Below are 922746 nucleotides of genomic sequence, written 5' to 3'. Positions count from 1 at the left end.
ACCACATCCGGGCGATCGGCATTACTCAGCCAGTTCGCGGCCCCCTGATGCAGCTTCATCGCATCAACCAGCAGCGCAATCAGCCAGCTCAGCCGGTCCGCCACGTCATCACTGTTCAGCGCGGGTAGCAGCTGCAGCACATCGCCCTGCAGAGCGACCTGCAGCGTTTCGCACAGCGTTTGCCGTGCCTGCCAGCGATCCGGCTGCAGCAGCGCCAGCGCAGCGGCCGGTGCGCCATTGCTCAGCCGCAGCGCCGCACGCAACATCGCCTCCGGCTGCGGCTGCTGACGCTGCAGCCATTGCAGACTCTGGCCCTCTTCCGGCGGCGCGAGATGCCAGCGCAGGCAGCGGCTGCGCAGCGTGGCCAGCAGCCGCGACGGCTCCTGCACGCTGAGAAAGAACCAGCAGTTGGCAGGCGGCTCTTCCAGCGTTTTCAGCAGCGCATTGGCTGCCGCTTCGGTCAGCTGCGTGGCATCGGGCAGCCAGACAATCTTCGCCCCGCCCTGCTGGGCAAAGTGATAAAGCTTCTCGCTGACATCCCGCACCGCGTCAATGCCCAGCGAGGCCTTGCCTTTCTCTGCTTCCAGCCGGTACCAGTCCGGATGGGTCGCGGCCTGCATCAGCTGGCAGCCATGGCATACGCCGCAGCTTTTCAGCCCAACCGGCTGCTGGCACATCAGCCAGCGGCTGACACCCCACACCAGTGCATCATCCCCCATGCCGTTTATCGCCTGGAGCAGCAGCGCATGGTGCGCCTGCCCCTGCTGATGACGGGCGATGATTTGCCGGTAAGGCTGATTAAGCCAGGGATACCAGTTCATTACGCCTGACCTGCCAGCCACTGCTGCAACGCGGCTTTAAGTGACAACGTCACGTCACCAATGCTCTGCGTGGCATCAATGGTGATAATTGATGGGTCGGCAGCGGCCAGCGCAAGGTAGCGCGCGCGGGTGCGCTCAAAGAACCGCAGGGATTCCTGCTCAATGCGATCCAGCGCGCCGCGCGCCCGGGCACGCTGCAAACCGATTTCCGGCGTCACATCGAGATAGAGCGTCAAATCCGGGCGAAAGTCGCCCAGCACCGCATCACGCAGGGTACGCATCAGCGCCGCATCCAGGCCGCGCCCGCCACCCTGGTAAGCCTGCGACGAGAGATCGTGACGATCGCCCACCACCCAGGCACCGCGCGCCAGCGCAGGTTTGATGACATTTTCCACCAGCTGCACGCGGGCGGCGTACAGCATCAGCAGCTCTGCTTTATCGCTCACCTGCTCGCCGTCAATGCCCTGCTTGACCAGCACGCGCAGCTGTTCAGCCAGCGGTGTTCCCCCCGGTTCACGGGTAAAGACCACGTCATGAATGCCCTGCTCGTGCAGTACCGCGACCACCGCGTCACGCGCTGTGGTTTTTCCGGCGCCTTCCAGCCCCTCTATGACGATAAACTTACTTTTCATTTTTTTCCTTCAGCGCCAGCCGGTAAGCCTGTACCGCTTTGTTGTGGCTGGCCAGATTGGTGGTAAAGGTATGGCCGCCTTTGCCATCGGCAACAAAATAGAGGTAGTTGGTTTTTTCCGGATGCGCGGCCGCTTCCAGTGAGGCACGGCCAGGCATCGCAATCGGCCCCGGCGGCATACCGCTCAGCGTATAGGTATTGTAGGCGGTCGGTGTTTCCAGATCTTTGCGCGTCAGTGTGCCGGTGTAGCTATCACCCATGCCGTAAATCACCGTCGGGTCGGTTTGTAGCTTCATGCCGGTGCGCAGACGGTTGATAAACACCGAGGCGACGCGCGCGCGCTCCTCGCTGACGCCGGTCTCTTTTTCAATAATTGACGCCATGGTGACCATATCCTGCGGCGTCTTATACGGCAGGTTCTCCATCCGGCCCTGCCAGATCTCTTGCACCAGCTTCTCCATACGCTGATGAGCCCGCTCCAGCAGCGCCACATCGGTGGTATTGGCGGTATAGAGATAGGTATCCGGATAGAAGCTGCCTTCAAGCTGGCTGGCGTCCAGCTTCAGCGCAGCAGCTACGGTGGCAAACTGATCGTCGGCCAGCGTGTGCTTCAGATAAGGGGCTTTGCGCAGTTCGGCCAGCCACTCTTTCAGGCGCGACCCCTCTACAAAGCGCACCGGGAACTGCGCCTCTTTGCCACTGGCCAGCAGCTGCAGCAGCTGCCGCACGGTCATGCCCGGCTCCAGGCGGTAGGTACCGGCTTTAAACTGTGCCAGATCGGGTTCCAGCTTCAGCAGCGGGCCAAACCAGATGCCTGACGGAATGATGTGCTGGCTTTCCAGCTGCGCTTCCAGCACCACCCGACCGCTGCCTGCAGGCAGGGTATACAGCGTTTCCTGGCTAAGGGTTAATGGCGTATCGGCAAAACGTTTAATCTGCCAATAGCTCAAAGCGGCCGCGAGGCCGGCAAGCACCACCGCAGTGGCGACAAGTTTTTTTATTCGGGTCATGATGCTTCCATTTTCGTGCAACTGTGCAACAGTTGCTGGTACAGCGTTCGTGCGTGGAACCGGACATCGTCAATCTGCCGCACGGGTAATACCGGCATCAGAGCATTACAGATCACCACTTCATCGGCGTTCAGTACCGCTTCCCTGCTGCCGTCTGTCAGCTGACAAGCCTGGCCTTGCGCTGCCAGTTGCGCCATCAGATAACGGCGCATTATGCCATCGACACCCGCCTGCTCAAGACGCGGCGTAAAAATCGTGCTGCCGTTGCGCCAGAATAAATTAGCCGCACAGCATTCCACCACCGTCCCGGCAGTGTCAAGCACCAGCGCTTCGTCGGCGCCGCAGCTATCCACCTGCTGCCGGATCAGCACCTGCTCCAGCCGGTTAAGGTGCTTTAACCCCGCCAGCAGGGGATTGCGTGCCAGCCGCACGTCGCTGGTGATCAGCCGTGCGCCCTGCTGCTGCAGCGCAGCGTAATGCGCAGGCCAGGGCGCAAGCGAGAGAATACGCGTTGGCGTGGTGCAGCCGGCGCGGCTGTAGCCACGTCCGCCGGGGCCGGGCGTGAGGATCACTTTCAGCACCGCCTGCGCCTGCCCGGCGGCGGCGGCGCGCATTTCATCTGCCAGCTGCTGCCAGTCGGCGGCGGGTATCTGCAGCCGCGCGCAGCCGGTTTGCAGACGGTGAAGGTGGGCGTCCAGCAGCTGCACCGTGCCGTGACGCACCGCCGCGGTGGTAAAGCAGCCATCACCGAACTGCACCGCCCGATCGCTGGCTGACAGGGTGGTCTGCGCCATGCCGTTAATCCACATGCTCACGCCCTCTTTGCTGGTGGAAACTGTTGTGACAGCCGCCGTGGTGGGGCTGCATAGAAAAAAGGCCCGCATTGCGGGCCTCTGTTCGGCTGGGTAGCGCTTAAACCTTACGGAAAATCAGCGAGCCGTTGGTGCCGCCGAAACCAAAGGAGTTACACAGGGTGTATTCGAGACCCGTGACCTGGCGCGCCGTGTGCGGCACGAAGTCCAGATCGCAACCTTCGTCAGGATTGTCGAGGTTGATGGTCGGTGGAATCGCCTGATCGCGCAGCGCCAGAATCGAATAGATCGCTTCAACCGCGCCTGCCGCCCCTAACAGGTGGCCGGTCATCGATTTGGTCGAGCTGACCATTACGCTCTGTGCCGCGGCACCGAACACCGATTTCACCGCCTGCGCTTCCGCTTTGTCACCGGCAGGCGTCGAGGTGCCATGCGCGTTGACATAACCGATCTGCGCCGGATCAAGCTGTGCATCGCGCAGCGCATTTACCATCGCTGCGGCGGCGCCGGCGCCATCTTCCGGAGGTGACGTCATGTGGTAAGCGTCGCTGCTCATGCCGAAACCAACGATTTCTGCGTAGATCTTCGCGCCACGTTTTTTCGCGTGTTCATACTCTTCGAGCACAACGATACCAGCACCGTCACCCAGCACAAACCCGTCGCGATCTTTGTCCCACGGACGGCTTGCCGCCTGCGGGTTATCGTTGCGGGTTGACAGGGCACGTGCTGCGCCGAAGCCGCCCACGCCCAGCGGCGTACTGGCTTTTTCTGCGCCACCGGCCAGCATTACGTCCGCATCGTTATAAGCGATGATGCGGGCAGCATGACCGATGTTATGCACGCCTGAGGTACAGGCCGTTGCAATCGAGATGCTTGGACCTTTCAGGCCGTACATGATGGTCAGGTGACCTGCCACCATGTTGACGATGGTCGAAGGCACAAAGAACGGGCTGATTTTACGCGGACCGCCGTTTACCAGCGAGGTGTGGTTATCTTCGATCAAACCCAGACCGCCGATACCCGAACCAATAGCCGCACCAATGCGACCGGCATTTTCATCGGTTACGACCAGACCGGAGTCCGCCATAGCCTGAATACCAGCCACAATGCCGTATTGGATGAAGTCATCCATCTTGCGCTGATCTTTGCGCGAGATGTATTCATCGCAATTAAAATCTTTTACCAGACCTGCAAAACGCGTTGCATAGGCACTGGTATCAAAATGGTCGATCAGGTTAATGCCGCTCTGACCGGCAAGGAGAGCACTCCAGGTAGACTCTACGGTATTGCCGACAGGAGACAACATGCCAAGACCGGTCACAACTACACGACGCTTAGACACGTTCGTCCTCCAGGGAGGGAAATAATGAAGCTATGTGGGGCAAACATAAAACTCAGGCGGTCGAGTGACCGCCTGAAGATGTTCATTAACCTTACTGGTGGCTGGCGACGTAATCAATCGCAGCCTGAACGGTAGTGATTTTCTCAGCTTCTTCGTCTGGAATTTCAGTATCAAACTCTTCTTCCAGAGCCATTACCAGCTCAACGGTGTCAAGAGAATCTGCACCCAGGTCTTCAACGAAAGAAGCAGTGTTAATCACTTCGTCTTCTTTAACACCCAGCTGCTCAGCTACGATTTTCTTAACGCGTTGTTCGATATCGCTCATACTATTTAATTTCCTATCAAAACTCGCTTTCGCGATGGTTTTCGTAGTGTATAAAATGTTGAAAAAGATGCAACAAAATCCCGGCTGGTCGAACCACGATTTTGCGCTATTCTGCGGTGTTTACCGCAGATAATGCAAATGTTTTCGTGATAATCAGACCATGTACATGCCGCCATTGACGTGCAGCGTCTCACCCGTGATGTAGGCGGCTTCGTCAGAGGCTAAGAATGCAACAGCATTGGCGATTTCCTGCGGGTCGCCTAAACGGCCTGCCGGAACCTCTGCCAGAATGCCCGAGCGCTGATCTTCGTTCAGTGCACGCGTCATGTCCGTCTCAATGAAGCCCGGAGCCACGACGTTTACGGTAATGCCACGTGACGCAACTTCCCGCGCCAGTGATTTGCTAAAGCCAATCAAACCTGCTTTTGCTGCTGCATAGTTTGCCTGGCCCGCGTTACCCATGGTTCCAACTACAGAACCGATGGTAATGATACGGCCCACGCGTTTTTTCATCATGGCACGCATCACCGCCTTTGAAAGGCGGAAGACCGATGTCAGGTTGGTATCAAGGATATCCGCCCATTCATCGTCTTTCATGCGCATCAGCAGATTATCACGCGTAATGCCTGCATTATTGACCAAAATATCCACTTCGCCAAATTCGGCGCGAACTTTCTCGAGCACGCTCTCAATTGAGGCCGCGTCGGTCACGTTCAGCAGCAGACCTTTGCCCTTGTCGCCGAGGTAAGCGCTGATGGCTTCCGCGCCGCTTTCGCTGGTTGCCGTTCCCACTACTTTCGCACCGCGTGCTGCCAGTGTTTCTGCAATAGCACGGCCGATACCGCGACTGGCGCCGGTTACCAGCGCTACTTTACCTTCAAAGGTCATGATTTTCCTCTTATTCCTGGCCAAGCGCAGCATTAAGTGAAGCAGGATCGTTCACTGCTGCTGCGGTCAGGCTGTCCACAATACGTTTGGTCAGACCGGTGAGCACTTTGCCCGGGCCGATCTCCAGCAGCTGCGTAACCTGCTGCGTGGCAATAAATTCTACCGCTTCCGTCCAGCGCACCGGGCTGTACAGCTGGCGCACCAGCGCGCTGCGAATGGCAGCAGCGTCGCTTTCGCATTTCACGTCCACGTTATTCACCACCGGCACAGCCGGCGCGTTAAAGGTAATCGCTTCCAGCGCCACCGCCAGTTTTTCCGCGGCAGGTTTCATCAGTGCGCAGTGGGAAGGCACGCTTACCGGCAGCGGCAGCGCACGTTTTGCACCGGCTGCTTTACAGGCTGCGCCTGCACGCTCAACCGCTTCTTTGTTACCGGCGATCACAACCTGCCCTGGCGAGTTGAAGTTAACCGGCGAGACAACCTGGTCCTGCGCGCTCTCTTCACAGGCTTTACGAATGGATGCGTCATCCAGACCGATGATAGCCTGCATCGCCCCGGTGCCTTCCGGCACGGCTTCCTGCATCAGCTTGCCGCGCAGCTCAACCAGCTTGATGGCATCGGCAAAGTTCAGTACGCCAGCGCAGACCAGTGCGGAGTATTCGCCCAGGCTGTGACCTGCCATCAGCGCCGGCTGCGCGCCGGATTTACTCTGCCAGACGCGATAAATAGCCACGGAGGCTGCCAGCAGTGCCGGCTGGGTTTGCCAGGTTTTGTTCAGTTCTTCTGCCGGCCCCTGCTGCACCAGCTGCCACAGATCGTAGCCCAGCACGTCTGAAGCTTCACGGAAGGTGGCTTCAACCTGCGGATACGCTGCGGCCAGCTCAGCCAGCATGCCAGTGGTCTGCGATCCCTGTCCCGGGAAAACAAAAGCAAATTGCGTCATCTCTCGTTCCTGTCAATCAAAAGCGAACCAGTGCGGAACCCCAGGTGAAACCACCACCAAAGGCCTCCAGCAAAATCAGTTGTCCGGGCTTGATACGGCCATCGCGTACCGCTTCATCCAGCGCACTCGGCACCGAGGCCGCCGAGGTATTGCCGTGACGGTCAAGCGTGACCACAACTTTGTCCATGCCCATACCGAGTTTTTTGGCGGTGGCGCTGATGATGCGCAGGTTCGCCTGATGCGGCACCAGCCAGTCGAGCATTTCGCGGTCGAGATTATTTGCCTGCAGGGTTTCATCAACAATGTGCGCCAGTTCTGTCACGGCCACTTTGAAGACTTCATTACCGGCCATGGTCAGGTAAGCCGGTTCATCCTGATGGGCACGGTCCTGATACGGCAGCGTCAGCAGCTTACCGTAACGGCCATCAGCGTGCAGATGGGTTGAGAGGATGCCCGGCTCTTCGCTGGCACCCAGCAGCGCCGCGCCAGCGCCATCACCAAACAGGATGATTGTGCCGCGATCTTCCGGGTCAAGCGTGCGGGCCAGCACATCGGCGCCAATCACCAGCGCATGTTTAACCACACCGTTTTTAATGTATTGATCGGCAACGCTCAGCGCGTATGTAAAGCCTGCACAGGCGGCCGCCAGATCGAAGGCGGCGCAATCGTTGATTTCCAGCATCTGCTGGATCATGCATGCGGAGCTGGGGAAAGCGTGGCTGGAAGAGGTCGTGGCCACGATGATCAAACCTACATCGCTGGCTGCAACGCCCGCCATCTCCAGTGCGCGCTGTGCGGCAATGAAGCCCATGCTGGCGACCGTTTCATCGGGCGCGGCAATGCGGCGTTCACGAATGCCGGTACGGGTGACAATCCACTCGTCCGAAGTCTCCACCATTTTTTCCAGATCCGCATTGGTGCGAACTTGTTCAGGCAAATAGCTGCCCGTACCGATAATTTTGGTAAACATCTACGCTTTGTCACTCCTGGCTAATACAGCGTCAAGGCGCGCCGCAATTCTCTCGGGAACCTGCCTGCGCACCGCCTGCTCTGCCTGTTCTATTGCCACAGCAAACGCGCGTTGATTCGCCGCGCCGTGGCTTTTGATCACTGTCCCGCGCAATCCTAACAGACAAGCGCCATTGTACTGGTCGGGGTTGAGATGACCGAAACGCTTCGCCAGACGCTTTTGCACCCAGCGTCCCAGCAGTTTCAGCCACCAGGCCCGTTTTTTCCCTTCACCTGACGACCTGAGCAGAGAAAGAAACATTCTTACCACGCCTTCCATGGTCTTCAACGTGACGTTACCCACGAAGCCATCACAGACCAGCACATCCGTCTTGCCGGTGAGGAGATCGTTCCCCTCAAGGTAACCAATATAGTTGATATGCGGCGAGGCCCGCAGCACCGTCGATGCGGCGCGGATGGTTTCCAGGCCTTTGGTCTCTTCCTGACCAATATTCAGCAGCGCCACGCGCGGCTGGATGATTTCCAGCACCTCTTCAGCCATCACGGAGCCCATCACGGCAAACTGCACCAGCATCGCGCTGTCAGAGTCCACGTTAGCGCCCAAATCCAGCACCACCGTTTTGCCGTGCTGCTGATGCGGCAGCACGGTCATCAGCGCCGGACGGTCAATGCCATCCAGCGGCTTCAGTAACAGCTTCGCCAGCCCCATCAGCGCGCCGGTATTCCCGGCACTGACGCAGGCCTGCGCTTTGCCCTCTTTCACCAGCTCCAGCGCCACACGCATAGAGCTGCCGCGGCTGTTACGGATCGCCTGAGAGGGTCTGGCATCACTTGCAATAACCGATTCGGCAGGGATCACCTGCACACGCCCCAGTAACGAGGAATCCGCTTTGGCAAGAAATGACGAGATGATGTCGGGATCGCCGACCAGAAGAAGAACCAGCTGCGAATGAGAGGCCAGTGCCTGCAAGGCTGCAGGCACTGTCACGCAGGGACCGAAATCCCCGCCCATGGCATCAACTGCCAGGGTCAAACGTGTCAAGGTATCGCCTTGCGTAACCGCAAAGAATTACTTGGTGATAACCTTGCGACCGCGGTAGTAACCATCCGCAGTGATGTGGTGACGCAGATGAGTTTCACCAGAAACTTTATCTACTGACAGAGTGGCAGTGGTCAGCGCATCGTGCGAACGACGCATACCACGCTTGGAACGGGTTGGTTTATTCTGTTGTACGGCCATGGACCTTACTCCTATTACTTACGCTTTAAACTGGCTAATACGGCAAATGGGTTTGGTTTTTCTGCCTCTTCAGGCAGCTGGCCAAAGACCATGTCCGCGTCGGACACTTCACAGTGTTCAGAATCATGCACCGGAACCACGGGCAGCGCGAGGATGAGTTCATCTTCGATAACTGCCAGCAGGTCGATTTCACCGAAATCATTGACATCGACCGGCTCGTAGGCTTCCGGCAGTGCCTCGGCCTGCTCATCAGTAGAGACAGGACTGAAGCAATAGCTTACGTGCACAGCGTGCGGGAAAGGCTGGTTGCAGCGCTGACATAACAACGTCACCTGCACATCCGCCGTTCCTTGCAGAACCGCGAGGCGCTGGTTGTCAACCGCAAACGACATGGCACATTCCACATCACTGTCCACACTCACGACCGATTCGGCCAGGCGCGCCACCAATTCAGGTGCATAAACACCATGGTAATCCAGGCGTTTTTGCGCGGCGCGGACCGGATCGAGCGTCAGGGGTAATTTTACCTTTTGCATAGGGCGCGCATATTAACTTTGTAACGTCATAGAGTCAAAGAAAAAGGCCGGTTTACAGCATCTTTCACCCGTTAGGTCGCATCCAGTGCGGCGCATAGTTTAAAATGCCTGTCATCAATACGCTATCTATTCTGAAAAAAAATGATGACACCGCTGGTTCTGGCTTCCACTTCCCCCTTCCGTCAGGCTTTACTCGGCAGACTGGAGATACCGTTTATTACCGCTGCGCCGGCCTGCGATGAAACGCCGCTGCCTGGCGAACAGGCGCCGCAGCTGGTTCAGCGCCTGGCACTGGCCAAAGCCCGCGCGCTGGCGGATCGTTATCCTGAGCACTGGATTATTGGTTCCGATCAGGTGTGCGTCCTTAACGGCGCCATCACCGGCAAACCGCATACGGTTGAAAACGCCTGTGCCCAGCTGGCCCAGGCCAGCGGCCAGCGCGTGACCTTTTATACCGGTCTGGCACTGATTCACCCGGCCCGCGCGCAGCAGTTTGTGCTGTGTGAACCGTTTGACGTGCATTTCCGCACTCTGAGCGACGTGGAAATCCGCCACTATGTCGAACGTGAACAGCCGCTGCAGTGTGCGGGCAGCTTTAAAAGCGAAGGGTTAGGGATTTGCTTGTTCGAACGGCTGGAGGGACGCGATCCCAATACGCTGATTGGCTTGCCGTTGATCGCGCTGAACGATCTGCTCAGAGCGGCAGGCATCAACCCGCTGGGCTGATGCCTGATGCTTATTTTTTGGTCTGCTGACGCAGGCGGGTGAGACACTGCTTTAGCGCCCCGTCCAGCGGGGCTTCCATCCGCAGGGTTTCACCGGTGCCGGGATGGGTGAAGGTCAGCGCGGCGGCGTGCAGGAATAATCGTGCCAGGCCGGTTGACGCCAGCTGGCTGTCGAACTCCCGATCGCCGTAGCGATCGTCAAACGCAATCGGATGGCCACCGTGCAGCGTGTGCACACGAATCTGGTGCGTACGGCCGGTGACCGGACTGGCTTTCACCAGCGTCGCCCAGCCAAACCGCTCTTCCACTTTAAAGCGCGTTTCGGAAGGTTTCCCTTCCGCGCTGACGCGCACCACGCGCTCGCCGCTTTGCAGGATATTTTTCAGCAGCGGCGCCTGCACCACTTTCAGATGCGAGGGCCAGTCGCCACGCACCAGCGCCAGGTAATCTTTCTGCATCCCTTTTTCACGCAGCTGTTCATGCAGCGCACGCAGCGCCGAGCGCTTTTTGGCCACCAGCAGAATACCGGAGGTATCACGATCCAGCCGGTGCACCAGCTCAAGAAAGCGCGCCTCCGGCCGCAGCGCACGCAGGCCTTCAATGACGCCAAAGCTCAGGCCGCTGCCGCCGTGGACCGCCGTTCCGGCAGGCTTGTTCAGCACCAGCAGGTGATCATCCTCATACAGGATAGCGTCAGCCAGCGCGGCCACTTTCTCCAGCTTCGGTGAAACGGCCTGATCCTCACGTTCAGCCACGCGCACCGGCGGGATACGCACTTCATCGCCCGCCTCCAGCTTATATTCCGGTTTTACGCGTCCTTTATTAACGCGCACTTCGCCTTTGCGCAGGATGCGATAAATCATGCTTTTTGGCACGCCCTTCAGCTGGGTGCGCAAAAAGTTATCAATACGTTGTCCCGCATTTTCAGCGGTAATGGCGACAAACTGTACGCCGGGATTCTCTGTTTTCATGGCGGCGATTCTAAATAGTGTCCCCGGATAGCGCCACCCCTTTTTCTGTGCTTAACTCTTTGATCGTCGCACCCGAAACGGGCCAGATTGCTGCCTTTTTCAGCGATGCGGCGATTACCCCTGCAAATGAACAGGTTAAGGACTGACAAACTTCACAGCTCGGCAAAAGTCGCCTTGCTATAAGTTGCTAAGCAATGGAATAATGCAGGTGTTTCTGTCCTGATAAGTGTCAGGCAGGAAAAAGAGCGAAATTAAGGTGTTTTGCCGGTTAAAACGGACACGCAGCAATGGCGTAAGACGTGATGTTTTATCAGGCACTTAGCGGGCTGCGGGTTGCGGCCTGGACGACAGACTGGGATGTGTGGATTTTTGAATACTTTTTAGCACTTCCACCTTCAGGCGCTGGATTTCCTTATGAAAAACAGGCCACCGACAAGATTTGCGCCCCTTTAGCCGCCGACAACCGTGAGGTTGACGTCAGTGCAAGCAGACACGGGGCCATCGGTTGATTCTCGTCCAGGGTAACGATGCCCGCAGCTTTATCACTCATGTGAGAATAACGAGTAAGTCACGATGAAAAGAATGTTAATTAACGCAACTCAGCAGGAGGAGTTGCGCGTTGCCCTTGTTGACGGACAACGTCTGTACGATCTGGATATCGAAAGCCCCGGACACGAACAGAAAAAAGCCAACATTTACAAAGGTAAAATCACCCGTATTGAACCCAGCCTCGAAGCTGCGTTTGTTGATTACGGCGCTGAGCGTCACGGTTTCCTCCCTCTGAAAGAAATTTCCCGCGAATACTTCCCAGCTAATTACAACGCGCATGGCCGTCCGAATATTAAAGACGTGCTGCGTGAAGGTCAGGAAGTGATCGTACAAATCGATAAAGAGGAGCGCGGTAATAAAGGTGCAGCACTGACAACCTTTATTTCCCTGGCCGGCAGCTATCTGGTGCTGATGCCAAACAACCCCCGCGCCGGAGGGATCTCCCGCCGTATTGAAGGGGATGACCGCACCGAACTGAAAGAAGCCCTCTCCGCGCTGGAACTGCCGGAAGGCATGGGGCTCATTGTCCGCACCGCCGGCGTGGGTAAATCTGCCGAATCCCTGCAGTGGGATCTCAGCTTCCGTCTGAAACACTGGGAAGCGATCAAAAAAGCCGCGGAAACCCGCCCTGCTCCCTTCCTGATTCACCAGGAAAGCAACGTCATTGTGCGCGCTTTCCGTGACTACCTGCGTCAGGATATCGGTGAAATTCTTATCGATAACCCGAAAGTGCTGGAGCTGGCCCGTCAGCACATCGCTGCGCTGGGTCGTCCGGACTTCAGCAGCAAAATCAAACTCTATACCGGTGAAATCCCGCTGTTCAGTCATTACCAGATTGAATCGCAGATTGAATCCGCGTTCCAGCGTGAAGTGCGCCTGCCTTCCGGCGGCTCCATTGTGATTGACAGCACCGAAGCGCTCACCGCGATCGATATCAACTCCGCTCGCGCCACGCGCGGTGGGGACATCGAAGAAACCGCATTCAATACCAACCTGGAAGCGGCCGATGAAATCGCCCGCCAGCTGCGTCTGCGCGACCTGGGCGGCCTGATCGTTATCGACTTCATCGATATGACGCCGGTCCGTCACCAGCGTGCGGTGGAAAACCGCCTGCGCGAAGCGGTGCGTCAGGATCGTGCGCGGATTCAGATCAGCCACATTTCACGCTTTGGCCTGCTGGAGATGTCGCGTCAGCGTCTCAGCCCGTCGCTGGGCGAATCCAGCCATCACGTCTGCCCGCGCTGTAGCGGTACCGGCACCATCCGTGATAACGAATCGCTGTCGCTCTCCATTCTGCGTCTGATCGAAGAAGAAGCGCTGAAAGACAACACCAAAGAAGTGCACGCCATTGTGCCGGTGCAGGTGGCGTCCTATCTGCTGAACGAAAAACGCGAAGCGGTCAGCGCGATTGAAAAACGTCAGGGCGGCGTGCGCGCCATCATCGTGCCAAACGATCAGATGGAAACGCCACACTACTCTGTGCTGCGCGTGCGTAAAGGTGAAGAGACACAAACCCTCTCCTACCACCTGCCGAAGCTGCACGAAGCGGAAATGGCGCTGCCTTCTGAAGAAGAGCACGCTGAGCGTCGTCGTCCGGAGCAGCCGGCACTGGCGGCCTTCGTGATGCCGGATGCGCCACCAGCACCGGTTGAAGTCACCGAAGAGAGCCAGCCGGTTACCAAAGCCGAGGTCAAACCTCAGGTAACTGCGGCAGCAGCCCCGGCGGCCACCACCGGTAACGGGTTCGTGGCGCGTCTGCTGGGTGGTCTGAAAAAACTGTTTGCCGGTGATGAACCTGCCGCTGCGCCAGCGGAAGTGAAAACCGAAACCAAAGCCGCTGAAGCGGAAACCGACAATGGCCAGCAGCGTGGCGATCGTCGTAACAACCGCCGCAATAATCGTCGTGAGCGCACCCCGCGTAACGGTGAAAACCAGCAGGCTCGTGAAGGCCGTGAGCCACGTGAAGCGCGCGAACCGCGTGAGCCACGTGAAGCCCGTGAGCCGCGCGATCAGGATAACCGTCGCAACAAACGTCAGAGCGAGCCGCGCGGTGAGCGTCCGGCGCTGACCGAAGAGCAGCTGCAGCAGCGTGATGAGCAGCAGCAGCAGCGTCGTGAACAGCGTGCTGAGCGTCAGCGTCGTCGTCAGGAAGAGAAGCGTGCGCAGCAGCAGGAGCAGAAAGCCGCTGAGCAGGTGGTACAGAATGACGTCGTTGAAGAGCCGGTTGCACAGGAAGAAGAGCGCGTTCAGGTGATGCCGCGCCGTAAGCAGCGTCAGCTGAGCCAGCGCGTGCGCGTAGGTGATACCGCTGAGCTGCAGACGGCCGGGATGCCAGCCGCCACGGCAACTGAAGCCGCTGAGGAAAGCACGCCGCGCGTTCAGGCTCCTGAACAGGCTGATGTAGCCGGTGAGGAGCAGGATGACCGTGACAGCGCCAGCATGCCGCGCCGTTCGCGTCGCTCGCCACGCCACCTGCGCGTGAGTGGTCAGCGTCGTCGTCGCTACCGTGACGAGCGCTACCCGTCGCAGTCGCCAATGCCGCTGGAAACCGCTGCTGCGTCACCGGAAATGGCTTCCGGTAAAGTCTGGGTGACTTACCCGGTTGCGCAGACGCAGGAAGAGCAGAACGCACAGGATGCGGTTCAGGAGACGCCGGACTACAGCCGCGAAGAGACCGCAGCAGCGGTTGCGCTGCCGGTCGCTGCGGAGTCGAACGCGCAGCCTGCTGCAGAAACCGCAGATGCGGCCGTTCATCAGGCGGAACCGCAGGCACCCGCAGAGGTTCCGGTCGTCAATACTGACAACCTGGCGCCGGTCTCTGCCCCGGTAAACCACGAGCCGGCGGTGATTTCTGCCGCAGATGAAGCCGTGGCAAACCAGACCGCTGACGCAGCTGAACCGGCTGCGACCGCTGAAGATGCAACGCCGACAGAAAAAAGTGCTGCCGCCGTGGCGGATCAGGCGCCGGCTGACGTATCGCCTGCGGTGGAAGCGGAAGTCGAAGCAGTGCTGTCAGCCCCGGTGGCGGCAGAGGCACCGGTTGCGCCGGTGACCGAGCCACATGCACCGGTTGCGGCACGTGACACCGCGGTATCTGAGGCGGATACCCGCTTTAAATATCACGCCACTGCGCCCATGACCAAAGCGCCAGCCCCGGCGTGGGAGCCTGAGCCAGTGCGCCACAGCGACTGGGTCCGTCCACCGTTCAGCTTTGACGGTCGCGGCTCTGCCGGTGGTCACAGCGCCACACACCATGCGACAGCTCCGGCGACCCGCCCGGAAAATGGCTGATTGCAGCACACCCCTTCCAACCCCGGCCAGTCCGGGGTTTTTTATTGCCGCAATTTCGCTGCCGGCCGGCTGAATCCGGCTGCCCTCCGTCTGCGTGCCGCCGCTGGTAGCAAGGCGCATACGCCTTACAGGGTGAATGGCGAACGCGTTTTGTGTCGCAAAGTACAGATGACAGAACTTGCAGCCGCGCGACAGCCGGATGAGTGGTGAACGCGTTGTTTTGGAAAAGCATGGATAACAGAGCGAGCACAACGGCGATAGCCGCGCGACAGCCCTGCGGGCCGCGTGCCCTGCCCGTGTCGTGCCGTGTGCCGTGTGCCGTGTGCCGTGTGCCAGCGAAGCGGATAGCTGGCAGCGGGCAGCGGGCAGCGGGCAGCGGGCAGCGGGCAAAAAAAATCCCACGGCCCTCGTGGGCAGTGGGAGAAACTAAGCGCACCCGGTTTAAGCACGCTCAAATATCAGGACAGTTACTTATTCATCTGGAACAGCGACATCTTCGACATATCGCTAAAGGTAGTGTAAGACGCCTGCAGCAGCTGCTGCTGCATGGTGTAGGTTGAGATCGCCTGGGTGTAATCAACGTTAACCAGCGTGCTCATCTGATCTTTCAGCGTGACGGTACGGTCATCGCCTTTCGCGTCCAGCGTATCCAGCTCTTTTAACTGGGTACCAATTTCAGAACGCACCGCCAGCACGTTGTTCAGCGAGTTGCTGAAGCCGCGGTTGGCTTTGTCCATCGCCGCGCTGAATGTCTGTTTGGTGGCATCGTCAGCGTCAGTCTGTGGCACTTTCAGCGCGGCAATCGCGCTGTCCAGCATGTCAAACAGGTTGGTCTGGCTGGCGCCGCCATTCGGTTCCGGTTTGGCATTGCTGGTAAGTTTGTTGAAAATGGCGTCACCGGTGTGACCCACGGTCATGGTACGTTCGCTGTCCACTTTCTGCGTGATCGGATCTGACCCGCCGTTATAGGTGACGGCACCCGTAGTGGCATCCTGGGTAAACGGCGCTTTGTCGGATTCATAACCGGCAAACAGATAGCGGCCATTGCCGTCTTTGCTGTTCGCCAGGTTCAGCAGCTGAGAGCGAATGCCTTCCAGCTGGGTGGCATAAGAGGAGCGGTCATCGTCACTCAGCGAACCGTTGCCGGCACTGACCAGCGCGGACTGGGCAGCCTGAATGGCGGTAGTAACATCACCCAGTGTGCTCTCTTCCAGCGATAATCCCTGATTGGCGAACGAGCGCGCCAGCGCGAACTGGCTGTCGCGCGCCTGCGTCTGCGACAGCACGACCGCGCGCGAGGCCGCAATCGGATCGTCAGAAGGGTTGGTGACGCGACGGCCGGTGGACAGCTGTGCACCCGCTTTCAGCCAGGTGGACTGCGCATCTGTGACGCCACGCACCTGCTGATCAAAAATCATGTTTGTACTGAGTCTCATCGATCAGACCTCGTCCGTTAGCCGCGGATGTTTATCAACGCGTTGAAAATGGTACTGGCGGTTTGCAGCACCTGCGCGTTCGCCATGTAAAACTGCTGATATTTGTTCAGGTTGGCGTACTCTTCATCAAGGTTTACGCCGGAAACCGACTGCTGACGCTCTGTCAGCTGCGTCACCACGCCTTTCTGCGTGGCGGCGGCGGTTTCAAGGTTTTTGGTTTTGTTACCGACGGTGCTGACCAGGCTGGCATAACCCTGTGAAAGCGTGGCATTGCCGTTGATCAGTTTCGCATCCTGCAGGTTCAGCAGCTTCTGCGCATTGCGGTTATCACTGGCACCGCCCGGTGCCGCGGCTGCCGCGATCTGCGATTCACTGGTGATCGCCACGGACATGCCGCTGATCACATCCTGCACCGGCTTCACCAGGAAGCTGTCTTTAGCATTGGCGCTGCCATTGACCGTCAGTGCCACACCGTCAAAGCTCATGGTGGTATTGCCGGAAGCATCAGTACCCATGGTCGGCGTCAGTTTGGCGTTGTCCGACAGGCGGGTCACTGACCAGCTGCTGCCGTCATAACTCACGTTGTAGTTTGAGGCTTTCAGCGCACTGGTATCGCTCCAGGCGGCGGTCAGGGTGGCCGATGAGGTGTTTTTAGTGTTGTTCACCACGCTCGGGCTGCCGATGTTAAAGAAGTTATTACCGGTGTCGCCGTTGCTGTCATAACCCGTGCTGTGCACCTGGTTAAAGCTGGTGGTAAAGGCCGCCGCCAGCTGGCCGAGCTGGTTCTGCGCGTTGTCGAGATCCTGTGAACGGAACGACAGCAGGCCGCCCAGCGCACCGGTGGTCAGCGTTTTTTCCGGCAGCTCAACCTTGCCCGCCTGCTGATCGACATAGCCAATGGTAAGACGTGACGCGTCGCTGCTGGACGGCATGGCGGTCAGCGTTGTGGTTTTCCCGCCATTGACCAGCGTGGTGTTGCCCATCGCCACAATGTAGTTACCATCCTGCTTGGAAACGTTGACGCCGACAATGCTGTTCAGGTTATTCACCAGCTGATCGCGCTGGTCGAGCAGATCGTTTGGCGCCGCCCCGCCGCCGGTGGTGAGTTTGGCAATCTGGGTGTTGAGATCGGCAATCTGACCGGAATAGGTGTTGATCTGATCAACGTTGGCTTTGATATCGGTGTTAACGCTGTTCTGCATACTGGTCAGATACTGGGCGGTGGTCTGGAACTGATTGACCAGCCCCTGCGCATAGCTCAGCATTGACTGACGTGCTGAAGGATCATCCGCGTTGCTCACGACGTTCTGTACGTTGGTGAAAAACGACTGGATAGAGTCAGACAGGCTGGTCGTGGTGGTCGACAGCAGGTCATCAATATTCGAAATCTGGTTGTACTGCGAGTTTACCGCGCTGTAGTTAGCGCTGTTACCGCGCAGCTGGGCGGTAATAAAGTCATCATACTCGCGCTGCACACCGGTGACATTGACACCGTTGCCATAATAGTTGCTGCCCTGCAGGGTACTGTTGGCCTGCGACAGCAGAATGGTCTGGCGCGAATAGCCCGCCACGGTGTAGTTGCTGATGTTGTTACTGGTGGTGCTTAATGCGGCCTGTGCGGCGCTCAGCCCGCTCATCGCTGAGTTAATTATGCTGGACATCTCGGTTCCTTTATTTCCCGTTAACCGGGCTGGCAGTCATCAGTGCGATTGCGCAGATGGCAGGCATCTGCGGCCTATGCATAGTATCGGCGTGCTTAAGTGAAACTTGAGGCCAAAAGTCAGAACAAATCGTTGACGTCCTGGCTGTAGGCTTTCACGACTTTTTCGCCCATGTTCTTGAATTGCTGAATCATTCCCACCAGCTTCTGCGCGTATTTCGGATCGGTGGCGTAACCCGCCGCCTGCAGCGCGCGGGCGCCCTGCTCGGCGCTTGACGCCGTGGCGACGGCGGCATAGCGCGGGTTATGGCCGATCAGCCGGACGTAATCACTGAGCGCTTCAAAATAGGAGCCATAAACGCGGAAGGTTGCCCGCACCTTTTTCGCTGCGCCACCCTCATATTCCGTGGTCATGATATCGGTGGTTTCGCCTTTCCAGTCGCCGCTGGCCTTGATGCCGAACACGTTGTAACTCGGCTTGCCGTCGCGCGTCAGAATCTGACGCTGACCCCAGCCGGATTCCAGCGCGGCCTGCGCCAGAATCAGGTGGTGCGGAATGCCGCTCTGCTGGCTGGCCACTTTGGCCGGCTGCGCCAGCTGGGCAATAAAATCATTGCTGTCCGTGGGCAGGCTGGCCGGTGAGACCGGCAGGCGCGGTACCGCTTTACGCACCATCTGCTCCAGCTGTACCGGCGCCATGCTGCTGTAAACGAAGCTGTTATCCAGCTTCATCGGAATAGTGCCTGCCGTTTCATCCGGAGCCTGCGCGGGCTGCATCTGTTTAACAATGGTGTCCGCCAGGCCCAGGCCGCGCTTGCCGATCTCCTGCGCAATCTGCTGATCGTACATTGAGGTATACAGCCGGGTCTGATCGTTGCTCATCATGCCGTCCTGCGGCAGCGCGGCGCGCATGCTTTTCAGCATCATTTGCACGAACATTCCTTCAACCTGCTTTGCCACCTGCAGCGCCTTGCCCTTTGGGTCCGTGGCGGCCTGGCGTTTCAGTTCGTTCAGCGAGCGGCTGTCATACGCCGCGTTCGTCAGCGATTGCGTATCGGTCATCAGATAATTTCCAGCTTAGCGCGCAGACAGCCTGCGCTTTCCATCGACTGCAGAATCGACATCAGTTCAATTGGTGTCGCGCCCAGTGCGTTCAGCGCACGCACCACGTTGTTCAGGTTGGCACTGGCGTTAACCCGCTGCAGTGCGCCGCCGCTCTGGCGCAGATCGATCTGCGTCTGCGTGGTGGCCACCGTCTGTCCACCGGCCAGTGGTGTATCCGGCTGGCTGACGTTCTGCTGCTGATTCACCGTCACCGACAGGTTGCCCTGCGCGACCGCACAGGTGTTCAGCGTCACTTCGCGGTTCATCACCACCGAGCCGGTGCGTGAGTTGATGATCACTTTCGCATCTTCCAGTGGTACCGAGACATCGATGTTCTGAATCTCTGCCAGCAGACGCACCTGCGAACTGTTGTTTGGCGACACGCGAATCTGCACGGTACGCGCATCCAGCGGCAGCGCGGAGCCAATACCGCGGCTGTTGATCGCATCAGCGATGCGCTGCGCCATGCTGAAGTCTTCATTATTCAGCTGCAGGTTGATGGTGTTCTGGCTGCCAAAGTTGCTTTGCAGCTCACGCTCGACCGTCGCGCCGTCGGTGATGCGGCCACCGTTCAGCTGGTTCACCTGCACGCTGCTGCCGCCCGCCGAGGCACCCGCCCCGCCGACCAGAATGTTACCCTGCGCCAGCGCGTACACCTGGTTGTCCACGCCTTTCAGCGGGGTCATCAGCAGCGTACCGCCGCGCAGGCTTTTGGCGTTACCCAGCGAGGAAACCACCACGTCCACCGTTTGTCCCTGGCGGGCAAAGGACGGCAGCTTTGCCGTTACCATTACCGCTGCCACGTTTTTCAGCTGCATGTTGGTGCCGGCCGGCACGGTGATCCCCAGCTGGGAAAGCATGTTGCTGACGGTCTGGGTGGTAAACGGCGTCTGTGTGGTCTGGTCACCGGTGCCATCCAGTCCGACCACCAGGCCGTAACCAATCAGCTGGTTATCACGCACGCCCTGGATGGTGGTCAGATCGCGGATACGGTCCGCCTGGACCATCAGGCTGCTCAGCCCCAGCAGCAGGCCAAGCCCGATGCGCAGTAATACAGTGTTCTTCATCATGACCTCTTACATCGGCGAGATGTTCAGGAAGAAGCGCTGGAACCAGCCCATGGTCTGCGCCTCATTGATATAACCGTTACCCACGTACTCAATACGGGCATCCGCCACCTGCGTTGACAGCACCGCGTTGCTGGCGCTGATAGTGCGTGGGTTGACTACACCAGAGAAGCGAATAAATTCGGTGCCCTGGTTGATTTCAATCTGTTTCTCACCCACCACGCGCAGGTTGCCGTTCGACAGCACCTGATTAACGGTGACGGTGATGGTGCCGGTAAAGGTGTTGTTGGCGGTAGCGCCGCCTTTACCCGCGAAATCGTTTTTGCCATTGGCATCCAGCGCCGCTTTTTCGCCGCCGGCACCCACCAGACCCGCGAGGCCGGTTGGGATCGCGCTCAGGCCAAAGCTGTTGCTGCCACTGCGGTTCGCACTGGCTGACGAGCTCTTGCTGGCGCTGACGTTCTCCTGCAGCGTAATGGTCAGGGTATCGCCAATGTTGCGTGGACGGCGATCCTCAAACAGCGGCTGATAGCCGTAGTTGAGTGGCGCAACGCCCTGGAAAATGGAGCCATTGACCACCGGCGGCGCGGAAGGCGTCGGCTCAGCCGTCGTCGCGCCCTGTACCAGTGGCGTGCGCGGCACCAGCGCACAACCGTTAAGAGTCAGTAGCAGCGTGGCTACTAACCAATGCCCAGGCTTGATAATCACTTGCTTCGCCACGGAGTTCTGACCTTATTCATGTTCTTAATCGGGCCAGCCAGGCTGGCCCAACGATCCCAGCATTAGATCTGGGTTAACTTCTGCAGCATCTGATCGGAGGTGCTGATCGCCTTGCTGTTGATCTCGTAAGCACGCTGCGTCTGGATCATGGTCACCAGCTCTTCCGCCACGTTGACGTTCGAGGTTTCCACGTATCCCTGATACAGCAGGCCTGCGCCGTTCTGGCCCGGCGTGCTTTCTGTTGGCGCGCCTGATGCCTGCGTTTCCTGGTACAGGTTCTCACCCACGCTATCCAGACCGGAGTCGTTAATAAACGTGCTGAGCGTCAGCTGACCCACCTGCGCGGGCTGCGCCTGGCCCTGCTGCGTCACCGTCACCACACCGTCACGGGAGATGGTGATGCTGGTGGCGTTCGCCGGGATGGTAATGCCTGGCTGCACCGGGAAACCGGCGTTGGTCACCAGCTGACCGTTCTGATCCACCTGGAACGAACCGTCACGGGTGTAGGCTGACGTGCCGTCCGGCATCTGCACCTGGAAATAGCCCTGACCGTTAATCGCTACATCTTTCGAGTTACTGGTCTGTGACAGGTTGCCCTGGTTATGCAGACGTTCAGTGGTGACCGGACGGACACCGGTACCAATCTGCAGACCGGAAGGCAGCGTGGTCTGTTCTGACGACTGGGCGCCCGGCTGACGCAGCGTCTGATACATCAGATCCTCGAATACCGCGCGCGAGCGCTTAAAGCCGTTGGTGCTGACGTTTGCCAGGTTGTTGGCAATCACGTCCATGTTGGTCTGCTGTGCGTCAAGACCGGTTTTCGCGATCCATAAAGAACGAATCATTCTGTTTTCCTTAAGCCTTAGCTGCCCATATTGAGCAACTGGTTGGCTCGCTGTTCGTTTTCATCAACGTTGGAGATCACTTTCATCTGCATCTCAAAACGTCGGGCGTTGGCGATCATATCGACCATGGTTTCTACCGGTTTGACGTTGCTGCCTTCCAGCACGCCGGGCATCACCTGCACCGTGGCATCGTTGGCCAGTGCGGCACCGCGCTGAGCCTGCGTTGCCGCGTTGGGCCGGAACATGCCATCGTCACCGCGCGTCAGCTCTTTGCCGGTGGCGCGCACCAGCTTCAGACGTCCAAGCTGCACGGTGGCGTTAGGCGCATCGCCAGGGTTCAGCGCGGTGATAGAGCCATCGGCGGCAATGGTGATCTGTGCTCCCTGCGGCACGGCAATCGGTCCGCCATCGCCCATCACGGGATTGCCCTGAATGGTCAGCTGACCGGTCGGGCTGATCTGCATGTTGCCGTTGCGGGTATAGGCTTCGTTGCCGTCAGCGGTGCGCACCGCCAGCCAGCCATCCTGCTGCACCGCCACATCCAGCGGACGCTCGGTGTAATCCAGCGATCCCTGAGACATGTCGGCACCCGGCGTGGAAGCGGCAACCAGCGTACGCGTTGGCAGCGACCAGCCATTCACCGGCACCGCGCGCAGCGCGTTCAGCTGCGCACGAAAGCCTGGCGTAGAGGCGTTGGCGAGGTTGCTGGCGGTAACAGACTGCTGCTCCATCGTCTGACTGGCCGCGCCCATCGCGGTATATATTGCGTGATCCATAAAGCAATCCCGTTAGCGTATTAACGAAGGTTGACCAGGGTGTTCAGAATCTGGTCCTGCGTTTTGATGGTCTGGCTGTTGGCCTGGTAGTTACGCTGCGCCACGATCATGTTCACCAGCTCTTTACTCAGGTCGACGTTTGAGGCTTCCAGCGCGCCGGAAGTCAGGTTGCCGTAAGTGCCGGTGCCTGCCAGTCCGACCGCTGCCTGACCGGAGGAGTTAGTGGCTGACCAGACGTTGTCGCCTTCCGACTTCAGCCCTTCCGGGTTAGAGAAGCTCGACAGCACAATCTGACCCAGCAGCTGGGTTTTCTGGTTAGAGTAAGTCCCGGTGATGGTGCCATCGTTGTTGATGGTGTAGCTGGTCAGGTTGCCTGGCGCATAACCATCCTGCGTTGGGTTACCAAAGTTGGTTTTCCCGGTGTTCTGCTGCAGGCTGCCCAGCACGCTCAGCGTAATGGTGCTGTTCGCCGCGCCGTTTGCGCCGGTCAGGTTAAGCGTCGCCGCCGTCTGGCCAGGGGTGGTGGTGCCGCTCTGCGTCATCGACTGCAGATTACCGCTGGTGTCAAAGGTCAGCCCGAAATCGCCGGCGGCCTGGCCGGTGGTGGAATCGATGGCGTGCACGGTCCAGTTGTTGTTACTGGTTTTGACGTAGTAAAGGTCCAGCGCGTGGTCGTTACCCTGTGAGTCATAGACCGTCACGGTGCTCTTGGCGTTGTAGGTATCCACGTTGGTTGGCGTGAACGCACCGCCGGTTGGCACGGCATCGGTTGAGTTCAGGTTCGATACCATGGTGGCCGTAGTGGTGGCGCGCGCGGACATCTGCGTGGTCGGGATGCTCAGCGCAACCGGGTTTGCCCCGCTCTGGATAGTCGGCGGCGTGCCGCTTGCCGGATAGCCGGTGACGTTCAGGCCCTGGGTATTCACCAGGTTACGCTTCTCGTCCAGCGTGAACTGGCCGTTACGGGAGTAAAACACCGCGCCGCTGGCATCGGTCATGCGGAAAAAGCCGTTGCCGCTCAGCGCCACGTCCAGACCACGGCTGGTGGTGGTGGTGGTACCGTCGTTGAAGTTCTGAATCACCGCGGCCACTTTGGTCCCCATACCGACGTTCGAACCGGCGAACATATCGGCGAAGGCAATGGTGCTGGACTTAAAGCCGGCTGTGGCGGAGTTGGCAATGTTGTTACCAATCACATCCAGGTTACTGGAGGCAGCACCCAGGCCGCTCACCGCTTGGGAAAAAGACATGTAATTTCTCCTGCTAAGAGGTTAGTCAGAGAATCTGACGAATTTGATCGAGGGTTGCGGAGCCCATGGTGCCGAGATCCAGTTTTGCGGTGTTATTCACAGTGCTGACGCCATTGACGTAGGCGTAGTTCAGCGGCTGTGCCACCAGTTGGGTGCTGCCATCGCTGGCGGCGAGTGAAACCGTATATTTGCCATCCGGTGCGGTGCTGCCGTCGTCCAGCTTGCCGTCCCACGAGAACGTATGCACGCCCGCGGTGAGACCGCCCAGATCGATATTGCGTACCACGTTGCCGTTGCTGTCTTTGATCGCGACGCTGGTGGCGGTGGATGCCGTGCCCAGCTCCACGCCAAATGGCGTTGCCGTGCCTTTGCCCACCAGCACCTGACTGCCGTTGACCATGACGCCATGGCCAATCAGCGTCGAACTCTGCAGTGACTGGCTGGTGCTGATCTGCCCGGAGATCGAGCCCAGCGTGGTGTTGAGTTTTTCAACGCCACTCAGGGTGTTGATCTGCGCCAGCTGCGTCGTCAGCTGGCTGTTATCCATTGGATTGGTCGGATCCTGGTTTTTCATCTGCGTCACCAGCATGTTCAGGAACTGGTTCTGCAGATCCTGCGCATTGTTGGCGTTTGCGGTACTGCCTGAGCTCAGTACCGTTGGGTCCAGATTGTCTTTAATCCCTACTGCAAGACTCATGGTATTTCTCCGTTACTGACCCAGCGTGAGGGTTTTCATCATCATCGACTTCACCGTGTTCAGCACTTCCACGTTGGCCTGATAGCTGCGTGAAGCGGACATGGTGTTGACGGTTTCCGCCACGACGTCCACGTTGGGCATCTTGACGTAACCTTTCTGGTCAGCCATCGGGTTACCCGGGTCATACACCAGTTTGGCCGGTGTCGGATCGTTAACCACGCCAGCCACTTTGACGCCACCGGTTGCGGCACCCTGCGCGGCATCGGTCTGGAAAATGACCTGTTTTGCTACGTAAGGCTGGCCGTCCGGGCCGGTCACGCTGTCGGCGTTAGCGAGGTTACTGGCGCTGACGTTAAGGCGCTGTGACTGCGCGGTCATCGCCGATCCGGCGATGTTGAAAATATTCAGCAATGCCATGGTTATTGCCCCTGCAGCACGCTCATCATGCCCTTGATCTGGCTACTGATGAGGGTGAGATCGGTTTGGTATTTCAGGCTGTTATCTGCAAACTGCGTACGTTCGCGATCCATATCCACGGTGTTTCCATCCGCGGCAGGCTGATCGGGAATGCGGTACAGCAGATCCAGCGACGGCTGTGAATTGGTTTGCGCTTCAATGTGGCGCGCTGATGTCACGTTAAGTGCCAGGCTATTGCCCGCAGCGCGGCCGTTCTGCATCACTTTGCTCAGCTGGCTGGCAAAGTCGATATCCCGGGCTTGATAGCCAGGGGTGTCGGCGTTGGCAATGTTAGACGCCAGGATTTCCTGACGCTGAGCCCGCAAATTTAACGCTTCAGTACCAAATCGCAGCGCGGCATCGAGTTTGTCGAGCATGCTTCCTCCGCGAATGAGAATTTTGAGCTGACAGCTTAAGCGGACAAAAGCAAGAGCCATCGTCTGAATAACAGCAAAAATCGCAGCTATTTTTGACCTTGAATTTTTTTTGCAGCGGGTACACTCAGTGTCATCTTCCCGACAGGAGGCGTTCATGCGCAGATGTTCTTTCTTGCTGACCACGCTGTGGCTGGTGCTTGTCACGCCCGGCTATGCCGCTGACCTCAGCGCGCAGCTGACGCAGTTTTTCCAGGCGCGCGACCCCGCGCATGCTGTCGGCATGACGGTGGTGCTCCGCACGCCGCAGGCCCAGTGGCCACAATGTGACGCGCCACAGCTGCAGTTGCCGGGCAACAGCCGCCAGTGGGGCAACCTGAGTATCGCGGCGAACTGCGGTCAGGAGCGTCGTTACCTGCAGGTACAGGTGCAGGTCAGCGGACAATACCTGGTCGCGAATCAGCAGATTGCGCGCGGTGCCAGCGTCAGTGCCAGCGACTTCCGTCTGGAAACCGGACGCCTGGATACGCTGCCGGCACGTGCGCTGATGGAGACAGACAACCTGGCGGATGCCATCGCCCTGCGCGATATCCCGCCCGGTCAACCGGTAACGGCCACTATGCTGCGTCAGCCGTGGCGGGTGAAAGCCGGACAAAATGTGATGGTGATCGCCAGCGGAAACGGCTTTAATGCCAGCAGCGAAGGACGCGCGCTGAACAACGCCGGGGCGACACAAATGGTACGGGTGCGCATGAGTAACGGGCAGGTGGTCAGCGGTCGCGCCGACGCGGATGGGAATATTCTGATATCGCTATAAAGCGTTAAAGAAGGCGGTTGTTCTGCCGATAGAGATATCAACAAAGAGATTACCCTATGCTGACTCAGTTGGTTGACCCCATCTGACCCTAACAGGAGCAAGACCATGAGCATCGACAGAACGCAACCCCTGAAAGCGGTGAGCACTGTACAGACCCGTGACAACAACGACAATGCCGGCAAAGTGCGTCAGAACAGCGCACCGGCCACCAGCGCACCGCGTCAGAGCGGCGCTGAAGTAACGTTGAGCACCGCTCAGGCGCAGCTGATGCAGCCTGGCAGCAAAGATATCAACACAGCGCGCGTAGAGCAGCTGAAGACGGCCATTCGTAATGGCGAACTGAAAATGGATACCGGTAAGATCGCCGATGCGCTGATCGCCGATACCCGGGCGTATTTAGAGGGTAAATGATCCCAATGAATGATCTGCTGACCACGTTAGACAAAATGCAGGATGTGCTGGCTTCCCTCACCATTGTGATGGATGAGGAGCAGCAACAGCTTTCTGCCGCACAGGTAAATGGCAGCCTGCTGCAGCGCATCACCGAAGATAAAACCGCGCTGCTGGCCACGCTGAATTATCTGGATGAGATGCGGCGCAAAGCCGGGCAGACGCTCGGCGTGCAGGCACCCTACCGTGGTCACAGTGATATCGCCCGTCGCTGGGCGAGCATTCAGCAGCATACGCAGCGTTTAAGCATGGCGAATAAACATAACGGTTTATTGCTGCAGCATCAGATCAGCTTTACCCAGGACGCACTGGCCGTGCTGAAACCGCATCAGACCCAGGCTTTTTACGGCCCCGATGGCCGCGGTCTGGGACAGGCGACGCTCAGCCGTAAGGCCTGAACCGCCGGCTACCGCGCCTGCAGGCTGCCATCGTTGATGGCGGCCTTTTTGCGTTTGTGCTCAGACACCGCCGGTCAGACGGCGGTGCGGCGGGCAAAGTCGCGCGGACGAAAGCCCATCAGCCCCAGCATCAGGAAGTAGGCACCGCCGCCGATGGCACAGACGGCCGCCAGCCGCAGCAGACGCCACCACATCTGTCCCTCTTCCCACGCTGGCATCAGCTGCAGAATGCCAGCCAGCGCCGCGGCCATCACCGCCACCGCGATCAGTAAACGCAGCAGGAAGCTGAACCAGCCAGGCTGCGGCTGAAAGATGGCTTTTTTGCGCAGCTGCCAGAACAGCAGCGCCGCATTCAGACAGGCAGCCAGGCCAATCGACAGAGACAGACCGGCGTGCTTCAGCGGGCCGATAAAGGCCAGGTTCATCAGCTGAGTCATGATCAGCGTCACGATAGCGATTTTCACCGGCGTTTTAATGTCCTGACGCGAATAGAAACCCGGGGCCAGCACTTTCACCACAATCAGGCCCATTAAACCAACAGAATAGGCAATCAGCGCACGCTGGGTCATTGCCGCATCAAAGGCGGTAAATTTGCCATACTGGAACAGCGCTACGGTAAGCGGGCCGGAGAGGATACCCAGCGCAACCGCGCTCGGCAGCGCCAGCAGAAAACAGAGGCGCAGGCCCCAGTCCATCAGGCGCGAGTACTCATCGTGATTCCCGCTGGCAAAACTTTTCGCCAGCGACGGCAGCAGAATGGTGCCGAGCGCCACACCCAGTACGCCAGAGGGAAACTCCATCAGGCGGTCGGCATAGTACATCCAGGATACTGAGCCCGAAACGAGAAACGAGGCAAAGATGGTGTTGATGATCAGCGAGATCTGGCTTACCGAGACGCCGAGAATCGCCGGGCCCATCTGCCGCATCACGCGCCAGACGCCGGCATCGCGCAGATTCAGGCGCGGCAGCACCAGCATGCCAATCTTCTTCAGGTGCGGTAGCTGGTAACCCAGCTGCAGCAGCCCGCCCACCACCACCGCCCACGCCAGCGCCATCACCGGCGGATGGAAGTGCGGCGCCGCAAAGACGGCAAACCCGATCATGCTGATATTGAGCAGCGTGGGGGCGAAAGCCGGCACCGAGAAGCGGTTCCAGGTGTTGAGGATGGCACCGGCCAGCGAGGCCAGCGAAATCAGCAAAATGTAGGGGAAGGTCACGCGCAACAGCGCGCTGGTCAGGGTAAATTTATCGGCGGTATCGGCAAAGCCCGGCGCGGTCACCACGATCACCCAGGGCGCCGCCACCATGCCCAGCACCGTTACCAGCGCCAGGACCAGCGTCAGCAGGCCGGACACATACGCCACAAATACCCGGGTGGCCTCTTCCCCCTGCTTGCTTTTGTATTCGGCCAGAATCGGCACAAACGCCTGGGAAAATGCGCCTTCGGCGAAGATACGCCGCAGCAGGTTGGGCAGTTTGAACGCGACAAAAAAGGCGTCGGTGGCCATACCCGCGCCAAATACGCGTGCCACGATGGCATCACGGGCAAACCCCAGTACGCGGGAAAACAGGGTCATCGAACTGACCGCAGCCAGCGATTTCAGCAAATTCATAGTGAGTGGCGCATCCTGAAAAGTGTCGGATAAATGAGCAACTTAGCGCGGACATCCAGCGATGTCCGGCGATAGTCTACTGCTGCGGCGGGAAATGACCAGCATTGAGTGTTACAAGGGATTATTCCTGTTCGGCATCGCGCCACAGCTTTTCAACCAGACGCTGCGCCGCCAGCGCCTGTTCGCCGCTGGTTTCAGGCATCGTCTGATTTTGCACGCACTGCAGAAAATGGTGCGCGGCACCGCTGAAGCCGCGCTGGGTCAGATGGCTCTGCCAGGCCGGTGACGGATCGCTGCGCAGGCCGTTCAGGTTCTCCTGCTGCCACTCGCGCATGTCAGTAATCTGGATATAGTCGCCGTCGCATACCGCGCTGACCACTTCACGTTGCGTACCGGCACGGCGATGCATGCTGGTGGTGATTTGCAGCGCGCCGGCATAAAAGTGATGTTCGGCATACAGCATTTCACCCCGTTCATTGGTTTCAATATGACCGGACTGACGCGTGAGTTTGCCGCCTGCCAGCCACAGTGCGGTGTCCACCACGTGCAGATAGTCGTCCAGCAGGGTAAAGCGCAGGTCGTGCGGGCCAACACTGTCCGCGCGATGTTTTTCGATGCGCAGCGCGGCCGCACGCGCCATTTCACCTTTCAGTTGCTGATAACGCGGGGCGAAGCGGCGGTTAAAGGCCACCATCAGTGTGCGTTTCCGCTTCTCTGCCAGCGTCACCAGCGCTTCGGCCTGCTGCAGCGTGGCCGCCAGCGGTTTATCGACGCACACGTCCTTATCTGCCAGCAGCAGCGCCTTCACTACCTCATAGTGGCTGGCGGTGCTGCTGTGGACAAAAACGGCATCGCAGGCGGCGGCCAGGGTATCCAGCCGGGAGAAACAGGGAATACGGTAGCTGTTACACACCGCCTGGGCTTTCGCCTGATTGGGCGAGAAGGCCCCCGCCAGTTGCCAGTCAGCGGCCTGCGCCAGCACCGGCAGCCAGGCTTTCTGCGCAATGCCACCCAGTCCCACTACACCAATTCGCAGCGTCATGTCAGGCCTCCTGCTGCAGCAGCTGATCGAGCTGATCCTGCAGCGCCGCGACGCGCTGCTCCAGCTGCGCCACGCGCGCGGCCAGATCGTCGCGATCGGGCTGCGCTTCTGCCGCTGCCGGCGCGTCTGCCACCGCCCCGCCAAACAGGTGCATAAAGCGGCTTTCACGTCTGCCCGGCTCACGCGCCAGCCGCACCACCATCGGCCCGTCTGCGCGTGTCATCAGCCCCTCCAGCGTCTGCTCAACCTCCGCCATGTCGCGAAACGCATGCAGCCGCCCGCTGCGGGTGCGCAGTTCGCCGGGCGTTTGCGCACCGCGTAAAAACAGCAACGTCAGCACCGCCACTTCAGCCGGATTAAGCTGCAGATTGCCGAAAGCGGAGTTGCAAAAACGCTGCTCATATTTACTGACGCGCTGACCAAAGCCGCTGTTTGCCGTCACCAGATGCTTTTGCACCAGCGCATCCAGCTGCGCCTGCACCTCGCTTTCGCTCAGGTCCATCACCGGTTCGCGGTTCGATTTCTGATTACAGGCGGTCACGACGCCATTAAGCGAGAGCGGATACTGTTCGGGGGTAGTGACCTGCTTCTCCAGCAGGCAGCCCAGCACGCGCAGCGCCTGCGCCGGCAAAGCCATCTTCATGCGATTTTCCTTATGCTTATGATTAACGACGGTCCGGGGTCCATTCACGCCAGGTGAGCGCGGTCAGGACGTGATCCTGCCAGCGCCCGTCAATCAGCAGGTAATCTTTGGCGTACCCCTCTTTTTCAAAGCCGAGGCGCGCCAGCAGATCGCCACTGCGCTGATTGTGTGGCATGTAATTCGCCATAATGCGGTGGATACGCTGCTGGCGCTGCATATAGCGAATGGCGCTCTGCAGCGCTTCAAACATCATGCCCTGCCCCTGCCATTTTTCGCCGAGCGAATAGCCGAGATAGCAGGCGTGAAACGAGCCGCGCAGTACATTACTGAAGTTAGCGACGCCGCGGACTGCCTGCTCTTCCGGGTCCATCAGCACAAAATAAAAGGCGGTGCCCTGCTTATGCATGTCAGCGATAAGCCCCAGCCGCGCCTGCCAGCCGGAGGGGTAGCAGTGGCTGTCATCGCGGACCGGCTCCCAGGGTTTTAAAAAGGCGCGGTTCTCAGCGTAGTAATCTGCCAGTCGCCAGGCATCACGTTCGTGTACTAAACGGACAACCAGACGATCGGTAGTCAGCCGCACGCGCGGGCCGGCAGAGCGATAGCCAAACATCATGACTCCTGAAATCCATAACGAAAGAAAGATGTACGCCAGCGGCGATACTCTCACTATAACCGCCCCCCCGGCTGCGGTAAAACGTCGCGCATCACCGGCCGGAATTGATTCCGAATCGGGATTAATTTCTCTTCAGCCTGGATAAAAAAATATCATCCTGAAAAGGCTATTTTTTCTCCAGCCGCGAACAGAGAATGGACCCACTGGTCGCTTTTCTCTCCCTTCTGTTCAGGATGCCGCATGTCACGGGTTGCGCGGGCACGTCGCCTTGGAAAAACGTTTCTGTTAATCGATAACATGCTGGTGGTGCTGGGGTTCTTTGTGGTCTTTCCCCTGATCTCCATCCACTTCGTAGAGCAGCTTGGCTGGGCCGCGCTGCTGGTGGGCATTGCGCTCGGCCTGCGTCAGCTTACCCAGCAGGGTTTGGGTATTTTTGGCGGTGCCATCGCGGACCGCTTTGGCGCCCGGCCGCTGATTGTTACCGGCATGCTGCTGCGCGCCGGCGGCTTTGCCGGTATGGCGCTGGCGCATGAACCCTGGCTGCTCTGGCTTGCCTGCGTGCTGTCAGGGCTGGGCGGCACGCTGTTTGATCCGCCGCGCAGCGCGCTGGTGGTGAAACTGGTGCGGGCGCGTGAACGGGGCCGTTTCTTTTCCCTGCTGATGATGCAGGACAGCGCCGGTGCGGTGCTGGGGGCGCTGATCGGCAGCTGGCTGCTGACGTGGGATTTTCGCCTGGTGTGCTGGACAGGTGCGGCGGTATTTGTTGGCGCGGCGCTGTTTAATGCCCTGTGGTTACCGGCCTGGCGGCTGTCGACCGAACGCATCGCAATGCGGGATGGCCTGCAGCGCGTATGGCGTGATAAACGTTTCCGCCGGTACGTTTTCACACTTACCGGTTACTACATCCTGGCGGTGCAGGTGATGCTGATGCTGCCGGTAATGGTCAATCAGGTGGCCGGTGCCCCGGCCGCGGTAAAATGGATGTACGCGATTGAGGCCCTGCTGTCGCTTACCCTGCTTTATCCGCTGGCGCGCTGGAGCGAAAAACGCTTCCGGCTGGAAACGCGGCTGATGGCCGGGCTGGCGCTGATGACCTTCAGCCTGCTGCCGGTGGGGATGACGACGTCGCTGCCGGCGCTGTTTGTGCTGATCGCGCTGTTTTATTTCGGTTCCATTATTGCCGAGCCGGCGCGCGAAACCCTTAGCGCCTCTCTGGCCAGCGCCCGCGCGCGCGGCAGCTATATGGGCTTCAGCCGGCTGGGGCTGGCGATTGGCGGTTTAATTGGCTACTCGGGAGGCGGCTGGATGTTTGACCTCGGCCAGCAGCTGGCCCTGCCAGAGCTGCCGTGGATGCTGCTGAGCAGCGTGGGCGTGGTGACGCTCGGCGCGCTGTGGTGGCAGTTCCAGCCGCGCCCGGTGGCCCCGGTGATTTTCAGCAGCTAGTTTGCCGGTTCAGGTGATCTCTTCCATACTTCCCGCACGTCCGGAAAAAGGGTGACCCCCGTCACCCTGAGAACCCGAGGAGAAGAAACGGGATGAAACTCTATATCTACGAGCACTGCCCTTTCTGCGTGAAAGCACGCATGATTTTTGGCCTGAAAAACCTGCCGGTAGAACTGGTGGTCATGCTGAATGACGATGAAGATACCCCGAAAAAACTGGTGGGCCAGAAAATAGCGCCTGTTCTGCAGAAGCAGGATGGCAGCGCGATGGCGGAGAGCATGGATATTGTGCGCCTGGTGGATAATCAGGATCGCGAGCCACTCTTGACCGGGAAAACCAATCCGGCCATCAGCGACTGGCTGCGCCACGTCAACAGCTACGTTAACAAGCTGCTGATTCCGCGCATTGCCGAGGCGTCATTCGCCGAGTTCGCCACGCCGGAGGCGCGCAACTATTTCCGCGAGAAGAAGCAGGCCAGCATCGGCGATTTTGCAGAGCTGCACAAACACGCGCCGGGATGGATCAAGAACATCAGCGGCGATTTGCGCCAGCTTGATAAACTGATCGTCAAACCCAACGCGGTAAATGGCGAGCTGTCCGAGGATGACATTCATCTGTTCCCGCTGCTGCGTTCACTGACGCTGGTTGCCGGCATTGAGTGGCCAGCCCGCGTGGCCGATTACCGCGACAACATGGCCAAGCAGACGCAGGTTAATCTGCTCTCCTCCTTAGCGGCTTAACACTTCCCCCGATGAGAAGCGCGCCGTGCGTTTCTCATCTCCCTCCTGGTGACACCCGCTCCTGAATCAGGCAGGCTTTAGGCTGTTTTGCCGTATCGTTCAGGATGAAGACATTATGAAAAAGGCTGTTATCGGGCTGACTGCCCTGTTTTTTGCCGTGCTGCTAAGCGGCTGTAATCAGTTAACCCAATACACTATCAGCGAGCAGGAAGTGAATCAGGCGCTGCAGAAGCGCAACAATTACGAAAAAGACCTTGGCGTGGCCGGCCTGGTGAATGCCCATATTGTGCTGAGCGAACTGAGCAGCCAGATTGGACGTGAAGAGCCGGGTAAAGTGACCCTCAGTGGAAAAGCCCATATCAACGTCAGTTCGCTGTTTGGTCCGCAGCAGGCCGACATGCAGCTGAAAATGAAAGCGCAGCCGGTGTATAACGTGCAGCAGGGCGCAATATATCTGCAGGATCTGGAGATCACCGACGCGCAGGTTCAGCCCGATAAAATGGCTACCATCATGAAAACCCTGACGCCTTATCTGAATGAATCGCTGAAACGCTATTTCAGCGAGCAACCCGCTTACGTGCTGAGCAGCGACCGCAGCAAAGCGGAAGCGCTGGCGAAAAAGCTGGCAAAAGGCCTGGAAGTGAAGCCCGGCGAACTGGTCATTCCCTTTACCGATTAAGCGATGCCTGCAGCGCAGACCGCCTCCTGGTCTGCGCATGCACTTTCCCCTGCTTTTGCTGCATTCCTGTGCGCTTCTCTCCGCCAGGCCCGGGCTGACAATAAAATCCCGTGCAAACGGTTGCTTCGCCGCTTATGATTACTCCCCGGCCTGAACACGCCATTTCGTTTTAATTCTCAGCCGGAGCCCCCTGAATGACAGCCCAACCTCAGCAAATAACCATCCGCCGCCCTGACGACTGGCATATCCATCTGCGCGATGGCGCCATGCTTAACGCGGTGCTGCCCTATACCAGCGCCGTCAACGGACGGGCGATTGTGATGCCTAATCTGGTTCCGCCGGTCACCAGTGTGGAAGCCGCCGTGGCTTATCGCGAACGCATTCTTGCGGCCCTGCCCGCTGCCCACCGCTTCACGCCGCTGATGACCTGCTATCTGACGGATTCGCTGGACCCGGAGGAAGTGGCGCGTGGCTACCGCGACGGCATTTTTACCGCCGCCAAACTCTACCCGGCGCATGCCACGACCAACTCCAGCCACGGCGTCACCAGCATTGCCGCTATCGCGCCCGTGCTGGAGCGCATGCAGCAGATAGGTATGCCGATGCTGGTACACGGTGAGGTAACGGACGCACACGTGGATATTTTTGATCGTGAAGCGCGCTTTATTGAGACCGTTCTGCATCCGCTGCGCCAGCAATTCCCTGCGCTGAAAGTGGTCATGGAGCACATCACGACGCGCGAAGCGGCTGCCTACGTGGCCGAAGGCAATGATTTGCTCGCGGCCACGATCACCCCGCAGCACCTGATGTTTAACCGCAACCATATGCTGGTGGGCGGCGTGCGTCCGCATCTCTACTGCCTGCCGATTCTGAAACGCAATGTGCACCAGGAGGCGCTGCGCAAGCTGGTTGCCAGCGGACATCCCCGCGTCTTCCTTGGCACCGACACCGCGCCACACCTGCGTCATCTGAAAGAAGCCAGCTGTGGCTGTGCCGGCGTGTTCAACGCCCCCACCTCGCTGCCGGCTTACCTGAGCGTGTTTGAGGAGCTGGATGCGCTGGCGCATTTTGAAGCCTTCTGCTCTGAGAACGGCCCGAACTTCTATGGCCTGCCATTGAATGAGGGAACGCTGACGCTGGTGCGTGAGGCGTGGACCGTGCCAGACACGGTCGCCGTAGCGGATGACACGCTGGTGCCGTTCCTGGCAGGCGAAACCCTGAACTGGCGCATCAAAGAATAATTCTGTACCGCTTGCCTTCGGGATAAAGATACTGTACAAATAACCAGTATATTATTCCGGAGGCGTTTATGCGTGTTGAAATTACCGTAGCAAAGACTCAGCCCCTGCCTGCTGGCGCGCTGGACGCACTCAGCGCCGAGCTTACGCGCCGTATCACCCGCGATTTTCCTGATGATAATCATCATGTCCACGTCCGCTATGCGGGCGGTAATCAGCTGAACGTGTTTGGGGGCTGTAAAGCCTCGCGCGAACGTATCAGCGATATTCTGCAGGAGACATGGGAAAGCGCGGATGACTGGTTTATCACCGACTGATCGCCTCCATCACGATTAACCGCCACTGTGCCGTTTTTGCCGGGTTTCGCCACCCGGCTTTTTTGTTTTTATCTGCCGCTCGCCAGAAAAATCACCGCCATCTAGACTCAGATTAGACGATCCCCTATTCTTGCCTCGTCATGCTTACAGGAGGTGTTAACACATGACTACTGAAAAACCCGAAGAGGCGATGACTTTTGGTGAACTGCTGGCCTTTATTGCCGAGCAGCAGCGCCGGTTAACCGTACTGGAAAACGCCTTTGCCAGCCTGACCTTCTGCCTGGATGACCGCACCAGCCAGCTGCTGGTGCATAACCTGTCGCTGGAAGCACAAAACCAGAATCACGACGCACAGTTACAGCAGCACTTCGCCCGCCTGGCCGAAGAGATTCAAAAGCGTAATGGCCATCTGCCGGTTGAGCCGCAGGCCTGACATCTGAGCGGATACAGTTTACCTGACTGACTAAAGTTTTACGCCGGACGCGCCGATAATCTGGTTGCAGGCATTCAGCGATAAGCGATTAAAAATGCCCGGCACATCGGGCATAAATTATCCGCTGAATGGGAACTTTTCAGTGCGTTTATTTTGTACTCTTTTTATCTGCCACACTTTTTCACTAATGCACTGTTAATTTCATGTTATAATTAACCCGCTAGTGCATGTTACAGCCGCATTGAACCTCAAGAAGCACTTCGTTTAACGAGTAATAAGGAGGTTATAATGGACAGAAATAAAGACGTCATTCAGACTCATCCGCTGGTGGGTTGGGATATCAGCACGGTTGACAGTTACGACGCCATGATGATCCGTCTGCACTCGCTCTCCTCGCAGGATCAGAAAGAAGAAGAAGCTGACGTGGGCCCGACTTACTGGCTGACGACGGACGTAGCCAGACAGTTTATCTCCATACTCGAAGCTGGCATTGCAAAAATTGAGTCCACCGAGCAATACCTACGCGATAACCAAAAGCACTAATCTCCATCCTCGCGTGAAAGGGCACCCAATCGGGTGCCTTTTTCATGGGCGCGTTCTTTTGGTATGCTGCTGAAAAATTTCGCCGTTTTGCAGGAGTAATGTCGTCATGGTTTATGATCTGATTGTGGTGGGCAGTGGATCGGTGGGGGCCGCCGCCGGCTTTTACGCGACGCAGGCGGGATTGTCGGTGCTGATGATCGACTGTGCCCATCCGCCGCACCATCAGGGCACACACCATGGCGAGACGCGCCTGATCCGTCATGCCTATGGCGAAGGTGAACGTTATGTTCCGCTGGTGCTGCGCGCTCAGGCGCTGTGGGATGAACTGGAGCGCCAGAGCGGCGAGCGCATCATGCACCGCAGCGGTATCCTGAATCTGGCTCCCATCCACTCTTCCTTTATTCAGAACGTGATTGAGAGCGCCCGCACCTGGCAGCTGGAGGTCAGCATCCTGCAGGCAGATGAAGTGCGTAAACGCTGGCCGCAGTTTGCCGTACCCGATGGCTATCTCGGCGTGTTTGAGCCCCGCTCCGGTTATCTGAAATGTGAACAGGCGGTACGCAGCTGGATTCAGCTGGCGGAGCAGGCTGGCTGCGCCCAGCTGTTTAACTGCGCGGTAACGGACATCGGTCGTGAGGGCGATTTGCAGCAGGTCACCACCAGCGAAGGCCAGTTTCGCGCACGTAAGCTGCTGATCAGCGCGGGCACCTGGGTCAGCCAGCTGGTGAGCGGTTTGCCGGTTACGCCGGTGCGCAAAGTGTTTGCCTGGTATCAGGCCGACGGCCGCTACAGCGAAAACAATCAGTTCCCGGGTTTTACCGTCGAGATGCCGAACGGCAGCCACTATTATGGCTTCCCGGCAGACAACAATGCGCTGAAGGTCGGTCGCCATGATGGGGGGCAGCCTATGATCACGCCTGCCGATCGCAAACCGTTCGGCAGCGTGGCGGCCGATGGCAGCGATGCTTTTGGGTTTCTGCGTCAGTTCCTGCCGGGCGTCGGCGTGTGTCTGCACGGCGAAGCCTGCAGTTACGATATGACGCCTGACGAAGATTTCATTATTGATACGCTGCCCGGTGAACCGGACCGCCTGATCGTCACCGGTCTGAGCGGACACGGCTTTAAGTTCGCCAGCGTACTGGGTGAGCTGGCCAGCGAATTTGCCCAGGGCAAGCCCTTCTCCTTTGACCTGTCGCCCTTTTCTCTGCAGCGTTTCGCCTGAATACGCTATTCGGGGCAGTGCGCTGCCCCGATGCCACTGACCGGGTTACACACTTCTCCTCTTCAGCGTAAGCTGCCGCGCGCCCTTATCGGGACGCAATGCTGGCTCGGCGGGCAACAGCACGGCGCAGCGCGGCAAAACAGCGCGCTGACATCGTGCTGTTCTGGTGTCTGAAAGCGTGAAACGCAGAGAGGCTGCTGAAACGCAGAGAGTAACGGCGCCTGACGCGCAGCGCGTCAGGCTGGCAGGGATTACTTCTTGTCAGGTGCCGGGATTGCCATGGTCATGTTGAGCAGACCCCGTGATTTATTAAACACCTTATTGCCATTTTCGCGGCCGGCACGGCGCGCGCGCTGCTCTTCCGGCGAGAGTTTTGCCTCTTCCATGCAGATCGGGCTGCAGCAGTTATGATACTTTTCCGCACAGCTCGGGCACTGGATAAACAGCAGGTGGCAGCCATCGTTGACGCAGTTGGTGTGGCTGTCGCAGGGTGCACCGCACTGGTGGCAGCTGGAAAGGATGTCATCGGAAATGCGCTCGCCCATACGCTCGTCAAAGACAAAATTTTTGCCTTTAAAGCGCACCGGTAAGCCCTGCTCGCGCGCCCGGCGCGTATATTCGATGATGCCGCCTTCAATATGATAGACATCGTCAAAGCCGTTATGCTTCATCCACGCGCTGGCCTTCTCACAGCGGATACCGCCGGTGCAGTACATGACAATCTTCTTGTCTTTCTGATTCTGCAGCATATCAACCGCCATCGGCAGCTGATCGCGGAAGGTGTCAGCCGGCACCTCCAGCGCGTTGTCGAAATGGCCGACTTCGTATTCATAGTGGTTACGCATATCGACAAATACCGCGTCGGGATCGTCAAGCAGCGCATTCACTTCCGCCGCTTTGAGGTAGTTACCGACATTGCTGGCATCAAAGCTGGTGTCATCAATCCCGTCAGCGACGATGCGGTCGCGTACCTTCAGACGCAGCACCCAGAAGGATTTGCCGTCGTCGTCCAGCGCGATGTTCATGCGCAGGTTGTTCAGCGCCGGATCGAACGCATAAAGCATCGCTTTCATGGCGTCATACTGACTGGCGGGCACGCTGATTTGCGCGTTGATGCCTTCCTGCGCCACATAGACGCGGCCAAAAACGTTCAGCTGCGTCAGCGCAATATAGAGGCGATCGCGGAACGCTTTGGGATCGGCAATCTGGAAATATTTGTAAAAAGAGACTGTGGTACGCGGCTCGGTCTCGGCCAGCATACGTTCTTTCAGCTCTTTATTGGAAACGAGGTTGTGTAACACTGGCATGGTGAACACCTGTTAGCAATCAGAGAAATTTAGCGCGCACATGATACCTGAATTCCAGCAGATGCAAAGGGGCTGGGGCGAATCTCCTGCCAGCGGCTATTCCGGACGTTTTTCTGCGCTGTGATTGCGGTTTAGTGCGCAAACATGCTGCGTCCCGCCCGCTGGCCGGCGATGGCGGATTTCAGTCAGCGAGAAAAAATGGCATAATTGCGCCCAATAACAGAAACCGGACTCTCTGGTACAAGACGCAGGATACTGACATTTCCATGACGCAACTTCCGCAATTTACCCGTGAACTTCTTCATCCGCGCTACTGGCTGACATGGCTGGGCATCGGTTTTCTCTATGTGCTGGTGCTGCTGCCCTACCCGGTCCTGCATGCCATTGGCTGCGGTCTGGGGCGGATTGCGATGCGCTTTATGCAACGTCGCGTGCAGGTCGCCCGGCGTAACCTGGAGCTGTGCTTTCCGGATATGCCGACCAGCGAACGCGAAGCAATGGTGAAGCACAACTTTGAATCGGTGGGCATGGGACTGATCGAAACCGGCATGGCGTGGTTCTGGCCCGACTGGCGCATCCGCAAATGGGTGACCACCAGCGGCCTGGAACATGTGGCAAACGCGCTGGCTGAAAAGCGCGGCATTTTGCTGATTGGGATGCACTTTCTGACGCTGGAACTGGGTGCCCGCGTGTTCGGAATGCACAATCCGGGCATCGGCGTATATCGTCCGAACGACAACAAGCTGCTTGACTGGCTGCAAACCTGGGGCCGGATGCGTTCGAATAAAAGCATGCTCGATCGCAAAGATCTGAAAGGCATGATCCGTGCAATGAAGAATAACGACATTATCTGGTACGCGCCGGATCACGACTACGGCCCGCGCAGCAGCGTGTTCGCCCCATTCTTTGCCGTGCAGCAGGCCGCCACCACCACCGGTACCCATATGCTGATTCGCCTGGCGAACCCCAGCGTCGTGCCCTTCCTGGCGCGTCGCCTGCCGCACGGGCGCGGCTACGAACTGAAAATGATGCCGGACATCCGCGGCAGGTTCTCACTGGAGAGCGAACTGGATACCGCCACGGTGATGAACAAGGTGGTGGAAGAGACCGTGCTGCTGGCACCGGAACAATATATGTGGCTGCATCGCCGCTTTAAAACGCGCCCTGAAGGCACACCCTCCCGCTATTAACCCGGCGCGGAGCACCTGAAGTGCTCCGCTGCTTCCCATGCTGGCAGAGAGTTAATCCCGACAGAACGTCCTTAATTCACCGCCAGCCGGACCCGAGCCACAGCGATGTAAACAGCGCTAACGTGCCGGTTATTATCAGATTACCCCGTCCGGATAGCCCGTTCTGATGATAATTTTCAACGTGAAGCCACCTGTCAGCGGGTTACAGAGGGTGAGCGGCAGCAAAAAGGTCAACTTTGCTAAAGCAATATTAATCAGTTAAATTATTTGCATGCGGCCCTGATTTTAATTAACTCCAGGCCTATTCCTATTTAATTATGCTTAATGCATTGCATCCGCTAATCAATGCAATAAAATTAACTTACTAAACAAGACTTTGTCCTGGTTTATCCTGCCTTATTCCAGTTAATTGAAAATTAACGCTCTGTTATTACTTTATGTAACTGGTCCACGAAATCGATTCCAGTTAATTTCGATCGTGACAGTCAGACCACTGGCTGCGTTAAAAAATATAAAAAGATTACACACAGCAAATATCTCTCAGGACATATCATATGAATAAAGGCATCTATTTTTACGTCACTATCAGCACCGATCCAGAAGGCTATCATCTGCTGCACCGGAAAGAGTGTAAACGTCTGCCGGTGAAGGAAGATATGGTTTTTATTGGCACTCTCTACAATTTAAACCAGGCATTATCGACCGCGCGGATTAATTTTAAAAAAGTGAAACCCTGTATTAAATGCTGTATCCGTTATTCTGCACCCATTATTCGCGAGACAGTTCGTCCGGTTCTGCACTTTCCCCAGAAAATGATATGACCGGATCGGGCGAATGTTTTTTATCCATTCGCCCGTCCTTTATTCTCCGCCGCCCTGCTATCCGCTATTTTTCGTCTATCCTTCTGTGAAATCCCTTTTGAACAGCCAAGGAGTTGATGATGAGCCTGTTTAGTACGTTAGAAGAAGCCATTGAAGCCGCCCGCGAAGAGTTTCTGGCCAGCCAGCCGGACGTGGCAGAGGATGAGGTGAATGTCAGCCAGTTCGCGCTGCAAAAGTATGTCATGCAGGACGGTGACATCATGTGGCAGGCCGAGTTTTTCGCTGATGAAGATGGCCAGGGCGAATGCCTGCCGATTTGCAGTGGTGAAGCGGCACAGGCCGTGTTCGACGGTAATTTTGACGAGGTTGAGCTGCGCCAGGAGTGGCAGGCGGAAAATACCCTGCACGAGTGGGATGAAGGTGAGTTTCAGCTTGAGCCGCCGCGTGACCTTGAAGAGGGGGAAACGGCAGCAGAAGAGTGGGAAGACGACGACAGCCCGTCAGACAACTGGGCGTAACGCGCTACTCGTAAGGGCCGTGATGGGCATCCACAGGCAGCAGCAGCGTGTCCATCACCAGGGAAAGCGGCAGATCCAGGATGGTCAGCACGCGCCACGCGCCGTCACGCACATCCCACTGCACGCCCGGATAATATTGGTTACCGTGCCCCTGTCCGGGCACGGTACGACTGATAATACTGCCACACCCGCTCAGTAACAGGATGACGCCGCACAGTGCGGTACATTTCAGGAAAGATTTCACAACATTTACTCACAGTGAATTGCTGCCAGTGTAACCTGCCACGCGTCGAAAGGCACAGCCTGTACGCGTAAAGATTACGTCAGCGTGATTGTGTGACCTGTTTTCATCTGTGCCGTACCCTGCTGCGCCTTTTCCTGCCCGCGCGCCGCGCGCGAATTGCCCTCACCGCCCGCTTTTCAGGCATAAAAAAAGCGGCATTGCTGCCGCTTTGGTTTTGCGTTTTGACAATCAGCCGCGCTGAGGCAGCGCCTGCGGATTCAGCGTGAGTTTCTGATAGCTCTCAACCCACTGATGATATTTATCCGCGCTCTCCCACAGCCGTGAATGCACGCGCGCCAGCACCACCGGATCGCTAATCAGCTGCAGTCGCTGTTCACGGTTCAGTTTCTCCGGCTTATCGCTCAGGGCCTGATCGACCTGACGATCGCGTGCATGATCCAGCAGCGTACTCTGTTTGTGACGCGACGTCGCCATCGCGGTCGCCAGCGCATTAAACGCCGGGTTAAACAGTGCATGCATAAAGCCGTTTTTCAGCGCGCGCTCGCGGTTGATCTGCAGATAGTGGTCGGTATCCACCAGCTCTTTCGGCGGCGCATACTCTTCCGGAATCAGGAACAGTCTGGCGCGCTTACTTTTCAGGCCAACCGTGGCACGGCTGGACATCACCGAGACAAACGGCGACAGGATCAGGGAGAACACGATCGGTGCCAGCCACCACAGGAAGTTGAGGTCCAGCACGCCCATGCCGACCGCCCAGACGATACCCAGCAGCATCTGCGAACCGTGACGACGGAACGCTTCGCTCCATGGCGTGGCGTCATCGTCACGCTGCGGTGAATTCCACACCACTTCCCAGCCGAGGAAGGCGCTGACCACAAACACCGTGTGGAACAGCATGCGCACCGGTGCCAGCAGCACGGAGAACAGCATCTCCAGCAGCAGGGAGACGAACAGCCGGAAGGCACCGCCGTAGGCTTTCGCGCCTTTACACCAGATCAACACCACGCTCAGCAGCTTCGGCAGGAACAGCAGCACCAGCGTAGTGGAGAACAGCGCAATCGCCAGATCGGGACGCCACTGCGGCCACACCGGGAACAGCTGGCGTGGCTGCAGGAAGTAGGTCGGCTCCATGAGCGTGTGCACCACCTGCAGGGCGGTGGAAAGCGCAAGGAACATAAACCACAGCGGCGCGGAGAGATAGGACATGACGCCGGTCAGGAATACCGCACGGTGTACCGGGTGCATACCTTTCACCAGGAACAGACGGAAGTTCATCAGGTTACCGTGACACCAGCGGCGGTCACGCTTCAGCTCATCCAGCAGGTTTGGCGGCAGCTCTTCATAAGAGCCCGGCAGATCGTAGGCGATCCACACGCCCCAACCGGCACGACGCATCAGCGCCGCTTCCACAAAGTCATGCGAGAGGATAGAACCGGCAAATGATCCTTCGCCCGGCAGCGGTGCCAGCGCACAGTGTTCAATAAACGGCTGCACGCGAATAATGGCGTTGTGTCCCCAGTAGTGCGATTCACCCAGCTGCCAGAAGTGCAGACCGGCGGTAAACAGCGGGCCGTAGACGCGCGTTGCAAACTGCTGGCAGCGTGCATACAGCGTATCCATGCCTGATGCTTTTGGTGACGACTGGATAATACCGGCGTTCGGGTTCGCTTCCATCATGCGCACCAGACCGGTCAGACACTCACCGCTCATCACGCTGTCCGCATCCAGCACTACCATGTAGCTGTAGTTGCTACCCCAGCGGCGGCAGAAGTCATCGATGTTGCCGCTTTTACGCTTCACGCGGCGACGGCGACGGCGGTAGAAAATCTTACCGGCGCCACCGACATCACGCACCAGCTCCATCCATGCTTTCTGCTCGGCAATGGCGATATCCGCATCATAGCTGTCGCTCAGGATGTAGACATCGAAATGCTCGGCGTTGCCGGTGCGTTTGACCGATTCCCACGTGGCACGCAGACCGGCGAACACGCGTTCCACGTCTTCGTTACAGATCGGCATAATCAGCGCGGTGCGGTGTTCCGGATTAAGCGGTTCATCCCCGGTGGTGGAGTAAGAGATGCTGTATTTGTCACGGCCAATCAGCAGCTGCAGGAAGCCCATCAGCGCCGTCCAGAAGCCGGCGGAGACCCAGCAGAACAAAATGGCAAACAGGAACAGAATCCCGGTCTGCAAAATGTAAGGCAGAATCAGCTCCACCGACTGCAGCCAGTTCTGATTGAACAGCTCGACCGGGTCAAGCAACGTCCAGCCCTGATACGGCAGAATGGTCTTCATATACCAGGTGGCGACCACGGTTTGCAGAATGGTCAGAATCAGCAGCACATAGCGGCGCATAGAGCCGACGTGACGCCACTTATCTTCCGCTTTCTGCTCTTCCACGGTGGCATAGCGCGGCGTGGATTTGTGGCCGCGCAGCGAATCCCAGGCGCGCGCAAGCGGGTTGGTACGCCAGGCTTCCGGGAACATCAGTGAACGCTTCACCGGCGGCATCGCCTTCAGCGTGGTGCGGTCGAGATAATCTTTGCTCAGCTGCTCTCCACCGGCCAGCGCATCCGGCCAGGCCATCTCCACGCGGGAAGAGACCGACTGCAGCGGCGCATCGTCCGGACGATCGCTGGCGGTAATGTCATGGCCCAGCAGCGTGTGAATGGCATGGAACGCCTGCGCATTCTGCAGGGACGCGCTGAGACGCGCGCGCCCTGCCGCATCAAGCGGCAGAGCCTCCACATAGGATTGAGGTAAATAAGTCGATTTATTCATTGGCAGGTAACTGATAGCTCCAGGTTTCCGTCAATGTCTTGTCGCCGCTCACCAGCGCCGCACGCATTTCGGTCGGCTGCTTGTTGTCTTTCACGCGCAGACGCAACACCAGACGCCAGCCTTTGGTCACCGGATTGTAGCGCACGCTCTGCTCCACCACGTCAGCGTTGTTGCCCACGCTCACCTGCGGTGCGACCTGCGTATCTTCCGGCAGTTTGCTCATCTCTTTACCGGTAAAGTCGACGGTAAAGGCGATGGAGCCATCCGGCTGACGCACCAGATTCGACTGTTTCACATCGCCGGCAGAACGCAGCGTGTCTTTCACCCAGGCCACATCGTCCTGGTGCAGCTGGTTCTCGTCGCGCGTGAAGTGCAGACGATACTGGAAGTTCATCTCTTTGCCCGGCTCAGGCAGGGATTCCGGCGTCCAGAACGCCACGATGTTGTCATTGGTTTCATCCGCAGTCGGGATCTCCACCAGCTCAACACGCCCTTTGCCCCAGTCGCCCTGTGGCTCAACCCAGCCGCTTGGACGCAGATCGTAACGATCGTCCAGATCCTGATAGTGGCTGAAGTCACGGCCACGCTGCAGCAGACCAAAGCCCTTTGGATTTTCCACTGTGAAGGTGCTGACCGCCAGATGACGCGGGTTATTCAGCGGACGCCAGATCCACTCACCGTTGCCGGCGTGGATCGACAGGCCGTTGGAGTCATGCAGCTCCTGACGGAAGTTGCTGACCGGCGAAGGCTGGTTAGCGCCAAACAGGAACATACTGGTCAGCGGCGCAATACCCAGCTTGCCGACGTTATCACGCAGGTAAACCTTTGACTGCACATCTACCGTGGACTCTTTGCCCGGTTTGATGGTGAAACGATAGGCACCGGTAGCACGCGGCGAATCCAGCAGTGCATAGATCACCAGCTGTTTGTCCTGCGGTTTTGGCCGCTGGATCCAGAACTCCCGGAAGCGCGGGAACTCTTCGCCCGAAGGCAGCGCGGTATCAATCGCCAGTCCGCGTGCTGACAGGCCATACACCTGCCCTTCGCCAATCACGCGGAAATAGCTGGCGCCGAGGAAGCTGGAAATTTCGTCATCTTTACCCTTTTTGTTCAGCGGATAAAGGACTTTGAACCCGGCAAAACCGAGGTTTTTAACGGCATCAGCATCGTGTTTAACGTTGCCGAAGTTGAAATAGTCAGGGCTGTATTTGATTTCCCGAACGGACGACGCGGTCACTTCATTGATTTTGACCGGCGTGTCAAAGTACATGCCCTGATGATAGAACTCGAGCTTAAACGGCGTGCGCAGTTTGCCCCAGTATGCTTTGTCGTGGTTAAACTGGATTTGCTGATAATCGGCAAATTTCATTTCACGAAACTGAGAGGGTAAATTACTTTTTGGCGCTTCAAAACCTTTGCCTGCCAGGGACTTAGCCTGTTTTGCCACATCATCAATATTGAACGCCCAACTGTTATTGGCGTACAACGCCAGCAGAACTGCCGCGCTCATCCAGCGCATCTTCACCAGCCCGCCATTATTTTTCACTTTAGTCAGCACATCCCCCCCTTTCGTGTGCTTAGATCAAACCCATTTATCTTAAAGGATTATTCGGTTTTCCGACAGCGTATGTAAAAGATTGTTCCGCTGATTTGTAAGCCAAAACGGCACTTTTCGGATTATTAAACCCGGAAGATTAAGAACCAGATTCACCTGATAGTATACGCTGTTTACAGCCGGTAGAATTTGTTCCGGTGTAATCCGGTTTCAGGGGGAAACCGGCAGCAAAACTGACAAACCGGAAGCTTATGAGTGCAGCCAAACCCGAACGTGAATATTTTCTCGATTCGATTCGAGCGTATTTAATGCTATTAGGCGTGCCGTTTCACGTCTCCCTGATCTACTCCACCCAGCGCTGGTCCGTGAACAGCCACGAAGCCTCTCTGTGGCTGACAGTGCTCAATGATTTTATTCACGCCTTCCGCATGCAGGTGTTCTTTGTTATTTCAGGCTATTTTTCTTACATGCTCTACCTGCGCTACCAGCCGGGGCGCTGGCTGAAAGTGCGCATGGAGCGCGTGGGTATTCCACTGCTGACCGCCGTGCCGCTGATTACCCTGCCGCAGTTCTTCCTGCTGAAAAACCTCACTGACAAAATAGGTGACTGGTCGCGCTTCTCCGCTTACGAAAAATACAATGCGTTGATGTGGGATCTGATTTCACACCTGTGGTTTTTACTGGTGCTGGTGCTGCTGACCGCATTGGGTATGCTGACGTTCCGCTGGCTGCGCCAGCAGCAGAGTCGTTTCGATTATCAGCAGGTTGGCTGGGGCAAACTGACGCTGGCGCTGCTGGGCTATGCGCTGGTGTGGTGCGCGTTCCGCCGGCTGATTTTCTGGTTTGCGCCGGCCCTGTTGATGGACGGCCTGTTCAGCATCGCCGTAATGCAAACCCTGTTCTTCCTGCCGTTCTTTATGCTTGGCGCATTGAGCTGGAAGCATCCGGCGCTGAAGGCGCTGTTTGTGCGGTTCAATCCGGTGATGTGCTTTGGTACCGTGCTGGTCTTTATCGCCTACAGTCTGAACCAGCGCTACAGCAGCGGCGAAGGCTGGCTTTATGAGGCCGATGCGCTGATCTCGACCCTGATGGGTCTCTGTATGCTCAATGTCTGTTTCAGCCTGGGCCATAAGCTGCTGAACAGCCATTCGCCGCGCATCATGTATCTGGTGAATGCGTCGCTGTTCATCTATCTGGTGCACCATCCGCTGACCATTCTGTATGGCATCTTCATCACGCCTCACATCAGTAACAACACGCTGGGCTTCTTCACCGGCCTGCTGGTGGTGTTTGGTGTCGCGTTCCTGCTCTACGAAATCCACCTGCGTATTCCGCTGCTGCGTTTCCTGTTCTCCGGCAAACCACAGCAGAAAGCACAGCAATAGCCGTTGCTCCGCTCTCCGGCGCCGCTCAGCGTTGCCGGAGAGCGACTACAGCAGCCACTCTACCGGCAGCCGCCACACCAGCCGCACCAGCAGGCGCTGCAGCAGCGTGCACTGTGGCTCATGTTTATGCACCACTTCGCCCGCCTCGCCGGCGTATTCCACCCAGTTAACGCGCCCCCACTTATCCAGCCGCAGCGCCCAGGCGCGATCGCGCATTCCGCGTGTGAAGTGCTGATGCGTCTGCTGCGCCAGCGACGCGCTTTCGATCACCAGCCCCATTTCGGTATTCAGCACCGCCGAGCGCGGATCGAAGTTAAACGAACCGATAAACACTTTGTGGTTATCCACGGTAAACGTTTTGGCATGCAGGCTGGAACCCGAGTTACCGGTCAGGCCGCGGTCGTGCGGCGCATCAGCGGCATGGGCCTGCGGTTTGAGTTCATATAGCGCAATGCCGTGACGCAGCAGCTTTTTGCGCCAGCGCGCATAGCCGGCATGCACCACGGAAACATCATTCGCCGCCAGCGAGTTCGTTAAGATGGCAATTTTCACGCCGCGCCGCTTCAGCGTCAGCAGCTGCGCCACGCCGGCACGCGTTGGCACAAAATACGCCGAGATAATATCGAACTGCTGCTGCGGCGTGCCAATCACCTCCAGCATACGCTGTGGCAACAGGTTGCGCCGCTTTGCTTTGCCCAACCCTTTGCGCGGATCGTCGCTCAGCAGGCGTGCCTGTGCCCACGTCATGCTGAGTGAGCCCTGCGCCAGCTGGCTGACAAAGGACGATTTTTCCAGCCGCGCCAGATAGCGCTGCACCGGTTCACTGTGCTGCCACTCCGGCGGCAGACGCACCGCCTCTTCGCTCTCCGCCCCCACATCCACCACGCTGCGCAGCGGCGAGACGGCTTTGCTGTGCCAGTAGCGCTCGAAATCGTGCGTGACTTCTTCCACCACCGGGCCGATGGCCAGCACATCCAGATCGGTGAACAGCGGTTCATTGCCGGTGCCGAAATATTCATCACCGATATTGCGCCCGCCCACCAGGGTGGCGGCGCCATCCACCGTCAGGCTTTTATTGTGCATCCGCCGGTTGAGCCGCGCGAAATCGGTGAGATACCCCAGCGCACGCAGCGTGCGGAACGAAAACGGGTTAAACAGCCTGACGGCAATGTTCGGATGCCGATCCAGCTCGGCCAGGGTTTCATCCAGTCCCGGCGTGTTGTTGTCGTCCAGCAGCAGCCGCACTTTAACGCCGCGTCCGGCGGCATCCAGCAGCGCGCTGAACAGCAAACGGCCTGACATATCGTTGTGCCAGATATAGTACTGCACATCAATGCTGTGCTGCGCCATGCCCATCAGCAGATAGCGCGCGGCAAACGCATCCAGACCATCATTCAGCGGATGGATGCCGCTGAGGCCGGGATGCTGCCGGCACTGCTGCGTCACGCTGTCCTGTAATCCTCCGCCCGGCAATTCGCCCGACGGCAACGGTGCTGCTTCACTCATTCTGAATCCCTGCCTGCCCTGACGTTATTATTGTTGGTGGCACCGATACCTTCCGGCCATCGGAGCTTTCCGCTTCCTGACGCGCCGCTAATTTAGTCTAGACTTAGCCAGGCGTTCTGCATGCGGTGTTTACCGTGAGGAGTGGATCATGACTCAGCTATCCCCGCGCCATCAGCCTCAACTGTTTCGCAGCTTTTATCAGGGCAGCTTCCCCTGCTCAACCGCCTGCCGCAGCGGCGGACGACGGATTGATATGGTCATCAGCAGCGGCCACGACATGCTGCTGGAGAAAGATTATGCGGCCCTGGCGCAGCTGGGTCTGCGTACGGCGCGTGACGGCGCCCGCTGGCACCTGATTGAAGCCACGCCCAACGCGTATGACTGGCGCAGCTTCCTGCCGATGCTGCACGCCGCCGCGCGTCACGATGTGCAAATCATATGGGAGCTGGCCCATTTTGGGTACCCGGATCACCTGGATATCTGGAAAGCCGCTTTTGTCGATCACTTTGGCCGTTTTGCCCGGGCGATGGCGCAGCTGATGCGTGATGAAGGGGTCGAACAGCCTTTTTTTACCCCGATTAATCAAATCTCTTTCTGGTCCTGGGCGGGTGCCGATGTCTCCTGGCTGGATCCTTACGCCAGCCAGCGCGGGCGCGAGCTGAAACGGCAGCTGGTGCGCGCCTCGCTCGCGGCGATGCACGCCATCCGCGACGTGTATCCGCAGGCGCGATTTGTGCTGACCGATCCGCTGGTACAGATCGCCGCCGATCCGGATAACCCGGATAGCAAACCCTATGCTGACAGCCAGCATCAGGCGCAGTTTGAAGCCTGGGACTGGCTGGCCGGACGGGATGCACCCGAGCTGGGCGGTCAGGCCGATTTTCTGGACATTCTTGGCCTGAATTATTATCCGAATAACCACTGGTTTTTTTCGGGGGACACTATCCCGGCAGATCATGCGCACTATCAGCCGCTGCATCGCCTGCTGATACAGTGCTGGCAGCGCTATCAGCGCCCGCTGCTGCTGGCAGAAACCGGTGCTGAAGGCGAAGCGCGCGCGCCCTGGCTGCGTCACGTCAGCGAGGAGGCGCGGCTGGCGCTGGCGCAGGGGGTCGCGCTGGAGGGCATCTCCCTCTATCCGGTGATTGAATATCCGGCCTGGGCGGACGATCGCCGCTCGCCCGGTGCGCTGCTGGGGCTGGGTGACGCCAATGGCAATCGCACGCTGCACGAAGCGCTGGCGCTGGAGTTGCGCAGTCAGCAGATCAAATGGCAGAACCGCCAGCCGGATTAGGCGTGTTGCGCAGGATGCGAGGTGGCTGGACAGGTCTGGACGTCCAGCGCCGGGTCGGCGGGATGACGCACATCGGTAAGCCAGGTCATGGTGAAGAGAAAGACCACACCAATCAGGCAGGCAGAGAGCAGACCAATAACGGCGATCAGAATGTCATCACGGGCTTCCATCGACATCTCCTTGCAGGCATCCATTAAGCGTTGCAGGCTTCAGCTCATCCAGAGCGTGATCATCAGGACAAAGATTATAAGCGTCACTGAAGTCACTGCAAGCACCACAATGGCGAAGTGGGCATCGTCAAGCGGCTGGCGTAACGGTTCATCGTGATCGTCGGGTGGCGCGGGTGAATGCATGGTCACTCAATAGCAGAAAGCGATGTACTCAGCAGGATTGCCGCACAGAGTGTAATGGAATAGCGGACAAGTTACAGAAATATTTCCAGCAGAAATGATAACGGCGCACAACCGTGCGCCGTTGCCGCCTGACTCAGAAATCGTAGCTCATGCTGATTTTCAGCGTGCGCGGGTCGCCCTGCGCCAGATAGGTGCCGGTGCTGTCAACATTCGCCCAGTACTTCTCGTTAGTGACATTCTCTACCCCGGCGCGCCAGACCAGATCGTGCTGCTGCAGCTGCATACGGTAGCGCACGCCCAGATCCAGCGTGGTATAACTGGCAAGCTTCAGGGTATTGGCGACGTTGGCATACTGCGCACCGCTGTGGTTCAGCAGCGCGGTCGCCGTCAGGCCTTCCACCGCGCGGATGTCGTACTCCGCCCCCACCACCCAGGTGCTGCGCGGCACGCCGATCGCCTGTTTGCCATCATAGGTGCCACCGTTGGTTTTCTTCATCACCGGGTCGATCCAGGTGGCGCTGGCATTCAGACGCAGCCCCAGCAGCGGTTCGCCAAACACATTCGCTTCCACCCCGCGATGGCGCTGCTCCCCCTCCATCACGTAAACCCGGTCGTTGTTAAGGATGCCCGAGGGCTTGCGGATGTCAAACAGGCTCAGGGCACCGCCGATGCGCCCGAAATCGGTTTTCACGCCGATTTCGTTCTGCTGCGAATGCGCAATACCGGTAACGCTGCCATAGTTAACCGCCTCTTTCGGCGCGGTGTCGCCCGGCTGCAGCGCTTCGGTGTGGTTGGCATAAAACGCCACCGACTGCCACGGCTTATAGACCACGCCGTAGGTTGGCATCCAGCGGTCATTGCTGTAGCGTGCGTCAACATCTTCACGGCCGCTGTTGTAGTCGTAACCGCGTACCACCACCTTCTGATGGCGGGCACCGGCGGTCAGCAGCAGCCTGTCATCAAACAGACCCAGCGTGTCGCTCAGCAGATACCCCTGAGTACGCGTGCGTGCCGTGGTGAGCGGATCGGAAAACTTTCCGCCGGCAAAGGTGGCTGCCGGCTGTGCAACCTCGCCGCTGCGGTAAATATTGAAAGGCGTGCCGGTCAGCGACATGGCATACGCGTTTCTGGCGTTGGTGGTCAGGGCTGAATAGCCCAGGTTAACCTGATGGCTGATCGCGCCGGTGTGGAACTGACCGCGCAAGCCGGCCATGCCGCTCAGGTTGTCCTGAATGCGGTTAGAATAAAAACTGCTGATGGTGCCATCACCGTTGCTGCTGGTCAGGGATGGCGCGCCGTAGTTACCGGTTTCATGCGCATGCTGCGCCCCCAGCCCGGCGTAGGCGGTCCAGCTGTCGGTCAGGTCATATTCGGCTTTCGCCATGCCAAAGGTGGATTCCACATCGCTGTAGACCCATTTTTGGCTGTAATTGTGGGAAGCCGCGGGCACGGCCGGAATCACGCCGGCATCGGCAAATTTCACGCCCTGCAATCCGCCGTGCACGCTTTTTTTCTGATAGCCCACGTCCAGCGAGGTACGCAGCCGGTCGCCGCGGTAGTCGAGACCAACAGACGCAGCCGTGGTGCGTTTCTTTTCAGCGTGCACGCCGGTTTCGCCCTCGCGGTGCACCGCGTTAACGCGCACGCCAAACTGATTATTATCGCCAAAGCGGCGTCCGCTATCCAGCGTCCCGCCCAGCTGCGAGGCGGTGGTGTAATCTACGCCCACCCGCGTCGCGGGCACCTCTTCGGCGTGTTTGGGTTCCAGATTAATCATGCCGCCCACGCCTGATGAGGCCGCGCCATTAACCAGGCTGTTAGCCCCCTTGAAAATTTCCACCCGCTCGATCAGCGAAGCATCCATTATCTGACGCGGCACTACGCCCGGCAGGCCACCCCACGTCATGTCGTCGCCGTCGAGATCAAACCCGCGAATGCGGTAGGTTTCTGCAAAATTACCGTAGCCTTTGACGTTCTGTACCCCGGCATCGTTGCGCACCACATCGGCGATGGTTTTCGCCTGCTGGTCCTGAATCATCTTTGCGGTATAGCCGATGACGTTAAACGGCACGTCCATGGCGTTCTGCTCGCCAAGCATGCCCAGCCGGCCACCGTGCGCTATCTGCCCGTCGAGATAGGCTGGCACCAGCGCATTGCCGCCGGGCCGGAAGGTGCTCTCTGGTGCGGCGGTGACGATGAGCGTCTCTGACTGGCCGGCGGAGGTGGCGGTCGCAGCACGCGCCGGCAGGCAGGCACTGCCGATCAGCACGGCCAGCAGGGTGGGTATTAATCCGCCCGGGAAAGGTGTAGTGCGCATGAAAATCCCCTGATAAAAAGTAAATTGATAATCATTATTATTTCGGTTTGCGATTATGCGCAGCGAACCACCAAATGCAAGCGAAATCATCACAGGGGGGAGAACGGCGAGCGCGCCTGACGGGGGCAGACCACAAGCCATGAGAAAGCGCGCGACCGCGGTGCGGATGCAGGCGAAAACGGCCGGCGGAGGCGGGTTTGTGTCTGCCACTGCCGGCGCAGCGGGCGGCAGCGGTTTCAGCCCTGCCAGCCGCCGCCCAGCGCGCGGTAAAGATCGATCTGTGCCAGCAGCAGCGTATTCTTCACGGAGACAATATTCAGCTGCGTGCTGAACAGCGTGCGCTGCGCATCCAGTTCATCAAGGTAGGAGGCATAGCCATTCTGGTAGCGGTTATGGGCGATGCGATACGCCTCTGCCACAAATTTTTCCTGCTGCTGCAGCTCGCTCAGTTGCTCTTCGCTGCGGCGAATCGCATCCATGGCGTTATCCACCTCGGAGAAAGCGTTACGCACCACTTTCTCATAGCCGTACAGCGCCTGATTGCGCGTGGCCATCGCCACATCCACCTGGGCGGTCAGCGCTTCACGGTTCAGCAGCGGCGCCAGAATGCTGCCGCCGATGCTCCACAGGCGGAACGGATCGGCGACCAAATCATGCAGCTGCGTGCTCTGCAGGGTGCCGCTGGCGGTGAGATTTAGCGACGGCAGCAGTTTCGCCTGGGTGGAGGTCAGCGTGGCATCGGCCGCCAGCAGCTGACGCTGCGCCTGCACAATGTCCGGACGACGATTGAGTAACTGCGACGGCAGCAGCGCAGGCAGCGTCTGCGGCCGGATATGGTCGAACCGGCTGTTGCGCGCAATGGCGCGCGGGTTCATGCCCACCAGCACGCTGAGCGCATTTTCCTGCTGCTCGATCTGGTGCTGCAGCTGCGGCACCTGCGCCTTTGCCGTCTGGTATTCCGAAGACGCCTGCATCCACTCCAGTCGCGAGGTATAGCCGATTTCAAACTGACGCTGCGCCAGCCGCAGCGCATTTTCCCGCGTCGCGAGCGTCGCGTGAGTCACGCGCAGCTGCTCGTCAAGCGCGCACAGGCTGAGATAGCCGGACGCCACTGAACTGGCGACGGTCAGCTCCGCCGCAGAAGCCGCCGCCCGCTGCGCTTCCAGCGACGCCCGGGCCGCCCGTATGCTGTTGCTGCGGCTGCCCCACAAATCCACTGCATAGTTTGCCTGCAGCAGCCCCTGAAACACCGCATTCTCATAAGGCTGGCCGGTGGCCGATGACAGCGCGCGCTGATGAGTAGCCGCAACGCCCGCTGACAGCGTCGGGAAGTTATCGCCCTGCGCAGCCCGCAGCTGTGCCCGGTATTGATCGACGCGCGATCGCGCCATCAGTACGTCGCTGTTGTGCTGCAGCGCCTGATTGACCAGCCGGTTAAGATCGTCATCGCCAAACGCCCGCCACCACTGCGCCTCCGGCGCTGCGTGCGGGCCGACCTGCTGTCGCCAGCTTTCCGGTATCGGCAATGACGCCGGGGCTTTTTCCACTTCCGTGGCGCAGCCGCTCAGCATCAGCGCCGTGAGCGGTACCAGTAACAGTCGCTTCATGGTGCATCCCTGTGCGGTTCGGCGGCGGTATCAATACTCACTTCTACCGACATCCCCGGCCGCAGCAGCTGCTGATCATTACCCAGAATGCGGATACGCACCGGTATACGCTGCGCAATTTTAACGAAGTTGCCGGTAGCGTTGTCCGGCGAGATAGCGCTGAACTCCGAACCGGCCGCCGGTGAGATGAACTCCACCCGGCCGTCAAAGCGCTTACCGTCCAGCGCATCCACGCGAATGGTGACCGGCAGGCCGGGCCGCACCCGCGCCAGCTGCGTCTCTTTCAGGTTGGCGATAATCCATTTGTTATCCGGCACCACCGATGTCAGGCGCGTGCCCGCCGTGACATAGGTCCCTTTACGCACCGACAGCTGCCCGAGCTGGCCACTGTCCGGCGCGATAATCCGCGTATTCGCCAGATCGATATTGGCCAGTTCCAGCGCCGCTTTCGCGCTGGCGACATCACCCTCCAGCGAGGCGCGATTAACAATCACCGTCTGCAGATTCTGCTGCGCCACGGCCACCTGCGCGGCAGCCTGACGCTGTTGCGCCTGCGCCTGCGCGTTCGCCGCCCGTGCGGCATCGCGCTCACGCACGGAAAGCGAGCCGTCAGACGCCAGATTCTCCACGCGTTTCAGATCCAGCCCGCTTTTCAGCGCCTGCGCCCGGGCATTTTCCAGCGCCGCCTGATTGCTGGCGATGGTAGCTTCCGCACTGCGGCGCTGCTGCTGATTATTGTTCAGCGCGGCGATTTTCATATCGAGCTGCGCCTGAGCCTGATGCACGCGCTGACGGTAGATGCGATCGTCGATGGTCATCAGCAGCTGTCCACGGGTCACCGGTTGCAAATCCACCACCTCAACACCGGTGAGGTAGCCGCTGACCTGCGGGCTGATAAAGGTCACCTGGCCGCGCACGTAGGCGTTCTCGGTGGACTGAATGGTGCTGGTAAAAGGCCACAGCTGCCACGCATACAAAATCACCAGCACGCCGACAATCACAATGCCGCTGCCGGCTGCGATAGAGAGAATCCGTCGGCGGTTAGCGCGTTCGCGCTCGGCAGACTGAAGATCATCCTGTTGACTCATGGGGTCTCCGTTCGGTTTTCTGAAATCGCCTGCTGGCGCTGCTCTGCCAGGTTATGCCGTGCCTGGCGCCAGCTCAGGTAACGCTGCCGCGTCAGCCGCCACAGCACCCACATCAGGGTGATCAGCGCCAGCGCGGCCGTCAGCAGATAGGTATCGTTATAAGCCAGCACATTCGCCTGTAGCGTGGCGGTGGTTTGCAGCTGGCTGCTGCTCTGCGCACTGAGCAGCACGCTGTCGGTCAGCTGGCTGCGGAACAGCGCGCTGTACTGATTCAGACGATCGGTCACGTTCGGATCGAGCTGCGACAGCTGGTCACCGAGCAAACTGGAGTGATATTTTTCGCGCCAGGTCTGAAAGGTGCCGAGAATCGCCGAACCAATCAGGCCGCCGAGGTTCTGGCTCATGCCAAACAGCACCACAAAGCTCACCAGATTTTTCGGCTGGGTGACCACGCCGCCAATCCCCAGCAGCATCGCCGGCGCAAGGAAAAAGGCGCTGCTGAACCCCAGCAAAAACTGGCTGATATACAAATTATTGCCGCGCGTCAGCGGGCTGGATTGCGCATCCATCAGCGACGCCACAATCATGATGGCCAGTGACGTCACAATCGGCCAGTTGAGGTGAGTGGGTTTGATGGTCAGCGCGCTGGCAACCATGCCGCAGATCACGCCGGCGATAATCGCCAGCGCCAGCCCGCGCATCTGATCGTTCTGCAGCCCGAGCTGCTGCAGAAAGCCTACCGCGCCGGTATTCTGTTCCGCCAGCACGATACGCATCATGATCATCACAATCCCCAACCGCACCATCATGCCGTTGCTCAGCCAGCGCGTGTTAATCAGCGGGTTAGCGCGATTGTGCTCCAGCACCACCGCCGCCACAATCAGCGTCAGTGCCAGCGCCAGACAGACACCCAGCCACGGCGTACTGAACCACCACTCAATGCGTCCCAGCGACAGCACTCCGCACAGCAGCGCCATGCCTGGTGCCAGCAGCAGAAAGGTGACAAAATCGAGTTTTTCAAACGCTTTGAAACGATCGCCGGGCGGCAGTTTGACAACCAGCACGCAGCCCAGCGCGATCATCGCCAGACCCAGTTCAAACAGATAGAGCCCGCGCCACTCCTCAAGCTGCAGCAGTTCGGTGGAGAACAGCCGCGCCAGCGGAATCGCCAGCTGCGACGCGGTGATGCCGATGACCAGCGCTTTCAGGCGATGTTTCGCCGGCCAGGCCTGGATCTGGTAATAGATGCCGAGCGAGCTGAGCGCGGCACCCACCATGCCATGCGCGGTGCGTACGATAATCGCCGAGCTGAGATCGTTGGCAATAAGATGGAAAAACGCCACGATGACGTACAGCACCAGGAAGGCTTCGGTAAACAGGCGCAGCCCGAACTGCTGACGAAATTTCACCAGCAGCAGGTTTATTGAGATGTTGCCCATCACATAGACTGCCGGCAGCCAGGCGATTTCATTGCTGTAGGCGGCAAACGTGCCCTGCAGGTTGGTGAGGTTGGCGGTTACCAGCGCGTTACTCAGCGCCCCGGTGATGGAGATCAGCAGGCCAATCAGCCCAAATGCCACGCGTTTCCCGGGCGAATGCAGCGGCGTCGACGGTGAGCCCGGCAGCATTGGCTTTTCGTGCGGCAGCCACTCCCGCTGCGCATAAGGATTGCGTTTTGCCACGATCAGAGGCTCCCCAGCCGGTCCAGCAGCTGCTGCAGGACTTTCTCCGCAATCGCCAGTTCGCCAGCATCAATATCCTGTAGCAGCTGGGCACGCAGCGCATCCGCCTGGGTTTTCACTTCACTGAATGCCAGTGTGCCCTGCGGCGTCAGCACCAGCAGACGTTTCCGCCGATCGTCCGGCGGCTGCACCCGCGCCAGCAACTGCTGTTTCACCAGCCGATCCACCAGCGGGACCACGCTCGCCTCTTCCAGCCCCAGCAGCTGCGCCAGCGCTTTTTGCGTCGGCGGCTCCGCGGCCGTCGCGACGCTGGCAATCGCCATCCAGCTGCTCATGCTCAGGCCACTCTCCTTCAGACGCCGGTCAACCGCCAGCCGCCATGCGTGGGCGGTAAGATGGAGTAAGCGGGAAAAGGGTTGCGGGTAGTCACTCAAAGCGTAGCGGCCTAATGGTTAGATATCTAACTAAACGTGAAGGTTATTATAGTAGAACGCCAGCCTGAATGAAAAGTGGGTCTGTGCGGTTAACTGTAGCTGCTGAACAGCCAGCAGGGTAATTTCACTTAAGCGAAAAAAACTCAGAATTTTCGGGTTGTACAACCACATGTATAAGTTTATTTTTCCGAAAAATGGTAGCGATTTCATAGCAATAAAACACTAAGCACAAAATGCTTAATTCTTTGTTGTACAAGTTAACACATATTGTATAACTTTGTGCGCCATGAATCGGTTAACGATTCAGTAACGAATGATGCACGTTGCGTCGCCTCTGAAGGTGTTTTTGGATTTCAACCTTCAGAGGTGTCTTTTTGCGTTGGGTGATGAGGGGTTTTCGCGCCTGTCCGCGCGTCAATTTTTCATCATGGAACTGAAGGCGCTGACGCCATCAGCCAATCTTAAGGGCTTACACATGCAAAACGCCGCCAATAACAGCGCAACCGTCGCTGACTACTTTACTCAGGCGCACCACAACGACATCAATGAGATGGAAGTGTTCGGCCATCTCATTGCTGAGATTCTTCAGGCCGGTATGCCGGTGACCAATAAAGCCATTATCAGCGCACTGATCTCCCGGCTGGAGCAGGAGAGCGATGTGGTACAGCTGGACATCTATCGCCATCTGCTGGAAATGGTGGTCAATAAAACGCCCGACGATTTTTCGGTATAGCTATGCCGGATTCCAGGGACGGAATCATCCCACTGCACCGCGTTTTGCTGGTATCCCACGTCATCCCCCGGTAACATCCTCCGCGTTAATGTCTTCCTTAAAATCTGCCCTGCCGTGACGGCTGGCGCAACACAAGAAAAGAGCCTGCAAATCTATGAGTCATCCGAGCGATCCTGCTGCTGCGGCGGCAAGCGATATCACGGTCGGACGCGTCCTGCGTTCTCCCGCCCTGTTAACCCGTGAATGTCTGGCCGGCGTGATTACCGCGCTGGCACTGATTCCAGAAGTGATCTCGTTTTCGGTGATTGCCGGCGTGGATCCCAAAGTCAGCCTGGTGGCCTCCGTGGTGCTGTGCCTGACACTCTCCATTCTGGGCGGTCGACCGGCCATGGTTACCGCCGCCGCCGGTTCGGTTGCGCTGGTGATTGGCCCGATGGTGCATGCGCACGGGGTCGCCTATATCCTGCCCGCCGTGATTCTCGGCGGCATTATTCAGATTATTTTTGGCCTTGCCGGACTGTCACGCATGATGCGTTATATTCCGCGTTCGGTGATGATTGGCTTCGTGAATGCGCTGGGCATCCTGATTTTCTTTGCGCAGGTGCCGCATGTCTGGGGTCAGTCTGCTCTGGTGTGGGGGCTGTTTGCCGTCACGCTGGCGATTGTACTGCTGCTGCCAAAGGTGCTGAAAAGCGTGCCGTCGCCGCTGGTGGCGATTGTCGCCGTCACTGCGGTCGCGCTGCTGCTTGGCTATCGCGTACCGAATGTCGGTGATGGAGGTCCGATGACGGCCGGCCTGCCGGGGTTTACTGCGCTGCTGGTGCCTGTTAACCTGCAGACGCTGCAAATCGTCTGGCCAACCGCCCTTTCCGTGGCCTTTGTCGGCCTGATGGAATCGCTGCTGACCGCTAAACTGGTGGACGATCTCACCGATACGCCATCGGGTAAGCGTCGCGAATCCTGGGCGCTGGGCGTGGGCAATATCCTGGCGGGCTTTTATGGCGGTATCGCCGGCTGCGCCATGATTGGCCAGACCATTGTTAACGTTGAGCTGGGCAAAGCGCGTACCCGCGTTTCAACCGTGGCAGCGGCCATCGTGCTGCTGCTGCTGGTGACCGGTCTGAGCCAGATCATGGCGCAGATCCCCATGGTGGTACTGGCGGCCATTATGATGGTGGTGGCCGTGAAAACCGTAAACTGGCACAGTCTGCAGCCCGCCACGCTGAAACGCATGCCGTGGTCTGAAACGCTGGTGATGGTGCTGACCGTGGCCGTCACCGTCTGGACCGGCAACCTGGCACTGGGCGTGCTGATGGGCGTGATTCTGGCCATGATGCTGTTTGCGCGTCGCATTGCTCACGTTATCCATGCCGAACGTCAACTGAGCGAGGATGGAGAAGAAGTGCACTATACCGTGCGGGGGCCGCTGTTTTTCGGCAGCAGTAACGACCTGTTTGAACATTTCGATTATGGCCACGATCCGCGCCGCGTCACCATCGATCTGACGCACGCGCAAATCTGGGATGCCTCCAGCGTGGCGGCGCTTGACGCCATTGAATACCGCTATCAGCGTCACGGTGCCACCGTGACCTTTGTCGGCCTCGATAATCGCAGCAGCGATTTTCGCGATCGCCTGAGCGGCAATCTGGGCTAAGCCCGGTAAGACGCCGCGCTGCCTGCGGCGTCTTTGCCCTTTATCTGACCAGCGCAAACAGATCGTTCAGGGCTTCACTCATCGTCGGATGGGTGAAAATCTGATCGCGCAGCACGGTATACGGCAGTCCGGCGTCCATCACCGTTTTCACAATATTAATCACCTCATGAGAATCGGCTGCCAGCAGCGCCACGCCAAGAATCTGCTGCGTCGGACGTTCCACCACCGCCTTCAGCACGCCGCGCGTATCGTTAATCACCCGCGCACGCGGAATGGCCGCCACCGGAGTGAAACCACCTGAATATCCCGGCCTTCGGCGCGGGCCTGTGCCTCTGTCAGCCCGATGCGCGAAAGCGTCGGCGCCATGAATACCGAATACGGAATGTTGACGCGGTCGTCTGTGGTCCGCCGCCCTTCGCCCAGCAACTGATCCTGCACAATGCGAAAATCATCCAGCGAAATATAGGTAAACTGTGGGCCGCCGGTGACATCGCCCATGGCCCAGATATGATCGACCGAGGTTTTCAGCTGGCGGTCCACCACAACCGCACCACGTGCATCCAGCGCGACACCGGCATTTTCAGGTTTCAGCTGTTGTGCCGCCGGCCGGCGTCCGGTTGCGATCAGCAACACATCCACCTGATGATCTTCCGCACCGGTGTGCAGTGTCACTTGGCTGGCGTCGGCTGTGACGGCAATGACCCTGCTGCTGAGCCGCAGATCGATTCCCTGATCCTGCAGCACAGTGCGCACCGCCGCGCTGATATCCGCATCTTCCCGCGGCAGAAACTGCGGCGCGGTGTCAAACAGCGTAACCTTGCTGCCAAAGCGGGCAAACAGGGAGGCAAACTCTACGCCGACATACCCGCCACCGAGGATCCCCAGCCGTTTGGGTAAGTGCGTGAGGCCAAGCAGGCCGCTGCTGTCTACCACACGCGGCCCGGGCGCCAGCCCCGGGATCGCCGGGATCACCGCTTCGGCACCGGTATTGATAAAGATCTTTTCGGCGCTCAGGTAGTCTATACCCTGTGCGGTGAGGATCTTCAGGGTATGCGCATCAGCAAATTCAGCCTGTCCGTCAATGACGTCGACCTGTTCCAGGCTGGCAAGGTTCTGGTAATTTTTCTCGCGCAGCAGGTCCACCACCCCGTCTTTACGCTGCATGGCCGCGCTGAAATCGATATTCGCCTGCGCGTCGTGCACCAGCGCTTTGGTTGGAATACAGCCAACGTTAATACAGGTGCCGCCATACATGTGGGTGGATTTTTCAATGATTGCCACCCGCCAGCCTGCGCGCCCGAGTGCGGCCGCCAGCGTTTTGCCTGCCTTGCCAAAGCCAATGATCGCTGCCTGATAATGGTTCATGCTGTTCTCCGGATAAATGACTCTTGGGGTTGCCTGCAATCAGGTTAGGCGTCACGGCGTGACAATTTCCCGCTTAAACGCTGGCTTTTTTGTCGCAGCGTCTGAATCATGGCTGACCGGAAGCATAAACAGGATCGCACATGGACCCGTTAAGTGAGTTACTGCTGCTGCATAACCCGCAGGGCAGCATTGATAAAAACTGCGTATTGAGTGGTGAATGGCAGCTGCCCCATCACGCCGGCCACCTGTGCAGCGTACGCTGGCATACTGTTGCCGGCGGTGACGTGCGGCTGGAGATGCCTTCCGGCGCAGAACACGTATTACAGGCGGGTCAGGTGGTGTTCCTGCCGCAGAATGCGGCGCACCGGATTGTGCAGCGACACACGCAGCCGGTGCAGCTGGTCTGTGGTCTCCTGCAACTGCCTGCCAGCGCCCATGCCTTCCTCACCGCGCTGCCGGAAACGCTGCTGCTGGCGCCGCAGATGGAAACCGCTGAAGCCCGCTGGCTGGCTGCGCTGCTGCCGCTGCTCGGCACGGCCTCACCGGCGCGACAGCCCGGCAGTGACGCACTGCACAGCCAGCAGATCAACGCCATGTTTACGCTGGCGGTGCGGGACAGCGTTGCGTCATCCCTGCCGCACCGCAGCCTGCTGGCGCTGGCGCTGCATCCGCGGATGGGTCCCCTGTTTTCCCGGCTCTGCAGCACACCGGACCGTCCGTGGACCGTGGCGGAGATGGCCGATCAGGTGTTTATGTCACGTGCAACCTTCGCTGCCCTGTTTCGCCAGCTGACCCATACCACGCCTCAGGCGGCACTGGCCACTATTCGACTGCAGCTGGCAGCCCAGCAGCTGGCGCGTGAGGCGCAGCCGGTGATCGGCATTGCACTGGCAGTGGGCTACGCCAGCGAATCCTCGTTTCACAAAGCGTTTACCCGTGCCTTTGGCTGTTCGCCTGGCGAATACCGGCGACGCGCCCGGGCGTTAGCCAGCACCTGAGCAGCGGAAACCGTGTGCCGCTGCGCTTGCAAAATCGCCGTTTTACGCCTTTGCTTATCTGCGCAACCCGATGAATTTTATTATTTTCTTTTTGAAACAGTGACGCGGAGGCGATATGCGGGGATTAATGAAAGCAGGATTAGTGGTCATGGCACTGATGACGCTGGCGGGATGTATGCGACACAGTGATGCTGTCGGCAGCGATGGCCGTCCGCATGCGCCCAGCAAGCAATCCGTGCCGGGTGCCAGCGAAGGTGAAGGTCCGGTGGGCCAGCCTCAGGATTAAGATACGACCCGGCCCTGCCGGGTTTTTTATGCAGGACAGAAACAAAAAACCGCCTTCAGGCGGTCATTGCAACGGGTCAGCAAACAAAAAAACCGCCCTTGGGCGGTCACGACATTACTGCTTATTGCTTTTTAGTATTCGGTATGAAACATGGTGCCCGGGGCGGGACTTGAACCCGCACGACCATAAGCCGAGGGATTTTAAATCCCTTGTGTCTACCGATTTCACCACCCGGGCAGGGTGTAAACTGGAGGCGCGTCCCGGAGTCGAACCGAGGTAGACGGATTTGCAATCCGTTGCATGGCCACTCTGCCAACGCGCCGTAATTCTGAGGTGGTAACCCGTTATAAACGCATTACCTGAACTGGAGCGGGAAACGAGACTCGAACTCGCGACCCCGACCTTGGCAAGGTCGTGCTCTACCAACTGAGCTATTCCCGCTTTGTCGTACTGCTTTATCGAACTTACTGATTTTATTCAGCTTCTTGCAGCCTCGCTGCCGTTCGATGCGATGCATTCTACTTATCTGACGCAATGAGTCAACATAATTATCAGCACATTGCATCCGTTTGCTGCTTTTTAAATCGTATCGATCAGCTATCGAGCAAATCGCCGCGCGCCGCGCTCAGATACTGGAACATTGACCAGAAAGTCAGCACCGCGGCGATGTACAGCGCCACCACGCCAACCCCGACCACGGTGGCATCAGGACGCCACAGCAGAGCAAACAGCGACAGCATCTGCGCCGTGGTTTTTACTTTGCCGATCCATGAAACCGCGACGCTGCTGCGCTTGCCGATTTCCGCCATCCATTCACGCAGCGCGGAAATGATAATCTCACGCGCAATCATGGTTGCCGCCGGCAGCGTAATCCACCAGGCATGAAAATATTCAGCCACCAGCACCAGCGCCATCGCCACCATGACTTTATCGGCCACCGGGTCAAGGAACGCGCCAAAACGCGTGGTCTGCTTCCAGCGACGTGCCAGGAAGCCATCAAACCAGTCGGTTACCGCAGCAATCACAAAAATCAGCGCCGTCGCAAAGGGAGCCCAGTGAAAGGGCAGATAAAACGCCAGCACAAAGAAAGGAATCAGCACGACTCGAAACAGGGTAAGACACGTCGGAATGTTAAATTGCATATGCCAGTAACTGTCTGGTGGGAGTAGGATTTACCGTATGTTCCTACATTGCCCACCCTGTTTCAACGTTAGTGTTTCAGCGAGTGATAGATTTTTTCCGCCAGTGCAAACGAGATCCCGGGTACTTTGGCAATCTCATCCACGCTGGCGTTCATCAGCGGTTGCAGGCCACCCATGTACTTCAGCAGCTGCTGCCGACGTTTCGGCCCTACCCCTTCGATGCTCTCCAGCGCACTGGTGTTTTTCACTTTGGCGCGTTTTTTCCGGTGACCGGAAATTGCATGATTGTGAGCGTCATCACGAATGTGCTGAATCACATGCAGCGCCGGCGCGTCAGGCGGCAGCGAAATGCCCTCGCCTTCTGCTTCAAAAAACAGCGTTTCCAGGCCGGCTTTACGATCGCTGCCCTTGGCAACACCCAGCAGGATCGGCCGGTGTTTATCCCAGGTAACCTCCAGCTCAGCAAACACCTGCTTCGCCTGCGCCAGCTGTCCTTTTCCGCCATCAATTAAAATCACATCGGGAATTTTGTCCTCTTCCAGCGCCTTGCCATAGCGACGGCGCAGCACCTGATTCATCGCGGCGTAGTCATCGCCTGGCGTAATCCCTTCGATATTGTAGCGGCGGTAGTCTGAACGCAGCGGCCCATCGCGGTTAAACACCACGCAGGAGGCAATGGTCTGCTCGCCCATGGTGTGGCTGATGTCAAAACACTCCATGCGTTTGATGCTGTCCAGCTTCAGGAACGCAGCCAGCGCCGACAGCCGCTGCTGAATGGTGGAGTGCTGCGACAGCTTCGTGGTCAGCGCGGTGGCCGCGTTGGTGCGCGCCAGCTTCAGATAGCGGGCGCGATCGCCGCGCGGCTTGCTCTGAATCGTCACTTTGCGCCCGGCCAGCTCGCTCAGCGATTCGGCCAGCAGCTCGCGCTCCGGCAGGGTAAAATCGAGCAGGATATCCGCCGGCAGGGTCCGCGCTTCACTGCCCTGCAGATAGAACTGACCGACAAACGTCTGCACCACTTCGCTCAGGTCAGTATCGGCCGGCACTTTCGGGAAGTAGCTGCGGCTGCCGAGCACCTTACCCTGGCGGATAAACAGCACATGCAGGCACGCCATACCGGCATCGTAGGCCACGCCCATGACGTCCAGATCGTCCCCCTGATTAGAGACAAACTGCTTTTCGGTAACGCGACGGACCGCCTGGATCTGATCGCGCAGGCGCGCGGCCTCTTCAAAGCGCATGCCCTGGCTGGCCTGCTCCATACGTGCCACCAGCTGGTTAATCACCTGGTCATCCTTGCCGGCCAGAAACAGCCGCACATAGTCGGTCTGCTGCGCATACTCCTCTTCGCTCACCAGGCCGGCCACGCACGGCCCGAGGCAACGGCCAATCTGATACTGCAGGCACGGACGCGAGCGATTGCGATACACGCTGTTTTCACACTGACGAATCGGAAACACTTTTTGCAGCAGCGCCAGCGTTTCCCGCACCGCATAGCCGTTAGGAAACGGGCCAAAGTATTCGCCTTTGGCGTGTTTAGCACCGCGATGCATCGCCAGACGCGGATGGGTATCGCCGCTGAGGAAAATGTACGGATAGGATTTATCGTCGCGCAGCAGTACGTTGTAGCGCGGCTGGTAGAGCTTGATGTAGTTATGCTCCAGCAGCAGCGCTTCGGTTTCGGTATGCGTCACCGTGACGTCAATGTTGTGAATATTGCTGACCAGCACTTCGGTCTTACGGCTGCCCACCTGACTGCGGAAATAGCTGCTCAGGCGTTTTTTCAGGTCTTTGGCTTTGCCAACATAGATGACCGTGCCGGTTGCGTCATACATACGGTAGACGCCGGGCTGGCTGGTTACGGTGCTGAGAAAGGCTTTGGGATTAAAAACGTCACTCACTACTGATTAACGGCTCCGCATTGAACAGGCCATGGCGAATGGCCAGATGCGTTAACTCTACGTCACCACTGATATTCAGCTTGCTGAACATGCGATAGCGATAGCTGTTAACGGTTTTAGGACTGAGATTGAGCTGCTCGGAAATTTCCGTCACCTTTTGTCCCCGGGTGATCATCAGCATAATCTGCAATTCCCTTTCCGACAAACAGCTGAAGGGCGATTCGGCTTTCTGGGGTTCAATCTGGCTTAGCGCCATCTGCTGCGCAATGTCGGAAGCGATGTAACGCTGGCCCGCATGCACTGAGCGTATAGCGCTGACCACTTCCTGCGGGGCGGCGCCTTTACTGAGGTAACCGGCTGCCCCTGCCTGCATCACTTTTGCCGGCAGCGGATTCTCGGTGTGGATGGTCAGCATGATGATGCGGATGTCCGGGTTGTAGCGCACAATTTTGCGTGTGGCTTCCAGACCGCCGATACCGGGCATATTCATGTCCATCAGCACCACATCCACCGGGTTGCTACGGCACCATTTCACCGCATCTTCACCACAGGCCACTTCCCCGGCAATCGTCAGTCCCTTCATATCTTCCAGTATGCGACGAATACCGGCGCGTACCAGTTCATGGTCATCAACAAGAAGCAGGCTGATCAACGGGACGTACTCCGCAGGTTAGTGAAGGGAAATATATATACCGGGAAGGCATCTTACCGGTTTTCACCGGGAAAAAACATCAGACACCCCAGATAAATCCCGAATGCCATGATGTGGATCAAATAGTCGCACGGCATGCGCAACATTTTAGCAAAATGCAATACCAGGAAATAACAGCAAAGGCAAATACCCAGAAATATCATCCGGTTATAATTTATAAGCCCTGTTGCACACAAATAAATTAACCGGCGTTTCCGGCTATGTTGACCTTATGCCAAATAAGGCTCTTTCCGGTTAATTCTGCTCAGACATCCTGCTGCTTCGTTTCCGTTAAATTTCACCGGTGCGCCATGTGGTATACTCTGCTTTTCACGCACAGGAAGAATGTGACTGTGTTAAATAACACCACCAAGGAGACAACGATGAGTGATGAAGACTTTGTAACGTCGCGTGATACCCAGGCCCTGGCAGATGAAGTCGCCTGCCTGAAAATGATGGTCACCCTGATTCTCAAAGGCATGGGCCAGGCCGACGCCGGCAAGGTAATCATTAACATGGAGCGCTACGTGCAGAACGCACTGGCAGACAAACCGCAGGCTGAGGTGTTCAGCAATACCATTCGTCAGATTAAAACCGCCTATCGTCAGTAAGCGGTTCCCCCGCGCGCCCGGCGCGGGGTGTCAGTTATGTGACTGCCAGTTAACCATCACACCCAGCGAAGGCAGCACCTCTTCCGGACTGAAGCGGCGCGTGCCGCGGTATTTCTCCGCCAGCGCAGGCTGATGCACCGGAATACGGATAGCAAACAGGTTATCTTCAGACTGAATCAGTCCTGGCGACAGCGGCTCATAGACCACCTGATGCTGCGCAAACATTTTTTCCAGCATTGGCGTAGCGGAACTGATCAGATACTCCATGCCGCTCAGCTCTGCCAGCTGCACCGAGTGCCACAAAATATTCAGCGGCAGTTCGGCATCCACTTCCAGCCGCGCGGAGTAGCGCGACATCTCCCAGACTTTATCCTGATCAAACGGCAGCACCATGCCTTCCGGGACTTCCGGTTCATGCCACGGCAGCAGACGTGCACAGCCGCAGATACCTTTGCGGGCAGTCCATGCAATCAGCCAGGTGACATCAGAGCGATCGTAACGATCGTACTCCTGTCCTGGCGTACTCAGACGCGGCGGAATAGACCAGCCTTCCCCGCGCGCAAAAACGCTGTAACGATAAGTGCCTAATTCGGCCAACAGTGAGGACGGCATATCCTTTAGCTGTGTTTGAATTATTTTCATCATGCGCCCCTGACATCCTCATGTTTGCAATGATTTAATTAGCGCCAGCCTGGCGGATTTCCCGGCGCAGGGTAGTTAACTGTCGGCGGAGCAGAAACTACCAAAAGTAGTAGTTGCTATTTCGCTAAATCAGGCCGATTGCTGCTGCATAGCAGGCTATCTGCGTTTTATTGGAAACATTAAAACGCTTTTGCATATTTTTCTGGTGAAAATTCACCGTATGCTCTGATATGGCCAGGATAAGCGAAATTTCCGCAGAGGTTTTCCCTTCTGCCGTCCATTTCAGTATTTCCAGCTCGCGCTGGCTAAAATCTTTAGATAAAACCACCATCGAACCATCATTCAGCCGTTCCAGAACGCGCAAACTGAGCTCCGCCAGAAAATGCAATTGCACTTCCAGCTGAATACGTTTGTGCCGGGTCTGACTGGGATGTGGCGATGATATAGATAATATACCAATGGCACGATTTGATGCCATCGCAGAACAAGAAAAGCCGCTCATTAAACCAGCAGCGTTGGCTTCTGCCCACAAATTACCCGCTTCTGCGAACAGCTCGGCGTTCCAGTCAACGCCGCGTCCCGGCTGCTGGCAGCGCACCAGCACCGGATCAACGGCGTAATAATTCTGGCTTTCGTACCGTTTGACCCAGCCTGACGGATAGGTACTGAACAAAAAAATGCGTGGCCGGGTAAAAGGCACCGGATGCTGGACCAGAAAGGCGAAGGCATCAAATCCCAGCGCTTCAATCTGATGCTGTAAGAGCGATTTCAACTGCATCACTTCCGTCAGCGCCTGAAATTGTTTTTCAGTTTCGCCTCGCCAGACGAAATAATTATCGGTTGTCATTATTACCCTGACGCTGTAACACGTCTGATTGCACCTTGCTATCTGCCGCAGCTAATGTAAAAAATAAATTAGCCAGAGAAGAAATATTGATTGAAAACAGAACAACATTATCACGATTAGCGTTAAACACTCTGTTGACAATAAGTTAACCTGCTGACTCTGTCAGAATGTTTTTTCGCAAATCTTTCCGCAGCCTTATAAGCTCAGCGGCAGTTAGAATAGGATTTTTCGCTACCGGTTTCAATGATCACCTCAGCGAAAAAAGGCATCGGATGGATAAATGTTTAGCATTATCATTTACCAGAATTATACGCTACCGCTGCGCTTTTTTATCACGCAGGAAATAATTTAACTGCTGTTGAGTATCGACTTATTCTTAATTCCATCCATTCCTGCAGAGAATCATCGCCTTTACCCTCTGCAGCGGATTTCCGTCTGCTGCTTTTCCGGCTACTCTTAGCAGGTAAGAGGTATTTCCGGCAGCAACACGTTGCAGGCGCAACGTCTTGTCGCAGCACGCACCAGACGGGCTGCGGCGCGTCTTCGGGAACTTAGCGAGACTGACTATGCTGAACCAGTTAGCATTACCTTTCCTTGTTGTGGGCGGCTGCACCGCCCTGATGATCATGAAAGATCTCTTTCGTCATCCGCATCCGGTGGCGGTGATGAATATCGTCTGGCCGCTTACCGGACTCTATATGCCGTTTTTCGGCTGGCTCGCATGGTGGTATCTGGGACGACAACCCTCGCGGCAGGCAAAGCTGGCGCTGCTGGCCCCGGCCGGTCCGCAGCGCTATACCAGCTGGCAGACAATTTTTATTTCCACCTCATTATCGGCTGCGGCCTGTATTATGGGCGATGTCCTGTCATTGCCACTGATCACGCTGTTAAATCATTTCGCAATTAATCCTCAATTAGGATTACAGGCACTGATTAGCCTGGCGCTGGCATTTTTGCTGGGATTATTTTTTCAGTTTCTGGCTATCCGTCAGCGGGAACGCTGTTCATTTGGCCGGGCGCTGTTACTGGCGTTTAAAACAGAAACCTTTCCGCTGCTGATTTATCAGTCGGGCATTTTTATCTTTATGGCGCTGGCCCTGAAATATGTCCTGAATCAGCAAATTAACCCGCTGCGGGTTCCCTTCTGGTTTATGCTGCAGCTGGCGATGATGATCGGCTTTATATTCTCCTGGCCCGCTAACCATTTTCTGATAAAACGCGGCCTCAATCCGGCCGTATGACTCAGCGACAAAAGCCTGCGCCGCGCATGCCAAGGTGAAAATGCCCGGCGTGGGCGGCGTTATAATCCGGCCCCAGCGCATTGCCAAAGGTGGCACAGCCGCTCTGCCACAGGGCATGCAGCGCAGCGGCGGATTACGCCGGCTGCTGCCAGTTTTTTCCCACTTCCAGCCAGCGGCCATTCGCCAGCTGAAAACCTGTCACATCCCAGGCATCCGCCGTGGCATGCTCGCTGCGTCTTCCTGTCTGGCGATGATAAATATTGCGACAGGCATAGCTGCCGACGTGTGCAATGCGCCGCAGCGGGCTGGCAATGCCTGCCTGCTGCAGCACTGCATCACTGCGGGTGACATACAGGGTGCTGGCCACCGCCATCGGGCAGCTGGCGAGGAAGCTGCTGCTGAGCGAGACCGCACCAAAGCCGGTGATGCGCAACGGCTGGTCAATGGCGCAGTCGCCGCGCAATGGCGGCAGTTCGCGGAACTGCACGCGTCCCTGCTCACGCGCCTGCCTCATCACCGCCAGACAGGCTTGCGGCTGAGCGCTCAGGCGCTGCAGTTTATAGCGCGTCAGCCAGCCGGGCGGATCGGTAACCTGTAGCGGCGTGAAGGGATTCCACTGCGGGGGCAGATGCGTTTTCAGCCACGGCAGGCTCCACCAGCCGCCCAACGCCAGCAGCATAATCGCCAGAATTGCGCGCACGGTGCCTCACTTTTAGGGAGTTACGAAATCACCAAGTGTAGAAGCCCGCCGCGCGCAACGCGCTGAAACTGGCCGCTTTGCTGAAGATTTACCCAAAATGACCCTCGCCGCTGCCTTGTAAATATTTTCTGACACGGTAAAGCACGCAAAAGGTCACAAATGTTTAAAAACCATTACCGAGACCGGTGGCCTTTCCTCTATCTTATGCCCTCTTGCCCTGTGCAACAGCACCTTATCTAACAGCCAGCAGAGCTGACACAACATCAAGACAGGAAAGATATCTTTATGGTTGATCAATCCAAAGCGGTGCCCGTTGAGGCCGAACAGCCGGAAAAACTCCGGCGCAACCTGCATAATCGTCACATCCAGCTGATTGCCATCGGCGGTGCTATCGGCACCGGTCTGTTTATGGGCTCCGGCAAAACCATCAGCCTGGCAGGGCCGTCGATCATTTTCGTTTATATGATCATCGGCTTTATGCTGTTTTTCGTCATGCGCGCCATGGGCGAGCTGCTGCTTTCCAACCTTGAGTACAAGTCGTTCAGCGATTTTGCCGCCGACTTACTCGGCCCCTGGGCGGGCTACTTTACCGGCTGGACCTACTGGTTTTGCTGGGTGGTGACCGGCATTGCGGATGTGGTTGCTATCAGCGCCTATTTCCAGCTCTGGTTCCCGGATTTCTCCATCTGGATGAGCGCCCTGCTCTGCGTCTTTGTGTTCCTTGCGCTGAATATCGCCACGGTAAAGCTGTTTGGTGAAATGGAGTTCTGGTTCGCGATTATCAAAATCGTCGCCATTGTGGCGCTGATTGTCACCGGCATTGTGCTGGTCAGCATGCACTACCCTTCCCCTGGCGGCAGCACCGCCGCACTGAGCAATATCTGGGATCACGGCGGCCTGTTCCCGAAAGGGCTGAGCGGCTTTTTTGCCGGCTTCCAGATTGCGGTCTTTGCCTTTGTGGGGATTGAGCTGGTCGGCACGGCGGCAGCGGAAACCAAAGATCCGCATAAAGTGCTGCCGCGCGCCATCAATGCGATTCCCCTGCGTATCATTATGTTTTACGTGCTGGCGCTGCTGGTGATCATGGCCGTGACGCCGTGGAATCAGGTCATGCCCGATCGCAGCCCGTTTGTAGAGATGTTTGTTCTGATCGGCCTGCCTGCAGCGGCGAGTATCGTGAACTTTGTGGTGCTGACTTCTGCGGCATCTTCCGCTAACAGCGGGATCTTTTCCACCAGCCGCATGCTGTATGGCCTGGCGGAACAGGGTGTGGCACATAAAGCCTTTGGCCGGCTCTCCGCCCGCGCGGTGCCTACCACGGGCCTGTTCTTCTCCTGCATGTGCCTGCTGGCAGGTGTCGCGCTGATCTATCTGATTCCGGACGTGATGACGGTATTCACCATGGTGACCACGGTGTCGGCGATCCTGTTTATGTTCGTCTGGACCATCATTCTGTGCAGCTATCTGGCGTACCGTAAACAGCATCCGCAGCGTCATGCGCAGTCAACCTTTAAGATGCCGCTGGGTAAACTGATGTGCTGGGTTTGCATGGCGTTCTTTGCCTTTGTGCTGGTGTTGCTCACGCTGCAGGAAGACACACGCCAGGCACTGATGGTGACGCCACTGTGGTTCGTCCTGCTGACCATGGGCTGGCTGCTGCGCCGGCGCAAAGCCTGATCCTTCAGCCTGCGCTGCTGAAAGCCGTCACCGTGGTGACGGCTTTTTTTATTCGCGGCGACTGACCACTGCGGCGGCGTGTACGGCTATAGCCGTTCACGCAGCTTATGCCAGGCCTGCGACAGCGAAGGCCGGACGGAAGGTTGTCTTTCGGGTGCTGCCGCCGGCTGCTGCGGCGTGCCGAGATTAAAGGTGAAGGTGTAATCCGGCGCTTCCCCCATGCGTAAATCGGCAATCAGCGTGTCGGTTCCCTGCTGACGCAGCGCGTAAAAGCCATGACTGAACCAAGCCACGCGCTCAGCGTGCCACTCGCCCCTGAAGCCTTCGAACAGCGCGGCATGCCGGTCGAACCAGCGAATTACCAGCGGACGGGAGGGCGACAACAGCGACCAGTAAGCTTCACCGTAGCGCTCCGGCGTCATCACCACCGTGCGCCACACCAGCGTATTGAATGCCGTCGGCGTGACCAGCACCTGCTGCGGCTGCACCGCCTGACGCACCAGCGCCTGTTCAATCTGGTGGGTGGCAAACGCCTGCACCAGCATACTCCAGCCCAGATAGAGCGTGCTCACCAGCAGCCCCGCCCGATTCCAGCGCAAGCCGCGCGCATCACGCCGCCACAGCGCCACGCCCAGTGCCAGCAGCAGCGGCAAGGTGTAAAGCGGATCAACGATAGACATACTGCCGATAGCAAACGGGAAATCAGTCAGCGGCAGGCCCAGCTGCGTGCCGTATACCGTGGTGAGATCGAGCAAAGGATGCGTAATCAGCGCCAGCCAGATTGCCAGGCACCAGCTGCGCCAGTAAGGCCGGCTGCGCGTCATGCCGGCCACCAGCCAGCCCAACAGCGGAGCAATCAGCGTCAGCAGCAGCAGCGCATGACTTTCAGTGCGGTGCAGCGTCATATTGCGGATGGCATCGCCATGATCGACAAACACATCGAGATCCGGCAACGTACCGGCCACGGCCCCTACCAGCGCCGACTGCCACAGCGGCACGCGTTTGCCCATCACCGCTACGGTAACCGCAGCGCCCAGCGTCAGTTGTGATAGCGAATCCATGCGTGCTCCTGATAAAACGGGATCAGCGGACGCGAATCCCCTCAATGATCATGCGCTGTACATTTTCCAGCGTCTGTTCGAAAAACGCCGGGTCGTTCAGCGTCTGGCCGGTAATGGCTTCGACCTGCGAGGCAAAATCCGCATAGTGCTGGGTTGTGGCCCACAGTAAAAAAAACAGGTGCTGCGGCTGAACCCCGGCCAGCCGCCCTTCGGCAATCCAGCGTTCAATAATGGCCGCTTTGTCATCCACCAGCGCTTTGAGATCGCCGGCCAGCTCCCCTTTCAGCAGCGGCGCACCCTGCAGCATCTCCAGACAGAACAGCCGCGAGGCCTGCGGATGATCGCGCGAGACTTCCAGCTTCAGGCGAATATATTTGCGGATAGCGGCCAGCGGATCCTGATCGTGACGCAGTGCGCGCAGCGGCGCGAGCCACACATCCAGAATCTCTTTCAGCACCGCCACGTAGAGCACTTCTTTGGAAGGATAGTAGTAAAGCAGGTTGGTTTTCGACACCTCGGCACGCTCCGCCACTTTGTCGAGGCTGGTGCCGTGAATGCCAAACTGCGAAAAGAACGTCAGCGCGGCTTCCAGAATGGCTGCACGTTTCGCGGCAACCGCCCGCGAACGTCGTCCCGGTTTTTTTTCATCGCTTTTCACTCTGTGACCTCATCCTTAGGGCGAGCAGGCATCATAGCAAAGCCCCTGCGTCACGCCTAATGCGCGCCATGCACCTTTTTTGCCCAGACGACGCCTGAATACTGTGCAATTTGTTTTGACCAAACGGTCCGAAATAGCAACCGGTATTTTCCTTCTTAAATAACTTTATGTTTTAAAAGAATTTAATTGATGTGGCACGGCGCTTGCACTTGTTACCCTGAGCGCCGCCCACAGGATGTGTGCAGGATGCAGCGCAGCGCGTGAAGCAATTCCCTAACAGGCAGAGCGAGGTTTCACATGAAAATTGGCGTTTTCGTTCCTATCGGTAACAACGGCTGGCTTATCTCGACCCATGCGCCGCAATATCAGCCTACTTTTGAACTCAATAAAGCCATCGTGCAGAAAGCCGAACACTATCACTTCGATTTTGCGCTCTCGATGATCAAGCTGCGCGGTTTCGGCGGCAAAACAGAGTTCTGGGATCATAACCTCGAATCCTTCACGCTGATGGCTGGCCTGGCCGCCGTCACTTCACGCATTGAAATTTATGCCACGGCCGCCACGCTGACGCTGCCTCCGGCGATCGTCGCACGTATGGCGTCCACCATTGATTCCATCTCCGGTGGCCGCTTTGGCGTCAACCTGGTCACCGGCTGGCAGAAACCCGAGTATGAGCAGATGGGGCTGTGGCCAGGGGATGAGTATTTCGCCAGCCGCTATCAGTACCTGACGGAATACGTCACCGTCCTGCGCGATTTATGGGGCACAGGGCAGAGTGATTTCAAAGGGCAGTTCTTTACCATGAACGACTGCCGTGTCAGCCCGCGCCCGCAGAAACCCATGAAAGTGATTTGTGCCGGTCAGAGCGACGCAGGCATGGCGTTCTCTGCGCAGCACGCCGATTACAACTTCTGCTTTGGTAAAGGCGTCAATACGCCTGCGGCCTTCGCGCCCACGGCGGCGCGTATGAAGCAGGCTGCCGCCGCCACCGGCCGCGATGTCGGCTCCTATGTGCTGTTTATGATCATTGCCGCGGAAACCGACGAGGCCGCCCGGGAGAAATGGGAGCACTACAAAGCCGGCGCTGACGAAGAAGCGCTGGCCTGGCTCACCACCCAGAGCCAGCAGGACACCAAATCCGGCAGCGACACCAACGTGCGTCAGATGGCAGACCCGACATCGGCGGTAAACATCAACATGGGCACGCTGGTGGGCTCGTATGCCAGTGTGGCACGCATGCTGGATGAAGTCGCCCGGGTGGACGGCACGCAGGGCGTGCTGCTGACCTTCGATGATTTCCTGCAGGGGATTGAAGATTTTGGCGAGCGTATTCAGCCGCTGATGGCGTGCCGTCGCGCACTGCTTACCGCACAACAGGAGGTAGCGTAATGTCTGTTGTGACCTGTGCCCATACCCGTGAACTGCCGCAGCTGACCCTGCCCGCCCGTCCGGAACCTATTGCACTGCCCCCGGCGCAGAGCGCGCTGATCGTCGTGGATATGCAAAATGCGTATGCCACGCCGGGCGGGTATCTCGATCTGGCCGGATTTGATGTCTCCGCCACCCAGCCGGTGATCAAAAAAATTCATCAGGCGGTTACGGCGGCCCGCGCCGCCGGCATGCAAATTATCTGGTTTCAGAATGGCTGGGACGATCAGTATGTCGAAGCGGGTGATGCCGGCTCCCCGAACTTTCACAAATCCAATGCGCTGAAAACCATGCGTAAACAGCCGGAACTGCAGGGCACGCTGCTGGCAAAAGGCAGCTGGGACTATGCGCTGGTGGATGAGCTGGTGCCGCAGCCGGGCGATATTGTGCTACCCAAACCGCGCTACAGCGGCTTTTTCAATACGCCGCTCGACAGCATGCTGCGCAGTCGCGGCATCCGTCACCTGGTGTTTACCGGCATTGCCACCAACGTGTGCGTGGAATCCACGCTGCGCGACGGCTTTTTCCTTGAGTACTTCGGCGTGGTGCTGGAAGACGCCACCTATCAGGCCGGCCCGCCCTTCGCCCAGCAGGCCGCCATTTTCAATATCGAAACCTTTTTTGGCTGGGTCAGCGACACCGCGACCTTCTGTGAAGCCTTACAACGCTGACGTGCCAGTGCACCTGCAATTCTGAGGAAAAGAGATGCCTAAAAGTGTGATTATTCCGCCTGGCAGCGGCACCCCGATCGCTCCGTTTGTGCCGGGAACGCTGGCCGATGGCGTGGTGTACGTGTCCGGTACGCTGCCGTTTGATGCAGATAACAATGTGGTACACGTCGGGGATGCCGCCGCGCAAACCCGCCACGTGCTGGAGACCATCCGCAGGGTCATTGAAACCGCTGGCGGCACGCTGGCGGATGTCACCTTCAATTCGATTTTTATTACTGACTGGCAGCATTACGCCGCCATTAATCAGGTTTACGCAGAGTTCTTTCCCGGCGAGAAACCGGCGCGCTTCTGTATTCAGTGCGGGCTGGTGAAACCGGATGCGCTGGTGGAGATCGCCAGCGTGGCGCACATCGGCAAACAGGAGGCCTGATGCAGCTGGATATTCACGGACTCACCGCTGACGATGCGCCGACGCTGGTTCTGTCATCCGGACTGGGTGGCGTGGCCGGCTTCTGGCAGCCGCAGCTGGCGGCGCTCACGCCGCACTACCGCGTGGTGACCTACGATCAGCGCGGCACCGGCCGCAGCGCCGGTACGCTGCCGGAAGGCTACAGCATGGCGATGATGGCCGCTGAGCTGGCGGAAGCGCTGGCACAGCGCGGCATTGCCCGCTATGACATTATCGGACACGCGCTGGGCGGCCTGGTGGGCCTGCAGCTGGCGCAGGATTTTCCTGCCCGCGTGGGACGGGTGGCGGTGATTAACGGCTGGCTGGCGCTGCATGCCCATACGGAACGCTGCTTTCAGGTGCGCCAGGATCTGCTGCTGAACGTCGGGGTGGAGGCGTTTGTGCGCGCGCAGCCGCTGTTTCTCTATCCGGCCGAGTGGCTGGCGCAAAACCAGATGCGTATCAGCGCAGAAGATGCGCAGCACGTCGCACATTTTCAGGGAATGGAAACCCTGCTGCGGCGTCTGCACGCCCTGAAGTGCGCGGATTTTCGCGCATCGGCTGCCGGCATTACGCAGCCGGTGCTGGTGATCTGCAGCCAGGACGACCTGCTGGTGCCCTGGAGCTGTTCGGTGGCGCTGGCACAGGCGCTGCCGGCGAGCACGCTCATCGAGATGGCCTGGGGCGGCCATGCCATGAGCGTGACCGATGCAGACACCTTTAACCGACACCTGCTGGACTGGCTGACGGCCACTGCCACACCCGCCAGCCGCGTTACGCAAACCACGGAGAAGACAGCATGAGCCTTCACGCATTGCCGGATGTCACCGGCGTCAGTCAGCAGGATTTTCGCCACGCCATGGCTTCACTGGGCGCGGCAGTCAACATTGTCACCACCGACGGGCCCGCGGGCCGCGCCGGCTTTACCGCCACCGCCGTATGCAGCGTAACGGATACCCCGCCGACGCTTTTGGTTTGTCTCAATCGTGGTGCCTCGGTCTGGCCTCTCTTCCGTGAAAACGGCGTGCTGTGCGTGAACACGCTGGCAGCCGGCCAGGAAACGCTGTCCACGCTGTTTGGGGGCAAAACCGCCATGGCCGATCGCTTTGCCGCGGCTCGCTGGCATACCCTGCCCGGCGGCTCGCCGCAGCTGGTGGGCGCACTGGTTTCCTTTGACTGCGTTATCACTCAGGCGGTCAGCGCAGGCACGCACGATGTGTTGCTCTGTGAAGTCATGGCGCTGACGCGCGATGAGGCGAAGCCCGGTCTGGCATGGTTTGACCGTGGCTATCGTACGCTGTTGCGGCAGGATGCCCGTTAATGCCGCCACCCTGCGGCCCGCTTTCCCCTTACCCTGGAGAAGAAGATGGCGAGTTCCTGGTTCCCCCGCTGGCAGAAAAAGTCAGCGATGAGCGATGACGGGCTGATCGCCCCGGACGAAACCTTGCCCCTGGGGCAAACGTGCGTTCTCGGGCTGCAGCATGCAGTGGCCATGTTTGGCGCAACGGTATTGATGCCACTGCTGATGGGGCTGGACCCCAATCTGGCCATTCTGGTTTCTGGCATCGGCACCCTGCTGTTTTTCGTCATCACCGGCGGACGCGTACCGAGCTATCTCGGTTCCAGCGCCGCTTTTGTTGGCGTGGTGATTGCCGTGACCGGCTTCAGCGGTCAGGGACTTAATCCGCATCTGGGGCTGGCACTGGGCGGGGTTATCGCCTGCGGTGCGCTCTATACGCTGATCGGTCTGCTGGTCATGAAAGTGGGCACCGGCTGGATCGAACGACTGATGCCGCCGGTGGTGACCGGTGCGGTGGTGATGGCGATTGGGCTGAACCTGGCACCCATTGCGGTGCACAGCGTCTCATCCTCGATGTTCGAAAGCTGGATGGCGGTCATGACTGTGCTGTGCATCGGTCTGGTGGCGGTGTTTACCCGCGGCATGGTGCAGCGACTGCTGATTCTCGTCGGGCTGATGGTGGCCTGGGCAATCTATGCGCTGCTGACCAACGTGCTTGGCTTTGGCAAGCCGGTGGACTTCAGCGGCGTGGCGCAGGCAGCGTGGTTTGGCCTGCCGCACACCACCGCGCCGGTGTTTGATCTGCAGGCGATAGTGATGATCGCGCCGGTGGCAATTATTCTGGTGGCGGAAAATCTGGGTCACCTGAAAGCCGTGGCCGGCATGACCGGGCGTAATCTCGATCCCTGGATGGGCCGGGCGTTTGTCGGGGATGGTCTGGCAACCCTGCTGTCAGGATCGCTTGGCGGCAGCGGCGTCACCACCTATGCGGAAAACATTGGCGTCATGGCGGTCACGCGGGTTTACTCCACGCTGGCCTTTGTGGCGGCCGCGCTGATCGCGCTGGTGCTGGGCTTTTCACCCAAATTTGGCGCGTTGATTCACACCATTCCCGGCCCGGTCATCGGCGGCGCGTCAATCGTGGTGTTCGGCCTGATTGCCGTAGCGGGCGCGCGGATTTGGCTGCAGAACCAGGTGGATTTCAGCCAGAACAGCAATCTGATTATGGTTGCCACCACGCTGGTGCTGGGCGCAGGAGACTTTGCGCTGAAAATCGGCAGCTTCACGCTGGGTGGCATCGGCACGGCAACCTTTGGCGCCATTATCCTCAACGTCATTCTGCAGCGCCGCGGGGCCGTCCGACAGCAGCAGACAGCCCGGCAGCATCCTTAAGGTTCCTGCGGTGCCTGTTTTGGCACCGCTTTTTTACGCCGCAGGCGCAGTTCACTGACAATCACGCCACAGACAATCAGTACACCACCGAGCAGCGCCGCTGCCGGCAGGCGCTCCCCCGCCAGACGTCCTACCACGCCCGCCCACACCGGCTCGCCCGCGTAGATCACCGTGGCACGCGTGGGCGAGACGCTGCGCTGCGCCCAGTTCATTGTCACCTGAATAAAGGCGCTGGCGGCACCCAGCCCCAGCGCACTGAACAGCAGTGGCGCGGACAGCACCGGCAGGGATTCGCCATTCGGAATCATAAAAATAAACGCGCAGACTGACGCCACCATCAGCTGGATCAGCGTTACCCGCCGCACATCCACCTGACCGGCAAAGCGGCTAATCAGAATGATTTCTGCGGCGATCGCCAGCGTGCTGAGCAGCGTGGCGATCTCGCCGGCGTTCAGCGCCAGCCGGCCCTCCTGCGGACCGGCCACCAGCACCAGACCTGTGAACGCCAGCAGAATACCTACCCATGCCATCACGCCCGGCGGACGGCGTAAAAACAGCCATTGCAGCAGCGGCACCACCGGCACATACAGCGCGGTCAGAAAGGCCGACTGGCTGCTGGATATGGTCTGCATCCCCCAGGTTTGCAGGCCATAGCCACCGGCGATGGCGATGCCAATCAGCGCGCCAGCCCGCAGCTCCAGCCAGCTAACCTGACGCAGATGACGGCGGAAAAACAGCGCCAGCAGCAGCGAGGCCGCAGCAAAACGCAACCCGACAAAAAAGAAGGGGCCGGAATGGGCCATTGCCCGGTGCACCACCAGAAAGGTGCCACCCCAGACCATCGTAATAAAAATGAGCACCAGCTCCTGACGTGAAATACGCAGGCTGAGGCGGGAAGCTGAAACGGACATAAGGCACCCGGGTAACGAATAAGGGGCTATTTTTGCTGATTCCGGGCGGGGATTGCAATGCATGCTGTCGGTTGCTGCTGTTTACACTTTGCAACACATACCGCTGCCCTGCCCGCTGCCGTTTCACTGCGGTATAAAAGCGGCGCAGCAGCCGATTGCGCAGCCTCTGTGCGGCACCTGCCGCAGCCTCTTCTATACTCTTTTCTACTCACCACACCTAACGGGACGAGAGCGATGGCAAAAGTACTGGTGCTTTACTACTCAATGTATGGTCATGTGGAAACGATGGCGCAGGCGGTGGCAGAAGGCGCGAAAAGCGTGAGCGGTGCAGAAGTTACTATTTTGCGCGTGCCGGAAAGTATGGACGCCGCCCGCTTTGCGGAGGTCGGCGGTAAGGTTAATCAGGCGGCGGCCGAGGCGAAACCGGACGATCTGCCGCAGTATGATGCCATTATCGTTGGCACCCCAACGCGCTTTGGCAACATGGCCGGACAGATGCGTAACTTCTGGGACCGCACCGGCGGTCTGTGGGCCTCAGGCGCACTCTACGGCAAAATTGCCAGCGTGTTTGCTTCCACCGGAACCGGCGGCGGCCAGGAACAGACCATCACCTCGGTGTGGACCACGCTGGCGCACCACGGCATGGTCATCGTGCCGATTGGCTACGGTACGCAGGAACTCTTCGATATTTCCCAGGTGCGTGGCGGTACGCCTTACGGTGCCACCACGCTCGCAGGCGGCGATGGTTCTCGCCAGCCGTCTGCCGAAGAGCTGGGAATAGCCCGCTATCAGGGGCAATACGTCGCCGGACTGGCGGTAAAACTGAAAGGATAATCACCACAGGAGACAATGATGACTACAGAACAGTCGAAAGCTCACCACGTGGGCGAATGGGCCAGCTTGCGTCACACTTCCCCGGAAATTGCCGAGGCGATCTTTGAAGTCGCTAATTACGATGAACGTCTGGCCGAAGAGATCTGGCGCCAGCAGGGCAGCGATGACGTATTGATTCGGGCGTTTGAGAAGACCGATCAGGACGTGCTGACGTGGGACGATAAGACCGTCGAACGTAAAAATGTCTGATTCACAGGCGGGCTGGTCCCGCCTTTCTTGATCTGATACGACCAGGGAGCTGTTATGTCTGCCTATCAAAGTATGAACCCCGCCAGTAACACCCTGCTGAAAACCTGGCCCGGGCATGACGATGCCTATGTACAGCAGGCGCTGCATACCGCCGACGCGCTGTATCATTCTGCGTGGAGCAAAGGCGATATCCAGCCGCGGCTGCAGGTGCTGCATCGCCTGGCGGATCTGATTGATCAGCGTGTGGATGAGCTGGCCACCATTGCCAGCAAAGAGATGGGTAAGCTGATTGGCCAGAGCCGTGGAGAAGTCAAAATCTGCGCCAGTATCGCACGCTACTACGCGGAACACGCGGCAACCTTTCTTGCCGCGCAGCCTTATCCCAGCGACGCCGGTGACGCCTGGCTGGAGTACCATCCGATTGGCGTGATCGTGGCGGTTGAACCCTGGAACTTCCCTTATTACCAGCTGATGCGCGTGCTGGCTCCGAACCTGGCGCTGGGCAATCCGGTGCTGGCAAAACACGCGAATATCGTACCGCACTGCGCTGACGTCTTTGAAAAACTTGTTCTGGAAGCGGGTGCCCCTGAGGGCGCCTGGACGAATCTGTTTATCTCCAGCGAGCAGGTCGCCGGTTTGATTGCCGATCCCCGCGTGCAGGGCGTCGCGCTGACCGGTTCCGAACGTGCCGGCAGCGCCGTCGCCGAACAGGCCGGTAAACATCTGAAGAAATCCACGCTGGAGCTCGGTGGCAACGATGTGTTTGTGGTGCTGGATGATGCTGATGTAGAGGAAGCCGCACGTCAGGGCGCGCAGGCGCGTCTGAGCAACTGTGGTCAGGTCTGTACCGCTGCAAAGCGCTTCATTCTGCATGAGAAAATCGCCGATCGCTTCATGATAGCCTTTACCGCCGCGCTGCAGGCTGCGAGGCCGGGCGATCCGCTGGATGAAAACACCACGCTGGGTCCCCTCTCCTCGAAAGATGCCCGCGACCGGCTGGTGAAACAGGTAGAGGAAGCCGTGCAGCACGGTGCGCGCGTGACGCTGGGCGGCCGGGTCATTGAGGGCGTGGGCTGCTACTATCAGCCGACAATACTCACCGGTCTGACGCCTGACAATCCGGCTTACTATCAGGAGTTTTTTGGCCCGGTGGCGCAGGTGTATGTGGTGGCGGACGATCGCGCCGCGGTCGCCCTTGCCAATGACTCTCACTACGGCCTTGGTGGTTCGGTGTGGACTAAAGACATCGCGCGCGGCCGGAAGATGGCCTCGCAGATTGAAACCGGCATGGTGTTTATCAACTCACAGAGTGATACCGCACCCGGGTTGCCGTTTGGCGGCGTGAAACGATCCGGCTATGGCCGGGAGCTTTCTGACCTGGGCATTAAAGAGTTCGCCAATCAGAAACTGGTGGTGGTGGCCGGATAAAGCCATAAAAAAAACCCCGCTGCGGCGGGGTTTTTTATCGGTTGTCGCTTAGTTAGCTGCTGCGGCTGGCTGCTGTGCCGGCGCGGCGTCACCTGCCGGTTTGGCTGGCGTCGCATTGGCCTGCGCTTTTTGCGCGGCGGCCGCATCTGCTTTGGCCTTGTCTTCTGCCGCTTTCTGCGCAGCGGCTTTTTCAGCTTTTGCCTTCTCTTCGGCCGCTTTATCCGCTTTGGCTTTCTCCGCTGCGGCTTTATCATCGGCGGCCTTCTGTGCGGCAGCTTTGTCAGCCGCGGCCTTATCGGCGCTGGCTTTATCGGCCGCTGCGTTATCGGTGCTGTCTGCTTTCGCCTTATCCGCGCTGGCCTGGTCGGCCTGCGGTGCCGGATTCGCGGCGGCCGCTGCCGGCTGAGCGGCTGGCTGCAGCGGCGTCCCCTGCAGCGCCGTGTTCAGCGCCGTGGTGAACTGTTCCCAGCTGCAGTAGCCGTTTGCATCGGTATCGCAGCCCGCCAGCTGCAGCGTCACACGCTTCGGCGGATTCTTCAGGCTGAGCACGTCGGCATTGCGCAGCTGATCGGCCGTCTGGTAAACGTATTCCACCTTCAGCAAATCTTTGTTGTTTTTCGCATCGTGCCAGCGTTCGAATACCACCTGGCCGCCAATCGGCGTTTTTTCATCATTGCCCGGCAGCTCGTAGGGCTTCACCTGCAGCGCACTCAGCAAGGAGGCGATGTTGGAATCATGCCCCACCATCAGCGTCACTTTCGGAGCACTGGCTTTGTCCTGATCAACCAGCTGGCTGCGGATATAGTCCACCAGCGGAGCAGCCACATCACGCGCTACCTCTGGCGACGTAAACAGGGCGTCCTGATAACCGTTTTTGATTGCCGCCAGCTCTTTCCACTGCTCCGGGGTTTTGATCTGGCCCCAGGCAACCTGATCGGCCGGGAAACCTTCGTAATATTGCAGCGTGAAGGCATCCACCAGCGAGTTGCCCGTCTTCAGCGGACCGTTAACGCCTGGCTCTTTGCCGTTTTCGGCGGTAAAGGTATTATCACCGCTGCTTAAATCGCACTGTTTTTTGCCGTTGCAGGCCGGAGAAGATTTGTAATCGATAATTTTTTCCAGCCGCTGCAGCGCCGGTTTCAGCGCTAATTTCTCATTCGCTGCGGTCATCGCCGCCAGGGCTTTTTTATTGAAAGCTTCGCTGTCGTCGGTAATCACCGGGTTAAACACCGGATCCATGGTGCCCATGGCATCCTGATGGGTTACCGCGATATCACAACCCGGGAAAGCGCCGGTCACAAAGTACTGGGCCGTGGCGACGGTGCGCTGCAGGCTGTTGGCGTAAACAAAGATGCTGCTGCTGTCCGGGCAGCTGCCGTTTTGCACCAGCCCCTGCTGGGCCAGCCACTGACGGGTGTAATTCCCCATATAGACTTCCAGCACACCGCCTTTGGTGGTCAGCTCGCCGCCGGCTACGTCCCACTGCGGCCAGCTTTTTTTCGTGGATTGCTCCAGCACGCTGCCATTGGTGGCCAGCGGGGCGCGCAGGTTGTGACGGCTCAGCATCAGTACCTGCTGCAGTTGCATATCTCCATCCGCAGCGTAAGCGCTCATCCCCACGGGAAGTGCTGCGATAACTGACAACGCGCAAAGACTCAGTTTCTTGATCATTGTGCCTATTCCATAATTCATCAGTGAAACACTCTGGCATTCAAACGATTAGCCGCCAAAGAGCGAATTACTGCACAGTGTAACTCAGCTTGCCTCGGAAAATCGCCAGATGTTTGCAAAAACCGTGAATGGACTATAGCAGTAAACGCGCGCGTCGTCGGTTCCAGACCGCCGGGGCGTTTTTTTTCGGAAAGGTGGAAAGCAGAAAAGCGAAAAGCCCGCATTGCTGCGGGCTTCTCAGATATGGCGGAGGAACAGAGATTCGAACTCTGGGATGGTTTCCCATCGGCGGTTTTCAAGACCGCTGCCTTAAGCCACTCGGCCATCCCTCCTGAAATTTTTTTGTCACTTCAGTCTGCGAGAGTGAAGTGGCGGAGGAGGAGAGATTCGAACTCTCGGATGGTTTCCCATCGGCGGTTTTCAAGACCGCTGCCTTAAGCCGCTCGGCCACCCCTCCGCAATGAGGCGCACTATAAACATCCCCCCGAACGATGTAAAGCATGGCGTGATGCGTTCGGCTGAAAAACAGCCAAAAAATGTTTTTTCGCCGTCTTAATCGCCATTCTGCTCAGCGAAACAGCAATTTATCGCGTAAAGAAGGGTAAAACGCCTTTTCTGTCCCGGGACCGCTGCGTATTCTCAGCCCATATTTGGTGTTCTCTCGATAAGGAGTACATGATGGACAGAATAATCAGCACCTCACAGCAGCAGTCACTCATCACGACGCATAAAGTTCTGCGCAACACTTACTTTTTACTGGGCCTGACGCTGGCTTTTTCTGCCGTCACGGCCACCCTCAGCACGGTCTTTGCCCTGCCCTCGCCGGGTCTGATTCTGATGCTGGTCGGCTTTTATGGCCTGATGTTCCTGACTTACCGTCTGGCTAACAGTCCGGCCGGCATTCTGGCTGCGTTTGCCTTCACCGGCTTCCTGGGTTACTGCCTTGGTCCGATTTTGAGTTCATTCCTGTCGGCCGGCATGGGGGATGTGATTGCCATGGCGCTGGGCGGCACCGCACTGGTATTTTTCTGCTGCTCTGCTTATGTGCTGACCACGCGCCGCGATATGTCTTTCCTTGGCGGTATGATGATGGCCGGTTTTGTGGTGCTGCTGGTTGCCGTGGTGGCGAACCTGTTCCTGCAGCTGCCGGCGTTGCATCTGGCGATCAGCGCGCTGTTTATCCTGTTCTCCGCCGGCGCGATTTTGTGGGAAACCAGCAACATCATTCACGGCGGTGAGACCAACTATATCCGCGCCACCGTCAGCCTGTATGTCTCGCTGTACAATATCTTTGTCAGCCTGCTCAGCCTGCTGGGCTTCGCCAGCCGCGACTAAGCCGTCCGGTGAATTCTGACCCCGCTCCGGCGGGGTTTTTGCTTTTTAGCCCCGGACGAATTTACACTTGTCACGTTGACGTAATGAGGATGAATTGTGATTTTTGCCGGTAAAGAGATTGCCACTGATGCAGAAGGCTATCTGAAAAACAGTGCGGACTGGAGTGAAGAGCTGGCCGCCGAGATCGCACAGCACGAAGCGATCGAAATGAGTGACGCACACTGGGAAGTGGTGCACTTTGTGCGCGCCTTTTATCAGGAATTTAATACATCGCCGGCGGTGCGCATGCTGGTTAAGGCCATGGCGCAGAAATATGGCGAAGAAAAAGGCAACAGCCGGTATCTGTTCCGCCTGTTTCCGGAAGGCCCGGCCAAACAGGCGACCAAAATTGCCGGACTGCCTAAGCCGGCAAAATGCCTGTGATTAGCCGGTCGTAAAGCCCGCCGGTGGGCTGGCAGGCTGATGGGGTTCAACCAGCACGTTTTCCACTTCGGCGCTGGCGGGGCCTCCTGCCTTCAGCCAATTGATGAAGGCCTGAAGCGGCGCGTCGTCGCCGACAGCCAGCACCTCCACACTGCCATCCTGCAGGTTGTGTGCATAGCCGGTCAGGCCCAGCTCTCTGGCCTTCGCCTGCGTATAATAACGAAACCCCACGCCCTGCACCCGTCCGTTTACCCAGATTTTGTAGCCTGTGCCCGCCATCGCGATCGCCCCTTTGTGCGTTGCATTTTGCTGCCATCCACCGGAGAATGGCGCCTCATTTTTTCAGGTAAGCATAGCAAACATGACTGTTCGATTGATTCTCGCTAAGGGACGTGAAAAATCCCTGCTCCGTCGCCATCCCTGGGTTTTCTCCGGGGCCGTTGCCCGCATGGAAGGAAAAGCCCAGGCGGGTGAAACCATTGATGTCTGCGACAGCAATGGTAAATGGCTGGCTCGCGCCGCGTATTCCCCTCAGTCGCAAATTCGTGCCCGCGTCTGGAGCTGGCAGCAGGACGAATCAATCGATATCGCCTTCTTCGAGCGTGGATTCAGGCAGGCTCAGCAGTGGCGCAGCTGGCTGGCAAAACGCGACGGGTTGGATAGCTATCGCCTGATCGCCGGTGAATCAGACGGCATGCCCGGCGTCACCATCGACCGCTTCGGTAACTTCCTTGTTCTGCAGCTGCTGTCAGCCGGTGCGGAATATCAGCGCCCCGCCATTGTTTCTGCGCTGCAGCACTGCTTCCCGGAATGCGCCATCTACGATCGTTCCGACGTTGCCGTCCGCAAAAAAGAGGGGCTGGAGCTGGCTCAGGGCCCGGTTTGCGGCGAGCTGCCGCCTGCGCTGCTGCCCATTACCGAGCACGGCATGAAACTGCTGGTGGACATTCAGGGCGGCCATAAAACCGGCTACTACCTCGATCAGCGCGACAGCCGCTTTGCTACCCGCCGCTATGCGGAGAACGCCCGCGTGCTGAACTGCTTCTCTTATACCGGCGGATTTGCCGTGTCGGCCCTGCTGGGCGGCTGCCGTGAGGTGATCAGCGTCGACACCTCGCAGGATGCGCTGGATGTGGCAAAGCAGAACGTAGAACTGAATGGCCTGGACCTGAGCCGTGCGCAGTTCCTGCGGGACGACGTCTTCAAATTGCTGCGTCGCTATCGCGACAGCGGAGAGAAATTCGACCTGATCGTGATGGATCCGCCGAAATTTGTGGAGAACAAAAATCAGCTGATGGGAGCCTGCCGCGGTTATAAAGATATCAATATGCTGGCGATGCAGCTGCTGAACCCCGGCGGCATTTTGCTGACCTTTTCCTGTTCCGGGCTGATGGCAACCGATCTGTTCCAGAAAATTATCGCTGATGCCGCCGTGGATGCCGGTCGTGATGTACAATTTATAGAACAGTTCCGTCAGGCGGCCGATCATCCGGTGATCGCCAGCTATCCTGAAGGGCTTTATCTGAAAGGCTTTGCCTGCCGCGTGCTGTGACTTGAAAACACTTTCCCTGCCCCCATATCGGTTGCAGGGCAAAGTTTTGGGAGGTCACTATGATTGCCAGTAAGTTTGGAATTGGACAGCAGGTCCGGCACCGTCTCTCCGGCGTGCTCGGCGTAATCGTGGATGTCGATCCGGAGTATTCGCTGGATGAACCAGAGCTGGATGAAGTGGGCGCAACTGAATCACTGCGTGCCGCCCCCTGGTATCATGTGGTGATGGAAGATGAGGAAGGGGAACAGGTTCACACCTATGTCGCTGAAATTCAGCTGGCAGGTGAAACCTCGTTTGAGCATCCGGAACAACCCTCAATGGATGAACTCGCCGCCTCGATCCGGCAGCAGCTGCAGGCACCGAGCCTGCGCCATTAATGACAACGGCGACCTGAGGTCGCCGTTTTGCTTTATGACGCGCTGCGAGTCAAACCCAGCCGCGGAATATCAATTTTCGGACAGCGATCCATGATCACCGTTAACCCGGCATCCCGCGCCAGTACCGCTGCCTGCTCGTTGATTACGCCCAGCTGCAGCCACAGCGTATCCGCACCAATAGCGATGGCCTCCTGCGCAACGCCCCAGGCCGCTTCTGAGTTCCGAAACACATCTACCATATCCACTTTTCCCGGGATCTCAGCCAGCGTGGCATACGCCGTCTGTCCCAGCAACTGCTGACCCGCCAGTTTCGGACTGACCGGAATCACCTCATAGCCCTGTTCGAGCAAAAATTTCATTACGCCATAGCTGGGCCGTTCAGGACGGTCGCTGGCGCCCACCAGCGCAATACGTTTGGTCCGGGTCAGCACATCGCGGATTGTTTGATCGTTCATGCAGTTCTCCTTATTCGCTCGCCTGAGTGTAGATGGCATTACAACGCCGGATGCAAGCGCAGCGCATGAAAACTTTGCGCGGCAGCACGAATAAATATGTTAAAATGTAAATTTACTGCCATAATGTAAAAATTTGCTACACATCATCCGTTTTCCCCTGTTTCGGGAGTTGAAATGAAGCTGTCTCTGGCTGCTACGGGTTTACTCGTGTTACTCGTATCGGCATCCTGCCATGCCATCACGCTGAAGCTCGATCCGCAGATCGATCTGCTGGTGCTGGATGGGCGTAAAATCTCAGGCTCGCTGCTGAAAGGTGCGGATAGCCTTGAGCTGGAGCGCGGTCAGCATCAGTTCCTGTTTCGCGTGGAGAAACCGTGCGCCGATGCAACGCATTTCCAGTCGGTGCCCATGATTGTCACCTTCACCGCGGATGCCCATTCCGTTGCCATCCGCCTGCCTGCCCTTACCAACCATCGCGAGCGGAACGTGTTTGATAAATCGCTCAACTTCCGGCTGGTCGATGAGCGCGGCAATGAAATAGCCAGTATTCGCGATCGGCTGCCGCCGGAAAGCAGCGGCGATATGGAAAAAGCGATGGTGAAGTATAACCGCACGTCGCAGGCCGCTTCAGTGCCCCGCTTTGCCCTGCAGTCGGCACCGGTAACGGAAGCCAGTCTGGATCTTGATTTTGCATGGCAGGATGCCAGCGATCTGCCGGCGCTGCAGCGCTGGTTTCAGCGTTTTGATGCCGCGACCCGGCAGCGTTTCCTCAGCTGGATGAAAACCTTACGCGCAAGTTGATAGCGGAGAAACAGCGGGGGTAAACTCGGGTACCTACTTTTTGCCCGCGCTGAAACAGGAAACCCCATGGAGCAAACCGTCCGTACTCTGCATACGCAAAAACACATCGCCCTTGTCGCCCACGATCACTGTAAAGCCGCGCTGCTGAAGTGGGTTGGCCTCAATCAGCCGGCGCTGCAGCCGCATGTGCTTTACGCCACCGGCACCACCGGCAATCTGATCAATCGTCATACCGGTCTGGAGGTCAATGCCATGCTGAGCGGCCCGATGGGCGGCGATCAACAGGTTGGCGCGCTGATCGCCGAAGGGAAAATTGATGTGCTGGTGTTTTTCTGGGACCCGCTGAACGCCGTTCCGCACGACCCGGATGTCAAAGCGCTGCTGCGTCTGGCGACCGTGTGGAACATTCCGGTCGCGACCAACCGCAGCACCGCTGATTTTATCATCCGCTCTCCGCTGTTTGCCGGTGAGACAGACATTCAGATTCCTGACTATCAGCAGTACCTCACGCAACGGCTGGCGCGCTAGCCCTCAGGCCTTCCGGTTTTGCGGCACGCCCAGTTCGCGGAAATGTTCCACAAACACGGAAGGCTGCGCTTTATCGAACAGCAGCCAGACCTGCTGACGCGCGCGGGTCAGCGCCACGTATGCCAGCCGCCGCTCCTCGGCATGTTCGAATGCTTCCGGCTGCGGCAGCAGCCCCTCTTCCATGATCGATTCGCGCGCCTGCGCCGGAAAACCATCCCGCCCGTCGTGTAGCCCCAGCACAATCACGTACTCCGCCTGCTGACCTTTGCTGGCATGGATGGTCATAAATGCCAGCTGCAGTTTTGGCCAGCGGGTCGCGGCTTTATCAAGGATCGCCGGGCGCAGATGGTGATAACGCGCCAGCAGCAGGATACGTTCATCAGGCTTTGCGTAACCACTCAGCTTATCCAGTAACGGCTCCAGCTGATCCTGGGGCAGCAGCGTGACAGACTTTTTATTGCCTTTGCTCAGGCTGTTAAGCGGCTTGCGCAGCTGATGCGGATTCTGCTGCACAAACCGGTTAGCGATATCGCCGATGCGATCGTTGAAGCGGTAGGTGGTATCCAGCACGCAGCGATCGCCTTCGCCAAAGTAGTGATGAAACGCCGTGGTCAGGCTCATTTCCGCACCGCTGAAGCGGTAGATGGCCTGCCAGTCATCCCCTACCGCGAACAGGCTGGTGCGCTTATTCTGCGCACGCAGCGCAGTCAGCAGTGCAGCACGCTGCGGCGAGATGTCCTGAAACTCATCCACCAGAATGTGTTTCCACGGGCTGATGAAACGGCCTTTCTCCAGGATAGCAATCGCCTGATGAATCAGACCGGCGAAATCGACCGCGCCCTCTTCTTTCAGCGCGCTTTTCCACGCTTTAAGCAGCGGTGCCATCAGCCTGATGCGTTTGCTAAAGCGGTCACGCAGCGCCTCGGGCACGTCATCGATCATGGCGGCCTGTGCCCCACCGTGCATACGCATCAGCCCCAGCCAGCGTTCAAGGCGTGACGCCAGGCGCTGAGCCAGTTTATCGTCCTGCCAGAACGCGCCTTCCGGCACGTCCCACATCAGCTCTTCCTGTAACCACTGTCGCCAGCCGCTGGCCTGAGTCTTTTTGCTGTTGCACTGTTCACGCCACGTATCAATCAGCAACCGGTGACGCGCCTTGCTGTCGCTTTCCAGTTTGGTGATCGCCGGCTGTTTGTTACTGCCTTCCCGGATGATATGCAGCGCCAGCGCGTGAAATGTGCGCGCCTGAATGGCGCTTTCGCCCAGCCGTGCCTGAATACGCGCATTCATCTCTTCAGCTGCCTGGCGGCCAAACGCCAGCAGCAGAATCTGATCCGGCTGCGCCAGCCTGCGCTGCAGCAGCCAGCCCGCGCGCGCCACCAGCACCGACGTTTTTCCGCTGCCGGCACCGGCCAGCACCAGCAGCGCATCCTCACCATTGACCACCGCTTCGCACTGCGACGGGTTGAGCGGCGTGGTTTCTACGGTGGAGAAGAAGGGCTGATTCGCCTGAATGACGCGCGCGGTCCACGCACGATTGCGCTGGCGAATCGCCGCTTCGCCCTGCTCCAGCCACTGCTGGCAAAAGCGCCACTGCGCCCGACAGTTATCAAAGGCTTCAAGACGCATCAGCGGCAGGGGCAGCGCAGCAAACTGCTGCTGAATAGTTGACTGCAGCGTGGCCAGCTCGCTGCGCTTCAGCCAGCGATCCTGATCGGTAAAAGCCACGATCTGCTGCTGCAGCTCCGTCAGTACCCGGGCACTGACGTCGCTCATCTCCTCACTCCAGGCCTGCCACGCCTGCTGCAGATAGTGAAAAAAACGCTGCGTTTCCTGCCATTCCGTGCCGTGCAGCCGCACCACTTGTTCTTCCGGCAGTAAAAACTCCAGCTCGCCCCACACCAGCCCGCGCTTGCAGGTGATACCAAGCAGCTGGTTAAACGGAATAAGGTATTCATGGCGCTCGCCACTGACTTCCACGCCGGCCGCTAAAAGGCGCACCCGGTTATAAGGGTGTTGCGCCAGCCGTTTGCCCATGGATGTTGCTTTCAGTTCCATCTTCGCACCGTCATGTGGAATTCACTTATCGCGCAGTTTACCTGTCAGACCCTTAGCGCTCCAGCCTTAAAACAGGCTAAACTTGGCGTCACATATTACGGATTGCAAAAGGAAAAATGCGTGATGCGCACCGTACTGAACATTCTTAACTTCGTGCTGGGTGGATTTTTTACTACCCTTTGCTGGCTGTTTGCCACGGCGATCAGCATCGTGCTGATTTTTACGCTGCCGCTAACGCGATCCTGCTGGGAAATTACTAAACTTTCACTGCTGCCGTTTGGTAATGAAGCAGTACATGTGGACGTGCTGCGTCCCGAAAGTAAAAATGCCGTGATGAATGCCGGGGGCACCTTCCTTAACGTCTTCTGGCTGATTTTCTTCGGCTGGTGGCTGTGCATGGCCCATATCTCCACCGGTATTGTGCAATGCCTGAGCATCATTGGCATTCCCACCGGGCTGGCGCATTTTAAGATCGCCGCGATCGCGCTGTGGCCGGTTGGTCGCCGCGTGGTCTCTGTGGAAGAGGCGCAGGCCGCGCGTGAAGCCAACGCCCGTCGCCGCTACTGAGGTCACCCATGAGGCATGAGGCTTTGTCCGGCTGGCGCCGCTATCTGTTTAACAGCAGTCTGCGCTACCTGTTACGCATCTTCTTTGCGCTGGCAGGTTGCGCTGCCGTGCCCTGGTGGCTGCAGCAGATTGAGTGGACCATTCCGCTGACGCTGGGGGTGGTCGCCGCCGCGCTGGCCGACCTGGACGACCGCTGGACCGGGCGCGTGCGCAATTTGCTTATTACCCTGGTCTGCTTCTGCATCGCCTCTGTGTCCGTCGAACTGCTGTTTCCGCATCCGTGGGCGTTTGCGCTCGGGCTGGCGCTGTCGACGTGGGGCTTTATCCTGCTGGGTGCGCTGGGCCAGCGCTACGCCACCATTGCCTTTGGCGCACTGTTGATCGCCGTGTATACCATGCTGGGCATCGGCCTGTTTCCGCAGTGGTGGATGCAGCCGGTGTTACTGCTGGTGGGCGCGCTCTGGTATAACCTGCTGACCTTTATCGGGCATCTGATGTTTCCGGTGCGTCCGGTACAGGAACAGCTGGCCGCCAGTTTCTCCCAGCTGGCGCGCTATCTGGAGGCCAAAGCCAGCCTGTTCGACCCGGATGGCGAAGAGCAGGATGATGCGGCGCTGATCGGTACCGCAATGGCCAACAGCCAGCTGGTGGCGCAGCTTAACCTGACCAAAAGCACTATTCAGAGCCGGCTGCGCGGCGATCGCGGCTCCCGCAGCACGCGGCGCAGCCTGCACTACTATTTCGTGGCGCAGGATATTCATGAACGCGCCAGCTCTTCACACCTGCAATACCATTTGCTGCGTAACGACTGGCGTTACAACGAAGTCCTGTTTCGCTTTCAGCGCCTGCTGAATATGCAGGCCCAGGCATGCCGGCAGCTGGCAGAAAATCTGCTGCTGCGCCAGCGCTGGCATCATGACAGCCGCTTTGAGCGCAGCTTTACCCGGCTGGAAAGTACGCTGCAGCGCCTGCAGCAGCACGATCCTGATGCCGCTCATCTGCGTCCGCTGTTCTGGCTACTGCGCAACCTGCGCGCTATTGATGCACAGCTGGCGTCTATTGAATCCGAGCAAATGCTGGCCGATCCGCTGACCTCTGGCGATATCCATCTTTCGCGTGAAGGACTGAGCGGCTGGGCTGACGTGCGCCTGCGGCTCAGCCGCCATCTGAGCCCGACTTCAGCACTGTTTCGTCATGCCGTGCGCATGTCGCTGGTGCTGTGTACCGGCTATGCCTTTATCCAGCTGACCGGCCTGCATCGCGGCTACTGGATTTTGCTGACCAGCCTGTTTGTCTGTCAGCCTAACTATCACGCCACGCGACGCCGGCTGGCGCTGCGTATTGGCGGTACGCTGGCGGGTATCGCTATTGGCCTGCCGGTGCTGTGGCTGGTGCCTTCCACAGAAGGACAGTTAATCCTGATTGTGCTGAGCGGCGTACTGTTTTTTGCCTTCCGGCAGATTCAGTATGCGCAGGCGACGCTGTTTATCACCCTGCTGGTACTCCTCTGTTTTAACCTGCTGGGCGAAGGCTTTGATGTTGCCCTGCCGCGCGTGGTGGATACGCTGCTGGGTTGCGGACTCGCCTGGCTGGCGGTGGCCTTTGTCTGGCCGGACTGGCGCTTCCGTCAGCTGACGCAGGTTGCTGACCGCACGCTGAATGCAAACTGCCGCTATCTGGATGCCATCATGGAGCAGTATCATCAGGGCAAAGATAATCGCCTCGCCTATCGCGTAGCCCGTCGTGACGCCCATAACGCTGACGCGGAGCTGGCCTCAGTGGTATCAAACATGAGCAGTGAGAACAGATTGCAGCCCTCGCTGCGCGAAAATGCCTTTCGCCTGCTGTGCCTGAACCATTCGTTCCTTAGTTATGTCTCTGCTCTGGGTGCACACCGCGATCGGCTGCCGGAAGGAGAACTGCTGCGCCTGCTGGACGATGCCGTCTGCTTTGTCGAGGATGTCCTGCAGATAGAGCGTGTCAGTGAAGCGCAGGCCGATGCCATGCAGCAGCAGCTGGTACAGCGCCTGAGCGAGCTGAAAAGCAGCACGGAAGCGCAGGCGCCGCTGATTATCCAGCAGCTGGGCTTGCTGATTGCCCTGTTACCGGAGATTGCGCGCCTGCGCCGTACCCTTGCGCGCGGCTAGCGCCGCAGTCGCTCCGCCGCCGCGTGCTGGCGGAGCGTTTCCCGATACCAGGCGCTGAGTTCTTCCCTGACCGCCACCGGCAGCGCGGCTTCATGGTGCCCCAGGATGGCGCCTTCCAGCGCCAGCAGCGTTTTCAGGCCGATATCTTTATTGACTGTGCGCAGCCTGAGCCAGCTTTGGCGCGAGCCGGTTTCACACAGCAACCGTACTGATGAAATCCCCACTTTATGCAGCATCAGCTCCATGCGCAGGCTGAGATTGGGCAGATCTTTCAGCCGTATCAGGACATGTCTGGTAGCCGCTTCGTCCTGTGCGGCACGCAGCGAACTGGCGGATAGCCTGAGCAGCTGATCCGGGTCCTGCCACAGCTGTGAATCCACCTTGTAGTAGCTTAGCGTGACAGGCAAGCCGCGCTTGCGGTAGATGAGAGGTTCCATCGGCCGTTGCGCGGCATAATGCTGCAGCGCTTCGCTGGCGCGCAGATAGAGTGCGTCCTCGTTGATATAGGCAAACACCACCTTCTCAACCGCCAGCGCATAGCCGCCAAACTGGGTACGGGATTCAATTTTGCCCAGCGCTGCCAGCTGGGCTTTTGACTGCTCGACTACCGGATTACTTCTCTTCATAACGCCCCCTTGTTCTGATTCCTTCCGCGGGAAATTTCCTATAAAAGCTCAGGTATTCATCTGGTTAGAAGATAGAAAAAAGGATTTAGCTGTTCAATGAATAAAAACAGGCGCGCCGGATCTTGTGCCGATTTTGCGAGGCGTTTTCAGAAATTGAGGTTGATCTTTATCCAGGAAGCCAGTACTGTACATCCATACAGTTCATTACTGAGTGATTAAATTATGCGTACTCATTTCTCTGGCTCTGCTGACCGTTCTCACCGTTTCGCTGCATCGGGCTTAACACCGTCTTCGCTGGGTGGAATCACAGAATTACGCTACAGCGAACAACCGGGTATGATGCAGCTGTTGCTGTTACCGGTGCTGAAGCAGCTGAGCACGCAGTCACGCTGGCAGCTGTGGCTGACCCCGGCGCATAAACTGAACCGGAGCTGGATGCAGCAGTCAGGGTTGCCGCTGGAAAAGAGTATGCATATCACGGAATCGGAGCGTTTCAGCACCGTAGAAAGTATGGTGAAAGCGTTGCGCACCGGAAACTATAGCGTGGTGCTGGCATGGATCCCTTACGAACTGAACGATACTGAGCGTCAGGAACTGGAACTGGCTGCTGCAGAAGGCGAAGCGCTGGGATTGATCATGCGTCCCCAGGAATCTGTTCGCGCGTTGTCGAGACAACCCGATGCGACAAAAATTCCATCTGATTTGTTTCATTAAGTAAAACCAGGAATTTTCTCACGCGTTTTTTCACGGAAGTTGCTGCTAAGCCACTGATTCTTTTCCCGCCAGCTTTGACAAGGGGTTAGCCGCTTTTTCCGATTCAGGCAGCGAAGATTTTGCCACGCCATTTGTTAAAATGTGTGTATAAATCCCTGTTTTTTTATCCTGCGACCTCACATCATACTTGTAAGTTTCCAATCTCGTTGTAGACTTTACCTCGCCAGGGTGCTCAATAACCTCCGTTTTTTCGGTAGAGTCATAAGCGAGCGTTCAGACCCGGCGAAGGATTACAACCAAGAGCAACGATTTTTGCTCATTGCCTATTTGGATGATAACGAGGCGCAAAATGAAAAAGACAGCTATCGCAATTGCAGTGGCACTGGCTGGCTTCGCTACCGTAGCGCAGGCCGCTCCTAAAGATAACACCTGGTATACCGGTGCTAAACTGGGCTGGTCTCAGTACCATGACACGGGTTACTACGGTAACGGTTATGAGAACAACAACGGTCCAACTCACGAATCTCAGCTGGGTGCAGGTGCCTTCGGTGGTTACCAGGCTAACCCATACCTGGGCTTCGAACTGGGCTATGACTGGCTGGGCCGCATGCCAAACAAAGGCAGCGTGACCAACGGCGCATTCAAAGCACAGGGCGTTCAGCTGGCAGCGAAACTGAGCTACCCAATCAATGACGATCTGGACGTGTACACCCGTCTGGGCGGCATGGTATGGCGTGCTGATTCTACTCAGACCAACCCAACCAACGGCCGTATCAGCAACCACGACACCGGCGTTTCTCCGCTGGCCGCTGTTGGTGTTGAATACGCACTGACCAAGAACTGGGCTACCCGCCTGGACTACCAGTGGGTTAACAACATCGGTGACGCAGCGACCGTGGGCGCGCGTCCGGACAACGGCATGCTGAGCGTCGGCGTTTCTTACCGTTTCGGTCAGGATGAAGAAGCAGCACCTGTTGTTGCTCCAGCACCAGCACCGGCTCCGGTTGTTGAAACCAAGCGCTTTACTCTGAAGTCTGACGTTCTGTTCACCTTCAACAAAGCAACCCTGAAGCCAGAAGGCCAGCAGGCTCTGGATCAGCTGTACAGCCAGCTGAGCTCAATGGATCCGAAAGACGGTTCTGTTGTAGTTCTGGGCTTCACCGACCGTATCGGTTCTGAGCAGTACAACCAGAAACTGTCTGAGAAGCGCGCACAGTCTGTTGTCGATTACCTGGTTTCTAAAGGTATCCCGTCTAACAAGATCTCTGCACGTGGTATGGGCGAATCTAACCCGGTTACCGGCAACACCTGTGACAGCGTGAAAGGCCGTAATGCCCTGATCGACTGCCTGGCGCCAGACCGTCGCGTTGAAATCGACGTGAAAGGTATCAAAGACGTTGTAACTCAGCCACAGGCTTAAGTTATCACGCAGTAAAAAACCCCGCTTCGGCGGGGTTTTTTGTTTGTGCTGTTTCGTGCTCAACCGGCATATTGCCGGGTCATTATCGGGCGGTAAAACAGGCCGTCAGCCGTTGTCAGCTTCGCCTTTGCCCAGAATCGCCTGCAGGTCCTGCTTCAGCGTTGACATCTGACTGGCGTATTTCTCTTTACGCTCTGCATCTTCAATCAGCTGGACTATGGTCTCCGAAAGCGTGCAGTGACGTCGCTGTGCCAGACCAGCCAGACGCTGCCAGACCAGATATTCCAGATCGATGGATTTTTTACGCGTGTGCTGGTGTTCCGCATTGAAATGGCGCTTACGGCGGGCGCGGATAGTCTGCTTCAGGCGGTTTTCCAGATCCGGATGAATGTGCTGAGCAATCCATTCCCCGACGTCCGTCGGACGGTTCTCCATGGCCAGCAGCGCGTCTACCGCCGCCTGTGCCGCGCTCAGTTCGAGATGTCGGGTGATCAGCTCACCTTCCCGATGCTTTTTCACCAGGTATTTCCACTTCCATCCACTTTCAAGATTTTCGAGTTGCTGGTATTTCATCGGAATCTCATCGTGATCACGTAACGAACTAAGAATAACAGCTTTTTTCCCGGATGCAGCAAGGAAAAACATGTTGCGGCTGTCACAGTTCGGCTCAGAACTCCGCCGTGCTTAACCGGGTTGAATCCTGTATAATCGCGCTTTTACTGAATAAGACTAATGCGAATATTTTGACCAGCACTCAACTTACGTGGCAAGCCCTGCAACCGGATAGCACCCGCTACCAGTCCATTTTTTCAACCGTCTCCCTGGAAGAGTGCGATAGTCTTGCCGCGGTTCAGCCGCGTCTGCTGAATGCGCTGGCGCATTTACACCATCAAACGCAGGGTTTCCCGCTACTGCTGCTGCGCAGTCAGGAGAACAGCGATTATCTCGCCTGTATCGCGGCCGCCGCTCAGCGCTTCCAGCCTGAAGAAATCGCCCTTTACGGCGGTGACTACCATATTATGGGCGATACGGTGACCCTGCTGCCGCCAACGGATGCGGCTCGCCCGTTTACCAGCCAGGGCGGCGTGCATTTTGCCGACTGGATTGAGACCGAACAGCTGTTTGGCTGCGTGCGACAGTATAAAGATCGCATCCAGCTTGAACCTGGTCTGCTACACCGTGCTAACGGCGGCACCCTGATCCTTTCCATTAATACCTTGCTGGCACAGCCGCTGCTCTGGCTGCGTCTGCGTAAAGCCGTGGAACAGGGCCGGTTTGAGTGGTTTTCGCAGGATGAACGCCAGCCACTGCCGGTGACGGTGCCTCCTCTGCCACTGCAGCTTCGCCTGGTACTGTGTGGCGATCGTGATGCGCTGGCCAGCTTCCAGGAGCTGGACGTTGAAGCGCATGAAATGGCGCTGTACAGCGAGTTTGAAGAAAACCTGCAGGTGCTGGACGAAGAGGAAATGACCGCCTGGTGCCAGTGGACGCTGACGCAGGCCGAACAGGCCGGTTTAGCAAAGCCCGAAGCCGATTTCTGGCCGGTGCTGATCAACGAAGCGGTCCGTATGACCGGCGATCAGGACACGTTGCCGCTCTGCCCGCGCTGGCTGCGCCGTCAGCTGCAGGAAGCCGCGCTGCACGGTGAGCAAATCGATGCCGCCGCGCTGAAAGAGGCGCTGGAAACGCGCCAGTGGCGTGAAAGCTTCCTGATGGATCGGATGCGCGATGAGATCCTGCTTAATCAAATCATGATCGAAACAGAAGGCGAAGTGGTTGGTCAGATCAACGGCCTTTCTGTGATTGAATTCCCGGGCCATCCCCGTCCGTGGGGCGAGCCGTCGCGTATCACCTGTGTGGTGCATCCAGGCGATGGCGAATTCACGGATGTTGAGCGCAAAGCGGAGCTGGGCGGCAACATTCACGCCAAAGGCATGATGATCATGCAGGCTTATCTGATTGCAGAGCTGGAGCTGGACCAGCAGCTGCCGTTTTCGGCTTCGCTGGTCTTTGAACAATCTTACTCTGAAGTAGACGGCGACAGCGCGTCACTGGCTGAGCTGTGCGCCCTGATCAGTGCGCTGGCCAATCAGCCGCTTACACAACAGATTGCCGTCACCGGTTCCGTTGACCAGTTCGGTAACGTGCAGCCCGTCGGTGGGTTGAATGAAAAAATTGAAGGTTTCTTCCACATTTGCCAGTCGCGCGAACTGACCGGTAAGCAGGGTGTGATTCTGCCTGCCAGCAACGTGCGTCATCTCAGCCTCAGTCAGGAGGTGACCGACGCGGTTGAACAGGGTCAGTTCCACATCTGGGCCATTGAACGCGTGGATGAAGCGCTGCCGCTGTTAACCGGCATCGCCTGGCAGAGCGAAAGCGGTGAGTCGCTGCTGAACACCATTCAGGAGCGTATTACACAGCTGAACCAGCAGGATGCCCGCCCGCGTCCGTGGCCATTACGCTGGCTTAACTGGTTTAACCACAGCTGATAGCATTGCCCAGCGTACAACTGTTCGCTAATATTCGGGCTTCACTACAAGAAGGCATATTGAGAACATGGTAGATAAACGCGAATCCTATAGCAAAGAAGACCTGGTTGCCTCAGGGCGCGGCGAACTGTTTGGCGAAAATGGTCCCCCGCTGCCATCCGACAACATGTTGATGATGGACCGCGTGGTCAAAATGACCGAAGACGGTGGCAAATTCGATAAAGGCTTTGTCGAAGCCGAACTGGATATCCGCCCTGACCTGTGGTTCTTTGATTGCCACTTCAAAGGCGATCCGGTGATGCCAGGCTGCCTGGGGCTGGATGCAATGTGGCAGCTGGTCGGTTTCTACCTTGGCTGGCTGGGTGCAGAAGGCAAAGGCCGTGCGCTAGGCGTGGGTGAAGTGAAATTCACCGGGCAGGTGCTGCCGACAGCGAAAAAAGTCACCTATAAAATCCACTTCAAACGCGTTATCAACCGTAAACTGGTCATGGGCGTGGCGGACGGCGAAGTGTTTGTTGACGGTAATCTGATTTATACCGCAACCGATCTGAAAGTCGGCCTGTTTAAAGATACGTCTGCATTCTGATCTGGCTTACGAAAACCTCCGCACGCAGCGGAGGTTTCATTCCTTTTCGCTAGACATCCGGCTGTGTTATGCCACCGCCGACCTGTCCTCCATGGCTTGTCGCCAACCTCCCAACCAGTGAGACCGGGCATCGATCATTTGATAAGGGCATAGCTCTTTTGAGCGGCCAGTAATGCCGGCCTGATAGCCTCGTGAATGTGCTCGTTCCAGGCGGTCTCTCTTCTGTCTCTTCATACCTCGTTTCCCTCATTTCAGGTCTGGTGGAATCTGGTGGAAAGAAAGAGTGGCGAATTAATGTTCAACCACAATAATGTTCTAACCGCAGAGCGCCGAAAGGTCAATGCGCAAAATTCACGCCAATGTCATTTTCCTGACGTAAAATCGCCATCTTAATTTGTAAGCGCAGCGTATATCTGGCTGATTAGCCAATAAAAAAGTCCCTGCTCCACACGTTGCATCGCAACGGTAAATCAGGGACTTAGCATAAGCTTCGAACAAATCTTAATTTAGTGAAATCAGCCTGCTGGCAATTTGCTGTGCGGTTTGCTGCCAGCCGAGGGCCAGTGTCCGCACCATCGCATCGTAACCATCTTCCGGTTGCGGCAGTACCAGATTAAAGCCCTGTTTAATTAAGCGTCCCTGATGTTGCAGCAGCCACTCACCACTGACCACCACTCTGCCATCATAGCGGCCCTGAAAGCCGGTCACGTTGACGTTTAGCGTGTCGTGATTATCCCCGGCGGGTTTGCCGGAGATCAGCCTGCCGGGCAGCGCCTTGCTAAGGTTGGTCACCAGCGTTTGCTGTAGCTGCTGATCAAGCGGGCTGGCCCACAAATTGTTGCTGGCAATCACGTACCTGACGTCGCTGGTCTGATACACCAGCCCGTTTCCGGCCAGATAATCCGGCACGCTCACCTGCTCAACCCACACCATTGGCTGGTCGCTGCGGGTATCGCCGCTGACGACGGCGGCATTGCTGCCCGCAGGCAGCTGATAGTACGTCGTATCGATGGTGCTGCTGCAGCCTGTCAGCAGCAGCATGGCACCGATAATCAATCCTTTTTTCACTGTTTCGCCCTCTTTGGCTGCGGGTCCTGGCCCGGTTTAGCTTCAAATACCAGCGCGTTGCTCTTGGCATTCAGGGTTTTCAGCACCGGCTGCAGCTCACGCAGCACCTGATCCAGACGCTGCATATCGCCGACCAGCTTGCTATAGGCAGGTGAGCCCGGCTGCAATCCTTTCATGCTGCGATTCAGCTCACGCAGCGTTTGCTGCATATCGGCCGGCAGGGTTTTCATCGCCGGGCTGGCAGTGATTTGATTCACATTATCCAGCGTTTTCTGCAGTTGCTGCAGGGTACGCTGGCTCTCTTTCAGCGTGCCGGTTGCCTGATTAATCATCGGGTTCAGCGGCAGCGCGTTAATCTTGTCCAGCGCCGCCATCAGTTTCTGCTGAATCTGGCTCAGACCGCCGCTGACGGTTGGGATAACTTCCAGTCCCGCCACCTCGTTGGGCCCTTTATAGGCCGGTGCATTGTCGTAGAAGTCGAGATCAACAAACAGCGCACCTGACAGCAGGTTACCGGTTTTCAGCGTGGCGCGCAGACCGCGTCTTTTACCGTCCTGCAGATGCTGCTCCAGATTGAAATCACCGCCCAGACGGCTGATAAAGCGGTCCGGCTCAATGCGAATCAGCACCGGCACTCGATAATCAGTATTCAGCGCCTGATTCACCCCCGGAATCATGTACGGCACCTGCGCAACGGTACCCAGACGAATGCCGCGGAACTCAACCGGCGCGCCCACCTGCAGGCCTCGAATCGAATCGCTGAAGAACATCAGGAAATCGATGTGTTTGGTGTAGAGCGAATCCTGAATGCTGCGCTGGTCGTCATAGAGATGATAATCGTCTTTGTTCTGCGCCAGCTCGCCGAGGTCCCAGCCATCCGGCACATCGAAACTGACGCCGCCGCTGAACAGCGTGGTCAGCGAGCCCATCTCCACGCGCATCCCCGCAGCGGACATGTCCACGGCGATGCCGCTGTCCTTCCAGAAGCGCACGTTGGTGGTCACCAGCCGGTCATAAGGCGCCGAAATAAACAGCTGATAGGTCATCATGCGTTTTTCGGTATCGAAGGTGCTGGTTTCCACTGTGCCGACGCGATAGCCGCGGAACAGCACCGGATCGCCCGGATTCAGCTGGCCCGCTTTTTTACTGTCGAGAATCACGCGGATGCCTTTCGCATCCGGTGGCGCTAACGGCGGTGAATCCAGCAGCTGATAGCGCTCCGGCTGGTCACCTTTTGCCCCCGGCTGCAGCTCAATGTAGGCACCGGAGAGCAGCGTATTCAGACCGGTGATGCCCTCCCGCCCGACCTGGGGTTTTACCACCCAGAACACGCTGTCTTTATGCAGCAGCTTTTCCATCCCGGCATTCAGGCGCGCCGTGATTTCCACATGGTGCAGATCGTCCGTCAGCACCGCGCTCTCCACCGTACCGACATCCACGCTGCGGCTTTTAATGGTGGTCTTCCCGGCCACAATGCCTTCCGCGTTTTCGGTAATCAGCGTGACCTGCGGCCCCTGATGGCTGAAGTGATAAAACAGGATCCATCCGCCGATCAACAGCGTCACAATGGGTACGATCCAGACCGGCGACCAGCGTTTAATCTGATCGACGTTAGCAATGCCGTGGGGGTTGTCCGTCAAGGCGCGGCTCCTCAGGTTCAGTTTCTGGTAAGCGATCCCAAATCAGGCGCGGGTCAAACGCCATGGCAGCGAACATGGTCAGTATCACTACCAGCGCAAACAGCAGCGCACCTGGCGCGGGATAAACATTCATCAGCTGCCCCATGCGCACCAGCGCAGAAAGGACAGCGATGACAAACACATCAATCATTGACCAGCGGCCAACAAATTCCACCACCTCATAAATCAGGTGCATTTTTTCACCGTCGCGCCGGCCGCGGCCACTGGCGTGCCAGCACAGCCAGCCAATCGCCACCATTTTCAGCGAGGGCACCATAATACTGGCGATAAAAATCACCAGTGCCACCGGCCATGAGCCGTCACTCCACAGCAGAATCACCCCGGCCATGATAGTAGAGGGATATTGCGAGCCGAGCGTTTCCGTCACCATGATCGGTAGAATATTAGACGGGATATAGAGCATCAATGAAGTCAGCAGCAGCGACAGCGTCCACTGCAGGCTATGCCGGCGGCGCGGGGCGGCTTTCACACCGCAGCGCGGGCAATGCGGCTGTGCAGCAGGCAGTATCGCTGTGCAGCACGGGCAGCTGCGCAGCCCCTGCTTCAGACCGCTGACGCCAGCCCGCGGCGAAAGCGGCAACGGCGGCAGCGGATCGATGCGCTGCCAGACCCAGCGGCGATCGACGCACTGAAAGGCGCGCAGCTGCAGCACGCAGAACAGACACCACGGCCAGAAGCTGGTACCGAGGCCGATTTCGCCATACGCCATCAGCTTGACGAAGCTGACCAGCACGCCCGCCATGAAAATTTCGGCCATGCCCCAGCTGCGCAGCTGAAAAAGCGTGCGCGCCAGCGCGAGCCGCAGACTGTGCGGCAGACGCACCGGGTTCACCAGCAGCAGAATGATGATCATGCAGGCCGCCGGAATGCCCTGGACAAACAGCAGAAACAGCGTGGCCAGGCTGCGGTAATCTTCACGCACCATCACCTGCGGAATGGCCATCAGCGATATCTGACTGCTCAGCCCGGCAACGTGCATAGCGATAAAGGGAAACAGATTCGCCAGCAGCAGCATGAACAGTGCGGCCAGCGCATAGCCGGTGGGACGTTTACGCGGTTCATGCCAGTTCGCCACCAGCGTCGTGTGGCAGCGCGGGCAACGCGCGCGGCTGCCCGCCGGGATGGCGGGCAGCTTGACGGTTAAATCACATTGTGGACAAAGCATCCAATGCTGCGCCTGCGGCGTTGCACACATGCTGGCTCCCTCTGCGTTATGCGCCGTTTTTCAGCGCTTCCAGCTCTTCCCAGCGTTCGAACGCGGTTTCAAGCGCCTGCTCAGCCTCGGCAAGCGCGTCCAGCACCGGCTGGGTTTTATCGTGTGGCTGGCTGAAGAAGTCCGGATGGCTCATCTGCGCCTGTAACGCACCGATTTGCGTTTCCAGCTGCTCCAGTTTTTGCGGCAGCTGTTCGAGTTCGCGCGTTAAGTTATAGCTCAGTTTGCCCGCGCTGCGTTTCGGCGCCTCGTTTTTTTCTGCCGTTTTCGCTGTGGCGGCGGCCGGTTTCACCGTGGCTGAACGGGTTTGCTTATACGCGGCGCGCTGCTGCTGTGCATCGTGGTAGCCGCCAACAAATGCACCGATTTCACCATTGCCCTCGAAGATCCAGCACTCAGTCACGGTGTTATCCACGAACTGACGATCGTGGCTGACAAGTAAAACGGTGCCCTGATAACCGTCCACCAGCTCCTCCAGCAGCTCCAGCGTCTCGACGTCCAGATCGTTGGTCGGTTCATCAAGAATCAGCAGGTTGCTGGGTTTCAGGAACAGACGGGCCAGCAGCAGACGGTTGCGCTCGCCCCCCGAAAGCGCGCGCACAGGCGTCATGGCGCGTTTCGGATGGAACAGGAAGTCCTGCAGATAGCCCAGCACATGGCGCGGTTTACCGTTCACCATCACTTCCTGCTTGCCTTCCGCCAGGTTATCCATCACGGTTTTATCCGGGTCCAGCTCCGCGCGGTGCTGGTCGAAGTAGGCGATTTCCAGCTTGGTACCGCAGTGGACGCGGCCCGCATCCGCCTTCAGCTGGCCCAGCATCAGGCGCAGCAGCGTGGTTTTGCCGCAGCCGTTCGGGCCAATCAGCGCAATTTTGTCGCCACGCTGCACCTGCGCGGAAAAGTCTTTCACCAGCGTTTTACCGTCAACGCTGTAATCCACGTTTTCCAGCTCAAACACAATCTTGCCGGAGCGTGCCGCTTCACCCACCTGCATATTGGCTTTGCCCATCACGTCGCGACGTTCGGAGCGCTCCCGGCGCAGGGCTTTCAGCGCGCGGACGCGGCCTTCGTTACGGGTACGACGCGCCTTGATGCCCTGACGGATCCACACCTCTTCCTGCGCCAGCTTGCGGTCAAACTCGGCATTCTGCATCTCTTCCACGCGCAGCGCTTCTTCTTTGCCCAGCAGGAACTGATCGTAATCACCCGGGCAGGAAACCAGCTTGCCGCGATCGAGATCGACAATGCGTGTCGCCATATTGCGGATAAACGAACGGTCGTGCGAAATAAACACGATGCTGCCGGTGAAGGTTTTGAGGAAATTTTCCAGCCAGTCGATGGTTTCAATATCAAGGTGGTTGGTGGGCTCGTCGAGCATCAGCACGCGCGGGTTGCTGACCAGCGCACGCCCCAGCGCCGCTTTACGCAGCCAGCCGCCGGAAAGCGAAGAGAGCTCCGTGTCCGGCTGCAGACCAATCTGCTGCAGCACGTCATTGATGCGCGTATCCAGCTGCCACAGGTTCTGGTGATCGAGAATAGACTGCAGTCGCCCCATTTCGTTGAGGTTTTTCTCGCTGGGATCGTCCATCACCAGATGGGAAATCGCGTGATAAGCCTTAAGATGCTCAGCCTGCTCGGCAACGCCTTCGGCGACAAAGTCATAGACGGAACCGGTGATGTTACGCGGCGGATCCTGCTGCAGACGCGCCACAATCAAATCCTGTTCGTAAATAATGCGGCCATCGTCCAGCGGCTGTTCACCGTTAATGATTTTCATCAGCGTGGATTTGCCGGCGCCGTTGCGGCCCACCAGACAAACGCGCTCGCCCTCTTCAATGTGCAGCTCGGTGTTATCCAGCAGCGGCGCATCGCTGAAGGAGAGGTAAGCGCCATGGATACTGATCAGTGACATAAAACTTATTCCTTACCGGCGTGGCTGACCAGCCAGCAGTTGTGAATTTGACGATTGCGCGCAAAGTCCTGCGACAGCGTTTTCTGGGTGATTTCCTGCGCCTGCAGACCCAGACGCTGTAAGCCATCGAGGTCCATTTTGAAGCCGCGCTTGTTATTGGAGAACATAATGGTGCCGCCGCGCCGCAGCAGACGCTTCAGGTTCTGCATCAGCATCAGGTGATCGCGCTGGACGTCAAAGTCGTCCTCCATCCGCTTGGAGTTGGAAAACGTCGGCGGATCGATAAAGATCAGATCAAACTGCTCATCGCTTTCGCGCAGCCAGCTCAGGCAATCGGCCTGCATCAGGCGATGCTGGCGGCCGGTTAAGCCATTGAGACGCAGGTTGCGCTCTGCCCACTCCAGGTAAGTGCGCGACATATCCACCGTGGTAGTGGACTTCGCGCCGCCCAGCCCGGCATGCACGCTGGCGCTGCCGGTGTAGGAGAACAGGTTAAGGAAATCTTTGCCCGCGCTCATGTTGCCCAGCATCTGCCGCGCAATGCGGTGATCAAGGAACAGGCCGGTGTCAAGATAATCGGTCAGGTTCACCAGCAGGCGCGCATTGAACTCCTGCACCTCGATAAATTCGCCCTTTTCGCCGAGTTTCTGATACTGGCTTTTGCCTTTTTGCCGTTCGCGGGTTTTCAGCACCAGCCGATTTGCCGGCAGCGCCAGCACGCTCAGCGTCGCGCTAATCACATCAAACAGCCGCTGGCGCGCTTTGTCCGCATCCACGGTTTTGGGCGGCGCATACTCCTGAATCACCACCCAGTCGGCGTAGCGGTCGACGGCGACGTTATATTCCGGCAGATCGGCATCGTACAGGCGATAGCATTCGATACCGGACTGTCGCGCCCACTTATCCAGCTTCTTCATGTTTTTACGCAGGCGGTTAGCGAAATCTTCGGCGATTTGCGCCGCCCCTTCCGCGTTGCTGGCCGCGAGACGGTAATTTTTCTGCACGCACTCCAGCGGACCGTTTTTCGCTTTGAACTGGCGCTCGGCGCGCAGTTGCAGGCAGCTCAGCAGCGCTGGCGAGGCGCTGAACAGCGACAGGTTCCAGCCGCCGAAATGCTGCTTCATGATACGCCCCAGCTGGCTGTGCAGGGCGATCAGCGCCGGTTCACTTTCCAGACGCTCGCCGTAAGGCGGGTTACTCAGCACCGTGCCGGCGATGGCTGCATCCGGCAACGGATTGTTCAGCTTCAGCACGTCCTGCTGTGCAAAGGTAAACAGCTCAGCCACGCCGGCACGGCGCGCATTGGCTCGCGCCCACTCCAGCACGCGGCCATCGTTATCGTAACCAAAGAAGCGCGACGTTGTGGCTGCGGTACCGGCGCGCGCGCGCTGCAGGGCATCACTGCGCAGCGTCTGCCACAGTTCGCTGTTGTGCTGCTTCCAGCGGGTAAAGCCCCAGCGCGAACGCAGCAGCCCGGGCGCGCGATCGCAGGCGATCAGCGCCGCTTCGATCAGCAGCGTACCGGAGCCGCACATCGGATCGACCAGCGGCGTGCCGTTTTGCCAGCCGGAGCGCAGCACAATGGCCGCCGCCAGGTTCTCTTTCAGCGGGGCCTGCCCGGTCTGCTGCCGGTAGCCGCGCTGGTGCAGCGCATCGCCGCTCAGATCCAGCGCGATGCTGACGCGATCTTTATTCAGCCAGGCATTGATACGAATGCCCGGCTGTTCGCGGTCTACGCTCGGACGCGGCAGGTTCTGTCGGGTAAAGCTGTCTACGATGGCATCTTTAATACGCAGCGCGCCAAACTGACTGTTACGGATGACGTCATTGGTGCCGCTGAAATGGATCGCGAACGTGGTATCGCTGTCAAATAACGTTGTCCACGGAATGCTCTGCGCACCCACGTAGAGATCGAGATCGCTCCAGACGCCAAATTCTCCCAGCGGCAGCAAAATACGCGAAGCCAGACGGCTCCACAGCAGGCTTTGGTACATTACGCGGTCGTCGGCGCGGAAGTGGACGCCGCCCTGCACCACCTGCAAATCCTGCGCACCCAGCGCGTCCAGCTCAGTTTTTAACAGCTCTTCGAGCCCACGCGCCGTACTGGCAAACAGAGAATTCATATCGTCACTTATACTCTTGCTAAAATTGTTGCGCATTATAGCGAATCGGCGTCCTATGTCATAAAGTTAGCTTTTTTTTGTCCGCACGGAGTTCCGATGATTACGCTCTCTCGCCTGTTTATTCACCCGGTCAAATCCATGCGCGGTTTGCAACTGTCGCACGCGCAGGTGCAGGAAAGTGGGCTGGCGTTTGATCGCATCTTTATGCTCACCGAACCGGACGGCACCTTTATTACCGCGCGGCAGTTTCCGGAGATGGTGCGTTTTACGCCAGCGCTGCTGCCGGACGGGCTGTTTCTCACCGCGCCGGACGGCAGCCAGGCGCTGATCCGCTTTGATGATTTCGCCGCGCACCCGGCGCCCACGGAAGTGTGGGGGAACCATTTCACCGCGCGCATCGCGCCCGCGGCCATCAACCAGTGGCTGAGTCAGTTTTTTCCGCGCGCGGTGCAGCTGCGCTGGGTCGGTACCGAGCTGACGCGGCGCGTAAAGCGCTTCGATGCGGTGCCGCTCAGTTTTGCCGATGGTTTTCCCTATCTGCTGGTGAATATGGCGTCACTGCAGGATCTGCAGCAGCGCTGTCCGGCCAGCGTTCGCGTGGAGCAGTTCCGGCCAAACCTGGTCATCAGCGGCGCGCAGGCCTGGGAAGAGGACAGCTGGAAGCGACTGAAAATTGGCGGGGTGGTGTTTGAAATGCCCAAGCCGTGCAGCCGCTGTGTGTTTACCACCGTAGGTACCGAGAGCGGACGCAAACATCCGGACGGCGAACCGCTGACCACGCTGCAGCGTTTTCGCAGCGCGCAGGACGGCAGCGGTGATATCGATTTCGGTCTGAATCTGATTGCGCTGAACAGCGGCATTATCCGCACCGGCGACACTGTCGAAGTTCTGGAGCGGCAGACGCCACGCGCTTACGGAGCGGGCGCAAAGATGGAAACGCTGGCCGTGCAACGCAGCGATCGGGCTGCGGTGACGATCGGCTATCAGGGCTCGACCTTTACCGGGGATAATCAGCAGGTGCTGCTGGAGCAGCTGGAGATGCAGGGCTTCCGCATTCCCTACTCCTGCCGTGCTGGTTTGTGTGGCAGTTGCAAAGTGACGCTGCTGTCCGGAGAAGTCAACGCGCTGAAACAGAGCGCGGTGCGCGCCGACGGCACGATTCTCAGCTGCAGCTGCATTCCGGCGGGCGATATCGAACTGACCTGACGCTCAGACTGCCCGCGCGTAGTGGGCGGTCTGCTCCTGCAGCTGCGGCTGCAGACGATCGTTCATGATTTTGATCGCATCGCCCAGCTGCATTCCTTTCCCGGCCACCGTCAGAGCATCCTGCGCCAGCAGGCACAGCGCGGCATTTTCACCGCTCTCCACCACCAGCAGCTGCGCCTGTTCGCCGCTGTCGGCCAGCGTTACCGCCACCATATCGCCCGGCACCGGCTGCCAGCTGTGCGCATGGCTGGTAAAGTGCCAGCTTTTTGGCATCAGCGGTTTCAGGAAGCGGCTGGCCACTAGCGCGTTCAGCACCAGCTCTGCGCGCTGGTGCCCTTTTAGTCCGCTCAGCCGGCAGCGTTCTTCGAAGGTGTAATAGAGCGCGGCGTCATCCACGCAAAAACCTGTTTCGTTAAAAGCATCGGGCGTCAGCATTTTACGCGAGAAACGTGAGCGGAATAACATTCCGTCGGCCAGATCAAGCATCATGCGGTCATGCTCTGCGTCAAAATACCAGCGCCAGTTGTCGTCCGGTTTTATTTTCATGATGTGCCCTGTGGTTTATCGCTGCGCTAAACCCCGCTTAATTTCGCTGCCGCCTCAGGCGGTCGGGGGCACCGCGCGGCGAGCGGAAACCCGAATTAATCAGGATGACATGGCGCTAAAATTAAACAAAATAGCCTTAAGGAAAAGCTGAAAAATGCTTCAGCAGCACAAAATATAAATGAGCCGAAGGGAGAAATAAACCCCCCGGCCGGGGAAAGTGAGAAATGTCTTAGAGGTGGGTAACAATGTCTTTAATTAACGACGGACCTTTATAAATAAAGCCGGAGTATATCTGGACCAGCGTCGCGCCGGCGGCGATTTTTTCCCGCGCTGCCGTCAGCGAATCAATGCCGCCCACGCCGATAATCGGCAGGCGCCCCTGCAGCTCCTGTGCCAGACGGCGGATCACTTCGGTACTGCGGGACTGCACCGGGCGGCCGCTTAATCCTCCCGCTTCGTCGGCATATTTCAGCCCGCTGACCAGCGCGCGATCCAGCGTCGTATTTGTCGCGATCACGCCATCAATGTTATGGCGAACTAAACTATCAGCAACCTGAATCAATTCTTCTTCTGACAGATCCGGCGCGATTTTTACCGCCACCGGCACATATTTCAGGTGTCTTTCCTGCAGCGCACGCTGTTTTAATTTGATGGCAGACAGCAAATCATCCAGCGCTTCGCCATATTGCAGCGTGCGTAATCCCGGCGTATTTGGCGACGAGATATTGACGGCAATATAACCGGCATGCGCATAGACCTTTTCCATACAGATCAGATAATCGTCTTTGCCCTGCTCGACCGGCGTATCTTTATTTTTGCCAATATTAATGCCGAGAATACCGCTGAAGCGCGCCTTTTTTACATTCTCAATCAGATGATCGACGCCGTGATTATTAAAGCCCATGCGGTTAATAATGCCCTCCGCCTCCACCAGACGGAACATGCGCGGCTTATCATTGCCCGGCTGAGCGCGCGGCGTGACCGTGCCCACTTCCACAAAGCCAAAGCCCATGGCACCGAATGCATCAATGCACTCTGCGTTTTTATCGAGCCCGGCAGCCAGGCCCAGCGCATTCGGAAACGTCAGTCCCATGCAGGAAACCGGGCGGGACGGCAGCGACTGGCGAATCAGCCCTTCCAGCGGCGTGCCGCTGATAAAGCGTAACTGTTGAAAGGTGAGTTCGTGCGCACGCTCGGGATCGAGTTTAAACAGCGCCGGCCGGACGATAGGATATAACATGCACTCTCCTGAATGGCGAAAGCTTCGTGAAAGTCGGGTGCACGGGAAATTGTGCGCCAGAATGGTAAGGTGCTCTGGCGCAAAAGTAAATTACTCCGCAGCGGGCGGTGTTGATCGCGGTCAGCGCCGCGCGGAATAGCGTCCGATTCGGTTGCGGCAGGCCTGTAATCCACGGTAAACCGGCGGGCAGTACCACAGCAGTTTCAGCCGCGCGCTCTGCTGCAGTACCTTACGCACCAGCCGGGTGACCTGCGGTTGCCACTCTTCCGGCACTGCGATGCGGTGGGTGCGAATCTGCGTCAGGCAGCCGTGCATCACCGTCTGGTAGTAATCATCCAGCAGCGCTTCGTCCAGCGGCAGCTGCCGATCGCGCAGGAACTGCTCGCTGCTGCCGCGCGCGATAAAGTAGTTTTTGATCCACGAAAAATCGCGCGTGCTCTGCGACAGTGAAGTCAGCATAAAGCGCTTGTAGTAGTAGCTCTGGCTGGTGCAGTAAAGGCTGCGCGCCTGCATATAGAGCGCAAACATAAAAGGCGCATCTTCGTGGTTCTGAATCGGCAGAAACGCCAGCTGCAGCGTATCAATCAGACGGCGCGAGATGATGCTGCTCCACACCACGCGGTGCGCCGACTGATGCTGCATCAGCGTGCGCAGCGTGGCGCTGCCGCCAGGCAGCAATCCGCTGACGTGGCGCTGATGAATGGTCTGATACTGGCGCTGCGGCGCAGGCACATCAAAGAACATTTTGGCACCAAAGCAGAACAGATCGAGGTCGGCATGGCGCGCCTGCACGCGACGAAAATCAGCAAACAGATCGGCAGAAACAAAATCGTCCGCATCCATAAAGTAGACGAAATCACCCGTTGCAGCCGCCAGGCCTTTCATGCGCGCCGCACTCACCCCGCCGCGTTCGCCGCTCAGCAGCGTCACCTGCGGATGCTGCGCGGCAAAGGCGTTCAGCCACGCGACGCTGTCATCCTGCGAACCATCATCAATGACGATGATTTCATCCGCTGGCGAAGACTGACGCAGCAGCGAATCCATGGTTTCAGGCAGCCACGGGGCGCAGTTCCAGTTAGGGATAATGACCGATAGGGTCGGGGTACGACGAAGTGTCATGCTTATCCTCTCTCTGCTTTCAGTAACGGTGCGCGCAGACGTTTCAGCACCAGGCTGTGCAGCAGACAGCACACGCCCAGGTTAACGGCACCAATCAGACCCAGCCACAGCAGGTTAATCCAGCGATTCTGATTCCACTCAATCGGCAACAGCGTACTCAGTCCGGCCACCAGCGCCGAGACCGCCCAGATCAGCGCCACATCGCGCGTCAGCCAGGTAAAGTGGATACCCGGTGCAAAGCGGCGATGCACCAGCCATGCCCAGCCCACCAGATAAAAGATATTCTGTGCCAGCCACAGCCAGCCGGTGCCCAGTGCGCCGTAGTGAATAGCGCACCAGATGTTCAGCGGCACCAGCAAAATGGCAAAGCAGGTAAAGCCTTTCATGTGCAGCTTCAGGTTGCCGTTAACATACTGCAGGTGATAAAGCAGCCCACAAATGGCCTGAATGCCGCTGCCCAGCGCATACAGAGTCAGTACAAACGCCATCTCATCAACGATCTGCGTTTTCTGTGTCCAGGCCCACAGTAGCGGACCGGCGTAGCAGGCGATGGTAATGCTGAGCGGTGCCATAAAAATCGCCACGGCCTGCGTGGTGTAACGATAGAGCTTCAGCGACTCCGCATCGCCCTCCTGACGCGTCTTCATGCCGGTCATGCGCGGCACGATCGCCTGCATGATCGGGCTGCTCAGCAGCAGAATACCGGTGGCCGCGGTCGCCACTACGGTGAAGGAGCCATACTCACTGAGCGGCAGAGTTTTCGACAGCACCAGCCGGTCAATCTGCGAAATAAACGTCCAGACCGCACTGGAGAACGCGGCGCTCAGGGCAAAACGGATAAAGGGCTTCAGCACGCCTTTGAGATCGTCGCGCTTCTCTTTACGCGCCGCGCGCGGCACCAGCTGGCAGGATTTCCAGATACAGCAGCCCGCTTCCGCAATGGAGACCAGCAGCTGCCAGATAAAGAAGGTCAGCACCGGATTCGGGAACAGCTGAATCACCAGCACCGCACCAAAGGTGCGCAGCGTGGTGATAATCAGGTTGACGCCATTCAGCCAGACCTGCTGTTCAAAGCCGATAATCACGCTGCGATAAGGGCTGGTTCGCCAGCGAATCGCCGCTGTAATCACCATGATCGCCACGGCAAGCACCACATCCCCGGCCGGCAGATGCCGTGCATCCAGCCAGTGGGTGGCAATCCACGGCGTGGCCAGCCAGCCCAGCACCACCAGCACCAGGGTGGAAATAAGGAAGAAGCGCGTCAGCGTGGCAAACAGCGCCGGGAACCAGACAAATTCTGCCTGATTTGCCCGGTAGCGCGCCGCTTCACGCATCAGCGTGGTGGAAACGCCGGCGTCAAGCAGCTGCAGCCAGGTTAACAGGATAGAAAAGAAGCCGACGAGACCGTAAGCTTCCATGCCTAAATGCTGAATATACAGGGGAACAACTAAAATACCTGACAGCGTCAGATAAATCTGGCCAACATAGTTGGCAATCGCGTTACGTTTGATGGACATAAGAATTCTGGCGTCTGGGTATTTTTCTCAGTGTGATAAGCCTGACATAAAAATTCCGCAACGCACACGGGAGTAATTCTTAAAATTAACGCTGGCGCTGACTCAGCGGCTTTTTCTCATTTTCATTAATGAGAAATAGATGTCAGGTTGTTTCAGCATCAGTTTTTCCATTGGCCCCTGCGCCGGAAACCGATCGGCAAAGTAGGAAATGGCGTACCGCACATTATCAGAGAAATGACTGGCCTGATTTAATTCCTGCCGGACCAGCTGCAATAAGCCGGTGCGCAAATAAATCTGGCGATAGCGGTTTCGCTCCGGAATATGATGCGACAGTCGGGTGAGCGTTTCATATTCCGCCATAAACTGCTGATACGTCAGCGGCGGATTTTCAGTGAGGGTGGCAGGTTCACCGCTGGCATTGATTAAGCCTGCCGACTGACTACTCAGCAGTGCCGCCAGCATCGCATCCTGAAGGGTGCGTAACGGCGCGGCGCGCATCGCCATACCGGCACGCAGAATTACGGCAAAATTATTCTGTCGCCACACATGTTGCGCCTGCAGCTGCTGAAACAGCTGTAATGAGGAGTAAAGGCCGTTGTCCAGCGAGCGCGGCGCCAGCGAAATCAGGAAGCAGTTAAGTTCCGGACGCTGATCGCTCATGCGCGCCACCTCCTGCAGCACGCTCTCAGCGGGCGTCCAGTCATCGGCGGTATATAACAGGAAGCTGTCGTCGTGGCTGTCCGCTTCGGGCGCGTTAAGGACGCGTACCGCCGCATAACCGCTGCCTGCGGCGTCAGGCTGCAGCTGATAACACATCAGCGCGTTCGAGGTTAACGATGCCGGTTGTGGTGCAGCAGTTCCTGCTGGCTCAGCTACTGGCTGAGCAAGTGCAGACCTTTCCATATTCACTCCCTAAACTAATTTGGATAACGGCCAGGGCATATTTCGCTACCCGACGCAGCGTAAATAAACGCAAAGAGAATCGTGATTAATTTTTAGTGGTATTAAACTCAACCGATTATAAACAGTCGCTAAATGTTTATTCCATTGCAGTCCCCTCCGGGCAGTATAGTGACCCACGCAAATATTCAGTTTTGCTAAAGCAACACCGTTAAAAAATGCTTCAGAATGATGTCAGCTGAAACATCTTCAGCGATAAAACGCGCATTACTTAATGCTTTGCAGGGTTTTGATACACTTACCCGACAATAAAAAAACCACGCTTTATCAGAGTGGCGTGTTTTTTTGCGCGGAATAAATCCGATTCTCCCTCTTTCGAATAAAAATGAATTTTTTCTTTTTCCTCTCCTGAATCAGGCACCCATAAAAATAAGCACAGCGGCACGCGCAGACGTTGCGCATGATCCTTTCACTTTTCCCTCTATTTTCGCCAGGCTTTATGGCCGTTTAACAGTCAGCAGCATAGCGTGACGGCGATCACTTATGGAATGTTGCGCTCTGCCGGTCGCAATTCAGATTAACCTGAGGCGCACCTGCCTGACTCTGCGGCTCCTGAATCCTGCCGCTGCCACGCAATCCCGCTTTGCATCTTAAGATTGCCGGATAAATCATTTACGCCCCGTTGCCCGCTCTGTCAGGATTGAAGCCATCAGTTCTCAATAAAAGCTAATCAATAACTTTCAGTTATAAGGAGTGTATATGCGGGTTATTACACTGGCGGGCAGTCCCCGCTTTCCCTCTCGCTCAGGCGCACTGCTGAGCCTGTGCCAGCAGGCACTGGAAGCACGCGGCGCTGAAGTGATTCCCTGGAATATCCATAACTTCCAGCCAGAGGATTTGCTGTATGCCCGCTTTGACTCACCGGCGCTGGCGGCGCTGAAAGCCGATCTGGCGCTGGCCGATGGCGTAATCGTAGCGACGCCCATCTATAAAGCCTCTTTTTCCGGTGCGCTGAAAACCCTGCTTGACCTGCTGCCAGAGCGCGCGCTGGAGCACAAGGTGGTGCTGCCGATGGCAAGCGGCGGCAGTATCGCTCACATGCTGGCGCTGGATTATGCGCTGAAGCCGGTGCTCAACGCGCTGAAAGCGCAGGAAGTGTTACACGGCGTGTTCGCCAGCGACGCACAAATCACGCAGTACGATCGCCAGCCACAGGCCGACGCCCTGCTTGCTCAGCGGCTGGAAGAGGCGCTGGATACTTTCTGGCAGGCGCTGCAGCGCCATCATCAACCCTGGGCACAAGCGGTATAAAGGAAGCGATATGAACAGGATGATTACCGGCTTACTGCTGCCCGCACTGGCAGCACTCTCTGCCCTGACGGGTCTGGCACAGGCTGCCGATGCCCCCGACACGCTGCGCATCGGCTACCAGAAAGGCTCTGTCAGTATGGTGCTGGCCAAATCCCATCACCTGCTGGAGACACGCTTTCCGCACACAAAAATAACCTGGGTAGAGTTCCCGGCCGGGCCGCAAATGCTGGAGGCCCTGAATGTCGACAGCATTGATATCGGCAGCACCGGTGATATTCCGCCGCTGTTTGCACAGGCGGCGGGAGCCGATCTGCTGTATGTCGGGTCGGAGCCGCCAAAGCCCAAAGCGGAGGTAATTCTGGTGCCAAAAGAGAGCCCGATTCACAGCGTCGCCGAACTCAAAGGACACAAAATCGCGTTCCAGAAGGGGTCCAGTTCACACAACCTGTTACTGCGCGCGCTGCAGGAAGCCGGGCTGAGTTTCAGCGATATCCAGCCGGTCTATCTGACGCCGGCCGATGCGCGTGCCGCGTTTCAGCAGGGCAACGTGGATGCCTGGGCCATCTGGGATCCCTACTACTCTGCCGCCCTGCTGCAGGGCAACGTACGCGTGCTGAAAGATGGCAGCAGCCTGAATCTGACCGGCTCTTTCTATTTAGCCACCCGGCACTATGCCGAAGCGAACGGGCCATTTGTACAACAGGTGCTGCAGACCTTTAGCGAGGCCGACGCCCTGACGCAGAGCCAGCGAGAGCCGAGTATCCGTTTGCTGGCGCAGGCAATGGGCCTGCCGGAAGCGGTAATTGCCAGCTACCTCGATCACCGTCCACCGACCACGATTTCGCCGGTCAGCGCCCGCACGGCGCAGGCCCAGCAGCACACCGCCGATCTGTTTTATGCCAGCCATCTGCTGCCGGTTAGTGTCACCATCGCCGACCGCATCTGGCATCCACAATCCGCCCGCTAAGAAGGAATGACATCATGAGCGTTTCCGTATTCTGGTTTCTCCCTACCCATGGCGATGGCCACTACCTTGGCACTGCCGAAGGCGCCCGTCCGGTTGATCACGGTTATCTGCAACAGGTAGCCCAGGCGGCGGACAGACTTGGCTTTGGCGGCGTGCTGATCCCGACCGGCCGTTCGTGCGAAGACGCCTGGCTGGTTGCTGCTTCGCTGATTCCGGTGACGCAGCGGCTGCGTTTTCTGGTGGCGCTGCGCCCTGGCGTTATCTCCCCGACGCAGGCGGCGCGCCAGGCCGCCACGCTGGATCGCCTCTCCAACGGACGCGCGCTGTTTAACCTGGTGACCGGTGGCGATCCGGAGGAGCTGGCCGGGGACGGCGTGTTCCTCGACCATCGTGAACGCTATGCGGAATCCGCGGAGTTTACCCGGGTCTGGCGGCGCGTGACGGAGGGCGAAACCGTCGACTACGACGGACGCTACGTCAAAGTGCGCGGTGCACGCCTGATGTTTAAACCGGTGCAGCAGCCGCGCCCGCCGCTGTGGTTTGGCGGCTCCTCCGATGCGGCGCAGGATCTGGCCGCAGAACAGGTGGATGTGTATCTGACCTGGGGCGAACCGCCGGCGCTGGTGCAAGAGAAGATTGCGCAGGTGCGTGCCAAAGCCGCCGCTCACGGCCGCACGGTGCGCTTCGGCATTCGTCTGCATGTGATTGTCCGTGAAACCAACGAGGAGGCGTGGCAGGCAGCAGACCGGCTGATTGCATACCTGGATGACGCCACCATTGCCAAAGCGCAGGCGGCCTTTGCCCGCACCGATTCCGTGGGGCAGCAGCGCATGGCGGCTCTGCACGGCGGCCGGCGTGACCGGCTGGAGATCAGCCCAAACCTGTGGGCGGGCGTGGGCCTGGTGCGCGGCGGAGCCGGTACTGCGCTGGTCGGCGATGGCCCGACGGTGGCAGCACGGATGCGGGAGTATCAGGAACTGGGCATCGAAACCTTTATTCTTTCCGGCTATCCGCATCTGGAAGAGGCCTATCGCGTTGGGGAGCTGTTGTTCCCGCATCTTGACCTGGCGGTGCCGGAGGTCCCCAAACCACGCGTGGTGCAGGCGCACGGTGAAGCGGTGGCCAATGATTTTACGCCGCAGAAAGTCGCGCAGAGTTAAGGAGGCGCAGATGGCAAAGGCAAACAAAACACTGAGCAACGCCCTGCTGCCGTGGGCGCTGCCGGTGCTGCTGGTGGCGGTATGGCAGATCGCGTCACAGAGCGGCTGGCTGTCGACGCGTATTCTGCCGTCACCGGAAAATATCGTGATCGCTTTCTGGCGGCTGGCCGCCAGCGGCGAGTTATGGCAGCACCTTGCCATCAGCAGCTGGCGCGCCGCGATCGGTTTCGCGATCGGCGGTTCCGTCGGACTGATGCTCGGCCTGATCACCGGCACATCGCGTACCGGCGAGCGCCTGCTGGATACCTCAGTACAGATGCTGCGAAACGTGCCGCATCTGGCGCTGATTCCGCTGGTGATTCTGTGGTTTGGTATTGATGAATCAGCCAAAATTTTCCTGGTGGCGCTGGGGACGCTGTTCCCGATCTACCTCAATACCTACCACGGCATCCGCAATATTGATCGCGGCCTGGTCGAGATGGCCCGCAGCTACGGCCTGTCGGGCTGGCGGCTGTTTTTCCAGGTGATCCTGCCGGGCGCGCTGCCGTCAATCATGGTCGGCGTCCGTTTTGCGCTGGGCCTGATGTGGCTGACGCTGATTGTCGCTGAAACCATTTCCGCCAATGCCGGTATCGGCTATCTGGCCATGAATGCACGCGAATTTCTGCAAACCGATGTGGTAATGGTCGCCATCATTCTGTACGCCCTGCTGGGCAAGCTGGCCGATGTCGCCGCGCAGCTGCTGGAGCGCGTCTGGCTGCGCTGGCATCCGGCTTATCAACTGAAGGAGGAGCTGGCATGAGCAACGCAACCTGGCAACCTGCACGCCTGAATCGTGGCACCCCGGTGGGCGTAAATGGCGTGACCAAACAATATGGCGATCGCACCATTTTGCGCGATCTCGATCTGCATATTCCGGCCGGGCAGTTTGTAGCCGTGGTAGGCCGCAGCGGCTGCGGTAAAAGCACCCTGCTGCGCCTGCTGGCCGGTCTGGAAACGGCCACGCGCGGCACGCTGCTGGCCGGTCATGCGCCGCTGGCAGCGGCGCGCGAGGATACACGCCTGATGTTTCAGGATGCGCGCCTGCTACCGTGGAAGAAGATCATTGATAATGTCGGTCTCGGTCTGAAAGGCCGCGAGTGGCGCGATGCGGCACGGGAGGCGCTGGCGGCAGTCGGGCTGGCCGACCGGGCAAACGAGTGGCCGGCGGCGCTGTCCGGCGGACAAAAGCAGCGCGTGGCGCTGGCGCGGGCTCTGATCCATCGTCCGGGATTGCTGCTGCTTGACGAACCGCTGGGCGCGCTGGATGCGCTGACGCGTATTGAAATGCAGGGGCTGATTGAGTCGCTCTGGCAGCAGCATCATTTTACCGTGCTGCTGGTGACACATGACGTCAGCGAGGCGGTAGCCATGGCCGATCGCGTGCTGCTGATTGAAGAGGGGCAAATCGGCCTGGATCTGACGGTGGATTTGCCGCGACCGCGGCGAAAAGGCTCTGCGCGGCTGGCCGAACTGGAAGCTGAAGTGCTGGATCGTGTGATGAAGCGCAACCAGACGGAACCGCCGCTGAAGTTTGCCCGGCAGCGTTAAGCCCTTTGCGCGTCCAGTCGCGCTGCGACCGCAACATGCAGCAACCGATAGCGGACGACAGCGGAGAATCATGCAGGGCGCACTCCCTTGCGCCCTGCCCGGTTACGCGTTCAGCGCTTTGGTGATTTTTTCGTACAGATCGCCTGACAGCTTATCCAGCCCCCTGAGCTGCTCCAGCGCCTTACGCATCAGCGCCTGTCGTTCTGCATCGTAACGTTTCAGACGAATCAGCGGCTCAATCATACGCGCCGCCACCTGCGGGTTGCGGGTGTTCAGATCGGTCAGCATTTCTACCAGGAACTGATAACCACTTCCATCTCTGGCGTGAAACGCGGCCGGGTTGCCCGCGGCAAAGGCGCCAATCAGCGAGCGGATACGGTTCGGGTTGCCCATGGTAAAAGAGCGGTGCGTCAGCAGCTTACGCACGTTATGCAGCACATCCGGTGCCGGGCTGGTGGCCTGCAGCATAAACCACTTGTCCATCACCAGACCATCCTGATGCCAGCGTTCATCCCAGGCCGCCAGCAGCGCATCGCGACACGGCAGCTGCGCCGCCACGGCCGCCGAAAGTGCCGCCAGGGCATCAGTCATATTGGTTGCCTGATGATACTGGGCCTGCACCAGCTTATCCGCCTGCGCGGCATCGCCGTAAGCCAGATAGGTCAGGCAGACGTTTTTCAGCGCGCGCTTACCGATCTCGGCATGCTCAACTTTATACGTCTGGCTTTGGTTAGCCAGATAGACCGCATAACACTCATCGCTCAGTTCTTTTGCCAGCGTGCGCAGCAGCGCATCGCGCACGGCGGCAATGGCGGTCGGATCGATCACCTCAAACAGTTCAGCAATTTCGTTTTCCGTCGGCAGCGACAGAATCAGCGCCATCAGCGCCGGATCGCCCTGCTCATCCAGCAGCACGGCCCGGAAGGCATCGGCAACATGCAGCGGCAGGGACAGCGGCTGGCCCTGCTGATGGCGCGCCACATTCAGACGAATGTAAGTCGCCAGCAGGCTCTGCGCCGCATCCCAGCGGGAGAAATCGTTCCGGGCGTGACGCATCAGGAAAGTCAGCTGTGCATCGCTCCATTTGTAATCCAGCTTCACCGGCGCAGAAAATTCGCGCAACAGTGAAGGCACCGGCTGGAAATAAACGTTGTCGAAAATAAAGGTCTGGAACTCCTCGGTCACATTCAGCACGTGGTGCACCGGATGGCCGTTGTACTGCAAAGGAATCACCTTGCCTTCGTTATCGTAGAGTTCGATATCCAGTGGAATGTGCAGCGGCAGCTTCTCTTTCTGATCGGCGGTCGGCGGCGTGTGCTGCGTCACATGCAGCGTGTACTGCTCCAGCTCCGGATTATAATCATCGCGCACCGTCAGCACCGGCGTGCCGGACTGGCTGTACCAGCGGCGGAACTGCGACAGATCGACATTCGAGGCATCTTCCATGGCCTGCACAAAATCATCACAGGTCGCGGCACTGCCATCGTGGCGTTCAAAATAGAGCTGCATGCCTTTCTGGAAATTCTCTTCGCCCAGCAGCGTATGCAGCATGCGAATCACTTCCGAACCCTTTTCATAAACCGTCAGGGTGTAGAAGTTGTTCATTTCGATGACCTGATCCGGGCGGATCGGGTGCGCCATCGGGCTGGCGTCTTCAGCAAACTGTGCGCCGCGCATGACGCGCACGTTATCGATGCGATTCACGGCACGCGAGCCAAGATCGGAGCTGAACTCCTGATCGCGGAACACCGTCAGCCCCTCTTTCAGACTGAGCTGGAACCAGTCGCGGCAGGTAACACGGTTACCGGTCCAGTTGTGGAAATATTCATGACCGATCACCGCTTCAATGCCGAGGTAATCTTTATCCGTGGCGGTTTCTGCTTTTGCCAGCACATATTTGGAGTTAAAAACGTTAAGGCCCTTGTTCTCCATTGCGCCCATATTGAAGAAATCCACTGCGACAATCATGAAAATGTCGAGGTCATATTCCAGACCAAAGCGCTCTTCATCCCACTTCATACTGGCTTTCAGTGAGGTCATGGCCCAGTCAGCGCGATCGAGATTGCCGCGATCGACAAAAATCTCCAGCGCGACGTCACGCCCGGAGCGGGTGGTGAAGCTGTCGCGCAGCACGTCAAAATCACCGGCCACCAGCGCAAACAGGTAGCAGGGTTTCGGGAAGGGATCCTGCCATTTCACCCAGTGCCGGCCATCTTCATGGCGGCCGCTGTCGATTTTGTTACCGTTAGACAGCAGGTAAGGATAGGCCGCCGCGTCTGCCAGAATAGTCGTGGTAAAGCGCGCCAGCACATCCGGACGATCAAGATACCAGGTGATATGGCGGAAGCCTTCGGCCTCGCACTGGGTGCACAGCGCCTCGCCTGATTTATATAACCCTTCCAGCGCCGTGTTTTTATCCGGATGAATCGTGTTGACGATGGTCAGCGTGAAGTTTTCCGGCAGCTGGCTGAGGATCAGCGCACCCGGCTCTTCCCGGTAGTGCGGCCACGGATTACCATCCAGCGCCAGTGAGATCAGCGTCAGGTCTTCGCCATCCAGACGCAGCTCGGCGCCGGCGGCGCCCAGACGCTTGATCTGGCTGACCGCCGTTACGCGCGTGGTGGCCGCATCCAGTTCAAAAGTCAGATCAATGTCGGTGATGGTGTAGTCCGGTGCACGGTAATCGTGGCGATATTTTATTTGCGGCTGTTGCGTCATAAATCCTTCTCGCATCGTTAAAATGTTGAACCCTCAAAGTTTAAGCGGGTTGCGCCTTCGTTGCCATGCGCAATGCGGACCTTGCGCGCAAAGTCTACAATCTATTAACAATGGCACAAATGACCCTCGACCACCCGGCCGCAATTATGGTGTGATCGCCGTCGTTACTGTTTTATACTCCTGCGTCTTTATGACTTTGTTGAACACCGGGCTCTGCTCCGCGGAAGAGGATGCTGAAACGCACCATGACTGGACACGCTTCCCCGATTTTGACCACGCTGCTTGATACTGATGCGTACAAGCTTCACATGCAGCAGGCCGTTTATCATCGTTATTACGATGTCCCGGTCACGGCAGAGTTTCGCTGCCGCAGCGACGAGCTGCTCGGCCAGTATGCCGATGAAATTCGTGCTCAAATTGAAACGTTACGCACCCTTACGCTGCGCGACGACGAATACACCTACCTCAGCAATCTGCCGTTTTTCCAGGCCGACTACCTTCACTGGCTGCGCCAGTTCCGTTTTGATCCCGCGCAGGTGGACGTGCGCAATGATCATGGCCATCTGCGGATTCAGATCCGCGGCCCATGGCGCGAAGTCATTCTGTGGGAAGTGCCGCTGCTGGCGCTGATCAGTGAAGTGGTGCATCGCCACCGCACGCCGGAAACCGGGGTGAGCCAGGCGGTCGATCATCTGCAGCACAAGCTGGCGCAGTTCCGTGAGCAGGTGGCCGATCTGGATATGTCCCGCTTCCAGCTGATGGATTTTGGTACCCGCCGTCGTTATTCCCAGGCGGTTCAGGAAGGCATTGTCAGCACGCTGAAAAGCGCCTTTCCGTGGCTGGTGGGCACCAGCAATTACGATCTGGCGCGCCGGTTGCAGCTGAATCCGGTTGGCACGCAGGCCCATGAGTGGTTTCAGGCGCATCAGCAGATCAGCCCGGTGCTGGCTAACAGCCAGCGTGCGGCGCTGCAATCCTGGCTGGATGAGTATGACAATCAGCTCGGCATTGCGCTGACCGACTGTATCACCATGGATGCGTTTCTGCGTGATTTCGGTCCCGGCTTTGCCCACCGTTATCAGGGGCTGCGTCATGATTCCGGCGACCCGGTGGAATGGGGCGAAAAAGCCATTGCCCACTATCAGCGGCTGAATATCGATCCGCGCAGCAAAACGCTGGTTTTTTCTGATAACCTCAATCTGGATAAGGCGCTGGCGCTGTATCGTCATTTTGGCCAGCGCGCTAACGTGGTGTTTGGCATTGGAACCCGTCTGACCTGCGATATTCCCGGCGTCACGCCGCTGAATATTGTGATCAAACTGGTGACCTGCAACGGTAAACCCGTGGCGAAGCTCTCTGACAGCCCCGGGAAAACCATCTGCCAGGATAAAGCCTTTGTGCGCGCGCTGCGCAAAGCCTTTGATCTGCCTCTGGTGAAACGCGCCAGCTGATCCCCCCAGCAGGGTGCCTGCACCCTGCTCTGCCACCAATAAAAACTCCCAATTTTGCTTGTTTCCTGTGGGCTCGCAAGTAACATAGCAAAACCCCGGAATGGGGTTTCGTTAACTCCTTTCATTTATATAGAGAGAAATTTATGAGCGTAGTGCCTGTAGCGGATGTACTGCACGGCCGTGTCGCGGTTGACAGTGAAGTCACCGTACGTGGTTGGGTGCGTACCCGAAGAGATTCCAAAGCCGGTCTTTCTTTTATCGCCGTTTATGACGGTTCCTGCTTTAATCCCGTTCAGGCCGTCGTCAATAATTCTCTGAATAATTATCAGGATGAAGTGCTGCGTCTGACCACCGGCTGTTCGGTCATCATCACCGGTAAAGTGGTGGAGTCACCGGGCGAAGGCCAGGCCTTTGAGCTGCAGGCGACCCGGGTGGAAGTGACTGGCTGGGTGGACGATCCGGACACCTATCCGATGGCGGCAAAACGTCACAGCATTGAATACCTGCGCGAGGTGGCACACCTGCGCCCGCGTACCAACCTGATTGGCGCGGTGGCGCGCGTGCGCCATACGCTGGCACAGGCGCTGCATCGCTTCTTCCATGAAAACGGCTATTTCTGGGTCTCCACCCCGCTGATTACCGCGTCAGACACAGAAGGCGCCGGCGAAATGTTCCGCGTCTCGACGCTGGATCTGGAAAACCTGCCGCGCGATGCGCAGGGCAAAGTCGATTTCGATCAGGATTTCTTCGGCAAAGAGGCTTTCCTGACCGTCTCCGGCCAGCTTAACGGCGAAACCTATGCCTGTGCGCTGTCAAAAGTTTATACCTTCGGCCCGACTTTCCGCGCTGAAAACTCCAACACCAGCCGTCACCTGGCGGAGTTCTGGATGCTGGAGCCGGAAGTGGCCTTCGCCACGCTGGATGATGCCGCCGCGCTGGCCGAGTCCATGCTGAAATATGTGTTCAAAGCGGTGCTGGCTGAGCGCGCGGACGATATGGCGTTCTTTGCTGAGCGTGTGGACAAAGATGCGATCGCGCGTCTGGAACGTTTCGTCACCACCGATTTCGCGCAGGTGGATTACACCGATGCCATCGACATTCTGCTGAACAGCGGTCAGAGCTTTGAAAACCCGGTCGCCTGGGGCGTGGATCTCTCCTCCGAACATGAACGCTATCTGGCGGAGAAGCACTTCAAAGCGCCGGTGGTGGTGAAAAACTATCCGAAAGACATCAAAGCGTTCTATATGCGTATGAACGATGATGGCAAAACCGTGGCGGCGATGGACGTACTGGCCCCGGGTATCGGTGAGATCATTGGCGGTTCCCAGCGTGAAGAGCGTCTGGATGTGCTGGATGCACGCCTGGCTGAAATGGGCCTGAACAAAGAAGATTACTGGTGGTATCGCGACCTGCGTCGCTATGGCACTGTGCCCCATTCAGGCTTCGGATTAGGTTTCGAACGTTTAATCGCCTATGTCACCGGCGTACAAAATGTAAGAGATGTTATCCCGTTCCCACGCACGCCACGCAATGCGAATTTCTAAAATCCACGATTAATTATAAGAAATTCATATATATAAAGAGATCGGCCCTGCCGGTCTCTTTTTATTTTTGTAAATTTTGAGTTCCCTCACAAAGTTCCCCAAATTTTACAAAATGTAATACAATTTTTCTTTTTGATACTCAATTGCGAGAATTGAATCATTTTCGGGCTAGAATTAGCAACCCCGGGATGGAAAGATGCGTGCAGACACAGGAGACATCAAACTTCTTTCAAGGTTCTCGTAAAGGTTTCTTGACGGCAGTGGCAGATGTCCAGATAACTCCAATGAGGGTAATAAATAATGATGAAGCGCAACATTCTTGCAGTGGTTATCCCTGCTCTGTTAGCTGCAGGTGCAGCAAACGCAGCAGAAATCTATAACAAAGATGGCAACAAACTGGACCTCTACGGTAAAGTTGATGCGCGTCATACTTTCTCTGATGATGTGAACAGCGATGGCGACGCATCTTATGTTCGTTTCGGTTTTAAAGGTGAAACTCAGATCACCGACCAGCTGACCGGTTACGGCCAGTGGGAATACAACATTCAGGCAAACGTGGCTGAATCTCAGGGCACCAGCGGTTCTAAAACCCGTCTGGGCTTTGCCGGTCTGAAATTTGGTGACGCGGGCTCCTTCGACTACGGCCGTAACTACGGCGTGCTGTACGATGCAATGTCCTATACCGACCAGCTGCCAGTATTCGGTGACGATACCCTGTATCAGGACAACGACAACTTCATGGTTGGCCGTTCAAATGGCCTGGCGACCTACCGTAACAGCAACTTCTTCGGTCTGGTGGATGGCCTGAGCTTTGCTGTTCAGTATCAGGGCAAAAACGAAGGCCGTGATGTGCTGCATCAGAATGGCGACGGCTGGGGTACCTCTTTAGCTTATAACACCGGCATGGGCATCAGCGCAGTGGGTGCATACTTCTCGTCTGATCGTACAGATGCACAGGTACTGGATGGCAACGGTGATAAAGCTGATGCATACGGTTTCGGTCTGAAATATGATGCGAATAATGTTTACCTGGCTGCGTTCTACGGCGAATCTCGTAATACCACGCCTTACGGCTCTTCTGGCACCACTACTAATATCCAGACTGCTAACAAAGTTCAGTCTTTCGAAGTGGTTGCACAATACCAGTTTGATTTCGGTCTGCGTCCTTCTATCGCATACCTGCAGTCTAAAGGAAAAGACCTGAGCGGCGCTTCTGCTAACGGTTCTACTTTCTCTGGCGGCGATGCTGACCTGGTTAAATACATCGAAGTGGGTACCTACTACTACTTCAACAAAAACATGTCCACCTACGTTGACTATAAAATCAACCTGCTGGACGACAACGACTTTACCCGTTCGAAAGGCATCGCCACCGACGACGTGGTTGGCGTTGGCCTGGTTTACCAGTTCTAATCTGCCGATTAGATCTGCGTATCACCTCTGAAACGGAGCCTTCGGGCTCCGTTTTGCATTTCAGTGATCGGCCTCCCGATTAGCGCCATTACTTTATACGCGACGGTTATTTCTTTTTTATGTCAGCGGTTGGCAAGCGATGCGTCTGACGCTAACCTGATAGCTCATTTTGCTAAAGTTCACCCAAACGGAACTGACTCATGTTTGAATCTATCTCTGCCGCACCTGCCGATCCTATTCTGGGACTGGCTGACCTGTTTCGCGCCGACGACCGCCCGAATAAAATCAATCTTGGCATTGGTGTTTATAAAGATGAAACCGGCAAAACGCCGGTGCTGACCAGTGTGAAAAAAGCTGAGCAGTATCTGCTGGAGAACGAAACCACCAAAAACTACCTCAGCATTGATGGCCTGGCGGACTTTGCTCACTGCACCCAGGCGCTGCTGTTCGGCAAAACAAATCCGCTGATCACCGAAGGCCGCGCCTGCACGGCGCAGACGCCGGGCGGTACCGGTGCGCTGCGCGTGGCGGCAGATTTTCTCGCTAATCAGACAAGCGTAAAACGCGTCTGGGTCAGCAACCCGAGCTGGCCAAACCATAAAAATGTGTTTAACGCTGCCGGTCTGGAGGTGTGTGATTACCAGTATTACGATGCCGCCAGCCACAGCCTGGATTTCGACGGCATGCTGGCTTCGCTGCAGGAAGCGCAGGCAGGCGATGTAGTGCTGTTCCACGGCTGCTGCCATAACCCAACCGGCATCGACCCGACCGCTGAACAGTGGCAGCAGCTGGCGCAGCTGTCGCTGGAAAAGGGCTGGCTGCCGCTGTTTGACTTCGCCTATCAGGGCTTTGCCCGTGGTCTGGATGAAGATGCTGAAGGCCTGCGTATTTTTGCTGCCAGCCATCAGGAATTGCTGGTCGCCAGCTCCTATTCAAAAAACTTTGGCCTTTATAATGAGCGCGTAGGTGCGCTGACGCTGGTTGCAGCCAGCAGCGACGTGGCGAAAACGGCCTTCAGCCAGGTGAAATATAGCATTCGCGCCAACTACTCTAACCCACCGTCACACGGTGCCGCGGTGGTTGCCACTATCCTGAGTAATGACGCGCTGCGGACCATCTGGGTGCAGGAGCTGACCGATATGCGCCAGCGCATTCAGCGTATGCGCCAGCTGTTCGTGAACACGCTGGCCGAGAAAGGGGCAAAGCAGGATTTCAGCTTCATCATCAAACAGAACGGTATGTTCTCTTTCAGCGGCCTGACAAAAGATCAGGTGGTGCGTTTACGCGAAGAGTTCGGCGTTTACGCGGTGAATTCCGGTCGCGTTAACGTGGCAGGCATGACGCCAGACAATATGTCAGCGCTGTGTGAAGCGATAGTCGCAGTGCTGTAATACCACGCTGCACAGCCAAAAAAATGGGCCTTAATGGCCCATTTTTTTATTGCAGAAAAGGATTGCTGAGGCGCTCACGGCCTAGCGTCGAGAGTGGTCCGTGGCCGGGGATAAAGGTGACGTCATCGCCAAGCGGCAGCAGTTTCGTTTTAATCGCCGCGATTAAATCGCTGTGGCTGCTCTGCGGAAAATCGGTGCGGCCTACGCCCCCGCTGAAAATAACATCGCCGGAAATCAGCAACCGTCCGGCGCGGTCGAAGAAGACAATGTGCCCTGGCGTATGGCCCGGGCAATGCAGCACCTCCAGCGTCACCGTGCCCAGCTGCACGGTTTGCCCCTCTTCCAGCCAGCGATCCGGCGTCAGCGGTGCACATTCCGGCAGACCAAACATACGGCTCTGCGCTGGCAGATTATCCAGCCAGAAGGCGTCCAGCGGATGCGGTCCGACAATCGGGATGTGATAGTGCGCCGCCAGCTCGGCCGCAGCGCCAGCGTGGTCAAGATGACCGTGCGTCAGCAGAATCTGCGACGGCGTTAAATTGTGTTCCGCCAGCACCGCGATCAGCGTGTCTGCATCACCGCCGGGATCCACCACGGCGGCGTGCTGCGTTTCGTCATCCCAGATGACAGAGCAATTCTGAGAAAAGGCGGTAACCGGAATATTCAGGTATTTCATAGCGCTCCATGACCGACACACGCAGCGCTGCCGGTGTCAGGACCAGTGCCTTGCAGGCCCGGTATCAATGTGTACGAAGTTGCTGCGCGGGTAATATCCTACACCACCTGCACGCATAGATAACGCGGCTTTGCGAACATGGTTCAGTGCGATGCCTTCAATGTGGAAATCCATCGCCTGCCCTTTGGTGTGATAGCTGTGTTTCGCCACGCCCGGACCCGATTCACGCAGCATATTGTTGGTTGCCAGTGTGCGGTAGCCGGAGATCAGCTGTACCGGCTTGCGCGTATTCAGCAGTGTCTGCAGGCGATACAGCTGATCGAACAGGTGCGGATCGATCGGTTTAACCTGATTGGCGCGGTAGTCGCGGAAAAAGTGGTTCAGGCGGGCTAATTCATCCTTGTCATAGCTTTTGCCATTGAAAAACTCGGTTTTGAGGGTTTCGCCGGTATGCATATTACTGAGCGTTAATACCCGCGGTCGGGAGGTGGAAAGTGAAGCCAGTGCTGAACCTGGCAGCAGTGACAATCCAGCCGCTGCGCCACCCAGCAGCAATAAACGACGACGGTGAGAATCGAAATTAGCCATGAAGCGGAGTTACCTAATCTGAAGCGAGAAAAAACTGAGCAAAAAGCACACAAGGCCGAACAGTACCCGCCACGTCGCACTCCGTCAACCCGCGCGCGGTCACAGAATGCGTAAAACCGGCCCGAAATCAATTTTTCGGGACCGGTCCTGGGACTTTTCAGTAAAAGGGGAAGGCAGACAAATCAACAACTAGAGCAGCAGTTTTTCAGCCCTGGTCAGCACCTGGCTGCCGGAACGGGCGGGGTTATCATAATTGTAAATATCTGTACGAAATTGCGGCTGCCCATCGTCAGCAACCCACGCCGTCAGATAGTAAAGATTGACCGGGATACGATGACGAATCGGCACATAGCGCGTATCACCCTGCTTCAGCGTGTCGGAAATGCGGCTGTCATTCCAGCCGGCATCCTGCAGCAGCAAATCAGCCAGTTCAGACGCTTTGTTTACGCGTACGCAGCCGGAACTGAGCGCACGGATATCGCGCTGAAACAGGCCGTGATTGGGCGTATCGTGCAGATAAATAGCGTCGGAGCTGGGCATATTGAACTTGTAGCGCCCCAGTGAATTCGTTGCGCCCGGTGCCTGACGGATGCGGTACGGGAAGCTGGCGGCCGACACCATCTGCCAGTCAATCATGGTGGGATCGATCACCTCTGCATCCGCGCTCCAGCCTGACAGCAGCGTGTAACCGTGCTTGTACAGATAGCTGGGGTCCTGTTTGACCTTTGGCACAATATCCTGACGCACCAGCGTGGTCGGGACGTTCCACGGTGGATTCAGCACCACGTTGTTCAGCGCACTGCGCATCAGCGGCGTTTTGCGATCCGGCCGACCGACAATCACCCGCGACGAGAGGATGGTCGCACCGTTGTTGTAATAGGTGAGCGAATAGTTCGGGATGTTCACCATGATGCCATTATGCATGTCGTCCGGCAGCAGGCGCAGACGCTGAATGTTCAGCGCCAGCAGCGCGGCGCGCATCTGTGGTGAAACATTGAGCCATTCGCGCGTGCGTGGCCCGATGGCTCCGTCATCCGCCAGCCCCTGCCAGTGCTGGAAGCGCTTCACCCCTTCCACCAGCGTGGCATCGTAAACGTTGGCACTGGCCGGTGGCGTCTGCGCGGTCACGTTGCCCGCGGCCTGGGGATTCTGTGGCGGCAGATCGCTGACGCTTGCCGCCGATGGGCTGATCGCAACCGGCTGACTGCTCTGACTGACCGGCACCGGCGCAGTGGGCACTGCATCGTCCGCCGGGGTTGGCGTGGTGCTGTGCGCCCCGCTCAGCATGCCGGTGCGCTGCAGAATTTCACGCAGCGCCGGTACATCATCACTGACCTGCCCCGGCCGCAGGGTGTTTTTATCGCGCAGCTGCGGCCACGGACGGTTATCGGACAGCAGCGTCTTCAGCGCGCTGTGCATCGGAACATATTGCGGATGCTGCGGCTGCAGCGACTGCACAAAGGCGCGGCTGCCGCCGCCGTTGACCGCGTTTTGCCACTGATTGATTGCGGCGATCGACGGCATGCTCATTTTGTAGGGCACATTGGTATACAGCCAGGTTTCTCCCTGCGTCGGCACGCCGGAGACAAACTGCAGATACCCCAGCATGGCGTCGCTCAGCACGATGTCACGCGCCAGGCCTTTGATATCCGGGTTGGTCAGCCGCTCTACCCAGCGGGTAAACTGCGGCTGCACGCCGGAAAGCGCCACTTCCGCCAGCTGCTGCTGAAATGCCTGCACGGCATCACGATCCTGCCACAGCGGCGCCATATTGCGCGCAGCATAGATGCCCGCCAGGCCGGGCAGATAGAAAGGTTGTTCGCTGGGGCTGAAAGCCTGCTGAATTTGCCGCTGGCTGGCCGCCACTGAGAGCGTGCTGTGCGTGGTGCCCGCAAGCGTTGAACCGATGGCTGCCTGGCCTGCCAGCGGCACGCCGATCAGTGACAAACTGAGTGCTATAACAGCACGGTTAATTCTGCTTTTGTGTTTCAGCCACATCCCTGCCCCCTTCTTACCAAAGACACGGCATCCTGAACGCGCCGTGTACAGCCTTATTCTTATGGTTGAGTATATAAATAAAAAACGGCAACTGCCTCTCAGGCAGCCGCCGTTTACAGATTAACCGCAGCCCCGGCTTTTCACCAGATGCGCCGTCAGCTATTTTCTGTTTCCAGATCCTGCCCGGAATTCTCATGTTTCACGGGTGCCGGATCGGCCGAAAAACCGCGCAGGCCAACCACGTGCACGTGCTCCGTATTGTTAAACACTTTACGCACCAGTTTATACGTGGTGCCTTTTTCCGGGCTGATATTTTCCGGCGCAGCGATGACCAGCTGCATCTCCAGTCGCTCACACAATTCAAACAGCGTGGCGATAGAGCGGGCATCCAGACGCGCCGCTTCGTCGAGGAACAGCAGGCGGCACGGCGAGATATCTTTGCCCCGCAGTCGGCGCGACTCCTCTTCCCAGCTCTGCACCACCATCACCAGAATCGACATACCGGTACCGATCGCTTCGCCGGTTGACAGCGCGCCGCTCTCTGCGCGCAGCCAGCCATCCGAACCGCGGTTCACTTCCACTTCCATCTCCAGATAGTTGCGGTAGTCGAGCAGCTCTTCACCGATGGTCTGCGGCGTACGCTGGCCCATGTCAATCTGCGGATTAAGACGCTGATACAGTTTCGCCAGCGCTTCCGAGAAGGTCAGCCGGTTACTGGTAAACAGATCCTGATGCTGTTCATGTTCTTCAGAGAGCGTATCCAGCAGCGTCGCGTGTGCTTCCCGTACGTTAACGTTCAGCCGCACGCTGCGTACCTGCCCGAAGCTCACCGCCTGCAGGCCCTGGTTAAGCTGGCGGATACGGTTCTGTTCACGCTGAATGGTTTTACGGATGATGTTCGCCGCGCTGCGTGAACTGATCGCCAGCGTCTGTTCGCGGGCGGTCAGCTCTTCCGTCAGGCGATTCAGTTCAATCTCCATCTGTTCGATGGCTTCAACCGGATCGTCAGTGCGAATAATATCCTGGCGGATACGCTCGCGCAGATGCTGATACACGGCGATAAAGAACTGGATTTTACGCTCCGGACGTTTCGGATCTTCGGACATCCGCAGCACGTCGCGCAGATGTTCGTTATCCGCCACCGCCAGACGCAGCGCCCCCAGCGCCTTATCCGACATCGAGCGCAGCTCGTCCCCGCTCAGGTAGGCCAGTTCACGGCGATGCAGGCGTCGTTCAACACCATTCTCTTTCACCAGACGCAGCACCGTGCACCAGCCCGCTTTGGCACTGACCACCTGCTCACGCTGGGTGTGATAATCGCGCTCCAGCTTGCGCAGTTTCTTCTGCAGACTGTCCATTTCTGCTTCACAGAAGGTAAGCTGTTTCTCCAGCTGATTGCGTCGCGCCCGGTTGTGGCTGAGCGCGCTGTAAAGCTCGTCCCGGCGCGTACGCGCACGGGCTTCAGCGCTGGCATCGGCCTGCACGCCGATGTCCTGCATCTCCTGCTGCAGCTCTTTCAGCATGTCGCGTTTCGCGTCGTACGAACTCTTCAGCGAAGCCAGCACCTGCGAATACTGCGTCAGCTGCGCCTGATGTTCGCGCAGGCGCTCACGCGCGCGGCTGCGCTCCGCTTCAGCCTGCTCCAGACGCTGGCGCAGCTTCTCATTGAGATCGCTGTTGCCGGTCAGCATGCCCGCAGAGTCTTCATAGCTGAAGTGCGCGCGACGCTGCACCACTTCCGTCAGGGCAAAGGCCTGCTGGCGCGCTTCGCGCTGTTGCTGCTGTGCCTGCTGATAATCGCGCTGCAGCTGTTCGTGCTGCTGCGGATCGCTCTGCAGCACGGCCACCAGTGGCTCCAGCTTGCTGAGCTTGCTGCCGTGCTGATGCAGGAAGCGCGCGGCGTCCTGCGCCTCTTCCACCCGTTCACGGATCTCTTCACAGCGGTCCGCCAGCGAATCATCCAGCAGCAGGTTAACGCGCGGCAGCAGGCGGTTTAACTGGGCAACGCCCTCTTTCGCCTGTTCAAACTGCGCGCGCTGCTGCTGGTTATCATTTTCATGCTGTGCCAGCGCGCGCTCCAGTTCCGTGCGGCGGCTGTTGAGCTGCCGGATCAGCGCCTCCGGATCCTCATCAAACGCCACCGCCAGATGGCTGCCGATGAAGCGGCTGAAGGACTGATGCAGACGCTGTGTTTTCTGTACGTCAAAGGAGAGCGTGGCAAAGCGCTCCGCCAGCCGGTCACGCTCATTGCTGAGCAGCTCCAGCTGATTTTCCCGCGCCGCCCGGCCAAACAGCGGGACTTTCGGGAAGCGCGAATAGCGCCACTGCCGTTCAGCTACTTTCACGACCACGGCATTTTGCAGTTCGTCAACGCTGAAAACGCTGTCATCGAACGATTGCGGATCACCCTCGATGAGATAGAGATCTTCCGGGCACTCTTCCAGGCCGTCGAGCATGTCGCGCACCAGCGAAAGATCCGGCACCACGATGGCATGACGCGACGGGCCGTACAGCGCCGAGAAGTATGGCGCGTCGTCCAGCGTCACATCGTCGTAAATTTCGGAAAGCAGCACGCCGCCAAAGCGTTCCGCCAGCTGCGTCAGGCGCGCATCTTCTGCACCACCAGGCTGGCTGAGGCGTTCAATCTGCTGCTCTACCTCACGCTTGCGCGCCGCCACTTCATCGCGCTCCACGGTGGTTTCACGCTCGCGCTCCAGCAGTTGCTGCATATATTCGGTGATCTGCTGGCTGCTGCTCAGTGCCTGGCCGGTCTGCTCGCTCAGCTGCGTCAGGATCTCCTGCGCCGCCAGCCAGTGCGGTGCCCGGGCGGTCAGCGCGCTGATGCGTTCGCGCAGCTGTTCCAGCTCCTGGCGCATATGCATACGACGCTCACCGGCGTCGGCCACGCTTTCATTCAGCTGTTCAATCTGCGCTTCGAGCTCGCGCTGCAGCCCTTCCAGCGCATCCGCCTCATAGTGTTGTCCCTGACGCTTGCAGAATTCCGCCAGCAGGCGCTCGGCCTCATGCTGCTCGCGCAGACGCGTCTCCAGCTCATTCAGCCGCAGACGCAGCGAAGAGAGCTGCTCTGCATGATGGCGCTGATTCGCCGCATCGCGCAGCAGCTCGCGGCCGGTCTGCCACGCCTCCTGACGGCTGACCTCACCGGCAATGCTGGTGACCAGCGCCAGCGCCTGTTCAAACTGGCTGTGGGCGGCCTCGGCCACGCTCAGCTTCTGCTCCAGACGCAGCAGGCGCTCGGTGGCTTCTTCTTCACGCGCCTGGAAGGTTTCCTGCCAGCTCGCGGCGTTGTCGATGGTCAGATCGGGCAGCTGGCAGAGTGTGCGCGCTTTTTCCAGCGCCTGCAGCGCCTGCTGATACTGGATCGCGCGGGTCTGCTGCACATCCAGCGCCTGCTGGAAATCGGCCAGCTGGCTCTTCAGCTCGTCGACTTCGATTTCCGCCGCTTCCGCCCGCGCTTCGTTCTCTTCCTGCACCTCGCGCGCTTCGGCCACCACTTCGTTCTGCTCTTCAAGCCGGTAAGTCAGCTCTTCGAGATCGGCGTCGTAGCGCGCAATCTTCTCCTGCTGGCGCATCGCCGTCTGCACCAGATTAAGGTGATCGCTCGCGGCCTGATAATCGGTTTCCAGATCGTTTTCAGCGGCGTTGTGCTCTGCCAGTTCGCGCGCCATCTCAATATGGCGATACTGCTCCGAGACCAGCTGATTGCGGCTGGTGAACAGCTCATGACGCAGCTGCAGCGCGCCATCGAGATGCAGGCGGCGCTCATTAGCATGGCGCATGTAATCGGCCGACACGTAACTGGTGGCTTCGGAAATCAGATGCTTGAACAGGTCGCGATCGGACTGCGTCACGCGAATCGCTTCCAGCGTCATGCGGTTCTCACGCAGCGCGGCTTCCATATCCTGGAACGCCTTGCGCACGCCGCTGTTTTCCGGCAGCAGGTAGTCGCGCAGCGAGCGGGTAATGGCGCTGGAGATGCCGCCGTACAGTGAAGCCTCAATCAGACGATAAAACTTGCTGCGATCGCCGGCGGTACGCAGACGACGCGGCACCACGCCCAGTTCGAACATCATGGCGTGATAATCGGTGACCGAATTGTACTGGCGGAACTGCACGCCCTCCTGCGTTTCCACACGCTCTTTCACCTCCGCCAGCGGCAACACGCGCGCCTGGCGGCTGTTCAGAATTTCCGTCAGCATATCGGTAGGCAGCGAATCCGTCGGCAGACCATGAATGCTGAAGGGTTTGATATCCACCTTTTTGTCGCGTCCGGCCACCTGCTGCAGACGCACGCCCGCCACCACACGCTGATGGCGTGAGTTCACCACATCCAGCACCGCATAGCAGACCCCGGCACGCAGCTTACCGTGCAGGCCCTTGTCGCGCGAACCGGAGGTTGCGCCCGCTTCCGTAGTGTTACGGAAGTGCAGCAGCGTTAAGTCCGGGATCAGGGCAGTGACAAAGGCTGCCATGGTGGTGGATTTACCGGCGCCGTTACCGCCGGAAAGGGTGGTTACCAGCTCATCCAGATCAAAAGTACGGGCAAAGAAGCCGTTCCAGTTAATCAGCGTTAGCGAACGAAATTTACCGCGTTCAATCATGCCTGTTCATCCTCCGCGTGCTCACCCGCGTCGTTTTCGCTGTCAGTCTCTGCCTCATCGTGATCGCTGGCGAGCGGCGTGCGCTCCAGCGTCTGCGCTTCGCCATCGCGAATCAGGCGCAGCTGCGCTTCGCGCGCGTCGTCTCCGCTGCGCACATCAGCGCCAAAGCGAAACACCGATTCGGTAATGCGGAATTTGCTGCTGTCATTGCCCATAAACCACACCATACCCAGACGGCGCAGGCGGCTGAGCGAAGCGCGCATTTTTTCCTGCAGTTTGGCACGGTCAAGGTCAGAGCCGGTTGAGCGCTGGTTCACCAGCTTCAGCAGTTTGTTCTCATCGGCCAGCGACAGCAGCTCGTCATACAACTCCTGCTGGGTGAAGATGCCTTCGTTTGCCAGCCGCTCCGGACTGAGGTAGAGGTAACACAGAATTTTTCCCACCATCATGTCGAGTTCAGAGAGCACCGAGCGCGGAATCAGCGTTGTGGAGCGCGGACGCAGATAGAAAAAGCCCTCCGGCGCGCGGATCAGCTCAACGTTGTAACGCGCGTAAAACTCTTCCAGAAATCCCTGGTAATCCATCAGAAAGGCGTGATTATCCAGCTCTTCGATGCCAATGTGGCGGCCTGCGCGCAACTGGCTGTCCAGCGCAGGAAAAAGCGGATTTGCCAGTGCCAGCGCCAGCTTGACGGGCATCACTTGTTCAATATTTGTCGATGACATGTGCCTGCACCTTGGCTCCGTAATCATTAATAGTCTGCCACTCCGCCGGCAGACCGGCTAAATCGGCTTCGGCCACGCCGAGTCGCACCGCCTGATCAATCACAATGCGGGCGAGGTCAAAGTGGCGCGCGCGCGGGTATTGCGCCAGATAGTCGCGCATGACGCTGGCGAGATGCAGCGGTTTCTGCTGCTGCTTATAGATTTGCAGCGCTTCTTCAATCATCGCCGCCAGCTGCTCGCGTATTTCATTAAACTCTTCGTACTCCATCTCCGGCGGCAGCTCGCCCATCACCTCGTCGTTGCGCAGCGTCATCTCTTCGTCGCGCATATCAAACAGGCGTTCCGCGTTGGCGTAGGTCAGCGCCCACGGCTGGTCAAAGTAGCTCTGCACCGACTGGCGTAAACGCTGCGCGAACACGCGGTTTTTGTCCATGTCGATGGCGGTACGGATAAACTTGTGCACGTGGCGGTCATAGCCGATCCACAAATCGATCGCCTGCTGACCCCAGCTGATAATGCGGTCCAGCTTGTTTTGCAGGTCAAACACCAGCTTGTCGACAAAGCCGAGATCCGGACTGCTCAGGGTGGCGTCCTGAATCCGCAGCAGGTTGGCCTGCAGCTTGTCCCCGGCCGCTTCCAGCGTATCCTGCAGTTCACGCAGCGTGCCGGAGGTTTCCGACAGCAGCAGTTCACAGCTGGAAATGGCCGCGCGCCAGTCTTTGTTGAGCAGATCGGCAATGTCGGTTTTCACCGCCTGCTGCTGCTCGTCCATCAGACGCTGCGTCATATCAATGCTGTCAAAAATCTCAGCGACCGAATATTTCAGCGGCGCAAACACGTTGCGGTGCCAGTGGAACTCATCCCCGTCCTCTTCGGCGGCATCGGCCGCGCGCTTCAGCTCCTGCGCGACAATCGAGAGCTGCATGGAGAGGCGCAGCGTGGAGAACTCGCGCTGGCGGATGTAGTAATCGGTGATGCCAATTGCCAGCGGCGTCAGACGGTAGATCGCCTGCCCTTCACTCAGTTCGCTGGTAAAGCGGTTCAGCAGACGCTGGCGCACCATGTCATTGATAGCGTTGTTAGCGCGCACCTGCACGGTTTCATGGGTTTGTTCAAAGGCTTTGCTGACGTGACGGAAGGCGTCAATCAGTTCACCCTCACTCATCTCACCGTCCATGCGCTCACCGTTCAGGGTGGCGATAGCCAGCAAAAAGGCCAGACGCTCAACCGGCAGCGCAAGAGAAAAATCATTCTTGCGCGCCCATGCCACCAGTTCGGGGACCGTCTGGGAAAATTCACTCATAGTTGATCCTTCTGCCTGGGTTTGCGCGCGGTCACGTGGATATAGCGCCCTAAGCTTAAAAAGGGCTCCTGGCGACAGTAGCGCCGTTCCATCTCAATGATTTCCTCCACGCTTTTCACCACGCCGGGCTGCGGTTTCATGTAATCACAAAACACGCGGATGCCGGCACGCTGTTCAATCTCAAAGCCGCAGGCGGTCAGCCAGCGGTTGACATCGTCCGGATCGCGGGGGAAATCGGGCGAAAGCGTACGCTTTTTGCGTTTGGTCATATTGGCGCGCAGATAGCCGAAATTACCGAGTGTCAGGGTACGAAACGTCAGGCCGTGCGCATTGTAAAACATCAGCGATAACACGCCGCCTGGCTGCAGCGTCTGCCACAGCGCCTGCAGCACAGCCTGCGGATCGGCCACCCACTCAAGCACAGCGTGAAACAATACCAGATCCACCGGCTTATCCAAATGCCCGCCCACCTGCTGGGCACTGATTTGTCTGAATTGCATGTTGTGGCTCACACCTTCCGCCCGGGCATGCGTTTCCGCCAGTTTCAGCATTTCCGCCGAGAGATCGCACAGCAGCACCTGATGGCCGCGGGCGGCCAGGCCGCTTGAGATTTGTCCGACACCGCCACCGGCATCCAGCACCGAAAGCGTCCCGGCAGGCAGCGTGGGCAGAATCGCCTCCAGCTCATCCCACAGGATGGCCTGACGCACCTGACCTTTACGGGTGCCATAAATATTTTGCGAGAATTTATCCGCCAGATCGTCAAAGTTACGATCCTGCATGGTGATGGCTCCGCTTTGCTGCATTCAACTTGTGCTATTTTGTCACAGGCTCAATAAGAATGAACCTTTCATGCCGCAGTAACTGTCTGGCTGCTGTTTTTTCGGACAAAAGGAGTAAATTTCTATGTTTTTTGCGTTAAAAAAATGGATTGGCGCGATGCTGTTGCCTTTGCCGTTGCTGTTATCCGTGATGGCGGCAGGACTTTTGCTGCTCTGGTTCACGCGCTGGCAAAAAAGCGGCAAAATTCTTATCTCTGCCAGCTGGCTGCTGTTGCTGCTGCTGAGCCTGCAGCCGGTAGCCGATCGGTTGCTGGCCCCGCTGGAAAATCAGTACGCCACCTGGAACGGCAGCGAGCCGGTGGATTATATCGTGGTGCTGGGCGGTGGCTACACCTATAACCGGCACTGGGCACCCAGCTCCAATCTGCTGAATAACAGCCTGCCGCGTGTCACCGAAGCCGTGCGGCAGTGGCGGCGCTATCCGCAGGCGAAGCTGATCTTCACCGGGGCGGCAGCGGGCTATAACCGCCGCAGTAACGCCAGCGTGGCGGCGGAAGTGGCGCAGAGCCTGGGCGTACCGGCGGATGCCACCATTGTGCTTGACCAGCCACACGACACCGGCGAAGAAGCGCAGGCGATAAAACAGACCGTTGGCGCACACCCGTTCCTGCTGATCAGCTCGGCCAATCACCTGCCGCGCGCCATGCGCTTTTTCCAGGGGGCGGGACTGAATCCTCTGCCGGCACCGGCCAATCAGCTGGCCATTACCTCGCCTCTCAGCACCTGGGATCGCACCCTGCCTTCGCCGCTGTGGCTCAGTCACAGTCAGCGGGCGGTGTATGAATCACTGGGGCTTATCTGGCAGCGCCTGCGCGGCACCGGCGAACATTCAGCCGAGCCAGGGGAGTAACTGTTTGCGGGCATGGTCAAAGCGCGGGCGGTCGAACTGCCCGCAGCTGACCAGGCTCTCGACACAATCCCACAGCTGATACAGCCAGCGCCGCCACATAAAGCCTTCGGCAACCGGCGCGCGCTGCAGATAGTATTGCAGCAGCAACGCTTCAGCCCCGCTGTCTGCCAGCCGCATCAGTTCATACTCGCGCGGTGCCCACAGAATGGGTCCTGGCTGCATCATGGCGATAAGCTGATCGCTGTGCGCATCTTTCAGCACGCTGGAGAGGCGCAGATTGCCATGCACCAGCACACAGGGATCGTCAAAGCCGGCAAACAGCGCGGAAAGCTGCTGGCGGCTGCGGTAGAGTATTTGCCGATCGTCCAGCGTCAGAAACGGTGGTGAAAGCGAGCCCAGCGTTGACCACAGCACTTCAACCCGCTGGCGGTACCAGGCGGGCCACTGATTCTCCTGCACGCTGTCGACATTGCCCACCAGACCGTGACTGTCAATGCGGTGCCATGCCAGCACGCCCTCGACGATTTGCTCGCACAGTTGCTGCGCGCGCTGCGCGGTACGTGCCGGGGCTTCCGCTGAAACCCCGTCATAACGCGCCATCAGTAGCATTTCATGTGCCGGTGGTTGCTGACTGAGCACCAGGCCAAAGACGGCGGGCACGGCAATCAGCCCCTCATGCCCCAGCAGCGTCAGTTTTCTGGCTTCGGCGGCAGCCCGCCCCTGATGACGAAAATATTTCGCCACCAGCGGCATCGGTTTACCGCCTGCGTCATAAAGCGCATAGAGCCGCGATTGTGGCTGTTCGCTGATGGTTTCCAGGCGGCTGACACCTTCCCCCAGCACCAGCGCCAGTTCTGAACGAAGTTGTTCCATCGGGATGTCCTCCGGTGTCGAATGATTCCACTATCCTGGAGGTCATGGCGGCGGGATACTTAGCGCCAGATCAAGATTTGCGGCCAGACTGAGCTGGCCGCTGAGGCCTTACTTCTGCATCGCCGCGCGCACGCGCAGCAGATCTTCCGGTGTATCCACACCCACGCTCGGCACCGCCGCTGCGACCGCCACGTGAATTTTCTCGCCATACCACAGCACGCGCAACTGCTCCAGCAGCTCGATCTGCTCCAGCGGGCAAGGCTGCCAGGCAACATAGCGACGGATAAAACCGGCGCGATAGGCGTAAATACCGATGTGACGCAGCAGCGTGTCACCGGCCCGATCGCGTGCATGGGCATAGCGTTCGCGATCCCACGGAATGGTGGCCCGGGAAAAGTAGAGCGCATAGCCGTTGATGTCAGTGACCACTTTCACTGCATTCGGATTAAATGCCTCTTCTGCATCGGTAATCGGCACCGCCAGCGTCGCCATGCCCGCCTCGGCCTGCGCCAGGTTATCTGCCACCTGGCGCACAATTTCCGCCGGGATCAGGGGTTCATCGCCCTGTACGTTGACAATGATGGTGTCATCCGCGAACTGATATTTTTCGATCACTTCCGCCAGCCGCTCGGTGCCGGACTGGTGATCGGCGCGCGTCATACACACTTCGCCACCGGCAGCCGTTACGGCCGCCGCCACGTCCGGGTGATCGGTCGCGACGATCACGCGATCGGCCCCGGATTCGCGGGCGCGTGCCATAACGTGCACCACCATTGGCTGGCCGTGAATGTCGACCAGCGGTTTGCCCGGCAGGCGCGTTGACGCATAGCGTGCCGGGATAATCGCCACGAAACTCATGGATGAATCTCTTCAACTGACAGGGTACGCGCTTCCACTTCCAGCAACACCGGAATACCGTCACGTACCGGATATGCCAGGCCATCCGGTTTGCAGATCAGCTCCTGCTGCTCTTTGTTGAAGTAGAGTTTTCCGTTGCATACCGGGCAGGCAACGATTTCGAGTAAACGGTGATCCATACTTTTCTCCTGTCGGGACCAATTGGTCAGGCGTCTAGCATACCATAGCGCAGCCGGCATACAGCTGCTGCAATCCGCTTCATGCCGGGATTGACCAGCGTGATGACCACGCCGCCAGCAGGGCGGCAGGCGCCTGTTCTATCACCACTTCCGTGGCGCCCTGCCAGGCGGCGAAACGGCTGATGGCTTTCTGAACGTCCTGCAAAAAAGTGGCCGTGAGGCGCACGCCGGGCTCCAGCCAGAAGGCGCGGATAATCAACTGCTGTGCCTGCCGGTGCATTTTGGCATCCAGACGGGCTTTCAGCGCACCGCGGTGCAGCACCGGCAGGACAAAATAGCCATACCTGCGTTTCTCTGCCGGCGTGTAGCACTCAATACGGTAGTCAAAATTGAACAGCGCCAGCGCGCGCCGGCGATCCCAGACTACCGGGTCAAACGGCGAAAGTAGCGCGGTGTGCGTGGCGGTCTGCGGCTTCTCCAGCGCGGGAAGCAGCGTGCGATGCAGCCACATCTCGCCCAGTGACGCCACCTGAACCGGCACAATCTCTCCGCGTTCCGCCGCCGCAGCCAGCCAGGATTTGAGCGGCGCGCGCTTCAGCCGGTAGTAATCCGGCAGCCAGCTGGCGCGAAAAATGCCCAGGCTGCGCGCGCTGTGATTCAGCATCTGCTCAACCGCCTCCGCTTCGCTCAGCGCATGCTGCTCATCGCGCCATTCTGGCATGATGCGGCTGCGCAGATCGTACACGCGCTGAAAGTTATGCCGCGCCACCACCATCAGCTCTCCGGCGCTGAACAGGTTTTCCAGGTGCCGCTTGTACGGTTTCCATGCCCACCAGCCGGGCCGGGTCTGTTTGTCACTGGCGAAATCGGCGGCGCGCACCGGCCCGTGCGTTGCAATGTGCGTCAGCAGCGCGGCGATCTCCTGCTGATGCTGCGCCACCCACTGCGCATTGTATTTCCAGCCCAGCCGCTGCGGAGCCAGCATACGGTGGCGCAGCAGCGGATAATCTTCCGCCGGAATAAAACAGGCTTCGTGCGCCCAGTATTCAAACAGCGCGCCGGACGCCAGCGTCTCTTCCAGCCACGCGGTTGGGTAGGCTCCCAGGCGACTGAACAGCACCAGATAAGGGCTGCGGGCCACCACATTAATGGTATCGATTTGCAGCAGCGACATCTGCCGTATGCAGGCATAAATATCGGCAAAATCCGCCCGCCGCGTCCGGGGACGCAGCAGTCCCTGGGCGGCCAGATGCAGATGACGTGCGGTGGATAAGGAAAGGGAGTGCGTAAGCGGCATAACGGGTTCCCTTTGTGATGGTCAGCGTGGGCGGGCGTCGCTGCAGAGCCGGGTAATATCCGCCAGCAGCGCCTCGGACGGCGCACCGGAAAGCTGCGCCTCTACCGGCAAATACCACCAGTTCGCCCGGGCGAAGCGCTGGCATTTTACCGCGTCTTTTTCTGTCATCAGCAGACACTGGCCCGGCTGCGTCAGCTGACTTAACTCCGGTTCACTGTAGGCGTGATGGTCTGCGAAGGCGATCTCCGCCACCGGCTGCACACCCTGCTGGTGCAGCGTCGCAAAAAACCGCGGCGGATGACCAATACCGGCCATGGCAATGACCGACGGCAGCTGCGCAAGATCGGCGGTCTCACCGCTTAGCAGGTTAACCGCCTGCCCGGGCTGCAGCGTCATGGCAATTTCACCCGGCAGCGCCGTGCCGCCGTTCACAATCACCGCGCTTACGCTGTTAAGGCGCGAGGCGCGTTCGCGCATCGGCCCGGCCGGTAGCCACCAGCCGTTGCCGAAACGCCGTACGCCGTCTACCACCACAATTTCACGGTCGCGCTGCAGTGCATAGTGCTGCAGACCGTCATCGGTAATGATCACATCGACATCGTGCGCGGCCAGTAATGCCTCCACCGCCTCGCGTCGTTTGGGGGCGACCGCCACCGGCACGCCGGTACGACGCGCAATCAGCACCGGCTCATCACCGGCCTGCTGCGTGGCGCTCTGTGGCGTGACCCGCAGCGGATAGCGTTCGGCTTTGCCGCCGTAGCCGCGCGACACCACGCCAGGGCGCAGGCCACGCTGCTGCAGCGCCTGCACCAGCCAGATTACGACGGGCGTTTTGCCATTGCCGCCGGCGGTGAGATTGCCGACCACAATCACCGGGCGCGGTGCCCGCCAGCTACGGCGCCAGCCGCGCCGGTAGCTGAGGCGGATCAGACCGCTGATGGCGCCGTACAGCAGGCTCAGCGGCCACAGCAGCAGCCACAGCGGCGAACGTCCGCTCCAGATGCGTTCAATCATTGGCCAAACTGCAGTTTGTGCAGCTGCGCATAAGCGCCTTTCTGCGCCAGCAGAACGTCATGCGTACCGCGCTCAACGATGCGTCCATCCTCAACCACCACGATCTCATCCGCTTTTTCAATCGTGGAGAGGCGGTGCGCAATCACCAGCGAGGTACGGTTTTTCTGCAGCTCATCCAGCGCTGACTGAATTGCACGTTCTGATTCGGTATCCAGCGCCGAGGTGGCCTCATCCAGAATCAGGATCGGGCAGTCGCGCAGCAGTGCACGGGCGATGGCGATGCGCTGGCGCTGGCCGCCGGAGAGCAGCACGCCGTTCTCACCAATCACCGTATCAAGGCCTTTATCCATCTTTTTGATGAAGTCCATGGCATGGGCCATGGTCGCCGCCTGCTCGATTTGTTCGCGGGTGTACTCGCCATTGCGGGCATAGGCAATGTTGTTGGCGATGGTGTCGTTAAACAGGTGAACATTTTGTGAAACCAGCGCCACCTGATTACGCAGCGAACTCAGGGTGTATTCGCGCAGGTCATGACCATCCAACAGGATTTCGCCGGCGTTGATGTCGTAAAAACGCGTCAGCAGGCTGGCCATGGTAGATTTACCGGACCCCGAACGCCCTACCAGCGCCACGGTTTTCCCGGCAGGCAGCGTAAGATTGATATCGCGCAGTGCCGGAATATCCCGTCCCGGATAGGTAAAGGTTACGTTGCGGAACTCGACATCGCCTTTCGCACGCTCAATGACGCGCGTACCGTTATCCACTTCCTGTTCGCTGTCGAGAATGGTAAACAGCGTCTGACAGGCTGCCATACCGCGCTGGAACTGGGCATTCACGTTGGTCAGCGATTTCAGCGGACGCATCAGGGCGATCATCGAGGAGAAAACCACGGTAATGGTACCGGCGGTCAGCGTATCCATCACGCTCGGGAAGCTGGCAGCATACAGCACAAAGGCCAGCGCCAGCGAGGCGATGAGCTGAATGACCGGATCGGAAATAGAAGAAGCCGACACCAGTTTCATGCCCTGCTGACGCATTTTGTTGCTTACCTGCGCGAAGCGCTCAGCTTCCACTTTCTGGCCGCCGAAAATCAGCACTTCTTTATGGCCTTTCAGCATCTGCTCTGCGCTGGTGGTCACCTGGCCCATGGTGTTCTGCATATTTTTACTGATGCTGCGGAAACGTTTGGAGACGGTGCGAATGGCCAGCGACACCAGCGGTGCCAGCAGAATCAGGATCAGCGACAGCTGCCAGCTGTAATAGAACATCATGATAAACAGGCCGATGATCGACGCACCTTCGCGCACCACCGTGACCAGTGCGCTGGAAGAGGAAGACGCCACCTGCTCTGAATCGTAGGTGATACGCGACAGCAGCGTCCCGGTGGACTGCTGGTCGAAGAAGGCAACCGGCATCCCCATCATGTGACCAAACAGGCGACGACGCATATTCATGACAACGTTGCCGGAGACCCAGGAGATGCAGTAGCTGGAGATATAACTGGTCACGCCGCGCACCAGCATCAGGCCGATAACGGCAAGCGGCATCCACAGCAGAACGGATTTGTCGGCTTTGCCGAAACCATCATCCAGTAAAGGTTTCAACAGGGAGAGCATTAAGGTGTCACCTGCCGCGTTGAGGATTAGCGCCACGGCGGATACCAGCAGGCCAGCCTTGTGCGGCGCAATCATCGGCCAGAGCCGGCGGAATGTCTGCCACGTTGAGAGATCTTTGTCTTGATGCATTATTTATTCACGCTGTTTGAAATAGCCGCTCATTCTACCTGGAATCGCGTTTGACGCCAAACCACTGATGATACCAGCGGGGCATTATTTGCTCTCTTAACCCCTTAATCTTCCAGCGGCCTTGTCTGATACCGATATGGATCTGCCCGGATTGCGCGGTATCGTACCAGGCGTAGCCCTGCTGCCGGTATCGCGCAATGACTGCCTGTGCCGGCAGGCGCCAGGCGTTGTAACGCGCCACCGATGCGAAAGCGGCCTTGCCTGCAACATTGCGTAACAGTAATGCGCCAGAAGAGGTGCGGCTGCCGTGATGCGGCACCTGCAGAAAGGTACTGTGCAACGCCTGCTTTTCCAGCGCTACCAGCCGGCGTTCCGCCTCCAGTTCAATGTCACCGGTCAGCAGCAGGCTGATATGCCCGTCATCCACACGCACGACGCAGGAGTCGTTATTTTGTCCCTGCTGCTGGCCGGCCGGTGGCCAGAGCGCCGTAAAGCGTAACCGCCCCCACTGCCACTGCGTGCCCCGCTGGCACGGCAGATGTCCGGCTTCCCCCAGCGCGCTGCGTACCGTTATCGCAGGATTAGCCTGTTGCAGTGAGGCCAGTCCGCCGCGGTGATCGAGATGCCGGTGACTGAGTATGACCGTCTGCAGGGTTTTACCGTGATAGCGCAGCCAGGGCAACACAACGCGCGCACCGGCATCATCCTGCTGCCAGGCCGGCCCGCTATCATAAAGCACCACCTCTCTGCCCTGCGTAATCGCCAGGGCCAGTCCGTGCCCGACGTCAATCACGTCAATTTGCCAGTCGTCCTGTTCACTGCTGCTGCGCCACAGCAGCAGGGCAATGACCAGACTGCAACAGGGCAGCCATGCCCGGTAAATCAGGCCGCTGCGCCACAGCAGTAAGCCGCCCCACACCCCCGCCATCAGCGGTAAGACTGCATGCAGCGGCCACCAGCCGGCAGGCAGCCACTGCAGCAGCTGCATCACCGCGCTGACCGACAGGCCAGCCAGCGACCACAACGTCTCCGCTATCGCCGGGACGGGCATTACCATGGCCAGCAGGATCAGCGGAACTGTTATGAGTGAGATGACGGGAATTGCCAGCAGATTAGCCGGTAACGCGCTAAGGCTGATGCCATGAAACAGGTAAACCTGTAACGGGGCCATCAGAATCATCATGCCCAGCTGCAGGTGCAGCAGCGTCAGCCAGATCCAGCGCTTTTGCTGGCGGTAACGCAACGGCAGAGCAAACCACTGAGACCAGATAATCAGCATGGCCACCGCCAGCGCTGACAGCCAGAAACTCTCTGACAGAACGCTCAGCGGATCGAGCCACAGCAACCCGCCGACGCACAGCGTCCAGATTTGCCAGTGGCTCAGCTGCCAGCCTGCCGTCTTGATCGCCATCCATAGCGTTAATGCCAGCATGGCGCGCTGGGCGGGGGCATGACTGCCGGATATCCAGCAATACAGGGCGGCGCTCAGCCAGCTGATCGCCAGCGGCAACAGAAAGCCGATACGGTGTGCAGGCAACAGGATCTGTACTGCACGCGCCAGCAATCCGCCCGCGCTGGCGGCCAGCGCAATATGCATACCGGATATCGCCATCAGATGGGCAGTGCCGGTTTCGCGCAGCAGCGTGCGCTGCGCGGGTGTCATCTCGTCACGAATGCCAAACGCCAGCGCCTGTAAAATGCCCGACTGCGGTAAAGGGGCAAGCGCGGTGCGATAGCGTTCGATCAGTCGCGCCCGCAGGTTACAGCGCGGGGAAACCGCCTGCTGTTGGAGAATGCGCCCCTGCAGCGGGCGGTGGCTGGCAAGCGCGAAGCGTTGCTGATCAAAAGCCCCCTCGTTTAAGCGCGCATGGACGGCACGCAGGCGCAGCGTCATCTGCCAGCGTTGTCCCGGGCAGTAGTGCTGATCCTGCGGCGGATTCGCCAGCGTCACTTCCGTCGGCGGAAACAGATAGCGTTCGCCGATACGCAGCAGCTGCACCGTCAGCTGCTGGCTGGTGCTGTTTACCGCGGTAACGCGCACGGTCGCGCTGACCGGCGCCTGTGTGAGTCGCTCCAAGTGGTCCAGCGTCTGGCGCGCCGCGAGAAGTGCCCAGCACAGCAGCAATGCGGCTGCCGCTGCCAGCCTGATGCCTGGCACAGGCAATGGCATGACGATAACTGCGCCAAGCGCCAGCAGGGCGATGGTGCTGCTGGCGGGGATCGCCGGCAACAGTGTCAGCGGCAATGCGGCGGCTATCATAGCGCCTGCAATCTGTACTCCGGTTATCCGCATGGCCGCCTCCCTTTTACACGCCCTATTGTGCGTAAAAAGAGCACCACTGGCCCGGCTCATTGTGTGAGTACGGAATCCGGCTTCAGGTATCTTTATCAGCGTTACAGCAAGACAGCACAGGGATGGAAGCAGACGCGCAAAACTGGCGCGACAGGCAAAAAAAAACGACACCCGGAGGTGTCGTTTTATCGTTCGGTAACGGCTTAGCCGTAGATATTTGCACGGTCACGCAATTCTTTGCCCGGCTTGAAGTGGGGAACGTATTTACCTTCCAGTTCCACTTTGTCACCCGTTTTCGGGTTACGACCAGTGCGCGGTGCGCGGTAGTGCAAAGAAAAGCTGCCGAATCCCCGGATTTCAATGCGCTCGCCCTGTGCCAGCGTAGTGGCCATGTGCTCGAGCATCTCTTTGACCGCATCCTCAACGACTTTCGCCGGAATATGAGTATGCTGGCCAGCAAGTCTTTCAATCAGTTCTGACTTGGTCATGTAACCTCCGGTTAATCCCTGTATGGAAAGGTATGACAGCTTTTACCGAAACCGGACGATGTTGAACATCGCCCGGTGCTTCGGGTCGATTACTCGCCTTTAGCCGCTTTGAACGCTTCAGCCATTGCGTTAGAGAAGTTGCCTTCTTCCTGTTTGGTGTTAACAGTGTTGATGGCTTCTTTCTCGTCAGCCTGGTCTTTAGCACGAACAGACAGGCTCACAACGCGGTTTTTACGGTCAACGCCGGTGAATTTCGCTTCAACGTCATCACCCACGCTCAGCACCTGCGTTGCGTCTTCGATGCGATCCATAGAAGCTTCAGAAGCGCGCAGGTAACCTTCTACGCCGTCAGCTAATTCTACTGTAGCACCTTTAGCGTCAACTGCAGTGACTTTACCGGTCACGATCGCGCCTTTCTTGTTCAGGGTGATGTAGTTGTTGAATGGATCTTCAGCCAGCTGCTTCACGCCCAGAGAGATACGCTCACGCTCTGCGTCAACCTGCAGTACAACGGCAGCGATTTCGTCGCCTTTCTTGTACTCACGAACGGCTTCTTCGCCAGTCGCGTTCCAGGAGATGTCAGACAGGTGAACCAGACCGTCGATGCCACCGTCCAGGCCGATGAAGATACCGAAGTCAGTGATTGACTTGATTTTACCTTCAACGCGATCGCCTTTGTTGTGGGTCTCTGCGAACTGCTGCCATGGGTTAGATTTGCACTGCTTCAGACCCAGGGAGATACGACGACGCTCTTCGTCGATGTCCAGAACCATTACTTCAACCACGTCACCAACGTTAACAACTTTAGATGGGTGGATGTTTTTGTTGGTCCAGTCCATTTCAGACACGTGTACCAGGCCTTCCACGCCTTCTTCGATTTCAACGAAGCAGCCGTAATCGGTCAGGTTGGTCACACGGCCGGTCAGCTTGGTGCCTTCCGGGTAGCGCTTAGCGATAGCAACCCATGGATCTTCGCCCAGCTGTTTCAGGCCCAGAGATACGCGGGTACGCTCGCGGTCGAACTTCAGCACTTTAACAGTGATTTCGTCGCCCACGTTGACGATTTCGCTTGGATGCTTAACGCGCTTCCACGCCATGTCGGTGATGTGCAGCAGGCCGTCAACGCCACCCAGGTCCACGAATGCGCCGTAGTCAGTGAGGTTCTTAACGATACCTTTGACTTCCATGCCTTCCTGCAGGTTTTCCAGCAGCTGATCGCGCTCAGCGCTGTTTTCAGATTCGATAACCGCGCGGCGGGAAACCACGACGTTGTTACGCTTCTGATCCAGCTTGATTACTTTGAATTCAAGCTCTTTGCCTTCCAGGTGCAGAGTATCGCGAACCGGACGAACGTCAACCAGTGAACCTGGCAGGAACGCACGAATACCGTTCAGCTCAACTGTGAAGCCACCTTTAACTTTGCCGTTGATAACACCGGTAACAGTTTCAGCGTCTTCGTAAGCTTTTTCCAGCGTGATCCAAGCTTCATGACGTTTAGCTTTCTCACGGGACAGCAGGGTTTCACCGAAGCCGTCTTCTACTGCGTCCAGAGCAACGTCAACTTCGTCGCCCACCTGGATTTCCAGTTCGCCGGCTGCGTTCTTGAACTGCTCTGCAGGGATTGCAGATTCAGATTTCAGACCCGCATCAACCAGGACGACGTCTTTGTCGATAGCAACAACAACGCCACGAACGATGGAACCCGGACGGGTTTCGATTTCTTTCAGGGACTCTTCAAAGAGTTGAGCAAAAGATTCAGTCATATTGATAATCTTAGGATTCTTCAATTTAACGTCCACCTGACGTCATTGTCGGATGGGGTTGTTTCACATGCCCTGCACCGGTTCCGTGGTACAGGGTTACAGCAATTCGGTTGTCGTATGGATTACATGCCCAGTTTCTGGCGGGCATAATCCAGTGCCTTTTCAATTACCTGCTCAATGCTCATGCGGGTTGAATCCAGCAGAAGTGCATCGGCGGCGGGCACCAGCGGCGCGATGGCGCGGTTGCGATCGCGGTCGTCGCGCTCTTTTATCTCGGATAAAAGGCGATCAAAGTTAACACTAAAGCCCTTTTCCTGCAACTGTAGCATACGGCGCTGCGCCCGCTCTTCCGGGCTGGCATCAAGGAAAATTTTGACCGGCGCATCCGGGAAAACCACCGTGCCCATGTCGCGTCCGTCAGCGATCAGCCCCGGCTCTTCGCGGAAGGCGCGCTGACGTCGCAGCAGCGCTTCGCGCACCCGGGGAAAGGCCGCCACGCGCGAGGCGGTGTTGCTGACTTCCTGCGTGCGGATTTCACCGGTGACGTCTTCACCTTCCAGCACCACCTGCATTTCGCCGTCGACAGACAGAAAACGCACGTCAAGATGCGCAGCCATTGGCACCAGCGCTTCTTCAGATTCGATATCAACCTGGTGATGCAGCGCGGCCAGGGCCAGCACGCGGTAAATTGCGCCTGAATCCAGCAGATGCCACTGTAATGACTCCGCCATCGCTTTACATAATGTCCCTTTACCTGCGCCGCTTGGGCCGTCAATGGTAATTACCGGGGCGATTGCTGTCATTGTTCTCTCCTGTTACTGCATGCTTATTATCAGCCTTCTTGGCTGTCTGGATTGCGCGGCATTATACGCTGCCCGCGTCAGCTTGGTTACCCTTTAGCGTAGACAGCGCCAGAAATTTCGACAGATTCAGAGGAATTTCTGCCCGGTGAGGCCAGCATGAAACAGAGGAACCCGGCGCGGGCGCGCCGGGAGAGTGATTATGAAGCGTGGCTGATTTTCGCTAACTGCTGGAAGTAATCGGGAAAGGTTTTCGCCGTGCAGCCGGGATCGAGGATGGTGACCGGCGTGTCCGACAGCGCCACCAGCGAGAAGCACATCGCCATACGGTGATCGTTGTAGGTGCCGATATCCGCGTGCTGCAGCTGCGCGGGCGGGGTAACGCGAATAAAGTCGTGCCCCTCTTCCACTTCCGCGCCAACCTTACGCAGTTCAGTCGCCATCGCCGCCAGGCGATCGGTCTCTTTAACGCGCCAGTTATAGATATTGCGCATCAGAGTGGTTCCCTGAGCAAACAGCGCGGTCGTCGCAATGGTCATCGCCGCATCCGGAATGTGGTTCATATCCATATCGATGCCGTTCAGCTCGCCGCGCGTGCAGGCAATGTAATCATCGCCCCATTCAATCACCGCGCCCATTTTTTCCAGCACGTCAGCAAAACGAATGTCACCCTGCACGCTGTTGCGGCCAATGCCGGTTACGCGCACCGTGCCGCCTCTGATTGCCGCTGCGGCAAGGAAATAGGAGGCTGAGGAAGCATCGCCTTCGACCAGGTAATCACCGGGTGCCTGATAATGCTGCTGGCCTTTGACCACAAAGCGCTGATAGTGCTGGTTATCTACCTCTACGCCAAAGCAGCGCATCAGATGCAGCGTGATATCAATGTAAGGTTTAGAAACCAATTCGCCTTTGATGGTAATGGTGGTGTCGCGCGGAGCCAGCGGCGCGGTCATCAGCAGGGCCGTCAGGAACTGGCTGGACACGCTACCGTCTACGCTTACATCACCGCCGGTAAAACCGCCGTGCAGGCGCAGCGGTGGATAATCGGTCTGCTCAAGATAATCGATGCGGGCACCGCCCTGACGCAGCGCATCCACCAGGTGACCAATCGGCCGTTCTTTCATACGCGGTTCACCGGTCAGCACCACGGATTGCTCGCCGAGGCAGAGCGCAGCGGCCAGCGGACGCATAGCGGTGCCGGCGTTACCGAGAAACAGCTCCAGCGGCTGGCCGGACTGCAGCGGCCCCGCCATGCCGGTGACTTCACACACGGTCCGATCGGCAGAGAGCGTATAGTGGACGCCCAGCGCTTCCAGCGCATTCAGCATGTGTCTGACATCATCGCTATCCAGCAGATTGGTCAGGCGCGTGGTGCCGTTCGCCAGTGCCGCCAGTAACAGGGCGCGGTTCGAAACGCTTTTCGAACCCGGTAAGTTGACCGTGCCATCCACGCGGGCAATCGGTTGTAGGGTCAGGGAGTCCTGCATGTGAAACCAAATCTCCAGAAAATACGCGACCCCGCCGGCTGACGGGGTCGGATGCCGCTAAACCGGCAGGGTACAGATAATCAGCCGTGACGGCGTTCGAAATCAATCATGAATTCAGTCAGTGCTTTAACGCCTTCCAGCGGCATCGCATTGTAGATCGAGGCACGCATGCCGCCAACCACGCGGTGGCCTTTCAGGGCATGCAGGCCTGCTTTCAGCGACTCTTCAAGGAAGACTTTATCAAGCGCGGCATCCGCCAGCTGGAACGGCACGTTCATGCGCGAGCGGTTCTCATCGGCCACTTCGTTGCGGTAAAAGCCACTCTGGTCAATGACGCTATACAACAGGCTGGCTTTCGCCTGATTGATTCTGGCCATTTCCGCCACGCCGCCCTTCTCTTTCAGCCATTTGAACACCAGACCAGAGAGATACCAGGCAAAGGTTGGCGGCGTATTGAACATCGAGTCGTTCTCGGCCAGCACTTTGTAGTCAAGGATGGAAGGCACATAGCGCTGCGCTTTGCCCAGCAGGTCTTCCCGCACCACCACCAGCGTTAACCCCGCCGGGCCGATATTCTTCTGCGCACCGGCATAAATCAGACCATAGCGGCTGACATCAAGCGGTCGGGACAGGATGGTAGAAGAGAGGTCCGCCACCACCACTTTGTCACCGAAATCCGGCTCTTCATCAATGGCCGTGCCGTCAATGGTTTCATTCGGGCAGTAATGCACGTAAGCCGCGTCATCGCTCAGCTGCCATTCGCGCATAGGTAACAGCGCACGCTTGCCGTCACGCGTGGTTTTGATGTCAATAGTGTTCGGCGAGCAGTATTTTTCCGCTTCTTTAATCGCGCTGTGCGCCCAGTAACCGCCATCAATGTAGTCCGCCGTGGTGGCGTCGCCCAGCAGGTTGCCTGGGATAGCCGCAAACTGCGCACGGGCACCGCCGTGGCAGAATAATACTTTGTAGCCGGCCGGGATTTTCAGCAGATCGCGAAAATCCTGTTCCGCCGTTTCCGCGACCTCAATGAACTCTTTGCTGCGGTGACTGATTTCCATCACCGAGGTGCCCAGCCCACGCCAGTTTGTCAGTTCCTGTTCTGCACGACGAAGCACTTCCACCGGCAGCATGGCCGGTCCGGAGCTAAAATTATAAACCTGCGTCATTTCCCCTCACCACTGTCATATCGAACGGTTATGCATATTTTACCGGTTGTATCATTGCCTCCGTAAGGCTGCAAACATTTCTCCGGCCACCGGCGCGTTTCCGGCGCAGGCTCCGCCGCAGCTTATGTCACAAATGCAACCGGCAACGGAATTTTGTGAGGCAGACTGCTGATGTAAAATCAGATTGCCGCCAGCGGCCCCGCTTCCCGTTATGCTGACGTGAGAAATTTGGCGCACGCATAGCGCCGCAGGCGCAAAACCCGTATTATTGCGCGCTTTACGCCCACCCCATTGACTTAAGAGAGCGCCACCATGACGCAAACGTTTATTCCAGGTAAAGATGCTGCACTGGAAGACTCCATCGCACGCTTCCAGCAGAAACTGCAGGATCTGGGTTTCAATATTGAAGAAGCGTCCTGGCTGAACCCGGTCCCGCACGTCTGGTCTGTCCATATCCGCGATCGCGACTGTCCGCTGTGCTTTACGAATGGCAAAGGTGCCAGTAAAAAAGCGGCGCTGGCTTCTGCACTGGGTGAATACTTTGAGCGTCTCTCCACTAACTATTTCTTTGCCGATTTCTGGCTGGGTGAGTCCATCGCCAGTGGCGATTTCGTCCACTATCCCAACGAGAAATGGTTCCCGCTGCCGGAAGATGACAGCCTGCCAGCCGGCATTCTGGACGCGCGCCTGCGTGCCTTTTACGATCCGGAAGCAAGCCTGAGCGCCTCTGATCTGATTGACCTGCAGTCCGGCAATACCGAACGCGGCATCTGCGGCCTGCCCTTTACACGTCAGTCCGATCAGCAGACGGTCTATATTCCGATGAACATTATCGGCAACCTGTATGTGTCCAACGGCATGTCAGCCGGTAACACCGCGAACGAAGCGCGCGTGCAGGGCCTGTCTGAAGTGTTTGAGCGCCACATCAAAAACCGCATCATCGCCGAATCCATCAGCCTGCCGGAGATTCCTGATGCGGTGATGCAGCGCTATCCGGGCGTGGTGGAAGCCATCGCGCGGCTTGAAGCCGAAGGGTTCCCGATCTTCGCCTATGACGCATCGCTGGGCGGCCACTATCCGGTTATCTGTGTGGTCCTGTTCAACCCGGCTAACGGCACCTGTTTTGCTTCCTTTGGCGCGCACCCGGACTTCGGCGTGGCGCTGGAGCGCACCGTGACCGAACTGCTGCAGGGACGTAGTCTGAAAGATCTTGACGTGTTCACCCCGCCCACCTTCGATGACGAAGAAGTTGCCGAGCATGCTAACCTGGAAACTCACTTTATCGATTCCAGCGGTCTGATTTCATGGGATATGTTCAAAGAGGACGCGGACTATCCGTTTGTAGACTGGAGCTTTGCCGGCAGCACGCATGAAGAGTTCGATACGCTGATGGCGATTTTCCGCGCCGAAGACAAAGAAGTCTACATTGCCGATTATGAGCATCTGGGCGTGTATGCCTGCCGGATTATTGTACCGGGCATGTCAGACATCTATCCGGCAGAAGATCTGCTGCTGGCGAACAACAATATGGGTGCCTCGCTGCGTGAAACGCTGCTGGCCCTGCCGGCCAGCCAATGGGAGCCGGAAGCGTATCTGGATCTGATCGTTCAGCTGGATGAAGAAGGCCATGACGATTTTACCCGCGTACGCGAACTGCTGGGCCTGGCAACCGGCAAAGACAACGGCTGGTTTACGCTGCGTATCGGTGAGCTGAAAGCAATGCTGGCGCTGGCAGGCGGCGATCTGGATCAGGCGCTGATCTGGACCGAATGGACAATGGAATTCAACCAGTCCATCTTCAGCGAAGAGCGTGCTAACTACTACCGCTGCCTGCAGACGCTGCTGTTGCTGGCTATGGAAGAAGAGCGCGAGCCGCTGCAGTATCATCGCGCCTTTGTCCGTATGTATGGTCAGTCTGCGGTGGAAGCCGCTTCAGCCGCAATCAGTGGTGAAGCGCCATTCTACGGCCTGCAGCCGGTGGATGCGGACCTGAAAGCCTTCCCGGCCCATCAGGCGCTGCTGGCAGCCTATGAAAAACTGCAGGCGGCAAAACGTCGCTACTGGTCAGCAAACTAATCCGGCTTCCCCGGCCGCACCTGACATTACGTCAGCTCCCCAATGGCACCGCTCACCCGGTGCCATTTTTTGTTTTCGGAAACCGGCCCGCCAGAATCGATTAATAACAATGCAGTTTCATCTGTATCCAATCGTTAACAAGCTCACCGTCCGTCACGCCATATTTCAAATAAATTTGTAATTTTTAAAAAATAATTATTTGTATTAATATCAATAAATTAAATAAAAATTGCGCATTTTGTAACCTTAAGTTCACCCTGCCATCCGGTTAAATATGATCCACATCAAGTCCCGACCCGTCAGGCTTTGGTAGTCTTTTTTCAGACAATTTGTGGAGAGCGTTAGTGTGAAAGCTGACAACCCTTTTAATGCATTACTCCCCGCGGCGATGGCAAAAGTGGCTGAAGATGCCGGGGTGTATAAAGCGACAAAACATCCTCTGACCACCTTCTTTCTGGCCATCACCGCCGGCGTATTTATCTCTATCGCCTTTGTTTTCTACCTTACAGCCACAACCGGCAGCGGCGTGATGCCGTGGGGCATCGCTAAGCTCATCGGTGGCATCTGTTTTTCCCTTGGTCTGATGCTGGTGGTGGTGTGCGGGGCCGATCTCTTTACCTCAACCGTGCTGATTGTCGTCGCCAAAGCCAGTGGGCGCATCACCTGGCTGCAGCTGGGCCGGCACTGGCTCAATGTCTACATCGGCAACCTGTGCGGTGCCCTGTTTTTTGTGCTGCTGATCTGGCTGGCCGGTGAGCACCAGGTGGCAGAGGGTGCCTGGGGCCTGAATCTGCTGCAGACGGCCGATCACAAAATGCATCACAGCTTTATTGAAGCCGTCAGCCTCGGCACGCTGGCCAATCTGATGGTGTGTCTGGCGGTGTGGATGAGTTATTCCGGCCGCAGCCTGATTGACAAAATGGTGGCGATGATACTGCCGGTCGCGATGTTTGTTGCCTGCGGCTTCGAACACAGCATCGCTAATATGTTCCTGATCCCGATGGCGATTGTCGTAAGAGATTTTGCCAGCCCGGCATTCTGGCAGATGACTGGCGCCAGTGCAGCGCAGTTTCCGGCGCTGGATGCCGGCAACTTTATTCTTCACAACCTGATTCCGGTTACCCTCGGTAATATCATCGGCGGCGGATTACTGGTCGGGTTGACCTACTGGGTTATCTATCTGCGCGGAGAATCTCCGGCCCATTAACCCATTACGACCGACGCGCGCGGCGCGTCACTGGTCACAGTCTCCCTAAATAAGGCAGGTATATCATGTCCGAACTTAATGAAAAAATGGCGTCAGCCTGGGAAGGGTTTCACGCCGGCGAGTGGCAGAACAGCGTCAACGTCCGTGACTTTATCCAGAAAAACTATACGCCGTATGAAGGTGATGAATCCTTCCTCGCCGGCGCTACCGCAGCCACCACAACCCTGTGGAATAGCGTGCTGGAAGGGATCAAAATTGAAAACCGCACGCACGCCCCGGTGGATTTTGATACGGATTTAGCCTCAACCATTACTTCGCACGATGCCGGCTACATTAATAAATCGCTGGAAACCATTGTCGGCCTGCAGACTGAAGCCCCGCTGAAACGCGCCATCATTCCGTTTGGCGGCATTAAAATGGTGGAAGGCTCCTGTAAAGTTTACGGCCGTGAACTGGACCCGGCGCTGAAAAAAGTGTTTACCGATTACCGTAAAACCCATAACCAGGGTGTGTTTGACGTCTACACGCCGGATATCCTGCGCTGCCGTAAATCCGGCGTGCTGACCGGTTTACCGGATGCCTACGGTCGCGGTCGCATCATTGGCGATTACCGCCGCGTTGCGCTGTACGGTATCGACTATCTGATGAAAGACAAAGTGGCGCAGTTTAATTCACTGCAGCACGACCTGGAAAACGGCGTAAACCTTGAAGCCACTATCCGTCTGCGTGAAGAGATCACAGAGCAGCACCGCGCGCTGGGCCAGATCAAAGAGATGGCCGCAAAATACGGCTGTGATATCTCTGTCCCGGCCACCACGGCGCAGGAAGCTGTGCAGTGGACCTACTTTGGCTATCTGGCTGCGGTGAAGTCGCAGAATGGTGCCGCCATGTCGTTTGGCCGCGTCTCAACCTTCCTAGATATCTATATTGAACGCGATATGCAGGCCGGCAGGCTGACGGAAGAGCAGGCGCAGGAGCTGATCGATCATCTGGTGATGAAACTGCGTATGGTGCGTTTCCTGCGGACACCGGAATATGATGAGCTGTTCTCAGGCGACCCGATCTGGGCTACCGAATCGCTGGCCGGCATGGGCGTTGATGGACGCACGCTGGTGACCAAAACCACCTTCCGCTTCCTGAACACCCTGTACACCATGGGCCCGTCGCCGGAGCCAAACATGACCATTCTGTGGTCAGAAAAACTGCCGGTAAACTTCAAAAAATACGCAGCCAAAGTCTCTATCGACACCTCTTCGCTGCAGTATGAAAATGACGACCTGATGCGTCCGGATTTCAATAACGATGACTACGCTATCGCCTGCTGCGTCAGCCCGATGATTGTCGGTAAACAGATGCAGTTCTTTGGTGCCCGCGCTAACCTGGCAAAAACCCTGCTGTACGCAATCAACGGCGGCGTTGATGAAAAACTGAAAATGCAGGTTGGCCCGAAAGAAGCGCCGATCATGGATGACGTGCTGGATTTTGACACCGTGATGGCGCGGATGGATCACTTCATGGACTGGCTGGCAAAACAGTACGTGACCGCACTGAACATCATTCATTACATGCACGATAAGTACAGCTATGAAGCCGCTCTGATGGCGCTGCATGACCGCGATGTTTATCGCACCATGGCGTGCGGTATCGCGGGCCTGTCAGTAGCTGCCGATTCGCTGTCAGCCATCAAGTATGCCCGGGTGAAACCGATCCGCGATGCGGATGGCCTGGCCATTGATTTTGACATCGAAGGCGACTACCCGCAGTTTGGTAATAACGACCCGCGCGTTGACGATATGGCCTGCGACCTGGTTGAACGTTTCATGAAGAAAATTCAGCAGCTGCAGACTTACCGTAACGCGGTGCCGACGCAGTCTGTGCTGACGATTACCTCAAACGTGGTCTACGGTAAGAAAACCGGTAATACACCGGACGGTCGTCGCGCGGGTGCGCCATTCGGACCCGGTGCCAACCCGATGCACGGCCGCGATCAGAAAGGCGCGGTTGCCTCACTGACGTCAGTAGCAAAACTGCCGTTTGCCTATGCGAAAGACGGTATTTCGTATACGTTCTCCATCGTACCGAATGCGCTGGGTAAAGATGACAACGTGCGAAAAACCAACCTCGCTGGCCTGATGGATGGTTACTTCCATCACGAAGCACACATTGAGGGCGGTCAGCACCTTAACGTTAACGTGATGAATCGTGAGATGCTGCTGGATGCCATGGAGCACCCGGAAAAATATCCGCAGCTGACTATCCGCGTCTCCGGCTATGCGGTGCGCTTTAACTCACTGACCAAAGAGCAGCAGCAGGACGTCATTACCCGCACGTTCACGCAGTCGCTGTAATCGCCCCGTGTTGAAAGGCTCCTGCGGGAGCCTTTTCTCCCGAGGTCCGTTTTGCCAGCCCGCTGTACCGGCTGTCTGCCAAAACTGACTTTCGCCCCTGAAGCACAACGCAGAGTGTGCCGCCTGACGTTCAGGCTGAACCGGAGAATACATCGCCATGTCTACCCTCGGTCGAATCCATTCGTTTGAATCCTGCGGCACCGTTGACGGTCCCGGCATCCGCTTCATCACCTTTTTCCAGGGCTGCCTGATGCGCTGTCTCTACTGCCACAACCGCGATACCTGGGATACGCACTGCGGCAAAGAAATTACCGTAGAAGCCCTGATGAAAGAGGTGCTGTCGTATCGCCACTTCATGAACGCTTCCGGCGGCGGCGTGACGGCCTCAGGCGGTGAAGCGATTCTGCAGGCGGAGTTCGTGCGCGACTGGTTCCGCGCCTGTAAAGCGGAAGGTATTCACACCTGCCTGGACACCAACGGCTTTGTCCGCCGCTACGACCCGGTGATTGACGAACTGCTCGACGTGACCGATCTGGTTATGCTCGATCTCAAACAGATCAATGATGATATCCATCAGATTCTGGTGGGGGTGTCCAACCACCGCACGCTGGATTTTGCGCGCTATTTACAGAAGCGTGGAAAGCGCACATGGATACGCTATGTGGTGGTGCCCGGCTATTCAGACGACGATGACTCAGTGCATCGCCTGGGTGCCTTTACGCAGGACATGGATAATATTGAGAAAATAGAACTGCTGCCCTATCACGAGCTGGGTAAACACAAGTGGATAGCCATGGGCGAAGAGTACAAGCTGGAAGGGGTTAAGCCGCCGGATCGGGAAACCATGGAGCGGGTAAAAAATATTCTGGCCGGTTACGGTCATCAGGTGATGTACTGATGCCGGAAAAAAGGGGAGCTCATTGCTCCCCGTTTTTTATGCTATTTACCGCTCAGGCATGCGCCACGGGCGTAACGTGATGGTCCGCTTTACGCAGCAGCATAACCAGATAGACCAGCGCCACCGCCGCGATCATCACAAACAGCAGGCGATCGGAGTAGTTCTGCATCAGCATTGACGTCATGCCCGGACCAACGAGGCTGCCAATGGTATAGCTGAACAGCAGCGCCTGATTCATTGCCACCAGCTCATGGTGCGCCACGGTTTCACAGGCCCACGACATCGCCACCGGATAGAGCGTAAAGCCAGCCAGACCGAGAATAAACAGCGCCGGTGCCATGGCGGTATCGCCCAGCATCGCCATCGCACCAAGAATCACCACAAACACCTGCACGCGCAGCACCATCAGCCGGCCAAAGCGATCTGCCAGGCGGCCCACCGGCCACTGGCCGACGATACCGGCACTGACCAGCAGCGCCATCCAGTAACCCACAGTGGCATCACTCATGCCCTGATGGGAAAGATACAGCGGCATCAGCCCGTAGAGGGAACCCAGCACGATACCAGAGATAATGCAGCCGTTGATGCCCAGACGTGAACTGCGGCGGCGCAGCATGCTCCAGATTCGCGTGGTGGAAGTCTCTTCTGTCGCAGCACCCGCGTTAACGCGCAGGAACAGTACCGGCAGCATGGCGCAGACAATCAGCGCGCTGACCCACGGGATGACCTGCAGCAGCTCAGTCGAAACGCGACTCACCAGCAGCTGGCCAGCCACCGTGCCCAGATAGTAAACGATCATATACGCAGCCAGCAGCTGTCCACGGTTGCGTACCGTGCCACTGCAGAGCAAAGCGCTCTCAACCACCACCCAAATCAGGGCACAGCCCGTACCGGCGATAAACCGCAGCGCGGTCCAGCTATAGAACCCGTCGAGCAGCGCCATGCCGCTGGTGGCGAGCGCGAACAGGACGCTGGCGAGGTAGAAGCAACGGTTAAAACCGTAGCGATTGATCAGCCAGCCTGCCATCAGCGTGCCCAGCAGGTTACCGGTGTAATAGGCAGAGCTGGCCATCCCGACCTGCCATGTCGGCAGCAAATCGTGAGTCAGCCATAACGGCACCAGAGTATTGAGCACAGCAATAGACACCGTCATAAGCATCAGGCCACAAAGCAGCAGCAGGACGGGACGCGACCAGGTTGACATAGGGGATAAAAAACCAAAAGAAATGATGAGAATTGCGCGCAGTTTGCCACTGGAAAATGCAAAGTCAACGCACAAAAAACAACCGCCGCACAATTTGCTGCCGGACAATTTATTTTTTTTATCTTCAGCAGGTTAGCGATACGCCAGATGACAGAAGCAGACAATCTATGTTGATGAATTTATGGGTTTTACGCTTTAGGCGCGTGCAAATATCGATAACGTTTATTTGTGATTATCCGGCGATAAAAATCGCGTATTTAAGGCCTTAAAAAAATAAAAAAACCCGGCAATGCCGGGTCAGAAAAACAGCGTGCGGATTAGCCGATGTGGGTCAGGCCGCCCATATAAGGACGTAACACTTCCGGTACTTCAATCCGGCCGTCCGCCTGCTGGTAGTTTTCCAGCACGGCGACCAGCGTACGACCCACGGCCAGGCCTGAACCATTCAGCGTGTGCACCAGGCGCGGCTTTTTGTCAGTTTTACTGCGGCAGCGCGCCTGCATACGACGTGCCTGGAAATCCCACATGTTGGAGCAGGATGAGATTTCGCGGTAAGTATCCTGCGCCGGCAGCCACACTTCCAGGTCGTAAGTTTTCGCGGAACCAAAGCCCATGTCGCCGGTGCACAGCAGCACTTTACGGTACGGCAGATTCAGCAGCTGCAGCACTTTCTCGGCGTGCCCCACCAGCTCTTCCAGCGCATCCATTGACGTTTCCGGCGCCACGATGTGCACCATCTCAACTTTATCAAACTGGTGCATACGGATCAGGCCGCGCGTGTCACGTCCATAGGAGCCGGCTTCAGAACGGAAGCAAGGCGTGTGCGCCGTGAGTTTGATCGGCAGGCTTTCTTCTTCCACGATCTCATCGCGAACCAGGTTCGTCAGCGGCACTTCGGCGGTTGGGATCAGCGCATAGTTGCTGCTACCCGCTTCTTCGCCAAGCGGTTTGGTATGGAACAGGTCCTCACCAAACTTTGGCAGCTGGCCCGTCCCGTACAGGGTTTCATGGTTAACCAGATACGGCACGTAAGTTTCGAGATAACCATGCTGCTGCGTATGCAGATCAATCATGAACTGGCTGAGCGCGCGATGCAGACGGGCAATCTGGCCCTGCATCACGATAAAACGTGATCCGGTCAGTTTTACCGCCGCAGCAAAATCCAGCCCTTTCACGGCTTCGCCCAGCTCAACATGGTCTTTTACCGGGAAATCAAACTGGCGCGGCTGGCCCCAGCGGCTGACTTCCTGGTTTTCGCTGTCATCTTTACCCAGCGGCACGTCGTCTGCCGGCAGGTTAGGCAGCGCCAGAGCGAAATCACGGATTTCGTTCTGCAGGGTATCCAGTTCGGCTTTCGCCGCGTCCAGGCGTTCGCCCAGCGCATTCACTTCCTGGCGCAGCGGCTCGATGTCTTCCCCACGTGCTTTGGCCTGGCCGATGGATTTGGAGCGGGCGTTACGCTCAGCCTGCAGGTTTTCCGTTTCCACCTGCAAAACTTTACGACGCTCTTCGAGGGAGCGCAGCGTATCCACATCCAGTTTAAATCCCCGGCGTGCCAGTTTTTCTGCGACTGCGTCTGGCTCGTTACGCAGCAGATTGGGATCGAGCATGCTTATCCTGTGTAATTAAAGGTTGATTGAACGAATGAAGGGATGCATCCCACTGGAATGCAATGAAATCCTTGCTCACCTTACCGTAACGCGTTTATCAGCGGTAGCGTTTTATCGGGCTATTTTGATCCTGCTCAGCCAGCCAGGCGAGTTTTTCGCCAATCTTTCCCTCAAGGCCACGGCTGGTAGGCTGATAGTAGCGCGTTTCCGCCATTTCCGGCGGGAAAAACACCTCACCGGCCGCGTAGGCGTTGGGTTCGTCATGGGCATAACGGTACTCTTTGCCCAGCCCCATCTCTTTCATCAGCTTCGTCGGTGCGTTGCGCAGGTGTTCCGGCACATCGTAGTCCGGCTGTTCGCGCGCATCGCGCATCGCCGCTTTAAACGCGGTATACACAGCATTGCTTTTGGGCGCACAGGCCAGATAGACAATCGCCTGCGCGATAGCGCGTTCCCCTTCGGCTGGCCCGACGCGGGTAAAACAGTCCCAGGCAGCAATTGCGACCTGCATGCCGCGCGGATCGGCGTTGCCGACGTCTTCAGAAGCTATTGCCAGTAACCGCCGCGCCACATACAGCGGATCGCCCCCGGCGGTTATAATGCGGGCATACCAGTACAGTGCCGCATCCGGCGCGGAGCCGCGCACCGATTTGTGCAGGGCAGAAATCAGATCGTAAAAGCGGTCACCTTTGTTATCGAAACGCGCGGCTCTCTCACCAGAGACTTCATTCAACAGCTGCGGCGTCAGCTCACGCTGCCCTGCGGCATTGACCTCAGCCATATCCGCCATCATTTCCAGCGTATTCAGCGCCCGGCGGGCGTCACCATTAACCAGCTCCGCAATCATACGGCGGGTGTGATCGGGCAGCACAATGTCGCTGTCACCGTAGCCGCGCGCTTTGTCTTCCATCGCCTGCTGCAGAACCTGCTCGATATCTGCCGTGGTCAGGGGTTTCAGCAGATAGACGCGGGCACGCGATAACAGCGCCGAATTGAGCTCAAAAGAGGGGTTTTCTGTGGTGGCACCGATAAAGGTGATGGTGCCATCTTCGATATGCGGCAGAAAGGCATCCTGCTGACTTTTATTGAAGCGATGGACCTCGTCCACAAACAGGATGGTACGACGCCCGACCTGGCGATTCTGGCGGGCGCGCGCAATGGCCTCACGAATCTCTTTCACACCGGAGGTCACGGCGGAGATGCGCTCGACATCCGCATTGCCGTAGTGCGCGATGATCTCCGCCAGCGTGGTTTTACCGGTCCCTGGCGGCCCCCACAGAATCATAGAGTGCAGATGGCCCGCCTCTATAGCGCGCGGCAGCGGTTTGCCTGGCGCCAGCAGATGCTGCTGACCAATATACTGCTGCAGCGTCGCGGGCCGCATACGCGCGGCCAGCGGCTGAAACTCACTGGCGGGGGCAAAATCCAGGGACAGATTACTCACGACGACCTCACTGACGTTGATCGTCCACCGTTACACCTTTTGGTGGCGTAAAAGTGAACTTATCCGGGCTGATCGCCCCGTTTTTCTGGCTCTTCAACTGATAGCTGCTGCGCTGACCATCCTGCTCGATAGCGCTGAACTGATTAATGGTGCCCGAGGGCGAAACGTTGATGGTGAACTGCTTCAGGTTGCCATCGCTGCTTTTCGGCGTCAGTTCAAAATTGTCACCCTGCTGCCTGATGTTGTACTGCTGCCAGTCAGAAGGCTGGTTACGCGCAATCAGCATAAAAGGCGTGTTGCTGGTGGCGTTCTGTAACAGGCTGACGCTCGCCTGCTCGACAAAGGGATTGTAGAACCACAGATTTTTACCGTCAGAAATAATGACGCTCTCATCCGGGGCCGTCATGTGCCAGTTGAACAGGCTGGGACGTTTGACCCACAGTTCCCCTTCGCCGTCCTGCACGTTGGCACCGCTGCCATCTGTCACTTTCTGGCTAAAGCTGGCGTGGAAACTGTTCACTTTGTTCAGGCGCTGCTGCAAATCGCTGGAGGCATCGGCCAGCACGGAAGCGGAAACGAAACTGGCCAGCAGGCCACAGGCAATAACGTGTAATTTCATCTGATTCAATTCCTTATTCATGGTTTCCCGACACTCACTGCATTAAACGTAGTTGCCGTCCTGTGATTGAGACAGGAGAAAATGCCGAAAGCTCCCTGATATATGGGGGCATACCGCAGATAAACAACGGGCCAGTTTGCACTGGCCCGTCAGGAGAGATCGCTTGCGCCGGTTTACATCTCGTGTGGCGGTGGCGAAAGCACCTCACGGTTACCATTGTGACCCGGCTCAGAAACAATCCCCTGCGCTTCCATCTGTTCGATGATGCGCGCAGCACGGTTATAGCCAATACGGAACTGTCGCTGCACCCCGGATATGGAAGCCCGGCGTTTTTCCACCACAAAGGCCACCGCCTGATCGAACAGCGGATCGAGCTCTTCGTCACCGTCGATGCCGCCGGCTCCGCCCTCGCTCTCTTCGCCTGCGGTGATGCTTTCAATGTACTGCGGACGTCCGCGCGCTTTCCAGTCCTGAACCACGGCGTGGACTTCCTGATCGCGTACGAAGGCGCCATGCACACGCACCGGCATTGAGGAGTTCGGCGGCATATACAGCATGTCACCCATCCCCAGCAGCGATTCCGCGCCGCCCTGGTCAAGAATGGTGCGCGAGTCGATCTTACTGGAAACGGTAAACGCAATACGTGTCGGAATGTTAGCTTTGATTAAGCCGGTGATCACATCTACCGACGGACGCTGCGTTGCCAGTACCAGGTGGATGCCGGCCGCACGTGCTTTCTGCGCCAGACGGGCGATCAATTCTTCCACTTTCTTACCGACCGCCATCATCAGATCGGCAAACTCATCGACCAGCACCACGATATACGGCAGTTTTTCCAGCACCGGCGGCGTCATGTCCATGCTGTCGCCCGGTTTCCAGAACGGATCCGGAATCGGACGGCCCATGGCCGCCGCCTGCTCAATTTTCTCGTTGTAGCCTGCCAGGTTACGCACGCCCAGCGCCGACATCAGCTTGTAGCGACGTTCCATCTCTACCACACTCCAGCGCAGCGCATTCGCCGCGTCTTTCATGTCGGTAACGACTTCGGTCAGCAGGTGCGGAATGCCTTCATAAACCGAGAGCTCCAGCATTTTCGGATCGATCATGATAAAGCGCACCTCTTCCGGGGTGGCTTTATACAGCATGCTGATGATCATGGTGTTCACGCCGACAGACTTACCGGAACCGGTGGTACCGGCTACCAGCAGGTGCGGCATTTTCGCCAGATCGGCGACCACCGGCTGGCCGGAGATATCTTTCCCCAGCACCACAGCAAGCGGCGATGGATTGTCACGGAACTTGTCGCAATCCAGCACTTCCCGCAGGTATACGGTCTGGCGGTGTTTGTTCGGCAGTTCCAGGCCAACATAGGGTTTGCCAGGAATCACCTCCACCACGCGCACGGCCACAGCAGAAAGGGAACGGGCCAGGTCGCGCGACAGATTGGAAATACGCGCCGCCTTCACGCCCGGTGCCAGATCCAGCTCAAAACGGGTAATCACCGGCCCTGGCGAGATCCCCACCACTTCGGCTTTCACCCGGTAATCGGCCAGGCGCGCTTCAACCAGACGTGCCGTCTGCTCCAGCGCGAACATGTCAACCGGCTCCTCTTCTGACGGCGGTGGCGTCAGCAGATCCAGCACCGGCAGCGGCGTAGAGGGCTTCTCCAGCGGCTGCTCGTGCCGCACAAGGAACGGGTGGAACAGGCTGTCCTGCGCCGGTGCCGGCTGCGGTTTCTCTGCCGGCGCGGCGTAAGCCTGCGGCTCCGGAGAAGACCACGGGCTGTTATGTTCATTCAGCGAAGCCGGCGGCGTTGCCGGCTGCGGCGCAGCCGACGGTTGCCCCTGTGCGGCGTCGTTCTGCGGTGCGGCAGGCTGTTGCCACTGTGCAGCGTTGTTCTGCGGTGCGGCAGGCTGTTGCCACTGTGCGGCGTCGTTCTGCGGTGCCGCAGGCTGTTGCCACTGTGCGGCGTCGTTCTGCGGTGCCGCAGGCTGTTGCCACTGTGCGGCGTCGTTCTGCGGTGCAACAGGCTGTTGCCACTGTGCGGCGTCGTTCTGCGGTGCAGCAGACTGCTGCCCCTGCGCCGGCGTCTCCGTTTCCGGGGTGGCGGCGATAGTAAACAGCGGCTCACTCGGCGTATCGTCAACCAGATCTTTCATCGGCGAAAAATCAAACGCGGCAGAAGTATCGAGGCTGAATGCCGGCGCTGGCTCAGCCGGCGCTGCGCTGTAGCGCTGCTGCTGCTGGGCGGCGAACTGGCTGGCCAGCTGCGCCTGCTGCAGGGCGTCTTCGTCCTCTTCTTCCGGCTGTGCCTGCCAGCTCTCGCCATAGCGCTGCTGCTGCTGCGACTGGAACGCTTCACGCAGCTGGGCTTCCTGCAACGCAGCGGCATCGTCTTCATGGATCGCCGGATGCAGGGTAGCGCTCACCTCAGGCTGCTGCTGTTCCGCCTGCTCACGCGCTTTCTCTTCCGCCATGCGCTGAGACGGCAGTTTGATGCCATACGACGCCAGCTCGCGGCGGGTAGGCAGTTTGACTTTATTCGGACGCGGCAGCTCCGGGCCAATGCCCTGCTTCACCTGCGGGTTGTAGTCACGCTCGGGCACAATATCAAACGCCGGCATAGCGCCTGTCGCACGGCTGGCTGCCTGCGCAGCGCCTGCAGTGACCGCAGCCGTTGCTGCGCTGTTCAGTGGCGCAGCGAACTGATCGGCCTGCTGCCAGTTACCCATCCGCGGGCCATCCTCTTCGTCCACCGGGGAGAACGCAGTGGCGGCTGGCGTGGCTGGCGCGTCAGGCATATCAAAACGGTAAAGCGGTGGTTGAGCGGCCTCTGCCTGCGGGGCAGCGGGCGCGCTGTCCCACGATGTGGCGGCCGGAGCTGGACGTGCCGGCATAGCCGGTTGCGCTACCGGCGCAGACGCTGGCGATGCCACTGGATGGGCTGAAGTCACGGGCTGCGTGGCCGCTGCAGCTGTCTGAGCCGCGGTCGGCGCGCTGCCCTCTGCGGTGTGCGACACGGCCGGTGACGCCTGCGCGGCTTCGGCGGTGACCGCCAGCGCCGCTGCCGTGGCCGCACTGGCTTTCGCCAGCAGCGGATCGTTTTCCGGCGTAAGCGCAGCCGGTTCGGCCACTTTACGCGGCTTCGCCAGCAGCACATCGTCATCATCCGCAGATGCCGCCCGCATTACCGGTGCCGCGTCGGCTTCGGTGTCATCTTCCCACTCTTCTTCCTGCCAGGGTTCATCATGGCGCGAGCGGTTGCTGGCAAACGTCAGCACACCCATGACCACGCTGCCGATCTTTTCCGCAATCGCCAGCCACGACCAGCCGGTGTAAAGCGTGATACCTGCCGCCCAGACGCACAGCAGCGTCAGCGTGCCGCCGGCTCCGCTGAACCAGGGTGCCATCGCATTACTGACCAGGCTGCCAATCACGCCACCGGAAGCAAAGTACCAGATATCATCCACATTAAGCGCCGCCAGTCCGCAGGTGGTGACCACCAGCGCCAGCACGCCAATCAGTCGCAGGCCCACGGCAAAGTAGTCGATGTAATCCTGTCGATCGCGCTGGCGGAAGGTAATCCAGCACAGGCCAATAATGACCGGTGGGATCGCGTACGCCATGACGCCAAATACAAACAGCAGCGTATCGGCCAGCCATGCGCCCACGCTGCCACCGAGGTTATGGATAGGTTCATGCCAGGCGGTCTGCGACCAGCTGGGATCGGAAGGGTTAAAACTAACCAGTGACACCATCAGATAGATGGCAAACAAGGCCACAAGGATGAGCAATGCTTCCAGCAGCCGACGTCCGCTGCTCAGCGGTTGTAATGAAACGTCTTTGTCTTCTGTGTATTCCTGGCTCAAGAGAACTCTCCAGGTGCCTGTAAATTAAGAAGGCAACAGCGCCGGAGAAGCCCGACGCTGGTCCTGTATGAATTCACAGGAGTGTACCGAAATCCTGCAAGATTTGCACCTGCCGTGCGTTAACGGGTTTTGATCACCAGACGATTACTCTGTTTGACCTCTTCCATCACGACATAAGTACGGGTGTCGTTTACGCCTGGCAGGCGCAGCAAGGTTTCACCCAGCAGTTTACGGTAAGCAGACATATCCGGTACGCGGGTTTTCAGCAGGTAGTCAAAGTCACCGGAAACGAGGTGACACTCTTGAGTTTCCTCAAGTTTTTGCACAGCGGCGTTAAATTGCTCAAACACATCTGGCGCGCCACGATTCAGAGTAATCTCAACAAAAACCAACAGTGAAGCATCGAGATAATGCGGGTTAAGCTGTGCGGTGTAGCCCAGGATGAATCCCTGGCGCTCCAGGCGGCGCACGCGCTCCAGACAAGGCGTGGGTGAAAGTCCAACCCGTTTGGAAAGCTCTACGTTAGAAATACGTCCATCTTTCTGCAGTTCATTCAGAATGTTTCTGTCGATACGGTCCAGATCTTTTCCGGGGCGCTTTTTATTGTCTACCATTATTATTGTCTCTCTTAATTCCTTCCCTTTACCTGCCACACCCTGAAAACGCTCATTGTTCAGGGCCTTACTGAAGTGAAGTCTGTAAGCCTGTGCAGTGAATGCCACCATCCGTATGACGCATGTTGTCTGTCCACATCATGCGTCATGACCAATGTCAGGCTGAGTTTATTTGGCGAAAACGCGCAAAACAGGAACGAAATACTGTTTTGAACCGCTAAATTCCCTCTGCTTCTGACAATGTTTTCGCAAAAGCGCAGGCGATTGTCAAAGTAAAACATCCAAATTCAGTACAAGATGCCAGACAGAGTGCTGGGTTGCTGTTTTTAAATGAGATTTTTTATACTGCTGCACCACAAATCACCGGTGAATGCCCCGTTTTAGCGCAGCCGGCGTGCAAAAATGGCGTTCATCGTCTACGCCGCTTGCAGTGATTGTTAACAAAATTGCTGAAACCTTTTTTTGCCGCGGCAATTTCCCTACAATCAAACACCATGTTGTCAGACACACACTGAGGAACGCATGAGTACGGCCAAACACAGTAAGCTGCTCATTCTGGGCTCCGGCCCTGCCGGTTATACCGCGGCGGTTTATGCTGCGCGCGCGAATCTGAATCCCGTCATGATTACCGGACTGGAAAAAGGGGGTCAGCTCACCACGACGACAGAAGTCGAGAACTGGCCGGGCGATCCGCACGATCTGACCGGACCTTCGCTGATGGAGCGTATGCACGCCCATGCCGAGAAATTCAACACCGAGATCATTTTCGATCACATTCACACGGTTGATCTGCAGAACCGCCCTTTCCGCCTGACCGGTGACAGCGGCGAATACACAGCGGATGCGTTAATCATCGCAACCGGTGCGTCTGCGCGCTATCTGGGCCTGCCGTCGGAAGAAGCGTTTAAAGGTAAAGGGGTTTCCGCCTGCGCAACCTGTGATGGTTTCTTCTACCGTAATCAGAAAGTGGCGGTTATTGGTGGTGGTAACACCGCGGTTGAGGAAGCGCTTTACCTGGCCAACATCGCCTCGGAAGTGCACCTGATTCACCGTCGTGACAGCTTCCGCGCCGAGAAAATCCTGATTGACCGGCTGATGGATAAAGTGCGCAACGGCAATATCGTGCTGCACACGGACCGTACGCTGGAAGAGGTGGTAGGCGATCAGATGGGCGTAACCGGCCTGAAGCTGCTCTCTACCAAAGGTGAAGCGCCTGAATCGCTTGAGGTGGCAGGACTGTTTGTCGCCATTGGCCATAGCCCGAACACGGCGATTTTCGACGGTCAGCTGGCGCTGGAAAATGGCTACATCAAAGTGCAGTCCGGTCTGCATGGCAATGCCACCCAGACCAGCGTGCCGGGCGTGTTCGCCGCTGGCGACGTGATGGACCATATTTACCGCCAGGCCATTACCTCTGCCGGCACCGGCTGTATGGCCGCGCTGGATGCAGAGCGCTATCTTGACGGCCTGGTTAAAAACGATAAGTAAGTTGTTAATAACCTGATCATAATTGCACGAAGGCGACCCGTTCTGGTCGCCTTTTTTATCGCCTGCATGTTACAGTTCTGCCACCCGCACCGCCGGGATTTTCTCCGGATTCGTTTCTCTTCACAGTGATCAAAATGGTTGCGCATGAACAAGTCACGGCAACAAGAACTGCTGCGCTGGCTGCGCCAGCAACGTCATCACGGTGCCCGCGCGTTACGGGCCGCTTCGCTGTATGGTTTTCTGGCCGCGCTGGTGCTTATCGCGCAGGCCTGGCTGCTGGCATCGCTGTTGCAGAATCTGATTGTGGCACAGCAGCCCCGCACCGGACTGGTCACGGATTTCCTGCTGCTGTTGCTCTGTTTTGTGCTGCGTGCGGTTTTGCACTACGCCCGTGAAATGGCCGGCCAGCGCGCCGGGGTGGCTATTCGCCGTGCGCTGCGCCAGCAGGTTCTGGACCGCCTTGAACAGCTTGGCCCGGCATGGATCCAGGGCAAACCTGCCGGCAGCTGGGCAACGCTCCTGCTGGAGCAAATTGAAGAGATGCAGGATTACTATGCGCGCTATCTGCCCCAGATGTCGCTGGCGGTGTTTGTGCCCTGCGCCATTTTGCTGGCTATCTTCCCGGTTAACTGGGCCGCCGGATTGATTCTGCTGCTGACCGCCCCGCTGATTCCGCTGTTTATGGCGCTGGTTGGCATGGGCGCCGCTGACGCTAACCGCCGTAATTTTCTGGCGCTGGCGCGTCTGAGCGGGGATTTTTACGATCGGCTGCGCGGGCGCGAAACTCTGCGCCTGTTTCACCGCGCCGCTGCCGAAGAGCAGGCGATTGCTGCCAGCACCCGCGACTTCCGCCAGCGCACCATGGAAGTGTTGCGTCTGGCCTTTCTCTCCTCGGCGGTGCTGGAATTTTTCGCCTCGCTGGCGATTGCCGTGGTCGCGGTCTATTTTGGCTTCTCCTACCTCGGTGAATTTCATTTTGGCGCTTATGGCACTGGCGTCACGCTGTTTGCGGGTTTTCTCGCGCTGATACTGTCGCCGGAGTTTTTTCAACCGCTGCGCGATCTGGGCACGTTCTATCATGCCAAAGCGCAGGCGACCGGCGGCGCAGACGCCTTAGAGACCTTTTTGCGTGAAAGCCCGCAGCCGCAGACGGTTGCCGCGGGCACGCTTTCGCTCAGCGCACCCCTTACGATTTGCGCGCAGGATATGCAGGTCATGACGGCCAGCGGCACTGCCCTCTCCCGCCCGCTGAATTTTACGCTCCGGCCCGGCCAGCGCGTGGCGCTGGTGGGTGAAAGCGGCGCGGGAAAAACGGCGCTGATCAACGTGCTACTGGGATTCCTGCCTTATCAGGGCTCACTGCTGATCAACGGGCAGGAGCTACGCACCCTTCCCCGGGAAAGCTGGCAGCAGCAGGTCGCATGGGTCGGACAAAATCCGCAGCTGCCGGCGTTGACGTTGCGGGAAAACGTGTTGCTGCATCAGCAGGTTCCAGAACCGGCGCTGCTGTCTGCGCTGCAGCGCGCCGGTGTCGATGCCTTTCTGCCGCGCCTGCCTGACGGGCTGGATACCGTGCTCGGAGAGGGCGGCATCGGCCTGTCAGTTGGCCAGGCGCAGCGCGTTGCCGTGGCGCGTGCCCTGCTGAAACCGGCGCAGCTGCTGCTGCTGGATGAGCCAGGCGCCGGACTGGACAGTCAGAGCGAACGTCACGTCATGGCGGCGCTGCAGCAGGCCTCAACCTGCCAGACCACGCTGATGATTACCCATCAGCTGGACGAGCTGGCGCAGTGGGACGAGGTGTGGGTCATGCAGGCGGGTCAGCTGGTGCAGCAGGGTACCTGGCAGCAGTTGATACAGCAGGCGGGTGCGCTGCGCGACCTGGCTCAACACCGCCAGAAGGAGATCAGCTGATGCGTGCTTTACTGCCTTTTCTGCGCCTGTACCGACGTCATCCGTGGCGCCTCGGGCTGGGTATTTTGCTGGCGATTGCCACGCTGCTCGCCAGCATTGCCCTGCTGACCCTGTCCGGCTGGTTTCTGGCGGCCTCCTCGCTGGCGGGCGTCGCCGGCCTGTACACCTTTAACTATATGCTGCCGGCGGCCGGCGTGCGGGGTGCCGCCATTATTCGTACGGCGGCGCGCTATTTTGAACGGCTGGTCAGCCACGATGCGACCTTCCGCGTGCTGCAGCATTTGCGGGTTTATACTTTCAGCCGGCTGATGGCGCTGGCACCGGAACAGCTGGCGCGCTTTCGTCAGGGTGAACTGCTTAATCGCTTTGTCAGCGATGTTGATACGCTGGATCATCTCTATCTGCGGGTCATCTCCCCGCTGGCCGGCGCGGCCATCGTGATTGGGGTGGTTACGGTTGGTCTGGCCCTGCTGGATGTGCCGCTGGCTCTGCTGACTGGCGGGATTATGCTGCTGACGCTGCTGCTGATGCCACCGCTGTTCTGGCGACTGGGAAGCGCGGCCGGGCTGGCGATTGCCCGCCGTCAGGCCGGCTGGCGCCAGCAGCTGACCAGCTGGATCAGTGGCCTGGCAGAGCTGCAGATTTACGGTGCGGCGCCCCGGTGGCGCCAGCAGCTGGATCGCGAGGAGATAGCCTGGCAACAGGCACAGCAGCGCCAGCAGCGTTTACAGGCACTGGCGCAAAGCCTGCTGCTGCTAATCAGCGGCGCAACCGTAACCCTGCTGCTGTGGCTGGCGGCCGCCGGTGTCGGCGATCAGTCCACGCCGGGTGCCCTGATCGCGCTGTTTGTGTTCTGCGCTCTGGCCGCTTTTGAAGCACTCGCGCCGGTGGCGGGTGCCTTTCTGCCGCTGGCCCAGGTCACCCGTTCGGCGCAGCGCGTGCAGGAGATCATCACCCAGCCTCCTGCGATTCGTTTCCCGCCGCAGCCAGTCGTGTCGCCCTCCGGCGCCCATCTTGAGCTGTCGCACCTCTGTTTCAGTTATCCGCAGCGTCCGGAACCGGTGCTGCAGGATTTTTCCCTGACGCTGCAGGCAGGTGAGCATCTGGCGCTGCTTGGCCCTACCGGCTGTGGTAAGTCCAGTCTGCTGACGCTGCTGACCCGCGGCCAGCAGGCGCAACAGGGCAGCATCCTGCTGAACGGCGTTCCGCTTGAACACTGGGATGAGGTAAGCCTGCGCCAGCGCATCAGCGTCGTGACGCAGCGCGTACATCTGTTCAGCCAGACGCTGCGCGATAATCTGCTGCTGGCCCGGCCTGAAGCGAGTGATGCAATGCTCAGTGCGGTGCTGGAACAGGTGGGACTGGCGCATCTGCTGACCACCGCTGAAGGGCTGAATGCCTGGATGGGTGAAGGCGGTCGCCCGCTCTCCGGCGGTGAACTGCGCCGTCTGGCTATCGCCCGCGCGCTCCTGCACGATGGCGATCTCTGGCTGCTGGATGAACCCACCGAAGGACTGGATGCGGCTACCGAGCAGCATATTCTCTCACTGTTGCGCACCGCAGGACAGGGCCGCACCCTGATTATGGTCACGCACAGTCTGACCGGGCTGGAAAAGCTGGATCGCATTTGCGTGATGGATCAGGGACAGATTGTGGAATCCGGCAGCCATGCGGAATTAATCTCAAAAGCAGGGCGCTACTGGCGTTTCTGTCAGCGCTTTGCGTTATAGTCGTAGCGGGATAGCCGCCGGGTGAGTAATGCAATGAGACTGATTCAACTTTCACGTGATTCGCTGAATTTTCCACCGCCGGAGATGGCGTTACGTGAACCGAATGGCCTGCTGGCAATGGGCGGCGATCTCTCTCCTGCCCGCCTGCTGAATGCTTACCAGCGTGGCATTTTTCCCTGGTTCTCCCCGGGCGATCCCATTCTGTGGTGGTCACCCGATCCGCGTGCGGTGCTGCTGCCGGAATCGTTTCACCTCAGCCGCAGCATGGCCCGTTTCCACCGCCATTCCCCCTACCGCGTTACCATGAACCACGCCTTTGCCGATGTGCTGGAAGGCTGCGCCAGCGGCCGGCAGGAAGGCACCTGGATCACCTTTGAAGTCAAACGTGCCTGGCTGCGTCTGTATGAACTGGGCCACGCGCATTCGATTGAGGTGTGGCAGGAGAATCAGCTGGTCGGCGGCATGTATGGCCTGGCGCTCGGGCAAATTTTTTGCGGCGAGTCGATGTTCAGCCGCCGGGAGAACGCGTCGAAAACCGCCCTGTGGGTATTTTCTCAGCATTTTATGGCGCATCAGGGGCGGCTGATTGATTGTCAGGTGCTGAACCCGCACACCGCCTCGCTCGGCGCGACAGAAATACCGCGTGTGGACTATCTGCAGTATGTGCAGACGCTGGCGTGGCAACCGGCAGAGAGCGGATGCTGGCAAACACAAACCCTTTTTTGACCCACGCCGCAGATGTTTTGCACACAATTCCCGACAAAAGTGATACAATAATCGAGTTTGGTATGTCGTCCGCGCTTCGCTGTGGCGAGCCGGAATTGCCAGGCTGGGAATCCCACCGGTTCCCGAAGCTGCTTCAGTTGCGCTCTGGTTGCCGACTGGCGCAGATTCTTAGCCCGCTAATCCCCCGCAGACGTCAACAACACCCGAATTTATCCGTACTGCACGCGCAACGGCGCGATGCACGGCGAAGCGTTGGCAAAAACAATCAACGTTTCTTTACATAAATCATGGAATTCGGCATTATCTTGCCGGTTCAACAGTTTGGTAGTTCACCCAGAGGATTCGATGGCCAAAGAAGACAATATTGAAATGCAAGGTACCGTACTGGATACGTTACCTAACACCATGTTCCGCGTAGAGCTTGAAAACGGGCACGTGGTTACCGCTCATATCTCCGGTAAAATGCGTAAAAACTACATCCGCATCCTGACGGGCGACAAAGTGACTGTCGAGTTGACCCCGTACGACCTGAGCAAAGGCCGCATTGTCTTCCGTAGTCGCTAAGTTGTTGTACCCGTTGCGCGCTTGCTGAGGTTTACCGAGTGCGAAAAAAAAGGCCGGATTCGCATCCGGCCTTTTTATTTGCTGCACCTTAGTGCACGGTGCCTTCCGTTTTACGCTTCTCCGCGCTCAGGAAGTGATAGGTAAGCTGATTTTTCTCTTTGTCGAGAGCAACCGAGACGGAGCCACCATCCACCAGCGAGCCAAACAGCAGCTCATTCGCCAGCGGTTTTTTCAGGTTCTCCTGCACGGTACGCGCCATCGGACGGGCACCCATCGCTTTGTCGTACCCTTTCTCCGCCAGCCAGTCGCGGGCATCGTCGCTGACTTCCAGCGAAACCCCTTTCGCATCCAGCTGCGCCTGCAGCTCAACAATGAATTTATCCACCACCTGATGAATCACCTCGGTATCGAGATGACGGAACCAGATAATATTGTCGAGACGGTTACGGAACTCCGGCGTAAAGATCTTTTTGATCTCTTCCATCGCGTCAGTGCTGTTGTCCTGCTGAATCAGGCCAATCGACTTACGCTCAGTTTCACGTACCCCGGCGTTGGTCGTCATCACCAGCACAACATTACGGAAATCCGCTTTGCGCCCGTTGTTGTCGGTCAGCATACCGTTGTCCATCACCTGCAGCAGCAGGTTAAACACATCCGGATGCGCTTTCTCAATTTCATCCAGCAGCACGACGGCATGTGGATGTTTGATCACCGCATCCGTCAGCAGACCGCCCTGGTCAAAACCGACATAACCCGGAGGCGCACCGATCAGACGGCTGACGGTATGGCGTTCCATGTACTCGGACATATCAAAGCGCAGCAGCTCGATACCCAGCGCTTTTGCCAGCTGCACGGTGACTTCGGTTTTCCCGACACCGGTTGGCCCGGCAAACAGGAAGGAACCCACCGGCTTGCGATCCTGGCCCAGACCGGCGCGGCTCATTTTGATCGCCTCCGTCAGCGCCTCGATAGCGTTGTCCTGACCAAACACCAGCATTTTCAGACGGTCGCCAAGGTTTTTCAGCGTATCGCGATCGGTCGCTGAAACGCTCTGCTCCGGAATACGGGCAATGCGCGCGACAACCGATTCAATATCTGACACGTTGACGGTCTTTTTACGCTTGCTGACCGGCACCAGGCGCGCACGCGCACCGGCTTCATCAATCACGTCAATCGCTTTATCCGGCAGATGACGATCGTTGATGTACTTCACCGCCAGCTCAACCGCTGCACGCACCGCTTTCGCGGTATAGCGCACATCGTGATGCGCTTCATACTTCGGTTTCAGACCGTTGAGAATCTGCACCGTCTCTTCCACAGAAGGCTCGGTGATGTCGATCTTCTGGAAACGCCGTGCCAGCGCCCGGTCTTTCTCAAAGATATTGCTGAATTCCTGATAGGTGGTGGAACCCATCACGCGAATTTTACCGCTGGAGAGCAGCGGCTTAATCAGGTTCGCCGCATCCACCTGACCACCTGATGCGGCACCCGCGCCAATGATGGTGTGAATTTCGTCGATAAACAGGATGCTGTTGTTGTCCTGTTCCAGCTGTTTCAGCAGCGCTTTGAAACGTTTTTCAAAATCACCGCGGTACTTGGTGCCCGCCAGCAGAGAGCCGATATCGAGTGAATAAATGGTGCACTCTTTCATCACTTCCGGTACGTCGCCCTGCACGATGCGCCAGGCAAGGCCTTCCGCAATGGCGGTTTTACCAACGCCGGATTCCCCCACCAGCAGCGGGTTGTTTTTACGCCGACGGCACAGTACCTGAATCGCCCGTTCCAGCTCTTTATCGCGGCCGATCAGCGGGTCAATACCGCCGACACGAGCAAGCTGATTAAGATTGGTGGTGAAGTTTTCCATACGTTCCTCCCCGCCTGCTTGCTCTTCGTTGACCGGATTTTCCGCGCTGTTCTGCGGCTGGCCCGGTTCATCTTTACGCGTACCATGGGAGATGAAGTTCACCACATCAAGGCGGCTCACTTCGTGTTTGCGCAGCAGATAAGCCGCCTGCGACTCCTGCTCGCTGAAGATGGCGACCAGCACGTTCGCACCCGAAACTTCGCTGCGACCGGATGACTGGACATGGAATACGGCCCGCTGCAGCACGCGCTGGAAGCTGAGCGTCGGTTGCGTGTCCCGCTCCTCTTCGCTGGCAGGCAGCACCGGCGTGGTTTGTTCTATGAAGGCTTCGAGTTCCTGACGAAGAGCCGCGATATCCACCGTACAGGCTTCCAGTGCCTCTCTGGCCGACGGGTTGCTGAGCAGGGCCAGCAACAGATGCTCGACGGTCATAAACTCGTGACGGTGCTCGCGCGCTCTGGCGAAAGCCATGTTTAAACTGAGTTCCAGTTCTTGATTGAGCATTTGGCACCTCCCCCAATTATCGCTCTGACGATCTGAATCCTATATGGAGACAGCTTCAGGCTTTTTCCAGCGTACATAACAACGGATGTTGATTATCGCGAGCATAATTGTTCACCTGGGCGACTTTCGTCTCCGCCACTTCTGCAGTGAATACACCACAGATTGCCTTTCCATGGTAGTGAACTTTCAGCATCAGCTGCGTTGCACGTTCAACATCATAAGAAAAGAACTTTTGCAGAACGTCAATAACAAATTCCATAGGTGTATAATCGTCGTTATTCAGGATAACTTTATACATAGAAGGCGGCTTTAACCCTTCACGTACTTTGTCTTCGGCCAGATGTTCAAAGTTAAGCCAGTCGTTTGTGTTTGCCATAATGTTCCGTCGAAATTCTGCGTTACGGTAGCGCACATTACTGTGCTCTCACCTCAAGTTTAACACGCCTGTCAAGCCCGTTTCCCCTTACTCCTGAGCGGTCCTGAAAGCGCATGCGCGACCTGTATCACAAAATTTGCAATAGCGTTAACTGCCTCAAATTTTGATGAATTTCTCCCCGTGCGCCAGGGCCGATTGCTTGACGATAAGGTCCGTTTCTCTACATTCTACTTACACAAGCTGATTGAGTTTTAAACAAACTCGCTCACAGCTTCAATGACCTCACCTACTTATCAAAATGTCTTGCGAGGGAAGTAAAAGCATGGAGACGGGTACTGTTAAATGGTTCAACAACGCCAAAGGCTTCGGTTTTATCTGTCCGATTGGCGGCGGCGACGATATCTTCGCACACTACTCCACGATCCAGATGGAGGGATACAGAACGCTGAAAGCGGGCCAGCAAGTCCAGTTCGATGTCCATGAAGGGCCGAAAGGCAATCACGCCAGCCTGATTGTGCCCTGTGAAGCATCGCCGCTCTCCTGACGCGCGCGCATCTGCTCTCATTCTGACCACTCCCGATTAAAAATGCCAGCCGCAGACGCTGGCATTTTTCTTTTGCACGCCTTCACCCTTCCCGCCCGCGCGCCAGCCCCGTCACTCGGGCAAATAACTGTTGCAGCAACGGCGGTATCGCCTGCGGCCCGCGCGCGGCGGCGGCCATTGCCACCGCAATCGCCAGCTCCGGCTTGGCGCTGTGATGAATGGCTTTGGTAATAATACGCCGCGCATTCAGGGGCGCGTTTAACGGCAGGTGCGCCATCTGGTGATAAACGTCCCGGAAACCCTGCGCGTAAAAGAAGTGCTCAATATCCGGAGCCGGAAACTGGGTCAGATGATCCGCTTCCTGCTCGTGCGGCTGCAGCTGGCTGCGCGTGGTAGCCGCATATTTTTTCCCGGCGTCATCGCCATCGGTCAGCACATGCCAGACAATCCCCATGCGCCGGGCAAATTTCAGCAGCGGTTTCAGCCCTGACTGGGCAAACTCGATCACTTTTACCCCCTCAGCGGCAAAATGATAACCGCACTGGCGCGCCAGTTCGTTGATGATCCACACCTCGGTTTCCCCCTCCACCAGCAGCCAGCAGCGGGCAAACAGCGCTGACGGTCGGTTAACGCGGATGTGAAAGCCGATGCGGCGACGCTCTTCAGCGTTCAGACCTTCCGGCCCGATGCGCCAGGCGGCGACACGCTGCGGTTCACGCACCAGCCGGCACAGGTTTTCCAGCGGCACCTGCGTCAGCAGTTCGCCCGAATTGGTGGTCACCACCTTCTGCACCGGCATCAGCTCCAGCAGATTCCACGCGACCGAGAGCATAATCGGATGCAGCCGCGTTTCCGGATCTTCTACCAGCAACAGCGGCTGCGCACCCGCTGGCAACGGGGCATTGCCGTGCGCCTGAATCAGCAGTGACAGCATGCGCAGCAGCACCACCTGCCGGCTGCGGGTTTCACTGCCGGCGATCAGCTGATTCAGCTGGTCGAGCGCGCGCCAGCCCTGCCGCCCATCGCGCCACTCTGGCGGCACGCGTGCCGCGCTGTTATCCGGCTGCTGCAGCTGAAAATAGTGTGCCAGTAACTGCTGCATGGTCTGCAATCCCTGGTGCAATAGCGCATCGCTCAGGTTTTGCGGCTGGTTTACCAGTTCGCGCGTTAAGCTCTCTGCTTCCCGCGCCAGCGCATTCAGTGTGGTGGTGTGACGTGCACCGTCCTGCTCACTGTGCCGCCTGCGGCGACCGAAGCGCGCATCGCGCAGCCGCAGCACCGGCGAGCAGGCACGCAGGTGCGTCAGCGCCTCCGCCGTGCCAGCCTGTGGTAACGCATCGCCCTGCGCATCCAGAAAACGCCAGCTGGTTTTCACGCCGTCAGCGTGCCGCACTGCCCGCGTGCTGAAGCAGATATAACGGCCGCAGGCATCACGCTGCCAGAACGGCTGAAACAGCGCATGCTGGTCGCTGTCGCCGGCGCGAAAACGCAGGACCAGCTGCAGCTGATGCAGCCGCCCTGCAGGATCGCCCGGCGGAAAATGAAAATCATCGGCGGTGAACTGATAGGGCTCTGCTGCAGGTGCCAGCAGCAGCGTCAGCGCATCCAGCAGGCTGGACTTGCCCCACGCGTTTTCACCAATCAGCAGACTGGTGGCCGTCAGCGGCAACGATAAGCGGCTGATGCCGCGAAAGCCGTGTATATCGATCTGTTCCAGAAGCATTTGCGCCATCCCTTCAGAGCCTTGCCTGAGCATGGTTCGCTGCGCTGCGTTGGTCAAGCCGGTCAGCCGGGTAAAGGTTTACACGTCAGATATTTTCCATTAGCGTGACGCCTCGCAAAAAAGGATCCCATCGCGCTATGTATACCGGTCTGCTTATTATTCTTGTGCCGCTGTTTATGGGTTATCTGCTGCCGTGGCATCAGCCGGCCCTGCTGCAGCAGGTTAACCGGCTGCTGAGCCTGCTGATTTACGCCATTCTGTTTTTTATGGGCACCAGCCTGGCGTTTCTCGACAACCTCGGCAGTAACCTGATCATCGTATTCAAAACCGCTTTTATTGCCGCCGGCGCGATTCTCAGCTGCTCGCTGCTGGCGCTGTGGCTGCTGGAGACACGCTGGCCGTGGCGCCGTCAGCAGCGCCAGCAGGCACTGCCTTCACGCTGGCACATGGTGCTGGAGTCGCTGAAACTGTGCGTGGCCGTGCTGGCCGGTTTTCTGATCGGCCTCAGTCAGTGGTCACCGCTACGCCATGCCGCCACGCTCAGCGAAATCGCCCTGATTGTGCTGCTGTTTCTGGTCGGGGTACAGCTGCGCGGCAGCGGTATGACGCTGCGCCAGATCACGCTCAACCGACGTGGCATGATGGTGGCGCTGGTTTCACTGGCTGGCTCGCTGGCCGGGGGCGTGCTCGCCGCCTGGCTGCTGGGGGTGTCAGTGAACACCGGTCTGGCGCTGGCCAGCGGATTTGGCTGGTATTCGCTGTCGGGCATTCTGATGACGGAAGCGTATGGGCCGGTGATGGGCAGCGCCGCATTCTTTAACGATCTGCTGCGCGAGCTGGCCGCCGTGCTGCTGATTCCGGTATTGATGACGCGCTACCGCAGCGTCGGGCTGGGCCTGAGCGGTGCCACATCCATGGACTTTACCCTGCCGATCCTGCAGCGCGCCGGCGGGGTGGAGATTGTGCCGGCGGCGATAGTGCATGGCTTCATTATGAATCTGCTGGCCCCGGTGCTGATCGCCCTGTTCTCTGCCTGAGTGTGACGCAGCGCATTTTTTCACGGCTGCGTTTGTCACCTGTCGTCTACGCTTTCTGACTGACCCGTTTTCGCCATCAGCATGGATGGCGCAACACCAGTAAGGAGCGAATGATGAAACAAACTGTGGCGGCACTGCTGGCCAAAACGCTTGAAAGCGCGGGTGTGAAACGCATCTGGGGCGTCACCGGTGATTCCCTGAACGGGCTGAGCGACAGCCTGAACCGTATGGGCACCATTGAATGGATGCCTACGCGCCATGAAGAGGTGGCGGCCTTTGCCGCCGGCGCTGAGGCGCAGATCAGCGGTGAGCTCGCGGTGTGCGCCGGTTCATGCGGTCCCGGCAACCTGCATCTGATCAACGGTCTGTTTGACTGCCACCGCAACCACGTCCCGGTGCTGGCAATTGCCGCCCATATTCCCTCTAGCGAAATTGGCAGCGGCTATTTTCAGGAAACGCATCCGCAGGAACTGTTCCGCGAGTGCAGTCACTACTGCGAACTGGTGTCCAATCCTGAACAGCTGCCGCAGGTGCTTGGCATTGCCATGCGCAAAGCGATTCTCAATCGCGGCGTCTCGGTGATTGTGCTGCCAGGCGACGTGGCGCTGAAACCGGCCCCGGAGCAGGCGCGCAGTACGTGGTATCCGCCGCAGCTGCCGCAGGTTGTGCCGTCCGCCCCCGAGCTGGCCCGTCTGGCCGATACGCTGAACGCCGCCAGCAACATCACGCTGATGTGCGGCAGCGGCTGCGCCGGTGCACATGCAGAAGTGGTAAAACTGGCCGAAACGCTGAAAGCGCCGGTGGTCCATGCGATGCGCGGTAAAGAGCACGTGGAGTACGATAACCCGTACGACGTCGGGATGACCGGACTGATTGGCTTCTCCTCCGGCTACCACGCCATGATGAACGCCGACACCCTGCTGCTGCTTGGCACCCAGTTCCCTTATCGCGCCTTCTATCCGGCCGACGCGAACATCATCCAGATTGATATCAACCCGGCCAGCCTGGGGGCGCACAGCCATGTGGATATGGCACTGGTGGGCGATATCAAAGCCACCCTGCAGGCGCTGCTGCCACAGCTTAATCCGCATGACGATCGCCATCATCTGGACAGCGCCCTGCGGCACTATGCGGACGCGCGCAAAGGGCTGGATGAGCTGGCGACGCCAAACGACAAACAGGCCATTCACCCGCAGTATCTGGCCCAGCAGATCAGCCATTACGCGGCGGAAGATGCCATCTTCACCTGCGATGTTGGCACGCCAACCGTGTGGGCTGCACGCTACCTGAAGATGAACGGCAAACGCCGCCTGATTGGTTCGTTTAACCATGGCTCGATGGCGAATGCGATGCCGCAGGCACTGGGCGCGCAGGCCATCGATAAACAGCGGCAGGTGGTCGCGCTGTGCGGCGACGGCGGTTTCAGTATGCTGATGGGCGATTTCATCTCGCTGGCGCAGCTTAAGCTGCCGGTGAAGCTGGTGATCTTCAATAACAGCGTGCTGGGCTTTGTGGCCATGGAGATGAAGGCAGGCGGTTATCTTACTGACGGCACCGATCTGGACAATCCGGATTTCGCCGCCATCGCCAGCGCCTGCGGGATTAAAGGTATACGGGTGGAAAAAGCCTCCGATCTTAACGCGGCGCTGGAGCAGGCGTTCTCACATGATGGCCCGGTGCTGGTGGATGTGATCACCGCCAAAGAGGAGCTGTCGATGCCGCCGCAGATCAAAGCCGAGCAGGCCAAAGGCTTCAGCCTGTATATGCTGCGCGCCATTCTCAACGGACGCGGTGATGAAATCGTCGAACTGGCGAAAACCAACTGGCTGCGGTAAAACGAAGGGACCAGCCGGACAATGCACAGGCGGGCGCTCAGCCCGCTTTTTTTATTTCAGGAGAGCACCGTGATCGATTTACGCAGTGATACCGTGACCCGCCCATCCGCCGCGATGCTGGAAGTCATGATGGCCGCAGAGACCGGCGATGACGTCTACCGGGATGATCCCACCGTGAATGCACTGGAAGCCGAGGCCGCACGACTGAGCGGTAAAGCGGCTGCGCTGTTCTTCCCTACCGGCACTCAGGCCAACCTGGTGGCGCTGTTGTGCCACTGCCAGCGCGGCGATGAATATATCGTTGGTCAGCAGGCGCATAACTATAAATATGAAGCCGGGGGCGCGGCGGTGCTGGGCAGCATTCAGCCGCAGCCTGTTCTGCAGGCGGCTGACGGTTCGCTGCCGCTGGCAGACGTCGCGGCGGCGATCAAACCCGACGACATCCACTTTGCCCGCACCCGCCTGCTGAGTCTGGAAAACACCCATCACGGTCACGTGCTGCCGCTGCCGTATCTGGCGCAGGCGTGGCACTTTACCCGTGAACGGCAGCTGGCGCTGCATATTGATGGCGCCCGTATCTTCAATGCCGTGGTGGCGCTGGAGACCACGCTGGCGGATATCGCCCGTTACTGCGACAGCCTGACTATCTGCCTTTCCAAAGGATTGGGCACGCCGGTCGGTTCCCTGCTGTGCGGCGAGGTCGCCTACATTGAACAGGCGCGTCGCTGGCGCAAAATGACCGGGGGCGGTATGCGTCAGGCGGGCATACTGGCCGCAGCCGGGCTGTATGCGTTACAGCATAACGTCGCCCGGCTGAAAGCGGATCACGATAACGCGGCCTGGCTGGCAACCCAGCTGAGCGCGCTCGGCGTTGACGTGGTAAGCCAGCAGACCAATATGGTGTTCGTCAAGGTGCCGGCCGCGCAGGTGGCCGCGCTGCAGAGCTGGATGCAGGCCCGCGAGGTGCAGATCAGCGTCGGCCCACAAACGCGTCTGGTCACGCATCTTGACGTGTCGCGTCAGGATCTGGAACAGCTGGTAGCGTACTGGCGCGCCTTTCTGCAGCAGTAATCGCGGCGCGGTTTACTGCGCTTCGCCATAACGGGCCAGCAGTGCCCGGGCGATGGCCAGCGTTTCGGCATCCGCAAGGCCGCGGTAATCCTGTGGACGGAAATGCATCTGGAACGCGGCGATCAGCTTGCGCTGGCTCTCCGGCGTGCGGGCTGTCGCCGCGTCATAACCGTAACGCTGCAGCGTGGCCAGCAGCCGTTCGGGACTGACTGGCTGATCCGCGGCCTGCCCTGCCAGATAACGCTGTACCGTGGCGGCGTCCGGCCATGCGCCAATGCCCTGCTGTGCCAGCTGCTGCCACGGAAAAAGCGGGCCGGGGTCCTGTTTACGCTGCGGCGCAATGTCGCTGTGGCCAACAATGTTCTCCGGCGCAATGCCATAGCGGCGGATAATATCGCGCAGCAGCATCGTCAGTACCTGCTGCTGCGCCGCAGTGAACGGCTGCCACTGCAGGCCGGTCAGCGTACGACGATAGCCCTGATTGACAATCTCAATGCCCACCGAGGTATCATTCAGGCGCGTCGCGCCGCGCCAGAAACTGGGCCCGGCATGCCAGGCCAGCTGGCTTTCCGGCACCAGCTGCCAGATAACCGCCTCGCCCGCCTGCTGCGGCGGCTGCCGGGGAATCAGGTAGTGCGCACTGACCTCGCGATCGGTCAGCGTGGCCAGCGAAGCGGGAAAATCCTCCGCCGTATAGTGCAGCACCACCACCCTGATACGCGGCCGCGCACCCTGCGCCGGATGCGCCGTATCCACCCAATAGCCGTTGCGCTGCTCCAGCGCAGAGTGACAGGCGCTGAGCAGCAACGTCAGCGCCAGCAGTAACACCAGACGCATCAGCGTACGATCACGGCGGTTCCGGTGACGCTGACCATCAGCATGCTGCCCTCTTTCCCTACGGTTTCGTAGTCAATATCAATGCCCACAACCGCGTTAGCGCCCAGCGCCCGCGCCTGCTCTTCCAGCTCTTCAAACGCAATCTGACGTGCTTTACGCAGCTCTTTTTCATAGGCACCGGAACGGCCACCAACGATGTCGCGGATACCGGCGAAGAAATCGCGAAAGATATTGGCGCCCAGAATCGCTTCGCCGGTGACGACGCCGCAGTATTCCGTGATGCTCTGCCCTTCCAGCGTTGGCGTAGTAGAAAATTTCATCGTTATCTCCTGGGGTGATTCGGGTTGCGATAGCGCTTACGGTCTAAAAGCACGGCTATACTCTATGCTAAAAATGGCGCTTTGCCAGTGAACAACAATAAGGAAATCGAGATGAGAAACAACGCCTTTGCGCTGCTGGTTCCCGCGGCGTTACTGCTAAGCGCCTGTACGCCGGTTGAACCGGTCATCCATGATAACGGGCCGCGCATGGCAGCCTGTGCCGACGGCGGCCCGGATAGCGTGGCGCAGCAGTTCTACGACCTGCGCGTCAGCCAGCCGACGCAGGGCGTGCCGGATAGCAGCACGCTGGCAAAATACCGGCCTTATCTGAGCGATCGGTTGTATCAGAAGCTGCTGCAGGCCAGCCAGCAACACACCCGGCCGGCGGCCTGGCAGCAGGGCGATCTCTTCTCCAGCCTGCCGCAGGGACCGGACGCGGCAGATGTCGCCAGTGCGTCCACCATTCCCAACCGCGATGCGCGCAATATCCCGCTGCGCGTGGCGCTGAGCCGCAATGACAAACGCTGGCACGATGAGGTGCTGATGATCCACGAAGGCACCTGCTGGGCGGTGGACGACGTGCGCTACGTTGGCGACTGGCCGCATCCGGGCGGCGGTTCGCTCAGCCAGCTGCTGGAAGAGAAAAAATAGTCGCCGCTTTTTTCGCCGGTCAGCCATACCCATCAGCGCGCCGCATCATTGCGGCGCTTTTTTTGCGTGCTGACGCGCAAACCGCGCAGTCCCGCGTCCCTTTCCCGCCCTGACCTGCCCGATATTGTGCTACGCTTTTGCTGTTTAATTGCACTTTAATAAATTTTAACCCACCTCAATTGCATAACTATTCTGGTGACGTTAAGATTTGCGGCACTAATTGCTATTCATTTTTTGCGCATGAGTATTCAACTAAACGCCATCAACTGTTTTTACGGCGCCCATCAGGCGCTGTTCGATATCAACCTGGCTTGCCCGCAGGGCGAAACGCTGGTGTTGCTCGGTCCGAGTGGCGCGGGGAAAAGCTCACTGCTGCGCGTGCTTAACCTGCTGGAGCAGCCGCGTTCCGGCACCCTGCAGATTGCCGGTAACCGGTTCGATTTCAGCCAGACGCCCGCCGACCGCGCCATTCGCGAATTGCGCCAGAACGTCGGCATGGTTTTTCAGCAATACAATCTCTGGCCGCACCTCAGCGTGGTGCAAAACCTGACGGAAGCGCCGTGCCGCGTGCTGGGACTCAGCAAAGAGGCTGCCCGTGCGCGTGCCGATAAACTGCTGGATCGCCTGCGCCTGACGCCGTATGCCGATCGCTTCCCGCTGCATTTATCCGGCGGCCAGCAGCAGCGCGTGGCGATTGCCCGTGCGCTGATGATGGAGCCGCAGGTACTGCTGTTTGATGAGCCTACCGCCGCACTCGACCCGGAAATCACGGCGCAGATCGTCAGCATTATCCGCGAGCTGGCGCAGACGCAGATTACGCAGGTGATCGTGACCCATGAAGTCGACGTGGCACGTAAAACCGCCAGCCGCGTGGTCTATATGGAAAACGGCCGCATTGTTGAACAGGGCGACGCCAGCCTCTTTACACAGCCGCAAACCGACGCGTTTGCACATTATCTTTCGCACTAAGTCAGGATGCCCACAATGAAAAAAGTTGTACTTGCTGCACTGCTTGCCACGCTGAGCCTGAGCGCCTCTGCGGCCCAGACGCTGCGTTTCGCTACTGAGGCCTCATACCCGCCGTTTGAGTTCGTTGATTCTGAGAACAAGATTCAGGGCTTTGATGTCGATCTGGCTAACGCACTGTGCAAAGAGATCGATGCGACCTGTACCTTTACCAACCAGGCGTTTGACAGCCTGATCCCGTCGCTGAAATTCCGCCGCTTTGATGCCGTGATGGCCGGTATGGACATCACCCCGGAGCGCGAAAAGCAGGTGCTGTTTACCAAACCGTATTACGACAACTCTGCGCTTTTTATTGCCCGGAAAGGCAAACTGGCGGATGTGGCCGCGCTGAAAGGCAAGCGTGTGGGCGTGCAGAATGGCACCACGCACCAGAAATACCTGACCGACAAGCACAGCGAAATCACCGTAGTGCCTTATGACAGCTACCAGAATGCAGTGCTGGATCTGAAAAATGGCCGCATCGACGCGGTGTTCGGCGATACCGCCGTGGTGAACGAGTGGCTGAAGCAGAACGCCAGCCTTGCCGCACTGGGTCAAAAGGTCACCGATAAAGACTACTTCGGCACCGGTCTGGGCATTGCCGTGCGTCAGGGCAATGCCGAGCTGCAGGGCAAATTCAACGCGGCGCTGGATAAGATCAAAGCCGACGGCACCTACAAAACCATCTACAACAAATGGTTTCAGCAGTAATCTCTGATGAATGAAATGATTCCACTCGCAAGCGCCGCCGGGATGACCGTCGGCCTTGCCGTTTGTGCTCTGATCGCCGGCCTTGTGCTGGCGATGATGTTTGCTGGCTGGGAATCGCTACGCTGGAAACCGCTGGCGTGGATCGGCACCGGCCTGGTGACGCTGATTCGCGGCCTGCCGGAAATTCTGGTGGTGCTGTTTATCTATTTCGGCGCTTCACAGCTGCTGTTAACGCTCTCAGACGGCTTTACCCTCCCCTTCGGCCTGTTTAGCCTGCCGGTGCAGGTGCCGATTGAAAACTTTGATGTCAGCCCGTTTCTCTGCGGGGTGATTGCGCTGGCCATGCTCTACTCCGCTTATGCGTCGCAAACGCTGCGCGGTGCGCTGAAAGCCGTACCGCTGGGGCAGTGGGAATCCGGTCAGGCGCTGGGCATGAAAAAATCCGCTATCTTCTTCCGTCTGATCATGCCGCAGATGTGGCGTCATGCCCTGCCCGGCCTGGGCAATCAGTGGCTGGTGCTGCTAAAAGACACCGCGCTGGTGTCGCTGATCAGCGTGAACGATCTGATGCTGCAGACCAAAAGCATCGCCACGCGTACGCAGGAGCCGTTTACCTGGTATCTGGTGGCGGCAGCAATCTACCTGGCGATCACGCTGTTCAGCCAGGCAGTGCTGCGGCGCATTGAGCTGCGCACGACGCGTTTTGAGCGGGGGGCGTAACGATGCTGGCTTATTTACCTGAACTGCTAAAGGGACTGCATACCAGCCTGACGCTGACCGTGGCCTCGCTGATTGCGGCGCTGCTGCTGGCCCTGCTCTGCACCATCGTGCTGGCGCTGAAAACGCCGCTGCTGACTGCGCTGGTGAAAGGCTATATCACCGTGTTTACCGGCACGCCGCTGCTGGTGCAGATCTTCCTGATTTACTACGGCCCGGGTCAGTTCCCGTCGATCCAGAACGTGCCGTGGCTGTGGCATCTGCTGTCGCAACCCTGGCTGTGTGCCCTGCTGGCGCTGTCACTCAACAGTGCGGCCTACACCACCCAGCTGTTTTACGGGGCAGTGCGTGCCATCCCGGCCGGCCAGTGGCAATCCTGCGCGGCACTGGGTATGAACCGCAAAGATACGCTGCGCATTCTGCTGCCGTATGCCTTTAAGCGCGCGCTCTCATCTTATTCGAACGAAGTGGTGCTGGTGTTCAAAAGTACCTCACTGGCGTACACCATTACGCTGATGGAAGTGATGGGTCACGGCCAGCTGCTGTATGGCCGCACCTACGATGTCACGGTTTATGCCGCCGCCGGACTGATTTACCTGGTGGTTAACGGCCTGCTGACGCTGATGATGCGCCTGATCGAAAAACGCGCGCTGGCGTTTGAGCGCCGCAACTGATCCCCTGTCACGTCCTGCGCTGTGCGGGTCAGAAGCGCCGCTGCCTCTGACCCGCACAGTGACGCGTTTACCGCCCGCCCTGCTGTAAATTAATAGTCATTTTTATTGAATATAAATTCATTAACTGGCAAGGTGTCACTCGTTTCGCCTCTGGCATGATTTTCGGGAGTCACACTATGAAAAAATGGATTGTTGCCGCTGTACTGGCCACGCTGACAATGAATGCTTATGCGGCGGAGAAAATTCGCTTTGCCGTATCCGCGACCTATCCCCCCTTTGAGTCGCTGGATAACAATAATCAGATTGTCGGCTTTGATATCGATCTGGCCAAAGCGCTGTGTCAGCAGATGAAGGCTGACTGCACTTTTACCAATAACGCCTTTGACAGCCTGATCCCGTCGCTGAAGTTCCGCCGCTATGACGCGGTGATCTCCGGCATGGACATCACCGCCGAGCGCAGTAAACAGGTGGACTTCAGCCAGCCCTATTACGCCAATTCAGCCATTGTGATTGCGCATAAGGGTGACTTCACGGATTTCAGCCAGCTGAAGGGCAAGCGTGTTGGCGTGGAGAACGGCACCACCCATCAGAAATACCTGCAGGAGAAGCATCCGGAGGTAATCGCGGTGTCATATGACAGCTATCAGAACGCGATTCTCGATCTGAAAAATGGCCGTCTGAATGGGGTATTTGGTGACAGCGCAGTAGTCAGTCAGTGGCTGAAAGCCAATAGCGATCTCAGCGCGGTCGGGGAACCTATCACCGACAGCGACTATTTCGGCACCGGTCTGGGGATCGCGGTACGTAAAGGCAATACCCCGCTGCTGGAAGCGATTAACCGCGCGCTGGCAGATCTGAAAGCCAACGGCAGCTGGCAGCAAATCAATCAGAAGTGGTTCCCGCAGTAAGCATTATGGGATAGCGTGGCGCGCGGCCTGCCAGGTTCTGCACGTCCTCAGCGCAAGCTGCCGCTACGCTGTTCCACCCTGCCTTGTCAGTAATGTCAGCACTTCAAAATGCGCCGTGTGCGGAAACATGTCGAACAGCTGCACGCGGCTGATGCGGTAGTCGGCCAGCCGCGCGATATCCTGCGCCATGCTGTCCGGATTACAGCTTGAGTAGAGAATATACGCCGGTGCCATACGGCTGAGATAGTCGCACAGCGCCGCGCCAATACCGCGCCGTGGCGGATTCACCAGTACCAGCTGCGGCACGGCGTCACGTGAGGTGGCAAACCGGGTGGAATCCAGCGCGGCAAAGCTGACTTTCTCCAGCCCGAGCTGCTGCGCCGACTGCCGGGCACAGGCAATGGCCTCGGCGCTGATCTCAATGCCGGTGAGCTGCATTTCTGGTGTGGCACAGTGCAGGCCAAACCCGCCGACACCGCAAAACAGATCCCACATGCTGCTGACCGGCAGCGCCGCCACCCAGCGGCGGGCGGTGGCGTAAAGCACAGCCGCTACCTGCGGGTTGGTCTGGAAAAAACTCTGCGGCCGGATCCAGAGCGGCACCTGATTGAAATTCTCCTCCAGCGCCTGGCGCGAGGTCAGCGCAATCTCCTCTTCACCTTCAAGAATCGCCATATGCACCGGCTGGATGTTGGCAGAAATCACCTGCAGCTGCGGCAACTGCTGCTGCAGCCACGGTAGCGCCGCGCGCAGCTGCGCCAGTTTCGTTGTGGATCGCAGCACAAAGCGCAGCATCATGCCGCCCTGCGTGCTTTCGGTCAGTAGCAGAAACTTCAGCTCGCCGCGCCTGCGTGCGACGTTGTAGGGCGTGAGGCCCGCGCGGGCAATAAAGGGCCGCAGCACGGCAAAAACCGGGGCAAAGCTGGCGGGATAAAGCGGACAGTCTGCCAGATCAACCGGCTCACCGTCGCGCGCGACCATGCCAAATACCGGGCGTTCAACGCTGCCGCTGACGACCATCTTGGCTTTATTGCGAAACCCCTGCTGCGCGCCTGTCACCGGCGGACACCATTCCGCCACCGGCATGGCAGCCAGCAGCTGCTGCAGCCGGGCCTGTTTGTCGCTGACCTGGTGCGAATAGGGTTTTTCCAGCCACTGACAGGAGCGACAGCGGCCGGCTTCATAAAGCGCGCAATGCATGGAAAGCCTGTATTGAGAATCGGGAGAAAAAACGGGGGCCGATTGTATCACCGGCTGCGGAAAAATGCGCGGCTGCTGGCCGGAACAAACAGTAACAGCAGCACCAGCACATCCGGCAGCTTCTGCTGCAGCGTATGGTGAATGATCTGCGCATTGGTCTCGCCTGGAATGCTGAATATTTCCGGGTAGATCCAGCCCACCGACGCCATCAGCATATACAGCAGCACAATGGCCTGCGCAATGGCATAACCCCAGCGACCGCGATTGCTGCCGCGCATCAGCGTAAAGGCGCAGCGCAGCTCAAACAGGAAAATCAGCTGGCTGGCGATAAAAATCAGCGTGGAATCCCACGCCTGCGCGCTGCGATGCACAAAGTTGGCGATTTCGTCGTAACCCAGCTCATTGGCCAGCATCAGTACGCTGAGGCAGCGCGTGGCAATAATGGCGATGCCAGCCACGGTGACCGGCACCGGGGCCGCCGTCATCAGGCGGCTGTTTTTGAGGGTTTCCGACATGGTGTAACTCCGTGACCATAAAAAACGGGCCTGACAGCAGGCCCGTTACTATAGTGGCAAATGTTTGCCGGTTCAGCCACGTCTGGCTTTCTGAATATCACGCAGGCGCTGTTTTTCTTCGTGTGCCATAAAGCGCCATGCGACAAAGCCCACCAGCCCGACGACAAACAGAATCAGCGATGCCAGCGCATTGATCTCCGGGTTGACGCCGCGCCGCACGGTCGCGAAGATCGCCATCGGCAGCGTGGTGGCTCCCGGACCGGTGACAAAGCTGGCAATCACCAGATCGTCCAGCGACAGCGTAAACGCCAGCAGCCAGCCGGTGACAATCGCCGGCGCGATCATCGGCACGGTGATCACAAAGAACACCTTAACCGGCGTGGCGCCCAGATCCATCGCCGCCTCTTCAATTGAGCGATCCAGCTCGCGCAGCCGCGAGTTGATCACCACCGCCACGTAAGCGGTACAGAAGGTGACGTGGGCCAGCCAGATGGTCAGCATACCGCGATCGGACGGCCAGCCCAGCGTATTGCCCATTGCCACAAACAGCAGCAGCAGCGAAAGGCCAGTGATGACATCCGGCATGACCAGCGGCGCGGTCAGCATAAAGGCAAAGCCGCTGTGGCCGCGAAAACGGCCGAAGCGCACGATGATCACTGCCGCCATGGTGCCCAGCACCACGGCCATCGTGGCCGACAGCGCGGCGATGGTCAGGCTGAGCCCCACCGCATCCAGCATGGCATCATCCTGGAACAGCACCTGATACCAGTGGAACGAGAAGCTCTCCCACACCGTCACCAGCTGCGAGCTGTTAAAGGAGTAGATCACCAGCAGCAGCATCGGCGCATAGAGGAAAATAAAGCACAGCGCCAGAATGGCGGTGCGCCACGGCGAGCGGATGACCGGTAGCTGATTCATTCCTTCTCCCCCATTTCGCGGTTCTGATGCTTGTGGAACCAGATGATTGGCAGAATCAGGATCAGCAGAATAATCACCGCCAGCGCCGACGCCACCGGCCAGTCGCGGTTATTAAAGAACTCCTGCCACAGGATGCGGCCAATCATGATGCTGTCCGGTCCGCCCAGCAGTTCAGGGATCACGTACTCGCCCACCGCTGGAATAAAGACCAGCATCGAGCCGGCGATAATGCCGCCTTTGGTCAGCGGCACGATAACGCTGAAAAAGGTTTTCAGCGGCCGGGCTCCCAGATCAAGCGACGCCTCCACCAGCGAGTAATCTATGCGCGTCAGGGCGGTATAGATCGGCAGCACCATAAACGGCAGATAGCAGTAAACAATGCCGATATAGACCGCCGTGTTGGTGTAGAGAATCACCAGCGGATGATCGATCACCCCGAGCCACATCAGAAAGCGGTTGAGAATGCCGTTGTTGTTGAGCAGCCCCATCCACGCGTAGACGCGCACAAGGAAGGACGTCCACGACGGCAGAATAACCAGCAGCAGCAGAATGGTGCGCATGGAAGGCTTACTGTGCGCCACTGCCCACGCCAGCGGATAGCCAATCAGCAGGCAGATTACCGTTGAGATGGCGGCAACCTTCAGCGACGTCAGGTAGGCTTCGGCATACAGCGGATCGTCCGTCAGCGTCAGGTAGTTGCCCAGGTTAAGCACCAGGTTAAGCTGATCGTCCGCCCAGGTCACCAGATCGGTATAGGGCGGGATCGCCCGCGCGATATCCGCGAAGCTGATTTTCAGCACGATGAGAAACGGCAGTAAAAACAGCAGGATAAGCCACAGATAAGGCAGCGCGATCACCAGCTTGCGGCCATGCTGCATTTTCATGCGTGTGCCCCAGCGCTGCAGCGGCGTGCCCGCAACCTGCGGCTGGCTGCGTTGAGAAATCTGGCTCATTACGCCTCCTTAAACCGTCAGGACCACACAGCTGTCCGCATCCCAGCACAGCCGCACTTCGTCACCCCAGGTCGGCGCGCCTTTGCGGTAGCGATGTGCGTTCTGCAGCTGTGCGCTGATCATCTGCCCGCTTTGCAGCCGGACATGGTAAATCGACAGATCGCCAAGATAAGCAATGTGCACCACCTCACCCACGGCAAAGTTACAGCCATCTGCCGGGACATCGTCGCACAGCATCACTTTTTCCGGGCGCAGCGCCACGTGCACCGGCACGTTATCAACCACCGAGACATCGGTTTGTACTTTGAGCGGATGCACCAGGCCCGGCGCATCCAGCACCAGCCCGTCTTCGCGGCGCTCGCGCAGGAGGCCGTCGAACACGTTGACCGATCCGATAAACTCGGCGCTGTAGCGACTGGTCGGATGCTCATAGATCTCTTCCGGCTCGCCAATCTGCACAAACTTGCCGCGATTCATGATGGCGATACGGCCTGCCATGGTCATCGCCTCTTCCTGATCGTGCGTGACCATGACGCAGGTTGCGCCGACGCGCTCGAGAATATCGACCACCTCATGCTGCATACGGTCGCGCAGTTTTTTATCCAGCGCCCCCATTGGCTCATCCAGCAGCAGCAGTTTGGGCCGCTTGGCCAGGCTGCGCGCCAGCGCCACGCGCTGCCGCTGACCGCCGGAGAGCTGATGCGGCTTACGCCTGGCGTACTCTTCCATGTGCACCAGCGCCAGCATCTCCGCCACGCGGCTGCTGATTTCCCCTTTCGGCAGCTTGTCCTGCTTCAGGCCAAACGCGATGTTTTGCTCCACCGTCATGTGCGGAAACAGCGCGTAGGACTGGAACATCATGTTGATTGGCCGCTGATAAGGCGGCACGTGTGACAGGTCCTGTCCGTCCAGCACAATCTGGCCGCTGCTGGGGATTTCAAACCCCGCCAGCATGCGCAGCAGCGTCGACTTACCGCAGCCGGACGCACCAAGCAGGGCAAAAATTTCACCTTTGTAAATGGTCAGACTGACATCATCCACGGCGTGCTGGCCGTCAAAAGATTTGGTCAGATTGCGAATTTCCAGCAGCGGCGTTAACGCCTTAGCCGTTTTATGTTGTGGGCGGGGAATCGCGTCGTTCACTCATGTTTCTCCGGCGCTAAGCGGGATAGCGCGGCACAGCCAGCCGCTAAAATGGCACAACAGAGGCCAGCACCGCGCCTCTGTTGTCGTCTTCAAAGGGTTAATTCGTTGCGAACGAATTACTTACCACTTTTTACTTTAGTCCATGCACGGGTGCGCGCACGATCCAGTTTCGGATCCTGGACCTTGAGCACAAACAGCTTCGCCATCGCTTCCGGCGTCGGGAAGATACCCGGGTTATTGCGGACGTCGGCATTGATCAGCGGCAGCGAGGCTTTGTTGCCGTTGGCATAGTTCATTTTGTTGGAGACATCGGCGATCACTTTCGGATCCATGATGTAGTTCAGCCACTGATACGCGGCATCAAGGTTTTTGGCGTCTTTTGGAATTGCCATCATGTCAAAGAACGCCAGGGCGCCCTCTTTCGGCACGCTGTAACCCAGGTGCACGCCGTTGTTGGCTTTTACCGCACGGTCTTTCGCCTGCAGAATGTCACCTGACCAGCCAATCGCCACGCAGATGTTGCCGTTTGCCAGATCGTTGATGTACTGCGAAGAGTGGAAGTAGCGGATATTCGGACGCAGCTTCAGCAGCAGATCGGTTGCGGCACCGGTGTAGTCTTTGGCATCGGTGCTGTTCGGATCTTTACCCAGATAGTTCAGCACGGTGGCGAAAATCTCTTCCGGCGCATCCAGGAAAGAGACACCGCAGCTTTTCAGTTTTTCCAGGTTTTCCGGCTTCATGACCAGATCCCAGCTGTTCACCGGCGCGTCAGTACCTAAGGCGGCTTTCACTTTATCGATGTTATAGCCAATGCCGGTGGTGCCCCACAGGTACGGGATAGCATACTTATTGCCGGGATCGTGCTGCGCCACTTTGGCCATCAGATCCGGATCGAGGTTTTTGTAATTAGGCAGCTTGCTCTTGTCCAGCTCCTGAAACACGCCGGATTGCAGCTGGCGCGCAAGGAAGCTGGAAGAAGGCACCACGACGTCATACCCGGTGGAACCGGCCATCAGTTTGCCTTCCAGAACTTCATTGGAGTCAAACACGTCGTAGACCACTTTAATGCCGGTCTGCTTTTCGAAATTCGGCACCGTATCGGCAGCAATATAATCAGACCAGTTATACACGTGCAGCGTTTTGTCTTCTGCCTGCGTTCCCATGGCCGCAGCCATCAGCACACCGGCAACCACACCTGGCAACCATTTTTTCTTGTGGTTGATCATGTTTTTCGTCCTCCTGAGCGGGTCATTACAACGCTGCATACACGCGATCCGGTCGTTGCGTTGGCTGTGAAAATACAGACACACAATGAATCAATATTCAGCGGGAGTTTAATAGCAAAAACCTATACCTGAGCGTGAGTTGCAGGTAGCAGGCAGCCCCGCAAGAATAGCCCCCCTGATTGCCCCGTGCCAGATCCCAGCTTAAAAAACGCCTTTTAGCGATAAGTTATGCATGTTTCTGCTATGGGGTCTGGTAGTTGTGGCATAAAGCACAACAAATATCTGGCAATACCGGGCAAAAAGCAGAATAAAAAGTGGTGGGCTTAAAATAAGAACTGCCGCGAAATGCGGCAGTCAGATAAGGCAGGAAAATCAGTGCAGCTGGCTGTGGCTGCTGCTCACCGGCGTGCGGTCTTCTTCTTCACCCATCATCAGTAAATGATTGGCGAACGCTTCCATGATCACCATGGAAATGCCCTCTTCGCTCTGCTTCATAAAATGCGCGAACTGGCCAAACGTCAGGCCGGCCGTGATGCTGATGGACTGACACACAATCAGCTTGGGCAGGTTGTCATCCTGAATATCGATAAACGCCTTCACCGTCAGTGAGCTGGCGTTGATCTGCGACAGATCGCCCACCAGCGGGATCAGCGCCGTCGGCTTCACTTCAGCCAGGGCTGAAAAGAGGATTACGTTATCCACCAGGTCGATTTTCGCGTCAAACACCCCGTCAAAATTCTGCATATGCGGCAGATGCAAAGCCTGACAGGCGTCGCATTCGAACCAGGTGATATTTTGTTGATCCAGCCAGCGACGCAGCATGTCGATGTCAGGAACGACCAGTGAATCCATCGTGATATCCTGTGGGGTGACGAAATAAGCGCCTTAGCTTACGGAAAAACCGCCGCCGATGCCACGAAAACCGCGCAAAAGCGCGGCTCAGCCGCCGGTTTTCGGACGATAACCGGGGCAGGCATGCTGTTCGATCCAGGCGATCATCATGGCGGCAATATTTAAACCGGTGCAGCCTTCAATGCCTTCCAGCCCAGGCGAAGCGTTCACCTCCATCACCAGCGGCCCCCGGCTGGCGCGCAGAATATCCACCCCGGCCACTTCCAGTCCCAGCGTTCCGGCCGCTTTCACCGCTATCTCGCGCTCCTGATCGGTAATGCTGATGGTGCGCGCCTGTCCGCCGCGATGCAGATTAGAGCGAAAATCGCCCTCTTTGGCTTCGCGTTCAATCGCCGCCACCACCTGATTGCCGATCACCAGACAGCGGATGTCGCGGCCGCGCGCTTCTTTAATGAACTCCTGCACCAGAATGTGGGCATTCAGGCCACGAAACGCATCGATGACGCTCTCTGCCGCCTGGCGCGTCTCTGCCAGCACCACACCAATGCCCTGCGTGCCCTCCACCAGCTTAACCACCAGCGGCGCGCCGCCCACCATCGCGATAAGATCCTGCGTATCATCCGGCGACGAGGCAAAACCGGTAATCGGCATATCAATGCCTTCCCGCGCCAGCAGCTGCAGCGAACGCAGCTTATCGCGCGCACGCGTGATGGCCACAGACTCATTCAGCGGATAGCTGCCCAGCATTTCAAACTGGCGCAGCACCGCCGTGCCATAAAAGGTGGTGGCCGTGCCAATACGCGGAATCACCGCATCGAAATGCCCCAGCGGTTCACCCCGATAGTGCACCGCGGGCGAATCCGAGTTGATGTTCATATAGCAGGAGAGCGGATCGATGATCTGCACCTGATGGCCACGCTCTTCGGCGACATCGCGCAGCCGTTTACACGAATAAAGCGATCCATCACGCGTGAGAATGGCCATCTTCATCGGCGGTTTCCTTGTGCTTAACGCGTGGCCCAGCCCTGCTGATGCAGATAATCCAGCATAAACGGACGGGTTTCTTTGATGATCAGGCGCTGGATCAACTGGCTCCAGGTTTCAGACCGCTGATTGCTGTCTCGCTGCTGATAGTAGGCGGTAATCTGCCGATCGTACTCAGCCAGCACCGCCTTATCCAGCGGCTGATAGTGGTTTTCGTGCACCAGCATGGCGGGCGGCATACGCGGTTTGACGTCGGGTGACGCGTCCGGATGACCGATGCAGAAGCCAAACAGCGGCAGCACGAACTTCGGCAGTTCCAGCAGTTCCGTCACCTGCGCAATGCTGTTACGGATACCACCAATAAACACGCCGCCCAGCCCCAGCGATTCGGCCGCTACCATGGCGTTTTGCGCCATCAGCGCCGTATCCACACAGCCCAGCAGCAGCTGCTCGGCGCGGCCCAGTTGCGCATCGGGGCAGATCTGCAGATGGCGATTAAAATCCGCGCAGAATACCCAGAACTCCGCGGCGTCACTCACCCACTGCTGGCCGCCGGTCAGCTGCACCAGCTGTTCACGTTTTTCCCGATCGGTGATGCGAATAATAGAAGAGCACTGTAAAAAGCTGGAGGTGGAGGCCGCCTGAGCAGCAGCAATAATCGCGCTGCGCTGGGCGTCGTCAATCCCCTGCTCAGTAAAAGCGCGAATGGAACGGTGGCTGCATAACAGATCTATTGTCGGCGTCATAATCCTCTCCGGTTACTTCTTTTTGTTGGTTTGACTGAACAACTGCGGCGCCATCGCCTTTGCCGTCCGCCACATCATCAGCCAGGCGGCGGGCAGCATCAGCGCAACGCCGAGAAAAAACAATAGCGTAGCCAGCGGCTTTTGGCCGATGGTCGCCGGTGCTGCCAGCCAGTCGTTGACCAGCAGCAGCGCCACGATAATCACCATCACGCCTGCTGCCTCCAGCAGCAGTACGCCACGAGGCAAGCGAGCCAGATTACGCATCAGCAGGTCTCCTTCGTGTTCAGTCCGCTTTGCTGCACGTTATACCTGAATTGTTCACGCTGTATGAAGATCGCAGCGTTTCTTTTCCGGCGCTGAACAAGTGTAGTCAATGCCGGTAAAGCGCAACGCGTCAGGCACATAGACAGCGCGCATCAGAGTAACAGGCATTTTCTGCTTTTCTTAAGCACTCCGGGCGGGCATGATGTGACGCATTATTCACGCTGTGATGTGAGACCGATCACAAAACAGCCGCGGAAGGAGAGAAGCAATGATTGCAGTGATTTTTGGCCGTTCCAGCTGCCCTTACTGCGTACGCGCAAAAGAGTTAGCGACGAAGTTAACCAGTGAGCGTGACGATTTTAACTATCAGTACGTGGATATTCAGGCGACCGGCATCACCAAAGCCGATCTCGAAGCGCGTGCCGGCAAGCCGGTTTCCACCGTGCCGCAGATCTTCCTCGACGATCAGCATATCGGTGGCTACACCGAATTTGCCGCCTGGACAAAAGAAAATCTGGGTGTTGAAGTCTGAGTCAACGGGCCTGCGGGCCCGTTTTTGATCGCATCAGCCAGCACGCATCGCCAGCATAATCCGCAGTAAACGCACCAGCAGCGCCCCGCAGCCCGCCCAGAACAGCGCACTCAGTCCCCAGGCGACCACCAGCAGCACGCTGTGCGTCATCGGCACCGCCAGCATCAGCCAGGCCAGACCCAGCACGCTGCCCGCCAGCGCGCCCCATAAAGTGGCGATCAGCGGCCGTTCCGGTTGCAGCAAAGCCATCAGCATGCCCGGCAACAGAAACAGCAGCAGTTCCGGCTGACCGCGTACCGCCTGCGCGGCGGTCGCCAGCCAGAAATGGTGTGCAAAAATAAACACCAGCGTATAAAGCATCACGCCCAGAACCGATGCTGGCCAGCGATTATTGCGCTGCAACATAACTATCCTCAACTTTGACGTTAACAATAATGAAACTTTTAACGGCCCTGGCATGCACGCGTGGAAATAAAAAGAAACAGCTGCTGGCAGAAGGAATGAAAACTGCAGATAGCTGAGGGTGTTAATTATGATTAGAATAACGCCGCTCTGGATTTCGGTCGCTGCCATGTCGGCAGTCAGCGCGTTGGCGACCGTCACAAGATAGCGAAAAAATCCCTTCCCATCAACTTGTTACAAGTAAATAAGAAGTTAAACCGTGAACATAAACGTCGCAGAATTGTTAAGTGGAAATGACGTTCTGTTATTATTTGTCGTTTTAGCGCTCGGGCTCTGCCTGGGGAAATTACGTCTTGGCTCGGTTCAGCTGGGTAATTCTATTGGTGTGCTGGTGGTTTCCCTGATTCTGGGTCAGCAACATTTCGCCATAAATACCGACGCGCTGAGCCTTGGCTTTATGCTGTTTATTTTTTGTGTGGGCACAGAAGCCGGTCCTAACTTTTTCTCTATCTTTTTCCGCGACGGTAAAAACTACTTCTTTCTGGCCATTGTGATGGTGGTAAGTGCCCTGCTGATTGCCCTGACGCTGGGTAAAGTGTTTGGCTGGGACATTGGCCTGACGGCCGGTATGCTGGCCGGCTCTATGACCTCCACGCCGGTGCTGGTCGGTGCCGGCGATACGCTGCGGCAGAGCATCAGCGACGCGCCGCTGCTGAGCCGCATGCAGGATAATCTCAGCCTGGGTTACGCACTGACCTACCTGATTGGTCTGGTCAGCCTGATTTTTGGCGCGCGCTATTTGCCACGCCTGCAGCATCAGGATCTGCCCACCTGCGCCCAGCAAATTGCGCGCGAGCGCGGCCTGGATGCCGACAGCCAGCGCAAAGTTTTTCTGCCGGTGATCCGCGCCTACCGCGTAGGCCCGGAGCTGGTGGCGTGGAGCGGCGGTAAAAACCTGCGCGAACTGGGCATTCATCGCCAGACCGGCTGCTATATCGAACGTCTGCGCCGCAACGGTATCCTCGCCAGTCCGGATGGTGATGCCGTGCTGCAGCTGGGCGATGAGATTTCGCTGGTGGGGTATCCGGACGCCCATGCGCGGCTGGATGCCAGCTTTCGTAACGGCAAAGAGGTGTTTGACCGCGATCTGCTGGACATGCGCATCGTGACGGAAGAGATTGTGGTGAAAAATCACAACGCGGTGAATAAACGCCTCAGTCATCTGAAACTGACCGATCACGGCTGTTTCCTGAACCGCGTGATTCGCAGCCAGATTGAGATGCCCATTGATGACAGCATCATGCTGAATAAAGGCGATGTGCTGCAGGTTAGCGGTGAAGCGCGCCGGGTGAAAACCCTGGCTGACCGCATTGGCTTTATTGCCATTCACAGCCAGATGACCGATCTGCTGGCGTTCTGCGCCTTCTTTATCATTGGCCTGATGATCGGCATGATCACCTTCCAGTTCAGCAATTTCAGCTTTGGCATCGGCAACGCGGCCGGTCTGCTGTTTGCCGGCATCATGCTCGGCTTCCTGCGCGCCAACCACCCGACCTTTGGCTATATTCCGCAGGGCGCGCTGACCATGGTGAAAGAGTTTGGGCTGATGGTGTTTATGGCCGGTGTCGGTCTCAGCGCCGGCAGTGGCCTGCAGCACGGGCTGGGCAGCGCCGGCGCGCTGATGCTGCTGAGCGGCTTGCTGGTCAGCCTGCTGCCGGTGGTGATCTGCTATCTGTTTGGCGCCTATGTGCTGAAAATGAACCGTGCGCTGCTGTTCGGTGCCATCATGGGCGCGCGCACCTGCGCACCGGCGATGGAGATCATCAGCGATACCGCTCGCAGCAGCATCCCGGCGCTGGGCTATGCCGGCACCTATGCCATTGCCAACGTGTTACTGACGCTGGCCGGTACGCTTATCGTTATTATCTGGCCGCTTTTGCCGTTCTGAAAATATTTTTCTGCCGTTCAGAACTTATTCACCGGCATGCAGTCTGAATATGTGCCACTGCTTTTCTTTGAAATCCCCAAATTGAGGAGCCCGCCAGCGTTTATGCTGACGGGTTTTTTTATGTCCGCAGCCCGCCGCTTAAGGTTCTCCTAAGCGAAGATTGCGACCCTGCTGCTCTGGTTTCGCTATCTCCGACTTTTCATGCAACTTTCATCAAAGTTAAACAATCCGGCAACCCGCAATAACATTAAGAGCACGACTATTTATTCTTTATCGCCGCGCTTTTACGCTACCAACCTTATTTTACTGGCAATTTTTGGCCTGCTGTTTCTGCTGTGGTCACGTCATGAAAGCCTGGATATTGCGCTCAGTCAGCGCTGGTTTGATCCGCTGACGCAGCGTTTTCCGCTGCAGCACAACCGCTGGCTGGACCTGATCAACCACCGGCTGGTGAAAGATGCGATCATCGCCGGTGCGGTGCTGCTGCTGCTAAGCGGCCTTCGCCAGCGTAATGGCCGCCGCGTGCTGGTGGCGCTGCTGTTCGGCCTGGGGCCGCTGGTTGTCGGGCTGCTGAAGGCGCACAGCGCGCACTCCTGCCCGTGGGATCTGGCGCTGTTTGGCGGCAAGGCGGCCAGCTTCGTGCTGCTGGATGCCGTACCGGCAAACAGCGGTCCGGGGCAGTGTTTTCCCGGCGGGCACGCCTCCAGCGGCTTTGCACTGATGGCGCTGTTTTTCCTCTGGTGGCCGGAACATCCGCGTCGCGCGCTGCTGGCGCTGCTGATTGGGATGCTGACCGGACTGCTGATGGGCTACGGCCAGGTCATGCGCGGCGCGCACTTCTTTTCCCACAATCTGTGGGCCGGCTGGTGGGTGTGGCTGAGTCAGGTGCTGATTTTTGCTGGTGTGTCTTTTTGGATGAATACGATGAGGAAAAGGGATGGAAGCCATTAACCACACCCTGTTTTTATGGATCAATGCCACGCCGGATTCACCGGCCTGGCTGCTGAGCCTGGCGACGTTTATCGCCAAAGATCTGATTGCGATTGTGCCGCTGCTGATCGTGGCGCTCTGGCTGTGGGGGCCGCACGCGCAGCTGCCGTCGCAGCGGGCACTCGTGCTGAAAACCGGCATGGCGCTGCTCTATGCGCTGGCGATCTCCTGGTGTGTGGGACAGCTGCTGCCGCATCCGCGTCCGTTTGCCATCGGCTTCGGCCATCAGTTCCTGTCCCATGCGGCGGATGACTCCTACCCGAGCGATCACGGCACCACTATTTTTACCTTTGCGCTGGCGTTTCTGTGCTGGCATCGCCGCTGGTCCGGGATAATTTTACTGGCCGTCGGCAGCGCCATTGCCTGGTCACGCGTCTATCTGGGCGTGCACTGGCCGCTGGATATGCTGGGCGGTTTTCTGGTCGGCATGCTGGGCTGTCTCGCTTCGCAGCTCGCCTGGCAGCTGTACGGTCAGCGCATGCTGGCGCTGACCCATCAGGTGTATCGAGCCCTGTTTGCCATGCCCATTAAAAAGGGCTGGGTACGCGGCTGACGCCGGTGCGGCCTGCGGTGTCAGGCCGCCCTGTTCAGCTGAACCACTTGCCGAACCAGCCGGTCATTTTCATCATGATGAAGTCCCAGATCCGGCCGATGAAGCCCCCTTCCGGCACGTCTTCCATCGCCACCAGCGGCCGCTGCTCGATGGTTTTGCCATCCAGCTGAAAATCGATGGTGCCGACGACCTGATCTTTCTTCAGCGGCGCTTCCAGCTGCGGCGTGCTGAGCGTATAGCTCGCCTTGAGGTTTTTCATCTGCCCTTTCGGCAAAGTAATAGCCGCATCTTTCGCCACGCCCAGATTGACCTGACTCTTGTCCCCGAACCAGACGCGCTGCTGCGCGAAAGGTTTGTCGGATTTAATCGGCGTGACGGTTTCATAAAAGCGGAAGCCCCAGGTCAGCAGCTTTTCGCTTTCACGGAAGCGGATCGCATCGGTCTGCGCGCCCAGTACCACCGAGATCAGCCGCATGTCGCCCTCTTTTGCCGAGGCCACCAGGTTATTCCCCGCGCCGGAGGTGTGCCCGGTTTTAATGCCATCCACCTTCAGATTGCTGCTCCACAGCAGACGGTTGCGGTTCATTTGCTTGATTTTGTTGAAGGTAAACTCTTTTTCGCTATTCAGGGCGTATTCATCCGGCACGTCGCTGATTAGCCGCTGACCGATGATCGCCATATCGCGCGCCGTGCTGTACTGCCCTTCCGCGTCCAGCCCGTGCACCGTCATAAAATGGGTATTCTGCAGACCAAAGGCTTTTACATAGTTGTTCATCAGGCCAATAAACGCATCCTGGCTGCCGGCAACGTAATCGGCCAGCGCAATACAGGCATCGTTACCTGACTGGATCACCACGCCTTTATTGAGTTCGGACACCGGAATGCGATCGCCCGGTTTCAGGAACATCAGCGACGAGCCGCGCAGTTTCGGGTTACCGGTAGCCCAGGCGTCCTGACCAATGGTGACCATGTCATCATTGGTGATTTTGCCGGATTTCAGCGCCTGCCCTACCACGTAGCTGGTCATCATTTTGGTCAGGCTGGCGGGGTCGAGCCGCTGATCGGCATTGGATTCCGCCAGCACTTTCCCGCTGTTGTAATCCATCAGTATCCAGGCTTTGGCATCAATTTGCGGCGCGGCAGGGGCCTGTTCGGCCTGTGAAGCGGCAGGGATAAGCATTAACAGAAGCGAGGTGGCAGCCAGCGGCCGCCACGCGGGTATCAGCGTGTTTTTTCTCATGAGCGTGACCAGATTGTCCTTGTTAAATCAGGGTGTTGTGCCGGCAAGGGGTGTCCTGCCCAACGCTAACGTGTCATGACAGCGAAAAAAACCGTCTTACCGTAAAGTTTTTTAGAGTTTGGTAGAGTTACCCTGGCATGGACGCCGCTGCGCTGCCAGTTAAGCAGACTCCAGCGCAGATCAACATTGCGTGAAATTCTGAATTTGCGCCGATCGGTTAAGCCCGTCACAAAATTCCGCTAACCTGATGCCAGTCAGCCTGAGGAGAACCACGATGGACTTAGCCGTTTTCGATCTGGACGAAACCCTGATTTGTGAAGACAGCACCAGCCTCTGGCTGCGCTGGCTGGTCTCTCAGGGATTTGCCCCCGAAGCCCTGATTGCGGAAGAGCAGGCGTTAATGAGGCAGTATCACGCCGGCAACCTGTCAATTGAAGAGTACATGACCACCACGCTGGCCCCGCTGGCCGGCATGGCTACGCTGACGGTCGCCGGCTGGGTGCGGCGTTTTATCCATCGCGATATTTTGCCACGCGTTTTTCCGGCAGCGCGCGAGCGCATCCGCTGGCATCAGCAGCGCGGCGATAAAGTGGTGATTATTACTGCCAGTGGCGATCATCTGGCGGTGCCGATTGCCGAGCGTCTGGGCGTTGATGGCGCACTGGCGATCGGCGTGGAGATTGTTGACGAGCGCTACAGCGGGCAGATTTATGGCACCGCCACCTACCGTGAAGGCAAGGTCACGCGCCTTAGCGACTGGAAAGCACTGCAGCAGGCGCAGCGTTTTGATCACACCTGGGCCTACAGCGATTCCATGAACGATCTGCCGCTGCTGGCCCACGCCGATCACGCCTGGGTGATTAATCCCGACGCGCGTCTGCAGCAGGAAGCGCAGCAGCGAGGCTGGCAGGTGTGCAACTGGGTACGCTAGCTTAGCCGCGCGCGGGACTGGCGGGCTCTGTCAGTCCCACCTTCAGCAGTTTGCCGCTGGCCTCATCGGTCAGCACATACAGATAGCCATCCGGTCCCTGCCGCACGTCACGAATACGTTCACCGCGTCCGCTCAGCAGGCGCTGCTCTTCCACTACCCTGTCGCCATTGACCCGCAGCTGAATCAGGCTTTTGTCTTTCAGCGCGCCGATAAACAGCGAATGTTTCCACTGCGGAAAACGGGGGCTGTTATAAAACGCCATGCCGCTGATCGCCGGCGAAACCTGCCAGTAAAAGCGCGGCGGCTGCGTGCCAGGCGCGGCCGTTCCCCGGGACTCCGGCACTTTTTCGCCGCTGTAATCGATGCCATACGTCACCAGCGGCCAGCCGTAATTACGGCCTTTATCCAGCACATTGATCTCATCGCCGCCGCGCGGGCCATGCTCACTTTCCCACATCTGCTGCGTCCACGGATTCAGCGCCAGCCCCTGCGGATTGCGCACGCCGTAAGCCCAGATCTCCGGGCGCGCTCCGGCCTGATGGGTGAACGGATTGTCAGGCGGCACGGCGCCTGTCTGCGTCAGGCGCACAATTTTGCCGGAGAGCTTGTCTTTGTCCTGGGCGCTGCCACTGGCGAAGTTATCGCCGAAGGCGATATAGAGAAAGCCGGCGCGATCAAACGCCAGCCGCGTGCCGAGATTAGCGCCGCGGGAAAGTTTCGGCGTTTGCTCCAGCACCACGCGGAAATCCCGCAGCTGGCGATTATCCGCACTCAGCGTGCCAAAGCCCACTACCGCGCCTGCGCGTCCCGCCTGGTCGGCAGTGGTGTAGCTGAGCCAGACGCGCCGGCTCTGGCTGAAATCCGGGGCCAGCACGACATCCAGCAATCCGCCCTGCCGGCTGGCCCACACCGCAGGCACGCCAGCGATCGGCGCGGAGAGACCCTTGCCGGGCTGCCAGCTGCGCAGCTGGCCGGTGCGTTCGGTGATTAACAGCGTGTGGTTATCCGGCAGAAACGCCAGTGACCAGGGGTGGTCAAGCTTATCCTGCAGCACCTCGACCTGCACTTCGGCCGCCAGCGCAGGGAAAGCACAGGTTAATGCGCCAGCCAGCAGCGCGGAACGCCATAAACGCATGGGGAGTCTCCTTTTTACCTTCTGCGCTTAAGCGTAGTCAGCGGTAAAAAAGTGCTGGCGGGATTTACAAAACATTAAGCCCGGCGCAGGGCCGGGCTGGATTCAGCAGGGATTATTCAAAGAAGGTGTCAGGGTTGTCTGACAGCGAAACAAAGCTGTCGCCCCCTCTGGTCAGGGCGTTGATTTTGCCGCTTTCAATATCGTAAACCCACCCATGCAGACGCAGCTTGCCTTTGCGCAGCGCCACGGAAACAGACGGATGCGTTTTGATATTGTTGAGCTGAGCAATGACGTTCTCTTTCACCATCTCGTTGAGACGCACATCAACCGAGTCGTAGTTACGCTCATCCACTACCGCCTTCGCCGCATTGGCATAGTGCAGCCAGTGATCAACCGCAGGCATGCTCTCCAGATTGGCATTGGAAGCAATGGCGTTCATCGCACCGCAGTTGGAGTGTCCGCAGATAATAATTTCGGTGACGCCCAGCGCCAGCACCGCATATTCAATGGTCGCTGACACACCGCCTGGCTCCGGGCCAAAGGGCGGAACGATATTCCCGGCGTTACGGATGACGAACAGCTGACCCGGCTCCTGCTGTGTCACCAGCTCCGGCACCAGACGGCTGTCGGAACAGGAGATGAACAGGGCTTTAGGATTCTGGTTCGACGCCAGACTTTTGAAAAGATCCTTCCTTTCAGGAAACACATTCTGTTGAAAATTCAGAAAACCTTTGACGATCTCTTGCATTTGTCTGCTCTCACATTATCCGCATCGTCGCTGACGCGCCACAACACCAGCGTCAGCACGCGTTTAAAAAAATCAGTGTTGTGAACAACATACAATCACCAACCCGACATTTAAGCAAAACGGGCCGCGTTAAACAACCTGTATCAGCGGGCAAAGCCAGAGTAAGCGTACACCAGAACGGCAAAGTGAGCCTGCCGGTAAGGCGACCTGCCGGTACAGCCGCGCGATGACAGCCTTGGATTACGCTGCCGTTTTAATACGGGATCTTGCGCGCTTCCCTATACATTTTCCTTCGCAACCTCTGTACAATCGCCCCCCTATCCACACTACCTATGATGAATTTTTATCCTTATGAGCCATGTCAAAAATCCGCCGCGCGTGGGGTTCGTTTCCCTCGGCTGTCCGAAAAACCTCGTTGACTCTGAACGCATCCTGACGGAACTGCGTACTGAGGGTTATGACGTGGTGCCACGCTACGATGATGCGGAGATCGTCATCGTTAATACCTGTGGATTTATTGACAGCGCCGTACAGGAATCACTGGAAGCGATTGGTGAAGCGCTGAATGAAAACGGCAAAGTGATCGTGACCGGCTGTCTCGGTGCCAAAGTGGATCAGATCCGCGAAGTGCATCCGAAGGTACTGGAGATCACCGGCCCGCACAGCTATGAACAGGTGCTGTCGCACGTGCACACCTATGTGCCGAAGCCGGAACACAATCCGTTCCTGAGCCTGGTGCCGGAACAGGGTGTAAAGCTGACGCCGCGTCACTACGCCTACCTGAAAATTTCTGAAGGCTGTAATCACCGCTGCACCTTCTGCATTATTCCGTCAATGCGTGGCGACCTCGACAGCCGTCCAATCGGTGCCGTGCTGGATGAAGCCAAACGTCTGGTGGAAGCAGGCGTCAAAGAGCTGCTGGTGATCTCCCAGGACACCTCCGCCTACGGCGTGGATGTCAAACACCGTACCGGCTTCTGGAACGGGGCGCCGGTGAAAACCAGCATGGTCGGTCTGTGTGAGCAGCTGGCAAAACTCGGCGTCTGGGTGCGCCTGCACTATGTTTATCCCTACCCGCACGTTGATGACGTCATTCCGCTGATGGCGGAAGGCAAAATTCTGCCCTACCTGGATATTCCGCTGCAGCACGCCAGCCCGCGGATCCTCAAGCTGATGAAGCGCCCGGGCGCCGTGGAGCGCACGCTGGAGCGCATCAAGCGCTGGCGCGAAATCTGTCCGGAGCTGACGCTGCGCTCGACCTTTATTGTCGGCTTCCCGGGCGAGACCGAAGAAGATTTCCAGATGCTGCTCGATTTCCTGAAAGAAGCCCGTCTGGATCGCGTCGGCTGCTTCCAGTACAGCCCGGTAGAAGGCGCCACAGCAAACCAGCTGCCGGATCAGGTGCCGGATGCGGTGAAGCAGGCGCGTTTCGATCGCTTTATGCAGCTGCAGCAGCAGATCTCCGCCGAGCGTCTGCAGGAGAAAATTGGCCGGGAAATTCTGGTTATCATCGACGAAGTGGATGAAGAAGGGGCCGTTGGCCGCAGCATGGCTGACGCGCCGGAAATCGACGGTGCCGTCTATCTTAACGGCGACCGTCAGGTGAAGGTGGGTGACGTGGTGCGGGTGAAAGTCGAGCACGCCGACGAGTACGATCTCTGGGGTTCGCGCGTTTAACCGTACTTCTGCTGGTGCGCTTTTTTGCGCGCCAGATAATCCGCATCGGCGCGCAGCCGATCCCAGCACGCTTTGAAAACGGCCGCCGCAGCGGCCTTTTCTTTTTCGATGGTACGCGGCAATTCGTTGCCGTCAGCATCGTATTTGCGCCCGCCCTGATGGTTGCTGTAGCGACGCGCCCGGGTGTAACCCATCTGAATAAACTTGCGCGCCATGTCCATCCCGACAAAATCGTCCTGCGCGCGGTATGCCTCAAACAGCGCCATGATCTTTTCCGATGAGGCTTTTGCCAGTTCCACGGTGCGAAAACGCCAGTGCGGCAGGATTTCGCTTTTATAAGGTTCCACCATCAGTACGCCCTGCTCGCCCCGGCCGACCCGATAGAGTTCCGGATGCTGTCGCAGATCGAGATTTTTATAATCCTGTTCATAGTCAAAGGGTTTCATCAGCTGGCCTCCCGCCTGCGCGCCTGTCGTGAATATTTATTTCTCTTCCGCACTTCAGTGATGCTTTTTTCCACCGATAACACGAATACCGGCTCATTTGCGAAGAGATGCTCAGATGTTCAATCGAATGAAAATCGTTACAGCTATCATGATTGTGTTACTCGTATTTACGGCGATGCAGGCTATTTCCGGCTCGCTGTTTTTCTCAGCACTGCGTGCAGGGCAACATAACTTCACCGCCAGCAATCTGCTGTCGCATCAGCAGCGTGAGCTAAGCGATGGCTGGCAGACGCTGGTAAAAACCCGCGTCACCATTAACCGCGTGGCGATCCGCATCCTGAAGAAGCAGACCGACGAACAGTCGCTGGCCGCCATCGGTAAACTGCTGGTGACCGCTAACGGTTCGCTCGACGAAGCACGTCAGCACTTTAATCAGTATAGAAGCTACCCGCAGGTTGCAGGCCAGAGTGCCGTCGCGGCCGATCGGGTTGAAAAAGCCTTTACCGCCTACGCCAGCCTGCTGCAACAGTCCACGGTGTTTCTGAAGGCGAACGATTATGCCGCCTACGGCAACCTCGATGCCCAGCAGGCTCAGGACGATCTGGAAGCGGCCTACAAGCAGTGGCGCGAAGAGAACACCCAGCTGATCGAGCAACGCAGCGCGCAAAATGCCCGTGCTTATCAGCAGATGCTGGTGATGATGGGCGTGGTCGCGGCGGTGGTGATTGTGCTGCTGGCCGGCGTCTGGACGCTGCTGCGTCGTATTCTGCTGGCGCCAATGCAACAGGTTCAGCAGCAGATTGAGCACGTTGCCACCGGGGATCTGTCAGCCAGCCTGCAGCTGGCTGGCCGCAGTGAGATGGCCGCCATTGCGGCCAGCCTCAATCATATGCAGCAGTCACTGCGCACCACCATCACTGACGTGCGCGACAGCGCCGATGCAATTTTTGGCAGCGCCAGCGCGATTGCCGGCGGCAATAACGACTTATCCGCCCGTACCGAGCAGCAGGCCGCCTCGCTGGAAGAAACCGCCGCCAGCATGGAACAGCTGACCGCGACGGTGAAACAGAACGCCGATAACGCGCGTCAGGCTGCTCAGCTGGCGCGTACCGCCTCAGACACCGCCGGAAAAGGCGGTCATGTGGTTGATGGCGTGGTTAAAACCATGCGCGACATCGCCGATAGCTCGCAGAAAATTGCCGATATCACCAGCGTGATTGATGGTATCGCGTTCCAGACCAACATTCTGGCGCTGAATGCCGCCGTGGAAGCGGCGCGTGCCGGTGAACAGGGACGCGGTTTTGCCGTGGTCGCCGGTGAGGTGCGCAGCCTGGCCCAGCGCAGCGCGCAGGCGGCGAAGGAGATCAAAGTGCTGATTGAGAACTCCGTGCAGCGCGTCGATTTAGGCTCGCAGCAGGTGAGCAGCGCAGGCGAAACCATGCAGGAGATTGTCGGCGCGGTGACCCGCGTCACGGATATCATGGGCGAAATCGCTTCCGCATCGGATGAGCAGAGCCGCGGGATTGACCAGATTGGTCAGGCGGTCAACGAGATGGATCGCGTGACGCAACAGAACGCGACGCTGGTGCAGGAGTCTGCGAACGCCTCTGCCGCCCTCGAAGCGCAGGCCAGCCGTCTCTCCTCCGCGGTTGCGCGCTTTAACACCGGCGCGCGTCCGGTGTCAGGCGCGCCGCCGCGCGCTGCAAAAGCCGCGATTGCGGCACCGGCACCGGCGCTGCCTGCAGCGGCCAGCCACAGCAACGCTAACTGGGAGACGTTCTGACGTCAGCCAGGCGCAGCGCCTGCCGGTCACGGCGGGCGCCACCTGCCGCCTGCGCCGGAAAGAATCCTTCAGCGCTTCAGTTTCGGGTCCAGCGCATCGCGCAGGCCGTCGCCCAGCAGATTGAACGCCAGCACCGTCAGAAAGATCGCCAGGCTGGGAAACAGCGCGACGTGGGGCGCAATCACCATGTCCGCACGCGCTTCGTTCAGCATTGCGCCCCACTCCGGCGTGGGCGGCTGGGCACCGAGGCCGAGAAACGACAGGCTGGCGGCGGTGATAATGGAGGTGCCGATACGCATGGTGAAATAGACCACAATCGACGACACCGTACCGGGCAGAATATGCCGCATGATGATCGTCCAGTCCGATGCGCCGATGCTGCGCGCCGATTCAATAAAGGTCTGATGTTTCAGCACCAGCGTATTGCCCCGCACCAGCCGGGCAAACGCCGGAATGCTGAAAATGGCGACCGCCACAATCACGTTGCTCATTCCGCTGCCCATAATCGCCACTACCGCAATCGCCAGCAGAATACCGGGAAAAGCAAACAGCACATCGCAGATGCGCATGGTGATGCGATCCCACCAGCCTTCGTAATACCCGGCCAGCAGGCCGAGCAGTGTGCCGATCACAGCGCCAATCGCCACCGAGAAAAAGCCGGCGATCAGCGAAATGCGCGTGCCCACGATAACCCGGCTAAAAATATCGCGCCCGAGTGAATCCACGCCAAACAGGTGCATCCAGGACGGCCCGTCGTTCAGCCGGTCATAATCAAAATAGTTTTCGGCATCAAACGGCGCTATCCAGGGTGCGATAAACGCGATCGCAATCAGCAGCAGCACAAAGGCACCTGCCAGCATCGCGACATGCTGCTGACGGAAACGCCGCCAGAATTCACGCCACGGCGTGCGCACCCGGTTTTCCGTAATGACCGGCAGGCTTTTTAATGCTGCTTCGCGTCGCCAGTTTTTCAATTGCGGCTCCTTACCTGTAACGAATAGCCGGGTTGATTGCCGCGTACAGCATATCGACAATCAGGTTGATCAGAATGAACTCCAGCGAAAACAGCAGCACTTCAGCCTGAATCACCGGGTAGTCGCGCATCCCGACAGAATCCACCAGCAGCCGCCCCAGCCCGGGCCAGTTGAATACCACTTCCACCACAATCGAACCGCCCAGCAAAAAGCCAAACTGCAGCCCCATCATGGTCACCACCGGGATCATGGCGTTGCGCAGGCCGTGTTTCACCACCACCAGCGATTCACGCACCCCTTTGGCGCGCGCGGTACGCATATAATCTTCCTGCATCACCTCCACGAACGAGGCACGGGTAAAGCGCGCCATCACCGCCGCCACCGCGGCGCCGAGCGTGATGGAAGGCAGAATATAGTGCTGCCAGCTGTCAGCGCCGACGGTGGGCAGCCAGCCCAGCTCCACGGAAAAAACCTGCATCAGCAGCATGCCCAGGGCAAACGCCGGAAACGAAATGCCGGACACCGCCAGCGTCATACCGAGACGATCCGGCCAGCGATTACGCCAGACGGCGGAAACGATGCCAATTGCCATCCCCACCAGCACCGCCCACAGCATGCTGCTCAGCGTCAGCCACAGCGTCGGGAAAAAGCGCGTGGCAATCTCCTGCGACACCGGCCGTTTTGACACCATCGACTGACCGAAATCCCCCTGCAGCGCGTTCAGTATAAAATGCCAGAACTGCTGCAGCAGCGGCTGATCCAGCCCCAGCTCCTGGCGCACCAGCGCCACCACCGACGCATCCGCTTCCGGCCCGGCAATCAGTCGCGCCGGATCCCCCGGCAGCAGGTGCACGAACAGAAAAACCAGCACCGCCACGATCAGCAGCGTGGGAATCAGCCCCAGTAATCGTTTGAGAAAATAGTTGAGCATGCGAAATCCTGCGCAGCATCGGCCAGCCCATGCGGGCTGGCCGCGTCTGTTACTTCAGATCGGCCTCATCGAAATTGAATGAGGTATCGGGCATGACATAAAAACCGGTCAGGTTTTTGGTACTGGCAGACAGCAGTTGCTCCACCACCAGCGGAATCCACGGATGATCGTGCCAGATGCGATCCTGCGCATCTTTATACAGTTTTGCTTTCTGTTCGCGATCGGTGGTCTTCAGCGCATCCGCGAGATCTTTATCCACCTGCGGATTGCTGTAAAACGCAGTGTTAAAGATCGCCGGCGGCCAGGATGTGGTGGCAAACAGCGGCGTCAGCGCCCAGTCGGCCTCGCCGGTGGACGCAGACCAGCCGGTGTAGAACATGCGCACGCCGCTCTCTTTCTGCCCTTTGCTCTCGACCTCCGCGGCACGCTGACCGGCATCCATTGCCGTGACCTTCACCTTCACGCCTACCTGTGCCAGCTGCTGCTGGGTAAACTGCAGCACCTTCTGCGCCGTGCTGTGGTTATGCGACGACCACAGCGTGGTTTCAAAGCCGTTGGGGTAGCCCGCTTCTTTCAGCAGCGCGCGCGCTTTTGCCGGATCGTAGGCGATGGCCGGATAGGTCTGCGCAAAATCGATGGTGGGCGGCACAATGCCGGTCGCCGGCGTGGCATAACCCGCAAACGCCACTTTGGCCAGCGCCTGACGATTGATAGCGTACTCCAGCGCTTCACGCACCTTTGGATTATCAAACGGCTTCTGCGTGACATTCAGGCTGATGTAGCGCTGCATAATGGAAGGCGTGGTCACCACCGCCAGCTTGCTGTTGCTCTCCAGACGTTTCGCCTGCTCAAACGGCACCGGGAAGGCAAAGTTAGCTTCGCCGGTCTGCAGCATCGCGGCGCGGGTGTTGTTATCGACCACCGGACGCCAGGTAATGCTGTCCAGCTTCGGATAACCAGGCTTCCAGTAGCCATCCCACTTTTTCACTTTGACGAAATCAGTCTGGTTCCAGGTTTCAAACGCGTACGGGCCGGTGCCCACCGGGTGAAAACCGATCTCCTTGCCATATTTCTTCAGCGCGGTGGGCGAAATCATCGCGGCGGCCGGGTGGGCAAGGTTATTGATAAACGCCGAGAACGGCTGCTTCAGCGTAATTTTCACCGTGGTGGGATCGACCACTTCGGTGGTGGCGATATATTTGAACAGGTTATAACGCTTGAGATGATTGTCCGGGTTGCTGGCGCGGTCGAGGTTAACCTTCACCGCTTCGGCGTTAAAATCGGTGCCATCCTGAAACTTCACGCCAGGACGCAGCTTAATGGTATAGGTCAGGCCGTCTGCGCTGGCCTGATAGCTCTCCGCCAGTACGTTCACCAGCTTCATGTCTTTATCAAAGCCGAACAGCCCCTGATAGAAGGATTTGGCGACCGCCTGTGACAGCGTATCGTTGGCATCGTACGGGTCGAGCGTGGTAAAGGTGGACGCCACCGCAATCACCGCATCTTTGGCGGCCCAGGCCGGCAATGCCAGTGCTGAACTCAACAACCCGGCAGTGATAACCCCTTTTCGCATAATATGGTGCATCGTTATCGTTCTCCTGTAGTCCCTGTCTTGCGCGGCCTCCGGCGAGGGCGCGATTGCCTGCTGCTCAGGCACCGCTGATAGCGTGACGGGCAACAAAATGCCCGGGTGCCACTTCCAGTAACGGTGCCACTTCCGGCTCTTCGCCCAGCGGGCGAATCGGGCTGGGGATCTCATCCACCATCAGCGCCCGCTCGCGATGACGGTGCGCCGGATCGGCGACCGGCACTGCGGCCATCAGTTTTTTGGTATAGGGGTGACGCGGCTGTTCGAAAACGGCCTGACGCGGCCCCATTTCAACAATCTGTCCCAGATACATCACGGCCACGCGGTGGCTGATGCGCTCCACCACCGCCATATCGTGAGAAATAAACAGGAAAGCGATGCCGAATTCACGCTGCAAATCCAGCATCAGGTTAATGATTTGTGCCTGGATCGACACGTCCAGCGCCGACACCGATTCATCCGCGATCACCACCTTCGGGTTCAGCGCCAGCGCGCGCGCGATGCAGATACGCTGCCGCTGGCCGCCCGAAAACTCATGCGGATAGCGCTGCGCATGCTCCGGCAGCAGGCCGACGCGCTCCAGCAGCCACGCCACCCGTTTTTCTGCCTGCACACGGTCCATGGTGCGGTGCACCAGCAGCGGCTCCATGATCGAGAAGCCGACGGTCAGACGCGGATCGAGCGAGGCGTACGGGTCCTGAAAAATAAACTGGATATCGCGCCGCAGGCGGGCCAGCGCGCGCCCTTCCAGCGCGTCAATCCGCTGCCCGTCAAAGGTGATGGTGCCGCCCTGGCTGGCCACCAGCCGCAGCAGCGAGCGTCCGGTAGTGGATTTTCCGCAGCCTGATTCGCCCACCAGCGCCAGCGTCTCACCGGCATAGAGATCGAAACTCACTTTCTCGACCGCGTGCACGCGGCGCTGGACGCGATTCAGCAGGCCGCCACGAATATCAAAGCGCGTGACCAGATCGCGCACCTGCAACACCGGCGGCTGGTCGTGACGCACGGTATCCTGCGGTGTGGCGATCTCCTGACGGCCACTGGCATGCAGCAGTGGAAAGCGGGCCGGCAGCGGCTGGCCGTTCATGGCACCCAGCCTGGGCACAGCCGCCAGCAGCGCGCGGGTATAAGGCTGCTGCGGTGCGTCAAACAGCTGCTGCACCGGTGCACGCTCGATCACGTCGCCGCGATACATCACCTGCACGCGATCCGCCATCTCAGCCACCACGCCCATATCGTGGGTGATAAAGATTACTCCCATCTGCATCTCTTTCTGCAGCACGCGGATCAGCTGCAGAATCTGCGCCTGAATCGTGACGTCCAGCGCGGTGGTCGGCTCATCGGCAATCAGCAGCGCCGGTTTGCACGACAGCGCCATGGCGATCATCACGCGCTGACGCATGCCGCCGGACAGCTGATGCGGATAGCGGGATAACACATTGTGCGCTTCCGGAATGCGCACCAGATCGAGCATGCGCCGCGCCTCAGCCTGCGCCTGCTGATGGCTTTTGCCCTGATGCAGGCGGATGGATTCAGCGATCTGCTCGCCGACGGTAAACACCGGGTTCAGAGAGGTCATCGGCTCCTGAAAAATCATGGCCATGTCGGCACCGCGCACATGGCGCATCTGGCTGCCTGTCGCGCGCATCACATCCAGCATCTCACCGTTGCGCCGCCGCAGATAAATCTCTCCGCTCACCGTGCCGCCGGCCTGCTGAATCAGCCGCATCAGCGCCAGTGACGTCACCGACTTGCCTGAGCCGGATTCCCCAACCAGCGCCAGCGTTTCGCCACGATGCAGATCCAGCGACAGGTTGCGCACGGCCTCGGTGATGCGTCCCTCATGCTGAAAACGCACGCTGAGATCGCGGACTGCCAGCACCTGATCCGGCGCGAACTGCTGTTGATGCGTCATGCCTGCTCCTTAGCTGTCGCGGTAAATCGCCACCTCAATGTTGCCATCCACCCAGGCAAAGCCACGATACATGCCTTCGCTGTTGAACGGCAGCGCAACGTTGCCCTGTGCATCGACGGCTATCAGCCCGCCGCTGCCTTCCAGCTCCTGCACTTTGTCATGAATCACACTGGCGGTAGCCTGCTGCAGTGAGCGCCCGGCATACGCCATCTGCGCCGCCACGTCATAGGCCGCCTGCGTGCGGATAAACACTTCACCGGTGCCGGTGCAGGAGACCGCCACGGTGTCATTGCTGGCATAGCAGCCTGCGCCGGCCAGCGGTGAATCGCCGACCCGTCCGACCTGTTTATTGGTCATCCCGCCGGTTGAGGTCGCTGCGGCCAGATTACCGTGGCTGTCGAGCGCAACCGCGCCAACCGTACCAAATTTGCGGTCCGGATCCAGCGGGTCGCCCGCTGTCTGCGCCGCGCCGTCGTGATCCAGCAGCAGCGCCTCGCTGTGCAGCGCGCGCTGCAGCTGCGCATAGCGCTCAGGCGTGGAAAAGAAATCTGCCGCCACCGGCTCAAGCCCCTGTGCCGCGGCAAAGGCTTCTGCGCCGGCGCCGATCAACAGGACATGCGGACTGGCTTCCAGCACTTTGCGCGCGGCAAGGACCGGATTACGGATGTGGCTGACGCCGGCCACCGCGCCAATGTCCAGCGTGCGGCCATCCATGATGCAGGCATCCAGCTCGTGCGTGCCCTGATGGGTAAAGACGGCACCTTTGCCGGCATTGAAAAGCGGGCACTCCTCCAGCCGCCGCACCGCTTCGGTCACGGCATCCAGCGCGCTGCCGCCGGCAGCCAGAATCTGCTGCCCCGCCGCGACAATGGCGGCCAGTTCCTGACGATAGTGCTGCTCTTTGTCGGCGCTCATGGCCGCGCGCGAAATTGCGCCCGCCCCGCCGTGAATTGCGATCACTGCTCTGGCCATCATTCCGTCCCGTGCGAAATCAGTGGCAAAAACACTGATTTAGAATGGTTTTCATCTTTTTTTGACAATTTTCGACTATAGAAAGGCCCTTCCGGCTTGTAAAGCAGAAAGTGTCTCCGTCGTCATAACCTTTTTATGTGGGTTATGCTTTTTTGTCGCATGTGACTCCGCGCCCGATTGCCACCATAATAGGCGGCTACGGCAATAAACCAGGCATAAAGCATATGGAACCTTTCACCGCAGGCTTGATTTCCCTTGAAGATGCGCAGCAAAAGATGCTGCAACAGCTCCAGCCGATCCGCGATTGTCTGACGGTGCCGCTGGCCGAAGCGGCCGGACGTATCACCGCCCGCCCGCTTCTCTCCCCACTGGACGTGCCGCCGTTTGATAACTCGGCCATGGACGGTTACGCGGTGCGCCTCAGCGATCTGGCAGAGCATCGCGTTTACCCGGTGGCCGGTAAAGCCTTTGCCGGTGCGCCGTTCAGCGGCGACTGGCCGGCAGGCAGCGTGATCCGCATTATGACCGGCGCACCGATCCCTGCCGGATGCGACGCGGTAGTGATGCAGGAGCAGACCGAACCGCGCGACGGCGGCATCGTGATTACCGCCCCGGTGCGCGACGGGCAAAACATCCGCCGCAGCGGCGAAGATATTCAGGCCGGCAGGCAGGTGCTGGACGCGGGTGTGCGGCTGGGTGCCGCCGAACTGCCGCTGCTGGCTTCGCTCGGTATTGCAGAGGTGAGCGTGCTGCGCAAACTGCGCGTGGCCATCTTCTCAACCGGCGATGAACTGCAGGCGGTGGGGCAGCCGCTGGCGGCAGGCCAGATTTACGACACTAACCGCTTTACCGTCACCCTGATGCTGCGCAAACTGGGCTGTGAGGTGATCGATCTGGGCGTCATTGCTGACGACCCGGTCGCGCTGCGTCAGGCTTTCACGGATGCCGATCGCCAGGCAGATGTGGTCATCAGTACCGGCGGGGTTTCCGTGGGGGAAGCTGACTTTACCAAAGCGATGCTGGAAGAGCTGGGTGCCATCACCTTCTGGAAGCTCGCGATCAAGCCGGGGAAACCTTTTGCATTTGGCCGGCTGGCCAGCAGCTGGTTCTGCGGCCTGCCCGGAAACCCGGTCTCTGCTGCCGTCACCTTCTATCAGCTGGTTCAGCCGCTGCTGGCGACGCTCACCGGCCAGACCACGCGTATCATGCCACTGCGCCAGCGCGCGCGCGCGACCCAGCGGCTGAAAAAATCACCGGGACGTCTCGATTTTCAGCGCGGCATTCTCAGCCGCGGCGACGATGGCGTGCTGGAAGTTCGCAGCACCGGCCCGCAGGGCTCGCATGTGTTCAGCTCTTTTGCGCTGGCTGACTGCTTTATCGTGCTGGAACGCGATCGTGGCGACGTGGCGCCCGGCGAATGGGTAGACGTTGAAGCATTTAACAGTCTGCTGGAGGGCTAATGGCGGCAGAACTGAGTGATGAAGAGATGCTGCGCTACAACCGGCAGATCGTGCTGCGCGGCTTTGATTTTGACGGCCAGGAGGCGCTGAAAGCCGCACGCGTGCTGGTGGTCGGTCTGGGCGGTCTGGGCTGCGCCGCTGCGCCCTATCTGGCCTCGGCGGGCGTGGGGCATCTGACGCTGCTGGATTTCGATACCGTCAGCCTCAGCAATCTGCAACGGCAGGTCCTGCACCGGGATGCCACGCTCGGCCAGGCAAAGGTCCTGTCGGCACAGTCGGCGCTGGCGGCGATCAATCCGCACTGTAACATTGAGGCGATAGATGCGCAGCTGGATCGCGCAGCGCTGAGCGCGCTGATTACCCGTCATGATGCAGTGCTGGACTGCACGGATAACGTGACCACCCGTGAAACAATCAATGCTCTTTGCTACCGGCATCGCGTGCCGCTGATCTCCGCAGCGGCGATTCGGATGGAAGGCCAGCTGAGCGTCTTTACCTGGCAGCCCGGCGAGCCCTGCTATCGCTGTATCAGCCGTCTGTTTGGCGAACAGGCGCTAAGCTGCGTGGAAGCGGGCGTGATGGCGCCGCTGGTGGGTGTGATGGGCACACTGCAGGCGATGGAAGCCGTCAAGGTGCTGACCACCTTTGGTCAGCCCGCGCGCGGACGCCTGCTGATGTACGATGCCATGAATGCTGAGTTTCGCACGATGAAGGTGGCGCAGGATGCGCACTGTGAGGTGTGTGGCGCAGGCGATTAATGCGCCACGCAAAACGCAGGCGGGCACCTGAACCGGTGCCCGCTGTATAACTGCAATCAGTAGATGCCCTGACTGCGCAGGTAATCTTCGTAGTTGCCGGTGAAGTCCACCACGCGGTCGCCCTTCAGCTCCATCACGCGGGTTGCCAGCGAGCTGACAAATTCACGGTCATGCGAAACGAAAATCAGCGTGCCTTCATACATCTCCAGCGCCATGTTCAGCGACTCAATGGATTCCATGTCGAGGTGGTTGGTCGGTTCGTCCATCACCAGGATATTGGGTTTCTGCATCATCAGCTTGCCGAACAGCATGCGGCCCTTCTCGCCCCCTGACAGGACTTTCGCCGGCTTTTTAATATCGTCATGGCTGAACAGCAGACGCCCCAGAATGCTGCGTACCGCCTGCTCATCGTCACCTTCCTGTTTCCACTGGCTCATCCAGTCGAACACGCTCAGGTCATTGGCGAAATCCTCGGCGTGATCCTGTGCGTAGTAACCGATGCGCGCATTCTCTGACCATTTTACCGTGCCGTTGTCCGGTGCCAGCTCACCCACCAGCGTTTTTAACAGCGTGGATTTACCGATACCGTTCGCGCCCAGAATGGCCAGCTTTTCGCCGACTTCCAGCAGCAGATTAAGGTTGCTGAACAGCGGACCGTTATCAAATCCTTTGGTCAGCGCTTCCACTTCCAGCGCATTACGGAACAGCTTCTTATCCTGGTCAAAACGGATATACGGGTTCTGACGGCTGGAGGCTTTCACTTCTTCCAGCTTAATTTTATCGATCTGTTTTGCGCGCGAGGTTGCCTGACGCGATTTAGAGGCGTTAGCGCTAAAACGGCTGACAAAGGATTGCAGATCGGCAATTTGTGCTTTTTTCTTGGCGTTGTCTGCTAATAAACGCTCACGCGCCTGAGTAGCCGCGGTCATATATTCGTCATAATTACCTGGATAGACGCGCAGCTCGCCGTAATCCAGATCCGCCATATGCGTGCACACCATATTCAGGAAATGGCGGTCATGCGAAATGATGATCATGGTGCTGTCACGTTCATTCAGCACCTGCTCCAGCCAGCGAATGGTATCAATATCCAGGTTGTTTGTAGGTTCATCCAGCAGCAGAATATCCGGATTGGCAAATAAAGCCTGTGCCAGCAGCACACGCAATTTCCAGCCCGGCGCAATTTCGCTCATCGGTCCGTAATGCTGTTCCACCGGAATACCCACACCCAGTAATAATTCACCGGCACGGGATTCAGCGCTGTAACCGTCCATTTCACCGTAGGCCACTTCCAGGTCGGCGACTTTATAGCCTTCCTCTTCGCTCATTTCCGGTAAGGCATATATCCGATCGCGTTCCTGTTTCACCTCCCATAATTCCTGGTGGCCCATAATCACGGTGTCCAGCACGCTATATTGCTCAAAAGCAAACTGGTCCTGACGCAGCTTACCGATGCGTTCATTAGGATCGAGGGAAACATTTCCGTTGGTCGGCACCAGGTCGCCGCCCAGTATTTTCATGAAGGTCGATTTACCGCTGCCGTTCGCACCGATTAAACCGTAACGATTACCGCCGCCAAATTTAACGGAGATATTCTCAAACAGCGGCTTACTGCCGAACTGCATAGTGATATTGCTGGAAACTAACACGGCATTGACCTTTGTTACGCAGTGGAGGAAAAAACAGCGGGCATTATGCCAGAAGCGCGCCGCATCAGCCACCTCTGCGCCTGCCGCACGCCGGGCAGCGGGCTGAAGGCCTTGTCGGGGCAGGAAAAATAAAAAAGCCGGAGACAAGGTGTCTCCGGCTCCCGATAACAAGGATTGTGCGGATTATTTGATCAGGAAGCTGTCGAGGCTTTTACCGGCATCCAGCGCTTTTTTAATCGCTGCCGGGGTGCGGCCCTGACCGGTCCAGGATTTTTCTTCACCGTTTTCGTCGGTGTAAGAATATTTAGCCGGACGCGGCGCACGTTTCGCACGCTTTTTACCGGTTTCCAGCGCACCCAGTAATTCGTTCGGATCGATACCGTCAGCCAGCAGCATTTCACGGTATTTCGACAGCTTCTCTTCTTTTTCGCGATTCTGTGCTTCTTCCGCTTCTACTTCTTCACGGCGCTCGGTCACCACGACGGTTAATTTTTCCAGGATCTCTTCCAGATCGGTCAGTGGCAGTTCACGCGCCTGCGCACGTAATGTGCGAATGTTGTTCAGAACTTTAAATGCGTCACTCATCACAATGTCCTTGCTTAAGGGGTTTAAATAAACTGTAGTGGCAAGATTACCCAATTCAAATAAAAAAATAAATTAATTTTAAAGCCCGGATTATTCCGAGTCAGCTACGCTATTTCCCTTCGCCGGTTATAAATCCGCAGCGCTGCTTTAATTAACGATGAATTAACAATAGCGCTGAGGTCACGCCAGCGCTAATTGGTATCGATTTCATGGCGCAATCTCACGTAATAAACAAGCATTTAGCGCCAGCCACCACATGAAAGCCGGCAGCCCGGCTGCGGATAAAAAACCTGGAATAAGGTAAGAAAAATCTATTTTGCAGCACACAAATAATCGTGTGGCGATGAGAGCAGACTCGCATTTTTTAAATGCGGATATGCGTATACACCGCCAGCCTGGGTCAAAAGTGAGGCGGTGGTTCAGGTTTGGGAGGAGATTTGCGCAGTGATGCAGCGATGGCGGTTGCGTTTTGTTACTTTTTTCCGGATGCGTAATTATTGTTCGCGCCCCCGGAATGCGCACGCGCATCATTAACGCCATCGTGCGCTGGCAGCATGAAAAGCAAATCAATCGGGAAAGAAGCGAATAAAAGCCGCATCAGCACGATGCGGCCGGAATAATTAATTCACGCGGGTGGCCGGACCAAATACGTCGTAATCCGGCAGGGAAACCTGCTGATAAGGTTCCCAGCCGCCGCCAAGCGCTTTATACAACGCCACCAGATCCAGCGCACTTTGCATGCGCGCCTGCGTGGATTGCGCTTCCGCCTGCGACAGCTGTCGCTGCGCGTCCAGCACATCAATAAAGGTAGAAATGCCCTGCCGGTAACTGTCGCTGGCCAGATCAAAGGCGCGCTGCAGCGCACCCGTGGTATCATCCAGTGCCGCCACCTGCTGTTGATCGGCACGATAACTCACCAGCGCGTTTTCCACATCCTGCAGGGCGGTCAGTACCGTCTGACGATAATCCAGCGCGGCACTGGCCTGCTGCGCCCGGGCCAGTTTTACGCTGGAGACCAGACGTCCTCCCTGAAAAATCGGGATCGACAGCGCGGGCCCGACGCTAAAGAAATGACTGCTCCAGTCATCCAGATAGCTGGCATCGGTGTTGCGTACGCCAAGCTGTCCGGTCAGCGACAGACTCGGAAACAGGCTGGCGACCGAGACACCAATGTTCGCCGTCTGCGCATGCAGCGTCGCTTCTGCCTGACGGATATCCGGCCGGCGGCGCGCCAGCGTTGAGGGAATGCCCACCGGCACAATCTGTGGCAGCGCGGGCAGCGGCTTCTGCTGCATCAGTTCGTTATCCAGCGCGCCAGGGGTTTTCCCCAGCAGCACCGCCAGCCCGTTCATTGCCTGCCGCGCCTGCGCCTCGTACTGCGGCAGCTGGGCGTTGAGCGACGCCAGCTGTGCCCGGGCGTTTTCCACGTCCGTCAGCGGGGCCAGCCCGTTACGCTGCTGGCTTTGGGTCAGCTCCCAGCTTTGCTGTGCAACGCCGATTTGCTGCTGCAGCGTCGCCAGCACCGCCTGCGCACCGCGCAGTTGCAGATAAGCGCGCGCCACTTCCGCTTCCAGCGACACCAGCGCATCGTTGCGTTGTTCGATTGCCGCCTGCTGCTGCGCATCGGCCATTTCCATCTGCCGCCGCACTTTGCCCCATAAATCCAGCTCCCAGCTGGCGTCAAAACTGCCCTGATACAGGGTAACCGAATGGGTCAGTCCGTTGAGCTGATCGGCGACATCGCTGTCCACCTGATCGTAAACCCCGTTGGATTTCAGCAACCCTTTTAGGCCGAGCTGCTGACGCGTGACTTTGGCCGAGCCGTTCAGCGAAGGGAACAGGCCGCCACGCGCCTGGGCCAGCTGCTCACGCGCGCCGGCAATCCGCAGCACCGACTGCTGCAGCGTCAGGTTACCGGCGATGGCGCGCGTAATCAGGCTGTCGAGCTGCGGGTCGTTAAAACTTTTCCACCAGCGCGGATTGGTGGCCGTGGCCAGCGGGCGCGAAGCCTGCTGCGAGGCGATATCCCGATAGCCGCCCGGCGTATGCGCCTGTGGCGGCTGATAATCTGGCCCGACGGCGCACCCGGCCAGCAGCAGAGAGAGCGCCAGCAGCGTCAGCGACGGCTTCACGCGAGAAGAGGTGATCATGTTAATGTGCTCCTGCACTGCCTTCGCTCTTGATCGGCGAAAGCAACCAACAAAAAGGAATCAATAACAGCGCGACGATGCTCAGGCCGGTGAACACGTCGATATAGGCAAGGATACGCGCCTGGGCGATCATCTCCTGATAGAGTTGCCCGCTGGCCAGCGTCAGCGGATCGCCAACCGCGCGGGTGAAATCGCGGATCGCCTGCGCCCACTGCTGTACTGTCAGGGTGAACTGCTCATTCAGCGGCGTCATGTTGTGCACCATATGCGCCGATCGCACCTGTTCCCGCTCGGTAATGCCGGCCGTTGCCAGTGAAATACCGATCGATCCGGCAACGTTACGGAACATGGTGAACAGCGCCGACGCATCGGCATTGAGCCGCTGCGGCACGGTGACAAACGCAATCGTGGTAAGGGGCACAAACAGAAAGCCAAGGCCGATGGACTGTGCGCTGCGCATCAGCACCAGCGTGGTGAAATCCACATCCGGCGTTAAGCTGCTGGAGTAATAGAACGCCACCGCCAGGCAGCTGAAGCCAAAGGCGATGATATAGCGCGTCTGCACCACCGGCATCAGCTTCAGCACCAGCGGAATGGTGAGAACGATTAAGATCGCCCCCGGCGACAGCACCAGCCCGGACCAGGTGGCGGTGTAGCCCAGATCCTGCTGCGCCAGCTGCGGCAGAACCACCGAGCTGCCATACAGAATCATCGCCATACCGGCCATCAGCAAGCCCGCTACCCAGAAGTTGCGGTCTTTCATGACTTTGATATCCACGACCGGTTTGCGCGCGTACATCAGCCAGTAAACCGCCCCGACGATACCGATCGCCGCCAGCATGGCGAACAGCCGGATAAAGTGCGAAGCAAACCAGTCTTCATCTTCACCGCGATCGAGGAACACCTGCAGACAACCGAGCCCGAGCGTAATCAGGCTGATGCCGATGTAGTCGATCTTCAGCCGGCCTTTATCCCATTTGCGCTCCCACGGTGGATCTTCCAGCAGCTGGTAGATCGCCAGTACGGTCAGCACGCCAACCGGAATGTTAATGAAAAACACCCAGCGCCAGCTGTAGTTATCGGTGATCCAGCCGCCGAGCGTGGGGCCGATCACCGGCGCAACGATGATAGCAATAGAGGAAAGACCAAATGCCTTGCCGCGATCTTCCGCTTTGAAGTAGTCCAGCAGCACCGACTGCTGCACCGGCTGCAGTCCGCCGCCAAAGAACCCCTGCAGCACGCGAAACAGAATGATTTGCCACAGTTCGGTGGCGATGCCGCACAGGAAAGAGCAGATAGTGAACATCACGATGCAGATCAGGAAGAACTGCTTACGTCCGAACAGACGGCTGAAGAACGCTGAAATCGGCAGTACGATGCCGTTCGCCACCAGATAAGAGGTCAGCACCCAGGTGGATTCATCGTAGCTGGAAGAGAGCGAGCCGGCGATGTGCGGCAGCGCCACGTTCACGATGGTGGTGTCGAGGATCTCCATAAACACCGCCAGCGTCACCGTGATCGCGACCAGCCATGGATTGCTGGACGGACGCCAGCTTTCGCCCCCACTCATTCCACGGTTACCTTCGGCTCAACCGACAGCCCCAGCGGCAGCGGGTGGTTCGGGTCAAGCCCTTTATCAATCACAATCTTCACCGGCACGCGCTGCACGATCTTCACGTAGTTACCGGTGGCGTTTTCCGCCGGGAAGGTAGAGAAGCGTGAACCCGACCCCATCTGGATGCTGTCGACGTGCCCTTCCAGTTTCATATCCGGCCAGGCATCAACGGTAATCTCAACTTTATCACCCGGATTCATGCGCTCCAGCTGCGACTCTTTAAAGTTGGCGGTAATCCAGATATCCGGCGATACCAGCGAAAACAGCGCGCTGCCTGCCTGCACCAGCGTCCCCGGCTGCACGTTACGTTTGGTGACGAAGCCGTCATAGGGCGCGCGCACTTCGGTATACGAGAGGTTCAGCTCGGCGGTGTTCAGCTGCGCCTGCGCCTGCTGTACCTGCTGCTGACGTGCTTCAACATTGGTTTCCTGCTGGCGAATCTGCAGCTGCACCTGGGAGGCGACTTCCACCTGCGCTTTCGCGCTTTGCAGCTGCGCCTCAGCCGAACGCAGCTGGGCGGCGGCAGTATCAATATTGCGCTGTGAGGTGGCACGCGGGTCAACGCCGCGCTGACGGCGATAATCGGCCTGCGCATTCAGCAGGTTGGCCTGCGCTTTCGCCTGTTCAGCCAGCGCCTGGTCGCGCTGTGCCGGGTACTGCACGCGCGACAGCGCCAGTTGCGCCTGCGCCTGATGCAGCTGCGCCTGCGCCAGCCCCAGCTGCGCTTTGGCCTGATCGCGCTGCGCCGCGTTATCACGCGGATCGATCAGGACCAGCAGATCGCCCTTCTTCACCCGCTGGTTATCTTTCACCAGCAGCTGCACCACATAGCCGGAGGCTTTTGGCGCAATGGTGACCGCATCGCCTTCGGTGAAGGCATCGTCGGTGCTCTCGATATTGCGCGTGGTAAACCAGAACCAGATCCCCACCAGCAGCATGATCACGACAACGATGCCGAGAATAATCAGCGGCTTTTTGCCAGGGCGTTTGCGGGGTTGTTCGTCATTATCCTGCTGGTCATCGGAAGTGTGCTGCGGGTCCTGCTGCTCGCGCGAAGGCGACTGATTCTGCTTGTCACTCATAAGTAGTCTTCACTGGCTGTAACCCAATCCTGGGCGAAAACGGTCAACTTAACCTTAGATAAGAAATTGACAAATTCCAGTGCAGATTTACATAACCCGACAATTGCGGCACTTTCTGCCACAGCAGGCGATAACCTGCTGAAAACCACCTGTGAATCAGCAGATTAGCGCGATAACCGCAGCGTCAGTGCAACCAGCGCAACAGCCACCAGCCGCACAGCATTGACCACGCCAGCATCGGCAGGGAGAAGAGGTGGAAGCGCCACCAGATTTTACCGTCCTGCGCCATACGCAGCGCGATGAGGTTCGCCAGCGATCCTGGCAGCAGCCCGAAGCCACCGATATTCACGGCCCAGGCCAGCACATCCGACGGCTGGACCTTCTGCAGCAGCAGGATGGTTGCCGGCACGTTGCTGATCACCTGCGACAAGCCAATGGCCAGCAGGTAAATGCCGCCCTCGCCCAGCTGGCCGATGCGCGCAAACCACGGCTGCAGTGCGGGCAGATGCATCAACAGAAAGACATCAATGAACATGGCCACAAAAACCAGCAGCAGGCTCCAGTCAATGCTGGCCAGCACGCTGCGCGCCAAGAGCAGAAAACAGACCGCCACCAGCAGCAGCGCCCAGCCGGTGAATTTCAACTCCAGCGCGACAATAAAGACGATGTAGAGCAGCAGGCTGACAACAAACAGCCGCTTCTGCCACGTGTGCGTATCGCTCTGCTCGTGTTTATCAATGCTGCTGGCGGGAAAGCTAAACCAGGTCAGCGCCATGAGCGTGACCATCAGCACGGCGGCCAGCGGCACCATCTGCAGAATAAAGCCGCCCACGCTGAGCGAGCCATGGCTCCACAGCAGAATATTTTGCGGATTGCCGACCGGCGTCAGCAGCGAACCGGCATTGACCGCCAGCGCTTCGAAGATGATCAGCCGTGAGATGGGCAAATGGGAGAATTTGCGCAGCGTCAGCGTCAGCGGTACCAGAATAAACAGCGCGACATCATTGGTGAGAAACGTAGAGAGCAGCGCGGCGGCGCACACCATAAACAGCGCCAGCGCGCGTTCATGCTGGAAACGCTGGATCAGGCGCGCGCCCAGCACATCAAAATAGCCGCTGCTTTCCAGCCCTTTGGTCAGCATCAGCAAACCGGTCAGGGTCATGATGGTTTGCCAGTCTACCGCCTGCGGCAGCTGGGCCCAGCGATAGTCCGCCAGCAGCAGCAGAATCACACCAATAAGTAACAACAAATGCAAAATACGGTCACGCATTAAGGATCGCAGTACGGGCATGATGGCGGAGGGCCTTATAAGTTAGCGGCTTTCGTAAAATTTCTGGAAGACAGCGAGGGTTTCATCACTGACGTGATGCTCAAGCCCTTCGGAGTCGCGTCGTGCGGTTTCCGGACTGACGCCAAGCGCCAGCAGAAACGTTTCGACAATATGGTGGCGCACGCGGCTCGCTTCCGCCAGTTTTTCCCCTTCGGCGGTGAGAAACACGCCGCGATAGGGCACCTGTTCCACGAGGCCGGTGGTGCTCAGACGTTTCAGCATTTTGGCCACCGTCGGCTGCGATACGCCCAGACGCGCGGCCATATCAACCTGACGTGCCTCGCCAAATTCGCGAATTAAATCAGAGATTAACTCAACGTAATCATCGATCAGCTCACGACGATGTGCTTCGCGCACCTGACGAAATCCTTCGACATGCTCCTCAATTTCTTTCAGCGGCCCCTGGGGCATGTTGATGGCGCTCTTGGCACGACGACTCATTCCGCTTCCTCTTTATTATCTGCCGCACTTTACCTGCGGTGCGGGCTGGCTGGCTGCGCTCATTGTAAACCAGGCACAAATAAGCACAAATTTTTCCTGAATAGTGTTGGCTAAAGAGTATAGCCAATGCTATCTTTGTTTATGTTGTAAGCAAATAGCCTGAAAAGCCGTCAATGCCGAAAGGCACCCTGTTGCCGCGCTTTCTCCCGCGGTGACGTGCCGGGCTGAGCTTACAGATACGTTGCAACCCGTTGCGGAGGTGAACATGAGCACCATGAAAAGCTGCCTTGACTGTGGCAAATGCTTCCAGGTTGAGCAACGCAAACCGGCTCTGGAGCTGAAATCCCTGCTCTGCCTGTTTAGCCGCTCACCCTTCGCGCTGCGCCTGATGCTGCTGGAAAAGCTGGCGGGCAAAAAAGTGGCGGAACGCCCCTGCCCTAACCTGATCTGGCGCGGCTGAAGCCCCACGTCCAGCCATTAAACCCGCTCGCAAGGCGGGTTTTTTATTGCCTGCGTCAGGCCGGCGCATAAAAAAACGGCCCGCTGGGGGCCGTTTCTGTGCAACTCTGGTCTAAGCAAAAACTTAGAAGCTGTAACCTACGCCAGCAATCCAGGTGCCAACGTCGACGTTACGGATACGGCTCTGCTCGTAACCAACGTCCAGGGCAACGTTCTGCATTGGGTTGAACTGCAGACCGGCACCGTAAGAGAAGCCGTAGTCGCTGCTGTCAGATTTAGACTGACCGGCAGTTTCGTTCTGCTGGTATTTACCGTAGCCCACACCGATCACGCCATAGATGCTTGCCCAGTCGTTCAGACGGTAAGCAGGACCTGCGGTGATACCGTAGTACTGGCCTTTGTTGTAGACGCCAGCGTCAGTGCGATCTTTTTCGGTGTAGGTGAAAGAACCGATCCAGCCCAGTGGGTTAGAACCGTCTTCGTAGCGGTATTTCAGGTTGAAGCCGTTAGCTTTGTTAGCAACGCCCTGATAGTCGCTCTGCGCGTAACCGGCAGAAACGGTGCTCTGTGCCATGGCTGAACCTGCAGAAACTGCCAGTACACAAGCCAGTGCTGAAAGACATGCAATTTTTTTCATAACCACCTCAAATGTGAATATACTTCTCTCCTGACAACGCTAAAAATATAACAAAACTTAGCGAGAAACTCTGCCCGGATTTTGTTGTCTAACAGATTGTTTGGTGTAACAGAAAGTTAATGAAGTTTCGTATGTCATTCATTTTACTTATAAAAAGCGTCATCATTCTGCAATACTTTTCCCCTGAGCAAATAATGCCTTTAAGTAAATTCCTAAACTAACCTGACAATTCTTTACGTAACTGGCCCTGAAAGTGGCTATTTTATGCGCAAACGCAGTGCTTTTTTTGTCGCCCGCCTCCTGCATATTCATCGCCGATTCCTTTACACTGATTTTTCCATGCCGCTTTTCGCCCCTCACAGGAATCATAAACAGGATGTCTGCGCCTCTCGCTCAACATAAACTGGCACCGGTGGTTTTCCCGGTTGCTGTGCTGCTGGTTGCCATGCTGTCGCTGCAGGGCGGCGCTTCACTGGCAAAATCACTGTTTCCGGCGGTCGGTGCGCCGGGTATCACTGCGCTGCGACTGGGACTGGGCACGCTGATGCTGTGCCTGATCTTTAAACCCTGGCGACTGCGCTTTACCCGCGCGCAGCGTACGCCGCTGCTGATGTATGGCCTGGCGCTCGGCTGCATGAACTATCTGTTCTATCTGGCTATCCGTACCGTGCCGCTGGGCGTGGCGGTTGGTCTGGAATTCCTCGGCCCGCTGACATTGGCGCTGGCAGGCGCGCGGCGTCCGCTGGATTTTCTCTGGGTGGCGCTGGCGGTAGGCGGATTAGGGTTTCTGCTGCCTTTTGGTGCAGACATCAGCCATATCGATCCGATCGGTGCGCTGCTGGCGGTAGGTGCCGGTGCCTGCTGGGCGATTTATATTCTGGCAGGCCAGCGCGCAGGCGCGGAGCACGGCCCGGCCACGGTAGCAGCGGGCTCGCTGATTGCCTCAGTGATTTTTGTTCCGCTTGGGCTGACGTTTGCGGCACCGGGCATCTGGCACTGGGAGGTTTTACCGCTGGCGCTGCTGATTGCCCTGCTCTCCAGCGCCATTCCCTATTCACTGGAAATGATGGCGCTGACCCGTCTGCCGGCGCGCATTTTTGGCACGCTGATGAGTCTGGAACCGGCCATGGCCGCCCTCTCCGGAATGTTATTCCTGGGAGAGCTGCTGAGCCTGCGGCAGTGGCTGGCCCTGCTGGCCATTATTATCGCTTCTGCGGGGGCCACGCTGACCCTGAAACCGAAAGCGGCCAAAATAAAACAGCTGGATATTACTGCTCCGCAATAAGTTATTCTGCGCCGGTCGCTTATGGCTGGCGCCGGCAGGTAACCTATTCTCATTCGCTTCTGAATTAGCGCCAGATTCACCGTTATTATTTTGCAACATCCCTGAAAGATAATTAACACAATATCCATCTCATTGATTTTAATTAAAATAAACTCATACCGCGCAAAGCGTGAGCGTTATTATGATTTAACTATTCCTGTTATCGGTTCAATCAATCCGGCATAGCGGAAAAGTGCTGCTATACTTATTTCCGTGCTTGATTAGGACAACCATCAATAAGAGGACATTAATGATGAGTACCGCAAAACTGGTAAAAACAAAATCTTCCGATCTGATTTATACCCGCAATGACGTGGCTGATAGCGAGAAGAAAGCCACCATTGAGGTGCTCAACCGTCTGGTAGTGGAGTTTATTGACCTGTCCCTGATCACCAAACAGGCGCACTGGAACATGCGCGGTGCGAACTTCATCGGCGTACATGAAATGCTGGATGGCTTCCGTACCACCATCACCGATCACCAGGATACGATCGCTGAGCGCGTAGTACAGCTGGGTGGTGTAGCCCTGGGTACAGCGCAGGTCGTAAACGATAAGACGCCGCTGCAGAGCTATCCGCTGAACATTCATTCCGTGCAGGATCACCTGAAAGCGCTGGCCGACCGCTACGCGATTGTGGCGAACGACACCCGCAAAGCCATCACCGAAGTTAACGATGAAGATACCGCAGACATCTTTACTGCCGCTTCACGTGACCTGGACAAATTCCTGTGGTTTATCGAATCTAACATCGAGTAATCGCCCGATGCAGACAGGCGATAAATTATTCTGACTCAAGGCGGGCTCTCCCGCCTTTTTTTGTGCCTGCTGTTTCCTTCCCTCTTTTGCGGTTTTATGACCGCGTTAACACTTCTTTCATTGTTTCTTTTCCTCGTCATAACAGTGGTGCACACTGGCACTGCACCATGACAGCACAATGCACCATTATGGTGATCTCTATTGGTGCAATCTCGCTGTACCTTGCAAAATCGTGTCAGCCCACCACAGCAACCTGCTGATTTCTGCAAAAATGAAAAGTTGGCATAATTTTTTCATATGATGTGCCGTACATCGGGCCACCAGGCCCGACGGGTAATAAGGAAAAAAATGATGAAGTCATTGATTAAAGTCTCCGTGGCCGCGCTGGCGCTGGCCTTCTCCCTTTCCTCCACCGCAGCAGACAAGAAACTGGTTGTCGCCACTGATACCGCATTCGTCCCGTTTGAATTTAAACAGGGCGATAAATATGTCGGTTTTGATATCGATCTGTGGGATGCCATCGCGAAGCAGCTGAAGCTGGATTACACCCTGAAGCCAATGGATTTCAGCGGCATTATTCCGGCCCTGCAGACAAAAAACGTCGATCTGGCGCTGGCAGGTATCACCATTACGGAAGAACGCAAAAAAGCCATCGAGTTCTCTGATGGCTATTACAAAAGCGGCCTGCTGGTGATGGTGCGTAACAACGAAAATGACATCAAAGGCATCGACGATCTGAATGGCAAAACCGTGGCAGTAAAAAGCGGCACGGGTTCCGTGGATTACGCCAAAGCGCATATCAAAACCAAAGACCTGCGCCAGTTCCCGAACATCGACAACGCTTACATGGAGTTAGGTACCAACCGTGCTGACGCCGTGCTGCACGACACGCCAAACATTCTTTACTTCATCCACACCGCAGGCAAAGGCCGCTTTAAAGCCGTCGGCGAATCCATTGAAGCGCAGCAGTATGGCATTGCCTTCCCGAAAGGCAGCGACGACCTGCGTGAAAAGGTGAATGGCGCGCTGAAAACCCTGCGTGACAACGGCACCTATAACACCATCTATAAAAAATGGTTCGGTTCTGAACCAAAATAATTTGGCCTGAATCACGGCCGTCAGCAGGGAGCCCACGCTCCCTGCTTTTTACTTTTCCATTGCAACAGATTCTGGAGTAACACCATGGAGTTTGACTGGAGCGTCATCTGGCCAGCCCTGCCGGTTTTAATCGAAGGCGCCAAAATGACCCTGCTGATTTCCATCCTCGGCCTGATTGGCGGCCTGATTATCGGCCTCGTTGCCGGTTTCGCCCGCGCTTACGGCGGCTGGCTAACCAACAATATCGCGCTGGTGTTCATTGAGCTGATTCGCGGTACGCCTATCGTGGTGCAGGTGATGTTTATTTACTTTGCTCTGCCGATGGCCTTCCCTGATTTACGCATCGATCCGTTCACCGCAGCGGTGGTCACTATCATGATCAACTCCGGGGCCTACATTGCCGAGATCACCCGTGGCGCCGTGCTTTCCATCAACAAAGGCTTCCGTGAAGCAGGTCTGGCACTGGGTCTGTCGCGGCGTGAAACGCTGCGCTATGTGATTATGCCGCTGGCGCTGCGCCGTATGCTGCCGCCGCTGGGTAATCAGTGGATCGTCAGCATCAAAGATACCTCTCTGTTTATTGTGATTGGCGTGGCAGAGCTGACCCGCCAGGGCCAGGAGATCATCGCCGGTAACTTCCGTGCGCTGGAAATCTGGAGCGCCGTCGCCATCATTTATCTGGTTATTACGCTGGTGTTGAGCTTTGTGCTGCGCCGTATTGAGAAAAGGGTGAAAATCCTGTGATTGAATTTAAAAATGTCTCTAAAAACTTCGGCCAGACCAACGTCCTGCACGACATCAACCTGAAGATTAACCAGGGAGAAGTGGTGGTCATCATCGGGCCGTCCGGCTCCGGCAAATCCACGCTGCTGCGCTGCATCAACAAACTGGAAGAGATCAGCAGCGGTGAGCTGATTGTCGACGGTATGAAGGTCAATGACCCGAAGGTCGACGAGCGCCTGATCCGTCAGGAAGCCGGCATGGTGTTCCAGCAGTTCCATCTGTTCCCGCAGATGAGCGCGCTGGATAATGTGGCTTTCGGCCCAATCCGCGTACGCGGGGCGAAAAAAGAGGATGCCCAAAAGCTGGCGCGCGAGCTGCTTGGCAAAGTGGGGCTGGCAGAACGCGCCGGCCACTTCCCTTCTGAGCTTTCCGGCGGCCAGCAGCAGCGCGTGGCCATTGCCCGCGCGCTGGCGGTGAAGCCGAAAATGATGCTGTTTGATGAGCCGACTTCCGCGCTCGATCCGGAGCTGCGCCACGAAGTGCTGAAAGTGATGCAGGATCTGGCGGAAGAAGGCATGACGATGGTGATCGTCACGCACGAAGTGGGCTTTGCGCAAAAAGTGGCATCACGCCTGATCTTTATCGATAAAGGCACCATCGCCGAAGATGGCAACCCGGACGAACTGATCACGCATCCGCCAAGCGATCGCCTGCGCGAATTCCTGCAGCACGTCTCGTAACCGCAGGCAAAACAACAGGCCGCAGCGGGCAACCGCGGCGGCCTTTTTTATGGCGGCGGGGAAGATAAATGGCCGCGCGGCAGCCCGATCAGCGTCGCTTCAGCCGCTGGCTGCGCGCGGCGACAGGCAGAAAACTCCAGGCAAGAAAACGGCTCTGCTTCTGTCCCTGCGCCATCTCAATGATGCGCACCTCACTCGCCTGCTGCGCTTTCAGTCGATCGCGCAGCACAGGCAGATTCTCTTTGCGTGAAACCAGCGATGTAAACCAGACAATGCGATCGGCAAACGCCACGCTCTCATCAATCATGTTGCCGATAAAACCGCGCTCGCCGCCTTCGCACCACAGTTCATTCTGCTGGCCACCAAAATTAAGGGGCGCACTTTTCTTCAGGCCCAGATTGCGCACTTTACGCTGGCTGCCTTCGGCAGCTTCCGCCGCGGAAGCGTGAAACGGCGGGTTACACAGCACGGCATGATAGCGCTCATTTTTATGCACCACGCCGGCAAAAATCGCCTTCTCCTGCTTCTGACGCCGCAGGCGGATGGCGCGCTGCAGGCCGGGATTGCTGGCGACAATCTGGCTGGCCGCCGTAATCGCGTCGGCGCTGATATCGGTGCCGGTAAAACGCCAGCCGTACTCCGCGTGACCAATCAGCGGATAGATGCAGTTCGCGCCGCAGCCAATATCCAGCACATCCAGGTCGCGCGGGATCACGCCATCCAGATCGCCGGCCAGCAAATCCGCCAGCGCGTGCACATAATCCGCCCGTCCCGGCACCGGTGGCGTCAGATAGCCCGGCGGCAACTGCCAGTTCAGGTGATAAAACAGCTTCAGCAGCGCCTGGTTCAGCAGCATCACCGCCGCAGGATCGGCAAAATCCACTGACAGCTCGCCGTAGCCGTTAGGCCGCACTTTCTCCGCCAGCGGCGGATGCGCCGCCGTCAGGGCAGCAAAATCGTAACGGCCCTGATGGCGGTTACGCGGATGGAACAGCGGGGTGGCGGCTGGCTTATTCATAAATTCTCCGGAAAATAATGCGCGCGTAAGATACGCTGGATAACGGCAGCGCACAATCTGCTTACCTGAATTTTACCCCCGGCCCTAATGTCGGAAACCCCTTTTCGCGCCCGGGTCGCCAGCCGCCGCGCGGCAGCCAGGGCGTGATTCTTCCGCCGCTTTCGCGGCGTCCGACAGAATAGCGCCGCGCCGGCAACCGGGCTCAGGCAGAACAATAGCGGACAACCAGGAGATAAAATGCGTCAACGTTACACATATCAGCCACGCGCCGGGCACGGTCTGCCGCACGATCCCCTTAATGCCATCGTCGGTCCGCGGCCGATTGGCTGGGTCAGCTCACAGAGCGCCAGCGGTCAGCGTAATCTGGCCCCTTACAGTTTCTTCAACTGTTTTAACTATCATCCGCCGATCATTGGCTTTGCCAGCAGCGGCTGGAAAGACAGCGTGCAGAACATCAGTGAAACCAAAGAGTTTGTCTGGAACCTTGCCACCCGTCCACTGGCCGAAGCCATGAATGAAAGCTCGGCCTCCATCCCGGCGGATCAGGATGAGTTTGCGCTGGCCGGGCTCACGCCGCTGGCCGCTTCGCAGGTCAATGTCAGTATGGTAGCGGAAAGCCCGGTCAACTTTGAGTGCCGCCTTACCCAGCTCATCCGCCTGCAGGATGCGCACGGTGCTGAACTGGAGAGCTGGCTGGTGCTGGGTGAAGCGGTGGCGATTCACATTGATGAAGCGCTGCTGGAAAACGGCATTTATCAGACGGCAAAAGCGCAGCCGATTCTGCGCGCCGGTGGCCCCTCCGCCTATTACGGCATCAGCGAAGATCAGCGCTTCGATCTGGTGCGTCCGGACGCACGCCGCCGCTAACCCCGGCACGCCGTCCGGACACCATGATCGCTAAAGCCGGGCGTCGTGCTCCTGCATGACCGCGACCGCCCGGGCGATCTCCGGTGCCAGCCAGCGATCCGCCTGCCAGGTTGCGACCCGGCTGCGCAGGCGGCTGCGCGCGGCTGCCGTGCCGCTGGCCAGCTGCGTGTCTCCGTGGAAATCCAGCGCCTGGGCGGCCAGCAGATACTCAATAGCCAGAATCTGCCACACGTTGCCGCTCAGCTTCAGCAGCTTCAGCGCGGCGCCGGTGCCAAGGCTGAGGTGATCCTCCTGCAGCCCTGAGGTCACATAGTTATCCACCACCGCCGGCTGCGCCAGCTGGCGGTTTTCCGCACACAGCGAAGCCGCGACATACTGGGCGATCATCATGCCGGAATTTACGCCGGGCTCAGCCACCAGGAAAGCAGGCAGGCCGCTCACCAACGGATTCACCAGGCGATCCAGCCGCCGTTCAGCAATACTGCCCACTTCCGCCAGGGCAATCGCCAGTAAATCGGCCGCTATTGCCACCGATTGGCCGTGCGGGTTGGCTTGTGACACCACGCGCCAGTGTTCCGGCGTTCCCAGCACCAGAGGATTATCGGTGCAGGCATTCAGTTCCGTATCAACCTGCTGCGCAGCATGGGCAAACTGATCGCGGCTGGCACCGTGCACCTGCGGCATGGCACGCAGGCTGAGTGCATCCTGCGTGCGTATGCCAGCGCTGGCCGCCAGCAGCGGACTGTCGCTCAGCAGTTGCCGCAGCCGCTGGCCGCTGAGCTGCATGCCCGGACTGGCTTTCAGCGCGAGCACCTCAGCATCAAAGGCCGCCAGCTGGCCGCGCAGCGCTTCAAAACTCATTGCGCCGGTAATATCGGCCCAATCCAGCAAACGTGCGGCATCATCCAGCGCCAGGCAGGTAAGACCGGTCATGCACGGCGTCCCGTTCACCAGGCTCAGCCCCTCTTTGGCTGCGGGACTGTATGGCGCTAAACCTGCCCGCTGCAGCGCCTCTGTCGCCGGCACAGTCTGCTGCTGATAGCTGACATCCCCTATGCCGATGAGCGCCAGGCCGATGTGTGCCATGTGCGTGAGATACCCGACAGAGCCCTGCGACGGCACCTGCGGGGTAATGTCATGATTGAGCAGTGCCAGCAGATGCTGCACCAGCGCCACCGACACCCCGGATTTACCGTGGCTGAAGTTGGCAATCGCCGCGCACAGAATGGCGCGCACCTGCTCGCGCGGCAGCAGCGGTCCGACGCCGCAGGCATGGCTCAGCAAGGTGTTGCGCGACAGCTGGCTGAGCTGCGCCTCCGGCAGCGTGATATTACACAACGCGCCGAGACCGGTATTGATGCCATAGGCAATCTGGCCGCTGGCAACAATCTGTTCGACAATGTCACGCCCGCGCGCAATGCGCTGCCACGCCGCGTCGCTCAGCGTCAGAGTGGCACCGTGGCGCGCGACCTGCACCACCGCCTGCCAGCGCAGCGGGCTATCGCCCCATAGCACGCTCATAGCGGCTGCTCCGCCTGATGACTGGAGATAAACTGCTTAAAGCGCAGCGATCCGCGATCGCCAAACATCTCCTCCGGTGAGCCCTGACAATCAATGGTGCCCTGATGCATAAACACCACGCGGTTGGATACGTTGCGCGCAAAGCCCATCTCATGGGTGACCACCAGCATGGTGCGCCCCTCTTCGGCGAGGCTGCGCATCACTTTCAGCACCTCGCCCACCAATTCCGGGTCAAGCGCTGAGGTCGGTTCATCAAACAGCATGACATCCGGGTCCATTGCCAGCGCGCGGGCAATCGCCACCCGCTGCTGCTGCCCTCCGGAGAGCTGTGCCGGATAAAAATCCCGGCGGTTCAGCAATCCGACGCGGTCCAGCAACTGCTCCGCCTCGGCAATGCAGCGTTGTTTGTCGCGCTTCAGGACATAGCGCGGGCCTTCTATGACGTTCTGCAGCACCGTCATATGCGACCACAGATTAAAGCTTTGAAACACCATGCCAAGCCGCGACCGCAGACGTTCGATCTGTTTCGGGTTCGCCGCCAGCTGGTGGCCACGCGCATGACGCTTCATTTCGATGGTTTCTCCCCCGACGCTGACCACACCGGTATCCGGCGTTTCCAGCAGATTAATACAGCGCAGCAGCGTACTTTTGCCTGAGCCGCTGGCGCCGAGGATAGAAATGACGTCGCCCTGATGCGCCTGCAGCGAAATGCCTTTTAGCACCTCCAGACTGCCAAAGGCTTTACGGATATCAGTGACGGATAAGGTAACGGGTGAAGAAGCGTGCATATTATTCTCCGGCAAGCGGTTTAATGGCGGGCAGCAGCTTTTTTTCCACGCGGTGCACCGGGGTCAGGCGGCGTTCCAGCCACGCATAAAGCTGGACGATCACCAGGTTCAGCAGCAGGTAGATCGCAGCCGCACAGATAAAGACCTCCATGGTGCGGTAGGTGCGCTGGATAATCTGCTGCGCCACCCCGGTCACATCCCAGACGGTAACCAGGCTGGCTAATGCCGTGGATTTCACCAGCAGAATGGCCTCCGTGGAGTAAGCGGGCAGCGCATAGCGCAGCATCACCGGCGCGATAATGCGCCGCAGCAGCAGCCAGCGCGACATCCCGCACGCCAGCCCGGCCTCCACCTGACCAGCAGGCACCGCCAGCAACGCACCGCGCAGGATTTCCGCCGTATAGGCGGCGGTACAGAGCGACAATGCCAGCACCGCACAGATAAAGGGTTCGCGCAGAAACGGCCAGACAATACTGTGGCGGATGACGCCAAACTGCCCCAGTCCGTAGTAAATCAGGAACAGCTGGATCAGTAGCGGCGAGCCGCGAAACACCAGAATGTAGCCGCGAGCAAAGCCACTCAGCAGGCGCCAGCGGCTCATACGCATCGCCAGAATGCCAGCCGCCAGCAGGCCACCGCAGAGAAAGGCGCTGATAAACAGCCCCAGCGTCACCGGCAGTGCGGCGCTCAGCCGGAGAAAGGTGTCGGTCAGGAAAGCAACGTCAATCATCCGCCAGCTCCTTAATGCTGTGCCGCGGTGCGGCTTTGCCAGGCGCGCCCGAGGCGCTGCTCAGCACGACGAAACGCGTGGTTAGAGAGCAGTGTCAGCAGCAGATAGCAGGCACCGCCAATCAGATAAAAGGTGAAGTAATCGCGCGTTGAGCCGGCGGCCACCTGGCTGGCGCGCATCAGTTCAACGATGCCGGTGACGGAGACCAGCGCGGAATCCTTCAGGCTCATCTGCCAGACATTGGCCATGCCCGGCAGCGCATAGCGCACAATCTGCGGCAGCAGGATGCGCCGGGCAATGCGCCAGCGCGGCATCCCTATGGCCACCGCGGCTTCAATTTCACCCTTTGCCAGCGCCTGCCGCGCCGCGCGGTACACTTCCCCCTGATAGGATCCCGAGATCAGTCCGATAGCCAGCGCGCCAATCAGAAACGGCGGTGCTTCGATAAACCCGTCCGCGCCAAACAGCTGACCGATCAGGGTGATCAGTCCGGAACCGCCAAAATAAAACAGGTAGATCACCAGCAGCTCAGGAATGCCGCGAAACACCACCGAGTAGCTTTCACCCAGCCAGCGCAGCCAGCGTGCCGGCGACAGCTTGGCCGCAGCCACGCCAGCACCGACCACCGAACCTATCGCCAGCGCCGCCAGCGACAGCAGCAGCGTGGTGCCAGCAGCGCTGACAATCAGGCGGCCCCAGCCATCGGCCGTAAAGCTCAGCAGGCTCATCATTTTTTTACCTCGCTTACGGCGTCACGTCCGTCTTAAACCATTTCTCACTCAGTCCCTTCACCGTGCCGTCAGCCAGCGCGGCTCTGATGGCGTCATCCAGCTTCGCTTTCAGATCCTGATCGGCCATGCGCACGCCCATTGCTTCGCCCTCGCCCCAGATCGGGCCACCCAGCTGCGGACCACTGAAAGTGAGATTGCTGTTCTCTTTGCGTGCCAGCATCGACTGCGCAAAGGTGACATCATCAAATACCGCATCAATGCGCCCGGCCTGCAGATCGAGAATGGCATCGGCTGAGGCGGTGTATTCACGGACGTCCGCCACATCTTTAAAATATTTATCGATAAAAGGGGTGTAGACGGTGCCCGACGCAATCCCGATCGTTTTGCCCTTCAGCGCCGCTTTCAGGGGCGCAATCGCCGCATTGATGGTTTTTTCATCATTCTGCAGTCTGACGATGTTTTTCTCTGCTGGCAGCAGCGGGCTCTCTTTCAGGGTGATAAACGTGGCGGGCGTGGCGGCGTAGGGCACGGTAAAACTGACCACTTTTTTGCGCTCTGGCGTGATCACAATCGCATCCATAATGACGTCATATTTGCCCGCATTCAGCCCGGCAATCATGCCGTCCCAGTTCTGCACCACCAGTTTGCACTGCATCTGCATACGCTGGCACAGGTTCGTCATCAGCTCTGGTTCAAAGCCGCCCAGCCGCCCGCCCGGCAGCGTCAGGTTCCAGGGTTCATAGCTGCCTTCGGTGGCAATGGTGATTGTTTTCCACTCTTTGGCCTGCGCAACAGCGCCGCCAAGCAGCAGGCTGGCAAACAGAGTAGTAAGGCAAAAACGGCGAATCGGGGCGCGGTGCGTCATGCGGTTTCTCCTGGTGAGTAATCATGTAAAAACTGTCTCTGTTAACGAGTACAACGCAGATGACATTTCATGTATATACAAGTTAGCGTGCGGCAGATCATTGCTGTCATGAGCTTTTTGTGAGCCAGACAGAATAAAAAATGATCGGCGCATGGCCGTCTTTACTTGTACATACAACTAAGCAAGCAGTGTGCCAGAGTGGTCACGACCGGCCTGTCAGGGGGTTATCGCATCGGGAAAGGAGGCACTGCACTTTTTTAGCGCAGCCCTGCACACAGACAGAGCGCGCGCTTTCAAGCCAGAGGTGGAGAGGCGATCGCCGCAGCGATCGCCTGATTCAGGCGGGTTTTCCTGCCTGCAGATAGGCCTGCAGCAGCGGTTTCAGTACCTGTTGCAGCTGCGCAGCACGCTCCTGCTGCCAGGCAAAAGGAGGGCATTCATCCATATAGTGGCGCTGCGCCAGTTCCAGCTGGATAGCCTGTACGCCCTGCTCTGGCTGGCCGTAAGCGCGTGTGATATAGCCGCCTTTAAAGCGCCCGTTGGTTACCCAGCTGTAGCGCGACTGTGCACGGCACACCGCTTCGATGGCGGCAATGCTGGCCGCAGAGCAGCTGGTCCCGTCATTGGTGCCAATGTTTAAGTCCGGCAGCTGGCCCTCAAACAAACGGGGGATCACTGAGGCAATCGAGTGTGCATCAAACAGCAGTGCATAGCCGTGCTGCGCTTTCAGCCGCGCCAGCTCCTGGCGGATTTGCTGATGGTAAGGCTGCCACAGGGTTTCCAGGTAGCGCTGCCGCACGGACGCTGCAGGCGTTTTCCCTGCGGCAAAGGTGGGCGTGCCGTCAAACAGCGTTTCCGGATACAGGCCGGTGGTGGCCGTGGTGTAGAGTGGCTGATTATCAGGCGGGCGGTTGAGATCGATGACGAAGCGCGAGTAGTGACCAATCAGCACACTGGCGCCCAGATCGCGGACAAAGTCATACAGCAGCGGAATATGCCAGTCGGTGTCCGGCAGGCCGCGTGCGGCGTCGCTCAGTCCGGCCTCTACTTCCGGCGTCAGCTGCGTGCCGGCGTGCGGGATGCTGACCAGCAGCGGCACCGTACCGGCGGTAAAATGAAAAGGTGTCATTGCGCTTCTCCACGGTAGATAACCTGGCACGGCAGTTCACCGCCCAGCCAGTACACCAGCTCTGCCGGGCGCGCCAGCGGCCAGTGTACGAAATTTGCCACTTTGCCTGCTTCAAGCGAGCCGTGTGTCGCCTGCATGCCCAGCGCTTTCGCACCCCACAGGGTAACGCCCGCCAGTGCCTCTTCCGGCGTCATGCCAAACAGCGTACAGCCCATGTTCATCATCAGACGCAGCGACAGGGCCGGCGACGTGCCGGGATTGGCATCGCTGGCCAGCGCCATCGGCACGCCATACTGACGAAACACGCTGACCGGCGGCCGCTGCGTTTCGCGCAGCAGATAGAAAGCACCGGGCAGCAACACAGCAACCGTGCCGCTCTGCGCCATCGCCCGGACATCCTGTTCGGTTGCATACTCCAGATGATCGGCTGAGAGCGCGCCATACTCTGCCGCCAGCGTCGCGCCGCCCAGCGACGAGAGTTGCTCCGCGTGCAGTTTCACCGGCAGGCCCAGCGCGCGGGCGCAGTCAAACACCGTGCGCACCTGCGCCGGGGAAAACGCCAGATGTTCACAGAACGCATCCACGGCATCCGCCAGGCCGGCGGCTTTCACCTGCGGCAGCAGACGCTGACAAAGGATGTCGATCCAGCCCTGCGGATTGTCGCGAAATTCCGGCGGAAAGGCGTGCGCCGCCAGACAGGTGGCCTTAACGTCTGCCGGTACGCTCTGTGCCAGCTCCCGAATGGCACGCAGCATGGTCAGTTCGCTTTGCTCATCCAGCCCGTAGCCGGATTTGATCTCAACGGTGGTGACCCCCTCGGCCAGCAGACGCGCCAGACGCCAGCGCGCCGAGGTGACCAGCTGCGCCTGCGTTGCAGCCCGCGTAGCGCGTACGGTGGCAAGAATACCGCCGCCCTGAGCGGCAATATCCGCATAGCTGACGCCATTCAGGCGCTGCTCAAACTCCTGGCTGCGGTCGCCGCCAAACACCAGATGCGTGTGGCAGTCCACCAGCCCCGGCGTAATGATGCCGCCATCAAACCGGTGCTGCTGACGCGCGGTAAAATCGGGCATATCGCTGCGTGGCCCGACCCAAATCAGCTCGCCGTGGTGCACCGCCAGCGCGCCGTCGGCAATCAGGTTGTAGTGCCCGTCACGCATGGTGACCACATCAGCGCCCAGCCACAGGCTGTCGATCTGCTTTGTTTCTGCCATCCCACTCCCCTTGTCTGGCGATTTACACTGCGTGTTAAAGTATGTATATGTATATACAACTTTCTGCCATTGAGGATCAACCATGGCCACTTTTTTTGCACCCCGCGCCCTGCTGGCTGACGGCTGGCACGATAATGTCACTCTGGAAACCGATGCGGCCGGTTATCTGCATGCCCTGACGCCTGACAGCGCACCCGGTGCGGCGGTGCGCCTGCAGGGTGCCGTCATCCCGGCGATGGCGAATCTGCATTCGCACGCGTTTCAGCGCGCCATGGCCGGGCTGGCGGAAGTGGCCGGCGATCCGCAGGACAGCTTCTGGACCTGGCGCGAGATGATGTACCGCATGGTGCAGCAGCTGTCACCGGAACAGGTGGGCGATATTGCCACGCACCTTTATATCGACATGCTGAAAGGCGGCTACTGCCAGGTGGCAGAATTCCACTATCTGCATCACGATCCGCAGGGCAACGCCTATGCGGACGATGCCATGCTGCAGCAGCTGATGGCAGCGGCGGATACCGCCGGCATTGGGCAGACGCTGCTGCCGGTACTGTACAGCTACAGCGGATTCGGGGCCCGGCCTGCCAGCGACGGCCAGCGCCGTTTTATTCAGCAGACTGATGCCTATCTGGCGCAGCAGCAGCGCGTGGCGCGCTGGTGTGCCGATCGGCCCTTGCTGAATCACGGGATCTGTTTCCATTCACTGCGCGCGGTAAGCGAGGCGCAGATGCACGAGGTGCTGGCGGCGACGGCAGCAGCCTTGCCGGTGCATATCCATATTGCCGAGCAGGAAAAAGAGGTCAGCGACAGCCTGGCATGGAGCGGTGAGCGCCCGGTGAACTGGCTTTTCGACCGTTTTGCCGTTGATGGGCGCTGGTGCCTGATTCATGCCACCCATCTGACGGAAGCGGAAGTGCAGCGCATGGCGGCCAGCGGCGCGATTGCCGGTTTGTGTCCGACCACCGAAGCCAATCTCGGCGACGGTATTTTTCCGGCGACAGCCTATGTGGCGCAGGGCGGACGCTGGGGCATTGGCTCGGACAGCCACGTTTCCCTCAGTGCGCTGGAAGAGCTGCGCTGGCTGGAGTACGGACAGCGGCTGCGCGATCGCCGGCGAAATCGCATCACCCTGCCGCAGCAGCCCTCCGTCGGCGATCTGCTGTGGCAGCAGGCCGCTCAGGGCGGCGCCCGCGCCTGTGCTATTGCCAGCGGCGCGCTGGCAGTCGGCAACCGCGCTGACTGGCTGGTCCTGGAAGAGGATGCGTTTCTGCGCAGCGTCAGTGCGGAATCACTGCTTAATCGCTGGCTGTTCGCGGGCAACCGCGCGCAGATACGCGATGTGTTTGTTGCCGGCCGTCAGGTGATTGACGACGGGCATCATGCGGCGGAAGCGCGTGCCGCTGAACGCTTTGCTGCCGCCATGCAGGCACTGCGATGAGAACGCGTTTCAACTATGCGCAGCTGCCGGTCAGCCGCTGGCGCAACGGAGGCGGCGTCACGCGGGAAATCATCAGCTACCCACCGGGTGAATCCCGCTTCGCCTGGCGTGCCAGCATTGCCACCATCGAAGCCGATGGTCCGTTTTCCCCCTTCCCCGGCGTGGATCGCGTCATCACCCTGCTGCACGGCGCCCCGGTAACGCTGCGCGGTGCCCACACGGCACAGCGCCTGCTGCCGCATCAGCCGTGGGCTTTTCCCGGAGAAGAGACGATTGAGGCGCAGGTCAGCGGACGCTGTGAGGATTTTAATATCATGACGCGCCGCGACTGCTGGCGCGCGCAGGTGGCGGTCACGCCGCACGGGGTGCGCAGCCAGCACGGCATCGCTTATGTCCTGACCGGTGAGTGGCAGTGCGACAACGACGCGCCGCTGCAGGCGCAGCAGGGAGTGTGGTGGCTGGAGGAAGAGACCGCGCTGACGCCGCTGAGTGCCGGCGCCAGCCTGCTGTGGGTGACGCTCAGCCGTGTCCCCTGAAGCGACCCAGCAGCTTATAGCGAGAGCCGGGATAAAGCAGGCGCGCATAGGTGACAATTTTATTGTCGCTCCACGTCTGGCGGCGGATCAGCAGGCAGGGTTCATGCTCATCCAGCGCCAGATGTTTACGCTGACGTAAATCCGGCAGCACCGCCTCAACAATATGCTCGCCCGCCGTCAGCGGCGCCACGCGCATCAGATAGGTGTAAGGCGTCATGCTGTGGTAATCCTGGCTGAGATAATCCGGCGCCACCAGCGGGTTCACCAGACGATCTTCCAGCTGCACCGGCAGATCGTTTTCGTAATGCACGATCAGCGAGTGATACAGCGTCTGGCCGGTGGTTAACCCCAGCACGGCCGCCTGCTCCGGGTCAGCTTTCATCTGCCCGATCGACAGGATTTTGCAGCTGTGCGTATGGCCGCGCTGGGCAATTTCATCAGCGATGTTGTGCACTTCCAGCATCGCGGTATAGCCCTTCATTTCCGCCACAAAGGTGCCCACACCCTGCATGCGCACCAGAAAACCTTCGCTGGTCAGTTCACGCAGGGCGCGGTTAATCGTCATCCGGCTGACGCCCAGTTCATTCACCAGTTCGCTTTCAGACGGCACGCGCTGATTGGCTTTCCAGTGACCTTCGCGGATCTGGCTCACAATGGCCTGTTTAACGCGCTGATAAATCGGTGCGGGTTCATCTCCCATCGCTGCCGCCAGCTGTGCGATTGCCGTTTGCTCCGCCATATCCTGTTCCTTTTACGAGTTATGCCCAAAGTTTACTGTCTCCGGGCGCAAATGTATATACATTCAATGGTGCACGTTTCCCTGTCACAGTGCAGCACGCGCCCCGTTTCGGTGCTACGGCGCCCGCGCATGCGCCGCCTGCCCGCAGTGCGGCATAATTCACAGAATGAGACGAATCTGGCATAGCGCTTGCTACTTGTATAGACAAGATTAGACACTTATGCTTCACTCACAGCATTCCATGGTCATCCGGCGGCGGATATTGCCAGGCAAACAGCACCGGATCGCACCAGCTTACTTGTATAGACAGGAGTAGACTATGTCAGGTTCGGTTGAGCACATTCGCCTTGTTCCGGGTGAGGTGGACCTTGCGACCTTGCGCACCCTTTATCAGCAGCGGGTCACGCTGCAGCTGGCTGAGGAGGCGCGTGAGGCCATTGATCGCGCCCAGGCAACCATCGGGGCGATTGTGGCGTCAGGCAACGTGGTATATGGCATCAATACCGGTTTCGGCAAACTGGCCCAGACGCAGATCCCCCCCGGGCGGCTGGCAGAACTGCAGCGTAACCTGGTACTGTCACATAGCGTCGGACTGGGCGATCTGCTGCCGGATAACGTCACCCGCCTGATTATGGCCACCAAAATTATCAGCCTGGCGCGGGGCCACTCTGGCGTGCGCCGCGAGCTGATTGACGCCCTGCTGGCGCTGTTCAACGCCGGCGTCATGCCCTGCATTCCGGCCAAAGGCTCGGTCGGGGCCTCGGGCGACCTTGCGCCGCTGGCGCATCTTTCCCTGATGCTGCTGGGTGAAGGCCAGGTGCGCATCGACGGCCAGCTGCTGCCGGCTGTCGAAGGGCTGGCGCGCGCCGGGCTGCAGCCGATTGTCCTGGGCCCGAAAGAGGGCCTGGCGCTGCTCAACGGCACCCAGGTCTCTACCGCCCTGGCGCTGCGCGGCCTGTTTGAAGCGGAAAACCTGTTTGCTGCCGGACTGATGGCCGGCGCGCTGTCGCTGGAAGCGATTAAAGGTTCGGTAAAACCCTACGATGCGCGCATCCACGAAGCGCGCGGTCAGCCGGGACAAATCGCCGTCGCCGCGGCGGTCTCCGCCCTGCTGGCAGGCAGTCACATTCTTCACTCCCACGCGCACTGCGGACGGGTGCAGGACCCCTACTCTATCCGCTGCGTGCCGCAGGTTATGGGGGCCTGTCTCGATAACCTGTGCCACGCTGCGCGCGTATTGCAGATTGAAGCCAACGCCGCTTCTGATAATCCACTGGTGTTCAGCGACAGCGGCGATGTCATCTCCGGCGGCAACTTCCACGCCGAGCCGGTGGCCTTTGCCGCAGACATTATCGCGCTGGCGATTGCCGAAATCGGTGCCATTTCAGAACGCCGCCTGGCGCTGCTGCTGGATGCCGGCCTCTCCGGCCTGCCGCCTTTCCTCGTCCGCGACGGCGGCGTCAACTCCGGCTTTATGATCGCGCAGGTTACCGCGGCGGCGCTGGCTTCGGAGAACAAATCGCTGGCGCATCCCGGCAGCGTCGACAGTCTGCCGACCTCGGCGAATCAGGAAGATCACGTTTCTATGGCGACATACGCTGCGCGCCGCCTGCACGATATGTGCTTCAACACCGCAGCCGTGGTCGGCATTGAGGCCATGGCGGCAGCGCAGGGCATTGATTTTCATCGTCCGCTGCAGAGTTCAGCCGCCATTGAGCAGGAGATGCAGCGCATCCGTCAGCAGGTCGCGTTCCTCGACCATGACCGTTTACTGGCGCCGGATATTGAGTCCATGCGCCTGTGGGCCAGCCGTCACGCCTGGCCTGAAACCCTTACCGCGCTGCTGCCAAGCCAGCGTTCTACTGTAAATTAAAGGACCCGATGATGAGCGAAACTTTGACTCAGGCTGTCGCCCGCGAAATCCGCGCGCCGCGCGGTAACCAACTGCACTGCGCCAACTGGCTGATAGAAGCGGCTTACCGCATGATACAGAACAACCTCGACCCGGATGTGGCAGAGCGGCCGGAAGATCTGGTGGTGTATGGCGGTATCGGCAAGGCAGCCCGTAACCAGGCGTGCTTTGAACAAATTCTCCGCTCGCTGCGGGCCCTGCAGCCGGAAGAGACGCTGCTGATCCAGTCCGGTAAACCGGTGGGCGTGTTTCGTACCCATGCGGATGCGCCGCGCGTGCTGCTGGCTAACTCCAACCTGGTGCCGCACTGGGCCACCTGGGATCACTTCCACACGCTGGATAAAGCCGGCCTGATGATGTACGGCCAGATGACCGCCGGCTCGTGGATTTACATCGGTGCCCAGGGCATCGTGCAGGGTACCTACGAAACCTTTGCCGAAGCAGGCCGCCAGCACTATCAGGGCGATCTCGCGGGCCGCTGGATCCTGACCGCCGGACTGGGCGGCATGGGCGGCGCGCAGCCGCTGGCGGGCGTGCTGGCCGGTGCCTGCGTGCTGGCGATTGAGTGCCAGGAGTCACGCATTGATTTCCGTCTGCGCACCCGCTATCTCGATCATAAAGCCTATACCCTTGATGAAGCGCTGACGCTGATCGACAACGCCACGCGCGCGCGCCAGGCGATTTCGGTCGGCCTGCTTGGCAATGCGGCGGAGATTGTGCCGGAACTGGTGAAGCGCGCCCGCGCCGGCGGCATGAAGCCGGATATTGTGACCGATCAGACCTCGGCGCACGATCCCATCAACGGCTACCTGCCCGCTGGCTGGGACGTGACACGCTGGGAAGCCAGTCGCGTCAGCGATCCCAAAGCGGTGGAGAAAGCCGCGCGGGCGTCCATGGCGGTTCACGTGCAGGCGATGCTCGACTTCCATCACATGGGTGTTCCGACCGTCGATTATGGCAACAACATTCGCCAGGTGGCCCTGGATGAAGGGGTCAGCAACGCCTTTGACTTCCCGGGCTTTGTGCCGGCTTACATCCGCCCGCTGTTCTGCGAAGGCAAAGGGCCGTTCCGTTGGGTGGCGCTCTCCGGCGATCCGGAAGACATTTATAAAACCGATGCCCGCCTCAAGGCGCTGTTCCCGGATAACAAAAATCTGCACCGCTGGCTGGATATGGCGCAGGAGCGGATCGCCTTTCAGGGGCTGCCGGCACGCATTTGCTGGCTGGGTCTTGGCGAGCGGCATAAAGCGGCGCTGGCCTTCAACGAAATGGTGCGCAACGGCGAGCTGAAAGCGCCGGTGGTCATCGGTCGTGACCATCTGGACTGCGGCTCTGTTGCCTCCCCTAACCGTGAAACGGAAGCGATGAAAGATGGCTCGGATGCGGTGTCTGACTGGCCGCTGCTCAATGCGCTGCTGAACACCGCCGGCGGTGCCACCTGGGTCAGCCTGCATCACGGCGGTGGCGTGGGCATGGGCTTCTCGCAGCATTCCGGCGTGGTCATTGTCTGCGACGGTACGGCGGAGGCCGATGCGCGGCTGGCGCGCGTGTTGTGGAACGACCCGGCGACCGGGGTCATGCGTCATGCGGATGCCGGATATGAACAGGCGCAGGCCTGTGCCCGACAGCACGACCTGAATCTGCCGATGCTGAAATAAAAGAGGCGCGCGTGACGGCAGGGATGCCGTCATTCAGCTGTCATGTTTACTATGCTTTTTGGTTATAGCCTATAGCAAAATTATTCCGTTCTGCGATAGACGCTCCCGGTGCTTCACTCTACAGTGAAGACTTAACTTCCCGCGCCAGCCCCTTTGCTGCCGCTGCTGATGGAGCTGTTATTTATGAGCCTGCCTGCTGTCCTGCTGGAAAACGCCCTTGCCTGGCGTCATCACTTACACCAACACCCCGAGCTGGGTTACCAGGAGCAGCAGACCAGCGATCTGGTCGCTGAGGTTTTGACGCAGGCTGGCCTGCAGGTGTTTCGCGGCCTTGCAGGCACCGGCGTGATCGGTACGCTGGAAAACGGCCCTGGCCCGGTGATTGGCCTGCGCGCTGACATGGATGCGCTGCCGATTACGGAGAAAGGCGACGCGCCGTGGAAATCCGCCACGCCGGGCGTAATGCATGGCTGCGGTCACGACGGTCACACCGCCATTCTGCTGGCCGCCGCCTGTCAGCTGGCGGCGACGCGCCGCTTCAGCGGCACGGTGCATTTTCTGTTTCAGCCCGCCGAGGAGAACCTGGGCGGCGCACGCAAAATGGTTGAAGAGGGGCTGTTCAGTCGCTTCCCGATGGATGCGGTATACGCGATGCATAACTGGCCCGGCCTGCCGGTGGGCACGCTGGCGGTCAATCCCGATACCATGATGGCGTCGCTGGATTCCTTTGAAATTACCCTCTGCGGTAAAAGCTGTCATGCGGCTATGCCGGAGAGCGGCGCGGACCCGATGGTGGTTGCGGCGGAGCTGATTCTGGCGCTGCAGACCATTCCCTCACGCCGCCTGTCGCCGCTGTCGTCAGCGGTGGTGAGCGTGACGCAGATTCACGGTGGCGAGGCCATCAATGTGATTCCGGAGCAGATCGTGTTGCGCGGCACGGTGCGCTGTCTGAAAACCGACGTCCGCGACCGCGTACGCGGGCTGATTGAGGATTTTGTCACCACCCTGCCGCGTCCGTTTGGTGTCAGCGGCGAAATTCACTGGTATCCCGGCTATCCGGTTACCGCCAACCATGCGGCACCGGCCGCCCGGGTGCGTGACGCCGCGATGCAGATGCTGGGCGAGCAGCAGGTGCACTGGCAGGTTAACCCCTCGATGGCCTCCGAAGATTTTGCCTGTATGCTGGAAGCCTGCCCCGGTGCCTATTTCTGGCTGGGCGCCGACGGCGCAACGCCATCCGCGCCGCTGCACAATGCAAAATATGATTTCAATGACGCACTGCTGCCCATCGGCATTTCCTTCTGGCAGACACTGGTGGAAAGCGTGCTGCCACAGCGCGAAGGCCGCAGCTAAGGGAGGGCCGGCCGGGCGATGGCCGCTGATGAGAGAACCGTTCGCACCGCGCGGTTGCCACGGTTGAGAGAAGCATCTGCAGCGAGCTATTGCTGCTGGTGAGAGAATTCCCCGCACCGCGCGATTGCCGCGGTTGAGAGAAGTGTCTGCAGCGAGCCATTGCTGCTGGTAAGAGAATCCCCCGCACCGCGAGATTGCCGCTGATGAGAGAACCGTCCGCACCCCGCGATTGCCGCGGTTGAGAGAACCTCCCGCGTCGGGCGATTGCCGCTATTGAGAGAAGCGTCCAAGGCGAGCGATTGCCACGGTTGAGAGAAGCATCTGCGGCGAGCCATTGCTGCTGGTGAGAGAATCCCCCGCAGCGGGCGATTGCTGCTGCGGAGAGCCCCCCCTGCGGCGGGCGATTGCTGCTGGTAAGAGAATCCCCCGCAGCGGGCGATTGCTGCTGCGGAGAGCCCCCCTGCGGCGGGCGATTGCCGCCGGGAGCACGTTGTTTCCTTTTCGCCGCGCTGCGGTGTCTTCCCCGGTTCGCCCCCGCTGTCCCGGCCAGGCCGCGCAGCAGGATGCCCGGTTAGCCGCGGCTCAGATCCCGGCCTGCTGCAGCCGCGCGTCAGCTGCGGCCAGGCTGGTGGCTTCGCCGGTTGCCACCAGACAGCACGCCAGCTGCAGGCGCAGCGCCTGCGGTACCGCCCGTTCACCGGCCAGCACCTGGCGGATCCAGGCCGCAGTATCTCCGGCGCTTTTGCTCTCCGGTAAGGCCAGCGTCACTTCCGGCTGACGCGCCACCCACACCTCAGGATCAGCCCCCGCGCCGCGAATATAATTGATCGCCGGACAGCGCTGCGGACTGGCGTAAACCTCGCCTTCGGTGCCGTTCAGCAGAATGGCCGGTGCATCAATGTCCTGGAAAAATTTGCCTACGCGCGGCACGTACTCCGGATGTGACACGCTGGCCAGTCGCAGCGCCGCGCGTGGCGCAAACGGCGTGGCCAGCTTGGCCAGCGTGTGTGCGCTGTTACGCACGCCCATCCGCCAGCGCAGCGACAGCTGTTGCGCCATCGGTGCGCACAGGTGATCAATGGTCATAAATGCCAGCTGGCCGGCATTCAGCGCCGCCTGCGCCTGCTCCGCATTGGTTACCGGCGCAATCTCCAGCGCGGCCAGCACCGCTTCCGAGGTCACACGCGTCGGATCGTCGCTGACGCCATGCATCAGCACCGGCAGGCCCAGCTTCACCAGCAGCAGCGCCAGCAGCGGGGTCAGGTTGCCCTGACGACGTGCGCCGTTATAGCTCGGGATCACCACCGGCATTGGCCGGCCCGCCGGCGGCTGCAGCTGCAGCATGCGCTGCTGCATGGCGTGGTAGAAGCCCAGCATCTCCTGCTCACCCTCGCCCTTGATGCGCAGCGCAATCAGGATGCCACCCAGCTCCAGCTCCGGCACTGCGCCATCCAGTATCGCGCCATAAAGGGCGGCGGCGGTATCGAAATCGATATCGCGCGCATGATTTTTGCCGCGCCCAATCTCTTTAATAATATTGTTCAGTTCCATCAGGATCTTCCCGCTTCCAGGCGGCAGCGCATCCGGCTGCCCAATCAATGCACCGGCTGGTGCCGCATACTCAGGATTTCTTGCTGCGCTTCGCTGACTTGCCCGCTGCCGGCACCGGCGGCTGTTCAATCGGAAACACCGGCAGCGCAGCCAGCAGGCGACTGCCGTAGGCTTTGCTCAGCAGGCGGCGATCGTAAATCACAATTTCACCAAAGCAGTGATGGCTGCGAATCAGACGCCCGACCTGCTGAATCAGCGTAAACGACGCACTGGGTAAACTCTGCACCTCAAACGGGTAACGTTTCAGGCTTTTCAGCCACTCACCCTCGGTCAAAATTACCGGACTGTCCACCGGCGGAAAAGCAATTTTATGGATGTGCACCTGCGACAGCAGATCGCCTTTTAAATCCAGCCCTTCCGCGAAGGATTGCAGCCCGACCAGAATACTGGTGCTGCCGGCCGTGACGCGCTGACGGTGCAGCGTCACCAGCCGGGAGCGCGGCTGATCGCCCTGCACCAGCATCGACAGCCGCAGGTCAGGCAGCAGGCTGACAAACTGCTGCATGGCACGGCCACTGGCAAACAGCACCAGCACGCCTTTATGCTTTGCTTCCGCCACTTGCTGGCGGAAGAAGCGCGCCATTTCAGCAATGTGCTCGGCTTCGTGGCTCATCAGCGGTTCATAGCGCATCTGTGGAATCACCAGCCTGCCCTGCTCAACATGGTTAAACGGCGAATCCAGTGCCACAAAACGGTCACCCGCTTTTTCATTCAGGCCCGACATCTCCTGCAGGCGGTTAAAACTGTTCAGCGAGCGCAGCGTGGCCGAAGTGACCACCACGTGCGGAATTTTGCGCCACAGCAGCTTTTCCAGCTGATCGCTGACGCGGATGCCGGCGCAGTGAAACAGCAGATGCGCCTGGCCCTCACGGATTTCCCGCGTCACCCATTTTGAAACCGGCGCGCCGGAGGCTTTCTCCATCGCGGCCAGCCGCCACAGCTTGCTGATGGACTCAAACCAGCCAAACTGGCGATTAAGCTGCAGAATCGCTTTATGCAGCCGCATGATATCGGCTTTGCCGGTCTGCTCGCCCAGCTCATTCAGCAGCCCTTCGCTCAGGCCACGCAGCGCATCGCTTAGCTTAAACAGCCGGGCGCACAGCGTCAGCAGCGCCTCCGGCAGCTCCCCCAGCACAAAGCGAAACTCACCGGGCTGATTATCCGGCGGCAGCAAGGGATTAAGCGCGTTGCACAGGGTTTGCAGCAGTTCGCGCATTTCGTCGCAGTGGCCTTTCAGCCGCTCGGGATGCGTAAGGGGCGGTGGCGATTTTGGCCGGAACTGGGCCATAATTGTCTCCACCAGCCGCACGAACAGATCCAGCTGCAGGCTGCTCCAGCCCGGGGTAATTTCCGCGCTCATCTCCAGCGCATCGCGCGCCACTTCCGGCAGATGATGGCCTTCATCCAGCACCAGCATCAGCTGTTTCGCCGGCGGCAGCACCGATTCATTTTCCATGGCGGCCATCACCAGCGCGTGGTTGGCCACGACCACATCGGCCTGCTCGATTTCCCGACGGGCCACAAAAAACGGGCACTCACGATACCAGCGGCAGTGATGCGCCAGGCAATTCGCTTTGTCGGTTGACAGACGCCGCCACAGGCTGTCTTCGATAGCGTGCTCACTGTGATCGCGTAAACCATCCCATTTATAGCTGCTGAGATCCTTTTCCAGCCGTGCGCAAAACGCCTGCTCCTCTTTTGAGCCGGTCACCGCCTCTTCATCCAGATAGAACAGCAGATCGCCCTGCTGATCGTCGCTGGCGGCCAGGGCAGCAAGATTGCGCGGACAGACATAACGGCCGCGGCCGAACGCCGCCGTAAAGGTCAGGTCAGGGATAATTTTTTTCAGCAGCGGCAGATCTTTGCTGAAGATCTGATCCTGCAGCGCCACGTTGGCGGTGCTGATCACTAAACGTTTCTCTTCTGCCCGGCTGACGGCGATGCCGGGAATGAGATAGGACAAGGTTTTACCCACGCCGGTGGGCGCTTCAATCGCCAGATGGCGACCTTCATCCCCGGCCAGACTTTTCGCCACTTCGGCGATCATCTGGCGCTGCGGGGCGCGCGGAATAAAGTCAGGAACCTGCTGCTGCAGCGCCTTATACCATTGCGCAATCTGGCTTTTTATCGCTGCTGTCAGGGCCATAATCATTACTGTTTGCTGAACCGGCCTGTATTTTTACACAGTATTGTCGCAGCGTCAGCTTTCACTGCCATTTTTTCGCGCCGGCTTCCGCCTTTCACGCCGCGTCCGCCTGCGCGACGCGCCCGGCAGTAACGCATACAAAACGGCGTCGGGATTATTTGCAGCCAGCGATGTTCCCCGCCCGCGGTTTTAGCGATGATAGGCCATCCCACTTTCGGAGGAGAAAGCATGTCCCGACAAAATCTGCTGTTCCCGGCCCGCGTACTGCGCGGTGCGGGCGTCATGAACGAGCTGGGTACGGTCTGCGCCAGCCTGGGCCAGCGTGCGTTATTAATCGGCGGACAGCGTGCGTTACAGGCGGTGGAACAGCCGGTGCGAGCGCAGCTGCAGGCGGCACAGGTGACGCTGGCGGAGAGCCTGTGGTTTGGCGGTGAAACCTCCGTGACCCACATTGACCGGCTGGCGGCGCTGGTGCAGACCGCGCAGGCTGATGTGCTGATTGGCGCAGGCGGCGGAAAAGCGCTGGATACGGTCAAAGCGGTGGGCGCGCAATGTGGCCTGCCGGTGATCACCCTGCCGACCATCGCGGCCACCTGCGCTGCCGTGACACCGCTCAGCATTCGCTACGACGATCGGGGCAATTTCGCCGATATCTTTCCGCTGCCGCAGGCACCGGCGGCGGTGATCATCGACAGTGCGCTGCTGGCTGCCGCGCCGCCGCGCTGGCTGGCCGCCGGGCTGGGCGATACGCTGGCGAAATGGTATGAATTTCGCGCGGTCAGCGTGCGGCATCCGGCAGAGAGCGGCAACGCGCGCGCCTCGCTGGCGCACAGCCAGATTTGCTATGAAATCATTGCCCGGCACGGACCGGCCGCCTGGGCTGCCGTACAGCAGGGCAGCCAGACAGCAGCGCTGGACCAGGTGCTGGATGCGATTTTTACCTGGGCGGGACTAACCTCGCTACTGAGCCAGGGTGCCCACGCAGCGGCGTCCCATGCGCTGTATGAAGGCTTCACTTTTTGCGATAAAACGCGCGAATTCGGCCACGGCCTGCTGGTGGGATACGGCAACCTCTGCCTGCTGGCGCTGGAAGGTCGCAGCGAGGCGGAACTGCTGACAGAGATGCGCCTGGCGCGCGACTGCGGCATTCCGCTGACGCTGGCACATATTGCACCGCTCAGTGACGCCGAGCGGGCGCGGATTGTGCACGAAGCCGTACAGGCACCGGACATGCAAAATATGGCGGAAGCGGTCAGCGAAGCCCGGCTGCTGGCCGCCATGCAGCGGGTTGATGCGCTGGCGCTGCGGCTGTAGCACCGCGTTGCCGGCCTGCCCGCGCGGCCGTGCCATGCCGATCGCCTTGCCGGCCGGTCCGTTACTCTGCCCGCTTGTACATCAGGGTGGTGGCTTCCAGTTCACCCTGTACCGACCCGGCGTAGTGCGGAATCGACCCGGCGATGGTCCAGCCCAGCGACAGATAGAGATCGGTGGCGACATCGCCGCTGCGCGTGTCCAGCACCAGCAGCGTTTTGCCCTGCTGCGCGGCCAGCGCTTCAGCCTGCTGCATCAGACGCCGCGCAATGCCCTGCCGGCGCGCAGCGGGATGCACCAGCAACTTGCTGATCTCCGCGCGGTGGCGGCCATTCGGCATCGCGCTGTAGCCCACCATCACGGTGGCGACAAGCTGCTCTGCCTGGCGGGCCACCAGCAGCTGCTGGTCACCGCTGCGCAGCGCGCTGAGTCGGGAATGCCAGAACTGCTCTATCGTCTGGCGATCCGCAGCGTCGATAAACCCTACGCTGGCTCCGTCCGCAACGCAGGCCTGCAGCACATCGCTCAGGGCGGCAATCTGTTGCTGCGCCTCGCTGGCGCTCAGTAGCATGATGTCGGTCATGGTTTGCACACCACCAGCATGTAGCGCGCCCCGGCTTCCGCATCTGCGGCAAACGCCGAGCGACCGGTAAGGTGAAAGCGCAGGCAGTCGCCCGCCTGCAGGGTCCAGCGCTGCGCGTCCATGGTAACGGTCAGCGCGCCGGACTGCAGCCAGATGTGCTGCTCCAGCCCCTGCACCGGCGGCGCGTCGTAATCAATGCGTGCGCCCGGCCGCAGTTCGCCTTCAATCAGTTCCGCTTTGAAATGGCTGGCGGGCGGCGACACGGTGCGACGCCGGAAACCGCTGAGCGCATCCTGCCAGACCGGCTGCTGGTCGGGCGTCAGCAGCAGCGCGGTTTCATCCTCCACTTCGCTGAGCAGCCGGGACATGGTCAGACCATAAGCCACGCACAGGCGATTAAGTAACGCTGCCGTAGGGCTGGTCTCGGCGCGCTCAATGCGCGACAATGAAGCCCGACTGATGCCGGTCGCCATGGCCAGTTCATCCAGCGACCAGCCGCGCTGCACGCGCAGTTCTGCCAGCCGTGCCGCGAGCCGATCTTCGGTATTTAACACAGACATCTGCCGCCTCTCATTTATGGGAAATAAATCTCATAAAAGAGATAAAGCCTGAAAACAGGCGCCGGGTCAAGTTGTACAATAAAATAATCATTGTACAAGCAAACTCTGGCGGTTAAGGTGTTGTAATGCAGGTCAGAATTTTTGAGGACGATATGGCCTTATACAGTATCGGTGATGTTGCCGAGCGCTGTGGAATCAACCCGGTTACACTGCGCGCCTGGCAGCGACGCTACGGTCTGCTGAAGCCACAGCGCACTGAGGGTGGTCATCGACAATTTGATGATGAAGATGTTCAGCGCATAGAAGAGATAAAACGCTGGATAGAGAGCGGCGTGCCTGTCGGTAAAGTGAAAGCGTTACTGGAAGGTGAAACAGTTAACGTGCACGACGGCTGGACGGCGCTGCAGGAAGAACTGATGAGCGTGCTGCGCCACGTGCGGCCCGCCAAACTGCGCAGTAAAATTGCGACCATGGGCCGGGAACATCCGGTAGACGCCCTGATCGACCACATCTTTGTGCCGGTACGCCAGCGTCTCGGGCTCGATCAAAACACCGCCCGCACAATGTGCAGCCTGCTGGATGGCGCACTGATTGATTATGTCGCTTTTTGTCTCACCGGCGCGCGCAAAAAAGCCGGTAAAGACGCGCTGCTGATTGCATGGGGCGTGGAAGATCGCACCCGCATCTGGCTGGAAGCCTGGCGTCTGGCGCAGCACGGCTGGCGCATTGACGTGCTGGCGGAACCGCTGGATATGCCACGGCCGGAGCTGTTTCCCGGTCAGCATCTGTTTATCTGGACCGGCAAAAAGCCGACGCGGCGTCAGCTGGAGCAGTTTGAGCACTGGCAGGCGCAGGGTTTCTCCATTCAGCTGCACGAAACGGCCTGAAAATCGCACATGCGGCCTTTGCCTTGCCGTTTGTGCGCGTTATCATGCCGCACTTCATAACTTGTCTCAGGTTTCCCTATGAACTGGAATAAAATCCTTATCGGCACGCTGTTCGCGATCATGGCCATTGGCGGCATGGGCGGCATGATGCTGGTGGGCTACAGCCTCATTCTGCATACCCACTAAGCCAGCGCTGGATGCGCTCCAGCACGCGGTCACAGATCAGCGCCAGCAGCGCCACCAGCAGCGCGCCCTGAATCACATAAGCGGTGTTAAAGCCGCTCAGACCAATGATCACCGGCGAGCCAAGGCTCTCTGCGCCCACCGTAGAGGCGATGGTCGCGGTTCCGATATTGATCATCACGGAGGTTCTGACCCCTGCCATGATCACCGGCGCAGCCAGCGCCAGCTCAACCTGCCATAGCCGCTGCCACGGCCCCATGCCCAGCCCCACGGCAATTTCACGGTTACTGGCGGGCACGCTATCAATGCCTGCCAGCGTCCCCTGCAGAATCGGCAGCAGGCCATAGAGAAACAGCGCCATAATGGCCGGCGCCGCGCCGAATCCCATCACCGGTACCGCAATAGCCAGCACCGCCACCGGCGGAAAGGTTTGTCCGGCCGCCGCCAGCGTCTCCAGCAGCGGACGAAAAGCCCGGCCCTGCCGGCGTGTTGCAAATACGGCACAGCCCACGCCGGCCAGCAGCGCCAGCGCACTGCCGCTCAGCACCAGCGAGAGATGTGCCAGCGCCAGCTGCCAGAAGCTCTCCTGCTGATACAGCGGCCGCTCCAGCTGCGGAAACCAGCGGGCAAACAGCGGCGCACTGTGCGGCAGCCCCCACAACAGCAGCAGAAACAGAGCCAGCAGCCAGAACAGCGGATCGCGCAGTCTCTGCATCAGCCCGCCTCCTGCTGGCGCAGCAGGTCACTGAAATGCAGCACGCCCAGCGGTTGCTGCTGCTGATCGACCACCGGCAGCCGGTCGGTACGCCGGGCGATAAACTGCGACAGCGCTTCGCGCAGCGTGAGCGATGCCGCAATAGGTTCACCCGCCAGCCACTCGCCACGCCGCGCCGCACTGCCGGCCCGGCCCAGCGCCAGCAGCCGCACGCCAAGTTCGCTGCGGCCAAAAAACGCCCGCGCAAAATCATTCACCGGCTGCGTCAGCAAATCGATGGGCCTTCCCTGCTGCACGATCTGTCCGCCATCCATCAGCACCAGCTGGTCAGCCAGCGTTAAAGCTTCGTCAATGTCGTGCGTCACCAGGACCACGGTCCGTCCGGAGAGCGTCTGAATGCGCAGCATCTCCTGCTGCAGCGCCTGGCGGTTGACCGGATCCAGCGCGCCAAAGGGCTCATCCATCAGCAGCAGTTCCGGATCCGCCGCCAGCGCACGCGCCACGCCGACGCGCTGTTGCTGCCCGCCGGAAAGCTGATGCGGATAGCGCGTCGCCAGCTGGCTGTCGAGATTCAGCAGCGCCAGCAGCTCGGTAACGCGCGCGGTGATTTTTGCCTGCGGCCAGCCCAGCAGGGCAGGCACGGTGGCGATGTTTTTCGCCACGTTCCAGTGCGGGAACAGCCCGATAGACTGAATTGCATAGCCGATACGACGGCGCAGCGCGCGCGCATTCATCTGTTCAATCGGCTCACCGGCAAAGCGGATTTCACCGCTATCATGCTCCACCAGCCGGTTGATCATCTTCAGCGTGGTGGATTTACCGGAGCCCGAGGTACCAATCAGCACCGTGAAGCTGCCCCGGGCAATGTGCAGTGACAGGTTGCTGATCGCCGCTTTGCCGGCGAAGGTTTTGCTCACCTGGTGAAATTCAATCATGCTTTCTCTCCAGCAGCGCCGACAGCAGGCGCAGCAGTGCATCAGACAGAACCGCCAGCGCCACCACCGGCATTACGCCCAGCAGCACCAGATCCAGCGCGCTGCTCAGCAATCCCTGAAATAAAATAGCGCCGAAGCCGCCTGCGCCAATCAGCGCGGCAACCACCGCCAGCCCCACGGTTTGCACCACCACCACACGCAGCCCGGCGAGCCACACCGGCAGCGCCAGCGGCAGCTCTGCCTGCCAGAACTGCTGCCAGCCGCTCATGCCCATGCCGCGGGCGGTTTCGCGCACCTCCTGCGGCACCTGTTGCAGTCCGGCCACCACGCTGCGCACCAGCGGCAGCAGGGCATACAGCACCAGGGCAATCAGCGCCGGCGCCAGGCCAATTCCGCTGATGCCCCAGCGGCCCAGCACCGGAAAGTGCGCCACCAGCCCGGCGAGCGGCGCAATCAGCAGACCAAACAGCGCCACTGAGGGCACCGTCTGGATCAGGTTGAGTACGCTGAAGACTGCGTGCTGCCAGCGCGGCTGGCGGGTAAGCAGCAGGCCGAGCGGGACGCCAGTCAGCAACGCCGGCAGCAGCGTACCGCCCAGCAGCAGCAGGTGCTGACTGAAGGCCGCATTAAACACCGCCCGGCGATTGGCGTACTCTTTCAGTAACGACAGGTGATCAAGATGGCCACTCAGCAGCATGATCAGCGGCAGCAGCCAGATTTGCAGGTTAAGCAGGATGCGCCACGGCGTGCTGCGGGCGAGCTGACGACTGGCTTCCGCCGCCAGCAGCAGCGAGAGCGCAGCCGCACACCACAGTCCGCTGCCAAACGCCGTGCGCGCCAGCGGATGACCACTGCCGGCCAGTTGCGTCGCGTGGGCGCCGCCCAGCCAGATCAGCAGCACAAACAGCGCCTGCGCCGCCAGCAGCGTCGTCACGCTGCGCCAGCGGGTGGCTTGCCCGACTGCCCCCAGCCATACGCCCAGCAGCGGCAGCAGCAGCCACTGTGCATGTGTCACCTGCCCGAGCCGGAGCGGCTGACCGGACACCAGCCGGTTGGCAGCATAGCTCAGCAGCGGCAGCGCAAACAGCGCCAGCGTGGTCAGCAGCGTCAGTACCAGCAGCACCGGCTGCTGGCACGGTCGGCGTAACAGCGACAGCACCGCTTACAGCAACTTATTCTGCTGCAGCCACTGCTGTGCCACCTGGCTGGCATCCTGACCGTCAACGGCAATCTGCGCATTCAGCTGTTGCAGGGTTTTTTCATCCAGTTTGCTGAACACCGGCTGCAGCCAGCTGGCGATCTCCGGATACTGTTTCAGCACGCTGGCGCGGATCACCGGCGCCGGTGCGTAGATCGGCTGTACGCCTTTGGGATCGGTCAGGGTTTGCAGGCCCAGCGCGGCCACCGGACCGTCAGTGCCATACGCCATCGCGGCATTCACGCCGGAAGTCTGCTGCGCTGCGGCTTTAATGGTGACGGCGGTGTCTCCGCCGGCCAGCGACAGCAGCTGTGACTGCTGCAGTTTAAAGCCATAGGCTTTTTCAAACGCCGGCAGCGCATCGCTGCGTTCAATAAACTCCGCCGAGGCCGCCAGCTTAAAGGTGCCGCCTTTCTTCAGATAGGCGCTGAGATCGTCGAGTGAGGTCAGCTTATTCTGTTGCGCCAGGTCACCGCGTACCGCAATGGTCCAGGTGTTATTGGCCGGCGCGGGCGTCAGCCACACCAGCTGATTTTTATCCGCGTCGAGCTGCTTTACCTTTTCGTAGCCCTGCCGGGCATTTTTCCACGCTGCATCTTTTTCATCGTTAAAGAAAAAGGCACCGTTGCCGGTGTATTCGGGATAGATATCCAGCTCACCGGCGGTGATGGCTCCGCGTACCACTTGGGTGGTGCCCAGCTGAATTTTGTTCACGGTTTTCACACCGTGTTTATCCAGCACCTGCAGAATAATGTTGCCGAGTAGCGACCCTTCGGTATCAATTTTTGACCCGACCTTCACCGCGTCCGCTGCCTGCACCGCGCCCGCACTTAATGCCAGCGCAACCAGTCCCACTATGCCCTGCTTTATCATCTCGCTATCCTCAGCGTTATTTTCATTCAGTGATAATCAAGCGTAGCCTGGCAGAACCGGACAGACACGGCCAGGCGGCGAACTTCGCGTTTTTATGCTAACCCGGTCCGCTTTATCCGTCCCTTTGGCTGAAGAGATAATGCTCTGGTCGGGTGATGGCTGCAGGGGCGCGTGCTGCGCTGGCCTGCCGCTTATCACATTTCAGCGGCGCGGCCTGAACGTCAACGCGGTGAGGCTAACGGGCAGCCGTCAGGTAATGGCGCAGAAACAGGCGGATAAAAAACGCCCCGGCATGAGGCGTCTAATTCAGGCAGTCAGGCGGAAGTCGCCCAGCGTATGGGGGATGCGCGGAAAGGTATGTAAAAACCACGGCGTAAATTTCGCCGGATTCGCCTGCATCTCCTGTTCAATCTGCGCAAGCGAGCAGTAGCACCAGTCGTCGGCCTCTTCCGGATTGAGGCACGGCGGTTCATCACTGATGGCGAAAAACACGTGGCCATATTCATGCTCTATCAGGCCATTGCTGAGCGGCAGATTGTAGCTCAGCTCAAACACCGGGGTCAGCGCCAGCTCCAGCCCCATCTCTTCACGCAGCCGGCGTTCGGCGGCATCGCGCGTGGGCTCCTGCGGATAAGGATGGCTGCAGCAGGTGTTGCTCCATAAACCGCCACAGTGGTATTTGCCGCTGGCGCGGCGCTGCAGCAGCAGTTCATGACGCGAATTGAACACGTAAACCGTCACCGCGCGATGCAGTAATCCTTTCTCATGCACTTCCAGCTTTTCCATTTTGCCGGTGGGACGATCGAGGTGGTCAACGAGAATAACTTCAATGGCGGGCATGACAACTCCTTAGGAAAAATCCCAGGCATTGTACACAATCCCTGAGGCGGCGGCGGAGGAAATTGCGCACATTCCGTGCGCTGTCGCGTTAAGCTTTAAGCGTAGCAGTGATGGCGGAATTCAGCAGAAAAAGGCGGGAAAAGTGAGAGTAGCGGCGCAATATCTGGCTGCGCCGCTACGGTTTGCTGCGGGAAAATTACAGTCTGAAGCTCTGGACCACCTGCTCCAGCTGCACGCTCTGTTCTTCCATCGCGCGCGCAGCCGATGACACCTGTTCTACCAGCGCGGCATTCTGCTGCGTGCTGCCATCCAGCTGCGTGATCGCCTGGTTAACCTGTTCAATGCCCAGACTCTGTTCACGGCTGGCAGACATGATTTCGCTCATCAGGGTGGTCACGCTGCTGACTCCCTGCATCAGTTCATCCATGGTCTGACCGGCCTGCTCCACCAGCTGACTGCCGGTGTCGATATTCGCCACCGACTCCTCAATCAGCTTTTTAATTTCCCGCGCAGAGTTGGCTGAGCGCTGCGCGAGGTTACGCACTTCCGAGGCCACCACGGCAAAACCGCGCCCCTGCTCACCGGCACGTGCCGCTTCCACCGCCGCGTTCAGTGCCAGAATATTGGTCTGGAAGGCAATGCTGTCGATAACGCTGATGATATCCACCACTTTGCGTGACGAGTGGTTAATCGCGCCCATGGTGCTGACCACCTGACGCACCACGTCTGTACCGCGTGCGGCAACCTGGGACGCGCCATCGGCCAGCTGGTTGGCATGGGTGGCGTTATCGGCGTTCTGACGCACCGTTCCCGTCAGCTCTTCCATGGACGCCGCGGTTTGTACAATTGAACTGGCCTGCGATTCCGTGCGCGCAGAGAGATCGGCGTTGCCGCTGGCAATCTCACGCGAGGCGGCGGTGATCGCCAGAGCGCTGTCGCCCACCTGACGCATCAGTCCCTGCAGATAGCTAATGAACTGGTTGAAGCTTTGCGCCACGGCGTTGAACTCCGGACTGTTGCTGGCCGGCAGACGCTGGGTTAAATCGGCACCGCCGGTGGAGAGCGCTTCAATGTTGCGATGAAGCAGGTTGAGGCGTTTCATCATGGCGCGCACAAAGCCCAGCAGTACCAGCAGCAGAATCACCGCCAGCGGAATCTGCACCAGGCCGAGGCGCGTCAGCATGCTGTGGGTCTGCGCGTCCAGCAGGCTGGAAGGCACATCGCTGGCGAGATACCACGGGCTGCCGGGAATGGCCTGCAGGAACAGCGTGTGTTCGCCATCTTCGCCGTTAAAGGTGGTTTGCGTCGGCTGGCTGCTGCCCTGCGTCAGCAGGCCTTTCAGCGCAGCGGCCATCGGCAGCTGGGTGTCAGAGAGGTTTTCCAGCTTCGGCGTGCCATCCACCAGCGCCGCATTGCCGACCACTTTGCCATCGGCCTCCACAATCAGCACGCGGCCGTGGATCGCTTCACCCATCTTCTGCGCCAGCTGGTTAAAGAAGCCCAGCGTGACGTCAATGGTCGCGACGCCCCACGCGGTGCCGTCCCGGTAGATGGTCATGGCACAGTTGGTACGCGGCTGCGGACTGGCCGCATCCTGATACGCCTTCGCCCACGCACACTGCCCTTTGGCTGCCGCGAGGCCATCTTTGTACCACGGCTGCTCCCAGTATTTATCCGCCGCGTCTGAGTTCCAGTAGGTGTTTACCTGCAACTGGTTGCTGGCGTTACGCGCAAAGAAGGTACTGTCTTTCTCTTTGGCCGGATCGCGACGGTTAGGCAGCGGCCAGATCCCGCCGCCGAATACGTTGCTGTCCTGATACTGGTTAACCAGCGCCGGCAACAGCGTATCAATGGTGGCGCTGTCCATCACGCCAGCGGCTTCGGTGATGGCGCGCTGCTGCGCCTGCACCCGGTTCATTTGTTCAACGATGCGACTGGCGAGGCCATCAACCTCGTATCGCACCAGACGACTTTCATTCTGCGTGAGCTGTGGCGCAATAAACTGATTGATCACCAGAACGGTGATCAGCATTAACACAACAAAGAAAATGACCAGTGTTGCAGTAAAACGTGATTGTGTGGTTTTTAACATCTCAGTGCCCTTACCCTGGTTGGCGAGTTGCCTGATCGAGGTTAACGGCTCGTTAAAAAAGAACTTGAGGTGCGCGCGATCACAGAATCACTAAATCGTTGCAGGGCGTGATGATGGGTTTATCGATAATCACCGCCGGTCGGCCCGCCGCTGAACGGCGCGGCCCTCGCCGGCGGAAAAACAGCCGCGCTTTCAGCGCTGGCCTGGCGGCGTGGCAGGCGGCGACGGTGGCGCAGACTCCACCACCTCCTGGCGCGGGCGAAACACGTGATCGTTACCGTCGGCTAGCAACCGCTGCAGCAGCAGCTGGCCGCCGCGATCGTCCGCCTGGGCAAACTGCCGCTCTGCCTCGGTGATCGGCGTCGCCCACAGCAACGCAGGGCGATCGCCGTCGCGCTTCGGCAGACGGAACTGCGCCGCCTCCGGGGCGAGGCCATTCGCCAGCAGGAAACTTTCAAAGCCCACCGGCGCCACTTCAGAGGCCAGCGAGTGCCCTTCACCGAGCCAGGTCAGACGTGCCCACGGCAGATGCGCAAACTCCGCCAGCGCACTGGCCATCTGCACCGCATTGGCTTCGGTCATCACTTCGCCATCCACCGCCATTGCCAGCTCGACGCGGCGGTACTGCGGTGCCAGTTCATCAAACAGGTAATCCACCTGCGGCATCGGGCGAATGCTCATCCCCAGGGTCAGGAAGTACCACACGCCGCGATGCCAGTGCTGAGAAATCGCCATCGGCGGCCAGCTGCCCTGATCAATCGCGTAGTATTTGACCGATTCGCCAAACTGCGCCTGATAACTCTGCATCAGCTCGCGCTGCACCACGTCCCACAGGTGGCCGTCGTGCCAGTCGCGCCAGAAGTGACGCTGCTGCTCGGCGCGGGCGTAGTATTCATTGGTGGAAGCCGAGCCGAGCGGCGCGGTCAGGCGGTTCTCTTTGATGCAGCCGGCCGAGAAGCTCACCTGCTTGTCCTGATACAGGCTCCAGCCGGGGATCACCGCCAGCAGCTGGCCGTAGTACCAGAGGGCGGCACCGTCATCGCTCGGTTCCCATAAGATTTGCAGACCTGCCGGATCAAGCATCGGTTCCGCTTCAAGCGTGCGGCAATACTCTGCGCTGAGCAGCGGCGCGATGCCCTGCTCCATCGCCGCGCGATCTTCCTGCGCCGGTGCCGGCAGCAGGTTGCGGAGCCAGCAGCCGCGTACCGCATACTGGCTGCGAAACAGATCGTTCGGCCAGATGTAGAAGTAGGCGGTGCGCGCGTCCTGTTCGACGATGGCGGTTAATGTATGTTGCTGATTCGGCACCTCAGCAATCAGAGGTTGGTGTGTCATAACGCCTCGACAATGCAAGCAGGGGTCCGTTTTCCCCGAGAATAGAGCAGGATCGGCACTCACGCCATGCGACACAAGGGTAAAAATCTCAAAGTGCCGCACGTCAGTTAAGGCGTGCTGATGTTTGCCGGGGCGCGCTGCCGCAATGCTTCAGATCTTTTCGCGATTCACGCGCCGCTTCGCATGTTATCGTCAGCCCACACTTGCTGGTGAAGGGCTGGACATGATGCTGCACGATCTCGATCTGAACCTGACTGATGGGGTGATATTTGCGGTGCTGGCGTGGCTGCTGTTGCGCTATACATGGATGATGACGGCGCTGGCGCTGCTGCTTGCCGGCGGTGCGCTGTGGCTGTGGCTGCCGCCGGACCCGTACGACAGCCTGCTGCCGCTGGCGCTGATGGGTCTTAGCCTGGGCATGCTGCTGCACCACTACCAGCAGCGGTACCTGCGTTCACAGCACGCCGCACGCACGCCGCGCACCTACACCCGCAAGCAGGATGAATTTCACCTGTAGCGCGCGTCCCGCCCCATACGCTGCATCGCGCGCGCCCAGGCGCCGCGCTGAATTGACCAGCGCAGCAGGGCCGCCATCACCGCCATCTCCTTGTCCACCCGCCACTGCGTCAGCGGTCCGACCGGCTGGCCCATCAGCTGCTGTGCCCAGTCCGGCAGCAAAGCCCGGCCCGCCGTCAGCATCACGCGCATGCCCGGCTTCGCCAGACGGCTGGGTGCCGGGGCGTTAACCAGCAGCTGCAGCACTTCGCGGGTACGATCGTCAAACACCAGCGCCGGACGCATCGCCTGTAAATACGCCTCGACCGCCGGCACGCTCTTCGGCACCTGCTGTGCGCCGAGCGCTTCTGCAATCAGCGCGGCCTCAGCGTAATAGCGATTCTGATCCGCCACGCTGAGCTGCGGATTTTTGTAGCGCAGATGCGCGGCAAGAAAACGGCTGGTTTCCGCGACGTGTACCCAGGTAAGCAGATGCGGATCGCTGGCGGCATAGGCTTTACCGGTGTTATCCACGCCGCTCACCCGCAGATGGATGCGTTTAACGCGATCAAGCAGCAGATGTGCATCATGGGTGTTACCGAAGGTGGTGACGGCAATAAACTGGCTGGTGCGCCGCAGCCGGCCCAGCATGTCCTCACGAAAATTTGAGTGATCCCACACGCCTGCCAGCGCCGCCGGATGCAGCATCTGCAGCATCAGCGCACTGATGCCCCCACACAGCATGGCGGGAAAATCCCCGTGAATGCGCCAGATGATGTGATCCGGTCCGAACAGGCCGGGATCGCCGGGTGGCTGGGAGAGATCAAATTCATTGAGTGACAGGCCATTCAGGCGAAAGACCTGCTGTTCGATACGCTGGCGAATAGTCATGATGGGGTCAGTGTCATGGAGGATGATATGCCGGCCCGCTGCCGTGACAGGACCGCGGCGCAGACCGGCGGGTATTACGTTCTGCGCCTGGCGGGCGCTGTCGCCCGGCCGCACCGGCGCGACTATTGCGCCGTCCTCCTTTCGCCCGGAGAGCAGCCGGAGGACGGCACGGCTTACTTATAAATAATCAAACTGCGCGTCCTGCGTCCGCACCGAATCCAGACCAATCATAACGTTAAATTTGCCTGGCTCCGCGACGTGCTGCATCTTCTGATTCCAGAATTTCAGCGCTTCGGCATCAATCTTAAAGCGCACCGTCTGCGATTCCCCCGCCTGCAGCATGATGCGCTTAAAGCCGCGCAGCTCCTGCACCGGACGGCTCAGGCTGGCCACCGGATCGTTCAGGTACATCTGTACCACCGTGGCGCCTGCGCGCTTGCCGGTGTTGGTCACCGTGACGCTGGCTTCTACCGTGCCGTTGCGCGGCAGGGTCCGGGAGGACATTTTTACCGGAGACACCGTAAAGGTGGTGTAGCTCAGGCCGTAACCAAACGGATAGAGCGGGCCGTTGATCGCGTCATAGTAGTGCGAGGTGTACTTATTCGGTTTCTCGAAGTTATAAGGTCGCCCGGTGGGCAGGTGATTGTAATAGAGCGGGATCTGGCCCACGGAACGCGGGAAGGTGACCGGCAGCTTGCCTGAAGGATTGTAGTCACCGAACAGGACATCCGCGATGGCGTTGCCGCCTTCAGTGCCGCTGAACCAGGTCTCCAGCATCGCATCGGCCAGCTTATCTTCGTTCACCAGCGTCAGCGCACGGCCATTCATCAGCACAATCACCAGCGGTTTGCCGGTGGCTTTCAGCGCCGCCAGCAGCTTCTGCTGGCTTGCCGGGAGCGCGAGCTCGCTGCGGCTGGAGGCCTCATGCGCCATGCCCTGCGCTTCGCCGACGGCCGCCACCACCACATCGGCTTTTTTCGCCTGCGCAACCGCTTCGTCAATCATCTGCTGCGGCGTGCGCGTATCCACGCTGACCGCTTGCTCATAGAGGTTGAGGAAGTTCTGGATGCCTTTGTTATCCGAAATGTTTGCCCCTTTGGCATACAGCACGGTGCCTTTGCCGTTCATGGCATTGCGCATGCCCTGCAGCAGCGTAATGGACTGCTTCGCCACCCCGGCCGCTGACCAGCTGCCCATGATGTCACGCTGGCTGTCCGCCAGCGGCCCGACCAGCGCCACCGTTGCCGTTTTTTTCAGCGGCAGGGTTTCACGCCAGTTTTTCAGCAGCACCATGCTTTTGCGCGCCACGTCGCGCGCTTCGGCCCGGTGCAGACGGCTCTCGGCGTTGGTGTCCTGCGGGTCGCTGCCCTTTGGTCCTAAGTGGCTGTACGGATCGTTAAACAGCCCCATGTCATATTTCACGTTCAGCACGTGACGCGCCGCATCGTCAATCTCTGCCATGGTCACCGCGCCGCTCTTCACCAGGCCCGGCAGGTATTTGCTGTAGTACTCGTCGCTCATGCTCATGTCGATGCCGGATTTCAGCGCAATACGCACGGCTTCCTGCGGATCGCTGGCCACGCCATGTTTAATCAGCTCTTTAATCGCGCCGTGGTCACTGATGGTGATGCCTTTGAATTTCCACTCGCCGCGCAGCAGATCTTTCAGCAGCCAGCTGTCGGCGGTAGCCGGGGTGCCGTTGAGGGAGTTCAGCGCCACCATCACCCCGCCGCTGCCGGCATCCAGCGAGGCTTTGTACGGCGGCAGGTAATCCTGGAACAGGCGCTGCGGGCTCATGTCCACGGTGTTGTAATCACGACCGCCCTCCACTGCGCCATAGGCGGCAAAGTGCTTCACGCTGGTCATCACCGCATAGCGATCTGCGGCGCTCTTGCCCTGCATCGCTTTCACCATGGTGCTGCCCATTTGTGAGGTCAGGAAGGTATCTTCACCAAAGCCTTCAGAGCCGCGGCCCCAGCGCGGTTCGCGCGTGACGTCGACCATCGGTGCCCACGTCATGTTGAGGCCGTCGTCGGCGGCTTCATAGGCGGAAACGCGCCCCACTTCGCTCACGGCATCCAGATCCCAGCTGGACGCCAGACCGAGCGGGATCGGGAAAATGGTGCGCTGACCGTGAACCACATCGTAGGCAAAAAACAGCGGAATTTTCAGGCGGCTGAGTTGCATCACCTGGTCCTGCATCGCGCGGATATCGGGCCGCGTCACGGTGTTAAAAATGGCCCCGACCTGACCATGCTGGATCATATCCCGAATCGCCTCTTTTGGCGTATCCGGCCCTACGCTGATCAGGCGCATCTGACCGATTTTCTCATCGAGGGTCATCTTGCTGAGCAGCTGATTCACATAGGCGTCGCGCGCCTGTTCAGTCATGGGATGCGGGCCAGACAGGGTATCTGCAAAAGCAGGCTGCATGGCAAGGGAGACAGCGAGGCTAACAGAGTAAATCCATTTCATCAGGTCGGGTTCTCTTAAGTGACTGCGCAATATCGGAATAGCCGGGGCAGTTTGCCACAAGATGAGGATAGCAGGTAGCCGCCAATGTCACACCGCGACCACGCTGCTGACGCATGCTACAGTAGAAGCGCCATGTTAACGACAAGGATAGGCTCATGAATACCCAGACTTCCTGTGCTGCCCTGCTGGCCGATTTACGCCGCCTGGTGGGGCCAGCCAATCTGCTGGCCGACGCAGAGCAGACCGCGCGCTACCGCAAGGGGTTCCGCTCCGGCGAAGGCGAGGCGCTGGCCGTGGTGTTTCCCGGCTCGCTGCTGGAGCTATGGCGCGTGCTGCAGTCGCTGGTCAGCGCCGATGCGGTCATTCTGATGCAGGCTGCCAATACCGGCCTGACCGAAGGCTCCACGCCCAACGGCAACGATTACGACCGGCCGGTGGTGATCATCAGTACCCGACGCCTGGATAAGCTGCAGCTGATTGACGGCGGCAAACAAATCCTGGCGTTCCCCGGCAGCACCCTCTATCAGCTGGAAAAAACCCTGAAGCCGCTGGGACGCGAACCGCACTCGGTTATTGGCTCCTCGTGCATCGGCGCGTCGGTGATGGGCGGTATCTGTAATAACTCCGGCGGCTCGCTGATTAAACGCGGCCCGGCCTACAGCGAAATGGCGCTCTATGCGCAGGTGGATGCCGCCGGTACGCTCAGGCTGGTCAATCATCTGGGGATCGAGCTGGGCAGCTCGCCTGAGGAGATGCTGGGGCGTCTGGACGATGACCGCTGGCAGCAGGCAGACGTGCGCTGGGATAGCCGTCATGCGTCCGATCACGACTACGCCACCCGCGTACGCGATATTCATGCCGATACGCCGGCGCGCTTCAACGCCGATGCACGCCGTCTGTTTGAAGCCTCCGGCTGTGCCGGCAAGCTGGCGGTGTTCGCCGTGCGGCTGGACACCTTCCCGACGGAACCGAAGCAGCAGGTGTTTTATATCGGCACCAACGACCCGGCCACGCTGAGCGATATCCGCCGCCATATTCTGGCGGAGTTTACCCATCTGCCGGTGGCCGGTGAGTATATGCACCGCGATATTTTTGATATTGCGGAGGTCTACGGCAAAGACACCTTTGTGATGATTGATAAACTCGGCACCGACAAAATGCCGCTGTTTTTCACCCTGAAGGGGCGCGTGGATGCCTGGCTGGCGAAGCGGCGCCTGTTTAAACCGCATCTCACCGATCGCCTGCTGCAGCGTATCAGCGGCTGGCTGCCATCCCACCTGCCCAAACGGCTCAAGCTGTATCGCGATAAGTTTGAACATCACCTGATGCTGAAAATGTCCGGCGAGGGCGTGGCGGAAGCGCAGGCGTATCTGCAGGAGTATTTCCGCGAAGGCGGCGGCGAATTTTTTGTCTGTGACGCGAAAGAGGGGGCGCACGCTTTCCTGCATCGCTTTGCCGCCGCCGGGGCGGCCGTGCGCTATCACGCGGTGCATGCGGATGAAGTGGAAGACATTCTGGCGCTGGATATTGCGCTGCGCCGCAACGATGAGGCGTGGTTTGAGCAGCTGCCGCCGGAGTTTGATCAGGATCTGCTTCACCGTCTCTACTACGGTCACTTCTTCTGCCACGTTTTCCATCAGGATTACATCGTGAAGAAAGGCGTGGATGTGCACGCACTGAAGGAGCGGATGCTGGCCATACTCAATCAGCGCGGCGCGGAGTACCCGGCGGAGCACAATGTCGGGCATTTGTATCACGCCAAACCGCAGCTGCAGGCGTTTTATCGCCAGCTGGATCCCACCAATACCTTCAATCCGGGCATTGGCAAAACCAGCAAGCAGAAAGGCTGGGCGGTGAAAGCCTGACGACGTCAGCGGCGCGGTTAGCGCCGCTACGCGCAGGTATCAGACCAGCGATTCCCCGTCGTTCGCGGTGCCTGCCGGCACGGCGCGTCGTTCAATAATCATCGTCTGCGGCGTGGACAGCACAATGCCCTCTTTACGCAGACGCGTCAGGATATCGAACAGCAAATCACTCTTCGCGCCGGCAATCTGCCGCTGGCTGGCCACGTTGCCGGTGACGCTCAGCACAATGCCGCCTGGCGTCAGGTCTTTGAACGAAACTGACGGCTCCGGCGTTTCCAGAATGCGCTCGTTCTCGCGGTACACCTCCAGCAGCAGCTCACGCACCTGCACCGGATCGATATCCAGCGGGAAGGTCAGCTGAATAGTGACCACGCCCTGCGCATTGCCCATGGTGGCGTTGCGCACGTTCTGCGAAATCAGCTGCGAGTTCGGCACAATCACCGTGGATTTATCGCCCAGCTGGATCTCAGTGGCGCGCACGTTGATGCGGCGGATATCCCCTTCAATGCCGCTGATGCTCACCAGATCGCCCACTTTCACCGGGCGCTCGGTCAGCAGGATCAGGCCGGAGATAAAGTTCTTCACGATCTCCTGCAGGCCGAAACCGATACCCACCGACAGGGCGCTGACAATCCACGCCAGCTTGTTCCACTGCAGGCCCATGATCGACAGCGTCAGCAGGATCACCAGCACATAGCCAATATTGCTGAACAGCGTCACCAGCGACACGCGCATGCCGATATCCATGGTGGTTTTCGGCAGGAAATCTTTATCCAGCCAGCGACGCACCGAACGCAGCACGTAGATGCCCACCACCAGGCAGAGGATGGCATTGACCATGTGCGCCGGCACAATGTTCAGCGACTCCAGCCCTTTACCGCCCCAGAACTCAATCACCTTCTGGATTAGCTCAATCGGCGTGGAGGACGCAAAAGTGCCGTTCAGCAGCGCCAGCGCCACAAAGCCCACCAGCACGGTTTTGCCGAGTGCGCTAAGCAGCGTGGCCGCCTGCTGCAGATAGCGCTCATCAATGTTCAGTGAGGTCTGCAGCCGTTTACCGGTGGCGCTGCTGACCGAGAACAGGCTCTCGCAGCCGTCATTCACCAGATGGCTGAGGAAATAGAAGGCGCCGAACAGAATGCCGCACCAGATCAGCTCATAGCTGAGGAAGCGCGCCAGCGTAACGTAGCCAATGATCAGCGACAGCAGCACCGCCACGGCGGTGAGCGTCAGCGCCAGCTGCACCAGGCCGACCACGGTGGGCCGCGCCTCCGGCGGGTTGCCCTCCTGCGCCATGCGGCGGCGCACGCGGTTGGTCCGCATGCTGATCGCCAGGCCAGTGCTGCCAATCAGCAGCGCCGTCAGGCCGTTGGCAAAAATCGTGGTGTTCAGGCTGGTGCCGACCGTGTAGTTAAACGATTCGGCGGTCTGGAAGATAAACACCAGCGCCGCGGTAATCGGCGGGAACGGCTTGAGCGCCAGCGCCACTTCATTGGAGATGGCCGGTAAACGCCAGCTCGGACGGCGCGTGGAGAGGAACGCGCGTCCCAGGCCAGCAATCAGTCCGCAATAGACGCTGACCTGCGCCAGACGCTCGACGAAGTCCTGCACATCCGCCGAAACTTCATCGCGGCGGGTGAACGCCAGCGCCATAAAGTTATAGGTCAGTACCACGGCCATCAGCGTGGTCAGCGCAATGGCGGCCGCGAGGAAGCTGCGGCGCAGGCGCCCTTCTGGCATTTTATTGATGCTGACCCACGCCAGGAACTCTTCGCTGTAGCGGCGGCCCAGCGTCATCACCAGCATCGCGGCCAGCAGCCAGCCCACGGTGCCCATCCGCCAGCCCGGTTCCCAGGAGAGCGCGGCGGTGTCCTGCAGTTCGCCGACGAAATCGCTGATCTTTTCACCGTCCAGATCCTGCCGGCTGACCAGCGGTGCCCAGAAGCGCGGCCCGAGAATACTGCCGGAGTTCAGCGCCAGCTGATTTTTCAGCTGGTCACGGCGCAGGTTAACGATTTGCGATGACAGGACCAGCGCACCGTTTTTGATGCCGTCGGCCTGCTTGATCTGGTCGGCCAGCTTGCTTTTCTGGCTCTCCAGCGTGGCGCGCTTGCGCGTCACTTCCGGCGTCTCTTTGACGCCGCTGTCCGCTTTGGGTGCCGGGCCCAGCACGGCCAGCTGCGCATCCAGCTGCTGCAGCTGCGGCACCAGCGCCTGGCCCAGCGTTTCCGCATTGCCCGACAGCTCCAGCGCCATTTCGTTGAGCTGATTCAGCTGGTTTTCATTGGTATCGCCAGAGACCTGGCCTTTGATTTTGTCGAGGATTTTCTGCATCTTCGGCAGTTCCACCGAAGGATTAACTTTCGGTGCCGCATCCTCTTCCTGCTGCGCAGGCGCGGTGGTGTCATCCGCCAGGCTCAGTGCCGGCGTCATCAGCACCAGCAGCAGCAAAAACGGCGTAAACAGAGAGCGAAGCTTAAACATAAAAGTGAAATTCCAGCGTAAGGGCCAGGTTAAGGTGAATGGCCGCCAGTGTAGGCGGTTGCCGGGCCGTAAACTATAGGAATGGTGGTGTAAAACCCTGGTGCTGACGATAAGCGATTTTTATACTTCTGCTGCGGCAGAGGGCCGTGCGGGGCAGTTGCCCGGCGCGACCGCCCTGCCGCAGAAAACGCGCTATTCGTTGGCGGCGGTCAGCCCGGCCTTCTGCTTTTTATACGCCAGCGCCGCGGCCGGCACCGGCGCGGCTTTGCCGGTTTCCAGCCAGTCGCGCAGGCGGTTGGCATCCGCAAAATGGGTGTACTTGCCAAAGGCATCCAGCACCACCAGCGCCACCGGCCGGTTGTTGATCACCGTACGCATCACCAGGCAGTGTCCGGCTTCATCGGTGTAACCGGTTTTGGTCAGCTGAATGCGCCAGTCATTTTTATAAACCAGGTGATTGGTGTTGCGGAACGGCAGCGCATAGCTGGGGTGCTGGAACACCGCCGTCTCCTCTTTCGTGGTGCTGAGCTGGCCCAGCAGCGGATACTGTCGGGTCGCTTTCAGCAGTTTCACCAGGTCTTCCGCGCTGGAGACGTTTTGAATCGATAAACCGGTCGGTTCAACGTAGCGGGTGTGCGTCATCCCCAGCGCACGCGCTTTGGCGTTCATCGCGCGGATAAACGCATCATAGCCGCCGGGATAGTGGTGCGCCAGGCTGGCTGCCGCACGGTTTTCCGATGACATCAGCGCCAGCAGCAGCATGTTGCGCCGGCTGATCTGGCTGTTGAGCTTTACGCGGGAGAACACGCCGCGCATTTCCGGCGTCTGGCTGATGTCGACCGTCAGCATCTCATCCATCGGCAGTCTGGCATCCAGCACCACCATCGCGGTCATCACTTTGGTGATCGAGGCGATGGGACGCACCCGGTTCGGGTGGCTGGAGAACAGGACTTTATTGTTGTCGAGATCGACAATCATCGCGCTGCCGGAGGCGATCTGCGGCTGGGCAATCGGCGCCAGGTCCGACAGTCTGGTCGCGGCAACGGCTGGCGTCACGGCGGCGGGCGCGGCGATAAACAGCGCCAGCGACAGTAATGAAATACGCATTTTTACAGACATCGTGTCAAAAAAATCCGAAGTGGGGTTTTGCGCTGTGTCAGTGACACAGGCCGCACGCATCAGGCCTGACGGGACGCGGGCTGGCAGCAGCATCATACGCCGATGCCTGAGAAATTTCTTAGGTAGTTTGTTTCCGGGCGTTAAAAGCCCGGGCAGAAGAGACGGTCAGCGCGCCAACCCGCGCTGCCGGTAGCGGCGCGCTTGCGGGTGTCAGCCCGTGCGCCGCTACCTCGCTATGGCATTGATGTGGTTCAGAACAGTCGCGGGCCATATCCCCACAGCACCACGGTCAGCGCCAGCAGCACTTCGAATACCAGCACGCCAATGGCCAGCGTCGACCCGGAAAAACGCAGGCTCTCATCGCGGTCAATATTGAGAAACACCGGAATGCCCACATAGAGCAGATAGCCGGTGTAGAGCAGCGCCGCGGCACCGGCCAGCACACACAGCCACACCAGCGGATAGAGCGCCACCAGCCCGCTGATAAACAGCGGCGTGGCCACATAGCCGGCAAACACGGTGCAGCGCGCAATGCCCGGACGCTGCGGATAGTCACGTGCCATCCAGTGAATGACGCGGCCCATTACCCCGACGCCGCCCAAAATGATCAGATAAAACAGAATGCCCAGACCGAAACCGGTCAGAAGGTTGAGTTGAACATATTGCCCTTCACCCAGGTTCCACCCGAACTGTGTGGTACCGACAAAGGCGCAGATCACCGGGATCGCCGCCATCAGCAGTACATGGTGGGTGTAATGGTGTGAAACGCTCTCGTTTTCCTGCTTGATATCGCGCATTTCCTGGTCAGGATGCGACAGAAGACCCCAGACATGATTCATACAATCACTCCTCTGATGCGACGGGCTGCCCGTACTGCAATCAGCCGGATGGCGCAGGCAGCTTCCCTTCAAGTATAACCGGGACGCCTGTTTTTGCGGTCAGCAGCACAAAAAAAGCCGCCTGGGCTAGACTGTTACCAGGCCTGAATTCTGCATGGAGGATAAATTGCATCTCGATATCAATGGATTAATTACCCAGTATGGCTATCTGGCGCTGCTGATTGGCTGTATCGCCGAAGGGGAAACCTTCACCTTACTGGGGGGGGTGGCGGCACACGAAGGCCTGCTGCATTTCAGCGGCGTGGTACTGGCCGCGATGGGCGGCGGAATTATTGGCGATCAGCTGCTGTTCTGGCTGGGGCGACGTTATGGCACCCGCATCCTGCGCCGATTCAAAAAACATCAGGATACGATTCGCAAAGCCAACCGGCTGATTCAGAAACGCCCAAGTCTGTTTGTGATTGGCGTCCGCTTTATGTACGGCTTTCGTATCATCGGACCGATTATCATTGGCACCAGCCGCCTGAAGCCGCTGCGCTTTTTCGTACTGAACGTCATCGGTGCGGCAATCTGGTCACTGATTTTTGTCACGCTGGGCTATTTTGCCGGCGAAATCATTACGCCGTGGCTGCATAAACTGGACCAGCATCTCAAACACGTGGTGTGGCTGGTGGCGGCGATTGTCTTTGGCATCCTGCTGCGTTACCTGATCCGTCGCTGGAATCGCCGCCGTGCCGGTTAGCTGTGATAGCCCTTAAACTGCGGATTGGCCAGCATAAAACCGCCGTCGACAATGAAGGATTGCCCGGTGGTATAAGTCGCCCACTCAGAGCACAGCCAGGCGACTAAGCTGGCAATTTCGCGCGTATCGCCAGGGCGACCAATCGGAATTTCCGGCATGCGCCGGCTCTGGGTTTCGTTGTCGCTCAGATCGTTCATGGCGGTGGCAATCGCACCGGGCGCTACGGCGTTCACCAGGATATGGTGCGGCAGCAGGCTCAGCGCCATGGATTTGGTCAGGCCGCCCAGCGCATGCTTGGCGGCGGTATAGGCGGCGGCATCCGGTAGCGGCGTGTGTTCATGCACCGAGGTGATATTGATAATGCGCCCGCCGTCGCCCTGATCCACCATATGACGGGCGGCGATCTGGCCGCAGACAAACGCGCCATCCACGTCAACCGTCATAACCTGGCGCCACGCTTCAAAGCTCAGATCGAGAAAATCCGCCTTGTTCATGGTGCCCGCGTTGTTTACCAGCACGTCAATGCGCCCGAGCGAATTGATCAGCTGCGCCAGCTGCTGACCACCGGCTTGCGGGTCTGACAGATCCAGCTGCCGCACCTGCGCCTGCTGCCCTTTACTCTCCACCAGACGTGCCGTTTCGTGCGCGCCCTCTTCGTCCGAGCGCCAGGTGATACCGACGGTGTAACCGGCTTCTGCCAGCATAACGGCACAGCTGCGACCAATCCCTGAATCTGATGCGGTGACTACGGCGACTTTCTGTTTGCGCAGCGTCATAACGTTCTCCTGCTGAGTGGGTGTTCACACAGTATAGAAGTTATCGATCTGTGCCTCATGGCGGCCGACTTAACCGTCTCGGCTATAGTTAACAATCAGATAAGGTTAAGGAGGCAGGATGAGCACCGTTAAACGCAGAATAGACGACCACGGCGTCGTCGGCGATTTGCGCACCTGCGCACTGATTGCCAATGACGGCACCATTGATTATTTGTGCTGGCCGGCGCTGGACAGCCCATCGATCTTTGCCGCCCTGCTCGACAGCGACGACGCCGGTTTGTTCTCACTGGCACCGGCATGGCCGCACGCACGCCAGCAGCAGCTCTACCTGCCCGATACCAATATCCTGCAAACCCGCTGGCTGGATGAGACCGGTGTGGCCGAGATCACCGATTACATGCCCATCTGCGACGAAAGCAGCAAGGTGCCGCGGCTGGTGCGCCGCGTAAAGATGGTGCGCGGCTCCGCCACCTTTCATCTGCGCTGCGCACCGCGGCACGATTATGCGCGCGCTGACACCCGCACGGAGAGCCGTCCCGGCGGCATCGCTTTTCTGGCAGAGGGCCAGCCAGCGCTGCGCCTGAGCGCCACCGTGGTGATGACGCGCGAAGAGGACAGCGCGGTGGCGCAGTTTACCCTGCAGGCCGGCGAGCACGCAGAGTTTGTCTTCGGCAACGATGACGATCCGCATGTCGCGACCATCAACACCGAACGCTGTTTCCGCGACACGCTGGCGTACTGGCGGCGCTGGAGCAGCCACAGCTCCTATCGCGGCCGCTGGCGTGAGATGGTGACGCGCTCGGCGCTGGCGCTGAAGCTGCTGACCTCGCACCAGCACGGCTCCATTGCCGCAGCGGCAACCTTTGGCCTGCCGGAAGAGCCGGGCGGCGAGCGCAACTGGGACTATCGCGCCTCGTGGATACGCGATGCCTCTTTCAGCATGTACGCGCTGATGCGTCTGGGTTACGTCGAAGAAGCGCACGATTTTACCCGCTGGGTTGGGCGCTGCGTTGAGCACAGCCACGATGACACACCGCATCTGCAGGTGATGTACCGCCTCGACAGCGGGACCGAACTGCATGAAACCGAGCTGCTCAACCTCTCCGGCTACGCCGGTTCGCGCCCGGTACGCATTGGCAATGACGCCTGGCGGCAGACGCAGCTGGATATCTACGGCGAACTGATGGATGCCATCTATCTGGCGAACAAATATGGCGAAGCGATATCGCATCGCGGCTGGCGGCACGTCTCCAGCATGATCGATTACGTCTGCGATAACTGGAACCAGCCGGATGCCGGTATCTGGGAGATGCGCGGCGAGCCGGAGCATTTTCTGCATTCGCGGCTGATGTGCTGGGTGGCGCTGGACCGGGCGCTGCGCCTGGGCATGAAGCGCTCGCTGCCCATGCCCTATGCGCGCTGGGACCAGGTGCGCAGCGAGATACGCGACGATATCTGGCACAACTTCTGGAACGCGGAGTGCGGCCATTTCACCGCCACGCGCGGCGGGCAATATCTGGACGCTTCCATGCTGCTGATGCCGCTGGTGCGCTTTGTCAGCTCGACCGATCCGGAGTGGCTTGCCACGCTGGATGCCATTCGCGACAACCTGGTGAGCGACGGTCTGGTGCGCCGTTATAACATCAGCGAGACGCCGGCCGACGCGCTGGCGGGTGGCGAAGGCGCCTTTGCCGCCTGTTCATTCTGGTACGTAGAGTGTCTGGCGCGGGCAGGACGGGTGCAGGAGGCACATTTTGAGTTTGAAAAACTGCTGAGCTACGCCAATCCGCTCGGGCTCTATGCCGAAGAGTTTACCAGCCACGGCCATGCGCTCGGCAATATGCCGCAGGCGCTGACGCATCTGGCGCTGATCAGTGCCGCCTTTTTCCTGAACCGCAAACTCAGCGGGGAGGTGACGCTCTGGCAGCCGTAGTAAAATTCACATTTCGGGCTGACACGCAAAGAGAATAGTCTGTTAAGTGGTGGTTTTTGCGTAAAGTATCTTCAGCCGACACAAATCCTGATTCCCATCATTGCGCCTATGCACATATAATGCGCAGCGGGTCACACTGACCACGATGGGTTCGACACACTGACAAGCCTGAAATATGGCCATAACGACTTGTAAAAACATGAAAAAAAGCATTCGCGCGTTCGCTTCACTCGCCCTCGCACTGGCGGCGTTCAGCCAGTCGGCCTTTGCAGTCGTCTATCCGCTGCCCGCAGCAAATAGCCGTCTGATTGGTGAAAACATTGAAATCACTGTCCCGGATGACAGTAAACTGCCGCTGGAAGCCTTTGCCGCCCAGTATCAGATGGGCCTCAGCAACATGCTGGAAGCCAACCCGGGCGTAGACGTTTACCTGCCAAAAGCCGGCACCAAAATGGTGATTCCCCAGCAGCTGATCCTGCCCGACGCGCCGCGTGAAGGCATCGTGATCAACAGCGCTGAAATGCGCCTCTATTACTATCCAAAAGGCACCAAAACCGTGGTAGTGCTGCCTATTGGTATCGGTGAGCTGGGCAAAGACACGCCGGTAAACTGGACCACCGCGGTTGAGCGTAAAAAAGCCGGCCCGACCTGGACCCCGACTAAAGCGATGCACGCGGAGTATGCGGCGCGCGGCGAAAGCATTCCGGCCGTCTTCCCGGCTGGCCCGGATAACCCGATGGGCCTGTATGCGCTCTACATCGGCCGTCTGTACGCCATTCACGGCACCAACGCCAACTTTGGTATCGGTCTGCGCGTCAGCCACGGCTGCGTGCGTCTGCGTGCCGACGACATCAAATGGCTGTATGACAATGTTCCGGTTGGCACGCGCGTGCAGTTTATCGATCAGCCGGTAAAAGCCACCGTTGAGCCCGATGGTTCACGCTACATTGAAGTCCACAATCCGCTCTCGACCACCGAAGAACAGTTCAACTCCCGTGAACTGGTGCCGATCAGCCTGACGCAGGCCGTGACCAAAGTGGTGGCCGATGCCAGCACGAATCAGGATGCGGTGAACAACGCCATCCAGGCGCGTAGCGGTATGCCGACCAAAATTAACGGTCAGCCAGGCGAAGCGATGCCTGCCCCGGTGGCGGTTCAGGAATCGGCGGATGCCATGCCAAAAGAAGAGCCGATGACGCCGCAGGGTGCCACGGCAGTTGCGCCACAGGCCGCTGCGCAGCAGCCCGCTGACGCGCCGCAGACGCAGCCATCTGCCCCTGCCGCGCCGGCTGAGCCAGCGGCACCGGCTCCGGCACAGCCGGCCACCGGCAACAGCCTGTAAGGCGAAGCGTCATGGAAAAAGCCAGCCTGCGGGCTGGCTTTTTTATTGCCGGTGCACCGCCCGGCGCCGTTGATCGTCCGTGCCGGATACGCTTCCTGTCGCCGGAAACCCTCGCGCCGTCCCCCGCCCCGCCCGCGGTCAGCGGCGCTGACGGCAACCATCATGTCGCCGGACAGCGGGGTTAATTTTGTGGCCGGCGTAACGCCAGCCAGCCGGCTACCAGCGTAAACACCAGCACCACTATCACCAGCAGCAGAAAACCGTGCGGGTTATTCGCCAGCGGAATGCCGCCAACGTTCATGCCAAAGAAACCGGCCACGATGTTAATCGGCAGCGCCAGCACGGTAATCACCGTCAGCAAAAACAGCGTGCGGTTGCTCTGCTCCATCAGGCTGGCGGCGATCTCCTCTTGCAGCAAGCGAATACGCTCCATCAGGCTGGCAAGATCGTTCAGCGCCACGCTGAACTCCTCCGTAAAAATGCGTAGCTCCGCAAGTGGCTCACGGTTCAGCCATTTTGGCGGCCGGTTAAGCAGACGGAACAGCGCGGCCGGCTCCGGTGCCAGCAGCCGCTGCACGCGCAGCAGCATACGGCGCAGGCGCCCCAGTTCGCTGCGGTTTGCTTTGATCGCTGCACTCAGCAGCCGCTCTTCAATGGCGTCCACCGCCTGGCTGGTGCGCCGTACCACCTGCTCCAGCTGCGCCTCCTGTTCGCCCAGCAGCCACAGCAGCAGGGTATCCGGCGCGGTAAAAGGCAGCTGTTCAATCTGCTGATGCATGCGCTCAATCATCCCGACCGGCCGATAGCGGGCGGTTACGATCACCTGCGGACAGCACCAGATCCACAGCGTGGCATTCTGTGTGCTGCGCTCCTCCTGACTGAAGGTTACGTCATTGAGCACCGCCAGCAGGGCATCGTTTTGCTGCGCCAGGCGCGTACGCGGTGAGGCCGAGTGAATCTCGTCAAAGAAATCGTCGTCCACTTTAAAGTGGTCCTGAACCCAGCGCTCGGCCCGCGCATGATTGAGGTTAATGTGCAGCCAGAGAAAGCCGTTTTCCGGCAGCGTCTCCCCGGCCAGCCGGGTGGCCTCGCGGGCGTTAAGCCGCTGCGGCAGCGCCTGCGGCATAAACAGATAGCCGTGGATCAGACCGGCGACTTCATTATTGAAATCCGGCAGGGCGGCGAGCGGTAAGACAGGCTGGAGCATAGCGGCGTGATAATCCCGAAGCGGTCAGAGCCACAGCCTGCGACAGGAAGATGACAGCAGGATGACAGCGCGCCTGCCGATCATCATTCTGTCATACAAACCACGTATCACACTGCGATTAACGGGTGCCGCGTGCGCACCGTCAATCCACACCGGGGGTGTGTTATGGCTGAAAACAGTATTCCTGCATCATCATCCGCGCATAGCGGTCCCGATCTGAATCAGGGCAGCGGTCGCCTCTCGCGCATCATTTTTCTGGTGCTGCTGGTGGCGGGCCTGCTGTTTACCGGCATAAACCTGTTTAACGATGTTGAAGAAACCGGCGCGGTGGTCACCAGCTATGTGCCCTTTGTGCTGCTGGGCGTGGCGCTGCTGATTGCGCTGGGCTTTGAGTTTGTGAACGGCTTCCACGATACTGCCAACGCGGTCGCCACGGTGATCTATACCCACTCGCTGTCGCCGGGCGCGGCGGTGATCTGGTCCGGATTCTGTAACTTCATGGGCGTCCTGCTCTCCAGCGGCGTGGTGGCCTTCGGCATCATCTCCCTGTTGCCGGTGGAGCTGATCCTGCAGGCGGGCAGCGGGAACGGCTTCGCCATGATCTACGCGCTGCTGTTTTCCGCCATTATCTGGAACCTCGGCACCTGGTATTTCGGCCTGCCCTCCTCCTCGTCACATACGCTGATCGGCTCAATTATCGGCGTCGGCGTGGCCAATGCGCTGCTGCACGGCCGCAGCGGCATGAGCGGCGTGGACTGGGACCAGGCGCTGAAAGTGGGCTACGCCCTGCTGCTGTCACCGGTGATTGGCTTTGTCTGCGCCGCCGTGCTGCTGCTGGCAATGAAAGCGCTGGTACGCAATCGCCATCTGTATGAAGCGCCAAAAAGCAACCGCCCGCCGCCTGCGTGGATTCGCGGCCTGCTGATCCTCACCTGCACCGGAGTGTCCTTTGCCCACGGCTCCAATGACGGCCAGAAAGGCATGGGGCTGATCATGCTGATTCTGGTCGGCACGATGCCCATCGCTTATGCCCTGAACCGTTCACTGCCACCGGAGCAGATCCCGCGCGTGGCGGCCCTGACGCAGGTCACAGAACAGCAGCTGCTGGCGCTGCAGTCGCCGCCAGCGGCGATGCCGGCACCGCGCGACGTGCTGACCGAATTTGTGCGCACTAACCAGAACCGGCCACAGGTGCTGCCCGCGCTGGGCATGATGCTGGGCGATATCGGCGAACAGATTCGGCTGTACGGCTCGGTGGAGAATATCCCTGCCCAGGCCGTCACCAATACCCGCAACGCCATGTATCTGGCGTCCGAAGCAATCAAGCACCTGAAAACCGCCAATGTGGCGCTGCCGGAAGAGACGGCGCGCAATCTGGCGGCGGTAAAAAGTGAGCTGGATGCCGCGACCCGCTTTATTCCGATGTGGGTAAAAGTGGTGGTGGCGATCGCGCTGGGTCTCGGCACCATGGTTGGCTGGCGGCGCATTGTCATTACCGTGGGCGAACGCATCGGTAAAACCCACCTGACTTATGCGCAGGGAGCCAGCGCCGAGCTGGTTGCCATGGCAACTATCGGCGCGGCTGACGCCTTCGGCCTGCCGGTCTCCACCACCCACGTGCTCTCTTCCGGCGTCGCCGGCTCCATGGCGGCCAACAAATCCGGCCTGCAGCTGGCCACGCTGCGCAACCTGGCCATGGCATGGGTGCTGACGCTGCCGGTCTCGGTGCTGCTGGCCGGCCTGCTCTATGCCCTCTTTGTTCACTTGTAACGGGGAAACATCATGGCCACACACGACAATGGCTTCCGGCGCGAAACGTTCAATCAGCGTCTGCTGCAGGAGTTCTATGACAGCTACGATGAAGAGCTGGAGATGGAGCTGGACGATCTGCGCTTCAGCGCTGGCGACAGTGGACAAAGCGACGATGCTAAAGCGTTTCGCCACCGCTACTTCCGCGAGCTGCTGCACCTGCAGGGCGAGCTGGTCAAGCTGCAGGAGTGGGTGATGCGCACCGGCCACCGCATGGTGATTCTGTTTGAAGGACGTGATGCGGCGGGCAAAGGCGGCGTGATTAAACGCATTACGCAGCGTCTGAATCCGCGCACCTGCCGCGTGGCGGCGCTGCCGGCCCCCAACGACCGGGAGAAAACACAGTGGTATTTTCAGCGTTACATCGCGCACCTGCCGGCGGCCGGTGAAATGGTGCTGTTTGACCGCAGCTGGTACAACCGGGCCGGCGTGGAGCGCGTCATGGGGTTCTGCAACGCCGCTGAGGTGGAAGAGTTCTACCGCAGCGTACCGGAGTTTGAAAAAATGCTGACGCGCAGCGGCATTCAGATTGTGAAGTACTGGTTTTCTATCACGGATGAGGAGCAGGAACTGCGCTTTCTCAGCCGGATCCACGACCCGCTCAAACAGTGGAAGCTGAGCCCGATGGACCTGGAGAGTCGCCGGCGCTGGGAGGATTACACCGAAGCCAAAGAGGAGATGCTGGCGCGCAGCCATATTGCGGAAGCGCCATGGTGGGTGGTGCAGGGCGTCGACAAAAAGCGCGCGCGCCTCAACTGCATCAGCCATCTGCTGCAGCAGGTGCCTTACGAAGAGAGCGAGCAGAAAACCATTATGTTACCGATGCGCGAGCGTCATGAAGACTATCGCCGCGCACCGGTGCCGGAGCACATGGTGGTGCCGGAAAAATATTAACGGCTGAGCGTCTGCACCGCAGCGCGGCGGCCGTGCTGCTGGAGCCGCAGAGTGATCAAAAACGCCCCCAGCACCATCAGCGCTGCCGCCAGATAGACCGACTGCATGCCCCAGTGGCCAATCAGCAGGCCTGCAACCGGCCCGGTCAGCCCGAGGCCTAAATCAAGAAACGCCGAATAGGTGCCCAGCGCCGAGCCCTGGTCCTGCGGCGATACGCGCCTGACCGCTTCGACGCCAAGCGCCGGAAACACCAGCGAGAAGCCCGCGCCGGTGAGAAACGCCCCGACATCCACCAGCGCGCTGCTGTCCGCCTGCCAGATCAGCAGCAGACCGGCGCACTCCAGCACAAACGACAGCAGCGCGACGGTCAGGCCGCCAAAGCGGGTGATATAGCGCCCGCACACCAGCCGCACCAGCACGAAGCCCAGGCTGAACAGCGTGAGCGCAAACGCCGCCCCGCTCCAGCCGCGGCTGGCGAAATAGAGCGTGATAAAGGTGGAGATAACGCCGAAACCAATGGTGCCGAAGCCCAGCGCCAGACCAAACAGCCAGACGCGGCTGACCACGCGATGAAACGGAATGCGCACGCCCGCCGTAACGCTCACCGCCGGTTTGCCACTGGCCATCCAGAAACCCACCATGCCCATCAGCGCCACCAGTCCGGCAAAGCCGCTGAGGCCAAATCCCTGGTTAAGCAGCACGCCGAGCGGTGCACCCAGCGCCATCGCGAAATAGGTCGCCACCCCGTTCCAGGAGATGACCCGCGCCGTCTGCAGCGGTCCGACAAGGTGCATCCCCCACAGCGTTGACCCGGTGCTGCTGAAGCTCTCCCCGACGCCGAGGAACAGCCGGCCCAGCGCCAGCAGCGCCAGACTGAGCAGCGGCACCGCGCTGCATAGCGCCGCACCGAGGGACAGTACCCCGCTCAGGCCGCAGCACACCAGCCCCATCATCACCACGCGTTTGGGCCCGTAGCGATCGGCCAGGCGGCCGGAGTGCGGGCGGCTGAGCAGCGTGGCAAAGTACTGCAGGCTGATGATAAGCCCGGCGACAAATGAGCTGAAGCCCAGCTGGTTATGCACGAACCCCGGCAGCACCGCCAGCGGCAGCCCTACCGACAGGTAGCAAAAAAAGGTGAAGATGATGACAGAGAGAATGCGTTTATTTAACTGAGCGTTACTCAGTGCAGCGGCGTCAGACATGGAAGATGGGCGTCAGGTGCGTGGGTGGAAACGAACCTCCACTATACCGATTAGCACGCTAAGGATCGCGGCTTTTTTACTTTCACTGCGCGGCGGGAAAAGGCAGCCGCAGGGTACGCCCCTGCGTCATGCCGCAACCAGCGGGCAGGCATTACCCGGTGTGACAGGCAGGCGCGTGTATCTGTGCTGCATGACGCTCAATGGCGGCAGCAATCTCAGCAGAGACGCGCAGCGTGCGGATCTCACTGAACAGGCCGTCCGCCTCCGTGTAGGCTTTACGCAGATAGCCGAGCCACTGTTTGATACGCGCAACGTGATAGTTGCCGGTGTCGCCCTGCTTCTCCAGCTGCGTGTACTTCAGCAGCAGTTGCACCACCTCAGCCCACGCCATCGGCGCTTCATTATACCTGACCACCCGGCCCAGATTGGGGATGTTGAGCGCACCGCGTCCCAGCATTACTGCGTCACAGCCGGTAATGCGCAGACACTCCTGCGCATCCTGCCAGCTCCAGATTTCGCCATTGGCAATCACCGGAATCGACAGCCGCTGGCGGATTTCACCAATCGCCTGCCAGTTAATGCACTCCGCGCGATAGCCATCCTCTTTGGTGCGGCCATGCACCACCAGTTCACTGGCGCCGGCCTGCTGCACCGCGTCGGCGATCTCAAAGCGCCGCGCGCCGGAATCCCAGCCAAGCCGCACTTTAACTGTGACCGGCAGGTGATCCGGCACCGCTTCCCGCATCGCCTTCGCGCCGCGGTAAATCAGCTCCGGATCTTTCAGCAGGGTGGCACCGCCGCCGCTGCCGTTAACCAGCTTCGATGGACAGCCGCAGTTGAGGTCAACGCCCCAGGAGCCCAGCTCCACCGCACGGGCGGCATTTTCCGCCAGCCACTCCGGGTACTGGCCCAGCAGCTGCATCCGCACCCGCGTGCCGGAAGGCGTGCGGCTTTGGTGATGCAGCTCCGGGCACAGACGATAGAAGGATTTTACCGGCAGCAGCTGATCGACCACGCGCAGAAACTCGGTGACGCACAGGTCGTAATCGTTCACGCCGGAGAGCAGCTCACGGACCAGTGAATCCAGCACGCCCTCCATGGGCGCCAGTAAAACCCGCATCGTCTCAGACGTTCCCGCTGTTCTTCGCCGCCGGACGACGACGACCGCTGTTCGCCGCACCGCGGTTCTGGCCGCCGGCGGTGTCCTGACGACGAGCCGGACGCGCGTCACTCTGCGGACGGGCGCTCTGTCCGCCCTGCGGACGCTGACCATTGCCCGCCTGCGGACGAGCATTGCCGCCGCCCTGACCGCGTCCCTGCCCCTGGCCCTGACCGCGGCCGCGTGGCTGCTGCTGACGACCGTTCTGAATCGGTTCCGCTTTGATGCTCGGATCCGGCTCAAAGCCCGGCAGGGCAATACGGGGAATTTCACGCTTCAGCAGGCGCTCAATGTCGCGCAGCAGTTTATGCTCGTCGACACACACCAGCGACAGCGCCGCACCGGTGGCCGCGGCACGACCGGTACGGCCGATGCGGTGCACGTAATCTTCCGCCACGTTTGGCAGCTCATAGTTAACCACGTGCGGCAGCTCTTCAATATCCAGGCCGCGCGCGGCGATATCGGTGGCAACCAGCACGCGAATGCTGCCGGATTTGAAATCAGCCAGCGCACGGGTACGCGCACCCTGACTCTTGTTGCCATGGATGGCGGCGGCGGTGATGCCATCTTTATTCAGCTGCTCCGCCAGATGGTTCGCGCCGTGTTTGGTGCGGGTGAACACCAGCACCTGCTGCCAGTTATCGCGACCAATCATCAGCGACAGCAGCTCGCGCTTGCGCTTTTTATCCACGAAATGGACCTGCTGCGACACCTGCTCAGAGGCGGTGTTGCGGCGCGCCACTTCAACCTGCTCCGGGTTGTTGAGCAGTTTTTCCGCCAGCGCTTTGATCTCATCCGAGAAGGTGGCCGAGAACAGCAGGTTCTGACGACGGGCAGGCAGTTTCGCCAGCACGCGACGGATATCGTGGATAAAGCCCATATCCAGCATGCGATCGGCTTCATCCAGCACAAGGATTTCAACCTGTGACAGATCGACCGCGTTCTGGTGCGCCAGATCGAGCAGACGGCCTGGCGTTGCCACCAGCACGTCCACGCCGCCGCGCAGTTTCATCATTTGCGGGTTAATGCTGACACCGCCAAATACCACCAGCGAACGCAGGTTAAGGTACTGGCTGTAGTCGCGCACGTTTTCGCCCACCTGTGCCGCCAGTTCGCGGGTCGGGGTGAGGATCAGCGCACGCACCGGACGGCGGCCGCGCGCCGGTGCGGCTTTTTCAGTGAGGCGCTGCAGCAGCGGCAGCGTAAAGCCGGCGGTTTTACCGGTACCGGTCTGGGCGCTCGCCAGCAGGTCACGGCCAGCCAGCACCACGGGAATGGCCTGACGCTGGATTGGCGTCGGTTCACGATAGCCCTGTTCTGCTACCGCACGCAAAATATCGGCATTCAAGCCGAGAGAGTCAAAAGACATGCAGGTGTATTACTCCGAACCGCCCTGATCGCGCTGCGCGATGTAGTTTTCAGGGGGGATATGACGCAGCCATGCGGCCTGCGTGTGAAAAGGGCACAAACTACCATGCGTAAGGGCGCGAGTGTAGCAGGTTTCCACCGCGACCGCGACCGGCAAAGCACATTGCGATACATCTGCCGGCGCACCGTGGCGTGACGCCCGCGGGCGCGGTGGACGGATAACAAAAAAGGAGCCGCCAGGGCTCCTTTGTGTGGATTGCGCGGCGGACTCAGCTGCGCTTTTTCTCCACGCGCTGCGGTGGCTCTTTCGCCAGCAGCGACACCAGCGCCGGCCCCACCAGCATGACCACACCCAGGCAGCCAATCAGCAGCGTGTTGTGGAAGTAGCGGGACAGCAAAAACAGCGTCAGCATGGCGGCGCCAAAGTAATAGGTGGTTGTCACTTCTTCCAGAGAGTCACCAAAGCGGCGCAAACGGGCACTACGCTGAAGGGCCAGCATGGTGATAAACACCAGCGCATACGCTGCCACCAGGGTACTGCTCACTTCTACCAGCGCCCTATGTTTCCAGCCCCAGACCAGCGCCGCGATCACCAGCAGGTGCGTGGCAATGTGCAGGCAGGTTTGACCGGTAACAATCTGAACACGATTAGACCATTTCATTCTCTTCTCCTGGCAGACCCAACAGGTCGCCCAAGTGTATCTGGCTGCGGCCAGACGGATTTCCTCAATGTAAAGCAAATTTCGGATAACGCCCTAATTTTCTGCCCCTGACACCATCCGTTTGTGACAAAGACTACACTTTGTTTTGTTGATGATGAAAAGGAGCGCGTCGCAGTATGCCACAAAATACGCAAGGATTTTCATTTAAAGTCCTGACGATCAATACGCACAAAGGGTTCACCAGCTTTAATCGCCGCTTTATCCTGCCGGAACTGCGCGACGCTGTCCGCGCGACCTCTGCAGATATTGTCTTTCTCCAGGAGGTTATGGGTACGCACGCTATCCATTCGCTGAACATCGAAAACTGGCCGGAACGCTCGCATTACGAGTATCTGGCCGACACCATGTGGCATGACTTCGCCTATGGCCGCAACGCAGTCTATCCGGAGGGCCATCACGGGAACGCGATATTGTCACGCTTTCCGATTGTTGAATATGAAAATCTCGATATTTCTGTTGCCGGAAGCGAAAAGCGCGGCATGTTGCACTGCAAAATCAGCCTGCCGGATCGGCCTCAGCCGCTGCATGTTATCTGCGTTCATCTGGGGCTGAAAGCGCAGCACCGCAAGGCGCAGATGAAGATGATGTGTGACATGATTAACGCGCTGCCGGCCGATGCGCCGCTGGTAGTGGCAGGCGATTTTAATGACTGGCAGGTACACGCCAACCGCTTTCTGCAGCGCGGTGCCGGCTTGCAGGAAGTCTTCAGCGTCAAACATGGTCGTCCGGCGCGGACTTTCCCGGCGCGCTTTCCGCTGCTGCGGCTTGATCGCATCTATATCCGCAACGCCTCGGTGAGCCAGCCGTGGGCGCTGCCGGTCAAACCCTGGTCTCACTTGTCCGATCATGCGCCACTGGCGGTGGAGATTTTCCTATGAATTTTGACTGGCGCGAGGGCAACCAGCTGCGACTGCTGGAAAACGGCAATGAATTTTTCCCGCGCGTCTCAGGGGCCATGCAGCGTGCACAGCGCACCCTGCAGCTGGAGACGTTTATTCTGTTCGAAGATGAGGTGGGCAATGCCCTGCATCGCGACCTGCTGGCGGCCGCGCAGCGCGGCGTCCGGGTGGAGGTAATGGTTGATGGTTATGGTTCGCCGGATCTCTCGGACCGCTTCGTAAACAGCCTGACCGAAGCGGGCGTGCGCTTTATTTACTACGACCCGCGCCCGCTGGTGATGGGCATGCGCACCAATGTGTTTCGCCGTCTGCACCGAAAAATCATCGTGATAGACGAAGAGATCGCGTTTGTCGGCGGCATCAACTTCTCTGCCGAACACAACATCGACTACGGGCCGGAAGCCAAACAGGATTACGCCGTCGAGGTTAAAGGCCCGGTGGTGCACGACATCGCGCGTTACGTACAGCAGGCGATGGGCAGTGAGGCGATCACGCGTCGCTGGTGGGGCTCCCGTTCACAGCGGATGGCGGTCAATGCCATGCCCGGTGACGCGCAGGTGCTTTTTGTGTTTCGCGACAACGACGAGCACCGTGACGACATCGAACAGCACTATCTCGATATGCTGCGCAAGGCGAAAGAAGACGTGATTATCGCCAACGCCTATTTCTTCCCTGGCTACCGGCTGCTGCGTGAGATGCGCAATGCCGCACGGCGCGGCGTACGGGTGCGGCTGGTTGTACAGGGTGAGCCGGATATGCCGATTGTGAAGGTGGGTGCTGAGCTACTCTATAACTATCTGGTGGATGGCGGCGTTGAGGTTTACGAATATATCCGCCGTCCGCTGCACGGCAAAATTGCGGTGCAGGATCAGTTCTGGTCAACGGTGGGCTCCAGCAATCTTGATCCGCTTAGCCTGTCGCTTAACCTGGAAGCTAACCTGATCATTCACGATCGTCACTTCAACCAGACGCTGCGCACTAATCTGGAGCAGCTGCTGGCGGAAGATTGCGTCCGGGTAGACGAAGCGAAGCTGCCGCCACGCAACTGGTGGCAGCTGACCAAAGGCGTCATCGTATTTCACTTTTTGCGCCACTTTCCCGCGATTGCCGGCTGGCTGCCTGCCCACACGCCGCAGCTGGCGCAGGTGGACCCGCCAGTGCAGCCGGAGATGGAAACGCAGGATCGGGTCGAAGCCGACAATGAAGGAGCGAAGCCCTGATGAGCAAAAAAAGTCCGCGCTGGAAGTTAGCGAAAAAAATCCTGACATGGCTGTTTTTTATTGCCGTCATCGTGCTGCTGGTGATCTACGCGCGCAAGGTGAACTGGGAAGATGTGTACAAAGTGATTACCGGCTACAACCGCTATGTGGTGATCGGCGCCGCCGCGCTGGTGGTGGTCAGCTACCTGACCTACGGCCTGTACGATCTGATTGGCCGGGCTTACTGCGGGCATAAACTGGCAAAACGTCAGGTGATGCTGGTGTCGTTTATCTGCTATGCCTTTAACCTGACGCTCAGTACCTGGGTCGGCGGTGTGGCGATGCGCTATCGCCTCTACTCGCGGCTTGGCCTGCCCAGCGCCACCATTACGCGCATCTTCTCCCTGAGTATTGCTACCAACTGGCTGGGCTATATTCTGCTGGGCGGCGTGGTGTTTGTCTGCGGCATGGTGCCGATTCCGCCGGGCTGGTTTATCGGCGACGGCACGCTGCGCGTCATTGGCGCTGCCCTGCTGGTGCTGGTGGCGGTCTATCTGTGGGCCTGTGCCTTTGCGAAAAAGCGGCGCTGGACGGTAAAAGGTCAGCACCTGCAGCTACCCTCGCTGCGCATGGCGCTGTTCCAGTTTGCCGTCTCCTGCGCCAACTGGATGGTGATGGGCTGCATTATCTGGCTGCTGCTGGCGCGTCAGGTAGATTATCCGATTGTGCTGGGTGTGCTGCTGATAAGCAGTATCGCCGGGGTGATTATCCACATTCCGGCGGGTATCGGCGTGCTGGAGGCGGTGTTCCTCGCCCTGCTCAGCGGTCAGCATGCGTCGCACGGCGCGATTATCGCCGCGCTGCTGGCCTATCGCGTGCTCTACTTTATCCTGCCGCTGTTGCTGGCGCTGGTGCTCTATCTGTGGCTGGAGAGCCGCGCGAAGCATCTGCGGCAGAAGAACCAGCAGAAGATGGAGAAATCCGGGGCGCAATAAACGACAGGGCGGCCACGCGGGCCGCCCTGGGTTGTCAGGCTGCATACAGCGCCTGACTTACTGCGTAAAGTGCGCAAAATCAGCGGCGGTTGCCGAAAATCCGCAGCAGCATCAGGAACAGGTTGATGAAATCGAGGTACAGCGTCAGCGCGCCCATAATCGAGTAACGACGCAGGTTCTCTTTATCACTGACATTGATGCCCTCGCCCATCGCTTTCAGCTTCTGCGTGTCATACGCCGTTAATCCGACAAAAATCACGACGCCGATATAGGTTATCGCCCACATCAGCGCCGGGCTTTTCAGCCAGAAATTCACCAGCGACGCCAGCAGAATGCCAATCAGCGCCATAAACAGCAGGCTGCCAATGCGGCTCAGATCGCGTTTGGTGGTGTAACCGTAGAAGCTCATCACACCAAACATGCCGGCCGTTACAAAGAAGGTGCTGGCAATAGAGGAATAGGTGTAGACAAGGAAAATGCTGGCCAGCGTCAGGCCGGTCAGCGCCGAATAGAGCATAAACAGCCCGGTCGCCACCGCCCCGCTCATGCGCTGTACCATGCCGGAGAGGACAAACACCAGCGCCAGCTGGGCGATGATCAGGCCGAAAAAGGTTATCCGGTTAGCAAAAACCAGCTCCATCACTGCGGGCGTGCGTGCAGCAAACCAAGATACAAACGCCGTCAGCAGCAATCCGCAGGTCATCCAGCCGTAGACCTGCGCCATATATGTCTGCAGCCCGGTCGACGCCGGCTGCACAATTGAACCATTGCGTGGATATCGATCCATGATGCACCTCTCTGTAGGAAACAAACGATGTAAGTGTGGAGCTTACTCTCTGTTGCGTCAACGGCGCGTCACGCACTGCTGATATCGGCTGTTAACCCGCTGGGCAAACCACGCCGTGGTGAGGTTGCGGGTAATTTTCGGGCTCTCCAGCTTGATGCCTGGCAGCATTTCACGTGGCAGACGCGTTCCCGCCATCTTATCGGCGAGAAGAAAGGTCTGTTTCCATAGCGTGCTGTCGCCAAAGCTCAGGCTGTCACCCTTCTCCAGATCGCGGCGGATTTCGCGATTGCTCATATCCAGCTGTTTCGCCAGCGTACGCACCGCCAGCTCGGTGGCGCTGGCCTGGTCGCTGTCATAGCGAATCAGGTCGCCATCCAGCGCCAGGCTGATGCCGCTGGCGCGCGCCACGGCCGCCTGAAATGCCGCGTTGCGGCTGGCATACCAGCCGGCGTTAAAGTCCGCGAAACGGTACAGCGGCTGGCTGTACTGTGCCGGATAGCCCAGCAGATGCAGCGTGCCAAAATAGATCCCCCCGCGCCGGGTAAATACTTCGCGGCGAATCGAACCGTCAACCGGATACGGGTAGCCTTTTGCATGGGCTTCCGCAAAGGCGATACTCACCTGCATCGGGCCGCCGGTATGAATCGGATTGAGATTGCCAAACAGCTTCTGTCCCATCGGCACCATGTTAATGAAATCATCAAAGATGGCGCTCAGCGCTTTTTCACTGCGCACGTTATCAAGACGGGCCGCATAACTTTCCCCGGTCGGTGACGGAATCATCAGCGCGGTGCGGACCACGAAAGCCGGAACGTGCAGGCGGGCGGCGCGGCGATCAATTTCCGCCCAGGCGATTTTCGGCAGGCCTGGCACATTGGCATCGGCGCTAAAGTTCGATTCCTGATCGGCCACGGCAATCACCGCACAGACATTGCTGACGCTGGGGTCAAGCTGCTGCACGCGGAAAGCGGTATAGATATCCTCTGCCCAGTCCGCTTTTTGCGTCACATGAGCCGGCAGCAGCTGCTGGATTTGTGCTTTGACATCGGCGGGCTGTCGCGCCGGCACCTGTGGCTCTTTTTTGGTACTGCAGCCCGCCAGCACCAGCGCGGTCAGCAGCGCGGCGCCTTTCAGCATTCTGGTTGTTTTCATCCTGTTCCCTGATAAGCCAGCAAAAACGGTACCTTACCGCGTTCCGCCGGGCGAGGCTATCCGCACCCGACGGATTTATGGCTTACTGCCAGCGTGCTGCTGCCTGCCGATCGCTGTCGCGCGCGTCTACCCAGCGGTCGCCGTGCGCGGTGGCTTCCCGCTTCCAGAACGGCGCGCGGGTTTTCAGGTAATCCATAATGAATTCCGTGGCGGCAAAGGCATTGCCGCGGTGCGCGCTGCTGACGCCGACAAACACGATTTCGTCACCGGGAAACAGCTCGCCAACGCGGTGAATCACGGTCACGTTTTGCAGTGTCCAGCGCTGACGCGCTTCCGCGACAATCTCTGCCAGCGCCTTCTCCGTCATGCCCGGATAGTGCTCCAGCGTCAGCGCGGCCACGCTGTCACCGAGGTTATGGTTACGCACCTTACCGGTGAAGGTCACTACGGCACCGTCGCTGTCATCGGCAGACAGGCGGGTATACTCTTCTGCGGCATTAAAGGGCGCCGCGCCCACGCGAATATGGGTGTTCACGCTCAGCCTCCGGTCACCGGCGGGAAAAATGCCACTTCATCGCCATCCTGCAGTGGATGACTCAGTGGCACCAGCGTCTGGTTGACCGCTGCCAGCAGTTTGCCCGGCTCCAGCGCCAGCGCCCAGCGGTCGCTTCTGGCAGCCAGCGCGGCACGCAGCGCAGCGACATCCGCATACTCTGCGGCCAGCGCCAGGGCGGCCGTGCCGGTCAGCTCGCGCACTTGGGCAAAAAACAGTACGTTAATCATGCGTCACCGCCTCGAAATCACCGGATTTACCGCCGCTTTTGCTCAGCAGCCGCAGCTGATCGATGACGATATCTTTCTGCACCGCTTTGCACATATCGTAAATCGTCAGCGCCGCCACCGAAGCCGCCGTCAGCGCTTCCATCTCCACGCCGGTTTTTCCGGTCAGACGACAGAGCGCGGTCACGCGCACGCGGCTGTGCGCCGGTTCTGCCTGCAGCGTCACTTCGACCTTGCTCAGCATCAGCGGATGGCACAGCGGGATCAGCTCCCAGGTACGCTTCGCCGCCTGAATCCCGGCAATGCGCGCCGTGGCGAACACATCACCTTTATGGTGGCGGCCTTCCATGATCATCTGCAGCGTGGCCGGGGCCATCAGCACCAGGGCTTCGGCCCGCGCTTCACGCACGGTTTCGGTTTTGCCGGAGACATCCACCATATGGGCTTCACCGGCGGCATTGATATGCGTTAACGAGGACATGGTTACAACTTCTTCAGATGAGAGACAAAATGACAGGGACGCGTGCGCGCATCCAGCTGTTCTTCAATAATGCGCGTCCAGGCGCTGGCGCAGGCCCGGGTGGAGCCGGGTACGGCAAAGATCAGCGTCTGATTCGCCAGGCCGGCCAGTGCGCGGGACTGCAGCGTGGCGCTGCCAATCTCCTCGTAGGAGATCATGCGGAACAGCTCGCCAAACCCCTCAATTTCGCGGTCAAACAGCGGCAGCAGCGCCTCTGGCGTGCTGTTTTTGCTGTTGAAGCCGGTGCCGCCATTGATGAGAACAACCTGCACATCCTCACTGGCGATCCAGCGCGAAACCGTGGCGCGGATGCGGTAGCGGTTATCTGCCACAATCGCGCGATCCACCACCTGATGGCCGGCTTCGGCCAGCACCTCACGCAGGTAGTCACCCGAGCTGTCGCTACTGGCGTCGCGGCTGTCAGAAACGGTCATCACTGCCACATTCAGGGCGACAAATTCGCCGGTCGGTTTACTCATGGCCATAACTCCTGTGTCAGCCACCGATAAAAGAGAGATTCTGGGTAATGCCGGTGTTGCCCTGATGCAGAAAATGCGTCTGCTTTTTCTGTCCCAGACTGTGGGCAATACGCGCCTGAAGTGCCTCCTGCTGCGCATCCGAAGCCAGCAGATCGCGCAGCGGCACGCCGCCGTCGCCGAACAGGCACAAATGCAGCTTGCCGGTGGCTGAGACGCGCAGCCGGTTGCAGCTGGCGCAGAAATCTTTTTCATAGGGCATGATCAGCCCGACCTCGCCCTGATAATCCGGATGGCGGAACACCTGGGCCGGGCCGTCGCTGCGTCCGCGCGGCTGGCGCTGCCAGCCCTGCATGATCAGCTGGTCACGGATCACTTCACCGGAAATGTGCTGACGCCGGAACAGATCGCCGCCCTCACCGGTTTCCATCAGCTCAATAAAGCGCAGCTGAATTGGCCGGGTGCGGATCCACGCCAGAAAGGTCTCCAGACTGTGGCTGTTGAGGTCGCGCATCAGGACGCTGTTGACTTTGACTTTTTCAAACCCGGCGGCAAACGCCGCATCAATGCCGGCCATCACGTCGGCGAATTTGTTCTGGCCGGTGATGGCATGAAACTGGCGCGCATCCAGGCTGTCGACGCTGACGTTGATGTGCGTGAGGCCGGCAGCGCGCCACGCCTGCACGTCGCGCGCCAGCCGGTAGCCGTTGGTGGTTACGGCGATCTGGCGGATTGACGGGTTTTCCCGCACGGCAGCAATGATGTCGGTGAAATCGCGGCGCATAGAGGGTTCGCCACCGGTCAGGCGCACCTTTTCGGTGCCCGCAGCAGCAAAAGCGCGGGTTACGCGGCGAATTTCATCCAGCGAGAGAAAACTTTTGTTGCGTATGCCGTCCGGCTTGTAGCCGTCCGGCAGACAGTAGGTACACCGGAAGTTACACACGTCCGTGACCGACAGGCGCAGATAATAGAAGCTGCGCGCATAGGCATCTGTAAATTGTGGCACCTGAACACCTTTCCAAAGTACGGGAGATGCAGGCATTTCTTTCTGCACCCTGGCAGCGCGTGGCTGCGGCCAGGCATCCATATCATATGACTTAGGATCGCAAGGCTTGGGAGTTTGCTGTCATTGAAGACAACGCGGTAACACAGATGGTAGCGCGAAATCTCTCAGGCTGCCATCAGCGATTCACGCTATATATATTGATACATAACGTTTTTTCACCGCATTTTCGCTACCGGATACGGTAAAATGACCGGCTGAGCGTGATACTTACCCGCTTAAGCGCCGCAACGGCAGGATAAGCACTTAAGGAGCAGCATGAATCGTACCCTGGCAGATTTGGATCGCGTGGTGGCACTCGGTGGCGGTCACGGTCTTGGCCGCGTGATGTCGGCGCTGGCCCCGCTGGGCTCGCGCCTGACCGGCATTGTCACCACCACCGATAACGGCGGTTCTACCGGCCGCATCCGGCGTTCAGAAGGCGGCATTGCCTGGGGAGACATGCGTAACTGTATTAATCAGCTGATTGCCGAGCCCAGCGTGGCTTCCGCCATGTTTGAGTACCGCTTTGCCGGCAATGGTGAACTGGCCGGGCATAACCTCGGCAACCTGATGCTGAAAGCGCTTGATCACCTCAGCGTCCGGCCACTGGAGGCGATCAACATTATTCGTAATCTGCTGAAGGTGGATGCGTTTCTGATCCCGATGTCTGAACAGCCGGTGGATCTGGTGGCGCTGGATGGGGAAGGCAACATGGTGTATGGCGAAACGGCGATCGATGAGATGAAGCAGGCGCCGGCTGAGTTAATGCTTCATCCCAGGGTGCCGCCGACGCGTGAAGCGCTGGATGCCGTCGCCGAAGCCGATTTGATTCTGATTGGCCCTGGCAGTTTCTATACCAGCCTGATGCCCATTCTGCTGATGGAAGAGATGGCGCGCGCCCTGCGCCGCACGCCCGCTACCATGGTGTTCATCGGCAATCTGGGGCGTGAACTGAGCCCGGCCGCCGCACGTCTGACGGTGGCGGATAAGCTGACAATTATGGAAAACGCCATCGGCAAGCGGGTGATTGATGCCATCGTGGTTGGCCCGGCTGCCGATATTCGCGGCGTGGATAACCGGGTCATTGTGCGCGAACCGCTGGAGGCCGCCGATATTCCTTACCGGCATGACCGCCAGCTGCTGCGCGTTGCGCTGGAGCACGCGATTCAGGCATTCTGACGCGGCGGCGCGGCCGGGCTGCGCACCGAATTTACGAGGCCGCGATAAACAGCTCGCGCAGTTCATGCAGCTGGTCGCGCACCCGCGCCGCTTCCTCGAACTCCAGGTTTTGCGCGTGCTGCTGCATCTGCCCTTCCAGCTCGTGGATTTTCTTCTGCATCGCCTGCGGTGACAGCGCCAGGTAGCTGGCCTCTGCTTCGGCGGTGCTGCGCGCAGCGGTTTTGCCTTTGCCGCGCGTTTTCACCACGTTTTTACCCAGCTCAAGAATATCGGTGATTTTCTTGTTCAGGCCCTGCGGCACAATGCCGTGTTCGGTGTTGTAACGCTCCTGTTTCTCACGGCGGCGCTCGGTCTCTTCGATGGCGCGTGCCATCGACGGCGTGATTTTATCGGCATAGAGAATCGCTTTGCCGTTGACGTTACGCGCCGCGCGACCAATGGTCTGAATCAGCGAGCGTTCGGAACGCAGGAAGCCCTCTTTATCGGCATCCAGAATGGCCACCAGCGACACCTCTGGCATGTCGAGCCCCTCGCGCAGCAGGTTGATCCCCACCAGCACATCAAACTCGCCCAGACGCAGATCGCGGATGATCTCCATCCGCTCAACGGTGTCGATGTCCGAATGCAGGTAGCGCACCTTTTCGCCGTGCTCTTCCAGGTATTCGGTCAGATCTTCCGCCATGCGTTTGGTCAGCGTTGTCACCAGCACGCGCTCGTTGATCTCCACGCGTTTACGGATCTCAGACAGCAGATCGTCCACCTGCGTCGCCACCGGACGCACTTCGAGGATCGGATCCAGCAGCCCGGTCGGACGCACTACCTGATCAATCACTTCGCCGCCGGATTTCTCCAGCTCATAGTTGCCCGGCGTTGCCGAGACGTAGATGGTTTGCGGAGCCAGCGCTTCGAACTCTTCAAAGCGCAGCGGACGGTTATCCAGCGCCGACGGCAGGCGGAAGCCATACTCCACCAGCGTCTCTTTACGCGCGCGGTCGCCGCGGTACATGCCGCCAATCTGCGGGATGGTAACGTGTGATTCGTCCACCACCAGCAGGCCATCGGCTGGCAGATAATCAAACAGCGTTGGTGGTGGCTCGCCCGGCCCGCGCCCGGAGAGGTAGCGCGAGTAGTTTTCAATGCCCGAGCAGTATCCCAGCTCGTTCATCATCTCCAGATCAAACTGGGTACGCTGGGTAATGCGCTGCTCTTCCAGCAGCTTGTTATTCTCCAGCAGCACTTTACGGCGCAGCGCCAGCTCGTCTTTGATCTCTTCCATCGCCTGCAGAATGCGCTCGCGGGGCGTCACATAGTGCGTTTTCGGGTAGATGGTAAAGCGCGGCACCACTGACACCACCTGACCGGTAAGCGGATCAAACAGCGACAGCCGCTCAACCTCTTCGTCAAACAGCTCGACGCGCAGGCCGATGTCATCCGATTCTGCCGGAAAAATGTCAATCACTTCACCGCGGACGCGGAAGGTGCCGCGCTGGAATACCTGATCGTTACGGGTGTACTGCAGCTCCGCCAGGCGGCGCAGGATACTGCGCTGATCGATGATCATGCCGCGCGTCAGGTGCAGCATCATTTTCAGGTAGAGGTCGGGATCGCCGAGGCCGTAAATCGCCGACACCGAGGCCACCACAATCACATCGCGGCGCTCCAGCATCGCTTTGGTGGCCGAGAGACGCATCTGTTCGATGTGTTCGTTAACGGCCGCGTCCTTTTCGATAAAGGTATCAGAGCTGGGCACATAGGCTTCTGGCTGATAGTAGTCATAGTACGACACAAAGAATTCCACCGCGTTTTCCGGGAAGAACTCTTTCATCTCGCCATAGAGCTGCGCCGCCAGCGTTTTATTGGGAGCCAGCACCATCGTGGGGCGATTCAGATCGGCAATGACGTTGGCCACGGTAAAGGTTTTGCCGGAACCGGTTACCCCCAGCAGCGTCTGGTGGGCCAGGCCATCTTCAAGGCCCTCTTCCAGACGACGAATCGCCTCAGGCTGGTCACCTGAAGGTTTGAAAGCGGAGTTGAGTTTAAAGACTTTACTCATGGTTTTGCGGTTCCTGCTGAAGAAGTCGGCTGGCAGGCTGATAATTCTACTCTGCTATGGCGATTTTGCCAGAAAAAAATACTGGATATATTTACAGATATCGCGCAGGATGGACGGGAAATACCGGGGTTCGCTTCAGCAGCACTGAAGCGGCGCAGCCGAACTGTTTGTTGCGCAAGGTTATCCCCAGATGAGCAACGGTTTTAACAATTGTCAATAGAGCGTCACGAAATTGCAGTCAGATGACAAGCCAGAGATTTCGCAGGGTTGCTTTTAAATAACTCGCTGATTTTAATGGCAATGACGCCAAAGCCCAGTTTCGCAGCAGAATGTATGCAGGCCGCGTATTTCCTCGCTTGCGCCCGGTTTTCAGTCGCTAATACACAAGGTTATCCACAGGAATGGTGGATAACTGAATCCAGCCCCGCGCCCATCGGCTGTGTATAATTTTCCCCTCGCTTATCCGTCCCGCTGAAAAATTTTTTTTTGCGTTTATTTTTCCTTCACTTTGCGCCGCTTTCACCCCGCTTTTTACCACGCTTATGCGCCATCCGTGACAGGAAGCCCGGCAATAAGGCCAGTGATTTATCCAGCCTCTGCCCAATCATCGCCCGAATGCACCAGAAACGCTAAGCAGTGAGCACCGTCAAAGTGCAGCCGCTTTATTACCTGAAGTGATTGTTAAGTGATCCTCATCATTCTGCGGGCCTTTCGCCAGTCAGAGCAGGAAGCTTCCCCGCCATCGCCAACCTGGCCTGAGAATTGCAGCGTAGTAACCGTAATACGCAGTAAGCCAGTCCGGCTGCGGCCAGCAACACAGCCGTGTCCACCCATAATCGTGCACGACTGTATGCCAGACGACACAGAGCGGGAGCATTCAGGCAAACAAGCTGAAAGGAGAATGTCAGATGCTGAGTTTACGTTCGGTGAATCAGTTTTACGGCCAGAACCACATTCTGTGGGATGTGGATCTCGACCTGCCGCCCGGCACCTGCACCGGTGTGCTGGGCAGCCCGGGCATGGGCAAAACCACGCTGGTGAACTGCATTATGGGCCGCCTGCCGGTAAACAGCGGTTCCATGACCTGGCAGGAGGATGGCTTTCCGCCGGAAAATCTGCTGCTGCAGCCCGCTGAGCAGCGTGCGCGCATGGGCATTGGCTATGTGCCTCAGGGCCGGCATATTTTCTCGCAGATGAGCGTGGAGGATAACCTGCTGATTGCGCTGCTGGCCGCGCAGGACGATGGCAGCCGCACCATCCCGGAAATGGTGTTTGATCTGTTCCCGGCGCTCTATTCGCTGCGGCATCAGCGCAGCGGCGATCTGCCAATGGATCAGCAGCAACAGCTGGCGCTGGCGCGTGCGCTGGTGCTGCAGCCCAAACTGCTGATTCTGGACCAGCCTACCGAAGGCATGTCGCCGTGGCTGGAAGAGGAGATGGGCAATCTGATTCGCAGCCTGAACCGCGATTACGGCCTGACCATTCTGCTGCTGGAGCAGCAGGCATCCTTTATCCGGCGCGTGGCGGACTATTTTTTGCTGCTGCACCGTGGAAGAAACGTGGCGCAGGGCCGCGTGGCCCAGCTGGATGATGTGACGGTGAACAAGTGGCTGACGGCCACCTGACCGCCTTCGCAACGTCAGATAAGCAGACAGCTGCGGCAAGCCGGGGCCGCCGCGCCAGGCGACCCTGTTGATACACCGCTGCGTTTTATGCCGGCAGCGTCAGAAAACGCCCGCAGGTTTCATACTCAGCAGCGTGCTGCAGATAGGGGATTTCGCCCAGCAGCGGCGCGGCAATACGCTGGCGTAGCGTCGCCATGTATTCAGCATGACGCTTCCCGGGCGGCTGTACGGTATTGGCGATCCAGCCCGCCAGGCGCAATCCGCGCGCCCTCACCGCCTCTGCGGTCAGCATGGCGTGATTGATGCAGCCCAGCCTGAGGCCCACCACCAGAATCACCGGCAGCTGCTCTTCTGCAACCCAGTCGGCATAGGTGTGCGTCCCGGACAGCGGCGTAAACCAGCCGCCCGCGCCCTCCACCAGCACCCACTCCGCCTGCTGCTCCAGCGCCCGCAGCCCGGCCGAAAGCGCGGCAAAGGTGATCGGCCTGCCCTCTTCAGCGCTGACAATGTGCGGAGAGGTCGGCTCCATAAACGCCAGCGGGTTCACCTGCTCATAGCGCAGCTCCAGACTGCTGTAACGCTGCAGCGCCAGCGCATCGCTGTTGCGGATGCCGTCAGGTGTCATTTCGCAGCCGGACGCGACCGGCTTATAGCCGGCGGTACGCAGCCCGGCCGCGCCGGCCGCCTGCAGCAGTGCGCTGCTGGCCACTGTTTTTCCCACTTCCGTGTCGGTTCCGGTAATAAACCAGCGTGTCATTTGTTCAGTACTCCATACATCAGGTGATAACTCAGACGATAACCCTGTACATCCCGCGGCCAGGCCTGTTCCAGCTGCGCCAGCCGCTGACGCGTCAGCAGATGGCCGCTGCGTCCGTCATGCAAATGCGTGGCGCCGATGCCCTTCAGCGACTGCATCGCGCTGAGGGCGCTCGGGAAGTGCAGCGTGATGGTCTGCTGCTGCGTCCGCAGCGCCATGCCCGCCGTCGCGGCCGCCACCTGCGCGGCGCTGAGAAAGCGGTTGGCGTGGCGGCGCGTATCCTGCTGCGCCCACGCCTGATGCACTTCCTGCAGCGAACCGTCCAGCAGCGTGGAAAACAGCACGCTACCGCCGGGGCGCGTCACGCGTAAAAACTCGCGCAGTGCGGTGCGCAGATCGCTGCTCCACTGCACCGCAAGGTTGCTCCAGACGCCGTCAACGCTGGCATCGGCCAGCGGCAGCGCATCAATGTCGCCCTGCTGATAGTCGTCGGCCGATTCCTGCGCGCGCGCCGCGGCCAGCATAGCCGGCGACAGATCCAGCGCCGTCAGCTGGCGGCCGCGATCGCGCCAGTAGCGGCTGTACCAGCCGGTGCCGCAGCCCGCGTCCAGCAGATGCGGGCCAAACGCCGCCGGTGCCAGCGCCAGCAGCGCATCACCGCTGGCGCGCTGCAGCTGCGCATGCTGTTCATAGTGCGGTGCTGCGCGACCAAACGCCTGCGCCACCGCCTGTTTATTTATCTGCAGCGTCATACAGCGCCTCCAGCAGCGCGTCGATGTCTTCGGAATGATGGGCTGCCGTCAGCGTGATACGCAGCCGCGCGGTGCCAGGCGGCACGGTGGGCGGACGAATAGCACTGACCCAGAGCCCGGCCTGCGCCAGCCGCTGTGACAGCGCCACGGCCGCGTGGTTTTCACCCACGATCAGCGGCTGAATCGCGCTGTCAGACGGCATCAGCTGCCACGGCAGGTTCGCCGCCCCGGCGCGAAAACGCGCAATGTTAGCGCGCAGTTTTTCACGCCGGGCATCGCCCTGCTGTACCTGCTGCAGCGCAGCCAGCAGCGCGTGACACTGCGCGGGCGGCATAGCCGTGGAGTAAATCAGATGGCGGGAAAACTGCTCAAGATAATCGGCGGTGGCCGCATCGCACAGCACGGCCGCACCGCTGACGCCAAAGCCTTTGCCAAAGGTAACCACCAGTAATTCCGGCTTAACCTGCTGCTGCCAGCAGCTGCCGCGCCCCTGCGCCCCGCAGATGCCAATGCCGTGCGCATCATCCACCAGCAGCCAGCCGCCGGTGCGCCGGGTTTCTGCCGCCAGCGCCGCCAGCGGAGCGCTGTCGCCATCCATGCTGAACACCCCTTCAGTAACCACCAGCGTGGCGCCTGCACAGGGCGTGGTCAGCAGCCTGGTCAGACTGGCTGGCTGGTTATGCGCAAAGCGGCGCAGCGTGGCCGGCGCATGGCTGGCCGCATCCAGTAACGACGCGTGCGCCAGCTTATCCGCCAGCACCCGGTCCGGTTTTTCAGCCAGCAGATGGATCAGCGCCTGATTGGCGGCGAAACCTGAAATAAACAGCAGCGCGCGCGAATAGCCCAGCCAGTCCGCCAGCTGCTCTTCCAGCTGCGCATGATAGCGGCTGTAGCCGGTCACATGCCCGGAGGCGCCCGCCCCTGCGCCGCTGGCCGCTGCGCCCTGCTGCCAGCCGGCAATCACTGCCGGATGCTGGCTCAGCCCCAGATAATCGTTGCTGGAAAAGTGGCGGTAGCTCAGGCCGTCGACGACGATTTCACGCACGCTGTTGTGTTCCACGCGCCGGCGCTGACGCCAGCCATCGGCCGCGCGTCGCGCCGTCAGCGCCTGCGTGATGCGTTCGGACCAGCCCATTCAGACCGCCGCGTTGTAGAACTGCGTCGTGTCGGCCTGCATCAGCTGGTGGTTGAGCTGCTGCTGCTGTTCATTATCGCCCGCCGTGGTGGCGGTGTGTTCCGGATTGAGACCCAGCTTGCGGAACAGAATCAGATCTTTATCCTCTTCCGGGTTTGGCGTGGTCAGCAGTTTACAGCCGTAAAAAATTGAGTTTGCACCCGCCATGAAACACATCGCCTGGGTCTGCTCACTCATCTGCTCGCGTCCGGCTGACAGCCGCACGTGCGAGGAAGGCATCATGATGCGCGCCACGGCAATGGTGCGGATAAAATCAAACGGCTCAACGTCGTCGTTATCGGCCAGCGGGGTGCCTTTTACTTTGACCAGCATATTGATCGGCACGCTTTCCGGTGGCGTCGGCAGATTGGCCAGCTGGACCAGCAGGCCGGCGCGATCGTTCACCGTCTCACCCAGTCCGACGATGCCGCCAGAGCAGACCTTGATTCCGGCGTCGCGCACTTTATCCAGCGTATCCAGACGCTCCTGATAGGTGCGGGTAGTGATAATGCTGCCGTAAAACTCCGGCGAGGTATCCAGATTGTGGTTGTAGAAATCGAGGCCGGCACTGGCCAGACGCTGTGCCTGGCTCTGGTCCAGCGTGCCCAGCGTCATGCAGGTTTCCATGCCCAGCGCTTTTACGCCCTGCACCATCTGCTCCAGATAGGGCATATCGCGCTCGTGCGGGTTTTTCCACGCGGCGCCCATGCAGAAACGGCTCGATCCTGCGGCTTTGGCTTTGCGCGCCGATTCCAGCACCGCTTCCACCTCCATCAGGCGTTCGGATTCCAGCCCGGTCTTATAACGCGCGCTTTGCGGGCAATATTTACAGTCTTCCGGGCAGGCGCCGGTTTTGATCGACAGCAGGGTACTGACCTGCACCTGACGCGGATCGAAATGCTGCCGGTGTACCTGCTGCGCTTCAAACATCAGCTCAAGAAAAGGTTTGTCAAACAGGGCCTGGGCTTGTGCCAGTGTCCAGCGGTTAGCCATTGCTTACTCCAGAAAAAGGGGGTTCATCCTGACGATTAACGTGGTTATACTTGTAAACTAAATCTTTTCAAAATGGTTTACAAGACGCATGTTCACCCCGGATGACCTCAACTTTGACCGCCAGCATATCTGGCATCCCTACACCTCCATGCGCGATCCCCTGCCCTGTTATCCGGTGGTGGCGGCGCACGGCTGTCAGCTGCAGCTGGCCGATGGCCGCGAACTGGTGGATGGTATGTCGTCGTGGTGGGCAGCGATTCACGGCTACAACCATCCGCGCCTGAACCAGGCGCTACAGCAGCAGATGGCGCAGATGTCGCACGTGATGTTTGGCGGCATTACCCATCCGGCAGCCGTTACCCTGTGCCGCCAGCTGGTCGAAATGACACCGGAGGCGCTGGAGTGCGTGTTCCTCGCCGATTCCGGGTCGATCGCCGTCGAAGTGTCAATGAAAATGGCGCTGCAGTACTGGCTGGGCCGCGGCGAAACGCGCCAGAAATTCCTGACGTTGCAGCGCGGCTATCACGGTGACACCTTTGCCGCCATGTCAGTGTGCGATCCGCAGAACTCCATGCACAGCCTGTGGCGCGGCTACCTGCCGGAGCACCTGTTTGCGGCTGCCCCGCAGTGCGCCTTTGATGAGCCATGGAACGACGCTGATTTTGCTGACTTCGCGCAGCTGGCCGAACGCCACCACCGGGAGATCGCGGCGGTGATTCTGGAGCCGATTGTGCAGGGCGCGGGCGGCATGCGTTTTTATCATCCGCGCTATCTGCAGGCGGTACGTGCACTGTGCGACCGTTACGGACTGCTGCTGATTGCGGATGAAATTGCCACCGGTTTTGGCCGCAGCGGCCGGCTGTTTGCCTGCGAGCACGCGGGCATCACGCCGGATATTCTGTGTCTTGGCAAAGCGCTGACCGGCGGCACCCTGACGCTCTCCGCCACCCTGACGACGCGCGAGGTGGCCGACACCATCAGCCGCAGCGCGGCGGGATGCTTTATGCATGGCCCGACCTTTATGGGCAATCCGCTGGCCTGCGCCGTCGCCAGCGAAAGCCTGCGCATGATAACTGAAGGCCACTGGCCACAGCAGGTTGCAGCAATTGAACAGCAGCTGCGTCGCGATCTGCTGCCGCTGCGTGCTCACCCGGCGGTAGCCGACGCGCGCGTGCTGGGGGCAATTGGCGTCATTGAAACGCACCAGCCGGTGAACATGGCGGCGCTGCAGCAGTTCTTTGTTGCGCGCGGCGTGTGGATTCGGCCATTTGGCAGGCTGATCTACCTGATGCCACCTTATCTGATTTCTGCCGCCGAACTGGCCCAGCTGACGCAGGCGGTACGCGCCGCGCTGGAGGTGGCTGAACATTTTCAGCCCTGAGCTGACTGGCAGTCATGCCGCATTTCCACCATGATGAAAAGCTCTGCAAACCACTAAGGAGAAGTCATGCGCATATTCAGCCAGGATTTTGACGATGGCGATAAAATGCCGGAACGGCACGTGTTTAACGGCATGGGGTATCAGGGCGATAACCTGTCTCCCCATCTGGCCTGGGATGAGGTGCCCGCCGGTACCAAAAGTTTTGTCGTGACCTGCTACGATCCCGACGCGCCGACCGGCTCCGGCTGGTGGCACTGGGTGGTGGCCAACATTCCGGCGGAGGTGACCGTGCTGCCGCAGGGCGCGGGTTCCGGCGTGGCTGAGCTGCCGGAAAGCGCCATCCAGACGCGCACCGATTTTGGTCAGACCGGCTATGGCGGCGCAGCGCCCCCGCCGGGCGAATCGCACCGCTATATTTTCACCGTGCATGCGCTGGACGTGGAAAAGCTGGAGGTGGATGAAGGGGCCAGCGGGGCCATGGTGGGCTTTAACGTGCATTTCCATGCGCTGGCCAGCGCGTCGATAACCGTGAAGTACAACTGATGTAACAGGCCGCTGCGGCGACCTGGCGTGCACGATGACGCGCGCCGGTCACCGTGCAATGTGCCTGCCCTCACAGACGGCAGGCACAGCAGCTGTCAGTCCAGCGCGTGAATGACAACCCACATCGGGCCCTGCCCCACGGCGTATCGCGACAGCGGCTGCAGCAGGCCGCGCTCGCCAATGCGGTACACTTCAATGTGATGGGATTTCTGTCCCGCCGCCACCAGATAACGTCCGGTGTTATCAATGTTGAAACCGCGCGGCTGCGTCTCGGTCGGCTGATGGCCTTCAATGGTCAGCACCGATCCCTCCTCGCTGACGCTGAAGATGGTCAGGGTGCTGCTGGTACGATCGCAGGCATAGAGGAAACGACCATCCGGCGTCAGGTGGATGTCCGCCGCCCAGCGCGTATCGCTGAATCCCGGCGGCATCATATCCAGACTCTGCACGCGCTCTGTCTGACCGTTGACGTTGTTCAGCGCCCAGACATCCACGGTGCTGTTCAGCTCATTGACCACGTAGGCCCAGGCACCGCCGGGATGAAACGCCATGTGACGCGGGCCCGCGCCTTCTACGGTCGTCACCTGCGGCTGCGCGCGCGGTGCCAGCGTGCCGTCCTCGTTCAGCTGATACAGACAGATGCGATCCTGCTTAAGCGCCGGTACAAACAGCGTCTGGTTGCTGAGATCGATGTTGGCAGAGTGGCAGCCTTCCAGATCGTGAATCACCTGTGTCGGCGCCTGCGGCAGGCCATCGCTGCCGATGGGGCTGACGCTGACGCAGGCATCGTTATAAGAGCCGCAGAACAGGAAGTGGCCCTGACGATCGGTTGAGATGTGCGTCGGGCTGCCCGGCAGCGGCGCTTCACCGGCGAGGCTCAGCGTCCCGTCGGCCGCAATGCGGAACGCCAGCACGCGGTAATTGGGGCGAACACCGGCATAGAGAAAGTCTTTTTTCGGACTGACCACCAGCGGCTGCACCTGGCCGGCAACGTCCGTAACCTGTAATAACGTCAGTGCGCCATCTTCCTGCATCTGCCATGCATGGATCTGCTGGCTCTCGGGACTGGCGGTATACACGACTTGTTTCATGCGTTTTCCTTTTTCGCTGCCTGATGAAAAGAGTTAACTGTAGCGTGTTTATTCGGGGGGCGCCGGGGTGATTCGTGCCCTGTTTTTTGTCTCCGGGCCACTGCCGGGTGTAGACTTAACGCTTTGCCCATACCCGGACGGACAGTGTAATGAGCTACCGCGTAATCGCCCTTGACCTTGACGGCACCCTGCTGACACCGAATAAAACCATTCTGCCGGAATCAATTACAGCCCTTGCGCGCGCGCAACAGGCCGGCGTCAAAGTATTGATTGTGACCGGACGCCATCACTGCGCCATTCACCCTTTTTATCAGGCGCTGCAGCTGGATACACCCGCAATCTGCTGTAATGGCACCTATTTGTATGATTATCAGGCAAAAAAGGTGCTGGCTTCTGACCCGCTGGCGAAAAGCCAGGCGGGCCGCGTGATTGAGATGCTCGATCAGGAGAAGATTCACGGCCTGCTGTATGTCGATGACGCCATGCTGTATCAGGAACCCACCGGCCACGTCACGCGTACCCTGAACTGGGCACAGTCGCTGCCGGAAGCCCAGCGTCCGGTGTTCCTGCAGGTGCCCAGCCTGGCGCAGGCAGCGCAGGAGGCACACGCAATCTGGAAATTTGCCCTGTCGCATCCGGACACCCGTGCGCTGCAGCAGTTTGCCGAACGCACTGAAGCGGAGCTGGGGCTGGCCTGCGAATGGTCGTGGCACGATCAGGTGGACATCGCCCAGGCCGGCAACAGCAAAGGCAAACGCCTGGCGCAATGGGTCGCCAGCCAGGGCCTGAGCATGCAGGACGTGCTGGCATTTGGCGATAACTATAACGATCTCAGCATGCTGGAACAGGTCGGCCTCGGCGTGGCGATGGGTAACGCCGATGACGCCATTAAGGCGCGGGCAAAGAAAGTGATCGGCACCAATCTGGAGCCGGGCATTGCCGCCGTTATCTATCAGGAAGTGCTGTAACAGGCAGGCGATCCTGTCCGGTGCGGATGCGCTATCCGCCCGGGCCGGACGGCCGCTCAGGCGGCAATGGAGACGCTTTTAATCTGCGCATACAGCCACTGATCCGGCCGGATGTTCAGTTCGTCACGCGCCCAGGGTGAGATGCGCGCCCACAGCTCGCTGATGCCGATGCGCAGCTTGACCTCCACCTGATCGTCCAGCTCCAGCAGTTCCACCACCTGTGCCGGCAGGATATTGCGGATAGAGGTGTTCTGCGGCGGCTGCAGCGCCAGCGAGACATCGGCGGAGGCAATGCGGATACGCAGCGCGGTTTTCACCGGCTGGTGCACCCGGCTGACCCAGATATGCTGGTCGCCCAGCGACAGCGCGGTCATTGGATAATCCGGGTGCTGCTCCAGCACCTGCACGCGCAGCACGCTGGTGCGCTCTGCCGCCGGTAGCCACGGACGCATTGCCGTGCTGCTCCATACCCGTTCCAGCGGACCAAACGCCTTTACCCGGCCGTTATCCAGCACCAGCACGTTCTCCGCCAGCTGCAGAATCTCCTCCAGGCTGTGCGAAACGTAAAGCAGCGGAATATCCACCTGCTTCGCCAGTTTTTGCAGATACGGCATCAGCTCACGCTTGCGCGGCAGATCCAGCGAGGCCAGCGGCTCATCCATCAGCAGTATGTCCGGCGCGGTCAGCAGCGCCCGGCCTATCGCCACGCGCTGTTTTTCCCCGCCGGAGAGCGAAGCCGGATAGCGCTGCAGCAGCGCCTCCAGCCCCAGCAGCGCGACCAGCGCGTCAAACTGCGGTTTCATCGCTGCCGCCATGCCGTATTGCAGGTTGCCGCGCACCCGGTAATGCGGAAACAGGCGCGCATCCTGAAAGACATAGCCAATGCGACGCTTTTCCGGCGGCAGATTAATGCCGCTGGCGGCGTCATACAGCAGGCGGTCATTCAGCTGAATCTGGCCGCGCTGCGGCTGGGTCAGACCACTAATGGCATTGATCAGCGAGGTTTTGCCAGCCCCGGAGACACCGAACAGGGCGGTGATGCCGCTGGCGGGAATCTGTACATCCAGTTCCAGCTGGTGGTCACCCAGCTGCTGGGAGAAATTCAGCGTCAGCATGCTGCACCTCCGGTACGCCGGCGGCCCCAGCGCGCCAGCAGCTCTGACGCCAGCAGCGACAGCAGCGCCAGCGCAATCGCCACCGCGCACAGGCGCGACGTCATGCCTTCGGCACCCGGGGTTTCAATCAGGGTAAACATCGCAGAAGGGATGGTGCGCGTCTCGCCCGGTATGTTAGAGACAAAGGTAATGGTGGCACCAAACTCACCCAGCGAGCGGGCAAAGGCCAGCACCGTACCGGCGATGATGCCCGGCAGCGTTAACGGTAGCGTGATGGTAAAAAACACCCGCCAGCGCCCGGCGCCCAGCGTACGTGCCGCCTGCTCCAGCCGGGTATCAACCGCTTCCAGCGCAAGGCGAATAGCACGCACCATCAGCGGAAAGGCCATCACCGCCGACGCCAGCGCCGCGCCGCGCCAGCTGAAGGCGAAGGTAAAGCCAAACCAGTCATACAGCCAGCTGCCGATAAATCCCCGCCGCCCCAGCGCGATAAGCAGCAGATAGCCCACCACCACCGGTGGCAGGACCAGCGGCAGGTGGACCAGGCTATCCAGCAGGGTTTTGCCCGGAAAGCGGCAGCGCGCCAGGACCCAGGCCATCAGGATGCCAAACGGCAGGCTGCACAGCACCGCCACGCAGGAAACTTTCAGGCTGAGAAAAACGGCCTGCCATTCAGGATCGCTTAATATCATCGCTTCGGCGTAAATCCATACTGTTTAAACACGGCAGCGGCATCCGGCCCCTGCAGATAGCGATAGAAGGCCTCAACCGTTGCGTTCTGATGTTCTTTCACGATCGCCAGCGGATATTCCACCGGCTTGTGGCTGTCTTCCGGGAACCGCCCCACCACCTGCACCTGCTGGCTGGCCACCGCATCCGAGCCGTACACAATGCCGTACGGCGCTTCGTTGCGTTCCACCAGCGCCAGCGCGGCACGTACGTTACTGGCCGGCGCCAGCACCGGCGACAGCGTATCCCATGCGCCCAGTTTTTGCAGCGCTTCTTTAGCATAGATGCCTGCCGGCACATGGTCCGGATCGCCGGTTGCCAGCCGTTCACCTTTCAGCAGACTTTTCCAGTCGGTCTGCGCGTTGAGGGTGACAGAATGGGCGGCGGCGCTTTTGGGCGCAATCAGCACCAGATCGTTGCCCAGCAGCGTCCGACGCGTGCTGGCAATGACGCTCTGTTTTGCCACCACCTCGTCCATCCACTGCTGGTCGGCAGAGATAAACAAATCGGCCGGTGCACCCTGATCAATCTGGCGCGCCAGCACCGATGAGGACGCAAAAGAGGCGACCACCTCAACGCCGTGCTGCTTCTGATACTGCGTGGCGATATCCTGCAGCGCATTGGTCAGGGACGCGGCGGCAAACACGGTCACTTTCTCTGCCGCCATGGCCTGGCCGGTCAGCGACACCGCGACGGCGACTGTCGCCACCCGCCAGTCATATTTTTTCAGCATAGTTCACTCCTGGTTACGTTATATATTTGATAATACAACGCAATCAGGAAAGCCGCTATCGGTGTTATATCGGCAAAAACAGCAGGAAGTTGAATGAAAAACGCCCGCTGCATGCGGGCGTCTGAAGATCAGTGGTGTGAGCTGTTGGCAGGACGATCGTCGCGGCGGCCAAATTTAGAGATGACGTTAAACACTTCACCCAAGCCGTAAATCAGGCCAAGCATAATGGCCATTACAATTGGCACCATGATGATGGCCACAGCCAGGCTTTTCAATAATTCCAGCATGGAAACCTCACGCAAAATAGAAAAAGGGGATTGTAACGGCTGGCTAAAAAAAGGCACTGCCCTTTTCGTGCTTTTACTTTAGGCCTTACACTGGTGTCGTCAACCCAAGGAGCTGATATGCAGGCCGAACTCTCTCTTCACATCCGTCTTCAGCAGAAGCTGTTTGCCGACCCCCGCCGCATTGTGCTGCTGCAGCGCATCCGGGAAACCGGCTCCATCAGTCAGGGGGCAAAGCTGGCAGGCATCAGTTACAAAAGTGCCTGGGACGCGATCAATGATATGAATCAGCTGGCCGACCACACGCTGGTCGCGCGCGCGACCGGCGGCAAAGGCGGCGGCGGTGCGCAGCTGACGCGCTATGGCGAACGCCTGATTCAGCTGTTTCAGCTGATGGAGCAGATCCAGCAGAAGGCGTTTGATGTGCTGCAGAATGACAGCCTGCCGCTGGACAGCCTGCTGGCCGCCATTGCCCGCTTTTCACTGCAGACCAGCGCGCGCAATCAGCTGTTTGGTACCGTGGTGCTGCGCGATTGTCAGCAGGTGCAGCAGCACATAGAGGTGTTACTGGCGGATGGCAGCACGCGGGTAAACGTGGCCGTGACCGCACACAGCGCCGATCGTCTGCAGCTGGCCAGCGGTAAAGAGGTGCTGCTGCTGATCAAAGCCCCGTGGATTCAGGTGCTGCGCCAGCCAGCCGGGCAGGATAACCAGCTGGCCGCACAGATTGTTGCCATTGAACCCGGCGAACAGGTCAGCGAAGTGCTGATGACACTGGCAAGCGGCGAGACGCTGTGCGCCACGGTCGCCAGCGACGCGCTGCAGCAGCAGCCGCTGCAGCGCGGTATGCATGTCATCGCGGCTTTTAACGCGGAACATGCCATTCTCGCGACACTGCTCTGATCTGCCCGCCATGATTTGACTTCAGTTATCCTGCCCGCTACAACGGGTAATACGATGCAGAAAATGGAACAAATCATGGCCTCATTGCATATTTCGCAAGGCATATTTCATCTGAGCGCTACCCGAACGCTCACCCTGGAGGCGCTCACCCTTAATCGTGGCGAAAGCTGGGCGTTTGTCGGGGCTAACGGCAGCGGAAAATCCTCGCTGGCGCGCGCGCTGTCCGGCGAGCTGCTGCCCGGTAAAGGCCGCGTCACCACGAGTTTTCAGCGCCGCACGCGGCTTTCACTGGAGCAGCTTCAGGCGCTGGTCAGCGAAGAGTGGGAACGCAACAACACCGACTTGCTGAGCGAGGGCGAGGACGATACCGGCCGGACCGCCGCGCAGATTATTCAGCAGGAGGTGAATGATGCGGCGCGTTGCGCGGCGCTGGCGCAGCAGTTTGGCATCCATCATCTGCTGGAACGCCGCTTTAAGTATCTTTCCACCGGGGAGACGCGCAAAACGCTGCTGTGTCAGGCGCTGATGGCCCGGCCGGATCTGCTGATTCTGGATGAGCCTTTCGATGGTCTGGACGTGGCTTCGCGCGCCAGCCTGGCGGAAACCCTGCAGGCGCTGCACCAGCAGGGTTACACCCTGGTGCTGGTGCTGAACCGGTTTGACGATATTCCTGATTTCGTGCAGCAGGTCGGCGTGCTGGCCGAAGGCACGCTGACGCACGTTGGCGCGCGCCAGGCCATTCTTGCGGAGGCGCTGGTGGCGCAGCTGGCGCACAGCGAAACGCTGCAGGGCATGGCGCTGCCGGAGCCGGATGCGCCGGATCGGCTGCCCGCCCTGGCAGCAAACGCGCCGCGCGTACAGCTGCGCAACGGCGTTGTCTCCTGGGGTGATAACGTGGTGATTCATGGCCTGAGCTGGCAGGTCAGCGCGGGCGAACACTGGCAGATCACCGGGCCGAACGGGGCCGGGAAATCCACCCTGCTCAGTCTGGTCACCGGTGACCATCCGCAGGGTTACAGCAACGACCTGACGCTGTTTGGTATCCGGCGCGGCAGCGGCGAAACCATCTGGGATATCAAACAGCACATCGGCTATGTCAGCAGCAGCCTGCATCTGGATTACCGCGTTAGCTGTAACGTGCGCACCGTGATCCTTTCCGGATTTTTCGACTCGATTGGCTTGTATCAGGCGGTCTCGGAGCGGCAAAAGGCGCTGGCACGTCAGTGGCTGGCGCTGCTCGGCATGGATAATGCGCTGGCCGATGCCCCCTTCCACAGCCTCTCCTGGGGGCAGCAGCGGCTGGTGTTGATTGCCCGTGCGCTGGTGAAACATCCGACGCTGCTGATTCTGGATGAGCCGCTGCAGGGGCTGGATCCGATCAACCGCCAGCTGGTACGGCGGTTTGTCGATGTGCTGATCGGCGAAGGCCGGACGCAGCTGCTGTTTGTTTCGCATCACGCGGAGGACGCACCGCAGTGCATTACGCACCGTCTTAGCTTTGTGAAACAGGGTGACGGTTACGTTTATCAGCAGGAAGCCCTGCGCGAGGTTTAATCTCCAGCGCGTGCCCCGGTGGCGAGCATGGTGGCCGGGGCCTGCCTGAACGGCAGGTGCCGCAGCGGCGAAAATGCGCTCGGCTCTGCCGCCGCCTGCCCTGCGCCATGCCGCTGCCCGCTTTGCCGGCGGGCCGCGCGCGCGCCCGATTATTCTTTTCCGGCCCGGCGATCCCGGCATGTTGCAGCTGCGCAAGGTTTGCGTGTCAGCCAGCGCCCGGCAGCCAATGTAACCGCTACCATTTCATTGCGGGCTTATTCAGCAATTGTGACACTCAACCCCACAAAATGAGAATCGTCACCTTGTGTAAACGATACCATTTATCCAGACTGGATCACGCTTTCACGTCGCCCTGTGTGCTACGTTGGAGGCAGTGATTTTTCATTGTTTGCCGTTTACCAGGACTTGTTATGGAAAAATTTAACCCGGTCGATCATCCGCATCGCCGTTATAACCCGTTGATCGATCAATGGGTGCTGGTTTCACCGCACCGGGCAAAACGTCCGTGGCAGGGTGCACAGGAGACGCCGGCGCTGGAGAGCCTGCCCGCGCACGATCCTGATTGCTTCCTGTGCGCCGGAAACACGCGCATCACCGGTGATAAAAATCCCGATTATAAAAACACTTACGTGTTCACCAATGATTTCGCAGCGCTGATGACCGACACGCCGGACGCGCCGGAAAGCGACGATCTGCTGATGCGCTGCGAAAGCGCACGCGGCACCAGTCGCGTTATCTGCTTCTCACCGGATCACAGCAAAACGCTGCCGGAGCTGCCGCTGAGCAACCTTGAAGCCATCGTACGCACCTGGCAGGAGCAGACCGCCGAACTGGGACAGCACTATCCCTGGGTCCAGGTGTTTGAAAACAAAGGCGCGGCGATGGGCTGTTCTAACCCGCATCCGCACGGACAAATCTGGGCCAACAGCTTCCTGCCAAACGAAGCGCAGAAAGAGGACGCGCACCAGCGCCGCTACTTTGCGCAGAACGGATCGCCGATGCTGCTGGATTACCTGGCGCGCGAACAGCAGGATGGCAGCCGCACGGTGGTAGAAACGGCGCACTGGCTGGCTGTGGTGCCGTGGTGGGCGGCCTGGCCGTTTGAAACCCTGCTGCTGCCGAAAGCGCACATCAAACGTCTGACCGATCTTGATGACGCACAGCGCAGCGATCTGGCGCTGGCGCTGAAACGGCTCACCAGCCGCTACGATAATCTGTTCCAGTGCTCTTTCCCCTACTCCATGGGCTGGCACGGCGCGCCGTTTAACGGCGAGAGCAACGATCACTGGCAGCTGCACGCGCACTTCTATCCGCCGCTGCTGCGCTCAGCCACGGTGCGTAAATTTATGGTTGGCTATGAAATGCTGGCTGAAACCCAACGTGATTTAACGGCGGAACAGGCAGCGGAACGTCTGCGTTCTGTCAGCGATATCCATTTCCGTGAGGCGCAATAATGTCTTTAAAATCAGTTACCCAACAGGCGTTCGCTGACGCATTCGGCTACCAGGCTACGCACAGTATTCAGGCGCCGGGCCGCGTGAACCTGATCGGCGAACACACCGATTACAACGACGGTTTTGTGCTGCCGTGTGCCATTGACTATCAGACCGTGATTGCCTGCGCGCGCCGTGACGATCGTCAGGTGCGCGTGATTGCCGTGGATTATGACCATGAGCAGGATAGCTTCTCACTGGATGCGCCTATCGAGCCGGTTGAAGCGCCGATGTGGGCGAACTATGTGCGCGGGGTGGTGAAACATCTGCAGAAGCGTGACGCCAGCTTTGGCGGTGTGGATATGGTGATCAGCGGCAACGTGCCGCAGGGTGCCGGCCTCAGCTCCTCGGCCTCGCTGGAAGTGGCGGTTGGCACCGTGTTCCGCCAGCTGTATCAGCTGCCGCTGGATGGTGCCGCCATTGCGGTGAACGGTCAGGAAGCGGAAAACCAGTTTGTCGGCTGCAACTGCGGCATTATGGATCAGCTCATCTCCGCGCTCGGCCAGCCGGACCACGCCATGCTGCTGGACTGCCGCACGCTGAGCACCCGCGCCGTCTCCCTGCCGCAGGATGTGGCGGTGGTGATTATCAACTCCAATTTCCGCCGTACGCTGGTGGGCAGTGAATACAACACCCGTCGCGAACAGTGTGAAGCCGGGGCGCGCTTTTTCAATAAGCCGGCGCTGCGCGATGTCACGCTGGAGGAGTTTACCGCCGCTGAGCATCAGCTGGATAAGCGCGTGGCAAAACGCGTGCGTCACGTCATTACCGAGAACGCGCGCACGCTGGAAGCCGCTGACGCCCTCAGCCACGGCGACCTGCAGCGTATGGGCGAGCTGATGGCGGAATCACACGCCTCCATGCGCGATGACTTTGAAATCACCGTGCCCCCCATCGACCAGCTGGTGGAAATTGTAAAAGCGGAAATCGGCACGCACGGCGGCGTACGCATGACCGGCGGCGGCTTTGGTGGCTGCATCGTGGCACTGATGCCGGCGGGCATGGTGGATCAGGTGAAAGCGGCCGTGGCGGAAAAATACGAAGCGCAGACCGGCATCAAAGAGACGTTTTACGTCTGCAAAGCTTCTGCAGGAGCCGGCGAATGGTAAGCGACGTCAATTCTCACGCGCCCGACGGACAGCCGTGGCGCATCACGGTACTGCGCAATCGCAACGGTATGGTCGCCACGTTTATGGACTGGGGCGCCACCTGGCTCTCGGCGCGCGTGCCGATGCAGGATGGCAGCGTACGTGAGGCGCTGCTGGGCTGCGCCACGCCGTCTGATTATCTGCATCAGGATGCCTATCTGGGTGCCACGGTCGGGCGCTATGCCAACCGCATCGCCTCTGCCGAGCTGAAAAAAATCAATCTGCTGCTGGCGGCCAATCAGGGGCCGCATCAGCTGCACGGCGGGCCGGAGGGGTTTGATAAACGCCGCTGGCAGATCCTCAGCCAGAGCGACAGCGAAGTCCACTATCGTATCGACTCGCCGGATGGCGATCAGGGCTATCCCGGCAATCTGATTGCCGATGTCATTTACCAGCTGGATGACGATAACTGCGTTTCAATTCGCTATACGGCGCACACCGATAAAGCCTGCCCGGTCGGCCTGACCAACCATGCTTACTTCAACCTTGACGCGCATCATGGCGACGCACGTCAGCATCGCTTACAACTGCAGGCCGATCGCTATCTGCCCGTGGACAGCGCCGGCATTCCCGCTGCGCCGCTGAAGGCGGTGGACGGAACCAGTTTTGATTTCCGTCAGCCGAAGTGCATCGCCGATGATTTCCTGGCCGATGACGATCAGAAAGCGGTGAAAGGCTATGATCATGGGTTTCTGCTTAATACCGCCGGCGACTGCAGCCAGCCGGCCGCGCAGCTCTGGTCGGCGGATGGGCGCCTGCAGCTGAGCGTCTTTACCTCTGCACCGGCGCTGCAGTTCTACTCCGGCAACTATCTGGCCGGAACGCGCGCCCGCGAACAGGACAGCTATACTGCTTTCCAGGGCATCGCGCTGGAGAGTGAATTTTTACCGGATTCGCCCAACCATAGCGAATGGCCGCAGCCTGATTGCTGGCTGCAACCCGGCGACACATGGCGCTCCGTGACGCGTTACCGCTTCACCCCGCACGCCGCCGGATGAAAAACGCGCACTGCGATGCCGACAGGCTTACGCCGTGCGCCGATTTCCGCTATGGTATGGCGCTATCAGTGAGCCGCAGCAACAGGTGGCCGCAGCCGGTTTCTATCATCATTGAAACATCAAGCATTAAGGAGTAAAGCTATGGCCGTAACTAAGCTGGTTCTGGTGCGCCACGGCGAAAGCCAGTGGAATCAGGAAAACCGCTTCACCGGATGGTACGATGTGGATCTGTCCGACAAGGGTCGCACCGAAGCCAAAGCAGCCGGTCAGCTGCTGAAGAAAGAAGGTTTCGTGTTTGATTTTGCCTATACCTCGGTGCTGAAGCGCGCTATCCACACCCTGTGGAACGTGCTGGATGAGCTGGATCAGGCCTGGCTGCCGGTGGAAAAAAGCTGGCGTCTGAACGAGCGCCACTACGGTGCGCTGCAGGGTCTGGATAAAGCCGAAACCGCGGCCAAATATGGCGACGAGCAGGTTAAACAGTGGCGTCGTGGTTTTGCCGTGACCCCGCCAGAACTGGACCGCGCCGATGAGCGTTTCCCGGGCCACGATCCGCGTTACAAATCACTGAGCGAAAGCCAGCTGCCTACCACTGAGAGCCTGGCGCTGACCATCGATCGCGTGATTCCTTACTGGAACGAAAGCATCCTGCCACGCATTAAAAGTGGTGAGAAGGTGATCATTGCGGCGCACGGTAACTCTCTGCGCGCGCTGGTGAAATACCTGGATAACATGAGCGAAGATGAGATCCTCGAACTGAACATCCCAACCGGCGTGCCGCTGGTGTATGAGTTCGACGAAAACTTCAAGCCAATCAAACATTACTATCTGGGTGACGCTGACGAAATCGCTGCGAAAGCCGCTGCGGTCGCGAACCAGGGTAAAGCGAAGTAATTGTCTTCATAAACAACAAGGCCAGACACGCGTCTGGCCTTTTTTATGGGTTGCGTGCTGCTTAGCCGCGACGGGTGCGAATCGCCTCAGCCAGCAGGCGCAGGGCTTTCTCCGTGTCGTCCCAGCCGATACAGGCGTCCGTCACGCTCTGGCCGTACACCAGCGGTTTGCCGCTCTCCAAGCTCTGATTGCCTTCCACCAGATGGCTTTCAATCATCACCCCGGTGATCGCCTGTTCGCCGCCGGCAATCTGCCCGGCGACATCTTCCGCTACCACCATCTGGCGCTGGAACTGCTTGCTGCTGTTGGCATGACTGAAATCGATCATCACCTGCGGACGCAGGCCTGCTTTCTCCAGCCCGGCTTTAACCGCGGCGACATGCTCCGCGCTGTAGTTAGGCTCTTTGCCGCCGCGCAGAATGATGTGGCAATCTTCATTGCCGCTGGTTTCCACGATGGCAGAGTGGCCATATTTGGTCACGGAAAGGAAGCAGTGCGGTGCACTGGCCGCGCCGATGGCGTCAATCGCCACCTTAATGGTGCCGTCGGTGCCGTTTTTGAACCCCACCGGGCAGGAGAGTCCCGAGGCGAGTTCGCGGTGCACCTGCGATTCGGTGGTACGCGCGCCGATAGCGCCCCAGCTCATCAGATCGGCCATATACTGCGGCGTGATCATATCCAGGAACTCGCCGGCCGCCGGCAGGCCGGTTTCATTGATATCCACCAGCAGCTTGCGCGCCAGGCGCAGGCCTTCATTGATGTCGAAGCTGCCATCCATCCAGGGATCGTTGATCAGCCCTTTCCAGCCAACGGTGGTACGCGGCTTTTCAAAGTAGACGCGCATGACCACTTCCAGCTCGCCTTTTAATTCTTCCCGCAGCTGCAGCAGCCGGCCTGCATACTCTTTTGCCGCTGCGGTGTCATGAATTGAGCATGGGCCGATGACCACCAGCAGGCGATCGTCTTCGCCGTGCAAGATGCGGTGAATGGCCTGACGGGCGCGTGACACGGTTTGTGCAGCATGTTCCGTGGCGGGAAATTTTTCCAGCAGCGCAACCGGAGGAAGTAACTCTTTGATTTCTTTGATACGTAAATCGTCGTTCTGGTAATCCATACTTATTCCATTCACATTCCTGGCCCTGCGTACGCCGGGCGCAACCTGACCAATGTATCCCGTCGGGCTGCGGGTGTAAATTATGTGAATAAGGTAAATACAGGTTACAAATTTGCATTTAGACGGTCATCAACTAAGCTTTTTAAACGTAAGCGCTAAGGAATGCCGCGCTCACGATATTTATTTTTAAACCCAGCGTTACAGGTGGAATTTTATTCCGTCGCGGCACGCTATTTTCGTCAATCCGCACCCGCGGGTGTGAGACGGCAACTATCCATTTATTACAGGAGCATAATGATGAATAAGTTTGCAATTATCTTTCTGACGGCAGCGATGACATTAGGTAGCGGTGCGGCGATGGCTGCGGATAACAACAATGGCCAGGCAAACGCCTCTGCGGAAGCAGGTGCAGCGGCGGGCGGTGCGAAACAGAATCTGCCGCCAAACAATGTTGATAACAGCAACATTAATACCGGCAACACCAATACCAACAGCGCAGCGACCTCCGGTACCGGCACCGGCGATATGTCTGCCAGCCAGGTGCACAAAAACACCATGTGTAAAGATGGCCGTTGCCCGGATATGAATAAGAAAGTTGAGACCAAGCACGGTGGCGGTCACGTGAAACATAAAACGGACGGCACCACGCAGTAATCCGCATTTTTGCTGTCCATCGGGCGAGCTGAGGCTCGCCCTTTTATTTTTCCCTCCGCCCTTTTCCGCTATGCTGAACGCCTGGTTAACACAGGAACGGTTACATGGCTTCGCTGCTGCTTATTGATGATCACCCGTTAGTGGAAGTCGCGCTGGAAGCGGCTTGCCTCAATGCCCCTATTCCGCTGCAACTTTACGCCGCGGCCGATGAAGCCCAGGCGCGCCAGCTGTTACAACAGCATGCCATCGATCTGATCATCCTTGATATCGGTCTGCCGGACAGCGACGGGCTGGAGCTGCTGCGCCGCCTGCGGGCGCGTAATCCGCAGTATCCGGTGCTGATCTATTCGGCGCAGCAGAGCCGGCACACGCTGCTCAGCGCGGTCTCACTCGGTGCTGCTGGCTACGTGGTGAAAAGCCAGAGCATGGCACAGCTGCTCAGCGCCATTCTGGCGGTGCTGGGCGGCCAGCAGGCGTTTCCCCCGTTGCCAGAGCGCATCGCGCTGCCGCTCACCGAAAAAGAGCAGCAGATTGCGGCGCTGCTGGTGCGCGGCCTCTCCAATCTGCAGATTGGCGAACAGCTGCATATCAGTAATAAGACCGTCAGCACGCACAAAAAAAATATCTTTGAAAAAACCGGCGTTCACTCCGTGGTAGAACTGGCCGAGCTGTGGAAAGCGCAGCAGTGAGATCGCTGCTGCTGCTGTGTCTGCTGCTGCTCAGCATGCTGGCACGCGCGGCATTACAGCCTGCCAGCAGCGTGATGCTGCCTGCGATGATGCCCGCCCCGCATGCAGAGCCCTGGTCTGCCGCTCCGCTGCGCGTGGCTGTTCCGGCGCAGAACAGCGCCCCCTGGGCCATGCGTATCGGTGACCGCCTCTGGGGCATAGACGCCGATTATCTCAGCGCCCTCAGCCAGCTGAGCGGCACCCGCTTCACGCTCTCCGGCTACCCTGACCGTGCCGCGCAGCTGGCCGCGCTGCAGCGGGGCGAGGTGGATCTGGTGCTCAGCAATCAGCACGCTGCGTTGCCGCCGGGTGTGCTGCTGAGCGACAGCTGGTATACCAGCCCGGTGCGTATCTACCGCAACCGGGAAAATCAGCGCGCCGTAATGTTTAACAGTGATAACGCTCAGCTGACCATCGCCGCCGCCACGCTGGCAGAACTGCCGCCGGAATGGGTGCGCAGGCACCGCTGGCACACGCTGCCGGGCGATTTACAGGCGCTGTATGCGCTGCTGAATCAGCACAGCGATTATCTGGTGGCCGACGAAGCCAGCGCCGGTTTTTTGCTGAGCCAGCTGCAGCAGGGGCAGATCTATCAGATTACCGCAGACGCAGGCGGTGCAGAGCTTACGCTGCGCGCACTGGCCCGCGATCCGGCGCTGATTCGCTGGATCAACGCGCAGCTGCGCCTGCTGCCGGCGGAGTTCAGCAGCCGCGTGCAGCAGCGCTGGAGCCCGCCGCTGCTGCGCTACCAGGATACGCAAACCCTGATGCCCAGCGCCGCAGAACAAGCCTGGCTGGCGCAGCATGCCGAGATCCCCTACGCAGCCGAAGCGGATAACGCGCCCTGGAGCTATCGCGATGCCAGCGGCAATGCGCGTGGCTTTGGCATCGATCTGCTGAACGCACTGAGTCAGAGCACCGGCCTGCGCTTCACGCCGCGCTGGGTCAGCAATCCACAGCAGGCCGATGCGCTGATGCAGCAGCAGCAGGTGATGCTGAATCTGCTGCAGCCACTGTATGGCGAAGAGGCCAGCGGCACGACCCTGCCGGTGTGGCGTGCCATCTGGGGCATTTATACACTGGCCCCCCAGCAGCCGATGGGCTGGCCATCGCTGCAGGGGCAGCGCGTGGGGGTACTGCGTGGCGATCTCGCCCAGCGCTTGCTGCCGCCGGGCATGACGCCTCAGCTGTTCAATGACCGCACACAGCTGTGGCAGGCGCTGAACGCCGGTCAGATTGATGCGCTGGTTGATAATGTCCTTTCTGCGCGCTGGCGTATGGCCAGCCATGAAGGCAACGGTGTGCATCTGGCCTTTGCCGCCAGCGATGTCGCCTGGCCGCTGGCACCGCAGGTGAGCGCACAGCAGCCGCAGCTGCGTGCGCTGCTCGATCACGCCCTGCAGCAGATCCCGCCGGATACGCTTAATCAGATGCGCGTCAGCTGGGCGCAGCCGCCGCAGCCCGGCACCCGCATGACCATGCGTAACGTGCCGCTGATGGTGCTGATGGCCGCCGGGGCGATCATTCTGCTGCTGCTGTTGCTGCTGCTGCGGCGCTATCTGCAGCAGCGCCGCGAACGGCTGCAGCGCGAGCAGGCTGAACGGGCCAATGCCGCCAAGAGTCAGTTTCTTGCCACCGCCAGCCACGAACTGCGCACGCCGATGCAGGCGATTCTGGGCCTGCTGGAGCTGGAGCTGCAGCAGCGCCCGGACGCCCGGCTGGCGCTGATGCACAGCAGCGCACGCTCGCTGATGGCCCTGCTGAACGATCTGCAGGATCATGCACGCATTGAAAACCAGAGTTTCCGCCTGGCGCCGCGCCCGCTCGATCTGGCTCACTGGCTGCAACAGCAGCAGCAGTTCTATCATCCACTGATGCGCGAAGCCGGCCCGCAGCTGCACGTCACCGCGCTGACGCCCCTGCCTTCGTGCGTGCGGCTGGACAGCGATCGTTTACAGCAGGTGGTCAATAACCTGATTGCCAACGCCCTGAAATTTACCCGCCAGGGTGAAATCCGCCTGACGCTGGCGGTGACCGATACCATCGAACTGACGGTAAGCGATACCGGCAGCGGGATTCCGGCGGATGAGCAGGCACGGCTGTTTGAGCCCTGGTATCAGGCGCCGTCCGGCAAAAGCCATGCGGTGCAGGGCAGCGGCCTTGGGCTGTTTATCTGCCGCGAAATTGTGCAGCGCATGGGCGGTACGCTGACGCTAAGCTCGGTGCCGGATCAGGGCACCCAGGTGCGGCTGCAACTGCCGCTGGAAATAGCTGAAGCCACAGAAACCGACAGCAGCGTGCACTGGCCGCGCTATCCGCAGCTGCGCGTGGCGATCGTTGATGACCACCCGGCCAATTTACTGGTGATGCAGCAGCAGCTGGCCAGCTTCGGCGTTGCCGCAGCCGTATTTGAACAGGGGCGCGATCTGCTGCGGGCGGACGCGCAGCAGCCGTTTGACGTGCTGTTTATTGACCAGATGATGCCGCGGCCGGACGGGCTGCTGCTGCTACGTATCCTGCGGCGGCGTCAGCGGCGGCGCGGCCATGTCGCCCTGCGCGTGCTGTGCTCGGCGGATGTACAACTGCTGAAACTGCCGCTGCAGGCGGACGAAGCGCAGCTGATAAAGCCTTTTACTCTGCGCGATATCGCTCCGCTGCTGGCGCGGGCCGCCAGTGACCCGCTGGCGGCGATAGAGGAGAACCTGCTGCGGCTGGCGCAGCATAACGCGGCTTTTGTTCCGCGCCTGTGCCAGACGCTGCAGCGCACGCTACAGCAGGATCGCGATGCTCTGCTGCGCGCCAGCGAGGCGCTGGACTGGACAACGCTGGCGCACGCCGCGCACCGGCTGAAAGGCAGCGCGCTGATGCTGGGCATGGAGAAGATGGCAGCGCGCTGCCAGCAGCTTAGCGATCGGGCAAAGGCGCATCAGCCTGACCCCGATAATCTCAATTTACTGATATCATTAACGAACAGCTTACTTCACCAACTGGAAAGTTATGGCACACACTCACTCTCACAGCGAGCATAATGGCAACCGTTCTCGCCTTGCCGCTGCCTTTGGCGTTACGACGCTGTTTATGGTGGCCGAGGTGGCCGGCGGTCTGATTTCAGGCTCGCTGGCGCTGCTGGCCGATGCCGGACACATGTTAACGGATGCCGCTGCGCTGCTGATGGCGCTGCTGGCGGTGCAGTTTGCCAGGCGCAAACCCAATGCCCGCCACACTTTCGGCCTGCTGCGGCTGACCACGCTGGCGGCGTTTGTGAATGCTATTGCGCTGCTGGTTATTACCGTGCTGATTGTCTGGGAGGCGCTGCGCCGTTTTTACCAGCCGCAGCCGGTGCAGGGCGGCCTGATGCTGGGTATCGCTATCGCCGGCCTGCTGGCCAATCTGCTGTCGTTCTGGCTGCTGCATCGCGGCAGTGCGGAACAGAACCTGAACGTGCGCGCGGCGGCGCTGCATGTGCTGGGCGACCTGCTCGGTTCCGTTGGCGCCATCGTGGCGGCGGTGATCATCATGTACACCGGCTGGACCCCCATCGATCCTATTCTGTCGCTGCTGGTGTCACTGCTGGTGGTACGCAGCGCGTGGTCGCTGCTGCGTGAAAGCCTGCATGAGCTGCTGGAAGGCGCGCCGGGCAATATCGATAGCGCTAAACTGGCGCGTGAACTGACGCGGAATATTGATGAGGTGCGCAATGTGCATCACCTCCACGTCTGGCAGGTGGGTGAAAAACCGGTGCTGACGCTGCATGTGCAGGTGATTCCGCCTTACGACCACGATGGCCTGCTGCAGCGGATCCATCAGTTTTTGCATCAGCATTATCAGATAGCGCATGCCACCGTGCAGATGGAGTATCAGCCCTGCAGCGGGCCGGATTGTGAACTGGGGATGGACGCTGACGCAGCGCACGCGCATCACGACCACGCGGCGCTGGAAGGCCACGCCCATCACTCTCACTGAGACAACAGCGCGCGTGAGCCCTGCTCACGCGCGCTTTTCATCCACAGGCGCGAGCCGTTCAGGGCAATCAGCGTCAGAATCGCATATTCCAGCGACATGGCATACACGCCCTGCCGGGCAAAAATCATGACGCTGATAACGTTGATCACCACCCACAGCAGCCAGTTCTCAACGTATTTACGCGTCATCAGAATCATCGCCACGATCGACAACACCGTCATGCAGGCATCCCAGAACGGGAACGCATCCGGCTGCAGCTGCGGCTGCGTGACGTTCAGACCTGCGCTTTGCATCAGGCTGACGGCGATACGCGTGAGAAAACCAAACACCGGATCGATATAGCGTGTCATCAGCGCAATGGCAATCACGCAGGCCACGCCCCAGCCTATGGCTTTGGGCAGCGGCAGCCAGCGGATTTTCAGCGCCGCTTCGTGACTGCTGGTTTGCCGGCTCCAGGCATACCAGCCATAAACATTCGCCACAAAGAAGAACAGCTGCAGCAGCAGGCTGGCGTAGAGCTGAATCTGGAAAAAGATCACCGCAAACAGCGTGACGTTAATCAGACCAAACAGGTAGTTAATCAGCTTTTCCTGACTGGCGAGCCAGATACACAGCAGCCCGGCCAGCGTGCCAACTGCTTCAATCCACGAGAGATCGTAGCCGCCTGCGCCGAGCGGAATATGCACCAGAATATTTTGCGTGCTAAAGAAATCCATCATCTGCACCTTGATGAAAGCCGTCTCAGGCGTTCCCTTTCACATTGAGTTTACGTTGTGCAGCAAAGTCTAGCATGCGTTTGAGCGGCAGTAAGGCCGCCTCACGCAGCGCCGCATCAACATGAATTTCATGGTCGCTGCCGCCCTGCGCCAGCCCCTGCGCTATCGCCTGCAGGCCGTTCATTGCCATCCATGGACAGTGCGCACAGCTGCGGCAGGTGGCGCCCTCCCCGGCGGTGGGCGCTTCCAGCAGCGTTTTATCCGGCACCGCCTGCTGCATTTTGTAGAAGATGCCGCGATCGGTCGCCACAATCATCTGCGGGTGCGGCAGATTGCGGGCGGCCTGAATCAGCTGGCTGGTGGAGCCTACCGCATCGGCCAGCGCCACAATCGCCTGCGGCGACTCCGGATGCACCAGCACCGCCGCCTGCGGATAGAGCGCTTTCATGCGCTGCAGCGCCTGCGTTTTGAATTCATCATGCACGATGCACGCGCCCTGCCAGCACAGCACATCCGCCCCGGTTTGCCGGGTGACATAGCGGCCCAGGTGCTGGTCCGGTGCCCAGAGGATTTTTTCGCCCAGGCCATCAAGGTGTTCAATCAGCTCAACCGCGATACTGGAGGTGACAACCCAGTCGGCGCGCGCCTTCACCGCCGCCGAGGTGTTGGCATACACCACCACGGTGCGGTCCGGATGCGCGTCACAGAAGCGGTTAAATTCTTCAATCGGACAGCCGAGATCCAGCGAACACTCCGCCTGTAACGTCGGCATCAGCACGGTTTTCTCCGGGCTGAGGATTTTTGCCGTTTCCCCCATAAAGCGCACCCCCGCCACCAGCAGGGTTTTGGCCGGATGCGTGCTGCCAAATCGCGCCATCTCCAGCGAATCCGCCACGCAGCCGCCGGTCTCTTCCGCCAGCGCCTGGATTTCCGGATCGGTGTAGTAATGGGCCACCATGACCGCGTCGCGTTGCTTCAGCAGGGATTTGATTTCACGAATATAACGGGCTTTTTCTGCCTCGCTGAGGCGTGCTGGCTTGGGGGGAAAAGGATAAATCGCGCTTTCTGGATCGAACATCGCACTCATGACACGGCTCTCGTTTTATCTATTTAACAAAAACGCCACTAATGCTGAATTAGTGGCGTTTAATCCGCTACAGCGTTTTATATGCTAAACACGATAGCGGAAACGTCAGCGCGTGTCGTCTCTTTTTTATTCGGGCAGCCGCAGCTGCGTGACCGCAGACGCGGTTTGCGGGCTTTCCAGCTGCAGCAGAAAGGCCTTCACTGTCAGCCCGCCGGCAAAGCCGGTGAGCTTGCCGTTGCTGCCGATGACCCGATGACAGGGCGCCATGATTGACAGCGGATTTTTGCCGTTGGCGGCCCCCACGGCGCGCACCGCTTTGGGATGACCGATCTGCTCGGCAATCTGCCGGTAGCTGCGCGTTTCGCCAAACGGAATGGTCAGCAGCGCCTGCCAGACCTTCTGCTGAAACGCCGTGCCGACGGTGTCAAAGGGCATGTCAAACCGCTGACGCTCGCCGGCGAAATACTCCCGCAGCTGGCGTTCAGCCTCACACAAAATCGGATGATCATCATTACGGCTGATCGGCCTGAGCGGCACGCGCTGCGCCCCTTCATTTTCCCACAGAATGGCAGACAGCCCGCGGTCAGTGGCGATAAGCGTCAGTTCACCCACGGGGGTGGCGATGATTTTGGCATGGTACATGGTGCGTCTCCGGCATGAGCAATACGCAGCAGTATCGCACTTCTGGCGGCATAAACTGGCTGTTTTCGGTCATGCGTTTAAACTGGTTAGCTGTCCGAAAGCAGCGCGTTTTTTCCGGGCGACTGCGTGACCATGCTGTTTATTTGCCGGAGATGATGATGTTTGATCCAGACACTGCATACCAGGCGCTGACCTCGCGCGATAGCCGCTTTGACGGGGTATTTTTTGTTGGCGTGACTTCTACCGGCATTTACTGCCGTCCCATCTGTCCGGTTAAAGCGCCGATGCAGAAGAACTGCCTGTTTTTTGCCAGCGCTGAAGCGGCGGAGAAGGCGCATTTTCGTCCCTGTATGCGCTGTCGTCCTGAGCTGGCGCCGGGCTCCGCGCCGGTGGACAGCCATCATCGCATCGCCGATCGCCTGATTCGGCGCATTGAAGAGGGGCTGCTGGAGGAGCAGGAGACGCTGGCGGCGATTGCCGCCGAATTCAACCTGAGCGCGCGCCAGCTGCGTCGTGTGGTGCAGCAGGAGCTGGGCGTGTCGCCGCTGGAGCTGCGCCAGACGCGCCGTATGCTGCTGGCCAAGCAGCTGCTGACCGAAACCACCCTGCCGGTGACGGAAATCGCTTATGCCAGCGGATTCCGCAGCCTGCGTCGCTTCAACGACGTGTTTCAGGCGCGCTATCGTATGACGCCGTCGCGCCTGCGGAGGCAGAACCAGCCTGACGCGGTGAGCACGCTGCAGGAGAGCGCAGAGCTGCGGCTGAGCTATCGGCCGCCCTATGACTGGGAGGCGATGCTGCTGTTTCTGCAGCAGCACATTATGCAGGAAGTGGAATGGGTGCATGACGATGCCTATCACCGCACTGTGCGGCTGGGTGCCTGCCGCGGCTGGGTGCGCGTCAGCCATCTGCCGCAAAAGCAGGCGCTGCTGGTGCAGTTCACCACCACCCTGACGCCGGTGCTGCCGGCCCTGCTGCGCCGGTTGCGCGACCTGTTTGATCTGGATGCTCAGCCGCTGCGTATTCGTGAGCATCTTGGTCAGGATCCGCTGCTGGCAGAGAGTTTCGAGCGCTATCCCGGCCTGCGCGTGCCGGGCGCGTTTGACGGCTTTGAGCTGGCGGTACGGGCCATTCTGGGGCAGCAGGTGACAGTGAAGGCAGGCACCACGCTCAGCAGCCGTCTCGCCGGTCGTTTTGGCGAGCCGCTGACAACGCCCTGGCCTGCGCTTTCACGCCTGTCACCGACGCCAGCCGCGCTGGCCGATGCGACGATTGATGACATTGCCGGGCTGGGGATTGTCAGCGCGCGTTCACACGCCATTCTGTCACTGGCGCAGATCTGCGCCTCTGGCGCGCTGCGTTTCAACGGTGTCGGGCATCCGGATATTGTGCAGCAGCAGCTACTGGCGCTGAAAGGCATTGGTCCGTGGACCGCCAGCTATATCGCCATGCGCGCGTTGCGCTGGCCGGATGCGTTTCCCAAAGAGGACATTGCGATTCGCAACAATCTGGGTGGCGTCAGTGCCAAAGTGGCAGAGCTGATGTCTCAGGTGTGGCGACCGTGGCGCAGCTATGCGGTGCTGCATATCTGGAAAAGCCTGACGCCACCGAAGAAGTAATCGCTGCGCGGCATTCTGCCAGGCACCGTCCTTTCGCGTCGCGCCCTGAACCGCGGCTCAGTGACCTGAAAGTCCGATAAGGCGGGTGCGGAGATGCGATGACTCCAGCCAGTGATTGTGCATTGCTTCGCTTCCGGACAGCGGCTCAGTGACCTGAAAGCGCGTTAAGGCGGGTGCGGAGACGCGAAGCGTCCGAGCCAGGGATGGCGAGGCCGATCCACAGGGAGGTGAGTTTCCTTCGCACGCCGCCCCGCCTTAACGGGCACGGCATGGCAGCATCCCCTCAACTTCCCGGCGCGGCATCAGCACCCGCTGCATCCGCTTTCTCAGCCCGCTGCGTTGCCGCACGCGCAAACGAAATACCGCGCTTCCGGACAGCGGCTCAGTGACCTGAAAGCCCGTTAAGGCGGGCGCGGAGACGCGAAGCGTCCGAGCCAGGGATGGCGAGGCCGATCTACAGGGAGGTGAGTTTCCTTCGCACGCCGCCCCGCCTTAACGGGCCGGGCACGGCATCGGCAGCTTACCCTGCTTTTCCCGGCGATTCAGTCGAACCTGCGCAGGTTCTCATCCTGCACGGCAAGCCACGAAGCCCGAAAACGAAAAAAGCGCCCTGAAGGCGCTTTTTTCTGAATCTGGTGGGTCGTGCAGGATTCGAACCTGCGACCAATTGATTAAAAGTCAACTGCTCTACCAACTGAGCTAACGACCCGCTCGGTGAAGGCTTTACAACTTTAAACTTGATGGTGGGTCGTGCAGGATTCGAACCTGCGACCAATTGATTAAAAGTCAACTGCTCTACCAACTGAGCTAACGACCCATCAAGGTTGTGAAGCAAACTGAAGTTCTCTCTGTACTGCCTGAGATGGTGGGTCGTGCAGGATTCGAACCTGCGACCAATTGATTAAAAGTCAACTGCTCTACCAACTGAGCTAACGACCCATCTTCAGTGCTGCCGATACTTATTAAGATATGTCCCGGCAACGGCGGCATATATTACTGATTTAGCGGGAGGGCGCAACCCTTATTTTCTACTCATCCTGTCAACTGCTTACCTTTCATGCGGCAAGACCAGAAATCAAACGAAATCCGGTCTTTGCTGCATCAGTTACAGGCCGGCAAGGCGTTTTTGCGCCAGTTTGGCAGATTCGGTATTCGGGAATTGTTTGATCACCTGCTGGTAGACCGCTTTGGCTTTTGCCGTGTCGTTCTTCTCCTGCATGATCACCCCAACCTTAAACAGCGCTTCTGCCGCTTTCGGCGATTTCGGGTAGTTTTTTACCACAGTGGCAAAATAATAGGCCGCGTCGTCCTTTTTGCCCTTGTTGTAATGAAGCTGACCCAGCCAGTAGTTGGCATTAGGCTGATAGGTGGAGTCCGGGTATTTTTTGACCCATGCCTGCAGCGCAGCAATTGCCTGGTCGTACTGCTTCTTCTCAAGAATCAGCGCAACCGCGGCATTGTAATCGGTGTTGGCATCGCCGGTTTGCGCGGGAGCAGCCGCCGGTGCACTGGCACCGCTGCCCGCGTCAGCGTTTCCCGCTGCGGCCCCTGCTGCGGCTGCATCTGCCCCACCGCTCGCCTGAGCGCCATTGCTGCCGCTGCTCAGACTATCGATCTGCTGATACAGCTGCTTCTGGCGCTCGATCACCTGATTCAGCTGATAACTGTTTTGCTGGATTTGCCCGCGCAGCGAATCGATATCGCTCTGGTTGTCACTCATCTGCTGCTGCAACTGCTGCAGAAGCTGAGCCTGGGCATTAGAGATACGTTCAAGAGTGGTGACACGGTCTTCGACCGAGCCTGAGCCAACGCTACTGATTGACGCCTGGGCAGTAGCGGCCCAGGGGGCCGCTACACCAACCAGTAACGACAGACTCAACAGAGAAAGTCTGAAGTTACTCATCATACAATTGTCTTAGTAAACCAGTACGGCACGACGGTTTTTGGCGTAAGCCGCTTCGTCATGACCCAGTACAGCCGGTTTTTCTTTACCGTAAGAAACGATAGACATCTGGTCAGCAGACACGCCTTTGCCCTGCAGGTACATCTTCACGGCATTAGCACGACGCTCGCCCAGGGCGATGTTGTATTCTGGCGTACCGCGCTCATCCGCGTGACCTTCGATGGTCACTTTGTAAGATGGGTTGCTGCGCAGGAAAGCAGCGTGCTGATCCAGCATCTGCGCGTAGTCAGACTGGACGTCGTACTTATCCAGACCGAAGTAAACGATGTTGTTCTGCTGCAGCTGCTGCATCTGCAGACGCGCCTGCTCGTCAGAAGACATGTTGCCGTTCTGGCCAGCGCCCGCGCCGTATGCACCATCAGCGCCGCCCATGCCGGTCTGATCGTTGTTGTTGTTTTTGTGAGAGCTACATGCAGCTACCGCGATAACCGGCAGAGCCAGCATCAAACCCTTCAGCACTTTGTTCAGTTGCATTTCTTTATCCTATTATTTTGTTTGCCATACATTTTACTCCCCCGCCGGGCGGAGGAGCGATGCATCACAGATACGGCGACCAGGCAGGGAATTTGACCTGTCCATCAGTTGCCGGAAGACGCGCTTTGAAACGCCCATCAGTAGAAACCAACTGCAACACGGAACCCATCCCCTGAGTAGAGCTATAGATTACCATTGTGCCGTTCGGTGCCAGACTTGGCGTCTCATCCAGGAACGTGTCCGTTATTGTCTGAACGGCTCCCGTTTCCAGATCCTGTTTGGCGACGTGCTGCGCACCACCGGCGCTGCTGATCATCACCATGGTTTTACCGTCGGATGACACATCCGCATCCTGGTTTTGTGCGCCTTCCCAGGTAATACGTTGTGGCGTACCGCCGTTGATACCAACTTTATAAATCTGCGGTGCACCCGCCTGATCCGAGGTATAGGCCAGCGTCTGGCTATCCGGGAACCAGGTTGGTTCGGTGCTGTTGTAGCGGCCATCCGTCACCTGACGCGTCTGGCCGGAAGCCAGGTCCATCACGTACAGGTTCAGGCTGCCGGTTTTAGACAGCGCAAAGGCCAGTTTGGAACCATCCGGTGAGAAAGCCGGTGCCCCGTTGTGGCGCGGATAAGATGCGACCTGACGGATTGCACCGTTAGCCAGCGTCTGAACCACCAGCGCCGATTTACCGCTTTCAAAGGTCACATACGCAACTTTGCTGCCGTCTGGTGACCAGGCCGGTGACATCAGCGGCTGCGGTGAGCGGTGAACCACAAACTGGTTGTAGCCATCATAATCTGATACGCGCAGCTCATACGGGAACTGACCGCCGTTGGTCTGCACCACGTAAGCGATACGGGTGCGGAACGCACCTTTGATACCGGTCAGCTTTTCAAACACTTCATCGCTGGCGGTATGCGCGGCGTAACGCAGCCACTGCTTCGTCACTTTATACGAGTTCTGCGCCAGCACGCTGCCTGGCGCACCGCCGGTATCCACCAGCTGATAGGCAATCTGGTAGCTGCCATCGGCGTTAGGTGTGACCTGGCCAACAATCACTGCGTCAATCCCCAGTGCGCTCCAGGCGGCAGGCTGAACTTCCTGCGCGCTGGCGGGCTGCTGTGGCAGACGCGAGCGATCGAGCGGATTGAATTTACCGCTGTTACGCAGGTCAGCCGCGACAATGCCACCAATATCTTCCGGTGCTGCGCCAGGGCCGGCCCACTTAAAGGGAACCACACCAATCGGGCGTGCGGTATTCACGCCCTGCGTAATTTCGATGCGCACTTCTGCATGCAGCATCGCTGCCCACAGCAGTACAAAAAAACCTAAGGTTACACGAAGTGCCTGCTTCATCTTTTCTCCCTTATCTGAACCGCAGTTCACGATAATTCGCACAGTTCCTGAAAATACACGAGTACTCATAGAGTACGGCAAGCTAACCTTAGTTCAACCTGCCGAACGTTACTGCATTATTGCGGTTTAAAACGCATAGGCGCATTTTTAAACACTTCATATACCGCAGCGGAAGGTGGCTTAGGAATACGCGCCTGTTTCGCTGCGGTTATCGCGGCCTGGCACAGGGCCGGGTCACCACCTTCTGCTTTCACGTCTATCAGCAAGCCATCGGGGGCCAGTTTAATGCGCAAATCGCAACTTTTGCCGCGGTAGGTATCCGCATCATAGAAGCGACTCTGGATCGCACTGGTAATCTGCCCCAGATACGAGTTGATCTCTGCGCCGGAAGCCCCGGCTTTTTTCTGATTCCCCTGGCCTGCGGCGGCGCCGCCACCTGCTGCTGCCCCGCTCTTCGGTGCGTTCTTACCGGAAGAGAGACCACCCAGCAGGTCGTCAACGTCACTCTCATTTTTAGCCGCTTCCGCCGCGGCTTTCTTCTTCGCATCCGCCGCGGCTTTGGCTTTCGCTGCCGCATCCGCTTTGGCTTTCGCAGCCGCTTCAGCTTTGGCCTTTGCTTCCGCCGCCGCTTTTTCTTTCGCCGCTTCAGCCGCTTTCTCTTTGGCTTCCTGAGCCGCTTTTTCTTTGGCCTCTTTGGCTTCTTCCGCCGCTTTCTCTTTCGCGGCTTTGGCTTCCTGCGCGGCTTTGGCTTCCTGCGCGGCTTTGGCCTTCGCCTCCGCCGCGGCCTGCGCTTTGGCTTCGGCTTCAGCCTTCGCTTTGGCTTGCGCCGCGGCTTTCGCCTGCTCGGCCGCTTTCTCTTTCGCAGCCTGCGCGGCAGCGGCTTTGGCCTGCTCTTCCGCTTTGGCTTTTGCTTCCGCGGCCGCTTTGGCCTGCGCATCCGCCTGCGCTTTAGCATCGGCTTTCGCCTGCGCAGCGGCGGCTTCTGCCGCTTTCTGCTGCTCCTGCGCCTGCTTCGCCGCGGCTTCGGCCGCTTTTTGCTGCTCAGCCTGCTGTTTTGCCTGCTCTTTCGCTTCCTGCTGCGCCTGCAGCCGCTCTTTTTCCAGCTGCTTCAGACGCTGCTGTTCGGCGGCCTGCTTCTGCTGCAACTCTTTGGCCTGCTGCTGCGCCTGTTTCTGGCGCTGCTGCTCGGCGCGCTGACTGTCACTTTGCTGATTCTGCTGGCGGTTGTACTGTTCAACCACGGCACCCGGATCGACCATCACTGCATCGATATCACTGCCGCCACCGCCGCCGCTGGCTTCGATATGTTCGTTAAACGAGCTCCAGATCAGCAGGGCGATCAGCACGATGTGCAGAATCACCGAAATGATTATCGCGCGTTTTAATTTATCGTTCTGCTCGGTTGCCTTCGACACTCTCGGTTCCCAAAAACGGTTCGCTTTAAATCGGCTGCGTCATCAAACCGACTGATTTCACGCCTGCCTGATGCAACAGGTTCAGCGCCTTGATGATTTCGTCGTAAGGCACGTCTTTTGCCCCGCCGATCAGGAAGACCGTCTTCGGATTGGCTTCAATACGGCGCTGGGCTTCGCTGACCACCTGTTCCGGCGGCAGCTGCGTCATACGATCGTGATCCACCACCAGGCTGTACTGCCCTACCCCGGCCACCTCCACAATTACCGGCGGATTATCATCGCTGGAAACGGTTTTGGAATCGGTGGCGTCCGGCAGATCCACTTCCACGCTCTGGGTAATAATGGGCGCGGTTGCCATAAAGATGAGCAGCAACACCAGCAGCACGTCCAGCAGCGGAACAATGTTAATTTCCGACTTTAAGTCGCGACGTCCGCGACCACGGGTTCTGGCCATCGTAAACCTCGACTTACTTGCTGTTGTCGGTGGAGAAAGCCTGACGATGCAGGATAGCCGTGAACTCTTCCATAAAGTTGTCGTAACCCTGTTCCAGCTTATTCACGCGCTGGTTCAGACGGTTGTACGCCATAACGGCAGGAATCGCGGCAAACAGACCAATCGCGGTGGCGATCAGCGCTTCGGCGATCCCCGGCGCGACCATCTGCAGCGTGGCCTGTTTTACCGCACCCAGCGCGATAAAGGCATGCATGATCCCCCATACCGTACCGAACAGGCCGATATAGGGACTGATGGAGCCCACGGTGCCGAGGAAGGGAATGTGCGTTTCAAGCGCTTCCAGTTCACGGTTCATCGAGATGCGCATGGCGCGACCGGCACCCTCAACCACCGCTTCCGGTGCATGACTGTTGGCGCGGTGCAGACGGGCAAACTCTTTAAAGCCAGAGTAGAAAATCTGCTCTGAGCCGCTCAGTTCATCACGACGCCCCTGACTTTCCTGATACAGACGCGACAGTTCAACGCCGGACCAGAATTTGTCTTCAAAGGCTTCGGCTTCGCGTCCGGCCGCATTCAGAATGCGCGTGCGCTGGATGATGATTGCCCAGGAGGCAATGGAAAAGCCGATCAAAATCAACATGATAAGTTTGACCAGAAGGCTTGCCTTCAGGAACAAATCAAGAACATTCATGTCAGTCACTGCTTGAACTCCGCGACAATAGACTTGGGAAGCGCAATCGGCTTCATTAGATGTGGGTTGATGCAGGCGATCAGGACTTCCGCTTCATTGAGCACGTTGCCTTCTGCATTCACGATACGCTGCGAGAACGTCATAGTGGCGCGGGTCATGGACGTCACTTCAGTCTGAATTTCCAGAAGGTCGTCGAGACGGGCCGCGGCAATAAAGTCCACCGTCATGCGCCGTACCACAAAAGCGACCTGCTCTTCCAGCAGGGCCTGTTGATTGAAATGATGCTGGCGCAGCATTTCGGTACGTGCTCGTTCATAAAAAGCAAGATAGCTGGCGTGGTAAACCACACCACCGGCGTCGGTGTCTTCGTAATAGACCCGAACCGGCCAGCGAAACAGCGTTGTACTCACTCTACATCCCGGTCTCATTTTAAACGTTGCTACTATACGCAAGAGCGATCCGCTTGGGAATGGTCCGCCAGAGCCAGGAGAAAATAATTATCAGACGTTAACAACCGGAAGGATTTTCAGGAGATTTCCTGACCAGACGCTGACATAACCTCACGTCTCGGCCGGCTGAGACAGGAGAAACGGGAGCAGGCGCGCCCCCGTTGCCAGGCTTACCAGCCGATATGCAACAGGCCGGCGGCCAGCACGATCAGCGCCGGCAGCGGGGCCAGCAGGAGCTGCCAGCGCTGGCGCTGCAGACGTAACCCGCTGCCGTGCACCACGCCTGCACACACCGCCCAGATGAGTAAAGCGCTCTGCCAGATCGCGATGTCACTGGTGCGCGCGGCAAAACGGGCCGGCTGCCACATCACACACGCAGCCAGCCCCAGCGCCAGTATCAGAGAAAGGGCCCGCAACGGGCCCCTGTCCATCCCCGCATACTGCATGCGAATCAGACTGCGCATCACGCCTGCTCGTCCCGCGCATGGCTGTCTTCTCTCTGTTCCAGTGCCAGGGCGGTGATGATTCCTGCCGCACAGGCCAGCAGGGTGCCAAGTATCCAGGCAAAATACCACATGCTCTTTCTCCTCAGTCAGTACAGCGAGTGCGTGTTGCGCTCAATGTGTTCACGGGTAATGCGGCCATACATCTTGTAGTAACACCAGGTGGTGTAAGCCAGAATCAGCGGCACAAAGATAATGGCGGCGCAGGTCATGACCTTCAGTGTCAGCAGGCTGGATGTGGCGTCCCACAGCGTCAGGCTGCTGCCCGGTACGGTGCTGGAAGGCATGATGAACGGAAACAGCGCGATGCCAGCGGTCATAATGACGCAGGCCAGCGTCAGCGATGAAAAGATAAATGCCCATGCTCCCTGCCCGCGGCGTGAACACATCACCGTCAGCAGCGGCAGGACGATGCCCAGCAGCGGGAACAGCCACAGCAGCGGCGTCTGTTCAAAGTTCACCAGCCACGCGCCGGCTTCACGCACCACCGTTTTGCCCAGTGGATTGGAAGCAGCATGGTGATCAATGACGCTTTTCACGACATAGCCGTCAATGCCGTATTTCACCCACAGGCCGGCCAGCGCAAAACACACCAGCATCACCAGCGCACCGATCTGCGCCGCAGCGCGGGCGCGCAGGTTCAAATCGCCCTCTGTACGCATCTGCAGATAGGTTGCGCCCTGCGCCAGAATCATCGCTACGCTGATGACGCCCGCCAGCAGGCCAAACGGATTCAGCAACTGGAAAAAATTGCCGGTATAGAACAGGCGCAAATACGCATCAGCATGGAACGGCACGCCCTGCAGCAGGTTGCCAAACGCCACGCCAATCACCAGCGGCGGCACAAAGCTGCCGATGAAAATGCCCCAGTCCCAGCCGTTACGCCAGCGCACGTCCTCAATTTTCGAGCGGTAATCAAACCCTACCGGGCGGAAAAACAGCGCTGACAGCACCAGGATCATTGCCACATAAAAGCCGGAAAAGGCGGCGGCATACACCATCGGCCAGGCGGCAAACAGCGCGCCGCCGGCGGTGATCAGCCATACCTGATTGCCGTCCCAGTGCGGGGCAATGGTGTTTATCATGATTCGGCGTTCGGTATCGGTACGTCCCAGTATGCGGGTCAGCATCCCTACCCCCATATCGAATCCGTCGGTCACCGCAAAACCGATCAGCAGCACGCCGATCAGCAGCCACCAGACAAAACGCAGCACTTCATAATCAAACATGATCGCTCTCCTTATCCGCGCGCCGGCTGAGTGGCAACGGGTGTCGTTTCATGGTGGTAGCGGCCGGTTTTCAGGCTGCTGGGACCAAGACGGGCAAATTTGAACATCAGATACATCTCTGCCACGAGGAACAGCGTATAGAGGCCGCAAATCAGCGTCATCGAGAACAGCACATCACCGACGGTCACAGAGGAGTTGGCAACAGCGGTTGGCAACACTTCACCAATCGCCCACGGCTGGCGGCCATACTCCGCCACAAACCAGCCTGATTCCACGGCGATCCACGGCAGCGGAATGCCAAACAGCGCTGCCTTCAGCAGCAGACGGTTTTTGCCAATGCGGTTACGCATCACACTCCAGAACGCGAGCGCGATAATCGCCAGCAGCAGGACGCCACACAGCACCATGATACGGAAGGCGAAGTAGAGTGGTGCCACGCGGGGGATTGAGTCCTGGGTCGCCTGCTGGATCTGCGCTTCGCTGGCGTTTGCCACATCCGGCGTATAGCGCTTCAGCAGCAGGCCATAGCCCAGATCCTGTTTATGCGCCTCAAACGCGCTGCGCACCGCCGGGTCCTTGCTGCCCGCTCGCAGTTCGTTCAGCAATGCATAGGCCTTCATGCCGTTGCGAATACGCACTTCATGCTGTGCCAGCAGATCTTTCAGACCGGTAACCGGCGTATCAACCGAACGGGTGGCGATCAGCCCAAGCAGATACGGGATCTGGATGGCATAGCGGTTTTCCTGCGTTCCCTGATCCGGCAGGCCAAACAGCGTGAAGGCAGCCGGAGCCGGCTGGGTTTCCCATTCCGCTTCAATGGCCGCCAGCTTGGTTTTCTGTACGTCACCCATTTCATAACCGGATTCATCACCCAGCACGATCACTGACAGCACCGCTGCCATACCAAAGCTGGCTGCAATGGCGAACGAGCGTCTGGCAAACGCCGTGTCACGCCCTTTCAGCAGATACCAGGCGCTGATGCCGAGAATAAACATCGCGCCGGTGGTATAACCCGCCGCCACGGTGTGCACAAACTTCACCTGGGCCACCGGGTTGAGGACCAGCCCGGAAAAGCTCACCATCTCCATGCGCATGGTTTCGAAGTTGAATTCGGAGGCAATCGGGTTCTGCATCCAGCCGTTCGCGACCAGGATCCACAGCGCCGACATATTCGAGCCCAGCGCCACCAGCCAGGTCACCGCCAGGTGCTGCACTTTACCCAGCCGATCCCAGCCAAAGAAAAACAGGCCAACAAAGGTGGATTCCAGGAAGAACGCCATCAGGCCTTCGATGGCCAGCGGCGCACCGAAAATATCGCCGACGTAGTGAGAGTAATAAGACCAGTTGGTGCCGAACTGAAACTCCATGGTCAGTCCGGTTGCCACCCCCAGCGCAAAGTTAATACCAAATAACTTGCCCCAGAATTTGGTCATATCTTTATAAATCTGTTTTCCCGACAGAACGTACACGCTCTCCATGATCGCCAGCAGAAAGGCCATCCCCAGCGTCAGGGGCACGAACAGGAAATGGTACATCGCCGTCAGGGCAAACTGTAAACGCGACAGCTCGACAATATCTAACATGATGACTCCTTGCTCCCGCGTAAATAATGCCGCTGTGCCGCTGCGCCTGTCAGCGCAACGATCAGGGCGGATATTTGTCAGGAACGACTGATTATTGATTCCAGTTTTATGCACAGCAGAACAGCGCAACAGGCAGCAGAAAACGCGCCAGTTACCCTGATAAAAATTCCCCGAAAAACCGATCGCATCGGTCTGTTTCGCGCAGGCGTGGCAGGAGGAAGTGGCAGAATTGATTTATCAACGTCTGGCACAACCCCCTGAATAACGTCAGAAAAGACCGAATTGATGCAGCGCAATTTATACCGGTTGCGCTCTATTTAGCCAGCGGTAAAGTTGCTTATATCTTGCGGATTATTGATCTGGATTAAGACGAAAACTTTCCAGTTATGTAGTGTGGGAAGCGTTGTTAATAAGTTGTCACTGCCGACGATCGATATTAAGAAATTCGTCACTTTCAGCGTGATTATTTAACGCCGCAACTTTCAGTAATGCCCTTTATAATTTTGCGCGTTCTGCAGTACCGCCCTGTTGCCTGCTCGCGGGCGGCCCCCCTTTCGCCAAATAGCCGCCATAAAAAAAGCCACCCGAAGGTGGCTTTTTAACAGCAGAGAAAACGGGCTTATTTCGCTGGCAGTACGGCTTTTACCGCATCGCCAATGTCAGCCAGGCTGCGTACGGTTTTCACACCGGCCGCTTCCAGCGCTGCGAACTTCTCGTCTGCTGTGCCTTTACCGCCGGCAATGATGGCACCCGCATGGCCCATACGCTTGCCTTTTGGCGCGGTAACGCCCGCGATATAGCCCACAACCGGCTTGGTCACGTGCTCTTTGATGAACGCGGCAGCTTCTTCTTCTGCACTTCCGCCGATCTCACCGATCATAACGATCGCTTCGGTCTGCGGATCATCCTGGAACATTTTCAGGATGTCGATGAAGTTAGAACCTGGGATCGGGTCGCCGCCGATACCCACGCAGGTGGACTGGCCGTAGCCAATGTCCGTCGTCTGCTTAACGGCTTCATACGTCAGCGTGCCGGAGCGGGAGACGATACCCACGCGGCCAGGCTGGTGAATGTGACCTGGCATGATGCCGATTTTGCATTCACCTGGGGTGATCACGCCCGGGCAGTTTGGCCCGATCATGCGCACGCCCGCTTCATCCAGCTTCATTTTCACCGTCAGCATATCCAGCGTCGGGATACCTTCGGTGATGGTGATGATCAGTTTGATGCCGGCATCGATCGCTTCCAGGATACCGTCTTTGCAGAACGGAGCCGGAACGTAGATCACGGTGGCGGTTGCGCCTGTGGCTTCAACCGCTTCACGTACCGTGTTGAACACCGGCAGGCCCAGATGAGTGGTGCCGCCTTTGCCCGGCGTTACACCGCCAACCAGCTGCGTGCCATACGCCAGCGCCTGCTCAGAGTGGAAAGTCCCCTGGCCACCGGTGAAACCCTGGCAAATGACTTTGGTGTTTTTGTCGATCAGAATGGACATTATTTACCCTCCGCAGCAGCAACAACACGCTGTGCCGCGTCTGTCAGGCTGGTTGCTGCAATGATGTTCAGACCGCTGTCCGCCAGTTTTTTAGCGCCCAGCTCGGCGTTGTTACCTTCCAGACGTACCACCACCGGTACGTTGACACCCACTTCTGCTACTGCACCGATGATGCCGTCTGCGATCAGGTCGCAACGCACGATGCCGCCGAAGATGTTAACGAATACCGCTTTAACTGCATCGTCAGACAGGATGATTTTGAAGGCTTCTGTTACGCGCTCTTTGGTCGCGCCGCCGCCAACATCAAGGAAGTTTGCAGGCTGACCACCGTGGTGTTTCACGATGTCCATGGTGCCCATCGCCAGACCGGCACCGTTGACCATACAGCCAATGTTGCCTTCCAAGGCGACATAGTTCAGTTCCCACTGTGTTGCGTGGGCTTCACGGGGATCTTCCTGGCTTGGGTCACGCATTTCACGCAGCTCAGGCTGACGGAACAGTGCGTTACCGTCGGCACCCAGCTTGCCGTCGAGGCAGATCAGATCGCCCTGTTTGGTGATCACCAGCGGGTTGATCTCAACCAGCGCCAGATCGCGCTCCAGGAACATGGTCGCCAGGCCCATGAAGATTTTGGTGAACTGGCTGACCTGCTTACCGCTCAGACCCAGCTTGAACGCCAGCTCGCGGCCCTGATAAGGCTGCGGTCCGGTCAGCGGATCCAGCGCCATTTTGTGGATCAGGTGCGGGGTCTCTTCCGCGACTTTTTCGATCTCCACGCCGCCTTCAGTCGACGCCATGAACACCACGCGACGGGTGGCACGGTCAACGACCGCGCCCAGGTACAGTTCCTGGTCGATGTCGGTTGCGGCTTCAACCAGGATCTGGTTTACCGGCTGACCGTCGGCGTCTGTTTGATAGGTCACCAGACGTTTGCCCAGCCAGTTTTCCGCGAAGGCGCGGATCTCTTCTTTGCTGTTAACCACTTTCACACCGCCCGCTTTACCGCGGCCACCGGCATGAACCTGACATTTCACTACCCACGGGCCTGCGCCAATTTTAGAGGCGGCTTCTTCTGCTTCACGTGGCGTCGTGCAGGCGTAGCCAGTCGGAGCCGGCATACCATACCGTGCAAACAGCTGCTTCGCCTGGTATTCGTGTAAGTTCATGATGTTCTATCCATTCAGATCTGAAACATTTAAGTGTGGGCGCGCATCAGGCGCGCGCCCGGCGAAATCAGACATCCAGCAGCAGACGCGCCGGATCTTCCAGCATCTCTTTAACCGCTACCAGATAGCCCACTGACTCGCGGCCATCGATCAGACGGTGATCGTAAGAGAGCGCCAGATACATCATTGGCAGCACCACCACCTGGCCGTTCACCGCCATCGGACGATCTTTGATGGCGTGCATGCCGAGGATCGCGCTCTGCGGTGGGTTGATGATTGGCGTGGACATCAGCGAACCGAACACACCACCGTTGGTGATGGTGAAGTTGCCGCCGGTCAGCTCTTCCACGGTCAGTTTGCCGTCACGGCCTTTCACCGCCAGCTCTTTAATTTTCTTCTCGATGTCAGCCATGCTCAGCGCATCCACATCTTTCAGTACTGGGGTAACCAGACCGCGCGGCGTGGAGACAGCGATGCTGACATCGAAGTAGTTGTGGTAAACCACATCATCACCGTCGATGGAAGCGTTCACTTCCGGGAAGCGTTTCAGCGCTTCAACTACCGCTTTGATGTAGAACGACATAAAGCCCAGACGCACGCCATGACGCTTCTCGAAGGCATCGCCATACTGCTTGCGCAGATCCATGATTGGCTTCATGTTGACTTCGTTGAAGGTGGTCAGCATCGCGGTGCTGTTTTTCGCTTCCAGCAGACGCTCCGCCACGCGCTTACGCAGACGGGTCATCGGTACACGTTTTTCGCTGCGGTTAGCGACAGCCGCCTGCGGTGCTGCAGCAGCAGCGGCTGGCGCTGCTTTGCTGCTGTCGGCTGACTTCGCCAGATGTTTTTCCACATCTTCACGGGTCAGACGGCCGCCCACGCCGGTGCCTTTGATCTGGCTGGCATCCAGGTTGTTTTCGGCAATCAGGCGGCGAACCGCCGGGCTCAGCGCGTCGTTGCTCTCTTCTTCCAGAGACGCGGTCTGACGCTGCGCAGGCGTAGATTCATTGCTTTCTGCTTTGGCGGACGTCTCTTTGCCGCCGCTGTTGCCTTCTTTCAGGCGACCCAGAATCTGGCGTGATGTCACCGTTGCGCCTTCATCTTCCAGTACCGCTTCCAGGATACCGTCAGCAGAAGCAGGCACTTCCAGTACCACTTTGTCCGTTTCGATTTCGACCAGAACTTCGTCGCGGCTAACAGAATCGCCAGGTTTTTTGTGCCAGGTGGCAACCGTTGCGTCCGCTACGGATTCAGGCAAATCGGGAACGAGAATTTCTACGCTACTCATTTTCTTTCCTTTTAATTAACCAAGGTTCAGCGCGTCGTTGACCAGGTCTTGCTGCTGTTGTTGATGTACGGACATATAGCCCACGGCCGGTGAAGCAGACGCCGGACGGCCTGCGTAACGCAGTGACGCACCAAAGGGAACCACTTCGCGGAAATGATGCTGACTGCAATACCATGCGCCCTGATTCAGTGGCTCTTCCTGACACCAGACAAAATCCTGCACATGGGCGTAATCTTTCAGGGCTTCCTGCACGGCTTTGTGCGGGAATGGATAGAGCTGCTCGATACGCACGATGGCAACATCGGTCTGCTCGTTTTTGCGACGCTGTTCCAGCAGATCGTAGTAAACCTTGCCGGAGCACAGCACCACGCGTTTCACCTGCTTCGCATCCAGTTCATCGATTTCGCCAATCGCCGGCTGGAAGCTGCCGTTGGCCAGTTCATCCAGGCTGGATACCGCCAGCGGATGGCGCAGCAGCGATTTCGGTGACATCACAATCAGCGGACGGCGCATACCGCGCAGCGCCTGACGACGCAGCATGTGGTACACCTGAGCAGGTGTCGATGGCACGCAGACCTGCATGTTCTGCTCAGCACACAGCTGCAGATAACGCTCAAGGCGTGCAGAGGAGTGCTCCGGGCCCTGCCCTTCGTAGCCGTGCGGCAGCAGCATAACCAGGCCACACATCCGGCCCCATTTCTGCTCACCGGAGCTGATGAACTGATCGATTACCACCTGGGCGCCGTTGGCGAAATCGCCAAACTGCGCTTCCCATATGGTCAGCACGCGCGGCTCGGCGGTGGCATAGCCATATTCGAATGCCAGTACCGCTTCTTCAGACAGCACAGAATCCCAGACTTTGAACTGGCCCTGACCGTTATGAATATGGTGCAGCGGCGTATAGGTTGAGCCGTTCTGCTGGTTATGGATCACCGCGTGACGGTGGAAGAAGGTGCCGCGGCCGGAGTCTTCACCCGACAGGCGCACCGGAATCCCTTCGTCGACCAGCGTAGCGTACGCCAGGTTTTCCGCGCCGCCCCAGTCAAACAGCTTGTTGCCTTCCGCCATCTCTTTGCGATCGTTGTAGATCTTCGCGACGCGTGACTGCACTTCCACTGCTTCCGGAATGGTGCTGATACGACGTGCCAGCTCCTGCAGACGTTTCATGTCCACGGTTTCCGGATAGCCTTCGTCCCACTCATGGTTCAGGTACGGCGACCAGGTGAAGGAGTGCAGGCTCATCGGACGCCATTCCGGCACCACGCATTCACCCGCATCCAGCGCATCGCGATACAGATTGACCATTTCCGTGGCATCTTCCTGCGTCGCCACGCCTTCGCTTTCCAGCTGATCGGCGTAGATTTTGCGCGGCGTCGGATGTTTTTTGATTTTCTGGTACATCAGCGGCTGGGTTGCACTTGGCTCATCCGCTTCGTTATGGCCATGACGGCGATAGCACACCAGATCGATAAAGACATCGCGTTTGAAGGTGTTGCGGTAATCCAGCGCCAGTCGGGTCACAAAGGCCACGGCTTCCGGGTCGTCTGCATTGACGTGGAAAATAGGCGCCAGCACCATTTTGCCGATGTCGGTGCAATACGGCGTGGAACGGGCATCTTTCGGGTTTGAGGTGGTGAAACCCACCTGGTTGTTGATCACAATGCGAACGGTACCGCCTACTTCGTAACCACGCGCCTGCGACATGTTCAGGGTTTCCTGCACCACGCCCTGACCGATAACAGCTGCGTCACCGTGAATGGTGATAGGCAGGACTTTGTTGCTGACCGGCTCGGCCAGGCGATCCAGACGCGCACGCACTGAGCCCATGACAACCGGGCTGACGATTTCAAGGTGCGACGGGTTGAACGCCAGCGCCAGATGCACCAGGCCGCCTTCGGTTTCGATGTCAGACGAGAAGCCCATGTGGTACTTCACATCACCGGTGCCGAGGTGCTCTTTATGCTTACCGGCGAACTCATCAAACAGATCCTGCGGCTTTTTACCCAGCACGTTGATCAGCACATTGAGACGGCCGCGGTGTGCCATTCCCAGCACCACTTCGCGCGTGCCGCTCTTGCCGGCATGGCGAATCATTTCACGCAGCATCGGGATCAGCGCATCGCCGCCCTCCAGCGAGAAGCGCTTGGCGCCCGGGAATTTCGCACCGAGGTATTTTTCCAGCCCTTCTGCCGCCGTCAGCTCTTTCAGGAAACCTTTTTTCTCTTCCCCGCTGAATGCGCCGTGGCCCGCCACCGATTCCAGACGCTGCTGAATCCAGCGCTTCTCTTCGGTGTTGTTGATGTGCATGTACTCTGCACCAATTGAGCCACAGTAGGTCTGCTGCAGCGCGGCATAAAGATCCGCCAGCTTCATAGTCTCTTTGCCAATGGCAAACGAGCCTACGTTAAAGCTTTCCTGAAAATCGGCGTCGGTCAGATCGTGAAAAGCCGGATCGAGATCGGCAACGGTCTCCTGCTTCCAGAGACCCAGCGGATCAAGGTTAGCGTGCTGATGGCCGCGGAAGCGGAACGCATTGATCAGCTGCAGCACTTTAACCTGTTTTGAATTGGTGGCCGGATCGGTGACTGTGGAGGTGTAGCGGGTCGCATCTTTGGCCAGGCGGCGGAAGTATTCACGCGTGGTGGAGTGGAACTGTTCAGGTTTCACGCCGGTGCCGGGCAGCTGCTGGAACATCGAGCGCCACACTTCATCAACGGAGTCAGGATCGGTCAGGAAATCCTCATAGAGCTGCTCTATGTAGGATTGGTTCGCGCCGGCCAGCCAGGAGGAGTCCAGCCAGGGTTTCATCGCGCTGTTCTGCATTGTGATCCCTTAAGCATTAATCTGCTTTTTATGAGGTTTCATTTGTTGCCGCTTTCACGGCTTGCCGTAGTGAGTTCAGCGATACGAACCTGTGCGCTACCAACGCCTGGCCCGTAAGGGAACCTTTATAAGCGTGGTCAGTACCGCGCTTATAGAGGCTTCCGTAAAACGTCGGGAACCTGGGTTCCCGACGATGACTTCTGTTTTACGCGCCGCGCTGCAGCAGCATCGACTTAATGTGGCCGATGGCGCGCGTCGGGTTGAGGCCTTTCGGACATACGCTTACACAGTTCATGATGCTGTGGCAGCGGAATACGCTGAACGCATCGTTCAGATTGTCGAGACGCGCATCCGTTTCGGTATCGCGGCTGTCAATCAGGAAACGGTAAGCGGCCAGCAGACCGGCCGGACCGATAAACTTGTCCGGATTCCACCAGAACGACGGGCAGGAGGTGGAGCAGCAGGCGCACAGAATGCACTCATACAGACCATCCAGATGCTCACGCTGTGCCGGGCTTTGCAGGTGCTCGCGCGCCGGTGGATTTTCCCCATTATTCAACAGGAAAGGCTTAATCTTCTCATACTGCGCATAGAATTGCCCCATGTCGACCACGAGGTCACGCACCACCGGTAAACCCGGCAGCGGTCGGATCACAATCTTCTTGCTGCCGTTACCCAGTGCTGACACCGGCGTGATGCACGCCAGGCCGTTTTTACCGTTCATGTTCAGGCCATCTGAGCCGCAAACCCCTTCACGGCACGAACGACGGAACGCCAGCGTCGGGTCTTTCTCTTTCAGGCGAATCAGCGCGTCCAGCAGCATCATGTCGCGACCATCTTCCGCTTCCAGGGTGTAATCCTGCATGCGCGGTTTGTCATCGACTTCCGGGTTATAACGATAGATTGAAAATTCGAGTCTCATGATGATCTCCGCATTAATAAGTACGCGCTTTCGGCGGGAAGGCCGCGCGCAGTTTCGGCTGCATGTTCACCTCACGGCGCGTCATGCTTTCCGTTTGCGGAACATAGAGACTGTGGCACAGCCAGTTTGCGTCATCGCGCTCCGGGTAGTCGAAGCGGCTGTGCGCGCCGCGGCTTTCCGTACGGAAGTTGGCCGCAACGGCGGTGGCGTAGGCCGTTTCCATCAGGTTATCCAGTTCCAGGCACTCGATACGCTGCGTGTTAAAGTCTGGTGAACGGTCGTCCAGACGGGCGTTTTTCAGACGCTCGCGAATCGCTTTCAGCTCCGCCAGACCTTCACGCATTGCATCACCTTCACGGAATACCGAGAAGTTGTTCTGCATGCAGCGCTGCAGCGCTTTACGGATTTCCACCGGATCTTCACCCGTGGTGTTGTTTTCCCAGCGGTTAAAGCGCGCCATGGCCGCAGCGATTTCATCTTCAGTCGCGTCACGCAGCTCGCCCTGCTCAGCAATGCACTCCATCAGGTGTACACCCGCCGCACGACCAAACACCACAAGGTCAAGCAGTGAGTTACCGCCCAGACGGTTTGCCCCGTGCACCGAAACGCAGGCGATTTCGCCTACCGCAAACAGTCCCGGGATGACTTCATCTTCACCCTGCTCATTCACCCGCAGTGCCTGGCCGGTGACTTTGGTCGGAATACCGCCCATCATGTAGTGGCAGGTTGGAATAACCGGGATCGGCTCTTTGATAGGATCAACGTGTGCGAAGGTGCGCGACAGCTCCAGAATGCCTGGCAGGCGCGATTCCAGCACTTCTGCGCCCAGGTGATCGAGTTTCAGTTTGATATGCGGACCCCATGGGCCATCGCAACCGCGACCTTCACGAATTTCCACCATCATGGAACGGGCCACCACGTCACGGCCTGCCAGATCTTTGGCATTTGGCGCATAACGCTCCATGAAACGCTCACCATGCTTGTTCAGCAGGTAACCGCCCTCACCACGGCAGCCTTCGGTAACCAGCACGCCCGCACCGGCAATCCCGGTTGGGTGGAACTGCCACATTTCCATATCCTGCATCGGCACGCCGGCACGAATCGCCATGCCAACGCCGTCACCGGTGTTGATGTGAGCGTTGGTGGTGGACTGATAAATACGCCCTGCACCGCCGGTAGCCAGAATGGTCGCTTTGGCTTTGAAGTAGACGGTTTCGCCGGTTTCAATGCAGATAGCTGTGCAGCCAACGATAGCGCCGTCGGCGTTTTTCACCAGATCCAGCGCGTACCATTCGGAGAAGATAGTGGTTTTGTTTTTCAGGTTCTGCTGATACAGCGTATGCAGCAGTGCGTGGCCGGTACGGTCGGCAGCCGCAGCCGTACGGGCTGCCTGCTCACCACCAAAGTTCTTCGACTGACCACCAAACGGACGCTGATAAACGCGACCGTCATCAAGACGGGAGAAAGGCAGACCCATATGTTCCAGCTCCAGAATCGCTTCCGGGCCGGTTTTACACATATATTCGATCGCGTCCTGGTCACCGATATAGTCGGAGCCTTTCACGGTATCGTACATGTGCCATTCCCAGTTATCGTCATGGGAGTTACCCAGCGCCACGGTGATACCGCCCTGCGCCGATACGGTGTGGGAACGGGTTGGGAATACTTTTGATAACAGGGCGCAGCTCTGGCCCGATTGGGAGATTTGCAGAGCGGCACGCATACCTGCGCCACCCGCGCCGATCACCACGGCATCAAATTCTCTGACTGGCAAACTCATTTACACACCCCACACCACAACGGTTCCATAAATTGCATAGGACAACAGCGCGACCACAATCAGCAGTTGCAACACCAGACGGGTTGCCAGCGGTTTCACGTAGTCGGTCAGCACCTGCCACATGCCAATCCAGCCATGAATCAGGATGGAGAACAGCGTCAGCAGCGTGAACACCTTCGTGAAAGAGGAAGCGAAAAAGCCGCGCCAGACATCATAAGTCAGCGTGCCGGTCATCACGACAAAACCGAGGATATAGAGAATGTAGAGCGTAATTAAGATTGCAGAAGCACGCAGTAACAGCCAGTCATGGATACCGTTGCGTCCTAATGCAGAAGCATTGCTTACCATACGAGGACTCCAGCCAAAATTGAGAGCACGACAGTGATAACAAAAACCGCTTGCGCGGTACGGGTTCCCACCTGCAGGGTTTCAGCGGTAAAGCCAAAATCCGCCAGCATATGACGAATGCCGCTTGCGGCGTGATAAGCCAGCGCGGTCAGAATGCCCCACATGATAAATTTGGCGAAGAAGCTATCCATGATGGATGCCGCCTGCTGGAAACCTTCCGGAGAGGAGAGAGAGAGACCCAGTAACCAGAGCAGAATTCCGAGGGCGACAAAGGTAATCACGCCGGAGACGCGGTGGAGAATGGACGATATTGCAGTAACGGGAAACCGGATCGTCGAGAGATCCAAGTTAACAGGTCTTTGTTTTTTCACGGTTTTGCCCACACAGCTCTTTTTATTTTGCTTCCTCCGGTCCTGAGTTGCAGAAGAGCACAGTGCGTGTTCAGACTACAACCGCCACCAAAATAGCAACATCCAGTGTTAAATGAAGCGGGAAAAACGCTGGGTGACTCCTGGTGTCAGGGTATTCCGGAGACCTGGCGGCAGTATAGGAGGATCACATTCTGATTACAATTCCCCTACAATCTCTTTGGTCACATTTAAGCTGATCAGTGATCTTCCTCACGAATTTCACAATTAACACATTTTTAATTATCTGATTTGACAATAGATCAACATTTCAGTTACAAACAAACGCATTAAAGCCCTATGATGCACAAAAGTTATGGGGATACACTTTCCCCTAAGCTCAAGTTATGTAACATTGCCTTTACGAGCAACATAAACCGTCAGGTTATTGGTTACCAAGAAGTTATGTCGAGACAGGATCTTTAACATCCGCGATTTGCACCATGTCATGCCCGGACGCCACTGGCCCAAACACCGCGTTGCTCTGTAACCTTGCATGCCCAACGTTACCGCAGAGTGATGCTGTGAAGATTGTGGTTTTACGCAACATGAAGGCTATTCTGGTGTCTAAGATCCTTACCTACTAAGGCGCTATGGAGACGAAAAATGACAGATAAAAAAGTGACGCTAACCCTACAAGACAACAACACGGTTGAACTGGATGTGATGCAAGGCACGCTGGGACAGGATGTTGTTGACGTCCGCGCCCTTGGCTCAAAAGGCCTGTTCACCTTCGACCCTGGTTTCACCTCTACGGCGTCCTGCGAATCAAAAATTACCTTTATTGATGGTGATGAAGGGATTTTGTTACATCGCGGTTTCCCGATCGATCAGCTGGCCACCCACTCCAACTATCTTGAAGTGTGCTATATCCTGCTGAACGGTGAAGCGCCAACGCAGGCGCAGTTTGATGAGTTCTGTACCACCGTTACCCGCCACACCATGATTCATGAACAGATTACCCGCCTGTTCCACGGTTTCCGCCGTGATTCACACCCGATGGCCGTGATGTGCGGCGTAACCGGCGCGCTGGCCGCGTTCTATCATGATTCTCTGGATGTCAACATTGAGCGCCACCGCGAAATCGCGGCTTTCCGTCTGCTCTCTAAAATGCCGACCATGGCAGCCATGTGCTACAAATACTCCATCGGCCAGCCGTTCGTGTATCCGCGTAACGATCTCTCCTATGCCGGCAACTTCCTGCACATGATGTTTGCCACCCCCTGTGAAGAGTACAAAGTGAATCCGGTGCTGGAGCGCGCGATGGACCGGATTCTGATTCTGCATGCTGACCACGAACAGAATGCGTCGACCTCTACCGTACGTACTGCTGGCTCTTCGGGCGCTAACCCCTTTGCCTGTATCGCGGCCGGTATCGCATCGCTATGGGGACCTGCACACGGCGGCGCAAACGAAGCCACCCTGCGTATGCTGGAAGAGATCAGCACCGTGGAACATATCCCGGAATTTGTGCGTCGTGCGAAAGACAAGAACGATTCGTTCCGTCTGATGGGCTTTGGTCACCGCGTTTACAAAAACTATGACCCGCGTGCCACCGTCATGCGCGAAACCTGTCACGAAGTGCTGAATGAACTGGGCATGAAAGATGATTTGCTGGAAGTGGCGATGGAGCTGGAACACATTGCCCTGAACGACCCGTACTTCATCGAGCGTAAACTCTATCCGAACGTTGACTTCTACTCCGGTATTATCCTCAAAGCGATGGGCATCCCGTCTTCCATGTTTACCGTGATCTTCGCGATGGCGCGTACCGTGGGCTGGATTGCACACTGGAAAGAGATGCATGACGAAGGCATGAAGATTGCCCGTCCGCGTCAGCTTTATACCGGCTACACCGAGCGCGAATTTACCTCGGCGCTGAAAAAATAACTATCAGGGCGGGTTATCCCGCCCTTTTCTTTCCTGCCGCACACGTCCTTCTCTTGCATCTTCGCGCTGTTGCGAACTGTCTGTCGCGCTGAGACGTCCTGCGTCTGCTGCTGCCGGGCCGTCCACGCGCCGCTTGCGCGGTCTCTTCAGCCTTCACGTCATGCCTGACGGAACGGCCGGGATCGGTGGTCCTGACCGGCCCGGCCTGATTTGCGCGTCGTGCGTAATCGCCTGGCATCACGTAACAGCCTCAGCGCTGCGGATAGCCCTGAGCATCAGCGGATCTCCGGCGCCGTCAATCTGACCGCTTGCTGCCAGCATCAAGGTCACAGCGCAGGCTGATCGGGGCAACCCGCAGCGCTGAACAGGGTGAGGAAACCCGGATGAGCCCGCAGGAAAGCGGACCAAAGGCGCCGCCGATCCCTCAGGCTGACGAAGCATGTGCAGGCACTGCGCTGCGGCGCGAGGACCGCCTGAGCACAGCCCGCATTGCCTGCGGCGTTTGTCCGGCTGCAGTCAGCGCCTTCACACCTGGCACCCCGGACACCAGTAAAAGGGACGTGAGGAGAGCACCCCTTTTTCAATGATCGCACCGCAGCGTCGGCACTTTTTGCCCTGACGATGAAACACTTCAAAGCGAAACGCTGCATCCTCATGGTATTTTTTCATGCTGCCGCGCATCTGATAAGAGAGCCGCGGTACAGCCAGCATTGCTTCGCTTAGCGCATCCAGCTGTGACGCGGTTAAGTCCTGCGCGCGATGCTGCGCCCGTAAACCGGCATGCCACAGGATTTCCACGCGCAGATAATTGCCGAGACCAGCGAGAAACGCCTGATCGAGCAGCAACCCGCTAAACTGACGCCGCCGGAAACGCGGTGACAGCAGCCGTTCGCGCACGGCATCCACTGTCAGGCTGGCGTCCAGCACATCCGGCCCTACGCGCTGCAGAAACGGGTGCGCGCCCAGCGTATCCGCATTAAGTAACTCAATCTCCGAGGCGCTGTAGAGCAAAATGGTGCGGTCTGCATTTGCCAGCCGCACGCGCAGCTGGCGTGACGTATTGGGCTCAGTGCCGCTTTTTACTACACGCCACACGCCATACAGCTGATTGTGACTGTAGAGCGTCAGCCCGTTCGAGAAGTGCGTCAGCAGCGCCTTACCGCGCGTCTCAAAGGCATCAATTGTCTCGCCCAGCAGTGAAGGTTCGTAGGTTTTCAGCTGCGGAAAAGCAAACCACACGTCGGTCAGTGGCTTGCCGACCATCGCGGCCGCCAGCTGATCCGCCGCCCGGCGAATCTCCGGTCCCTCTGGCATAACATCTCCTGATCAGTGAGTGGCTCCGCCGGCTGCGCGGATATCGTTTTCCGTGCTCAGGATAACCCGCAGCGACGTTTCCAGCGCCTGTACCACGCTGGCAGTAGACATACTGGGCGCGCCCGGATGCTGCGCAGCCTGCTCCGGCATATAGGGAATATGCACAAAGCCGCCACGCGCCGCGCTGCCGGAGGTATGCAGCCAGTGCAGCAGCTGGTACATCACGTTATTGCAGGTAAAGGTGCCGGCAGTCTGTGAAACAGACGCCGGAATCCCTACTTCCCGCAGGGCTGCCACCACGGCCTTAATGGGGATCGTGGCGAAATAGGCGGCCGGCCCGCCAGCCACCACCGGTTCATCAACCGGCTGTTGCCCGGCATTATCCGCAATGCGCGCATCGTTGACGTTGATCGCTACCCGCTCCACGCTAATATCGCTGCGTCCGCCGGCCTGCCCGACACACAGAATACGATGCGGCTTAAGCTCCTCCAGCGCCGCGGTCAGCACCGCACCGCAGGCAGAGAACACCACCGGCAGCTGACGCACGACAATACGCGCGTCGTCAATCACCTTCCCTTCAAAGCTGCGCACCGCTTCCCATGAAGGATTAATGTGCTCACCGCCGAACGGTTCAAATGCCGTCATTAACACGGTTTTCATGACCACCTCACAGGAACATCAGGAAATAAAGCAGGAAAATATTCACTAACAACAGTAGCACACCGGTAGGCACCTGAGCCCGGATCACCGCATTGCGATCGGGCAGCTCCAGCAGCCGTGCCGGGACGATATTGAAGTTCGCCGCCATCGGGGTCATCAGCGTGCCGCAGTAGCCGGAAAACATGCCGATCGCCGCCATGACCGCCGGATTGCCGCCGTGCTGCAGCACCAGAATCGGGATACCAATGCCTGCCGTAACAATCGGGAAAGCAGCAAAAGCGTTGCCCATGACCATCGTCAGCAGCGCCATGCCGCCTGCGTATACGGCTACCGCAATCAGACGATTATCCACCGCCAGATACTGTGCCGTGAGATGCGAAATCGCATTGCCCACGCCCGCGCTGGTGAACAGCAGGCCAAGCGTGGCCAGGATCTGCGGCAGGATAAAGGCCCAGCCCACCGCATCCAGCAGGCGACGCGTCTCCTGCATGGACTGCAAAGGCTTCTCATGGGTGAACTTCAGCGCAATCAGCCAGCCCAGCAGACAGCCCACCATCATGGAAAACAGCGTCACCAGCGTCGCGTGATTGCCGGGGCCAAATACCCGCGCCTGCAAACCCGGTAAATGGTTAAACGCCAGCACGCCCATCACCGTGACCAGCGGAATCGCCAGCGCGGGCATAAACAGTTTATTGCCCAGTCGCTGAGCGCTGGCCTGTTTTTCCGTCTCGCTGCGCTGATGATAGCGCCCCAAGCGCACGCCGCCGCAGCCAGCAATCAGCGCCATCAGGACCACTGCCACCCCGACGCCGATATTGAGCCAGCGGCTGCCACGCTGCGCCTCACCCGCCCACCGGGCAGCCAGCTGAAACGTCCAGTCGCCGGTCAGAAAAATCAGGCCATACAGCGCCCAGAACAGGCCGGTGGTAAAGCGACGCGGGTTCGCGCTGTCGCGCCAGGAAAGCAGTGCCACCATCAGCAGGATCGCCCCTGCCAGCCACATCAGATATTGCTGCTGGAACATTATTTCTCTCCCCGCGCGCGCAGCGCCTGCTGGTTCAGCGCGCCTAACTCACGCGATAGCTGGCGGTCAAGCCGCACCAGGCGCGCCGCATGGATCAGAAAGGCGCACAGCGCCGTCGGGATGCCCCATAGCGCGATATGCAGCGGCTCGGTAGCGATCCCCGCCGACTCCTGCATAAAGTTGTGCATGAAAATAATCGCGCCAAACGCCACGAAAATGTCCTCACCAAAAAATAACCCGACATTATCGGTGGCGGCGGACATGGCCCGCAGACGATGGCGCACCGCGGGCGGTACTTCGCCATAGCGGTTTTCTGTGGCCCCTTCGGCCATCGGGGCGAGCAACGGGCGCACCATTTGCGGATGGCCGCCGAGGCTGGTCAGACCGAGTGCGGCGGTAATTTCCCGCACAAACAGGTACACGATCAGCAGACGGCCGGCGGTCGCCGTTTTGATCTGCGCGATCCAGGTCTGTGCCCGCTCCTTCAGACCATGCCGCTCCAGCAGGCCAATGACCGCCAGCGGCAGCAGCAGAATCAGCGGCAGATTACGGGTATTGAGAAAGCCCGCGCCGAGTTTTTCCAGAATATCGGCCAGCGGCATGTGCGCTGCAATGCCGGTCACAAAGCCTGCAACAATCACCACCAGCACCGGATTAAAGCGCAGCACAAAACCGAGCACAATCGCGGCAATGCCCAGTAACGGCCAGAGGTTAACCACGTTATCCATTATTTTCCCCTCAGGAAATAAAAAGCCCGGCACGGTGCCGGGCAAACAGTTAATGATTATGCGCTGGTGACCGCAATCTGATGGGTCTCAAAAGCCTCGCGCAGGGTGCGGGCAAACTGCAGGGCGTGTGCGCCGTCCCCATGCAGACAGACCGTTTCCGCATTCACCGTCACCCATTCGCCGGTGATGCTGCGGACCTGGCGCTGCTGCACCATGGTCAGCGTCTGCGCCAGCGCCAGATCGGCCTGTTCGATCATGGCCCCGGGCTGGCTGCGCGGTACCAGCGCGCCCGTTGCCAGATAGCCGCGATCGGCGAACACCTCTTCACGCGTACGCAACCCCTGCTGCGCGCCGGCCTGAATCAGGGCGCTGCCCGCCAGCCCCACCAGAATCAGCGCCGGATCAACCGCTTTTACCGCGCGCGCAATGGCTTCCGCCAGCTGCGGATCGGCGGCGGCCTGGTTATAGAGCATGCCGTGAGGTTTCACATGTACCAGCGGCTGGCCTTCACTTTCAGCCATACTTTTCAGTGCGCCGATCTGATAGATCATCTGCGCATACACCGTTTCCGCTGGCAGCTGCATCGCGGTGCGGCCAAAATTCTCCCGATCGGGAAAACCCGGATGCGCGCCAATGGCCACCCCGCAGGCTTTTGCCCAGCGCACCGATTGCAGCATGGTTTGCGCATCGCCGGCATGAAAGCCGCAGGCGATGTTGGCCGAGCTCACCAGCGTCAGCAGTTCACGATCGCTGGCGCTGCCTTCACCGAGATCGGCATTGAGATCAATTTTCATGGCTGAGTCCCCAGGCTATCTGATCCAGTGCGCGCTGCTGCTGCTGTTTAGCCAGCAGCGCCTCTTCTAACGTGCAGTGGATAAAGTGTATTGGCTCGCCGAGGCGAATCTGCGCCAGCTGATAGAGATCCGCTTCGATGATACAGGCGATACGCGGATACCCTCCGGTGGTCTGCGCATCGGCCATCAGTACGATGGGTTGCCCGTTTGGCGGTACCTGAACCACGCCTGGCACCAGCCCGTGCGACAGCAAATCCCGTGTGGCCGTACGCTGCAGATTGCGCCCCTGCAGCCGGTAACCCATGCGGTTACTCTGCGCACTCAGTTTCCACGGCACGCGCCAGAATCCCTCCTGCGCTTCGCGGCTAAATTCGCTGTACTCCGGCCCCGGCAGCGCACGAATGCGATTGCCCCACAGCAGCTGGCGCACGCCCGCTTTGTGCTGAAACGTACGCGTGGCTTTACCGAGCGGCAACGCATCACCGTCCTGCAGCTTTCGCCCCTGCCAGCCACCAAAGGCGGCTTTTAAATCGGTACTGTGTGAGCCCAGCATCTCCTCAATCGCAAAACCGCCATTAACGGCCAGATAGCTGCGCATACCGCTGACCGGCATAGCGAGGCTCAGCACCTGCCCCTTCTTCACCGGTAAACGCCAGCCGGTCCATACCGGCTTGCCGTCCAGCTCGGCGCTGCAGTCTGCCCCGGTCAGGGCAAACCAGCCGTCACGACGAAATTCCGCTTTAAATTGTCCAAGCACGATCTCCAGCACCGCGCTATTTTCCGCGTTGCCTACCAGCATGTTGGCTGTGCGCATCGAGGGCTCGTCAAGCGCACCGCTGATGCTGATGCCATATTGTCGCCAGCCATGACGGCCGCGGTCCTGAACAGAGGTCATCAGGCCGGCGCGCAGGATTTTTAACATACGCCCTCCTTTTGTGGCACAAAACGCACCGTGTCACCCGGGCGCAGTAGCACCGGCGGCTGCTGATGGGGATCAAACAGACTGAGCGGCGTATGGCCAATCAGCTGCCAGCCGCCGGGAGCGGCCAGCGGATAGATGCCGGTCTGACTGCCGCCAATGCCCACGGAGCCGCGCGGCACGCTCACGCGCGGTTCAGCCCGGCGCGGGGTATGCAGGCGCTCGTCAAGTCCCCCGAGGTAAGGGAAGCCAGGCTGGAAACCGATGAAATAGACCACGTAATCGACGCTGCTGTGCAGCTCAACCACCTGTTGGGCACGCAGACCGGCGCGTTCGGCGACCACCTGCAGATCGGGCCCGGCGCTGCCGCCATAGACAACCGGAATCTCTACCCGGCGCTGGTCAGACAGCGGCTGCGCCTCACTCTCTTCCCACCAGCGCTGCAGACGCTCGATGGCGTCCAGCGCATTTAACTGCGGATCGCGCAGCAGCAGAGTCAGGTTATTCATGCCGGGAATGGCTTCCTGCACCTGCTCATCCTGCTGCAACCGCTGGCACAATCCCCAGATGCGCTGCTGGCTGGTAAGCGAAACCGGCGGTTCCAGCTCCAGAACCACCGCCCGCTCACCCAGCAGATAACAACGTGCTCGTTGCAAAACCCACCTCCTGGTTAATGACAACCGCGCCGAAAGATATTTTGCGACACGAAAAGTCAATACGTTATGCGAAAGTGGAGGAGAGGTGTCAACCGGTTTGCGTCCTGAGTGCGTGCTCAGGACGCCGGTGGTGAAAAATCAGGCAGGATTGGGAATGTCGATGAAGGTCACCTCGAGGCCGTGCTGCTGCGCCAGCCATTCGCCCAGCGCTTTGATGCCGCCGCGCTCAGTTGCATGGTGTCCGGCAGCGTAAAAGTGCAGACCCTGTTCACGTGCGCTGTGGATGGTTTGTTCGGAGACTTCGCCGGTGATAAAGGCATCAACACCAAAGGCTGCCGCGCTGTCGATAAAGCCCTGACCACCGCCGCTGCACCAGGCAATGCGTTTGATGAGCGCAGGCGCGTTGTCGCCGCAGTGCAGCGGCTCACGGCCAAGACGTACAGCGATTTTTTCTGCCAGGGCACGGCCGCTCAGCGGCGTTGCCAGTTCGCCCCACGGCACCAGCGGCTGAATCTCGCCTTTTACGTCGATATCAAACAGCGTGGCCAGACAGGCGTTATTCCCCAACTGCGGATGCGCATCCAGCGGCAGATGCCAGCCATACAGATTAATATCATTGGCCAGCAGCGTGCGCAGGCGCTGACGCTTCATGCCTTTGATGACCGGCGCTTCGTTCTTCCAGAAATAGCCATGATGCACCAGCACCGCATCGGCGCCGCGCCTGACCGCTTCATCCAGCAGCGCCTGACAGGCCGTAACCCCGGTGATCAGGGTCTTTACTTCCGGTCGCCCTTCTACCTGCAAACCGTTAGGTGCGTAATCGCTGAATGCGCTGGTGTTCAGCTGCTGATTCACCACGCGCTCTAATTCGAAATTGTTCATAACCCCTCCCTGAACGCCTCAGGCCACGCTGCGCGCGCGCTCGAAGGCGTCTAATGTCTTTTTACGTGCTTCCTTATGTTCCACGATTGGCGCGGGATAATCGAGTTTCCTGTTATTTTTTTGCGCCCAGAGATGGGGCTGATGAATATGGTTGTCCGGCACCTGCCTGAGCTCCGGCAACCACTGACGGATAAATGCGCCCGTTTGATCAAAGCGCTCGCCCTGGGTTGTCGGATTAAAAATACGGAAATACGGGGCTGCATCCGTGCCGGTGGAAGCCGCCCACTGCCAGCCACCGTTATTGGCTGCCAGATCGCCATCCAGTAACCGCTCCATGAAGTAACGTTCACCTTCCCGCCAGTCGATGAGCAAATCTTTCACGAGGAAGCTGGCGGTGATCATTCGCAGGCGGTTATGCATCCAGCCCAGCGTATTAAGCTGGCGCATCGCTGCATCGACAATCGGATAGCCGGTTTTTCCTTCCTGCCACGCCTGCAGATGCGCCTTGTTGGTTTGCCACGCGACATGCCGCGTCCAGTCAACGAACGGCTGATGTTTACACAGCGCCGGAAATGCCACCAGAAGATGGCGATAAAACTCGCGCCAGATAAGCTCATTCAGCCAGACCAGGCCTTCACCTGCCGTGAGCGCGTGCGGGTGCTCCTTTAACACGCGGTGCAGACACTGCCGCGGCGACAGCACGCCGGTCGACAGATAGGGCGATAAGCGGCTGGTGCCATCCACGGCTGGCGTATCGCGCTGCTGCGGATAATCCTTTACCCCTTGTTGCGCAAAGTGGCGCAGCTGTTTCAGCGCGGCTTCTTCACCGGGCGGAAACAGCGTGTCGTCAAAGGCTTCCAGTGGATAGTCAAATGCCGGAATAGGCACTTTTTTGCGAACCGGCGCACCTGCACGTGCTTTCGGCGCAGAATAACACTCCGGCAGGCTTTGCTGCAGGCGACGCACAAATGCCTTACTAAAGGGGGTGAACACCTTGAACATGCTGTTGTTGCCGGTCTGCACGCTGCCAGGCGGCAGCAGCAGGCTATCGTCGAATCCCTGACAGGTCACGCCGCGCGCATCAAGCCGCTTCTCTGCGGCCGCGTCACGCTCGCGCTCATTGATTTCATACTGATAGTTGTAATACAACGCGTCTACCTTATGCTCGTCACAGAAGGTTTCCAGATAATCTACCGACGCGGCAAAGTCCTGACACTGGTGATAATGCAGCGGGATCCCCCGCCCGGCCAGCGCATCCTGCAGCAACAGCAGGCTCTGGTGAATGAAGGCGGCCTGTTTTGCCGCCATATGATGCTGCTGCCACTGTGCGGGCGTGGCGATAAACAGCGCCATAACCTCGGCGTTGCTGTCACGGCAGGCAGCCGCCAGCGCGCTGTTATCGTTGATGCGCAAATCATTGCGCAGCCAGACTAAATGAGTCGCCATACCACCCCGCGCTTACTGGCCATAGCGCAGACGCAGCGCTTCCGGATAGGGATCAAAATAGCGCTGCTCTGCCAGCCACGGATGCGGGAACTCCGCCATATAGTGTTTTAGCATGGTAATGGGTGCCAGCAGCGGCTGCAGACCACGGCGATAGCGATCGATCAGCTGCGCCAGTTCCTGCCGCTGCGGCGAACTCAGCTGCGGACGAAAATACCCCTGCACGTGCATCAAGACGTTAGTATGGTTGCGGCGTGAGGCTTTATGCGACATCAGCTGCATCAGGCGATTGCGGTATTCGGCGGCGTAATCCTCCAGCGAATCCCATTGATCCATGGCCGCAACAAAACGCCCCAGCTCACGATACTGGCTCTGATCGTGAGACAGCAGCAGCAGTTTATAACGGCTGTGGAACGCCATGAGCTTGTGGCGACTTAAGCCGCTGCGCCACATTTCATGGAATTCGTGCAGTGCAAAGACGCGTCCCATGAAGTTTTCACGGATGGCATGATCGTTTAATCGTCCATCTTCTTCCAGCGGCAGCCAGGGCATCTCCTGCTGCAGAAACGCCGTGAAAATGCCGGTTCCGGCTTTACGGTTGTTATTGGTTTCCGGCTCATACACCCGCACGCGTTCCAGTCCGCAGCTGGGGGACTTGGCACAGAGGATGTAACCGCACAGGTGATGAAGCGATTTTACCCGTTCAGCGGACCAGCGCTGCATCTCCCCGGTCAGCTCTTCGCTGCCGTCTTTACTGAAGCACAGATGAATCTGGTCATCACTCTGCTTCACCAGGCGCAGCGCCGGACGCGGCGTGGGCAGGCCAATCGCCATTTCCGGGCACACAGGTTCAAAGCGCACAAATGGCGCGAGATCGTCAGTCGCAAAGGCAAAACGCTTATGGCCGCCGTCGAATCGGACGCTATCCCCGAGCAGGCAGGCACTGATGCCAACAGGAATTTTCTCGCTCATACTTGTACAACCTCCAAAATCTTGTAGAGGTTTTAAGTTTAGCGTAAACGCGACGGAAAGACAGCAGGGGTAATGTGGCGTAAGCAATAATTTTAAACAAAAAACCCGGCGCTTCAGGAAAAGTCACCGGGTTTGTCAGGCAGCATCTTAGGCTTACCAGTAAACACCACCTGCCGCTTCTGACTGCGCCAGCCAGACCGGCTTATCGCTGGTTTTACACCACATACGATGCAGATAGCTATAGAAACGCGCACGATCCTGACAGAACAACATAAAGGGCAGCGCCAGCACGCCCATCGCTACCACCAGTAAACGGCGCAGCAGGATTTTATAGAGTGGATATGCCTGATACATCTTTGCCCCCTCGTGGTCAGTCTTGTCCGGTAATGTGATCTACCGCAGATAATACGCGCAGTTGTGTAATTTTACTACTCATCCGACCACTATTTCTGCGTTTTTTTGCAGCCGGCTCCACATTATTGTGAAAGCGGGTTACAACATTGTGAACAGAAAGATCGCTACCGGTTACGCATATCCTGACGGACGCCGGCGCGGTTTATTGCTAAAGTAGCGCGTTACCTTTTTTTGCCGCAGGAGCCAGCGTGACGACCATCTTGATTGTGGAAGATGAAAAGGAAATCCGCCGTTTTGTGCGCCTGGCGCTGGAAAGCGAAGGCCTGAAAATCGTGGAGGCGGAACAACTGCAGCGCGGGCTGATTGAAGCCGCGACGCGCAAGCCGGATCTGGTGATTCTGGATCTTGGCCTGCCTGATGGCGACGGCATCACCTTTATCCGCGAAGTGCGCCAGTGGAGCAGCATGCCGGTTATCGTGCTGTCGGCGCGCAGCGATGAGCAGGATAAAATTGATGCGCTGGATGCCGGGGCTGATGATTACCTGACGAAGCCTTTTGGCATCGGAGAACTGCTGGCGCGCGTGCGCGTGGCGCTGCGCCGTCATCAGAGCAATCAGCCGGAACCGCGTATTGAATTTGGTGAGGTCAGCGTTGATCTTGCCGCCCGCCGCGTGCAGCGCAGCGGTCAGGAAGTGCATCTCACGCCAACTGAGTTTCGCCTGCTGAGTCTGCTGCTGAACAACGCCGGCAAGGTGCTGACGCAGCGGCAATTACTGAATCAGGTCTGGGGACCCAATGCCGTGGAACACAGCCACTACCTGCGTATTTACATGGGGCACCTGCGGCAGAAGCTGGAAATGAATCCGACGCAGCCCAGTCATCTGCTGACCGAGACCGGTATTGGCTATCGTTTTATGCCATAAAAAAGGCCGCTTGCGCGGCCTCTCTGATGCTCTGCCCTGTCAGGCGTTTTTCAGCACTTCGCTGACAATCTCCACTGCTTCTTTCTCGATCTGCTGACGATGCTCAGCGCCGAGGAAGCTTTCACAGTAGATTTTATAGGCGTCTTCGGTGCCGGACGGACGGGCAGCAAACCAGCCGTTTTCCGTCATCACTTTCAGGCCACCAATAGACGCGCCGTTGCCCGGTGCGGCGGTCAGACGCGCGGTGATCGGATCACCTGCCAGCGTATCGGCGCTCACCATTTCCGGCGACAGTTTTGACAGCGCGGCTTTCTGCGCCGAAGTCGCAGGCGCCTGCAGACGGTTGTAGCTTGGTGCGCCGAAGCGAGCCGCCAGTTCGTCGTAATGCTGCTGCGGGTTCTTGCCCGTCACGGCGGTGATTTCTGCCGCCAGCAGGCACAGGATGATACCGTCTTTATCAGTCGACCAGGCTGAGCCATCGAAACGCAGGAAAGAAGCACCTGCACTCTCTTCGCCGCCGAAGCCAAAGCTGCCGTCAAACAGACCATCAACAAACCATTTGAAGCCCACCGGCACTTCGACCAGCTTACGGCCGATGTCATTCACCACACGGTCAATCATCGCGCTGGACACCAGCGTTTTGCCAACGGCCACCTCGTTGCCCCACTGCGGACGATGCTGGAACAGATAGTTAATCGCCACCGCCAGATAGTGGTTCGGATTCATCAGGCCAGCAGGCGTGACGATACCGTGACGGTCATAATCCGGGTCGTTACCGAACGCCAGATCGAACTTATCTTTGTATGCCAGCAGGCCAGCCATGGCGCACTCTGAGGAGCAGTCCATGCGCACCACGCCATCTTTATCCAGATGCATAAAGCGGAAGGTCTGGTCGATAGCATCGTTGACGATGGTCAGGTCCAGCTCGTAGTGCTCTGCAATGCGCTGCCAGTAAGCCATACCGGAGCCGCCAAGCGGATCCACACCGATTTTCAGACCGGCTTTCTGAATGGCCGGGAAGTCGATGACCTGTGCCAGCCCTTCCACATAGGGCTGAATCAGATCCTGCTCCGTGATGTGACCGCTCTTCCACGCCTGATCCAGCGACAGACGCTTCACGTCTTTCAGCTCACCTTTGATCAGCTGATTAGCACGGTCTTCGACCACTTTGGTCACGTTGGTATCGGCCGGGCCACCGTTTGGCGGGTTATATTTGATCCCGCCATCTTCCGGCGGGTTGTGCGACGGCGTAATGACGATGCCGTCTGCCTGCGCCCCGCCGCGCTTGTTGTGTTCCAGAATGGCGTTAGAGATCGCAGGCGTTGGCGTATAGCCATTATCCTGCTGAACAATCACGTCTACGCCGTTGGCCGCCAGCACTTCCAGCACCGACAGAATGGCCGGTTCAGACAGCGCGTGGGTGTCTTTACCCACGTAGCAGGGACCGGTGATGCCGTTCTTTTTGCGCTCTTCAGCAATCGCCTGCGCAATCGCCAGGATGTGCACTTCATTGAAGCTGTGACGACCCGCGCTGCCGCGGTGGCCAGAGGTGCCAAATTTCACCGCATGGTCCGGGTTCGCCGCATCCGGCTTCAGAACGTAATACTGCGAAGTTAATTGTGCAACGTTAATCAAATCGCTCTGCTGGGCAGGCTGCCCGGCACGGGTGTGATTGGCCATTGGCGCTTCTCCCTGACGCTTCAGTTTAAATGGTACCGCAAACTTTCTCTGCCAGTTCCTGCGGGAACTGCATGGCTAACATGATGTGCTCCACCATGCTGCATTTACGGCCGGTATTGGTGTTCGTGATCACCCAGTACGGTGTGCCGGGCACGTGCTTCGGCTTAGTATGGGTGCCATTTTGCAGCAGCGTGTGCTCATCACCCGCGAAATAGACGCGGGTACGCCCCTGCAGTGAAGCAGTGGCTTCGGCAAATGCTTCGGGATCAAGACGATAGAGTGTTGACAACACCAGCATGAAGCGATTTACCGCTTTCTTCTGTTCCGCATATTCATCGGAAAGCAGCAGTTCACGCACGGCACGGACGCGGTCCTGCGGACGCGCTTCGCTGCGCACAGGCTGCACCTGCGTGACCGGTGCGCTGGCAGCTGACGCTGCAGGAGGATTCTGGCCCGCGCTGAATTTGAGCATGCGGCGCAGAATGTCTGAGGCGCTTTCACCAATATGCTGCGTATGGCTGGCAATATAACGGTAGAGCTCTTCGTCAACTTCAATCGTTTTCATCTTTTTCCGTACAATTCTGGCAAATGGCAGAACCCGCTTATCTGCTGTGGCTTAAGCAACCTCAAGCCGGGCAAAATGTGAGCTGGCTCTAACATAAGGATTATAAAGTTAAATCCGCGGCAGCCGATAGCGCTGGCATCGTTTCCGGGCAAAAGTCGGAATATGCCCTAATGCCGGACGCACTGCACCGGGACAGGTGAATCCATGATAACCTAAGCCCAGGTCTCAAACGTAAGAACTTTAGCCATGATTTTGAATGCCCGTCTGCAAACTGAACAATCTGCTCCTGATGCCACCCCGATTCTGTTTATTCACGGCCTGTTCGGCAGCCTGGATAACCTTGGCGCGCTGGCGCGCGGCGTACGAGACGCACGGCCGACGTTGCAGGTTGACGTGCGCAATCATGGCTTATCGGCCCGGAGCACGGTAATGGATTATCCGGCAATGGCTCAGGACATGCTGGATACGCTGGATGCGCACGACATCGCCCGTGCCGACGTCGTCGGTCACTCCATGGGCGGCAAAATAGCCATGGCGCTGAGCGCGATTGCGCCGGATCGCCTTGGCAAGCTGGTCATGATTGACATTGCTCCGGTGGATTATCAGACCCGGCGCCACGATGAAATTTTCGCCGGTATCCGCGCCGTCAGCGCGGCGGGCTTGACCCGTCGCAGTGAGGCAGCTGAAGTCATGCGGCAATACGTGACGGAAGAAGGCGTCATTCAGTTTATCCTGAAGTCGTTTGCTGAAGGCGAATGGCGCTTTAACGTGCCGGTGCTGTGGGATAACTATAGCCGTATCTCCGGCTGGGAGGCGGTGCCGCCCGCACCGCATCCGGCGCTGTTCATTCGCGGCGGCGACTCACCCTATCTGGATAACCAGTATCGCGATGCGCTGCTGCATCAGTTTCCGCAGGCGCACGCGCATGTGATCAGCGGTGCCGGACACTGGGTGCACGCAGAAAAACCGGATGCGGTATTACGCGCCGTGCGGCGTTTTTTTAACCTGTAAAAGCAAAAGCTTGTCGCAGGCGGTTTAGGGTTGGCGTCACGCGGGGCGCTGGAGTATGATGTCGCGCTAAAATTTTGCCGCGGCTGCTTTTTTCGCCGCGGTCAGGCCAATAATGAATTAATCGCGCAGCGCCTTTGCGCCGTTCGCGCCCACGCAGTTTCACAAATCATGGCAAAAGAACAGACAGACCGTACCACGCTCGATCTCTTCGCCGACGAGCGGCGTCCTGGTCGCCCGAAAACCAGTCCGCTGTCACGTGACGAACAGCTGCGCATCAATAAGCGCAACCAGCTGAAACGCGATAAAGTGCGCGGGCTTCGTCGCGTCGAGCTGAAAATGTCCGGCGAAGCGGTGGACGCGCTCAACAGTCTGGCGGAACAGCAGAACATCAGCCGCAGCGAATTGATTGAACAAATGCTGCTGGCCCAGCTCAAACTGTCGTGACGCGCGCAGACCGCACGCAGGAACACACCGCCAGCGCTTTATACGTTCCGCGCTTTTCACCGGTCTGCTATCATTCGCATAACTGTGCAGTTTACTGACTTACTTTCACAATCAGGATTTAAGAGGTTACTTAACCCATGGCAATCGTAGGCATTTTCTTCGGCAGCGATACCGGCAACACTGAAAACATTGCAAAAATGATCCAGAAACAACTGGGTAAAGATGTCGCCGAAGTGCATGACATTGCCAAGAGCACCAAAGAAGATCTCGAGGCATTCGATATTCTGCTGCTGGGTATTCCAACCTGGTATTACGGCGAAGCGCAGTGCGACTGGGATGATTTCTTCCCGACGCTGGAAGAGATCGATTTCAACGGTAAGCTGGTGGCGCTGTTTGGCTGTGGCGATCAGGAAGACTACGCCGAATATTTCTGTGACGCGATGGGCACCATCCGTGACATCATCGAGCCGAACGGTGCGGTGATTGTGGGGCACTGGCCGACTGAAGGCTATCATTTTGAGGCTTCCAAAGGCCTGGCCGATGATAACCACTTCCTGGGTCTGGCGATCGACGAAGATCGTCAGCCTGAGCTGACCAACGCGCGCGTCGATAAATGGGTGAAGCAGATTTTCGACGAGCTGCAGCTGAAAGAGATCATTGAAGCCTGATGATCCCTGCCTCCCGATGTGGGCGCTGGCTCACATTGGGACAATGGAATTTCCTATAAAAATAATAGCTACGGTTTTTTAACTTTTACCCGCAATTCTGTAGAATACCCGCAACGGTCATCCGCTTATTCCTCTGTCATCTGATTGAGGCTGAGTGAAATGAAACGCCGATCGTCACGATCCCACTGACGTCAGTGATACCCTCACCTGAAACCCTGAGGGATTGCCTGCTTCGGTCAGTTTTCATTTCACTGCCTGAGTCCTATAATGAGACGCAAATGAGAATGCGCTGATCACACATTCAAGGCCTTTGCGCCGTAAGTAACCAGCAAAGTAACAGGACACTATCCGCATGACTGACAACAACTCCGCATTGAAGAAGGCTGGCCTGAAAGTCACGCTGCCCAGACTGAAGATTCTGGAAGTGCTTCAGGGACCTGGACCAGAGTCCCATCATGTCAGTGCGGAAGATTTGTACAAGCGCCTGATCGACATGGGCGAAGAGATTGGTCTGGCGACGGTTTATCGCGTACTCAACCAGTTTGACGACGCGGGTATCGTGACCCGTCACAACTTCGAAGGCGGTAAATCCGTTTTTGAACTGACTCAGCAGCACCACCACGATCACCTGATCTGCCTGGACTGCGGCAAAGTGATCGAGTTCAGCGATGAATCCATCGAAACGCGTCAGCGTGAGATCGCTACCCGCCACGGGATTAAGCTCAGCAACCACAGCCTGTACCTTTATGGTCACTGTGCGCTGGGAGACTGCCGCGAAGACGACACGCTCCACGACAAATAAGAAATGTGCTATGCAGTATAAAAAAACCGGTGCTTTCACCGGTTTTTTTATGGCTGTGATCAGGCGATCAGCGTTTCCTGCAGATAGCGCCAGCGGGGAATTGCCGTGCTGCAATCCAGCACGGCCAGCGAGATGCGGCTCTGATTATTGCCATTCATCATCTGCAGTTCACGATACTGAATGGTCACCTCTTCGCGCTGTTCGGAGATGATCGCGTGCTCGCTGGTGGCGATGCGCATCCCTTCGCGCTGACCGTGCAGTTGACGGAACAGCACTTCGGTATCATTCAGATCGAGTTGTTTACCCTGCGGCGTGACCATTTTGAATTCAGGATGAAAATGCGACAGCAGCAGTTCCATGCTGTCATCACTGCCTTGCGCCTGATTAAAAATACGTTCGATAAGCTGATGTAAAACCACCACGCTGTGTTTGGCTTCCTGAGCGAGACTTGTCATTTTTTTTCCTGTAATTACCCGCAGAGCGTCGTCCGAGAGCGCATAGCCTACCTGAAAAAAAACTTTTCACACGGGTAAATGGTTTAAAATTATTAAAGTCAGAAAAGTCGTAACACCGGGCTGGCGGGGCAATTTGGGGTTGTACAGCATAAAGCATTGGCCCAGGAGAATCCGGGATAATAAAAAAGGGCGATTGCTCGCCCTGACATGATCATATCGTGTGACGCAACCGGCCGCTTACTCGCCAGTTTTTGCCCAGGTGTCACGTAAACCCACGGTACGGTTAAATACCAGCGCAGAAGGCTGCGAATAGACGCTGTCGGCACAGAAGTAGCCTTCACGTTCAAACTGGTACGGCGCGGTCGCCGCGGCTTCACGCAGGCCGGGTTCCACAAAGCCCTGTTTGATCTCCAGCGAATTCGGGTTAATGGTGGTGAGGAAGTCCTCTGCCGCCCCCGGATTCGGGACGCTGAACAGCCGATCGTAAAGACGGAACTCTGCCGGCAGCGCATGAATGGCGGACACCCAGTGGATCACGCCTTTCACTTTACGGCCATCAGCCGGATCTTTGCTCAGGGTCTCCACATCGCAGGTGGCATAGATGCAGGTGATGTTACCCGCTTCATCTTTTGCAATGCGTTCAGCGCGAATGACATACGCGTTGCGCAGGCGCACTTCTTTGCCCAGCACCAGGCGTTTGTACTGCTTGTTAGCCTCTTCGCGGAAATCTGCGCGATCGATCCAGAGTTCACGGCTGAAGGGTACGTCGCGCGAGCCCATCTCCGGTTTGTTCGGATGGTTAGGCATTGTGATGATCTTTTCATGCCCTGCCGGCAGGTTTTCAATCACCACTTTCAGCGGATCCAGCACCGCCATGGCACGCGGCGCATTCTCGTTGAGATCGTCACGAATACAGGATTCGAGTGACGCCATCTCCACGATGTTGTCCTGTTTGGTCACGCCGATACGGCGGCAGAATTCACGGATGGAGGCTGCCGTGTAGCCGCGACGACGCAGGCCGGAAACCGTCAGCATGCGCGGATCATCCCAGCCTTCCACGATTTTTTCACTGACCAGCTGCGTCAGCTTGCGCTTCGACATCACGGCATATTCCAGATTCAGGCGCGAGAACTCGTACTGACGCGGATGCACCGGAATGGAAATGTTGTCCAGCACCCAGTCGTACAGGCGACGGTTGTCCTGGAACTCCAGCGTACACAGTGAATGGGTAATGCCTTCAATCGCATCGGAAATGCAGTGCGTGAAGTCATACATCGGATAGATGCACCATTTGTTGCCGGTCTGATGATGCTCGGCAAATTTAATGCGGTACAGCACCGGGTCACGCATAACGATAAAGCTTGACGCCATATCGATCTTCGCGCGCAGACAGGCCTTGCCCTCTTCGAAGCCGCCATCGCGCATCTTCTGGAACAGCGCCAGGTTCTCTTCCACGCTGCGGTCGCGGTAGGGGCTGTTTTTGCCCGGCGCCGTCAGGGTGCCGCGATATTCGCGAATCTGCTCAGGCGAGAGTTCATCAACGTACGCCAGCCCTTTGTTGATCAGCTCCACCGCATAGTTGAACAGTTGGTCGAAGTAGTCTGAGGAGTAACGAATGTTGCCGCTCCACTCAAAGCCCAGCCATTGCACATCCTTCTTGATCGACTCAACAAACTCCATGTCTTCTTTGACCGGGTTGGTGTCGTCGAAACGCAGGTTGCACTCGCCCTGATAATCCTGTGCGATGCCGAAGTTCAGGCAGATTGATTTCGCATGGCCAATATGCAGATAACCATTGGGCTCAGGCGGGAAACGGGTATGCACAGTACTGTGCTTACCGCTCGCCAAATCTTCGTCGATGATCTGACGAATAAAGTTCGTTGGGCGGGCTTCAGCCTCACTCATCTCAAAATCCTCAAAACAATAGCGGGTGATAAATACCACGAAGTAACGGAGTATGATCCACAAAGCGCCGAAGGGAAACAACCGTTTGTTGGCGGTTTAAAACAAAAAAGGCAGGAATCGCTTCCTGCCTTTTCGCTGCGTCAGTCAGCGTTAGTTTTTCACTTCATACAGCGGTGTGACGCCTGCCACGACGGAACCGCCTGCCAGCAGAGTAAGGCCGGCGAAATCGTCGCTGTTGCTAACGACGACCGGGCTGATCATCGAGCGTGCGCTGGCGTTGAGAAACGCCAGATCCATCTCCAGCACCGGTTGTCCGGCCGTCACGGTCGCGCCCTCTTCAATCAGGCGCGTAAAGCCTTTACCTTCCAGCGCCACCGTATCAAGGCCCATGTGCACCACGATCTCGACGCCGTTTTCCGTTTCCAGGCAGAACGCATGGTTGGTGCTGAAGATCTTCACCACCGTGCCCGCAGCCGGCGCAACCACGGTGCTGCCGGTCGGTTTAATGGCTAAACCTTCCCCCACCGCTTTGCTGGCAAAGGCTTCATCCGGCACGTTTTCCAGCGCAACCACCTCACCGGAAACCGGGGCCAGCAACGTTGCCACCACCTGAGTCCCGCTGTTCATCACCGCCTGAGGCTGCGCCGTTGCCGCCGGGACCGGTGCGGCTGCCGCCGATGCCGCCGCTGCGACCGGTCCTTTTGTCAGAACGGCTTTCATCGCTGAAGCAATGCTCTCCGCCTGGGTACCAACAATAATCTGTACGCTCTGCTTGTTCAGACGAATGACGCCCGACGCTCCCAGGCGCTTCGCCACTCCCTCATTCACCTGTGCAGAGTCTTTCACGTTCAGACGCAGACGGGTGATGCAGGCATCAATGGCCGTCAGGTTTTCGGAGCCGCCCACCGCGCCAATGTAGCGACGCGCCAGCGATTCGGTCTGGCTTTCGCCGTTGTCACTGTGATCAACATTAACGTCATAACCGTCCGTTTCATCGCCCGCAGCCAGTTCACGGCCCGGGGTCAGCAGGTTAAATTTACGGATGGTGAAGCGGAATACCACATAGTAGAGCACAAAGAAGACCAGCCCCTGCGGAATCAGCATCCACCAGTGCACGGCGAGCGGGTTGCGCGACGACAGCACCATGTCCACCAGACCGGCGCTAAAGCCAAACCCGGCGATCCACTGCATGCTGGCGGCAATAAACACGGAAATACCGGTCAGTACCGCGTGAATCACATACAGTACCGGTGCCACAAACATAAAGGAGAATTCCAGCGGCTCGGTAATACCGGTAAAGAAGGCCGCGAAGGCCGCGGCCAGCATAATACTGCCCACTTTTACGCGGTTCTCCGGACGGGCGCAGTGGTAAATCGCCAGCGCCGCCCCCGGCAGGCCAAACATCATGATCGGGAAGAAACCTGCCTGATAACGACCGGTGATGCCCGGAATGCCGGAGCCGTTGGCAATAGACTGCGCGCCACCGAGGAATTTCGGAATATCGTTGATACCCGCGACATCAAACCAGAAAACGGAGTTCAGCGCGTGGTGCAGACCCACCGGAATCAGCAATCGGTTAAAGAAGGCGTAGATGCCTGCACCCACCGAGCCCAGTTTCTGGATATGTTCACCGAAGCTGACCAGACCGCCGAAAATCACCGGCCAGACGTACATCAGAATGAACGCCACCACGATCATCAGGAAGGAAACAAGGATGGGTACCAGGCGACGTCCGCTGAAGAAGGAGAGTGCTTTAGGCAGTTCTACGTGGCTGAAACGGTTATACATTTCAGCAGACAGGATCCCAACCATAATGCCGACAAACTGGTTTTCGATCTTGCCAAACGCCGCCGGCACCTGCTCTACCGGGATTTTCTGAATCATGGCAACCGCAGCCGGCGAGCAAAGCGTGGTAACGACAAGGAAACCAACAAAGCCGGTCAGCGCCGCCGCACCGTCTTTGTCTTTGGACATACCATAAGCCACACCAATGGCGAACAGCACAGCCATGTGATCGATGATGGCGGAGCCGGATTTGATCAAGAGCGCCGCCAGCGCATTACCCGCGCCCCAGCTGTCAGGATCGATCCAGTAACCTACCCCCATCAGGATTGCCGCTGCCGGCAGGGTTGCCACCGGCACCATAAGCGCGCGGCCAACCTTTTGCAGATATCCTAAAATACTCACCTTATTCTCCCCCTATGAGACTGGCGTTTTTGCCGTGATGCAGGTTGGTTTTATTATCCCGACATCCGGTACCGTTTTGACGCATTCACCACGAGGCGCAGTGTAAAGATAAATTAATTCGCCTCGCAAATTAAAACCATAAAAACTGTGACTCTAATCACCAAAATGGACGTTTATGACCGCGAAATGCTGGTCACCACCACAAACTTATTTTATGATAAAAAATATCAGGCCATGCTTTTCCCTGCCCGTGCTGGCATAAACCGGTTACCCTTACAGGCAACCGCTGCAGCGGAAATCATGACCCCTACTCCAATCTTAACTGAGGTGAAGACATGAGACTGATCCCTTTGGCCACACCTTCTCAGGTGGGTAAATGGGCTGCACGCCATATTGTTAACCGCATTAACGCCTTCAACCCCGGCCCCGATCGTCCTTTTGTACTGGGTCTGCCTACCGGCGGTACGCCACTGGAAGCTTACAAGCACCTGATTGAGATGCACAAAGCGGGCCAGGTCAGTTTCCGGCATGTGGTGACCTTCAATATGGACGAATATGTGGGCCTGCCAAAAGAGCATCCGGAAAGCTATCACAGTTTTATGTATCGCAACTTTTTCGATCACGTTGATATTCAACCAGAAAATATCAATCTTCTGAATGGCAATGCCGAAGATATTGACGCAGAATGTCGCCAGTACGAAGAGAAGATTCGCGCGCTGGGTAAAATTCACCTGTTTATGGGCGGCGTGGGCAACGACGGGCACATCGCGTTCAACGAACCGGCTTCTTCCCTCTCTTCCCGCACCCGCATTAAAACCCTGACGCACGATACCCGCGTAGCGAACTCGCGTTTCTTTGACGGTGATGTAAATCAGGTGCCGAAATATGCGCTGACAGTGGGCGTGGGCACGCTGCTGGACGCTGAAGAGGTGATGATTCTGGTTACCGGTCATGTTAAAGCACAGGCGTTGCAGGCGGCGGTAGAGGGCAACGTTAACCACATGTGGACTATCAGCTGTCTGCAGCTGCATCCAAAAGCCGTGGTGGTGTGCGATGAGCCCGCCACCATGGAACTGAAAGTGAAAACCGTGAAATATTTCCGCGAAATGGAAGCGGAAAATATGAAGGGTGTGTAAGAGCACGTTGTAAAAATCGGCTGCCTGCGGGCAGCGGATTCAGCCGGGAGAAAAAACGATGTATGCATTAGTTAACGGCCGGATTTTTACCGGTGACGAAGTTCTGGATAATCATGTTGTCGTGATTGACGGAGGGGTGATTGCGCGTGTCTGTCCGCGTGAGGCACTGGAGAGCGCAATCCCGCAGCAGGACATGGCAGGTGCCTTCATTGCTCCCGGTTTTATTGACCTGCAGCTGAATGGCTGCGGCGGTGTGCAGTTCAATGATGATCTCGCTGCGCTGAGTATTGAAACGCTGGAAACCATGCAGCGCGCCAACGTGAAATCGGGCTGTACCAGCTTTCTGCCGACGCTGATCACCAGTTCTGACGCGCTGATGAAGCGTGCCGTCGAGACCATGCGCGCCTATCTGGCGAAACATCAGCATCAGGCGCTGGGCCTGCATCTGGAAGGCCCATGGCTGAATAAAGCGAAAAAAGGCACGCACAATCCCGAGCTGATTCGTCTGCCCGATCCGGCGCTGGTGAACTTCCTCTGTGACAATGCGGATGTGATTACCAAAGTGACACTGGCCCCGGAACAAGCGGGTGGTGACGTGATCCGTCAACTGTGTGACGCCGGTATCATCGTGTCTGCCGGCCACTCCAACGCCACCTTTAACGAGGCCAAAGCAGGCATACGTGCTGGCGTGTCGTTCGCCACCCACCTTTACAACGCCATGGCGGCGTTCAGCGGGCGCGAGCCGGGCCTGATCGGTGCGCTGTTTGATTCGCCTGATGTATACTGCGGCATCATTGCGGACGGTTTACATGTCAATTACGCTAACGTGCGCAATGCGAAACGGATTAAAGGAGACAAACTGGTGCTGGTGACCGATGCCACCGCGCCGGCAGGTGCTTCGATTGATCAATTCATTTTTGCAGGTAAAACAATATACTATCGCGATGGCCTTTGCGTTGACGAAAACGGTACCCTGAGCGGATCTGCGCTGACCATGATTGAAGCGGTGCAGAACAGCGTTGAACACTGTGGTATCGCCTTGGATGAAGCCTTGCGCATGGCAACGCTCTACCCGGCAAGGGCAATGGGGGTGGACAAGCAGTTTGGTTCGGTGACTGCAGGAAAAGTCGCTAACCTGACTGTGTTTACCCGCGATTATCAAATCACTAAGACGTTCGTCAACGGAGAGAACGTCCTCAGCGAGTAAGTACTGAATGACCACTGGCGGCCAGACTCAAATAGGAAATGTCGATCTTGTCAAACAACTCAACAGCGCAGCCGTTTACCGGCTGATAGATCAACAGGGGCCGATTTCGCGCATTCAGATCGCCGAACTCAGCCAGCTTGCGCCCGCCAGCGTCACGAAAATTACCCGCCAGCTTATTGAGCGCGGCCTGATCAAAGAGGTGGAGCAGCAGGCGTCCACCGGCGGGCGCCGCGCAATTTCCATCATCACCGAAACCCGCCATTTCCATACCATCGGCGTGCGCCTCGGACGCAACGACGCCACCCTGACCCTGTTTGATCTGAGTGGCAGGTCGCTGGCGCAGGCGGATTTCCCGCTGCCGGAGCGCACTCAGGAGACGCTGGAAAATGCGCTCTTTACGGCCATCGCCACCTTTATGACCGCCCAGCAGCGCAAAATTCACGAGCTGATTGCCATCGCGGTGATACTGCCAGGCCTGGTGGATCCGATTAACGGCATTATTCGCTATATGCCGCATATCGCGGTCAGTCACTGGCCGCTGGTGGCCAGCCTGCAAAAACGTTTTAACGTCACCAGTTTTGTCGGACACGATATTCGCAGCCTGGCGCTGGCGGAGCACTATTTCGGGGCAAGCCGCGACTGTGCAGACTCCATTCTGGTGCGCTTACACCGTGGAACCGGCGCGGGCATCATCGCCAATGGCCATATTTTCCTCGGCAGTAACGGCAACGTTGGTGAAATCGGCCATATCCAGGTCGATCCGCTCGGGGAGCGCTGCCACTGCGGTAATTTTGGCTGCCTGGAAACCATTGCTGCCAATGGCGCGATTGAAAACCGCGTCCGCCATCTGCTGAATCAGGGCTACCCCAGCAGCCTGACGCTGGATGATTGCCTGATGCCGCAAATCTGCCGCGCGGCAAACCAGGGCGATGCACTGGCCTGTGAGGTGATTGAGTATGTCGGGCGTTATCTCGGCAAAGCCATCGCGATTGCTATCAATCTGTTCAACCCGCAGAAAGTGGTGCTGGCCGGCGAAATCACCGAAGCGGATAAGATTCTGTTCCCGGCCATTGAGGGCTGCATTAATACGCAGGCGCTGAATGCGTTCCGTAAAAATCTGCCGGTGGTGCGGTCAGAACTGGATCATCGCTCAGCCATTGGCGCCTTCGCACTGGCTAAACGCGCTATGCTCAATGGCATCCTGCTTCAGCATTTGCTGGAAGAATAATGATAAGCCTGCCCTGCAGGCCCGACCGGATATTCTCTATGACCATTAAAAGCGTAATCTGTGACATTGACGGCGTGCTGATGCACGACAATACCGCCGTAAAAGGCGCTAACGAATTTCTGCAGCGCATCCTGGAAAAAGAGATGCCGCTGGTAGTGCTGACCAACTATCCCTCGCAGACGGCGCAGGATCTGGCAAACCGTTTCGCGAACGCGGGCGTGGAGATACCGGATTCGGTGTTTTATACCTCCGCGATGGCCACCGCGGATTTTTTGCGCCGTCAGGAAGGGAAGAAAGCCTATGTGATTGGTGAAGGTGCCCTCATCCACGAACTCTACAAAGCCGGCTTTACCATTACCGATGTCAATCCGGATTTTGTGATTGTCGGTGAAACCCGCTCGTTTAACTGGGACATGATGCATAAGGCGGCCTTCTTCGTGGCCAACGGCGCGCGCTTTATCGCCACCAATCCGGATACCCACGCCCGCGGCTTTGTGCCCGCCTGCGGTGCCCTGTGTGCGGGCATTGAAACCATCTCCGGTCGTAAACCGTTTTATGTGGGCAAACCCAGCCCGTACATTATGCGCGCCGCCCTTAACAAAATGCATGCCCACTCCGAAGACACGGTGATTGTCGGGGACAATCTGCGCACGGATATCCTTGCAGGCTTCCAGGCCGGTCTGGAAACCATTCTGGTGCTGTCCGGCGTCTCTACGCTGAGCGACATTGACGCTATGCCCTTCCGCCCGGACTGGATTTACCCTTCTGTCGCTGATATCGATCTGTTCTGAGTTCCTTTTTCTCTGCGCGACTCAGAGCCCTGCTGCCGCATCACGCCAGCAGGGCTTTTATTTTTCTGCGCTGTGCCGCTGCTTTCCCTGCCTGATAATTGCCTGCAAAATAATCTTACACGCCAGTTAATTAGATACCATCTAATATTAAGGCGAATTTATTGAATGAAATTCAATTTTAATACCATGACAACACTCTTTTTATCAGTAATGCGCGATTTTGCTTGCGCTTCCCCTGCCTGTTAGCGCATTTTCTTATACATCACGCAGCGCAGGCTGCCGGACAAACGCAGAAATTACATCGCCGCACGGCGAGATCAGGAGTCAGTTATGTGTTCGATTTTTGGTGTGCTGGATCTGAAAACCGATCCTGTTGAGCTGCGCAAAAAAGCGCTGGAGTGTTCCCGCCTGATGCGTCACCGCGGCCCGGACTGGTCGGGTGTCTATGCTGATGAGCATGCCATTCTGGTGCATGAACGTCTCTCCATCGTTGATGTCAACAACGGCGCCCAGCCGCTGTACAACGCAGATCACACCCACGTACTGGCTGTGAATGGCGAAATTTACAACCACCAGGCGCTGCGCGCGGAGCTGAGCGACCGCTATGCGTTTCAGACCGGTTCCGACTGTGAAGTCATTCTGGCGCTGTATCAGGAAAAGGGGCTGGATTTCCTTGATGACCTGCAGGGCATGTTTGCCTTTATCCTGTGGGACAGCGTGAAGCAGCAATACCTGATTGGCCGCGACCACATCGGCATTATTCCGCTTTATATGGGTAACGACGAGCATGGCAACCTGTTCGTGGCGTCGGAGATGAAAGCGCTGGTGCCGGTATGCCGCACCATTAAAGAATTCCCGCCGGGAAGCTTCCTCTCCAGCACGGACGGTGAGATCCGTCGCTACTGGCAGCGTGACTGGATGGATTTTGCGGCAGTTGCCCGCAACACCACCGATGCCGCAGGCCTGAAGCATGCGCTGGAAGAGTCCGTGAAGAGCCATCTGATGTCTGACGTGCCCTATGGCGTGCTGCTCTCTGGCGGTCTTGACTCCTCTATCATCTCTGCCGTGACCAAGCGCTTTGCTGCGAAGCGGGTAGAAGATGCCGATCAGAGCGATGCCTGGTGGCCGCAACTGCACTCCTTTGCCGTGGGCCTTGAAGGCTCGCCGGATCTGAAAGCGGCGAAAGCGGTGGCCGATCACCTCGGCACCGTGCATCACGAAATCCACTTCACCGTACAGGAAGGGCTGGATGCGATTCGCGATGTGATTTACCACATCGAAACCTATGACGTGACGACGATTCGCGCCTCCACGCCGATGTACCTGATGTCGCGCAAGATCAAAGCAATGGGCATCAAAATGGTGCTGTCGGGTGAAGGCGCAGATGAAGTGTTCGGCGGCTATCTCTACTTCCATAAAGCGCCGAACGCGCAGGAGTTCCACGAAGAAAACGTGCGTAAGCTGCTGGCGCTGCATATGTTCGACTGCGCACGCGCCAACAAAGCGATGTCGGCCTGGGGCGTGGAAGCACGCGTGCCGTTCCTGGACAAAAAGTTCCTTGATGTGGCTATGCGCCTCAACCCGGCAGATAAAATGTGTGGCAGCAACGGCAAAATGGAGAAACACATTCTGCGTGAATGCTTCTCCTCTTACCTGCCGGAGAGCGTGGCATGGCGTCAGAAAGAGCAGTTCTCTGATGGAGTAGGCTATAGCTGGATCGACACGCTGAAAGAGGTCGCGGCAAAACAAATTAGCGATCAGCAGCTGGCAACCGCACATTTCCGCTTCCCGCACAATACACCGACATCAAAAGAGGCGTACCTGTACCGCGAGATCTTTGAAGAGCTGTTCCCGCTGCCAAGCGCAGCCGAATGCGTGCCAGGCGGTCCGTCTGTTGCCTGCTCTTCGGCAAAAGCGATCGAATGGGATGAGGCGTTCAAATCCATGGACGATCCTTCCGGCCGTGCTGTGGGCGTGCATCAGTCCGCGTACAAATAAGCATTTTCTTTCAGGTAATAAGGGGCCAGAACCGGCCCCGATCTCAGGCTAACGTCGCAGATAGCGGCGGAAATTGCCGAATAAATCATCAGCCTGGTTATAAGCCAGACAAACAGGCGCGCGAAGGCAAAAAACGGCAAAAAATGTGTTGACGCTCTTAAGCTCAATACGCATAATGCGCCCCGCAACGCCGATGAAGGTAACGCGAAAAAAGATGGCTACGTAGCTCAGTTGGTTAGAGCACATCACTCATAATGATGGGGTCACAGGTTCGATTCCCGTCGTAGCCACCATCTTTTTTGCGGGAGTGGCGAAATTGGTAGACGCACCAGATTTAGGTTCTGGCGCCGCAAGGTGTGCGAGTTCAAGTCTCGCCTCCCGCACCATTTCAGTCTTCGGCAGCCGGATGGGGTATCGCCAAGCGGTAAGGCACCGGTTTTTGATACCGGCATTCCCTGGTTCGAATCCAGGTACCCCAGCCAATCCGATGAACTCTCGTGGATACGAGTCGACAGATGGGATATCGCCAAGCGGTAAGGCACCGGTTTTTGATACCGGCATTCCCTGGTTCGAATCCAGGTATCCCAGCCATCATCGGGCGCAGCAGTAAAGCAGTACAATCTGGCTACGTAGCTCAGTCGGTTAGAGCACATCACTCATAATGATGGGGTCACAGGTTCGATTCCCGTCGTAGCCACCAAACAATTGGGGTGTCGCCAAGCGGTAAGGCAGTGGATTCTGATTCCACCATTCCGGGGTTCGAATCCCTGCACCCCAGCCATACAAAGACAATTTGACCAAACACCTATTGGGGTGTCGCCAAGCGGTAAGGCACCGGATTCTGATTCCGGCATTCCGGGGTTCGAATCCCTGCACCCCAGCCAAATTGCACAACAGGCCCGCTTTTGCGGGCTTTGTTGTTTTTGTCGTCTGGAAAATCCGGCCCCCCTTCGCGGCCGCAACGTGGAACGGTCGCGAAGGGGTTTGCCGGGGCCGATCAGGCTTACAGGCCGAGCGCGTAACGCAGCGCTTTACGCTTCAGTACACCGGCATTTTCCGCCGCCATCAGCCCCAGGTTGCGGGCAATACGCAGCGGTGGCAGCGTATTGCTGAAGGCAAAGTAGAACAGATCCATACCGCCCTGCATCAGCAGGTTATCTTTGTAACGCTGACGATGATAGCGCTGCAGCACCGGCAGGGATGACCACAGACTGGCCTGGCTACGGGCTTCCACCAGCGTATCAATGAGCGCATCCACGTCACGATAGCCCAGATTTACGCCCTGCCCGGCCAGCGGATTGATGGTATGTGCGGCATCGCCCACCAGCGCCAGTCCAGGCAGTACGTAGCGGGTCGCATGACGCCGTACCAGCGGAAACGAGGCAGCGGCCTTCACCTGAACGTGCCCGACGCGCGCCGGAAACGTCTCCTGAATCGCTTTTTCCAGTTGGCTGTGCGGCAGATTTTGCAGTTGGCGAATCCGCGCGGGTGCGTCGTACCACACCAGCGAAGCGTGGCGGTCAAACAGCGGCAGAAAGGCGCGCGGGCCGGCCGGAGTAAACTGTTGCCAGGTGGTATCGCCTGCGTCCTGCTCCCGCTCCACGCTGATAAGCATACAGGACTGCGCATAGTGCCAGCCGCGTACGCCGATGCCTGCCAGCTGGCGCACGCGTGAGCTGGCGCCATCCGCGCCGACCACTAAGCGGGCAGTAAGCGTAGTGCCGGTGTCCAGTGTGATACGCCAGCCGTCCTGCTGTGATTGCAGCGCCTGCAGGCTGGCCGGGCACAGCAGCGTAACGCCATCCGCCTGCATCTTCTCCCACAGCGCGCGTTGCAGCACGCTGTTCTCTACCATATACCCCAGTTCCGGTAAGCCAAGCGATGCCGCATCAAAGCTGACGTGTGCGCTCTCCCACTCCCAGGTTTCCAGCTTGCGGTACGGTGCACAGCGCATCGCCATCACACGCGGCCAGACCTCAAGCTGCTTCAGCAGCGCGACCGAAGATGCCCCGATCGCAGAGATACGTATATCGGGAGACTGACTGGCATCAAATGCTGCCGGTTCCGCCCGCTCAATGACCGCCACGCGAAACTGCTGCTGCGCCAGTCCACAGGCCAGCGCTGCACCTACCATGCCACCGCCTGAAATCACCACATCAAAATCGGTATCCTGCATCGACTCTTATCCTTCTGTTTGCCACCTCACCGGCGGGCTTCACGCTTATCCGCAAAGTGTACCGGAAATTCCGCCAGCAGACAGAAAAGCCCGGCTATTCAGACTGCCACTGCCGAACAGAGCGGCCGCTGCAGGATGAGGCGCCTGCACCCGGCAGTCAGCATCCGGGATGTGCGAAGTATGACGGGTACGCTGGTCACATCCGCGTCAAAGCATTACAATACGCGCCCTGCACTTCTCTGCTCAGAATCAATGGCTAGTTCAATGACCAAAAAACTGCATATTAAAACCTGGGGCTGTCAGATGAATGAATATGATTCATCAAAGATGGCTGACCTCCTGAACAGCACGCACGGCTATACCCTGACGGAGGAAGCCGAAGAGGCAGACGTTCTGCTGCTGAATACCTGCTCTATTCGTGAAAAAGCGCAGGAGAAGGTGTTCCATTTGCTGGGTCGCTGGAAAAAGCTGAAGGCAAAAAACCCGGATCTGATTATTGGTGTTGGCGGTTGTGTGGCCTCGCAGGAAGGCGACAAAATCCGTCAGCGCGCGCAGTGTGTCGACATCGTGTTTGGCCCGCAAACCCTGCATCGCCTGCCGGAGATGATCAACACTGTACGCGGCAGTAAAAGCCCGGTGGTGGATGTCAGCTTCCCGGAGATTGAGAAGTTTGATCGCCTGCCTGAACCACGCGCGGAAGGCCCGACGGCGTTCGTCTCCATCATGGAAGGCTGCAACAAATACTGCACCTTCTGCGTGGTGCCTTACACCCGCGGTGAGGAAGTGAGCCGCCCGTGCGATGATATTCTGCTGGAAATTGCCCAGCTCGCCGCGCAGGGCGTACGCGAGGTCAACCTGCTTGGCCAGAACGTGAACGCCTATCGCGGTGCGACCTTTGACGATCAGATTTGCACCTTTGCTGAGCTGCTGCGCCTGGTCGCGGCCATTGACGGCATTGACCGCATTCGCTTTACCACCAGCCACCCGATTGAGTTCACGGATGACATCATTGATGTGTATCGCGATACGCCGGAGCTGGTGAGCTTCCTGCATCTGCCGGTGCAGAGCGGCGCCGATCGTATCCTGACACTGATGAAGCGCGCGCATACCGCGCTGGAATACAAAGCGATTATCCGTAAGCTGCTGGCCGCACGTCCGAATATTCAGATCAGCTCGGACTTCATCATTGGCTTCCCGGGCGAAACCCAGCAGGATTTCGAGCAGACCATGAAGCTGATTGGTGAAGTTAACTTCGATACCAGCTTCAGCTTTATCTACTCTGCCCGTCCGGGCACGCCGGCGGCCGATCTGCCGGATGACGTACCGGAAGAGGAGAAAAAGCAGCGCCTGTATATCCTGCAGGATCGCATCAACCAGCAGGCGATGGCGTGGAGCCGCCGTATGCTGGGTACAGTGCAGCGCATTCTGGTCGAGGGCACTTCGCGTAAGAACATCATGGAACTGACCGGGCGTACTGAAAATAACCGCGTGGTTAACTTCGAAGGCACGGCGGACATGATCGGTAAATTCGTCGATGTGGAAATCGTGGATGTTTATACCAATTCGCTGCGCGGTGTTGTAGTGCGTACCGAAGCGGAAATGGGCCTGCGCGTGGCGCAAAGTCCGGCCTCTGTGATTGCGCGGACGCGCAAAGAGGATGAAATCGGCGTTGGTATGTACCAGCCTTGATGCCCCGATTGCTGAGCGACAGCGCACAATGCGCTGTCGCCTGTTTCACCCCGCAGCGCTTGCTTTCTGCAACTGCCGCCCAAATATCACTTCATAAGCTTGCGCCCGGGCGTTGCCCCATAAATAATTCCGTAATGATGCACGCGTTCATGCTGCATCTGACATATTTTTCAACTGGCCCTGTGTGACCCAAAGGATTCATTTGAATATCGAAACTCGTGAAATCGCCCTTGAACCGGCGGACAACCGCCGCCTGATGAGCCTGTGCGGTCCGTTTGATGACAATGTGAAGCAGCTGGAACGCCGCCTGGGCATTGAAATTAATCGCCGTGACAACCTGTTTAAGCTGGTAGGTCGTGTGCAGAGCGTAGAGGCTGCGGCCAGCATTCTGCGCGATCTCTATGTCGACACCGCGCCTGTGCGCGGAAATATTCCGGATATTGAGCCGGATCAGATTCATCTGGCCATCAAAGAGAGCCGCGTGCTGGAGCAGACAGCCGACAGCGTGCCGGAATACGGCAAAGCGGTAAACATCAAGACCAAACGTGGCGTGATCAAACCACGTACGCCGAACCAGGCACAGTACATCGCCAATATTCTCGATCATGACATTACCTTTGGCATCGGCCCGGCCGGTACCGGTAAAACTTATCTGGCGGTGGCCGCAGCGGTTGATGCGCTGGAGCGCCAGGAGATCCGACGTATCCTGCTGACGCGCCCGGCAGTAGAAGCCGGTGAGAAACTGGGCTTCCTGCCCGGCGATCTCAGCCAGAAAGTGGATCCTTACCTGCGCCCGCTGTACGACGCGCTGTTTGAGATGCTGGGCTTTGAGCGCGTTGAGAAGCTGATGGAGCGCAACGTCATTGAGGTGGCACCGCTGGCATATATGCGCGGCCGTACGCTGAACGATGCTTTTGTGATTCTGGATGAGAGCCAGAACACCACCATCGAGCAGATGAAAATGTTTCTGACGCGTATCGGCTTTAACTCCAAAGCGGTCATTACCGGTGACGTGACGCAGATTGACCTGCCGCGCAGCACCAAATCCGGCCTGCGGCACGCGATTGAAGTGCTGTCGGAGGTTGATGAAATCAGTTTCAACTTCTTCCATAGCGAAGACGTTGTACGTCACCCGGTTGTGGCACGCATCGTTAATGCGTATGAAGCCTGGGAAGAGGCCGATCAGAAACGCCGCGATAAGCTGGCGGAAGAGCGCAAGCGTGAAGCGCAGGCTGCCCAGACGGCTGCTGCCCCGGCTGCGCAGGAGCCATCATGAGTGGCATCATTCTGGATTTGCAGCAGGCCTGTGCTGATGCGCACGGCCTGCCGGAAGAGGCCGCATTCCAGCGCTGGCTGGAAGCGGCAGTTACGCCATTTCAGCCGGAAAGCGAAGTCACCATCCGCCTGGTCGACGAAGCAGAGAGCCATGAACTGAACCTGACGTATCGCGGTAAAGATAAGCCCACTAACGTGCTGTCGTTTCCGTTTGAAGCGCCGCCGGGCATTGAACTGCCGCTGCTGGGCGATTTGATTATTTGTCGTCAGGTGGTTGAGCAGGAAGCAGCAGAGCAAGGTAAAACCGTGGAGGCGCACTGGGCGCACATGGTGGTACATGGCACGCTACACCTGCTGGGTTACGATCATATTGAAGATGACGAAGCAGAGGAGATGGAGGCGCTGGAGACCGAGATAATGCTTGCTCTTGGTTATCCCGATCCGTACATTTCCGAGAAAGAAGACGCCTGAGCCTGGGCTCAGAACCTTACGCTGCTGGCGCGGATGCCAGCAGCTTTCCCTGATTCGAGAGAACGAAATAAAAACGCCATGAGCGACGACCATTCGCAGAACAACGACGCACCCGGTAGTAAAAAGGGATTTTTCTCCCTGCTGATCAACCAGCTTTTTCACGGTGAACCGAAAAACCGTGACGAACTGCTGGGGCTGATCCGCGATTCTGAGCAAAAAGAGCTGATCGACCAGGACACCCGCGACATGCTGGAAGGGGTGCTGGATATTGCCGAACAGCGCGTGCGCGACATCATGATCCCCCGCTCCCAGATGATTACCCTGAAGCGCAACCAGACGCTGGAAGAGTGCCTTGCGGTGATCATTGAATCCGCCCACTCACGCTTCCCGGTGATCAGCGAAGACAAAGATCATGTGGAAGGGATTCTGATGGCGAAAGATCTGCTGCCGTTTATGAGCAGCAGCGCAGAGCCATTCAGCATGGATAAAGTGCTGCGCCCTGCTGTCGTTGTGCCGGAAAGTAAACGTGTGGATCGCATGCTCAAAGAGTTTCGTTCCCAGCGTTACCACATGGCGATTGTGATTGATGAATTCGGCGGCGTTTCCGGTCTGGTGACCATTGAAGATATTCTCGAACTGATTGTGGGTGAGATTGAAGACGAATATGACGATGAAGAAGATCGCGATATCCGTCAGCTGAACCGCCATACCTATACGGTGCGCGCGCTGACGCCAATTGAAGACTTCAACGACGTTTTCGGCACCGGCTTCAGTGACGATGAGGTGGATACCATCGGTGGCCTGGTGATGCAGGGCTTCGGCCACCTGCCTGCACGCGGGGAAAGCATTGACATAGATGGTTACCAGTTCAAAGTCGCGATGGCTGACAGCCGTCGTATTATTCAGGTGCATGTAAAAATCCCGGAAGACTCTCCGCAACCGCAACTCGAAGACGAATAATCTATGGCTTTCGCCTCTCTCTGGCCGCAGCAGCGGGTTCGCCTGCTGCTGGCGTTGATTTCGGGTGCCGCTGGCACCCTTTCCTTTTCTCCCTATGATTTCTGGCCGGCCGCGCTGCTTTCCCTGGCCGGCCTGCAGCTGCTGTTGCTGGACCGTCGTCCGGCACAGGCTGCGGCGCTGGGTTTCGCCTGGGGCTTTGGCCTGTTTGGCAGCGGCGTTAACTGGGTCTATGTCAGCATCGCCACTTTTGGCGGCATGCCGGGACCGGTTAACGTTTTCCTGGTGCTGCTGCTGGCCGCTTACCTGGCGCTCTATCCGCTGCTGTTTGCGGTGATCCTCAACCGCTTCTGGCCGCGCGCGACGCTGTGGCGGCTGGCGCTGGCGGCGCCCGCGCTGTGGCAGGTGACTGAATTCCTGCGCGGCTGGGTGCTGACCGGCTTCCCGTGGTTGCAGTTTGGCTACAGTCAGATCAATGGTCCGCTGAAAGGCATTGCGCCGCTGGCTGGCGTAGAAACCATTACGTTCCTGCTGATGGTCATCAGTGGCCTGCTGGTGCACGCGCTTTATCAGCGTACGGTCAAAAGCCTGATGGCCGCTGCCGCACTGCTGCTGCTGCCGTGGCCGCTGCGTATGCTGCAGTGGTATCAGCCGCTGCCGCAGCGCAGCGTTGAGATCGCCATGGTGCAGGGCAATATTCCGCAATCCATGAAATGGGATCCGCAACAGCTGCTGAACACGCTGCGCGTCTATACCGCCTACAGCCAGCCCTATATGGGGAAAGCGCCCATCATTATCTGGCCGGAATCGGCCATCACCGATCTGGAAAGCAATCAGCAGCCGTTCCTGCATGCGCTGGACGCGGAACTGCGCGCGCGCGGCAGTACGCTGATTACCGGTATCGTTGATTCGCGCGTGGAGCGTGACAACCGCTATCACGATTACAACTCGGTCATTGTGCTGGGCGGTGAGCAGCCCTACAGCTACCAGAGTCAGAATCGCTATCAGAAAAACCATCTGGTGCCATTTGGCGAGTTTGTGCCGCTGGAAGATCTGCTGCGTCCGCTGGCGCCGTTCTTCGATCTGCCAATGTCTTCGTTCAGTCGCGGTGCCTACATCCAGCCGCAGCTGAAGGTGGCGGGTTACGATCTGACTACGGCTATCTGCTATGAGATTGTGCTGGGCGAGCAGGTTCGGGCTAACTTCAGGTCAGATACAGACTTTCTGCTCACCGTCTCCAATGATGCCTGGTTTGGTCACTCGATTGGTCCGTGGCAGCACTTCCAGATGGCGCGAATGCGCGCGCTGGAGCTGGGCCGTCCGCTGTTGCGCGCGACCAACAACGGCGTAACCGCGGTGGTCAATGCTAACGGCGAGATTGAAAAAGAGATTCCTCAGTTCAGTCGCGAGGTATTGAGCGCGCGCGTGACTCCCACCAGCGGGATAACGCCCTACGCACGCGCCGGCATCTGGCCGGTGTGGCTGCTGACGCTGGCAGGCATGGTAGCGGGCATTTTACGCCGCCGCGCCTGATCCTTGTCTCTGCTGTAAGGCGAAGCGCTGGCTTCGCCTTTTTACTGCGCATTTCCCCTCCCTTCTCCCCTGCTTTACCCGCTTTTCTGCTGTGTCCTGCAAAGCCATCCATGCTGGCACGATCATTGCTATTTATTTCAGTGAGTTTAATCAGCAGCGCGTGTTGTCAGCGTAATGCCATGTTCGCGCACTATTATCTGGCATCGATGCGCACCGTAATTGCGCAGAGGCCTTTTTTTGCCTCTTATTGGTGCGGAGCGGCTCGCAAAAAACGAACTTTTTTGTTTCATTGCGTTAACAATTCGCTATGTTAATCACTATCCTGCGCGCAGTTGCGCCAAAGGATAATTAAAAAAGCAGCAGGAAATACACACAACATCACCCTCTGCGCAGTTTTTGTTCTGCGCGACATTCACACGAAGGAGTTGGAACATGCAGATACGCAAAGTGGCCTTATCGCTTCTGCTGTTAGGCACAGCGGCAGGTGCGGCCCAGGCGGAAGATCTCACGGGTACCCTGAAAAAAATTAACGACAGCGGTGTTATTGTCGTCGGGCATCGTGAGTCATCAGTTCCCTTTTCTTACTATGATAACCAGCAGAAAGTGGTGGGCTACTCGCAGGATTATTCCAACGCTATCGTGGCCGCTATCAAAGCGAAGCTGAACAAGCCCGATCTGCAGGTCAAAATGCTGCCGATCACCTCTCAGAACCGTATTCCGCTGTTACAGAACGGCACTTACGATTATGAATGTGGCTCGACCACCAATAACGCAGAACGCCAGCAGCAGGCGGCATTCTCCGACAGCATTTTCATCATCGGCACCCGTCTGCTGGTGAAAAAAGGCAGCGACATTAAAGACTTCAGCGATCTGAAGGGCAAAACCGTCGTGGTCACTTCCGGCACCACCTCAGAAATTCTGCTGCGCAAGCTGAATGATGATAAGAAGCTGGATATGCGTATCATCAGCGCCAAAGATCACGGTGATTCCTTCCGCACGCTGGAAACCGGTCGCGCGGTGGCGTTTATGATGGATGACGCCCTGCTGGCGGGTGAGCGGGCCAAAGCGAAAAACCCGGACAACTGGGATATCGTCGGCACACCGCAGTCAAAAGAGGCCTATGGCTGCATGCTGCGTAAGGAAGATCCGCAGTTTAAACAGCTGATGGATGACACCATCGCCAAAGCGCAGACCTCGGGTGAAGCCACGAAGTGGTTCGACAAATGGTTCAAGCAGCCGATTCCACCGAAGAATCTGAACCTGAACTTTGACCTCTCTGCGGATATGCAGGCGCTGTTTAAAGCGCCGAACGATAAAGCACTCTGAATTAACAACGACAACAAGGGCAGTGCTGCTGCCCTCTCGATTGCTGAACATGCGGTGCGGACAGACAGACTGTAACGGGTCGTTCCCCCGGCGCAGGACACAAGACACCGCTCAACAATCTTATGGGTAGCCTCGCTACCCTATTTTTTACCGGAGCTCGTTATGGGTATCGACTGGAACTGGGGCATCTTTTTACAGCAGGCTCCGTTCGGCAATACGACTTACCTTGGCTGGCTGTGGTCCGGATTTCAGGTGACGTTAGCCGTCTCCTGCTGCGCCTGGATTATCGCCTTCCTCGTAGGATCCTTCTTTGGCATTCTGCGTACCGTGCCCCATCGCGGGCTGGCCGCCATTGGCACCTGCTATGTGGAGCTGTTTCGTAATATTCCCCTGATTGTGCAGTTCTTTTTCTGGTATCTGGTGGCACCGGAGCTGGTGGGAGAGAAACTCGGCATGTGGTTTAAGGCTGAGCTGGATCCCAATATCCAGTTTTTCCTGTCGTCGATGATTTGTCTGGGTCTGTTCACCGCCGCCCGCGTCTGTGAACAGGTGCGTGCAGCCATTCAGTCGCTGCCACGCGGTCAGAAAAATGCCGGTCTGGCGATGGGCCTGACCCTGCCGCAGACCTACCGCTATGTACTGCTGCCCAATGCCTATCGCGTGATTGTGCCACCCATGACCTCAGAAATGCTGAACCTGGTGAAGAACTCGGCGATTGCCTCAACCATCGGACTGGTTGATCTGGCCGCGCAGGCGGGCAAATTGCTGGATTATTCGGCGCACGCTTATGAATCCTTTACCGCGATTACCCTCGCCTACGTGGGGATTAACCTGGTGATCATGCTGGTGATGAGTCTGCTGGAACGCAAAATCCGCCTGCCCGGCAACCTGGGAGGCAAATAATGTACAGTTTTGACTGGAGTTCCATTCCTCCCAGCCTGCCCTACCTGCTGAACGGCATGGTGGTGACGCTGAAGATTACGGCTGTGGCCGTAGTATTCGGGATTATCTGGGGCACGATTCTGGCGGTGATGCGGTTGTCGCCCATCGCACCGGTGCGCTGGTTTGCCCGGCTATACGTCAACCTGTTCCGCTCCGTGCCGCTGGTAATGGTGCTGCTGTGGTTCTATCTGGTGGTGCCCAGCCTGCTGCAGAAAGGACTGGGTCTGTCGCCAAAAACCGATATCCGCCTGATTTCAGCAATGGTGGCCTTTGCGCTGTTTGAAGCGGCCTACTATTCAGAGATTATCCGCGCCGGTATCCAGAGTATTTCCCGCGGGCAGGCAAATGCCGCGCTGGCGCTGGGTATGACGCAGTGGCAATCCATGAAGCTGATTATTCTGCCCCAGGCGTTTCGTGCCATGGTGCCGCTGCTGCTGACGCAGGGCATTGTTCTGTTCCAGGACACCTCGCTGGTGTATGTCCTGAGCCTGGCGGATTTCTTCCGTACCGCGTCAACCATCGGTGAGCGTGACGGGACCCAGGTAGAAATGATTCTGTTTGCCGGTCTGGTCTATTTTGTGATCAGCCTGAGCGCTTCGCTGCTGGTTAGCTATCTGAAAAGAAAAAGGACGGTTTAAATGATTAGCCTGAAAAATGTTTCTAAGTGGTATGGGCACTTTCAGGTGCTGACCGACTGCTCCACCGAGGTGAAAAAAGGTGAAGTGGTGGTGGTCTGCGGCCCGTCCGGTTCAGGGAAATCGACGCTGATCAAAACCGTTAACGGGCTGGAACCGGTACAGCAGGGCAGCATTCAGGTCAACGGCACCGAAGTGAACAACCGGAAGACCAATCTTGCCCAGCTGCGCAGTAAAGTGGGCATGGTGTTCCAGCACTTTGAGCTGTTTCCGCATCTGAGCATCATCGATAACCTGGTTCTGGCGCAGGTTAAAGTGCTGAAGCGTGATAAAACCGCCGCGCGCGACAAAGGGCTGGCGCTGCTCAGGCGTGTAGGCCTGGCGGCGCATGCAGAGAAGTTTCCAGGCCAGCTGTCGGGCGGCCAGCAGCAGCGTGTCGCTATTGCGCGTGCGCTGTGCATGGATCCGATCGCCATGCTGTTTGACGAACCCACCTCGGCGCTTGATCCGGAGATGATCAATGAAGTACTGGATGTGATGGTCGAGCTGGCTAATGAGGGGATGACGATGATGGTGGTGACGCACGAGATGGGCTTTGCGCGCAAGGTGGCAAACCGCGTCATCTTTATGGACGAAGGGAAAATTATCGAAGACACCAATAAAGATGACTTCTTTAATCATCCGCAGTCCGATCGCGCCAAAGATTTTCTTGCCAAGATCCTGCATTAATCGGCGCAGCCACACGCGCGCTGTTTTGCACCCTGCGCTATAAGTAAAAGCCGCCCGCGGGCGGCTTTTTTATACTCTGCGCCCCGAAACACACCGGCCTGCCGGATGATTCTTCCGCGTTATACATGACGGCTTAACCCGATCAGAGAACAGGTTAAGCCTCCCGGCACGGCAAGCGCCCTCTGCCTGCGGTCTCCTGCCGCATGACGACCGGCTTCGCTCCCCCGTGCGCTGCCTGCTGGCGACAGCAGGAGGCTTGCTCCTTTCAGTCAGGCAGAGAACGTCTTGCTCCCGCGCAAGCCCCAGCAAAAACCGCCGCTCACGGCTCAAACGGCTGACGCTGGAACTGGTCATGTCCGCACTCCGGGCAGCGCGTCAGACTTTCTGGCGTATAAATAGCCCGGGTGAAACCGCACTTCTCACACACCAGATTCCCCAGTCCCACCACCTCGCCGCTCTGATACACCCCGTGATGACGCAGATCCTGAAAGACTTCGCGCCACTCCAGCTGGCTCTTATCGGTAATGTCTGCCAGCTCTTTCCAGAGGCTCTCGCGAATTACGCGCAGAAACACGGAATCATCCGCTGCTTCGCTGGATTCCTGATAGCTGAGCGCAAACTCGTGTAAATCCCGCCGCACCGCACGCATCACTTCGTTGACTTCCGCTGGCGTGAGGGTCTGTTTCGCCAGTAACTGCTGGCGCGCTTCGGCTACCAGCGCGTCAACGTCACGCTCGCCGTGCTCCAGTCGCTGGGTTAATGCTGCTACCGTTGCACGATATTCCTGCGCCACATTATTCATTTTGTTCTCCTTTTCGCTGCGGATGCTGAAAGTAAGTTTAGCCGCTTTGGCATATTTGCTCTGTGCCGCGCAGCGGAAATTACAAAAGGGTGAAAACGCAGACGCATTCGGCAGAAATCACGCGGCCATCGGGCGTGAAATGTTGTTGAGGGGCGGCCTTATGGGTATGCTATGCGGATCAAAAGTCTTTAAAATACGATTTCACAAGGACCACAGGCAGCCATGCAAGAGCAATACCGCCCGGAAGAGATAGAATCCCGCGTCCAGCAGCACTGGGACGAAAACGAAACCTTCAAAGTGACCGAGCAGGAAGGCAAAGAGAAATACTACTGCCTCTCTATGCTGCCCTATCCTTCTGGCCGTCTGCACATGGGCCACGTGCGTAACTACACCATCGGCGATGTCATCGCGCGCTATCAGCGTATGCTGGGAAAAAACGTTCTGCAGCCGATTGGCTGGGATGCGTTTGGTCTGCCGGCGGAAGGTGCAGCGGTGAAAAACAACACGGCTCCTGCGCCCTGGACCTACGACAATATCGCCTATATGAAGAACCAGCTGAAGCTGCTGGGCTTTGGCTACGACTGGAGCCGTGAACTGGCAACCTGTCAGCCGGAATATTATCGCTGGGAGCAGTGGTTCTTTACCAAACTGTATGAAAAAGGCCTGGTCTACAAAAAAACCTCGGCGGTTAACTGGTGCCCGAACGACCAGACCGTGCTGGCGAACGAGCAGGTCATTGACGGCTGCTGCTGGCGCTGTGACACCAAAGTTGAGCGCAAAGAGATCCCGCAGTGGTTCGTGAAAATCACCGACTACGCGGAAGAGCTGCTCAATGACCTTGATAAGCTGGAAGACTGGCCAGAGCAGGTGAAAACCATGCAGCGCAACTGGATCGGTCGTTCAGAAGGCGTTGAAATCACCTTTGATGTTGCCGACAGCGAAGAGAAAGTTACCGTTTACACCACCCGTCCGGACACCTTCATGGGTGCCACTTACGTGGCAGTCGCGGCCGGCCACCCGCTGGCGCGTCAGGCGGCGATGAACAACCCGGCGCTGGCCGATTTCATTGCTGAATGCAGCACCACTAAAGTGGCAGAAGCCGATATGGCGACGATGGAGAAAAAAGGCATGGCCACCGGCCTGCATGCCATCCATCCGCTGACCGGTGAAGCGATTCCGGTATGGGTTGCTAACTTCGTGCTGATGGAGTACGGCACCGGTGCCGTCATGGCAGTACCGGGTCACGATCAGCGCGACTGGGAATTTGCGACCAAATACCAGCTCAATATCAAACCGGTTATCCTTAACCTTGACGGCAGCGAGCCGGATTTAAGCGCCGCCGCGATGACGGAAAAAGGCACGCTGTTCAACTCTGGCGAATACGATGGGCTCGATCATGACGCCGCCTTCAATGCTATCGCGGATGCGCTGGCTGCCAAAGGCGTTGGCGAGCGCAAGGTGAATTACCGTCTGCGCGACTGGGGCGTTTCCCGTCAGCGTTACTGGGGGGCACCGATTCCGATGGTGACGCTGGAAGATGGCACGGTAATGCCAACGCCAGAAGATCAGCTGCCGGTTGTCCTGCCGGAAGATGTGGTGATGGATGGCATCACCAGCCCGATCAAAGCCGACCCGGAGTGGGCAAAAACCACGGTAAATGGTCAGCCTGCGCTGCGTGAAACCGATACCTTTGACACCTTTATGGAATCCTCCTGGTACTACGCACGTTACACCTGTGCGGATTACAACGAAGGTATGCTGGACCCGGCGGCGGCAAACTACTGGCTGCCGGTAGACCAGTACGTAGGCGGTATTGAGCACGCCATCATGCACCTGATGTACTTCCGTTTCTATCACAAGCTGCTGCGTGACGCGGGCCTCGTTAACTCAGACGAGCCGGCAAAACGTCTGCTGTGCCAGGGCATGGTGCTGGCCGATGCGTTTTACTATGTGGGTGCCAACGGCGAACGTAACTGGGTTTCTCCGGTGGATGTCACCGTCGAGCGCGACGAAAAAGGCCGTATTACCAAAGCTGTCGACAATCAGGGCCGCGAAGTGATCTACGCTGGCATGAGCAAAATGTCGAAGTCGAAAAACAACGGCATTGACCCGCAGCTGATGGTAGAGCGTTACGGTGCCGATACCGTTCGCCTGTTTATGATGTTTGCCTCGCCGGCAGAAATGACGCTGGAGTGGCAGGAATCCGGCGTGGAAGGCGCTAACCGCTTCCTGAAACGCGTCTGGAAACTGGCGTACGATCACGTGGCGAAAGGCGCGACCGTTGCACTGGACGTCAACGCACTGAACGATGAGCAGAAATCGCTGCGTCGCGATCTGCACAAAACCATCGCGAAAGTGGCGGATGATATTGGTCGTCGTCAGACCTTCAACACCGCGATCGCCGCGATCATGGAGCTGATGAACAAACTGCTGCGCGCGCCGCAGGAGAGCGAGCAGGATCGTGCGCTGATGCAGGAAGCGCTGATGGCGGTCACCCGTCTGCTGTATCCGTTCACGCCGCATGCCAGCTACGTACTGTGGCAGGCGCTGGGCGGTGAAGGCAGCATTGATGAAGCAAGCTGGCCGGTTGCCGACGAAGCGGCGATGGTTGAGGATGCCCTGCTGGTCGTAGTGCAGGTCAATGGCAAAGTGCGTGGCAAAATCACCGTCGCGCCTGATGCAACGCAGGAGCAGGTGCAGGCGCGTGCGGCGCAGGAGCCGCTGGTGGCGAAGTATCTGGAAGGCGTCACCCTGCGTAAAGTGATTTATGTCCCTGGCAAACTGCTTAACCTGGTCGTGGGTTAAGTTCAGGAGGAACTGTGCGACAACTGATTATCAGGCTGTTTGTCCTGCTTGCGGTGCTGATCACCGCAGGCTGTGGGTTTCATCCGCGCGGCACCACCCTGGTGCCAGCGGAAATGAAAACCTTAATCGTCCAGAGTGGCGACCCGTATGGCCCGCTGGCACGTATTGTGCGCCAGCAGCTGCGCATCAATGACGTCACCATCATTGAAGACAGCAAGGCGGCCAGCGCGAAGTATCCGACCATCCGTCTCGGCGCTGAGCGCTTCGGACGTGATACCGCCTCGGTATTCATCAGCGGGACCACCGCCGAATACTCGCTGGTGATGACGGTCAGCGCGCAGGTGCTGCTGCCGGGTAAAGGCATCTATCCGATCAGCACCACCGTGTACCGGTCGTTCTTTGATAACCCGAACGCCGCGCTGGCCAAAGATGCGGAACAGGACATGATCATGCAGGAGATGCGTCAGCGTGCCGCTGAGCAGCTGGTGCGTAAACTGCTGACGGTGCATGCCGCGCAGGAGAGCAACAAAGAGACGCTGTCGCAACCGGAAGTGATTGCCCCAGGCGCTGACTCTCCGGAAGTGTTCTCGTCGTCAGCTACCAGTCTGCAATGATCAGGATCTATCCTGAACAACTGAGCGCGCAGCTTCGTGAGGGGCTGCGCGCCTGTTATTTTCTGACCGGCAACGAACCACTGTTGATCCAGGAGAGCGCGGATGCCATTCGCGCTGCCGCCGGAACGCAGGGTTTTGAAGAGCACTTCAGTATTACCCTGGATGCCCAGACCGACTGGGATGCCCTCTTCTCCCGCTGTCAGGCGCTCAGCCTGTTTACCCAGCGCCAGACGCTCACGCTGCAGCTGCCGGAAAACGGTGCGAATGCGGCGATGGCGGAACACCTGCTGACCCTTTCTACCCTGCTGCACAGCGATATTCTGCTGGTGCTGCGCATGGCGAAGCTGACCAAAGCACAGGAAAACAGCGCCTGGTTTAAAGCGCTGAGCGCGCAGGCGGTGCTGGTGCCGTGTCAGACGCCGGAGCAGGCTCAGCTGCCGCGCTGGGTGGCCGCGCGCGCGCGCCACATGAAACTGAGCATTGATGATGCCGCGATTCAGCTGCTCTGCTACTGCTATGAGGGCAATCTGCTGGCGCTGGCGCAGGCGCTGGAACGGCTGTCGCTGATGTGGCCGGATGGGACGCTCACCCTGCCGCGCGTTGAGGAAGCGGTGAACGATGCCGCACACTTTACCCCTTTTCACTGGGTGGATGCGCTGCTGGCCGGCAAAAGCAAACGCGCCCTGCATATCCTGCACCAGCTGGCGAAAGAAGACAGCGAGATCGTGATTCTGCTGCGCACGCTGCAGCGCGATTTGCTGACGCTGTTGCATCTGCAGCGTAATCAGTCAAAACAGCCGCTGCGCACGCTAATGGATCAGCAACGCATCTGGCAGAATCGCCGGGCGCTGTTTACCGAGGCCGTCAGGCGTCTGGACGCGCAGCGCCTGCAGCGCGCCGTGCATCTGCTGGCTGAACTGGAGCTGGCCATGAAGCAGGAGTATGGTCAGAATCTCTGGCCGCAGCTGGAAACGCTGTCGCTGCTGCTCTGCCACCGTGATTTCCCACTGAGTTTTACCGATGTCTGAACTTTTTGCGCTGTTTGGCGGCACCTTTGATCCGATCCACTACGGCCATCTGCGCCCGGTGGAAGCGCTGGCGCAGCAGGTTGGTCTGAAGCAAGTTACGCTGCTGCCGAACAATGTTCCGCCCCACCGTCCACAGCCGCAGGCCAGCGCCGCCCAGCGCGTGGCCATGCTGCAGTGCGCAATTGCCGACCGTCCGCTGTTTGATATTGATACCCGCGAACTGGCGCGCCCGACGCCGTCATGGACAGTGGACACGCTGGAAGCGCTGCGTGCAGAACGCGGTGCGCAGCAGCCACTGGGGTTTATCATCGGTCAGGATTCTCTGCTAACGTTACACAAATGGCACCGCTGGCAGGATCTGCTGACGCTGTGCCATCTGCTGGTGTGCCAGCGTCCGGGTTACGCCACGCAGCTGGAGACGCCGGCGCAGCAGCAGTGGCTGAACGACCATCTGGCACAGAATACGCAGCAGCTGCACCACTCGCCGGCAGGCCATATCTGGCTGGCCGACACGCCGCTGTTGGATATCTCCGCCACGGAGATTCGCCAGCGCCGCCATCATGGCCAGTCCTGCGCCGACCTGCTGCCGGATGCGGTGATCGACTATATCGATCGCGCAGGCTTATATCGCGACTAGCTTCGCCGTGCTATACTGCGCCGCTTCATTTTTGGCTGCGTTTCCGGGGCATTCAGCCGGCCCGTCATCACCTGTTTTTAAGGGGAACCTTTTGCAAGGTAAAGCACTCCAAGATTTCGTTATTGATAAGATTGATGATCTTAAAGGCCAGGACATCGTTGCTATTGATGTGCAGGGCAAATCCAGCATCACCGATTGCATGATTATCTGTACCGGCACCTCTAACCGTCACGTTTCTTCCATTGCGGAACACGTGATGCAGGAATCCCGCGCCGCCGGCCTGATGCCGCTGGGTGTGGAAGGCAAAGCCGCCGCAGACTGGGTAGTGGTCGATCTCGGTGAAGTGATCGTGCATGTCATGCAGGAAGAGAGTCGCCAGCTGTATGAGCTGGAAAAACTCTGGAGCTAAGCGTTGAAACTGCAGCTTGTGGCCGTGGGCACCAAAATGCCCGACTGGGTGCAGACCGGTTTTATGGAGTATCTGCGCCGCTTTCCCAAAGATATGCCGTTTGAACTGACAGAAGTCCCTGCCGGCAAACGCGGTAAAAATGCTGACATCAAACGCATTCTCGAAAAAGAGGGCGAAGCGATGCTGGCGGCGGTGGGTAAAGGCAACCGCATTGTCACGCTGGATATTCCCGGTCAGCCGTGGGAAACCCCGCAGCTGGCGCAGCAGCTTGAGCGCTGGAAGCTGGACGGGCGCGATGTCAGCCTGCTGATTGGCGGACCGGAAGGCCTGGCACCGGCCTGTAAAGCCGCCGCAGAGCAAAGCTGGTCGCTCTCTGCCCTGACGCTGCCCCATCCGCTGGTGCGCGTACTGGTCGCAGAAAGTTTGTATCGTGCCTGGAGCATCACCACGAATCATCCTTATCACCGTGAATAAACGCCTGACAACCTCCAGACAATAAACGCAGCGGATGAAATTACAGAGCAACGCTTTTCGCGATTACACTGCCGAACAGAAACTGTTTGTTCGCCGGGCCTTTGTGGCCTTTGTCGGCATTCTGCTGCTCTCCAGCATTCTGGTGGTCAACCTGTACCACCTGCAAATTCTGCGTTTCGACGACTATAGTACCCGGTCGAACGAGAACCGCATCAAACTGGTGCCGGTGGCACCGAGCCGCGGCATCATCTATGACCGCAATGGCATTCCGCTGGCGCTCAATCGCACCATTTACCAGGCCGAACTGGTGCCGGAAAAAGTGGATGACCTGAAGCAAACGCTGCAGGCGTTGCGGCCGGTGCTGGATCTGACCGACGATGACATTGACGCGTTTGAGAAAGAGCGCAAACGCTCGCGCCGCTTTACCTCTATTCCGGTGAAAACCGGCCTTAATGACGTGCAGGTGGCGCGCTTCGCGGTTAACCAGTACCGTTTTCCCGGCGTGGAAGTGAAAGGATATCAGCGCCGATACTATCCCTATGGCCAGACGCTGACGCACGTGGTGGGCTACGTGTCGAAAATCAACGACCGTGACGTTAAGCGCCTCGACGAAGAGGGAAAATGGCCTAACTACGCCGCCACGCACGACATCGGTAAGCTGGGGATTGAAAGCTACTACGAAGACGTGCTGCACGGCAAAACCGGCTACGAAGAGGTGGAAGTTAACAACCGCGGCCGCGTGATTCGTCAGCTGCACGAGCAGTCGCCGCAGGCCGGACGCGACATCTGGCTGACGGTCGATCTGCGGCTGCAGCAGTATATTGAAACCCTGCTGGCAGGCAGCCGCGCCGCCGTTGTGGTGAGCGATCCGCGTACCGGTGAGATTCTCGCCCTGGTTTCAACACCCAGCTATGATCCCAACCTGTTTGTCGACGGGATTTCCAGTAAAGATTACAAAGCCCTGCTGAGCGACGAGAACCGTCCGCTGTATAACCGCGCCCTGCAGGCTGCCTACCCGCCCGCCTCTACCGTTAAACCTTACGTCGCGGTCTCCGCGCTGAGCGCAGGCGTCATCAACCGCAATACCAGCCTGTTCGATCCGGGCTGGTGGCAGCTGCCCGGATCGGAAAAACGCTATCGCGACTGGAAAAAATGGGGCCACGGTCGCCTGAATGTGACCAAATCGCTGGAGGAGTCGGCGGATACCTTCTTCTATCAGGTTGCTTATGACATGGGCATCGACCGCTTATCCGAGTGGATGACCAAATTTGGCTATGGCCACCGCACGGGTATCGACCTGCCGCAGGAGAGCCCGGGCAACATGCCAACCCGTGAATGGAAGATGAAGCGTTTCAAAAAACCCTGGTATCAGGGTGACACCATTCCGGTCGGCATTGGCCAGGGTTACTGGACCGCGACGCCGGTGCAGATGAACAAAGCGATGATGATCCTGATTAACGACGGCGTGATAAAAGTGCCGCACCTGCTGCGCGCCACGCGCGAAGGCGACACCATGGTGCCTTACCGCCAGCCGCCGGATGCGCCGATTGGTGATATCCACTCCGGCTACTGGGAAATCGCCAAAGACGGTATGTACGGCGTGGCCAACCGCCCCAACGGCACCGCGCACAAGAGCTTCGCCGATGCGCCGTATAAAATCGCCGCCAAATCCGGTACTGCGCAGGTCTTTGGTCTGAAAGAAAACGAAACCTATAACGCGCACAAAATCGCGGAGCGGCTGCGTGACCATAAGCTGATGACCGCCTTTGCGCCTTATGACAAGCCGCGCGTGGCTGTCACCATGATTCTGGAAAATGGCGGCGCCGGCGCAGCAGTGGGCACGGTAATGCGCCAGATTCTTGACCACATTATGCTGGGCGACAACAACACCGTGCTGCCAGAAGCAGCACCGACGCCGCCCGGCTACGAAGGTGAATAAACGATGTCGATGAACGATAGTCCCCAGAAACGAACGATCTGGACGCGTATCCATATCGACCCGCTGTTTATGCTGATTATCCTCGCCCTGCTGACCTACAGCGCTATCGTGATCTGGAGCGCCAGCGGCCAGGATCCGGGCATGATGGAGCGCAAGCTGGGGCAGATTGCGATGGGGCTGATCATGATGCTGGTGATGGCCCAGGTGCCTCCGCGCGTCTATGAGAGCTGGGCGCCCTATCTGTATATTGTCTGTGTGATCCTGCTGATAGCGGTCGATGCGTTTGGCCACATCAGTAAAGGGGCGCAGCGCTGGCTCGATCTTGGGTTTGTCCGTTTTCAGCCGTCAGAGATTGCTAAAATCGCGGTGCCGCTCATGGTGGCGCGTTTTATCAACCGCGACGTGTGTCCCCCTACCCTGAAAAACACCGCGATTGCCCTGGTGCTGATCTTTATGCCCACGTTGCTGGTGGCGGCGCAGCCGGATCTCGGCACCTCAATCCTGATCGCCGCCTCCGGGCTGTTTGTGCTGTTCCTGTCAGGCATGAGCTGGAAACTGATTGGCGTGGCGGTGCTGCTGGTGGCCGCGTTTATTCCGGTGCTGTGGTTCTTCCTGATGCATGACTATCAGCGTGACCGCGTTATGATGCTGCTCGATCCGGAGAGCGACCCGCTGGGCGCGGGCTATCACATCATTCAGTCGAAAATCGCCATTGGCTCCGGCGGCCTGCGCGGCAAAGGCTGGCTGCACGGCACGCAGTCGCAGCTGGAGTTTCTGCCGGAACGCCATACCGACTTTATTTTTGCCGTACTGGCAGAAGAGCTTGGCCTGGTCGGGGTCTTGCTGCTGCTGGTCCTGTATCTGCTGCTGATCATGCGCGGGCTGATCATTGCCGCACGCGCACAGACCACCTTCGGCCGCGTGATGGCCGGCGGGTTAATGCTGATTTTGTTTGTTTATGTTTTCGTTAACATTGGCATGGTAAGTGGTATCTTACCGGTGGTTGGCGTACCGCTGCCGCTGGTGAGTTACGGCGGATCGGCGCTGATTGTGTTAATGGCCGGATTTGGCATCGTCATGTCGATCCATACTCATCGAAAAATGTTATCTAAGAGCGTTTAAGAGGCTGCACATGCGTAAGGACTGGCTTGGGGTTGCACTGGCTTCACTGGTACTGGCTGCCTGTTCCACTCCGGAACAGCAGACGAACACGGCACCGCCGCAACCGGCTTACAATGGCCCGGTTGTGGAGATCCCCGGCGTGGAACCACGCTATGAACCGATCAACCCGTCCACCAGCCAGGATTACAGCGTTAACGGCAAAACCTATAAAGTTATCAAAGACCCGTCACGATTCAGTGAAGTGGGCCTGGCAACGTGGTATGGCGATGAGGCACAGGGCAACCGCACTGCGATAGGTGAACAGTATGACCCGGATGCGCTAACGGCCGCCCATCCGACGCTGCCGCTGCCGAGCTACGTTCGCGTCACCAACCTCGCCAATGGCCGTCAGATTGTCGTGCGCGTTAACGATCGCGGCCCCTACGTCCCCGGACGCATTATCGATCTTTCGCGTGCCGCTGGCGATCGTCTGAATATTTCCAATAACACGCGGGTGCGCGTGGATTACATCAGCGTGGCGCCGGACGGCTCGGTTTCCGGGCCGGGCACTGTCGGCACCACGGTGGCGAAACAGAGCTATGCGCTGCCCGCCCGTCCGGATCTGAGCGGCGGTATGGTGATGACTGGCAGCAGCGCTGCCCCGGCCGCGCCAGCCACGCAGGATGTCCGCGCTGTCGATAACAGCACGCTGCAGAGCAATAGCGATATGGGCGCACCGGTGCACAGCAGCGGCTTTCTCGGCGCGCCACAACCCTTAGCGCAGGGGGTCCTGGAAGGCAGCGAACCGCCACCGGTTGCCGCGCCCGCTGCTGCCCCAGCGCCTGTCGCCGCCAGCGCTGCTGCACCGGTCAGCCAGAGTGCCCATGCCGGCAGCGGTTTTGTGGTACAGGTTGGTGCACTGAACGATGCGGCCCGTGCCCGGCAGATGGCCACCAGCCTCGGCAAGCGCTTTGGCGTGCCGGGCAGTGTGGAAGCCAATGGCAATGTCTACCGCGTTCAGCTCGGCGGCTTCAAAAGCCGTGCTGAAGCCGCAGCGCTGCAGCAGCGCCTGAGCACTGAAGCGCAGATGAACGGATTCATTACCACTGCCCGTCCGTCAATGTGACGGGCAGTAACATTTCCTGCTGATACTGGTAAGTAAAGCAAGATGTCGCGCGATCGGACGTTTGCTATAGTAAGGCACTTTTTTCACTCTTAACCCCACGGATGTTGTAGTCCTGAACATGAATACGCTGAAATCTGCTCGTTTTCTGAAACGCCTGACAGTGGGATCACTGGTCGCCCTTTCTCTCAGCCATGTCGCTTTTGCGGACGATGTGAATCTTAAAACCATGATTCCGGGCGTCCCGGACATTGATGCCGAAGCTTATGTGCTGATCGACTATAACTCTGGCAAAGTGCTGGCTGAAAAGAACGCGGATGCACGTCGCGATCCGGCCAGCCTGACCAAAATGATGACCAGCTACGTGATTGGCCAGGCGGTCAAAGCGGGCAAAATTCATCAGGATGACATTGTCACCGTCGGCAAAGATGCCTGGGCGACCGGCAATCCGGTGTTCAAAGGATCTTCGCTGATGTTCCTGAAGCCCGGCGACCGCGTACCGGTTTCCCAGCTGACGCGCGGTATCGTGCTGCAATCCGGTAACGATGCCTGCGTCGCCATGGCCGATTACGTTGCCGGCAGTCAGGACGCATTTGTTAACCTGATGAATAACTACGTAGGCGCACTGGGCCTGAAAAACACCCATTTCCAGACCGTTCACGGCCTGGATGCCGACGGCCAGTACAGCTCCGCACGTGATATGGCGCTGATTGGTCAGGCGCTGATTCGCGACGTGCCGGATGAGTACGCGGTCTACCACGAAAAAGAGTTCACCTTTAACAATATCCGCCAGATGAACCGCAACGGTCTGCTGTGGGATACCAGCCTGAACGTCGACGGCATTAAAACCGGCCACACAGAAGCCGCCGGCTATAACCTGGTGGCGTCGGCCACAGAAGGCCAGATGCGCCTGATCTCGGCGGTGATGGGCGGCCATACCTTTAAAGGCCGTGAAACCGAAAGTAAAAAACTGCTGACCTGGGGCTTCCGCTTCTTTGAAACCGTGGCACCGCTGAAAGCTGGCAAAGAGTTCGCCTCTGAGCCGGTCTGGTTCGGCAACAGCGACCGTGTTCAGCTGGGCGTGGAAAAAGATGCCTACCTGACCATCCCGCGCGGCCGGATGAAAGATCTGAAAGCCAGCTATGTGCTGGATAACACCGAACTGCACGCACCCCTGAAGAAAAATCAGGTGGTAGGCAGCATCAACTTCCAGCTGGACGGCAAAACCGTTGAACAGCGTCCGCTGGTGGTGCTGAACGAAGTGCAGGAAGGCGGATTCTTCAGCCGCATCATCGATTACATCAAACTGATGTTCCACCACTGGTTCGGCTAAGGCGTGCTTGAAAAATCGCCAGCCCGTCCCCAGATAGGTTATTATCTCTGCTCCCGCTTCGGCGGGAGCCTGTTTTTTTATGCACCGGAGTCAATATGAAAACCAAACTGAATGAGCTGCTCGAATTCCCTACCCCTTTCACCTATAAAGTGATGGGTCTGGCGCAACCGGAGCTGGTTGATCAAGTGGTTGAAGTGGTGCAGCGTCATGCGCCTGGCGACTATTCCCCGGACGTGAAGCCAAGCAGCAAAGGCAACTATCACTCCGTTTCCATTACGATCAACGCCACGCATATCGAGCAGGTCGAAACCCTGTACGAAGAGCTGGGCAATATTGATATCGTGCGCATGGTACTGTAATGCAGGCGCTGGCAAACGCCACTTTGCCAGCGTTATACTCAGGCCTCTCTTTCTCTACCGGACGTCCGCTTTGTCTGCTACTACGCTTCTTGTTCGTCAACTCGGCCTGCGCGACTGGCAGCCCGTCTCCGATGCCATGCATCAGTTCACCGATCGCCGCAACAGCCATACCGCCGATGAAATCTGGCTGGTTGAGCATACGCCCGTGTTCACCCAGGGACAGGCCGGCAAAGCGGAACACCTGCTGATGCCTGGCGATATCCCGGTGGTGCAAAGCGATCGTGGCGGCCAGGTCACCTATCACGGCCCGGGTCAGCAGGTAATGTACGTGCTGGTTGACATTAAACGCCACCGGCTGGGCGTACGCGAGCTGGTAACGGCGCTGGAGGAGACGGTCATTGCCACGCTGGCGGAGTATGGCGTCGATGCCCGCGCCCGCGCGGATGCACCGGGTGTGTATGTGGGCGACGATAAGATCTGCTCGCTGGGTCTGCGTATTCGCAAAGGCTGCTCCTTTCATGGCCTGGCGCTGAATGTCGCGATGGATCTCACGCCCTTTTTGCGCATTAATCCCTGCGGCTATGCCGGCATGCAGATGACGCAGCTCAGCCACTTCCGCCCGGCGGTGACGCTGGCAGATGTTCGCCCGCGTCTGGTCACGCATTTTGCGCGTCTGTGTGGCTTTACCCACACGGAATGGCGGGATGAAACGGGTTCGTGACCTTGTCCGTCTGTGCGCATTTACAAAATTGTAACCTTTGCCGCGGCTTATCGGCTGCTTCTGGCCTGGCGAGATGATATAATTTTTGCAATTTTTTCAAATAAAGTTGAAAGCCTGGTTCTCAGTTTGAGTGAGGAAGCTTTCAAATCGCAATCCCGACCGGAACCTGCAGATTTATGAGTAAACCAATTCAGATGGAACGTGGCGTCAAGTATCGCGATGCCGACAAAATGGCGCTGATCCCGGTGAAAACCGTGGTCACTGAGCGTACCGAGATTCTGCGTAAGCCGGAGTGGATGAAGATCAAACTGCCTGCGGATTCCAGCCGCATTCAGGGCATCAAGGCCGCGATGCGTAAAAACGGCCTGCACTCGGTTTGTGAAGAAGCCTCCTGCCCGAACCTGGCCGAATGCTTCAACCACGGCACCGCCACCTTTATGATCCTCGGCGCGATCTGCACCCGTCGCTGCCCGTTCTGCGATGTGGCACACGGTCGCCCGAATGCACCGGATGCCGGTGAACCGCTGAAACTGGCCCAGACCATTGCGGATATGGCGCTGCGCTATGTAGTGATCACCTCGGTTGACCGTGACGATCTGCGCGACGGCGGTGCACAGCATTTTGCTGACTGCATCACCGCCATTCGTGAAAAGAGCCCGAACATCAAAATTGAAACGCTGGTGCCGGACTTCCGCGGCCGTATGGACCGTGCGCTGGAGATCCTGACGGCGACGCCACCGGATGTATTCAATCACAATCTGGAAAACGTACCGCGCGTTTACCGTCAGGTTCGCCCGGGTGCGAACTATGAATGGTCGCTGAAACTGCTGGAGCGTTTCAAAGAAGCGCATCCGGATGTGCCGACCAAATCAGGCCTGATGGTCGGCCTGGGTGAGACCAATGCTGAAATCATTGACGTCATGCGCGATCTGCGTCGTCACGGCGTGACCATGCTGACGCTTGGCCAGTATCTGCAGCCAAGCCGTCACCATCTGCCTGTGCAGCGCTATGTCAGCCCGGCTGAGTTTGACGAAATGAAAGAAGAAGCGCTGGCGATGGGCTTTACCCACGCAGCGTGTGGCCCGTTTGTCCGTTCGTCTTACCATGCGGATATGCAGGCCAAAGGACTGGAAGTGAAGTAAACCGCCTGCGCAATTGCGCCCGTCGCGGCGCAATTGCAAAAATTTCCTGTCAAAACCTTAATACTTGTCTCAAATCTGCCGCTTTAACCGCTGAGGCCACCCTGGCCCTTCTTTTTTATTTTCTCAGTGTGTTTATTTTATAAAGGTCAGATTATGCCATCCTCCTTACATATCGATGAGCCCCCGCTACGGGCAGCAGATATGACGGGCGATATCCCTGATTTATGGTACGCAGGCGCGTCGGGTGAAGACCTTGACGCGTTAAAAGCCCGCACCACGCCTATGGATATCACAAACCCGTTTGTCACGCCGCATGCCTCCTGTGAGCTGGCGTGTCTCGCCACGGCGATCAGCGTTGAGCATCGTTATGATGAACTTCATCTGCACTTTCCAGCCGATCAGGAGGCGCGTCAACCGCCTTCGCTGTTGAGTCCGGACAGCCTCTTTCTGGCTTCTGACTTGCCGCAGCTGGACGTGACGCTCAGCCTGACAGAGGACAGTGAAATGATGCAGCGCGATCGGGCACTGCTTGATCTGGTATTGCCGCAGGACGCTGCGCCAGGCTCGGCGGCGGAAATCGTGCTCACGGCAGAGATGCTGGATGACTGGCAATATTCCGCAGGCGGCAGCACATCAGCATTATTACCCGAGCTGAGCGAACTGGCATGGGAGGAGAGCACCGACAGTGCCTTTATCTGGCACTAAAAAAACAAAATAAAAAACCAGGCTCACCGGCCTGGTTTTTCTGCAATAAATCGTTACATTTATCGCCGATCCGCGCAGAAATTACTCTTTGTGGCTGACGCGCTCAGCAGGCACCTCATCGGCGCTGCTTTTGGTCGCGGTGGATTCATCATCTTTCATGGCTTTTTTGAAGCCTTTGATTGCGGAACCCAGATCGCCACCCAGTGAACGTAACTTATTGGTGCCAAAAAGCAGTACGATGAGCGCACCGATGATCAGCAGCTTGGCAATACTGATACCTTCCATATTTTACCTTTCAACCTTCGCGAAAAACGGACAACCGTTATTAACGCGCAGTTTATCACCTGTCTCAACTGGAATCTGTAACAGAGTGAGATCGCGCAGCCGGTAAACCCGCAGCGCCAGGCCCGAGGAAGACGCGCGGCCCTGCTGTGCGGCTTAGCCGAAGCCACGGTGTACTGGCTTGCGCAGGCGTTATGCGCCGTTAACGCGGCTGCAGTTCCGGCGGGGCGAACCGGCGATTTTCCAGTACCGGCAATACGCTGCGCGCGTAGGCGATCCGCTGTGGATCGAGCTCCGCAAACACCAGCGCGGCGGATTCGGGTGCCTTCGCTATCACCACGCCAAGCGGGTCGATCGCCAGGCTGTTACCAATATTGCGCGGGCCACACTCGCCTGTCGCTACCACATAACAGGTATTTTCCAGCGCCCGCGCGGCGGTGAGCAGTTCCCAGTGCATCTCTTTCAGCGGCCCTTTAACCCACGCCGAAGGCAGCACCAGCACATCAGCGCCGTCCAGCGCCAGACGGCGTGCCAGCTCCGGGAAACGCACGTCATAGCAGGTCATCAGACCGACGCGCATGCCGGCCACCTCAATCAACGGCGGCACGGCGTCACCGGCATTCACGCGCTGCGACTCCTGCATCGCAAACGCATCATAGAGGTGCAGCTTAACGTATTCAGCGATAATCTCGCCGTCGCGAATGACAATCAGCACGTTGCGGACTTTCTGCGCGCCGTCCGGCACATGCACGCTCATAATGGTGGTGAGCAAATGCCCGCGGCTGGCGGTCCGCAGCTGACTGACAAACGGCCCGTCAAGCGGCTGGGCAGCCTTCAGTACGTAATCCGGGTCAGCGTTATCGCGTGCCAGCACATTTTCCGGAAGCACCAGCAAATCGGCGCCGCTGGCCTGTGACCGGTTCATCAGATCAGTACAGACGGCGGCGTTTGCCTGCCATTCCCGGCTGACAGCAAACTGCCCCATGGCAACTTTCATCGTGACTCTCCTCTCGCTGCTGCCGGCGATGGAGTTGCCGGTAGCCGTCTTCCAATAATGCAGTCCTGCTGCAATCTGTTCTGGTGCTGCGGACTTATCAGGTTGCTCTCCCTGTCATCCGGAGGATGCATGCCCTGCCCGCTGGCGTTTCAGCGTGCACGGCTGCTGCAGGCAGGCGACCGGCGTCAACCACAGCGTCGGCGGCCCTCAACCTTCACAGGCTGTGCCTGCCGTTGGCTTTGTCATGTCCCTTTTCCGGTGTGCGGCGAGGCGGGCATGAAGTGGCAGGCACGCGCCTGCGGCGCAGCACGTGAGAACGCCGCGTTATTGCCGCAGGCTCAGCGCGGGCGCGATGGTCTGCGGGCACAGGATCAATCCAGCGCTTTAATGTGATAGCGCGGTGATTCAACGTACCCTTCGCGCGCATAAAACTGATTAGCTTTGAGGCGGGAAGCATGGCAATGCACTTCCATACGATCGCAGCCGCGCGCCCTCGCCAGTTGCTCCGCGTGCTGCAGCAGCTGTTGCCCGCTGCCTTTACTGCGTTCGCCCTCAGCAATGCAAAAATAGCTGATGCGTGCAAAATCACCGGCCAGCGCCAGCTGAGGGATAAAGTGCAGCGACAGAAAGCCCAGCACCTGATTGCCATATTCCGCGACCAGCAGCACCTCATCGGGGTGACTGCTGAGCTGCGCCAGGCGCGCATCAATAAAACGCTCAGTATTGCGGTAGCCAAGCTCGGTTAATAACGCGCTAAGGGCGAAACTGTCTCTGGCCTGTGCTTCACGAATGTTCATCCTGCCTCCTTCTGTTCCCTGCCTGCTGTTATATAGCGTTACACCGGGAAAAGCTGCAAGTAAGGATTGTTATGAGGATGTTACAGCCATTATCTGTGAAGCGCACCGCAGAACCGTCTTTGTCACCGCTCTGTCATCTGTGCTTAAGGCTGGCTTAATGTTGCTTTGCCATGCTGGCCAAAATCAGACATCCGGGGCAATAGCAATGAAGAATCTGGTACCGCGCTGCTTTAACGAGCTGCTGGCGCTATCCATCAGCGCGGCAGTGGTGATTACCTGGGGCGTAATGTGGTTACGAACCTGAAAAAAGCTTAAAAAAAACCCGCCATCAGGCGGGTTTTTAAAATTCTGACTGTTAACTTACAGAGCGATAACGTTAGCAGCAGATGGGCCTTTCGCGCCGTCGGTGATTTCAAACTCTACACGCTGACCTTCAGCCAGAGTTTTGAAGCCGTTGCTCTGGATAGCAGAGAAGTGTACGAATACATCTTTGCTGCCATCTTCTGGAGTAATGAAACCGAATCCTTTGGACTCATTAAACCACTTAACGTTACCTTTGATCTTGGACATCTATATTACCTTTACATGAAAAATGGACACTAAACTGTGTCGCTGTCTAGTACAGCAATTGCGGTGACATTTGTCCAGCGCGAATTGATGAAAAAGTGATAAATATTGATTTTTTCCATCCCCCTCACACTTTCCAGCACGTCCGCCGCCTTAAAACTGAACGCGTAACCAGGCAAAATAGACGTTACCGTTGTTATAAGTGCCTGGAATGTAAGTCATTTGGAAGGTCGCCGGGCCATATCCTACGGACGCCAGCGGCAGCACCAGCGGAATCGGGATATACTTCCAGTTATCACGCGCCGTCACGCCGGCGGTGTAACCGGCACCGAGGTGAAAATTCTGATCGTTCAGCGGTCGCCAGGTCGCTTCCCAGCCGTAACCGGCAATCGGTTCCCACTTATTGAAAGAATCTTTGAATGCCATGGCATACAGACCATGCCAGTTGCCTTTTTCATCCCAGCGGGAAACGCCACCGCCAGCTCCCCACGGGCGTTCGTTATACTTTTTGATGTGCGCATCGTCATAGGTCCAGCGGTTATGCCAGGTAATGGCCGGGACATATAAATCGACGTTTTCAGGCGCAGACCAGGTTTGTGCGACGTTGTCCGAGAAGGTATTCCAGCCGGCTTTAAGCGCTGCGCCGGTAGTTGCCGCTGATGTTGAAAAAGAGACCGGTGAGGTCAAAATACAGCTTAAAAACGCTGCAGAAAGGTACCGATTCACAACTCTGCTTCCTGTTAATTTATTCTGAACACTGCAGCGCCAGGGCACCAAACCTGCCCTGCTTCCGGCCGCTGATTGCACGCATTATTGCCTGAAAAGCGTAGCGAATAGTTGCGCTGAACGCTCCAGGTATAGTCCGGGTTTATCGGCAATCAAGCGGTCAATTTTAACGCATCAGCGCAGACGAATCGAAACCGCAGCTAAACCGCTTTAAAAAAGTGAGATAACACAAAAAATGCACTTTTTATGTGATAGTAACGAGCCGTTATTACTTAATTTTCAGCAACTTAACCGCATCTCTTCCGTCGGTGAATAAATTAATAAAATTTATCATTTGAACTCATCCCATGAATGGGATAAATCTCAGGTTTTCCAGGATGGAGAGAGGACTGATGATATGACAATACGCTGCAGTCGTTGTGGAAGTGCCCGGTTTTTCTTTACCCTGCCCGGGGAGCTGAAGTCAGAAAATTCGCATCATCATGGCGCCTGTTGCGCCGGGTGTGGTAAGCCGATCAGTGCGCGCGATCTGGTGCCGCGGCATGCCGTACAAACGTCGCTCCCTGTCAGCCATGCCCGTTAAACGTTCAGGCACCCGCAGGTGCCTGTTCGCGTCAGAAAATCAGTTTAAACACGCCGGTAATCGTCAGTAACCCCACAATAAAGATAATGGCAATGATCCACAGAATTATTTTCATAGTTCGCTCCTTCAGTGATGAAAATTAACGCGTCTGTTGTTCAGTATAGATGATCATTCTGGCTGCGTTATGCGATGCGATCCCGGTCGCATCCGCTTTTTTCCTTTACGTAACCGATAATTAATTTTGCGAGCCAGGTCGCAGGTCCAGGGAGGAACAGAGGCGATAACGGCACGAAACAGGCCCTGACTGTCTAAAATTAAAGCGCCTGTAGCAGGCCTCAATGATTATCAACGCCGATGTTACAAGGAGAAATTATGAGCACGATTAATACCAGCATGGGACGTTACAGCCTGAAGGCAAAGGATTATGGCAATCATATTCGCGGCAGCATTGCCATCAATGATGAAGGCGGAACGCAGCTTACCCTGCAGGAGTTTGAAGAGCACTACCTTGACGATGTCGTCAATAATGTCATTTATCCCGTGACCGGCGGGAACCGTGAAATCACGCGCGCGCTGCGCGAGCAAATGGTCAAAGCAGGCTTTGAACAGCCCCACTGAATGAAGCGGGCCACACGGCGTGGCCCGTTATCAGAGGTGATGTTTGCCGTCATCCCACGCGCTGCAGTCTTTTTCTGCGCCCTGCCGCGAACTTGCGCAGGCGCCTGCCGGAATCGCCCGCCCGAAAGACTGTTAATGGCCTTCAGGCGGGCAGGCAGGCAGCAGCGAAGGATGCAGGCCAATAGCAACGGTCTTCACCGCTTACAGCGCGGCGGAGATCAGCAAACAGCCCACCAGCCCGCATACGGAAATGATCGTTTCCAGCGCTGACCAGGAGCGGAGGGTTTCGCCGATCGTCAGGTTGAAATACTCTTTGAACAGCCAGAAGCCTGGATCGTTTACGTGCGAGAAGATCACGCTGCCGGAGCCCACCGCAATCACCATCAGCTCCGGACTGGCCCCGCTGGTGGCAATCAGTGGGGCGACAATGCCGCCTGCGGTAATGGCCGCAACCGTGGCTGACCCCAGCGCAATGCGCAATACGGCGGCAATCGACCACGCCATAAAGATGGGTGAGACATTGGTCTCATGCATCATGCCAGCAATGTATTTATCCACGCCGCTGTCCACCAGCACCTGCTTGAATGCCCCGCCGCCGCCGATAATCAGCAGCATCATGGCAATGATTTTGATGGAGTCGGTGATCGTGCCCATTACCTCATCCATGCTGCGACCACGGTTCAGGCCGAAGGTGAAGATGGCAATCAGCACGGCAATCAGCGTTGCCATAATCGGATCGCCAAAAAATTCGGCATACGGTAGCAGCACATGGCCTTTTGGCAGCACCATTTCCGCTACCGCGCGCAGCGCCATCAGGATCACCGGCACCAGCGCCGTCCAGACGCTGACGCCAAAGCCGGGCATCTCGGCTTCGGTAAAGGTTTTCGGGTTCCACAATCCTTCCGGAATGGGCTTATCGATGCCTTTCAGGAAGCGCGCATAGACCGGTCCGGCCAGGATGACGGTGGGAATGCCGAGCAGCGTGCCATACAGCAGCGTTTTGCCCATATCCGCATTAAATAAGGTCGCGATAGCCGTCGGACCCGGGTGCGGCGGCAGGAAACCGTGCGTGACAGAGAGCGCAGCCGCCATCGGCACGCCAACATAGAGCAGCGGCACGCGGGCAGAGGCCGCAATACTGAATACCAGCGGCAGCATCAGCACAAAGCCCACCTCATAAAACAGCGCAAAGCCAACGGTGAAACCCGTCAGCACCAGCGCCCATTGAATATGTTTCTGACCAAATTTTTCAATCAGCGTCGTTGCGATACGCTGTGCACCGCCGCAGTCCGCCAGCAGTTTACCCAGCATGGCACCGAAGCCCATGATCAGCGCCAGGCTGCCAAGCGTACCGCCGACGCCGGTTTTAATCGAACCAATCACTTTGTTGACCGGCATGCCCTGCATCATGCCAACGGCCAGCGCGACCAGGATCAGCGCGATGAAGCCGTTCAGTTTGAAGCGAATCATCAGCAGCAGCAGTAACGCCACGCCAATTGCCACATAGAGTAATGGCATAGGTTTTCTCCACTTTGTTGCGCGGTGTCTCACCGGCAGCGGGTTATTTTCGCCATCTGCAGCCAGAAAAGCCGCAGATGTTTCAGAATGTGAATTCCTGTTACCGGTATCATGTTAAGGGTAACATTGCCGCGAAATCATCTGCTGCTGCCGGGGAATTTCTGTTTTGCGAAGGTGATCAACTTTTTGCCGGCGGGTTATCGGTGCGTTTCGGCTTTTGGTTACACTCAGTGTTTTAAGCTAACCGGAAAGGATAAGCAGGTGAATGAGAATCTGATCGCGCTGTACAGTAATCAACAAACCCTGTTCGGACGCGGCGGCATTAACCAACTGGTGCCGCTGCTGGCGGAAAATCCGCAGCCCACGTTGCTGTTTTGCGGCCGTTCGTTTCTTAACAGCGCGGTATGGGCCCGGCTGGCTCCGGCGCTGAATGCGCAAATCCTCGGTTACGAAATTGTCAGTCATGAAGCGTCGCCGGATGACATTGACGGCTGGGTCACCCGCTGGCGTGGCCATGTGGATCGCGTTGTCGCGATCGGTGGCGGCAGCGTGCTGGATGCTGCCAAAGCCTTTAGCGCTATGATTCAGCACCCGCTGAATACCGCGCGTTATCTGGAAAAAGTGGGCGATACCCCGGTACAGGCGGTTACGCTGCCGCTGATTGCCATTCCCACCACCGCCGGCACCGGCAGCGAAGTTACGCAAAATGCGGTCGTGACCGATCAACAGCACATCAGGGTGAAGGCCTCGCTGCGCCATCCGGTATTCGTGCCGCACATCGCCATCCTCGATCCCGATCTGCTCTCGGGCGCGCCGGACCGGGTGCTGGCCACCTGCGGCATTGATGCATTTACCCATCTGTTTGAAGCCTACCTGTCGCGCAAGGGCAATCTGTTTAGCCGGCAGCAGGCGCTCAGCGGGCTACAGCTGTTTTTCCGTGCCTGGCCGCATCTGAACCGGACCGACAGCACCGGCGATGACGCACGCGAAGCGATGATGATGGCCTCATGGCTGGGCGGCCTCAGCCTCAGCAGCGCCGGACTGGGCGTGATTCACGGCATTGCCGGTGAGCTTGGCGCTATCAAGCCGTTCCACCATGGAGAGGTGTGCGGCCGCCTGCTATTTCCTTTCCTCGACCAACTGGCAGAGACCGGGCATCCTGAGCAGCAGCGCCTGATGGCGGAACTCGGCGAGCAGCTGTTTCCTGGCGATCCGACACCGCCGGCGCTGGCCCTCAAGGCATGGTTACAGCAGCACGCGATTGTACCGTTCTGGCAGGGCGGCCCGACGGTTTCCCCTGAAGAGGTGGACTGGGTGGTCTCACGCGCCAACAGCAAAAATGGCTGGGTGGAATATGATGCCTCTGCCATGACGGCGATGATGACGGCGGCATGGCGGATTGCATAATCTCCGGCGCAGCTTGCAACGCGATGGGGTACGGACAGTGCGCACGCCGTAGCGGGTGCTGACAGGCCAGGTTGCCGCGCTGAACCGGGTTCGCCAGCGCGTACGGAAGCGCACAGTCACTGGCAACCCCGCCGCAAGCAGCAACCGCGCCCGCCTGCGTCCTTCCAGTGAGTCTCCTGCTGATGCCTCGCCTCAGTGTTGCGGTGCAAATGGCCCCGTTCCGGCCAGCATCTGCTCGATCACCTGCAATACCCCTTCTTCGTTATTGGAGGGGGCAATAAACCGCGCCGTCGCCCTGACGCGCTCGGGCGCGTTTTGCATGGCAAAACTAAAGTGCGATTGCGCCAGCATCTCCAGATCGTTACCGCCGTCGCCAAATGCCAGTACGTTATCGCTGCTGATGCCCCAGCGCGTCTGCAGTATGCGCAGACCATTGGCCTTATGCAGCCCCGGCACAATTAAATCCACTGAGCCGTGCCCGCTGGAGGTGGCCGCCGCGGCGCCATGATGCAGGCGCGCAATATCCGCCATCAGCGTATCCACATACGCGTCAGAGAGGTTCAGCGCGAATTTAAACAACTTGTCGTTACCGGTCTCTTCCAGCCGGGTAATGGCTTTCAGACGGTGGCAGTAGTGCTGCATTTTCTGCAGCCATTGGGCGTCCGCATCGGCAAAGTGATAGGCGCTGTCACGTCCGCACAGCAGAAAGCGCAGATTGGGGTAGTTGCCCTGCCGCAGAGTATCCAGCACGGCATGCACGTCCTGACGGGAAAATTCACCGCAGAACAGCTCTTCCTCGCCATCCAGAATCCACGCGCCATTTTCCGCCACAAAGGCGATTTCACGCGCGATTTCCGGGAAAAAGGATTTGAGCTGATAATACTGATTGCCGCTGGCAACCACAAAGCGAATACCGCGCCGTTTCATTTCCTGATAACACGTCTGAAAACGCGCCCGGTTGTACTGTTTTTTATCGTTGAGAAAGGTGCCGTCCATATCTACCGCCACCATTTTTACCTCGGTCATCATGACTCCTTAATGCATTCAGAGGAAAAGCGGGTCAGTAAAAGAATAACCTGGCAGGCGATGAAAGCAGAATGAAACGCGGATGGCGTCAGCCATCCGCCGGAAGCGTTAATGAAAGGCGTTATTCAGCAGGATAGCGCTGATAATGCCGGTGGCGGCAGCCACCAGTACATAGTTGCCATCAATATAGGCCCAGTGTTCACCGCGTGGTGGCGCATACAGGCCGCGCGCGCGCCAGTCATCGACACGATAGTGCGGCCCGCGGAATTCGGGCGGGGCCGGATGACCGCGACGAAAATCATGCCCGTTCCAGGCAAAGCGGTCGGCATCATGATGCCCTTCCGGCAACCGTCGTTCGGCGATGCGTTCGCGATGTTCCGGCCCGGGATCGCGATCGGCCCCGCGCTGATCAGTGTGCGCCGGGCCGCGTCCGTTATCCGTATGCGGGCCGCCGCCGTGTTGCTCCCAGCGGTGGTCATCCGGCCCTTCGGCTCGGGTCATGCCGGAAAACAGAGTGCTGCATGCAATAAACGAAGCAATAAGCGTGAGTGTTGTTTTTTTCATGGTGTGACCTCCGGTAATAACGACAACTGCAGTGCCGTTGCCTGTCACTATTGTTTAAATTGTCGTGAAAGGCATGACCAGAATTCTTAAAAATCGATAACTTACAGTAAATTACGCTTTATTAGCGCTTTCTTAACGCTTTCAGCGCGGCGCCATTACGCCGGTAGAAACACGCAACGAAAAAACCCGATCGTCAGGATCGGGTGGAGAAGACAATTTCCGGAAAATGCATAAAGCGGGGAAACCCTGCTAATTAAGAGGGTAAAACTGAAGCACACAACGCCACATCACTAGCATTGCGCGGGGAGAATAACATTACGTCATGCAAAATACTTATAAAAACTGCCGCTTTTCGGAAAAAACCTTAAACCGAACGTATCCGCATAAATAAGAAAAAGCATTTTTTGCTGCCCGCTGAAATAAGGTCTGTGCTCTGACCAGAATAATAACGTGTAAAGTGGCAGGCTGCCTGGCATCGTCTGTATTAAAAATGAATTTAGATAAGCTTTTGAAGATGAAAAATATTTAGGCCAGCGCTCGGAGTGAAAGCAATATTTTTCTTGTCACTGAAGAGGTTGCTGCCGATTAAATAAGCATATTCCGTAGCGGGGAATTTAATAATCAGCCGCCGTGATTACTACCAGACTTAATATCGTTTTTATCGTGATGACGGCTGTCTGATTATATTCTGTCAGATAAAGCGTGGCGGAAAAGTTAACTTTTCCGCTTCGCTTGATAGCCGGTTATGCGCGGCAAATTATTCCTGGTTTCCGCTGGCGGCGCGATATCGCCGGGTTGCTGCCGGATAACGCTGCAGCGCAGCAGCGGGACGCACTGGCCGGCGCACCAGCTCCCCCATACAGTTGGGGCAGCGCTGCCCCAGCACGCCGTCGGCACAAGCGGCGCAAAACGTACATTCAAATGAACAGATACGTGCATCGACCGCCTCTGGCGGTAAATCTTTATCACAGCATTCACAGTTGGGTCGCAGTTCCAGCATGCGCGTTCTCCTCAGGGTGTGATCTCATCATGGTGCCTGTTACGCCCTTCTGCCAGCGCGGATTGCGCCAACAGTCGGTCAAATCAGGCCATCCTTTCGCCCTCGTCCGGCGATGCCGGTGTGAAAAACATTACTTTCCCCGCCGGGCGTTCTATAGTTCATTCGCTACGTTTACCCTGCGAGGCTTTTGCATGCGTGTTAAAGGTTTAAATATTGGTTTCTTCATTGTTATCCTGGCGCTCGTTACGTTCGCTTTCTTCGATGTGCTGGCACCTTACTTCTCTCCCATTTTATGGGCGGCCATTCTGGCGGTGATCTTTGCCCCGCTGAAATCGCTGCTGCGCCGCAAGATGGGCGATCGCAACGGACTGGCGTCCTTTGTGACATTGCTGATTATCTGCCTGATTGTGTTCACCCCGCTGGCAATCATTACCTCTTCGCTGGTGGTGGAGATCAACACGGTCTACACCAAGCTGCAGAACAATTCGGCGCAGTTCCCGGCGGTATTTGCCAGCCTGCTGCAGCATCTACCGGGCTGGGCGCAGCGTTTCCTGGCCGATCACGATCTCAACAGCGCGACGCAAATTCAGCAGAAGCTCTCGGGTTTTGCGCTAAAAGGCGGCCAGTACATGGCGGGCAGCGTTTTCCTGATCGGTAAAGGCACCTTCACCTTTACCGTGGGCTTTGGCGTGATGCTTTATCTGCTGTTTTTCCTGCTGAAAGACGGTGCGTGGCTGGTCGGACTGATTCTGGAAGCCTTGCCGCTCTCTACCTATGTCAAACACCACCTGATGATGAAGTTCGCAGCAGTGTCACGCGCCACGGTGAAAGGCACCGTGGTGGTGGCAATCGTTCAGGGTATCCTCGGTGGCTTTGCCTTCTGGATCACCGACATAGACGGCAGTCTGCTGTGGGGGGCGCTGATGGCCTTCCTTTCACTGATCCCGGCGGTGGGTTCCGCTATCGTCTGGGTACCAGCAGCGATCTTCTTCTTTGCGACCGGTGCGCTGTGGAAGGGGTTGTTCCTGGTGGGCTTCTTTGTAGTGGTAGTCGGGCTGGTCGATAATATCCTGCGTCCGCTGTTAGTGGGTAAAGATACCAAAATGCCCGACTACATGATCCTGATCGCCACGCTGGGTGGCATGGAAGTGTACGGCATCAACGGCTTTGTCATTGGTCCGCTCATTGCTGCACTGTTTATTGCCTGCTGGAATCTGCTCTCCGGTCGCGATAACCGTGAGAATGCCGAAGAGATCGATGAAGAGTTTATCGAAGAAGGCAAAACCCGCGATTAGCGCGTTTAACAGCATGACTGCCGCCGGCAGTCATGCTGAGCACTCCCCTCACCTGCTCCGGTCGCTCCCGGTCACCTTCCTCTGATTCACGGCGCTTTGCGTCCGGCAAGGTACACCACGCCCTGCGGACCAAAGGCTTCCTCGTGCGCTTCGTTTGCAGGCAGATGAAAAACCTCACCGGCAGTGTATGTCACCGCGCCTGCCGCCGTTGTGATGGTGATGTCGCCTGCCACAATCAGCGCCATCGCCTCAAATGGATGGGCATGATGCGCCAGTCGGGTGTTGGGGTCACGTTGCACCCGCACTGGCGCGCTGAAAGCGCGTTGCGCCAGCTGCGCGCGAAATTGCTGTTCGGTCATCTCTGCTCGCTGATTTTCTGCTTTGTCCAGCCATCAGTGTAGTGGATGAAGGTAACACGACGCCCCAAAATGCGCCGTGTCCCGCCCGCATGGCCGCTGCGCAAGCCTGCCGGAAAAATAAGCTACGCTTTATGAGCAACGCTGGGTTGCAGAGCAAAGGGAAGCGAATGATGAAAACCTTACTGGCCGGTATGTTGATGATATCCAGCCTGATGACGCTGGCAGGCTGCCAGCAGCCGGAACGCCCGATTGGACCCGATGGTCGCCCGAATGTAGAAGCGCCGCCGCCGGTGCCAGGTGGCCCGATGAGCAAAGGCCCGGTGGGACAGCCGCAGGCCTGAGTTGTCGCCAGCTTTACACTTTTCGCTGTCAGGCTGGCACCGCCTCTTCGTAGCCGATCGCGCGCTGCGTCATTCACCCCCGCTTTCTGGCGGTGCGCGGGTGCGGTGGTGCAGGCACACCGCCGGATGCTGACTCCTGTCCTGCTTTTGTTAATTGATTTTATTTATATTTAAGCATGGCTGTATTTCCCTGGTGTTGCGCTCAGTTACTGATGCGGATACGGCCAGGCGTGATCCAGTCCGGTCGAGGATAAAATTCCCGTAACGGCCAGCCAGGCAATGACCAATGCAAAGACAACAACTGCCGATATTTCAATCGTTTTGATGAAATGACGTTTAGCCATAATATCCCTCCTCAGATTGGGTGTTTAGGGTGAATCAATCTGACAATAGGATGTTACCGGTAAAGTACAAGTGAAAATAACATCATGAAACATAAAGCCGGACTTATTAATTTTTTGCGTTACGAAAATAGCGGAACGACCTGTCAAGGCAACCAAAGACATCTCAGCCTGTTCAGGCAGCAGGCTTGATGCCCGCTGCCTGGGTTTACTCAGAAGGCTGGATAGGCAACGGGGGTGATCGCCCGACGGTCGAGGTTTTTGCTTAACGCTCGCACAGCAGACTGCATCGGACACAGCGTACCTGCCTCAGTCAGGCGGCAATCAGGCTGATGCCACTCTGCACGTAACAGCGGGTGGGTGTCATCCATGGCTTGCAGGCGGCGCAAATCGTCCAGGCTCTGCGCCTGAAAATAAACGTGCAGGAAGCGCTCACCACTCTTTTTATCACGCCAGCGTTCAAACACCAGGCTGCTGCCAGGCGGGATATTGCCGCGCGTATAGCCCGCCAGCGTCCAGCTGAAATCCATCAGCGTGCGGACCATAGCAATATTGGTGTCATGGGCCACCAGCAGCAACCAGCGCGTATCGGGCGTCGCGTGGCGGTTACCTGCGTCCTGCTGCACGCCTTCCAGCATGGCATTCAGCAGGATTGACCCGCGTTTCTGTGCGGTATACAGCACATCATTACCTAAATCGTAACTGGCCGTCAGCAAAGGCAATATGGCCGTGATCTGATCGGCGCGGGTGATGTTGCCCCATGCCAGCTGGCTGAGAGGTAAGTTTTCACTCCAGCCGAGCCGCAGCGTCTCCGCCATATTGGCCATTACGCTGAGTCCCTCAATCGAGACCTTGCCGTTTTTCCCCTGAATGATCTGCCATGGCGTCGTAAAAATCGAGCAGTCTGCGGCCGGATCGCAAACCGCCCGCTTCAGCGCATCCGCCGCAGGCTGCAGCGCACGCTGTCGCGCGGCCAGATCGCCGGCTTTTTGTTTTACCGCTGCGAGTTGCGTTGCAGGTTCGGTCATGGTCGCGGGGAAGGCATCAGTCTGGAACAGCGGATCGTCCTCCCCTGCGACGCGATGAATGGCGACCCCGCAACCGGGAAAGGCACCATCTGCCAGCGCCTGGGCTGTGGCGCGGGTGCGCTGCAGCGGGCTGGCACGGATATACACGTCCCCGGGCTGCGGGCAACCGGCGGTGAATAACCCCAGCTGGCGATAGTGTTCACCTTCCCAGCGCCCCTTATTGCTAACGGCGGCGTAGCCGTGCCCGGTTAGCTCGCCATCCTGCGTTGTCCAGCGCGCCCAGGGACGATGGGTTGCCGTTTCAATACTTGTGCGGTTTCCCGGCGTCGGCGGACGGATACCGTGACGGCTGAGTTCAACCACTTTTTCCAGCTGGTATTGCGCCTCTGCGTAGGCCTGTGTCAGGCCTGCCCAGAGCGCGCCGGCCAGCAACAGGCGCACAGCGGCCTGCTGTCTGAATCGCATCATAACGATGTCCTTATTGAGATAATGAAGATGAATGAAGCGCGCGGTGTGCGCTGGCATGACGTCTGGCCACCATCACCGCTGTAACAAAACACAATAACGCGGAAACCAGCCCCGCCGTCACCCAAAACAGGGAGAGCGTGTGAAAGTCGTAAACCTTTTTCCCCTCCTCCAGCACGGACGTTTTGTCGATGATGAGGCCGGTCAGGAATTCGCCAAAACCAGCACCGGCATAACTGACAATACCAATCGTGCCCAGCGCAGCACCGGCTGCCTTGCGTGACGAAATATCTACCGCCAGCAGTCCGCCAAGGAAGCAGGTCAGCGCCCCGATCGTTGCGCCGAACAGGATCATAGAGAAGATGTCGGTGTAGTAGCTGCGTGGCGTCCACAGCATCAGCGCAAAGCCCGCGGTGTTCAGCAGGCTGATAAAGCCTGCCATGATACTGCGATTGCGGGCGAAGAAGCGGTCAGAGAGCACCCCGGCCAGAAGGGTGCCGACAATACCGGCGATGGCATTGACGCCAATAATCGCCGAGGCTTCAACGGTGCTATACCCCTTCCCCTGCTGCAGAAAAAAGATCCCCCATGAATTGACGCCGTAGCGATCGATATACATAAAGGCGGAGGCCAGCGCCAGCGTCCAGAGTGCCGGATTGCGCAGCGCCAGCAGCTGGTTTTTCAGCACCGTGTTAGTTGCCTCCGCCTCCTCCATTGGTTCATGCGTGATGGCCTGAATGGAAGGGAAACCGCTGCTCTGCGGTGAGTCACGCATAAACAGCAGCATAATCACAACCCCCGCCGCGCCCAGGGCTGCAGTGGACAGATAGCCCATATGCCAGCCATAGCCGGCTATCACAGCGGCAATCACCATATAGGTCATGGCTTCACCGATATTGTGCGCGGTCGACCAGATAGCATAAAACGTTCCGCGCTCTGAGGTGCCATACCAGCGTGCCAGTGAAACGGCGCACGGGCCCACGCCCATGGATTGTGCCCAGCCGTTAATTCCCCAGAAGAGCGCCAGTAACATGGCGTTGGTGGTCATGCCCATCATCAGGTTCATGCCTGCGCTGAGCAGCAAACCCAAGCTCATAAAGCGCACCACGTTAGCGTGATCGGCCAGGAAGCCATTCACCAGCTTGCCGATGGCATAACTGAAAAACAGCGCGGAGCCAATCATGCCCAGCTCTGCCGGGGAAATGCCCAGCCCGACCAGGGCACTTTTTGCCACGGTAAAGGAGAGGCGGCAGACATAAAACGTCACATAGGCAAGCGTCATGGCGAGAAACGTTTGCCAGCGAACCACGCGAAAGCGCTGTTGATCAAACTCGCCAGCCTGCTTTGCCGGGCGTGCGCGGAAAAAACTGAGTAATCCAGACATCATCTTGTCTCCGACAGACGGAAGGACTGCTGATTGCTGAATGTCATCCCTGACGGCCAACCTGTTCCGTTATACAGACCACAGCATCAGTCGCCCGGCCCGTACATGTTAAGGTAACGGTTGTTTAACCCATTGTTTTAACTGTGGGTAAAGGTGTTTACTGGCGATCAGCACCGGATTACCGCGCGCGATACCCGCGTCTGCAAGATAGTCATTGGTGTGCCCTCCGGCTTCACGCATCAGCACAATGCCCGGCAAGGCATCCCAGGGATTCATGTGTGGCTCGTAGTAACCGATCAGCCGCCCGGCCGCCGCCCACGCGCTCATCAGCGCCCCTGAACCGTTGCGAACGAACATGCCGCCGTGCTGCAAAAGTGCGTCGAGAAAAGGCAGAAAATCCGCGGACGATACGCGATGCGAGGTTCCCACGCCCATAACGCCGGCTGCGACGGTGGCAGCCGCATGCGGTTGAAGCGCACCATTGTTAAGCCAGGCGCCGTGCCCTTTCAGCGCATGGAACAGCTCGTGGTGATTAGGGTCATACACCACGCCGATCACCGGTTCGCCGTCTGCAACAAGCGCCAGTGACACGCACCATGTGTGCAGGCCGTTGAGAAAGCAGCTGGTGCCATCAATGGGATCAACAACCCAGAGCATGCGCTTACCGGCGTCTGCGGAGCCGCTCTCTTCCCCTAAAAAACCATCCTCCGGAAAAGCGTCTGCGATACGTGCCCTGAAAAAGGATTCCACTTCACGATCGGCGACGCTGACCACGTCCTGTAAATCGCTTCCCTTATGGTCAGGCTGAAGCGTTTCCCGCTGCAGATAAAACGTATGGGCCAGCTTCCCGCCTGCCTCTGCAAGCGCGCAGGCAAAGCGGTAACGCGCTGAAAGTGAAGCAACTTCATTGCTCATCGTAACCTCTCCCGTGAAAATGCACACGTGTGCATTTTGCCGTTAAAAATAAGCCTCGCAGGGCAGAAAGGAGTGTGGCGGTAATGGAAGGATTAATCTGTGAACCTTACCACATAAAATTAATTTTCCATTATGCACTATCACGAACTATTAATTTCACAGGAACCGCACGATGGCGGGATGGCAGTGCGAAATCTGCGATACGCGTTACCAGCAAATCAACCGCATGCTGCGCCAGCGCATCGGTATCCTGCTGAATGGTGGTGAGATGATACGGGTCCCAGCTGGCCTGCGGGATATCATCAAACCCCGTAACGGCGGGCAGCGCAGAAGCGTTCCCTGCCGAACGTAAACCATCAAGGGCACCCAGCGCCAGCATATCTGTCGCGCATAACAACACCTGGCAGTGCATGAGTTGCGGGGAAGCCGCGCGCCCGGCGTGATAGCCGCCGCCGGCGATAAAACAGGGCTGAATAGTCAGATCCGGCCCCGCAGAGCACAAGGCCGCGTAGCGTTCACGGGTACTGAAATGATGCGGGTGCTCGCCGATAAAGCCGACCTGCTGCCAGCCGCGCTGCCGGCAATATTCCACCAGCATCTGCATACCCTGCTGATTATCGCTTGCCACCCGATCGCAGCCGGGGAGATCCGCATGGCGATTGATCAGCGTCACGGGGATTTTGCGTGCCAGATACTCTTCAGCCAGCGAAAGCGGAGGTGCGCCGGAGGTAATAATGACGCCGGCAACGTGATAACTCAGCAGCTGTTTGAGCGAGGGGGCCAGCTGTTCCGGATCGTCAGCGTTCATCAGCAGCGGCATAAAACCGTGCAGCGCCAGCTGATGCACCAGCGGAGAAAGCAATTTGCTGCGAAACGGGTTATCGAAACCGGCGGTCACAATACCAATAAAGTTACTGCTGCCGGTATTCATTGAGCGCGCGATGATGTTCACCTGGTAACCCAGCTGCTCCGCCGCCTGCATCACTTTTGCCCGCGTTTTCGCAGAGACCGAAGCGCCGGGGGTAAAGGTTCGCGATACCGCCGAACGCGATACCCCTGCAAGGCGTGCCACATCCTCCGCTTTTACCCAGCTTTTTCCGCTATCGCTCATGCATCCCTCACGCCACATTTTATCCGCACTGATTACACCGCCAAACCGCAGGCAAACGCCAGGTTTTCCGTTACAAAGTCGAAGGATGGCTTGCGGATAACGCACAAAACAGCGCCATGCTCAGGCGGCCAGTGCGGAAGTTAACGCTCCCGCCGAAGCGGCGTTGCGGGCTGGCTTGCAGCCGCAGCGCGCCAGCATGGTGGGCTTAACCCGTCAGGCGTTCATCGAGGCTGAGCTGTTGTCAGCACAGGGAGAGTGAATAATCCCGGAAAGCGCCGTTGTTGCGTATTTGCGCTTCGGCGACCGGGAACGCATTCGGGCAAGCGGATTTATTGAAACAGAAGCGCCTGCAGCAATGGCATCTGAGAGGTTATAAAATGGTACAGCGATATATTTACCTGGCGCCAATCCACTTAACCGAATATCTGTGACCACTTGAGGCGATTTTTGCAGCCGTGGCCCAAATTTGTCTCACGGGGAAAATTTGAAAGCGGAAGAAGATAGGTAAATGATTGATTTTGCTTGGCACGCCCTACAGGATTCGAACCTGTGACCTACGGCTTAGAAGGCCGGTGCTCTATCCAGCTGAGCTAAGGGCGCATAGAAGATGGTCGGATTATACGTTTGCAGGCTGGCGCGTCAACGTTTTTGCCGCTGCGCAGCGGCAGAGTGTTGAGGGAATGAGCAATTCTGCTTAATGACGCCGGCGCCACTCGCTCATCGACACCAGATTACTGACCTGTGCCGATTCTCCTTCCAGTTCAATCCCCTGCTGCGTAAAGCGCGCATTGTACTGCTCGCGCAGCGCATGCAGTTCCTGACTGTCCGGCTCCAGCTGGCGCAGAAATCCTAGTGCCAGCAGCAGCTGCTGACGTGATATCAACGCCGGAAAGCCAGCCTTGCTCAGAATGCCGTGCCAGCGCAGCGCATTCGCTTCGCTGTTGTCGACAATCAGCACCTGCCAGATCAGCAGCACCGCGGCGCCGTTGTGCAGATGGGTCTCATTGCCACCGCTCAGGTAATCGGTAAACTCTTTAGCCGCCTCTTTGCCCATCAGGGAAAGCAGGGATTCCACGTGCACCGGCGGCAGCCCCAGACGTTTGTTCAGCGCCTGCGCAGCATGGCGCGAACCGGCGGTCAGCAGCTGAAAACCCACAACAAATACTATCGCCAGCGTGGCGAGCATCAACCAAATCATCACGTCATCCACATCCTGTCCGGAAAGGCATAATACGCGCTAACGCGGCCCCGCGTCACGGCGAAAAAATCGGGAAACGCACCGCGCAGGCGAATCTGTGACTGACAGCCGCACGCGCTTCTGCCAGAATAGGCGCCATCCCCGATTTAACCCTCTACAGATGGATTTCCTCTCTGATGGCAGCAAAAATTATTGACGGTAAAACGATTGCGCAGCAGGTGCGCCTTGAGGTTGCGGAAAAAGTCCAGCAGCGCGTGGCGGCCGGTAAACGTGCGCCGGGTCTGGCTGTAGTTCTGGTCGGTGAAAACCCGGCTTCACAGATTTACGTCGCCAGCAAACGTCGCGCCTGTGATGAAGTGGGCTTTGTCTCACGCTCTTACGATCTGCCCGCCTCCACCAGCGAATCCGCGCTGCTGGCGCTGATTGATGAGCTGAATAACGATCGTGAAATCGACGGCATCCTGGTGCAGCTGCCGCTGCCGGCAGGCATTGATAATGTCAAAGTGCTGGAGCGTATCACGCCGGATAAAGACGTAGATGGCTTCCATCCGTACAACGTTGGCCGCCTGTGCCAGCGTGCGCCGAAACTGCGTCCGTGCACGCCGCGCGGCATCGTTACGCTGCTGGAGCGCTACAACATCGACACTTACGGCCTTAACGCCGTGGTCGTCGGTGCCTCCAACATTGTCGGGCGTCCGATGAGCATGGAACTGCTGCTGGCCGGTTGCACCACCACCGTGACGCACCGCTTTACCAAAGATCTGCGCCATCACGTTGAGCACGCCGATCTGCTGGTGGTGGCGGTGGGCAAGCCTGGCTTTATCCCGGGCGACTGGATCAAGCCAGGTGCGATCGTCATTGATGTCGGCATCAACCGGCTGGAAAGCGGTAAAGTGGTCGGCGACGTGGACTTTGACGCGGCGGCTGAGCGCGCAGCCTATATCACGCCGGTTCCGGGCGGTGTCGGCCCGATGACGGTTGCCACGCTGATTCAAAACACGCTGCTGGCCTGTGAGCACTACCACGATACGGAGGAAGCGTAATGGCGAGTTTCTCTCTGGGCAAACATGCGCACGTTGATCTGTGCGATCTGCTGAAGCTGGAAGGCTGGGTCGAGAGCGGTGCGCAGGCCAAAGCGGTGATCGATGAAGGTGAAGTGCGGGTGGACGGCGCAATTGAAACGCGCAAACGCTGCAAAATCTATCCGGGTCAGACAGTGGAGTTTGCCGGTCAGCGCGTGACGGTAGTTGCCTGACGTAAAAGGCACCTGACTTGTTTGTCGCGGTGCTACGCGCAGCAGGTTAATCACCGCTGACAAAGCCCATCAGGTTGGGCTTAACCGGTCATAAAAAAGGGCGAACATCATGTTCGCCCTTGTTGTTACTTACGACGCCAGGTCGAGCCCTGCGGGCCATCTTCCACAATGACGCCCAGTTCGTTCAGCTTGTCACGCGCGATATCTGCCTGCGCCCAGTCTTTCGCGGCGCGCGCATCGGCACGGGTTTTCACCCAGTGCTCAATCTCCGCCACTTCATCGTCGTTCACCTGCGCGCCGCTTTGCAGGAACAGCTCCGGATCCTGCTGCAGGATGCCCAGCACATCCGCCAGCTGGCGCAGCTTCGCCGCCAGCGCATCTGCTGCGGTTTTGTCTTCGCTTTTCAGGCGATTCACTTCACGCGCCATATCGAAGAACACCGAATAGGCCTCCGGCGTGTTGAAGTCATCTTCCATCGCGGCGCGGAAGCGCGCCTCAAACTCTTCGCCCCCTGCCGGCGTCGCGCTGGCATCGGTATGACGCAGCGCAGTGTAGAGACGTTCCAGCGCCGCGCGCGCCTGGTTCAGGTTATCTTCGCCGTAGTTTAGCTGGCTGCGATAGTGACCGGACATCAGGAAGTAGCGCACGGTTTCTGCATCATAGTGCTGCAGAACGTCGCGCACCGTAAAGAAGTTGCCCAGTGATTTGGACATCTTCTCGCGATCCACCATCACCATGCCGGAGTGCATCCAGTAATTCACATACGGGCCGTCGTGGGCACAGGTAGACTGCGCCACTTCGTTTTCGTGATGCGGGAACATCAGATCCGAACCGCCGCCGTGAATGTCGAAGTGCGTGCCCAGCTGTTTGCCATTCATCGCTGAACACTCAATGTGCCAGCCCGGACGCCCCATGCCCCACGGCGATTGCCACGCCGGTTCACCCGCTTTGGACATCTTCCACAGCACAAAGTCCATGGGGTTGCGCTTCACTTCTGCCACTTCCACGCGTGCGCCAGCCTGCAGCTGCTCCAGATCCTGACGTGACAGCACGCCATAGGTTTTGTCGCTCATCACATCAAACATGACATCGCCGTTATCCGCCACGTACGCGTGGCCGCGTTCCAGCAGACGCCCCACCAGTTCAATGATCTCATCAATATGGCGGGTAGCGCGCGGTTCCAGATCCGGCGGCAGAATCCCCAGCGCAGCGAAATCCTTATGCATTTCGGCGATCATGCGGTTAGTCAGGGTTTCGATGGTTTCGCCGTTTTCATTGGCACGCCGGATGATTTTGTCATCAATATCGGTGATATTACGCACGTATTTCAGCTTATAACCCGCATAGCGCAGATAGCGCGCCACCACGTCAAATGCCACAAAGGTCCGCCCGTGGCCGATATGACAGAGGTCGTAAACCGTGATTCCGCACACGTACATCCCGATTTCACCGGCATGGATGGGTTTAAATTCCTCTTTCTGTCGACTCAGGGTGTTATAGATCTTAAGCATTGAACAGTTCCGTTTTTTCGTGTGCGGGAGACGCCTTCTTTTACAGCCGGATATTGTGCCGTATTTTTCCGACTTGTGCATCGCTGCGATAGCAACTGCCGCTGGCTTACTGACGCGTTATTGGAAATTGTGATATAAGAAGCGTCTACAAAAATGCCCCGCCGCTGAGCTGGCGCGGCAGTTGACACTGACGACAACCTCCACAGGACGAATATAATGGTCACTTTCCAGACGAACCATGGCGATATCGTAATCAAAACTTTCGATGACAAAGCGCCGGCAACCGTGCAGAACTTCCTGGATTACTGCCGTGAAGGTTTCTACGACAACACCATTTTCCACCGTGTAATCAACGGCTTTATGATTCAGGGCGGCGGTTTTGAGCCAGGCATGAAGCAGAAAGCCACCAAAGCTGACATCCGCAACGAAGCGAACAACGGCCTGAAAAACACCAAAGGCACGCTGGCGATGGCACGTACCCAGGCACCCCATTCTGCTACGGCACAGTTTTTCATCAACGTGGCCGACAACGACTTCCTCAACTTCCGCGACGAAAGCCTGCAGGGCTGGGGTTACTGCGTGTTTGCTGAAGTCGTCGAAGGCATGGATGTGGTTGAGAAAATCAAAGCGGTGAAAACCGGCCGCAGCGGCATGCACCAGGACGTGCCGGTTGAAGACGTGATCATTCAGAAAGTGACCGTCAGCGAGTAATGTCGCGCACGCTGTTTATCGCAGATTTACATCTGTGTCAGGAAGAACCGGCAATCACTGCCGGTTTTCTGCATTTTCTGCAGGGTGAAGCGCAACAGTGCGACGCGCTTTACATCCTTGGCGATCTGTTTGAAGCCTGGATCGGCGACGACGATCCAAACCCGCTGCATCAGCAGATTGCCGCCGCCCTGCATGCCCTGCCGGTGCCGACCTATTTTATTCATGGCAATCGTGATTTCCTGCTGGGCAAACGCTTCGCGCGCGCCAGCGGCATGACGCTGCTGCCGGAAGAGCAGGTTCTGACATGCTATGGCCAGCGGGTGCTGATTATGCATGGCGATACGCTGTGCACCGACGACGCCGGCTATCAACGCTTCCGCGCGAAAGTGCATCAGCGCTGGCTGCAGCGCCTGTTTCTTGCCCTGCCGTTACGCCTGCGGATGCGCATTGCCGCACGCATGCGCGCTGACAGCAAACAGGCCAATCAGCATAAATCGCTGGCCATCATGGATGTGAACGCGCAGGCGGTGAGCGAGGCGATGGCGCGTCATCAGACGCCGCTGTTGATTCATGGGCATACGCATCGTCCGGCCATCCATCAGTTTGATCTGCAGGGTACGCCTGCGCAGCGCGCGGTGCTGGGTGCGTGGCACGAAAAGGGCTCGATGATTCAGCTGGATGCCACCGGCGTCCGCCTGATCGAATTTCCGTTCTGAGGAAACGGGCGTGAATGCCCGTTTTCTGCCCGCGCAACCGTTTTCCTTGCTGTCATCTCATGCTATTCTCTGTGCCCTTCTTTACCTGCCCGCCCGGCCAGGTTCGATTGACTATTCACAGGAGTTGACCGCATGTCATCCAACGCCACCCCGGCCCGTATCGCTATCGTCATGGGTTCCAGAAGTGACTGGGCAACCATGCAGTTCGCCGAGGAGATCCTGACCAGCCTGGATGTTCCGTTCCACGTCGAAGTGGTCTCTGCACACCGTACCCCCGATAAGCTGTTCCACTTTGCGGAAACCGCCGCCGACAACGGCTTTCAGGTGATTATCGCCGGGGCTGGCGGTGCCGCGCACCTGCCGGGCATGCTGGCGGCCAAAACCCTGGTGCCGGTGCTGGGTGTACCGGTACAGAGCGCGGCCCTGAGCGGCGTGGATAGCCTCTACTCGATTGTGCAGATGCCGCGCGGCATTCCGGTTGGCACGCTGGCTATCGGTAAAGCCGGTGCCGCCAATGCCGCACTGCTGGCTGCGCAAATTCTGGCAATTCACGATAGCGGCCTCGCCGCACGTCTCGCCAGCTGGCGCCAGGCGCAGACCGATGAAGTGCTGGAAAACCCGGACCCGCGGGGTAACGTATGAAGCCGGTTTGCGTATTAGGCAACGGCCAGCTGGGCCGCATGCTGCGTCAGGCGGGTGAGCCGCTGGGCATTAAGGTCTATCCGGTCGGGCTGGATGCCGAACCGGCTGCACTGCCGATCGCGCAGAGTGTCATCACCGCTGAAATTGAGCGCTGGCCGGAAACCGCGCTGACGCGCGAACTGGCGCGCCATCCGGCGTTTGTGAATCGCGATATTTTTCCGCGTCTGGCAGATCGTCTGACGCAGAAACAGCTGCTGGATCAGCTGGGGCTGGCTACCGCGCCGTGGCAGCTGCTGGCAGACCGCAGCGAGTGGCCGCAGGTCTTCAGCCGCCTCGGTGCGCTGGCCATCGTGAAGCGCCGCACCGGCGGCTACGATGGACGCGGCCAGTGGCGTTTACGGGCGGACGACACTGCCAGCCTGCCCGCGGAGTGCTACGGTGAATGCATTGTTGAGCAGGGTATCAACTTCAGCGGTGAAGTCTCGCTGGTTGGCGCACGCGGCGAGGATGGCAGCACGGTGTTCTATCCGCTGACGCACAATCTGCATGAAGAGGGCATTCTGCGCACCAGCGTGGCCTTCCCGCAGGCTGATGCCGCTCAGCAGCAGCAGGCAGAAGCGATGCTCAGCGCTATCATGCATGCGCTGAACTACGTCGGCGTAATGGCGATGGAGTGTTTTGTCACGCCGGAAGGGCTGTTAATCAACGAACTGGCACCGCGCGTGCATAACAGCGGCCACTGGACGCAGAATGGCGCATCAGTCAGCCAGTTCGAACTGCATTTACGCGCAGTGCTCGGTCTGCCGCTGCCGCAGCCGGTGGTGTTTGCGCCGTCAGTAATGGTGAACCTGATAGGCACCGAGGTCAACCTGGCGTGGCTGCAGCAGCCGCTGGTCCACCTGCACTGGTATGACAAAGCGGTACGTGCCGGACGTAAAGTGGGCCACCTGAACCTTACCGACAGCGATTCATCCCGCCTCGCCGACGCGCTAAACGCGCTGGTGCCGCTGCTGCCGCCGGCCTATGCCTCCGGCATTGCCTGGGCTGTCGCAAAGTTATAATGCCAGCGCGTTGCCGCTGAGACCGCCCTCTCCTGCCCGGAGAGGACGCGGTGAAATCATCCGGGCCTGCAGTAACGCAGGCCGGAATCTGCTGCCGCTTCACCTGCGGCATACCGGGCCTCAGGGCGCTTCAAAGCGCCGGAACAGCGCCTTGCCCTGCAGCAACCGCACGCCCAGCCAGCCCCCGCACAGTGAGAGCAGCAGCGCGCCACACAGCGGCAGAGCCAGCCACAGCGTCCAGTCGGGTTGCCACGGGAAATCAAAAATTTTCCGCTGCAGCCCCCACAGTGCCGCCTCTGCGCCCAGTGCCGCCGCCACGCCGGCAACCACACCGAGCAGCGCAAATTCACACCATAAGGTGCCGCGCAGCAGGCGTTTACTGGCACCCAGCGTGCGATAAACCACCAGCTCCTGGCGTCGCTGACGCATGCCAACCTGAATCTGCGCCATAAGCAGCAGCACGCCACAGACGGTGACCAGTATTACCATGATTTCCAGCGCCCGGCTTACCTGCGTCAGCACCTGGCCGATCTGTTTCAGCATGCTGCCAACGTCCAGCAGGCTCAGGGTCGGAAACGCCCGGTTCAGCTGCGCCAGCAGCGCCGGATTGTTTGCCATGCGAAAACTGGTCAGCCAGGTTTGTGGCTGCTCGTCCAGCGCGCCGGGCGGAAAAATAAAGAAGAAGTTTGGCCGCAGGCTCTCCCAGTCCACTTTACGTAAGCTGCTAATGCGGGCGCTGAACTGAAGGGTATCACCGCTGAAAGTCAGCGTGTCCCCCAGCTTCACGCCGAGACGATCGGCCAGTTCCACTTCCATCGATACCTCCCCGGCGGCAGGTGGCCAGCTGCCCGCCACCAGCGGATTGTGATCCGGCCTGGCGGCCTGCCAGGTCAGATTCAGCTCGCGGTTCAGCGCGTTATCCAGTCCGGGATCGGCTTCTTTACCATTCAGTTCGGTAAGGCGCGCCCGCACGATGGGGTAGAACGTTTCCGCTTTCACCTGGTGCTGTGCCAGAAAGTCACGCACCTGCGGTACCTGCTGCTGCGTCAGGTTAAGCAAAAAATAGTTGGGCGCATTGGCCGGTAACTGCTGCTGCCAGCGATCCAGCAGATCGCCGCGCATCACCAGCAGCAGCGCCAGCAGCATAAAAGAGAGCGAAAACGCCGCCAGCTGGCTGAGCGTCATCACCGGCTGGCGCAGCAGACGGTTGATGGCCAGCCGCAGCGCCAGATTGCGCACCACCAGCCGGCGCAGCAGCAGCAGCGTGCCCCAGCCAAGCAGCGCCAGCAGCAGCGCCAGCATCACCACGCCGGCCAGCAGCGCCCACAACATTTTACTGCCGCCCATCAGCAGCGCCAGCAACGCGATCACCACCAGCGCAACGGCGGGCAGATAGAATCGCAGCGGCCAGACGCGCGCCACGGCATCGCGGCGCAAAACGCGCAGCGGCTGGGTTGCCATCAGCAGCCGGTAAGGCCGCAGGCCCACCAGCAGGGAGATCACCAGCATGGCTGCCATCGCCCACAGCCACGGCCAGCCGCTGGCCGCCGGTAACGTCGCCGGCAGCACCGGTTTCAGCATCACCAGCAGCGCCCATTCAATGCCCTGCCCCAGCACGCCACCCGCCAGCGCCGCCAGCAGCAGCACCGCCAGCCACTGTCCAATGATCAGCCGCTGCAGCGCCCGGCGCGTCGCCCCCAGCGTTTTCAGCACCGCCACCAGATCGTACCGGCTGCGACAGTAGTGACTCATCGCCACCGCCACGGCGGCAATCGCCAGCATCAGCGTCAGCAGCGCTGACAGCAGCAGAAACTGCCGGGCGCGCTGCATAGAACGGCCCAGCGCATCTTCTGTGTTCCCGGTGCTGATCCAGCGCTCGCCGGCGCTCAGCTGCGGCTGGATCCAGCGGTCATAGCGCGCCAGCGGTGCGGGGTCGCCGGCAAATTTGTAGCGCCAGCTGAGACGACTGCCCGGCTGCACCGCCCCGGTTTTCGCCACGTCCGCAAGGTTCATCAGCAGGCGCGGCGCAGTCTGAAAGGGATTAAAACCGCTATCCGGCTCCTGAATCAGCTCACCGGCAATGCGGAAGGTCGCATCACCGACGTCGAGCGTGTCTCCCGGCTTCAGGTTCAGCAGCGCCAGCAGGCGCGGCGCCGCCAGCACCGTGCCTGCAGCGGGCCGCAGGCCGGGCGGATTGGTCTGCAGCGTACCCGCCATTGGATAGGCATCATCCACCGCTTTCACATCTGCCAGCTGCGGCGTCTCCTGCGCAAAGGTCATGGTCATAAAGCTCAGCTGGGTGCTGATTGTCAGCCCGGTCTCACGCGCTTTATTCAGCCAGGCTTCCGGCACCGCTTTACTGCTGCGCAGCGTGCGGTCACCGGCCATGAAATCACGGCTCTGCTGGCTCAATCCCTTTTCCATGCGATCGCTGATCGAACCCAGCGCCAGTACGCAGGCCACGGCCAGCGTCAGCGCCAGCCAGACAATCAGCAGCGAGGGCGAGCGCCACTCGCGCCAGAACCAGCGCCAGATCATGCCACCTCCCACAATTTGCCATCGCGCAGCCGCAGCCGCCGGTCGCAGCGCGCGGCCAGCTGCTCATCGTGGGTAACCAGAATCAGCGTAGTGGCAAAGTCGCGGTTCAGGGAGAACAGCAGATCGGCAATGCGCTCACCGGTCTGGCGATCCAGATTGCCGGTGGGTTCATCCGCAAACAGCAGCCCCGGCCGGCCGCTGAAGGCGCGCGCCAGCGCCACGCGCTGCTGTTCACCACCCGAGAGCTGGGCGGGCAGATGGTGCAGACGCGCCTGCAGACCCAGCTGAGTTAACAACGCCACCGCCTGCGCGCGGCTGTCGCGGTCGCTGTCACCGCGCAACAGCGCGGGCAGCTGCACGTTCTCCAGCGCATTCAGCGTCGGTACCAGCATAAAAGACTGAAAGACAAAACCCACGTCGCGCGCACGCAACGCCGCGCGCTGCTCCTCATTCATACGGTGCAGCGGCTGCCCCAGCAGATGCACTTCGCCACTGCTGCCATCGTCCAGTCCGGCAAGGATGCCCAGCAGCGTGGATTTGCCGGATCCGGATTCGCCAATCAGCGCGAGCGTTTCCGCTGGTTTGACAACCAGCTCAACTCCGGTAAGGATGGTCAGCTGATGCTCTCCCTGACCGACGGACTTAGTAAGATGATGAACCGCAACAATGTTTTCCGCTGGCATTATCCCTTCCTGTTGTTAGTGCTTTTGCTGGTATCGCGGGTGGTTAGCGCTGCCGATACCCTGCTGGTGCTGGGCGACAGCCTGAGCGCCGGTTATCGCATGTCCGCCAGCGCCGCCTGGCCCAGCCTGCTGGACAAAACCTGGCAACAGCAGCCGCGTGTGATTAACGCCAGTATCAGCGGAGACACCGCCGGACAAGGCCTGGCGCGATTGCCGGCGCTGTTAAAACAGCACCAGCCGCGCTGGGTATTGATCGAACTGGGCGGCAATGACGGCCTGCGCGGGTTTCCGCCGGCTGACATTGCCCGCGATTTGAGCAGGGTAATCGAACAGGTGAAAGCCGCTGATGCGCAGCCGCTGCTGATGCAGATTCGCCTGCCGGCTAATTATGGCCGACGTTACACCGAGGCGTTCAGTGCGATCTATCCGCAGCTGGCGCAGCAGTACGCGCTTCCCCTGATACCGTTTTTTATGGAGCAGGTCTACCTGAAGCCGGAGTGGATGCAGCAGGACGGTATTCACCCTAATCCGGCGGCCCAGCCGTTTATCGCTAAGATCATGGCAGAAACGCTGGCTCCGCTAGTAAAGCAGAATTAACGCAGGCGCGTGATTTTTCACAGGTAAAGAAATGCAAAAACGAATTTTAATTACCGGCTGTTCCAGCGGCATTGGCCTGGCGGCCGCGCACGATTTGCAGGCGCGCGGCTATCATGTGCTGGCGGCCTGTCGTCGCCCTGACGATGTGGCGCGCATGGAGACGCTGGGTTTTACCGGTATTGCGCTGGATCTGGACGACCCGGCCAGCGTGGACGCCGCCGCCGAAAAGGTGATCGCCCTGACCGGCAATTGCCTGCACGGCCTGTTTAACAACGGCGGTTACGGCCAGTACGGCCCGCTGAGCAGCGTTTCCCGCCAGCAGCTGGAGCGGCAGTTTTCCACTAATCTGTTCGGCACGCACCAGCTCACGCTGCGCCTGCTGCCGGCGCTGCAGAACAGCGGCGATGGTCGCATCATTAATACCAGCTCAGTGCTGGGGCTGATTGCCACCCCGGGCCGCGGCGCTTATGCGGCCAGCAAATGGGCGCTGGAAGCCTGGAGTGATGCCCTGCGCATGGAGGTGCGGGAAAGCGGCGTGCGCGTCAGCCTGATTGAGCCTGGCCCGATTTCCACCCGGTTTACCGATAACGTGCACCAGGGCGAGCAGGATAAACCGGTGCGCAATCCAGGGATCGCCGCACGCTTTACCCTGCCGCCGGAAGCGATTCTGCCCAAACTGCGCCACGCGCTGGAGAGTCGTCATCCGCGCCTGCGCTATCCGGTCACGCTGGTTGCCTGGGTAATGAGCGTGCTGAAACGGCTGCTGCCGGGCTGGATGCTGGATCGCATTTTGCGCAGCAAGCCGGATGCAACGCCGAATTGAACTTGAAGCCGGGGCGTTTGCCCCCATATCCTCAACACACTTTCTGCCAAGAGACGTATTCATGTCACACGCTTTGATTATCGACATCAACGAATCCAACCTGCAGCAGACGCTGGAGCAGTCCATGCAGCTGCCGGTGCTGTTCTACTTCTGGTCAGAGCGCAGCCAGCACTGCCAGCAGCTGACGCCGGTGCTGGAGCGGCTGGCGCAGGAGTATGCCGGTCAGTTCATCCTGGCGAAGCTCGATTGTGATAAAGAGCAGATGGTGGCGTCGCAGTTTGGCCTGCGCGCCCTTCCTACGGTCTATCTGTTCCAGAATGGCCAGCCGGTTGACGGTTTCCAGGGGCCGCAGCCTGAAGAGGCTATCCGCGCGCTGCTGGAGAAAGTGCTGCCGCGTGAAGAAGAGCTGAAAGCACAGCAGGCAATGGCGCTGATGCAGGAAGGCAAACATCTGGAGGCGCTGCCGCTGCTGAAAGAGGCCTGGCAGCTGAGCCAGCAAAACAGCGAGATGGGCTTCCTGCTGGCTGAAGCGCTGATCGCGCTGAACCGCAGCGACGAAGCAGAAGCCGTGCTCGCCGTGGTGCCACTGCAGGACCAGGATACGCGCTACCAGAGCCTGATGGCGCAGATCGATCTGCTGAAGCAGGCCGCAGATACGCCGGAAATTCAGCTGCTGCAGGAGCAGCTGGCAAGCGAACCGGCGAATGCCGGGCTGGCTGCTAAACTTGCGTTACAGCTGCATCAGGTGGGCCGCAATGAAGAAGCGCTGGCGCTGCTGTTCGGCTTTCTGAAGAGCGATCTCAGCGCAGGCGAAGGCGAAGTCCGTAAAATGTTCCAGGAGATCCTGGCGGCGCTTGGCACTGGCGATGCGCTCGCCTCCCGCTATCGTCGTCAGCTCTATTCGCTGCTGTACTGATCGGCACCGTGCGTGCAACGGGCCGAACGACTCGGCCCGTCAATCTGACAGCCAGGAGGTTATATGTTAACTGTGATTCCCGTCATCATCGTACTCGCGCTGGTTACCGTCTGGGCCGGGGTAAAAATTGTCCCGCAGGGTTATCAGTGGACGGTGGAACGTTTTGGCCGCTACACCAAAACGCTGCCGCCCGGTCTCAATCTTGTGGTGCCGTTCATGGATCGTATTGGTCGCAAAATCAATATGATGGAACAGGTTCTCGACATCCCTTCGCAGGAAGTGATCTCCAAAGATAATGCCAACGTCACCATTGATGCGGTGTGCTTTATTCAGGTGGTGGATTCGGCGCGTGCTGCCTATGAAGTCAGCAATCTGGAGCTGGCGATCATTAACCTGACCATGACCAATATCCGTACGGTACTGGGCGGAATGGAACTGGATGAGATGCTGTCGCAGCGCGATAACATCAACACCCGTCTGCTGCACATTGTGGATGAAGCCACGAATCCATGGGGCGTAAAAATTACCCGTATTGAAATCCGCGACGTGCGGCCGCCGCAGGAGCTGATTGCCGCGATGAATGCGCAGATGAAGGCCGAACGCACTAAACGCGCGGATATTCTGGCTGCTGAAGGGGTGCGTCAGGCCGCTATTCTGCGCGCTGAAGGCGACAAGCAGTCACAAATTCTGAAAGCAGAAGGCGAGCGCACCTCAGCCTTTCTGCAGGCGGAAGCGCGTGAACGGCAGGCTGAAGCAGAAGCCAATGCCACGCGCGCAGTTTCAGACGCAATTGCCGCCGGGAATATTCAGGCGGTGAACTACTTTATCGCCCAGAAATATACCGATGCGCTGCAGAAAATCGGCGAATCCGGGAACAGTAAAGTGGTCATGATGCCGCTGGATGCCAGCAGCCTGCTCGGCTCCGTTGCCGGGATCAGCGAACTGCTGAAAGAGAGCCGTCCGGAGCGCAAACCATGATGGTCATGGAGCTGATTGCGCACCCGCACTGGTTCTGGCTGACGCTGGGTGGATTGCTACTGGCGGCCGAAATGCTCGGCACCAGCGGTTATCTGCTGTGGAGCGGCCTGGCTGCAGTGCTGGTTGGCATCGTCGAGGGGCTGGTTCCCCTGTCATGGAAAAATCAGGGATTGCTGTTTGCTGCGCTCACGCTGGTGTGCGTGTTTCTCTGGTATCGCTGGATACGCTATCGCGAATCCGCACAGCAGCCCAGCACCCTCAATCAGCGCGGCACCCAGCTGGTTGGCATGCACCTGACGCTGGACAGTCCGCTGAAGGCCGGCATCGGCCATGTGCGCATTGGTGACAGCAGCTGGCGGGTGCAGGCCAGAGAAGACCTGCCCGCCGGTACGCCAGTGGTGGTCACCGGCGTCTCCGGCATCACGCTGCTGATTCAGCCACGTTTTCCGTCATCCTGATGGCAGCAACCGGCCAGGTGGTTGATGATAGGGCAATCGGCACTGTCATTGCCGGGACAGGCTTCCGCCAGCGCCAGTAAACGCGCACGCATGGCGTGCAGCTCTTCAATGTGCGCGGCAATCTCATCGGCCTTTTGCAGCGTGCGCGCTTTGACATCGGCGCTGTGACGCGACGGATTATTAAACAGCGCCACCAGCTCGCGGCACTCGTCCAGCGTAAAACCGACCTGACGCGCCTGCCGTAACAGATTCAGCTCTTCAAGATGATGCGCGTTGTAACGCCGGTAGCCGTTTTCGCTGCGTACCGGCGGCGTCACGACGCCCTTCTCTTCATAAAAACGGATCGCTTTGCTGGTCAGCCCGGTTTTCTTTGCTATATCGCTGATGTTCATTCGCTTTCATCCTCTTTTCTGCTCTGAGGCGCGTCCCCTGTCCGGCCTGTGCCGGGCTGTGCTGCCTTCACTTCCGCCGCCTATTATAGCCGGATGGCGACGGATACCCTGCGCGATCCGGGCGATGCATGACCGCCGGCGCGCCGTGCTGATTGCCCGTTACTTCTTCAGCAGCCTGTCAGTGATGCTCTGATCAGACCCCGGCATTCTGCAGCCATACCTGACCGGCACGCGCCGGGAAAACGTGCCGGTAATCAGGAGACTGTCCGCATCCCGGATGGCGTAAGCCGCTTACTTTCCCTGAGCGGAAGACTGGCCGTTCCGGATACACAGGCAATGGCAGTGGTTACCCGGCGCACTGCCGCCGCCGGTGCGCCGGACGGCGGCTGCCTGTGCCTGCTTTCCTGAAAATCAGTATCGCACATAGCAACGGGAACGACTCGCCTGCCCTTGACCTTCCCCCTGATGGAAGGTTTAGCCTGTAAAAACATTCTAAAATGAACAGTGAATACCATCATCAACGAGGAGTGGATAATGTCTCAGGTTCAATTACTGGCACTGGACGGCTTGTCCTGCGGCCACTGTGTGAAACGGGTCAAAGAGGCGCTGGAACAGCGCAGCGATGTGGAACAGGTGGAGATTACGCTGGAAGAAGCGCGCGTCACCAGCAATGCCAGCGCCCGCGATCTGATCGCGACCGTGGAGCAGGCAGGCTACCACGCGGCGGTTAAAAACGAGGCAACGCCCCCAAAGCCTGATCCGTTGCCAGCTCAGGAGCCGCCGCCGGAGGCGCTGACAACGGAATCGCAGCCGGCAGAAGCAGCGCTGCCCGTGCACCATTTGCTGATTAGCGGCATGAGCTGTGCCAGCTGTGTCAGCCGGGTGGAACAGGCGCTGCAAAACACCCCCGGCGTCAGTCAGGCGCGGGTGAATCTTGGCGAGCGCAGCGCGCTGGTGCTGGGCACCGCATCGGCCGCCGACATGCTCAGTGCGGTCGATCAGGCGGGTTACGCCGCAGAAGTGATTGAAGATGAGCAAACCCGCCGCGAACGTCAGCAGGCGAGCGCGCAGCAGGCGATGCGCCGTTTCAGCTGGCAGTCGGCGCTGGCGCTGCTGGCGGGTATCCCGCTGATGGTCTGGGGCATGTTCGGCGATCATATGATGCTCACTGCCGCCAACCAGACGCTGTGGCGCACGCTTGGACTGCTTACCCTGCTGATCATGCTGCTGACCGGCGGCCATTTTTATCGCAGCGCCTGGCGCAGCCTGCGCCATGCCACGGCCACCATGGATACGCTGGTGGCGCTGGGCACCGGCGCGGCCTGGCTCTACTCCATGAGCGTTGCGCTGTGGCCTGACTTTTTCCCGCCGCAGGCGCGGCATCTCTATTTTGAAGCCAGCGTCATGATCATCGGCCTGATCAATCTGGGGCATGCGCTGGAGCAGCGGGCGCGTCAGCGCGCCTCGAAAGCGCTGGAACGGCTGCTGGACCTGACGCCAGCGCAGGCGCGCGTCGTGACGCCGCAGGGAGAAACGCTGCGACCGCTCAGCGAAGTGACCTCCGGCATGACCCTGAAACTGGTGACCGGCGACCGCGTGCCGGTAGATGGTGAAATAACCCAGGGCGAAGCCTGGCTGGATGAAGCGATGCTGACCGGCGAAGCGGTGCCGCAGGCAAAACAGATTGGCGACACGCTGTATGCCGGCACGCTGGTCCAGGATGGCGCGGTGCAGTTTATTGCCCGGGCGACCGGCAGCCACACCACGCTGGCGCGTATCATTAACATGGTGCGTCAGGCGCAGAGCAGCAAACCGGACATCGGTCGTCTGGCCGATCGCATCTCCGCGGTGTTTGTGCCGGTGGTGGTGGCGATCGCCGCGATCAGCGGTCTGGTGTGGTATCTGGCGGGGCCGCAGCCGCAGCTGGCCTATACGCTGGTGATTGTCACCACGGTGCTGATCATTGCCTGCCCGTGCGCCCTGGGTCTGGCCACGCCGATGTCGGTGATTGCCGGCGTCGGGCGCGCGGCAGAGCTGGGCGTGCTGGTACGGGATGCCGATGCGCTGCAGCGGGCCAGCGAAGTCGACACGCTGGTGTTTGATAAAACCGGCACCCTGACGCAGGGCACACCGCAGGTCGCTGAAGTTATCACCTATGGTGCGCGCGATCGTCAGCAGGTGCTGCATGCCGCAGCCGAACTGGAGCAGGGCTCCCGTCATCCGCTGGCGCAGGCAATCCTGGCCGCCGCGCCGCCAGTCAGCGCCTCAGCAGCAGAGCAATTTCGTACAATACGCGGCAAAGGCGTAAGCGCTACTGTAGCAGGCAAGGCAAGGCTACTGGGCAATAGTGCGTTACTGGATGATCAGCAGGTGGATTACACCCCGGCCAGCGCCGATATCGAACGCCTGGCCGCACTGGGTGCCACGCCCGTGCTGCTGGCTGAGGATGGCCAGCTGCTTGGCCTGATTGCGCTGCGCGACACACTGCGCCCGGAAAGTACCGACGCACTGGCGCGTCTGCATGCGCTGGGTTACCGGCTGATTATGCTGACCGGCGATCATCAGCAGACCGCGCAGGCGATTGCCGCGGAAGCCGGCATTGACGAGGTGATTGCCGGCGTACTGCCGGACGGCAAAGCGCAGGCCATTGCCCGTCTGCAACAGCAGGGACGAAAAGTGGTGATGGTGGGCGATGGCATCAATGATGCCCCGGCGCTGGCGCAGGCTGATGTCGGCATTGCCATGGGCGGCGGCAGCGATGTGGCGGTGGAAACCGCGGCCATGACGCTGATGCGTAACGATCTGCACTGCGTTGCCGATGCGCTGGCGGTGGCCAAAGCCACGCTGCGCAATATGCGCCAGAACCTGCTCGGTGCGTTTATTTATAACAGCTGCGGCATTCCGCTTGCTGCCGGCGTGCTCTATCCGTTTACCGGCCTGCTGCTGAGCCCGATTGTTGCCGGTGCCGCGATGGCGCTCTCTTCGATCACCGTGGTGAGCAACGCCAATCGCCTGTTACGTTTCACGCCAGCGCAGCGGCAATAGCAGGCTCTGCCCTGTTTTTCCGCAGATGAAATCGCTAGCATGGCGTTTTGACTTCAGAAGGACCGGGCATGAAAAGCAGTCTGTGGCACGGCCTGCAGCAGTGGGTCACCCGCCTGTTTCCGGCCAGTTATCGCTGGCCGGCACTGGATATCCGCCTTGGCGACCGCCGTCTGCACCTGACCGGCAGTATTCATATGGGCACGCGGGATATGCAGCCGCTGCCCGCCGGCCTGCTGCGTCAGCTGCAGAAAGCGGATGCGCTGGTGGTGGAAGCCGATATTACGCAGGGCGAGTCACCCTTTACCGGCGTGGAGACCGCGCCGCCGCTGGCAACCCGGCTGGAACCTGCGGCGCTGCAGCAGCTGACCGCGCTGTGTGAGACCTTATCGCTAAGCCTGAGCCTGTTTGATCATCTGCCGTTCTGGCAAATCGCGCTGATGCTGCAGGCACAACAGGCGCAACGCCTCGGGTTACGTCCGCAGTATGGCGTGGATTATCAGCTGCTGCAGGCGGCAAAAAGCGCCGGTAAGCGCATCATTGAGCTGGAAGGGCCGGACACGCAGATCGCCCTGCTCAAATCCCTGCCACAGGATGGCCTGGCGCTGCTGCTGGATACGCTGACGCACTGGCACACCAATGCCCGCCTGCTGCAAACCATGATCAGCTGGTGGCTGGATGCGCCGCCGGCCCGGCAGCCGGTCAGGCTGCCGGGAACCTTCAGCAGTGAACTGAATGACACGCTGATGCGCAATCGCAATCAGCACTGGCGCGATCTGCTGCAGGCGCTGCCGCCGGGCCGCTATGTGGTGGCGGTAGGCGCGTTGCACCTCTATGGCGATGACAACCTGCCAGCGCTGCTGAAACAGTAGCCCTAAACGTGCGGCTGCGGATGAGGCATTGCTCCGTGGCGAACGCAGATAGCGGCAGTAACCCTGCCGCCGCATATGAAGAACGCCCGCTTTCAGCGACCGCAGAGACACATAAAAAAGAAGGCCGATATTGCTATCAGCCTGTCAAAGAGGAATGTGTTTATGATTTTGGTTATCGCCAGCATCGCTGGCGCGGGGCAATTTTCGCGCAAAGTTCAGATTTTCGCCAGCACTATTCATCAGTTTGTACATAAGATTTTTCTTAGCTAAGGATTAAAAAAATGACGCCCGCTGTAAAACTGCTGGAAAAACAAAAGGTCGCTTTTACTCTGCATCCTTATGAGCATGACGCGCACGAAACCCATTTCGGGGATGAAGCGGTGCGTAAACTCAACCTGGATGCCCGCCAGGTGTTTAAAACGCTGCTGGTGGCGCTAAACGGTGATGCAAAAGCGCTGGCCGTAGCAGTGACACCGGTCGCCAGCCAGCTGGATCTGAAAAAAGTGGCGAAAGCGCTGGGCGCGAAAAAAGCCGATATGGCAGACCCGCAGCTGGCGCAGCGCGTCACCGGTTATCTGATAGGTGGGATCAGCCCGCTGGGACAGAAAAAGCGTCTGCCGACGGTGATTGACCAGCAGGCCGCAGCGTTCAGCACCATTTTTATCTCCGGCGGCAAACGCGGGCTGGATATTGAACTGGCGGCGCAGGATTTGGCCCGCCTGCTGGATGCGTCGCTGGCTGATGTCGCACGACGCGATTAATCCGGCTGCTGAGCACAGAGCTGATCGATCATCCAGCGCCCGGCCGGCCCGGGTGGGTTACGGCGCGACCAGATAACGTCAACGGCAATATGCTGCGGCCATCCGGGCACCGGCAACGCTTTCAGCACCTGATGGCCGAACTGTGCCACCAGCCAGCGCGGCAGCACGCTCCAGCCAAATCCCTGCTCCGCCATCTCCAGCAGTAACAGATAGGTTGGCGCGGACCAGACGCGCCCGGCAGGCAGCGGTTCACGGTTCTGCACCCAGGTGTTCAGCCGCAGCTGCCGCAGTTCGCTCAGCTGCGCCTCACTGACCTGCGGTGCCTGTGCCAGCGGATGATCCTGATGCAGGAAGATGGCCATCTGCGCTTCCACCTGCAGACGCGCAACGGCCAGATCCGGCGGCAGCGCAGGCTGCGTGCGCACCACCCCCAGATGCACCCGCCCGGCCTGCAGCAGATCCAGCACATCTTCATCTTCCGCCAGCATGCATTCAAACTCGATATCCGGATAACGTTCCTCAAAGCGCGTCAGCAGACGTTCGTGATGATCGGCCTGCCAGAAATCGGAAATGGCCAGACTGAGGCGCGGCTCGACGCCCTGCGCCAGCCTGACTGCCAGCTCATCCAGCCGCTGACCTGCGGCCAGAATCTGCTGTACCTGCGCCAGCGCGCGCTCCCCCTGGGCGGTCAGCACCGGCTGACGGCCGGTGCGGTCAAACAGCATAAAGCCCAGATCATCTTCCAGATTCGCCACTGCGCTGCTGATGGTGGACTGGCTTTTTCCCAGCGCCCGTGCGGCCGCGGAAAACGATCCGCTGGCCACGGTCTGTACAAAAGCCTCAAGGGATTCCGGAGAGTATTTCATGTTTATCCATCGCTTTTATCGATAGGTGTTCATTTTATCTTATCACTGTGCAGTGAGAAAATGCGCCGCGTAACCGCAAAGGAGGTGTTTATGCGTACCCGTTCGCTGAAAGAACGATTTTTTCATGCCACTGGCTTTGAACTGCTGGCGATAGTCACCGTTTCGCCGCTGGCCGCCTGGGTGATGGATAAGCCGCTGTTTCAGATGGGCGCGCTGGCTATTGCCCTGTCCACCGTGGCGATGCTGTGGAACATGCTTTATAACAGCGGCTTTGACCGTATCTGGCCACCGCATGCCCCGCGCGGCGCGGCGCTGCGTATCCTGCACGCGCTGGGCTTTGAAGGCGGGTTTATTCTGATTGGCCTGCCGATTGCGGCCTGGATGCTGCAGATTTCGCTGCTGGACGCCTTTCTGCTGGAGGTGGCGTTCTTTCTGTTCTTCCTGCCCTATACGCTGGCGTATAACTGGGTGTGGGACAGGCTGCGTCAGCGCTGGGTGGAAGCGCCAGCCTGTAAAGCGTAGCGGGATGGCGGCCCGGGCGGGCCGCCGTGCTTTCACTCATGGGCGGCACGCGGCCAGATCCATGCCAGAATCATCTGCGGATAGCTGCGTTTTTTCTCTTTCTGCCGGGCTTTATCCCGCTCCTGCACCTGTGCGGCAGTCAGGTGCACCACCGCCGGCGGCGCATACTCTGCCAGCTTAAGCGGTGAGTGCCGGCTGACGTAATCCCGCAGCACCTCTGCATCACGCAGACCGCTGTTGCGAAAACCGCTATGGTTATCAAGCACCGGATACCCGTCACCGCCGCTGGCGTTGAAACTGTTGGTGGCCAGACGGTACGTTTTCGCTTTCTGCAGCGGTTCACCGTTGATTTTAACCTCGCTGACGCTGTTGCCATCTGCCACCAGGCTGACCTGACTGAACTGCGCAAAACCGCCAGAGTCCGCTTTGATGTTGGCCACTTTCGCCAGATACTGCTGCACCTCTTCACCGCTCAGCGTCACCGAGACCACCTGATTACCGAACGGCTGTACCTGCAGCAGATCGCGCCAGCGAAGCTCGCCTGCCGCCAGCGAGGCGCGGATACCGCCGCCGCTGATGACCGCAAAGTCCGCCTGCGTCGCGGCCATCTGTGCGCGCAGAATCAGCTGAGCCAGCGGCGTCTGCTCAAAACGGACTTTGCTGCGATCGCCTGTGAAAAGATCATCGCTGCTGCCGACTTTCACATCCAGCTGTTTACCGGCACGCAGCTGATAAGGGGTCAGAAGCTTCATCATTGCGCTGTTCGGCGCAATCAGCTCCTGATACGGCAGCCAGGTTTCGCTGCCGTCGAGATTTTTGACTTTATGTTTAAGGTTGACCGGGATCAGCTGGTAGTTCTCCAGCGTCAGTTCACCATTCCGGAAGGTAAAATCACCGCGTCCGACGTATTTGCCCCACTCTTTCGCCTGCATGATCCAGACGCCGTTCTGCCGATCGGGCTGGCACGGCTGGCCGGGCTGATGATCCTGCTCGCTGACGTTCGCTTTCGCCATGCAGACCGCATCATGGGAGTGGCCGCCGACAATGACGTTAACCGTGCCCGCGGGCAGGCTGCGCGCCAGTTCGACATCACCAGGCGCGTTGCTGCCGTGCTGCCCATCGTCATAATGGCCCATGTGCGTCAGCGCGATGATCACATCCGGTTTTTCGCTGGCGCGCAGTTCGGCCACCGCTTTTTCGGTTTCTTTTACCGGATCGCGAATCTCCAGCTGCGCCACGTTCTGTGGGTTGGCAATCCGCAGCGTGTCGGTGGTCGTCAGGCCGATGACGGCGATCTTCAGCCCCATGCGGTTAAAAATAGCCCAGGGCTTAAACAGACGCTTATCGCTGCCTTTCTGGTAAATGTTGGCGGAGAGAAACGGAAATCTGGCCCATTTCTGCTGCTTCTGCAGCACGCTGAGCGGCTTATCAAATTCGTGATTTCCCAGCGCCATCGCATCATAGCCCACCAGGTTCATGCCGCGAATATCCGGCTCGGCGTCCAGTAAGTCCGATTCCGGTACCCCGGTATTGACATCGCCGGCTGAAAGGATCAGCGCGCCGCCGCCTTTGGCCTGGACGTCATAACGCTGCTGATCCATCAGCGTTTTCTGCGCCGCAAGGCCATATTCACCCTGCGCATTAGCCCAGTAATGGCCATGATGATCGTTGGTGTGCAGAATGCTGAAACGGTAGCTGCGATCGGTCTGCCAGGCCTGCGCCAGCAGCGGCAGCAGGAGTATCGTCAGCGCCAGCCAGCGCCCGGTGCGTGGTTGTAACAACAAAGCCAATCTCCTTATCTGGTGTTTTTCCACGGTGCGGTGAAGGTAATGAGCGAAATTGCCCTCCTGTGTCGCACAGTTCAGGCTTTAACTCAAGTGAAAGGCGTTGTTCAGCATCCGGACCAGCGTAACCTGCGTGTCCGCCTGATCGCCTGCTGGCCCAGCGCAGCGGCAGCCCTGGCACCTGAATCCCCCCTTGCCCGCCGTGGCCTCACCGGGCAGGCGCTTTATCGCGGTTTCCCTGATGCGCAGCGCGGCGGTGGCGACAACATCAGGCATACAGCCCGCTTTCCTGTGCGGCAGAATCCCGGCTCTGCGCCGGGGATAATTGCTGAAAATGACGCTTCGACTGCATTTTTGTCGCATTTTTTCATTTTTTTCATCTTTTACCACGCAAATGTCTAAACGCGCTGCGCCAATGTGCATTACACTTCATTGTTACAAGCGGATACATTTGTACACAAGGAGACAGGCATGCATCACACTACCCCGTTGATCACCACCATTGTCGGAGGTCTGGTCCTCGCATTTCTCCTTGGTATGCTGGCGAATCGCCTGCGTATCTCGCCGCTGGTGGGCTATCTGCTGGCGGGAGTCCTGGCGGGCCCCTTCACGCCGGGCTTTGTCGCCGATACCAATCTCGCCCCGGAACTGGCTGAGCTGGGCGTCATTCTGTTGATGTTTGGCGTGGGGCTGCATTTTTCCCTGAAGGATTTAATGTCGGTAAAGTCGATCGCCATTCCGGGCGCCGTCGCGCAGATTGCTGTCGCGACGCTGCTGGGAATGGGCCTCTCCTGGACCCTGGGCTGGTCCTGGATGACCGGGCTGGTGTTTGGTCTATGCCTCTCCACCGCCAGTACCGTCGTGCTGCTGCGGGCGCTGGAGGAGCGACAGCTGATTGACAGCCAGCGCGGGCAGATCGCCATCGGCTGGCTGATTGTCGAAGATCTGGTGATGGTGCTGACACTGGTGCTGTTGCCGGCCATCGCCGGCATGCTGGAACAGGGCAATGCCAGCCCGACGCTGCTGGCGTGGGATCTGATGCTGACGATTGGTAAAGTGGCCGCCTTTATGGTGCTGATGATGGTGGTGGGCCGTCGGGCAGTGCCGTGGATCCTGGCGAAAAGCGCCGCCACCGGCTCACGGGAGCTGTTTACCCTTTCCGTGCTGGCGCTGGCGCTGGGCATCGCTTTTGGTGCGGTGGAGTTTTTTGATGTCTCCTTTGCGCTGGGCGCCTTCTTTGCCGGCATGGTGCTGAACGAATCTGAACTGAGCCATCGCGCGGCGCGCGATACGCTGCCGCTGCGTGACGCCTTCGCCGTGCTGTTTTTTGTCTCGGTCGGCATGCTGTTTGATCCGCGAATTCTGCTGGAGCAGCCGCTGGCGGTGCTCGGTGCGCTGGCGATTATCGTACTGGGCAAATCGATCGCCGCCTGGCTGCTGGTCACCCTGCTCGGCCATTCGCGCCGTACCGCGCTGACCATCTCCGTAAGCCTGGCGCAGATTGGGGAGTTTGCCTTTATCCTCGCCGGGCTCGGGATTTCGCTTGGGCTGCTGAGCGAAGAGGGACGCAACCTGGTGCTGGCCGCCGCCATTCTCTCGATTATGCTCAATCCGATTCTGTTTACGCTGCTGGAACGCTATCTCGATAAAACCGAGACCATGGAAGAACAGACGCTGGAAGAGGCCATTGAAGAAGAGAAGCAGATTCCGGTGGATATCTGCCATCATGCCATCATCGTGGGTTATGGCCGCGTGGGCAGCCTGCTGGGGCAGAATTTGCTGGAAGCCGATGTGCCACTGGTGGTGGTGGAAAACTCCCGGCCGCGCGTCGAGGCGCTGCGTGAACAGGGGATCAAAGCGGTGCTGGGCAATGCGGCCCGGGTGGAAACCATGGATCTGGCGCGGCTGGACTGCGCACGCTGGCTGCTGCTGACCATTCCAAACGGTTATGAGGCGGGCGAGATTGTCACCGCGGCCCGTGAAAAGCGCCCGGATATTGAGATCATTGCCCGCGCGCACTATGACGATGAAGTCACCTATATCATGGAGCGCGGCGCCAATCGCGTGGTGATGGGCGAACGCGAAATTGCCGGCAGCATGCTGCAGGTGCTGCAGGACGAGATCGCGCATAGCCCGATTGTGCGCGCCTGCCCGATCTGATCCCGCCTTAACACTGCGCGACAGGCTCCCGGCGTCGCATCCGTCGGGGGTGCAACGCCGGGGGCTGCCTTAGCGATCCCAGTAGGACTCTTCCAGGCTATCTTCCCGCTCCGGCAGGCCGCGCGTCAGGCGCGGTGAGTGCTGGTTCAGCACCTGATAGCTCACGCGGTTGGCATATTTGCACACCTGCGCCAGCGAGGAGTATGTCAGATATTCACGCGCATGCTTGCTGGAGTTCGGCACCTTCTGGCGGTGGAAATTATTGGCGGTAATATCATGCAGCAAGGCGGCCAGCGCACCGTCCCCCGCGCCGTTGGTGTTCATGATCTTTTCCGGCCCGCCCATATAAGGCGCGATATGCGAGAAAATACGCAGCGGCTGCTGGCAATCCTGATGGCGCATGGCGCGGCTGAACTCATACTGGTTAAATTCAGCAATTGCGCCCGGCAGCAGCGGATGATTGGTTTTGCGTTTGAAGGCGTCCTCGGTAAAGCCCGCCATATAGAGCCCGGTCGGGCCGGCGGTGCACAGCACCAGATCCACCCAGTCGAGCGCCTGATTGGCGGCCAGCAGCGGATCGGGTTCCCCGGTCAGGGCAAAGGCTTCCTCTTCATTCATCGCCACGATGGAGACGTGCTCACGCAGGAAATCGCGCCAGAACTGCGGGTTATCCTGAATCACATATTTCGTCCCCAGCGTCAGTACCACCGGCACGTTGTGTTTTTTTGCATAGCCAATGGCGCGCAGCGTGGCTTCCGGCATCGGTTCGCCCGGCTGGCAGCGCACCAGATAAGAGGTCAGCACCAGCGCAGAGGCCCCGGCAATCACCGCTTCCGGGATGCTATCCGCCTGCAGCTGGTTCATCAGGCCGGGACTGATGGCAAAGGTGCGTTCGCCGTGCTCGCCAATCAGCGTAAAGCAGCGGCCAATCGGCCCGTCAACGCCCTGCAAAAAGTTGAGGTCCATGCGGCTGGAGGTATTGCACAGATAGCGATAGGCGTAGCCGCCAATCTGAATGTTGTTACACATCACGCCCAGCAGCACCGAACGGTCATCCGCCAGTACTGAGTAGTTGTGCAGCGTGTTGCCAATGGTACCGCCGGCGAACTGGTGGCTGATCAGCTGCTGCGCCATCAGCTCACGATAGAGCGCCTCAGCGGTGGCATCATCAATAACCAGTGAATGGCCGGCGCTCAGGTTGTAGCGCTGCAGAAAATCGTCATCCACTTTGGCTTCGATATCCACCAGCGTCTGGTCGATACCCACCACCCAGCTGCCCTCTTCCTGCTCCTGCTGAGTCGCCTGAAGCAGAGGATCGCGCGCGTTGACGGGGAAATAGTGTTTGGATTTGCGTTTGCCGGGAAATTTCATGAAAGCTGCCGTCAGGGGAAAATCAGGCAGAGAATGATATCACATTCTCTGCCGCCACCTTAACGACGCGCGTTAACCAGCTGCACCATCATGTCAATATGGGCATCATCTGCGTTAAGCGCTGGAATGTACTCAAATTTTTCACCGCCGGCGTGCAGGAAAATTTCGCAGTTTTCACCGCTGATCTCCTCCAGCGTCTCAAGACAGTCAGCGGCAAAGCCCGGGCTCATAACCTGTACATGCTTAATGCCTTTTGCCGGCAGGCTTTTCATGGTTTCGTCGGTATAGGGCATCAGCCACGGCTCGCGGCCAAAGCGCGACTGGAACGTCATCATGATTTTATGCGGTGCAATGTTCAGCGCGGCTGCCAGCGCCGCGGTGGTATCTTTACAGCGCTGCGGATAGTCGTCGCCCTGATCGGCGAAGCGCTGCGGAATACCGTGATATGACAACACCAGCAGATCCGGCTCACCGTGCTGCGCAAAAGAGCGCTCCACCGACGCTTTCAGCGCCGCGATATAAGCCGGATGTTCGGCATAATCGCGGATAAAGGCCACTTCTGGCAGCGAACGCAGCGGTTTAAAGCTGGCTGCCAGGCCATCCCACACGGCCGCGACCGTTGAGCAGGAGAACTGCGGATAGAGCGGCAGCACAATCATTTTGGTTACGCCCTGATCCAGCAGGCGTTTTACTGCGCTATCAAGGCTGGGCTGGCCGTAGCTCATACCCAGCTCGACCGGAATATCCAGACGCTGCGCCAGTGCGGCCTGCTGTCGCTTGCTGAATACCATCAGCGGTGAACCCTCTTCCATCCATACCGACGCATAAAGTTTAGAGACGCGCGGCGAGCGGAAAGGCACGATGACGAAGTTAAGAATTGGCCACCATAGCAGGCGGGGAACATCCACGACGCGCGGATCGCCGAGGAACTGTTTCAGATAGCGTTTTACCGCTGCGGTGGTCGGTGCATCCGGTGTGCCGAGATTAACCAGCAAAACGCCGGCCTTTTCTTGCCTCATTGTATTTCCTTGATGTCACAGAGAATGGATCTGAATCGGGGGAAATTGTAGCGGAAAAAGCGAAGGGGGAAAGCAATTGCTGCAAAAGGGCCGGACATCCGGCCCCTGCGACTTAGCCGAGAATATCGGCCAGCTGGGCACTCACTTCAGCAACCTGGCGGGTGCCGTCGATTTTGTGATATTCGGTGTTACCGGCTTCCGCTTCTTTGCTGTAGTAAGCAATCAGCGGCGCAGTCAGCTGATGGTACTCCACCAGACGCTTACGCACGGTCTCTTCCTGGTCATCTTTACGCGTGGTCAGCTCTTCGCCGGTCACATCATCCTTCCCTTCCTGTTTCGGCGGGTTGTATTTGATGTGATAAACGCGGCCTGACGGTGCGTGTACGCGACGGCCAACAATGCGATCAACGATCAGCTCATCCGGTACCGCGAACTCCAGTACATAGTCAACCTTGATGCCGGCCTCTTTCATGGCGTCGGCCTGCGGAATGGTGCGTGGGAAACCATCGAGCAGGAAGCCGTTTTTGCAGTCTTCCTGCGCGATACGCTCTTTAACCAGCGCAATCACCAGATCGTCAGTCACCAGTTTACCGGCATCCATAATCGCTTTGGCCTGCTGGCCCAGCTCGCTGCCCGCTTTTACCGCAGCACGCAGCATGTCGCCTGTGGAGATCTGCGGAATACCGTATTTCTCCATGATGAATTGAGCCTGAGTGCCCTTACCTGCGCCCGGTGCCCCGAGCAGAATAATACGCATTGCGTAATTCCCCTTGCGAATCGCATTGATCAATCTGAGAAGGCCAAGAACATACCATTATGACCCGCGCACCACAAGGCAACCCGGCGCGCTTCCACGGAAAGGCCTACTTTGACCTGCTTTAGCTGAATGCGCCAGCGGCCGGGCTGTTTTTAGGAATTGTGGTGGGCAGCCAGCAGCTCGCGCAGGCGCTTTTTCAGTGCGGCGGTCACGTTCTGCGTTTTATTGCCGTTGCCGCGCACGCTGGCGTGCAGGCAGAGGCAGTGCGTTTCCGGCAGCAGCGTGGCATCCGGCGGTAACCGGGTGAGCGTCAGATCCGCGGGCAGCGGGAACAGCGCAAAGGGCAGGCCCGGCTGCTGCACCGAGTGCAGATAACAGGGCGTTTCCAGCGTAATGGCCTCAACGCAGGCGATATTGAACGGTTTCCAGTCGCTTTGCGCCATGCTGTCCAGCGCCTGCTGTGGCGCCTCTCCCAGATTGAGCCCCTGTTCAAACAGCCGCAGTTCGCTGCGCACCAGCGTGCTGAAATCGTGCGTGCGCAGCGCAATTAACACCAGGTTATCGCTTAAGGCGGCGTGACGGTTGAGCTGTGCGACAAACAGCCGCGCTTCACTCACCAGCCGTTTATGCAGCCCGGTCGCAAATGATGCAGAGGCATCGGTGACGCCCTGGCTTTGACACTCGCTCAGCGGTCGCACCCGGCCGGTTTTTTCATCCACGTGCGCAATCAGCGCAATATTGCCCGCCAGCATTGGCACGGCAGGCAGCACGCTCAGTTCACTGACCGGATAGTGCGCGGCATAGCGCGTGTTATTGCGCGCCTGTTCCTGCCGCAGAAACAGCTGTGAAAGCAGCACCTGTGCAATATGCAGCGAAGGTGCAAAGAAGAGATCGTGATTTTCCAGCCGATAGTGGCGGGAGAGCAGGCCGCGCAGCTGATCGCGCACCGCTGCCCGGGCAGACGCCTGTTGTGAAGCCATCGCGTGACATTTCTCTTTGTTATTGTGCGGTGAATGATGGCGGACGACAGCCTGACGCGCGGCGCAGAGCGGGATACAACACAGAGACACCCGCCAGTCAACCCGCCAGAATCAGGAGCAGAGGTTAGGTCAATGCGTGTGGACATTAAAATGATATAAATTGACAATCCCTGTTAGGTTTTTACACAGGGGATGAGTATGACCGCGCTTCCGTCGTTACGTGCACTGCACTACTTCCACCATGCGGCACTGCACAGCAGTTTCAGCCTTGCCGCTGAACAACTGCATGTGACCCATAGCGCTATCAGCCATCAGGTGCGCCAGCTGGAAAGCTGGATGGGCAAACCGCTTTTCATGCGCGCCAGCGGGCGCGTGCGCTTAACCTCACACGGTGAACGGCTGCTGGCCAGCTGCCAGCAAGCGTTCAGCGAACTCGCCACAACCTGTGAAAGCATCCGCACCGGTATGCGACACCACCTCAGTATCGCCTGTGCGCCCAGCTTCCTTGCCCAATGGCTGATCCCGCGCATCAGCAGTTTTTATCAGCGCTATCCTGATATTCAGGTGCAGTTTCAGCCGCCGGGCGGTATCGATCAGCTGCGCAGTGAACACACGGATGTCCTGATCTTCAGCGACGAACAGCCGTCGGACGACGATATTGATGCCACGCTGATCGCTGACGAATACCTCGGTCCGCTGTGCGCACCGCAATACGCCAGCGGCTTTCAGCCGCCGCTGGATTTCGCGGCGCTGCCGCTGCTGCATGCAGATACCCGCCCGCACGCCTGGGCCGAATGGGCAAAGATCAGCGGCGTGACCGGCCATTTTCGGGGTGGCAAGCACTTCGATAACCTGACGCTGGGGATTCAGGCGGCGAGAAACGGCCTGGGGGTCATTGTGGCACCCCGCCTGCTGGTCCGGCAGGAGCTGCAGGACGGCACGCTGGTTGCCCCGCTGGGATTTGTGCGCGCTAATCGTGCGACCTGGATGATGACCCAGCGTGCCCGGCAGCACGACGCTGAAATTACGCGGTTTCGGGACTGGTTAAGGGAAGAGGCAGTGAACTGAAGCGCCAGCGGGCGCCCATCCGGGAAGCGCAGGCCAAAAAAAGGCGGCTCGTTGCGAACCGCCCTGAACTGCATTACGCCGTCAGCAACTGATTCATGCGACGGATAAACTGGTTCGGATCATCCAGCGTTCCGCGCTCTGCCAGCAGTGCCTGATCCAGCAGCAGCTCGACCCATTCCGCAAAGCGGGTTTCGTCCTGCGTATCAGCCACGCGTTTCACCAGCGTGTGATCCGGATTGATTTCGAAAATATACTTCACTTCCGGCACGTCCTGACCGGCGGCGGCAAACAGTTTCGCCATCTGCGTGGTCATTTCGTTGGCATCAGTGGTGACAATGGCCGGGGTGTCCGTCAGACGATGCGTCAGGCGTACCTCTTTGACGCGCTCGCCGAGCAGCGTTTTCACACGCTCAACAAATGGCTCCAGCGCCTTTTCCGCCTCTTTCTGCTCTTCGGTCTCTTCATCTGCCAGTTTGCTCAGCGATTCATCCGCTTTGCTCACTGACTGGAAGGTTTTACCCTCGAACTCTGTCAGATAGCTCATCATCCATTCGTCGATGCGATCGGACAGCAGCAGCACTTCAATGCCCTTCTTGCGGAACAGCTCCAGATGCGGGCTGCTCTTCGCCGCGGCATAGCTGTCCGCCGTGATGTAGTAGATCTTCTCCTGCCCTTCCACCATGCGGCTCAGGTAGTCGTCCAGCGAGATAGTCTGTTCTGCCCCTTCGCTCTGAGTGGTGGCGAAGCGCAGCAGTCTGGCGATGGTCTGCTGGTTGGCGTGATCTTCCGCCGGGCCCTCTTTCAGCACCAGACCAAACTCTTTCCAGAACTGTTGGTATTTCTCAGCGTCATCTTTGGCCAGTTTTTCCAGCATCTGCAGGCTGCGTTTGGTCAGCGCGGCGCGCAGGCTCTGGGTGACGCGGCTGTCCTGCAGAATTTCACGCGAGACGTTCAGCGGCAGGTCATTGGAATCAATCAGACCGCGCACGAAGCGCAGGTAGTTCGGCATGAACTGCTCGGCGTCGTCCATGATGAAGACGCGCTGCACATAGAGCTTCAGCCCGTGCTTGCTGTCGCGGTTCCACATGTCGAACGGCGCGCGCTGCGGAATGTACAGCAGGCTGGTGTACTCCTGCTTGCCTTCAACGCGGTTGTGGCTCCAGGCCGCGGGATCGCTGAAGTCATGCGCGATGTGCTTATAGAACTCTTTGTACTCGTCGTCGCTGATTTCCGCGCGGTTACGCGTCCACAGCGCCTGCGCTTTGTTGATCTTCTCCCAGCTGCTGGTGCCGTTTTCTTCGTCTTTGGTTTCAATTTCAACCGGCAGCGCAATGTGGTCGGAGTATTTGCTGATGACGCTGCGTACGCGCCAGGCATCCAGGAAGTCATCTTCGCCTTCGCGGAAATGCAGAGTGATATCGGTACCGCGATCGGCCTTGTCGATATCCGCCAGCGTGTATTCACCTTCACCGGCCGACTCCCAGAACACGCCCTCTTCCGCTTTCGCGCCAGCGGCACGCGTACGCACCGTTACTTTATCTGCCACGATGAAAGCGGAGTAGAAGCCGACGCCGAACTGGCCAATCAGCTGACTGTCTTTGGCCTGGTCAGAGCCCATGGATTCCAGGAACGCTTTGGTACCGGATTTGGCGATGGTGCCCAGGTTCTCGATCACCTCATCGCGACGCATACCAATGCCGTTATCGCTCAGCGTCAGGGTGCGGTTTTCCTTGTCGACCGAGATACGCACGCGCAGTTCGCCGTCGCCTTCATACAGATCCGGCGTCGACAGGGCGCGGAAGCGCAGTTTGTCAGCGGCGTCAGAGGCGTTGGAGATCAGCTCACGCAGGAAAATCTCTTTGTTTGAATAGAGGGAATGGATCATCAGGTGCAGAAGTTGTTTTACCTCTGACTGGAAGCCACGCGTCTCTTGTCCTTTCATGGTCATTGCTACCTCAACAGAATGGGGTTGATCAAACGTTGAGAGAGAAATGGGGATGGCGGGAAAAATTTCAAGCCGGTATCGCTTAACGAGACCGGCAAGTGATTAGAATTTAATCTTATGACGTCCGGCGAGCGAGTGTGACAGCGTGGTGCCGTCCACCATTTCCAGCTCTCCGCCAACCGGCACACCGTGCGCAATACGGCTGGCGTCAACGCCATACTGGCCGCACAGCTCGGCAATGTAGTTGGCGGTGGCTTCACCTTCCACGGTGGGATTCGTGGCAAGGATCACTTCCTGCAACGGCTCCTGTTCAAGGCGCTGCTCCAGGCGATCCAGACCAATATCCTGCGGTCCAATCCCATCCAGCGGCGAGAGATGGCCCATCAGCACAAAGTAGCGGCCGCCAAACTGGCCGGTCTGCTCAATGGCGTGAATATCGGCCGGGCTCTCCACCACGCAAATCTGGCCGTTTTGCTGACGGCGCGGATTGGCGCAAATGGTGCAGATTTCCTGCTCGGTGAAGGTGCGGCAATCCGCACAGTGTCCGATTTCCGACATGGCGCGGGTCAGCGCCTGCGCCAGACGCATGCCACCGCTGCGATCGCGCTGCAACAGATGAAACGCCATACGCTGCGCCGATTTCGGACCGACGCCCGGCAGGCAGCGCAGCGATTCCATCAAAGCTTCAAGCAGTGGACTGGTTTGCATCAGAACGGCATCTTAAAGCCAGGCGGCAGCTGCATACCGGCAGACACAGAGGCCATCTTCTCTTTCTGGGTCTCATCAATACGGCGGGCCGCATCGTTGAATGCCGCGGCGATCAGATCTTCCAGCATCTCTTTGTCATCTTCCAGCAGGCTGGGATCGACCTCAACGCGGCGGCAGTTGTGCGCGCCGTTAATGGTCACTTTGACCAGACCCGCACCCGATTCACCGGTCACTTCCAGCGCGGCGATCTCTTCCTGAACCTTGGCCATTTTGTCCTGCATCTGCTGGGCCTGCTTCATCAGGTTGCCCAATCCGCCTTTACCAAACATAGTTTTCTCTCTCTGCTGGGGCTGCGCGCAACCTCTGCGCGACAGCGTGATCATACGGGTCGAATACTCTCTTCATCCAGATCCGCATCGAAGAACCGACGCAGGGTCTGGATATGCGTATCGCTGGCGATTGACTGGCGCGCCTGCGCCAGCTTCTCTTCATAAATGGCCTGACGCCACTCCAGCGGCGTCAGCACCGCCGGATTATCGTCTTCCACAATCGTCACTTCAACCGCCTCACCGGCGGCCTGGCTCAGGGCATCCTGAATTGCCTGGCGCGCCGAAGCGGAATTCAGGTGCCGCTGGCTGCTGCGCAGATGCAGCGTGACGCCCTGTTCAGTCACCTCTTTCCACGCATTCAGTGCTACCTGCTGTACCAGTTTCGGCAGGGTAAGGCGCGCAATCTCTGCCGCCCAGGGGTCGCGCTGCAGCGACTCTTCTGCCAGTTTAAGTGACAATTCAGGCGTTTTCTCATGCTCAAGCGCAGAACGCAAGGCTTTTGGCGTGGCAACCGGCTCCGCCTTTACCACCTCCTGCTGCTGGGCTTTCCAGCGGTAGGCTTCCGGTTTTGCCGCCGCTTTTACCGCCGGTTCTGCAGCGCGCTGCTGCACCCGCTCCGTTACGCTGGCCAGACGTTCCAGCGCCGGATTTGCCGGCCGCGCGGAACGCGCTGCCGGCTCACTCTTTTTTGCCTTGCCGGCTCCCTGACGCAGCAACTGCGTTCGCGCCTGTAAGAGCTGACTGGTGGTATCCGGCAGCGCGTCTGGCGCCGCCGTTGGCATGGGTGGATAATCCCCGGCTGGCGGTGCGGCTTCGCTGGCGGACGGCGCCATCTGCGGGCGCGCAGCCGCGGCGGGTGGCGCACTGGCCGCCGGCACCTGAGGCGCCGCCTGCGGCGTCAGCGACGGACGCGCCACCGGCTCGGCCAGCGTTGCCTGCGGGTGAAACGCCAGCGCACGCAGTAACGTCATCTCCACACCAAGACGGCGATCCGGTGCCAGCGGTAAGTCTTTCCGCCCCATCAGCAGCGTCTGATAGTACAGCTGAACATCGGCAGGCGGCAGCACCCGGGCCAGTTCCCGCAGGCGCTGAGCCTGGCTGACTTCATCTTCACCGAGCGATCCCGGCAGCAGCTGGACCATGGCAATGCGGTGCAGAAGGCGCAGCATCTCCACCAGCAGCGCTTCCCACTCTACCCCGCGTGACGCCGCCTGATTAAGCAGCGCCATCACTTGTTCGCCCTGGCCCTCCACCAGCGCTTCAATCAGCGCCAGCGGCTGTTCATCGTCGAGGGTGCCGAGCATCTGCGCCACGGTTTCACGCGTCACGCTGCCCTGCCCCATGGCAATGGCCTGATCGGTCAGGCTGAGCGCATCGCGCATGCTGCCATCGGCGGCGCGCGCCAGCAGATGCAGCGCACGCGCTTCGGCATCAATCTGCTCCTGTTGCAGGATATGCGCCAGCTGCTGCTGAATCTGTTCCACATCCAGCGCCTTGAGATGGAACTGCAGGCAGCGCGACAGGATCGTTACCGGCAGCTTTTGCGGATCGGTCGTGGCCAGCAGAAATTTGACGTGTGACGGCGGCTCTTCCAGGGTTTTCAGCAGCGCGTTAAAGCTATGACGTGAGAGCATGTGCACTTCGTCAATCAGGTAGACCTTAAAGCGCCCGCGCGCCGGGGCGTACTGTACGTTGTCGAGCAGATCGCGCGTGTCTTCCACTTTTGTCCGGGACGCCGCGTCAATCTCGATTAAATCAACAAAACGGCCCTGCTCAATTTCCCGGCAGTTGTCACACTGACCGCATGGCGTCGCGGTGATGCCGGTTTCGCAGTTGAGCCCCTTGGCCAGCAGGCGTGCAATGGACGTTTTACCGACGCCGCGCGTGCCGGAGAAGAGATAAGCATGATGGATGCGTCCCAGTGATAACCCGTTGGCCAGCGCGGTCAGCACGTGTTCCTGACCGACTACGTCAGCGAAAGCCTGGGGACGCCATTTTCGCGCAAGTACCTGATAGCTCATGTGGATGTAATCACTGGATTGTCGTGAGTTGGCACAGCGGTGCGGCTGAATACGCCGGATGCCGCCATAAGGCAAAAGGGGAAAAATGCAGCTTCGCAAACCCTGTGTATTTGGGCAGTAGTTTAACAGCCGCCGCCCGATATGCCTATAGCTGTAACGCGCCGGCGCTGACCCCGGTCACTGACGGGAGTCAGCATCCGGGGCAGTGCTGTGCGGGCTGCCGGCCGGCAACGCGGTAAAAAACAGAGAGGTTGCCCGGCGGGCGGTTTGCCTGACAGCGGCGCGGAAGGCCCTTAGTGGCCGGGGAAGTTCACCAGGCTGTAGCAGTCGATGCCCAGCGCGTTGAGGCGTTTTTCGCCGCTTAAATCAAACAGGTTGATCACAAAGGCCGCATCTTTGACCTCACCGCCCGCGCGACGGATCAGCTTCACGGTCGCTTCAATGGTGCCGCCGGTTGCCAGCAGATCGTCCACCATCAGCACCACGTCACCCGGTGCGATCGCATCTTTATGCAGTTCCAGCGCATCTGTGCCGTACTCCAGCTCATAGCTTTCGCGGTAGGTTTCACGTGGCAGCTTGCCTGGCTTACGCACCGGCACAAAGCCCACACCCAGCCCCAGCGCGACTGGCGCACCAAACAGGAAACCCCGCGCTTCGGTGCCCACCACTTTGGTGATGCCTTTGTCGCGGTAACGCGCTACCAGAATCGCGATCGCGGCGGCATACGCCTGCGGATCTTCCATCAGGCTGGTCACGTCACGGAACAGGATGCCCGGTTTTGGGTAGTCAGGAATGCTTTTGATGCTGTTTTTGATCAGTTCAAGCTGCTGCGCAGTTGCGGTCATAAAGGTTACGCCTGGAAAAAAATATCTAATACGCGCAGCTTCAGACAGCACCAATACCCGGAGACCGGGTTAAGCAAAGTCGTTTCTCAAAGGGAAGCCACGCACGAAGATGCCCAAATCTAAGCAAACAGCCGGCTAAATGCAACCCTGACGCTACGGTTCGCGCACGTTCGGACTTTCTGCCACCACGGGTATACGCCACATCCACAGCAGCAGCAGGCACAGCATTCCCAGTAGCAGAATACGCACCCAGGTGAGCGGCACCAGCCAGATCGAGAGCGCAAAGGTAAGCACAATCAGCAACATGGCTCGCCCTTTCACGCCGGGCGGCATGGCATGATGTTGCTGCCAGTGGCGCAGATAACGGCCAAACGGCGAACGCCACAGCAGCCAGTGATGAAAGCGCGGTGAAGATCGCGCAAAACACCAGGCAGCCAGTAACACAAATGGCGTGGTAGGTAATAATGGTAATACAATGCCCAGCGTGCCCAGCACAATGGCCAGCCAGCCCAGGCTTAACAGTAAGATGCGCTGCATGCCGGATGCCTGAAAAGAGTTAAAACAGTGCTACGTTAACATAGTCGGAACCTGAGTCATGCCCCAATCTCCCGTACAACAGCGTCTGCTGACGATAATGGAAGCGCTGCGCCAGCAGATTGCACAGCAGCGCGATGGTGCCTGCCGGCAGCCGCGCTTCGACGTCCGGCTCTTTCGCTGTAAAGGCACGCGGCTGGCCGATTATCTGCAGGAGCTGGAGCAGAATGTGGCATTGCTCAGTGAGCCGTGTACGCCGGCGCGTCAGCAGTGGCTGGCGCAGAAGGTAATCGATCAAATTGCCGCGCTGCAACGCGAATGCCAGAGCCAGCAGCTGCGGGTAGCGCGCGAACGGCCGCATCACGATCCGCGTCAGCAAAAACGCGAAGAGTATCAGGGCTATGAAACGCGCCTGCTGGCAATGCTGCAGCAGCGCGAACAGCATCTGGCGCGTGCGGAAACGCTGAGCGTGCAACAGCAGCTGATGCGTGAAGTGGGCGTGTTACAGGAGCGACTGGCGCGCTGCCGCGCCGCGCTGCAAAAACTGGAGCTGCAGGCGCCTTTTGTCTGATACCGGCTGAAGCGGACAAACGGCGCGGCGGCGATAAACAGGAGCATAACCATGACGCTTATTATCTGGATAGTGATGGGGCTGGCCGCTGGCTGGCTGAAACGCATACTGTTTCCCGGTCGTCCGGGCGGCTTTGTGCCGACGCTGGTGCTGGCGGTGATCGGCGCGCTGATTGGCGGCTATATTGCCACGTATTTTACCACCGGCGATCTGGGCAGCCTGCCGCCAGCCGGGTTTATCGCCGCCCTGGCCGGCGCGCTGATCATGCTGCTGGTGGCAGCCAAATTACGTATTTAGGAGGAAGGATGTCGCTGGAGAACGCACCCGATGAGATCAAACTGGCCGTCGATTTAATCCAGCTGCTGGAGGAGAATCAGGTGCCGGTTGCGACCGTGCTGGCGGCGCTGGAGATTGTCCGCCGCGATTATCAGCAAAAGCAGGCGGTGGAACATCAGGCCTGAGCACGCGCGCTCAGCGTCGGACTGAGCCGCAGCATATCAATAAAGGCGTCCACCAGCTGCGGCGCTTCCTGCGCCAGATCAAAGCTGTGCGGATTAAACAGCCAGCTTTCCATCATGCCGTTAATATAGCCCCGCATCAGCAGCGCCGCCTGACGCGTATTGAGGCTGCCCGGCAGCTGCCCGGCATCAATACACTGGCGCAGCACCGCTTCGATTCGGTCATAGCACGCCTGCAACAACCCCTGCTGCATCGCCATTAATGTCGACATTTCGCCCACAAATTCGCATTTGTGGAAGATGATCTCCATTAGTGCACGTCTTTGCGGATCCTTTGCCGTGGCGTCAAGGATATAGATCAGCATCGATCGCATTACAGAAAGTGGATCGCCGGGGTATTTTGTCTGATACTCAAGTTCCACATCGTCAAGCCCAGCGTCACACCGCAGCCAGATCTCCTGTAACAGATCGGCTTTATTTTTAAAATGCCAGTAGATCGCGCCGCGCGTGACGCCGGCCGCAGAGGCGATGTCCGCCAGTGACGTGGCAGCCACACCGTGTTCAGAAAAGTGAGCTAAAGCAGCGTCCAGAATTTGATGCCGCGTTTCAAGTGCTTGCGCTTTGGTTTTTCGTGCCATAGAGGACTGTTTTTACAAACTGGCAAGTTTACATACATTTGTGGATGTATGTACCATAGCACGACCCGTGTTTTAACGCAGCAATGGGTTTAACGGTTTGTGATCCATTGATCATTTGATATCGGACACTAGAGGTTTATTTATGAATAAAAACAGAGGATTAGCGCCTCTGGCGGCCGCCGTGATGCTCTCAGGCAGCTTTTTGTTAACAGGATGTGATGATAATAAATCCCAGCAAGCCGCCCAGCAGCAACCGCCTGAAGTGGGCGTTGTGACGTTAAAAAAAGAGCCCCTGAAAATCACGACCGAACTGCCTGGCCGTACCTCGGCGTTCCGCGTAGCCGAAGTGCGTCCGCAGGTGTCGGGTATCATTCTGAAGCGTAATTTTGTTGAAGGCACAGACGTCAAAGCCGGCGTGTCGCTCTATCAGATCGATCCGGCGACGTATCAGGCTGCCTATGACAGCGCCAAAGGCGACCTGGCGCAGGCGCAGGCAAACGCCCGTGTGGCGCAGCTGACCCTGAAACGTTATAAGCCGCTGCTGGGCACCAAATACATCAGCCAGCAGGATTATGACAACGCTGCCGCCACCGCTGCGCAGACCGCGGCGGCCGTACAGGCTGCTCAGGCCAACGTCGAGACCGCGCGCATCAATCTGGCTTACACCAAAGTCACTTCGCCAATTAGCGGCCGTATTGGCAAATCCGCTGTCACGGAAGGCGCGCTGGTGTCCAGTGGCCAGACGACCGCGCTGGCTACCGTACAGCAGCTTGACCCGATGTATGTGGATGTGACCCAGTCCAGCGACGATTTCCTGCGTTTGCGCGCGGAGCTGGAATCCGGTCAGCTGAAGCAAAATGACGGTAAAGCCAATGTCACCCTGCTGATGCAAAACGGTAACGCCTATAGCCAGCAAGGCACATTGGAATTTTCCGATGTCACCGTGGATGAAACCACCGGCTCCATTACGCTGCGCGCGATTTTCCCGAACCCGGATCACCGCCTGCTGCCAGGAATGTTCGTGCGGGCGCGTCTGGATGAGGGCACCAATCCTTCTGCCCTGCTGGTGCCGCAACAGGGTGTGACCCGCACGCCGACCGGCGAAGCCAGTGCCATGGTGGTGGGTGCCGACAACAAAGTGGAAGTGCGCAAGATTACCGCGAATCAGGCCTTTGGCGACAAGTGGCTGGTCACGCAGGGCCTGAAAGAGGGCGATCGCGTGATTACTGTGGGTATTCAGCGTGCCAAACCGGGTGCACAGGTAACGCCACAGGAAGTCAAAGACGATGCCAATGCGCTACCGGAATCACCGTCTGCTAAATCATCGTCATAAACAGGAGCCGTTGATACATGGCTAAGTTCTTTATCGATCGCCCCATTTTTGCCTGGGTGCTCGCCATCATTATTATGCTGGCGGGTGCGCTATCGATTATCAAACTGCCGATTGAGCAATATCCCAATGTTGCGCCACCGGCGGTTGAAATCCAGGCTTCTTATCCGGGTGCAGATGCGAAAACGTTACAGGATTCGGTAACGCAGGTTATCGAACAAAACATGAACGGCATCGACGGGCTGATGTATATGTCCTCGAGCAGTGATTCGTCCGGTACGCTGACGCTGACGCTGACCTTCCAGTCCGGTACGGACGCCGACATCGCGCAGGTACAGGTGCAGAACAAACTGCAGCTGGCGATGCCGCTGCTGCCGCAGGAAGTCCAGCAACAGGGGATTCAGGTTAAAAAATCCTCCAGCAGCTTCCTGATGGTGGCCGGTTTTGTCAGCGATGACGGCAGCATGACGCAGAACGACATCGCCGACTATGTCGCCTCAAACATCAAAGATCCGATCAGCCGTACGCCAGGCGTCGGTGACACGCAGGTGTTTGGTGCGCAGTATGCGATGCGTATCTGGCTTGATCCGCACAAGCTCAACAATTACCAGCTGACGCCGGTGGATGTAATAAGCGCGCTGCAAACCCAGAACACCCAGGTGGCCGCCGGTCAGCTGGGCGGCACGCCGCCCGTGCCGGGCCAGCAGCTGAACGCCTCCATCATTGCGCAGACCCGTCTGACCTCCACGGATGAGTTCGGCAATATCATGCTGAAAGTGAATCAGGATGGTTCACAGGTACGCCTGCGCGACGTGGCGAAAATTGAGCTGGGCGGGGAAAACTACGAGATCATTGCCCGCTACAACGGCAAACCTGCCTCCGGTATCGGTATCAAGCTGGCAACCGGTGCGAATGCGCTGGATACGGCAAAAGCGGTTAAAGCGGAACTGGCGAAGCTGGAACCTTTCTTCCCGTCAGGCATGAAGACCGTTTACCCGTACGACACCACCCCGTTCGTGAAAATTTCGATTTTCGAAGTGGTGAAAACGCTGTTTGAAGCGATTGTGCTGGTGTTCCTGGTGATGTACCTGTTCCTGCAGAACTTCCGGGCAACGCTGATCCCGACTATCGCCGTGCCGGTAGTGCTGCTGGGGACCTTCGCCATCATCAGCGCCTTCGGCTACTCCATTAACACCCTGACGATGTTCGGGATGGTGCTCGCCATCGGCCTGCTGGTGGATGACGCCATCGTGGTGGTGGAAAACGTTGAGCGCGTAATGGCAGAAGAAGGTTTGCCACCCAAAGAAGCGACCCGCCGCTCCATGGAGCAGATTCAGGGCGCGCTGGTGGGGATTGCGCTGGTGCTGTCTGCGGTATTTATCCCGATGGCCTTCTTTGGCGGCTCAACCGGGGTGATTTATCGCCAGTTCTCGATCACTATCGTCTCGGCGATGGCGCTGTCAGTGCTGGTGGCGTTGATTCTGACGCCAGCGCTCTGTGCCACCCTGCTAAAACCCATCAAAAAAGGCGATCACGGCAAAACCACCGGTTTCTTTGGCTGGTTTAACCGCCTGTTTGATAAGAGCACCAACCACTACGTTGACAGCGTGGGCCACATTATCCGCAGCACCGGTCGCTACCTGGTTATTTACCTGGTGATCGTGGCGGGGATGGCGTATTTGTTCCTGAAACTGCCTACCTCCTTCCTGCCGGAAGAGGATCAGGGCCTGTTGCTGGCGCAGGCGCAGCTGCCTGCCGGTGCGACACAGGAGCGCACCCAGAAGGTGCTGGATCAGGTCACGGATTACTTCCTGAACAAAGAGAAAGACAGCGTGAATTCGGTGTTTACCGTTAACGGCTTCGGCTTTGCCGGCCGCGGACAGAACACCGGTATCGCCTTTGTCAGCCTCAAACCCTGGGATGAGCGTGGCGATGCCAGCCTGAAGGTGCCGGCTATCGCTGGCCGTGCGATGAAGGCGCTGGGGCAGATCAAAGACGCCATGGTATTCCCGTTCAACCTGCCGGCCATTATCGAACTGGGTAACGCCACCGGTTTCGACTTCCAGCTGATCGACCAGGGCAACCTGGGCCATGAGAAACTGACCGCCGCGCGTAACCAGCTGTTTGGCATGATTGCCCAGCATCCGGATACGCTGGTGGGCGTGCGCCCGAACGGTCTGGAAGACACGCCGCAGTACAAACTGATCATCGATCAGGAAAAAGCGCAGGCGCTGGGCGTGTCGCTGTCTGACATCAACACCACGCTGGGCGCCGCCTGGGGCGGCTCTTACGTGAACGACTTCATCGATCGCGGCCGTGTGAAGAAGGTGTATGTGATGGGCCAGGCTGATGCCCGTATGCTGCCGGACGACATCAGCAAATGGTACGTGCGCAACAGCAGCGGCACGATGGTTCCGTTCTCCTCCTTCTCTTCGGCGAAATGGCAGTACGGCTCACCGCGTCTGGAGCGTTATAACGGGTTGCCTTCCATGGAGATTCTGGGTCAGGCCGCACCGGGCAAGAGCTCCGGTGATGCGATGAACCTGATGGAAAGCCTGGCGTCGAAGCTGCCTGCCGGTATTGGCTACGACTGGACCGGTATGTCCTATCAGGAACGTCTCTCCGGCAACCAGGCGCCGGCGCTGTATGCCATCTCGCTGATTGTGGTGTTCCTGTGTCTGGCCGCACTCTATGAGAGCTGGTCCATTCCGTTCGCCGTCATGCTGGTTGTTCCGCTTGGGGTGATCGGTGCGCTGATCTTCACCACGCTGCGCGGTCTGAGTAACGACGTGTACTTTGTGGTAGGTCTGCTGACCACCATCGGCCTTTCGGCGAAGAACGCCATTCTGATCGTGGAATTCGCCAAAGATTTGATGGAGAAGGAAGGCAAAGGGCTGGTCGAAGCCACGCTGGAAGCCGCGCGTATGCGTCTGCGTCCGATTCTGATGACCTCCCTGGCGTTTATCCTCGGCGTTCTGCCGCTGGCCATCAGCAGCGGTGCCGGTTCCGGTGCCCAGAACGCCGTGGGTACCGGCGTGATGGGCGGCATGGTCACCGCGACCGCGCTGGCGATCTTCTTCGTGCCGGTGTTCTTTGTGGTGGTGCGTCGCCGCTTCAGCAAGCATAAAGGTGCGCTGGAACAGGGCCATCCTGCAGAGCATCAACATTAAAACGCTTCCCTGATAAAAGGCCGCTGATGCGGCCTTTTTTTTCGCCTGCGCGTGGCAGTTGCAATCATGTCCTGACCGGGTCATACTAATGTTATAGTATAACATAACATTCAGGAGCGCATATGAAACCCGGTATCCATCCACACTATCGTCCGGTGCTTTTCCACGACACCACCGCCGACGAATATTTTAAAGTCGGCTCGACCATCCAGACCGATCGCACCATGACTTTTGAGGGCGAAACCTTACCCTACGTCACGCTGGATGTTTCCTCAAAGTCACATGTCTATTACACCGGTAAGCAGAAAGAGTTTGCCAAAGAGGGCAGCGCCGCGCGCTTTAACAAGCGTTTTGGCAGCTTCCTGACACGCAGCAAATAAGCCAGAGGCACCGCAATATGCAGGTAGTAAGCTCATTACGTTCGGCGAAAACCCGCCACAAAGATTGCAAAGTGGTACGCCGTAAAGGCCGTATTTACGTGATCTGCAAAACCAATCCGCGCTTTAAGGCGGTTCAGGGAAGAAAGAAAAAACGGTAGGAATGTGTCGTGATGATTGGCCGGGCTGCTCCCCGGCCTTTTTTATGGCTTCATGGATTGCAGCATGGCATCCACATTGTGGCGGAACGCGGCCGTATAGGTGGCAGCCGGACCGTTTGCCTCTGACAGCGCCTCCGGATAGAGTTCCCCACCCGGCTGTGCGCCGGTTTCATGAGCAATTTGCTGCACCAGGCGCGGATCGGTCTGGTTCTCCATAAAATAGGTGTGAATCTGTTCCGCCTTCAGCTGCCTGATGATGGCCGCCATATCACTGGCGCTGGCCTCCGCTTCGGTTGAAAAGCCCACCGGGGCAAGGAAGGTGACGCCATAGCGCTGCCCGAAATAGCCAAACGCATCATGGCTGGTCAGCACCTTGCGTTTTTCCGGTGGTACAGCGGCAAATGCGGTTTTCGCCCAGTGGTCCAGCGACTGCAGCTGCTGAATATAGTGCGCTCCGCGCTGCCGGAACGTCGCCGCATCGTCGGGATCGACGCGGATGAGCGCGTTCATCACATTGGTGGCATAGATCACGCCGTTTTGCATGCTGTTCCACGCATGCGGATCGGTAATGGTTTTGCCCTCTTCGTCCATGGTCCGGCTGTTTATCCCGGATGAGGCCACGACCACCCTGCCCCTGTAGCCAGAAGCGCTAATCAGGCGATCCATCCAGCCCTCCAGCCCCAGCCCGCTGACGAAGACGACCTGCGCGCCGGCGAGTGCCTGGCTGTCCTGCGGTGTCGGCTCAAAGGTATGCGGATCGCCATTTGGCCCCACCAGCGATTTCACGTGGACGCGATCGCCGCCCACCTGTTTAACGATATCGGCCAGCACCGTGAAGCTGGCGACGGCCTCCACCGTTTTCGCCAGGCTCAGCGGACTGACCAGCATGGCGCCCAGCGCCAGACTCAGCGGTAATCTTTTCATGTTTGTCTCCTTGTGGCTGTTGGTTAGCGACGCAGCAGGCCGCCACAGGGCCCTGCCAGCACCGAGAGTAAAAACAGCAGCGCCGCGCTCAGTACTACGGCCGGGCCCGCCGGCAGCGCGAAGTGCCATGACAGCAGCAGACCAGCCAGCGCCGCCACGATGGCCAGCAGCATCGCAATCCCAAGCAGGCTGAGCAGATGACGGCTCCAGAAACGGGCGCTGGTAGCAGGCAGCATCATCAGGCCTACCGACATCAGCGTGCCCAGCACCTGAAAGCCGGCCACCAGATTGAGCACCACCAGCAGCAAAAAAAGCCCGTGTACCAGCGGTGCACTCCATTTACCCTGCGCGCGCAGGAAATCCGGATCGAAAGCGTCAATCACCAGCGGGCGAAAAATCAGTGCCAGCACCAGCAGCGTCACAGCCGCAATGCCGCCCACCAGCAGCATGGCGGCGTTATCCACTGCCAGCAGCGAACCAAACAGCACATGCAGCAAATCCACGCCCGAACCGCGCAGCGAAACCAGCGTGACGCCAAGCGCCAGCGAGCCGAGGTAAAAACCAGAGAAGCTGGCATCCTCTTTTAACGGCGTGTATCGGCTTACTGCGCCGGAAAGCAGCGCGACTGCCAGGCCGGCAATCAGTCCGCCAATCCCCATCGCCACCAGCGACAGCCCGGAGAGCAGATAACCGATAGCGGCACCCGGCAGTACCGCATGGGACAGCGCATCACCGATCAGGCTCATGCGACGTAAAGAGAGAAAAACGCCAAGCGGGGTCGCGCTGACGGCCAGCGCCAGGCACGCCACCCATGCCCGACGCATAAAACCAAATTCGATAAACGGCTGCAGCAGCGTCATGACGCCACCCCGCCGCGCGGCGGCGTATGCACCGTACCGCCGCTATCCAGCCTGAGTACGCTGCTGAAGTAGCGCGTGACTAACGTGCGGTCGTGCAGAACCACCAGCAGCGTGGTACCGGCCCGCTGCTGCTGCTGCAGAATGGACATCAGCAGGCGGGTCGTTGCCGTATCGATGCCGTTAAAAGGCTCATCCAGGAGCCAGATTTGGCTTTGCTGCAGCATCAGCCGGGCGAACAGCACACGCTGCAGCTGGCCACCGGAGAGTGTCGCGGGCTGCGCCGCAGCAAAGGCGCGCATCTGCACCGCCTCCAGCGCGGCATCAATCTCCTGCCGTAGTGCACGGTTAATGCCACCGAACCAGCCGCAGCGCGGCCAGCAGCCGGTGGCAACCAGCTCATAGACCGTGAGCGGGAAGCGGGTTTCCAGCTCACTGCGCTGAGGCATCCAGCCCAGCGCCTTGCGCGGTACCTGGCATTCAAACCGGCCCGCAACCGGCGGCAGTAAGCCCGCCATCGTTCGCAGCAAAGTTGATTTACCGCTGCCGTTTGCACCGGTCAGCGCGGTCATGCTGCCCGCCGCCAGCGTCCCGCTGACAACCGGCGTCACCGCCCTGCCCTGATAGCCGCCCTGCAGCTGCTCAAACCGCATCATGGCTGCATGCCCCAGAACAGCGCCAGCGCCAGCACCGCGCACAGCAGCAGCATCATCCCCAGGCGGGCTGGCAGCGAAAGAAGAAGTCCACTGAATTTCATCGCTTTCCCATTAATGTTATAACATAACAATTAACATACCTGATGCGGGCGCGGTTGTACCGGGTCTAAAGTGTTTCAAAAGTTGAATGCAGGCAGCACATCGGCGTGTAACGCATTGGTTTTTCATGCCTGCTGCCACGGCTTATCGCAACAATCGCCCATTCTGTTTAATGGCGACTTGCTTTGTTCTGATGAAATCACAATGATAGAAACATCCTCTCTTTTTACGGGATGTTAAATGCAGGCTATTATTCATAGTGATATTGCCGCTGATGAAGCGGACTGCGGCAAACTGCAGCGTCTGATTCAGGAGAATATTCTCAAAATAGCGGACGCGCTGGCAGGCGACCTCCAGTGGTATTCTCAAAATGCCAAATTAGTTACGGACAGTTTTAAGATAAATTCCATACAGCCATGCGGTCACAATCGATTTAAAATGCTTTACGATTTTACGTGGAATTTATTTAATCCCTGCCTGGATTTAAATGAAACCTTTACCCGAAGCGAAGAAGTTATGTTCCGGATTGCCGCCGGTTCGCTGGTGTTTGAGGTGATCGACAATACCCGCCCATCACCTGCAGACGAATTGTAATATTTAGTAATTGGGTGAGCAAAACTAATGATTGTGGATTATCTTTAAAAGGTCGCTGAATTCTTTTTATTCGTGATCGCTCCCTGGTAGCTTTTCCAATTCTCGCCGCGTTGCGGTAACTGTGCTCGCTATGGAGGGGAAAAAGATGGACGAATACTCACCGAAACGGCATGATATTGCCCAGCTTAAATTTCTGTGTGAGAACCTGTCTGACGAGAGTATGGCGACATTAACAGACAGCCACCACGGCTGGGTTAATGACCCGACATCTCCAGGCAATTTACAGCTCAACGATTTAATTGAGCATATCGCCTCTTTCACAATGAATTACAAAATTAAGCATGTTGAAGATGAAGCGCTGATTACGCAAATTGATGAATATCTTGATGATACCTTTATGCTGTTCAGCAGTTATGGCATCAATACTCAGGATCTTCAGCGCTGGCAACGTTCAGCCAAACGCTTATTTAATCTGTTTGCCGAAGAGTGCGCTTATCTCCAGCAACCCAGCCATTCCTTTTAGCATCAGAGTGAGACCGGTTTATTTATGAACAACCAAGCCCTGACAAAAACTGACTATTTAATGCGACTGCGCCGCTGTCGCTCGATTGATACCCTTGAACGGGTGATTGAAAAAAATAAGTATGAATTATCTGACGACGAGTTAGCGGTGTTCTATTCCGCAGCCGATCACCGTCTGGCGGAGCTGACCATGAATAAGCTCTATGACAAAGTGCCCGGTTCTGTCTGGAAATACGTCCGCTAGGTTTTGCCCTTCTGACCGCTTCGTAACGTTATCGCCCTGAACAGGAAATCATTGGCAAAGGAGTGCCAGCAAGCTGTTGTGCGCTTTTATCGTGAGTTTACGGGGAGCAGAATGGGTGGAGGCCCTGCCAGCTACATCCCGGCACACGCGTCGCCTGCTGCGGCTGCTTCCTTCCGGACCTGACCGAGTTCACAAGTTAGCGTTGCGGGAGAACCAACAGGGCCTCCATTGATAAGCCCTCATTTCGAGAGCGCAGGCATTATCGGGGAAGCCCCTTTCAATTGCAAGCGCACGCCGGGCAACCGTTGTTTTCTTGAACAGACGGGCGGCGAATCCCGGTTTCCGGGACGCGCCCCATGCTAAAGTGGCGCCTTTCTGGTGATGAACGAGCGGTTTAATGAGCGAACAAAGCAACTTCTCTGAACGCGTCTGGCACATTGTTGCCGCCATTCCCCCGGGTAAGGTCACCACCTACGGCGATGTTGCGCTGCTGGCGGGTTCTCCGCGCGCGGCGCGTCAGGTCGGCGGTGTTCTGCGCCGCTTGCCAGCCGGCAGTACGCTGCCGTGGTTTCGCGTGATCAATCGTCACGGTCGCATCTCCCTGCAGGGCGACGATCTGTTTCGTCAGCGCGACGCGCTGGAAGCGGAAGGGATTGAGGTCAGTGATGCCGGAGAGATCGCGCTGGATAAATATCGCTGGGAGTATGACCGCTGACCGCGCACGCTGAAGGTAGTGATGAAAGAAACCGGCACGCACCGCATACCGCGCGTGCCGGATAAACAGCGATGACGCCGTCATGACGGTTTTACGTTCATGGCGACGTCAGCGGACTGGATTATTACATCTGCGTCGGCGCCGGAACGGAAGCCGAAGGTGTTACCTGCGTCGGTGAAGTCGAAGGTACGGTGGTTGCCGCGCCAGGCTGCGTAGGCATCGCCATATTCGCTACCGGCACCAGTAACAGTTCTGCTTTGGTGCCGCCCTGATTAATCACGGGTTTCACCGTATCAGTGATAAAGGCCAGCTTGCCGTCAACCGAAATGGCCGCGCTCAGCAGAATGCGGGCGTCCGGCTTAATATCCGCCGGATTGAATGGCAGGATAAACTGGAACGGCGCCTGCTTCCCTTCAGTACGCACCACGCGCTGCGACAGCACTTTTGATGGCGCATCCGCCAGAGAAGCGTCAGCCAGCGTGACGGTCAGCACCGCATCCGGCGGCAGCGCAATGCGCTGACGAATATAGACTGACCCACTTACGTTTGGCTGCGCGATGGCGGCTTTCTGTCCGGCAACTGCTGAGCCCAGCGTCGGTGTTGGCACCGGCTTGCTGTGGTCGGCACACCCTGTGATCGCCGCAGCGAGCGTCATACCGCTAATTACATGCCAGAGTTTCATTGATGTCGTCTCCTTATGAACACTATGATTGTCGGCGGGGAAGTGATTGGCTGGGTTTTCAACCGCCGATTGTTGTTAATTCTGGCACAAAAATCCGCATTGCGCCTGAAACGCGGCCAGGCTACTGAAACGACAGCAAAAACGTTGCGCAAACTGGTCGGATCTTTCACACTTGCGCCATCGCTCACGTTGAGGAATTGCTATGAGCCAGGCACTGAACAACCTGCTTACGTTACTGAATCTGGAAAAACTGGAAGAAGGACTCTTTCGCGGTCAAAGCGAAGACCTGGGCCTGCGTCAGGTATTTGGCGGCCAGGTCGTGGGTCAGGCACTGTATGCCGCTAAACAGACGGTCCCGGAAGCCCGTATTATTCACTCTTTTCACAGCTATTTTCTGCGTCCGGGTGACAGCCAGAAAGCGATCATTTACGACGTGGAAACCCTGCGCGACGGTAAAAGCTTCAGCGCGCGTCGCGTCAGTGCGGTACAGAACGGGCAGCCTATTTTCTACATGACGGCCTCTTTCCAGGCCCCGGAAAGCGGCTTTGAGCATCAGAACAGCATGCCGCAGGTGCCCGGCCCGGACCACCTTCCCTCGGAGCAGGATCTGGCAAAAAAGCTGGCAGCCCACCTGCCCCTTAAGCTCAAAGAGAAATTTCTTGCTGAGCGACCGCTGGATATCCGGCCGGTACAGATTCACAATCCGCTGAAAGGCCGGGTGGATGAGCCAATGCGCCAGGTGTGGATTCGCGCCAACGGCCAGCTGCCGGACGATCGACGTATCCACCAGTATCTGCTGGGCTATGCGTCCGATCTCAACTTCCTGCCGGTGGCGCTGCAGCCGCATGGCAAAGGTTTTCTCGAGCCCGATATGCAGGTGGCCACCATTGACCACTCCATGTGGTTCCACCGACCGTTTGATCTCTCGGAATGGCTGCTCTACAGCGTGGTCAGCACCTCGGCGTCCGGCGCGCGCGGTTTTGTCCGCGGTGAATTTTATAGCCAGGACGGCACGCTGGTTGCGACCACGGTGCAGGAAGGCGTAATGCGGCAGCGCGAAGCATAAAAAAAGGGGCGATACGCTCGCCCCTGCAGTGCATCAGTAAGGTGACTTTCGTCAGCCACCGTTACTGGTTATAAGCATTCTCGCCGTGGCTGTTGACATCCAGACCTTCGCGCTCCTGCTCTTCCGGTACGCGCAGGCCCACAATCAGGTCGGCCAGCTTAAAGCCGATGAATGCCACCACGCCGGACCAGACCACCGTAACGATGCAGCTGAACACCTGAATCCATACCTGATGACCCATGGTGACGCCTTCTGCGTAGCCTACGCCGCCCAGCGAAGAGGAGGCGAAAACGCCGGTCAGGATGCAGCCGAGGATGCCACAGACACCGTGCACGCCGAACACATCGCACGGGTCATCCACGCGCAGCCATCTTTTCAGGGTGGTGACGCCCCAGATACCCGCCAGGCCGCCGGCCAGACCGATGATCAGCGCGCCGCCGACGCCCACATAACCACAGGCTGGCGTAATGGCGACCAGACCCGCGATAAAGCCGGAACAGGCGCCCAGCAGCGAAGGCTTGCCGCGCATCGCCCACTCACCAAACACCCATGACAGCACCGCACCCGCCGTGGCGACCACGGTATTGACGAAAGCCAGCGCAGCGATTTCATTGGCAGCGGAAGCCGAACCGGCGTTGAAACCGAACCAGCCGACATACAGGATCGCCGTGCCAAGGAATACCATCGGCAGGTTATGCGGTTTGAACGCCTCTTTGCCAAAGCCCGCACGTTTGCCCACCAGGTATGCGCCCACCAAGCCGGCAACCGCCGCATTGATGTGCACCACGGTCCCGCCGGCAAAATCCAGCGCGCCATCCTGTGCCAGATAACCGCCGCCCCATACCATATGCGCAATCGGCAGGTAGGAGAGCGTCAGCCAGACACCAACAAAAATCAGCACCGCAGAGAAGCGAATACGTTCTGCAATGGCACCGACAATCAGGCCGACGGTGATGCAGGCAAACGAAGCCTGAAACGCCACATGAATGTACTGATAGAAGCTGCCCATCACCGCTTTCAGTTCGATGTTCTTGAGCATCGCCCACTGGAAATCACCGAAGAAGGCGTTACCGGTGCTGAACGCCAGCGAGTAGCCATACACCACCCACAGCACGCACACCAGCGAAAAGGTGACCGCGACCTGCGTCAGCATCGACAGCACGTTTTTGCCGCGAATCAGGCCGCCATAAAACAGCGCAATGCCCGGAATGCTCATAAACAGGACCAGCGCAGTACAAATCATCATAAACGCGTTATCTGCCTTGTCGGCCACGGCCGGTGCAGCCGCCATTGCCAGAGAAGGTAACAACGCCAGGCTGGTGAGGCCCAACTTGGTCATGACTTTATTCATCTCTTTCCATCCCATCACAATTCAGAGCCCCAGTTACAGTGCGGCTTCGTCGGTTTCGCCGGTACGGATACGAATGACGCGCTGCAGTTCCGCGACGAAAATTTTGCCGTCGCCAATTTTGCCGGTGTAAGCGGCTTTGCTGATGACATCGACCACTTCATCCAGCTGGTCGTCTGCAATCGCAATATCAATTTTTACTTTTGGCAGGAAGTTAACGCTGTATTCAGCACCGCGATACAGTTCTGCATGGCCTTTCTGACGCCCGAAGCCTTTCACTTCCGATACGGTCAGACCCTGAATGCCAATGGAGGATAAAGCTTCACGCACGTCCTCCAGCTTGAATGGTTTGATTACCACGGTAACCAGCTTCATACGTTCCCCTCCGGATTAAAATAAGTGAGTCTTTGCGGACACGCAGAGTTCTAAGCAAAGGCTGTGCCATAACTGACTGACTACGCGGGTTTTGCGGACAGAGGCGGACTGCTGCGCTTCAGCGCACAGCAGTCCGACGACAGGCGGGAAAGAAAGGCAGCGAAATGTTGCTTTTATGCACTCCTTTGGTGCTTACAGCCTCAAAGGAGTGCATCCGTTCAGAACATTCCGATAAACATGAACAAAAAAGGTGCAGATCAGGCCTCTGACGCGGCGGGGATGCCCGCTGCAAGTTCATCGCCGGCCTGTTGCAGCTGATACATTTGCCAGTAACGCCCCTGCTGCGCCAGCAGCTGACTATGGGTACCCCGCTCCACCACCTGACCGCGATGCAGCACCAGAATCTGATCGGCTTCCGTGATGGTCGAAAGGCGATGCGCGATCACAACCAGGGTGCTGTGCTGACGCAGCGTACGCAGCGCCTGCTGGATGGCCTGCTCGGTGCCGGAATCGATGTTGGCAGTGGCTTCATCCAGAATCAGGATGTGGGGCAGCGACACCAGCACACGCGCCAGCGCCAGCAGCTGCTTCTGGCCGACCGACAAATTATTGCCCTGCTCACCCAGCCGGGTATGGATACCGTCCGGCAACGCGCGCGCCAGCGGTGCCAGCTGTACGGCTTCCAGCGCCTGCCATACCTGCGCTTCCGGGATGGGGCGTCCCAGCTGAACGTTAGCCAGCAGCGTATCCGCCAGCACCACCGGGTCCTGCTGCACCATCGCCACGCTGGCGCGCAGCGCATCATGCGACAGCTGCGGCAGTGGGCGACCATCCAGCTCGATGCTGCCGCGCGTGACCGGGTAGTATCCCATCAGCAGATTTGCCAGCGTGCTTTTGCCGCTGCCGGTATGCCCGACCAGCGCCACGAACCCGCGCGCGGGGACCTCAAGGTTGATATGACTCAGCACATCGCGATCGTCGCGATAGGCAAAGCTGACGTCGCGCAGTGTGATGCGACCCGAGGCCAGCGGCCGGGGATCGGTGCCGTAACCCTGCTGCGCCGCATCCATCAGCTCAAAAATCCGTTCACCCGATACCACCGCCTGTTGCAGCATGGATTGCTGGGTGGTCAGCTCAATCAGCGGCTCATTGAGGCGGCCCAGATAGGTAATAAAGGCGTAAAGCACCCCGACCTCAAACACGCCAGGCGTGGCAAAGCTGAACAGCATCAGCAGCCCGCACAGGATCAGGGCCGAAAACAGACTCAGCAGCGGACGCAGTAAAAAACCGTCCAGCCGCAGCGTCTCCATGCGTGCCAGATAGTGCGCGCGGCTGGCTTGCTGCATCCGCTCACCGAAGCGTGCCTGCTGGCGGAACTGCTGGATCACACTCATGCCATTAATGACTTCATTAAAGCCATTGTTGATATCGGCCAGATAGCTGCGTACGCGGCGCGCGATGGGCGTGCTGTAGCGCTGATAAATCAGCATTACGCTCAGTACCAGCGGGAAAATGATCATCGCCACCAGCGCCATGCGCCAGTCGAGTGAAAACATCGCCACCAGCATTGCGCCGATCAGGGCAGCGCTGCGCAGCACCGTCGCCACCACCGTCACGTAGAGATCTTTTATCACTTCGGTATCGTTAGTGACGCGCGAAATAATCTGCCCGACCGGCTGCGTATCAAAGGCGCTCAGCGGCTGGCGCAGCGCCGCATTCATCACATCCACCCGCAGCTGCTGCACCACGCCAATCGCCGCGCGGTTAAACAGCAGCGCCTGGAAGTAATGCAACCCGGCCGCCAGCAGCTGCAGCAGAATAAAACTCACCAGCAGACCGGCGACAATGCCCCACGGCATCTGGTGTTTTGCCACCAGATTATCGATGAAATAACTCACCAGAATCGGGCCGGTGACTTCTGCCGCTGCGGCAATCCACAACATGCCGACCGCCAGCCACAGCGACCTGCGCCACGGCCGGCCATACGCCAGCAGGCGTTTCAGCGTAGGCCATAAACGTTGAGACTTAGCCACGGTTTGCTCCTTCTGATCCCTCATCGTCATCCAGTGCGGCTTCCAGCTGCTGATAACGATACATATCCCGATACCAGCCTGGCGTGGCGGCCAGCGTGTCATGATCGCCGCGTTGCGCCACCGCGCCCTGCTGCAGCACCAGAATTTCACTGGCTTCGGTCAGTGCGGAGAGCCGGTGCGCGCTGATAATCAGCGTGCGTCCCCGGCCCCACTGGCGCAGGTTATGCAGAATGTCATGTTCGGTGCGGCCATCCACCGCGGAGAGCGCATCGTCCAGAATCAGGATCTCCGCCTCCAGCAGCAGCGCACGCGCAATCGCAATACGCTGTTTCTGTCCGCCGGAGAGCATCACGCCGCGCTCGCCCACTTCCGTGTCATAGCCCTGCGGCAGACGCAGAATGTCCTCATGCACGCAGGCCATTTTCGCCACGCGCTCAATCTCCTGCTGCGTCGCATCTGGCCGGCCGAGCGCCAGGTTGCTGGCCACGCTATCAGAGAACAAAAACGGCGTCTGGCTGACCACTGCAAGGCGGCTGCGCCAGCTGTCCAGCTGCAATGCCGGCAGGGGCCGATCGTGATAGCGGATATTGCCCTCATCGACATCGAAATGGCGCTGAATCAGGCTCAGCAGCGTGCTTTTGCCACAGCCGGTCGGGCCGCACAGGCCAAGCATTTGCCCCGGTCTGAGCTGGAAATGCACCTGGCTCAGCGCCGGCAGCGACGTGGCCGGATAGTGAAACGCGCGAATGGCCACCTGCAGCGTGCCGGGCGTATCCGGCAGTCCTTGTTCGCCATCCTGCACCGCCGGGGCTTCTGCCAGCAGCGCGCGGATACGGCTCCAGGCCGCACTGCCGCGCTCAACGATGTTGATCATCCACGCCAGCGCCAGCATCGGCCAGATCATCAGACCAAGGTACATCACAAAGCTGGTGAGCTGACCGAGCGTCAGCGAACCCTGCCAGACCATCCAGCCGCCGCCGGCAATCGCCAGCAGGTTAGAAAACCCCACGGCGATATAAATGGTGGGATCGAAACGCGCATCCACCCGCGCCACATGCAGATTCTTCCGGCCGGTGTCGCTGGCAATATCGGCGAACTGACGCGACTGGTGATCCTCCAGGCCAAACGCTTTAATCATACGAATACTGGTCAGGCTCTCCTGCGTCTGATCGTTAAGGCTGGAAAACGCCGCCTGCGCCACTTTGAAACGGTTGTGCAGGCGCGCGCCATCTTTCTGAATTACCAGCGCCATGATTGGCATCGGAATCAGCGCCAGCAGCGTCAGCGTCCCGCTAATCTGCACGCTCATGACCGCCAGCACCACCAGTCCCATGACCAGAGAATCCACCAGCGTCAGCACCCCTTCACCGGCGGCAAATACCACGCGATCCACGTCATTGGTGGCGCGCGCAATCAGGTCTCCGGTGCGGTGGCGCAGATAAAATGCCGGGTGCTGGCGGCTGAGCTGCCGGTAAAAATCTTCGCGCAGTTCCACTGCCAGCTGGTAGGAGGCGCCAAACAGCAGCACGCGCCATACGTAACGCAGCAGATACACCAGCACGGCCGTCACCAGCATCACGCCGATCCACATCAGGATTTGTCCGGTGCTGAGCGTATGTTGCGTGACGCCGTCAACAATCACGCCCACCAGATGGGGCGGCAGCAGCTGCAGCAGCGCAATAAGAATAAGCAAGCTGATGGCACCGAGATAGCGGCGCCACTCGCGCAAAAAATACCAACTTAACTGGCTGAATAGTCGCACAAGAGAGTCTCTGTTTCTGCCCGTTCAGGGCGCTACCGGCAAAGCGGTGGTGTATTTAATTTCTTCCATGGCGAAGCTGGAGGTCACATCTATCAGGCCAGGTACGCCATTAACCAGCCGTTTATAAAAGGCGTCGTAGCTCTTCATGTCTGCAACCTGAATGCGCAGCAGATAATCGTATTCGCCGGCCATACGATAAAAGGCCATCACTTCCGGCATGGGCTTCACCACGGCGACAAACTGCTGAAACCAGTCGCTGCTGTGCTGCTGGGTTTTGATCAGCATAAAGGCGGTAAGCGAAAGTCCAATCTTCTCTTTATCCAGCAGCGCTACGCGCGCACGAATGATGCCATCATCTTCCAGTTTTTTCAGGCGTTTCCAGCACGGTGTTGTCGTCAGGTTTACCGCATCCGCCAGCGCCTGCAGCGACAGCGTGCAGTCCTGCTGCAGCATTGCCAGCAGTTTGCGGTCAGTTTTATCTGTCATCAGCGACCTCAGGAGAAAAATTTTCTCTTAATCCGCCATTATAGCGTGCTTTTAGCAACCTCTTTTTCCTGCCAGTGCCGTACACTGGGCGCAGTTATTATCACGGAACGGTCATATGCAGACGCCATGGGTTCGCCACGCCATCAATGAAATCAACGCCGACTTTCAGCGCTCTGCGGATACGCACCTGATTCGCTTTACGCTGGAGGATTTTCCCGGTATCCGCTTTTATCTCAAGGATGAAAGCACGCATCCCAGCGGCAGTCTGAAACATCGCCTGGCGCGTTCGCTGTTTCTGTATGGTCTGGCTAACGGCTGGATTCGGGAAAATACGCCGGTTATTGAAGCCTCGTCCGGCAGCACCGCCGTGTCGGAAGCCTATTTTGCGCGCCTGCTTGGCCTGCCGTTTATTGCCGTCATGCCGGCCAGCACGGCAAAACGCAAAATTGAGATGATTCGCTTCTACGGCGGCGAATGCCACTTTGTGGCCGATCCTTGCCAGCTGTACAGCGAATCAGAGCGGCTGGCGCGCGAGCTGAACGGACACTTTATGGACCAGTTCACCTATGCCGAACGCGCCACCGACTGGCGCGGCAATAACAACATTGCCGAAAGCATTTTTCGGCAGATGGCGCATGAGCCGTTTCCCGTTCCGCATACGCTGATCATGAGTGCCGGCACCGGCGGTACGTCGGCCACGCTGGGACGCTATATCCGCTATCAGGGCCATGACACGCGCCTGCTGGTGGTGGATCCGCAGCATTCAGTGTTTTTTGATTACTGGCACAGCCGTGACAAAACCCTGCGCAGTGCCCGTGGCAGCCTGATTGAAGGCATTGGTCGTCCGCGCGTTGAACCCTCTTTTTTACCGGACGTGATTGACGAAATGATGAAGGTGCCGGATGGCGCGACCGTCGCCGCGATGCTGCAGCTGGAAACCATTCTGGGTCGTCGGCCGGGCGCCTCAACCGGCACCAATTTCTGGGGCATGATGCAGGTCGCCAGCAGGATGCGGGCGCAGGGCGAACAGGGATCGCTGGTTACGCTACTGTGCGATAGCGGCGAACGCTATCCGGATACCTATTACAACCCGCAGTGGGTGGCAGAACACATCGGCGATATCAGCGCCTGGCAGCGGGCACTGCAATAAAAAAACCGGACATCCCGTCCGGTTCACTGTAAGCCTCAGCATTCGGGGGAATAAGCGAGGTGGGGGGTCGTCATCCAGTGATTGAGATAGTGAGACACAGCCTGTGTCTCGCAATGACCGATAACCGGTAAATGTGGCAGGGACGCTTTCAGCTGGTGCATGGCGTTGGCCATGATGAAGCCCTTCCCTACCTGCTCCAGCATTTCACGATCGTTCATGGCATCGCCAAACGCCATGCACTCTGCCAGCGTCAGCGACAGATGCTGGCACAGCCGCGCCAGCGCCGCGCCTTTATGGCAGCCAACCGGCAACACTTCCAGGCAATCCCACGCAGAAAAACAGATATTGGCGCGGTCGCCCAGCGCCTGTACCAGCTCGCTTTTCAGCGCCAGCAGCATCGCATGCGGCGCAATAAAACAGATTTTTGTGACTTTGTGGGCCGGCATGCGGCGTAAATCACGCAGCTGATAATGAAAACCGCTCATCGCATGCGCTTCCAGCATGCCGGGCAACGGCTTATCGGTAAACCAGCCTTCATCGTTGAAGACGTGCACGGAAGCGGGCGTCTGCCAGTGGCGATGCAGGGCCTCTTCCGCCACAGCGGGCGGCAAATCACAGCCGTAAAGCTGTTTACCCGCCGGATCATGAATGCGTGTGCCGTTGCCGGTAATCAGCCAGGCTGGCAGCGTAAACTGATCGCGCAGCGCCTGCATATCGTGCAGATGTCGTCCGGTAGCAAACGTCAGCGTGACATTGCGCTGATGCAACGCGTGCAGACTGGCCAGCGTCTCACTGCCCAACTGATGCGTGGGCAGTAATAGCGTGCCATCCATATCAAATGCCGCAAGGCGAGCCATAGCCATCTCCTGTCTGGGTGAGGTATTCACTATCGCCTGGTAATTACGGAACTAATAGTGAATACTTTTGCAAAACTGTTCCGGGTTTTTCTTATGCGTCAGCTTCATCGCGTCAACCAGTTTCAGCGTCTGTGGCAACACAGTCAGGGCGGGCCGCTGCATATCAGCGTTGCCCGCATAGCGCAGTGCTGCTTCTGCAGTGAACGGCATGTGCGGACGCTGCTGCGTCAGTGGCAGGCGGCGGGCTGGGTTGAGTGGCAGGGAGAAGCCGGCCGCGGCAGGCAGGGCGCACTGCGGTTTCTGGTCTCGCCCGATCAGCTGCGCCAGCAGCTGCTTACCCGCCAGCTGGCAAGCGGTGAAGCCGTACAGGCACTGCAGGTACTGGAACTGCAGCCGGAACAGCTGATGGACATGCTACGCCCGCTGATGGGCGGACAGTGGCAAAACCAGGCGCCGGTGTTGCGCATCCCCTATTATCGCCCGCTGGAAACGCTGCGTCCGCTGCAGCTGACCGGCCGCGCCGAGCAGCATCTGGTACGGCAGGTGTTTTCCGGGCTGACGCGCTTTCAGGGTGAAGCGGTCACAGGCGATCTCGCCCACCACTGGCAGCATGATGCCAGCGGCCGCGAATGGTATTTCTGGCTGCGCCCGCAGCTGAGCTGGCACAACGAGACCCCGGTGCAGGCGGCGCAGCTGGTGACACAGCTGCATCACATCATGACGACGCCGCAGGGCCGTCGCTTACTCGCTGCTGTGGCGCAGATCGACGCGCCGCATCCGCTGGCGGTGCGTATTCAGCTGCATACTCGCGACTACTGGCTGCCGCAGCGTCTGGCGCACCAGTATTGCCTGCTGCCCCATCCAACCCTTGCCGGTATTGGCAGCGGGCCATGGAAACTGGCCCATTTCTCCTCTGAGCTGGTCCGGCTGGAGAGCCATGCCCGCTGGCATCTGCAGCGCCCGCTGATTCAGGTAATAGAGTACTGGATTACGCCCCGGCTGTTTGCGCAGGGGCTTGGCACCAGCTGCCGCCATCCGGTTCAGATCGCGATTGGCGATCCCGAGGCGCTGGACACACTGCGCCCGGTTGACCGCCGTACCAGTCTGGGATTTTGCTATCTGGCTCCGCGGGTCTCTGCGCATTTCAGTGCCGCTCAGGCGCGAACGCTGATTGCATTAATCCAGCGCAGCGGCGTTATCCGCCAGCTACCGCTGGAGGAAGGCCTGATAACCCCTGGCGAAGAACTGCTGCCTGGCTGGCCCGTGCCGCAAGTAGCCGCGACAGCAGCGCCACTGCCGCCGGCGCTGACGCTGCATTACCATCTGCCGGTAGAGCTGCACGTTATGGCTGATGCGCTGGTCACGCTGCTGGCCGCACACGGTTGCACCCTCACCTGCGTGTTTCACGATGTCAAAAGCTGGGATGATGAAAGCGACCTCAGCACGGCTGACCTCGTGATGGGCGACCGTTTGATTGGCGATGCCCCGCGTTTCACCCTGGCAAACTGGCTGGAAAATGCAGTTATCTGGCAGCCACTGCGCGCTGCCCTGCTGCAGCCCGCGCTCGCCGCGATCGCCAGCCAGCCGGATGCCACGCAGCGCGAAACCGCGCTTCACCAGCTGTTTCAGCAGCTGATGCATGAAGGTTATCTGCTGCCGTTGTTTAATTATCACTACCAGATCTCTGCCCCGCCCGGCGTGGAGGGTATCCAGCTGAACCGGCTGGGCTGGTTTGATTTTACCCGTGCCTGGATTTCGCCCCCTGACATCGCCAGTGCTGTTCACTCCCGGCCGGAGCCAGTACCATAAGCAGACTGATTTAAGGGGAAGATAAAATGAAACGAGCGGTTGTCGTCTTCAGCGGCGGACAAGATTCCACTACCTGCCTGGTTCAGGCATTACAGCATTATGATGAGGTGCACTGCGTCACCTTTGATTACGGTCAGCGTCACCGTGAAGAGATCGAGGTGGCTGCCGCGCTGGCACACAAACTGGGCGCACGGGCGCATAAAGTGCTGGATGTCACGCTGCTCAATGAACTGGCGGTGAGCAGTCTGACGCGCGATAACATTCCGGTCCCGGCTTATGATCCGCAAGCCAGCGGCTTACCCAGCACCTTTGTACCGGGCCGGAATATTCTGTTCCTGACGCTGGCCGCCATTTATGCCTATCAGGTTGAGGCGGAAGCGGTCATCACCGGCGTATGTGAAACGGATTTCTCCGGCTATCCCGATTGCCGCGATGAGTTTGTGAAGGCGCTGAACCAGGCGGTCAGCCTTGGCATGGCCCGCCATATTCGCTTCGAAACGCCGCTGATGTGGCTGAACAAAGCGGAAACCTGGGCGCTGGCCGACTACTGGCAGCAGCTGCCGCTGGTGCGTGCTGAAACCCTGACCTGCTATAACGGCATCCGCGGCGACGGATGCGGAGAGTGCGCGGCGTGTCATTTACGCGCGCGTGGCCTGGCTGATTATCAGGCGAATGCGGCAGCGGTGATGGCGGCAATGAAGCAGAAAAGCGGTCTGCGCTAACTGCCGCCTGCGCTCCTGACTGGCGTGGCAGCGATCGGTCAGGAGTGCTCCGCCATCAGGGCGGATAAACGCTCACGCAGTTCACTTTCCAGCGGCACCGCTTTCTGCGTGCGCAGGTCGATACAGACGAATGTCAGCAGCGCATCGGCTACCACCACTGTCTGATCGCTGTCCAACAGCACGCGCTGCGCGATAATGCCGCTTTTGCTGTTCAGCTGTGAAACCTCACTCTCTATCTGCAGCACATCGCCCAGCACTGCCGGACGGCGGTAGTTGATGTTGATATTCACCACCACAAACGCCAGCTGCTGTTGCATCAGCCAGTGAAATGCATCGACCTCTTCCAGCCACTGCCAGCGGGCCTCCTCAAGAAATTCCAGATAGCGCGCATTGTTTACGTGCTGGTAAACATCCAGATGGTAGCCGCGCACTTTGATGGTGGTCTGCATGGTTGCTCCTGTTCAGGCTGAGAATGACAACTGGTTGGACCTGTTGAGCATAGCACAGCCTGAATACAGGCTTTACCAATCCTTCAGAGTCGCGAGCCTCTTCACAATTTCAGCCGGCTGCTGTTGCGCTCAATCAGCGCGCTGCCAATACCCGGCACCTCTTTCAGCTGGGCCACTTCCGTGAACGGCCCGTACTGCTCCCGATAGCTTACAATGGCCTGGGCCTTTTTCAGGCCGATGCCGTTCATCGCAGCGGCCAGTTGTTCGGCCGAGGCGTGATTGATGCTGACCTGCGTCTCCGCCGCAGTGGACGTCGCCACCTCCGGTACGTCTCCACTTTGTCCGGCCGCCGCTGCGCCGGCACTATAAACCGCACCGCCCAGCGCCAGCGTGATGCATAAGGCATGAAATGTTGATTTGAACATGCTGTTTCCTCCTTGTGTCTGACAGCCACTGCAGGTTGTCACAGGCGGAATCAGCCGGCAAAAGTGGAATATCAGAAATGGAAAAGGCCGCAGAAGCGGCCTTTGAGTTTTGCAGCAGATTACCTTTTTTTGTGAGGCTTACTGGTTTTGTGCGGCTGCGCCGTACTTGATTTTCGCCTGCTTACGCAGGTTTTCCAGCAGTGCTTCGAAGGCGATCTGGGCATTATTTTGCGTTACGCCCTTCACCATCTCATCGGTTTGCGCCTGTGGCAGGGTGCCGGCAGAGACTTTATCCAGCGCAATCAGTACCACGTTGCCCTGCATATCCTCGCTCACGCCCCACGACGGTTTGTTGTCTGCAGGCTGCGGCAGGTTAAAGGCAGACTGCGCCACCGGATCCTGCGCGTTACGATCAAATGATTTGCTGGCGCTCAGGGTCAGACCTGCGGCTTGCAGCGCGTCGGCTTTGCCGGCTTTCAGATCCGCCAGAATTTTGTCCGCCTGCGCTTTGGCCTGCTGCGTCGCTTTATCGTGTTTAAGCGTGTCTGCAATCTGCGCTTTAACCTGATCCAGCGGTTTTACCGCTTCCGGTTTGTGCTCGCTGATGCGCAGGACAAAGGCACGATCGCCCTCTACGCTGATGATATCGGAGTTGTTGCCCGGCGCACCGTTTTGCCCCATCAGACCGCCATTGAAAATGGCCTGCTTCACGGCATCAAAATTCAGATCGGCCGGAACATCATCACGGGTAAACCAGCTGGTCTCATTCACTTTCAGACCGGAAGCCTGAGCTGCACCGGCCAGGGATTCGTTATCATTGCTGGCGGCTTCGCTCACCTTCTGCTGCATCTTATAGAAAGCGTCTACCGCTTTTTCCTGCTTTACTTTATCCGCTACCGCATCGCGCACCTCAGCCAGCGGCTTAACCTGCTCCGGCTGGATATCGTCTAAACGGGCCACAAGGAAGCCGACGGAAGATTTGATCACGCCGGAAAGCTGGCCTTTCTGCGTCAGGTTCGCGCTTTTCAGCTCATCCGGGGTGGTGTCCGGCTCAAGCCAGCCCATGTCGCCGCCTTTACGCGCTGTGATGGGATCACGTGATGTGCTTTTTGCCAGCGTGGCAAAATCCGCGCCCTTTTTCAGCGCGTCCAGCACGGCCGTGGCGTCCGCTTCAGTTTTGGTCTGAATCACGCTGTAACGGTTACGCTGTGGCTGCGAGTAATCTGCTTTATGCTGATCGTACCAGGCCTGAATGTCTGCTTCGCTGGCCGTCTCCTGCAGACCCGCCGCATCCATTTTGATGTAGCTGACGCGGAACTGCTCAGGCGCCATGAAGCTGCTCTGATGCTGCTGATAATACTGGCTGATTTCATCATCGCTGACGCTCTGTTTTGCTGCCAGCGCATTCACGTCAATCACCGCCTGACGAATTTCGCGCTGCTGCGAGACCAGATCCACCAGCTTGCTGGTTTCATTTTTGAGCATGAAATCGGTGTTGGCGATGGCGTTAATCAGCTGCTGCGTGGAGAGCTGCTTGCGCAGCGCTTCGGCGTACTGATCGGCACTGAAGCCCATGCTGCTAATCAGACCGTTGTATTTGGCGTTGTCAAACTTACCGTTGGTCTGGAAAGCACGCTGGTTGAAGATGGCCTGCTTCACCTGATCGTCGCTGATCCCCATATGCAGATCTTTGATGTACTGATCCAGCAGCGTCTGATCAATCAGCTGCGACAGCGCCTGCTGACGCATTTGCTGCATATAGCCATCGTTCCCTGCCAGCTGGGAGAACTGATCGCCCAGCATCTGCTGCTGACGGTTGCGCTCATTGTTGAACGCCTGTTCCAGCTCACCGCGGCTAATTTCGTGACCGTTCACTTTCGCAGCGTAATCGCTGTTACCGCCGATCAGGTAGTTGCCCACGCCGGTCAGTACAAAGGACAGGATAATCAGTCCCAGAATAATCTTGAGCACGACATGATTCGACGCCGCGCGTAAATTGTCCATCATGGTATGACAACACTCCGCTGTAGTGTGAATGTAAAGCTCTGACACGATGTCATCATCGTGCAGCTGCGGTTCAGGCTGGCAGCCGGCAACCATGCGGAGACTGTAGCCAGCGGCTAAAGTCGCGCATCAAGATGAAAAAAAGGCACATCAAAAATGATGTGCCCGTATGTTACATGAGAACGGCTTTTTCGTCCTCAATCCATAGAAGAAAATGCTTCGATGGCGGTATCCGTGGTCATTAATTGACGGAGTCTTTCAGTGCTTTACCTGCACGGAAACCCGGTACTTTACCTGCCGGGATGGTGATCTCTTTACCGGTTTGCGGGTTACGGCCGGTGCGCGCTGCGCGCTCACGTACGGAGAACGTACCGAAACCAACCAGTGCAACTTCATCACCGCTTTTCAGCGCATCAGTTACAGAACCCATGAATGCATCTAAAACACGTCCGGCTGCTGCTTTAGAAATGTCAGCATCTGCAGCAATTTTGTCGATCAACTGTGACTTATTCACTCTCTTCATCCCCTCTTTTATTATTCACATCGCACCGGCGCTTCCCACCCGGCGCGAACGCGCAGCCAGTTATATCAAGCCTGTGGCGCTGAAACAACGGTATTCATCTTAATCGTCGCTCCAGCAGCCCCCTAAATTAGCGGCACAAAAAAAAGCTGGCAAGCTTCATTTCGCCTGCCAGCTTCGGTTTTTAGCGCTTTTTGTCGCCAGTCACTATTTGGCGGTCGCGACCTGCATACCGTATGGCGCATTTTCCAGTGCCAGCGTCAGCACTTCTTCAATGCGCTTCACCGGATGGATGGTGAGATCGGCAATCACGTTCTGCGGAATTTCTTCCAGATCGCGCTTGTTTTCATCCGGGATCAGCACGGTTTTGATGCCGCCGCGGTGGGCCGCCAGCAGTTTCTCTTTCAGGCCGCCAATCGGCAGGACCTGACCACGCAGCGTGATCTCGCCGGTCATCGCCACATCGGAACGTACCGGGTTGCCGGTCAGGCAGGACACCAGCGCCGTACACATGGCAATACCGGCACTCGGACCATCTTTCGGCGTTGCGCCTTCCGGCACGTGCACGTGGATGTCACGCTTCTCGTAGAAGTCACCGTTAATGCCCAGCTTCTCTGCACGTGCGCGCACGACGGTCAGCGCTGCCTGGATCGACTCCTGCATGACTTCGCCGAGTGAACCGGTGTAGGTCAGCTTGCCTTTACCCGGCACGCAGGCGGTTTCGATGGTCAGCAGATCGCCGCCGACTTCCGTCCACGCGAGGCCGGTGACCTGACCCACGCGGTTTTCGCTGTCGGCACGGCCGTAGTCAAAGCGCTGAACGCCCAGGAAATCCTTGAGGTTCTCGCCGTTGATACTGATGCTTTTCTTCGCTTTATCCATCAGCAGCGCTTTCACCGCTTTACGACACAGCTTGGAGAGTTCACGTTCAAGGCTACGCACACCCGCTTCGCGCGTGTAGTAACGGATGATGCCGATAATGGCGCTGTCATCCACGTTGATCTCTTTTTCTTTCAGTGCATTACGCTCAATCTGCTTAGGCAGCAGGTGCTGCTTCGCGATATTGAGCTTTTCATCTTCGGTGTAACCGGAGAGACGAATCACTTCCATACGATCCAGCAGCGGAGCCGGGATGTTCATGGAGTTAGACGTCGCCACAAACATTACATCGGACAGATCGTAATCCACTTCCAGATAGTGATCGTTAAAGGCAATGTTCTGCTCCGGATCCAGCACTTCCAGCAGCGCTGAGGCCGGGTCGCCACGCATGTCAGACGACATCTTGTCGATTTCGTCCAGCAGGAACAGCGGGTTTTTCACGCCGACTTTCGCCATCTTCTGGATTAGCTTGCCCGGCATCGAACCGATATAGGTCCGACGGTGACCACGGATTTCCGCTTCGTCACGCACGCCACCCAGCGCCATACGCACATATTTACGGCCGGTGGCTTTTGCAATCGACTGACCCAGCGAAGTTTTACCCACGCCCGGCGGTCCGACGAGGCACAGAATAGGGCCTTTGATTTTGCTGACGCGGCTCTGCACGGCAAGGTACTCAAGGATGCGGTCTTTGACGCGCTCCAGGCCGTAATGGTCGGTATCCAGCGTTTCCTGCGCTTTCAGCAGATCTTTCTTCACCTTGCTGCGCGCATTCCACGGCACCTGCACCATCCAGTCGATATAGCCGCGAACCACGGTCGCTTCCGCTGACATCGGCGACATCATTTTCAGCTTCTGCAGCTCGGCTTCCGCTTTTTCACGCGCTTCAGCCGGCATTTTGGCCGCATCGATTTTGCGTTTCAGCGCTTCGTATTCATCCGGCGCATCGTCCATCTCGCCCAGCTCTTTCTGAATGGCTTTCATCTGCTCATTCAGGTAGTACTCGCGCTGGCTTTTCTCCATCTGCTTTTTCACGCGGTTGCGAATACGCTTCTCAACCTGCAGCAGATCGATTTCCGATTCCATCATGGCCATCAGATATTCCAGACGCTCATTGACGTCGGACATCTCCAGCACGGACTGCTTATCAGCCAGTTTCAGCGGCATGTGCGCTGCCACGGTATCCGCAAGGCGCGCTGCGTCATCGATGCTGTTGAGCGACGTCAGAACTTCAGGTGGAATCTTTTTATTGAGCTTGATGTAGCCTTCAAACTGATTGATGGCGGTGCGAACCAGCACTTCCTGCTCGCGCTCTTCAATTTCCGGCGAGATCAGGTATTCGGCCTGGGCAACAAAGTGGTCGCCGTTGTCCGATAAAGTGGTGATGCGCGCGCGCTGTAAGCCTTCGACCAGCACTTTGACAGTACCGTCTGGCAGTTTCAGCATCTGCAGTACGGAGGCAACGGTCCCTACTGCGAAGAGATCGTTAATACCAGGTTCATCCGTTGAAGCCTCTTTCTGGGCAACCAGCATGATCTTCTTGTCATGATCCATCGCCGCTTCCAGGCAACGAATCGATTTTTCCCGACCAACAAACAACGGAATTACCATGTGCGGATAAACCACCACGTCGCGCAACGGCAACACGGGGATTTCAATGCGTTCAGAACGCTCAGGATTCATAGAGCTCTCTCTTAGTTTAATGTCCGCCAGGTGATGGGAACCGCGTTATACAAGCTGTATGCAGTTAAACCCACAGGATATTGAGTATATGGGGTTGGTTGTACGACATTCAATGTCACAGGCGTGAGAAAAATAAAAGGGGAAAGACTTTTCCCCTTTTTTAAGATATCAACGTGGTTAAATTGATTATTTATTCGCCAGAAGCCTGGGCTTCATGCTTTCCATAGATCAGCATCGGGTCAGACTGACCGTCAATAACCGATTCATCAATCACCACTTTTTCGACGTCTTCCATTGAAGGCAGATCGTACATGGTTTCCAGCAGAGCGGCTTCAACGATAGAACGCAGACCACGCGCACCGGTTTTACGCGACATTGCCTTCTTGGCGATCGCCGTCAGCGCTTCATCACGGAACTCCAGTTCCACGCCTTCCAGATTGAACAGCGCCTGGTACTGTTTGGTCAGGGCATTCTTCGGCTCACGCAGAATCTGAATCAGCGCTTCTTCGCTCAGCTCATTCAGGGTAGCCACCACCGGCAGACGACCGATGAACTCCGGAATCAGGCCGAATTTAATCAGATCTTCCGGTTCTACCTGCGACAGCAATTCACCTTCGCTGGCCTTCTGCGATTTACCTTTAACGGTCGCACCGAAGCCGATACCGGAGCCGGTCTCAACACGCTGCGAAATCACTTTATCCAGACCGGCAAACGCACCGCCGCAGATAAACAGGATTTTCGAGGTGTCTACCTGCAGGAATTCCTGCTGCGGATGTTTGCGTCCACCCTGTGGTGGTACAGCCGCGACGGTACCTTCAATCAGTTTCAGCAGCGCCTGCTGTACGCCTTCGCCAGAGACATCACGCGTGATAGACGGGTTGTCAGATTTACGCGAAATCTTGTCGATTTCGTCAATGTAAACAATCCCGCGCTGCGCTTTCTGCACATCATAGTCGCACTTCTGCAGCAGCTTCTGAATGATGTTCTCAACGTCTTCACCCACATAACCGGCTTCGGTCAAAGTGGTGGCATCTGCCATGGTGAACGGCACGTCCAGCAGACGCGCCAGCGTTTCGGCCAGCAGCGTTTTACCGCTACCAGTAGGCCCGATCAGCAGAATGTTACTTTTGCCCAGTTCAATACCATTGCTGGTATCCCCGTTACGCAGACGTTTGTAGTGGTTGTACACCGCCACCGCCAGCACTTTCTTCGCCTTTTCCTGACCGATAACATAATCGTCCAGATGATGGCGAATTTCGTGTGGCGTCGGCAGAGCACTGCGCTCACGATGCGGCGCAACCTCTTTAATCTCTTCACGAATGATGTCATTACATAAATCAACACATTCGTCGCAAATATACACTGACGGTCCGGCAATCAGCTTACGGACTTCATGCTGGCTTTTGCCGCAGAAAGAGCAGTACAGCAACTTACCTGAACCGTCTTTGCGCTTATCTGTCATCAGCTAACCTCTTTTCGTTCTCAGACCCGATTGGTGTACGGCACTGGCCGTACATCAACGGCCGATATTCATGCAACGCAGCTGCCTGCTTCCCGTTAACTATAGCGTAAGGGCCAGGCAGATGTGTCTTATTGGCGATGCGTCAGGATGGAGTCGACTAAGCCATACTCTACCGCTTCACCGGCAGAGAGGAAACGATCGCGCTCGGTGTCACGTTCGATCTGCTCCAGCGATTTGCCGGTATGTTCAGCCATCAGCTCATTCATACGCTGCTTCACTTTCAGGATTTCACGCGCGTGGATTTCGATATCCGTCGCCTGACCCTGATAACCGCCCAGCGGCTGGTGGATCATGACGCGTGAGTTAGGCAGGCAGAAGCGCTTGCCCTTGGTTCCGGCGGTAAGCAGGAACGCACCCATTGAACAAGCCTGACCCATACAGATGGTGCTGACGTCCGGCTTGATAAATTTCATGGTGTCGTAAATCGACATACCGGCGGTGATCACGCCGCCTGGCGAGTTGATGTAGAGATAAATGTCTTTTTCAGGGTTCTCAGCTTCCAGAAACAGCATCTGCGCCACAATCAGGTTGGCCATATGGTCTTCAACCTGACCGGTCAGGAAGATGACACGTTCTTTAAGCAGGCGGGAGTAGATGTCGTAAGAACGCTCGCCGCGCGAGGTTTGTTCGACCACCATTGGCACCAGCGCATTGGTTGGTGCAGTAAATTCACGATCGCCACTGTATGACATTACCGTCTCCTGAAAATTTCGTTGGCAACATTCTGTACCGATTTTACGCGAGGCGCGCTGCGAAAACTATGCGCAACGGTCTCGTTCCGACATCACGGGACGGTTAATCAGCCAGTCTCACTGTTTTCATGCATTCTCCCTGTATCTGGGGATGCTGCCCAGTTGTTTCAAGCATAACAACCTTTTCCCCATTCGCTAACACGGAAAAAGAGCTTAGCGAATAATTTGCCGGTTAATTAGTCAAATAGCGCACAAATGTGCACGCTGTACCCCGGAAAAGAAAAAGCCCGCGACATTGCGGTCGCGGGCTTTAGCACAATCAGTTAACGGATGGATCAGGCCGCAGAGGTCTGGTTCATCAGCTCCTGGAAGCTGGTCGCTTTGTCGGTCACTTTGGCTTTCGCCAGTACCGCTTCAACTGCCTGCTCTTCCAGCGCAACGTTGCGCATGTTGTTCATCAGCTCGTTGTTTTTGCTGTAGAACTCGATCACTTCCTGCGGATCTTCGTACGCAGAAGCCATCTCTTCGATCAGGCCTTTCACGCGCTCTTCATCGGCTTTCAGCTCGTTGATGCGAATAACTTCGCCCAGCAGCAGACCCACCACGACGCGACGTTTAGCCTGCTCTTCGAACAGCTCACGTGGCAGTTCCAGCGCCTGCTTCTCGTTGCCGCCGAAACGCTGTGCAGCCTGACGGCGCAGCACGTCGATTTCGCCGTCGATCAGCGCAACCGGCACGTCGATTTCGTTCGCAGCAACCAGACCATCAATGGCCTGAGACTTCACGCGGTTACGGATCGCGCCTTTCAGCTCACGCTCCATGTTTTTACGCACTTCAGCACGCAGGCCGTCGATTGAGCCGTCTTCCACGCCGAAACGTTTGATGAACTCTTCAGTCAGCTCCGGCAGCTCACGGGTTTCCACTTTCTTCAGCACGATGTCGAACTTCGCATCTTTGCCTTTCAGGTTTTCTGCGTGGTAGTCGTCAGGGAATTTCACGTCGATAGTGAAGGTTTCGCCCGCTTTTTTACCTACGATACCCTCTTCAAAACCTGGGATCATGCGGCCCTGGCCCATAGCCAGTACGAAGTCAGAGGCTTTGCCGCCTTCAAACTCTTCGCCGTCTACAGAACCGGTGAAGTCGATGGTGGCGCGATCTTCTGCGGTTGCCGCAGCGTCAGTCTCTTTCCACGTCGCCTGCTGCTTCTGCAGGGTTTCCAGCATCGCATCAACGTCAGCGTCGGTGACTTCAACCACTGGCTTTTCAACTTCGATCGCGTCCAGGCCTTTCAGCTCAACTTCCGGATATACTTCGAACTCAACGGCGTAGGTGAAATCTTCACCTTCTTTGTATTCGCCCGGCACATAGTTAGGGGCGCCAGCCGGATTGATCTTCTCTTTGATGATGGCGTCAACAAAGTTGCGCGTCATCAGCTCACTCAGCACGTCCTGACGAACTGAAGCACCGTAGCGCTGGTTGATGATGTTAGCCGGCACTTTGCCTTTACGGAAACCATCGATACGGACTTTCTTAGCCACTTCCACCAGTTCTTTCTTCACTGCGCTTTCGATGCTGTCTTTTGGAACAGTAATCGAAATGCGACGGCCCAGACCCTGAGTGGTTTCTACTGAAACTGTCATCTTGTTACCTCAAAAAATCACGTGCTCGGTCAACTTCAGACACCACACAATTAATGCGCCGTATCCAACAACCGGGACAGCCTCTGCAGGCAGAACCAGATCCCTGTTACCAGAAGCGTCCCGAAGACATTCCGGAAAAATAGACGCCGCATTATAGCGGCATCACCGAAATGAGTCGAGGCTGTAAACTCACCACTTTTTAACGGCTTTGACGCTTTTTTGCGCCGCAGATCGCGTTTAAGACGATTTAAAAACATAAAAACGGCCCGCAGGCCGTTTTAAGAGGTGTGGCTAAGCAGTGTCAGGCAAGCGTACCGGCACCGCGGCAGTTCGGTGAAGCCAGCACGGTATCCTGTAATCCATCCCACTCTTTCCGGGTGTAGGTGTGTAAGGCCAGCGCGTGCACGCTGCCTGCCAGTTCTGTCGCCAGTTCGCTGTAAATAGCGCGATGACGCTGCAGGAAACGCTGACCGGTAAACCGGTCGCTGACAATCACCACTTTGAAGTGACTTTCAGAACCGGCAGGCACGTTATGACGATAGCTTTCATCATGCACTTCAAGGTGTGCAGGCTCGAAAGCGTTACGCAGCTTTTCTTCTATTTGTTCGCGGATCATTTTTAACACCCTCTACGGCGAGCGCTGTGCCCCATCTGTTTAAATATTAGTAGGATTTTTACTCTTCCCGCAGGGAAAAAGAAAAATTCGCGACGTGCAGCGCATCTTAGCGACGCGGAAGCACAGGTCAACCTTCATCCTGCGCCGCCTGTCCGAAAAAAGCCTTTACAATCAATTTCCCCTGGTCCGGGGCTTTTTTCACCGTGCCGCAATGCTATGATGGCCGCAGTTTTGCAAACCAACCCCTATGCTAACGAGAATGAATATGTTGAAAAAACTGTTATTCCCTCTGCTGGCTGCCTTTATTTTGGCCGGCTGTGCCAGCAATAACACCACCCTGAATATCCAGCCTAAAATTCAGCTGCCGCAGCAGGATCCAAGTCTGATGGGTGTGACCGTCAGCGTTAACGGTGCCGACCAGCGCAGCGATCAGGCACTGGCTAAAGTTAACCGCGACGGCCAGCTGGTTACCCTGACGCCTTCGCGCGATCTGCGTTTCCTGCTGCAGGAAGTCCTTGAGAAGCAGATGACCGCACGCGGTTACATGATCGGTCCAAACGGCGCCGTCGATCTGCAGATTGTAGTGAATGGCCTCTATGCCGATGTCACGCAGGGCAACGTGCGTTACAGCATCACCACCAAAGCGGACATCTCGATCATTGCCACGGCGAAAAATGGCAACAAACAGGTGAAAAACTACCGCCAGACTTACAGTGTTGAAGGCGCATTCAGCGCAACCAACGATAAGATCACCAACGCGGTGAACTCAACGCTGAGCGACGTCATCGCCGATATGGCGCAGGACACCAGCGTGAACAACTTTATCAAACAGAACGCGCATTAATTTCCGCAGTAATCTGCCCGGCCTGTCTGGCCGGGCTTCACTTCAGGTTGGCTATGACTTCTCACTATCTGCGTATATTTACCCAACGTAATGCTGCGGTATTGCTGCTGCTTGGTTTCGCTTCCGGACTGCCGCTGGCGCTGACTGCCGGTACGCTGCAGGCCTGGATGACGGTAGAGAATGTTGACCTGAAAACCATTGGATTCTTTTCCCTTGTCGGCCAGGCCTATGTGTTTAAGTTCTTATGGTCGCCGATGATGGACCGCTATACCCCGCCGTTCCTGGGGCGTCGCCGCGGCTGGCTGCTGGTGACGCAGCTGGCGCTGATAGCCGGTATTGTGGCAATGGGCTTTATGCAGCCGGCGCGCGATCTTACGCTGCTGGCGGCGCTGGCGGTGCTGGTCGCCTTTTGCTCCGCCTCGCAGGATATTGTTTTTGATGCCTGGAAGACCGACATCCTGCCCGCTGAAGAGCGCGGAAGCGGGGCGGCCATTACCGTGCTTGGCTACCGGCTGGCCATGCTGATTTCCGGCGGACTGGCGCTGTGGCTCGCAGACCGCTATCTGGGCTGGCAGGCTACTTACTGGCTGATGGCACTGCTGATGCTGCCAGGGCTGATTGCCACCCTGCTGGCACGTGAACCGGCCATGCCGGCACGCGAGCCTCACTCGCTGCGCGAGGCCGTGGCTTTTCCGCTCAAAGACTTTTTCCAGCGCGACAATGCCTGGCTGCTGATTACCCTTATCGTCCTTTATAAGCTGGGGGATGCGTTTGCTGCTTCGCTGACCACCACCTTTCTGATTCGTGGCGTTGGCTTCAGCGCCGGGGATGTCGGACTGGTTAACAAAACGCTGGGGCTGCTGGCCACGATTATCGGCGCGCTGTATGGCGGAGTCCTGATGCAGCGTCTGAGCCTGTTTCGCGCGCTGATGCTGTTTGGCATCCTGCAGGCGGTGTCGAACTTTGCTTACTGGCTGCTGGCCGTTACACCCCCTCACCTGTGGAGCATGGCGGGCGCGGTGTTTATTGAAAACCTCTGTGGCGGCATGGGCACGGCAGCGTTTGTGGCTTTACTGATGACGCTGTGCAACAAATCCTTCTCCGCTACGCAGTTTGCGCTGCTGTCTGCGCTCTCTGCCGTGGGGCGTGTCTATGTCGGTCCGGCGGCGGGCTGGCTGGTAGAATTATGGGGCTGGCCAGCTTTTTATGCCTTTACCGTGGTCGCCGGCCTTCCCGGATTGCTGCTGCTGTGGGGATGCCGTGGCACGCTGCAGGCTATTCAGCAGCGCGGCGCATTTACCCGGCGTACGCAATGGGCCGGAGGCTATCGCTGGACCGTGCGCCTGTTTGGTACCGGCTGTCTGCTGCTGGCGTGCTGGCTGGTGGCGCTGGCGCTGCAGGCCGCGCACCTCTGGCAGGGCAGCCTGCCGCTGACGCAACTGTTTGAAGCGGGCATGGCGCTGGCGTTGATCGCGGTGGCGCTGGGCGTTATTCTCGACTGCCTGGCGTTGCGGAAAACGCAGCGCGATAAAGCGCAGTAAGATTGTTATTTGCCAGCCGCTATTTATTCAGGCGAGAATATTTCCTGCGATGTTTTCGCAAATAGCATTTTTTTCATCGCGAAAAAGAAACAATAAATTAACAATCACCGGTGATATTTAAATCCGGTGAGCAATTATTTTGTTTAAAAACCATCATCTGAATGATGCAGAATTGTTAAATAAATGCGTACTAAAAGTACCGTTTATGCTTTCCCTGTTTTTTCTGCGGTTACTGTCATTGGTTTTTGTTATATTGCTGCCAACTGCTTGTCACCGTTAAGAATTTGTCACCCTGCGCAACATCTGTGACACCCTTAGCAAAAGGTGTCAACAGCACTCTGACACATCCTTAAGCTGGTTTACACTGCATAAACCTTCCCGTAAAATGCGCGCACACTTAAACGACAATAGAGCCCTTTGTCATTGAGGTCGTTAAATGAGACTCAGGAAATACAATAAAAGTTTGGGGATTTTGTCATTAATCGCAGGCGCTGTATTACTCAGCGGCTGCGATAGTGCGTTGTTAAATCCCAAGGGACAGATTGCACTGGAGCAACGTTCGCTGATTCTGACAGCTTTCGGCTTGATGATGATCGTCGTAATTCCGGCAGTCTTGATGGCCGTGCTGTTCGCCTGGAAATATCGGGCAACCAACACGAACGCGAAGTATAGCCCTAACTGGTCACACTCTAATAAAGTGGAAGCCGTGGTCTGGACCATTCCAATCCTGATCATTCTCTTCCTCGGCGTGCTGACCTGGAAATCAACCCACGCGCTGGAGCCGAGCAAACCGCTGGCCTCGGATGTGAAACCGGTTGAGATTGATGTTGTGGCGCTGGACTGGAAATGGCTGTTCATTTACCCGGAACAGGGTATTGCTACCGTTAACCAGATTGCCTTCCCGGCAAATACTCCGGTGAACTTCAAAATCACCTCCAACTCCGTGATGAACTCCTTCTTTATTCCTACGCTCGGCAGCCAGATCTATGCCATGGCGGGCATGCAGACCAAACTGCACCTGATCGCCAATGAGCCAGGAACGTTCGACGGTATCTCAGCAAACTTCAGCGGTCGCGGTTTCTCTGGCATGAAGTTCAAAGCCATTGCCACCAAAGACGATGCGGAATTCCAGCAGTGGGTTGCCAAAGTTAAAGCGGCACCTAACACGCTGACCACCATGGATGACTTCGAAAAACTGGCTGCGCCAAGTGAGAATCACCCGGTGGAATATTTCTCAACTGCGAATCCTGAACTCTTCAAGCAGGTTATTGATAAGTTCATGATGAGCCACGGGAAAATGGACATGTCGCACGAGGGCATGGACATGAATCACGCCGCAGCTGCGGGAGCCGAGGAATAATACGATGTTCGGAAAATTAACACTGGATGCAGTGCCCTACCATGAACCCATTATCATGGTTACGGTCGCCGGTATCATCATTGGTGGTCTGGCGCTGATCGCTGCCATTACCTACTTTGGTAAGTGGAAGTATCTGTGGTCTGAATGGTTAACATCAATCGACCACAAAAAACTGGGTATCATGTACATCATCATGGCATTCGTCATGCTGCTGCGCGGCTTTGCCGATGCGGTAATGATGCGTACCCAGCAGGTTCTGGCTTCTGCCGGAGAAGCAGGCATATTGCCACCGCACCACTACGACCAGATCTTCACCGCCCACGGCGTGATTATGATCTTCTTCGTGGCGATGCCGTTCGTGGTTGGTCTGATGAACATCGCGGTGCCGCTGCAAATCGGTGCACGTGACGTTGCCTTCCCGTTCCTGAACAACCTGAGCTTCTGGTTCACTGCGATCGGTGTGATCCTGGTTAACCTGTCTCTGGGTGTGGGCGAGTTCGCGCAGACCGGCTGGCTGGCTTATCCGCCGCTTTCGGGTGCGGAGTACAGTCCTGGCGTCGGGGTCGATTACTGGATCTGGAGTCTCCAGCTCTCCGGTATTGGTACCACGCTGACCGGTATCAACTTCTTCGTGACCATTCTGAAGATGCGTGCGCCGGGCATGGACCTGTTCAAAATGCCTGTCTTCACCTGGGCTGCCCTGTGTACTAACGTCCTGATTATTGCTGCGTTCCCGGTACTGACCGTGACGCTGGCGCTGTTGACGCTTGATCGTTACCTCGACTTCCATTTCTTCACCAATGATATGGGCGGTAACATGATGATGTACGTCAACCTGATCTGGGTCTGGGGTCACCCTGAGGTGTACATTCTTGTTCTGCCGGTGTTCGGTGTCTTCTCTGAAGTTACTGCCACCTTCTCGAAAAAACGTCTGTTTGGTTACACCTCTCTGGTGTGGGCGACCATCGCCATTACCGTACTGTCGTTCATCGTCTGGCTGCACCACTTCTTCACCATGGGTGCGGGTGCCAACGTAAACGCCTTCTTCGGTATCATGACGATGATCATCGCGATTCCAACCGGCGTGAAAATCTTCAACTGGCTGTTCACCATGTATCAGGGTCGCATCGAGTTTAACTCCGCGATGCTGTGGACCATCGGCTTCCTGGTGACCTTCTCAGTAGGTGGTATGACCGGCGTTCTGCTGGCCGTACCGGGTGCGGACTTCGTGCTGCACAACAGCCTGTTCCTGATCGCGCACTTCCACAACGTTATTATCGGTGGTGTGGTGTTCGGTTGTATGGCAGGTGTGACCTACTGGTTCCCGAAAGCGTTCGGCTTCACCCTGAACGAAACCTGGGGTAAACGCGCATTCTGGTTCTGGATCATTGGCTTCTTCGTTGCCTTTATGCCGCTGTACGCACTGGGCTTCATGGGCATGACCCGTCGTCTGAGCCAGGACATCGATCCGCAGTTCCACTCCCTGCTGGTTGTTGCAGCGGTGGGTGCGGCGCTGATTGCCTGCGGTATTCTGTGCCAGCTGATCCAGTTCTGGGTATCGGTACGTGACCGTGAGCAGAACCGCGATCTGACCGGTGACCCGTGGGGCGGTCGTACGCTGGAGTGGGCAACCTCTTCACCACCACCGTTCTATAACTTTGCTGTAATCCCGCATATCCACGAGCGCGATGCGTTCTGGGAAATGAAAGAGAAAGGTGAAGCGTACAAGCAGCCAGAAAAATATGAAGAAATTCATATGCCGAAAAACAGCGGCGCGGCAATTGTGATTGCAGCCTTTATGACAGTCTTCGGTTTTGCCCTGATCTGGCACATCTGGTGGCTGGCAGGTCTGACTTTCCTCGGCACCCTGGTGACGTGGATTGTGAAGAGCTTCGACGAAGACGTGGATTACTACGTACCGGTTGCTGAAATCGAGCAGATCGAGAAGAAGCACTTTGATGACATCAGCAAAGCAGGTCTGAAATAATGTCAACTGAAACCGTAAAACATCACCACGACGCCCATGCGGAGCATGGGCATCACGATGCAGGAGCCAATAAAGTCTTTGGTTTCTGGATCTACCTGATGAGCGACTGCATTATCTTCGCAACCCTGTTTGCGACCTATGCGGTCATGGTCAACAACACTGCCGGTGGCCCGGCAGGTAAAGATATCTTCGAACTGCCGTTCGTTCTGGTCGAAACCGCCCTGCTGCTGCTCAGCTCCATTACCTATGGTATGGCAGTGATTGCGATGAACAACCAGAACAAAGGTTCGGTCATCAGCTGGCTGGCGCTGACCTTCCTGTTCGGTGCCGGATTTATCGGGATGGAAATCTATGAATTCCATCACCTGATCATGGAAGGCTTCGGTCCGAACCGCAGCGGCTTCCTGTCCGGCTTCTTTACCCTGGTCGGTACGCACGGTCTGCACGTGACCTCTGGTCTGATCTGGATGGCTGTGCTGATGTTCCAGATCGCTAAGCGTGGACTGACTGCCACCAACCGCACCCGTATCATGTGCCTGAGCCTGTTCTGGCACTTCCTGGATGTGGTGTGGATCTGCGTATTCACCGTTGTCTATCTGATGGGGGCCATGTAATGAGTCATTCTGTAAACGAACATGGTGCATCTCACGGTAGCGTGAAGTCTTACATGATCGGCTTCATCCTCTCTATCATCCTGACGGCAATCCCGTTCTGGATGGTAATGGATGGCAGCGCCTCGCACGGCACCATTCTGGGTGTGGTTCTGGTTTGTGCAGTCGTTCAGGTGCTGGTTCACCTGGTGTACTTCCTGCATCTGGACAGCAAATCCGAAGGTGGCTGGAATATGGTGGCCATTGTCTTCTCGGCCATCATCATCCTGATTGTTGTGATCGGCTCACTGTGGATTATGTGGAACCTCAACTACAACATGATGGTTCGCTAAAGAGTCACGCGTAATGATTAAGCAATACCTGCAAGTAACAAAACCAGGAATTATTTTCGGCAATTTAATTTCTGTGATCGGTGGATTCCTGCTGGCTTCGAAAGGCAGCATTGATTACACCCTGTTTCTCGTCTCACTGGTAGGCGTGTCACTGGTGGTCGCATCCGGTTGTGTATTCAACAATGTGATTGACCGTGATATCGACATCAAGATGGAGAGAACGCGGAACCGTGTTCTGGTCAAAGGCCTGATCTCGGCGAAAGTAAGCCTGGTTTATGCAACCGCATTAGGTATTGCTGGCTTCGCGTTACTGTATTTTGGCGCTAACCCGCTGGCCATGTGGCTGGCGGTTATGGGCTTCGTCGTTTACGTCGGCATTTACAGTCTCTACATGAAGCGTCATTCGGTCTATGGCACGCTGATTGGCAGCCTTTCCGGCGCAGCGCCGCCGGTTATCGGCTACTGCGCAGTGACCAACGAGTTTGATGCTGGCGCGTTAATCCTGCTGGCGATCTTTAGCCTGTGGCAGATGCCGCACTCTTATGCGATTGCTATCTTCCGCTTTAAAGATTACCAGGCCGCTAACATTCCGGTTCTGCCGGTGGTGAAAGGCATCTCCGTGGCTAAAAATCATATTACGCTCTACATTCTGGCGTTTATGATTGCCACGCTGATGCTGACGCTGGGCGGTTACGCGGGCTACAAATATCTGGTGGTTGCTGCTGCGGTAAGCGTATGGTGGCTGGGTATGGCACTTTCAGGTTACAAAACCTCAAACGATAAAGTCTGGGCGCGTAAACTGTTTGTGTTCTCGATTGTCGCCATCACCGCGCTGAGCGTGATGATGTCGGTAGACTTTATGTCACCGGCTACCAAAGACCTGCTGACTTACGTCTGGTAAGTCAGACCGTCACTCCGGACAAGGGCGCGAATTTCGCGCCCTTTCTTTTTGTTACCACTGCTTAAAAACTATTGTTTTACCCGCCCTGCCCTGCTCCCTAAAATAAGCGCTAAGTGCCCGGAATATTTCAAATTGCAGTCAGGCAGCCCGTGAGCGCCGCGACAGGTTAATGCTCACCTCCTTCACCGGGCCAGATGGCCGTGGCGTCCCCCTGCGGTATGAAGTAAAAAGGGCATTCACATACAGAGGTTGGAATGAACGACAACAAAATGACACCGGTAGAGCTGCGCGCGACCTGGGGTTTAGGCACAGTATTTTCCCTGCGCATGCTGGGAATGTTTATGGTCCTGCCGGTCCTGACGACCTATGGCATGGCATTACAGGGCGCCAGTGAAACCCTGATCGGGCTGGCAATCGGCATATATGGTCTGGCCCAGGCAGTATTTCAGATTCCGTTTGGCCTGCTTTCCGATCGCGTTGGCCGCAAGCCGCTGATTGTCGGCGGGCTGCTGCTGTTTGTGCTTGGCAGCATTATCGCCGCCATGACCACCTCCATCTGGGGCGTTATTCTTGGCCGGGCCCTGCAGGGCTCGGGGGCGATTGCGGCGGCGGTCATGGCGCTGCTGTCCGATCTTACCCGCGAACAGAATCGCACCAAAGCGATGGCGTTTATCGGCATCAGTTTTGGCGTGACCTTTGCCATCGCGATGGTGATCGGCCCGATTGTTACCCACGCGCTTGGCCTGCATGCGCTGTTCTGGATGATTGCGATTCTGGCTACGCTGGGCATTGTGATCACCCTGCTGGTGGTCCCTAACGCACCGGGGCACGTGCTGAACCGCGAATCCGGCATGGTGAAAGGCAGCATTCGCAAAGTGCTGGCCAATCCAAAACTGCTGAAGCTGAATATCGGTATTCTGTGCCTGCATATCCTTCTGATGTCGAGCTTTGTGGCGTTGCCGGGGCAGTTTGAACAGGCAGGTTTCCCGGCAGAACAGCACTGGAAAGTCTATCTGGTCACGATGCTGGTGGCCTTTGTCGCGGTGGTCCCCTTTATCATTTACGCCGAAGTGAAACGCCGTATGAAACGCGTTTTTGTCGGCTGCGTCGCCGTGATTATCGTGGCGGAGATTGTGCTGTGGGGCGCCGAAGGACACTTCTGGACGCTGGTAGCGGGCGTGCAGCTGTTCTTCCTTGCGTTTAACCTGATGGAAGCGATCCTGCCGTCACTGATTAGCAAAGAGTCACCTGCCGGCTATAAAGGCACAGCGATGGGGATTTACTCCACCAGCCAGTTCATCGGTGTGGCGATTGGTGGCAGTTTGGGTGGCTGGATCTTTGGCCATTTTGATGCGCAAACCGTGTTTCTGGCTGGCGCCATCGTTGCCGCCGCCTGGCTGTTTGTTGCCATGTCGATGTCGGAGCCGCCCTATGTCAGCAGCCTGCGCCTGGTGCTGAGCGATGCCGTGCTTGCCGTACCGAATCTGGAAAAACGTCTGCGCGCGCAGCCCGGTGTGACCTCGGTGTTTATCGTGCCGGAAGAGCACAGCGCCTACATCAAAATCGACAGTAAAGTCACCAGCCGCATGGAAATTGAAGCGTTACTGGCCAGCAGTTAACCGCTACCCTCCGTATTACACGGCGCGATCCGCCGCGGGATCGCGCCGTATCACCTCACCGGCGTTACAGTGACATATCGACCACGATACGCCCTTCAATTTTCCCGGCGTGCATGCGCGCAAAAATGTCGTTAATGTTGCTCAGCGGTTCGACGGCAATATTGGCCTTCACCTTATGCCGACCGGCAAAATCCAGCGCCTCCTGCAGATCCTTGCGCGTTCCCACAATCGAACCGCGCACCGTAATACCGTCCAGCACCATATCAAAAATTGACAGATCGAATTTACCCGGCGGTAAGCCGTTCAGCACCATGGTGCCTCCGCGCCGCAGCGTGCCGATGGCCTGCTCAAACGCTTTGGGTGACACCGCCGTTACCAGCACACCATGTGCTCCGCCAAAACTCTCTTTGAACACCTGCGCCGGATCGACCTGTTTCGCGTTAGCGGTCACGCTGGCGCCAAGACGTTTCGCAAAGGCCAGTTTATCGTCATCAATATCTACTGCCGCCACGTTGAGCCCCATTGCCACGGCGTACTGAATCGCCATATGGCCCAGCCCGCCGATACCGGAAATCACCACCCAGTCGCCGGGTTTGGTATCGGTCATTTTCAGCCCTTTGTAAACCGTGACACCGGCACAGAGGATCGGCGCGATTTCATTGAAATCGATGTTGTCCGGCAGAATGCCGACGTAATTCGCATCCGCGAGACAGTACTCCGCAAAGCTGCCGTTCACCGAGTAGCCGGCGTTCTGCTGTGCATGACACAGCGTCTCCCAGCTGTCCAGGCAGTGCTCACAGTGGCCGCAGGCAGAATAGAGCCAGGGCACGCCTACGCGGTCGCCCAGCTTCAGGTGCCTGACGCCTTCACCGATTGCCACCACCTGACCAACGCCTTCATGTCCGGGAATGAAAGGCGGGTTTGGCTTCACGGGCCAGTCGCCTTCGGCAGCGTGCAGGTCAGTATGACAGATGCCCGTCGCCGCGATTTTTACCAGAATCTGGCCTGGCCCCACCTGCGGCACCGGCACGTCTTCGATGACCAGAGGCTCGCCAAACGCCTTTACGACGGCCGCTTTCATCGTGGTTTTAATCTGCATATTCATCTTCACTCTCCATTGATGGGATGGCCGCTCAGAACAGACCAAGCGGCGCCGTGCTATAGCTGACAAGCAGGTTTTTCGTTTGCTGATAGGCACTGAGCGCCATTTTGTGCGTCTCGCGTCCGACGCCGGATTGTTTGTAGCCCCCAAACGCCGCGTGCGCCGGATAGATGTGATAGCAGTTGGTCCAGACGCGCCCCGCTTTAATGCCGCGCCCCATGCGATACGCCAGGTTAGTGTCACGCGTCCACACGCCGGCCCCCAGTCCGAACTGCGTTTCATTGGCAATGGCCAGCGCCTCTGCCTCATCACGGAACGTGGTGATGCCAATCACCGGCCCGAAAATTTCCTCCTGGAAACAGCGCATCTGGTTGGTGCCCTTAATCAGGGTAGGCTGGATATAAAAACCGTTCTCAAGCCCGGCAGCAACCGCAGCCCGATCGCCCCCTGTCAGAATCTGCCCGCCTTCGTCACGCGCGATATTGATGTAAGACAGGATTTTGTCGAATTGCTGCCGTGACGCCTGGGCACCGATCATGGTGTCGGTGTCCAGCGGGTCGCCCCGGCGAATCGCCGCCACTTTGTCCATTACCCGCGCCATAAACGGCTGATAGATCGATTCATGGATCAGCGCACGTGACGGGCAGGTACAGACTTCCCCCTGATTGAAAAAGCCGAGCACCAGCCCTTCCACTGCTTTTTCGATAAAGGCGTCGTCGCCGTCCATCACATCGGCAAAGTAAATGTTAGGCGATTTACCGCCCAGCTCTACGGTGCAGGGAATGATGTTTTCGGCGGCGCAGGCCATGATATGGCGCCCCACCGGCGTCGAACCGGTAAAGGCAATTTTCGCAATGCGTTTACTGGTGGCCAGCGCCTCACCGGCTTCGCGCCCGAAGCCCTGAACCACATTTAATACGCCCGCCGGGAACAGATCGCCGATGATCTCCAGCAGCAGCGTAATGCCCAGCGGCGTCTGCTCGGCCGGTTTCAGCACCACGCAGTTGCCCGCAGCCAGCGCCGGCGCCAGTTTCCAGGCCGCCATCAGCAGCGGGAAGTTCCACGGGATAATCTGCCCTACCACGCCCAGCGGTTCGTGGAAATGATAGGCCACGGTGTGTTCGTCGATCTCAGCGGTACTGCCTTCCTGCGCGCGCAGGCATCCGGCAAAGTAGCGGAAATGGTCGATAGCTAAAGGCAGATCGGCATTCAGCGTTTCGCGGATCGGCTTGCCGTTATCCCAGCTTTCCGCCACGGCCAGCCTCTCCAGATTCGCTTCGATCCGATCGGCCACCTGCAGCAGCAGATGAGCGCGGTGCTGAACGCTGGTTTTCCCCCAGGCGTCCGCGGCACGGTGAGCCGCATCCAGCGCCAGCTCAATATCACGTGCATCCGAGCGGGGAAACGCGGCAATATCACTGCCGTCTACCGGCGAGGTGTTGGTAAAGTACTGGCCGCTGAGCGGTTCAGTAAACCGGCCTGCAATATAGTTGCCGTACGTCTTTTTAAAGGAAACGAGTGCGCCGGGGGTACCGGGATGAGCATAACGCATTGCAAACTCCTCAGGGTCAGATGTTGTTATCAGGGCAGCATCAGCCTGCGCCGCGCTGCTGAAAGGGATATTGCAGCACGCGTGCCAGCTTTCGCAGACGCCAGAAAAACCTGAAAAAATCGCTTAAATACAGCAAACTGCATAGAATCCGTTATCTCTTCCCGCTGTGGCTGGCGCGACAAAGCGGTTAACTGTGTTGCGCATCGCAACACCAGGAGAACCTTAACGCTACAATGTTGCAACACTTCGTCTGGCATGAGGTCACCAATGCAGGGAAATTCCGCCGCGTCTGCCGTTGATATCAATCCGCTGCTCAGCGACTCTTGGTTTCGCAGCCAGCTGTATGGTCTTGACCCTGCGGCTGACGATTTTCCCCGTCTGCGGCAGCGTGAGCTGGCGGATGTGGTGGCCAGTAACAGTGGCTGGCAGCAATTCGCGCAGCCAGTGATTAAGCAACTGGCGCAGCAGATGGCGCCAAAGCAGGCCGTGGTGATCCTCTCTGACGCCAGCGGGCTGGTGCTGCATACCGCAGGTGATATGCAGGCGATGGAAAAAGCGCAGCGTTTTGCCCTGGCACCCGGCAATTTATGGAGCGAATGCGGACGCGGCACCAATGCCATCGGCACCGCGCTGGCGATTGATGACGGCTGTGAAATCCACGGTCAGCAGCATTTCCTGATGCGCAATCAGGGATTGTACTGCGCCGCCATGCCGCTGCAGATGCCCGGCGGGCAGATTGCCGGCGTGATTGATATTTCCGGACCGGCCCAGGTTGCACATCCGGATACGCTCAGCCGGGTGAAGGCCGCCGCCAGACAAATTGAGTACCTGTGGGTGAAGCAGAGCCTGCATCCGCAGCAGTGGCTGATGAGCCTGCATACGCAACCGGAGGGCCTTGATAGCAGCGATGAGCTGCTGCTGGTATTCTCCGACACGCTGCTTACCGCGGCCAACCGCCTGGCGCTGCGGGCGCTGGCCCTCAGCACTGGCGCGCTGGGCAGCCTCTCCTTCCCGCAGCTGTTTCCGCAGCTGGTACAACAGGCCACCAGTATTCCCCTGCCGGTTACGGTAAACGGACAGCGCTTCTATTACCGGCTGCGTGCGCCGCAGCGCCGCCATTTCGCCCCACCGGCGGAGACGCTACCCGACCTGCCCTTTTCCCTGCAGCGTGACGGTGAAAAAATGGTGCGGCTGCTTAATGCCGGCGTCTCACTCTGTATTCACGGCGAAACCGGCAGCGGTAAAGAGTATGTCAGCCGCGCCCTGCATCAGCGAAGCCGCTGGCGCGACGGCAAATTTGTCGCCATTAACTGTGCCGCAATTCCGGAAGCGCTGATTGAATCTGAACTGTTCGGCTATCAGCCCGGTGCTTTTACCGGCGCCAGTAAACAGGGCTATATCGGAAAAATCCGCGAGGCCGACGGCGGTGTGCTGTTTCTGGATGAGATTGGCGATATGCCGCTGGCGTTGCAGACCCGTCTGCTGCGCGTACTGCAGGAGAAAGAAGTGGCTCCGCTGGGTGCCAGCCGCAGCTGGCCGGTCAACTTTGCGGTGATTTGCGCCACGCATCGCGATCTGGCCCGCAGAGTGGCTGAGGGAGAGTTTCGTGAAGATCTGCTCTACCGTCTGCAGGAGTTTTCCCTGACCATTCCGCCGCTGCGCAACTGGCCGGATGTCACGGGTTTTATCACGCACTTATGGCAGGAGCTGGGAGCAGACGCGCGCGGGGTGCGGCTCTCTCCTGCGCTGCTGGCGGTGCTGGCGCAGCTGCCGTGGCCGGGGAATGTGCGCCAGCTGCGCAGCCTGCTGCGCGTGCTGCTGGCGCTGGCGGATGATGGCGAAGAGGTGACTGAAGCGCAGTTACCGGCGGAATACCGCGCTGCGGCGCCGTCAGCGGGCGATCGACAGCAGCACGATGCGCAGCTGATTCATGCCACGCTGCAGCGGTTCAACGGCAATGTCAGTAAAGCGGCAGAAGCCTTAGGTATCGCGCGCAGCACGCTGTACCGCCGTGCGGCGCGCGACAAACGCGTTTAATCGCGGAAGTTTTTGAACTGGAAAGGCTGGCCCAGATTGCCGTTGCGCACCAGCGCCATCGCGCCCTGCAGATCGTCGCGTGATTTTCCGGTCACGCGCAGCTCTTCGCCCTGGATCTGCGTCTGCACTTTCAGCTTGCTGTCTTTGATCAGTTTGACGATCTTTTTCGCCACATCGCTCTCAATGCCTTTTTTCAGCTTCGCTTCCACGCTCCAGCTTTTACCGCTGTGTACGATCTCTTCCGGCACCTCAATGGCTGCGCCTTCAATGCCACGCTTCAGCAGCTTTTCACGCAGAATATCCACCAGCTGTTTCACCTGAAAATCGGATTCGCTGGTCACTTTGATGGTCTCATTCTTCTCGTTGAGCTCAATGGTGGCGCTCACGTTGCGGAAATCAAAACGGGTAGAGATTTCGCGGTTTGCGTTCTCTACAGCATTACGCACTTCCGGCAGTTCGACTTCGGAAACGATATCGAAAGATGGCATCTTTTCTTCTCCTGATACTAAAGTGACATGCATAATACGCGTCTTGCCGCGCTAATAAAACACGAGACGCGGAAAGCGATAATCAGGCTGAGACAGCTTCACCCGGCCGCGGGAGGCAAAATGAAAATTACCGTGTTGGGTTGCGGTGCCATCGGCCAGATCTGGCTCGACGCGCTGGCCCGTCAGGGGCACGAGGTACAGGGCTGGCTGCGGGTGCCGCAGCCCTACTGTGCGGTCAATGTGACAGATACGCAGGGTAATATCACAAACCACACCTTTGTCGCCAACGATCCGCTGTTTCTGGCCCGCAGCGATCTGCTGCTGGTGACCCTGAAAGCGCCACAGGTTTCGCCTGCGGTGAAAAATCTGCAAAGCGTGCTGGCTGCCGGCACGCCGGTGCTGCTGCTGCACAATGGTATGGGGACGGTGGACGAATTACGGGATCTGCAGCAGCCGCTGCTGCGCGGTATCACTACCCACGCCGCGATGCGTGACGGCACGGTGATCAAGCACGTGGCGGCGGGTGTCACGCACATCGGCCCGGTCAGCCGCGAAAGCGCGGCGCTGAGCGCGCTTGCCGACAGCCTGCATCAGGCGCTGCCCGATGTCGCCTGGCATGACAACATCGCCTCAGCCTGTTGGCGCAAACTGGCGGTGAACTGCGTCATTAACCCGCTGACGGTGGAGCATGACTGCCAGAATGGCGCACTGCGCGCCTGGCCGCAGCAGATCGCCACGCTGTGCGAAGAGATCGCCTGGGTGATGGCGCGTGAAGGCGAGCATATAGCACTCGATAACCTGCGCGACATGGTCTATGACGTGATCGACAGCACCGCGGCCAATGTTTCATCCATGCTGCAGGATGTGCGCGCCCGACGTCAGACCGAAATTGACTACATCACCGGCTATCTGCTGCGCCGCGCCCGCGCGCAGGGGATATCGCTGCCGGAAAATACCCGTTTGTATGACATGATTAAACGCAAGGAGTCCCATTATGCGCGCCAGCCCATCGGTTCTGGTTTGCCTCGCTCATGGCAGTGAAGAGACCGAAGCGGTCACCACGATAGATTTACTGGTCCGTGGCGGACTGCAGGTCACCACAGCCAGCGTAGAAGGTGACGGTACGCGTGAGATCGTCTGCTCGCGCGGCGTGCGGCTGCTGGCGGATGCACCGCTGGTAGAAGTGGCTGATAACGATTTTGCTGCCATCGTTCTGCCGGGCGGAGTGAAAGGCGCCGAAACCTTCCGCGATAGTCCGCTGCTGGTGGAAACCGTGCGCCAGTTTCACCTCGCTGGAAAAATCGTGGCGGCGATTTGTGCCGCACCGGGCACGGTACTGGTGCCGCACGATCTCTTCCCGGTGGGCAACATGACCGGTTTTCCCGGTCTGAAAGAGAGCATTCCGGAAACGCGCTGGATGGAGCGCCGGGTGGTGTGGGATCCCCGCGTCAACCTGCTGACCAGCCAGGGGCCGGGCACCGCCATCGATTTTGCCCTGAAGCTGATTGATCTGCTGGTGGATAAAGAGACGGCGCGCGAGGTCGCGGCACAGCTGGTGCTGGCGGCTGGTATTTACAACTATCAGGAATTTGAATAAGCCGCAGCGCAACGGGCCGCCTTTAACCGCGGCCCGGATAGCCGGTCACCCGCCAGCTTACGGCCGGTAGACCTTCACGTTTTTGAAGCCCTGCTCGTGCAGATAGAGCGCCTGCAGACGGCTCATGACGCCGCGATCGCAATACAGCAGCCAGGTTTTACTCTGATCCAGGTCGCCAAACTGCGTGCTCAGCTTGTAGAACGGCAGGGATTTCACGCCGACGCCCTGCAGCGACAGTGGCTTATCTTCCTGCTCATCCACCGCGCGGATATCCAGCACCATATCGTTGTCGCTGAAAGAGTCCACGGTTTCAACCTCGGTGACTTCCTCTTCTGTCTGCTCGGCAATTTCACGAATGTCGACGTTGCTGGCTTCCTGCACCACCCGGTTCAGGATGTCGAAGTCAAAATTGCCCTCTTCGGCTTCAATCTTCGCCTTCACCGCTTTGACGGTCGGGCTTTTGGAGATCACGCCACAGTACTCCGGCATGGTACGGGCAAAATCTTCGGTGCCAATCTGACGCGCCACATCAATGATGTGCTCTTTGTCGTGGGAAATCAGCGGACGCAGAATCAGCGTATCCGAGGCGTTATCGATCAGGCGCAGGTTGGTCAGCGTCTGGCTGGAGACCTGCCCCAGCGCTTCGCCGGTGACCAGCGCCTGCACGCCGTAGCGCTCTGCGACCATTGAGGCCGCGCGAACCATCATCCGCTTCAGCACCACGCCCATCTGGCCGTCATCCACTTTTTCAAGGATCTCGCCCACCACCGGCTCAAAGTTGATCGCCACAAAGCGCACGCGATGCGAACGGCCAAAGCGCTGCCACAGATAGTGCGCCACCTGGCGAACGCCAATTTCATGCGCGGCGCCGCCCAGATTAAAGAAGCAGTAGTGCACGCGGCAGCCGCGACGCATCAGCATATAGCTGGAAACACCGGAATCGAAACCGCCGGAAATCAGCGACAGCACGTCTTCCTGTGTACCAATCGGGAAGCCGCCCAGCCCTTCATAGCGGCCGGTCACCAGCAGCAGGCGATCATCTTCAATCTCCAGATTGACCGTCTCCTCAGGGCGGTTCAGCTGCACGCGCGCGCTTTCAATATGCTGATTAAGCCCACCGCCAACATAGCGCTCCACATCCTGCGAACTGAAGCTATGCTTACCACGACGCTTCACGCGCACGCAGAAGCTTTTGCCTTCCAGCCGCTCGCGGTTCAGCGCCAGCGTCTGCTCGAAGATGTCGTGCATATCGGTCCAGGTGCGGTCTTCTACCGCCAGCACGTGGTGAATACCCGGAATACGCGTCAGCTCGTCCGTGATAATCGGGCGCAGTGCTTCATCCTTCGCGCGGACCTCAATGTGATCCCAGTGGCGCACTACCGCGATGTCGTCAGCGACGGTACGCAGAGTGTTACGGATATTGCCGGTCAGAATTTTGATAAAGCGCAGCCGCACCGACTGACTTTTGATGGTGATTTCAGGAAAGAGCTTGATGATAAACTTCATGGCGACACAGCTTCGTTGGGCAAATAAGTGCTAAAAGCATCGGCACTTAGCTGGTAAGATCATATAATTGCGGGGTTTGTTATCGCCCCCGCATCCGAGGCGCGAAAGTATACCACCTTTGTCGGTCGACTGCTTTAAGCAAGCCGCCCCGGATTGATTATTTTGCTAATTAATTCTCGTCGGCTACCATGACCGATTGCAAGATGATTCCCAACCTGTGAGTCGACACTGATTATGCCGAAAAAAGCCGAAGCGCCTGTAACGTTTGAAAGCGCCCTGCAGCAGCTGGAACAGATTGTCAGCCGCCTGGAAAGTGGCGAACTACCGCTGGAAGATGCGCTGAATGAATTCGAACGTGGCGTTCAGCTGGCACGCAGCGGCCAGCAGACGCTGCAGCAGGCTGAGCAGCGCGTTCAGATTCTGCTGAGCGATGACAAAGACGCTGAGCTTGCTCCTTTTACGCCGGAAAATGACTGATGGATTTCGTCCAATTACAGCGCGCGTACCATGAGCGCGTGAATCTGGCGTTGACGCGCTTAATAGATCCACTTCCTTTTCAGAGTTCTCCTCTGGTGAATGCCATGCATTATGGGGCACTATTAGGCGGTAAGCGCCTGCGCCCGTTTCTGGTGTACGCCACAGGAGAAATGCTGCGCGCCGATAGCGCCAGCCTGGATGCGCCCGCCGCGGCGATAGAGTGTATCCATGCTTACTCTCTGATTCATGACGATCTGCCGGCGATGGATGACGACGCACTCCGCCGCGGGCAGCCAACCTGCCATATAAAGTATGGTGAAGACACGGCGATTCTCGCCGGTGATGCACTGCAAACTCTGGCGTTTTCGATCCTCGCCGATCAGCCCATGCCGGGCGTCAGCCCGCAGGACCGTATTGCGATGCTGTCGGAACTGGCCCAGGCCAGCGGCGTTGCCGGTATGTGCGGCGGACAGGCACTGGATCTGGCCGCCGAAGGCAAACACATCGATCTTGCCCAGCTCGAACAGATTCATCGCCACAAAACCGGCGCGCTGATTCGTGCCGCTGTGCGTCTCGGTGCGCTGGCGGCGGGTGAGGCAGGCCGCGCCGCGCTGCCGCAGCTGGACAGTTATGCCAGCGCCATCGGTCTGGCGTTTCAGGTGCAGGATGACATTCTGGATGTCATTGGGGATACCGCGGTGCTGGGCAAAACGCAGGGTGCCGATCAGGCACTGGGCAAAAGCACCTACCCGGCGCTGATGGGGCTGGATAACGCCCGGGCCAAAGCGCAGGATCTGTATCAGGAAGCCCTCAGCGCCCTGGATACGCTGGCCGCACAATCGTATGACACAAGCGCATTACAAGCGCTGGCAAGCTTCATAATTGAACGCGATAAATAACTTTCATAATGAGTCTCTGATGAGTTTTGATATTGCAAAATACCCGACACTGGCGTTAGCAGGCACGGTTCAGGAATTACGTTTACTGCCGAAAGAAAAACTTCCGGCCCTGTGTGATGAGCTGCGTCAGTATCTGCTGGATAGCGTGAGCCGGTCTTCCGGCCACTTTGCTTCCGGCCTGGGCGTCGTCGAGCTAACAGTCGCGCTGCATTATGTTTACAACACCCCGTTTGACCATCTGGTGTGGGACGTCGGCCATCAGGCCTATCCGCACAAGATCCTGACCGGACGCCGCGATCGCATCGGCACTATCCGTCAGAAAAATGGCCTGCATCCATTCCCGTGGCGCGGTGAGAGTGAATACGACGTGCTGAGCGTCGGCCACTCCTCTACCTCGATCAGCGCCGGGCTCGGCATGGCCGTGGCCGCAGAGCGGGAAGGCCAGGGCCGCCGCACTGCCTGCATCATTGGCGACGGCGCCATCACGGCCGGCATGGCCTTTGAGGCGATGAACCACGCCGGTGACATCAAGCCGGATATGCTGGTGATCCTCAACGACAACGAAATGTCGATCTCCGAAAACGTGGGTGCACTCAACAATCGGCTGGCCCAGATTCTCTCCGGTAAAACCTATTCGCGCCTGCGTGAAGGCGGCAAGCGCGTACTGGACGGTCTGCCACCGATCAAAGAGCTGGTAAAACGCACCGAAGAGCACCTGAAAGGTATGGTGGTGCCGGGCACGCTGTTTGAAGAGCTGGGCTTTAACTATATCGGTCCGGTGGACGGTCACGATGTCCTGACGCTGGTCAGCACGCTGAAGAACATGCGTAACCTGAAAGGCCCGCAGTTCCTGCATATCATGACCAAAAAGGGCAAAGGCTATGCGCCGGCGGAGCAGGACCCGATCGCCTGGCACGCGGTGCCGAAGTTCGATCCGGCCAGCGGTTCACTGCCCAAAAGCGCGCCGGGTTTGCCCAGCTATTCGAAAATTTTTGGCAACTGGCTCAGCGAAATGGCGGCGGGCGATCCTCGCCTGATGGCCGTGACACCTGCCATGCGTGAAGGCTCCGGTATGGTGAGCTACTCGCGTGAATATCCGCAGCAGTATTTTGATGTGGCAATTGCTGAACAGCACGCGGTGACCTTTGCCGCAGGCATGGCGATTGGCGGCTACAAGCCGGTGGTGGCAATCTACTCCACCTTCCTGCAGCGCGCTTACGACCAGGTGATTCACGATGTCGCCATCCAGCAGCTGCCGGTGCTGTTTGCCATTGACCGCGGCGGGATTGTCGGCGCTGATGGCCAGACGCATCAGGGCGCGTTTGATATCGCCTATCTGCGCTGCGTGCCGGGCATGGTGATTATGACGCCAAGCGACGAAAACGAGTGCCGTCAGATGCTTTACACCGGCTACCACTACCAGGATGGCCCGAGCGCGGTGCGTTATCCGCGCGGCACCGGCACCGGTGCCACGCTGGAACCGCTTGCCAGCCTGCCGCTGGGCAAAGGCGTGGTGAAGCGCCGTGGCGAGCAGCTGGCAATCCTCAACTTTGGTACGCTGCTGCCGGAAGCGCAGGCTGCGGCCGAGGCGCTGAACGCAACGCTGGTGGACATGCGTTTTGTTAAACCGCTGGATGAAGCGCTGATTCGCGAGCTGGCAGCCAGCCATGACGCCCTGATTACGCTGGAAGAAGGCGCGATCAAAGGCGGTGCCGGCAGCGGCGTCAACGAGTACGTGATGGCGAAACGCCTGCGCGTGCCGGTGCTCAACCTCGGCCTGCCGGATGAATTTATCCCGCAGGGCACGCAGGAAGAGATCCGCGTGGATTACCAGCTGGATGCCGCCGGTATTCAGCAGCAAATTGCCGCCTGGCTGGCGCAGTAACGCCCCTCCCCCGCTCCTGCTGCTATGCTTTGAGGAGAGTTTTCCCTCACGTATAAGAGCAGGAGCCTTTCATGAAAACCGTTCGTTTAGGCCAGACCGATCTCCAGGTTTCACGTCTCTGTTTAGGCTGTATGACTTTTGGCGATCCGACGCGAGGCAATCACGCCTGGACGCTGCCGGAAGAGAGCAGCCGTCCGCTGATTCAGCAGGCGCTGGACGCCGGCATCAACTTTTTTGACACGGCAAACAGCTACTCCGACGGCAGCAGCGAAGAGATTCTGGGCCGCGTGCTGAAAAGCAGCGCCCGCCGGGATGACGTGGTGGTGGCGACCAAAGTCTATTTTCCGCTGAGTAACCTGTCACAGGGGCTGTCACGCAACAATATTCTGCAGTCAATTGATGACAGCCTGACGCGTCTCGGCATGGAGTATGTCGATCTGCTGCAGATTCACCGCTGGGATTACAACACGCCGATTGAGGAGACGCTGGCCGCGCTGGATGAGGTGGTTAAAGCCGGCAAAGCCCGCTATATCGGCGCGTCATCAATGCACGCCGCGCAGTTTGCGCAGGCGCTCACTCTGCAGCAGCAGCATGGCTGGGCGCGTTTTGTCAGCATGCAGGATCAGTACAACCTGATTCAGCGTGAAGAGGAAAACGAGATGCATCCGCTGTGTCAGCGGGAGGGCGTTGCGGTGCTGCCGTGGAGTCCGCTGGCGCGCGGTAAGCTGACGCGGCCGTGGGGGGAAACCACGGCGCGCTCGGTATCGGATAATGTCATGGAGAAACTCTATACCGGCACGGAAGAGAACGATGCGGCAATTGCCGAACGGCTGGCGACGGTCGCGGCGGATAAAGGCGTTACCCGCGCGCAGCTGGCACTGGCGTGGCTGCTGCACAAGCCGGTGGTCACCGCGCCGATTATCGGCGCCTCACGCGAGCAGCAGTTTGCCGAACTGGTGAAAGCCGTGGACATTGAGCTGGACGCCACTGAGATCGCTGAACTGGAAATGGCGTATCAGCCGCATCCGGTAGTGGGATTTGAATAAGTCCTGCACTGCAGCGCGCCGTGACGGTCTGGATAAGCGGCCGTCGCGGCGCAGCAGAGAAAAGGAGTGGCGTTAAACGGCGAGTCCAAGCCCGTACAGAATGCCAGCTGAAATGACACCGGCAATGATGTCGTCAACCATGATGCCCATGCCGCCGTGCACGTTGCGGTCAAACCAGCGGATAGGCCAGGGTTTCCACATATCAAACAGGCGGAAAATCACAAACCCGGCCAGCACCCACTGCCAGCTCATTGCCGGAATCGCCATCAGCGTAATCCACATGCCGATAAACTCATCCCAGACAATGCTGCCGTGATCGTGCACGCCCATATCCCGCGCGGTACGGTGACACAGATAGACGCCGACGCTGATCCCCACCAGCACCAGCAGCGTGTAAATCTGTAGCGGCAGAGAGGTCATCAGCCACCAGAACGGAATCGCCGCCACGGAACCGGCGGTACCTGGCATAATCGGGCTCAGGCCGCTGCCAAAGCCGGTGGCCAGCAGATGCCAGGGATTACGCAGGCGCAGCCGGCTTTTGGCGACATCTTTATTTCGCGTCAAAGTGGTCAAATCCTTTGTGGTTAAAGCGGCGCGGCTTGCCGTTTTCCAGCAGCGTCAGCCCCTCACCTTCCGGGGCGATTTGCCCGATACAGGTATAAGGCACCCCCAGATGGCCCAGCGCCACATCCAGCGCCCCGCGGTTCACTTCCGGCACCGTAAAGCACAGCTCATAATCTTCGCCGCCGCTCAGCGCCCAGCGCAGCACCTGCTCCGGCTCAAAATGGTCGTGCAGCGCGGCAGAGAGCGGCAGCGTCTCCAGATTCAGCCGGGCTCCCACGCGACTCGCCGCCAGAATGTGGCCGAGATCGGAAATCAGACCGTCAGAGAGATCGATGGCCGATGTCGCCAGGTTGCGCAGCGCCTGCCCCTGCAGAATACGCGGCATCGGCCGCAGGTGGCGCTTAATCAGCGCTTCATGCACCGCCGGATCGCTTAGGCGTTGATGGTGCTGCAGCAGCGCCAGCCCGGCCGCACTGTCGCCGAGCGTGCCGGTAACAAAGATCCAGTCACCGGGTCTGGCCCCGGAACGTTTCAGCGCCCGGCCAACCGGCACCAGGCCATGAATGCCCAGCGTCAGGCTCAGGGGACCGCGCGTGGTGTCGCCGCCTATCAGCTGCATATCGTAGTAATCCAGCAGCTCAAACAGGCTGTCGCTGAATGCGGCCAGCCAGCGCTCATCCACCTCTGGTAGCGTCAGCGCCAGCGTCAGCCATGCCGGGTCAGCGCCCATGGCAGCCAGATCGCTGAGATTGACCGCCAGCGCCTTGTAGCCGAGATCGGCCGGATGAATATCACGCAGGAAATGCACGCCCGCGACCAGCGTATCGGTGCTGATGGCCAGCGTCTGTTTTTCAGGCAGGTTCAGTAACGCACAGTCGTCACCAATTCCCTTCTCCACATCGCGGCGGGAGCTGGTGACGCGGTTAAAATAACGTGCGATCAGTTCGAATTCACCACAGGACATAAGTCAGGTCTCAATGAAAAAAGGCCGGTTAACCGGCCTTCTGCACTTATTTTTTGTGAGGTCGAATTTGCGGGGCGGCTTTGTCCAGCACGCCGTTAACAAATTTATGGCTGTCTTCGGCGCCAAACACCTTAGCCAGCTCAATGCCTTCGTTAATGGCCACTTTATACGGCACATCATCACGCTTGCTTAGCTCATAGAGCGAAATGCGCAGGATGGCTTTTTCTACCTGGCCCAGCTCTTCCAGCTGGCGCGACAGGTAAGGCTTCATCAGACCGTCCAGGTACGCGCTGTTGGTCGCCACACCGGCCAGCAGTTCGCGGAAGTAACTGATATCGACGTCTTTGACGTCCTGTTCCGCCAGAAACTGGTATTCCACATCGGCAATGTCGTTGTTGGACAACTGCCAGGAGTAAAGCGCCTGGACAGCGCACTCACGGGCGCGACGACGAGCAGCAGGTTTCACAAAATTCCCCTTACAAAAATCAGGCTTTGATGGCTTTCAATACGTTAATCATTTCGAGTGCGGTCAGGGCGGCTTCCGCGCCTTTGTTGCCCGCTTTGGTGCCGGCGCGTTCAATCGCCTGCTCAATGTTTTCGGTGGTCAGTACGCCGAAGGTCACCGGGATTTCGCTGGTCATTGCCACGCTGGCAATGCCGGAGCTGGCTTCACCGGCCACGTATTCGAAGTGTGCCGTGCCGCCGCGGATCACCGTGCCCAGCGCGACGATCGCGTCGTGCTTACCGGCTTTAGCCAGCGCACGTGCCGCCAGCGGCAGCTCATAGGCGCCCGGCACCCAAACTACCGTGATGTTTTCTGCTTTGACCTGGCCAATACGCTTCAGCGCATCTACCGCGCCGTCCAGCAGGCTGTCATTAATGAAGTTGTTAAAACGCGCAATGACAATGGCAATGTGCGCATCAGGCGTGGCAACCGCAGCTTCGATAACTTTCATACGTTTCCTTTGGGTGTTTGTTTTCTGGCCCCGCAGAAGGGGGCGGATTCTATCATACTCTTCGGCGACGCGCTCAGGCTTTTCCGCACATGCTTTAGCGCGGCGTCAGGGTGAGGCGCAGGTCATCTCCGACTTTGCGCACGTCACTAAAATTCAGCGCGGGCGCATCGGCCAGCGCGGATAAGCCCGGCAGCTCACACAGGCCCCGGGCGGCATTACCCAGCAGTTTCGGCGCCATATAAATAATCAGTTCATCGGCCAGACCGGCCTGCAGCAGCGCCCCGGCCAGCCCGGCGCCCGCTTCAACCCAGACGCTGTTGATCTGCCGCTGGCCCAGCAGCATCATCATGGCCACCAGATCGAGCTGGCTGTCGCGCAGCGGTACGGCAATCTGCGTGACCGTTGGCGGCCAGCTTTGTTGATCCGCTACGCTGCGCATCAGCCAGCTCTCGCCCGGCTGGGCAATCAGACGGTGCTGTGGCGTCACGCGCTGCTGGCTGTCGATCACCACCCGCACCGGCTGGCGCAGCTGCGCTTCATCCAGCTCAGCGCGCACCTCTGCGCTCAGCTCAGACCAGCGCACCGTCAGCGCGGGATCGTCCGCCAGCACGGTGGCACTGGTGGTAAGAATAGCTGAACTCTGTGCGCGCAGACGTTGCACATCGCGCCGCGCCGCCGCCGAGGTAATCCACTGACTTTCGCCGCTCGCCATGGCGGTACGGCCATCCAGCGATGCGCCCAGTTTGAGCTGAATCCACGGAAAACCGGTGCGCATACGCTTAAGAAAGCCGCGATTCAGCGCTTCCGCTTCACTCATCATCAGCCCGTGGCTGACAGCAATACCGGCCTGCTGTAAACGGTGCAGACCGCGCCCCGCCACCTGCGGATTCGGGTCCTGCATCGCGGCCACCACCCGGCTGACGCCGGCGGCGATCAGTGCATCACAGCACGGCGGCGTGCGTCCATGATGGCTGCAGGGTTCCAGCGTGACGTAGGCGGTCGCACCGCGGGCTTTGTCGCCGGCCATGCGCAGCGCATGCACTTCGGCGTGGGGCTCACCGGCGCGCTGATGCCAGCCTTCGCCGACAATCTCTCCGTCACGCACAATAACGCAGCCCACATTGGGATTCGGCGTGGTGGTAAAACGTCCGCGTCGCGCCAGTTCCAGCGCACGCGCCATATAGCGTTCGTCAGTCATGGCTTAGTCCTGTAAGCGGGCGATCTCTTCGCCAAAGTCACGGATATCTTCAAAGCTGCGGTAAACCGAGGCAAAGCGGATATAGGCTACTTTATCCAGCTTTTTCAGCTCTTCCATGACCAGGTTACCAATCTGTTTGCTGGGGACTTCGCGTTCGCCGGTGGCGCGCAGCTGGGTTTTAATGTGGTTCACCGCATTGTCGACGGCGTCCGCGCTGACCGGTCGTTTCTCCAGCGCCTTCATCATGCCGCTGGCCAGCTTATCTTCGTTAAAAGGCTCGCGCACATCGTTGCTTTTTACCACGCGCGGCATGACCAGTTCGGCCACTTCGAAGGTTGTGAAACGCTCATGGCACACCAGACACTGACGGCGACGGCGCACCGAGGAACCTTCACTCACCAGACGCGAATCAATCACTTTGGTGTCCACAGCGGAGCAGAATGGGCAATGCATGACGTTTCCTGTCGCGAGATTTTGGGCCAGACAGTGTAGCGCGTTCGCGGTTGCAACAAAATACAGGCAGCAGAATCGCCGTTTGTACACAAAGCCAGCAGCTGTTTCCCGCATCTCAGTGAAAGTGACTAAGCTTAGGAAGCCAATCCGGCATATTCACAGGAGGAACTATGGGACTGTTTAATTTTGTCAAAGAAGCGGGTGAGAAACTGTGGGACAGCGTCACGGGCGGCGACGATCAAAATAAAAAACTGCAGGACCATATCAACAAACTGGGTTTGCCTGACAGCGACAAAGTTAAAGTGGATGTTCAGGGTGATACGGTGACCGTTAGCGGCGACGGCATTTCTCAGGAGCTGAAAGAGAAAATTCTGGTCGCGGCAGGCAACGTGGCCGGTATTACCAAAGTAGAGGATAAAGTTACCGCCAGCGACACGGCGCCGGAAGCCACTTTCTATACGGTGAAAAAAGGCGATACGCTGAGCGCGATTTCCAAAGAGGTCTACGGGAATCCCAACGAATACAATAAGATCTTCGAAGCCAACAAGCCGATGCTGACGCATCCGGACAAGATCTATCCCGGTCAGGTGTTACGTATTCCTCACTAAACGAAGGGACAGTGCATGACGCACAGGACGTTATGGATGGCAGCCGTGCTCGCGCTGCCGGGACTCAGCGGCTGCAGCGCCCCGCCGGCAACGCCGCAGGTCAGGGCGCTGCATCAGGAGGTGGGCCAGCTGAATCAGCAGATGCGCCAGCTGACCCGTCAGGCCAGCGCGCTGGAGATACAGGGGCAGCTAAACAGCCAGTCGGCGCAGGGCGCCTGGCTGCTGCCGCAGGCCAACACCCCGGTTGCGCTGCAGACGCAGGCTGGCACATTGACCTTTGCGCTGTCGCCGGTCGAAGGCGACGCCAGCGGCAGCCGCGCCCTGCTCAGCGTCACTCCGGCGGCCAGCCACCCGCTGCCGGCCTTCAGCGCCACCGTGGAGTGGGGAGAAATGGACCCGGCAAGCGGTAAACCGCTTAACGCGGAGCATTTCAGCCAGACCATTCACGTGGCCGCCAGCCTAATCCCTCAGCAGACCGTGACGGTGCCACTGCGCCTGAACGGTTTGCCGCCAGCGCGCCTGGGTTACGTGCGCGTGCACGAGGTGCTCAGTGCGCCAGCTGCATCGGCGGCGGCTGCGCCCTGAGGCGAAAAAACGGGCTGCATAGTGCAGCCCGTTTTATTAACGTGGTGTCATCCGAAGAAGGTCGCCATTACCGGCGCGCCTGTATCGTTCATCGGGCGTGAAATATCAGTTCCCGCTGGCGATATTTCTCTACCGCCAGCGTGACGGGCGCAAAAAAAAGGCCCTCCGGAGAGGGCCTGTTTCATCACTGTGCGGCTGGCATTACGGCAGAATGGAAGGCTGATCGGCGCCCTCTTTTTCCACTTTCTGTACCAGCATATGTTCACGCTTCATACCCAGTTTCAGCGCGAGCGCAGAAGAAACATAGATAGAAGAGATGGTGCCGATGGTGACACCAATCAGCATGGTCAGCGAGAAGCCTTTCAGCAGCGCACCACCAAAGATGAACAGGATCAGGATCATCGCCAGCGTGGTCAGTGAGGTGATCAGCGTACGGCTTAGCGTCTGCGTCAGCGACACGTTAGTGATGTCGTAAGAAGAGCCGCGACGAATTTTGCGGAAGTTCTCACGGATACGGTCGGAGACCACGATCTTATCGTTCAGAGAGTAACCAATCACCGACATCAGCGAGGCCACAATCGTCAGATCGATTTCAATGTGGAACAGCGCCAGCAGGCCGCAGGTGATGATGACGTCATGCGCCAGCGCCAGCACGGTACCCAGCGCCAGGCGCCACTCAAACCGAAAACCGATGTAGATCAGAATCGCAATCAGTGCCGACAGCAGCGCCATCGCACCGGCCTGCGCCAGATCGCTGCCCACGCTCGGGCCTACGAACTCAATGCGCTTGACGGTAGCATTCTGCTGCGTGGTCTGGTTAATCGATGCCACGACCTTATTGCCCAGCTCCTGGCCGGCATTACCGGTCGCCGGTGGCATCCGCACCATCACGTCACGGCTGCTGCCAAAGTTCTGTACCAGCGGCTCCTCAAAGCCCGCTTTTACCAGTCCTTCACGCAGCGCATCGAGATCGGCTGGTTTTTCCAGGTTAATCTCAATGACCGTCCCGCCGGTGAAATCGAGCCCCCAGTTAAACCCGCGCACGCCGATAATGGCGACAGACGCCACGATCAGCAGGCCGGAGATGATGAAGGCCAGCGTGTCCCAGCGCATAAAGTCAACGACCTTACGCCCGTGGTTCAGCTGTTCAATACTATATTCCTGTGCCACAACGCACTCCTCAGATAGACAGCTTGTTGATGCGTTTGCCGCCGTACACCAGGTTAACGATGGCACGGGTGCCGACGATAGCGGTGAACATGGAGGTCGCAATACCGATAGCGGTGGTAATCGCGAAGCCCTTGATCGAACCGGTACCGACCGCATAAAGAATGATCACTTTAATCAGCGTCGTGACGTTGGCGTCAACGATACTGGAGAAGGCGCCTTTGTAGCCTTCATGGATCGCCTGCTGGACCGAGCGTCCGTTACGCAGTTCTTCTTTAATACGTTCGTTAATCAACACGTTAGCATCGACGGCAACCGCCAGCGTCAGCACAATACCGGCAATGCCAGGCATGGTCAGGGTGGCCCCCGGCAGCAGCGACATGATGCCGACAATCAGCACCAGGTTACACAGCAGCGCGCTGGTCGCAATCAGGCCAAACTTCTTGTAGAACACCACCATAAAGATAATGGACGCGATCAGACCCCACAGACAGGCTTCGAGACCCTGCGTGATGTTCTGCTGGCCCATGGTTGGCCCGATGGTACGCTCTTCCACAATCTGAATCGGCGCAATCAGCGCACCGGCACGCAGCAGCAGCGACAGCTGACGTGCTTCGTTAGGATTGCTGATACCGGTGATACGGAAGCTGTTGCCGAGACGGGACTGAATGTTTGCGACGTTAATCACCTCTTCCTGTTTCTCCAGGATGGTGCGACCGTTCGCATCTTTCTTACCGCTGTCCTTGTACTCCACAAACAGGGTCGCCATCGGTTTGCCGATGTTGTCCTTGGTGAAGTTCGACATGATGTTACCGCCCGCGCCATCCAGTGAGATATTCACCTGTGGCTGGTTGTATTCATCCATGCTCGACGTGGAATCCGTGATGTGATCACCGGTCAGAATCACCCGCTTGTACAGCACAACCGGCTGGCCTTCACGCGTCTTCTTCACCTCGGAATCACCCGGTACACGGCCGCTGGCGGCGGCACCCGGATCAACGGACGTGTTGACCAGACGGAATTCCAGCGTGGCTGTCGCACCCAGAATCTCTTTGGCGCGCGCGGTGTCCTGAATGCCCGGCAGTTCAACCACAATGCGGTCAGAACCCTGGCGCTGCACCAGCGGCTCGGCCACGCCCAGCTGGTTGACACGGTTACGCAGGATATTGATGTTCTGCTGTACCGCATACTCGCGCGCTTCGCTGAGACGCGCATCGCTCATCACCGCGCGCAGCGTGTCGCTGCCCACGCTGGTGATCACCAGATCGCGGTGGCGCGGCGTCAGATAGCTGATGGCCGCATCACGGCTGGCATCGTCGCGGAAACGAATTTCCGTGCCGTAGTTGGCCGTTTTGGTGACGTTGGTGTACGGGATGCTCTTATCGCGCAGATCGCTGCGCAGGCCATCGGCATTCTGCTCCTGCAGTTTGCTCAGGGCCGTATCCATGTCGACTTCCATCAGGAAGTGAACGCCACCGCGCAGATCGAGACCGAGTTTCATCGGCTCTGCGGCCAGCATGGTCAGCCAGCGTGGGGTAGCGGGAGCAAGGTTAAGCGCCACCACGAAGTCTTCACCCAGTGCGTTAGTCAGTGCTTCGCGCGCCCGCAGCTGGACATCCGTGTTAGCAAAACGCGCCAGGATAGCGCCGTTTTCCAGAGCGAGGGATTTGCTCTGAATCTGGTCTTGTTGTAATACGTTGCGGATCTGGTCCAGCGTTTGCTCACTGGCGGCGCTTCCGCGCGCGCCAGTGATCTGAACAGCCGGATCCTCACCATACAGGTTCGGAAGCGCATACAGCAGGCCGACGAGAATCACGACGACCAGCATGATGTACTTCCATAAAGGATAACGGTTTAACACGGCAGTTCCCTTAGGGAAGAAAAATTACAGCGCCTTCATCGTACCTTTCGGCAGAACGGCGGCCACGAAATCACGTTTGATCACTACTTCAGTGGTGTCGTTCAGGGCGATAGAGATATAACCGGTTTCCGCCACTTTGGTTACGCGACCCACCAGGCCACCATTGGTCAGCACTTCGTCACCTTTAGAGATGGAATCCATCAGCTTCTTGTGATCTTTGGCGCGTTTCTGCTGCGGACGCAGAATCATGAAGTAGAAAATCAGACCAAATACCACCAGCATGATCACCAGAGAATACGGACTTCCCTGAGACGGAGCGCCTGCTGCGGCCACGGCGTCAGAAATGAAAAAGCTCATTAAATTTCCCTCATTGATAAAATTATCAGACGTTTAACGGCGGAACCGCTTTGCCTGTCCGTTGGTAGAACTCGCTAACAAAGTGCTCTAATTTACCCTCTTCGATGGCCTGGCGTAAACCCGCCATCAGGCGCTGGTAATAGCGCAGATTGTGGATAGTATTGAGACGCGCGCCCAGTATTTCGTTACAGCGATCAAGATGATGCAAGTAGGCGCGCGTGTAATTGCGACAGGTGTAGCAATCACATTCAGCATCCAGCGGTGCGGTGTCATCTTTGTACTTCGCGTTGCGAATTTTCACCACGCCATCAGTCACAAACAGATGACCGTTACGCGCATTGCGCGTGGGCATAACGCAGTCAAACATATCGATACCGCGGCGAACGCCTTCCACCAGATCTTCCGGTTTGCCGACGCCCATCAAATAACGCGGTTTGTCTTGCGGAATTTGCGGACAGACGTGTTCCAGGATGCGGTGCATGTCCTCTTTGGGTTCACCCACCGCCAGGCCGCCCACAGCGTACCCATCAAAGCCAATCTCTACCAGACCTTTAACCGAGACATCTCGTAAATCTTCGTAAACCCCGCCCTGAATAATGCCGAACAGCGCATTTTTGTTACCCAGCGCATCAAAGCGGTCGCGGCTGCGTTGCGCCCAGCGCAGCGACATCTCCATTGAGCGTTTTGCATAATCCCAGTCCGCCGGATAGGGCGTGCACTCGTCAAAGATCATCACGATATCGGAGCCGAGGTCGTGCTGAATCTCCATCGATTTTTCCGGATCGAGGAAGATAGCATCACCGTTAATCGGGTTGCGGAAATGCACACCGGCTTCGGTAATTTTGCGGATGTCGCCAAGGCTGAACACCTGGAAGCCGCCGGAATCGGTAAGGATGGGACCCGGCCAGTGCATAAAGTCATGCAGGTCGCCGTGCAGCTTCATGATCTCCTGACCCGGGCGCAGCCACAGGTGGAAGGTGTTGCCCAGCAGAATCTGCGCGCCGGTCTCTTTGACTTCTTCCGGCGTCATGCCCTTAACCGTGCCGTATGTTCCCACCGGCATAAAGGCCGGGGTTTCCACGACGCCACGCTCAAAAACCAGACGGCCGCGGCGTGCGCGCCCGTCGGTGGTATCTAATTCAAATTTCACACTAACCTCATCAGATAATCAGAGAAACAGTCTGATCATTAAGCCCCGACGGTCTCGTCCGGGGCCTGTGGATTACGGGTGATGTACATCGCATCCCCGTAGCTAAAGAAACGGTACTGCTCCGCCACCGCGCTCTGGTAAGCCGCCATGGTGTGTTTGTAGCCGGCAAAGGCGGAGACCAGCATAATCAGCGTGGATTCCGGCAGGTGGAAGTTGGTGATCAGCGCATCGATCACCTGATAGTGATAGCCGGGATAGATAAAGATCTGCGTGTCGTCAAAGAAAGGCGCAATCAGCCCGTCCTGACAGGCCTGGGCTGCGCTCTCCAGCGAGCGGACGGAGGTGGTGCCCACCGCCACCACTTTGTTGCCGCGCGCCTTGCATGCCAGCACGGCATCCACCACGTCCTGCGGCACTTCGGCATATTCAGAGTGCATGATGTGGTCGTTAATGTTTTCCACCCGCACCGGCTGGAAGGTGCCCGCGCCAACGTGCAGCGTGACAAACGCCATCTCAATGCCTTTGGCTTTCAGCGCCGCCAGCAGCGGTTCATCAAAATGCAGGCCGGCGGTCGGCGCCGCCACGGCACCGGGGCGCGCGCTGTAGACCGTCTGATACAGTTCGCGGTCCGCTTCTTCATCCGGGCGGTCAATGTAAGGCGGCAGCGGCATGTGGCCCACGCTGTTCAGAATATCCAGCACGGCGCGGTCGTCAGCGAAGGCGATTTCAAACAGCGCATCGTGGCGCGCCACCATGGTCGCCCGGACGCTTTCATCGTCACCCAGCAGCAGTTCCGTACCGGGTTTCGGCGCTTTCGAGGCGCGCACGTGCGCCAGCACGCGCTTATCATCCAGCATGCGCTCCACCAGCATCTCGATTTTCCCGCCGCTGGCTTTACGGCCGTAAACGCGCGCCGGAATCACCCGGGTATTGTTGAACACCAGCAGATCGCCCGGATTCAGCTTATCCAGCACGTCAGTAAACACGCCGTGGCTCAGCGCACCGCTCGGGCCGTCCAGCGACAGCAAGCGGCATCCGCTTCGCTGCGCCTGCGGATAGTGGGCGATCAAAGATTCCGGCAACTCAAAAGCAAAATCGGCTACACGCATGCATCACTTCTTTCAGGACTCAAAAACAGGCGGCATAGTTTAGCGGAAAAGCGGCGAATTCTGAACAACTGGCTGCGTTCAGGCGAATCTGCCTATAATGCGCCATGAACTTTCTTGCTCACCTTCACCTGGCCTCGCTGGCGGACAGCTCGCTGCTGGGTAATCTGATGGCCGACTTCGTGCGCGGCAACGTACAGGCACAGTGGCCGGCGCCCGTGGTGGCCGGCATTGCGCTGCACCGCCGGCTGGACGCGCTGACTGACAGCCTGCCTGAAGTGCGAGAAGCGCGGCAGCTGTTTCGCGCCGAAACGCGCCGTGTTGCGCCCGTCACGCTGGATGTTATCTGGGATCACTTCCTGGCGCGCCACTGGGATCACATTCACCCGGCGCAGTCGCTGCGTGACTTTACCGACGCCGCGGAGCGCGCCATTGTGCCGCACCTGGCGGGCGCGCCGGCGGGCTTTATTGAGCTGAACGCCGTGATGTGGCGCGAACGCTGGTTTGAGCACTACGCCGATCCTGCCCGGCTGGCACGGGTGCTCAACGGCATGGCGCAGCGCCGTCCGCGCCTTGCTGCCCTGCGCGACTCTTACCAGGATTTCACCGATAACTACGCGCAGCTGGAACCGCTGTTTTTCCGCTTTTACCCGCGTCTGATGGCTGACGCCCGCGCCCGACGGCTGTAATCCATTTTCAAGACCTGTCTCCTGGACAGGTCGCTCTCCCCTCTTTACCCTGCGGCGCTTTACACCACGTCAACACAGGGAAATCCTATGCAACAACAGATTGCTCACTGGCTCGCAGAAGCCGGTCTTCCTCACACGCCGCTGCTGGCCTTGCTGGCCGTAGTGGCGATCGTCATTGTCATTTCGCTGCTCACGCACAGCCTGCTGCACCACGCTCTGCTGCCGCTGTTGCGGCGTCAGGCGGAGAAAAGCAGCCGCCAGTGGCCGAAAGCGCTGTTCCACAACCGTCTGTTCAGCCGCAGCGTCTGGCTGATGCAGGGCCTGCTGTTTAAACTGCAGACAGAGCTGTTCCTGCACGACAACAGCCCGCTCTATGCTGCGCTGATTATTGCAGCTCAGCTATGGATGATGATCTTTGCCCTGCTGATCTTCTTCTCAGTGCTGGATATGCTGCAGCAGCTTAGCGCCAGCAGCCTGCTGGCCCAGCAGTTGCCGCTGCGCGGTATCTTTCAGAGCCTGAAACTGATCGCCGCCATTATGATGGTAATCATGATCATCTCCGTGCTGCTGGGGAAATCACCCGGCGTGCTGATCACCGGGCTGGGTGCCATGACCGCAGTGCTGATGCTGGTGTTCAAAGATCCGATTCTGGGGCTGGTGGCGGGTATTCAGCTCTCGGCTAACAATATGCTGAAAATGAACGACTGGCTGGAGATGCCGAAATACGGTGCCGACGGCGCGGTGATCGATATCTCGCTGACCACGGTAAAAGTACGCAACTGGGACAACACCATCGTCACCATTCCCGCTTATGCGCTGATCTCCGATTCGTTTAAAAACTGGCGCGGCATGTCAGAGTCCGGCGGCCGCCGTATTAAGCGCAGCCTGCACATCGACACCACCAGCATTCAGTTTCTTGACGAGCAGCAGCTGGCAGAGCTGCGGAAAGCGCACCTGCTGTCGCCCTATCTGACGCGCAAAGCGCAGGAAGTGGCGGCGTGGAACGCAGAACTCGACTGCGATCTCAGCTCACCGCTCAATGGACGACGTCTGACCAACGTCGGCACCTTCCGCGCCTGGCTGCAGAACTGGCTGGAACAGCACCCTGCGATACATAAAGAGATGACGCTGATGGTACGGCAGCTGTCGCCGGGCGAACACGGCCTGCCGCTGGAGATTTACGCCTTCACTAACACCACGGTGTGGCAGGAGTATGAAGCGATTCAGGCGGATATTTTCGATCACGTTTACGCCGTGCTGCCGGCATTTGGTCTGCGCGTGCATCAGTCGCCTACCGGCCACGACATGCGCCAGATCGGTCTGCCCGCCCGCGCCTGAGGACGCAGGTTGCGGCCGGCTCCGGATTATCTCAATTTAGCGTGGACCGCACGGTCCACCTCTTGCCAGCCGCAGTCATCTGCGGCTTAATGAAGCCCTGCTTAACTTTTGTTAACTCAATCACACAGCCTGTTCGCCTGTGACGGCGTGTATTGTCACGTCGTTTGCCAGAAAATGATAAGAGGGAAAGATGTCATCAGCCACGCTAAACGAACTTGACGCACGCTATCATTTTGCCTGCGATGTCGCCAGAACTGCCGCCAGTCGTGCTATGGCGTGGTATCAGCAGCGCCATCAGCTGGTGACAGAACATAAAAAAGATCTGCAGGATGTGGTCAGTGAAGCGGACCGCAACGTCGAGCAGCTGGTGAAGCATCTGATCCACGAACGCTTCCCTGACGATGCGGTGCTGGGCGAAGAGAGCGGCGGTGAAATAAGCGGCGCGCGCTTTATCTGGGTGGTTGATCCCATCGACGGCACCAGCAGCTTTCTTAACGGCCTGCATAACTGGTGCGTTGCGCTGGCGATTGTCTGCGAAAACGAAGCGGTAATTGGCGTGGTCAGCGATCCCAATCATCAGGAAACCTTTCATGCCTGCCGTGGCAAAGGCGCGTGGGTGAACGATAAGCGCATCCACGCGCACAGCGCGCAGCAGCTTAATCAGGGCCTGCTGGGACTGAGCAGCTCCAACAGTCAGCCGGCGGCGGCGCTGACCAGCTTTATCGACGCGCTGCTGGCGCAGGGCGGCATGTTTATCCGCAACGGCTCCGGTGCACTGATGAGCGCCTGGGCTGCAGCGGGCCGTCTGCTGGGGTATTACGAAGCCCATATGAACCCGTGGGACGGTTTGCCCGGCATTGTACTGATGCGTGAAGCGGGCGGCCTCACAAACGATTACCTCAGCCATGAGGGGTTAAAGCGCGGTAATCCGGTGCTGCTGGCCAATGCTGAACTCTATCCGCAACTCCGGGCGCTGCTGCCTGAGCAGCCCACGCTGTGATACGCCAGCTCTGCATCAGCGCCCTGCTGGCTGTGCTGGCGCTGCCGGCGCAGTCCGCGGCGCGCTATCAGCTGGAAAAAGTGGTGGAGATCAGCCGGCACGGCGTACGGCCGCCGACTGCCGGTAACCGCAAAGAGATAGAAGCGGCGACCGGGCAACCCTGGCCGCGCTGGACCACTGCCGACGGTGAACTGACCCCGCACGGCGAGGCCGCCGTAAAAAATATCGGCCGCTGGCAGGGCGAACACTATCGGCAGCTGGGGCTGCTGCACGCCGGCTGCCCCGCTGCCCGCCAGGTCTACGTGCGCGCCAGTCCGCTGCAGCGCACGCAGGCCACCGCCACCGCGCTTATGGCCGGCGCCTTCCCCGGCTGTGACGTGCCGGTGCATCGGGTGGCGGCGGATAGCGATCCGCTGTTCCAGAGCAGCCACTTTCCGTTCGCACAAACTGACCCGGCACAGGAGCGTGCCGCCGTAGCCGCGCGGGCTGGCGATCTTGCGGCTCTGCAGCAGCGCTTACAGCCGGCTATCCGGCTGCTGCAACAGGCGGTGTGCCCGACGCACTGCGGGATATTTGAGCAGCCCTGGCAGCTGAAGCAGACGCGCAGCGGGCATACCTGGGTGCAGGGGCTGAGCGTGCTGGCAAGCATGACGGAGACGCTGCGCCTTGGCTGGAGTGAGAATCTGCCCTCTGAGCAGCTGGCATGGGGTCATATTACCGACGCGCAGCAAATCAGCGACCTGCTGCCGCTGCAGACCGCCAGTTACGATCTCAGTAATGATGTGCCTTACCTCGCGCAAAAGCGCGGCTCAATCCTGCTGGATGCGGTGGTGAAGAGTCTGGAGGATCGGCCTGCCACACCGGATACCCGCTGGCTGCTGCTGGTGGCGCACGATACCAATATCGCCATGGTGCGCACGCTGATCGGCTTCAGCTGGCAGCTGCCGGGCTATGCACGCGGTAATATCCCGCCCGGCGGCAGTCTGGTGTTTGAGCGCTGGCGCGATACGCAGACGCACCAGCCGCTGTTGCGCATCTATTTTCAGGCGCAGAGCCTGGAGGCGCTGCGTCAGCTGACGCCGGTGGACGATCGCCATCCACTGCTGCGCGAGGAGTGGCATCAGCAAAACTGTCAGGTTACCGTCGCCGGCACGCTCTGCCCTTATCAATCCACGCTGGAAAAACTGCGTAAAGCGATAGATCGCCGGGCGCTGATGCCCGTGACATACCCACAGTCCTGAAACCCGGTTCCGCGCCAGCCTGTCGGCTGGCTTATCAGTTGCGCAGATTCTGATTAGCCGGCGTCAGGCAATTTGCGCCCGCCTCTGCGACTTTTCTATATTTGGAAATAACCGTCTAAGCGAATGAATTTTCGGGTATTCTTTGGGGGTCAATCATCCCCTTAGCATGACTTCCTTTTTTTCTCCTTTGACACTTTTTTCGGCGACAGGACGCGCCGGGATTTTTTTTACCGGGAGAAAAGCAGGCGAAGAAAAAAGCGGAAACAGGCGGCCCGATTGAGCCGCCGGAGAGAAGCGCGATTAGCGCTGACGTTTTTTCGCCAGCGGCCAGGTCAGCAGCAACAGCACAATCCACGCAAAGCCCACGTACAGCGAGACGCGCGTATCCGGGAAGTAGCCAATCAGCCCGATGATAAAGGCCAGAAACAGCACGCCAACCCACGCGGTGGCACTGCCGCCCGGCAGCGCAAACTGCAGCTGGCTGGCCTGCGTTTTGCCGATTCTGCGACGGAAGGCAATCTGCGACAGCAGAATCATAATCCACACCCACACGGTGGCAAATGTCGCCAGCGAGGCGATCACCAGGAAGACTTTTTCCGGCATCAGGTAGTTGAGGTACACCGCAATCAGCATCGCCGTCATCATCACCAGCACCGTGACCCACGGAATCCCGCGCGCCGAGACCTTCTGAAAGATCTGCGGTGCATGGCCCTGCTGCGCCATGCCGTGCAGCATACGCCCTACGCCGAACACATCGCTGTTGATGGCGGACAGCGAAGCCGTCAGCACCACAAAGTTAAGAATGGATGCCGCCGCCGCAATGCCAAGGTGCTGGAAGGTCAGCACAAACGGGCTGCCTGCCGTGCCCACCTGATTCCACGGATAAATCGACATGATGACGAACAGCGTCCCCACGTAAAACACCAGGATGCGCAGCGGCACAGAGTTAATGGCGCGCGGTATGGACTTCGCGGGCTCCTCGGCTTCACCGGCGGTGATACCGATGATTTCGATGCCGCCATAGGCAAACATCACCATCTGCAGCGAAAGCAGCATGCCCACCACGCCGTGAGCGAAGAAGCCGCCGTTGCTCCACAGATTATGGATACCGGTCGGCTGACCGCCGTTGCCGATGCCCCAGAAAATCATGCCGAAGCCGGCCACAATCATGATGATAATGGTGGCCACTTTGAAGAAGGAGAACCAGAACTCCACTTCGCCAAACACTTTCACGCTCATCAGGTTGATGCCGCCGATGATCAGCACCACCGACAACACCCAGATCCAGTGCGGCACATCGGGGAACCAGACGCCCATGTAGATACCAAAAGCCGTCACGTCGGCAATTGCCACAATCAGGATTTCAAAACAGTAGGTCCAGCCGGTGATGTAGCCTGCCAGCGGCCCAAGGTAATCCTGCGCATAGCGGGAGAAGGAGCTGGCCTGCGGATTGTTTACAGACATCTCACCGAGCGCACGCATGATGATGTACGCCACGGCACCGCCAATGATGTATGCCAGCAGTACGCTGGGCCCGGCCATCTGGATGGCATCAGCCGAACCGTAAAACAGCCCCGTGCCGATTGCCGATCCCAGCGCCATAAAACGGATGTGGCGAGTGCTCAGTCCGCGTTTGAGCTTATTGGTTTCTTGCATAACAAACAGTACCTGTGGAAATGAAAAAACCACGGGCAAGCCCGTGGTCGAAAATAACAACAATGTCGTTTAGTGCTGAACGGCCACCTGCCGGCGCCCTTTCACCCGGTCAACGACCGCCGCAATCACCAGCATCGCCAGCGACGGTGGCAGCCAGGAGAGTCCCTGATCGGCCAGCGGCAGGTTCTGACAGAACAGCGGCAGCGCATCTTTAAAGCTGGTGGTTTTGATGGCGTCAACAATACCAAACAGCAGGCTGACCAGCATGACCGGTGCGATAATGCGCGTACTGCGGTTCCACCAGTTCAGGGTGAAGCTCAGCACCACCAGCACGATGCACGGCGGATAAATCGCCGTCAGTACCGGGATAGAGATCTGAATCAGCTGGCTCAGGCCAAGATTCGACACCAGCATTGAGAACAGACCCAGAATAAACACCAGCGCTTTATACGACAACGGCAGGTATTGCGCAAAGAATTCTGCACAGGCGCAGGTCAGGCCCACGGCGGTCACCATACAGGCAACGAAGATCAGCGCCGCCAGAAACAGGCTACCCATGCCGCCAAAGGTTTTCTGCACGTACGCATGCAGAATCGCCGCGCCGTTCGCCTGCTGTTCAACAATCGCGCCGCTGTCGGAACCCAGCTTGAACAGGCTCAGGTACACCAGCGTCAGGCCCACCCCGGCAATGATGCCTGCCAGCATGGTGTAACGGGTCAGCAGTTTTGCATCTTCCACGCCGCGTGAACGCGCCGCGTTAACGATGACGATGCCGAACACCAGCGCACCCAGCGTGTCCATGGTCAGATAACCATTGACGAAGCCGCTTGAGAAGGCCGCGCGCTGATAATCTGCGGTAGCCGGTGACAGACCACCCGCTGGCCAGAGCAGCGCAGCCACGCCCAGTACCGTCAGGGCGACGATTTTCAGCGGTGCGAGGAAATGCCCCACGGTGTCCAGCAGTTTGCCTGGATAAAGCGAAATGCCGATCACCAGCACAAAGTAGATCAGGCTGTAGATAAACAGCGGCAGCGGGCCATCGCCGGTCAGCGGTGCAATGCCCACTTCAAAAGAGACGGTGGCGGTACGCGGTGTCGCGAACAGCGGACCAACGGCCAGGTAGCAGACGGTCGCCAGCAGCAGACCTGCCGCTTTGCCAATCGGTGAGCTGAGTGCGTCGATGCCGCCGCCTACGCGGGCCAGGGCGATGACGGTCATCACCGGCAGCCCCACAGCGGTAATCAGGAAGCCAAGCGCGGCAATCCAGACGTGTTCGCCAGACTGAATCCCGACCATGGGCGGGAAGATGATATTACCCGCGCCAACAAACAGGGCAAACGTCATGAAGCCCAGCGCCAGGATATCCTTGGTGGTTAAACGGTATGTCATAAACTTCTGTACTGCCTGTAGCTGATGTTGCGGTGGAAGTTGGGTTTGTGTTGTCCCCTGAATGCGCGAAAACAATGGCTTATCTGGCAGGACCAGTGCGATATGCGGGCCGAATCGGTACAGCGCAGGTGATTTAAACTGCTTTTCTTCTGTTCACAGAGGGATAAATTGACAACGGCGCAAATTAAAACGTTTATAGCGAAGAAAGGCAATACGGGATCGGAAAACCAGAAGGATATAGCAAGAATGCCCGTCTGAGTAGTGGATCAGGAGGGAATAGTGAGAAAACACCTCAGATGATGTGTTTAAAGTTTCCGCAACGCCGGAGATCTCTTTGCAAAAAAGCGGCAGCATTTGCACAAAAGGCGCGATTTACGCGCCTGTCTGCACAGATTTACACCCTTACCACACCTGTCGGGCGATATCGACGACCAGACGAATCTTCTGCCACTGCTGCGCCTCGGTCAGGCTGTTGCCCTCTTCGGTTGAGGCAAAGCCGCACTGCGGGCTGAGGCAGATTTGGTCGAGGCTGACATAGCGGGCCGCTTCCTGCAGACGCGCCTTCACCTGCGCCGGATCTTCCAGCTCACCGGTTTTGGTGGTAATCAGCCCCAGCACCACCTGCTGATGGCCGGGCTTGATGAAGCGCAGCGGCTCAAAACCGCCGGAGCGTTCATTGTCATATTCCAGGAAAAAGGCATCGATGTTCACGCCGCCAAACAGGATTTCCGCGACCGGTTCATAGCCGCCTTCCGAGATCCACGTCGAGCGGAAATTGCCGCGGCACACATGCAGACCGACGGTCAGATCGTCAGGCTTGCCCTCTAGCGCGGTGTTCAGCACCTGCGCATAGGTGCGCGCCAGCGCCTGCGGATCGTCGCCGCGTTCGCGAATCTGCTGCTGCTGTTCCGTGGAACAGAGGTAGGCCCATACGGTGTCGTCCAGTTGCAGGTAGCGGCAGCCGGCGGCATAGAAGGCGTGGATGGCGTCCTTATAAGTCTGCGCGAGGTCAGCAAAGTAAGCGTCGAGATCCGGATAGACTGTGGCATCGATCACCTTGCGCCCGCCGCGGAAGTGCAGCACGCTCGGGCTCGGAATGGTCATTTTCGCGACGGCATCGCCGGCCACGCTTTGCAGGAAGCGAAAGTGCTCCAGCATCGGGTGCTGCGGGTTAAAGGCGACTTTACCGGTGACTTTGACACCGTGCGCTTTGGTCTGCACGCCATTGAACTGAATGCCCTGCTCTGCTTCAAACAGCTCTACGCCGTGCAGATCGCCAAAGAAATCGAAGTGCCACCAGGCACGGCGGAATTCACCGTCCGTTACCACCTGTAATCCATTCTCACGCTGGCGGGCGACGACCTGACGAATGGCCTCATCTTCGGTCTGGCGCAGCTGATCCGCACTGATTTCACCGGCGGCAAACTGTTCGCGCGCCTGTTTAATCGCTGCAGGGCGCAGAAAGCTGCCAACGGTGTCAGCACGGAACGGGGCGGTATTGCGTTGCATAATGTCACTCCTCATCGGCGGATGATTCCGCCAGGATATCATTTCGTTACGTTATTCACGGCCATCTGGATGGCTATATGTCCAAGAAGAGTGACATGCAGGCGGGCATCCGGCAATGGAAGAAATTTCAGCTGTGTTGAAAAAAATTCATCTTCAGCTGGGCGGCATTACTTTTCTTCAATCGCGGCGCGCGCCTGCTTTATCTGGCTGTCGGAAAGGGGCAGATAGCCCGCTTCAGTCACCCGGCGCTGTCCCTGCGCCGAAAGTACCTGATGCAGGAAAGCCTCCACCAGCGGTGGCAGCGGTTTACCCGGCGCTTTGTTGACATAGATGTAGAGTGGACGCGACCACGGATAGCGGCCGCTGCGGATCGATTCCGCATCCGGCATAACGCTGCTGCCCGACGCGGTAACCACCGGCACCATTTTGACGCCGCTCAGGTGGAAGCCAAAGCTGGCATAGCCGATGCTGTCAGGCGTACTGGCCACAGCCTGCACTACGGCGGCCGATCCGGGGAACTCCGCCACATCGGCGCGAAAATCGCCGCGGCACAGCGCCTGCTGTTTGAAAAACCCCCAGGTGCCGGACGCGGAATTACGGCCAAAGCGCTGAATTCCGCGCATTGCCCAGTGCGTATCGCGAAGGCCAAGGTCGCCCCAGCGCTGTGGCACCTGGCCGGCACCGCACAGGCGGGTGACAGAGAAGAGTGCATCCAGCTGCGGCTGGCTGATGTGCGGCAGCGGATTGTCCTGATTGACGACCACCACCAGCGCGTCCATCGCCACCGGTACGGCCAGCGGCGGATAGCCATAGCGGGCGATAAACAGCTGACGCTCATCCGCCTGCATGGGGCGGCTCATGGCCCCCAGCTGAGCGGCGCCCGCGGCCAGCGCCGTCGGTGCGGTTGAGGAGCCCGCCGCCTGCACCTGGACATTAACGCCGGGCGACTGGCGGCTGAAATCCTCTCCCCATAGCGTCATCAGATAGCCGAGCGTATCGGAACCCACGCTACTCAGATTCCCGGTCAGCATGGTTTGCTGTGCCTGCGCCAGCGTGGCGCACAGCAGCAAAAAGGAGAGCAGCAGCGATTTCATCGGCAGATCCGCCATTCAGATAAAGGGAGCCAGCAGTAAAACGCACATTCTGGAGCGCTCTGCCGCGATGCGCAACCGGCTTCGGCAAACAGACCGGAAGGCGCTGAAACAGGTTAATTCAGCGCAACAGCTATCGTCTGAGGTCAGGAAAGCCGGCTGACGCGGCGGGTGGACGCGCCGGGAACGGTCTCGTCCGCCTTCCGGTGGGCCCACCACACGGCATCTCTGCCGCGTAACGTCCGGCTTCGCGCGTGCGGCATCCCGTAGCCGGGTGCCGCCGCCAGCGGCGCATAACAGCAACAGCAGCGCTGGCGGGATGGCCGCTTACCGCAGCCTGCGATCTGTTGCCGCCTGTCCTCAGCTCACCTTTTCGTGTACGCCGTCCGCCACAATCAGGCGCGGCGGCAGCAGGAAACTGAAGCAGGTTTCGCGATGCGGAATGCTGCTGATCTCCAGACGGGAGTTGTGATGCCCCAGCGCGTGCTTCACAATCGCCAGCCCCAGCCCGCTGCCGCCGGTGGCGCGCGAACGTGCTTTATCCACGCGGTAGAAGCGCTCGGTCAGGCGCGGTAAATGCTCCTCACTGATACCCGGCCCGTCATCGCACACTTTGAACTGTGCGCCCTGCTTTGTCCGCAGCCAGCTGATGTCAATTCGCGTACCTTCCGGCGTATGGTTTACCGCGTTATACACCAGGTTAGAGATGGCGCTGCGCAGCTGCTCGTCGTTGCCAAACACCCGCAGATGCGGATCGGTATGGAAATAGATATGGTGACGGCCGTGGCTCAGCGCTTCAGCTTCGCGCTGCAGCAGCAGCAGCATAGTGGGCACATCCACGGTCTCTTTCAGATCGATGGCCGGGGCAGCTTCAATGCGCGACAGCGTCAGCAGCTGTTTTACCAGGCTATCCATGCGGCGCGTCTGCTCCTGCATGGTGCTCAGCGCTTTACTGCGCGTGCGCGCATTCATGCCCTCGTCATCCATCATCTCCAGATATCCCTGCAGCACGGTCAGCGGCGTGCGCAGCTCATGGCTGACGTTGGCAAAAAAGTTACGGCGTGCGCCCTCTAGCTGGTGCATCTGCGTCACGTCGCGCGCCACCATCAGCCACTGCCCTTCACTGTAAGGCATGACGCGGAACTCCATATGATGCTGATTATTCAGCACCACGGTCAGCGGCTTATTAAAGTCGCGCTGGCGGATATAGCGGGAAAATTCAGGGTAGCGCAGCAGATTAAGGATGTTCTGGCCGTTATCTTCCGGCCAGCGCAGCCCCAGATGCTGCTGTGCCAGACCGTTACACCAGAAAATGGTGCCCTCTTCGGTGGTCAGAACAACGGCGTCAGGCAGTGATTCGGCACCACTGCGAAACCGTTTGATCAGGTTTCCCAGCTCGCGCCGGCGGCGGCGGTTGCGCAGCTGCATCTGATACAGACCATAAAACAGCGGCTCCCAGCTGCCGCTGCCGGTGGGCGGTGTCATGGAGCGATCCACCCACAGCCAGTGCGACAGTCGCATCAGGTTTTTGAAGTGCCAAAACAGGATGCCGCACACCGCCAGTAACAGCAGCCACGGCAGATAGCCGGTTAACAGCCCCAGCAGCAGCGCAGGCAGACAGACCAGCGCCAGCTCGGTCAGTAATCTCTTCCAGGAGAGTCGTTCCAGCACGGCAGAGCACTCCGTTTAGTAGCGGGCAGAGAAACGATACCCTGTTCCGCGAACGGTTTGAACCATGCGATCGTGGCCGGAAATCTCCAGCGCTTTGCGTAAACGACGGATATGCACATCCACGGTGCGATCTTCTACGTAGACGTTGGTACCCCAGACGTGGTTGAGCAGCTGTTCGCGGCTGTAAACGCGCTCCGGGTGGGTCATAAAGAAGTGCAGCAGTTTGTATTCGGTCGGGCCCATCTCCAGCGGGGTGGTCTCAGACATCACGCGATGCGAGGAGGGATCGAGGCTCAGGCCCTGCATCTCAATCACTTCTTCCACCGCCATCGGCGAGATACGCCGCATCACCGCTTTAATCCGCGCCATCAGCTCTTTCGGCGAGAACGGCTTGGTGATGTAATCATCGGCCCCCACTTCCAGACCGCGCACGCGATCTTCCTCTTCGCCGCGCGCCGTCAGCATCATCACCGGGATATCGCGCGTCATGGCTTCACGTTTCAGGTGTTTAATGAACTGAATGCCGCTGCCGCCAGGTAACATCCAGTCCAGCAGGATCAGATCTGGCCAGGGTTCGATCAGCTTGCCAATCGCGCTGTCATAATCTTCTGCTTCAATGGGCTGGTAATCATTCTGTTCCAGCACGAAACATAACATTTCACGGATGGGAGCTTCGTCTTCCACAACCAAAATGCGCTTAGCCATTATTACTCCTGCTGTTGTGACACGCTGTCACTGGGATTTGCGGCGTCATTATGCGTCAGTTTTATGACACTTTTATGAAAAACCCAACCCGTGATAAATAGATAAAAAACAGAAATGTGACAATCAAAATCGGTTTTTTTCCTTTATCCCCGAAGCCGTTATACTTGCCCCCTCGTTTTACCCGCAGGAAACCGCCATGCGCATCATTCACACCGCCGACTGGCACCTCGGCCAGTTCTTTTACAGCAAAAGCCGCGCTGCGGAACATCAGGCCTTCCTTGACTGGCTTCTGCAGCAGATAACGCAGCACGCGGTGGATGCGCTGATCATTGCCGGCGATCTGTTTGATACCGGCACACCGCCCAGCTATGCGCGCGAGATGTTTAACCGCTTTGTCGTCGCGCTGCAGCCTACCGGCTGTCAGCTGATTGTGCTGGCGGGCAATCATGATTCGGTCGCCACGCTGAATGAGTCACGCGAACTGCTGGCCTGCCTGAACACCCGCGTTATTACCAGTGCGACGCCGGGCGGCGAGCAGCAGGTGCTTACCCTGTCGCGGCGCGACGGCACGCCGGGTGCGGTGCTGTGTGCCATTCCGTATCTGCGTCCGCGCGACATTCTGCGCAGCAAAGCCGGCCAGTCCGGACGGGAAAAACAGCGCTCCCTGCTGGAGGCCATCGGCCAGCACTATCAGCACTGCTATGCCGCCGCTCAGGCGCAGCGTGACGCGCTGGGCGAACCGCTGCCGATCATTGCCACCGGCCACCTCACCACCGTGGGCGTCAGCAAAAGCGACTCGGTGCGTGATATCTACATCGGCACGCTGGATGCCTTTCCGGCACAGGCGTTTCCGCCAGCGGATTACATCGCGCTCGGCCACATTCACCGTCCGCAGCGCATTGCCAACAGCGACCACATCCGCTACAGCGGCTCACCGATTCCGCTCAGCTTTGATGAAGCCGGGCGCGACAAAAGCGTTTTTCTGCTCAGCTTCAGCAGCGGGCTCGACAGCGTGACGCCACTGACGGTGCCACTGTTTCAGCCGCTGCGCGTGCTGAAAGGGTCGATGGCAGAGCTTGAAGCGCAGCTGGCGCAGTTCAGAGACGGCGATACCGCTCAGCCGGTGTGGCTGGATATTGAAATCACCACTCAGGAGTACCTCAGCGATTTGCAGCGCCATATCGAACAGCTGACGGCGACGCTGCCGGTTGAGGTGCTGCTGGTGCGCCGCAGCCGCGAACTGCGCCGCTCCAGCCTTGAACGACTGGAAAATGAGACGCTGAGCGAACTGAAAGTGGAAGAGGTCTTTGCCCGCCGCCTGGCGCAGGAAACGCAGCTGGAGGCCGATCACGTCGCCAGCCTTACCCGGCTGTTCCGCAGTACGCTGGCGGCGCTGGAGGATCCCTCTGCATGAAAATTCTGACGTTACGCTTCAAAAACCTCAATGCGCTGCGCGGTGAATGGCGGATTGATTTCCGCGAGGAGCCGTTTGCCAGCAACGGCCTGTTCGCGATTACCGGGGCCACCGGTGCCGGCAAAACCACCCTGCTTGATGCCATCTGTCTGGCGCTCTATCACCAGACGCCGCGCCTCGGCGGTCTGTCACAGAGTGAAAACCAGCTGATGACGCGCGACACCGCTGAATGCCTGGCGGAGGTGGAGTTTGAAATCAAGGGCGAAGCCTGGCGCGCTTTCTGGAGTCAGAACCGCGCCCGCGGCCAGGTGGACGGCAAACTGCAGGCCCCGCGCGTCGAGCTGGCGCGCGTGGCGGATAACCAGATTGTTGCCGATAAAGTCAGCGACAAGCTGAAAGCAATTGAAACGCTGTCGGGGCTGGACTTTGCCCGCTTTACCCGCTCCATGATGCTGTCGCAGGGGCAGTTCGCCGCGTTTCTTAATGCCCGACCGGGCGAACGGGCCGAACTGCTGGAAGAGCTGACCGGCACTGAAATTTACGGCCGGATTTCCGTACAGATATTCGAACAGTGGCGCCATGCGCGCAGCGAGCTGGAAACGCTGCGCGCCCGCGCCGGCAGTATGCAGCTGCTGGAGGAGGCGCGCCGCGCTGAACTGCAGGCGCAGCTTACCGCGCTGACGGCGCAGGAGCAGACGCTGAGCGCACAGCTGGCCCAGGCGCAGCAGCAGCAGCAGTGGCTGACGCAGGCGCAGCAGCTGGCGCAGGAACAGCAGCAGGCCAGCGAGGCGCTGCAGGCGGCAGAACAGGCGTGGTTGCAGGCAGAAAGCGACCGTCAGCGGCTGGCACGAGCGGAGCCGGCAGAGAAGCTGCGCGAGAAGCTGCAGCAGCGCGAACAGCTGCAGCACGATTGCGCTGCGCAGCAGCAGCAGTTACAGCAGCTGCAGCAGCACCAGCAGCAGGCCGATGCGGCGCTGGCGCAGCATGAAAAACAGTATCAGACAGCCCGGCAGGCGCGTGATGCGGCGCAGGCGGCACAGCAGCAGCTGGAAACGCTGCTGACGGAACAGGTCATTCCGCTCGATCAGCAGATTCAGACGCTGACACAGCAGCTCAGTGAGCAGCAGCGTCTGCTGGCTGGCCAGCAGCAAACGCTGGAACAGAGCCAGCAGGCGCTGGCGCAGCATCAGCAGGCGAGTGAGCGCTTACAACAACAGCTGGCGCAGCAGCAGGCATTTCAGGCGCAGGAAGCCCGCACCGCAGAATGGGGCCCGGCGCTGACGCGCTGGCAGGCGGATCTGGCGCGTCTCAGCGAGCGCGAGCAGACGCTGGCTGAGCTGGCGCACCGCCAGCAGCAGCTGCAGCAGCAGGTCACGGCCCTGCAGCAGGCGCAGGCCGAACGCGAGCGGGCCGCCCGGCCCCTGCAGCAGGCAGAAGCGCAGGCCAGCCAGCAACGCCAGCAGGCGGAGCAGGCGCTGGCGGCGCTGGAGGAAACGGCCAGCAGTGGCGGGCTGCGTGACGCGCTGGCCCGGCATCAGCAGCAGCGCGCGGCGCGTCAGCAGCTGGCGCTGCTGGCTGCGCAGTGGCGTACTCTGCAGCCGCAGCGGGCGCAGCGCCAGCAGCAGCTGACGCAGCAGCAGCAGCAGTATCAGCAGGCGGAGCAGGCCCTGCAGCAGCTGCGTGACGCGTACAAACGCGAGCATCAGGCGCTGCTGGATGTTCGCCGTATCTGCGAACTGGAGCGCACCATTATTCAGCTGGCCGACGAACGCGCCAGACTGCAGCCGGAACAGCCCTGCCCGCTGTGCGGCTCCTGCCAGCATCCGGCGATTGAGCGCTATCAGCAGCTGCAGCCGGGCGAGAATCAGCAGCGGCTGGCGGCGCTGGAAAACCGCGTGGCGCAGCTGAAAGAGGCCGGCACCGCGAAGGGTGAACAGCAGAAACTTTCGCAGCAGCAGCAGCAGACGCTGCAGCAGGAGATCGCCGATCTTGACCGGCAGATCGCCAGCGCAAGCGCGCAGTGGCAGGCGCTGTGCAGTGAGCTGGCACTTACCTTCACCCTGGAACAGCAGGATGAATTTACCGCCTGGCTGCAGCAGCAGGCGGCCACTGAAACGCAGCAGCAGCAGCAACTGCAGCAGCGGGAACAGGCGGCGTCCGCGCTGCAGCAGGCCAGAGAGGCCCATCTGCAGCAGCAGCAGCAACTGGCGCACCAGCAGCAGCAACAGCAGCTGGCGCAGCAGCAGCAGACCAGCACGCAGCAGCAGCTGGATGAGCTGCAGCAGCGCCACTCCGGCGAGCGCCGCGCCGCGCAGCAGCTGACACAGCAGCTGACCGACGCGCTGGCGGTCTGGCAGTTCACCCTGCCGGCGGCGGCGCAGCGTGAGGCCTGGCTGGCCGCCTGCCAGACACGCTGGCAGCAGTGGCAGGAAAGTGAGCGGTTACTTGCCGCGCTGCAGCCGCAGCTGGCGAAGGCAGAGAGCGAGCTGAGCAACCTGCAGCAGGCGGTCAGTCGTGAGCAGCAGCAGCGGGACGCGCTGCAGCAGGCGCAGCAGACCATGCAGCAGCAGTTACAGGCGCAGCAGCAGCAGCGTGCACAGCTGTTTGGCACGCGCAGCACCGCACAAGCGCGTCAGCAGCAGCAGGCCAGTCTGCAGCAGCATGAACAGGCGCTGACGCAGCAGCTGCAGCAGTGGCAGCAGGCCCAGAGTCAGCTGCACACGCTGCAGGGTCAGCGTGAACAGCTGGTGCAGCAGCAGCAGCGGCTGGCAGAACGCCTGCAGACCGCCGACGAGACGTTCCGTGCGGCGCTGCAGGCGAGCGACTTCGCCGATGAAGCCGCACTGCGGGCGGCGCTGCTCAGTGCCGCAGAGACAACACTGCTGCGCCAGCGCCTGCAGACGCTGGATCAGCAGCGTCAGCAGCAGCTGACGCTCAGCGAACAGCTGACCCGGCGGTTGAATACGCATCAGCAGCAGCGTCCGGCGGCGCTGAGTGATGAGGCGGCGGCCGATCTGCCGGCGCAGCTGGAGGCGTTGCGCGTGGCGCTGCGCGAGAATGCCCGTCAGCAGGGCGAGGCGCAGCAGCAGCTGGACAGTGATGCCCGGCTGCGCCAGCAGCAGCAAACGCTGCTGACGCAGATCGCCGACGACGCCCGGGCGTTAGCGCAGCTCAGCCAGCTGAATGAGTTAATTGGCTCTGCGAAAGGCGATAAATTCCGCCGTTTTGCGCAGGGATTAACGCTGGATCACCTGGTATGGCTGGCGAACCGGCAGCTTGATCGGCTGCACGGCCGCTATCTGCTGCAGCGACGTCTCAGCGATGAACTGGAGCTGGAGGTGGTGGATACCTGGCAGGGTGATGCCACGCGCGATACGCGTACGCTGTCAGGCGGCGAAAGTTTCCTCGTGAGCCTGGCGCTGGCGCTGGCGCTGTCCGATCTGGTCAGCCACAAAACGCGCATTGAGTCGCTGTTTCTGGATGAGGGCTTTGGCACGCTGGATGCGCAGACGCTGGATGCGGCACTGGATGCGCTGGATGCGCTCAACGCCAGTGGCAAAACCATTGGCGTGATCAGTCACGTGGAGGCGATGAAAGAGCGCATTCCGGTGCAGATCAAAGTGCGCAAAATGAATGGTCTGGGTTACAGCAAGCTGGAGCTGCCGGGCACCTGAATACCGCGGCGGTTTGGCAACCGCCGCGGCAACACATTAGCGGGTTACCGCCGCTTTATAACGCGGTCCGGGCAGCAAACCGCCGTTCTCGTTCTGCGCTAGCAGACGGGCACTGGCGACACCGGCGATGGTGTGGGCTTTATCGCTGACGTTGCTGACGATCTGATTGACCGCCGCCGCAACCAGCATGCCGATCAGGCCGCTGTTATTGTTATTACTGTTTTCCGCATCGCTGGCGGTGGCCACGCCCTGCCACAGCGCTTTACCGCTGCGCAGATCCACCAGCCGCGCGCTGGCGGTGACGGTGGTCACCGAGTCAATCACGCGGTAGCTGCTGCCGTAATCGGCAATGGAGATGTAAAGCGCGCTGTCGGCGTTGAAGATGTCATGCAGCCGCTTGGTGCTGACGGCCTGAATTTCATGGCCATTGGTCAGGCCGTTCTGCTGGAAGGTCTCTTCCACCACCGCGACCGGAAACACGTAGTAACCCGCTTCCGCCAGCGGCTGCGTCACCTGCGAGGTAAAACTGTGCGCCGCATTGATATCCGGCGCGCGGTTATCCGCAGGCAACACCAGAATCGACGCCGGTTTACTGGCGCGGAAGGCGCTGTAATCAAAAGGTTTGCTGTGCGGGGCACAGCCGGTCAGCAGCAGCGCGGCGAGCAGGCCACAGGCGGCAATCAGCTTCTTCATTGGGTCACTCCTTTTTTCTTCATCAGAAAGTCCATGTACGGTGCCGATTCCGGAAACAGCTGCTTCTCCGTGGCAAACTGGGTGAAGGCTTTATCGGTGTTGCCATTCCGGGCATACAGCAGACCCAGCTGCGCATGCAGCCCGGGAGCGACCGGCTTATTCACCGCTTTGGCCTTTTCGATGTCCAGATTCAGCGCGTCAATCTGCTTTTGCGGATCGCTGTCTTTCTGGTAGTAGCTGTAGATCTGCTGCTGATAATCACCCCAGTAGTAAAGCGGCTCCGGTCCCTTCGGGGCACAGCCCGCCAGTACGCCCGCCGCGATCAGCGTGGCGCTCAGATGCAGTAATTTCATCGTTAATATCCTTATTTTGTCGGACGCCATGCGCCTGCGTTGATGCCATCCACCAGGTGATCCACCGCTTCACGGATCGCCAGATCCATCACTTTGCCGTTCAGGGTAGAGTCGTAGCTGGCGGTGCCGCCAAAGCCGATCACTTCACGTGCCGACAGTTCATACTCTCCGGCGCCCTGCGCGCTGTACACCACTTCCGAGGTGGCCACGTCCACCACGTTAAGGTTCACTTTGGCGTAGGCGATCTGCCGCTTGCCGCGGCCAAGGATGCCCCACAGCTGCTGGTCCCCCACTTCTTTGCGGCCAAACTCGGTAATATCACCGGTGATGATGTAATTCGCGCCTTTGATGTTTTGCTGGCTGCGTTTGAAATCCGCCTCCTGCTGCAGCTCTTTCAGGTTGCTGCGATCCAGCACGTTAAAACGGTTGGTTTGCTGTAAGTGGGTAATCAGAATGGTTTTTGACTGGTTGCCAAGGTGATCAACCCCATCCGAAAAAATGCCGTTCATATAGGATGAGCGGTTATCGAACTGGCCCACGGCGACAGGGCTGCGCACGCCCTGATAAACCGGCTGGCTGGCCGCACGTACCTGCGGCGCTTCGATAGCGCGTGATGATTCGCTGGCGCAGCCGCTGAGCAGCGCCGCGCTTACCAGGGAGAGAGCCGCAAGGGCATATTTTTTCTGCATTTCGAGTCCATGAATAAAGGAAGGGATAACACCGCCCCCGGGGCGGCAAATTCTGGTTATGCCGACAGTCAGAGGATTGCCATAGCAAAACCTGACGCGGTCTGTAGACTGTCGGCAGCAGGGGCGGGGATCTTTAGGAAAAATACAGGCTGATACATGAATTTATTTAATCGAATGGTCCTGACTGGCGCTGTCGCCGCGCTGACGGCGCTGCTGAGCGCCTGCCAGCATCCGGCAGCGCCGGCAGAAAACACGCTGGCTAATTTATGTGAGCCGCAGCGTACGCCGGGCAGCGCCGCCTGCCAGTGGAGCGAAACCATGCAGCAGCAGCTCAGCCGGGCCTTTCACGATGCGGCGCATTATGCCGGTCAGCAGTGCCTGGTGCGGCTGGAGTGGCAGGCCGGGGGACGCTATGCCGTCACGCAGACGCAGGGCGATGAAGCGCTGTGCCTGCGCGCCTGGCAGTTGATTGGACAGGCGCGTCAGCTACCGCCGCCGCCCGAACCCGATCAGCCCGCCTGGTTTGGTTTTGCGCCACACCGCGCTAGCTTGCCAGCCCATCCTGCCGCCACTGGCGCGGGCTGATACCAAACCAGCGGCGGAACGCGCGGGAAAAGGCGCTGACTTCGGAGTACCCCAGCAGCAGCGCCATTTCCGAAATGGTCAGCTGCTTCTGCTGTAAATAGTGCGTGGCCATTTCGCAGCGCACGTTATCCACCAGGCCGCTGAAGCTGAGGCCCGCTTCGCGCAGCCGCCGCTGCAGCGACCAGCTGGTCAGCCCCATTTTCTCTGCAATCAGCTCCAGCACCGGTTCACCGTGCATCAGCGCCAGGCTCACCTGCGCGCGCGCCTGCCCGGCCACGCTCTGCCCGCTGGTGCGGCTGTTGAGCCGGCGGATGGCATCCTGCATGACCATCAGCAGCATGGCATCCTGTTCCGGCATGGCGCGCAGCAAATCCCGTTTGGCGATCACCAGTGAGTTAAACGGCTGATCAAACCACACCGGCGCATCAAACACTTTGCAGTGCTCGTGCCACATCGCCGGGCGCGGGTGTTCAAAGTGCACTTCACGCGGTGCCCAGTGTTTGCCGGCAACGTGGCGAATCAGATTCAGAAACATGCCGAGCGTCAGCTCCGCATCCTGGCGCCGGGCGAGGATAGCGCCGTGACGTACCTGATAATCCAGCCGCCAGCAGTCGCCTTTGTCCACCAGCCGCGTCAGGGTGTCATGCTGATGCCACGGAAAGGCATTCACCACATTGTGTAGCGCCTGCTCCAGCGTGGCGGAGCACAGGCCGATATAGCCGATCAGCCCTAATGACTGCGGTTTGAACTGCCTGCCGTAATGCAAACCGAAGTTATCAAAACCGGACTGACGCGCAGCCTCTTCCATCACGCGGCAGTAATTCACCAGCCCGAGGCTCAGCGTCGGGCTGGCCAGCAGCTCTGAATCAATACCGCTGATACCGAATATCCGATCGACATCGCCGCCGTTATCGCTGATAAACGCGCTCAGACCGGTGGCCGCGGCCGCCAGCACGCCGCGGTTGCCGGCCTGCAGCGGAAACGCGCTGAGCGCGTCGGAAGACGTGAATGCTGGCATCATGACCTCACAGGAAAAAAACACACAGCCTGCTGCAGCAATTTTCATACCAGCACCGCCGGCAGCCGCCCTGCCCGGCCTGCCTGCGTCACGCCACCGCAGCGCATACGCAGGCCGCCGTGGCGTGCGCTATGCCGACGCAGCGCTGCCCGCTGCTGGTGCGTCAGGCCCCAACCGGCAGCGCGCTGCTCTCCAGGTAGCGGCGGCATAAGCGTACCGAATGATCAGCCCAGTGCGGTCCGAGGCTGCGCGCCATCTCCGTCTCCGCATGCGTGCCCATCCACGCCGTCATCTGAATGCGCCGCTGAATCAGCAGCGTTGGCACCATGGCCATCTCCTGGTCGCTGATGTGCGCGACACGCTCGTAGCCTCGGATCCAGTTCTCCACCCACTCAGCCGCACGCGGATGATGTTCAACAAAGCTGATCGCCGCCGCCAGATCGTGCAGATACCAGCCCATGCCGCAATCGTCAAAATCGATCACCCGGGTTTCGCCTTTGTGCAGCAGCAGATTGGTCAGCCGCAGATCGGCGTGGATCAGCCCGTAACGATCGGCGTCTTTGCCAAACGCGGCCAGCTGCTGACCGATGCGGATGACCGCTTCGGCGACAATGCCATGATCCGCCGGATCGAGTCCGGGCGCATCCTGCCAGCGTCCCCAGTGGCTGTGCTCGCTGACCATGGTGTGGTGATCCCAGATGATGCGCTGGAATCCGGCCGGCGGCTGCCAGCGCCGGCTGTGCTGATGCAGTCGCGCGGTGATCTCCCCCAGCTGCTGAAACGCGGCGGGATCAACCTCGGTGGTCGGCATCTCCCCGTCGATCCAGTGAAACAGCACCGCGTGTCGCGGGCTGCCATCCGCCAGCGTCAGCGTCAGGACGGTTTCGCCATCCCGCGCGGGGATCGCCTGCGGTACGGTAATGCCGGTGTCGCGCAGCGCATCCAGCCACTGCAGTTCGCTGCGGATAGCAGCTTTGCTGTGATAGTCCGGACGGTGCAGTCGCAGCGCATAGCGCCTGCCGCCCGCCCGCAGCAGAAAGGTGGCGTTTTCCGAGCGGCACAGCAGGGTCAGGTCACCGTGAAAAGGGGCGGGATAGCTGGCCAGCGCGCGCTGCGCCAGCAGGGTGATTTCAGTATCGGTCAGCGTTTCGGCTTGTTTTGCGCTCATGATTCAGTCTCCAGGACAACACAGGGTTATCAGCATGGGATGAGGTCGTCCTGACTTCCTGACCTGACAGCAGCCAAAGTTGACCGCAGCGTACAACCGGCACTTTTCCTGCATGGAAGTTGACCGCAGAGGACAACACTGCACGCGCCACGGTCAGGTTTTTCCGTGCGGGGCGGCGGCATTATCCCTTCACTGTAGTGCACAGATAATCAGCGCGGTGTATCCGCCGCACATTCATTAAGACGGGGAGACGAAGATGACAAATAAGCTCAAACCCACGCTGGGCACCCTGCATCTGTGGGGAATTGCGGTTGGTCTGGTGATTTCCGGCGAGTATTTTGGCTGGAGTTACGGCTGGGGCGTTGCGGGCACGCTGGGGTTTCTGGTTACCACCCTGATGATCGCTACGCTCTATACCTGCTTTATCTTCAGCTTTACCGAACTGACCACCGCCATCCCGCATGCGGGCGGGCCGTTTGCCTACAGCCGCCGCGCGTTTGGCGAAACCGGCGGTATGATTGCCGGCATGGCGACGCTGATTGAATTTGTCTTTGCGCCACCGGCTATCGCGATGGCGATTGGCGCTTACCTCAACGTTCAGTATCCCGCGCTGAACCCGAAAACCGCCGCAGTGGGCGCCTATCTGGTGTTTATGGCGCTCAACATCCTCGGCGTCAGGCTGGCGGCCATGTTTGAGCTGGTGGTAACGGTACTGGCCGTGCTGGAGCTGCTGGTGTTTATGGGAGTCGTGTCACCGGGCTTCAGCCTGGCCCACTTTACCGCTCACGGCTGGGCCGGCAGCGATCATTTTTCCCTGCCAGCCGTCTCCGGCATCTTTGCTGCCATTCCGTTTGCCATCTGGTTTTTCCTTGCCATCGAAGGCGCGGCGATGGCGGCTGAAGAGGCAAAGGATCCGAAGCGCACCATTCCAAAGGCCTATATCAGCGGCATTGTGACGCTGGTGGTGCTGGCTATCGGCGTGATGCTGCTGGCGGGCGGCGCCGGTGACTGGCGTCGCCTGTCGGACATCAACGATCCGCTGCCGCAGGCGATGAAAATGATTGTGGGCGAGCACTCAAACTGGATGCATATGCTGGTATGGATTGGCCTGTTCGGTCTGGTCGCCAGCTTTCACGGCATCATTCTCGGGTATTCACGCCAGTTCTTTGCGCTGGCGCGTGCCGGTTACCTGCCGCCGGCTCTGGCGAAGCTGTCACGCTTTCAGACGCCGCACCGCGCTATCATCGCGGGCGGGGTGATCGGCATCGCGGCGATTTACAGCGACGGGCTGATTAATTTACAGGGCATGACGCTGACGGCGGCGATGATCACCATGGCGGTGTTTGGGGCCATTGTGATGTACCTGATGAGTATGCTCAGCCTGTTCCGGCTGCGCCGCAGCGCGCCGCAGATGGCGCGCAGCTTCCGCGCGCCAGGCTATCCGATTGTACCAGGCATAGCACTGGTGCTGTCGCTGGTGTGTCTGGTGGCGATGCTGTGGTTTAACCCGCTGATTGGCGCGCTGTTTGTGGCCATCATGCTGGCGGGGTACGGCTATTTTCTGGCGACCAAAGCCCAGCGCGATCGCGCCCCGCAGGATCCGCTGCTGGCCGGTGAGTAATCCTCACCACGCTGCCCGGACGCCCTCCCTCTCCCGCTGGCGGGAGAGGGAGAACCGCGTGCTTTACGGCTTTAACGGCCACAGCCAGGCGGCACCGCGCACGCCGCTGGAATCACCGTGCACCGCTTTGCGTACCGGCGTTTCACACTCGCGGCCAAACACCCACTGCTTCATCAGCGCAGGCACCGTCTGATACAGGCGATCGTTGTTGCTCATGCCTCCGCCCAGCACAATCACATCCGGATCGAGCAGGTTAACCACCTGCGCCAGCGATTTTGCCAGCCGCAGCTCATAGCGGCTCATCGCCAGCTCGGCGACCGGGTCCTGCTGCTCAATCAGCCGGATAATCTCAGCCCCCTTCAGCGCTTTTCCGCTCAGCCGCTGATAATCAATGGCGAAACCGGTTCCGGAGACAAAGGTTTCAATGCAGCCCTGCAGCCCGCAGTAACAGGGCACTTCCGCACGGTGGCGCAGCTCATCCTCGTCCATCCACGGCAGCGGATTGTGTCCCCACTCCCCGGCGTTGCCGTTTCCGCCGATGCGCGATTCGCCGTTGATCGCCACGCCGGCACCCGAACCGGTGCCAATGATCACCGCAAACACCAGCGGCTGGCCCGCGCCTGCGCCGTCAATCGCCTCGGAAACCGCCAGGCAATTCGCGTCGTTGGCGATGCGCACGTCACGATTCAGCGCCCGGGCCAGATCTTTATCCAGCGGCTGACCATTGAGCCAGGTGGAGTTAGCATTTTTCACCCGCTGGGTATAAGGAGAAATCGTGCCCGGAATGCCGACGCCTACGGTACCCTGCTGGCCGGTCTGCGCTTCCGCCAGCTGCACCAGATCCACCATCGCCTGTACCGTGGCCGCGTAATCGTCACGCGGGGTATTCACCCGGTGGCGGAACAGCGCCTGACCGTCGTCAGACAGCGCAATCACTTCAGTTTTGGTGCCGCCCAAATCAATACCGATACGCACGCTTTATTCCTCATTATTCGTTCAGGTGACAGATACAGTAGAAGGGCAAATCGGGAAAGGCAATGAAACCGCTCCGATGTTTCGCTATCATGCGCGCTGACTGTTTGAGACTTGTGCGCCCGATCGCACCCACGGTAAGGAATCCCGATGTTGTGGTTTAAAAATATGATGGTTTATCGTCTGAATCGTGACATTCCGCTGTCCGCAGACGATCTGGAAAAACAGCTCGACGCCTTTACCTTTTCGCCGTGCGGCAGCCAGGATATGGCCGCCACCGGCTGGGTATCGCCGATGGGCAACCGCAGCGATGCGCTGACGCACGTGATAAACGGTCAGATTGTGATTTGTGCCCGCACCGAGCAGAAAATTCTGCCTTCGCCGGTGGTGAAGCAGGCGCTGGAAGCCAAAATCGAAAAGCTGGAAGCGGAACAGAGCCGCAAGCTGAAAAAGACCGAGAAAGATTCGCTGAAAGATGAAGTGCTGCACAGCCTGCTGCCGCGCGCCTTCAGCCGTTTCAGTCAGACTTTTATGTGGATCGACACCGTTAACAATCTGATTATCGTTGACTGTGCCAGCGCCAAAAAAGCGGAAGACACGCTGGCGCTGTTGCGCAAGAGTCTGGGATCGCTGCCGGTGGTGCCGCTGACGCTGGAAAATCCGATTGAGCTGACGCTGACCGAATGGGTGCGCTCCGGCGAACTGCCTGCCGGTTTCACCCTTATGGATGAGGCCGAGCTGAAAGCGATACTGGAAGACGGCGGCGTGATCCGCTGCAAAAAGCAGGATTTGATCTCCGACGAAATCGCCACGCACATTGAAGCGGGCAAAGTGGTGACCAAACTGGCGCTGGACTGGCAGGAGCGGATTCAGTTTGTGATTGCTGACGATGCCTCGGTGAAGCGCCTGAAGTTCAGCGATACCCTGCGTGAGCAGAATGATGATATCGACCGCGACGATTTCGCTCAGCGGTTTGACGCCGATTTCATTCTGATGACCAGCGAACTGGCCGCGCTGATCGGCAACCTGACCGAAGCCCTGGGCGGCGAGGCAAAGCGCTAAGCGTGCAGCCTGCGCGGGCATAAAAAAACCGGTAATCCTGTGCAGGATTACCGGTTGTCCGGCGGCGGCTACCCGCGCCTTACAGGTAGCGGCACAGGTAGGAGGTAGGTTCTGCCACCTGCAGATGAAATTCACTGTGGCCGGGTACGTTGAACACCGAACCCGCTTCATACCACTTCCACTCCGCTTCACCTGGCAGCAGCACTTTCAGTGCGCCGCTGACCACCGTCATCTCTTCTGGCTGCCCGGTCCCAAAGGTGTACTCACCTTCTGCCATCACGCCCACGCTGGCGCGGCCAATGGTGACGCTGTCGAAACCAATGGATTTCACTTTTCCGTCAAAATACTCGCTTACGTTGAGCATAGTCCTTCCTCACAGCAGATTAGGGTTACCGGCAGATTACAAGGGAACCTGCTGATCTGTCACGTGAATTAGCGCCATCGTGCGCAGGATGTGATCGCCCGCGTTCAGAGGATAAGTTCTGCCGCCAGCTTGGCCACCAGCACGTTTGACAGCAGCACCGGAATGCCCAGCATTTTCTGCAGAAAATCGCGGTGTTTCTGGTGATAGCCAATGCAGTCGAGCACCACCACCTCTGCGCCCTGCTCCTGCAGCGACAGGCCGGCCTCAATCAAATCGTGCTGCTCTGCCAGATAAGGACTGGCCACCGCGAAACAGGGCGCGCGCGACAAAAGCTGCCACTTGCTGGCCTGCTCCTCAACCTGTTCGGCTACCGGCACCACAATGCCGACCTGGTGCGCCTGCACGATGGCCTTCACCAGCGGCGGAATGATGCGATCCGGCTCCAGCAGCAGCGCCGATTCGGTTTTCAGCGCGCCAAACTGGCCGGTGCACAGCAGCAGAATAGTGCCGTAACCCTGCTGCTCCAGTTCGTGGATTTTACGCTGGAGTCCCCGCTCAACGCCGGGTGCTGACAGACGCACCTGCTCGCCGCCGGACAGCCGCGAGACCAGCACCTTTTCACCCGGCGCTGGCGCATACTGCGCAGCGATGGCGGCCGGCGTCAGGCCATCAAGTAACCCGGCATGCGCCACCTGCCCGGCCGGCAGATACGCCTCCAGCAGCGGCAGGATATCGTGACGCGGCGACTGGCCAATGGTCAGGGTAATCAGGTCGCTTGCCATGGTTATGCTTTCCGTGAACGCAGATGAGAGAGGCTACCGTACAAAGATAGCAGCCGCGCATACTCCTGCGCGTCATAAAACTGGCAGGTTTCGCGTCCGAACTCTTTCGCCACTTCAACGGCGAAGCGCACGGCGGCGGCGATATCCACTTCGTGACTGGCTCCGGTGCCGCAGCCCGGCACCACGGATTCAGCACAAATCGCCACGCCCACAACCGGCACATCCGTCGCCGTTGAGGGCTGCATAATGCTGTTGAGGTGATAAACCCCGTTGCCGTAGGGCGTAATGTCCTGCGTGGTAATCGGGAAAGTCACCGCGGGCTGGCCGCTGGTCATCTCCATAATCCGCAGCAGATCCTCAGAAACCCGCAGAATGTAACCCTCTTTCACCGTCGGCGATAAGGCATAACCTTTGTGGTTGAGAATGCGATTGCCTTTAGTGGTGTCAATGGAGAGGATGGCATCCACGTCTGCGACCACCTCATTGTCATTCATGGTGATATCATCACAGGGCGAATCCATGAAATCCACCGGCTCATGTGGTCGGGTGGGCGCGTCCGGGCAGATGTGAGTGGTCACAATGACGTCACCGGCCAGCACATCGCCTTTAGTCTGCATCTGCGCCAGTTTGAGCGCGCTGCTGACAGCCGCCACCGCACCGTCGGCATCTGACACCATACCCATGCGCGTCGGGCGCGCGCCAATTCCGCCCAGACGCCCGATAATGCCCAGCGTGGGCGCGGTGCCGCCAGCGCTTTTACCGTGGCGGCCCGGAATGTCGATGCGGACAAAATCGGTGCGCCCTTTCGCCCCGCTGACGCGGGTAAAACGGGCCCGGACGCCGGGATAAGCGGCAAACAGATCCACCACCTGCTGCCCGTCCACATACGCGCTGTCGAGTAACTCAAAGACCTGCAGTGTCTGCTGTAAACTCATATAACGTTTCCTGGATTATTTTTTACTGCTGCTGGCAAAAAGAGAATGGAAGAAGCTGTATAGCGCGTCGCCGGCAATGAACCCGGCGGCCATCACCTCCATGGGTGAACGTCCGCGCTCGCCCCAGATGCGCAGGATCACAATCCGCAGCGCAATCCCGACCAGCACCGCCCAGCCGGCCGCCGCGTTATTGATCAGCAGACCAGTGGCCAGCAGCACGCCGAGCTGGCGCTTCGGCCCGCCGATCAGCTGAATGATCGCTCCGGGAATAGCCCATATCAGCAGGCTGCCCGCGATGCCAGGCTCGGCACCGGCCTGAATGGTTTTGGCGTAGACGCGTGCCACCGGCGGCAGCAGGTTTTCAGCAAAAAACAGCGTGTGTGCATACCACACCACCGGAATACAGATCACAAAGGCCAGCAGGGCGGCCATCAGCTGAATACGACGCCCCCACAGCTCCTGCTGCATATCGGTGCCGTTGCCGCGCAGAATAAAACCGGCTTTCAGGTCATATCCCATATCGGCAAAAGCCGGCCCGGTGGCGGCGGTAAAGCCGCACAGCAGGCAGAGCGCCAGCGGCGGAAAACCGATCAGAATACCGAGGATCAGGGTAATCAGCGCCACCGCAAAAGCCGGGAACCAGCCCGAGTGCATAGCCGCAATGCCGACAATCAGTTCGTGGACAAAGGCTGCAAACGCCGCATACAGGATAAACAGCAACAACATCGGCAGGCCCAGCTCGCTCCACAGGCCACCGCCCAGCGCCAGCAGTGCGGCGATCGCGATGTACCCCACCGAGCCCAGGCCCAGCGCGCGTTTGACGTCTGTGTCGCTGCGGCTGACGCGCAGATGATCGGGACGGCGGCTGCGGATCACCTGTACCACCTGAATCAGCGCCACCAGCCCGGCCCCCACCATCACGCCATGAGGGATATAAAGGGCGTTGATGTCTACCCCGGCCACTGGCTGGGCGTAGGCGCGCAGCAGAAACCCAACGCCGAGCATGCTCAGCGCCCAGATGTTGCCGATAAAGGCAGTGCCAAATGCTGACATCGGGATTTTCAGCATCGCGCCGGCAATACCGCCCGCAATCCCCGCCACCAGCAGCCATGCCTGACGCCCGCCGTTGTCGCCGGCTTTGATGGCTTCCGCCGCAGCCACGCCGGGCGGCCACGCATTGCTGGCGGGAAAAACGCGGGTGTCAAACAGGCGATAGAGCAGATAGGCATCCAGCAGCATAGCGGCACTGACGCCGATAAACAGCGGCAGCACCAGCTGCGGCTCACCCAGTGCCCACGGCACCGCAACGGGCATCAGCAGGCTATTGGCAGCCCCAAAGGTGGCAGAGGAGATGGCCGTCTGCGCCAGGTTTTGCACTTCTACCGAGCGGTAGCGGCGAAACCATTGCAGCGGAATGCGCGCCAGCAGCATGGCAAATAGCGCACCGATAATGGAAGTATTGGGCGTAACCCCAATGGTGGTAATAAGCTGAACGCCGATAATGGCACCGGCCACTGACAGCAGCACCAGCATCAGCCCGGTGCCGATACTTTTAACTGGATTATCCTGACGCATTGTTTCCCCGTATTTTCACCCTGCAGAAACGCGCTTATTTCGCTGCGCCCGCCACGCGGGACAACAACGCTTTAATTCATCGTTCCCTGATTATTGAAATAAGCAGGTCCGAAGACCTGCTATTTCCCCGGTGTGGCGCGAAGTATTACGCCTTAAAATCGAATGCGGGTTGCTCTGTATTATCCAGAGACATTGCGCCATATTTTTCAGCCATCAGTGCAGCCGTTGCGCGCAATTCGCTGAGCAGCGCTTCCGGATAACCCGGGGCGGCTTCCTGCGAGAGAAACGAAAGACACAGTGCAGCGCTTTCGCCCCGATGTTTATGGGTGATGGCCACCGCCAGCGAACTGATGCCCGGCAGGGTTTCATTCCGCGCCAGTGCCCAGCCCTGCTGGCGGATACGCGCCAGCTCCTGACACAGCGCATCCAGATGCCGCGGCGAGTTCGGCGAAGCCGCCTGCCAGTTATCCGCAAAGCGCTGCCGTACCTGCTCGTCGCTTAACTGCGCCAGCAGGACGCGGCCGGTGGAGGTGCCGGTAACCGACACCCGCGTGCCCGGCGGCGTGACCAGCTGCGTAAAAAAGCGGCCATGAAACATGCGCATCACCAGCACATCATTGCCGTCCAGCACCGAGATATAGCCCATGCAGCCGCTGCTGGCGGCAAGGCGCGCCATCGGCGCCGACGCGCTGTCAACCAGCGGCGTAGAGAGATAATGGCCGGCCACGGATAACAGCACGCGCCCAATGCGGTAGCAGCGGCTGTCCGGATCGCGCTCCAGTAAACCTTCACTTTCCATGGTCGCCAGCAGACGCGAAACGGTGCTTTTCGGCAAAGCCAGCGCCGTTACCACCTCGGTAAAAGAGAGGCCTGGATGGCCCTGTGTTATACCAGCACGCTGGAATAACCGGAGCACGGCAGACGCATTTTCGAGTGTGGTCATGGCGAAGGTTCCACTATATGGAACTGAGTTCCTGTATGAGTCAGCTGAAAGTAAAGTGTGGCGGAGGCCGGGTCAAGCGTAAATTTTGCACCGGATAATGCCGGCAACATTTAAGTCAGAATAAAATACGGAATAAAGGGTAAATCAGCAGACGTTATCAGGCAGGTGCGGAGCGATAAAGAAAGGAATATCAGACTGGCAGAATAATCAGGCAATTCAGAAAAAAGAAAAAAATATCTTTAGCGACCGGACGTAATAAAGGTTGGGCAGGTTTCCCCGCCCGTAACCGTTATTCTTTTTCCACATCTTCGTAACGGTCTTTTGCGTCCTGCGCTTCCGATTCCGTTTTGTGTTCACTGATTAACGTATCCGGGCGCGGATGATCGGCACGTAATTCGTACCAGGTGACGGTATTTCCCGCCGGGCCTTTTTCAACGGCAACAATGCGCGCTTCACGTGGATAGGGTGGTCTGGTTGGCATACGTTTCCCTCTTATGTCAGGTTTCCACACAGACAGCGGCGATCCCCTGTCTGTTATTCAGTATAGACAAAGGCGGATCGCTGCCAACAAAGCGGGAGAAATCTGAGGGAATCAGCTGGCGCGGGCCAGCGAAAGCGCGTGCAGAATCTGTTCCACCACCCGTTCCGGTGGCTGCATGGCGTTCACTTCGTGATGGGCGGCCTGACGGTAAAGGTGGGCGCGCTCACGCAGAATATCGCCCATCTCTTCGGCAATAGGCCGCCCGGTCAGGGTTGGACGCTGCGCCGCTTCCGGCTGACGCGTCAGCCGGTCGGCCAGCACGCCGGAAGGTGCGTTCAGCCAGATGACCTGACCGTTATCGCGCATAAACCGGCGGTTGGCTTCTGCCAGCACCATGCCGCCACCGGTGGCAATAATGGTTGACGGTGCCGTGACCGCCTGCAGGGATTCACTTTCGCGCGCGCGAAAACGCTCCCAGCCTTCGGCCGCAACCAGCTCAGCAACGCTGCGTTGTGTGGTGAGCTGCAGATGGTGATCGGTATCGCGAAAGGCGTAATTCAGCGCCTGCGACAGCGCCTGGCCAATGGTGGTTTTACCGCAACCGCGTGCGCCGATCAGATAGATGGGTAATGACATCCGGGCTCATCCTCCGCCGTATTCTGCCGCGCGGGCAAGGTCATCAGGTCAATAATGCGTCGCATGATACCTGGATTTTATTTCATCAGCCAGCCACGAAGCACGAATTACGCGTATTTTGACGCCTCTTCAGGTCAACACTATGATTTGTAATGGAAACAGCGTGCGCATTTTGTGCATCCGGTCATTTGTAAGCGCGGGCAACATTTCCTTACCGCATGGCAGATTTACTTTCTGTCATGCAGCCCTCATATAGTGTGGTATCTCGCAAACGGAGGTTCATCATGCAGAGCCAGGAACAACAACTTATTGAAAATCTGTTCAGCCGTCTGAAACAGGCTGAAACGCAGAGCGGCCCGCGCGATGCCGGAGCCGAACAGTTAATTAAGCAGTTTTTACAGAGCCAGCCCGGTGCGCCCTACTACATGGCGCAGGCGATCCTGATTCAGGAAGCGGCGATGAAAAAACTTAACGCGCAGGTGGCCGATCTGGAAAATCGTCTCGCTCAGGCGCAGCAGCAGCAGGCCCCGCAGCAGAGCAGCGGCGGCTTCCTTTCCAGCCTGTTCGGCAGCGGCTCACGTCAGCCGCAGCAGACGCAGCAGCCGGCATGGAACAGCGCGCCACCGCAGCCGCAGTATGCGCAGCAGCCGCCGCAGTACGCGGCCCCGGCGCGCGGTACCGGTTTTCTGGGCGGCGCGCTGCAGACGGCGGTCGGCGTCGCTGGCGGTGTGGTGATGGCGGATATGCTGACCAGCCTGTTCCATCACTCTCAGCCGGAAGAGATTGTTAATATCATCAACGAACCGGCGCTGCCGCAGGTGGATAACAATCTGGACACCTTTAACGGCAACGACAGTGATAACGCCTTCCTGAACGATAACGCCAGCTGGGACAACAACAGCTTTGCGGATAACAATGATTTCAGTGATTTTGGCGGCGGCGACTATGACGATGACGACACCTTCGTCTGATTAGCGCTGACGTAACCACTTATCCAGTTCATTCGCAAACTGCTGGCGGTCACGTGGGCTCAGTGCCGACGGGCCGCCGCTCTGCACGCCGCTGGCGCGCAGCGTCTCCATAAAATCCCGCATGGTTAAACGCTGGCGAATGGTATCCGGCGAATACCGCTCTCCGCGCGGATTCAGCGCCGCGGCCCCTTTCTCCAGCACTTCCGCCGCCAGCGGAATATCGCCGGTGATCACCAGCTCGCCTGGCTGCACGCGCTTCACGATTTCGTTATCCGCCACATCAAAACCCGCAGCAACCTGCAGCGTTTTGACATACGGCGACGGTGGCACCCGCAGCGGCTGGTTCGCCACAAAGGTGACGGTTATGCGGGTGCGCTCTGCGGCGCGGTACAGCACTTCTTTGATGACATTCGGACAGGCATCGGCATCGACCCAGATCGCCATGAGGTTTCCTTAGTTGCGAAGCAATGCGCCGATCTTGCCGCGCTGAGCGCGAATGGCAACGGATATTTCACAGCGACTTGTTATTCATCGCGGCTGACGTAAGCTAATCCCCTGAGAAAACCGAATCACGTAAAGGATAAAGCGATGCTGGAGAAGAAAATCGGGTTTATCGGCGCCGGCAACATGGCAACCGCCATTATCAGCGGCCTGATCAACAGCGGGCAGATTGCCCCGGCAAACATCTGGGTGTACGACCGCAAAACCGACACCAATCAGGCGCTGGCGCAGCAGTATGGCGTGACTGCGGCAGAGAGCGCCGAGAGCCTGGCGCATGAAGTCGACATTCTGTTCGGTGCGGTCAAACCCAATGTGATTCTCAAAGTGCTGAAAGATCTGGCGGGCCAGCTGAAGAAAGAGGCGCTGGTGGTATCGATTGCAGCAGGCGTGACGCTGGATTCGCTGGCGGCAGTGCTGGGGCACGATCGCAAAATCATCCGCGTGATGCCCAATACGCCGGCGCTGGTAAACGAAGGCATGACCTCTATTACGCCCAATGTGCTGGTGGAGCAGGCGGAAGTGGATGAAGTGGTGCAGATATTTGAAAGCTTTGGTAAAGCGGCCGTGGTCAGCGAATCCCTGATTCATGCGGTGGTCGGCGTCAGCGGGTCTGCGCCGGCTTACGTGTTTATGTTTATCGAAGCGATGGCCGACGCCGCCGTGCTGGGCGGCATGCCGCGCGCGCAGGCGTATCAGTTTGCCGCGCAGGCGGTGAAAGGCTCAGCGCAGATGGTGCTGGAAACCGGCAGGCACCCCGGCGAGCTGAAAGATATGGTGTGCTCGCCAGGCGGCACCACCATCGAAGCCGTGAAGGTACTGGAAGAGAATGGCTTTCGCGCGGCAGTACTGAAGGCGATGCAGCAGTGTATGGCGAAATCCGAAGCGCTGAGCAAAGCGTGATGTGACGGCAGGGCGCGGCTCTGCGCGCGCCTGCCATCCAATATCACCGTCTCTCCGACGGTTCCGCTCTCCTCGCGCCGCCGGCGGCACAACGTGTTCTGCGCCGTTGCGCTATCCCTGAAAAGCTTCAAACAGCGCAATGCCCTGCGCCAGCGTCATGGGCTGCTGCATATCATGCACCAGCGCGGCAGTCAGCGTGTTCATTCCCGCCGAGCACACCGCGGCAATCATGCCCTGCTGGCAGTAAAATGCGATGAACTGCTGATTCTGCAGCGAGCCCAGCAGACGGCACTCGTCCCACTCGCTGGCGTGCCCCAGATATTCGTAGCGCGTGCCATAGTGCGCCGTCCAGAAAAACGGCACGCGATCGTACATGATGTTTTTCCCCAGCATATTCAGCGCCGCGATGCGTCCCTGCTGCTGCGCCACGCGGAAATGCTCAATACGCTGCACGCCGCGCGGTGTCAGATAGCTGGCGATGTCGCCGGCGGCCCAGATCGCCTCCTGCACGCGCAGCTGACCGTCAGCCAGCAGGCTGCCATCTTCCTGCAACGGGAGATCATGAATAAAGCCGGTGGCGGGTGTGACCCCGGTCGCGAGCAGCACCAGACTGGCCGGCACGCGCTGCCCGCCCTTCAGCCGCACTGCGCTGACCTGCCCCTCACCTTCCAGCGCTTCCGGCTCGCCGCTGACAAACTTCACGCCGTTGCGCCGGTGCAGTTCATAAAAATGGCGGCCGATCTCTTCACCAAACTGCTTCTTAAAGGGCAGCTGATCACGCGCGATCACCGTGACATCAACATCCCGATTACGCAGCGCCCCGGCAACCTCCATGCCAATAAAACTGTTACCGATAATCACCAGCTGCTGCGTTTCGTCCACCGCACTGAACAGCGTGTCGGCCTGTGCCAGAGAGCGCAGCTGATGCACACCGTCAAGCGACCGTCCCGGCAGGTCCGGGACCTGCGGCACGCCGCCGGTGGCAATCAGTAACCGATCAAAGGTCACCTGCTGCCCGGATTTCAGCAGCAGCGTTCTGTTCTGTGCGTTCAGCTGTACCACGTCATCCTGAATGCGCGCCACCGGCCCCAGCACATCCTGCTTCAGCAGCTTTGGCACCTCTGAAATGTCCATCTTGCCGGACGGCACGAATTTGCTCAGCGCGGTTCGATCGTAAGGCGCTTCCGCTTCCCGTTCGATACGCACAATACGCCCGCTGAAGCCCTCATCGCGCAGCGTCCAGATCGCCGCGCTGCCCGCCGCACCGCTTCCCAGGATGACACACACTGGCGTTTCACCCTGCGCAACCGGCGCACTGGCTGGCGACATCGCCTGCGGACTCACCAGCACGTTGCCCTGTTCAATGCGTACCGGGTAGCGTTTCAGATTAGCCAGCGCCGGTGGCTCACACATACCGCCATCGCTCAGCTGAAAGACGGCTTTATGCCACGGGCAGATCAGCTTATCGCCACACACCGCGCCCTGCTCCAGCGGCGCGCCGGCGTGCGGGCATTTTGCCTGAAACGCCTGCACCCGCTCGCCATCGCGAATCAGCACCATGTCGGTCTCACCGACGGTGAACTTAGTGGGTTTACGCTCAGGCAGCGCATCAAATTTCACGACCGTTTGGTAGCTCACATGGGTCTCCTTTTCTGTTTGGGTAGCGAACCGATAAATCCCTGCAAACAGTAAGTGTGGCAAAGCCTCGGGATTTAGCCGCATACGCAAAACAAAACGGCAGATAACCGTTTGATTATCTGCCGTTTTAAAAGGGAAAGGCGGGATCAGAAGAACACGCTGGGAACAATGATGATGGCAAAAATCGCGGCGATCAGGCCATGTTTTACCCAATAGTAGAGACGGCGATTGCGTTTTTTCAGGTTCTGACCGGCATCACGCAATGCATAGACATATTTAAAGATGCGGTTAATGTAGCCGGTGCGGTCGTTCTCGTCGTTGGGCGAGGCCGCGGCCGACATCAGCGTTGATCCCACCCAGTGGTTGACCGCCTGCGCCCAGCGCCACTTCATCGGGCGCTCGATGTCACAGAACAGAATAATGCGCGTCTGCTCGCTCTCATTCTGCGCCCAGTGCACGTAGGTCTCGTCAAAGATCACGGCTTCACCATCGCGCCAGCTGTGGCGCTGCCGGTCCACTTCAATGAAGCAGCGATCATCATTGGGCGTCTGCAGCCCAAGGTGATAGCGCACGGAGCCGGCATAAGGATCGCGGTGCTTACCGAGGTGGCTGCCGGGCGGCAGCTCAGCAAACATCGCCGCCTTGACGCCGGGGATTTTGCTGACCAGTTCCGTCGTGACCGGGCAAAGCTCGCGCGCAGAAGGGTGCGCATCGCTGTACCATTTCAGATAAAAACGCTTCCAGCCGCGTTTAAAGAAGGTGTTGAAGCCGGCGTCATTATGCGTCTGTGCCGCTTTGATGTGATCCTGCAAACGGATCGCTTCATCGCGAATCACCTGCCAGTTATCCGTCAGCTGGCGTAATTCCGGAAAGGCATCCACGGGAAAATAGGGTTGCTTTGCCGGTAATCTTGACAGGCCGGTCATAAACATATTTATCGGCGCCATGAATGTCGAATGATCAAATAACTGGCGGGAGAATTTCTGTTTTTCCACGCCGCGTGAATGCGCATAAATAACGCTAATCACAAAAATACCAAGAATGATCGCAGCGACCATACAACGGGTTCCTTATGTTGCACGTTAAAACACCCTGCGCGCCAGCAGGCACCAGGGAGAGACAGAGAGAGCATGACGAGTTTATGTAAGCTGTTTGTAAAGTTTTGGCAACGCGTGCCCTTTGCGCGACGGTAAAAAAAGCCCATTTTTACCCTGCGAGAGCGGACACAAAAAAGCGGCCCGCAGGCCGCCCGTCAGCCGTTACGCACTCTTTTTCAGGCAGCTGCTCATAAAGGTTTTACGCGCTTCACCGCTGAGCTTTTTATCACCCGCCGCGGTGTTGCAGCTTTTCATTTTCATTTGCTGTGGCGTCATATTGCCCATTTTGCTGTCTTTTTTCAGGCAATCGCTCATAAAGCTTTTTCGCGCATCGCCTGTGAGGTTTTGCGACCCGGCATGCTGATTACACAGGGCCATTTTTTCCTGCTGGGCGGTTTTTTCTGCCGCACCGGCGCTGCCGGCCAGCAATAAACCGGCGGCCATTAATACCAGAAGAGAGGATTTCATTAGGGTTTTCTCCGTCGCGTTATGACGTCATAAGCATGGCACGGAATAACCAAAGCGGAAAAAAATCTAACGGGGGAAATAAAACCGCGATCAGTGACGGGGGTGTTTAAGTAATTTATCCACATAATTGCGCAGCAGCTGCGCATCGGCATTTTCTGCGATCGTCGCGCGCGGCGGCATGGCACTGTCTATGGCAGTGACAATATCATCATATTGCTGCGGTTCGAGTTTACGCAGGATAGCCGTCAGCACAATTTCCAGCGCTTCAACCTGAACCACCAGTTCTTTTGACGCTTCTTCTTTTTCTGCCAGCTTCAGCAGGAGTTCCGCAATCAGGTATTTCATGCGACGCACCCGGTGAGAGAAAGAAAGCTGAAAGTAGCACTGTGGTGATTAAAACAACAAGCGTTTTTACCGTTTTTGTGGCAAAAAGCGCATTTGCCGTCGCGCTAAAAAACACCGGATATCAATATCTAACAGCGAAACGTTTTACTGCCTGCGATTACCGCAGCGTAAAACGTTTCGCTTCATCGGGCAGGCCACACGGCCGGGCGTCAGCGTGGTCCCATAAAGCCGTGACCGGGTCCGCCGCCGCCGGGACCACCCCAGCCACCACCGCCGCCCGGCGGTGGGAAGATACAACCGCTCAGCGCGGTCACCAGTGCCATCACGGTGGCGAGTTTCAGTAAAGCGTTCATTATTGCCTCTGCGTGTGAAATCGCGCTGAGTGTAGGAGGCGACCAGGCGCGCGACAAGCCGGAATGTTCCGCATCCGGGCGCTATTCATCTCTGCTCACCACGCTTAACGCTTTACCCGCGCAAACCTGACAAAAACCCCACAGCCGGCACGGTGCTGGCAGCTTTTGTGATCGCGCCAGCGGCGCGTGCATCTGCGCTTTACAGTTGTCGTATTTTCGCGCAATGTGAGCGCAATACATTGAACGAGATTCTGCCATGAACCTGACTACGCTCTCCCTGAGTGAGATCCTTGCGCGCCGCGACTGGGAAAACCCGGTTATCACCAGCCTTAACCGTCTGGATGCGCATCCGCCGTTTGCCAGCTGGCGCGATGAGCTCAGCGCCCGGGATGAGCTGCCCTCCCCTTCCCGGCAGTCGCTTAACGGTCAGTGGACATTCAGCTATTTCGACCGGCCGGAAGCGGTGCCGCAAAGCTGGCTGCTGCAGGATTTACCGGACGCCGCCTCGCTGCCGGTGCCGGCTAACTGGCAGCTGCACGGCTATGACGCGCCCATCTACACCAACGTGCAGTATCCCATTCCGGTTAATCCGCCCTATGTGCCGCGCGAGAATCCCACCGGATGTTACTCGCTCACATTTACCGCTGATGCACGCTGGCTGCAGCAGGGGCAGACGCGCATTGTCTTCGACGGCGTCAACGCCGCCTTTTTCCTTTGGTGCAACGGCCAGTGGATTGGCTATTCGCAGGATAGCCGCCTGCCGGCGGAGTTTGATCTCAGCGTGGTGCTGCGGGCCGGACAGAACCGGCTGGCGGTGATGGTGCTGCGCTGGTGCGACGGCAGCTATCTGGAAGATCAGGATATGTGGCGCATGAGCGGCATCTTCCGCGATGTCACCCTGCTGCATAAACCGGCCTCGCAGCTGACTGACGTACAGATTGAGACCGCATTGAGTCCGGAGTATCTGCGCGGCGATCTGCGGGTGCGCGTGGCAATCCAGCCCGGCGACCGGCCGCTGAATCAGCTGCGGCTGCGCGTCACCCTGTGGCAGGGCGAGACGTGCGTGGCGCAGCAGGAGCAGGCCCCCGGCAGCGCGCCCATCGATGAGCGCGGCCACTATCCGGAACGCGCGCTGCTGGTTCTGCCGGTCACGCAGCCGCAGCTCTGGAGCGCCGAAACGCCGCACCTGTATCGCGCGGTTGTCGCACTGCTGGATGTGCATGGCACCGTCATCGAGGCCGAGGCATACGATGTGGGATTCCGGCGCGTCAGCATCGACAATGGCCAGCTGTGCCTGAACGGTAAACCGCTGCTGATTCGTGGCGTTAACCGCCACGAGCACCATCCGGAACAGGGCCAGGCGGTGGATGAAGCCACCATGCGGCGCGACATCATGCTGATGAAGCGGCACAACTTTAACGCCGTCCGCTGTGCGCACTACCCTAACCATCCGCTGTGGTATCGCCTGTGCGATCGCTACGGCCTGTATGTGGTGGATGAAGCCAATATTGAAACGCACGGTATGCAGCCAATGAGCCGTTTATCCGCCGATCCGCGCTGGTTTGCTGCTTACAGCGAGCGCGTGACGCGCATGGTGCAGCGCGATCGCAACCACGCCTGCATCATCATCTGGTCGCTGGGAAACGAATCCGGCCACGGCAGCACGCATGATGCCCTTTATCAGTGGGTAAAAAGCAGCGACAGCACGCGTCCGGTTCAGTATGAAGGCGGCGGGGCCGATACCGCCGCCACCGATATCCTCTGTCCGATGTATGCGCGCGTGGATCAGGATCAGCCCTTCCCGGCGGTGCCCAAATGGTCTCTGAAAAAGTGGATTGGCCTGCCGGGCGAACAGCGCCCCCTGATCCTGTGTGAATATGCGCACGCCATGGGCAATAGCCTGGGCGGCTTTGCCAAATACTGGCAGGCGTTCCGGGCGTTTCCGCGCCTGCAGGGCGGCTTTGTCTGGGACTGGGTCGATCAGAGCCTGACGCGATATGACGCACAGCAGCAGCCGTGGCAGGCCTACGGCGGAGATTTTGGGGATACGCCCAATGACCGCCAGTTCTGCATGAACGGGCTGGTGTTTGCCGACCGCTCACCGCATCCGGCGCTGTTTGAAGCGCAGCGCGCACAGCAGTTCTTTCAGTTCCGGCGCGACGCGGCTGACGCCTGGCGCTTCAGCGTGACCAGTGAATACCTGTTCCGCCGCAGCGATAACGAAGTGCTGCGCTGGGCAATAGAACAGAACGGAGACGTTATCGCCAGCGGCGAATGGCCGCTCGAGCTGGATGCGCAGGCAAGCCAGTCATTCAGCGTGCCGCCACAGGCAGGATTACAGGGTGAAGCCTGGCTGCGGCTGGCCGTGCATCAGCCGGCAGCCACCGCGTGGTCCGAAGCCGATGCGCGCGTGGCCTGGGATCAGTGGCGTCTGCCTGCTGCCCTGCCGGCACGCGTGCTGCCGCACAGCGCGACCGCCCCGACGGTGACGCAGCACGACGACGCGATTACCCTCACCCTGCCGCAGCAGCGCTGGCAGTTTTCACGCCGCAGCGGTGAACTGGTGCAGTGGTGGGTTAACGGGCGCGAAACCCTGCTCACCCCGCTGCAGGAGTGCTTTATCCGCGCCCCGATTGACAATGACATCGGCACCAGCGAAGCCAGCAATGTCGATCCCAGCGCCTGGGTTGAGCGCTGGAAACGCGCGGGCTATGACCAGCTGGAAGCGCAGCTGCTGGAGATGCGCATGGACCGCCTGACGCACGGCGTGCAGATCGAAACCTGGCACCAGTGGTCTGGCAACGGCGAGCCGGCCTTTACCAGCCACAAACGCTACCTGATTGACGGCAGGGGTGAACTTTCGCTCAGCGTTGAGGTGGAACAGGCTGCCGGGCTGCCGCCGCCGGCACGCATTGGCCTGCGCTGCCAGCTGGCGCATACGCCGCAGCAGGTCAGCTGGCTGGGCCTCGGGCCGCATGAAAACTACCCGGATCGTCAGCTGGCGGCGCAGTTTTCCCGCTGGCAGCTGCCGCTGGCGGCGCTCAGCACGGACTATGTGTTTCCCGGTGAGAACGGATTGCGCTGCGGCACGCGCGAGCTGGACAGCGGCAGCTGGCAGGTTCGCGGTGATTTTGCCTTTTCGCTCAGCCGCTACAGCCTGGAGCAGCTGCGGGAGACTTCGCATCGCCATCTGCTGCAGGCGGAAGCGGGCTGCTGGCTGCATCTCGACGCTTACCACATGGGCGTGGGCGGCGATGATTCATGGAGCCCAAGCGTCAGCCCTGAGTTTTTGCTTTCTCAGCAGCGCTGGCACTATGCGCTGACGCTGCGTCAGTAGCCGCCGGCGCGGCATCGCGCTGACCGCTGCGGGGCGTCAGCGCGGTTGTGGGCCGGCGGTAAAAACGCCGCAGCAACAGCACGTTCAGCAGCACCACCAGCGCGGTGGCAAAAAACACCCAGCGATAACCGGTGGCAGCCGAGACCGCTGCGCCCAGCAGCGGGCCGGCGACGTTGCCGAGATACATAAATGACTGGTTATAACCGAAAATGCGGCCGGTAACGTTATCGCGGGAATGGCGCACCAGCAGCGTCTGAACAGCGGGCATCATCGCGCCATCGGCAAAACCCAGCAGAAACCGCAGTACGCCAAGCTGCGTGGCGCTGGTGACAAAGGACATCGCCACCAGCAGCAGCAGCGAAGCCACCATGGTCGCCAGCAGAATGCGCTGTGTACCAATGCGGTCACCCAGCTTGCCGAGGCGCGGCGCGGAAATCAGGGCAGAGACGCCCGGCAGCGCCGCAATGACGCCGCTGAGGAACGCGATATTTTGCGCCTGCGGCGCCAGTTCGCGTACGAACAGCGTCAGAATCGGATTCACCGATCCGTTGCACATCTGAATCACCAGCGTGGTAACGAACAGGCAGATCATCAGACGCGGATTATCCAGGCTGCGGAAGACCTCCCGGCCACTCAGCTTCGCCTGCCGGCTCACCGGGGTGTAGCCGGTCTCTTTGATCAGGAAAAGCGTGACGAGAAAACTCACCATCAGCAGCACGGCGGTGACGATAAACACCCAGCGCAGACCGACCCAGTCGGCCAGCAAGCCCCCCAGCATCGGCCCGAGGATCACGCCGCCGATCTGCCCGGTGGAGACGCAGCTCAGCGCCCAGCCGCTGCGTTCGCGCGGCACCTGTGCCGCCACCAGCGCCATGGCATTAGGAATGTAGCCGGATGTCAGCCCCATCAGCGCACGCAGCAGCAACAGCTGCCAGGCCTGGGTCACAAAGGCCTGTAGCAGGATCACCACCCCCATACCCAGGGATGCGCGCAGCAGCATCAGCTTGCGTCCTTTGCGATCGGCCAGGCTGCCCCACAGCGGCGAGACGGCAGCAGAAATCACAAAGGTGACGCTAAAGGTGAGACCAGACCAGAGGCTGAGGGCACGATCGCCGTGAATGCCCAGCGCTTCAACGTAAAGCGGCAGAAAAGGAATGATTTGACTGATGGCCAGGCCGGTAAAAAAACAGCCGAACCAGACCGATATCAGGTTGATTTTCCAGGTTTCAATCGCGCGCGGCATGAGCAACATATCGGGAAAGGGAAAGAGCGGGCAGTCTAACAATCTCGTAACAGGGCCGGACGGCAAAACATGGCATGCGCGAAAAAACGCAGTTTTACACTGCCGAACGTGATTCTGCTCACAGCAAATAGGGAAATGCGCGGTTTTTCTGGTGGCTTTACGTGCGGTAAGCGCGATCGCCGCAAGATAAGCGCATCACTGACGCGTGGAAACGTGAAAAAATATGTCTATTCATTACTGACAAGATTCAACACCGCAACTATGTTTAAAAAATCACCAGTCGTCACTGGCGAGGCGCTGCCCGTCCTGGACAGTCCGCATGCTTAACCAGAATTTCCCAATGTTTCCCATTACGGGTGACGGGCATCGTTGTCTCTGCGGAGGTCAGCTATGAGAACGCATTCCAATAGCGCCGGTCGGGCGATTACCGACTACTTTAATACCCCCGCGTGGCATGTGCCGCATGAGAGCGATCTGCTGGCGGCAATCATGCGCGAGCTGATGGATGACGGGCAACCGGCCACCAGTAAAGCCGTGATTGCCAAAGTGATCGCCAAACTGGAGTTTGAAGGGGATGAACAGCGTTTACAGAGTTACCGCAACCTGCTCTCACAGCTGATGGAGAGCGGGCCGCAGAAATAGCGGCCCGGCCCATAACGGCTTACTGCGCGACGCGCAGCTGGTCGGCTTCGCTGACCACCGCTTTGCCGCTCTGGCGCTGATACAGGCACAGCTCACGGCCCTTCTGGTTTTTCATGTGCTTTTGCGGATAGCGCCCTTCCAGCAACAGCGCGTCGTAACCGACGCTGTCATCATACTGTACCGGCTTACCGACAATGCTGGCGGCCTTCAGACCGCTGGCTTTCAGGCACGCCTGCTGGCCGTTGCGGGCGTTTTGCTGCCAGGCTTCTTCACTGGAAGCCTGCGCCAGCGGGCTGAGCAGCAGGGTCAGCAGTAAACCTTTTACGACGTTTTTCATCTTCACTCCTTGTTTGTGGTGCGCCGGGGGGTTTTCCTGTGGCGCAGATAAAAAAATTCCCGCCGGAGCGGGAATAAACAAGACGAGCATTGCATATTCGAGAGTGACGAGGAAATCTTCGTAATGCGCAGCTATCCTCGCCCGACGCTGTGACAGCGCGATGACAATGCAGTGTCTGTTTCGTGTTATCCGCAGTAAACCTTATCAATTTTACCGCTCTGATCGCCAAGGAAATTCAGACGACGCAGATTGAAATCCATGGTGGCAGCGCCGTTCCACGGAATGGCGCGCACCGGCACGGCAAACCGCTGGTTATCGAGCGCTTTCAGCGGCTGGCCAACATAGTGCTGATACTGCGATGCGCCACACTGATCGTTTTCCGGTGCCTGAGTGGCAGCCGCGTGGCTATCCGTTTTGCTGGCAGACTGGCAGGCAGTTAAGGCAAACATCGCTGTGATCAGCAGTGCTTTTCCATAATGGGTCACGAAATTTTCCTCCTGGATAAAATAATAACCAACAGGTAAATCGTAACAAAAGCCGCCGGTGCCAGGGAAATTTTTGCCGAAGATTCTCTGCGTCAGAGTGTAAAGCCGCGCGATTTTCCACTGCGTTTTCTCAGAAAAATCGCACGCTCTGTCCAAAAATTCCCGTTTGCGGAATTAGAATTACCTAAGATTATTCTTAGGAGGTAATGATGGAACTGGCTATCTTTATTGGCTTCGCCATCCTGATGACGCTTGTCGCCCTGCAGGTTCGCTAAGCTTTCGTTTGTTCCTGAATCAGTTGCGCACTGAACGCCGCCAGCGGCATTGGTCGCCCGAGGAAGTAGCCCTGCCCCTCTTCGCAGGAGAGCGCTTTCAGTTCGTTCAGCTGCGCTTCTGTTTCTATCCCCTCTGCCGTGATCGTCAGCGCAAACGCGCGCGCCAGTCCGACAATCCCTGCCACCACCGACTGCGCCTGTTTCGATTCCGGGAAATCCTTCATCCACGAGCGATCAATTTTCAGGCCGTTAAACGGGAAGGTTTTCAGATAGCCCAGCGCGGCATAGCCGGTGCCGAAGTCGTCTACCGTCAGCCGTACGCCCAGCGCCCGCAGCCCCTGCATGATCTCCAGCGCACGGTCCGGATCTTCAAAGGTTACGTTTTCGGTGATCTCCAGCTCCAGCCGCGTCGCCGGCAGGCCGGTCTCATCCAGCGCATGCGCCACCCGCGCCACCAGATCGGTATTGTGAAACTCAACCGGCGAAATATTCACCGAGACATAGCGCGGATCCCCCCAGCTGCGCGCATCGGCGCAGGCGCGCATCAGCACCCAGTCGCTGATCGCCGCGATTAGCCCATTCTCTTCGGCCAGCGGAATAAAGCGATCCGGCGTGATCCAGTGTTTATCGTCCACCTGCCAGCGGATCAGCGCCTCGGCGCCCGCCAGCTTGCCGCTCTGCAGCTGATAGCGCGGCTGGTAATGCAGCGTAAAGGCACCGCTCTGCAGCGCCGTTTCGATCGCCTGCACCATATCGCGTTTCGACTGCATCTGGCTGGCCATATCGGTGGAGTACCAGACCCAGCGATCGCGCCCGGCGCTGCGGGCCTGGCCCAGCGCAATGTCCGCCACGCGCAGCAGCGCTTCCGGCTGCGCCGCATCCAGCGGTGCGCAGACAATGCCCATGCTGGCGGTGAGGCTCAGCTGATGAGAGCCGCAGATAATCGGCTGATGCAACGCATGCTGCAGGGCGCGGCAGCGGTGCTCCACCGCCGCCCGGGTACGCTCGCGCAGTATCACGATAAACTCATCACCGCCCAGGCGGGCCGCCAGCTCTGCCGGACCGGTGAGATTTTGCAGACGCTGAGAGATCTGATTCAGCACGTCATCCCCTACCGTATGGCCCCAGGTGTCGTTGATCGGCCTGAACTGATCGATATCAAAACTGATCAGATAGAGCGGATCCTCTTCCGTGACCTGCTCCAGATGGCTGGTCAGGAACTCCTGCAGCTGCATGCGGTTCGCCAGCCCGGTCAGCATATCGTGGCGTGACAGAAACTGAATCCGCGCTTCGGCATCCACTTCATGCGTGATATCCGATACCGTGCCGCGAAAGCCGGTACGCAGGCCGTTGCGGCGGATCGCTTTCGCCGCCAGCTGGCCGATACGCCGCTCGCCAGAAAGGGAAAGGAACTGGCAGCGCAGCGGCAACTGCTGGGCTTCGTCGCTCTGGCGCTGCAGCCATGCCACCAGCGAATGGCTGGGATGACTCAGCAGCTGATCCAGATGCCGTCCCAGCCAGCGGTGCACATCGTGGCCGGTGACGCGGGTAAAGCGGGCCGAAAGATAGCAGAGACGGCCATGCTCATCGATTTCCCAAATCCAGTCGGAGGCGGCTTCGGCCAGGTCGCGAAAACGCTCTTCGCTGTTGGCCAGCTCGCGCTGGCTGATAGTCAGCATTTCAAAGCGCCGGTCAGAGACCACCGCATTGTGCAGCGCATGGCGGATCACCCGCCGCGTCACCAGCGCAATGGCCAGCGCGGTAAAGATCAGCAACGGCATCACCAGCCAGATCAGCCCCTTACCCGGCTGGCGCGCCTGCCAGCGAATCACGACTGGCCGATCGCCCAGCGCGGGCTCCACCAGACGCGGGGCTTCCAGTCCGTCGCTCAGGCTGCTGGCCGCACGCGGCCGCTGTACGTTGAGCCCTTTGCCCAGCGCCAGCAGTTTATCCGGCGTATAAATATCGACGAAAATCATGACCGACGGCGGCCCCGGTATCCCGGGCAGGCTGTGCATTTTGCCCCGACTGATGGGGATCGCCGCCACGATGGCCGGCTGATGATCAATCAGCACGTTACGCACCACACCCTGCGGCTGCTGCCGTGCCGCCCCCAGCAGCGCGGCACTACGGTCCCCCAGCCAGCGTTGCAGTGAGTCATCCGACAGCGCGCCGCGCACCACGGCGTAGCGCGTCTGGTCCTGTCCGTTCACCACAAACACGCCGTCGTAGTGGTATTCGGTATAGAGGCCGGCGCCCACGTTCTCTTCATCCCACGCCCAGGCTTTATTGACCGTGAGATGCAGGTTTTCCCACGCTTCGCCCCAGCTGGCGTAATCGTGTACGTTGGTCAGCAGCGCCTGCTGCCGCATATGCCATGCCTGACGCAGCAGGCTTTCATCCTGATGCATGGCTTCTGCGTTCTGCCGGTGGGCAATGATCAGCACCAGCAGTATGCAAAGCAGCATCACGCCAGACAGCAGCGCGGTCAGCGCACGCAAACTGCGCCGCGTGATGCGTACCGTCTGTGCTTCCATATTGACCCTGGCAGGCAGCGTGGCGTGCCGGTGATACTCAACATTCATGCGTCTTGCTCGCGAAACAGAGGCAATAAAAAAAAGAGTCGCGTGTGCCGCAGCGGGCCACGCAGACCTGTCATTGTTTTATCGGTTATCGGCGCAGCAGGCGGCAGATTTAGTTCTGATGGCGGAATATTTAAGCAGTGAGAAATGTCTGGCAACGCTGCTCGACAGGCTTGATCGCCGTTGCTACTATGCGTCTTCCTCTGCCCGCTGAGTCGCCTATGGACACCCAATCCGACAAAGTTACGTTAACGCTATTTTATGTGGGTAGCTTTGTTGTCTATTACCTCGTGACCATGCTGATTACGCTGTTTCCCAACTACGGGGCGCTGCGCAATAACGGCTTGCTGGTGCCGGTGCTGTGCCTGTTTGAATTTGCGGTGATCTACCCGCTGTACCGTTTTTACTGCCAGCGCCGCAGCGATATTCCGCTGGGGTTCCTGCGGCCGGGTCAGGCGCTGCTGTTTATCGGCGCGCTGTTTGTGCTGATGGTGGCACAAACGCAGTTTTTACAGCCGGAAGGCTGGCTGATTGCGCAGAGCCAGCAGGGGCGCAGCTCCATGCTGATTTTGCTGCTGACCGCCGTGTTACTGGCTCCGGTGTTTGAGGAAGTGCTGTTCCGCGGCTTTCTGCTGCAGGCGTTTCTGCTGTGGGCACCGAAAAGCCGCTTTGCCTGCATGCTGCTCACTTCCCTGCTGTTTGCCGCCCTGCACACGCAGTATGTGCACTGGGAAACCATCGTCGCGCTGACGCTGTTCTCCCTGCTGCTGTGCTATGCGCGCCTGCGCAGTAACAGCCTCGCGCTGCCGATTTTCCTGCATACGCTGAATAATCTGATCGCGATTCTGCCCGCCTGGTTTTACGCCTGATCGCCTTCACTGTTTCTGGCTGCCCCGCTTAATTTGCCAGTGATTTCAGGTACTATCGCTTTTTAAGCATTCAGGAATGATGGGCGTAACGTTAATGATTACCATGCTGGACGTAGCCCGTAAGGCGGGCGTTTCGAAAGCCACCGTGTCGCGCGTACTGGCGGGTAACCGTTACGTCAGTAAAACCACGCAGCAAAAGGTATTTCAGGCGATTGAAGAGACCGGCTACCGCCCTAACCTGCTGGCGCGCAGCCTTGCCACGCAGAAATCGCAGAACATTGGCCTGATCGTGACCCACTCACTCTTCAATGGCCCCTACTTCAGTGAGTTGCTGTATCAGACCGCGACCCTGACCAATAACTACGGGCGTCAGCTGATTCTGGCCGACGGTAAAACCAGCGCTGACGACGAGCGCGCGGCCATTGAATTCCTGCTGGATTTGCGCTGCGACGCCATCATCATTTATCCGCGCTTTCTGGACACGGCGGCGCTGGAAGCGATCATTGAACAGCATGATGTTCCGATTATGGTGGTTAATCGCCAGCTTACGCAGCACGCCGGGCACTGCGTCTGGGCCACCCACCAGCAGAACACCTGCGACGCTGTGGATTATCTGATTCAGCGCGGCCATCATGACATTGCCTTTATCACCGGGCTGGCCGGTTCTCCCACCGCCGCCGCGCGTCTGGCCGGCTATCAGCAGGCGCTGGCGAACCATGGCCTGCCGTTTGAGCCGGCGCGGGTCTGCGCCGGTGCCTGGACACCGGAAAGCGGTCAGCAGGCTACCCGTCAGCTGCTGGCGTCCGGCGTGCCGTTCAGCGCGCTGATGGCGAGTAATGATGATATGGCGATTGGCGCGGCGCTGGCGCTGCATGCCGCCGGCAAACGGCTGCCGCAGGAGGTGTCGCTGCTGGGGTTTGATGACATTCGCATGGCGGAGTTTTTCCTGCCACCGCTGACCACGGTGCACGTTCCGGTAGCAGAGATGATTCAGCATACGCTGGCACAGCTGGTGGCCATGCTGGAAGGCGAAACGGTCGCCCCGCTGCCGCCGTTCAGCGGGCGCCTGATTGAGCGCGCCTCGGTGGCAGACGGCCCGTTTGCTACCGCCGGCCGCCCCGCTTCCGGCTGAGTGCCCGCTCAGATAAAGGCGACACCGGGTAAGGTGCCGCCTGATCGCTCAGTACTCTACCTGAGCGTCCAGCGTTGCGCCGTTGCTGGCGATCAGCTGCTGATACCAGAAAAAACTCTTCTTGCGATAACGCGCCAGATCTTTCAGATCATGCTCGTCACGATTGACATAGACAAAGCCGTAGCGCTTGCTGATGCCCTGATGCGTACTGACCAGATCGATAGCTGACCACGGACAGTAGCCAAACAGCTCAACGCCATCCGCCACCGCCAGCCGCAGCTGTTCGATGTGCGCACGCAAATAGGCGATGCGGTAATCGTCATAGACCTTGTTACCCGCCTCAAGCGTATCAAATGCGCCCAGCCCGTTTTCGGTGACGATCAGCGGCAGCGCGTAGCGGGCATAAATCTCCCGCGCCGTGATGCGAAAGCCAACCGGATCGATATACCAGCCGAACTGATTCTGCTGCAGATGCGGATTGTTACAGCCGACGTAGACTGAACGATCAATGCCCGCCATCTGCTGATCCGCCTGCTGTTTACTGTTCAGCTCGCCGCGCGCCACCTCCGGCATATCCGCGCTGACCGTGGCCGAAGCGTAATAGTTGAAGGCGATAAAGTCCGGCTTCCCGGCAGCGATGGTCGCCATATCGTCAGGCGCAATGTCGGGCAGCCAGCCGCGCTGCTGCAGGAACGACCAGACCACATTGTTGTAGCGGCCGTGTACCGCCAGGTCGAGATAGAGCCAGTTGCGGATCGCTGAGAAGTTATCGGCGGCCAGCACATCCTCCGGCCGTGCGCTGGCGGCATAGACGCAGGAAATATTGGGGGCCGGCCCGATGCGGGCGTGCGGCAGACGCTGATGGCAGGCGATCATCGCTTTGGCCTGCGCCAGCATCATATGGTGATTCTGCTGGTACAGCGTCTTCTGCACATCCGCAGTGCCCGGCGGCAGCGTGCCAATTACCTCGCCCTTGAGGATCATCATGTTCTGCTCATTGATCGTCAGCCAGTACTTTACCTGCTGGCCAAACTGTTCAAAGCAGGTGACGGCGAAGCGTTCAAAAGCGGCCACCGTGCGGCGGTTCGACCAGCCGCCGTCCTGCTGTAGCGCCCACGGCAGATCGAAATGGTAGAGCGTGACCAGCGGTTCAATGCCGTGGCGGCAGATTTCATCGATCAGCTGCTGGTAAAAGGCCACGCCGGCCGGATTAAGCTCGCCATCCCCCTGTGGATAGAGGCGGCTCCAGGCGATAGAGAAACGGTAGGTTTTCAGCCCCATTTCCGCCAGCAGCGCAATATCCTCACGAAAGCGGTGATAGTGATCGCTGGTGACGGTGAAATCGGTGATGCCGTCGTGAAATGCCGCTTTATCTATGACAGATGGCCCTTTGCCATCCTCGTTCCATGCCCCTTCAACCTGATACGCCGAGGTGGAAGCGCCCCAGAGAAAACCGTCCGGGAACGCGCCAGGATTATGATGTTGCATGCCGACTCCTTGTTAACGTGCAGCCAGTTCGCGCCGCAGCTGAATAATCTCTTCCGCCAGTTCACGGCACAGCATCGCATTCATCAGATGATCCTGTGCGTGCACCATGATCAGGTTGACCGGAATTTTGCCGCAGCCTTCGTCCGCGCCGATCAGCGCCGTCTGAATGCGGTGTGCCGCCCGGGCCGCCTCGCTGGCTTCGGTCAGCATGGCGTCGGCGTGCGACCAGTCCTGCCGGCGCGCAGCCCGCAGCGCTTCCATCGAACAGGAGCGCGCTTCGCCCGCCTGAATAATCAATTCCATCACCGTGCTTTCATCAATTTCCATCATGCCTCCTTCACCGGTTGCGCGGCGGCGGCCTGTTCCTGCTCCTGCTGCAGCAGCTGCCGCTCATACATTTTGAAAAACGGGTAATAAATCAGCGTGGCAATTCCCACCAGCACGGCAATCAGCACAATCACCCGCCAGTCCCAGCCGGTAGACCAGGCGGCACCGATGGGCGCAGGCGTGGTCCAGGGCGCCAGCGAAATGACGTGGTTAATCAGGTTGGTTTTGGTGGCGGTCCAGGCAATCACCGCATTGACCAGCGGCGCGCAGATGAACGGGATAAACAGAATCGGGTTCATCACCACCGGTGAGCCAAAGATCACCGGCTCGTTGATGTTAAACATGCCAGGCACAATGCTCAGCTTACCGATGGTGCGCAGGTGTGCTGACTGACTGCGCAGGTAGAGCAGCACCAGGCCCAGCGTGGAACCGGAACCGCCAATCACGATAAAGAATTGCCAGAACGGCTCAATAAAGACATGGCTGACCGGCTCACCGGCGTTCAGCGCCTGCTGGTTCAGACCCAGGTTGGTCAGCCAGAAGGCCTGCAGAATACCGCCCACGATCACCGCGCCGTGAATACCGGCGAACCACAGCATATGGCACAGCAGCACTGCCACCAGCACCGCCGGCAGCGAATCTGAAGCGGAGATCACCGGCGCAAAAATGGCCATGATTGCCTGCGGCAGCAGCATGCCAAACTGCGCCTGCACCCACAGGCTGAGCGGAAACAGCGTGATGAAAATGGCAATGATGGGGATCAGCAGATCAAACGACTGGCGGATTTTTGGCGGCACCTGCTCCGGCAGTTTGAAGCCAATGTTGCGCTTTTGCAGAAAATGCATCAGCTCGGTGGCATACAGCGCGACCAGAATCGCGGTGAAAATGCCTTCACCGCCCAGCGATCCGACCGGCAGCCCGTTATTACTCTGCGGGGCGGCTACCACCAGAAACGCCATCAGCGACAGGCTGGCTGCCATAAAGCCGTTCATCTTGTAGCTGTTCGCCAGGTTATAAGCGATGGCGCTGGCGATATAGAGCGCCATAATCCCCATGGTCATGTTGTACGGCATCATGATCTGCGCTTCGTGCACTTTCACCATGCCCAGCCACCACTGCGCAAAGGCCCATGTGCTGTCAGCGGCAAACGGCGGATGCGCAAACAGCAGCATGAACGAGCCGACGATCAGAAACGGCATGGACGCGATAAACCCGTCGCGAATAGCAATGACGTGGCGCTGGCTGGAGAGCCGTCCGGCCAGCGGACTGATACGGTTTTCGATGACACCAAATAACGATTCACTCATGCTGCTCATCGGGAAGTTCCTTGCATCAGGCAACAGAAGAATACGCCTGTGAACACTGTCACAGGCGAAACCTTTTATTCTGCGGTCAGGTTAAGCGTCAGGCGTGAATCAGCTTCAGTGAATCATCTAATATTTTCGCGCCATTCATCATGCCGTAATCCATGCTATTTATGACCGAAATCGGTTTATTTAGCTGCTGCGCCACCGGCTGGAAGTCGGCCATTTTGTATTTAATCTGCGGCCCAAGCAGGCAGCAGTCGCAGTGGGGAATCTCGTCGTTAAATTCTTCAATTCCAACAGCTTTTATCTCGACATCCACGCCCTTCTCCTTTGCGGCTTTTTCCATCTTTTGCACCACCATGCTGGTGGACATTCCGGCGGCACAGCAGAGTAAAATCTTTGGCATGATGCGTTCCTTTCAGTGAGGTTTAATTAACGAATACACAGGACAAAGATTTTCTGCAACCGGTTTCAGATTTGGTTTAAGTATTTGTGAGAAATATCAAACACCGGCATGGAAATTTATTCGTGATGCAATAGTAAAGCAGAGAGATTATGCGAAACGCGGAGAATCGTTCGGGACAGCGGCGTGCCGCAGCACGCCGTGATGAGGCAGGGAAAATCAGGAAATGGCAGAATCTTTCTGCTTGTCGGCCTCAAAGTGCGCCTTGAACTGCTCGTAGATGGAAATCATGTTTGAGGCGTCGCCGTGCAGCGGGCTCAGTTTACCGGCGCGCACCAGCTCAATGACCAGCTGCAGAGCGGCTTGTTTCGGGCTACTTGCCGGATGGGCAATGTCAGTATTCATAGATAGAGGGCTCCTCAGTGTGATGGTGCCGCACAGTTTAGCCCAGATTGTGCAGCAACAGGGCGTGCTGCGCCGTATCTGGCGCGCGTTCGGGCAAAAAACCCGCTCAGGCTGATAATTGACGTTTAACGCGTTTAGCTATACTGGATCGAAAAAGGAACACATTACCGCTGTTTTCGTTTCACAGAAAAGCGGCTGAAGGAGTCGGGTATGCTGATTGGTTTTGTCTTGCTGGTGAGCGCGTGCGGGCATGATGCCTGCGATGCGCTTCCGGTCTCGGAGCGGATTTATCCCACGAAAGTGGCGTGTGAGCAGATGGCCGCTCGGATTCATCAGGTCCGGCCCAATGTGGTACTGCTGTGCGGTGAAGTTCACCGCTAATGTCATGCCTGCCGCATTCCGCATGCGTAAATATTAACCAGGTGAGCTTGCAGGAATGGCGTTCAGCGTTCAAAATATAAGCTGTTTTACACTATTGTCGTTGTGAATCCCATGAAAAAAACCCGCCCCCGTCGTCCTCACGGACGCTGGGTTTATTACATTTTGTATGATGGCATCCTCTGGCCCTGCCCGGTGCGCTGGGAGTGGGAAAGCGGCTTCGGCGGCTGGCTGCCTTTTTACTACTCGCCGACGTTTGAATTTGTCGCTGGCGATCCACGCAAGGCGTACCGCATTGCGCGCAGCAACGTGCGTAACGTGCGGGAATCACACTACGATAACGAGTACGTCTGAAATTCAGATCTGAGGTTCAGAACTGCCACGGCAGCTATGATGCCGTCAGCAGATAAGGCAGCCGCGCCAGCACAAGGATTGCGATCGGCAACCGGATGAGCAATGGGGTATGCGCCCGCCTTCAGACGCATAAGTCAGCGCCACGGCTCATCGCGCGTTGCGCGTTGCACAGGCCCGGCTGCCGCCAGGGTGGCGTCCTCATCCAGGCCTCTTTTCCGGACAGCAGAAAGCAGCGATGCGCCCACAGGCGCATCGCAAACAGAACGCTGATCTCCCCGCAGGGCAATCAATTATTCAGCGTATAATCCAGGGTAATTTCAGCGTTCAGCACCTGAGAAACCGGACAGCCGGCTTTGGCTTTCTGAATGATTTCATCAAACGCCGCGTTATCCACGCCTGGCAGGGCGATCGTGCTGGTCAGCGCGATTTTAGTGATAGCGAAACCTTCACCCTTTTTATCCAGCGACACATCAGCCGTGGTATCGATGCTGTCTGGCTTATGCCCGGCCTGGCCAAGCATCAGTGACAGGGCCATGGAGAAGCAGGCAGCATGCGCTGCACCAATCAGCTCTTCCGGGTTAGTGCCCTTCTGCCCTTCGAAACGGGTATTAAAGCCATAAGGCTGGTTGTTCAGCACGCCGCTTTCAGTACTGACGGTGCCTTTCCCTTTGATGTCACCTTCCCAATGGGCCGATCCTTTCTTGTGAATGGTCATGTCATTCCTCCTGTTAGTCAGACAGGTAATCAGTATAGACAACACCGCCTGGTTTGCCTGCTTTAGCTTGCCGCACGCGTTACGCCGCTCTGCATGGCATCACGCAGCAGTGCCCCGGCCTGCACCAGGGAATCCGGCGTCAGATCGCTGATGCGCTTCGCACCGGTCAGCGTCATGGCCACGCGCATCTCTTTCTCAATCAGGCTGAGCAGATTCTCCACGCCGCGCTGCCCGTGCGTGGCCAGCGCATAGATGAAAGCCCGTCCCAGCAGCACACTGTCGGCCCCCAGTGCAATCATGCGCACCACGTCCAGCCCATTGCGGATACCGCTGTCGGCGAGAATCGTGATGTCCCCTTTCACCGCATCGGCGATCGCCGGCAGCGCCCGCGCGGAGGAGAGCACGCCATCCAGCTGGCGTCCGCCGTGATTGGAGACGACAATCCCATCCGCGCCAAACCGTACAGCGTCGCGCGCATCCTCTGCATCGAGGATGCCTTTGATTACCATGGGGCCATCCCAGAACTCACGAATCCACTCCAGATCTTTCCACGAGATGGAAGGATCGAAATTGCTGGCCAGCCAGCCGATGTAATCTTCCAGACCGGTGGGTTTACCGAGGTAAGCAGAGATATTGCCAAGATCGTGCGGCCGGCCGTGCAGCCCGACATCCCACGCCCACTGCGGATGCGTCACCGCCTGCCAGTAACGCCGCAGGGCGGCGTTCGGGCCGCTCATGCCGGAGTGCGCATCGCGATAGCGTGCGCCCGGCGTGGGCATGTCCACGGTGAACACCAGCGTGGTACAGCCCGCCGCTTTGGCGCGCTCCAGCGCGTTGCGCATAAAACCACGGTCGCGCAGCACATAAAGCTGAAACCACATCGGCCGGTCAATGGCTGGCGCAACCTCTTCAATCGGACACACGGAAACCGTTGAAAGCGTAAACGGGATGCCTTTGCGCGCAGCGGCCCGGGCGGCCTGCACCTCGCCGCGCCGCGCATACATGCCGCACAGCCCGACCGGCGCCAGCGCCACCGGCATCGCCAGGGTTTCACCAAACAGCCGGGTTTCCAGGCTCAGGGCCGACATATTCTTCAGTACGCGCTGGCGCAGCGCCACCGCAGCAAGATCGTCAACGTTGCGCTTCAGGGTATATTCCGCATAGGCGCCGCCGTCGAGGTAGTGAAACAGAAACGGCGGCAGGATGCGTTGCGCTGCGGCGCGGTAGTCACTGGCAGCTGAAATAATCATGATGGGTTTTCCTTGCGATTAGCGTGCGTCTCACCGGGCAGACGGGTAATACGCGCCTGCCGGGCTTCATCTTCATGCAGCATTTTCATCGTGGTGTGAACAAAGCCGAGGTGATCCATCGCCGCCTGACGCGCCGCGCCGGCGTCGCCGGCCATCACGGCATCAAACATCGCCTGATGCTGCGCGTTCAGCTGATTGAAAATCACCGGCTGGGTATACATGTGCTGACGGCTGTGCAGTACCGAGGATTGCAGCAGATCGAAAAAGCCGCGCATGGTCTGCAGCAGCACCAGATTGTGCGAGGCTTCGGCAATCGCCAGATGAAAGCGCAGGTCAGCCTGCGCAGCGAGGTCGGGGTCGTCACAGTCATGCAGCGTCAGCAGCGCGTCAAAGGCCAGCCGCAGCCGCTCTTTATCGGCATCGGTGGCGCGCAGCGCGGCATGCCAGGCGGTGCTGGCCTCGATAGCATGGCGCGCCTCCAGAATGTCCCAGCGATAATCGGGATCATCTGCCAGCAGCTGGCGAATCGGCTCCACAATGCGCTGCTCAGACCAGGGCTCCGGCAGCTGCTGCAGCCAGGTGCCGCCGCCGCGCTTACTGATAAGCACACCGCGGCTGATCAGCTGCTGAATGGCCTCGCGCAGCGATGAGCGCGAGACGCCAAACTCTGCCGCCAGCTGCCGTTCTGCCGGTAAGCGCATGCCGGGCTGCAGCTGGTGTGTGTTAATCCAGTCGCTCAGACGCGCCTGCAGGGTTTCTGCCAGGCGCGGCGTGGTTGGGTTCATGGGATCATCCAGGTTAAGACATAGGCCTGTAGCGTGGTTATCACACCCACCAGGCAGGTAAAAATCAGGCTGTGTTTGACCGTAAACCGGAACAGGTCGGATTCACGGCCCACCAGCCCCACCGCGGCGCAGGCGATGGCGATCGACTGCGGGGAGATCATTTTACCGGTCACGCCGCCAGTAGTGTTGGCCGCCACCAGCAGCACATCGGAGACGCCAATCTGCTGCGCCGTGGTGGCCTGCAGGGCCGCAAACAGCGCATTGGATGAGGTGTCCGATCCGGTGAGGAACACGCCCAGCCAGCCCAGAAACGGCGAGAAAAAGGTAAAGGCATCGCCGGTATGGGCCAGCGCCAGCGCCAGCGTGGCCGACAGCCCGGAATAGTTAGAGATAAAGGCAAAAGCCAGCACCATGCCGATAGAGTAGATGGGCAGCGCCAGCTCCTTCAGCGTTTCGGCAAAGGTCTGCAGCGCCGCTTTGGGCGACATGCGCAGCCAGACAATCGACAGCAGCGCGGCAACCAGAATGGCGGTGCCGGTGGCGGACAGCACATCAAATTTGAACAGCGCGGCATAAGGGGTTGCCTGACTGACCACCGGCGGCATACGTGCCACCAGCTCATGCAGCAGCGGAACCGGGACGGTAAACACCCACTCATACAGCGCGCCCCCTTTGGCAAACAGCGCTTTGAACGGTGGAATGCTCCACAGCGTGACCGTGGCGGTCAAGAACAGAAACGGCATCCACGCCCGCACAATCTGTGCGGCGCTGTAGCGCGGCGACTGCGCTGCCGGCGCGCTGGCATCCGCAGTGTCAAAGCGGAAAATACGCACCGGCTGCCAGCGGCGCAGAAACAGCGTCAGGCAGATCAGTGAAGCCAGCGAGGAGATAATATCCGGCAGTTCCGGGCCGAGAAAGTTGGAGCTGAGGAACTGCGCGATGGCAAAGGATCCGCCCGCCACCATCACCGCAGGCCAGGTTTCTTTCATGCCGCGCCAGCCATCCATGATGGCCATAATCCAGAACAGCACGATCAGCGTCAGGAACGGCAGCTGACGGCCCGCCATCTGGCCAATGTGGAAGCTGTCCAGCCCGGTGACCTGGCCGGCAACGATAATCGGAATCCCCATCGCCCCGAAGGCCACCGGCGCGGTGTTGACAATCAGGCATAGTCCCGCGGCATACAGGGGTTTAAACCCCAGCCCGACCAGCAGCGCAGCCGTGATGGCTACCGGTGCGCCAAACCCGGCGGCCCCTTCCAGAAACGCGCCGAAGGAGAAGCCCACAATCAGCATCTGCAACCGCTGATCGGGCGTGATCGACAGGATCGACGCGCGGATAATATCAAACTGCCCGGTTTTCACCGAAATCCGGTATACAAACACCGCTGCCACAATGATCCAGGCAATTGGCCACAGCCCGTAAAAAAAGCCAAAAACCACGGCGGCCAGCGCCTGAGCAAGCGGCATACCATACAGCAGCAGTGCCACCAGCAGCGCCAGCACCACGGTTGCCGTACCGGCCTGATAGCCTTTCAGCTTGAGTTTAATCAGCGCGAAAAAGAAGAACACAATCGGGATCACCGCGACCAGGCTGGATAGCCACAGATTGTTGAGCGGATCGTAATTTTGTTGCCACACCTGCATGCCGTTTTCTCCAGAGGTCACCTGAGCATTGCGGTGCATCGGCTGATGCAGGGGTGCACCGCAGGGTTCAGCCTTTCCGCCGGAATTGGTAGGACCAAATTCCGGCAGCAGGCCTTCTGGTGTGAGATAGTTAATGCATTGTTAACCTCATGCAACAAACTGGCGCGGATTTTTCACGATGTGTGATGGCCGGGCGGGGTTTTCGCCTTATTGGTAGGACCAATCAGCGACTGGTCCAGCCAAACGCCCGGTGATAACCAGACGGATGGAAGCGCAGGCTGAGCAGAATCAGCCCAAGGGTGATGGCGCTTTGCAGCAGCCAGACCGGGCGAAAACTGTGGGTGAGCAGCTGCAGCTGTCCGGCAAGGAACGGCATGCAGCCTGCCAGCAGAAAGCCTGCGCCCTGCATAAACGCTACCAGCCGCGCGCCCGCCTGCGGTGCAGGCAGGTGATCAAGCGCCAGCACTATCGCCAGCGGAAACGCTGCGCCCAGCCCAAAGCCGGTCACGGCCGCCCACAGCCACGGGGCCAGCAGCGGGGCCAGCAGAAAACCGCTCATACCGGCCAGCTGGCACAGCAGGCTGACCAGCAGCGCCGGACGACGATCGGCGCTGCGTGCCAGCAGCGGCATCAGCAGCGCACCGGCGACCTGAAAAAGGATCATGATGCCCAGCAGCGAGCCGCCCGCCTGCGGCGACCAGCCCAGGTGATGAAACGCATCCGGCAGCCACGCCACGCAAATCGCATAGCCCCCGTTGACCAGGCCAAAACTCAGCGCCAGCGACCAGGCACGCGGTTTGCGCCACAGCGGCGGCAGCGCGCTCGCTGCGGCGGATGGCGCGGCCGGCAGGCGCACGCTAAGCCACAGCGCAATCGCCAGCAACACCGGCACGCTCCAGCTGGCCAGCGCCAGCGGCGTGCCCAGCCAGGTATTCAGCCACGGCGACAGCGCCGCCCCTGCGCCACCCCCACCCATCAGCGCCGCGGCCCATAAACCGGTCACCGCTGCGTGGCGGCGGGTAAAGCGCTGGCGGATCACCGCCGGCATCACCATTTGTACGATGCCTGCGCCCAGCCCGGCCCACAGCGCGCTGAGCACCAGCCCGCTGCCGGTCATCGTTACGCTGCGCGCCGCCAGCGCCAGCAGCAGCAGCAGTAATCCGCTCAGCAGCAGCCGCGACAGGGGCACCCGCTGCAGCAGCGATGCGCTGCACAGCGCCACGGCTCCCATCATCATCATCGGCACGGCGGGCAACAGCGTGGCGGCCAGCGGCGATAAGCCGGCACTGTGCCGCAGTGAAGCCAGCAGCGGGCTGACGGAGGTCAGAAACGGACGCATATTCAGCCCCGCCAGCACCAGAGCGGCGAGGGTCAGTCCGTGCGCGTGTCGGTTCATACAGGTTCCTGTCAGGTAAAGGTTGCCAGCATCGCAGGCCGCGTTACTATCTGGAAATGAAATAACCGCATAGTGAGCAGTGGAAAAATGAATCGTCAGCCGATGTTTACCCCGCAGCAATTGCTGAGCTTTGTGGCCGTGTGCGAAACCGCCAGCTTTACCCGTGCCGCTGAGCGCGTGCATCTGTCACAGTCCACCGTCAGTCAGCAGATCAGAAGACTGGAAGAGATGGTGGGAAAAGCGCTGCTGGAACGGACGTCACATCAGGTGGTGCTGACCGAAGAGGGGGAAAAGCTGCTGGGCTATGCGCGGCGGATTATCGCGCTGAACGGTGAAGCGCACGACGTACTGAGCGATAAGTGGCGCGACGGCATTTTGCGGCTGGGCGTGCCGGAAGATTTTGCCGCGCCGACCGCCCGCCTGCTGGCGCAATTCAGTCGCGAACATCCTCAGCTACGGCTGGATGTCATGAGCGGCATGTATGTTGACCTGCAGCGCGCCTGGGAGCGTGAAGAGCTGGACATCCTGCTGATCAAACAGCCGGGCGGCGCGCGACCGCTGGCAGCGCGTCCGGAACCGCTGCTGTGGCTGGACAGCGCGGCGCATCCCTGCTTTGAACAGACGCCGGTGCCGCTGGTGGTGTTTCCGCAGCAGGGGCTGTACCGCGAAGAGACGTGTCAGGCGCTGGACAGTCTGGGCCGCAGCTGGCGTATCAGCTACAGCAGCGCCAGCCTGGTTGCCCTCGCCAGCGCCAGCGCGGCCGGACTCGGCGTGACGCTGCTGCCCGCCAGCTGCCGCCAGCCTGGTCACCGCGTATTGGGTCATGCCGAAGGCTTACCGCCGGTGACCCACATTGAACTGGCGCTGTTTTGTCGTGCCCCTACGGATGCGCTGCAGCAGGCGCTGGCCGCTGCGCTGGTCACCTTCTGCCAGCTGCAGTGGCAGTGATTTTTCCACTGACCAGCAGTGGAAAATATCGCAGCGCAGCCGTGACGCTTTTGCCAGATTAGGCTTTTCCGTTGTGACCGGAGCCTCTGATGACCGTGACCTCACCCAGCCGTCGTGATTTTCTTCAGCAGGGCCTGCGCCTGACGGCCGCCGGCAGCCTGCTGGCCGCAGGCATGAGCCATGCCGCCCCCGATAACGCCCCCGCCCGACCGCCGCTGCCGCAGGGCGATCGCTACCAGCTGCGCAACGTGCGCCTCGAAGAGGGGTTTGAGCGCGAAGGCGGTGAGGTGATCGCCACCCACACTGCGCTGTATGACATCACCGTACAGGCGGGCAGGTTCGCCGCCATTGAACGCGCCGGTCAGGCGCGCGTCAGCGACCTGCCGCAGTGGGATGCCGCAGGTGCCCTGCTGCTGCCGCGTACCCGTGATATGCATATTCACCTCGATAAAACCTTCTATGGCGGACCGTGGCAGGCACCGCGCCCGCGCCAGGGCAAAACCATCATGGATATGATTGCCCGTGAACAGGTGCTGATTCCGCAGCTGCTGCCCACCTCGCAGGCGCGGGCGGAAGCGCTGATTGATCTGCTGTACAGCAAAGGCACCACCGAAGCGCGCAGCCACTGCAATATCGACCCGGTCAGCGGTTTGCAAAGTCTGGCGCATCTGCAGCAGGCGCTGGCGAACCGGCCGCACTTTCACTGCGAGATTGTCGCTTTCCCGCAGCATGGCCTGCTGCGGGCACAGGTGGAGGGCCTGATGCGGGAAGCGATGCAGCAGGGCGTTCAGTTTGCTGGCGGCCTGGACCCGACACGCGTCGATGGTGCCATGCAGGCTTCGCTGGATGCGATGTTTCAGATTGCCGTGGATTTCAATCGCGGCGTGGACATCCATCTGCACGAAACCGCGCCCTCCGGCGTGGCGGCGATTCACTACATGATTGATACGGTTGCCAAAACTCCGCAGCTGAAAGGCAAAGTGACCCTGAGCCACGGCTTTGCGCTTGCCACGCTGGAAGGTCGGGCGCTGGACAGCACCCTTGCCGGACTGGCGGAGCAGCAGATCAGCGTGGCCTCCACGCTGCCGCTGGGCAAACTGACCATGCCATTGCCGCAGCTGCAGGCTGCCGGCGTGACGGTCATGACCGGCACGGACAGCGTGATTGACCACTGGTCACCCTTTGGCACCGGCAGCATGCTGGAGAAGGCCAACCTGTATGCCCAGCTGTATCGCAGTGCGGATGAGTTCAGCCTGAGCCGCGCCCTGCATATCGCAACCGGCGGGATACTGCCGCTGTCAGACCGCGGTGAGCGGCAGTGGCCGCAGCTGCAGGATGACGCCAGCATGATGCTGGTGGCGGCCAGCTGTTCCGCCGAAGCGGTGGCGCGCATCGCACCGGTATGCGCCACGTTTCACCGCGGCGTACCGGTATTCAGTGCCTGACAGGTTTCCTGGACCGGAAAAGCAAAAAGCCTCCATGGGAGGCTTTGCGATAAAACCGGGGCGCAATACGCCCCTTCCGGATGCTGGATCACGATAACATCTGAATCGCGAGCGCATATAAACGCTGATGCTCATCGTCACTGACAGGCTCTTCTTCCGCGTAACAGGCAATCATCGAACTGACTTTATCGGAGGATAAAGACTCTCCATGCAGATGAAGCGTTAACACGGCGCGGCCGACGATTTTCAGAATGTCCTCGTTATGTCCCTGGACGTGATGACTCAATGAAATGACCTCTGAAGTTAAAATCAATCGCCAATTGGCGCGCTAAATATAAAGCAAAGCGCAGGCAATTTTTAAGCACATTTTCCGCTGCCGCCGCTGACACATAAGCGCAACCATGAGGAAAGTGCTGCAAAATCCCCGCCAGTCTGCGTCATTTTCGCTGCAGAACTCATTTATCGCCACAGCGCATAACGCCGGCACGCCTGCCACTGGCGTCGTCGCCCCCTGCCGGATGCATTAAAACTTTGCGATAATTTCCGGCGAAACCTTCGGTGTGCGCACAGGGTCACCCTCGCCAGCGCACGCAGCCGGCTGCGGTGATTTACCATTGCCGATCCCGCCCCTTTCTGCCAGACTGGCGCCGCTATTTTGCCCGCTATCAGAGACATTTTTGTGACTGCTTTTTCTACCCTGACGCAACTTCCCGCCAGCCAGCTCGACAACCTGCGCGAGATGGGTTTCGACGCCATGACGCCGGTGCAGGCCGCTTCGCTGCCCGCTATTCTTGCCGGACGCGACGTGCGTGCGCAGGCGAAAACCGGTAGCGGCAAAACCGCCGCCTTTGGTATCGGCCTGCTGAACCGCATCGATAACAGCCAGTTTCATACTCAGGCGCTGGTGCTGTGCCCGACGCGCGAGCTGGCCGACCAGGTCAGTAATGTGCTGCGCCAGCTGGCGCGCTTCACGCGCAATATCAAGATTCTGACGCTGTGCGGCGGCCAGCCAATGAGCGCGCAGCGGGATTCGCTGGTGCACGCGCCGCACATCGTGGTGGGCACGCCGGGCCGCATTCTCGATCACCTGAAACGCGATAATCTCGATCTCACCCGGCTGCAAACGCTGGTGCTGGATGAGGCGGACCGGATGCTGGAGATGGGCTTCCGCGACGATATGGAAGCGATCATCGGTTTCACCCCGGATGCGCGCCAGACGCTGCTGTTTTCCGCCACCTGGCCGGATACCATTGCCAGCCTGAGCCAGCGTTTCCAGCGTGATGCGCTGGCGGTGGCAACGGAAGACCGCGCCGAACTGCCTGCCATTGAACAGCAGTTTATTGAAGCCGCAGCCAGCGAGCGCGTGGCGTTGCTGTGTGCCCTGCTGAGCCAGCAGCAGCCTGCTTCCTGCGTGGTGTTCTGTAACACCAAACGCGAATGCGATGACATTGCGGCCGCGCTGAACGACCGGCAGATTAGCGCGCTGGCGCTGCATGGCGATCTGGAACAGCGTGACCGTGAGCGGGTGCTGATCCGCTTCGCCAATGGCAGCAGCCGTGTGCTGATTGCCACTGATGTTGCCGCGCGCGGACTGGATATCAAATCGCTGGCGCTGGTGGTTAACTTCCAGCTGGCGTGGGATCCGGAGGTGCATATCCACCGCATTGGCCGTACCGGCCGCGCCGGCGAAACGGGCTTAGCCGTCAGCTTTGTCACTGCCGATGAGATGGTGCGCGCGCATGCGCTGGAAGATTATCTGCAGCAGAAGCTGAACTGGGTCTCTGCCGCCACGCTGGCCGGTAAAACCACGCGGGCGTTACCGGCGGCAATGATGACGCTGTGCATTGACGGTGGGCGTAAAGCCAAAATCCGTCCGGGTGATATTCTCGGCGCGCTGACCGGCGAAGCCGGTTTCAGCGGCGATCAGATTGGTAAGATCGATCTGACGCAGACGCACGCTTACGTGGCCATTGAGGCTGCGCAGGCGAAGAAGGCCCTGATTAAGCTGAAAGAAGGTAAAATCAAAGGCAAAAGCGTCCGCGCCATTCTGCTGAAGTAACAGCGCCAGAGCGTGAGGGCGATCGCCCTTACGCTAAAATTTACGCTCCCCTCACTGCATTTTTTTTCCTCGCTGCCGATAAGTTAATCATGGCGCTTTCGCCCTGCCCCTTTAATTCGCCCAGATTCTGCCCGAGGCCATGATGGATAATTTTCAGAAAGAGATCGATGAACGCGCAAACCTTGCGCTTTCCAATAAGTTCGAACTGCTGCTGTTCCGGTTGGGTTCCGATCAGCTGAAAGGCAAATCTGAGCTTTACGGCATCAACGTGTTCAAGCTGCGTGAAATTGTGCCGATGCCGCCGATCACCCGCGCGGCCGGCATGAACTCGCCGCTGCTGGGTATGGCCAGCATCCGCGGCCAGTTTATCCCGGTGATCGATCTGCCGGCGGTCACCGGCTGTAAACCGGAAACCGGCCTGAACCTGCTGCTGGTCACCGAGTATGCGCGCAGCACCCAGGCGTTCGCGGTGGAATCGGTAGAGAATATCGTGCGTCTTGACTGGAACCAGGTGCATACCGCAGAAGCCGGCATCGGCAGCCGCAATATCACCAGCATCGCCTGTCTGGACACCGACGGCCAGAGCAACAACCTGGCGCTGGTGCTGGATGTGGAACAGATTCTGTATGACATCATTCCTTCGGTGCGCGGCGTCGAGCCAGGCGCTGAAACCGTGAAAAATTTCAATCTCAAACCAGGCCAGGTGGCGATTGTCGCCGAAGATTCAAAGGTGGCGCGTCAGCTGCTGGAACAGGGCCTGAAGAGCATGGGCATTCCGGCTCTGATGCATAACACCGGTCTGGAAGCCTGGATTAAAATCAACGAAATGCAGAAAGAAGCCCAGGCTAAGGGTGAGTCAATTCACGATAAAATCGCGCTGGTGCTGACCGATCTGGAGATGCCGGAGATGGATGGCTTTACGCTGACGCGTAATATCAAGCGCGATGACGTGCTGCGCAAAATTCCGGTGGTGATTCACTCCTCCCTTTCCGGCAGCGCCAACGAAGACCACGTACGTAAAGTGGGCGCCGATGGCTACGTTGCGAAGTTTGAGATCAACGAACTCTCCAGCGTGATTTACGGCGTGCTGAACAAGAAGCGCTAGGTTTTCCCTCTTCCATCAGGCGCGAATTTCGCGCCTTTTTTCTGCCCGGCGTCCGGGCGGCGGGCGCGCGATCGTACTGCTGCGGTCTGCGCGCGCTGTCGCCGCCGCCCTGTATTGTGCCTGTCTGTTCCCCTGCTCCCCTGCTCCGGCTTAATCGCCTCAGCGCTGCATTACCCCTCTCCCGCGGTGAAGGCCACCGGCGCGCATGCCCGGCCGGACGGTGAACGCTATTCGTCAGCGCATTCGCCGGTTACTGCTGTGCCGCTAATCAATCGCCTGACACCACGCCGGCTGGTGTGTGACATGCTTCAAAAAAACTAAAGATACCCCCCTGCCAACCGATAACTAAAAAGCTTGTGCCGATGCTGCCATACCAGCATCGGGGACGCAGTGAACGACCTTTTTCCTGATGTAACAGCGACATACTGCCGGTTAACAGCCTGCTTTTCCGTCTGACAATCACACATTTTTAGCATTACGGGGAGAACCAATGTTGAGCCTGAAGAATATGAAGGTCGGCGTCCGTCTGGGCATCGCCTTTGGTTTAGTGGTGGCACTGCTGGTGGTGGTCGGCGTGACCTCTATTGTGAAAATCAACAACATCAAGGGTGGCATCACGTCGATCGTGGAGGACCGCTATGTCAAAGTGCGCCTCGGCTTCGACGTGCGTGACGGCGTCAATGAGCAGATTAAATACCTGCGCGGTATCGTCATTGATACCACCCGCCCGCAATTTAACGTGCAGCGTTATCAGCAGCTGGCAGACGCCACCGAACACACCAACAGCGCGATGAAAAAGATCGAGGCCATACAGGTGACGCCGGTGGGCAAAAAGAAAATTGCCGGTCTGCTGGCGGCCAGCCGTCAGTTTGAGCAGGAAAAAAATGCGGTGCTGGAGCTGGTGCGCGCCGGCAAAGCCGACGATGCCAGCTATTACGTGCTGAAAAAGATCACCGCGATCCAGAACGCGTATCTCAGCAGCGCGGAGGCGTTCGCCGATTCGCAATCCCAGCAGCTGCAACAGGAAGGCGCGAAGATTATTCAGGAAGGGTCGACGGCGGTAGAAATTACGCTGATTTGCTCGATTATCGCCGTCATTGCCGCGGTGGTGCTGGGCTATCTGCTGACCCGCTCAATTGTGCAGCCGCTGAATGAAGCGGTACGGATTGCCGGCAACGTGGCCGCAGGCGATCTCAGTTCGCATATTGAAGTGCGCAGCAGGGACGAAACCGGCGTGCTGATGCAGGCGTTGCAGAGCATGAATGACAATCTGCTGACCATTGTGTCAAACGTGCGGGCCGGTTCCGATACCATTGCGGTGGCGTCCAATCAAATCTCCAGCGGCAACATTGACCTCTCTTCCCGCACTGAGCAGCAGGCCAGCTCACTGGAGGAGACAGCCTCGGCGATGGAGCAGATGACCGCGACCGTCAAACACAACGCGGAAAACGCCCGTGAAGCGAACATGCTGGTGGCGAAAACCTCCGGCGTGGCCAAAGAAGGCGGCGTGGTGATGGAACAGGTAATCGAGAAGATGGAAGCCATTGCGCTCTCGTCGAAGAAGATTGTTGATATCATCAGCGTGATCGATTCTATCGCCTTCCAGACCAACATTCTGTCGCTTAACGCCGCGGTGGAAGCCGCCCGTGCCGGCGAACAGGGACGCGGATTTGCGGTGGTAGCATCCGAAGTACGTAACCTGGCGCAGCGCTCCGCCTCAGCAGCAAAAGAGATTAAGGTACTGATCGAAGATTCTGTCGCGCAGGTGGATGAGGGCAGCCGCCTGGTGACGCAGGCCGGTTCCACCATTGGCGAAGTGGTCAATAGCGTTACCAGCGTGGCCGGGATCATGAGCGAAATTACCATTGCCAGCAGTGAACAGAGCAGCGGTATCAGCGAGATCAATCAGGCCATTACGCAGATGGAAGCGGTCACGCAGCAGAACGCCGCGCTGGTGCAGGAAGCCTCGGCGGCCTCGCAGGCGCTGCAGGAGCAGGCCGATCGCCTGGCGCAGTCTATGGCGGTATTTAAAACCGCGGCGGTCTGACGCCGCCCGCGCCCTGGCCCCTCGCCGGGGCCTTGTTCTCCCCGGCGGGTCGCCACCCCGGCTGCCCGGCCGGGGTATCCTCGCTTAGCGCAGCAGCGACCACGCGATGGATGAGATAGCCAGCACCCCAACCAGCACCACAAACAGGTTGCTGATTTTGCCGCTGTACTGGCGCATGGCCGGCACTTTGTGAATGGCGTACATCGGCATCAGGAACAGGATGGTGGCGATAACAGGCCCGCCCAGCGTTTCAATCATACCGAGGATGCTCGGATTCAGCGTGGCCACCAGCCAGGTTGTCAGCAGCATAAACAGCGTAGTAATGCGGTTCATGCGCTGCGGCGTGATGCTCTTGCCACGGCTGCGCAGTGATTTTATCACCAGCCCGTTAAAGCCTTCGCGCGCGCCGAGGTAGTGGCCGAGGAAGGATTTAGTGATCGCCACCATGGCAATCACCGGCCCCATCCACGCAATCATCGGCACGGAAAAATGGTTCGCCAGATAGCTCAGAATCGTGATGTTCTGCGCTTTTGCTGCCTGCAAATCGGCCGGTGACAAACTCAGCACGCAGCTGAAGACAAAGAACATCACGGTGACCACCATCATCAGATGGGCGCTGGCCAGAATGCGGGAACATTTCTTCTCTGCCCCGGCACCATACTCCTCGCGCTTCGCCACGGCAAAGGAGGAGATGATAGGCGAGTGGTTAAAGGAGAACACCATCACCGGAATCGCCAGCCACAGCGTCATCCAGATGCTGTTGTCCGCGTCGCCGGATAATGACAGGGTTTCCAGCGCGGCGCCGTGCCAGTGCGGCACCAGATAGGCCGCCATCAGCATCAGCACCGCCACAAACGGAAACACCAGCACGCTCATCGCCTTCACTATCATCTGCTCACCAAAGCGCACCACCGTCATCATGCCGACAATCAGCAGCAGCGCCAGCAGCGCGCGTGGCGGTGCCACCAGCCCTAACTGGTGCACGATAAAGCTGTCCACGGTATTGGTGATGGCCACGCTATACATCAGCAGGATTGGATAGATGGCAAAGAAGTAAAGCAGCGTGATGATCTTGCCGGCGCCGCGCCCGAAGTGCTCTTCCACCACATCCGTAATGTCTTCGCCGGGATGTTTACCGGACAGCACAAACCGCGTCAGCGCGCGGTGTGCATAAAAGGTCATCGGAAAGGCCAGCAGCGCCATGATAATCAGCGGAATTAACCCGCCTGCCCCGGCGTTGATGGGCAGGAACAGCACGCCAGCGCCAATTGCCGTGCCGTACAGGCCCAGCATCCACACGGTATCACTCTTGCGCCAGCCTTTTGCCGCCGCCTCCACCGTACCCAGGGTACCGGTTTGTGAGTTGTCCATCTGTCTCTCCAGAATCATCTTCACTATACAGCCGGAACGACGGCTGAAAATCAGGGCGGCGCGGATTGTCCGCGCCTGCCACGTTACCGCGCACATGCTAACTGCTTTTCGTCGCTGAAGGGGACTTCAACGCAAGACATGCATCACAAAGGCGGGAAAAATGCGCGACATGGCGATAAAAGCAGCAGATACGCACGGTTTACGCACGCAAACGATTGCATGGGCGCTATTTGACCTGAGTCGGCAGCGAAGTGCAAGCCAGAGACAGTAGTGGGCAGCGCGGCAGGAGAAGATCGGGGCATCAACAGCGGGGTTGTCGGGTGCGCACGGCACACCCGACGGGGAAAACAAACTCCCCCGCGCGCTAGCTTCTGCCTCTTTACCAGAGGCTAACGGCGGGAGAATTTAACCTCAGAACGCGCGCATTCTGTAGAGAGCATAAAGGAAATAGTACGCTGTGAGAGTGTTCAAATTCATAATCATGTACTTCAGTTTTTCATTTTTATTCAGCAGCGTAAAAATACCTTTGGAGTATTTTCCGCGCTTGATTTGTTCAATTTCCTGCGCAATATCCGCAGATGAAAACGAAGAGTGATACATGGCCGTGACAATCTGCATATCCAGTGCCAGTACCCGTTTGGAAATGGCGCGGAGAAAATGCTCAATATCACTGCTCTGATATTTATCGACAATGGAATCATAGAGCGCCACCAGCGACTGCTTACGCACTTTCAGTTCGCTGTACTGCACTTTGCGTTTTGACAGCGATCCTGCCACATCCTCGTAATGATAGGCTGCACCGGGCGTGATAAGAATATTATTTACTCCGCTAAAGAAGCGCAGGTTAAATAACAGATCCTCACTCATAGAGATGCCTTCCATAAAGCGCAGATCGAGATCGTGAATAATCTGCCGGCGATAACATTTGTTGTGCAGATAACCAATGTTGTCGCTCATCTCCAGCTCGCCCAGCACATAAGGAATATCATCCTGGCTGAAGAAGCCGGCCTGCGAGACTTTGCCGACGCGCGTGTCGTGGAGATTTCCGACCATCAGCTCCACCGTTTCCGCCGGCCATGCGTTCAGGTTCTGCTTGAAACTCATCAGGAAGTTGTCGTCCACCCAGTCATCGGCGTCAAGGAACAGCACAAATTCGCCGCTGGCTCGCAGCAGTCCGCTGTTACGGGCGGCGCTGACGCCGCCGTTGACCTGGTGAATCACCGTGACCTGCGGATAGTGGCTGAATTCGTCCACAATCGCCGCACTGCCATCGCTGCTGCCGTCATTGACGACGACCACCTCATAGCTGATGAATGTCTGGTTCAACACGCTCAGCAGCGTACGCCGGATGGTTTTTTGCGAGTTATAGACGGGAATGATAATACTGAATAGCGGTTTTTCATTCATGATAAACTCTCTTTACTGTCTGAGGTTTTGATATCGGTAAATAACAGCCATAGTTTCCTGGGGTTGAAAAATATCCGGTGAATATGCATAACGGGTTGCGCCGCAAAAAAATAATTCAGCAGCGAAAAAGATAAAAACTCAGTAATCACCACACTCATGGCGGCGCCGGTTAAACCAAAGTGTGGCACCAGCAATAAGGATGAAATCAGGCAAACCAGTAATACCGCGAAGGTCTTTTTCACCAGATAGCGGTAGCCGTTATATTTAATGATGAAGCGATCCATCACGCTGCTTAATACCGCGCACATCGCGCCAATACTGAGTAACAACGTGGGGGCAACCGCATCGAGATATTCCGCGCCGTAAAATTCCCGGATAAACCAGCCCGACAGCAGCCAGATGGCCAGAATCACCAGCGCCGACACGCCAATCACCAGCAGATGCAGTTTCTGCGCTTTAACAATCGCCTGCTGCTGATTGCGCTCGGCGAAGAACGCCGGGTAAAACGAGGCCAGCAGCGCGCTGGGCAAAAACACCCATGCGGTGGAGAGCGTTAACGCCACGGAAAAAATGCCGGCCTCTTTTACGCCGAGGAAATAAGAGACGCTGACCTGATTCAGACGGGTATAGAGCGCAACGGCAATGGCAGAGAAAATCAGCGAAAGGCCGGAGGCCACCATATAGCGCGAGTACTTTTTCATCTGCCGCAGCGCCGGAACCGGCGCCTGACGGTCGTAGCGCAGGAAGATCGTCAGCTTGATAACAAACGGGATCAGGGTCGCGAGCACAATCGGCAGCGCCAGATAGCGCGGATCCAGCGCATACCAGGAGATGAAAAAGCGCACCGTCAGGCTGATGGCCAGTCCGATCACATTGGCAATCACGTTCAGACGCGCGTTGAGCATCGCCTCGTTGTAAATGTTCACCAGATCAAGCGCGGAGAACAGGCAGGCGACCGCAGCAGCAGCGATGAAGATCCAGGCTTCCGGACGCCACGCCTGTTCCATGATCGCCACCCCGGCGAGCGCCAGCACCGCATAGAGCACCAGCACCAGCAAAAAGGTGGCCATCATCAGCCGCAGACCCGAACGGCGATTCTGCGCAATGCGCTTCAGCAAAATCACATCGCTGCCCATCAGCGCGATGGTCTGAATGAACTGAAACACCAGCATGGAGATCGAGATGATGCCAAAGGTGGCCGGTCCGACGTATTTCGCCACATAGGAGGTCACGAAGATCAGGCCGAAAACCGCGATCAGTTTTTCCGCGATCATCCACAGCGAGTTTTTTAATTTATCTTTCATCATTGCCCGCCCCTATCGCTGCACCAGCCGGCGCAGGCGTGAGACCAGCCGCGGACTGACAAAAAACAGCGCAAAATAGAGGCTCCACGGCGTCAGAAACGGACCGGCGGAGCACCATGAACGGAAGCTGCGGCGGTAGAGCGCAATGTACTCATCGATAAAGGCGCGGCTGAAGCCGTCGCTTTGCAGCCCCTTGTAGATGTATGAGGCGGTGACTTTCAGATAGAGGTGGTAATAGCAGCGCTGGTGCCCGGCAGACAAAAACGCCTTCATGCCATTAAATGAGCGGGCAAACGAGAAGTGTTTTTCCCGCAGCGCGGATCGCGTGGCCGAGTTCGCCGATCTGACATAGTGGTAGACCACCTGTTCGGTGACGATCACCTCGCGCTCCTGCTGCAGATGCAGGTAGTTCATCACAAACAGCAGATCTTCAAAGTTAAAGATCTCTTCGTTAAAACGCAGCCCGTGCTGGCGGATCACCCCGGCGCGGAACACTTTGTCGCAGATGCCGTGACGCGGATGGAAATAGAGCAGATCGTTCATCGCTGCCGATGCGCTGAGCCGGCGCGTCTGGTCACGGTTGGCCGGGGCGTCCAGCGGCTGCCCCTCCGGCGAGAAGTGCTGCGACTCCCCCACCACCATAGCCGCACCGCTGCTCATCAGACGGACATAGGTGGCAAAGGCATCCGGCGGCAGGAAATCATCGGCATCTAAAAAGCACAGCAGTTTGCCGCGCGCGGCGCTCATGCCGTGATTACGCGCCGCCGACACGCCGGCATTGGCCTGACTGATGATGTGAAACTGCGGCACCCGCGCATAGCGCTGCAGTATTGCCAGCGAGTCGTCCCGGGAACCATCATTGATAAAAATGGCTTCAAAGCGCGTTTCATCCTGCTGCAGCAGGCTATCAATGCATCTCTCCAGATAGGGTGCGGCGTTATACACCGGCACAATGACGCTGATTAAAACGTCGTTAACAGGATTTTGCATAAGACCTCAATACGTAATTGATCAGTGTGAAAAAGCGCAGGAGAAATAAAACCGGATACCGTTAAAGAAAACCCTTTCCTTTTTTTTGATATCGCTTTCACCCGGCTTAACATTACTTCAGTGATTTTTTCAGAGTTTCCTCAGGAGAACGAACCTGATAATTAAACAAGGCACGCTGACGCGTAGTAATAAGAATTTCGCCAGCCTTAAGACGCTGTTTTTTATTTAATGATTTACTGTAAAACAGGCAGGCTACCGCCCCTGGCTTGCAGCGACTAATGTACTGCCAATGTCTGACGTCAACAGCGTTACGCTGCACTGTTGCCAGTGCAGTTAAAAGTCAATGCGTTACCAAAACAGGCTGTGCCTGCGGACAGAAGCCCTTTTCTGTCACGATATGCGAATCTTTATCCTGCGCCGGCGCGGTCATCTGCGCACACTGCCAGATTATCCTCTGAAGGCCGCCGTGCCGGGCGCATCGCGGGATGGCCCTTTTCGGCGTGCAGAACGACATTAAGATTATTTGCTGTATGCCCTGTCCCTTTATTATGCCTTTGCGTCTTTTGCGCAGTGTGAGAACAGGTAACGTTAATTCAGTACGGCTCTCGCAGCCGAACTGCAACAGGCTTTACGCCATTAAATTGCGATCTGATTCAAAACTTTCACCCGCATTTTCACCAGCCGTACGGGTCAGGTCAATGGCTGCCTGATTATTGCAGAAATAACGCAGGCAACGACAGCCGTTATTTTCTGCGGACTAATTAGCGGGCATAACGATTAATAACAGAATTGATTAGCCGGGCAGTTAACAGGTTGTCGGAATGATCGCAGTTTTTTCACTGCGATGCGTCCACGCCGCGCCTGAGCGGTCGTTGCGCGTGGTTTGCACCCGCGGAGGAGCATGAAGCGCAACGGCGCACAGGAATATTGTCAAGAGACAACTGTATGAATAGCCATATAACGACAAAACGCAGATCTTTCCCTCACCCATAACGCAATTTTGCCCGATTTCCTGCTGAAAATTTCCCTGTGCCGCTGTGGGAGCCGTGACTTAGCCCAAATAATTTTTAAAGAACGGCCTCCGGTGCCGATAACGCTATCAGTGTCTTTTTAGTGAGTCTGTAAATGATCAGTCTGCAAACCAATATGCCCGCCATGAACGCCAGTCAGCAGTCCGCACGAAGCGGCGCGGCGTTGAGCGACGCGATTCGCCATTTATCGTCAGGGATGCGGATCAACAGTGCGCGTGACGACGCGGCAGGCCAGGCCATTGCCAATCGTTTCAGCAGCCAGCAGAGCGGGCTGGCGGTTGCGCAGCGCAATACCGGTGATGGTTTATCGCTGGTGGAAACCGCGGAAAGCGCAATGGATGAGATCAACAATCGTCTGCAGCGCGTGCGCCAGCTGACGGTACAGGGACTGAACAGCACCAATTCGCAAAGTGATACGGATGCGATCCAGGCCGAGATCAACCTTAATCTTAAAGAGATCGATCGCCTGAACAGCACCGCCAGTTTCAACGGCATTAAACTGCTGGATGGCAGTGCCGGTAAACTCGGGTTTCAGGTGGGTGCCAACGACAACGAGAAGATCGGGCTGGATCTCTCTGCGCCTGGCTTTGACGTGGATGCGCTCGGGCTGACCGATTTTGTGATTGGCGGCATTCGCGGCAATGTCACCCCGGTGAGCACGCTGACCGGGCTTGCCACCAACATGTCCTTCAGCAATCCGGCGATTACGGTTAACTATGTGCCGGCGGGCAATGCGCCGCAGCTGGTAAGCAGCAGCGCAAACAATCGTCAGTATATTCAGAGCACCGGCACTGACGGTAAACCGGTTTATTATCTGGCCGCCGTCAGCGCGCGCTGGGATACCGCCACAGCGGCGGGCAATGTGCTGATCAGTCGCGGCGTCAGCACGCCGCTCTATAGCACGGTCAGTGATATACCAGCACGCACCATTCCTGCGGTGAACTTTCAGGACAGCGGCGGGACAGCGCTGCCGGCTACGCCGCCAGCCAGCCTGATGCAGGAAAGCGGCCAGTACTATATTGAACAAAACAACCGCTATTATGCGGCGGATTTGAGCTTTACCCCGAGTGGTGCGGTTACCGCAAAAATGAACGGCGCAGCGGCTAAGATCGACAGCGATTTTGCCACAACGCCTGTGCCGGTGACGGATACGCCTGACATCCCGCTGTCCAGCGCCACGGTGAGTTTTAGCGATGCCGGCGGCCAGCCGGTGAGCAACGGCCGTCTGCTGCGCAGTGGTTCACAGTATGTGATGGAAGTGGCAAACGGCGGAAGCTATCAGTATTACAACGCCAGCGTCAGCGCTTCGTCAGACGGCACGCATAACAGCCTGAACGTCACGGCCACCAGCGCCACACCCGCCAACAGTTTCAGCACGGTGAACAGCGTTACCGGCACCTCGTACGTCACGCTGAATCCGGCGAACGTGAATGTGCGCTATACCGACGTCAGCGGGAACAGCAGCAACGACGTGCTGAAACTGGATTCGGATGGCAACTATTATCTTGATGTGCCGAACGGCATGCTGGATAAGACCGCCACGTTTGTGAATAACAGCGACAGCGGCACCGTGATGCTGAAAACGCTGCAGGGCGTGGGCGACGTGCAGATTTATTTTCAGGCGGGCATCTCCTCGGTTACGGATACCTCCAGCAACCAGACCACGATGCGCGTTTCGGAAATGGGTTCAGAGATCCGTCTGAAACATCCCGACGACCCGCTGGCAACGCTGGATCGCGCCATTGCCCGGATTGACAGCCAGCGCACGCAGCTGGGTGCAGTGGCTAACCGGCTGACGTCTGCCCGGTCGCTGCAAAGCAGCGCCGGTTCGGCCATCGCCGCTGCGCGTTCGCGGGTTGAGGATGCTGACTATGCGACCGAGGTATCAAACATGTCGCGCCAGCAGATTTTGCAGCAGGCCAGCGTTTCTCTGCTGGCGCAGGCCAACCAGCTGCCACAGCAGGTATTGAAACTGCTGCAGGGTTAACGCGTTTATCCGGGGTAAAGTTACGTCTGGGCCCACGTAAGAACCTGTGCACCCTTTTCAGGTAAGGAAAAAACTGGTGCCGGAAACAGGAGTCGAACCTGCGACCTTCGCATTACGAATGCGCTGCTCTACCAACTGAGCTACACCGGCATAAAGGCGGGAACTGCGGGGATTAAACATAGAAAAATCGGTGGTGCGAGTCAAGCAGCCACCGCTTAAGTGCTGATTATTTCAGCATTTAACGGTAAAACCGGACAGGTCCTGGCTGTTGCGCCCTGCCCCTTTACGCGCTGCACTGCCGTGCGCGCGACATCGCTGCCGCAGCACAAAAAAAGGCGAGGCCGCAGCCTCGCCAAAAAGGTGCTGGCCTCAATCGTAATAAGGAAGTTTACGATCGACACCGTTGATATTGACCAGCACAAAGCCCGAAGGCGTGGTTTTATCGGTGGGTGTACCTGCTGCCGTCGCGACGGTAAGTACCCCTTTCTCATTGGCACCGATACCGGCCACGCCATTGTGGATACCAAAGCGTGCGGCCGGTTTCAGCGTGCCCATTTTGGTGGTATCCGTAACCACCGAGAAATCGGTCTGGAACAGTGAGCAGGAACCCGACTCATAGCGCGTCGGGCCGGTGGTTTTCAGGTTAATCAGCGTATCACCACTGTTGGCACGCAGTTTCACCCACACCACCGCATAGGTGGTGCCCACCCGGCTGTAGCGCATATCCAGGACCGCCGGCTGCCCCATGTGATAGGCATCCGCCCAGACCGTTTCCAGCCGCTGCAGGTTAATAAAGGTGCGGCCCGTGCCCGCCACATTCACCGGTGACCCGGCGGTGCCGGTGGGCTGCGTGGCATCAGCTTTACCGATCAGCTCCATCACCCACTGCTGGTTAGCCACCGGGAAATAGAGCTGCCCCAGCCGGTACCAGTTGTCGGTATCGGTGTTGTTGGTGACTTTATGCCCGCTGTAGTAACCGGTACGCAGTGAACCGGTGATAATGGTGCCGTGGCTCTCTTCACGACGATAGCCGTACTCAAACGATGAGAGCCAGCGCGTCCCGGCGATGTCATTGGAGATTTTTGCCCCGGACTGCAGGCCAACCTGCCGCATGATGACGCGCGCATTGTTGAGGTTAAACGGCGTGCCGCAATCCTCAATGTTGAGCGTGTCGATGGTCCAGCCACCATCGGAGAGATCGCCCGGGTTACGCGTATGCTCAATCCACACGTTACGCATAATCCCCTGCGTGACGCGCGGCATGTAGAGTGTGGCGTCGCCGTAACCGGTCTGGAAGTTACAGTTGCAGATCTCAATGGCGGTAGAGTGGTCCCATTTGCCGTTGGGCGAATTCGACCAGCCGATGTCAAAGACGCGACCATAGGTCCACAGGGTGTAGATCTGCTCGAATTTACTGTCGAGGGTATCCAGCGCTTTGATTACCGTACCGCCGCTATTTTGCGCGCGGAAACAGTAAATATTTAACGTGGTGCCTTCGATACAGGTGTTTTCGTAGAAGGGCTGCGCATTGGTACACATATCGGCGGTAATCGTGCTGGTGTTGGTCGTGACGTCGGCGGAAGACTGACCGTGCCAGGTAATGCCTTTGATGGAGGTACGGCGCGCCTTCACCTTGAACACCGTGTTGGCGCTCTTGTCGGAAATGATGGTGGTACGCGGCAGCGAACCCAGTTCCACATCATCCCCCTGCAGGCCAAAATAGGCGATTTCGGTGGCGCTGATATCCATCGGGTTAATTAAAAATTTACCGCCAGGAAAGCGTACCGGCAGATCGCGTATGTTACCGCTGTAGCTTTGCGTCCAGGCAAACATCCGGTTAAACGCATCAGTGTCATTGGCATAGCCATCGCCTTTGGCGCCGAAGTGGTAGACGTTAAGGTCTGCCGGATCGTTGATGACACGTTTCCAGTAGAAGCCATTACCCACCGCCAGCGTACCGCCATCATCTGTGGCGGTGGTGGTGCCGATAAAACCGGTAAAATCACCGCCGCCACGGAAGCTGGAATCAGCGTTGTAGCGGCGCAAAAACGCCAGATCGCCGTTTTTGGTCGGCGCAGTGGTACGCAGTTCAGCGAAAGAGTTAACTTCGATCATCATAGCCTCCTCGGCATTTCAGGTTTGCAATACACAGTGAGGGGACAGCGTTAATGCGCCGGCGGGCGGCAGTGCTGGTCCCAGAGGTCGTTGTAATTGTTAATGGCGCGCACGGTACGGATGTCCATGCGTTCGGCATCCCTGCCGTGGGTGTAAATCGGGGAGAAAAGCGTACAGGCAGAGTCGATAACGACCGGTGCCTCAGGGCTGGTTGTATTTCGACTGCTGCAGCTTGTCGCGAGCAGCAGCGTCATCAAGGTTATCGTTGCGGATTTCCACATGTCGGGCCTCCTCACGCAGCTGTTGTTGTTGCTGGCTGACCGCGACCGCCTGCGCAGCGGTTTTTTCAGCCTGCGCGGTGTCAGCTTTTGCCTGCTGCTGCACCTTGCCGATCTTGCGGCCGCCAAAATAGCTGGCGAGCAGCGCGGCAACCACGCCGGCGATAGCCGCCAGCCAGTGCCAGCTGCCGCCCAGCAGAGAAAGAAGAAAACTCATGATTTCGCCTCCAGCGCGTTTTTCTGAGCCACGAGGTTTTTCTGCCGGACAAACTGCGCCAGCACGCCCATCGCCACCATAAAGGCGCCGATCATGCCGAGGTAGTTATGAGGCAGGATGGCTTTGACATCCTCCGGCAGGGCATTCCACGCATCCAGCGCCGAAGAAGGAAATGACTGCGCCCAGGCGCTGAGCATGGAGCCCAGCGAGGCAAGCCAGACAGACCAGGTTTTGAATAACAGCCGCGCGTGCTGCACAAACTCCAGCGTGGTAAAGCGCTGCAACAGCAGTAGCAGAATGATTGCCGCCAGCACGGCGATGATGAACAGCAGCCAGATCATGTTCATAGCAGCCCCCGATAGATGTCGTAGGTGCCGCTGCGCATCGCCTCCGCATGGCGGCGGGCGCGCCCTGCTGTCTGCTTTGCCCACAGGCTGTCGAGCATGGCGTTGGCGGCCGCGTTGAAATCCCCCTGCGTGACCGCAGTCAGCATGCTGCGGAACAGCGCCAGCCCCTCAACGCCCAGCTGATAAGCCATGCTGATTAGCACATCGCTGCGCGCCTCGTTGCATTTGCTGAGCGCCAGCCTGATGAGCTCGCGCTGGTTCATCTCCTGCACTTTGTTTTCCACGATGCACTGCTTCCACACGTCGCCGACGCGGCGCGGCACCTGGAAAATGTAATTACTGAGCGAGGCCCCTTTCGGCCCGATGCGAATGCCGCCGGCGACGGTCGGGAACCCCTGATTATCGAGATAGGGCGCCTCGCGGTAGCCCTCTTCAAAATTCAAAATGGCAATAATCTGGCTCATATCCTTTCCTCATTGACGGGCGCAGCCGCCTGGCCCGGCTGCGCAGATCACCGAAACACATAAATCACTCTGTCTGGTCCTGCTGCGCGCATGGCTGAAGCTAAGCGCAACGCTCAAGCGGGATTAAACAATGCGTAAAAATGAAAACGTTCCGTTCAGAACTGGGAAAGCGGACACCGGCATTAGCGCACGGCGTACAGGTGAACGTGGGGTAAACAGCAGTTATCAAAGCTGGCGCTTTCGGCCTGAATGCGCGTCGGGGCCAGTACTGCGCGGTCCACTCGCGAGCGAATTTCGCGCTGACAGATGCGCTCTGCGGTGCGCAGGCTCACCTCGTCACACTCCAGACCTAATGCGTGATCAATGCTGCGCTTCAGGCGACTGAGCGACTGACGCCGCCGATGGCGACGGGTGCGTGCATTCCCTGTGAAGACTGACTTGCCATATTGAATGATCGCCATAACTCCTCCTGTGAATGAGTTTTTGGCGATGGGGTGGCAAACGCGGCGTTCCGGCAGAGGCCGAAGCATCCGTGGCGCCACTGGAATCACTCACAACCGGCCAGCCCGGGCGTCAGGACGACCAGGCGAAAGCAGAGAAGAGTGAAGGCAGAGGACAACTGACGACGCTGCAAAGTGCGTTTCCACCCCATCCCAAAATCCACTGACTTTGGGTGGGTTGTCTCGCGCTTGTGCAGCGCCTCAATTGTTTAAGAGCGGGCTCATCCGGGAGCGGTGATGTCGTCCATCTATGGTCAAATTATTAACAGGTTCTAATGCATTGGCAAACACCAACGGTTAATTTTTTATTTACCGTTAGTTAAATTTATGATTTCAGCTAATTTATTTTTTTCCGGGCGGGCGCCGATCGCCTCAGCCCAGAATCTGGTAGTCGCGTGCCTGACTCATGATAACGCGCGCGATCACCTGCAGCGATGCCGCTTCATCCAGTGACAGATACCAGGTCTCATAACGCTTGTTATCGGAGATCACCGCCACCTTTTTGTGCTGCAGCTGCAGCCGCTTGAGGTAAAGCTGATTATCCAGATTAAACAGGTAGATACCGTCACCGTCGAAGCGGTGCACGCTGATGTCGACAAACAGCTGATCGCGTGGCGCGAACGTGCCGGCCATCGAATCGCTGTTGAGCGCGATCAGGCGAATGTTCTCCGCCGGACGGCCGTTGAACAGCACACGCGCTTCGTCAAGCCCGTATTCAATAGCCTGAATGGTCTCGACCAGTTCTTCACGCGCAGCAATGCCGTGGGCGCTGCGTTGCCCGATATCCAGACTCTCTACGCGGAACATGTGCTGCGGATCGATCAGCTTCTGCTGCGTCAGGGCGGCATCCGGTTTTTCCATCCCATACTGCAGCCACTCTACGCGCACGTCTAATAGCTGGCTAAGCGCCAGTAAGTTGCCGTCATCCGGAATTGACTGGCCGTTAAACCATTTCCAGACCCCCGGTGTTGAGATCCTGCATCCCCTTTGCTGCAGTGCCTGTGCAACCTGTTTGTTCCGTCCATGTCCGACAATTCCCGCGCTGTCACACGCGGCAATCAGCCTGGCAGTAAAAGCTTGTCTCGTACTCTCTTTTTTAACCATCAGTTAATAGTCTGCCATCAGTAAAAGACTGAATGTTATTTTCATTTTTGCTACCAGTTCATTTTATATTACCGTCAGTTTACTACCCAACCGCTTTTATCAATGAAGCTGGACGATCATTATCCTCGCAGGCCGGGTGCAAACCAGTTATGAATACCTGACAGCGTGTTGTGGCAAAGGTTTTCAGGATTGTTCCGTAACGCCGGGACCAGCGCCTACTGAAAAAAATGGGCGAAAAGCGCCGCAGACGCCATTAATGACAGTAATAAATCAAAAAGCTCTGGTAATAACTGGATCGAAAGCCAAAAAAATGGGCATCGCTGCCGATGCCCATTCAGATGCGGGAGAAAAAGCTAGCGGCGCAGCGTATCGTCGCCCCAGCCAATCCACTTATAGGTGGTGAGTGCTTCCAGCCCCATCGGGCCGCGCGCATGCAGTTTCTGCGTGCTGACCGCCACTTCTGCGCCAAGGCCAAACTGACCGCCATCGGTAAAGCGCGTGCTGGCGTTGACGTAAACGGCGGAGGAATCAACCTGATTGACGAAGCGGTTGGCGTTGCCAATGCTGCGCGTCAGAATGCCATCGGAATGCTGTGTGCCATGCGCCCGGATGTGGGCAATCGCCTCATCCATATCGTCCACCAGCCGCACATTGAGGTCGTTTGAGAGCCATTCATCATCGTAATCGCCCGGAGAGATGGCCACCACGCTCGCCGGCCCCGGCTGCAGCAGCGCCAGCACATTGGCATCGGCGTGCAGCGGGATATTCTCCTGCGCCATGCGCTGCAGGAAAGCCGGGATAAAGCGCGCAGCCTGGTCGCGGTGAATCAGCAGGGTCTCCAGCGAGTTGCAGGCGCTGGGGCGCTGCTTCTTGGCGTTGACAATCACCTCCAGCGCCGCATCGGTTTCCATGGTTTCATCCAGATAGAGATGACAGACGCCAATACCGCCCGTGATAACCGGAATGGTGGAATTTTCGCGGCACAGCTTGTGCAGACCTGCCCCGCCGCGGGGGATCAGCATGTCCACGTAGCGATCCAGCTTCAGCAGCTGATTCACCAGCGCACGATCCGGATTTTCAATCGTCTGCACGGCCGCAGCCGGCAGGCCGTGCTCCGCCAGCGCGTTCTGAATCACGCGCACCGTGGCGGCATTGGTACGCGAGGTCTCTTTGCCGCCGCGCAGGATCGCCGCATTGCCGGTTTTCAGACACAGTGACGCAATGTCCAGCGTGACGTTTGGCCGGGCTTCGTAAATCACACCGATGACGCCAAGCGGTACGCGTCGCCGTTCAATACGCAGGCCGCTATCCAGCGTGCCGCCATCGATCAGCTGCCCCACCGGATCCACCAGACGACTGACCTGGCGGACGTCATCAGCGATGCTTTTCAGCCGCTGCGGGTTGAGTGTCAGGCGATCCAGCAGCGCCGCGCTCATGTTGTTCTGGCGCGCATCGGCCAGATCCTGCTCGTTGGCCGCCAGAATCGCCGCGCTTTCCGCTTCCAGCCGATCGGCAATGGTCAGCAGCACCTGATTTTTCTGCGCGGAGGAGAGTTCCGCCAGTTTGTACGACGCCGCGCGCGCCGCTTTACCCATTTCTTCCAGCATGACCTGCTCCTTAACTGACGATCATATCGTCGCGGTGAACCGCAACCGGCCCGTATTCGTAGCCCAGAATGCCGCCGATCTCCTGACTGTGATGTCCGGCAATCATGCGCATCGCATCGCTGTTGTAACGCGTAACGCCGTGGGCGATATCGCGCCCCTGCAGGTTACGAATCCGGATCACTTCACCGCGCGAGAAATTGCCCTGCACCTCGCGGATGCCTTTCGGCAGCAGCGAACTGCCGCGTTCCAGTACCGCAGTCAGCGCACCATCATCAATGGTGATTTCACCGGCTGGCGGCGCGCCAAAGATCCAGCGCTTGCGGCTCTCCAGCGGCGATTGCTGCGCATGGAAGCGCGTGCCGACCGGCTTGCCGTTCAGCACATCGCTGATAACATCCGGCCGGCTGCCGGCGGCGATGATCACCTCGATGCCAGCCCGACAGGCTACATCGGCCGCCTGCAGTTTGGTGGCCATGCCGCCGGTGCCAAGCCCGGAGACGCTGCCACCCGCCAGGGTGCGCAGGGCATCGTCAATCTGGTGCACATCACCGATCAGTTCCGCCTGCGGATTGGTGCGGGGATCGGCGGTATACAGGCCCTGCTGATCGGTCAGCAGCAGCAGTTTGTCCGCGCCGCCGAGCATCGCCGCCAGCGCCGAAAGATTATCGTTATCGCCCACTTTGATTTCAGCGGTGGCGACCGCGTCGTTCTCATTGATTACCGGCACAATGTGGTTATCAAGCAGCGCGCGCAGCATGTCGCGCGCATAGAGAAAACGCTCCCGGTCTTCCATATCCGCACGCGTCAGCAGCATCTGGCCAATATGGATACCGTAGATGGAAAATAGCTGTTCCCACAGCTGGATTAAACGGCTCTGCCCCACCGCAGCCAGCAGCTGCTTTGAGGCGATGGTCGGTGGCAGTTCGGGGTAGCCCAGATGCTCGCGTCCGGCGGCAATCGCGCCCGACGTGACGATCACAATGCGGTGGCCCGCCGCGTGCAGTTGCGCACACTGACGTACCAGCTCCACCATGTGCGCCCGATTCAGCCGGCGCGATCCGCCGGTGAGGACGCTGGTACCCAATTTGACCACCAGGGTCTGACTGCCACTCATGTTTTTCCTGCCATGTAAGAAAAAAATCTGCGAACCGACGTTTTAACAGGAGTCAGCGAGGAAGCCAACAGCGGCAAGGGGAAAAGCACGAAAATCGCCAGACAATCGCGTAGACCAAAAGTTCGCGATTAACAAGAAAACAGAAAAAGTGTCATAAAACTTTCATCGCCAGTCGGTAAAACGTCCCGTGTTTTACAAACCCTTTCACGGGTACAACAAATTTTACTCATTGGGATTGATAGCAAATGAAGAAGAGCACACTGGCATTAGTCGTATCCGCGCTGGCACTGGCCTCTACCGCTCAAGCCGCAGAAATTTATAACAAAGACGGTAACAAACTGGATCTGTACGGTCGCGTTAAAGGCATGCACTACTTCAGTGACAACCCGGGTGCTGATGGCGACAAAACCTATATCCGTCTGGGCTTCAAAGGCCAGACGCAGATCAACGATCTGATGACCGGTTACGGCCAGTGGGAATATCAATTCCAGGGCAACCGCGCAGAAACCAACACCGATGCCAATATCGGTAACAAAACCCGTCTGGGCTTTGCCGGCCTGAAGTTCGGTAACTACGGCTCCGTGGATTACGGTCGCAACTATGGCGTGGTGTACGATGTTCTGGCCTGGACCGACGTGCTGCCGGAATTCGGCGGTGACAGCGCCTATACCGATACCTATATGCTGGGCCGTACGTCAGGCGTGGCAACTTACCGTAACAGCAACTTCTTCGGTCTGGTGGATGGTCTGCGCTTTGCCGTGCAGTATCAGGGTAAAAACGACACCACCAGCGCCAATGGCCGTTCAGATGTCACCAAACAGAACGGCGACGGCTACGGTGCATCACTGGGTTACACCCTGGGCGATACCGGTATCAGCCTGATGAGTGCCATCTCTTCTGCTGACCGCACCAACTCGCAGGATGTGACCACCCGTCTGGGTCGCGGTGACAAGGCGGAAGCCTGGGGCGCAGGAATCAAATACGATGCGAACAGCATCTACCTGGCGTCAACGTACTCAGAAACCCGCAACATGACGCCAATCACCGGCGGCGTAGCGAACAAAACGCAGAACTTTGAAGTGGTCGCTCAGTATCAGTTTGATTTCGGCCTGCGTCCTTCTCTGGCCTACGTGCAGAGCAAAGGAAAAGATATTGAAGGGATCGGCGACGCGGATATCGTGAAATACGTTGACGTTGCAATGACTTACTACTTTAACAAGAACATGTCTGCCATGGTTGACTACAAAATCAACCAGCTGGATGACAACAACCCGCTGAACATCAACAACGATGACGTTGTGGCAGTCGGCCTGACCTATCAGTTCTAAGCTGCGCACCAGGCGGAGTGAAGCCTGACGCGCAGTCACTACCCTTGTGTCTGTAAGCAAAGAGCCGGCTCATCACCGGCTCTTTTTTGTTGCCTGCGGTTAAGCCGTGAGCTTAACCGGCTCCTCTTTGAACCCGGCAGCCGGTTTCAGATCCAGCTTCAGATCGTGCAGCGTGGCTTTCAGGCGCTCATGAAAATTACGCAGCGTGCTTTCCACTTTCTCGTTGTTGTCTTTGCCTTTAATCGTGGCAACGCTCCAGTCACCGTCTTTATCAAACAGCCCGAAGTGGTATTCATAGGTGAAGTGATCCTGGTGGGCTTCCAGCGTCATCCACCAGCCCCAGAACTCGCGGCTCTCCGGAGCGGGTTTGACGTTAACGCAGGCAGCCAGGCAATCAAAGAAGAAACGCGTCTCTTCGCATTTCCCTTCACGGATATACGGCCCCAATTCGGTGAAGCGCTTAAGCAGGCGACTACGGGGGTGACCACTCGGTAACGTCATGCTAATTCTCTCCCTCAAATAAACCGTAAAAACTTCCGCCGCACTGAAAATGCGCGGCGTATACTTTCCCGGGTATAAGTTGTAGCAGAGGTTTCGCGTTTTGCCAGCTAGGCGCGCAACTGTTTTGTCAGCCAGTCACAAATCTGATTAAGCGCCTTCTCAAAGCTGTTGAAAACCGGCTTGCCGGGGATCGCCAGCAGCTTGCCCTGCGCCGACGAGCCGGCAATCAGCCGCGCTTCTTCTTCCGGGCTAAACAGATCGTCGGGCCAGTACGCAGCCAGCATTGGCAGCGGCGTGCGGCGGCCAAGCAGCCCCTGCACTTTCAGCGAATAGCGGTTGAGTTCAATGCGCAGATTACTGTCTGAGGTTGAAGACATGCCCAGACGGCTCGCCAGCATGTCCATATACATATCCGGCAGCTGCTGCTGGCGCTGCGTATCAACAAACACGCTGTGCACCATGGCACCCAGCGATGCCACCGCGCGCAGACGCGGCACCTCCAGATAGGCCAGCCGGGTGGCGATATTGGCGCCAAAGCGATAACCCAGCAGCGCCACGCGCGTATGGTCAATCCACGGCACATTACTCAGTTCACGCAGCACCTGCTGATGCAGCTGGCTGGTGTCCTGATTCAGCGTCCACTTGCTGCTAAACCCCACCGACGGCATATCCAGCGTCAGCATGGCGATGCCGCGTGGCGCCAGATAATCATGAAACAGGCGATAGTGATCGCTTTGCAGCGCATCAAGACCGCCGCACAGCAGCACGGTGGGATACGGTGCGGCGACCCGGGCGGGCATGTGCAGAAAGCCGGTGACCGGGCTGCCGCCGCTGATCGGAAACGTCAGCGCTTTCAGTTCGCCCGGCAGACGCTGCGTCGCCTCTTCATAGGCGCGGTTGGCCAGCACCTGTGCCTGATCAGCCAGTTCATCGCCTTTTATATAAGGATAAGCGGCCAGGCTGTAGAGGCTGGCGGCGTGCAGCCACTGCTGCCCCGCTTCCCCGGCCTGCGCGTTTTGCAGCGCCTTCTGCTGCCACAGCGCGGCCTGCTTCGACCACTCAAAGTTCCAGTTGCCGCTGCGATAGCCAATCACGGTGTCCAGCAGCGCCGGATCGGTATGGTCGGCGTCGCTGATGGCGATGCGCGCCAGCACTTCGCTGATCTCCTGCGGAGAGAGGCCGCGCCACGTCCACAGCAGCTTGTTCAGCATGCGATACCAGCCGCGCTGGGTATCCCCTTCCAGCGTGTTGTGCACCTGCGCCGCCGGGTGATGCTGACGGTGTACCAGAGAGGAGGTTTCAGGGTGTTTAAAGCGGGGTTTGAAGAGTTCTTCGCTGAGGTTTTTCCCGGTCATGATAAAGGTCTCCTGCGGCAGAGGCGGCAATGACCTGAAGTTTACTGCACCCGGCAGCGGTGCGCGAGGCGCAGAAAGCACAACGCCCGGCATAACCGGGCGTTGTTTGCGTGAAATCAATCAGCTTTTGACGATAGGCGGAATGTACACCACGCCCATATCCCACGGCTGTTCGATCCAGGTGTTCTGCGGAATGTCGACAATGTAGTCGTCCACCAGCGCACGGCCTGCCGGCTTGGCGAAGATGGTGCAGAAGCGCGCTTTCGGGTACATATCGCGAATCGCCTGCGCCGTGCCACCGGTGTCCACCAGGTCATCAATCACCACGAAGCCTTCACCGTCACCTTCGGCACGCTTCAGTACTTTCATTTCGCGCTGATGGTCATGATCGTAGCTGGAGATGCAAACGGTATCGACATAGCGAATACCCAGTTCACGCGCCAGCAGCGATGCCGGAACCAGACCACCGCGGCTGACCGCGATGATGCCCTTCCACTGTTCCACAGGAAGCAGGCGCTGGGCCAGTTTACGGGCATGAATCTGCAGCATGTCCCAGGTGACGACGTATTTTTCGCTCATAAAAGGAATCCCGGCCAATAAAATTGGCTTAAAAATATGCAAGGGGGAAAAGGTTGCGCGAGATTATAAGGATCTGACGCGTTAAAAACCAGCACCCGTCACACTGGTTGCAGGTTTTTAGCGCGCCCGGTGCGCACCCGGCGATAAACAGTGATATTCTCTGGCCCATCACGTCAGATGTGCTGACGGCGATCTTTTACTGGAAACCCGCGTGCGAGCGGTTTGTCCGCCGCGCTGACACAGGAGACGCGTTGTGTCTGAATTGTCTCAACTTTCCCCGCAGCCGCTGTGGGATATCTTCGCAAAAATCTGTTCCATTCCGCACCCTTCATATCATGAAGAAGCGCTGGCCGAGTACGTGGTTGGCTGGGCGAAAGCGCAAGGTTTCTGGGTCGAACGCGATCAGGTTGGCAATATCCTGATCCGCAAACCCGCCACCGCAGGCATGGAAAACCGCACCCCGGTCGCGCTGCAGGCGCACCTTGATATGGTGCCGCAGAAAAACAACGACACAGTGCACGACTTCACGAAAGATCCGATTCAGCCGTATGTCGATGGCGAATGGGTGAAAGCGCGCGGCACGACGCTGGGTGCCGATAACGGCATCGGTATGGCTTCGGCACTGGCGGTGCTGGCTGACAACAGCCTGACCCACGGTCCGCTGGAAGTGCTGCTGACCATGACCGAAGAGTCAGGCATGGACGGCGCGTTTGGTCTGCAGCCTGACTGGCTGCAGGCGGATATCCTGATCAACACCGATTCTGAAGAAGAGGGTGAGATCTACATGGGCTGCGCCGGAGGCATTGACTTTATCACCACCCTGCCGCTGCAGCGCGAGGCGGTTCCGGCAAACTTTGAAACCCTGAAGCTGACGCTGAAAGGTCTGAAAGGCGGCCACTCCGGTGCAGATATTCACCTTGGCCTCGGCAATGCCAACAAACTGCTGGCACGCTTCCTTGCGGCCCACGCGGCTGAGCTGGATATCCGTCTGATTTCATTTACCGGCGGTACGCTGCGTAATGCGATCCCGCGTGAAGCCTTCGCCACCCTAGCCGTCGACAGTCACAAAGTGGATGCGCTGAAATCGGCGGCGGCACACTTCCAGGCCACGCTGCAAAATGAGCTGGGCATGAAAGAGAAAAATGTGACCGTCGTGAGCGAGCCGCTGGCGCATCAGGGCGAGGCGCTGACCGCAGACAGCCGTGACCGTTTCATTAACCTGCTCAACAGCACGCCGAATGGCGTGATTCGCAACTCCGACGTGGCGAAAGGCGTGGTGGAAACCTCGCTTAACGTCGGCGTGGTCACGATGGCGCAGGACAGCGCAGAGATCATCTGCCTGATTCGTTCGCTGATTGACACCGGCAAAGACTGGGTGGTGGAAACCCTGACCTCGCTGGGCGCGCTGGCCGGTGCGAAAACCGCACCAAAAGGCGGCTACCCGGGCTGGCAGCCGGATGCCGATTCGCCCATCATGGCGCTGACGCGTAAGACTTATGAAGCGCTGTTTGGCAAAACGCCGAACATCCAGGTGATTCATGCGGGACTGGAGTGCGGTCTGTTCAAGAAGCCCTACCCGAACATGGATATGGTCTCAATTGGCCCGACCATCACGGGCCCGCACTCGCCGGATGAGCAGGTGCACATTGAGAGCGTCGGTCTGTACTGGAAACTGCTGACGGCGCTGCTGAATGTCGTCCCGGAAAAAGCCTGATTCCGCGTACTGAACGCTTCCCTGCCCGCGCGGCGGGGAAGCGTCATGCAGCGGCGTGTTTTACCAGCCCAGCACCAGCTGCCGCTCCAGCTGCGGATCCACCAGCGTGACATGCAGGCCTACCAGCCGCACGCCGCGTCCGGCACGCCGCTCCTCCCAGCTTTTCCGCGCCACGGCAATCATGTCCTCTTTGTTCAGCACCGGCCAGCTGTGCTCCTGCGTGGTTTGCTGAAAATCGTTAAACTTCAGCTTCACCCCCTGACGGGCAATCTGTTTGTCCGGGCGAATCAGCGTCAGGCGGCGATCCAGCTCCGCATATAAGAAATCAATAATCTCCAGGCACTGCTCCCAGTGGTGGATATCTTCCATCAGCGTTCGCTCCACGCCGAGCGATTTACGTTCGCGCTCGACCACCACATCGCGATCGTCAATGCCGTGGCTGCGCTCCCACAGGATGCGGCCAAACTTACCAAAGCGCTTCAGCAGGCGGGCCAGATCGGCCTGCTGCACGTCGGCGCAGGTGTGCATGCCCATCTCCTCCAGTTTTTTCGTAGCCACCTTACCGACGCCGGGAATTTTGCTGAGCGGCAACGTCAGCAGAAAATCCGGCATCGCCTGCGGTGTGATCACAAACTGGCCGTTGGGTTTATTGAGATCGGAGGCGATTTTGGCGAGAAATTTAATCGGAGCAATGCCCGCAGAGGCCGTCAGCCCGGTTTCGCGCGCGATATCGGCGCGAATCGCCTGCGCCATCAGCGTGGCCGATCCCTGACAGTGCGGGCTGTCAGTGACATCCAGATAGGCTTCATCCAGCGACAGCGGTTCGATGAGCGACGTGTAGCGCGTAAAAATTTCCCGAATCTGGCGCGACGCTTCTTTATAGGCGTCGAAGCGGCCGGGCAACAGGCGCAGATGCGGACAGAGGCGCAGCGCTGTCGCGGTGGGCATCGCGCTGCGCACGCCATATTTGCGCGCCGGGTAGTTGGCCGTACTGATGACGCCACGCTGGACGCGACTGCCACCAATGGCGATGGGAATATCACGCAGGGTGGGATCATCACGCATCTCAACGGCAGCAAAAAAGCAGTCCATATCAACATGTATGATTTTGCGCATCTGCCCCTCCCAAACACTGGATAAGTATACAGCAGCGAAAAGGAACGGCAATATTTGTGGCGGGACAGAATAAAGTTTACAAAATTCTGGCCGTCTTCTCTCTCAGATTGCGCGATTTTCCAAGACTCTGACTTGATTAAAAGCCAGACAATGATAATGTTGCGCTGCGGTAGCGGATATTTCCGATAATGCAATCCAGCGACGCGCTGCGTCACCGTTTCTCTTCACTTCAGGGTACACACAGAATGGGCAGAATCGCACTATTGCTTGCGATGATTCTTATGCCAGTCCTTAGTTGGGCAATCACTCCGGAACCAGCGCAGCCTCTGGCTCCGGTGAGCAAAGAGTTAAAGAAACAATTACTTGGCACGCCAGTTTTTATTCAGATCTTCAAGGAAGAGCGGACGCTGGAACTCTACGGCAAAATCGGCAATGAGTTCCGTCTGCTGGACAGCTACCGCATCTGCAACTTTTCCGGCGGCCTGGGGCCAAAGCGCCGTCAGGGCGATTTTAAAAGCCCGGAAGGGTTTTATAACGTCAGGCTTAATCAGTTAAAACCGGACAGCCGTTTTTACCGGGCCATCAATACCGGCTTCCCGAATCAGTACGATCGTGCCAAAGGCTATAACGGCAACTATCTGATGATTCACGGCGACTGTGTTTCGATTGGCTGCTATGCGATGACCAATGCGTCGATGGATGAGATCTACACCTACGTAAACGCCGCGCTGCGTAATGGTCAGCAGGATGTGCAGGTGAATATCTACCCGTTCCGCATGACGGAAAGCAATATGCAGCGCCATCGCTACTCGACTTACATCAGCTTCTGGCGTGAGCTGCAGCCTGGCTACGCGTATTTCGCACAGTACCATGTGCCGCCGACCGTGAATGTCACGGCAACCGGTCAGTATGCGGTGAATAACACGCCGGTGCTCGGCACACCGGACGCGGCGTCGAAATCATTCCTCGCGCTCACCCAGGCAAAATAATGCCCACTCCCCTGGCGCTATCCGGTGCCAGGTTTCATTGCCTGTCAGCGGCTGTGTGGCAATGACCGTGACCACGTCTCTGGGCGTGGTCTGCTGCATAAAATCAATCTCCACGTCCTGATCCAGCAGCTTGGCTTTGCCAAAGGGCGCGCGCCGCGTGATCCAGTAAAGATTGGTGGAGCAGAACGCCATCAGATAACGTCCATCCGACAGCAGCATATTGAACACCCCCTTCTGCCGCAGCTCCGTGGCCAGCTCCGCCACATAGCGAAACACCGCCGGCCAGTTCCCGGGCGTCCTCGGGTAGCGCGTTGCCAGCTTGTGCAGGATCCAGCAGAACGCTTTTTCGCTGTCGGTTTCGCCTACCGGCCGGAAATGTCCGGTCTCCAGCTGGCGATACCCTTTCAGCTGGCCGTTGTGCGCGTAGGTCCAGTTGCGTCCCCACAGCTCACGGGTAAACGGATGGGTATTCTCCAGCGAAACCTGACCGCGATTAGCCTGACGGATATGCGCCACCACCGAATGTGACTTGATCGGGTACTCCTGTACCAGACGGGCAATCGGCGAGTTAAAACTGGGCAGGGGATCTTTAAACGTACGGCAGCCTTTATCTTCATAAAAGGTAATGCCCCAGCCATCTTTGTGCGGCCCGGTCCCACCGCCACGCTGCACCAGACCGGTAAAACTGAAACAGATATCCGTAGGGACATTGGCGCTCATCCCGAGCAATTCGCACATAGCTACCGCCTTAGCAGAACCTCCCGCCAGCGCAGGAGGCACACGTCATGACTTAACCATCTCTTTTTCAATCAGCAGCATCAGGATATGGATCACCTTGATGTGGATCTCCTGAATACGGTCGGCATAGCCAAAGTGCGGCACGCGAATTTCAATGTCGGCACTGCCTGCCATTTTGCCGCCATCTTTGCCGGTCAGGGTGATCACTTTCATGCCCTTCGCGCGCGCCGCGTCTATCGCTTTAATGATGTTAGCCGAGTTGCCAGAGGTCGAGAGACCCAGCAGCACATCGCCCTCGCGCCCCACCGCCTCCACATAGCGTGAAAAGACGTGGTCATAGCCGAAATCGTTGCTGACGCAGGACATATGGCTGACATCGGAGATGGCAATCGCCGGGTAACCAGGACGGTTTTCACGGTAGCGTCCGGTCAGCTCTTCAGCGAAGTGCATGGCATCGCAGTGTGAACCACCGTTACCACAGGAGAGCACCTTGCCGCCGGCTTTAAAGCTATCGGCCAGCAGTACCGCAGCACGCTGAATGGCGTGAATGTTCGCCTCATCACTCAGGAATTTAGTGAGCGTATCGGCTGCTTCGTTGAGTTCTGAGCGAATAATGTCCTGATACATAGCGGTGTCCTTCAGAGGATAAATTGACCCGGCAAGTTTAACGGAATGGCGCAACGCCGCAAAGCGCCCGCACGCAGGAAAAGCGCGGCGCGGTCGCAGCAGCGGCGGTTGTGCGGGCACGCTATGGCGATTTTGTGAGATCCGTTGTAATTGCGGTGTAAACAGATTGCTAAATCGCCGCCGCTGCTCTAAACCTGTTACCAACAGGTCAGACCTCTTACTACTTACGGAGCGGTTCATTATGTTGCTTGCCTCGATTATCGCAACGCTGCTACTGGTCGGCGTTCTCTTCTACCATCAGGTTTCACTGCGTCTCAGTAGCGCCATTGTGCTGTTATGGACCGCGGCGCTGGCTGCCGCCGGTTTATGGACGCCATGGCTGCTGCTGCCGCTGGCGATTATCCTGCTGCCGTTTAACCTGCCCGCTATGCGTCGCAGTCTGTTCTCCGGACCGGTGCTGCACCGTTTCCGCAAGGTGATGCCGCCAATGTCACGCACGGAAAAAGAAGCGATCGATGCCGGGACGACCTGGTGGGAAGGCGATCTGTTTCGCGGCAAACCGGACTGGCAGAAACTGCACAACTATCCGCAGCCGCGCCTGACGGAAGAGGAGCAGGCGTTTCTGGATGGTCCGGTAGAAGAAGCCTGCCGCATGGCCAATGATTTTGAAATCACGCATGAAATGGCCGATCTGCCGCCTGAGCTGTGGGCCTACCTGAAGCAGCATCGCTTCTTTGCCATGATCATCAAAAAAGAGTACGGCGGGCTGGAGTTTTCCGCCTATGCCCAGGCGCGGGTACTGCAGAAACTGGCTGGCGTGTCAGGCATCCTGGCGATCACCGTGGGTGTGCCTAACTCACTCGGCCCGGGTGAACTGCTGCAGCATTATGGTACCGATGCGCAGAAGGATCACTACCTGCCCCGGCTGGCGCGCGGCGATGAAATTCCCTGCTTTGCGCTGACCAGCCCGGAAGCGGGTTCTGATGCCGGTGCCATTCCGGATACCGGCGTGGTGTGCATGGGTGACTGGCAGGGTCAGCAGGTGCTGGGCATGCGCCTGACCTGGAACAAACGCTATATCACGCTGGCCCCGATCGCCACCGTACTGGGCCTGGCATTCAAACTGTCCGATCCCGATCATCTGCTGGGTGAGACGGAAGAGCTGGGCATTACCTGTGCGCTTATCCCGACGCACACGCCGGGCGTTGAGATCGGCAAACGCCACTTCCCGCTGAACGTACCGTTCCAGAATGGCCCCACGCGCGGAAAAGACATCTTTGTGCCGATTGACTACATCATCGGCGGCCCGGCGATGGCCGGCCAGGGCTGGCGTATGCTGGTGGAGTGTCTGTCCGTCGGACGCGGCATCACGCTGCCTTCAAACTCAACCGGCAGCCTGAAAAGTCTGGCGCTGGCCACCGGTGCATATGCGCATATCCGCCGTCAGTTCAAAGTCTCTATCGGTAAGATGGAAGGGATCGAGGAGCCGCTGGCACGTATCGCCGGTAATGCCTACGTGATGGATGCTGCTGCCACGCTGATCACCAGCGGTATCATGCTGGGTGAAAAACCGGCGGTACTGTCGGCGATTGTAAAATATCACTGCACCCATCGTGGCCAGCGCGCCATCATTGACGCCATGGACATTGCCGGTGGTAAAGGCATTATGCTGGGCGATAACAACTTCCTGGCGCGTGCCTATCAGGGTGCGCCCATCGCCATCACCGTGGAAGGGGCCAACATCCTGACGCGCAGCATGATTATCTTTGGTCAGGGTGCGATCCGCTGCCATCCATGGGTGCTGACGGAGATGGACGCAGCCGCGAAAAACGATCTGGCCCTGTTTGATCACGCGCTGTTCAGCCACGTCGGCCACGTTGGCAGCAGTCTGGTACGCAGCCTGTGGCTGGGCCTGACCGGCGGCCGCACCAGCGCCGCACCGACCCGAGATGTCACCCGACGCTATTATCAGCAGATCAACCGCCTGAGCGCGAATCTGGCGCTGCTGTCAGATGTCTCCATGGCGGTATTAGGCGGCAGCCTGAAACGCCGCGAACGTATCTCGGCGCGCCTTGGCGATGTGCTGAGCCAGATGTACCTCGCCTCTGCCACCCTGAAACGCTACGACGATGAAGGCCGCAATGAAGCCGATTTGCCGCTGGTGCACTGGGGCGTAAAGGATGCCCTGCATCAGGCTGAAGTGGCGATGGACGATCTGCTGCGCAACTTCCCGCAGCGTCTGGTGGCCGGTGCGCTGCGCATGGTGATTTTTGCTGGCGGCCGTCACTGCCCGGCACCGTCCGACAGATTGGATCATACGCTGGCAAAACTGCTGCAGCTGCCGTCTGCCACCCGCACCCGGCTGGGCCGCGGTCAGTACCTGACGCCAAGCGAACACAACCCGGCAGGTCAGCTGGAGCAGGCGCTGCAGGATGTCATGGCGGCTGAGGTGATTCACGATCGGCTGTGTAAACAGCAGAAGAAAAATCTGTCGTTTACCCGTCTGGATGCGCTGGCGCAGCGCGCGCTGAAAGAGGGCTGGATCACCGAGGCAGAAGCCAGCGTGCTGGCCCGCGCCGAAGCCAGCCGGCTGAAAGCCATCAATGTCGATGAGTTTGCACCGGAAGCGCTGGCGGCGCCGAAGCCGCAAAGCAAACCTCAGGCGCGGCCCAGCGAAGCCGCGTAAAAAGAGAAAAGCCTCCGTCCGGAGGCTTTTTTATTTAGCCTGCCTGCCGAATACGGGCAATCAGCGCATCAGCATCGGCAATATGCGGCGCGGCCAGCAGCAGTGCGCTTCCCAGCGTCCGGCAGTGGCTGACACAGTCGGCGCGCATCGCGTCATCACGGATAGCACAGAAATCTGCCAGCCGCGCCGCGCCGGCGCTGCGGCGCAGCAACCCGATGGCGCAGTAGCCAATGGCGTCGGTCCAGACCTGCTGCAGAAACAGCCCGGCAGCCTCTGTGCCGGCAAATTCATCCTGCGGATGCTGTCCGAACTGCGCCACGAAATGATGGGCGAAGCTGTCCCATAAGGCGTGAACATCGCTGAGGCGCTGCTCGCGCGCATCCGCCGCCTCACGCGGCGGCAGCAGACCCGGTAAACCACAGTAATTAATCAGCAGATCGGCCAGTGCACTGCCGACATCAAATCCCATTGGCCCGTGGTGGCCGCTGGCAAGACGGGTTTCGCAATGAGTCAGAAAACGCAGCTGCAGACTGGCCAGCGCCAGGCGCTGCGCCTTGTCCTGTTGCCATGCCGGCGTACGGCTAAAGCTGAACGGGCTGTCGCTCTGGTCGCCCGCCAGCGTCACCGGCTGGTTCGGGGCGCGCCACACCGCATGGGTCAGCAGCTGCTGCGCCAGTTGCTCACCGGTTGCCTGCGCCCGCGCGGAGATTTCATGATGATGCACCATTTTCTGCTCCTGATTACCGTGACTTTAGACGTCTAAGCGTCTCGATTGCCAAATGTTAACATTCTGCTTATAGTGGCAGCAACTCAGGGTTACTCCACCACGTTATTCGTGCGTAAGGTTATTCCATCATGACGCAGCCCAATCTGATCCCCGCCAGCAAATTACCTGCGCTTGGCACCACGATTTTTACGCAAATGAGCGCCCTCGCCGCCCGCCACAACGCCATTAATCTGTCACAGGGCTTTCCGGATTTCAGCGGCCCGGACTACCTGCAGGCGCGGCTGGCGTATCACGTCAGCCAGGGGGCGAACCAGTATGCGCCGATGACCGGCGTGCTGCCGCTGCGCGAAGCCATTGCCGACAAAACCGCCGCGCTTTACGACTACCGGCCAGACCCTGAGCACGACATTACCGTCACCGCCGGGGCCACCGAAGCGCTTTATGCCGCCATTACCGCACTGGTGCGTCCGGGTGATGAAGTGATCTGTTTTGATCCCAGCTATGACAGCTACGCCCCGGCGGTCACGCTGGCGGGTGGCGTGCTGAAACGCCTCGCGCTGCAGCCGCCGGCCTTTCGTCCGGACTGGCAGGCATTTCGCCAGCAGCTCAGCGCGAAGACCCGGCTGGTCATCATCAATACGCCGCACAATCCCACGGCCACCGTCTGGTCAGACAGCGATTTTACCGCACTGTGGCAGGCGATCGCCGCGCAGGAAATTTATGTGCTGAGCGATGAGGTATATGAGCATATCTGCTTTGCTGAACAGGGACACGCCAGCGTACTGGCGCATGCCGGGTTGCGTCAGCGTGCCGTAGCCGTCTCCTCTTTCGGCAAAACCTTCCACATGACCGGCTGGAAAGTGGGCTATTGCATCGCCCCTGCCGCACTCAGCGCGGAAATCCGCAAGGTTCATCAGTACCTGACGTTTTCCGTCAATACGCCGGCACAGCTGGCGCTGGCCGATATGCTGCGCACCCGGCCTGAACACTATCAGCAGCTGCCAGCCTTTTACCGTGCGCGGCGCGATCGCCTGACGCAGGCGCTGGCTGCCAGCCGCTTTAAGGTGCTGCCCTGCACCGGCACATACTTTTTGCTGGCGGATTACAGCGCCCTGTCAGACAGGGACGACGTCAGCTTCTGCGAGTGGTTAACGCGCGAAGCCGGTGTGGCGGCGATCCCGCTCTCCGTGTTCTGCGCAGACCCTTTCCCGCACCGGCTGATTCGCCTGTGCTTTGCCAAACAGGAAGCGACGCTTGACGCCGCTGCGGAGCGCTTATGTCAGCTTTAAAAATAACAGTTCTGCAGGAGACCCTGAGCTGGATGGATGGTGCGGCCAATCTGCGCCATTTTGACAGCGTTCTCTCCACCGTCACCGGACGCGATTTAATTCTGTTGCCGGAAATGTTCACCACCGGATTCGCCATGGAGGCGGCCGACAGCTCGCTGCCGCAGGAAGAGGTCGTGGCGTGGCTGCACGGCCATGCGCAGCGCACGCAGGCGTTGATTGGTGGCAGCGCCGCGCTGCAAACCGCACGCGGCGCCGTCAACCGTTTTCTGCTGGTTGAGCCCGACGGAACGCTGCATCAGTACGATAAACGCCATCTGTTTCGCATGGCAAATGAGCATCAGCACTATGTGCCGGGTGAGGCGCGAACGGTGATCCACTGGCGCGGCTGGCGGATACTGCCGCAGATTTGCTATGACCTGCGCTTTCCGGTGTTCTCACGCAATCACAACGACTACGATCTGGCGCTGTATGTCGCGAACTGGCCGGCACCGCGTGCGCTGCACTGGCAAGCCCTGCTGCTGGCGCGCGCGATTGAAAATCAGGCCTATGTCGCCGGTTGCAATCGGGTCGGCAGCGATGGCAATCAGCATCAGTACAGCGGTGACAGCCGCATTATTTCACCGCAGGGTGAGATTCTGGCCGCTGGCGACCCCTTTGCCCGCGCTCGTCTTGACGCCGAACTTTCGCTGAACGATCTGCAGGCCTATCGCGAACGCTTTCCGGCGTGGCGTGACGCCGATGCCTTTAGCCTGAAATAAAAAAACCCCGGCAGGCCGGGGTTGGTTAACGCTGGATGACTCAGAGGTCGAAGCGATCGAGGTTCATCACCTTAGTCCACGCCGCCACGAAGTCATTGACAAACTTCTGTTTCGCATCGCTGCTGGCGTAGACTTCCGCCAGCGCACGCAGGATAGCGTTGGAGCCAAACACCAGATCGGCACGGGTCGCGCTATATTTGACTGCGCCGCTCTGACGGTCACGGCCTTCAAACAGCTCCGCGCTTTCGTCCGTTGCGCGCCATGCGGTGCGCATATCCAGCAGGTTCACGAAGAAGTCGTTGCTCAGTACGCCCGGACGGTCGGTGAAGACGCCGTGTGCGCTGCCATCAAAATTGGTGCCCAGCACGCGCAGGCCCCCCAGCAGCACGGTCAGTTCCGGTGCGCTCAGCGTCAGCTGCTGCGCTTTATCCAGCAGCAGGGTTTCCGTGGATGAGCCGCCGTGAACGCGACGGTAGTTGCGGAAACCATCCGCCAGCGGTTGCAGCACGTTAAAAGAGTCGATGTCCGTCTGATCCTGGCGTGCATCGACGCGGCCCGGCGTAAAGGGAACCTGTACCGCCACGCCCGCGGCGGCGGCGGCCTGCTCAATCCCGACGCTGCCCGCCAGCACAATCACATCCGCCAGCGAGGCTTTACCAGACTCCTGCTGGATGGACTGCAGTACCGGCAGCACATCGTGCACCACGCTGGCGTTCACTGCCCAGCCGTTCTGCGGCGCCAGCGCCAGACGCGCACCGTTGGCGCCACCGCGCTTATCGCCACCGCGGAAGGTAGACGCAGACGCCCAGGCCACGGACACCAGCTGGCTGACGCTCAGGCCGGCCGCCGCAATTTTCGCCTTCAGGTTGGTGATGTCATCGGCGGTGGGCTGATGAACGGCAGCCGGTAAAGGATCCTGCCACAGCAGATCTTCTTTCGGCACTTCCGGCCCCAGATAACGCGCTTTCGGCCCCATATCACGGTGCGTCAGCTTAAACCACGCCCGGGCAAAGGCTTCGTTGAACGCCTGAGGATCGTTGAGGAAGCGGCGGGAAATCTTGCCAAACTCTTCGTCGTAACGCAGCGTCAGGTCGGTTACCAGCATGGTAGGCTTGCGCTTTTTCTCCGGGTCGAACGGATCCGGAATAATGGCTTCCGCATCGGCCGCTTCAAACTGAATAGCGCCCGCCGGGCTGCGTGTCTGCACCCACTCATATTTGAACAGGTTTTCGAAGAAGTAGTTGCTCCACTGGGTCGGGGTTTGCGTCCACACCACTTCCAGGCCCGAGGTAATGGCATCCGCACCCGCACCGCTGCCGTAGCTGCTCTGCCAGCCCAGCCCCTGCGCTTCCAGCGGTGAAGCCTCGGGATCGACCCCGACATGGCTGGCAGCAGCGGCGCCGTGGGTTTTGCCCAGCGTATGACCGCCGGCAATCAGCGCCACGATCTCTTCATCGTTCATACCCATGTTGCCAAAGGTGGCGCGAATGGCAGGCGCGGCTGATTTGGGATCCCCGCTCGCTTCCGGCCCTTCCGGGTTAACGTAAATCAGGCCCATCTCGGTGGCACCCAGCGGCGCGTTGGCAAGGCTTTCCGGGTGGCGGTGAGCCAGCCACTCTTTTTCGTTACCCCAGTCAACGTCCATATCCGGTTCCCACACGTCTTCACGTCCGGCACCGAAGCCAAAAGTACGGAAGCCGGCGTTTTCCAGCGAGACGTTACCCGCCAGGATATAGAGGTCGGCCCAGGAAATTTTCTGACCGTATTTCTGTTTTACCGGCCACAGCAAGCGACGCGCTTTGTCGAGGCTGACGTTGTCTGGCCATGAGTTCAGCGGCGCAAAGCGCTGCTGACCACGACCGGAGCCACCGCGACCGTCAACCGTGCGGTAGGTGCCGGCGCTGTGCCACGCCATGCGGATAAACAGGCCAATGTAGCTGCCCCAGTCGGCGGGCCACCAGGATTGCGAGTCGGTCAGCAGGGCACGGATATCCGCTTTCAGCGCGGCATAATCAAGCGTGCTGAACGCTTCGCGGTAATTGAAATTTTCATCAAGGGGATTGGAACGGCTGGAGTGCTGGTTTAACAGATCGACGCGCAACATGTTGGGCCACCAGTCACGGTTACTGGTGCCGCTGCCTGCGCCGCGGGCTAAAACGCTCTTTTCTTCGGATGCCCCGTGATGAAAGGGACATTTACCTGCGGCTGCTGCGTTATCGTTATTGTCTGGCGTGCTCATTGTTTCTCGGCTCCATTGGCTTCACGTTATCCGCTTAAGATAACCGCAGCCCGCAGCAGAATATATCTGGATGAACCGAAGGTTTTGATAGCTGCTGGCTTTCAATCGCCCGCCTGGCAACGCCCGCATTGCGGGCAAAAACCCGCGCGCTGACAAACAGTAAGCGCACAGCAGGAGGCACCAGCGGCGCAGTACGCCTTGTGCCGCCGCAGCAGCGCTTATCAGCCAGGCGGGCACCGGTGGATTAGCTGCCGCGATAGGTAGACCAGGACCACGGTGAGATAAGAAAAGGCAGATGGTAGTGGCTGCCTGCGCTGCCAATGACAAAATCAATCTGGGCACTGACATAAAGCGCGTCGCGTCCGTCAGCGGCAAAGTAGTCGCCAATTTCAGCGGTCAGCCGGTAGTGGCCAGGCGTGATCGGTTCCGGGGTCAGCGATGTCACCCGACCGTCGCTGTCAGTTTCGCCTTCAGCCACCGGCAGCCACCCTTGCGGGCTGTTCTGCTCCAGCGAAATGGCGACGCCAATCGCCGGTTTGCCCAGCGCGGTATCAAGAATATGGGTGGTGATGGTGCTCATGTGATGCTCTCCTTTAGCCGTAACAGGGTAATTTCCCGCAGCTGCGTCAGCGCTTCCTGCTGCTCGGTCTCTGCATCATTGTTAAGCCTGCGCTGCAATTCCGCCAGCATCTGCTCACCGCTGCGCCCTTTGGCCCGAATCAGAAATACCCGGCCAAAACGCTGCTCATAGCGCTGATTGCCCGCCTGCATTGCCTGTTGCAGCGCCGCATCCGCCTGCTGCATTGCCGACTGTTCACGCCGTGACAGCGCCGCTTCCCGGTGCGCACCGGCGGCGTTTTCCCCAATGCGCGGATGCGCACTAAGCGCCTGCCGCAGATCGTCCGCCTGCCAGTTCAGCGTCAGCTGTTCCGCCCTGCGATACAGGGCATCGGTATCGGCAAACGGGCGTGCCGCCACCAGCGCCTGCTGCCAGCCGGCGATCGCCACGCAGTGGGCAATGGCCTGGCGGGCCTGCTCCGTCTCAGCCTGATTAAATGTGGTCAGCTCCATGGTGTCTCCTCAGCCCTGCGCCAGCTGATGCACCGCCTGCAGCCAGGCTTGCACCCCCAGTGCCACATCCTCAGCCCGCACCGATTCCGCCGGATGGTGACTGATACCGCGATGGTTGCGCACAAACAGCATGCCCACCGGCCAGCGCTCCGCGATAGCGATCGCGTCATGACCGGCACCGCTCGGCAGCGACAGCGAACGCCCCTGCACGGTTTCTACGGCATGGCTCAGCGCCTGCTGCAGGCGCGCGTCGCAGGCAGTTGCCGCGATGCGATAATATTCGTGCGCCGTGAACGACAGACCGCGCCGCAGGGCAATCGCCTCAGCCTGGGTGAGCAGCACCGAGAGCAGACGCTCCAGCGGTGCGTCCTGCGGGCCGCGGATATCCAGCGACAGCTGAACCTCGCCAGGGATGACGTTCACCGCCCCCGGCTGGCAGTTCAGCGTGCCGACCGTGGCCACCAGCTGCGGGTCGTGCTCGCGCGTGGTCTGTTCAATAAACACCATCCACTCTGCCGCCGCGGCAAGTGCGTCGCGGCGGTGGGTCATCGGCACCGTGCCGGCATGGCCGGCTTCACCACTAAAGTGGCAGGTCAGCCGGCGGGCACCGTTGATGGCCGTGACCACGCCCAGCGCCAGATCTGCCTGCTCCAGGCAAGGCCCCTGCTCAATATGCAGCTCCAGATAGGCCGCGATGTCGCTGACTTCGCGCGCGGCTTCATGGATCCGCGCGGCATCCAGCCCGACGTCCTGCATCGCGGCGGCAACGGTAATGCCGTTGCCGTCCGGATGCGTCACCCAGCTGTCCGGCCAGCTGCCGGTAATGCCGCGGCTGCCAAGCAGCGTAATGCCAAAGCGCGTGCCCTCTTCGTCGCCAAAACCGATAATTTCAATCGCCTGCGGCAGACGCAGCTGGCGATCGTGCAGCCACTGTACAATTTCAATGGCGCTGAGTACCCCCAGCATGCCGTCATAGCGCCCGGCGTTGCGTACCGTATCCAGATGCGAGCCCAGCAGCAGCGCCGCCGCACCCGGAACAGTGGCTTCGTAACGACCGCAGATATTGCCAACCGCATCCTGCCAGGTGTGCATTCCGGCAGCCTGCATCCATTCTGCTACGCGCGCATTGGCCCGTAGCTGCTCTGGCGACAGGTAAACGCGCGTCAGGCTGCCGGCGCTCTCACTGATTTCAGCCAGCGCATCACAGCGCGCCATGACGCGCTGCGCGGCCGACTGCGCCTCACTGGCGCTCATCAGGCTGACACTCATGCATGGCTCCCGTAGTGATCCCATGCCGCCTGCAGTCCGGCGCCTTGGGTGGTGCGGAAGCCGCAGTGATTCAGCACCGCTTCCAGCGCGCTCAGGGTCTGCATCACGCAATCTTTGCGCGCGTTGTATCCCATGGTGCCAATGCGCCACACTTTTCCGTGCAGCGGACCAAAAGAGGTGCCGATCTCAATGCCGAAATCCTCCAGCATCAGCTTGCGCACCCGATCGCCATCAATGCCCGCCGGGATCACCACGCCCAGCACGTTATTCATCTTGTGGCGCAGGTCGCCGAAGGTTTCAAGTTCCATGCCCTGAATCCCTTTCAGCAGCGCATTGCCGTGCAGTTTATGGCGGGCGATGCTGTTATCCAGCCCTTCCTGCAGCAGCAGGCGCGCGCACTCACGCGCACCAAACAGGGCCGTGGTGGCTTCGGTATGGTGATTCAGGCGCTCCGGCCCCCAGTAATCCATGATCATGCCGAGGTCAAAGTAGTTGGAGTAGATCATCTCATCAGCGCCATCCTGATGCGCGGCGGTGCGAATCCCCTGCTCCACGCATTTGCGCTGGCGGATCACCGCCTCCATCTGCGGGCTCAGCGTGACTGGCGACGTGCCGGACGGCCCGCCCAGGCACTTCTGCATCCCGGCGGACACCGCATCCAGCCCCCATGCATCCGTCTCCAGCGCGTTACCGCCCAGCGAGGCGGTGGCATCGGTGTAGAGCAGCACGCCATATTTCCGGCAGAGGGCACCCAGCTCATTCAGCGGCTGCAGCATGGTGGTTGAGGTATCGCCCTGCACCGTCAGCAGCAGACGCGGCTGGACTTTTTTGAGGGCGTCTTCAATCTGATCCGGCGTAAATACTTCACCCCAGGGCACCTCAATGGTGTGCACCTCGGCGCGGCAGCGGCGCGCGATTTCGCATAGCAGATGCCCGAAGCGGCCAAATACCGGCACCAGCACTTTATCGCCCGGACGGATCGCCGACAGCAGTATCGCTTCGATACCGGCGCGGGACGTACCATCGATCAGCAACGTCCAGCGGTTTTCTGTACGAAAGACACCGCGGTACAGCGCCATCACTTCATTCATGTAATGGGTCATCGCCGGATCGTACTGGCCGATCAGCTGGCTCGACATGGCGCGCAGCACGCGCGGGTCGGCATTGATTGGGCCCGGCCCCATCAGCAGGCGCTGTGGTGGATTGATTTGCGAAAACTGGCTGATATCCATGATCGGTTCCTTAGTTCAGAAGCTTAGAGACGCACGGTCGAGATAAACTGCTTCAGCTCAGCGCTTTGCGGGTTGGCAAACAGCGTTTTGCTGTCGCCCTGCTCCCAGACGCGCCCCTGATGCATAAAGACCACGCGGTCGCCCACGTCGCGGGCGAAGTTCATTTCATGCGTGACGAGAATCAGCGTCATGCCTTCAGCAGCAAGCTGCTCCAGCACTTTCAGCACTTCACCCACCAGTTCCGGGTCCAGCGCCGAGGTGATTTCGTCACACAGTAAGACTTTGGGCTGCATCGCCAGCGCCCGGGCAATCGCCACGCGCTGCTGCTGCCCGCCGGAAAGACTGGCCGGATAGTAATGGAGGCGTTCGCCGAGCCCGACCTTCTCCAGCATCTGCGTGGCCAGCGCGCGGCATTCGGCTTCGCTTTTCTTCAGCACGCGGCGTGGTGCCAGCATGACGTTTTCCAGCGCCGTCATGTGCGGGAACAGGTTAAAGTTCTGGAACACCATCCCTACAGAGCGGCTGATTTCCCGCGCCTGCGATTCGCGATCGGTGATGGTCATGCCGCCCAGCTTGATGCTGCCCTCCTGATACCCTTCCAGCCCGTTCATGCAGCGCAGCAGGGTGCTTTTGCCCGAGCCGCTGCGGCCAATGATGGAGATCACTTCGCCGTTATCGATATCCAGATCGACCCCTTTCAGCACGTGGTTATCGCCGTAGTACTTCTGGACCTGATTAATGGTGATGAGCGGCATTGAATTTTTTCTCCAGATACTGGCTGTAACGCGACAGCGGATAACACATCAGGAAGTAGCCCAGCGCGACCAGGCCAAATACTTTAAACGGTTGATAGGTCACGTTATTAAGAATGGTGCCGGCTTTGGTCAGTTCGACGAAGCCAATGATGGAGGCCAGCGCCGTACCTTTGATCACCTGCACAGCAAACCCCACGGTTGGCGCAATCGCAATGCGAATCGCCTGCGGCGCCACCACGCGCACCAGCGTCTGACCAAAGTTCAGACCCAGGCAGCGCGCCGCCTCCCACTGCCCTTTCGGCAAGGCGCGAATACTGCCATACCAGATATCCACCAGAAACGCGCTGGTGTAGAGCGTCAGCGCCAGCGACGCTGCCGTCCAGGGCGCCACGTCGATGCCAAACAGCCCGACACCAAAGAAAGCGAGAAACAGCTGCATCAGCAGCGGCGTGCCCTGAAACAGTTCGGTATAGCCACGCACCAGGCGCAGCAGCCACGGCCGCTTCAGCAAACGCAGAAACAGCAGCGGCAGCGTAACCAGCGTGCCGCCGAAAAAGGCCACCAGCGACAGCAACAGCGTCCAGCGTGCGGCCAGTAGCAGATTGCGCAGGATGTCCCAGTCAGTAAACGTTGTCATGCGGGCTGCGCTCCAAACCATTTGCGCCCCAGCGCCAGCAGCAGCTGACGCATGGCGATCGACAACGCCAGATAAATCAGCGTGGTCACCAGATAGACTTCAAAGCTCAAAAAGGTGCGTGACTGAATCAGGTTGGCGGCAAACGTCAGCTCTTCATAGGAGACCTGCGATACCACCGAGGAGCCGAGCATCACGATGATGCACTGGCTGACCAGCGCCGGGTAAATGCGCTGCAGCGACGGCGGCAGCACCACGCGGATAAAAGTCTGCGTGCGGCTCAGTCCCAGTACGCGGCCGGCTTCCCACTGCCCTTTCGGTGTCACCTGAATCCCGGCGCGAATAATTTCCGTGCTGTAAGCGCCAAGATTAACCAGCATCGCCAGCAGCGCGGCCTCACCTGCCGTGAGTTTCAGCCCCAGATTAGGCAGGCCAAATACGATGAAGAACAGCTGTACCACAAACGGTGTGTTGCGAATCAGCTCGACGTAGACGCCCCACAGGCGGCTGGCCCAGCTGGGTCTGCCGCTGCGCAGCGCCGCGCCCAGAATCCCGAGGCTGACGCCGCCCAGCGTCGCCAGCACCGTCAGCTGCACCGTCACCCACAGACCGGCCAGCAGCGCCGGCCAGTGCGGCCAGAGATCAGCGAAGTTAAGCTGCGTCATGGCTCAGGCACCGAGGCTGGCAGGCAGCGGCGCTTTCAGCCACTCTTCCGAGAGTGCGTTCAGCGTGCCGTCTTTAATGCCCTGCTCAATCAGCGCATTCACTTTCTCTTTCAGCGCCGGCTCATTTTTTTTCAGCCCGATATAGCATGGTGAATCCTTCAGCATAAACTGCGGCACCGGGGCTTTTTCAGCGTTCTGGCGCGCAATCGCCGCCACGACCAGGTTACCGGTGGCCACATACTGCACCTGACCGGATAAGTAGGCCGAGAGCGTGGTGTTGTTATCTTCGTAACGTTTCACCTGCGCATCTTTGGGTGCCACATCGCTCAGCACCATGTCTTCCACCGCGCCACGCGTGACACCTATCGATTTTCCGCTCAGCGCCGCCGCGTCTTTCAGCGGCTCCCCTTTCGGACCAAAGACGCCAAGGAAAAAGGGCGCGTAAGCGCGGCTGAAATCGATGACTTTTTCACGCTCCGCGTTTTTCCCCATGCTGGAGATCACCAGATCCACTTTATCCGTCTGCAGATAAGGCACGCGGTTGGCGCTGGAGACCGGCACCAGCTGCAACTTCAGTTTCATCTGCTTCGCGAGGTATTTCGCCATATCAATGTCGTAACCCTGCGGCTGCAGGTCCGTGCCGACCGAACCAAACGGCGGGAAATCCTGCGGTACAGCGATACGGATCACGCCGCGTTTCTGGATATCCTGCAGCTGATCGGCCAGTGCGCTGCCCGCCTGAGCCATCAGTAATGCTGCGCCTGCTACTGCCAGTAAAAGCTTTTTCATTATGCACCCCGGTAACGTAAGCATGAAACAAAAGATTCCTGATTACGTGATCTGCAACTAATGTGCCAGGTGCGGCTGCGGTTAAAAAAGCGGGAGAAATATGATGGTAAGCGGATTGACGCGGTTGTCAGCCGGAGAGGCCCTGCAATGCAGGGCGATCAAAAAGAGTGCAAAGCACCAAAAGGGTGCCCGCTAGCGGTGTTCCAGCTCGTCCAGCTGCTGGTAAAGATCGGCAATATGGTGGATGCGCTGACGCCCCTGCGACAGCATCTCGTGCAGCAAGGCATTGGCCACCAGGTTTATCAGGCTCATGGCCGATGCGTAGCTGTCAAATGCCGAAACGCTGTCCAGCGGGGCACACAGCTGCCAGCGCGCCAGCGACGTTACCCCCTGCGCCTGCGGCTCGCACAGCGCCAGCACCGGCACATGCTGCTGCTGCAGCTGCTGCATCAGCGGGCGAATGATGCGCGGACGTCGCCGGAATGCCATCACCACCACCACATCCTCGGGGGTGATATCCACCAGTTCTTCCCCCAGCGTTTGTCCGGGCTGCGGCAGTAAAAACACCTGCGCACGCGCCTGTATCAGCTGCTGGCGCAGGTGCAGCGCCACCGGATAGGCATTGCGCATGCCGATAATAAAGATGCGGCGGGCGGCGCTCAGCGCCTGAATGACGTCGCCAAACTGCTGCGCATCGATGCTATTAACCCACTGCGTCAGGTTCGCCATCTCCTGCTTATAGTGACGCGACAGTAAGGTGTTGCCCTGCACCGCATCCCGGTTATCGGTCAGCGGCATACCGCTCTGGCGCAGGATGCGCAGCTCATCGCGCATGTCTTTGTATTTTTCATAGCCAAGACGTTTGAACAGGCGACTGACCGTCGCTTTAGACACCCCGCTCAGCCGCGCCAGCTCTGCGCTGTTGTAGCTGATCATGTCGTCAAAATGGTCAAACACAAAGTCGGCGATGCGCTGCTCCTGCGGCGACAGCTGCGGATAGTGACTGCGGAGGCGTTCATCAAGCTGTTTCATATCCGGTCCTGTAACTTTTGTTTCAGCACAAGCTAGCATAAATCGATCCACAGTGAACGCACCGCAAAACTGGAACAGCTCTTGCTTCTGCAACCGGACGTACCCGAACAAGAGTGCATTATGATCCAGAGCAATATGGCCCCGCAGGGCATGGCGGTGACGCCGCATCACCTCGCCAGCGAAAGCGCCTTAGCGGTGCTGCGTGAAGGCGGTAACGCATTACAGGCAATGGTCGCGGCGGCGGCAACCATTGCGGTGGTTTATCCGCACATGAATGGGCTGGGCGGCGATGGTTTCTGGCTGGTGGTGCCGCCACACGGCGATCCGATCGCCATTGATGCCAGCGGAGCCGCAGGCGCGCTGGCGCACCGCGATTTCTACTCCGGCGAAAGTCACATCCCCCATCGCGGGCCAAAGGCGGCGCTGACCGTGGCGGGCACCGTCAGCGGCTGGCAGGAAGCCCTGACGCTGGCCGCCGAACTCGGTGCCGCACCGCTGCCCCTCTCCCGCCTGTTACGTGATGCGCTGCGCTACGCCGCCGACGGTATTCCGGTGACCGCCTCACAGGCCGCTGCCACCGCGGCCAAACAGCACGAATTACTGCATCAGCCCGGTTTTGCCGCCACCTTTCTGCCGGATGGCAGCGTGCCGGCGGCAGGGAGTCGTTTCACCCAGCCGGCCTTAGCGCAGACGCTGAGCCTGTTAAGCGATCAGGGGCTGGAGAGTTTTTACCGTGGCGAACTGGCGCAGCATTTGGCCCGGGAAATGCAAAAGCTTGGCATGCCGATCACGCTGGCAGATTTACAGCAGCAGCGTGCGCGCCGCTGCACACCGCTGCATCTGGCCCACAGTGAAGGCGACATCTGGAACATGACGCCTCCCACGCAGGGACTGGTCTCACTGGCGATCCTGGGTATCACCGATCACCTGAACATGGCACAGGCTGATGAGGCAGAAACCGTGCATCGCATTGTTGAAGCCACGAAAAAAGCGTTCGCGCTGCGCGATAAGCACATCACCGATCCGCGCCACATAGATACCGACCTTCAGGCGCTGCTGACGCGCGACCACCTCACCGCGCTGGCGGCACAGGTGCGGGACGATCATGCGGCTGCCTGGGGCACCGGTCGCGGCCCCGGCGATACCGTGTGGATGGGGGTAATGGACAGCAGCGGGCTGGCGGTCTCCTTTATCCAGAGTATCTACCACGAATTTGGCAGCGGTGTGGTGCTGCCCGGTACCGGCATCACCTGGCAAAACCGCGGGGCGGCTTTCAGCCTGCAACCGGATCATCTGCTGGCACTGCTGCCCGGCAAACAGCCGTTTCATACCCTGAACCCCGCCGCTGCACGGCTGAAAGATGGCCGCACGCTGGTGTACGGCTCCATGGGTGGCGATGGCCAGCCCCAGACCCAGGCGGCGATTTTTACCCGGCATGTAATACAGGGCCTGCCGCTGCAGCAGGCCGTAAGTGCGCCGCGCTGGCTGTTGGGCCGCACGTGGGGAGAATCCTCTGATTCGCTCAAGCTGGAAGCGCGTTTTGCACCGGAAACCGTGCAGCGCCTGCGCGCGCTCGGGCATGAGGTGGAGCTGCTGCCTGATTTCAGCGAAGTGGTCGGCCATGCCGGCGCCATCATCAGACATAACAACGGCATGCTGGAAGGCGCGTTCGATCCGCGCAGTAACGGCAGCGCCGCCGGTTTTTAACGGAGGAAACCATGAGTACACAACCGGACTGGGCGCAGTATATTGCGCAGATGGAGCAGATTCTGGCACTGGAACTGGACGACGTGCGTCGGGCAGAGCTGCTGATGCAGTTCTCGCGGATTGCCGCCATGGCGCAGCCGCTGATGGCGCTGCCGCTGGACGATCGCCTTGAAGTGGCAGGAGTGTTCCATCCATGAAGCTGGCCTCTCTCTCTATTACGCAGCTGCAGCAGGCGCTGGCGCAGGGCGATCTCAGCGCGCGCGACGTGGCGCGCCAGACACTGCAGGCAATTGAGCAGCACAACCCGGCGCTGAACGCCTGGACCGCCGTCACGGGGCAGCGCATGCTGCAGGAAGCGGAACAGATCGATCAAAAGCGCCGGCGCGGTGAAAAGCTGCCGCCGCTGGCCGGCGTGCCTTATGCGGTCAAGAATCTGTTTGACGTGGCGGAGCACACCACACTGGCAGGTGCGCAGCTGTTTGCACAGCGGCCTGCTGCCGCGCAGGATGCCTGGGCAGTCGCGCAGTTGCAACGCTGCGGCGCGCTGCTCTCCGGCATGCTGAACATGGATGCTTATGCGTATGGCTTCACCACGGAAAACACGCACTATGGTGCAACACGTAACCCGCGCGATTTAACCCGCATCGCCGGTGGATCGTCCGGCGGATCGGCGGCGGCGGTGGCAGCCGGGCTGGTGCATTTTTCGCTTGGCACGGACACCAACGGCTCCATTCGCGTTCCCGCCTCGCTGTGCGGGATCTTTGGTCTGAAACCCACCTTTGGCCGGTTATCACGCAGCGGCAGCCATCCCTTTGTTGCCAGCCTCGACCATATCGGGCCGCTGGCCCGTTCGGTGGAAGATTTAACGCAGGTGTACGATGCCCTGCAGGGTGCCGATCCCACCGATGCCTTTCAGGCGCAGCAGCCGGTACAGCCAGCCGGTACCACGCTGCACGCCGGGGCGGAGGGGCTGCGCTGCGCCGTGCTGGGCGGCTATTTTGCCACCTGGTGTAATGACGATGCGCGCGCGGCCGTGGCGGCAGCGGCCAAAGCACTGCAGGCTGACGCAGAGATCACCCTGCCCGAAGCGGAACTGGCCCGCTCCGCCGCGTTTATCCTGACAGCGGCTGAAGGCGGTAATCACTATCTGCCGGCGCTGCGCAGCGCTCCGCAGCAGTTCGAGCCGCATTCGCGCGAGCGGTTACTGGCTGGTGCCATGCTGCCTGCTGCGTGGTACGTGCAGGCGCAGCGTTTCCGTCGTCATTTTCAGCAGCAGGTGCTGCCGCTGTTTCGTCATATTGATGTGCTGATTGCACCGGCCACGCCATGCAGCGCCACCACGGTGGGACAGGAAACGATCTTTATCAATGGCCAGTCTTTACCGACGCGTGCCAGCATGGGCATGCTGACGCAGCCGATCTCTTTCCTCGGATTACCGGTGTGCACGGTTCCGCTGCCAACTGCCAGCGGCTTGCCGATTGGCCTGCAGCTGATAGCCGCCCCCTTTAAAGAGCATCTGGCGCTACGCGCCGCCCACGCACTGCAACAGCAGGGGCTTACCCTGCCACAAATAACAGGGATGGAAACCCCATGATGACACCTGAACAGATTGATCAACCAGCAGTGCTGGCTGAAGTACGCGCGGCGTTTTACCGCTATGAGCAGGCGCTGGTCACCAATGATGTGGCAACGCTGGACGCATTGTTCTGGCATGAGGCGCGCACGGTTCGTCTCGGCGCGGGGGAGAATTTATACGGTATTGAAGCGATACGCGCTTTCCGCGCGGCACGCCCCTCGCAGGGCCTGGCGCGCACGCTGCGTAACACCGTCATCACCACCTTCGGCGACGATTATGCGGTGTGCAGCACCGAATTCACCCGCGAAGGCGTGGCGAAAATCGGACGGCAGCAGCAGACGTGGGTCAGAATGGCTGACGGCTGGCGCATTGTAGCCGCTCAGGTCAGCCTGATGAGCTGAAACGCAAGCCGGGCTGATAACCAGCCCGGTGGCCGTGTGGCATTACCGGCTGTGCGGCAGGATTAAACCGCCGGTGCCGGGTGCGTGCTAATCCAGTGATCGGCAATCTGCTGGCGGGTACAGATCCACACATCGTCATACTGCTGAATGTGATCAAGAAAACGCTGCAGCGCGCGGAATTTACCCGGCCGTCCCAGCAGGCGGCAGTGCATGCCTACCGACATCATCTTCGGCGCGCTTTCTCCCTCTTCATACAGCACATCGAACGTATCACGCAGATAGGTAAAGAACTGCTCTGCGGTATTGAAACCCTGCGGCGTGGCAAAGCGCATGTCATTGCACTCCAGCGTATACGGGATGATCAGATGCGGCTTCACCGTCCCGTCCTGACAGGTCACCTGGGTCCAGAACGGCAGGTCGTCACCGTAGTTGTCACTGTCGTAGCTGAAGCCGCCCTGCTCCACCACCAGCCGGCGCGTGTTCGGGCTGTCGCGTCCCGTATACCAGCCGGTCGGAGCTTTACCAAACAGATCGGTCAGCACATCCACCGCCTGTTGCATATGCTGCCGCTCGGTTTTTGCATCCATGCCCTGATAGTGGATCCAGCGCCAGCCGTGGCTGACCACGTCGTAATCCGCCGCTTTGATCGCCGCGACAATATCCGGATGGCGTGCCAGCGCCATCGCCACGCCGAAAATGGTCAGCGGCAGCCCGCGCTGCTGAAACGCCTGATGAATCCGCCAGAATCCGGCGCGCGAGCCATACTCATACAGCGACTCCATTGACATATGCCGGTCGGCATAGCTGGCCGCCCCGATGATATCGGAAAGAAACTGCTCGGAGCCGGCATCACCATGCAGCACGCTGTTTTCCGCGCCTTCTTCATAATTCAGCACAAACTGCACGGCAACGCGGGCGTTGCCGGGCCACTGTGCATGCGGCGGCTGCCCGGCGTAGCCAATCAGGTCACGCGGGTAGTTTTTGTTGAAGCTGTACTCTTTCTTTTCAGATACGTCGCTCATTCTGCAAGTTCCTGTGATCAGTCCTCAACCAGCCCTTAGTTTAGGTGCTGAAATGGCCCACTGAGCGGTTTTTGTCGTGGATAATCGAGATCGCCCTGTTTGCTGGTGCCAAAGCCAAGCGCCACCAGCGACTCCACCATTTTCACCGCCGCACTCACGCCATCAATCACCGGCATGCCCAGCTCGCGGGTAAGTTCCTGCGCCAGCGCCGCCATGCCACCACAGCCCAGCACGATTGCCCCACTGCCATCTTCCCGCTTAGCCTGAATGCAGCGCTGGCGTACTCTCTCCTGGGCGATGCCGCTGCCATCCTCCAGCGCCAGCACCGGCAGATCGATAGCATGCAGCGCCGCACAGTGATGGGTAAAACCATACTGCTGCAGCAGATGGCGGGCGATGATCAGCGTGCGCGGCAACGTGGTGACGATAGAAAATCGCGTCGCCACCAGCGTGGCGGTATGCATCGCCGCTTCAGCAATACCAATAACCGGCCCGCTCGCCAGTTCGCGCGCGGCCAGCAGCCCCGGATCGCCAAAACAGGCAATCACATGGCCATTGACGCCCTGCGCTTTCCCCAGCGCGACCTGCTCCAGCACGCCTACGGCAGCAATCGCTTCATCAAAATGCCCTTCAATTGAAGGCACGCCATGGCGCGGACAGACTGCAATAATTTCCGTGCCCGGTGCCGCCACCGCACGCGCCGCAGCGCCGATGGTTTCGGTCATTGCCGCGCTGGTATTGGGGTTGATTACCTGGATCAGGCTCATGATGCCGCTCCTTTATGACCGGCAAATAACCGGGAGAAATCAGGCAGGGTTTCGCCGCTGCGCTCAAAGTGCAGGCTGGCGATGATGTGTTCAAAATGCTGTTGCAGCGCGGCCGTCAGCGCCGGCAGATCGTTCTGTCGCAGCAGATCCACCAGACGATCGTGATGATCGCAGCGGCAGCCACGCTGCCAGGGCGCGCCCCAGGCGGCAATCACCAGCGAAGAGCGCTGCGTCAGCCCGGTAACCATTTCCGTCAGCACCTGGTTGCCGGAGATGGCCTGCAGCTGAATGTGGAAAGCAGCAGAAAGGCGAATTGCTGCGGCACCGTCATGCTGCGCATGGGCCTGCTCTTCTTCTTCAATTAAGCGCGTGAGCGCCGCCAGGTGCGGCGGCTGCAGGTGGGCCAGTACCGCAGGCAGGTTGGCACACTCCAGCAGACTGCGCGTGGCGAAGATATCGCGCGCCTCCTCCACGCCTGGCGTAGCAACCTGTGCACCACGTCTGGGCGACAGCGTGACCATTTGCACTGCCGCGAGGCGCTGCAGCACTTTGCGGATACCGGTGCGGCTTACGCCGAATACCTCTGCCAGGGCTTCTTCCGGCAGTTTGCTGCCTGGCGGTAACTGGTGTTCCACAATGGCGTTCAGCAACGCCTGATATATCACTTCGTCTTTGTCGTTCAGGTCGGCCGCGGCTTTCTGGCCTGTTTCACTCTTCATTACCGGCTCCGGTCAGTCAGTGTCCCTGTGCACATCGTATACGTGAAATCGATTTTTTGTATACAGAAAATCAAAGCTGGCCTGATTCCTGCAATACCGTTGCACAACGTCATTAATTTTTTCCATGCAGTCAGAGGAGCAGGTTTCATGCCAAATCAATCTCAGGTTAACGCCGGGGCGACCGCTGCCCATGCCCGCTACAGTCCGCGTCTGTGTAACGAAGACCTCGCTCCGACGCGCAACCAGAACTGGTCGTGGTACAACATTTTTTCATTCTGGATGTCCGATGTGCACAGCATGGGCGGCTACGTCGTGGCAGCCAGCTTCTTTACGCTTGGGCTGGCGAGCTGGCAGGTGCTGCTGTGCCTGCTGGCCGGTATCTGCATTGTTCAGCTGTGCGCGAATCTGGTGGCGAAACCCAGCCAGATGGCAGGCGTGCCTTATGCCGTTATCTCACGTCAGGCGTTTGGTGTGTTCGGTGCCAATATTCCTGCCGTGATACGCGGCCTGATCGCCTTTGCATGGTATGGCATCCAGACCTATCTGGCGGCCAATGCGCTGATGCTGGTGCTGCTGAAGTTTTATCCCTCCCTGAGCAGCCTGACGCAGAGCAGCTGGCTGGGTTTATCGCTGCTGGGCTGGTGCTGTTTCGGCGTAATGTGGCTGCTGCAGGCTATGGTGTTCTGGCATGGCATGAGCGCCATTAAACGCTTTATTGATGTGGCTGGCCCGGCGGTCTACGTGGTCATGGTGGCGCTGGCCGGCTGGATTGTATACAAAACTGGCTTTGAGGGGATCTCGTTTACCCTGGCCAGCAAATCGCTCAGCGCCGGTGAGCAGACGTGGCAGATGATCACCGCCACGGCGCTGGTGGTCTCTTACTTTTCCGGCCCGCTGCTTAACTTCGGCGACTTTTCGCGCTATGCCAGCAGCATGGGAGAAATTCGTCGCGGCAATCGCTGGGGCCTGCCGTTTAACTTCCTGCTGTTCTCTGTTGTGACGGTGGTGATTGTCTCCGGCACGCAGTCGCTGTTTGGCCGCATGATCACCGATCCGATTGAAACCGTGAGTATGGTCGGTAACGATGTGGCAGTGGCTATCGGCCTGCTCACCATGATTACCGCCACGATCGGCATCAATATCGTAGCGAACTTTGTTTCGCCGGCGTTTGACTTCTCCAACTGTTCACCGCAGAAAATCAGCTTCCGCACGGGCGGTATGATCGCCGCGGTGGGCTCGGTGCTGCTGACGCCGTGGAACCTGTTCCAGTCACCGGAACTGATTCACTATACGCTGGACGTGCTGGGCTCCTTTATCGGGCCACTGTTTGGCATTCTGATTGCGGATTTTTACCTGATTAAACGCAGCCGGGTTTACGTGGACGACCTGTTTGATGACACGCCAAAGGGCCGCTACTGGTATCGCAGTGGCTTCAACCCGAAAGCCATTGCCGCGCTGGTACCGGCAACCGGTATCTGCCTGGTGATCAGCTTTATTCCGGCGCTGCACGCAGTGGCAAACTTCAGCTGGTTTATTGGCGTGGCGCTGGGTGCAGGCTGCTATCGCTGGCTGGCGCGCGCCGAACGCGAGGTGCCGGTGGCCGTTTATCGTCAGGAAGTGGCGATGCAGAAGGAGTAAGACATAACCGTCAGGCCGGGCGGGCCGGCCAGAAAAGCAAAAAGCCGATGCATTTCTGCATCGGCTTCTTTAAAAAGTTGGCGGAACGGACGGGGCTCGAACCCGCGACCCCCTGCGTGACAGGCAGGTATTCTAACCAACTGAACTACCGCTCCGCGCTTTGTTCCCCGTCGGGAACGAGGCGCATATTAATGGCAGCCTCCGGCGCCGTCAACGCTTTTTATAACAGAGTGTGTCGACTGGCGTTTTTTTCATCTTAACGCTGTTTTTCCGCGCAAAATCAGCGGCTTCAGGCGCGCCACAGACAGCTGCCCCCTTTTTTCAGCACCAAATCAAGCCGGCTTTCATGGGCGGCAATCTCCTCATCGCTGGCGCTGACCACGCGCAGGCCGGCGCTGGGGCGGGTGATACGCTGGATATGCTCGCCTGCGTTCTGGTTGCTCTGCTCCCCTTCCTGCGAAAAGGCCAGCGATGTCTGACCGCCGGTCATCGCCAGGAACACCTCCGCCAGAATTTCGGCATCCAGCAGCGCGCCGTGCAGCGTACGCTTGCTGTTATCAATCTCATAGCGGTTACACAGCGCATCCAGGCTGTTGCGCTTGCCGGGGAACATTTTCCGCGCCATCGCCAGGCTATCCGTAATGCGACAGAAGGTTTCGGTTTTACCGATATCCCGCTGCAGCATGCCGAATTCATAATCCATGAAGCCGATATCGAACGACGCGTTGTGGATCACCAGTTCCGCGCCGCGGATATAGTCCAGAAACTCATCGGCGATTTGGGCAAAGGTCGGCTTGTCAGCCAGAAACTCATCGGCAATCCCGTGCACGCCGAAGGCTTCCGGATCCACCAGCCGGTCCGGCTTGAGATACATATGGAAGTTGTTGCCGGTGAGGCGACGGTTGATCACTTCAACCGCACCGATTTCGATGATGCGATGACCTTCATAATGGACCCCGATCATATTCATGCCGGTGGTTTCGGTATCAAGGACGATCTGGCGGTTATTTGCAGTGCTCATAGGACTCGTTTTATGTCAGACTTGGCGTTTTTTCAGAAGGAAGTCTACCAGAGATGCGCAAACAGGTAGAAATATTCACCGACGGATCCTGCCTGGGCAATCCCGGCCCCGGCGGCTACGGTGCCATTTTACGTTATCGCCAGCATGAAAAATTGTTCAGCGCCGGTTATCGCCTGACAACCAATAACCGTATGGAGCTAATGGCGGCGATTGTGGCGCTGGAAGCGCTGACGCAGCCCTGCGAAGTGGTGATCAGCACCGACAGTCAGTATGTGCGTCAGGGCATTACCAGCTGGATCCACAACTGGAAAAAACGTGGCTGGAAAACCGCAGAAAAAAAGCCGGTGAAAAATGTCGATCTGTGGCAGCGACTAGACGCCGCACTCAGCACACACGATATCCGCTGGGAATGGGTGAAGGGCCATGCCGGTCATCCGGAAAACGAGCGCTGTGATGAACTGGCGCGCCACGCTGCCGGTAACCCTTCCCTGGAAGATATCGGTTATCAGGTGGAATCCTGATCGTTCATTTCACGAAACTGGCGCGTGGCGTTCACCGCCGGCCGCAGCTGCGTTTTACTTAGCGTTTTTTTCATTTTAGTGGGCGTCAGCGGGAACGTGCGTTTTCGCGCGACCACGATGTTCAGGCAGCCCAGCGCGGGCAGGTGTGCGCTGATCATCTTCCCGCCCTGACGATGCCACGGCACCACCTGGAAGCGCGTACGGTAGACCACTTCATAATTCAGCAGGCTCAGCCAGTCCAGCAGACGCACCTGACTGAACATCCGCCCGCTCCAGGGCGCCCGACGGTGCAGCCCCGGGATCCCCTTGCTGATGCCCAGCAGGCTGAACGGATTGAAGCCGCTGATGATCATCCAGCCATCGTCAATCAGGATGCGATCCACTTCACGCAAAACGCGATGCGGATCCTGGCTCCATGCCAGCGTATGTGCCAGCAGACAGGCATCAATTGATTTCGATTCAAACGGCAGTTGTGTGGCCTGCGCAATGACGTGCAGCGCCTCGCCTTCGCTGCCCACATTGACCTGATGGGATATTGCACACTGTCGGGTATTGATTTCTGCGCTAAGACTGCCAATTTTAAGCATATGAAAGCCATACAGCTTTCCCAGATAAGGCTGCAGCTGCTGTGTGAGCGCGTCGCGAAAGTAATCGCCCCAGGGCATGTCGCTCCAGGAGCGCGGCGCAGTCAGGATCTGGCGTGTTTTCGCTGGCTTCATGCTCTACCCTATTCCTTTTTCTACGACCTGAGAGGTGTTTATGAATCTTACCAGTATTCCCGCATTGCAGGATAACTACATCTGGACGCTGACTGACGAGAACGGGCGGTGCCTGATTGTCGATCCGGGCGAAGCGCAGCCGGTGCTGGAAAAAATTCAGTCGAATCACTGGCAGCCGGTGGCGATTTTACTGACGCATCACCATCAGGACCATGTCGGCGGCGTTGCTGACCTGCTGCAGCACTACCCGGATCTGGATGTGTACGGCCCCGACGAAACGGCCGGGAAAGGCGCAAAGACAGTGCTGAGGGACGGCGATGAAATCAGCGTACTGGGACTAACCTTCCGCGTTATCGCCACGCCGGGTCACACTTTAGGACATATCTCATATTTCAGCTCACCTTATCTTTTCTGTGGCGACACGATGTTTTCCGGCGGCTGCGGACGCCTTTTCGAAGGGACTGCGCAACAAATGTTCGATTCGTTTCAAAAGCTTAATCAACTGCCGGACGATACGCTTGTCTGCTGCGCGCATGAATATACTTTATCCAATATGAAGTTTGCTGCGGCTATTCTGCCTCATGACCCGAAAATTCTGGCAAGATACCAGCAAATTAAGGACTTACGCGCGGAAAACCGGACTACTTTGCCGGTAAAACTGGCCACAGAGCGTGAAATAAATTTATTTCTTCGCACGCAAGATGCTGATTTGAAACAGGCTTTAGGCACTAATATCGAATCAGCCCCGTTATGGCAGACATTCGCCGTTCTACGCGAGAAGAAAGACCATTTTTGATTTTTCGGGTTGTGTTGTGTCTGCCCCTCACGTATAGTTGCTCGTCTTTTAAGCGAACTATTGACACACACATGAAGGCTAAAGCGATATTACTCGCCTCGGTCTTGCTGGTGGGATGTCAGGCTTCACGGAATGACGCCAGTATCCCCGTACAGCATGCCCAGAGTCTGTCTTCAGCTGGTCAAGGTGAAAATGGAAAGTACGGAGATCGCTTGTTGTCGCCGCGCTGGCAGGACGATGGAACCAGCCTCGCACAAGACACTGATCTCTGGAATCACATTAGTGACGAGTTGAAGATGGGGATTCCGGAAAACCCGCGAATCCGCGAACAAAAAACAAAGTATTTAAAAAATAAGAGCTATCTCCACGATGTAACATTACGGGCAGAGCCGTACATGTACTGGATTGTCGAGCAGATACAGAAACGTAAAATGCCGATGGAACTGGTACTGCTACCCATAGTGGAGAGCGCTTTTGACCCACACGCAACCTCCTCTGCGAATGCCGCTGGCATCTGGCAGATTGTTGCGCAGACGGGCAAAAACTATGGTTTGAAACAGAACCAATGGTATGACGGACGTCGGGATGTGGTGGCGTCGACGAAAGTAGCGCTGGATATGATGCAGCGTCTGAACGGCATGTTTGACGGTGACTGGTTACTGACCATTGCCGCCTACAACAGCGGTGAAGGACGTGTGCTGAAAGCGATTAAACAGAACAAGGCGCGCGGTAAGCCGACCGACTTCTGGCATCTGTCGCTGCCACGTGAAACGACAATCTACGTTCCGAAAATGCTGGCCTTGAGTGATATTCTCAAGAACAACAAACGTTACGGTATCAAACTGCCGACCCCGAACGAAAGCCGTGCGCTGGCACGGGTTGAAGTCGGACAGCAGATTGAACTGACGCAGGCCGCCGATATGGCCGGTATGTCTCTCAGCAAGCTGAAGACGTTTAATGCGGGCTATAAAAACGGCACGACGGCGCCAAACGGACCGCACTATATTATGGTGCCGAAGTCGCATGTCGCTCAGCTGCGCAACTCACTGGCTTCCGGTGACATTGCCTCTGTGCAGCCGACCGAAATGGCGAAAGCCAGCGCGGCAGGTAACAGTTATACAGTACGGAAAGGCGACACCTTATCGGGCATCGCCAGTAAGCTTGGCGTTAGCGTCAGTACACTGAAACAGCAGAACAATCTGCGTAGCGCGTCGGTGCGCATTGGTCAGAAGCTGACCACAGGCGGCAGCACGACGGCCTCGCAGCTGGCAGATAACGGCAACAGCATCACCTATCGTGTGCGTAAGGGTGATTCTTTTGCCAGTATTGCAAAACGTCACGGGGTGAACACCCGCGATGTGATGCGCTGGAACAGTGATGCGAAAGACATTCAGCCGGGCGATAAGCTCACGCTGTTTGTGAAGAATAGCGCAACACCGGATACGTAATGCGACGAAAAGGCTGACAATTGTCAGCCTTTTCTTTTTTATGCTTCAGGCCTGAACCAGTTTCCGTGGGTAAGCGCTTGTTGCCTGCGTACATGAAACATCCGTCCTGCTTATCATCGCGCTGTCAATCAGTACGGGCAGTCGGTGCACACTGCCGTTTTCCGATACACGCGCAGCCATTAGCGGGCGTGATGCGTGTCGAACTCAACCAGCAGCGGATTATGATCGGAAGCGCGCGTGACCAGCACCGAGGCTTCGCTCACTTTCATGTCCCGGTAAAAAACAAAATCCAGCGGGCGACCAAAGGCCTTGCGGCGATGGTCGTCAGTGAAGGAGACTTCGCGCAGTGACATCTCGCGCGCAAAACGGTACAGCGCATTCATACGCTGGCGGCTCCAGGCGTTGAAATCGCCGGCCATGATCACCGGGCCGCGGTGATGCTGGATTTGCTCGCCTATCGGCCCCAGTTGCTTACTGTAAACATCGACGCCCAGGCTGAAATTGACCGCGTGGATATTCACGACCATCAGCATCTCGCCGCCGGGTAATGGATAAGCGGTAACCAGCGCAGACTTTGCCAGCCGCAACAGAGGCTCACGCTCACGCAACGGACAGCAGTAGACCGGATGAGCCGAAGCCAGCGTCATCACGCCTGAAGGGTGCTGTGGCAGCACAAAGGCCGGCACCTGATCGGCCGCCAGATAATTGCTGGTGGCAAAACGCACCAGTTCTGGTGTGGTCTGCGCCTCCTGCAGCAGTACAAGGTGCGCATCTTTGCCAAAACCCTGTAATACCGACATCCAGTCAGCACGCTGCTGTTTGAAGATATTCCAGACCAGCACCTTCAGCGTCGGGTGTGCCGGCAGAGGCGCGCCGGGCGGTAAAGCCTGCCCAAGATGCAGCATGGCCCCCGGCGGAAATATCCGCTCTGCAGGCTGTCCTGCTACATAACGCATTGCATAAGTTTTTTTTCGCACTGTCCCGCCTGGCTGTTTTTCGACTGCGACTTCACCTGACTGTTATAGGGATTTTAGCGCGGGGTTTCAATTGATGTTGTGAATTGTCGGAATTCGCTTCACAGGCCACGACTTTGCAGTAACCGCAGACACTTTTACGGATGCCGGATCCCAGCGGTACCCCGAACGCGCTCCCCTGCTCGCAGCACAGCCAGATCGCTGTCTTTCCGGCGAGAGGATAACCATACCGGGCTTATCGTGCTGTGCGTAAGCGACTCCGCAGTAAGCGCAGACACTTTCCCGGATACAGGATCCGACACTGCCACGGACGCGTACCCCTGGCCCGGCGCACGGCCAGACCACTGTCTTCGCGGCAGTAAGATAACAGTACCGGGTTTATCGTGCTGTGCCGTACGCAACTCCGCAGTAAGCGCAGACACAGCAACCCAGCGTTGCCGCGGACGCATTCGCCTGCCCCGGCGCGCGACCAGATCGCTGTCTTCGCGGCAGTAAGATAACCATGCCGGGTTTATCATGCTGTGCGCAGCCATTGTTCCGTGTTTTAATGCGCAAAAGGCGTATAGTCATCTGCTATTTTTGCTGCCGGAGGCACAATGAAAGCATCATCCGATGAACTGAAGGTCTTTATTGCGGTGGTCGAGAGCGGCAGCTTTAGCCGCGCGGCTGAACAGCTCCAACTGGCAAATTCTGCGGTCAGCCGTATGGTGAAAAAGCTGGAAGGCAAATTAGGCGTGACGTTACTGACGCGCACCACACGCCAGCTGGCGCTGACCCGCGAAGGCGAACACTATTTCCGCCGCGTTCAGAAACTGATGCAGGAAATGTCAGCTGCCGAGCATGAACTGACAGAGCGTCAGCAGGCTCCCCAGGGCGAGCTGCGGGTGGATGCCGCAACGCCGGTGATTCTCAATTTGCTGATGCCTATGATCAAGCCGTTTCGTGAGCGCTACCCCCAGGTAAAGCTCTCTCTGATCTCGTCGGAAAGCTTTATTAATCTGATCGATCGCAAAGTGGACGTGGCGATTCGTGCCGGCAATCTGACCGATTCAACGCTGCGCGCGCGTTTGCTGTTTACCAGTTATCGTAAGCTGGTCGCGACACCTGCTTATCTGGCCAGATACGGTACGCCTGCAACCGCCGCTGATTTAGCCATCCATCAGTGCCTGGGTTTTGCTGAAACGCCGCGCCTGAATCGCTGGCCGGTTTCAGATAACGGTCGCGATCTTTACGAGATCGATGCGGCAATGTCATCGAACAGTGGCGAAACCATCAAAATGTTATGCCTGAACGATCAGGGTATTGCCTGTCTTTCCGATTTTATGGTGGATGCGGAAATCGCCGGGGGTACTTTTGTTGACGTGCTTGCCGAACGGCGACTGCCGGTTGAGATGCCATTCAATGCGGTCTACTACAGTGATTCCGGCGTCAGTCAGCGCGTGCGCGTGTTTATTGATTTTCTGAGCGAGTGGGTAAAAACTCAGCCCTGGCGTTCACCGGGCTGAGGGCCGAAAGCATTAATCCCAGTCGGGTGCCAGCCCCGCCGGACTGACAAGACGCTGATTGCGATCCAGCGCGGCGATCTGCGCCATATCTTCTGCATCCAGGCGAAGTTCTCTGGCCGCCAGGTTACTCTGCAGATTCTCTCGTTTTGTTGACGAAGGGATAACCGCATAACCGCTCTGCAGAGCCCAGGCCAGCACGACCTGCGCTGGCGTTGCCCGATGTTTCTCTGCAAGGCGTAGGATGGTCTCGTCTTTTAATGCTGCACCGTAGGCCAGCGTCATGTAAGAGGTAACAGGGATCCCCTGCTGTTGTGCAAAAGCCACCACTTTCTGGTTTTGCAGGAAAGGATGCAGTTCAATCTGGATCGTCGCGATATTTTCTGCGCCCACGGCGCGGATGGCTTCCTGCATCAGGGCAACAGGAAAGTTAGAGACGCCAATCTGACGTGTTATGCCCGCTTCTTTTGCTGCCATCAGCGCCTGCATGCTCTCTTCCACCGTAATCACCCCGCCCGGAGATGGCCAGTGAATCAGGGTCAGATCCACATAGTCCGTGCGCAATTTTTTCAGGCTCTCCTGCAAACTGGGAATCAATCTTTCGGCAGACAGATTCTCAATCCAGATTTTCGTGGTGATGAACAACTCATTGCGCGCAATATCGCTCTCTGCGATAGCCTGACCTACCGCTGCTTCGTTTTCATATATCTGTGCCGTATCAATGGCCCGATAACCCAGCTGCAGCGCGTTTTTTACTGACTGAATGGCCACCTCATCCTGCAGACGAAAAGTGCCTGTACCAAAAGCGGGGAGCATCATGTTTTCCTCATCATTGTGTTAAATGTCGTGATGAAAGAAGTGTGACAGGATTATTGTTGCGGAAAAATCCGCAAATGCGCAGAGGAATTTTGCGTTTTCAGCAACAATGGGGGCTAAATTGCAGACATGAAAAAGCCCTGACTTCGCAGTCAGGGCTTATCAATTAAGTGGCGGAACGGACGGGGCTCGAACCCGCGACCCCCTGCGTGACAGGCAGGTATTCTAACCAACTGAACTACCGCTCCACCGATTCTGTACTGACCGCAGACCGCGTCTGCTTCCAGGTGTTTCGCCCTTCCCGCGTCACCGGGAAGGTCACGGCCCGCTGAGGGCCTTAAATAGATGCCTGGCAGTTCCCTACTCTCGCATGGGGAGACCCCACACTACCATCGGCGCTACGGCGTTTCACTTCTGAGTTCGGCATGGGGTCAGGTGGGACCACCGCGCTAGTGCCGCCAGGCAGATTCTGTTTCGTCCGCGCCGCCCAAAGCCGCGCAGACCAGTCCGTGAACAAGGCTGAAAATTTTTCCGGGTACCGCAAAACGCCTCTGGCGTTGTAAGGTTAAGCCTCACGGGTCATTAGTACCGGTAAGCTCAACGCATCGCTGCGCTTACACATCCGGCCTATCAACGTCGTCGTCTTCAACGTCCCTTCAGGACCCTCGAGGGGTCAGGGAGAACTCATCTCGGGGCAAGTTTCGTGCTTAGATGCTTTCAGCACTTATCTCTTCCGCACTTAGCTACCGGGCAGTGCCATTGGCATGACAACCCGAACACCAGCGGTGCGTTCACTCCGGTCCTCTCGTACTAGGAGCAACCCCCCTCAATTCTCCAGCGCCCACGGCAGATAGGGACCGAACTGTCTCACGACGTTCTAAACCCAGCTCGCGTACCACTTTAAACGGCGAACAGCCGTACCCTTGGGACCTACTTCAGCCCCAGGATGTGATGAGCCGACATCGAGGTGCCAAACACCGCCGTCGATATGAACTCTTGGGCGGTATCAGCCTGTTATCCCCGGAGTACCTTTTATCCGTTGAGCGATGGCCCTTCCATTCAGAACCACCGGATCACTATGACCTGCTTTCGCACCTGCTCGAGCCGTCACTCTCGCAGTCAAGCTGGCTTATGCCATTGCACTAACCTCCTGATGTCCGACCAGGATTAGCCAACCTTCGTGCTCCTCCGTTACGCTTTGGGAGGAGACCGCCCCAGTCAAACTACCCACCAGACACTGTCCGCAGCCCGGATAACGGGCCTACGTTAGAACATCAAACATTAAAGGGTGGTATTTCAAGGATGGCTCCACGCGGACTGGCGTCCGCGCTTCAAAGCCTCCCACCTATCCTACACATCAAGGCTCAATGTTCAGTGTCAAGCTATAGTAAAGGTTCACGGGGTCTTTCCGTCTTGCCGCGGGTACACTGCATCTTCACAGCGATTTCAATTTCACTGAGTCTCGGGTGGAGACAGCCTGGCCATCATTACGCCATTCGTGCAGGTCGGAACTTACCCGACAAGGAATTTCGCTACCTTAGGACCGTTATAGTTACGGCCGCCGTTTACCGGGGCTTCGATCAAGAGCTTCTCCTTACGGATAACCCCATCAATTAACCTTCCGGCACCGGGCAGGCGTCACACCGTATACGTCCACTTTCGTGTTTGCACAGTGCTGTGTTTTTAATAAACAGTTGCAGCCAGCTGGTATCTTCGACTGGCCTCGGCTCCGGGAGCAAGTCCCCTCACCTACGCGCCAGCGTGCCTTCTCCCGAAGTTACGGCACCATTTTGCCTAGTTCCTTCACCCGAGTTCTCTCAAGCGCCTTGGTATTCTCTACCTGACCACCTGTGTCGGTTTGGGGTACGATTTCGTGTTACCTGGAGCTTAGAGGCTTTTCCTGGAAGCAGGGCATCAGTTACTTCAGCTCCGTAGAGCCTCGTCGTCACGCCTCAGTGTTAAAGAAGACCGGATTTGCCTGGTCTTCACACCTGCACGCTTAAACCGGGACAACCGTCGCCCGGATAACCTAGCCTTCTCCGTCCCCCCTTCGCAGTAACACCAAGTACAGGAATATTAACCTGTTTCCCATCGACTACGCCTTTCGGCCTCGCCTTAGGGGTCGACTCACCCTGCCCCGATTAACGTTGGACAGGAACCCTTGGTCTTCCGGCGAGCGGGCTTTTCACCCGCTTTATCGTTACTTATGTCAGCATTCGCACTTCTGATACCTCCAGCAGCCCTCACAGGCCACCTTCTGCGGCTTACAGAACGCTCCCCTACCCAACAACGCATTCGCGTCGCTGCCGCAGCTTCGGTGCATGGTTTAGCCCCGTTACATCTTCCGCGCAGGCCGACTCGACCAGTGAGCTATTACGCTTTCTTTAAATGATGGCTGCTTCTAAGCCAACATCCTGGCTGTCTGTGCCTTCCCACATCGTTTCCCACTTAACCATGACTTTGGGACCTTAGCTGGCGGTCTGGGTTGTTTCCCTCTTCACGACGGACGTTAGCACCCGCCGTGTGTCTCCCGTGATAACATTCTCCGGTATTCGCAGTTTGCATCGGGTTGGTAAGCCGGGATGGCCCCCTAGCCGAAACAGTGCTCTACCCCCGGAGATGAGTTCACGAGGCGCTACCTAAATAGCTTTCGGGGAGAACCAGCTATCTCCCGGTTTGATTGGCCTTTCACCCCCAGCCACAGGTCATCCGCTAATTTTTCAACATTAGTCGGTTCGGTCCTCCAGTTAGTGTTACCCAACCTTCAACCTGCCCATGGCTAGATCACCGGGTTTCGGGTCTATACCCTGCAACTTAGCGCCCGGTTAAGACTCGGTTTCCCTTCGGCTCCCCTATGCGGTTAACCTTGCTACAGAATATAAGTCGCTGACCCATTATACAAAAGGTACGCAGTCACCCCATAAAGAGGCTCCCACTGCTTGTACGTACACGGTTTCAGGTTCTGTTTCACTCCCCTCGCCGGGGTTCTTTTCGCCTTTCCCTCACGGTACTGGTTCACTATCGGTCAGTCAGGAGTATTTAGCCTTGGAGGATGGTCCCCCCATATTCAGACAGGATACCACGTGTCCCGCCCTACTCATCGAGCTCACAGCCTGTGCGTCTTCGTGTACGGGGCTGTCACCCGGTATCGCGCGCCTTTCCAGACGCTTCCACTGACGCACAAGCTGATTCAGGCTCTGGGCTCCTCCCCGTTCGCTCGCCGCTACTGGGGGAATCTCGGTTGATTTCTTTTCCTCGGGGTACTTAGATGTTTCAGTTCCCCCGGTTCGCCTCGTTAACCTATGTATTCAGTTAACGATAATGCATAAATGCATTGGGTTTCCCCATTCGGACATCGACGGCTGTAGCGGTTCATATCACCTTACCGTCGCTTTTCGCAGATTAGCACGTCCTTCATCGCCTCTGACTGCCAGGGCATCCACCGTGTACGCTTGGTCGCTTAACCTCACAACCCACAGGCGTTTTGCGCATGTGAATCGCGAAAATCTCGGACCCGGACGCTCCGCCTTATTTCCTGTTACGGGGAAATACGCGGCGCGTTCGTTTCAAATTTTCAGCTTGTTCCGGATTTTTAAAGAGCATATATCTCAGACGTGACCCGCAGGTCAGTTCTGAGATACATCATGGGGACACCTTTCACCTGTCACCGAACAGTTGGCGTCCCCTAGGGGATTCGAACCCCTGTTGCCGCCGTGAAAGGGCGGAGTCCTAACCGCTAGACGAAGGGGACACAAGGGTGTCACGACTTCGCAGCCGTCCTGCTCATTACTTTTTCTATCAGACAATCTGTGTGAGCACTGCGCGGGAAGGTATCTTCAGGTAAGGAGGTGATCCAACCGCAGGTTCCCCTACGGTTACCTTGTTACGACTTCACCCCAGTCATGAATCACAAAGTGGTAAGCGCCCTCCCGAAGGTTAAGCTACCTACTTCTTTTGCAACCCACTCCCATGGTGTGACGGGCGGTGTGTACAAGGCCCGGGAACGTATTCACCGTAGCATTCTGATCTACGATTACTAGCGATTCCGACTTCATGGAGTCGAGTTGCAGACTCCAATCCGGACTACGACGCACTTTATGAGGTCCGCTTGCTCTCGCGAGGTCGCTTCTCTTTGTATGCGCCATTGTAGCACGTGTGTAGCCCTGGCCGTAAGGGCCATGATGACTTGACGTCATCCCCACCTTCCTCCGGTTTATCACCGGCAGTCTCCTTTGAGTTCCCGGCCGAGCCGCTGGCAACAAAGGATAAGGGTTGCGCTCGTTGCGGGACTTAACCCAACATTTCACAACACGAGCTGACGACAGCCATGCAGCACCTGTCTCAGAGTTCCCGAAGGCACCAAAGCATCTCTGCTAAGTTCTCTGGATGTCAAGGCCAGGTAAGGTTCTTCGCGTTGCATCGAATTAAACCACATGCTCCACCGCTTGTGCGGGCCCCCGTCAATTCATTTGAGTTTTAACCTTGCGGCCGTACTCCCCAGGCGGTCGACTTAACGCGTTAGCTCCGGAAGCCACGCCTCAAGGGCACAACCTCCAAGTCGACATCGTTTACGGCGTGGACTACCAGGGTATCTAATCCTGTTTGCTCCCCACGCTTTCGCACCTGAGCGTCAGTCTTCGTCCAGGGGGCCGCCTTCGCCACCGGTATTCCTCCAGATCTCTACGCATTTCACCGCTACACCTGGAATTCTACCCCCCTCTACGAGACTCAAGCCTGCCAGTTTCAAATGCAGTTCCCAGGTTAAGCCCGGGGATTTCACATCTGACTTAACAGACCGCCTGCGTGCGCTTTACGCCCAGTAATTCCGATTAACGCTTGCACCCTCCGTATTACCGCGGCTGCTGGCACGGAGTTAGCCGGTGCTTCTTCTGCGGGTAACGTCAATCGGCAAGGTTATTAACCTTACCGCCTTCCTCCCCGCTGAAAGTACTTTACAACCCGAAGGCCTTCTTCATACACGCGGCATGGCTGCATCAGGCTTGCGCCCATTGTGCAATATTCCCCACTGCTGCCTCCCGTAGGAGTCTGGACCGTGTCTCAGTTCCAGTGTGGCTGGTCATCCTCTCAGACCAGCTAGGGATCGTCGCCTAGGTGAGCCGTTACCCCACCTACTAGCTAATCCCATCTGGGCACATCCGATGGTGTGAGGCCCGAAGGTCCCCCACTTTGGTCTTGCGACGTTATGCGGTATTAGCTACCGTTTCCAGTAGTTATCCCCCTCCATCGGGCAGTTTCCCAGACATTACTCACCCGTCCGCCACTCGTCACCCGAAGAGCAAGCTCCTCTGTGCTACCGTCCGACTTGCATGTGTTAGGCCTGCCGCCAGCGTTCAATCTGAGCCATGATCAAACTCTTCAATTTAAAGTTTGATTTGCTGCAACCAGTGCAGCGATGCTCTGTGAATTAAACTTCGTAATGAATTACGTGTTCACTCAGCAGAGTCTTGATATTTTTTCAAGCCCGGAGGCTTGTGATATCAATCCCGTGAGTGCCCACACAGATTGTCTGATAAATTGTTAAAGAGCGGTGCGACGCGGCGTACTGCCTGCTGTCGCGAGGTGGCGTATATTACGCTTTCCTCCTTCGGAGTCAACCTCTTTTTCAGAAGTTTTTCTCCGGCGGGGTGAATCGCTTCACGCCCTGCTGAGCCGCCTGCGTTGCCGCTTTGCCGTCTCAGTGGTGGCGCATTATAGGGAGGTTCTGCGGAAGCGCAAGTGCAAATTTCAACTTTTTTGCTGTTCGCTTGATTTTTGCACAAAGCGCCCTTTTTCAGCCCTTTTTAATGCGTTCCGGCAGGTCGGCCAGGCTGTTGATCACCCAGTCGGCCAGCGCTTCGCCCTCAGCAGTGACCGGCTTACCGCTGCGCACCAGCACTTTGGTTCCGACACCTGCGGCGACGGCAGCCTGCATATCTTCCGTTTTATCCCCCACCATATAAGAGGCTGCCATATCGATATTCAGCTCCTGCTGCGCAGAAAGCAGCATGCCTGGCTGCGGTTTACGGCAGTCGCAGGTCTGACGGTAGGCCTCAACTTTTGCATCCGGCAGGTGCGGGCAGAAATAGATGCCGTCCAGGTCAACGTCACGGTCAGCCAGCGACCAGTCCATCCACTCTGTCAGCTGCATAAACTGCTCTTCGCTAAACATACCGCGCGCAATGCCGGACTGGTTAGTCACCAGCACCAGCGCATAGCCCATCTTCTTTAACGCCTGCAGCGCTTCAATGGTGCCGTCAATAAACTGGAAATTGTCGATCTCATGAACATAGCCGTGATCAACATTCAGGGTGCCATCACGATCGAGAAAAATAGCCGGGACTGGGTTCGCCACGTAGAAACTCCTGCTGCAAATAATGCCGCTCAGTATCGCATGATTGCGCATACAGAGAGAATGACAGATTGAATGACTTCGATTGATTTAGCCGTCTGGATGCCTTAACATCCATTCAAATTTCGTCCAGCCAGGCTGTGCGAAAGCCGATACACCACGGACAACGCAATACGATAACTATTAAGCCAATGATTAAACTCGAAAATATTAGCAAAGTGTTCCAGCAAGGTTCACGCACAGTTACGGCGTTGTCAAACGTCAGCCTGCATGTGCCTGCCGGACAGATTTATGGCGTCATTGGCTCTTCCGGTGCCGGAAAAAGCACGCTGATCCGCTGCGTTAACCTGCTTGAGCGCCCGACCTCAGGCCGCGTGCTGGTTGACGGACAGGATCTGACCGCCCTCTCCGCCGGGCAGCTGACGCTGGCGCGCCGGCAGATTGGCATGATTTTCCAGCACTTCAATCTGATGAACTCCCGCACGGTTTCCGGAAACGTGGCGCTGCCGCTGGAGCTGGGTAACCTGTCACGTGATGAAATTAAAAAACGCGTGAGCGAACTGCTTGAGCTGGTTGGTCTGGCGGATAAACACGACAGCTGGCCGGCAAACCTGTCGGGTGGTCAGAAGCAACGCGTCGCTATTGCCCGCGCACTGGCCAGCAACCCCAAAGTGCTACTGTGCGATGAAGCCACCAGCGCCCTGGATCCGGCGACGACCCGCTCCATCCTTGAATTGCTGAAGGACATTAACCGTCGGCTGGGCATCACCATTCTATTGATCACGCATGAAATGGATGTGGTTAAACGCATCTGCGATCAGGTCGCCGTTATCAGTCATGGCGAGCTGATCGAAAAAGACAGCGTAAGCGAAGTGTTTTCTCATCCTAAAACGCCGCTGGCGCAGCAGTTTATTCAGTCAACGCTGCATCTGGACATTCCGGATGATTATCAGCAGCGCATGAGCGCCACGGCGACCGCCAGCAGCGTGCCGCTGCTGCGTCTGGAGTTCACCGGCAAATCCGTCGATGCGCCGCTGCTGTCCGAAGCCGCCCGCCGTTTTAACGTCAACAACAACATTATCAGCGCGCAGATGGATTACGCCGGTGGTGTGAAGTTCGGCATTATGCTGGCCGAGATGGACGGCACTGAAGCAGATACACAAGCCGCGATTGCCTGGCTGAAAGAAAATCACGTGAAAACAGAGGTACTGGGTTATGTCTGAAGCGATGCTGTGGTTACTGACGCGCGGCGTCTGGGAAACGCTGATGATGACCTTTGTCTCCGGCTTCTTTGGTTTTGTGCTTGGGCTGCCGGTTGGCGTGCTGCTGTATGTGACGCGTCCAGGACAGATTCTGGCTAACAGCACCCTTTACCGCGTGCTCTCCGCGCTGGTAAACATCTTCCGTTCAATCCCGTTTATTATTCTGCTGGTCTGGATGATTCCGTTTACCCGCGCCATTGTTGGCACCTCGATTGGCCTGCAGGCCGCCATTGTACCGTTAACGGTCGGCGCCGCGCCGTTCATCGCGCGGATGGTGGAAAACGCGCTGCTGGAATTGCCTGTCGGCCTGATCGAAGCGTCGCGCGCCATGGGTGCCACGCCATTACAGATTGTGCGTAAAGTCCTGCTGCCGGAAGCCCTGCCAGGCCTGGTGAATGCCGCTACAATTACCCTGATTACGCTGGTCGGTTATTCGGCTATGGGCGGTGCAGTTGGCGCTGGCGGTCTGGGACAGATTGGCTATCAGTACGGTTACATTGGCTATAACGCCACGGTGATGAACACCGTACTGGTGCTGCTGGTTGTACTGGTGTATCTGATTCAGTTCTGTGGTGACCGTATCGTTCGCGCGGTGTCACATAAATAAGCAAACAACATCAATAATCCTCTATTAAGGAAAGGACATGTCTTTCACATTCAAAAAGATTGCCGCTGTGGGTGCTCTGATTGGCGCGATTGCGCTGGCAGGATGCGATCAGAAAGCTAAAGATCCCAACCACATCAAAGTGGGCGTGATTGTCGGTGCTGAGCAGCAGGTAGCGGAAGCCGCTGCGAAAGTCGCGAAAGAGAAGTACGGTCTGGATGTTGAACTGGTTACCTTCAATGATTACGTGCTGCCGAACGAAGCGCTGAGCAAAGGCGATATCGACGTCAACGCGTTCCAGCATAAACCGTATCTGGATCAGCAAATCAAAGATCGGGGTTACAAGCTGGTTGCCGTAGGCAACTCTTTTGTTTACCCGATTGCAGGCTACTCGAAAAAAATCAAATCGCTGGATGAGCTGCAGAATGGCGCACAGATCGCAATTCCAAACGATCCAACTAACCTGGGTCGCTCGCTGCTGCTGCTGCAGAAAGTGGGCCTGATCAAGCTGAAAGATGGCGTTGGCCTGCTGCCGACCTCTCTGGACATTGTTGAGAACCCGAAAAACCTGAAGATTGTTGAGCTGGAAGCGCCACAGCTGCCGCGTTCGCTGGACGATCAGCAGATCGCGCTGGCGGTGATTAACACCACCTACGCCAGCCAGATTGGCCTGACGCCAGCCAAAGACGGTATCTTTGTGGAAGACAAAGACTCGCCGTACGTTAACCTGATCGTAAGCCGCGAAGATAACAAAGACGCGGAGAACGTGAAGAAATTCGTTCAGGCTTACCAGTCTGACGATGTGGCAGACGCCGCGAACAAGATCTTCAACGGGGGGGCCGTGAAAGGCTGGTAAGTGACACCTTTCATGCTCTGCAGGGCGGCTTCGGCCGCCCTTTCTGTTTCCGCCGGTTGCCGCTGACTTGTTATTTACAGTCGTCCTTGTTTCAATAACGCCACTTTTTATTACATGAGGATGTTGCCATGCGTTTTTTACCGCTCTGCTTGTTGGCATTGATGCTGACCGGGTGCGTTCGTGAATATCACCCGATAAGCAGCGCTCCTTCCCGCCCGCAGCACTCATCCAGCGAACCTCAGCGCAAGCCGGTATCCCGCCCGGCTCCGGTAAAAATTTACACCGACGCGACCGATCTGGTCAGTAACCCGTTCCGCGATCTCGGCGAAGTCTCGGGTGACGATTGTCAGAGCAGCAGTCAGGACTCTCCGCCTAATCTCAACACCGCGCGCAAACGCCTGCAGATCAAAGCCGCCGGCATGAAAGCCAACGCGGTGCTGCTGCATAAATGTGAAGTCGTCTCCAGCACGCCAGGCTGCTACCGTCAGGCCGTGTGTCAGGGTTCTGCGCTGAAAGTCTCCAGCCAATGAGTACATTTGCCTTCGCGCAAATCGGTGTGATCCGCTCACCGTGGAAAGAGAAATTTGCCGTCCCCCGCCAGCCCGGACTTATCCAGGACGGCGGCGGTGAACTGCATCTGCTGCCGCCTTACAATCAGGCGGAAGCGGTGCGCGGTCTGGAAGCGTTCAGTCATCTGTGGGTGCTGTTTGTGTTTCATCAGACCATGGAAGGCGGCTGGCGCCCGACGGTGCGTCCGCCACGCCTCGGCGGCAATGCGCGCATGGGCGTGTTTGCCACCCGCTCCACCTTTCGCCCTAATCCCATCGGCATGTCACTGGTGGAACTGAAAGCGATCCGCTGTGAGAAACAGCAGGTCATCCTGCAGCTGGGCAGCCTGGATTTGGTTGACGGTACACCGGTGGTGGATATCAAACCGTACCTGCCGTTTGCCGAAGCGCTACCGGAAGCGCGCGCCGGCTTTGCCCAGGCCGCACCGGACGCCTCTATGCCGGTGCGTTTCTCGCCGCTGGCGCAACAGCAGCTGCAACAACATCAGCGCACTTATCCGCAGCTGGCGCGCTTTATTGCTGAGGTTCTGGCGCAGGATCCCCGCCCGGCTTATCACAAAGGGGAAGCGCGGGATCGCGAGTACGCCGCCTGGCTGCTGGATTTTAATGTGCGCTGGCGCATTGACGAAGCCGGTACCGAAGTCATCGCCCTCGATGCGCGCTAAAACAAGCTTTTGAGTGATTGATCTCGCTGGTACACTAGCCGCCAGCAAAATTTTTGTCAGTGTCCTTCCGTACAACTGGAATCGTAATTAATGCGTACTACTCAATATCTGCTCTCCACCCTGAAGGAAACGCCTTCGGACGCGGAAGTGATCAGCCACCAGCTGATGCTGCGCGCCGGCATGATCCGTAAACTGGCGTCCGGACTTTATACCTGGCTGCCCACCGGTATTCGCGTGCTGCGAAAAGTTGAAAACATCGTGCGCGAAGAGATGAACAACGCGGGCGCCATTGAGATCTCCATGCCGGTAGTACAGCCGGCCGATCTGTGGGAAGAGAGCGGCCGTTGGGAGCAGTACGGCCCGGAACTGCTGCGCATCAAAGATCGCCACGAGCGTCCCTTCGTGCTGGGGCCAACCCACGAAGAGGTGGTCACCGATTTGATCCGCAACGAGCTGAGCTCTTACAAGCAGCTGCCGCTGAACGTTTATCAGATCCAGACCAAATTCCGTGATGAAGTGCGTCCGCGCTTTGGCGTGATGCGCTCACGCGAATTTATTATGAAAGACGCCTATTCGTTCCACACGTCGCAGGAATCGCTGCAGGAAACCTATGACGCGATGTACCGCGCCTACAGCCAGAGCTTCAGCCGTATGGGGCTGGATTTCCGTGCGGTGCAGGCGGACACCGGTTCTATCGGCGGCAGCGGCTCGCACGAATTCCAGGTACTGGCCGAGAGCGGTGAAGATGATGTGATCTTCTCCAGCGAGTCCGATTACGCTGCGAACATTGAGAAAGCCGAAGCGCTGGCACCTGCCGGCGAGCGTCCGGCTGCCACGCAGACGATGACGCAGTTCGCCACGCCCAATGCGAAAACCATTGCCGAGCTGGTTGAACAGCATCAGATCCCGGTGGAAAAAACCGTTAAGACGCTGATTGTGAAAGCCACTGAAGAGAGCGGCCATAAGCTGGTTGCCCTGCTGGTACGCGGCGATCATGAGCTGAACGAGATCAAAGCAGAGCATCTGGATATCGTTGCGGCGCCGCTGGAAATGGGCAGTGAAGAGGAAGTTCGTGCCGCAACGGGAGCCGGTTTCGGTTCTATCGGCCCGGTAGGCCTGACAATGCCAATCATTGCAGACCGCACCGTGGCGAAGATGAGCGATTTCGCCGCTGGCGCCAACATTGATGGCCAGCACTACAGCGGTATCAACTGGGGCCGCGACCTGCCGGAAGCACGCGTGGAAGATATCCGCAACGTGGTGGAAGGCGATCCAAGCCCGGATGGCAAAGGCGTACTGCAGATCAAACGCGGTATTGAAGTGGGCCACATTTTCCAGCTCGGGACCAAATATTCCGATGCCATGAAAGCGGCAGTACAGGGTGAAGATGGCCGCAACCAGATCATGACCATGGGCTGCTACGGCATCGGCATTACCCGCGTGGTTGCCGCCGCCATTGAACAGAATCACGACGAGCGTGGCATCATCTGGCCAGCGGCGCTGGCACCGTTCGAAGTGGCGATTCTGCCAATGAACATGCACAAATCTTTCCGCGTGAAAGAGCTGGCAGAGCAGCTGTACAGCGAACTGCGCGCCAAAGGCATCGACGTGATCCTTGACGATCGTAAAGAGCGTCCGGGGGTGATGTTCGCGGATATGGAACTGATCGGCGTGCCGCACACCATCGTGATTGGCGACCGCAATCTGGATAACGAAGAGATTGAATACAAGTCTCGTTCTGCCAGCGAGAAGCAGATGATCAAGCAACACGACATCGTCGACTTCCTGGTGAAAGCCCTGAATAAGTAACCTCAACGCCTCCAGCCGGAGGCGTTTTTTTAGCGTACCTTACCGCGCAGCGACTTCACGTTACTGCGACGGGATTTGCCCTCCAGCCGCCGCTCTTTCGACGCCCGCGTCGGACGTGTGGCGCGCCGCACTTTCTCTACCGTCGTCAGTTCCCGAATCAGATTAACCAGCCGCTGCAGCGCCGCTTCCCGGTTCATCTCCTGGCTGCGGTACTCCTGCGCTTTGATAATGACCATCCCTTCGGCGGTGATAAGGTGATGCGTCGTCGCCAGCAGGCGCTCTTTGTAAAACGCCGGCAGTGAAGAGGCGCGGATATCAAAACGCAGATGGATGGCGGTGGAAGTCTTGTTCACATGCTGGCCGCCCGCTCCCTGGGCGCGAATGGCGCTGAGTTCGACTTCGTGGTCCGGCAGAGAAACGGAACGCGATAGCACAATCATCTGTCACCTGCCGCTAACAGCGGCGTTATCTCGTTAAAAAAGCGGTTCATCAACTTAACCTTTTGTGCGCAGCCGGAAACGCCAGAATCGCTGCCGGCAGCGGCATTTGCTGTTTTCTTTGTGGTCTTCCTGCTTGCAGCGGGCTGATTTCCCGGAAAACCCTGTGATATAGTCGCATATCAACCAGAGTATTTATGCTCTGCTGAGGAGGTGTCTGTGCAAAAGTATTGTGAGTTAGTTCGCCAGAAGTATGCCGAAATCGGCAGCGGCGACCTGGGTTATGTGCCGGACGCGCTGGGATGCGTGCTGACTGCACTCAATGATATTGCCGCTAATTCTGCGCTAAACTCTTCCATCAGGGAACAAGCAGCGTATGCCGCTGCAAACTTATTGGTGAGCGATTATGTTGACGAATGAAGCCTACAAACCCATCAACTGCGATGATTACGACAACCTCGAACTCGCCTGCACCAAACGCTGGACGCTGTCGCTGGAACTCAAAAATGGTGACCAACTGAAAGCAAAAGCCGTGGATATGGTTTCACGTAAAAACGTGGAATACCTTACGGTGGATCTCTCAGGTGAAACGCGCGAGCTGCGTCTCGACCACATCGCCAGCTTCAGCCATCCCGAGCTGGGCACCGTTATCGTCAGCGAAGACGAATAATGTCACGCCGGGCGGGAATGCCTTCCCGCCCTCTCGCTTACGGCTTCAGTGAACCGTAGTACGCCGCCAGATCTTCCATATCTTTATCGCTCAATCCGGCCACAAACGCTTTCATGACTTCAGCCTGTCCGCCGCTGCGATTGCCTTTTTTGTAGGCCTGCAGCGCCTGTAACAGATAGGGAGCATGCTGCCCGGCAAGGCTGGGATACAGCGGAACGGCACTTTTGCCCTGCGCCCCGTGACAGGCCGCACAACTGGCCGCTTTCTGTGCGCCCGCATCCACATCGCCGTCGGCGCAGGCGGATGCCGTAACCGCCAGTAATGCGGCTGCGATCCATACTTTCATCGTGAATTATCCTGTGAGTGCAAAGACCAAATCGCCTGCCAGCCCGCGTCGTCGCTGGCTGCGCCTTCGCGGGTGATAAAGTAGCCTGGGGCCGCGATCAGCGTCTGGTTAAAGAAAATCAGCGGAATACGTTCGCGCTGCCATGGCGGCACACCAAGCGCCTGCCACACTTTTTTTAGCTCCCGGCCGCCGTTGCGTCCTACCAGATGATAATAACCGTGCGCGTGAAAGCGCACCGTCACCTGCTCATCCGCGGCGGGCAGGCGCAGCGCGGAGGTGGCCGGGTGCGCCCGCAGTTCGCCCAGGCCTGACGGCAGCGGCAGCGGCTGGCTGAGCTGCGGCCATGCCAGCGTCACCTGACGCAGAGACGGCAGCGCCGGCAGCCAGAACAGATGCTGACGGTAGCGCCGCAGCACAGCGCTGCCGAAGTGCAGGCAAGGCTGAGCGTCCTCGCGACTGCACATCACTTCATCTGTTATACGCTGCAGCGCGTCGCGGGAGGGCATCGCGCCGCCCCGGCTGGCGATCCAGCGCCGCAGCAGCGCATGGCGTCGTATTTCACTCATCGCCAGCAGCGGCGGAAAATGCAGTGCGCCCTGTGCATCGGTCAGCTGTGCCAGCTGCTCAGCCAGCAATTCATTCAGCAATTGCTCCTGCTCACCACACAGCGCGGCGCTGCGCGCGGTGGCGGCGCTGAAGTGAGGCCAGCGCGCGCGCAGCAGCGGCAGCACCTGCTGTCGCAGAAAGTTGCGATCGTAACGGCTGTCGGCATTGCTCTCGTCTTCAATCCAGTCCAGCTGATGCTCTGCGGCGTACTGTTCCAGCTGCAGGCGGTTTATGGCCAGCAGCGGCCGCAGATGCGGGTGCGCCCCCACCTGCCGCCGGGCGGGCATCGCTGCCAGTCCGGCCGGGCCGCTGCCGCGTTTCAGCGCCAGCAGCAGCGTTTCGCACTGATCGTCCTGATGCTGCGCGGTCAGCAGCTGTTCGTCTGGTTGCAGCGCGGCAAACAGGGCCTGATAGCGCGCCGCGCGCGCGGCCGCTTCAATACCGCTGTCGCGCCCATCCACCTGCACATGCAGAATTTCACAGGGTACCTGCCACTGCTGACACAGGTGCCGGCAGTGCTGCGCCCAGCGGTCGGCATTCGGGCTCAGACCGTGATGCACGTGCAGCGCACGCAGACGCAGCTGCGGCTGCTGCTGTCGCCAGCACACCAGCTGATGCAGCAGCACGGTTGAATCCAGCCCGCCGCTGAATGCCAGCACATAGCAGGCATCCGGTTGCAGTGCGGTCGCAAGAGGGGAAAAGGCCATGCACAGGTTCCGTCAGAGCGGGCCGCCTGATTGCGGCCCACAGCGGGCGTTATTTTACGCCTGATACAGCTCCAGCGGCAAACCGTCCGGATCGGGGAAGAAGGTGCAGGCTTTGCCGGTCAGGGCATCAATACGGATGGGTTCACAGACAACGCCTTTTTCCGCCAGTGCAGCCACCGACTGCGCCACATCTTCCACGCAGAACGCCAGGTGACGCAGGCCACAGGCTTCCGGTCCGCTGACGCGCGGCGGCGGTGAGGGAAAGGAAAACAGCTCGATGGTGTACACGCCGTTCAGGCCAAGATCGCCCTTCCACGAGTCACGCTCCGCGCGGTAGTACTCGCCCAGCAACTCAAAGCCCAGCACGTCACAGTAGAACGCTTTACTGCGTGCATAATCGGTGGCGATGATGGCGATGTGATGGATCTGTTTAATCTGCAGCATAGCGGCTCCGGTAGTCTTCTGAGCCGCTTAGCCTACGTGGCTGATGCCAGACTGAAAAGAGGCAATTATCTGAAGTCACACATCCTGATCTTCCCGCAGCACCCGCACCAGATAACGTCCGTCTTCGGTCAGCGTCGCGCCGTGAATGTCGGTTTCAAAGCCGGGATAGTGTCGCCCGATGGTGCAGAGCATCAGCAGGAAATCCAGCACCGCGCGGCTCTGCCCGGTGATCATCTCGCCCGGCATCACCAGAGGCACGCCCGGCGGATAGGGCAGAATCATGTTGGCGGAAATGCGTCCCACCAGCTCGCGAATGTCCACCGTTTCTACCTGCCCCTGCACCTGACGCTGAAACGCCTGGTGCGGCGTCATTTTCATCTCCGGCAGCACATCAAACGCCTTCAGCATCAGACGAGGCAGATCATGTTGCAGGATCAGCTGATGAATGCCCTGCGCCAGCGTCTGAATACGCATATTACGGTAGAAGTCAGGATCTTCGGCATAGAGATCCGGCAGCATATTCTTCACCCGCAGATTGAGATCGTAAGCGCGTTTAAACTCGGTCAGCCCGCGCAGCACGCTCATTGCCCGGGTTTTATCGATGCCAATGCTGAACAGGAACAGCAAATTGTATGGCCCGGTTTTCTCCACCACGATGCCGCGCTGATCGAGAAACTTCGCCACCAGCGCCGCCGGGATCCCCTCTTCCGCCATCTGTCCCAGCTCACTCATGCCCGGCGTCAGAATGGTGACTTTGATCGGATCCAGGTACATGTGATCGCGATCGGCCTGCGTAAAGCCGTGCCACGCTTCATCGCCCGGCTGGATCGGCCAGCATGCCGCCTCCTCCACGTGCTCCGGCTGCCAGATATCAAAGAACCAGCCGTCAGACTCTTCGCGCAGCCGCTGGATCTCCCGACGGAAATGCAGCGCGCGCTCTACCGATCGGTTTATCAGCCGTTTCCCCGGATTGCCACGCAGCATGGCCGCCGCGGTTTCAATAGAGGAAACAATGGCGTAACTCGGCGAAGTGGTGGTGTGCATCATATAGGCTTCGTTAAAGGTATCGTGGTCGTAGTCACCTTTAATGTGAATCAGAGATGCCTGGGAAAAGGCCGCCAGCAGCTTGTGCGTTGACTGCGTTTCGTAGATCACCTTGCCGGGAATACGCTCCCCGCTCATGCCGCTTTTGCCGGCGTAGATGGGATGAAAATTGGTATAGGGCACCCAGGCCGAATCAAAGTGGATCGACGGCACGTCCAGCGTCTGCTTGATGTACTGCGTGTTGTAGAGCAGTCCGTCATAGGTGGAATTGGTGATCACCGCATGCACCGGCCAGCTGGCCCGCGGCGTGGCATCCACTTTTTGCTGAATGCTGTCACGGGTAAATTCACGCTGCGGAATCCCCCCGAGAATCCCCAGCGCATTGCGGGTCGGTTTGAGCCAGACTGGAATGATATCGCTCATCATCAGCAGATGGGTCAGCGACTTGTGGCAGTTACGATCAATCAGGACGGTGCTACCCGACGGCGCGGCGTACATGCCGACAATTTTGTTGGAGGTCGAGGTGCCATTGGTGACCATATAGCTCTGTTCGGCACCGAAGGTGCGCGCCACATACTCTTCTGCTTCCAGGTGCGGGCCGGTGTGGTCCAGCAGCGAACCGAGTTCAGTCACCGAGATAGACACATCGGCTTTGAGGGTGTTTGCGCCAAAGAAATCATAAAACAGGCTGCCTACCGGGCTTTTCTGAAACGCCGTACCGCCCATGTGCCCTGGCGTACAGAAAGTGTATTTTCCCTCTTTAACATAGGTAAACAACGCTTTGGTCAGCGGCGGCATGATTTTATCAATGTACTCATCCGTGTATTGCCGGATATGCAGGGCAATGTCATCCGCCGCGCTCAGCGCGTATTCAAAGAACTGCAGCGCCATGCGCATTTCATTGATGCTGACATCCATCTGCGAATGGGTGTTGATAAAGGCATACAGCGGCAGCGACTCGTTGAGCTGGTTGATGTCGCGGCATAGCGCGAGGCTGTAGTCATCCCAGTCAAATACTACGCCACAGATGCGCGGATTATGCTCGATCAGCTTCAGCAGATCGCTGGCGTTATGGGGGTAGACCGTCTGAAATCCCTGCAGCCGGAGGGCGGCATCCAGTTCGCGAATCGGTTCATCTTTGTAGAACGCGCCGTGCGGTCCCATGATCGCAATAATATTCAATGCTCACCTCCTGTGGTGTTATGGCAATGAATAAGGATAGCGAAATGTGGCCGGTGAAGAATCCGGAATAGCGTCCTCTCTGCGCCACGCGCGAATAAGCACACCGCGAAAACCGATGACGCCAGGGAAAGTCACCGCAATGACAGAGACATCAGGTTACCTATTTTCGCCCGGCATGGGCCGGCTGGCCGGCCTTAACACGCAGCAAAAACCCATAAAAAAAGCGGACCGGGGTCCGCTTTTTTGCTGCTTTCAGGCTGGCGTGACTTACGCGTAGCCGTAGCTCATCAGGCGCTGATAGCGACGGTTAAGCAGCTCTTCGGTGCTCAGAACGTCGAGATCGGCCAGATCGGCCAGCAGCTGCTGCTTCAGCGCGGCCGCCATCTCTACCGGGTGACGGTGCGCCCCACCCAGCGGTTCCGGAATAATGGAATCGATCAGCTTCAGCTCTTTAAGACGATCGGCGGTGATCCCCATCGCTTCGGCTGCCAGCGGCGCCTTATCGGCGCTTTTCCACAGAATAGAAGCACAGCCTTCCGGGGAGATAACGGAATAGGTGCTGTACTGCAGCATATTCACTTTATCGCCGACGCCAATTGCCAGCGCACCACCGGAGCCACCTTCACCGATTACGGTGCAGATGACCGGAATTTTCAGGCCCGACATTTCACGCAGGTTGCGCGCGATGGCTTCAGACTGACCGCGCTCTTCCGCGCCCACGCCCGGATAGGCGCCCGGCGTGTCGATGAAGGTGATCAGTGGCATTTTAAAGCGTTCCGCCATCTCCATCAGGCGCAGCGCTTTACGATAGCCTTCTGGTGCCGGCATACCGAAGTTACGGCGAATTTTCTCTTTGGTTTCACGCCCTTTCTGATGGCCAATCACCATCACCGGACGGCCGTCCAGACGCGCAATACCGCCCACAATGGCTTTGTCGTCAGCGTAGGCACGATCGCCCGCCAGCTCATCGAAATCATCAAACGCGTTGCGGATATAATCCAGCGTATAAGGACGCAGAGGATGACGCGCCAGCTGCGCGACCTGCCATGCGCCTAAATCGGCGAAGATTTTACGGGTCAGCTCGACGCTTTTTTCGCGCAGGCGCTGCACTTCTTCATCCAGATTAATATCGTGTTTCTCATCCGAACGACCAATCGATTTCAGCGAATCGATCTTCGCTTCCAGTTCTGCGATTGGCTGTTCAAAATCCAGGTAATTAAGACTCATAATGTTCCTGTTTTAGTCAAACTCCAGTTCCACCTGCTCCGACCCTACTAACGACCGCAAATCGTTAAGTAAACGATCGCACGGCGAAATACGCCACGCTGCACCAAAGCGCAGCTTCGCCCGCGCATCTGCTCTCTGATAATAGAGATGCACCGGAATTGTCCCGGAGCGATGAGGCTCCAGCGACTGGCGGAGACGGTTTAAAAGCTGGTCATCAATTTGCCTGTCCGTCAGCGAGATAGCAAGTCCGCGCGCGTATTTTTCCCGCGCTTCGTCGATGTCCATGACTTCTCTGGCGGTCATTTTAAGGCCGCCGCTAAAGTCATCAAAGCTGACCTGTCCACTGACGATCAGGATACGGTCTTTCTCCAGCAACTGCTGGTATTTATCTAACGCATCGGTAAATAACATCACCTCCAGGCGACCAGAGCGATCGTCCAGAGTACAGATACCAATTCGGTTGCCGCGCTTCGTGACCATCACGCGGGCGGCAATCACCAGCCCCGCAGCGACGGTTACTTTACCACGTTCTGTCGGGTGCATGTCCTTGAGGCGCATGCCGCCCACGTAGCGCTCAATTTCTTTCAGATACTGGTTGATGGGATGGCCGGTGAGGTAGAGCCCCAGCGTTTCGCGCTCGCCGTCCAGCTGCACCTGCTCCGGCCACGGCGTAATCGCCGCGTAGGATTGCTCAACCTGCTCCGGCTCTTCCGCCAGCACGCCGAACATATCGGCCTGGCCTGTGGCTTCGGCTTTGGCGTGCTGATCGGCGGCCTTCAGCGCATCACCCAGCGCGCTCATTAGCGCGGCACGATGCGGCCCCAGCCGATCGAATGCCCCCGACATGATCAGCTTTTCCATCACGCGACGGTTGATCTTTTTGGTGTCGGTCCGGGCGCAGAGATCAAACAGCTCTTTAAAGTAGCCGCCCTGATTACGCGCTTCGAGAATGGCCTCAATCGGCCCTTCGCCCACGCCTTTGATGGCGCCGATGCCATAGACAATCTCGCCGTCGTCATTGACGTGGAACGGATAGAGCCCGGAATTGATGTCCGGCGGCAGCACTTTCAGGCCCATGCGCCAGCACTCGTCCACCAGCCCGACCACTTTCTCGGTGTTATCCATATCCGCAGTCATCACCGCGGCCATGAACTCTGCCGGATAGTGCGCTTTCAGCCACAGCGTCTGATAGGAAACCAGCGCATACGCCGCAGAGTGTGATTTGTTAAAGCCGTAGCCCGCGAACTTCTCCACCAGGTCGAAGATTTTCATCGACAGCTCGCCGTCGATGCCCATGCGTTCGGCGCCTTCCTGGAACACGGAACGCTGCTTGGCCATCTCTTCCGGCTTCTTTTTCCCCATGGCGCGGCGCAGCATGTCTGCGCCACCCAGCGTATAGCCGGAGAGCACCTGCGCAATCTGCATCACCTGTTCCTGATACAGAATGATGCCGTAGGTAGGTTCCAGTACCGGTTTCAGGCTTTCATGCTGCCACTGAATATCCGGATAGGAGATCTCCTCCCGCCCGTGTTTACGGTCGATAAAGTTATCCACCATACCTGACTGCAGCGGGCCGGGCCGGAACAGCGCCACCAGAGCGATCATGTCCTCAAAGCAGTCCGGCTTCAGGCGTTTGATCAGATCCTTCATACCGCGCGATTCCAGCTGGAACACCGCGGTGGTTTCCGAACGCTGCAGCATGTCGAAGCTTTTTTTATCGTCAAGCGGGATAGCGGCGATATCGATCGGCGGCAGCCCCTGCTTTTCGCGCCGCGGGTTGATCATCTTCAGCGCCCAGTCGATGATGGTGAGCGTGCGCAGTCCAAGGAAGTCAAACTTCACCAGCCCGGCATATTCCACGTCATTCTTGTCGAACTGCGTCACCGGGAACTGGCCATTTTCGTCGCAGTACAGCGGCGCAAAATCGGTAATTTTGGTCGGCGCGATCACCACGCCCCCGGCGTGTTTGCCGGCGTTACGCGTTACCCCTTCCAGCTTGCGCGCCATGTCGATCAGCGCTTTAACCTCTTCGTCCGCCTCATAAATCTCCGGCAGCTGTGGCTCAGCCTGGAAGGCTTTTTCCAGCGTCATCCCCGGATCGGGTGGGATCAGCTTGGAGATGCGATCGACAAATCCGTACGGGTGGCCAAGCACGCGGCCCACGTCGCGGATGACCGCTTTTGCCGCCATGGTGCCGAAGGTGATGATTTGCGACACCGCGTCACGCCCGTACATCTCGGCCACGTGATCGATCACCTGGTCGCGTTTTTCCATGCAGAAATCGACGTCGAAGTCAGGCATCGAGACGCGTTCCGGGTTCAGGAAACGTTCGAACAGCAGGTCAAACTCCAGCGGGTCAAGATCGGTGATTTTCAGCGCATAGGCCACCAGCGAACCGGCACCGGAACCACGGCCCGGACCGACCGGAATACCGTTATCCTTCGACCACTGAATAAACTCCATCACGATCAGGAAGTAGCCCGGGAACCCCATCTGGTTGATGACGTTAAGCTCGACCTCCAGACGCTCGTCATAGGCCGGTCGCTTCTGCGCGCGCTCCGCTTCATCCGGGAACAGAAAGGCCAGACGCTCCTCCAGCCCTTCACGTGATTTCATCACCAGGAAGTCTTCGGTGCTCATATCGCCGGTGGGGAACTGCGGCAGGAAGTATTCGCCAAGGCGCACCGTGACGTTACAACGCTTAGCAATCTCTACGCTGTTTTCCAGCGCTTCCGGGATGTCCGAAAACAGCTCGCACATCTCCTCTTCGCTGCGCATATATTGCTGAGGACTGTAGTTGCGCGGCCGTTTCGGGTCGTCGAGCGTATAGCCGTCATGGATGGCAACGCGGATTTCGTGCGCGTCAAAATCTTCTGCATTCAGGAAGCAGACTTCGTTGGTCGCTACCACCGGCACGCCTTCCGCAATTGCCAGTTCAACCGCCGCATGCAGATAGGCCTCTTCGTCAGGGCGCCCGGTGCGTATCAGCTCAAGGTAATAGCGCTGCGGAAAATGCTGCTGGTAGAAGCTTAAGCACTGCGCCACCAGGGCGCTGTTGCCGCGCAGCAGGCTGCGGCCGACATCGCCGCGCCGGCCGCCTGACAGCAAAATCAGGCCTTCACCCAGCTCGATCAGCCAGTCACGATCGATGATCGGCCCGGCGATGCCGTAACCGCGCTGATAGGCGCGCGAAATCAGCAGCGTCAGGTTCTGATAGCCGGTGTTATTGGCCGCCAGCACGGTCAGCTGCGTCAGCTCATCGCCCATCAGCTCGCTGGCCACCTGGAAATCGGCGCCAATAATTGGCTTAATGCCGGCGCTGTGCGCGCTGCCGTAAAAGCGCACCAGCCCGCACAGGTTGGTGTAGTCGGTGATGGCGAGCGCGGGCATGCCCAGCGCCGCGGCCTTTTTCACCAGCGGCCCGGTTTTCGCCAGGCCATCCACCATGGAATAGTCGCTATGCACGCGCAGATGTATAAAACGGGGTTCAGCCATATCAGTTTCCGGTTAAAACAGCGTCAGGCTATTAAAGCGTCGTTATCTGTTGTGCCGTCAGCACGTCAGCATCAATCAGGGCATTACGCACCGGCGCAAAGCTGCGGCGGTGATGAGGAGTGGCCCCCAGCAGGGACAGTTTTTCCATGTGCAGCGCTGTCGGATAGCCTTTGTGCTGCGCAAAGCCGTAGGCCGGGAACAGCAGATCCAGCTCTGCCATTTCGCGGTCGCGCGTCACTTTGGCAAGGATAGAGGCCGCGCTGATTTCACGCACCAGGCTATCGCCCTTCACCACCGCGCGGGACGGCATCGGCAGGGCCGGACAGCGATTGCCATCAATCAGGACAAAATCCGGCACGATGGCTAATCCGGCCACCGCGCGCTGCATCGCCAGCATTGTCGCGTGCAGAATATTCAGCCGGTCGATCTCTTCCGGCTCGGCGCGGCCCAGACTCCAGGCCAGCGCTTTCTCTTTGATTTCGTCATACAGCGCCAGGCGGCGCTTTTCCGACAGCTTTTTAGAATCCGCCAGACCGGCAATCGGTTGAGCCGGATCGAGAATCACCGCCGCCGTGACCACCGCCCCGACTAACGGGCCGCGTCCGACTTCGTCCACGCCGGCAATCAGGCGGGCTTCGGGGTAGATAAACTCAGCCATGGGCGATCTCCAGCACCGCATCCGCGGCCTGCTCATCGGCATTCCAGCGGATCTGCTGGTGCAGTTCAGTAAAGGTATTCAGTAGCGCCTCGCGCGCCGGACCCGCATGCAGCAACGGCTCCAGTGCCGCTGCCAGCGCCTGCGGCTGGCATGCCTCCTGCAACAGCTCGGGCACCAGTTCGCGCCCGGCCAGCAGATTAGGCAGCGAAACATACGGCGTTTTGACCAGACGCTTCGCCAGCCAGAAAGTAAAGGGCTTCATGCGATAGCCGACCACCATCGGACATTTTGCCAGCATGCACTCCAGCGCGGCGGTACCCGATGCCAGAATCGCCGCGTCGCTGGCAATCATCGCCTGGCGGCCTTTGCCATCCAGCAGATGCATCGGCAACTCCGGGGCCACCTCCGCTTTGATTTGTTCAAACTGCGCGCGACGGCGGGGATTGACCAGCGGCACCACTATCTCCAGCGCCGGATAGCGCTGACGCAGCAGCTGCGCGGCGCGCAGAAAGTCCGCGCTGAGCATCTCCACTTCGGCACCGCGGCTGCCGGGCAGCAGGCCGAGACAGAGGGCGTCATCGGCAATGCCTAATTCCCGGCGCGCCGCCGGTTTATCAGGCTGCAGCGGCATCGCATCCGCCATGGTATGACCGATAAAGCGGCACGGCACATTGAAGCGATCGTAAAAGGCTTTTTCAAACGGCAGAAACGCCAGCACCATGTTCGTGTTGCGGCCGATTTTAAACACGCGCTTCTGACGCCAGGCCCACACTGAAGGACTGACATAGTGCACGGTACGAATTCCCGCCCGCTTAAGGTTGCCCTCAAGCGTGATATTGAAGTCGGGCGCGTCAATACCGACAAACACGTCCGGCTGCAGCGCGATGAAACGCCGGGTTAAAGTTTTGCGGATATGCAGTAAGCGCCGCAGACGTCCGAGCACCTCAACAATGCCCATCACCGCCAGCTCTTCCATTTCATACCAGGCTTCGCAGCCTTCCGCCTGCATCAGCGGGCCGGCCACGCCAACAAAGCGGGCATCCGGATGACGCGCTTTCAGCGCCCGAATGAGACCGGCACCAAGAATATCGCCGGAGGTTTCTCCGGCGACCAGGGCAAACGTTAAGGGACGCGCTGACATGAATTATCGAATCAATCCACGGGTAGAACGGGCAAAGAAGTCGTAGAAAGGCTGCACTTCGCTGTGTTCCTGCGCCAGCGCTTCGATCTCCGGCTTCACTTCATCCAGCGTTTTGCCGCTGCGGTACAGCAGTTTGTAGGCGTTACGAATCGCGTGCAGCGCCTCTTTGCTGAAACCGCGGCGCTTCAGGCCTTCGATGTTCACACCAAACGGCGTGGCATGGTTGCCCTGGGCAATCACATACGGCGGAACGTCCTGCGCCACGCCGGAACAACCGCCAACCATCACGTGGGCACCAATGGTGCACCACTGATGCACCGCCGTCATCCCGCCTATGATGGCAAAATCATCAAGGGTGACGTGGCCACCCAACGTCGCGTTGTTCGCCAGAATACAGCGATTGCCGATCACGCAGTCATGCGCCACGTGTGCGTTTACCATCAGGAGGTTGTCGCTGCCGACTTTCGTCAGGTTACCGCCCTGCGTGGTGCCGCGGTGGATGGTGACGCTTTCACGGATGCGGTTGCGGTCGCCCACTTCCACGCGGGTAGGTTCACCGGCGTATTTCAGATCCTGATTCACTTCGCCAATCGAGACGAACTGATAAATCTGATTATCTTTGCCAATACGCGTGTGGCCATTCACCACAACGTGTGATTTGAGCACCGTCCCTTCACCAATCTCCACGTTAGCGCCGACAATGCAGAACGGGCCGATATGAACATTGGCACCAATAACGGCACCGTCTTCGATGATGGACGTCGGATGAATAATGGCGGTTGAATCAATCACTAATTATGCCTCCCGGCTACGGGCACACATCATGGTCGCTTCACAGACAATTTTGCCGTCAACGGTCGCAACACCTTTGAAACGCGTCAGTCCGCGACGGGTTTTCTCAAAGGTCACTTCCATGATCATCTGATCGCCTGGTACAACGGGACGCTTGAAGCGCGCTTCGTCGATACCGGCAAAGTAGTAGAGCTCACCCGGCTCCAGTTTGCCGACGCTTTTGAACGCCAGAATACCGGTTGCCTGCGCCATCGCTTCCAGAATCAGAACGCCTGGGAAAATCGGTTTACCAGGGAAATGCCCCTGGAAAAACGGTTCATTAACAGAAACGTTCTTCACCGCACGCAGATATTTGTGCTCTTCAAATTCCAGCACGCGATCAACCAGCAAAAACGGATAGCGGTGCGGCAGCAGTTCTAAAATCTCTTCAATTTTCAGAGTATGCGTTTCAGTTGTCAAAATACTCTTCCTGTCCTAAAAAATCTGATGGCAACAATAACACGGCCTGCACCGATCAAATGATCATTCGCAGGCCGCAAATCAGTTCAGTGGCGTTTCACTTACCTTTGATACCTGCTGCTCTTTACCGGCATGGCCGGCAGCGCAGAGAGGTATGCTGCTTTTTTATGAAAGCGGGTAACGTGGTGTGTGCTTAGTCGTCTTTGCCGACCTTGCGTTCGATGGCTTTCAAGCGTTTGCTCATGTCATCGATGTTCATCACCAGCGCTGCCGTTTTACGCCAGGTTTTGTTGGGTTGCAGCGGGATACCCGATGAGTATACCCCAGGCTCTGTGATGGGGCGCATTACCATGCCCATGCCGGTTACGGTCACTTTGTCACAGATTTCCATATGGCCGTTAATGACGCTGGCACCGCCAATCATACAGTAACGTCCAATCTTCAGGCTACCCGCCATGATCACACCACCCGCAACCGCGGTGTTGTCACCAATCACGACGTTGTGGGCAATCTGACACTGGTTGTCAATGATAACACCATTGCCGATCAGAGTGTTATCAAGTGCACCGCGATCGATTGTCGTACAGGCGCCAATTTCCACCCGATCGCCAATCACTACCGTGCCCAGCTGAGGAATCTTTACCCAGTTGCCGCGATCGTTAGCATACCCGAAACCATCTGCACCAATGACGGTGCCGGACTGAATCAGACAATCCTGACCAATCTGGATCTCATGATAAATGGTCACATTGGCCCACAGGCGTGAGCCGCGACCAATGCGCGTGTGCTTCCCAACGAAGCAGCCTGCGCCAATCACCACGTTATCACCCAGCTCAACGCCGGATTCGATCACCGCATTGGCGCCAACAGACACGTTGTTGCCAAGCTTCGCCGTCGCATCGATAACCGCACTGGGCGCGATATTTTGCGCGGGCTGCGGCGTGGTGTCCAGTAGTTGTGCCATGCGGGCATAGGTCAGGTAAGGATTTTTCACCACCAGCGCGGCGGTTTTACACCACTCCAGATCCGCTTCCGTCAGCACCACGGCTGAAGCCTGAACGTTTGCGAGCTGCTCGCGGTAGCGGCTGTTGGCAAGAAAAGTGATTTGACCAGGGGTGGCGGATTGCATAGAAGCAATGCCGGAGATGGCGATATCGCCATCTCCGTGCAATTCTGCATCCAACTGCTGGGCTAAATCAGCCAGTCGAATTGATGACATCGATTATTTAACCTGTTTCAGCACGTCAGCAGTAATGTCTTTCGCGTTAGACGCGTAAGCCACCGCGTTGGCGTCAATTACCACGTCATAACCTTCGCTGTCAGCAACTTTCTTCACAGCATCCTGGATGCGGCTCAGCAGTTTGTTGCGCTCTTCGGTCTGACGACGGCGGTTATCCTGATCGAAAGCCTGTGCTTTAGAGGAAAACGCTTCACGCTGCGCCATGATGTCTTTTTCCATGCGGCTGCGTTCGCTGGCCTTCATGGTGGAACCATCACGCTGCAGTTTCTGCATTTTGGTCTGCAGATCGCGCTCCTGGCTCTGCAGGTCGTTCGCTCGGCCCTGGAACTCGCTCTCCAGCTGTTTAGCAACGGTCGCACGTTGCGGTAACTGTTGGAAAATGCTGGACACGTTTACCACTGCAATTTTGTCAGCAGCCTGAACGCCAGCGGAAACCGCTAAAGCAAGACCCAGACCTGCGGCACACAACAACTTTTTCACTATGAACTCCTTACCATCAACGTTTGTGTCAGCGACACAGTGTTTGCATCGGCCGGCCAGCGTGCTGGCTGAGGCGCGATGCCGTACTTCGATACTGCTTCCGTGCTCAGAACATTACCAGGTTTTACCAATGTTAAACTGGAACTGTTCTGCTTTATCTCCCTCAACTTTCTTCACTGGCTGTGCGTAGGAGAATACCAGTGGTCCAAGCGGTGACATCCACTGCAGCGCCAGACCCGCAGAGACGCGGATGTTGTTTGGATCGCTGTAGTCCGGGATGCCCGCCGCGCGGGTTTCGGCGGTGTTCTGCCATTTGGTATCCCACACCGTACCGGCATCCATAAATACCGACGTACGCACTGAGTTAGCATACTTCTCGCTCAGGAATGGCGTTGGCGTGATCAGCTCAAGGCTGGCAATCGCCATGGCGTTACCGCCGACCGCGTCATCCGATTTACAGATGCCGTTAGGATCGGTCAGGTTACAGGTCGATGAACGATCGTTCAGATAAGCCGCTTTCGGACCAATGGTATTGGACTGGAAGCCACGTACCGTGCTGGAACCCCCTGCATAGAAGTTCTCATAGAACGGCATCTCTTTACTGCCGATACCGTCGCCGTAGCCGACGCGGCCGCGGCCCAGCACCACCCAGGTACCGTCACGGTTCAGCGGCACGTATTGCTGGGTATCCAGCGTCGCTTTGTAGAACGCGTTGTCGGAGCCCGGAATCGTCACTTTGCCGTTCAGGTTGGTCCGGTTACCGCGCGTCGGGAAGAAGCCGCGGTCCAGCGTGTTGTACGTCCAGCCGTAGTTGAAGGTGAAGTCGTCGGCAGAGAAATCGCCGTCTTTGTTCAGCCCCTGATGACGGCCAACGGAATCCAGGTAACGCCACATCGCCACCTGCGGACGCATATTGGACAGGTCGTTATGCACATAACCCAGGCCCACGCGCAGCGTGTTGTTCTCGTTAACCGGGAAGCCCAGCGTCCCGTCCACACCGTAACTTTTGTTGGTGTAGTCAGAGAGGTCGGCGTCATCCGCTTTGAAGTCGTTATAGAAGACGCGTCCGCCCAGACTCACGCCGTCTACCGTGAAATACGGATCGGTCAGTGAGAATTCGGCATAGGTCTGATAATCGTTTTTGGTGCCGCTGATGCCAACGGTGTTACCGGTGCCGAGCCAGTTATCCTGGGTGACACCCACCTGGAAGCTGACGCCACTCTCGGTGCCGTAGCCCACGCCAAAGTTAAAGGTACCGGTGTTACGCTCTTTAACCTTGTACACCACGTCAACCTGATCGGGTGAGCCTGGCACGCGCTGCGTATCCACATCCACGGTTTCAAAATAACCGGTGCGGTTCAGACGCTCTTTGCCCTGGTCTACCAGATCGCTGCCCAGCCATGCGCCTTCCATCTGACGCATTTCGCGACGCAGCACTGCATCTTTCGAGGTGTCGTTACCCTCAAAGCGCACTTTACGCACGTAGTAGCGGTTACCGGCATCCACATTAATGTGCAGCTTGACCGTCTTGTCTGCGTCGTTGATTTCCGGCTGCGTCATCACGCGCGGATAGGCATAGCCGTAGCGACCCAGCAGTTTTTTAATGTCATCTTCCATCTGGGTGACTTTGGTGCCGTTGTACAGCTCGCCACTCGGGATCTGCGTCAGATGTTCGATTTCTGCGGAATGGCCCGCCATGCTACCGTTCACAATCACGCCGGCAATCTTGTACTGATCGCCTTCGTTGATGTTAACGGTGATATAGATGCCCTTTTTATCCGGCGTCAGGCTGACCTGCGTCGAATCAATGTTGAAACGCGCATAACCGCGATCCAGATAGAAGCTGCGCAGGGTTTCGAGGTCGCCTGCCAGTTTCTGTTTCTGGTATTTACGATCGCCAACCACGTTCCACCACGGCACTTCGTCACGCAGCTGGAAACGGGAGATCAGTTCATCCGAGCTGAACGCTTTGTTGCCAACGATGTTGATCTGCTGAATTTTGGCCGAAACGCCTTCCTGGAAGACGAATTTCAGATCAACACGGTTACGCGGCAGCGGCGTCGCAATGGCTTTGACGCTGGCGGTGTATTTACCGACGCTGTAGTAAAAGTCTTCAAGGCCCTTCTCAATCGCTGAGAGCGTGGTGCGGTCAAGCGCTTCGCCCACGCGCACGCCGGATGCCTCCAGGTTCTGCTTCAGCTGGTCTTCTTTCACCGCTTTGTTACCGGAGAAAGTGATGCTGGCAATGGTCGGACGCTCTTTCACCTGAACAATCAGGGTTGTGCCGTCGCGCAGAACCTGAACATCTTCAAAGTTACCGGTGGCGAACAGTGAACGAATGGTGTTTCTGATGTCATCATCATTCACCGTATCACCGACGCGTACCGGCATGCTGAGCAGAGCCGCGCCGACGGCGACTCGCTGGAGACCTTCGAAATGAATGTCCTTCACTACGAAATCGTCTGCACCGTAAACGGTGGCGCTGCTGAACAGCAGCGACGCTATGAGCAACTTTTTCATCGCCATCGTTGTTATGCGTTTTCCTAACACATCCCGCGCCTGTCTGCGTTCCGGCAGTTACAGACGAGAGAAATCATTGAAAAGTGCAAGCCCCATTAATAACACCAGCAGTATTGAGCCAATGCGATAACTGAAGTCCTGAACTCGCTCGGACACCGGTCCCCCTTTGATCTTTTCGATCGCCAGAAAGAGCAGATGTCCACCATCTAAAACCGGCAAGGGGAACAGATTAATAATCCCCAGGTTAACGCTGATTAACGCCAGGAACATCAGGTAATAAATCAACCCGTACTCAGCGGATAACCCGGCGCCCTGCGCAATCGAAATTGGCCCGCTCAGGTTATTCAGCTTTACGTCCCCGGTAATCAGCTTGCCCAGCATGGAGACCGTCAGCTTCATCAGCTGCCAGGTTTTGACACTGGCTTCGCCAATCGCGGCAAAAGGTCCGTACTGTTTTACCGTTTTGTACTCATCCGGCAGTGGAATGACGCGTGGAATCACTCCCGCGAACCCCTCTGCCTTGTTGCCTGGTCTGGCTTCCGGCGTCAGCGTCAGCGCCAGCGGTTCCCCGTTGCGCTCCACCTGCAGCGCCATGTTATGGCCAGGATTATCGCGCACCTGAGCGGCAAATGCCTGCCACTGGGTCACAGGCTGACCATCGACTTTAACGATCCTGTCGCCGGCTTGCAAACCGGCAGCGCTTGCCGGTGAGTTCGCCTGCACTTCTGCCAGCGTCGTTTCAATCTGCGGCCCGCGCGGACGAATGCCCAGCGCCACTACCGGATCCTGCTTGTCTGGCTCGAACTGCCAGTCGTGCAGATCAACCTGCTTTTGCTGCGTCGCCTGTTCACCAAACTGCGAGACGGTCAGCGTGGCACTTTTGTCACCGATTTTACCCATCAGCGCCATGCGCACAGCATCCCAGTCAGGCGTTTCGATACCGTCAACCGCTTTAAGTTCCATGCCGGACGTAATTTGCGCTTCGGCAGCAACGGAACCGTTCAGAATTTCACCGACAACCGGACGTACGCCCGGTACGCCATGGATGAACACCACCCAGTAGGCGAAGATGGCAAAGATGAAGTTGGCGATGGGCCCGGCAGCAATGATGGCGGCGCGTTGCAGCACGGTTTTGTTGTTGAAGGCCTGGTGGCGCAGCTCCGCTGGTACGCTCTCAACGCGTTCGTCCAGCATCTTCACATAGCCGCCGAGCGGGATCAGCGCGATAACGTATTCCGTGCCCTGACGATCGTGACGGCGCCACAGCGCTTTACCGAAGCCAATGGAGAAGCGCTCAACCCGCACGCCGCAGCGCCGCGCCACCCAGAAGTGGCCGAACTCGTGCACGGTAATCAGTACGCCAAGCGCAACGATAAAGGCGACAAAACTCCAGAGTATGCTTAACATCTTCGCCTGTCCTCAGAGGGTGCGGAACACCAGCAGCAACAGGCAGGCAAACACCGGCACCGCCGCAGTCAGGCTGTCAATGCGATCAAGAATGCCACCGTGACCGGGGATCAGGTTGCCGCTGTCTTTAATACCGGCTTCGCGTTTGAACATGCTTTCCGTGAGGTCGCCGAGCACGGAAGCCAGCGTGGCAATCACCGCGCAGATCACCAGCGTGCCCGGCGCAACCGCCAGCGGCGCCAGCAGCGCGAACAGCCAGGCGATAATCGCCGAAGAGAGCAGGCCGCCAAAAAATCCTTCCCAGGTTTTGCCCGGAGAGACTTTCGGGGCCAGCTTATGCTTACCGAACAGGCGCCCGAACATGTAGGCGCCGGAATCCGCGCCCCACACCAGAAACATCACAAACAGCAGCCACCAGGCACCGGCGAAGTGGTCGGTCTCATAGTGATACTGACGCAGCGCCACCATACCCCAGAAAAACGGTACCACGGTAAGAATGCCAAACAGCAGTCGCAGCGGGCGTGAGCCGCGCCACAGCGCAGCCGAGGCCGGATAAAACAGCACCAGGAACAGGGCGACAATCCACCAGCACAGCGAGGCCCAGAGCGAGCCTTCCACCTGGAACTGATGCAGATTACGTTGATAGGGTTGCAGGAAGAACAGCATGCCCGCCAGCAGCAGACCACACAGCAACGCCAGCCAGACACGCTGCTGACGCGTTGCCATGCCTGCCAGTTGCCCCCATTCCCAGGCGGCAAGCATGCAGATGATAATGGTGGTAATCGCAAAACCGGACAGCGGTAACCAGAACAATGCAGCGATCACCAGCGGAATTAAAATAAACGCGGTGATCAGACGAGACTTCAGCAAAGGTTACCCCCAGGTTGCTCAGGTGCTGCCTGGTGCAGCGCCGCCATAGCGTCGCTCCCGCAGAGAGAATGCATTCAGTGCACCTTCAAAAACGTGTTCATCAAAATCAGGCCAGAGAACATCGGTAAACCAAAATTCAGCATAGGCGATTTGCCACAGCAGGAAGTTGCTAATCCGATGCTCTCCCCCGGTCCTTATCACTAAATCCACTGGCGCCAGCTCCTGCATACACAGATAGGGAGCAAGGCTTTCTTCGGTTATCTGGTCAGGACGCAACAGCCCTTCCTGAACCTGTTCGGCCAGTTTTCTGGCACCCTGGATAATATCCCAACGTCCGCCATAGTTGGCAGCAATGTTGAGGGTCAGTCCGTTATTTTGCTGAGTCAGTTCCTCGGCGCGACGAATACGTTCCTGAATGCGGTTATTAAACCGGCTGATATCGCCAATCACGCGCAGTCGCACATTGTGTTTGTGCAGGCTTTTGACTTCGCTGTCCAGTGCCCAGACAAACAGTTCCATCAGGGCAGTCACTTCCTGTACCGGACGGCTCCAGTTTTCACTGCTGAACGCATAAAGCGTAAGCGCTTCCAGCTTGCGGCTGACCGCAAAGCTGACCGCCCGGCGTACGGATTTTACGCCGGCTTTGTGGCCTGAAATACGCAGTTTGCCCTGATTTTTTGCCCAGCGACCATTACCATCCATAATGATGGCCACGTGACGCGGCGTACAGTACGACTCGTCATCGATTGTATTGTGATTGTTGGACGACATAACGCGTAATAATTCCTTTCATCAGAAATGCTGTGGTTTCTGAATACATTGCGCCTGCGGCAAACGCCGGCAATTTGCCGGATGACATCGAAACAATGTCGGGCCGTAAAACGCGAGCGAGCGACTATACCATTTTCACCCTGAGCGAACAAATAGCCAGGACAATCATCCTGCTAAACCAAAGCGCGGCAGCAGTTCTGCCGCCCGCGCCCGCGCAGAACGATCAATCTCCAGCACATCATCAATGCTGCCCGGCTCCTGACACTGCAGGGTTGCCAGCACTTCACTGTTGATGGCCGCAATCGCGGTGAAGCGAATCTGATGCTGCAGAAAGGCGGCGACGGCCACTTCGTTTGCTGCATTCAGCGTCGTGGTGGCTGCCTGCCCGGCTGAGCAGGCATCGATGGCCAGCTTCAGGCAGGGATAGCGGTCGTAATCCGGCTCCGCAAACGTCAGCGCTGTCATTCGGGTGAAATCCAGCGGCGTCACGCCGGCCGCAATACGAGCCGGCCAGGCCATACTGTGGGCGATTGGCGTGCGCATATCGGGCGAACCCAGCTGGGCCAGCACGCTTCCGTCACAATAGCGCACCATGGAGTGAATCACCGACTGCGGATGCAGGATGACCTCCATTTGCGCCGCGGAAGCGTTAAACAGCCAGCGGGCTTCAATGTATTCCAGACCTTTATTCATCATGGTGGCCGAATCAACAGAGATTTTCCGCCCCATTGACCAGTTCGGATGCGCACAGGCCTGATCCGGCGACATTTTCGCCAGATCGGCCAGCGGCGTGTCACGAAAAGGACCACCCGATCCCGTAAGAAGAATCGACTCTATGCCGTTCTCCCGCAGATCAGCGTACCCCAACTGATGCTGTATGGAAGCGGGCAAACTCTGAAAAATGGCATTGTGCTCGCTGTCTACCGGCAGCAGCTGTGCCTGATGATGGCGTACCGCCTCCATAAACAAGCGGCCGCAGGTGACAAGGGATTCTTTGTTGGCCAGCAGCACGGTTTTACCGGCGCGAATGGCCGCGAGCGTCGGTTGCAGACCGGAGGCGCCCACAATGGCGGCCATGACCTGATCCACCTCATCCAGCGCAGCGAGTTCACAGGCAGCCTGAACGCCGGAGAGCACTTCGGTGTGGAGGTTGAGTGCTTTCAGTCGCTCACGCAGTGCGACCGCGGAGGCTTCATCTGACATCGCGGCATAGCGCGGTGTGAATTGCTGACACTGTTCAGCCATCAGCGCCACGTTCTGACCCGCCACCAGCGCGGTGACCTGATAGAGATCCGGATTAGCGGCAACCACCGCCAGCGTGCTGGTGCCAATCGAGCCGGTTGAACCCAGCAGTGTTAATCGCTTCATCTTGCTATCCCTGTGAAGTCGTGGACGCGCCCGCAACAACGCCGGGCACAATGTAAAACGCCGCCAGAGTCGTACAACGTCTCTGAACGGCGTTTCATACCCGTCTTTCCGGGCCGCACAGCGAACCTGACGTGCGACGGGTATACACAGGAAGGATGGAATCAGAACTCCATCAGTTCCTTTTCTTTCTCGGCCAGCGCAGCATCAACGTGTTTGATGCGAACGTCGGTCATTTTCTGGATCTCTTCCTGCGAGCGACGTTCGTCGTCTTCGCTGATCTCTTTGTCTTTCAGCAGCGCTTTGATCTTGTCGTTGGCGTCACGGCGCACGTTACGTACGGAGACACGGCCCTGCTCGGCTTCACCACGCACAATCTTGATCAGATCTTTACGACGCTCTTCGGTCAGTGCAGGCAGTGGCACGCGAATGTCGCTGCCGGCTGAGCTTGGATTCAGACCCAGATCGGATGCCATGATGGCCTTCTCAACGGCCGGGCCCATCGAGCGATCGAACACGTTGATTTTCAGCGTACGGGAATCTTCTACCGTGACGCTCGCCAGCTGACGCAGCGGAGTTGGCGTGCCGTAATATTCCACGACAATGCCGTCGAGCAGCGAAGGTGAAGCACGACCGGTGCGCACTTTGCTGATGGTGTTTTTGAATGCTTCCACGCATTTGTCCATGCGCGTTTCAGCATCTTTTTTAATATCGTTAATCACGTTGAAACCCTTGGATTCGGTTTGACCTGGCCAGTTCCGAGTGTGTCGGAGTGGTATCGATAAACATCGATCATCCTCTTACCCGTCATACTTCGCGCTGCAGAGGCGTTGACGGCGTGCCTTCACACCGGTTACTGACCGATGTCAGCGCCCGGTGATTCATGCCCTTGTCGCCTTTCTGCAACCCGAATTATTTAGGGTAATCTACCCGTCATACTTCGCGCTGCAGAGGCGTTGACGGCGTGCCTTCACACCGGTTACTGACCGATGTCAGCGCCCGGTGATTCACGCCCTTGTCGCCTTTCTGCAATGCCAGTAATGCAGGGTAATAACCCGCCCTGCTCCACATTGCTGGCTCGCTGGCGACAACGCAGATAATGACGGGTAAAGGCGCGCCGCAATGGCTACGCGCCCAAAGAATATACCTTATTTTATCCCGCGTCGGGTATTAATGCGTAATCAGGGTGCCTTCTTTTTCACCCATCACAACGCGACGCAGTGCGCCAGGTTTGTTCATATTGAAAACGCGGATCGGCAGCTGATGGTCGCGGGCCAGCGTAAACGCGGCGAGATCCATCACTTTCAGCTCTTTATCCAGCACTTCAGCATAGGTCAGCTGATCGTACAGCGTTGCATCCGGATTTTTCACCGGATCGGCTGAGTAGACGCCATCCACTTTGGTGGCTTTCAGTACCACGTCCGCTTCAATTTCGATGCCGCGCAGGCAGGCTGCAGAATCGGTGGTAAAGAACGGGTTGCCGGTACCGGCAGAGAAGATCACGACGCGGTTATTACGCAGCAGGCTGATCGCTTCAGCCCAGCTGTAGTTATCACATACGCCATTCAGTGGAATCGCCGACATCAGACGGGCGTTCACGTAAGCACGGTGCAGCGCATCACGCATGGCCAGGCCGTTCATCACGGTTGCCAGCATCCCCATGTGGTCACCGACCACGCGGTTCATCCCTGCCTGTGCCAGGCCTGCGCCACGGAACAGGTTACCGCCACCAATCACCACACCAACCTGAATGCCCAGCTCAACCAGCTCTTTCACCTCTTGCGCCATACGGTCAAGCACGCTCGCGTCGATACCAAAACCTTCAGCACCCTGCAGTGCTTCGCCACTCAGTTTCAGTAAGATACGTTGATATACAGGTTTTGCGTTGGTCGCCATGGTCAATTCTTCCTGGAAGATAAGATGAATGAGAAGTTAAATCTGATTGATCATCCGCTTAACGCGTGAGAAAAGCTATTGGGATGACACTGAAAAACGGCTGCGCCAAAACGCAGACAAAAAAGAACCGCCTCTCGGCGGTTCCGGCAAATCATTAAGACTGTTTGGACATTGCAGCAACTTCTGCTGCGAAGTCAGCTTCAACTTTCTCAATGCCTTCGCCCACTTCAAAGCGGATGAAGTTGATGACGTCAGCGTTTTTCTCTTTCAGCGCCTGGCCAACAGTTTTAGATGGGTCGATAACGAAAGCCTGACCGGTCAGAGAGACTTCGCCGGTGAATTTCTTCATACGGCCTTCAACCATCTTCTCAGCGATCTCTTTTGGCTTGCCAGACTGCATCGCGATGTCCAGCTGTACCTGGTACTCTTTCTCAACCACGTCAGCAGAAACGTCTTCTGGCTTCACGAACTCTGGCTTGCTGGCTGCAACGTGCATCGCAACCTGCTTGCTCAGCTCTTCGTCAGCACCCTGGGTAGAAACCAGAACGCCGATACGTGCGCCGTGCTGGTAGCTGTTCAGCTCAGCACCTTCCAGGATAGCAACACGACGGATGTTGATGTTCTCACCGATTTTCGCAACCAGTGCTACGCGCTCTTCTTCGAACTGCGCTTTCAGAACTTCCACATCAGTCACTTTACCTGCAACAGCCGCAGCCAGCACTTTGTCAGCAAAGGCCTGGAAACCTGCGTCTTTTGCCACGAAGTCAGTCTGGCAGTTCACTTCCAGAATGACGCCGAAACCTTCAGCGATCTGAGTTTTGATCACGCCGTCAGCAGCCACGTTGCCTGCTTTCTTAGCAGCTTTGATCGCACCAGACTTACGCATGTTCTCGATCGCCAGCTCGATGTCGCCGTTCGCTTCGGTCAGCGCTTTTTTGCAGTCCATCATGCCTGCGCCAGTACGCTCACGCAGTTCTTTTACCAATGCAGCGGTAATTTCAGCCATTCCAGAATCCTCGATTCGTCTCTGTGTGCTTTCACACTGTCAGAAACTTGTTGCGGAAAATTTACTTTGCCCCGCCAGCCCGCAGCGGGAGCGTGACAAAGTGAGATAAATAAAGGGGCCTTCACGGCCCCTTAACAGATCACATCTGATGTCTAAGGGCTCTCAGAAAGAGCGAACCTTATTAAGCGTTTTCTAAAGACGCTTCTTCAGCCTGCTCAGCCAGGTCCTGAGAACGGCCTTCGCGCACGGTCGTGGCGACAGCAGTCAGGTACAGGCTTACAGCACGGATCGCATCGTCGTTACCTGGGATAACGAAATCAACGCCGTCTGGATCAGAGTTGGTATCAACGATAGCAAATACCGGGATACCCAGGTTGTTTGCTTCTTTGATGGCGATGTGTTCGTGGTCAGCGTCAACAACGAACAGTGCATCCGGCAGACCGCCCATATCTTTGATACCGCCCAGGCTGTTTTCCAGCTTGGCCAGCTCACGAGCACGCATCAGTGCTTCTTTCTTGGTCAGTTTGTCGAAAGTACCGTCCTGAGACTGAGTTTCCAGATCTTTCAGGCGTTTGATTGACTGACGAACGGTTTTCCAGTTAGTCAGCATACCACCCAGCCAGCGGTGGTTAACGAAGAACTGGTCGCAGCTCAGTGCTGACTCTTTTACCGCTTCGGCAGCAGCGCGCTTAGTACCAACGAAAAGGATTTTGCCTTTACGAGAAGAAATTTTCTGCAACTCAGCCAGAGCTTCGTTGAACATTGGTACAGTCTTCTCAAGGTTGATGATGTGAACCTTGTTACGTGCGCCGAAGATGAATGGCTTCATTTTCGGGTTCCAGTAACGGGTCTGGTGACCGAAGTGAACACCAGCCTTGAGCATGTCGCGCATGGAAACAGTTGCCATGATTACCTCTAAGTTTATTTGGGGTTGGGCCTCCATGTATCCCATACAACCGACCTCTTTCAAGGCACCCCGGCGTATGTGTCGATACATGTGTGTTTTAGTACACATAATGAGATTTATGCGTTTCCTGCCGCTTCAGACGAAGTGACAGAGAATCGTCGGCGCGCTTTATACCATAATGCGCAGGAATACGCCAACAGTTGTTAGCGCGCAAACCGCAGAGTAATCCCGATTTGGCAGCCCATTTGCTGACTGCTAACATGGCTGCCACAGAACTCATTATTGTCGAAAAAATCGGCGATTGCGGAATATTTAATGGCCATTTCAATCAAAACCCCGGAAGAAATCGAAAAAATGCGCGTGGCGGGCCGTCTGGCCGCTGAGGTGCTGGAAATAATCGCCCCGCACGTAGTGCCCGGCGTCACCACTGGCGAACTGGATCGTCTCTGTCACGCCCACATCACGCAGAAACAGCAGGCGATCTCAGCCTGTCTTGGCTATCACGGCTTCCCGAAATCAGTCTGCATTTCGGTGAACGAAGTGGTGTGTCACGGCATTCCCAGCGACGACCGCGTGCTGAAGGATGGCGACATCGTCAATGTGGATGTCACGGTAATCAAAGATGAGTACCACGGCGACACCTCGAAGATGTTTATCGTGGGCAAACCGACCATTCAGGGCGAGCGCCTGTGCCGCGTCACGCAGGAAAGCCTCTACCTTGCGCTGCGTCTGGTGAAGCCGGGCATTCGCCTGCGTGAACTCGGCCGCGCCATTCAGCAGTATGTCGAAGCGCAGGATTTCTCCGTGGTACGTGAATACTGCGGTCACGGCATTGGCAAAGGCTTCCATGAGGAGCCTCAGGTGCTGCACTATGATGCTGACGACAGCGGCGTGGTGCTGCAGGCTGGCATGACCTTCACCGTTGAGCCGATGGTCAACGCCGGCGATTATCGCATCCGCACCATGAAGGATGGCTGGACGGTGAAAACCAAAGATCGCAGCTTGTCCGCGCAGTATGAGCATACTATTGTGGTGACTGAAAACGGCTGTGAGATTCTGACGCTGCGTGCCGACGACACGATTCCGGCAGTGCTGGAAAACAACGCGTAATTCATCTCCATGTTGATAACAGGCCGGCTTATTGCCGGCTTTTTTTATGGCGCAGACGAGGCAAGTCAATGAGTGGTAGCGTGACTGAAGCAGTACACAAAGGCCTGACCGATTCCCCCGCCAGCTGGCCTGATGAGGCGCTGACGCGCGACACGCTCCGGCAGTATCTCGAACAGTTTCAGCAGCATCTCGGCACCGCTTTTGACGCCGGCACCGACGTTGAATCGCTGATCGATGCGCGCACGCTGTTTATTGATCGTCTGCTGCGTCGCCTGTGGCGCTTTTTTGGTTTCGACCAGATGAGCGAGGTTGCGCTGGTGGCAGTGGGCGGTTATGGCCGCGGTGAACTGCACCCGCTGTCCGATATCGACGTGCTGATCCTCAGCCGCCAGCCGCTGAATGATGATGCGGCCCAGCGCACCTCCGCGCTGCTGACGCTGATGTGGGATCTTAAGCTGGAAGTCGGTCACAGCGTGCGCACGCTGGAAGAGTGTCTGCTGGAGGGGCTTTCCGATCTGACGGTGGCCACCAACCTGATTGAATCACGCATGCTGACGGGCGACGTGGCGCTGTTTCTGGAGCTGCAGAAAAACATTTTCAGCGATGGCTTCTGGCCCTCTTCGCGCTTCTTCGCCGCCAAGATTGCCGAACAGCAGGAGCGTCATCAGCGTTACCACGGCACCAGTTACAACCTGGAGCCTGATATCAAAAGCAGCCCCGGCGGCCTGCGCGACATTCACACGTTACAGTGGGTGGCCCGCCGTCATTTTGGTGCCACCACCATGGATGAGATGGTCGGCTTTGGCTTTCTCACCGAAGCTGAACGTAACGAAATCAACGAATGTCAGACCTTTCTCTGGCGCATCCGCTTTGCGCTGCATCTGACGCTGCCGCGCTACGATAACCGCCTGCTGTTTGACCGCCAGTTAAACGTGGCGCAGCGCCTGAACTATGTGGGTGAAGGCAACGCGCCGGTCGAGCGCATGATGAAGGATTTTTACCGCGTCACGCGCCGCATCGGCGAGCTGAACCAGATGCTGCTGCAGCTGTTCGACGAGGCGATTCTGGCGCTGTCCACGACCGAAAAACCGCGCAGCCTTGATGACGATTTTCAGCTGCGCGGCACGCTGATCGACCTGCGCGATCCCACGCTGTTTGAGCGCGAGCCGCAGGCCATTCTGCGCATGTTTTATGTGATGGTGCGCAACGAGCACATCACCGGCATTTACTCCACTACGCTGCGGCAGCTGCGCTATGCGCGCCGCCATCTGAAACAGCCGCTGTGTCAGATTGCCGAAGCGCGCCGCACGTTTATGGCGATCCTGCGCCACCCGGGCGCGGTGAAACGCGCCCTGCTGCCAATGCACCGTCACAGCGTGCTCTGGGCCTATACGCCGCTGTGGGGCAATATTGTCGGCCAGATGCAGTTCGATCTGTTCCACGCCTACACCGTGGATGAGCACACCATCCGCGTGCTGCAGAAGCTGGAGAGCTTTGCCGATGAAGCCACGCGCCCGATGCACCCGCTGTGCGTGGAGCTGTGGCCGCGCCTGCCGCAGCCGGAGTTGCTGCTGATGGCCGCGCTGCTGCACGATATCGCCAAAGGACGCAACGGCGATCACTCGATTCTCGGTGCGCAGGACGCACTGGAGTTTGCCGAGCTGCACGGCCTTAATTCGCGCGAAACCCAGCTGGTCGCCTGGCTGGTGCGCCACCACCTGCTGATGTCGGTTACCGCCCAGCGGCGCGATATTCAGGACCCGACGGTCATTCAGCAGTTTGCCGAAGTGATGCAAAATGAGAACCGGCTGCGCTACCTGGTGTGCCTGACCGTTTCTGACATCTGCGCCACCAATGAAAGCCTGTGGAACAGCTGGAAGCAGAGCCTGCTGCGTGAACTGTTTTTCGCGACCGAGAAACAGCTGCGTCGCGGCATGGAAAACAGCCCCGATTTGCGTGAACGCGTGCGCCATCACCGCCTGCAGGCGCTGGCGCTGCTGCGCATGGAAAACCTTAACGAGGAGCGGCTGCATCATATCTGGAGCCGCTGTCGTGCCGACTACTTTCTGCGCCACACGCCCAACCAGCTGGCCTGGCATGCGCGGCATCTTATCGATCACGATCTGCGTAAGCCGCTGGTGCTGGTCAGCCCGCACGCCACGCGCGGCGGCACGGAAATCTTTATCTGGAGCCCGGACCGCCCTTACCTGTTTGCCGCCGTGGCAGGCGAACTCGACCGCCGCAATCTCAGCGTGCATGACGCGCAGATCTTCACCAGTCGCGACGGCATGGCCATGGATACCTTTATTGTGCTGGAGCCGGACGGCAGTCCGCTGGCTGCCGATCGCCATGCGCTGATTATCCAGGCGCTGGAGCAGGCCATCACCCAGACGCAATGGGTGCCGCCGCGAACGCGCCGGCCGTCATCACGGCTGAAGCATTTCAGCGTGGATACCGAGGTCAATTTCCTGCCCACCCACACCGACCGCCGCAGCTATCTGGAGCTGGTGGCGCTGGATCAGCCCGGCCTGCTGGCGCGTGTAGGCGAAGTGTTTGCGGATTTAGGGGTCTCGCTGCACGGCGCGCGCATCAGCACCATCGGCGAGCGCGTGGAGGATTTATTTATCCTTGCCGATAGCGAACGCCGCGCGCTGGGCGCGGAAATGCGCAATGTGTTGCAACAACGGTTGACAGAAGCGCTTAATCCAAACGATAAAGTGTGACCTACCCGTCAGCATTCAGGTAGATTTTTTGATTCATGTCCGGCGCAGCCGGGCATCCGCTATGACAGACTCAGGAATAGATTATGCAACAGTTACAGAACGTTATCGAAGCTGCCTTTGAGCGCCGCGCCGACATTACGCCCGCCAGCGTGGACAGCGCGACCCGTGACGCCATCAACCAGGTTATTGGCCTGCTGGACAGCGGTGAACTGCGCGTCTCTGAAAAGATCAACGGTGAGTGGGTAACGCATCAGTGGCTGAAGAAAGCAGTTCTGCTGTCGTTCCGCATCAACGACAACCAGGTGATGGAAGGCGCAGAAACCCGCTTTTACGACAAAGTGCCGATGAAGTTCGCCGGCTGGGATGACGCACATTTTAAAGCGGCAGGTTTCCGCGTGGTGCCGCCCGCCGCAGTACGTCAGGGTGCCTTCATTGCGCGCAACACCGTGCTGATGCCTTCTTATGTCAACATTGGTGCGTTCGTCGATGAAGGCACCATGGTGGATACCTGGGCCACCGTGGGTTCCTGTGCGCAGATCGGTAAAAACGTCCACCTCTCCGGCGGCGTAGGCATTGGCGGCGTGCTGGAGCCGCTGCAGGCGAATCCCACCATCATCGAAGACAACTGCTTTATCGGTGCGCGTTCCGAGATCGTAGAAGGCGTTATCGTCGAAGAGGGCTCAGTGATCTCCATGGGCGTCTACATCGGTCAGAGCACCAAAATTTATGATCGTGAAACCGGTGAGATTCACTACGGCCGTGTGCCGGCAGGCTCCGTGGTGGTGTCCGGTAACCTGCCGTCAAAAGATGGCAGCTACAGCCTGTACTGTGCGGTGATCGTGAAGAAAGTGGATGCCAAAACGCTGGCGAAAACCGGTATCAACGAACTGCTGCGCACCATCGACTAAGCGCTTTTTGCACCCGCTTTTCTCTGCTCCGGGCCTGTCAGCAGGCCCGTCATTTTTTCTTTACACTTCGAGATAGATTACCTGTTTCGCGCCGCGAATTAACTGGTGCGTTTGTTTTTCAAACAGTTCATAATCCGCGCCAGTTAACTCCGGTCGCGCACTGTTCATCCCGGTTTTTGTGTCTACAGTTGATTAAGTCTGCCGTAAGCGTTCTGGTTGCTGCCTGTTCGCCGCAGCCGAATGATGATGAAAGTCCTGCGCGCTCACCTCACTCAGATGGAATATAAACGCTATGTACGACAACCTGAAAAGCTTAGGTATCAGCAATCCTGAAGATATTGACCGTTACAGCCTGCGTCAGGAAGCCAGCAACGACATCCTGAAAATCTACTTCCGTAAGGATAAAGGTGAATTTTTCGCCAAAAGCGTGAAGTTCAAATATCCGCGTCAGCGCAAAACTGTCGTCGCTGACCATACCACCCAGGGATATAAAGAGATCCAGGAGATCAGCCCGAATCTGCGTTACGTCATTGATGAACTGGATCAGATCTGCCAGCGCGACCAGGTGGAAGTGGATCTGAAGCGCAAAATCCTCGCTGACCTGCGCCATCTGGAAAACGTGGTCTCGAACAAAATTGCGGAAATTGAATCCGATCTGGATCAGCTGACCCGCAACGGCCGCTAAGCCGGCCTGCTGCCTGAAGCCAGCCTGTGCTGGCTTTTTTTATGCCTGCTCATCCAGCTGCAGCGCCACGTACAGCAGCAGCCGATCGTCAAAGTTGCCGAGGTCCAGGCCGGTCAGCTCCGCAATACGATTAAGACGATACTCCAGCGTATTGCGGTGAATAAACAGCGCTTTTGCCGTGGCACCGGGCTGAACGTTATGGCTGAACCAAGCCACCAGCGTACGGCGCAGCAGGCCGTTGTTATCCATGCTTTTGAGTTTCGCCAGCGGACGCGCCAGCTCATTGGCCTGCCAGCCGCCGCGCAGGCTATCCAGCAGCACCGGCAGCACCAGATCCTGATAAAAAAAGCTGCGCTGCTCCGGCATCCGCTGTTTGCCTACCATCATGGTGGTACGCGCCGTGCGATACGAGCGGGCAAGGCTGCCGGGGCCGGTGAAAAAGTTACCGAGAGCAATGCGCATCCGTACCTGGCCACTCTCTTTCATGCGCTGCAGAAGCTGCTCAACGCGGCGGCGATGATCGTCCTGATCGTAGCGGCCATGTGCATTCAGCGCCGGTTTCAGTACCACCATTTCCGTCAGCGAGACGATAGCAATCAGATTATCGCGATCCGGCGTGGTGAGCAGCGTCTGCAGCTGCTGCAGTTCCGACATGGCGCTGTCCACGCCAAGCTGGCCGCTGTCCACTTCCACTACCGCGACGACACGCGGCTGATTGAGATCGATGCCCAGCCGCTGCGCCCACTCGCTCAGGGCGGGAGAAAGGGTTTCGCTGCGAATCAGGTTCAGCACCAGCTCTTCACGCAGCCGGCTGTCCTGTGCCAGCATGTGCAGCAGACGTGCCTGTTCCAGCATCATCTCGGCAGTCATGCACACCAGCTCGCCGTAGTGGCGCAGGGCACCCGGCTGGCCGGTCAGGCCAATAACGCCAACAATGTCGCCGTCGATGCGCAGCGGCAGGTTGATGCCCGGGCGTACGCCGTGCAGATGTTTGGCCACCGCTTCGTCGATGTCGACTACCCTGCCCTGCGACAGCACCAGCAGGGCGCCCTCGTGCAATTCACCAATGCGCTCGCGGTCGCCACTGCCGATGATGCGACCGCGGGCATCCATCACATTGACATTGCTGTCAATGATTCGCATGGTACGGGCAACAATATCCTGAGCCAGTCGCGCATCGAAATGGTAGGTGGCCATCCGTTACTCCCGAAAAAGAACCGATGCTCAGAATACGCATCCGCTCAGCGCGTGGCATTGTGCATTTGCACATACCAAGCGGAAGATTGCGGGAATTGCGGTCACCGTCACATTCAGTGTGTCGCCGTTTAGCCGGCGCGCAGCAACAAAAAAGGCGAGCCGAAGCTCGCCTGTTATCCTCACGCTGCCTTTTACTGCATCAGTAGATAGAGACTGCTGTCGCCGCGCTGGACATTGAGTGCCAGTACAGACGGTTTGGTATCAAGGATTTTGCGCAGTTCGCCCAGATTCGCGACCGGCTGCTGATTGACGCCGTGAATCACATCGCCTTTCTTCAGACCAATACGCGCCGCAGCACTGCCCGCTTTGACGCTGTCGACGCGTACGCCTTTCTGACCGTTGCTGTCGACATTGCTCAGATCGGCCCCTTCAATACCGGTATAGATGGTCGCCGATGCGACTTTGTCTTTGGTGCTCTGCTGCAGTTCGACCGTCACGCTAACCGGTTTGCCTTCACGCAGCAGCCCCAGCTGCAGTTTGGTCCCTACCGGCAGTGAACCAACCTCAGCACGCAGCGCGGCGAAGCTGGTAAGCGGTTTACCGTTCATGGAGACCACCACATCACCAGGTTTGACGCCGGCTTTTGCCGCCGCCGAGTTCGGCAGCACCTGGCTGACGAAGGCACCGCGCTGGGCATCCACTTTCATCGCTTTCGCCAGTTCGGAGTTGAGTTCTGTCCCGACAATGCCCAGCTCACCGCGTTTCACCTGACCGTACTCCACCATCTGCGTCGTCAGGTTTTTCACCATTGTGCTGGGGATGGCGAAGCCGATACCGATATTGCCGCCATCCGGCGCCAGAATCGCGGTGTTAATGCCAATCAGCTCGCCGTTCAGGTTCACCAGCGCGCCGCCGGAGTTACCGCGGTTGATGGCGGCGTCCGTCTGAATAAAGTTTTCATAGTTCTCTACGTTCAGACCGCTGCGGCCCAGCGCAGAGACAATCCCCGAGGTCACGGTTTCACCCAGGCCGTAAGGGTTACCAATGGCGACGGTATAATCCCCGACGCGCAGGTTGTCAGAATCCGCCATTTTGATGGCCGTCAGGTTCTTCGCATCCTGCAGCTGAATCAGCGCGATGTCAGACTGCGGATCTTTGCCGATAACTTTGGCGTCGTAGCGACGGCCGTCGCTCAGCTGAACCTGAATTTTGGTGGCGTTATCGACCACGTGGTTATTGGTCACCACATAGCCTTTGTCTGCGTTAATAATGACGCCGGAACCCAGCGCGCGGAACTGCTGTTTCTGCGCGCCGCCACCGTCATCGCTGCCATCACCGCCGCCACCCTGGCACATCGGTGAACCCTGGAACGGCGATCCGTCCTGACAGAAGGGGGAGTTATCGCCAAAGAATTGCTGGAACTGCTGCGGCATGCGCGGTGTTTTTACCGTCGTGCTGCCTTCAACGCTGATGCTGACAACCGACGGCATAACTTTTTCCAGCATCGGTGCCAGGCTGGGCAGCTGCTGACTGGAGGACGACGCTGTTTCCGCCGCGAAAACCGTGACAGGGCTGAATGCCATGCCCAGACTCAGCGTCAGCGCACTTAACATTAAGGTGCTTTTTTTCATTCTTCTGTATCTCTCTGAAAATGACGGCCTGACCATTGCTGTGGTCGTGATGATGAGAGTCAGTTTTTAGCGCGAAGTTCCTGTGAAAGTTTAAGGCAAAGGTAAAAATTTATGCGCTGTCTTTACAAAACTGCGCTTATTCCACCGCCATCAAACGCCGGTACTCATCCCATGCATAATTATCGGTCATGCCACTGATGTAATCCTGAATCAGGCGGGAACGATAATAACGCTCCCACAACAGCCGCTGATATTTATGCTCAACGATCAGCGTGCGCATTTGCTGCTGATATGCCTTACAATGCTTGCCGGAAAGTTTATGAAACAACCGCGTTTCAATAGGATGCTGCGCCAGGAAATCGTCATTCATCAGCCGGGTAAATTGTTCGTAATCCAGCTGCATCAGCGACTGATATATTTCCAGCAGCCCCTTGATGACGCGGTAACCCTGTAATTCCAGCTGTTCCACTTCCGGATGATTAAATACCCGCTGGCGTGCGGCCGTTTTAAATAATGAAAGCAGTCGCCCCTCTTCGCCATCATCTTCCAGTAACGCGTGATTAAAACTGCCGTCATAAATCGCCGGCAGATTATCAACAAAGCGGCGCACGGCGTGGCTGACTAATATGTTCTGCACATTGACCCGCAGCGACATAAAAAACTGATCGCTGGTGCTGCGGCGTTTTTTCTGATTAGCCTCTTTCCAGGCCTCGCCCACCGTCCGGCTGAATGCATCACCGGGTTTCACCGTGCCCCAGATCGCCAGCAGCGCCTGATACAGCGTCTCTACGTTAAAAATATCTTTTTCTACGGCGTCATCCAGATCGGCAATGCAATAAGAGATATCGTCCGCGGCTTCCATTATCCAGGTCAGGGGGAAGCGATGATGCTCAGCGATATTCGTCGCCGCGCGTAGCTCAGCCACATATTCACGCTCGGATAAATAAAAGCCCGGTTTTTTCATCAGCACGCTGAATGCCGCCGGCTTATCGCCCTGCCACCAGGCCGGAGCGGTATATTTCAGAATACAGGCCACCTGCGCATAGCTTAAATTAAGCTGCAGCAGCGTGTGCACCAGGCGAATGGCCTGCGCGTTGCCTTCAAAATTACACAAATCCTGACGAATCATCGCATTCAGTCGGTCAAAATCGGCGCGCTGCGTCTCGTCCGCTACGCCCGCGACCAGCGGATCGACCAGTTCTGCCGGCAGGTTATCTTCAAACCAGTCGTTGATGGCCGCTTCCCCGAAGTGGCCGAATGGCGGATTGCCCACGTCATGCAGCAGACAGGCCATCTCCACCAGGCTCTCCACCGCGCCTTCAAAGCCGTCCAGCCCATAGGCCGCCAGGCCGCCGCCCTGCGTTTGCAGGGTGTGAAGAATCTCTTTGGTGATGTATCGCCCGGTCTGCTGTACCTCCAGCGAATGGGTCAGACGTGACCGCACGGCGGCATTGCGCTCCAGCGGAAAAACCTGGGTTTTCTGCTGCAGGCGGCGGATCGCGGCAGAATTAATGATGCGTCCGCGATCGCTTTCAAAGTGACGGGTAATTAAATATTCCCCTTCCGGATCTTTGCGACTGGTATAAGGGCGGGTGAAACTGATCTTCTTCCTGAAATTGATCGGCGCCATCTTTACCCCTTATTTTTTCGTGAATTCATCCTCAGTCAGCCATGATAGACTATGCCTCACTTTAGCCTTATACATCCATAACTACAGCGAGATTCTTTATGAAAGCAGGCATTATTGGCGCGATGGAGCAGGAAGTTACGCTGCTGCGTGACAAAATTGAAAACCGCCAGACGCTGTCGCTGGCCGGCTGCGAAATTTACACCGGAACGCTGAATGGCGTTGACGTCGCCCTGCTGAAATCCGGTATCGGCAAGACCGCTGCCGCGCTCGGAACCACGCTGCTGCTGCAGCTGTGCAAACCGGATGTGGTGATCAACACCGGCTCCGCGGGTGGCCTGGCAGCCACGCTGCAGGTGGGCGATATTGTGGTATCGGATGCCGTGCGCTATCACGATGCTGACGTCACCGCTTTTGGTTATGAACCCGGCCAGATGGCGGGCTGCCCGGCGGCATTTGCCGCCGATGAGACGCTGATTACTGCCGCAGAGCAGGTGATTAACCAACTGAATCTCAACGCAGTGCGCGGTCTGGTGGTCAGCGGCGATGCCTTCATCAACGGGGCCGAGCCACTGGCGCGCATCCGTCAGACTTTCCCGCAGGCGATTGCGGTAGAGATGGAAGCCACGGCGATTGGCCATGTCTGCCACCAGTTCGGCGTGCCGTTTGTGGTGGTGCGCGCCATTTCTGACGTGGCTGACAAAGCCTCGCACCTGAGCTTCGAAGAATTCCTCAGCGTGGCCGCCCGTCAGTCTTCGCTGATGGTTGAAAACCTGCTGGCGCAGCTGACGCGTGGCTAAATGGCTGCTGTGCGGGCTGGTGCTACTGTGCCATAGCCTGCTGGCCGCCACACCGCGCGTTATCACGCTCTCTCCGCACCTGACGGAGCTGGCTTTTGCCGCCGGCATTACACCGGTGGCCGTCAGCGCCTACTCTGATTACCCTGCCGCTGCGCGAACGCTGGAACAGGTTGCCAGCTGGCAGGGCATCAAGACAGAACGTATTCTGCAACTGAAACCGGATGTGGTGCTGGCGTGGCGCGGCGGCAATCCGCAGCGGCAAATCGAGCAGCTGCAGCGTCTCGGTGTCCGGGTGGAATGGATCGATCCGCAGAGCCTCGACCAGATGATTAACACCCTCACCCGCCTGCAGGTGTGGAGCCCGCACCCGCAGCAGGCGGTGGCGGCCGCGCAGACGCTGCGCAGGCAGGCTGCAGCGCTGCGTCAGCAGTATCAGCAGCAAACCCCGGTGCCGCTGTTTCTGCAGTTTGGCCAGCAGCCGCTGTTCACCGCTGCACGTAATACGCTGCAAAATGAGATCATTACGCTGTGCGGCGGACGCAATATCTTTGCCGACAGCCCGGTGAGCTGGCCGCAGGTGAGCCGCGAGCAGGTGCTGGCGCGTCATCCACAGGCCATTGTTATTGGCGGCGATGCCGCCCGTGCTGCCAGCGTCGCGCAGTTCTGGCAGCCGCAGCTCAGCGTGCCGGTTATCGCCATCAATGATGACTGGCTGAGCCGTCCCGGCCCCCGCCTGCTGCTGGCCGCCGGCGCGTTGTGTCAGGCGCTGCACCCGGCGAAAAAAAAGCCAGACTAAGCGTAAAGATTCAGCCGATTTTGTCGTAATTCTCACTATAAGGCGCAGCAGCCACGTATGCTCTGCGCCCATTTGCGCCGCGTGCGCTTTTTACAACACCAGGAATTTTTCATGATCAGAGCACTGCTGATGGTCATCGGGCTGACGATCGCCGCATCTGCTGCGGCGGCGACCACCACTGGCTCGATTGCCGTTTCGCTGACAATCTATTCCCGCTGCGCGATTGCGCGCCCGGATACCGCCGCACTGCCGGCAGTTGACTGTGGGAAACAGGCCAGCGCCCAGCCGCGCATCACGCAACGCGTGCTGAGCCGCGATGCGCAGCGCCATGAAACCGCACGCTTAGTGACGATAGAGTGGTAAAACGGGCAGCCAGGATGGCTGCCCGCGGAGGATCAGATGCTGAAGGAGGAGCCGCAGCCGCAGGTGGTTTTGGCGTTCGGGTTGGTCACGATAAAGCGTGAGCCTTCCAGTCCTTCGGTGTAATCCACCGAGCCGCCAACCAGGTACTGCAGGCTCATCGGATCAACCACCAGCGAAACACCCTGCTTCTCGATGGTCATGTCGCCGTCGTTCATTTGATCGTCAAAGGTAAAACCGTACTGAAAGCCGCTGCAACCGCCGCCGGTGATGTATACGCGCAGTTTCAGCGCCGGATTCTCTTCATCCGCAATCAGGTTTTTCACTTTTTTCGCTGCTGCATCGGTGAACTGCAAAGGCAGCGCTGCTACGTCGTCACTCATCTTTTACTCCGGGTAAACGTCCAGGTCAGAAAACGACCTCAATTTCGCTATTATCTGCCAGCCGTCCGGTGCAATCAAGTACCGTCCTTGACACTGCGTGCCGCCAGATATGGGGTAAAGTATAGCGTTGACCGCTGCTTTCGCGGCTGCCTGCCTTTCACCGCAGGCGGGAATTCCCGTAGAATGGCGGCACTTTTTTGCAGAACAGCAGGAGCCGAACAATGAGTAAGTCAGAAAACCTGTATGCCGAAGCGCAACGCCTGATCCCCGGCGGCGTGAACTCTCCGGTACGTGCTTTTACCGGTGTGGGCGGCGTACCGCTGTTCATCGAACGCGCCGATGGCGCCTGGCTGTATGACGCCGATGGCAAAGCATACATCGACTATGTGGGCTCATGGGGCCCGATGGTGCTGGGGCACAACAACGCCGCCATTCGCGATGCGGTGACCGAAGCGGCCGTGCGCGGCCTGAGCTTTGGTGCGCCGACCGAGATGGAAGTGAAAATGGCCGCCCTGGTGTGCGAGCTGGTGCCCAGCATGGATATGGTGCGTATGGTGAACTCCGGCACCGAAGCCACCATGAGCGCGATTCGTCTCGCCCGCGGCTACACCCGTCGTGACAAAATCATCAAGTTTGAAGGCTGCTATCACGGCCATGCCGACTGCCTGCTGGTGAAAGCCGGCTCCGGCGCACTGACGCTGGGCCAGCCGAACTCACCGGGTGTACCGGCAGATTTTGCCCGTCATACCCTGACCTGCACTTATAACGATCTGGCCTCGGTGCGCGCTGCATTTGAGCAGTATCCGGACGATATCGCCTGTATCATCGTGGAGCCGGTTGCCGGCAACATGAACTGCATTCCGCCACAGCCTGATTTCCTGCCAGGCCTGCGCGCGCTGTGTGACGAGTTTGGCGCGCTGCTGATCATTGATGAAGTGATGACCGGCTTCCGCGTTGCGCTGGGTGGCGCGCAGGCGCATTACAACGTGACGCCCGATCTGACCTGTCTGGGTAAAATCATCGGCGGCGGCATGCCGGTGGGCGCGTTCGGCGGACGTCGTGACGTGATGGAAGCGCTGGCACCAACCGGACCGGTCTATCAGGCGGGTACGCTTTCCGGCAACCCGATTGCGATGGCGGCCGGTTTTGCCTGCCTGACACAAATCGCCCAGCCAGGCACACACGCCACCCTGACCGCGCTGACCGACCAGCTGTGTGACGGCCTGCTGGCGGCGGCAAAAGCGGAAAACATCCCGCTGGTGGTCAATCACGTGGGCGGCATGTTCGGAATTTTCTTCACCGCCGCCGACAGCGTGACCTGCTATGACGATGTGACGAAGTGCGACGTGGACCGCTTCAAACGCTTCTTCCATCTGATGCTGGAGGAAGGCGTTTACCTGGCTCCGTCTGCCTTTGAGGCTGGCTTTATGTCTCTGGCGCACAGCCAGGAAGATATCCAGCGCACGGTAGAAGCGGCACGCCGCTGCTTCGCTCAGCTGTAAACTGCCGGGCCGGTAATCCTTACCGGCCTGCTTCCCCGGCGGAAATCCCCTTTCCGGCGCGATAAAAATAAAGCCTTATCAATTAATACAATAAATCTGGCACAACTCTTGCCAGAGACCGTCATCTTATCACGACGGTAAAAATCCTTATGGCGGTCACCCTCAACATTTATCATCTGCAGGCCGGCTGGTCACGGCTGCTGATGCTGGCCCACTACCTGAAAACCCGTAATAAACCCTCAGTGATTCACGTGATCATTGCCGATGATTTTACGCTTAATCAACGATTACTGACTGCCGCTGATACGCTGTTCATTGAGCGCAACGAGCACTACCCGGCACAACTCAGCCAGTGTCTCCGCATGCTCAGGCAGCGTTACGCGATAGGTCAGATAGCGCTGCACTGCGAAGAGCGTACGCTCTTTACCACGCTCGCAGCCCTGCTCAGCCCGCTTCCTGCCGCACGGATGCCGCCCCCGGTTGAGTTGCATCTTTACGATAGCCATCCCGATTGCGCCACTGCCCGCCAGCGCTGGCTGCAGCAACCTTTGCGTGCCCGGCTGCACCAGCTGAACAGGGAAGAGGAGCAGCTACGCTTTTGGCTGAGTCAGCCTGAACAACCGGTGAGCTATCAGGGCTGTCACCACAGCCATCTGGTGTGGCAACGCTTCTTTACCACCCGGCGTTACTGGCTGGGTAACCCTTCGCCCGATGATTTACCGTTACCGGAAGAAATCCAGCCCACCCTGAAGCCGCTTTCACTGCGGTCCGCGCCTGCGCTGACGTCGTCCGAACGCCTTCTGCTGTGTCAGCTCATGATGATGGACAGACAAACAATCGCGCTGCTGCTCAACCCTGAAAGCAGGGTGCAGTGGCATTACGATGCGCAAACCACGGCGTGGTTTAAACCGGCCAGCGTGCTTTCGTCCCTGCATGCGCAGGCAAAAAATCAGGGCCTGCAGCTGGTGCAGAGCTGCGCCGCCAATCTGACGCGTATCCACCGCACGGAGCACGGCGTGGTGCTGCCATGGTGGATTGCGCCGGTGGTGGCAGAGCTGTTTCCGCGTAACGACGATGGCCCTGCGATGCAGCCCCTCCCGCTGCGGCCGGAGCCATGGATCATTTTCATGGACGCATCGATGGGCGATCTGCTGTTTTTACTCGGTTGTCTGCCAGCCTTTTGCGCTCAGCATCCTGGGGAAATTGTTATTTTTACCGCCGCCGCCTGGCTGCCGCTGACGCTGCGCTGCCGTTGGGTGGATGCGGCCTTCTCGCTGGATGATTTGCCGCACCATGCCGACATGTTAAAGCGTGCTGTGATTCATCAGCGTGTGATTCATAGCATCGACTGGCAGGTTGTCCTTGCCCCGGAACATATGCAGGCCGCAATAAGCAAAAGATTACGCACCCCCTATTCCGCGCAGCAACAGCAATTACAGCTGACTCGTCACCCGGAGGAGCAGCAAAAAGTGGCTGACTTCATTCACGCCCATCAGCTGCAAGCGCAAAAAGTCGTCCTGCTGCATCCCAATATCGGCGCCGCTAACCGCACCTGGCCGGTTTCACACTGGGTAGCCCTGAGTGAGATATTTTTACAGCAGGGCTGGCAGGTGGTGCTCATTGGCAGCAACCACAACAAATATAAAGAGAAAGTGATGCCGGCGTGGCAGGGGCCGGCGGTTATTAATGCGATTGACCTGTTTTCGCCGACAGAAACTATCGCCCTGATGGATCGCTGCGATCTGCTGGTCTCGAATGATTCGGGCCCGGTGGCGATGGCAGCGGCCAGTCATATTGCCGTCTGTGCGCTTTACTCCGTGATTCCGGGTGAATACCGCATTCCCATTCGTCACGGCAAAGCGGGATGGAATGCCTGTGCCATTAACGTTGGCTGTCAGTATGGTCAATGCGGGGGCACCTTTTTGCATGAGCCATTTTATCAATGGGCCGGGATTGCGCCTGCCGCGCCGGGCCAGTCAGGCAAAGCCTTCGCGGAGTGGTGTCCTAATCAGGATAAATATCGCTGTCTGACCGCCTTTACCGCCGAACAATTCTGGCAGGCGATCAGCGAGTTTCTGGGCTCTTCCGACTATGTGAGCCCGGAACAGCGCTCAGCAGACTGGCTAAGTGCGCCGCAGCAGCCAGATAAAATAGGGTGCACCGAAGAAAGTGGCCATCAATCCGGCCGGGATTTGATCCGGGAAGGCCAGCATGCGACCGCACCAGTCGGCGAAGACCATCAGCCCGCCGCCGAGTAACCCTGCCATCAGCAGCTGCGGCAGCGCACGGCGGAAGCCGAGCATCCGCACCATATGCGGGGCCATCAGGCCGATAAAGCTCAGCGGGCCCACGGTGAACGTGGCGGTGGCAGTCAGCGCCGCCGCCAGCAACAGCAGCGAAAGACGGGCGACGGTGAGCGGCATGCCGGCCGACCGCGCGGTCGCACTGCCCAGCGGCAACAGCGTCAGCCAGCGGCTGGCCAGCGGCGCGAGTGCCAGCAGCACCATGGCTACCCCGGCGCTTTGCACCGCCTGCGTCTGGCTGAGGTTATAGGTTGAACCAGACATCCAGGTCAGCAACCCGGCCATGCGCGGATCGCCACTCGCCAGCAGCACCATCAGCAGCGTCACAAATGCGCTGTTCAGTGCCATACCGGCCAGCAGCATCCGCTCAGGTGAAAATCCGCCGCGGCTGGCAACCAGCATGATGATCAGCAGCGTCGCCGCAGCCCCCAGCGCGCCTGCGGGCAGCAGCCATGCCACGGCATCGCCTGGCACAAAGAACATCATCACCACCACGCCGCAGGCCGCGCCAGAGCTAATCCCCAGCACTTCCGGGCTGGCCATCGGATTACCGGTCAGGCGCTGAATCAGCGCCCCGGCCACGCCCAGCATCATGCCGACCACCAGCGCAGCCAGCACGCGCGGCGCGCGCCACGGCAGCAGCTGATGCAGCATGTCGCCGCTGACCCATGTCCAGCCATCGGCAGCGCGGCCCAGCGTAAGGGCTGTCAGGCAGAGCAGTGCCAGCAGCAGCAGCGCGGTCAGACACCAGCGCCCTAACGCCTGGCGCTCTGCGGGCACGCTGTCGCCGCTGGTCAGCGCCGGCGGCACCGATCCGGTCCGCAGACGCGGCAGCAGCCACAGCAGAATCGGCACGCCCAGCAGCGCCGTGGCCGTCCCGGTGGATATCTCACGCCAGTGGCCGCTCAGCCAGAGCACGCCCTGATCGGCCAGCCATAGCAGCAGCGCGCCAATGAGCGGTGCCAGCAGCAGGCGACTCGCCAGGCGGCGCCCTCCGAGCAGGCGGGCCAGCAGCGGTGCAAACAGGCCAATGAACCCAATAATGCCCGCCACGTTAACCAGCTGTGCACTGAGCAGAATCGCCAGCGCCAGCGCCGTCACGCGCGCCGCTGACAGCGCCAGCCCGAGATTTTTTGCCACACCGTCGTCCAGCCCCATCAGCGTCAGCGGACGCAGCAGCGCCAGCGTCACGACAAAGGCCAGCAGCAGCCGCGGCCACAGCTGCGCCACATTGTCGCCATCCAGCTGGTTAAGCGATCCCGTGCTCCACAGAAACATGTTCTGCAGCTGATCGTGATTGAAAATCGCAAAGATCTGATTCACGGCGCCGGTATACAGGCTCAGCACCAGACCGGCGAGGATCAGCGTGACCGGTGAAAGACGTCTGCCCCAGGCGACACCAAACACCAGCAGCCCGACCAGCACCGCGCCACCCAGCGCCGCACACTGCTGCGTCAGCGCCCCACCCGGCAGTTGCCAGAGGGTGGCAACCGTCAGGCCCAGCTGCGCGCCGGAGGAGACGCCCAGCGTGGTGGGTTCCGCCAGCGGGTTGCGCAGCACCTGCTGGAACAGCAGCCCGGCCAGCCCCAGCCCGGCGCCCACCAGCAGCGCCAGCGCCAGACGCGACAGCAGGCTGTAGTGAAACACCACCTGATGAATATTCTGCCTGTCCGGCGCAAAGAGCGCCTGCTGCCACTGCGCCAGCGGCAGCGCCTGGCGCAGGTTGATAAACGTGAGCGCCAGCGCCAGTAAACTGAGCACGCTGAGCAGCGCGACGGGAAACAGACGGTTGCGCATCAGTGCGACTCCAGCGCGTGTTCCAGCACGCGAATAAATTTGATGGCTGAGTAAGTGGCGCCGTAGTACCACACCGCCGGCACCCGCCGGAAACGGCCGGAACGGACAAACGGCAGCGCCTGCCACAGTGCGCTTTGCGTCACCTGCTGCATATCGCGTTCGTTATCGTGATCGAAGCAGATCACCTCAACATCACCGACCTCCGCCAGTCGCTCCAGCCCGACCACCGCACTGCCCCAGAAGTTGGTTTCGCCCTGCCAGGCATTGCGCAGGCCAAGCTGCTCCATCACTTCGAGGAAGAGGCTGCCTTTACCGAAGGTAATGGCGTGACGCGGATCCATCAGCGACATCAGCAGCAGCGGACGCTGCGCCCACGGACGTAACCGCTCACGCGCGGCAGCTACTTCACCATCCACCCACTGCAAATGGGCCTGTGCCTGCGCTTCAAGGCCAAGCCGGGCACCCAGCGCATGCAGCGATGTGCGCGCGGTGGTGAACGGTTTGCCATCGCCGCTGTTGAGGTCAAAGCCCATCGTCGGCGCAATGCGCGCCAGCTTGTCGACCGCCGGGCCGTAACCGTTGGAGTGCAGGATCAGCGACGGTGCCAGCTGGGTCATCAGTTCCAGATTGGGTTCGGTGCGTAAGCCGAGATCGAGGGTGCCGGCCGGCAAGACCGGGTCGCCCACCCAGATAGCGTAGTTATGCAGATCGGCCACGCCGAGCGGGGCGACGCCGAGCGCCATCAGCAACTCCACCGGCAGCCACTCCAGCGCCAGGATGCGCTGGCTGTCCGGCTGTGCCGCCGCAGGCCGGATCGTCATCAGCGGCGATAACGCCAGCGCCGTCAGCAGTCCCCGGCGGGAAATATCGAACATCGCGAGACCTTAATAAACAAAACTGACGGGCGCACCGCCCTGTGGATGTGACAGGATGCCCATGGGAATGCCGTAAATCGCGCCCAGCACGTCAGGCTGCATGATGGTGTCTGGCGCGCCTTCGGCAATCACCTCACCGGCACGCAGCGCCACCAGCCGATCGCAGTAACGCACGGCCATATTGATATCGTGCAGCACGGCAATCACCGTCAGGCCGCGCTCGCGGCTGAGACGCTGAATCAGCGCCAGCACCTCGACCTGATGCGCGATATCCAGCGCCGAGGTGGGTTCATCCAGCAGCAGACAGCGGCTGTTCTGCGCCACCAGCATCGCCAGCCACGCACGCTGCCGCTCGCCGCCGGACAGGCTGTCCACCAGCCGCCCGGCGAAGGGTTTCAGTCCAACCAGCGCAATCGCCTCGTCTACCCGATCGCGATCTTCCTGGCCGTAGCGCCCCAGCGCACCGTGCCACGGATAGCGCCCAATCGCCACCAGCTCGCGCACCGTCATGCCCTCCGCCGCGGGCAGCTGCTGCGGCAGATAGGCTACCTGACGTGCAAAAGCTTTACTGCTCCAGGTATCAACCGCTTCACCGTTGAGCAGCACGCGCCCTTCGCTGGCGTGCTGATGACGCCCAAGCATCTTCAGCAGCGTGGATTTACCGGAACCGTTATGCCCGATCAGCGCGGTGACTTTGCCCGGGGCGAAAGTCAGCGACAGCGGATGCAGCAGCGTGCGGCCGGGCACACGGAAGCTGACGTTTTCCAGTGAAAAGGTGGTTTCTGCGTGGTGCGGATGCTGCATGATAATCCCTGGTTAACGGGCGCCGCAGCGCCCTGTGTTCAGTATCAGAAGCGGAAGGTGGCGGTACCGACGATCTGGCGCTCTGCACCCCAGTAGCAGGCGTAGTCGCGGTAGCAACTGGCAACGTATTCGCGATCGAACAGGTTGTTGATGTTGACGCCGACGGTTGAGCCCGGCAAGCCGAAGCGGCCCAGATCGTACTTCAGTGCAGCATCTACAGTGGTGTAAGCGGCGACGTCAAAGTTCTGGTTGGCATTTGGGCCGCTGGCGTACAGGCCTTTGCTTTCACCCACGTAGCGTACCCCGGCACCCACGGTGAAGCCCGACAGTGCAGTTTCGTGGAAGGTGTAATCGCCCCATAGCGAAGCCATATGCTTCGGCACCTGCACCGGCGTACGGCCTTTCAGCAAGGTGTCTTCGGTGTATTCCGCATCGGTATAAGAGTAAGCCGCCGTCAGGTTGATGTTGGCGTTAAGCGCCGCTTTGGCTTCCAGCTCGACGCCACGTGAGCGGATTTCACCGCTTTGCACGCTGGCAAATTGATGGCTTGCATCGGGATCGGCCGTCAGGTTCTTCGTTTTGGTCAGCTGATAGACCGCCGCCGTCATGACAATCGGACGATCTTTGGGAACGTATTTTACGCCCGCTTCATATTGTTTAGCGCGTGACGGATCAAACGCTTCGCCGCCCCATGTTGCGCCAGCATTAGGAATAAACGCTTCGCTATAGCTGAAATAAGGTGCAATGCCATTATCGAACACATAATTGACACCACCACGCCAGGTAAAGGCCTGATCGTTCTGGCGATCAACGCTCTGCGCTACCCGGTCGGTAACGGAATTCATCGCGTAGTCGTAGCGGCCACCGAGCGTCAGCACCCAGCGGTTCCACTCCATTTGATCCTGCGCGTACAGACCAGTCTGGCGTTGCTGATTCAAACGCTGATAAGGATCGTCATAAGGGGTGTAGCTGTCGTTGCCATATTGCGGATTGAATGGACTCAGGCCGGTGGCGGTGCCGAACTGACCATCAATATCGTTACGGGTGCGCTGAAAATCGACGCCCAGCAGTAACGTATGGGCTAAATCACCGGTTGCGAATTTAGCCTGCGCCTGCGTATCCACGGCAAACTGGTTGAGTTTTTCTTTTGAGAATGCGGCATTACGGGTAATCAGTTGATTCTCAGGGTTATAACCGAAGCCATAAATACTGCGATAATCAGTCTGCATTTCGGCATAGCGCAGATTCTGGCGCACCGTCCAGGTATCGTTAAAGCTGTGCTCAAAGTTGTAGCCAACCATTTTGGTGTTGCGCGAGATCTTATTACTGTCTTCGCCTTCATCAAAATGGGTGGGCAGCTTATAGCTGCTGCCGTCCGGCCGGGTGATGCCCACCACGGTGCCTTCACGCGGCAGCCAGCCGTAATAGCCGGTTTCCGGTTCGTTCTGGAAGTAAGTCAGCAGGTCAAAGCGGGTATTGGCATCGGGACGCCAGCTGAACGAGGGCGCAAGGGTATAGCGCTTCTCTTTGTTCATCTCCTGTTGCGCATCGGCGCTGCGCGCCAGGCCGGTCAGGCGATAGCTGTAAACGCCGTCGTCATCCAGCGCGCCGCCAAAATCAAAACCGGTGGCGAACAGGTTGTCACTGCCCATCCGGAACTGCACTTCACGCAGCGTCTCCTGCGTCGGGCGCTTGCTTACCAGCGCAACCACGCCGCCCGGGTTGCTCTTGCCATAAAGCACGGAGACCGGGCCGCGCAGCAATTCCGCGCGTTCGAGGAAGTAAGGGTCGATGGCAAACTCTGAGTAGTTATCGCCCTGCAGTTTCAGGCCATCAAGGTACTGATTGGTATTGGTTTCGCTGAAGCCGCGAATCGAGAGCGCATCAATTACATCGGAACTGCCGCGGTTGCCGGTCAGCACGCCCGGCGTGTAGTTAAACGCGCCTTTGACGCTGGTGACAGCGTGCATGGCCATCTCTTCCTGCGTCACGACCGAAACCGACTGCGGCGTCTTTTCAATCGGCGTATCGGTTTTGCTGCCGGTGGCGCTGCGTTTGGCGGCAATGGTGGGCGCCGGTCCCCACGCACTCTCCTGCGCCACGCTGTTGCCACCGTCAGCCGTGACAACAACCGTCTCTTCTGCCAGCGCCTGTGCGCTTAGCGTACCCAGTGTTGAAGCAATCAATAGCGCAAGCGGATGCCGCGAACGGGCCGCGCGCCGGAAACAGAAAAACGTATTTCGCGCATTCATAGTCGTATCTCTTTTAGCAGAATAATGCAGGCGAATGAAAACGAGAATGATTATTAGACGCACGGATTTTAGGCGAAACCCGGCCGGATCCGCAAGATGAAATGGCCGCCCGCGCCGCGCTGCGCCGCCTGTTTCACCGGGTTTTGATCGAGGTTAAGAAATCGCGGACACAAAAAAAGGGCGCCGGAGCGCCCTGTGGTTTGTTCAGCGACTATTTGCTGCCAAACATATCTTTGATCCAGCCTGCCACGCCGTCGGCATCTTTTTGCTCACCCTGCGCGGGCTGCTGCTGCTGCTGCTGTTGCTGCTGCTGAATCTGCTGCTGTTGCTGCTGACACAGCGCAGCGGGATCCAGCGACCACACCGGCAGCGAGCGCCAGGTGCTGCTGCCGGTTCCGCAGACAAAGTTACCGGCAGAATCAATATTCATCTGCGTAATATCTTCCGGCGGCGTCAGCACCAGCGGCATCGGTGCCTGGTTATCCAGATAACGGCGGTAGATCTGCATCGCACCGCTGGCACCGTACAGCTTCGAGCTCTGGTTGTTGTCGCGGCCCACCCAGGTGATCGCCACTTCTTTACCGTCAATACCGGCAAACCAGCTGTCGATCAGGTCATTGGTGGTACCGGTCTTACCGGCCAGATGTGCCTTCGGATAGCGCGCGCCCAGCGCACGCGCCGTACCGTGATCAGCAACCTGCTGCATCGTGTACAGCGTCAGATAGGCAGCCTGCGCCGGTTCCACGCGCTGTGCCTGCGGGAAGCTCTGATACAGCACCGTGCCATCTTCGGCAATCACCGAACGCACGGCCGAGAGCGCCGCGCGGTTACCGCCGCTGGCGATCGACTGGAACGCCTGCGCCACTTCTACCGGCGTCAGGTTGAGCGCCCCCAGCAGCATCGCGGGCACCGGATGCAGCTGCTCTTTCGGCACGCCCAGTTTGGTCCAGGTGTCGACCACCGCGTCCAGCCCCAGCGTCATGCCCAGATTCACCGTTGGCACGTTCATGGAGTTGGTCAGCGCATCCACCAGCATCACTTTCCCGCTGAAGCGACGGTCATCGTTCATGGGTTTCCAGATCGTGCCGTTTGGCTGTTTCAGGGCGATCGGTTCATCGGCGATCCAGCTGTTCAGCCGGTAGCTGTTGGGCTGGCTGAGCGCGGTCAGATAGGTCGCCGGTTTCGCCAGCGAGCCAATGGAACGACGCGCCTGCAGCGCACGGTTATAGCCGGCAAACTGTGGATCCGCACCGCCCACCATCGCACGCACTTCGCCGCTGAAGCGGTCTACCACCACCATGGCGGTTTCCAGATCTTTCAGACCGCGCTGTTTTTTCAGCGTCGGAATGCCATCTTCCACCGCTTTTTCAGCCGCATCCTGGGAGATCGGGTCCAGGGTGGTAAAGATCTTCACGCCCGACAGATCTTTGACTTTATCGCCCAGCTTCGCCTGCAGTTCATTGCGTACCATCTGCATAAAGGCTGGCTGTGGCGTAATGACCCCGCCTTTCGGCTGCACGCCCAGCGGACGCGCCGACAGCATGTCGTACAGCTCCTGATCGATCACCTTCTGCTGCTGCAGCAGGCGCAGCACCAGATTACGGCGTTCCAGCGCCAGTTTCGGGTTGCGCCACGGGTTGTACAGCGACGCACCTTTCACCATGCCCACCAGCATCGCCTGCTGATCAAGGCTGAGCTCATCCACCGGACGGCCAAAGTAGTAAAGGCTGGCCAGCGGAAAACCGCGGATCTGATCGTTGCCCGCCTGACCGAGATAAACCTCGTTCAGATACAGCTCCAGGATGCGATCTTTGCTGTAGCGCGCATCCATGATCACCGCCATATAAGCTTCACGCGCTTTACGCCACAGTGAACGCTCATTGGTCAGGAACAGGTTTTTCACCAGCTGCTGGGTCAGCGTACTGCCGCCCTGCACCGCTTTACCGGCGGTCAGGTTGGCGAGAAACGCACGCCCAATGGAGTACGGGCTGATGCCGTCATGCTCATAAAAGTGGCGATCTTCAGTGGCAATCAGCGTATCAACCAGCAGGTCCGGGAAGCCGGCGCGCGGCACGAACAGGCGCTGCTCGCCATTCGGCGACTGCAGCATGGTAATCAGACGCGGATCGAGGCGGAAGAAGCCAAAATCACGCCCGGTATCCAGGTTCTTAATGCCGGTCAGTTCATCATTGCTGAAGGTCAGGCGCGCATTGATCTGGCCCTCTTTACTGTCCGGGAAGTCAAACGGACGGCGCAGCAGATCGATGGTGTTGCCCTTCACGCTGAACTCGCCCGGACGGGTAATGCGCGACACTTCGCGATACTGCGTGCCTTCCAGCAGCGCAATCATCTCTTTTTTGTCGTAGGCCATGCCGGGTTCAAGGCTGACCATGCGGCCATAGACAGCAGCAGGCAGTTGCCACACTTTGCCATCAATACGGCTGCGGATTTCCGAATCCAGCCAGATGCCCCAGGCGATCATCACCACCACAAACACCAGGAAGAGTTTAATCAACCAGCCTAACCAGCGGCGCTTGCCACGCGGCGGACGTTTTCCTTTACCTTTAGGTGGCACTGGCGCACTCTCCTCATACTCTTCATCAAAATCGTCCTGATCGATATCATCAGGCTCCCTGCGGCGACCCCGGCGCGCACTGCTGCGCGACGGCTTTGGCGCTTTCCCTTTACGCCCGATAGGTTCGCGATCGTTCCCAGACATGCTTTCTTTTCTCCAGGCATAGCTACGGCTGCGGCCGTTACTCTAACGGCTTTCTCGTGCCGCGCATGGCAGAACCCTCTGAATTCGGTCCGGCGCGCGTCACGATGAATACTTTTTGGTGCGTCTTGTCGGCGGTGTGCTGGCCGGATCGTCCGGCCAGAGATGTTTCGGATAGCGCCCTTTCATCTCTTTCTGCACGTCTGGCCAGGCACCGCGCCAGAACGCCGCCAGATCGCGCGTGATTTGCAACGGGCGCTGCGCCGGCGAGAGCAGCTCCAGCACCAGTGGAACGCGTCCGTCGGCGACGGCCGGATTCTGCGCTTCACCAAACATCTCCTGAATGCGCACCGCCAGCACCGGCGGCTTCTCCGCATCATAGCGAATCGGCAGGCGGCTTCCGGTCGGCACAGTGTAATGAGTTGGCAACGCAGTATCCAGCCGCTGACGTTGCGACCATGTCAGCAAATGTAATAATGCGCTGACAAGGTTGATGCCGTGCAATCCTTTCAGATCGCGCACGTGCGTCATCGCCGGCAACAGCCACTGTTCAAGCGTCTCCAGCAGCGACTCATCGTCCAGCGCGGGCCAGTCTTCTTCCGGCAGCCACTGCGCCGCGCAGTGCACGCGCAGACGCAACTGCGTCGCCTCCGGCGTCCAGCCTAGTACCGATAACCCCTTTGTGCGAATCCAGCGCAGCATCGCCGGATGCAACACGTCGGCTTCCGGACGCGCCTGCGGCTGAGCGTTCAGAATCAGCGCGCCGGCCAGCTCGCGTTTCCAGGCACGCAGCGTGCCTTTTTCCTCGTCCCACTCCACGTCAATGCGCTGCTCGACCAGCGCCGGACACTGCTGACGCAGCGTTTCCAGCCCGACCGGCAGCGCCAGCAGAATCCGTGCTTCTGCTGCGCTCGCCCCCTGCAACAGCGAGGGGGCGATCAGCCACGCATGGCGGCTCAGCCCGTCCTGTTCGTCCAGCATCGCCCCCATGCCGTTGGCGAGCTGATAACGCGCGCTCTCGCCGCGCCGCTGCGCCAGCCGGTCGGCAAAGCCTGCCGCCAGCAGCGCCGGGAAGCGTTCGGGATTTACGCTGCCGCCGCTGACCTGCAGCCGCTGCTGCCACTGCCGGGCCCGCCGCAACCAGTGCGGCTGCGGACGATGCAGCGCATCACGCAAATCTGCACCGCTGCGCGGCGGATCTTCCAGCACCGCCACCAGCAACGCGGCGCTGGCGACGGCTTCGCTATCGTCCCCGGCGGCACACAGAATGGCGCTGAGACGCGGATCGCTGCCCAGCTGCGCCATTTTCCGTCCACGGGCGGTCAGGCGCCCTTCGCGGTCCAGCGCACCCAGCCGGGTAAGCAGCGCTTGCGCCGCGCGCAGGCTGCGTGCCGGCGGCACATCCAGCCAGCAGAGCTGCGTGACATCCTGACAGCCCCACTGCAGCAGTTCGAGCTGCAGCGCGGCCAGATCGCTGTGCAGAATCTCGGCTTCACTCTGCGCGGCGGCGCGCAGCGCCTGCTCCTGCGGCAACAAATGCAGGCAGATACCCGGTGCCAGACGCCCGGCACGTCCGGCGCGCTGCGTCATGGAAGCCTGACTGATGCGCTGGGTGTGCAGCCGCGTGACGCCGGTGCGCAGATCAAACTGTGCTGTCCGCTCCAGCGCGCTGTCCACCACCAGCCGAATCCCTTCAATCGTCAGGCTGGTTTCGGCAATATTGGTGGCCAGCACCACTTTACGCCGCCCGGCCGGTGCAGGCAGGATTGCGCGCCGCTGAGCCTCCAGCGGGAGTGCGCCATATAAAGGAGAAAGATCCACGTCCTCGCTGATCCGCGTTTCCAGCTCGCGCCTGACGCGTTCGATCTCGGCCACCCCCGGCAGAAACAGCAGTAATGATCCCGCTTCCTCGCGCAGCAGCTGCGCCACTTCGCGTGCCACGGCTTCTTCAAAACGCTGCTGGCTGTTCAGCGTGGCATAGCGGCGCGTGACGGGAAAACTGCGCCCTTCTGATACCACAAAGGGGGCATCCGGCAGCAGCGCGCGCAGGCGGTCGTTATCCAGCGTGGCGGACATCAGCAGGATTTTCAGATCGTCACGCAGGCCCTGCTGCACGTCCAGCAGCAGCGCCAGCGCCAGATCGGCCTGCAGACTGCGCTCGTGAAACTCATCCAGAATGACCAGCGCGACCCCTTCCAGCATCGGATCGCGCTGCAGCATGCGGGTCAGGATGCCTTCGGTCACCACCTCCAGCCGGGTTTGCGGGCCGCAGCAGTGTTCTCCGCGCATGCGGTAGCCTACCGTGGCACCGGGCTGTTCACCCAGCAGCTCTGCCAGCCGCTGCGCCACATTCCGCGCCGCCAGCCGGCGCGGCTCAAGCATGATGATGCGCCCTGACAGCTGGGCCTGCTGCAGCAGCTGTAACGGCAGCCAGGTGGATTTGCCTGCACCGGTGGGCGCCGCTAGCAGCACCTGCGGCGATTGTTTCAGCGCCGCCAGCAATTCAGGCAACACCGCGCTTACCGGTAACTCACTCACACTCAACTCCCACTCTGCCTGTGCTAAGATGGCGCGCATTGTAACACTGCCTGCGGAGGCCAGCATGGCAACGCAACGTCTGTTTTTTGCCCTTGAACTGCCGGATACCCTGCAGCAGCAACTGGTGCAGTGGCGCGCCGATTGCTTTCCGGCCGAAGCCGGTACGCCGGTGGCAGCGGCTAATCTGCATCTGACGCTGGCGTTTCTCGGCGATGTCAGTGACACCACCGCCGCCAGGCTGCAGCAGCTGGCCGCACGCATCACGCAGCCGGCGTTTACGCTCGATCTGGATGATGCCGGTCACTGGCCGCGTCCCGGGGTGGTATGGCTGGGCTGCCAGCGCGCGCCGCGAGGGCTGCTGCAGCTGGCCGACCTGCTGCGCGCCCAGGCTGCCCGGCACGGCTGTGCGCAGAGTGCGCAGCCGTTTCATCCGCACATCACCCTGCTGCGTCACGCTACCGAACAGGTCGCGCTGCCGCCGCGTCAGTTTCACTGGCGCTGTGATATCCAGCATTTCGCGCTGCTCGCTTCGGTTTTCCGTCAGGGCCGCACACGCTATCAGGCGGTGGCTCGCTGGCCGCTGCGCGCCGCATCAGGAGTCTGAATGCAGTTTGATCCGCCGCTAAAACCCGCCCGTCTGGTTGCCCGCTATAAACGCTTTCTCGCCGATGTTGTCACCCCGGACGGCCAGACCCTGACGCTGCACTGCGCCAATACCGGGGCGATGACCGGCTGTGCCACACCCGGCGACACCGTGTGGTACTCCACCTCTGCCAGCCTGACGCGCAAATATCCGCACAGCTGGGAGATAACCGAGACCCGCGCCGGACACCGGATCTGTGTCAACACGCTGCGCGCCAATCAGCTGGTGCGCGAGGCGCTGACGCGCGGCGCAATTCCGGAATTATCCGGTTATAGCCACTGCCAGGCTGAGGTGAAATACGGCACGGAAAAAAGCCGAATTGACTTCCTGCTGCAAGCGGAGGGCAGATCGAACTGCTATATTGAAGTCAAGTCCGTCACCCTTTTACAAAATGGTAAAGGCTATTTTCCGGATGCGGTGACGGCTCGGGGACAGAAGCATCTGCGCGAACTGCGTACGATTGCGGCTGAGGGCCATCGGGCCGTTTTGTTGTTTGCTGTTCTGCATACGGGGATTGAGGACGTTTCCCCGGCGCGCCATATCGATGCGCAATATGCGGAACTACTGGTACAGGCGCAGCGCTGTGGTGTGGAAGTGTTGGCGTATCAGGCTCAGATCTCATCTGAACAAATGTTGCTCACTCGCGCTATCGGCGTCGCCGATGACGCAGCGTTGTAATATTTATGGCAATTTTTTGTGCCAGGATTATTCTGAGCGGTGCGCTAATTACGCTGTTCCTCACAGGCTTGTCAAGGTGTGGTCAGGAATAATTGCCAACCTTGATTGCTTCTGCTATTTATAGCGGCCTGTTTTTTTCCCTGATGGGAATCGATATTCCCTAAATGATTCGGGATGCGTGCCGGCAATGACTGCCGCTGCACTCTGAAGCATGGTGGGTAGTGCGTGTTATCCAGGAGAAACAACATGCAAGAAGGGCAAAACCGTAAAACATCGTCCCTGAGTATCCTCGCCATCGCTGGTGTGGAGCCGTATCAGGAGAAACCGGGCGAAGAGTACATGAACGACGCCCAGCTGAGCCACTTCCGCAAGATTCTGGAAGCGTGGCGCAACCAACTCAGGGATGAAGTAGACCGTACTGTGTCGCACATGCAGGACGAAGCTGCCAACTTCCCTGATCCGGTTGACCGTGCGGCCCAGGAAGAGGAGTTCAGCCTGGAACTGCGTAACCGCGATCGCGAGCGTAAACTCATTAAAAAGATTGAGAAGACGCTGAAGAAAGTGGAAGACGACGATTTCGGCTACTGCGAATCCTGTGGCGTTGAGATTGGTATCCGCCGTCTGGAAGCGCGTCCAACCGCCGATCTGTGTATCGACTGCAAAACGCTGGCAGAAATCCGCGAGAAGCAGATGGCAGGCTAATGGCCGTCACAGACTGTCACCGCACCGCCGGGAAAACCCCTGTTTTCCCGCCGTGCGGTGCACCATAAAATGATGTCAACCTCCTCCTGCATCGGGCGCTTCGCTCCCTCTCCTTCCGGTGAACTCCATTTCGGCTCGCTGATTGCTGCCTTAGGCAGCTACCTGAGCGCACGCGCGCAGCAGGGGCGCTGGCTGGTACGCATTGAAGATATCGATCCGCCACGGGAAGTGGCCGGTGCCGCCACGCGCATTTTGCAGCAGCTGGAACAGTATGGCCTGCACTGGGATGGTGAGGTGTTGTGGCAGTCACAGCGTCATGAGGCTTACCGCGCGGCCCTGCACTGGCTGCGGGAACACCGGCAAAGCTATTACTGCACCTGTCCGCGCAGCCGCATTCAGCAGCTGGGCGGCTTTTATGACGGCCACTGCCGCGATCGCCGCCTGCCACCGGACCAGGCGGCACTGCGTCTGCGCCAGCACGCACCGGTTTATGGCTTTTACGATCGCCTGCGTGGTGAATTGCAGGCTGAACCGCGTCTGGCGGAAGAGGATTTCATTATTCATCGCCGCGACGGCCTGTTTGCCTACAATCTGGCGGTGGTGGTGGACGACCATTTTCAGGGCGTCACCGAGATTGTGCGCGGCGCCGACCTGATTGAGCCCACCGTGCGCCAGATCGCGCTATACCAGCAGTTTGGCTGGCCGGTGCCGGCGTACCTGCATTTACCGCTGGCGATTAACCCGGACGGCAACAAGCTGTCAAAGCAGAATCATGCGCCACCGCTGCCGGCAGGCGACCCGCGACCGCTGCTGGTGCAGGCGCTGCGCTTTCTCGGTCAGCCGGTCAGCGAGGGCTGGCAGGATCAATCACGCGAGGCGCTGCTGGCCGCTGCCGTCACCGGCTGGAACAGCGCGCTTATCCCGCTGGACAACGCCCTGAAGCCGGATGAGATGACAACGCCATTCCTAAATGGTTCGCAACAGGCTATGATTAGCCGCTGATTTTATTCACACCCATTTTCTCACTGTCGAGGTGTCCCATTTTTACCCGAGTCGCTAATTTTTGCCGGAGAGTCCTCAAGCGTGACGAGGAGGCATTTGAAGAGGTGGAAACGGAAAGTCTGATGACCGTCATTCCCCGTGAAAGCCACAATATCTCACGCAAAGATATCAGCGAAAACGCCCTTAAAGTGCTGTATCGCCTGAATAAAGCTGGTTACGAAGCGTATCTGGTTGGCGGCGGCGTACGCGATTTGCTGCTGGGTAAAAAGCCGAAGGACTTTGACGTGACCACCAATGCCACGCCAGAACAGATGCGCAAACTGTTCCGCAACTGCCGTCTGGTTGGCCGCCGCTTCCGCCTGGCACACGTGATGTTCGGTCCGGAAGTGATTGAAGTTGCCACCTTCCGCGGCCATCACCAGGAAGAGAGCGAGGACGATCGTAACAGTTCACAGCGCGGTCAGAATGGCATGCTGCTGCGCGACAATATTTTTGGCAGCATCGAAGATGATGCCCAGCGTCGCGATCTGACCATCAACAGCCTCTATTACAGCGTGGCGGATTTCACGGTGCGCGATTACGTAGGCGGCCTGCAGGATCTGCAGGAAGGCATTATTCGCCTGATTGGCGATCCGGAGACGCGCTACCGCGAAGATCCGGTGCGCATGCTGCGCGTGGTGCGCTTCGCCGCGAAGCTGGAGATGCGCATCGCGCCGGAAACCGCCGAACCGATTCCCCGCCTGGCCACGCTGCTGAATGACATTCCGCCTGCTCGTCTGTTTGAGGAGTCGCTCAAACTGCTGCAGGCCGGTTACGGTTACCGCACCTATCAGATGCTGCGTGAATACCAGCTGTTCCAGCCGCTGTTCCCGACGCTGGCGCGCCACTTTACTGAGAAAGGCGATAGCCCGATGGAGCGGATGGTGGCCCAGGTGCTGAAAAACACCGACACCCGTCTGCACAACGAGATGCGCGTTAACCCGGCCTTCCTGTTTGCCGCCATGTTCTGGTATCCGCAGCTGGAATCCGCCGAGCAGATCGCGCAGGAGAGCGGCCTGACCTACTACGATGCGTTTGCGCTGTCGATGAACGAAACGCTGGATGAAGCCTGCCGCGCGCTGGCGATCCCGAAGCGCATCACTACGCTGATCCGCGATATCTGGCAGCTGCAGCTGCGTATGTCACGTCGCCACGGTAAACGCGCGTGGAAGCTGATGGAACACCCGAAATTCCGGGCCGCTTACGATCTGCTGGCGCTGCGTGCCGAGGTGGAAAACAATCATGAGCTGCAGCGTCTCAGCCAGTGGTGGGGAGAGTTTCAGTCCGCCGTGCCGGTGCAGCAGAAAACCATGCTGAATACGCTGGGCGACGATCCGGCACCGCGCCGTAAACCGCGTCGTCCGCGCCGCCGTCCGAGCGGTCCGCGCCGCGACAGCAGCAGTAATAACAGCGCGTCATGATCCGCGTTTATCTGGCTATCGGCAGCAACCTGGCCGATCCGCTGCAGCAGGTGGAGGCGGCACTGACCGCGCTGGATGCGCTGCCAGACACCACGCGCGTTGCGACCTCCTCGTTTTACCGCACGCCACCGTACGGGCCGCCGGATCAGCCGGATTACCTGAACGCGGTGGTGGCGCTGGACACTACCCTCGCGGCCGACGCGCTGCTGGATCATACTCAGCGTATTGAGCAGGAGCACGGGCGCGAGCGCAAAGCAGAACGCTGGGGCCCGCGTACACTCGACCTCGACATTATGCTGTTTGGCAACGCGGTGATTCATACGCCGCGCCTGACGGTGCCGCACTACGATATGCACAACCGCGCGTTTATGCTGGTGCCGCTGCTGGAGATCGCGCCTGCGCTGCGCCTGCCGAATGGCCAGCCGCTGGCAGGTCTTCTCGCCACGCTCGATCGCAGCGCTATCTCCCGCTGGGCTGACTGAGCCGCCGGAATCGCACGGCCGTCGTATCGCCTTTTTCATCAATCCAGTACACTGCGCGCATCAGAAACGCTGGAGATTGCGATGAAACCCACAACCATTTCTCACCTGCGCCAGCTGAAAGCCAGCGGCCGCAAATTCGCCACGCTGACCGCCTACGATTTCAGCTTTGCCCGCTTGTTTGCCGATGAAGGTATTCAGGTGATGCTGATCGGGGATTCGCTGGGGATGACCGTGCAGGGGCATGACTCTACCCTGCCGGTAACCGTTGCGGATATCGCTTACCATACCGCGGCAGTGCGCCGGGGTGCGCCGCTGGCGCTGGTGATGGCGGATTTACCCTTCATGAGCTATGCCACGCCGGCGCAGGCCTGTGCCAGCGCCGCACAGCTGATGCGCGCCGGTGCCAACATGGTCAAGCTGGAAGGCGGTGCCTGGCTGACGGAGACCGTACAGATGCTGACCGAACGCGCCGTGCCGGTGTGCGGCCATCTGGGCCTGACGCCACAATCGGTGAATATTTTCGGTGGTTATAAAGTGCAGGGGCGCGATGAAGCCGGCGCAGAGCGTCTGCTGGCGGATGCGCTGGCGCTGGAAGCCGCCGGTGCTCAGCTGCTGGTGCTGGAATGCGTGCCGGTCAGCCTCGCCGCACGGGTGACGCAGGCGCTGTCGATTCCGGTGATTGGTATCGGTGCCGGCAATGTGACCGATGGTCAGATTCTGGTGATGCATGATGCCTTTGGCATTACCGGCGGGCATATTCCAAAATTTGCCAAAAATTTCCTTGCCGAAACCGGCGACATTCGCGCGGCAATTCGCCAGTATATTGGCGACGTTGAGGCCGGCACCTACCCCGCCGCCGAACACAGTTTCCAGTAAATCAGGAGAGTTGCAGTGCTGATCATTGAAACGCTGCCGATGCTGCGCCAGGAAATTCGCCGCTGGCGTCAGGCAGGCAAACGCATCGCGCTGGTGCCTACCATGGGCAACCTGCATGACGGGCATCTTACGCTGGTGGATGAAGCGCGTGCCCGCGCGGATATCGTCGTGGTCTCTGTTTTTGTCAATCCTATGCAGTTCGATCGTGCCGACGATCTGGCACGCTACCCGCGCACGCTGCAGGATGATTGTGAAAAGCTTAACCGCCACAAGGTGGATCTGGTGTTTGCGCCGGCTCCGGCGGATATTTATCCGCAGGGGCTCGACAGCCAGACCTATGTGGAAGTGCCGGGGCTCTCTTCGCTGCTGGAGGGTGCCAGCCGTCCGGGTCACTTCCGCGGCGTCGCCACCATCGTCAGCAAACTGTTTAACCTGGTGCAGCCGGACGTCGCCTGCTTCGGGGAGAAAGATTTTCAGCAGCTGGCGCTCATCCGCAAAATGGTCGCGGATATGGGCTTTGATATCGACATTGTCGGCGTGCCGACGGTGCGGGCCAAAGATGGCCTGGCGCTCAGCTCGCGCAATGGCTACCTCACCGCGGACGAGCGCAGGCTGGCACCGGGTCTGAGCCAGGTCATGCACAGCATGGCTGAACGCCTCAGCAACGGCGAGCGTCATGTTGATGAGATTATTGAGCACGCCGAACAGGCGCTGCGCGAAAAAGGCTTCCGCCCCGACGGGCTGGCTATCTGCGATGCCGAAACGCTGCAGCCGCTGACCGTGGACAGCCAGCGCGCGGTGATTCTGATGGCGGCCTGGCTTGGCAACGCGCGCCTTATTGATAATCAGCAAGTTGATCTGATGGCATAACGCCATCGCTTAATCGCCGCTTAACAGGATTATGTCGTTATGATTCGTACCGTATTACAGGGCAAATTACACCGCGTCACCGTCACTCAGGCCGATTTACACTATGAAGGCTCGTGCGCAATCGATCAGGATTTTCTCGATGCCGCCGGCATTCTGCAATATGAAGCCATCGACATCTATAACGTGACCAACGGCCAGCGCTTTTCAACCTATGCCATCGCCGCCGAGCGCGGCTCGAAAATTATTTCGGTCAACGGTGCGGCCGCACGCTGCGCCTGCGCAGGCGATATCCTGATTATCTGCTCATACGTGCAGGTAGAAGATGCGATAGCCCGCAGCTGGCAGCCGAAGGTGGCGTATTTTGAAGGGGATAACCAGATGAAGCGCATCGCCAAAGCGCTGCCGGTGCAGCTGGCGTAACGCCCGTCACGCGCCCCTACGGGCGCGATCCGGGCGGTGGCGTAACCGGGAACCCCGTTTGCGCCGCCGCCCGGCGCTTCGCCCTGGCCGGTGAGACGCCGGCCGCTAAACCAGCACGTCACCACCGGCGAGGTCACTCAGGTACGTAAGCCGCGGCCGCGCTGAATCAGCACATACACCAGAATGTAAAACACCACGATAAACGCCACCAGCACTGACAGGGTAAACGCCAGCGGCACATCATTGATGCCGAGGAAGCCAAAGCGGAACCCGCTGATCATATATACCACCGGATTGAGCTTCGAGACGGCCTGCCAGAACGGTGGCAGCAGCGCCAGCGAGTAGAACACCCCACCCAGATAGGTCAGCGGCGTCAGGACAAAGGTCGGAATCAGGCTGATGTCGTCAAACGTACGGGCGAACACCGCATTCAGCAAACCAGCCAGTGAGAACAGCACCGCCGTCAGCAGCAGCGTCAGCGCCACCATCGGCCACGAAAAAACGTGGAACGGCACAAAGAACAGGGAAACCGCCGTGACAAGGATGCCCACGCAGACGCCGCGCGCAACGCCGCCGCCCACGTATCCGGCGATGATAATGTGCGTCGGCACCGGGGCGACCAGCAGCTCTTCAATGTTGCGCTGAAACTTGGCGCTGAAGAAGGACGACGCGACGTTGGCGTAGGCATTGGTGATCACCGACATCATGATCAGGCCCGGCACGATGAACTGCATATAGCTGAACCCGTGCATATCACCGATGCGCGAGCCAATCAGGTTACCGAAAATAATAAAGTAGAGCGTCATGGTGATCACCGGCGGCACCAGCGTCTGAATCCAGATACGCGCAAAACGGTTGATCTCTTTGGCCCAGATACTCTTGAGCGCTACCCAGTACAAATGCGTCATGCTTTCACTCCTGTTTTTCCCTGCGTCAGGCTGACAAACAGCTCTTCCAGGCGGTTCGCTTTATTGCGCATGCTCAGCACCTGCACACCCTGCGCGCTCAGCTGACTGAATACGCTGTTCAGCCCCTGCTCACGCATCACTTCCACTTCCAGCGTCGAGGTATCCACCAGACGATACTGAAAGCCTTCCAGCTGCGGCAGCGGGCTGCGCGGGGCGAGATCGAGAATAAAGGTCTCCGACTGCAGCTTGGCAAGCAGCCCTTTCATCGAGGTGTTCTCCACCAGCTCACCACTCTGAATGATGCCAATATTGCGGCACAGCATCTCGGCCTCTTCCAGATAGTGGGTGGTGAGAATAATGGTGGTGCCTTTGGCGTTGAGCTCTTTGAGGAACGTCCACATTGAGCGGCGCAGTTCAATATCCACGCCGGCGGTCGGCTCATCCAGGATCAGCAGTTTAGGCGCGTGCATCAGCGCACGGGCAATCATCAGACGGCGCTTCATCCCGCCGGAGAGCATCCGCGCCCGCTCATTGCGCTTGCCCCATAAATCCAGCTGATTGAGGTACTTTTCTGCGCGCTTATGCGCTTCCGCGCGTTCGACGCCGTAATATCCCGCCTGGTTCACCACAATCTGCAGCACGGTTTCAAACGGGTTAAAGTTGAATTCCTGCGGCACCAGGCCAAGCTGGCGCTTGGCGTTGACCACATCCTTCTGCAGGTCGTAGCCAAATACGCGCACGCTGCCGCCGGTTTTATTCACCAGCGAACTGATAATGCCAATGGTGGTGGACTTACCGGCCCCGTTCGGGCCGAGTAAGGCGTAAAAGTCGCCGGCTTCCACATTGAGGTCGAGGCCTTTCAGCGCCTGTACGCCGCCGGAATAGGTCTTGGTCAGCCCGGAAAGTTCCAGTGCATAAGTCATTGCGAGTCCATACCCTGTTGTAGTGACATGATTGCCTGATAAAGATGATAGTGTGCTCACGCCGGGCGTGTGGGGTTATTCAGCAATAAAGATTGTGAAATCAAAGGAATTGAGCAGAGCGAGCCCCACGACACGCCATCACGCAGTGTGCCGCAGGAAAGGGTGCGCCCGGCCCGTAAGTCATTGAGTTACGGGCTGCACATCTTATCGCAGGTGTAGCGGAATCGCCCTGGTAGATTGTGCGGTTAGTCGTCCAGCAGCGTTACTTTGCCAATATAAGGCAGATGGCGATAGCGCTGCGCATAGTCAATGCCAAAGCCGACCACGAATTCGTCCGGAATGGTAAAGCCCACAAACTCCACCGGTACGTCCACTTCGCGGCGTTCAGGTTTATCCAGCAGCGTACAGATCGCCAGCGATTTGGGCTCACGCAGCTGCAGAATCTCACGCACTTTGCTCAGGGTGTTACCGGAATCGATAATGTCTTCAACGATCAGGACATCTTTGCCGCGGATGTCTTCGTCAAGATCCTTCAGGATTTTCACGTCACGCGTCGTGGTCATGCCGCTGCCGTAGCTGGAGGCCGTCATGAAATCGACTTCATGCGCCACGTCGATAGCACGGCACAGATCGGCCATAAACATGAAGGAGCCGCGCAGCAGGCCCACCAGCACCATTTCGCTGCCGCTGTCGCGGTAGTGCTCGCTAATCTGCTTGCCCAGTTCGGCAATACGGGTTGCGATCTCCTGCTCAGAGATCATCACGTCGACGGTGTGTTTCATTGCAATCGCCTGGTTAAGGTTTTCAGAAAGCCACGAAGTTTATCATAGTCACGCGCCGGGCTAACGAGGCGCACAAAACGCAAACGTTACCGTGGCAAAAATTATTGCGCTGGCCTTTACTTCAAACAACCCGCCCGTCCGCTCCGGAGACCACTATGGCCGCTTCATCCAGTAAGAAAACGCAGATAGGTACGCGCGATTTGCATCCCGAAACGCAGATGTTGAATTACGGCTACGATCCGCGCCTGTCAGAAGGCGCGGTCAAGCCGCCGGTGTTCCTGACCTCTACCTTTGTGTTTAACAGCGCCGAAGAGGGGCAGGATTTCTTTGATTTTGTCGCCGGACGGCGGCAGCCGCCGGCGGGCCAGAGCAACGGACTGGTCTACTCCCGCTTTAATCACCCCAACAGTGAGATTGTGGAAGATCGGCTGGCCATCTATGAAGGGGCGGAGAGCGCCGCCCTGTTCTCCTCCGGCATGTCTGCCATTGCTACAACGCTGCTGACCTTTGCCCGCCCCGGTGAAGTGATTCTCCACTCCCAGCCGCTGTACGGTGGCACCGAAACGCTGCTGAGCAAAACGCTGCACGATCTGGAGATCAAAGCGGTGGGTTTCAGCGACGGCACCGATGAGGACAAAGTCTATGAGGCGGCAAAGATGGCGTGGCAGCGCGGCCGCGTGGCGCTGATCCTGATCGAGACCCCCGCCAACCCCACCAACAGCCTGGTAGATATCCGCCTGATGCAGCAGGTCGCGGAGGTGATCGCGCAGCAGCAGGGCTCGCGCCCTGTTCTGGCCTGCGACAACACCCTGCTGGGGCCGTTGTTCCAGCGCCCGCTGCAGCATGGCGCGGATATTTCGCTTTACTCGCTGACCAAATACGTCGGCGGTCACTCGGATCTGATTGCCGGGGCGGCGCTGGGCAGCAAGGCGCTGATGAGCAAAGTGCGTTCGCTGCGCAGTGCAATTGGCACACAGCTCGATCCGCACTCCAGCTGGATGATTGGCCGCTCGCTGGAGACGCTGTCGCTGCGCATGGAGAAAGCCGCCAGTAACGCAGCAGAGGTGGCGGCGTTTCTGCGCGACCATCCGCAGGTGAAGAAACTGCACTGGCTGCCTTACCTGGAGGCCAGCACGCCAGCCGGTGAGACCTATCAGCGCCAGTGCAGCGGCGCCGGCTCGACCTTTTCTTTTGATATTGAGGGCGGTCAGCCCGCCGCTTTCCGTTTTCTCAACGCGCTGGCGCTGTTCAAACTGGCGGTGAGCCTCGGCGGCACCGAATCGCTGGCCAGCCATCCCGGCAGCACCACGCACTCCGGGGTGCCGCAGGAGGTGCGTGAACGCATCGGCATTACCGAGGCGACGGTGCGGCTGTCGATTGGCATCGAAAACGCCGGCGATCTGATTGAGGATATGCGTCTGGCGCTGGCTGCGGCGGCGCAGACAGCCTGAGCCCACCTTTAGCTGACGCTAAAGCCCAGCATCATGCCGGTGTCTTCATGCTCCAGCAGATGGCAATGCGCCATATAGGCATGCTCAGCGCTGGCGATATAGTTAAAGCGCACCAGCACTTCGCTGCGCCAGCCGTTGACGCTGACCATATCTTTCCAGCCCGCGCGGTGGGGCGCAGGCGGCTTGCCATTCTCAGACAGGATACGGAACTGCGTGCCGTGGATATGAAAAGGGTGCAGCATGGCGTCACCTTCGCCGGAAATGGTCCACTTCTCCGGCTGGCCAGACGGCACGTTAAACATCGGCTTTGTCATATTAAACGCCTGTCCGTTGATCTTGTTGCCGGTGTGGAAGTCATAGTGGTCAGCCGGGTGCGATTCGCCTTTCATGGCGCCGTGATCCATCGGCATAGCGCCCTGCTCCATCGGCATGGCACCGTGATCCATCGGCATCGCGCTGTCGTCAGCACCGTGGTTCATGCCATGCCCGGCCATCCCGCCCATGGCCTTGTCACCGTAGCGCGCCATCAGCGCCTGCATGCCCTGCTGGTCAAGCTGCGGATCCATCATCAGCTGCAGCCAGCGGCTTTGCAGCCCTTCGGTGGCGGGCAGCGCCGGCAACGTTACCAGCGTATCCGGCAGCGTACCGCTTGCCATGATGCGCAGCGGCAGAATCTGCACCAGCGGTAACGGCTGGTCGAAAGGGGCCAGCGTCATGCCCATCTGCGTGACCGGCAGCGTGACAATATCAAAGGTTTTTCCATCCGAGGTGTCGACCAGCACCTCAAAGCGCTCGCCCGGCAGCAGCGGCAGGCTCTCCACGCGAATCGGCTCGGCCAGCAGGCCGCCATCGCTGCCCACCACATACAGCGGTCGCCGGTCGCTGGCAGCAATATGCAGCGAGCGGGCGTTACAACCGTTGAGCAGCCGCAGCCGCAGCCAGCCGCGCGGCACGGCGTGCTGAGGATAAGGCACGCCATTGGTCAGCATCAGATCGCCAAACCAGCCCACCGCCGCGCGCAGGATATCCAGCTCATAGGCAATCGCTGTGCCATCGTCGCTCAGCTGCTTATCCTGGAAAATCAGCGGCACGTCATCTTCGCCCCACTGCATCGGTAACCGCAGTTTGCCGGAGGCTTCATCTTCCAGCAGCACCAGTCCGGCCAGGCCCTGTGCCACCTGATAGCCCGTGCGGCCATGCAGATGCGGGTGATACCAGCAGGTAGCGGCAGGCTGATCGGGCGTGAAAGTCACCTGACGCGTGGCGCCAGGCGCAATCAGCGCCTGCGGCCCGCCATCTACTGCGCCGGGGATCTCCAGACCGTGCCAGTGCAGGGTGGTGGCTTCCGGCAGATGATTGCGGATATTCACCGTCACCGCTTTTTCGCGCTGCAGGCGCAGGGCCGGCCCCAGCAGATTACCGTTGTAGCCCCAGGTCGGCACGCGTTTGCCGTTCCACTCGCTGCTGCCGGTCATGGCGGTCAGGGTGTACTGTCCGTGCGCGTCCGGCTCCAGCAGGGAGGGAACCGGCAGCAGAGGACGTGAAGCAGCCATCAGTGAGCGACTCCACAGCGGCAGCGCACCGGCGGCGCTGAGGGCCGCGGTCAACTTCAGAAACTGGCGACGATGCATGGTCTTATCCTTGTCGTGAAGAAGCCCACAGGGTAAACCTTTCCCCTGCGGGAGGGTCAAGCCCGGAAAGCGCCGGCGTGGAGAAAAAGGCCGCCGCCGCGCAAGGCGGCGAATTTAGCGGAATCCGCGCGATAACTGTGCTAACGTCAATAGATTGTCCCCTGTTGAGAATGACTATGACGAAAAGCATCAAGTTCCTGCTGCTGGCGGGACTTCTTGGCTTCTCCTCCACCAGTTTTGCCCTGAGTGAATCCGAAGCGGAAGATCTGGCCGACCTGACGGCGGTTTTTGTCTACCTGAAAAATGACTGCGGCTATCAGGATTTGCCGGATGCGCAGATTCGTAAAGCACTGGTGTTCTTTGCCCAGCAGAACCGCTGGGATTTAAGTAATTACAGCGCCTATAACATGAAATCGCTGGGTGAAGAGAGTTATAAAGATTTGAGCGGCATTGCCATCAACAATGACAAAAAGTGCAAATCGCTGGCGCGCGATTCGCTGAGTCTGCTGGCCTATGTGAAATAACGCGGGCCGGAAACGGCCTGCTCTCTCCGCGTGGCTGCGTTTCTCCAGTCATCACACCGTTAACTGCAGCGCGATGCCGCGCTCGCGCAGGCTCTGCGCGACCTGCTCATCCAGGCGTGAATCCGTCACCACATCTGTCAGGCTGTCAATCGGTGCGGCGCAGTAAAGCGACCAGGAGCCATATTTGCTGCTGTCGGCCAGCAGCACCCGCCGCCGCGCGTTGGCCAGCAGATCCCTTTTCAGACCGGCTTTCTCTTCCGTTGGCGTGGTAATACCGCGTTCAATGCTCCATGAATTGCAGCTGACAAACGCGATATCAGGATTCAGGCTGCGCAGCAGCTGGCGACCATGTTCGCCAACGCAGGACTGGCTGGAATCGTCGATACGGCCACCGATAATGGTGGTCTCAATCTGCCGGAATTCCGACAGAAACAGCGCAATATGCAGATCGGCGGTGATCACCCGCAGCTGCAGATGGGTAAGCTGCCGCGCCAGTTCCAGCATGGTGGTTCCGGCGTCCAGCACCACCGCATCGCCGGACTGCACGTAGCGCGCGGCAAACTGCGCAATCGCCTGCTTTTCCGCCAGATTACGCTGCATCTTTTCCAGCGTGGTTGGCTGGGCAGGAATAAAGCGGTTCAGCGTGACGCCGCCGTGGCTGCGGCTGATGACACCTTCTTTATCCAGCTTGATCAGGTCGCGGCGAATGGTGGCTGGCGAAGCGGAAATCGCACTCACCAGCTGTTCTACGGTGACCAGATTGTGACTTTTCAGGTAGTCCATAATCTGGTCGAGACGGCTTTGTCCCTTCATATGTCCCTATGCGAGCTGCATCGCGAGTTTAATCGAGATCGCCATGCTGGCAGAGTTCGCTTTACCTGTCCAGGCGATATCAAATGCGGTGCCATGGTCTGCTGAAGTGCGGATAAACGGCAGGCCGGCGGTGATGTTAACGCCGTCATAAAAACCCAGCAGTTTCAGCGGAATATGTCCCTGATCGTGATACATCGCCACCACCATATCGTACTGACCCTGCTGACACTGCAAAAAAACGGTGTCCGGCGGGCACGGGCCACTAACGTCGATGCCCTGCGCTTTCATTGCGGTAATGGCGGGGGCTACGGTGGTGATCTCTTCATCGCCAAACAGGCCATTTTCACCGGCATGCGGATTCACACCCGCCACCGCAATGCGCGGTGTTGCATAGCCAACGCGCCGCAGAAAGCGGTCCGCCATGCCAATCACCGTCTGAATGCGCTCACCGTTCAGCGTATCGAGGAATTTACGCAGCGCGATGTGGGTGGTGACGTGAATCACTTTTAAGCGTTCGGTATACAGCACCATGGCGTAGTGTTGCGTGCCGGTCAGCTGCGCCAGCAGTTCCGTATGTCCCGGGTAGAGATGGCCGGCAGCATGCAGCGCCTCCTTATTCAGCGGCGCGGTAGCAATCGCCTGTACTTCCCCGGCCAGCGCCAGCGCGGTAGCGCGTTTCACGCAGCGCCACGCCAGATCGCCGGCGGCTTTCTGCACCACGCCAGGCTGCAGGGCAGCCGGATCGGCCAGCGGCTCATCAAAGACGTTAATGATGCCAGGGGCAAAACGTGCCTCCTGAATGTTATCCAGCACGCGCAGCTCCGCCTGCGGCGTGATGCGCATGGCCATCACCCGGCGCAGCGTGGCAGCACAGCCCACCACCACGGCAGGCATGCCCGCCAGTTCCCCCTCTGCCAGCGCTTTGATGATGATCTCCGGGCTGATGCCCGCCGGATCGCCCATGGTCACCGCAATAATTTTATTCACTCGACATCTCCTCAATAAAACGAATGGCTTCCACCAGCGTATTGTCATCGCCAAAGCCACCCGCTTTGGTCATCACCGGCAGGTGTAATTCCGTATTAAGCAGCACGCCGTACGGCACGCAGCCCGCGATCTGGCCCTGAATGCGGAAGCCGCTGGCGCCGAGCGCCCGGGCCACTGCAATCGCCACATCGCCGCCAGAAAGGTAGAGCGCAGCGGGCGGGCTCGCTGTGCAGACCGCGCGGGTCAGCCCGGCGAGAAAGGCGCAAATGCGTTCGCCCAGCTGCTGGCGTGACAGCTGATGCTGCTGACACAGCGCGGCAATGTGATGCCGCTGCGCGCTGTGCTGCTGAGTACGCACCACGCAGTGCGCGCCATCGCGCAGCGCCTGCTGGATGGCCTGCTGCCAGATGGCCGCCTGGGGCCATGCGGGGGCAGCAAACAGCTGATGAATATCGATATCGATGAGACAAATGGCGCGCTGGCTTGCCAGCCGGGCGATTTGCTGCTGCGCCACGGCACTCATGGAACCGACCACAGCCAGCACCGGACGCGCGGGACGACGCCCCAGCCATGCCCCTAATGCGTCACTCAGTCCGGACGCGCCGGCCAGCAAAGGCCGCTCAGGCAGCGTCGCCGCAGCCGCCATAATCTGCGCCAGGTCAGCCTTGTGCTCCACATCCGCCACCACCAGCCCGGTTTTCCCTGCCAGCACCTGCGCCAGCTGGCCACCGCGCACGGTGGCGAGATCGAGCTGCTGGCCAGGCAAATCACACTGCGCCTGCAGTCGCGTCAGAATATGGCTGCTGTTTACCGGGGTTTTCGGGTCCGTGGCAAACTCGGTCTCTGTCAGCCGCTGTCCGTTAATCCATACCTCACCCTGCCGGATGATACGCCCCAGCTCAGGCACCGCCGGGATCACCAGCGCCAGCCGTCTGCCGCTGGCCTGCAGCGCAGCAGCAATTTCCGCGCCGGGATTGCCGCGCAGCGTGGAATCGATCTTTTTAAACAGCCAGCCGTCCCGGGCCAGCGCCGCGTGCTGCTGCACCGCCTGCGTTGTGCGCGCCGCCGCTTCAGCCGGGCTGACGGCACGACTGTCAGTGTTGATGATCAGCACATCCACCGCCGTTCTGTCGTGAGCGCGCTGGCTGCTAAAGAGCACGTCAACCCGTGCACCGGCCCGTGCCAGCCCGCTACCCGCGTCATTTGCGCCGGTAAAGTCATCAGCGATAACCAGAACCGGTGTGTTCCATGGCTGTGATGGCATGCTTTTCTCTCCTGCTGGCATAGCGCCGCTGGTAATGATTATATTCAATCATGATTGATTATATGTGAGCAAGATCAAATTAACTGTAATCGATATGACTTATAAAATCAGCACAGTCACTGACACATCCCACACATCAATGAGCGAAACCAATCAGGATGTGCAAACCGCCAGAAGGGTATGAGATGAATATCAACAGCACGGTGATTAGCGGCTATCAGGCGCTGAGCGATCTCCGCTATTTATTGCACGGCAAAGAGACAGCCTTACTGGTCACCGACCGGAACATCGCCGCCATTCCGGCGGTGCAGGCGCTGATAACGCAGCTGCAGCAGCAGATTGCCCGTCTGCATGTTATTGAGGCCGTGCCACCAGAGCCGACCCACCATGACGTGGCGGCGATTGTTGCCGCCCTGCCTGTTCGCGAGATCGACCTGGTGATAGGCGTGGGCGGAGGCAGCGTACTGGACGTCGCCAAACTGCTTTCGCTGCTGTGCGTCACAGGAGCGCCCACGCTGGATGCGCTGCTGGCCGGTGAAAAGCCGGTGACGCGCACGCCTTCGCTGTTGATCCCGACGACGGCCGGAACCGGCTCGGAAGCGACCCCGAATGCCATCCTGGCGATTCCGGAGAAACAGACCAAAGTCGGTATCATTACCCCGGTCATGCTGCCGGACTATGTGGCGCTGATTCCGGAACTGACCACCAGTATGCCGCCGCATATTGCCGCTTCCACCGGCATTGATGCCCTGTGCCATCTGATTGAGTGCTTCACCGCGACCGTGGCCAATCCGGTCAGCGATAACTATGCGCTGATTGGTCTGAAAAAACTGTTTACCAGCCTGGAAACCACGCTCGCAGAGCCGGATAATCTGGCAGCACGCCTGGATATGCTGTGGGCCTCCTATTACGGCGGCGCAGCGATAGCCCACGCCGGTACGCATCTGGTGCACGCCCTCTCCTATCCGCTGGGCGGCCGCTACCATCTGCCGCACGGCATTGCCAATGCGATTCTGCTGGCACCGTGCATGCGCGTGGTGCGTCCGGCGGCGGTGTCTAAATTTGCGCAGGCTTACGATCTGCTGCCGGACGCCGATCGCACACTGGACGACGAGGCCAAATCGCATGCGCTGGTGGCGTATCTGACGGCGCTGGTAAAACGCCTTGCGCTGCCAGACAGCCTGGAAGCGCTGGGCATCGGGCCGGACCACCTGCCCTATCTGGTGGAGGCCGCGCTCGACGTACAGCGCCTGATAAAGAATGTACCGATGTCCGTCAGCGCCAGTGACGTGCACGCTATCTATCAAACGCTGTTTCCAGCGTTGCCTGCTCAGCCTCAGCGGAGAACGTATGCGTAACAACATTCAGGGCGTATTAACCGCCATCGTGACCACCTTTGATCGCGATGGCGCGTTCAATCCCGTGGCGCAGCGTGAGCAGGTGAAACGTCAGCTCCACGCCGGTAATGGCATTTTCTGCGGCGGGACGAACGGGGAGTTCTTTGTGCTGAACGCGCGGGAGAAGCTGGCGCTGGCGCAGACCTGCGTGGATGAAGTCAATGGTGCAGCGCCAGTGGTGGCGCACATTGGTGAAATCTCCACGCGGGAAACCATTTTGCTCGGGCAGCAGATAGCGAGGCTGGGGGTGGACGCCGTTTCCGCCATTACGCCCTGGTTTGTGCCGCTGCAGCAGGACGCGCTGATTGCCCATTATCATGCGGTAGCGGATGCCCTTGATGTGCCGCTCTACCTGTATAACATCCCGGCGCGCACCGGCAATACGCTGCTGCCGGAAACGGTGCGCACGCTGGCGGCCCATCCGAATATTGCGGGTATCAAAGACAGCGCGGGCAGTTATGAGAGCCTGAGCGGTTTTCTGCAGGCGGCTGAAGGGGCCGAAGCGTTCGCCGTGCTGACCGGGCCGGATTCCCTGATTCATCAGGGATTCACCGAAGGCTGCGTCGCCTGCGTATCCGGCCTCGCCAATGTGGTGCCGCAGGAAATCAATGCCATCTGGTCACGTTTCCACGCCGGAGACCTCGCCGGCTCACGTCAGGCGCAGGAGAAGGTTACCGGCCTGCGTAGCGCGCTTTACAGCCTCGGCTTTCCCCCCGCGGCGGTGAAAAAAGCGGTCGCCCTGCTGGGTTATGCAGTCGGCGACAGCCGCTATGCCGTGCAGTTTTCTGCGGCACAGCAGCAGACAATCCGCCAGCTGATCACCCCCTGGCTGCCTTAGCCGCGCGGCCCGCAGCGCCCGCAATGCCGGATGCTGCGCACGGGGCAGTCTGCGCCGCAGTCCGCTCAGCGCCCGGCCATAAACTGCCGGTATGCGGCTATCACCGCAAGAAAATCCTCCACGCCGCAGAAGGAGAGACTCTCTTCGTCGTAATAGGTCATGCCCTCTTCCAGGCCGTCATCCTCCAGCGCCAGCTGGTTGGCGCGGATCATGACCTCTTCTTCATCCAGCCACAGGGTGTATTCATGCCCCACGCGCTGCCACTGCTGATGCGTCCCTTTGACGCTGCGCACGGCGGCCTCTACCTCATCCAGCAGGGCCAGATTCTCTTTTACTTCTTCGTTGAACCAGTGCCCCACCGCTTCGTGGTCCATTGACATGCGCACCCTCACCTGGCCGGTGACGTCACGCAGAAATTCGTATTCCATGTTTGCCTCATCGGAATAGCGCGCCTGGCAGCACGCTTTCGTGCATTTTGTGCGCTACAGGCGCAATAAAGTGGGACAGTGCTCACATTATGCCGGGAGAGGCGCGGCGAAAAAAGCGCATAAAAAAGGGGACGATTTTCATCGTCCCCCGCTTTTCCTTCGCGCGTTTTACACGGCGGTCTGGAAGATGACGCTATCGGCTTTCTCGGTGTATTGACCTAACTGGTCAAAGTTGAGATAGCGATAGGTGTCTGCAGCCGTTTTATCCACCTGCAGCATGAACTGCTGATACTCGTCCGGCGTCGGCAGTTTACCCATCAGGGAAGCGACCGCAGCCAGCTCCGCTGAGGCCAGGAACACATTCGCACCAGTACCCAGACGGTTCGGGAAGTTACGCGTTGAGGTGGAAACCACCGTTGCGCCATCTTTCACGCGCGCCTGGTTACCCATGCACAGTGAACAACCCGGGATTTCAATGCGGGCACCGCTCTTACCGAATACGCTGTAGTAGCCCTCTTCGGTGAGCTGCGCAGCATCCATCTTGGTTGGCGGCGCCACCCACAGACGGGTTGGCAGCTGACCTTTGTGCGCATCCAGCAGTTTACCGGCAGCACGGAAATGACCGATGTTGGTCATGCATGAACCGATGAACACTTCGTCGATCTTCTCGCCCTGCACGTCAGAGAGCCAGCGCGCGTCGTCCGGATCGTTCGGCGCACACAGAATCGGCTCTTTGATTTCCGCCAGATCGATTTCGATCACCGCCGCGTACTCAGCATCAGCGTCAGCTTCCAGCAGTTGCGGATCGGCCAGCCATTTTTCCATGCCCTGAATACGGCGCTCCAGCGTACGGCGATCGCCGTAGCCTTCGGAGATCATCCACTTGAGCAGCACGATGTTCGAGTTGAGGTACTCGATGATTGGCTCTTTATCCAGCTTGATGGTACAGCCCGCGGCAGAACGTTCGGCTGAGGCGTCGGTGAGTTCAAACGCCTGCTCTACTTTCAGTTTCGGCAGACCTTCGATCTCCAGGACGCGACCCGAGAAGATGTTTTTCTTGCCTTTCTTCTCTACGGTCAGCAGGCCCTGCTTGATCGCATACAGCGGAATCGCGTGTACCAGATCGCGCAGCGTAATACCGGGCTGCATTTCACCTTTGAAGCGCACCAGCACCGATTCCGGCATATCCAGCGGCATCACGCCGGTGGCGGCAGCAAACGCCACCAGACCGGAGCCCGCCGGGAAGGAGATACCAATCGGGAAGCGGGTGTGGGAGTCACCGCCGGTGCCCACGGTATCCGGCAGCAGCATGCGGTTCAGCCAGCTGTGGATCACGCCATCGCCCGGACGCAGTGACACGCCGCCACGGTTCATGATGAAGTCCGGCAGCGTGTGATGCGTGGTCACATCAACCGGCTTCGGATAGGCTGCGGTGTGGCAGAATGACTGCATAACCAGATCGGCCGAGAAACCCAGGCACGCCAGGTCTTTCAGCTCATCACGGGTCATCGGACCGGTGGTATCCTGTGATCCCACAGAGGTCATTTTCGGCTCGCAGTAAGCGCCAGGACGGATGCCTTCAACGCCGCAGGCGCGGCCTACCATTTTTTGCGCCAGCGAGTAACCGCGGGTGCTGGTTTCCACATCTTTCGCCTGCACGAACACATCGCTCTGCGGCAGACCCAGCGCTTCACGCGCTTTGGTCGTCAGACCGCGACCGATGATCAGCGGAATACGTCCGCCCGCGCGCACTTCGTCCAGCAGAACGTCTGTTTTCAGCGTGAAGGTGGCCAGCAGCTCATCGGTTTCGTGATTGCGCACTTCACCTTTGTACGGATAAACGTCAATCACATCGCCCATGTTCAGGCGCTCAACGTCCAGTTCGATCGGCAGCGCACCGGCATCTTCCATGGTGTTAAAGAAGATTGGCGCAATTTTACCGCCAAGGCACAGACCGCCGCCCTTTTTGTTCGGTACGTAAGGGATATCTTCGCCCATGAACCACAGCACCGAGTTGGTGGCAGATTTACGCGAGGAGCCGGTACCGACAACGTCACCGACGTAGGTCAGCGGGAAACCTTTTTCCTGCAGCGCTTTGATCTGTTTGATCGGACCGATGTTACCCACATCGTCCGGCTCAATGCCGTCGCGCGGGTTTTTCAGCATCGCCAGCGCGTGCAGCGGAATATCCGGGCGAGACCAGGCATCCGGCGCCGGAGAGAGATCGTCGGTGTTGGTTTCACCCGTGACTTTGAACACGGTGGTGGTGATTTTTTCTGCCAGCTTTGGACGCTTCAGGAACCATTCGGCATCAGCCCAGGACTGAAGGATTTTTTTCGCGTGGGCATTGCCCGCTTTGGCTTTCTCTTCGACATCGTAGAAGTTATCGAACATCAGCAGGGTGTGAGACAGCGCGTCCGCGGCAATCGGTGCCAGCGCGTCATCGTCAAGCGCTTCAATCAGCGCATGGATGTTATAGCCGCCCTGCATGGTGCCCAGCAGTTCAACTGCTTTTTCGCGAGTAACCAGAGGAGAGTGGGCTTCGCCCTTTGCGATAGCTGCCAGGAAACCGGCTTTTACATAAGCCGCTTCATCAACACCCGGCGGGACACGGTTGACCAGCAGGTCAGTCAGGAATTCTTCTTCACCCGCTGGCGGGTTTTTCAGCAGTTCAACCAGCGCGGCCATCTGGGAAGCATCTAACGGCTTAGGTACGATCCCCTGGGCAGCACGCTCGGCAACGTGCTTACGGTATTCTTCTAGCACGACGTTCTCCTCGCTCTCATTGTATAGCTTTCCGGTGCACCTGTGATGCTGTCAGACAGTAGGGTGAGGTGCCCGGTTCTGCGTCGGCCAGCATAGCAGGATTTCACCTGATTGTTAATGTGTTTACAAAAAAGCAACATCCGCTCAATACGCAGCAGATTTCACTGCACAGGGTGCGGCATCGCGTAAATGCTGCGCTCAGTTAAGACGTGGCTGACAGGCATCAGAGGAAGCCGGCTGGGTTAACACGGCTGCCGCTTACGCTGCGCCACAGCGGGACGCAGTGGGCCATAGCGTATCAGCGTCGCAAAACCATCTATAACCTTGCCTGATTTTTCAGCATGTTTTGCTAACCTGCGGTTATAGCGCGTGCGGAGAGGTCATCAGGCTTGACCTTTATCACCAGCCTGAACGGCGGTGGGCTTTATTGCGTGAAGGTGACTATCTATATGGGGGCGGTAACCGCGATCTCAACCGCGCCTGCGCCCGGCCGCAGCCGGTGCATGCAATGCGCAATAAAAAACGGCTCCGCGGGGAGCCGTTTAAGACGCTGGGGCGAAAACTTATTTCTTTTTCGCTTTTGCGTTTGGCAGGTCAGTAATGCTCCCTTCAAACACTTCTGCCGCCAGGCCAACGGATTCGTGCAGCGTTGGGTGCGCGTGAATGGTCAGCGCGATATCTTCAGCATCACAGCCCATTTCAATCGCCAGACCGATCTCGCCCAGCAGCTCACCGCCGTTGGTACCGACAACCGCGCCACCGATCACGCGGTGCGTCTCTTTGTCGAAAATCAGCTTGGTCATACCGTCTGCGCAGTCGGAAGCGATAGCACGACCGGAAGCCGCCCACGGGAAAGTGGAGACTTCATAGCTGATGCCTTTCTCTTTCGCTTCTTTCTCAGTCAGCCCCACCCACGCCACTTCCGGCTCGGTGTAAGCGATGGATGGAATCACTTTTGGATCGAAGTAGTGCTTCAGACCGGAAATCACTTCTGCCGCGACGTGGCCTTCATGCACACCTTTGTGTGCCAGCATTGGCTGACCGACGATGTCACCGATAGCGTAGATGTGTGGCACGTTGGTGCGCATCTGCTTGTCGACACGGATGAAACCGCGATCGTCCACTTCCACACCCGCTTTACCGGCATCCAGACCTTTACCGTTCGGAACACGGCCAATCGCCACCAGCACGGCGTCATAGCGCTGCGCTTCTGCCGGGGCTTTTTTGCCTTCCATCGATACGTAGATACCGTCGTCTTTCGCATCAACTGCGGTAACTTTGGTTTCCAGCATCAGGTTGAATTTCTTGCTGATACGCTTGGTGAACACTTTCACCACGTCTTTATCGGCAGCCGGGATCACCTGGTCAAACATCTCAACCACGTCGATCTCTGAACCCAGCGCATGGTATACGGTGGCCATTTCCAGACCGATGATGCCGCCACCCATAACCAGCAGGCGCTTCGGCACTTCTTTCAGCTCCAGCGCATCGGTAGAGTCCCAGACGCGCGGATCGCTGTGCGGGATGAAAGGCAGTTCAATAGGACGGGAGCCGGCAGCGATAATGGCGTTATCGAAGTTGATGGTGGTTGCCCCACCCTCGCCTTCCACCACCAGAGTGTTAGCACCGGTGAATTTACCCAGACCGTTCACCACTTTCACCTTACGGCCTTTTGCCATACCGGCCAGACCGCCAGTCAGCTGTGTGATGACCTTCTCTTTCCAGGTACGAATCTTGTTGATGTCAGTCTGCGGCTGACCAAACACGATGCCGTGCTCTTCCAGCGCTTTCGCTTCTTCGATCACTTTTGCTACGTGCAGCAGCGCTTTCGACGGGATACAGCCTACGTTCAGACACACACCACCGAGGGAGCTGTAACGCTCAACCAGAACGGTTTCCAGACCTAAATCAGCGCAACGGAAGGCTGCAGAGTAACCTGCAGGGCCTGCCCCAAGTACCACGACTTGAGTTTTAATCTCTGTACTCATCATGACCTCTTGTTAGATTTCCGGCGGCCAGACGTAGAGTCTATCCCAGACTCCGGATGCCCTGTATCCACCGGGACATTTCACCGCGAGAGTTTACAGAATTGTTAACAAACTGCCAACCGCGGCAACTCCGAATGCTTACAACAAGGCCGGCATTCGCCGGCCTTTCTTAACGTCACATCACCAGACGGCGAATATCAGACAGCATATTGTTGATGATGGTGATAAAGCGCGCACCATCAGCACCATCGATGACGCGGTGGTCGAAGGACAGCGAGATTGGCATCATCAGACGTGGTGCAAACTCTTTGCCATTCCAGACCGGCTCCATCGCAGACTTCGACACGCCGAGAATCGCCACTTCCGGCGCGTTCACGATCGGCGCGAAGTGGGTGGTTCCCAGGCCGCCGAGGCTGGAGATGGTGAAGCAGCCGCCCTGCATATCGCTGGCGGTCAGCTTGCCATCACGCGCTTTTTTCGAGGTCGCCATCAGTTCACGCGACAGCTCGGTGATGCCTTTCTTGTTCACGTCTTTGAACACCGGAACCACCAGACCGTTTGGCGTATCGACCGCCACACCGATATTGATGTATTTCTTCAGCGTCAGCTTCTGACCATCTTCGGACAGTGAGCTGTTGAAGCGCGGCATCTGCTCCAGCGCAGCAGCCACGGCTTTCATGATGAACACCACCGGGGTGAACTTCACATCCAGCTTGCGCTTCTCTGCTTCAGCATTCTGCTGCTTGCGGAACGCTTCCAGATCGGTGATGTCGGTTTTATCGAAGTGCGTTACGTGCGGGATCATGACCCAGTTACGGCTCAGGTTTGCACCGGAGATTTTCTGGATACGGCCCAGCTCCACTTCTTCAATTTCACCGAACTTGCTGAAGTCCACTTTCGGCCATGGCAGCATGCCTGGCAGACCGCCGCCAGTCGCAGCAGCCGGAGCAGCTTCAGCACGTTTCACCGCGTCTTTCACGTAAGCCTGCACGTCCTCTTTCAGGATGCGCCCTTTGCGGCCGGTGCCTTTGACTTTCGCCAGGTTCACGCCGAACTCGCGCGCCAGGCGACGGATCACCGGCGTCGCGTGCACATAGGCGTCGTTTTCAGCAAAGTCGCTCTTCGCTTCCGCTTTGGCCGCTGTCGGCGCAGGCGCGGCGGCAGGCTTCTCAGCAGGCGCAGCAGCATCCTGCTTCGCCGCAGGTGCGGCAACGGCAGGCGCGGCGCCTTCCACCTCGAACACCATGATCAGCTTGCCGGTGGTCACTTTATCGCCGGTCGCGACTTTCAGCTCTTTGACCGTACCAGCAAACGGTGCCGGGACTTCCATCGACGCTTTGTCACCTTCCACCACGATCAGCGACTGTTCTGCTGCAACCTTGTCGCCCACCTTCACCAGAACCTCGGTGACTTCCACTTCGTCGCCGCCGATGTCCGGTACGTTGACGTCTTTCGCGCCTGCAGCGGCCGCCGGTGCGGAGGCTGCTGCTTCTTTAATTTCTGGCTTCGCCGCTGCCGCCGGGGCTGCACCTTCCGCCTCAAAGATCATGATCAGAGAGCCGGTGCTGACTTTGTCGCCGGTCGCGATTTTGATCTCTTTCACCACGCCCGCAAATGGCGCCGGGACTTCCATGGAAGCTTTGTCGCCTTCCACGGTGATCAGCGACTGCTCAGCCGCGACCTTGTCGCCCACCTTCACCAGAATTTCGGTGACTTCAACTTCATCACCACCGATATCCGGCACGTTGACGTCTTTTGCTTCGGTTGCCGCCGCCGCAGGCGCCGCTTCAGCTTGTTTCGCTTCAGCCGCAGGTGCAGCCTCTGCTGCACCCTCTGCGTCAAAGATCATGATCAGTGAACCGGTATTCACTTTGTCACCGGTGTTGATTTTGATCTCTTTTACCACGCCAGCCTGCGGCGAAGGCACTTCCATGGAGGCTTTATCGCCTTCCACGGTGATCAGCGACTGTTCAGCCTCAACCTTGTCGCCCACCTTCACCAGAATCTCGGTGACTTCAACCTCGTCAGAGCCGATATCCGGTACGTTAATTTCGATAGCCATTACTCTCTTACCTCTTATGCCAGACGCGGGTTAACTTTATCGGCATCGATGTTGAATTTAGCGATCGCGTCAGCCACCACTTTCTTCTCGATTTCGCCGCGTTTAGCCAGCTCACCCAACGCAGCCACAACCACATACGATGCATCCACTTCGAAGTGGTGACGCAGGTTTTCACGGCTGTCAGAACGGCCAAAGCCATCCGTACCCAGGACGCGGTAGTCGCTGGCCGGCACGTAGCTGCGTACCTGCTCGGCAAACAGCTTCATGTAGTCAGTGGATGCCACAGCAGGGGCATCGTTCATCACCTGCGCGATGTACGGCACGCGCGGGGTTTCTGTTGGATGCAGCATATTCCAGCGCTCACAATCCTGGCCATCACGCGCCAGTTCGGTGAACGAGGTCACGCTGTAAACGTCAGAACCGATGCCGTAGTCTTTCGCCAGGATCTGTGCGGCTTCACGCACGTGACGCAGGATTGAACCGGAGCCCAGCAGCTGCACTTTACCTTTGCTGCCCGCAACCGTTTCCAGCTTGTAGATACCCTTACGGATACCCTCTTCCGCGCCCTGCGGCATCGCTGGCATGTGGTAGTTTTCGTTCAGCGTGGTGATGTAGTAGTAAATGTTTTCCTGCGCTTCACCGTACATACGCACCAGGCCGTCCTGCATGATGACTGCGACTTCGTATGCGTACGCGGGATCGTAAGAGATACAGTTCGGGATGGTCAGCGACTGAATGTGGCTGTGGCCATCTTCGTGCTGCAGACCTTCACCGTTCAGCGTGGTACGGCCCGAGGTGCCGCCGACAAGGAAGCCGCGCGCCTGCTGGTCGCCCGCCAGCCACATCAGATCGCCGATGCGCTGGAAGCCGAACATCGAGTAATAGATGTAGAACGGAATCATCGGCAGGTTGTTGGTGCTGTAAGAGGTCGCCGCCGCCAGCCAGGATGATCCTGCGCCCAGCTCGTTGATCCCTTCCTGCAGGATCTGGCCTTTCTCGTCTTCTTTGTAGTAAGCAACCTGCTCACGGTCCTGCGGTGTGTACTGCTGGCCGTTCGGGCTGTAGATACCAATCTGACGGAACAGACCTTCCATACCGAAGGTACGCGCTTCATCCGCAAGGATTGGCACCAGACGATCTTTGATCGACTTGTTCTTCAGCATGACGTTCAGCGCACGCACGAAGGCGATCGTGGTTGAGATCTCTTTGCTCTGCTCTTCCAGCAGCGCACTGAACTCTTCCAGCGCTGGCATTTCCAGCTTCTCAGTGAAGGCTGCCTGACGGGTTGGCAGGTAGCCACCCAGCTTCTCACGCTGGCCGTGCAGGTAGTTGTACTCTTCAGACCCTTTCTCGAAGGTGACGTACGGCAGCTCTTCGATTTTGTCATCGGCAACAGGCACATTGAAGCGATCGCGGATATAGCGCACGCCATCCATGTTCATCTTCTTCACCTGGTGCGCAATGTTTTTCCCTTCCGCGGTGTCGCCCATACCATAGCCTTTAATGGTATGCGCCAGAATCAGCGTCGGCTGACCTTTGGTCTCCTGCGCTTTCTTCAGTGCCGCGTAGATTTTCTTCGGATCGTGACCACCACGGTTCAGGGCGAAGATCTCTTCGTCTGACCAGTCTTTCACCAGCGCAGCGGTTTCCGGGTATTTGCCGAAGAAGTGCTCACGCACGTAAGCGCCGTCGCGGGATTTAAAGGTCTGATAATCGCCGTCCACGGTTTCGTTCATCAGCTGGATCAGCTTACCGCTGGTGTCTTTCTTCAGCAGCTCATCCCAGCGACCGCCCCAGATCACCTTGATCACGTTCCAGCCAGCACCGGCAAAGATGCCTTCCAGCTCGTTGATGATCTTGCCGTTACCGGTGACCGGGCCATCCAGACGCTGCAGGTTACAGTTGATGATGAAGACCAGGTTATCCAGCTTCTCGCGGGTCGCGATGGTGATCGCGCCTTTGGATTCCGGCTCATCCATCTCACCGTCGCCGAGGAAGGCGTAAACGGTCTGGTTAGAGGTGTCTTTCAGACCGCGGTGTTCCAGATATTTCAGGAACTTGGCCTGGTAGATCGCATTCAGCGGACCCAGCCCCATAGAGACGGTCGGGAACTGCCAGAAGTCCGGCATCAGTTTCGGATGCGGATAAGAAGAGAGACCGTTGCCGTGCACTTCCTGACGGAAGTTGTTCATTTGCTCTTCGGTCAGACGACCTTCAAGGAACGCACGCGCATAGATGCCCGGAGAGATATGACCCTGGAAGTAAACCAGATCGCCGCCATCTTTTTCGCTACGTGCGCGGAAGAAGTGGTTAAAGCACACTTCATAGATGGTGGCAGAAGACTGGAATGAAGAGAGGTGACCACCCAGCTCCAGATCTTTCTTCGATGCACGCAGAACCGACATAATGGCATTCCAGCGGATCGCGGAACGGATACGACGTTCAAGAGAGGTGTTGCCAGGATATTCCGGCTCATCTTCTACCGCAATGGAGTTGATGTAGTTGCTGACGGCATTCCCACCTGCCGCGACTTTTACACCACCTTTGCGGGCAGCACTCAGCACCTGATCAATCAGATACTGTGCGCGCTCAACACCTTCTTCACGGATGACCGATTCGATCGCCTGTAGCCAGTCACGAGTTTCGATCGGATCCACGTCATTCTGTAAACGTTCTGACATGGGGTGTATTCCTTATCTGTGTCTAATACGTTGAATTATCAGGAGCCTGTCTGCTTGCACTTTGCTTCAGATTCACAGCACAAGAAGACAGGCCCGTCGTTTATGTCGCACGTTCATTGCCGTGCGTTAGTCCTTACGTTGCTGTAAACGACGCAGGGAGCGTTCACGACGGCTCTGCTCCCGACTTCTGTCCAGCAAGATTTCCTCAATGAACGCCAGGTGACGATGGGAGGCCTCGCGTGCTTGTTCCGGCTCACGAGCCACAATCGCCTCAAAGATACTGGCGCGGTGACCGCTCACTTTCGCCAGCATTTCGCGGCGAGCGTAGAGCAATTCGAAATTCTGACGGACGTTTTTTTCCAGCATAGGGCCCATAGAGCGTAGCAAATGCAAAAGCACCACATTATGGGCGGCTTCTGTGACAGCGATCTGATACTTCATCACCGCATCGGCTTCGGCATCCAGATCGCCGCTGTCCTGCGCCTGCTGGATGGCAACGTGGCAATCCCGGATGCGCTGCAGGTCTTCATCGGTGCCGCGCAGCGCCGCATAATATGCCGCGACGCCCTCAAGCGCATGGCGGGTTTCCAGCAGATCAAACTGCGATTCCGGATGTTCCGCCAGCAGGCCCACCAGCGGATCGCTCAGACTTTGCCACAGATTTTTCTGCACAAAAGTGCCGCCACCCTGACGGCGCAGCAGCAGACCTTTGGCTTCCAGACTCTGAATCGCTTCGCGCAATGATGGACGTGAGACATCAAACTGTTTGGCCAGTTCGCGTTCGGGGAGCAGTTTTTCGCCCGGCTGAAGTGTCCCTTCCATAATCAGGGATTCCAGCTGCTGCTCAATCGCATCGGAGAGCTTGGGCTGGCGAATTTTACTATAAGCCATCTTCCCTTCTTATGAGCCAAACGTCCGGAGTAAATTGGTAATACCAATTGAAAAATGGTGCCGGTAAAGTAACAAAGTATTCACCTTGTGTCCAGATGTCCCCCGCCCGGCCCGCAGGCGGGGTATTTCAAAGGCTGCGCATGCTGCCCGCGCGCTGGCGCGGCAGCCGCCGTCAGCGGCAATTGTTAACAAATTTCACTTTTACCAAACCTTACACGACGTTAGCCCGTCAGCGGACCGTCATCCATAAGGGAAAGCTATTCGTGCTGCGCAGCCGTTCATGGCAGAAATAAACCTGTGGGTGTGCAGCGGATGCTGCTGGTTTTTCAGCCGTCTCTCAGCACAAAAAGCAAAAGCAGGTGCAAAGCGTCGCGCTTATCACTATTCTGGTCGGCGTGGTAGTCGGCGCCTGCACACAGCACGCCAGACACCGTAAAGAAAAGCGTACAACGCCTGCACAGCCTGACTGCGCGTGTACGGCGGGCGCACAATAACAACATCATGAGGTTTGTATGGAACAACAGCATGGCGAAACGCTGCATCGCGGCCTGAAGAATCGCCATATTCAGCTGATTGCGCTGGGCGGTGCGGTGGGAACCGGCCTGTTTCTGGGCAGCGCATCGGTGATTAAATCGGCGGGGCCGGCGGTCATTCTTGGCTATGCCATTGCCGGTTTCATTGCTTTCCTGATTATGCGTCAGCTCGGTGAAATGGTCGTTGAAGAGCCGGTTGCCGGTAGCTTCAGCCACTTCGCCTATAAATACTGGGGCAATTTTGCCGGCTTTGCCTCCGGCTGGAACTACTGGGTACTATATGTCCTGGTGGCAATGGCGGAGCTGACCGCCGTCGGAAAATATATCCAGTTCTGGTGGCCGGATTTCCCGACCTGGGCCACAGCGGCGATTTTCTTTGTCGTGATCAACGCCATCAACCTGACCAACGTCAAGGTTTTCGGGGAGATGGAATTCTGGTTCGCGATCATCAAAGTGGTGGCGGTTATCGGCATGATCCTGTTTGGCGGCTGGCTGCTGTTCAGCGGTAACGGCGGCCCGCAGGCCTCGGTCAGCAACCTGTGGCGTGAAGGCGGTTTCCTGCCGCACGGCATGAGCGGGCTGGTGATGATGATGGCAATCATCATGTTTTCGTTTGGCGGGCTGGAGCTGGTGGGCATCACCGCGGCAGAGGCCGACAATCCGCAGGAAAGTATCCCTAAAGCCACCAATCAGGTGCTGTGGCGTATTCTGATTTTCTATATTGGCTCCCTTGCGGTCCTGCTTTCGCTGCTGCCGTGGACGCGCGTGACCGAAGACACCAGCCCGTTTGTGCTGATCTTCCACGAGCTGGGCGATGCGCTGGTCGCCAACGCGCTGAACGTGGTGATTCTGACGGCGGCACTGTCGGTCTACAACAGTTGCGTTTACTGCAACAGCCGTATGCTGTTTGGTCTGGCGCAGCAGGGCAACGCACCAAAGGCGCTGCTGAAAGTGGATCGCCGCGGCGTGCCGGTGGCCACCATTCTGGTTTCGGCCGTCGCCACGGCGCTGTGCGTGCTGATCAACTACCTTATGCCGGGCGAAGCCTTTGGACTGCTGATGTCGCTGGTGGTCTCTGCGCTGGTGATCAACTGGGCGATGATCAGCCTGGCGCACATGAAGTTCCGCCGCAAAAAGGACCAGCAGGGCGTGACGACTCGCTTCAAGGCGGTGCTTTATCCACTGGGTAACTGGATCTGCCTGCTGTTCATGGTGGCGGTGCTGGTCATCATGGCGATGACGCCGGGTATGGCCATCTCTGTCTGGCTGATTCCGGTCTGGCTGGTGGTACTGGCCATCGGCTACACCATTAAGAATAAAGTACAGAAAGCCTGATGTATGACGGCCCGGACAGAGTGCGCCGGGCCGCTCTCCTGATCGTCCTCACACTTTTCTCCCTCCGCCCGTTTTGTCCATCTACCTGACCAAATATCACCCATCAGGCATTTGATTTTAAGCAGATAATTTTGGCTCCACCTGTCGCAGGAGACGACTATGAAAGGAGCAGCCCTCTCGTTCAGAGAAAAACTGGGGTACGGCATGGGCGATGCCGGATGCAACATGATTGGCGGTGCCATCATGTTATTCCTTAACTATTTCTACACTGATGTGTTTGGTCTTGCGCCGGCGCTGGTCGGGACGCTGCTGCTCTCGGTGCGCGTGCTGGATGCGGTCACGGATCCGATAATGGGCGCGGTGGCCGATCGCACGCAAAGCCGCTGGGGGCGCTTTCGTCCCTGGCTGCTGTGGGTCTCGGTGCCCTATGTCCTGTTCAGCGTGCTGATGTTCACCACCCCGGACTGGACCTACCACAACAAAGTCATCTGGGCATTTGTCACGTACTTTCTGATGTCGCTGACTTACACCGCCATCAATATTCCCTACTGCTCGCTGGGCGGCGTCATTACTAACGATCCCGGTGAGCGCGTCTCCTGTCAGTCCTACCGCTTTGTCATGGTGGGCGTGGCGACGCTGATCCTGTCGCTGTCCCTGCTGCCGCTGGCGGAGTGGTTTGGTGGCGAGAATAAAGCCCGCGGCTATCAGATGGCGATGAGCGTGCTGGCGCTGATTGGGCTGGCAATGTTCCTGTTCTGCTTTGCCACCGTACGCGAGCGCATTCGGCCGGCGGTGCCGACCAATGATGATTTAAAGAAAGATTTGCGGGACGTCTGGAAGAACGATCAGTGGGTGCGCATTCTGCTGCTGACGTTCTGTAACGTCTGTCCCGGTTTTATCCGCATGGCAGCCACCATGTACTACGTCACCTGGGTGATGGGCCAGTCGACCCATTTCGCCACGCTATTTATCAGCCTGGGCGTGACTGGCATGATGTTCGGCAGCACGCTGGCGAAAATCCTCACCGATCGCTGGTGCAAGCTGAAAGTGTTTTTCTGGACCAACATCGCCCTGGCGCTGTTCTCCTGCGGCTTCTACTGGATTGATCCGCACGCTACCGTGGCGGTGGTCATCGCCTACTTCCTGCTGAACATCCTGCATCAGATTCCCTCGCCGCTGCACTGGTCACTGATGGCCGACGTGGATGATTACGGTGAGTGGAAAACCGGCAAACGCATTACCGGTATGAGTTTCTCAGGCAATCTGTTTTTCCTCAAAGTCGGCCTGGCGGTAGCGGGGGCGATGGTCGGCTTTCTGCTGTCGATCTATGGCTACGATGCGGGCGCGAAGCAGCAATCTGCCAGCGCCATCAACGGCATCATGCTGCTGTTTACCGTGATTCCCGGCGTGGGCTACCTGATCACCGCTGGCGTGGTGCGTCTGCTGAAAGTGGATCGCCGCTTAATGCGCACGATTCAGGCTGACCTGGCGCTGCGCCGCGCCAATTTCCGCGATCTGTCTGCCCCTGCGGCGACCGCCACTATTCAACCCGGAGAGATAAAATGAGCTGGCCCAACCCCTTTATTACCCAACGTGCCGATCCGTTCATTTTGCGTCATGACAACGGCTACTATTTTATCGCGTCGGTCCCGGAGTATGACCGGCTGGAAATACGCTACGCCACAACGCTCAACGGGCTGCCGGCGGCACCGGCGGTAACGGTCTGGCGTAAGCCGGAAAGCGGCCCCTGCAGCGCGCTGATCTGGGCACCGGAACTGCACCATATCAACGGCCAGTGGGTCATTTATTTCGCGGCGGCGCCGACCCGCGCAATCAAAGACGGCCTGTTTCAGCACCGCATGTACGCGCTGGTATGCGAAGATGCCGATCCGCTGCGCGGCCACTGGCAGCCGTGCCGCCGCGTCTATTCCCATCTCGACAGCTTTTCACTCGACGCCACGCACTTCGTGCATCAGGGCAGGAACTGGTATCTGTGGGCACAGAAAGATCCGGCCATTCCAGGGAACTCCAATCTTTATCTGGCGGAGTTACTCAACCCGTGGACGCTGAAAAATAACCCGGTGATGCTGAGTCGTCCGGAGTATGAATGGGAGTGCGCCGGGTTCAGCGTCAACGAGGGGCCGGCGGTTATCCGCCACGGGGATCGGTTATTTGTCACCTACTCCGCAAGTGCGACCGATGAGAATTACTGTCTGGGTATATTAAGCATTGATGCGCAGGCCGACCCGATGGACAGCAGCGCATGGCAAAAATCCGCACGACCGGTGTTCAGCAGCAGCTGGGATAACCATCAGTACGGGCCGGGCCACAACAGTTTTACCCAGGATGAGCAGGGAGAGGATGTGCTGGTCTACCACGCACGTAACTATACCGAAATAGAGGGCGACCCGCTGTGGGATCCGAATCGCCATACCCGCCTGAAACACTTTGCCTGGCGGAAAGACGGCACCCCGGATTTCGGCGTGCCGCCGGCCGATCACACCAGCGTACCGTAGATGGTCAGCAGGGCCACTACCACCACCAGCACCAGAGAGATACGTTTTGCCAGCGCCACGGCCACCCGTGGCGTTTCCACTTTGTCCAGATGCGGATCGCGCTCCAGCGAGAACTGCGCCAGACTGGTCAGCACCTGATACTGCGGGCGGTGCAGATCGCCCAGTGAAGCAAACCAGGCAGGCAGAGCGCGTTCACCGTGTCCCAGCAAGGCATACGCCACGCCGGCCAGCCGCACCGGAATCCAGTCCAGCACATGCAGCACGCGATCCACGCCGCTATGCGAGCGCTCCAGCGGCGAACGGTGTTTCGCCAGCCAGCTTTGCCACGCCCGCAGAAAAGCATAGCCTGCCAGCAGCACCGGTCCGTAAGGCCCGCCCGCCACAAACCAGAACATCGGTGCGAGATAAAAACGGAAGTTAATCCAGATCAGCGCATTTTGCAGCTCACGTAAAAACACCCGTTCGCTGCACGCCACCGGCACGCCGTGAATCAGCGTCAGTTCGGCGGCCATCGCCTGATGCGCCGCTTCATCGTCGTGACTGGCGGCTTTCAGGTACTGATGATAGTGTCGCCGCACCGAGCCCGCGCCGATACAGAGCAGCCCCATCACAATCCAGAACAGCAGCTGCGCCGCACCGAACAGGATGCCTTTCAGGCTCCAGACCACCAGCCACACCAGCAGCATGGTCAGCAGCGTCATCAGCAGCGTACGCCACAGCGAAAAGCGCTGGCGACCGCGAAACAGCGGCTCCAGCCGGTGATCCAGCTGCCAGTGCTCACCCAGTTTGAAAAGGCGTTCCCAGCCTAAAACCAATAACAAGCTAAACAACGTCATATAAGCTCCTGCTTTTCAGGGATTCTCCTGCTTAATGGAATCTCTATAGCGCTTCCAGTCAAACGCCGGCCCCGGGTCGGTTTTCCGCTCCGGCGCGATATCGCTGTGGCCGGTAATGCGTTCCGGCGTCAGGGGGTAATGCTGCATCAGCAGTGCGGTCACCTGGCGCAGCGTGGCGTATTGCGCATCGGTGTAGGCCAGAGTATCGGTGCCTTCCAGCTCAATGCCCATTGAGAAATCGTTGCAGTTTTCCCGGCCCGCAAACTGCGATACGCCGGCGTGCCAGGCGCGCTGATCGAATGACACATACTGCACCAGCTCACCGTCACGACGAATCAGGCAATGCGCCGCCACGCGCAGATGCGCGATGGCAGCAAAATAGGGATGGGCATCGGCCGGCAGCGTGCCGGTAAACAGGCGATCGATCCACGGGCCGCCGAACTCGCCCGGCGGCAGGCTGATGTTATGAATAATCAGCAGCGACGGCTTCTCGTTGTCCGGCCGCTGATTAAAGTGCGGCGACGGAACCTTACGCGCGCTGCTGATCCAGCCGTGTTCCAGTTTCATAAATCTCACCCTGAACAAAATCTGGCTGAGAATACCACGAATAAGCCTGCCTGCTTGTGCGTTAATGCGGACAACGGCAGGAAGTTCAGGATACTAAACATTTTATCCTTTACGGCTGGCAACGCCGACTGAATCAGGCTAAGGTGAGCGCACTGTAATCTGTCTGCTGGAGTCTCTCTTTATGGCATCGCGCCGTTACGATCCCGACCATCGTCGTCAGACCTTACTGCAGCGTATTGAACTGGATATCCCGCAAGCCGTGACCCGCGCGCTGCAGGAGGATTTAGGCGGCGCTATTGAGGCAGATAACGACATCACCGCCCTGCTGCTGCCGGCCGATCAACAGGCCGAAGCGCGAGTAATTACCCGTGAAGCCGGTGTTTTCTGTGGTAAACGCTGGGTGGAGGAAGTGTTTATTCAGCTGGGCAATAATGTCACGCTGACCTGGCATGTTGAGGATGGTCAGAAGCTGGTCGCGGATCAGCTTCTGTTTACGCTAAAAGGCCCGGCGCGCCTGCTGCTGACCGCCGAGCGCACGGCATTAAACTTTGTACAAACCCTCTCGGGTGTGGCGACGGAAGTCAGCCGCTATGTGGCCCTGCTGGCCGGCAGCGAGACGCAGCTGCTGGATACACGCAAAACCTTGCCCGGCCTGCGCACTGCGTTGAAATATGCCGTGCTATGCGGAGGCGGCAGCAATCATCGTCTGGGCCTCTCGGATGCCTTCCTGATAAAAGAGAATCACATCATTGCCAGCGGCTCCGTGCGTCACGCCGTGGAAAAAGCGCAGTGGCTGCACCCGGACGTTCCCGTCGAGGTCGAAGTGGAAACGCTGGAGGAGCTGCAGCTGGCCATTGATGCCGGTGCAGACATTATCATGCTGGACAATTTCAGCCTGCCAATGATGCAGCAGGCGGTCGCGCTCACCGCTAAACGCGCCTTACTGGAAGTGTCCGGCAATGTGACGGAAGCAACGCTGCCGCAGATTGCGCAGACCGGCGTGGATTACGTATCCGTGGGCGCGCTGACCAAACACGTGCGAGCGCTGGATCTGTCGATGCGCTTTTGTACCCTCTGAACCGGGTGAAAGACGACAGCGTTGCGGGCTGGCTTCCATAACGCTGTTCTCTGCCGTGCAACACGACGAAAAGTTTGCATCACGTTTCCGGTAATACGCCTGTCGCGCTTTCGTTCACGCCCTGCCTTTTCTACCGTAGCGGCTCCACAACAAGGAGCCTCACTATGGACAGACAACGTGGTTTTACCCTGATCGAACTGATGATTGTCATCGGTATCGTCGCCATCCTCAGTGCGATTGGCCTGCCCGCCTATCAACATTATCTGCAACGCGCGGCCCTCACCGACATGCTGCAAACCATGGTGCCCTATAAAACCGCCGTTGAACTGTGCGCTATTGAACGTGGCGGCCCGGCCCAGTGTCAGGCTGGCGAACGGGGTATTCCGCAGGCGAAAGGGTCACGTTATGTAGCTACGCTCAGCGTGGTCAACGGTGTCATCACGCTGACGGGTCAGGAGAGCCTTACCGGACTGACGGTGGAGATGTTGCCAGTCTGGAATACAGCCGACGGTACAATCAGCTGGCAACGCAGTTGCACCAGCGCCAGCGAGGCGCTGCGCGACAGCTGCCTTGAGCAGTTCCGCTTTGCGGATAAGGATGCCCGCCATGGATAAGCCGGACCCGACGCTGCAGGCGCTGTGCGCCCGCTATCAGGCGGTGATCCTGCAGCACGATGCAACGCGGCTGCGCGTGGCGGTCGCGGAAACGCCGGATGCGCATCTGCTGGAAGCCCTGCAGTTTGCCAGCCAGTGTGCCGTTGACATCGAATGCTGGCCCGCTGCGCGACTGGAGCAGCTGCTGCATCAGCCGGAAACCGTCAGTTCCGTGCGCGAGCAGCTCAGCAGTGAATCCGCCATTCATGCCGTAGATCAGATTTTAAAGCAGGCTATTCAGCGCCGTGCTTCAGATGTGCATTTTGAGCCGCAGCGCCAGGGCTTGCGGGTGCGGCTGCGGATTGACGGGGTGCTGCACAAACTGCCGCAGCCGCCCGAAGCGCAGCCGGCTGCGGTGCTGGCCCGCCTGAAAATCCTTGGCGGGCTGGATATCGCTGAACGCCGGTTGCCGCAGGATGGGCAGTTCACGCTGGAGATCGACGGGAAACCGGCCGCGTTTCGCCTCTCTACCCTGCCGGTCAGCCAGGGCGAGAAAGCGGTAGTGCGGCTGCTGCAGAGTGAAAGCAGCGCCATCGCGCTGGATAAACTCGGTATGCCGCTGGCCCAGTTGCGGCTGCTGAAACAGGCGCTGGCTAAACCCCAGGGGCTGATCCTGGTCACCGGCCCGACCGGCAGCGGTAAAACCTTTACGCTGTACAGTGCGCTGAGCGCGCTCAACGTGCCGGAGAAGAATGTCTGCAGCGTGGAAGATCCGGTGGAAATACCGCTGGACGGCATCAGTCAGACGCAGATTCAGCCGCGCAGGGGGCTGGATTTCAATCGCGTACTGCGGGCGCTGCTGCGCCAGGACCCGGATGTGATCATGATTGGTGAAATCCGCGATGCTGAAACCGCCAGCATTGCGGTGCAAGCCGCGCAGACCGGCCATCTGGTGCTCTCTACGCTGCATACCAACTCCACGGCTGAGACCTTAACGCGCCTGCGCCAGATGGATATTCCCGGCTATCTGCTGGGGCCGGCGCTGCAGCTGGTGATTGCGCAAAGACTGGTGCGACGCCTGTGCATGCACTGCCGCCAGCCGGCGCAGGTGATCGCACACCTGCCGGCACAGCTGTGGCCGGGCACGCTGCAGACATGGCGCGCGCCAGGCTGCGATCACTGCTTCTCCGGCTATTACGGCCGGCTGGCGCTGTTTGAGATTTTACCGGTCACCAGCCGGCTGCAGAACGCTATCTCCGCCGGGATGCCGCTGGAGCATTTACTGACGCTGGCGGATGAGCAGGGGCTGAAAACGCTGCTTTCCGCCGGGCTGGAAGCGGTAAGCCGCGGCGACACCTCCTTTGAAGAGATGCAGCGCGTAATAGGCTCGGGCGATGGCTAACCTCTACCATTTCCAGTGGCAGGCGCTGGATACTCTGGGCGTGCTGCAACAGGGCGAATCGCTGACCACCAGCCAGCAGGCGTTGCTGATGCACCTTTCCGATCGCGGCATGCTGCCGGTAAGCTGGCAGCGCGGCAGGTGCTGGCGCACACGCGACTGGACATGGCAGCAAAAGATTGACCTGATGCGCCAGCTTGCCACCCTGCTGAAAGCGGGCCTGCCGCTGGCCGAGAGCCTGACGCTGCTGGCGGAGGGGCATCCGCATGCCGGATGGCGGGTGCTGCTGCGGGGCTTGCAGCAGCGCGTGCTTGCAGGTGAACCCTTTTCACAGGTACTGAGCGCCTGGCCGCAGATTTTTCCGCCGCTGTTTCCGGCGCTGATGCAGGTCGGTGAGCTGACCGGACAGCTGGATGAGTGCTGTCGCCGGCTGGCGGAACAGCAGAACAAGCAGCAGCATCTGCGGCAGAAAGTGCTGAAGGCGCTGCGCTATCCCCTGTTTATTCTGCTGGTGGCGCTGGCTGTCAGCGCAGGCATGCTGCTGTTTGTCTTGCCAGAATTCGTCGCGGTGTATGCCAGCTTCGATGCGCCACTGCCAGCCTTCACCGCAGGCGTGATAGCGCTTTCGGGTTGGCTGCAACGGGCTGCGCTGCCGATCGGGGTAACAGGCGCTACGCTGGCGTTGATAGCCCGGGAAATGTGGCGGCGTTCAGCCCGCTGGCAGATGCGCATACAGCTGGCCCTGCTAAAAATCCCGCTGTTATCACCGCTGTGGCGCGGCGGCCAGCTCAGCCAGATTTATGCCATCCTGCAGCTGACACAGCAGGCGGGCCTGACGCTGCTGCAAAGCCTGCAGGCGGTGGAAGTCACCCTGCCTTCGCGGCTATGGCGTGAGGCCATCGTGCAACTGCAGCAGCACATTGCAGCCGGCGCACCGCTGCATCAGGGGCTGGATCAGCATCAGCTGTTCACCCCGCTGTGCACGCAGTTGATCCGCGCCGGTGAAGAAGCCGGTGCGCTGGATATCATGCTGGCACGATTAGCCGAATGGCATGAAACGCAAACGCTGACGCGCGCCGATGCGCTGGCCGCGTCGCTGGAACCGTTAATGATGGTGGTGATTGGCGGCATTGTCGGTACGCTGGTGATTGCCATGTACCTGCCCGTGTTTGGGCTGGGCGAGGTGATTCGCTGACGGGCGCCTGCGCACGCCCGTCGGGCGTTTAACGATTGAAGACGCGGTTTTCCTGCTCGGCCACGCGAATGAAGGTGGTACGCTTGGTCAGCTCCTTCAGCCGCTCAGCACCGACATAAGTGCAGGCTGAACGCAGTCCGCCCAGGATATCCTTGATGGTTTCCCCGACGGGTCCGCGCAGCGGCAGGCGCACGGTTTTACCCTCGGCGGCCCGATACTGCGCCACGCCGCCCACATGGCGCTTCATGGCAGATTCTGAACTCATGCCGTAAAACAGCATGAACTGCTCGCCCTGCTCTTCCACAATCGTACCTTCACATTCATCGTGCGCGGCCAGCATCCCGCCCAGCATGACAAAATCCGCCCCGCCACCAAAGGCTTTGGCGATATCGCCGGGCACCGCACAGCCGCCATCGCTGACAATCTGGCCGCCGAGGCCGTGTGCCGCATCGGCACACTCAATCACCGCCGAGAGCTGCGGATAGCCGACACCGGTTTTCACACGCGTAGTACATACCGAGCCTGGCCCGATGCCGACTTTAACGATATCGGCGCCGGAGAGGATCAGTTCTTCGACCATCTCGCCGGTCACGACATTGCCGGCACAGATGGTTTTGTCCGGGAAACTCTCCCGCGCGCGCTGCAGAAACGCCACGAAGTGCTCGGAATAACCATTTGCCACATCAATGCAGATAAAGCGGAGCTGTGGCGCCAGCGCCAGGATGGCGCTCAACTTGCTGAAATCCGCCTCCGAAGTGCCGGTGGAAACCATGACGTAATTCAGTACGCTGGCCGGTACGCGCTGAATAAACGCCTGCCATTCGTCAACCGTATAGTGCTTATGCACGGCCGTCAGGATATGGAAGCCAGCCAGCGCTTCCGCCATGGTAAAGGTTCCCACGGTGTCCATATTGGCGGCAATGACCGGGACGCCAGACCAGTTCAGGCCGGAGTGGCGGAAAGTGAAGGTGCGTTCAAGCTCAACCTCTGAACGGCTTTTCAGCGTAGAGCGTTTTGGACGAATTAGTACATCTTTGAAACCCAGTTTCAGATCTTCTTCAATACGCATAGCAGGGTGTCCTGGTTAGTGACGACGAACCGCAGTTCGGGTAGCGCTCACGGCTCCAGTGTCGTTATCATACGCGCCATTCGTTCCGCGACAAGACTGCGAATTTTACTTTATTTAGGCTACAATCCGTTAAATTTAGCTGAGAAAATCCATTGTGATCGCGCGCTCATCCGCCAGTAACAGATGAGGGGGCGATGACACAAATATTGTGAGAACGCGATGCCTTTTACCGTTGCGCTTACCGGTGGCATTGGCAGTGGCAAAACCACCATTGCTAACGCTTTCGCCGCGCTGGGCGTGGATATTATTGACGCCGATGTGATTGCCCGCGAAGTGGTTCAACCCGGTTCACCGGCCTTACAGGCGATAGCCAGGCGTCACGGCGAATCGATACTGACCGCTGAAGGCACCCTGTATCGCGCCCGGCTGCGCGAAATCATCTTCCGCCAGCCCCAGGAAAAAAACTGGCTGAATCAGTTACTGCACCCGCTCATTAATGCCCGTACTCAGCAGCTGAAAGCGCTGGCAACGTCACCCTATGTTTTGTGGGTCGTGCCACTCCTGGTGGAAAATGGCTTACAGCATCAGGCCGATCGCGTCCTGGTGGTGGATGTTGACGAAGACACCCAGCTGGCGCGAACCCGGCAGCGCGACGGTGTCTCTCTCAGCCAGGCCAGAAGTATTCTTGCCGCCCAGGCCAGTCGTCAGCAGCGTCTTGCCTGTGCGGATGACATTATTGATAACAGCGGTACACCAGAACAGGTACTACCGCGCGTTGCTGAACTTCACCAGCGCTATTTGCAACTGGCAGCAACCGGACGGGATTAACAACATGAGTACAGTGGTTCTGTTTGAACACCCCCTGAATGAAAAGATGCGCACCTGGCTGCGTGTTGAATACCTGCTGAATCAGCTACATGACACGGTGCCGGTTACCGGATCGGTGTCCGCGCTGGGTGTCTTTCGTATCATCAGTGATTTACTGGATATTTTTGAACGCGGCGATATGCGTACCGAGCTGCTGAAAGAGCTTGAACGGCAGCAGCAGAAGCTGCGTGCCTGGCTGGATGTCCCTGGCGTGGACGAAGAAACGGTTACGCTGCTGCGCGATCGCCTGAAACAGCAATCCGCAGCGCTGATGGCCGCGCCGCGTATGGGCCAGGCACTGCGGGACGATCGCCTGATTGCGCTGGTGCGTCAGCGCCTGAGTATTCCGGGCGGCTGCTGCAGCTTTGACCTGCCCGGCCTGCATATCTGGCTGCATCAGGCACAATCCCTGCGTGACCAGCAGGTAAATGGCTGGCTGGCTTCGCTGCAGCCGCTGCGCAACAGCCTGACGATGATCCTTGATCTGATTCGTCAGTCCGGCGTATTTCGTCATCAAACCAGCCTGAACGGTTTTTACCAGGATAATGCCGAGGGCGCAGACCTGCTGCGGCTGCAGCTGACGCTGGAAGATGCGCTCTATCCGCAGATATCGGGGCACAAAAGCCGCTATGCGATTCGGTTTCTGCCACTTGATAGTGAGCGGGGAGATGTCCCCGCCCGACTCAATTTTGAACTGGCCTGTTGTTAGAGGATGTTATGCAGGAAGAGATGATTACCGTTCCCTGTCCCAACTGCGGTAAAGATGTAATGTGGGATGAACTGAGCCCGTGGCGCCCCTTCTGCAGCAAGCGCTGCCAGCTGATTGATCTGGGTGAATGGGCTGCTGAAGAGAAGCGTATTCCCAGCAGCGGTGACCAGACGGACAGCGATGACTGGAGCGAAGAGCAACCGTAACAATAAAGGGGCCCACGGCCCCTTTTGTTAAAGTTCGTCCGCCACCAGGCGGGCGATCAAGGCATGGTTGGCGGGCGGAAATTCGTCCGCAATCAGATCGCGCTGCGCGACCCAGCGCTGCGGCTGCCCTTCACGTCCATAGGGTTCGCCCTGCCATCCTTCCACCAGAAAAAAGTGCAGCGTCACACGCAAATCGTCGTAACTGTGGTCAGCCTGGCCGATCGCTGTTGCCGCCGTCACCTCAATGCCGGTTTCTTCCATCAGTTCACGCTTCAGCGCCTGCTCTGCGGTTTCATCCTGTTCAATTTTTCCGCCCGGGAACTCCCATTTGTTAGCCATATAGGAGCTTGCCGCGCGCCGGGCAAGAAAGATCTGACGACTGGCATTGCGAATGATGCCCACCGCAACCTGCAGGTGTTTCATAAGCTGGATTCCGCTTTTAAATAAATGAAGGCTGATAGTAAAGCAGACGCGCACCGATGTTAACCACCCACCGCTGCAGCGCCCTTCTGCCGCTCAGTTCCGCCGGATTAAGACAGGTCGTAGTGATCGCGCCTGACGATGTTAGGAATACTCGCAATCACTTTACCCAGCCAGGCCCGATTACCTATGGAACTTAAAGCAACAACGTTTCTGGCGCACGACGCACAGCAACATATGCAGACCTTACGCCATCTGGTGTTTCATGACATTTTCACCCTCGACAGCGCACTCAATACCCTGACATGGTGGCCAGATCAGAAAGTCATCCCGCTTAACGAAGCACAAAAACGCTTTTTCTCCTGCCTGTTACTGCGCATTACCTCAAAACGGCAGATCATTGCTACCGTCTGGAATGAGAGTTATCCGGGCGTCAGCGATAACAATTATCATCAGTTGCTCTTTCAAAGCCGGGCGTTGCTGCGGCGTTATGGCCTGCCGGAAGGATTGATTGTGACGCTGCCTTATCATGGCGTCCGCCTGAATGAAGAGAAGCTGATGGCGCTGACGCGCTAAAGCGCAGCCTGGATCCGCAAAAAAAAAGGAGCCCGCAGGCTCCTTTTTGAGTATCAGGCCAGACGGCCGTGACACTGTTTATATTTTTTACCGGACCCACACGGGCACGGATCGTTACGTCCGACTTTGCGCTCACCGCCCTGCGCGGCCAGCGCCTCGGCAGCGGCGGTTTCGTCGTCGACGTGACTGAGCTGCTGCTGCTGCGCCAGACGCTCGGCTTCTTCACGACGCTGCTGCTCCATCGCTTCAACTTCTTCCGGCATGCGCACCTGCACTTTGCTTAGGGTGCTGATCACTTCATATTTGAGGGATTCCAGCATCGCAGCAAACATGGCAAAAGATTCACGCTTGTACTCCTGCTTCGGATCTTTCTGCGCGTAACCGCGCAGATGAATGCCCTGACGCAGGTAATCCATGGCTGCCAGATGCTCTTTCCACAGCGAATCCAGCGTCTGCAGCATCACGCCTTTTTCGAAGTTGCGCATCATTTCCGCGCCTACCACTTCTTCTTTGGCCGCGTAGCTTTCACGGGCGCGAGTCATAATACGCTCGCGCAGCGTCTCTTCATGCAAATCCGGCTCTTTATCCAGCCATTCAGCAATCGGCAGATCCAGATCAAAATCATTACGCAGGCGCTCTTCCAGGCCCGGCACGTCCCACATCTCCTCCAGCGACTGCGGCGGAATATAGGTATCGATGGTGGCCTTGAAGACATCCTCGCGGATGCTGTTGATGGTGTCCGAGACGTCGGAAACATCCAGCAGCTCATTGCGCTGGCTGTAAATCGCGCGACGCTGATCGTTGGCAACGTCATCGTACTCCAGCAGCTGCTTACGGATATCAAAGTTACGGCTTTCCACTTTGCGCTGCGCATTGGCAATGGCCTTGGTTACCCATGGATGCTCAATCGCTTCACCTGGCTTCATACCCAGTTTGCGCATCATGTTGGATACACGGTCAGAGGCAAAAATACGCATCAGCGCATCTTCCATCGACAGATAGAAACGGGAAGAACCCGCGTCGCCCTGACGACCGGCACGGCCGCGCAGCTGATTATCGATACGGCGGGATTCATGCCGCTCCGTGCCAATGATATGCAGGCCACCCGCGGCCAGTACGGCATCGTGGCGCTGCTTCCATGCTTCTTTAATGGCCTGAATTTGCTCTTCAGTCGGGTTCTCCAGCGCGGCGACTTCAGCCTGCCAGCTACCACCCAGCACGATATCAGTACCGCGACCTGCCATGTTGGTCGCGATGGTCACTGCACCCGGCTGACCGGCCTGAGCAACAATATCCGCCTCGCTGGCGTGGAACTTCGCGTTCAGGACGCTGTGTTTAATGCCGGCGCGCGTCAGTTCATTCGAGACCACTTCTGATTTTTCAATCGAGATGGTTCCCACCAGCACCGGCTGGCCTTTGGCGGTACAGGTACGAATATCCTCGATGATGGCATCGATTTTTTCTTTCTCGGTCATGTAGACCAGGTCAGCCATGTCTTTACGTACCATCGGGCGGTTAGTCGGGACCACGATGGTGTCGAGTTTATAGATGGAGCTGAACTCAAAGGCTTCGGTATCCGCCGTACCGGTCATACCGGCCAGCTTTTCGTAGATACGGAAGTAGTTCTGGAAGGTGATGGAAGCCAGCGTCTGGTTCTCATTCTGGATTTCCACACCCTCTTTGGCTTCGACCGCCTGATGCAGACCGTCTGACCAGCGACGTCCCTGCATGGTACGGCCGGTGTGTTCGTCGACGATAATCACTTCACCATCTTTCACGATGTAGTCAACATCGCGGGTAAAGAGCGCATGCGCGCGCAGGGCGGCAGTCACATGGTGCATCAGCATGATATTGGTAGGCGAGTAGAGGGATTCACCCTCTTCCATGATGCCCTGGCTGACCAGCAGCTCTTCCACTTTCACCAGACCGCGCTCGGTCATGTGGGCCTGACGCGCTTTTTCATCCACCCAGAAGTCACCTTCACCCTGGAAGGTGTCAGAGTCCTCTTTTTCCTGTCGGATCAGGTGCGGGATGATTTTGTTAACTTTGATATAGAGATCCGAACTGTCTTCTGCCGGACCGGAGATGATCAGCGGCGTACGCGCTTCGTCGATCAGGATGGAGTCCACCTCATCCACCAGCGCATAATGCAGTTTACGCTGCACGCGCTCTTCCGGGCTGAACGCCATGTTATCGCGCAGGTAGTCAAAGCCGTATTCGTTGTTGGTGCCGTAGGTGATATCCGCTGCGTAAGCCGCGCGCTTCGCCACCGCAGGCATGCCCGGCAGGTTAATGCCGACGGTCAGGCCAAGAAACTCAAACAGCGCACGGTTGTTCTCGGCGTCACGCTGTGCCAGATAGTCGTTGACGGTCACCACGTGCACACCTTTGCCGCTCAGCGCGTTCAGGTAAGCAGGCAGCGTGGCGGTCAGGGTTTTACCTTCACCGGTACGCATTTCGGCAATGCAGCGCTCGTTCAGCACCATGCCACCAATCAGCTGGACATCAAAGTGACGCATACCAAATACGCGCTTACTCGCTTCACGTACGGTGGCGAACGCTTCCGGAATCAGGCTTTCCAGCGTTTCACCTTTCTTCAGGCGCTCACGAAACTCATCGGTTTTCGCTTTCAGCGCATCGTCAGACAGCTTGACGAAGTCCGGTTCCATTTTATTGATGACATCGACAACTTTGCGCATGCGGCGCAGGGTACGATCGTTGCTGCTGCCAAACACTTTCGTTAACAATTTGATTAACATGATAAATTCTTCTCAATTCAGCCGTTATTAACGCACTGCAAATATATTCAGGTTGGGGAAAAGTGAGCGGTTAAGCAACGAAAGGTCCGGCGCGAATGCCGTGAATGGCAGCCTGGCAGGAAGCAGATGTGTGGATAACAGGCGTGTCACCCTGCTGGCCAGCGTGGCCCTGTGGCAAAGCCAGCGGCTGTGCCGGGGATGTCAGCAGCGCCTGCAGCGAATCAATCAGCGCCAGCTTTTGTGCGGCCAGCGGCAGCGCCTGTCCGGCCTGGGGTTCAGCGGCAGGCGCCATGCTGAATGACAAATGGCGAATGACGGTGCGGATAGCATGCTGATGCCAGTAATCGACACTGACGCCGGGCCGGCGCGCGCTTTCCTGCAGGCGGATCAGGTGATCGAAATGAACAATATTACCGACAAACAGGCTGCTGACTGGCGAATCATTGGTTGCGGACGACTCAGCACTTTGCGCGCAGGCAGGCAGGCCGAGACTGGCCGCCACCATCCCCAGCAGGAGATGAGGCCAGAAATAGCGTCTGCCTAATTGTCGCCAGCGCGAGAAAATCCCGATCACAACCCGTCCACAATCCAGTCAATTAAGTGATGACGCAACGACAGCGCACAACGCTACCCTGCTACTCCGAGCGCCAGATAATAGCACTTATGTGCGGTCCCGACACCAGTGTTTAAAGGGCTTACGGCGGATTTCACGTTTTTTTGTACAGGCTTTCACCAGTAGATAAAGGGATTTGCGAGGCGGCTTCTGATATGGCGGGCGGGCAATAAAAAAGCGGCGGGTTCACCTGACCGGAGAGAGTGTCAGGGAAGCCCGCCGCTTTGTTGCTGGCTGATTAAGCCAGCACTAAATTTGGTGCTTTGAAGGCCAGTGGCAGTTCAGCTTCGTCTTCGAAGGTTGCCCATTCCCAGGCTTCCTGTTTCGCCAGCACGGCTTGCAGCAACTTGTTGTTCAGCGCATGACCGGATTTAAACGCAGAGAAAGCGCCAATCACGTTGTGGCCACACATAAACAGGTCACCGATCGCGTCCAGCATTTTGTGACGAACGAACTCGTCCTCAAAGCGCAGACCGTCTTCGTTAAGTACGCGGAAATCATCAAGGCCAATCGCACAATCTAAACTACCGCCCAGGCACAGGCCTTTAGACTGCAGATATTCGATTTCACGCATAAAGCCAAAAGTGCGCGCACGGCTGATCTGACGTACAAAGGATTCAGCCGAGAAGTTGAGCTGGTAACGCTGCGAACTTGAGTCAATTGCCGGATGTTTGAAGTCGATGGTGAAGTCGAGTGAGAAACCGTTATACGGCTTGATCTCGGCCCACTTGTCACCGTCTTCGACCCGTACCGCCTGCTTCACGCGCACGAATTTCTTCGCGCTGTTCAGCTCTTCGACGCCTGCATCCATCAGCAGGTAGACGAAAGGCGCGGCACTGCCATCCATGATAGGGATTTCAGGCGCATCCACTTCAACGATGATGTTGTCGATGCCCAGTCCCGCCAATGCTGCGTTCAGGTGTTCAACCGTAGAAATACGCACGCCTTCATCATTCACCAGGCAGGTACTCAGCATGGTGTCGCGCACGTATTTTGCATCAGCCGGGAAATCAACCGGTGGATTCAAGTCAGTGCGACGATAGATGACCCCGGTGTTAGCCGACGCAGGGCGTAACGTCAGTGTGACTTTTTTGCCGGTATGCAAACCGACGCCAGTCGCCTGAACGATACGTTTTAATGTCCTTTGTTTGATCATCGCATTATCTCGCAATATTACCCATCCGACCGCCAGTATAAATTACCGGCGGGCGAATACTTTAGCACAAAGAGCGGAGATTCCCAATTCTCGGGATATTCTTAGTCAGCCTGTTTACGCAGGAAGGCTGGAATATCCAGATAATCTGGCTCTTTACCGGAGGCGGCTGGCTGGTCGTTCACCACTTTCGCCGCTGGCTTTTGCTCCTGCGGCAGCGGGGCCATACCGTGCTGCTGATAACGGTGATCCATTACTGGCTGGGTGGCCGGCTTGTTGGTCACCAGGGTAATTTCCGGACGCTTGTCCATGCCGATACCGGTAGCGACCACGGTCACGCGCAGTTCGTCGTTCATTTCCGGATCCAGCGACGTACCGATAACCACGGTCGCATTGTCAGAAGCAAAGGCACGAATGGTGTTACCCACGGTTTCGAACTCATCCAGACGCAGGTCAAAGCCCGCCGTGATGTTAACCAGCACGCCGCGTGCGCCAGAGAGGTCGATATCTTCCAGCAGCGGGCTGGAGATCGCCATTTCTGCCGCTTCTTCCGCGCGGTCTTCACCACATGCCACGCCGGAGCCCATCATCGCGTAGCCCATTTCTGACATCACGGTACGCACGTCCGCAAAGTCAACGTTCATCAGGCCCGGACGCGTAATCAGCTCGGCGATACCCTGCACCGCGCCTTTCAGTACGTCGTTCGCCGCGCCAAAAGCATCCAGCAGCGAGATACCGCGGCCCAGCACTTTCAGCAGCTTGTCGTTAGGAATCGTGATCAGCGAGTCAACGTGCTTGGACAGCTCGGCGATACCCTGCTCTGCGAACGCCATGCGCTTTTTGCCTTCAAAGTTGAAGGGCTTGGTCACCACAGCAACCGTCAGGATGCCCAGATCTTTCGCTACTTCAGCGACCACCGGTGCCGCACCGGTTCCGGTACCGCCACCCATGCCGGCTGCGATAAACACCATGTCTGCCCCGTCCAGCGCAGAACGCAGTGCTTCGCGATCTTCTTCCGCTGAGGTACGGCCAACTTCCGGGTTCGCACCCGCGCCGAGACCTTTGGTGATGTTGGTCCCGATCTGAATTGTCTGGCCGACCGCTGTTTTACGTAACGCCTGCGCGTCAGTATTCACAGCGAAGAATTCCACACCTTCGATACGCTCGCGTACCATGTGCTCCACGGCGTTGCCACCGCCACCGCCGACGCCGATGACTTTAATCACCGCGTCATTGGTTAATTCCATAGGTTCAAACATGATTTCTCTCCGTTATGTGCCTGTCGCCTGGAGATCATAAACATTGCCTGCATGATCTCCTTTTTTCAAAATTAAAACTCTTTCTTCAGCCAGCTATTGATGCGTTTAAACCAGTTGCCCACTGAAGCACGTTTTTCCGTTTCTGCATCACCGTTCATATGTGACTCTTTGCCGTAATGCAGTAATCCTACCGCCGTTGAGTAGTACGGCTCCTGCGCATAATCCGTCAGGCCAGTGATGTTCAGCGGCTGGCCGATGCGCACCTGCGTGTGAAACACGCGCTGGGCGCAGGCCGCCAGGCCTTCAATCTGCGCGGCACCACCGGTCAGCACGATACCGGCTGCCAGATGGTGCTTAACGCCCTGCTGACGCAGCTGCTCCTGCAGTTGCAGAATCTCGTCGTTAACCAGATTCAGCAGTTCGGTGTAGCGCGGTTCAATCACTTCAGCCAGCGTCTGACGCTGCAGGCTGCGTGGCGGACGTCCGCCCACGCTTGGCACTTCAACGTTCTCGTCTTTGCCTACAATAGACCCCAGCGCACAGCCGTGACGGACTTTAATGGCTTCCGCATCTGTCGGCGGTGTGCCAAAGGCGTAAGCGATATCGCTGGTCACCACGTTACCCGCATAAGGGATCACTTTGGTGTGACGCAGCGCACCGCCAGTATAAACCGCGATATCCATTGTACCGCCGCCGATGTCAACAACACAGACACCCAGCTCACGTTCATCCTCTGTCAGCACAGAAAAGCTGGATGCCAGTCCGGCAAAAATCAGTTGGTCAACTTTCAGGCCACAACGTTCAACGGCTTTGACGATATTTTTCGCCATATCGTTATGACAGGTGATTAAATGTACTTTCGCCTGCATGCGCACGCCGGAAAGTCCCACCGGATTTTTGATGCCTTCCTGATAATCGATGGCGTATTCCTGTGGAATCACATGCAGAATACGGTGTTCGTCACGCACGCGGACCGATTTCGCCGTATGCACCACGTTTTCCACATCATCCTGAGTGACTTCTTCTTCCGAAATCGGAACCATCCCGATTTCGTTCTGACAACTGATATGTTTGCCCGATAAAGCAAGGTACACCGACGAAATCTGGCAATCTGCCATCAGTTCCGCCTGGTCAATCGCGCGCTGCACACATTTTACGACCGATTCAAGGTCATTCACGCCGCCTTTATCCATGCCGCGTGACGGGCAGCTGCCGACCCCAATAATGTTGACCATGCCATCGGGCAGAATTTCCCCAACCAGGGCGGCGACCTTCGCAGTGCCGATTTCAAGTCCTACTACCAGTTTTCTGTCCGTTGCCTTGATCATTGTGGTTTAGCCTGTGCCTGGTTTTGTTGCTGATTACTGTTTTCTGGCTCAATTGGTAACGGTGCCCAGCCAACGGCAGCGCCTGAATCGTAGCGCAAATCCACATAGGTGATGCGCTGATGCTGATTCTGGCCCTGCTGCTGCAGCTCCGGATAGAGCTCAATAAAGCGGTTCAGACGCTTCATGGTGTCGCTGCGTCCCAGCTCGATGCGGACATCGTCACTGGTGACCAGCTGCCATGAGCGCCGCGCCGTCATCGACGCAACCTTCAGGGTAAACTTGCTGGCCTGCAGCACATCACTCATGGTGTGATAGCCCGCCAGCACCTCTTTTTCACTGCCTTCCGGCCCGTACAGCATCGGCAGTGTCTCTTTGCCCATGTGGCTGGCCGGCACGCTAAAGGAGACGCCATCCGCGTCAACCATGTGTGAGTCGTTCCAGCGTGCCACCGGAACAAACTCCACCAGGTTAATCTTCAGCTCGTCAGGCCACTGCTTTCGCACGCTGACCTGTTTAATCCACGGCAGTCGTTCAATCTGCTGCTGGATGATGTCCACGTTTTGCGACATGAACGTGCCCGGCGCACCCAGCGACAGGATCGCCTGCCGGATGTCGTCGTGCGTGGTGTAATGCGTTTCGCCCGTCACCACCAGCTTCGACAACGGCAGACGCGATGCATCGTTCATCCACTTCAGCACCACCAGGCCGCCCGCGACCATGGTGCCCAGCACCAGCAGCAGAAACACGATGCCAAACAGCCGTGCCCCGTTGCTCCGCCCGGAGCGCGCACGCTCCTGAGGCTCATTTTTTCTTACGCGCAGCGCCGCCTGAGACATATCAGTCAGCCAGCTCCAGAATGCGCGCCACCAGCTGCGGGAAGCTATATCCCGCCTGCTTCGCGGCCATCGGTACCAGACTGTGGCTGGTCATACCGGGAGAGGTATTCACCTCCAGCAGCTGAAACTGGCCGGCGTCGTCGGTCATCACATCCACACGGCCCCAGCCACTGCAGCCTAATGCGCGCCAGGCAGCCATCACCAGCGACCGCAGCGCCGCTTCCTGTTCGTCACTCAGTCCGCTCGGACAGAAGTATTGAGTATCGTCAGAAATGTATTTCGCTTCATAGTCATAGAACTCGCTGGCGGTTTTAATTCTGATCGAAGGCAGAATCTCATCGCCCACGATGCCCACCGTGTACTCTTCGCCGCTGAGAAATGCCTCAATCAGCACATCGTCATCGTGACGAAAGGCTTCCGCCAGCGCGGCCGGCAACGCGTCCGCGTGGTTGACGCGACTGATGCCCACGCTGGAGCCTTCGCAGCTTGGCTTCACAAACAGCGGCAGACCCAGCGCATCAATCGCAGCCTGCGTCCCGGCATCCAGGCCCTGCGCATACTGCTGGCGCGTCAGCCAGACAAATTTTCCGGCCGGTAATCCCCTGCCCTGCCACAGCAGCTTGCTGCGCAGTTTGTCCATGGTGATCGCAGAGGCCATCACGCCGCTGCCGGTATAAGGCAGTTGCAGGAACTCCAGCAGCGCCTGCAGCGTGCCGTCTTCACCGCCGCGACCGTGCAGCGCGATAAAGACTTTGTTAAAACCCTGCGCTTGCAGCTCCAGTACAGAGATGTCGCGGGTATCAATGCCTTCAGCATCAATGCCCATTTCACGCAGCCCGGCGACAACCGCACTTCCCGACATCAGGGAAACCTCACGCTCAGCAGAGGTTCCGCCCATCAGCACCGCGACTTTATCAGCCATGACGCACCTCCGGTTGCAGCGCAATCTCTGCCAGCCGGCGCGCAATTTTGCCGATGTTACCCGCGCCCTGCACAATGACCAGATCGTCACCTGAGAGCAGCGGTGCCAGCGCTTCCGGCAGCATGTCATGCTCGGAGACCAGAATCGGGTCCACTTTGCCGCGGTTGCGAATCGCCCGGCACAGAGAGCGGCTGTCAGCGCCCGGGATCGGCGTTTCACCAGCCGGATAAACATCCAGCATCAGCAGCACGTCCACCTGTGAAAGCACATTGGCGAAATCGTCGAACAGATCGCGCGTACGCGTATAGCGGTGCGGCTGGAACACCATCACCAGCTTTTTCTCCGGCCAGCCGGCACGCGCCGCCTTGATGGTGACGTCCACTTCGGTTGGATGGTGCCCGTAGTCATCCACCAGCATCGCGCTGCCCGGCGTGCCATTAACGGCGGCGGTATCGAATTCGCCCAGCACGTCAAAGCGGCGACCGGTGCCCTGGAAGCTCTCCAGCGCGGCGAGGATCGCGTTATCGTCGATGCCCTCTTCGCTGGCCACGGCCACGGCAGCAGCAGCGTTCAGGGCGTTATGGCGGCCTGGCGCATTCAGCGTAACGTGCAGCAGCGGTTTATCCTGACGAATCAGCGTAAAGTGACCCTGCGCACCGCGCTGTTCATAATTTTCCACCCGCACATCTGCGTCTTCGCTGAAGCCGTAGGTGGTGATTTGACGCCCGACGCGCGGAATCAAATCGCGAATCACCGCATCATCCACGCACATCACGGCGCGGCCGTAAAACGGCAGGTTATGCAGGAAGTTGATAAAGGTCTGCTTCAGGTTCTCAAAATCGCCCTGATAGGTATCCATGTGGTCGGCTTCGATGTTGGTCACAATCGCCACCATCGGCTGCAGATGCAGGAACGACGCGTCGCTTTCATCCGCTTCGGCAATCAGGTAGCGGCTGGTGCCCAGACGCGCGTGCGTGCCGGCGGCTTTGACCAGGCCACCGTTAACAAACGTGGGATCCAGTCCGCCTTCCGCATAAATACTGGTTACCATCGCCGTGGTAGTGGTTTTGCCATGCGTGCCGGCAATGGCAATGCCGTGACGGAAACGCATCAGTTCAGCCAGCATTTCGGCACGGCGAATCACCGGAATGCGCTGCTCGCGGGCAGCAATCAGTTCCGGGTTGTCCTGCGCCACTGCCGTGGACACCACCACAACGCTGGCATCGGTAACGTTTTCCGGGCGATGGTTGAAATAAATGGTCGCTCCGAGCGCAGCAAGATGCTGCGTTACCGGGTTGGGTGCCAGATCGGAACCGCTAATATGATAGCCTTCGTTCGCCAACACCTCGGCAATACCGCCCATGCCGGCACCGCCGATGCCGACAAAGTGGATGTGCCGGACGCGACGCATCTCGGGCACAATAGAACGCAGTTTTGCCAATTGTTGTGTATTCATCTGTCTCAGTTACCTGTTTTCCCGTGTGCATCCGCAGCCGGATGCGGGCCAGCGTTGCTGACCGGTAAATTATTTCGCAACGCGCACCACTTCCTGCGCCACCCGTTCGGTCGCGTCCGGAATGGCCACCTGACGGGCTTTTTCAGCCATCGTCACTAAGGTGGCGCGATCCCAGTGGCGCAGCGTGTCTGCGACTGCCGCCGCGGTGAACTGCGGCTGCTCAAAAATTCTGGCGGCGCCGGCTTTTTCCAGCGGCAGCGCATTCCAGTACTGCTGGCGATCTTTATGCTGAAACGGCACAAAAATCGCCGGTAAGCCTGCGGCGGCCACTTCACTCACCGTCAGCGCGCCGGAGCGGCAGACCACGACATCCGCCCAGGCATAAGCCTGCGCCATGTCATCAATAAATTCGGTGACCTTGTGCTGGGGCTGTCCCGCCTCGCGGTAGGCCTGCTCAACCGTGGCCAGGCCACCTTTGCCGGTCTGATGCCACAGCGTGATGGCATCGCCCAGTTGCGCGGCAACCTGAGGCAGTGTCTGATTCAGAATGCGTGCTCCCTGACTGCCGCCGACCACCAGCACGCGCACCGGACCGGAACGCCCCTGCAGCCGCTCAGCGGGCAGAGGCAGCGCCAGCACATCGGTTCGCACCGGATTACCCACGACATCCGCATGCGCAAATGCCCCGGGGAAAGCCTGCATCACTTTGGTGGCAATTTTTGCCAGCCATTTGTTGGTCAGCCCGGCAATGCCGTTCTGCTCGTGCAACACCACCGGAATGCCACAGCTCCACGCCGCCAGGCCACCGGGGCCGGAAACGTAACCGCCCATGCCCAGTACCACATCCGGCTGCCAGCGCTTCATGATGCGACGCGCCTGACGCCAGGCAGTAAAGATGCGCAGCGGTGCCTGTAACAGCGCCTTGATGCCTTTGCCGCGTAAGCCGCTGATGCGGATAAACTCAATCTCAATACCGTGCTTCGGTACCAGATCCGCCTCCATGCGGTCGGCGGTACCCAGCCAGCGTACCTGCCAGCCCTGTTCTATCAGGTGATGCGCTACAGCCAGCCCGGGGAACACATGTCCACCGGTGCCTCCCGCCATAACCATCAGCCGTTTGCCACTCATCGAGCACCTCGGGTAAACGCCTGCGCTTTCGCCAGGCGCGTTTCATAATCTATGCGCAATAAAAATACGATGGCGGTCGACATAATGATCAGACTAGACCCGCCATAACTGATCAGCGGCAGCGTCAGACCTTTGGTCGGCAGCATGCCCGCTGCGGCCCCGACATTGACCAGCGCCTGGAAGCTAAACCATACGCCGATTGAGCAGGCCAGGAAGCCGGAAAAGCGCTGATCGATCTCCAGCGCACGGCGACCAATCGACATCGCACGAAAAGCGACGAAGAATACCATTAACAGCGCCAAAACCACACCGACATAACCCAACTCTTCACCGATGATGGAGAAGATAAAGTCGGTATGCGCTTCCGGCAGATATTCGAGTTTCTGTACCGAGTTACCCAGCCCCTGCCCCCAGAACTCACCGCGTCCGAAGGCCATCAGCGATTGCGTCAGCTGATAACCGCTGCCGAAAGGATCTTCCCACGGGTTCCAGAAGGAGGTGACGCGGCGCATACGGTAAGGCTCGGCGATAATCAGCAGCACCACGGCGAAAATACCGGAGCCGATAATCGCGAGGAACTGCCACAATTTCGCCCCGGCGAGGAACAGCATCGCCAGCGTGGTCACAAACAGCACCACCACGGTGCCGAGGTCCGGCTGGGCCAGCAGCAACACCGCCAGCACCACCATAACGCCCATCGGCTTACAGAAGCCCCAGAAGTTGTTACGTACCTCTTCGACTTTGCGCACCAGATAGCTGGCCAGGTAACAGAACAGCGACAGTTTGGATAGCTCAGCCGGCTGAATACGCAGCGGCCCCAGCGCAATCCAGCGCGATGCGCCGTTTACCGAGCTGCCGACAACCAGCACGATCAGCAGCATGACCACCGACGCCATCAGCATGGCGTTGCTGTAGCGCTGCCAGAAATCCATCGGTACCCGCAGGGTCACCAGCGCCATGCCCAGCGCCAGGGCGATATAAAACGCATCGCGCTTGGCAAAATAGAACGGGTCATCGTTAAGGCGCTGCCCCACCGGCATGGACGCCGATGTCACCATGACAAAGCCAATGATCGCCAGACCAAAGGTCAGCCACAGCAGCGTGCGGTCATACAGCACCACGGGCGCATCGTCATTTTCACGCGCGCCCATAACCCAGTCGCGCAGGCGCGACGAAAAGAAAGTAGCGATACCGGCACCGGGAATACGCATCAGCCTAACTCCTTCGCCAGTTGCCCGAACACATCGCCACGCTGTTCAAAGTTACGGAACTGATCGAGGCTGGCGCAGGCAGGTGAAAGCAACACCATGTCGCCCGCCTGTACCTGAGGGGCAATCTGTTCCATCGCCTGCTGCAGCGTCCCGGTGCGGGTTGCCACTGACGGACGCAGAGCCGCCAGCGCATCGCCATCGCGGCCAAAGCAAAACAGACGCAGGTTTTCGCCCTGCAGATACGGCGTCAGCGCGCTGAAATCCGCGCCCTTGCCATCGCCGCCCAGCAGCAGCCACAGCGTGCCCTGCACCTGCAGACCATTCAGCGCGGCTTCTGTGCTGCCGGTGTTGGTGGCTTTGGAATCGTTAATCCAGCGCACGCCTTTGCGCTCATGCACCAGCTGAAAACGGTGCGGCAACCCGCCATAGGTCGTCAGGGCTTTCAGGCTGGAAGCGCGCGGAATGTTTACCGCATCTGCCAGCGCCAGCGCCGCCAGGGCGTTGGTATAGTTGTGCTGTCCCACCAGCTTCATTTCACTGGTGTTAAGCACCTTTTCACCTTTCACGCGCAGCCAGGTGCTGCCCTGCTGCCGGGTAAGATGATAATCGCCGAGATCAATGCCAAAACTGATGCAGCGGGCATCCACCCCGCGTACCGGCATTGTCATGCCGTCATCGGCATTGACCACACAGACGCTGGCATTTTCATAAATGCGTAACTTCGCCGCGCGATACTGCTGCATACCCAGCGGATAGCGATCCATATGATCTTCAGTCACATTGAGAATGGTGGCAGCAGCGGCTTTCAGGCTGTGTGTCGTCTCCAGCTGAAAACTGGACAGCTCCAGCACATACAGCTGCGCCGGCGCTTTCAGCAGCGTCAGCGCCGGCAGGCCGATATTGCCGCCCACGCCCACCTGCCAGCCTGCGGCTCGCGCCATTTCGCCCACCAGCGTGGTCACCGTGCTTTTGCCGTTCGAGCCGGTAATGGCGACAATCGGTGCCTGAGCCTCGCGGCAAAACAGCTCAATGTCGCCCACGATTTCAATGCCGGCATCGGCCGCTTCCGTCAGCGCCGGGTGCGCCAGTGCGATGCCCGGACTGGCGATAATCAGGTCCGCTGCCAGCAGCCAGTCACGGTTAAGACTGCCCACATGGCGCTCGACCTGCGCCGGCAGCTTATCCAGCCCGGCCGGTGACACACGGGTATCCATGACGCGTGGCGTAACGCCCTGCGCCAGGAAGAAATCAACACAGGAGAGGCCGGTCATGCCCAGTCCGATGATGACGACTTTTCTGCCCCGATAGTCAGCCATGATTAACGTACCTTCAGCGTTGCCAGGCCAATCAGCACCAGCATCAGCGAAATAATCCAGAAGCGCACAATGACGCGCGGCTCTGGCCAGCCTTTGAGTTCATAGTGGTGATGAATCGGCGCCATGCGGAAAATACGCTGACCGCGCAACTTGAACGATCCCACCTGCAGAATCACCGACAGCGTCTCAACCACGAAGACCCCGCCCATAATCACCAGCAGGAACTCCTGACGCAGCAGCACCGCCAGCGTACCGAGCGCGCCGCCGAGCGCCAGCGAACCGACATCACCCATAAAGACCTGCGCCGGATAGGTGTTGAACCACAGGAAACCGAGCCCGGCCCCCACAATGGCGGTGCAGACAATCACCAGTTCGCCGGCATGGCGCAGATAAGGAATATGCAGATATTCAGCAAATTTCACGTTACCGGTCGCCCAGGCTACCAGCGCGAAGCCGGCGGCAACGAAGACCGTCGGCATGATAGCCAGACCGTCAAGGCCATCCGTCAGGTTGACGGCGTTGCCGGTGCCTACAATCACAAAATATGCCAGCACCACATAAAACAGCCCCAGCTGCGGCATGACGTCTTTAAAGAACGGCACCACCAGCTGCGTGGCGGGGGTGTCTTTACCGGCGATAAACAGCGCAAACGCCACGCCAAGCGAGATCACCGACATCCAGAAGTATTTCCAGCGGGCTATCAGACCTTTCGTATCTTTGCGCACCACTTTGCGATAGTCGTCAACGAAGCCAATCACGCCAAAACCGACCAGCACCACCAGCACACACCAGACGTACGGATTAGAGGGATACGCCCACATCAGCACCGAGACGGTGATGGAGGTCAGAATCATAATGCCGCCCATGGTCGGCGTACCGCGCTTGCTGAAATGCGATTCCGGGCCATCGTTGCGCACCACCTGACCAATCTGCAGTTTCTGCAGCCAGGCGATCAGGCGCGGGCCCATCCACAGGGAGATAAACAGTGCGGTCAGCAGGCTGACAATGGCGCGAAACGTCAGATACGAAAAGACGTTAAAACCGGAATAAAAAGCGACCAGATGTTCGGCCAGCCAGACTAGCATGTTCCTTTCTCCTGTAAGCTCAGTACTACCTGCTCCATGGCGGCACTACGTGAACCTTTAATCAAAATCGTGATGTCCTGATGTTCGGACAGCAGCGTACGCAAACGTTCAGTCAGGGCGCTTTTGCTGGCGAAATGTTCACCTTTGCCGCTGCTTTCACTAATAAAATGGCTGAGGCTGCCGGTGCTCAGCACACAATCAATGCCGGCCGCTCTGGCGGCTTCACCCACCTGGCGATGGCATGCTTCCGCTTCCTCGCCCAGCTCGCCCATATCGCCCACAACCATCACGCGGTAACCCGGCATATCACCCAGCACCTGCGCCGCCGCGGTCATTGAGCCGACGTTGGCGTTATAGCTGTCGTCCAGCAGCAGCTGGCTGGCGGAAAGGCGAATCGGGAACAGGCGACCCGGCACTGGCTGCAGGGTTTTAAGGCCCTGCTGAATCGCCGTCAGCGGTGCGTCCACGGCCAGCGCCAGCGCGGCAGCGGCCAGCGCATTGGCGATATTGTGACGACCCGGCAGCGGCAGTTCGATGGCGATATCGCCACGTGGGGTGTGCAGGGTAAACAGCGTGGCATCAGCGCGCAGCACAATGTCGCTGGCGCGGAATTCCGCATCCGTCAGCGGCTGCGGCGAAAAACGCCACAAGGTTTTATCCGCAAACTGCGACTGCCAGTTGGCCAGATCGTGACTATCGGCGTTAACAATCGCCGTGCCATGCACCGGCAGGCCGCTGAAAATTTCACCTTTGGCTTTCGCCACGCCGGCCAGGGAACCAAATCCTTCCAGATGCGCAGCCGCAAGGTTATTAACCAGCGCCGCCTCCGGCCGCACCAGGCTGGTGGTGTAAGCAATTTCGCCCTGATGGTTGGCGCCCATCTCGATGACTGCATAGGCATGCTGCGGCGTCAGGCGCAGCAGCGTCATGGGTACGCCATAGTCGTTATTCAGGTTGCCGGCGGTATAAAGCGTTTCTCCGCACTGGCGCAGAATCGCGGCCGTCATCTCTTTCACCGAGGTCTTACCGGAGGAGCCGGTCAGACCGACCACGCGCGCGCTGGACTGCTGACGCACCCAGGCACCCAGCTGACCGAACGCAATGCGTGTGTCCGCCACCACAACCTGCGGCACCGCGACGTCCAGGCGCCGGCTGACCAGGAGGGCCTGCGCCCCGCTGGCAATAGCATCGTGCACAAAGTCATGGGCATCGAAACGCTCACCCACCAGCGCCACAAACAGGCTGCCGGCGGTGACTTTGCGCGTATCGGTGGTGACATCCGCCAGTGTAAGATCGGCGCCCAGCCGTTCACCGTCGGTGATGTCGGCCAGGGTTTGCAACGTAATCGGGATCATGCCATCACCCCCAGTAAACGGGCGACGGTGTCGCGATCGGAGTAGTCAAGACGACGGTTGCCAATGATCTGATAATCTTCATGGCCTTTGCCGGCCACCAGCACGATGTCATCGGCCTGCGCCTGCATTACCGCATGCGTCACTGCCTGCGCGCGCCCTGCGACCACGCGCGCGCGGCCCGGATCCAGCAGGCCGGTCAGAATGTCATTAACGATCGCCGCCGGATCTTCGCTGCGTGGGTTGTCGTCAGTAATCACAACGATGTCCGCAAACTGTTCGGCAATGGCGCCCATCAGCGGTCGCTTGCCTTTGTCGCGATCGCCGCCGCAACCGAACAGGCACCACAGCTTGCCTTTACAGTGCAAACGCGCCGCTTCCAGCGCTTTTTCCAGCGCATCTGGCGTGTGGGCATAATCCACCACCACGGTTGGCTTGCCCGGTGCGCTGAACACCTCCATGCGTCCGCAGACAGGCTGCAGCTGACCTGCCGTCGCCATCAGCGCCGCCAGCGGATAATCCAGCGCCAGCAGGGTCGCCAGCGCCAGCAGCAGATTGCTGACGTTAAACGCGCCCATCAGCCGGCTGTCAAACTCCCCTTCTCCCCAGCTGGAGCTGAACTGCACATGCGCACCGCCATCGTGATAGTTCACCGCGGTGGCCTTCAGCCAGCGCCCGTGACAGCCCGCCTGCAGGTTGTCCGCCAGGGTGACCGCCACCGCATCCGGCAGCTGCTGCAGCCAGCGGCGTCCGACTTCGTCGTCGGCGTTAATAATGGATTCAGCGACCTGATGCTCCGAGAACAGCAGCCATTTAGCGGATTCATAGCCCTGCATATCACCGTGATAGTCGAGGTGATCGCGGCTCAGATTGGTAAATACCGCCGCAGCAAACGGCAGGGCCGCCACGCGGTGCTGGACCAGACCATGTGAAGAGACTTCCATTGCCGCCAGGGTTGCGCCCTGTCCGGCCAAATCATGCAGCAGGTGCTGTACGTCGACCGCCGAGCCGGTGGTGTTATCACTCGGCACCAGCTGTCCATATAACCCATTGCCCACCGTGCCCATCACCGCGCTGGTTTCTCCCAGCAGGCTGGCCCACTGCGCAATCAGCTGCGTGGTGGTGGTTTTGCCGTTGGTGCCAGTGACACCAATCAGTTTCAGTTTGTCTGCGGGCTGCTGATAAAAGCGCCCGGCCAGCGCCGAAAGGCGCTGCGGCAACTGCGCCAGATAGATAACCGGAACACCGTGCATTTCACGGATATCCCCATCGCTGGCTTCGCCTTCAGCTTCGGCAATCACTGCCGCCACGCCCTGAGCGATAGCCTGCGGAATGAAACGACGTCCATCAGCATGATGGCCCGCCACGGCGATAAACAGATCGCCGGCAGCCGCAGAGCGGCTGTCCAGTGTCATGTCACGGAGTGGACGCGCCGGCGCGCCAGGCACCCACGGGGCCAGTAAGTCGCGCAGGTTACGATCTGTCACTTGATTCCTCACTTCTGTTCTTTACCAACTCGTTTTTATCGACTGTTGGCAGCGCATCCGGCTCGATGTTCATGGTACGTAATACACCGCCCATGATGGCGCCAAAGACGGGTGCGGAAACCGCACCACCATAATATTTACCGGCCTGCGGATCGTTAATTACCACCACCAGCGCAAAGCGCGGGCGGCTGGCAGGCGCTACGCCGGCGGTGTAGGCAATGTATTTGTTAACGTAACGACCATCCGGCCCGACCTTCTTCGCGGTACCGGTTTTGATGGCGATGCGATAGCCTTTGATGGCGGCTTTTACCCCACCGCCGCCAGGCAGCGCCACGCTCTCCATCATGTGCATGACCGTTCTGACCACGTCTTCCGGGAAGACGCGGTCGCCTGCCACCGGCGGGTCAACTTTGGTGATCGATAGCGGACGGTTGATGCCGTAGCTGCCAATGGTTGCGTAGACACGCGCTAACTGTAACGGCGTTACCATTAGCCCGTAGCCGAAAGAGAAGGTGGCCCTCTCTATGTCAGACCACCGTTGTTTTTGAGGGTATAAGCCACTACTTTCCCCGACCAGCCCCAAATTGGTCGGTTTACCCAATCCAAAGCGCGCGTAAGTTTCTACCAGCGCTGAGGAGGGCATCGCTAACGCGAGGCGTGAAACCCCGACGTTACTCGACTTCTGCAGAACCCCGGTAAGGGTCAGTTCGTTGTAGCGCGCCACGTCTTTGATCTCATGACCATTTACGCGGTACGGCACGGTATTCAGTACGCTGTTCTCTTTCACCACGCCGCGCTGTAATGCGGTCATCACCACCATTGGCTTCACGGTTGAACCGGGTTCAAAGATGTCGGTGATGGCGCGGTTGCGCATCACATCTTTTGGCGTGTTGCTGAGGTTATTCGGGTTGTAAGCCGGGCTGTTGGCCATCGCCAGTACTTCGCCAGTGTTGACGTCCACCAGCACGGCAGTGCCGGATTCGGCTTTGTTGAATGCCACCGCGTTATTCAGCTCGCGGTAAACCAGCGCCTGCAGGCGTTCATCAATACTCAGCGTCAGATTGTGCGCGGCACGGCTGTCGACGGAGGAGATATCTTCAATGACGCGGCCATAGCGATCTTTACGCACGGTACGCTCGCCTGGTTCACCGGTGAGCCATTTATCGAAGCTCTTTTCGATGCCTTCGATGCCCTGGCCGTCAATGTTGGTGAAGCCAATCAGATGCGCGGTGACCTGGCCTGCCGGATAGTAGCGACGCGACTCCTGGCGCAGATAGATGCCGGGCAGCTTCAGCTTTTTAACGTATTCACCGATGGCGGGATTGACCTGACGCGCCAGATAGATGAAGCGCCCTTTCGGGTTGGCATTCACGCGGGCGGCCAGCTGATCGAGCGGAATCGACAGTGCGTCAGAGAGGGCTTTCCAGCGGCTGTCGACCGTGACGCCGCCGTGTTCGGTCAGCTCTTTCGGATCGGCCCAGATAGCATTCACCGGCACGCTGACCGCCAGAGGACGGCCAGCGCGATCGCTGATCATGCCGCGCGCGGTGGGTACCTGCTGTACGCGCAGCGAGCGCAGATCGCCCTCTTTCACCAGCTTGTCCGGGCTGATCACCTGCAGCCACGCCACGCGGGAAAGCAGCCCGCCCAGCGCCAGTAAAATGCAGCCGCACAGCAACGCAAAACGCCAGCTTACAAAGCTGGCTTTATCTTCCTGTTTTCTTAACTTCAGCGTTTTGCCCGCGCCGCTCATTGAGATCTGCGATTCCTTATTTCTGCACCACAATGTTTTCCTGTGACGGATCGACGTGCTGCATCTGCAGCTTGTCGGTGGCTATGCGTTCTACCCGGCTGTGATCGCCGAGGGCGTTCTCTTCCAGAATCAGGTTGCGCCATTCGATATCCAGCGCATCACGCTCTAACACCAGCTGTTCACGCTGCGCCGTCAGCAGACGGGTCTTATGCGTGGTGGTCACCACCAGCACGGAAGAGACCAGCACCGCAATCAGCAGCAGTACCGGAATCTTGCCAAAGCGCAGCAGATCCCCGCCGATAACGCCGGGTAAACTGTGGCGCTCATTGCCAATCATGATGCCGTCCTCTCAGCGATGCGCAGTACGGAACTGCGTGCGCGGGGGTTTTCCTGGACTTCCGCTTCGCCCGGAATCAGCTTGCCAAGCGTTTTCAGCTCACGGCCTCCCAGCGCTTTCAGCTGGCTTTCGGTCATCGGAATACCGGCCGGCACCTGCGGCCCGCGGCTCTGATCGCGCATAAAGCGTTTCACCAGCCGATCTTCCAGCGAATGGAAACTGATAACTGATAACCGGCCACCGGGGGCCAGCACCGACAGTGCCCCTTTCAGCGCGGTGTCGATCTCTTCCAGCTCACTGTTAATCCAGATGCGGATAGCCTGAAAACTGCGGGTCGCCGGGTGTTTAAACTTGTCTTTTACCGGCGTAGCCGCCGCAATTACCTCGGCCAGCTCTTTGGTTCGCGTCATCGGCTGTTCACGATTGCGCTCGACAATGGCACGGGCAATGCGTTTGGCGAAACGCTCTTCTCCGTATGTCTTCAGTACAAACGCGATATCGGCCTCTTCCGCCCCCAGCAGCCATTCTGCTGCCGACTGTCCGCGCGTCGGGTCCATACGCATATCCAGCGGCCCGTCGCGCATAAAGGAGAAGCCGCGTTCAGCATCGTCTAACTGCGGAGAAGAGACGCCGAGATCGAGCAGTACGCCGTCAATTTTGCCCGTCAGCCCGCGCGCTTCCACATATTCCGCCAGCGCCGAAAAGGGCCCGTGAACAATAGAAAAGCGCGGATCTTTTATCTCAGCGGCTGCGGCTATGGCTTGCGGATCGCGATCGATTGCCAGCAACTGCCCGTTCGCGCCCAGCTGCGACAGGATCAGGCGTGAGTGGCCGCCGCGACCAAAGGTGCCGTCGATATAAATGCCGTCTTCCCTGATATTGAGGCCGTTAACCGCCTCATCCAGCAGCACCGTGGTATGTTTAAAATTTTCCTGCATAGCTATAGCGATAAATCCTGCAACCGCTCAGATAAAGGCTCCTGAGCCGACTGTTCTGCGTCAATATCGTCCCTGACTTGTTGATACCAGGTCTGTTCGTCCCACAGCTCAAACTTATTGAACTGTCCAACCAGCATCACTTCTTTGCTCAGGCTCGCATGCTGACGTAGCGTATTGGCCAGTAGCAGGCGACCTGCATTATCCATCTGACACTCACTGGCATGGCCCAGCAGCAGTCGCTGTACGCGACGCTCTGCGGGATTCATGCTGGATAAACGTGCCAGCTTTTTCTCAATGATTTCCCATTCGGGCAGGGTATAAAGCAGCAGGCAGGGCTGATGGAGGTCAATGGTGCAAACCATCTGACCCTGAGACTCTGCGAGCAGCAATTCGCGATAGCGCGTTGGTACCGCCAACCGGCCTTTGCTGTCGAGATTGACTAACGTTGCTCCACGGAACATGCCAGCCTGACCCCTCAGTTACCCGTTTTCACCACTTTATCCCACTTTTTACCACGAAACGAGTTTACGGAGGCGATGAAATCCTTGTCAAGCCGCAACGGCAGGTGAATATCACTCTTTACACCCATGAAAATTAAGCGAAAGGAGAAATAAGGAGAGCCGGTTAAACAAAATAAAAATTAAGCTGATGAATAACAGTATAAAAAAAATCAGCCCACGCACGATCGATGAAATTTAACACAGCACTGCCGCTTCGATTATCCAGCCGCAATCTGCGACAGCGGCTGCATTTTAGGGGAGTTCTGAAAGGAAGCCCAGCGGCTTCAGCCCTTGCTGGCGCGGCCTGAGTGCTGAAGATGTAAACAATCGGTAATAGGCTTTGCAGATAATTTGTCAGAAGAGGTGGCGATTATTTACGCTTTTTTACGTCGTAGTCATTGCAGGAATATAACGCGATGATTAATAAGCGCGGGCGAACAATCGCCCGCCAGCTCATTTTACGCGACGACTTAATTGTCCGCGGCGAAATAAATTACGCCGGATACGGGTTAAACCGGCTTTGGGTTTTCGCGGTTCATCGAGCGAAGCCAAAACTAATTCCAGCACCCGTTCAGCGACATCCCGATGGCGCTGCCCGACGGCCAGTACCGGACACTCCAGAAAGTCCAGTAATTCGTGGTCGCCAAAGGTTGCGATGGCCAGGTCGGTTGGCAGACGCCCGTCACGTTTCAGCGTGACATCCATCACCCCCTGCAGCAGACCAAACGAGGTGGTAAACAGCGCTTCCGGCATTGGGTGATCTTCCAGATACTTTTCAAACAGTGCTGCCGCCGCCGCGCGATCAAAGCTATTACAGTAGAGGTAGTCGATGTTTCGCGCATCGCCCTTCCACGCTTCCCGGAAGCCCATTTCACGCAGGAAGCTCACTGATAACTCCGGCAGCGCCCCCAGGAACAGGACGTTTTTTACCGGCAGCTGACGCAATTCAGCTGCCAGCGTATGGGCATCGTCCTGATCGGCCCCTACCACGCTGGTGAAGTGTTCACGATCCAGCGCGCGGTCCAGCGCAATAATCGGCAGCGGATCGTTGATCCAGCGCTGATAGAAGGGGTGCTCCGGCGGCAGGGAGGTTGATACAATGATCGCATCCACCTGGCGCTGCAGCAGATGTTCAATACAGCGCATTTCGTTGTCAGGCTGATCTTCTGAGCAGGCGATCAGCAGCTGATAACCGCGCTGCCGCGCCTGACGCTCCAGATAATTCGCGATACGCGTATAGCTGGTGTTTTCCAGATCGGGAATCACCAGGCCAATGGAGCGCGTGCGGCCGGCGCGCAGGCCGGCTGCCACGGCGTTCGGGTGATAGTTGTGTTCACGCACCACCGCCATGACTTTTTCGACGGTTTTTTCGCTGACTCGATACTGCCGCGCCTTGCCATTGATAACGTAGCTGGCCGTGGTGCGTGACACGCCCGCCAGGCGCGCTATTTCATCCAGTTTCACGGTGACACCTTAATTCTGATAAGCCAGGGCGGGCGAAAATGTCCGCAGAGTAGCTATGGGTAAAACATTTGTCACATCTAACCGCAGAAAATCCCTCCGGGCAACCGCTTTTCATCTGCAGTTATCAGTTGCGCATAAAATAAAAAAACCCGGCATTACGCCGGGTTAGCTGAAACTGCTATGGGTGAGGTTACGCTGTCAGCGCATGACGCGATCGCCGCGTGAAACGCCAACGATGCCCGAACGCGCTACTTCAACAATTTCTGCCACTTCGCGCACGGTATTAAGGAAAGCATCCAGTTTATCGCTGGTGCCCGCCAGCTGAACCGTGTACAGCGTTGGCGTCACGTCGATAATCTGCCCGCGGAAAATCTCGGCGCTGCGTTTAACCTCTTCCCGGCCGTAACCGGTCGCCTGGATTTTTACCAGCATGATCTCACGCTCAACGTAGGCGCCCTGCCCCAGTTCGCTGACACGTAACACGTCCACCAGCTTGTGCAGCTGCTTCTCAATCTGCTCCAGCACTTTTTCATCGCCTACCGTCTGAATCGTCATGCGGGACAGGGTAGGATCGTCCGTGGGGGCAACGGTCAGGCTTTCAATGTTATAGCCGCGCTGTGAAAACAGGCCCACGACGCGGGACAATGCGCCGGATTCGTTTTCCAGCAGCACTGATAAAATACGGCGCATAATTATGTCCTCTCCGTTTTGCTTAACCACATCTCATCCATCGCACCGCCGCGAATCTGCATCGGGTAAACGTGCTCGCTGCCGTCCACGGTGACGTCAACAAAGACCAGACGGCCTTTCGCCACGGTATCCAGCGCCAGCTGCAGCTTCTCTTCCAGCTCAGCCGGATGCTGAATGGCGATACCCACGTGGCCATAGGCTTCTGCAAGACGAACAAAGTCCGGCAGCGATTCCATATAGGATTGTGAATGGCGACCGGAGTAGATCATGTCCTGCCACTGTTTCACCATGCCGAGGAAACGGTTATTCAGGTTAAGCACCAGCACCGGCAGGTTATACTGCAGCGCAGTGGAGAGCTCCTGAATGTTCATCTGAATACTGCCGTCGCCGGTGACACAAATTACGGTTTCGTCCGGCAGCGCCATTTTTACGCCCAGCGCCGCCGGCAGACCAAAGCCCATGGTGCCCAGTCCGCCGGAGTTGATCCAGCGGCGGGGTTTGTCGAACTGATAATAGAGTGCGGCAAACATCTGATGCTGGCCTACATCCGAGGTAACGTAAGCGTCCCCGTGCGTCAGCCGACAGATCGTCTCAATGACTGCCTGCGGTTTGATCTTCTCGCTGCTGCGATCAAACTCCAGACATTTACGGCTGCGCCAGCCGTCGATGGTCTGCCACCAGTCACGCAGGCTGTCCAGCTCCTGTTTCGCTTCGCTCTGCGCCAGCAGTTCCAGCATCTGCGTCAGTGTCTGACGCGCATCGCCCACGATAGGAATATCCGCACTGACGGTCTTAGAAATAGAGGTTGGATCAACATCAATGTGCATGATGGTGGCATTCGGGCAATATTTCGCCAGATTGTTGGTGGTGCGATCGTCAAAGCGCACGCCAATGCCAAAGATCAAATCCGCGTTATGCATCGTCATGTTGGCTTCATAGGTGCCGTGCATGCCCAGCATGCCGACACACTGACGATGCGAGCCAGGAAAAGCCCCCAGCCCCATCAGAGAGGTGGTCACCGGAATGTTCAGCTGCTCTGCCAGCTGACGCAGTTCCGCTTCACAGCCAGAGGTAATTGCCCCGCCGCCGGCATAAATCACCGGCTTGTGCGCCGCCAGCAGCGTCTGCAGCGCACGTTTAATCTGACCTTTGTGCCCCTGTAGCGTCGGATTGTAAGAGCGCATGCTCACCGTTTCCGGCCAGACATAAGGCAGCTTGTTGGCCGGATTGAGAATATCTTTAGGCAGATCGATGACCACCGGGCCAGGACGGCCGCTGGCCGCCAGCCAGAAGGCTTTTTTCAGAACCCCAGGGATCTCTTCCGTGCTTTTCACCAGGAAGCTGTGCTTGACCACCGGGCGGGAGATGCCGACCATGTCGCACTCCTGAAACGCATCGTAGCCAATCAGCGATGACGGCACCTGGCCGGACAAAATCACCAGCGGAATGGAATCCATATACGCCGTAGCAATGCCGGTAATGGCGTTGGTTGCGCCGGGACCGGACGTGACCAGCACGACGCCGACCTCACCGGTGGCGCGCGCCAGTCCATCGGCCATATGGACTGCACCCTGCTCGTGACGCACCAGAACGTGGTCAATACCGCCGACCGTCTGCAGCGCGTCATAAATGTCGAGCACCGCGCCGCCCGGATAACCGAATACCTGCTTTACGCCCTGATCGATTAACGAACGGACGACCATTTCGGCTCCTGACAACATCTCCATTTTCTGCCTCCAGGCTTAAGAAACAGGCGCTGCGGCCAGCGCAATCCGGCGCGCCGCTGCGCATCTGTTCCCTGTTCGCCAATTAAGATCAAAACCTTATGTTTATGCTAAGAAGACGATATTCATTTCATCTTCCGGGTACAGGGGAATCTACCTGCGTGGATTTTTTTAAGAGTAGGTCGATTACCATAACCGCAGAAAACCCGGCCTGCAAACACCAGAGCGCCACTCTGCATTTAATCCGGCAATAAAGGCACTGAATGCAGAATATTGCCTGCGAGGAATAAACTGATACGGCGGCAGAAGCACAGATGAAAATGCTGGTTTAAAGATTATTTACAGCGTGTTCTAAGAAATATGATTTTCATATTGCCGGACCATTCAGCCCACTATGTTTTCCCGCCTTCTGTTTCTGGCGCGATTAACTCCGGATAATCGCTGCCACACGATAATCTGCTAAGCAACAAGCCTGGTCTTGTTTCTTATAAATCTGGCCATAAAATTTAAAATCTTTTAAAAACATAAACATAACAAGAATTTCACGCCAGCTCATTTTTCCCGATCTCCGCTAATTAACTGAATTAACGAATAATCGCGGCAGATGCTCTGCGCGGGTGAAAAAAGACAGCACATCGCCCTTGCCCGCGGCTGAAAATAGCCCAGCCCACAGGGTTGACATCATCCGGCGATTCCAGTACCAATATGTGCAGCACACATTTTATGAGGTTTGATTCATGTCCCGTTCTTTCCGCCTACTCGGTCTACTACTAAACGCATCCAGTTTGCGCGGTAGACTCGTGGGCGGAATCAAACACTGATTCAGACCTGCTGAAAGTTAAAAAACCCGCGCCACTGCGCGGGTTTTTTTATGCTCGTTGCACCGGCGAAGTTAATGAAAAGGAAGATGACCATGAGCCAGCAAGTTATTATTTTCGATACCACTCTGCGTGACGGCGAACAGGCATTACAGGCCAGCCTGAGTGTTAAAGAAAAACTGCAGATCGCCCTGGCGCTGGAACGTATGGGCGTGGACGTAATGGAAGTCGGCTTCCCGGTCTCTTCGCCGGGTGATTTTGAATCGGTGCAGACCATCGCGCGCACCATTAAAAACAGCCGCGTTTGCGGGCTGGCGCGCTGTGTTGAAAAGGATATTGATGCAGCCTATGAATCACTGCGCGTGGCAGAAGCCTTCCGCATTCATACCTTTATCGCCACCTCACCGATGCACATCGCTACCAAGCTGCGCAGCACGCTGCCGGAAGTGATCGAGCGCGCGGTCCATATGGTCAAACGGGCGCGTAACTATACCGATGACGTCGAATTCTCCTGCGAAGACGGCGGCCGTACTCCGATTGACGACCTGTGCCGCATGGTGGAAGCCGCCATTGATGCCGGGGCGAAAACCATCAATATTCCCGATACCGTTGGCTACACGCTGCCCGGTGAATACGCCAACATCATCAGTCAGCTGATCAACCGCGTTCCGAACATTGATAAAGCCATTCTCTCTGTCCACACCCACGATGACCTCGGCATGGCCACCGGTAACGCCATCGCTGCCGTGCTGGCGGGTGCGCGTCAGGTAGAAGGCACGCTGAACGGTCTGGGTGAACGCGCCGGGAACTGTGCACTGGAAGAGGTGATCATGGCGATCAAAACCCGCCAGCAGATCATGAACGTGCACACCAATATCCATCATCAGGAAATTTACCGCACCAGCCAGATTGTCAGCCAGATTTGCAACATGCCCATTCCGGCCAACAAGGCGGTGGTGGGCTCCAACGCGTTTGCACACTCTTCAGGTATCCATCAGGACGGCGTGCTGAAAAACCGCGAAAACTACGAAATCCTGACGCCAGAGTCGATTGGCCTGCACAAAATCCAGCTGAATCTCACCTCACGTTCCGGCCGTGCCGCTGTAAAACACCGCATGGAAGAGATGGGCTACAAAGAGGCGGATTACAACCTGGATGCGCTGTATGACGCGTTCCTGAAGCTGGCCGACAAAAAAGGTCAGGTGTTTGATTACGATCTGGAAGCGCTGGCCTTCATTAATAAGCAGAACGAAGAGCCGGAATATTTCCAGCTGAACGAATTCAATGTGCAGACCGGCTCCAGCGTCACAGCAACCGCGTCAGTGCAGTTAGGCTGTGGCGATGAGGTCAAAGCCGATGCGGCCACCGGTAATGGTCCGGTTGATGCCGTGTATCAGGCCATCAACCGCATCACCGGACTGGAAGCCGAGCTGGTGAATTACAAACTCACGGCCAAGGGTCACGGTGAGAACGCGCTGGGACAGGTGGACATTGTGGTCAATTACAACGGCCGTAAATTCCACGGCGTGGGCCTGGCAACCGATATTGTCGAATCCTCTGCCAAAGCGATGGTCAATGCCCTGAACAACATCTGGCGTGCTAAGCAGGTAGAAAAAGAATTGCAGCGTAAATTCAAAGATCAGAAGGAAATGGTGTAACTATGACTCAGTCTTATCATATTGCGGTAATGCCAGGCGATGGAATCGGTCCGGAAGTGATGGCGCAGGCCATGAAAGTCCTTGACGCCATCCGTCACCGTTTCGACATGCGGATTACCACCAGCGAATATGATGTGGGCGGTATCGCCATCGATCGTCACGGTGAACCGCTGCCACCGGCCACCATCACCGGTGCGGAACAGGCCGATGCCATTTTGTTCGGCTCTGTGGGTGGCCCGAAATGGGAGCATCTGCCGCCCGCCAGCCAGCCAGAGCGCGGTGCGCTGCTGCCGCTGCGTAAACATTTCCGTCTGTTCAGCAACCTGCGCCCCGCGGCGCTGTACAAAGGCCTGGAAGCGTTCTGCCCGCTGCGCAGCGATATTGCCGCGCGCGGCTTCGATATCCTGTGCGTCCGCGAACTGACCGGCGGCATCTATTTCGGCCAGCCCAAAGGCCGGGAAGGCAGCGGTCCGCACGAGCGCGCCTTTGACACGGAGGTTTACCACCGCTTTGAAATCGAGCGCATTGCCCGTAATGCGTTTGAAGCCGCGCGCAAGCGCCGCAATAAAGTCACCTCTATTGATAAAGCCAACGTGCTGGCCACCTCCGTAATGTGGCGTGAGATTGTTAACGAGGTGGCAACGGCGTATCCGGATGTACAGCTGAATCATATGTACATTGATAACGCCACCATGCAGCTGATTAAAGATCCGTCACAGTTCGATGTCCTGCTGTGCTCTAACCTGTTTGGCGACATCCTGTCCGATGAGTGCGCGATGATTACCGGCTCAATGGGCATGCTGCCTTCGGCCAGCCTTAACGAAGAGGGCTTCGGCCTGTTTGAACCTGCGGGCGGCTCCGCGCCGGACATCGCCGGCCAGAATATTGCCAACCCGATTGCGCAGATCCTGTCACTGGCCATGCTGCTGCGTTTCAGCCTTAACGCCGATGCCGCTGCGGATAGCATTGAGCGCGCGGTCAGCCGCGCACTGGAAGCGGGGCACCGCACCCGCGATCTGGCCGGTAACTGCCCGGCCGTGAGCACAGACGAAATGGGCAGCATCATTGCCGGTTTCATCGCTGAGGAAAAATAATAAAATGAAAAGCTTATACCAGAAGTTATTTGATGCACATGTCGTTCACGAAGCGCCAGATGAAACGCCGTTACTCTATATCGATCGTCATCTGATTCATGAAGTGACGTCGCCGCAGGCGTTTGACGGACTGCGCGCGCACGGACGTAAAGTGCGTCAGCCGTCGAAGACGTTTGCCACCATGGACCACAACGTATCGACCCAGACCAAAGACATCAACGCATCCGGCGAAATGGCCCGTATTCAGATGCAGGAGCTGATGAAGAACTGCGCCGAATTTGGCATTCAGCTGTACGATCTGAACCACCCGTTCCAGGGCATTGTTCATGTGATCGGCCCTGAGCAGGGCATGACGCTGCCGGGTATGACGATTGTATGTGGCGATTCGCACACGGCGACCCACGGGGCATTCGGTTCCCTCGCGTTTGGCATCGGCACGTCTGAAGTGGAACACGTGTTTGCCACGCAGACCCTGAAACAGGGCCGCGCCAAAACCATGAAGATTGAGGTGCTGGGTGAAGCCGCACCGGGCATCACCGCCAAAGATATCGTGCTGGCTATTATCGGTAAGACCGGCAGCGCGGGCGGCACAGGCCACGTGGTCGAGTTCTGCGGCCCGGCGATCCAGGCGCTGAGCATGGAAGGCCGTATGACGCTGTGCAATATGGCGATTGAAATGGGGGCAAAAGCGGGTCTGGTTGCGCCGGATGACACCACTTTCGCCTACCTGAAAGACAAGCAGTTCGCACCGAAGGGCGAACAGTGGGAGCAGGCAGTCGCCTACTGGCGCACGCTGAAGTCTGACAGCGATGCCATTTTTGATAGCGTCGTCACCCTGAACGCAGCGGACATCGCGCCACAGGTTACCTGGGGCACCAATCCGGGCCAGGTGATGGCGGTTGACCAGGCGATTCCCGATCCGCAGACCTTTGCCGATCCGGTGGAACGCGCCTCCGCAGAGAAAGCGCTGGCCTATATGGCGCTGCAGCCGGGCATTAAACTGACCGATGTGGCAATTGATAAAGTGTTTATCGGCTCCTGCACCAACTCGCGTATCGAAGATTTACGCGCGGCGGCAGCTATCGCCAAAGGGCGGAAAGTCGCACCGGGCGTAGTGGCGATGGTGGTGCCGGGTTCCGGTCCGGTGAAAGCGCAGGCGGAAGCGGAAGGCCTGGATAAAATTTTCCTCGACGCTGGTTTTGAATGGCGTTTACCGGGCTGCTCAATGTGCCTGGCGATGAACAACGACCGCCTGAATCCGGGCGAGCGCTGTGCTTCAACCAGTAACCGTAACTTTGAAGGCCGTCAGGGCCGCGGCGGACGCACCCATCTGGTGAGCCCGGCGATGGCGGCCGCTGCGGCTGTCACCGGCCGTTTTGCCGACATTCGCGAATTAACTCAGGGAGCTTAAGCCATGGCGAAAAAATTTACCCAACACACCGGGATCGTCGCCCCGCTGGATGCCGCGAACGTCGATACCGATGCCATCATTCCCAAGCAGTTTTTGCAGAAAGTGACGCGCACCGGTTTTGGTGCCCACCTGTTTCACGACTGGCGCTTTGACGACGATGCCGGCACGCAGCCGACGGCCAGCTTTGTACTGAACAAACCGGAATTCCAGGGCACCAGCATTCTGCTGGCCCGGGAAAACTTTGGCTGCGGCTCGTCGCGTGAGCACGCGCCATGGGCACTCACTGACTTTGGTTTTCATGTAGTGATTGCACCGAGCTTTGCTGACATCTTCTATGGCAACAGCTTCAACAACCAGCTGCTGCCGGTGAAGCTGAGCGAAGAGGAGGTGGATGAAATGTTCCGCCTGGTGAACGATCAGCCCGGCATTCGCTTTACCGTGGATCTCGAAGCGCAGACGGTGACCGCCGGCGATAAAGTTTACCGCTTTGAGATCGATGCGTTCCGTCGTCACTGCATGATTAACGGCCTGGACAGCATTGGCCTGACGCTGCAGCACGAAGCGGCAATTGCCCGCTACGAAGCCAGCCAGCCGGCATTTTTACGCTGAGGCTTTCCGGGCGCACCGCCGGTGCGTCCGGTGGTTCGCATTACGTGGCCGCCTGCCTGCCTGGCGGCCTGTATCTGCCCTTCTGCCCTTATCGCACGTCCCGCACCCGTGATGCCAGCCCCAGCGCCACCAGTGACATCGCCAGCGCCAGCCAGTACACCGATTCATGGCCAAAGCGCTCGCTCAGCACACCCTGAATCAGCCCGGCCACGATCAGCCCGGTAGAGATGGAAGTGGTAAACAGCGTGGTGGCTGCACCTGCGCGCCCCGGCATCAGGTCCTGGAACCATAGCATGCCGATTCCGGCAATAATGCCGATAAAGGCGGCATTAAACAGCTGCAGTACCATCAGCGCGGTGCGTGAATGAAACAGCACCAGCCCGAGGTAAAACAGTACGCCCGCCACCAGCGCCAGCAGCATCGGCAGACGTTTGCCATAGCGCTTTGCATAGTGTCCGGCCAGCAGCATGATGGGGATCTCCAGGCCAGCAGCCGTGCCCATTAACAGCCCGGCCAGCTTTTCCGGCAGGCCCAGCGTTGTACTGATATACAGCGGCATATCAATGATATACATGGTGTTGCACGCCCACATCACCACCGAGGCGATAAACAGCAACCGTACCTGACCGTCTTTCCACGGGCTGATGCGCAGCAGTTCCTGCTCCGGCGTGACAAGGACGCGCGGCACGGAAGGCAGCGAACGCCAGATCAACAACATACTCAGCAGGAAGATAGCCGCCGCCACGCAGAACAGCGTGACGAAACCATAGTTGAGCGCCAGCGCAAAGGATAACGGCGGCCCAATCACCCACGCCAGCGACAGCTGGGCGCGCATGACCGAGCTGAACATCACCACCTCGCGCGCCGACTGGTCAGCATATTCCCGTGCCAGCGCAAAGATCTGCGGCATCGCCACGCTGGAGAGCGCTGACAGCAGCACGCCCAGGCTGACCAGTGTCAGATAGTGGCGATTAAAAGCAAACAGCAGCGCATTCAGCACCGCCATCAGGCAGCAGAACAGAATCAGGTTACGGCGGTCGCCCTGCGTGTCCGATCGTTTCGCCACCAGCAGGCTGATAATGATGCCCGCCACGGCGTTGACGGTGAAAAACAGCCCCACCCAGAACGGCCGCACCTGCACTTCGCGCGTCAGAAACAGACTCAGCGTCGGCGCCTGCAGCGCGCCGGCGACGCCCACCATGAACGACACGGCCATAAAGGAGAGATAAACCGGATTGAGGCGGCGCGGCCGCGTTAACAGCGATTTCATGCAGAAATCCCTTTGAGGAAGAAAAGCAGAACCCAAAAAAAGAGCGTAGACGATTTCACAGCCGATCAAAAAAAGCCAGCAGAGATCCCCTGCTGGCGGTGAAATTGCACCCTACTCAGAAACGATTCCGCCTGGGCAGAATCCCGGGATGAGCGCCATTCATGTATGAATGCCTCCCGCTCTTTCCGTTGCAGGCAGTATGCCTTTAATATGAGGCAGTAAAAACTGAGCGATGTCGCAAAGGAGTTCCCCTTTTATGTCTTCTGCCCGTCTGCAGCAGCAATTTATCCGCCTGTGGCAACACTGTCAGGGGGAGGATCAGGCGATCACGCTGCAGGAGCTGGCCGCGCGGCTGCACTGCTCGCGTCGCCATATGCGCAACCTGCTCGCTGCCATGCAGCAGGCGGGCTGGCTGCAGTGGCAGGCGGAGGCCGGACGCGGCAAACGTTCGCAGCTGCGTTTCTGCTGCACCGGACTGGCACTGCAGCAGCAGCGCGCCGACGAACTGCTGGAGCAGGATCGGATTGACCAGCTGGTTCAGCTGGTCGGCGATAAGCATCAGGTGCGGCAGATGATTGCCGCCCATCTGGGACGCAGCTTCCGGCAGGGCAAACATATTCTGCGCGTGCTTTACTACCGTCCGCTGCCCAGCCTGCTGCCGGGTTCGCCGCTGCGCCGCTCGGAAACCCATCTGGCACGGCAGATTTTCAGCGGCCTGACGCGGGTAAATGAGGAAAACGGGGAAATTGAACCGGATATCGCGCACCACTGGCAGCAAACGTCTCCGCTGCACTGGCGCTTCTTTCTGCGCCCGGCCATTCGCTTTCATCACGGCCGCGAACTGGCGATGGAGGATGTTATCGCCTCGCTGGAACGGGTGCGCAGCCAGCCGCTGTTTTCCCATCTGGTCCGCCTGCACGCGCCGGCTCCGTGGACGCTGGATATTCATCTCAGCCAGCCGGATCGCTGGCTGCCATGGCTGCTGGGCAGCGTCAGTGCGATGATTCTGCCGCGCGAGTGGCCCGCGCTGCCCAACTTTGCAGCGCAGCCGGTTGGCACCGGCCCCTACAGCGTGGTGCGTAATCAGCAGACGCAGCTGAAGATTGCCGCTTTTGACGACTACTTTGGCTACCGCGCGCTGATTGATGACGTCTCCATCTGGGTGTTACCGGAGATCAGCGATGAGCTGGTCTATGCCGGTGTAAAGCTGGAAGGGGAAAGCGCAGATGAAAAGTCAGAGGAGAGCCGGCTGGAAGAAGGCTGTTACTTTCTGCTGTACGATCAGCGATCCGCACGCGGACGCGATGCCGACTTCCGCCGCTGGGTCAGCTATCTGCTGAATCCGGTGGCGCTGCTGAATCATGCCGGCGTGGGCTATCAGCGCTACTGGTTTCCGGCTTATGGCCTGCTGCCGCGCTGGCATCACCGGCGCGATCTCGATCCCGTCAGCAAACCGCAGGGGCTGACGCAGCTGACGCTCAGCTGGTACAGCCAGCACGTTGAACACGAAGGCATTGCCAGTGCGCTGCGCCCGCTGCTGGCGCAGCAGGGTGTCACGCTGATAACGCGTGAAGTCAGCTATGAAGAGTGGTATGCCGGCGCGGGCGACAGCGATATCTGGCTGGGCAGCGTCAATTTCACCCTGCCGCTGGAGTATGCACTGTTTGCGCAGCTGTATGAGCTGCCGCTGATGCAGCACTGTGTTCCGCTCGACTGGTCAGCCGATGCCGCACGCTGGCGCGACAATGCGTTGCCGCTGGCGGAGTGGAGCCGCCAGCTGGTCAGCCACAACTACCTGCATCCGCTGTTCCATCACTGGCTGCTGCTGGAAGGGCAGCGCAGCATGCGTGGCGTGCGCCTCAATACGCTGGGCTGGTTTGATTTCAAGTCCGCCTGGTTCGCCCCGCCGGATCTGTGAGGCTTTCGCGCTGTCACAGAAGTGACTACACTAAGCCGTTCTCAACGGGGTGCCGGATAACTGGCTGAGAGAGACCCGTCGAACCTGATCCGGTTTGTACCGGCGTAGGGATTTGAGAGGCCTGCTGCTCAGATCCTTTGCGACTCAACGTTATCTTCTCCTCAAGGAGCGCAAAGTGTTAAACAAAGTTCTGCCCGTGCTGCTGCTGGTATGCGCACCGGCGCTTGCTGCCAAACCTGTCCTCACCGTTTATACCTACGATTCCTTCGCCGCTGAATGGGGCCCCGGCCCGGCGGTAAAAAAAGCCTTTGAAGCGCAGTGCGGTTGCGAACTGAAATACGTGGCGCTGGAAGATGGCGTTTCCCTGCTTAACCGGGTTCGTATGGAAGGCAAAAACAGCAAGGCCGACATTGTGCTGGGCCTGGATAACAATCTGGTCCAGGCGGCGGAACAAACCGGCCTGTTCGCTCCCAGCCAGGTAGATACCCGCACTCTGCAGCTGCCGGATGGCTGGCACAACAGCACGTTCATTCCGTTCGATTACGGCTATTTCGCCTTCGTTTACGACAAAACCAAACTGAAAAATCCGCCCAAAAGCCTGCGGGAGCTGGCAGAAAGCCCGGAAAAATGGCGCGTGATCTATGAAGATCCCCGTACCAGCACGCCGGGGCTGGGCTTGCTGCTGTGGATGCAGAAAGTGTTTGGCGAACATGCGGATCAGGCCTGGCAAAAGCTGGCGGCCAAAACCGTAACGGTCACCAAAGGCTGGAGTGAAGCCTACGGCCTGTTTCTGAAAGGCGAAGGCGATCTGGTGCTGAGCTACACCACATCACCCGCCTACCATCTGATCGAAGAGAAGAAAGATCAGTATGCAGCCGCGCCGTTCAGCGAAGGACATTATCTGCAGGTGGAGGTGGCCGCCCGACTGGCCGGCAGCCAGCAGCCGCAGCTGGCTCAGCAGTTTATGCAGTTTATGGTGTCCCCGGCCTTCCAGCAGACGATACCCACCGGCAACTGGATGTATCCGGTGATCAAAACCGCGCTGCCCGCCGGTTACGCCACGCTGCCGGTGCCGGCTGACGCGCTGCAGTTTACCCCTGCCGAGGTCGCTGAACACCGCGCCGCCTGGATTCGTACATGGCAACAGGCCGTCAGCCGTTAATGCCCGGCTGGCTGATTCCGGGGGCGTTCAGCGCGCTGCTGCTGTGTGCGGTGGCGCTGCTGGCATTTGGCGCGCTGCTTGCCGCCGCACCCGCCACCGACTGGCAGGCGCTGCTGAGCGACAGCTATCTGCATCATGTACTGGCCTTTTCATTTGAACAGGCCCTGCTCTCTGCGCTGTGCTCGGTCGTGCCTGCCATACCGCTGGCCCGGGCGCTCTATCGCCGCCGTTTTCCTGGCCGCGCCCTGCTGCTGCGCCTGTGCGCCATGACGCTGGTGCTGCCGGTGCTGGTGGCGGTATTTGGCCTGCTGAGCGTTTACGGGCGTACTGGCTGGCTGGCGCAGCTCTGTGCCGCGCTCGGCCTCTCTTATCATTTCTCTCCCTATGGTCTGCAGGGCATTCTGCTGGCGCACGTTTTCTTTAATCTGCCGCTGGCCACCCGCATGCTGTTGCAGGCGCTGGAGAGCATTCCCGCTGAGCAGCGGCAGCTGGCAGCCCAGCTGGGCATGCGCGGCTGGTGGCTGTTTCACTGGCTGGAGTGGCCGTGGCTGCGCCGCCAGATCCTGCCCACCGCCGCGCTGATTTTTATGCTGTGCTTTGCCAGTTTTGCCACTGTGCTGGCGCTGGGCGGCGGCCCGCAGGCCACCACGCTGGAACTCGCCATCTATCAGGCACTGAATTTTGATTACGATCCTGGCCGCGCCGCGCTGCTGGCCCTGCTGCAGCTCGGCTGCTGTCTGCTGCTGGTGCTGCTGAGCCAGCGCTTCAGTCAGGCTATCGCGCCGGGCAGTCAGACGCTGCGCGGCTGGCGCGATCCGCAGGACAGCAGGCTGGCGCGCGTGGCCGATGCACTGCTGATTGGCCTGGCGCTGCTGCTACTGCTGCCTCCGCTGGCGGCGGTGGTGGTGGATGGGTTACACGGCGGCGTAGCGGGCGCGCTGCAACAGCCCGCACTCTGGCAGGCTACCTTTACCTCGCTGCGCATTGCGCTGGGGGCGGGCGTGCTGTGCGCGGTACTCACCCTGATGTTGCTGTGGAGCAGCCGCGAGCTGCGCCAGCGTCAGCGCCTGCTGAGCGCGCAGGCAATGGAGATGAGCGGCATGCTGATCCTCGCCATGCCGGGTATCGTGCTGGCCAGCGGCTTCTTTCTGCTGTTCAATGCCACAACAGGCCTGCCGCAGCGCGCCGATGCGCTGGTGATCTTCACCAATGCGCTGATCGCCATTCCCTATGCAATGAAAGTGCTGGAAAACCCGATGCGCGACCTGAGCGTACGCTACGGTCCGCTGTGCGCCTCACTGGGCATCAGCGGCTGGCATCGCCTGCGACTGATCGAGCTGCAGGCGCTGCAGCGCCCGCTGGCGCAGGCGCTGGCCTTTGCCTGCGTGCTGTCGATTGGCGATTTTGGCGTGGTGGCGCTGTTTGGCAGCGTCGATTTCCGCACCTTACCGTTTTACCTGTTTCAGCAGATTGGCGCTTATCGTGGGGCAGACGGTGCCGTTACCGCCCTGCTATTGCTGCTGTTATGCCTGCTGCTTTTTACCCTGATGGAAAAATTACCGGGTCGCCATGCTGACACTGAATAACCTGACTTACCTGTACCAGCATCTGCCGATGCGCTTCAGCTTTCACGCCGAAGCCGGTGAACGCCTGGCGATTCTCGGCCCGAGCGGCGCAGGCAAAAGCACCCTGCTGAGCCTGCTCGGCGGCTTTCTGCCGGTCAGCCAGGGCGAACTGCATATCAACGGCGTGGATCATACCCACAGCGTGCCCTCCGCACGACCGGTCTCAATGCTGTTTCAGGAGAACAATCTGTTTCCGCACCTTACCGTGCAGCAAAACATGGGGCTGGGGCTGCATCCCGGTTTAAAACTGACGCGCGATCAGCAGCAGCAACTGCTGCACGTTGCGCATCAGACCGGCCTGCAGGAGATGCTGTCGCGCCTGCCAGGCCAGCTCTCCGGCGGCCAGCGTCAGCGCGTGGCGCTGGCGCGCTGCCTGCTGCGCAATCAGCCGGTGCTGCTGCTGGATGAACCCTTCTCCGCGCTCGATCCGGCCCTGCGCGGCGAAATGCTGCAGCGGGTGCGCGAAGTGTGTGAGGCGCGACAGATTACCCTGCTGATGGTGTCGCACAGCCTGGAGGATGCGCAGCAGATCGCCGCGCGCAGCCTGGTGATCGTTGACGGACGGGTCTGGTGGGATGGCCCGACCGCCGCGCTGCTGCGCGGTGAAAACGCGGCGGCGGCGATTCTGGGCGTCAAAGCGCGTTAGGCGAAAAACACCTTCCACAGCAGTTGCAGAAAGACGGGCATCATCGGATGGAACAGCAGCGCGATAAACGCCGCGATGCCGGTCAGCGCCATCAGTGGCGCCAGCCAGCGCAGACGGGATAGCGGCAAATAGCCGCTGGCCCAGTCGCGGGTTTTGCCGCTGCGCCACCAGCGCCACAGCAGCCAGCCCCCCAGCCACAGCAACAGCACCACCAGCAGCAGCAGCCACTTAAAGCTGTCGCCCTGCGCCTGCGGTACATCGATCGCCACGCCCGCCAGAATGCCCGGCATCAGGTACGCCGGCGGCCACAGGACACAGCCGATAATATTGGGCGGCAGGAATTTGCGCACCGGCAGCTCCAGCATGCCGGCGGCCAGCGGGATCAGCGGACGTGTCGGCCCGACAAACCGTCCGACAAGAATGGTAAACATGCTGTGCTGATGCAGCGCGTGCTCGGTTTTATCCAGCAGCCCCTGATACTTTTTCAGGTATTTCCAGCGGTGCAGCGGCCCCTGGAATTTCCAGCCAATGCCATAGGAAACCCAGTCGCCGATCAGGCAACCCGCCAGCCCGGCCGCCCAGGCCGGATACAGTCCGATCTGACCGCTGCCGACCAGCGCGCCGAGGCTGGCCATTAATACCGTGCCCGGCAACAGCAAACCCACAAACGCCAGCGATTCTAAAAAAGTGACCAGCGCCACGGCGATCAGCGCGTACTCCAGCGATTGCGTAAACAGGTGTTGAATCCAGGCTTCCATAAATATCCTCTGCGGAATATGAAGGCTGGATTGTCCTGAGCCTGCGCCACAGCGTCAAGGCAAGATTTACCGCTGGCTGCGCCGGTCAGCTGATACTGGATAAACATCCATGTTATACTGACAGCAATTCACTATCCGGAGTTGACGTGACCGACGCGCGCGCAGGATTTCTGCTCACCCGCCACTGGCGGGATACCCCCACCGGCAGCGAAGTGGTGCTCTGGCTGGCGACCGATAACGGCCCGCAGCGGCTGGTGTTGCCCGCTCAGGAGTCGGTGGCTTTTATTCCCGAGGTGTTTCGGGCGCAGACCGAAGCGCTGCTTGCCGGTGAGCGCCAGGTGCGCCTGCAGTCACTGACGCTGAAAGATTTCCGCCGCCGCCCGGTGTTTGGTCTTTATTGCCGCAGCCACCGCCAGCTGCAGCAGCTGGAAAAACGCCTGCGTGAAAACGGCATTGCCCTTTACGAAGCGGACATCCGTCCGCCGGAGCGCTTTCTGATGGAGCGCTTCATTACCGCGCCGGTCTGGTTCAGCGGCGAGGCGCGCGGCGACAGCCTGGTGAATGCGCGCCTGAAACCCCATCCGGACTATCGTCCGCAGCTGAAGTGGGTGTCGCTGGACATCGAGACCACCGAGCGCGGCGAACTGTACTGTATTGGTCTGGAAGGCTGCGGTCAGCGGCAGGTCTATATGCTGGGCCCGCCGGTCGGTGACGCCAGCGCGCTGGATTTTGAGCTGATTTATGTCGACAGCCGCCCGCAGCTGATGGAACAGCTTAATGCCTGGTTTGCACGCCACGATCCGGATGTGCTGATTGGCTGGAATGTGGTGCAGTTTGACCTGCGCGTATTACAGAAACACGCCGATCGCTACGGCATTCCGCTGCGCCTGGGCCGCCAGCAGCAGCCACTGGAGTGGCGCGAACACGGCTTTAAGCCGGGGGTATTTTTTGCGCAGGCCGCTGGCCGGCTGGTGATCGACGGTATCGAGGCGCTGAAATCAGCCTTCTGGGATTTTCCCTCCTTTAGCCTGGAGGCCGTGTCGCGCCAGCTGCTGGGTGAAGGCAAAGCCATTGATAACCCGTGGCAGCGCATGGAAGAGATCAACTGGCGCTTCGCCAACGACAAGCCGGCGCTGGCCACCTATAACCTGCGGGATTGCGAGCTGGTAACGCGCATTTTTCAGCACACGGCTATCATGCCGTTTTTACTGGAGCGCGCCACCGTGAACGGGCTGGCGGTCGATCGCCACGGCGGTTCGGTCGCGGCCTTCAGCCATCTCTATATTCCGCGCATGCACCGCGCCGGCTTCGTCGCCCCTAACCCCAGCGAGGTCGCGCCGGAAGCCAGCCCGGGCGGCTACGTCATGGATTCACGTCCCGGCCTGTATGATTCGGTACTGGTGCTGGATTACAAAAGCCTTTATCCCTCGATTATCCGCACCTTCCTGATTGACCCCGTCGGGCTGGTGGAAGGGCTGGCGCATCCGGATGACACCGATTCGGTGCCTGGCTTCCGCCATGCGCGCTTTTCACGCCATACGCACTGTTTGCCAGCAATTGTTGAACAGATCTGGCAGGGGCGCGAAGCCGCGAAACGCGACGGCAATAAACCGCTGTCGCAGGCCTTAAAAATCATTATGAATGCGCTCTATGGCGTGCTGGGCACCAGCGCCTGCCGCTTCTTTGATCCGCGCCTTGCCTCCTCCATTACGCTGCGCGGTCACGCCATCATGCAGCAGACGCGCGAACTGATTGAAGCCGAAGGCTTTGATGTGATTTACGGCGATACCGATTCTACCTTTGTCTGGCTGAAGCAGGCGCACAGTGAAGCCGACGCCGCGGCCATTGGTCAGCGTCTGGCGCAGCACGTCAATCAATGGTGGCAGCAGCATCTGCAGCAAACCTATGGCCTGAGCAGCGCGCTGGAGCTGGAGTATGAAACCCACTTCAGCCGTTTTCTGATGCCCACGATTCGTGGCGCCGAACAGGGCAGCAAAAAGCGCTACGCCGGGCTGATCCGCAGCCACGGTGGCGAACAGCTGGTATTTAAAGGACTGGAATCGGTACGCACGGACTGGACGCCGCTGGCGCAGCAGTTTCAGCAGGCATTGTATGGCCGCATCTTTCGCGGCGAGCCGTGGCAGGACTATATCCGCGACACGGTGGCTAAACTGCTGGCTGGCGAGCTGGACGATCAGCTGGTCTATAAAAAGCGCCTGCGCCGGCCGCTGAAAGATTATGAACGCAATGTGCCGCCGCACGTGCGCGCGGCGCGACTGGCCGACGAGCACAATCGCAAACTGCAGCGGCCGCTGCAGTATCAGAATGGCGGTTCTATCCGCTATGTCATGGCGACCGCCGGGCCGGAGCCGCTGGAGGCACGCAGCACGCCGCTGGATTACGATCACTACGTCAGCCGGCAGCTGCAGCCCGTCGCCGAGGGCATTCTGCCGTTTGTCGGCGACGACTTTGCTACACTGATCACCGGGCAGCTGGGGCTTTTTTGACAGGTGACGAATGCCCTGCCATCCAGTACCATAGCGCCCTTCCTGATTCTCACCGCACGCACAACCTGACCAGACACCCCGTTTGGCGGTTGGGTATTGCCTGAGAGCAGGCGAACTTCTTTTTGTCATTTTGAGAATCGAGCAAAAAATATATGGTATTTACACTGGGTCAACGCTGGATTAGCGATACGGAAAGTGAGCTGGGACTGGGTACGGTCGTGGCGCTGGACACGCGCATGGTCACTTTGATGTTTCCTGCCACCGGCGAAAACCGCCTCTATGCCCGGCATGATTCTCCTGTCACCCGCGTGATTTTTAATCCGGGTGATACCGTGACCAGCCATGAAGGCTGGCAGATGCAGGTCGATGAAGTCCGCAACGAAAATGATTTAGTGACTTATATCGGCACGCGTCTTGATACCGAAGAAAACAACGTTGTCCTGCGTGAAGTGATGCTTGATAGCAAACTGGTATTCAGCAAGCCGCAGGACCGTCTGTTTGCCGGTCAGCTGGATCGCATGGACCGCTTTGCCCTGCGCTTCCGCGCGCGTAAATACCAGAGTGAGCAGTATCGCCTGCCCGTCAGCGGCCTGCGCGGTATGCGCACCAACCTGATCCCGCACCAGCTGCACATCGCACATGACGTTGGCCGCCGTCACGCACCGCGCGTGCTGCTGGCCGATGAAGTCGGCCTGGGAAAAACCATCGAAGCCGGCATGATCATTCAGCAGCAGCTGCTGGCCGGTCGCGCCGAGCGCGTGCTGATTGTGGTGCCGGAAACGCTGCAGCATCAGTGGCTGGTGGAGATGCTGCGCCGCTTCAATCTGCGTTTTGCCCTGTTTGATGACGACCGCTACACCGAAGCGCAACACGACAGCGACAACCCGTTTGACACCGAGCAGCTGATTATCTGTTCACTGGATTTTGTGCGCCGCAACAAACAGCGTCTGGAGCTGCTGACCGATGCCGACTGGGATTTGCTGGTGGTGGACGAAGCGCACCATCTGGCGTGGAGCGAAGCCGCCCCCAGCCGCGAATATCAGGTGATTGAACAGCTGGCGGAAAACACGCCGGGCGTGCTGCTGCTGACCGCGACCCCGGAACAGCTGGGTATGGAAAGCCACTTTGCCCGTCTGCGCCTGCTCGATCCGAACCGTTTCCACGACTTCAGCCAGTTTGTGGCTGAACAGCAGCACTACCGCCCGGTGGCCGATGCGGTCAGCGCGCTGCTGGCCGATCACGCCATCAGTCAGGATGAGATGAACCTGATTAACGATCTGGTGGGCGAGCAGGATATTGAACCGCTGCTGCAGGTGGCAAACAGCGATCGCGACGGGAAAACCGAAGCGCGCAAAGAGCTGATTTCGATGCTGATGGATCGCCACGGCACCAGCCGCGTGCTGTTCCGCAACACGCGTAATGGCGTGAAGGGCTTCCCGAAACGCGAACTGCACCAGATTCGCCTGCCGCTGCCGGCACAATATCAGACGGCGATCAAAGTCTCCGGCATCATGGGCGCGCGCAAGAGCGCAGAAGAGCGCGCGCGCGACATGCTCTATCCGGAGCAGATTTATCAGGAGTTTGAAGGCGACAGCGGCACCTGGTGGAACTTCGATCCGCGCGTCGAGTGGCTGATGGGTTACCTCACCAGCCACCGCAAAGAGAAAGTGCTGGTGATCTGCGCCAAAGCGGCGACCGCGCTGCAGCTGGAGCAGGTGCTGCGCGAGCGTGAAGGTATCCGCGCCGCCGTGTTCCACGAAGGATTATCCATTATTGAGCGTGACCGCGCCGCGGCATTCTTTGCCTCTCAGGAAGAGGGCGCGCAGGTGCTGCTGTGCTCAGAAATCGGCTCCGAAGGCCGCAATTTCCAGTTCGCCAGCCGCCTGGTGATGTTTGATTTGCCGTTTAATCCGGATCTGCTGGAGCAGCGTATTGGCCGTCTCGATCGTATCGGCCAGCTGCATGACATTGAGATTCTGGTGCCGTGGCTGGAAAAAACCGCCCAGGCGGTGCTGCTGCGCTGGTATCACGAAGGGCTGGATGCGTTTGAACACACCTGCCCGACCGGCCGCACCATTTACGATAAAGAGTACGCTCAGCTGATTGAGTATCTGGCCGCGCCGGATAATCCGGAGGGTCTGGATGCCTTTATCGCCGAAAGCCGTAAACAGCATGACGCGCTGAAAGCGCAGCTGGAACAGGGACGCGACCGCCTGCTGGAGCTGAACTCCAACGGGGGGGAAGCGGCGCAGGCGCTGGCAGATGCCATTGCCGCGCAGGATAATGACACCGAGCTGGTGAACTTTGCGCTCAATCTGTTTGATATCGTTGGCATTAATCAGGAAGACCGCAGCGATAATCTGATTGTGCTGACGCCGTCCGACCATATGCTGGTGCCGGATTTCCCGGGGCTGCCGGAAGAGGGCTGCACCGTGACCTTTAACCGCAACCAGGCGCTGTCGCGCGAAGACACCCAGTTCATTACCTGGGAGCATCCGCTGATTCGCAACGGCCTTGACCTGATTCTCTCCGGCGACACCGGCAGCTGCGCCCTGTCGCTGCTAAAGAACAAAGCGTTGCCGGTCGGTACGCTGCTGGTCGAGATGGTGTACGTGGTGGAAGCCCAGGCACCGAAGAGCCTGCAGCTGACCCGCTTCCTGCCGCCGACGCCGGTGCGCCTGCTGATGGATCGCGCCGGTAATAATCTGGCCGGCAAAGTGGAGTTTGAAAGCTTCAACCGTCAGCTGAACGCCGTTAATCGCCACACCGGCAGCAAACTGGTGAACGCGGTACAGCAGGATGTCCATGCGATTCTGACCCAGGCGGAAACCGCGATTGTGCCGGAAGCGCAGGCGCTGATCGCAGCGGCGAAGGCCGAAGCCGACGAGAAGCTGAGTGCAGAACTGTCGCGTCTGGAAGCGCTGAAAGCGGTCAACCCCAACATCCGTGACGACGAAGTCGAGGCGCTGGAGAGCAACCGCGAGCAGGTGCTGGCTGCCCTGAGCGACGCGGGCTGGCGTCTGGATGCGCTGCGTCTGATCGTGGTCACCCACCAGTAATCGCGGAGTCAGAGAACGCATGCTAATGGAACCCTACACGCCGCCGACCGATCCGTGGCTGCACATTCTGTATCAGGATGCGCACATCATGGTGGTCAACAAGCCAAGCGGATTACTTTCGGTGCCAGGCCGGCTGGAGGAGCACAAGGACAGCGTAATGACGCGCATCCAGCGTGACTTCCCGCAGGCCGAGTCGGTGCACCGGCTGGATATGGCCACCAGCGGCGTGATTGTGGTGGCGCTGAACAAGGCGGCTGAGCGCGAGCTCAAGCGCCAGTTCCGCGAGCGGGAACCCGCCAAGCAGTACGTGGCGCGCGTGTGGGGCCATCCGGCAGCGGAAAAAGGCCTGATCGACCTGCCGCTGGTCTGCGACTGGCCAAACCGGCCAAAGCAGATGGTCAGCCAGGAACACGGTAAACCGGCACAGACCGAGTATCAGGTGCTGGCGTATGATGCCGATAACAGTGCACGCGTGCTGCTGCGGCCCATTACCGGCCGTTCGCATCAGCTGCGCGTGCACCTGCTGGCGCTGGGCCATCCGATCCTGGGCGATCGCTTTTACGCCCATGACGCGGCGCTGGCAATGGCCCCCCGCCTGCAGCTGCACGCTGAAGTGCTGACCATTACGCATCCGGCCTTTGGCAACAGTATGACCTTCCGGCAGCCTGCCGATTTCTGAGCATAAAAAAGGGTCGTCACGGCTGACGACCCTCCTTCTCTGACCGGTGCTTACTTAAAGCCCTTTTCCCGACGAATCAGATCGTAGGCGGCCTGAATCTCCTGCGCTTTCTGCTTCGCCATCTCCATCATTTCGGGCGGCAGCCCTTTGGCCACCAGCTTGTCCGGATGGTGTTCGCTCATCAGCTTGCGGTAGGCGCGCTTAATGGTGGTACTGTCATCACTGCTTTTCACGCCCAGCACGCTGCAGGCATCGTCCAGCGTGGGCCCGCGCTTCGCCTGCTGATACGCACCGCCGCCATAGGATGAACCGCCGCCGCCAAACTGCTGGCCGCCTTCCATCATGCGCAGGAACTGATCAAACTGCGCGCGTGAAATCCCCAGCTCTTCGGCAATCACATACAGCACCTGACGCTCATTCGGGTGCAGGGTGCCGTCGGCAAAGGCTGCCTGAATCTGAATTTCCAGAAACATCCGAATCAGATCAAAACGGCCAAAACAGGCGCTGCGCAGCTCACGCAGTTTATTGCGTAGCGGATAATCGCTCTGTTTCCCCTCGCGGAAAGCCCGCTGGGCAGCGGTACGCGCCTCACCGTGCAGCTGCATGCGCTCCATAAATAAGGAGGCGATCTGGATATCGGCTTCGGTAACGCGCCCTTTTGATTTGGTGAGGTGCCCCATCACCTGAAAGGTGGTGCTGAAGAACAGCGTCTGCCGCGCCTGGTTGTTGGCGAAGTAGCCCTGCCCCTTTACGCTGCGCACTTTGTCAAACAGATGACCAATGATCAGACCCAGTACAATGCCCCAAAAGCCGGCACCGGAAATCAAGCCGAGAGCCAGACCAATTACTTTTCCCCAGTAGCGCATAAACTCCTCAATTCGCCATGCTTGCGGCTGAAAATTGCATTATCATACCTGTCATTTATCTCCGCGCCTAACGGCAACGCAGACAGAAAAGGATTAACGCTGGCGCAACGCCGGGCGGTACGTTAGTCTCTGTCCGGATTGTCGGCATGATGCCAGTTTTCATGGAATTATCGAAACCGCGTATGAAAAAACGTATACCTACCCTGCTGGCTACCATGATTGGTGCAGCGCTCTATAGTCAGCACACGCTGGCCGACGATCTGATGTCGCAGTGTATGCTGGGCGTACCGAGCTACAATCGCCCGCTGGTGAGCGGCGACACCAACTCCCTGCCCGTGACCATCCATTCAGACGCCGTAAAAGGAAACTACCCGAACGACGCGGTGTTCACCGGCAATGTAGACGTGCAACAGGGTAACAGCCGCCTGGTGGCCGACGAGATGCAGCTGCATCAGCGCCAGCAGGAGGGACAAACCACGCCAGTCCGCACCGTGGACGCGCTGGGTAATGTGCACTATGACGATAATCAGGTCATCCTCAAAGGTCCGAAAGCCTGGTCCAATCTGAATACCAAAGACACTAACGTCTGGAACGGTAACTACCAGATGGTTGGCCGTCAGGGTCGCGGCGACGCCGATCAGATGAAACTGCGTGGCAACAACCGCTACACCATTCTGGAAAACGGCAGCTTCACCTCCTGCCTGCCGGGTTCCAACAGCTGGAGCGTGGTGGGGTCGGAAGTGATCCAGGATCGTCAGGAAGAAGTGGCGGAAATCTGGAATGCGCGCTTTAAACTCGGCAACGTGCCGGTGTTTTACAGCCCCTATCTGCAGTTGCCCATCGGCGACCGCCGCCGCTCCGGTTTCCTGATTCCGAACGCCAAATATGGCAGCAATAACGGCTTTGAATTCATCCTGCCGTATTACTGGAACATTGCACCGCAGGCCGATGCCACTATTACGCCGCACTACATGAGCAAGCGCGGTCTGCAGCTGCAGAACGAATTCCGTTATCTGACCGAATTTGGTGCAGGCCTGATGGAACTGGATTATCTGCCTTCAGATAACCAGTACAACAAAGATAAAGCCGCGCGTCCGCTGGTGCAGAATGACAGTAACGACGATCGCTGGCTATTCTTCTGGCGTCATGCCGGCGTGTATGACCAGCACTGGCGCTTCAACGCCGACTACACCAAAGTCAGCGATCCTTATTACTTTAACGATCTGGACTCGAAGTACTACAGCTCCACGGACGGCTACGCCACGCAGAAATTCAGCATCGGCTATGCCGATACCAACTGGGATGCGACGCTGTCGAGCAAAGATTTCCAGGTGTTCGGCAATACCAGCAGCCAGAACGTTTACCGCGCAATGCCGCAGCTGGATGTGAATCTTTACCAGAATGACATCGGGCCCTTCGACGGCCACATCTATGCGCAGGCCGTGAAGTTTACCAACGTCAGCAATCGCATGCCGGAAGCGACGCGTCTGCATATCGAACCGACGCTCAATCTGCCGCTGTCCAATGGCTGGGCCAGTCTGGATACCGAAGCCAAACTGCTGGCGACGCATTATCAGCAGGACAATGTTGATAAATACAATGCTTCTGTCGACACCACGCAGACTAACCAGCTGAAAGAGTCAGTCAACCGTACGCTGCCGCAGTTCAAGGTGGATGGTCGTCTGGTGTTTGACCGCAACATGGACTGGGCGCAGGGCTACACCCAGACGCTGGAACCGCGCGTACAGTATCTCTACATTCCGTACCGCAACCAGAGCAACATCTATCCGTACGACTCTACGCTGCTGCAGACCGATTACACCGGCTTGTTCCGCGATCGCACCTACAGCGGTCTGGATCGCATCGCCTCGTCCAACGAAGTGGCCAGCGGCGTCACCACGCGAATTTATGATAACGATCTGGTTGAACGTTTTAACGTTTCTGTGGGTCAAATCTACTCGTTTACCCCGTCTCGTACCGGTGTAAACCAGACGAATAAAGAAGACGATACCGGCAGCCTGGTCTGGGCGGGCGATACCTACTGGAAAGTCAGCGATCGCTGGGGCGTGCGTGGCGGCCTGCAATATGACACCCGCCTCGATAACGTGTCTCAGGGTAACGCCGTGGTGGAGTATCGCCGCGATGCCGACCGCATGGTACAGCTGAGTTACCGCTACAGCAGCCCGGAGTACGTGGCGCAGGCGCTGAACAATGCGAGCCTGGTGACCAACCCGATCTACAAGAACGGGATTTCGCAGGTTGGCGCAACGGCCAGCTGGCCGATTGCGGATGCCTGGTCACTGGTGGGCGGATACTACTATGACACGCGCAACAGCCGTCCGGCTGAGCAGCTGGTCGGTCTGCAGTACAGCTCCTGCTGTTACGCCATTCGTCTGGGTTACGAACGCAAGATCAACGGTTGGGAAAACAACGACAGTAAGTATGACAACCAAATCTCATTCAACATTGAGCTGCGTGGTCTGAGCTCCAACTATGGCTTAGGCACCAATGAAATGCTGCGTCAGGGTATCATCCCTTACCAGCGCGCTTTCTGATGTTGTGATGTTTGACAGGCTATCCCGCAGTGCGGAAACAACAATGGATAAAGTATGAAGAACTGGAGAATGCTGATTCTTGGTGTGGCGATAACCGCTAACACTGCGTTCGCAGCCCCACAGGTGGTCGATAAAGTTGCCGCAGTCGTCAATAACGGCGTGGTGCTGGAGAGTGACGTGGACAACATGATGCGCACGGTGAAATCCCAGGCGCAGCAGGCCGGTCAGCAATTACCCGATGACAAAACGTTGCGTCATCAGATCCTTGAACGCCAGGTCATGGATAACATCATTCTGCAGATGGGCGAGAAAGCCGGGCTGCAGGTTAGCGATCAGCAGCTGGATCAGGCCATTCAGAACATCGCCGCGCAAAACCGCATGTCGGTTGATCAGCTGCGCAGTCGTCTGGCCTATGATGGCATGAACTACAGCGATTACCGCACGCAGATCCGCAAAGAGATGCTGATCTCCGAAGTGCGTAACAATGAAGTACGCCGTCGCGTCACCATTCTGCCGCAGGAAGTGGACACGCTGGCCGCCCAGATTGGCTCGCAGAACACGCAGGGCACCGAACTGAACATCAGCCAGATTCTGCTGCCGCTGCCGGAGAACCCGACGCAGCAGCAGGTCGATGACCAGGAGGCGCTGGCGCGTCAGCTGGTGGGTGAGCTCAAGGGCGGTGCCGACTTTGGCAAACTCGCGGTAACTTACTCTGCCGATCCGCAGGCGCTGAAAGGCGGCAATATGGGCTGGGGTAAAATCGAAGAGCTGCCAACGCTGTTCTCGCAGGCGCTGAGCACCGCGAAGAAAGGCGATATCGTCGGCCCGATTCGTTCCGGTGTGGGCTTCCACATCCTGAAAGTGAACGATCTGCGCGGCGAGAGCAAAAACATTTCGGTGACTGAAGTCCATGCCCGCCATATTCTGCTGAAGCCATCGCCGATTCTCAGCGACGATCAGGCACGCCAGAAGATTGAGCAGATCGCAGCGGATATCAAAAGCGGTAAAACCACCTTTGCCGCCGCGGCTAAGCAGTTCTCTGACGATCCGGGTTCCGCTAACCAGGGCGGCGATCTTGGCTGGGCGTCTCCGGACATCTACGATCCGGCCTTCCGCGATGCGCTGCTGAAGCTGCAGAAAGGCCAGGTCTCTGCGCCGGTGCACTCCTCTTTTGGCTGGCACCTGATTCAACTGCTGGACAGCCGCCGGGTGGACAAAACTGACGCCGCGCAGAAAGAGCGCGCTTACCGTCTGCTGTTCAACCGCAAGTTTGCGGAAGAAGCGCAAACCTGGATGCAGGAACAGCGCGCCAGCGCCTATGTGAAAATTCTGGATGGCAATGCACAGTAACGCCCGCGTCGTGATCACCCCCGGCGAGCCCGCCGGGATTGGCCCCGATCTCACCGTTCAGCTGGCACAGCAAAACTGGCCGGTTGAACTGGTGGTCTGTGCTGACGGCAACATGCTGCGTCAGCGCGCCGCCCTGCTCGGTCTGCCGCTGACGCTGCACGACTATCAGCCTGAGCGCCCGCCACAGCCGCAGCAGGCGGGTACTCTGACGCTGCTGCAGGTGGATACGGCCGCGGCGGTCACGCCCGGCGAGCTGAACGTTGCGAACGGCCACTCTGTACTGAATACCCTGGCGCGTGCCTGCGATGGCTGCCTGGCCGGAGAGTTCGCCGCGCTGATCACCGGGCCGGTGCATAAGGGCGTAATCAACGATGCCGGTATGCCCTTCACCGGCCACACTGAGTTTTTTGCCGAGCGCGCCGGTGGCGACCGCGTGGTAATGATGCTGGCGACCGAAGCGCTGCGGGTGGCCCTGGCGACTACGCACCTGCCGCTGAAAGATGTGTCGGCGGCGATCACACGCGACAGCCTGCATGAAGTGATCACCATTCTGCACCAGGATTTACAGCGGAAGTTTGGCCTGCCGCATCCGCACATCTTTGTCTGCGGCCTGAATCCGCACGCGGGCGAGAGCGGCCACATGGGCCGCGAAGAGATTGACACCATCATACCGGCGCTCGACGAACTGCGTCAGCGCGGTATCCAGCTCACCGGCCCGCTACCGGCCGATACGCTGTTTCAGCCTAAATATCTGCAGCATGCCGATGCCGTTCTGGCGATGTATCACGACCAGGGCCTGCCGGTGCTAAAATTTCAGGGGTTTGGCCGCGCGGTGAATATCACCCTCGGCCTGCCCTTTATCCGGACATCTGTTGACCACGGTACCGCGCTGGAACTGGCGGGACTGGGCAAAGCCGAACCGGGCAGCTTTATCACGGCGCTTAATCTCGCCATCACTATGATCAAGAGCAGTAATGAATAATCGCGTCCATCAGGGGCATTACGCCCGTAAACGTTTCGGGCAGAACTTCCTGAACGATCAGTACATTATCGACAGCATTGTCTCCGCTATTCACCCGCAGAAAGGGGAAGCGCTGGTGGAGATTGGTCCCGGCCTGGGTGCCTTAACCGAGCCGGTAGGCGAACGCCTGGATGCGCTGACCGTGGTAGAGCTGGACCGCGATCTTGCCGTGCGTTTGCAGACCCACCCGTTCCTCGGCCCTAAGCTGACCATTTATCAGCAGGACGCCATGACCTTTGATTTCTCGGCGCTGGCGCAGGAGAAGGGTCAGCCGCTGCGCGTATTTGGTAATCTGCCTTACAACATTTCCACGCCGCTGATGTTCCACCTTTTCAGCTATACTGGTTCGATTAAAGACATGCACTTCATGCTGCAGAAAGAGGTGGTGAATCGCCTCGTCGCCGGTCCGGGCAGCAAAGCCTACGGCCGTCTCAGCGTTATGGCACAGTATTACTGTCAGGTTATTCCTGTGCTGGAAGTGCCCCCACACGCTTTTACGCCCCCACCTAAAGTGGATTCCGCGGTGGTGCGTCTGGTGCCGTTCAGCCAGCCGCCGCATCCGGTCAGCGATGTCCGCCTGCTGAGCCGTATCACCACCGAAGCCTTTGGCCAGCGCCGTAAAACACTGCGCAACAGCCTGGGCCATCTGTTCACGGCCGGTGCGCTGGATGAACTGAATATTGATGCCTCGCTGCGTGCGGAAAACGTCACCGTGGCGCAGTATTGTCAGCTGGCCAACTGGCTTGGCAATCATCAGGCAGAGACTGCGGAGAACTGAGTGCATGAGTGAAATGGCCCGCGTTTGTGTCCACGTGCTGAGTCAGTACGTGGAGTCGCAATCCTCTCCTGAAGAGGATCGTTACGTGTTTGCCTACACCATCACTGTCCGGAATCTTGGACGCAACAGCGTACAGCTGCTCAGCCGCTACTGGCTGATCACCAACGGCAATGGCCGTGAGACGGAAGTCCAGGGTGAAGGTGTGGTGGGCGAACAGCCGCACATCGCGCCGGGCAGCGAATTCCAGTACACCAGCGGCGCGATTCTCGAAACGCCGATGGGCACCATGCAGGGGCACTACGTGATGGTTGACGCGGAAGGCGAATCGTTCCGCGTGGAAATCCCGGTGTTCCGCCTCGCCGTACAAACCCACATTCACTAATTCCTCTCCGCCCGGCCTGTCCGGGCGGCGCGTTTTATCGGACTGATGTTAATGAGCACATACCTGATTGGCGATATTCACGGCTGTTATGACGAGCTTCGCGCCCTGCTGGCGCAGGTGGATTTTGATCCGCAGCAGGACGAACTGTGGCTGACCGGCGACCTGGTGGCGCGCGGCCCCGGTTCGCTGGAGGTGCTGCGCTATGTGAAATCGCTCGGCGACTGCGTACGCATGGTACTCGGTAACCATGACCTGCATCTGCTGGCGGTGTTTGCCGGTATCAGCCGCAATAAGCCCAAAGATCGCCTCACGCCGCTGCTGGAAGCTGAGGATGCTGATGAGCTGATTAACTGGCTGCGCCGCCAGCCGCTGCTGCAGGCCGATGAGGAGAAAAAGCTGCTGATGGCTCATGCCGGTATCACGCCGCAGTGGGACCTGGAGACCGCCAGGATGTGCGCGCGCGAAGTGGAAGCGGTGCTCTCCAGCGACAGCTATCCGCTGTTTCTCGATGCCATGTACGGCGATATGCCTAACAACTGGACGCCGGAGTTAAGCGGCCTGGCACGCCTGCGCTTCAGCACCAACGCGCTGACGCGGATGCGTTTCTGCTTCCCGAACGGTCAGCTGGATATGATCTGTAAAGACGCGCCGGACTCTGCCCCGCCGCCGCTGAAGCCATGGTTCAACGTTCCGGGCAAAATCAGCAGCGACTATACGCAAATTTTTGGTCACTGGGCTTCACTTGAGGGTAAAGGAACGCCAGCCCATGTGATTGGCCTTGATACCGGCTGCTGCTGGGGCGGCACGCTGACGCTGCTGCACTGGGAAACCGGGCGCTATTATACTCAGGCTTCCAATCGCGATCGGGCAACGACCGGCAGTATGGCCACGGCGCCTGCCCCGCTGGATGATGCCTGAGAATAAAAAAGCCCTGCACGCTGGCAGGGCTTTTTTTCAGCAGCCGCGTCGCATCATCCGCGACGGCGGTCCAGAATCTCAAAACAGTAGCTGTGGGAGTTTTGCGCGTCCGCATCGTGAAACTCACTGAAGGTTGACTGCCACTCGTCCGGCTCGTAATCCGGGAACTGCGTATCCCCTTCCACTTCGGCATCAATGTGTGTCAGATAAAGCCGGTCGGCGCGCGCCAGCATCTGCGCATAGATGCGTCCGCCACCAATCACCATGATCTCTTCCGCTTCACCCGCCGCCTCGATCGCCGCTTCCAGCGACGTCACCCAGGTCACGCCCGCCTGGGTACCCGGTTTGCTGCTTACCACAATGTTGAGCCGTCCCGGTAACGGGCGCCCAATGGATTCAAAAGTCAGACGGCCCATGATGACCGGCTTATTCAGCGTATTGCGTTTGAACCATGCGAGGTCCGCTGGCAGGTTCCACGGCATGGCGTTTTCCATACCAATAATGCGATCCGCAGCCAGTGCCGCGATCAAACTAATCATGTTAAAAGACCCACAGGGAAAAAATTGGCGCAATGATACGTAAAGGCGAAACTTTCGTCGATAGGGCGACCCTGCTATTTGCGTAAAGCCCGCATGCCACCGCATTTTGTAGCCAGGGCAGAGTTTTACTCCGTCTTTCCGCCCGTTAACGGAAAGAGCCGCCACCGGGGCCAGGTGAAACCACACAACTCAGGGTAATGATGCGGGGCTGCGTCATCCTCTGTAAAGAAAAGCCGCCGGCCACCAAAGAAAACGGCCCCCGCAGGAGCCGTTAATCTTAACGTCAGAAATCGTAGCGCAGGCGCACCAGATTGACGTTGCCCAGCGATTTGTCGGTGCTGGAGGTGATGACATATTCGTAATCGACGCGGAAGCCGTAATCCAGCTGCGCGCTCACCCCGACACCGTTGTCGATACGCTTGTAGTTACGTCCGTTGACGAACTCCAGACGATCGCCCATCACGTAAGGCTGGACGGATTTCACCGCATACTGGCCAATCGGGAATTTGTAACCGGCGAAGTATTCAACGCCCCATGCGTCGTCCGCAAAGTAGTTGCTGACGCTGTTCTGCTTCGTTGGAGAGTAGTTCTGATACCAGCCGGCACCTGCTGACAGCGTCCAGTTATCCGGCGTCCAGCTTAATGCGGTGCCGTAGATATTCTGGTCGTAGCGCTTGCTGTCGCCATTGCCCGGATTGCGCATATCCGCCCGGGTATAGTTCCACGCGGTGCCCCAGGCGAGATCTTTGCTGATGTGGTAATTCACACCCAGCGAGCCACCGCCATTACGCTTGTAGCGCAGGCCGTTACCCGGCAGGTATTCATTATCAGCAAACAGGTAGGCGGCATAGACATCTGCGGCACCGAAGGTGTTTTTATACTTCAGCATCTTGCGTGAACGGTAGGAGCCGTCATAGTCACCGTTAATGCCATTGCCCGGTGCCTGGGCCAGCATGTCGTAATCCCAGATGTCGGTTTTCGCGCCGACCACATCGTAGTACACGCTATTCTGCTGACCAAAGTAGAGCTCGCCCAGCGTGGCACTTTTGAAGCCGGTATAGAGCTGGCGGCGGCTGGTGTTATTGGCGTCACGCTTGTAGTGGTGATCCCAGTCCCACCACGCCGGGAAGTTAACGCCCAGCTCGTAATAACCGACCCAGCTGACGTCATCAAACAGAGAGTAATTCGCGGTGAAACGGAAGCGCGAACCGCCATCGTAGCCGTTACGCTTGTAGGATTTGTCGTTAACGCCATTCTGATGCATGAACTGCGGACGAATGCTGCCGCCCACTTTGAAATCAAGACGGCTGAGCGGCGCGCCCGCCTGCGGATCCTGCTTCAGCAGGGTAATTTCGGCCTGGCTGGCCAGTGGCGCCGCGGCCAGCAGGGCCGCAACTGCGCTGAGAGTGAAAGCACGCATTTTCATTATTTATTCCCGGTTAAGGTGAAAGCCCTATGTTGAGCACGCGGCATAGTACGTTGGGCCGGCCGGGAGACTATTTATAATTTTGTGCGATTATTCTTAAATGTAAATATTGCAGCATTAATTGCTAAAACTTATGTCAAATCTTACTTTTGTCCGCCAGTCGACCGGCTTTATTCCCGGCAGGCAAAAAAAAACGGCCCCCGCAGGAGCCGTTTATCAGGCTTCACATCCCGTTTCAGCCTTTGATTTGCGCGTGCATCTCCTGCACGGAAATCACCTTTTCCGTTGGATCCGCATTCAGCGCCATGGCGGTGGCGAAACCGCCATTCAGGGTGGTGTCGTAATGCACTTTATACTGCAGGGCGCTGCGGCGAATCAGTTTGGAATCTTCAATCGCCTGACGGCCTGCGGTGGTGTTAACGATGTAGGTGTACTCCCCGTTTTTCAGGCGATCCTGAATGTGCGGGCGCCCCTCATGCACCTTGTTCACCAGGCGCGGATTGATACCGGCTTCACCCAGCACCACGGCAGTACCGTGCGTCGCGTCCAGCTCGAAACCAAACTTCTGCAGTTTCGCGGCCAGATCGACAATGCGCTTCTTGTCGCCTTCACGCACTGACAGCAGCGCACGGCCGCTTTTCTTCATGTTGCTCTGCGCGCCCAGCATCGCTTTGGCAAAGGCTTCGGCAAAGGTGCGGCCCACGCCCATCACTTCACCGGTGGAGCGCATTTCCGGCCCCAGAATCGGGTCAACGCCCTGGAACTTGTTAAACGGCAGCACCACTTCTTTTACCGAGTAGTAAGGCGGGATCACCTCTTCGGTCACGCCCTGCTCCGCCAGCGTTTTGCCCGCCATGACGCGCGCGGCGACTTTCGCCAGCGGCACGCCGGTGGCTTTGGACACAAACGGCACGGTACGCGCGGCACGCGGGTTCACTTCAATCAGGTAAACCTCGTTGTCCTTCACCGCGAACTGCACGTTCATCAGGCCGCGTACGTTCAGTTCAAAAGCCAGCTTTTCCACCTGCTGACGCATAACGTTCTGGATATCGGTGCTCAGCGTATAAGCAGGCAGCGAACAGGCTGAGTCACCGGAGTGCACGCCCGCCTGTTCGATGTGTTCCATAATGCCGCCAATCAGCACGCGTTCACCGTCGCAGATGGCGTCAACGTCAACTTCGACCGCATCATCCAGGAAGCGATCCAGCAGAACCGGCGCATCGTTAGAGACCGATACCGCGGTCTGGAAGTAGCGCTTCAGGTCAACTTCATCGTAGACGATTTCCATTGCGCGTCCGCCCAGCACATAGGAAGGACGCACCACCAGCGGATAGCCGATACCGACCGCTTTTTCCACCGCCTGCTCCAGCGTCGTCACGGTGGCGTTGGCCGGCTGCTTCAGGCTCAGGCGCTCAACCGCCTGCTGGAAGCGCTCACGGTCCTCCGCACGGTCAATGGCATCCGGGCTGGTGCCGATGACCGGCACGCCTGCTGCTTCCAGCGCGCGCGCCAGTTTCAGCGGCGTCTGGCCGCCGTACTGTACAATGACGCCTTTTGGCTGCTCGATGCGTACGATTTCCAGCACGTCTTCCAGCGTCACCGGCTCAAAGTAGAGGCGATCGGAGGTATCGTAGTCGGTTGAAACGGTTTCCGGGTTACAGTTCACCATAATGGTTTCGTAACCGTCTTCGCGCAGCGCCAGTGCGGCATGCACGCAGCAGTAGTCAAATTCAATGCCCTGACCGATACGGTTTGGCCCGCCGCCCAGCACCATGATTTTGTCACGGCCGTGGGTTGGATTTGCTTCGCACTCTTCTTCATAAGTGGAGTACATATAGGCGGTATCGGTGGCAAACTCAGCGGCGCAGGTGTCCACGCGTTTATAAACCGGGTGCAGGTTGTACTGCTGACGCAGCTTACGGATTTCGCCTTCTGCCACACCCGCCAGCGCGGCCAGACGTGCATCGGCAAAGCCCTTGCGCTTCAGCGCACGCAGGAAGGCCGCGTCCAGCGCGTTGACGCCTTCGCGCGCAACCTGCTCTTCCAGGCGCACCAGCTCTTCAATCTGCACCAGGAACCAGCGGTCAATGTTGGTGAGGTTAAACACGCCGTCCACTGACATCCCGGCACGGAACGCGTCGGCGATGTACCAGATACGGTCCGAACCTGCATCTTTCAGCTCGCGACGGATACGCGTCAGCGCATCGGCATCGTCAAGGTTCACTTTCGGGTCAAAGCCGTTCGCGCCCACTTCCAGTCCGCGCAGGGCTTTCTGCATCGACTCCTGGAAGGTGCGGCCAATCGCCATCACTTCCCCGACCGATTTCATCTGCGTGGTCAGGCGATCGTTGGCGCCGGCGAACTTCTCGAAGTTGAAGCGTGGGATTTTGGTCACGACGTAGTCGATAGAGGGTTCAAACGACGCCGGCGTACGACCACCGGTGATGTCATTCATCAGTTCATCAAGGGTAAAGCCCACCGCCAGTTTCGCCGCGACTTTGGCAATCGGGAAGCCGGTGGCTTTTGACGCCAGTGCCGAAGAACGTGACACGCGCGGGTTCATCTCAATCACAATCAGACGGCCGTCCTTCGGGTTGACCGAGAACTGCACGTTGGAGCCACCGGTTTCCACGCCAATTTCACGCAGTACCGCCAGTGAGGCGTTACGCATGATTTGGTACTCTTTATCGGTCAGGGTCTGCGCCGGCGCGACGGTAATGGAGTCGCCGGTGTGAATGCCCATGGCGTCAAAGTTTTCGATCGAGCAGACGATGATGCAGTTATCGTTCTTATCACGCACCACTTCCATCTCATACTCTTTCCAGCCAATCAGCGACTCATCAATCAGCAACTCATTGGTGGGCGACAGGTCCAGGCCGCGCTCGCAAATCTCTTCAAACTCTTCACGGTTATACGCGATACCGCCGCCAGTGCCACCCATGGTAAAGGACGGACGAATAATGCACGGGAAGCCGACCTCTTCTGCCACTTTCAGTGCTTCTTCCATGGTATGAGCGATACCAGAGCGGGCAGTATCCAGACCGATACTCTTCATCGCCACGTCAAAACGACGGCGATCTTCGGCTTTATCAATGGCATCCGCGGTGGCACCAATCATGGTGACACCAAACTCTTCCAGTACGCCCTGGCGTTCCAGCTCCAGCGCACAGTTCAGCGCCGTCTGGCCGCCCATGGTAGGCAGCACGGCATCCGGACGCTCTTTTTCAATGATTTTGCGCACCACTTCCCAGTGGATCGGCTCAATGTAGGTCGCATCGGCCATTTCCGGGTCGGTCATAATGGTCGCCGGGTTGGAGTTCACCAGAATGACGCGGTAGCCCTCTTCGCGCAGCGCTTTACACGCCTGCGCACCGGAGTAGTCAAATTCACATGCCTGGCCAATCACAATCGGGCCAGCGCCAAGGATCAGGATGGATTTTATGTCAGTACGTTTTGGCATCGTGGGCTCCTGATTACTTCGCGTGAGAACGGTAAGCTTCGATCAGTTCGATAAAGTGATCGAACAGCGGCGCCGCATCGTGCGGGCCTGGGCTGGCTTCCGGGTGTCCCTGGAAGCTGAAAGCCGGTTTGTCGGTGCGGTGAATGCCCTGCACCGTCTGGTCAAACAGCGAAACGTGCGTGACGCGCAGGTTGGCCGGCAGGTTGCTGTCATCCACGGCAAAACCGTGGTTCTGTGCAGTGATCATCACCCTGTTGTTATCAAGGTCTTTCACCGGATGGTTGCCGCCGTGGTGGCCCAGCTTCATCTTCACGGTTTTTGCCCCGCTGGCCAGCGCCAGCAGCTGGTGGCCAAGGCAGATGCCGAACACCGGAATCTCGGTTTGCAGAAACGCCTGGATGGCGCGGATGGCGTAATCACAGGGCTCCGGATCGCCAGGGCCGTTTGACAGGAAAATGCCGTCCGGATTGAGCGCCAGAACGTCTTCCGCCGGCGTCTGTGCCGGTACCACCGTCAGGCGGCAGCCGCGATCCACCAGCATACGCAGGATGTTGCGTTTTGCGCCGTAGTCATAGGCCACCACATGGAACGGCAGCGAATCTGCGCGCTGCTGCTCCGGCAGGCCGGCTTTCAGCGTCCAGCTGCCCTGCTGCCAGGCGTAGGTTTCTGCGGTTGTCACTTCTTTTGCCAGATCCATGCCTTTCAGGCCAGGAAACGCCTGTGCCTTTTGCAGCGCCAGCGCAGCATCCGGATTATCACCGGCAATAATGCAGCCATTCAGCGCGCCTTTTTCGCGCAGCAGACGGGTCAGCTTACGGGTATCGATATCGGCAATGCCCACAATGTTATTGCGCTGCAGATACGCTGACAGGCTCTCTTCACTGCGGAAGTTACTGGTAATCAGCGGCAGGTCGCGAATCACGAGGCCCTGAGCATGGATTTGACTGGATTCTTCATCGGCGGCGTTAGCACCAACATTGCCGATATGGGGATAAGTAAGGGTGACGATCTGGCGGGAATAGGAGGGATCAGTGAGGATTTCTTGATAACCGGTCATTGACGTGTTGAAAACGACCTCCCCCACTGCCGATCCCGTTGCCCCGATGGCCCGACCGTGGAATTGGGTTCCGTCTTCCAGAACCAAGAGCGCTGACTTAATCAAAACATCCTCCAGGGAATAAACAGTCACAATATCTGCATATTAATTCAAAATACTGCCCTGAATCAACGTAAAAACCGCCTGACTGCTCGATTTTTGGCAAATTGCGCGCATTCTAATGATCGACCTGCTTATTGTCTACCCTGAGGGGCTATTTTTTTGTGTTTTTCGGGCCTCTGAAGGTAAAAAAGCGAACCAGGCACCAAAAGAGAGAAGTATCACGGGGAAATAATCGGTTGCCTGACTGAAATAACCGAAAAATGTTCGGTCAGGACAGTTAATTTTGACCAAATGGTCAAAATTGGCGTTAAGTAAGCTCTATACACGAGGAAAACATGTAAAAATAACAATCTCATAAATAAAAATAAGCGTAACTGCATTTAATGCATAAAATAAAGGGCAATGATCACATTGCCCTTGTCAATCAACGCATTAATGATTGAAATCACCACATCACGATGGCTCAACACACTTATCAGTTTGTCAGATTCAGCACATCACGCATATCATAAAGCCCGCTTTTACGCGACATAACCCACTCCGCAGCCTTAACGGCACCTTTTGCAAAGGTCATGCGACTGGAAGCCTTGTGCGTAATCTCCACACGTTCGCCAATATCAGCAAACATCGCCGTATGCTCACCAACGATATCGCCGGCACGCACGGTGGCAAAGCCAATTGTCTGCGCTTTGCGCTCACCGGTATGACCTTCCCGGGCGTACACGGCGTGCTCATCCAGCTTCCACTTCATCGCGTCGGCAATCGCTTCCCCCATCGCCAGCGCGGTGCCGGAAGGGGCATCGACTTTATGACGATGATGCGCTTCGGTAATTTCGATATCGGCGTAGTCCCCCATCACCTTTGCTGCCTGCTGCAGCAGGTTCAGCACCAGATTCACCCCGACGCTGAAGTTAGCCGCAAACACAATACCGATGTCATCGGCAGCGGCACGAATCGCCGCTTTACCTGCCTCATCAAAGCCGGTGGTGCCGATCACCATTGCCTTCCGGTGCTGACGACAGAACGCCAGATACTCCAGCGTGCCTTCCGGACGGGTAAAATCAATCAGCACGTCAAAATCATCGACTACGCTCAGCAGATCGTCGGTGATGATCACGCCGGTTTTCCCAATACCCGCCAGTTCGCCGGCATCCACGCCCAGCAGCGAAGCGCCGCTGCGTGCCAGTGCCGCTCCCAGCGTAACGCCTTCCGCCTGGTGTACGGCCTCAATCAGATTGCGTCCCATGCGACCCGGTGCGCCCACAATAGCAATGCGGATTTCACTCATATTTATTCATTCCTGATACAAAACTATGCATGCAAAGCGTAAACAGGTTAACGGTCAGATAACCGTCACGCCACAATAAAAAAGGGATATAAGAATTTCACGACAGCCCTGGTGCATTATCAGTAAAAGCAATCCTGCCCGCGGCGGGGCGGATAACAGATAAAGAAAAGGCCGAACTGCGTCGGCCTGTTGATTATGCTGATAAACCTTTACTGCACCTCGCGCACATCCACGCGCAGCTCTTTCGGCACTTCAAAGACAATGTTCTCTTCGCGGCCAATCAGCTCAACGGCGGCATCACCGCCCAGTTCACGCAAACGCTGAATCACCTGCTGCACCAGAATATCCGGTGCGGACGCGCCGGCGGTGACACCGATGCATTTTACGCCGGTCACCCACTCTTCCTGAATGTCATCTGCTGAATCAATCAGCTTCGCCAGACGCCCGGCACGCTGTGCCAGCTCCGCCAGGCGGTTGGAGTTGGATGAATTTTTTGAGCCAACCACCAGCACCACTTCTGCATCCTGAGCCAGCACGCGCACGGCTTCCTGACGGTTAGTGGTGGCGTAGCAGATATCGTCTTTGCGTGGCCCGATAATGGCCGGAAAGCGCTGGCGCAGCGCGTCAATGACGTCTGAGGTATCGTCGACGGACAGGGTGGTCTGCGTCATGAAGCACAGGTTGTTCTCATCTTTTACCGTCAGCTTAAACACGTCCTCCGGTGACTCCACCAGATACATGCCACCGTTGGGGTTGCTGTACTGCCCCATGGTCCCTTCCACTTCCGGATGGCCGGCATGACCGATCAAAATCGCTTCTACCCCTTTACGGCTGGCGCGTGCCACTTCCATATGCACCTTGGTCACCAGCGGACAGGTGGCGTCGAACAGCATCGTCAGGCTGCGCGCTTTGGCTTCCGCGCGAACCGCCTGAGATACACCGTGGGCAGAGAAGATCAGAATCGCGTTATCCGGCACTTCGCTGATCTCTTCGATAAAGATGGCCCCGCGCTCGCGCAGGCTACTGACCACATAACGGTTATGCACCACTTCATGGCGCACATAGATGGGCGCGCCATACATCTCCAGCGCGCGCTCAACAATACTGATAGCGCGGTCCACGCCTGCGCAGAAACCGCGGGGGTTAGCTAACAGGATTTGCATCGCCTGCCTCCAGCGCCGGATTAACCTCCAGCACCTCAATGTCAAAAGTAATTCGCTGGCCGGCCAGCGGATGGTTAAAGTCTACGGTGATCGAATCGCCCGAGACTTCCCGGATAACGCCAGGCATTTCGCTGCCACCGATGCCGGTGAACAGCATAATCGTGCCCACTTCCGGCTCACCCGCATCAATAAAGTCACGACGCGAGAAATACTGGATCAGGTCCGGACTGGCCGCGCCAAATGCCTCTTCCGGCGCCAGCGTAAACGTATGCCGATCGCCCGCCTGCCGTCCCAGCAGCTCCTGCTCCAGCCCGGCTGACAGGCTGCCATCGCCCAGACGAAACAGCGCGGGCTTGCCATTGGCGCGCGTGGATTCGGCGGTTGAGCCATCTTCCAGCTTAAGTGTGAAGTGCACCAGCAGCGCGCTATCGCGCTGGACTTTCTCTGACATGACTTACCCTTTTTTCTGTCTGTCGTGGTTTTCCGTCCGGTCACTACAGTACAAAGCCTGACCCCTGCTGGCGTCAGGCTTGCGACCGGTAATTTACGTCCGAAAACGCACTATTTCTGCAGCGCTTTTTTACTGCCGGGGCTGAGAAACCCTTCCAGCACCACCAGCGCCGCACCGATGCAGATTCCGCAATCGGCGATGTTGAAGGTGGCGAAGTGCCAGTCACCGATGTAGAAGTCGATAAAATCGACCACGAAACCGTGCCAGGCGCGATCAAACAGGTTTCCCAGCGCCCCGCCAATAATCAGCGCGTAGGCAATGTTTGTGAGCTTATTGCTGACGTGGTTGCGATACATCATCACCACCAGCGCCACGACGATGGCAATCGCGATACCCGCGAAGAACCAGCGCTGCCAGCCGCCTTTGTCCGCCAGGAAACTGAACGCTGCGCCGTAGTTATGCGCGTAGAACAGATTCAGAAACGGCATCAGCGGCTGCGTTTCGTGCAGCATCATGTTGTTCATGATCCACTGTTTGCTGGCGAAGTCGATGACGATCACCACCAGCACCACCCACAACCAGCGCAATCCGGTAGAGCCAGGTTTGTTCATCAGGCAAACTTCCGCGCTTCGCCGTTGCCGGCTACGTTGGTATAGCAACGTCCGCAGATCGCCGCATGCTCCGGGTTCTGGCCGACGTCGGTAGTGTAATGCCAGCAGCGCGGGCATTTCTCGCCTTCTGCTTTATGCAGCGCAATTTTCAGACCTTTTAACAGCTCACTCTGCTGCGCTTCGTCGCTGGCCGTCACGTAGTCGGCCACGATCGCGCCCGAGGTCAGCAACACAAAACGCAGCTCATCGCCCAGCGCCTGCAGCTTCGCTGCCAGCCCGGCATCAGCGTACAGCGTCACGCTGGCTTCCAGCGCGCCGCCAATGCGTTTGTCGCTGCGCGCCTGCTCGATCACTTTGTTGACTTCGCTACGCACTTTCAGCAGCTCTGCCCAGTAAGCATCATTCAGCGCTTCGTTGTCTGCCAGACCAAACAGGCCTTCGTACCACTCTTCGGTAAAGACATACGGCGCACGCTCGCCCGGCAGGTAGCCCCAGATTTCATCTGCGGTAAAGGACATGATCGGTGCCATCCAGCGTACCAGCGCTTCTGCGATATGCCACAGTGCGGTCTGGCAGCTGCGACGGGCCAGGCTATCGCCCTTCGCGGTGTACTGACGATCTTTGATCACATCCAGATAGAACGAGCCCATCTCAATGGAGCAGAAGTGCATCAGACGCTGCACCACTTCGTGGAAATCGTAGTTTTCATAGGAGTGTACGATGTCCTGCTGCGCTGCCAGCGCACGCCCAACCGCCCAGCGGTCCACCACCACCATCTCTTCCGGGCTGACGCAATCGGTCGCCGGATTAAAGCCCGCCAGGTTTGCCAGCAGGAAGCGCGCGGTGTTACGGATACGACGATAGCTGTCAGCAGCACGCTTGAGGATTTCGTCGGAAACCGCCATCTCGCCTGAGTAGTCGGTTGAAGCCACCCACAGGCGCAGAATATCGGCGCCCAGTTTGTCCATGACGTCCTGCGGCGCGACGGTGTTGCCGATGGATTTCGACATTTTGCGGCCCTGACCGTCCACGGTGAACCCGTGCGTCAGTACCTGACGATAAGGCGCTTTGCCTTTCATCGCCGTGGAGATCATCAGGGAAGACATAAACCAGCCGCGGTGCTGGTCCGATCCTTCCAGATACATATCTGGCGCATGTCCTTCAAACTCCGGACGTGCGTCAACCACCGAGAAGCTGGTGGAGCCGGAATCGAACCAGACATCCAGCGTATCCGGCACTTTGACATAGCTGTCAGCGTCGTCACCCATCAGATCGCGCGGGTCGAGATCCCACCAGGCCTGAATGCCGTCCTGCTCCACACGCTGCGCCACTTTTTCCATCAGCGCCAGCGTGTCCGGATGCAGCTGCTCGGTCTCTTTATGCACGAACAGCGCCATCGGCACGCCCCAGGTACGCTGACGTGAGATACACCAGTCCGGACGGTTCGCCACCATGGCCTCGATACGCGCCTGGCCCCAGTCCGGAATCCACTGCACGCCTTTGATCTCTTTCAGCGACTGCGCACGCAGCCCCTGCTGATCCATGCTGATAAACCACTGCGGGGTCGCACGGAAGATGATCGGCGTTTTGTGACGCCAGCAGTGCGGGTAGCTGTGCAGCAGTTTTTCGACGTGCAGCAGCGCGCCCTTCTCCTGCAGCAGCGCCACGATCATGTCGTTGGCTTTAAAGACGTTGACTCCGTCCAGCGTGGGATAGGTGCCTGGCAGGTAAGTGCCGTCCGGTCCTACCGGGTTCGCGGTTTCGATACCATATTTCTGACCAATCACATAGTCGTCAGGGCCGTGGCCTGGCGCGGTGTGCACCGCACCGGTACCGGCGTCCAGCGTCACGTGATCGCCCAGCACGACTTTTGACTGGATGTGAGACAGGAACGGATGCTGGAACAGCTGCAGTTCCAGCGCCGCGCCTTTGCTTTCGCCCAGTACCGTCCATTCGCTGATGCCGGCGCGCTTCATCACGCTCTCAACCAGGTCTTTCGCCAGAATCAGGCTGCGACCGTCGATCTGTACCAGCTGGTAATCAAATTCAGGGTGCAGTGAGATGGCGCGGTTGGCCGGCATGGTCCACGGCGTGGTGGTCCAGATCACCAGCGACACCGGGCCTTCGGAGGTCGCAACGCCAAACTTCGCGCGGACCGCGTCTGCGTCCAGCGCATTAAACATCACATCAATGGAGGGCGAGGTTTTGTCGTAATATTCTACTTCCGCTTCGGCCAGCGCAGAGCGGCAATCCATGCACCAGTGCACCGGCTTCGCACCTTTGTGCAGGTGGCCATTGCCGATGATTTTACCCAGCGCGCGAATGATGTTGGCTTCAGTCTGGAAATTCATCGTCAGATAGGGACGATCCCAGTCGCCCAGCACGCCCAGGCGGATAAAGTCTTTCTTCTGACCTTCCACCTGCTCTGCGGCGTAATTGCGGCAGGCTTCACGGAACGCTGCCGCGCTGACTTTCTCGCCCGGCTTGCCGATCATCTGCTCAACTTTGTGCTCAATCGGTAAGCCGTGGCAGTCCCAGCCTGGAACATAGGGCGAATCGTAGCCCGCCATGCCTTTCGACTTAACGATAATGTCTTTCAGAATCTTGTTAACTGAGTGACCAATATGAATGCTGCCGTTCGCATAAGGAGGGCCATCATGCAGGATAAAGGTTTTTTTCCCTTTTTTTGCGGCGCGGATGATGCCGTACAGGTTGTCATCATACCAGCGTTGCAGCATTGCCGGTTCGCGTTTGGCCAGATCGCCACGCATCGGGAACCCCGTTTCCGGCAAATTCAGGGTAGATTTATAGTCACTCATCAGATTCTCGGTTCCGTATTTCGGTCATTAAACCGGTGTTTGTAGCCCAAAAAATTGGCGGGCCGTCACCACATCTTTCGCAATTTGTTCTTTCAGCGCGTCCAGCGATGTGAAACGCTGTTCGTCGCGAATCTTCCGTTTCAGCACCACGTCAATATGGCGCCCATAGAGATTCATATGTGTATCAAGCAGGTGAACTTCAAGCTGCTGACGCAGACCTTTTACCGTTGGACGTGTGCCAATGTTTGCCACCCCCGGCACCGGACTGTCGCCCAGGCCAAGCACTTCCACCGCAAATACGCCTTTAACCGGCGTCACCGTGCGGCGTAGCGGAAGATTCGCGGTAGGGAAACCGATGGTGCGTCCCAGTGCATCACCGTGCACGACGCGGCCTGAAATGCTGAACGGATGGCCAAGCAGCCGCTGCGCCTGCGCAAAATCATCCTGCGCCAGCGCCTGACGTACCGCGGTGCTGCTGATACGTTCGCCGCCATCACAATAGGTCTGGGTGCTGATGACCTCAAAGCCATACTCCGCACCGGCCTTCTGTAATAACAGGAAATCCCCCTGGCGACCAGCGCCAAAGCGGAAATCGTCACCGACCGCGAGGAATTTGACGTTGAGCCGGTTCACCAGCAGCTCACTGATGAAGCTTTGCGCCGAATGGGCGGCAAAGCGGCGATCAAAGCGCACGCACAAAACCGCATCGACGCCGGCCTGCTCAAGGTATTTCAGCTTTTCCCGCAGACGCGTAATGCGCGCCGGGGCTTTGTCGCCGGCAAACAGCTCCAGCGGCTGGGGTTCAAAAAGCATCACCACCACCGGCAGGTTGCGTTGGCGTCCTTCGGCAATCAATTCCGCCATCAGCGCCTGGTGGCCGCGATGTACGCCATCAAAATTACCAATCGTCAGGACGCAGCCGCGATGCTGCTGTTTCAGATTATAGATACCGCGGATTAACTTCATGGCTGACTCAAACCGGTGGAAATCGGCGGATTATACCCTTGAATAGCGTTAAGGTTAACCCGTCTGCGTGCCTTTCCTGCTTCTGGTGCGGCGAATCGGCGTGCCGCTGGCGGCTCAGGGACATTCTGAAGAATTTTGTCGCGAAATACTGTATTCAGCGCGGGGTTGCTGGTAGAATCTTGCGCCATCAATTACGTAAGCGGGTGTCGTGGTTAAAACGACGCTTTATTGCACAAATCCATTGACAAAAGAAGGCGCAAAAGGCATAGTCCTCGGCCTTTGATTTGTCCATATAGAACACATTTGGGAGTTGGACCTTGGCTAATATCAAATCAGCTAAGAAACGCGCCGTAACATCTGAGAAACGTCGCAAGCAAAACGCGAGCAACCGTTCTATGATGCGTACTTTCATCAAGAAAGTATACGCGGCTATCGCAACCGGCGACAAAGCTGCTGCGCAGAACGCATTCAACGAAATGCAACCAATCGTGGACCGTCAGGCTGCTAAAGGTCTGATCCACAAAAACAAAGCTGCACGTCATAAAGCAAACCTGACTGCTCAGATCAACAAACTGGCTTAATCGCCCGTCTGTTTATCGCTTTGTTAAAAGAACCGGCGCTTAGCCGGTTTTTTTACGCCTGCCGATCGCCGGAAAAATAAAGGAGGCTCGCGCCTCCTTTGTGCTGTGTTATTCAGCGCAGCTTTATCCGCAGCAGTACAAAACCGATGACCGCAGACAGCAGCGATCCGCTGAGTATCCCGAGTTTCGAGAAGGTCACCAGTTGCTCATGCGCGGCATCAAATGCCAGCGAGCTGATAAAGATCGACATGGTGAACCCGATGCCACACAGCACGCCGATGGCCATGATATCGCGTATCGTTGTCCCGCCCGGCAGCGCTGCCAGCCGCAGTTTCACCGCCAGCCAGCAGAACAGGGTAATCCCTAACGGTTTGCCGATTAACAGGCCGAGAATGATGCCCAGCGGCTCGGGAGAGAGAACATCGCCGAAAGTAATGCCGCTGAGTGAAATGCCGGCATTGGCGAAAGCGAACAGCGGCAGAATCAGCCAGTTCACCCATGGCATCAGGCCGTGCGCCAGATGTTCCGCCGGCGAATGCCCCTCTTTCTCTTCCAGCGGGACAAAGAATCCGACAATCACGCCCGCCAGCGTGGCATGGACACCGGATTTCAGCACCGCGGTCCACAGCACGATCCCCACCAGCATATAGATAGCGATATTGCGCACGCCACAGCGATTAAGGATTGCCAGCAGGACAATTGCGCCGGCGGCCACGCTGAGCGACAGCACCGAAAGATCGCTGGTATAGAACAGCGCGATAATCACGATGGCACCGAGGTCATCAATGATCGCCAGCGCCATCAGAAAAACTTTCAGCGCGGCCGGTACGCGGCTGCCCAGCAGTGCCAGTACGCCAAGTGCGAACGCGATATCAGTCGCCGTCGGAATCGCCCAGCCGTTGCGGGCAATGTCATTATCATGGTTAAACAGCAGAAAAATGATTGCTGGTGCCACCATGCCGCCGAGCGCGGCAATGACGGGAAAAATGGCGCGATCGCGGCTGGCAAGCTCCCCGGTGATCAGCTCACGCTTCACCTCCAGGCCAATCAGCAAAAAGAACAGCGCCATCAGCGCATCGTTAATCCACAGCAGCAGATTTTTGCTGATATCCAGCGCACCAAAACGGATCTGTACCGGTTCGGCGAGTAAAGCCTGATAGCCTTGCGCAGTCGAGGCGTTATTGGCAAGGATCATGGCCGCGACGGCCGCGAGAATCAGCACGATGCCATTGCTGGCGTCGCTTTCGATAAAGCTTTTCAGCAAGCTTCGGAGACTACGGGGTTTGTTCACAACTCCTCCTGAGTGAGACAATTTTGCCCGGTAGTTTAGCGGTGGTGATCCCTTGTTAAAAGCAACTTGTCATTTGTTTACAGCCGCTGTGCGCTGGCTGGCAGAAATCCGCTTGCCGGGTACCAAAGAACATAAACTGGCGCGATAGCCAAAAAAAAGCGGAGAGTCGCCTCTCCGCTTTTTGTTACCTTAGCCGGCTGAATCAGCGCGTCAGGTCATCAAAGAACTTTTTCACGCCGTCAAAGAAGCTTTTGGAACGCGGGCTGTTCTTTTCACCCGTTGGTCCGCCAAAGCTCTCTTCCAGCTCGCGCAGCAGCGCTTTCTGTTTGTCGCTCAGGCTCACTGGCGTCTCCACCACGACCCGGCACAGCAGATCCCCTACCGCACCACCGCGGACCGATTTCACGCCTTTACCGCGCATGCGGAACAGCTTACCGGTCTGGGTCTCTGCGGGGACTTTCAGCTTCACGCGACCATCCAGCGTCGGCACTTCAATCTCACCGCCCAGCGCCGCCATCGCGAAGTTAATCGGCACTTCACAGTAGAGGTTATTCTCTTCACGTTCAAAGATAGGGTGTTTTTTCACCGAAACCTGAACATACAGATCGCCAGCAGGTGCCCCGTGTTCGCCCGCTTCGCCTTCGCCGCTGAGACGGATGCGATCGCCGGTATCCACGCCCGCCGGGATTTTCACCGACAGCGTTTTCTGGCGCTCCACGCGTCCATGACCATGACAGGCGTTGCACGGATCTTTAATCACCGAGCCGCGGCCATGACAGGTCGGACACGCCTGCTGAACGGTGAAAAAGCCCTGACGCATCTGCACCTGGCCAGCACCGTGACAGGTTGGACAGGTTTGCGGCTGGGTTCCCGCTTTGGCACCGCTGCCGTGGCAGACATCACACTCTTCCAGCGTTGGAATGCGGATCTCTTTGGTCACGCCGCGTACCGCTTCTTCCAGCGTCAGTTCCATGTTGTAGCGTAAATCGGCGCCGCGTGAGGCGCGCTGACGGCGTCCTCCACCAAAAATGTCGCCGAACACGTCGCCAAAGATATCGCTGAAGTCAGCCCCGCCGCCGCCGAAGCCGCCACCAAAGCCGCCGCCACCGCCGCCCTGTTCAAAGGCTGCATGACCGTACTGGTCATAGGCCGCACGCTTCTGCGCATCGGTCAGGATTTCGTAGGCTTCCTTAACCTCTTTAAATTTGGCTTCGGCTTCTTTATCGCCCGGGTTGCGGTCCGGGTGATACTTCATCGCCAGGCGCTTATATGCCTTCTTAATTTCGCGCTCGTCGGCGGATTTTGAGACGCCTAAGATCTCGTAAAAATCACTCTTAGCCATATTTCTTCTGCCCTTAACATGATCGCACGGGCGTGGAGAGATCTCCGACGCCCGTGCTGGTTTCAACGGCTGTCAGGCCAGCCGTCGCGCCCGGTCAGGGGCAATTATTTTTTGTCTTTCACTTCTTCGAATTCAGCGTCGACAACGTCGTCATCTTTCTTCGCTGACGCATCACCTGCATCGGCGGCGCCCGCCTGTGCCTGCTGCTGCGCCAGTTCCATCAGCTTGCTGGACACTTCCATCAGCGCCTGCATTTTGGCTTCGATTTCCGCTTTATCTTCGCCTTTCAGCGCGGTGTTCAGCTCGGTCAGCGCAGATTCGATAGGTGCTTTGTCTTCCGCTGACAGTTTGTCACCCGCTTCATCCAGCTGCTTGCGGGTGCTGTGCGCAATCTGGTCGCCCTGGTTGCGCGTCTGCACCAGCTCTTCGAATTTACGGTCAGACTCGGCGTTAGCTTCCGCGTCACGAACCATTTTTTCGATCTCTTCCTCGTTCAGACCGGAAGAGGCTTTGATGGTGATTTTCTGCTCTTTGCCGCTGTTCTTGTCTTTCGCAGACACGTGCAGAATACCGTCAGCATCGATGTCGAAGGTAACTTCGATCTGTGGCATACCGCGTGGCGCCGGCTGAATACCATCAAGGTTGAACTGGCCCAGAGATTTGTTATCGCTGGAGCGCTTACGCTCACCCTGCAGCACGTGAATGGTCACAGCTGACTGGTTATCTTCCGCCGTTGAGAACACCTGGCTGTGCTTGGTCGGAATCGTGGTGTTCTTGTTGATCAGCGCAGTCATTACGCCGCCCATGGTTTCGATACCCAGAGACAGCGGGGTCACGTCCAGCAGCAGAACGTCTTTCACGTCACCGGCCAGTACACCACCCTGAACCGCAGCGCCTACAGCAACGGCTTCATCCGGGTTAACGTCTTTGCGCGGCTCTTTGCCGAAGAACTCAGACACTTTCGCCTGAACCATTGGCATACGCGTCTGACCACCCACCAGGATGACATCATTGATGTCAGAGACAGACAGTCCGGCATCCTGCAGCGCCACTTTCAGCGGCTCAATTGAACGGGTAACCAGATCTTCTACCAGTGACTCCAGTTTTGCGCGGGTCACTTTGATGTTCAGGTGCTTAGGACCGGTCGCGTCTGCCGTGATGTAAGGCAGGTTTACGTCGGTCTGCTGCGCAGAAGAGAGTTCGATTTTCGCTTTCTCTGCGGCTTCTTTCAGGCGCTGCATTGCCAGCGGATCGTTGTGCAGATCGATGCCCTGATCTTTCTTGAACTCTGCAACCAGATAGTTAATCAGACGGCTGTCGAAGTCTTCACCACCCAGGTGGGTATCACCGTTGGTTGCCAGTACTTCGAAGGTTTTTTCGCCGTCAACATCATCAATTTCAATGATGGAGATATCAAAGGTACCGCCGCCCAGGTCATAAACCGCGATGGTGCGGTTACCCTGGCCTTTATCCAGGCCGTACGCCAGCGCCGCTGCCGTGGGTTCGTTGATGATGCGTTTCACGTCCAGACCCGCGATACGGCCGGCATCTTTGGTTGCCTGACGCTGCGCATCGTTAAAGTAAGCCGGAACCGTGATGACCGCTTCAGTCACTGGCTCACCGAGGAAATCTTCCGCGGTTTTCTTCATCTTTTTCAGCACTTCTGCAGAAATCTGCGGCGGTGCCATTTTCTGGCCTTTCACATCCAGCCACGCGTCACCGTTATCAGAACCGATGATTTTGTACGGCATGATTTTGATATCGCGCTGTACTTCTTCGTCCTGGAAACGACGACCAATCAGGCGTTTGATAGCAAACAGGGTATTCTGCGGGTTTGTTACCGCCTGACGTTTAGCCGGTTGACCGACCAGTGTTTCGCCATCCCCGGTATATGCAATGATTGACGGCGTGGTGCGATCGCCTTCGGCGTTTTCAAGCACACGTGCTTTACCACCGTCCATAATCGCCACACATGAGTTGGTTGTACCCAGGTCAATACCAATAATCTTACCCATCTAAACGTCTCCCACTTAAATTCTTAGTTAGTTTGGGTTGTGAAGCAGATGTGCGGTCTCTCTGACCACTTTCAACTGCTGAAGCAGGCTTTTTTTTGCTGCCTCACAACGCTCGATGACAACTAAATGGGGCCGCTTCGAAGCGCATCAAGGGTTAAAACTAAAAAAATTTTTGAATTGTTCATCCGCCGCGATTAACTACCCGATCTGATGGCACTGCCAGGCTGGATATCAGGCCGCAGGCGGGTAACTGGCCGGGGAAAAAGGCGGGACCGCATGGCCCCGCATAGCATCAGGAAGAGTGCAGCGAGACATCCAGCCGGGCACTGGCCTGACGGCTGTCACGCCACAGCCACACGCCAGCCAGCATTCCCGCCAGCGCCAGCGCCACCACATACCAGGCGGCGGCCATCGGGGTGTAACGCAGCATGAGCGTGACGCAGACTGGCGTCAGTCCGCCAAAAATGGCGTAGGCCACGTTGTAGGAAAAAGAGAGGCCGGTAAAGCGTACTGCCGCCGGGAAGGCGCGGACCATCACCAGCGGCACGACGCCCACGACGCCGACGCTCAGGCCGGCCAGGCCATACCAGATAAACAGCAGCGCGGGACTGCCGTCGAGCTGATGAAAGAAGTTCCAGCTGCACAGCGCCAGCAGCAGGCAACCGGCCATCAGCGTGCGCGCGGCGCCAGCACGGTCAACGATCCACCCCGCAATAATGCAGCCTGCCAGCAGCATCACGGTGGCCACGCTATTGGCCTGCAGGCTGAGCGCAGCCGGAATACCGTGCTGTTTCTGCATCAGCGTGGGGGCCATCAGAATCACTACCACAATGCAGGCAGAAAGCAGCCACGTCAGCAGCATGGAAAGCACGATACTGCGTTTATGACGGGCGAAAATGGTATGCAGCGGCAGTGCCCCGGACAGCGCTTTGCGCTGCTGCATCTGGCGAAACACCGGTGTTTCATGCAGCCAGCGGCGCAGATACATCGCCAGCAGGCCAAACAGGCCGCCAAGAAAGAATGGAATGCGCCAGCCATAGGCGCGGATCGCTTCCGGCGAGAGCGTGGTATTCAGCACCGTTGCCACCAGCGAACCGAGCAAAATGCCGGCGGTGAGCCCGGCGGTCAGCGTACCGCAGGCGAAACCCGTGCGCTTTTCCGGCACATGTTCAGCCACGAAGACCCACGCGCCAGGCACTTCCCCCCCGATTGCCGCGCCCTGCAGCATACGCATCAGCAGCATCAGTAGCGGTGCAGCAAGGCCAATGCTGTCATAGTCTGGCAGTGCGCCCATGGCCAGCGTAGGCAGCGCCATCAGCAGGATACTCAGGCTGAACATCTTTTTGCGCCCTGCTTTATCGCCAAAGTGCGCCATGATAATGCCGCCCAGCGGACGGGCCAGATAGCCGGCAGCAAAGATCGCGAAGGTCTGCACCTGGCGCAGCCATTCCGGCATGTCCGCCGGAAAGAACAGTTCGCCAATCACTGCGGCAAAGAACACAAAGATGATGAAATCGTAGAATTCCAGCGCCCCGCCCAGGGCCGCCAGCGACAGAGTCTTGTAATCCTGTCGGTTGAGGTGTCGTGTTGTCACGGTGTCCATAACGGTGTGGTTTCCAGAGTCGGTATTGTTGTTGTAAAGCTGGAGTTACTATACCGTCAAACTTTCACCACACCAGTCAGGCTGGATTTTATGCCTGAAAAGGGCGATTTTCAGTCATTTGTTTCCCGGCGTGCGCTTTTCGGGCGAAATGCTGCTACCACTTCACGATGCGTTTCCACGTAGGGGCCGTCGAGTAATTGTAAACAATACGGTACAGCGGCAAAGATACCCGGTACGCGCACCGTGCCGTCTTCGGTTTTCAGCCCTTCCAGCGTCTCCTGAATCGATTTCGGCTGGCCCGGCAGATTGAGGATCAGCGACTGTTTGCGAATCACGCCAACCTGACGCGACAGAATTGCCGTCGGCACAAACTGCAGGCTGATCTGGCGCATCTGTTCACCAAACCCCGGCATTTCACGGTCGGCGACCGCTAAGGTGGCGTCCGGGGTAACGTCGCGCCGCGCCGGGCCGGTGCCGCCGGTGGTCAGCACCAGGTGGCAGAACCGTTCGTCCACCAGTTCGCAAATGGCCTGTTCGATCATCGGCTGCTCATCCGGCACCAGCCGGGTTTCAATTTCAAACGGCGTGGCAAGGGCCGAGGCCAGCCAGCGCTCAAGGGCCGGAATGCCCTGATCCTGATAAATGCCGTTAGCGGCGCGATCGGAAACGGAAATTAAGCCAATACGTACTGTATCCATAGAATTATCGCTGTGGTTAACCGCAGGGCGGTGAGATGAAGAGAGCATGCAGAGAAGGATAATACAACGCGCGGGGAAAAAGCGAAAACCGTGGCCACCAGCGGTCGCCACGGCGTATCACCTTACAGCAGTTCGGCGATCATTTTCTCAAGCTTGCCCTGGTCAACCGCAAAGTTGCGGATACCTTCTGCCAGCTTGGTGACCGCCATCGGATCCTGGTTGTGCTGCCACAGGAATTCCGCTTCGGTCATTTTTGCCGGACGCGCTTTCACTTCACCGCTGTAGCTCAGCTTGCGCTCCACGCTGCCTTCGCTTTCTGCCAGCTCTTTCAGCAGCGCCGGGGAGATGGTCAGACGGTCGCAGCCGGCCAGCTCAATGATTTCGCCCACGTTACGGAAGCTGGCGCCCATGACCACGGTCTCATAACCGTGCTGCTTGTAGTAGTTGTAGATCTCAGAGACGGAAACCACGCCCGGATCTTCATGCGCTGCATACTCTTTCTTATCGGTGTTCTGCTTGTACCAGTCGAGAATACGGCCGACAAACGGCGAAATCAGGAACACGCCCGCTTCGGCGCAGGCACGCGCCTGAGCGAAGGAGAACAGCAGCGTCAGGTTACAGTTGATCCCCTCTTTTTCCAGCTGCTCCGCCGCACGAATCCCCTGCCAGGTGGATGCCAGTTTGATCAGGATACGATCGTTGCTGATACCGGCATCATTGTAGAGTTTGATCAGGCTACGCGCTTTCGCGATGCTGGCTTCGGTGTCATAGGAGAGACGCGCATCCACTTCGGTGGAGATGCGGCCAGGGATCAGTTTGAGAATTTCCAGACCAATGTTGACGGCCAGCTTGTCAGAAACCAGCGCCAGCTGCTCTTCTTTGTTGCTGCTCTGCTGACGTGCCCAGGTAATGGCTTCGTCAATCAGTTTGCGGTATTCAGGGATTTGAGCGGCGTTGAGGATCAAAGAAGGGTTCGTCGTGGCATCCTGCGGCTGATAAAGTTTCATCGCCGCGATATCGCCGGTATCGGCAACCACGGTAGTCAGCTGACGCAAGGAAGTAAGTTTGTCCGTCATGGTTCTCTTTTCTCTTAGGTTGACTGTCAGGGTGTAAAAGGCTGTGGCGATAATATCACGCAAGCGAAGTGGCGCAATATCACGGTGTGCCCTTTACGATAGCGCCAGCTGATGAGAGCGATTTGCCGATCCGTGCAGCTTTTTTGCTACACTCGGCGCCATCTTTTTCCGTTTAATCCCCTGATAAACCAGCGGGTCAACGAGGTCATACACGATGCTGATGGTTATCTCGCCAGCAAAGACGCTGGACTATGAAAGTCCGCTGGCAACCCAACGTTTTACCCAGCCTGCGCTGTTAGAAAAATCACAACAGCTTATCGAGGTTGCGCGCGATCTTTCACCGGCGCAGATTGCCTCGCTGATGAGCATCAGTGACAAGCTGGCGCATCTCAATGCCGAACGCTTCAACCAGTGGCAGCCACCTTTTACCCCTGATAATGCGCGCCAGGCGATTCTGGCCTTTAAAGGCGATGTGTATACCGGCCTGCAGGCAGAGACCTTCAGCGAAGCGGACTTTACGTTTGCGCAGCAGCACCTGCGTATGCTCTCCGGCCTGTATGGCGTGCTGCGCCCGCTCGATTTAATGCAGCCGTATCGTCTGGAGATGGGCATCAGGCTGGCCAACCCGGCCGGGAAAGACCTTTACAGCTTCTGGGGCGACCAGCTCACCACCGCCCTGAACGCCGCGCTGGCCGAACAGGGCGATGACGTGCTGATTAATCTCGCCTCCGACGAATATTTCAAAGCGATCAAGCCGAAGCAGCTGAACGGCCAGCTGATCAAACCGGTCTTCCTTGATGAGAAAAACGGGAAATTTAAGGTTATCAGCTTCTATGCCAAGAAAGCGCGCGGTCTGATGAGCCGCTATATCATTCAGCAGCGCCTGACGCAGCCGGAGCAGCTGAAGCAGTTTGATGTGGATGGCTATGTCTTTGATGCGGCAGAAAGCACGGACACGGAGCTGGTGTTTAAACGCCGCGAGCAATAACCTCAGGCGTTGATGGTTGCGGCGCACGCTGTTGCGCGTTTTTGCCGCAGCTCACGCGCGTCGCAAAAAAAACGGACTGATGCCTCAGTCCGTTTCTGTTTTACTTCAGCAAAAATGTCCGCAGCCGGGCGAAATCCGCCGGCAGGTGGTGCGACAGCAGCGGCAGATCGGCCCGCTCAGCCAGCGCTTCAGGCAGCGGCAGCGTCTGCTGCAGAATCTCTTCCACGCTCTCTTTGAACTTCGCCGGATGGGCGGTGCCGAGGAACAGGCCGAACTCCCCTTCCTGCAGGTTATCACGCAGCAGGCGGTAAGCGATGGCGGCATGCGGTTCAGAGATATAGCCGATGTCTGCCAGCTCACGCACGGTGGCACGCGTGGTTTCATCTGTAACTGCGCCGTAAGCCAGATCGGTCAGACGCCAGGTTTTGCGGCGGAACAGCTCCTCCACGCGCGGCCAGTTGTTCGGCTGGCTGACGTCCATGGCATTGGAGAGCGTCGCCACGGTAGCATTTGGCTGCCACTCGCCGTTGCCGAGGAAGCGCGGCACGGTGTCGTTGGCGTTGGTCGCGGCAATAAAGCGCTTGATCGGCAGCCCCAGCGACTTCGCCAGCAGGCCCGCGGTCAGGTCGCCAAAGTTGCCGCTGGGCACCGAGACCACCAGCTGATTGCGTTTTTCCTGCGGCAGCTGTGCCACGGCTTCAAAATAGTAGCAAATCTGTGCCAGCAGACGGCTGATATTGATTGAGTTGGCGGAGTTCAGGCCGATCGTCTTTTTCAGCTCTTCGTCGTCAAATGCCTGCTTCACCAGCGCCTGACAGGCGTCAAAGTCGCCTTCAACGGCGATGGTTTCGATATTGCCGCCCAGCGTACAGAACAGTTTCTCCTGCAGCGGACTGATTTTGCCCTGCGGATAGAGGATCACCACGCGCACATTTTCCATGCCGTAGAACGCATGGGCGACCGCCGCCCCGGTATCCCCGGAGGTCGCGGTCAGGATGGTGATCTGCTCGTCAGCACCGGAAACGTAAGACAGCATCTGCGCCATAAACCGGCCGCCGAAGTCTTTAAAGGCCAGCGTCGGGCCATGGAACAGCTCCAGGCAGGCTACATCATCGCTGACCTGGGTGACCGGCGCCGGGAAGGTGAAGGCATTTTTAACGCGCTCAGCCAGCTGATGCGCCGCAATCTCATCACCGATATACGCCGAAAGGATTTTGCTGCTGCGGCTGACGAAATCCATCTCCAGCATCGCATCGATGTCTGTCAGTTCAAATTCCGGCAGTTCCAGCGGAAAGAACAGGCCCTGCTGCGAACCCAGGCCCTGTTTAACGGCCTGAGAAAAGCTCACCTGCTCGTTGTGATCTTTAAGGTTGTAGAGTTTCATGCGTTATCCCAATTTACGTGCGCCAGCCGTATCAAGACGGCAGATATGGACGAAACCTTCATCGTTCTGCAGATAGTGCTGGCTCAGCCAGTCGGCCATCCGCTGTGCCGTTGCCTGCTCATTGCAAACGGCGAAAAGTGTCGGGCCGGAACCCGAAATCCCGCAGGCCAGTGCGCCAATATCGGCGGCGGCGTCACGCGCTGCCGCAAAGCCCGGCAGCAGTTTTGTGCGATAGGGTTCGGCGACCACATCCTGCATCAGTTTAGCCGCCAGCGCAGGCTGGCGGGTATGGCAGGCGTGAATGAAGCCTGCCAGCAGACGGCCATGTTTGATGACATCCTGCTTGCGGTACTGCGCCGGCAGAATCGCCCGCGCTTCGGCAGTGGAAACCTTAATCCCCGGATATGCCATCACCCACAGCCAGTCATCAAAGCACGGCACGTCCTGGCTGATAATTCCGTTTTCTTCGATCATCAGCTGCACGCCGCCAAGGAAGCAGGGTGCCACGTTGTCGTAATGCACGCTGCCGGAGATACGGCCCTCCAGCTCGCCCATCAGCGCCAGCAGCGCGGTATCGTCCAGCGGCTTGCCGCAAAACTCATTCATTGCCATCAGCCCGGCCACCACCGAGCAGGCGCTGGAGCCGAGGCCGGAGCCAATAGGCATGTTCTTTTCCAGCGTCATGGCAACGGGAACCTGTTTGCCAATCGCCTGGCAGAAACGTTCCCAGCACTGGTAAACGATATTCTCCTGCGGGTTGGGGGGCAGCTTGCTGACAAAGCGGCCGGTGTTTTCCAGGCTAAAACGATCGGCAGCCACCACCGTAACGCAATCACCCAGCAGCGTCCCATCCACCGGCGACACCGCCGCGCCCAGCACATCAAAGCCGACGCTGACGTTACCTATCGAGGCCGGTGCATAAATTTTTACCATCATCACACTCCCAACTTCCATGACAGCGTCCGCAGCAGATCGGCAAACACGCCCGCCGCGGTCACATCATTACCGGCACCATACCCCCGCAGAACCAGCGGGATGGGCTGATAGTAGCGGCTGTAAAACGCCAGCGCGTTCTCGCCATTTTTCACTTTGTACAGCGGATCGTTGCTATCCACAGCCTCGATCTTCACCTTGCACGCGCCGCCCTCTTCAATGACGCCGACGAAGCGTAACACTTTACCCTCATCGCGCGCTTTGGCAACGCGCGCGGCAATGGCGTTATCCAGCTCTGGCAGACGTGCCATAAACTGTTCTGTATCGTGCAGCGCGGTGAGACTGTCCGGCAATAATGGCTCAATCTCAATGTCGCTCAGCTCCAGCTGATGGCCCGCTTCACGCGCCAGAATCAGCAGCTTGCGGGCCACATCGGTGCCGGAAAGATCGTCACGCGGATCCGGCTCGGTAAAGCCCAGTTCGCGCGCCAGCCGCGTGGCTTCTGAAAGCGAGACGCCCTCATCCAGCTTGCCGAAAATAAAGGAGAGCGAGCCGGAGAGGATACCGGAGAATTTAATCAGCTCATCGCCGGCATTCAGCAGGTTTTGCAGGTTCTCAATCACCGGCAGACCTGCGCCAACGTTCGTGTCATAGAGGAATTTACGCCGCGATTTGGCGGCGGCAGCGCGCATCTGCTGATAGTAATTCCACGAAGAGGTGTTGGCTTTTTTATTCGGCGTGACCACGTGGAAACCTTCCGCGAGGAAGTCCGCATACTGATCGGCCACCGCCTGGCTGGAGGTGCAGTCAACAATCACCGGGTTGAGCAGATGATACTCTTTCACCAGCCGAATCAGGCGGCCCAGATTAAACGGCTCTTTGGCTTCGTCCAGTCCGGCCTTCCAGTTGCTGAGGTCAATGCCGTGCACGTTGGTCAGCAGCGCGCGTGAGTTGGCAATGCCGCACACGCGCAAATCGATATGCTTGCCCTTCAGCCAGCTCTGCTGACGGTAGAGCTGATCCAGCAGAGCACCGCCCACGCCGCCCACGCCGACCACGAACACTTCAATCACCTGATCGGTAGCAAACAGCATCTGGTGAACCACCCGCACGCCGGTCGTGGCGTCATCATTACTGACCACCACCGAAATGGAGCGCTCAGAAGAGCCCTGCGCAATCGCCACAATGTTGATGTTGGCGCGTGCCAGTGCAGAGAAGAATTTGGCTGAGATACCGCGCAGCGTGCGCATGCCGTCACCCACCACGGAAATCACCGCCAGTTGCTCCAGCACGTCGAGCGGATCCAGCAGACCATCTTTCAGCTCAAGGTAGAACTCCTCTTCCAGCACGCGGCGCGCCCGCGCCTGCTCGCTCTGCGGCACGCAGAAGCTGATGCTGTATTCTGAAGAGGATTGCGTAATCAGCACCACGGAGATGCCGGTGCGAGACATGGCAGCGAACACGCGTGCCGCCATGCCGACCATGCCTTTCATGCCCGGCCCGGAGACGTTAAACATCGCCATGTTGTTGAGATTGGTGATGCCTTTTACCGGGCTTTCATCGGTGCCGGCTTCGCCGCCAATCAGCGTGCCGGGCGCCTGCGGATTGGCCGTGTTTTTGATCAGGCACGGAATCTGGAAGCGGGCGATAGGCGCAATAGTGCGCGGATGCAGCACTTTGGCACCGAAATAGGAGAGCTCCATCGCCTCCTGATAAGACATCGACTTCAGCAGACGCGCATCCGGTACCTGGCGTGGATCGCAGGTATAGACGCCGTCGACGTCGGTCCAGATTTCACAGCAGTCGGCACGCAGGCAGGCAGCCAGCACCGCGGCGGAGTAGTCAGAGCCGTTGCGGCCCAGCACCACCAGTTCGCCCTTCTCATTGCCGGCGGTAAAGCCCGCCATCAGAATCATATGATCAGCCGGGATCTGGCTGGCAGCGATACGGCGCGTGGACTCCGCGATATCCACGGTGGACTCCAGGTAATGGCCGACCGCCAGCAGTTTCTCAACCGGATCAATCACCGTAACCTTGTGGCCGCGCGCCTGCAGCAGCGCTTCCATAATGGCAATTGAGAGCTTTTCTCCGCGACAGATGATGCCGGCGTTGACCGCATCCGGGCACTGGCCCAGCAGGCTGATGCCGTGCAGCACCTGTTTCAGCTGGGCAAACTCCAGCTCCACGCGGGTTTTCAGGCCCTCATAATCAAAGCCCGGCTGCGCTGCGGCCAGACCCTGCAGCAGTTCGGCAAAAATACGTTCGGCGTCGCTGATATTCGGCACGGCATCCTGGCCGCTGATGGTTTTTTCAATCATTGCCACCAGGTGATTGGTGATTTTGGCCGGCGCAGAGAGTACGGTGGCGACCTGTCCCTGTTGCGCATTGCTTTCCAGAATATCCGCCACGCGGAGAAAACGTTCCGCATTGGCTACCGAGGTCCCGCCGAATTTCAGCACTCGCATGGTTGAAGCTCTCCTGAATTTTTGCCGAAAAAAAAGCCCGCACTGGTAAGGTGCGGGCTTCTTTTTTTGTTTTTCCTGTATGCGTCAGCCCGCACCGTTACCTGTGGTAATGGTGGTGGTAATAATAATGGTGGTGTTCAGGCTGTGATTACGCATTGAGATTTTTTCTGTCTGTCTTTGTCTTGTCCGTCTGCCTTCCAGAAGTAAAGCAAACCGCACGTTAAGTCAACGAATTTGTCTTAGCCCGTTGTTGTTGTTGCTGCGCACTACTGCGCCTGTGACGGAAAATGGCATCGCGATCGTTCACGCTGAGGCAGTGATACCCGATCACACACTGCAAACTCAGGATTTCTCCGAGCAATTATCTATAAGTTTTTTTTCTACGTCATGCAGTAAACGGTGCAGCATGGCGCTGTCGCGCTGCTCCAGCAGGCCGATACGCTGATCGATCCAGTCCGCCATTTTCACATCATCACTGACTTCCAGCGTGACCAGCAGCTGATGAAAACGCTGACGCAGCGCCTGCAGCTGAGGCTGATTTGCCGCTTCCGCCGGCGCGGCAGCCACCTGATTCAGCGCAGAGAGCTGATAGCAATACACCATCACCGCCTGGCCGAGATTGAGAGAGGGATAGTCACTGGCCATGGGAATGCCGGTGAGCAAATCCACCTGCTCCAGCTCATCGTTGGTCAGTCCGCTGTCTTCACGGCCAAACACCAGCGCAATACGGCTCAGCCACTGCCGTTTCTCCTGCAGAATGTTTTCCACCTGCTGCGGCGTAGCGTAGTAACGGAATTTCGCCCGGCTGCGTGCCGTGGTTGCCACGGAGAAATCCACATCTGCCAGCGCCTCGCTCAGCGTGGCATAGGTTTTCAGGTTATCGAGAATCTCACCGGCACCGTGGGCCACGCGTCGCGCGGCCGGGTCCTGCCAGGCATCGCTGGCCACAATGCGCAGTTCGCTAAAGCCCATGGTTTTCATGGCGCGGGCTGCCGCACCGATATTTTCCGGGCGCGCAGGTGAAACAAGGATCAGGGGGAAATGCATGATTTTTCCATCGTACGATTAACAACGCGCACTATGTTGGCACGCAGGGGTAAAAATACCAACCGCGCGGGCGCAGGAAAATAAGATGTTAAGGATGTTAAAACAAGATAAAAGCGATACGTCATAACTTTTTGTGGATATAAGTAAAATTTCCGTGCCTGTTTAATATAAAAATATTATTTTTCAATCTATTAAAATATGCTCTTTTGCAGCGACAATTGCCGTACACAGGCGGCTTAAATGTAGCGAAAATGCTGCTTTTTGTGAGCTAAGCTGGCATTCCAGTAGAAGTTTTTAATAAAAGTGTTAACGTGCTACACTTGCATTTGATATAAGTCAACGAAGCGTTGTTTTTATGCTTATCGGTTGTTGTTGGTGCTGTTAGGTTGCTGTTAATACGGTTAGGATAAGCGCCAGTCCGATACCCACGGGGCACGCAAATATTCATCCTGACTGGCTGAGCTAACACTGAAGTTGACGTAGATGGATGGTGTATTCCGAAGATTATTTCGTACACCGGTTGCGCACGGCTCGCGGTTCTGAAGCTGCGTCGCAGCAACCGCCGTACGCCCTGTTTTCGATTTGTTGGCAAATTTTAGGTAGCGAAACATGCAGACCCCGCACATTCTTATCGTTGAAGACGAACTGGTCACGCGTAACACCCTCAAAAGTATTTTTGAGGCAGAAGGTTACGTGGTCTATGAAGCCACCGACGGTGCTGAGATGCACCAGGTGCTGACAGAAAATGATGTCAACCTGGTCATTATGGACATCAATCTGCCAGGCAAAAACGGTCTGTTACTGGCGCGTGAACTGCGTGAACAGGCTAACGTCGCGCTGATGTTCCTCACCGGCCGTGATAACGAAGTGGATAAAATCCTTGGTCTGGAAATCGGTGCTGACGATTACATCACCAAACCGTTTAACCCACGTGAGCTGACGATCCGCGCACGTAACCTGCTGTCCCGTACCATGAACCTGGCGATGCCGAGCGAAGAGCGCCGTCAGGTGGAGAGCTATCGCTTCAACGGCTGGGAGCTGGATATCAACAGCCGCTCGCTGATCAGCCCGAACGGCGAGCAGTACAAGCTGCCGCGCAGTGAATTCCGCGCCATGCTGCACTTCTGTGAGAATCCGGGCAAAATTCAGACCCGTGCTGACCTGCTGAAAAAAATGACCGGCCGCGAACTGAAACCGCACGACCGTACGGTTGACGTCACCATCCGTCGTATTCGTAAACATTTCGAATCCACGCCTGATACGCCGGAAATCATCGCCACCATTCATGGCGAAGGTTACCGCTTCTGCGGCGAACTGCAGGACTGAGTTTCCGCCACAAAAAAACGCCCCGCGGGGCGTTTTTTTATGTCTTAATGCCACGGCATGATGGGCACGGCGCTCAGCGCATTTTTCGGTGAGCCGTCCACCACTTTGTCGGAGTAGCTCAGATAGACCAGCGCGTGACGTTTCTGATCAAAAAAGCGCACCACCTGCAGCTTTTTGAACACCAGTGACGTGCGTTTTCGGAAGACAACTTCGCCCTGCGCCTTGCCTTGTGCGATTTTATCGCTAAGCTCTACCGGTCCCACCTGCTGACAGGAGATGGCGGCATCAGACGTGTCCTCTGCCAGTCCCAGCCCACCTTTGATACCACCGGTTTTCGCCCGGCTGATATAACAGGTGACATTTTTAACGTCGGGATCATCAAAAGCCTCCACGACGATTTTGTGGTCGGGACCAAACATCTTGAACACCGTGTCGACGGAACCGATCTCTTCGGCCAGAACGGCGTGGCTGAGCATTAAAGTTGCCAGCGTGACTATAAGATTGCGAGCTATTGTCATTGAGTTACCATTGCAAACGGAATAGATGTAAAGGTAATGTACGGGCAATCGAAAAAAGAACCAAACCTGACGGGCCCTTACCCGCACTGATCTAGCACAAACGGCAGATAAACCGCTCCCGCGATTTTGTGCATTTCGTGCTATTATTCGACGAGTTGATCGTTGCGCCACCAGAGAGTTATGAGGATGTTTTATGGACCAAGCCGGTATCATTCGCGATTTGCTTGTCTGGCTGGAGAGCCATCTGGATCAACCGCTTTCACTGGATAACGTTGCCCTGAAAGCCGGCTACTCCAAATGGCACCTGCAGCGAATGTTCAAGGAAGTAACGGGTCACGCCATCGGCGCGTATATTCGTGCCCGCCGGCTGTCCAAGGCCGCGGTGGCGCTGCGCCTCACCAGCCGCCCCATCCTCGACATCGCCTTACAATATCGCTTCGATTCGCAGCAGACCTTCACCCGCGCATTTAAAAAGCAGTTCAACCAGACGCCAGCCTGGTATCGTCGCTCCTCCGAGTGGAACTCCTTTGGCATCCGCCCGCCTATTCGCCTGGACGACATGCCGATGCCGGAAGCCCACTTTGTCACGCTGCCGGAAACCGCGCTGGTGGGGCAGACGCAAAGCTACACCTGCACGCTGGAGCAGATCTCCCGCTATCGTGATGAAATGCGCGTTCACTTCTGGAAGCAGTTCCTGCTGGAAACCGATACCGTGCCGCCGGTGCTGTATGGTTTGCATCAGGTGCGTGCCAGTCATGAAAAGGATGATGAGCAGGAAATTCTCTACACCACCGCCGTGCCGGATGATGAGCAGGCGCTGAATATGCAGTCGAATCAGCGGGTCATTCTGGAAGCCGGCGATTACGTGCAGTTCAACTATCAGGGACCGCGCAGCGCACTGCAGGAGTTCATCCTGCTGCTGTACGGCACCTGCATGCCAACGCTCGGGCTGGTGCGCCGCCAGGGTCAGGATATCGAACGCTTCTTCACCCACGGCGGCAAAAAGCGCAGCGAGCCACCGGCAGAGATTCGCTGCGAATATCTGATTCCGATTCGCCCGCAGTAAACACGGCTAAGCGGTCATGCCGTCCCGGTGACGGCCTGCCCCGCCGCCTGCCGTCGCCGCTGGTGCGCCGGTCAGCCTAGCGCTGCAGCTCGTCCAGCGCGGGGGCATCCAGATGGGAAACATCACCGGCTGTCTCCACCACCCAGCCCGCTGCCAGCCAGGCGCTTTGCTGATGATCCACGCGTGAAATAGAGCAGTTACGCAGGCGCAGGCGACGCTCCGCATGGGCCGGCAGCCCCAGAATCGTGCTCACCAGCACGCCCAGCGCCATACCGTGGCTGACCAGCAGCGGCCGGCTGCCGGCGGGCAGCTGCAGACAGGCATTCAGCGCTTCGTGCATGCGCGCCGCCATTTCCGTCATCGACTCACCACCCGGAATGCGCCCGCCCTCGGTGCCGTCCACCAGTGCCTGGCGCCAGCCCTCTTCTTCAGCGGTCAGGCCGTCCAGCTGGCGCTGCTCCAGACAGCCCATGTTGAGTTCGCGCAGGCGCGCGTCCAGCGTCACCGCACAGCCGCAGGCGTCAGCAATGATCTCTGCGGTACGGCGGGTGCGTCCTAAATCGCTGGCAATCACGTGGGTAATACCCAGCGATTTCACACGCTCGCCGACCTGATGGGCCTGCTGTTCACCTTTTTCCGTCAGCGGACTGTCGGACTGCCCCTGAATGCGTCGGGCCGCATTCCACACCGTTTCACCATGACGAACAAGATAGACCTGTAACATGCGTAGTTTCCGTTATACTGCGACAAATTTGCCTTGAGGGTTCAGTCAATTATGTACCATGTTGTCGCAGCCACCACCAATCCGGCAAAAATCCGCGCCATGGCGCAGGCGTTCAGCGACGTTTTCGGCGAAGGATCCTGCCATATTGAAGGGGTCGCGGTCGAGAGCGGCGTGGCCGCTCAGCCGCTCAGCGATGCCGAAACGCGAACCGGCGCGCGCCAGCGGGTGTCGCACGCGCGTCTTTTGCGTCCGCAGGGGGATTTCTGGGTCGCCATTGAGGCGGGCATTGAGGGCGACTGCGCGTTTGCGTGGATGGTGATAGAAAACGCCCGGCAGCGCGGCGAGTCACGTTCTGCCAGCTTTACCCTACCGCCGGTGGTTTTGCAGGGGCTGGCGCAGGGTCATGAACTGGGTGACGAAATGGCGCGGCTCACCGGTGTGGAAAACATCAAACACAAGGGCGGCGCCATCGGCGCGTTTACGCAGGGCCGGCTGACCCGCTCCAGCGTCTACCATCAGGCGCTGATTCTGGCGCTGTGCCCCTTCACCCATCCGCTGTACCAGGTGTAATCACGCCTCGCCCAGATGCGTCTCCAGCCACTGTTTCAGAGCGGGCGGCGCCTCTTTCAGACTATTCGAGCCGCGCGTAATGGTGGCAATACCCACGCCCAGCTCGCTTTTCAGCTCGCGCTGGCTGATGTCGCCGTTGATCAGCGCTTCAATGATCCGCAGCCGGGTGCCAAAGGCTTCCCGTTCATCAGGCGTCATCATCAGCTGCAGCAGCGGCAGCGCCATCTCATCAGCGAACGCGCGTTGCATCAGCGCAATAAAACGCAGCCAGTTATCCTGCGCGGTGGGGGGGGAAAGAGGTTGGCTCATGAAGGGCTTCCGTACTCACTAACGAGTACGGAAGCATAGCACAGTCAGTAACGGCGATTCCACTCGCTGTCCGCCAGAATCTTATCCGGCTGGCCGAGGAAATAACGGTAATAGGCATCGTAGGCCAGCACGTTTTTCACATAGCCCCGGGTTTCGGAGAACGGGATGGTTTCAATAAACGCCACCGCATCCAGCCTGCCCGCGCTGGCGTTCAGCCAGCTGCGCACCCGCCCCGGCCCGGCGTTATAGGCGGCCGAGGAGAAAATGCGGTTCTGCCCGAACTGCTGGTAAACATATTCCAGATACTGAGTGCCGATCTGGATATTGGTCTGCGGATCGAGCAGCTGGCTGCTGTTCACGTAGCCAGGGATGTTATACATCTGCACCGTATGCTGTGCCGTGGCCGGCATCACCTGCATCAGCCCGCTGGCCCCTACGGGCGAACGCGCTTTTGGATTCCACGCGCTCTCCTGACGGGATATCGCCATTGCATAGCTGGGCGAAATGCCTTTATCACGGGTGTACTGCTGATAGAGATTCGGCCACGCCAGCGGGAAGCGCTCTTTCAGGCTGTCCCACATTTTGGCCGTAATGGTGGCCTGCACGCTGAGGTCCCACCAGTCCTGCTCATTCGCATAACGCGCCAGCATCTGCTGCTGGCTGTGCGTTTTGCTGGTGATCAGATTTGCCCATTCACTGCGCGCCAGATTATCCAGCCCCCAGTACATCAGCTCGCGCACCCGCGCCATCTCCGGCCCCTGCACCACGCTGTTATCCGCCGCCGGCGCATTATCCACCTGAAGCGGATAGGTGACGCCCAGCCGCTGCGCCGCCACCATCGGATAGAAGCCACGCTGCTGCATCAGCTTACGCAGTATCTCCTCACCCTCCTCTTTGCGCCCCTGCGAAAGCAGCAAATCGGCCTGCCAGTATTGCCACTCATCTTTCTCTTTGGCTTCAACCGGCAGACGGGCGATCCAGGTATTCAGCCCGCGGCGGTCATTCTCACTCAGCGCCAGACGCACGCGGCGTTCTATCAGCGCGGTGGATTCGCTGTTCATCACCACCGCATCGCGCCAGCGTGCCTGTTCCGTGGTGAGATCGGCTCCCATCATGCGCCACACCACGGTTTCCTTCAGATCCTGCTCTTCCGCCGCGCTCATCTGCTGCGCCTTCACCAGCTGCGGGATCATCATGCGGGCGTTATCCATATCCTGTCGCGCCACGCGGGCGAAGGCGTAGCTGGTTGCCATGCGGGTGAAATCGGTCGGCCCCAGCGTGCTGGCAAAAGTGGTCACCGTCTGCGGGTTCTGCTGCAGCGCAATCAGCGCGCTGGCCGTGGTCTGGTAATCGGCTGGCAGCATTTTGGCCAGATAGTTAACCAGGCTGTCATTCCCGGCTTTCATCGCCAGGCGGATGCGTTCAAGCACGGTAATCGGCGAGAGCTGGCCGGAAGCCTGCCACACCGAAAACAGGCGATCGCAGTCGTTTGGCAGCGCCGAGCCGCGCAGCCAGATCGCCTTCGCACCGGCAAACGCCGCCTGCTGCTGACCGGTTGCCCATTTTGCGTAGTACCAGTTACAGCGTGCCTGCACCGGCTTCGGCTCATCCGGACTGAAACTGAGAATACCCTGCCAGTCCTGACGGTGCGCCAGCACGTTCACAAAGCGCGTCTGCAGCGAGCGTGCCGGTGGCAGCGTCGGATACTGCTGAATAAAATTTTTCACCGCCAGCCCGGTCTCCTGATCGAGATCCTGCGCCAGCAGGCGGTATTGCAGATACGGGTAGAGCGGATAATCCTGCAGGGTCGGCATCAGCTGCGCGACCTGATCCATCTGTTTATTGTCCCAGGCTTGCTTGATCTGCGCATAGCGCTGTCGCTGCTGGTCCAGTGAATCGGCCCACACGCTGCCGGCCGCACTGACCAGACATATCCCTATCATCCAGTTACGCCACTTCTCCACTCCGCTCTCCTCTTTGCTGCGATCCGGCGTATGCCGGACTTCATTCATGCTAACCAGGCCAACCGGGTCTTGCCATGTTCTTCACAAAATTTACGCTGGCGCACCGCGATTGCACAAGGCGTGCGCTGCCGCTGTGCAAATAATCATCAGAAAAAGTTATTACACATCAGATAGCTACTGAATTTCATCTGCTTACAAATCTGGCACGCGCTTTGCGTCAGCTCTGCCATCTTGTATACCAGCTGGAATTCACTATGGCCCCGACCTTTGGTTTTACTCTTCAGGACTGGCAGCGGCAGGCGCAGCAGGATGCGCGGCAGGTCCTGCCGCTGCTGCAGGCGCATCTGGCCGCTCTCGACGCACGGGATAACGCCTGGATCCAGATCGCCTCCCCGGCGCAGCTGCAGGCGCAGCTTGAACCCTTGCTGGCGGAGTACCTGCGTAATCCGGCGGCGCTGCCGCTGTTTGGCGTGCCCTTTGCGGTCAAGGATAATATTGATGTCGCCGGCTGGCCCACCACCGCCGCCTGTCCGGCCTTTACCTACACTGCCACCGCGGACGCCTTTGTTGTCGCCCGGCTTAAAGCCGCCGGGGCGGTGGTGATGGGCAAAACCAATCTTGATCAGTTTGCCACCGGGCTGGTCGGCACGCGCTCACCCTACGGTGCGGTGCCTAATACCTTTAACCCGGACTACGTCAGCGGCGGCTCCAGCTCCGGCTCCGCCTCGGTACTGGCACGCGGGCTGGTGAGCTTTTCGCTTGGCACCGATACCGCCGGTTCCGGCCGCGTTCCGGCCGGATTCAATAACCTGGTCGGGCTCAAGCCAACCAAAGGCTGGTTCTCTGCCCGCGGCGTGGTGCCCGCCTGCCGCCTCAATGACACCGTGTCGGTGTTTGCGCTGACCGTGCAGGATGCCTGGCAGGTGGCAACACTCGCCGGCGGCTATGACAGCGCAGATGCCTATGCGCGTAGTACCCCGCGCACCGCGCCCGCCGATCTCAGCCCGCGCCCGGCCTTTGCCATCCCCGCCACACCAGAATTCTTTGCTGACCACCAGGCGGAAGCGGCCTGGTCGGCGGCGCTGGCACAGCTGGAAGCCGGCGGAGCCACCCTGCATCCCATTGATTTCACGCCGTTCCACCAGCTGGCCGAACAGCTCTATCACGGCCCGTGGGTAGCGGAACGCACCGTGGCGGTGGGTAATATGCTCGACCAGCCTGCCGCAATGGACCCGGTGGTGCATGACATCGTCAGCAGCGGCCGCCGCTACAGTGCGGTCGAAGCCTTCCAGGCGGAATACCTGCGCGCGGACCTGGCGCGGCAGATTCAGCAGACGCTGGCACAGTTTGATGCGCTGGTGGTGCCGACCTCCCCCACCATCCACACCCTTGCGGCGATGCAGCAGGAGCCGGTGCGCTACAACTCGCAGTTTGGCACCTACACCAACTTTACCAACCTGGCGGATCTCAGCGCGCTGGCCCTGCCCGGCCCGTTCCGCCCTGATGGCCTGCCGGCCGGCATCACGCTAATTGCCCCGGCCTGGCACGATCGGGCGCTGGCGGCGTTTGGCGTGCGCTGGCAGCAGCAGCTGGCGCTGTCGCCTGGCGCCACAGGTCGCCCGCTGCCGCCGTCTCCTGGCGCGCTGCCCTCCTCGCCCGATCACGTGCGGGTGGCGGTGGTCGGCGCGCACCTCACCGGGATGCCGCTCAACTTTCAGCTCACCACGCGCCAGGCGGTATGGGTGGAGGAGACCCGGACCGCCAGCCATTACCGCCTGTTCGCGCTGCCCGGCGGCCCGGTGCAAAAACCGGGCCTGCTGCGCAGCGACAGCGGCGGTGGCATTACCGTGGAGCTGTGGGACATCCCGCTGGCGCGCTTTGGCGAGTTTGTCGCCGAGATCCCGCCGCCGCTGGGCATCGGCTCACTGACGCTGGCGGATGGCCGGGTCGTGAAAGGGTTTATCTGCGAACCGGCGGCCCTGACGGACGCGCTGGATATCACTGAATCGGGCGGCTGGCGTAACTGGCTGGCCACACAGGAGAGTCACTGATCATGTTCAGTACCGTTCTGATTGCTAACCGGGGCGAAATTGCCTGCCGTGCCATCCGCACCCTGAAACAGCAGGGCATCACCAGCGTGGCGGTCTATTCAGATGCCGATCGAAACGCGCGTCACGTCAAAGAGGCGGATGTGGCTATCGCCCTCGGTGGTGACAAGGCCAGCGACAGCTATCTGCGCATCGATAAAATCCTGGCGGCAGCCCGGCAGTCCGGTGCGCAGGCCATCTGGCCCGGCTATGGTTTTCTGTCGGAAAGCCTGGCGTTCGCCGCCGCCTGCGAAGCGGCAGGCGTATGCTTTGTCGGGCCGACAGCCCGGCAAATCGGCGAGTTCGGGCTTAAGCACCGCGCCCGTGAGCTGGCCGCGCAGGCCGGGGTCCCGATGACGCCCGGTACACCGCTGCTGGCTTCGCTGGAAGAGGCGCTGGCGGCCGCGCAGCGCATTGGCTATCCGGTGATGCTGAAAAGCACCGCAGGCGGCGGCGGGATTGGACTGACGCGCTGTGGCGATGCCGCCGCGCTGCGCGACGCGTGGGAGAGCGTGCGCCGGCTCGGTGAGCAGTTTTTCAGTGACGCAGGGGTGTTTCTGGAGCGCTGCATCGATCGCGCGCGTCACATTGAAGTGCAGATTTTTGGCGACGGCAAAGGCAAGGTCATCGCGCTGGGCGAACGCGACTGCTCGCTGCAGCGCCGCAATCAGAAGGTGGTGGAAGAGACGCCGGCGCCGCAGCTTCCTGCCGCCACCCGCGCGGCGCTGCTGGCCTCCGCGGTGCGCCTCGGTGAATCCGTTTGTTACCGCAGCGCCGGCACGGTTGAGTACATTTATGATGCCGCGCAGGATGCCTTCTACTTCCTGGAGGTGAACACCCGTCTGCAGGTGGAGCACCCGGTCACCGAATGCGTCACCGGGCTCGATCTGGTGGCGTGCATGCTGCAGGTGGCGGCGGGCGAGGAACCGGACTGGGCACAGATGCAGCGGCCGCCGCAGGGCGCGGCAATCGAAGTGCGTCTCTACGCAGAAGACCCGCTGAAAAACTTTCAGCCGAGTCCGGGCGTGCTCACTGCCGTCAGCTTTCCGCCCGGCGTGCGCATCGACAGCGGCATTGACACCGGCGCCGAGGTCTCCGCGTTTTACGATCCGCTGATAGCCAAACTGATTGTGCATGCAGAGACGCGCGAGGCGGCGCTGGAGAAGCTGCAGCAGGCGCTGGATGCCACCCGGCTGCACGGTATCGCCACCAATCTCGACTATCTGCGCCAGGTTGTCGCCACCGACGCGCTGCGCAGCGGTCACGTCTGGACGCGCTTTCTGGATAGCTTCACGCCGCAGGCGCACGTGGTGGAGGTGCTGCAGCCGGGGACATTCAGCAGCATTCAGGATTATCCGGGCCGCCTCGGCTACTGGGACATTGGCGTGCCGCCGTCCGGGCCCATGGATGACTATGCCTTCCGTCTGGCCAACCGCATCGTTGGCAACCACGACAGCGCCGCCGGGCTGGAATTCACGCTGCAGGGCCCGACGCTGCGCTTCCACAGCGCGGCGATCATCGCCCTGACCGGCGCGGACTGCCCGGCAGATCTGGATGGCACCGCCCTGCCTTACTGGCAGCCGATCAGCGTCAGCGCCGGGCAGACGCTGACGCTGGGGCGCGCGCAACGCGGTTGCCGCACCTATCTGGCGGTGCGCAATGGCTTTGATGTGCCGGAATATCTCGGCAGCCGCTCGACCTTCTCGCTGGGTCAGTTTGGCGGTCACGCCGGGCGTACGCTGCGCGTGGCCGATATGCTGCCCGTTTCGCAGCCGGCGCTCGCGGCCTGCACCACGCCGGCCCCCGTCAGCGATCCGCAGCCGCTGGATCGCGCCCTGATCCCGCACTACGGGCAGACATGGCACATCGGGGTACTGTACGGCCCGCACGGAGCGCCGGATTTCTTCACCCAGGCGGCGATCGATACGTTCTTCGCCAGCGACTGGCAGGTGCATTACAACTCCAACCGGCTGGGCGTGCGTTTGGTGGGCCCGGCCCCCACATGGACGCGGGCTGACGGCGGCGAAGCCGGCCTGCATCCGTCTAACGTTCACGACTGCGAATACGCCATCGGGGCGGTGAATTTTACCGGCGATTTCCCGGTGATTCTGACGCATGACGGCCCGAGCCTCGGTGGCTTTGTCTGCCCGGTTACCATCGCCAAAGCCGAATTGTGGAAAGTGGGCCAGGTCAAACCCGGCGATAGCATCCGCTTTTATCCGATCGGTGCCGATGAAGCGGTCGCACGTGAAAAAGCGCAGGCGCAGAGCATCGCCACGCTGCGCAGTCACCACGCGCCGGCTTTCGCCACGCCTTCTCTGGCTGATACTGCCTGCGGTTCTGCCACGCTGCTGGCAGCGCTGCCGGCGCAGGCCGGGCGTCCGGCGGTGGCGTACCGGCAGGCGGGTGACAAGTATGTGCTGATCGAATACGGCGATAACGTGCTGGATCTGGCGCTGCGCCTGCGCGTGCATCTGCTGATGGAGGCGCTACAGGCATGTGCCGTGCCCGGCGTCGAAGAGCTGTCGCCCGGCGTCCGCTCGCTGCAGGTGCGCTACGACAGCCTGACGCTCAGCCAGACCCAGCTGATGGCGCGCCTGCTAGCGCTGGAAGAGACGCTCGGCGATGTCAGTACCCTGCGCGTGCCGTCGCGTATCGTCTGGCTGCCGATGGCGTTTGAAGACAGCGCCACGCTGGGCGCCGTGTCGCGCTATCAGGAAACGGTGCGCGCCAGTGCGCCGTGGCTGCCCAACAACGTGGATTTCCTTCAGCGTATCAACGGCCTGGCGCACCGTGACGAGGTGCGTGACACGCTGTTTGCTGCCAGCTACCTGATTCTGGGCCTCGGCGATGTCTACCTCGGTGCGCCCTGCGCCGTGCCGATCGATCCCCGCCATCGTCTGCTGAGTTCGAAATACAGTCCGGCGCGTACCTTTACCGCCGAAGGCACGGTCGGGATTGGCGGCATGTATATGTGCATCTACGGCATGGATTCTCCCGGCGGCTATCAGCTGGTGGGCCGCACGCTGCCCATCTGGAATCGCTTTCTGAAAAACCCGCAGTTTGCCGCCGGTGAACCGTGGCTGCTGCGCTTTTTCGATCAGGTGCGCTTCTACCCGGTGAGTGAAGCAGAACTGACGCAGCTGCGTGATGATTTCCGGGAAGGACGCGCCACCGTGCGCATTGAGGAGACGCAGTTTGATTTTGCCGCTCACCAGCAGTTCCTGAATGAACACGCCGGAGCCATCGCCGCGTTCCGGCAGCGTCAGGCCAGCGCCTTTACCCGTGAGGTCGCGCTGTGGGATGAGCAGGCGCAGGCCGCGCCGCTTAACGCCGGTGAAGCGCTGCCAGCCGCGCCGCAGGTGGAAGAGGAGAACGCGCTCGCCGTCTGTGCGGATATGAACGGCAACATCTGGAAGGTGCTGGTCGCGGCTGGCGATGCGGTGCAGGCCGGACAGACGCTGATCATCGTGGAGGCGATGAAAATGGAGCTGGCCATCGTTGCGCCACAGGCCGGCCGGGTGAAACGCATCGCCTGTCAGGCGGGCCGCCCGGTCAGCCCTGGCGATGCGCTGCTGTGGCTGGAGACCGCGCCATGACCCGTTCCTCCGCACGCAGCAAAGGCCGGCCGGAAGCGCTGGCAGAAAAAGTGTATCAGGCGCTGAAGCAGGACATTTTTGCCTTCCGCCTGATGCCGGGCGATCGCTTCAGCGAAAATGAAATTGCCGAACGGCTGGAGGTCAGCCGCACGCCGGTGCGCCAGGCGCTGTTCTGGCTGGAGCGCGAAGGCTATGTCGACGTGTGGTTTCGCAGCGGCTGGCAGGTCAGGCCGTTTGATTTCACCTACTTCGAGGAGCTGTATGACCTGCGCACCGTATTGGAGCGCGAAGCGGTGCGCCGCCTCTGTGCGCTGCCGCCGCTGGCCTGCGCGGAAACCCTCAGCGCGCTGAAACAATTCTGGACAGACGCGGCGCCGCTGGCTGAGGGCAGCGCGGTCTCAGCCCACGACGAAACGTTTCATATCACCCTGGTCGCCGCCGCCGGCAATCAGGAGATGGCGCGCATCCACGGCGAACTGACCGAGAAGATCCGCATTATCCGTCGCCTCGATTTCACGCGCGAGGATCGGGTAGAGGCCACCTACCGCGAACATGCGCAGATTCTGGGCGCGATTTTCCGGCAGCACACCGACGAGGCGCTGCGCCTGTTAACCGATCACATTGCCGTCAGCAAGGCCGAGGTCAGAAAGATCACCCTGCATATGCTGCAGCAGGCGCGGCTGCATCCCATTGAATAATCACTGATAACACCATAAGGGTCCTCACGATGAAAAGACGTTCATTGCTTAAAGCCTTCGCGCTCTCCGCCACCGTGGTCAGCATGGGTCTGACCTTCTCCGCGCAGGCAGCCGATACCATCAAAGTCGGCATTATGCATTCGCTCTCCGGCACCATGGCCATTTCGGAAACGCCGCTGAAAGAGGTAGCGCTGATGGCGATTGACGATATCAACGCCCACGGCGGGCTGCTGGGCAAAAAGCTGGAGCCGGTGGTGGTCGATCCGGCCTCCAACTGGCCGCTGTTTGCGGAGAAAGCGCGCCAGCTGCTGACGCAGGATAAAGTGGCGGTGGTGTTCGGCTGCTGGACCTCGGTGTCACGTAAATCGGTGCTGCCGGTCTTTGAAGAGCTGAACGGCCTGCTGTTCTATCCGGTGCAGTATGAAGGTGAAGAGATGTCGCCGAATGTATTCTACACCGGCGCAGCCCCCAACCAGCAGGCGATTCCGGCGCTACAGTATCTGATGAGTGAAGATGGCGGCGCGGCAAAACGCTTCTTCCTGCTGGGTACCGACTACGTCTACCCGCGCACCACCAACAAAATCCTGCGGGCGTTTCTGCATAAGCAGGGGGTTCAGGATCAGGATATCGAAGAGGTCTACACGCCGTTTGGCTACAGCGATTACCAGACCATTGTCTCCCGTATCAAAAAGTTCGCTGCCGGCGGTAAAACTGCGGTGATCTCCACCATCAACGGTGATTCCAATGTGCCGTTCTACAAAGAGCTGGCAAACCAGGGCATCCGGGCCACCGACATTCCGGTGATCGCCTTCTCGGTCGGCGAGGAGGAGTTGCGCGGCATTGACACCAAACCGCTGGTGGGCCAGCTGGCGGCCTGGAACTATTTTGAATCGGTTGATAACCCCACCAACGCGAAATTCGTTGCCGATTACCGCGCCTGGGCCAAAGCGCACAAGCTGCCGAATGCCGATACCGTCGTGACCAATGATCCGATGGAAGCGACCTGGGTAGGCCTGCACATGTGGGCGCAGGCGGTGACCAAAGCCGGCAGCACCGATGTCGACAAAGTGCGGGCGGCGATGGCCGGGCAAACCTTCCCGGCGCCGGATGGCTTTACCCTGACAATGGATCAGACCAACCACCATCTGCATAAGCCGGTGATGATTGGCGAAGTGGAAGAGAACGGGCAGTTCAACGTGGTGTGGCAGACCGAACAGCCGGTGCGTGCGCAGCCGTGGAGCCCTTACATCGCCGGAAATGACAAAAAGCCAGACCAGCCGGTGAAGTCGGCGCAATAAGGCAATAAGGCACGATGGCTCCCCGCGCCCGGCGGGAGCCATGCCGCCGCCGCGTGCGTGTGCTTCAGGGCTGCGTCAGCGCCCTGCCGGTAAGAAAAGATCCGCATCTGACATTAACCGCATACAGGATGACACCATGACATTCCGCCCTCTTCTCAGCTGTCTGCTGCTGCTACTGCCCTGGCTGACGCAGGCGGGTGACGGCGCAGATTTCGCAGCGGCCAGCCGCACCCGGCAGGCAGCCCTGCTGCAGCAGTGGGCCGCCGCCCCTGACGCGCACCGTCTGCCGCTGCTGCAGGCGCTGCGTGATGAAACCGTGGTGACCGACCGCCACCAGCAGCCGTTCAGCAGACAGAATGATCAACTGATTCCGCTCGACAGCGCCCGCGCGCCGGATGGCGCGACACGCAAACTCTTTATGAACAATCGCCTGCGCGGGCTGGTGGCAAGTGCGCTGGCCGCGCATCAGCTGGTGAGCAGCGATGCCGCTCTCCGCCTGCGCGCCGCCCGCCAGCTGCAAAACGACGCCGCACCGGATCAGCTGCCGCTGATTGCACAGCGCCTGGCCAGTGAACCGGACAGCCAGGTTCGCGCCGTGCTCACGCTGGCGGCCGCCAGCCTGCAGCTGGCCAGCGCCGATGCCGCTGTGCGGCTGCAGGCGGTCACGCTGCTCGGCGCCTCGGGCGATCCGGCAATGCAGGCCAGCCTGAGCCGCTTAACCGAGGCCAGCAACGAACCTGACGCCCGCGTGCGCGCCGCCGCGGCCGCCAGCCTGCAGCAGCTTAAACAGCGCCTGATGTGGGGCGATCTGCTCGGCCAGGCTTTCAGCGGCCTGTCACTGGGCTCTATTCTGCTGCTGGCGGCGCTGGGGCTGGCGATCACTTACGGTCTGCTGGGGGTAATCAATATGGCGCACGGCGAGATGCTGATGCTGGGCGCGTATGCCACCTGGCTGGTCCAGAATCTGTTCCAGCAGTTCGCGCCGCAGTGGCTGGCCTGGTATCCACTGCTGGCGTTGCCGGTGGCGTTTGCCGTGACCGCCACGGTCGGCATGCTGCTGGAACGCACCCTGATTCGCCATCTGTATGGCCGCCCGCTGGAGACCCTGCTTGCCACCTGGGGCATCAGCCTGATGCTGATTCAGCTGGTGCGCATGCTGTTTGGCGCACAAAATCTGGAAGTCGCCAATCCGCCCTGGCTCTCTGGTGGCTGGCAGCTGCTGCCGAACCTGGTGCTGCCCTATAACCGCGTTGTCGTGATCCTGTTCGTGCTGGCGGTGCTGGCCCTTACCTGGCTGCTGCTCAATAAAACCCGCCTCGGCCTTAACGTGCGCGCCGTCACGCAAAACCGGGCCATGGCAGCGTGCTGCGGCGTGCCCACCGGCCGCATCGATATGCTGGCATTTGGCCTGGGATCCGGCATTGCCGGACTCGGCGGCGTGGCGCTGTCGCAGCTTGGCAATGTCGGTCCCGAACTCGGCCAGGGTTATATCATTGACTCTTTCCTGGTGGTGGTGCTGGGTGGCGTCGGACAGCTGGCCGGGACGGTGGTGGCCGCGCTGGGGCTGGGCATTCTCAGTAAAGTGCTGGAGCCCCAGATCGGCGCGGTGCTGGGCAAGATCCTGATCCTGATGCTGATCGTCCTGTTTATCCAGAAACGTCCGCAGGGGCTGTTCGCCGTTAAAGGGAGGATCGCTGACTGATGAGCCAGCCACTGACTTTACGCGCGGTGCGCAAAGCGCCGCTTCTCAGCCGCAGCCTGGGTGCCGCGCTGATCCTTCTGCTGCTGGCGCTGCCCTTCTGCGCCCTGCTGCCCGCCACTCATCCGCTGGCGATCTCTGCCTGGACGCTGACGCTGGTGGGGAAAATCCTCTGCTATGCGATTGTCGCGGTGGCGCTGGACCTGGTGTGGGGCTATGCCGGGCTGCTGTCGCTCGGCCACGGGCTGTTTTTTGCGCTGGGCGGCTATGCCATGGGCATGTACCTGATGCGCCAGGCCGCCGGCGATGGCCTGCCGGCGTTTATGTCTTTCCTGTCATGGGACAGACTGCCGTGGTTCTGGGCCGGAACACAGCACTTCGCCTGGGCGCTGTGCCTGGTTGTGCTGGTGCCGGGCCTGCTGGCGCTGCTGTTTGGCTTCCTTGCCTTTCGCTCACGCATCAAAGGGGTGTACTTCTCCATCATGACGCAGGCGCTGACCTACGCCAGTATGCTGCTGTTTTTCCGCAACGAAACCGGCTTCGGTGGCAACAACGGCTTCACCGGCTTTACCACGCTGCTGGGCTTTAGCATCACCGCCACCGGCACGCGGATTGCGCTGTTTATTGCTACCGTGCTGCTGCTGCTGGCAAGCCTGGCACTGGGCTTCGCGCTGGCACGCAGCCGCTTTGGCCGCGTGCTGACCGCGGTGCGCGACGCCGAGAGCCGCCTGATGTTTGTCGGCTACGACCCAAAGGGGTTCAAACTGTTTGTCTGGACCCTGTCCGCGGTGCTGTGCGGGCTGGCAGGCGCGCTCTATGTGCCGCAGGTAGGCATCATCAACCCCGGCGAGATGTCGCCCACCAACTCGATTGAAGCCGCTATCTGGGTGGCGCTGGGCGGACGCGGCACGCTGGTCGGCCCGCTGCTCGGTGCGGTCATCGTCAACGGTGCCAAAAGCTGGTTCACCGTGGCGTTTCCCGAATACTGGCTGTTTTTCCCCGGCCTGCTATTTATTCTGGTCACGCTGTTTCTGCCGCGTGGCGTGATTGGCCTGCTGCGCCGGAGGCGTGATGACTGATTCCCTGTTTACCCAACCTCACCCGGCGGATCGCCACCGCCGCCAGGCCGATCCAGTGCTGCAGCTGGAGAAGATCACCGTCTCGTTTGACGGCTTCCGGGCGCTGACCGATCTGTCACTGCAGATTGGCGCGGGCGAACTGCGCTGCATCATCGGCCCGAACGGTGCCGGTAAAACCACCCTGATGGACGTGATCACCGGCAAAACCCGTCCTGATAGCGGCCAGGTGATCTATGACCAGAATATCGATCTGCGGACTCTGTCGCCGGTGGAGATCGCCCGGGCAGGCATCGGGCGCAAATTCCAGAAACCTACGGTGTTTGAAGCGCTCACGGTGTTTGAAAACCTGGAAATCGCGCTGAAAAACGACAAATCGGTCTGGGCCAGCCTGCGTACCCGTCTGCGCAGCGCGCAGCGCGATCGCATTGATGAGGTGCTGAAGCAGCTGCGCCTGGGCGGTGAACGTCAGCGCCGCGCCGGATCGCTGTCGCACGGACAAAAGCAGTTTCTGGAGATCGGCATGCTGCTGGTGCAGGATCCGCACCTGCTGCTGCTTGACGAGCCGGCCGCGGGCATGACCGATGCGGAAACCGCCTGGACCGCCGAACTGTTTCGCAGCCTTGCCGGCCAGCATTCGCTGATGGTGGTAGAGCATGACATGGGCTTTGTGGAAACCATTGCTGACCACGTCACCGTGCTGCATCAGGGCCGGGTGCTGGCGGAGGGATCGTTGCGCGAGGTGCAGGCCAACGAACAGGTTATCGACGTTTATCTGGGGCGCTGACATGTTACAGGTAGCCAATCTGAATCAGTATTACGGCGGCAGTCATATTCTGCGCGGCCTGTCGTTTGACGTCTGTCCGGGTGAAATCACCTGCCTGCTGGGGCGCAACGGCGTAGGAAAAACCACGCTGCTGAAGTGTCTGATGGGGCTGATTCCGGCAAAATCCGGTGATATCCGCTGGCAGGGTGCGGTGATCAACAACCGCAAACCGCATCAGCGCGTCCAGGCGGGCATCGCTTATGTACCGCAGGGGCGCGAGATTTTTCCACGCCTGACGGTGGAAGAAAATCTGCTGATGGGACTGGCGCGTTTTCACGGTGCCGCCGCGAAAAGCGTTCCGGACGAAATTTATCAGCTGTTTCCGGTATTACATGAGATGCGTGCGCGACGCGGCGGCGATCTCTCCGGCGGGCAGCAGCAGCAGCTGGCGATCGGCCGGGCGCTGGCCTGCCGGCCGCAGCTGCTGATCCTCGATGAGCCCACGGAGGGGATCCAGCCGTCGGTGATCAAAGAGATCGGCGCGGTGATCAGACAGCTGGCGCAGCGCGGCGACATGGCGATCCTGCTGGTGGAGCAGTTTTACGATTTTGCCGCTGAACTGGCCGACCGCTATCTGGTGATGTCGCGCGGCGAGATCGTGCTGCGCGGAGCCGGGGCGAATATGGACGCAGACGGCGTGCGCGGTCTGGTGGCCATTTGACTGACGGGGGCGGTCACGCCCCCGCAGCGATCAGGATGCGCCCTGCGTCTCCAGCCGGAAGACGCTGATGTTTTCCATCAGCGCCCCCACCTGCTGATCCAGCGCGCGCGCCGCCTGCGCTGACTGCTGCGACAGCGTGGCGTTTTGCTGTGTCGCCGCATCCATGTGCGTCACCGCCAGGTTAACCTGTTCGATGCCCGCGCTCTGTTCGAGGCTGGCCGCGGAGATGTTCTCCATCAGCTCACACAGCTGCCGGACGCTGCTGACGATCTCCTGCATAGAGCTTCCCGCCCCTTTTACCAGCGCATTGCCCTGTGCGATCAGGTTCACCGAACGATCGGTCAGGCCGCGAATATCGCGGGCGGCGGCGGCGGAACGCTGGGCCAGCGCACGCACTTCCGAAGCCACTACGGCAAAACCCCGTCCGTCATTGCCGGCACGTGCCGCTTCAACCGCTGCGTTGAGCGCCAGAATGTTGGTCTGGAAGGCAATACCGTCGATCACCGTGACAATCTCGTTAATTTCCCGCGAGAACTGATGGATCTCGTCCATTGCCACCACCACTTTTTCCACCACGGCACCGCCGTCGCCGGCGCGCTCACGGGTATCACGCGCAATCTCACTGGCGTGTCGTGCGTTTTCCGCATTGTTTTTCACCACTGAGGTCAGCTGCTCCATGGAGGCAGCGGTCTGCTCCAGCGCGCTGGCCTGCGCTTCGTTACGGGCTGACAGCTCGCGGCTGCCGTGCGCTACCTGGCCGGTGGTATCGGCAATGGCGTCAGTGCCGCTGCGCACGCCGGTAACAATACGCGTCAGGTTATGATTCATCTCCTGCAGCGCGGCCATCAGCTGGGCGGTTTCATCACGCCCGGAGACGTGAATATGGGTGCGAAGATCGCCTGCCGCCACGGTTTTGGCCACGCTGATGGCCTGCTTCAGCGGTCGGGTGATGCTCTGAATCAGCCAGGCTGTGATGGCAGCGCCCACCAGCAGAATACAGGCCATGGCGATCAACAGTAGCAGCCGGGTTTTATGGTAGTGCGCCAGGTTGCTGGCTTCGATCGCCTGATGCATCTGCTGCGCACGCTGCAGCGTTGCCGTGACCAGCGCATCGATCTGCTGCACAGGCGCGCGATCGATACCGGTGACCAGATGATCCACGCGCGCGGCACTGGCGATATCCCGAATATCGTAGCTGGCCAGCGCCGCCAGATACTGATGTTCCAGTCCGGCATGCACCGTACGCGCCTGCTCTACCGGCGCATCCGGCAGGCCCAGCGCCCGCTGAATCTGGCTCAGCTGGTTCAGCAGCGCCTGCGTTTTCTGACTCTCCTGCAGAAACGCCTTTTTATATTTATTGAAGACCTCTTCCCCCTGGGTGCCGCGCAGCAGGGTATTTTTCCACTCCTGCACCTGAATCTTGAACTGCACCTGCGCGCTGCGGGCCGTATCAATGCTTTGCGCGATCAGGATCTCGCGTGCCATGACCTGCTGGTTATTAGCCAGCGCCTGCTGGTTAACCTGCAGGCCATGCAACCCCATCAGCAGGGTCGCGAAGAGTAACAGCGTGGCGAGAAACCCCAGCCGCTGGCCGATTTTAAAATGATTTAGCTTCATCAATCTGAACCCTGGTAATGGAAAATGTGACAAGTGTCACCCAGGTTATCGACCCGGCCGACGCGCGGCTTTACGCGGAAACCGTGGTTTTTACGTGACAGTTTTGTGACAGTGCGCCGTGACCAGCCCTGCCGGCGGGCACCCTTCGCTGCGCCTGCGCGCAATAGCGCGGCGACGCAGGAAGTTTGCGGGGCGATCTTAATGCGGGTAATATCAAATCCAGCCTGACGGCTGAATCGCAACTTATTAAAAACTGTGAGATTTGTCGTGATTCCCGTGCGCTGTTGTTGTGATTTGAGGGTTTTCGCCTGCCCGCAGTGACAACCGGCGGCGGCGAGTTCACCTACTTCCCATCCTGAGAGGCCCATGGAAACCCGGCGCGACGAACGAATCAACAAGCTGGCACAGGCGCTGAAACGCACCGATAAACTGCACCTGAAAGACGCGGCGCGGCTGCTTGGCGTATCGGAAATGACCATTCGCCGCGATCTCTCCGAACCGGCTTCCGCGGTGGTGCTGCTGGGTGGCTACATCGTCAGCGATCCCCGGCACCACGTTGGGCACTACTTCATTTCCGATCAACACGGGCAGAATGCCGCCCGCAAACAGCGCCTGGCCGCGGCAGCGGCTGGCTTGATCAGCGAAAATGACACGGTGTTTTTTGACTGCGGCACCACGCTGCCGTACATCATTGATGCCATCCCGGAGACATTGCCGTTTACCGCCATCTGCTGCGCCATGAATACCTTTCTGGCGCTGAAAGAGAAACCGGCCTGCAACGTGATTCTGAACGGCGGGGAGTTTCACGCCGATAACGCGCTGTTCACGCCGATTGGCAGCCACTCGGTGCTGGATCACCTCTGCCCGACGCTGGCGTTTATCTCGGCAGCGGGCATCGATGCCCAACAGGGCGCGACCTGCTACAACCTCAATGAGTTAGCGATGAAGCATCACGCCATGCTGCGCGCGCGCCGCTGCGTGCTGGTGGCGGACAGCAGCAAATACGGCAAAGTGTTGCCGGCCCGCATCGCGGAGCTGCACCGTTTTGATTTACTGGTGAGCGACAGCGCCCCGGACGCCGCCCTGCAGACGTGGCTGGCGCAGCACGCGCTGCTGCTGCTCCTGCCCTGACGCGCCCCCGAAACGCCACCAAACGTGCGTCAGGCTGTGATTAGCCGGGGAAAACCGCTAAACTTCAGCATCTGACGTTCCACTACTCACAGACCAAGAGGCTCATTACAACGTGGCTCAATTCGTCTATAGCATGCATCGCGTCGGCAAAGTGGTTCCGCCGAAGCGTCACATTCTGAAGAACATTTCCCTTAGCTTCTTCCCGGGAGCAAAAATCGGTGTCCTCGGCCTGAACGGCGCGGGTAAATCAACCCTGCTGCGCATCATGGCCGGCATCGATAAAGACATCGAAGGGGAAGCCCGCCCGCAGCCGGGCATTAAAGTGGGCTATCTGCCGCAGGAGCCGCAGCTGAACCCGGAACACACCGTGCGTGAATCGGTTGAAGAAGCCGTTTCTGAAGTGGTGGGTGCCCTGAAGCGTCTGGATGAAGTCTATGCGCTGTATGCCGATCCGGACGCCGATTTCGATAAGCTGGCCGCTGAGCAGGGGCGTCTGGAAGAGATTATCCAGGCACACGATGGTCATAACCTGGAAACCCAGCTGAACCGCGCGGCAGATGCCATGCGCCTGCCGGAATGGGATGCCAGAATTGCTAACCTGTCGGGCGGTGAACGCCGCCGCGTGGCGCTGTGCCGTCTGCTGCTGGAAAAGCCAGACATGCTGCTGCTCGACGAACCCACTAACCACCTGGATGCCGAATCCGTGGCGTGGCTGGAACGCTTCCTGCACGACTTCGAAGGCACCGTGGTCGCCATTACCCACGACCGCTACTTCCTTGATAACGTCGCCGGCTGGATTCTGGAGCTGGACCGTGGTGAAGGTATTCCATGGGAAGGCAACTACTCTTCCTGGCTGGAGCAGAAAGATCAGCGTCTGGCACAGGAAGCGTCACAGGAAGCCGCCCGTCGTAAATCCATTGAGAAAGAGCTGGAGTGGGTGCGTCAGGGCGCGAAGGGCCGCCAGTCCAAAGGCAAAGCCCGTCTGGCGCGCTTCGAAGAGCTGAACAACAGCGAATACCAGAAGCGTAACGAAACCAACGAACTGTTCATTCCACCTGGCGCACGCCTTGGCGATAAAGTGCTGGAAGTGAAGAACCTGAGCAAATCGTATGGCGACCGCGTGCTGATTGACGATCTGTCGTTCTCGCTGCCAAAAGGCGCGATTGTCGGCATCATCGGGCCGAACGGCGCCGGTAAATCCACGCTGTTCCGCATGATGTCTGGTCAGGAACAACCGGATTCCGGCACCATCGAACTGGGTGAAACCGTTAAGCTGGCGTCGGTGGATCAGTTCCGTGACGCGATGGATAACAGCAAAACCGTCTGGGAAGAAGTGTCAGGCGGCCAGGACATCATGCGTATTGGCAACACCGAAATGCCAAGCCGCGCCTACGTCGGCCGCTTTAACTTCAAAGGCACCGATCAGGGCAAACGCGTTGGCGAGCTGTCCGGCGGTGAGCGTGGCCGTCTGCACCTGGCCAAACTGCTGCAGGTGGGCGGCAACCTGCTGCTGCTTGACGAACCGACCAACGACCTCGACATCGAAACCCTGCGCGCGCTGGAAAACGCCCTGCTGGAGTTCCCGGGCTGTGCCATGGTGATCTCGCACGACCGCTGGTTCCTGGACCGTATTGCTACCCACATCATCGATTATCAGGATGAGGGGAAAGTGGAGTTCTTCGAAGGTAACTTCACCGAGTACGAAGAGTATAAGAAACGCACCCTCGGCGCAGAAGCGCTGGAGCCAAAGCGTATCAAATACAAACGTATGGCGAAGTAAGTAATGCCGTAAAAAAGGCGCCGCAGGGCGCCTTTTTTTATGGCCGGGATTCAGCTGCCCAGCGTCTGTTTCACCAGCTCGACACAGCGCAGGAAACGCGTGTCGTAGTCATCTTCTTTGACGTGAACATAGTCGATATTGTTCTCGCGCAGCATGGTGATCAGCATGGACTGAAATTCACGGCGATCCATTGAACTGCCCAGACTGCGTAACCCGTCTGCCACCCACGGCACGTTGTTCTCCAGCAAAATCACCAGATCAAAGCGGTATTCGTCGATCAGCGCCTGCACAAACGGATGCTCGCGCCCTTCATACTTCAGGCAGAACGCCTGCGTGGTGATGAAATCGGTGTCGATAAATGCCACTTTATTGGCATATTTCACTGCAAAATCAATATACTGCGCCTGACCAAGGGCAATTTTGTCGTAATCGGAATACTGCAGCGCCATCTCATCACCGCCCAGATGGGAAAAAACGTAATCGCGCCCGTACTCCCACGCGCTGGTGGTGTTGAAGATATTCGCCAGCTTGTTCACCAGCGTGGATTTGCCGCTGGACTCGCCGCCGAGGATCGCCACCGTGCGCACAAAGAACGGCTTAACTTCGGTCGGAATATACTCCCAGTAGCGGAACGGGTCCTGCCGGATCTGGCTGCCGCTGATGCTCATGAACGATCGGCTCGGATCGATCACCACCGCCGGTATGCCAAGATGCTGCTGATACATGGGCGCATCCGGCTCTTCGCTGGTGTAGACGCAATCCGGCTCAATGCCCTGCTCCGCCAGAAAGGCGGTGACGCCGGCGCTCCACACATCCCAGCCGTGCGGATAGGGTTCGATCCCTTCTTCGTTAAACGAGTGGATGCGGATGTTTTTCTGGTATTTGAAGGTCTGCAACAGCCAGCGCAGGCGATCGCTGACGGTAGGCTGCTGCGACATGGCGCTGTTCTCAAACAGCGCCCGGTCACGCGGTTCATCGTGACCCATAATGATGTGCAGCTCATCGACCTGACTGCAGGCGCGCTGGATCAGATAGATGTGCCCGGTGTGCAGCGGATAAAACTTCCCGAACACCACCCCCACGGTTTTCTCCCGGCGCGGAAATTCCAGGCCAAGGAACCGGTGCAGCGCTTCCAGCTTCTGCGCGCTGGGGCTTTTGATTTTGGCATTCAGCAACTGGCTCAGATAGCCTTTGGTCATCCCGCTGGCATCGGCCACCTGCTGCAGCGTGTGGCCCTGCTGGCGTATTGCGGTCTTCAGATACTCGAATGATGACATGGTGTGCCTCCTGCATGGAAAAAAGGGGATGCGCGTACGCTTACCGGCGCCTGCGCTGAGGAAGCGCCGGTTGCCGGCCCCCGCTGGCGCTTATACCCGCGCCAGCGCAACCCTGTGATGCAAAGCGTGCATACAACGCTTTGCCGGGCTTAGTGGTGCCGTCACGCGCGTTACAGCTCGTCCAGAATCGCCAGTGCGTCCGCCAGCTTTTTGGCACTGAACACCTGCATACCGTCGATGGCTTTCTTCGGCGCATTGCCGGATGGCACGATGGCACGCTTAAAGCCGTGCTTGGCGGCTTCGGATATGCGCTCCTGACCGCTCGGCACCGGGCGGATTTCGCCGGCCAGCCCGACTTCGCCGAAGATCACCAGATCCTGCGGCAGCGGACGATCGCGCAGGCTGGAGACCATCGCCAGCAGCAGCGCCAGGTCGGCACTGGTTTCCGTGACTTTCACCCCGCCCACGACGTTGACGAACACGTCCTGATCCGCCATCTGCAAGCCGCCGTGACGGTGCAGTACCGCCAGCAGGATGGCCAGCCGGTTCTGTTCCAGACCCACCGCCACGCGCCGTGGATTGCCCATCATGGAGTGGTCCACCAGCGCCTGGATCTCAACCAGCAGCGGCCGCGTGCCCTCCCAGACCACCATCACTGAACTGCCTGAGGTGATCTCATCACCGCGTGACAGGAAGATGGCAGACGGGTTGCTGACTTCGCGCATGCCCTGCTCGGTCATGGCGAATACGCCCAGCTCATTGACGGCACCAAAACGGTTTTTGTGGCTGCGCAGCGTGCGGAAACGGGAATCGGCGTCGCCATCCAGCAGCACCGAACAGTCGATACAGTGCTCCAGCACCTTCGGACCGGCCAGCGAGCCATCTTTGGTGACGTGACCCACCATGATAATGGCCACCCCGCGCGTTTTGGCGAAACGCGTCAGGTAGGCCGCGGTTTCACGCACCTGCGCTACACTGCCGGGAGAGGACTGAATATCCGCCATGTGCATCACCTGGATGGAGTCGATCACCATCAGCTTCGGCTGCTCCTGCTCGGCAATCAGGCAGATTTGTTCAATGCTGGTTTCCGACAGCATGTTCAGGTTATCGGTGGGTAAACCCAGACGATGCGCGCGCATTGCCACCTGCTGCAGCGACTCTTCACCGGTGACGTAGAGGGTTTTCATCCCTTCTGCCAGCTTGCACATGACCTGCAGCAGCAGCGTGGATTTGCCGGCACCGGGGCTGCCGCCAATCAGAATAGCGCTGCCCGGCACCACGCCGCCGCCCAGTACGCGGTCAAACTCTTTAAAGGTGGTGGAGAAGCGCGGCAGGGCTTCCAGACTGATCTCTGACAGCTTCTGAACCCGGCTGGTGCCGGCGTTGCCGGCGTAGCCGCTCAGGCGATCGTTACGCGCCGCCGCAGGCGAGGCGGCAATGCGCACCTCGGTAATGGTGTTCCATGCGTGGCAGGCGCTGCATTGCCCCTGCCAGCGCGGATAATCAGCGCCACATTCGTTGCACACGAATGCGCGTTTTGCCGCTTTGGCCAAATCAATTCCTCTGTTAACGCTCTTCGTGAATCAGGCTGCCGGTGAGGATGCAGAACGCCCCCATCAGGTCAGCATGACGGATAATCACTTCCGCCTGTTCATTCACTTTAGGTTTAGCATGATAGGCGATACCCAGCGCCGCGGTTTTCAGCATCGGCAAATCATTTGCACCATCGCCAATCGCGACCGTCTGTTCCGGTGCGATATCAAAGCGCTGCGCCAGCGCGTTCAGGGTATCGGCTTTATATTGTGCATCGACAATCTGCCCCAGCACTTCGCCGGTCAGTTTACCGTCGCGCATCTCCAGTTCATTGGCGACGGCCGCTGCCAGATGCAAGGTCTGCCGCAGATAATCGGCATAAAAGGTGAAACCACCGGAGGCAATCGCCACCTGCCAGCCCAGCGCCTGCAGTTTGTGCACCAGCGTGGTCAGGCCCGGCATCAGCGGCAGCGCATCACGCACCTGCTTCAGGATATTGGCATCGGCACCGGCCAGTTTGGCCACGCGCTCACGCAGGCTGGCTTTAAAATCCAGCTCGCCGCGCATCGCGCGTTCGGTGACTTCCGCCACCTGCTCGCCGCAGCCCGCCAGTTTCGCGATCTCATCAATGCATTCGATTTGGATTGCGGTGGAATCCATATCCATCACCAGCAGGCCTGGGGTTTTCAGATGCGGGATTTTGCCCAGCGGCGCCACGTCAAAACCGGCGTCGTGCGCCAGTCGGGTCGCGCGCGGCGTCAGCGAGCCGGCCAGACGAATCACCTGATACTCATCGACATTCCATGCGCTGACGATCACCATCGCGGCACCCAGCTGATGCTGGTAATCGGTCAGTTTTTGCTTATCGAGCCCGCGCCCGTACAGTAACCAGCCACTCCGACCGGCACGGTAATCCAGCGGCATAACTTCATCACCGCTCAGGGAAAGGGGTAAACCCGGCCAGAGAGAGACATCGGTGGGCAGATCGCACCAGGTAAGACGATTTGGCATTACAGCTCCTGTAGGGACAACAAAACCACGCAAGAGGCTACCTTGTCTGCGCCGGTTCTGGCAACATAATTGCCAGCCTTTCTGCTGTTACGTCACACGGGTTTCTGATGGTCAAAACCGCACTGAAATTTCGCCTGCATCGCACGGTGATCGTTCTTATCTCGCTGGCGCTGTTAGTGGTGCTGATGCAGGGCGCGTCCTGGTTTAGTCTCGGCCATCAGATGGCCCGTTCCGAACAGGTGGAAGAACTGGCGCACACCCTGACGCGTCAGGTGGCGTTTAGCCTGAAACCGCTGATGGATAATAGCGATGATAACCGCGCGCAGATCGCCGCCATTCTGAACCAGATGACGGATAACAGCCGCGTGCTGGATGCGTCTGTTTATGCTGACGACGGCAGCCTGGTGGCCCACAGCGGTGAGAGCATTAACGTGCGCGATCGTCTGGCGCTGGATGGCAAACGCGCCGGCAGCTATTTCAACCATCAAATCGTTCAGCCGCTGGAAGGCAAAGAGGGGCCGCAAGGTTTTCTGCGTATTACGCTGGACACCCACGTGCTGGTGACGGAATCGCGCCAGGTGGATAACACCACCAATATTCTGCGCCTGATGATGCTGCTGTCGCTGGCGATCGGCATTATCCTGACCCGTACCCTGCTGCGCGACCGCCGTACCCGCTGGCAGCAATCGCCGTTCCTGCTGACAGCCAGCAGAACGGTGAAAGAGGATAAAGAGGAAGAGACGGCGGCGGAGACTGTGGAGACAGAGAGGAAAGAGGGTTGAGTTCATTTGGGCAGTGCGGTCTGATGGCTTGCTGAAACGAGGTTTAACACCGGTCAGGCGATGACAGTCACGATAGAGGCGGTTGCATGATCCTGATGGCGGGCGGCTAAAGAGAAAAAGCCGGCAGGATCACGGGGATCGCTTCCGGCTTTTTCTCAGCAATAGTGGAAATAGGTGATGCTGCCAACTTACTGATTTAGTGTATGATGGTGTTTTTGAGGTGCTCCAGTGGCTTCTGTTTCTATCACCTGTCCCTCCTGTTCAGCTACTGACGGGGTGGTGCGTAACGGCAAAAGCACTGCCGGACATCAGCGCTATCTCTGCTCTCACTGCCGTAAAACATGGCAACTGCAGTTCACTTACACCGCCTCTCAACCCGGTACGCACCAGAAAATCATTGATATGGCCATGAATGGCGTTGGATGCCGGGCAACCGCCCGCATTATGGGCGTTGGCCTCAACACGATTTTACGTCACTTAAAAAACTCAGGCCGCAGTCGGTAACCTCGCGCATACAGCCGGGCAGTGACGTCATCGTCTGCGCGGAAATGGACGAACAGTGGGGCTATGTCGGGGCTAAATCGCGCCAGCGCTGGCTGTTTTACGCGTATGACAGGCTCCGGAAGACGGTTGTTGCGCACGTATTCGGTGAACGCACTATGGCGACGCTGGGTCGCCTTATGAGCCTGCTGTTACCCTTTGACGTGGTGATATGGATGACGGATGGCTGGCCGCTGTATGAATCCCGCCTGAAGGGAAAGCTGCACGTAATCAGCAAGCGATATACGCAGCGAATTGAGCGGCATAACCTGAATCTGAGGCAGCACCTGGCACGGCTGGGACGGAAGTCGCTGTCGTTCTCAAAATCGGTGGAGCTGCATGACAAAGTCATCGGGCATTATCTGAACATAAAACACTATCAATAAGTTGGAGTCATTACCCATCTATAGCGGCAGCAACTTTAAAGGCATCACCGGAAAAAAATTTATCAGGTGTAACGCCACTTGCCAGACATTTATTGACCGCAAGAAGAATAAATATGGAAGCAAAAAATCTCATGCAAAACCTCCTGAAAAAAATTAATATTGACTATCTTTCTCACAAAGCTTTCATGCCTTTATTTCAAGACAGCCTTCTTGTTTCAACATGTTTTTTCATTGTAGAATTGTTATTACATGGCAGAATTTATTCTTTAGCAATTCTCTAATCCTCTACCTGATTTCCTTTTTGGTTCAGGACTAGCATCATACTTTAATAAAGAATTAACGTCATCTGAATCATACCTCTCCAATCGCCCATCAGTGCAATTTTCACGGCGGGAAGATTGATCCAAATCAGCACCGATACTAACCAGATAGTCCCGCGCTTTCCCTGAATGGGGTGAAGTTGCATGAATAATCAGCGGATGATAATTGCCCACTGCATTTTATCCAGACCGCTATCAATTCAGCTTCACTTTAGTACTTAGAAATATTAAATAATGGATTATTTCCAGCTCATATCAACACACCAGTAGTCTGCTATGTGATGACAGTTTTATTGTTCACTGCATAGGAAGAGATGCAACAGAAGTGTCATTCTTACTCTTCAGGGATCATTAAGAACAGTAGAGAATGCATTTTTCTTAATATCATCGAGAGACTGATTCCTTATCAGGATAGCCAATTCAGATTGTTCTGCATAAAAATTCTTCAGGGTGATAATCATCTGACTGCTGGGCAGTCACATGAAGATAACATGACCACCATAGAAACCACAGTGATTAATTTCACTCCTCCCCCTTTTATCCCTTTCACCGGCGTTAAATATTCAATAGTCAGTTGGAGGCCATTTCATACCTTTTTTGATAGCCAGATTTTTAATGTTTTCTAACTTTTCAGCATTACTTGCGTTTGACTGGCGTTCTATAATTTTAGCGAGCATATTATTAAAACCCCAACCATTCTCCGTTGTGATTCGCGCATCTGCGCCATGCTCCAGTAACCAGATTACACTATCCAGTTGAAAGCCTGATAAAGATTCAATCAGTACGGTTTGACCAAGCGAGTCTTTTTTATTGACGTCTGCACCCTTTTTAACAAGATAGCTCATGACCTTTAAGCTATGTTCAGAAGCAGCACCAAAAATAACAGGCGTGTCCTCTACTTCTGCATTCGGACTCATCCCCCCTTCAATTAAAGCAGCAACAAAAACAGGATCATCTGATTTTACTGACACTTCTGCTGCGCTACCAATCTCAGGAATTTGTTGCAACGGATTCGCTCCGGCTCTGACCAGAGCTGAAACAATCGCCAGTTGCTTTCTATCTTTCTCATAGCTATTTTGCAAAGCAAAAAATAACAATGTCATACCTTGCTTTCCGGGTTTATTTAGATCGGTTTGCGTTGCAAGCTTTTTAGCTTCCGTTTCGTTACCACGTTCAATTACCTGAGCAAGGGACAATTGCCTACCAGAAAAGAAATTTTCAGCAGATTGATTTTTCATTGCGCCACATCCAAAGGTCGCTAATAATATCATCAACAAAATAAAAGAAATTTTCACTCTGTGATTCACAATCACGTGTAACATTTTACACTCCCGTTAAATAGCAGATAAAATTCCCTATCCTCTTACTTTTCATTTTCTATACACGGTATTACTTGTTCCATGCCATGTCTTGCTATTGGATCACCTTTGCCGCCATCCATATCATGATGTGTACCTACAGATGAGGGCGTAAGTGCAACTAGAGCACAGCAGGATACTGCACCAGCAAGACCACCATAGACTCCTTTCAACTTTGCTCCCGCAAACGCCGCCGCCGCTGGCGTAGCTGTTTTCGGCAAAATCATAGGTGGCCAACGTCTCCAGATTTTTTGCCGTTGTCGCTAAAGTGTGATTTGCTTATTTATACCGCGACTTCTCAATTGTTTTCTGGCTGAATTTCGTGTTTTTGGTGTTTTATCTGCTGAACATTTACTCAGCCCTAACAGATCGATCCAGTTGAACGGGTTAGGTGCATAGGCATACAGGTTTGTCCCGCCTCTTAATCCTATCGGGTTCTGACTGATGAACCGATCCGCATCCGGGCCATAGTAACGGAACCGGTCGTAATAACACGCCGTATTCAGTCCCCGATTGCGCGGCTTACGTTGTAGCGATTCTGCTTAGTATTGCCAGGAAAACCCATCAGTAGCTTAATAAAAATAACAGTTTCAAATTAAATTTCTCACCATGACTTCATCAAATCTATATTATCAATCGCACAAATATCAACATTATATTTTCTCACAACATCCAAAAACCGCTTAACCATTTCCTCTGAAAAAATCATTATACTTTTACCGGCTTCAGGCATGTAATCATTCACAATAAAAAAAGGAATATCATCATTTATCAAGTGAACAATGACTTCATTTGGTATTTTACATTCACTATCCACACTTAACAATATAGGTTTTTTTTCAACCTCAATTTCATTTAACCCCCTTCCCTTCCTTAATTCATTTTTCTTAACTGCCATTGAATAAATTTCAATTTCGTTACCTAAGGAGTTTCCATCTGAGGAAATATACAATCCATTCCTATAAACGTTATCAACGTTAGTTAACTTTCTTTCAACAACATCATAAAAAACAAAATCGCTTATGAAATCATTAATGATGTTCTTAGCGATAGAGGAGTCAAAACCATAAGGCCCATAAAAACTCTCATCAATATCATATTGATAGCAGAAACAGGTTGTAATTTTATCAAACTCCTTCGAAAACAACCTTTTCCAGTCTGGTACTGGGAATTTCATTACCCTTTCACTCTTCACCATGTAAATATAACCTTTTCACCCTTAGAGTTCACTGAATGCACATGACCTGAATCATGATATTTCGGTATATTAGGTAAACCCGCATCTGGATGTTCGAACCATTTATTTGAACCATACCTGTATTCTCGACCCAGCTTTGTAGCACCTTTAGATTTCATCATTCACCAATTCTTAAACTGGCTGGTTGCATTCAGTTCATCAATATGAATATCTTTTCCGCCTCTTGAACTCCCTGGGACTTGAGAATGTTGTCTAGCCAGGTTTATAGCCTCGGGTCGATTCTTTGCTTCGATAACCTTACATTTACTCAACCCCAATGGCTCAATCCAACTGAGCGGGTTCGGCGCATATTGATAAAGATTCAGCCCTCCCGCCAGCCCTACCGGGTCCTGACTGATAAACCGCACCGCATCCGGATCACAGTAGCGGAACCGGTTATAGTACAAATCTGCTTCCGCATCGTAATATTGAACCTGATAAAATGTTGATCAATTATCCGCCGGACTTACGCAAAGCTATCAATACGACTCACGCTATCAAATAACAAAGCAGCATGTTCCAGGAAGGTATAAAGAAAGGCAAGGTGTTATCTATAGATAACTCAGTGAAAAAAACTATTTATCTGGCTATCAAGGATGCGTCAAAAGTAGAATTACCGATCCAGCATTAGCGTAAGATAATAAACTTTAGATCATTGAATGATGTAAAGCCATAGAGTCTAACCTTTAACCAGTGGCTTTTTATAAATAATTACAGGCTCTCATCACAATTAATGGCTGCAACAACTAATTTCTGACACCGAAATCAATATAACCTTCAGAAGTAATAACTAAACACCACTTTGCTTTTTCGTCAAAAAAATAGTGATGCTGAGGAACATTTTGGATCACATAAATCACAAACTCAAGGAAAATCTTCGGATCCAGAGAAACCGCAAAATCAAGTGAGGAATCATTGATATAGTAAATTTTATCCTTTTTGTTTAAGAAGTCATATAAGCCACTATCTTTTATGAACTCTTTAACATCAAAGTTAACCTTTATAGAATCAAATTTAATTGGCCGATAAGCATGTTTTAATAAAGAGTTCCAATCGATTTTTGAACCTTTCCACTGAAAAGCTTCAGAAAGAATATCCGCGACAGGCTCCCATTCATTGATAATTATTGGCTTTGGAGAAAAGCCATCCATGTCTGATAACACATGCTGCTCTAAAGTCACTTTACTCTCCATAATTTTGATGGAAAATCAAATAATCTCTGCAGTCTTTTCACCGATGACTCCGTAGCTTCAAACAGACAATGCTCACCTTTTTCTTTACCGCTGAATACATTTATATGAGCGCCACTACGCTCATCATATTCTATTCTGAATCCGGTTTTACCATCTGCGGTCGTCATTCCTACAGGCTTGCCTCTGGTAAATCCAAATTTCCCTGTGTTAACTTTTTCAGCCTTGAAGCCTCTTTCTTCAAGCCACTTTAGTGCTTTGTTTCTGGCGTGCTCAAACTATCCTTATACTTAGTCAACCCCAGCGGGTCGATCCAGTTCAGCGGATTCAGTGCGTACTGGTAAAGGTTAACCCGCCGTTTAGCCCTATCAAATCTTAGTGCGGGATACGGCTAATTTTTTGATTCCAGTGGAAGCTTCTCTGGTAGCTAACAAAACTTTTATTTATTTGGTTATAAAATAGCATATTATTTTTCACACACATAAATAAAAATAAATCAGAAAAAAACGCCAATATAAGATGTAAAGCAATGATCTTCTTAATTAGTTACACGCCAATTATCACAATAAATTAATAGCCTCAGATATTTTCAATTTAAGCAATTCGATATTACTTGCTGAATCACTAAACATTGGTGCTCCCCAATCATAATCCTTAATCAGGGAAACATAAAACCCTCCCTGAATATTAAATGATGGCCTCCATCCAATGTCTAAAAGAAACCCACCTGGAAACTCAACCTGGAGCATATCTTTTTTTAAGACTTCTAAGAAATTCTCCAATGGTTGTTTTTCATCAATATGAAAATCATCTAATGTCACAATTCCGCCCTTAGTAGTGAAATCCATATTAATCATTTTATAAGCCTCATAAATTCATTTTGAGATATAGGGTGCCCATGAATTGTTCCCCCACTTTCTTCACCCCTTAACCACCGCCTTTCTTTGCCCTCGCTGGCTCCAATAACTTCCCCCCTGTCTTTCACTTTCCTGGGCTTTCCATTACTGACCGACTCACCATTTTTATAAACTGATCTTTCAAGTGATTCTATATCAGTCCCAGGTTTATATTTTGCTGGGCCTGACCTTGTCGATTTAATAACATCTTTTCAGGTTGAATTTTTAGGTATCACATGCTTATAACCGTGAGGAGTCCAGTTAGGTTCATTTTCATCATAGAATTTTCGATGCAACCTCAGGGGGTCGATCCAGTTCAGTGGGTTCGGTGCGTACTGGTCAAGGTTTAAGCCGTAATTTAGCCCTATCGGGTCCTGACTGATGAAGAGCCCCGCATCCGAATCTTAGTAGCGGAAACGGTTATAGTGCAAATCCGTTTCTGCATCGTAGTTCCGGCCCCATACGTCATATCACAAAATAGTTTATTTAAAAATTTAAGCTAATTTTTTATATTATGGCTCCTCCCAATATTTAGTATTTTCGGTAGCTCTCTCTAAATCGTCCATATCATCATCTCCAGGTTTACGGTCAAATTTACCTCCGATCACTCCTCTAATTTTCGTTAACAATTTAGTAATTTTATTGTCATCAATAAAATTAGTGGTTTCTCGCTCATATGCTCTTCGCTTCTCCTCAGTAATTGTGGGTTCGTTATAGTAATAATGTGCTATGTTATTTAATGATATTAAAATATAATCAACTTCCTTATATATACTTATTGCCTCCTCTTCTGTTAGATAAATCTTTTCTTTAGTATTTGACATTATTATTTCCTTTGGTTAGTCGTGTGATTATTAAACTTAAAATAATCTTCAACAGTTAACGGCCACCTGCACCTATATATTTAACCCGTTCACATAAATCATAATAGCTTAGCTAATAAATGATGACAGTTATTATGTATATTCACCTTTAATTACTAATGACTTTCTGGCTAACCAAGTCAAAACTGCTAATAAATCTCTTTTATAACCTAACCAATCCATTATCGCCATCTATAAAAACATTAAACGATTCGCTTTTCGCGCAATAATTCAGAAACTCTTTACTTACTCTATCTTCTTTATTAAGAGCAATGCATCCGAATCCGATATCATCGTGTGGATAAATAGCCACATTTAAATCCAGATTAATATAAAAACAAACCTGACCAACAACGCCTGCATGACACATCATCAATTTTGAAAGATTTATGAAGTCATATCTTTTATTACTAAGGCTGAGGGACAAAGCTGGCAGACAAGAATCACCATAGAGATAATATTCAAACTCTTCAGTTATTGGCGAAAGTAATTTTTTATTTTTCATCTCCTCATATAAACCCTGATAATTATTTATCGTTTCTTTATCATCCTCTCTATCATCATTAAATGAAAGAGCTGTAATAACAATAACACCTTCATCTTCTTTACCAAAAAACCCTTCAAATAAAGAAACAGCCTCGTCAATCAGAGGGTATGAAAAGGAATCTTTTTTTTCAAAAAAACCAACCCAACCTTCAGACAATCTAAATCCCGAGAAATTGATTTCCTTCAGTGATAAGCTACTTATCGATTTTAATGATTTTTCCATCATTCATACCTATTGTTATTTTATGCCTGGGCTTAGGTTCCGATTTACCTATACATACTTTCCATTCGCCTTGTTTATCACTATGCGATGTATTGCTTTTACTCCAGATTTCATTTGTATGATGATTCTTATTATTCCCACTTTTTACTCCAAATAAATCTACAGGATGTGAAGACGGGCACGAGGCTCCAGGTGAATTGCAGCAAGCTTGAAAGTGAAAATCTTTAAAATAAAAAATCTGTTACCCATTACATTTAACTATATGTAAAGAACACTATCTACTCATATAAATCGTGTTGGATTTAAGGATATGGAGACTGGAAAGCCTCAACATTAAGATTTGACCTTATTTTTGATTTTATAAAATTACATGATAAAGGGCAAACAACGTACATATAAAAATCATAGCCAAAGTGTACTTCCAGATCATCAGAGAGAAGTTTGCACCATATTTTCTCTCTTAATACATTTCTTATTAATAACGGCAACTCGTTTATCGCTACTGCCTCAGGGAATTTAAGAAGCCCTGCCTCATCAAAGATTTCCAATTCGGATACAGTAAACTTCTCAACACTTAATAAAGAACATAATGAAATGACAAAGTTAATGTATTCATCCTCCACTAATATATAATCCTCCAGACTAACCTTGCTCCCCACATCAAAATAACTAGTCCATTCATTTTCCGACGAGGTCAGATTACCTTCAACATCATAACCATGATATTTTGTTATTCTTAATGAAGTATGCATAAATCATTAATCCTATTCAGATTCATATCAAATATTCCCGTTCTTGTCCTACAACTTACTGGATTTTTCACGCTATATACAGCTTTCCAAAAACCGCCATTATGCTGCTCAACGTCAGGTGTAATATATCTAAGTTTATTTGGTGCTTTTTTATTAACGAATACGGGCTGCCCATGGCATCTCTCATTGATTTTTGAATAACCAAGCTCAGATGTTTGTTCGGCGTGCCCACATTTTCTTGCCAGGCCCAACGGATCAATCCATGCCAACAGGTTCGGCGCATACTGATAAAGATTCAGCCCACCCGCCAGCCCTATCGGGTTAGGTTGCGCAATCTAATCGAAGTCCGGATCGTACTGTCAGTTTCGTATATAAATTACTAAAACCATCACGTCATAGCTCATACACTACCGCCACACCCTGATAAAGACAATTTATTTTCGCGAAGTTTATTTTACTATCTAATCAGCAGGTTAAATACAAAAATATTTTTTCAAAACACAGCACCACGCCGGTGACAAAAATCATCGCCAAATGGCTGAAAGAGGCCGGTTTTGATACCGGGCGAGGAGTCAATGGGAAGGTTTAATTTCGTAACTGACTTTTATTTTAATATTTTACTTAATTTCTTTTATCCATACATTAAAATTTTTACTAAATAAGGATCTTTATTCTCTGATAATATTTCTTGTAGATATCGGCAAGTGCCTTTATTTCCCATATCAATGACATATAAAGCAATCGAGTCAACGATATCATTTTCAAAAGAATTAATAGCCATACAATATATTTTTATTAGATCTCTCAAACCATCACTAACATCAACATCTAATTTATTTAAGGCTTCATTATATTGATTTCGGATATTCATAAAACCTCACATTAATTATATGGGGATCGTCCTGGAGACATTGGAATGTGAACATCAGCGTTATGATTCGGCTTCTTTCCTCGGTCAGAAACCCCATCAGTGGCAGTATGCCTGCCCGTCACCTCTCGCGGACGATAATTCCCATTAGAAACACTGGAAGCTGGAACTGTTTCAATATGAGCATGAGGTACGCACCATCACCAACTTGAAGAAGTTGTTTATGGCTGAGAGGCATTCTAAGTCAGGCACCGCCGCAGATAAAGCGGCAAAGACAGAACGGCAGTACCTTGTGGGATACCGGCCGCAGCGCGGCGATACCAGCTCTCCGACGCTGAACCTGTCCGGTAGATGGCTGCGAGAGGCGGGGTACAGGGTTAGTCAGAAGGTAACGGTGACGGTTAAACAGTGCTGCCTGACCCTGACAACTGGCAGCTAAAGAGAAAAGCCGGAAGGATCGTTAAGATCGCTTCCGGCTTTTTTTAATTATATATACCTTTACTTTCAGCTTTTTCTATAAATATATCTTGCAGACTTCCTTGTATTTCATCATCTTTATAGGTCACAATAAAATCACCATCAATATTATCAGGGTAATTGGAACCATCCAGAGTACTTAATATGACCGAAGCACTATCGGCGATCGCGAGATCTATAAATTTAAATATACATTCCTTTTCTGCCTGACTTAGATTAGCCAGAGCATTTCTTGCTTTACCATAGGTATCAGTATCATTATTTACTGGTTTGCTGAGAGACTGCCTATAACGCTCTGAGTTATCTTCAAACAACTCTTTGAAGATAGCATTAACTACTTGTTCGTCAAGATTCATACATGCCTCTTTATCTTAATTCAGGATACATAGACTTGTTCAATTTGATAAGTTCCTGAAGTTTACTATTTGGTATCTCAGGATACACCCTTCTTAACTTCCTTATATCCCTCGCTACGACATCTCTGGCATTTGCAAATGGTAATCCAGTCTTGGGATTTATTTTACTTCTGGATACAATGCCTAATCCTTCTTTAGATACGGTGTGGCCCACTCGAGAAACTAATATGGCTGGAGCTGTCGCAGAATTATATCCTTCAACCAGATCTTTCATAATATTCTTCTGACCAATATGATGAGAGTCCAGTCCAGGATTTTTACCTTTAACAGCATTTTTATTACTTTGATGAGAACTTACATCCCATTTTTCAGGATCACATTTTCTCAACCCCAGTGGGTCGATCCAGTTCAGCGGGTTCGGCGCATAATGATAAAGATTCAGCCCACCCGCCAACCCTATCGGGTCCTGACTGATGAACCGTCCCGCATCCGGATCATAGTAGCGGAAACGGTTATAGTGCATACCCGTTTCTGCATCGTAGTACTGGCCCTGATAGCACAGCGGCTGGTACACCAACTCAGCATGGCGTGTCTGCATGCTCCACCCTCACCTGGAGCAGTGACTGCGGGAAATGGACCAGGTCCGGCAGCAGGCCCTGGTTTTGCTGGCTAAGACCAGCCGCTAAAATAAAGCCGGAAGGGTAGCGCGGATCGCTTCTGGCTTTATTTCACATCTCCCATCTCGCGTTCGATATAATCATCACTCAATATAGATAATTGTTACCCAACCTATATAAATGCTATTATTTTAAATAAGCTGATATTGAATCTATATCTACGAAACCAGATTCCAGATTTATTTCAAAATCATCTTTTTTTGCACTTAATGATATCAATTCGTTTTTTCTGGAAACCACCAGATTCATAGAGTAATTCGTATAAACCCAGCCAGACATATTTATTGACTTCACCCCTAAAAAGGAAAGAACAATCTGAACAGTGTTAAATTTTTGGACTTCCCATTTTTTTGGTGGCTTTGTTGGATATTCATTTAAGTTTAGTTTAATAGATACCGTCGGGCCATCCCTTTTAAAAATAACGCTATGAACATCAACATTATTTAATGAAGGGGTACAATCCCCATATATTGACCTGCCCCCAGGATTAGATACAACCTTCAGTTAGTAATGTCGGTTGGTTTTTCTTCATATTTCCCGTCTCGCCAGCCTGCTGCAAATTCAGCTGGCGTCTGGTAATCCAGAGATGAATGTGGTCGACACTCGTTATAATCCTGCCGCCAGTCATTAATGATTTCCCGGGCATGAAGAATATCGCTGAACCAGTGTTCATTCAGACATTCATCCCGGAAGCGGCCATTGAAGCTCTCAATAAATCCGTTCTGCGTTGGCTTGCCTGGCTGGATTAAGCGCAACTCAACACCATGTTCAAAGGCCCATTGATCCAGCGCACGGCAGGTAAACTCCGGACCCTGATCAGTTCTTATCGTTGCAGGATAGCCACGAAACAGCGCAATGCTGTCCAGAATGCGTGTCACCTGAACGCCTGTAATCCCGAATGCCGTGGTGATCGTCAGACACTCCTTCGTGAAATCATCCACGCAGGTCAGACACTTAACCCGGCGGCCGCTGGCAAGAGCATCCATGACAAAATCCATTGACCATGTCAGGTTCGGCGCATCCGGACGAAGAAGCGGAAGCCGCTCAGTCGCCAGCCCCTTGCGGCGTCGCCTGCGCTTTACACCCAGGCCGTTGAGATGATAGATGCGGTATACCCGCTTGTGGTTGACGTGAAGGCCTTCCCGGCGCAGTAACTGCCAGATGCGCCGGTAGCCAAAGCGGCGGCGTTCAAGTGCCAGCTCTGTAATGCGTAGGGACAGCAACGCGTCAGCAGCCGGACGCTGAGCCGAATAACGGCAGGTCGACAGGGGCAAGCCTGCCAGCCTGCAGGCACGACGTTGCGACAGACCTGCGGCCTCACACATGACTTCCACGGCTTCCCGCTTCTGGTCTGTCGTCAGAACTTTCGGCCCAGAGCCACCTGAAGCGCCTCCTTATCCAGCATGGCTTCAGCGAGCAGCTTCTTGAGGCGGGCATTCTCCTCTTCAAGCGACTTGAGCCGCTTCACTTCGGGGACTTCCATGCCGCCAAACTTCTTGCGCCAGGTGTAGAAGGTGGCGTCTGAAATAGCATGCTTGCGGCAGAGTTCCCGGGCCGAAACCCCGGCTTCTGCCTCGCGGAGAATACTGATGATCTGTTCGTCGGAAAATCGCTTCTTCATGGGGACGTCCTCATGTGACTTATGAAGACATTACTAACATCACGGTGTATTAATCAACGGGGAGCAGGTCAATATGGCTTTTATGGGCTGTGAGTTGACAAGAAACTCTATCCAGTTAGTCATGATTTTTCCTAAAAAGGGTAATGTTCGAGGGTACCTGAAACTTTGCCATTACGAGTATCGTTGATAGGTCGAATATTAATATGTGGCCCTGGTTACCAGGAGTTCCTTCGGGACCATAGGTATGTCCAGGCCAGTGATCCTGAATAACCACATCATCTTTCCCATATCTGTTAAATGTATATTCTCTTGTTTTTATAGGCTGATAATCTTTACCAAGTATATTATGACCATCTCTATCCGTTAAGTTTACCTTTTCAACTTTTGTTGGCGCTTGACTCATAGGAATCCCAGCATCCCTTTTCGCTGCTCTGAAAGCTGCATTTCGCGAGGGATATTTTCCATCTTTTTGTTCTGGTTTACACTTACTCAACCCTAATGGATCAATCCATCCAATGGGGTTCGGCGCATACTGATAAAGATTCAGCCCACCCGCCAGCCCTATCGGATCCTGACTGATGAATCGTCCCGCATCCGGATCATAGTAGCGGAAACGGTTATAGTGCAAACCCGTTTCTGCATCGTAGTACTGGCCCTGATAGCGCAGCGGCTGGTGTACCGGCTCAGCATGGCGCGTCTGCGCATGCTCTACCCGTACCGTGTTGCCCCATGCCCGATACTCTGCCCGCCACGCTACACTACCATCCGCACCGGTCAGCTCACGCGGCATGCCTGCAACGTCATTGTGATACCAGTGAACCTGAGCTTCATGCTCCGTCTCGCCCTGCTGCAGACTTATCGGCTTCAGCAGTGTAAAGCTGTCATCCTCATAAACCCAGATACGCTAGCGCGAGCCTCCCACCTCACTTAGCAGGCGATTGATTTCCCTGATGAAGCGCGTGATACCTAAGCATCGCATATATAATTACGACCTAATAACACCAGAAAATTTACATAACACATTTTTTGTTATAGCTTAGTTTTATTAAGCTCGTGCTTGGCTATGATATAAAACACACTTAAAATTAACAAAGCAACTATCAGCAACTATTTTAGTTTATGATAAACTTCAACCTCATATTCATCATCACTTATATTAATTATCCCATCTGGCGATTCGAACACTAATGATAAATCATACGTTCCACTTAACTTAAATATGCTTTGTAGAAAAGACTGCAAATCATTAACTCTGACAAATACACCGCACAAGCCTTCAAAGATCAGACAACAAGAAAGGCATTTATCTAATTTCATAACGCGAAGCACAGAAGCAATCACTTTACTTTCTTCTACAGGCTGTTGAAAATAAAGACCTTTATTTTTTATGTCGATAGCCCTGGCTATTTCTAATTCTTTTTTATGCCATGAAAAATCATTTTCCTCTAACAATGAAACTGTGAAGGATTCGATACCCTTTAGATTCTCAGCAAAACTACTTGCTCTACGCAATAGTATTTTTTCTTCAAGTTTATTTATCATAGTAAATATGGTGATCGTTAGTATGCGCCGGGTCAAAGGCAAAATACTCATCACGCGCTCGTGTTAATACATCCGCAAATTAGCGCTATCCAATGGCTTACCGAAAGACGGTAGAGAAACGTTGCTGGCTCTGTTTTTAGAGACCCGGCGTAAGGGAAATACATAGCCAGTATCTATATTCATAGCCTGTTTCCAATCTTAATTTAATTAGCCAGCCAAGTTTCACAATGAACTTTTAAAGACGGCTGTCTGCTGATGATACCCGAAGATCGAAGCGTGGCCAGTTTGCACGAGGAAGTGGCCCGCTTTGTCCAGCAGAAGCGGGACGCCAGACAAACCCGGCAGCAGATTAAAACGTTGCAGGCCTAGGTCAGCAGCTGACGGTAAAAAGCCGGAAGGATCAGATCGCTTTCGGCTTTTTAAACTTTACTCTCCATCGTATTCAATCGTAGCTTCAAGAGCGCTTCTTAACCAGTCCCAGAAGCTGTCAATTTCCTGGACATTTTCATAACCTTCTTTGGCGAAGTCATGAATAATGATAACCTTGCCTGGCTTATTCACTTCCCAACAAGCAACATCATCGTTATCCTCTCTTCTTGCAAAAGGTATTAATTCACGTGATGGATAACGGCTTTTTATTCCATTAAAGCGAATTCTCAGCCTCTCGCCCTGAAGAATGAGCCACGGATCAAAATCCAGTAAGCCTTGTGATACTATTCTTTTGAATTCATCAGGATAATAAAATCCCGCTGGTAGTTCTTTTTCAATTAGAAGCTGTTCCATATTAGTCCAATGACCCTATTATATTTGACCCGTTAGGATAACCATTTTTATATTTAGAAGCTTGTTTACCAATTCGTAATTGTATTGCATCTTCCCAGGAAGAAGGCGTTCCTTTTTTAGTAGTAAAACGTTCAATAAATTCATTTGGCAAAGATGATGAACCATCATGAATTCTTGCTTTGACATTTATCCCTGCTCTGGATGCTGCCAGTACTCTGGTATTATCAATAGTTGTTAATTTTCCATCGCTCATTCTAACAACATCAATCGGGTCTCCAGCCCACCCATTCTTTCTCATACTATGAGTTAAATCAGCAGCACCATTTACAGAACTTTGACTAAAACGAATCGTTTTGGGATCTAACTCAACAGCTTCGGGTTTACATTTCGCCCGATTCAACCCCAGCGGATCCACCCAACTCAGCGGATTCGGCGCATACTGATAAAGGTTAACACCACCAGCAAGTCCTATCGGGTCCTGGCTCACAAACCTGCCCGCATCCGGATCATAATAGCGAAAACGGTTATAGTGCAAACCTGTTTCCGCATCGAAATACTGACCCTGATAGCGCAGTGGCTGATAAATCGGCTCTGCATTCTCTACTGCGACCTGCTCTGTGCGCAGTGTATTACCCCAGGCACGATAGACGGTACGCCAGACCACACTGCCATCAGTTCCGGTCAGCTCCCGTGGCAGACCAGACACGTCATTATGATACCAGTGAACCTGAGCTTCATGCTCCGTCTCGCCCTCCTGCAGACTGATCTGCGCCATGGGAGCAAAGCTGTTATCTTCGTAAATCCAGAGGTGCTGTCGGGACCCTCTCACCTCACTCAGCAGGCGATTGCCCTCCCAGATAAAGCGCGTGATACCAAAAGCATCACGTTTCCAGCTTCGGCGGCCAAATGCATCATAGCCGTAGGTGGTCCGCTGCTCGAAGCCGTTTCGGGTGCTCACCGATTCGGTCAGCTGATGTTCAGCGTTCCAGATAAACTGCTGATCTGTATGTCGGCCACTCTGCTTACGCGTCACATTGCCGAAACAGTCATAGGTCCAGCGTTTATCTTCATAAACCCTGAGTCGGTTATCCTGCAGGGGCTGCGCCTGGGCCTCGCTCAGCAGATTGTGTGCCGGGTCAAAGGCAAAATACTCATCACGCGCCCGCGTCATACGTCCCAGCGCGTCATATTCGTAACGATAATCGCCCGTGTATTTATCTGTCATCTGCGTCAGCTGTCCATCGCGCCGCCAGACATACTCGCGTGCCACCGCTGACTGAGCGCCACGGCCCGCACGCTGGCTTATCAGCCGTCCCATCTCGTCGTGCAGATATTCACTGGTGATTGCGCCCTGGGTGCGTCGCACTTCCCGATGCAGGACGTCACGTTCGCTTTCGCTGATGACCCGGTTACCAAAGTTAACCTGGACCCGATGCCCGCTGCCGTAATAAAACTGCTTCAGTTCCCGGCCACCCGGCAAGGTGGTATGCGTCCGGTTACCCAGCTCATCATAGCTGTGGTGCAGTTCGTAACGGTGCCCACGAACCAGCGTCCGCTCAGCAAGTAACTGACCTGCATCGTCCCATTCCAGCTCAGAGCGACCGCCGTGATTTACCCCTGCAGTCAGGCGTCCCAGCGCATCATAACGATAGCGGGTACGTTGCCATACTGCATCGCCTCCGCGCGACACCATTTTTTCCAGTAATCGCCCGGCCGCGTCACGCTGATAGCGTGACTGGATTACCGGCCCGCTGCCATCGCCTTCTTCAAAGCGAGCCAGCAACCAGCCACTGTCATCATATTCATAACGCGTTTTACACCCATCAAACCCGCGCTCTTCTATCAGGTTATCCCGGGCATCGTAGCAAAATGTATATCGCGCACCGTTCTCATTAGTCAGTGCGTTCAGGCGACGGGCCAGATCGTATTCGTAGCCAATGCTGTGGCCGAGTGCATCAGTTCGCGATAACGGCACGCCATCCGCTGCCAGTGTCCAGCGTGTAATCTGCCCCTGAGGATCCTGCCAGGCAACCAGCCGTTTCCAGCGATCAAACTCAAAACTCTCTGATCCACCATCGGCATACACTATCCGCTGAGGCAGGCCATTCCATCGGTTACCAAACTGCGTCAGGCTGCCTGCTGCATCAGTCTGCTGCTTCATCCAGCCATATTTATCATAATCGAAGGTGGTGGTTCGGCCGGAGCAGTCGGTATGACTGATAAGGAAGTTGGCCTGGTTCCAGCATAACGTTTGTACGCCCGCTGCAGCATCACGCACCCTGACCAGATTGCCGCGATCGTCATGGTTATATTCTGTAATGCGACCTATCTCATCCGAGAAGCGGATTAAGTTTCCTGCTGTGTCGTAACTAAATTCCCGGGTGCCACCCAGCATGTTGGTTATACGAACCGGCATATTCCAGCGTTCGTGATAGTCAAAACGTGTAGTCTGACCGTCTGGCTCAATGATGGCTGTACAGTTGCCACGTTCATCATAGCGGTAACGCGTTACCCGGCCGCACTGATCGGTGAGTTCTGTCATCTGACCGCGAACATTCCGTCTGATACGAATATAGCCTTCCATCGCATCCTGATAGCCGATCAGTTCCTGGTTATCGTCAAAGTCGTAACGCGTTACGCGTCCCAGGGCATCCGTGACCGTTGTGGACTGATGGCCATACTCAAAACGCCATTCCCCGCCGAGGTTGTCACGATGTGCCAAAACCTTTCCTTCAGGAGCATAGGTGTCGTAATGATAAAAACACTCCATCTCGCCCGCGCGCCGATGCGCCACCATAATATGGTTACGGTAGCGGAATTCACGCAACACCTCGTTGAGCTCGTTACGCACAGCAATAAGATCACCCTGCGTCGAATAATCGTAGCGGCACAGAATTTCAGCATTCAGAGGGTCAGACGGATAACAGACGCTGACGCTGGTGATACGGATTAAGGGGATACCCGTATCCGATGAAAATGTTGAAAAGGTGATATTAAATCGACGGCCAGCGCTATCCTCAATCTGTACAGGCAGATTCCGGGTATCGTAACGCAGTGTCAGGCGGTTGCCGTGACGGTCGCTGATGGCTGATAACAGCCAGCGGTCAGATTCAGCTTTATGCGTAAAGTGCCAGTGCTGGCTTTCATCCGCGTCTGAAATGCAGAATTCCTCTGCCTGCGGTTGTGAGAGAGAGAGCTGCTCATGGCGATGAAGTTGTGGCCTGCGTCCTGCCTCAGGATAAGGAAACTCTATTTCGCGCCCCTGCTCATCGATCAGTATCAGCAGATGATTTTTCCTGCGTACTTCCTGTGAGATGGGCAGAGACCAGCCCTGCCCCAGCCAGCCATTACCCGTTTCGTCAGAAAAATAGTAGCGTTGCCAGTTAAGGGGGACCGAGGCCGGGAAAGAGAAATCATTGTCTTCAGGGCCGAACAGCAGCTTGATACCCAGCACAGGGTTAACCGGACTACCAACCGCCATATCCACCTGCGGCAGAGGACTTGCCGGAATTTTACACGGTTCAGTCTTTTTCTGAGCATGGCCTTTATCGCTGCCCCCTTTTTCACTGCCCGCTTTCTTGGCGCTGATAACTTCATCAGCCTCTTTTTTAGCGGCTTTAGCTTCGGCTTTAGCGGCGGTCGTTTCAGCTCTGGCTGCTGCTTTTTCTGCCAGTTCAGCACCTTCTTTTGCAATACCCTTGCCCGCTTTCGCGGCTTCGACTGCTTTACCTGCCTTTGCGGCCAGTTTCCCCGCTTTAAACGCAGCGCCCCCGCCGGGTACAAAGTTAGCTGCCGCCGAAGCAGCTGAAAGTGCTGCGTTACCATAATCGCCTTCTGCGGTGTAAATTGCCGCGTTAGCGCCGTCGGCAACGGCGCCAACAACCGGTACGGCACCTAAAACATCCAGGCCGGTATGCACCCAGTCGCCATAACTGCTCCACCAGCTTTTCTTTTTCGGCGGGTTGGCACTGCCCGCCGCCACATGGCCTTGTGGCGCAGGCGCATATTGTAATTTACCAATCGTATTTCCGGTTGCCATTGGAGCTCCGTGCGAACATTTACAGGATAAAGAATAAAGTTATTGATAAAACGAATTTACCCGGGAATAAGAAATAACATCAGGCGGCGCGATAACAGAAAAAATCAGCCCGGCCTGCATTTGCTCATTTTGGGGATGGGATGAGAAATAGAGTGCAGTAACCAGAGTTTGCCACAAAGGCTACCCGATGCAGAATCAAGGAACTTATCCCGAATAATGACAAGAACTCTGTTTTTATGGTCTGAACATAGCGGTACAGGACAGGCTGGCACGCAAATCGTTTGAGGATTTGCGTACAACTAATCCATACCACTCAGCCTGGTCTGAATCCTATCGGCTTCCTTGTGCCAGCGCTTTTATCTCTTTCAGCTTATCAATAGCTTTCACGTTTTCTTTATTAGTATTGTTGATGGATCTATCCAATAATTGATTAAATGTCAATTTGTTAACATTAGTCACATTTGCATCGGCACCATGATTAAGAAGGTATTCAACCTGATCATATTGCTCACCATATATACCTTCAAAAATTGCTGTTTGTCCAAGACCATCTCTGGCATTGACGTCAGTACCAATTTCTACAAGATATTTTAAAATTGGAAAAGCCCGCTCATTGGTTGCATAAAATATTATCGGCGTGCTTTTAAATCTCGCATTTTTATCCATTCCTCCTTTAATCAATGCCTTGATAAAAACTGGGTCTGCATATCCCGCTGTATTAGTTGCCACAGATCCCATATCGGCAACGTATTGAAGAGGATCGGCGCCATGCTTCACTAAAGCACTCATTACATTGAGTCTGTTAATGTCCTTTTTTTGAGCTTCACTGAGGGCATAATACAAAATCGTCAAACCCTTCTCGCCAGGCTTATTAAGATCAGTCTGTGTTGATAATTTCTCTACCTCATTAACATCACCATCTTCAATTGCCTGCGCCAGTTGTAACTGACTTCCTGAGAAGTATTCTTCCGGATGGATTTTCTTCATATCATTACAAGCCTGTAAAGTTAAAAATGATAATAAAAAAGGTAAATAGATCATCTTTTTTAGAATATTCAAAATTTTTCTCCGGTAATAGTTGCTATATCCTGGTCCTTTTCTAATTCCAGACAATGTATCACCTGCTCCATGCCGTGCAACGTGACAGGATTGCCCTCACCGCCGGATAAATCATGTCTTATACCTACAGAGTCAGGTGCTTTTCCTGCAATATATGCCTTTAACATAGCCAGCCCAGGCCCATACTTCAGTCCAAACTCCAGCAACCTTCCAGGATTAATCTCCTGAACATCAGTCAATATTTCTCCTTTCACTCGGAATGCATCGATATTCTTTGCACCTCCAGAATTCGATGAACCGGAATATCGTGATAAGGTATTCTGGTTTAACCCCGCAGCATTAAATGTCCACCCTTTAACATTGCCCGCTTCTGCTGCAGAAGACGCTAATCCACCACCGAGGGAGTGACCGACCACATCAACATTATCAACTGTAGGTAAATTCTTGCCTATTATAACTGCTTGTTTATAATATCCCGTTTCTTTGTCAACTCCCTGATTGAAATTTGCCGTCCAGTCTTCAATCTCCGTTTTTCTTGTGCCGCGAAAAACAACAGATGTTTTCATATCATCACCAAATACAGCCGGATCCGGCGCATAAACTCTGGCTCTGAACCCAGGAGCTCCGTCAGCAATAAGATTTTCAGGTTTCAGATTTATCTTCTTCAATGCCTCTGCATCATTACTTATGTCAGTCCATCCTTCAGGCATACCGGGGGTTGGTTCCGATGGTTCCCCTCCATCATAGATTACTGAGGCTAAACGGGCTTTTTCAACGGCAGTGTTATCCAGTTCAAGTCGATTTGCTGCAGCCTGTACATCCTTGTCGCCACTGCTCTTTCCTAATTCAATTAAATGTTTACGATATTTCCATCGTTGACTTTTGGTCATACCGAGCATGCCAGGCAAGAAACTGCCATTCATGAAAAACATATCCTGAACTCTGATGATTCTGGAACCGCCTATATTGGTATCAGGACTGTGTTCAATCGGCCAGCAATTCCCCTCTACCGTTCCGCTGGTAACACCCTTGTTCGTTCCTGCTGCATCTCCTATCGTTTTGGGCACAAAACTTTGATTGAATATAAAGGCAGGGTGGCCATTGAATTTGACAGAATTAATTGTAGATGCAGATGAGTCAAGCGTAGTCTGTACGGGATAGGGAACCGGAGATTGCGATCCCGGCGTAAAACAAAGGTCAGGTGCCATGCCAACTACTTTGTATGCACCATCTTTACGGGCAGCGTAATTTTCAGCCATTCGTTTTCACCTGCTGTAATTTCGCCAACAGACTTGGTGGTAACGGCACAAACTGTGGTTCAGCAGAATGACTATTAAGGCGTGCAGCAAGGTCCAGCTGTTGCTGGCGTTGTTCCGCTTTGATGAAACGCAGTTCGGTCATGACCGGCTCCATAAGTTCTGAAATTACAGTACGATAGCTACAATGTACTTTTCGCTCATTCAGGTCGATAACAAGCGTATCAAGGACCATATCTTTTGCCACTCCAGCCCCTTTCTCCGTGGTAATAAATACAAAAAGTGACTCCACGGGAACCTGCAAATGAATTTGCTGATTCTCAATCTCACGGGATGAAATAAAATAACGCAGCGTTACAGGTACACTTTTGAGTGGTTCCGGCAAGGGAAATTGCATTAAGGGATGCGCGCCATTCCAGTAAGCAAAGTTAAAATCCTGTGGCAGCAAAGGATGACGGTCTTTTCGCCATTTTTCATCGTAGCGTCCTGCCAGTTCAATCCTTCCTTGCCAGCCCCGGCCAAAAAAGCCAAAACCCGCAGGTGATGACTGTTGATCAATTTTTTGTATTGGCTGTGTTGGCCACTCGATCTGTGGGGCTGTCAGGCGCTGGACTTTCAGGTTTTTCAGTACTTCGGGAGGATACCATCCCATCCCAACACTGTTTGCCGGAGAGGCAATAATTTTTTCACCTTCTGAAGAGTAGAATCCCCCCGCGGCGTATTCGTAGCAAAGATCCAGCGATGTTATCGGTTGAGATTCACTAAGCTGCCAGGTCGCAATCATCTTTCGCCATTCACGCGGTCCATTAATTTTAATGAGACGGGTAAAATCCCCCACCTGAACGCCAGCGGTAAAACTTTTTACCGGCTTATCTTCAGGTGCCCAGGCCGTCGCATTAATGGCCACATCCATACGTGGTTTATAGGGAACCAGGTCGCTTTCAAATCGGACACTACTCCGGCCCTGCTCAGCGAAATAGCTGTCCTGCTCAACCAGCTCACCCTGATCCTCACAGAAAACCAGTTCACCACTTTTAATATCCAGATCATAGCTAAGACGGGCAACGACTGTTGAAAAGCCATGGTCGTGTTGATCTAAGGAATCAAAGAGTAATGCCGGAAAGGCAGTTAAATTGACAAAATTTTCCATAATCAGTTGATGTCTATCTGTGTTCCGTCGATATCAATCACCTTCTCACCGACCAGCTTAATTTTGTTTGCGCTGATGGTAATGGTGCCGTTCTGTTCGAGCACGATCATCGATTCGCCACAAACCAGGGTGATCTTGTCTTCCGCACTAAACTCCGCAGAGGTTCCTGCTGAAAGGCTTATATCCCGCCCGGTATTGAGTGAATATTTCATACCAACGTTATGCATTTGCATCGCACCCACGTTAGTCATCCAGCCAGCCCCTACGTTGAGTACATAAGCAGCCCCAATATTGGTATTCTGAGCCAGTCCGACATTAAGCATGGAAGCCAGTGCGATTGTTTCAGCTTTGGCCTGATCGACCTTAAGCGTCTGATTGCCATTAACCGTAACGGACTGGTTTTGTCCGATTCGCACATTTTCGTTCTGATCGACCGTTTCAGTACGATTACTGTGTACGGTGATGGTTTCATTTCCATCCACCGTCTCAGTACGGTTCTGATGAACAGTAATGGTTTCATTCTGATCGACCGTTTCAGTGCGGTTTTTCTTCACCTCGGTCGTTTCGTTGCCGCCGATGGTCTTGGTTCGGTTGCTGCCAACACTGTGGGTTTCATCATTTTCCACCTCAGTGTCCATATTCTTTTCAGCATGCAGCCACACCTGCTCCTCGCCCGCCTTGTCCTCAAACCGCAGCGCGTTCGCCGTCTCCGCCGTGCCGTCCTTCGAACGGCTCAAAAACCCCATCTGCGTCGCCGCCGCCGGCAGCGCCCACGGCGGCATGCTCGCCTCGTTGTACACGCGACCGATGATCAGCGGACGGTCCGGGTCGCCGTTGATGAAGTCCACCACCACCTCGTCGTTCACCCGCGGGATCTGCACCCCGCCGAACCCCTGGCCCGCCCAGGCGCTCGACACGCGCACCCAGCAGGAGCTGGTGTCGTCACCCTTGGCCAGACGGTCCCAGTGAAACTTCACCTTCACCCGCCCGTAGCGGTCGGTCCAGATGGACTCCCCCTTCGGCCCCACCACCTTCGCCGTCTGCGGCCCGTGCGTCTTCGGCCACGGCGTCTCCGGCGGCGTGCGCCAGGTCACCGACGACGGCAGCACCGTGAAGTCAATGTTGTGCCGGCTCTCCCCGCCGTCGCCGCTGGCGTAGCTGTTTTCGGCAAAATCATAGGTGGCCGAGGTCACCAGATATTCGCCGTTGTCGCTGAAGTGCGGCGCGTTGAGGATGGAGAAGGTGAAGCCCGGCGCGATGCCCGTTGCCGTGCCCGACCCGCTGACGCGGTGGTGCTCCGCCTGCCACACCTCCTGACGGATGCGCGCGTAGGACTCGCCGTGGCTGTGCTCGACAAAATGGCCCGGCCAGTCGTACACGTCCACCGCGCCCGGCACCGGCGACGCCGGGTTCTGCCGCGCCTGCAGCATCCACGCGTTCGGCTTGCGGAAGTCGTAGTCGTCGGTGCTGTAGATGCCCGGCGTCACGCTCTCCGCCAGCGACCACTGGCTGATGCCCTCCTCCGCCACCACGCCGCCCGACGCCGTCACGTGGTACGGTATCGTCTCATACCCCGGAAACGCCTGGTGCTGGTCCGGCCCGTCGCACAGCACCATCACGTGACGCTCCGCCTCGTGCCGGAAGAAGTAGTACATCCCCTCCAGCTCCATCAGCCGGCTGATAAAGTCCAGGCTGCTCTCCTGATACTGCACGCAGTACTCCCACACCCGATAGCTGCCCGCCAGCCGCGACTCCACGTTCACCCCGTACTCCTTCAGCAGCGTCTGCACTATCTGCGGCACCGTCTGGCTCTGGAAGATGCGCAGGTTGCGGTCCCGCTTCATCGGCCACAGGTCCGGCTCCACCGTCAGCTCATAGCACGCGTAGCGCGTGCCGTTCAGCTCCTCGCTGCGCACCGCCACCCGGGTGATTTTGCCGTTGAGGTAGCGCGGGCTCAGCGCGCTCATCAGGCCGTCGGTCGGCAGCGTGAACGTCACCGGCTGGCCCAGCAGGGCGTGGCGGTCGATGCGCGCGTCGGTGGAGAGCAGCCCGGCCTCCAGCTCAAACGGCTGCGACAGCGCCTCGCGGCCCGTGAGGCGGCGGAACAGCAGGCCGTCCGCCGGCAGCTGTGCGGTAATGCGTGAGAACATAAGCAGATTCCGTAACTTATTTAAGTGATTGGGTCATGGTGGAGTTAAAAGCCAGGCTGTGAAATGCAACCTATGAGCGTTACACAAAAAATTGACGTGCGGTCTTGAGGTGCTTTTCTTCTTTCATATTCGGGATCTGTATGATGATCCGGGCATTAACCGCGACCAGGCAATGTTCCGCTGGCTTGAGGCTTTTTGGCAGCATCACTCAGTAGTGCAGCATTTCTTCTCTGACCGAAGAATAAAGACATATTCAGAAGCGCTGTTCGATCTCTTCTTTAGAGAAACCCAGCGCAAGGGGAAAAGCATAGCCTGTACCGATATTCATAGGTGTCTCACTTGTTAAGTTAACTCGCCAGCCAGATACCGTAATAAATAACTATAGATCCAAGAGAATGACCTTTGAGAAAATTAACAGCCTAAGCCATGACTGATCACCTGCCTTAATAAATAACATTAAACATTATCAACCTTAACAACACGAAATAAAACCTCGTCAACTAGATTAAATTGAAGTCTTTTTTGCTTATCTCCTTATCTTTAAAAATAGCGTAATTCATTCTTATTTCACTCGAAATTTTCTTGAGACTTTCAGTTTCATTAGAGTTAATGAGATCAGTTACAACAAAATACCTCTCAACATCAATTTTATAATCCCCCTCACTGAAAATTACCTTCATAACATAATAAGAATCATCACATTTATATAGGGTATAATCCCATGAGTTTACTGCTACTATCATTTTCACAATGCTAAATCACACAATTAATTTTTTGCCTATAACATTAACCCGCTCAACCTCTCTATCTATGTAAGAGTTGTGGTTTTTTCTTATATCATCAGACAGGGAACTTATTTCTTTGAACTTTTTATTCTTAATTAAACTATCGATACCCATCAAAAAACCCTTACTTACATCAAGATGAAAATTTTCATAAAATCAGAGGTCAATACTTTCAATATAAAGCCATCATTAGCTTCGATAATTGCATAGTCACCTTTTTGCTCATAAATCAAAACATCCTTTATCATAAATATCTTCAGTATTAAAATCATAAAGTTCGTAATGAATGCCTTTTTTCGTACCTTTAGTAGACACTACTGCCTCCCAATCACCATTTAGTAGTTTTCCACTCGGAAGCCATATAGGGTCAGTGCCCCAGGCACAGCACTCGTTGCCATCAGGAATTTTTAACTATTTTACCCTCAGGTTTAAAAATCACTCCTGACCAAGTCACCACTTTACGACTGATAAAGAAAATATTTACGTAACGCTGGAAGAAGCACGTAGCGATATTTTTGATCATGTCGATTTTTTTATAACAGTAAGCGTCAACATGATTTGAGCGGGAAGATACTACTGACAGAATATTAAAAACGATATTACCAATGACTCGAAAGCATCTTGATTATCCATGGCGATTCAATGGTTATTAGCATAGCCACGACTGTTCCCACCGCTTAAAGCATCTCAAGCAATGACTAACGAGGCTAAACGTCTAAGCATTAGGACCAAATCACATTATTGGATAATTAATTGAACTGGAGATTGCTCTTAGCTTTAGCAAAGGGACACTCTGAATTAAACCGCAATTGTGCGTCTCCTGATTCAAAATAAATGGTCACTCCACCCAACACACTAATATTTATTTAATTATAGTATACTCCCCTCTAACCTTTAAGGTATCTTTTTTCCTTTTCTCATATTCGGGATCGACCTGATGAGGAAGAATAACTTTAAGCCCTGCACCAATTTGTGAGGCAATATAATTTGCATTTGAAAGATGCTTCGCAAGTTCTGGATCTGTTGTATCAAATTCTTTTGACGCCAGACCACTTAAAGTCATACTGTGTATGGGCTTTTATCTCTCTCTTGGCCAGTTAAAGTTTTTTAATATAAATAAGTTATTCCAAAGCAATTTGAAACAGTATGAAGCCTGGTTTTTCCGCAGCTCTTTTATTAGTTGCCTCGATAGCATCATTAATATAATCCAGAGCGGTATATTCATTTTTTTACATTTTCACCTTAACGCGCCTTTTCATTCGAGAGCAACTGTATTGTTCCACCTTCTGTTTGGTATGGTTTGTTCTTAACTAACCATATACCAAGTGAAGGCAGTGACACACTCCCGAAAATTTAGGCCTATTGCTAAATTCCATTTTAGATTAATCCGTTTCGTCTGGTGACAGTGCGAAAAGTTTTTCTGCAAAATCGATAATTTTATCTTTATAAACTATTTTATCGCGCCATTCTTCCGGAATGCCTGAGAAACCATATAATGCACCAGCGAGCTGGCCTGCAGTAGCTGCTACGCTGTCTGCGTCGTCAGCAAGATTTGCAGCCAGCAAAATGGCATCCTTAAAGTTATCAGTATTCCATACAGCCCACAGGGCCGCTTCTAAAGTGTCAATAACATAGCCTGTTGACCTAATCTGATCGCGAGATTTCGATTTGTACTCGCCAGCGTTGATTATTAATATGCGGACTAATGCTGACATTTTGTGCGGTGAAAAAGCCTCTTCCTTACTATATCCATTGAGCAGATAATGCAGAACAACATTTAAAAACTGACATCCATTAATAGATTCAGGAGCTGAGTGTGTCGCCATGCTTTGAATACTCGCATCTCTCCATCCATCAATAAATGATTTCCTTCTAAAAATAGCTACTGGAGCATGACGTATCAGAGCTGCGTTACCCGCTGAATCTGGAGATGTGTTACCAACCCAATCTGGACCATGAGATATTACCTGTTCCAATGCAAAGCGAGTTGCATTTCCTATATCAAAACACGTTCCATTTGAACTATTGTGACCATTTTTATACCAATCAATCAGCTTTTCTCTGAAGAAGTCGGTATCACAAAACCCTCTATTGATGTATGTTTCAGCCAGGCATAGTGCCATTGAAGTATCGTCAGTCCATTCTCCAGCACTAAGATTGAAAGGTCCTCCCCCAAGCATGTCATCAATTTTATATTTGTCTCGAGGCTGAAATTCGAGAGTTGTTCCTACCGCGTCGCCTACAGCAAGTCCTAAAAGCAACCCTTTTGCTTTATCCAATGAATCATGATCAGAGTTTTTCTGTTTTAATGTCTGCATCCACTCAGGTTTACTCTGTACCTCATCTGGCATGGGCTGCGGCTCATAAGACATTCTATTTTTCATTTGTCGTGAAGCTTCTGGAACCAAATAAGCATATTTTCTGGCATAAATCTTAAGTTCAAAATCTGACAACCTGAGATCAATCATTATAACTCCTCATAATTCAAGAAAACCTGCCCATCTACATCTATACGATTTACGACTTTAAACTTAGTGCCAGGTGGATATAAAACCTCAGCTTCATTAGGATATTGTGAAAGAAAGTTTATGTCTTTTCCAGAGGTTCCTTTGATGTTGATGTTGATATTCCCAGCAAACGGCTCTTTAGCAGATGTACTCATGAAAGCCGGGTCAGAGACAACATTCCCAATTTGGTTTTGATTTAACACAGATGCAGGCAATTCAGCTATACCTCTGGAGGTTTCTCCAGCATATGTTGGAAGTTTTAGAAGGCCTGCGGTGGCATGGTTAGCAAATGCCTCTAAGTTTGGAGTTAATTCAGTTACGCCACGTAAAGCTGGGTTTATTACCGAATAGCCTTCATTGGTAGTATAACCATAGAGAGCACCAATTTGGTCATCTGATAATTTTTTCAACAATTTAGGGGCATTTTTGAGAGCGTTTGCTTTACCTTGAGCAATCCAAGCATCAGCAGTATCTTTACCTACAGCTTCTGCTAAGGTCATTCCAGGCTCTGTAAAATTCTCAACGGTAATTTTTGAATTCACAGCCCGCCAGCCATCAAACTTCATCCCGCCTTTGCCGCCAGCAGCGCCGCCAATGAAGCTTCCTGCCAGCATAGACCATTTTTGCCCATCCGATCCTTCACCGAAGAGCCTGCCGCCAATGCAGCTGCCGCCATAGCCACCGCCGATCCCGCCCGCTAATCCAAGTAATGCTATGGCTGGCGAAGCTAAAACTGCAACGGCAGCCGTTCCAACTCCCATCATGATCCAGTTAACCCAGCCAGGAATTTCCGGATTAATGTCATCGGTCTGGTACTTCCCTCCGCCGATAAAAACGTTGGCAGATCCGCTGGCTATCCCGGCGCTACAGGTTAGACGGTCACCGATGCGTGCGGCTGGGTAATTATTGATAAAGACCTTGTCTGAACCTTCTGCGACCAATTGCAGCGAACCACTGTGTTCATCACAGGTCCCTTTGGATAAATGGGCACGTATCGCTGCTCTGCTGTTGATAAAAACGTCAGGAGAGCCAGACATGAGCTTACCGGTGTTGTGTCGTGGCGCCCAGGACATGCTACCCAGTACTTCGCCTATCCCACCTGCTGCACAAGCTCCCGCCGCCGCAGCGGATACCGCGATCAACGCCGCACCGCCAGTAACAACCACTGCCGCAGCTCCAAGTATCGCTCCGCCGATAAGACCGGCTATCATCCATCCTTCAGAAGCTGTATGCGCTATGTCGTCCAGCTCTCTGGCCGCATTGAATTCCGCCATAATTTATTCATCCCTGTGCCTCTGAAGAAAAGCAAGAATTTGCTTCTCACCACTCAATTCTTCTGGTCCCTCAATCGCTTTGGCGATCCCGATCATTTGAGTTAAAGATGAGAGATTTTTGCCCACGGAAGTCCAGAGCGCATAACGGAGAGGTTCTTCATTATTTAACGCGGCGATATGGAGAGGATTTCCTGCTTTATCATAGAATAAATAACTACCATTCAATGCCCTCTTTAAATCAACGTGTTGATAAAGTGCATTGACGCCCTCATGTGCGGTGAGTATTTTCGTATCATTGTCGAGAGAGAAATATATATCGGAAGAGTCAGAGGCAACCGGAGCGGACCTAACCTCACTATTCCGTGAATTAAACTTAATGCTATCTATAATTGTCCGATACTGCTTTTGATAATATTCACTGAAATGTCCAGGGCAAGTCCCTATATAACAGACAATTTTCTTCCCGCCAGGCTCATCATCAAGCAGGAGAATGGTTTGCTTTTGCCATATCTGTACACCACCATTCTCAAAATGATAAAAAGCTTCAACTGCTGGTAAACCATCAACCACGATAAGTTGTGATGTAACGCTATTGAATGCCTGAACGGTAGTGCTCATCTCCTGAATTACCCGGGCAGCAACTTTCTGCACAGTATCATCATGCAAGGCGGATGCCCGAGATACTACAAATGTAAATTCGCTGGCGTTATTTTCACTCAACGTAAACAGGTTCATGGTTCTATCTTTAAATACATCTGGTAATTCCAGGGATGCTTCCTGTAGAGTATAAATTGCCATACTTATCCCTTAATCACCCTCAGCTGAAGAAAAATATTGATCAATTTCGTTCTTAATGACGTCTTTATGTCCGCTGCCGGGTGCCACGATAGCTGCAGAACCATCCGTTGGATTTAAGTGTAACTTTCCGCTTTTAGTGTTAATTTGGCCTTTGCCATCTACAGTGAGATTGAAATTTTTACCAATGAAATTAATCTCACCCTCTTTAGTTAATTCAATTGCGCTAAGACCGCATTCAATTCGTACGCTGTCGCCAGCAGCAATAATATAAGAGGCCAGAGCCCTTTCTGTACGATTGCCCTTCGTCAGTGTTTTGCTATCCCCCTGGGTGCCGATGCTATGATCGCCTTGTACACGCGTGTCATGGTTAGCACCTACGGTGATAATCTGGTTATTCACGACGTTATGACTTTCATCATTCTTGACGTGTGTATCCAGGTTACGCTGTGCCTGCAGCCACACCTGCTCCTCGCCCGCCTTGTCCTCAAACCGCAGCGCGTTCGCCGTCTCCGCCGTGCCGTCCTTCGACCGGCTCAAAAACCCCATCTGCGTCGCCGCCGCCGGCAGCGCCCACGGCGGCATGCTCGCCTCGTTGTACACGCGACCGATGATCAGCGGACGGTCCGGGTCGCCGTTGATGAAGTCCACCACCACCTCGTCGTTCACCCGCGGGATCTGCACCCCGCCGAACCCCTGGCCCGCCCAGGCGCTCGACACGCGCACCCAGCAGGAGCTGGTGTCGTCACCCTTGGCCAGACGGTCCCAGTGAAACTTCACCTTCACCCGCCCGTAGCGGTCGGTCCAGATGGACTCCCCCTTCGGCCCCACCACCTTCGCCGTCTGCGGCCCGTGCGTCTTCGGCCACGGCGTCTCCGGCGGCGTGCGCCAGGTCACCGACGACGGCAGCACCGTGAAGTCAATGTTGTGCCGGCTCTCCCCGCCGTCGCCGCTGGCGTAGCTGTTTTCGGCAAAATCATAGGTGGCCGAGGTCACCAGATATTCGCCGTTGTCGCTGAAGTGCGGCGCGTTGAGGATGGAGAAGGTGAAGCCCGGCGCGATGCCCGTTGCCGTGCCCGACCCGCTGACGCGGTGGTGCTCCGCCTGCCACACCTCCTGACGGATGCGCGCGTAGGACTCGCCGTGGCTGTGCTCGACAAAATGGCCCGGCCAGTCGTACACGTCCACCGCGCCCGGCACCGGCGACGCCGGGTTCTGCCGCGCCTGCAGCATCCACGCGTTCGGCTTGCGGAAGTCGTAGTCGTCGGTGCTGTAGATGCCCGGCGTCACGCTCTCCGCCAGCGACCACTGGCTGATGCCCTCCTCCGCCACCACGCCGCCCGACGCCGTCACGTGGTACGGTATCGTCTCATACCCCGGAAACGCCTGGTGCTGGTCCGGCCCGTCGCACAGCACCATCACGTGACGCTCCGCCTCGTGCCGGAAGAAGTAGTACATCCCCTCCAGCTCCATCAGCCGGCTGATAAAGTCCAGGCTGCTCTCCTGATACTGCACGCAGTACTCCCACACCCGATAGCTGCCCGCCAGCCGCGACTCCACGTTCACCCCGTACTCCTTCAGCAGCGTCTGCACTATCTGCGGCACCGTCTGGCTCTGGAAGATGCGCAGGTTGCGGTCCCGCTTCATCGGCCACAGGTCCGGCTCCACCGTCAGCTCATAGCACGCGTAGCGCGTGCCGTTCAGCTCCTCGCTGCGCACCGCCACCCGGGTGATTTTGCCGTTGAGGTAGCGCGGGCTCAGCGCGCTCATCAGGCCGTCGGTCGGCAGCGTGAACGTCACCGGCTGGCCCAGCAGGGCGTGGCGGTCGATGCGCGCGTCGGTGGAGAGCAGCCCGGCCTCCAGCTCAAACGGGTGCGACAGCGCCTCGGTGCCCTTCAGCGTGTGGAACAGCAGGCCGTCCGCCGGCAGCTGTGCGGTAATGCGTGAGAACATAGTGATTTTCCGTACGAGCACAACTGACAATAAAGCGTGTCAGTAAAAGTGAAGAGTTAAGAATTTTTACTAAAATAACTTTTTTATGAGAGATAATGGATGCGAGGATAGAAATGTTTTAACAAATCCTTTCTGGTTTAAAAAGATAAGTAACGTCCTTAAGAAATAGCAAATCAATAATAATCTCGTTAATTCTTTTATTTCTAAGCATCAAAAAGAAACCCATACTTCAACATGAGTTTTATTTTCCTGATCAGACTTTTTCAAGATGGAATGAGGAAAGGATAATCTCAAGGCAACGCTTATTAGCTTCATAACAATAGCTTTTGTAATTTCGATGCCTGCCAACTAATTCTGCATAGCACCATAATTGCCCCACACTAAAAACATAGCACTGATAAAAAGCGTTCATCTTTTCCTTAGCGCTTACAATCTCTCCCGCACAGGTAGCGATAGTTTCTCCAAAAGAAGAATTAAACTCGTTCGGAATCGTTTTCAGAGTGTCAGTCGTCAACATAACTGCAGGCTGATGATCGTGAAAACGCTTAGTTGAAACGCTAAAAACATCCTGTTCTGTAAATAACATCTCTTGTGAATAGAAGCAGAGATTAATCACGCCAGTGTTGACCCCATTAAACGTATGTTCAATTACCAGGCGCGTTTCATTGAGAGGTTTTACTTGCCAGGATTCGGGAATTTTAAAACCACTATTGTTATTACTACTTAAACTAACACTCTGAAGAAGTTCAGCAAAGGCAAGATTACTGCGATGCATTAAATCCCAGTTAACCGCAATAAAATGAATATCATTAGCCAGTAAAGGATAATCGCGAGATGCACAAGCGGCTTTTATCAAAAAATAGTTTCCACCACTTTCCTCAGGATTATAGTCCTTGTGAACAGTATAGCGTGAAATAACTTCGTCACCTGAAGAGTGGGTTTTAAGAGTGAGTACGTCTGCAAAAATTCCATTTCCGATTGGATTAACAATTAATCGTTTATTTATTACTTTTTCACCCATTAACTCCAGCTTATTGAACAACCAATCTGAAGGGTTCATCTCCCACTGACAGCGTTCATAAGCGGCCCAGACTTCCATGTAGGGCTGATTATCATTGGTCGAATAGCGCCCAATGTTAGTCAGGCCAACTTCAGCAATATTTTGTGGCTTCAGCTCGGCAGGCTTGACGCGCCGGGGCAGGACCACCCAATAGTGAAGCATTCTCTTATCAGTGGAAGTGTACTGACACTTCCAGTAATTTTCCTTAACCTCCTCGTCGTTATAGTTTGACATTACAGGAAAGACATAATTGTTTGCTGTATTCATACAACCTCTTTAACTCAGACAGTGCTGCCAAACCAGATTCCATAAAACATAATAACGCATCCAAACGAAGCGACTGCTTTTACGATTAAGCTTAGCATTGTCCCATAGGAATCACCAATCGATGACAATTTTGAATAGTTCTCAAAAGTGTTGTAACGATGATGGAAACGCATTATAATTTTGAATAGAGCAAAGAGAGCAATAACGAATAATTTCGAAATCAACATCGTCATAATAGAAGCAGGTATAATCACTGATAGTGCTCTTGCACTTTCCCTATCGATCAAATGCAGATATTTAGATGCACCCACAAGAATAATCACTAAAATAAAAGCACCAATCAGAACGGCGAGAAACCGCATCGAAAAAGACATCCACTCCTTTTTTGAGAAAACATCCCTTCCATTCCAGATGTAAATAAAAGTAATAATAATAAAAACAATAAAACCTAACCATTTCATTTTGCAATTATCTCCAGTGATTTAATCGCCGATCAAAACAGTAACACAACCAGTTTTGATTGTCCCATCGCCGCGTGGCTGTTTAGGTGTTTTAACAGTTTCATCATCACCATACAGAGAGTCAAAGAAGTCCAGAATGGGTTTAAAGGCCACTTTCAAACTTGCATCACCTTTAAGACCAATCAGCGCTGCGGCCCCACCTGCAACCCTTAAATTCGCTGAAGAGTCTGTAGTATCCCAGAAAAAACTTCCTCCACCAGATAATCCCACAGAACCTAAGCTAGCATCTGCTTTAGCCTCGCCAGAGACTATGCCTAAGATATCAATGTTTCCTGAAACTTCACCTTTTACACCCTTTGCTTCGGCTCCACCCTCAAGCGTAAATCCGTATCGGCCTTTGTTGCCACTGTATATTTCACCAACGGCTTTGGCCTCTGCACTGCCAATAGTGACATCACCAGCTACTCCTCCATATAATGTTCCTTCTTTCCCTGCAGCAGCCGAGCCTCCATACTGTATGCCTGTCGCGGTCGCATTCGTATTTAGACCATAAATATCGTTACCACCTCCGTATAAAGAACCAGTGGCATTGGCAACAGCGACTTTAGTACGCATTTCTCCGCGTAAGAGATCCTGGCTTTTAAGGTTACCCAGGGTAATGTCGGATAACGCAAAACCAGCCGATGCCGTATCAAAATCTCCATTGAGGTTTTTATCTTCCAGGCTGGCGTAAGCACCAAGTACGCGGGCATCATAAATTTCACCATGAAGCATACCATCTTCACCGGCCTTTTTTGCTAATGAACCGCCCCAGTAATGTGGCCCAGCAGGTTTAGAATCTGCTGGCGGAGGTGTACCACCGGCATTACAATGCGTTTTATCCCCTTTGCGTGCAAGCGGTATACCGTTGACTAAAACGGTGCCAGAACCACCGATAATCAATCCGTTGCCATGATCGGAACAGGATAAAGTGTCGCCTTTTCGTGCTGCCGGAAACCCCCCGATTATTACATCAGGACTCCCTGATTGTATTGGACCAGTATGTGCGCTGATATCTATGATCGCTCTGGCGGCAGGCTGCCCCATGATTATTTTTCCTGTATAAAAACTCAGCTATTAACTTTAACCACAGCACCTTTAATATCCGTCAGGTTAGTTCCAGTAATAGTTACCGTGTCATTCGCTTTAAGTTCGGAATTTATTCCTCCTCCCAGCTTAGTAATTTCCGTGCCTTTAAAGGAGGCTTCAGTAATACTTTCTGCTTTAAGTCCCCCTTCAGAGACGATGATTTCTATACCAAAGGGTGTAATGAGAATATAATTATCATTGACTTTGAATTTAATAGAGGCTGTGGCTTCCAGCAGAGCGTTCCCCTCTTTGTCCATGGTTAGCACAGTCTGATTTTTACCGACGTTTATTTTGTGCTGATTTCCTGTATTACTGGTTGAATTTACGCCTATATTTGCATCCCGGTTACGCTTAACCGTGACATTCTCATCCTGTCCAATTGTTTTTTTACGGTCAACGCCGACGTTATGTGTCTCATTACATTCAATCTCTGTATCCATATTTTTTTCAGCATGAATCCAGATCTGTTCGTGCCCTGCTTTATCCTCAAACCTGAGAGCATTGGCATTATCTTTGTGTCCATCTTTACTACGGCTCAAAAACCCCATCTGCGTCGCCGCCGCCGGCAGCGCCCACGGCGGCATGCTCGCCTCGTTGTACACGCGACCGATGATCAGCGGACGGTCCGGGTCGCCGTTGATGAAGTCCACCACCACCTCGTCGTTTACCCGCGGGATCTGCACCCCGCCGAACCCCTGGCCCGCCCACGCGCTCGACACCCGCACCCAGCACGAGCTCGTGTCGTCGCCCTTCGCCAGGCGGTCCCAGTGGAACTTCACCTTCACCCGCCCGTAGCGGTCCGTCCAGATTGACTCGCCCTTCGGCCCCACCACCTTCGCCGTCTGCGGCCCGTGCGTCTTCGGCCACGGCGTCTCCGGCGGCGTGCGCCAGGTCACCGACGACGGCAGCACCGTGAAGTCGATGTTGTGCCGGCTGTCGCCGCCGTCGCCGCTGGCGTAGCTGTTTTCGGCAAAATCATAGGTGGCCGAGGTCACCAGATATTCGCCGTTGTCGCTGAAGTGCGGCGCGTTGAGGATGGAGAAGGTGAAGCCCGGCGCGATGCCCGTTGCCGTGCCCGACCCGCTGACGCGGTGGTGCTCCGCCTGCCACACCTCCTGACGGATGCGCGCGTAGGACTCGCCGTGGCTGTGCTCGACAAAATGGCCCGGCCAGTCGTACACGTCCACCGCGCCCGGCACCGGCGACGCCGGGTTCTGCCGCGCCTGCAGCATCCACGCGTTCGGCTTGCGGAAGTCGTAGTCGTCGGTGCTGTAGATGCCCGGCGTCACGCTCTCCGCCAGCGACCACTGGCTGATGCCCTCCTCCGCCACCACGCCGCCCGACGCCGTCACGTGGTACGGTATCGTCTCATACCCCGGAAACGCCTGGTGCTGGTCCGGCCCGTCGCACAGCACCATCACGTGACGCTCCGCCTCGTGCCGGAAGAAGTAGTACATCCCCTCCAGCTCCATCAGCCGGCTGATAAAGTCCAGGCTGCTCTCCTGATACTGCACGCAGTACTCCCACACCCGATAGCTGCCCGCCAGCCGCGACTCCACGTTCACCCCGTACTCCTTCAGCAGCGTCTGCACTATCTGCGGCACCGTCTGGCTCTGGAAGATGCGCAGGTTGCGGTCCCGCTTCATCGGCCACAGGTCCGGCTCCACCGTCAGCTCATAGCACGCGTAGCGCGTGCCGTTCAGCTCCTCGCTGCGCACCGCCACCCGGGTGATTTTGCCGTTGAGGTAGCGCGGGCTCAGCGCGCTCATCAGGCCGTCGGTCGGCAGCGTGAACGTCACCGGCTGGCCCAGCAGGGCGTGGCGGTCGATGCGCGCGTCGGTGGAGAGCAGCCCGGCCTCCAGCTCAAACGGCTGCGACAGCGCCTCGGTGCCCTTCAGCGTGTGGAACAGCAGGCCGTCCGCCGGCAGCTGTGCGGTAATACGTGAGAACATAAGTAAATCCCTGACTGTTAACTGTGTGGATCGAGCAACCAGACGCCTTCTTCGCTGATGTTCAGCGTTTGCTGGCGCGTGCCCGCCTGGCCGCTAATGGCAAAGGTGTACTGGCCGGGTGGCAGCTGCAGCGCGGCAAACCCATTGGCTGCCGGCACCAGCGCCTGCGGCTTACCGTTCACCTGCACGCGCTCACCCTGCTGCAGTCTGATGTAGACCTGCGCTACCGGTGCGGGTGGCGGTGAGGGGTCCGCCGCCGGTTGCGGATCGCGCTGTGCCGTCTGTGCCGGGGCAGCAGGCGGTGCAGCCGGCACCTGGGTTGCCGCAGGTGTCGCGGGCGTGCTGTTCTGCACCGTTGATGGCGGGGCGGCAGATTCGTCGCCGCCGGCCATCAGCAGGCCGACGCACAGCCCCAGCAACACGCCTGCAGCCACAAGCCCCGGCAGCGCAAAACGGTGCCCCAGCAGGGCCTTCACCGGCGAAACCGGGGCCGCGGCTTCGGCGTCCTCTACCGGCACCAGCATGGTGCCCGGCCCGCTGAGGTTAGCGCTCAGCAGCGGTTCCGGTGCACGTTCCGGCAACGCCATCAGCGCAGCGAAAGCGTCAATATCCTGCGGACGATCTTCCGGTTTGAGCGCCAGCGCGCTGTCTACTGCCGCCAGCAATGCCTGGGAATAGCCCGGCAGACGGCGCTGCGCCAGCGGCTGATAATTATCTTCAATGCTGCGTACCACGCTGACCGGCGGCGGCGCGCCGGTAATCAGCGTATGCAGCACCGCGCCCAGCGCATAAATATCGGTCCAGGCACCCTGCTCGCTTTCGTCGTTATCGCTGTACTGCTCGATTGGCGCATAGCCCGGACGCAGCATGGTTTCGCTTTCGTCCGAGAGATTACCGATGGTTTTGCGCGCCGAACCGAAATCCAGCAATACCGGCTCACCGCTGCTCTGGATCTGAATGTTATCCAGTGAGATATCACGATGCAGATAACCGGCTTCGTGGATGGTTTTGATGGCGCCAAGCAGCGGCGGCAGCAGACGGCGGATCCAGGTTTCATCCACCAACTGCGGATTACGCTCGCGCAGCGTGGAGAGCGTGGTGCCGCTGTAGAACACCGTGCCCATGTAGGCGGTGTCATTCTGCACCCAGAAACGCAGCACGTGCAGCAGATTAGGGTGATTGAAGCGGGCCAGCAGGCGCGCCTCCTGAATAAAGCTGTTCAGCCCGGCGTGAAAGGTTTTACTGAAGCGCTCGCTGCGCAGTACCAGGTTCAGATCATCGCTGCGCACCGCCAGCGAAGCCGGCATAAACTCTTTGATCGCGATGTCACGTTCCAGCTGATGATCCCAGGCACGATACACAATGCCAAAACCGCCACCGCCGATAACTTCTTTAATTTCAAATTCATTGAATCGGTAGCCCACCGGCAATGCGTTGGGTACGTTGAGGGGATTATCGTGTTCCGACATTTTCGAAAACTCTCTGATCACAAACGGCTTTAGACATCGAACTGGCAAACAAACTCGCCCTGCTCACAGCGCACCTGCACGCGGCGATAACGTTCATCGCGGGCGTGGGCGCTCAGCAGCATCTGGCTCATCTGTGGCAACAGGGTATTGGTAAGAATGGCGTCCACCATGCGACCACCGGACTCCACCTCCGTGCAGCGCTGCACAATCTGCTGCACCACGCTATCGTCAATCTGCGCCGCAATACCGTGGTTGTCGGCCAGCCGGCGCACAATGCGGCCCAGCTGCAGGCGGACGATCTCGGCCAGCATTGCGTCGCTCAGCGGGTAGTAAGGCACCACCAGCAGACGGCCCAGCAGCGCAGGCGGGAACACCTCCAGCAGCGGTTTGCGCAGCGCGGTGCTGAGCACATCCGGATCCGGCATCAGTTCCGGATCGGCGCACATTGCGCTGATCAGCTGCGTACCGACGTTGGAGGTCAGAATGATGATGGTGTTGCGGAAATCGATATGGCGCCCTTCGCCATCCTCCATCCAGCCTTTATCGAACACCTGGAAGAACAGCTCGTGCACATCCGGATGCGCCTTTTCAATCTCATCCAGCAGGACCACGCTGTAAGGGCGACGGCGCACCGCTTCGGTCAGCACGCCCCCTTCGCCATAGCCAACATAGCCTGGCGGTGCGCCTTTCAGGGTGGAAACGGTGTGGGCTTCCTGAAACTCGCTCATGTTGATGGTAATAATGTTCTGCTCGCCGCCGTACAGTGACTCGGCCAGCGCCAGCGCGGTTTCGGTTTTGCCGACGCCTGACGGGCCGCATAGCATAAACACGCCCACCGGCTTATCCGGATTATCAAGCCGCGCGCGTGAGGTGCGCACGCGTTTGGCGATCAGCTCCAGACCATGACGCTGTCCAATCACGCGCTGGTTCAGCGTATCGGCGAGGTTAAGCACCGCATCGATCTCGTTTTTCACCATGCGGCCGAGCGGGATACCGGTCCAGTCCGCGACGACCGCCGCCACCACGCTGGCATCCACGGCAGCAAACAGCAGCGGTGTTTCGCCCTGCAATTCGCGCAGCTGCTGCTGCACCGCATCCAGCTCGTCACGCAGGGCGGCTTCGCCCTCGGTCACACAGCGCGCGCGCAGGGCGATCAGCGTGTCCACCAGCGCGCGCTCCTGCTGCCAGCGCTGCTGCAGCGCATCGCGCTCGCGTTCCCGCTCCGCGCGCTCCGCAGCAATCGCCTGCTGGCGCGCAGCGTCGCCCAGGCCAACTTTGCTTTCACGTGCAAGGATTTCCGCTTCAATCTCCAGCGCGGACAGGCGGTGCAGGCAATCTTCCAGCGCCGCGGGTTGCGCACCCTGACTCACCGCCACGCGCGCGCAGGCGGTATCCAGCAGCGCCACGGCTTTATCCGGCAGCTGGCGGGCCGGAATGTAACGGTGGGAAAGCTTCACTGCCGCGCTGACGGCTTCGTCCAGCAGCAGGATCTGATGATGTTTTTCCAGCGCACTGACGGTACTGCGCAGCATCAGAATCGCTCTGGCCTCATCCGGCTCCTGCACCTGTACGGTCTGAAAGCGCCGCGTCAGTGCCGGATCTTTTTCGATATATTTTTTGTACTCGGCCCAGGTGGTGGCCCCGATGGTACGCAGCTGGCCGCGCGCCAGCGCCGGTTTCAGCAGGTTGGCCGCATCGCCGGTGCCCTGCTGCCCGCCCGCGCCCACCAGCGTGTGGATCTCATCGATAAACAGCACGATCGAGGTCGGGCTGGACTGCACTTCATTAATCAGCGCCTGCAGTCGCGCTTCAAACTCGCCTTTCATCCCCGCACCCGCCTGCAGCATACCGATATCCAGCAGCCACAGCTGCACATCCTGCAGCGGTGCCGGCACGTCACCCGCGGCAATGCGCAGCGCCAGACCTTCCACAACCGCAGTTTTGCCGACGCCCGCTTCGCCCGTCAGCAGCGGATTGTTCTGACGGCGACGCATCAGAATATCCACCATCTGCCGGATCTCTTCATCACGGCCGGTCACCGGGTCAATGCGACCTTCACGCGCACGCGCAGTGAGATCCTGAGCATATTGCGCCAGCGTGCTGGTGCCTGCAGCGGGCGCAGCACCTTCGGTCGCCGGGGCTGCCGCCATCGTCTGCTGCGCCTCTTTGCTGCCGGCCAGCAGCGTGTCGAACTGCTCCAGCAGCGCATCCGCATTAATCCGGGCGAACTGGCCGGAGATGTTTTTCAGCACGCTGGCCAGCGTGAAGGTTTTCAGCATGCCAATCAGCAGATGACCGCCGCGAATACGCGTCGCGCCATATTTCAGCGAGGCGTAAACCCAGGCGCGCTCGACTGCGCTGTCAATGTGTTCTGCGAGATCGGAAATGGCGCTTGCACCGCGCGGCAGGCGATCAAGCGCCGCAACGATATCCCGCGTCAGCGCGTTTTCATCCAGTGAAAAATGGCGGATAACCTGCTGTAAATCGCCATCCTGCTGCTGCATCAGCTGGTGCAGCCAGTGCACCAGCTCAACATAGGGGTTGCCGCGCAGTTTACAAAAGGCGGTGGCGCTTTCCAGCGAGGTAAATAACAGCGTATCCAGTTTGCCGAATAATACGGCGCGGCTGATTTCTGACATATCGGGTCTCTTTAATCAAAGAAGCAGGCTGTGTAACAGAGGGAAAAGCCGTTGAGCTAGCGAACCGCTGCCTCAACCTCAAACATAAAATCTTCACGATCCTGTGGCTGTGCGGTCTGACCGAGCCAGCTGGTATAGCCAAGCCGGGCCGTGCCACCCAGCGTAACGCTGCGCACCTCATCAGCCGCCAGAATCAGGCTGAGATCCCACTGCATTTCAATGCCGAGATAGTGACGCACCCAGTCACGGACTTCGCGCGCGCCCGGCGCATCCGGCAGAAAGTGGGCATACTGCGCGGCGCTCAGCGGGCCAAGCCGCAGGCGAAAGCGGTGCTGCACATCGCGCACCGCCACCCCCAGAAACGCGGACGCGCCCAGACGCGGCATCTGACGTCCCGCGCCCAGCCGCGCCTGATCGCGCGGGTCCAGCGTCAGCCACTGCGGCACATTCTGTTCCAGCTGTACCGGCACGCCGAAGTAGTGGCGCAGAATGCGCACCAGCCCTTCCGCATCATGACCATGGCGGCTGAGGTGGCCGACCAGCATCAGGCGCGCATGCAGGCTGAGCGATCCTTCCTGCTGCTGCGCAGGCAAACCGATGCCGGCCAGGCAGGCCAGGTAGTCACGAAAGCGGCTGTTGTCGGCGCGATCCAGCGAAACCGTGGGCTGCGCATCTGCCCAGGCGCGGTAAAACAGCAGCGTGGCGCGATGATGAAAGATGTCGGCGAATGCGGCCAGGCTGTGATCCTGATGGTGCACGATGCGTTCATGCACATATTCACTCAGGTGGGTTGGCAGCGGGCCGTTGGGGCCAAACAGGCCGAAGCTGTAAATCGAGACCTCATGCCGCTGATCTTCTTCACGCTGCTGCACGCCGGCGACGGTGGCCGGGGCAAACGCCAGCGAGGGTGTCTGACCGATGCGTACCGACTCAAACTTTGGCAGCGGTGCGCGGCCCAGCGGATAGCGCTGGCCGCTCTGCGCATCCAGCCGGCGCAGCAGCTGAAACAGGTCATAACGCCACGGGGCTGCCATAACCTGATGCCAGAAATCGTCCGGCAGGCGCGTGATGCGCTGCAACGGGATGACCTGTGCGTCACTCATAACAGCGCCTTCCTGCCCATGCGCGGCGGCCAGTAACCCACTTCGCCGCGCTGCTGGCTGTTCAGCGTAAATTCGGTAAAGCTGTTCAGCGCCACCAGCCGCCCGCACACCCGCTCCAGCACGCTGCCCAGCAGCCACGGGCTGGCACCGGAAAAGGCCTGCTCGTCAACATCCAGCGTGATACTGACGCCGCGCGCAAACACCACCGGTCCGGGTTCCGGTACGCGGCGATTGACCGCGCTGAGCTGGCAGCGGCGAATGCCCTCTATCTGTCGCGCCACCGGAGCATCCGCCAGATTCGCATACAGGCTCAGCAACTGACGCAGCGCCGCGGCGCCTTCGCCGTTGCTGCTGTCCATCAGGCTCAGGTAGTTCATCTGCAGATGGCTGATCAGGCGCCACGCAGAGAGCCCTTCTGCCAGTGCCGGGCGCGGCGGCGTCGGGCCTTTGCACAACGTCAGCTGGCTAACAGGAATGGAATCCGGCATCACAAAGTTGCCCTGCTCCTGCTGCAGCAGCATCAGCGGCAGATCGCGGCTGGTGCACATCACCTCCGCCGAGAGATAACGCATGTCATCACGCCACGGCGTGTGGTGCTCATCCACCAGCGAGAGAAACACTTCCGAGCCGATATAACCGGTACGCGTGCCGTAACGTTGTGCATGTTCAGACAGCGTGCGCTGCTCACGGCGCAGCGAGAAGTAGGCGCCGTAATCGCCGTCATCGCCGCTGAAGGTGCTCCAGAACGGGCGAAAGACCTGCTCTTCGCGTTTGCCTTCCACCGTGGCGAACAGGCGCTGCACGGAGTGCACCTCATAGTCCAGCGGCCGGATATTATCGACCACCAGATGGTATTCATGCTGGCTGTCGCTGACTTTCAGCCGCTCGGCTGTTTTCGGAAACAGATTGATCACCGGCGTGCAGTGCAGCGCCAGATGGCTGCGGTCTACCACGCTCTCAAGCGCGCTGTCGGCTTTATCCAGCAGGATAATGATGTCAAACGCTTTGGCGTTATCGCAGCGGCGCAGGAACGTGGCCAGCTGATTCAGGCTGACAAACTGGAAGCGCGCCGGAAAGGAGAAATACTCCTGCAGCAGCCGGTAGCCATCGAAATTACGCAGGTCATCCGGCAGCAGCGACTGCTCCGGGGCAAACCCCTCCTGCTGCAGCGCCTCATCCGGCAGAACCTGGCGCAGCGGCGTGGCTTCCACCGATTGCAGCACAATACCCACGCGATGCTGCATCAGCAGTTCCAGCAGTTTTAATGCCTGAATATCCGGGCCGCTGAGAAACAGCATTAGCTCGTTCACGTTCAGCTGGCTGAGCGACGCGATGCCTTCACACTCAATACGCACCCGCAGCGCGCTGGCGGCGCCCAGGCCACTGAGTTTCAGCTCTCCGAGCGGCATATTGCCCGGTACCCCGCCCAGAGAGACGTCGCTGATGCGCAGCGGATGCAGCGTTACCTCATGCGCCGTGGTGTAGCTGCAGGTCACGCCGGTTTTCTTCAGATTCTGGCTCTCCAGCATGGTGCCGCGCGGCACGCGAAAACCGCCGCTGATATCGCCTTTGCGGCTGTCCGGGGTCAGCTGGGCGATGGCCATTGACGGCGTCGGCGACAGATACGAGGGGGCGATCATCTCCAGCAGACGCTGGGAAAAACGGGGAAATTCGGCGTCCATCTTCAGCTGCACGCGCGAGGTCAGGAAGGCAAACCCTTCCATCAGCCGCTCCACGTAAGGGTCGGCAACATCAATACCGCGCATGCCGAGACGGCCAGCGACCTTCGGATAGCGCGCGGCAAACTCCGCGCCCAGCTCACGCAGATAAGCCAGTTCGCGGTTGTAGTAATCGAGCAGTTTGCTGTCCATGATTAGCCTGCATCCTGTAGTTCAAAATGGCCGCTCTCCAGATCAACCTGAGTGCGGAACAGAAACTCCAGCGGATAAGGCACGCACCAGAGCCGGCCTTTGATCTCAATCGATAATACGTTGTGCAGGCTGAGCGATTTCAGATCGCTGACGCAGCGCACCTGTAATCCCTGCGGCAGGATGCGTGGCTCAAAATGCAGAATGGCATCGGTCATTTTGCGCTGCATTTCGTGCCATTCAATATCGGAGATATTCTGTCCGGCCAGCGGAGCCACGCCAAAATTCCACACCGAGCGCCGCACCTCCGGAAATCCGCTCAGATCCTGCTGCGCTTCGTTATTGATGGTGTTGAACAGCCACTGCAGATCGCGCAGGACGTGACGGCGCAGGGTAGTGTGGGAAATCAGCGTGGTGTTGCTGGCTTCGTGACGTTTGTCGGGTGCATGGTCGGTCAGGCGATCCAGCAGCGAAGACTGCAGCTTGTCGCGGGCGGTTAACGTTTCACGATTTTTGCGTGCACGAAAGCCGCCATGCAGCTGGGCATAGCCGTCGTTTTGCGGATTATCACGACTCATCGTTTATCCCGGCGGCGTGAAACACAAGCTGCTCCAGCGTCAGCAGCGGAGCCTCAACGTTATCGCTCAGCCATACTTTCTGCCCCTGACCGATAAACTGATCGCCGGCGCTGCCCGGCGTCTGCCACTCCGTTACGCTGGCGCGCAGATAGCGCTCATCCGCCCCCTGCTGCAGCGGATAGCGCACCGGAATCTGGCAGATCTGTTCACTGCCATCCACCAGCTGTACGCGGGTATGCCGCCAGATGAGATCGGTTACGCTGGCCGGCGGCTGAAACGTCATTTCCTGAATTGCGGCGAACGGAATCCAGTAGTAGCGACCATTGGCGATGGCTTCGCACACCGGACCAAAACGGCTGTCGCCATCCATCAGCCAGGCAAACGCAGCTGACTGGCCCTGCTGCTGCAGCTGGCCGGGATTGGCTTCCGCCTGTTCCAGCGCCGTGGCACGCAGTGTGGCCGCGCGGGCGTGCTCCCCGGCGATATCTGCGCGCAGGGCCGCCAGCAGGGATTCACACCAGTGCCAGGCGCTGCCCGGCAGCTGTGGCTGCGCGTCGCCGCTCATCACTGCGGCGCGCTGCTGTTCGCCGGCAATCGCCTGTTGCAGCAGGTTTACCGTGGGCTGCGCCTGTGGCGTTAACGCCAGCCAGGATTGCAGCTGGATTTGCGCGCGCTGCCAGTTGCCTGCCAGGCACAGCAGTTGAACAAAGGCTGCGCGCAGATCGGCACTGACCGGATCGGCCTGAATCTGCCGCGCGATCTCCGTGAGGTTATCGGCCAGCGAAGCCTTCGCCAGGCGCTGTTGTAAGGACAGCATGCAAGCTCCTTATGCGTTAGTTAACGGTTCGGTAAACCGCCACGGCGGGATCTTTGCGCTCCGGATGCAACTGCTCAACCAGCAGCACGCGCAGCGGCGTTTTACCGTTCAGCCACGGCGTCCACACCTTACGCACCTCCTGCAGACGTGCACGCAGAGCGCTGTCGTCAGCAGCATCGCTGGCGGGCATCTGCACCACCACCTGATTGGGTGCCTGCCAGCCGTTGAACTGATTGCTGAACGGCAGCACCAGCCAGCTGTCCGGCGATTTTTCATTGCTCACGACCATGCGCTCGCGGTTAACGGTAGTGATGCTGAGTTCAGCGGTTTGCTGCTTACTGCTCAGGCCAGCCACCGGAAAGCCCTGCAGGAAGGTGACATCGACGCTCTTCGCCGCCCCGCTGCCCAGCTGTGTCAGGCTGCTGTGCCCGGTCAGCCAGCCATCCTGACCGCAGCTGATCCCCTGGGCCGAAGGGACAAACAGCGCGCTGGCCGGTGCCGGCTGCGGCCACCAGGTGCGGAAGTGGCATCCGTCCAGCAGGCTGAACTGCAGCCACGGCGTGGTATCGGCCTGCGGCGAGTTCAGCACCGGTGCCGCAGGTTCTGCCGCGGCTGTCACCGGCACGGCCTGCGCCGGAGCTGGTGCAACCTCGGTCTGCCACTGCCGGGCTTTGGCAGCGCTGCCGTGGGCAATGGCGCTGCCCGCTTCGTCATTCAGTACCCAGGTCAGCTGCTGCAGCGATTTACACTGCGAAGCCATCAGCCCGGCGACGCGCGGCAGGAAATCCTCCAGCGCGGCGACATTTTTTTCACCCTGCGTGACGATACGTAAATCAACCTGACGCTTACACCAGCTCGCCAGCTGGTTATCTTTGACATCATCAATCCAGACATCCAGTTTCTGTGTCGGGGACTGCACGATGCGGTAGTTCTCAGCGAAGGCATGAGTGCTGAGCAGCAGCGCAGCCAGACCCAGTAATCCATGTTTCATGTTGGTGTTCTCAATCTCGAAGAGGGAAAAACTGCGCCGCTTCGGACAGCGAGTGCAGTAAGGTGGTGTCCTGCGGTGATCCAACCCAGACGGCCAGCGCGCTGAAGTTATCCTGCTGGCCGTTTTCCGGCTGCCCGTTTTTAATGATTTGCTGCATCAGGGTCAGCCACTCGTCCGGCGTGTTTACCATGTGCAGTGACTGCTGCATCTGCTCCAGCGTGACACCGTGCCAGAAGCCGTCGGTACACAGCAGAAACGCATCGCCATCCTCAATTTCCACCACGTCGCTGTAGCTGGCGTCACGCTGTTCATCCCCCATACCGAGCGCAAAGTAGAGGATGTTGCTGTTAATACCTTCCGTCTGATGCCCGGCATCTTTCATCTGCTGCACCAGGCTGTGATCGGTGGTGACGTGATAGAGATAGCCGCGGCGAAACAGGTAGAGCCGGCTGTCTCCGGCGTGCGCCCAGTAGGCCAGGCCGTAATCACGATCGATAAACAAACTGACCAGCGTGGTGCCCATGCGGCTGTGCTCGCTGCTGACTTTCTGCTGCTGCCGGATGGAATGGTTGGCGTGATTAACATAATCGCGGATGGACTGCGCATTCAGATGCGCGTTGCCATCAAAGGCCGCCATCAGGCTGCTGCGCGCAATCTTTGCTGCGACATCGCCGCCGGGAAAGCCTGCCACGCCGTCACACACCACGAAGCAGGCTGAGCGTTCACCGATGACATCACCGGTCTGATCCTGATTGCTGGCGCGGTCGCCCTGATTCGACGTGGAAGCAATAGTGATATTCATGCGTCATCCGTGTGGGTTTGTGAGTCTTTGTACTGATTAACTTCCAGGTCATAGGCATGCAGGAATGCTTCACCGAACAGCGTGTGGAAATCGTCTTCAATTTCGCCGGCGGTTTCGCCATAGCGCTCGACAAAATGTTCCCATAGCGCGGCTTTACGGCTGCCCGGCAGGCCCAGCCGTGACACCGATCCGGCCTGGCGGGCTTCCTCTTCAAGCTGCTCGGGATTAAAGGACTGCAGCATGGAAGCGATGATGGCGCGGATCCCAGCGATCATCCCCAGCTGGTGGGCCTGCAGATCGATCAGCGCATCCCGTACCGCCTGGCGCGGCGGCATGAAGCCCGGCATACGGCTGCCAAACATCTGCATCAGCACCGTTTTGCCGGACGGCAGCAGCTTGAACGGGTTATTGGCATCATCAAGGATTACCGTCATGTCCGCCTTGACGCCGCGCTTGAGAATCGAGCGGGACGACAGCAGTGCCACCGTGCCCTGTGAGAACATGCTGAGCATCTGGCCAAACTGCAGCATCTGTTCGCGATCAAACTGCGGCGTCGGCTGCAGATCGCGCAGCCCCATGCCTTCCAGCAGGGCATCCAGCAGTTCCCCTTTCAGCTGATCACCGCTGCTCTGGCCGCCGGCGTTGCCAGTGGCCGGTGCGCTGCTCTGGCTGGAGGCTACCGGATCGATACGCAGGCGCCCTTTCGGCGTCGGCGATGGCGTGCGCTGTACGGCCTGGGGCGTGGGCAGCGTAATGCCACCGTAATCCATCTGCGGTGCTACCGCCTCCGGCTGCTCTATCTGCGGTTCGCTCAGCGGCGACGTGGCCTGGGTTTCGGTGTCATCAAACAGGGGCGAACTGCTGAGATCTGCCAGCCCGACCGGAGACGTCTCCGACGACTGTTCACTTTGCGTTTCCGGCTGAGCGACGGGTTGCGGTGGTACCTTCTGTGCCGGAGCGATCGCCGGCTGCGCCAGCGGAACCGCATTGCCCATCATCAGGCCGAGCGGATCGTCGTGGTTGCGCACATCGCTGCTGCTCTGGCTGCCAAACAGGCTGAGCGGATCGAGTTCTGTGGTGTCACTTCCGACCTGCGGCTGCGCGGCGGCATTCTGCTGCGCCGACAGCGTGCTGGGAGTGCGATCGTCAAAGATGCTTTCTTCCGCAAACAGCGCATCTTCTTCATCAAACAGGCTGCTGTTTTTCGGCTGCTGACCGATATCCAGCGGCGCGTCGTTTACCAGCTGGGCCAGCGGATCTTCCGGATTGCGATCCGCCGCCGCAGGGGCCGTAAGCGGATGCGCTTCCGGCAGATCGATGGCAGCAGCTTTACGCCGGGAGAGATCGTCAGAGATCGAAAACTCTTTGGCCAGACTGTCCCAGATCTCGCTCGGAATCGCGGCAGTACCGCCGCTTTTTTCCTGCGGCATCTCATCCACAACCACGGCCGGTTTCACGGCGGGCTGCGGCGCGACGGGTGCAGCCTGCGGTTGCTGCGCACTGTTCAGGTCGTTAACCAGCAGCCGATAATCGTCAATGCCCAGCACATCCCCATCCTGCAGCTCAACCTGACGCCCCCGCTCCAGCGGGATGTCATTAAGCAGCACGCGCGTCACGTTGCCACGGTTAGTAAGGCGGCATTCACCGTCCGCCGTGATGTGCACAATCGCCTGCAGACGGGAAATGGTGCGATCGTCATCGGGTAAAACCAGATTATTATCCACGCCGCGGCCAATGGTGCCGCCTGGCGGAAGAAAGTCACAGCGGGTTTGCGGCGGCTGGTGGCCGGGTTTAGTCGTTATTATCGTAAAGCGCATAACGGGTTCCTGCGGTTAGCGGTTCGGCATCTATACTGCGCATCTCTGCGGAAAAGAGGCGGGGTATAGGAAGCGGGTGTGACGATGCTATGAGCGATATAAGGTGATTGATGCTGTGCTTTAAAGCGCGATGCGCTGTGTCATATTTGTCATTAAGAATTTTCGTTGGCTTAGAAATGATTGCAATTTTGTAGCGTCACAATGTATTGCCCGATGAAACGCGCCGCTACAATATGTGCGTGGCGCTGTGTCAGTAGACCGGTTCGAGACGATTAGCTGGGATGTAGCGACAACTGATTCATTCAATATTAACAATGAAAGCAGACATATATAATTCTGAAAAATTCATTCAGCATCCTGAAGAAATCAGTGCGTCCACTTATAAATTAAAGTATCATTATAAAATAAAATTTCCGCTGGTTACTCTTGAACAGGATGAATGCCCATATTTGCAAATATGCAGCCCGAGCCTATCAAAGCAGCTGATATTGCGAGTAACAGGTCCACAGTAGTTTTCCATAATCATGACTGTCCCAGCTTCAGGAGCTATGTCCATCACAGATGCTGCGACTGATTAACTATAATAGTTCCTCCAGATTATAAACCCCACGCCTCCCCCAATCATGAAAAAAGCAGTAACCAGGTTTAAAGTATGCAGACGCAGCAACCAGTTTATTTTTTCTTTAGGCAGGGACTGAATAAAATCATAGGTTTCCTTGTTTACCCTTTCATTCCTTTTATGATAGTGCATGACACCTTTATAAAGATAAGCAAAATAAGCTATTTTAAGCGGATGAAAGGATGCGCTAAAGTAAGATGAAATGTTCGTCGTGATGTCTAGCTGAAGATTTCTCTGTCGAAATTCAGACAAAATAACTTCGAATTTCCTGATATTTCTTCTAAAGATCACATAGCCAGAAATTTGTAAAACGATAGATAAAAGAAAAGAAAATACAGATAGAAAAATTAAAGCATCAGGAAAATTCATAAAATTTTATCCAATGTGCATCCTATCAGCTAACCGCCAACTTCCATATCATTTCGAATGCTTTACGTTTAAAAACTAATACTACCTTACCATTCATAATTAAATGTTATTAGAGATAAATTTATTTTGCAAGCTAACTATTGAATAGTTATCGCAATGGCTCATTGTGTTATGAGCCATTTATTATAACGATTGCATTATCATTCGTAAGGCATCGATTTAAGTTGACTGGTACGTGCCTCATCAATACGAGCTATACACCTATTATATAAAGTATCATGAGTAATCGTTCCTTTCTCAGCAAGATATGACTCCAGCTCACATTGGCCATCTCTGTATTTAAGCCATCCACGTTGCGACTCAATCAAAATTTTATTATAATTTTCCATATCTGAACTGGAAGATGAGTATTCTTTATTGATTCTTTTTTTGGCTTCTGAGTACTCATTATTCAATTTATTCTCAGCATTAGTTTTATCTAAACTATAACATGCATTAATTTCAGCATCGCTAACAGCACTGTCACAATTGCCCTGAGCAAACGATGGCAATGATGCTGCTAAAATGCTTATTGAAAACAAAAAAACCTTCATTAAATTCATCCTTTCTGCTTAAGATAGTTTACGCGCTGGCGCCCTTTTTCATACGATTGCATAACTGAGCTATTTTGTATATAAGTTATTAGCTCATTTGTATCATTATGCATACCTGCCTTCATAGGCTTACCACCTTTTGTAAAGCCCTGATAAACAAAATCCACGAGTACATCTCTTATTGGTGATCTAAGCTGATTCCAACTCACTGCATCTTTGCATGACTTCGTCCAATAGTTGTAATTATTTGAAGCACGCTGAACATATAAAGGATAGATTAATTCAAAAAGATTTTTCTGCATTGAATGGCTAATCTCACCAATTAACTCTCTGTTATCATTTACAAAAATCTTTGCTTGTCCACCTTTAAGACCTGAACCAGCGGCAATCATTCTTGCCTGACTTTCAGGTACACCTGAACTCACAAGATCACGATAAGTATCGTTTTCCGTACGACTGCCGATATCATAACCACGACCAATAGTTACGCCAGATAAAGATGTGGGCGGCCAATGAATAACCCTACTAAAAAATTGGCTACCTTTTATATCGTTACCTTCTGCATTAAAAGTTACCTGGCCAAATCTGACGAAAAGATTACCTGTAACATTCAAGTATTTTTCTGGTTCACTAGTTGTGACGATATTTTGGCTGGTATCTTCCATAGAAATAATCTTAAAGGTTTTACCATTAGCATCAACTTTTCCGTCTGGACGGCTCATGAACTGTTTTTGAATAGCCATAATAAAATGAACAGTTTTAGGACCACATATACCATCTTCTCTTAATTTGACTGACAGCTTTTTATTTATTAGTGCCTGAATTATTTTAACGTCACGCGGATCGTTAATACCACGCACCCCGACTGAATTATAAATACCCATAGTCATATCCTTATAATCTAAATTTAATTAGGGCGATATTATATCGCCCTAATTAAATTAATTAAGCCTCTCGGTTTTCTTTAATGTTCCAACCTGCACTGCTTTCAGCGCCCTTGCCGCCCGATGAGGTTTGCTCCCAGTACTGCTGTTTCACTTTCGAGGCTTGGAAAGTATAAGTGATTCCCACAGTGTCGCCACTGTCTGAACCTGTGTAATTTACCGCCGTAACTAAAACATCCTCTAATGTAATACGAGCATATTCAACTTGCTGCCCACCCGCTTTACATACAGAAAGTTCCACTTTAGATAAATGCTTACCGCTTGCGCAATATTTGAGTATTGCGGTTGTGGATTTGTCAATTAAAGCATCAACACTCAGATCAGCAAAGTTGACTTTACCTGCACCACCGCCGCCGCCAACAGACATATTACCCGGCTGGTTAGCACCCCAGCTAAAAGAGGTGATGTCGGTCCAGCCGGTGTGGTTGGAGTCTTTAGACTCGCCGGTCACGCCGTCAACTTTTAAAAACATATCAATAGCCATAATTATCTTCTCTTGCTTGATTTACGTTCTGTTTTGAAAAAGCATCGTTATGGCAAACAGGAAAGCATGGGGCTGAATAAAACAGTCCATATTTTACCTCTGCCTCGGTTTCTGTATATTGCTACATGGTGTATTCAGAGTGTTTTTATTGTCCCACTGGATGGAGCAATAAAAAATAGTGAATCCTTTAGTTTCCCGATATCAATATCGAAACGTGGAGACGGCTTGCAAATCTGCGTTTCGCGTCTGCACGTTAATTGCAAAACTCTGTGAGAATTCTGGCCGCCATAAATGGCGGCCTGATGCAATTAATCAGTTCTCGTTCGATTTGAGTGAAGGCAGTTTCGATACCAGGCGCAGCGAAACGGTCAGGCCTTCCAGCTGATAGTGCGGACGCAGGAAGAATTTCGCTGCATAGTAGCCCGGGTTATCTTCCTGCTCTTCCACGCTCACTTCGGCTGCGGCCAGCGGCTTGCGTGATTTGGTCTCCTGTGAGGAATTCGCCGGGTCGCCATCGACATATATATTAGTTTACAGGCTCAAGGAATGTAGACTGAATATATCCTGCCGTTTTTCCAGTCAACTCCGGCTGGCTCTCATCGTAGTTGGCTACATAAAACCAGTCCTGATTAACCGTTCTGACTTTAACAAGGGGCGTTTGTGAAGAAATCACAGCGACCTTTTCACTGTCCGGCAATGGCTCGCTATGGAGCTCAGCCTGCTGAATCCCATCTCGTAACATCATAGTGATTAACCATGGATAATTATCACAACCGTTATCCGTAAAGTTTTTTTTCGTCTGCTGTGTTGTGAAGCTAATCAGCGTCGCCTGATAAATACGCGCATCACATTCTTTTGTGGAAAAGAGGCCACTGAATTTTAAACTGCCGTATTGTTCGACGTGACCTTCTTTATATTTAAAGAATTCATCAGGAATGTAAGAGAACTCCTTAGCAATAAAATTCTTTATTTTATCTACTCCACTGATATTAATAATTATGGCTGCGCTGTTTTTTTGATCCGTACTAAATCGCAGCAGGAGTTCCGGAGAGTTAACATTGTTATGCCAGTGAGGCAACCAGTATGCCTGTAGTGTTCCGTTTTTAACCACTTCGCTGGAGACGGCCATCTGACCTGAAGCTGCGAACACTATAAAAAAAAGCGGGATCCATTTCATTTTAACAACCGTGTCAGAAAAATAAATCTTATTCCATGCTTTTCAGGCGGTATCAAGATCATCATTGCTTTCACCGTTCACAATCTTTACTACAGTAGATCCTCGAAACCCCTTCGATTCATTACCTATACTAGTGTTAAGTATAAAATTGTCAGTGCATTGAATTGACTCTAAATCAGATTAACTTTTATAAAGATTTTGACGCTATTTTTAAAGTGAATGCGCATCCTTAATAACAGGCCCATTGGCATTATTACGTTGTAAAAAACATGCTTAATACAAAGCAAAACGCAGATGAAAGGTGAATTATACGCATCCAACACTTAGAATTAAAACTTGGTAAAATGAACTACACTGGCTTAACTGAGTGGCTCAGTTGAGCCACTCAGCCTTATTTCTGATAGCTTTTCCGCAGAGCAGAAATTGTTTTTAAATATGAATTTTGAAACTTTAACGTCGTCTTCTCATCATAAGTAAGGTTTTCGACTAAAGGCGGGATTCCGAAAATAAAATAAGCATTACTATAACGACCGGGGGCTTCGGTAGTGTAAACCACCGCAATTTTCACATTTTCGTCATCTTTTTTAGATATCAAACCGCCTGAATCAACTTTATGGCAACCTAATGTTTCCCAGTCTCCTTGCCCTACCGTTGATATAAACGCGTCAATTTTTGATCCATTTTTGCTCCAGCCAATGAAACAAACAGGCTGGACCTCTTTTATCCATCCTTTCCCCTGAATAAGAGTGCCCAGAATTTTTCCATTCCTGTTCAACTGAAAGGTCTGACCTTCATCAAGTTCAACTCTTGCTAAATCATGTTTCTTAGCCTCATTAAAGATATTTTCTTTATAAGAATCTTGTTTAGATAAGGATAAAAAAGTAGAAGCAGCAGCGATATGAGTGGTCATTAATAATAGCAAAAATGAAGTAAAAACACCTTTTTTCATAAATTTCTCAATTAATGGTGCAGTGCGTAATCGTAATTTCTCGATAACTTAACATCATAATTGTTGCGTTTATAGTTTACACTATTATAGTGCCTTGCAAAACTGGCCCAGTTTTTTGGGAGGATAGCATTTAGTAAAGAGGGTATATGAGAAACATGGTTAACGAAAGCATACACCTGACCAGAAATAGTGTTCATCCCCTGTACAAAGGCTTCGACATTGGCATAGCCAGATGTCGCGTAATTACTTCCCATTATCTGAAAAGTACTCCAGGAGGCTGATTGCAACGCTGCCGTTCGATCAAGCGCAATGGCTTTATTTAGCTTGTCATATTGTGCACCAGACTTGCCATAGACTTCATATGCCTCGCCGGAAATATCCGGATGGCTTTTATCATATTGGTGATTAGTCAGACGGCTAAAATAATGTCTTTTATACAAAATGGTGGGACGCCCCGAGGCATCAAAAGGACTTTGTCTGCTTTCAGACATTACCACCGCCTTTATTGCTGCCGGCTCACAGTTTAGTGCTTTCGCCATGCTGACATACATTTCGTCAGTTACCTGAGATAAAGTAGTATCCAGACTAATTTTAATGGTTTTTACTGGTGTAATATTACCATATAACCTGCGCATTGTTGGGCCATGAGGTGAGATAATGCCATCGGGGTTTATCATCCTGACAACTTTTTCCTGAAAATCTTTTATTCTGGCAATTGTTTTTTTCACCAACATAACCATCAACTTTTAGTGTATTACCCGGAGATGTCACAATGCTGTTCGCATTGAGTAATGACTGAACGGTTTTAACATCACGATACTTGTTAGGCTGCCTTATGCCAACTCCCTGACTTATTTTTATTGTACTCATAAAAACCCCTCTTAATTCAGCATTGAAATCGCATAGAACTACGCCCCCATCCGGGGGCGCAGGCATTAAGCCTCTTTATTACTCTTAATGTCCCAGCCAGCGCTGCTCTCAGCACCTTTGCCACCAGAAGCACTCTGCTCCCAGTATTGTTGTTTCACTTTAGCGGCCTGGAACGCGTAAGTTACCCCTACAGTATCGCCGTTATCGGAACCTGTGTACTGAACAGATGTCACAAGCACATCTTCGAGGGTAATACGGGTATATTCAACCTGCTGACCACCCGCCTTACAAATGGATACTTCTACCTTATTAACGTGCTTACCACTTGCGCAAGCTTTTAAAATAGCTGTAGTAGACTTGTCAATCAGAGCGGTAATATGTAAATCATTAAAATTCACTTTACCTGCACCACCGCCGCCACCTACCGCCATATTACCAGGCTGATTTGCACCCCAGCTAAAAGAGGTGATGTCGGTCCAGCCGGTGTGGTTGGAGTCTTTAGACTCGCCGGTCACACCATCAACTTTTAAAAACATATCAATAGCCATAATTATCTTCTCTTGCTTGATTTACGTTCTGCTTTGAAAAAGCATCGTTATGGCAAACAGGAAAGCATGGGGCTGAATAAAACAGTCCATATTTTACCTCTGCCTCGGTTTCTGAATATTGCTACATGGTGTATTCAGAGTGTTTTTATTGCCCCACTGGATGGAGCAATAAAAAATAGTGAATCCTTTAGTTTCCCGATATCAATATCGAAACGTGGAGACGGCTTGCAAATCTGCGTTTCGCGTCTGCACGTTAATTGCAAAACTCTGTGAGAATTCTGGCCGCCATAAATGACGGCCTGATGCAATTAATCAGTTCTCGTTCGATTTGAGTGAAGGCAGTTTCGATACCAGGCGCAGCGAAACGGTCAGGCCTTCCAGCTGATAGTGCGGGCGCAGGAAGAATTTCGCTGCATAGTAGCCCGGGTTATCTTCCTGCTCTTCCACGCTCACTTCGGCTGCGGCCAGCGGCTTGCGTGATTTAGTCTCCTGTGAGGAGTTCGCCGGGTCGCCATCGACATAGCTCATTACCCAGTCATTCAGCCAGCGTTCCATATCGTCGCGCTCGCGGAAGGAGCCGATTTTGTCACGCACGATGCACTTCAGGTAATGCGCAAAGCGGCAGCAGGCGAACAGATACGGCAGACGCGCGGCCAGACGCGCGTTGGCGGTGGCATCGGCATCATGATATTCAGCCGGTTTCTGCAGCGACTGCGCACCGATAAAGGCGGCGAAGTCGGAGTTTTTGCGGTGTACCAGCGGCATAAAGCCGTTTTTCGCCAGCTCAGCTTCGCGGCGATCGCTGATAGCAATCTCGGTC

841 protein-coding genes, 20 tRNA genes, 3 rRNA genes, 1 other RNA gene, 10 pseudogenes, 2 riboswitches and 2 other annotated features (2 of these 879 cut by a window edge) are annotated in these 922746 nt (G+C 57.9%); of the genes and pseudogenes, 341 read left to right on the top strand and 534 right to left on the bottom strand.

Features of this window, described 5'->3' with window-relative positions:
• The 12 genes from holB to yceD all read right to left on the bottom strand — a co-directional run.
• On the bottom strand, positions 1–821 hold the 5' portion of the coding sequence (gene holB, locus D8B20_RS06940) for a DNA polymerase III subunit delta' (RefSeq protein ID WP_145888182.1). The gene continues 175 nt to the left of window position 1, outside the view; 821 of the gene's 996 nt are visible here — the first part of the coding sequence; the start codon lies at positions 819–821; its stop codon lies beyond the left edge, outside the window.
• Positions 821–1453: a dTMP kinase gene (gene tmk / locus D8B20_RS06935; protein ID WP_145888181.1), complete on the bottom strand. Its 633-nt coding sequence runs from the start codon at positions 1451–1453 to the stop codon at positions 821–823. Before tmk ends, holB begins: the two co-directional genes overlap by 1 nt.
• Complete coding sequence (gene mltG / locus D8B20_RS06930; protein WP_145888180.1) at positions 1443–2462, bottom strand: endolytic transglycosylase MltG; 1020 nt, start codon at positions 2460–2462, stop codon at positions 1443–1445. The genes tmk and mltG overlap by 11 nt, the downstream gene beginning before the upstream one ends.
• A complete protein-coding gene (gene pabC, locus D8B20_RS06925; RefSeq protein WP_145890458.1) occupies positions 2459–3271 on the bottom strand; it encodes an aminodeoxychorismate lyase in 813 nt (270 codons plus the stop codon). Before pabC ends, mltG begins: the two co-directional genes overlap by 4 nt.
• 103 nt (positions 3272–3374) lie before the next feature.
• On the bottom strand, positions 3375–4616 hold the full coding sequence (fabF, locus tag D8B20_RS06920; RefSeq protein ID WP_145888179.1) for a beta-ketoacyl-ACP synthase II: 1242 nt from the start codon (positions 4614–4616) through the stop codon (positions 3375–3377).
• A gap of 91 nt (positions 4617–4707) precedes the next feature.
• Positions 4708–4941 (bottom strand): acyl carrier protein, encoded by a 234-nt coding sequence (acpP, locus tag D8B20_RS06915; protein ID WP_145888178.1) that lies wholly within the window; start codon positions 4939–4941, stop codon positions 4708–4710.
• Between the two features lie 153 nt (positions 4942–5094).
• Positions 5095–5829 carry a 3-oxoacyl-ACP reductase FabG gene (gene fabG / locus D8B20_RS06910; protein WP_145888177.1) on the bottom strand — a complete coding sequence of 245 codons (735 nt, stop codon included), beginning with the start codon at positions 5827–5829 and terminating at the stop codon, positions 5095–5097.
• A gap of 10 nt (positions 5830–5839) precedes the next feature.
• Positions 5840–6772: an ACP S-malonyltransferase gene (gene fabD / locus D8B20_RS06905; RefSeq protein WP_145888176.1), complete on the bottom strand. Its 933-nt coding sequence runs from the start codon at positions 6770–6772 to the stop codon at positions 5840–5842.
• 16 nt (positions 6773–6788) lie between these two features.
• Complete coding sequence (locus tag D8B20_RS06900; protein WP_145888175.1) at positions 6789–7742, bottom strand: beta-ketoacyl-ACP synthase III; 954 nt, start codon at positions 7740–7742, stop codon at positions 6789–6791.
• Positions 7743–8783 carry a phosphate acyltransferase PlsX gene (plsX, locus tag D8B20_RS06895; protein ID WP_145888174.1) on the bottom strand — a complete coding sequence of 347 codons (1041 nt, stop codon included), beginning with the start codon at positions 8781–8783 and terminating at the stop codon, positions 7743–7745.
• Between the two features lie 27 nt (positions 8784–8810).
• Positions 8811–8981 (bottom strand): 50S ribosomal protein L32, encoded by a 171-nt coding sequence (gene rpmF / locus D8B20_RS06890; protein ID WP_017348070.1) that lies wholly within the window; start codon positions 8979–8981, stop codon positions 8811–8813.
• A 14-nt stretch (positions 8982–8995) separates the two neighbouring features.
• Positions 8996–9517: a 23S rRNA accumulation protein YceD gene (gene yceD, locus D8B20_RS06885; protein WP_145888173.1), complete on the bottom strand. Its 522-nt coding sequence runs from the start codon at positions 9515–9517 to the stop codon at positions 8996–8998.
• A gap of 144 nt (positions 9518–9661) precedes the next feature.
• Here yceD and D8B20_RS06880 point away from each other — a divergent pair, with 144 nt between their 5' ends.
• Positions 9662–10243 (top strand): Maf family protein, encoded by a 582-nt coding sequence (locus tag D8B20_RS06880; protein ID WP_186454428.1) that lies wholly within the window; start codon positions 9662–9664, stop codon positions 10241–10243.
• A gap of 10 nt (positions 10244–10253) precedes the next feature.
• Here the strand turns inward: D8B20_RS06880 and rluC are convergent, their stop codons facing one another.
• Positions 10254–11213, bottom strand: coding sequence for a 23S rRNA pseudouridine(955/2504/2580) synthase RluC (gene rluC, locus D8B20_RS06875; RefSeq protein WP_145888171.1), 960 nt, complete (start codon positions 11211–11213; stop codon positions 10254–10256).
• A 299-nt stretch (positions 11214–11512) separates the two neighbouring features.
• Here rluC and D8B20_RS06870 point away from each other — a divergent pair, with 299 nt between their 5' ends.
• Both D8B20_RS06870 and rne read left to right on the top strand, forming a co-directional pair.
• A complete protein-coding gene (locus D8B20_RS06870; protein WP_145888170.1) occupies positions 11513–11722 on the top strand; it encodes a hypothetical protein in 210 nt (69 codons plus the stop codon).
• Between the two features lie 64 nt (positions 11723–11786).
• Positions 11787–15053: a ribonuclease E gene (gene rne, locus D8B20_RS06865; protein ID WP_145888169.1), complete on the top strand. Its 3267-nt coding sequence runs from the start codon at positions 11787–11789 to the stop codon at positions 15051–15053.
• A 467-nt stretch (positions 15054–15520) separates the two neighbouring features.
• Here rne and flgL read toward each other — a convergent pair whose 3' ends face one another.
• The 11 genes from flgL to flgB form a co-directional block, all read right to left on the bottom strand.
• Positions 15521–16489, bottom strand: coding sequence for a flagellar hook-associated protein FlgL (gene flgL / locus D8B20_RS06860; RefSeq protein ID WP_145888168.1), 969 nt, complete (start codon positions 16487–16489; stop codon positions 15521–15523).
• Positions 16490–16506: 17 nt separating this feature from the next.
• The gene (gene flgK / locus D8B20_RS06855; RefSeq protein ID WP_145888167.1) at positions 16507–18150 is read right to left on the bottom strand and encodes a flagellar hook-associated protein FlgK; all 1644 of its coding nucleotides are present in this window, start codon (positions 18148–18150) and stop codon (positions 16507–16509) included.
• 119 nt (positions 18151–18269) lie between these two features.
• Entirely contained in the window at positions 18270–19211 is a 942-nt protein-coding gene (gene flgJ / locus D8B20_RS06850) for a flagellar assembly peptidoglycan hydrolase FlgJ (protein WP_145888166.1), read from the bottom strand.
• Positions 19211–20260, bottom strand: a complete 1050-nt coding sequence (locus tag D8B20_RS06845) for a flagellar basal body P-ring protein FlgI (RefSeq protein ID WP_261388088.1) — start codon at positions 20258–20260, stop codon at positions 19211–19213. Before D8B20_RS06845 ends, flgJ begins: the two co-directional genes overlap by 1 nt.
• 69 nt (positions 20261–20329) lie before the next feature.
• Positions 20330–21040 (bottom strand): flagellar basal body L-ring protein FlgH, encoded by a 711-nt coding sequence (locus D8B20_RS06840; RefSeq protein WP_145888165.1) that lies wholly within the window; start codon positions 21038–21040, stop codon positions 20330–20332.
• A 62-nt stretch (positions 21041–21102) separates the two neighbouring features.
• Positions 21103–21885 (bottom strand): flagellar basal-body rod protein FlgG, encoded by a 783-nt coding sequence (gene flgG / locus D8B20_RS06835; protein WP_145888164.1) that lies wholly within the window; start codon positions 21883–21885, stop codon positions 21103–21105.
• Positions 21886–21902: 17 nt separating this feature from the next.
• Positions 21903–22661, bottom strand: a complete 759-nt coding sequence (locus D8B20_RS06830; RefSeq protein WP_145888163.1) for a flagellar basal body rod protein FlgF — start codon at positions 22659–22661, stop codon at positions 21903–21905.
• Positions 22662–22681: 20 nt separating this feature from the next.
• Positions 22682–23911, bottom strand: coding sequence for a flagellar hook protein FlgE (flgE, locus tag D8B20_RS06825; protein ID WP_145888162.1), 1230 nt, complete (start codon positions 23909–23911; stop codon positions 22682–22684).
• Positions 23912–23936: 25 nt separating this feature from the next.
• Positions 23937–24608, bottom strand: a complete 672-nt coding sequence (gene flgD, locus D8B20_RS06820) for a flagellar hook assembly protein FlgD (RefSeq protein WP_145888161.1) — start codon at positions 24606–24608, stop codon at positions 23937–23939.
• A 12-nt stretch (positions 24609–24620) separates the two neighbouring features.
• Positions 24621–25025: a flagellar basal body rod protein FlgC gene (flgC, locus tag D8B20_RS06815; RefSeq protein ID WP_145888160.1), complete on the bottom strand. Its 405-nt coding sequence runs from the start codon at positions 25023–25025 to the stop codon at positions 24621–24623.
• Between the two features lie 2 nt (positions 25026–25027).
• The gene (gene flgB, locus D8B20_RS06810; RefSeq protein ID WP_145888159.1) at positions 25028–25441 is read right to left on the bottom strand and encodes a flagellar basal body rod protein FlgB; all 414 of its coding nucleotides are present in this window, start codon (positions 25439–25441) and stop codon (positions 25028–25030) included.
• 154 nt (positions 25442–25595) lie between these two features.
• Between flgB and flgA the strand changes: the two genes are divergently transcribed.
• The 3 genes from flgA to flgN all read left to right on the top strand — a co-directional run bounded on the left by flgA (position 25596) and on the right by flgN (position 27103).
• Positions 25596–26255, top strand: a complete 660-nt coding sequence (flgA, locus tag D8B20_RS06805) for a flagellar basal body P-ring formation chaperone FlgA (protein ID WP_145888158.1) — start codon at positions 25596–25598, stop codon at positions 26253–26255.
• Positions 26256–26360: 105 nt separating this feature from the next.
• Positions 26361–26666, top strand: coding sequence for a flagellar biosynthesis anti-sigma factor FlgM (flgM, locus tag D8B20_RS06800; RefSeq protein ID WP_145888157.1), 306 nt, complete (start codon positions 26361–26363; stop codon positions 26664–26666).
• Between the two features lie 5 nt (positions 26667–26671).
• Positions 26672–27103, top strand: coding sequence for a flagellar export chaperone FlgN (gene flgN / locus D8B20_RS06795; protein ID WP_145888156.1), 432 nt, complete (start codon positions 26672–26674; stop codon positions 27101–27103).
• 74 nt (positions 27104–27177) lie between these two features.
• Here the strand turns inward: flgN and murJ are convergent, their stop codons facing one another.
• The 4 genes from murJ to rimJ all read right to left on the bottom strand — a co-directional run bounded on the left by murJ (position 27178) and on the right by rimJ (position 31011).
• Positions 27178–28716, bottom strand: coding sequence for a murein biosynthesis integral membrane protein MurJ (gene murJ, locus D8B20_RS06790; protein WP_145888155.1), 1539 nt, complete (start codon positions 28714–28716; stop codon positions 27178–27180).
• A gap of 121 nt (positions 28717–28837) precedes the next feature.
• Positions 28838–29758, bottom strand: a complete 921-nt coding sequence (locus tag D8B20_RS06785; protein WP_145888154.1) for a Gfo/Idh/MocA family protein — start codon at positions 29756–29758, stop codon at positions 28838–28840.
• Position 29759: 1 nt separating this feature from the next.
• Entirely contained in the window at positions 29760–30401 is a 642-nt protein-coding gene (locus D8B20_RS06780; RefSeq protein ID WP_145888153.1) for a DUF480 domain-containing protein, read from the bottom strand.
• A gap of 22 nt (positions 30402–30423) precedes the next feature.
• Positions 30424–31011 carry a ribosomal protein S5-alanine N-acetyltransferase gene (rimJ, locus tag D8B20_RS06775; protein ID WP_145890454.1) on the bottom strand — a complete coding sequence of 196 codons (588 nt, stop codon included), beginning with the start codon at positions 31009–31011 and terminating at the stop codon, positions 30424–30426.
• A gap of 243 nt (positions 31012–31254) precedes the next feature.
• Between rimJ and mdtH the strand changes: the two genes are divergently transcribed.
• The 8 genes from mdtH (at position 31255) to solA (ending at position 37629) form a co-directional block, all read left to right on the top strand.
• A complete protein-coding gene (gene mdtH / locus D8B20_RS06770; RefSeq protein WP_145888152.1) occupies positions 31255–32457 on the top strand; it encodes a multidrug efflux MFS transporter MdtH in 1203 nt (400 codons plus the stop codon).
• Between the two features lie 92 nt (positions 32458–32549).
• The gene (grxB, locus tag D8B20_RS06765; protein ID WP_145888151.1) at positions 32550–33197 is read left to right on the top strand and encodes a glutaredoxin 2; all 648 of its coding nucleotides are present in this window, start codon (positions 32550–32552) and stop codon (positions 33195–33197) included.
• A 115-nt stretch (positions 33198–33312) separates the two neighbouring features.
• Positions 33313–33876, top strand: coding sequence for a lipoprotein (locus D8B20_RS06760; RefSeq protein ID WP_145888150.1), 564 nt, complete (start codon positions 33313–33315; stop codon positions 33874–33876).
• 194 nt (positions 33877–34070) lie between these two features.
• A complete protein-coding gene (gene pyrC / locus D8B20_RS06755) occupies positions 34071–35117 on the top strand; it encodes a dihydroorotase (protein WP_145888149.1) in 1047 nt (348 codons plus the stop codon).
• A gap of 68 nt (positions 35118–35185) precedes the next feature.
• Positions 35186–35431 carry a DNA damage-inducible protein I gene (dinI, locus tag D8B20_RS06750; RefSeq protein WP_145888148.1) on the top strand — a complete coding sequence of 82 codons (246 nt, stop codon included), beginning with the start codon at positions 35186–35188 and terminating at the stop codon, positions 35429–35431.
• 163 nt (positions 35432–35594) lie between these two features.
• Complete coding sequence (locus D8B20_RS06745) at positions 35595–35864, top strand: hypothetical protein (protein ID WP_145888147.1); 270 nt, start codon at positions 35595–35597, stop codon at positions 35862–35864.
• Positions 35865–36152: 288 nt separating this feature from the next.
• On the top strand, positions 36153–36407 hold the full coding sequence (gene bssS, locus D8B20_RS06740; RefSeq protein ID WP_013508627.1) for a biofilm formation regulator BssS: 255 nt from the start codon (positions 36153–36155) through the stop codon (positions 36405–36407).
• A 106-nt stretch (positions 36408–36513) separates the two neighbouring features.
• The gene (gene solA, locus D8B20_RS06735; RefSeq protein ID WP_145888146.1) at positions 36514–37629 is read left to right on the top strand and encodes an N-methyl-L-tryptophan oxidase; all 1116 of its coding nucleotides are present in this window, start codon (positions 36514–36516) and stop codon (positions 37627–37629) included.
• A 251-nt stretch (positions 37630–37880) separates the two neighbouring features.
• Here the strand turns inward: solA and trhO are convergent, their stop codons facing one another.
• Positions 37881–38936 (bottom strand): oxygen-dependent tRNA uridine(34) hydroxylase TrhO, encoded by a 1056-nt coding sequence (gene trhO, locus D8B20_RS06730; protein WP_145888145.1) that lies wholly within the window; start codon positions 38934–38936, stop codon positions 37881–37883.
• Positions 38937–39202: 266 nt separating this feature from the next.
• On the opposite strand from trhO, the gene D8B20_RS06725 reads away from it, so the two are divergent.
• The 3 genes from D8B20_RS06725 (at position 39203) to D8B20_RS06715 (ending at position 41465) form a co-directional block, all read left to right on the top strand.
• Complete coding sequence (locus tag D8B20_RS06725; protein ID WP_145888144.1) at positions 39203–40126, top strand: Kdo(2)-lipid IV(A) acyltransferase; 924 nt, start codon at positions 39203–39205, stop codon at positions 40124–40126.
• A gap of 554 nt (positions 40127–40680) precedes the next feature.
• The gene (locus tag D8B20_RS06720; RefSeq protein WP_145888143.1) at positions 40681–40947 is read left to right on the top strand and encodes a hypothetical protein; all 267 of its coding nucleotides are present in this window, start codon (positions 40681–40683) and stop codon (positions 40945–40947) included.
• A gap of 119 nt (positions 40948–41066) precedes the next feature.
• The gene (locus D8B20_RS06715) at positions 41067–41465 is read left to right on the top strand and encodes a MysB family protein (RefSeq protein ID WP_145890452.1); all 399 of its coding nucleotides are present in this window, start codon (positions 41067–41069) and stop codon (positions 41463–41465) included.
• A gap of 4 nt (positions 41466–41469) precedes the next feature.
• On the opposite strand, the gene D8B20_RS06710 is transcribed toward D8B20_RS06715, so the two are convergent.
• The 3 genes from D8B20_RS06710 to D8B20_RS06700 form a co-directional block, all read right to left on the bottom strand.
• Positions 41470–41709: a YceK/YidQ family lipoprotein gene (locus D8B20_RS06710; protein ID WP_145888142.1), complete on the bottom strand. Its 240-nt coding sequence runs from the start codon at positions 41707–41709 to the stop codon at positions 41470–41472.
• Between the two features lie 228 nt (positions 41710–41937).
• Complete coding sequence (gene mdoH / locus D8B20_RS06705) at positions 41938–44490, bottom strand: glucans biosynthesis glucosyltransferase MdoH (protein ID WP_145888141.1); 2553 nt, start codon at positions 44488–44490, stop codon at positions 41938–41940.
• Complete coding sequence (locus D8B20_RS06700; RefSeq protein WP_186454426.1) at positions 44483–46018, bottom strand: glucan biosynthesis protein G; 1536 nt, start codon at positions 46016–46018, stop codon at positions 44483–44485. Before D8B20_RS06700 ends, mdoH begins: the two co-directional genes overlap by 8 nt.
• 278 nt (positions 46019–46296) lie before the next feature.
• Here D8B20_RS06700 and mdoC point away from each other — a divergent pair, with 278 nt between their 5' ends.
• Complete coding sequence (mdoC, locus tag D8B20_RS06695) at positions 46297–47430, top strand: glucans biosynthesis protein MdoC (protein ID WP_145888140.1); 1134 nt, start codon at positions 46297–46299, stop codon at positions 47428–47430.
• Positions 47431–47475: 45 nt separating this feature from the next.
• Here mdoC and D8B20_RS06690 read toward each other — a convergent pair whose 3' ends face one another.
• A complete protein-coding gene (locus D8B20_RS06690) occupies positions 47476–48936 on the bottom strand; it encodes a phospholipase D-like domain-containing protein (RefSeq protein WP_145888139.1) in 1461 nt (486 codons plus the stop codon).
• A 148-nt stretch (positions 48937–49084) separates the two neighbouring features.
• On the opposite strand from D8B20_RS06690, the gene D8B20_RS06685 reads away from it, so the two are divergent.
• The gene (locus D8B20_RS06685; RefSeq protein ID WP_145888138.1) at positions 49085–50230 is read left to right on the top strand and encodes a beta-glucosidase; all 1146 of its coding nucleotides are present in this window, start codon (positions 49085–49087) and stop codon (positions 50228–50230) included.
• On the opposite strand, the gene D8B20_RS21570 is transcribed toward D8B20_RS06685, so the two are convergent.
• The 7 genes from D8B20_RS21570 to D8B20_RS06660 all read right to left on the bottom strand — a co-directional run bounded on the left by D8B20_RS21570 (position 50227) and on the right by D8B20_RS06660 (position 57711).
• Positions 50227–50400, bottom strand: coding sequence for a hypothetical protein (locus D8B20_RS21570; protein WP_186454409.1), 174 nt, complete (start codon positions 50398–50400; stop codon positions 50227–50229). The two genes, D8B20_RS06685 and D8B20_RS21570, sit on opposite strands and share 4 nt — an antisense overlap.
• A gap of 39 nt (positions 50401–50439) precedes the next feature.
• Complete coding sequence (locus D8B20_RS21565) at positions 50440–50583, bottom strand: hypothetical protein (RefSeq protein ID WP_186454408.1); 144 nt, start codon at positions 50581–50583, stop codon at positions 50440–50442.
• Between the two features lie 133 nt (positions 50584–50716).
• Entirely contained in the window at positions 50717–52900 is a 2184-nt protein-coding gene (locus D8B20_RS06680; protein ID WP_145888137.1) for a TonB-dependent receptor, read from the bottom strand.
• Positions 52901–53136: 236 nt separating this feature from the next.
• Positions 53137–54507 carry an efflux transporter outer membrane subunit gene (locus D8B20_RS06675; protein ID WP_145888136.1) on the bottom strand — a complete coding sequence of 457 codons (1371 nt, stop codon included), beginning with the start codon at positions 54505–54507 and terminating at the stop codon, positions 53137–53139.
• Positions 54504–55595, bottom strand: a complete 1092-nt coding sequence (locus D8B20_RS06670) for an HlyD family secretion protein (RefSeq protein ID WP_145888135.1) — start codon at positions 55593–55595, stop codon at positions 54504–54506. Before D8B20_RS06670 ends, D8B20_RS06675 begins: the two co-directional genes overlap by 4 nt.
• The gene (locus tag D8B20_RS06665; RefSeq protein WP_145888134.1) at positions 55592–57277 is read right to left on the bottom strand and encodes an MFS transporter; all 1686 of its coding nucleotides are present in this window, start codon (positions 57275–57277) and stop codon (positions 55592–55594) included. Before D8B20_RS06665 ends, D8B20_RS06670 begins: the two co-directional genes overlap by 4 nt.
• Before the next feature lie 2 nt (positions 57278–57279).
• Positions 57280–57711, bottom strand: coding sequence for a MarR family winged helix-turn-helix transcriptional regulator (locus D8B20_RS06660; protein ID WP_145888133.1), 432 nt, complete (start codon positions 57709–57711; stop codon positions 57280–57282).
• 475 nt (positions 57712–58186) lie between these two features.
• On the opposite strand from D8B20_RS06660, the gene D8B20_RS06655 reads away from it, so the two are divergent.
• Together D8B20_RS06655 and D8B20_RS06650 are read left to right on the top strand one after the other, a co-directional pair.
• Complete coding sequence (locus D8B20_RS06655; RefSeq protein WP_145888132.1) at positions 58187–58444, top strand: biofilm/acid-resistance regulator YmgB/AriR; 258 nt, start codon at positions 58187–58189, stop codon at positions 58442–58444.
• A 154-nt stretch (positions 58445–58598) separates the two neighbouring features.
• Positions 58599–60098, top strand: a complete 1500-nt coding sequence (locus tag D8B20_RS06650) for a SulP family inorganic anion transporter (protein WP_145888131.1) — start codon at positions 58599–58601, stop codon at positions 60096–60098.
• A gap of 40 nt (positions 60099–60138) precedes the next feature.
• Here D8B20_RS06650 and rclA read toward each other — a convergent pair.
• A pseudogene (rclA, locus tag D8B20_RS06645) lies at positions 60139–61463 on the bottom strand (reactive chlorine resistance oxidoreductase RclA).
• 140 nt (positions 61464–61603) lie between these two features.
• Here rclA and D8B20_RS06640 point away from each other — a divergent pair.
• Both D8B20_RS06640 and D8B20_RS21560 read left to right on the top strand, forming a co-directional pair.
• Positions 61604–62461 carry a helix-turn-helix domain-containing protein gene (locus D8B20_RS06640; protein WP_145888130.1) on the top strand — a complete coding sequence of 286 codons (858 nt, stop codon included), beginning with the start codon at positions 61604–61606 and terminating at the stop codon, positions 62459–62461.
• Positions 62462–62588: 127 nt separating this feature from the next.
• Positions 62589–62747 carry a hypothetical protein gene (locus tag D8B20_RS21560; RefSeq protein ID WP_186454445.1) on the top strand — a complete coding sequence of 53 codons (159 nt, stop codon included), beginning with the start codon at positions 62589–62591 and terminating at the stop codon, positions 62745–62747.
• Between the two features lie 151 nt (positions 62748–62898).
• Here the strand turns inward: D8B20_RS21560 and D8B20_RS06635 are convergent.
• The 6 genes from D8B20_RS06635 to uvrY form a co-directional block, all read right to left on the bottom strand.
• Positions 62899–62984, bottom strand: a tRNA-Leu gene (locus tag D8B20_RS06635).
• Positions 62985–62995: 11 nt separating this feature from the next.
• Positions 62996–63069: transfer RNA gene (locus tag D8B20_RS06630), tRNA-Cys, on the bottom strand.
• A 43-nt stretch (positions 63070–63112) separates the two neighbouring features.
• A tRNA-Gly gene (locus D8B20_RS06625) sits at positions 63113–63188 on the bottom strand.
• A 152-nt stretch (positions 63189–63340) separates the two neighbouring features.
• A complete protein-coding gene (gene pgsA, locus D8B20_RS06620; RefSeq protein ID WP_145888129.1) occupies positions 63341–63889 on the bottom strand; it encodes a CDP-diacylglycerol--glycerol-3-phosphate 3-phosphatidyltransferase in 549 nt (182 codons plus the stop codon).
• Positions 63890–63957: 68 nt separating this feature from the next.
• The gene (gene uvrC / locus D8B20_RS06615; protein ID WP_145888128.1) at positions 63958–65790 is read right to left on the bottom strand and encodes an excinuclease ABC subunit UvrC; all 1833 of its coding nucleotides are present in this window, start codon (positions 65788–65790) and stop codon (positions 63958–63960) included.
• Positions 65783–66442, bottom strand: a complete 660-nt coding sequence (gene uvrY / locus D8B20_RS06610) for a UvrY/SirA/GacA family response regulator transcription factor (protein ID WP_145888127.1) — start codon at positions 66440–66442, stop codon at positions 65783–65785. Before uvrY ends, uvrC begins: the two co-directional genes overlap by 8 nt.
• Before the next feature lie 422 nt (positions 66443–66864).
• Between uvrY and D8B20_RS06605 the strand changes: the two genes are divergently transcribed.
• Positions 66865–67092 (top strand): DUF2594 family protein, encoded by a 228-nt coding sequence (locus tag D8B20_RS06605; RefSeq protein ID WP_145888126.1) that lies wholly within the window; start codon positions 66865–66867, stop codon positions 67090–67092.
• 30 nt (positions 67093–67122) lie between these two features.
• On the opposite strand, the gene D8B20_RS06600 is transcribed toward D8B20_RS06605, so the two are convergent.
• Positions 67123–67734: an acyl-homoserine-lactone synthase gene (locus tag D8B20_RS06600; RefSeq protein WP_145890448.1), complete on the bottom strand. Its 612-nt coding sequence runs from the start codon at positions 67732–67734 to the stop codon at positions 67123–67125.
• A 124-nt stretch (positions 67735–67858) separates the two neighbouring features.
• Positions 67859–68581, bottom strand: a complete 723-nt coding sequence (locus D8B20_RS06595) for an autoinducer binding domain-containing protein (RefSeq protein ID WP_145888125.1) — start codon at positions 68579–68581, stop codon at positions 67859–67861.
• A gap of 566 nt (positions 68582–69147) precedes the next feature.
• Between D8B20_RS06595 and D8B20_RS06590 the strand changes: the two genes are divergently transcribed.
• Positions 69148–69822 carry a DUF4396 domain-containing protein gene (locus D8B20_RS06590; protein WP_145888124.1) on the top strand — a complete coding sequence of 225 codons (675 nt, stop codon included), beginning with the start codon at positions 69148–69150 and terminating at the stop codon, positions 69820–69822.
• A 1-nt stretch (position 69823) separates the two neighbouring features.
• Here the strand turns inward: D8B20_RS06590 and D8B20_RS06585 are convergent.
• Positions 69824–70522 (bottom strand): annotated as a pseudogene (locus tag D8B20_RS06585) (extensin-like domain-containing protein).
• Positions 70523–70807: 285 nt separating this feature from the next.
• On the opposite strand from D8B20_RS06585, the gene cycA reads away from it, so the two are divergent.
• A complete protein-coding gene (cycA, locus tag D8B20_RS06580) occupies positions 70808–72199 on the top strand; it encodes a D-serine/D-alanine/glycine transporter (protein WP_145888123.1) in 1392 nt (463 codons plus the stop codon).
• A gap of 86 nt (positions 72200–72285) precedes the next feature.
• On the opposite strand, the gene D8B20_RS06575 is transcribed toward cycA, so the two are convergent.
• A complete protein-coding gene (locus tag D8B20_RS06575) occupies positions 72286–73260 on the bottom strand; it encodes a metal-dependent hydrolase (RefSeq protein WP_145888122.1) in 975 nt (324 codons plus the stop codon).
• Positions 73261–73282: 22 nt separating this feature from the next.
• Entirely contained in the window at positions 73283–73918 is a 636-nt protein-coding gene (rutR, locus tag D8B20_RS06570) for an HTH-type transcriptional regulator RutR (protein WP_145888121.1), read from the bottom strand.
• Positions 73919–74215: 297 nt separating this feature from the next.
• Here rutR and rutA point away from each other — a divergent pair, with 297 nt between their 5' ends.
• The 6 genes from rutA to rutG are packed head-to-tail and all read left to right on the top strand — an operon-like array spanning position 74216 to position 79157.
• Positions 74216–75307, top strand: coding sequence for a pyrimidine utilization protein A (gene rutA, locus D8B20_RS06565; RefSeq protein ID WP_145888120.1), 1092 nt, complete (start codon positions 74216–74218; stop codon positions 75305–75307).
• Positions 75307–76017: a pyrimidine utilization protein B gene (gene rutB, locus D8B20_RS06560; protein WP_145888119.1), complete on the top strand. Its 711-nt coding sequence runs from the start codon at positions 75307–75309 to the stop codon at positions 76015–76017. The genes rutA and rutB overlap by 1 nt, the downstream gene beginning before the upstream one ends.
• Positions 76018–76051: 34 nt before the next feature.
• Positions 76052–76447 carry a pyrimidine utilization protein C gene (gene rutC, locus D8B20_RS06555; RefSeq protein ID WP_145888118.1) on the top strand — a complete coding sequence of 132 codons (396 nt, stop codon included), beginning with the start codon at positions 76052–76054 and terminating at the stop codon, positions 76445–76447.
• A complete protein-coding gene (gene rutD / locus D8B20_RS06550) occupies positions 76447–77268 on the top strand; it encodes a pyrimidine utilization protein D (protein ID WP_145888117.1) in 822 nt (273 codons plus the stop codon). Before rutC ends, rutD begins: the two co-directional genes overlap by 1 nt.
• Positions 77265–77786, top strand: a complete 522-nt coding sequence (rutF, locus tag D8B20_RS06545; RefSeq protein WP_145888116.1) for an NADH-dependent FMN reductase RutF — start codon at positions 77265–77267, stop codon at positions 77784–77786. Before rutD ends, rutF begins: the two co-directional genes overlap by 4 nt.
• A 45-nt stretch (positions 77787–77831) precedes the next feature.
• Positions 77832–79157 carry a pyrimidine utilization transport protein G gene (gene rutG / locus D8B20_RS06540; protein ID WP_145888115.1) on the top strand — a complete coding sequence of 442 codons (1326 nt, stop codon included), beginning with the start codon at positions 77832–77834 and terminating at the stop codon, positions 79155–79157.
• On the opposite strand, the gene D8B20_RS06535 is transcribed toward rutG, so the two are convergent.
• A complete protein-coding gene (locus D8B20_RS06535; RefSeq protein ID WP_145888114.1) occupies positions 79154–80068 on the bottom strand; it encodes a DMT family transporter in 915 nt (304 codons plus the stop codon). The genes rutG and D8B20_RS06535 overlap by 4 nt on opposite strands.
• Positions 80069–80302: 234 nt before the next feature.
• Here D8B20_RS06535 and wrbA point away from each other — a divergent pair, with 234 nt between their 5' ends.
• Genes wrbA through D8B20_RS06520 form a run of 3 tightly spaced genes read left to right on the top strand, consistent with a single transcriptional unit; the run spans position 80303 to position 82579 of the window.
• A complete protein-coding gene (gene wrbA, locus D8B20_RS06530; protein WP_145888113.1) occupies positions 80303–80902 on the top strand; it encodes an NAD(P)H:quinone oxidoreductase in 600 nt (199 codons plus the stop codon).
• Between the two features lie 18 nt (positions 80903–80920).
• A complete protein-coding gene (locus D8B20_RS06525; protein ID WP_145890446.1) occupies positions 80921–81151 on the top strand; it encodes a YccJ family protein in 231 nt (76 codons plus the stop codon).
• Positions 81152–81205: 54 nt separating this feature from the next.
• Positions 81206–82579, top strand: coding sequence for an NAD-dependent succinate-semialdehyde dehydrogenase (locus D8B20_RS06520; RefSeq protein WP_145888112.1), 1374 nt, complete (start codon positions 81206–81208; stop codon positions 82577–82579).
• Positions 82580–82627: 48 nt separating this feature from the next.
• On the opposite strand, the gene agp is transcribed toward D8B20_RS06520, so the two are convergent.
• The 3 genes from agp to D8B20_RS06505 all read right to left on the bottom strand — a co-directional run bounded on the left by agp (position 82628) and on the right by D8B20_RS06505 (position 84707).
• Positions 82628–84250, bottom strand: coding sequence for a bifunctional glucose-1-phosphatase/inositol phosphatase (gene agp / locus D8B20_RS06515; RefSeq protein WP_186454407.1), 1623 nt, complete (start codon positions 84248–84250; stop codon positions 82628–82630).
• 244 nt (positions 84251–84494) lie between these two features.
• Positions 84495–84582, bottom strand: a tRNA-Ser gene (locus tag D8B20_RS06510).
• A gap of 37 nt (positions 84583–84619) precedes the next feature.
• A tRNA-Ser gene (locus tag D8B20_RS06505) sits at positions 84620–84707 on the bottom strand.
• A 221-nt stretch (positions 84708–84928) separates the two neighbouring features.
• Between D8B20_RS06505 and yccA the strand changes: the two genes are divergently transcribed.
• Together yccA and tusE are read left to right on the top strand one after the other, a co-directional pair.
• Positions 84929–85585, top strand: coding sequence for an FtsH protease modulator YccA (gene yccA / locus D8B20_RS06500; RefSeq protein WP_145890444.1), 657 nt, complete (start codon positions 84929–84931; stop codon positions 85583–85585).
• Between the two features lie 96 nt (positions 85586–85681).
• Entirely contained in the window at positions 85682–86008 is a 327-nt protein-coding gene (gene tusE / locus D8B20_RS06495; protein ID WP_145888110.1) for a sulfurtransferase TusE, read from the top strand.
• Here the strand turns inward: tusE and yccX are convergent, their stop codons facing one another.
• Positions 86009–86287, bottom strand: a complete 279-nt coding sequence (yccX, locus tag D8B20_RS06490; RefSeq protein ID WP_145888109.1) for an acylphosphatase — start codon at positions 86285–86287, stop codon at positions 86009–86011.
• 82 nt (positions 86288–86369) lie between these two features.
• Between yccX and rlmI the strand changes: the two genes are divergently transcribed.
• Complete coding sequence (gene rlmI, locus D8B20_RS06485) at positions 86370–87560, top strand: 23S rRNA (cytosine(1962)-C(5))-methyltransferase RlmI (RefSeq protein ID WP_145888108.1); 1191 nt, start codon at positions 86370–86372, stop codon at positions 87558–87560.
• A gap of 59 nt (positions 87561–87619) precedes the next feature.
• Positions 87620–87937 carry a heat shock protein HspQ gene (hspQ, locus tag D8B20_RS06480; protein WP_145888107.1) on the top strand — a complete coding sequence of 106 codons (318 nt, stop codon included), beginning with the start codon at positions 87620–87622 and terminating at the stop codon, positions 87935–87937.
• 32 nt (positions 87938–87969) lie between these two features.
• Here the strand turns inward: hspQ and D8B20_RS06475 are convergent, their stop codons facing one another.
• A complete protein-coding gene (locus D8B20_RS06475; RefSeq protein ID WP_145888106.1) occupies positions 87970–88392 on the bottom strand; it encodes a CoA-binding protein in 423 nt (140 codons plus the stop codon).
• Positions 88393–88566: 174 nt separating this feature from the next.
• Here D8B20_RS06475 and D8B20_RS06470 point away from each other — a divergent pair, with 174 nt between their 5' ends.
• Both D8B20_RS06470 and D8B20_RS06465 read left to right on the top strand, forming a co-directional pair.
• Positions 88567–89193 carry a YccT family protein gene (locus D8B20_RS06470; RefSeq protein WP_145888105.1) on the top strand — a complete coding sequence of 209 codons (627 nt, stop codon included), beginning with the start codon at positions 88567–88569 and terminating at the stop codon, positions 89191–89193.
• A gap of 66 nt (positions 89194–89259) precedes the next feature.
• Positions 89260–89721 (top strand): methylglyoxal synthase, encoded by a 462-nt coding sequence (locus tag D8B20_RS06465; RefSeq protein WP_145888104.1) that lies wholly within the window; start codon positions 89260–89262, stop codon positions 89719–89721.
• Between the two features lie 3 nt (positions 89722–89724).
• Here the strand turns inward: D8B20_RS06465 and helD are convergent, their stop codons facing one another.
• The gene (helD, locus tag D8B20_RS06460; RefSeq protein ID WP_145888103.1) at positions 89725–91779 is read right to left on the bottom strand and encodes a DNA helicase IV; all 2055 of its coding nucleotides are present in this window, start codon (positions 91777–91779) and stop codon (positions 89725–89727) included.
• Positions 91780–91902: 123 nt separating this feature from the next.
• On the opposite strand from helD, the gene D8B20_RS06455 reads away from it, so the two are divergent.
• On the top strand, positions 91903–92346 hold the full coding sequence (locus tag D8B20_RS06455) for a YccF domain-containing protein (RefSeq protein WP_145890442.1): 444 nt from the start codon (positions 91903–91905) through the stop codon (positions 92344–92346).
• An 8-nt stretch (positions 92347–92354) separates the two neighbouring features.
• Positions 92355–94493: a YccS family putative transporter gene (yccS, locus tag D8B20_RS06450; RefSeq protein WP_145888102.1), complete on the top strand. Its 2139-nt coding sequence runs from the start codon at positions 92355–92357 to the stop codon at positions 94491–94493.
• Here yccS and D8B20_RS06445 read toward each other — a convergent pair.
• Positions 94490–95119: a TfoX/Sxy family DNA transformation protein gene (locus tag D8B20_RS06445; RefSeq protein ID WP_145888101.1), complete on the bottom strand. Its 630-nt coding sequence runs from the start codon at positions 95117–95119 to the stop codon at positions 94490–94492. The two genes, yccS and D8B20_RS06445, sit on opposite strands and share 4 nt — an antisense overlap.
• Positions 95120–95341: 222 nt before the next feature.
• Here D8B20_RS06445 and sulA point away from each other — a divergent pair, with 222 nt between their 5' ends.
• Together sulA and ompA are read left to right on the top strand one after the other, a co-directional pair.
• Positions 95342–95833: an SOS-induced cell division inhibitor SulA gene (sulA, locus tag D8B20_RS06440; RefSeq protein ID WP_145888100.1), complete on the top strand. Its 492-nt coding sequence runs from the start codon at positions 95342–95344 to the stop codon at positions 95831–95833.
• A 349-nt stretch (positions 95834–96182) separates the two neighbouring features.
• Positions 96183–97253, top strand: a complete 1071-nt coding sequence (ompA, locus tag D8B20_RS06435; protein ID WP_145888099.1) for a porin OmpA — start codon at positions 96183–96185, stop codon at positions 97251–97253.
• Positions 97254–97358: 105 nt separating this feature from the next.
• Here ompA and matP read toward each other — a convergent pair whose 3' ends face one another.
• On the bottom strand, positions 97359–97826 hold the full coding sequence (gene matP / locus D8B20_RS06430; protein WP_145888098.1) for a macrodomain Ter protein MatP: 468 nt from the start codon (positions 97824–97826) through the stop codon (positions 97359–97361).
• Between the two features lie 53 nt (positions 97827–97879).
• On the opposite strand from matP, the gene D8B20_RS06425 reads away from it, so the two are divergent.
• On the top strand, positions 97880–99742 hold the full coding sequence (locus D8B20_RS06425) for an AAA family ATPase (RefSeq protein ID WP_145888097.1): 1863 nt from the start codon (positions 97880–97882) through the stop codon (positions 99740–99742).
• A 67-nt stretch (positions 99743–99809) separates the two neighbouring features.
• Entirely contained in the window at positions 99810–100328 is a 519-nt protein-coding gene (gene fabA / locus D8B20_RS06420; RefSeq protein WP_145888096.1) for a bifunctional 3-hydroxydecanoyl-ACP dehydratase/trans-2-decenoyl-ACP isomerase, read from the top strand.
• Between the two features lie 66 nt (positions 100329–100394).
• On the opposite strand, the gene rmf is transcribed toward fabA, so the two are convergent.
• The 6 genes from rmf to rlmKL form a co-directional block, all read right to left on the bottom strand.
• Positions 100395–100562: a ribosome modulation factor gene (gene rmf, locus D8B20_RS06415; RefSeq protein WP_145888095.1), complete on the bottom strand. Its 168-nt coding sequence runs from the start codon at positions 100560–100562 to the stop codon at positions 100395–100397.
• Between the two features lie 267 nt (positions 100563–100829).
• Complete coding sequence (pqiC, locus tag D8B20_RS06410; protein ID WP_145888094.1) at positions 100830–101396, bottom strand: membrane integrity-associated transporter subunit PqiC; 567 nt, start codon at positions 101394–101396, stop codon at positions 100830–100832.
• Complete coding sequence (pqiB, locus tag D8B20_RS06405; protein WP_145888093.1) at positions 101393–103036, bottom strand: intermembrane transport protein PqiB; 1644 nt, start codon at positions 103034–103036, stop codon at positions 101393–101395. Before pqiB ends, pqiC begins: the two co-directional genes overlap by 4 nt.
• Entirely contained in the window at positions 103008–104291 is a 1284-nt protein-coding gene (pqiA, locus tag D8B20_RS06400) for a membrane integrity-associated transporter subunit PqiA (protein WP_145888092.1), read from the bottom strand. Before pqiA ends, pqiB begins: the two co-directional genes overlap by 29 nt.
• Positions 104292–104307: 16 nt before the next feature.
• Positions 104308–106221: an ABC transporter ATP-binding protein gene (locus D8B20_RS06395; RefSeq protein WP_145888091.1), complete on the bottom strand. Its 1914-nt coding sequence runs from the start codon at positions 106219–106221 to the stop codon at positions 104308–104310.
• A gap of 5 nt (positions 106222–106226) precedes the next feature.
• Entirely contained in the window at positions 106227–108344 is a 2118-nt protein-coding gene (rlmKL, locus tag D8B20_RS06390; RefSeq protein WP_145888090.1) for a bifunctional 23S rRNA (guanine(2069)-N(7))-methyltransferase RlmK/23S rRNA (guanine(2445)-N(2))-methyltransferase RlmL, read from the bottom strand.
• 96 nt (positions 108345–108440) lie between these two features.
• Here rlmKL and D8B20_RS06385 point away from each other — a divergent pair, with 96 nt between their 5' ends.
• Entirely contained in the window at positions 108441–109550 is a 1110-nt protein-coding gene (locus D8B20_RS06385) for a YcbX family protein (protein WP_145888089.1), read from the top strand.
• 3 nt (positions 109551–109553) lie between these two features.
• Here D8B20_RS06385 and D8B20_RS06380 read toward each other — a convergent pair whose 3' ends face one another.
• The 5 genes from D8B20_RS06380 to D8B20_RS06360 form a co-directional block, all read right to left on the bottom strand.
• A complete protein-coding gene (locus tag D8B20_RS06380; protein WP_145888088.1) occupies positions 109554–110096 on the bottom strand; it encodes a cell division protein ZapC in 543 nt (180 codons plus the stop codon).
• 229 nt (positions 110097–110325) lie between these two features.
• On the bottom strand, positions 110326–111336 hold the full coding sequence (gene pyrD, locus D8B20_RS06375) for a quinone-dependent dihydroorotate dehydrogenase (RefSeq protein WP_145888087.1): 1011 nt from the start codon (positions 111334–111336) through the stop codon (positions 110326–110328).
• A gap of 120 nt (positions 111337–111456) precedes the next feature.
• Positions 111457–112455 (bottom strand): glycosyltransferase, encoded by a 999-nt coding sequence (locus D8B20_RS06370; protein ID WP_145888086.1) that lies wholly within the window; start codon positions 112453–112455, stop codon positions 111457–111459.
• A 2-nt stretch (positions 112456–112457) separates the two neighbouring features.
• Positions 112458–113972 (bottom strand): lipopolysaccharide biosynthesis protein, encoded by a 1515-nt coding sequence (locus D8B20_RS06365; RefSeq protein ID WP_145888085.1) that lies wholly within the window; start codon positions 113970–113972, stop codon positions 112458–112460.
• 102 nt (positions 113973–114074) lie between these two features.
• Positions 114075–114788: a hypothetical protein gene (locus tag D8B20_RS06360; RefSeq protein WP_261388067.1), complete on the bottom strand. Its 714-nt coding sequence runs from the start codon at positions 114786–114788 to the stop codon at positions 114075–114077.
• A gap of 843 nt (positions 114789–115631) precedes the next feature.
• Here D8B20_RS06360 and ssuE point away from each other — a divergent pair.
• From ssuE to ssuB, 5 genes are read left to right on the top strand one after another with little or no spacing between them, the layout of a single operon-like run.
• Positions 115632–116183 (top strand): NADPH-dependent FMN reductase, encoded by a 552-nt coding sequence (ssuE, locus tag D8B20_RS06355; protein ID WP_145888083.1) that lies wholly within the window; start codon positions 115632–115634, stop codon positions 116181–116183.
• 10 nt (positions 116184–116193) lie between these two features.
• Entirely contained in the window at positions 116194–117150 is a 957-nt protein-coding gene (locus D8B20_RS06350) for a sulfonate ABC transporter substrate-binding protein (RefSeq protein ID WP_145888082.1), read from the top strand.
• Positions 117151–117164: 14 nt separating this feature from the next.
• On the top strand, positions 117165–118310 hold the full coding sequence (gene ssuD / locus D8B20_RS06345) for an FMNH2-dependent alkanesulfonate monooxygenase (protein WP_145888081.1): 1146 nt from the start codon (positions 117165–117167) through the stop codon (positions 118308–118310).
• Positions 118311–118320: 10 nt separating this feature from the next.
• A complete protein-coding gene (gene ssuC / locus D8B20_RS06340; RefSeq protein ID WP_145888080.1) occupies positions 118321–119112 on the top strand; it encodes an aliphatic sulfonate ABC transporter permease SsuC in 792 nt (263 codons plus the stop codon).
• Positions 119109–119900 carry an aliphatic sulfonates ABC transporter ATP-binding protein gene (gene ssuB / locus D8B20_RS06335; RefSeq protein WP_145888079.1) on the top strand — a complete coding sequence of 264 codons (792 nt, stop codon included), beginning with the start codon at positions 119109–119111 and terminating at the stop codon, positions 119898–119900. The genes ssuC and ssuB overlap by 4 nt, the downstream gene beginning before the upstream one ends.
• A 102-nt stretch (positions 119901–120002) precedes the next feature.
• Here ssuB and pepN read toward each other — a convergent pair whose 3' ends face one another.
• Positions 120003–122618: an aminopeptidase N gene (pepN, locus tag D8B20_RS06330; protein WP_145888078.1), complete on the bottom strand. Its 2616-nt coding sequence runs from the start codon at positions 122616–122618 to the stop codon at positions 120003–120005.
• 245 nt (positions 122619–122863) lie between these two features.
• Here pepN and pncB point away from each other — a divergent pair, with 245 nt between their 5' ends.
• From pncB to D8B20_RS06310, 4 genes are all read left to right on the top strand, one after another.
• The gene (gene pncB / locus D8B20_RS06325; protein WP_186454406.1) at positions 122864–124069 is read left to right on the top strand and encodes a nicotinate phosphoribosyltransferase; all 1206 of its coding nucleotides are present in this window, start codon (positions 122864–122866) and stop codon (positions 124067–124069) included.
• A 143-nt stretch (positions 124070–124212) separates the two neighbouring features.
• On the top strand, positions 124213–125613 hold the full coding sequence (gene asnS, locus D8B20_RS06320; protein ID WP_145888076.1) for an asparagine--tRNA ligase: 1401 nt from the start codon (positions 124213–124215) through the stop codon (positions 125611–125613).
• Positions 125614–125913: 300 nt separating this feature from the next.
• Positions 125914–127026: a porin OmpC gene (gene ompC, locus D8B20_RS06315; RefSeq protein ID WP_315901115.1), complete on the top strand. Its 1113-nt coding sequence runs from the start codon at positions 125914–125916 to the stop codon at positions 127024–127026.
• 200 nt (positions 127027–127226) lie between these two features.
• The gene (locus D8B20_RS06310) at positions 127227–128417 is read left to right on the top strand and encodes an amino acid aminotransferase (RefSeq protein ID WP_145888075.1); all 1191 of its coding nucleotides are present in this window, start codon (positions 127227–127229) and stop codon (positions 128415–128417) included.
• A 46-nt stretch (positions 128418–128463) separates the two neighbouring features.
• Here D8B20_RS06310 and D8B20_RS06305 read toward each other — a convergent pair whose 3' ends face one another.
• From D8B20_RS06305 to cmoM, 7 genes are all read right to left on the bottom strand, one after another.
• Positions 128464–129093 carry an MBL fold metallo-hydrolase gene (locus D8B20_RS06305; RefSeq protein ID WP_145888074.1) on the bottom strand — a complete coding sequence of 210 codons (630 nt, stop codon included), beginning with the start codon at positions 129091–129093 and terminating at the stop codon, positions 128464–128466.
• A 36-nt stretch (positions 129094–129129) separates the two neighbouring features.
• The gene (gene mepK, locus D8B20_RS06300; RefSeq protein WP_145888073.1) at positions 129130–129681 is read right to left on the bottom strand and encodes a peptidoglycan L,D-endopeptidase MepK; all 552 of its coding nucleotides are present in this window, start codon (positions 129679–129681) and stop codon (positions 129130–129132) included.
• 189 nt (positions 129682–129870) lie between these two features.
• A complete protein-coding gene (ldtD, locus tag D8B20_RS06295) occupies positions 129871–131679 on the bottom strand; it encodes a L,D-transpeptidase (protein WP_145888072.1) in 1809 nt (602 codons plus the stop codon).
• A 155-nt stretch (positions 131680–131834) separates the two neighbouring features.
• On the bottom strand, positions 131835–136301 hold the full coding sequence (gene mukB, locus D8B20_RS06290; protein ID WP_145888071.1) for a chromosome partition protein MukB: 4467 nt from the start codon (positions 136299–136301) through the stop codon (positions 131835–131837).
• Complete coding sequence (mukE, locus tag D8B20_RS06285; RefSeq protein ID WP_145888070.1) at positions 136298–137026, bottom strand: chromosome partition protein MukE; 729 nt, start codon at positions 137024–137026, stop codon at positions 136298–136300. Before mukE ends, mukB begins: the two co-directional genes overlap by 4 nt.
• Positions 137007–138329, bottom strand: a complete 1323-nt coding sequence (mukF, locus tag D8B20_RS06280; RefSeq protein ID WP_145888069.1) for a chromosome partition protein MukF — start codon at positions 138327–138329, stop codon at positions 137007–137009. The genes mukE and mukF overlap by 20 nt, the downstream gene beginning before the upstream one ends.
• Positions 138326–139111 (bottom strand): tRNA uridine 5-oxyacetic acid(34) methyltransferase CmoM, encoded by a 786-nt coding sequence (cmoM, locus tag D8B20_RS06275; protein ID WP_145888068.1) that lies wholly within the window; start codon positions 139109–139111, stop codon positions 138326–138328. The genes mukF and cmoM overlap by 4 nt, the downstream gene beginning before the upstream one ends.
• A gap of 124 nt (positions 139112–139235) precedes the next feature.
• On the opposite strand from cmoM, the gene elyC reads away from it, so the two are divergent.
• The gene (gene elyC / locus D8B20_RS06270) at positions 139236–140021 is read left to right on the top strand and encodes an envelope biogenesis factor ElyC (RefSeq protein ID WP_145888067.1); all 786 of its coding nucleotides are present in this window, start codon (positions 139236–139238) and stop codon (positions 140019–140021) included.
• Here the strand turns inward: elyC and D8B20_RS06265 are convergent.
• The 12 genes from D8B20_RS06265 to serC form a co-directional block, all read right to left on the bottom strand.
• Complete coding sequence (locus D8B20_RS06265; RefSeq protein WP_145888066.1) at positions 140001–140894, bottom strand: YcbJ family phosphotransferase; 894 nt, start codon at positions 140892–140894, stop codon at positions 140001–140003. The two genes, elyC and D8B20_RS06265, sit on opposite strands and share 21 nt — an antisense overlap.
• Before the next feature lie 108 nt (positions 140895–141002).
• Entirely contained in the window at positions 141003–141752 is a 750-nt protein-coding gene (gene kdsB, locus D8B20_RS06260) for a 3-deoxy-manno-octulosonate cytidylyltransferase (protein WP_145888065.1), read from the bottom strand.
• The gene (locus D8B20_RS06255; RefSeq protein ID WP_007887424.1) at positions 141749–141931 is read right to left on the bottom strand and encodes a Trm112 family protein; all 183 of its coding nucleotides are present in this window, start codon (positions 141929–141931) and stop codon (positions 141749–141751) included. Before D8B20_RS06255 ends, kdsB begins: the two co-directional genes overlap by 4 nt.
• A 79-nt stretch (positions 141932–142010) precedes the next feature.
• Entirely contained in the window at positions 142011–143228 is a 1218-nt protein-coding gene (locus D8B20_RS06250) for a winged helix-turn-helix domain-containing protein (RefSeq protein ID WP_145888064.1), read from the bottom strand.
• A 21-nt stretch (positions 143229–143249) separates the two neighbouring features.
• A complete protein-coding gene (gene lpxK / locus D8B20_RS06245; RefSeq protein ID WP_145888063.1) occupies positions 143250–144242 on the bottom strand; it encodes a tetraacyldisaccharide 4'-kinase in 993 nt (330 codons plus the stop codon).
• Positions 144239–145987 (bottom strand): lipid A ABC transporter ATP-binding protein/permease MsbA, encoded by a 1749-nt coding sequence (gene msbA, locus D8B20_RS06240; RefSeq protein WP_145888062.1) that lies wholly within the window; start codon positions 145985–145987, stop codon positions 144239–144241. Before msbA ends, lpxK begins: the two co-directional genes overlap by 4 nt.
• A gap of 34 nt (positions 145988–146021) precedes the next feature.
• A complete protein-coding gene (locus tag D8B20_RS06235; protein WP_145888061.1) occupies positions 146022–148280 on the bottom strand; it encodes a DNA internalization-related competence protein ComEC/Rec2 in 2259 nt (752 codons plus the stop codon).
• Between the two features lie 203 nt (positions 148281–148483).
• The gene (gene ihfB / locus D8B20_RS06230) at positions 148484–148768 is read right to left on the bottom strand and encodes an integration host factor subunit beta (RefSeq protein WP_010618275.1); all 285 of its coding nucleotides are present in this window, start codon (positions 148766–148768) and stop codon (positions 148484–148486) included.
• A gap of 89 nt (positions 148769–148857) precedes the next feature.
• Positions 148858–150531: a 30S ribosomal protein S1 gene (gene rpsA / locus D8B20_RS06225; RefSeq protein ID WP_145888060.1), complete on the bottom strand. Its 1674-nt coding sequence runs from the start codon at positions 150529–150531 to the stop codon at positions 148858–148860.
• A gap of 122 nt (positions 150532–150653) precedes the next feature.
• Positions 150654–151334, bottom strand: coding sequence for a (d)CMP kinase (gene cmk / locus D8B20_RS06220; RefSeq protein ID WP_145888059.1), 681 nt, complete (start codon positions 151332–151334; stop codon positions 150654–150656).
• 197 nt (positions 151335–151531) lie between these two features.
• Complete coding sequence (gene aroA / locus D8B20_RS06215) at positions 151532–152818, bottom strand: 3-phosphoshikimate 1-carboxyvinyltransferase (RefSeq protein ID WP_145888058.1); 1287 nt, start codon at positions 152816–152818, stop codon at positions 151532–151534.
• 80 nt (positions 152819–152898) lie between these two features.
• The gene (gene serC, locus D8B20_RS06210; protein ID WP_145888057.1) at positions 152899–153984 is read right to left on the bottom strand and encodes a 3-phosphoserine/phosphohydroxythreonine transaminase; all 1086 of its coding nucleotides are present in this window, start codon (positions 153982–153984) and stop codon (positions 152899–152901) included.
• Between the two features lie 312 nt (positions 153985–154296).
• Between serC and ycaO the strand changes: the two genes are divergently transcribed.
• The 4 genes from ycaO to pflA all read left to right on the top strand — a co-directional run bounded on the left by ycaO (position 154297) and on the right by pflA (position 160513).
• On the top strand, positions 154297–156060 hold the full coding sequence (gene ycaO, locus D8B20_RS06205) for a 30S ribosomal protein S12 methylthiotransferase accessory factor YcaO (protein ID WP_145888056.1): 1764 nt from the start codon (positions 154297–154299) through the stop codon (positions 156058–156060).
• Positions 156061–156406: 346 nt separating this feature from the next.
• Complete coding sequence (gene focA / locus D8B20_RS06200) at positions 156407–157267, top strand: formate transporter FocA (protein ID WP_145888055.1); 861 nt, start codon at positions 156407–156409, stop codon at positions 157265–157267.
• Between the two features lie 65 nt (positions 157268–157332).
• Positions 157333–159615 (top strand): formate C-acetyltransferase, encoded by a 2283-nt coding sequence (gene pflB, locus D8B20_RS06195; RefSeq protein ID WP_145888054.1) that lies wholly within the window; start codon positions 157333–157335, stop codon positions 159613–159615.
• Positions 159616–159772: 157 nt separating this feature from the next.
• Positions 159773–160513: a pyruvate formate lyase 1-activating protein gene (gene pflA / locus D8B20_RS06190; protein WP_145888053.1), complete on the top strand. Its 741-nt coding sequence runs from the start codon at positions 159773–159775 to the stop codon at positions 160511–160513.
• A 52-nt stretch (positions 160514–160565) separates the two neighbouring features.
• Here pflA and D8B20_RS06185 read toward each other — a convergent pair whose 3' ends face one another.
• The 6 genes from D8B20_RS06185 to lrp all read right to left on the bottom strand — a co-directional run bounded on the left by D8B20_RS06185 (position 160566) and on the right by lrp (position 169873).
• Positions 160566–161717, bottom strand: a complete 1152-nt coding sequence (locus D8B20_RS06185) for an MFS transporter (RefSeq protein ID WP_145888052.1) — start codon at positions 161715–161717, stop codon at positions 160566–160568.
• Positions 161718–162034: 317 nt separating this feature from the next.
• Entirely contained in the window at positions 162035–163327 is a 1293-nt protein-coding gene (gene serS / locus D8B20_RS06180) for a serine--tRNA ligase (protein ID WP_145888051.1), read from the bottom strand.
• A 97-nt stretch (positions 163328–163424) separates the two neighbouring features.
• Complete coding sequence (locus tag D8B20_RS06175; RefSeq protein ID WP_145888050.1) at positions 163425–164771, bottom strand: replication-associated recombination protein A; 1347 nt, start codon at positions 164769–164771, stop codon at positions 163425–163427.
• A gap of 7 nt (positions 164772–164778) precedes the next feature.
• A complete protein-coding gene (gene lolA, locus D8B20_RS06170; RefSeq protein ID WP_145888049.1) occupies positions 164779–165390 on the bottom strand; it encodes an outer membrane lipoprotein periplasmic chaperone LolA in 612 nt (203 codons plus the stop codon).
• Positions 165391–165563: 173 nt separating this feature from the next.
• Complete coding sequence (locus tag D8B20_RS06165; RefSeq protein ID WP_145888048.1) at positions 165564–169259, bottom strand: DNA translocase FtsK 4TM domain-containing protein; 3696 nt, start codon at positions 169257–169259, stop codon at positions 165564–165566.
• A 119-nt stretch (positions 169260–169378) separates the two neighbouring features.
• Positions 169379–169873 (bottom strand): leucine-responsive transcriptional regulator Lrp, encoded by a 495-nt coding sequence (gene lrp / locus D8B20_RS06160; RefSeq protein WP_006118610.1) that lies wholly within the window; start codon positions 169871–169873, stop codon positions 169379–169381.
• A 522-nt stretch (positions 169874–170395) separates the two neighbouring features.
• Here lrp and trxB point away from each other — a divergent pair.
• The 5 genes from trxB (at position 170396) to infA (ending at position 176292) form a co-directional block, all read left to right on the top strand.
• On the top strand, positions 170396–171361 hold the full coding sequence (gene trxB, locus D8B20_RS06155) for a thioredoxin-disulfide reductase (RefSeq protein WP_145888047.1): 966 nt from the start codon (positions 170396–170398) through the stop codon (positions 171359–171361).
• A gap of 144 nt (positions 171362–171505) precedes the next feature.
• Positions 171506–173272, top strand: coding sequence for a heme ABC transporter permease/ATP-binding protein CydD (gene cydD / locus D8B20_RS06150; protein WP_145888046.1), 1767 nt, complete (start codon positions 171506–171508; stop codon positions 173270–173272).
• Entirely contained in the window at positions 173272–175002 is a 1731-nt protein-coding gene (gene cydC / locus D8B20_RS06145) for a heme ABC transporter ATP-binding protein/permease CydC (RefSeq protein WP_145888045.1), read from the top strand. Before cydD ends, cydC begins: the two co-directional genes overlap by 1 nt.
• A gap of 33 nt (positions 175003–175035) precedes the next feature.
• Entirely contained in the window at positions 175036–175728 is a 693-nt protein-coding gene (aat, locus tag D8B20_RS06140) for a leucyl/phenylalanyl-tRNA--protein transferase (protein WP_145888044.1), read from the top strand.
• Between the two features lie 345 nt (positions 175729–176073).
• On the top strand, positions 176074–176292 hold the full coding sequence (gene infA, locus D8B20_RS06135) for a translation initiation factor IF-1 (RefSeq protein ID WP_002211347.1): 219 nt from the start codon (positions 176074–176076) through the stop codon (positions 176290–176292).
• An 88-nt stretch (positions 176293–176380) separates the two neighbouring features.
• Here infA and clpA read toward each other — a convergent pair whose 3' ends face one another.
• Together clpA and clpS are read right to left on the bottom strand one after the other, a co-directional pair.
• Positions 176381–178660 carry an ATP-dependent Clp protease ATP-binding subunit ClpA gene (clpA, locus tag D8B20_RS06130; protein WP_145888043.1) on the bottom strand — a complete coding sequence of 760 codons (2280 nt, stop codon included), beginning with the start codon at positions 178658–178660 and terminating at the stop codon, positions 176381–176383.
• Between the two features lie 55 nt (positions 178661–178715).
• Positions 178716–179036 carry an ATP-dependent Clp protease adapter ClpS gene (gene clpS, locus D8B20_RS06125; RefSeq protein WP_145888042.1) on the bottom strand — a complete coding sequence of 107 codons (321 nt, stop codon included), beginning with the start codon at positions 179034–179036 and terminating at the stop codon, positions 178716–178718.
• A 322-nt stretch (positions 179037–179358) separates the two neighbouring features.
• On the opposite strand from clpS, the gene cspD reads away from it, so the two are divergent.
• On the top strand, positions 179359–179580 hold the full coding sequence (gene cspD / locus D8B20_RS06120) for a cold shock-like protein CspD (RefSeq protein WP_145888041.1): 222 nt from the start codon (positions 179359–179361) through the stop codon (positions 179578–179580).
• Between the two features lie 82 nt (positions 179581–179662).
• Here the strand turns inward: cspD and D8B20_RS06115 are convergent, their stop codons facing one another.
• Positions 179663–181303, bottom strand: coding sequence for an ATP-dependent nuclease (locus D8B20_RS06115; RefSeq protein ID WP_145890438.1), 1641 nt, complete (start codon positions 181301–181303; stop codon positions 179663–179665).
• Positions 181304–181440: 137 nt separating this feature from the next.
• Between D8B20_RS06115 and D8B20_RS06110 the strand changes: the two genes are divergently transcribed.
• From D8B20_RS06110 to ltaE, 3 genes are all read left to right on the top strand, one after another.
• Positions 181441–182340, top strand: a complete 900-nt coding sequence (locus D8B20_RS06110; protein WP_145888040.1) for a LysO family transporter — start codon at positions 181441–181443, stop codon at positions 182338–182340.
• Positions 182341–182453: 113 nt separating this feature from the next.
• Positions 182454–184175 carry a ubiquinone-dependent pyruvate dehydrogenase gene (gene poxB / locus D8B20_RS06105; protein WP_145890436.1) on the top strand — a complete coding sequence of 574 codons (1722 nt, stop codon included), beginning with the start codon at positions 182454–182456 and terminating at the stop codon, positions 184173–184175.
• Between the two features lie 69 nt (positions 184176–184244).
• On the top strand, positions 184245–185246 hold the full coding sequence (gene ltaE, locus D8B20_RS06100) for a low-specificity L-threonine aldolase (protein ID WP_145888039.1): 1002 nt from the start codon (positions 184245–184247) through the stop codon (positions 185244–185246).
• 12 nt (positions 185247–185258) lie between these two features.
• On the opposite strand, the gene D8B20_RS06095 is transcribed toward ltaE, so the two are convergent.
• Entirely contained in the window at positions 185259–186083 is an 825-nt protein-coding gene (locus D8B20_RS06095) for an N-acetylmuramoyl-L-alanine amidase (RefSeq protein ID WP_145888038.1), read from the bottom strand.
• On the bottom strand, positions 186083–186403 hold the full coding sequence (locus D8B20_RS06090) for a heavy metal-binding domain-containing protein (RefSeq protein WP_145888037.1): 321 nt from the start codon (positions 186401–186403) through the stop codon (positions 186083–186085). Before D8B20_RS06090 ends, D8B20_RS06095 begins: the two co-directional genes overlap by 1 nt.
• 111 nt (positions 186404–186514) lie before the next feature.
• Between D8B20_RS06090 and D8B20_RS06085 the strand changes: the two genes are divergently transcribed.
• From D8B20_RS06085 to artJ (D8B20_RS06060), 6 genes are all read left to right on the top strand, one after another.
• Positions 186515–187054: a lipoprotein gene (locus tag D8B20_RS06085; protein WP_145888036.1), complete on the top strand. Its 540-nt coding sequence runs from the start codon at positions 186515–186517 to the stop codon at positions 187052–187054.
• Between the two features lie 240 nt (positions 187055–187294).
• Positions 187295–188023 carry an arginine ABC transporter ATP-binding protein ArtP gene (gene artP / locus D8B20_RS06080; RefSeq protein WP_145888035.1) on the top strand — a complete coding sequence of 243 codons (729 nt, stop codon included), beginning with the start codon at positions 187295–187297 and terminating at the stop codon, positions 188021–188023.
• Positions 188024–188038: 15 nt separating this feature from the next.
• Complete coding sequence (artJ, locus tag D8B20_RS06075; protein WP_145888034.1) at positions 188039–188770, top strand: arginine ABC transporter substrate-binding protein; 732 nt, start codon at positions 188039–188041, stop codon at positions 188768–188770.
• Between the two features lie 6 nt (positions 188771–188776).
• Positions 188777–189490 carry an arginine ABC transporter permease ArtQ gene (gene artQ / locus D8B20_RS06070; RefSeq protein ID WP_145888033.1) on the top strand — a complete coding sequence of 238 codons (714 nt, stop codon included), beginning with the start codon at positions 188777–188779 and terminating at the stop codon, positions 189488–189490.
• 2 nt (positions 189491–189492) lie between these two features.
• On the top strand, positions 189493–190161 hold the full coding sequence (artM, locus tag D8B20_RS06065) for an arginine ABC transporter permease ArtM (protein WP_145888032.1): 669 nt from the start codon (positions 189493–189495) through the stop codon (positions 190159–190161).
• Positions 190162–190337: 176 nt separating this feature from the next.
• Positions 190338–191069, top strand: coding sequence for an arginine ABC transporter substrate-binding protein (gene artJ / locus D8B20_RS06060; protein ID WP_145888031.1), 732 nt, complete (start codon positions 190338–190340; stop codon positions 191067–191069).
• A gap of 63 nt (positions 191070–191132) precedes the next feature.
• Here the strand turns inward: artJ (D8B20_RS06060) and rlmC are convergent, their stop codons facing one another.
• The 10 genes from rlmC to D8B20_RS06010 form a co-directional block, all read right to left on the bottom strand.
• Complete coding sequence (gene rlmC / locus D8B20_RS06055; RefSeq protein ID WP_145888030.1) at positions 191133–192269, bottom strand: 23S rRNA (uracil(747)-C(5))-methyltransferase RlmC; 1137 nt, start codon at positions 192267–192269, stop codon at positions 191133–191135.
• 47 nt (positions 192270–192316) lie between these two features.
• The gene (locus tag D8B20_RS06050; RefSeq protein ID WP_145888029.1) at positions 192317–192784 is read right to left on the bottom strand and encodes a YbjO family protein; all 468 of its coding nucleotides are present in this window, start codon (positions 192782–192784) and stop codon (positions 192317–192319) included.
• Between the two features lie 72 nt (positions 192785–192856).
• Positions 192857–193702: a putrescine ABC transporter permease PotI gene (gene potI, locus D8B20_RS06045; RefSeq protein ID WP_145888028.1), complete on the bottom strand. Its 846-nt coding sequence runs from the start codon at positions 193700–193702 to the stop codon at positions 192857–192859.
• Positions 193699–194655 (bottom strand): putrescine ABC transporter permease PotH, encoded by a 957-nt coding sequence (gene potH, locus D8B20_RS06040; RefSeq protein WP_145888027.1) that lies wholly within the window; start codon positions 194653–194655, stop codon positions 193699–193701. Before potH ends, potI begins: the two co-directional genes overlap by 4 nt.
• 9 nt (positions 194656–194664) lie before the next feature.
• Positions 194665–195798, bottom strand: a complete 1134-nt coding sequence (potG, locus tag D8B20_RS06035; RefSeq protein ID WP_145888026.1) for a putrescine ABC transporter ATP-binding subunit PotG — start codon at positions 195796–195798, stop codon at positions 194665–194667.
• A gap of 119 nt (positions 195799–195917) precedes the next feature.
• The gene (potF, locus tag D8B20_RS06030; protein ID WP_145888025.1) at positions 195918–197027 is read right to left on the bottom strand and encodes a spermidine/putrescine ABC transporter substrate-binding protein PotF; all 1110 of its coding nucleotides are present in this window, start codon (positions 197025–197027) and stop codon (positions 195918–195920) included.
• Between the two features lie 372 nt (positions 197028–197399).
• Entirely contained in the window at positions 197400–197879 is a 480-nt protein-coding gene (locus tag D8B20_RS06025) for a type III secretion system chaperone family protein (protein WP_145888024.1), read from the bottom strand.
• 87 nt (positions 197880–197966) lie between these two features.
• Positions 197967–198869 carry a 30S ribosomal protein S6--L-glutamate ligase gene (rimK, locus tag D8B20_RS06020; protein WP_145888023.1) on the bottom strand — a complete coding sequence of 301 codons (903 nt, stop codon included), beginning with the start codon at positions 198867–198869 and terminating at the stop codon, positions 197967–197969.
• A 17-nt stretch (positions 198870–198886) separates the two neighbouring features.
• Positions 198887–199609 (bottom strand): oxygen-insensitive NADPH nitroreductase, encoded by a 723-nt coding sequence (gene nfsA, locus D8B20_RS06015; protein WP_145888022.1) that lies wholly within the window; start codon positions 199607–199609, stop codon positions 198887–198889.
• A 12-nt stretch (positions 199610–199621) separates the two neighbouring features.
• Positions 199622–199873: a DUF1418 family protein gene (locus D8B20_RS06010; protein ID WP_145888021.1), complete on the bottom strand. Its 252-nt coding sequence runs from the start codon at positions 199871–199873 to the stop codon at positions 199622–199624.
• Between the two features lie 268 nt (positions 199874–200141).
• Here D8B20_RS06010 and D8B20_RS06005 point away from each other — a divergent pair, with 268 nt between their 5' ends.
• Complete coding sequence (locus tag D8B20_RS06005; RefSeq protein WP_145888020.1) at positions 200142–200405, top strand: GrxA family glutaredoxin; 264 nt, start codon at positions 200142–200144, stop codon at positions 200403–200405.
• 33 nt (positions 200406–200438) lie between these two features.
• On the opposite strand, the gene ybjM is transcribed toward D8B20_RS06005, so the two are convergent.
• Complete coding sequence (ybjM, locus tag D8B20_RS06000; RefSeq protein ID WP_145888019.1) at positions 200439–200810, bottom strand: inner membrane protein YbjM; 372 nt, start codon at positions 200808–200810, stop codon at positions 200439–200441.
• Between the two features lie 256 nt (positions 200811–201066).
• On the opposite strand from ybjM, the gene D8B20_RS05995 reads away from it, so the two are divergent.
• From D8B20_RS05995 to ybjG, 3 genes are all read left to right on the top strand, one after another.
• Positions 201067–202755, top strand: coding sequence for an aspartate:alanine antiporter (locus tag D8B20_RS05995; RefSeq protein WP_145888018.1), 1689 nt, complete (start codon positions 201067–201069; stop codon positions 202753–202755).
• Between the two features lie 201 nt (positions 202756–202956).
• Entirely contained in the window at positions 202957–203706 is a 750-nt protein-coding gene (locus D8B20_RS05990) for a phosphatase PAP2 family protein (protein ID WP_145888017.1), read from the top strand.
• Complete coding sequence (gene ybjG, locus D8B20_RS05985; protein ID WP_145888016.1) at positions 203693–204298, top strand: undecaprenyl-diphosphate phosphatase; 606 nt, start codon at positions 203693–203695, stop codon at positions 204296–204298. The genes D8B20_RS05990 and ybjG overlap by 14 nt, the downstream gene beginning before the upstream one ends.
• 34 nt (positions 204299–204332) lie before the next feature.
• On the opposite strand, the gene D8B20_RS05980 is transcribed toward ybjG, so the two are convergent.
• Positions 204333–205478 carry a serine hydrolase gene (locus tag D8B20_RS05980; RefSeq protein ID WP_370664129.1) on the bottom strand — a complete coding sequence of 382 codons (1146 nt, stop codon included), beginning with the start codon at positions 205476–205478 and terminating at the stop codon, positions 204333–204335.
• Between the two features lie 334 nt (positions 205479–205812).
• Between D8B20_RS05980 and D8B20_RS05975 the strand changes: the two genes are divergently transcribed.
• The gene (locus tag D8B20_RS05975) at positions 205813–206469 is read left to right on the top strand and encodes an HAD family hydrolase (RefSeq protein WP_145888014.1); all 657 of its coding nucleotides are present in this window, start codon (positions 205813–205815) and stop codon (positions 206467–206469) included.
• 1 nt (position 206470) lies between these two features.
• Here D8B20_RS05975 and D8B20_RS05970 read toward each other — a convergent pair whose 3' ends face one another.
• Positions 206471–207604: a PQQ-dependent sugar dehydrogenase gene (locus D8B20_RS05970; protein ID WP_145888013.1), complete on the bottom strand. Its 1134-nt coding sequence runs from the start codon at positions 207602–207604 to the stop codon at positions 206471–206473.
• A 112-nt stretch (positions 207605–207716) separates the two neighbouring features.
• Positions 207717–208352: a carbonic anhydrase gene (locus tag D8B20_RS05965; RefSeq protein ID WP_145888012.1), complete on the bottom strand. Its 636-nt coding sequence runs from the start codon at positions 208350–208352 to the stop codon at positions 207717–207719.
• A 351-nt stretch (positions 208353–208703) separates the two neighbouring features.
• Here D8B20_RS05965 and rimO point away from each other — a divergent pair, with 351 nt between their 5' ends.
• The gene (gene rimO, locus D8B20_RS05960) at positions 208704–210029 is read left to right on the top strand and encodes a 30S ribosomal protein S12 methylthiotransferase RimO (protein WP_145888011.1); all 1326 of its coding nucleotides are present in this window, start codon (positions 208704–208706) and stop codon (positions 210027–210029) included.
• On the opposite strand, the gene D8B20_RS05955 is transcribed toward rimO, so the two are convergent.
• Complete coding sequence (locus tag D8B20_RS05955) at positions 210026–210475, bottom strand: DUF4385 domain-containing protein (RefSeq protein WP_145888010.1); 450 nt, start codon at positions 210473–210475, stop codon at positions 210026–210028. The two genes, rimO and D8B20_RS05955, sit on opposite strands and share 4 nt — an antisense overlap.
• 115 nt (positions 210476–210590) lie before the next feature.
• Between D8B20_RS05955 and D8B20_RS05950 the strand changes: the two genes are divergently transcribed.
• Positions 210591–212258 (top strand): methyl-accepting chemotaxis protein, encoded by a 1668-nt coding sequence (locus D8B20_RS05950; RefSeq protein WP_145888009.1) that lies wholly within the window; start codon positions 210591–210593, stop codon positions 212256–212258.
• 68 nt (positions 212259–212326) lie between these two features.
• Here the strand turns inward: D8B20_RS05950 and gsiD are convergent, their stop codons facing one another.
• The 5 genes from gsiD to D8B20_RS05925 form a co-directional block, all read right to left on the bottom strand.
• Positions 212327–213232 carry a glutathione ABC transporter permease GsiD gene (gene gsiD, locus D8B20_RS05945; protein ID WP_145888008.1) on the bottom strand — a complete coding sequence of 302 codons (906 nt, stop codon included), beginning with the start codon at positions 213230–213232 and terminating at the stop codon, positions 212327–212329.
• Positions 213233–213242: 10 nt separating this feature from the next.
• Positions 213243–214163 (bottom strand): glutathione ABC transporter permease GsiC, encoded by a 921-nt coding sequence (gsiC, locus tag D8B20_RS05940; RefSeq protein WP_145888007.1) that lies wholly within the window; start codon positions 214161–214163, stop codon positions 213243–213245.
• A gap of 49 nt (positions 214164–214212) precedes the next feature.
• Positions 214213–215748 carry a glutathione ABC transporter substrate-binding protein GsiB gene (gene gsiB, locus D8B20_RS05935; RefSeq protein ID WP_145888006.1) on the bottom strand — a complete coding sequence of 512 codons (1536 nt, stop codon included), beginning with the start codon at positions 215746–215748 and terminating at the stop codon, positions 214213–214215.
• A gap of 64 nt (positions 215749–215812) precedes the next feature.
• Positions 215813–217666: a glutathione ABC transporter ATP-binding protein GsiA gene (gene gsiA / locus D8B20_RS05930; RefSeq protein ID WP_145888005.1), complete on the bottom strand. Its 1854-nt coding sequence runs from the start codon at positions 217664–217666 to the stop codon at positions 215813–215815.
• A 9-nt stretch (positions 217667–217675) separates the two neighbouring features.
• Entirely contained in the window at positions 217676–218638 is a 963-nt protein-coding gene (locus D8B20_RS05925) for an isoaspartyl peptidase/L-asparaginase family protein (RefSeq protein ID WP_145890434.1), read from the bottom strand.
• 224 nt (positions 218639–218862) lie between these two features.
• Between D8B20_RS05925 and moeA the strand changes: the two genes are divergently transcribed.
• Complete coding sequence (gene moeA, locus D8B20_RS05920) at positions 218863–220098, top strand: molybdopterin molybdotransferase MoeA (RefSeq protein ID WP_145888004.1); 1236 nt, start codon at positions 218863–218865, stop codon at positions 220096–220098.
• The gene (moeB, locus tag D8B20_RS05915) at positions 220098–220856 is read left to right on the top strand and encodes a molybdopterin-synthase adenylyltransferase MoeB (protein WP_145888003.1); all 759 of its coding nucleotides are present in this window, start codon (positions 220098–220100) and stop codon (positions 220854–220856) included. Before moeA ends, moeB begins: the two co-directional genes overlap by 1 nt.
• A 56-nt stretch (positions 220857–220912) precedes the next feature.
• On the opposite strand, the gene D8B20_RS05910 is transcribed toward moeB, so the two are convergent.
• The 7 genes from D8B20_RS05910 to mntR form a co-directional block, all read right to left on the bottom strand.
• Entirely contained in the window at positions 220913–222505 is a 1593-nt protein-coding gene (locus D8B20_RS05910) for an ABC-F family ATPase (RefSeq protein ID WP_145888001.1), read from the bottom strand.
• A 183-nt stretch (positions 222506–222688) separates the two neighbouring features.
• Positions 222689–223090, bottom strand: coding sequence for an H-NS family histone-like protein (locus D8B20_RS05905; protein ID WP_145887999.1), 402 nt, complete (start codon positions 223088–223090; stop codon positions 222689–222691).
• A gap of 620 nt (positions 223091–223710) precedes the next feature.
• A complete protein-coding gene (locus D8B20_RS05900; protein WP_370664122.1) occupies positions 223711–225240 on the bottom strand; it encodes an efflux transporter outer membrane subunit in 1530 nt (509 codons plus the stop codon).
• Between the two features lies 1 nt (position 225241).
• Positions 225242–226810: a DHA2 family efflux MFS transporter permease subunit gene (locus D8B20_RS05895; RefSeq protein ID WP_145887998.1), complete on the bottom strand. Its 1569-nt coding sequence runs from the start codon at positions 226808–226810 to the stop codon at positions 225242–225244.
• Positions 226807–227937, bottom strand: coding sequence for an HlyD family secretion protein (locus tag D8B20_RS05890; protein WP_145887996.1), 1131 nt, complete (start codon positions 227935–227937; stop codon positions 226807–226809). Before D8B20_RS05890 ends, D8B20_RS05895 begins: the two co-directional genes overlap by 4 nt.
• A 184-nt stretch (positions 227938–228121) precedes the next feature.
• Positions 228122–229228, bottom strand: a complete 1107-nt coding sequence (locus D8B20_RS05885; protein WP_145887994.1) for an SLC13 family permease — start codon at positions 229226–229228, stop codon at positions 228122–228124.
• A 21-nt stretch (positions 229229–229249) separates the two neighbouring features.
• Positions 229250–229708, bottom strand: a complete 459-nt coding sequence (gene mntR / locus D8B20_RS05880) for a manganese-binding transcriptional regulator MntR (RefSeq protein WP_145887993.1) — start codon at positions 229706–229708, stop codon at positions 229250–229252.
• A 265-nt stretch (positions 229709–229973) separates the two neighbouring features.
• Here mntR and D8B20_RS05875 point away from each other — a divergent pair, with 265 nt between their 5' ends.
• Positions 229974–230168: a hypothetical protein gene (locus D8B20_RS05875; RefSeq protein ID WP_145887991.1), complete on the top strand. Its 195-nt coding sequence runs from the start codon at positions 229974–229976 to the stop codon at positions 230166–230168.
• Between the two features lie 123 nt (positions 230169–230291).
• Here the strand turns inward: D8B20_RS05875 and ompX are convergent, their stop codons facing one another.
• Both ompX and D8B20_RS21555 read right to left on the bottom strand, forming a co-directional pair.
• Positions 230292–230804 carry an outer membrane protein OmpX gene (gene ompX / locus D8B20_RS05870; RefSeq protein WP_145887989.1) on the bottom strand — a complete coding sequence of 171 codons (513 nt, stop codon included), beginning with the start codon at positions 230802–230804 and terminating at the stop codon, positions 230292–230294.
• A 162-nt stretch (positions 230805–230966) separates the two neighbouring features.
• The gene (locus D8B20_RS21555; protein WP_186454405.1) at positions 230967–231116 is read right to left on the bottom strand and encodes a hypothetical protein; all 150 of its coding nucleotides are present in this window, start codon (positions 231114–231116) and stop codon (positions 230967–230969) included.
• A 64-nt stretch (positions 231117–231180) separates the two neighbouring features.
• Between D8B20_RS21555 and rhtA the strand changes: the two genes are divergently transcribed.
• From rhtA to glnQ, 5 genes are all read left to right on the top strand, one after another.
• Positions 231181–232089, top strand: coding sequence for a threonine/homoserine exporter RhtA (gene rhtA / locus D8B20_RS05865; RefSeq protein ID WP_145887987.1), 909 nt, complete (start codon positions 231181–231183; stop codon positions 232087–232089).
• A gap of 292 nt (positions 232090–232381) precedes the next feature.
• On the top strand, positions 232382–232885 hold the full coding sequence (gene dps, locus D8B20_RS05860) for a DNA starvation/stationary phase protection protein Dps (protein ID WP_145890429.1): 504 nt from the start codon (positions 232382–232384) through the stop codon (positions 232883–232885).
• Positions 232886–233236: 351 nt separating this feature from the next.
• A complete protein-coding gene (gene glnH, locus D8B20_RS05855) occupies positions 233237–233983 on the top strand; it encodes a glutamine ABC transporter substrate-binding protein GlnH (RefSeq protein WP_145890427.1) in 747 nt (248 codons plus the stop codon).
• Positions 233984–234067: 84 nt separating this feature from the next.
• Positions 234068–234727: a glutamine ABC transporter permease GlnP gene (glnP, locus tag D8B20_RS05850; RefSeq protein WP_145887985.1), complete on the top strand. Its 660-nt coding sequence runs from the start codon at positions 234068–234070 to the stop codon at positions 234725–234727.
• A complete protein-coding gene (gene glnQ / locus D8B20_RS05845) occupies positions 234724–235446 on the top strand; it encodes a glutamine ABC transporter ATP-binding protein GlnQ (protein WP_145887983.1) in 723 nt (240 codons plus the stop codon). Before glnP ends, glnQ begins: the two co-directional genes overlap by 4 nt.
• An 88-nt stretch (positions 235447–235534) precedes the next feature.
• Here the strand turns inward: glnQ and rlmF are convergent, their stop codons facing one another.
• The gene (rlmF, locus tag D8B20_RS05840) at positions 235535–236464 is read right to left on the bottom strand and encodes a 23S rRNA (adenine(1618)-N(6))-methyltransferase RlmF (protein ID WP_145887981.1); all 930 of its coding nucleotides are present in this window, start codon (positions 236462–236464) and stop codon (positions 235535–235537) included.
• Between the two features lie 237 nt (positions 236465–236701).
• Here rlmF and D8B20_RS05835 point away from each other — a divergent pair, with 237 nt between their 5' ends.
• Positions 236702–237331 (top strand): flavin reductase family protein, encoded by a 630-nt coding sequence (locus D8B20_RS05835; protein ID WP_145887979.1) that lies wholly within the window; start codon positions 236702–236704, stop codon positions 237329–237331.
• 30 nt (positions 237332–237361) lie between these two features.
• Here the strand turns inward: D8B20_RS05835 and D8B20_RS05830 are convergent, their stop codons facing one another.
• From D8B20_RS05830 to hutI, 7 genes are all read right to left on the bottom strand, one after another.
• On the bottom strand, positions 237362–238852 hold the full coding sequence (locus D8B20_RS05830) for an HAL/PAL/TAL family ammonia-lyase (protein WP_145887977.1): 1491 nt from the start codon (positions 238850–238852) through the stop codon (positions 237362–237364).
• A complete protein-coding gene (locus tag D8B20_RS05825; protein ID WP_145887975.1) occupies positions 238849–239640 on the bottom strand; it encodes an ABC transporter ATP-binding protein in 792 nt (263 codons plus the stop codon). Before D8B20_RS05825 ends, D8B20_RS05830 begins: the two co-directional genes overlap by 4 nt.
• Position 239641: 1 nt before the next feature.
• Positions 239642–240370 carry an ABC transporter permease gene (locus D8B20_RS05820; RefSeq protein ID WP_145887973.1) on the bottom strand — a complete coding sequence of 243 codons (729 nt, stop codon included), beginning with the start codon at positions 240368–240370 and terminating at the stop codon, positions 239642–239644.
• A gap of 11 nt (positions 240371–240381) precedes the next feature.
• Positions 240382–241101 carry an ABC transporter permease gene (locus D8B20_RS05815; protein WP_145887971.1) on the bottom strand — a complete coding sequence of 240 codons (720 nt, stop codon included), beginning with the start codon at positions 241099–241101 and terminating at the stop codon, positions 240382–240384.
• A 13-nt stretch (positions 241102–241114) separates the two neighbouring features.
• Complete coding sequence (locus tag D8B20_RS05810) at positions 241115–241966, bottom strand: transporter substrate-binding domain-containing protein (protein WP_145887970.1); 852 nt, start codon at positions 241964–241966, stop codon at positions 241115–241117.
• Positions 241967–242303: 337 nt separating this feature from the next.
• Positions 242304–243095 carry an N-formylglutamate deformylase gene (hutG, locus tag D8B20_RS05805; protein ID WP_145887968.1) on the bottom strand — a complete coding sequence of 264 codons (792 nt, stop codon included), beginning with the start codon at positions 243093–243095 and terminating at the stop codon, positions 242304–242306.
• Entirely contained in the window at positions 243092–244309 is a 1218-nt protein-coding gene (gene hutI, locus D8B20_RS05800) for an imidazolonepropionase (protein ID WP_145887966.1), read from the bottom strand. The genes hutG and hutI overlap by 4 nt, the downstream gene beginning before the upstream one ends.
• An 82-nt stretch (positions 244310–244391) precedes the next feature.
• On the opposite strand from hutI, the gene D8B20_RS05795 reads away from it, so the two are divergent.
• Positions 244392–245747, top strand: coding sequence for a formimidoylglutamate deiminase (locus D8B20_RS05795; protein WP_145887964.1), 1356 nt, complete (start codon positions 244392–244394; stop codon positions 245745–245747).
• Positions 245744–246283 (top strand): HutD/Ves family protein, encoded by a 540-nt coding sequence (locus tag D8B20_RS05790; RefSeq protein WP_145887962.1) that lies wholly within the window; start codon positions 245744–245746, stop codon positions 246281–246283. The genes D8B20_RS05795 and D8B20_RS05790 overlap by 4 nt, the downstream gene beginning before the upstream one ends.
• Here D8B20_RS05790 and hutC read toward each other — a convergent pair.
• On the bottom strand, positions 246267–247022 hold the full coding sequence (gene hutC, locus D8B20_RS05785; protein ID WP_145887960.1) for a histidine utilization transcriptional repressor HutC: 756 nt from the start codon (positions 247020–247022) through the stop codon (positions 246267–246269). The genes D8B20_RS05790 and hutC overlap by 17 nt on opposite strands.
• A gap of 319 nt (positions 247023–247341) precedes the next feature.
• Between hutC and hutH the strand changes: the two genes are divergently transcribed.
• The 3 genes from hutH to D8B20_RS05770 all read left to right on the top strand — a co-directional run bounded on the left by hutH (position 247342) and on the right by D8B20_RS05770 (position 251945).
• The gene (gene hutH, locus D8B20_RS05780) at positions 247342–248895 is read left to right on the top strand and encodes a histidine ammonia-lyase (RefSeq protein ID WP_145887958.1); all 1554 of its coding nucleotides are present in this window, start codon (positions 247342–247344) and stop codon (positions 248893–248895) included.
• A gap of 11 nt (positions 248896–248906) precedes the next feature.
• Positions 248907–250592, top strand: a complete 1686-nt coding sequence (gene hutU, locus D8B20_RS05775) for a urocanate hydratase (RefSeq protein ID WP_145890425.1) — start codon at positions 248907–248909, stop codon at positions 250590–250592.
• A gap of 183 nt (positions 250593–250775) precedes the next feature.
• On the top strand, positions 250776–251945 hold the full coding sequence (locus D8B20_RS05770; RefSeq protein ID WP_145887956.1) for a M20 aminoacylase family protein: 1170 nt from the start codon (positions 250776–250778) through the stop codon (positions 251943–251945).
• 582 nt (positions 251946–252527) lie between these two features.
• Here D8B20_RS05770 and ybiB read toward each other — a convergent pair.
• Both ybiB and dinG read right to left on the bottom strand, forming a co-directional pair.
• Positions 252528–253496 (bottom strand): DNA-binding protein YbiB, encoded by a 969-nt coding sequence (ybiB, locus tag D8B20_RS05765; protein ID WP_145887954.1) that lies wholly within the window; start codon positions 253494–253496, stop codon positions 252528–252530.
• A 70-nt stretch (positions 253497–253566) separates the two neighbouring features.
• The gene (dinG, locus tag D8B20_RS05760) at positions 253567–255702 is read right to left on the bottom strand and encodes an ATP-dependent DNA helicase DinG (RefSeq protein WP_145890423.1); all 2136 of its coding nucleotides are present in this window, start codon (positions 255700–255702) and stop codon (positions 253567–253569) included.
• 228 nt (positions 255703–255930) lie between these two features.
• On the opposite strand from dinG, the gene D8B20_RS05755 reads away from it, so the two are divergent.
• The gene (locus D8B20_RS05755) at positions 255931–257016 is read left to right on the top strand and encodes an iron-containing alcohol dehydrogenase family protein (protein ID WP_145887952.1); all 1086 of its coding nucleotides are present in this window, start codon (positions 255931–255933) and stop codon (positions 257014–257016) included.
• A 61-nt stretch (positions 257017–257077) separates the two neighbouring features.
• On the opposite strand, the gene D8B20_RS05750 is transcribed toward D8B20_RS05755, so the two are convergent.
• Together D8B20_RS05750 and D8B20_RS05745 are read right to left on the bottom strand one after the other, a co-directional pair.
• The gene (locus tag D8B20_RS05750; protein ID WP_145887950.1) at positions 257078–257596 is read right to left on the bottom strand and encodes a GNAT family N-acetyltransferase; all 519 of its coding nucleotides are present in this window, start codon (positions 257594–257596) and stop codon (positions 257078–257080) included.
• Positions 257593–258156, bottom strand: coding sequence for a helix-turn-helix domain-containing protein (locus D8B20_RS05745; RefSeq protein WP_145887947.1), 564 nt, complete (start codon positions 258154–258156; stop codon positions 257593–257595). The genes D8B20_RS05750 and D8B20_RS05745 overlap by 4 nt, the downstream gene beginning before the upstream one ends.
• 152 nt (positions 258157–258308) lie before the next feature.
• Here D8B20_RS05745 and D8B20_RS05740 point away from each other — a divergent pair, with 152 nt between their 5' ends.
• Both D8B20_RS05740 and D8B20_RS22110 read left to right on the top strand, forming a co-directional pair.
• Complete coding sequence (locus D8B20_RS05740; RefSeq protein WP_145890421.1) at positions 258309–259043, top strand: MerR family transcriptional regulator; 735 nt, start codon at positions 258309–258311, stop codon at positions 259041–259043.
• A gap of 78 nt (positions 259044–259121) precedes the next feature.
• Positions 259122–259229: a YohO family small membrane protein gene (locus D8B20_RS22110; protein ID WP_021508455.1), complete on the top strand. Its 108-nt coding sequence runs from the start codon at positions 259122–259124 to the stop codon at positions 259227–259229.
• On the opposite strand, the gene D8B20_RS05735 is transcribed toward D8B20_RS22110, so the two are convergent.
• From D8B20_RS05735 to D8B20_RS05705, 7 genes are all read right to left on the bottom strand, one after another.
• Positions 259210–259941 (bottom strand): ABC transporter permease, encoded by a 732-nt coding sequence (locus D8B20_RS05735; protein ID WP_145887945.1) that lies wholly within the window; start codon positions 259939–259941, stop codon positions 259210–259212. The genes D8B20_RS22110 and D8B20_RS05735 overlap by 20 nt on opposite strands.
• Positions 259941–260876 carry an ABC transporter ATP-binding protein gene (locus D8B20_RS05730; RefSeq protein ID WP_145887943.1) on the bottom strand — a complete coding sequence of 312 codons (936 nt, stop codon included), beginning with the start codon at positions 260874–260876 and terminating at the stop codon, positions 259941–259943. Before D8B20_RS05730 ends, D8B20_RS05735 begins: the two co-directional genes overlap by 1 nt.
• A complete protein-coding gene (locus D8B20_RS05725; protein ID WP_145887941.1) occupies positions 260869–262035 on the bottom strand; it encodes an ABC transporter permease in 1167 nt (388 codons plus the stop codon). The genes D8B20_RS05730 and D8B20_RS05725 overlap by 8 nt, the downstream gene beginning before the upstream one ends.
• Positions 262036–262038: 3 nt before the next feature.
• Positions 262039–262947 carry a glycine betaine ABC transporter substrate-binding protein OsmF gene (gene osmF / locus D8B20_RS05720; RefSeq protein WP_145887939.1) on the bottom strand — a complete coding sequence of 303 codons (909 nt, stop codon included), beginning with the start codon at positions 262945–262947 and terminating at the stop codon, positions 262039–262041.
• 306 nt (positions 262948–263253) lie between these two features.
• Positions 263254–263787, bottom strand: coding sequence for an isopentenyl-diphosphate Delta-isomerase (idi, locus tag D8B20_RS05715; protein ID WP_145887938.1), 534 nt, complete (start codon positions 263785–263787; stop codon positions 263254–263256).
• Positions 263788–263983: 196 nt separating this feature from the next.
• Positions 263984–265879: a methyl-accepting chemotaxis protein gene (locus D8B20_RS05710; RefSeq protein WP_145887935.1), complete on the bottom strand. Its 1896-nt coding sequence runs from the start codon at positions 265877–265879 to the stop codon at positions 263984–263986.
• Between the two features lie 192 nt (positions 265880–266071).
• Positions 266072–267214 carry a suppressor of fused domain protein gene (locus tag D8B20_RS05705; protein WP_145887934.1) on the bottom strand — a complete coding sequence of 381 codons (1143 nt, stop codon included), beginning with the start codon at positions 267212–267214 and terminating at the stop codon, positions 266072–266074.
• A 223-nt stretch (positions 267215–267437) separates the two neighbouring features.
• On the opposite strand from D8B20_RS05705, the gene D8B20_RS05700 reads away from it, so the two are divergent.
• The gene (locus D8B20_RS05700; RefSeq protein ID WP_145887931.1) at positions 267438–267731 is read left to right on the top strand and encodes a hypothetical protein; all 294 of its coding nucleotides are present in this window, start codon (positions 267438–267440) and stop codon (positions 267729–267731) included.
• On the opposite strand, the gene D8B20_RS05695 is transcribed toward D8B20_RS05700, so the two are convergent.
• Positions 267722–268600: an oxygenase MpaB family protein gene (locus D8B20_RS05695; protein ID WP_370664121.1), complete on the bottom strand. Its 879-nt coding sequence runs from the start codon at positions 268598–268600 to the stop codon at positions 267722–267724. The two genes, D8B20_RS05700 and D8B20_RS05695, sit on opposite strands and share 10 nt — an antisense overlap.
• Before the next feature lie 177 nt (positions 268601–268777).
• Positions 268778–271075 carry a beta-glucosidase BglX gene (gene bglX / locus D8B20_RS05690; RefSeq protein WP_145887929.1) on the bottom strand — a complete coding sequence of 766 codons (2298 nt, stop codon included), beginning with the start codon at positions 271073–271075 and terminating at the stop codon, positions 268778–268780.
• Positions 271076–271230: 155 nt separating this feature from the next.
• Here bglX and dld point away from each other — a divergent pair, with 155 nt between their 5' ends.
• Positions 271231–272940, top strand: coding sequence for a D-lactate dehydrogenase (dld, locus tag D8B20_RS05685; protein WP_145887928.1), 1710 nt, complete (start codon positions 271231–271233; stop codon positions 272938–272940).
• 39 nt (positions 272941–272979) lie between these two features.
• On the opposite strand, the gene D8B20_RS05680 is transcribed toward dld, so the two are convergent.
• From D8B20_RS05680 to D8B20_RS05670, 3 genes are all read right to left on the bottom strand, one after another.
• Positions 272980–275424: a DUF3772 domain-containing protein gene (locus tag D8B20_RS05680; protein ID WP_145887927.1), complete on the bottom strand. Its 2445-nt coding sequence runs from the start codon at positions 275422–275424 to the stop codon at positions 272980–272982.
• Positions 275425–275616: 192 nt separating this feature from the next.
• Positions 275617–276543: a D-alanyl-D-alanine endopeptidase gene (gene pbpG / locus D8B20_RS05675; RefSeq protein WP_145887925.1), complete on the bottom strand. Its 927-nt coding sequence runs from the start codon at positions 276541–276543 to the stop codon at positions 275617–275619.
• A gap of 251 nt (positions 276544–276794) precedes the next feature.
• Entirely contained in the window at positions 276795–277382 is a 588-nt protein-coding gene (locus D8B20_RS05670; protein ID WP_145887923.1) for a Yip1 family protein, read from the bottom strand.
• 166 nt (positions 277383–277548) lie between these two features.
• Here D8B20_RS05670 and D8B20_RS05665 point away from each other — a divergent pair, with 166 nt between their 5' ends.
• Positions 277549–278124, top strand: a complete 576-nt coding sequence (locus D8B20_RS05665; protein WP_145890416.1) for a DedA family protein — start codon at positions 277549–277551, stop codon at positions 278122–278124.
• On the opposite strand, the gene D8B20_RS05660 is transcribed toward D8B20_RS05665, so the two are convergent.
• Positions 278121–278900 (bottom strand): SDR family oxidoreductase, encoded by a 780-nt coding sequence (locus D8B20_RS05660; RefSeq protein ID WP_145887921.1) that lies wholly within the window; start codon positions 278898–278900, stop codon positions 278121–278123. The genes D8B20_RS05665 and D8B20_RS05660 overlap by 4 nt on opposite strands.
• A 118-nt stretch (positions 278901–279018) precedes the next feature.
• Here D8B20_RS05660 and D8B20_RS05655 point away from each other — a divergent pair, with 118 nt between their 5' ends.
• From D8B20_RS05655 to D8B20_RS21550, 3 genes are all read left to right on the top strand, one after another.
• A complete protein-coding gene (locus tag D8B20_RS05655) occupies positions 279019–280833 on the top strand; it encodes a glycoside hydrolase family 15 protein (protein WP_145887919.1) in 1815 nt (604 codons plus the stop codon).
• A gap of 199 nt (positions 280834–281032) precedes the next feature.
• Entirely contained in the window at positions 281033–282175 is a 1143-nt protein-coding gene (locus tag D8B20_RS05650) for a L,D-transpeptidase family protein (RefSeq protein WP_145887917.1), read from the top strand.
• Positions 282176–282186: 11 nt separating this feature from the next.
• Entirely contained in the window at positions 282187–282360 is a 174-nt protein-coding gene (locus D8B20_RS21550) for a hypothetical protein (protein ID WP_186454404.1), read from the top strand.
• Here D8B20_RS21550 and D8B20_RS05645 read toward each other — a convergent pair.
• Complete coding sequence (locus tag D8B20_RS05645) at positions 282357–283382, bottom strand: CorA family divalent cation transporter (protein WP_145887915.1); 1026 nt, start codon at positions 283380–283382, stop codon at positions 282357–282359. The genes D8B20_RS21550 and D8B20_RS05645 overlap by 4 nt on opposite strands.
• 165 nt (positions 283383–283547) lie before the next feature.
• Here D8B20_RS05645 and D8B20_RS05640 point away from each other — a divergent pair, with 165 nt between their 5' ends.
• Both D8B20_RS05640 and ppk2 read left to right on the top strand, forming a co-directional pair.
• On the top strand, positions 283548–285152 hold the full coding sequence (locus D8B20_RS05640; protein ID WP_145887913.1) for an inorganic phosphate transporter: 1605 nt from the start codon (positions 283548–283550) through the stop codon (positions 285150–285152).
• A gap of 12 nt (positions 285153–285164) precedes the next feature.
• On the top strand, positions 285165–286085 hold the full coding sequence (gene ppk2 / locus D8B20_RS05635; protein WP_145887910.1) for a polyphosphate kinase 2: 921 nt from the start codon (positions 285165–285167) through the stop codon (positions 286083–286085).
• Here the strand turns inward: ppk2 and D8B20_RS05630 are convergent.
• The 4 genes from D8B20_RS05630 to D8B20_RS05615 all read right to left on the bottom strand — a co-directional run bounded on the left by D8B20_RS05630 (position 286082) and on the right by D8B20_RS05615 (position 290476).
• Complete coding sequence (locus D8B20_RS05630; protein WP_145887908.1) at positions 286082–287287, bottom strand: MFS transporter; 1206 nt, start codon at positions 287285–287287, stop codon at positions 286082–286084. The genes ppk2 and D8B20_RS05630 overlap by 4 nt on opposite strands.
• A 151-nt stretch (positions 287288–287438) precedes the next feature.
• On the bottom strand, positions 287439–288407 hold the full coding sequence (gene dusC, locus D8B20_RS05625) for a tRNA dihydrouridine(16) synthase DusC (protein ID WP_145887906.1): 969 nt from the start codon (positions 288405–288407) through the stop codon (positions 287439–287441).
• Between the two features lie 4 nt (positions 288408–288411).
• Positions 288412–289815 carry an ATP-dependent RNA helicase RhlE gene (gene rhlE, locus D8B20_RS05620; protein WP_145887904.1) on the bottom strand — a complete coding sequence of 468 codons (1404 nt, stop codon included), beginning with the start codon at positions 289813–289815 and terminating at the stop codon, positions 288412–288414.
• Between the two features lie 268 nt (positions 289816–290083).
• On the bottom strand, positions 290084–290476 hold the full coding sequence (locus D8B20_RS05615; protein ID WP_145887902.1) for a YbhQ family protein: 393 nt from the start codon (positions 290474–290476) through the stop codon (positions 290084–290086).
• Between the two features lie 176 nt (positions 290477–290652).
• Between D8B20_RS05615 and D8B20_RS05610 the strand changes: the two genes are divergently transcribed.
• The 3 genes from D8B20_RS05610 to D8B20_RS05600 are packed head-to-tail and all read left to right on the top strand — an operon-like array spanning position 290653 to position 293629.
• Positions 290653–291414, top strand: a complete 762-nt coding sequence (locus D8B20_RS05610; protein WP_145887901.1) for an endonuclease/exonuclease/phosphatase family protein — start codon at positions 290653–290655, stop codon at positions 291412–291414.
• Positions 291411–292655 carry a cardiolipin synthase ClsB gene (clsB, locus tag D8B20_RS05605; protein WP_145887899.1) on the top strand — a complete coding sequence of 415 codons (1245 nt, stop codon included), beginning with the start codon at positions 291411–291413 and terminating at the stop codon, positions 292653–292655. The genes D8B20_RS05610 and clsB overlap by 4 nt, the downstream gene beginning before the upstream one ends.
• Complete coding sequence (locus tag D8B20_RS05600; protein ID WP_145887897.1) at positions 292655–293629, top strand: lysylphosphatidylglycerol synthase domain-containing protein; 975 nt, start codon at positions 292655–292657, stop codon at positions 293627–293629. The genes clsB and D8B20_RS05600 overlap by 1 nt, the downstream gene beginning before the upstream one ends.
• Positions 293630–293708: 79 nt before the next feature.
• Here the strand turns inward: D8B20_RS05600 and D8B20_RS05595 are convergent, their stop codons facing one another.
• The 7 genes from D8B20_RS05595 to moaA all read right to left on the bottom strand — a co-directional run bounded on the left by D8B20_RS05595 (position 293709) and on the right by moaA (position 298350).
• Complete coding sequence (locus tag D8B20_RS05595; RefSeq protein ID WP_145887895.1) at positions 293709–294416, bottom strand: Bax inhibitor-1/YccA family protein; 708 nt, start codon at positions 294414–294416, stop codon at positions 293709–293711.
• A gap of 57 nt (positions 294417–294473) precedes the next feature.
• On the bottom strand, positions 294474–295568 hold the full coding sequence (locus D8B20_RS05590) for a DUF1615 domain-containing protein (RefSeq protein WP_145887893.1): 1095 nt from the start codon (positions 295566–295568) through the stop codon (positions 294474–294476).
• 82 nt (positions 295569–295650) lie between these two features.
• Positions 295651–296103, bottom strand: coding sequence for a molybdopterin synthase catalytic subunit MoaE (gene moaE, locus D8B20_RS05585; RefSeq protein WP_145887891.1), 453 nt, complete (start codon positions 296101–296103; stop codon positions 295651–295653).
• A gap of 2 nt (positions 296104–296105) precedes the next feature.
• Entirely contained in the window at positions 296106–296351 is a 246-nt protein-coding gene (gene moaD, locus D8B20_RS05580) for a molybdopterin synthase sulfur carrier subunit (RefSeq protein ID WP_145887889.1), read from the bottom strand.
• Positions 296344–296829 (bottom strand): cyclic pyranopterin monophosphate synthase MoaC, encoded by a 486-nt coding sequence (moaC, locus tag D8B20_RS05575; RefSeq protein WP_145887887.1) that lies wholly within the window; start codon positions 296827–296829, stop codon positions 296344–296346. Before moaC ends, moaD begins: the two co-directional genes overlap by 8 nt.
• Positions 296830–296831: 2 nt before the next feature.
• Positions 296832–297347 (bottom strand): molybdenum cofactor biosynthesis protein B, encoded by a 516-nt coding sequence (gene moaB / locus D8B20_RS05570; RefSeq protein WP_145887885.1) that lies wholly within the window; start codon positions 297345–297347, stop codon positions 296832–296834.
• A 16-nt stretch (positions 297348–297363) separates the two neighbouring features.
• Positions 297364–298350, bottom strand: a complete 987-nt coding sequence (gene moaA / locus D8B20_RS05565; protein ID WP_145887883.1) for a GTP 3',8-cyclase MoaA — start codon at positions 298348–298350, stop codon at positions 297364–297366.
• A riboswitch (molybdenum cofactor riboswitch) is annotated at positions 298339–298475 on the bottom strand. (Overlaps the previous gene by 12 nt.)
• A 190-nt stretch (positions 298476–298665) precedes the next feature.
• Between moaA and D8B20_RS05560 the strand changes: the two genes are divergently transcribed.
• The gene (locus D8B20_RS05560; protein ID WP_145887881.1) at positions 298666–299568 is read left to right on the top strand and encodes a gluconeogenesis factor YvcK family protein; all 903 of its coding nucleotides are present in this window, start codon (positions 298666–298668) and stop codon (positions 299566–299568) included.
• 31 nt (positions 299569–299599) lie between these two features.
• Here D8B20_RS05560 and uvrB read toward each other — a convergent pair whose 3' ends face one another.
• On the bottom strand, positions 299600–301621 hold the full coding sequence (gene uvrB, locus D8B20_RS05555) for an excinuclease ABC subunit UvrB (protein ID WP_145887879.1): 2022 nt from the start codon (positions 301619–301621) through the stop codon (positions 299600–299602).
• A gap of 908 nt (positions 301622–302529) precedes the next feature.
• Between uvrB and D8B20_RS05550 the strand changes: the two genes are divergently transcribed.
• On the top strand, positions 302530–303246 hold the full coding sequence (locus D8B20_RS05550) for an ABC transporter ATP-binding protein (RefSeq protein WP_145887877.1): 717 nt from the start codon (positions 302530–302532) through the stop codon (positions 303244–303246).
• A gap of 85 nt (positions 303247–303331) precedes the next feature.
• Here D8B20_RS05550 and bioD read toward each other — a convergent pair whose 3' ends face one another.
• From bioD to bioB, 4 genes are read right to left on the bottom strand one after another with little or no spacing between them, the layout of a single operon-like run.
• Positions 303332–304003, bottom strand: coding sequence for a dethiobiotin synthase (bioD, locus tag D8B20_RS05545; RefSeq protein WP_145887875.1), 672 nt, complete (start codon positions 304001–304003; stop codon positions 303332–303334).
• Positions 304000–304755: a malonyl-ACP O-methyltransferase BioC gene (gene bioC / locus D8B20_RS05540; protein WP_145887873.1), complete on the bottom strand. Its 756-nt coding sequence runs from the start codon at positions 304753–304755 to the stop codon at positions 304000–304002. The genes bioD and bioC overlap by 4 nt, the downstream gene beginning before the upstream one ends.
• Positions 304736–305890, bottom strand: a complete 1155-nt coding sequence (gene bioF / locus D8B20_RS05535; protein WP_145887871.1) for an 8-amino-7-oxononanoate synthase — start codon at positions 305888–305890, stop codon at positions 304736–304738. The genes bioC and bioF overlap by 20 nt, the downstream gene beginning before the upstream one ends.
• Positions 305891–306922 carry a biotin synthase BioB gene (gene bioB, locus D8B20_RS05530; protein WP_145887869.1) on the bottom strand — a complete coding sequence of 344 codons (1032 nt, stop codon included), beginning with the start codon at positions 306920–306922 and terminating at the stop codon, positions 305891–305893. It lies immediately after the preceding gene.
• An 88-nt stretch (positions 306923–307010) separates the two neighbouring features.
• On the opposite strand from bioB, the gene bioA reads away from it, so the two are divergent.
• Complete coding sequence (bioA, locus tag D8B20_RS05525) at positions 307011–308303, top strand: adenosylmethionine--8-amino-7-oxononanoate transaminase (protein ID WP_145887867.1); 1293 nt, start codon at positions 307011–307013, stop codon at positions 308301–308303.
• 66 nt (positions 308304–308369) lie between these two features.
• Positions 308370–308846: a kinase inhibitor gene (locus D8B20_RS05520; protein WP_145887865.1), complete on the top strand. Its 477-nt coding sequence runs from the start codon at positions 308370–308372 to the stop codon at positions 308844–308846.
• 95 nt (positions 308847–308941) lie between these two features.
• Here the strand turns inward: D8B20_RS05520 and pgl are convergent, their stop codons facing one another.
• The gene (gene pgl, locus D8B20_RS05515; protein WP_145887863.1) at positions 308942–309937 is read right to left on the bottom strand and encodes a 6-phosphogluconolactonase; all 996 of its coding nucleotides are present in this window, start codon (positions 309935–309937) and stop codon (positions 308942–308944) included.
• A gap of 149 nt (positions 309938–310086) precedes the next feature.
• Here pgl and D8B20_RS05510 point away from each other — a divergent pair, with 149 nt between their 5' ends.
• The gene (locus D8B20_RS05510) at positions 310087–310905 is read left to right on the top strand and encodes a pyridoxal phosphatase (RefSeq protein WP_145887861.1); all 819 of its coding nucleotides are present in this window, start codon (positions 310087–310089) and stop codon (positions 310903–310905) included.
• Positions 310906–310961: 56 nt separating this feature from the next.
• Here D8B20_RS05510 and modC read toward each other — a convergent pair whose 3' ends face one another.
• The 4 genes from modC to D8B20_RS05490 form a co-directional block, all read right to left on the bottom strand.
• Positions 310962–312020 (bottom strand): molybdenum ABC transporter ATP-binding protein ModC, encoded by a 1059-nt coding sequence (gene modC / locus D8B20_RS05505; RefSeq protein WP_145887859.1) that lies wholly within the window; start codon positions 312018–312020, stop codon positions 310962–310964.
• Entirely contained in the window at positions 312014–312712 is a 699-nt protein-coding gene (gene modB / locus D8B20_RS05500; protein ID WP_145887858.1) for a molybdate ABC transporter permease subunit, read from the bottom strand. Before modB ends, modC begins: the two co-directional genes overlap by 7 nt.
• Positions 312709–313482: a molybdate ABC transporter substrate-binding protein gene (modA, locus tag D8B20_RS05495; protein WP_145887856.1), complete on the bottom strand. Its 774-nt coding sequence runs from the start codon at positions 313480–313482 to the stop codon at positions 312709–312711. Before modA ends, modB begins: the two co-directional genes overlap by 4 nt.
• A gap of 128 nt (positions 313483–313610) precedes the next feature.
• Positions 313611–313769, bottom strand: coding sequence for an AcrZ family multidrug efflux pump-associated protein (locus D8B20_RS05490; RefSeq protein WP_021508511.1), 159 nt, complete (start codon positions 313767–313769; stop codon positions 313611–313613).
• Positions 313770–313886: 117 nt separating this feature from the next.
• Between D8B20_RS05490 and modE the strand changes: the two genes are divergently transcribed.
• From modE to gpmA, 7 genes are all read left to right on the top strand, one after another.
• Entirely contained in the window at positions 313887–314669 is a 783-nt protein-coding gene (modE, locus tag D8B20_RS05485) for a molybdenum-dependent transcriptional regulator (protein WP_145887855.1), read from the top strand.
• A 75-nt stretch (positions 314670–314744) separates the two neighbouring features.
• Complete coding sequence (gene modF / locus D8B20_RS05480; RefSeq protein ID WP_145887853.1) at positions 314745–316223, top strand: molybdate ABC transporter ATP-binding protein ModF; 1479 nt, start codon at positions 314745–314747, stop codon at positions 316221–316223.
• Between the two features lie 73 nt (positions 316224–316296).
• A complete protein-coding gene (locus D8B20_RS21545; protein WP_186454403.1) occupies positions 316297–316455 on the top strand; it encodes a hypothetical protein in 159 nt (52 codons plus the stop codon).
• A gap of 178 nt (positions 316456–316633) precedes the next feature.
• Positions 316634–317677, top strand: a complete 1044-nt coding sequence (gene galT / locus D8B20_RS05475) for a galactose-1-phosphate uridylyltransferase (protein WP_145887851.1) — start codon at positions 316634–316636, stop codon at positions 317675–317677.
• Positions 317677–318825 carry a galactokinase gene (galK, locus tag D8B20_RS05470; RefSeq protein WP_145887849.1) on the top strand — a complete coding sequence of 383 codons (1149 nt, stop codon included), beginning with the start codon at positions 317677–317679 and terminating at the stop codon, positions 318823–318825. The genes galT and galK overlap by 1 nt, the downstream gene beginning before the upstream one ends.
• Complete coding sequence (gene galM, locus D8B20_RS05465; protein ID WP_145887847.1) at positions 318819–319862, top strand: galactose-1-epimerase; 1044 nt, start codon at positions 318819–318821, stop codon at positions 319860–319862. Before galK ends, galM begins: the two co-directional genes overlap by 7 nt.
• Positions 319863–320003: 141 nt before the next feature.
• Complete coding sequence (gene gpmA / locus D8B20_RS05460; RefSeq protein WP_145887845.1) at positions 320004–320756, top strand: 2,3-diphosphoglycerate-dependent phosphoglycerate mutase; 753 nt, start codon at positions 320004–320006, stop codon at positions 320754–320756.
• 61 nt (positions 320757–320817) lie between these two features.
• Here the strand turns inward: gpmA and aroG are convergent, their stop codons facing one another.
• Positions 320818–321870: a 3-deoxy-7-phosphoheptulonate synthase AroG gene (gene aroG, locus D8B20_RS05455; protein ID WP_145887843.1), complete on the bottom strand. Its 1053-nt coding sequence runs from the start codon at positions 321868–321870 to the stop codon at positions 320818–320820.
• Positions 321871–322164: 294 nt separating this feature from the next.
• On the opposite strand from aroG, the gene D8B20_RS05450 reads away from it, so the two are divergent.
• The 4 genes from D8B20_RS05450 (at position 322165) to zitB (ending at position 327215) form a co-directional block, all read left to right on the top strand.
• The gene (locus D8B20_RS05450) at positions 322165–322524 is read left to right on the top strand and encodes a YbgS-like family protein (RefSeq protein WP_370664120.1); all 360 of its coding nucleotides are present in this window, start codon (positions 322165–322167) and stop codon (positions 322522–322524) included.
• 104 nt (positions 322525–322628) lie between these two features.
• A complete protein-coding gene (locus D8B20_RS05445) occupies positions 322629–323213 on the top strand; it encodes a response regulator transcription factor (RefSeq protein ID WP_145887841.1) in 585 nt (194 codons plus the stop codon).
• Positions 323214–323248: 35 nt separating this feature from the next.
• Positions 323249–326281 (top strand): ATP-binding protein, encoded by a 3033-nt coding sequence (locus tag D8B20_RS05440; protein ID WP_261388087.1) that lies wholly within the window; start codon positions 323249–323251, stop codon positions 326279–326281.
• Positions 326250–327215 (top strand): CDF family zinc transporter ZitB, encoded by a 966-nt coding sequence (zitB, locus tag D8B20_RS05435; RefSeq protein ID WP_145887837.1) that lies wholly within the window; start codon positions 326250–326252, stop codon positions 327213–327215. Before D8B20_RS05440 ends, zitB begins: the two co-directional genes overlap by 32 nt.
• On the opposite strand, the gene pnuC is transcribed toward zitB, so the two are convergent.
• The 3 genes from pnuC to D8B20_RS05420 all read right to left on the bottom strand — a co-directional run bounded on the left by pnuC (position 327209) and on the right by D8B20_RS05420 (position 329660).
• Positions 327209–327931: a nicotinamide riboside transporter PnuC gene (gene pnuC, locus D8B20_RS05430; protein ID WP_145890412.1), complete on the bottom strand. Its 723-nt coding sequence runs from the start codon at positions 327929–327931 to the stop codon at positions 327209–327211. The genes zitB and pnuC overlap by 7 nt on opposite strands.
• Positions 327932–327956: 25 nt before the next feature.
• Positions 327957–329018 carry a quinolinate synthase NadA gene (gene nadA / locus D8B20_RS05425; protein ID WP_145887835.1) on the bottom strand — a complete coding sequence of 354 codons (1062 nt, stop codon included), beginning with the start codon at positions 329016–329018 and terminating at the stop codon, positions 327957–327959.
• 126 nt (positions 329019–329144) lie between these two features.
• On the bottom strand, positions 329145–329660 hold the full coding sequence (locus tag D8B20_RS05420; RefSeq protein ID WP_145887833.1) for a methylated-DNA--[protein]-cysteine S-methyltransferase: 516 nt from the start codon (positions 329658–329660) through the stop codon (positions 329145–329147).
• 158 nt (positions 329661–329818) lie between these two features.
• Between D8B20_RS05420 and D8B20_RS05415 the strand changes: the two genes are divergently transcribed.
• Positions 329819–331279 (top strand): DNA-3-methyladenine glycosylase 2, encoded by a 1461-nt coding sequence (locus D8B20_RS05415; protein ID WP_145887832.1) that lies wholly within the window; start codon positions 329819–329821, stop codon positions 331277–331279.
• A 633-nt stretch (positions 331280–331912) separates the two neighbouring features.
• On the opposite strand, the gene D8B20_RS05410 is transcribed toward D8B20_RS05415, so the two are convergent.
• The 22 genes from D8B20_RS05410 to sdhC all read right to left on the bottom strand — a co-directional run bounded on the left by D8B20_RS05410 (position 331913) and on the right by sdhC (position 351605).
• Positions 331913–331988 (bottom strand) — tRNA-Lys (locus D8B20_RS05410).
• Between the two features lie 32 nt (positions 331989–332020).
• Positions 332021–332096, bottom strand: a tRNA-Lys gene (locus D8B20_RS05405).
• Between the two features lie 46 nt (positions 332097–332142).
• Positions 332143–332218: transfer RNA gene (locus tag D8B20_RS05400), tRNA-Lys, on the bottom strand.
• Between the two features lie 166 nt (positions 332219–332384).
• Positions 332385–333185, bottom strand: a complete 801-nt coding sequence (gene cpoB / locus D8B20_RS05395) for a cell division protein CpoB (protein WP_145887830.1) — start codon at positions 333183–333185, stop codon at positions 332385–332387.
• Between the two features lie 9 nt (positions 333186–333194).
• Complete coding sequence (gene pal, locus D8B20_RS05390; protein WP_145887828.1) at positions 333195–333716, bottom strand: peptidoglycan-associated lipoprotein Pal; 522 nt, start codon at positions 333714–333716, stop codon at positions 333195–333197.
• 64 nt (positions 333717–333780) lie between these two features.
• A complete protein-coding gene (gene tolB, locus D8B20_RS05385) occupies positions 333781–335076 on the bottom strand; it encodes a Tol-Pal system beta propeller repeat protein TolB (protein ID WP_145887826.1) in 1296 nt (431 codons plus the stop codon).
• Positions 335077–335192: 116 nt separating this feature from the next.
• Entirely contained in the window at positions 335193–336491 is a 1299-nt protein-coding gene (gene tolA / locus D8B20_RS05380) for a cell envelope integrity protein TolA (RefSeq protein WP_145887824.1), read from the bottom strand.
• A gap of 25 nt (positions 336492–336516) precedes the next feature.
• Positions 336517–336945 carry a colicin uptake protein TolR gene (tolR, locus tag D8B20_RS05375; protein WP_021508530.1) on the bottom strand — a complete coding sequence of 143 codons (429 nt, stop codon included), beginning with the start codon at positions 336943–336945 and terminating at the stop codon, positions 336517–336519.
• A gap of 13 nt (positions 336946–336958) precedes the next feature.
• Positions 336959–337645 (bottom strand): Tol-Pal system protein TolQ, encoded by a 687-nt coding sequence (gene tolQ / locus D8B20_RS05370; RefSeq protein ID WP_145887822.1) that lies wholly within the window; start codon positions 337643–337645, stop codon positions 336959–336961.
• Positions 337642–338046 carry a tol-pal system-associated acyl-CoA thioesterase gene (gene ybgC / locus D8B20_RS05365; RefSeq protein WP_145887820.1) on the bottom strand — a complete coding sequence of 135 codons (405 nt, stop codon included), beginning with the start codon at positions 338044–338046 and terminating at the stop codon, positions 337642–337644. The genes tolQ and ybgC overlap by 4 nt, the downstream gene beginning before the upstream one ends.
• Before the next feature lie 209 nt (positions 338047–338255).
• Complete coding sequence (gene ybgE / locus D8B20_RS05360) at positions 338256–338549, bottom strand: cyd operon protein YbgE (protein WP_145887818.1); 294 nt, start codon at positions 338547–338549, stop codon at positions 338256–338258.
• Positions 338549–338662: a cytochrome bd-I oxidase subunit CydX gene (gene cydX, locus D8B20_RS05355; RefSeq protein ID WP_145887816.1), complete on the bottom strand. Its 114-nt coding sequence runs from the start codon at positions 338660–338662 to the stop codon at positions 338549–338551. Before cydX ends, ybgE begins: the two co-directional genes overlap by 1 nt.
• Positions 338663–338677: 15 nt before the next feature.
• On the bottom strand, positions 338678–339817 hold the full coding sequence (gene cydB, locus D8B20_RS05350; protein WP_145887814.1) for a cytochrome d ubiquinol oxidase subunit II: 1140 nt from the start codon (positions 339815–339817) through the stop codon (positions 338678–338680).
• 11 nt (positions 339818–339828) lie between these two features.
• A complete protein-coding gene (cydA, locus tag D8B20_RS05345; protein WP_145887812.1) occupies positions 339829–341400 on the bottom strand; it encodes a cytochrome ubiquinol oxidase subunit I in 1572 nt (523 codons plus the stop codon).
• A gap of 619 nt (positions 341401–342019) precedes the next feature.
• Positions 342020–342895: a succinate--CoA ligase subunit alpha gene (gene sucD / locus D8B20_RS05340; RefSeq protein ID WP_013025067.1), complete on the bottom strand. Its 876-nt coding sequence runs from the start codon at positions 342893–342895 to the stop codon at positions 342020–342022.
• A complete protein-coding gene (gene sucC / locus D8B20_RS05335) occupies positions 342895–344061 on the bottom strand; it encodes an ADP-forming succinate--CoA ligase subunit beta (protein WP_145887810.1) in 1167 nt (388 codons plus the stop codon). The genes sucD and sucC overlap by 1 nt, the downstream gene beginning before the upstream one ends.
• 67 nt (positions 344062–344128) lie before the next feature.
• Positions 344129–345349, bottom strand: coding sequence for a 2-oxoglutarate dehydrogenase complex dihydrolipoyllysine-residue succinyltransferase (odhB, locus tag D8B20_RS05330; protein ID WP_145887808.1), 1221 nt, complete (start codon positions 345347–345349; stop codon positions 344129–344131).
• Between the two features lie 15 nt (positions 345350–345364).
• Positions 345365–348172, bottom strand: coding sequence for a 2-oxoglutarate dehydrogenase E1 component (gene sucA / locus D8B20_RS05325; protein ID WP_145887806.1), 2808 nt, complete (start codon positions 348170–348172; stop codon positions 345365–345367).
• Positions 348173–348377: 205 nt separating this feature from the next.
• The gene (locus tag D8B20_RS05320) at positions 348378–349094 is read right to left on the bottom strand and encodes a succinate dehydrogenase iron-sulfur subunit (RefSeq protein WP_145887804.1); all 717 of its coding nucleotides are present in this window, start codon (positions 349092–349094) and stop codon (positions 348378–348380) included.
• Positions 349095–349107: 13 nt separating this feature from the next.
• Positions 349108–350874, bottom strand: coding sequence for a succinate dehydrogenase flavoprotein subunit (sdhA, locus tag D8B20_RS05315; RefSeq protein WP_145887801.1), 1767 nt, complete (start codon positions 350872–350874; stop codon positions 349108–349110).
• Entirely contained in the window at positions 350875–351222 is a 348-nt protein-coding gene (sdhD, locus tag D8B20_RS05310) for a succinate dehydrogenase membrane anchor subunit (RefSeq protein WP_145887799.1), read from the bottom strand. It lies immediately after the preceding gene.
• The gene (gene sdhC, locus D8B20_RS05305; RefSeq protein ID WP_021508541.1) at positions 351216–351605 is read right to left on the bottom strand and encodes a succinate dehydrogenase cytochrome b556 subunit; all 390 of its coding nucleotides are present in this window, start codon (positions 351603–351605) and stop codon (positions 351216–351218) included. Before sdhC ends, sdhD begins: the two co-directional genes overlap by 7 nt.
• A gap of 630 nt (positions 351606–352235) precedes the next feature.
• On the opposite strand from sdhC, the gene D8B20_RS05300 reads away from it, so the two are divergent.
• Positions 352236–353519, top strand: a complete 1284-nt coding sequence (locus tag D8B20_RS05300) for a citrate synthase (protein ID WP_145887797.1) — start codon at positions 352236–352238, stop codon at positions 353517–353519.
• 525 nt (positions 353520–354044) lie between these two features.
• Here the strand turns inward: D8B20_RS05300 and nei are convergent.
• The 11 genes from nei to D8B20_RS05245 all read right to left on the bottom strand — a co-directional run bounded on the left by nei (position 354045) and on the right by D8B20_RS05245 (position 363265).
• Entirely contained in the window at positions 354045–354833 is a 789-nt protein-coding gene (nei, locus tag D8B20_RS05295) for an endonuclease VIII (RefSeq protein ID WP_145887796.1), read from the bottom strand.
• A 12-nt stretch (positions 354834–354845) separates the two neighbouring features.
• The gene (gene pcp / locus D8B20_RS05290) at positions 354846–355493 is read right to left on the bottom strand and encodes a pyroglutamyl-peptidase I (RefSeq protein ID WP_145887793.1); all 648 of its coding nucleotides are present in this window, start codon (positions 355491–355493) and stop codon (positions 354846–354848) included.
• Positions 355494–355500: 7 nt separating this feature from the next.
• Positions 355501–356520, bottom strand: a complete 1020-nt coding sequence (locus D8B20_RS05285; protein WP_145887791.1) for a DUF979 domain-containing protein — start codon at positions 356518–356520, stop codon at positions 355501–355503.
• Positions 356517–357245 (bottom strand): DUF969 domain-containing protein, encoded by a 729-nt coding sequence (locus D8B20_RS05280; RefSeq protein WP_145887789.1) that lies wholly within the window; start codon positions 357243–357245, stop codon positions 356517–356519. Before D8B20_RS05280 ends, D8B20_RS05285 begins: the two co-directional genes overlap by 4 nt.
• Before the next feature lie 56 nt (positions 357246–357301).
• Complete coding sequence (gene pxpA / locus D8B20_RS05275) at positions 357302–358039, bottom strand: 5-oxoprolinase subunit PxpA (protein ID WP_145887787.1); 738 nt, start codon at positions 358037–358039, stop codon at positions 357302–357304.
• On the bottom strand, positions 358029–358961 hold the full coding sequence (gene pxpC / locus D8B20_RS05270) for a 5-oxoprolinase subunit PxpC (protein ID WP_145887785.1): 933 nt from the start codon (positions 358959–358961) through the stop codon (positions 358029–358031). The genes pxpA and pxpC overlap by 11 nt, the downstream gene beginning before the upstream one ends.
• A complete protein-coding gene (pxpB, locus tag D8B20_RS05265) occupies positions 358955–359614 on the bottom strand; it encodes a 5-oxoprolinase subunit PxpB (protein ID WP_145887783.1) in 660 nt (219 codons plus the stop codon). The genes pxpC and pxpB overlap by 7 nt, the downstream gene beginning before the upstream one ends.
• A gap of 138 nt (positions 359615–359752) precedes the next feature.
• Positions 359753–360496, bottom strand: coding sequence for a type 2 GTP cyclohydrolase I (locus D8B20_RS05260; protein WP_145887780.1), 744 nt, complete (start codon positions 360494–360496; stop codon positions 359753–359755).
• Positions 360497–360514: 18 nt separating this feature from the next.
• Complete coding sequence (phrB, locus tag D8B20_RS05255; protein WP_145887778.1) at positions 360515–361942, bottom strand: deoxyribodipyrimidine photo-lyase; 1428 nt, start codon at positions 361940–361942, stop codon at positions 360515–360517.
• Between the two features lie 12 nt (positions 361943–361954).
• Positions 361955–362911: a YbgA family protein gene (locus D8B20_RS05250; protein WP_145887776.1), complete on the bottom strand. Its 957-nt coding sequence runs from the start codon at positions 362909–362911 to the stop codon at positions 361955–361957.
• A gap of 153 nt (positions 362912–363064) precedes the next feature.
• Positions 363065–363265 (bottom strand): YbfA family protein, encoded by a 201-nt coding sequence (locus D8B20_RS05245; protein ID WP_145887774.1) that lies wholly within the window; start codon positions 363263–363265, stop codon positions 363065–363067.
• A gap of 248 nt (positions 363266–363513) precedes the next feature.
• Here D8B20_RS05245 and kdpE point away from each other — a divergent pair, with 248 nt between their 5' ends.
• Positions 363514–364188 (top strand): two-component system response regulator KdpE, encoded by a 675-nt coding sequence (gene kdpE / locus D8B20_RS05240; RefSeq protein WP_145887772.1) that lies wholly within the window; start codon positions 363514–363516, stop codon positions 364186–364188.
• A 39-nt stretch (positions 364189–364227) separates the two neighbouring features.
• Here kdpE and pgm read toward each other — a convergent pair whose 3' ends face one another.
• A complete protein-coding gene (gene pgm / locus D8B20_RS05235) occupies positions 364228–365868 on the bottom strand; it encodes a phosphoglucomutase (alpha-D-glucose-1,6-bisphosphate-dependent) (protein ID WP_145887770.1) in 1641 nt (546 codons plus the stop codon).
• Positions 365869–365893: 25 nt separating this feature from the next.
• Positions 365894–366433, bottom strand: coding sequence for a replication initiation negative regulator SeqA (seqA, locus tag D8B20_RS05230; protein ID WP_145887768.1), 540 nt, complete (start codon positions 366431–366433; stop codon positions 365894–365896).
• A 246-nt stretch (positions 366434–366679) separates the two neighbouring features.
• Between seqA and ybfF the strand changes: the two genes are divergently transcribed.
• The 4 genes from ybfF (at position 366680) to fur (ending at position 369358) form a co-directional block, all read left to right on the top strand.
• Positions 366680–367444, top strand: coding sequence for an esterase (gene ybfF, locus D8B20_RS05225; RefSeq protein ID WP_145887766.1), 765 nt, complete (start codon positions 366680–366682; stop codon positions 367442–367444).
• Between the two features lie 168 nt (positions 367445–367612).
• Positions 367613–367888, top strand: a complete 276-nt coding sequence (gene ybfE, locus D8B20_RS05220; protein ID WP_145887764.1) for a LexA regulated protein — start codon at positions 367613–367615, stop codon at positions 367886–367888.
• A 137-nt stretch (positions 367889–368025) separates the two neighbouring features.
• Positions 368026–368556 (top strand): flavodoxin FldA, encoded by a 531-nt coding sequence (fldA, locus tag D8B20_RS05215; RefSeq protein ID WP_145887762.1) that lies wholly within the window; start codon positions 368026–368028, stop codon positions 368554–368556.
• 352 nt (positions 368557–368908) lie between these two features.
• A complete protein-coding gene (gene fur, locus D8B20_RS05210) occupies positions 368909–369358 on the top strand; it encodes a ferric iron uptake transcriptional regulator (RefSeq protein WP_007890672.1) in 450 nt (149 codons plus the stop codon).
• 59 nt (positions 369359–369417) lie between these two features.
• On the opposite strand, the gene D8B20_RS05205 is transcribed toward fur, so the two are convergent.
• From D8B20_RS05205 to nagE, 3 genes are all read right to left on the bottom strand, one after another.
• Entirely contained in the window at positions 369418–369813 is a 396-nt protein-coding gene (locus D8B20_RS05205) for a hypothetical protein (protein ID WP_145887760.1), read from the bottom strand.
• A gap of 237 nt (positions 369814–370050) precedes the next feature.
• On the bottom strand, positions 370051–371718 hold the full coding sequence (gene glnS / locus D8B20_RS05200) for a glutamine--tRNA ligase (RefSeq protein ID WP_145887757.1): 1668 nt from the start codon (positions 371716–371718) through the stop codon (positions 370051–370053).
• A gap of 150 nt (positions 371719–371868) precedes the next feature.
• A complete protein-coding gene (gene nagE, locus D8B20_RS05195) occupies positions 371869–373899 on the bottom strand; it encodes an N-acetylglucosamine-specific PTS transporter subunit IIBC (RefSeq protein ID WP_145890410.1) in 2031 nt (676 codons plus the stop codon).
• Between the two features lie 341 nt (positions 373900–374240).
• Here nagE and nagB point away from each other — a divergent pair, with 341 nt between their 5' ends.
• The 12 genes from nagB to D8B20_RS05135 all read left to right on the top strand — a co-directional run bounded on the left by nagB (position 374241) and on the right by D8B20_RS05135 (position 381149).
• Positions 374241–375041, top strand: a complete 801-nt coding sequence (gene nagB / locus D8B20_RS05190) for a glucosamine-6-phosphate deaminase (protein ID WP_145887755.1) — start codon at positions 374241–374243, stop codon at positions 375039–375041.
• A 58-nt stretch (positions 375042–375099) separates the two neighbouring features.
• Positions 375100–376248: an N-acetylglucosamine-6-phosphate deacetylase gene (gene nagA / locus D8B20_RS05185; protein ID WP_145887753.1), complete on the top strand. Its 1149-nt coding sequence runs from the start codon at positions 375100–375102 to the stop codon at positions 376246–376248.
• Between the two features lie 7 nt (positions 376249–376255).
• Positions 376256–377476 (top strand): DNA-binding transcriptional regulator NagC, encoded by a 1221-nt coding sequence (nagC, locus tag D8B20_RS05180; RefSeq protein WP_145887751.1) that lies wholly within the window; start codon positions 376256–376258, stop codon positions 377474–377476.
• A gap of 38 nt (positions 377477–377514) precedes the next feature.
• Positions 377515–378267 (top strand): HAD-IIA family hydrolase, encoded by a 753-nt coding sequence (locus D8B20_RS05175; RefSeq protein WP_145887750.1) that lies wholly within the window; start codon positions 377515–377517, stop codon positions 378265–378267.
• Positions 378268–378597: 330 nt separating this feature from the next.
• On the top strand, positions 378598–380265 hold the full coding sequence (gene asnB / locus D8B20_RS05170; protein WP_145887749.1) for an asparagine synthase B: 1668 nt from the start codon (positions 378598–378600) through the stop codon (positions 380263–380265).
• A 216-nt stretch (positions 380266–380481) separates the two neighbouring features.
• A tRNA-Met gene (locus D8B20_RS05165) sits at positions 380482–380558 on the top strand.
• 8 nt (positions 380559–380566) lie between these two features.
• Positions 380567–380651: transfer RNA gene (locus D8B20_RS05160), tRNA-Leu, on the top strand.
• Positions 380652–380672: 21 nt separating this feature from the next.
• Positions 380673–380747: transfer RNA gene (locus tag D8B20_RS05155), tRNA-Gln, on the top strand.
• A gap of 34 nt (positions 380748–380781) precedes the next feature.
• Positions 380782–380856: transfer RNA gene (locus D8B20_RS05150), tRNA-Gln, on the top strand.
• Between the two features lie 32 nt (positions 380857–380888).
• A tRNA-Met gene (locus D8B20_RS05145) sits at positions 380889–380965 on the top strand.
• A 6-nt stretch (positions 380966–380971) separates the two neighbouring features.
• Positions 380972–381046: transfer RNA gene (locus D8B20_RS05140), tRNA-Gln, on the top strand.
• Between the two features lie 28 nt (positions 381047–381074).
• Positions 381075–381149: transfer RNA gene (locus tag D8B20_RS05135), tRNA-Gln, on the top strand.
• Positions 381150–381268: 119 nt separating this feature from the next.
• Here the strand turns inward: D8B20_RS05135 and ubiF are convergent.
• Positions 381269–382441 (bottom strand): 3-demethoxyubiquinol 3-hydroxylase, encoded by a 1173-nt coding sequence (ubiF, locus tag D8B20_RS05130; RefSeq protein ID WP_145887747.1) that lies wholly within the window; start codon positions 382439–382441, stop codon positions 381269–381271.
• A 264-nt stretch (positions 382442–382705) separates the two neighbouring features.
• Here ubiF and miaB point away from each other — a divergent pair, with 264 nt between their 5' ends.
• The 9 genes from miaB (at position 382706) to D8B20_RS05085 (ending at position 391998) form a co-directional block, all read left to right on the top strand.
• Positions 382706–384130: a tRNA (N6-isopentenyl adenosine(37)-C2)-methylthiotransferase MiaB gene (miaB, locus tag D8B20_RS05125; protein WP_145887745.1), complete on the top strand. Its 1425-nt coding sequence runs from the start codon at positions 382706–382708 to the stop codon at positions 384128–384130.
• 202 nt (positions 384131–384332) lie between these two features.
• Positions 384333–385406 carry a PhoH family protein gene (locus D8B20_RS05120; protein ID WP_145887743.1) on the top strand — a complete coding sequence of 358 codons (1074 nt, stop codon included), beginning with the start codon at positions 384333–384335 and terminating at the stop codon, positions 385404–385406.
• Positions 385403–385876, top strand: coding sequence for an rRNA maturation RNase YbeY (ybeY, locus tag D8B20_RS05115; RefSeq protein ID WP_145887741.1), 474 nt, complete (start codon positions 385403–385405; stop codon positions 385874–385876). Before D8B20_RS05120 ends, ybeY begins: the two co-directional genes overlap by 4 nt.
• A 78-nt stretch (positions 385877–385954) precedes the next feature.
• A complete protein-coding gene (corC, locus tag D8B20_RS05110; protein ID WP_145887739.1) occupies positions 385955–386836 on the top strand; it encodes a CNNM family magnesium/cobalt transport protein CorC in 882 nt (293 codons plus the stop codon).
• A gap of 3 nt (positions 386837–386839) precedes the next feature.
• Positions 386840–388366 carry an apolipoprotein N-acyltransferase gene (gene lnt, locus D8B20_RS05105; protein WP_145887737.1) on the top strand — a complete coding sequence of 509 codons (1527 nt, stop codon included), beginning with the start codon at positions 386840–386842 and terminating at the stop codon, positions 388364–388366.
• A 432-nt stretch (positions 388367–388798) separates the two neighbouring features.
• Positions 388799–389692 carry an amino acid ABC transporter substrate-binding protein gene (locus tag D8B20_RS05100; RefSeq protein ID WP_145887735.1) on the top strand — a complete coding sequence of 298 codons (894 nt, stop codon included), beginning with the start codon at positions 388799–388801 and terminating at the stop codon, positions 389690–389692.
• Between the two features lie 162 nt (positions 389693–389854).
• On the top strand, positions 389855–390595 hold the full coding sequence (locus D8B20_RS05095) for an amino acid ABC transporter permease (protein WP_145887733.1): 741 nt from the start codon (positions 389855–389857) through the stop codon (positions 390593–390595).
• Positions 390595–391272 (top strand): glutamate/aspartate ABC transporter permease GltK, encoded by a 678-nt coding sequence (gene gltK / locus D8B20_RS05090; protein WP_145887731.1) that lies wholly within the window; start codon positions 390595–390597, stop codon positions 391270–391272. The genes D8B20_RS05095 and gltK overlap by 1 nt, the downstream gene beginning before the upstream one ends.
• Positions 391273–391998, top strand: a complete 726-nt coding sequence (locus D8B20_RS05085) for an amino acid ABC transporter ATP-binding protein (protein WP_145887730.1) — start codon at positions 391273–391275, stop codon at positions 391996–391998.
• Positions 391999–392317: 319 nt separating this feature from the next.
• Here the strand turns inward: D8B20_RS05085 and D8B20_RS05080 are convergent, their stop codons facing one another.
• Positions 392318–392800, bottom strand: a complete 483-nt coding sequence (locus D8B20_RS05080; protein WP_145887729.1) for a zinc ribbon-containing protein — start codon at positions 392798–392800, stop codon at positions 392318–392320.
• Between the two features lie 222 nt (positions 392801–393022).
• Here D8B20_RS05080 and leuS point away from each other — a divergent pair, with 222 nt between their 5' ends.
• The 14 genes from leuS (at position 393023) to D8B20_RS05010 (ending at position 407190) form a co-directional block, all read left to right on the top strand.
• Complete coding sequence (leuS, locus tag D8B20_RS05075) at positions 393023–395605, top strand: leucine--tRNA ligase (RefSeq protein WP_145887727.1); 2583 nt, start codon at positions 393023–393025, stop codon at positions 395603–395605.
• A gap of 14 nt (positions 395606–395619) precedes the next feature.
• A complete protein-coding gene (gene lptE / locus D8B20_RS05070) occupies positions 395620–396219 on the top strand; it encodes an LPS assembly lipoprotein LptE (RefSeq protein WP_145887725.1) in 600 nt (199 codons plus the stop codon).
• Positions 396216–397247 carry a DNA polymerase III subunit delta gene (holA, locus tag D8B20_RS05065; RefSeq protein ID WP_145887723.1) on the top strand — a complete coding sequence of 344 codons (1032 nt, stop codon included), beginning with the start codon at positions 396216–396218 and terminating at the stop codon, positions 397245–397247. The genes lptE and holA overlap by 4 nt, the downstream gene beginning before the upstream one ends.
• On the top strand, positions 397240–397884 hold the full coding sequence (gene nadD, locus D8B20_RS05060; protein ID WP_145887721.1) for a nicotinate-nucleotide adenylyltransferase: 645 nt from the start codon (positions 397240–397242) through the stop codon (positions 397882–397884). Before holA ends, nadD begins: the two co-directional genes overlap by 8 nt.
• Positions 397885–397975: 91 nt before the next feature.
• Positions 397976–398293, top strand: a complete 318-nt coding sequence (gene rsfS, locus D8B20_RS05055) for a ribosome silencing factor (protein WP_145887719.1) — start codon at positions 397976–397978, stop codon at positions 398291–398293.
• A gap of 3 nt (positions 398294–398296) precedes the next feature.
• Positions 398297–398767 (top strand): 23S rRNA (pseudouridine(1915)-N(3))-methyltransferase RlmH, encoded by a 471-nt coding sequence (gene rlmH, locus D8B20_RS05050; RefSeq protein WP_058757899.1) that lies wholly within the window; start codon positions 398297–398299, stop codon positions 398765–398767.
• Positions 398768–398801: 34 nt separating this feature from the next.
• Complete coding sequence (gene mrdA, locus D8B20_RS05045; protein ID WP_145887717.1) at positions 398802–400706, top strand: peptidoglycan DD-transpeptidase MrdA; 1905 nt, start codon at positions 398802–398804, stop codon at positions 400704–400706.
• Between the two features lie 9 nt (positions 400707–400715).
• The gene (gene mrdB / locus D8B20_RS05040; protein ID WP_145890399.1) at positions 400716–401828 is read left to right on the top strand and encodes a peptidoglycan glycosyltransferase MrdB; all 1113 of its coding nucleotides are present in this window, start codon (positions 400716–400718) and stop codon (positions 401826–401828) included.
• A 10-nt stretch (positions 401829–401838) separates the two neighbouring features.
• Positions 401839–402933: an endolytic peptidoglycan transglycosylase RlpA gene (gene rlpA / locus D8B20_RS05035; RefSeq protein ID WP_145887715.1), complete on the top strand. Its 1095-nt coding sequence runs from the start codon at positions 401839–401841 to the stop codon at positions 402931–402933.
• A 118-nt stretch (positions 402934–403051) separates the two neighbouring features.
• Positions 403052–404263 (top strand): D-alanyl-D-alanine carboxypeptidase DacA, encoded by a 1212-nt coding sequence (gene dacA / locus D8B20_RS05030; protein WP_145887713.1) that lies wholly within the window; start codon positions 403052–403054, stop codon positions 404261–404263.
• A gap of 95 nt (positions 404264–404358) precedes the next feature.
• Entirely contained in the window at positions 404359–404622 is a 264-nt protein-coding gene (ybeD, locus tag D8B20_RS05025; protein ID WP_033751835.1) for a DUF493 family protein YbeD, read from the top strand.
• 70 nt (positions 404623–404692) lie between these two features.
• Entirely contained in the window at positions 404693–405343 is a 651-nt protein-coding gene (lipB, locus tag D8B20_RS05020) for a lipoyl(octanoyl) transferase LipB (RefSeq protein WP_145887711.1), read from the top strand.
• A gap of 176 nt (positions 405344–405519) precedes the next feature.
• Positions 405520–406485, top strand: a complete 966-nt coding sequence (gene lipA, locus D8B20_RS05015; protein ID WP_145887709.1) for a lipoyl synthase — start codon at positions 405520–405522, stop codon at positions 406483–406485.
• Between the two features lie 201 nt (positions 406486–406686).
• Positions 406687–407190 (top strand): hypothetical protein, encoded by a 504-nt coding sequence (locus D8B20_RS05010; RefSeq protein WP_145887707.1) that lies wholly within the window; start codon positions 406687–406689, stop codon positions 407188–407190.
• Positions 407191–407271: 81 nt separating this feature from the next.
• Here D8B20_RS05010 and tatE read toward each other — a convergent pair whose 3' ends face one another.
• The 6 genes from tatE to D8B20_RS22105 all read right to left on the bottom strand — a co-directional run bounded on the left by tatE (position 407272) and on the right by D8B20_RS22105 (position 411257).
• Positions 407272–407475 (bottom strand): twin-arginine translocase subunit TatE, encoded by a 204-nt coding sequence (gene tatE, locus D8B20_RS05005; RefSeq protein WP_145887705.1) that lies wholly within the window; start codon positions 407473–407475, stop codon positions 407272–407274.
• 199 nt (positions 407476–407674) lie between these two features.
• Positions 407675–408469, bottom strand: coding sequence for a deaminated glutathione amidase (locus D8B20_RS05000; RefSeq protein WP_145887703.1), 795 nt, complete (start codon positions 408467–408469; stop codon positions 407675–407677).
• A gap of 371 nt (positions 408470–408840) precedes the next feature.
• Positions 408841–409266, bottom strand: coding sequence for a GNAT family N-acetyltransferase (locus tag D8B20_RS04995; RefSeq protein ID WP_145887701.1), 426 nt, complete (start codon positions 409264–409266; stop codon positions 408841–408843).
• A gap of 360 nt (positions 409267–409626) precedes the next feature.
• Positions 409627–409836: a transcription antiterminator/RNA stability regulator CspE gene (cspE, locus tag D8B20_RS04990; protein ID WP_038627478.1), complete on the bottom strand. Its 210-nt coding sequence runs from the start codon at positions 409834–409836 to the stop codon at positions 409627–409629.
• A 150-nt stretch (positions 409837–409986) separates the two neighbouring features.
• Complete coding sequence (gene pagP / locus D8B20_RS04985; protein ID WP_145887699.1) at positions 409987–410559, bottom strand: lipid IV(A) palmitoyltransferase PagP; 573 nt, start codon at positions 410557–410559, stop codon at positions 409987–409989.
• A 614-nt stretch (positions 410560–411173) separates the two neighbouring features.
• Complete coding sequence (locus D8B20_RS22105; RefSeq protein ID WP_017346848.1) at positions 411174–411257, bottom strand: small membrane protein YohP; 84 nt, start codon at positions 411255–411257, stop codon at positions 411174–411176.
• Positions 411258–411514: 257 nt separating this feature from the next.
• Here D8B20_RS22105 and D8B20_RS04975 point away from each other — a divergent pair, with 257 nt between their 5' ends.
• Positions 411515–411760 (top strand): hypothetical protein, encoded by a 246-nt coding sequence (locus tag D8B20_RS04975; protein WP_145887694.1) that lies wholly within the window; start codon positions 411515–411517, stop codon positions 411758–411760.
• A 201-nt stretch (positions 411761–411961) separates the two neighbouring features.
• Here D8B20_RS04975 and gntT read toward each other — a convergent pair whose 3' ends face one another.
• Complete coding sequence (gene gntT, locus D8B20_RS04970; protein ID WP_145887692.1) at positions 411962–413278, bottom strand: gluconate transporter; 1317 nt, start codon at positions 413276–413278, stop codon at positions 411962–411964.
• Between the two features lie 261 nt (positions 413279–413539).
• Here gntT and D8B20_RS04965 point away from each other — a divergent pair, with 261 nt between their 5' ends.
• Complete coding sequence (locus tag D8B20_RS04965; RefSeq protein WP_145887690.1) at positions 413540–414685, top strand: iron-containing alcohol dehydrogenase; 1146 nt, start codon at positions 413540–413542, stop codon at positions 414683–414685.
• 192 nt (positions 414686–414877) lie between these two features.
• Here D8B20_RS04965 and D8B20_RS04960 read toward each other — a convergent pair whose 3' ends face one another.
• The 3 genes from D8B20_RS04960 to D8B20_RS04950 all read right to left on the bottom strand — a co-directional run bounded on the left by D8B20_RS04960 (position 414878) and on the right by D8B20_RS04950 (position 417275).
• Entirely contained in the window at positions 414878–415711 is an 834-nt protein-coding gene (locus D8B20_RS04960) for a Cof-type HAD-IIB family hydrolase (protein WP_145887688.1), read from the bottom strand.
• 108 nt (positions 415712–415819) lie between these two features.
• Positions 415820–416275 (bottom strand): RcnB family protein, encoded by a 456-nt coding sequence (locus D8B20_RS04955; RefSeq protein WP_145887686.1) that lies wholly within the window; start codon positions 416273–416275, stop codon positions 415820–415822.
• 757 nt (positions 416276–417032) lie between these two features.
• The gene (locus D8B20_RS04950; RefSeq protein ID WP_145887684.1) at positions 417033–417275 is read right to left on the bottom strand and encodes a DUF1272 domain-containing protein; all 243 of its coding nucleotides are present in this window, start codon (positions 417273–417275) and stop codon (positions 417033–417035) included.
• Between the two features lie 191 nt (positions 417276–417466).
• Here D8B20_RS04950 and D8B20_RS04945 point away from each other — a divergent pair, with 191 nt between their 5' ends.
• On the top strand, positions 417467–418570 hold the full coding sequence (locus D8B20_RS04945; RefSeq protein WP_145887682.1) for an AI-2E family transporter: 1104 nt from the start codon (positions 417467–417469) through the stop codon (positions 418568–418570).
• A gap of 86 nt (positions 418571–418656) precedes the next feature.
• On the opposite strand, the gene D8B20_RS04940 is transcribed toward D8B20_RS04945, so the two are convergent.
• Positions 418657–418929: a cupin domain-containing protein gene (locus D8B20_RS04940; RefSeq protein WP_145887680.1), complete on the bottom strand. Its 273-nt coding sequence runs from the start codon at positions 418927–418929 to the stop codon at positions 418657–418659.
• A gap of 167 nt (positions 418930–419096) precedes the next feature.
• Between D8B20_RS04940 and D8B20_RS21540 the strand changes: the two genes are divergently transcribed.
• Positions 419097–419270 carry a hypothetical protein gene (locus D8B20_RS21540; RefSeq protein WP_186454444.1) on the top strand — a complete coding sequence of 58 codons (174 nt, stop codon included), beginning with the start codon at positions 419097–419099 and terminating at the stop codon, positions 419268–419270.
• A 206-nt stretch (positions 419271–419476) separates the two neighbouring features.
• Here D8B20_RS21540 and D8B20_RS21535 read toward each other — a convergent pair whose 3' ends face one another.
• The 7 genes from D8B20_RS21535 to D8B20_RS04910 form a co-directional block, all read right to left on the bottom strand.
• Positions 419477–419614, bottom strand: coding sequence for a hypothetical protein (locus tag D8B20_RS21535; RefSeq protein ID WP_186454401.1), 138 nt, complete (start codon positions 419612–419614; stop codon positions 419477–419479).
• Positions 419615–419823: 209 nt separating this feature from the next.
• Positions 419824–421107 (bottom strand): histidine-type phosphatase, encoded by a 1284-nt coding sequence (locus tag D8B20_RS04935; RefSeq protein ID WP_145887678.1) that lies wholly within the window; start codon positions 421105–421107, stop codon positions 419824–419826.
• A gap of 10 nt (positions 421108–421117) precedes the next feature.
• Entirely contained in the window at positions 421118–422488 is a 1371-nt protein-coding gene (locus D8B20_RS04930) for an MFS transporter (protein WP_145890398.1), read from the bottom strand.
• Positions 422489–422596: 108 nt separating this feature from the next.
• The gene (locus D8B20_RS04925) at positions 422597–423403 is read right to left on the bottom strand and encodes an inositol monophosphatase family protein (protein ID WP_145887676.1); all 807 of its coding nucleotides are present in this window, start codon (positions 423401–423403) and stop codon (positions 422597–422599) included.
• A 130-nt stretch (positions 423404–423533) separates the two neighbouring features.
• Positions 423534–424532: a LacI family DNA-binding transcriptional regulator gene (locus D8B20_RS04920; protein WP_370664119.1), complete on the bottom strand. Its 999-nt coding sequence runs from the start codon at positions 424530–424532 to the stop codon at positions 423534–423536.
• 505 nt (positions 424533–425037) lie between these two features.
• A tRNA-Arg gene (locus D8B20_RS04915) sits at positions 425038–425114 on the bottom strand.
• A gap of 94 nt (positions 425115–425208) precedes the next feature.
• Entirely contained in the window at positions 425209–425712 is a 504-nt protein-coding gene (locus D8B20_RS04910) for a DUF1198 family protein (RefSeq protein ID WP_145890397.1), read from the bottom strand.
• A 176-nt stretch (positions 425713–425888) separates the two neighbouring features.
• Between D8B20_RS04910 and folD the strand changes: the two genes are divergently transcribed.
• Both folD and ybcJ read left to right on the top strand, forming a co-directional pair.
• Positions 425889–426755: a bifunctional methylenetetrahydrofolate dehydrogenase/methenyltetrahydrofolate cyclohydrolase FolD gene (gene folD, locus D8B20_RS04905; RefSeq protein ID WP_145887672.1), complete on the top strand. Its 867-nt coding sequence runs from the start codon at positions 425889–425891 to the stop codon at positions 426753–426755.
• Entirely contained in the window at positions 426755–426967 is a 213-nt protein-coding gene (gene ybcJ, locus D8B20_RS04900; RefSeq protein ID WP_145887670.1) for a ribosome-associated protein YbcJ, read from the top strand. The genes folD and ybcJ overlap by 1 nt, the downstream gene beginning before the upstream one ends.
• Before the next feature lie 125 nt (positions 426968–427092).
• On the opposite strand, the gene cysS is transcribed toward ybcJ, so the two are convergent.
• Complete coding sequence (cysS, locus tag D8B20_RS04895; protein ID WP_145887668.1) at positions 427093–428478, bottom strand: cysteine--tRNA ligase; 1386 nt, start codon at positions 428476–428478, stop codon at positions 427093–427095.
• 216 nt (positions 428479–428694) lie between these two features.
• Between cysS and ppiB the strand changes: the two genes are divergently transcribed.
• The 4 genes from ppiB (at position 428695) to purK (ending at position 431608) form a co-directional block, all read left to right on the top strand.
• Positions 428695–429189, top strand: a complete 495-nt coding sequence (gene ppiB / locus D8B20_RS04890) for a peptidylprolyl isomerase B (protein ID WP_145887666.1) — start codon at positions 428695–428697, stop codon at positions 429187–429189.
• Positions 429189–429905: a UDP-2,3-diacylglucosamine diphosphatase gene (locus D8B20_RS04885; protein WP_145887664.1), complete on the top strand. Its 717-nt coding sequence runs from the start codon at positions 429189–429191 to the stop codon at positions 429903–429905. Before ppiB ends, D8B20_RS04885 begins: the two co-directional genes overlap by 1 nt.
• Positions 429906–430037: 132 nt before the next feature.
• Positions 430038–430547, top strand: coding sequence for a 5-(carboxyamino)imidazole ribonucleotide mutase (purE, locus tag D8B20_RS04880; protein ID WP_145887662.1), 510 nt, complete (start codon positions 430038–430040; stop codon positions 430545–430547).
• Positions 430544–431608 carry a 5-(carboxyamino)imidazole ribonucleotide synthase gene (purK, locus tag D8B20_RS04875; RefSeq protein WP_145887660.1) on the top strand — a complete coding sequence of 355 codons (1065 nt, stop codon included), beginning with the start codon at positions 430544–430546 and terminating at the stop codon, positions 431606–431608. The genes purE and purK overlap by 4 nt, the downstream gene beginning before the upstream one ends.
• 120 nt (positions 431609–431728) lie before the next feature.
• Here purK and ybbP read toward each other — a convergent pair whose 3' ends face one another.
• Both ybbP and ybbA read right to left on the bottom strand, forming a co-directional pair.
• Positions 431729–434146 (bottom strand): putative ABC transporter permease subunit YbbP, encoded by a 2418-nt coding sequence (gene ybbP / locus D8B20_RS04870; RefSeq protein ID WP_145887658.1) that lies wholly within the window; start codon positions 434144–434146, stop codon positions 431729–431731.
• A complete protein-coding gene (ybbA, locus tag D8B20_RS04865) occupies positions 434143–434829 on the bottom strand; it encodes a putative ABC transporter ATP-binding protein YbbA (RefSeq protein WP_145887656.1) in 687 nt (228 codons plus the stop codon). Before ybbA ends, ybbP begins: the two co-directional genes overlap by 4 nt.
• Between ybbA and tesA the strand changes: the two genes are divergently transcribed.
• The 5 genes from tesA to D8B20_RS04840 all read left to right on the top strand — a co-directional run bounded on the left by tesA (position 434797) and on the right by D8B20_RS04840 (position 438601).
• Entirely contained in the window at positions 434797–435426 is a 630-nt protein-coding gene (tesA, locus tag D8B20_RS04860) for a multifunctional acyl-CoA thioesterase I/protease I/lysophospholipase L1 (protein ID WP_261388063.1), read from the top strand. The two genes, ybbA and tesA, sit on opposite strands and share 33 nt — an antisense overlap.
• Before the next feature lie 31 nt (positions 435427–435457).
• The gene (locus tag D8B20_RS04855; RefSeq protein ID WP_145887653.1) at positions 435458–436249 is read left to right on the top strand and encodes an SDR family oxidoreductase; all 792 of its coding nucleotides are present in this window, start codon (positions 435458–435460) and stop codon (positions 436247–436249) included.
• 61 nt (positions 436250–436310) lie between these two features.
• Positions 436311–437165 carry a thioredoxin family protein gene (locus D8B20_RS04850; protein WP_145887651.1) on the top strand — a complete coding sequence of 285 codons (855 nt, stop codon included), beginning with the start codon at positions 436311–436313 and terminating at the stop codon, positions 437163–437165.
• A 63-nt stretch (positions 437166–437228) separates the two neighbouring features.
• Positions 437229–438143: an SPFH domain-containing protein gene (locus tag D8B20_RS04845; RefSeq protein WP_145887649.1), complete on the top strand. Its 915-nt coding sequence runs from the start codon at positions 437229–437231 to the stop codon at positions 438141–438143.
• Entirely contained in the window at positions 438143–438601 is a 459-nt protein-coding gene (locus D8B20_RS04840; RefSeq protein WP_145890394.1) for an NfeD family protein, read from the top strand. Before D8B20_RS04845 ends, D8B20_RS04840 begins: the two co-directional genes overlap by 1 nt.
• Here the strand turns inward: D8B20_RS04840 and cueR are convergent.
• Positions 438577–438993, bottom strand: a complete 417-nt coding sequence (cueR, locus tag D8B20_RS04835; RefSeq protein WP_145887647.1) for a Cu(I)-responsive transcriptional regulator — start codon at positions 438991–438993, stop codon at positions 438577–438579. The two genes, D8B20_RS04840 and cueR, sit on opposite strands and share 25 nt — an antisense overlap.
• Before the next feature lie 534 nt (positions 438994–439527).
• Between cueR and copA the strand changes: the two genes are divergently transcribed.
• From copA to ybaK, 4 genes are all read left to right on the top strand, one after another.
• Positions 439528–442038 (top strand): copper-exporting P-type ATPase CopA, encoded by a 2511-nt coding sequence (gene copA / locus D8B20_RS04830; RefSeq protein ID WP_145887645.1) that lies wholly within the window; start codon positions 439528–439530, stop codon positions 442036–442038.
• 68 nt (positions 442039–442106) lie between these two features.
• On the top strand, positions 442107–442907 hold the full coding sequence (locus tag D8B20_RS04825; RefSeq protein ID WP_145887643.1) for a TraB/GumN family protein: 801 nt from the start codon (positions 442107–442109) through the stop codon (positions 442905–442907).
• 35 nt (positions 442908–442942) lie between these two features.
• Positions 442943–443161 carry a hypothetical protein gene (locus D8B20_RS04820; RefSeq protein ID WP_145887641.1) on the top strand — a complete coding sequence of 73 codons (219 nt, stop codon included), beginning with the start codon at positions 442943–442945 and terminating at the stop codon, positions 443159–443161.
• A 27-nt stretch (positions 443162–443188) separates the two neighbouring features.
• Positions 443189–443668 (top strand): Cys-tRNA(Pro)/Cys-tRNA(Cys) deacylase YbaK, encoded by a 480-nt coding sequence (ybaK, locus tag D8B20_RS04815; protein ID WP_145887639.1) that lies wholly within the window; start codon positions 443189–443191, stop codon positions 443666–443668.
• Here ybaK and D8B20_RS04810 read toward each other — a convergent pair.
• Positions 443665–444534, bottom strand: a complete 870-nt coding sequence (locus D8B20_RS04810) for a LysR family transcriptional regulator (protein ID WP_145887637.1) — start codon at positions 444532–444534, stop codon at positions 443665–443667. The two genes, ybaK and D8B20_RS04810, sit on opposite strands and share 4 nt — an antisense overlap.
• Positions 444535–444624: 90 nt before the next feature.
• On the opposite strand from D8B20_RS04810, the gene D8B20_RS04805 reads away from it, so the two are divergent.
• On the top strand, positions 444625–445056 hold the full coding sequence (locus D8B20_RS04805; protein ID WP_145887635.1) for a multidrug/biocide efflux PACE transporter: 432 nt from the start codon (positions 444625–444627) through the stop codon (positions 445054–445056).
• 32 nt (positions 445057–445088) lie between these two features.
• On the opposite strand, the gene ushA is transcribed toward D8B20_RS04805, so the two are convergent.
• Positions 445089–446840 carry a bifunctional UDP-sugar hydrolase/5'-nucleotidase UshA gene (gene ushA / locus D8B20_RS04800; RefSeq protein WP_145887633.1) on the bottom strand — a complete coding sequence of 584 codons (1752 nt, stop codon included), beginning with the start codon at positions 446838–446840 and terminating at the stop codon, positions 445089–445091.
• A gap of 45 nt (positions 446841–446885) precedes the next feature.
• On the opposite strand from ushA, the gene D8B20_RS04795 reads away from it, so the two are divergent.
• Together D8B20_RS04795 and ybaL are read left to right on the top strand one after the other, a co-directional pair.
• Positions 446886–447242 carry a hypothetical protein gene (locus tag D8B20_RS04795; protein WP_145887631.1) on the top strand — a complete coding sequence of 119 codons (357 nt, stop codon included), beginning with the start codon at positions 446886–446888 and terminating at the stop codon, positions 447240–447242.
• A 69-nt stretch (positions 447243–447311) separates the two neighbouring features.
• A complete protein-coding gene (gene ybaL, locus D8B20_RS04790; protein WP_145887629.1) occupies positions 447312–449000 on the top strand; it encodes a YbaL family putative K(+) efflux transporter in 1689 nt (562 codons plus the stop codon).
• A 69-nt stretch (positions 449001–449069) separates the two neighbouring features.
• Here the strand turns inward: ybaL and D8B20_RS04785 are convergent, their stop codons facing one another.
• The 4 genes from D8B20_RS04785 to D8B20_RS04770 all read right to left on the bottom strand — a co-directional run bounded on the left by D8B20_RS04785 (position 449070) and on the right by D8B20_RS04770 (position 453127).
• Complete coding sequence (locus D8B20_RS04785) at positions 449070–450371, bottom strand: inosine/guanosine kinase (RefSeq protein WP_145887627.1); 1302 nt, start codon at positions 450369–450371, stop codon at positions 449070–449072.
• Positions 450372–450430: 59 nt separating this feature from the next.
• On the bottom strand, positions 450431–451390 hold the full coding sequence (gene hemH, locus D8B20_RS04780) for a ferrochelatase (RefSeq protein ID WP_145887626.1): 960 nt from the start codon (positions 451388–451390) through the stop codon (positions 450431–450433).
• A 112-nt stretch (positions 451391–451502) separates the two neighbouring features.
• Positions 451503–452147, bottom strand: coding sequence for an adenylate kinase (adk, locus tag D8B20_RS04775; RefSeq protein ID WP_145887624.1), 645 nt, complete (start codon positions 452145–452147; stop codon positions 451503–451505).
• A gap of 152 nt (positions 452148–452299) precedes the next feature.
• Entirely contained in the window at positions 452300–453127 is an 828-nt protein-coding gene (locus D8B20_RS04770) for a DUF6024 family protein (RefSeq protein ID WP_145887622.1), read from the bottom strand.
• 198 nt (positions 453128–453325) lie between these two features.
• Between D8B20_RS04770 and D8B20_RS04765 the strand changes: the two genes are divergently transcribed.
• Positions 453326–454195, top strand: a complete 870-nt coding sequence (locus tag D8B20_RS04765; protein WP_145887620.1) for a LysR substrate-binding domain-containing protein — start codon at positions 453326–453328, stop codon at positions 454193–454195.
• A gap of 73 nt (positions 454196–454268) precedes the next feature.
• Here the strand turns inward: D8B20_RS04765 and htpG are convergent, their stop codons facing one another.
• From htpG to D8B20_RS04735, 6 genes are all read right to left on the bottom strand, one after another.
• Complete coding sequence (gene htpG, locus D8B20_RS04760; RefSeq protein ID WP_145887618.1) at positions 454269–456143, bottom strand: molecular chaperone HtpG; 1875 nt, start codon at positions 456141–456143, stop codon at positions 454269–454271.
• A 99-nt stretch (positions 456144–456242) separates the two neighbouring features.
• Positions 456243–456848 carry a recombination mediator RecR gene (gene recR, locus D8B20_RS04755; RefSeq protein WP_145887616.1) on the bottom strand — a complete coding sequence of 202 codons (606 nt, stop codon included), beginning with the start codon at positions 456846–456848 and terminating at the stop codon, positions 456243–456245.
• The gene (locus tag D8B20_RS04750) at positions 456848–457177 is read right to left on the bottom strand and encodes a YbaB/EbfC family nucleoid-associated protein (RefSeq protein WP_010616869.1); all 330 of its coding nucleotides are present in this window, start codon (positions 457175–457177) and stop codon (positions 456848–456850) included. Before D8B20_RS04750 ends, recR begins: the two co-directional genes overlap by 1 nt.
• 50 nt (positions 457178–457227) lie before the next feature.
• Positions 457228–459198, bottom strand: coding sequence for a DNA polymerase III subunit gamma/tau (gene dnaX / locus D8B20_RS04745; protein ID WP_145887613.1), 1971 nt, complete (start codon positions 459196–459198; stop codon positions 457228–457230).
• Positions 457825–457886: a sequence feature (DnaX frameshifting element), on the bottom strand. Its footprint overlaps the gene before it by 62 nt.
• 293 nt (positions 459199–459491) lie before the next feature.
• Complete coding sequence (gene apt, locus D8B20_RS04740; protein ID WP_145887611.1) at positions 459492–460043, bottom strand: adenine phosphoribosyltransferase; 552 nt, start codon at positions 460041–460043, stop codon at positions 459492–459494.
• A gap of 153 nt (positions 460044–460196) precedes the next feature.
• Positions 460197–460580 carry a DUF454 family protein gene (locus D8B20_RS04735; protein WP_145887609.1) on the bottom strand — a complete coding sequence of 128 codons (384 nt, stop codon included), beginning with the start codon at positions 460578–460580 and terminating at the stop codon, positions 460197–460199.
• A 58-nt stretch (positions 460581–460638) separates the two neighbouring features.
• Here D8B20_RS04735 and priC point away from each other — a divergent pair, with 58 nt between their 5' ends.
• Genes priC through rsmS form a run of 3 tightly spaced genes read left to right on the top strand, consistent with a single transcriptional unit; the run spans position 460639 to position 461609 of the window.
• A complete protein-coding gene (gene priC, locus D8B20_RS04730) occupies positions 460639–461148 on the top strand; it encodes a primosomal replication protein PriC (protein ID WP_145887607.1) in 510 nt (169 codons plus the stop codon).
• 51 nt (positions 461149–461199) lie between these two features.
• On the top strand, positions 461200–461445 hold the full coding sequence (locus tag D8B20_RS04725) for a GlsB/YeaQ/YmgE family stress response membrane protein (RefSeq protein ID WP_145887605.1): 246 nt from the start codon (positions 461200–461202) through the stop codon (positions 461443–461445).
• 8 nt (positions 461446–461453) lie between these two features.
• Entirely contained in the window at positions 461454–461609 is a 156-nt protein-coding gene (gene rsmS, locus D8B20_RS04720; RefSeq protein WP_145887603.1) for a pleiotropic regulatory protein RsmS, read from the top strand.
• On the opposite strand, the gene acrR is transcribed toward rsmS, so the two are convergent.
• Positions 461600–462244: a multidrug efflux transporter transcriptional repressor AcrR gene (gene acrR, locus D8B20_RS04715; protein WP_145887601.1), complete on the bottom strand. Its 645-nt coding sequence runs from the start codon at positions 462242–462244 to the stop codon at positions 461600–461602. The two genes, rsmS and acrR, sit on opposite strands and share 10 nt — an antisense overlap.
• A gap of 142 nt (positions 462245–462386) precedes the next feature.
• Between acrR and D8B20_RS04710 the strand changes: the two genes are divergently transcribed.
• From D8B20_RS04710 to ykgO, 4 genes are all read left to right on the top strand, one after another.
• Positions 462387–463577, top strand: a complete 1191-nt coding sequence (locus D8B20_RS04710; protein ID WP_145887600.1) for an efflux RND transporter periplasmic adaptor subunit — start codon at positions 462387–462389, stop codon at positions 463575–463577.
• Positions 463578–463594: 17 nt separating this feature from the next.
• Complete coding sequence (locus tag D8B20_RS04705) at positions 463595–466744, top strand: efflux RND transporter permease subunit (RefSeq protein ID WP_145887598.1); 3150 nt, start codon at positions 463595–463597, stop codon at positions 466742–466744.
• 122 nt (positions 466745–466866) lie between these two features.
• The gene (locus tag D8B20_RS04700) at positions 466867–467124 is read left to right on the top strand and encodes a type B 50S ribosomal protein L31 (protein ID WP_145887597.1); all 258 of its coding nucleotides are present in this window, start codon (positions 466867–466869) and stop codon (positions 467122–467124) included.
• 17 nt (positions 467125–467141) lie between these two features.
• Positions 467142–467282, top strand: coding sequence for a type B 50S ribosomal protein L36 (ykgO, locus tag D8B20_RS04695; protein WP_010616859.1), 141 nt, complete (start codon positions 467142–467144; stop codon positions 467280–467282).
• 42 nt (positions 467283–467324) lie between these two features.
• Here the strand turns inward: ykgO and D8B20_RS04690 are convergent, their stop codons facing one another.
• The 3 genes from D8B20_RS04690 to D8B20_RS04680 are packed head-to-tail and all read right to left on the bottom strand — an operon-like array spanning position 467325 to position 469719.
• Positions 467325–468206, bottom strand: a complete 882-nt coding sequence (locus D8B20_RS04690; protein ID WP_145887595.1) for a metal ABC transporter substrate-binding protein — start codon at positions 468204–468206, stop codon at positions 467325–467327.
• Between the two features lie 23 nt (positions 468207–468229).
• Complete coding sequence (locus D8B20_RS04685; protein ID WP_145887593.1) at positions 468230–469066, bottom strand: metal ABC transporter permease; 837 nt, start codon at positions 469064–469066, stop codon at positions 468230–468232.
• Positions 469063–469719 (bottom strand): metal ABC transporter ATP-binding protein, encoded by a 657-nt coding sequence (locus D8B20_RS04680; RefSeq protein WP_145887592.1) that lies wholly within the window; start codon positions 469717–469719, stop codon positions 469063–469065. Before D8B20_RS04680 ends, D8B20_RS04685 begins: the two co-directional genes overlap by 4 nt.
• A 339-nt stretch (positions 469720–470058) precedes the next feature.
• Here D8B20_RS04680 and D8B20_RS04675 point away from each other — a divergent pair, with 339 nt between their 5' ends.
• The 3 genes from D8B20_RS04675 to D8B20_RS04665 all read left to right on the top strand — a co-directional run bounded on the left by D8B20_RS04675 (position 470059) and on the right by D8B20_RS04665 (position 471178).
• Complete coding sequence (locus tag D8B20_RS04675) at positions 470059–470412, top strand: hypothetical protein (RefSeq protein ID WP_145887590.1); 354 nt, start codon at positions 470059–470061, stop codon at positions 470410–470412.
• A gap of 145 nt (positions 470413–470557) precedes the next feature.
• Positions 470558–470935: an Hha toxicity modulator TomB gene (tomB, locus tag D8B20_RS04670; protein WP_145887588.1), complete on the top strand. Its 378-nt coding sequence runs from the start codon at positions 470558–470560 to the stop codon at positions 470933–470935.
• Positions 470936–470959: 24 nt separating this feature from the next.
• Complete coding sequence (locus tag D8B20_RS04665; protein ID WP_145887586.1) at positions 470960–471178, top strand: HHA domain-containing protein; 219 nt, start codon at positions 470960–470962, stop codon at positions 471176–471178.
• A gap of 122 nt (positions 471179–471300) precedes the next feature.
• Here the strand turns inward: D8B20_RS04665 and ffs are convergent.
• Positions 471301–471397, bottom strand: an RNA gene (ffs, locus tag D8B20_RS04660) — signal recognition particle sRNA small type.
• A gap of 178 nt (positions 471398–471575) precedes the next feature.
• Here ffs and D8B20_RS04655 point away from each other — a divergent pair.
• Complete coding sequence (locus tag D8B20_RS04655; RefSeq protein WP_145887584.1) at positions 471576–471893, top strand: MGMT family protein; 318 nt, start codon at positions 471576–471578, stop codon at positions 471891–471893.
• Positions 471894–472017: 124 nt separating this feature from the next.
• Here the strand turns inward: D8B20_RS04655 and D8B20_RS04650 are convergent, their stop codons facing one another.
• Complete coding sequence (locus D8B20_RS04650; RefSeq protein ID WP_145887582.1) at positions 472018–472575, bottom strand: YbaY family lipoprotein; 558 nt, start codon at positions 472573–472575, stop codon at positions 472018–472020.
• Positions 472576–472777: 202 nt separating this feature from the next.
• On the opposite strand from D8B20_RS04650, the gene tesB reads away from it, so the two are divergent.
• Positions 472778–473641: an acyl-CoA thioesterase II gene (tesB, locus tag D8B20_RS04645; RefSeq protein ID WP_145887580.1), complete on the top strand. Its 864-nt coding sequence runs from the start codon at positions 472778–472780 to the stop codon at positions 473639–473641.
• A 61-nt stretch (positions 473642–473702) separates the two neighbouring features.
• On the opposite strand, the gene amtB is transcribed toward tesB, so the two are convergent.
• The 5 genes from amtB to D8B20_RS04620 all read right to left on the bottom strand — a co-directional run bounded on the left by amtB (position 473703) and on the right by D8B20_RS04620 (position 479645).
• Positions 473703–474992, bottom strand: a complete 1290-nt coding sequence (gene amtB / locus D8B20_RS04640) for an ammonium transporter AmtB (RefSeq protein ID WP_145887578.1) — start codon at positions 474990–474992, stop codon at positions 473703–473705.
• Positions 474993–475025: 33 nt separating this feature from the next.
• Positions 475026–475364: a P-II family nitrogen regulator gene (gene glnK, locus D8B20_RS04635; RefSeq protein ID WP_003850469.1), complete on the bottom strand. Its 339-nt coding sequence runs from the start codon at positions 475362–475364 to the stop codon at positions 475026–475028.
• 257 nt (positions 475365–475621) lie between these two features.
• Entirely contained in the window at positions 475622–477397 is a 1776-nt protein-coding gene (locus tag D8B20_RS04630) for a SmdB family multidrug efflux ABC transporter permease/ATP-binding protein (RefSeq protein WP_145887576.1), read from the bottom strand.
• Positions 477390–479159: a SmdA family multidrug ABC transporter permease/ATP-binding protein gene (locus tag D8B20_RS04625; protein ID WP_145887574.1), complete on the bottom strand. Its 1770-nt coding sequence runs from the start codon at positions 479157–479159 to the stop codon at positions 477390–477392. The genes D8B20_RS04630 and D8B20_RS04625 overlap by 8 nt, the downstream gene beginning before the upstream one ends.
• A gap of 24 nt (positions 479160–479183) precedes the next feature.
• Positions 479184–479645, bottom strand: coding sequence for an Lrp/AsnC family transcriptional regulator (locus tag D8B20_RS04620; protein ID WP_145887572.1), 462 nt, complete (start codon positions 479643–479645; stop codon positions 479184–479186).
• Positions 479646–479760: 115 nt separating this feature from the next.
• Here D8B20_RS04620 and D8B20_RS04615 point away from each other — a divergent pair, with 115 nt between their 5' ends.
• Positions 479761–480795 carry a PLP-dependent cysteine synthase family protein gene (locus tag D8B20_RS04615; protein ID WP_145887570.1) on the top strand — a complete coding sequence of 345 codons (1035 nt, stop codon included), beginning with the start codon at positions 479761–479763 and terminating at the stop codon, positions 480793–480795.
• Between the two features lie 35 nt (positions 480796–480830).
• Here D8B20_RS04615 and cof read toward each other — a convergent pair whose 3' ends face one another.
• Entirely contained in the window at positions 480831–481652 is an 822-nt protein-coding gene (gene cof, locus D8B20_RS04610) for an HMP-PP phosphatase (protein WP_145887568.1), read from the bottom strand.
• A 93-nt stretch (positions 481653–481745) separates the two neighbouring features.
• Here cof and D8B20_RS04605 point away from each other — a divergent pair, with 93 nt between their 5' ends.
• Together D8B20_RS04605 and queC are read left to right on the top strand one after the other, a co-directional pair.
• Positions 481746–483461, top strand: a complete 1716-nt coding sequence (locus tag D8B20_RS04605; RefSeq protein ID WP_145887566.1) for an SgrR family transcriptional regulator — start codon at positions 481746–481748, stop codon at positions 483459–483461.
• A gap of 26 nt (positions 483462–483487) precedes the next feature.
• A complete protein-coding gene (queC, locus tag D8B20_RS04600; RefSeq protein ID WP_145887564.1) occupies positions 483488–484183 on the top strand; it encodes a 7-cyano-7-deazaguanine synthase QueC in 696 nt (231 codons plus the stop codon).
• 38 nt (positions 484184–484221) lie between these two features.
• On the opposite strand, the gene D8B20_RS04595 is transcribed toward queC, so the two are convergent.
• The 9 genes from D8B20_RS04595 to bolA form a co-directional block, all read right to left on the bottom strand.
• On the bottom strand, positions 484222–484632 hold the full coding sequence (locus tag D8B20_RS04595; protein ID WP_145887562.1) for an acyl-CoA thioesterase: 411 nt from the start codon (positions 484630–484632) through the stop codon (positions 484222–484224).
• A gap of 101 nt (positions 484633–484733) precedes the next feature.
• Positions 484734–485057 (bottom strand): ComEA family DNA-binding protein, encoded by a 324-nt coding sequence (locus D8B20_RS04590; protein WP_145887559.1) that lies wholly within the window; start codon positions 485055–485057, stop codon positions 484734–484736.
• Positions 485058–485195: 138 nt separating this feature from the next.
• Positions 485196–487064 (bottom strand): peptidylprolyl isomerase, encoded by a 1869-nt coding sequence (gene ppiD / locus D8B20_RS04585; protein WP_145887557.1) that lies wholly within the window; start codon positions 487062–487064, stop codon positions 485196–485198.
• Between the two features lie 238 nt (positions 487065–487302).
• The gene (gene hupB, locus D8B20_RS04580; protein ID WP_145887555.1) at positions 487303–487575 is read right to left on the bottom strand and encodes a nucleoid-associated protein HU-beta; all 273 of its coding nucleotides are present in this window, start codon (positions 487573–487575) and stop codon (positions 487303–487305) included.
• A gap of 213 nt (positions 487576–487788) precedes the next feature.
• Positions 487789–490143 carry an endopeptidase La gene (gene lon, locus D8B20_RS04575; RefSeq protein WP_145887554.1) on the bottom strand — a complete coding sequence of 785 codons (2355 nt, stop codon included), beginning with the start codon at positions 490141–490143 and terminating at the stop codon, positions 487789–487791.
• 190 nt (positions 490144–490333) lie between these two features.
• Positions 490334–491605: an ATP-dependent protease ATP-binding subunit ClpX gene (gene clpX / locus D8B20_RS04570; protein WP_145887552.1), complete on the bottom strand. Its 1272-nt coding sequence runs from the start codon at positions 491603–491605 to the stop codon at positions 490334–490336.
• Between the two features lie 128 nt (positions 491606–491733).
• Positions 491734–492357 carry an ATP-dependent Clp endopeptidase proteolytic subunit ClpP gene (clpP, locus tag D8B20_RS04565; RefSeq protein WP_145887550.1) on the bottom strand — a complete coding sequence of 208 codons (624 nt, stop codon included), beginning with the start codon at positions 492355–492357 and terminating at the stop codon, positions 491734–491736.
• 335 nt (positions 492358–492692) lie between these two features.
• Positions 492693–493997, bottom strand: a complete 1305-nt coding sequence (gene tig / locus D8B20_RS04560) for a trigger factor (RefSeq protein WP_145887548.1) — start codon at positions 493995–493997, stop codon at positions 492693–492695.
• Positions 493998–494298: 301 nt separating this feature from the next.
• Positions 494299–494613: a transcriptional regulator BolA gene (bolA, locus tag D8B20_RS04550; protein WP_145887544.1), complete on the bottom strand. Its 315-nt coding sequence runs from the start codon at positions 494611–494613 to the stop codon at positions 494299–494301.
• Between the two features lie 265 nt (positions 494614–494878).
• Between bolA and D8B20_RS04545 the strand changes: the two genes are divergently transcribed.
• The 8 genes from D8B20_RS04545 (at position 494879) to D8B20_RS04510 (ending at position 503808) form a co-directional block, all read left to right on the top strand.
• Positions 494879–495457 carry a lipoprotein gene (locus D8B20_RS04545; RefSeq protein ID WP_145887542.1) on the top strand — a complete coding sequence of 193 codons (579 nt, stop codon included), beginning with the start codon at positions 494879–494881 and terminating at the stop codon, positions 495455–495457.
• A 53-nt stretch (positions 495458–495510) separates the two neighbouring features.
• Positions 495511–496998 (top strand): muropeptide MFS transporter AmpG, encoded by a 1488-nt coding sequence (ampG, locus tag D8B20_RS04540; RefSeq protein WP_145887540.1) that lies wholly within the window; start codon positions 495511–495513, stop codon positions 496996–496998.
• Between the two features lie 436 nt (positions 496999–497434).
• Positions 497435–498358 (top strand): cytochrome o ubiquinol oxidase subunit II, encoded by a 924-nt coding sequence (gene cyoA, locus D8B20_RS04535; RefSeq protein ID WP_145887538.1) that lies wholly within the window; start codon positions 497435–497437, stop codon positions 498356–498358.
• 4 nt (positions 498359–498362) lie between these two features.
• Positions 498363–500345, top strand: coding sequence for a cytochrome o ubiquinol oxidase subunit I (gene cyoB, locus D8B20_RS04530; RefSeq protein ID WP_145887536.1), 1983 nt, complete (start codon positions 498363–498365; stop codon positions 500343–500345).
• The gene (locus tag D8B20_RS04525) at positions 500345–500959 is read left to right on the top strand and encodes a cytochrome o ubiquinol oxidase subunit III (RefSeq protein WP_145887534.1); all 615 of its coding nucleotides are present in this window, start codon (positions 500345–500347) and stop codon (positions 500957–500959) included. Before cyoB ends, D8B20_RS04525 begins: the two co-directional genes overlap by 1 nt.
• A complete protein-coding gene (locus D8B20_RS04520) occupies positions 500959–501288 on the top strand; it encodes a cytochrome o ubiquinol oxidase subunit IV (protein ID WP_145887532.1) in 330 nt (109 codons plus the stop codon). Before D8B20_RS04525 ends, D8B20_RS04520 begins: the two co-directional genes overlap by 1 nt.
• A gap of 13 nt (positions 501289–501301) precedes the next feature.
• Positions 501302–502189: a heme o synthase gene (gene cyoE / locus D8B20_RS04515; protein ID WP_145887530.1), complete on the top strand. Its 888-nt coding sequence runs from the start codon at positions 501302–501304 to the stop codon at positions 502187–502189.
• 254 nt (positions 502190–502443) lie between these two features.
• The gene (locus D8B20_RS04510; protein ID WP_145887528.1) at positions 502444–503808 is read left to right on the top strand and encodes an MFS transporter; all 1365 of its coding nucleotides are present in this window, start codon (positions 502444–502446) and stop codon (positions 503806–503808) included.
• Between the two features lie 64 nt (positions 503809–503872).
• Here the strand turns inward: D8B20_RS04510 and adhP are convergent, their stop codons facing one another.
• Both adhP and exaC read right to left on the bottom strand, forming a co-directional pair.
• Positions 503873–504907: an alcohol dehydrogenase AdhP gene (gene adhP / locus D8B20_RS04505; protein WP_186454424.1), complete on the bottom strand. Its 1035-nt coding sequence runs from the start codon at positions 504905–504907 to the stop codon at positions 503873–503875.
• Positions 504908–504941: 34 nt separating this feature from the next.
• The gene (gene exaC / locus D8B20_RS04500; protein ID WP_145887524.1) at positions 504942–506462 is read right to left on the bottom strand and encodes an acetaldehyde dehydrogenase ExaC; all 1521 of its coding nucleotides are present in this window, start codon (positions 506460–506462) and stop codon (positions 504942–504944) included.
• A gap of 267 nt (positions 506463–506729) precedes the next feature.
• Between exaC and D8B20_RS04495 the strand changes: the two genes are divergently transcribed.
• A complete protein-coding gene (locus D8B20_RS04495; RefSeq protein ID WP_145887521.1) occupies positions 506730–508499 on the top strand; it encodes a sigma-54-dependent Fis family transcriptional regulator in 1770 nt (589 codons plus the stop codon).
• Here D8B20_RS04495 and D8B20_RS04490 read toward each other — a convergent pair.
• Positions 508496–508987, bottom strand: a complete 492-nt coding sequence (locus D8B20_RS04490; protein ID WP_145887519.1) for a YajQ family cyclic di-GMP-binding protein — start codon at positions 508985–508987, stop codon at positions 508496–508498. The two genes, D8B20_RS04495 and D8B20_RS04490, sit on opposite strands and share 4 nt — an antisense overlap.
• Positions 508988–509107: 120 nt before the next feature.
• On the opposite strand from D8B20_RS04490, the gene panE reads away from it, so the two are divergent.
• Positions 509108–510028 (top strand): 2-dehydropantoate 2-reductase, encoded by a 921-nt coding sequence (panE, locus tag D8B20_RS04485; protein ID WP_145887517.1) that lies wholly within the window; start codon positions 509108–509110, stop codon positions 510026–510028.
• Positions 509982–510584, top strand: coding sequence for a protein deglycase YajL (gene yajL / locus D8B20_RS04480; protein WP_145887515.1), 603 nt, complete (start codon positions 509982–509984; stop codon positions 510582–510584). The genes panE and yajL overlap by 47 nt, the downstream gene beginning before the upstream one ends.
• A 57-nt stretch (positions 510585–510641) precedes the next feature.
• Here yajL and thiI read toward each other — a convergent pair whose 3' ends face one another.
• On the bottom strand, positions 510642–512090 hold the full coding sequence (gene thiI, locus D8B20_RS04475) for a tRNA uracil 4-sulfurtransferase ThiI (protein ID WP_145887513.1): 1449 nt from the start codon (positions 512088–512090) through the stop codon (positions 510642–510644).
• Positions 512091–512324: 234 nt separating this feature from the next.
• Between thiI and xseB the strand changes: the two genes are divergently transcribed.
• From xseB to D8B20_RS04455, 4 genes are all read left to right on the top strand, one after another.
• On the top strand, positions 512325–512567 hold the full coding sequence (gene xseB, locus D8B20_RS04470; protein WP_145887511.1) for an exodeoxyribonuclease VII small subunit: 243 nt from the start codon (positions 512325–512327) through the stop codon (positions 512565–512567).
• Positions 512567–513466, top strand: a complete 900-nt coding sequence (gene ispA / locus D8B20_RS04465) for a (2E,6E)-farnesyl diphosphate synthase (RefSeq protein WP_145887509.1) — start codon at positions 512567–512569, stop codon at positions 513464–513466. Before xseB ends, ispA begins: the two co-directional genes overlap by 1 nt.
• Positions 513467–513485: 19 nt before the next feature.
• On the top strand, positions 513486–515351 hold the full coding sequence (dxs, locus tag D8B20_RS04460) for a 1-deoxy-D-xylulose-5-phosphate synthase (protein WP_145887507.1): 1866 nt from the start codon (positions 513486–513488) through the stop codon (positions 515349–515351).
• A gap of 71 nt (positions 515352–515422) precedes the next feature.
• The gene (locus D8B20_RS04455) at positions 515423–516397 is read left to right on the top strand and encodes an aldo/keto reductase (protein WP_145887505.1); all 975 of its coding nucleotides are present in this window, start codon (positions 515423–515425) and stop codon (positions 516395–516397) included.
• Between the two features lie 72 nt (positions 516398–516469).
• Here the strand turns inward: D8B20_RS04455 and pgpA are convergent, their stop codons facing one another.
• From pgpA to nrdR, 6 genes are all read right to left on the bottom strand, one after another.
• A complete protein-coding gene (gene pgpA / locus D8B20_RS04450) occupies positions 516470–516970 on the bottom strand; it encodes a phosphatidylglycerophosphatase A (protein WP_145887503.1) in 501 nt (166 codons plus the stop codon).
• The gene (thiL, locus tag D8B20_RS04445) at positions 516948–517925 is read right to left on the bottom strand and encodes a thiamine-phosphate kinase (RefSeq protein WP_145887501.1); all 978 of its coding nucleotides are present in this window, start codon (positions 517923–517925) and stop codon (positions 516948–516950) included. The genes pgpA and thiL overlap by 23 nt, the downstream gene beginning before the upstream one ends.
• A 46-nt stretch (positions 517926–517971) precedes the next feature.
• Positions 517972–518391 (bottom strand): transcription antitermination factor NusB, encoded by a 420-nt coding sequence (gene nusB / locus D8B20_RS04440; protein WP_145887499.1) that lies wholly within the window; start codon positions 518389–518391, stop codon positions 517972–517974.
• Positions 518392–518410: 19 nt separating this feature from the next.
• Positions 518411–518881 carry a 6,7-dimethyl-8-ribityllumazine synthase gene (gene ribH, locus D8B20_RS04435; RefSeq protein WP_145887498.1) on the bottom strand — a complete coding sequence of 157 codons (471 nt, stop codon included), beginning with the start codon at positions 518879–518881 and terminating at the stop codon, positions 518411–518413.
• A gap of 94 nt (positions 518882–518975) precedes the next feature.
• Complete coding sequence (gene ribD, locus D8B20_RS04430; protein ID WP_145887496.1) at positions 518976–520079, bottom strand: bifunctional diaminohydroxyphosphoribosylaminopyrimidine deaminase/5-amino-6-(5-phosphoribosylamino)uracil reductase RibD; 1104 nt, start codon at positions 520077–520079, stop codon at positions 518976–518978.
• Between the two features lie 3 nt (positions 520080–520082).
• Positions 520083–520532, bottom strand: coding sequence for a transcriptional regulator NrdR (gene nrdR, locus D8B20_RS04425; RefSeq protein ID WP_145887494.1), 450 nt, complete (start codon positions 520530–520532; stop codon positions 520083–520085).
• Between the two features lie 170 nt (positions 520533–520702).
• On the opposite strand from nrdR, the gene lysM reads away from it, so the two are divergent.
• Positions 520703–521140 carry a peptidoglycan-binding protein LysM gene (lysM, locus tag D8B20_RS04420; protein WP_145887491.1) on the top strand — a complete coding sequence of 146 codons (438 nt, stop codon included), beginning with the start codon at positions 520703–520705 and terminating at the stop codon, positions 521138–521140.
• 15 nt (positions 521141–521155) lie between these two features.
• On the top strand, positions 521156–521725 hold the full coding sequence (locus D8B20_RS04415) for a SadB/YajI family lipoprotein (RefSeq protein WP_145887490.1): 570 nt from the start codon (positions 521156–521158) through the stop codon (positions 521723–521725).
• Between the two features lie 201 nt (positions 521726–521926).
• On the opposite strand, the gene secF is transcribed toward D8B20_RS04415, so the two are convergent.
• Genes secF through queA form a run of 5 tightly spaced genes read right to left on the bottom strand, consistent with a single transcriptional unit; the run spans position 521927 to position 527369 of the window.
• Complete coding sequence (gene secF, locus D8B20_RS04410) at positions 521927–522895, bottom strand: protein translocase subunit SecF (protein WP_145887488.1); 969 nt, start codon at positions 522893–522895, stop codon at positions 521927–521929.
• A gap of 10 nt (positions 522896–522905) precedes the next feature.
• The gene (secD, locus tag D8B20_RS04405) at positions 522906–524753 is read right to left on the bottom strand and encodes a protein translocase subunit SecD (protein WP_145887486.1); all 1848 of its coding nucleotides are present in this window, start codon (positions 524751–524753) and stop codon (positions 522906–522908) included.
• Positions 524754–524777: 24 nt separating this feature from the next.
• The gene (gene yajC, locus D8B20_RS04400) at positions 524778–525110 is read right to left on the bottom strand and encodes a preprotein translocase subunit YajC (protein WP_145887484.1); all 333 of its coding nucleotides are present in this window, start codon (positions 525108–525110) and stop codon (positions 524778–524780) included.
• Between the two features lie 25 nt (positions 525111–525135).
• On the bottom strand, positions 525136–526260 hold the full coding sequence (gene tgt, locus D8B20_RS04395) for a tRNA guanosine(34) transglycosylase Tgt (RefSeq protein ID WP_145887482.1): 1125 nt from the start codon (positions 526258–526260) through the stop codon (positions 525136–525138).
• A gap of 38 nt (positions 526261–526298) precedes the next feature.
• Positions 526299–527369 (bottom strand): tRNA preQ1(34) S-adenosylmethionine ribosyltransferase-isomerase QueA, encoded by a 1071-nt coding sequence (gene queA / locus D8B20_RS04390; RefSeq protein WP_145887480.1) that lies wholly within the window; start codon positions 527367–527369, stop codon positions 526299–526301.
• Positions 527370–527473: 104 nt separating this feature from the next.
• On the opposite strand from queA, the gene D8B20_RS04385 reads away from it, so the two are divergent.
• The 4 genes from D8B20_RS04385 to D8B20_RS04370 all read left to right on the top strand — a co-directional run bounded on the left by D8B20_RS04385 (position 527474) and on the right by D8B20_RS04370 (position 531634).
• Positions 527474–528055, top strand: a complete 582-nt coding sequence (locus D8B20_RS04385; protein WP_145887478.1) for an acyl carrier protein phosphodiesterase — start codon at positions 527474–527476, stop codon at positions 528053–528055.
• 87 nt (positions 528056–528142) lie between these two features.
• A complete protein-coding gene (locus tag D8B20_RS04380; RefSeq protein WP_145887476.1) occupies positions 528143–529393 on the top strand; it encodes a mechanosensitive ion channel family protein in 1251 nt (416 codons plus the stop codon).
• A gap of 190 nt (positions 529394–529583) precedes the next feature.
• Positions 529584–530393, top strand: a complete 810-nt coding sequence (locus D8B20_RS04375) for an inositol monophosphatase family protein (protein ID WP_145887474.1) — start codon at positions 529584–529586, stop codon at positions 530391–530393.
• Positions 530390–531634, top strand: coding sequence for a histidine-type phosphatase (locus D8B20_RS04370; protein ID WP_145887472.1), 1245 nt, complete (start codon positions 530390–530392; stop codon positions 531632–531634). The genes D8B20_RS04375 and D8B20_RS04370 overlap by 4 nt, the downstream gene beginning before the upstream one ends.
• A 300-nt stretch (positions 531635–531934) precedes the next feature.
• On the opposite strand, the gene proY is transcribed toward D8B20_RS04370, so the two are convergent.
• The 6 genes from proY to phoB all read right to left on the bottom strand — a co-directional run bounded on the left by proY (position 531935) and on the right by phoB (position 539655).
• Positions 531935–533290 carry a proline-specific permease ProY gene (gene proY, locus D8B20_RS04365; RefSeq protein WP_145887470.1) on the bottom strand — a complete coding sequence of 452 codons (1356 nt, stop codon included), beginning with the start codon at positions 533288–533290 and terminating at the stop codon, positions 531935–531937.
• Positions 533291–533359: 69 nt separating this feature from the next.
• Complete coding sequence (gene brnQ / locus D8B20_RS04360; protein ID WP_145887468.1) at positions 533360–534679, bottom strand: branched-chain amino acid transport system II carrier protein; 1320 nt, start codon at positions 534677–534679, stop codon at positions 533360–533362.
• Positions 534680–535081: 402 nt separating this feature from the next.
• Positions 535082–536188, bottom strand: a complete 1107-nt coding sequence (locus D8B20_RS04355; protein WP_145887466.1) for a cobalamin-independent methionine synthase II family protein — start codon at positions 536186–536188, stop codon at positions 535082–535084.
• Positions 536189–536355: 167 nt separating this feature from the next.
• The gene (locus D8B20_RS04350) at positions 536356–537282 is read right to left on the bottom strand and encodes a PstS family phosphate ABC transporter substrate-binding protein (protein WP_145887464.1); all 927 of its coding nucleotides are present in this window, start codon (positions 537280–537282) and stop codon (positions 536356–536358) included.
• Positions 537283–537639: 357 nt separating this feature from the next.
• Positions 537640–538950 carry a phosphate regulon sensor histidine kinase PhoR gene (gene phoR, locus D8B20_RS04345; RefSeq protein ID WP_145887462.1) on the bottom strand — a complete coding sequence of 437 codons (1311 nt, stop codon included), beginning with the start codon at positions 538948–538950 and terminating at the stop codon, positions 537640–537642.
• A 15-nt stretch (positions 538951–538965) separates the two neighbouring features.
• Entirely contained in the window at positions 538966–539655 is a 690-nt protein-coding gene (gene phoB, locus D8B20_RS04340) for a phosphate response regulator transcription factor PhoB (RefSeq protein WP_145887460.1), read from the bottom strand.
• Positions 539656–539851: 196 nt separating this feature from the next.
• Here phoB and sbcD point away from each other — a divergent pair, with 196 nt between their 5' ends.
• Positions 539852–541069, top strand: coding sequence for an exonuclease subunit SbcD (sbcD, locus tag D8B20_RS04335; RefSeq protein ID WP_145887458.1), 1218 nt, complete (start codon positions 539852–539854; stop codon positions 541067–541069).
• A complete protein-coding gene (locus D8B20_RS04330) occupies positions 541066–544743 on the top strand; it encodes an SbcC/MukB-like Walker B domain-containing protein (protein ID WP_145887456.1) in 3678 nt (1225 codons plus the stop codon). The genes sbcD and D8B20_RS04330 overlap by 4 nt, the downstream gene beginning before the upstream one ends.
• A gap of 36 nt (positions 544744–544779) precedes the next feature.
• Here D8B20_RS04330 and D8B20_RS04325 read toward each other — a convergent pair whose 3' ends face one another.
• From D8B20_RS04325 to D8B20_RS04315, 3 genes are read right to left on the bottom strand one after another with little or no spacing between them, the layout of a single operon-like run.
• Entirely contained in the window at positions 544780–545436 is a 657-nt protein-coding gene (locus D8B20_RS04325) for a DUF799 domain-containing protein (RefSeq protein ID WP_145887454.1), read from the bottom strand.
• Positions 545433–545789 carry a DUF4810 domain-containing protein gene (locus tag D8B20_RS04320; RefSeq protein WP_145887452.1) on the bottom strand — a complete coding sequence of 119 codons (357 nt, stop codon included), beginning with the start codon at positions 545787–545789 and terminating at the stop codon, positions 545433–545435. The genes D8B20_RS04325 and D8B20_RS04320 overlap by 4 nt, the downstream gene beginning before the upstream one ends.
• A gap of 11 nt (positions 545790–545800) precedes the next feature.
• The gene (locus tag D8B20_RS04315) at positions 545801–546478 is read right to left on the bottom strand and encodes a CsgG/HfaB family protein (RefSeq protein ID WP_145887450.1); all 678 of its coding nucleotides are present in this window, start codon (positions 546476–546478) and stop codon (positions 545801–545803) included.
• 156 nt (positions 546479–546634) lie between these two features.
• Between D8B20_RS04315 and D8B20_RS04310 the strand changes: the two genes are divergently transcribed.
• Positions 546635–547063: a cell envelope integrity TolA C-terminal domain-containing protein gene (locus D8B20_RS04310; protein ID WP_145887448.1), complete on the top strand. Its 429-nt coding sequence runs from the start codon at positions 546635–546637 to the stop codon at positions 547061–547063.
• On the opposite strand, the gene qhpR is transcribed toward D8B20_RS04310, so the two are convergent.
• Together qhpR and D8B20_RS04300 are read right to left on the bottom strand one after the other, a co-directional pair.
• Positions 547023–548084 (bottom strand): AraC-like transcriptional regulator QhpR, encoded by a 1062-nt coding sequence (qhpR, locus tag D8B20_RS04305; RefSeq protein ID WP_370664118.1) that lies wholly within the window; start codon positions 548082–548084, stop codon positions 547023–547025. The two genes, D8B20_RS04310 and qhpR, sit on opposite strands and share 41 nt — an antisense overlap.
• Before the next feature lie 160 nt (positions 548085–548244).
• Positions 548245–549249 (bottom strand): phosphotransferase enzyme family protein, encoded by a 1005-nt coding sequence (locus D8B20_RS04300; protein ID WP_145887446.1) that lies wholly within the window; start codon positions 549247–549249, stop codon positions 548245–548247.
• A 256-nt stretch (positions 549250–549505) separates the two neighbouring features.
• Here D8B20_RS04300 and eat point away from each other — a divergent pair, with 256 nt between their 5' ends.
• The gene (eat, locus tag D8B20_RS04295; RefSeq protein ID WP_145887444.1) at positions 549506–550870 is read left to right on the top strand and encodes an ethanolamine permease; all 1365 of its coding nucleotides are present in this window, start codon (positions 549506–549508) and stop codon (positions 550868–550870) included.
• Between the two features lie 63 nt (positions 550871–550933).
• Here the strand turns inward: eat and mak are convergent, their stop codons facing one another.
• Entirely contained in the window at positions 550934–551845 is a 912-nt protein-coding gene (mak, locus tag D8B20_RS04290; protein WP_145887442.1) for a fructokinase, read from the bottom strand.
• Between the two features lie 147 nt (positions 551846–551992).
• Here mak and rdgC point away from each other — a divergent pair, with 147 nt between their 5' ends.
• Complete coding sequence (gene rdgC, locus D8B20_RS04285; protein ID WP_145887440.1) at positions 551993–552904, top strand: recombination-associated protein RdgC; 912 nt, start codon at positions 551993–551995, stop codon at positions 552902–552904.
• Positions 552905–552983: 79 nt separating this feature from the next.
• Here rdgC and ppnP read toward each other — a convergent pair whose 3' ends face one another.
• From ppnP to aroL, 7 genes are all read right to left on the bottom strand, one after another.
• Positions 552984–553268: a pyrimidine/purine nucleoside phosphorylase gene (gene ppnP, locus D8B20_RS04280; protein WP_010616577.1), complete on the bottom strand. Its 285-nt coding sequence runs from the start codon at positions 553266–553268 to the stop codon at positions 552984–552986.
• Between the two features lie 104 nt (positions 553269–553372).
• On the bottom strand, positions 553373–554050 hold the full coding sequence (locus D8B20_RS04275) for an AroM family protein (protein WP_145887438.1): 678 nt from the start codon (positions 554048–554050) through the stop codon (positions 553373–553375).
• 2 nt (positions 554051–554052) lie between these two features.
• Entirely contained in the window at positions 554053–554985 is a 933-nt protein-coding gene (locus tag D8B20_RS04270) for a DUF1177 domain-containing protein (RefSeq protein ID WP_145887436.1), read from the bottom strand.
• 15 nt (positions 554986–555000) lie between these two features.
• Positions 555001–556560: an OPT/YSL family transporter gene (locus D8B20_RS04265; RefSeq protein ID WP_145887434.1), complete on the bottom strand. Its 1560-nt coding sequence runs from the start codon at positions 556558–556560 to the stop codon at positions 555001–555003.
• Positions 556561–556705: 145 nt separating this feature from the next.
• Entirely contained in the window at positions 556706–557503 is a 798-nt protein-coding gene (locus D8B20_RS04260) for an IclR family transcriptional regulator (RefSeq protein ID WP_145887432.1), read from the bottom strand.
• A 289-nt stretch (positions 557504–557792) separates the two neighbouring features.
• Entirely contained in the window at positions 557793–557984 is a 192-nt protein-coding gene (locus D8B20_RS04255) for a YaiA family protein (RefSeq protein ID WP_145887430.1), read from the bottom strand.
• A gap of 111 nt (positions 557985–558095) precedes the next feature.
• Positions 558096–558620, bottom strand: a complete 525-nt coding sequence (gene aroL / locus D8B20_RS04250; protein WP_145887427.1) for a shikimate kinase AroL — start codon at positions 558618–558620, stop codon at positions 558096–558098.
• 284 nt (positions 558621–558904) lie between these two features.
• Between aroL and D8B20_RS04245 the strand changes: the two genes are divergently transcribed.
• On the top strand, positions 558905–559591 hold the full coding sequence (locus tag D8B20_RS04245; protein WP_145887425.1) for a DUF2076 domain-containing protein: 687 nt from the start codon (positions 558905–558907) through the stop codon (positions 559589–559591).
• Here D8B20_RS04245 and D8B20_RS04240 read toward each other — a convergent pair whose 3' ends face one another.
• Entirely contained in the window at positions 559592–560035 is a 444-nt protein-coding gene (locus D8B20_RS04240; RefSeq protein WP_145887423.1) for a YaiI/YqxD family protein, read from the bottom strand.
• A gap of 144 nt (positions 560036–560179) precedes the next feature.
• Here D8B20_RS04240 and proC point away from each other — a divergent pair, with 144 nt between their 5' ends.
• The gene (gene proC / locus D8B20_RS04235) at positions 560180–560992 is read left to right on the top strand and encodes a pyrroline-5-carboxylate reductase (protein ID WP_145887421.1); all 813 of its coding nucleotides are present in this window, start codon (positions 560180–560182) and stop codon (positions 560990–560992) included.
• 111 nt (positions 560993–561103) lie between these two features.
• Here the strand turns inward: proC and D8B20_RS04230 are convergent, their stop codons facing one another.
• From D8B20_RS04230 to D8B20_RS21530, 5 genes are all read right to left on the bottom strand, one after another.
• Positions 561104–562630: an FAD-dependent oxidoreductase gene (locus tag D8B20_RS04230; protein WP_145887419.1), complete on the bottom strand. Its 1527-nt coding sequence runs from the start codon at positions 562628–562630 to the stop codon at positions 561104–561106.
• 146 nt (positions 562631–562776) lie between these two features.
• Positions 562777–563688 (bottom strand): lipid A hydroxylase LpxO, encoded by a 912-nt coding sequence (lpxO, locus tag D8B20_RS04225; protein ID WP_145887417.1) that lies wholly within the window; start codon positions 563686–563688, stop codon positions 562777–562779.
• A gap of 201 nt (positions 563689–563889) precedes the next feature.
• Positions 563890–564195, bottom strand: a complete 306-nt coding sequence (locus D8B20_RS04220) for a PsiF family protein (protein WP_145887415.1) — start codon at positions 564193–564195, stop codon at positions 563890–563892.
• A 90-nt stretch (positions 564196–564285) separates the two neighbouring features.
• Positions 564286–564540: an anti-adapter protein IraP gene (iraP, locus tag D8B20_RS04215; protein ID WP_145887413.1), complete on the bottom strand. Its 255-nt coding sequence runs from the start codon at positions 564538–564540 to the stop codon at positions 564286–564288.
• Between the two features lie 209 nt (positions 564541–564749).
• Positions 564750–564893, bottom strand: coding sequence for a hypothetical protein (locus tag D8B20_RS21530; RefSeq protein ID WP_186454400.1), 144 nt, complete (start codon positions 564891–564893; stop codon positions 564750–564752).
• Positions 564894–565149: 256 nt separating this feature from the next.
• Here D8B20_RS21530 and D8B20_RS04210 point away from each other — a divergent pair, with 256 nt between their 5' ends.
• The gene (locus D8B20_RS04210; protein ID WP_145887411.1) at positions 565150–568230 is read left to right on the top strand and encodes a beta-galactosidase; all 3081 of its coding nucleotides are present in this window, start codon (positions 565150–565152) and stop codon (positions 568228–568230) included.
• On the opposite strand, the gene D8B20_RS04205 is transcribed toward D8B20_RS04210, so the two are convergent.
• Entirely contained in the window at positions 568169–569473 is a 1305-nt protein-coding gene (locus D8B20_RS04205; protein WP_145887409.1) for a multidrug efflux MFS transporter, read from the bottom strand. The two genes, D8B20_RS04210 and D8B20_RS04205, sit on opposite strands and share 62 nt — an antisense overlap.
• A 69-nt stretch (positions 569474–569542) precedes the next feature.
• Here D8B20_RS04205 and D8B20_RS04200 point away from each other — a divergent pair, with 69 nt between their 5' ends.
• Positions 569543–569800, top strand: a complete 258-nt coding sequence (locus D8B20_RS04200) for a hypothetical protein (protein ID WP_145887406.1) — start codon at positions 569543–569545, stop codon at positions 569798–569800.
• A 63-nt stretch (positions 569801–569863) separates the two neighbouring features.
• Complete coding sequence (locus tag D8B20_RS04195) at positions 569864–570115, top strand: biofilm development regulator YmgB/AriR family protein (protein ID WP_145887404.1); 252 nt, start codon at positions 569864–569866, stop codon at positions 570113–570115.
• Positions 570116–570134: 19 nt separating this feature from the next.
• On the opposite strand, the gene D8B20_RS04190 is transcribed toward D8B20_RS04195, so the two are convergent.
• The 3 genes from D8B20_RS04190 to D8B20_RS04180 form a co-directional block, all read right to left on the bottom strand.
• A complete protein-coding gene (locus D8B20_RS04190; protein WP_145887402.1) occupies positions 570135–570452 on the bottom strand; it encodes a hypothetical protein in 318 nt (105 codons plus the stop codon).
• Positions 570453–570637: 185 nt separating this feature from the next.
• Positions 570638–570937, bottom strand: a complete 300-nt coding sequence (locus D8B20_RS04185; protein WP_145887400.1) for an I78 family peptidase inhibitor — start codon at positions 570935–570937, stop codon at positions 570638–570640.
• A 271-nt stretch (positions 570938–571208) separates the two neighbouring features.
• Positions 571209–573797 carry a bifunctional diguanylate cyclase/phosphodiesterase gene (locus tag D8B20_RS04180; RefSeq protein WP_145887398.1) on the bottom strand — a complete coding sequence of 863 codons (2589 nt, stop codon included), beginning with the start codon at positions 573795–573797 and terminating at the stop codon, positions 571209–571211.
• A 218-nt stretch (positions 573798–574015) separates the two neighbouring features.
• On the opposite strand from D8B20_RS04180, the gene D8B20_RS04175 reads away from it, so the two are divergent.
• Complete coding sequence (locus D8B20_RS04175; protein WP_145887396.1) at positions 574016–574663, top strand: CPBP family intramembrane glutamic endopeptidase; 648 nt, start codon at positions 574016–574018, stop codon at positions 574661–574663.
• 94 nt (positions 574664–574757) lie between these two features.
• A complete protein-coding gene (locus D8B20_RS04170) occupies positions 574758–575795 on the top strand; it encodes a LacI family DNA-binding transcriptional regulator (protein WP_145890390.1) in 1038 nt (345 codons plus the stop codon).
• A 48-nt stretch (positions 575796–575843) separates the two neighbouring features.
• Here the strand turns inward: D8B20_RS04170 and D8B20_RS04165 are convergent, their stop codons facing one another.
• The 5 genes from D8B20_RS04165 to D8B20_RS04145 all read right to left on the bottom strand — a co-directional run bounded on the left by D8B20_RS04165 (position 575844) and on the right by D8B20_RS04145 (position 579725).
• Positions 575844–577283 (bottom strand): glycoside hydrolase family 1 protein, encoded by a 1440-nt coding sequence (locus D8B20_RS04165; protein WP_145887394.1) that lies wholly within the window; start codon positions 577281–577283, stop codon positions 575844–575846.
• Between the two features lie 12 nt (positions 577284–577295).
• Positions 577296–577610 (bottom strand): PTS lactose/cellobiose transporter subunit IIA, encoded by a 315-nt coding sequence (locus D8B20_RS04160; RefSeq protein WP_145890388.1) that lies wholly within the window; start codon positions 577608–577610, stop codon positions 577296–577298.
• Complete coding sequence (locus D8B20_RS04155) at positions 577610–578926, bottom strand: PTS sugar transporter subunit IIC (RefSeq protein ID WP_145887392.1); 1317 nt, start codon at positions 578924–578926, stop codon at positions 577610–577612. The genes D8B20_RS04160 and D8B20_RS04155 overlap by 1 nt, the downstream gene beginning before the upstream one ends.
• Before the next feature lie 88 nt (positions 578927–579014).
• Entirely contained in the window at positions 579015–579323 is a 309-nt protein-coding gene (locus tag D8B20_RS04150; RefSeq protein ID WP_145887390.1) for a PTS sugar transporter subunit IIB, read from the bottom strand.
• Positions 579324–579539: 216 nt separating this feature from the next.
• On the bottom strand, positions 579540–579725 hold the full coding sequence (locus D8B20_RS04145; protein ID WP_145887388.1) for a hypothetical protein: 186 nt from the start codon (positions 579723–579725) through the stop codon (positions 579540–579542).
• Between the two features lie 210 nt (positions 579726–579935).
• On the opposite strand from D8B20_RS04145, the gene D8B20_RS21525 reads away from it, so the two are divergent.
• The gene (locus D8B20_RS21525) at positions 579936–580106 is read left to right on the top strand and encodes a hypothetical protein (RefSeq protein ID WP_186454399.1); all 171 of its coding nucleotides are present in this window, start codon (positions 579936–579938) and stop codon (positions 580104–580106) included.
• Positions 580107–580217: 111 nt separating this feature from the next.
• Entirely contained in the window at positions 580218–580457 is a 240-nt protein-coding gene (locus D8B20_RS04140) for a hypothetical protein (protein WP_145887386.1), read from the top strand.
• A 286-nt stretch (positions 580458–580743) separates the two neighbouring features.
• Here the strand turns inward: D8B20_RS04140 and D8B20_RS04135 are convergent, their stop codons facing one another.
• The 5 genes from D8B20_RS04135 to D8B20_RS04115 form a co-directional block, all read right to left on the bottom strand.
• Positions 580744–581172, bottom strand: coding sequence for an OsmC family protein (locus D8B20_RS04135; RefSeq protein WP_145887384.1), 429 nt, complete (start codon positions 581170–581172; stop codon positions 580744–580746).
• A 62-nt stretch (positions 581173–581234) separates the two neighbouring features.
• Positions 581235–582422 carry an FMN-dependent L-lactate dehydrogenase LldD gene (gene lldD / locus D8B20_RS04130; protein ID WP_145887382.1) on the bottom strand — a complete coding sequence of 396 codons (1188 nt, stop codon included), beginning with the start codon at positions 582420–582422 and terminating at the stop codon, positions 581235–581237.
• Entirely contained in the window at positions 582419–583207 is a 789-nt protein-coding gene (gene lldR, locus D8B20_RS04125) for a transcriptional regulator LldR (protein ID WP_145887380.1), read from the bottom strand. The genes lldD and lldR overlap by 4 nt, the downstream gene beginning before the upstream one ends.
• Positions 583204–584853, bottom strand: a complete 1650-nt coding sequence (gene lldP / locus D8B20_RS04120) for an L-lactate permease (RefSeq protein WP_145887378.1) — start codon at positions 584851–584853, stop codon at positions 583204–583206. Before lldP ends, lldR begins: the two co-directional genes overlap by 4 nt.
• A 223-nt stretch (positions 584854–585076) precedes the next feature.
• A complete protein-coding gene (locus D8B20_RS04115; RefSeq protein WP_145887376.1) occupies positions 585077–586249 on the bottom strand; it encodes a cyanate transporter in 1173 nt (390 codons plus the stop codon).
• An 87-nt stretch (positions 586250–586336) separates the two neighbouring features.
• Here D8B20_RS04115 and D8B20_RS04110 point away from each other — a divergent pair, with 87 nt between their 5' ends.
• The 5 genes from D8B20_RS04110 (at position 586337) to D8B20_RS04085 (ending at position 593853) form a co-directional block, all read left to right on the top strand.
• Positions 586337–587197 (top strand): LysR family transcriptional regulator, encoded by an 861-nt coding sequence (locus D8B20_RS04110; RefSeq protein WP_145887374.1) that lies wholly within the window; start codon positions 586337–586339, stop codon positions 587195–587197.
• 86 nt (positions 587198–587283) lie between these two features.
• Positions 587284–588642 (top strand): amidohydrolase, encoded by a 1359-nt coding sequence (locus D8B20_RS04105; RefSeq protein WP_370664128.1) that lies wholly within the window; start codon positions 587284–587286, stop codon positions 588640–588642.
• 679 nt (positions 588643–589321) lie between these two features.
• Positions 589322–590701: an ATP-dependent RNA helicase DbpA gene (gene dbpA, locus D8B20_RS04095; RefSeq protein WP_145887368.1), complete on the top strand. Its 1380-nt coding sequence runs from the start codon at positions 589322–589324 to the stop codon at positions 590699–590701.
• A gap of 142 nt (positions 590702–590843) precedes the next feature.
• Positions 590844–591806 carry a chemotaxis protein gene (locus tag D8B20_RS04090; protein WP_145890387.1) on the top strand — a complete coding sequence of 321 codons (963 nt, stop codon included), beginning with the start codon at positions 590844–590846 and terminating at the stop codon, positions 591804–591806.
• Positions 591807–592296: 490 nt separating this feature from the next.
• Positions 592297–593853 carry a methyl-accepting chemotaxis protein gene (locus D8B20_RS04085; protein WP_145887366.1) on the top strand — a complete coding sequence of 519 codons (1557 nt, stop codon included), beginning with the start codon at positions 592297–592299 and terminating at the stop codon, positions 593851–593853.
• A gap of 84 nt (positions 593854–593937) precedes the next feature.
• Here the strand turns inward: D8B20_RS04085 and D8B20_RS04080 are convergent, their stop codons facing one another.
• The 4 genes from D8B20_RS04080 to D8B20_RS04065 form a co-directional block, all read right to left on the bottom strand.
• Positions 593938–595224, bottom strand: coding sequence for an HAAAP family serine/threonine permease (locus D8B20_RS04080; protein WP_145887364.1), 1287 nt, complete (start codon positions 595222–595224; stop codon positions 593938–593940).
• A gap of 411 nt (positions 595225–595635) precedes the next feature.
• On the bottom strand, positions 595636–596631 hold the full coding sequence (locus D8B20_RS04075; protein ID WP_145887362.1) for a glycosyltransferase family 2 protein: 996 nt from the start codon (positions 596629–596631) through the stop codon (positions 595636–595638).
• On the bottom strand, positions 596628–597938 hold the full coding sequence (locus D8B20_RS04070; RefSeq protein ID WP_261388062.1) for an oligosaccharide flippase family protein: 1311 nt from the start codon (positions 597936–597938) through the stop codon (positions 596628–596630). The genes D8B20_RS04075 and D8B20_RS04070 overlap by 4 nt, the downstream gene beginning before the upstream one ends.
• Before the next feature lie 9 nt (positions 597939–597947).
• Entirely contained in the window at positions 597948–598925 is a 978-nt protein-coding gene (locus tag D8B20_RS04065; protein ID WP_145887360.1) for a glycosyltransferase family 2 protein, read from the bottom strand.
• A 1125-nt stretch (positions 598926–600050) separates the two neighbouring features.
• Between D8B20_RS04065 and D8B20_RS04060 the strand changes: the two genes are divergently transcribed.
• Entirely contained in the window at positions 600051–601943 is a 1893-nt protein-coding gene (locus D8B20_RS04060) for a flagellin N-terminal helical domain-containing protein (RefSeq protein WP_145887358.1), read from the top strand.
• Positions 601944–602017: 74 nt separating this feature from the next.
• Here the strand turns inward: D8B20_RS04060 and D8B20_RS04055 are convergent.
• From D8B20_RS04055 to proB, 9 genes are all read right to left on the bottom strand, one after another.
• Positions 602018–602093, bottom strand: a tRNA-Thr gene (locus tag D8B20_RS04055).
• 219 nt (positions 602094–602312) lie between these two features.
• The gene (locus D8B20_RS04050; RefSeq protein ID WP_145890383.1) at positions 602313–604058 is read right to left on the bottom strand and encodes a putative phage tail protein; all 1746 of its coding nucleotides are present in this window, start codon (positions 604056–604058) and stop codon (positions 602313–602315) included.
• Between the two features lie 201 nt (positions 604059–604259).
• Positions 604260–604553, bottom strand: a complete 294-nt coding sequence (locus D8B20_RS04045; RefSeq protein WP_145887356.1) for a hypothetical protein — start codon at positions 604551–604553, stop codon at positions 604260–604262.
• The gene (locus D8B20_RS04040; RefSeq protein ID WP_186454423.1) at positions 604550–604894 is read right to left on the bottom strand and encodes a DUF7940 domain-containing protein; all 345 of its coding nucleotides are present in this window, start codon (positions 604892–604894) and stop codon (positions 604550–604552) included. The genes D8B20_RS04045 and D8B20_RS04040 overlap by 4 nt, the downstream gene beginning before the upstream one ends.
• 2 nt (positions 604895–604896) lie before the next feature.
• Entirely contained in the window at positions 604897–605364 is a 468-nt protein-coding gene (locus D8B20_RS04035; RefSeq protein WP_145887352.1) for a glycoside hydrolase family protein, read from the bottom strand.
• A gap of 182 nt (positions 605365–605546) precedes the next feature.
• On the bottom strand, positions 605547–605825 hold the full coding sequence (locus D8B20_RS04030) for a transcriptional antitermination N peptide (protein ID WP_145887350.1): 279 nt from the start codon (positions 605823–605825) through the stop codon (positions 605547–605549).
• A 411-nt stretch (positions 605826–606236) separates the two neighbouring features.
• Positions 606237–606968: a LexA family transcriptional regulator gene (locus tag D8B20_RS04025; protein WP_145887348.1), complete on the bottom strand. Its 732-nt coding sequence runs from the start codon at positions 606966–606968 to the stop codon at positions 606237–606239.
• 353 nt (positions 606969–607321) lie between these two features.
• On the bottom strand, positions 607322–608575 hold the full coding sequence (proA, locus tag D8B20_RS04020) for a glutamate-5-semialdehyde dehydrogenase (protein ID WP_145887346.1): 1254 nt from the start codon (positions 608573–608575) through the stop codon (positions 607322–607324).
• 10 nt (positions 608576–608585) lie between these two features.
• Entirely contained in the window at positions 608586–609689 is a 1104-nt protein-coding gene (gene proB, locus D8B20_RS04015; RefSeq protein WP_145887344.1) for a glutamate 5-kinase, read from the bottom strand.
• A 245-nt stretch (positions 609690–609934) separates the two neighbouring features.
• On the opposite strand from proB, the gene ompC (D8B20_RS04010) reads away from it, so the two are divergent.
• The gene (ompC, locus tag D8B20_RS04010) at positions 609935–611017 is read left to right on the top strand and encodes a porin OmpC (protein ID WP_145887342.1); all 1083 of its coding nucleotides are present in this window, start codon (positions 609935–609937) and stop codon (positions 611015–611017) included.
• Positions 611018–611116: 99 nt separating this feature from the next.
• Here ompC (D8B20_RS04010) and crl read toward each other — a convergent pair whose 3' ends face one another.
• The 3 genes from crl to gpt all read right to left on the bottom strand — a co-directional run bounded on the left by crl (position 611117) and on the right by gpt (position 613452).
• Positions 611117–611518 carry a sigma factor-binding protein Crl gene (gene crl / locus D8B20_RS04005; RefSeq protein ID WP_145887340.1) on the bottom strand — a complete coding sequence of 134 codons (402 nt, stop codon included), beginning with the start codon at positions 611516–611518 and terminating at the stop codon, positions 611117–611119.
• A 107-nt stretch (positions 611519–611625) separates the two neighbouring features.
• A complete protein-coding gene (gene frsA, locus D8B20_RS04000; RefSeq protein ID WP_145887339.1) occupies positions 611626–612873 on the bottom strand; it encodes an esterase FrsA in 1248 nt (415 codons plus the stop codon).
• 120 nt (positions 612874–612993) lie between these two features.
• The gene (gene gpt / locus D8B20_RS03995) at positions 612994–613452 is read right to left on the bottom strand and encodes a xanthine phosphoribosyltransferase (protein ID WP_021507279.1); all 459 of its coding nucleotides are present in this window, start codon (positions 613450–613452) and stop codon (positions 612994–612996) included.
• Positions 613453–613705: 253 nt separating this feature from the next.
• Here gpt and pepD point away from each other — a divergent pair, with 253 nt between their 5' ends.
• Positions 613706–615166 carry a beta-Ala-His dipeptidase gene (gene pepD, locus D8B20_RS03990; protein ID WP_145887337.1) on the top strand — a complete coding sequence of 487 codons (1461 nt, stop codon included), beginning with the start codon at positions 613706–613708 and terminating at the stop codon, positions 615164–615166.
• Between the two features lie 60 nt (positions 615167–615226).
• Here the strand turns inward: pepD and dinB are convergent, their stop codons facing one another.
• A complete protein-coding gene (gene dinB / locus D8B20_RS03985; RefSeq protein ID WP_145887335.1) occupies positions 615227–616282 on the bottom strand; it encodes a DNA polymerase IV in 1056 nt (351 codons plus the stop codon).
• Between the two features lie 245 nt (positions 616283–616527).
• On the opposite strand from dinB, the gene dpaA reads away from it, so the two are divergent.
• On the top strand, positions 616528–617271 hold the full coding sequence (gene dpaA / locus D8B20_RS03980) for a peptidoglycan meso-diaminopimelic acid protein amidase (RefSeq protein ID WP_145887333.1): 744 nt from the start codon (positions 616528–616530) through the stop codon (positions 617269–617271).
• Here the strand turns inward: dpaA and D8B20_RS03975 are convergent.
• Complete coding sequence (locus D8B20_RS03975) at positions 617242–618009, bottom strand: class II glutamine amidotransferase (RefSeq protein WP_145887331.1); 768 nt, start codon at positions 618007–618009, stop codon at positions 617242–617244. The two genes, dpaA and D8B20_RS03975, sit on opposite strands and share 30 nt — an antisense overlap.
• 45 nt (positions 618010–618054) lie before the next feature.
• Entirely contained in the window at positions 618055–618636 is a 582-nt protein-coding gene (lpcA, locus tag D8B20_RS03970; RefSeq protein ID WP_145887330.1) for a D-sedoheptulose 7-phosphate isomerase, read from the bottom strand.
• 241 nt (positions 618637–618877) lie between these two features.
• On the opposite strand from lpcA, the gene fadE reads away from it, so the two are divergent.
• Positions 618878–621322 carry an acyl-CoA dehydrogenase FadE gene (fadE, locus tag D8B20_RS03965; RefSeq protein ID WP_145887328.1) on the top strand — a complete coding sequence of 815 codons (2445 nt, stop codon included), beginning with the start codon at positions 618878–618880 and terminating at the stop codon, positions 621320–621322.
• A 34-nt stretch (positions 621323–621356) separates the two neighbouring features.
• On the opposite strand, the gene D8B20_RS03960 is transcribed toward fadE, so the two are convergent.
• Positions 621357–622049 (bottom strand): hypothetical protein, encoded by a 693-nt coding sequence (locus D8B20_RS03960; protein WP_145887326.1) that lies wholly within the window; start codon positions 622047–622049, stop codon positions 621357–621359.
• A 128-nt stretch (positions 622050–622177) separates the two neighbouring features.
• On the opposite strand from D8B20_RS03960, the gene D8B20_RS03955 reads away from it, so the two are divergent.
• Positions 622178–623338 (top strand): pyridoxal phosphate-dependent aminotransferase, encoded by a 1161-nt coding sequence (locus tag D8B20_RS03955; RefSeq protein WP_145887324.1) that lies wholly within the window; start codon positions 622178–622180, stop codon positions 623336–623338.
• Positions 623326–624096 (top strand): amidohydrolase, encoded by a 771-nt coding sequence (locus D8B20_RS03950; protein ID WP_145887322.1) that lies wholly within the window; start codon positions 623326–623328, stop codon positions 624094–624096. Before D8B20_RS03955 ends, D8B20_RS03950 begins: the two co-directional genes overlap by 13 nt.
• Before the next feature lie 40 nt (positions 624097–624136).
• Here D8B20_RS03950 and katG read toward each other — a convergent pair whose 3' ends face one another.
• The 10 genes from katG to hpxU all read right to left on the bottom strand — a co-directional run bounded on the left by katG (position 624137) and on the right by hpxU (position 633782).
• Entirely contained in the window at positions 624137–626335 is a 2199-nt protein-coding gene (gene katG, locus D8B20_RS03945) for a catalase/peroxidase HPI (protein WP_145887320.1), read from the bottom strand.
• Between the two features lie 244 nt (positions 626336–626579).
• The gene (gene uraH, locus D8B20_RS03940; RefSeq protein ID WP_145887318.1) at positions 626580–626915 is read right to left on the bottom strand and encodes a hydroxyisourate hydrolase; all 336 of its coding nucleotides are present in this window, start codon (positions 626913–626915) and stop codon (positions 626580–626582) included.
• Positions 626912–627406, bottom strand: a complete 495-nt coding sequence (gene uraD / locus D8B20_RS03935; protein WP_145887315.1) for a 2-oxo-4-hydroxy-4-carboxy-5-ureidoimidazoline decarboxylase — start codon at positions 627404–627406, stop codon at positions 626912–626914. The genes uraH and uraD overlap by 4 nt, the downstream gene beginning before the upstream one ends.
• 9 nt (positions 627407–627415) lie before the next feature.
• Positions 627416–628675 (bottom strand): allantoate amidohydrolase, encoded by a 1260-nt coding sequence (gene hpxK / locus D8B20_RS03930; protein ID WP_186454398.1) that lies wholly within the window; start codon positions 628673–628675, stop codon positions 627416–627418.
• Positions 628672–629907 carry a pyridoxal-phosphate-dependent aminotransferase family protein gene (locus D8B20_RS03925; protein ID WP_145887311.1) on the bottom strand — a complete coding sequence of 412 codons (1236 nt, stop codon included), beginning with the start codon at positions 629905–629907 and terminating at the stop codon, positions 628672–628674. Before D8B20_RS03925 ends, hpxK begins: the two co-directional genes overlap by 4 nt.
• A gap of 23 nt (positions 629908–629930) precedes the next feature.
• Complete coding sequence (locus D8B20_RS03920; protein WP_145887309.1) at positions 629931–630662, bottom strand: amino acid ABC transporter ATP-binding protein; 732 nt, start codon at positions 630660–630662, stop codon at positions 629931–629933.
• On the bottom strand, positions 630643–631299 hold the full coding sequence (locus D8B20_RS03915) for an amino acid ABC transporter permease (RefSeq protein WP_145887307.1): 657 nt from the start codon (positions 631297–631299) through the stop codon (positions 630643–630645). The genes D8B20_RS03920 and D8B20_RS03915 overlap by 20 nt, the downstream gene beginning before the upstream one ends.
• Positions 631296–631961 (bottom strand): amino acid ABC transporter permease, encoded by a 666-nt coding sequence (locus D8B20_RS03910; protein WP_145887305.1) that lies wholly within the window; start codon positions 631959–631961, stop codon positions 631296–631298. The genes D8B20_RS03915 and D8B20_RS03910 overlap by 4 nt, the downstream gene beginning before the upstream one ends.
• 3 nt (positions 631962–631964) lie before the next feature.
• Positions 631965–632750 (bottom strand): transporter substrate-binding domain-containing protein, encoded by a 786-nt coding sequence (locus D8B20_RS03905; protein ID WP_145887303.1) that lies wholly within the window; start codon positions 632748–632750, stop codon positions 631965–631967.
• A 192-nt stretch (positions 632751–632942) separates the two neighbouring features.
• Entirely contained in the window at positions 632943–633782 is an 840-nt protein-coding gene (gene hpxU / locus D8B20_RS03900) for a MurR/RpiR family transcriptional regulator HpxU (protein ID WP_145887301.1), read from the bottom strand.
• Between the two features lie 120 nt (positions 633783–633902).
• Here hpxU and D8B20_RS03895 point away from each other — a divergent pair, with 120 nt between their 5' ends.
• Genes D8B20_RS03895 through hpxZ form a run of 4 tightly spaced genes read left to right on the top strand, consistent with a single transcriptional unit; the run spans position 633903 to position 637466 of the window.
• Positions 633903–635489: a gamma-glutamyltransferase family protein gene (locus D8B20_RS03895; protein WP_145887299.1), complete on the top strand. Its 1587-nt coding sequence runs from the start codon at positions 633903–633905 to the stop codon at positions 635487–635489.
• 11 nt (positions 635490–635500) lie between these two features.
• Positions 635501–635686, top strand: coding sequence for an oxalurate catabolism protein HpxX (gene hpxX / locus D8B20_RS03890; RefSeq protein ID WP_145887297.1), 186 nt, complete (start codon positions 635501–635503; stop codon positions 635684–635686).
• Entirely contained in the window at positions 635683–637083 is a 1401-nt protein-coding gene (locus D8B20_RS03885; protein WP_145887295.1) for an AtzE family amidohydrolase, read from the top strand. The genes hpxX and D8B20_RS03885 overlap by 4 nt, the downstream gene beginning before the upstream one ends.
• A complete protein-coding gene (gene hpxZ, locus D8B20_RS03880) occupies positions 637083–637466 on the top strand; it encodes an oxalurate catabolism protein HpxZ (protein WP_186454422.1) in 384 nt (127 codons plus the stop codon). The genes D8B20_RS03885 and hpxZ overlap by 1 nt, the downstream gene beginning before the upstream one ends.
• A 62-nt stretch (positions 637467–637528) precedes the next feature.
• Here the strand turns inward: hpxZ and puuE are convergent, their stop codons facing one another.
• The 3 genes from puuE to D8B20_RS03865 are packed head-to-tail and all read right to left on the bottom strand — an operon-like array spanning position 637529 to position 639974.
• Complete coding sequence (puuE, locus tag D8B20_RS03875; protein WP_145887291.1) at positions 637529–638488, bottom strand: allantoinase PuuE; 960 nt, start codon at positions 638486–638488, stop codon at positions 637529–637531.
• Positions 638489–638523: 35 nt separating this feature from the next.
• On the bottom strand, positions 638524–639255 hold the full coding sequence (gene hpxA, locus D8B20_RS03870; RefSeq protein ID WP_145887289.1) for an allantoin racemase: 732 nt from the start codon (positions 639253–639255) through the stop codon (positions 638524–638526).
• A complete protein-coding gene (locus D8B20_RS03865) occupies positions 639252–639974 on the bottom strand; it encodes a GntR family transcriptional regulator (RefSeq protein WP_145887287.1) in 723 nt (240 codons plus the stop codon). The genes hpxA and D8B20_RS03865 overlap by 4 nt, the downstream gene beginning before the upstream one ends.
• Before the next feature lie 147 nt (positions 639975–640121).
• Here D8B20_RS03865 and D8B20_RS03860 point away from each other — a divergent pair, with 147 nt between their 5' ends.
• Positions 640122–641612, top strand: coding sequence for an NCS1 family nucleobase:cation symporter-1 (locus D8B20_RS03860; protein WP_145887286.1), 1491 nt, complete (start codon positions 640122–640124; stop codon positions 641610–641612).
• Positions 641613–641690: 78 nt separating this feature from the next.
• Here the strand turns inward: D8B20_RS03860 and D8B20_RS03855 are convergent.
• Together D8B20_RS03855 and dnaQ are read right to left on the bottom strand one after the other, a co-directional pair.
• Positions 641691–641767: transfer RNA gene (locus D8B20_RS03855), tRNA-Asp, on the bottom strand.
• A gap of 134 nt (positions 641768–641901) precedes the next feature.
• Complete coding sequence (gene dnaQ / locus D8B20_RS03850) at positions 641902–642633, bottom strand: DNA polymerase III subunit epsilon (RefSeq protein ID WP_145887284.1); 732 nt, start codon at positions 642631–642633, stop codon at positions 641902–641904.
• A gap of 53 nt (positions 642634–642686) precedes the next feature.
• On the opposite strand from dnaQ, the gene rnhA reads away from it, so the two are divergent.
• Positions 642687–643154: a ribonuclease HI gene (gene rnhA / locus D8B20_RS03845; RefSeq protein WP_145887281.1), complete on the top strand. Its 468-nt coding sequence runs from the start codon at positions 642687–642689 to the stop codon at positions 643152–643154.
• Here the strand turns inward: rnhA and D8B20_RS03840 are convergent.
• Positions 643139–643873 carry a class I SAM-dependent methyltransferase gene (locus D8B20_RS03840; RefSeq protein WP_145887279.1) on the bottom strand — a complete coding sequence of 245 codons (735 nt, stop codon included), beginning with the start codon at positions 643871–643873 and terminating at the stop codon, positions 643139–643141. The two genes, rnhA and D8B20_RS03840, sit on opposite strands and share 16 nt — an antisense overlap.
• A gap of 40 nt (positions 643874–643913) precedes the next feature.
• On the opposite strand from D8B20_RS03840, the gene gloB reads away from it, so the two are divergent.
• Both gloB and mltD read left to right on the top strand, forming a co-directional pair.
• Complete coding sequence (gloB, locus tag D8B20_RS03835) at positions 643914–644669, top strand: hydroxyacylglutathione hydrolase (RefSeq protein WP_145887277.1); 756 nt, start codon at positions 643914–643916, stop codon at positions 644667–644669.
• A gap of 71 nt (positions 644670–644740) precedes the next feature.
• Positions 644741–646117, top strand: a complete 1377-nt coding sequence (gene mltD, locus D8B20_RS03830; RefSeq protein WP_145887275.1) for a murein transglycosylase D — start codon at positions 644741–644743, stop codon at positions 646115–646117.
• Positions 646118–646296: 179 nt separating this feature from the next.
• On the opposite strand, the gene D8B20_RS03825 is transcribed toward mltD, so the two are convergent.
• Positions 646297–647094, bottom strand: coding sequence for an endonuclease/exonuclease/phosphatase family protein (locus D8B20_RS03825; protein WP_145887273.1), 798 nt, complete (start codon positions 647092–647094; stop codon positions 646297–646299).
• Between the two features lie 593 nt (positions 647095–647687).
• Here D8B20_RS03825 and yafC point away from each other — a divergent pair.
• The gene (gene yafC / locus D8B20_RS03820; protein ID WP_145887271.1) at positions 647688–648596 is read left to right on the top strand and encodes a DNA-binding transcriptional regulator YafC; all 909 of its coding nucleotides are present in this window, start codon (positions 647688–647690) and stop codon (positions 648594–648596) included.
• 12 nt (positions 648597–648608) lie between these two features.
• Here yafC and dkgB read toward each other — a convergent pair whose 3' ends face one another.
• From dkgB to gmhB, 7 genes are all read right to left on the bottom strand, one after another.
• Positions 648609–649412 carry a 2,5-didehydrogluconate reductase DkgB gene (gene dkgB / locus D8B20_RS03815; protein ID WP_145887269.1) on the bottom strand — a complete coding sequence of 268 codons (804 nt, stop codon included), beginning with the start codon at positions 649410–649412 and terminating at the stop codon, positions 648609–648611.
• A gap of 168 nt (positions 649413–649580) precedes the next feature.
• Positions 649581–649657, bottom strand: a tRNA-Asp gene (locus D8B20_RS03810).
• A gap of 99 nt (positions 649658–649756) precedes the next feature.
• A 5S ribosomal RNA gene (rrf, locus tag D8B20_RS03805) occupies positions 649757–649872 on the bottom strand.
• A gap of 98 nt (positions 649873–649970) precedes the next feature.
• A 23S ribosomal RNA gene (locus D8B20_RS03800) occupies positions 649971–652875 on the bottom strand.
• A 210-nt stretch (positions 652876–653085) separates the two neighbouring features.
• Positions 653086–653160 (bottom strand) — tRNA-Glu (locus D8B20_RS03795).
• Between the two features lie 90 nt (positions 653161–653250).
• Positions 653251–654792 (bottom strand): 16S ribosomal RNA (locus D8B20_RS03790).
• Together the 16S, 23S and 5S rRNA genes with 2 tRNA genes alongside form the textbook arrangement of a ribosomal RNA operon.
• Before the next feature lie 408 nt (positions 654793–655200).
• Complete coding sequence (gene gmhB / locus D8B20_RS03785; RefSeq protein WP_145887267.1) at positions 655201–655761, bottom strand: D-glycero-beta-D-manno-heptose 1,7-bisphosphate 7-phosphatase; 561 nt, start codon at positions 655759–655761, stop codon at positions 655201–655203.
• 188 nt (positions 655762–655949) lie between these two features.
• On the opposite strand from gmhB, the gene metN reads away from it, so the two are divergent.
• The 6 genes from metN (at position 655950) to proS (ending at position 661523) form a co-directional block, all read left to right on the top strand.
• Entirely contained in the window at positions 655950–656981 is a 1032-nt protein-coding gene (metN, locus tag D8B20_RS03780; protein ID WP_145887265.1) for a methionine ABC transporter ATP-binding protein MetN, read from the top strand.
• Complete coding sequence (locus tag D8B20_RS03775; RefSeq protein ID WP_145887263.1) at positions 656974–657627, top strand: methionine ABC transporter permease MetI; 654 nt, start codon at positions 656974–656976, stop codon at positions 657625–657627. Before metN ends, D8B20_RS03775 begins: the two co-directional genes overlap by 8 nt.
• Before the next feature lie 37 nt (positions 657628–657664).
• Entirely contained in the window at positions 657665–658480 is an 816-nt protein-coding gene (locus D8B20_RS03770) for a MetQ/NlpA family lipoprotein (RefSeq protein WP_145887261.1), read from the top strand.
• Between the two features lie 128 nt (positions 658481–658608).
• Positions 658609–659010 carry an envelope stress sensor lipoprotein RcsF gene (rcsF, locus tag D8B20_RS03765; protein WP_145887259.1) on the top strand — a complete coding sequence of 134 codons (402 nt, stop codon included), beginning with the start codon at positions 658609–658611 and terminating at the stop codon, positions 659008–659010.
• Positions 659007–659714, top strand: a complete 708-nt coding sequence (gene tsaA, locus D8B20_RS03760; protein ID WP_145887257.1) for a tRNA (N6-threonylcarbamoyladenosine(37)-N6)-methyltransferase TrmO — start codon at positions 659007–659009, stop codon at positions 659712–659714. The genes rcsF and tsaA overlap by 4 nt, the downstream gene beginning before the upstream one ends.
• A gap of 90 nt (positions 659715–659804) precedes the next feature.
• Complete coding sequence (gene proS / locus D8B20_RS03755) at positions 659805–661523, top strand: proline--tRNA ligase (RefSeq protein WP_145887255.1); 1719 nt, start codon at positions 659805–659807, stop codon at positions 661521–661523.
• A 29-nt stretch (positions 661524–661552) separates the two neighbouring features.
• Here the strand turns inward: proS and arfB are convergent, their stop codons facing one another.
• Positions 661553–661963, bottom strand: coding sequence for an alternative ribosome rescue aminoacyl-tRNA hydrolase ArfB (gene arfB, locus D8B20_RS03750; RefSeq protein WP_145887253.1), 411 nt, complete (start codon positions 661961–661963; stop codon positions 661553–661555).
• 216 nt (positions 661964–662179) lie between these two features.
• On the opposite strand from arfB, the gene D8B20_RS03745 reads away from it, so the two are divergent.
• Positions 662180–662380 (top strand): YaeP family protein, encoded by a 201-nt coding sequence (locus tag D8B20_RS03745; RefSeq protein WP_145887251.1) that lies wholly within the window; start codon positions 662180–662182, stop codon positions 662378–662380.
• Positions 662367–662630: a Rho-binding antiterminator gene (gene rof, locus D8B20_RS03740; RefSeq protein WP_145887249.1), complete on the top strand. Its 264-nt coding sequence runs from the start codon at positions 662367–662369 to the stop codon at positions 662628–662630. The genes D8B20_RS03745 and rof overlap by 14 nt, the downstream gene beginning before the upstream one ends.
• 37 nt (positions 662631–662667) lie before the next feature.
• Here rof and D8B20_RS03735 read toward each other — a convergent pair whose 3' ends face one another.
• The 21 genes from D8B20_RS03735 to rpsB form a co-directional block, all read right to left on the bottom strand.
• Entirely contained in the window at positions 662668–662976 is a 309-nt protein-coding gene (locus tag D8B20_RS03735) for a c-type cytochrome (RefSeq protein ID WP_145887247.1), read from the bottom strand.
• Positions 662973–664289: a tRNA lysidine(34) synthetase TilS gene (gene tilS, locus D8B20_RS03730; RefSeq protein ID WP_145887245.1), complete on the bottom strand. Its 1317-nt coding sequence runs from the start codon at positions 664287–664289 to the stop codon at positions 662973–662975. The genes D8B20_RS03735 and tilS overlap by 4 nt, the downstream gene beginning before the upstream one ends.
• Positions 664290–664343: 54 nt before the next feature.
• Positions 664344–664733 carry a VOC family protein gene (locus tag D8B20_RS03725; protein ID WP_145887243.1) on the bottom strand — a complete coding sequence of 130 codons (390 nt, stop codon included), beginning with the start codon at positions 664731–664733 and terminating at the stop codon, positions 664344–664346.
• Between the two features lie 75 nt (positions 664734–664808).
• Positions 664809–666959 carry a lysine decarboxylase LdcC gene (locus tag D8B20_RS03720; RefSeq protein WP_145887240.1) on the bottom strand — a complete coding sequence of 717 codons (2151 nt, stop codon included), beginning with the start codon at positions 666957–666959 and terminating at the stop codon, positions 664809–664811.
• A 267-nt stretch (positions 666960–667226) separates the two neighbouring features.
• Positions 667227–668186, bottom strand: a complete 960-nt coding sequence (gene accA / locus D8B20_RS03715; RefSeq protein WP_145887238.1) for an acetyl-CoA carboxylase carboxyl transferase subunit alpha — start codon at positions 668184–668186, stop codon at positions 667227–667229.
• Positions 668187–668198: 12 nt separating this feature from the next.
• Positions 668199–671681 (bottom strand): DNA polymerase III subunit alpha, encoded by a 3483-nt coding sequence (dnaE, locus tag D8B20_RS03710; protein WP_145887236.1) that lies wholly within the window; start codon positions 671679–671681, stop codon positions 668199–668201.
• Positions 671682–671712: 31 nt separating this feature from the next.
• Complete coding sequence (gene rnhB / locus D8B20_RS03705; RefSeq protein WP_145887234.1) at positions 671713–672339, bottom strand: ribonuclease HII; 627 nt, start codon at positions 672337–672339, stop codon at positions 671713–671715.
• A complete protein-coding gene (gene lpxB, locus D8B20_RS03700) occupies positions 672332–673480 on the bottom strand; it encodes a lipid-A-disaccharide synthase (RefSeq protein ID WP_145887232.1) in 1149 nt (382 codons plus the stop codon). Before lpxB ends, rnhB begins: the two co-directional genes overlap by 8 nt.
• Before the next feature lie 3 nt (positions 673481–673483).
• Positions 673484–674272, bottom strand: coding sequence for an acyl-ACP--UDP-N-acetylglucosamine O-acyltransferase (gene lpxA, locus D8B20_RS03695; protein ID WP_145887230.1), 789 nt, complete (start codon positions 674270–674272; stop codon positions 673484–673486).
• A 3-nt stretch (positions 674273–674275) separates the two neighbouring features.
• Positions 674276–674731 carry a 3-hydroxyacyl-ACP dehydratase FabZ gene (gene fabZ / locus D8B20_RS03690; RefSeq protein ID WP_013507953.1) on the bottom strand — a complete coding sequence of 152 codons (456 nt, stop codon included), beginning with the start codon at positions 674729–674731 and terminating at the stop codon, positions 674276–674278.
• A 193-nt stretch (positions 674732–674924) separates the two neighbouring features.
• A complete protein-coding gene (lpxD, locus tag D8B20_RS03685; RefSeq protein WP_145887228.1) occupies positions 674925–675950 on the bottom strand; it encodes a UDP-3-O-(3-hydroxymyristoyl)glucosamine N-acyltransferase in 1026 nt (341 codons plus the stop codon).
• Positions 675951–675953: 3 nt separating this feature from the next.
• Positions 675954–676451, bottom strand: a complete 498-nt coding sequence (skp, locus tag D8B20_RS03680; RefSeq protein ID WP_145887226.1) for a molecular chaperone Skp — start codon at positions 676449–676451, stop codon at positions 675954–675956.
• Between the two features lie 114 nt (positions 676452–676565).
• Positions 676566–678977 carry an outer membrane protein assembly factor BamA gene (gene bamA / locus D8B20_RS03675; RefSeq protein WP_145890381.1) on the bottom strand — a complete coding sequence of 804 codons (2412 nt, stop codon included), beginning with the start codon at positions 678975–678977 and terminating at the stop codon, positions 676566–676568.
• 51 nt (positions 678978–679028) lie between these two features.
• Positions 679029–680378 (bottom strand): sigma E protease regulator RseP, encoded by a 1350-nt coding sequence (gene rseP / locus D8B20_RS03670; protein WP_145887224.1) that lies wholly within the window; start codon positions 680376–680378, stop codon positions 679029–679031.
• Between the two features lie 12 nt (positions 680379–680390).
• Positions 680391–681248, bottom strand: a complete 858-nt coding sequence (gene cdsA, locus D8B20_RS03665; RefSeq protein WP_145887222.1) for a phosphatidate cytidylyltransferase — start codon at positions 681246–681248, stop codon at positions 680391–680393.
• Positions 681249–681266: 18 nt separating this feature from the next.
• A complete protein-coding gene (ispU, locus tag D8B20_RS03660; RefSeq protein WP_145887220.1) occupies positions 681267–682019 on the bottom strand; it encodes a (2E,6E)-farnesyl-diphosphate-specific ditrans,polycis-undecaprenyl-diphosphate synthase in 753 nt (250 codons plus the stop codon).
• 165 nt (positions 682020–682184) lie between these two features.
• The gene (gene ispC / locus D8B20_RS03655) at positions 682185–683387 is read right to left on the bottom strand and encodes a 1-deoxy-D-xylulose-5-phosphate reductoisomerase (protein ID WP_145887218.1); all 1203 of its coding nucleotides are present in this window, start codon (positions 683385–683387) and stop codon (positions 682185–682187) included.
• A 161-nt stretch (positions 683388–683548) separates the two neighbouring features.
• A complete protein-coding gene (frr, locus tag D8B20_RS03650; RefSeq protein ID WP_145887215.1) occupies positions 683549–684106 on the bottom strand; it encodes a ribosome recycling factor in 558 nt (185 codons plus the stop codon).
• Positions 684107–684554: 448 nt separating this feature from the next.
• Positions 684555–685280 (bottom strand): UMP kinase, encoded by a 726-nt coding sequence (pyrH, locus tag D8B20_RS03645; protein WP_145887213.1) that lies wholly within the window; start codon positions 685278–685280, stop codon positions 684555–684557.
• Between the two features lie 154 nt (positions 685281–685434).
• Positions 685435–686286, bottom strand: coding sequence for a translation elongation factor Ts (tsf, locus tag D8B20_RS03640; RefSeq protein ID WP_145887211.1), 852 nt, complete (start codon positions 686284–686286; stop codon positions 685435–685437).
• 181 nt (positions 686287–686467) lie between these two features.
• Positions 686468–687193, bottom strand: coding sequence for a 30S ribosomal protein S2 (gene rpsB / locus D8B20_RS03635; RefSeq protein WP_145887209.1), 726 nt, complete (start codon positions 687191–687193; stop codon positions 686468–686470).
• Between the two features lie 315 nt (positions 687194–687508).
• Between rpsB and map the strand changes: the two genes are divergently transcribed.
• The 4 genes from map to D8B20_RS03615 all read left to right on the top strand — a co-directional run bounded on the left by map (position 687509) and on the right by D8B20_RS03615 (position 692619).
• On the top strand, positions 687509–688303 hold the full coding sequence (gene map / locus D8B20_RS03630; RefSeq protein ID WP_145887207.1) for a type I methionyl aminopeptidase: 795 nt from the start codon (positions 687509–687511) through the stop codon (positions 688301–688303).
• A gap of 68 nt (positions 688304–688371) precedes the next feature.
• Positions 688372–691026, top strand: a complete 2655-nt coding sequence (gene glnD, locus D8B20_RS03625; protein WP_145887205.1) for a bifunctional uridylyltransferase/uridylyl-removing protein GlnD — start codon at positions 688372–688374, stop codon at positions 691024–691026.
• A gap of 83 nt (positions 691027–691109) precedes the next feature.
• Positions 691110–691934 (top strand): 2,3,4,5-tetrahydropyridine-2,6-dicarboxylate N-succinyltransferase, encoded by an 825-nt coding sequence (gene dapD, locus D8B20_RS03620; RefSeq protein WP_145887203.1) that lies wholly within the window; start codon positions 691110–691112, stop codon positions 691932–691934.
• 292 nt (positions 691935–692226) lie between these two features.
• Positions 692227–692619: a DUF3461 family protein gene (locus tag D8B20_RS03615; protein ID WP_145887201.1), complete on the top strand. Its 393-nt coding sequence runs from the start codon at positions 692227–692229 to the stop codon at positions 692617–692619.
• 39 nt (positions 692620–692658) lie between these two features.
• Here D8B20_RS03615 and D8B20_RS03610 read toward each other — a convergent pair whose 3' ends face one another.
• The 3 genes from D8B20_RS03610 to dgt form a co-directional block, all read right to left on the bottom strand.
• Positions 692659–693816, bottom strand: a complete 1158-nt coding sequence (locus tag D8B20_RS03610) for a CdaR family transcriptional regulator (RefSeq protein WP_145887200.1) — start codon at positions 693814–693816, stop codon at positions 692659–692661.
• A 191-nt stretch (positions 693817–694007) separates the two neighbouring features.
• Positions 694008–695447 (bottom strand): serine endoprotease DegP, encoded by a 1440-nt coding sequence (gene degP / locus D8B20_RS03605; RefSeq protein ID WP_145887198.1) that lies wholly within the window; start codon positions 695445–695447, stop codon positions 694008–694010.
• 136 nt (positions 695448–695583) lie between these two features.
• Positions 695584–697077 (bottom strand): dGTPase, encoded by a 1494-nt coding sequence (gene dgt, locus D8B20_RS03600; protein WP_145887196.1) that lies wholly within the window; start codon positions 697075–697077, stop codon positions 695584–695586.
• A 98-nt stretch (positions 697078–697175) separates the two neighbouring features.
• Here dgt and mtnN point away from each other — a divergent pair, with 98 nt between their 5' ends.
• From mtnN to D8B20_RS03585, 3 genes are all read left to right on the top strand, one after another.
• Positions 697176–697874, top strand: a complete 699-nt coding sequence (gene mtnN, locus D8B20_RS03595; protein ID WP_145887194.1) for a 5'-methylthioadenosine/S-adenosylhomocysteine nucleosidase — start codon at positions 697176–697178, stop codon at positions 697872–697874.
• Positions 697867–698670: a vitamin B12 ABC transporter substrate-binding protein BtuF gene (gene btuF / locus D8B20_RS03590; RefSeq protein WP_145887192.1), complete on the top strand. Its 804-nt coding sequence runs from the start codon at positions 697867–697869 to the stop codon at positions 698668–698670. The genes mtnN and btuF overlap by 8 nt, the downstream gene beginning before the upstream one ends.
• A gap of 111 nt (positions 698671–698781) precedes the next feature.
• A complete protein-coding gene (locus D8B20_RS03585; RefSeq protein ID WP_145887190.1) occupies positions 698782–699033 on the top strand; it encodes a hypothetical protein in 252 nt (83 codons plus the stop codon).
• Positions 699034–699065: 32 nt separating this feature from the next.
• On the opposite strand, the gene erpA is transcribed toward D8B20_RS03585, so the two are convergent.
• The gene (gene erpA / locus D8B20_RS03580; protein WP_145887188.1) at positions 699066–699413 is read right to left on the bottom strand and encodes an iron-sulfur cluster insertion protein ErpA; all 348 of its coding nucleotides are present in this window, start codon (positions 699411–699413) and stop codon (positions 699066–699068) included.
• A 221-nt stretch (positions 699414–699634) separates the two neighbouring features.
• Between erpA and hemL the strand changes: the two genes are divergently transcribed.
• Both hemL and D8B20_RS21955 read left to right on the top strand, forming a co-directional pair.
• Positions 699635–700915, top strand: a complete 1281-nt coding sequence (hemL, locus tag D8B20_RS03575) for a glutamate-1-semialdehyde 2,1-aminomutase (protein ID WP_145887186.1) — start codon at positions 699635–699637, stop codon at positions 700913–700915.
• A gap of 149 nt (positions 700916–701064) precedes the next feature.
• Positions 701065–702675 (top strand): annotated as a pseudogene (locus D8B20_RS21955) (glycosyltransferase family 9 protein); the annotation flags it as partial.
• Positions 702676–703038: 363 nt separating this feature from the next.
• Here the strand turns inward: D8B20_RS21955 and fhuB are convergent.
• From fhuB to hrpB, 6 genes are all read right to left on the bottom strand, one after another.
• A complete protein-coding gene (gene fhuB / locus D8B20_RS03565; protein WP_145887182.1) occupies positions 703039–705015 on the bottom strand; it encodes a Fe(3+)-hydroxamate ABC transporter permease FhuB in 1977 nt (658 codons plus the stop codon).
• Positions 705015–705890 carry a Fe(3+)-hydroxamate ABC transporter substrate-binding protein FhuD gene (gene fhuD / locus D8B20_RS03560; RefSeq protein WP_145887180.1) on the bottom strand — a complete coding sequence of 292 codons (876 nt, stop codon included), beginning with the start codon at positions 705888–705890 and terminating at the stop codon, positions 705015–705017. Before fhuD ends, fhuB begins: the two co-directional genes overlap by 1 nt.
• A 9-nt stretch (positions 705891–705899) precedes the next feature.
• On the bottom strand, positions 705900–706694 hold the full coding sequence (gene fhuC, locus D8B20_RS03555; protein WP_145887178.1) for a Fe3+-hydroxamate ABC transporter ATP-binding protein FhuC: 795 nt from the start codon (positions 706692–706694) through the stop codon (positions 705900–705902).
• 44 nt (positions 706695–706738) lie between these two features.
• Complete coding sequence (fhuA, locus tag D8B20_RS03550) at positions 706739–708946, bottom strand: ferrichrome porin FhuA (protein ID WP_145887176.1); 2208 nt, start codon at positions 708944–708946, stop codon at positions 706739–706741.
• Between the two features lie 211 nt (positions 708947–709157).
• Positions 709158–711665, bottom strand: coding sequence for a bifunctional glycosyl transferase/transpeptidase (gene mrcB, locus D8B20_RS03545; RefSeq protein ID WP_145887174.1), 2508 nt, complete (start codon positions 711663–711665; stop codon positions 709158–709160).
• Positions 711666–711764: 99 nt separating this feature from the next.
• Complete coding sequence (hrpB, locus tag D8B20_RS03540) at positions 711765–714239, bottom strand: ATP-dependent helicase HrpB (protein WP_145887172.1); 2475 nt, start codon at positions 714237–714239, stop codon at positions 711765–711767.
• 25 nt (positions 714240–714264) lie between these two features.
• Here hrpB and thpR point away from each other — a divergent pair, with 25 nt between their 5' ends.
• The 9 genes from thpR to panD all read left to right on the top strand — a co-directional run bounded on the left by thpR (position 714265) and on the right by panD (position 721333).
• Positions 714265–714804: an RNA 2',3'-cyclic phosphodiesterase gene (gene thpR, locus D8B20_RS03535; protein ID WP_145887170.1), complete on the top strand. Its 540-nt coding sequence runs from the start codon at positions 714265–714267 to the stop codon at positions 714802–714804.
• Positions 714805–715521, top strand: a complete 717-nt coding sequence (gene sfsA, locus D8B20_RS03530; RefSeq protein WP_145887169.1) for a DNA/RNA nuclease SfsA — start codon at positions 714805–714807, stop codon at positions 715519–715521.
• Between the two features lie 246 nt (positions 715522–715767).
• The gene (gene dksA / locus D8B20_RS03525; protein ID WP_021507512.1) at positions 715768–716223 is read left to right on the top strand and encodes an RNA polymerase-binding protein DksA; all 456 of its coding nucleotides are present in this window, start codon (positions 715768–715770) and stop codon (positions 716221–716223) included.
• Positions 716224–716295: 72 nt separating this feature from the next.
• Positions 716296–717225: a tRNA glutamyl-Q(34) synthetase GluQRS gene (gene gluQRS / locus D8B20_RS03520; RefSeq protein WP_145890379.1), complete on the top strand. Its 930-nt coding sequence runs from the start codon at positions 716296–716298 to the stop codon at positions 717223–717225.
• Positions 717226–717263: 38 nt separating this feature from the next.
• Positions 717264–718685, top strand: coding sequence for a polynucleotide adenylyltransferase PcnB (gene pcnB / locus D8B20_RS03515; protein WP_222433870.1), 1422 nt, complete (start codon positions 717264–717266; stop codon positions 718683–718685).
• Entirely contained in the window at positions 718682–719167 is a 486-nt protein-coding gene (gene folK / locus D8B20_RS03510; RefSeq protein ID WP_145887165.1) for a 2-amino-4-hydroxy-6-hydroxymethyldihydropteridine diphosphokinase, read from the top strand. Before pcnB ends, folK begins: the two co-directional genes overlap by 4 nt.
• 81 nt (positions 719168–719248) lie before the next feature.
• Positions 719249–720043, top strand: a complete 795-nt coding sequence (gene panB, locus D8B20_RS03505; protein ID WP_145887163.1) for a 3-methyl-2-oxobutanoate hydroxymethyltransferase — start codon at positions 719249–719251, stop codon at positions 720041–720043.
• Between the two features lie 15 nt (positions 720044–720058).
• Entirely contained in the window at positions 720059–720913 is an 855-nt protein-coding gene (gene panC / locus D8B20_RS03500; protein WP_145887161.1) for a pantoate--beta-alanine ligase, read from the top strand.
• A gap of 39 nt (positions 720914–720952) precedes the next feature.
• On the top strand, positions 720953–721333 hold the full coding sequence (gene panD / locus D8B20_RS03495) for an aspartate 1-decarboxylase (RefSeq protein WP_145887159.1): 381 nt from the start codon (positions 720953–720955) through the stop codon (positions 721331–721333).
• Positions 721334–721470: 137 nt separating this feature from the next.
• On the opposite strand, the gene D8B20_RS03490 is transcribed toward panD, so the two are convergent.
• The 3 genes from D8B20_RS03490 to hpt form a co-directional block, all read right to left on the bottom strand.
• A complete protein-coding gene (locus D8B20_RS03490) occupies positions 721471–722241 on the bottom strand; it encodes an ABC transporter permease (RefSeq protein ID WP_145887157.1) in 771 nt (256 codons plus the stop codon).
• Complete coding sequence (locus tag D8B20_RS03485; RefSeq protein WP_145887155.1) at positions 722238–723164, bottom strand: ABC transporter ATP-binding protein; 927 nt, start codon at positions 723162–723164, stop codon at positions 722238–722240. The genes D8B20_RS03490 and D8B20_RS03485 overlap by 4 nt, the downstream gene beginning before the upstream one ends.
• A 245-nt stretch (positions 723165–723409) precedes the next feature.
• Positions 723410–723946: a hypoxanthine phosphoribosyltransferase gene (hpt, locus tag D8B20_RS03480; protein WP_145887153.1), complete on the bottom strand. Its 537-nt coding sequence runs from the start codon at positions 723944–723946 to the stop codon at positions 723410–723412.
• 155 nt (positions 723947–724101) lie between these two features.
• Between hpt and D8B20_RS03475 the strand changes: the two genes are divergently transcribed.
• Positions 724102–725397, top strand: a complete 1296-nt coding sequence (locus D8B20_RS03475) for a cystathionine gamma-synthase family protein (RefSeq protein ID WP_145887151.1) — start codon at positions 724102–724104, stop codon at positions 725395–725397.
• Between the two features lie 8 nt (positions 725398–725405).
• On the opposite strand, the gene cueO is transcribed toward D8B20_RS03475, so the two are convergent.
• A complete protein-coding gene (gene cueO / locus D8B20_RS03470) occupies positions 725406–727028 on the bottom strand; it encodes a multicopper oxidase CueO (protein ID WP_145887149.1) in 1623 nt (540 codons plus the stop codon).
• A 176-nt stretch (positions 727029–727204) separates the two neighbouring features.
• Here cueO and D8B20_RS03465 point away from each other — a divergent pair, with 176 nt between their 5' ends.
• On the top strand, positions 727205–727552 hold the full coding sequence (locus D8B20_RS03465) for a YacC family pilotin-like protein (protein ID WP_145887147.1): 348 nt from the start codon (positions 727205–727207) through the stop codon (positions 727550–727552).
• A gap of 51 nt (positions 727553–727603) precedes the next feature.
• On the opposite strand, the gene D8B20_RS03460 is transcribed toward D8B20_RS03465, so the two are convergent.
• The 3 genes from D8B20_RS03460 to dtnK are packed head-to-tail and all read right to left on the bottom strand — an operon-like array spanning position 727604 to position 730616.
• Positions 727604–728365, bottom strand: a complete 762-nt coding sequence (locus tag D8B20_RS03460; RefSeq protein ID WP_145887145.1) for a DeoR/GlpR family DNA-binding transcription regulator — start codon at positions 728363–728365, stop codon at positions 727604–727606.
• A gap of 6 nt (positions 728366–728371) precedes the next feature.
• The gene (locus D8B20_RS03455; RefSeq protein WP_145887143.1) at positions 728372–729352 is read right to left on the bottom strand and encodes a D-threonate 4-phosphate dehydrogenase; all 981 of its coding nucleotides are present in this window, start codon (positions 729350–729352) and stop codon (positions 728372–728374) included.
• Positions 729345–730616 (bottom strand): D-threonate kinase, encoded by a 1272-nt coding sequence (dtnK, locus tag D8B20_RS03450; RefSeq protein WP_145887140.1) that lies wholly within the window; start codon positions 730614–730616, stop codon positions 729345–729347. The genes D8B20_RS03455 and dtnK overlap by 8 nt, the downstream gene beginning before the upstream one ends.
• A gap of 185 nt (positions 730617–730801) precedes the next feature.
• Between dtnK and D8B20_RS03445 the strand changes: the two genes are divergently transcribed.
• Both D8B20_RS03445 and D8B20_RS03440 read left to right on the top strand, forming a co-directional pair.
• Positions 730802–731974: an iron-containing alcohol dehydrogenase gene (locus D8B20_RS03445; RefSeq protein ID WP_145887138.1), complete on the top strand. Its 1173-nt coding sequence runs from the start codon at positions 730802–730804 to the stop codon at positions 731972–731974.
• The gene (locus tag D8B20_RS03440; RefSeq protein WP_145887136.1) at positions 731967–732851 is read left to right on the top strand and encodes a dihydrodipicolinate synthase family protein; all 885 of its coding nucleotides are present in this window, start codon (positions 731967–731969) and stop codon (positions 732849–732851) included. Before D8B20_RS03445 ends, D8B20_RS03440 begins: the two co-directional genes overlap by 8 nt.
• 65 nt (positions 732852–732916) lie before the next feature.
• Here the strand turns inward: D8B20_RS03440 and yacL are convergent, their stop codons facing one another.
• The 6 genes from yacL to pdhR all read right to left on the bottom strand — a co-directional run bounded on the left by yacL (position 732917) and on the right by pdhR (position 743667).
• Complete coding sequence (gene yacL, locus D8B20_RS03435) at positions 732917–733279, bottom strand: protein YacL (protein ID WP_145887134.1); 363 nt, start codon at positions 733277–733279, stop codon at positions 732917–732919.
• Between the two features lie 168 nt (positions 733280–733447).
• Positions 733448–736045: a bifunctional aconitate hydratase 2/2-methylisocitrate dehydratase gene (gene acnB / locus D8B20_RS03430; RefSeq protein WP_145887132.1), complete on the bottom strand. Its 2598-nt coding sequence runs from the start codon at positions 736043–736045 to the stop codon at positions 733448–733450.
• A 563-nt stretch (positions 736046–736608) separates the two neighbouring features.
• On the bottom strand, positions 736609–738033 hold the full coding sequence (lpdA, locus tag D8B20_RS03425) for a dihydrolipoyl dehydrogenase (protein ID WP_145890377.1): 1425 nt from the start codon (positions 738031–738033) through the stop codon (positions 736609–736611).
• A 175-nt stretch (positions 738034–738208) separates the two neighbouring features.
• Positions 738209–740095, bottom strand: a complete 1887-nt coding sequence (gene aceF / locus D8B20_RS03420; RefSeq protein WP_145887130.1) for a pyruvate dehydrogenase complex dihydrolipoyllysine-residue acetyltransferase — start codon at positions 740093–740095, stop codon at positions 738209–738211.
• A 14-nt stretch (positions 740096–740109) separates the two neighbouring features.
• The gene (gene aceE / locus D8B20_RS03415; RefSeq protein ID WP_145887128.1) at positions 740110–742776 is read right to left on the bottom strand and encodes a pyruvate dehydrogenase (acetyl-transferring), homodimeric type; all 2667 of its coding nucleotides are present in this window, start codon (positions 742774–742776) and stop codon (positions 740110–740112) included.
• 126 nt (positions 742777–742902) lie between these two features.
• Positions 742903–743667 (bottom strand): pyruvate dehydrogenase complex transcriptional repressor PdhR, encoded by a 765-nt coding sequence (pdhR, locus tag D8B20_RS03410; RefSeq protein ID WP_145887125.1) that lies wholly within the window; start codon positions 743665–743667, stop codon positions 742903–742905.
• A 512-nt stretch (positions 743668–744179) separates the two neighbouring features.
• On the opposite strand from pdhR, the gene aroP reads away from it, so the two are divergent.
• From aroP to D8B20_RS03395, 3 genes are all read left to right on the top strand, one after another.
• On the top strand, positions 744180–745535 hold the full coding sequence (gene aroP, locus D8B20_RS03405) for an aromatic amino acid transporter AroP (protein ID WP_145887123.1): 1356 nt from the start codon (positions 744180–744182) through the stop codon (positions 745533–745535).
• A 159-nt stretch (positions 745536–745694) separates the two neighbouring features.
• Positions 745695–747101 (top strand): glycoside-pentoside-hexuronide (GPH):cation symporter, encoded by a 1407-nt coding sequence (locus D8B20_RS03400; RefSeq protein ID WP_145887121.1) that lies wholly within the window; start codon positions 745695–745697, stop codon positions 747099–747101.
• Entirely contained in the window at positions 747098–748051 is a 954-nt protein-coding gene (locus D8B20_RS03395; protein ID WP_145887119.1) for a glycoside hydrolase family 43 protein, read from the top strand. Before D8B20_RS03400 ends, D8B20_RS03395 begins: the two co-directional genes overlap by 4 nt.
• Here D8B20_RS03395 and ampE read toward each other — a convergent pair.
• Together ampE and ampD are read right to left on the bottom strand one after the other, a co-directional pair.
• Positions 748033–748887 carry a beta-lactamase regulator AmpE gene (gene ampE, locus D8B20_RS03390; protein WP_145887117.1) on the bottom strand — a complete coding sequence of 285 codons (855 nt, stop codon included), beginning with the start codon at positions 748885–748887 and terminating at the stop codon, positions 748033–748035. The two genes, D8B20_RS03395 and ampE, sit on opposite strands and share 19 nt — an antisense overlap.
• Positions 748888–748902: 15 nt before the next feature.
• Entirely contained in the window at positions 748903–749454 is a 552-nt protein-coding gene (ampD, locus tag D8B20_RS03385) for a 1,6-anhydro-N-acetylmuramyl-L-alanine amidase AmpD (protein ID WP_145887114.1), read from the bottom strand.
• Positions 749455–749635: 181 nt separating this feature from the next.
• Here ampD and nadC point away from each other — a divergent pair, with 181 nt between their 5' ends.
• From nadC to hofC, 4 genes are all read left to right on the top strand, one after another.
• Positions 749636–750532: a carboxylating nicotinate-nucleotide diphosphorylase gene (gene nadC, locus D8B20_RS03380; protein ID WP_145887112.1), complete on the top strand. Its 897-nt coding sequence runs from the start codon at positions 749636–749638 to the stop codon at positions 750530–750532.
• A gap of 164 nt (positions 750533–750696) precedes the next feature.
• Positions 750697–751146 (top strand): prepilin peptidase-dependent pilin, encoded by a 450-nt coding sequence (gene ppdD, locus D8B20_RS03375; RefSeq protein ID WP_145887110.1) that lies wholly within the window; start codon positions 750697–750699, stop codon positions 751144–751146.
• Complete coding sequence (gene gspE / locus D8B20_RS03370; protein ID WP_145887108.1) at positions 751139–752527, top strand: type II secretion system protein GspE; 1389 nt, start codon at positions 751139–751141, stop codon at positions 752525–752527. The genes ppdD and gspE overlap by 8 nt, the downstream gene beginning before the upstream one ends.
• The gene (hofC, locus tag D8B20_RS03365; protein ID WP_145887106.1) at positions 752520–753719 is read left to right on the top strand and encodes a protein transport protein HofC; all 1200 of its coding nucleotides are present in this window, start codon (positions 752520–752522) and stop codon (positions 753717–753719) included. The genes gspE and hofC overlap by 8 nt, the downstream gene beginning before the upstream one ends.
• A gap of 28 nt (positions 753720–753747) precedes the next feature.
• Here the strand turns inward: hofC and D8B20_RS03360 are convergent, their stop codons facing one another.
• The gene (locus D8B20_RS03360) at positions 753748–754788 is read right to left on the bottom strand and encodes a GMP reductase (RefSeq protein WP_145887104.1); all 1041 of its coding nucleotides are present in this window, start codon (positions 754786–754788) and stop codon (positions 753748–753750) included.
• Positions 754789–755007: 219 nt separating this feature from the next.
• Between D8B20_RS03360 and coaE the strand changes: the two genes are divergently transcribed.
• Genes coaE through yacG form a run of 3 tightly spaced genes read left to right on the top strand, consistent with a single transcriptional unit; the run spans position 755008 to position 756570 of the window.
• Positions 755008–755616: a dephospho-CoA kinase gene (gene coaE, locus D8B20_RS03355; RefSeq protein WP_145887102.1), complete on the top strand. Its 609-nt coding sequence runs from the start codon at positions 755008–755010 to the stop codon at positions 755614–755616.
• Between the two features lie 4 nt (positions 755617–755620).
• Complete coding sequence (zapD, locus tag D8B20_RS03350) at positions 755621–756364, top strand: cell division protein ZapD (RefSeq protein WP_145887100.1); 744 nt, start codon at positions 755621–755623, stop codon at positions 756362–756364.
• Positions 756365–756372: 8 nt separating this feature from the next.
• Complete coding sequence (gene yacG / locus D8B20_RS03345) at positions 756373–756570, top strand: DNA gyrase inhibitor YacG (RefSeq protein WP_145887098.1); 198 nt, start codon at positions 756373–756375, stop codon at positions 756568–756570.
• A gap of 27 nt (positions 756571–756597) precedes the next feature.
• Here the strand turns inward: yacG and mutT are convergent, their stop codons facing one another.
• Positions 756598–756993: an 8-oxo-dGTP diphosphatase MutT gene (gene mutT, locus D8B20_RS03340; protein WP_145887096.1), complete on the bottom strand. Its 396-nt coding sequence runs from the start codon at positions 756991–756993 to the stop codon at positions 756598–756600.
• Between the two features lie 186 nt (positions 756994–757179).
• Between mutT and D8B20_RS03335 the strand changes: the two genes are divergently transcribed.
• A complete protein-coding gene (locus tag D8B20_RS03335) occupies positions 757180–757566 on the top strand; it encodes a winged helix-turn-helix domain-containing protein (RefSeq protein WP_145887094.1) in 387 nt (128 codons plus the stop codon).
• A gap of 53 nt (positions 757567–757619) precedes the next feature.
• Here the strand turns inward: D8B20_RS03335 and secA are convergent, their stop codons facing one another.
• From secA to ilvI, 21 genes are all read right to left on the bottom strand, one after another.
• Complete coding sequence (secA, locus tag D8B20_RS03330; RefSeq protein ID WP_145887092.1) at positions 757620–760325, bottom strand: preprotein translocase subunit SecA; 2706 nt, start codon at positions 760323–760325, stop codon at positions 757620–757622.
• A gap of 70 nt (positions 760326–760395) precedes the next feature.
• Complete coding sequence (gene secM, locus D8B20_RS03325) at positions 760396–760899, bottom strand: secA translation cis-regulator SecM (protein WP_222433868.1); 504 nt, start codon at positions 760897–760899, stop codon at positions 760396–760398.
• A 277-nt stretch (positions 760900–761176) separates the two neighbouring features.
• Positions 761177–762094: a UDP-3-O-acyl-N-acetylglucosamine deacetylase gene (gene lpxC / locus D8B20_RS03320; protein ID WP_127833677.1), complete on the bottom strand. Its 918-nt coding sequence runs from the start codon at positions 762092–762094 to the stop codon at positions 761177–761179.
• 101 nt (positions 762095–762195) lie between these two features.
• Positions 762196–763350 carry a cell division protein FtsZ gene (gene ftsZ, locus D8B20_RS03315; protein ID WP_145887088.1) on the bottom strand — a complete coding sequence of 385 codons (1155 nt, stop codon included), beginning with the start codon at positions 763348–763350 and terminating at the stop codon, positions 762196–762198.
• 71 nt (positions 763351–763421) lie between these two features.
• Entirely contained in the window at positions 763422–764678 is a 1257-nt protein-coding gene (gene ftsA / locus D8B20_RS03310; protein WP_013507861.1) for a cell division protein FtsA, read from the bottom strand.
• Positions 764675–765514 carry a cell division protein FtsQ gene (gene ftsQ / locus D8B20_RS03305; protein ID WP_145887086.1) on the bottom strand — a complete coding sequence of 280 codons (840 nt, stop codon included), beginning with the start codon at positions 765512–765514 and terminating at the stop codon, positions 764675–764677. Before ftsQ ends, ftsA begins: the two co-directional genes overlap by 4 nt.
• A gap of 1 nt (position 765515) precedes the next feature.
• On the bottom strand, positions 765516–766436 hold the full coding sequence (locus D8B20_RS03300) for a D-alanine--D-alanine ligase (protein WP_145887084.1): 921 nt from the start codon (positions 766434–766436) through the stop codon (positions 765516–765518).
• Positions 766429–767892, bottom strand: a complete 1464-nt coding sequence (murC, locus tag D8B20_RS03295) for a UDP-N-acetylmuramate--L-alanine ligase (RefSeq protein WP_145887083.1) — start codon at positions 767890–767892, stop codon at positions 766429–766431. Before murC ends, D8B20_RS03300 begins: the two co-directional genes overlap by 8 nt.
• Positions 767893–767961: 69 nt before the next feature.
• On the bottom strand, positions 767962–769020 hold the full coding sequence (gene murG, locus D8B20_RS03290) for an undecaprenyldiphospho-muramoylpentapeptide beta-N-acetylglucosaminyltransferase (RefSeq protein WP_145887080.1): 1059 nt from the start codon (positions 769018–769020) through the stop codon (positions 767962–767964).
• Positions 769017–770231, bottom strand: coding sequence for a cell division protein FtsW (ftsW, locus tag D8B20_RS03285; RefSeq protein WP_145887078.1), 1215 nt, complete (start codon positions 770229–770231; stop codon positions 769017–769019). Before ftsW ends, murG begins: the two co-directional genes overlap by 4 nt.
• Positions 770231–771547, bottom strand: coding sequence for a UDP-N-acetylmuramoyl-L-alanine--D-glutamate ligase (murD, locus tag D8B20_RS03280; RefSeq protein ID WP_145887076.1), 1317 nt, complete (start codon positions 771545–771547; stop codon positions 770231–770233). Before murD ends, ftsW begins: the two co-directional genes overlap by 1 nt.
• Before the next feature lie 2 nt (positions 771548–771549).
• The gene (gene mraY / locus D8B20_RS03275) at positions 771550–772632 is read right to left on the bottom strand and encodes a phospho-N-acetylmuramoyl-pentapeptide-transferase (RefSeq protein WP_021507563.1); all 1083 of its coding nucleotides are present in this window, start codon (positions 772630–772632) and stop codon (positions 771550–771552) included.
• The gene (gene murF / locus D8B20_RS03270; RefSeq protein WP_145887075.1) at positions 772626–773987 is read right to left on the bottom strand and encodes a UDP-N-acetylmuramoyl-tripeptide--D-alanyl-D-alanine ligase; all 1362 of its coding nucleotides are present in this window, start codon (positions 773985–773987) and stop codon (positions 772626–772628) included. Before murF ends, mraY begins: the two co-directional genes overlap by 7 nt.
• The gene (murE, locus tag D8B20_RS03265; RefSeq protein WP_145887073.1) at positions 773984–775471 is read right to left on the bottom strand and encodes a UDP-N-acetylmuramoyl-L-alanyl-D-glutamate--2,6-diaminopimelate ligase; all 1488 of its coding nucleotides are present in this window, start codon (positions 775469–775471) and stop codon (positions 773984–773986) included. Before murE ends, murF begins: the two co-directional genes overlap by 4 nt.
• On the bottom strand, positions 775458–777224 hold the full coding sequence (gene ftsI, locus D8B20_RS03260) for a peptidoglycan DD-transpeptidase PBP3 (RefSeq protein ID WP_145887071.1): 1767 nt from the start codon (positions 777222–777224) through the stop codon (positions 775458–775460). Before ftsI ends, murE begins: the two co-directional genes overlap by 14 nt.
• A 16-nt stretch (positions 777225–777240) precedes the next feature.
• Positions 777241–777561 (bottom strand): cell division protein FtsL, encoded by a 321-nt coding sequence (gene ftsL / locus D8B20_RS03255; protein ID WP_100704576.1) that lies wholly within the window; start codon positions 777559–777561, stop codon positions 777241–777243.
• Positions 777558–778499, bottom strand: a complete 942-nt coding sequence (gene rsmH, locus D8B20_RS03250) for a 16S rRNA (cytosine(1402)-N(4))-methyltransferase RsmH (protein ID WP_145887069.1) — start codon at positions 778497–778499, stop codon at positions 777558–777560. Before rsmH ends, ftsL begins: the two co-directional genes overlap by 4 nt.
• 2 nt (positions 778500–778501) lie before the next feature.
• Entirely contained in the window at positions 778502–778960 is a 459-nt protein-coding gene (gene mraZ / locus D8B20_RS03245) for a division/cell wall cluster transcriptional repressor MraZ (RefSeq protein WP_145887067.1), read from the bottom strand.
• 492 nt (positions 778961–779452) lie between these two features.
• Positions 779453–780463 carry a catabolite repressor/activator gene (gene cra / locus D8B20_RS03240; RefSeq protein ID WP_145887065.1) on the bottom strand — a complete coding sequence of 337 codons (1011 nt, stop codon included), beginning with the start codon at positions 780461–780463 and terminating at the stop codon, positions 779453–779455.
• A gap of 198 nt (positions 780464–780661) precedes the next feature.
• Entirely contained in the window at positions 780662–781153 is a 492-nt protein-coding gene (ilvN, locus tag D8B20_RS03235; RefSeq protein ID WP_145887063.1) for an acetolactate synthase small subunit, read from the bottom strand.
• A 2-nt stretch (positions 781154–781155) separates the two neighbouring features.
• Complete coding sequence (gene ilvI, locus D8B20_RS03230; RefSeq protein ID WP_145887061.1) at positions 781156–782880, bottom strand: acetolactate synthase 3 large subunit; 1725 nt, start codon at positions 782878–782880, stop codon at positions 781156–781158.
• Between the two features lie 734 nt (positions 782881–783614).
• Here ilvI and leuL point away from each other — a divergent pair.
• The 5 genes from leuL to leuD all read left to right on the top strand — a co-directional run bounded on the left by leuL (position 783615) and on the right by leuD (position 788467).
• The gene (gene leuL, locus D8B20_RS22025) at positions 783615–783698 is read left to right on the top strand and encodes a leu operon leader peptide (RefSeq protein ID WP_145890375.1); all 84 of its coding nucleotides are present in this window, start codon (positions 783615–783617) and stop codon (positions 783696–783698) included.
• Positions 783699–783790: 92 nt separating this feature from the next.
• On the top strand, positions 783791–785353 hold the full coding sequence (gene leuA / locus D8B20_RS03220) for a 2-isopropylmalate synthase (RefSeq protein WP_145887059.1): 1563 nt from the start codon (positions 783791–783793) through the stop codon (positions 785351–785353).
• Between the two features lie 2 nt (positions 785354–785355).
• Positions 785356–786447, top strand: a complete 1092-nt coding sequence (gene leuB, locus D8B20_RS03215) for a 3-isopropylmalate dehydrogenase (RefSeq protein ID WP_145887057.1) — start codon at positions 785356–785358, stop codon at positions 786445–786447.
• Between the two features lie 4 nt (positions 786448–786451).
• Entirely contained in the window at positions 786452–787858 is a 1407-nt protein-coding gene (leuC, locus tag D8B20_RS03210; RefSeq protein ID WP_145887055.1) for a 3-isopropylmalate dehydratase large subunit, read from the top strand.
• 3 nt (positions 787859–787861) lie between these two features.
• Positions 787862–788467, top strand: a complete 606-nt coding sequence (gene leuD, locus D8B20_RS03205; RefSeq protein WP_145887053.1) for a 3-isopropylmalate dehydratase small subunit — start codon at positions 787862–787864, stop codon at positions 788465–788467.
• A gap of 88 nt (positions 788468–788555) precedes the next feature.
• On the opposite strand, the gene D8B20_RS03200 is transcribed toward leuD, so the two are convergent.
• Entirely contained in the window at positions 788556–789737 is a 1182-nt protein-coding gene (locus D8B20_RS03200; protein ID WP_145887051.1) for an MFS transporter, read from the bottom strand.
• 256 nt (positions 789738–789993) lie between these two features.
• Between D8B20_RS03200 and sgrR the strand changes: the two genes are divergently transcribed.
• From sgrR to thiQ, 4 genes are all read left to right on the top strand, one after another.
• Positions 789994–791655, top strand: coding sequence for an HTH-type transcriptional regulator SgrR (gene sgrR / locus D8B20_RS03195; protein ID WP_145887050.1), 1662 nt, complete (start codon positions 789994–789996; stop codon positions 791653–791655).
• Positions 791656–791690: 35 nt separating this feature from the next.
• Positions 791691–791784: riboswitch (TPP riboswitch) on the top strand.
• Positions 791785–791830: 46 nt separating this feature from the next.
• A complete protein-coding gene (thiB, locus tag D8B20_RS03190) occupies positions 791831–792817 on the top strand; it encodes a thiamine ABC transporter substrate binding subunit (protein WP_145887048.1) in 987 nt (328 codons plus the stop codon).
• On the top strand, positions 792793–794403 hold the full coding sequence (gene thiP, locus D8B20_RS03185; RefSeq protein ID WP_145887046.1) for a thiamine/thiamine pyrophosphate ABC transporter permease ThiP: 1611 nt from the start codon (positions 792793–792795) through the stop codon (positions 794401–794403). Before thiB ends, thiP begins: the two co-directional genes overlap by 25 nt.
• Positions 794387–795088 (top strand): thiamine ABC transporter ATP-binding protein ThiQ, encoded by a 702-nt coding sequence (gene thiQ / locus D8B20_RS03180; protein ID WP_145887044.1) that lies wholly within the window; start codon positions 794387–794389, stop codon positions 795086–795088. The genes thiP and thiQ overlap by 17 nt, the downstream gene beginning before the upstream one ends.
• Here thiQ and D8B20_RS03175 read toward each other — a convergent pair.
• Positions 795085–795846, bottom strand: a complete 762-nt coding sequence (locus D8B20_RS03175) for a DedA family protein (protein ID WP_145887042.1) — start codon at positions 795844–795846, stop codon at positions 795085–795087. The two genes, thiQ and D8B20_RS03175, sit on opposite strands and share 4 nt — an antisense overlap.
• A gap of 146 nt (positions 795847–795992) precedes the next feature.
• Between D8B20_RS03175 and polB the strand changes: the two genes are divergently transcribed.
• From polB to rluA, 3 genes are all read left to right on the top strand, one after another.
• Positions 795993–798353 (top strand): DNA polymerase II, encoded by a 2361-nt coding sequence (gene polB, locus D8B20_RS03170; protein ID WP_145887040.1) that lies wholly within the window; start codon positions 795993–795995, stop codon positions 798351–798353.
• Between the two features lie 152 nt (positions 798354–798505).
• A complete protein-coding gene (rapA, locus tag D8B20_RS03165; protein ID WP_145887038.1) occupies positions 798506–801412 on the top strand; it encodes an RNA polymerase-associated protein RapA in 2907 nt (968 codons plus the stop codon).
• 19 nt (positions 801413–801431) lie between these two features.
• Positions 801432–802091, top strand: a complete 660-nt coding sequence (gene rluA / locus D8B20_RS03160; RefSeq protein ID WP_145887036.1) for a bifunctional tRNA pseudouridine(32) synthase/23S rRNA pseudouridine(746) synthase RluA — start codon at positions 801432–801434, stop codon at positions 802089–802091.
• 50 nt (positions 802092–802141) lie between these two features.
• Here rluA and djlA read toward each other — a convergent pair whose 3' ends face one another.
• Positions 802142–802957: a co-chaperone DjlA gene (gene djlA / locus D8B20_RS03155; RefSeq protein WP_145887034.1), complete on the bottom strand. Its 816-nt coding sequence runs from the start codon at positions 802955–802957 to the stop codon at positions 802142–802144.
• A gap of 182 nt (positions 802958–803139) precedes the next feature.
• Between djlA and lptD the strand changes: the two genes are divergently transcribed.
• The 6 genes from lptD to apaH are packed head-to-tail and all read left to right on the top strand — an operon-like array spanning position 803140 to position 809961.
• The gene (gene lptD / locus D8B20_RS03150; RefSeq protein ID WP_261388060.1) at positions 803140–805512 is read left to right on the top strand and encodes an LPS assembly protein LptD; all 2373 of its coding nucleotides are present in this window, start codon (positions 803140–803142) and stop codon (positions 805510–805512) included.
• A gap of 54 nt (positions 805513–805566) precedes the next feature.
• Positions 805567–806862, top strand: a complete 1296-nt coding sequence (gene surA, locus D8B20_RS03145) for a peptidylprolyl isomerase SurA (RefSeq protein ID WP_145887030.1) — start codon at positions 805567–805569, stop codon at positions 806860–806862.
• Complete coding sequence (pdxA, locus tag D8B20_RS03140; RefSeq protein ID WP_145887028.1) at positions 806852–807844, top strand: 4-hydroxythreonine-4-phosphate dehydrogenase PdxA; 993 nt, start codon at positions 806852–806854, stop codon at positions 807842–807844. Before surA ends, pdxA begins: the two co-directional genes overlap by 11 nt.
• The gene (rsmA, locus tag D8B20_RS03135) at positions 807837–808661 is read left to right on the top strand and encodes a 16S rRNA (adenine(1518)-N(6)/adenine(1519)-N(6))-dimethyltransferase RsmA (RefSeq protein ID WP_145887026.1); all 825 of its coding nucleotides are present in this window, start codon (positions 807837–807839) and stop codon (positions 808659–808661) included. Before pdxA ends, rsmA begins: the two co-directional genes overlap by 8 nt.
• Before the next feature lie 4 nt (positions 808662–808665).
• Positions 808666–809043: a Co2+/Mg2+ efflux facilitator ApaG/CorD gene (gene apaG, locus D8B20_RS03130; protein WP_145887024.1), complete on the top strand. Its 378-nt coding sequence runs from the start codon at positions 808666–808668 to the stop codon at positions 809041–809043.
• A gap of 51 nt (positions 809044–809094) precedes the next feature.
• Positions 809095–809961, top strand: coding sequence for a bis(5'-nucleosyl)-tetraphosphatase (symmetrical) ApaH (apaH, locus tag D8B20_RS03125; protein ID WP_145887022.1), 867 nt, complete (start codon positions 809095–809097; stop codon positions 809959–809961).
• A 53-nt stretch (positions 809962–810014) separates the two neighbouring features.
• Here apaH and folA read toward each other — a convergent pair whose 3' ends face one another.
• From folA to ribF, 10 genes are all read right to left on the bottom strand, one after another.
• A complete protein-coding gene (gene folA, locus D8B20_RS03120) occupies positions 810015–810500 on the bottom strand; it encodes a type 3 dihydrofolate reductase (protein WP_145887020.1) in 486 nt (161 codons plus the stop codon).
• Between the two features lie 283 nt (positions 810501–810783).
• Positions 810784–811926: a porin gene (locus D8B20_RS03115; protein ID WP_145887019.1), complete on the bottom strand. Its 1143-nt coding sequence runs from the start codon at positions 811924–811926 to the stop codon at positions 810784–810786.
• A 235-nt stretch (positions 811927–812161) separates the two neighbouring features.
• Entirely contained in the window at positions 812162–815386 is a 3225-nt protein-coding gene (gene carB / locus D8B20_RS03110; RefSeq protein WP_145887016.1) for a carbamoyl-phosphate synthase large subunit, read from the bottom strand.
• A gap of 13 nt (positions 815387–815399) precedes the next feature.
• Complete coding sequence (gene carA / locus D8B20_RS03105) at positions 815400–816548, bottom strand: glutamine-hydrolyzing carbamoyl-phosphate synthase small subunit (RefSeq protein WP_145887014.1); 1149 nt, start codon at positions 816546–816548, stop codon at positions 815400–815402.
• 472 nt (positions 816549–817020) lie between these two features.
• Positions 817021–817833, bottom strand: coding sequence for a 4-hydroxy-tetrahydrodipicolinate reductase (gene dapB / locus D8B20_RS03100; RefSeq protein ID WP_145887012.1), 813 nt, complete (start codon positions 817831–817833; stop codon positions 817021–817023).
• 209 nt (positions 817834–818042) lie between these two features.
• Positions 818043–818996, bottom strand: a complete 954-nt coding sequence (ispH, locus tag D8B20_RS03095) for a 4-hydroxy-3-methylbut-2-enyl diphosphate reductase (protein WP_145887010.1) — start codon at positions 818994–818996, stop codon at positions 818043–818045.
• Positions 818977–819447, bottom strand: coding sequence for an FKBP-type peptidyl-prolyl cis-trans isomerase (fkpB, locus tag D8B20_RS03090; protein ID WP_145887008.1), 471 nt, complete (start codon positions 819445–819447; stop codon positions 818977–818979). Before fkpB ends, ispH begins: the two co-directional genes overlap by 20 nt.
• Positions 819448–819557: 110 nt before the next feature.
• The gene (gene lspA, locus D8B20_RS03085; protein WP_145887006.1) at positions 819558–820058 is read right to left on the bottom strand and encodes a signal peptidase II; all 501 of its coding nucleotides are present in this window, start codon (positions 820056–820058) and stop codon (positions 819558–819560) included.
• Positions 820058–822877 (bottom strand): isoleucine--tRNA ligase, encoded by a 2820-nt coding sequence (gene ileS, locus D8B20_RS03080; RefSeq protein ID WP_145887004.1) that lies wholly within the window; start codon positions 822875–822877, stop codon positions 820058–820060. Before ileS ends, lspA begins: the two co-directional genes overlap by 1 nt.
• A gap of 27 nt (positions 822878–822904) precedes the next feature.
• Positions 822905–823843, bottom strand: coding sequence for a bifunctional riboflavin kinase/FAD synthetase (gene ribF, locus D8B20_RS03075; protein WP_145887002.1), 939 nt, complete (start codon positions 823841–823843; stop codon positions 822905–822907).
• A gap of 317 nt (positions 823844–824160) precedes the next feature.
• Between ribF and rpsT the strand changes: the two genes are divergently transcribed.
• Positions 824161–824424 (top strand): 30S ribosomal protein S20, encoded by a 264-nt coding sequence (gene rpsT, locus D8B20_RS03070; protein WP_145887001.1) that lies wholly within the window; start codon positions 824161–824163, stop codon positions 824422–824424.
• A gap of 112 nt (positions 824425–824536) precedes the next feature.
• Here rpsT and nhaA read toward each other — a convergent pair whose 3' ends face one another.
• The 6 genes from nhaA to tal all read right to left on the bottom strand — a co-directional run bounded on the left by nhaA (position 824537) and on the right by tal (position 832449).
• Positions 824537–825715 carry a Na+/H+ antiporter NhaA gene (gene nhaA, locus D8B20_RS03065; protein WP_145886999.1) on the bottom strand — a complete coding sequence of 393 codons (1179 nt, stop codon included), beginning with the start codon at positions 825713–825715 and terminating at the stop codon, positions 824537–824539.
• A gap of 202 nt (positions 825716–825917) precedes the next feature.
• On the bottom strand, positions 825918–827057 hold the full coding sequence (gene dnaJ / locus D8B20_RS03060) for a molecular chaperone DnaJ (RefSeq protein WP_145886997.1): 1140 nt from the start codon (positions 827055–827057) through the stop codon (positions 825918–825920).
• A gap of 104 nt (positions 827058–827161) precedes the next feature.
• Positions 827162–829072 carry a molecular chaperone DnaK gene (gene dnaK / locus D8B20_RS03055; protein WP_145886995.1) on the bottom strand — a complete coding sequence of 637 codons (1911 nt, stop codon included), beginning with the start codon at positions 829070–829072 and terminating at the stop codon, positions 827162–827164.
• Positions 829073–829364: 292 nt separating this feature from the next.
• Complete coding sequence (locus tag D8B20_RS03050; RefSeq protein WP_145886993.1) at positions 829365–830675, bottom strand: MFS transporter; 1311 nt, start codon at positions 830673–830675, stop codon at positions 829365–829367.
• Positions 830676–830785: 110 nt separating this feature from the next.
• Entirely contained in the window at positions 830786–831373 is a 588-nt protein-coding gene (gene mog / locus D8B20_RS03045) for a molybdopterin adenylyltransferase (protein WP_145886991.1), read from the bottom strand.
• A 122-nt stretch (positions 831374–831495) separates the two neighbouring features.
• Positions 831496–832449, bottom strand: coding sequence for a transaldolase (gene tal, locus D8B20_RS03040; RefSeq protein ID WP_145886989.1), 954 nt, complete (start codon positions 832447–832449; stop codon positions 831496–831498).
• A 214-nt stretch (positions 832450–832663) separates the two neighbouring features.
• Between tal and yaaA the strand changes: the two genes are divergently transcribed.
• A complete protein-coding gene (gene yaaA / locus D8B20_RS03035) occupies positions 832664–833437 on the top strand; it encodes a peroxide stress protein YaaA (protein WP_145886987.1) in 774 nt (257 codons plus the stop codon).
• A gap of 100 nt (positions 833438–833537) precedes the next feature.
• On the opposite strand, the gene thrC is transcribed toward yaaA, so the two are convergent.
• From thrC to D8B20_RS03010, 5 genes are all read right to left on the bottom strand, one after another.
• Entirely contained in the window at positions 833538–834821 is a 1284-nt protein-coding gene (thrC, locus tag D8B20_RS03030; RefSeq protein ID WP_145886985.1) for a threonine synthase, read from the bottom strand.
• Between the two features lie 3 nt (positions 834822–834824).
• Positions 834825–835754: a homoserine kinase gene (gene thrB, locus D8B20_RS03025; protein WP_145890373.1), complete on the bottom strand. Its 930-nt coding sequence runs from the start codon at positions 835752–835754 to the stop codon at positions 834825–834827.
• Between the two features lie 2 nt (positions 835755–835756).
• Entirely contained in the window at positions 835757–838219 is a 2463-nt protein-coding gene (thrA, locus tag D8B20_RS03020; RefSeq protein WP_145886983.1) for a bifunctional aspartate kinase/homoserine dehydrogenase I, read from the bottom strand.
• Between the two features lie 26 nt (positions 838220–838245).
• Positions 838246–838368, bottom strand: a sequence feature (Thr leader region).
• Complete coding sequence (thrL, locus tag D8B20_RS21715; RefSeq protein WP_128601299.1) at positions 838304–838375, bottom strand: thr operon leader peptide; 72 nt, start codon at positions 838373–838375, stop codon at positions 838304–838306. Its footprint overlaps the feature before it by 65 nt.
• 186 nt (positions 838376–838561) lie before the next feature.
• Complete coding sequence (locus D8B20_RS03010) at positions 838562–839266, bottom strand: tRNA/rRNA methyltransferase (protein ID WP_145886981.1); 705 nt, start codon at positions 839264–839266, stop codon at positions 838562–838564.
• 609 nt (positions 839267–839875) lie between these two features.
• Between D8B20_RS03010 and arcA the strand changes: the two genes are divergently transcribed.
• Positions 839876–840592: a two-component system response regulator ArcA gene (gene arcA / locus D8B20_RS03005; RefSeq protein ID WP_145886979.1), complete on the top strand. Its 717-nt coding sequence runs from the start codon at positions 839876–839878 to the stop codon at positions 840590–840592.
• A 44-nt stretch (positions 840593–840636) separates the two neighbouring features.
• On the opposite strand, the gene creA is transcribed toward arcA, so the two are convergent.
• Positions 840637–841110: a protein CreA gene (gene creA / locus D8B20_RS03000; protein WP_145886977.1), complete on the bottom strand. Its 474-nt coding sequence runs from the start codon at positions 841108–841110 to the stop codon at positions 840637–840639.
• Positions 841111–841303: 193 nt separating this feature from the next.
• On the opposite strand from creA, the gene robA reads away from it, so the two are divergent.
• On the top strand, positions 841304–842176 hold the full coding sequence (gene robA / locus D8B20_RS02995; RefSeq protein ID WP_145886975.1) for an MDR efflux pump AcrAB transcriptional activator RobA: 873 nt from the start codon (positions 841304–841306) through the stop codon (positions 842174–842176).
• Between the two features lie 76 nt (positions 842177–842252).
• Here the strand turns inward: robA and gpmB are convergent, their stop codons facing one another.
• Positions 842253–842900, bottom strand: coding sequence for a 2,3-diphosphoglycerate-dependent phosphoglycerate mutase GpmB (gene gpmB, locus D8B20_RS02990; protein ID WP_145886973.1), 648 nt, complete (start codon positions 842898–842900; stop codon positions 842253–842255).
• A 51-nt stretch (positions 842901–842951) separates the two neighbouring features.
• On the opposite strand from gpmB, the gene yjjX reads away from it, so the two are divergent.
• On the top strand, positions 842952–843470 hold the full coding sequence (yjjX, locus tag D8B20_RS02985) for an inosine/xanthosine triphosphatase (RefSeq protein ID WP_145886971.1): 519 nt from the start codon (positions 842952–842954) through the stop codon (positions 843468–843470).
• Here the strand turns inward: yjjX and trpR are convergent, their stop codons facing one another.
• Positions 843471–843779, bottom strand: a complete 309-nt coding sequence (gene trpR / locus D8B20_RS02980) for a trp operon repressor (RefSeq protein ID WP_145886969.1) — start codon at positions 843777–843779, stop codon at positions 843471–843473.
• Positions 843780–843823: 44 nt separating this feature from the next.
• Positions 843824–845743 carry a murein transglycosylase gene (gene sltY, locus D8B20_RS02975; RefSeq protein WP_145890371.1) on the bottom strand — a complete coding sequence of 640 codons (1920 nt, stop codon included), beginning with the start codon at positions 845741–845743 and terminating at the stop codon, positions 843824–843826.
• A 254-nt stretch (positions 845744–845997) separates the two neighbouring features.
• Between sltY and atzF the strand changes: the two genes are divergently transcribed.
• From atzF to urtE, 8 genes are all read left to right on the top strand, one after another.
• On the top strand, positions 845998–847794 hold the full coding sequence (gene atzF / locus D8B20_RS02970) for an allophanate hydrolase (protein WP_145886966.1): 1797 nt from the start codon (positions 845998–846000) through the stop codon (positions 847792–847794).
• A 2-nt stretch (positions 847795–847796) separates the two neighbouring features.
• Positions 847797–851429, top strand: coding sequence for an urea carboxylase (gene uca / locus D8B20_RS02965; protein ID WP_145886964.1), 3633 nt, complete (start codon positions 847797–847799; stop codon positions 851427–851429).
• Positions 851426–852127 (top strand): GntR family transcriptional regulator, encoded by a 702-nt coding sequence (locus tag D8B20_RS02960; protein ID WP_145886962.1) that lies wholly within the window; start codon positions 851426–851428, stop codon positions 852125–852127. The genes uca and D8B20_RS02960 overlap by 4 nt, the downstream gene beginning before the upstream one ends.
• A 29-nt stretch (positions 852128–852156) precedes the next feature.
• Positions 852157–853425 (top strand): urea ABC transporter substrate-binding protein, encoded by a 1269-nt coding sequence (gene urtA, locus D8B20_RS02955; RefSeq protein WP_145886960.1) that lies wholly within the window; start codon positions 852157–852159, stop codon positions 853423–853425.
• A 136-nt stretch (positions 853426–853561) separates the two neighbouring features.
• Positions 853562–855127: an urea ABC transporter permease subunit UrtB gene (gene urtB, locus D8B20_RS02950; RefSeq protein ID WP_145886958.1), complete on the top strand. Its 1566-nt coding sequence runs from the start codon at positions 853562–853564 to the stop codon at positions 855125–855127.
• Positions 855127–856203 carry an urea ABC transporter permease subunit UrtC gene (gene urtC / locus D8B20_RS02945; RefSeq protein WP_145886956.1) on the top strand — a complete coding sequence of 359 codons (1077 nt, stop codon included), beginning with the start codon at positions 855127–855129 and terminating at the stop codon, positions 856201–856203. Before urtB ends, urtC begins: the two co-directional genes overlap by 1 nt.
• Positions 856196–856987: an urea ABC transporter ATP-binding protein UrtD gene (gene urtD, locus D8B20_RS02940; protein WP_145886954.1), complete on the top strand. Its 792-nt coding sequence runs from the start codon at positions 856196–856198 to the stop codon at positions 856985–856987. Before urtC ends, urtD begins: the two co-directional genes overlap by 8 nt.
• 1 nt (position 856988) lies before the next feature.
• Complete coding sequence (gene urtE / locus D8B20_RS02935) at positions 856989–857687, top strand: urea ABC transporter ATP-binding subunit UrtE (RefSeq protein WP_145886952.1); 699 nt, start codon at positions 856989–856991, stop codon at positions 857685–857687.
• Positions 857688–857717: 30 nt separating this feature from the next.
• On the opposite strand, the gene D8B20_RS02930 is transcribed toward urtE, so the two are convergent.
• The gene (locus tag D8B20_RS02930) at positions 857718–859304 is read right to left on the bottom strand and encodes a methyl-accepting chemotaxis protein (protein ID WP_145886950.1); all 1587 of its coding nucleotides are present in this window, start codon (positions 859302–859304) and stop codon (positions 857718–857720) included.
• A gap of 366 nt (positions 859305–859670) precedes the next feature.
• Between D8B20_RS02930 and deoR the strand changes: the two genes are divergently transcribed.
• The gene (deoR, locus tag D8B20_RS02925; RefSeq protein ID WP_145886948.1) at positions 859671–860435 is read left to right on the top strand and encodes a DNA-binding transcriptional repressor DeoR; all 765 of its coding nucleotides are present in this window, start codon (positions 859671–859673) and stop codon (positions 860433–860435) included.
• 112 nt (positions 860436–860547) lie between these two features.
• Positions 860548–862215, top strand: coding sequence for an energy-dependent translational throttle protein EttA (ettA, locus tag D8B20_RS02920; RefSeq protein WP_145886947.1), 1668 nt, complete (start codon positions 860548–860550; stop codon positions 862213–862215).
• Positions 862216–862265: 50 nt separating this feature from the next.
• On the opposite strand, the gene nadR is transcribed toward ettA, so the two are convergent.
• The 3 genes from nadR to serB all read right to left on the bottom strand — a co-directional run bounded on the left by nadR (position 862266) and on the right by serB (position 866036).
• Positions 862266–863492, bottom strand: coding sequence for a multifunctional transcriptional regulator/nicotinamide-nucleotide adenylyltransferase/ribosylnicotinamide kinase NadR (gene nadR / locus D8B20_RS02915; RefSeq protein ID WP_145886944.1), 1227 nt, complete (start codon positions 863490–863492; stop codon positions 862266–862268).
• Between the two features lie 170 nt (positions 863493–863662).
• Positions 863663–865045, bottom strand: a complete 1383-nt coding sequence (gene radA / locus D8B20_RS02910; RefSeq protein ID WP_145886943.1) for a DNA repair protein RadA — start codon at positions 865043–865045, stop codon at positions 863663–863665.
• Positions 865046–865058: 13 nt separating this feature from the next.
• The gene (gene serB / locus D8B20_RS02905; RefSeq protein WP_145886941.1) at positions 865059–866036 is read right to left on the bottom strand and encodes a phosphoserine phosphatase; all 978 of its coding nucleotides are present in this window, start codon (positions 866034–866036) and stop codon (positions 865059–865061) included.
• A 107-nt stretch (positions 866037–866143) separates the two neighbouring features.
• On the opposite strand from serB, the gene D8B20_RS02900 reads away from it, so the two are divergent.
• Positions 866144–866818 (top strand): YtjB family periplasmic protein, encoded by a 675-nt coding sequence (locus D8B20_RS02900; protein WP_145886939.1) that lies wholly within the window; start codon positions 866144–866146, stop codon positions 866816–866818.
• A 228-nt stretch (positions 866819–867046) separates the two neighbouring features.
• Positions 867047–867744 (top strand): IS1-like element IS1A family transposase gene (locus tag D8B20_RS02895; RefSeq protein ID WP_227741437.1). Its coding sequence is split into 2 segments (ribosomal slippage): positions 867047–867296 and positions 867296–867744, totalling 699 coding nucleotides; the frame shifts between segments, so codons are not numbered across the junction.
• Between the two features lie 10 nt (positions 867745–867754).
• Here D8B20_RS02895 and D8B20_RS21770 read toward each other — a convergent pair.
• The 14 genes and pseudogenes from D8B20_RS21770 to D8B20_RS02825 all read right to left on the bottom strand — a co-directional run bounded on the left by D8B20_RS21770 (position 867755) and on the right by D8B20_RS02825 (position 876000).
• Positions 867755–867877, bottom strand: coding sequence for a hypothetical protein (locus D8B20_RS21770; protein WP_261388059.1), 123 nt, complete (start codon positions 867875–867877; stop codon positions 867755–867757).
• A 750-nt stretch (positions 867878–868627) separates the two neighbouring features.
• The gene (locus D8B20_RS02890) at positions 868628–869386 is read right to left on the bottom strand and encodes an ankyrin repeat domain-containing protein (protein ID WP_261388058.1); all 759 of its coding nucleotides are present in this window, start codon (positions 869384–869386) and stop codon (positions 868628–868630) included.
• A 299-nt stretch (positions 869387–869685) separates the two neighbouring features.
• Positions 869686–869868, bottom strand: coding sequence for an RHS repeat-associated core domain-containing protein (locus D8B20_RS02880; protein ID WP_261388084.1), 183 nt, complete (start codon positions 869866–869868; stop codon positions 869686–869688).
• 158 nt (positions 869869–870026) lie between these two features.
• Positions 870027–870620, bottom strand: a complete 594-nt coding sequence (locus D8B20_RS02875) for a hypothetical protein (RefSeq protein WP_145886935.1) — start codon at positions 870618–870620, stop codon at positions 870027–870029.
• Between the two features lie 299 nt (positions 870621–870919).
• Positions 870920–871099: pseudogene (locus D8B20_RS22020) on the bottom strand (RHS repeat-associated core domain-containing protein); the annotation flags it as partial.
• A gap of 306 nt (positions 871100–871405) precedes the next feature.
• A complete protein-coding gene (locus D8B20_RS02865) occupies positions 871406–871840 on the bottom strand; it encodes a type IV secretion protein Rhs (protein ID WP_261388057.1) in 435 nt (144 codons plus the stop codon).
• A 569-nt stretch (positions 871841–872409) separates the two neighbouring features.
• Entirely contained in the window at positions 872410–872706 is a 297-nt protein-coding gene (locus tag D8B20_RS02855; protein WP_145886931.1) for a hypothetical protein, read from the bottom strand.
• 326 nt (positions 872707–873032) lie between these two features.
• A pseudogene (locus tag D8B20_RS22015) lies at positions 873033–873203 on the bottom strand (RHS repeat-associated core domain-containing protein); the annotation flags it as partial.
• Between the two features lie 54 nt (positions 873204–873257).
• Positions 873258–873569 carry a hypothetical protein gene (locus tag D8B20_RS02845; protein ID WP_145886929.1) on the bottom strand — a complete coding sequence of 104 codons (312 nt, stop codon included), beginning with the start codon at positions 873567–873569 and terminating at the stop codon, positions 873258–873260.
• A gap of 202 nt (positions 873570–873771) precedes the next feature.
• Positions 873772–874380: a DUF3885 domain-containing protein gene (locus tag D8B20_RS02840; protein ID WP_261388056.1), complete on the bottom strand. Its 609-nt coding sequence runs from the start codon at positions 874378–874380 to the stop codon at positions 873772–873774.
• A 299-nt stretch (positions 874381–874679) separates the two neighbouring features.
• Positions 874680–875129 (bottom strand): hypothetical protein, encoded by a 450-nt coding sequence (locus D8B20_RS02835; protein WP_145886927.1) that lies wholly within the window; start codon positions 875127–875129, stop codon positions 874680–874682.
• Positions 875114–875380 carry a toxin C-terminal domain-containing protein gene (locus tag D8B20_RS22010; RefSeq protein WP_370664126.1) on the bottom strand — a complete coding sequence of 89 codons (267 nt, stop codon included), beginning with the start codon at positions 875378–875380 and terminating at the stop codon, positions 875114–875116. Before D8B20_RS22010 ends, D8B20_RS02835 begins: the two co-directional genes overlap by 16 nt.
• A pseudogene (locus D8B20_RS22005) lies at positions 875366–875452 on the bottom strand (RHS repeat-associated core domain-containing protein); the annotation flags it as partial. The pseudogene D8B20_RS22005 and the gene D8B20_RS22010, both read right to left, overlap by 15 nt.
• A 308-nt stretch (positions 875453–875760) precedes the next feature.
• Positions 875761–876000, bottom strand: coding sequence for a hypothetical protein (locus D8B20_RS02825; RefSeq protein WP_261388055.1), 240 nt, complete (start codon positions 875998–876000; stop codon positions 875761–875763).
• A 220-nt stretch (positions 876001–876220) separates the two neighbouring features.
• On the opposite strand from D8B20_RS02825, the gene D8B20_RS02820 reads away from it, so the two are divergent.
• On the top strand, positions 876221–876436 hold the full coding sequence (locus D8B20_RS02820) for a SymE family type I addiction module toxin (RefSeq protein WP_145886925.1): 216 nt from the start codon (positions 876221–876223) through the stop codon (positions 876434–876436).
• Between the two features lie 43 nt (positions 876437–876479).
• On the opposite strand, the gene D8B20_RS02815 is transcribed toward D8B20_RS02820, so the two are convergent.
• The 41 genes and pseudogenes from D8B20_RS02815 to tssC form a co-directional block, all read right to left on the bottom strand.
• Positions 876480–876830, bottom strand: a complete 351-nt coding sequence (locus D8B20_RS02815) for a hypothetical protein (protein WP_145886923.1) — start codon at positions 876828–876830, stop codon at positions 876480–876482.
• Between the two features lie 10 nt (positions 876831–876840).
• Positions 876841–877404: pseudogene (locus tag D8B20_RS02810) on the bottom strand (RHS repeat-associated core domain-containing protein); the annotation flags it as partial.
• Positions 877405–877633: 229 nt separating this feature from the next.
• Complete coding sequence (locus D8B20_RS22000) at positions 877634–877927, bottom strand: Imm50 family immunity protein (protein ID WP_370664125.1); 294 nt, start codon at positions 877925–877927, stop codon at positions 877634–877636.
• 80 nt (positions 877928–878007) lie between these two features.
• Positions 878008–879128 (bottom strand): IS3 family transposase gene (locus tag D8B20_RS02800; RefSeq protein WP_145886803.1). Its coding sequence is split into 2 segments (ribosomal slippage): positions 878008–878870 and positions 878870–879128, totalling 1122 coding nucleotides; the frame shifts between segments, so codons are not numbered across the junction.
• 115 nt (positions 879129–879243) lie between these two features.
• Positions 879244–879414, bottom strand: a pseudogene (locus tag D8B20_RS21995) (hypothetical protein); the annotation flags it as partial.
• A gap of 195 nt (positions 879415–879609) precedes the next feature.
• Positions 879610–880095 (bottom strand): annotated as a pseudogene (locus tag D8B20_RS02790) (RHS repeat-associated core domain-containing protein); the annotation flags it as partial.
• Positions 880096–880235: 140 nt separating this feature from the next.
• On the bottom strand, positions 880236–880721 hold the full coding sequence (locus D8B20_RS02785) for a hypothetical protein (protein WP_261388054.1): 486 nt from the start codon (positions 880719–880721) through the stop codon (positions 880236–880238).
• Between the two features lie 375 nt (positions 880722–881096).
• Complete coding sequence (locus D8B20_RS02780) at positions 881097–881453, bottom strand: hypothetical protein (protein WP_145886919.1); 357 nt, start codon at positions 881451–881453, stop codon at positions 881097–881099.
• 1 nt (position 881454) lies between these two features.
• Positions 881455–885492 carry an RHS repeat-associated core domain-containing protein gene (locus tag D8B20_RS02775; protein WP_145886917.1) on the bottom strand — a complete coding sequence of 1346 codons (4038 nt, stop codon included), beginning with the start codon at positions 885490–885492 and terminating at the stop codon, positions 881455–881457.
• Positions 885493–885822: 330 nt separating this feature from the next.
• Positions 885823–886551: an ankyrin repeat domain-containing protein gene (locus D8B20_RS02770; protein WP_261388052.1), complete on the bottom strand. Its 729-nt coding sequence runs from the start codon at positions 886549–886551 to the stop codon at positions 885823–885825.
• The gene (locus tag D8B20_RS02765) at positions 886548–887810 is read right to left on the bottom strand and encodes a Tle-like phospholipase domain-containing protein (RefSeq protein ID WP_145886915.1); all 1263 of its coding nucleotides are present in this window, start codon (positions 887808–887810) and stop codon (positions 886548–886550) included. The genes D8B20_RS02770 and D8B20_RS02765 overlap by 4 nt, the downstream gene beginning before the upstream one ends.
• On the bottom strand, positions 887803–888957 hold the full coding sequence (locus D8B20_RS02760; RefSeq protein WP_145886913.1) for a DUF2169 family type VI secretion system accessory protein: 1155 nt from the start codon (positions 888955–888957) through the stop codon (positions 887803–887805). The genes D8B20_RS02765 and D8B20_RS02760 overlap by 8 nt, the downstream gene beginning before the upstream one ends.
• A 2-nt stretch (positions 888958–888959) precedes the next feature.
• Complete coding sequence (locus D8B20_RS02755; RefSeq protein WP_145886910.1) at positions 888960–891107, bottom strand: type VI secretion system Vgr family protein; 2148 nt, start codon at positions 891105–891107, stop codon at positions 888960–888962.
• A gap of 1647 nt (positions 891108–892754) precedes the next feature.
• A complete protein-coding gene (locus tag D8B20_RS21765) occupies positions 892755–892955 on the bottom strand; it encodes an immunity protein Tsi6 family protein (protein ID WP_261388051.1) in 201 nt (66 codons plus the stop codon).
• A gap of 319 nt (positions 892956–893274) precedes the next feature.
• A complete protein-coding gene (gene tri1 / locus D8B20_RS02745; protein WP_145886908.1) occupies positions 893275–894360 on the bottom strand; it encodes an ADP-ribosylarginine hydrolase Tri1 in 1086 nt (361 codons plus the stop codon).
• Positions 894360–895673, bottom strand: coding sequence for a PAAR domain-containing protein (locus tag D8B20_RS02740; protein ID WP_145886906.1), 1314 nt, complete (start codon positions 895671–895673; stop codon positions 894360–894362). Before D8B20_RS02740 ends, tri1 begins: the two co-directional genes overlap by 1 nt.
• Before the next feature lie 3 nt (positions 895674–895676).
• Positions 895677–896471 carry a DcrB-related protein gene (locus D8B20_RS02735; protein ID WP_145886904.1) on the bottom strand — a complete coding sequence of 265 codons (795 nt, stop codon included), beginning with the start codon at positions 896469–896471 and terminating at the stop codon, positions 895677–895679.
• A 9-nt stretch (positions 896472–896480) separates the two neighbouring features.
• On the bottom strand, positions 896481–898421 hold the full coding sequence (locus tag D8B20_RS02730; RefSeq protein ID WP_145890352.1) for a type VI secretion system Vgr family protein: 1941 nt from the start codon (positions 898419–898421) through the stop codon (positions 896481–896483).
• Between the two features lie 253 nt (positions 898422–898674).
• The gene (locus D8B20_RS02725) at positions 898675–899748 is read right to left on the bottom strand and encodes a hypothetical protein (protein ID WP_145886902.1); all 1074 of its coding nucleotides are present in this window, start codon (positions 899746–899748) and stop codon (positions 898675–898677) included.
• A 14-nt stretch (positions 899749–899762) separates the two neighbouring features.
• On the bottom strand, positions 899763–900209 hold the full coding sequence (locus tag D8B20_RS02720) for a hypothetical protein (RefSeq protein WP_145886900.1): 447 nt from the start codon (positions 900207–900209) through the stop codon (positions 899763–899765).
• A 21-nt stretch (positions 900210–900230) separates the two neighbouring features.
• A complete protein-coding gene (locus D8B20_RS02715; RefSeq protein WP_145886898.1) occupies positions 900231–901295 on the bottom strand; it encodes a PAAR domain-containing protein in 1065 nt (354 codons plus the stop codon).
• Positions 901296–901318: 23 nt separating this feature from the next.
• Positions 901319–903289 (bottom strand): type VI secretion system Vgr family protein, encoded by a 1971-nt coding sequence (locus D8B20_RS02710; RefSeq protein WP_145886896.1) that lies wholly within the window; start codon positions 903287–903289, stop codon positions 901319–901321.
• Positions 903290–903306: 17 nt separating this feature from the next.
• Positions 903307–904758 carry a serine/threonine protein kinase gene (locus tag D8B20_RS02705; RefSeq protein WP_145886894.1) on the bottom strand — a complete coding sequence of 484 codons (1452 nt, stop codon included), beginning with the start codon at positions 904756–904758 and terminating at the stop codon, positions 903307–903309.
• A gap of 29 nt (positions 904759–904787) precedes the next feature.
• Positions 904788–907397: a type VI secretion system ATPase TssH gene (gene tssH / locus D8B20_RS02700; protein ID WP_145886892.1), complete on the bottom strand. Its 2610-nt coding sequence runs from the start codon at positions 907395–907397 to the stop codon at positions 904788–904790.
• Between the two features lie 56 nt (positions 907398–907453).
• Positions 907454–908500, bottom strand: a complete 1047-nt coding sequence (tssG, locus tag D8B20_RS02695) for a type VI secretion system baseplate subunit TssG (protein ID WP_145886890.1) — start codon at positions 908498–908500, stop codon at positions 907454–907456.
• Positions 908497–910371 carry a type VI secretion system baseplate subunit TssF gene (gene tssF, locus D8B20_RS02690; RefSeq protein ID WP_145886888.1) on the bottom strand — a complete coding sequence of 625 codons (1875 nt, stop codon included), beginning with the start codon at positions 910369–910371 and terminating at the stop codon, positions 908497–908499. The genes tssG and tssF overlap by 4 nt, the downstream gene beginning before the upstream one ends.
• Before the next feature lie 2 nt (positions 910372–910373).
• Entirely contained in the window at positions 910374–910946 is a 573-nt protein-coding gene (gene tssE, locus D8B20_RS02685; protein WP_145886886.1) for a type VI secretion system baseplate subunit TssE, read from the bottom strand.
• A complete protein-coding gene (locus D8B20_RS02680) occupies positions 910936–911763 on the bottom strand; it encodes a type VI secretion system accessory protein TagJ (RefSeq protein WP_145886884.1) in 828 nt (275 codons plus the stop codon). Before D8B20_RS02680 ends, tssE begins: the two co-directional genes overlap by 11 nt.
• 16 nt (positions 911764–911779) lie before the next feature.
• A complete protein-coding gene (locus D8B20_RS02675) occupies positions 911780–912754 on the bottom strand; it encodes a hypothetical protein (RefSeq protein WP_145886882.1) in 975 nt (324 codons plus the stop codon).
• Between the two features lie 10 nt (positions 912755–912764).
• The gene (locus tag D8B20_RS02670) at positions 912765–913556 is read right to left on the bottom strand and encodes a PP2C family protein-serine/threonine phosphatase (protein WP_145886880.1); all 792 of its coding nucleotides are present in this window, start codon (positions 913554–913556) and stop codon (positions 912765–912767) included.
• Entirely contained in the window at positions 913553–915373 is a 1821-nt protein-coding gene (gene tagH / locus D8B20_RS02665) for a type VI secretion system-associated FHA domain protein TagH (RefSeq protein WP_145886877.1), read from the bottom strand. Before tagH ends, D8B20_RS02670 begins: the two co-directional genes overlap by 4 nt.
• A gap of 574 nt (positions 915374–915947) precedes the next feature.
• A complete protein-coding gene (locus D8B20_RS02660) occupies positions 915948–916361 on the bottom strand; it encodes a hypothetical protein (protein ID WP_145886875.1) in 414 nt (137 codons plus the stop codon).
• A gap of 200 nt (positions 916362–916561) precedes the next feature.
• Positions 916562–916954, bottom strand: a complete 393-nt coding sequence (locus D8B20_RS02655) for a lysozyme inhibitor LprI family protein (RefSeq protein WP_186454396.1) — start codon at positions 916952–916954, stop codon at positions 916562–916564.
• 5 nt (positions 916955–916959) lie between these two features.
• Positions 916960–917838, bottom strand: coding sequence for a DUF8812 domain-containing protein (locus D8B20_RS02650; protein ID WP_186454395.1), 879 nt, complete (start codon positions 917836–917838; stop codon positions 916960–916962).
• Positions 917839–917899: 61 nt separating this feature from the next.
• Entirely contained in the window at positions 917900–918382 is a 483-nt protein-coding gene (locus tag D8B20_RS02645; protein WP_145886870.1) for an Hcp family type VI secretion system effector, read from the bottom strand.
• Between the two features lie 312 nt (positions 918383–918694).
• Positions 918695–918904: pseudogene (locus D8B20_RS02640) on the bottom strand (type VI secretion system contractile sheath large subunit); the annotation flags it as partial.
• Between the two features lie 4 nt (positions 918905–918908).
• Positions 918909–919559 carry a hypothetical protein gene (locus tag D8B20_RS02635; RefSeq protein WP_145886868.1) on the bottom strand — a complete coding sequence of 217 codons (651 nt, stop codon included), beginning with the start codon at positions 919557–919559 and terminating at the stop codon, positions 918909–918911.
• 391 nt (positions 919560–919950) lie between these two features.
• Positions 919951–920508, bottom strand: coding sequence for a hypothetical protein (locus D8B20_RS02630; protein ID WP_145886866.1), 558 nt, complete (start codon positions 920506–920508; stop codon positions 919951–919953).
• Positions 920509–920519: 11 nt separating this feature from the next.
• Positions 920520–921236, bottom strand: a complete 717-nt coding sequence (locus D8B20_RS02625) for an N-acetylmuramidase family protein (protein WP_261388050.1) — start codon at positions 921234–921236, stop codon at positions 920520–920522.
• Positions 921237–921443: 207 nt separating this feature from the next.
• A complete protein-coding gene (locus D8B20_RS02620; protein WP_145886864.1) occupies positions 921444–921926 on the bottom strand; it encodes an Hcp family type VI secretion system effector in 483 nt (160 codons plus the stop codon).
• 312 nt (positions 921927–922238) lie between these two features.
• Positions 922239–922746 carry the end of a type VI secretion system contractile sheath large subunit gene (tssC, locus tag D8B20_RS02615; RefSeq protein ID WP_145886861.1) on the bottom strand. 992 nt of this gene lie beyond the right edge of the window, so the window shows 508 of its 1500 coding nt (coding positions 993–1500); its start codon lies beyond the right edge, outside the window; it ends in the stop codon at positions 922239–922241.

Origin of the sequence: Candidatus Pantoea soli (assembly GCF_007833795.1) — a bacterium.
In the GTDB taxonomy this organism is placed as follows: Bacteria; Pseudomonadota; Gammaproteobacteria; order Enterobacterales; family Enterobacteriaceae; genus Pantoea; species Pantoea soli.
This window is presented reverse-complemented; position numbering and strand designations above follow the sequence as displayed.

Coding starts and splice junctions, on each gene's coding strand:
- proS (WP_145887255.1), top strand. CDS start 659,805: ATGCGTACTACTCAATATCTGCTCTCCACCCTGAAGGAAACGCCTTCG.
- cysS (WP_145887668.1), bottom strand. CDS start 428,478: ATGCTTAAGATCTATAACACCCTGAGTCGACAGAAAGAGGAATTTAAA.
- lpxO (WP_145887417.1), bottom strand. CDS start 563,688: ATGGTCGCTGCGATCATTCTTGGTATTTTTGTGATTAGCGTTATTTAT.
- D8B20_RS03955 (WP_145887324.1), top strand. CDS start 622,178: ATGACGCAGCCCAATCTGATCCCCGCCAGCAAATTACCTGCGCTTGGC.
- D8B20_RS05250 (WP_145887776.1), bottom strand. CDS start 362,911: ATGAGCGAGAAAATTCCTGTTGGCATCAGTGCCTGCCTGCTCGGGGAT.
- D8B20_RS02765 (WP_145886915.1), bottom strand. CDS start 887,810: ATGGCTGAAAATTACGCTGCCCGTAAAGATGGTGCATACAAAGTAGTT.
- poxB (WP_145890436.1), top strand. CDS start 182,454: ATGAAACAAACTGTGGCGGCACTGCTGGCCAAAACGCTTGAAAGCGCG.
- artQ (WP_145888033.1), top strand. CDS start 188,777: ATGAATGAAATGATTCCACTCGCAAGCGCCGCCGGGATGACCGTCGGC.
- rseP (WP_145887224.1), bottom strand. CDS start 680,378: ATGTTAAGCATACTCTGGAGTTTTGTCGCCTTTATCGTTGCGCTTGGC.
- nadA (WP_145887835.1), bottom strand. CDS start 329,018: ATGAGTGCGATGTTCGATCCAGAAAGCGCGATTTATCCTTTTCCCCCC.
- secA (WP_145887092.1), bottom strand. CDS start 760,325: ATGTTAATCAAATTGTTAACGAAAGTGTTTGGCAGCAGCAACGATCGT.
- rlmI (WP_145888108.1), top strand. CDS start 86,370: ATGACTGTTCGATTGATTCTCGCTAAGGGACGTGAAAAATCCCTGCTC.
- D8B20_RS05450 (WP_370664120.1), top strand. CDS start 322,165: ATGATGAATAAGTTTGCAATTATCTTTCTGACGGCAGCGATGACATTA.
- D8B20_RS06675 (WP_145888136.1), bottom strand. CDS start 54,507: ATGAAGCGACTGTTACTGGTACCGCTCACGGCGCTGATGCTGAGCGGC.
- ycaO (WP_145888056.1), top strand. CDS start 154,297: ATGACGCAAACGTTTATTCCAGGTAAAGATGCTGCACTGGAAGACTCC.
- lon (WP_145887554.1), bottom strand. CDS start 490,143: ATGAATCCTGAGCGTTCTGAACGCATTGAAATCCCCGTGTTGCCGTTG.
- flgG (WP_145888164.1), bottom strand. CDS start 21,885: ATGATTCGTTCTTTATGGATCGCGAAAACCGGTCTTGACGCACAGCAG.
- D8B20_RS04525 (WP_145887534.1), top strand. CDS start 500,345: ATGTCAACTGAAACCGTAAAACATCACCACGACGCCCATGCGGAGCAT.
- rpmF (WP_017348070.1), bottom strand. CDS start 8,981: ATGGCCGTACAACAGAATAAACCAACCCGTTCCAAGCGTGGTATGCGT.
- cueO (WP_145887149.1), bottom strand. CDS start 727,028: ATGCATCGTCGCCAGTTTCTGAAGTTGACCGCGGCCCTCAGCGCCGCC.
- D8B20_RS06265 (WP_145888066.1), bottom strand. CDS start 140,894: ATGGAACAACTTCGTTCAGAACTGGCGCTGGTGCTGGGGGAAGGTGTC.
- modB (WP_145887858.1), bottom strand. CDS start 312,712: ATGATATTAAGCGATCCTGAATGGCAGGCCGTTTTTCTCAGCCTGAAA.
- moaB (WP_145887885.1), bottom strand. CDS start 297,347: ATGAGTAAACCGACCGGCGAATTTGTCGCCCTGAATGTGGCAGTGATG.
- D8B20_RS02645 (WP_145886870.1), bottom strand. CDS start 918,382: ATGGCTATTGATATGTTTTTAAAAGTTGACGGCGTGACCGGCGAGTCT.
- acpP (WP_145888178.1), bottom strand. CDS start 4,941: ATGAGCGATATCGAACAACGCGTTAAGAAAATCGTAGCTGAGCAGCTG.
- flgE (WP_145888162.1), bottom strand. CDS start 23,911: ATGTCTTTTTCCCAAGCGGTGAGCGGCCTGGGTGCTGCCTCCAGTAAC.
- D8B20_RS03925 (WP_145887311.1), bottom strand. CDS start 629,907: ATGGATATCAGCCAGTTTTCGCAAATCAATCCACCACAGCGCCTGCTG.
- yccX (WP_145888109.1), bottom strand. CDS start 86,287: ATGGCGGGCACAGGCTACAAAATCTGGGTAAACGGACGGGTGCAGGGC.
- D8B20_RS05490 (WP_021508511.1), bottom strand. CDS start 313,769: ATGCTGGAATTATTGAAAAGCCTGGCTGTGGCCATCATCATGGTGCCA.
- D8B20_RS04075 (WP_145887362.1), bottom strand. CDS start 596,631: ATGAATGAAAAACCGCTATTCAGTATTATCATTCCCGTCTATAACTCG.
- atzF (WP_145886966.1), top strand. CDS start 845,998: ATGGCCCCGACCTTTGGTTTTACTCTTCAGGACTGGCAGCGGCAGGCG.
- apt (WP_145887611.1), bottom strand. CDS start 460,043: ATGACCGCAACTGCGCAGCAGCTTGAACTGATCAAAAACAGCATCAAA.
- deoR (WP_145886948.1), top strand. CDS start 859,671: ATGGAAACCCGGCGCGACGAACGAATCAACAAGCTGGCACAGGCGCTG.
- D8B20_RS03475 (WP_145887151.1), top strand. CDS start 724,102: ATGGCCGCTTCATCCAGTAAGAAAACGCAGATAGGTACGCGCGATTTG.
- bglX (WP_145887929.1), bottom strand. CDS start 271,075: ATGAAATGGATTTACTCTGTTAGCCTCGCTGTCTCCCTTGCCATGCAG.
- clpS (WP_145888042.1), bottom strand. CDS start 179,036: ATGGCAAACACAAACGACTGGCTTAACTTTGAACATCTGGCCGAAGAC.
- flgJ (WP_145888166.1), bottom strand. CDS start 19,211: ATGACCGATACGCAATCGCTGACGAACGCGGCGTATGACAGCCGCTCG.
- potF (WP_145888025.1), bottom strand. CDS start 197,027: ATGATCAACCACAAGAAAAAATGGTTGCCAGGTGTGGTTGCCGGTGTG.
- crl (WP_145887340.1), bottom strand. CDS start 611,518: ATGACGTTACCGAGTGGTCACCCCCGTAGTCGCCTGCTTAAGCGCTTC.
- D8B20_RS22110 (WP_021508455.1), top strand. CDS start 259,122: ATGAACTGGAATAAAATCCTTATCGGCACGCTGTTCGCGATCATGGCC.
- qhpR (WP_370664118.1), bottom strand. CDS start 548,084: ATGATGCCAGCATTCACGTCTTCCGACGCGCTCAGCGCGTTTCCGCTG.
- D8B20_RS04650 (WP_145887582.1), bottom strand. CDS start 472,575: ATGAAACTCTGGCATGTAATTAGCGGTATGACGCTCGCTGCGGCGATC.
- D8B20_RS06785 (WP_145888154.1), bottom strand. CDS start 29,758: ATGACGCTGCGAATTGGTGTAGTGGGACTGGGTGGCATTGCGCAGAAA.
- D8B20_RS06670 (WP_145888135.1), bottom strand. CDS start 55,595: ATGAGTCAACAGGATGATCTTCAGTCTGCCGAGCGCGAACGCGCTAAC.
- D8B20_RS04960 (WP_145887688.1), bottom strand. CDS start 415,711: ATGACCGAGGTAAAAATGGTGGCGGTAGATATGGACGGCACCTTTCTC.
- thpR (WP_145887170.1), top strand. CDS start 714,265: ATGGCAACGCAACGTCTGTTTTTTGCCCTTGAACTGCCGGATACCCTG.
- D8B20_RS21545 (WP_186454403.1), top strand. CDS start 316,297: ATGCGCTCGGCTCTGCCGCCGCCTGCCCTGCGCCATGCCGCTGCCCGC.
- yajC (WP_145887484.1), bottom strand. CDS start 525,110: ATGAGCTTTTTCATTTCTGACGCCGTGGCCGCAGCAGGCGCTCCGTCT.
- D8B20_RS04085 (WP_145887366.1), top strand. CDS start 592,297: ATGTTGAGCCTGAAGAATATGAAGGTCGGCGTCCGTCTGGGCATCGCC.
- D8B20_RS04995 (WP_145887701.1), bottom strand. CDS start 409,266: ATGAACATTCGTGAAGCACAGGCCAGAGACAGTTTCGCCCTTAGCGCG.
- recR (WP_145887616.1), bottom strand. CDS start 456,848: ATGCAAACCAGTCCACTGCTTGAAGCTTTGATGGAATCGCTGCGCTGC.
- D8B20_RS05680 (WP_145887927.1), bottom strand. CDS start 275,424: ATGTTTAAGCTTCGCTCTCTGTTTACGCCGTTTTTGCTGCTGCTGGTG.
- dps (WP_145890429.1), top strand. CDS start 232,382: ATGAGTACCGCAAAACTGGTAAAAACAAAATCTTCCGATCTGATTTAT.
- D8B20_RS06360 (WP_261388067.1), bottom strand. CDS start 114,788: ATGTGTTATCAGCTGCAGCCTGACGCCGCAGGCAGCGGTTATGCGGCG.
- tal (WP_145886989.1), bottom strand. CDS start 832,449: ATGACGGACAAACTTACTTCCTTGCGTCAGCTGACTACCGTGGTTGCC.
- panD (WP_145887159.1), top strand. CDS start 720,953: ATGATTCGTACCGTATTACAGGGCAAATTACACCGCGTCACCGTCACT.
- proB (WP_145887344.1), bottom strand. CDS start 609,689: ATGAGTGGCAGTCAGACCCTGGTGGTCAAATTGGGTACCAGCGTCCTC.
- lpxK (WP_145888063.1), bottom strand. CDS start 144,242: ATGATTGAACGCATCTGGAGCGGACGTTCGCCGCTGTGGCTGCTGCTG.
- gloB (WP_145887277.1), top strand. CDS start 643,914: ATGAATCTTACCAGTATTCCCGCATTGCAGGATAACTACATCTGGACG.
- cydB (WP_145887814.1), bottom strand. CDS start 339,817: ATGTTTGATTATGAAGTGCTGCGTTTTGTCTGGTGGCTGCTGATCGGC.
- tsf (WP_145887211.1), bottom strand. CDS start 686,286: ATGGCTGAAATTACCGCTGCATTGGTAAAAGAACTGCGTGAGCGTACT.
- lolA (WP_145888049.1), bottom strand. CDS start 165,390: ATGAAATTACACGTTATTGCCTGTGGCCTGCTGGCCAGTTTCGTTTCC.
- proC (WP_145887421.1), top strand. CDS start 560,180: ATGCTGGAGAAGAAAATCGGGTTTATCGGCGCCGGCAACATGGCAACC.
- murF (WP_145887075.1), bottom strand. CDS start 773,987: ATGATCCCGATTACGTTGCAAACCCTGGCCGACATCACCGACGGTGAA.
- D8B20_RS02710 (WP_145886896.1), bottom strand. CDS start 903,289: ATGTTCTCACGTATTACCGCACAGCTGCCGGCGGACGGCCTGCTGTTC.
- D8B20_RS06380 (WP_145888088.1), bottom strand. CDS start 110,096: ATGAAAATAAAACCGGACGACAACTGGCGCTGGTATTTTGACGCAGAG.
- odhB (WP_145887808.1), bottom strand. CDS start 345,349: ATGAGTAGCGTAGAAATTCTCGTTCCCGATTTGCCTGAATCCGTAGCG.
- D8B20_RS05980 (WP_370664129.1), bottom strand. CDS start 205,478: ATGCTTATCCCTGCCGCTTCACAGGCCGAACAGGCCCCTGCCGCGCCG.
- potI (WP_145888028.1), bottom strand. CDS start 193,702: ATGAATCAGCTACCGGTCATCCGCTCGCCGTGGCGCACCGCCATTCTG.
- copA (WP_145887645.1), top strand. CDS start 439,528: ATGTCTCAGGTTCAATTACTGGCACTGGACGGCTTGTCCTGCGGCCAC.
- D8B20_RS06525 (WP_145890446.1), top strand. CDS start 80,921: ATGACTACAGAACAGTCGAAAGCTCACCACGTGGGCGAATGGGCCAGC.
- D8B20_RS04115 (WP_145887376.1), bottom strand. CDS start 586,249: ATGAACCGACACGCGCACGGACTGACCCTCGCCGCTCTGGTGCTGGCG.
- D8B20_RS04255 (WP_145887430.1), bottom strand. CDS start 557,984: ATGCCAACCAGACCACCCTATCCACGTGAAGCGCGCATTGTTGCCGTT.
- rutF (WP_145888116.1), top strand. CDS start 77,265: ATGAGCCTTCACGCATTGCCGGATGTCACCGGCGTCAGTCAGCAGGAT.
- rimO (WP_145888011.1), top strand. CDS start 208,704: ATGAGCCATGTCAAAAATCCGCCGCGCGTGGGGTTCGTTTCCCTCGGC.
- D8B20_RS04490 (WP_145887519.1), bottom strand. CDS start 508,987: ATGCCATCTTTCGATATCGTTTCCGAAGTCGAACTGCCGGAAGTGCGT.
- dnaK (WP_145886995.1), bottom strand. CDS start 829,072: ATGGGTAAGATTATTGGTATTGACCTGGGTACAACCAACTCATGTGTG.
- cydX (WP_145887816.1), bottom strand. CDS start 338,662: ATGTGGTATTTTGCCTGGATACTTGGCACCCTGCTGGCCTGTGCGGCA.
- grxB (WP_145888151.1), top strand. CDS start 32,550: ATGAAACTCTATATCTACGAGCACTGCCCTTTCTGCGTGAAAGCACGC.
- gsiA (WP_145888005.1), bottom strand. CDS start 217,666: ATGACGCATCAACAGCAGTTCGCGCCGGATCAGGTGCTGGCAGTCCGC.
- mntR (WP_145887993.1), bottom strand. CDS start 229,708: ATGAGTCGTCGTGCCAAGAGCGCCATCAACATGCCCCAGGGGCCGCTG.
- D8B20_RS06465 (WP_145888104.1), top strand. CDS start 89,260: ATGGAGCAAACCGTCCGTACTCTGCATACGCAAAAACACATCGCCCTT.
- dnaX (WP_145887613.1), bottom strand. CDS start 459,198: ATGAGCTATCAGGTACTTGCGCGAAAATGGCGTCCCCAGGCTTTCGCT.
- aroG (WP_145887843.1), bottom strand. CDS start 321,870: ATGGATTACCAGAACGACGATTTACGTATCAAAGAAATCAAAGAGTTA.
- artJ (WP_145888034.1), top strand. CDS start 188,039: ATGAAAAAAGTTGTACTTGCTGCACTGCTTGCCACGCTGAGCCTGAGC.
- leuC (WP_145887055.1), top strand. CDS start 786,452: ATGAAAAGCTTATACCAGAAGTTATTTGATGCACATGTCGTTCACGAA.
- yajL (WP_145887515.1), top strand. CDS start 509,982: ATGCGCGCCAGCCCATCGGTTCTGGTTTGCCTCGCTCATGGCAGTGAA.
- murG (WP_145887080.1), bottom strand. CDS start 769,020: ATGAGTGGCAAACGGCTGATGGTTATGGCGGGAGGCACCGGTGGACAT.
- map (WP_145887207.1), top strand. CDS start 687,509: ATGGCCATTTCAATCAAAACCCCGGAAGAAATCGAAAAAATGCGCGTG.
- dinI (WP_145888148.1), top strand. CDS start 35,186: ATGCGTGTTGAAATTACCGTAGCAAAGACTCAGCCCCTGCCTGCTGGC.
- D8B20_RS04325 (WP_145887454.1), bottom strand. CDS start 545,436: ATGAAGAAGCTGATTGCCGCCTGTGGCCTGCTCGCCGCGCTGCTGCTG.
- glnP (WP_145887985.1), top strand. CDS start 234,068: ATGGAGTTTGACTGGAGCGTCATCTGGCCAGCCCTGCCGGTTTTAATC.
- lpcA (WP_145887330.1), bottom strand. CDS start 618,636: ATGTATCAGGACATTATTCGCTCAGAACTCAACGAAGCAGCCGATACG.
- nagB (WP_145887755.1), top strand. CDS start 374,241: ATGAGACTGATCCCTTTGGCCACACCTTCTCAGGTGGGTAAATGGGCT.
- exaC (WP_145887524.1), bottom strand. CDS start 506,462: ATGCGTTATGCTCATCCCGGTACCCCCGGCGCACTCGTTTCCTTTAAA.
- D8B20_RS03585 (WP_145887190.1), top strand. CDS start 698,782: ATGATCAGAGCACTGCTGATGGTCATCGGGCTGACGATCGCCGCATCT.
- D8B20_RS04065 (WP_145887360.1), bottom strand. CDS start 598,925: ATGCAAAATCCTGTTAACGACGTTTTAATCAGCGTCATTGTGCCGGTG.
- hspQ (WP_145888107.1), top strand. CDS start 87,620: ATGATTGCCAGTAAGTTTGGAATTGGACAGCAGGTCCGGCACCGTCTC.
- D8B20_RS03395 (WP_145887119.1), top strand. CDS start 747,098: ATGAGCTGGCCCAACCCCTTTATTACCCAACGTGCCGATCCGTTCATT.
- D8B20_RS05640 (WP_145887913.1), top strand. CDS start 283,548: ATGGCTGAAAACAGTATTCCTGCATCATCATCCGCGCATAGCGGTCCC.
- serB (WP_145886941.1), bottom strand. CDS start 866,036: ATGCCAAATCGTCTTACCTGGTGCGATCTGCCCACCGATGTCTCTCTC.
- pdhR (WP_145887125.1), bottom strand. CDS start 743,667: ATGGCTTATAGTAAAATTCGCCAGCCCAAGCTCTCCGATGCGATTGAG.
- D8B20_RS02775 (WP_145886917.1), bottom strand. CDS start 885,492: ATGGCAACCGGAAATACGATTGGTAAATTACAATATGCGCCTGCGCCA.
- bioB (WP_145887869.1), bottom strand. CDS start 306,922: ATGGCTAACCGCTGGACACTGGCACAAGCCCAGGCCCTGTTTGACAAA.
- ybeD (WP_033751835.1), top strand. CDS start 404,359: ATGAAAACCAAACTGAATGAGCTGCTCGAATTCCCTACCCCTTTCACC.
- pflB (WP_145888054.1), top strand. CDS start 157,333: ATGTCCGAACTTAATGAAAAAATGGCGTCAGCCTGGGAAGGGTTTCAC.
- D8B20_RS03440 (WP_145887136.1), top strand. CDS start 731,967: ATGCGTAACAACATTCAGGGCGTATTAACCGCCATCGTGACCACCTTT.
- D8B20_RS04725 (WP_145887605.1), top strand. CDS start 461,200: ATGACGCTTATTATCTGGATAGTGATGGGGCTGGCCGCTGGCTGGCTG.
- hpxX (WP_145887297.1), top strand. CDS start 635,501: ATGAGTACACAACCGGACTGGGCGCAGTATATTGCGCAGATGGAGCAG.
- D8B20_RS06650 (WP_145888131.1), top strand. CDS start 58,599: ATGAGTCATCCGAGCGATCCTGCTGCTGCGGCGGCAAGCGATATCACG.
- rcsF (WP_145887259.1), top strand. CDS start 658,609: ATGCGTTTTTTACCGCTCTGCTTGTTGGCATTGATGCTGACCGGGTGC.
- hpt (WP_145887153.1), bottom strand. CDS start 723,946: ATGAAACACACCGTCGACGTGATGATCTCTGAGCAGGAGATCGCAACC.
- galK (WP_145887849.1), top strand. CDS start 317,677: ATGTCTTTAAAATCAGTTACCCAACAGGCGTTCGCTGACGCATTCGGC.
- miaB (WP_145887745.1), top strand. CDS start 382,706: ATGACCAAAAAACTGCATATTAAAACCTGGGGCTGTCAGATGAATGAA.
- fadE (WP_145887328.1), top strand. CDS start 618,878: ATGTTGCTTGCCTCGATTATCGCAACGCTGCTACTGGTCGGCGTTCTC.
- pncB (WP_186454406.1), top strand. CDS start 122,864: ATGACTGGACACGCTTCCCCGATTTTGACCACGCTGCTTGATACTGAT.
- yacG (WP_145887098.1), top strand. CDS start 756,373: ATGCAGGAAGAGATGATTACCGTTCCCTGTCCCAACTGCGGTAAAGAT.
- trxB (WP_145888047.1), top strand. CDS start 170,396: ATGAGTACGGCCAAACACAGTAAGCTGCTCATTCTGGGCTCCGGCCCT.
- D8B20_RS04455 (WP_145887505.1), top strand. CDS start 515,423: ATGAAAACCGTTCGTTTAGGCCAGACCGATCTCCAGGTTTCACGTCTC.
- flgB (WP_145888159.1), bottom strand. CDS start 25,441: ATGCTCGACAAACTCGATGCCGCGCTGCGATTTGGTACTGAAGCGTTA.
- fldA (WP_145887762.1), top strand. CDS start 368,026: ATGGCAATCGTAGGCATTTTCTTCGGCAGCGATACCGGCAACACTGAA.
- ftsL (WP_100704576.1), bottom strand. CDS start 777,561: ATGATTGGCAATGAGCGCCACAGTTTACCCGGCGTTATCGGCGGGGAT.
- D8B20_RS02845 (WP_145886929.1), bottom strand. CDS start 873,569: ATGTCAAATACTAAAGAAAAGATTTATCTAACAGAAGAGGAGGCAATA.
- D8B20_RS02730 (WP_145890352.1), bottom strand. CDS start 898,421: ATGTTCTCACGCATTACCGCACAGCTGCCGGCGGACGGCCTGCTGTTC.
- D8B20_RS06010 (WP_145888021.1), bottom strand. CDS start 199,873: ATGCGTAATCTGGCTCGCTTGCCTCGTGGCGTACTGCTGCTGGAGGCA.
- dtnK (WP_145887140.1), bottom strand. CDS start 730,616: ATGCCATCACAGCCATGGAACACACCGGTTCTGGTTATCGCTGATGAC.
- rhtA (WP_145887987.1), top strand. CDS start 231,181: ATGTCTGCGCCTCTCGCTCAACATAAACTGGCACCGGTGGTTTTCCCG.
- ispH (WP_145887010.1), bottom strand. CDS start 818,996: ATGCAAATCCTGTTAGCTAACCCCCGCGGTTTCTGCGCAGGCGTGGAC.
- D8B20_RS04885 (WP_145887664.1), top strand. CDS start 429,189: ATGTCGCGCACGCTGTTTATCGCAGATTTACATCTGTGTCAGGAAGAA.
- D8B20_RS03840 (WP_145887279.1), bottom strand. CDS start 643,873: ATGAAGCCAGCGAAAACACGCCAGATCCTGACTGCGCCGCGCTCCTGG.
- lpdA (WP_145890377.1), bottom strand. CDS start 738,033: ATGAGTACAGAGATTAAAACTCAAGTCGTGGTACTTGGGGCAGGCCCT.
- D8B20_RS03445 (WP_145887138.1), top strand. CDS start 730,802: ATGAATATCAACAGCACGGTGATTAGCGGCTATCAGGCGCTGAGCGAT.
- D8B20_RS03200 (WP_145887051.1), bottom strand. CDS start 789,737: ATGAAATCGCTGTTAACGCGGCCGCGCCGCCTCAATCCGGTTTATCTC.
- kdsB (WP_145888065.1), bottom strand. CDS start 141,752: ATGAGTTTCGTGGCGATTATCCCGGCACGCTATGCGTCAACGCGCCTG.
- leuB (WP_145887057.1), top strand. CDS start 785,356: ATGACTCAGTCTTATCATATTGCGGTAATGCCAGGCGATGGAATCGGT.
- ompX (WP_145887989.1), bottom strand. CDS start 230,804: ATGAAAAAAATTGCATGTCTTTCAGCACTGGCTTGTGTACTGGCAGTT.
- modF (WP_145887853.1), top strand. CDS start 314,745: ATGGCCTCATTGCATATTTCGCAAGGCATATTTCATCTGAGCGCTACC.
- adhP (WP_186454424.1), bottom strand. CDS start 504,907: ATGCAGATTAAAACCACGATGAAAGCGGCCGTCGTAAAGGCGTTTGGC.
- apaG (WP_145887024.1), top strand. CDS start 808,666: ATGAGTGAAATGGCCCGCGTTTGTGTCCACGTGCTGAGTCAGTACGTG.
- ompC (WP_145887342.1), top strand. CDS start 609,935: ATGAAGAAGAGCACACTGGCATTAGTCGTATCCGCGCTGGCACTGGCC.
- D8B20_RS04590 (WP_145887559.1), bottom strand. CDS start 485,057: ATGTTCAAATCAACATTTCATGCCTTATGCATCACGCTGGCGCTGGGC.
- ftsZ (WP_145887088.1), bottom strand. CDS start 763,350: ATGTTTGAACCTATGGAATTAACCAATGACGCGGTGATTAAAGTCATC.
- tssE (WP_145886886.1), bottom strand. CDS start 910,946: ATGAGTCGTGATAATCCGCAAAACGACGGCTATGCCCAGCTGCATGGC.
- gsiC (WP_145888007.1), bottom strand. CDS start 214,163: ATGCTCAACTATTTTCTCAAACGATTACTGGGGCTGATTCCCACGCTG.
- D8B20_RS04675 (WP_145887590.1), top strand. CDS start 470,059: ATGCAGGCTATTATTCATAGTGATATTGCCGCTGATGAAGCGGACTGC.
- rsmS (WP_145887603.1), top strand. CDS start 461,454: ATGTCGCTGGAGAACGCACCCGATGAGATCAAACTGGCCGTCGATTTA.
- ybjG (WP_145888016.1), top strand. CDS start 203,693: ATGGAAGCCATTAACCACACCCTGTTTTTATGGATCAATGCCACGCCG.
- flgN (WP_145888156.1), top strand. CDS start 26,672: ATGAATGATCTGCTGACCACGTTAGACAAAATGCAGGATGTGCTGGCT.
- rsmH (WP_145887069.1), bottom strand. CDS start 778,499: ATGCAGGAAAATTTTAAACATACCACGGTGCTGCTGGATGAGGCGGTT.
- D8B20_RS05520 (WP_145887865.1), top strand. CDS start 308,370: ATGCGCATATTCAGCCAGGATTTTGACGATGGCGATAAAATGCCGGAA.
- moaC (WP_145887887.1), bottom strand. CDS start 296,829: ATGTCCTCGTTAACGCATATCAATGCCGCCGGTGAAGCCCATATGGTG.
- cof (WP_145887568.1), bottom strand. CDS start 481,652: ATGGCTCGCCTTGCGGCATTTGATATGGATGGCACGCTATTACTGCCC.
- D8B20_RS06425 (WP_145888097.1), top strand. CDS start 97,880: ATGCAGCAAGGAAAAACATGTTGCGGCTGTCACAGTTCGGCTCAGAAC.
- thiL (WP_145887501.1), bottom strand. CDS start 517,925: ATGTCCTGTGGTGAATTCGAACTGATCGCACGTTATTTTAACCGCGTC.
- D8B20_RS04220 (WP_145887415.1), bottom strand. CDS start 564,195: ATGAAATCCTCTCTTCTGGTATTAATGGCCGCCGGTTTATTGCTGGCC.
- mraZ (WP_145887067.1), bottom strand. CDS start 778,960: ATGTTCCGTGGAGCAACGTTAGTCAATCTCGACAGCAAAGGCCGGTTG.
- D8B20_RS06025 (WP_145888024.1), bottom strand. CDS start 197,879: ATGGATTCACTGGTCGTTCCTGACATCGACATGCTGCGTCGCTGGCTG.
- D8B20_RS06720 (WP_145888143.1), top strand. CDS start 40,681: ATGAATAAAGGCATCTATTTTTACGTCACTATCAGCACCGATCCAGAA.
- ftsI (WP_145887071.1), bottom strand. CDS start 777,224: ATGAGCGGCGCGGGCAAAACGCTGAAGTTAAGAAAACAGGAAGATAAA.
- D8B20_RS05820 (WP_145887973.1), bottom strand. CDS start 240,370: ATGATTGACGTTGCTTTCCTGACCGACACCTTTCTCCGGCTGAGCGCC.
- thiI (WP_145887513.1), bottom strand. CDS start 512,090: ATGAAGTTTATCATCAAGCTCTTTCCTGAAATCACCATCAAAAGTCAG.
- D8B20_RS04825 (WP_145887643.1), top strand. CDS start 442,107: ATGAAAAGCAGTCTGTGGCACGGCCTGCAGCAGTGGGTCACCCGCCTG.
- dnaE (WP_145887236.1), bottom strand. CDS start 671,681: ATGGCTGAACCCCGTTTTATACATCTGCGCGTGCATAGCGACTATTCC.
- ybbP (WP_145887658.1), bottom strand. CDS start 434,146: ATGATCTGGCGCTGGTTCTGGCGCGAGTGGCGCTCGCCCTCGCTGCTG.
- D8B20_RS04935 (WP_145887678.1), bottom strand. CDS start 421,107: ATGATGCGATTCAGACAGCAGGCCGCTGTGCGCCTGTTGCTGGCCGGC.
- D8B20_RS02655 (WP_186454396.1), bottom strand. CDS start 916,954: ATGAAGGTTTTTTTGTTTTCAATAAGCATTTTAGCAGCATCATTGCCA.
- D8B20_RS04240 (WP_145887423.1), bottom strand. CDS start 560,035: ATGGCGATCTGGGTCGATGCCGATGCCTGTCCGAATGTCATCAAAGAA.
- tatE (WP_145887705.1), bottom strand. CDS start 407,475: ATGGAAGGTATCAGTATTGCCAAGCTGCTGATCATCGGTGCGCTCATC.
- D8B20_RS02820 (WP_145886925.1), top strand. CDS start 876,221: ATGGCTGAGAGGCATTCTAAGTCAGGCACCGCCGCAGATAAAGCGGCA.
- mraY (WP_021507563.1), bottom strand. CDS start 772,632: ATGCTAGTCTGGCTGGCCGAACATCTGGTCGCTTTTTATTCCGGTTTT.
- D8B20_RS04350 (WP_145887464.1), bottom strand. CDS start 537,282: ATGAAATCGCTGCTGCTCTCCTTTTTGCTGCTGTGCGCCACGCTGGCG.
- D8B20_RS04090 (WP_145890387.1), top strand. CDS start 590,844: ATGGATAATTTTCAGAAAGAGATCGATGAACGCGCAAACCTTGCGCTT.
- D8B20_RS06830 (WP_145888163.1), bottom strand. CDS start 22,661: ATGGATCACGCAATATATACCGCGATGGGCGCGGCCAGTCAGACGATG.
- D8B20_RS05550 (WP_145887877.1), top strand. CDS start 302,530: ATGCTGAGTTTACGTTCGGTGAATCAGTTTTACGGCCAGAACCACATT.
- nadR (WP_145886944.1), bottom strand. CDS start 863,492: ATGTCATCATTCGAGTATCTGAAGACCGCAATACGCCAGCAGGGCCAC.
- D8B20_RS06305 (WP_145888074.1), bottom strand. CDS start 129,093: ATGAAATACCTGAATATTCCGGTTACCGCCTTTTCTCAGAATTGCTCT.
- gsiB (WP_145888006.1), bottom strand. CDS start 215,748: ATGCACCATATTATGCGAAAAGGGGTTATCACTGCCGGGTTGTTGAGT.
- sdhA (WP_145887801.1), bottom strand. CDS start 350,874: ATGAGTTTGCCAGTCAGAGAATTTGATGCCGTGGTGATCGGCGCGGGT.
- D8B20_RS05695 (WP_370664121.1), bottom strand. CDS start 268,600: ATGACTATTCGCCAGCGTATCGAACAGCAGGTCTTTCGCCTGAATGGC.
- surA (WP_145887030.1), top strand. CDS start 805,567: ATGAAGAACTGGAGAATGCTGATTCTTGGTGTGGCGATAACCGCTAAC.
- yafC (WP_145887271.1), top strand. CDS start 647,688: ATGAAAGCATCATCCGATGAACTGAAGGTCTTTATTGCGGTGGTCGAG.
- thiQ (WP_145887044.1), top strand. CDS start 794,387: ATGCTGACACTGAATAACCTGACTTACCTGTACCAGCATCTGCCGATG.
- bioD (WP_145887875.1), bottom strand. CDS start 304,003: ATGACACGCTGGTTTATTACCGGAACCGACACGGAAGTGGGAAAAACA.
- tesB (WP_145887580.1), top strand. CDS start 472,778: ATGAGCCAGGCACTGAACAACCTGCTTACGTTACTGAATCTGGAAAAA.
- D8B20_RS04785 (WP_145887627.1), bottom strand. CDS start 450,371: ATGAAATTTCCCGGCAAACGCAAATCCAAACACTATTTCCCCGTCAAC.
- rutG (WP_145888115.1), top strand. CDS start 77,832: ATGGCGAGTTCCTGGTTCCCCCGCTGGCAGAAAAAGTCAGCGATGAGC.
- rlmKL (WP_145888090.1), bottom strand. CDS start 108,344: ATGAATTCTCTGTTTGCCAGTACGGCGCGTGGGCTCGAAGAGCTGTTA.
- galM (WP_145887847.1), top strand. CDS start 318,819: ATGGTAAGCGACGTCAATTCTCACGCGCCCGACGGACAGCCGTGGCGC.
- D8B20_RS04355 (WP_145887466.1), bottom strand. CDS start 536,188: ATGCAACGCAATACCGCCCCGTTCCGTGCTGACACCGTTGGCAGCTTT.
- D8B20_RS05560 (WP_145887881.1), top strand. CDS start 298,666: ATGAATCGTACCCTGGCAGATTTGGATCGCGTGGTGGCACTCGGTGGC.
- D8B20_RS03910 (WP_145887305.1), bottom strand. CDS start 631,961: ATGACGCAGCTTAACTTCGCTGATCTCTGGCCGCACTGGCCGGCGCTG.
- D8B20_RS03770 (WP_145887261.1), top strand. CDS start 657,665: ATGTCTTTCACATTCAAAAAGATTGCCGCTGTGGGTGCTCTGATTGGC.
- rapA (WP_145887038.1), top strand. CDS start 798,506: ATGGTATTTACACTGGGTCAACGCTGGATTAGCGATACGGAAAGTGAG.
- D8B20_RS04705 (WP_145887598.1), top strand. CDS start 463,595: ATGGCTAAGTTCTTTATCGATCGCCCCATTTTTGCCTGGGTGCTCGCC.
- D8B20_RS06535 (WP_145888114.1), bottom strand. CDS start 80,068: ATGTCCGTTTCAGCTTCCCGCCTCAGCCTGCGTATTTCACGTCAGGAG.
- D8B20_RS06600 (WP_145890448.1), bottom strand. CDS start 67,734: ATGAAAATAATTCAAACACAGCTAAAGGATATGCCGTCCTCACTGTTG.
- D8B20_RS04035 (WP_145887352.1), bottom strand. CDS start 605,364: ATGAGCCAGATTATTGCCATTTTGAATTTTGAAGAGGGCTACCGCGAG.
- tig (WP_145887548.1), bottom strand. CDS start 493,997: ATGACAGTTTCAGTAGAAACCACTCAGGGTCTGGGCCGTCGCATTTCG.
- ispU (WP_145887220.1), bottom strand. CDS start 682,019: ATGTCGTCCAACAATCACAATACAATCGATGACGAGTCGTACTGTACG.
- D8B20_RS05710 (WP_145887935.1), bottom strand. CDS start 265,879: ATGTTAAAAACCACACAATCACGTTTTACTGCAACACTGGTCATTTTC.
- dapB (WP_145887012.1), bottom strand. CDS start 817,833: ATGAGTGAAATCCGCATTGCTATTGTGGGCGCACCGGGTCGCATGGGA.
- D8B20_RS05650 (WP_145887917.1), top strand. CDS start 281,033: ATGAAAAAAAGCATTCGCGCGTTCGCTTCACTCGCCCTCGCACTGGCG.
- amtB (WP_145887578.1), bottom strand. CDS start 474,992: ATGAATAAAGTCATGACCAAGTTGGGCCTCACCAGCCTGGCGTTGTTA.
- pbpG (WP_145887925.1), bottom strand. CDS start 276,543: ATGTCTGTAAAAATGCGTATTTCATTACTGTCGCTGGCGCTGTTTATC.
- D8B20_RS02675 (WP_145886882.1), bottom strand. CDS start 912,754: ATGAAACATGGATTACTGGGTCTGGCTGCGCTGCTGCTCAGCACTCAT.
- fhuD (WP_145887180.1), bottom strand. CDS start 705,890: ATGTTCGATATTTCCCGCCGGGGACTGCTGACGGCGCTGGCGTTATCG.
- D8B20_RS05660 (WP_145887921.1), bottom strand. CDS start 278,900: ATGACGCTGCGCAAACAGAAAGTCGCCGTAGTCACCGCATCAGATTCA.
- D8B20_RS06250 (WP_145888064.1), bottom strand. CDS start 143,228: ATGCCGCTTACGCACTCCCTTTCCTTATCCACCGCACGTCATCTGCAT.
- D8B20_RS06640 (WP_145888130.1), top strand. CDS start 61,604: ATGGACCCGTTAAGTGAGTTACTGCTGCTGCATAACCCGCAGGGCAGC.
- hutH (WP_145887958.1), top strand. CDS start 247,342: ATGTCAGGTTCGGTTGAGCACATTCGCCTTGTTCCGGGTGAGGTGGAC.
- D8B20_RS03010 (WP_145886981.1), bottom strand. CDS start 839,266: ATGCATTTCCCCCTGATCCTTGTTTCACCTGCGCGCCCGGAAAATATC.
- cydD (WP_145888046.1), top strand. CDS start 171,506: ATGAACAAGTCACGGCAACAAGAACTGCTGCGCTGGCTGCGCCAGCAA.
- thiP (WP_145887046.1), top strand. CDS start 792,793: ATGGCAACAGGCCGTCAGCCGTTAATGCCCGGCTGGCTGATTCCGGGG.
- fabD (WP_145888176.1), bottom strand. CDS start 6,772: ATGACGCAATTTGCTTTTGTTTTCCCGGGACAGGGATCGCAGACCACT.
- D8B20_RS03915 (WP_145887307.1), bottom strand. CDS start 631,299: ATGACAACGTTTACTGACTGGGACATCCTGCGCAATCTGCTACTGGCC.
- D8B20_RS04060 (WP_145887358.1), top strand. CDS start 600,051: ATGATCAGTCTGCAAACCAATATGCCCGCCATGAACGCCAGTCAGCAG.
- D8B20_RS05955 (WP_145888010.1), bottom strand. CDS start 210,475: ATGAAACCCTTTGACTATGAACAGGATTATAAAAATCTCGATCTGCGA.
- D8B20_RS05590 (WP_145887893.1), bottom strand. CDS start 295,568: ATGAAAACAACCAGAATGCTGAAAGGCGCCGCGCTGCTGACCGCGCTG.
- D8B20_RS03920 (WP_145887309.1), bottom strand. CDS start 630,662: ATGCCGCTCATCACCATTAATCAGGTCCAGAAGTACTACGGCGATAAC.
- D8B20_RS04070 (WP_261388062.1), bottom strand. CDS start 597,938: ATGATGAAAGATAAATTAAAAAACTCGCTGTGGATGATCGCGGAAAAA.
- zapD (WP_145887100.1), top strand. CDS start 755,621: ATGAGTACAGTGGTTCTGTTTGAACACCCCCTGAATGAAAAGATGCGC.
- D8B20_RS05895 (WP_145887998.1), bottom strand. CDS start 226,810: ATGAGTGGGGGCGAAAGCTGGCGTCCGTCCAGCAATCCATGGCTGGTC.
- osmF (WP_145887939.1), bottom strand. CDS start 262,947: ATGATAAAGCAGGGCATAGTGGGACTGGTTGCGCTGGCATTAAGTGCG.
- pyrH (WP_145887213.1), bottom strand. CDS start 685,280: ATGGCGACCAACGCAAAACCTGTATATCAACGTATCTTACTGAAACTG.
- mdoH (WP_145888141.1), bottom strand. CDS start 44,490: ATGAATAAATCGACTTATTTACCTCAATCCTATGTGGAGGCTCTGCCG.
- D8B20_RS06595 (WP_145888125.1), bottom strand. CDS start 68,581: ATGACAACCGATAATTATTTCGTCTGGCGAGGCGAAACTGAAAAACAA.
- tomB (WP_145887588.1), top strand. CDS start 470,558: ATGGACGAATACTCACCGAAACGGCATGATATTGCCCAGCTTAAATTT.
- D8B20_RS04810 (WP_145887637.1), bottom strand. CDS start 444,534: ATGAAATACTCTCCGGAATCCCTTGAGGCTTTTGTACAGACCGTGGCC.
- asnB (WP_145887749.1), top strand. CDS start 378,598: ATGTGTTCGATTTTTGGTGTGCTGGATCTGAAAACCGATCCTGTTGAG.
- pyrC (WP_145888149.1), top strand. CDS start 34,071: ATGACAGCCCAACCTCAGCAAATAACCATCCGCCGCCCTGACGACTGG.
- D8B20_RS03465 (WP_145887147.1), top strand. CDS start 727,205: ATGACGAAAAGCATCAAGTTCCTGCTGCTGGCGGGACTTCTTGGCTTC.
- D8B20_RS03335 (WP_145887094.1), top strand. CDS start 757,180: ATGGAACTTAAAGCAACAACGTTTCTGGCGCACGACGCACAGCAACAT.
- D8B20_RS02755 (WP_145886910.1), bottom strand. CDS start 891,107: ATGTTCTCACGCATTACCGCACAGCTGCCGGCGGACGGCCTGCTGTTC.
- ykgO (WP_010616859.1), top strand. CDS start 467,142: ATGCAGGTAGTAAGCTCATTACGTTCGGCGAAAACCCGCCACAAAGAT.
- apaH (WP_145887022.1), top strand. CDS start 809,095: ATGAGCACATACCTGATTGGCGATATTCACGGCTGTTATGACGAGCTT.
- dxs (WP_145887507.1), top strand. CDS start 513,486: ATGAGTTTTGATATTGCAAAATACCCGACACTGGCGTTAGCAGGCACG.
- folK (WP_145887165.1), top strand. CDS start 718,682: ATGATCCGCGTTTATCTGGCTATCGGCAGCAACCTGGCCGATCCGCTG.
- dld (WP_145887928.1), top strand. CDS start 271,231: ATGAATACCCAGACTTCCTGTGCTGCCCTGCTGGCCGATTTACGCCGC.
- cyoA (WP_145887538.1), top strand. CDS start 497,435: ATGAGACTCAGGAAATACAATAAAAGTTTGGGGATTTTGTCATTAATC.
- D8B20_RS06900 (WP_145888175.1), bottom strand. CDS start 7,742: ATGTTTACCAAAATTATCGGTACGGGCAGCTATTTGCCTGAACAAGTT.
- holA (WP_145887723.1), top strand. CDS start 396,216: ATGATCAGGATCTATCCTGAACAACTGAGCGCGCAGCTTCGTGAGGGG.
- ispA (WP_145887509.1), top strand. CDS start 512,567: ATGGATTTCGTCCAATTACAGCGCGCGTACCATGAGCGCGTGAATCTG.
- D8B20_RS04690 (WP_145887595.1), bottom strand. CDS start 468,206: ATGAAAAGATTACCGCTGAGTCTGGCGCTGGGCGCCATGCTGGTCAGT.
- mukB (WP_145888071.1), bottom strand. CDS start 136,301: ATGATTGAACGCGGTAAATTTCGTTCGCTAACGCTGATTAACTGGAAC.
- tri1 (WP_145886908.1), bottom strand. CDS start 894,360: ATGATTGATCTCAGGTTGTCAGATTTTGAACTTAAGATTTATGCCAGA.
- clpA (WP_145888043.1), bottom strand. CDS start 178,660: ATGCTCAATCAAGAACTGGAACTCAGTTTAAACATGGCTTTCGCCAGA.
- tilS (WP_145887245.1), bottom strand. CDS start 664,289: ATGGCCTTTTCCCCTCTTGCGACCGCACTGCAACCGGATGCCTGCTAT.
- D8B20_RS03615 (WP_145887201.1), top strand. CDS start 692,227: ATGTACGACAACCTGAAAAGCTTAGGTATCAGCAATCCTGAAGATATT.
- D8B20_RS02620 (WP_145886864.1), bottom strand. CDS start 921,926: ATGGCTATTGATATGTTTTTAAAAGTTGATGGTGTGACCGGCGAGTCT.
- D8B20_RS03300 (WP_145887084.1), bottom strand. CDS start 766,436: ATGGCTGATAAAGTCGCGGTGCTGATGGGCGGAACCTCTGCTGAGCGT.
- D8B20_RS03050 (WP_145886993.1), bottom strand. CDS start 830,675: ATGGACACCGTGACAACACGACACCTCAACCGACAGGATTACAAGACT.
- rlpA (WP_145887715.1), top strand. CDS start 401,839: ATGCGTAAGGACTGGCTTGGGGTTGCACTGGCTTCACTGGTACTGGCT.
- idi (WP_145887938.1), bottom strand. CDS start 263,787: ATGCCCGCCATTGAAGTTATTCTCGTTGACCACCTCGATCGTCCCACC.
- cueR (WP_145887647.1), bottom strand. CDS start 438,993: ATGAACATCAGCGATATAGCAAAGAAAACCGGGCTGACCAGCAAAGCG.
- D8B20_RS05700 (WP_145887931.1), top strand. CDS start 267,438: ATGATGCTGCACGATCTCGATCTGAACCTGACTGATGGGGTGATATTT.
- D8B20_RS02670 (WP_145886880.1), bottom strand. CDS start 913,556: ATGAATATCACTATTGCTTCCACGTCGAATCAGGGCGACCGCGCCAGC.
- wrbA (WP_145888113.1), top strand. CDS start 80,303: ATGGCAAAAGTACTGGTGCTTTACTACTCAATGTATGGTCATGTGGAA.
- D8B20_RS03610 (WP_145887200.1), bottom strand. CDS start 693,816: ATGGCCACCTACCATTTCGATGCGCGACTGGCTCAGGATATTGTTGCC.
- yccS (WP_145888102.1), top strand. CDS start 92,355: ATGAGGCATGAGGCTTTGTCCGGCTGGCGCCGCTATCTGTTTAACAGC.
- D8B20_RS02960 (WP_145886962.1), top strand. CDS start 851,426: ATGACCCGTTCCTCCGCACGCAGCAAAGGCCGGCCGGAAGCGCTGGCA.
- hutG (WP_145887968.1), bottom strand. CDS start 243,095: ATGACACCTTTTCATTTTACCGCCGGTACGGTGCCGCTGCTGGTCAGC.
- clpX (WP_145887552.1), bottom strand. CDS start 491,605: ATGACAGATAAGCGCAAAGACGGTTCAGGTAAGTTGCTGTACTGCTCT.
- sbcD (WP_145887458.1), top strand. CDS start 539,852: ATGCGCATCATTCACACCGCCGACTGGCACCTCGGCCAGTTCTTTTAC.
- D8B20_RS06370 (WP_145888086.1), bottom strand. CDS start 112,455: ATGACACTTCGTCGTACCCCGACCCTATCGGTCATTATCCCTAACTGG.
- D8B20_RS05770 (WP_145887956.1), top strand. CDS start 250,776: ATGAGCCTGCCTGCTGTCCTGCTGGAAAACGCCCTTGCCTGGCGTCAT.
- D8B20_RS05990 (WP_145888017.1), top strand. CDS start 202,957: ATGCAACTTTCATCAAAGTTAAACAATCCGGCAACCCGCAATAACATT.
- hofC (WP_145887106.1), top strand. CDS start 752,520: ATGGCTAACCTCTACCATTTCCAGTGGCAGGCGCTGGATACTCTGGGC.
- D8B20_RS02650 (WP_186454395.1), bottom strand. CDS start 917,838: ATGGGTATTTATAATTCAGTCGGGGTGCGTGGTATTAACGATCCGCGT.
- ybfE (WP_145887764.1), top strand. CDS start 367,613: ATGGCAAAAGAACAGACAGACCGTACCACGCTCGATCTCTTCGCCGAC.
- D8B20_RS21570 (WP_186454409.1), bottom strand. CDS start 50,400: ATGGAAGCCCGTGATGACATTCTGATCGCCGTTATTGGTCTGCTCTCT.
- D8B20_RS02720 (WP_145886900.1), bottom strand. CDS start 900,209: ATGAAATGGTTAGGTTTTATTGTTTTTATTATTATTACTTTTATTTAC.
- djlA (WP_145887034.1), bottom strand. CDS start 802,957: ATGCGCTACTGGGGAAAAGTAATTGGTCTGGCTCTCGGCTTGATTTCC.
- hemL (WP_145887186.1), top strand. CDS start 699,635: ATGAGTAAGTCAGAAAACCTGTATGCCGAAGCGCAACGCCTGATCCCC.
- ispC (WP_145887218.1), bottom strand. CDS start 683,387: ATGAAGCGATTAACACTGCTGGGTTCAACCGGCTCGATTGGCACCAGC.
- dapD (WP_145887203.1), top strand. CDS start 691,110: ATGCAACAGTTACAGAACGTTATCGAAGCTGCCTTTGAGCGCCGCGCC.
- D8B20_RS04175 (WP_145887396.1), top strand. CDS start 574,016: ATGGACACCCAATCCGACAAAGTTACGTTAACGCTATTTTATGTGGGT.
- sgrR (WP_145887050.1), top strand. CDS start 789,994: ATGTCTTCTGCCCGTCTGCAGCAGCAATTTATCCGCCTGTGGCAACAC.
- yjjX (WP_145886971.1), top strand. CDS start 842,952: ATGTACCATGTTGTCGCAGCCACCACCAATCCGGCAAAAATCCGCGCC.
- D8B20_RS04170 (WP_145890390.1), top strand. CDS start 574,758: ATGATTACCATGCTGGACGTAGCCCGTAAGGCGGGCGTTTCGAAAGCC.
- flgK (WP_145888167.1), bottom strand. CDS start 18,150: ATGTCCAGCATAATTAACTCAGCGATGAGCGGGCTGAGCGCCGCACAG.
- hpxK (WP_186454398.1), bottom strand. CDS start 628,675: ATGAGTGTCAGCCTGATGAGCGCCAGTGAGGCGCAGTCGGCCGCGCAG.
- priC (WP_145887607.1), top strand. CDS start 460,639: ATGCCCCAATCTCCCGTACAACAGCGTCTGCTGACGATAATGGAAGCG.
- ybiB (WP_145887954.1), bottom strand. CDS start 253,496: ATGGAACTGAACAATATTATTAAAGAGATTGGGCGCGGCAAAAATCAT.
- D8B20_RS06475 (WP_145888106.1), bottom strand. CDS start 88,392: ATGAACGATCAAACAATCCGCGATGTGCTGACCCGGACCAAACGTATT.
- rhlE (WP_145887904.1), bottom strand. CDS start 289,815: ATGTCTTTTGACTCTCTCGGCTTGAATGCCGATATTTTGCGTGCGGTA.
- cycA (WP_145888123.1), top strand. CDS start 70,808: ATGGTTGATCAATCCAAAGCGGTGCCCGTTGAGGCCGAACAGCCGGAA.
- D8B20_RS04050 (WP_145890383.1), bottom strand. CDS start 604,058: ATGATCGAAGTTAACTCTTTCGCTGAACTGCGTACCACTGCGCCGACC.
- ribF (WP_145887002.1), bottom strand. CDS start 823,843: ATGAAGTTAATCCGCGGTATCTATAATCTGAAACAGCAGCATCGCGGC.
- tolR (WP_021508530.1), bottom strand. CDS start 336,945: ATGGCCAGAACCCGTGGTCGCGGACGTCGCGACTTAAAGTCGGAAATT.
- D8B20_RS04045 (WP_145887356.1), bottom strand. CDS start 604,553: ATGAGTTTTCTTCTTTCTCTGCTGGGCGGCAGCTGGCACTGGCTGGCG.
- D8B20_RS05595 (WP_145887895.1), bottom strand. CDS start 294,416: ATGGATCGATATCCACGCAATGGTTCAATTGTGCAGCCGGCGTCGACC.
- modC (WP_145887859.1), bottom strand. CDS start 312,020: ATGCTGACGCTGAATTTCTCCCAGCAGCTGGGTGACCACCAGCTGGAA.
- D8B20_RS05415 (WP_145887832.1), top strand. CDS start 329,819: ATGTTTGATCCAGACACTGCATACCAGGCGCTGACCTCGCGCGATAGC.
- D8B20_RS02875 (WP_145886935.1), bottom strand. CDS start 870,620: ATGGTGAAGAGTGAAAGGGTAATGAAATTCCCAGTACCAGACTGGAAA.
- D8B20_RS05000 (WP_145887703.1), bottom strand. CDS start 408,469: ATGAAAGTTGCCATGGGGCAGTTTGCTGTCAGCCGGGAATGGCAGGCA.
- gspE (WP_145887108.1), top strand. CDS start 751,139: ATGGATAAGCCGGACCCGACGCTGCAGGCGCTGTGCGCCCGCTATCAG.
- bioC (WP_145887873.1), bottom strand. CDS start 304,755: ATGACGCTGCAGATAAATAAACAGGCGGTGGCGCAGGCGTTTGGTCGC.
- ssuD (WP_145888081.1), top strand. CDS start 117,165: ATGAGCGTTTCCGTATTCTGGTTTCTCCCTACCCATGGCGATGGCCAC.
- iraP (WP_145887413.1), bottom strand. CDS start 564,540: ATGAAATACCTGATTGCGGAACTCCTGCTGAAGCTGGCAGAAAAAGAA.
- D8B20_RS05440 (WP_261388087.1), top strand. CDS start 323,249: ATGCTGGCACGCGCGGCATTACAGCCTGCCAGCAGCGTGATGCTGCCT.
- D8B20_RS05100 (WP_145887735.1), top strand. CDS start 388,799: ATGCAGATACGCAAAGTGGCCTTATCGCTTCTGCTGTTAGGCACAGCG.
- ppnP (WP_010616577.1), bottom strand. CDS start 553,268: ATGCTCAACGTAAGCGAGTATTTTGACGGAAAAGTGAAATCCATTGGT.
- nrdR (WP_145887494.1), bottom strand. CDS start 520,532: ATGCATTGCCCATTCTGCTCCGCTGTGGACACCAAAGTGATTGATTCG.
- moeA (WP_145888004.1), top strand. CDS start 218,863: ATGGAACCTTTCACCGCAGGCTTGATTTCCCTTGAAGATGCGCAGCAA.
- D8B20_RS05630 (WP_145887908.1), bottom strand. CDS start 287,287: ATGTCTGACGCCGCTGCACTGAGTAACGCTCAGTTAAATAAACGCATT.
- adk (WP_145887624.1), bottom strand. CDS start 452,147: ATGCGTATTATTCTGCTCGGGGCACCGGGCGCAGGTAAGGGCACTCAG.
- yceD (WP_145888173.1), bottom strand. CDS start 9,517: ATGCAAAAGGTAAAATTACCCCTGACGCTCGATCCGGTCCGCGCCGCG.
- flgA (WP_145888158.1), top strand. CDS start 25,596: ATGCGCAGATGTTCTTTCTTGCTGACCACGCTGTGGCTGGTGCTTGTC.
- clpP (WP_145887550.1), bottom strand. CDS start 492,357: ATGTCATACAGTGGCGATCGTGAATTTACTGCACCAACCAATGCGCTG.
- D8B20_RS05205 (WP_145887760.1), bottom strand. CDS start 369,813: ATGACAAGTCTCGCTCAGGAAGCCAAACACAGCGTGGTGGTTTTACAT.
- purE (WP_145887662.1), top strand. CDS start 430,038: ATGTCATCCAACGCCACCCCGGCCCGTATCGCTATCGTCATGGGTTCC.
- D8B20_RS02835 (WP_145886927.1), bottom strand. CDS start 875,129: ATGCATACTTCATTAAGAATAACAAAATATCATGGTTATGATGTTGAA.
- D8B20_RS04795 (WP_145887631.1), top strand. CDS start 446,886: ATGAGCGAAATTGCCCTCCTGTGTCGCACAGTTCAGGCTTTAACTCAA.
- ompC (WP_315901115.1), top strand. CDS start 125,914: ATGATGAAGCGCAACATTCTTGCAGTGGTTATCCCTGCTCTGTTAGCT.
- D8B20_RS03860 (WP_145887286.1), top strand. CDS start 640,122: ATGCCAAATCAATCTCAGGTTAACGCCGGGGCGACCGCTGCCCATGCC.
- thrC (WP_145886985.1), bottom strand. CDS start 834,821: ATGAAACTCTACAACCTTAAAGATCACAACGAGCAGGTGAGCTTTTCT.
- sucA (WP_145887806.1), bottom strand. CDS start 348,172: ATGCAGAACAGCGCGATGAAACCCTGGCTGGACTCCTCCTGGCTGGCC.
- D8B20_RS06845 (WP_261388088.1), bottom strand. CDS start 20,260: ATGGTCCAGGCGGACCGTATCCGCGATCTGACCACCATCCAGGGCGTG.
- aroP (WP_145887123.1), top strand. CDS start 744,180: ATGGAACAACAGCATGGCGAAACGCTGCATCGCGGCCTGAAGAATCGC.
- eat (WP_145887444.1), top strand. CDS start 549,506: ATGACAAATAAGCTCAAACCCACGCTGGGCACCCTGCATCTGTGGGGA.
- dkgB (WP_145887269.1), bottom strand. CDS start 649,412: ATGATGCTCCCCGCTTTTGGTACAGGCACTTTTCGTCTGCAGGATGAG.
- ssuE (WP_145888083.1), top strand. CDS start 115,632: ATGCGGGTTATTACACTGGCGGGCAGTCCCCGCTTTCCCTCTCGCTCA.
- D8B20_RS05245 (WP_145887774.1), bottom strand. CDS start 363,265: ATGTATCAGGCATATCCACTCTATAAAATCCTGCTGCGCCGTTTACTG.
- gpt (WP_021507279.1), bottom strand. CDS start 613,452: ATGAGCGAAAAATACGTCGTCACCTGGGACATGCTGCAGATTCATGCC.
- nadD (WP_145887721.1), top strand. CDS start 397,240: ATGTCTGAACTTTTTGCGCTGTTTGGCGGCACCTTTGATCCGATCCAC.
- moeB (WP_145888003.1), top strand. CDS start 220,098: ATGGCGGCAGAACTGAGTGATGAAGAGATGCTGCGCTACAACCGGCAG.
- D8B20_RS04855 (WP_145887653.1), top strand. CDS start 435,458: ATGCAAAAACGAATTTTAATTACCGGCTGTTCCAGCGGCATTGGCCTG.
- pyrD (WP_145888087.1), bottom strand. CDS start 111,336: ATGTTATATCCTATCGTCCGGCCGGCGCTGTTTAAACTCGATCCCGAG.
- D8B20_RS02760 (WP_145886913.1), bottom strand. CDS start 888,957: ATGGAAAATTTTGTCAATTTAACTGCCTTTCCGGCATTACTCTTTGAT.
- nfsA (WP_145888022.1), bottom strand. CDS start 199,609: ATGACGCCGACAATAGATCTGTTATGCAGCCACCGTTCCATTCGCGCT.
- rluC (WP_145888171.1), bottom strand. CDS start 11,213: ATGAAAACAGAGAATCCCGGCGTACAGTTTGTCGCCATTACCGCTGAA.
- D8B20_RS06115 (WP_145890438.1), bottom strand. CDS start 181,303: ATGCTTCTGGAACAGATCGATATACACGGCTTTCGCGGCATCAGCCGC.
- ybbA (WP_145887656.1), bottom strand. CDS start 434,829: ATGCCAGCGGAAAACATTGTTGCGGTTCATCATCTTACTAAGTCCGTC.
- D8B20_RS21555 (WP_186454405.1), bottom strand. CDS start 231,116: ATGAATATGCAGGAGGCGGGCGACAAAAAAAGCACTGCGTTTGCGCAT.
- cpoB (WP_145887830.1), bottom strand. CDS start 333,185: ATGATGAGTAACTTCAGACTTTCTCTGTTGAGTCTGTCGTTACTGGTT.
- nagC (WP_145887751.1), top strand. CDS start 376,256: ATGACCACTGGCGGCCAGACTCAAATAGGAAATGTCGATCTTGTCAAA.
- gltK (WP_145887731.1), top strand. CDS start 390,595: ATGTACAGTTTTGACTGGAGTTCCATTCCTCCCAGCCTGCCCTACCTG.
- D8B20_RS21550 (WP_186454404.1), top strand. CDS start 282,187: ATGGAAAAAGCCAGCCTGCGGGCTGGCTTTTTTATTGCCGGTGCACCG.
- frsA (WP_145887339.1), bottom strand. CDS start 612,873: ATGACCGGGAAAAACCTCAGCGAAGAACTCTTCAAACCCCGCTTTAAA.
- D8B20_RS04955 (WP_145887686.1), bottom strand. CDS start 416,275: ATGAAAAAAACAACACTCACGCTTATTGCTTCGTTTATTGCATGCAGC.
- puuE (WP_145887291.1), bottom strand. CDS start 638,488: ATGAGCGACGTATCTGAAAAGAAAGAGTACAGCTTCAACAAAAACTAC.
- D8B20_RS21770 (WP_261388059.1), bottom strand. CDS start 867,877: ATGAGATTTTTTGCTTCCATATTTATTCTTCTTGCGGTCAATAAATGT.
- pxpA (WP_145887787.1), bottom strand. CDS start 358,039: ATGAAAATTGATCTCAATGCCGATCTCGGTGAAGGCAGCGCCAGCGAT.
- nei (WP_145887796.1), bottom strand. CDS start 354,833: ATGCCAGAGGGACCGGAGATTCGCCGGGCGGCGGATCAGCTGGCGGCC.
- tssF (WP_145886888.1), bottom strand. CDS start 910,371: ATGGACAGCAAACTGCTCGATTACTACAACCGCGAACTGGCTTATCTG.
- arcA (WP_145886979.1), top strand. CDS start 839,876: ATGCAGACCCCGCACATTCTTATCGTTGAAGACGAACTGGTCACGCGT.
- tssG (WP_145886890.1), bottom strand. CDS start 908,500: ATGAGTGACGCACAGGTCATCCCGTTGCAGCGCATCACGCGCCTGCCG.
- htpG (WP_145887618.1), bottom strand. CDS start 456,143: ATGACCATGAAAGGACAAGAGACGCGTGGCTTCCAGTCAGAGGTAAAA.
- D8B20_RS02840 (WP_261388056.1), bottom strand. CDS start 874,380: ATGATGGAAAAATCATTAAAATCGATAAGTAGCTTATCACTGAAGGAA.
- D8B20_RS05705 (WP_145887934.1), bottom strand. CDS start 267,214: ATGACACACCAACCTCTGATTGCTGAGGTGCCGAATCAGCAACATACA.
- D8B20_RS06715 (WP_145890452.1), top strand. CDS start 41,067: ATGAGCCTGTTTAGTACGTTAGAAGAAGCCATTGAAGCCGCCCGCGAA.
- rdgC (WP_145887440.1), top strand. CDS start 551,993: ATGTTGTGGTTTAAAAATATGATGGTTTATCGTCTGAATCGTGACATT.
- pdxA (WP_145887028.1), top strand. CDS start 806,852: ATGCACAGTAACGCCCGCGTCGTGATCACCCCCGGCGAGCCCGCCGGG.
- D8B20_RS05730 (WP_145887943.1), bottom strand. CDS start 260,876: ATGATTGAATTTCACCAGGTGAGCAAAACCTTCGCCGGCAAAGCGGCG.
- mdoC (WP_145888140.1), top strand. CDS start 46,297: ATGAGTGCAGCCAAACCCGAACGTGAATATTTTCTCGATTCGATTCGA.
- D8B20_RS04750 (WP_010616869.1), bottom strand. CDS start 457,177: ATGTTTGGTAAAGGCGGATTGGGCAACCTGATGAAGCAGGCCCAGCAG.
- D8B20_RS05510 (WP_145887861.1), top strand. CDS start 310,087: ATGAGCTACCGCGTAATCGCCCTTGACCTTGACGGCACCCTGCTGACA.
- D8B20_RS02660 (WP_145886875.1), bottom strand. CDS start 916,361: ATGAATTTTCCTGATGCTTTAATTTTTCTATCTGTATTTTCTTTTCTT.
- D8B20_RS04205 (WP_145887409.1), bottom strand. CDS start 569,473: ATGCCGCGCGCGATTGAAACCTGGAAAATCAACCTGATATCGGTCTGG.
- D8B20_RS05950 (WP_145888009.1), top strand. CDS start 210,591: ATGTTCAATCGAATGAAAATCGTTACAGCTATCATGATTGTGTTACTC.
- tmk (WP_145888181.1), bottom strand. CDS start 1,453: ATGAAAAGTAAGTTTATCGTCATAGAGGGGCTGGAAGGCGCCGGAAAA.
- D8B20_RS04200 (WP_145887406.1), top strand. CDS start 569,543: ATGGCATGCGCGAAAAAACGCAGTTTTACACTGCCGAACGTGATTCTG.
- ihfB (WP_010618275.1), bottom strand. CDS start 148,768: ATGACCAAGTCAGAACTGATTGAAAGACTTGCTGGCCAGCATACTCAT.
- fhuA (WP_145887176.1), bottom strand. CDS start 708,946: ATGAATGCGCGAAATACGTTTTTCTGTTTCCGGCGCGCGGCCCGTTCG.
- D8B20_RS04160 (WP_145890388.1), bottom strand. CDS start 577,610: ATGGAAATTGATGAAAGCACGGTGATGGAATTGATTATTCAGGCGGGC.
- dusC (WP_145887906.1), bottom strand. CDS start 288,407: ATGCGGGTTTTACTGGCGCCCATGGAGGGCGTGCTGGATTCACTGGTC.
- murC (WP_145887083.1), bottom strand. CDS start 767,892: ATGAATACACAACAATTGGCAAAACTGCGTTCTATTGTGCCCGAGATG.
- robA (WP_145886975.1), top strand. CDS start 841,304: ATGGACCAAGCCGGTATCATTCGCGATTTGCTTGTCTGGCTGGAGAGC.
- D8B20_RS04665 (WP_145887586.1), top strand. CDS start 470,960: ATGAACAACCAAGCCCTGACAAAAACTGACTATTTAATGCGACTGCGC.
- D8B20_RS05085 (WP_145887730.1), top strand. CDS start 391,273: ATGATTAGCCTGAAAAATGTTTCTAAGTGGTATGGGCACTTTCAGGTG.
- D8B20_RS04320 (WP_145887452.1), bottom strand. CDS start 545,789: ATGAAATTACTGCATCTGAGCGCCACGCTGATCGCGGCGGGCGTACTG.
- fkpB (WP_145887008.1), bottom strand. CDS start 819,447: ATGTCAGAGAAAGTCCAGCGCGATAGCGCGCTGCTGGTGCACTTCACA.
- sucC (WP_145887810.1), bottom strand. CDS start 344,061: ATGAACTTACACGAATACCAGGCGAAGCAGCTGTTTGCACGGTATGGT.
- D8B20_RS03905 (WP_145887303.1), bottom strand. CDS start 632,750: ATGAAAAAGCTTTTACTGGCAGTAGCAGGCGCAGCATTACTGATGGCT.
- sulA (WP_145888100.1), top strand. CDS start 95,342: ATGCGTACTCATTTCTCTGGCTCTGCTGACCGTTCTCACCGTTTCGCT.
- panB (WP_145887163.1), top strand. CDS start 719,249: ATGAAACCCACAACCATTTCTCACCTGCGCCAGCTGAAAGCCAGCGGC.
- D8B20_RS03735 (WP_145887247.1), bottom strand. CDS start 662,976: ATGAAAGTATGGATCGCAGCCGCATTACTGGCGGTTACGGCATCCGCC.
- gntT (WP_145887692.1), bottom strand. CDS start 413,278: ATGCCATTACTCTATGTGGCAATTGGCGTGGCGTTACTGCTGCTGCTG.
- pgsA (WP_145888129.1), bottom strand. CDS start 63,889: ATGCAATTTAACATTCCGACGTGTCTTACCCTGTTTCGAGTCGTGCTG.
- D8B20_RS05175 (WP_145887750.1), top strand. CDS start 377,515: ATGACCATTAAAAGCGTAATCTGTGACATTGACGGCGTGCTGATGCAC.
- nadC (WP_145887112.1), top strand. CDS start 749,636: ATGGCATCGCGCCGTTACGATCCCGACCATCGTCGTCAGACCTTACTG.
- D8B20_RS02630 (WP_145886866.1), bottom strand. CDS start 920,508: ATGAAAAAAGGTGTTTTTACTTCATTTTTGCTATTATTAATGACCACT.
- hpxZ (WP_186454422.1), top strand. CDS start 637,083: ATGACACCTGAACAGATTGATCAACCAGCAGTGCTGGCTGAAGTACGC.
- cspD (WP_145888041.1), top strand. CDS start 179,359: ATGGAGACGGGTACTGTTAAATGGTTCAACAACGCCAAAGGCTTCGGT.
- D8B20_RS05300 (WP_145887797.1), top strand. CDS start 352,236: ATGACAGATAAAAAAGTGACGCTAACCCTACAAGACAACAACACGGTT.
- aroL (WP_145887427.1), bottom strand. CDS start 558,620: ATGTCATTACCCATCTATCTGATCGGCGCACGCGGTTGCGGTAAAACC.
- D8B20_RS03490 (WP_145887157.1), bottom strand. CDS start 722,241: ATGACGCATTTGTACTGGGTAGCGCTCAAGAGTATCTGGGCCAAAGAG.
- D8B20_RS03885 (WP_145887295.1), top strand. CDS start 635,683: ATGAAGCTGGCCTCTCTCTCTATTACGCAGCTGCAGCAGGCGCTGGCG.
- ppiD (WP_145887557.1), bottom strand. CDS start 487,064: ATGATGGACAATTTACGCGCGGCGTCGAATCATGTCGTGCTCAAGATT.
- D8B20_RS04945 (WP_145887682.1), top strand. CDS start 417,467: ATGCGTGTTAAAGGTTTAAATATTGGTTTCTTCATTGTTATCCTGGCG.
- urtB (WP_145886958.1), top strand. CDS start 853,562: ATGACATTCCGCCCTCTTCTCAGCTGTCTGCTGCTGCTACTGCCCTGG.
- urtE (WP_145886952.1), top strand. CDS start 856,989: ATGTTACAGGTAGCCAATCTGAATCAGTATTACGGCGGCAGTCATATT.
- D8B20_RS04770 (WP_145887622.1), bottom strand. CDS start 453,127: ATGGCTTCACAACAGGCGTCTGCCCGGGCAGCGGTGCGCGATCAGCTG.
- rutC (WP_145888118.1), top strand. CDS start 76,052: ATGCCTAAAAGTGTGATTATTCCGCCTGGCAGCGGCACCCCGATCGCT.
- D8B20_RS04910 (WP_145890397.1), bottom strand. CDS start 425,712: ATGATTTGGTTGATGCTCGCCACGCTGGCGATAGTATTTGTTGTGGGT.
- D8B20_RS04615 (WP_145887570.1), top strand. CDS start 479,761: ATGCAGACGCCATGGGTTCGCCACGCCATCAATGAAATCAACGCCGAC.
- trpR (WP_145886969.1), bottom strand. CDS start 843,779: ATGAGCCAACCTCTTTCCCCCCCCACCGCGCAGGATAACTGGCTGCGT.
- hemH (WP_145887626.1), bottom strand. CDS start 451,390: ATGAGGCAAGAAAAGGCCGGCGTTTTGCTGGTTAATCTCGGCACACCG.
- uvrB (WP_145887879.1), bottom strand. CDS start 301,621: ATGAGTAAAGTCTTTAAACTCAACTCCGCTTTCAAACCTTCAGGTGAC.
- mrcB (WP_145887174.1), bottom strand. CDS start 711,665: ATGTCTGGGAACGATCGCGAACCTATCGGGCGTAAAGGGAAAGCGCCA.
- dinG (WP_145890423.1), bottom strand. CDS start 255,702: ATGGCCCTGACAGCAGCGATAAAAAGCCAGATTGCGCAATGGTATAAG.
- fhuC (WP_145887178.1), bottom strand. CDS start 706,694: ATGCAGCATCCGCACCACGCAGAAACCACCTTTTCACTGGAAAACGTC.
- ssuB (WP_145888079.1), top strand. CDS start 119,109: ATGAGCAACGCAACCTGGCAACCTGCACGCCTGAATCGTGGCACCCCG.
- D8B20_RS06095 (WP_145888038.1), bottom strand. CDS start 186,083: ATGCGTCTGGTGTTACTGCTGGCGCTGACGTTGCTGCTCAGCGCCTGT.
- lysM (WP_145887491.1), top strand. CDS start 520,703: ATGGGACTGTTTAATTTTGTCAAAGAAGCGGGTGAGAAACTGTGGGAC.
- glnD (WP_145887205.1), top strand. CDS start 688,372: ATGAGTGGTAGCGTGACTGAAGCAGTACACAAAGGCCTGACCGATTCC.
- mutT (WP_145887096.1), bottom strand. CDS start 756,993: ATGAAACACCTGCAGGTTGCGGTGGGCATCATTCGCAATGCCAGTCGT.
- cyoB (WP_145887536.1), top strand. CDS start 498,363: ATGTTCGGAAAATTAACACTGGATGCAGTGCCCTACCATGAACCCATT.
- D8B20_RS05600 (WP_145887897.1), top strand. CDS start 292,655: ATGAGCAAAAAAAGTCCGCGCTGGAAGTTAGCGAAAAAAATCCTGACA.
- D8B20_RS03950 (WP_145887322.1), top strand. CDS start 623,326: ATGTCAGCTTTAAAAATAACAGTTCTGCAGGAGACCCTGAGCTGGATG.
- tagH (WP_145886877.1), bottom strand. CDS start 915,373: ATGCGCTTTACGATAATAACGACTAAACCCGGCCACCAGCCGCCGCAA.
- yaaA (WP_145886987.1), top strand. CDS start 832,664: ATGCTGATGGTTATCTCGCCAGCAAAGACGCTGGACTATGAAAGTCCG.
- D8B20_RS06680 (WP_145888137.1), bottom strand. CDS start 52,900: ATGCGCACTACACCTTTCCCGGGCGGATTAATACCCACCCTGCTGGCC.
- aceE (WP_145887128.1), bottom strand. CDS start 742,776: ATGTCAGAACGTTTACAGAATGACGTGGATCCGATCGAAACTCGTGAC.
- D8B20_RS04940 (WP_145887680.1), bottom strand. CDS start 418,929: ATGACCGAACAGCAATTTCGCGCGCAGCTGGCGCAACGCGCTTTCAGC.
- D8B20_RS06760 (WP_145888150.1), top strand. CDS start 33,313: ATGAAAAAGGCTGTTATCGGGCTGACTGCCCTGTTTTTTGCCGTGCTG.
- D8B20_RS05925 (WP_145890434.1), bottom strand. CDS start 218,638: ATGGCCAGAGCAGTGATCGCAATTCACGGCGGGGCGGGCGCAATTTCG.
- D8B20_RS05750 (WP_145887950.1), bottom strand. CDS start 257,596: ATGACCGACATCATGCTACTGAGCGCCAGCGAGGCGCAGCAACAGATT.
- mltG (WP_145888180.1), bottom strand. CDS start 2,462: ATGACCCGAATAAAAAAACTTGTCGCCACTGCGGTGGTGCTTGCCGGC.
- rutA (WP_145888120.1), top strand. CDS start 74,216: ATGAAAATTGGCGTTTTCGTTCCTATCGGTAACAACGGCTGGCTTATC.
- D8B20_RS06685 (WP_145888138.1), top strand. CDS start 49,085: ATGACTCAGCTATCCCCGCGCCATCAGCCTCAACTGTTTCGCAGCTTT.
- pgl (WP_145887863.1), bottom strand. CDS start 309,937: ATGAAACAAGTCGTGTATACCGCCAGTCCCGAGAGCCAGCAGATCCAT.
- D8B20_RS06745 (WP_145888147.1), top strand. CDS start 35,595: ATGACTACTGAAAAACCCGAAGAGGCGATGACTTTTGGTGAACTGCTG.
- hrpB (WP_145887172.1), bottom strand. CDS start 714,239: ATGCGCGCCATCTTAGCACAGGCAGAGTGGGAGTTGAGTGTGAGTGAG.
- ileS (WP_145887004.1), bottom strand. CDS start 822,877: ATGAGTGACTATAAATCTACCCTGAATTTGCCGGAAACGGGGTTCCCG.
- D8B20_RS21765 (WP_261388051.1), bottom strand. CDS start 892,955: ATGACTTTAAGTGGTCTGGCGTCAAAAGAATTTGATACAACAGATCCA.
- carB (WP_145887016.1), bottom strand. CDS start 815,386: ATGCCAAAACGTACTGACATAAAATCCATCCTGATCCTTGGCGCTGGC.
- leuD (WP_145887053.1), top strand. CDS start 787,862: ATGGCGAAAAAATTTACCCAACACACCGGGATCGTCGCCCCGCTGGAT.
- D8B20_RS02725 (WP_145886902.1), bottom strand. CDS start 899,748: ATGAATACAGCAAACAATTATGTCTTTCCTGTAATGTCAAACTATAAC.
- ybjM (WP_145888019.1), bottom strand. CDS start 200,810: ATGTTGCAGCGCAATAATCGCTGGCCAGCATCGGTTCTGGGCGTGATG.
- glnS (WP_145887757.1), bottom strand. CDS start 371,718: ATGAGTGAGGCTGAAGCCCGCCCAACGAACTTTATTCGTCAGATCATC.
- D8B20_RS03725 (WP_145887243.1), bottom strand. CDS start 664,733: ATGCTGCAGATTAAACAGATCCATCACATCGCCATCATCGCCACCGAT.
- pepN (WP_145888078.1), bottom strand. CDS start 122,618: ATGACGCAACAGCCGCAAATAAAATATCGCCACGATTACCGTGCACCG.
- D8B20_RS05740 (WP_145890421.1), top strand. CDS start 258,309: ATGGCCTTATACAGTATCGGTGATGTTGCCGAGCGCTGTGGAATCAAC.
- lptD (WP_261388060.1), top strand. CDS start 803,140: ATGAAAAAACGTATACCTACCCTGCTGGCTACCATGATTGGTGCAGCG.
- ppk2 (WP_145887910.1), top strand. CDS start 285,165: ATGGCCACACACGACAATGGCTTCCGGCGCGAAACGTTCAATCAGCGT.
- gpmB (WP_145886973.1), bottom strand. CDS start 842,900: ATGTTACAGGTCTATCTTGTTCGTCATGGTGAAACGGTGTGGAATGCG.
- D8B20_RS04110 (WP_145887374.1), top strand. CDS start 586,337: ATGAATCGTCAGCCGATGTTTACCCCGCAGCAATTGCTGAGCTTTGTG.
- D8B20_RS02715 (WP_145886898.1), bottom strand. CDS start 901,295: ATGGGGCAGCCTGCCGCCAGAGCGATCATAGATATCAGCGCACATACT.
- D8B20_RS03775 (WP_145887263.1), top strand. CDS start 656,974: ATGTCTGAAGCGATGCTGTGGTTACTGACGCGCGGCGTCTGGGAAACG.
- urtC (WP_145886956.1), top strand. CDS start 855,127: ATGAGCCAGCCACTGACTTTACGCGCGGTGCGCAAAGCGCCGCTTCTC.
- phoB (WP_145887460.1), bottom strand. CDS start 539,655: ATGGCTAAGCGCATTTTGGTTGTGGAAGACGAAGCTCCCATCCGTGAA.
- acrR (WP_145887601.1), bottom strand. CDS start 462,244: ATGGCACGAAAAACCAAAGCGCAAGCACTTGAAACGCGGCATCAAATT.
- D8B20_RS05670 (WP_145887923.1), bottom strand. CDS start 277,382: ATGAATCATGTCTGGGGTCTTCTGTCGCATCCTGACCAGGAAATGCGC.
- ftsW (WP_145887078.1), bottom strand. CDS start 770,231: ATGCGTATTCCCGGTGCCGGTATCGCTACTTTCTTTTCGTCGCGCCTG.
- D8B20_RS05875 (WP_145887991.1), top strand. CDS start 229,974: ATGAGCACCATGAAAAGCTGCCTTGACTGTGGCAAATGCTTCCAGGTT.
- ybaK (WP_145887639.1), top strand. CDS start 443,189: ATGACGCCCGCTGTAAAACTGCTGGAAAAACAAAAGGTCGCTTTTACT.
- zitB (WP_145887837.1), top strand. CDS start 326,250: ATGGCACACACTCACTCTCACAGCGAGCATAATGGCAACCGTTCTCGC.
- ybcJ (WP_145887670.1), top strand. CDS start 426,755: ATGGCGAGTTTCTCTCTGGGCAAACATGCGCACGTTGATCTGTGCGAT.
- pabC (WP_145890458.1), bottom strand. CDS start 3,271: ATGTGGATTAACGGCATGGCGCAGACCACCCTGTCAGCCAGCGATCGG.
- lspA (WP_145887006.1), bottom strand. CDS start 820,058: ATGAACAAACCTGGCTCTACCGGATTGCGCTGGTTGTGGGTGGTGCTG.
- aroA (WP_145888058.1), bottom strand. CDS start 152,818: ATGCAGGACTCCCTGACCCTACAACCGATTGCCCGCGTGGATGGCACG.
- D8B20_RS04385 (WP_145887478.1), top strand. CDS start 527,474: ATGAACTTTCTTGCTCACCTTCACCTGGCCTCGCTGGCGGACAGCTCG.
- rutD (WP_145888117.1), top strand. CDS start 76,447: ATGCAGCTGGATATTCACGGACTCACCGCTGACGATGCGCCGACGCTG.
- flgM (WP_145888157.1), top strand. CDS start 26,361: ATGAGCATCGACAGAACGCAACCCCTGAAAGCGGTGAGCACTGTACAG.
- D8B20_RS03460 (WP_145887145.1), bottom strand. CDS start 728,365: ATGAAGGGACAAAGCCGTCTCGACCAGATTATGGACTACCTGAAAAGT.
- thrB (WP_145890373.1), bottom strand. CDS start 835,754: ATGGTAAAAATTTATGCACCGGCCTCGATAGGTAACGTCAGCGTCGGC.
- ldtD (WP_145888072.1), bottom strand. CDS start 131,679: ATGTGGCTGAAACACAAAAGCAGAATTAACCGTGCTGTTATAGCACTC.
- murJ (WP_145888155.1), bottom strand. CDS start 28,716: ATGAATTTGCTGAAATCGCTGGCTGCGGTCAGTTCGATGACCCTGTTT.
- trhO (WP_145888145.1), bottom strand. CDS start 38,936: ATGCCAGTGTTACACAACCTCGTTTCCAATAAAGAGCTGAAAGAACGT.
- D8B20_RS02900 (WP_145886939.1), top strand. CDS start 866,144: ATGGTCAAAACCGCACTGAAATTTCGCCTGCATCGCACGGTGATCGTT.
- D8B20_RS04040 (WP_186454423.1), bottom strand. CDS start 604,894: ATGATCTGGCTGCTGTTCATCATCGCCGTGCTGGCGGCAATCATTCTG.
- D8B20_RS04195 (WP_145887404.1), top strand. CDS start 569,864: ATGAGAACGCATTCCAATAGCGCCGGTCGGGCGATTACCGACTACTTT.
- thrA (WP_145886983.1), bottom strand. CDS start 838,219: ATGCGAGTGCTGAAATTCGGCGGGACCTCGGTAGCCAATGCGGAACGT.
- mdtH (WP_145888152.1), top strand. CDS start 31,255: ATGTCACGGGTTGCGCGGGCACGTCGCCTTGGAAAAACGTTTCTGTTA.
- leuL (WP_145890375.1), top strand. CDS start 783,615: ATGTCCCGTTCTTTCCGCCTACTCGGTCTACTACTAAACGCATCCAGT.
- rnhA (WP_145887281.1), top strand. CDS start 642,687: ATGCGCAAACAGGTAGAAATATTCACCGACGGATCCTGCCTGGGCAAT.
- fhuB (WP_145887182.1), bottom strand. CDS start 705,015: ATGCGCAACCGTCTGTTTCCCGTCGCGCTGCTCAGCGTGCTCAGTTTA.
- infA (WP_002211347.1), top strand. CDS start 176,074: ATGGCCAAAGAAGACAATATTGAAATGCAAGGTACCGTACTGGATACG.
- degP (WP_145887198.1), bottom strand. CDS start 695,447: ATGAAAAAAAGCACCTTAATGTTAAGTGCGCTGACGCTGAGTCTGGGC.
- pgm (WP_145887770.1), bottom strand. CDS start 365,868: ATGGCCAATCACACCCGTGCCGGGCAGCCTGCCCAGCAGAGCGATTTG.
- D8B20_RS04925 (WP_145887676.1), bottom strand. CDS start 423,403: ATGAGCAATGAAGTTGCTTCACTTTCAGCGCGTTACCGCTTTGCCTGC.
- mrdA (WP_145887717.1), top strand. CDS start 398,802: ATGAAATTACAGAGCAACGCTTTTCGCGATTACACTGCCGAACAGAAA.
- D8B20_RS02815 (WP_145886923.1), bottom strand. CDS start 876,830: ATGAATCTTGACGAACAAGTAGTTAATGCTATCTTCAAAGAGTTGTTT.
- D8B20_RS04805 (WP_145887635.1), top strand. CDS start 444,625: ATGCGTACCCGTTCGCTGAAAGAACGATTTTTTCATGCCACTGGCTTT.
- D8B20_RS04210 (WP_145887411.1), top strand. CDS start 565,150: ATGAACCTGACTACGCTCTCCCTGAGTGAGATCCTTGCGCGCCGCGAC.
- brnQ (WP_145887468.1), bottom strand. CDS start 534,679: ATGACATACCGTTTAACCACCAAGGATATCCTGGCGCTGGGCTTCATG.
- bssS (WP_013508627.1), top strand. CDS start 36,153: ATGGACAGAAATAAAGACGTCATTCAGACTCATCCGCTGGTGGGTTGG.
- D8B20_RS04930 (WP_145890398.1), bottom strand. CDS start 422,488: ATGTCTGGATTACTCAGTTTTTTCCGCGCACGCCCGGCAAAGCAGGCT.
- mrdB (WP_145890399.1), top strand. CDS start 400,716: ATGAACGATAGTCCCCAGAAACGAACGATCTGGACGCGTATCCATATC.
- D8B20_RS04145 (WP_145887388.1), bottom strand. CDS start 579,725: ATGAATACTGACATTGCCCATCCGGCAAGTAGCCCGAAACAAGCCGCT.
- mltD (WP_145887275.1), top strand. CDS start 644,741: ATGAAGGCTAAAGCGATATTACTCGCCTCGGTCTTGCTGGTGGGATGT.
- D8B20_RS06725 (WP_145888144.1), top strand. CDS start 39,203: ATGACGCAACTTCCGCAATTTACCCGTGAACTTCTTCATCCGCGCTAC.
- dpaA (WP_145887333.1), top strand. CDS start 616,528: ATGGGCAGAATCGCACTATTGCTTGCGATGATTCTTATGCCAGTCCTT.
- D8B20_RS04845 (WP_145887649.1), top strand. CDS start 437,229: ATGTTAACTGTGATTCCCGTCATCATCGTACTCGCGCTGGTTACCGTC.
- bioA (WP_145887867.1), top strand. CDS start 307,011: ATGTTCACCCCGGATGACCTCAACTTTGACCGCCAGCATATCTGGCAT.
- lldP (WP_145887378.1), bottom strand. CDS start 584,853: ATGCAGGTGTGGCAACAAAATTACGATCCGCTCAACAATCTGTGGCTA.
- D8B20_RS04330 (WP_145887456.1), top strand. CDS start 541,066: ATGAAAATTCTGACGTTACGCTTCAAAAACCTCAATGCGCTGCGCGGT.
- leuS (WP_145887727.1), top strand. CDS start 393,023: ATGCAAGAGCAATACCGCCCGGAAGAGATAGAATCCCGCGTCCAGCAG.
- ilvI (WP_145887061.1), bottom strand. CDS start 782,880: ATGGAGATGTTGTCAGGAGCCGAAATGGTCGTCCGTTCGTTAATCGAT.
- D8B20_RS04025 (WP_145887348.1), bottom strand. CDS start 606,968: ATGGTTAAAAAAGAGAGTACGAGACAAGCTTTTACTGCCAGGCTGATT.
- D8B20_RS06110 (WP_145888040.1), top strand. CDS start 181,441: ATGTATACCGGTCTGCTTATTATTCTTGTGCCGCTGTTTATGGGTTAT.
- D8B20_RS05905 (WP_145887999.1), bottom strand. CDS start 223,090: ATGAGTGACGCATTTAAAGTTCTGAACAACATTCGCACATTACGTGCG.
- bamA (WP_145890381.1), bottom strand. CDS start 678,977: ATGGCGATGAAAAAGTTGCTCATAGCGTCGCTGCTGTTCAGCAGCGCC.
- D8B20_RS05745 (WP_145887947.1), bottom strand. CDS start 258,156: ATGTCTGTGTTAAATACCGAAGATCGGCTCGCGGCACGGCTGGCAGAA.
- pcp (WP_145887793.1), bottom strand. CDS start 355,493: ATGAAAACCGTGTTAATGACGGCATTTGAACCGTTCGGCGGTGAGCAC.
- D8B20_RS06090 (WP_145888037.1), bottom strand. CDS start 186,403: ATGAAATTTTCTACTACGCCAACGCTGGAAGGGCAGAGCATCACGGAA.
- D8B20_RS05965 (WP_145888012.1), bottom strand. CDS start 208,352: ATGCAAGAGATCGTCAAAGGTTTTCTGAATTTTCAACAGAATGTGTTT.
- bioF (WP_145887871.1), bottom strand. CDS start 305,890: ATGGGCTGGTCCGAACGCATCACGCAGGCGCTGACGGCGCGACGCGCG.
- D8B20_RS02780 (WP_145886919.1), bottom strand. CDS start 881,453: ATGGAACAGCTTCTAATTGAAAAAGAACTACCAGCGGGATTTTATTAT.
- serS (WP_145888051.1), bottom strand. CDS start 163,327: ATGCTCGATCCCAATCTGCTGCGTAACGAGCCAGACGCAGTCGCAGAA.
- D8B20_RS03400 (WP_145887121.1), top strand. CDS start 745,695: ATGAAAGGAGCAGCCCTCTCGTTCAGAGAAAAACTGGGGTACGGCATG.
- cmoM (WP_145888068.1), bottom strand. CDS start 139,111: ATGCAGGATCGTAACTTTGACGATCTGGCGGATAAATTCTCGCAAAAT.
- D8B20_RS04735 (WP_145887609.1), bottom strand. CDS start 460,580: ATGCAGCGCATCTTACTGTTAAGCCTGGGCTGGCTGGCCATTGTGCTG.
- D8B20_RS04135 (WP_145887384.1), bottom strand. CDS start 581,172: ATGACCATTCACAAGAAAGGATCGGCCCATTGGGAAGGTGACATCAAA.
- D8B20_RS06050 (WP_145888029.1), bottom strand. CDS start 192,784: ATGTCGGAAACCCTCAAAAACAGCCGCCTGATGACGGCGGCCCCGGTG.
- gpmA (WP_145887845.1), top strand. CDS start 320,004: ATGGCCGTAACTAAGCTGGTTCTGGTGCGCCACGGCGAAAGCCAGTGG.
- D8B20_RS03865 (WP_145887287.1), bottom strand. CDS start 639,974: ATGAAGAGTGAAACAGGCCAGAAAGCCGCGGCCGACCTGAACGACAAA.
- uraH (WP_145887318.1), bottom strand. CDS start 626,915: ATGAGCACCATCACCACCCATATTCTTGATACCGCGCTGGGCAAACCG.
- rimK (WP_145888023.1), bottom strand. CDS start 198,869: ATGAAGATGGCCATTCTCACGCGTGATGGATCGCTTTATTCGTGTAAA.
- accA (WP_145887238.1), bottom strand. CDS start 668,186: ATGAGTCTTAATTACCTGGATTTTGAACAGCCAATCGCAGAACTGGAA.
- leuA (WP_145887059.1), top strand. CDS start 783,791: ATGAGCCAGCAAGTTATTATTTTCGATACCACTCTGCGTGACGGCGAA.
- katG (WP_145887320.1), bottom strand. CDS start 626,335: ATGAGCACGCCAGACAATAACGATAACGCAGCAGCCGCAGGTAAATGT.
- D8B20_RS06470 (WP_145888105.1), top strand. CDS start 88,567: ATGAAGCTGTCTCTGGCTGCTACGGGTTTACTCGTGTTACTCGTATCG.
- D8B20_RS05445 (WP_145887841.1), top strand. CDS start 322,629: ATGGCTTCGCTGCTGCTTATTGATGATCACCCGTTAGTGGAAGTCGCG.
- D8B20_RS06445 (WP_145888101.1), bottom strand. CDS start 95,119: ATGAAGAGAAGTAATCCGGTAGTCGAGCAGTCAAAAGCCCAGCTGGCA.
- D8B20_RS06520 (WP_145888112.1), top strand. CDS start 81,206: ATGTCTGCCTATCAAAGTATGAACCCCGCCAGTAACACCCTGCTGAAA.
- D8B20_RS05795 (WP_145887964.1), top strand. CDS start 244,392: ATGGCCACTTTTTTTGCACCCCGCGCCCTGCTGGCTGACGGCTGGCAC.
- tsaA (WP_145887257.1), top strand. CDS start 659,007: ATGAGTACATTTGCCTTCGCGCAAATCGGTGTGATCCGCTCACCGTGG.
- ppiB (WP_145887666.1), top strand. CDS start 428,695: ATGGTCACTTTCCAGACGAACCATGGCGATATCGTAATCAAAACTTTC.
- D8B20_RS03115 (WP_145887019.1), bottom strand. CDS start 811,926: ATGAAAATGCGTGCTTTCACTCTCAGCGCAGTTGCGGCCCTGCTGGCC.
- D8B20_RS04275 (WP_145887438.1), bottom strand. CDS start 554,050: ATGGCAAGCGACCTGATTACCCTGACCATTGGCCAGTCGCCGCGTCAC.
- ssuC (WP_145888080.1), top strand. CDS start 118,321: ATGGCAAAGGCAAACAAAACACTGAGCAACGCCCTGCTGCCGTGGGCG.
- glnH (WP_145890427.1), top strand. CDS start 233,237: ATGAAGTCATTGATTAAAGTCTCCGTGGCCGCGCTGGCGCTGGCCTTC.
- D8B20_RS02705 (WP_145886894.1), bottom strand. CDS start 904,758: ATGTCGGAACACGATAATCCCCTCAACGTACCCAACGCATTGCCGGTG.
- queC (WP_145887564.1), top strand. CDS start 483,488: ATGAAACGAGCGGTTGTCGTCTTCAGCGGCGGACAAGATTCCACTACC.
- pnuC (WP_145890412.1), bottom strand. CDS start 327,931: ATGGATTTCTTTAGCACGCAAAATATTCTGGTGCATATTCCGCTCGGC.
- hpxA (WP_145887289.1), bottom strand. CDS start 639,255: ATGAGCCTGATCCAGGTAATCAACCCCAATACCAGCGCGGCAATGACC.
- D8B20_RS04685 (WP_145887593.1), bottom strand. CDS start 469,066: ATGACGCTGCTGCAGCCGTTTATCGAATTTGGTTTTATGCGTCGGGCA.
- D8B20_RS04300 (WP_145887446.1), bottom strand. CDS start 549,249: ATGAGCGCAAAACAAGCCGAAACGCTGACCGATACTGAAATCACCCTG.
- dgt (WP_145887196.1), bottom strand. CDS start 697,077: ATGGCGCCGATCAATTTCAGGAAGAAGATCAGTTTCACCCGCCCTTAT.
- dinB (WP_145887335.1), bottom strand. CDS start 616,282: ATGCGCAAAATCATACATGTTGATATGGACTGCTTTTTTGCTGCCGTT.
- D8B20_RS04920 (WP_370664119.1), bottom strand. CDS start 424,532: ATGTGGCGTGAGGGATGCATGAGCGATAGCGGAAAAAGCTGGGTAAAA.
- rlmF (WP_145887981.1), bottom strand. CDS start 236,464: ATGAATAAGCCAGCCGCCACCCCGCTGTTCCATCCGCGTAACCGCCAT.
- ampE (WP_145887117.1), bottom strand. CDS start 748,887: ATGACGTTGTTTAGCTTGTTATTGGTTTTAGGCTGGGAACGCCTTTTC.
- D8B20_RS21525 (WP_186454399.1), top strand. CDS start 579,936: ATGCTGATTGGTTTTGTCTTGCTGGTGAGCGCGTGCGGGCATGATGCC.
- D8B20_RS06185 (WP_145888052.1), bottom strand. CDS start 161,717: ATGTCAACCTGGTCGCGTCCCGTCCTGCTGCTGCTTTGTGGCCTGATG.
- D8B20_RS06350 (WP_145888082.1), top strand. CDS start 116,194: ATGAACAGGATGATTACCGGCTTACTGCTGCCCGCACTGGCAGCACTC.
- D8B20_RS05970 (WP_145888013.1), bottom strand. CDS start 207,604: ATGCGTTTATGGCGTTCCGCGCTGCTGGCTGGCGCATTAACCTGTGCT.
- rmf (WP_145888095.1), bottom strand. CDS start 100,562: ATGAAGAGACAGAAGAGAGACCGCCTGGAACGAGCACATTCACGAGGC.
- flgC (WP_145888160.1), bottom strand. CDS start 25,025: ATGGCATTGCTGAATATTTTCAACATCGCCGGATCGGCGATGACCGCG.
- aceF (WP_145887130.1), bottom strand. CDS start 740,095: ATGGCTATCGAAATTAACGTACCGGATATCGGCTCTGACGAGGTTGAA.
- D8B20_RS02740 (WP_145886906.1), bottom strand. CDS start 895,673: ATGGCGGAATTCAATGCGGCCAGAGAGCTGGACGACATAGCGCATACA.
- rnhB (WP_145887234.1), bottom strand. CDS start 672,339: ATGGCTGAGTTTATCTACCCCGAAGCCCGCCTGATTGCCGGCGTGGAC.
- lpxC (WP_127833677.1), bottom strand. CDS start 762,094: ATGATCAAACAAAGGACATTAAAACGTATCGTTCAGGCGACTGGCGTC.
- lldR (WP_145887380.1), bottom strand. CDS start 583,207: ATGAACCCAACCACGCCGCGCCTGGCAGAAACCCTGCAGGCGCGTCTG.
- rne (WP_145888169.1), top strand. CDS start 11,787: ATGAAAAGAATGTTAATTAACGCAACTCAGCAGGAGGAGTTGCGCGTT.
- rsmA (WP_145887026.1), top strand. CDS start 807,837: ATGAATAATCGCGTCCATCAGGGGCATTACGCCCGTAAACGTTTCGGG.
- D8B20_RS05830 (WP_145887977.1), bottom strand. CDS start 238,852: ATGAGCGTGCTATGGGGCGATAGCCCGCTGCGCTGGCAGGCGGTGGTG.
- D8B20_RS04190 (WP_145887402.1), bottom strand. CDS start 570,452: ATGAAAAACGTCGTAAAAGGTTTACTGCTGACCCTGCTGCTCAGCCCG.
- D8B20_RS05755 (WP_145887952.1), top strand. CDS start 255,931: ATGTCCCGACAAAATCTGCTGTTCCCGGCCCGCGTACTGCGCGGTGCG.
- tolB (WP_145887826.1), bottom strand. CDS start 335,076: ATGAAGCAGGCACTTCGTGTAACCTTAGGTTTTTTTGTACTGCTGTGG.
- D8B20_RS04150 (WP_145887390.1), bottom strand. CDS start 579,323: ATGCCAAAGATTTTACTCTGCTGTGCCGCCGGAATGTCCACCAGCATG.
- D8B20_RS04975 (WP_145887694.1), top strand. CDS start 411,515: ATGAGCACGATTAATACCAGCATGGGACGTTACAGCCTGAAGGCAAAG.
- nagA (WP_145887753.1), top strand. CDS start 375,100: ATGTATGCATTAGTTAACGGCCGGATTTTTACCGGTGACGAAGTTCTG.
- hutC (WP_145887960.1), bottom strand. CDS start 247,022: ATGGCGGAGCAAACGGCAATCGCACAGCTGGCGGCAGCGATGGGAGAT.
- D8B20_RS05095 (WP_145887733.1), top strand. CDS start 389,855: ATGGGTATCGACTGGAACTGGGGCATCTTTTTACAGCAGGCTCCGTTC.
- D8B20_RS04140 (WP_145887386.1), top strand. CDS start 580,218: ATGAAAAAAACCCGCCCCCGTCGTCCTCACGGACGCTGGGTTTATTAC.
- rlmC (WP_145888030.1), bottom strand. CDS start 192,269: ATGCATTGCGCGCTTTATGAAGCCGGCCGCTGTCGCTCCTGTCAGTGG.
- D8B20_RS05010 (WP_145887707.1), top strand. CDS start 406,687: ATGACGGGCGATATCCCTGATTTATGGTACGCAGGCGCGTCGGGTGAA.
- D8B20_RS06310 (WP_145888075.1), top strand. CDS start 127,227: ATGTTTGAATCTATCTCTGCCGCACCTGCCGATCCTATTCTGGGACTG.
- D8B20_RS04165 (WP_145887394.1), bottom strand. CDS start 577,283: ATGCAACATCATAATCCTGGCGCGTTCCCGGACGGTTTTCTCTGGGGC.
- elyC (WP_145888067.1), top strand. CDS start 139,236: ATGTTTTTTGCGTTAAAAAAATGGATTGGCGCGATGCTGTTGCCTTTG.
- D8B20_RS05320 (WP_145887804.1), bottom strand. CDS start 349,094: ATGAGACTCGAATTTTCAATCTATCGTTATAACCCGGAAGTCGATGAC.
- clsB (WP_145887899.1), top strand. CDS start 291,411: ATGAATTTTGACTGGCGCGAGGGCAACCAGCTGCGACTGCTGGAAAAC.
- coaE (WP_145887102.1), top strand. CDS start 755,008: ATGCCTTTTACCGTTGCGCTTACCGGTGGCATTGGCAGTGGCAAAACC.
- D8B20_RS05975 (WP_145888014.1), top strand. CDS start 205,813: ATGGACTTAGCCGTTTTCGATCTGGACGAAACCCTGATTTGTGAAGAC.
- seqA (WP_145887768.1), bottom strand. CDS start 366,433: ATGAAAACGATTGAAGTTGACGAAGAGCTCTACCGTTATATTGCCAGC.
- flgL (WP_145888168.1), bottom strand. CDS start 16,489: ATGAGACTCAGTACAAACATGATTTTTGATCAGCAGGTGCGTGGCGTC.
- D8B20_RS04710 (WP_145887600.1), top strand. CDS start 462,387: ATGAATAAAAACAGAGGATTAGCGCCTCTGGCGGCCGCCGTGATGCTC.
- D8B20_RS04030 (WP_145887350.1), bottom strand. CDS start 605,825: ATGGCGATCATTCAATATGGCAAGTCAGTCTTCACAGGGAATGCACGC.
- ftsA (WP_013507861.1), bottom strand. CDS start 764,678: ATGATCAAGGCAACGGACAGAAAACTGGTAGTAGGACTTGAAATCGGC.
- D8B20_RS06005 (WP_145888020.1), top strand. CDS start 200,142: ATGATTGCAGTGATTTTTGGCCGTTCCAGCTGCCCTTACTGCGTACGC.
- murD (WP_145887076.1), bottom strand. CDS start 771,547: ATGGCTGACTATCGGGGCAGAAAAGTCGTCATCATCGGACTGGGCATG.
- asnS (WP_145888076.1), top strand. CDS start 124,213: ATGAGCGTAGTGCCTGTAGCGGATGTACTGCACGGCCGTGTCGCGGTT.
- sfsA (WP_145887169.1), top strand. CDS start 714,805: ATGCAGTTTGATCCGCCGCTAAAACCCGCCCGTCTGGTTGCCCGCTAT.
- bolA (WP_145887544.1), bottom strand. CDS start 494,613: ATGATCCGCGAACAAATAGAAGAAAAGCTGCGTAACGCTTTCGAGCCT.
- D8B20_RS04510 (WP_145887528.1), top strand. CDS start 502,444: ATGAACGACAACAAAATGACACCGGTAGAGCTGCGCGCGACCTGGGGT.
- D8B20_RS06690 (WP_145888139.1), bottom strand. CDS start 48,936: ATGAGTGAAGCAGCACCGTTGCCGTCGGGCGAATTGCCGGGCGGAGGA.
- D8B20_RS21565 (WP_186454408.1), bottom strand. CDS start 50,583: ATGCATTCACCCGCGCCACCCGACGATCACGATGAACCGTTACGCCAG.
- D8B20_RS02785 (WP_261388054.1), bottom strand. CDS start 880,721: ATGAGTATTTTGCCTTTGACCCGGCGCATACTAACGATCACCATATTT.
- msbA (WP_145888062.1), bottom strand. CDS start 145,987: ATGCATCAAGACAAAGATCTCTCAACGTGGCAGACATTCCGCCGGCTC.
- D8B20_RS06590 (WP_145888124.1), top strand. CDS start 69,148: ATGCTGAACCAGTTAGCATTACCTTTCCTTGTTGTGGGCGGCTGCACC.
- D8B20_RS05810 (WP_145887970.1), bottom strand. CDS start 241,966: ATGACGCACCGCGCCCCGATTCGCCGTTTTTGCCTTACTACTCTGTTT.
- D8B20_RS21535 (WP_186454401.1), bottom strand. CDS start 419,614: ATGGCTAAACGTCATTTCATCAAAACGATTGAAATATCGGCAGTTGTT.
- D8B20_RS05080 (WP_145887729.1), bottom strand. CDS start 392,800: ATGAATAATGTGGCGCAGGAATATCGTGCAACGGTAGCAGCATTAACC.
- D8B20_RS04765 (WP_145887620.1), top strand. CDS start 453,326: ATGACCGCGCTTCCGTCGTTACGTGCACTGCACTACTTCCACCATGCG.
- dacA (WP_145887713.1), top strand. CDS start 403,052: ATGAATACGCTGAAATCTGCTCGTTTTCTGAAACGCCTGACAGTGGGA.
- D8B20_RS03360 (WP_145887104.1), bottom strand. CDS start 754,788: ATGCGTATTGAAGAAGATCTGAAACTGGGTTTCAAAGATGTACTAATT.
- D8B20_RS04495 (WP_145887521.1), top strand. CDS start 506,730: ATGCAGGGAAATTCCGCCGCGTCTGCCGTTGATATCAATCCGCTGCTC.
- uca (WP_145886964.1), top strand. CDS start 847,797: ATGTTCAGTACCGTTCTGATTGCTAACCGGGGCGAAATTGCCTGCCGT.
- gluQRS (WP_145890379.1), top strand. CDS start 716,296: ATGTCAACCTCCTCCTGCATCGGGCGCTTCGCTCCCTCTCCTTCCGGT.
- D8B20_RS03485 (WP_145887155.1), bottom strand. CDS start 723,164: ATGACTTATGCACTGGAACTTTCCGGGCTGACCAAGACCTATTCCGGC.
- solA (WP_145888146.1), top strand. CDS start 36,514: ATGGTTTATGATCTGATTGTGGTGGGCAGTGGATCGGTGGGGGCCGCC.
- galT (WP_145887851.1), top strand. CDS start 316,634: ATGGAAAAATTTAACCCGGTCGATCATCCGCATCGCCGTTATAACCCG.
- lipA (WP_145887709.1), top strand. CDS start 405,520: ATGAGTAAACCAATTCAGATGGAACGTGGCGTCAAGTATCGCGATGCC.
- aat (WP_145888044.1), top strand. CDS start 175,036: ATGAGACTGATTCAACTTTCACGTGATTCGCTGAATTTTCCACCGCCG.
- D8B20_RS02825 (WP_261388055.1), bottom strand. CDS start 876,000: ATGAATATCCGAAATCAATATAATGAAGCCTTAAATAAATTAGATGTT.
- D8B20_RS06655 (WP_145888132.1), top strand. CDS start 58,187: ATGCAAAACGCCGCCAATAACAGCGCAACCGTCGCTGACTACTTTACT.
- D8B20_RS04265 (WP_145887434.1), bottom strand. CDS start 556,560: ATGCGTCAGGATAATCCAGTTAAAAGTATCGGCACCGGGCTGATGCTG.
- D8B20_RS04840 (WP_145890394.1), top strand. CDS start 438,143: ATGGTCATGGAGCTGATTGCGCACCCGCACTGGTTCTGGCTGACGCTG.
- panE (WP_145887517.1), top strand. CDS start 509,108: ATGAAAATTACCGTGTTGGGTTGCGGTGCCATCGGCCAGATCTGGCTC.
- pxpC (WP_145887785.1), bottom strand. CDS start 358,961: ATGTTAAAAATCCTGCGCGCCGGCCTGATGACCTCTGTTCAGGACCGC.
- fur (WP_007890672.1), top strand. CDS start 368,909: ATGACTGACAACAACTCCGCATTGAAGAAGGCTGGCCTGAAAGTCACG.
- D8B20_RS04605 (WP_145887566.1), top strand. CDS start 481,746: ATGCGTCAGCTTCATCGCGTCAACCAGTTTCAGCGTCTGTGGCAACAC.
- potH (WP_145888027.1), bottom strand. CDS start 194,655: ATGAGCCAGATTTCTCAACGCAGCCAGCCGCAGGTTGCGGGCACGCCG.
- rof (WP_145887249.1), top strand. CDS start 662,367: ATGTTGACGAATGAAGCCTACAAACCCATCAACTGCGATGATTACGAC.
- D8B20_RS04270 (WP_145887436.1), bottom strand. CDS start 554,985: ATGAGTTTACAGCAGACACTGCAGGTCTTTGAGTTACTCGACAGCGCG.
- D8B20_RS04080 (WP_145887364.1), bottom strand. CDS start 595,224: ATGGACAACTCACAAACCGGTACCCTGGGTACGGTGGAGGCGGCGGCA.
- D8B20_RS05885 (WP_145887994.1), bottom strand. CDS start 229,228: ATGCCCGTACTGCGATCCTTAATGCGTGACCGTATTTTGCATTTGTTG.
- D8B20_RS06880 (WP_186454428.1), top strand. CDS start 9,662: ATGACACCGCTGGTTCTGGCTTCCACTTCCCCCTTCCGTCAGGCTTTA.
- ppdD (WP_145887110.1), top strand. CDS start 750,697: ATGGACAGACAACGTGGTTTTACCCTGATCGAACTGATGATTGTCATC.
- D8B20_RS02890 (WP_261388058.1), bottom strand. CDS start 869,386: ATGTTACACGTGATTGTGAATCACAGAGTGAAAATTTCTTTTATTTTG.
- proA (WP_145887346.1), bottom strand. CDS start 608,575: ATGCTGGAAGAAATGGGTAAAGCGGCGCGCGCGGCGTCGTACAAACTG.
- ybgE (WP_145887818.1), bottom strand. CDS start 338,549: ATGCGCAGTCTGATTCGCATGCAGTATGCGGGGATGGACAGGGGCCCG.
- fabG (WP_145888177.1), bottom strand. CDS start 5,829: ATGACCTTTGAAGGTAAAGTAGCGCTGGTAACCGGCGCCAGTCGCGGT.
- rpsB (WP_145887209.1), bottom strand. CDS start 687,193: ATGGCAACTGTTTCCATGCGCGACATGCTCAAGGCTGGTGTTCACTTC.
- D8B20_RS05825 (WP_145887975.1), bottom strand. CDS start 239,640: ATGCACGCTTCTTCACCCGTTACCTTATCCGTCACTGATATCCGTAAA.
- D8B20_RS04620 (WP_145887572.1), bottom strand. CDS start 479,645: ATGACAGATAAAACTGACCGCAAACTGCTGGCAATGCTGCAGCAGGAC.
- pqiA (WP_145888092.1), bottom strand. CDS start 104,291: ATGTGTGCAACGCCGCAGGCGCAGCATTGGATGCTTTGTCCACAATGT.
- cydC (WP_145888045.1), top strand. CDS start 173,272: ATGCGTGCTTTACTGCCTTTTCTGCGCCTGTACCGACGTCATCCGTGG.
- mukE (WP_145888070.1), bottom strand. CDS start 137,026: ATGTCATCGACAAATATTGAACAAGTGATGCCCGTCAAGCTGGCGCTG.
- D8B20_RS02635 (WP_145886868.1), bottom strand. CDS start 919,559: ATGAAATGGATCCCGCTTTTTTTTATAGTGTTCGCAGCTTCAGGTCAG.
- corC (WP_145887739.1), top strand. CDS start 385,955: ATGAGCGACGACCATTCGCAGAACAACGACGCACCCGGTAGTAAAAAG.
- artJ (WP_145888031.1), top strand. CDS start 190,338: ATGAAAAAATGGATTGTTGCCGCTGTACTGGCCACGCTGACAATGAAT.
- modA (WP_145887856.1), bottom strand. CDS start 313,482: ATGCTGAAAAAATATGACTGGCGGGTGGCGACAGTCGCCGTCGCGGTG.
- cyoE (WP_145887530.1), top strand. CDS start 501,302: ATGATTAAGCAATACCTGCAAGTAACAAAACCAGGAATTATTTTCGGC.
- D8B20_RS05615 (WP_145887902.1), bottom strand. CDS start 290,476: ATGAAATGGTCTAATCGTGTTCAGATTGTTACCGGTCAAACCTGCCTG.
- D8B20_RS04415 (WP_145887490.1), top strand. CDS start 521,156: ATGACGCACAGGACGTTATGGATGGCAGCCGTGCTCGCGCTGCCGGGA.
- D8B20_RS02735 (WP_145886904.1), bottom strand. CDS start 896,471: ATGGCAATTTATACTCTACAGGAAGCATCCCTGGAATTACCAGATGTA.
- rimJ (WP_145890454.1), bottom strand. CDS start 31,011: ATGTTTGGCTATCGCTCTGCCGGCCCGCGCGTGCGGCTGACTACCGAT.
- D8B20_RS02680 (WP_145886884.1), bottom strand. CDS start 911,763: ATGCTGTCCTTACAACAGCGCCTGGCGAAGGCTTCGCTGGCCGATAAC.
- metN (WP_145887265.1), top strand. CDS start 655,950: ATGATTAAACTCGAAAATATTAGCAAAGTGTTCCAGCAAGGTTCACGC.
- queA (WP_145887480.1), bottom strand. CDS start 527,369: ATGCGTGTAGCCGATTTTGCTTTTGAGTTGCCGGAATCTTTGATCGCC.
- xseB (WP_145887511.1), top strand. CDS start 512,325: ATGCCGAAAAAAGCCGAAGCGCCTGTAACGTTTGAAAGCGCCCTGCAG.
- modE (WP_145887855.1), top strand. CDS start 313,887: ATGCAGGCCGAACTCTCTCTTCACATCCGTCTTCAGCAGAAGCTGTTT.
- artM (WP_145888032.1), top strand. CDS start 189,493: ATGCTGGCTTATTTACCTGAACTGCTAAAGGGACTGCATACCAGCCTG.
- D8B20_RS04315 (WP_145887450.1), bottom strand. CDS start 546,478: ATGCAGAAAAAATATGCCCTTGCGGCTCTCTCCCTGGTAAGCGCGGCG.
- agp (WP_186454407.1), bottom strand. CDS start 84,250: ATGATCAAGAAACTGAGTCTTTGCGCGTTGTCAGTTATCGCAGCACTT.
- D8B20_RS06085 (WP_145888036.1), top strand. CDS start 186,515: ATGAGAAACAACGCCTTTGCGCTGCTGGTTCCCGCGGCGTTACTGCTA.
- yccA (WP_145890444.1), top strand. CDS start 84,929: ATGGACAGAATAATCAGCACCTCACAGCAGCAGTCACTCATCACGACG.
- moaD (WP_145887889.1), bottom strand. CDS start 296,351: ATGATTAACGTACTGTTTTTTGCCCAAGTGCGCGAGCTGACCGGCACG.
- mog (WP_145886991.1), bottom strand. CDS start 831,373: ATGGATACAGTACGTATTGGCTTAATTTCCGTTTCCGATCGCGCCGCT.
- D8B20_RS06395 (WP_145888091.1), bottom strand. CDS start 106,221: ATGTCACTGATCAGTATCCATGGCGCTTACCTCTCCTTCAGCGATGCG.
- mtnN (WP_145887194.1), top strand. CDS start 697,176: ATGAAAGCAGGCATTATTGGCGCGATGGAGCAGGAAGTTACGCTGCTG.
- D8B20_RS06365 (WP_145888085.1), bottom strand. CDS start 113,972: ATGTCCATCAAACGTAACGCGATTGCCAACTATGTTGGCCAGATTTAT.
- D8B20_RS06780 (WP_145888153.1), bottom strand. CDS start 30,401: ATGAAGATGGCTTTGCCGGCGCAGGCGCTGCGCGTGCTGGGCTGCCTG.
- D8B20_RS05610 (WP_145887901.1), top strand. CDS start 290,653: ATGCCACAAAATACGCAAGGATTTTCATTTAAAGTCCTGACGATCAAT.
- ybfF (WP_145887766.1), top strand. CDS start 366,680: ATGATTTTGAATGCCCGTCTGCAAACTGAACAATCTGCTCCTGATGCC.
- yacL (WP_145887134.1), bottom strand. CDS start 733,279: ATGGAATACGAATTTCTGCGTGACGTCACCGGCCAGGTGAGGGTGCGC.
- D8B20_RS04245 (WP_145887425.1), top strand. CDS start 558,905: ATGCAGAGCCAGGAACAACAACTTATTGAAAATCTGTTCAGCCGTCTG.
- lnt (WP_145887737.1), top strand. CDS start 386,840: ATGGCTTTCGCCTCTCTCTGGCCGCAGCAGCGGGTTCGCCTGCTGCTG.
- pflA (WP_145888053.1), top strand. CDS start 159,773: ATGTCTACCCTCGGTCGAATCCATTCGTTTGAATCCTGCGGCACCGTT.
- folD (WP_145887672.1), top strand. CDS start 425,889: ATGGCAGCAAAAATTATTGACGGTAAAACGATTGCGCAGCAGGTGCGC.
- D8B20_RS04180 (WP_145887398.1), bottom strand. CDS start 573,797: ATGAATGTTGAGTATCACCGGCACGCCACGCTGCCTGCCAGGGTCAAT.
- dksA (WP_021507512.1), top strand. CDS start 715,768: ATGCAAGAAGGGCAAAACCGTAAAACATCGTCCCTGAGTATCCTCGCC.
- lpxB (WP_145887232.1), bottom strand. CDS start 673,480: ATGTCAGCGCGTCCCTTAACGTTTGCCCTGGTCGCCGGAGAAACCTCC.
- D8B20_RS05900 (WP_370664122.1), bottom strand. CDS start 225,240: ATGATCACCTCTTCTCGCGTGAAGCCGTCGCTGACGCTGCTGGCGCTC.
- D8B20_RS05260 (WP_145887780.1), bottom strand. CDS start 360,496: ATGAACAATTTCGAATTAGAGCGCGTGGTGAATCAGCAGCTGAACACC.
- dnaQ (WP_145887284.1), bottom strand. CDS start 642,633: ATGAGCACTGCAAATAACCGCCAGATCGTCCTTGATACCGAAACCACC.
- ftsQ (WP_145887086.1), bottom strand. CDS start 765,514: ATGTCTCAGGCGGCGCTGCGCGTAAGAAAAAATGAGCCTCAGGAGCGT.
- D8B20_RS03895 (WP_145887299.1), top strand. CDS start 633,903: ATGATCCAGAGCAATATGGCCCCGCAGGGCATGGCGGTGACGCCGCAT.
- lldD (WP_145887382.1), bottom strand. CDS start 582,422: ATGATTATTTCAGCTGCCAGTGACTACCGCGCCGCAGCGCAACGCATC.
- D8B20_RS21530 (WP_186454400.1), bottom strand. CDS start 564,893: ATGAACGCTTTACTGAAACTCGCCACCGTGATGGCACTGGTGACCGCG.
- creA (WP_145886977.1), bottom strand. CDS start 841,110: ATGACAATAGCTCGCAATCTTATAGTCACGCTGGCAACTTTAATGCTC.
- D8B20_RS05890 (WP_145887996.1), bottom strand. CDS start 227,937: ATGAGTGACAAGCAGAATCAGTCGCCTTCGCGCGAGCAGCAGGACCCG.
- pal (WP_145887828.1), bottom strand. CDS start 333,716: ATGCAACTGAACAAAGTGCTGAAGGGTTTGATGCTGGCTCTGCCGGTT.
- mepK (WP_145888073.1), bottom strand. CDS start 129,681: ATGGCTAATTTCGATTCTCACCGTCGTCGTTTATTGCTGCTGGGTGGC.
- lrp (WP_006118610.1), bottom strand. CDS start 169,873: ATGGTAGACAATAAAAAGCGCCCCGGAAAAGATCTGGACCGTATCGAC.
- D8B20_RS02930 (WP_145886950.1), bottom strand. CDS start 859,304: ATGAAGCTAAATCATTTTAAAATCGGCCAGCGGCTGGGGTTTCTCGCC.
- D8B20_RS03960 (WP_145887326.1), bottom strand. CDS start 622,049: ATGGTGCATCATCATGAAATCTCCGCGCGGGCGCAGGCAACCGGTGAG.
- D8B20_RS03975 (WP_145887331.1), bottom strand. CDS start 618,009: ATGTGCGAATTGCTCGGGATGAGCGCCAATGTCCCTACGGATATCTGT.
- ybeY (WP_145887741.1), top strand. CDS start 385,403: ATGAGTGGCATCATTCTGGATTTGCAGCAGGCCTGTGCTGATGCGCAC.
- D8B20_RS05735 (WP_145887945.1), bottom strand. CDS start 259,941: ATGCAGAGACTGCGCGATCCGCTGTTCTGGCTGCTGGCTCTGTTTCTG.
- erpA (WP_145887188.1), bottom strand. CDS start 699,413: ATGAGTGACGACGTAGCAGCGCTGCCTTTGCAGTTCACCGATGCAGCA.
- D8B20_RS05280 (WP_145887789.1), bottom strand. CDS start 357,245: ATGGATAACGTGGTTAACCTCTGGCCGTTACTGGGCATTGCCGCGATT.
- D8B20_RS06385 (WP_145888089.1), top strand. CDS start 108,441: ATGATTACGCTCTCTCGCCTGTTTATTCACCCGGTCAAATCCATGCGC.
- ampD (WP_145887114.1), bottom strand. CDS start 749,454: ATGAAACTGGAACACGGCTGGATCAGCAGCGCGCGTAAGGTTCCGTCG.
- D8B20_RS06235 (WP_145888061.1), bottom strand. CDS start 148,280: ATGCGGATAACCGGAGTACAGATTGCAGGCGCTATGATAGCCGCCGCA.
- urtA (WP_145886960.1), top strand. CDS start 852,157: ATGAAAAGACGTTCATTGCTTAAAGCCTTCGCGCTCTCCGCCACCGTG.
- artP (WP_145888035.1), top strand. CDS start 187,295: ATGAGTATTCAACTAAACGCCATCAACTGTTTTTACGGCGCCCATCAG.
- hutU (WP_145890425.1), top strand. CDS start 248,907: ATGAGCGAAACTTTGACTCAGGCTGTCGCCCGCGAAATCCGCGCGCCG.
- arfB (WP_145887253.1), bottom strand. CDS start 661,963: ATGATTGTGCTATCGCGTTCCGTTTCTCTGCCGGACCACGAAGTCGAA.
- ilvN (WP_145887063.1), bottom strand. CDS start 781,153: ATGCGCCGTATTTTATCAGTGCTGCTGGAAAACGAATCCGGCGCATTG.
- purK (WP_145887660.1), top strand. CDS start 430,544: ATGAAGCCGGTTTGCGTATTAGGCAACGGCCAGCTGGGCCGCATGCTG.
- D8B20_RS04260 (WP_145887432.1), bottom strand. CDS start 557,503: ATGACCACACTCGAAAATGCGTCTGCCGTGCTCCGGTTATTCCAGCGT.
- D8B20_RS04545 (WP_145887542.1), top strand. CDS start 494,879: ATGTTGAAAAAACTGTTATTCCCTCTGCTGGCTGCCTTTATTTTGGCC.
- D8B20_RS04595 (WP_145887562.1), bottom strand. CDS start 484,632: ATGCAGACCACCATCAAAGTGCGCGGCTACCATCTGGATGTTTACCAG.
- D8B20_RS05420 (WP_145887833.1), bottom strand. CDS start 329,660: ATGTACCATGCCAAAATCATCGCCACCCCCGTGGGTGAACTGACGCTT.
- D8B20_RS06455 (WP_145890442.1), top strand. CDS start 91,903: ATGCGCACCGTACTGAACATTCTTAACTTCGTGCTGGGTGGATTTTTT.
- helD (WP_145888103.1), bottom strand. CDS start 91,779: ATGGAACTGAAAGCAACATCCATGGGCAAACGGCTGGCGCAACACCCT.
- lpxD (WP_145887228.1), bottom strand. CDS start 675,950: ATGTCATCAATTCGACTGGCTGATTTAGCCCAGCAGTTGGATGCAGAA.
- D8B20_RS04950 (WP_145887684.1), bottom strand. CDS start 417,275: ATGCTGGAACTGCGACCCAACTGTGAATGCTGTGATAAAGATTTACCG.
- ybaL (WP_145887629.1), top strand. CDS start 447,312: ATGCATCACACTACCCCGTTGATCACCACCATTGTCGGAGGTCTGGTC.
- D8B20_RS05645 (WP_145887915.1), bottom strand. CDS start 283,382: ATGCTCCAGCCTGTCTTACCGCTCGCCGCCCTGCCGGATTTCAATAAT.
- sdhD (WP_145887799.1), bottom strand. CDS start 351,222: ATGGTAAGCAATGCTTCTGCATTAGGACGCAACGGTATCCATGACTGG.
- D8B20_RS06605 (WP_145888126.1), top strand. CDS start 66,865: ATGAGTGATGAAGACTTTGTAACGTCGCGTGATACCCAGGCCCTGGCA.
- tssH (WP_145886892.1), bottom strand. CDS start 907,397: ATGTCAGAAATCAGCCGCGCCGTATTATTCGGCAAACTGGATACGCTG.
- cmk (WP_145888059.1), bottom strand. CDS start 151,334: ATGACAGCAATCGCCCCGGTAATTACCATTGACGGCCCAAGCGGCGCA.
- flgD (WP_145888161.1), bottom strand. CDS start 24,608: ATGAGTCTTGCAGTAGGGATTAAAGACAATCTGGACCCAACGGTACTG.
- D8B20_RS05655 (WP_145887919.1), top strand. CDS start 279,019: ATGAGCACCGTTAAACGCAGAATAGACGACCACGGCGTCGTCGGCGAT.
- ampG (WP_145887540.1), top strand. CDS start 495,511: ATGACTTCTCACTATCTGCGTATATTTACCCAACGTAATGCTGCGGTA.
- cydA (WP_145887812.1), bottom strand. CDS start 341,400: ATGTTAGATATTGTCGAGCTGTCGCGTTTACAGTTTGCCCTGACGGCG.
- hpxU (WP_145887301.1), bottom strand. CDS start 633,782: ATGAAACAGCTTGATGAACGCCTCCGCAGTCACTATCCGCAGCTGTCG.
- D8B20_RS04310 (WP_145887448.1), top strand. CDS start 546,635: ATGAATTTATTTAATCGAATGGTCCTGACTGGCGCTGTCGCCGCGCTG.
- rluA (WP_145887036.1), top strand. CDS start 801,432: ATGCTAATGGAACCCTACACGCCGCCGACCGATCCGTGGCTGCACATT.
- sucD (WP_013025067.1), bottom strand. CDS start 342,895: ATGTCCATTCTGATCGACAAAAACACCAAAGTCATTTGCCAGGGTTTC.
- D8B20_RS04700 (WP_145887597.1), top strand. CDS start 466,867: ATGAAACCCGGTATCCATCCACACTATCGTCCGGTGCTTTTCCACGAC.
- ubiF (WP_145887747.1), bottom strand. CDS start 382,441: ATGCAGGATACCGATTTTGATGTGGTGATTTCAGGCGGTGGCATGGTA.
- ompA (WP_145888099.1), top strand. CDS start 96,183: ATGAAAAAGACAGCTATCGCAATTGCAGTGGCACTGGCTGGCTTCGCT.
- D8B20_RS04380 (WP_145887476.1), top strand. CDS start 528,143: ATGCAACAACAGATTGCTCACTGGCTCGCAGAAGCCGGTCTTCCTCAC.
- D8B20_RS03175 (WP_145887042.1), bottom strand. CDS start 795,846: ATGGAAGCCTGGATTCAACACCTGTTTACGCAATCGCTGGAGTACGCG.
- D8B20_RS04155 (WP_145887392.1), bottom strand. CDS start 578,926: ATGAGCAGCATGAGTGAATCGTTATTTGGTGTCATCGAAAACCGTATC.
- D8B20_RS04850 (WP_145887651.1), top strand. CDS start 436,311: ATGTCACACGCTTTGATTATCGACATCAACGAATCCAACCTGCAGCAG.
- ribD (WP_145887496.1), bottom strand. CDS start 520,079: ATGACTGACGAACGCTATATGGCGCGTGCGCTGGAACTGGCGCGACGC.
- phrB (WP_145887778.1), bottom strand. CDS start 361,942: ATGGCGACTCATTTAGTCTGGCTGCGCAATGATTTGCGCATCAACGAT.
- D8B20_RS04520 (WP_145887532.1), top strand. CDS start 500,959: ATGAGTCATTCTGTAAACGAACATGGTGCATCTCACGGTAGCGTGAAG.
- D8B20_RS02855 (WP_145886931.1), bottom strand. CDS start 872,706: ATGATTAATATGGATTTCACTACTAAGGGCGGAATTGTGACATTAGAT.
- folA (WP_145887020.1), bottom strand. CDS start 810,500: ATGATTAGTTTGATCGCGGCACTGGCTGCGGATCGCATTATTGGTATG.
- D8B20_RS05790 (WP_145887962.1), top strand. CDS start 245,744: ATGAGAACGCGTTTCAACTATGCGCAGCTGCCGGTCAGCCGCTGGCGC.
- D8B20_RS06575 (WP_145888122.1), bottom strand. CDS start 73,260: ATGGATTCGCTATCACAACTGACGCTGGGCGCTGCGGTTACCGTAGCG.
- D8B20_RS22105 (WP_017346848.1), bottom strand. CDS start 411,257: ATGAAAATAATTCTGTGGATCATTGCCATTATCTTTATTGTGGGGTTA.
- cspE (WP_038627478.1), bottom strand. CDS start 409,836: ATGTCCAAGATCAAAGGTAACGTTAAGTGGTTTAATGAGTCCAAAGGA.
- serC (WP_145888057.1), bottom strand. CDS start 153,984: ATGACGCAGGTTTATAATTTTAGCTCCGGACCGGCCATGCTGCCGGTG.
- ribH (WP_145887498.1), bottom strand. CDS start 518,881: ATGAAAGTTATCGAAGCTGCGGTTGCCACGCCTGATGCGCACATTGCC.
- hutI (WP_145887966.1), bottom strand. CDS start 244,309: ATGGCAGAAACAAAGCAGATCGACAGCCTGTGGCTGGGCGCTGATGTG.
- tesA (WP_261388063.1), top strand. CDS start 434,797: ATGATGAACCGCAACAATGTTTTCCGCTGGCATTATCCCTTCCTGTTG.
- proY (WP_145887470.1), bottom strand. CDS start 533,290: ATGCAAGAAACCAATAAGCTCAAACGCGGACTGAGCACTCGCCACATC.
- D8B20_RS05835 (WP_145887979.1), top strand. CDS start 236,702: ATGCGTCAACGTTACACATATCAGCCACGCGCCGGGCACGGTCTGCCG.
- D8B20_RS04655 (WP_145887584.1), top strand. CDS start 471,576: ATGAGCGAACAAAGCAACTTCTCTGAACGCGTCTGGCACATTGTTGCC.
- mukF (WP_145888069.1), bottom strand. CDS start 138,329: ATGAGTGAATTTTCCCAGACGGTCCCCGAACTGGTGGCATGGGCGCGC.
- D8B20_RS04680 (WP_145887592.1), bottom strand. CDS start 469,719: ATGATGCGGTTTGAGCAGCTGCAGGGCGGCTATCAGGGCAGGGCGGTG.
- D8B20_RS21540 (WP_186454444.1), top strand. CDS start 419,097: ATGATGAAAACCTTACTGGCCGGTATGTTGATGATATCCAGCCTGATG.
- D8B20_RS21560 (WP_186454445.1), top strand. CDS start 62,589: ATGAAAGCAGGATTAGTGGTCATGGCACTGATGACGCTGGCGGGATGT.
- fabA (WP_145888096.1), top strand. CDS start 99,810: ATGGTAGATAAACGCGAATCCTATAGCAAAGAAGACCTGGTTGCCTCA.
- D8B20_RS06255 (WP_007887424.1), bottom strand. CDS start 141,931: ATGGATCACCGTTTACTCGAAATCGTTGCCTGCCCGGTATGCAACGGA.
- matP (WP_145888098.1), bottom strand. CDS start 97,826: ATGAAATACCAGCAACTCGAAAATCTTGAAAGTGGATGGAAGTGGAAA.
- rpsA (WP_145888060.1), bottom strand. CDS start 150,531: ATGACTGAATCTTTTGCTCAACTCTTTGAAGAGTCCCTGAAAGAAATC.
- urtD (WP_145886954.1), top strand. CDS start 856,196: ATGACTGATTCCCTGTTTACCCAACCTCACCCGGCGGATCGCCACCGC.
- rutB (WP_145888119.1), top strand. CDS start 75,307: ATGTCTGTTGTGACCTGTGCCCATACCCGTGAACTGCCGCAGCTGACC.
- uraD (WP_145887315.1), bottom strand. CDS start 627,406: ATGGAGCTGACCACATTTAATCAGGCTGAGACGGAGCAGGCCCGCCAG.
- D8B20_RS04375 (WP_145887474.1), top strand. CDS start 529,584: ATGTCATCAGCCACGCTAAACGAACTTGACGCACGCTATCATTTTGCC.
- glnK (WP_003850469.1), bottom strand. CDS start 475,364: ATGAAGCTGGTTACCGTGGTAATCAAACCATTCAAGCTGGAGGACGTG.
- dnaJ (WP_145886997.1), bottom strand. CDS start 827,057: ATGGCTAAGAGTGATTTTTACGAGATCTTAGGCGTCTCAAAATCCGCC.
- D8B20_RS05815 (WP_145887971.1), bottom strand. CDS start 241,101: ATGATGAGCCTGCTGAGCTTTACGGCCGATGGCTGGGGCCGCCTGATT.